Annotated in this window: 904 protein-coding genes, 8 tRNA genes, 3 rRNA genes, 4 pseudogenes and 6 riboswitches (2 of these 925 running past the window's edge); of the genes and pseudogenes, 438 read left to right on the forward strand and 481 right to left on the reverse strand. The window is 49.0% G+C overall.

The window, feature by feature from the left end:
• The 40 genes from purF to rplQ form a co-directional block, all read left to right on the forward strand.
• A protein-coding gene (gene purF / locus P157_RS0106415; RefSeq protein ID WP_026760271.1) for an amidophosphoribosyltransferase crosses the window boundary here: on the forward strand, positions 1 to 206 show its end. The gene continues 1234 nt to the left of window position 1, outside the view; only the last 206 of its 1440 coding nucleotides appear in the window; the start codon falls outside the window, past its left edge; the stop codon is at positions 204 to 206.
• Between the two features lie 14 nt (positions 207 to 220).
• Complete coding sequence (purM, locus tag P157_RS0106420; protein ID WP_026760272.1) at positions 221 to 1273, forward strand: phosphoribosylformylglycinamidine cyclo-ligase; 1053 nt, start codon at positions 221 to 223, stop codon at positions 1271 to 1273.
• Positions 1266 to 1874 carry a phosphoribosylglycinamide formyltransferase gene (purN, locus tag P157_RS0106425; RefSeq protein WP_026760273.1) on the forward strand — a complete coding sequence of 203 codons (609 nt, stop codon included), beginning with the start codon at positions 1266 to 1268 and terminating at the stop codon, positions 1872 to 1874. Before purM ends, purN begins: the two co-directional genes overlap by 8 nt.
• A 23-nt stretch (positions 1875 to 1897) precedes the next feature.
• Positions 1898 to 2491, forward strand: a complete 594-nt coding sequence (locus tag P157_RS0106430) for a hypothetical protein (protein ID WP_026760274.1) — start codon at positions 1898 to 1900, stop codon at positions 2489 to 2491.
• Positions 2492 to 2502: 11 nt separating this feature from the next.
• Positions 2503 to 3774: a phosphoribosylamine--glycine ligase gene (gene purD, locus P157_RS0106435; RefSeq protein WP_026760275.1), complete on the forward strand. Its 1272-nt coding sequence runs from the start codon at positions 2503 to 2505 to the stop codon at positions 3772 to 3774.
• Positions 3775 to 4166: 392 nt separating this feature from the next.
• Positions 4167 to 4412 carry a ribosomal L7Ae/L30e/S12e/Gadd45 family protein gene (locus P157_RS0106440; protein ID WP_026760276.1) on the forward strand — a complete coding sequence of 82 codons (246 nt, stop codon included), beginning with the start codon at positions 4167 to 4169 and terminating at the stop codon, positions 4410 to 4412.
• Positions 4413 to 4496: 84 nt separating this feature from the next.
• The gene (rpsL, locus tag P157_RS0106445) at positions 4497 to 4874 is read left to right on the forward strand and encodes a 30S ribosomal protein S12 (protein WP_014423830.1); all 378 of its coding nucleotides are present in this window, start codon (positions 4497 to 4499) and stop codon (positions 4872 to 4874) included.
• Positions 4875 to 4915: 41 nt separating this feature from the next.
• Positions 4916 to 5386 (forward strand): 30S ribosomal protein S7, encoded by a 471-nt coding sequence (gene rpsG / locus P157_RS0106450; protein WP_014423831.1) that lies wholly within the window; start codon positions 4916 to 4918, stop codon positions 5384 to 5386.
• A gap of 32 nt (positions 5387 to 5418) precedes the next feature.
• Positions 5419 to 7497 (forward strand): elongation factor G, encoded by a 2079-nt coding sequence (gene fusA / locus P157_RS0106455; RefSeq protein WP_026760277.1) that lies wholly within the window; start codon positions 5419 to 5421, stop codon positions 7495 to 7497.
• Between the two features lie 17 nt (positions 7498 to 7514).
• Positions 7515 to 8702 carry an elongation factor Tu gene (tuf, locus tag P157_RS0106460; protein ID WP_026760278.1) on the forward strand — a complete coding sequence of 396 codons (1188 nt, stop codon included), beginning with the start codon at positions 7515 to 7517 and terminating at the stop codon, positions 8700 to 8702.
• A 176-nt stretch (positions 8703 to 8878) separates the two neighbouring features.
• Positions 8879 to 9190, forward strand: a complete 312-nt coding sequence (gene rpsJ / locus P157_RS0106465; protein WP_014423834.1) for a 30S ribosomal protein S10 — start codon at positions 8879 to 8881, stop codon at positions 9188 to 9190.
• An 18-nt stretch (positions 9191 to 9208) separates the two neighbouring features.
• Positions 9209 to 9853, forward strand: a complete 645-nt coding sequence (gene rplC / locus P157_RS0106470; RefSeq protein ID WP_026760279.1) for a 50S ribosomal protein L3 — start codon at positions 9209 to 9211, stop codon at positions 9851 to 9853.
• A gap of 23 nt (positions 9854 to 9876) precedes the next feature.
• Positions 9877 to 10500, forward strand: a complete 624-nt coding sequence (rplD, locus tag P157_RS0106475) for a 50S ribosomal protein L4 (protein ID WP_014423836.1) — start codon at positions 9877 to 9879, stop codon at positions 10498 to 10500.
• Positions 10500 to 10781 (forward strand): 50S ribosomal protein L23, encoded by a 282-nt coding sequence (gene rplW / locus P157_RS0106480; RefSeq protein WP_026760280.1) that lies wholly within the window; start codon positions 10500 to 10502, stop codon positions 10779 to 10781. The genes rplD and rplW overlap by 1 nt, the downstream gene beginning before the upstream one ends.
• Before the next feature lie 23 nt (positions 10782 to 10804).
• Positions 10805 to 11632 carry a 50S ribosomal protein L2 gene (rplB, locus tag P157_RS0106485; RefSeq protein WP_014423838.1) on the forward strand — a complete coding sequence of 276 codons (828 nt, stop codon included), beginning with the start codon at positions 10805 to 10807 and terminating at the stop codon, positions 11630 to 11632.
• Positions 11633 to 11684: 52 nt separating this feature from the next.
• On the forward strand, positions 11685 to 11966 hold the full coding sequence (gene rpsS / locus P157_RS0106490; RefSeq protein WP_014423839.1) for a 30S ribosomal protein S19: 282 nt from the start codon (positions 11685 to 11687) through the stop codon (positions 11964 to 11966).
• A 21-nt stretch (positions 11967 to 11987) separates the two neighbouring features.
• The gene (gene rplV / locus P157_RS0106495; RefSeq protein WP_014423840.1) at positions 11988 to 12323 is read left to right on the forward strand and encodes a 50S ribosomal protein L22; all 336 of its coding nucleotides are present in this window, start codon (positions 11988 to 11990) and stop codon (positions 12321 to 12323) included.
• 16 nt (positions 12324 to 12339) lie between these two features.
• Positions 12340 to 13008 carry a 30S ribosomal protein S3 gene (rpsC, locus tag P157_RS0106500; protein ID WP_026760281.1) on the forward strand — a complete coding sequence of 223 codons (669 nt, stop codon included), beginning with the start codon at positions 12340 to 12342 and terminating at the stop codon, positions 13006 to 13008.
• Entirely contained in the window at positions 13008 to 13451 is a 444-nt protein-coding gene (gene rplP / locus P157_RS0106505) for a 50S ribosomal protein L16 (protein WP_014423842.1), read from the forward strand. The genes rpsC and rplP overlap by 1 nt, the downstream gene beginning before the upstream one ends.
• Positions 13441 to 13635 (forward strand): 50S ribosomal protein L29, encoded by a 195-nt coding sequence (gene rpmC, locus P157_RS0106510; protein ID WP_014423843.1) that lies wholly within the window; start codon positions 13441 to 13443, stop codon positions 13633 to 13635. Before rplP ends, rpmC begins: the two co-directional genes overlap by 11 nt.
• 36 nt (positions 13636 to 13671) lie before the next feature.
• On the forward strand, positions 13672 to 13929 hold the full coding sequence (gene rpsQ / locus P157_RS0106515) for a 30S ribosomal protein S17 (RefSeq protein ID WP_014423844.1): 258 nt from the start codon (positions 13672 to 13674) through the stop codon (positions 13927 to 13929).
• A gap of 29 nt (positions 13930 to 13958) precedes the next feature.
• Positions 13959 to 14327 carry a 50S ribosomal protein L14 gene (gene rplN / locus P157_RS0106520; protein WP_026760282.1) on the forward strand — a complete coding sequence of 123 codons (369 nt, stop codon included), beginning with the start codon at positions 13959 to 13961 and terminating at the stop codon, positions 14325 to 14327.
• A gap of 33 nt (positions 14328 to 14360) precedes the next feature.
• On the forward strand, positions 14361 to 14678 hold the full coding sequence (gene rplX, locus P157_RS0106525) for a 50S ribosomal protein L24 (protein WP_173435952.1): 318 nt from the start codon (positions 14361 to 14363) through the stop codon (positions 14676 to 14678).
• Positions 14679 to 14698: 20 nt separating this feature from the next.
• Complete coding sequence (rplE, locus tag P157_RS0106530; RefSeq protein WP_026760283.1) at positions 14699 to 15238, forward strand: 50S ribosomal protein L5; 540 nt, start codon at positions 14699 to 14701, stop codon at positions 15236 to 15238.
• A gap of 14 nt (positions 15239 to 15252) precedes the next feature.
• Positions 15253 to 15438, forward strand: a complete 186-nt coding sequence (locus tag P157_RS0106535) for a type Z 30S ribosomal protein S14 (RefSeq protein WP_014423848.1) — start codon at positions 15253 to 15255, stop codon at positions 15436 to 15438.
• Between the two features lie 33 nt (positions 15439 to 15471).
• A complete protein-coding gene (rpsH, locus tag P157_RS0106540; RefSeq protein ID WP_026760284.1) occupies positions 15472 to 15870 on the forward strand; it encodes a 30S ribosomal protein S8 in 399 nt (132 codons plus the stop codon).
• Positions 15871 to 15896: 26 nt separating this feature from the next.
• Positions 15897 to 16448, forward strand: coding sequence for a 50S ribosomal protein L6 (gene rplF, locus P157_RS0106545; protein WP_026760285.1), 552 nt, complete (start codon positions 15897 to 15899; stop codon positions 16446 to 16448).
• Between the two features lie 30 nt (positions 16449 to 16478).
• A complete protein-coding gene (rplR, locus tag P157_RS0106550; RefSeq protein ID WP_014423851.1) occupies positions 16479 to 16838 on the forward strand; it encodes a 50S ribosomal protein L18 in 360 nt (119 codons plus the stop codon).
• Between the two features lie 27 nt (positions 16839 to 16865).
• Entirely contained in the window at positions 16866 to 17372 is a 507-nt protein-coding gene (gene rpsE / locus P157_RS0106555; RefSeq protein WP_026760286.1) for a 30S ribosomal protein S5, read from the forward strand.
• 13 nt (positions 17373 to 17385) lie between these two features.
• Positions 17386 to 17571, forward strand: coding sequence for a 50S ribosomal protein L30 (gene rpmD / locus P157_RS0106560; RefSeq protein ID WP_026760287.1), 186 nt, complete (start codon positions 17386 to 17388; stop codon positions 17569 to 17571).
• A 24-nt stretch (positions 17572 to 17595) separates the two neighbouring features.
• Positions 17596 to 18045, forward strand: a complete 450-nt coding sequence (gene rplO, locus P157_RS0106565) for a 50S ribosomal protein L15 (RefSeq protein ID WP_014423854.1) — start codon at positions 17596 to 17598, stop codon at positions 18043 to 18045.
• Position 18046: 1 nt separating this feature from the next.
• On the forward strand, positions 18047 to 19303 hold the full coding sequence (gene secY, locus P157_RS0106570; RefSeq protein ID WP_014423855.1) for a preprotein translocase subunit SecY: 1257 nt from the start codon (positions 18047 to 18049) through the stop codon (positions 19301 to 19303).
• A 13-nt stretch (positions 19304 to 19316) separates the two neighbouring features.
• Positions 19317 to 19961, forward strand: a complete 645-nt coding sequence (locus P157_RS0106575) for an adenylate kinase (protein WP_026760288.1) — start codon at positions 19317 to 19319, stop codon at positions 19959 to 19961.
• 190 nt (positions 19962 to 20151) lie between these two features.
• Positions 20152 to 20370 carry a translation initiation factor IF-1 gene (gene infA / locus P157_RS0106580; RefSeq protein WP_009645081.1) on the forward strand — a complete coding sequence of 73 codons (219 nt, stop codon included), beginning with the start codon at positions 20152 to 20154 and terminating at the stop codon, positions 20368 to 20370.
• A gap of 150 nt (positions 20371 to 20520) precedes the next feature.
• Positions 20521 to 20634, forward strand: a complete 114-nt coding sequence (rpmJ, locus tag P157_RS0106585) for a 50S ribosomal protein L36 (protein ID WP_014423857.1) — start codon at positions 20521 to 20523, stop codon at positions 20632 to 20634.
• 26 nt (positions 20635 to 20660) lie between these two features.
• Positions 20661 to 21029, forward strand: a complete 369-nt coding sequence (rpsM, locus tag P157_RS0106590) for a 30S ribosomal protein S13 (protein WP_026760289.1) — start codon at positions 20661 to 20663, stop codon at positions 21027 to 21029.
• 14 nt (positions 21030 to 21043) lie between these two features.
• Positions 21044 to 21436 (forward strand): 30S ribosomal protein S11, encoded by a 393-nt coding sequence (gene rpsK / locus P157_RS0106595; protein WP_014423859.1) that lies wholly within the window; start codon positions 21044 to 21046, stop codon positions 21434 to 21436.
• A gap of 20 nt (positions 21437 to 21456) precedes the next feature.
• Positions 21457 to 22050: a 30S ribosomal protein S4 gene (gene rpsD / locus P157_RS0106600; RefSeq protein ID WP_026760290.1), complete on the forward strand. Its 594-nt coding sequence runs from the start codon at positions 21457 to 21459 to the stop codon at positions 22048 to 22050.
• Between the two features lie 58 nt (positions 22051 to 22108).
• Entirely contained in the window at positions 22109 to 23068 is a 960-nt protein-coding gene (locus P157_RS0106605) for a DNA-directed RNA polymerase subunit alpha (protein ID WP_026760291.1), read from the forward strand.
• A gap of 14 nt (positions 23069 to 23082) precedes the next feature.
• A complete protein-coding gene (gene rplQ / locus P157_RS0106610) occupies positions 23083 to 23421 on the forward strand; it encodes a 50S ribosomal protein L17 (RefSeq protein ID WP_014423862.1) in 339 nt (112 codons plus the stop codon).
• Between the two features lie 74 nt (positions 23422 to 23495).
• Here the strand turns inward: rplQ and P157_RS0106615 are convergent, their stop codons facing one another.
• Together P157_RS0106615 and P157_RS0106620 are read right to left on the reverse strand one after the other, a co-directional pair.
• On the reverse strand, positions 23496 to 24053 hold the full coding sequence (locus P157_RS0106615; RefSeq protein WP_080695398.1) for a BsuPI-related putative proteinase inhibitor: 558 nt from the start codon (positions 24051 to 24053) through the stop codon (positions 23496 to 23498).
• Between the two features lie 23 nt (positions 24054 to 24076).
• On the reverse strand, positions 24077 to 24586 hold the full coding sequence (locus P157_RS0106620) for a DNA-deoxyinosine glycosylase (RefSeq protein WP_026760293.1): 510 nt from the start codon (positions 24584 to 24586) through the stop codon (positions 24077 to 24079).
• Between the two features lie 162 nt (positions 24587 to 24748).
• On the opposite strand from P157_RS0106620, the gene P157_RS0106625 reads away from it, so the two are divergent.
• Both P157_RS0106625 and P157_RS0106630 read left to right on the forward strand, forming a co-directional pair.
• A complete protein-coding gene (locus P157_RS0106625) occupies positions 24749 to 25135 on the forward strand; it encodes a desulfoferrodoxin family protein (RefSeq protein WP_026760294.1) in 387 nt (128 codons plus the stop codon).
• A gap of 119 nt (positions 25136 to 25254) precedes the next feature.
• Complete coding sequence (locus P157_RS0106630; protein ID WP_037368183.1) at positions 25255 to 26058, forward strand: TrmH family RNA methyltransferase; 804 nt, start codon at positions 25255 to 25257, stop codon at positions 26056 to 26058.
• A 129-nt stretch (positions 26059 to 26187) separates the two neighbouring features.
• On the opposite strand, the gene P157_RS0106635 is transcribed toward P157_RS0106630, so the two are convergent.
• The gene (locus P157_RS0106635) at positions 26188 to 26889 is read right to left on the reverse strand and encodes a thiamine diphosphokinase (RefSeq protein WP_026760296.1); all 702 of its coding nucleotides are present in this window, start codon (positions 26887 to 26889) and stop codon (positions 26188 to 26190) included.
• Between the two features lie 92 nt (positions 26890 to 26981).
• On the opposite strand from P157_RS0106635, the gene P157_RS0106640 reads away from it, so the two are divergent.
• The 10 genes from P157_RS0106640 (at position 26982) to P157_RS0106685 (ending at position 36840) form a co-directional block, all read left to right on the forward strand.
• The gene (locus P157_RS0106640) at positions 26982 to 27662 is read left to right on the forward strand and encodes a metal-dependent hydrolase (RefSeq protein WP_026760297.1); all 681 of its coding nucleotides are present in this window, start codon (positions 26982 to 26984) and stop codon (positions 27660 to 27662) included.
• Positions 27659 to 28609 carry a tRNA (adenosine(37)-N6)-dimethylallyltransferase MiaA gene (miaA, locus tag P157_RS0106645; protein WP_026760298.1) on the forward strand — a complete coding sequence of 317 codons (951 nt, stop codon included), beginning with the start codon at positions 27659 to 27661 and terminating at the stop codon, positions 28607 to 28609. Before P157_RS0106640 ends, miaA begins: the two co-directional genes overlap by 4 nt.
• Before the next feature lie 32 nt (positions 28610 to 28641).
• Entirely contained in the window at positions 28642 to 28881 is a 240-nt protein-coding gene (gene hfq, locus P157_RS0106650; RefSeq protein ID WP_026760299.1) for an RNA chaperone Hfq, read from the forward strand.
• 80 nt (positions 28882 to 28961) lie between these two features.
• Positions 28962 to 29894, forward strand: coding sequence for an alpha/beta hydrolase (locus tag P157_RS0106655; RefSeq protein ID WP_026760300.1), 933 nt, complete (start codon positions 28962 to 28964; stop codon positions 29892 to 29894).
• 140 nt (positions 29895 to 30034) lie between these two features.
• Positions 30035 to 31564, forward strand: a complete 1530-nt coding sequence (locus tag P157_RS14045) for an FAD-dependent oxidoreductase (protein ID WP_051598530.1) — start codon at positions 30035 to 30037, stop codon at positions 31562 to 31564.
• Between the two features lie 110 nt (positions 31565 to 31674).
• Complete coding sequence (gene dut, locus P157_RS0106665; RefSeq protein ID WP_026760301.1) at positions 31675 to 32133, forward strand: dUTP diphosphatase; 459 nt, start codon at positions 31675 to 31677, stop codon at positions 32131 to 32133.
• Positions 32134 to 32135: 2 nt separating this feature from the next.
• A complete protein-coding gene (locus P157_RS0106670) occupies positions 32136 to 33485 on the forward strand; it encodes a replication-associated recombination protein A (protein WP_026760302.1) in 1350 nt (449 codons plus the stop codon).
• A gap of 14 nt (positions 33486 to 33499) precedes the next feature.
• Positions 33500 to 34855 carry a PTS transporter subunit EIIC gene (locus P157_RS0106675; protein ID WP_026760303.1) on the forward strand — a complete coding sequence of 452 codons (1356 nt, stop codon included), beginning with the start codon at positions 33500 to 33502 and terminating at the stop codon, positions 34853 to 34855.
• A gap of 7 nt (positions 34856 to 34862) precedes the next feature.
• Complete coding sequence (gene murQ, locus P157_RS0106680) at positions 34863 to 35765, forward strand: N-acetylmuramic acid 6-phosphate etherase (RefSeq protein WP_026760304.1); 903 nt, start codon at positions 34863 to 34865, stop codon at positions 35763 to 35765.
• A 4-nt stretch (positions 35766 to 35769) separates the two neighbouring features.
• The gene (locus P157_RS0106685; RefSeq protein ID WP_026760305.1) at positions 35770 to 36840 is read left to right on the forward strand and encodes a DUF871 domain-containing protein; all 1071 of its coding nucleotides are present in this window, start codon (positions 35770 to 35772) and stop codon (positions 36838 to 36840) included.
• Positions 36841 to 37035: 195 nt separating this feature from the next.
• Here the strand turns inward: P157_RS0106685 and P157_RS0106695 are convergent, their stop codons facing one another.
• On the reverse strand, positions 37036 to 38226 hold the full coding sequence (locus P157_RS0106695; RefSeq protein WP_230578454.1) for an ATP-binding protein: 1191 nt from the start codon (positions 38224 to 38226) through the stop codon (positions 37036 to 37038).
• Positions 38227 to 38485: 259 nt separating this feature from the next.
• On the opposite strand from P157_RS0106695, the gene P157_RS15475 reads away from it, so the two are divergent.
• The 21 genes from P157_RS15475 to pyrR all read left to right on the forward strand — a co-directional run bounded on the left by P157_RS15475 (position 38486) and on the right by pyrR (position 59559).
• The gene (locus tag P157_RS15475) at positions 38486 to 38659 is read left to right on the forward strand and encodes a hypothetical protein (protein ID WP_155266712.1); all 174 of its coding nucleotides are present in this window, start codon (positions 38486 to 38488) and stop codon (positions 38657 to 38659) included.
• A 93-nt stretch (positions 38660 to 38752) separates the two neighbouring features.
• The gene (locus tag P157_RS0106705) at positions 38753 to 39202 is read left to right on the forward strand and encodes an RrF2 family transcriptional regulator (protein WP_026760307.1); all 450 of its coding nucleotides are present in this window, start codon (positions 38753 to 38755) and stop codon (positions 39200 to 39202) included.
• A 131-nt stretch (positions 39203 to 39333) separates the two neighbouring features.
• On the forward strand, positions 39334 to 40170 hold the full coding sequence (locus P157_RS0106710; RefSeq protein ID WP_026760308.1) for a helix-turn-helix domain-containing protein: 837 nt from the start codon (positions 39334 to 39336) through the stop codon (positions 40168 to 40170).
• The gene (locus P157_RS0106715; RefSeq protein WP_037368186.1) at positions 40170 to 42053 is read left to right on the forward strand and encodes a YgiQ family radical SAM protein; all 1884 of its coding nucleotides are present in this window, start codon (positions 40170 to 40172) and stop codon (positions 42051 to 42053) included. The genes P157_RS0106710 and P157_RS0106715 overlap by 1 nt, the downstream gene beginning before the upstream one ends.
• On the forward strand, positions 42050 to 42523 hold the full coding sequence (gene nrdR, locus P157_RS0106720) for a transcriptional regulator NrdR (protein WP_026760310.1): 474 nt from the start codon (positions 42050 to 42052) through the stop codon (positions 42521 to 42523). The genes P157_RS0106715 and nrdR overlap by 4 nt, the downstream gene beginning before the upstream one ends.
• Before the next feature lie 29 nt (positions 42524 to 42552).
• Positions 42553 to 44280, forward strand: a complete 1728-nt coding sequence (locus tag P157_RS0106725; protein WP_026760311.1) for a TIGR03960 family B12-binding radical SAM protein — start codon at positions 42553 to 42555, stop codon at positions 44278 to 44280.
• A 27-nt stretch (positions 44281 to 44307) separates the two neighbouring features.
• Positions 44308 to 45129 (forward strand): peptidoglycan editing factor PgeF, encoded by an 822-nt coding sequence (gene pgeF, locus P157_RS0106730; RefSeq protein WP_026760312.1) that lies wholly within the window; start codon positions 44308 to 44310, stop codon positions 45127 to 45129.
• A 28-nt stretch (positions 45130 to 45157) separates the two neighbouring features.
• Entirely contained in the window at positions 45158 to 45859 is a 702-nt protein-coding gene (locus tag P157_RS0106735; protein WP_080695400.1) for a YggS family pyridoxal phosphate-dependent enzyme, read from the forward strand.
• A gap of 22 nt (positions 45860 to 45881) precedes the next feature.
• Positions 45882 to 46385, forward strand: a complete 504-nt coding sequence (locus P157_RS0106740) for a cell division protein SepF (protein WP_026760314.1) — start codon at positions 45882 to 45884, stop codon at positions 46383 to 46385.
• A 12-nt stretch (positions 46386 to 46397) separates the two neighbouring features.
• Positions 46398 to 47192: an RNA-binding protein gene (locus tag P157_RS0106745; RefSeq protein WP_026760315.1), complete on the forward strand. Its 795-nt coding sequence runs from the start codon at positions 46398 to 46400 to the stop codon at positions 47190 to 47192.
• A 331-nt stretch (positions 47193 to 47523) separates the two neighbouring features.
• Positions 47524 to 48696 (forward strand): hypothetical protein, encoded by a 1173-nt coding sequence (locus P157_RS0106750; RefSeq protein WP_026760316.1) that lies wholly within the window; start codon positions 47524 to 47526, stop codon positions 48694 to 48696.
• A gap of 12 nt (positions 48697 to 48708) precedes the next feature.
• Positions 48709 to 50406 carry an ATP-binding protein gene (locus tag P157_RS0106755; protein ID WP_026760317.1) on the forward strand — a complete coding sequence of 566 codons (1698 nt, stop codon included), beginning with the start codon at positions 48709 to 48711 and terminating at the stop codon, positions 50404 to 50406.
• A gap of 14 nt (positions 50407 to 50420) precedes the next feature.
• Positions 50421 to 52100 (forward strand): ATP-binding protein, encoded by a 1680-nt coding sequence (locus P157_RS0106760; RefSeq protein WP_026760318.1) that lies wholly within the window; start codon positions 50421 to 50423, stop codon positions 52098 to 52100.
• A gap of 52 nt (positions 52101 to 52152) precedes the next feature.
• The gene (locus tag P157_RS14050) at positions 52153 to 53949 is read left to right on the forward strand and encodes a hypothetical protein (protein ID WP_230578499.1); all 1797 of its coding nucleotides are present in this window, start codon (positions 52153 to 52155) and stop codon (positions 53947 to 53949) included.
• Between the two features lie 67 nt (positions 53950 to 54016).
• Entirely contained in the window at positions 54017 to 54937 is a 921-nt protein-coding gene (locus P157_RS0106770) for an AAA family ATPase (protein ID WP_026760319.1), read from the forward strand.
• A gap of 1 nt (position 54938) precedes the next feature.
• Positions 54939 to 55445, forward strand: a complete 507-nt coding sequence (locus P157_RS0106775) for a hypothetical protein (RefSeq protein ID WP_051598531.1) — start codon at positions 54939 to 54941, stop codon at positions 55443 to 55445.
• A 94-nt stretch (positions 55446 to 55539) separates the two neighbouring features.
• The gene (locus P157_RS0106780; protein WP_026760321.1) at positions 55540 to 56865 is read left to right on the forward strand and encodes an RNA-binding domain-containing protein; all 1326 of its coding nucleotides are present in this window, start codon (positions 55540 to 55542) and stop codon (positions 56863 to 56865) included.
• A gap of 119 nt (positions 56866 to 56984) precedes the next feature.
• The gene (locus tag P157_RS14055; RefSeq protein ID WP_037354443.1) at positions 56985 to 57614 is read left to right on the forward strand and encodes a DivIVA domain-containing protein; all 630 of its coding nucleotides are present in this window, start codon (positions 56985 to 56987) and stop codon (positions 57612 to 57614) included.
• Positions 57615 to 57620: 6 nt separating this feature from the next.
• Positions 57621 to 58064, forward strand: a complete 444-nt coding sequence (gene lspA, locus P157_RS0106790; protein WP_026760322.1) for a signal peptidase II — start codon at positions 57621 to 57623, stop codon at positions 58062 to 58064.
• Positions 58057 to 58995 carry an RluA family pseudouridine synthase gene (locus tag P157_RS0106795; RefSeq protein ID WP_026760323.1) on the forward strand — a complete coding sequence of 313 codons (939 nt, stop codon included), beginning with the start codon at positions 58057 to 58059 and terminating at the stop codon, positions 58993 to 58995. Before lspA ends, P157_RS0106795 begins: the two co-directional genes overlap by 8 nt.
• Positions 58996 to 59010: 15 nt before the next feature.
• A complete protein-coding gene (gene pyrR / locus P157_RS0106800) occupies positions 59011 to 59559 on the forward strand; it encodes a bifunctional pyr operon transcriptional regulator/uracil phosphoribosyltransferase PyrR (protein ID WP_037354445.1) in 549 nt (182 codons plus the stop codon).
• A gap of 42 nt (positions 59560 to 59601) precedes the next feature.
• Here the strand turns inward: pyrR and P157_RS0106805 are convergent, their stop codons facing one another.
• Entirely contained in the window at positions 59602 to 60765 is a 1164-nt protein-coding gene (locus tag P157_RS0106805; protein ID WP_026760325.1) for an MFS transporter, read from the reverse strand.
• Between the two features lie 171 nt (positions 60766 to 60936).
• On the opposite strand from P157_RS0106805, the gene P157_RS0106810 reads away from it, so the two are divergent.
• From P157_RS0106810 to cobK, 7 genes are read left to right on the forward strand one after another with little or no spacing between them, the layout of a single operon-like run.
• The gene (locus P157_RS0106810; RefSeq protein ID WP_026760326.1) at positions 60937 to 62463 is read left to right on the forward strand and encodes a hypothetical protein; all 1527 of its coding nucleotides are present in this window, start codon (positions 60937 to 60939) and stop codon (positions 62461 to 62463) included.
• A gap of 15 nt (positions 62464 to 62478) precedes the next feature.
• Positions 62479 to 62814: a hypothetical protein gene (locus P157_RS0106815; protein ID WP_026760327.1), complete on the forward strand. Its 336-nt coding sequence runs from the start codon at positions 62479 to 62481 to the stop codon at positions 62812 to 62814.
• 12 nt (positions 62815 to 62826) lie between these two features.
• Positions 62827 to 63405, forward strand: a complete 579-nt coding sequence (gene cbiT, locus P157_RS0106820; RefSeq protein ID WP_026760328.1) for a precorrin-6Y C5,15-methyltransferase (decarboxylating) subunit CbiT — start codon at positions 62827 to 62829, stop codon at positions 63403 to 63405.
• A gap of 34 nt (positions 63406 to 63439) precedes the next feature.
• The gene (gene cobM / locus P157_RS0106825) at positions 63440 to 64198 is read left to right on the forward strand and encodes a precorrin-4 C(11)-methyltransferase (protein WP_026760329.1); all 759 of its coding nucleotides are present in this window, start codon (positions 63440 to 63442) and stop codon (positions 64196 to 64198) included.
• Between the two features lie 11 nt (positions 64199 to 64209).
• Complete coding sequence (locus tag P157_RS0106830; protein WP_051598532.1) at positions 64210 to 65307, forward strand: cobalt-precorrin 5A hydrolase; 1098 nt, start codon at positions 64210 to 64212, stop codon at positions 65305 to 65307.
• Positions 65295 to 66050 carry a precorrin-3B C(17)-methyltransferase gene (cobJ, locus tag P157_RS0106835; protein WP_026760331.1) on the forward strand — a complete coding sequence of 252 codons (756 nt, stop codon included), beginning with the start codon at positions 65295 to 65297 and terminating at the stop codon, positions 66048 to 66050. Before P157_RS0106830 ends, cobJ begins: the two co-directional genes overlap by 13 nt.
• On the forward strand, positions 66047 to 66808 hold the full coding sequence (gene cobK / locus P157_RS0106840) for a precorrin-6A reductase (protein WP_026760332.1): 762 nt from the start codon (positions 66047 to 66049) through the stop codon (positions 66806 to 66808). The genes cobJ and cobK overlap by 4 nt, the downstream gene beginning before the upstream one ends.
• A 96-nt stretch (positions 66809 to 66904) precedes the next feature.
• On the opposite strand, the gene P157_RS0106845 is transcribed toward cobK, so the two are convergent.
• Entirely contained in the window at positions 66905 to 67135 is a 231-nt protein-coding gene (locus P157_RS0106845; protein ID WP_026760333.1) for a hypothetical protein, read from the reverse strand.
• A gap of 143 nt (positions 67136 to 67278) precedes the next feature.
• Here P157_RS0106845 and P157_RS0106850 point away from each other — a divergent pair, with 143 nt between their 5' ends.
• From P157_RS0106850 to P157_RS0106965, 24 genes are all read left to right on the forward strand, one after another.
• Entirely contained in the window at positions 67279 to 67914 is a 636-nt protein-coding gene (locus P157_RS0106850; RefSeq protein WP_026760334.1) for a precorrin-8X methylmutase, read from the forward strand.
• Between the two features lie 2 nt (positions 67915 to 67916).
• Complete coding sequence (gene cobU, locus P157_RS0106855; protein ID WP_026760335.1) at positions 67917 to 68507, forward strand: bifunctional adenosylcobinamide kinase/adenosylcobinamide-phosphate guanylyltransferase; 591 nt, start codon at positions 67917 to 67919, stop codon at positions 68505 to 68507.
• A 4-nt stretch (positions 68508 to 68511) separates the two neighbouring features.
• On the forward strand, positions 68512 to 70053 hold the full coding sequence (locus P157_RS0106860) for a cobyric acid synthase (RefSeq protein ID WP_026760336.1): 1542 nt from the start codon (positions 68512 to 68514) through the stop codon (positions 70051 to 70053).
• Positions 70050 to 70991: an adenosylcobinamide-phosphate synthase CbiB gene (gene cbiB, locus P157_RS0106865; RefSeq protein ID WP_026760337.1), complete on the forward strand. Its 942-nt coding sequence runs from the start codon at positions 70050 to 70052 to the stop codon at positions 70989 to 70991. Before P157_RS0106860 ends, cbiB begins: the two co-directional genes overlap by 4 nt.
• Positions 70992 to 71028: 37 nt before the next feature.
• Positions 71029 to 71796: an adenosylcobinamide-GDP ribazoletransferase gene (gene cobS / locus P157_RS0106870; RefSeq protein WP_026760338.1), complete on the forward strand. Its 768-nt coding sequence runs from the start codon at positions 71029 to 71031 to the stop codon at positions 71794 to 71796.
• A gap of 130 nt (positions 71797 to 71926) precedes the next feature.
• Entirely contained in the window at positions 71927 to 72913 is a 987-nt protein-coding gene (locus P157_RS0106875) for a dihydroxyacetone kinase subunit DhaK (RefSeq protein WP_026760339.1), read from the forward strand.
• 22 nt (positions 72914 to 72935) lie between these two features.
• Positions 72936 to 73583: a dihydroxyacetone kinase subunit DhaL gene (gene dhaL / locus P157_RS0106880; RefSeq protein WP_037354462.1), complete on the forward strand. Its 648-nt coding sequence runs from the start codon at positions 72936 to 72938 to the stop codon at positions 73581 to 73583.
• A 132-nt stretch (positions 73584 to 73715) separates the two neighbouring features.
• The gene (locus tag P157_RS0106885) at positions 73716 to 74564 is read left to right on the forward strand and encodes a hypothetical protein (protein ID WP_026760341.1); all 849 of its coding nucleotides are present in this window, start codon (positions 73716 to 73718) and stop codon (positions 74562 to 74564) included.
• Entirely contained in the window at positions 74561 to 75952 is a 1392-nt protein-coding gene (locus tag P157_RS0106890) for a cobyrinate a,c-diamide synthase (RefSeq protein WP_026760342.1), read from the forward strand. The genes P157_RS0106885 and P157_RS0106890 overlap by 4 nt, the downstream gene beginning before the upstream one ends.
• A complete protein-coding gene (gene cobD, locus P157_RS0106895; protein ID WP_026760343.1) occupies positions 75939 to 77009 on the forward strand; it encodes a threonine-phosphate decarboxylase CobD in 1071 nt (356 codons plus the stop codon). The genes P157_RS0106890 and cobD overlap by 14 nt, the downstream gene beginning before the upstream one ends.
• Positions 77006 to 77638, forward strand: coding sequence for an alpha-ribazole phosphatase (cobC, locus tag P157_RS0106900; protein WP_026760344.1), 633 nt, complete (start codon positions 77006 to 77008; stop codon positions 77636 to 77638). Before cobD ends, cobC begins: the two co-directional genes overlap by 4 nt.
• Positions 77638 to 78570 carry an SDR family NAD(P)-dependent oxidoreductase gene (locus P157_RS0106905; protein ID WP_026760345.1) on the forward strand — a complete coding sequence of 311 codons (933 nt, stop codon included), beginning with the start codon at positions 77638 to 77640 and terminating at the stop codon, positions 78568 to 78570. Before cobC ends, P157_RS0106905 begins: the two co-directional genes overlap by 1 nt.
• A gap of 174 nt (positions 78571 to 78744) precedes the next feature.
• Positions 78745 to 79185, forward strand: a complete 441-nt coding sequence (gene rplM / locus P157_RS0106910; RefSeq protein WP_026760346.1) for a 50S ribosomal protein L13 — start codon at positions 78745 to 78747, stop codon at positions 79183 to 79185.
• Positions 79186 to 79205: 20 nt separating this feature from the next.
• Complete coding sequence (gene rpsI / locus P157_RS0106915) at positions 79206 to 79598, forward strand: 30S ribosomal protein S9 (RefSeq protein ID WP_026760347.1); 393 nt, start codon at positions 79206 to 79208, stop codon at positions 79596 to 79598.
• A gap of 128 nt (positions 79599 to 79726) precedes the next feature.
• Entirely contained in the window at positions 79727 to 80599 is an 873-nt protein-coding gene (gene rfbA / locus P157_RS0106920; RefSeq protein ID WP_026760348.1) for a glucose-1-phosphate thymidylyltransferase RfbA, read from the forward strand.
• 16 nt (positions 80600 to 80615) lie between these two features.
• Positions 80616 to 81191, forward strand: coding sequence for a dTDP-4-dehydrorhamnose 3,5-epimerase (rfbC, locus tag P157_RS0106925; RefSeq protein ID WP_026760349.1), 576 nt, complete (start codon positions 80616 to 80618; stop codon positions 81189 to 81191).
• On the forward strand, positions 81192 to 82235 hold the full coding sequence (gene rfbB, locus P157_RS0106930; RefSeq protein WP_026760350.1) for a dTDP-glucose 4,6-dehydratase: 1044 nt from the start codon (positions 81192 to 81194) through the stop codon (positions 82233 to 82235).
• Between the two features lie 74 nt (positions 82236 to 82309).
• Positions 82310 to 82384, forward strand: a tRNA-Arg gene (locus P157_RS0106935).
• Between the two features lie 135 nt (positions 82385 to 82519).
• Entirely contained in the window at positions 82520 to 82900 is a 381-nt protein-coding gene (locus P157_RS0106940; RefSeq protein WP_014425027.1) for a universal stress protein, read from the forward strand.
• Positions 82901 to 82988: 88 nt separating this feature from the next.
• On the forward strand, positions 82989 to 83978 hold the full coding sequence (gene dhaK / locus P157_RS0106945) for a dihydroxyacetone kinase subunit DhaK (RefSeq protein WP_026760351.1): 990 nt from the start codon (positions 82989 to 82991) through the stop codon (positions 83976 to 83978).
• A gap of 18 nt (positions 83979 to 83996) precedes the next feature.
• On the forward strand, positions 83997 to 84620 hold the full coding sequence (gene dhaL / locus P157_RS0106950; RefSeq protein WP_026760352.1) for a dihydroxyacetone kinase subunit DhaL: 624 nt from the start codon (positions 83997 to 83999) through the stop codon (positions 84618 to 84620).
• Positions 84621 to 84648: 28 nt separating this feature from the next.
• Complete coding sequence (gene dhaM / locus P157_RS0106955; RefSeq protein WP_026760353.1) at positions 84649 to 85035, forward strand: dihydroxyacetone kinase phosphoryl donor subunit DhaM; 387 nt, start codon at positions 84649 to 84651, stop codon at positions 85033 to 85035.
• A gap of 11 nt (positions 85036 to 85046) precedes the next feature.
• On the forward strand, positions 85047 to 85646 hold the full coding sequence (locus tag P157_RS0106960; protein ID WP_026760354.1) for a nitroreductase: 600 nt from the start codon (positions 85047 to 85049) through the stop codon (positions 85644 to 85646).
• A gap of 72 nt (positions 85647 to 85718) precedes the next feature.
• A riboswitch (cobalamin riboswitch) is annotated at positions 85719 to 85898 on the forward strand.
• 330 nt (positions 85899 to 86228) lie between these two features.
• Positions 86229 to 87647, forward strand: coding sequence for a GntP family permease (locus P157_RS0106965; RefSeq protein WP_026760355.1), 1419 nt, complete (start codon positions 86229 to 86231; stop codon positions 87645 to 87647).
• 141 nt (positions 87648 to 87788) lie between these two features.
• On the opposite strand, the gene P157_RS0106970 is transcribed toward P157_RS0106965, so the two are convergent.
• Positions 87789 to 89039, reverse strand: coding sequence for a VanW family protein (locus P157_RS0106970; RefSeq protein ID WP_026760356.1), 1251 nt, complete (start codon positions 89037 to 89039; stop codon positions 87789 to 87791).
• A 231-nt stretch (positions 89040 to 89270) separates the two neighbouring features.
• Here P157_RS0106970 and groES point away from each other — a divergent pair, with 231 nt between their 5' ends.
• The 4 genes from groES to P157_RS0106990 all read left to right on the forward strand — a co-directional run bounded on the left by groES (position 89271) and on the right by P157_RS0106990 (position 93367).
• Complete coding sequence (gene groES, locus P157_RS0106975; RefSeq protein ID WP_026760357.1) at positions 89271 to 89552, forward strand: co-chaperone GroES; 282 nt, start codon at positions 89271 to 89273, stop codon at positions 89550 to 89552.
• A 28-nt stretch (positions 89553 to 89580) separates the two neighbouring features.
• Positions 89581 to 91209, forward strand: a complete 1629-nt coding sequence (groL, locus tag P157_RS0106980; protein WP_026760358.1) for a chaperonin GroEL — start codon at positions 89581 to 89583, stop codon at positions 91207 to 91209.
• Between the two features lie 128 nt (positions 91210 to 91337).
• Positions 91338 to 92492 carry a D-alanyl-D-alanine carboxypeptidase family protein gene (locus tag P157_RS0106985; RefSeq protein WP_026760359.1) on the forward strand — a complete coding sequence of 385 codons (1155 nt, stop codon included), beginning with the start codon at positions 91338 to 91340 and terminating at the stop codon, positions 92490 to 92492.
• A gap of 116 nt (positions 92493 to 92608) precedes the next feature.
• Complete coding sequence (locus P157_RS0106990; RefSeq protein WP_230578455.1) at positions 92609 to 93367, forward strand: class I SAM-dependent methyltransferase; 759 nt, start codon at positions 92609 to 92611, stop codon at positions 93365 to 93367.
• 187 nt (positions 93368 to 93554) lie between these two features.
• Here the strand turns inward: P157_RS0106990 and P157_RS0106995 are convergent, their stop codons facing one another.
• The 5 genes from P157_RS0106995 to P157_RS0107015 form a co-directional block, all read right to left on the reverse strand.
• A complete protein-coding gene (locus P157_RS0106995; protein WP_026760361.1) occupies positions 93555 to 94874 on the reverse strand; it encodes a hemolysin family protein in 1320 nt (439 codons plus the stop codon).
• Positions 94875 to 94961: 87 nt separating this feature from the next.
• On the reverse strand, positions 94962 to 96524 hold the full coding sequence (locus P157_RS0107000; protein WP_026760362.1) for an amino acid ABC transporter ATP-binding/permease protein: 1563 nt from the start codon (positions 96522 to 96524) through the stop codon (positions 94962 to 94964).
• Complete coding sequence (cydD, locus tag P157_RS14060) at positions 96518 to 98167, reverse strand: thiol reductant ABC exporter subunit CydD (protein WP_051598533.1); 1650 nt, start codon at positions 98165 to 98167, stop codon at positions 96518 to 96520. The genes P157_RS0107000 and cydD overlap by 7 nt, the downstream gene beginning before the upstream one ends.
• A gap of 31 nt (positions 98168 to 98198) precedes the next feature.
• Positions 98199 to 99209: a cytochrome d ubiquinol oxidase subunit II gene (cydB, locus tag P157_RS0107010; RefSeq protein WP_026760363.1), complete on the reverse strand. Its 1011-nt coding sequence runs from the start codon at positions 99207 to 99209 to the stop codon at positions 98199 to 98201.
• A complete protein-coding gene (locus P157_RS0107015) occupies positions 99209 to 100576 on the reverse strand; it encodes a cytochrome ubiquinol oxidase subunit I (RefSeq protein ID WP_026760364.1) in 1368 nt (455 codons plus the stop codon). The genes cydB and P157_RS0107015 overlap by 1 nt, the downstream gene beginning before the upstream one ends.
• 166 nt (positions 100577 to 100742) lie before the next feature.
• On the opposite strand from P157_RS0107015, the gene P157_RS0107020 reads away from it, so the two are divergent.
• The 4 genes from P157_RS0107020 (at position 100743) to rrf (ending at position 106408) form a co-directional block, all read left to right on the forward strand.
• Positions 100743 to 100973, forward strand: a complete 231-nt coding sequence (locus P157_RS0107020) for a hypothetical protein (RefSeq protein WP_026760365.1) — start codon at positions 100743 to 100745, stop codon at positions 100971 to 100973.
• 294 nt (positions 100974 to 101267) lie between these two features.
• Positions 101268 to 102936, forward strand: a 16S ribosomal RNA gene (locus tag P157_RS14065).
• Positions 102937 to 103228: 292 nt separating this feature from the next.
• A 23S ribosomal RNA gene (locus P157_RS0107030) occupies positions 103229 to 106146 on the forward strand.
• A gap of 145 nt (positions 106147 to 106291) precedes the next feature.
• Positions 106292 to 106408, forward strand: a 5S ribosomal RNA gene (rrf, locus tag P157_RS0107035).
• The 16S, 23S and 5S rRNA genes sit together here, the layout of an rRNA operon.
• 67 nt (positions 106409 to 106475) lie before the next feature.
• On the opposite strand, the gene P157_RS0107040 is transcribed toward rrf, so the two are convergent.
• The 4 genes from P157_RS0107040 to uraA all read right to left on the reverse strand — a co-directional run bounded on the left by P157_RS0107040 (position 106476) and on the right by uraA (position 110549).
• The gene (locus P157_RS0107040) at positions 106476 to 107078 is read right to left on the reverse strand and encodes a phosphoribosylanthranilate isomerase (protein WP_026760366.1); all 603 of its coding nucleotides are present in this window, start codon (positions 107076 to 107078) and stop codon (positions 106476 to 106478) included.
• A gap of 200 nt (positions 107079 to 107278) precedes the next feature.
• Positions 107279 to 108274, reverse strand: a complete 996-nt coding sequence (gene fba / locus P157_RS0107045; RefSeq protein ID WP_026760367.1) for a class II fructose-1,6-bisphosphate aldolase — start codon at positions 108272 to 108274, stop codon at positions 107279 to 107281.
• A gap of 134 nt (positions 108275 to 108408) precedes the next feature.
• On the reverse strand, positions 108409 to 109284 hold the full coding sequence (locus P157_RS0107050) for an RluA family pseudouridine synthase (RefSeq protein WP_026760368.1): 876 nt from the start codon (positions 109282 to 109284) through the stop codon (positions 108409 to 108411).
• Positions 109281 to 110549, reverse strand: coding sequence for a uracil permease (gene uraA / locus P157_RS0107055; protein ID WP_026760369.1), 1269 nt, complete (start codon positions 110547 to 110549; stop codon positions 109281 to 109283). Before uraA ends, P157_RS0107050 begins: the two co-directional genes overlap by 4 nt.
• Positions 110550 to 110887: 338 nt before the next feature.
• On the opposite strand from uraA, the gene P157_RS0107060 reads away from it, so the two are divergent.
• The 5 genes from P157_RS0107060 to P157_RS0107080 all read left to right on the forward strand — a co-directional run bounded on the left by P157_RS0107060 (position 110888) and on the right by P157_RS0107080 (position 117050).
• Positions 110888 to 112117, forward strand: coding sequence for an aspartate kinase (locus tag P157_RS0107060; protein WP_026760370.1), 1230 nt, complete (start codon positions 110888 to 110890; stop codon positions 112115 to 112117).
• Between the two features lie 173 nt (positions 112118 to 112290).
• On the forward strand, positions 112291 to 113532 hold the full coding sequence (locus P157_RS0107065; protein WP_037352938.1) for an aminotransferase class I/II-fold pyridoxal phosphate-dependent enzyme: 1242 nt from the start codon (positions 112291 to 112293) through the stop codon (positions 113530 to 113532).
• 191 nt (positions 113533 to 113723) lie between these two features.
• Positions 113724 to 114350 carry a DUF47 domain-containing protein gene (locus tag P157_RS0107070; protein WP_026760372.1) on the forward strand — a complete coding sequence of 209 codons (627 nt, stop codon included), beginning with the start codon at positions 113724 to 113726 and terminating at the stop codon, positions 114348 to 114350.
• A complete protein-coding gene (locus P157_RS0107075; RefSeq protein ID WP_026760373.1) occupies positions 114343 to 115338 on the forward strand; it encodes an inorganic phosphate transporter in 996 nt (331 codons plus the stop codon). Before P157_RS0107070 ends, P157_RS0107075 begins: the two co-directional genes overlap by 8 nt.
• A 92-nt stretch (positions 115339 to 115430) precedes the next feature.
• Complete coding sequence (locus P157_RS0107080) at positions 115431 to 117050, forward strand: nucleoside kinase (RefSeq protein WP_037352936.1); 1620 nt, start codon at positions 115431 to 115433, stop codon at positions 117048 to 117050.
• A 51-nt stretch (positions 117051 to 117101) separates the two neighbouring features.
• On the opposite strand, the gene P157_RS0107085 is transcribed toward P157_RS0107080, so the two are convergent.
• Entirely contained in the window at positions 117102 to 118520 is a 1419-nt protein-coding gene (locus P157_RS0107085; protein WP_026760375.1) for an alanine/glycine:cation symporter family protein, read from the reverse strand.
• A gap of 472 nt (positions 118521 to 118992) precedes the next feature.
• Here P157_RS0107085 and P157_RS0107090 point away from each other — a divergent pair, with 472 nt between their 5' ends.
• A complete protein-coding gene (locus P157_RS0107090; RefSeq protein WP_026760376.1) occupies positions 118993 to 120333 on the forward strand; it encodes an anaerobic C4-dicarboxylate transporter in 1341 nt (446 codons plus the stop codon).
• A 57-nt stretch (positions 120334 to 120390) separates the two neighbouring features.
• Here the strand turns inward: P157_RS0107090 and P157_RS0107095 are convergent, their stop codons facing one another.
• Positions 120391 to 121287 (reverse strand): LysR family transcriptional regulator, encoded by an 897-nt coding sequence (locus P157_RS0107095; protein ID WP_026760377.1) that lies wholly within the window; start codon positions 121285 to 121287, stop codon positions 120391 to 120393.
• Positions 121288 to 121517: 230 nt separating this feature from the next.
• On the opposite strand from P157_RS0107095, the gene motA reads away from it, so the two are divergent.
• The 42 genes and pseudogenes from motA to rfbB (P157_RS14095) all read left to right on the forward strand — a co-directional run bounded on the left by motA (position 121518) and on the right by rfbB (P157_RS14095) (position 162808).
• Complete coding sequence (gene motA, locus P157_RS0107100) at positions 121518 to 122291, forward strand: flagellar motor stator protein MotA (protein ID WP_026760378.1); 774 nt, start codon at positions 121518 to 121520, stop codon at positions 122289 to 122291.
• A 4-nt stretch (positions 122292 to 122295) separates the two neighbouring features.
• On the forward strand, positions 122296 to 123183 hold the full coding sequence (locus tag P157_RS0107105) for a flagellar motor protein MotB (protein ID WP_026760379.1): 888 nt from the start codon (positions 122296 to 122298) through the stop codon (positions 123181 to 123183).
• A 66-nt stretch (positions 123184 to 123249) separates the two neighbouring features.
• A complete protein-coding gene (gene acpS / locus P157_RS0107110) occupies positions 123250 to 123621 on the forward strand; it encodes a holo-ACP synthase (RefSeq protein ID WP_026760380.1) in 372 nt (123 codons plus the stop codon).
• Between the two features lie 2 nt (positions 123622 to 123623).
• A complete protein-coding gene (locus tag P157_RS0107115) occupies positions 123624 to 125189 on the forward strand; it encodes a bifunctional ADP-dependent NAD(P)H-hydrate dehydratase/NAD(P)H-hydrate epimerase (RefSeq protein WP_026760381.1) in 1566 nt (521 codons plus the stop codon).
• 91 nt (positions 125190 to 125280) lie between these two features.
• The gene (locus tag P157_RS0107120) at positions 125281 to 126345 is read left to right on the forward strand and encodes a branched-chain amino acid aminotransferase (protein ID WP_256211467.1); all 1065 of its coding nucleotides are present in this window, start codon (positions 125281 to 125283) and stop codon (positions 126343 to 126345) included.
• A 168-nt stretch (positions 126346 to 126513) separates the two neighbouring features.
• Entirely contained in the window at positions 126514 to 127353 is an 840-nt protein-coding gene (cdaA, locus tag P157_RS0107125) for a diadenylate cyclase CdaA (protein WP_026760383.1), read from the forward strand.
• Positions 127350 to 128303 (forward strand): YbbR-like domain-containing protein, encoded by a 954-nt coding sequence (locus P157_RS0107130; RefSeq protein ID WP_026760384.1) that lies wholly within the window; start codon positions 127350 to 127352, stop codon positions 128301 to 128303. Before cdaA ends, P157_RS0107130 begins: the two co-directional genes overlap by 4 nt.
• Positions 128304 to 128311: 8 nt before the next feature.
• Positions 128312 to 129916: an NAD(P)/FAD-dependent oxidoreductase gene (locus P157_RS0107135; RefSeq protein WP_026760385.1), complete on the forward strand. Its 1605-nt coding sequence runs from the start codon at positions 128312 to 128314 to the stop codon at positions 129914 to 129916.
• A 127-nt stretch (positions 129917 to 130043) separates the two neighbouring features.
• On the forward strand, positions 130044 to 131654 hold the full coding sequence (locus P157_RS0107140) for a P-loop NTPase fold protein (RefSeq protein WP_026760386.1): 1611 nt from the start codon (positions 130044 to 130046) through the stop codon (positions 131652 to 131654).
• A gap of 19 nt (positions 131655 to 131673) precedes the next feature.
• Entirely contained in the window at positions 131674 to 132687 is a 1014-nt protein-coding gene (locus P157_RS0107145) for a hypothetical protein (RefSeq protein WP_026760387.1), read from the forward strand.
• A 323-nt stretch (positions 132688 to 133010) separates the two neighbouring features.
• On the forward strand, positions 133011 to 133178 hold the full coding sequence (locus P157_RS15630; RefSeq protein ID WP_196243104.1) for a hypothetical protein: 168 nt from the start codon (positions 133011 to 133013) through the stop codon (positions 133176 to 133178).
• Positions 133175 to 134605 carry an undecaprenyl-phosphate galactose phosphotransferase WbaP gene (gene wbaP, locus P157_RS0107155; protein WP_037368194.1) on the forward strand — a complete coding sequence of 477 codons (1431 nt, stop codon included), beginning with the start codon at positions 133175 to 133177 and terminating at the stop codon, positions 134603 to 134605. Before P157_RS15630 ends, wbaP (P157_RS0107155) begins: the two co-directional genes overlap by 4 nt.
• Positions 134605 to 135480: a glycosyltransferase family 2 protein gene (locus P157_RS14070; protein WP_051598534.1), complete on the forward strand. Its 876-nt coding sequence runs from the start codon at positions 134605 to 134607 to the stop codon at positions 135478 to 135480. Before wbaP (P157_RS0107155) ends, P157_RS14070 begins: the two co-directional genes overlap by 1 nt.
• A gap of 30 nt (positions 135481 to 135510) precedes the next feature.
• A complete protein-coding gene (locus P157_RS0107165) occupies positions 135511 to 137325 on the forward strand; it encodes a rhamnan synthesis F family protein (RefSeq protein ID WP_026760389.1) in 1815 nt (604 codons plus the stop codon).
• Positions 137326 to 137328: 3 nt separating this feature from the next.
• Positions 137329 to 138105 (forward strand): ABC transporter permease, encoded by a 777-nt coding sequence (locus P157_RS0107170; protein ID WP_026760390.1) that lies wholly within the window; start codon positions 137329 to 137331, stop codon positions 138103 to 138105.
• Entirely contained in the window at positions 138102 to 138833 is a 732-nt protein-coding gene (locus P157_RS14075) for an ABC transporter ATP-binding protein (protein ID WP_037368197.1), read from the forward strand. The genes P157_RS0107170 and P157_RS14075 overlap by 4 nt, the downstream gene beginning before the upstream one ends.
• 18 nt (positions 138834 to 138851) lie before the next feature.
• Positions 138852 to 140603: a glycosyltransferase family 61 protein gene (locus tag P157_RS0107180; protein ID WP_026760391.1), complete on the forward strand. Its 1752-nt coding sequence runs from the start codon at positions 138852 to 138854 to the stop codon at positions 140601 to 140603.
• Positions 140604 to 140605: 2 nt separating this feature from the next.
• Positions 140606 to 141583 (forward strand): glycosyltransferase family 2 protein, encoded by a 978-nt coding sequence (locus tag P157_RS0107185; protein WP_026760392.1) that lies wholly within the window; start codon positions 140606 to 140608, stop codon positions 141581 to 141583.
• Between the two features lie 20 nt (positions 141584 to 141603).
• Positions 141604 to 142014 (forward strand): sugar 3,4-ketoisomerase, encoded by a 411-nt coding sequence (locus P157_RS0107190; protein WP_026760393.1) that lies wholly within the window; start codon positions 141604 to 141606, stop codon positions 142012 to 142014.
• A 24-nt stretch (positions 142015 to 142038) separates the two neighbouring features.
• Positions 142039 to 142614 carry a GNAT family N-acetyltransferase gene (locus P157_RS14080; RefSeq protein WP_230578500.1) on the forward strand — a complete coding sequence of 192 codons (576 nt, stop codon included), beginning with the start codon at positions 142039 to 142041 and terminating at the stop codon, positions 142612 to 142614.
• A gap of 23 nt (positions 142615 to 142637) precedes the next feature.
• The gene (locus P157_RS0107200; RefSeq protein ID WP_037368202.1) at positions 142638 to 142853 is read left to right on the forward strand and encodes an acyl carrier protein; all 216 of its coding nucleotides are present in this window, start codon (positions 142638 to 142640) and stop codon (positions 142851 to 142853) included.
• 6 nt (positions 142854 to 142859) lie between these two features.
• Positions 142860 to 143606 carry an SDR family NAD(P)-dependent oxidoreductase gene (locus P157_RS0107205; RefSeq protein WP_026760395.1) on the forward strand — a complete coding sequence of 249 codons (747 nt, stop codon included), beginning with the start codon at positions 142860 to 142862 and terminating at the stop codon, positions 143604 to 143606.
• Positions 143607 to 143618: 12 nt separating this feature from the next.
• Positions 143619 to 144614 carry a 3-oxoacyl-ACP synthase III family protein gene (locus P157_RS0107210; RefSeq protein WP_026760396.1) on the forward strand — a complete coding sequence of 332 codons (996 nt, stop codon included), beginning with the start codon at positions 143619 to 143621 and terminating at the stop codon, positions 144612 to 144614.
• A 348-nt stretch (positions 144615 to 144962) separates the two neighbouring features.
• Complete coding sequence (locus P157_RS0107215) at positions 144963 to 145298, forward strand: PBECR4 domain-containing protein (protein ID WP_155266713.1); 336 nt, start codon at positions 144963 to 144965, stop codon at positions 145296 to 145298.
• Between the two features lie 9 nt (positions 145299 to 145307).
• Complete coding sequence (locus P157_RS0107220) at positions 145308 to 145625, forward strand: hypothetical protein (RefSeq protein ID WP_026760398.1); 318 nt, start codon at positions 145308 to 145310, stop codon at positions 145623 to 145625.
• 65 nt (positions 145626 to 145690) lie between these two features.
• Positions 145691 to 146794: a DegT/DnrJ/EryC1/StrS family aminotransferase gene (locus P157_RS0107225; RefSeq protein WP_026760399.1), complete on the forward strand. Its 1104-nt coding sequence runs from the start codon at positions 145691 to 145693 to the stop codon at positions 146792 to 146794.
• 18 nt (positions 146795 to 146812) lie between these two features.
• Positions 146813 to 147979 carry an acyltransferase family protein gene (locus P157_RS0107230; protein ID WP_051598536.1) on the forward strand — a complete coding sequence of 389 codons (1167 nt, stop codon included), beginning with the start codon at positions 146813 to 146815 and terminating at the stop codon, positions 147977 to 147979.
• A gap of 92 nt (positions 147980 to 148071) precedes the next feature.
• A pseudogene (locus P157_RS14085) lies at positions 148072 to 149126 on the forward strand (DegT/DnrJ/EryC1/StrS family aminotransferase).
• Between the two features lie 67 nt (positions 149127 to 149193).
• Positions 149194 to 150729 carry a hypothetical protein gene (locus tag P157_RS0107240; protein WP_026760401.1) on the forward strand — a complete coding sequence of 512 codons (1536 nt, stop codon included), beginning with the start codon at positions 149194 to 149196 and terminating at the stop codon, positions 150727 to 150729.
• 35 nt (positions 150730 to 150764) lie between these two features.
• Entirely contained in the window at positions 150765 to 151541 is a 777-nt protein-coding gene (locus P157_RS0107245; protein ID WP_037368204.1) for an NTP transferase domain-containing protein, read from the forward strand.
• On the forward strand, positions 151541 to 152350 hold the full coding sequence (locus tag P157_RS0107250) for a nucleotidyltransferase (protein ID WP_026760403.1): 810 nt from the start codon (positions 151541 to 151543) through the stop codon (positions 152348 to 152350). The genes P157_RS0107245 and P157_RS0107250 overlap by 1 nt, the downstream gene beginning before the upstream one ends.
• A complete protein-coding gene (locus tag P157_RS0107255) occupies positions 152347 to 154431 on the forward strand; it encodes a uridine kinase (RefSeq protein WP_080695402.1) in 2085 nt (694 codons plus the stop codon). The genes P157_RS0107250 and P157_RS0107255 overlap by 4 nt, the downstream gene beginning before the upstream one ends.
• Positions 154432 to 154440: 9 nt before the next feature.
• Entirely contained in the window at positions 154441 to 155121 is a 681-nt protein-coding gene (locus P157_RS14090) for an HAD family hydrolase (protein ID WP_051598538.1), read from the forward strand.
• Positions 155118 to 155486 carry a GtrA family protein gene (locus tag P157_RS0107265; RefSeq protein WP_230578456.1) on the forward strand — a complete coding sequence of 123 codons (369 nt, stop codon included), beginning with the start codon at positions 155118 to 155120 and terminating at the stop codon, positions 155484 to 155486. The genes P157_RS14090 and P157_RS0107265 overlap by 4 nt, the downstream gene beginning before the upstream one ends.
• A 12-nt stretch (positions 155487 to 155498) precedes the next feature.
• Entirely contained in the window at positions 155499 to 156197 is a 699-nt protein-coding gene (locus P157_RS0107270; protein ID WP_026760406.1) for an L-ribulose-5-phosphate 4-epimerase, read from the forward strand.
• A gap of 15 nt (positions 156198 to 156212) precedes the next feature.
• Positions 156213 to 157064: an L-ribulose-5-phosphate 3-epimerase gene (locus P157_RS0107275; protein ID WP_026760407.1), complete on the forward strand. Its 852-nt coding sequence runs from the start codon at positions 156213 to 156215 to the stop codon at positions 157062 to 157064.
• A gap of 19 nt (positions 157065 to 157083) precedes the next feature.
• Positions 157084 to 157788 (forward strand): glycosyltransferase family 2 protein, encoded by a 705-nt coding sequence (locus P157_RS0107280; protein WP_037368206.1) that lies wholly within the window; start codon positions 157084 to 157086, stop codon positions 157786 to 157788.
• Positions 157788 to 158372, forward strand: a complete 585-nt coding sequence (locus P157_RS0107285; protein ID WP_026760409.1) for a hypothetical protein — start codon at positions 157788 to 157790, stop codon at positions 158370 to 158372. The genes P157_RS0107280 and P157_RS0107285 overlap by 1 nt, the downstream gene beginning before the upstream one ends.
• Positions 158373 to 158390: 18 nt before the next feature.
• Positions 158391 to 160070, forward strand: a complete 1680-nt coding sequence (locus P157_RS0107290; protein ID WP_026760410.1) for a hypothetical protein — start codon at positions 158391 to 158393, stop codon at positions 160068 to 160070.
• A gap of 221 nt (positions 160071 to 160291) precedes the next feature.
• Positions 160292 to 160900 (forward strand): dTDP-4-dehydrorhamnose 3,5-epimerase, encoded by a 609-nt coding sequence (gene rfbC / locus P157_RS0107295; RefSeq protein WP_026760411.1) that lies wholly within the window; start codon positions 160292 to 160294, stop codon positions 160898 to 160900.
• Positions 160901 to 160911: 11 nt separating this feature from the next.
• A complete protein-coding gene (rfbA, locus tag P157_RS0107300) occupies positions 160912 to 161811 on the forward strand; it encodes a glucose-1-phosphate thymidylyltransferase RfbA (protein ID WP_026760412.1) in 900 nt (299 codons plus the stop codon).
• A gap of 13 nt (positions 161812 to 161824) precedes the next feature.
• A complete protein-coding gene (gene rfbB / locus P157_RS14095; protein ID WP_051598539.1) occupies positions 161825 to 162808 on the forward strand; it encodes a dTDP-glucose 4,6-dehydratase in 984 nt (327 codons plus the stop codon).
• Between the two features lie 53 nt (positions 162809 to 162861).
• Here the strand turns inward: rfbB (P157_RS14095) and P157_RS0107310 are convergent, their stop codons facing one another.
• The 3 genes from P157_RS0107310 to P157_RS0107320 form a co-directional block, all read right to left on the reverse strand.
• The gene (locus P157_RS0107310) at positions 162862 to 163125 is read right to left on the reverse strand and encodes a Txe/YoeB family addiction module toxin (RefSeq protein WP_026760413.1); all 264 of its coding nucleotides are present in this window, start codon (positions 163123 to 163125) and stop codon (positions 162862 to 162864) included.
• Complete coding sequence (locus P157_RS0107315; protein WP_026760414.1) at positions 163122 to 163379, reverse strand: type II toxin-antitoxin system RelB/DinJ family antitoxin; 258 nt, start codon at positions 163377 to 163379, stop codon at positions 163122 to 163124. The genes P157_RS0107310 and P157_RS0107315 overlap by 4 nt, the downstream gene beginning before the upstream one ends.
• A 167-nt stretch (positions 163380 to 163546) precedes the next feature.
• The gene (locus P157_RS0107320) at positions 163547 to 164098 is read right to left on the reverse strand and encodes a phosphoribosyltransferase family protein (RefSeq protein ID WP_026760415.1); all 552 of its coding nucleotides are present in this window, start codon (positions 164096 to 164098) and stop codon (positions 163547 to 163549) included.
• A gap of 149 nt (positions 164099 to 164247) precedes the next feature.
• On the opposite strand from P157_RS0107320, the gene surE reads away from it, so the two are divergent.
• The 30 genes from surE to P157_RS0107475 all read left to right on the forward strand — a co-directional run bounded on the left by surE (position 164248) and on the right by P157_RS0107475 (position 196483).
• Complete coding sequence (surE, locus tag P157_RS0107325; protein ID WP_026760416.1) at positions 164248 to 165003, forward strand: 5'/3'-nucleotidase SurE; 756 nt, start codon at positions 164248 to 164250, stop codon at positions 165001 to 165003.
• A 70-nt stretch (positions 165004 to 165073) separates the two neighbouring features.
• The gene (locus tag P157_RS0107330; protein WP_026760417.1) at positions 165074 to 166315 is read left to right on the forward strand and encodes an adenosylhomocysteinase; all 1242 of its coding nucleotides are present in this window, start codon (positions 165074 to 165076) and stop codon (positions 166313 to 166315) included.
• A gap of 15 nt (positions 166316 to 166330) precedes the next feature.
• Positions 166331 to 167611 carry an amidohydrolase gene (locus P157_RS0107335; RefSeq protein ID WP_026760418.1) on the forward strand — a complete coding sequence of 427 codons (1281 nt, stop codon included), beginning with the start codon at positions 166331 to 166333 and terminating at the stop codon, positions 167609 to 167611.
• A 16-nt stretch (positions 167612 to 167627) separates the two neighbouring features.
• On the forward strand, positions 167628 to 170183 hold the full coding sequence (locus tag P157_RS0107340) for a DNA translocase FtsK (protein WP_026760419.1): 2556 nt from the start codon (positions 167628 to 167630) through the stop codon (positions 170181 to 170183).
• A gap of 14 nt (positions 170184 to 170197) precedes the next feature.
• Positions 170198 to 170689 (forward strand): tRNA (uridine(34)/cytosine(34)/5-carboxymethylaminomethyluridine(34)-2'-O)-methyltransferase TrmL, encoded by a 492-nt coding sequence (gene trmL / locus P157_RS0107345; RefSeq protein WP_026760420.1) that lies wholly within the window; start codon positions 170198 to 170200, stop codon positions 170687 to 170689.
• Between the two features lie 29 nt (positions 170690 to 170718).
• Positions 170719 to 171633, forward strand: a complete 915-nt coding sequence (gene murB, locus P157_RS0107350) for a UDP-N-acetylmuramate dehydrogenase (RefSeq protein ID WP_196243138.1) — start codon at positions 170719 to 170721, stop codon at positions 171631 to 171633.
• Between the two features lie 66 nt (positions 171634 to 171699).
• Positions 171700 to 173313, forward strand: coding sequence for an MBL fold metallo-hydrolase (locus P157_RS0107355; protein ID WP_026760422.1), 1614 nt, complete (start codon positions 171700 to 171702; stop codon positions 173311 to 173313).
• A 160-nt stretch (positions 173314 to 173473) separates the two neighbouring features.
• A complete protein-coding gene (locus P157_RS0107360; RefSeq protein WP_026760423.1) occupies positions 173474 to 174784 on the forward strand; it encodes a sensor domain-containing diguanylate cyclase in 1311 nt (436 codons plus the stop codon).
• Positions 174785 to 174937: 153 nt separating this feature from the next.
• Complete coding sequence (gene alaS / locus P157_RS0107365; protein WP_196243139.1) at positions 174938 to 177556, forward strand: alanine--tRNA ligase; 2619 nt, start codon at positions 174938 to 174940, stop codon at positions 177554 to 177556.
• A 721-nt stretch (positions 177557 to 178277) separates the two neighbouring features.
• A complete protein-coding gene (locus P157_RS0107375) occupies positions 178278 to 179282 on the forward strand; it encodes an HlyD family secretion protein (RefSeq protein WP_026760426.1) in 1005 nt (334 codons plus the stop codon).
• A 245-nt stretch (positions 179283 to 179527) separates the two neighbouring features.
• On the forward strand, positions 179528 to 180493 hold the full coding sequence (locus tag P157_RS14100) for a hypothetical protein (RefSeq protein WP_051598540.1): 966 nt from the start codon (positions 179528 to 179530) through the stop codon (positions 180491 to 180493).
• 156 nt (positions 180494 to 180649) lie between these two features.
• Positions 180650 to 180952, forward strand: a complete 303-nt coding sequence (locus P157_RS0107385; RefSeq protein ID WP_026760427.1) for a YerC/YecD family TrpR-related protein — start codon at positions 180650 to 180652, stop codon at positions 180950 to 180952.
• Positions 180953 to 180984: 32 nt separating this feature from the next.
• A complete protein-coding gene (gene hisZ, locus P157_RS0107390) occupies positions 180985 to 182169 on the forward strand; it encodes an ATP phosphoribosyltransferase regulatory subunit (protein WP_026760428.1) in 1185 nt (394 codons plus the stop codon).
• Complete coding sequence (locus P157_RS0107395; protein ID WP_026760429.1) at positions 182166 to 182678, forward strand: HD domain-containing protein; 513 nt, start codon at positions 182166 to 182168, stop codon at positions 182676 to 182678. Before hisZ ends, P157_RS0107395 begins: the two co-directional genes overlap by 4 nt.
• A gap of 69 nt (positions 182679 to 182747) precedes the next feature.
• Positions 182748 to 183410, forward strand: a complete 663-nt coding sequence (gene hisG / locus P157_RS0107400) for an ATP phosphoribosyltransferase (RefSeq protein WP_026760430.1) — start codon at positions 182748 to 182750, stop codon at positions 183408 to 183410.
• Positions 183407 to 184747 carry a histidinol dehydrogenase gene (gene hisD / locus P157_RS0107405; protein WP_026760431.1) on the forward strand — a complete coding sequence of 447 codons (1341 nt, stop codon included), beginning with the start codon at positions 183407 to 183409 and terminating at the stop codon, positions 184745 to 184747. The genes hisG and hisD overlap by 4 nt, the downstream gene beginning before the upstream one ends.
• Positions 184747 to 185817 (forward strand): histidinol-phosphate transaminase, encoded by a 1071-nt coding sequence (hisC, locus tag P157_RS0107410; RefSeq protein WP_026760432.1) that lies wholly within the window; start codon positions 184747 to 184749, stop codon positions 185815 to 185817. Before hisD ends, hisC begins: the two co-directional genes overlap by 1 nt.
• Positions 185814 to 186401, forward strand: coding sequence for an imidazoleglycerol-phosphate dehydratase HisB (gene hisB, locus P157_RS0107415; protein WP_026760433.1), 588 nt, complete (start codon positions 185814 to 185816; stop codon positions 186399 to 186401). Before hisC ends, hisB begins: the two co-directional genes overlap by 4 nt.
• A 12-nt stretch (positions 186402 to 186413) precedes the next feature.
• On the forward strand, positions 186414 to 187037 hold the full coding sequence (hisH, locus tag P157_RS0107420; RefSeq protein ID WP_026760434.1) for an imidazole glycerol phosphate synthase subunit HisH: 624 nt from the start codon (positions 186414 to 186416) through the stop codon (positions 187035 to 187037).
• On the forward strand, positions 187034 to 187756 hold the full coding sequence (gene hisA / locus P157_RS0107425) for a 1-(5-phosphoribosyl)-5-[(5-phosphoribosylamino)methylideneamino]imidazole-4-carboxamide isomerase (protein ID WP_026760435.1): 723 nt from the start codon (positions 187034 to 187036) through the stop codon (positions 187754 to 187756). The genes hisH and hisA overlap by 4 nt, the downstream gene beginning before the upstream one ends.
• A 98-nt stretch (positions 187757 to 187854) precedes the next feature.
• Entirely contained in the window at positions 187855 to 188058 is a 204-nt protein-coding gene (locus P157_RS0107430; RefSeq protein ID WP_026760436.1) for a protein kinase, read from the forward strand.
• A gap of 256 nt (positions 188059 to 188314) precedes the next feature.
• Positions 188315 to 188530 carry a hypothetical protein gene (locus P157_RS0107435; RefSeq protein ID WP_026760437.1) on the forward strand — a complete coding sequence of 72 codons (216 nt, stop codon included), beginning with the start codon at positions 188315 to 188317 and terminating at the stop codon, positions 188528 to 188530.
• Positions 188531 to 188641: 111 nt separating this feature from the next.
• Positions 188642 to 188857: a 4Fe-4S binding protein gene (locus tag P157_RS0107440; RefSeq protein ID WP_037368212.1), complete on the forward strand. Its 216-nt coding sequence runs from the start codon at positions 188642 to 188644 to the stop codon at positions 188855 to 188857.
• Entirely contained in the window at positions 188854 to 189429 is a 576-nt protein-coding gene (locus P157_RS0107445) for a hypothetical protein (RefSeq protein ID WP_026760439.1), read from the forward strand. Before P157_RS0107440 ends, P157_RS0107445 begins: the two co-directional genes overlap by 4 nt.
• A 58-nt stretch (positions 189430 to 189487) precedes the next feature.
• Positions 189488 to 189943, forward strand: a complete 456-nt coding sequence (locus P157_RS0107450; RefSeq protein ID WP_026760440.1) for an acyltransferase family protein — start codon at positions 189488 to 189490, stop codon at positions 189941 to 189943.
• Positions 189944 to 190005: 62 nt separating this feature from the next.
• The gene (locus P157_RS0107455; protein WP_196243105.1) at positions 190006 to 190602 is read left to right on the forward strand and encodes a hypothetical protein; all 597 of its coding nucleotides are present in this window, start codon (positions 190006 to 190008) and stop codon (positions 190600 to 190602) included.
• Between the two features lie 19 nt (positions 190603 to 190621).
• Entirely contained in the window at positions 190622 to 192013 is a 1392-nt protein-coding gene (gene amrA, locus P157_RS0107460; protein ID WP_026760442.1) for an AmmeMemoRadiSam system protein A, read from the forward strand.
• A 17-nt stretch (positions 192014 to 192030) separates the two neighbouring features.
• Positions 192031 to 193029, forward strand: a complete 999-nt coding sequence (locus P157_RS0107465; protein ID WP_026760443.1) for a Gfo/Idh/MocA family protein — start codon at positions 192031 to 192033, stop codon at positions 193027 to 193029.
• 187 nt (positions 193030 to 193216) lie between these two features.
• Positions 193217 to 195352 (forward strand): PTS transporter subunit IIABC, encoded by a 2136-nt coding sequence (locus P157_RS15255; RefSeq protein ID WP_080695406.1) that lies wholly within the window; start codon positions 193217 to 193219, stop codon positions 195350 to 195352.
• Positions 195353 to 195523: 171 nt separating this feature from the next.
• The gene (locus tag P157_RS0107475; protein ID WP_026760444.1) at positions 195524 to 196483 is read left to right on the forward strand and encodes an L-lactate dehydrogenase; all 960 of its coding nucleotides are present in this window, start codon (positions 195524 to 195526) and stop codon (positions 196481 to 196483) included.
• Positions 196484 to 196624: 141 nt separating this feature from the next.
• On the opposite strand, the gene P157_RS0107480 is transcribed toward P157_RS0107475, so the two are convergent.
• The 3 genes from P157_RS0107480 to P157_RS15480 form a co-directional block, all read right to left on the reverse strand.
• Positions 196625 to 197458, reverse strand: a complete 834-nt coding sequence (locus P157_RS0107480) for a deoxyribonuclease IV (protein ID WP_026760445.1) — start codon at positions 197456 to 197458, stop codon at positions 196625 to 196627.
• A 2-nt stretch (positions 197459 to 197460) separates the two neighbouring features.
• Complete coding sequence (locus tag P157_RS0107485; protein ID WP_026760446.1) at positions 197461 to 197796, reverse strand: arsenate reductase family protein; 336 nt, start codon at positions 197794 to 197796, stop codon at positions 197461 to 197463.
• Between the two features lie 106 nt (positions 197797 to 197902).
• Positions 197903 to 198103: a hypothetical protein gene (locus P157_RS15480; RefSeq protein ID WP_155266715.1), complete on the reverse strand. Its 201-nt coding sequence runs from the start codon at positions 198101 to 198103 to the stop codon at positions 197903 to 197905.
• 48 nt (positions 198104 to 198151) lie between these two features.
• Here P157_RS15480 and P157_RS0107490 point away from each other — a divergent pair, with 48 nt between their 5' ends.
• The 3 genes from P157_RS0107490 (at position 198152) to P157_RS15635 (ending at position 200421) form a co-directional block, all read left to right on the forward strand.
• Entirely contained in the window at positions 198152 to 199024 is an 873-nt protein-coding gene (locus P157_RS0107490) for a DUF5131 family protein (RefSeq protein WP_026760447.1), read from the forward strand.
• Positions 199025 to 199102: 78 nt separating this feature from the next.
• Positions 199103 to 199798 carry an MmcQ/YjbR family DNA-binding protein gene (locus P157_RS0107495; RefSeq protein ID WP_026760448.1) on the forward strand — a complete coding sequence of 232 codons (696 nt, stop codon included), beginning with the start codon at positions 199103 to 199105 and terminating at the stop codon, positions 199796 to 199798.
• A 179-nt stretch (positions 199799 to 199977) separates the two neighbouring features.
• Entirely contained in the window at positions 199978 to 200421 is a 444-nt protein-coding gene (locus P157_RS15635) for a hypothetical protein (protein WP_026760449.1), read from the forward strand.
• Between the two features lie 33 nt (positions 200422 to 200454).
• Here the strand turns inward: P157_RS15635 and P157_RS0107505 are convergent, their stop codons facing one another.
• On the reverse strand, positions 200455 to 201012 hold the full coding sequence (locus tag P157_RS0107505; RefSeq protein WP_037368647.1) for a cysteine hydrolase family protein: 558 nt from the start codon (positions 201010 to 201012) through the stop codon (positions 200455 to 200457).
• Positions 201013 to 201354: 342 nt separating this feature from the next.
• On the opposite strand from P157_RS0107505, the gene P157_RS0107510 reads away from it, so the two are divergent.
• The 14 genes from P157_RS0107510 to P157_RS0107575 all read left to right on the forward strand — a co-directional run bounded on the left by P157_RS0107510 (position 201355) and on the right by P157_RS0107575 (position 215368).
• The gene (locus tag P157_RS0107510; protein WP_026760451.1) at positions 201355 to 201996 is read left to right on the forward strand and encodes an N-acetylmuramoyl-L-alanine amidase; all 642 of its coding nucleotides are present in this window, start codon (positions 201355 to 201357) and stop codon (positions 201994 to 201996) included.
• Positions 201997 to 202115: 119 nt separating this feature from the next.
• On the forward strand, positions 202116 to 203252 hold the full coding sequence (locus P157_RS14110) for an FAD-dependent oxidoreductase (RefSeq protein ID WP_080695407.1): 1137 nt from the start codon (positions 202116 to 202118) through the stop codon (positions 203250 to 203252).
• Between the two features lie 169 nt (positions 203253 to 203421).
• Positions 203422 to 203754, forward strand: coding sequence for an STAS domain-containing protein (locus P157_RS14880; RefSeq protein ID WP_051598542.1), 333 nt, complete (start codon positions 203422 to 203424; stop codon positions 203752 to 203754).
• Positions 203755 to 203812: 58 nt separating this feature from the next.
• Positions 203813 to 206032 (forward strand): SpoIIE family protein phosphatase, encoded by a 2220-nt coding sequence (locus P157_RS0107525; protein ID WP_026760452.1) that lies wholly within the window; start codon positions 203813 to 203815, stop codon positions 206030 to 206032.
• Positions 206033 to 206118: 86 nt separating this feature from the next.
• Complete coding sequence (locus tag P157_RS0107530) at positions 206119 to 206304, forward strand: hypothetical protein (protein ID WP_026760453.1); 186 nt, start codon at positions 206119 to 206121, stop codon at positions 206302 to 206304.
• Between the two features lie 34 nt (positions 206305 to 206338).
• Positions 206339 to 207955 carry a dicarboxylate/amino acid:cation symporter gene (locus P157_RS0107535; RefSeq protein WP_026760454.1) on the forward strand — a complete coding sequence of 539 codons (1617 nt, stop codon included), beginning with the start codon at positions 206339 to 206341 and terminating at the stop codon, positions 207953 to 207955.
• Between the two features lie 132 nt (positions 207956 to 208087).
• On the forward strand, positions 208088 to 208864 hold the full coding sequence (locus tag P157_RS0107540) for a C39 family peptidase (protein WP_072000145.1): 777 nt from the start codon (positions 208088 to 208090) through the stop codon (positions 208862 to 208864).
• 2 nt (positions 208865 to 208866) lie between these two features.
• A complete protein-coding gene (locus P157_RS0107545; protein ID WP_026760456.1) occupies positions 208867 to 209661 on the forward strand; it encodes a transporter substrate-binding domain-containing protein in 795 nt (264 codons plus the stop codon).
• Positions 209662 to 209921: 260 nt separating this feature from the next.
• Positions 209922 to 211307, forward strand: coding sequence for a PTS transporter subunit EIIC (locus P157_RS0107550; RefSeq protein ID WP_026760457.1), 1386 nt, complete (start codon positions 209922 to 209924; stop codon positions 211305 to 211307).
• Positions 211304 to 212269 carry an alpha/beta fold hydrolase gene (locus P157_RS0107555; RefSeq protein ID WP_026760458.1) on the forward strand — a complete coding sequence of 322 codons (966 nt, stop codon included), beginning with the start codon at positions 211304 to 211306 and terminating at the stop codon, positions 212267 to 212269. The genes P157_RS0107550 and P157_RS0107555 overlap by 4 nt, the downstream gene beginning before the upstream one ends.
• Before the next feature lie 28 nt (positions 212270 to 212297).
• A complete protein-coding gene (locus P157_RS0107560) occupies positions 212298 to 212525 on the forward strand; it encodes a hypothetical protein (RefSeq protein ID WP_196243106.1) in 228 nt (75 codons plus the stop codon).
• A gap of 123 nt (positions 212526 to 212648) precedes the next feature.
• Complete coding sequence (locus P157_RS14885) at positions 212649 to 214307, forward strand: phosphatase PAP2 family protein (protein WP_051598543.1); 1659 nt, start codon at positions 212649 to 212651, stop codon at positions 214305 to 214307.
• 61 nt (positions 214308 to 214368) lie between these two features.
• Positions 214369 to 214599 (forward strand): hypothetical protein, encoded by a 231-nt coding sequence (locus P157_RS0107570; RefSeq protein ID WP_196243107.1) that lies wholly within the window; start codon positions 214369 to 214371, stop codon positions 214597 to 214599.
• 103 nt (positions 214600 to 214702) lie between these two features.
• On the forward strand, positions 214703 to 215368 hold the full coding sequence (locus P157_RS0107575; protein ID WP_026760461.1) for a hypothetical protein: 666 nt from the start codon (positions 214703 to 214705) through the stop codon (positions 215366 to 215368).
• Between the two features lie 102 nt (positions 215369 to 215470).
• On the opposite strand, the gene P157_RS0107580 is transcribed toward P157_RS0107575, so the two are convergent.
• The gene (locus tag P157_RS0107580; protein WP_026760462.1) at positions 215471 to 216850 is read right to left on the reverse strand and encodes a serine hydrolase domain-containing protein; all 1380 of its coding nucleotides are present in this window, start codon (positions 216848 to 216850) and stop codon (positions 215471 to 215473) included.
• A 273-nt stretch (positions 216851 to 217123) separates the two neighbouring features.
• Here P157_RS0107580 and P157_RS0107585 point away from each other — a divergent pair, with 273 nt between their 5' ends.
• The 5 genes from P157_RS0107585 to P157_RS0107605 all read left to right on the forward strand — a co-directional run bounded on the left by P157_RS0107585 (position 217124) and on the right by P157_RS0107605 (position 223149).
• On the forward strand, positions 217124 to 217507 hold the full coding sequence (locus P157_RS0107585) for a VOC family protein (RefSeq protein ID WP_026760463.1): 384 nt from the start codon (positions 217124 to 217126) through the stop codon (positions 217505 to 217507).
• A gap of 163 nt (positions 217508 to 217670) precedes the next feature.
• A complete protein-coding gene (locus P157_RS0107590) occupies positions 217671 to 218462 on the forward strand; it encodes an electron transfer flavoprotein subunit beta/FixA family protein (protein ID WP_026760464.1) in 792 nt (263 codons plus the stop codon).
• Positions 218463 to 218492: 30 nt separating this feature from the next.
• The gene (locus P157_RS0107595; RefSeq protein ID WP_026760465.1) at positions 218493 to 219686 is read left to right on the forward strand and encodes an electron transfer flavoprotein subunit alpha/FixB family protein; all 1194 of its coding nucleotides are present in this window, start codon (positions 218493 to 218495) and stop codon (positions 219684 to 219686) included.
• The gene (locus P157_RS0107600) at positions 219683 to 221086 is read left to right on the forward strand and encodes an FAD-binding oxidoreductase (RefSeq protein WP_037368217.1); all 1404 of its coding nucleotides are present in this window, start codon (positions 219683 to 219685) and stop codon (positions 221084 to 221086) included. Before P157_RS0107595 ends, P157_RS0107600 begins: the two co-directional genes overlap by 4 nt.
• Before the next feature lie 176 nt (positions 221087 to 221262).
• Complete coding sequence (locus P157_RS0107605; RefSeq protein WP_026760467.1) at positions 221263 to 223149, forward strand: heavy metal translocating P-type ATPase; 1887 nt, start codon at positions 221263 to 221265, stop codon at positions 223147 to 223149.
• Here P157_RS0107605 and bioB read toward each other — a convergent pair whose 3' ends face one another.
• A complete protein-coding gene (gene bioB, locus P157_RS0107610; protein ID WP_026760468.1) occupies positions 223150 to 224115 on the reverse strand; it encodes a biotin synthase BioB in 966 nt (321 codons plus the stop codon). It lies immediately after the preceding gene.
• A gap of 202 nt (positions 224116 to 224317) precedes the next feature.
• Between bioB and P157_RS0107615 the strand changes: the two genes are divergently transcribed.
• From P157_RS0107615 to P157_RS0107685, 14 genes are all read left to right on the forward strand, one after another.
• The gene (locus P157_RS0107615) at positions 224318 to 224536 is read left to right on the forward strand and encodes a cation transporter (protein ID WP_026760469.1); all 219 of its coding nucleotides are present in this window, start codon (positions 224318 to 224320) and stop codon (positions 224534 to 224536) included.
• Positions 224537 to 224631: 95 nt separating this feature from the next.
• The gene (gene trpE, locus P157_RS0107620; protein ID WP_026760470.1) at positions 224632 to 226092 is read left to right on the forward strand and encodes an anthranilate synthase component I; all 1461 of its coding nucleotides are present in this window, start codon (positions 224632 to 224634) and stop codon (positions 226090 to 226092) included.
• The gene (locus P157_RS0107625; RefSeq protein ID WP_026760471.1) at positions 226089 to 226658 is read left to right on the forward strand and encodes an anthranilate synthase component II; all 570 of its coding nucleotides are present in this window, start codon (positions 226089 to 226091) and stop codon (positions 226656 to 226658) included. The genes trpE and P157_RS0107625 overlap by 4 nt, the downstream gene beginning before the upstream one ends.
• A gap of 92 nt (positions 226659 to 226750) precedes the next feature.
• Positions 226751 to 227284, forward strand: coding sequence for a gamma carbonic anhydrase family protein (locus tag P157_RS0107630; protein WP_026760472.1), 534 nt, complete (start codon positions 226751 to 226753; stop codon positions 227282 to 227284).
• 20 nt (positions 227285 to 227304) lie between these two features.
• Positions 227305 to 227742 carry a nucleoside-diphosphate kinase gene (gene ndk / locus P157_RS0107635; protein WP_026760473.1) on the forward strand — a complete coding sequence of 146 codons (438 nt, stop codon included), beginning with the start codon at positions 227305 to 227307 and terminating at the stop codon, positions 227740 to 227742.
• A 118-nt stretch (positions 227743 to 227860) separates the two neighbouring features.
• Positions 227861 to 228121 carry a carbon storage regulator gene (locus tag P157_RS14125; protein WP_051598544.1) on the forward strand — a complete coding sequence of 87 codons (261 nt, stop codon included), beginning with the start codon at positions 227861 to 227863 and terminating at the stop codon, positions 228119 to 228121.
• Between the two features lie 16 nt (positions 228122 to 228137).
• Complete coding sequence (locus P157_RS0107645) at positions 228138 to 229784, forward strand: putative manganese-dependent inorganic diphosphatase (protein ID WP_026760474.1); 1647 nt, start codon at positions 228138 to 228140, stop codon at positions 229782 to 229784.
• Positions 229785 to 229927: 143 nt separating this feature from the next.
• The gene (gene pcrA, locus P157_RS0107650) at positions 229928 to 232234 is read left to right on the forward strand and encodes a DNA helicase PcrA (protein ID WP_026760475.1); all 2307 of its coding nucleotides are present in this window, start codon (positions 229928 to 229930) and stop codon (positions 232232 to 232234) included.
• A 12-nt stretch (positions 232235 to 232246) separates the two neighbouring features.
• On the forward strand, positions 232247 to 234190 hold the full coding sequence (locus P157_RS0107655) for a BRCT domain-containing protein (protein WP_026760476.1): 1944 nt from the start codon (positions 232247 to 232249) through the stop codon (positions 234188 to 234190).
• A 264-nt stretch (positions 234191 to 234454) separates the two neighbouring features.
• Complete coding sequence (locus P157_RS14130; RefSeq protein WP_051598545.1) at positions 234455 to 234907, forward strand: CAP domain-containing protein; 453 nt, start codon at positions 234455 to 234457, stop codon at positions 234905 to 234907.
• A 161-nt stretch (positions 234908 to 235068) separates the two neighbouring features.
• Positions 235069 to 238758 (forward strand): filamentous hemagglutinin N-terminal domain-containing protein, encoded by a 3690-nt coding sequence (locus tag P157_RS0107665; RefSeq protein WP_026760477.1) that lies wholly within the window; start codon positions 235069 to 235071, stop codon positions 238756 to 238758.
• 280 nt (positions 238759 to 239038) lie between these two features.
• Entirely contained in the window at positions 239039 to 243046 is a 4008-nt protein-coding gene (locus P157_RS0107670; RefSeq protein WP_196243108.1) for a filamentous hemagglutinin N-terminal domain-containing protein, read from the forward strand.
• Positions 243047 to 243349: 303 nt separating this feature from the next.
• On the forward strand, positions 243350 to 247117 hold the full coding sequence (locus P157_RS0107675; RefSeq protein WP_080695409.1) for a filamentous hemagglutinin N-terminal domain-containing protein: 3768 nt from the start codon (positions 243350 to 243352) through the stop codon (positions 247115 to 247117).
• Positions 247118 to 247272: 155 nt separating this feature from the next.
• Positions 247273 to 248973 carry a ShlB/FhaC/HecB family hemolysin secretion/activation protein gene (locus tag P157_RS0107685; protein WP_230578457.1) on the forward strand — a complete coding sequence of 567 codons (1701 nt, stop codon included), beginning with the start codon at positions 247273 to 247275 and terminating at the stop codon, positions 248971 to 248973.
• Positions 248974 to 249039: 66 nt separating this feature from the next.
• On the opposite strand, the gene P157_RS0107690 is transcribed toward P157_RS0107685, so the two are convergent.
• Entirely contained in the window at positions 249040 to 250662 is a 1623-nt protein-coding gene (locus tag P157_RS0107690) for an SGNH/GDSL hydrolase family protein (RefSeq protein ID WP_026760481.1), read from the reverse strand.
• An 85-nt stretch (positions 250663 to 250747) separates the two neighbouring features.
• Between P157_RS0107690 and cobO the strand changes: the two genes are divergently transcribed.
• Complete coding sequence (cobO, locus tag P157_RS0107695; protein WP_026760482.1) at positions 250748 to 251284, forward strand: cob(I)yrinic acid a,c-diamide adenosyltransferase; 537 nt, start codon at positions 250748 to 250750, stop codon at positions 251282 to 251284.
• A 135-nt stretch (positions 251285 to 251419) separates the two neighbouring features.
• Positions 251420 to 253072, forward strand: a complete 1653-nt coding sequence (gene ilvD / locus P157_RS0107700) for a dihydroxy-acid dehydratase (RefSeq protein WP_026760483.1) — start codon at positions 251420 to 251422, stop codon at positions 253070 to 253072.
• A 48-nt stretch (positions 253073 to 253120) separates the two neighbouring features.
• On the opposite strand, the gene P157_RS15490 is transcribed toward ilvD, so the two are convergent.
• Positions 253121 to 253264, reverse strand: coding sequence for a hypothetical protein (locus P157_RS15490; RefSeq protein ID WP_155266717.1), 144 nt, complete (start codon positions 253262 to 253264; stop codon positions 253121 to 253123).
• Between the two features lie 177 nt (positions 253265 to 253441).
• On the opposite strand from P157_RS15490, the gene greA reads away from it, so the two are divergent.
• The 3 genes from greA (at position 253442) to P157_RS0107715 (ending at position 256121) form a co-directional block, all read left to right on the forward strand.
• Positions 253442 to 253918 carry a transcription elongation factor GreA gene (gene greA, locus P157_RS0107705; RefSeq protein WP_026760484.1) on the forward strand — a complete coding sequence of 159 codons (477 nt, stop codon included), beginning with the start codon at positions 253442 to 253444 and terminating at the stop codon, positions 253916 to 253918.
• A gap of 34 nt (positions 253919 to 253952) precedes the next feature.
• A complete protein-coding gene (gene lysS, locus P157_RS0107710; RefSeq protein ID WP_026760485.1) occupies positions 253953 to 255461 on the forward strand; it encodes a lysine--tRNA ligase in 1509 nt (502 codons plus the stop codon).
• Positions 255462 to 255557: 96 nt separating this feature from the next.
• Positions 255558 to 256121 carry a biotin transporter BioY gene (locus tag P157_RS0107715; protein ID WP_051598546.1) on the forward strand — a complete coding sequence of 188 codons (564 nt, stop codon included), beginning with the start codon at positions 255558 to 255560 and terminating at the stop codon, positions 256119 to 256121.
• A 659-nt stretch (positions 256122 to 256780) separates the two neighbouring features.
• On the opposite strand, the gene lgt is transcribed toward P157_RS0107715, so the two are convergent.
• Positions 256781 to 257560, reverse strand: a complete 780-nt coding sequence (gene lgt, locus P157_RS14135; protein WP_037368222.1) for a prolipoprotein diacylglyceryl transferase — start codon at positions 257558 to 257560, stop codon at positions 256781 to 256783.
• A gap of 126 nt (positions 257561 to 257686) precedes the next feature.
• Here lgt and pepT point away from each other — a divergent pair, with 126 nt between their 5' ends.
• From pepT to priA, 42 genes and pseudogenes are all read left to right on the forward strand, one after another.
• Positions 257687 to 258940 (forward strand): peptidase T, encoded by a 1254-nt coding sequence (gene pepT, locus P157_RS0107725; protein WP_026760487.1) that lies wholly within the window; start codon positions 257687 to 257689, stop codon positions 258938 to 258940.
• A gap of 9 nt (positions 258941 to 258949) precedes the next feature.
• On the forward strand, positions 258950 to 259417 hold the full coding sequence (def, locus tag P157_RS0107730; protein WP_026760488.1) for a peptide deformylase: 468 nt from the start codon (positions 258950 to 258952) through the stop codon (positions 259415 to 259417).
• Positions 259414 to 260349 (forward strand): methionyl-tRNA formyltransferase, encoded by a 936-nt coding sequence (fmt, locus tag P157_RS0107735; protein ID WP_026760489.1) that lies wholly within the window; start codon positions 259414 to 259416, stop codon positions 260347 to 260349. The genes def and fmt overlap by 4 nt, the downstream gene beginning before the upstream one ends.
• A gap of 18 nt (positions 260350 to 260367) precedes the next feature.
• Positions 260368 to 261174: a DUF116 domain-containing protein gene (locus tag P157_RS0107740; RefSeq protein ID WP_026760490.1), complete on the forward strand. Its 807-nt coding sequence runs from the start codon at positions 260368 to 260370 to the stop codon at positions 261172 to 261174.
• Positions 261167 to 262501, forward strand: a complete 1335-nt coding sequence (gene rsmB, locus P157_RS0107745) for a 16S rRNA (cytosine(967)-C(5))-methyltransferase RsmB (protein WP_026760491.1) — start codon at positions 261167 to 261169, stop codon at positions 262499 to 262501. Before P157_RS0107740 ends, rsmB begins: the two co-directional genes overlap by 8 nt.
• A 4-nt stretch (positions 262502 to 262505) precedes the next feature.
• Positions 262506 to 263546 carry a 23S rRNA (adenine(2503)-C(2))-methyltransferase RlmN gene (rlmN, locus tag P157_RS0107750; protein WP_026760492.1) on the forward strand — a complete coding sequence of 347 codons (1041 nt, stop codon included), beginning with the start codon at positions 262506 to 262508 and terminating at the stop codon, positions 263544 to 263546.
• Between the two features lie 11 nt (positions 263547 to 263557).
• Positions 263558 to 264301, forward strand: coding sequence for an FhaA domain-containing protein (locus P157_RS0107755; protein WP_026760493.1), 744 nt, complete (start codon positions 263558 to 263560; stop codon positions 264299 to 264301).
• Positions 264301 to 264753 carry an FHA domain-containing protein gene (locus P157_RS0107760; protein ID WP_026760494.1) on the forward strand — a complete coding sequence of 151 codons (453 nt, stop codon included), beginning with the start codon at positions 264301 to 264303 and terminating at the stop codon, positions 264751 to 264753. The genes P157_RS0107755 and P157_RS0107760 overlap by 1 nt, the downstream gene beginning before the upstream one ends.
• Positions 264750 to 265475: a Stp1/IreP family PP2C-type Ser/Thr phosphatase gene (locus P157_RS0107765; RefSeq protein ID WP_230578458.1), complete on the forward strand. Its 726-nt coding sequence runs from the start codon at positions 264750 to 264752 to the stop codon at positions 265473 to 265475. Before P157_RS0107760 ends, P157_RS0107765 begins: the two co-directional genes overlap by 4 nt.
• The gene (locus tag P157_RS0107770) at positions 265472 to 266743 is read left to right on the forward strand and encodes an FtsW/RodA/SpoVE family cell cycle protein (protein WP_026760496.1); all 1272 of its coding nucleotides are present in this window, start codon (positions 265472 to 265474) and stop codon (positions 266741 to 266743) included. The genes P157_RS0107765 and P157_RS0107770 overlap by 4 nt, the downstream gene beginning before the upstream one ends.
• Positions 266736 to 268133: a peptidoglycan D,D-transpeptidase FtsI family protein gene (locus P157_RS0107775; protein WP_026760497.1), complete on the forward strand. Its 1398-nt coding sequence runs from the start codon at positions 266736 to 266738 to the stop codon at positions 268131 to 268133. Before P157_RS0107770 ends, P157_RS0107775 begins: the two co-directional genes overlap by 8 nt.
• Positions 268134 to 268164: 31 nt before the next feature.
• Positions 268165 to 269925: a Stk1 family PASTA domain-containing Ser/Thr kinase gene (gene pknB, locus P157_RS14140; protein WP_037368227.1), complete on the forward strand. Its 1761-nt coding sequence runs from the start codon at positions 268165 to 268167 to the stop codon at positions 269923 to 269925.
• 31 nt (positions 269926 to 269956) lie between these two features.
• Positions 269957 to 270865, forward strand: a complete 909-nt coding sequence (rsgA, locus tag P157_RS0107785; protein ID WP_026760498.1) for a ribosome small subunit-dependent GTPase A — start codon at positions 269957 to 269959, stop codon at positions 270863 to 270865.
• Positions 270862 to 271506 (forward strand): ribulose-phosphate 3-epimerase, encoded by a 645-nt coding sequence (gene rpe / locus P157_RS0107790; RefSeq protein WP_026760499.1) that lies wholly within the window; start codon positions 270862 to 270864, stop codon positions 271504 to 271506. Before rsgA ends, rpe begins: the two co-directional genes overlap by 4 nt.
• Before the next feature lie 16 nt (positions 271507 to 271522).
• Positions 271523 to 272209, forward strand: a complete 687-nt coding sequence (queC, locus tag P157_RS0107795) for a 7-cyano-7-deazaguanine synthase QueC (protein ID WP_026760500.1) — start codon at positions 271523 to 271525, stop codon at positions 272207 to 272209.
• 1 nt (position 272210) lies between these two features.
• Positions 272211 to 272996 carry a GTP cyclohydrolase FolE2 gene (gene folE2 / locus P157_RS0107800; protein ID WP_026760501.1) on the forward strand — a complete coding sequence of 262 codons (786 nt, stop codon included), beginning with the start codon at positions 272211 to 272213 and terminating at the stop codon, positions 272994 to 272996.
• A 29-nt stretch (positions 272997 to 273025) separates the two neighbouring features.
• On the forward strand, positions 273026 to 274015 hold the full coding sequence (locus tag P157_RS0107805; RefSeq protein WP_026760502.1) for a lysylphosphatidylglycerol synthase transmembrane domain-containing protein: 990 nt from the start codon (positions 273026 to 273028) through the stop codon (positions 274013 to 274015).
• 103 nt (positions 274016 to 274118) lie between these two features.
• Entirely contained in the window at positions 274119 to 275243 is a 1125-nt protein-coding gene (cbiD, locus tag P157_RS0107810) for a cobalt-precorrin-5B (C(1))-methyltransferase CbiD (protein WP_026760503.1), read from the forward strand.
• A complete protein-coding gene (cbiE, locus tag P157_RS0107815) occupies positions 275233 to 275859 on the forward strand; it encodes a precorrin-6y C5,15-methyltransferase (decarboxylating) subunit CbiE (RefSeq protein ID WP_026760504.1) in 627 nt (208 codons plus the stop codon). Before cbiD ends, cbiE begins: the two co-directional genes overlap by 11 nt.
• Before the next feature lie 255 nt (positions 275860 to 276114).
• Positions 276115 to 277545, forward strand: a complete 1431-nt coding sequence (gene wbaP, locus P157_RS0107820; protein WP_051598547.1) for an undecaprenyl-phosphate galactose phosphotransferase WbaP — start codon at positions 276115 to 276117, stop codon at positions 277543 to 277545.
• A gap of 15 nt (positions 277546 to 277560) precedes the next feature.
• A complete protein-coding gene (locus tag P157_RS0107825) occupies positions 277561 to 278328 on the forward strand; it encodes a DUF4422 domain-containing protein (RefSeq protein ID WP_026760506.1) in 768 nt (255 codons plus the stop codon).
• A 10-nt stretch (positions 278329 to 278338) separates the two neighbouring features.
• Complete coding sequence (locus P157_RS0107830) at positions 278339 to 279106, forward strand: ABC transporter permease (protein ID WP_037368662.1); 768 nt, start codon at positions 278339 to 278341, stop codon at positions 279104 to 279106.
• Positions 279107 to 279117: 11 nt separating this feature from the next.
• A complete protein-coding gene (locus P157_RS0107835; protein ID WP_026760508.1) occupies positions 279118 to 279852 on the forward strand; it encodes an ABC transporter ATP-binding protein in 735 nt (244 codons plus the stop codon).
• Between the two features lie 22 nt (positions 279853 to 279874).
• Positions 279875 to 281695, forward strand: a complete 1821-nt coding sequence (locus tag P157_RS0107840; protein ID WP_196243109.1) for a glycosyltransferase — start codon at positions 279875 to 279877, stop codon at positions 281693 to 281695.
• A gap of 4 nt (positions 281696 to 281699) precedes the next feature.
• Positions 281700 to 283211: a glycosyltransferase gene (locus P157_RS0107845; protein ID WP_026760510.1), complete on the forward strand. Its 1512-nt coding sequence runs from the start codon at positions 281700 to 281702 to the stop codon at positions 283209 to 283211.
• Positions 283212 to 283238: 27 nt separating this feature from the next.
• Complete coding sequence (locus P157_RS0107850; RefSeq protein WP_026760511.1) at positions 283239 to 286349, forward strand: HAD-IA family hydrolase; 3111 nt, start codon at positions 283239 to 283241, stop codon at positions 286347 to 286349.
• A 41-nt stretch (positions 286350 to 286390) separates the two neighbouring features.
• Positions 286391 to 287350, forward strand: coding sequence for a class I SAM-dependent methyltransferase (locus tag P157_RS0107855; RefSeq protein WP_026760512.1), 960 nt, complete (start codon positions 286391 to 286393; stop codon positions 287348 to 287350).
• A 66-nt stretch (positions 287351 to 287416) separates the two neighbouring features.
• Positions 287417 to 287690, forward strand: a pseudogene (locus P157_RS0107860) (sugar phosphate nucleotidyltransferase); the annotation flags it as partial.
• Positions 287691 to 287739: 49 nt separating this feature from the next.
• Positions 287740 to 288312, forward strand: a complete 573-nt coding sequence (locus tag P157_RS0107865) for a hypothetical protein (RefSeq protein ID WP_026760514.1) — start codon at positions 287740 to 287742, stop codon at positions 288310 to 288312.
• Between the two features lie 19 nt (positions 288313 to 288331).
• Positions 288332 to 288529 carry a hypothetical protein gene (locus P157_RS0107870; RefSeq protein WP_026760515.1) on the forward strand — a complete coding sequence of 66 codons (198 nt, stop codon included), beginning with the start codon at positions 288332 to 288334 and terminating at the stop codon, positions 288527 to 288529.
• Positions 288530 to 288685: 156 nt separating this feature from the next.
• Positions 288686 to 289483, forward strand: coding sequence for a glycosyltransferase family 2 protein (locus P157_RS0107880; RefSeq protein ID WP_026760516.1), 798 nt, complete (start codon positions 288686 to 288688; stop codon positions 289481 to 289483).
• Between the two features lie 3 nt (positions 289484 to 289486).
• The gene (locus P157_RS0107885) at positions 289487 to 290503 is read left to right on the forward strand and encodes an NAD-dependent epimerase/dehydratase family protein (RefSeq protein ID WP_026760517.1); all 1017 of its coding nucleotides are present in this window, start codon (positions 289487 to 289489) and stop codon (positions 290501 to 290503) included.
• Positions 290504 to 290512: 9 nt separating this feature from the next.
• The gene (locus P157_RS0107890) at positions 290513 to 291256 is read left to right on the forward strand and encodes a glycosyltransferase family 2 protein (RefSeq protein ID WP_026760518.1); all 744 of its coding nucleotides are present in this window, start codon (positions 290513 to 290515) and stop codon (positions 291254 to 291256) included.
• On the forward strand, positions 291256 to 293172 hold the full coding sequence (locus P157_RS0107895; protein WP_037368231.1) for a lysylphosphatidylglycerol synthase transmembrane domain-containing protein: 1917 nt from the start codon (positions 291256 to 291258) through the stop codon (positions 293170 to 293172). Before P157_RS0107890 ends, P157_RS0107895 begins: the two co-directional genes overlap by 1 nt.
• Entirely contained in the window at positions 293169 to 293729 is a 561-nt protein-coding gene (locus P157_RS0107900) for an HAD family hydrolase (protein WP_037368233.1), read from the forward strand. The genes P157_RS0107895 and P157_RS0107900 overlap by 4 nt, the downstream gene beginning before the upstream one ends.
• Positions 293730 to 293740: 11 nt before the next feature.
• A complete protein-coding gene (locus tag P157_RS0107905; protein ID WP_026760521.1) occupies positions 293741 to 294856 on the forward strand; it encodes an acyltransferase in 1116 nt (371 codons plus the stop codon).
• Between the two features lie 95 nt (positions 294857 to 294951).
• A complete protein-coding gene (locus tag P157_RS0107910; protein WP_026760522.1) occupies positions 294952 to 295371 on the forward strand; it encodes a GtrA family protein in 420 nt (139 codons plus the stop codon).
• A gap of 49 nt (positions 295372 to 295420) precedes the next feature.
• Positions 295421 to 296971 (forward strand): hypothetical protein, encoded by a 1551-nt coding sequence (locus P157_RS0107915; RefSeq protein WP_026760523.1) that lies wholly within the window; start codon positions 295421 to 295423, stop codon positions 296969 to 296971.
• On the forward strand, positions 296964 to 298055 hold the full coding sequence (gene glf / locus P157_RS0107920) for a UDP-galactopyranose mutase (protein ID WP_026760524.1): 1092 nt from the start codon (positions 296964 to 296966) through the stop codon (positions 298053 to 298055). The genes P157_RS0107915 and glf overlap by 8 nt, the downstream gene beginning before the upstream one ends.
• Positions 298056 to 298063: 8 nt before the next feature.
• Entirely contained in the window at positions 298064 to 298942 is an 879-nt protein-coding gene (gene galU, locus P157_RS0107925; RefSeq protein ID WP_026760525.1) for a UTP--glucose-1-phosphate uridylyltransferase GalU, read from the forward strand.
• 72 nt (positions 298943 to 299014) lie between these two features.
• On the forward strand, positions 299015 to 300004 hold the full coding sequence (galE, locus tag P157_RS0107930) for a UDP-glucose 4-epimerase GalE (RefSeq protein WP_026760526.1): 990 nt from the start codon (positions 299015 to 299017) through the stop codon (positions 300002 to 300004).
• 150 nt (positions 300005 to 300154) lie between these two features.
• Positions 300155 to 302590 (forward strand): primosomal protein N', encoded by a 2436-nt coding sequence (priA, locus tag P157_RS0107935; RefSeq protein ID WP_026760527.1) that lies wholly within the window; start codon positions 300155 to 300157, stop codon positions 302588 to 302590.
• Positions 302591 to 302794: 204 nt separating this feature from the next.
• Here priA and P157_RS0107940 read toward each other — a convergent pair whose 3' ends face one another.
• Positions 302795 to 303619, reverse strand: a complete 825-nt coding sequence (locus P157_RS0107940) for an Rpn family recombination-promoting nuclease/putative transposase (RefSeq protein ID WP_051598548.1) — start codon at positions 303617 to 303619, stop codon at positions 302795 to 302797.
• A 541-nt stretch (positions 303620 to 304160) separates the two neighbouring features.
• Here P157_RS0107940 and gatC point away from each other — a divergent pair.
• The 10 genes from gatC (at position 304161) to P157_RS0107990 (ending at position 312768) form a co-directional block, all read left to right on the forward strand.
• The gene (gatC, locus tag P157_RS0107945; protein ID WP_026760529.1) at positions 304161 to 304451 is read left to right on the forward strand and encodes an Asp-tRNA(Asn)/Glu-tRNA(Gln) amidotransferase subunit GatC; all 291 of its coding nucleotides are present in this window, start codon (positions 304161 to 304163) and stop codon (positions 304449 to 304451) included.
• A 16-nt stretch (positions 304452 to 304467) separates the two neighbouring features.
• Positions 304468 to 305940, forward strand: a complete 1473-nt coding sequence (gene gatA / locus P157_RS0107950) for an Asp-tRNA(Asn)/Glu-tRNA(Gln) amidotransferase subunit GatA (RefSeq protein ID WP_026760530.1) — start codon at positions 304468 to 304470, stop codon at positions 305938 to 305940.
• Positions 305937 to 307376, forward strand: a complete 1440-nt coding sequence (gene gatB / locus P157_RS0107955) for an Asp-tRNA(Asn)/Glu-tRNA(Gln) amidotransferase subunit GatB (RefSeq protein ID WP_026760531.1) — start codon at positions 305937 to 305939, stop codon at positions 307374 to 307376. Before gatA ends, gatB begins: the two co-directional genes overlap by 4 nt.
• Before the next feature lie 65 nt (positions 307377 to 307441).
• Positions 307442 to 308101: an HAD family hydrolase gene (locus tag P157_RS0107960; protein WP_026760532.1), complete on the forward strand. Its 660-nt coding sequence runs from the start codon at positions 307442 to 307444 to the stop codon at positions 308099 to 308101.
• Between the two features lie 13 nt (positions 308102 to 308114).
• Positions 308115 to 309488: a 23S rRNA (uracil(1939)-C(5))-methyltransferase RlmD gene (gene rlmD / locus P157_RS0107965; RefSeq protein WP_026760533.1), complete on the forward strand. Its 1374-nt coding sequence runs from the start codon at positions 308115 to 308117 to the stop codon at positions 309486 to 309488.
• Positions 309489 to 309731: 243 nt separating this feature from the next.
• A complete protein-coding gene (locus P157_RS0107970; RefSeq protein WP_026760534.1) occupies positions 309732 to 310457 on the forward strand; it encodes a YczE/YyaS/YitT family protein in 726 nt (241 codons plus the stop codon).
• 9 nt (positions 310458 to 310466) lie between these two features.
• A complete protein-coding gene (locus P157_RS0107975) occupies positions 310467 to 311270 on the forward strand; it encodes an EFR1 family ferrodoxin (protein ID WP_155266719.1) in 804 nt (267 codons plus the stop codon).
• Positions 311271 to 311485: 215 nt separating this feature from the next.
• Positions 311486 to 311809, forward strand: a complete 324-nt coding sequence (locus P157_RS14890; protein WP_026760536.1) for a helix-turn-helix domain-containing protein — start codon at positions 311486 to 311488, stop codon at positions 311807 to 311809.
• A 20-nt stretch (positions 311810 to 311829) separates the two neighbouring features.
• On the forward strand, positions 311830 to 312429 hold the full coding sequence (locus tag P157_RS0107985; RefSeq protein WP_051598549.1) for a DUF2284 domain-containing protein: 600 nt from the start codon (positions 311830 to 311832) through the stop codon (positions 312427 to 312429).
• Between the two features lie 39 nt (positions 312430 to 312468).
• On the forward strand, positions 312469 to 312768 hold the full coding sequence (locus P157_RS0107990; protein ID WP_230578459.1) for a hypothetical protein: 300 nt from the start codon (positions 312469 to 312471) through the stop codon (positions 312766 to 312768).
• 477 nt (positions 312769 to 313245) lie between these two features.
• On the opposite strand, the gene P157_RS0107995 is transcribed toward P157_RS0107990, so the two are convergent.
• Positions 313246 to 313842, reverse strand: a complete 597-nt coding sequence (locus P157_RS0107995) for a sugar O-acetyltransferase (protein ID WP_026760539.1) — start codon at positions 313840 to 313842, stop codon at positions 313246 to 313248.
• Positions 313843 to 314114: 272 nt separating this feature from the next.
• Between P157_RS0107995 and P157_RS0108000 the strand changes: the two genes are divergently transcribed.
• The 3 genes from P157_RS0108000 to P157_RS0108010 all read left to right on the forward strand — a co-directional run bounded on the left by P157_RS0108000 (position 314115) and on the right by P157_RS0108010 (position 316696).
• Positions 314115 to 314510 carry a hypothetical protein gene (locus P157_RS0108000; RefSeq protein WP_026760540.1) on the forward strand — a complete coding sequence of 132 codons (396 nt, stop codon included), beginning with the start codon at positions 314115 to 314117 and terminating at the stop codon, positions 314508 to 314510.
• Between the two features lie 113 nt (positions 314511 to 314623).
• A complete protein-coding gene (locus P157_RS0108005; protein ID WP_026760541.1) occupies positions 314624 to 316021 on the forward strand; it encodes a sodium:solute symporter family protein in 1398 nt (465 codons plus the stop codon).
• 114 nt (positions 316022 to 316135) lie between these two features.
• Entirely contained in the window at positions 316136 to 316696 is a 561-nt protein-coding gene (locus P157_RS0108010) for an HD domain-containing protein (protein WP_026760542.1), read from the forward strand.
• Between the two features lie 225 nt (positions 316697 to 316921).
• On the opposite strand, the gene P157_RS0108015 is transcribed toward P157_RS0108010, so the two are convergent.
• On the reverse strand, positions 316922 to 317797 hold the full coding sequence (locus P157_RS0108015; RefSeq protein ID WP_026760543.1) for an AraC family transcriptional regulator: 876 nt from the start codon (positions 317795 to 317797) through the stop codon (positions 316922 to 316924).
• A 253-nt stretch (positions 317798 to 318050) separates the two neighbouring features.
• On the opposite strand from P157_RS0108015, the gene P157_RS0108020 reads away from it, so the two are divergent.
• The gene (locus P157_RS0108020) at positions 318051 to 319391 is read left to right on the forward strand and encodes an MFS transporter (protein ID WP_026760544.1); all 1341 of its coding nucleotides are present in this window, start codon (positions 318051 to 318053) and stop codon (positions 319389 to 319391) included.
• Positions 319388 to 321382: a glycoside hydrolase family 127 protein gene (locus P157_RS0108025; RefSeq protein WP_230578460.1), complete on the forward strand. Its 1995-nt coding sequence runs from the start codon at positions 319388 to 319390 to the stop codon at positions 321380 to 321382. The genes P157_RS0108020 and P157_RS0108025 overlap by 4 nt, the downstream gene beginning before the upstream one ends.
• A 73-nt stretch (positions 321383 to 321455) precedes the next feature.
• Here the strand turns inward: P157_RS0108025 and P157_RS0108030 are convergent, their stop codons facing one another.
• Complete coding sequence (locus tag P157_RS0108030) at positions 321456 to 322079, reverse strand: Flp pilus assembly complex ATPase component TadA (protein WP_037368238.1); 624 nt, start codon at positions 322077 to 322079, stop codon at positions 321456 to 321458.
• A 203-nt stretch (positions 322080 to 322282) separates the two neighbouring features.
• Here P157_RS0108030 and P157_RS14150 point away from each other — a divergent pair, with 203 nt between their 5' ends.
• From P157_RS14150 to pyrE, 21 genes are all read left to right on the forward strand, one after another.
• Positions 322283 to 322825, forward strand: a complete 543-nt coding sequence (locus P157_RS14150; protein ID WP_080695411.1) for a TlpA family protein disulfide reductase — start codon at positions 322283 to 322285, stop codon at positions 322823 to 322825.
• Positions 322822 to 322962: a CD1871A family CXXC motif-containing protein gene (locus P157_RS15120; RefSeq protein ID WP_037371639.1), complete on the forward strand. Its 141-nt coding sequence runs from the start codon at positions 322822 to 322824 to the stop codon at positions 322960 to 322962. Before P157_RS14150 ends, P157_RS15120 begins: the two co-directional genes overlap by 4 nt.
• A 4-nt stretch (positions 322963 to 322966) precedes the next feature.
• Positions 322967 to 323830 (forward strand): 4Fe-4S binding protein, encoded by an 864-nt coding sequence (locus P157_RS14155; RefSeq protein ID WP_037368240.1) that lies wholly within the window; start codon positions 322967 to 322969, stop codon positions 323828 to 323830.
• 24 nt (positions 323831 to 323854) lie between these two features.
• Entirely contained in the window at positions 323855 to 324016 is a 162-nt protein-coding gene (locus P157_RS15495; RefSeq protein ID WP_155266720.1) for a hypothetical protein, read from the forward strand.
• 166 nt (positions 324017 to 324182) lie between these two features.
• On the forward strand, positions 324183 to 325985 hold the full coding sequence (locus P157_RS0108050; RefSeq protein ID WP_072000148.1) for a UvrD-helicase domain-containing protein: 1803 nt from the start codon (positions 324183 to 324185) through the stop codon (positions 325983 to 325985).
• A 116-nt stretch (positions 325986 to 326101) separates the two neighbouring features.
• Complete coding sequence (locus P157_RS15505; protein ID WP_155266722.1) at positions 326102 to 326239, forward strand: hypothetical protein; 138 nt, start codon at positions 326102 to 326104, stop codon at positions 326237 to 326239.
• A gap of 327 nt (positions 326240 to 326566) precedes the next feature.
• Positions 326567 to 327445: an aldose 1-epimerase family protein gene (locus tag P157_RS0108060; RefSeq protein ID WP_026760548.1), complete on the forward strand. Its 879-nt coding sequence runs from the start codon at positions 326567 to 326569 to the stop codon at positions 327443 to 327445.
• A gap of 108 nt (positions 327446 to 327553) precedes the next feature.
• Positions 327554 to 328678, forward strand: a complete 1125-nt coding sequence (ald, locus tag P157_RS0108065) for an alanine dehydrogenase (protein ID WP_026760549.1) — start codon at positions 327554 to 327556, stop codon at positions 328676 to 328678.
• A 29-nt stretch (positions 328679 to 328707) separates the two neighbouring features.
• Positions 328708 to 328914: a hypothetical protein gene (locus P157_RS0108070; protein WP_026760550.1), complete on the forward strand. Its 207-nt coding sequence runs from the start codon at positions 328708 to 328710 to the stop codon at positions 328912 to 328914.
• A 19-nt stretch (positions 328915 to 328933) separates the two neighbouring features.
• Positions 328934 to 329206: a DUF1294 domain-containing protein gene (locus P157_RS0108075; RefSeq protein ID WP_051598551.1), complete on the forward strand. Its 273-nt coding sequence runs from the start codon at positions 328934 to 328936 to the stop codon at positions 329204 to 329206.
• A 166-nt stretch (positions 329207 to 329372) separates the two neighbouring features.
• A complete protein-coding gene (locus tag P157_RS0108080) occupies positions 329373 to 329927 on the forward strand; it encodes a hypothetical protein (RefSeq protein WP_026760552.1) in 555 nt (184 codons plus the stop codon).
• Positions 329928 to 329968: 41 nt separating this feature from the next.
• Positions 329969 to 331186 (forward strand): DUF3322 and DUF2220 domain-containing protein, encoded by a 1218-nt coding sequence (locus P157_RS14895; RefSeq protein WP_080695412.1) that lies wholly within the window; start codon positions 329969 to 329971, stop codon positions 331184 to 331186.
• 15 nt (positions 331187 to 331201) lie between these two features.
• Entirely contained in the window at positions 331202 to 331897 is a 696-nt protein-coding gene (locus tag P157_RS0108090; protein WP_026760554.1) for a DNA alkylation repair protein, read from the forward strand.
• Between the two features lie 314 nt (positions 331898 to 332211).
• Positions 332212 to 333159, forward strand: a complete 948-nt coding sequence (locus P157_RS0108095; RefSeq protein ID WP_026760555.1) for an aspartate carbamoyltransferase catalytic subunit — start codon at positions 332212 to 332214, stop codon at positions 333157 to 333159.
• Positions 333156 to 334445, forward strand: a complete 1290-nt coding sequence (locus P157_RS0108100) for a dihydroorotase (RefSeq protein ID WP_026760556.1) — start codon at positions 333156 to 333158, stop codon at positions 334443 to 334445. The genes P157_RS0108095 and P157_RS0108100 overlap by 4 nt, the downstream gene beginning before the upstream one ends.
• A gap of 23 nt (positions 334446 to 334468) precedes the next feature.
• Positions 334469 to 335539 (forward strand): glutamine-hydrolyzing carbamoyl-phosphate synthase small subunit, encoded by a 1071-nt coding sequence (gene carA / locus P157_RS0108105; RefSeq protein ID WP_026760557.1) that lies wholly within the window; start codon positions 334469 to 334471, stop codon positions 335537 to 335539.
• A gap of 1 nt (position 335540) precedes the next feature.
• Positions 335541 to 338768 (forward strand): carbamoyl-phosphate synthase large subunit, encoded by a 3228-nt coding sequence (gene carB, locus P157_RS0108110; protein ID WP_026760558.1) that lies wholly within the window; start codon positions 335541 to 335543, stop codon positions 338766 to 338768.
• Positions 338761 to 339528 carry a dihydroorotate dehydrogenase electron transfer subunit gene (locus P157_RS0108115; RefSeq protein WP_051598552.1) on the forward strand — a complete coding sequence of 256 codons (768 nt, stop codon included), beginning with the start codon at positions 338761 to 338763 and terminating at the stop codon, positions 339526 to 339528. The genes carB and P157_RS0108115 overlap by 8 nt, the downstream gene beginning before the upstream one ends.
• Entirely contained in the window at positions 339525 to 340454 is a 930-nt protein-coding gene (locus P157_RS0108120) for a dihydroorotate dehydrogenase (protein ID WP_026760560.1), read from the forward strand. Before P157_RS0108115 ends, P157_RS0108120 begins: the two co-directional genes overlap by 4 nt.
• Positions 340455 to 340487: 33 nt before the next feature.
• Positions 340488 to 341204, forward strand: a complete 717-nt coding sequence (gene pyrF / locus P157_RS0108125) for an orotidine-5'-phosphate decarboxylase (RefSeq protein ID WP_026760561.1) — start codon at positions 340488 to 340490, stop codon at positions 341202 to 341204.
• Between the two features lie 2 nt (positions 341205 to 341206).
• A complete protein-coding gene (pyrE, locus tag P157_RS0108130; protein WP_026760562.1) occupies positions 341207 to 341785 on the forward strand; it encodes an orotate phosphoribosyltransferase in 579 nt (192 codons plus the stop codon).
• A gap of 106 nt (positions 341786 to 341891) precedes the next feature.
• On the opposite strand, the gene P157_RS0108135 is transcribed toward pyrE, so the two are convergent.
• Together P157_RS0108135 and mutY are read right to left on the reverse strand one after the other, a co-directional pair.
• Complete coding sequence (locus P157_RS0108135; RefSeq protein ID WP_026760563.1) at positions 341892 to 343934, reverse strand: methyl-accepting chemotaxis protein; 2043 nt, start codon at positions 343932 to 343934, stop codon at positions 341892 to 341894.
• Between the two features lie 95 nt (positions 343935 to 344029).
• A complete protein-coding gene (mutY, locus tag P157_RS0108140) occupies positions 344030 to 345136 on the reverse strand; it encodes an A/G-specific adenine glycosylase (protein ID WP_026760564.1) in 1107 nt (368 codons plus the stop codon).
• 369 nt (positions 345137 to 345505) lie between these two features.
• On the opposite strand from mutY, the gene ilvN reads away from it, so the two are divergent.
• The 18 genes from ilvN (at position 345506) to P157_RS0108230 (ending at position 359876) form a co-directional block, all read left to right on the forward strand.
• Positions 345506 to 346036, forward strand: coding sequence for an acetolactate synthase small subunit (gene ilvN, locus P157_RS0108145; protein WP_026760565.1), 531 nt, complete (start codon positions 345506 to 345508; stop codon positions 346034 to 346036).
• Positions 346017 to 347033, forward strand: a complete 1017-nt coding sequence (ilvC, locus tag P157_RS0108150; protein WP_026760566.1) for a ketol-acid reductoisomerase — start codon at positions 346017 to 346019, stop codon at positions 347031 to 347033. Before ilvN ends, ilvC begins: the two co-directional genes overlap by 20 nt.
• 127 nt (positions 347034 to 347160) lie before the next feature.
• Complete coding sequence (gene leuC, locus P157_RS0108155) at positions 347161 to 348423, forward strand: 3-isopropylmalate dehydratase large subunit (protein ID WP_026760567.1); 1263 nt, start codon at positions 347161 to 347163, stop codon at positions 348421 to 348423.
• Positions 348423 to 348911: a 3-isopropylmalate dehydratase small subunit gene (locus P157_RS0108160; RefSeq protein WP_026760568.1), complete on the forward strand. Its 489-nt coding sequence runs from the start codon at positions 348423 to 348425 to the stop codon at positions 348909 to 348911. The genes leuC and P157_RS0108160 overlap by 1 nt, the downstream gene beginning before the upstream one ends.
• 12 nt (positions 348912 to 348923) lie before the next feature.
• Positions 348924 to 349991 carry a 3-isopropylmalate dehydrogenase gene (gene leuB, locus P157_RS0108165; RefSeq protein ID WP_026760569.1) on the forward strand — a complete coding sequence of 356 codons (1068 nt, stop codon included), beginning with the start codon at positions 348924 to 348926 and terminating at the stop codon, positions 349989 to 349991.
• Between the two features lie 2 nt (positions 349992 to 349993).
• Complete coding sequence (ilvB, locus tag P157_RS0108170; RefSeq protein ID WP_026760570.1) at positions 349994 to 351658, forward strand: biosynthetic-type acetolactate synthase large subunit; 1665 nt, start codon at positions 349994 to 349996, stop codon at positions 351656 to 351658.
• 131 nt (positions 351659 to 351789) lie between these two features.
• Entirely contained in the window at positions 351790 to 352203 is a 414-nt protein-coding gene (locus tag P157_RS0108175; protein WP_026760571.1) for a UPF0158 family protein, read from the forward strand.
• A complete protein-coding gene (locus P157_RS0108180) occupies positions 352200 to 352682 on the forward strand; it encodes a hypothetical protein (protein WP_026760572.1) in 483 nt (160 codons plus the stop codon). The genes P157_RS0108175 and P157_RS0108180 overlap by 4 nt, the downstream gene beginning before the upstream one ends.
• Positions 352683 to 352748: 66 nt before the next feature.
• A complete protein-coding gene (locus P157_RS0108185) occupies positions 352749 to 353003 on the forward strand; it encodes an IreB family regulatory phosphoprotein (RefSeq protein WP_026760573.1) in 255 nt (84 codons plus the stop codon).
• On the forward strand, positions 353000 to 353416 hold the full coding sequence (gene ruvX, locus P157_RS0108190) for a Holliday junction resolvase RuvX (protein ID WP_026760574.1): 417 nt from the start codon (positions 353000 to 353002) through the stop codon (positions 353414 to 353416). Before P157_RS0108185 ends, ruvX begins: the two co-directional genes overlap by 4 nt.
• 45 nt (positions 353417 to 353461) lie before the next feature.
• The gene (locus P157_RS0108195) at positions 353462 to 353791 is read left to right on the forward strand and encodes a DUF1292 domain-containing protein (RefSeq protein ID WP_026760575.1); all 330 of its coding nucleotides are present in this window, start codon (positions 353462 to 353464) and stop codon (positions 353789 to 353791) included.
• Between the two features lie 75 nt (positions 353792 to 353866).
• Positions 353867 to 355000 (forward strand): endolytic transglycosylase MltG, encoded by a 1134-nt coding sequence (gene mltG / locus P157_RS0108200; RefSeq protein ID WP_026760576.1) that lies wholly within the window; start codon positions 353867 to 353869, stop codon positions 354998 to 355000.
• A 92-nt stretch (positions 355001 to 355092) separates the two neighbouring features.
• On the forward strand, positions 355093 to 355692 hold the full coding sequence (locus P157_RS0108205) for an O-methyltransferase (RefSeq protein ID WP_026760577.1): 600 nt from the start codon (positions 355093 to 355095) through the stop codon (positions 355690 to 355692).
• Complete coding sequence (locus tag P157_RS0108210) at positions 355689 to 356918, forward strand: peptidase U32 family protein (RefSeq protein WP_026760578.1); 1230 nt, start codon at positions 355689 to 355691, stop codon at positions 356916 to 356918. The genes P157_RS0108205 and P157_RS0108210 overlap by 4 nt, the downstream gene beginning before the upstream one ends.
• 388 nt (positions 356919 to 357306) lie before the next feature.
• A complete protein-coding gene (locus tag P157_RS0108215) occupies positions 357307 to 357588 on the forward strand; it encodes an acylphosphatase (RefSeq protein WP_026760579.1) in 282 nt (93 codons plus the stop codon).
• A gap of 12 nt (positions 357589 to 357600) precedes the next feature.
• Complete coding sequence (aroQ, locus tag P157_RS0108220; RefSeq protein ID WP_026760580.1) at positions 357601 to 358038, forward strand: type II 3-dehydroquinate dehydratase; 438 nt, start codon at positions 357601 to 357603, stop codon at positions 358036 to 358038.
• Positions 358039 to 358061: 23 nt separating this feature from the next.
• Positions 358062 to 359141, forward strand: coding sequence for a M24 family metallopeptidase (locus P157_RS0108225; protein ID WP_026760581.1), 1080 nt, complete (start codon positions 358062 to 358064; stop codon positions 359139 to 359141).
• A 33-nt stretch (positions 359142 to 359174) separates the two neighbouring features.
• On the forward strand, positions 359175 to 359876 hold the full coding sequence (locus P157_RS0108230) for an SIMPL domain-containing protein (protein ID WP_026760582.1): 702 nt from the start codon (positions 359175 to 359177) through the stop codon (positions 359874 to 359876).
• Between the two features lie 51 nt (positions 359877 to 359927).
• On the opposite strand, the gene P157_RS0108235 is transcribed toward P157_RS0108230, so the two are convergent.
• Complete coding sequence (locus tag P157_RS0108235; protein ID WP_026760583.1) at positions 359928 to 360317, reverse strand: hypothetical protein; 390 nt, start codon at positions 360315 to 360317, stop codon at positions 359928 to 359930.
• Between the two features lie 190 nt (positions 360318 to 360507).
• On the opposite strand from P157_RS0108235, the gene P157_RS0108240 reads away from it, so the two are divergent.
• From P157_RS0108240 to P157_RS0108255, 4 genes are all read left to right on the forward strand, one after another.
• Positions 360508 to 360768 carry a hypothetical protein gene (locus P157_RS0108240; protein WP_026760584.1) on the forward strand — a complete coding sequence of 87 codons (261 nt, stop codon included), beginning with the start codon at positions 360508 to 360510 and terminating at the stop codon, positions 360766 to 360768.
• Between the two features lie 137 nt (positions 360769 to 360905).
• Positions 360906 to 362582 (forward strand): putative polysaccharide biosynthesis protein, encoded by a 1677-nt coding sequence (locus tag P157_RS0108245; RefSeq protein WP_026760585.1) that lies wholly within the window; start codon positions 360906 to 360908, stop codon positions 362580 to 362582.
• A gap of 3 nt (positions 362583 to 362585) precedes the next feature.
• Positions 362586 to 363464, forward strand: a complete 879-nt coding sequence (locus tag P157_RS0108250; protein WP_026760586.1) for a diacylglycerol/lipid kinase family protein — start codon at positions 362586 to 362588, stop codon at positions 363462 to 363464.
• A 107-nt stretch (positions 363465 to 363571) separates the two neighbouring features.
• Positions 363572 to 364138, forward strand: coding sequence for a hypothetical protein (locus P157_RS0108255; protein WP_026760587.1), 567 nt, complete (start codon positions 363572 to 363574; stop codon positions 364136 to 364138).
• Between the two features lie 64 nt (positions 364139 to 364202).
• Here P157_RS0108255 and P157_RS0108260 read toward each other — a convergent pair whose 3' ends face one another.
• Entirely contained in the window at positions 364203 to 365045 is an 843-nt protein-coding gene (locus P157_RS0108260; protein WP_026760588.1) for a transglycosylase domain-containing protein, read from the reverse strand.
• A gap of 184 nt (positions 365046 to 365229) precedes the next feature.
• Here P157_RS0108260 and argC point away from each other — a divergent pair, with 184 nt between their 5' ends.
• The 9 genes from argC (at position 365230) to P157_RS15740 (ending at position 375456) form a co-directional block, all read left to right on the forward strand.
• On the forward strand, positions 365230 to 366264 hold the full coding sequence (gene argC, locus P157_RS0108265; protein ID WP_026760589.1) for an N-acetyl-gamma-glutamyl-phosphate reductase: 1035 nt from the start codon (positions 365230 to 365232) through the stop codon (positions 366262 to 366264).
• 34 nt (positions 366265 to 366298) lie between these two features.
• Entirely contained in the window at positions 366299 to 367510 is a 1212-nt protein-coding gene (gene argJ, locus P157_RS0108270) for a bifunctional glutamate N-acetyltransferase/amino-acid acetyltransferase ArgJ (RefSeq protein WP_026760590.1), read from the forward strand.
• Positions 367511 to 367522: 12 nt separating this feature from the next.
• Positions 367523 to 368407, forward strand: a complete 885-nt coding sequence (gene argB, locus P157_RS0108275) for an acetylglutamate kinase (protein ID WP_026760591.1) — start codon at positions 367523 to 367525, stop codon at positions 368405 to 368407.
• A gap of 11 nt (positions 368408 to 368418) precedes the next feature.
• A complete protein-coding gene (locus tag P157_RS0108280; protein WP_026760592.1) occupies positions 368419 to 369621 on the forward strand; it encodes an acetylornithine transaminase in 1203 nt (400 codons plus the stop codon).
• A gap of 11 nt (positions 369622 to 369632) precedes the next feature.
• On the forward strand, positions 369633 to 370562 hold the full coding sequence (gene argF / locus P157_RS0108285) for an ornithine carbamoyltransferase (RefSeq protein WP_026760593.1): 930 nt from the start codon (positions 369633 to 369635) through the stop codon (positions 370560 to 370562).
• 39 nt (positions 370563 to 370601) lie between these two features.
• Entirely contained in the window at positions 370602 to 371816 is a 1215-nt protein-coding gene (locus P157_RS0108290) for an argininosuccinate synthase (RefSeq protein ID WP_026760594.1), read from the forward strand.
• The gene (gene argH, locus P157_RS0108295) at positions 371813 to 373231 is read left to right on the forward strand and encodes an argininosuccinate lyase (RefSeq protein ID WP_026760595.1); all 1419 of its coding nucleotides are present in this window, start codon (positions 371813 to 371815) and stop codon (positions 373229 to 373231) included. The genes P157_RS0108290 and argH overlap by 4 nt, the downstream gene beginning before the upstream one ends.
• 939 nt (positions 373232 to 374170) lie before the next feature.
• On the forward strand, positions 374171 to 374542 hold the full coding sequence (locus P157_RS0108310; RefSeq protein WP_026760597.1) for a hypothetical protein: 372 nt from the start codon (positions 374171 to 374173) through the stop codon (positions 374540 to 374542).
• 164 nt (positions 374543 to 374706) lie between these two features.
• Positions 374707 to 375456: a DNA cytosine methyltransferase gene (locus P157_RS15740; protein ID WP_037368247.1), complete on the forward strand. Its 750-nt coding sequence runs from the start codon at positions 374707 to 374709 to the stop codon at positions 375454 to 375456.
• A 60-nt stretch (positions 375457 to 375516) separates the two neighbouring features.
• On the opposite strand, the gene P157_RS0108320 is transcribed toward P157_RS15740, so the two are convergent.
• Positions 375517 to 375735, reverse strand: coding sequence for a hypothetical protein (locus P157_RS0108320; RefSeq protein WP_026760599.1), 219 nt, complete (start codon positions 375733 to 375735; stop codon positions 375517 to 375519).
• A 575-nt stretch (positions 375736 to 376310) separates the two neighbouring features.
• Here P157_RS0108320 and P157_RS15510 point away from each other — a divergent pair.
• The 34 genes from P157_RS15510 to P157_RS0108495 all read left to right on the forward strand — a co-directional run bounded on the left by P157_RS15510 (position 376311) and on the right by P157_RS0108495 (position 416028).
• Positions 376311 to 376460, forward strand: a complete 150-nt coding sequence (locus P157_RS15510; RefSeq protein WP_155266724.1) for a hypothetical protein — start codon at positions 376311 to 376313, stop codon at positions 376458 to 376460.
• 249 nt (positions 376461 to 376709) lie between these two features.
• Positions 376710 to 377906, forward strand: coding sequence for an efflux RND transporter periplasmic adaptor subunit (locus P157_RS0108330; protein ID WP_230578461.1), 1197 nt, complete (start codon positions 376710 to 376712; stop codon positions 377904 to 377906).
• A 13-nt stretch (positions 377907 to 377919) separates the two neighbouring features.
• Entirely contained in the window at positions 377920 to 381120 is a 3201-nt protein-coding gene (locus tag P157_RS0108335; protein ID WP_026760601.1) for an efflux RND transporter permease subunit, read from the forward strand.
• Between the two features lie 113 nt (positions 381121 to 381233).
• On the forward strand, positions 381234 to 382037 hold the full coding sequence (locus P157_RS0108340; protein WP_026760602.1) for a Cof-type HAD-IIB family hydrolase: 804 nt from the start codon (positions 381234 to 381236) through the stop codon (positions 382035 to 382037).
• A 34-nt stretch (positions 382038 to 382071) separates the two neighbouring features.
• Positions 382072 to 382980 carry a ComEC/Rec2 family competence protein gene (locus P157_RS0108345; protein ID WP_080695473.1) on the forward strand — a complete coding sequence of 303 codons (909 nt, stop codon included), beginning with the start codon at positions 382072 to 382074 and terminating at the stop codon, positions 382978 to 382980.
• Positions 382977 to 383177, forward strand: coding sequence for a DUF3006 domain-containing protein (locus P157_RS0108350; RefSeq protein WP_026760604.1), 201 nt, complete (start codon positions 382977 to 382979; stop codon positions 383175 to 383177). The genes P157_RS0108345 and P157_RS0108350 overlap by 4 nt, the downstream gene beginning before the upstream one ends.
• Positions 383178 to 383195: 18 nt before the next feature.
• Positions 383196 to 384248 (forward strand): N-acetylmuramoyl-L-alanine amidase family protein, encoded by a 1053-nt coding sequence (locus tag P157_RS0108355; RefSeq protein ID WP_026760605.1) that lies wholly within the window; start codon positions 383196 to 383198, stop codon positions 384246 to 384248.
• Between the two features lie 26 nt (positions 384249 to 384274).
• Positions 384275 to 384865 carry a GerMN domain-containing protein gene (locus tag P157_RS0108360; RefSeq protein ID WP_026760606.1) on the forward strand — a complete coding sequence of 197 codons (591 nt, stop codon included), beginning with the start codon at positions 384275 to 384277 and terminating at the stop codon, positions 384863 to 384865.
• A gap of 171 nt (positions 384866 to 385036) precedes the next feature.
• Positions 385037 to 386323, forward strand: a complete 1287-nt coding sequence (tig, locus tag P157_RS0108365; RefSeq protein WP_026760607.1) for a trigger factor — start codon at positions 385037 to 385039, stop codon at positions 386321 to 386323.
• 27 nt (positions 386324 to 386350) lie between these two features.
• A complete protein-coding gene (clpP, locus tag P157_RS0108370) occupies positions 386351 to 386962 on the forward strand; it encodes an ATP-dependent Clp endopeptidase proteolytic subunit ClpP (protein ID WP_026760608.1) in 612 nt (203 codons plus the stop codon).
• Between the two features lie 11 nt (positions 386963 to 386973).
• A complete protein-coding gene (gene clpX, locus P157_RS0108375) occupies positions 386974 to 388239 on the forward strand; it encodes an ATP-dependent Clp protease ATP-binding subunit ClpX (RefSeq protein ID WP_026760609.1) in 1266 nt (421 codons plus the stop codon).
• A gap of 73 nt (positions 388240 to 388312) precedes the next feature.
• Positions 388313 to 390616, forward strand: a complete 2304-nt coding sequence (gene lon, locus P157_RS0108380) for an endopeptidase La (RefSeq protein ID WP_026760610.1) — start codon at positions 388313 to 388315, stop codon at positions 390614 to 390616.
• A gap of 670 nt (positions 390617 to 391286) precedes the next feature.
• Positions 391287 to 391910: a ribosome biogenesis GTP-binding protein YihA/YsxC gene (gene yihA / locus P157_RS0108385; RefSeq protein WP_026760611.1), complete on the forward strand. Its 624-nt coding sequence runs from the start codon at positions 391287 to 391289 to the stop codon at positions 391908 to 391910.
• Between the two features lie 91 nt (positions 391911 to 392001).
• Entirely contained in the window at positions 392002 to 392460 is a 459-nt protein-coding gene (locus P157_RS0108390; protein ID WP_026760612.1) for an Lrp/AsnC family transcriptional regulator, read from the forward strand.
• 13 nt (positions 392461 to 392473) lie between these two features.
• A complete protein-coding gene (locus P157_RS0108395) occupies positions 392474 to 392965 on the forward strand; it encodes an AsnC family transcriptional regulator (RefSeq protein ID WP_080695413.1) in 492 nt (163 codons plus the stop codon).
• A gap of 120 nt (positions 392966 to 393085) precedes the next feature.
• Positions 393086 to 394270, forward strand: coding sequence for a pyridoxal phosphate-dependent aminotransferase (locus P157_RS0108400; protein WP_026760614.1), 1185 nt, complete (start codon positions 393086 to 393088; stop codon positions 394268 to 394270).
• Positions 394271 to 394420: 150 nt separating this feature from the next.
• Positions 394421 to 395014 (forward strand): recombinase family protein, encoded by a 594-nt coding sequence (locus P157_RS0108405; protein WP_026760615.1) that lies wholly within the window; start codon positions 394421 to 394423, stop codon positions 395012 to 395014.
• Between the two features lie 283 nt (positions 395015 to 395297).
• Entirely contained in the window at positions 395298 to 395465 is a 168-nt protein-coding gene (locus tag P157_RS15640; RefSeq protein WP_196243104.1) for a hypothetical protein, read from the forward strand.
• Positions 395462 to 396892 carry an undecaprenyl-phosphate galactose phosphotransferase WbaP gene (gene wbaP / locus P157_RS0108415; RefSeq protein WP_051598553.1) on the forward strand — a complete coding sequence of 477 codons (1431 nt, stop codon included), beginning with the start codon at positions 395462 to 395464 and terminating at the stop codon, positions 396890 to 396892. Before P157_RS15640 ends, wbaP (P157_RS0108415) begins: the two co-directional genes overlap by 4 nt.
• Positions 396892 to 397767, forward strand: a complete 876-nt coding sequence (locus tag P157_RS14165) for a glycosyltransferase (protein ID WP_051598554.1) — start codon at positions 396892 to 396894, stop codon at positions 397765 to 397767. Before wbaP (P157_RS0108415) ends, P157_RS14165 begins: the two co-directional genes overlap by 1 nt.
• Positions 397768 to 397780: 13 nt before the next feature.
• Positions 397781 to 398590, forward strand: a complete 810-nt coding sequence (locus P157_RS0108425) for an ABC transporter permease (protein ID WP_037368251.1) — start codon at positions 397781 to 397783, stop codon at positions 398588 to 398590.
• Between the two features lie 7 nt (positions 398591 to 398597).
• Positions 398598 to 399908 (forward strand): ABC transporter ATP-binding protein, encoded by a 1311-nt coding sequence (locus P157_RS14170; protein WP_051598555.1) that lies wholly within the window; start codon positions 398598 to 398600, stop codon positions 399906 to 399908.
• Positions 399909 to 399924: 16 nt separating this feature from the next.
• The gene (locus tag P157_RS14175) at positions 399925 to 400797 is read left to right on the forward strand and encodes a methyltransferase domain-containing protein (RefSeq protein ID WP_037368253.1); all 873 of its coding nucleotides are present in this window, start codon (positions 399925 to 399927) and stop codon (positions 400795 to 400797) included.
• Positions 400790 to 401758 carry a glycosyltransferase family 2 protein gene (locus tag P157_RS14180; RefSeq protein ID WP_051598556.1) on the forward strand — a complete coding sequence of 323 codons (969 nt, stop codon included), beginning with the start codon at positions 400790 to 400792 and terminating at the stop codon, positions 401756 to 401758. The genes P157_RS14175 and P157_RS14180 overlap by 8 nt, the downstream gene beginning before the upstream one ends.
• Before the next feature lie 32 nt (positions 401759 to 401790).
• Positions 401791 to 404817 (forward strand): glycosyltransferase, encoded by a 3027-nt coding sequence (locus P157_RS14900; RefSeq protein ID WP_051598557.1) that lies wholly within the window; start codon positions 401791 to 401793, stop codon positions 404815 to 404817.
• 1325 nt (positions 404818 to 406142) lie between these two features.
• Positions 406143 to 406802 (forward strand): hypothetical protein, encoded by a 660-nt coding sequence (locus P157_RS0108455; protein ID WP_155266725.1) that lies wholly within the window; start codon positions 406143 to 406145, stop codon positions 406800 to 406802.
• A 15-nt stretch (positions 406803 to 406817) separates the two neighbouring features.
• Positions 406818 to 407318 (forward strand): hypothetical protein, encoded by a 501-nt coding sequence (locus P157_RS0108460; RefSeq protein WP_026760620.1) that lies wholly within the window; start codon positions 406818 to 406820, stop codon positions 407316 to 407318.
• Between the two features lie 24 nt (positions 407319 to 407342).
• The gene (locus tag P157_RS0108465) at positions 407343 to 407741 is read left to right on the forward strand and encodes a GtrA family protein (RefSeq protein WP_026760621.1); all 399 of its coding nucleotides are present in this window, start codon (positions 407343 to 407345) and stop codon (positions 407739 to 407741) included.
• A 72-nt stretch (positions 407742 to 407813) separates the two neighbouring features.
• Positions 407814 to 408836 (forward strand): NAD-dependent epimerase/dehydratase family protein, encoded by a 1023-nt coding sequence (locus P157_RS0108470; RefSeq protein WP_026760622.1) that lies wholly within the window; start codon positions 407814 to 407816, stop codon positions 408834 to 408836.
• Positions 408836 to 409582, forward strand: coding sequence for a glycosyltransferase (locus tag P157_RS14190; protein ID WP_037368255.1), 747 nt, complete (start codon positions 408836 to 408838; stop codon positions 409580 to 409582). The genes P157_RS0108470 and P157_RS14190 overlap by 1 nt, the downstream gene beginning before the upstream one ends.
• Before the next feature lie 14 nt (positions 409583 to 409596).
• Entirely contained in the window at positions 409597 to 410907 is a 1311-nt protein-coding gene (locus P157_RS14195) for a nucleotide sugar dehydrogenase (RefSeq protein ID WP_051598558.1), read from the forward strand.
• A gap of 9 nt (positions 410908 to 410916) precedes the next feature.
• Positions 410917 to 412278 (forward strand): mannose-1-phosphate guanylyltransferase/mannose-6-phosphate isomerase, encoded by a 1362-nt coding sequence (locus P157_RS0108485; RefSeq protein WP_026760623.1) that lies wholly within the window; start codon positions 410917 to 410919, stop codon positions 412276 to 412278.
• A complete protein-coding gene (locus tag P157_RS0108490) occupies positions 412247 to 414565 on the forward strand; it encodes a hypothetical protein (protein ID WP_155266727.1) in 2319 nt (772 codons plus the stop codon). The genes P157_RS0108485 and P157_RS0108490 overlap by 32 nt, the downstream gene beginning before the upstream one ends.
• A gap of 107 nt (positions 414566 to 414672) precedes the next feature.
• Positions 414673 to 416028, forward strand: a complete 1356-nt coding sequence (locus tag P157_RS0108495; RefSeq protein ID WP_026760625.1) for a phosphomannomutase/phosphoglucomutase — start codon at positions 414673 to 414675, stop codon at positions 416026 to 416028.
• A gap of 62 nt (positions 416029 to 416090) precedes the next feature.
• Here the strand turns inward: P157_RS0108495 and P157_RS0108500 are convergent, their stop codons facing one another.
• Together P157_RS0108500 and P157_RS0108505 are read right to left on the reverse strand one after the other, a co-directional pair.
• A complete protein-coding gene (locus P157_RS0108500; RefSeq protein ID WP_026760626.1) occupies positions 416091 to 416363 on the reverse strand; it encodes a helix-turn-helix domain-containing protein in 273 nt (90 codons plus the stop codon).
• Positions 416356 to 416715: a type II toxin-antitoxin system RelE/ParE family toxin gene (locus tag P157_RS0108505; RefSeq protein ID WP_230578462.1), complete on the reverse strand. Its 360-nt coding sequence runs from the start codon at positions 416713 to 416715 to the stop codon at positions 416356 to 416358. The genes P157_RS0108500 and P157_RS0108505 overlap by 8 nt, the downstream gene beginning before the upstream one ends.
• 68 nt (positions 416716 to 416783) lie before the next feature.
• Between P157_RS0108505 and rfbC (P157_RS0108510) the strand changes: the two genes are divergently transcribed.
• From rfbC (P157_RS0108510) to rfbB (P157_RS14200), 3 genes are read left to right on the forward strand one after another with little or no spacing between them, the layout of a single operon-like run.
• Positions 416784 to 417392, forward strand: coding sequence for a dTDP-4-dehydrorhamnose 3,5-epimerase (rfbC, locus tag P157_RS0108510; RefSeq protein ID WP_026760628.1), 609 nt, complete (start codon positions 416784 to 416786; stop codon positions 417390 to 417392).
• Between the two features lie 11 nt (positions 417393 to 417403).
• Positions 417404 to 418303 carry a glucose-1-phosphate thymidylyltransferase RfbA gene (rfbA, locus tag P157_RS0108515; protein ID WP_026760629.1) on the forward strand — a complete coding sequence of 300 codons (900 nt, stop codon included), beginning with the start codon at positions 417404 to 417406 and terminating at the stop codon, positions 418301 to 418303.
• Positions 418304 to 418315: 12 nt separating this feature from the next.
• Complete coding sequence (rfbB, locus tag P157_RS14200; protein ID WP_051598559.1) at positions 418316 to 419299, forward strand: dTDP-glucose 4,6-dehydratase; 984 nt, start codon at positions 418316 to 418318, stop codon at positions 419297 to 419299.
• Positions 419300 to 419360: 61 nt separating this feature from the next.
• On the opposite strand, the gene P157_RS0108525 is transcribed toward rfbB (P157_RS14200), so the two are convergent.
• Together P157_RS0108525 and P157_RS0108530 are read right to left on the reverse strand one after the other, a co-directional pair.
• Entirely contained in the window at positions 419361 to 419618 is a 258-nt protein-coding gene (locus P157_RS0108525) for a Txe/YoeB family addiction module toxin (protein ID WP_026760630.1), read from the reverse strand.
• Positions 419611 to 419883: a type II toxin-antitoxin system Phd/YefM family antitoxin gene (locus tag P157_RS0108530; RefSeq protein WP_026760631.1), complete on the reverse strand. Its 273-nt coding sequence runs from the start codon at positions 419881 to 419883 to the stop codon at positions 419611 to 419613. The genes P157_RS0108525 and P157_RS0108530 overlap by 8 nt, the downstream gene beginning before the upstream one ends.
• A gap of 188 nt (positions 419884 to 420071) precedes the next feature.
• Between P157_RS0108530 and P157_RS0108535 the strand changes: the two genes are divergently transcribed.
• The 7 genes from P157_RS0108535 to P157_RS14205 all read left to right on the forward strand — a co-directional run bounded on the left by P157_RS0108535 (position 420072) and on the right by P157_RS14205 (position 429295).
• Positions 420072 to 421751 (forward strand): carbon starvation protein A, encoded by a 1680-nt coding sequence (locus tag P157_RS0108535; RefSeq protein WP_026760632.1) that lies wholly within the window; start codon positions 420072 to 420074, stop codon positions 421749 to 421751.
• A gap of 134 nt (positions 421752 to 421885) precedes the next feature.
• The gene (locus tag P157_RS0108540; protein WP_026760633.1) at positions 421886 to 423895 is read left to right on the forward strand and encodes a molybdopterin-containing oxidoreductase family protein; all 2010 of its coding nucleotides are present in this window, start codon (positions 421886 to 421888) and stop codon (positions 423893 to 423895) included.
• Between the two features lie 119 nt (positions 423896 to 424014).
• Positions 424015 to 424899 (forward strand): LysR family transcriptional regulator, encoded by an 885-nt coding sequence (locus tag P157_RS0108545; RefSeq protein WP_026760634.1) that lies wholly within the window; start codon positions 424015 to 424017, stop codon positions 424897 to 424899.
• 62 nt (positions 424900 to 424961) lie between these two features.
• Positions 424962 to 425519, forward strand: coding sequence for a hypothetical protein (locus tag P157_RS0108550; protein WP_026760635.1), 558 nt, complete (start codon positions 424962 to 424964; stop codon positions 425517 to 425519).
• Positions 425520 to 425669: 150 nt separating this feature from the next.
• Positions 425670 to 425945: a 30S ribosomal protein S15 gene (gene rpsO / locus P157_RS0108555; protein WP_014424698.1), complete on the forward strand. Its 276-nt coding sequence runs from the start codon at positions 425670 to 425672 to the stop codon at positions 425943 to 425945.
• A gap of 129 nt (positions 425946 to 426074) precedes the next feature.
• Positions 426075 to 428144: a polyribonucleotide nucleotidyltransferase gene (locus P157_RS0108560; protein WP_026760636.1), complete on the forward strand. Its 2070-nt coding sequence runs from the start codon at positions 426075 to 426077 to the stop codon at positions 428142 to 428144.
• 143 nt (positions 428145 to 428287) lie between these two features.
• Positions 428288 to 429295 (forward strand): tyrosine-type recombinase/integrase, encoded by a 1008-nt coding sequence (locus tag P157_RS14205; protein ID WP_051598560.1) that lies wholly within the window; start codon positions 428288 to 428290, stop codon positions 429293 to 429295.
• Between the two features lie 427 nt (positions 429296 to 429722).
• Here the strand turns inward: P157_RS14205 and P157_RS0108570 are convergent, their stop codons facing one another.
• Complete coding sequence (locus P157_RS0108570) at positions 429723 to 430598, reverse strand: hypothetical protein (RefSeq protein ID WP_026760637.1); 876 nt, start codon at positions 430596 to 430598, stop codon at positions 429723 to 429725.
• A 289-nt stretch (positions 430599 to 430887) separates the two neighbouring features.
• Between P157_RS0108570 and P157_RS14210 the strand changes: the two are divergent.
• A pseudogene (locus tag P157_RS14210) lies at positions 430888 to 431724 on the forward strand (IS256 family transposase); the annotation flags it as partial.
• 523 nt (positions 431725 to 432247) lie between these two features.
• On the opposite strand, the gene P157_RS0108580 reads toward P157_RS14210, so the two are convergent.
• From P157_RS0108580 to P157_RS0108590, 3 genes are all read right to left on the reverse strand, one after another.
• Positions 432248 to 432592: a type II toxin-antitoxin system HicB family antitoxin gene (locus P157_RS0108580; protein ID WP_026760638.1), complete on the reverse strand. Its 345-nt coding sequence runs from the start codon at positions 432590 to 432592 to the stop codon at positions 432248 to 432250.
• Positions 432593 to 432704: 112 nt separating this feature from the next.
• The gene (locus tag P157_RS0108585) at positions 432705 to 433040 is read right to left on the reverse strand and encodes a DUF4870 domain-containing protein (RefSeq protein WP_026760639.1); all 336 of its coding nucleotides are present in this window, start codon (positions 433038 to 433040) and stop codon (positions 432705 to 432707) included.
• A gap of 23 nt (positions 433041 to 433063) precedes the next feature.
• On the reverse strand, positions 433064 to 433429 hold the full coding sequence (locus tag P157_RS0108590) for a hypothetical protein (RefSeq protein ID WP_026760640.1): 366 nt from the start codon (positions 433427 to 433429) through the stop codon (positions 433064 to 433066).
• Between the two features lie 145 nt (positions 433430 to 433574).
• On the opposite strand from P157_RS0108590, the gene P157_RS0108595 reads away from it, so the two are divergent.
• A complete protein-coding gene (locus P157_RS0108595; protein ID WP_037352197.1) occupies positions 433575 to 434498 on the forward strand; it encodes a YihY/virulence factor BrkB family protein in 924 nt (307 codons plus the stop codon).
• A gap of 50 nt (positions 434499 to 434548) precedes the next feature.
• On the opposite strand, the gene P157_RS0108600 is transcribed toward P157_RS0108595, so the two are convergent.
• From P157_RS0108600 to P157_RS0108705, 22 genes are all read right to left on the reverse strand, one after another.
• Positions 434549 to 435190, reverse strand: coding sequence for an MBL fold metallo-hydrolase (locus P157_RS0108600; RefSeq protein ID WP_026760642.1), 642 nt, complete (start codon positions 435188 to 435190; stop codon positions 434549 to 434551).
• Positions 435191 to 435209: 19 nt separating this feature from the next.
• Positions 435210 to 435809 (reverse strand): lysophospholipid acyltransferase family protein, encoded by a 600-nt coding sequence (locus P157_RS0108605; RefSeq protein WP_026760643.1) that lies wholly within the window; start codon positions 435807 to 435809, stop codon positions 435210 to 435212.
• A 10-nt stretch (positions 435810 to 435819) separates the two neighbouring features.
• The gene (cmk, locus tag P157_RS0108610) at positions 435820 to 436476 is read right to left on the reverse strand and encodes a (d)CMP kinase (protein ID WP_026760644.1); all 657 of its coding nucleotides are present in this window, start codon (positions 436474 to 436476) and stop codon (positions 435820 to 435822) included.
• Entirely contained in the window at positions 436476 to 437774 is a 1299-nt protein-coding gene (gene aroA, locus P157_RS0108615) for a 3-phosphoshikimate 1-carboxyvinyltransferase (protein WP_026760645.1), read from the reverse strand. The genes cmk and aroA overlap by 1 nt, the downstream gene beginning before the upstream one ends.
• A gap of 34 nt (positions 437775 to 437808) precedes the next feature.
• Positions 437809 to 439050: an NAD(P)/FAD-dependent oxidoreductase gene (locus tag P157_RS0108620; RefSeq protein ID WP_026760646.1), complete on the reverse strand. Its 1242-nt coding sequence runs from the start codon at positions 439048 to 439050 to the stop codon at positions 437809 to 437811.
• Positions 439047 to 439778, reverse strand: coding sequence for a pseudouridine synthase (locus P157_RS0108625; RefSeq protein WP_026760647.1), 732 nt, complete (start codon positions 439776 to 439778; stop codon positions 439047 to 439049). The genes P157_RS0108620 and P157_RS0108625 overlap by 4 nt, the downstream gene beginning before the upstream one ends.
• Entirely contained in the window at positions 439778 to 441001 is a 1224-nt protein-coding gene (locus P157_RS0108630; RefSeq protein WP_230578463.1) for a D-alanyl-D-alanine carboxypeptidase family protein, read from the reverse strand. Before P157_RS0108630 ends, P157_RS0108625 begins: the two co-directional genes overlap by 1 nt.
• A 270-nt stretch (positions 441002 to 441271) precedes the next feature.
• On the reverse strand, positions 441272 to 442858 hold the full coding sequence (locus tag P157_RS0108635; RefSeq protein ID WP_026760649.1) for a recombinase family protein: 1587 nt from the start codon (positions 442856 to 442858) through the stop codon (positions 441272 to 441274).
• A 38-nt stretch (positions 442859 to 442896) separates the two neighbouring features.
• Positions 442897 to 444105, reverse strand: coding sequence for a recombinase family protein (locus P157_RS14215; protein WP_051598562.1), 1209 nt, complete (start codon positions 444103 to 444105; stop codon positions 442897 to 442899).
• A gap of 43 nt (positions 444106 to 444148) precedes the next feature.
• Positions 444149 to 444325, reverse strand: a complete 177-nt coding sequence (locus tag P157_RS14220; RefSeq protein ID WP_155266728.1) for an SHOCT domain-containing protein — start codon at positions 444323 to 444325, stop codon at positions 444149 to 444151.
• Positions 444315 to 444689, reverse strand: a complete 375-nt coding sequence (locus tag P157_RS0108650; RefSeq protein WP_026760650.1) for a hypothetical protein — start codon at positions 444687 to 444689, stop codon at positions 444315 to 444317. Before P157_RS0108650 ends, P157_RS14220 begins: the two co-directional genes overlap by 11 nt.
• A gap of 282 nt (positions 444690 to 444971) precedes the next feature.
• Positions 444972 to 445364: a phage holin family protein gene (locus tag P157_RS0108655; RefSeq protein ID WP_026760651.1), complete on the reverse strand. Its 393-nt coding sequence runs from the start codon at positions 445362 to 445364 to the stop codon at positions 444972 to 444974.
• 3 nt (positions 445365 to 445367) lie between these two features.
• Entirely contained in the window at positions 445368 to 446639 is a 1272-nt protein-coding gene (locus tag P157_RS0108660; protein ID WP_026760652.1) for a hypothetical protein, read from the reverse strand.
• A 4-nt stretch (positions 446640 to 446643) separates the two neighbouring features.
• Positions 446644 to 446868, reverse strand: a complete 225-nt coding sequence (locus P157_RS0108665; RefSeq protein WP_026760653.1) for a hypothetical protein — start codon at positions 446866 to 446868, stop codon at positions 446644 to 446646.
• Entirely contained in the window at positions 446868 to 448526 is a 1659-nt protein-coding gene (locus P157_RS0108670) for a hypothetical protein (RefSeq protein ID WP_419185407.1), read from the reverse strand. Before P157_RS0108670 ends, P157_RS0108665 begins: the two co-directional genes overlap by 1 nt.
• 465 nt (positions 448527 to 448991) lie before the next feature.
• Complete coding sequence (locus P157_RS0108675; protein WP_026760655.1) at positions 448992 to 449954, reverse strand: hypothetical protein; 963 nt, start codon at positions 449952 to 449954, stop codon at positions 448992 to 448994.
• On the reverse strand, positions 449954 to 450883 hold the full coding sequence (locus P157_RS0108680) for a hypothetical protein (RefSeq protein WP_026760656.1): 930 nt from the start codon (positions 450881 to 450883) through the stop codon (positions 449954 to 449956). Before P157_RS0108680 ends, P157_RS0108675 begins: the two co-directional genes overlap by 1 nt.
• On the reverse strand, positions 450880 to 451296 hold the full coding sequence (locus P157_RS0108685; protein ID WP_026760657.1) for a hypothetical protein: 417 nt from the start codon (positions 451294 to 451296) through the stop codon (positions 450880 to 450882). Before P157_RS0108685 ends, P157_RS0108680 begins: the two co-directional genes overlap by 4 nt.
• Positions 451297 to 451298: 2 nt before the next feature.
• A complete protein-coding gene (locus P157_RS14225) occupies positions 451299 to 451640 on the reverse strand; it encodes a phosphoribosylformylglycinamidine cyclo-ligase (RefSeq protein ID WP_143142196.1) in 342 nt (113 codons plus the stop codon).
• Complete coding sequence (locus P157_RS0108695) at positions 451612 to 454224, reverse strand: hypothetical protein (RefSeq protein ID WP_026760659.1); 2613 nt, start codon at positions 454222 to 454224, stop codon at positions 451612 to 451614. Before P157_RS0108695 ends, P157_RS14225 begins: the two co-directional genes overlap by 29 nt.
• 11 nt (positions 454225 to 454235) lie before the next feature.
• A complete protein-coding gene (locus P157_RS15515; RefSeq protein ID WP_157833241.1) occupies positions 454236 to 454412 on the reverse strand; it encodes a hypothetical protein in 177 nt (58 codons plus the stop codon).
• Positions 454409 to 454723: a hypothetical protein gene (locus P157_RS0108705; protein ID WP_026760660.1), complete on the reverse strand. Its 315-nt coding sequence runs from the start codon at positions 454721 to 454723 to the stop codon at positions 454409 to 454411. Before P157_RS0108705 ends, P157_RS15515 begins: the two co-directional genes overlap by 4 nt.
• An 86-nt stretch (positions 454724 to 454809) precedes the next feature.
• Between P157_RS0108705 and crcB the strand changes: the two genes are divergently transcribed.
• On the forward strand, positions 454810 to 455196 hold the full coding sequence (crcB, locus tag P157_RS0108710; RefSeq protein ID WP_026760661.1) for a fluoride efflux transporter CrcB: 387 nt from the start codon (positions 454810 to 454812) through the stop codon (positions 455194 to 455196).
• Positions 455197 to 455198: 2 nt separating this feature from the next.
• Here the strand turns inward: crcB and P157_RS0108715 are convergent, their stop codons facing one another.
• The 8 genes from P157_RS0108715 to P157_RS0108750 form a co-directional block, all read right to left on the reverse strand.
• Positions 455199 to 455786, reverse strand: a complete 588-nt coding sequence (locus P157_RS0108715) for a major tail protein (RefSeq protein WP_037368263.1) — start codon at positions 455784 to 455786, stop codon at positions 455199 to 455201.
• Positions 455786 to 456157, reverse strand: a complete 372-nt coding sequence (locus P157_RS0108720) for a DUF3168 domain-containing protein (RefSeq protein ID WP_026760663.1) — start codon at positions 456155 to 456157, stop codon at positions 455786 to 455788. Before P157_RS0108720 ends, P157_RS0108715 begins: the two co-directional genes overlap by 1 nt.
• Positions 456154 to 456537 (reverse strand): HK97-gp10 family putative phage morphogenesis protein, encoded by a 384-nt coding sequence (locus tag P157_RS0108725; RefSeq protein ID WP_026760664.1) that lies wholly within the window; start codon positions 456535 to 456537, stop codon positions 456154 to 456156. The genes P157_RS0108720 and P157_RS0108725 overlap by 4 nt, the downstream gene beginning before the upstream one ends.
• A complete protein-coding gene (locus P157_RS0108730) occupies positions 456530 to 456868 on the reverse strand; it encodes a head-tail adaptor protein (RefSeq protein ID WP_026760665.1) in 339 nt (112 codons plus the stop codon). Before P157_RS0108730 ends, P157_RS0108725 begins: the two co-directional genes overlap by 8 nt.
• Entirely contained in the window at positions 456868 to 457143 is a 276-nt protein-coding gene (locus P157_RS0108735; RefSeq protein ID WP_026760666.1) for a head-tail connector protein, read from the reverse strand. The genes P157_RS0108730 and P157_RS0108735 overlap by 1 nt, the downstream gene beginning before the upstream one ends.
• Before the next feature lie 63 nt (positions 457144 to 457206).
• Entirely contained in the window at positions 457207 to 458397 is a 1191-nt protein-coding gene (locus P157_RS0108740; protein ID WP_026760667.1) for a phage major capsid protein, read from the reverse strand.
• 15 nt (positions 458398 to 458412) lie between these two features.
• The gene (locus P157_RS0108745) at positions 458413 to 459141 is read right to left on the reverse strand and encodes a head maturation protease, ClpP-related (protein ID WP_037368266.1); all 729 of its coding nucleotides are present in this window, start codon (positions 459139 to 459141) and stop codon (positions 458413 to 458415) included.
• Complete coding sequence (locus tag P157_RS0108750) at positions 459128 to 460381, reverse strand: phage portal protein (RefSeq protein ID WP_026760669.1); 1254 nt, start codon at positions 460379 to 460381, stop codon at positions 459128 to 459130. Before P157_RS0108750 ends, P157_RS0108745 begins: the two co-directional genes overlap by 14 nt.
• Positions 460382 to 460467: 86 nt before the next feature.
• Between P157_RS0108750 and P157_RS0108755 the strand changes: the two genes are divergently transcribed.
• Positions 460468 to 461781 carry a type I restriction enzyme HsdR N-terminal domain-containing protein gene (locus P157_RS0108755; protein WP_026760670.1) on the forward strand — a complete coding sequence of 438 codons (1314 nt, stop codon included), beginning with the start codon at positions 460468 to 460470 and terminating at the stop codon, positions 461779 to 461781.
• A 120-nt stretch (positions 461782 to 461901) separates the two neighbouring features.
• On the opposite strand, the gene P157_RS0108760 is transcribed toward P157_RS0108755, so the two are convergent.
• The 22 genes from P157_RS0108760 to P157_RS0108870 all read right to left on the reverse strand — a co-directional run bounded on the left by P157_RS0108760 (position 461902) and on the right by P157_RS0108870 (position 480344).
• On the reverse strand, positions 461902 to 462228 hold the full coding sequence (locus P157_RS0108760; protein ID WP_026760671.1) for a hypothetical protein: 327 nt from the start codon (positions 462226 to 462228) through the stop codon (positions 461902 to 461904).
• Positions 462229 to 462339: 111 nt separating this feature from the next.
• On the reverse strand, positions 462340 to 463941 hold the full coding sequence (locus tag P157_RS0108765) for a terminase large subunit (RefSeq protein ID WP_026760672.1): 1602 nt from the start codon (positions 463939 to 463941) through the stop codon (positions 462340 to 462342).
• A 100-nt stretch (positions 463942 to 464041) separates the two neighbouring features.
• Positions 464042 to 464266 carry a DUF7678 domain-containing protein gene (locus P157_RS0108770; protein WP_026760673.1) on the reverse strand — a complete coding sequence of 75 codons (225 nt, stop codon included), beginning with the start codon at positions 464264 to 464266 and terminating at the stop codon, positions 464042 to 464044.
• 91 nt (positions 464267 to 464357) lie between these two features.
• Positions 464358 to 464597, reverse strand: a complete 240-nt coding sequence (locus P157_RS0108775; protein WP_026760674.1) for a DUF4314 domain-containing protein — start codon at positions 464595 to 464597, stop codon at positions 464358 to 464360.
• 4 nt (positions 464598 to 464601) lie between these two features.
• Complete coding sequence (locus P157_RS0108780) at positions 464602 to 465333, reverse strand: hypothetical protein (RefSeq protein WP_026760675.1); 732 nt, start codon at positions 465331 to 465333, stop codon at positions 464602 to 464604.
• A gap of 81 nt (positions 465334 to 465414) precedes the next feature.
• Positions 465415 to 465969, reverse strand: a complete 555-nt coding sequence (locus tag P157_RS0108785; protein WP_026760676.1) for an N-acetylmuramoyl-L-alanine amidase family protein — start codon at positions 465967 to 465969, stop codon at positions 465415 to 465417.
• Complete coding sequence (locus tag P157_RS0108790) at positions 465969 to 467234, reverse strand: site-specific DNA-methyltransferase (RefSeq protein ID WP_026760677.1); 1266 nt, start codon at positions 467232 to 467234, stop codon at positions 465969 to 465971. Before P157_RS0108790 ends, P157_RS0108785 begins: the two co-directional genes overlap by 1 nt.
• 4 nt (positions 467235 to 467238) lie before the next feature.
• Positions 467239 to 468327 carry a hypothetical protein gene (locus P157_RS0108795; protein WP_026760678.1) on the reverse strand — a complete coding sequence of 363 codons (1089 nt, stop codon included), beginning with the start codon at positions 468325 to 468327 and terminating at the stop codon, positions 467239 to 467241.
• A 9-nt stretch (positions 468328 to 468336) separates the two neighbouring features.
• A complete protein-coding gene (locus tag P157_RS0108800) occupies positions 468337 to 468870 on the reverse strand; it encodes a P27 family phage terminase small subunit (RefSeq protein WP_026760679.1) in 534 nt (177 codons plus the stop codon).
• A 238-nt stretch (positions 468871 to 469108) separates the two neighbouring features.
• On the reverse strand, positions 469109 to 469462 hold the full coding sequence (locus P157_RS0108805) for an HNH endonuclease (RefSeq protein ID WP_026760680.1): 354 nt from the start codon (positions 469460 to 469462) through the stop codon (positions 469109 to 469111).
• Between the two features lie 112 nt (positions 469463 to 469574).
• Complete coding sequence (locus P157_RS0108810) at positions 469575 to 470012, reverse strand: hypothetical protein (RefSeq protein WP_026760681.1); 438 nt, start codon at positions 470010 to 470012, stop codon at positions 469575 to 469577.
• On the reverse strand, positions 470013 to 471359 hold the full coding sequence (locus P157_RS0108815) for a DEAD/DEAH box helicase (protein WP_026760682.1): 1347 nt from the start codon (positions 471357 to 471359) through the stop codon (positions 470013 to 470015).
• Positions 471356 to 471625, reverse strand: a complete 270-nt coding sequence (locus P157_RS0108820; protein ID WP_196243111.1) for a hypothetical protein — start codon at positions 471623 to 471625, stop codon at positions 471356 to 471358. Before P157_RS0108820 ends, P157_RS0108815 begins: the two co-directional genes overlap by 4 nt.
• Positions 471622 to 471906, reverse strand: a complete 285-nt coding sequence (locus tag P157_RS0108825; RefSeq protein ID WP_026760684.1) for a VRR-NUC domain-containing protein — start codon at positions 471904 to 471906, stop codon at positions 471622 to 471624. The genes P157_RS0108820 and P157_RS0108825 overlap by 4 nt, the downstream gene beginning before the upstream one ends.
• A 157-nt stretch (positions 471907 to 472063) precedes the next feature.
• Positions 472064 to 474301 (reverse strand): phage/plasmid primase, P4 family, encoded by a 2238-nt coding sequence (locus P157_RS0108830; RefSeq protein WP_026760685.1) that lies wholly within the window; start codon positions 474299 to 474301, stop codon positions 472064 to 472066.
• On the reverse strand, positions 474298 to 474711 hold the full coding sequence (locus P157_RS0108835; protein ID WP_026760686.1) for a DUF4406 domain-containing protein: 414 nt from the start codon (positions 474709 to 474711) through the stop codon (positions 474298 to 474300). Before P157_RS0108835 ends, P157_RS0108830 begins: the two co-directional genes overlap by 4 nt.
• 3 nt (positions 474712 to 474714) lie before the next feature.
• The gene (locus tag P157_RS0108840) at positions 474715 to 475491 is read right to left on the reverse strand and encodes a phage antirepressor KilAC domain-containing protein (RefSeq protein WP_026760687.1); all 777 of its coding nucleotides are present in this window, start codon (positions 475489 to 475491) and stop codon (positions 474715 to 474717) included.
• 152 nt (positions 475492 to 475643) lie between these two features.
• Entirely contained in the window at positions 475644 to 477593 is a 1950-nt protein-coding gene (locus tag P157_RS0108845; RefSeq protein ID WP_026760688.1) for a DNA polymerase, read from the reverse strand.
• 63 nt (positions 477594 to 477656) lie between these two features.
• Entirely contained in the window at positions 477657 to 478208 is a 552-nt protein-coding gene (locus P157_RS0108850; protein WP_026760689.1) for a DUF2815 family protein, read from the reverse strand.
• Positions 478201 to 479334, reverse strand: a complete 1134-nt coding sequence (locus tag P157_RS0108855) for a DUF2800 domain-containing protein (protein WP_026760690.1) — start codon at positions 479332 to 479334, stop codon at positions 478201 to 478203. The genes P157_RS0108850 and P157_RS0108855 overlap by 8 nt, the downstream gene beginning before the upstream one ends.
• Position 479335: 1 nt before the next feature.
• Positions 479336 to 479668, reverse strand: coding sequence for a hypothetical protein (locus P157_RS15645; RefSeq protein WP_026760691.1), 333 nt, complete (start codon positions 479666 to 479668; stop codon positions 479336 to 479338).
• A gap of 139 nt (positions 479669 to 479807) precedes the next feature.
• On the reverse strand, positions 479808 to 480344 hold the full coding sequence (locus P157_RS0108870) for an RNA polymerase sigma factor (protein ID WP_026760692.1): 537 nt from the start codon (positions 480342 to 480344) through the stop codon (positions 479808 to 479810).
• A 331-nt stretch (positions 480345 to 480675) separates the two neighbouring features.
• Between P157_RS0108870 and P157_RS0108875 the strand changes: the two genes are divergently transcribed.
• Positions 480676 to 483354: an NACHT domain-containing protein gene (locus tag P157_RS0108875; protein WP_026760693.1), complete on the forward strand. Its 2679-nt coding sequence runs from the start codon at positions 480676 to 480678 to the stop codon at positions 483352 to 483354.
• 204 nt (positions 483355 to 483558) lie between these two features.
• Here P157_RS0108875 and P157_RS0108880 read toward each other — a convergent pair whose 3' ends face one another.
• The 17 genes from P157_RS0108880 to P157_RS0108960 all read right to left on the reverse strand — a co-directional run bounded on the left by P157_RS0108880 (position 483559) and on the right by P157_RS0108960 (position 504694).
• Entirely contained in the window at positions 483559 to 484521 is a 963-nt protein-coding gene (locus P157_RS0108880; protein WP_026760694.1) for a PD-(D/E)XK nuclease family transposase, read from the reverse strand.
• A 595-nt stretch (positions 484522 to 485116) separates the two neighbouring features.
• Entirely contained in the window at positions 485117 to 486742 is a 1626-nt protein-coding gene (locus tag P157_RS0108885; RefSeq protein ID WP_026760695.1) for an IS1182 family transposase, read from the reverse strand.
• Between the two features lie 136 nt (positions 486743 to 486878).
• Entirely contained in the window at positions 486879 to 487511 is a 633-nt protein-coding gene (locus tag P157_RS14230; protein ID WP_230578465.1) for an MBL fold metallo-hydrolase, read from the reverse strand.
• A 255-nt stretch (positions 487512 to 487766) separates the two neighbouring features.
• Positions 487767 to 488879, reverse strand: a complete 1113-nt coding sequence (locus tag P157_RS14235; protein ID WP_051598563.1) for an ABC transporter permease — start codon at positions 488877 to 488879, stop codon at positions 487767 to 487769.
• 72 nt (positions 488880 to 488951) lie between these two features.
• Positions 488952 to 490115, reverse strand: coding sequence for an ABC transporter permease (locus P157_RS14240; protein ID WP_051598564.1), 1164 nt, complete (start codon positions 490113 to 490115; stop codon positions 488952 to 488954).
• The gene (locus tag P157_RS0108905; protein ID WP_037368271.1) at positions 490112 to 491116 is read right to left on the reverse strand and encodes an HlyD family secretion protein; all 1005 of its coding nucleotides are present in this window, start codon (positions 491114 to 491116) and stop codon (positions 490112 to 490114) included. Before P157_RS0108905 ends, P157_RS14240 begins: the two co-directional genes overlap by 4 nt.
• 65 nt (positions 491117 to 491181) lie before the next feature.
• Positions 491182 to 491850 (reverse strand): TetR/AcrR family transcriptional regulator, encoded by a 669-nt coding sequence (locus P157_RS0108910; protein WP_026760697.1) that lies wholly within the window; start codon positions 491848 to 491850, stop codon positions 491182 to 491184.
• 66 nt (positions 491851 to 491916) lie between these two features.
• Positions 491917 to 492885 carry a recombinase family protein gene (locus tag P157_RS14245; protein ID WP_051598565.1) on the reverse strand — a complete coding sequence of 323 codons (969 nt, stop codon included), beginning with the start codon at positions 492883 to 492885 and terminating at the stop codon, positions 491917 to 491919.
• A 585-nt stretch (positions 492886 to 493470) separates the two neighbouring features.
• Complete coding sequence (locus tag P157_RS0108920; RefSeq protein WP_026760698.1) at positions 493471 to 493986, reverse strand: O-acetyl-ADP-ribose deacetylase; 516 nt, start codon at positions 493984 to 493986, stop codon at positions 493471 to 493473.
• On the reverse strand, positions 493983 to 494726 hold the full coding sequence (locus P157_RS0108925) for an NAD-dependent protein deacylase (protein WP_026760699.1): 744 nt from the start codon (positions 494724 to 494726) through the stop codon (positions 493983 to 493985). The genes P157_RS0108920 and P157_RS0108925 overlap by 4 nt, the downstream gene beginning before the upstream one ends.
• A gap of 26 nt (positions 494727 to 494752) precedes the next feature.
• Positions 494753 to 495232 (reverse strand): DUF1653 domain-containing protein, encoded by a 480-nt coding sequence (locus P157_RS15830; protein WP_329811729.1) that lies wholly within the window; start codon positions 495230 to 495232, stop codon positions 494753 to 494755.
• Positions 495233 to 495264: 32 nt separating this feature from the next.
• On the reverse strand, positions 495265 to 495522 hold the full coding sequence (locus P157_RS14250) for a hypothetical protein (RefSeq protein WP_051598566.1): 258 nt from the start codon (positions 495520 to 495522) through the stop codon (positions 495265 to 495267).
• 319 nt (positions 495523 to 495841) lie between these two features.
• A complete protein-coding gene (locus P157_RS0108940) occupies positions 495842 to 496327 on the reverse strand; it encodes a flavodoxin family protein (RefSeq protein WP_026760701.1) in 486 nt (161 codons plus the stop codon).
• Between the two features lie 71 nt (positions 496328 to 496398).
• Positions 496399 to 496701 (reverse strand): TIGR04076 family protein, encoded by a 303-nt coding sequence (locus P157_RS0108945; RefSeq protein ID WP_026760702.1) that lies wholly within the window; start codon positions 496699 to 496701, stop codon positions 496399 to 496401.
• 32 nt (positions 496702 to 496733) lie between these two features.
• On the reverse strand, positions 496734 to 498074 hold the full coding sequence (locus P157_RS0108950) for an MATE family efflux transporter (RefSeq protein ID WP_026760703.1): 1341 nt from the start codon (positions 498072 to 498074) through the stop codon (positions 496734 to 496736).
• A 12-nt stretch (positions 498075 to 498086) separates the two neighbouring features.
• Positions 498087 to 501161: an amino acid adenylation domain-containing protein gene (locus P157_RS0108955; protein ID WP_026760704.1), complete on the reverse strand. Its 3075-nt coding sequence runs from the start codon at positions 501159 to 501161 to the stop codon at positions 498087 to 498089.
• Between the two features lie 134 nt (positions 501162 to 501295).
• Entirely contained in the window at positions 501296 to 504694 is a 3399-nt protein-coding gene (locus P157_RS0108960; protein ID WP_196243112.1) for a DNA polymerase III subunit alpha, read from the reverse strand.
• 115 nt (positions 504695 to 504809) lie between these two features.
• Here P157_RS0108960 and P157_RS0108965 point away from each other — a divergent pair, with 115 nt between their 5' ends.
• Positions 504810 to 505070, forward strand: coding sequence for a hypothetical protein (locus tag P157_RS0108965; protein ID WP_026760706.1), 261 nt, complete (start codon positions 504810 to 504812; stop codon positions 505068 to 505070).
• A gap of 63 nt (positions 505071 to 505133) precedes the next feature.
• On the opposite strand, the gene mtnN is transcribed toward P157_RS0108965, so the two are convergent.
• Positions 505134 to 505874 (reverse strand): 5'-methylthioadenosine/S-adenosylhomocysteine nucleosidase, encoded by a 741-nt coding sequence (gene mtnN, locus P157_RS14255; RefSeq protein WP_037368274.1) that lies wholly within the window; start codon positions 505872 to 505874, stop codon positions 505134 to 505136.
• A 153-nt stretch (positions 505875 to 506027) separates the two neighbouring features.
• Between mtnN and P157_RS0108975 the strand changes: the two genes are divergently transcribed.
• Genes P157_RS0108975 through P157_RS14905 form a run of 3 tightly spaced genes read left to right on the forward strand, consistent with a single transcriptional unit; the run spans position 506028 to position 508037 of the window.
• On the forward strand, positions 506028 to 506225 hold the full coding sequence (locus tag P157_RS0108975; RefSeq protein ID WP_026760707.1) for a hypothetical protein: 198 nt from the start codon (positions 506028 to 506030) through the stop codon (positions 506223 to 506225).
• Positions 506226 to 506284: 59 nt separating this feature from the next.
• Positions 506285 to 507385: a [FeFe] hydrogenase H-cluster radical SAM maturase HydE gene (gene hydE / locus P157_RS14260; protein ID WP_051598567.1), complete on the forward strand. Its 1101-nt coding sequence runs from the start codon at positions 506285 to 506287 to the stop codon at positions 507383 to 507385.
• Entirely contained in the window at positions 507336 to 508037 is a 702-nt protein-coding gene (locus P157_RS14905) for a hypothetical protein (RefSeq protein ID WP_051598568.1), read from the forward strand. The genes hydE and P157_RS14905 overlap by 50 nt, the downstream gene beginning before the upstream one ends.
• On the opposite strand, the gene P157_RS0108990 is transcribed toward P157_RS14905, so the two are convergent.
• Complete coding sequence (locus P157_RS0108990) at positions 508022 to 508507, reverse strand: hypothetical protein (protein ID WP_026760708.1); 486 nt, start codon at positions 508505 to 508507, stop codon at positions 508022 to 508024. The two genes, P157_RS14905 and P157_RS0108990, sit on opposite strands and share 16 nt — an antisense overlap.
• Before the next feature lie 115 nt (positions 508508 to 508622).
• Entirely contained in the window at positions 508623 to 509597 is a 975-nt protein-coding gene (locus P157_RS14910; RefSeq protein ID WP_026760709.1) for a DUF6033 family protein, read from the reverse strand.
• 128 nt (positions 509598 to 509725) lie between these two features.
• Between P157_RS14910 and P157_RS0109000 the strand changes: the two genes are divergently transcribed.
• The gene (locus P157_RS0109000; protein ID WP_026760710.1) at positions 509726 to 510301 is read left to right on the forward strand and encodes a TlpA family protein disulfide reductase; all 576 of its coding nucleotides are present in this window, start codon (positions 509726 to 509728) and stop codon (positions 510299 to 510301) included.
• A 97-nt stretch (positions 510302 to 510398) separates the two neighbouring features.
• On the opposite strand, the gene rbsK is transcribed toward P157_RS0109000, so the two are convergent.
• From rbsK to P157_RS0109050, 10 genes are all read right to left on the reverse strand, one after another.
• Complete coding sequence (gene rbsK / locus P157_RS0109005; RefSeq protein WP_026760711.1) at positions 510399 to 511328, reverse strand: ribokinase; 930 nt, start codon at positions 511326 to 511328, stop codon at positions 510399 to 510401.
• Between the two features lie 185 nt (positions 511329 to 511513).
• Positions 511514 to 513586 (reverse strand): sigma-54 interaction domain-containing protein, encoded by a 2073-nt coding sequence (locus tag P157_RS0109010; protein WP_051598569.1) that lies wholly within the window; start codon positions 513584 to 513586, stop codon positions 511514 to 511516.
• Between the two features lie 135 nt (positions 513587 to 513721).
• A complete protein-coding gene (locus P157_RS15130; protein WP_072000149.1) occupies positions 513722 to 514843 on the reverse strand; it encodes a 4Fe-4S binding protein in 1122 nt (373 codons plus the stop codon).
• 6 nt (positions 514844 to 514849) lie between these two features.
• Entirely contained in the window at positions 514850 to 515647 is a 798-nt protein-coding gene (locus P157_RS14275) for a 4Fe-4S binding protein (RefSeq protein WP_051598570.1), read from the reverse strand.
• A complete protein-coding gene (locus tag P157_RS15810) occupies positions 515644 to 516252 on the reverse strand; it encodes a 4Fe-4S dicluster domain-containing protein (protein ID WP_026760714.1) in 609 nt (202 codons plus the stop codon). The genes P157_RS14275 and P157_RS15810 overlap by 4 nt, the downstream gene beginning before the upstream one ends.
• Before the next feature lie 14 nt (positions 516253 to 516266).
• A complete protein-coding gene (locus tag P157_RS0109030; RefSeq protein WP_026760715.1) occupies positions 516267 to 516932 on the reverse strand; it encodes a TorD/DmsD family molecular chaperone in 666 nt (221 codons plus the stop codon).
• A gap of 13 nt (positions 516933 to 516945) precedes the next feature.
• Complete coding sequence (locus P157_RS0109035; RefSeq protein ID WP_026760716.1) at positions 516946 to 517767, reverse strand: dimethyl sulfoxide reductase anchor subunit family protein; 822 nt, start codon at positions 517765 to 517767, stop codon at positions 516946 to 516948.
• 5 nt (positions 517768 to 517772) lie between these two features.
• A complete protein-coding gene (locus tag P157_RS0109040) occupies positions 517773 to 518348 on the reverse strand; it encodes a 4Fe-4S dicluster domain-containing protein (RefSeq protein ID WP_026760717.1) in 576 nt (191 codons plus the stop codon).
• A complete protein-coding gene (locus P157_RS0109045; RefSeq protein WP_026760718.1) occupies positions 518341 to 521052 on the reverse strand; it encodes a molybdopterin-containing oxidoreductase family protein in 2712 nt (903 codons plus the stop codon). Before P157_RS0109045 ends, P157_RS0109040 begins: the two co-directional genes overlap by 8 nt.
• Before the next feature lie 599 nt (positions 521053 to 521651).
• Positions 521652 to 521927: a hypothetical protein gene (locus P157_RS0109050; protein WP_026760719.1), complete on the reverse strand. Its 276-nt coding sequence runs from the start codon at positions 521925 to 521927 to the stop codon at positions 521652 to 521654.
• Between the two features lie 420 nt (positions 521928 to 522347).
• On the opposite strand from P157_RS0109050, the gene P157_RS0109055 reads away from it, so the two are divergent.
• Positions 522348 to 522980, forward strand: a complete 633-nt coding sequence (locus tag P157_RS0109055) for a hypothetical protein (protein WP_230578466.1) — start codon at positions 522348 to 522350, stop codon at positions 522978 to 522980.
• A gap of 30 nt (positions 522981 to 523010) precedes the next feature.
• Positions 523011 to 523610 (forward strand): hypothetical protein, encoded by a 600-nt coding sequence (locus P157_RS0109060; RefSeq protein ID WP_230578467.1) that lies wholly within the window; start codon positions 523011 to 523013, stop codon positions 523608 to 523610.
• A gap of 59 nt (positions 523611 to 523669) precedes the next feature.
• On the opposite strand, the gene P157_RS0109065 is transcribed toward P157_RS0109060, so the two are convergent.
• Positions 523670 to 524389 carry a metallophosphoesterase gene (locus P157_RS0109065; protein WP_026760722.1) on the reverse strand — a complete coding sequence of 240 codons (720 nt, stop codon included), beginning with the start codon at positions 524387 to 524389 and terminating at the stop codon, positions 523670 to 523672.
• A gap of 783 nt (positions 524390 to 525172) precedes the next feature.
• Here P157_RS0109065 and P157_RS0109075 point away from each other — a divergent pair.
• Positions 525173 to 525664, forward strand: coding sequence for a cupin domain-containing protein (locus P157_RS0109075; RefSeq protein ID WP_026760723.1), 492 nt, complete (start codon positions 525173 to 525175; stop codon positions 525662 to 525664).
• Positions 525665 to 525807: 143 nt separating this feature from the next.
• Here the strand turns inward: P157_RS0109075 and P157_RS0109080 are convergent, their stop codons facing one another.
• From P157_RS0109080 to cooS, 6 genes are all read right to left on the reverse strand, one after another.
• Entirely contained in the window at positions 525808 to 527019 is a 1212-nt protein-coding gene (locus P157_RS0109080) for an MFS transporter (protein ID WP_026760724.1), read from the reverse strand.
• Between the two features lie 165 nt (positions 527020 to 527184).
• Positions 527185 to 527418 carry a hypothetical protein gene (locus P157_RS0109085; RefSeq protein WP_080695477.1) on the reverse strand — a complete coding sequence of 78 codons (234 nt, stop codon included), beginning with the start codon at positions 527416 to 527418 and terminating at the stop codon, positions 527185 to 527187.
• Between the two features lie 343 nt (positions 527419 to 527761).
• Positions 527762 to 528538: an ABC transporter ATP-binding protein gene (locus P157_RS0109100; RefSeq protein ID WP_026760726.1), complete on the reverse strand. Its 777-nt coding sequence runs from the start codon at positions 528536 to 528538 to the stop codon at positions 527762 to 527764.
• A 2-nt stretch (positions 528539 to 528540) separates the two neighbouring features.
• Positions 528541 to 529299, reverse strand: a complete 759-nt coding sequence (locus tag P157_RS0109105; RefSeq protein WP_026760727.1) for an ABC transporter permease — start codon at positions 529297 to 529299, stop codon at positions 528541 to 528543.
• 31 nt (positions 529300 to 529330) lie between these two features.
• Positions 529331 to 530278 carry an ABC transporter substrate-binding protein gene (locus tag P157_RS0109110; protein ID WP_026760728.1) on the reverse strand — a complete coding sequence of 316 codons (948 nt, stop codon included), beginning with the start codon at positions 530276 to 530278 and terminating at the stop codon, positions 529331 to 529333.
• A 4-nt stretch (positions 530279 to 530282) separates the two neighbouring features.
• Entirely contained in the window at positions 530283 to 532316 is a 2034-nt protein-coding gene (cooS, locus tag P157_RS0109115) for an anaerobic carbon-monoxide dehydrogenase catalytic subunit (protein ID WP_080695420.1), read from the reverse strand.
• A 215-nt stretch (positions 532317 to 532531) separates the two neighbouring features.
• On the opposite strand from cooS, the gene P157_RS0109120 reads away from it, so the two are divergent.
• On the forward strand, positions 532532 to 532927 hold the full coding sequence (locus P157_RS0109120) for an RrF2 family transcriptional regulator (RefSeq protein ID WP_026760730.1): 396 nt from the start codon (positions 532532 to 532534) through the stop codon (positions 532925 to 532927).
• Between the two features lie 143 nt (positions 532928 to 533070).
• Here the strand turns inward: P157_RS0109120 and P157_RS0109125 are convergent, their stop codons facing one another.
• The 3 genes from P157_RS0109125 to P157_RS15520 all read right to left on the reverse strand — a co-directional run bounded on the left by P157_RS0109125 (position 533071) and on the right by P157_RS15520 (position 535874).
• The gene (locus P157_RS0109125; protein WP_026760731.1) at positions 533071 to 534528 is read right to left on the reverse strand and encodes a DASS family sodium-coupled anion symporter; all 1458 of its coding nucleotides are present in this window, start codon (positions 534526 to 534528) and stop codon (positions 533071 to 533073) included.
• A 636-nt stretch (positions 534529 to 535164) separates the two neighbouring features.
• A complete protein-coding gene (locus tag P157_RS0109130; RefSeq protein ID WP_026760732.1) occupies positions 535165 to 535719 on the reverse strand; it encodes a hypothetical protein in 555 nt (184 codons plus the stop codon).
• A 2-nt stretch (positions 535720 to 535721) separates the two neighbouring features.
• On the reverse strand, positions 535722 to 535874 hold the full coding sequence (locus tag P157_RS15520; RefSeq protein ID WP_155266733.1) for a hypothetical protein: 153 nt from the start codon (positions 535872 to 535874) through the stop codon (positions 535722 to 535724).
• 153 nt (positions 535875 to 536027) lie between these two features.
• Here P157_RS15520 and P157_RS0109140 point away from each other — a divergent pair, with 153 nt between their 5' ends.
• The 3 genes from P157_RS0109140 (at position 536028) to P157_RS0109150 (ending at position 537672) form a co-directional block, all read left to right on the forward strand.
• The gene (locus tag P157_RS0109140; RefSeq protein WP_026760733.1) at positions 536028 to 536267 is read left to right on the forward strand and encodes a hypothetical protein; all 240 of its coding nucleotides are present in this window, start codon (positions 536028 to 536030) and stop codon (positions 536265 to 536267) included.
• Positions 536268 to 536410: 143 nt separating this feature from the next.
• Entirely contained in the window at positions 536411 to 536794 is a 384-nt protein-coding gene (locus P157_RS15855; protein WP_419185408.1) for a methyltransferase family protein, read from the forward strand.
• A gap of 56 nt (positions 536795 to 536850) precedes the next feature.
• Positions 536851 to 537672: a YdcF family protein gene (locus tag P157_RS0109150; protein ID WP_051598571.1), complete on the forward strand. Its 822-nt coding sequence runs from the start codon at positions 536851 to 536853 to the stop codon at positions 537670 to 537672.
• Between the two features lie 203 nt (positions 537673 to 537875).
• On the opposite strand, the gene P157_RS15745 is transcribed toward P157_RS0109150, so the two are convergent.
• The 9 genes from P157_RS15745 to P157_RS14285 form a co-directional block, all read right to left on the reverse strand.
• A complete protein-coding gene (locus tag P157_RS15745; protein ID WP_230578468.1) occupies positions 537876 to 538124 on the reverse strand; it encodes a hypothetical protein in 249 nt (82 codons plus the stop codon).
• A 414-nt stretch (positions 538125 to 538538) separates the two neighbouring features.
• Positions 538539 to 538880, reverse strand: a complete 342-nt coding sequence (locus P157_RS0109160; RefSeq protein WP_026760736.1) for a cytochrome c biogenesis protein — start codon at positions 538878 to 538880, stop codon at positions 538539 to 538541.
• Positions 538881 to 538905: 25 nt separating this feature from the next.
• On the reverse strand, positions 538906 to 539478 hold the full coding sequence (locus P157_RS0109165; RefSeq protein ID WP_026760737.1) for a cob(I)yrinic acid a,c-diamide adenosyltransferase: 573 nt from the start codon (positions 539476 to 539478) through the stop codon (positions 538906 to 538908).
• A 336-nt stretch (positions 539479 to 539814) separates the two neighbouring features.
• Positions 539815 to 540639, reverse strand: a complete 825-nt coding sequence (locus tag P157_RS14280) for a hypothetical protein (protein WP_037368279.1) — start codon at positions 540637 to 540639, stop codon at positions 539815 to 539817.
• A gap of 80 nt (positions 540640 to 540719) precedes the next feature.
• Positions 540720 to 541403, reverse strand: coding sequence for a hypothetical protein (locus P157_RS0109175; protein WP_026760738.1), 684 nt, complete (start codon positions 541401 to 541403; stop codon positions 540720 to 540722).
• 142 nt (positions 541404 to 541545) lie between these two features.
• On the reverse strand, positions 541546 to 543165 hold the full coding sequence (gene pckA / locus P157_RS0109180) for a phosphoenolpyruvate carboxykinase (ATP) (RefSeq protein ID WP_026760739.1): 1620 nt from the start codon (positions 543163 to 543165) through the stop codon (positions 541546 to 541548).
• 226 nt (positions 543166 to 543391) lie between these two features.
• Positions 543392 to 544879 carry a threonine synthase gene (thrC, locus tag P157_RS0109185; RefSeq protein ID WP_026760740.1) on the reverse strand — a complete coding sequence of 496 codons (1488 nt, stop codon included), beginning with the start codon at positions 544877 to 544879 and terminating at the stop codon, positions 543392 to 543394.
• Positions 544880 to 544912: 33 nt separating this feature from the next.
• A complete protein-coding gene (ybaK, locus tag P157_RS0109190; RefSeq protein WP_026760741.1) occupies positions 544913 to 545401 on the reverse strand; it encodes a Cys-tRNA(Pro) deacylase in 489 nt (162 codons plus the stop codon).
• Positions 545402 to 545584: 183 nt separating this feature from the next.
• Positions 545585 to 546691, reverse strand: coding sequence for an HAD family hydrolase (locus P157_RS14285; RefSeq protein ID WP_051598572.1), 1107 nt, complete (start codon positions 546689 to 546691; stop codon positions 545585 to 545587).
• Positions 546692 to 546858: 167 nt separating this feature from the next.
• On the opposite strand from P157_RS14285, the gene nadE reads away from it, so the two are divergent.
• Positions 546859 to 548748, forward strand: a complete 1890-nt coding sequence (gene nadE, locus P157_RS0109200) for an NAD(+) synthase (RefSeq protein ID WP_026760742.1) — start codon at positions 546859 to 546861, stop codon at positions 548746 to 548748.
• 46 nt (positions 548749 to 548794) lie between these two features.
• Here nadE and P157_RS0109205 read toward each other — a convergent pair whose 3' ends face one another.
• The 68 genes from P157_RS0109205 to P157_RS0109540 all read right to left on the reverse strand — a co-directional run bounded on the left by P157_RS0109205 (position 548795) and on the right by P157_RS0109540 (position 628021).
• The gene (locus tag P157_RS0109205) at positions 548795 to 550024 is read right to left on the reverse strand and encodes a type II secretion system F family protein (RefSeq protein WP_026760743.1); all 1230 of its coding nucleotides are present in this window, start codon (positions 550022 to 550024) and stop codon (positions 548795 to 548797) included.
• The gene (locus P157_RS14290; RefSeq protein WP_051598573.1) at positions 550021 to 551073 is read right to left on the reverse strand and encodes a type IV pilus twitching motility protein PilT; all 1053 of its coding nucleotides are present in this window, start codon (positions 551071 to 551073) and stop codon (positions 550021 to 550023) included. The genes P157_RS0109205 and P157_RS14290 overlap by 4 nt, the downstream gene beginning before the upstream one ends.
• A 36-nt stretch (positions 551074 to 551109) precedes the next feature.
• Positions 551110 to 551910, reverse strand: coding sequence for a methylmalonyl-CoA decarboxylase (gene scpB, locus P157_RS0109215; protein WP_026760744.1), 801 nt, complete (start codon positions 551908 to 551910; stop codon positions 551110 to 551112).
• 32 nt (positions 551911 to 551942) lie between these two features.
• On the reverse strand, positions 551943 to 552803 hold the full coding sequence (locus P157_RS0109220; protein ID WP_037368716.1) for an ROK family protein: 861 nt from the start codon (positions 552801 to 552803) through the stop codon (positions 551943 to 551945).
• A gap of 88 nt (positions 552804 to 552891) precedes the next feature.
• A complete protein-coding gene (locus P157_RS0109225) occupies positions 552892 to 554034 on the reverse strand; it encodes a GspE/PulE family protein (RefSeq protein ID WP_026760746.1) in 1143 nt (380 codons plus the stop codon).
• A gap of 120 nt (positions 554035 to 554154) precedes the next feature.
• A complete protein-coding gene (locus tag P157_RS14295) occupies positions 554155 to 555552 on the reverse strand; it encodes a protein O-GlcNAcase (protein WP_230578469.1) in 1398 nt (465 codons plus the stop codon).
• Between the two features lie 9 nt (positions 555553 to 555561).
• On the reverse strand, positions 555562 to 556716 hold the full coding sequence (locus P157_RS0109235) for an acyltransferase family protein (protein ID WP_026760747.1): 1155 nt from the start codon (positions 556714 to 556716) through the stop codon (positions 555562 to 555564).
• 220 nt (positions 556717 to 556936) lie between these two features.
• Positions 556937 to 558181, reverse strand: a complete 1245-nt coding sequence (locus tag P157_RS0109240; RefSeq protein WP_026760748.1) for an aminotransferase class I/II-fold pyridoxal phosphate-dependent enzyme — start codon at positions 558179 to 558181, stop codon at positions 556937 to 556939.
• 6 nt (positions 558182 to 558187) lie between these two features.
• On the reverse strand, positions 558188 to 559987 hold the full coding sequence (gene hflX, locus P157_RS0109245) for a GTPase HflX (RefSeq protein WP_026760749.1): 1800 nt from the start codon (positions 559985 to 559987) through the stop codon (positions 558188 to 558190).
• 12 nt (positions 559988 to 559999) lie between these two features.
• On the reverse strand, positions 560000 to 561001 hold the full coding sequence (locus P157_RS0109250; protein ID WP_026760750.1) for a nucleoid-associated protein: 1002 nt from the start codon (positions 560999 to 561001) through the stop codon (positions 560000 to 560002).
• A complete protein-coding gene (locus P157_RS0109255; protein ID WP_026760751.1) occupies positions 560988 to 561698 on the reverse strand; it encodes a hypothetical protein in 711 nt (236 codons plus the stop codon). The genes P157_RS0109250 and P157_RS0109255 overlap by 14 nt, the downstream gene beginning before the upstream one ends.
• Before the next feature lie 68 nt (positions 561699 to 561766).
• Positions 561767 to 561842, reverse strand: a tRNA-Lys gene (locus tag P157_RS0109260).
• 88 nt (positions 561843 to 561930) lie between these two features.
• Positions 561931 to 562719, reverse strand: a complete 789-nt coding sequence (locus tag P157_RS15280) for a helix-turn-helix domain-containing protein (RefSeq protein WP_074812673.1) — start codon at positions 562717 to 562719, stop codon at positions 561931 to 561933.
• Positions 562720 to 562983: 264 nt separating this feature from the next.
• On the reverse strand, positions 562984 to 563862 hold the full coding sequence (hslO, locus tag P157_RS0109270; protein WP_026760753.1) for an Hsp33 family molecular chaperone HslO: 879 nt from the start codon (positions 563860 to 563862) through the stop codon (positions 562984 to 562986).
• Positions 563863 to 563914: 52 nt separating this feature from the next.
• Entirely contained in the window at positions 563915 to 564475 is a 561-nt protein-coding gene (gene yfcE / locus P157_RS0109275) for a phosphodiesterase (protein ID WP_026760754.1), read from the reverse strand.
• Between the two features lie 33 nt (positions 564476 to 564508).
• Positions 564509 to 564976: a 6,7-dimethyl-8-ribityllumazine synthase gene (gene ribE / locus P157_RS0109280; RefSeq protein WP_014424133.1), complete on the reverse strand. Its 468-nt coding sequence runs from the start codon at positions 564974 to 564976 to the stop codon at positions 564509 to 564511.
• Between the two features lie 25 nt (positions 564977 to 565001).
• Positions 565002 to 566213, reverse strand: a complete 1212-nt coding sequence (locus P157_RS0109285; protein WP_026760755.1) for a bifunctional 3,4-dihydroxy-2-butanone-4-phosphate synthase/GTP cyclohydrolase II — start codon at positions 566211 to 566213, stop codon at positions 565002 to 565004.
• A 16-nt stretch (positions 566214 to 566229) separates the two neighbouring features.
• Positions 566230 to 566868 carry a riboflavin synthase gene (locus tag P157_RS0109290; RefSeq protein WP_026760756.1) on the reverse strand — a complete coding sequence of 213 codons (639 nt, stop codon included), beginning with the start codon at positions 566866 to 566868 and terminating at the stop codon, positions 566230 to 566232.
• A gap of 4 nt (positions 566869 to 566872) precedes the next feature.
• Positions 566873 to 567982, reverse strand: coding sequence for a bifunctional diaminohydroxyphosphoribosylaminopyrimidine deaminase/5-amino-6-(5-phosphoribosylamino)uracil reductase RibD (gene ribD, locus P157_RS0109295; RefSeq protein ID WP_026760757.1), 1110 nt, complete (start codon positions 567980 to 567982; stop codon positions 566873 to 566875).
• Positions 567983 to 568095: 113 nt separating this feature from the next.
• A riboswitch (FMN riboswitch) is annotated at positions 568096 to 568220 on the reverse strand.
• A gap of 41 nt (positions 568221 to 568261) precedes the next feature.
• Positions 568262 to 569572 carry a histidine-type phosphatase gene (locus P157_RS0109300; protein WP_026760758.1) on the reverse strand — a complete coding sequence of 437 codons (1311 nt, stop codon included), beginning with the start codon at positions 569570 to 569572 and terminating at the stop codon, positions 568262 to 568264.
• 122 nt (positions 569573 to 569694) lie between these two features.
• The gene (locus P157_RS0109305) at positions 569695 to 571317 is read right to left on the reverse strand and encodes a DUF4127 family protein (protein ID WP_230578470.1); all 1623 of its coding nucleotides are present in this window, start codon (positions 571315 to 571317) and stop codon (positions 569695 to 569697) included.
• A gap of 11 nt (positions 571318 to 571328) precedes the next feature.
• On the reverse strand, positions 571329 to 572816 hold the full coding sequence (locus tag P157_RS0109310) for an FAD-dependent oxidoreductase (protein ID WP_051598574.1): 1488 nt from the start codon (positions 572814 to 572816) through the stop codon (positions 571329 to 571331).
• A gap of 73 nt (positions 572817 to 572889) precedes the next feature.
• Positions 572890 to 574959 carry an elongation factor G gene (gene fusA, locus P157_RS0109315; protein WP_026760761.1) on the reverse strand — a complete coding sequence of 690 codons (2070 nt, stop codon included), beginning with the start codon at positions 574957 to 574959 and terminating at the stop codon, positions 572890 to 572892.
• 120 nt (positions 574960 to 575079) lie between these two features.
• Positions 575080 to 575352, reverse strand: a complete 273-nt coding sequence (locus P157_RS0109320) for an HU family DNA-binding protein (RefSeq protein WP_369691821.1) — start codon at positions 575350 to 575352, stop codon at positions 575080 to 575082.
• Between the two features lie 252 nt (positions 575353 to 575604).
• A complete protein-coding gene (locus tag P157_RS0109325) occupies positions 575605 to 577203 on the reverse strand; it encodes a ribonuclease J (RefSeq protein ID WP_230578502.1) in 1599 nt (532 codons plus the stop codon).
• Positions 577204 to 577460: 257 nt separating this feature from the next.
• Positions 577461 to 578168, reverse strand: coding sequence for a bifunctional phosphoribosyl-AMP cyclohydrolase/phosphoribosyl-ATP diphosphatase HisIE (gene hisIE, locus P157_RS0109330; RefSeq protein ID WP_026760764.1), 708 nt, complete (start codon positions 578166 to 578168; stop codon positions 577461 to 577463).
• On the reverse strand, positions 578168 to 578938 hold the full coding sequence (gene hisF, locus P157_RS0109335; protein ID WP_026760765.1) for an imidazole glycerol phosphate synthase subunit HisF: 771 nt from the start codon (positions 578936 to 578938) through the stop codon (positions 578168 to 578170). Before hisF ends, hisIE begins: the two co-directional genes overlap by 1 nt.
• A gap of 128 nt (positions 578939 to 579066) precedes the next feature.
• Entirely contained in the window at positions 579067 to 580032 is a 966-nt protein-coding gene (locus tag P157_RS0109340) for a type I phosphomannose isomerase catalytic subunit (RefSeq protein ID WP_026760766.1), read from the reverse strand.
• A 66-nt stretch (positions 580033 to 580098) separates the two neighbouring features.
• Positions 580099 to 580476, reverse strand: coding sequence for a hypothetical protein (locus P157_RS0109345; protein WP_026760767.1), 378 nt, complete (start codon positions 580474 to 580476; stop codon positions 580099 to 580101).
• A 139-nt stretch (positions 580477 to 580615) separates the two neighbouring features.
• The gene (metK, locus tag P157_RS0109350) at positions 580616 to 581806 is read right to left on the reverse strand and encodes a methionine adenosyltransferase (RefSeq protein WP_026760768.1); all 1191 of its coding nucleotides are present in this window, start codon (positions 581804 to 581806) and stop codon (positions 580616 to 580618) included.
• 101 nt (positions 581807 to 581907) lie between these two features.
• Positions 581908 to 582010, reverse strand: a riboswitch (SAM riboswitch).
• A gap of 84 nt (positions 582011 to 582094) precedes the next feature.
• Positions 582095 to 582727: a hypothetical protein gene (locus P157_RS15750; protein WP_026760769.1), complete on the reverse strand. Its 633-nt coding sequence runs from the start codon at positions 582725 to 582727 to the stop codon at positions 582095 to 582097.
• 11 nt (positions 582728 to 582738) lie between these two features.
• The gene (locus tag P157_RS0109360; protein WP_026760770.1) at positions 582739 to 583038 is read right to left on the reverse strand and encodes an STAS domain-containing protein; all 300 of its coding nucleotides are present in this window, start codon (positions 583036 to 583038) and stop codon (positions 582739 to 582741) included.
• Between the two features lie 73 nt (positions 583039 to 583111).
• Positions 583112 to 585703, reverse strand: coding sequence for a SpoIIE family protein phosphatase (locus P157_RS14915; RefSeq protein ID WP_051598575.1), 2592 nt, complete (start codon positions 585701 to 585703; stop codon positions 583112 to 583114).
• A 4-nt stretch (positions 585704 to 585707) separates the two neighbouring features.
• The gene (locus P157_RS14920) at positions 585708 to 586514 is read right to left on the reverse strand and encodes a hypothetical protein (protein ID WP_026760771.1); all 807 of its coding nucleotides are present in this window, start codon (positions 586512 to 586514) and stop codon (positions 585708 to 585710) included.
• Positions 586511 to 588262, reverse strand: coding sequence for an MATE family efflux transporter (locus P157_RS0109375; protein ID WP_026760772.1), 1752 nt, complete (start codon positions 588260 to 588262; stop codon positions 586511 to 586513). The genes P157_RS14920 and P157_RS0109375 overlap by 4 nt, the downstream gene beginning before the upstream one ends.
• Positions 588263 to 588421: 159 nt before the next feature.
• Positions 588422 to 589345, reverse strand: coding sequence for a bifunctional riboflavin kinase/FAD synthetase (locus P157_RS0109380; protein WP_026760773.1), 924 nt, complete (start codon positions 589343 to 589345; stop codon positions 588422 to 588424).
• 10 nt (positions 589346 to 589355) lie between these two features.
• Positions 589356 to 590243: a tRNA pseudouridine(55) synthase TruB gene (truB, locus tag P157_RS0109385; protein WP_026760774.1), complete on the reverse strand. Its 888-nt coding sequence runs from the start codon at positions 590241 to 590243 to the stop codon at positions 589356 to 589358.
• Complete coding sequence (locus P157_RS0109390) at positions 590240 to 591190, reverse strand: DHH family phosphoesterase (protein WP_026760775.1); 951 nt, start codon at positions 591188 to 591190, stop codon at positions 590240 to 590242. The genes truB and P157_RS0109390 overlap by 4 nt, the downstream gene beginning before the upstream one ends.
• A gap of 6 nt (positions 591191 to 591196) precedes the next feature.
• Complete coding sequence (gene rbfA, locus P157_RS0109395) at positions 591197 to 591577, reverse strand: 30S ribosome-binding factor RbfA (protein WP_026760776.1); 381 nt, start codon at positions 591575 to 591577, stop codon at positions 591197 to 591199.
• Positions 591578 to 591611: 34 nt separating this feature from the next.
• The gene (infB, locus tag P157_RS0109400; protein WP_026760777.1) at positions 591612 to 594047 is read right to left on the reverse strand and encodes a translation initiation factor IF-2; all 2436 of its coding nucleotides are present in this window, start codon (positions 594045 to 594047) and stop codon (positions 591612 to 591614) included.
• A 20-nt stretch (positions 594048 to 594067) separates the two neighbouring features.
• Positions 594068 to 594388 (reverse strand): L7Ae/L30e/S12e/Gadd45 family ribosomal protein, encoded by a 321-nt coding sequence (locus P157_RS0109405; RefSeq protein WP_026760778.1) that lies wholly within the window; start codon positions 594386 to 594388, stop codon positions 594068 to 594070.
• Positions 594389 to 594390: 2 nt separating this feature from the next.
• A complete protein-coding gene (gene rnpM / locus P157_RS0109410; protein WP_026760779.1) occupies positions 594391 to 594672 on the reverse strand; it encodes an RNase P modulator RnpM in 282 nt (93 codons plus the stop codon).
• Position 594673: 1 nt separating this feature from the next.
• Complete coding sequence (gene nusA / locus P157_RS0109415; RefSeq protein ID WP_026760780.1) at positions 594674 to 595810, reverse strand: transcription termination factor NusA; 1137 nt, start codon at positions 595808 to 595810, stop codon at positions 594674 to 594676.
• Positions 595811 to 595852: 42 nt separating this feature from the next.
• A complete protein-coding gene (rimP, locus tag P157_RS0109420) occupies positions 595853 to 596308 on the reverse strand; it encodes a ribosome maturation factor RimP (RefSeq protein WP_026760781.1) in 456 nt (151 codons plus the stop codon).
• Between the two features lie 149 nt (positions 596309 to 596457).
• Positions 596458 to 598404 carry an EAL domain-containing protein gene (locus P157_RS0109425; RefSeq protein ID WP_026760782.1) on the reverse strand — a complete coding sequence of 649 codons (1947 nt, stop codon included), beginning with the start codon at positions 598402 to 598404 and terminating at the stop codon, positions 596458 to 596460.
• Between the two features lie 83 nt (positions 598405 to 598487).
• The gene (locus tag P157_RS0109430) at positions 598488 to 599888 is read right to left on the reverse strand and encodes a sodium-dependent transporter (RefSeq protein WP_026760783.1); all 1401 of its coding nucleotides are present in this window, start codon (positions 599886 to 599888) and stop codon (positions 598488 to 598490) included.
• 211 nt (positions 599889 to 600099) lie between these two features.
• Positions 600100 to 600723 carry a uridine kinase gene (gene udk / locus P157_RS0109435; RefSeq protein WP_026760784.1) on the reverse strand — a complete coding sequence of 208 codons (624 nt, stop codon included), beginning with the start codon at positions 600721 to 600723 and terminating at the stop codon, positions 600100 to 600102.
• 53 nt (positions 600724 to 600776) lie between these two features.
• Positions 600777 to 601514, reverse strand: coding sequence for a hypothetical protein (locus P157_RS0109440; protein ID WP_026760785.1), 738 nt, complete (start codon positions 601512 to 601514; stop codon positions 600777 to 600779).
• Between the two features lie 176 nt (positions 601515 to 601690).
• Complete coding sequence (locus P157_RS14925; RefSeq protein WP_026760786.1) at positions 601691 to 602914, reverse strand: GGDEF domain-containing protein; 1224 nt, start codon at positions 602912 to 602914, stop codon at positions 601691 to 601693.
• A gap of 195 nt (positions 602915 to 603109) precedes the next feature.
• On the reverse strand, positions 603110 to 607768 hold the full coding sequence (locus P157_RS0109450) for a filamentous hemagglutinin N-terminal domain-containing protein (protein WP_026760787.1): 4659 nt from the start codon (positions 607766 to 607768) through the stop codon (positions 603110 to 603112).
• A 239-nt stretch (positions 607769 to 608007) separates the two neighbouring features.
• Positions 608008 to 611541 carry a filamentous hemagglutinin N-terminal domain-containing protein gene (locus tag P157_RS0109455; protein ID WP_026760788.1) on the reverse strand — a complete coding sequence of 1178 codons (3534 nt, stop codon included), beginning with the start codon at positions 611539 to 611541 and terminating at the stop codon, positions 608008 to 608010.
• Between the two features lie 21 nt (positions 611542 to 611562).
• Complete coding sequence (locus P157_RS0109460) at positions 611563 to 613257, reverse strand: ShlB/FhaC/HecB family hemolysin secretion/activation protein (protein WP_155266736.1); 1695 nt, start codon at positions 613255 to 613257, stop codon at positions 611563 to 611565.
• A gap of 96 nt (positions 613258 to 613353) precedes the next feature.
• The gene (locus P157_RS14315) at positions 613354 to 613803 is read right to left on the reverse strand and encodes a CAP domain-containing protein (RefSeq protein ID WP_051598576.1); all 450 of its coding nucleotides are present in this window, start codon (positions 613801 to 613803) and stop codon (positions 613354 to 613356) included.
• Between the two features lie 404 nt (positions 613804 to 614207).
• Positions 614208 to 615416, reverse strand: coding sequence for a tyrosine--tRNA ligase (gene tyrS / locus P157_RS0109470; protein WP_026760790.1), 1209 nt, complete (start codon positions 615414 to 615416; stop codon positions 614208 to 614210).
• Positions 615417 to 615445: 29 nt separating this feature from the next.
• A complete protein-coding gene (locus P157_RS0109475; RefSeq protein WP_026760791.1) occupies positions 615446 to 617539 on the reverse strand; it encodes a transglycosylase domain-containing protein in 2094 nt (697 codons plus the stop codon).
• A gap of 76 nt (positions 617540 to 617615) precedes the next feature.
• On the reverse strand, positions 617616 to 619994 hold the full coding sequence (locus P157_RS0109480) for an endonuclease MutS2 (protein WP_026760792.1): 2379 nt from the start codon (positions 619992 to 619994) through the stop codon (positions 617616 to 617618).
• A gap of 4 nt (positions 619995 to 619998) precedes the next feature.
• On the reverse strand, positions 619999 to 622479 hold the full coding sequence (locus P157_RS0109485; protein ID WP_026760793.1) for a DUF3656 domain-containing U32 family peptidase: 2481 nt from the start codon (positions 622477 to 622479) through the stop codon (positions 619999 to 620001).
• Entirely contained in the window at positions 622480 to 623106 is a 627-nt protein-coding gene (gene scpB / locus P157_RS14320; protein ID WP_037368286.1) for an SMC-Scp complex subunit ScpB, read from the reverse strand.
• A complete protein-coding gene (locus tag P157_RS0109495) occupies positions 623099 to 623824 on the reverse strand; it encodes a segregation and condensation protein A (RefSeq protein WP_026760794.1) in 726 nt (241 codons plus the stop codon). The genes scpB (P157_RS14320) and P157_RS0109495 overlap by 8 nt, the downstream gene beginning before the upstream one ends.
• Entirely contained in the window at positions 623825 to 624451 is a 627-nt protein-coding gene (locus tag P157_RS0109500) for a site-2 protease family protein (protein WP_026760795.1), read from the reverse strand. It lies immediately after the preceding gene.
• Positions 624452 to 625009, reverse strand: coding sequence for an NUDIX domain-containing protein (locus P157_RS0109505; protein ID WP_026760796.1), 558 nt, complete (start codon positions 625007 to 625009; stop codon positions 624452 to 624454). It abuts the gene before it with no gap.
• 111 nt (positions 625010 to 625120) lie between these two features.
• Positions 625121 to 625194: transfer RNA gene (locus tag P157_RS0109510), tRNA-Cys, on the reverse strand.
• A 7-nt stretch (positions 625195 to 625201) separates the two neighbouring features.
• Positions 625202 to 625277, reverse strand: a tRNA-Gly gene (locus P157_RS0109515).
• A 10-nt stretch (positions 625278 to 625287) separates the two neighbouring features.
• A tRNA-Cys gene (locus tag P157_RS0109520) sits at positions 625288 to 625361 on the reverse strand.
• A gap of 6 nt (positions 625362 to 625367) precedes the next feature.
• A tRNA-Gly gene (locus tag P157_RS0109525) sits at positions 625368 to 625443 on the reverse strand.
• Positions 625444 to 625446: 3 nt separating this feature from the next.
• Positions 625447 to 625523: transfer RNA gene (locus P157_RS0109530), tRNA-Asp, on the reverse strand.
• Between the two features lie 110 nt (positions 625524 to 625633).
• Entirely contained in the window at positions 625634 to 626113 is a 480-nt protein-coding gene (locus P157_RS0109535; protein WP_026760797.1) for a hypothetical protein, read from the reverse strand.
• 42 nt (positions 626114 to 626155) lie between these two features.
• On the reverse strand, positions 626156 to 628021 hold the full coding sequence (locus P157_RS0109540) for a condensation domain-containing protein (RefSeq protein WP_026760798.1): 1866 nt from the start codon (positions 628019 to 628021) through the stop codon (positions 626156 to 626158).
• 162 nt (positions 628022 to 628183) lie between these two features.
• On the opposite strand from P157_RS0109540, the gene P157_RS0109545 reads away from it, so the two are divergent.
• Positions 628184 to 629329 carry an acyltransferase gene (locus P157_RS0109545; RefSeq protein ID WP_026760799.1) on the forward strand — a complete coding sequence of 382 codons (1146 nt, stop codon included), beginning with the start codon at positions 628184 to 628186 and terminating at the stop codon, positions 629327 to 629329.
• Between the two features lie 168 nt (positions 629330 to 629497).
• Positions 629498 to 629698, forward strand: a complete 201-nt coding sequence (locus P157_RS0109550; RefSeq protein ID WP_026760800.1) for a hypothetical protein — start codon at positions 629498 to 629500, stop codon at positions 629696 to 629698.
• A gap of 50 nt (positions 629699 to 629748) precedes the next feature.
• On the opposite strand, the gene P157_RS0109555 is transcribed toward P157_RS0109550, so the two are convergent.
• From P157_RS0109555 to P157_RS0109570, 4 genes are all read right to left on the reverse strand, one after another.
• A complete protein-coding gene (locus tag P157_RS0109555) occupies positions 629749 to 630675 on the reverse strand; it encodes a SufB/SufD family protein (RefSeq protein WP_026760801.1) in 927 nt (308 codons plus the stop codon).
• A gap of 12 nt (positions 630676 to 630687) precedes the next feature.
• Positions 630688 to 631416: an ABC transporter ATP-binding protein gene (locus P157_RS0109560; RefSeq protein ID WP_026760802.1), complete on the reverse strand. Its 729-nt coding sequence runs from the start codon at positions 631414 to 631416 to the stop codon at positions 630688 to 630690.
• 197 nt (positions 631417 to 631613) lie between these two features.
• Entirely contained in the window at positions 631614 to 632720 is a 1107-nt protein-coding gene (locus P157_RS0109565) for an alpha/beta hydrolase (protein ID WP_026760803.1), read from the reverse strand.
• An 18-nt stretch (positions 632721 to 632738) separates the two neighbouring features.
• Positions 632739 to 633269, reverse strand: a complete 531-nt coding sequence (locus tag P157_RS0109570) for a phenolic acid decarboxylase (RefSeq protein ID WP_026760804.1) — start codon at positions 633267 to 633269, stop codon at positions 632739 to 632741.
• 161 nt (positions 633270 to 633430) lie between these two features.
• Between P157_RS0109570 and P157_RS0109575 the strand changes: the two genes are divergently transcribed.
• Positions 633431 to 633982: a PadR family transcriptional regulator gene (locus P157_RS0109575; RefSeq protein WP_026760805.1), complete on the forward strand. Its 552-nt coding sequence runs from the start codon at positions 633431 to 633433 to the stop codon at positions 633980 to 633982.
• A gap of 29 nt (positions 633983 to 634011) precedes the next feature.
• Here P157_RS0109575 and P157_RS0109580 read toward each other — a convergent pair whose 3' ends face one another.
• The 4 genes from P157_RS0109580 to P157_RS0109595 form a co-directional block, all read right to left on the reverse strand.
• On the reverse strand, positions 634012 to 634431 hold the full coding sequence (locus P157_RS0109580; protein ID WP_026760806.1) for a cupin domain-containing protein: 420 nt from the start codon (positions 634429 to 634431) through the stop codon (positions 634012 to 634014).
• A gap of 21 nt (positions 634432 to 634452) precedes the next feature.
• Positions 634453 to 635577: a DUF362 domain-containing protein gene (locus P157_RS14325; RefSeq protein ID WP_037368288.1), complete on the reverse strand. Its 1125-nt coding sequence runs from the start codon at positions 635575 to 635577 to the stop codon at positions 634453 to 634455.
• A 67-nt stretch (positions 635578 to 635644) separates the two neighbouring features.
• Positions 635645 to 636769 carry an MBL fold metallo-hydrolase gene (locus P157_RS0109590; RefSeq protein WP_026760807.1) on the reverse strand — a complete coding sequence of 375 codons (1125 nt, stop codon included), beginning with the start codon at positions 636767 to 636769 and terminating at the stop codon, positions 635645 to 635647.
• A 307-nt stretch (positions 636770 to 637076) separates the two neighbouring features.
• Entirely contained in the window at positions 637077 to 637703 is a 627-nt protein-coding gene (locus tag P157_RS0109595) for a GNAT family N-acetyltransferase (RefSeq protein WP_026760808.1), read from the reverse strand.
• Positions 637704 to 638112: 409 nt separating this feature from the next.
• Between P157_RS0109595 and P157_RS14330 the strand changes: the two genes are divergently transcribed.
• Positions 638113 to 639915 (forward strand): SEL1-like repeat protein, encoded by a 1803-nt coding sequence (locus tag P157_RS14330; RefSeq protein WP_051598577.1) that lies wholly within the window; start codon positions 638113 to 638115, stop codon positions 639913 to 639915.
• On the opposite strand, the gene P157_RS0109605 is transcribed toward P157_RS14330, so the two are convergent.
• The 3 genes from P157_RS0109605 to P157_RS15760 all read right to left on the reverse strand — a co-directional run bounded on the left by P157_RS0109605 (position 639905) and on the right by P157_RS15760 (position 641479).
• Positions 639905 to 640522, reverse strand: coding sequence for a flavodoxin family protein (locus tag P157_RS0109605; RefSeq protein ID WP_026760809.1), 618 nt, complete (start codon positions 640520 to 640522; stop codon positions 639905 to 639907). The genes P157_RS14330 and P157_RS0109605 overlap by 11 nt on opposite strands.
• 110 nt (positions 640523 to 640632) lie before the next feature.
• Entirely contained in the window at positions 640633 to 640938 is a 306-nt protein-coding gene (locus P157_RS15755; protein WP_051598578.1) for a DMT family transporter, read from the reverse strand.
• 25 nt (positions 640939 to 640963) lie between these two features.
• Entirely contained in the window at positions 640964 to 641479 is a 516-nt protein-coding gene (locus P157_RS15760) for a DMT family transporter (protein ID WP_051598579.1), read from the reverse strand.
• Between the two features lie 360 nt (positions 641480 to 641839).
• Here P157_RS15760 and P157_RS14340 point away from each other — a divergent pair, with 360 nt between their 5' ends.
• Both P157_RS14340 and P157_RS14345 read left to right on the forward strand, forming a co-directional pair.
• Positions 641840 to 642265, forward strand: coding sequence for a MarR family winged helix-turn-helix transcriptional regulator (locus tag P157_RS14340; protein ID WP_033170077.1), 426 nt, complete (start codon positions 641840 to 641842; stop codon positions 642263 to 642265).
• Positions 642266 to 642339: 74 nt separating this feature from the next.
• The gene (locus P157_RS14345; RefSeq protein ID WP_051598580.1) at positions 642340 to 643269 is read left to right on the forward strand and encodes an MBL fold metallo-hydrolase; all 930 of its coding nucleotides are present in this window, start codon (positions 642340 to 642342) and stop codon (positions 643267 to 643269) included.
• A 95-nt stretch (positions 643270 to 643364) separates the two neighbouring features.
• Here the strand turns inward: P157_RS14345 and P157_RS14350 are convergent, their stop codons facing one another.
• The 5 genes from P157_RS14350 to P157_RS14360 all read right to left on the reverse strand — a co-directional run bounded on the left by P157_RS14350 (position 643365) and on the right by P157_RS14360 (position 646522).
• Positions 643365 to 644018, reverse strand: coding sequence for an esterase (locus P157_RS14350; protein ID WP_051598581.1), 654 nt, complete (start codon positions 644016 to 644018; stop codon positions 643365 to 643367).
• An 11-nt stretch (positions 644019 to 644029) separates the two neighbouring features.
• Positions 644030 to 644773 (reverse strand): class I SAM-dependent methyltransferase, encoded by a 744-nt coding sequence (locus tag P157_RS0109630; RefSeq protein ID WP_026760810.1) that lies wholly within the window; start codon positions 644771 to 644773, stop codon positions 644030 to 644032.
• Positions 644773 to 645366, reverse strand: a complete 594-nt coding sequence (locus P157_RS0109635) for an alpha/beta hydrolase (RefSeq protein WP_196243113.1) — start codon at positions 645364 to 645366, stop codon at positions 644773 to 644775. Before P157_RS0109635 ends, P157_RS0109630 begins: the two co-directional genes overlap by 1 nt.
• 16 nt (positions 645367 to 645382) lie before the next feature.
• The gene (locus P157_RS15140; protein ID WP_026760812.1) at positions 645383 to 645856 is read right to left on the reverse strand and encodes a GNAT family N-acetyltransferase; all 474 of its coding nucleotides are present in this window, start codon (positions 645854 to 645856) and stop codon (positions 645383 to 645385) included.
• A gap of 144 nt (positions 645857 to 646000) precedes the next feature.
• Positions 646001 to 646522 (reverse strand): SDR family oxidoreductase, encoded by a 522-nt coding sequence (locus P157_RS14360; protein ID WP_230578471.1) that lies wholly within the window; start codon positions 646520 to 646522, stop codon positions 646001 to 646003.
• On the opposite strand from P157_RS14360, the gene P157_RS14365 reads away from it, so the two are divergent.
• A complete protein-coding gene (locus tag P157_RS14365) occupies positions 646521 to 646973 on the forward strand; it encodes a LysR substrate-binding domain-containing protein (RefSeq protein WP_080695427.1) in 453 nt (150 codons plus the stop codon). The two genes, P157_RS14360 and P157_RS14365, sit on opposite strands and share 2 nt — an antisense overlap.
• A gap of 38 nt (positions 646974 to 647011) precedes the next feature.
• On the opposite strand, the gene P157_RS0109655 is transcribed toward P157_RS14365, so the two are convergent.
• From P157_RS0109655 to P157_RS15300, 3 genes are read right to left on the reverse strand one after another with little or no spacing between them, the layout of a single operon-like run.
• Positions 647012 to 648172, reverse strand: a complete 1161-nt coding sequence (locus P157_RS0109655) for a UxaA family hydrolase (protein ID WP_026760813.1) — start codon at positions 648170 to 648172, stop codon at positions 647012 to 647014.
• Between the two features lies 1 nt (position 648173).
• Positions 648174 to 648485 (reverse strand): UxaA family hydrolase, encoded by a 312-nt coding sequence (locus P157_RS0109660; protein WP_026760814.1) that lies wholly within the window; start codon positions 648483 to 648485, stop codon positions 648174 to 648176.
• 15 nt (positions 648486 to 648500) lie between these two features.
• Positions 648501 to 648662 carry a hypothetical protein gene (locus P157_RS15300; protein ID WP_230578472.1) on the reverse strand — a complete coding sequence of 54 codons (162 nt, stop codon included), beginning with the start codon at positions 648660 to 648662 and terminating at the stop codon, positions 648501 to 648503.
• 146 nt (positions 648663 to 648808) lie between these two features.
• Here P157_RS15300 and P157_RS14370 point away from each other — a divergent pair, with 146 nt between their 5' ends.
• Positions 648809 to 649705: a LysR family transcriptional regulator gene (locus tag P157_RS14370; protein ID WP_051598582.1), complete on the forward strand. Its 897-nt coding sequence runs from the start codon at positions 648809 to 648811 to the stop codon at positions 649703 to 649705.
• 16 nt (positions 649706 to 649721) lie between these two features.
• Here the strand turns inward: P157_RS14370 and P157_RS0109675 are convergent, their stop codons facing one another.
• Positions 649722 to 650639 carry a LysR family transcriptional regulator gene (locus P157_RS0109675; RefSeq protein ID WP_026760815.1) on the reverse strand — a complete coding sequence of 306 codons (918 nt, stop codon included), beginning with the start codon at positions 650637 to 650639 and terminating at the stop codon, positions 649722 to 649724.
• A 146-nt stretch (positions 650640 to 650785) separates the two neighbouring features.
• On the opposite strand from P157_RS0109675, the gene P157_RS0109680 reads away from it, so the two are divergent.
• Complete coding sequence (locus P157_RS0109680; protein WP_026760816.1) at positions 650786 to 651577, forward strand: MBL fold metallo-hydrolase; 792 nt, start codon at positions 650786 to 650788, stop codon at positions 651575 to 651577.
• 69 nt (positions 651578 to 651646) lie between these two features.
• Here the strand turns inward: P157_RS0109680 and P157_RS0109685 are convergent, their stop codons facing one another.
• The 7 genes from P157_RS0109685 to P157_RS0109715 all read right to left on the reverse strand — a co-directional run bounded on the left by P157_RS0109685 (position 651647) and on the right by P157_RS0109715 (position 658090).
• On the reverse strand, positions 651647 to 652123 hold the full coding sequence (locus P157_RS0109685; RefSeq protein WP_026760817.1) for a pyridoxamine 5'-phosphate oxidase family protein: 477 nt from the start codon (positions 652121 to 652123) through the stop codon (positions 651647 to 651649).
• Between the two features lie 161 nt (positions 652124 to 652284).
• Complete coding sequence (locus P157_RS0109690) at positions 652285 to 653136, reverse strand: DUF3737 family protein (RefSeq protein ID WP_026760818.1); 852 nt, start codon at positions 653134 to 653136, stop codon at positions 652285 to 652287.
• 35 nt (positions 653137 to 653171) lie between these two features.
• The gene (locus P157_RS0109695; protein WP_051598583.1) at positions 653172 to 653669 is read right to left on the reverse strand and encodes a cyclophilin-like fold protein; all 498 of its coding nucleotides are present in this window, start codon (positions 653667 to 653669) and stop codon (positions 653172 to 653174) included.
• A 50-nt stretch (positions 653670 to 653719) separates the two neighbouring features.
• Positions 653720 to 654274 carry a flavodoxin family protein gene (locus P157_RS0109700; RefSeq protein WP_230578473.1) on the reverse strand — a complete coding sequence of 185 codons (555 nt, stop codon included), beginning with the start codon at positions 654272 to 654274 and terminating at the stop codon, positions 653720 to 653722.
• 103 nt (positions 654275 to 654377) lie between these two features.
• Positions 654378 to 655544: an alpha/beta hydrolase gene (locus P157_RS0109705; protein ID WP_196243114.1), complete on the reverse strand. Its 1167-nt coding sequence runs from the start codon at positions 655542 to 655544 to the stop codon at positions 654378 to 654380.
• Between the two features lie 88 nt (positions 655545 to 655632).
• Positions 655633 to 656772 carry an alpha/beta hydrolase gene (locus P157_RS0109710; RefSeq protein ID WP_026760822.1) on the reverse strand — a complete coding sequence of 380 codons (1140 nt, stop codon included), beginning with the start codon at positions 656770 to 656772 and terminating at the stop codon, positions 655633 to 655635.
• A gap of 130 nt (positions 656773 to 656902) precedes the next feature.
• Complete coding sequence (locus P157_RS0109715) at positions 656903 to 658090, reverse strand: MFS transporter (protein ID WP_026760823.1); 1188 nt, start codon at positions 658088 to 658090, stop codon at positions 656903 to 656905.
• A gap of 133 nt (positions 658091 to 658223) precedes the next feature.
• Between P157_RS0109715 and P157_RS0109720 the strand changes: the two genes are divergently transcribed.
• A complete protein-coding gene (locus P157_RS0109720; RefSeq protein WP_026760824.1) occupies positions 658224 to 659114 on the forward strand; it encodes a LysR family transcriptional regulator in 891 nt (296 codons plus the stop codon).
• 96 nt (positions 659115 to 659210) lie between these two features.
• Here the strand turns inward: P157_RS0109720 and P157_RS0109725 are convergent, their stop codons facing one another.
• Positions 659211 to 660497 carry a purple acid phosphatase family protein gene (locus P157_RS0109725; RefSeq protein ID WP_037368293.1) on the reverse strand — a complete coding sequence of 429 codons (1287 nt, stop codon included), beginning with the start codon at positions 660495 to 660497 and terminating at the stop codon, positions 659211 to 659213.
• A gap of 268 nt (positions 660498 to 660765) precedes the next feature.
• Between P157_RS0109725 and P157_RS0109730 the strand changes: the two genes are divergently transcribed.
• Entirely contained in the window at positions 660766 to 661140 is a 375-nt protein-coding gene (locus P157_RS0109730) for a MerR family transcriptional regulator (RefSeq protein WP_026760826.1), read from the forward strand.
• 71 nt (positions 661141 to 661211) lie between these two features.
• Here P157_RS0109730 and P157_RS0109735 read toward each other — a convergent pair whose 3' ends face one another.
• The 4 genes from P157_RS0109735 to P157_RS14940 all read right to left on the reverse strand — a co-directional run bounded on the left by P157_RS0109735 (position 661212) and on the right by P157_RS14940 (position 664931).
• On the reverse strand, positions 661212 to 661844 hold the full coding sequence (locus P157_RS0109735; protein ID WP_026760827.1) for a hypothetical protein: 633 nt from the start codon (positions 661842 to 661844) through the stop codon (positions 661212 to 661214).
• A gap of 23 nt (positions 661845 to 661867) precedes the next feature.
• Positions 661868 to 662497: a flavodoxin gene (locus tag P157_RS14375; protein ID WP_037368744.1), complete on the reverse strand. Its 630-nt coding sequence runs from the start codon at positions 662495 to 662497 to the stop codon at positions 661868 to 661870.
• 79 nt (positions 662498 to 662576) lie between these two features.
• On the reverse strand, positions 662577 to 663113 hold the full coding sequence (locus P157_RS0109745; RefSeq protein ID WP_026760828.1) for a flavodoxin family protein: 537 nt from the start codon (positions 663111 to 663113) through the stop codon (positions 662577 to 662579).
• A gap of 141 nt (positions 663114 to 663254) precedes the next feature.
• Entirely contained in the window at positions 663255 to 664931 is a 1677-nt protein-coding gene (locus P157_RS14940) for a D-alanyl-D-alanine carboxypeptidase family protein (RefSeq protein ID WP_051598584.1), read from the reverse strand.
• Positions 664932 to 665085: 154 nt separating this feature from the next.
• Here P157_RS14940 and P157_RS0109760 point away from each other — a divergent pair, with 154 nt between their 5' ends.
• The gene (locus tag P157_RS0109760) at positions 665086 to 665916 is read left to right on the forward strand and encodes an HAD family hydrolase (protein ID WP_196243115.1); all 831 of its coding nucleotides are present in this window, start codon (positions 665086 to 665088) and stop codon (positions 665914 to 665916) included.
• Positions 665917 to 665940: 24 nt separating this feature from the next.
• Here P157_RS0109760 and P157_RS0109765 read toward each other — a convergent pair whose 3' ends face one another.
• On the reverse strand, positions 665941 to 666165 hold the full coding sequence (locus tag P157_RS0109765) for a hypothetical protein (RefSeq protein ID WP_026760830.1): 225 nt from the start codon (positions 666163 to 666165) through the stop codon (positions 665941 to 665943).
• A complete protein-coding gene (locus P157_RS0109770; RefSeq protein WP_026760831.1) occupies positions 666162 to 666605 on the reverse strand; it encodes an Rrf2 family transcriptional regulator in 444 nt (147 codons plus the stop codon). Before P157_RS0109770 ends, P157_RS0109765 begins: the two co-directional genes overlap by 4 nt.
• Positions 666606 to 666823: 218 nt before the next feature.
• Between P157_RS0109770 and P157_RS0109775 the strand changes: the two genes are divergently transcribed.
• The gene (locus P157_RS0109775; RefSeq protein ID WP_026760832.1) at positions 666824 to 667180 is read left to right on the forward strand and encodes a cupin domain-containing protein; all 357 of its coding nucleotides are present in this window, start codon (positions 666824 to 666826) and stop codon (positions 667178 to 667180) included.
• Positions 667181 to 667246: 66 nt separating this feature from the next.
• Here the strand turns inward: P157_RS0109775 and P157_RS0109780 are convergent, their stop codons facing one another.
• From P157_RS0109780 to P157_RS14405, 18 genes are all read right to left on the reverse strand, one after another.
• The gene (locus tag P157_RS0109780; RefSeq protein WP_037368297.1) at positions 667247 to 667630 is read right to left on the reverse strand and encodes a VOC family protein; all 384 of its coding nucleotides are present in this window, start codon (positions 667628 to 667630) and stop codon (positions 667247 to 667249) included.
• Positions 667631 to 667699: 69 nt separating this feature from the next.
• Complete coding sequence (locus P157_RS0109785; protein WP_026760834.1) at positions 667700 to 668275, reverse strand: chromate transporter; 576 nt, start codon at positions 668273 to 668275, stop codon at positions 667700 to 667702.
• Positions 668276 to 668289: 14 nt separating this feature from the next.
• Entirely contained in the window at positions 668290 to 668877 is a 588-nt protein-coding gene (locus P157_RS0109790; protein WP_026760835.1) for a chromate transporter, read from the reverse strand.
• Entirely contained in the window at positions 668878 to 669786 is a 909-nt protein-coding gene (locus P157_RS14390) for a LysR family transcriptional regulator (protein ID WP_051598585.1), read from the reverse strand.
• A gap of 179 nt (positions 669787 to 669965) precedes the next feature.
• Positions 669966 to 670613, reverse strand: a complete 648-nt coding sequence (locus P157_RS0109800; protein WP_037368300.1) for a flavodoxin family protein — start codon at positions 670611 to 670613, stop codon at positions 669966 to 669968.
• A 118-nt stretch (positions 670614 to 670731) separates the two neighbouring features.
• Positions 670732 to 671073 carry a hypothetical protein gene (locus P157_RS0109805; protein ID WP_026760837.1) on the reverse strand — a complete coding sequence of 114 codons (342 nt, stop codon included), beginning with the start codon at positions 671071 to 671073 and terminating at the stop codon, positions 670732 to 670734.
• Positions 671074 to 671087: 14 nt separating this feature from the next.
• Complete coding sequence (locus P157_RS0109810; RefSeq protein ID WP_026760838.1) at positions 671088 to 671633, reverse strand: ferritin family protein; 546 nt, start codon at positions 671631 to 671633, stop codon at positions 671088 to 671090.
• A 65-nt stretch (positions 671634 to 671698) separates the two neighbouring features.
• A complete protein-coding gene (locus tag P157_RS0109815; RefSeq protein ID WP_026760839.1) occupies positions 671699 to 672190 on the reverse strand; it encodes an acyl-CoA thioesterase in 492 nt (163 codons plus the stop codon).
• A 173-nt stretch (positions 672191 to 672363) separates the two neighbouring features.
• Positions 672364 to 672909 carry a glutathione peroxidase gene (locus P157_RS0109820; RefSeq protein ID WP_026760840.1) on the reverse strand — a complete coding sequence of 182 codons (546 nt, stop codon included), beginning with the start codon at positions 672907 to 672909 and terminating at the stop codon, positions 672364 to 672366.
• 36 nt (positions 672910 to 672945) lie between these two features.
• Positions 672946 to 673176, reverse strand: coding sequence for a glutaredoxin family protein (locus P157_RS0109825; RefSeq protein ID WP_026760841.1), 231 nt, complete (start codon positions 673174 to 673176; stop codon positions 672946 to 672948).
• Between the two features lie 3 nt (positions 673177 to 673179).
• Complete coding sequence (locus tag P157_RS0109830) at positions 673180 to 674124, reverse strand: NAD(P)/FAD-dependent oxidoreductase (protein ID WP_026760842.1); 945 nt, start codon at positions 674122 to 674124, stop codon at positions 673180 to 673182.
• A 107-nt stretch (positions 674125 to 674231) separates the two neighbouring features.
• Positions 674232 to 675305, reverse strand: coding sequence for a HAMP domain-containing sensor histidine kinase (locus P157_RS0109835; protein ID WP_026760843.1), 1074 nt, complete (start codon positions 675303 to 675305; stop codon positions 674232 to 674234).
• Positions 675302 to 675985 carry a response regulator transcription factor gene (locus P157_RS0109840; RefSeq protein ID WP_026760844.1) on the reverse strand — a complete coding sequence of 228 codons (684 nt, stop codon included), beginning with the start codon at positions 675983 to 675985 and terminating at the stop codon, positions 675302 to 675304. Before P157_RS0109840 ends, P157_RS0109835 begins: the two co-directional genes overlap by 4 nt.
• Before the next feature lie 787 nt (positions 675986 to 676772).
• The gene (locus tag P157_RS0109850; protein ID WP_026760845.1) at positions 676773 to 677177 is read right to left on the reverse strand and encodes a C-GCAxxG-C-C family protein; all 405 of its coding nucleotides are present in this window, start codon (positions 677175 to 677177) and stop codon (positions 676773 to 676775) included.
• Between the two features lie 39 nt (positions 677178 to 677216).
• Positions 677217 to 678545: a membrane protein gene (locus P157_RS14395; protein WP_037368303.1), complete on the reverse strand. Its 1329-nt coding sequence runs from the start codon at positions 678543 to 678545 to the stop codon at positions 677217 to 677219.
• Between the two features lie 170 nt (positions 678546 to 678715).
• Positions 678716 to 679738: a DUF3089 domain-containing protein gene (locus P157_RS0109860; protein ID WP_026760846.1), complete on the reverse strand. Its 1023-nt coding sequence runs from the start codon at positions 679736 to 679738 to the stop codon at positions 678716 to 678718.
• A gap of 46 nt (positions 679739 to 679784) precedes the next feature.
• Complete coding sequence (locus tag P157_RS14400) at positions 679785 to 681383, reverse strand: amidase (protein WP_051598586.1); 1599 nt, start codon at positions 681381 to 681383, stop codon at positions 679785 to 679787.
• 347 nt (positions 681384 to 681730) lie between these two features.
• Positions 681731 to 683653: a CocE/NonD family hydrolase gene (locus P157_RS14405; RefSeq protein WP_051598587.1), complete on the reverse strand. Its 1923-nt coding sequence runs from the start codon at positions 683651 to 683653 to the stop codon at positions 681731 to 681733.
• Between the two features lie 105 nt (positions 683654 to 683758).
• Between P157_RS14405 and P157_RS0109875 the strand changes: the two genes are divergently transcribed.
• Positions 683759 to 684247, forward strand: coding sequence for a methylated-DNA--[protein]-cysteine S-methyltransferase (locus tag P157_RS0109875; protein ID WP_026760847.1), 489 nt, complete (start codon positions 683759 to 683761; stop codon positions 684245 to 684247).
• Here P157_RS0109875 and P157_RS0109880 read toward each other — a convergent pair.
• From P157_RS0109880 to P157_RS0109940, 13 genes are all read right to left on the reverse strand, one after another.
• Complete coding sequence (locus P157_RS0109880) at positions 684216 to 685580, reverse strand: diguanylate cyclase (RefSeq protein ID WP_026760848.1); 1365 nt, start codon at positions 685578 to 685580, stop codon at positions 684216 to 684218. The genes P157_RS0109875 and P157_RS0109880 overlap by 32 nt on opposite strands.
• A gap of 21 nt (positions 685581 to 685601) precedes the next feature.
• On the reverse strand, positions 685602 to 688400 hold the full coding sequence (locus P157_RS14945) for a hybrid sensor histidine kinase/response regulator (protein WP_051598588.1): 2799 nt from the start codon (positions 688398 to 688400) through the stop codon (positions 685602 to 685604).
• 20 nt (positions 688401 to 688420) lie between these two features.
• Positions 688421 to 690676, reverse strand: a complete 2256-nt coding sequence (locus P157_RS15145; protein WP_072000150.1) for an amino acid carrier protein — start codon at positions 690674 to 690676, stop codon at positions 688421 to 688423.
• 74 nt (positions 690677 to 690750) lie between these two features.
• Entirely contained in the window at positions 690751 to 691527 is a 777-nt protein-coding gene (locus P157_RS14950; protein ID WP_051598589.1) for a response regulator, read from the reverse strand.
• Between the two features lie 44 nt (positions 691528 to 691571).
• Positions 691572 to 694121 carry a response regulator gene (locus P157_RS14425; protein ID WP_196243116.1) on the reverse strand — a complete coding sequence of 850 codons (2550 nt, stop codon included), beginning with the start codon at positions 694119 to 694121 and terminating at the stop codon, positions 691572 to 691574.
• Positions 694122 to 694296: 175 nt separating this feature from the next.
• Complete coding sequence (locus P157_RS14430) at positions 694297 to 695400, reverse strand: BMP family ABC transporter substrate-binding protein (protein WP_051598591.1); 1104 nt, start codon at positions 695398 to 695400, stop codon at positions 694297 to 694299.
• Positions 695390 to 696481, reverse strand: a complete 1092-nt coding sequence (locus P157_RS14435; protein WP_037368306.1) for a BMP family ABC transporter substrate-binding protein — start codon at positions 696479 to 696481, stop codon at positions 695390 to 695392. The genes P157_RS14430 and P157_RS14435 overlap by 11 nt, the downstream gene beginning before the upstream one ends.
• Positions 696482 to 696667: 186 nt before the next feature.
• Positions 696668 to 697183 carry a universal stress protein gene (locus P157_RS0109915; RefSeq protein ID WP_329811780.1) on the reverse strand — a complete coding sequence of 172 codons (516 nt, stop codon included), beginning with the start codon at positions 697181 to 697183 and terminating at the stop codon, positions 696668 to 696670.
• A gap of 13 nt (positions 697184 to 697196) precedes the next feature.
• Positions 697197 to 698387: an ABC transporter permease gene (locus P157_RS0109920; protein ID WP_026760850.1), complete on the reverse strand. Its 1191-nt coding sequence runs from the start codon at positions 698385 to 698387 to the stop codon at positions 697197 to 697199.
• The gene (locus P157_RS0109925) at positions 698368 to 699462 is read right to left on the reverse strand and encodes an HlyD family secretion protein (protein WP_026760851.1); all 1095 of its coding nucleotides are present in this window, start codon (positions 699460 to 699462) and stop codon (positions 698368 to 698370) included. The genes P157_RS0109920 and P157_RS0109925 overlap by 20 nt, the downstream gene beginning before the upstream one ends.
• 60 nt (positions 699463 to 699522) lie before the next feature.
• Positions 699523 to 700008, reverse strand: a complete 486-nt coding sequence (locus P157_RS0109930; RefSeq protein ID WP_026760852.1) for a MarR family winged helix-turn-helix transcriptional regulator — start codon at positions 700006 to 700008, stop codon at positions 699523 to 699525.
• A gap of 79 nt (positions 700009 to 700087) precedes the next feature.
• Complete coding sequence (locus P157_RS0109935; protein WP_026760853.1) at positions 700088 to 700276, reverse strand: hypothetical protein; 189 nt, start codon at positions 700274 to 700276, stop codon at positions 700088 to 700090.
• Positions 700273 to 701772 (reverse strand): DNA methylase, encoded by a 1500-nt coding sequence (locus tag P157_RS0109940; RefSeq protein WP_026760854.1) that lies wholly within the window; start codon positions 701770 to 701772, stop codon positions 700273 to 700275. Before P157_RS0109940 ends, P157_RS0109935 begins: the two co-directional genes overlap by 4 nt.
• 179 nt (positions 701773 to 701951) lie before the next feature.
• Between P157_RS0109940 and P157_RS0109945 the strand changes: the two genes are divergently transcribed.
• The 3 genes from P157_RS0109945 to P157_RS14440 are packed head-to-tail and all read left to right on the forward strand — an operon-like array spanning position 701952 to position 704183.
• Entirely contained in the window at positions 701952 to 702347 is a 396-nt protein-coding gene (locus P157_RS0109945) for an RrF2 family transcriptional regulator (protein WP_026760855.1), read from the forward strand.
• A gap of 35 nt (positions 702348 to 702382) precedes the next feature.
• On the forward strand, positions 702383 to 703660 hold the full coding sequence (locus tag P157_RS0109950; protein ID WP_026760856.1) for a serine dehydratase subunit alpha family protein: 1278 nt from the start codon (positions 702383 to 702385) through the stop codon (positions 703658 to 703660).
• Positions 703661 to 703691: 31 nt separating this feature from the next.
• Positions 703692 to 704183, forward strand: a complete 492-nt coding sequence (locus P157_RS14440; RefSeq protein ID WP_051598592.1) for a lecithin retinol acyltransferase family protein — start codon at positions 703692 to 703694, stop codon at positions 704181 to 704183.
• Between the two features lie 47 nt (positions 704184 to 704230).
• Here P157_RS14440 and P157_RS0109960 read toward each other — a convergent pair whose 3' ends face one another.
• On the reverse strand, positions 704231 to 704641 hold the full coding sequence (locus tag P157_RS0109960) for a hypothetical protein (protein ID WP_026760857.1): 411 nt from the start codon (positions 704639 to 704641) through the stop codon (positions 704231 to 704233).
• A 130-nt stretch (positions 704642 to 704771) separates the two neighbouring features.
• On the opposite strand from P157_RS0109960, the gene P157_RS0109965 reads away from it, so the two are divergent.
• Positions 704772 to 705377: a DUF1847 domain-containing protein gene (locus P157_RS0109965; RefSeq protein ID WP_026760858.1), complete on the forward strand. Its 606-nt coding sequence runs from the start codon at positions 704772 to 704774 to the stop codon at positions 705375 to 705377.
• A 59-nt stretch (positions 705378 to 705436) separates the two neighbouring features.
• Here the strand turns inward: P157_RS0109965 and P157_RS0109970 are convergent, their stop codons facing one another.
• The 29 genes from P157_RS0109970 to P157_RS14455 all read right to left on the reverse strand — a co-directional run bounded on the left by P157_RS0109970 (position 705437) and on the right by P157_RS14455 (position 735672).
• Entirely contained in the window at positions 705437 to 707074 is a 1638-nt protein-coding gene (locus tag P157_RS0109970) for a ShlB/FhaC/HecB family hemolysin secretion/activation protein (RefSeq protein WP_026760859.1), read from the reverse strand.
• A gap of 176 nt (positions 707075 to 707250) precedes the next feature.
• Entirely contained in the window at positions 707251 to 712215 is a 4965-nt protein-coding gene (locus P157_RS14955; RefSeq protein WP_196243117.1) for a YDG domain-containing protein, read from the reverse strand.
• 248 nt (positions 712216 to 712463) lie between these two features.
• Positions 712464 to 713198, reverse strand: coding sequence for a pyruvate formate-lyase-activating protein (pflA, locus tag P157_RS0109980; protein WP_026760861.1), 735 nt, complete (start codon positions 713196 to 713198; stop codon positions 712464 to 712466).
• A 1-nt stretch (position 713199) separates the two neighbouring features.
• Complete coding sequence (gene pflB, locus P157_RS0109985) at positions 713200 to 715431, reverse strand: formate C-acetyltransferase (RefSeq protein ID WP_026760862.1); 2232 nt, start codon at positions 715429 to 715431, stop codon at positions 713200 to 713202.
• A gap of 193 nt (positions 715432 to 715624) precedes the next feature.
• Positions 715625 to 715849 carry a hypothetical protein gene (locus tag P157_RS0109990; RefSeq protein ID WP_026760863.1) on the reverse strand — a complete coding sequence of 75 codons (225 nt, stop codon included), beginning with the start codon at positions 715847 to 715849 and terminating at the stop codon, positions 715625 to 715627.
• 304 nt (positions 715850 to 716153) lie between these two features.
• Positions 716154 to 716606: a hypothetical protein gene (locus P157_RS0109995; RefSeq protein ID WP_026760864.1), complete on the reverse strand. Its 453-nt coding sequence runs from the start codon at positions 716604 to 716606 to the stop codon at positions 716154 to 716156.
• A gap of 320 nt (positions 716607 to 716926) precedes the next feature.
• Positions 716927 to 718645 carry a DNA repair protein RecN gene (recN, locus tag P157_RS0110000; RefSeq protein WP_026760865.1) on the reverse strand — a complete coding sequence of 573 codons (1719 nt, stop codon included), beginning with the start codon at positions 718643 to 718645 and terminating at the stop codon, positions 716927 to 716929.
• A 15-nt stretch (positions 718646 to 718660) separates the two neighbouring features.
• Positions 718661 to 719113 (reverse strand): arginine repressor, encoded by a 453-nt coding sequence (argR, locus tag P157_RS0110005; RefSeq protein ID WP_026760866.1) that lies wholly within the window; start codon positions 719111 to 719113, stop codon positions 718661 to 718663.
• Between the two features lie 32 nt (positions 719114 to 719145).
• Entirely contained in the window at positions 719146 to 720012 is an 867-nt protein-coding gene (locus tag P157_RS0110010) for an NAD(+)/NADH kinase (protein WP_230578474.1), read from the reverse strand.
• A gap of 22 nt (positions 720013 to 720034) precedes the next feature.
• Entirely contained in the window at positions 720035 to 720844 is an 810-nt protein-coding gene (locus P157_RS0110015; protein WP_026760868.1) for a TlyA family RNA methyltransferase, read from the reverse strand.
• On the reverse strand, positions 720844 to 722715 hold the full coding sequence (gene dxs, locus P157_RS0110020; RefSeq protein WP_026760869.1) for a 1-deoxy-D-xylulose-5-phosphate synthase: 1872 nt from the start codon (positions 722713 to 722715) through the stop codon (positions 720844 to 720846). The genes P157_RS0110015 and dxs overlap by 1 nt, the downstream gene beginning before the upstream one ends.
• A 19-nt stretch (positions 722716 to 722734) precedes the next feature.
• Positions 722735 to 723622, reverse strand: coding sequence for a polyprenyl synthetase family protein (locus tag P157_RS0110025; RefSeq protein ID WP_026760870.1), 888 nt, complete (start codon positions 723620 to 723622; stop codon positions 722735 to 722737).
• Positions 723619 to 723858 (reverse strand): exodeoxyribonuclease VII small subunit, encoded by a 240-nt coding sequence (gene xseB, locus P157_RS0110030; RefSeq protein WP_026760871.1) that lies wholly within the window; start codon positions 723856 to 723858, stop codon positions 723619 to 723621. The genes P157_RS0110025 and xseB overlap by 4 nt, the downstream gene beginning before the upstream one ends.
• The gene (gene xseA / locus P157_RS0110035; protein ID WP_026760872.1) at positions 723858 to 725063 is read right to left on the reverse strand and encodes an exodeoxyribonuclease VII large subunit; all 1206 of its coding nucleotides are present in this window, start codon (positions 725061 to 725063) and stop codon (positions 723858 to 723860) included. The genes xseB and xseA overlap by 1 nt, the downstream gene beginning before the upstream one ends.
• A 59-nt stretch (positions 725064 to 725122) precedes the next feature.
• Complete coding sequence (gene nusB / locus P157_RS0110040; protein WP_026760873.1) at positions 725123 to 725548, reverse strand: transcription antitermination factor NusB; 426 nt, start codon at positions 725546 to 725548, stop codon at positions 725123 to 725125.
• A 41-nt stretch (positions 725549 to 725589) separates the two neighbouring features.
• Positions 725590 to 725835 (reverse strand): DUF2273 domain-containing protein, encoded by a 246-nt coding sequence (locus tag P157_RS0110045; RefSeq protein WP_026760874.1) that lies wholly within the window; start codon positions 725833 to 725835, stop codon positions 725590 to 725592.
• Between the two features lie 15 nt (positions 725836 to 725850).
• Complete coding sequence (gene amaP, locus P157_RS0110050) at positions 725851 to 726426, reverse strand: alkaline shock response membrane anchor protein AmaP (protein WP_026760875.1); 576 nt, start codon at positions 726424 to 726426, stop codon at positions 725851 to 725853.
• A 28-nt stretch (positions 726427 to 726454) separates the two neighbouring features.
• Complete coding sequence (locus tag P157_RS0110055) at positions 726455 to 726856, reverse strand: Asp23/Gls24 family envelope stress response protein (RefSeq protein ID WP_026760876.1); 402 nt, start codon at positions 726854 to 726856, stop codon at positions 726455 to 726457.
• A 198-nt stretch (positions 726857 to 727054) separates the two neighbouring features.
• Entirely contained in the window at positions 727055 to 727612 is a 558-nt protein-coding gene (gene efp / locus P157_RS0110060) for an elongation factor P (protein ID WP_026760877.1), read from the reverse strand.
• A gap of 126 nt (positions 727613 to 727738) precedes the next feature.
• On the reverse strand, positions 727739 to 729355 hold the full coding sequence (locus P157_RS0110065; RefSeq protein WP_155266739.1) for a hypothetical protein: 1617 nt from the start codon (positions 729353 to 729355) through the stop codon (positions 727739 to 727741).
• A gap of 4 nt (positions 729356 to 729359) precedes the next feature.
• Positions 729360 to 730109: an ABC transporter permease gene (locus P157_RS0110070; RefSeq protein ID WP_371262973.1), complete on the reverse strand. Its 750-nt coding sequence runs from the start codon at positions 730107 to 730109 to the stop codon at positions 729360 to 729362.
• Positions 730109 to 730867 (reverse strand): ABC transporter ATP-binding protein, encoded by a 759-nt coding sequence (locus P157_RS0110075; RefSeq protein ID WP_026760880.1) that lies wholly within the window; start codon positions 730865 to 730867, stop codon positions 730109 to 730111. The genes P157_RS0110070 and P157_RS0110075 overlap by 1 nt, the downstream gene beginning before the upstream one ends.
• Before the next feature lies 1 nt (position 730868).
• Positions 730869 to 731783: a MetQ/NlpA family ABC transporter substrate-binding protein gene (locus tag P157_RS0110080; protein WP_037368773.1), complete on the reverse strand. Its 915-nt coding sequence runs from the start codon at positions 731781 to 731783 to the stop codon at positions 730869 to 730871.
• Between the two features lie 43 nt (positions 731784 to 731826).
• On the reverse strand, positions 731827 to 732693 hold the full coding sequence (locus P157_RS0110085) for a hypothetical protein (protein WP_026760882.1): 867 nt from the start codon (positions 732691 to 732693) through the stop codon (positions 731827 to 731829).
• A gap of 4 nt (positions 732694 to 732697) precedes the next feature.
• Entirely contained in the window at positions 732698 to 733099 is a 402-nt protein-coding gene (locus tag P157_RS0110090) for a DUF3783 domain-containing protein (RefSeq protein ID WP_026760883.1), read from the reverse strand.
• Between the two features lie 2 nt (positions 733100 to 733101).
• Entirely contained in the window at positions 733102 to 733905 is an 804-nt protein-coding gene (locus tag P157_RS0110095; RefSeq protein WP_026760884.1) for an NYN domain-containing protein, read from the reverse strand.
• A 69-nt stretch (positions 733906 to 733974) separates the two neighbouring features.
• Entirely contained in the window at positions 733975 to 735060 is a 1086-nt protein-coding gene (gene mnmA, locus P157_RS0110100) for a tRNA 2-thiouridine(34) synthase MnmA (protein ID WP_026760885.1), read from the reverse strand.
• A gap of 74 nt (positions 735061 to 735134) precedes the next feature.
• On the reverse strand, positions 735135 to 735461 hold the full coding sequence (locus tag P157_RS0110105) for a type II toxin-antitoxin system PemK/MazF family toxin (protein WP_051598594.1): 327 nt from the start codon (positions 735459 to 735461) through the stop codon (positions 735135 to 735137).
• Positions 735448 to 735672: a hypothetical protein gene (locus tag P157_RS14455; protein ID WP_037368309.1), complete on the reverse strand. Its 225-nt coding sequence runs from the start codon at positions 735670 to 735672 to the stop codon at positions 735448 to 735450. The genes P157_RS0110105 and P157_RS14455 overlap by 14 nt, the downstream gene beginning before the upstream one ends.
• A gap of 213 nt (positions 735673 to 735885) precedes the next feature.
• On the opposite strand from P157_RS14455, the gene P157_RS0110120 reads away from it, so the two are divergent.
• From P157_RS0110120 to P157_RS0110135, 4 genes are all read left to right on the forward strand, one after another.
• Entirely contained in the window at positions 735886 to 737124 is a 1239-nt protein-coding gene (locus tag P157_RS0110120) for a nucleotidyltransferase (protein ID WP_026760887.1), read from the forward strand.
• A 56-nt stretch (positions 737125 to 737180) separates the two neighbouring features.
• Positions 737181 to 737489, forward strand: coding sequence for a hypothetical protein (locus P157_RS15765; protein ID WP_026760888.1), 309 nt, complete (start codon positions 737181 to 737183; stop codon positions 737487 to 737489).
• A 49-nt stretch (positions 737490 to 737538) separates the two neighbouring features.
• A complete protein-coding gene (locus tag P157_RS0110130; protein WP_026760889.1) occupies positions 737539 to 738942 on the forward strand; it encodes a hypothetical protein in 1404 nt (467 codons plus the stop codon).
• Positions 738943 to 739152: 210 nt separating this feature from the next.
• Entirely contained in the window at positions 739153 to 740400 is a 1248-nt protein-coding gene (locus P157_RS0110135) for an IS256 family transposase (RefSeq protein ID WP_026759260.1), read from the forward strand.
• Between the two features lie 183 nt (positions 740401 to 740583).
• Here the strand turns inward: P157_RS0110135 and P157_RS0110140 are convergent, their stop codons facing one another.
• The 33 genes from P157_RS0110140 to P157_RS15540 form a co-directional block, all read right to left on the reverse strand.
• Complete coding sequence (locus P157_RS0110140) at positions 740584 to 741939, reverse strand: phosphomannomutase/phosphoglucomutase (RefSeq protein WP_026760890.1); 1356 nt, start codon at positions 741937 to 741939, stop codon at positions 740584 to 740586.
• Between the two features lie 24 nt (positions 741940 to 741963).
• On the reverse strand, positions 741964 to 742863 hold the full coding sequence (galU, locus tag P157_RS0110145) for a UTP--glucose-1-phosphate uridylyltransferase GalU (RefSeq protein WP_026760891.1): 900 nt from the start codon (positions 742861 to 742863) through the stop codon (positions 741964 to 741966).
• 105 nt (positions 742864 to 742968) lie between these two features.
• Positions 742969 to 743901 (reverse strand): GDP-mannose 4,6-dehydratase, encoded by a 933-nt coding sequence (locus P157_RS0110150; protein ID WP_026760892.1) that lies wholly within the window; start codon positions 743899 to 743901, stop codon positions 742969 to 742971.
• Positions 743898 to 744887, reverse strand: a complete 990-nt coding sequence (gene gmd, locus P157_RS0110155; RefSeq protein WP_026760893.1) for a GDP-mannose 4,6-dehydratase — start codon at positions 744885 to 744887, stop codon at positions 743898 to 743900. The genes P157_RS0110150 and gmd overlap by 4 nt, the downstream gene beginning before the upstream one ends.
• Before the next feature lie 292 nt (positions 744888 to 745179).
• On the reverse strand, positions 745180 to 747498 hold the full coding sequence (locus P157_RS14960; protein ID WP_051598595.1) for a glycosyltransferase: 2319 nt from the start codon (positions 747496 to 747498) through the stop codon (positions 745180 to 745182).
• Between the two features lie 17 nt (positions 747499 to 747515).
• Positions 747516 to 748511: an FkbM family methyltransferase gene (locus tag P157_RS14965; protein ID WP_196243119.1), complete on the reverse strand. Its 996-nt coding sequence runs from the start codon at positions 748509 to 748511 to the stop codon at positions 747516 to 747518.
• Positions 748486 to 749751, reverse strand: a complete 1266-nt coding sequence (locus P157_RS0110170) for an ABC transporter ATP-binding protein (protein ID WP_037368311.1) — start codon at positions 749749 to 749751, stop codon at positions 748486 to 748488. Before P157_RS0110170 ends, P157_RS14965 begins: the two co-directional genes overlap by 26 nt.
• Positions 749748 to 750536, reverse strand: a complete 789-nt coding sequence (locus P157_RS0110175) for an ABC transporter permease (protein WP_026760895.1) — start codon at positions 750534 to 750536, stop codon at positions 749748 to 749750. The genes P157_RS0110170 and P157_RS0110175 overlap by 4 nt, the downstream gene beginning before the upstream one ends.
• A gap of 18 nt (positions 750537 to 750554) precedes the next feature.
• Complete coding sequence (locus P157_RS14970; RefSeq protein WP_051598597.1) at positions 750555 to 751637, reverse strand: acyltransferase family protein; 1083 nt, start codon at positions 751635 to 751637, stop codon at positions 750555 to 750557.
• A complete protein-coding gene (locus tag P157_RS0110185; RefSeq protein ID WP_026760896.1) occupies positions 751624 to 752709 on the reverse strand; it encodes a glycosyltransferase family 4 protein in 1086 nt (361 codons plus the stop codon). The genes P157_RS14970 and P157_RS0110185 overlap by 14 nt, the downstream gene beginning before the upstream one ends.
• A 4-nt stretch (positions 752710 to 752713) precedes the next feature.
• A complete protein-coding gene (locus P157_RS0110190) occupies positions 752714 to 753808 on the reverse strand; it encodes a glycosyltransferase family 4 protein (RefSeq protein ID WP_026760897.1) in 1095 nt (364 codons plus the stop codon).
• Positions 753798 to 755162 (reverse strand): mannose-1-phosphate guanylyltransferase/mannose-6-phosphate isomerase, encoded by a 1365-nt coding sequence (locus tag P157_RS0110195; protein ID WP_026760898.1) that lies wholly within the window; start codon positions 755160 to 755162, stop codon positions 753798 to 753800. The genes P157_RS0110190 and P157_RS0110195 overlap by 11 nt, the downstream gene beginning before the upstream one ends.
• Positions 755163 to 755190: 28 nt before the next feature.
• Positions 755191 to 756621 (reverse strand): undecaprenyl-phosphate galactose phosphotransferase WbaP, encoded by a 1431-nt coding sequence (gene wbaP / locus P157_RS0110200; RefSeq protein ID WP_051598598.1) that lies wholly within the window; start codon positions 756619 to 756621, stop codon positions 755191 to 755193.
• Positions 756618 to 756785 (reverse strand): hypothetical protein, encoded by a 168-nt coding sequence (locus P157_RS15660; protein ID WP_196243120.1) that lies wholly within the window; start codon positions 756783 to 756785, stop codon positions 756618 to 756620. The genes wbaP (P157_RS0110200) and P157_RS15660 overlap by 4 nt, the downstream gene beginning before the upstream one ends.
• A 309-nt stretch (positions 756786 to 757094) precedes the next feature.
• The gene (radA, locus tag P157_RS0110210) at positions 757095 to 758483 is read right to left on the reverse strand and encodes a DNA repair protein RadA (RefSeq protein ID WP_026760900.1); all 1389 of its coding nucleotides are present in this window, start codon (positions 758481 to 758483) and stop codon (positions 757095 to 757097) included.
• A gap of 162 nt (positions 758484 to 758645) precedes the next feature.
• Positions 758646 to 761147, reverse strand: coding sequence for an ATP-dependent Clp protease ATP-binding subunit (locus tag P157_RS0110220; protein ID WP_026760901.1), 2502 nt, complete (start codon positions 761145 to 761147; stop codon positions 758646 to 758648).
• Positions 761148 to 761149: 2 nt separating this feature from the next.
• Positions 761150 to 762229 (reverse strand): ATP--guanido phosphotransferase, encoded by a 1080-nt coding sequence (locus P157_RS0110225; protein ID WP_026760902.1) that lies wholly within the window; start codon positions 762227 to 762229, stop codon positions 761150 to 761152.
• The gene (locus tag P157_RS0110230; RefSeq protein WP_026760903.1) at positions 762222 to 762770 is read right to left on the reverse strand and encodes a UvrB/UvrC motif-containing protein; all 549 of its coding nucleotides are present in this window, start codon (positions 762768 to 762770) and stop codon (positions 762222 to 762224) included. The genes P157_RS0110225 and P157_RS0110230 overlap by 8 nt, the downstream gene beginning before the upstream one ends.
• A 17-nt stretch (positions 762771 to 762787) precedes the next feature.
• Entirely contained in the window at positions 762788 to 763240 is a 453-nt protein-coding gene (locus tag P157_RS0110235) for a CtsR family transcriptional regulator (protein ID WP_026760904.1), read from the reverse strand.
• A gap of 122 nt (positions 763241 to 763362) precedes the next feature.
• On the reverse strand, positions 763363 to 764265 hold the full coding sequence (locus P157_RS0110240) for a metal ABC transporter substrate-binding protein (protein ID WP_419185400.1): 903 nt from the start codon (positions 764263 to 764265) through the stop codon (positions 763363 to 763365).
• A 161-nt stretch (positions 764266 to 764426) separates the two neighbouring features.
• On the reverse strand, positions 764427 to 764813 hold the full coding sequence (locus P157_RS0110245; protein WP_026760906.1) for a biotin/lipoyl-containing protein: 387 nt from the start codon (positions 764811 to 764813) through the stop codon (positions 764427 to 764429).
• Between the two features lie 39 nt (positions 764814 to 764852).
• Positions 764853 to 765008, reverse strand: coding sequence for a hypothetical protein (locus tag P157_RS0110250; protein ID WP_026760907.1), 156 nt, complete (start codon positions 765006 to 765008; stop codon positions 764853 to 764855).
• Between the two features lie 30 nt (positions 765009 to 765038).
• Complete coding sequence (gene mmdA / locus P157_RS0110255) at positions 765039 to 766568, reverse strand: methylmalonyl-CoA decarboxylase subunit alpha (RefSeq protein ID WP_026760908.1); 1530 nt, start codon at positions 766566 to 766568, stop codon at positions 765039 to 765041.
• A gap of 116 nt (positions 766569 to 766684) precedes the next feature.
• On the reverse strand, positions 766685 to 767101 hold the full coding sequence (gene mce, locus P157_RS0110260; protein ID WP_026760909.1) for a methylmalonyl-CoA epimerase: 417 nt from the start codon (positions 767099 to 767101) through the stop codon (positions 766685 to 766687).
• Positions 767102 to 767129: 28 nt separating this feature from the next.
• Complete coding sequence (gene meaB / locus P157_RS0110265; RefSeq protein ID WP_026760910.1) at positions 767130 to 768071, reverse strand: methylmalonyl Co-A mutase-associated GTPase MeaB; 942 nt, start codon at positions 768069 to 768071, stop codon at positions 767130 to 767132.
• Positions 768072 to 768177: 106 nt separating this feature from the next.
• Positions 768178 to 768573, reverse strand: coding sequence for a cobalamin B12-binding domain-containing protein (locus P157_RS0110270; protein ID WP_026760911.1), 396 nt, complete (start codon positions 768571 to 768573; stop codon positions 768178 to 768180).
• A 38-nt stretch (positions 768574 to 768611) separates the two neighbouring features.
• Positions 768612 to 770261 (reverse strand): acyl-CoA mutase large subunit family protein, encoded by a 1650-nt coding sequence (locus tag P157_RS0110275; protein WP_026760912.1) that lies wholly within the window; start codon positions 770259 to 770261, stop codon positions 768612 to 768614.
• A gap of 54 nt (positions 770262 to 770315) precedes the next feature.
• Complete coding sequence (locus P157_RS0110280) at positions 770316 to 771818, reverse strand: acetyl-CoA hydrolase/transferase family protein (protein WP_026760913.1); 1503 nt, start codon at positions 771816 to 771818, stop codon at positions 770316 to 770318.
• Between the two features lie 276 nt (positions 771819 to 772094).
• Positions 772095 to 773126: an aspartate-semialdehyde dehydrogenase gene (locus tag P157_RS0110285; RefSeq protein WP_026760914.1), complete on the reverse strand. Its 1032-nt coding sequence runs from the start codon at positions 773124 to 773126 to the stop codon at positions 772095 to 772097.
• Positions 773127 to 773173: 47 nt separating this feature from the next.
• Positions 773174 to 773968, reverse strand: coding sequence for a 4-hydroxy-tetrahydrodipicolinate reductase (dapB, locus tag P157_RS0110290; protein ID WP_037368313.1), 795 nt, complete (start codon positions 773966 to 773968; stop codon positions 773174 to 773176).
• A gap of 86 nt (positions 773969 to 774054) precedes the next feature.
• Positions 774055 to 776121, reverse strand: coding sequence for an ATP-dependent DNA helicase RecG (gene recG, locus P157_RS0110295; protein WP_026760916.1), 2067 nt, complete (start codon positions 776119 to 776121; stop codon positions 774055 to 774057).
• A 97-nt stretch (positions 776122 to 776218) separates the two neighbouring features.
• Complete coding sequence (locus tag P157_RS0110300) at positions 776219 to 776527, reverse strand: hypothetical protein (RefSeq protein WP_026760917.1); 309 nt, start codon at positions 776525 to 776527, stop codon at positions 776219 to 776221.
• Positions 776528 to 777306: 779 nt separating this feature from the next.
• A complete protein-coding gene (locus tag P157_RS15540; protein ID WP_155266740.1) occupies positions 777307 to 777459 on the reverse strand; it encodes a hypothetical protein in 153 nt (50 codons plus the stop codon).
• A gap of 180 nt (positions 777460 to 777639) precedes the next feature.
• Between P157_RS15540 and P157_RS15545 the strand changes: the two genes are divergently transcribed.
• A complete protein-coding gene (locus P157_RS15545) occupies positions 777640 to 777786 on the forward strand; it encodes a hypothetical protein (RefSeq protein WP_155266741.1) in 147 nt (48 codons plus the stop codon).
• Between the two features lie 541 nt (positions 777787 to 778327).
• On the opposite strand, the gene P157_RS0110325 is transcribed toward P157_RS15545, so the two are convergent.
• The 7 genes and pseudogenes from P157_RS0110325 to P157_RS15860 form a co-directional block, all read right to left on the reverse strand.
• On the reverse strand, positions 778328 to 778924 hold the full coding sequence (locus P157_RS0110325) for a nitroreductase family protein (RefSeq protein ID WP_026760919.1): 597 nt from the start codon (positions 778922 to 778924) through the stop codon (positions 778328 to 778330).
• A 1173-nt stretch (positions 778925 to 780097) separates the two neighbouring features.
• Complete coding sequence (locus tag P157_RS15550) at positions 780098 to 780274, reverse strand: hypothetical protein (RefSeq protein WP_155266742.1); 177 nt, start codon at positions 780272 to 780274, stop codon at positions 780098 to 780100.
• Between the two features lie 73 nt (positions 780275 to 780347).
• Positions 780348 to 780503, reverse strand: a complete 156-nt coding sequence (locus P157_RS15555; RefSeq protein ID WP_155266743.1) for a hypothetical protein — start codon at positions 780501 to 780503, stop codon at positions 780348 to 780350.
• Between the two features lie 700 nt (positions 780504 to 781203).
• On the reverse strand, positions 781204 to 782127 hold the full coding sequence (locus P157_RS0110340; RefSeq protein WP_026760920.1) for a radical SAM mobile pair protein B: 924 nt from the start codon (positions 782125 to 782127) through the stop codon (positions 781204 to 781206).
• Entirely contained in the window at positions 782103 to 782801 is a 699-nt protein-coding gene (locus P157_RS0110345) for a radical SAM mobile pair protein A (RefSeq protein WP_026760921.1), read from the reverse strand. The genes P157_RS0110340 and P157_RS0110345 overlap by 25 nt, the downstream gene beginning before the upstream one ends.
• A complete protein-coding gene (locus tag P157_RS0110350) occupies positions 782798 to 783235 on the reverse strand; it encodes a radical SAM mobile pair system MarR family transcriptional regulator (RefSeq protein ID WP_026760922.1) in 438 nt (145 codons plus the stop codon). The genes P157_RS0110345 and P157_RS0110350 overlap by 4 nt, the downstream gene beginning before the upstream one ends.
• Positions 783236 to 783496: 261 nt before the next feature.
• Positions 783497 to 783887: pseudogene (locus P157_RS15860) on the reverse strand (IS66 family transposase); the annotation flags it as partial.
• Between the two features lie 325 nt (positions 783888 to 784212).
• Between P157_RS15860 and P157_RS15560 the strand changes: the two are divergent.
• On the forward strand, positions 784213 to 784362 hold the full coding sequence (locus P157_RS15560; RefSeq protein WP_155266744.1) for a hypothetical protein: 150 nt from the start codon (positions 784213 to 784215) through the stop codon (positions 784360 to 784362).
• 82 nt (positions 784363 to 784444) lie between these two features.
• Here the strand turns inward: P157_RS15560 and P157_RS15565 are convergent, their stop codons facing one another.
• The 7 genes from P157_RS15565 to P157_RS14480 all read right to left on the reverse strand — a co-directional run bounded on the left by P157_RS15565 (position 784445) and on the right by P157_RS14480 (position 787001).
• Entirely contained in the window at positions 784445 to 784591 is a 147-nt protein-coding gene (locus P157_RS15565; protein WP_155266745.1) for a hypothetical protein, read from the reverse strand.
• 225 nt (positions 784592 to 784816) lie between these two features.
• Positions 784817 to 785008: a transposase gene (locus P157_RS15570; protein WP_072305687.1), complete on the reverse strand. Its 192-nt coding sequence runs from the start codon at positions 785006 to 785008 to the stop codon at positions 784817 to 784819.
• Positions 785009 to 785025: 17 nt separating this feature from the next.
• Positions 785026 to 785277: a DUF4405 domain-containing protein gene (locus P157_RS0110375; protein WP_026760923.1), complete on the reverse strand. Its 252-nt coding sequence runs from the start codon at positions 785275 to 785277 to the stop codon at positions 785026 to 785028.
• Positions 785278 to 785823: 546 nt separating this feature from the next.
• Positions 785824 to 786015, reverse strand: a complete 192-nt coding sequence (locus tag P157_RS0110380; protein ID WP_026760924.1) for a hypothetical protein — start codon at positions 786013 to 786015, stop codon at positions 785824 to 785826.
• A gap of 74 nt (positions 786016 to 786089) precedes the next feature.
• Positions 786090 to 786245 (reverse strand): hypothetical protein, encoded by a 156-nt coding sequence (locus P157_RS15575; protein WP_155266746.1) that lies wholly within the window; start codon positions 786243 to 786245, stop codon positions 786090 to 786092.
• A 48-nt stretch (positions 786246 to 786293) separates the two neighbouring features.
• The gene (locus P157_RS15580; protein ID WP_155266747.1) at positions 786294 to 786437 is read right to left on the reverse strand and encodes a hypothetical protein; all 144 of its coding nucleotides are present in this window, start codon (positions 786435 to 786437) and stop codon (positions 786294 to 786296) included.
• Between the two features lie 105 nt (positions 786438 to 786542).
• Complete coding sequence (locus P157_RS14480; protein ID WP_072000154.1) at positions 786543 to 787001, reverse strand: JAB domain-containing protein; 459 nt, start codon at positions 786999 to 787001, stop codon at positions 786543 to 786545.
• 25 nt (positions 787002 to 787026) lie between these two features.
• Between P157_RS14480 and P157_RS15155 the strand changes: the two genes are divergently transcribed.
• Positions 787027 to 787191: a tyrosine-type recombinase/integrase gene (locus P157_RS15155; RefSeq protein ID WP_268988122.1), complete on the forward strand. Its 165-nt coding sequence runs from the start codon at positions 787027 to 787029 to the stop codon at positions 787189 to 787191.
• A gap of 205 nt (positions 787192 to 787396) precedes the next feature.
• On the opposite strand, the gene P157_RS0110405 is transcribed toward P157_RS15155, so the two are convergent.
• The 29 genes from P157_RS0110405 to P157_RS0110545 form a co-directional block, all read right to left on the reverse strand.
• A tRNA-Leu gene (locus P157_RS0110405) sits at positions 787397 to 787483 on the reverse strand.
• A 99-nt stretch (positions 787484 to 787582) separates the two neighbouring features.
• On the reverse strand, positions 787583 to 789673 hold the full coding sequence (locus P157_RS0110410) for a methyl-accepting chemotaxis protein (protein WP_026760925.1): 2091 nt from the start codon (positions 789671 to 789673) through the stop codon (positions 787583 to 787585).
• A 123-nt stretch (positions 789674 to 789796) separates the two neighbouring features.
• Positions 789797 to 790531: a tRNA (guanosine(37)-N1)-methyltransferase TrmD gene (gene trmD / locus P157_RS0110415; RefSeq protein WP_026760926.1), complete on the reverse strand. Its 735-nt coding sequence runs from the start codon at positions 790529 to 790531 to the stop codon at positions 789797 to 789799.
• Positions 790521 to 791066 (reverse strand): ribosome maturation factor RimM, encoded by a 546-nt coding sequence (gene rimM, locus P157_RS0110420; protein WP_026760927.1) that lies wholly within the window; start codon positions 791064 to 791066, stop codon positions 790521 to 790523. Before rimM ends, trmD begins: the two co-directional genes overlap by 11 nt.
• Complete coding sequence (locus P157_RS0110425; protein WP_026760928.1) at positions 791038 to 791469, reverse strand: YlqD family protein; 432 nt, start codon at positions 791467 to 791469, stop codon at positions 791038 to 791040. The genes rimM and P157_RS0110425 overlap by 29 nt, the downstream gene beginning before the upstream one ends.
• Positions 791470 to 791542: 73 nt before the next feature.
• Positions 791543 to 791770, reverse strand: coding sequence for a KH domain-containing protein (locus P157_RS0110430; protein WP_026760929.1), 228 nt, complete (start codon positions 791768 to 791770; stop codon positions 791543 to 791545).
• Between the two features lie 15 nt (positions 791771 to 791785).
• Positions 791786 to 792055 (reverse strand): 30S ribosomal protein S16, encoded by a 270-nt coding sequence (gene rpsP, locus P157_RS0110435; RefSeq protein ID WP_026760930.1) that lies wholly within the window; start codon positions 792053 to 792055, stop codon positions 791786 to 791788.
• A 36-nt stretch (positions 792056 to 792091) separates the two neighbouring features.
• Positions 792092 to 793474: a signal recognition particle protein gene (ffh, locus tag P157_RS0110440; protein WP_026760931.1), complete on the reverse strand. Its 1383-nt coding sequence runs from the start codon at positions 793472 to 793474 to the stop codon at positions 792092 to 792094.
• Entirely contained in the window at positions 793475 to 793831 is a 357-nt protein-coding gene (ylxM, locus tag P157_RS0110445; RefSeq protein ID WP_143035105.1) for a YlxM family DNA-binding protein, read from the reverse strand.
• A 114-nt stretch (positions 793832 to 793945) separates the two neighbouring features.
• A complete protein-coding gene (locus P157_RS0110450) occupies positions 793946 to 795058 on the reverse strand; it encodes a hypothetical protein (protein ID WP_026760933.1) in 1113 nt (370 codons plus the stop codon).
• Positions 795055 to 796479, reverse strand: coding sequence for a hypothetical protein (locus P157_RS0110455; RefSeq protein WP_026760934.1), 1425 nt, complete (start codon positions 796477 to 796479; stop codon positions 795055 to 795057). The genes P157_RS0110450 and P157_RS0110455 overlap by 4 nt, the downstream gene beginning before the upstream one ends.
• Positions 796480 to 796493: 14 nt before the next feature.
• Entirely contained in the window at positions 796494 to 797870 is a 1377-nt protein-coding gene (locus tag P157_RS0110460; RefSeq protein WP_026760935.1) for an SGNH/GDSL hydrolase family protein, read from the reverse strand.
• Complete coding sequence (locus P157_RS0110465; RefSeq protein WP_026760936.1) at positions 797867 to 799114, reverse strand: HD domain-containing protein; 1248 nt, start codon at positions 799112 to 799114, stop codon at positions 797867 to 797869. Before P157_RS0110465 ends, P157_RS0110460 begins: the two co-directional genes overlap by 4 nt.
• Positions 799115 to 799126: 12 nt before the next feature.
• Positions 799127 to 800059, reverse strand: a complete 933-nt coding sequence (gene thrB, locus P157_RS0110470) for a homoserine kinase (RefSeq protein ID WP_026760937.1) — start codon at positions 800057 to 800059, stop codon at positions 799127 to 799129.
• A 4-nt stretch (positions 800060 to 800063) separates the two neighbouring features.
• A complete protein-coding gene (locus tag P157_RS0110475) occupies positions 800064 to 801362 on the reverse strand; it encodes a homoserine dehydrogenase (RefSeq protein WP_026760938.1) in 1299 nt (432 codons plus the stop codon).
• Between the two features lie 26 nt (positions 801363 to 801388).
• On the reverse strand, positions 801389 to 801835 hold the full coding sequence (locus tag P157_RS0110480) for an ACT domain-containing protein (RefSeq protein WP_014424166.1): 447 nt from the start codon (positions 801833 to 801835) through the stop codon (positions 801389 to 801391).
• A 97-nt stretch (positions 801836 to 801932) separates the two neighbouring features.
• On the reverse strand, positions 801933 to 802529 hold the full coding sequence (plsY, locus tag P157_RS0110485) for a glycerol-3-phosphate 1-O-acyltransferase PlsY (protein WP_026760939.1): 597 nt from the start codon (positions 802527 to 802529) through the stop codon (positions 801933 to 801935).
• Positions 802529 to 803860, reverse strand: coding sequence for a ribosome biogenesis GTPase Der (gene der, locus P157_RS0110490; RefSeq protein WP_026760940.1), 1332 nt, complete (start codon positions 803858 to 803860; stop codon positions 802529 to 802531). Before der ends, plsY begins: the two co-directional genes overlap by 1 nt.
• A gap of 21 nt (positions 803861 to 803881) precedes the next feature.
• The gene (locus P157_RS0110495) at positions 803882 to 805288 is read right to left on the reverse strand and encodes a DUF512 domain-containing protein (protein ID WP_026760941.1); all 1407 of its coding nucleotides are present in this window, start codon (positions 805286 to 805288) and stop codon (positions 803882 to 803884) included.
• A 92-nt stretch (positions 805289 to 805380) separates the two neighbouring features.
• A complete protein-coding gene (gene rpsA / locus P157_RS0110500) occupies positions 805381 to 806427 on the reverse strand; it encodes a 30S ribosomal protein S1 (protein ID WP_230578507.1) in 1047 nt (348 codons plus the stop codon).
• 2 nt (positions 806428 to 806429) lie between these two features.
• Positions 806430 to 807257, reverse strand: a complete 828-nt coding sequence (gene ispH, locus P157_RS0110505) for a 4-hydroxy-3-methylbut-2-enyl diphosphate reductase (RefSeq protein ID WP_026760943.1) — start codon at positions 807255 to 807257, stop codon at positions 806430 to 806432.
• Between the two features lie 119 nt (positions 807258 to 807376).
• On the reverse strand, positions 807377 to 808102 hold the full coding sequence (nuoB, locus tag P157_RS0110510) for an NADH-quinone oxidoreductase subunit NuoB (protein WP_026760944.1): 726 nt from the start codon (positions 808100 to 808102) through the stop codon (positions 807377 to 807379).
• A 16-nt stretch (positions 808103 to 808118) separates the two neighbouring features.
• Positions 808119 to 809651 (reverse strand): NADH-quinone oxidoreductase subunit C, encoded by a 1533-nt coding sequence (locus tag P157_RS0110515; protein WP_026760945.1) that lies wholly within the window; start codon positions 809649 to 809651, stop codon positions 808119 to 808121.
• A complete protein-coding gene (locus tag P157_RS0110520) occupies positions 809651 to 811141 on the reverse strand; it encodes a proton-conducting transporter membrane subunit (RefSeq protein WP_026760946.1) in 1491 nt (496 codons plus the stop codon). Before P157_RS0110520 ends, P157_RS0110515 begins: the two co-directional genes overlap by 1 nt.
• Positions 811142 to 811149: 8 nt before the next feature.
• Positions 811150 to 811776 (reverse strand): hydrogenase, encoded by a 627-nt coding sequence (locus P157_RS0110525; protein ID WP_026760947.1) that lies wholly within the window; start codon positions 811774 to 811776, stop codon positions 811150 to 811152.
• Between the two features lie 10 nt (positions 811777 to 811786).
• Positions 811787 to 812662 (reverse strand): respiratory chain complex I subunit 1 family protein, encoded by an 876-nt coding sequence (locus tag P157_RS0110530; protein WP_026760948.1) that lies wholly within the window; start codon positions 812660 to 812662, stop codon positions 811787 to 811789.
• Position 812663: 1 nt separating this feature from the next.
• Positions 812664 to 814646: a proton-conducting transporter membrane subunit gene (locus tag P157_RS0110535; protein ID WP_026760949.1), complete on the reverse strand. Its 1983-nt coding sequence runs from the start codon at positions 814644 to 814646 to the stop codon at positions 812664 to 812666.
• A gap of 130 nt (positions 814647 to 814776) precedes the next feature.
• Positions 814777 to 814962: a hypothetical protein gene (locus tag P157_RS0110540; protein WP_026760950.1), complete on the reverse strand. Its 186-nt coding sequence runs from the start codon at positions 814960 to 814962 to the stop codon at positions 814777 to 814779.
• A complete protein-coding gene (locus P157_RS0110545; RefSeq protein WP_026760951.1) occupies positions 814962 to 816143 on the reverse strand; it encodes a type III PLP-dependent enzyme in 1182 nt (393 codons plus the stop codon). The genes P157_RS0110540 and P157_RS0110545 overlap by 1 nt, the downstream gene beginning before the upstream one ends.
• 266 nt (positions 816144 to 816409) lie before the next feature.
• Between P157_RS0110545 and rpmB the strand changes: the two genes are divergently transcribed.
• Entirely contained in the window at positions 816410 to 816601 is a 192-nt protein-coding gene (gene rpmB / locus P157_RS0110550; RefSeq protein WP_014424781.1) for a 50S ribosomal protein L28, read from the forward strand.
• Between the two features lie 171 nt (positions 816602 to 816772).
• Positions 816773 to 817549 (forward strand): DUF4931 domain-containing protein, encoded by a 777-nt coding sequence (locus P157_RS0110555; RefSeq protein WP_155266770.1) that lies wholly within the window; start codon positions 816773 to 816775, stop codon positions 817547 to 817549.
• Between the two features lie 49 nt (positions 817550 to 817598).
• Here the strand turns inward: P157_RS0110555 and P157_RS0110560 are convergent, their stop codons facing one another.
• A complete protein-coding gene (locus P157_RS0110560) occupies positions 817599 to 819224 on the reverse strand; it encodes a peptide chain release factor 3 (protein WP_026760953.1) in 1626 nt (541 codons plus the stop codon).
• Positions 819225 to 819575: 351 nt separating this feature from the next.
• Here P157_RS0110560 and P157_RS0110565 point away from each other — a divergent pair, with 351 nt between their 5' ends.
• On the forward strand, positions 819576 to 821396 hold the full coding sequence (locus tag P157_RS0110565) for a GmrSD restriction endonuclease domain-containing protein (RefSeq protein WP_026760954.1): 1821 nt from the start codon (positions 819576 to 819578) through the stop codon (positions 821394 to 821396).
• Positions 821397 to 821623: 227 nt separating this feature from the next.
• On the opposite strand, the gene P157_RS0110570 is transcribed toward P157_RS0110565, so the two are convergent.
• From P157_RS0110570 to P157_RS0110585, 4 genes are all read right to left on the reverse strand, one after another.
• A complete protein-coding gene (locus tag P157_RS0110570) occupies positions 821624 to 822553 on the reverse strand; it encodes an ADP-ribosylglycohydrolase family protein (protein WP_026760955.1) in 930 nt (309 codons plus the stop codon).
• Positions 822554 to 822678: 125 nt separating this feature from the next.
• Complete coding sequence (locus tag P157_RS0110575) at positions 822679 to 823698, reverse strand: macro domain-containing protein (protein WP_026760956.1); 1020 nt, start codon at positions 823696 to 823698, stop codon at positions 822679 to 822681.
• A gap of 66 nt (positions 823699 to 823764) precedes the next feature.
• Entirely contained in the window at positions 823765 to 824091 is a 327-nt protein-coding gene (locus tag P157_RS0110580; RefSeq protein ID WP_026760957.1) for a hypothetical protein, read from the reverse strand.
• Positions 824092 to 824139: 48 nt separating this feature from the next.
• The gene (locus P157_RS0110585) at positions 824140 to 824658 is read right to left on the reverse strand and encodes an AAA family ATPase (RefSeq protein WP_230578476.1); all 519 of its coding nucleotides are present in this window, start codon (positions 824656 to 824658) and stop codon (positions 824140 to 824142) included.
• 483 nt (positions 824659 to 825141) lie between these two features.
• Between P157_RS0110585 and hypF the strand changes: the two genes are divergently transcribed.
• The 3 genes from hypF (at position 825142) to P157_RS0110600 (ending at position 828726) form a co-directional block, all read left to right on the forward strand.
• On the forward strand, positions 825142 to 827415 hold the full coding sequence (hypF, locus tag P157_RS0110590) for a carbamoyltransferase HypF (RefSeq protein ID WP_037368321.1): 2274 nt from the start codon (positions 825142 to 825144) through the stop codon (positions 827413 to 827415).
• Positions 827416 to 827518: 103 nt separating this feature from the next.
• Positions 827519 to 827797, forward strand: a complete 279-nt coding sequence (locus tag P157_RS0110595; protein WP_026760960.1) for a hypothetical protein — start codon at positions 827519 to 827521, stop codon at positions 827795 to 827797.
• A gap of 131 nt (positions 827798 to 827928) precedes the next feature.
• Entirely contained in the window at positions 827929 to 828726 is a 798-nt protein-coding gene (locus tag P157_RS0110600) for a tRNA 2-thiocytidine biosynthesis TtcA family protein (RefSeq protein WP_026760961.1), read from the forward strand.
• A 632-nt stretch (positions 828727 to 829358) separates the two neighbouring features.
• Here the strand turns inward: P157_RS0110600 and P157_RS0110605 are convergent.
• The 28 genes from P157_RS0110605 to P157_RS0110745 form a co-directional block, all read right to left on the reverse strand.
• Positions 829359 to 830201, reverse strand: a complete 843-nt coding sequence (locus tag P157_RS0110605; RefSeq protein ID WP_026760962.1) for a hypothetical protein — start codon at positions 830199 to 830201, stop codon at positions 829359 to 829361.
• 56 nt (positions 830202 to 830257) lie between these two features.
• Positions 830258 to 830578 carry a hypothetical protein gene (locus P157_RS0110610; protein WP_026760963.1) on the reverse strand — a complete coding sequence of 107 codons (321 nt, stop codon included), beginning with the start codon at positions 830576 to 830578 and terminating at the stop codon, positions 830258 to 830260.
• 17 nt (positions 830579 to 830595) lie between these two features.
• Entirely contained in the window at positions 830596 to 831792 is a 1197-nt protein-coding gene (coaBC, locus tag P157_RS0110615) for a bifunctional phosphopantothenoylcysteine decarboxylase/phosphopantothenate--cysteine ligase CoaBC (protein ID WP_026760964.1), read from the reverse strand.
• A gap of 1 nt (position 831793) precedes the next feature.
• Positions 831794 to 832030, reverse strand: a complete 237-nt coding sequence (gene rpoZ / locus P157_RS0110620) for a DNA-directed RNA polymerase subunit omega (protein ID WP_173437244.1) — start codon at positions 832028 to 832030, stop codon at positions 831794 to 831796.
• Positions 832030 to 832632 carry a guanylate kinase gene (gene gmk, locus P157_RS0110625; RefSeq protein ID WP_026760966.1) on the reverse strand — a complete coding sequence of 201 codons (603 nt, stop codon included), beginning with the start codon at positions 832630 to 832632 and terminating at the stop codon, positions 832030 to 832032. The genes rpoZ and gmk overlap by 1 nt, the downstream gene beginning before the upstream one ends.
• Positions 832633 to 832917: an extracellular matrix/biofilm regulator RemA gene (remA, locus tag P157_RS0110630; protein ID WP_026760967.1), complete on the reverse strand. Its 285-nt coding sequence runs from the start codon at positions 832915 to 832917 to the stop codon at positions 832633 to 832635.
• A 13-nt stretch (positions 832918 to 832930) separates the two neighbouring features.
• Positions 832931 to 833806, reverse strand: coding sequence for a YicC/YloC family endoribonuclease (locus tag P157_RS0110635; RefSeq protein WP_037368324.1), 876 nt, complete (start codon positions 833804 to 833806; stop codon positions 832931 to 832933).
• Positions 833800 to 834660 carry a diaminopimelate epimerase gene (dapF, locus tag P157_RS0110640; protein ID WP_026760969.1) on the reverse strand — a complete coding sequence of 287 codons (861 nt, stop codon included), beginning with the start codon at positions 834658 to 834660 and terminating at the stop codon, positions 833800 to 833802. The genes P157_RS0110635 and dapF overlap by 7 nt, the downstream gene beginning before the upstream one ends.
• A 323-nt stretch (positions 834661 to 834983) precedes the next feature.
• On the reverse strand, positions 834984 to 836804 hold the full coding sequence (gene typA / locus P157_RS0110645) for a translational GTPase TypA (protein WP_026760970.1): 1821 nt from the start codon (positions 836802 to 836804) through the stop codon (positions 834984 to 834986).
• A 125-nt stretch (positions 836805 to 836929) separates the two neighbouring features.
• The gene (locus P157_RS0110650; RefSeq protein WP_026760971.1) at positions 836930 to 837685 is read right to left on the reverse strand and encodes an exodeoxyribonuclease III; all 756 of its coding nucleotides are present in this window, start codon (positions 837683 to 837685) and stop codon (positions 836930 to 836932) included.
• 17 nt (positions 837686 to 837702) lie between these two features.
• On the reverse strand, positions 837703 to 838224 hold the full coding sequence (gene lepB, locus P157_RS0110655) for a signal peptidase I (RefSeq protein WP_026760972.1): 522 nt from the start codon (positions 838222 to 838224) through the stop codon (positions 837703 to 837705).
• An 87-nt stretch (positions 838225 to 838311) separates the two neighbouring features.
• Entirely contained in the window at positions 838312 to 838653 is a 342-nt protein-coding gene (rplS, locus tag P157_RS0110660; protein WP_014424772.1) for a 50S ribosomal protein L19, read from the reverse strand.
• A gap of 122 nt (positions 838654 to 838775) precedes the next feature.
• Complete coding sequence (locus P157_RS14485) at positions 838776 to 839561, reverse strand: ABC transporter ATP-binding protein (RefSeq protein ID WP_037368325.1); 786 nt, start codon at positions 839559 to 839561, stop codon at positions 838776 to 838778.
• Positions 839551 to 840339, reverse strand: a complete 789-nt coding sequence (locus tag P157_RS0110670) for an ABC transporter ATP-binding protein (protein WP_026760973.1) — start codon at positions 840337 to 840339, stop codon at positions 839551 to 839553. Before P157_RS0110670 ends, P157_RS14485 begins: the two co-directional genes overlap by 11 nt.
• A gap of 11 nt (positions 840340 to 840350) precedes the next feature.
• Positions 840351 to 841937 (reverse strand): ABC transporter substrate-binding protein, encoded by a 1587-nt coding sequence (locus P157_RS0110675; RefSeq protein ID WP_026760974.1) that lies wholly within the window; start codon positions 841935 to 841937, stop codon positions 840351 to 840353.
• 31 nt (positions 841938 to 841968) lie between these two features.
• The gene (gene nikC, locus P157_RS0110680) at positions 841969 to 842784 is read right to left on the reverse strand and encodes a nickel transporter permease (RefSeq protein WP_037368327.1); all 816 of its coding nucleotides are present in this window, start codon (positions 842782 to 842784) and stop codon (positions 841969 to 841971) included.
• Positions 842784 to 843725 (reverse strand): nickel ABC transporter permease, encoded by a 942-nt coding sequence (nikB, locus tag P157_RS0110685; protein ID WP_037355497.1) that lies wholly within the window; start codon positions 843723 to 843725, stop codon positions 842784 to 842786. Before nikB ends, nikC begins: the two co-directional genes overlap by 1 nt.
• 122 nt (positions 843726 to 843847) lie before the next feature.
• A riboswitch (cobalamin riboswitch) is annotated at positions 843848 to 844033 on the reverse strand.
• A 59-nt stretch (positions 844034 to 844092) separates the two neighbouring features.
• Positions 844093 to 845427 carry an MATE family efflux transporter gene (locus P157_RS0110695; RefSeq protein ID WP_026760977.1) on the reverse strand — a complete coding sequence of 445 codons (1335 nt, stop codon included), beginning with the start codon at positions 845425 to 845427 and terminating at the stop codon, positions 844093 to 844095.
• 85 nt (positions 845428 to 845512) lie between these two features.
• Positions 845513 to 846610 (reverse strand): tRNA preQ1(34) S-adenosylmethionine ribosyltransferase-isomerase QueA, encoded by a 1098-nt coding sequence (queA, locus tag P157_RS0110700; RefSeq protein ID WP_026760978.1) that lies wholly within the window; start codon positions 846608 to 846610, stop codon positions 845513 to 845515.
• A gap of 16 nt (positions 846611 to 846626) precedes the next feature.
• Positions 846627 to 847799 (reverse strand): SpoIID/LytB domain-containing protein, encoded by a 1173-nt coding sequence (locus P157_RS0110705; RefSeq protein ID WP_051598604.1) that lies wholly within the window; start codon positions 847797 to 847799, stop codon positions 846627 to 846629.
• The gene (locus tag P157_RS0110710; RefSeq protein WP_026760980.1) at positions 847796 to 848425 is read right to left on the reverse strand and encodes an epoxyqueuosine reductase QueH; all 630 of its coding nucleotides are present in this window, start codon (positions 848423 to 848425) and stop codon (positions 847796 to 847798) included. Before P157_RS0110710 ends, P157_RS0110705 begins: the two co-directional genes overlap by 4 nt.
• A 12-nt stretch (positions 848426 to 848437) precedes the next feature.
• Positions 848438 to 849442 (reverse strand): Holliday junction branch migration DNA helicase RuvB, encoded by a 1005-nt coding sequence (gene ruvB, locus P157_RS0110715; protein WP_026760981.1) that lies wholly within the window; start codon positions 849440 to 849442, stop codon positions 848438 to 848440.
• Between the two features lie 39 nt (positions 849443 to 849481).
• Entirely contained in the window at positions 849482 to 850084 is a 603-nt protein-coding gene (gene ruvA, locus P157_RS0110720) for a Holliday junction branch migration protein RuvA (protein ID WP_026760982.1), read from the reverse strand.
• A gap of 123 nt (positions 850085 to 850207) precedes the next feature.
• Positions 850208 to 850693, reverse strand: a complete 486-nt coding sequence (locus P157_RS0110725; protein ID WP_026760983.1) for a CYTH domain-containing protein — start codon at positions 850691 to 850693, stop codon at positions 850208 to 850210.
• Positions 850694 to 850849: 156 nt separating this feature from the next.
• The gene (locus P157_RS0110730) at positions 850850 to 851080 is read right to left on the reverse strand and encodes a hypothetical protein (protein WP_026760984.1); all 231 of its coding nucleotides are present in this window, start codon (positions 851078 to 851080) and stop codon (positions 850850 to 850852) included.
• Between the two features lie 191 nt (positions 851081 to 851271).
• Positions 851272 to 851487, reverse strand: a complete 216-nt coding sequence (locus P157_RS0110735; protein ID WP_026760985.1) for a DUF3791 domain-containing protein — start codon at positions 851485 to 851487, stop codon at positions 851272 to 851274.
• Positions 851488 to 851647: 160 nt separating this feature from the next.
• Positions 851648 to 852646 carry a methyl-accepting chemotaxis protein gene (locus tag P157_RS0110740; RefSeq protein WP_026760986.1) on the reverse strand — a complete coding sequence of 333 codons (999 nt, stop codon included), beginning with the start codon at positions 852644 to 852646 and terminating at the stop codon, positions 851648 to 851650.
• Positions 852647 to 852658: 12 nt separating this feature from the next.
• Positions 852659 to 853771 carry an FIST signal transduction protein gene (locus P157_RS0110745; RefSeq protein WP_026760987.1) on the reverse strand — a complete coding sequence of 371 codons (1113 nt, stop codon included), beginning with the start codon at positions 853769 to 853771 and terminating at the stop codon, positions 852659 to 852661.
• Between the two features lie 189 nt (positions 853772 to 853960).
• Here P157_RS0110745 and P157_RS14490 point away from each other — a divergent pair, with 189 nt between their 5' ends.
• Entirely contained in the window at positions 853961 to 855097 is a 1137-nt protein-coding gene (locus tag P157_RS14490) for an SLC13 family permease (RefSeq protein ID WP_051598605.1), read from the forward strand.
• A gap of 126 nt (positions 855098 to 855223) precedes the next feature.
• On the forward strand, positions 855224 to 855487 hold the full coding sequence (locus P157_RS0110755; protein ID WP_026760988.1) for a hypothetical protein: 264 nt from the start codon (positions 855224 to 855226) through the stop codon (positions 855485 to 855487).
• Here the strand turns inward: P157_RS0110755 and nudC are convergent.
• A complete protein-coding gene (gene nudC, locus P157_RS0110760) occupies positions 855471 to 856316 on the reverse strand; it encodes an NAD(+) diphosphatase (protein ID WP_026760989.1) in 846 nt (281 codons plus the stop codon). The genes P157_RS0110755 and nudC overlap by 17 nt on opposite strands.
• Before the next feature lie 180 nt (positions 856317 to 856496).
• Here nudC and P157_RS0110765 point away from each other — a divergent pair, with 180 nt between their 5' ends.
• A complete protein-coding gene (locus tag P157_RS0110765; RefSeq protein WP_026760990.1) occupies positions 856497 to 857816 on the forward strand; it encodes a Na+/H+ antiporter NhaC family protein in 1320 nt (439 codons plus the stop codon).
• 68 nt (positions 857817 to 857884) lie between these two features.
• Here P157_RS0110765 and P157_RS0110770 read toward each other — a convergent pair whose 3' ends face one another.
• Complete coding sequence (locus P157_RS0110770; protein ID WP_026760991.1) at positions 857885 to 858502, reverse strand: LysE family translocator; 618 nt, start codon at positions 858500 to 858502, stop codon at positions 857885 to 857887.
• A 57-nt stretch (positions 858503 to 858559) separates the two neighbouring features.
• Here P157_RS0110770 and P157_RS0110775 point away from each other — a divergent pair, with 57 nt between their 5' ends.
• A complete protein-coding gene (locus P157_RS0110775) occupies positions 858560 to 859015 on the forward strand; it encodes a DUF441 domain-containing protein (RefSeq protein ID WP_026760992.1) in 456 nt (151 codons plus the stop codon).
• Here the strand turns inward: P157_RS0110775 and ruvC are convergent.
• From ruvC to miaB, 22 genes are all read right to left on the reverse strand, one after another.
• On the reverse strand, positions 859008 to 859505 hold the full coding sequence (ruvC, locus tag P157_RS0110780; protein ID WP_026760993.1) for a crossover junction endodeoxyribonuclease RuvC: 498 nt from the start codon (positions 859503 to 859505) through the stop codon (positions 859008 to 859010). The two genes, P157_RS0110775 and ruvC, sit on opposite strands and share 8 nt — an antisense overlap.
• Before the next feature lie 56 nt (positions 859506 to 859561).
• Positions 859562 to 860293: a YebC/PmpR family DNA-binding transcriptional regulator gene (locus P157_RS0110785; RefSeq protein WP_014424194.1), complete on the reverse strand. Its 732-nt coding sequence runs from the start codon at positions 860291 to 860293 to the stop codon at positions 859562 to 859564.
• A gap of 131 nt (positions 860294 to 860424) precedes the next feature.
• Positions 860425 to 861621, reverse strand: coding sequence for an MFS transporter (locus tag P157_RS14495; RefSeq protein ID WP_230578477.1), 1197 nt, complete (start codon positions 861619 to 861621; stop codon positions 860425 to 860427).
• Between the two features lie 10 nt (positions 861622 to 861631).
• On the reverse strand, positions 861632 to 864664 hold the full coding sequence (locus P157_RS0110795) for a type I restriction endonuclease subunit R (protein ID WP_026760994.1): 3033 nt from the start codon (positions 864662 to 864664) through the stop codon (positions 861632 to 861634).
• A 20-nt stretch (positions 864665 to 864684) separates the two neighbouring features.
• A complete protein-coding gene (locus P157_RS0110800) occupies positions 864685 to 865698 on the reverse strand; it encodes a PDDEXK nuclease domain-containing protein (protein WP_026760995.1) in 1014 nt (337 codons plus the stop codon).
• Positions 865699 to 865719: 21 nt separating this feature from the next.
• Positions 865720 to 866892 (reverse strand): restriction endonuclease subunit S, encoded by a 1173-nt coding sequence (locus P157_RS0110805; protein ID WP_037368330.1) that lies wholly within the window; start codon positions 866890 to 866892, stop codon positions 865720 to 865722.
• Between the two features lie 2 nt (positions 866893 to 866894).
• Complete coding sequence (locus P157_RS0110810; protein ID WP_026760997.1) at positions 866895 to 868508, reverse strand: type I restriction-modification system subunit M; 1614 nt, start codon at positions 868506 to 868508, stop codon at positions 866895 to 866897.
• 57 nt (positions 868509 to 868565) lie between these two features.
• Positions 868566 to 870185 (reverse strand): RNA-directed DNA polymerase, encoded by a 1620-nt coding sequence (locus P157_RS0110815; protein WP_037368332.1) that lies wholly within the window; start codon positions 870183 to 870185, stop codon positions 868566 to 868568.
• Between the two features lie 42 nt (positions 870186 to 870227).
• Positions 870228 to 871655 carry a helix-turn-helix domain-containing protein gene (locus P157_RS0110820; protein ID WP_026760999.1) on the reverse strand — a complete coding sequence of 476 codons (1428 nt, stop codon included), beginning with the start codon at positions 871653 to 871655 and terminating at the stop codon, positions 870228 to 870230.
• A gap of 291 nt (positions 871656 to 871946) precedes the next feature.
• Positions 871947 to 872825 carry an N-carbamoylputrescine amidase gene (aguB, locus tag P157_RS0110825; protein ID WP_419185409.1) on the reverse strand — a complete coding sequence of 293 codons (879 nt, stop codon included), beginning with the start codon at positions 872823 to 872825 and terminating at the stop codon, positions 871947 to 871949.
• Positions 872822 to 873952: an agmatine deiminase gene (aguA, locus tag P157_RS0110830; protein ID WP_026761001.1), complete on the reverse strand. Its 1131-nt coding sequence runs from the start codon at positions 873950 to 873952 to the stop codon at positions 872822 to 872824. The genes aguB and aguA overlap by 4 nt, the downstream gene beginning before the upstream one ends.
• On the reverse strand, positions 873949 to 875118 hold the full coding sequence (gene nspC, locus P157_RS0110835; RefSeq protein ID WP_026761002.1) for a carboxynorspermidine decarboxylase: 1170 nt from the start codon (positions 875116 to 875118) through the stop codon (positions 873949 to 873951). Before nspC ends, aguA begins: the two co-directional genes overlap by 4 nt.
• Before the next feature lie 9 nt (positions 875119 to 875127).
• The gene (locus P157_RS0110840) at positions 875128 to 876387 is read right to left on the reverse strand and encodes a saccharopine dehydrogenase family protein (protein WP_026761003.1); all 1260 of its coding nucleotides are present in this window, start codon (positions 876385 to 876387) and stop codon (positions 875128 to 875130) included.
• The gene (gene speE / locus P157_RS0110845; protein WP_026761004.1) at positions 876384 to 877244 is read right to left on the reverse strand and encodes a polyamine aminopropyltransferase; all 861 of its coding nucleotides are present in this window, start codon (positions 877242 to 877244) and stop codon (positions 876384 to 876386) included. Before speE ends, P157_RS0110840 begins: the two co-directional genes overlap by 4 nt.
• 48 nt (positions 877245 to 877292) lie before the next feature.
• Entirely contained in the window at positions 877293 to 878750 is a 1458-nt protein-coding gene (locus P157_RS0110850; RefSeq protein WP_026761005.1) for an aminotransferase class I/II-fold pyridoxal phosphate-dependent enzyme, read from the reverse strand.
• Positions 878751 to 878985: 235 nt separating this feature from the next.
• On the reverse strand, positions 878986 to 880200 hold the full coding sequence (locus P157_RS0110855) for an OFA family MFS transporter (protein ID WP_026761006.1): 1215 nt from the start codon (positions 880198 to 880200) through the stop codon (positions 878986 to 878988).
• Positions 880201 to 880278: 78 nt separating this feature from the next.
• Positions 880279 to 880361, reverse strand: a riboswitch (ZMP/ZTP riboswitch).
• Positions 880362 to 880518: 157 nt separating this feature from the next.
• Positions 880519 to 880776 carry a hypothetical protein gene (locus tag P157_RS0110860; RefSeq protein ID WP_026761007.1) on the reverse strand — a complete coding sequence of 86 codons (258 nt, stop codon included), beginning with the start codon at positions 880774 to 880776 and terminating at the stop codon, positions 880519 to 880521.
• 146 nt (positions 880777 to 880922) lie between these two features.
• Positions 880923 to 882128, reverse strand: a complete 1206-nt coding sequence (gene dinB / locus P157_RS0110870; protein WP_026761008.1) for a DNA polymerase IV — start codon at positions 882126 to 882128, stop codon at positions 880923 to 880925.
• A gap of 932 nt (positions 882129 to 883060) precedes the next feature.
• On the reverse strand, positions 883061 to 883858 hold the full coding sequence (locus P157_RS0110875) for a class I SAM-dependent methyltransferase (RefSeq protein ID WP_026761009.1): 798 nt from the start codon (positions 883856 to 883858) through the stop codon (positions 883061 to 883063).
• Between the two features lie 17 nt (positions 883859 to 883875).
• The gene (mutL, locus tag P157_RS0110880; protein ID WP_026761010.1) at positions 883876 to 885819 is read right to left on the reverse strand and encodes a DNA mismatch repair endonuclease MutL; all 1944 of its coding nucleotides are present in this window, start codon (positions 885817 to 885819) and stop codon (positions 883876 to 883878) included.
• Positions 885816 to 888410, reverse strand: coding sequence for a DNA mismatch repair protein MutS (gene mutS / locus P157_RS0110885; protein ID WP_026761011.1), 2595 nt, complete (start codon positions 888408 to 888410; stop codon positions 885816 to 885818). Before mutS ends, mutL begins: the two co-directional genes overlap by 4 nt.
• A gap of 78 nt (positions 888411 to 888488) precedes the next feature.
• Positions 888489 to 889838, reverse strand: coding sequence for a tRNA (N6-isopentenyl adenosine(37)-C2)-methylthiotransferase MiaB (gene miaB / locus P157_RS0110890; RefSeq protein WP_026761012.1), 1350 nt, complete (start codon positions 889836 to 889838; stop codon positions 888489 to 888491).
• A gap of 150 nt (positions 889839 to 889988) precedes the next feature.
• Between miaB and P157_RS0110895 the strand changes: the two genes are divergently transcribed.
• Positions 889989 to 891749 (forward strand): Rqc2 family fibronectin-binding protein, encoded by a 1761-nt coding sequence (locus P157_RS0110895; RefSeq protein ID WP_026761013.1) that lies wholly within the window; start codon positions 889989 to 889991, stop codon positions 891747 to 891749.
• Between the two features lie 181 nt (positions 891750 to 891930).
• Here the strand turns inward: P157_RS0110895 and P157_RS0110900 are convergent, their stop codons facing one another.
• From P157_RS0110900 to P157_RS0111080, 37 genes are all read right to left on the reverse strand, one after another.
• Entirely contained in the window at positions 891931 to 892773 is an 843-nt protein-coding gene (locus P157_RS0110900) for a metal ABC transporter permease (protein WP_026761014.1), read from the reverse strand.
• Complete coding sequence (locus tag P157_RS0110905) at positions 892773 to 893561, reverse strand: metal ABC transporter ATP-binding protein (RefSeq protein ID WP_026761015.1); 789 nt, start codon at positions 893559 to 893561, stop codon at positions 892773 to 892775. The genes P157_RS0110900 and P157_RS0110905 overlap by 1 nt, the downstream gene beginning before the upstream one ends.
• A gap of 2 nt (positions 893562 to 893563) precedes the next feature.
• Positions 893564 to 894610, reverse strand: coding sequence for a sulfate/molybdate ABC transporter ATP-binding protein (locus tag P157_RS0110910; RefSeq protein ID WP_026761016.1), 1047 nt, complete (start codon positions 894608 to 894610; stop codon positions 893564 to 893566).
• Positions 894601 to 895272, reverse strand: coding sequence for a molybdate ABC transporter permease subunit (gene modB / locus P157_RS0110915; RefSeq protein WP_026761017.1), 672 nt, complete (start codon positions 895270 to 895272; stop codon positions 894601 to 894603). The genes P157_RS0110910 and modB overlap by 10 nt, the downstream gene beginning before the upstream one ends.
• Entirely contained in the window at positions 895273 to 896058 is a 786-nt protein-coding gene (modA, locus tag P157_RS0110920; protein ID WP_026761018.1) for a molybdate ABC transporter substrate-binding protein, read from the reverse strand.
• Positions 896054 to 896188, reverse strand: a riboswitch (molybdenum cofactor riboswitch). It overlaps the preceding gene by 5 nt.
• Before the next feature lie 61 nt (positions 896189 to 896249).
• Positions 896250 to 896999 carry an RNA polymerase sporulation sigma factor SigH gene (gene sigH, locus P157_RS0110925; RefSeq protein WP_026761019.1) on the reverse strand — a complete coding sequence of 250 codons (750 nt, stop codon included), beginning with the start codon at positions 896997 to 896999 and terminating at the stop codon, positions 896250 to 896252.
• 146 nt (positions 897000 to 897145) lie between these two features.
• Positions 897146 to 898084: a 23S rRNA (guanosine(2251)-2'-O)-methyltransferase RlmB gene (gene rlmB / locus P157_RS0110930; protein WP_230578479.1), complete on the reverse strand. Its 939-nt coding sequence runs from the start codon at positions 898082 to 898084 to the stop codon at positions 897146 to 897148.
• Between the two features lie 4 nt (positions 898085 to 898088).
• Positions 898089 to 898781, reverse strand: coding sequence for an FAD-dependent thymidylate synthase (gene thyX, locus P157_RS0110935; protein WP_037355560.1), 693 nt, complete (start codon positions 898779 to 898781; stop codon positions 898089 to 898091).
• Complete coding sequence (locus tag P157_RS0110940; protein ID WP_026761022.1) at positions 898778 to 899269, reverse strand: Mini-ribonuclease 3; 492 nt, start codon at positions 899267 to 899269, stop codon at positions 898778 to 898780. The genes thyX and P157_RS0110940 overlap by 4 nt, the downstream gene beginning before the upstream one ends.
• The gene (gene cysS / locus P157_RS0110945; protein WP_026761023.1) at positions 899266 to 900693 is read right to left on the reverse strand and encodes a cysteine--tRNA ligase; all 1428 of its coding nucleotides are present in this window, start codon (positions 900691 to 900693) and stop codon (positions 899266 to 899268) included. Before cysS ends, P157_RS0110940 begins: the two co-directional genes overlap by 4 nt.
• A 17-nt stretch (positions 900694 to 900710) precedes the next feature.
• Positions 900711 to 901187 (reverse strand): 2-C-methyl-D-erythritol 2,4-cyclodiphosphate synthase, encoded by a 477-nt coding sequence (gene ispF, locus P157_RS0110950; protein ID WP_026761024.1) that lies wholly within the window; start codon positions 901185 to 901187, stop codon positions 900711 to 900713.
• Positions 901187 to 901939, reverse strand: coding sequence for a 2-C-methyl-D-erythritol 4-phosphate cytidylyltransferase (gene ispD / locus P157_RS0110955; protein ID WP_026761025.1), 753 nt, complete (start codon positions 901937 to 901939; stop codon positions 901187 to 901189). The genes ispF and ispD overlap by 1 nt, the downstream gene beginning before the upstream one ends.
• Positions 901940 to 901991: 52 nt before the next feature.
• Positions 901992 to 903143 carry a PIN/TRAM domain-containing protein gene (locus P157_RS0110960; RefSeq protein ID WP_026761026.1) on the reverse strand — a complete coding sequence of 384 codons (1152 nt, stop codon included), beginning with the start codon at positions 903141 to 903143 and terminating at the stop codon, positions 901992 to 901994.
• Between the two features lie 154 nt (positions 903144 to 903297).
• Entirely contained in the window at positions 903298 to 903786 is a 489-nt protein-coding gene (locus P157_RS0110965) for a CarD family transcriptional regulator (protein ID WP_026761027.1), read from the reverse strand.
• A 130-nt stretch (positions 903787 to 903916) separates the two neighbouring features.
• A complete protein-coding gene (locus tag P157_RS0110970; protein WP_026761028.1) occupies positions 903917 to 904858 on the reverse strand; it encodes a hypothetical protein in 942 nt (313 codons plus the stop codon).
• Between the two features lie 105 nt (positions 904859 to 904963).
• Complete coding sequence (gene sdaAA / locus P157_RS0110975) at positions 904964 to 905833, reverse strand: L-serine ammonia-lyase, iron-sulfur-dependent, subunit alpha (protein ID WP_026761029.1); 870 nt, start codon at positions 905831 to 905833, stop codon at positions 904964 to 904966.
• Positions 905834 to 905855: 22 nt separating this feature from the next.
• Complete coding sequence (gene sdaAB, locus P157_RS0110980) at positions 905856 to 906518, reverse strand: L-serine ammonia-lyase, iron-sulfur-dependent subunit beta (RefSeq protein ID WP_026761030.1); 663 nt, start codon at positions 906516 to 906518, stop codon at positions 905856 to 905858.
• Between the two features lie 57 nt (positions 906519 to 906575).
• The gene (gene dapA / locus P157_RS0110985) at positions 906576 to 907463 is read right to left on the reverse strand and encodes a 4-hydroxy-tetrahydrodipicolinate synthase (protein ID WP_026761031.1); all 888 of its coding nucleotides are present in this window, start codon (positions 907461 to 907463) and stop codon (positions 906576 to 906578) included.
• 120 nt (positions 907464 to 907583) lie between these two features.
• A complete protein-coding gene (gene aroB / locus P157_RS0110990) occupies positions 907584 to 908669 on the reverse strand; it encodes a 3-dehydroquinate synthase (RefSeq protein ID WP_026761032.1) in 1086 nt (361 codons plus the stop codon).
• On the reverse strand, positions 908662 to 909192 hold the full coding sequence (locus P157_RS0110995) for a shikimate kinase (protein ID WP_026761033.1): 531 nt from the start codon (positions 909190 to 909192) through the stop codon (positions 908662 to 908664). Before P157_RS0110995 ends, aroB begins: the two co-directional genes overlap by 8 nt.
• Positions 909185 to 910354, reverse strand: coding sequence for a chorismate synthase (gene aroC, locus P157_RS0111000; RefSeq protein WP_026761034.1), 1170 nt, complete (start codon positions 910352 to 910354; stop codon positions 909185 to 909187). Before aroC ends, P157_RS0110995 begins: the two co-directional genes overlap by 8 nt.
• Before the next feature lie 91 nt (positions 910355 to 910445).
• On the reverse strand, positions 910446 to 911015 hold the full coding sequence (locus P157_RS0111005) for a type 4a pilus biogenesis protein PilO (protein WP_026761035.1): 570 nt from the start codon (positions 911013 to 911015) through the stop codon (positions 910446 to 910448).
• Positions 910978 to 912147 carry a PilN domain-containing protein gene (locus P157_RS0111010; RefSeq protein WP_026761036.1) on the reverse strand — a complete coding sequence of 390 codons (1170 nt, stop codon included), beginning with the start codon at positions 912145 to 912147 and terminating at the stop codon, positions 910978 to 910980. Before P157_RS0111010 ends, P157_RS0111005 begins: the two co-directional genes overlap by 38 nt.
• Positions 912110 to 912574: a hypothetical protein gene (locus P157_RS0111015; RefSeq protein WP_155266748.1), complete on the reverse strand. Its 465-nt coding sequence runs from the start codon at positions 912572 to 912574 to the stop codon at positions 912110 to 912112. Before P157_RS0111015 ends, P157_RS0111010 begins: the two co-directional genes overlap by 38 nt.
• Positions 912531 to 913106, reverse strand: a complete 576-nt coding sequence (locus tag P157_RS0111020) for a hypothetical protein (RefSeq protein WP_026761038.1) — start codon at positions 913104 to 913106, stop codon at positions 912531 to 912533. Before P157_RS0111020 ends, P157_RS0111015 begins: the two co-directional genes overlap by 44 nt.
• Positions 913057 to 913443: a hypothetical protein gene (locus P157_RS0111025; protein WP_026761039.1), complete on the reverse strand. Its 387-nt coding sequence runs from the start codon at positions 913441 to 913443 to the stop codon at positions 913057 to 913059. Before P157_RS0111025 ends, P157_RS0111020 begins: the two co-directional genes overlap by 50 nt.
• The gene (locus tag P157_RS0111030) at positions 913430 to 913951 is read right to left on the reverse strand and encodes a pilus assembly FimT family protein (RefSeq protein ID WP_026761040.1); all 522 of its coding nucleotides are present in this window, start codon (positions 913949 to 913951) and stop codon (positions 913430 to 913432) included. The genes P157_RS0111025 and P157_RS0111030 overlap by 14 nt, the downstream gene beginning before the upstream one ends.
• On the reverse strand, positions 913945 to 914397 hold the full coding sequence (locus P157_RS14500) for a prepilin peptidase (protein WP_051598606.1): 453 nt from the start codon (positions 914395 to 914397) through the stop codon (positions 913945 to 913947). The genes P157_RS0111030 and P157_RS14500 overlap by 7 nt, the downstream gene beginning before the upstream one ends.
• Positions 914387 to 914788: a type II secretion system protein gene (locus P157_RS0111040; RefSeq protein ID WP_026761041.1), complete on the reverse strand. Its 402-nt coding sequence runs from the start codon at positions 914786 to 914788 to the stop codon at positions 914387 to 914389. The genes P157_RS14500 and P157_RS0111040 overlap by 11 nt, the downstream gene beginning before the upstream one ends.
• Before the next feature lie 123 nt (positions 914789 to 914911).
• Positions 914912 to 915640, reverse strand: coding sequence for a DNA repair protein RecO (gene recO, locus P157_RS0111045; protein WP_026761042.1), 729 nt, complete (start codon positions 915638 to 915640; stop codon positions 914912 to 914914).
• The gene (locus P157_RS14505) at positions 915640 to 916251 is read right to left on the reverse strand and encodes a DUF502 domain-containing protein (protein WP_037368338.1); all 612 of its coding nucleotides are present in this window, start codon (positions 916249 to 916251) and stop codon (positions 915640 to 915642) included. Before P157_RS14505 ends, recO begins: the two co-directional genes overlap by 1 nt.
• Positions 916248 to 917147 (reverse strand): GTPase Era, encoded by a 900-nt coding sequence (era, locus tag P157_RS0111055; protein ID WP_014424115.1) that lies wholly within the window; start codon positions 917145 to 917147, stop codon positions 916248 to 916250. The genes P157_RS14505 and era overlap by 4 nt, the downstream gene beginning before the upstream one ends.
• Before the next feature lie 20 nt (positions 917148 to 917167).
• The gene (ybeY, locus tag P157_RS0111060; protein ID WP_026761043.1) at positions 917168 to 917632 is read right to left on the reverse strand and encodes an rRNA maturation RNase YbeY; all 465 of its coding nucleotides are present in this window, start codon (positions 917630 to 917632) and stop codon (positions 917168 to 917170) included.
• A 1-nt stretch (position 917633) separates the two neighbouring features.
• On the reverse strand, positions 917634 to 918638 hold the full coding sequence (locus tag P157_RS0111065; protein ID WP_026761044.1) for a PhoH family protein: 1005 nt from the start codon (positions 918636 to 918638) through the stop codon (positions 917634 to 917636).
• A 31-nt stretch (positions 918639 to 918669) separates the two neighbouring features.
• On the reverse strand, positions 918670 to 919581 hold the full coding sequence (locus P157_RS0111070) for a DUF2156 domain-containing protein (protein WP_026761045.1): 912 nt from the start codon (positions 919579 to 919581) through the stop codon (positions 918670 to 918672).
• Between the two features lie 68 nt (positions 919582 to 919649).
• Complete coding sequence (dhaM, locus tag P157_RS0111075; RefSeq protein ID WP_026761046.1) at positions 919650 to 920033, reverse strand: dihydroxyacetone kinase phosphoryl donor subunit DhaM; 384 nt, start codon at positions 920031 to 920033, stop codon at positions 919650 to 919652.
• A gap of 80 nt (positions 920034 to 920113) precedes the next feature.
• A protein-coding gene (locus P157_RS0111080; RefSeq protein WP_026761047.1) for a phosphoribosylformylglycinamidine synthase crosses the window boundary here: on the reverse strand, positions 920114 to 922746 show its 3' portion. The gene runs 1147 nt beyond the window's last position; the window shows 2633 of its 3780 coding nt (coding positions 1148–3780); its start codon lies beyond the right edge, outside the window; it ends in the stop codon at positions 920114 to 920116.

Genomic DNA, 922746 nt, shown 5'->3' on the forward strand with positions numbered 1-922746 from the left:
CCGCCACCAAGAGCGTTGAGGAAATCCGCGAATTTATCGGTGCGGACTCCCTGCATTTCATTTCCCTGGAAGGGCTGAAATCCTGCGTGTCGGAAGTCAATGCTGACGATATGTGCTATGCCTGCTTTAATAGTGCCTATCCCATCGCCGATGGCGAAAAGCCGGCCGGTGACAGCAAGTATGTGTTTGAACAGCGCAAAAAGTGAGGAACAAGAGGATAATGACGGAAAAACTTACCTATAAAGATGCCGGTGTAGATATCGATGCGGGCAACCGCTCGGTAGAACTCATCAAGAACAGTGTGCGGGCAACGTATCGTCCGGAAGTGCTCGGTGACTTGGGCGGCTTTGGCGGCCTGTTCGCCTTGAATAGCGGCAAGTATAAGGAGCCTGTGCTGGTATCTGGCACGGACGGCGTAGGCACGAAACTAAAACTGGCCTTTATGCTCGATAAGCACGATACCATTGGTCAGGATGCTGTGGCCATGTGTGTCAACGATATTTTGGTGCAGGGGGCAGAACCACTGTTCTTCCTCGACTATCTGGCGGTGGGCAAACTTTTGCCGGAACAGGTGGCCGATGTCGTAACCGGTGTAGCAGGTGCCTGCAAGGAATCCGGCTGCGCCCTGATTGGCGGCGAAACGGCAGAGATGAATGGCTTTTATCCCGAAGGGGAATACGATATTGCTGGCTTTGCCGTAGGTGTGGTGGAAAAGAGCAAGCTCATCACCAGCGCAAAGGTCAAGGAAGGCGATGTGATTCTCGGTCTGCCGTCCTCCGGCGTACATTCCAACGGCTATTCCCTCGTGCGCCGCATTGTCTTTGACCATAAGGGCTTCAAGGGCGATGAGTATATGGAAGAACTGGGCAAGACCATCGGGGAGGAACTGTTGACGCCGACCCGTTTGTACCCGAAAGCCTGCCTGCCGCTGATTGAAAAATTCGATATTCACGGCATGGTGCATATCACAGGCGGCGGCTTCTACGAGAATATCCCCCGCGCCCTGCCCGAGGATATGGCAGTGGAAATCGACACGAGCAAATGGGAAATGCCGGCTATCTTCCGTCTCCTGCAGCAGTGGGGCAACGTGGACTGGCCGGAAATGTACCGCACCTTCAACATGGGCATCGGCATGATTCTGATTGTCTCTGCTGAAGAAGCCGAAGCGGTCAAGGCACATTTGCAGGCGGCTGACGAAACGGTTTATGAAATCGGTAAGGTCGTCAAAGGCGGCCATGATGTAACATTGCAGGGCGGTGTGTTCGTTGGCTAAGGAAAAATTAGGTGTTCTTTGTTCCGGCCGCGGCACAGATTTGCAGTCCATCATCGATGCGATTGAAGCAGGGCAGGTTCCTGCCGAAATCGCTATCGTGCTGACGGATAAGGAAGCCTATGCGCTGGAACGGGCAAGAAAGGCCGGCATTGAAGCGGTCTGCGTTGACCGCAAGCAGTTTGACGGCCGTGAGCCCTTTGAAAAGGCCTTGATTGAAAAGCTTGAAGCCGCAGGTGTAACGCTGGTGGTGCTGGCGGGCTTTATGCGGATACTGACCCCGTATTTTGTAGGGCATTTTGCCGGACGTATCATGAATATTCATCCGGCGCTTTTGCCCAGTTTCCCCGGTGCCCATGCCCATCGGGATGTGCTGGCCTATGGCGTGAAAGTCAGCGGCTGTACGGTGCATTTCGTGGACGAAGGTACGGATTCCGGCCCCATCATCATGCAGGCGGCGGTGCCGGTGCTCGATGATGATACGGAGGAAACTTTGGGTGCCCGCGTGCTCAAAGAGGAACACCGGATTTACCCGGAATGTATCCGGCTGTACTGCGAAGGTAAATTAAAGGTTGAAGGCCGTAAGGTGACGATTTTAGCGTAAGACGCGTAAAGGAGAACAGATAAATGCAGATTAAGCGTGCCCTGATTAGCGTATCCAATAAAGAAGGCGTGGTCGAGTTCGCCCGCCAGCTTCATGAAGCCGGTGTGGAAATCATCTCCACGGGCGGAACGATGAAAGCCATCAAGGAAGCAGGCATTCCTGTAACCTATGTCAGCGATGTGACAGGCTTCCCTGAAATCATGGATGGCCGCGTAAAGACGTTAAATCCCTATATCCATGGTGGTATTCTTGCTGTGCGCGATAATGCTGAACACGTGGCACAGATGGAAGAACATGGCATCAAGGGCATTGACCTCGTGGCGGTCAATCTCTATCCGTTCAAGGAAACCATTGCCAAGCCGGATGTAACATTGGCAGAGGCCATTGAAAACATTGATATTGGCGGCCCGGCTATGGTACGCGCTTCGGCCAAGAACTTCAAGTTCGTGACCATTGTGACCAATCCGGCTAAATATAATGAAGTAATTGCCCAGATTAAGGAAAATGGCGGTGTCGATGACCGCACCCGCATGGAATTGGCACAGGAGGCCTTTGCCCATACGGCGGCCTACGACACGATGATTCAGGATTATCTGGCAAAACAGCTGGCAAAATAAGGGGCGAAACCATGAATATTTTAGTAATCGGCAGTGGCGGCCGGGAGCATACGTTAGCGTGGAAACTGGCGCAGTCGCCGAAGGCAGATAAGATTTATGCATTGCCGGGCAATCCGGGCATGGCTGATGTGGCGATGTGCGTGGAAGGTATTGCCATTACGGATAATGCGTCGATTGTGGATTTTGCGAAAAAGCATGCTATTGGGCTGGTCGTAGTCGGCCCGGAAGTTCCCTTGACCAACGGGCTCGTGGATGCAGTCACGGCGGCAGGTATCAAGGCGTTTGGCCCCACGCAGGCGGCGGCGCAGATTGAAGGCTCCAAATCCTTTTCCAAGGACTTGATGAAGAAATACGGCATTCCCACAGCTAAGTACGAAGTGTTCACCGAGGCAGAGGCAGCTCGGGAGTACATTCGTAAAGAAGGGGCGCCAATCGTTATCAAGGCGGACGGCCTGGCTGCGGGCAAGGGCGTTATCGTGGCCATGACGGAAGACGAAGCATTGCAGGCTGTTGCGGACATTATGGAAGATAAGGAATTCGGCAATGCAGGTTCGCGCGTAGTTATTGAAGAATTCATGGAAGGCGAAGAAGCATCCCTTCTGTGCTTCACCGATGGCAAGACCATCTGCCCCATGATCAGCTCGCAGGACCATAAGCGCGCCTATGATGGTGACAAAGGCCCCAACACTGGCGGTATGGGCACTTATGCCCCGGCTCCTGTCATGACGGATAAAATGGTGCAGGAAACCTATGATAAAATTCTTGTGCCGACCATCAAGGCTATGGAGCAGGAAGGTAAGCCCTATAAAGGCTGTCTCTATGCCGGCCTGATGATAACGGCTGACGGGCCGAAGGTCGTGGAATTCAACGCGCGCTTCGGTGACCCGGAAACGCAGGTTGTTCTGCCGCTCTTAAACAGCGATTTGGTAGAAATCATGCTAGCCTGCGCTGATGGTAATTTGGCTGAAGTACAGATTGACTGGTCAAAAGATGCCGCAGTCTGCGTGGTTATGGCGGCTGGCGGCTATCCCAAGTCTTACCGCAAGGGTGATGCGATTACCGGCTTGGATGAGGCCAAGGCAGCAGGTGCGTTGGTGTTCCATGCAGGTACGGCACATAAAGACGGTAACATTGTCACGGATGGTGGCCGCGTTCTCGGCGTGGTGGCCAAGGCTGGTGATGTGCGTTCGGCGGTGGCTAAGGCTTATGTCGGGGTAGAGAAGATTTCCTTTAAGGATGCGTTCTATCGTAAAGATATTGCGCATAGGGCATTAGAACGATAAGATTTCTTTCTAATTAAATAAGATATGCTAAGACGCCCCCGGTGCTGATAATATCTTTCCTTCACTTAGACAAGTTTGTCAAACGTTTCGGAAAGATATTATCAGCACCGGGGCTTTTTCGTGTAATTGGAATCAAAATGATTTCTATGCTAAGAGGTGAAGGTTCTTCTGGATGATTTATAGGCGTAATTTGTTCGAAATAAGAGGAGTTCGCAACGTGTTTTTTCGTGAATGAGAGGCAGTTTGAAAATTTTTTTGCATTTTGATACGCGAGGCAACGTGTACACGAAAAACTTTGTAAAATAAGTGTTGACAGGGATTTTAGTGGGTGCTAATATATAGAAGTGCCTGATTCGAGGGCATGATTTTAGTGATACAGGGGAGTGAAAACAATGACACTGGAAGCACTGAAAACAGCCAAGCGGGTCATTGGTATCAAACAGGTTGCCAAAGCGGTAAAACGCGAAGCGGCAACGGAAGTCTTTATCGCTGATGATGCAGATGCCAAGGTGGTCGAACCTTTGGAAACGCTCTGTACGGAACAGAATGTACCGGTCAGCCGCGTGAGCTCGATGAAAGAGCTGGGGACAGCTTGCAACATCGAAGTTGGTGCAGCAGCGGCGGCAGCGATTAAGTAATACGCCTATTTGTTAAAAATCGTAAGCTCTGCTTGCGATTTTAATAAATAATAAATTCTCAATATGAAGGAAGGAGGTGCATGTATGCCTACTATCAACCAGTTAGTTCGTAAGAGCAGAAAGAGCATGCAGGAGAAGTCCAAAGCACCAGCACTTAAGAATTGCCCGCAGAAACGTGGCGTTTGCACTCGTGTTTACACGTCTACGCCGAAAAAGCCGAACTCGGCTCTGCGTAAAGTAGCTCGTGTTCGTTTGACGAACAGCATCGAAGTTACTGCATATATTCCGGGCATTGGTCATAATCTTCAGGAGCATAGTGTTGTTCTGATCCGTGGCGGTCGTGTTAAGGACCTGCCGGGTGTTCGTTACCACATCATCCGTGGTTCTCTCGATACTGCAGGTGTGCAGGATCGTGCTCAGGGCCGCTCCAAGTATGGTGCGAAACGCGCTAAAAAGAAATAATACAGCTTCGCAAATGAAGACTATGATAAGGAGGTAAAACAATGCCAAGAAAAGGTGCCGTACCTAAGCGTGACGTACTGCCGGATCCGGTGTACCACAGCAAGACGGTTACAAAATTCATCAACAAGGTAATGCTCTCCGGTAAGAAGAGCGTTGCTGAACGCGTCGTATATGATGCATTTGAGACGATCCGCGCTAAGACGGGCAAGGATCCTCTGGAAGTTTTTGAGACGGCTCTGAAGAACGTTATGCCGGTTCTCGAAGTTCGCGCTCGCCGCGTCGGTGGTGCTAACTACCAGGTTCCGGTTGAAGTTCGTCCGGATCGTCGTATGACTCTCGGTATTCGCTGGATCGTGAATTATGCACGTCTCCGTGGCGAAAAGACTATGGACGAGCGTCTCTCCGGTGAACTCATGGATGCTGCCAACAACACTGGCGCAGCAATCAAGAAGAAGGAAGATACGCATAAGATGGCCGAAGCCAATAAGGCATTCGCTCATTATCGTTGGTAATCTTTTCTATTATATAAGGAGCGATATTAAAAGTGGCAAGAGAGTATTCCCTTGAAAAAACTCGTAATATCGGTATCATGGCTCACATCGATGCCGGTAAGACGACTACTACTGAGCGTATCCTCTTCTACACCGGTGTAAACCACAAGATCGGTGAAGTTCACGACGGTGCTGCTACCATGGACTGGATGGTTCAGGAGCAGGAACGCGGCATCACGATTACGTCTGCTGCTACCACCTGTCATTGGAAAGACCATCGTATCAACATCATTGATACTCCGGGTCACGTGGACTTTACGGTAGAAGTTGAACGTTCCCTGCGCGTACTCGATGGTACCGTAGCAGTTCTGACTGCTCGCGGTGGCGTTGAGCCTCAGACTGAAACCGTATGGCGTCAGGCTGAGCGTTACAATGTTCCTCGTATGGCTTATGTCAACAAGATGGACATCACGGGCGCAGATTTCTACAATGTTATCAACATGATGCATGAACGTCTCCAGGCCAATGCAGTAGCTATCCAGCTGCCGATCGGTGCTGAAGATACCTTCCAGGGCATCATCGACCTCGTTAAGAACGAAGCCATCGTTTATGAAGACGACCTCGGCAAAGTTGCTGACGAAGTTGCTATTCCTGATGACATGAAGGAAAAAGCTGAAGAGTATCGCGAAAAGCTGCTCGAAGCTCTCTCCGAACTCGATGACGAGTTTATGGAAAAATATCTCGGTGGCGAAGAAATCACTGAAGAAGAGATTAAGAAAGTCATCCGTAAGGGCACCGTTGAGTGCAAACTCGTTCCGGTAACCTGCGGTACTTCCTATCGCAACAAGGGCGTTCAGCCCCTGCTCGATGCCATCGTTGATTACATGCCGGCTCCGGTAGACATTCCGCCTATCAAGGGTATCAATCCGGATTCCGGTGAAGAAGACCATCGTCCGTCCAGTGACGACGAGCCGTTCTCGGCCCTGGCCTTCAAGATTATGACCGACCCCTATGTTGGTAAGCTGGCATTCTTCCGCGTTTACTCTGGTGTGCTCGATGCTGGTTCCTACGTGTTCAACTCCACGAAGGGCAAGAAAGAGCGTATCGGCCGTATCCTGCAGATGCACGCTAACAACCGTAAGGAAATCGAAAAGGTTTACAGCGGTGATATCGCTGCTGCTGTTGGTCTTAAAGACACCACGACTGGTGACACGCTGTGCGACGAAGCACATCCCATCATCCTCGAATCCATGGAATTCCCGGATCCCGTTATCTCCGTTGCTGTTGAACCGGCTACGAAGAACGACCAGGAAAAGATGGGCGTAGCTCTCCAGAAACTGGCAGAAGAAGATCCGACCTTCCGTGTACGTACCGATCAGGAAACTGGTCAGTGCATCATCTCCGGTATGGGTGAGCTTCACCTCCAGATTATCGTTGACCGTATGCTCCGCGAATTCAAAGTGGACTGCAAGGTTGGCGAACCGCAGGTTGCTTATCGTGAAACGATCCGCAAGACGGTTAAGTCCGAAGGTAAGTTCGTACGCCAGTCCGGTGGTCATGGTCAGTACGGTCATTGCTGGCTCGAACTCATTCCGCAGGAACCGGGTGAAGGCTTCAGCTTTGAAAATAAAGTTGTCGGTGGTGCAATTCCGAAGGAATTCATCAACCCGATCGAAGCCGGCGTAAAGCAGGCTATGGAAACTGGTGTTGTTGCCGGTTATCCGATGGTGGACATCAAAGCTATCGTTTACGATGGTTCGTTCCACGAAGTTGACTCCTCTGAAGCAGCGTTCAAGGTTGCCGGTTCCATGGCATTCAAGAGCGGTGCAGAGAAGGCAAATCCGGTTCTTCTTGAACCGTATGTTAAAGTCGAAGTCACCGTTCCTGAAGAATACATGGGCGATGTCATCGGCGACCTGAACTCCCGTCGCGGCCGTATCGATGGTATGGAAGCACGCAACGGTGCTCAGGTAATCAACGGGTTCGTGCCCCTTTCCGAAATGTTCGGTTACTCCACGGATCTCCGTTCCAAAACTCAGGGCCGAGGGAACTACAGCATGGAAGTAGCTTACTATGATGAAGTTCCTAAGAATATAGCCGAAAAGGTTATTGCTAAAAACAAAGGCGAATAAGGGAGGAAAAAACACAAATGGCTAAAGAAAAGTTTGAGAGAACTAAACCCCATGTTAACATCGGCACCATTGGTCACGTTGACCATGGCAAGACGACGCTGACGGCTGCAATCACGAAGTGCCTGGCTGAAAAAGGCATGGCAAAATTCGAAGATTACGCTGATATCGATAAGGCTCCGGAAGAGCGTGAACGCGGTATCACCATCAACACGGCACACGTTGAGTATGAGACTGAAAAACGTCACTATGCACACGTTGACTGCCCGGGCCACGCTGACTATGTAAAGAACATGATCACTGGCGCTGCTCAGATGGATGGTGCTATCCTGGTAGTTTCCGCTGCTGATGGCCCGATGCCCCAGACTCGTGAGCACATCCTGCTCGCTCGTCAGGTAGGCGTTCCTGCAATCGTTGTATTCCTGAACAAGGTTGACCAGGTTGACGATCCTGAACTGCTCGAACTGGTTGAAATGGAAGTTCGCGAGCTGCTCTCCAGCTACGAATTCCCTGGCGATGACATCCCTGTTATTGCTGGTTCCGCTCTGAAGGCTCTGGAAGGCGATGCTGACATGCAGGCTAAGATCTATGAGCTGATGGATGCTGTTGACGAATACATCCCGACTCCGACCCGTGACACGGACAAGCCGTTCCTGATGCCGGTCGAAGACGTATTCACGATCACTGGTCGTGGTACCGTTGCTACGGGCCGTGTAGAACGTGGCGAACTGAAGCTGAACGACACGGTTGAAATCGTTGGTCTCCAGGAAGAACCGAAATCCACGGTTGTAACTGGTATCGAAATGTTCCGTAAGATGCTCGACAGCGCTGTTGCTGGCGATAACATCGGTGCTCTGCTCCGCGGTATCGACCGTAAGGAAATCGAACGCGGTCAGGTTCTGGCTAAGCCGGGTTCCATCAACCCGCACACGAAGTTCAAAGGTCAGGTTTACGTTCTGACTAAGGAAGAAGGCGGCCGTCATACCCCGTTCTTCACGAACTATCGTCCGCAGTTCTACTTCCGTACGACTGACGTTACGGGCGTAGTTACCCTGCCGGCTGGCACGGAAATGGTTATGCCTGGCGATAACATCGAGATGGATGTTGAACTCATCACTCCGATCGCTATCGAAAAAGGTCTGCGTTTCGCTATCCGCGAAGGTGGCCACACTGTTGGTGCAGGCCGCGTAACTGACGTAGAAGCCTAATTTACAGTTATTAAACCTATAGATAAGAGCGGCGCTCGCGTCGCTCTTATTTAAAGGTTTGAAATAATATGGTACCCCCCAACGCGATGACGTGGCAGATGGCTCGGCGTTGTCCGAGGGAACTGTTACGGAGAAATGTTTGGGCCAAGAGTCCGGACGATAAGGAGGAAAACAAATTGTCTAAGAACCAAAAGATTAGAATCCGGTTGAAGGCTTATGATCACAAAGCCCTCGATCAGAGCGCAGTAAAGATTGTGGATACTGCAAAGAAGACTGGTGCTATGGTTTCCGGTCCGATTCCACTCCCGACGGAGAAAAATATCTACACGATTTTGCGTTCCCCGCATGTCAATAAGGATTCCCGCGAACAGTTCGAAATGAGAACTCATAAGCGTCTTATCGACATCCTGCAGCCGACGAACAAGACGGTAGATGCGCTGATGCGTCTCGACCTTCCGGCTGGTGTAGACATCGAAATCAAATTATAATCCGAGGAGGTGGAATGAATGTCTAAAGCAATTTTAGGTAGAAAACTGGGCATGACTCAGATCTTCACGGAAGAGGGCAAGGTTGTCCCCGTTACTGTTGTAGAATCTGGCAACAACATCGTTATCCAGAACAAGACGGTTGAAAACGACGGTTACAATGCTGTTCAGCTTGGCTTCGGTGAAGTAAAAGAACATAAGGTAAACAAACCGATGAAGGGCCATTTCGACAAAGCTGGTGTTAAGCCGGTTAAGTTTATCCGCGAAATGCGTCTTCAGGATGCTTCTGAATACAAAGTCGGTGATTCCATCGGCGTTGACATATTTAGCGAAGGCGAATTAGTCGATGTTACTGGTACTTCCAAGGGTAAAGGTTTTGCCGGCGGTATCAAACGTCACAACTTTGCTCGTGGTCCCATGGGCCATGGTTCCAAATCCCATCGTGAACCGGGTTCCACTGGTGCGATGATTTCCGGTCCTGGCGGACGCGTGCTGAAAGGCAAGAAGCTGCCTGGCCGTATGGGTGGCGAACGTGTTACGGTTCAGCGCCTCACGGTTGTCCGTGTAGATGCAGACCGCAACCTGATCCTCATCAAGGGCGCTATTCCGGGCCCGAAGAAGAGCTTCGTTGTGATTAAGAACACCGTTAAACCGGGCAAAAACTAATTGGAAGGAGGAAAACCTAAATTATGGCTACAGTAGCAGTTTATGACATCACCAACAAGCAGGTTGGCGATATCGAACTCAATGACAATATCTTCGGCGTAGAGATGAACGCAGGTCTTCTCCATCAGGCCGTTGTTATGCAGCTCGCAGCACAGCGTCTCGGCACGCATGCTACGAAGACGAGAAGCTTCGTCCGCGGTGGCGGTCGTAAGCCTTGGAAGCAGAAGGGCACCGGCCGTGCTCGTGCTGGTTCCACGCGCAGCCCGCTGTGGGTAGGCGGCGGTACGGTATTTGGTCCGCATCCGCGCAAGTATGCTTTCAGCATGCCCCGCAAGCAGCGTCGTCTGGCTATCAAGTGCGCTCTTTCCGACAAAGTGAAGAATGGCGAACTGGTAGTTCTCGACAGCCTCGAATTCGAAGCTGCCAAGACCAAGCAGGTTGTTAAGATGATGAGCGATTTCTCCGTTGAGAAGAAGGCTCTCCTCATCACTGCTGATGAAGCAGAAAACGTAGAAAAGTCTGCACGCAATATTCCGGGTGTTAAGGCAATCAGCATGATGGGCCTCAATGTTCATGATATCCTGAATCATGACAAGCTGTTCATCACGAAGGATGCCGTTACCCGTATCGAGGAGGTATTCGCATAATGGAAGCACGTGATATCCTGATCCGTCCGCTGATTACGGAAAGAACGACTCAGCTCATGGCTGAAGGCAAATACGTCTTCGTTGTTGCGAAAGCAGCCAACAAGATTGAAATTGCTAAAGCAGTTGCTGAAATCTTCAACGTAAAAGTTGAAAAGGTCAATACGGTTAACGTACTTGGCAAAACGAAGCGCATGGGCCGCAACGTTGGCAAGCGCGCTGATTATAAGAAAGCTATCGTTAAACTCGCTGCAGGCAGCAGCATTGAGCTTTTCGAAGCGTAAACCCTTGCAAGGAGGAAATTTAAGTGGCAGTAAAGAGTTTTAAACCTTACTCTGCAGGTCGCCGTTTCATGACCGTCGCTTCCTTCGACGAAATTACGGCAAGCAAACCTGAAAAATCCCTGACTGAGCGCCTGGTGAAAAAAGGCGGCCGCAACCAGCAGGGCAAACTGACCGTTCGCCATCAGGGCGGCGGCCACAAGCGTCTGTATCGTGTAATCGACTTCAAACGCAACAAGGATGGTATCCCGGCTCGCGTCGCTACCATCGAATATGACCCGAACCGCAGCGCTCGTATCGCTCTCCTCAACTACGTTGATGGTGAAAAGCGTTACATCCTCGCTCCGAACGGTCTGAAAGTCGGCGATAAAGTTGTATCCGGCCCGGATTCCGATATCAAGGTTGGTAATGCCCTGCCTTTGAAGAACATCCCCGTTGGTACGACCATTCATAACGTAGAGCTGAAGATTGGCAAGGGTGCCCAGCTGGTTCGCAGTGCTGGTACTTCCGCTCAGCTCATGGCAAAGGAAGGCGATTACGCACTCCTCCGTATGCCGTCTGGCGAACTTCGCAAGGTGCATATCAACTGCCGTGCTACCATCGGCGAAGTTGGCAACCTGGAGCATGAAAACATTACGATTGGTAAGGCTGGCCGTAACCGTTGGCTGGGCGTTCGTCCGGAGAACCGCGGTACTGCTATGAACCCGAACGACCATCCGCATGGTGGTGGTGAAGGCCGCAGCCCTGTTGGCCGCAAGAACCCTGTTACCAAGTGGGGCAAATGCGCTATGGGTGCCAAGACTCGTCGCAAGAAAGCTTCCGATCGTCTCATCGTCAGAGGCCGCACGAAATAATGATAGAATCGGGCAGGCAGCTTAACGCCGCCTGACGGAAGGAGGATACACTTTGTCAAGATCGATTAAAAAGGGACCTTTCGTTGCAGAAAGCCTCATGAAGAAAATCACGGCTCTCAACGAAGCTAACGATAAAAAAGTTGTAAAGACCTGGTCCAGAAGCTCCACGATTTTCCCGGACTTCGTAGGTCATACGATTGCTGTTCATGATGGCCGCAAGCATGTTCCCGTTTATGTAACGGAAGACATGGTTGGCCACAAACTCGGTGAGTTCGCTCCCACCCGTACCTTCAAGGGTCATGCTGGTGAAGAGCGCAAGACCGGACTCAAGTAATTTTGCGAAAGGAGAATCCTTGTGGAATCTAAAGCAGTAGCTAAGTTCGTTCGCATCACTCCGCGCAAAGTTCGTGTTGTCCTGGATCTCATCCGTGGCAAGAACGTCGCAGAGGCCTTTGCGATTCTGAAATTCACGCCGAAAGCTGGCGCTGTAGTAGTTGAAAAAGTTCTGCGTTCTGCAGTAGCAAACGCTGAGAACAATTATGATATGGACGTTGACAAGCTCGTCATCAAGACGGCTTTCGCTGATGACGGCCCAACGATGAAACGCATCCATCCGCGTTCCCGTGGGCAGGCCTTCAAGATTTTGAAGCGCACGTCCCATGTAACCATCGTCGTAGACGAGAAGAACTAAGAAGGAGGGAAACGGATTGGGTCAGAAAGTAAATCCGCATGGTATTCGTCTTGGCATCGTCAAGACTTGGGATGCTAAGTGGTATGCAGACAAAGATTTTGCAGATAACCTGCATGAAGATATTAAAATCCGCGATTATCTGAAGCAGAGCCTTCAGGCAGCTGGTGTTTCTCGCGTTGAGACGGAGCGTAGCAAGAACCGTCTGAAGATCACGATTCACACGGCTAAACCGGGTATGGTAATCGGTCGCGGTGGTTCCGGTATCGAACAGATCAAAGAAGGTCTGAAGAAGTACACGGAAAAGAAGGTTGACATCAATATCGCTGAAATCAAGCAGCCGGATATGGATGCAACGCTCGTTGCTGAGAACATTGCTCAGCAGCTCGAACGCCGTATTGCTTTCCGCCGTGCTATGAAGCAGGCTGTTGGCCGTACGATGCGTCTGGGCGCCAAGGGTATCAAGGTTGCTCTGAGCGGCCGTCTTGGCGGTGCCGAAATTGCTCGTAAGGAAGCTTATCGTGAAGGCAGCATTCCTCTGCACACGCTTCGCGCTGATATCGACTACGGTACGGCAGAAGCACATACGACTTATGGCCGTATCGGCGTAAAAGTATGGATCTTCAAGGGTGAAGTTCTTCCGGAAAGAAAGCAGCGTCAGGCTGTAGCTGAAGGGAGCGAAGCTTAATGTTATTACCAAAGAGAGTTAAATACCGTAAGCAGTTCCGTGGCCGTATGAAGGGTAAAGCTCATCGCGGCAACACCGTAAGCCATGGTGAATATGGTCTGGTTGCTCTGGAACCTGCTTGGATCACGAACCGCCAGATCGAGGCTGCTCGTATCGCTATGACCCGTTACATCAAACGTGGCGGTCAGGTTTGGATCAAGATTTTCCCGGATAAGCCGGTAACGGCAAAACCGGCTGAAACCCGCATGGGTTCCGGTAAAGGTTCGCCTGAGTACTGGGTAGCAGTAGTTAAGCCGGGCCGCGTTCTGTTCGAAATGGACGGCGTATCCCGTGAAGTTGCTCAGGAAGCTATGCGTCTTGCAGGCCACAAGCTGCCGATCAAGACGAAGTTCGTTGTTAAAGAAGATGTAAAAGCAGAGGGCGGTGAAGTAAATGAAGGTTAATGAAATCCGTGAAATGAGCGCTGATGAGCTTAACCAGAAACTTACTTCGCTCAAAGAGGAACTGTTCAACCTCCGTTTCCAGCTCGCTACTGGCCAGCTCGAGAACCCGATGCGTATCAAAGAAGTAAAGAAGACGATCGCCCGCATTAAGACGATCCAGCGCGAAGCCGAACTGAAGGCCTAATCGCACACTGATATGCAGAAGGAAGGAGGCTCCCTAATGAGCGAAAGAAACGTACGTAAGATTAAAGTCGGCAAAGTAATTTCCGACAAAATGGATAAAACGGTTGTTGTAGCAGTAGAAGAGCTCGAGCAGCACAAGCTCTACAAGAAGCCGGTTAAGAGAACTGTAAAGTTCCATGCTCACGATGAGAAGAACGATGCTCACGTAGGCGATAAGGTATCCCTGATGGAAACCCGCCCGCTGTCCAAGACCAAGCGTTGGAGAGTTGTCGAAGTCATCGAACGCGCTAAATAAGCCAAAATTAAGAAGAAGGAGGTCCAACAATGATCCAACAGCAAACAATCCTGCAGGTTGGCGACAACACTGGTGCAAAAGAAATTATGTGCATCCGCGTTCTCGGTGGTTCTTACCGCAAGTATGCCAACATTGGTGATGTTATCGTAGCTGCAGTTAAATCCGCAGCTCCGGGTGGCACGGTTAAGAAGGGCGATGTCGTTAAGGCAGTTGTCGTTCGCAGCGTGAAAGGCCTGCGTCGTGCAGACGGTTCCTATATCCGTTTCGATGAAAACGCCGCAGTTATCATCAAAGAAGACAAGACTCCGAAAGGTACGCGTATCTTCGGACCGGTAGCTAGAGAACTTCGCGATAAAGACTTCATGAAGATCGTTTCCCTGGCTCCTGAAGTACTTTAATTGTGAGGAGGTGCGATTTTGGCATTCGTTAAGATGAACGTTAAGAAGGGCGATACGGTCGTTGTATTGTCCGGCAAAGATAAAGGCAAGCAGGGCAAGGTTATCACTGCTATGCCCAAGCACGGTAAGGTTGTTGTGGAAGGCGTTAACAAAGTTAAGCGTCACACGAAGCCGAACCAGAAGGCTCCCCAGGGCGGTATCCTGGTAAAGGAAATGCCCATGCACGCTTGCAAAGTTATGCTGGTTTGCCCGGCATGCTCCAAAGCAACCCGCGTTGCTCATAAAGAAGTCAATGGCAAGATGGTTCGCGCCTGCAAGAAGTGCGGCGAAGTTATCGACCAGACGAAATAATTTGGAAAGGAGGAGCATAAGTGGATAGATTACAGGAAAAATATCAGAACGAAGTCTGCAAGGCTATGACCGAAAAGTTCGGTTACAAGAACGTAATGCAGCTTCCGAAAGTTGAAAAGATTATCATCAACATGGGCGTAGGCGAAGCCGTTGGCAACCCCAAGGCTCTGGACTCTGCTGTAGCTGATCTGACGATCATCTCCGGCCAGAAGCCGCTCCTGACCCGTGCAAAGAAATCCCTCGCTGCCTGGAAACTGCGTGAAGGCATGCCCATCGGCTGCAAAGTAACCCTTCGCGGTCAGCGCATGTACCAGTTCCTCGATAAGTTCATGAACGTTGCCCTGCCGCGCGTACGTGACTTCCGCGGTGTAAGCGACAAGGCTTTTGATGGTCGCGGTAACTACGCTATCGGCCTGAAAGAGCAGCTCATCTTCCCGGAGATCGAATACGATAAGATCGACAAGCTCCGTGGTATGAACATTGTTATCGTTACGACGGCACAGACGGATGAAGAAGCCAGAGAGCTCCTGAAACTCATGGGTATGCCGTTCAAAGCATAAGGAGGTAAGGAAACTTGGCTAAGAAAGCTATGGTAGAAAAGTGGAGCAAAGAACCGAAGTTCTCCACTCGCGGTTACAACCGTTGCAAAATTTGCGGCCGTCCGCATGGTTATATGCGTAAGTTCGATATGTGCCGTATCTGCTTCCGTGAGCAGAGCTACAAAGGCGCTATCCCTGGCGTAACCAAAGCCAGCTGGTAAGATTGATTTAAGTAAAAGGAGGATATCGATTCAATGGCAATGACTGATCCTATTGCAGATATGCTGACTCGTTTGCGCAATGCAAACAGTGTATACCACGAAAGTGTTGAAATCCCGGGTTCCAAAATCAAAACGGCTATCGCTGAAGTTTTGAAGGAAGAGGGTTTCATCAAGGACTACACCTTCACTGAAGATGGCAAGCAGGGCGTTATCTCTGTTTCCCTCAAATACGGCCCGAACCGTGAGAAGGTTATTTCCGGTATCAAACGTATTTCCAAGCCTGGCCTGCGTCAGTACGCTAAGAAAAGCGAACTGCCCCGCGTTCTCGGCGGCTTGGGTATCGCCATCATCTCCACTTCCAAGGGCATCATGAGCGACAAGCAGGCTCGTAAAGCTGGCCTTGGCGGCGAAGTTGTTGCATACGTTTGGTAATCGAAAAGTAGTCAGGAGGTGTACAGATGTCAAGAATTGGTAATGCACCGATTGAAATCCCAGCAAACGTAACCGTCACTGTTGGCGATGACAATTTGGTAAGTGTTAAAGGCCCGAAAGGTGAACTTTCCCGCCAGATTAGCTCGGAAATGAAAATAACCGTTGAAGGTAACGTTCTGAAAGTAGAACGTCCCTCCGACGATAAGACCCACAGATCTCTCCATGGTCTTTCCCGTACGCTCATTAACAACATGGTTATCGGCGTAACGGAAGGTTTCTCCAAGAACCTCGAAATCAATGGTGTCGGCTACCGTGCTCAGCTTAAGGGCACCGCGCTGAACCTGTCCCTGGGTTTCTCCCATCCGGTAGTTGTTGAACCGCCGAAGGGCATCAAATTCGAATGCCCCTCTGCTAACGCTATCACGGTTTCTGGTATCGACAAAGAAGTTGTTGGCCAGATTGCCGCTGAAATCCGCAGCTTCCGTGAACCCGAACCGTACAAAGGCAAGGGCATCAAATACGCTGGCGAACATATCCGTCGTAAAGAAGGTAAAGCCGGCGCTAAGGGCAAGAAATAAGGTACTGATTCGAGAAAGGAGTGAATCTCTGTGCTGGTTAAAGCAGATAAAAATAAGGCACGTCAGAAACGTCATCTGCGTGTCCGCAACCATATCGCAGGTACGGCAGCTCGTCCGCGCCTCAACGTATATCGCAGCCTGGCAAACATTTATGCTCAGGTCATTGATGATGAAAAGGGCGTAACGCTCGTTTCCGCAAGCACTCAGGACAAGGGCTTTGAAAACTACGGCGGCAACATCGAAGCAGCTAAGGCTATCGGTGCTGAAGTTGCTAAGCGTGCTCTCGAAAAGGGTATCAGCGAAGTTGTTTTCGACCGTGGCGGTTATGTATACCATGGCCGTGTGGCTGCTCTGGCTGAAGCTGCTCGTGAAGCAGGTCTGAAGTTCTAAATCATCAATACTGAAGGAGGTAAATGAATGGCTAGAAATATGGACAACGAAACTCCAGAGTTCGAGGAGAAAGTTGTATACATAAATCGAGTTGCGAAAGTCGTCAAGGGCGGCCGCCGCTTCTCGTTCAGTGCTCTCGTTGTTGTTGGCAACAAGAAGGGCAAAGTTGGCGTAGGTCTCGGCAAAGCTGCTGAAGTTCCCGAAGCTATCCGCAAAGGCGTTGAAGATGCAAAGAAGAACCTCGTTGAGGTTGCTCTCTTCGATGGCCGTACGATTCCTCATGAGATGCTCGGCATCTTCGGTGCTGGTAAAGTTATGCTGAAGCCGGCTGCCAAAGGTACCGGTGTTATCGCTGGCGGCCCGGCTCGTGCCGTATTGGAACTCGCCGGCATCCATGACATTCTGACCAAGTCCCTGGGTTCTTCCAACCCGAACAACATGGTACGCGCTACGATGGAAGGCCTCAAGGCCCTCAAGCGTGCTGAAACGGTTGCTGAACTCCGTGGCAAGACGGTTCAGGAAATCTTAGGTTAAGGAGGGCGCGAAAATGGCAAAAATTAAAGTAACTCTTAAAAGAAGCCTTATCGGCCGTCCCGAAACGCAGCGCAAGACTGTTCGTTCTCTTGGCCTGCGCAAGATCAACTCTGTTGTTGAACTGCCGGACAACCCGGCTATCCGCGGTCAGCTCCACAAAGTTGAGCATCTGATTACCGTAGAAAAAATCGCAGAATAAGATAAGAACAGGAGGTGCACGCAGATGAAATTACATGAATTACAGCCAGCAGCTGGTTCCCGCAAGGTTCGCAACCGTGTAGGTCGCGGTCTTGGTTCCGGCAATGGTAAGACTTCCGGTAAAGGTATGAAAGGCCAGAACTCCCGCAGCGGCGGCGGCGTTCGCACGGGTTTCGAAGGTGGCCAGATGCCTCTGTACCGTCGTCTCCCGAAGCGCGGCTTCAAGAATATCTGGGCTAAGACCTTCGCTGAAGTGAATGTTGAATCCCTGAACCGCTTCGAAGATGGCACGACGGTTGATCCCGTTGTTCTCGTTGAAGCAGGTATCCTGAAGAACGTTCAGGATGGCATCCGTATTCTCGGCAACGGCGAACTCACGAAGAAGCTGACGGTTCGCGCTAACGGCTTCACGAAGTCCGCTGAAGAGAAAATCACCGCTGCAGGCGGCCAGATCGAGAAGATTGAGGTGAAGTAAGGTGCTTTCAGCCCTTGGCAACGTATGGAAAATTCCGGAGCTTAGGCAGAAAATAACCTTTACTTTGATTATGTTTGCCATCTTCCGGATGGGGACGCATATCCCCGTTCCGGGGGTTGACCCGACAGCGATTGAGCAGTTGTTCGCAAACGGCAACCTCTTTGGTCTGTTAGATCTCTTTTCTGGTGGTGCTTTCAGTAAGTTCTCCATCTTCGCTATGTCCATTACTCCATACATCAATGCGGCGATTATCATTCAGCTGCTGAATGTGGTAATCCCCACACTGGAGCAATGGTCGAAGGAAGGTCAGGAAGGACACAAAAAGACCACCCAGGTTACACGCTACCTCACGGTAGTGTTGGCTTTCCTCCAGGCGATTGGCATGTCCATCGGCCTGAAGGCAGCTATTTTGAATCCAAGTCCCGTCAACATCCTGATTATTGCAATCACGCTGACGGCGGGCACGGTGTTCTTGATGTGGCTCGGTGAGCAGATTACGGCTAACGGCGTTGGTAACGGTATTTCCCTTATCATCTTCGCCGGTATCGTAGCAGCTCTGCCGAAAAACATCGGCACCATTTACCATTACGTCCAGGCTGGAACCATCAGCTACTTCTCCGTGTTTATGTTTGCCCTCATCGCAATCGCTATGGTGGTATTCGTAGTACACGTAGAAAACGGCTTCCGCCGCATTCCCATTTCCTACACGAAAAGGGTTGGTGCCCGTGGCACCTACGGTGGTCATTCCAGCCACATTCCCCTGAAGGTCAATCAGGCGGGCGTAATCCCAATTATCTTTGCGTCATCCGTGCTGATGTTTCCAGTAACCATTGCCCAGTTTATTGAGATTCCCTGGGTAAAGACCGTTGCCAGTTATCTGGAGTGGGGTAAACCGTTACAGACTACATTATATGTAGGCATGATAATCTTCTTTACCTACTTCTATACTGCGGTTACTGTAAAGATATCGGATATGGCAGAGAATCTGAAAAAATACGGTGGTTTCATCCCGGGCATCCGTCCGGGACAGCCAACGGCAGATTATTTAGATCATGTCATGACTCGTATCACGCTTGCTGGCTCGATTTTCCTGGCCTTCATTGCAGTACTGCCGAATATGGTAGCAGCCGCTACTAATATTCAGGGTGTATACTTTGGCGGTACGGCCCTGCTGATTGTCGTGGGCGTTGCCCTCCAGACCATGAAGCAGATTGAAGCCATGATTGTTATGCGCCACTACGAAGGGTTCATGAAATAAAGGAGGCAAAAACATGCATATCCTGTTAATGGGCCCCCCGGGTGCCGGTAAAGGCACGCAGGCGGCTGAACTGGTCAAAGCGTTTGGTGTTCCTCACATCTCCACGGGCGATATGTTCCGTGCAGCTGTGAAGGAAGGTACCGAACTTGGCAAGCAGGCAAAAGCCTGCATGGACGCAGGTAAGCTCGTTCCTGACGAAGTTACCATCGGCATTGTCCGTGAGCGTCTTGCCAAAGATGACTGCAAGAAAGGTTTTATCCTCGATGGTTTCCCCCGTACCGTTGACCAGGCAGATGCCCTCAAAGGTATTTTGGAAGACCTCGGTTTAAGCCTGACGCGTGTCCTGAACATCAATGTTCCGGCAGCTGACCTTATCGAACGCGCTGTGGGCCGCCGCATTTGCAAAAAATGCGGTGCTACCTACCACGTGAAGTTCAACCCGTCCAAGACGGAAGGAACTTGCGATGAGTGCGGCAGCGAACTCTTCCAGCGTGCTGACGATACGGAAGAAACGATGAAGAGTCGTCTCTCCGTATACGAAGACAGCACCCGCCCGCTGATTGATTACTATCAAAAGGCAGGCCTCTACACGGAAGTGGATGGCAGACAGGCGATTGACAAAGTTACCGCAGACCTCATTGCAGTTCTGAAGGGCTGAGTCAAACCGTTGGTGAAATTCACGCAGCGATAGAGATTGTTGTAAGGGCGGCAGGAACTGCCGCCCATTACAATGATTAAAGAATTTTGATTAACAACCTGTTGTTGGGCATGGCATTTAACAAGAAATGCAAAAGCTCCTTAGATGACTTTGGCCCAACCAATTTATACATCTGCAAGAGGAGAAAAACATGTCGAAACAAGATGTTATTGAAGTAGAAGGCAAAGTCCTGGAGGCACTGCCAAATGCAATGTTCCAGGTTGAGCTAGAGAATGGTCATGTTGTACTGGCGCATGTATCCGGCAAGATTCGCATGAACTTCATCCGTATCCTTCCGGGAGACAAAGTCACTATCGAACTCACGCCGTATGACTTAACGCGTGGCCGTATAACCTACCGATTCAAATAAGGTCATCTCCGCTTTTGCTTATAGTTTGCTGTGTTTGTTATCATTTCAAATTTTTTATAAAAAAATTCACTTTGCCACTAGGCAAGGGGGAACAAACATGCTATACTAGCAAAATGAGACTGACAATAAGGAAAAGGGGGCACAACGAAAATGAAGGTAAAACCGTCAGTAAAGCGGATTTGTGAAAAATGCAAAGTCATTAAGCGCAAAGGCCGTGTTATGGTCATCTGCGAAAATCCGAAGCATAAACAGAGACAAGGTTAATTAAGAAATAAGGAGGTGCTTTATTAATGGCACGTATTGCCGGTGTAGATTTACCCCGTGACAAGAGAATTGAAATTGCATTAACGTACATCTTCGGTATTGGTCTGAAGACTTCCAAGGACCTGCTGAAGGAGACTGGTATCAACCCGGATACCCGTACGCGTGACCTCACGGAGGATGAAGTTGTAAAACTTCGTGATGCCATCGATAATAACGTTATGGTAGAAGGTGACCTTCGCCGTGAACGTCAGATGAACATCAAGAGACTCGTTGATATCGGCTGCTACCGTGGTCGTCGCCACCGTCTTGGTCTGCCCGTTCGTGGTCAGAACACCAAGAACAACGCCCGTACCCGTAAAGGCCCGAAAAAGGCCGTAGCAGGCAAGAAGAAATAAAGGAGGGTTAACTGGTGGCAGTTAAGAAAGCAGTCCGCACGAAGAAAAAAGTTCGTAAGAACGTCGAATATGGCGTAGCCCATATCAGTTCTACGTTTAACAATACGATTGTAACGCTTACCGATAAGAGCGGTAATGCACTTTCCTGGGCCAGCGCAGGCGGCCTTGGTTTCCGTGGCTCCCGTAAGAGCACGCCGTTCGCTGCACAGATGGCAGCAGAAACGGCTGCAAAAGCAGCTATGGAACATGGCCTCAAGCAGGTCGAAGTATACGTTAAGGGTCCTGGTGCCGGCCGTGAAGCCGCAATCCGTTCCCTGCAGGCAACTGGCCTCGAAGTAAACATGATCAAAGATGTTACTCCGATTCCGCACAACGGATGCCGTCCGCCGAAGCGTAGAAGAGTTTAATAGGAGGTGCAATTAGAAGTATGGCAATTGATAGAGTACCAGCCCTGAAAAGATGCCGTGCCCTCGGCATTGAACCGGCTGTTATCGGTCGTTCCAAAGAATCCAAGCGTCAGCCGCGCCGCACGAACCGTAAGGTTTCCGAATACGGCATGCAGCTGAAAGAAAAGCAGAAAGCAAAATTCATCTACGGCGTACTGGAAAAGCAGTTCCGTGGATACTACGATAAAGCTAAGAAGATGCAGGGTGTAACTGGTGAAAACCTCCTTGGTCTTCTTGAGCGCCGCCTGGACAACGTTGTATATCGTCTTGGCCTCGCTAACACGCGTCGTCAGGCTCGCCAGCTCGTTCGTCACGGTCACTTCACCGTTAACGGCCAGCGCGTAGACATTCCGTCCGCAATGGTTCATGCTAACGATGTAATCGCAGTTAGCGAAAAGAGCCAGTCCAACGCTTTCTTCAAAGAACTGAAGGAAAGCAGCAATGCCCTGTCCGCTCCGGCATGGCTTCAGGCTGACCAGGCTAACCTCACGGGTACGGTAACGCGTTTCCCGAACCGTGAAGAAATCGATGTTCCTGTTAACGAGCAGGCTATCGTCGAGTTGTACTCCAAATAATGAATATTTGTGCCTGTGTGCATAGTGTTCGATTAGTTATTGAGGAGGTTCATTCCAGATGATAGACATCGAGAAACCGAAAATTGAAATTGTGGAAATCAGCGAAGACAACCGCTACGGCAAGTTCGTTTGCGAACCGCTCGAACGCGGCTACGGCACGACGTTTGGCAACAGCCTCCGCCGTATGCTCCTGTCTTCCCTGGAAGGTTCTGCAATTACCTCCATCCGTATTGATGGAGTGCTCCATGAGTTCTCCACGATTCCGGGTGTCCGGGATGACGTGACCAATATCGTTCTGAACCTGAAGCAGCTCTGCCTCAAGATGCAGGGCAACGAGCCGAAGGTTATCCGCATTGATGTGGAAGGCGAAAAGGAAGTTACGGCTGCCGACATCATCTGTGATGCCGACATTGAGATTCTCAATCCGGACCTCCATATTGCAACGGTTGACGAAACGGGCAAGCTCAAAATTGAGATGACCGTTGCCCGTGGCCGTGGCTACATTCCGGCAGAACGGAACAAAAAGCCGGATGACACGATTGGGGTAATCCCCATCGATTCGATTTTCTCCCCGGTACAGCGTGTAAACTACACCGTGCAGGACACGCGTGTAGGTAACGAAACCGACTATGACAAGCTGATTCTCGAAGTATGGACCGATGGTTCCCTGCGTCCGGAAGAAGCTGTCAGCAAAGCAGCCGGTATCCTCGTGATGCACCTCAAGCTGTTCCAGAGCATGGACGGCCTGCCGGAAGAAATCGAAGAGGAGGAGGCAACCTTCCCCGAAGAGGTAGAGGACGATACTTCCAAAGTTTTGGAAATGACTATCGAAGACCTCGACCTCTCGGTACGTTCCTTCAACTGTCTGAAGCGTGCTAACATCAACACGGTCGCTGACCTTGCTGAAAAGACGGAAGATGACATGATGAAGGTCCGCAACCTCGGCCGCAAATCTCTTGAAGAAGTCAAGAAGAAGCTCGAGGAACTCGGTTTAGCGCTGAGAGTAAACAACGATTGAAAAGAGGGAAATAAATGAGCTACAGAAAATTAGGACGTAACTCCGCAGCCCGCAAGGCGCTGTTCACTAGCATTCTTACTTCCTTCTTCAGATATGGACGCATTGAAACGACGGAAGCAAAGGCAAAAGAGCTCCGCAAGTTCGCTGAGCAGCTCATCACGCTGGCAAAGCGCGGTGACCTGAGCGCTCGTCGCAAGGCAATCGCATCCCTTGCTGATGAAGATGTAGTAAGAAAGCTGTTCGATGAAATCGCAGCAAAATACGCAGACCGTCAGGGCGGTTACACCCGTATCCTGAAACTCGGCGTACGCCGCGGTGACGCAGCTCCGATGGTTATCATCGAGCTCGTGTAATTACATATTACAGCAATCAAAAGTCCTGGCCGAATGGTCAGGACTTTTTTGCTGTATGTGTATTGACTGACAGATTATCTGCTGCCGAATATCACGCCGCCGTGGATTAGCACAGGGGTGCTGTTGCTGGCGATGATGGTGGGGAGTTTTGCCGAGAGTTTACAGGGGGTATCTAAGACATAGGCGGTGACGAGGACGGCATCGTCTTTTATTTTGCGATAGTCTTTGCTGTCCAGTTCGGCTTTGTAGACTTCAAAGCTATGTGGGGCAATGGTGGTGGTGCAGAGTGCCTGTGTGAAGGCCATGCCGTCTGACCATTGCCACATTTTTTTGCCGTTCTTGTCGGTGATAAGAAAGTCGTAGATTTGTCCGTTGCGGTGGTTGATGGTGTAAGGCGTATCGCCGTTGTTGCTGACTTTCAGTTCCAGCAGCAGGCGGCCATGACGTTCCTGCAGGGTCAGTTCTTCCGTAAGCTGCTCCAGCTGCAGAGCGGCATAGGTGTTGCCGATGGTTTTGGTACTGGAGCCGGAGGCCGGGAAGGTGATGCCGATACCCGTACCAAAGCCAGCACTGGCCATGGAGGGGGCGGCGATGAAGAGGGCGCATAAAAGCATCAATAGTTTTTTGAACATAGGAAAGACTCCTTTCGCAGTTGTTATGAATGAAAGGGAATTCTCCAGGCAGCCGTCAGTTTTTCCAGATTCCAGCGGGCGTTGGCCGGGCTGGTGGAAGGCAGCTGATGGAAGTGGATATCGGGGCGGCTCAGCAGGTGCTTGTTGTATTTTTTGAAGCACTGATAGGATTTGCCACCGTTGAAGCAGATGGTATGGATATGGGGATAATGGGCAAGCAGGGCAGTGAAGTCATTGCCCTGTTCATTTTTTATATCGGCATCAAGGCTGCCCTTTCGCTCGCAGACGGCAATGGAATCCCAAAGGGCAATATGATGGCGGCGGAGCATAGCCAGGCGCTCCGAATAGTCAGCTGGTGGTGCCGCTTGTTTCAAAATGCGGGCCATCATGGGCCAGAAGCGATTCTGGGGATGGGCATAATACTGTTGGGCTTCCAGAGAAGCCACGCTGGGCATGGAGCCGAGAATCAGATGGGTACAGTGTTCGTCAATGCTGGGGCGAAAGCCTTGGCATTGAAAAGCGGATACAGACAAGAAAACACCTCCTGTTGGTTTTGCTTCTATCATATCATGTTGAAGCGGACAATGTAATCACTTGCATATTATTTTTTTGCGGGCAGGATTTGCATGGCTTAGCATAGAATTGATAAGAATTAAGTGGGATAATGTGTATTAGAATGTATAGGAGGGAAAAGCATGGCCAGTAAATTTTATCGTTGCAGCCGTTGTGGCAACATTGTGGGTCTGATTCATGAAGGCAAGGGAACGTTGGTATGCTGTGGTCAGGACATGGAGGAACTGACGGCCAACACCAACGATGCGGCACAGGAGAAGCATGTGCCAGTGGCAGAGTTCGATAAGGCCGCAGGTGTGCTCAAAGTCACGGTGGGCTCGGTGGCGCATCCGATGACGCCGGAGCACCTCATTGAGTGGATTCATGTACAGACGAAGAACGGCGGCATGATGCGTCGACTGAGCTCTGAGGACAAACCGGAAGCAGTGTTTAAGATTGCCGATGGGGATGAACCTCTGACCGTGTTTGAATACTGCAATCTCCATGGCTTATGGAAAGCGGATATCTGAATCTGAATAAGATTTGAGCGTGGCCCTGACAGGCTTGAGCAGGCTGTTGGGGCTTTTTTTGCGCCTATGGCTGTGATACAATAAAAGCCGTAAAGAAAAGACGTTAAGGAGCAGTATGGATGATTGAACGGATTGACAGCCCTGCCAACAAAAAGGTCAAACTGGCGGCGGCGTTGAAGCAGCGCAAACAGCGGGAAAAGACGGGCCTGTTTGTGGCTGAGGGGATAAGGCTCTGCGAAATGGCAGCAGATGCCGGCTGGCAGATAGAATTCGGCCTTTTGACAAGTCAAATTTTGGAGCAGAAGCGAGGAACCGAGCTGGTGGAAAAATTGACTTGTCAAAAATGCCCGCTCTATGAGGTGCCGGACAATATCTTTGCCAAGGCCGCAGGTACGGAAACGCCGCAGGGCATCATGCTGGTGATGGCACAAAAAAATCCCTCCCTGCCAGCTGGGGCAGAAAGGGATAAGCCGCTCTATGTGGTGATGGATGGGGTGCAGGACCCCGGCAACGCCGGTACCATTATCCGCACGGCAGATGCGGTGGGTGCGGACGGTGTCATTTTGTTGAAAGGCACGGTGGACGTGTATAGCGACAAGGCCGTGCGTTCCACTATGGGCAGTATCTTCCATGTGCCTGTATACAGCGGTGTTACGCAGGATGAATTGACGGAATTTGTGCAGGAAAGTGGCTTGCAGCTTTTGGCTACGGCCTTGGATGAAACGGCCAAACCGCATTTCCAGCAGGATTTTACCCAAGGTACTGCGGTGGTGCTGGGCAATGAGGGCAACGGCGTATCCCAAGAGCTCTTGGCGGCTGCACAAAAGACCTATATTCCCATGTATGGGCAGGCGGAATCCCTGAACGTGGGCATGTCGGCGGCGATTGTGCTCTATGAAGCTCTGCGGCAAAGGAAGTTTTGAGGATTGCGTTAACATCTATATGCTAAGGCGCCCGGTGACTGACGATGCTTTTCCTCTGCTTAGACAAGCTTGCCAAACGCGACGGAAAAGTATCGTCAGTCACCGGGCTTAGTTCCTATAAGGTAATGCCTAATGCCAATGACAATAGATACCTAAAATACCCTGTTTGATGTTGACCGTCAGTTTTGACTGGTTAGGCAGCAGTTCGTTGCTGATGGCGTTGGGGAAGGTTTGGGTTAAGGTGGCGTTTGTAAGGGGCCATCGGACATTGTTGATAGTTACGCCAGTACAGGCAGCGGTAAAGGGAAGCAGGGAAATGGCCTGGGGATGTATGTTGAAATGAAAAGTCAGTTCCTCATCCTTTTTGACGAAAGCGATGGTTTCCTGTTCATCGCTTATAATGCAAGGTACTTTGTGATGAGCGCAGGAAAACATCAGACTATAGAGGTGGTCGAAGCGGCCGCCGAAGGCTCCCGTGATGAGAATGGCGGGAGCGTTTTTCATTTTTGCTAGAGCCAGCTGAGTGTCCGTTAAATCCTTTGCGGCGGGAAATTCCTCCACGGGTACGCCGAGGCTTTTGCCCCATTCCCAGATGGCAGGGGCGGCGCTGTCGCCGTCGCCGAGAATGTAATCCGGGCGTATGTTTTGCGCATGGCAGGTATCAAGGCCATGGTCAGCGGCAAAGAGTTTGGCAACGGGCGGAAGTTCCTGCAGCCAGGCAGCGGCAGGAGCACGGCCACCGGTAATCAATAGCCAGGGCATTTTGCAGAGGGCTGGGCTTTGGATAAAAAGCTGGGGCAGCTTTATCCCGGGAATATCGTTTGACGTCATAACTTTTACCTCGATTTATGTTATAATGATAATTATAGCATAACATGGAGTTGGTTATGGGACAATGTGTATTGGAAAGGAGCTGGCAAAGGATGGTTCAATTTACGTATTATGGTCATGCTTGTTTTCTGTTGGATGATGGCAAGTATAAGGTACTTTGTGATCCGTTCCTGACAGGAAATCCCAAGGCAACGGTGAAGCTTGAGGATGTGGAGGCAGATTTCATCCTGATTACCCATGCTCATGGCGATCATTTGGGGGATGCACCGGAGATTGCTGACCGCACAGGTGCCGGACTGGTGGGGATACCAGAGGTATTAGGCCTGTGTGATGAGCGGGTGCCAGGACTCAAGCAGCATCCCATGAATCTGGGCGGCTCTTTGACTTTGCCCTTTGGCAAGGTGCGCATGACATTGGCGCAGCATAGCAGCGGCGTGCCGGGCGGCATTGCCTGTGGTTATGTCATCTATATGGGCGGTTTGAAGATTTATTTTGCCGGGGATACGGCGTTGTTCTCGGATATGCAGCTTATCGGCAAGAAGGATGATTTGGATTATGCCATCCTGCCCGTAGGCGATAATTACACCATGGGACTTGAGGATGCGGCCATGGCGGCGCAGCTCTTAAATGCGCGGCACATCATTCCCGTTCACTATAACACCTGGCCCATCATCAATCAGGATGTGCGCCATTACAAGGAGATTACTGAAGCCATGACCCGGGCAGAGGTGCATATTGTAGAGCCCGGCGGCAATTGGGAAATGCAGGCATGACAGGCAAGGAAAAGTTAATTGTAATCTTAGGCCCCACGGCGGTGGGGAAAACGGATTTATCCATAGAACTGGCAAAAAAAATAGACACAGAAATTATTTCCGGTGACTCCATGCTCTTTTACCGGGGCTTTGATATCGGTTCGGCCAAGCCATCCGTGGAAGAGCGGCAGGGCATCGTCCATCATCTGGTGGACAATCTGGAACCGTGGGAAAGCTTCAATGTGACGGATTTTGTGCGGGAGGGGCAGCAGCTTATCCATGCGTTGAACGCGCAGGGCAAAATCCCCATCATTGCCGGAGGCACAGGGCTATACATCAAGGCCTTGCTGGAGGGATATGAATTCAATGAAACGGCTGACCACAGTGACTATCGGCAGGAGCTGACAGCACTAGCGGAGGAAAAAGGCCGCGACTATATTCATGGCCTGCTGCAGAAAGCAGACCCGGAGGCGGCAGAGCGGATTCATGCCAACAACCTGCGCCGGGTGATTCGTGCTTTGGAAGTGGCGCACTTTGGCGGCGAGCAGATTTCCCAGCAGAAGGAATATGGCGAGGGCGATTTGGCTTATGATGTCTATGTCATTGGTCTGAACCGCGAGCGGCAGGGACTCTATCAGCGCATCAATGAGCGGGTGGAACTGATGTTTGCCGCCGGTTTGGAAGCGGAAGTAAAGACGCTTCTGGCAGGTGGTGTAACCCGTGATATGCAGGCCATGCAGGGTATAGGCTACAAGGAAACAGCGGCGTACATGGCCGGAGAAATGACCCGTGAGGAAGCTGTGGATTTGATTCAGAAAAGCACCCGTCACTTTGCCAAGCGGCAGCTGACCTGGTTCCGCAAGATGCCCTACATCCATTGGTATATGGCGGATGAAATGACAAGTGAGAATCTTTTGCAAAGCGTTTGCCACGATTTAGCAGGATTTTTCCCGGAATTGGCGAATTAAATAAATATCGTGATTACATGGAGGGGTTTTTTATGCCAGCAAAAGCAATCAATTTACAGGATACGTTCCTCAATCAGGTGCGAAAAGAAAATATCGGCGTGACCATTCATCTGGTTAACGGCTTTCAGATTAAAGGCAATGTAAAGGGCTTTGATAATTTTACGGTGGTACTGGATGTAATGGGCAAGCAGCAGATGGTGTACAAGCATGCCATCTCCACCATTACGCCGGCTAAAACCGTCAACTTTATGAGTGAAAAAGAAGAAGGCTGATTCCATAAGAAACAGCACCCCCTTGTTCGTTATGACCAAGGGGGCTTTTTGCAGGAAATATATTGGGGGACTGCATTGACATGAGCAAGAAGAAAAGGATTATTTTCCTGAGTCTGGCAATCACTATTCTGGCTGTGGGATATGTCATCGGGGCTTATTTTGTGGACTATGCGCTGAAGCGCGGCAATGATACGGACCCCTTGGCACCACCCGCCGCCTGTGTGAGCATTCACGACAAGACCAGGGAAGTGCCTGCGTTGCCCAAGGCCAAAAGTGAACCGTGGCATAATGTCTCCGCAGATGGCAGGAATCTGGCAGCAACCCACTTTTTTCCGGAAAAACCGGGGAAGCGCTGGGCCATTCTCGTGCATGGTTATGGCCGGGACCAGCGTTATGCCAGAGATTATGCCGAGGCTTATCTGGCAAGGGGCTATCAGGTGCTAACGCCTGACCTCTGTGCCTCCGGGACGAGTGAAGGCCGGTATATCACCATGGGGGTAAAAGAGAGTGAAGAAGTGGTCCGTTGGGCTGCGAAAATCAAAGAGTATGACCCGGAGGCGGAAATCGTATTGCACGGCGTGTCCATGGGAGCGGCCACGGTCATGCTGGCGGCAGCCAGAGAGGATATGCCGGGGCTGGTGGCGGTTATCGAGGACTGCGGCTATACCAGTGCCTATGAGATGTTTGCCAACCAGCTAGGGGTTATCTTTGGCTTGCCGGAGTTTCCCATCATGCCCTGCGTGGATGTGGTCAGCGGTTTTAAGACCGGCGCCAAAGTGTCTGCTGCCGCACCGCTGCAGGTGATGCCGCGTATAAAAGTTCCCGTCATGTTTATTCATGGGGACGCCGACACACTGGTTCCACCGGCGATGATGGAGGATTTGTTTGCCGCCTGCAACGCCCCAAAAGAAAAATTTGTCGTGGCAGGTGCAGGCCATGGGGATGCGATGAAGGAAGCCGGGGACGAATATTGGCAACACATTTTTGCTTTTTTAGCAGCGGTGACAAAGTAAAAATACACAAGATTCAAAAAAATAATTTACAGGAATCGGCAGCACAAGTAAAATAACGGTAAAATGGCAGGAGCTGTTGCGTATGATTTCGTATTTATGCAACAGTTCCTTATTTTTACAAGACATGACGGAGGTAATTTATGGAACAATCATTTTCTATTCCTATTTCCCGCCGTGACTTCATGAAACTGGCGGGGCTTTCTGCCGCAGGTGCATTGCTGGGCGGGGCGCTGCCTCAGGGAAAAGCAGAAGCAGCCACAGGCCGCTTTGACTTTGCCGGGGCAGACCTGCCGGTGCTTTGCGAGGTGGATGTCTGCGTGGCAGGAGGCGGCTCTGCCGGGACAGCGGCTGCCATCAATGCCTCCAAAAACGGGGCGAAGACCGTGCTGGTGGAGCAGGGCATTTCATTGGGAGGCCTGGCCACCCAGGGCTGCGTTTTCCCCTGTATGCCCACTTTTGCCTATGACAGCGATACCCCTTATATAACGGAACTCAACCAGCGCATGGAAAAGCAGGGTTCTCCTGTCATGATGGGCTTTGAGGATGAGAATTTCTACGGCGGCGGCGCAGGCCAGTATATGCCTGAGTGGCTGACCTGGGCCTGCGACGAGTGGTGCGAAGAAACAGGTGTGACCATTCTTTATGGTACCTCGTTGGTGGGAGCAGTTGTAGAAGACGGGGCTATTACGGCCTGTGTGGTGCAGACCGCCGAGGGCCTGGGGAAAATCAAGGCCAAGACCTTTATCGATGCCACAGGCGATGCCCTGTTGGCTCGTTTTGTCGGGGTGCCCACGGAAAAGGGCTCGGAAAAATCAGGGCGTAATCAGCCCATGAGCTTGCGCTTTGAAATGAGCGGCATCGATGTGCCGAAAGTCTTTCACTTCTTCCACGACAAGCTGAAGGACACCTGGATGGGGAAGAAAGGTGCCGAAAAATTTTTGCAGGATGTGAAAAAAGGCCGCAATCCCTTTATGGAATTTGCCAAATGGAAGAAGACTGAGGACTTCTTCAAAAGCGGCCTCAAGACGGGCGAGCTGACCGAAGATGACCTCCTGTATATTCAGGCCTTCACCTTGCGGGGCAAGCCCCATACCATGAGTATGAACTGCCCGGAAATGCCTCCTATGTTTTTTTCCTCCACGGATGCCATGTCACGCAGTCAGGCGGTGACCTTCGGGCGGAAGATGAGCCGCCGTCTGGCTTTGTTCTTCCAGAAGCATATCCCGGGCTTTGAAAAGGCCTATATCAGCAGGGAAGCAAGCATGGTGGGGGTGCGGGAGTCCTGGCGCATCCGTGGAAAGTATTATCTTGAGGCCGATGATTATCTAAAAGCCCGCAAGTTCCCCGATGCGGTATGCCGCACGGCTTATCCTATTGACATTCACGATGTGCAGCTGGATTTGTATAAAAAACTTGCTAAGGGCGAATACTATGAGATTCCCTTCCGGGCACTGGTGGCAGATAAGGTCACAAATCTTTTGGTGGCTGGCCGCTGCGCCAGCGGTAGCTTCGCCGCTCAGGCTTCCTTCCGCATCCAGCCCACTTGCATGAGCATGGGCGAGGCTGCAGGCATTGCCGCCGCCTGGGGACTCAAGCACAACATTCCCGTTTCCAGTTTGAAATGGGAGGATATACCAGAAAGTCAGCGCAGTTATGTAAGTAAGCCTTAGTTTTGCCTGTGGCAAAACTGGAACAAAGGCGTTATAATAGGAGCAGAGTTTTGCAGAGGGGCCGTGGTCTTGTTAAAACGGCCCCTCGTTTTTTATGATAAGGAGTTCCCATGAAATTACGAGGTTTTGAGATTGTAAGCGACTGGCAGGATAAGGCGATTCATCTGCCCCAGCGGCAGACGGGGGCCAGCGCGGGGTATGATATCGAGGCGGCGGCGGATTGTGTAATTCCCGCCGGTGGCATGGTGCTGGTGCCCACGGGGCTGAAAGCCTATATGCAGGCGGGAGAGGTGCTGACCCTCAACATCCGTTCCAGCATGGCGGTGAAGCATCATTTGATGCTGGCCAATAGTGTGGGCATTATCGATGCGGATTATTACGATAATCCCGGCAATGAAGGCCATATCATGGTGGCCATGGTGAATATGGGGCAGGAAGAATTTATGATTCGCAAAGGTGAGCGGGTGGCTCAGGGGATTTTCCTGAACTACCTGACGGCAGATGATGACGAGGCTGGTGCAGGGGCAGAGCGTCAGGGAGGCTTTGGCTCCACTGGCAAAGGAGAATAAAGATGGCAGAGGAAATGGATTTATTTGCGGCGGCCGCACAAAGCCAAAGCAGTACCGGCAGTGGCAGTGCCACGCGGTTTGCGCCCCTGGCACAGCGCATGCGGCCCCGCAATTTCAATGAATTCGTGGGACAGCAGGAGGCGGTGGGAGGCGGCCGTTTCCTGCGACAGATGATGGAAAAAGATCAAATTTCGTCCATGATTTTCTATGGCCCGCCCGGCACCGGCAAGACTACGCTGGCGCAGATGATTGCCAGCATGACCGGCAGTGAATTCAAGAAACTCAATGCGGTAGCGGCGGGCATTGGCGATATCCGGCAGATTGTCAAAGAAGCGGATGACGCGCGGAAATTTTACCAAAAGCGCACGATTGTATTTATCGACGAAATCCACCGCTTTAACAAGAGTCAGCAGGATGTGCTCCTGCCCTATGTGGAGGACGGACGGCTGATTCTGATTGGCGCGACGACGGAAAATCCCTTCTTTGAGGTCAATCATGCCCTGCTTTCGCGGGTGCGGATTGTGCGGCTTTATCAGCTGACCGATGGACAGCTCGTGAAAATCCTGCGACAGGCACTAACGGACAAGGAAAGAGGGCTGGGCGGCCAGCCGATAACTGTAAGTGATGAAGTAATCCTCGCCATGGCGCAGATGGCGGGCGGCGATGCCCGTATGGCACTCAATATTCTGGAGGGGACAGCCAGTATGTTGCCGCTGACCGGTGGCGAGATTACGCTGGATATGGTGCAGGAGATTCTGGGCCAGCGGGTACAGCGCTACGATAAGACGGGCGATAACCATTACGATACGGTGTCGGCCTTTATCAAGAGTATGCGGGGCAGTGACCCGGATGCGGCCCTGCATTATTTGGCGCGCATGCTTGCGGCAGGGGAAGATGTGAAATTTATCGCGCGGCGCGTGGTGATATGCGCGTCTGAAGATGTGGGCAATGCTGACCCCATGGCGCTAGTGGTGGCCATGAATGCGGCTAATGCTGTGCAGTTCGTGGGCATGCCGGAGGCGCGGATTATCTTAGGGCAGGCGGTGACCTATATTGCGTCTGCGCCTAAGAGCAACGCCGCCTATATGGGCATTGATGCCGCTCTGCAGGACGTGCGCAGCAAGAACTGCGGCGCAGTGCCTACTCATTTGCGGGACGCGCATTACAAAGGCGCGGCAAAACTGGGGCATGGCACGGAGTATATCTATCCGCATGATTATCCGGGGCATTTTACCGAGCAGGCCTACTTGCCCAAGGAAATACAAAATGCCCATTACTACCAGCCAAGCGACAACGGTCAGGAAAAGCGCATGGGGGATTATCTGCGCAAGTGCTGGCCGGATAGGTTTTAAGGGGAGTGTAAGAAATGAAAATGGATGAACTGGGGAAACAACTTTATGACGTATTAGGCGGACGGGAGAATATCCTGCAGGCCTATAACTGCATGACAAGACTCAGGGTGCAGTTAAAGGAAAAAGACGAGAAACTGCTGGAGGCAGTCAAGCAGGTGCCGGGGGTTATGGGAATCCACGATACCGAGGAAGAACTGCAGATTATCCTAGGCCCGGGAACGGCCACGCAGGTGACTACGGTGGTCAATGAACTATTGGAAAATACCAAGGCTAATAAGCCAAAGATTGGCGATGGCAAGGAACTCCATCAACAGATTCGGGAGAAAAATGCCACGCCGGGCAAACTGCTGCTCAAAAAGATTGCCGGCATCTTTATTCCATTGATTCCCGCCTTTATCGCTTGCGGCTTGCTCACGGGGATACTCGGTGTATCGGCCAAAATCTGGCCGGGGATAACGGCTTCGCCGACATGGCAGCTGTTAGCCGTAGCGGGCAATGCCGTATTCTGGGGGATGAATCTCTTTGTGGGTTATAATGCGGCCAAGGTTTTCGGCGGTACGCCGATTCTAGGCGGGGCACTGGCGGCTCTAATCAGTCATCCGGGGCTGGCCAATGTGGTGTTTGACGGGAGTAAGCTCGTTCCCGGCCGCGGCGGTGTTATCGCTGTGATTTTGGTGGCTTTTCTGGCAGCATGGCTGGAAAAGCGTTTGCACAAACTGATTCCCACGGTTTTTGATTTGTTCCTGACCCCGCTGCTGACTTTCCTGCTCGCGGGTGTTGCGGCAATTTTTGTCCTGCAGCCGTTGGGCGGTGCAATATCCTCGGCGATTGGTGCGGCGGCTACGGGCGCCGTAGGTTCTGGCGGTGCAGCTGTGGGCTTTGTTCTGGGCGGTATGTGGCTGCCGATGGTCATGATGGGCATTCATCAGGCATTGACGCCGATTCATGCCGATTTGATTTCCCAGTTTGGCGTGACGATTCTCCTGCCGATTCTGGCTATGGCTGGTGCTGGTCAGGTCGGTGCGGCTATCGCGGTCTATGTAAAGAGCAAGAATAAATTCCTGAAGAAAACCGTGGCCTCGGCTCTGCCGGTAGGTCTGATGGGCGTGGGCGAGCCGTTGATTTACGGTGTTACCCTGCCTTTGGGCCGTCCCTTTATCGGGGCTTGTATTGGCGGCGCCTTTGGCGGTGCGGTGCAGGCACATTTTATGGTCGGTGCATCGGCTATGGGAATTTCCGGCCTGCCGCTGGCGGGGACAACCAACAATATCCCCATTTACCTGCTGGGCGTAGTGGTCGCCTATATCGCAGGCTTTATTGCCACGTATTTGCTGGGCTTTGATGACCCGGTGGAAGAAAAGGAGTCGTAATTTTTCCATGTTGGATTTGCAAAAGATAAGTACCGAGCGCCGCAATCCTGCGAGTGCCCATATCGATGAACTGCCCACGGTAGAAATGCTGCGGATTATCAACGAGGAAGATAAAAAGGTCGCCTTGGCGGTCGAAAAAATTCTGCCGGAAATCGCTGAGGCGGTGGACATCATCACCGACAGGCTGGCAAAGGGAGGGAGGCTCTTTTATCTGGGGGCCGGCACTTCCGGGCGGTTGGGGATTCTGGATGCTTCGGAATGTCCGCCAACCTATGGCGTGGACTTTGAACTCGTGCAGGGGGTTATCGCCGGTGGTATGCCGGCCATCTTCAAGGCACAGGAAGGCGCCGAGGATAATGGCGAACTTGCCTGTCAGGATTTGGCGGACAGAGGCTTTAGCGCCGCTGATGTGTTGGTGGGCATTGCTGCTTCCGGTCGCACGCCCTATGTGATTGGCGGTCTGCAATATGCCCGCAAGCTTGGTGCAGCAACGATTGCGCTGGCATGCTCAGCCAATGCCGCGATTGCCGAAGAAGCGGACATTGCTCTGCTGCCCGTGACAGGGGCAGAGGTGGTAACGGGCTCTACGCGTATGAAAGCCGGTACGGCGCAAAAACTTGTGCTCAATATGCTCTCCACAGGCACGATGATTAAACTCGGCAAGGTTTACGGCAATCTGATGGTGGATGTCAAAACCTCCAACAAGAAGTTGGAGGAGCGCGCGAAGAATATCGTTATGGAGGCCACGGGCTGCAGCCGGGAAGAAAGCATTGCGGCACTCGCAGAAGCGAAGGGCAATGCCAAACTGGCAATCTTTATCCACCTCACTGGGGCGGATTATGTGGAAGGAAAAACGGCACTGGCTGAAGCTGACGGTCATCTGGCCCAGGCCTTAAAGAGCAGGAGGTAAGCGGATGGAAAACGGTATTTCCCTTTATCCCGGATTGGACAATACGCTGACAGAAAATCTGCAGCTTCTTGAGCAGGCGGCTAGGTGCGGTATTCGCCGGGTCTTTACCTCCCTGCATATTCCGGAAACCGATGTGGCGGTTTTGAAAAAAGAACTGGCCACACTTCTGGAAGCGGCGAGAAAACATGGCATGGAGATTATCTCGGATGTTTCGCCCCAGACACTTTCCATGCTCGATATGCCGAAATTTGACATGTCAACTTTTCAGCAGTTGGGCATTACCACCCTGCGGCTCGATTATGGTTATGAGGCGGCGCAGATTGCGGAATTCAGTCATAATGAGCTGGGCATCCGCCTGCAGTTAAACGCCAGCACCATTACGGAAAAGATTTTGTCCGAGCTGCAGGCAGCCGGTGTGGACTTTTCTCATCTGGATGCATTGCATAATTTCTATCCCCGCCGTGGGACAGGGCTTAGTGAGGCGGCCTTTTGCCGGAAAAATGCCCTGCTGAAACAATACGGCATCAAGGTGGGAGCTTTCGTGCCGAGTCAGGGAAAACAGCGGGGGCCGCTCTTTGAGGGCTTGCCCACGTTGGAAGCGCATCGCCTCTGGCATACGGATAGGGCGGCCCGCCATCTGGCAGCACTCGGCATGGATTCCGTATTTCTCAGTGATAGCCTGCCCCTGCCGGAGGAATTGGCAACAGTCGGTAAACTGCGCGGGAATGAAGTGGTGGTAGAAGCCCAACTGCTTACGGGCGATAAAATTCAGCAGGAACTGCTGAACCATACCTTCACGGCGCGTGAGGATGAAGCCCGTGATGCCATCCGTGCACAGGAAAGCCGGGGCTTCCTGCAGGGAACTGTAGAACCGGAACGCAATAAGGAACGGCGGCGCGGCGCCATCACCATCGACAATAAGGATTATCTGCGCTATATGGGGGAACTGGAAATCATCAAAAAATCCCAGCCCGCCGATAAACGCGTCAACGTGGTGGGAAGAGTCAGCGAATGTGAACTCTTTATGCTCAAATACATCACACCGGGGAGAAAATTTTCGTTTCAATTTGAATAAGGCAGTAGCAAGACGAAGGGCCAGTTGGGTTAAACCAACTGGTCTTTCTGTCTTGCGGAGGGGGGCAACTGTGCTATGGAGAGTGTAAAATTTTTACACATTCAACTCTCGCATAAGCGCATTTTGCAACATATTGGAGACGTTGATATTTTTTTCGATGAGCCAATCTAGACTCCAAGCCAATTTTTCTTATGATTATTCCGTGCCTTCCAGCAGGAAGTCTCTGATATTCTGATGTATGATGCCGTCACGGCTCATATTAAATTCATCCAGTGAAAGCACATATTTTGGGTAGTTGTCGCGGATGTTCCTGTACACGCCGAACTCGCGCTCTACGGTTTCGGGGGTGGCTAGGATATAGCTGACTTGTATATAGATCTTCTCGGACTGGCGTTTGGCAATGAAATCGACTTCTTTTTCTCCGTACTTTCCTACGGTGACTTCATATCCACGGCGCAGCAGTTCCAGAAAGACAATGTTTTCCAGCATGAGGTTAATATCCTGCATATTTCCACCAATGACGGCCTCTCGGATGCCGTGGTCGGCCAAGTAGTATTTTTCCTGCACACTCAGAATTTTCTTTCCTGCTATGTCCTGTCGTTTGACTGGATAGAAAAGAAAGGCCTCTTGACCTGCGTGGAGATAGTTCAGAATAGTATCAGGGGCAACTTTGCGTCCCTCGTTCTTCAGGTATTTGGAAATAGATGTAGCGGAAAAGGTGTTGCCGATATTGGCGGTGACATAGGCAAGGATGCGCTCTAGCAAGTCCACGTCACGAATTTTCTTACGGCGCACGATGTCTTTTAGCTCAATGGCATTATAGAGGTCTTGGAGATATTGTTTGACAGGTTCTGCCTGATATTGCAGGTTTCCAAGATAGGGCATGCCGCCGAATTGCATATACAGGTGGAAGCAGTCTGCCACTGTGCGGTCAGGCTGCTTTTCGTGCATCGCTTCACAAAACTCTCGGAAAGAAAGAGGGTATATGACAAACTCAACATAGCGCCCCGCCAGGTAGGTGGCCAGCTCCCCGGACAGGAGCTTGGAGTTTGAGCCTGTAATGTAAATATCGCAGTCAAGGTCAACACGGAAGGAGTTGATAGCTTTTTCCCAATGTGTCACTTCCTGCACTTCATCGAAGAACAGGTAGACTCTTCCTGTTATGGCTTTTGCTTTTTCAAGCACATCTTTATGCAGTGCTTCGGCAGTGCATAGATGGGAAAGGGTCAAGGATTCAAAGTTGTAGGTCAGCATGGATTCAGCGTCCACGCCGGATTTTTTCAATTCACGCTGAATGAGTTCCAGCATGACCGATTTGCCACAACGCCGGATGCCAGTGATGACCTTGACCAGTTCCTGATTGATAAAAGGACGGATTCTATCCAAATATAAGCTACGATTTATCATATATACCTCCATTATGTAATTATAACCGATAAACGTCTAGTAATACATATTTTATCAGTTATAACTAATAAAATCAATATTTGTAGCATCATCATCAAGTATAATTAACGAATAGGAGTCAAGGCTCGTCAATGAAAGCGAAAAACTCTTAAAATTGCACATAGAACCGATATATCATACAGAGAGGAGGGCTTCTCATGAAGGTTGCAGGTTTAGAAGAAAGTATGGCAGTATATTGGTGAAGGAGTTTGTAAACGGCAAGCTCGACACCTGTTACCGCAAGCCGCCGAATTTGAAGGACGTCCCCGATGAATCCAAGCCCGTGCCTAAAACTGCCGATGGTACGGAGCTCCATACCCGGCGGAAATTGAAGAAGGTACCGGCTGTCCGGCTTTTTGAGGATATGGCCTGAAAAGCGGTGATAGTCTTTGACAGTGAGATTTTTTTTTGTTATATTATTAGAATAAATTTTAGTAATTCACTTGGAATTTTGAGGTGGGAATAGATGAAAATCTCAACCAAGGGCAGATACAGTGTGACGGCGCTTTATGAATTGGCGCAGCGTTATGGCAAGGGGCCGGTTTCGCTCAAGAGTGTAGCCCAGAGTCAGGGGCTTTCGGAAAATTATCTGGAGCAGCTCATGGTGCCTTTGCGGCGGGCGGGGATTGTGCAGAGCATCCGCGGTGCGCAAGGCGGCTATCTGCTGGCGAAGAAGCCTGCGGATATCACCATCGGCTCCATCATTACCACCGTGGAAGGACCTATTGCGGTGGTGGACTGCCTGCTGGCAGATGTGGATGCGGCCGAGCAGAAGTGCAGCAAGGCCTGCGGTTGCGTGACCCGGGGCATTTGGGAGAAGGTCTGCGACAGTATTACCGAAGTACTGGACAGCATCACGCTGCAAAATCTGCTGGACAATGACCAGAACAAAAAAAATATTGGCTGTGCCCATTAAGAGCAGCCTTCCTGGGAGGGAAGGCTGTTTTTCGTGTAAAAAAAATTTGTATTAAGCTGTATATTTATGTATAATGTTTTTTGGTAGTGCTTGTAAAGGGCACTTTGGATAAATGGGGAGGAAAATCAGACATGATCGGTGATAAGTTACGCGCAGAGCGTGAACGTCAAAATTTAACAATTCAGGACATTGCCAAGGGCACCAGTATTCGTGCCCTCTATATAGAAGCGATTGAAAAGGGTGAGTACGGACAGCTGCCGGGGACAGTTTATGCCAAGGGCTTTATCCGTAACTATGCCAATTTCTTAAAGATTGATGCTGACGCAGTGGTGCGCCAGTTTATGGAAGAAAACCATCCGGAAGAGGTGGCTGCTGCCGAAGAAGTAAAACAGCAGCTGGCGGAAGCGGAAGAGGCCAACAAGGCTGAGGTAAAGGCCAAGCTGGCTACGGGCAGCGAGTACCGCGACCAGGTATCCACACCGAGCAATCGTCAGAACACATTGTTGATTGCGTTGATTGTGCTGCTGGTGGGCGGCGGGATTTACTATCTCTTCGCCATGGATGACAGCAATGCGCCGAAAACTGCGACTAAGACCGTTACGCAGCAGACGGCTAAGGCTCCTGCAGTTAAGAGCCAGCCGGCAAATGAACAGCCGAAAGAGCAGCCTGCCGTCAAGAAAGTGGATGGGGTAGAGCTCGTGGCTAAGTTCACGGACAAGTGCTGGACGCAGGTAGTGGCCGATGGCAAGACTGTTTATGAAGGCACGATTGAACCGGGCAAGACCGAAACCTGGAAGGGCAAGGAAAAAGTGGTTATCACCGCAGGTAATGCCGGGGCTGTAGAGATGAAAGTGAATGGCCAGGATATGGGCAAGGCTGGTGATATTGGCCAGGTTGTGGAAAAGACGTTCACACCGGATAAGGCCGGTCAGGCTTCTCAGGCAGATAAGAAGGACAGCAAGAAATAATGAATGAATTTTTGCCAATCAGCAAAAAGGATATGGAAGAACGGGGCTGGGAGCAGCTGGACTTTGTCTTTGTGTCCGGCGATGCCTATGTGGATCATCCCAGCTTCGGTCCCGCCATTCTTTGCCGATTACTCGAAAAGCATGGCTATAAAGTAGGGATTATTCCCCAGCCGGACTGGCATTCTACCAGGGATTTTGACCGCCTGGGAAAACCACGGCTGGGGTTTCTTGTCTCTGCAGGGAATATGGATTCCCTGCTCAACAAGTTTACTGCGGCGAAAAAGATGCGTCATCAGGATGCGTATTCGCCGGGCGGCAGGTCCGGCTTCCGTCCGGAACGGGCGACTATAGTCTACTGCAACCGCCTGCGGGAGCTTTATCCCGATGTGCCCATTATCATCGGTGGCATTGAGGCCAGTCTGCGCCGCATGGCGCATTATGATTATTGGTCGAATGCCGTGCGTCGTTCCATGCTGGTGGACAGTGGTGCCGACATGCTGATTTTCGGTATGGGGGAGCAGGCGCTTCTTGAAGTCGCTGCTGATTTGCAGCAGGGCGTGGAGATTGGCAATATTCAGGATGTGCAGGGGACCTGCTACAAGGTGCCTAATATGGATTACGTTTGGGATTATCTGCCATTGCCGTCCTATCAGGAAGTAAGCGCGGACAAGCGCAAATTTGCCGAGGCCTTTAAGCTCGAATATCTGGAGCAGGATGCTTTCCGTGGCCGCAAGCTCGCCCAGCAGAATGATGAATGGTGTGTGGTGCAGAATCCACCGGCCAAGCCCCTCACAGAGGAGCAGATGGATGAGATTTACGACCTGCCCTATATGCGCACCTGGCATCCCATTTACGACAAGGATGGCGGTGTGCCCGCCATTGCGGAGGTGCAGTTCAGTCTCTTGAGTCAGCGCGGCTGTTTTGGCGGCTGCAACTTCTGCGCGATTATCTCCCACGAAGGACGGATTATCCAGCGGCGCAGCCACGAATCCCTATTGCGTGAGGCGAAGATTCTGACGCAGCAGAAGGGCTTCAAGGGCTATATCCATGATGTGGGCGGCCCTACGGCGAACTTCCGCCGCACGAGCTGTGATGGCCAGTTAGAGCGCGGCACTTGCCGGGGCAAGCCCTGCCTGTCACCGATTCCCTGCAAGAATCTGGTGGCCGACCACAGCGATTATATCAAACTCCTGCGGGAACTGCGGGCTCTTCCCGGTGTCAAGAAGGTCTTTGTGCGTTCTGGCGTGCGGTTTGATTATCTGCTGCTGGCCAAGGATGAGTTCTTGAGGGAACTCTGCGAGCATCACATCAGCGGTCAGCTCAAGATTGCACCGGAGCATATCACTGACCGGGTGACCCGCATGATGGGCAAGAGCAATCGCAAGGTCTATGAACGGTTCGTGGACAAGTTCACGGCCATGAATAAAAAGCTGGGCAAGAAGCAGTATTTGGTGCCTTATTTCATGTCCAGCCATCCCGGTTCCAAACTCGAAGACGCCATTGAGCTGGCGGAATTTATCCGGGACAAGGGCTATCATCCCCAGCAGGTGCAGGATTTTATCCCCACACCGGGAACCCTTTCCACCTGCATGTGGTACACGGGCCTTGACCCGCTGACCGGTGAAGAAGTCTACTCGGCCAAATCCCCGGAGGACAAGCTGATGCAGCGGGCCTTGATGCAGTATTGGCTGCCGAAGAATCAGGCCATTGTGCGCAAGGCGCTCACCAAAGCCGGGCGTACGGACTTAATCGGCTTTGACAAGAAATGTCTGGTGCGCCCGGCTGGCGAACGATTTGACAAGTCAAAAAATGACAAGTCAAAATTGACAAGTCAAAAGGCGAATCGGCCGAAAAATAAAGCGATAAAGAAGGTGCGGCGATGAAATGCCCATATTGTAAACAGAACGACAGTCGAGTAATAGATTCCCGGTCGGCAGATGATGGGGCAACCATCCGCCGCCGCCGGGAGTGTACGTCCTGTGGCCGCCGCTTCACCACCTATGAAGTGGTGGAACGACAGCCGCTGATGGTGGTCAAGAATGACGGCCGCCGCGAAGTTTTTAAGCGGGAAAAGATTTTGAACGGCATCATCCGGGCCTGCGATAAGCGGGATATTTCCCTAGAGAGCATTACCAGCCTCACCAATGATATTGAGCGTGATATCCGCAATACCATGGAGCAGGAAGTACCCGCCTCCGAAATCGGCAAGCTGGTGATGAGCAAGCTCAAGAATTTTGATGAAGTGGCTTATATCCGCTTTGCTTCGGTGTACCGGAAGTTTGCAGACATCAGCAGCTTTATGGAGGAACTGCAGGAATTGCAGGCCCATAAGGAACAGGAAAAAGATAAGTAGTAAGGCGTAAGGAAAAAGGAGTAAGGCATTTGGCTTGGGCGTTAAAACAGGAGTTAAAGGAACAACTGGCGGCAGAGGAAGGTTATTACCGCTATCCTTTGGGCACTCGTCTGCCTGTGGCCCTGGCGTATCCTAATTCCTATTTTGTAGGCATGTCCAATCTGGGGCTGCATATTATTTATGAGCTCTTAAACAAGCGCAGTGATACCGCTTGCGAGCGTGTGTTCCTGCCCGAGCGCAAGAGTCTGGAGCGTTATGAAAATACCCGCACACCGCTTATGAGTGTGGAAAATCAGCTGCCGCTGCAGCAGTTTGCCATGATTGCCTTTGTCCTGTCCTTTGAGATGGACTATTTCAATGTGGTGAAGATGCTGGAGCTGGGCAAGGTCCGCGTGCGGGCGGCAGAGCGCGGCGATATGGACCCGCTGGTTATTGCCGGCGGCCCCTGTGCCACCTTTAACCCCGAGCCGTTGTCGGCGGTGATAGATGCTTTCGTCATCGGCGAGGGCGAAGTCATTATGCCTGCCCTGATGGATGTCTTTTATCAGGCGCGCGGCGAGGGACTTTCCCGCGCAGAAATGCTGCAGCGTCTTGCGCAGGTGCCGGGCGTCTATGTGCCGTCTCTTTATGAACACCGCTATGGGGAGGATGGCCGCCTGCTGGCCATTGCTCCGGGGCAGAATGTTCCTGCCAAAGTCAGCCGTCAGTGGCTGCAGGATTTGGATGCGTATCCAGCCCATACCGTGGTGCGTACGGAGAACACGGAGTTCAACTTCTACCTCATTGAAACGGCGCGCGGCTGTGGCCGTCATTGCCGCTTCTGCATGGCGGGCTACTGCTTCCGCCGTCCCCGCAATCGCTCGCTTTCCGTGGTGACGCGGGAGGTCAAAGACGCCCTGCAGTATAAAAAGCGCATCGGTCTGATGGGCGCGGCTATCTCGGACTATCCGGAGATAAACGAACTTTGCAAGGATATCCTGGGGGAAGGGCTTTCGATGTCCGTGGCTTCCTTCCGCGCGGATTCCGTAACGAGAGAACTGGTGGACTCTCTGGCTGAAAGCGGACTCAAGACGCTGACCATGGCGCCAGAGGCGGGCAGCAGCCGCATGCGGGCCATCATCAACAAGGGCATTGAGGAGGAACATCTCTTTAACGCCATGGATATGGGGCTGGCGGCGGGCATTCGTCACTTCCGTCTCTACATTATGATTGGCCTGCCCTTTGAGCAGGACGAGGACGTGGAGGCTATCGTGGATTTGGCCGGACGCCTTAAGGATTATATGGAGGAACATGGCAGCAAGGGAACCCTGACCCTTAGCGTCAATCCCTTTATTCCCAAACCCTTTACACCCTTCCAGTGGCTGCCCATGGCCGACAAGAAATATGTGGAAAAAGCGGCCAAGACCTTGACACAGGGCCTGCGCAAGCGCAAAAATATTATTGTGGGTGTGGAATCTCCCAAGGAAGCCTATATACAGGGAGTGCTCGCCCGCGGTGATAGACAGGTGGGCGAAGCCTTACTGCTGGCCTGTGAAAATGGCGGCAGCAAGGCATTTAAGCGGGCCATGAAGGAATGCGGCCTCGCCATGGACGATTACCTTTACCGTGAGCGGGAAGCAGACGAACTTTTCCCCTGGGAAAGTCTCGACATGGGCTTTACCCGGGAATACATCTATCAGGAAATGAAAAAAGCAGCAGAATTAAAACCTACCATACAGTGCTTTGACGGTTGTCATCGCTGTGGTGTATGTGGATAATAGAGAGTTGGCAAACGGGGTGAGCAAATGAGTTTTGCAATCGAACATATGGGTAATAATCTGTGGCGGGGGAAGTTTACTTCCTTCGATGAGAAAATCTGCCAGCATGCCTTCAGCGCCCGTCTGGGGGGCGAAAGCGTCAAGCCGTACAAGGGGCTGAATATGGCACTGCATGTGGGCGATGAAGCAGATATTGTCTGGAAAAATCGTCAGCGTTTCTTTCAAGCGCTGGAGCTGAAAGCGGAAAAACTGGTGACGCCGCAGCAGGTTCATGGAGCGAACATTCAGCGGGTGAGCATGGCGGATGCCGGCAGAGGCGCTAAGGATTATGCGGATGCCATCGCAGGTACCGATGCCCTGATTACCAATGAACCGGGGCTGCCATTGATGCTGTGCTTTGCCGACTGCGTTCCGGTTATCTTCTTGGACCCGGAGAAGCAGGCCGTGGGAATTGCCCATGCCGGTTGGAAAGGAACCGTGGCCAAAATCGCTCGCGAAACCGTCTATCGCATGCAGGAGGAGTTTGGTTCTAATCCGGCAGATATCCTCGCGGGCATTGGCCCGTCCATTGGCCCTTGCTGCTTTGCCGTAGGTGAGGAGGTCGCAGAAAAATTCCGTGAAGCCTTCGCAAAGGATGTTGAATACATCATTTCCGAAAAAGATGGCCAGCTCTATGTGAATCTCTGGGAGGCCAACCGTCTGCAGCTGCTCGAAGCAGGCATCTGTAAGAATCATATTGAAATGGCTGATACCTGTACGGACTGCCAGCACCAGTGGTTCTATTCCTATCGGGCGGATGGCGGACAGACCGGGCGCATGGCCGCCATCATTGCACTGAATCAGTACTAATAATTCGACGAAATCAGGGGTGAGTGTTTTGGGGCAGGAAATAGCAGAGCGTTACCAGAATGTTGCAGCAAAGATTGAAGCAGCCAAGCAGCGGCGTACCACTGTGCCGAAAGATGCGGCCGTCACATTGGTGGCCGTCACCAAAAATCACGATGTGGCAGCTATGCGGGAAGCCATTGCTGCAGGTGCCACAAATGTGGGTGAAAACCGTGTGCAGGAGGCCAAGGGCAAGTTTGCCGAAATCGGCAATAGCGTCACCTGGCATCTTATCGGTCACTTGCAGACCAACAAGGTGCGCCAGGCGGTGAAATTTTCAGACCTGATTCACTCCGTAGACAGTCTCCATTTGGCGGAGGCCATCAGCAGCGAGGCGGCTCGCATCGACAAGGTGCAGGATATCCTCGTGCAAGTCAATCTGGCCAAGGAGGACAGTAAGTCCGGCGTCTACCGGGAGGATTTGCAGGAAGTGCTGCAGGCGGTGACGAAACTGCCTAATCTGCGTTTGCGGGGCCTCATGTGCATGGCTCCCAACTATGATGACGTAGAAAAATGCCGCCCCCTATTTCGGGAAATGTATAAAATTTATCAGCAGATAAAGGAAATGGGTCTGCCTGCGTCGAATATTGATATGTTATCGATGGGAATGACCCATGATTATGAAATCGCTGTGGAAGAAGGCGCCAATGTGGTGCGTGTCGGTACGGCGATATTTGGGCCGCGTCAGTATTAACGAGTAATGAAGGGGACTAATCATGAGTATTATAGATAAAGTTTGTGGAAAAATGGGCCTGATGGATCCGGCGGATGAAAAGCTGGATTACGAGGAAGAGAGAATTAAGGAAGAACGGAATTTTGAACCGGAAGAAGAGGAAGAGAGTTTTGCTATGAATCATGATCGCAGCGACAGTTCCCGGAATGTAGTGGATTTTCAGTCGGCAGCTTCTGCCCGGGAAAGCAGTACCGTTACCAATATGAAGATGAAGGTTATCGTCATTGAGCCTAAGACCTTTGACGATGCCCAGCAGGTGGCGAACAATCTCCGGGAGAAAAAGCCCGTGGTGATTAACTTTGAAAAGACCGAGGCTGACGATGCCAAGCGCATTATCGACTTCATCAGCGGCACGACCTATGCGCTCAACGGCGAAATCAAGAAGGTCGGGCATAATGTATTCCTGTGTGCTCCGAGCAATGTCAACGTGAGCTATACGGAAGAGGAAAAGAAAGTTTCGGCAGAAATGCCCTGGCTGAAAAAATAAGGGACACATCATATGGCAAGTGAACAAAAAGAAAAACTCATTCGATTTTATAAAGGAACTGAGGGTGAAGAAACCGTCATCAAATTGGTGGATTTAGCGGAAAATGTTCTGCGCACCCAGAAGTTCCGCATCTCCGGCTTCCTTGACCCCTTTGGGCAGGAAATTGCCGAAACCGTGGCCGCTAACTACGGCAATATCCGCGTGGATTTTGCGGGCGGCTATCAGGGGGCAGAACGGGCAAGAGCCATCTTCATCCACGAGGATTTTGTCGGTACGCCGACAGGCTTTGGCATTGACTGCATCGAAGCCAAATGGAACGGCCAGTTTGCCCGCCTCAGTCACCGTGATGTTTTGGGCGCGCTGATGGGGCAAGGCATCGAGCGCGATACCATCGGCGATTTGCTCGTCACCAATGATTCCGTCAAGATTATCTGCGAGGAAAAGATGGCAGACTTCCTGCTTGCAAACCTCGATAAAATCGGCGCGGTCGGCGTGGCATGTGAACGTTCAGACCTCAGTACCATCGCGCCCAAGGAAGAACGCTGCAAGGAAATCCGCGCGACAGTAGCTTCTCTGCGTGTGGATTCCATCGCCGCCGCAGGTTTCGGCTCCTCCCGCAGCAAAGCGGCTGCCGATATTGCCGCCGATAAACTCAAAATCAACTGGCAGCCCGCCAAAAGCGCCTCCCAGAATGTCAAAGAAGGCGACATCCTCTCCATGCGCGGCAGAGGGCGGCTGGAAGTGGCTGAGGTCAGAGGTACAACCAAGAAAGGGCGTACGGTTGTGGTGTTAAAAAGATATTTGTGATGATGTTGTTTGTAAGCTCCCGAAGAAGAATGGCATTCTCAAACGGGGGCTTTTTGCATAACGACAATCTATATATAAGGTGAATGATTCTTGCTGACCAGATAATTCGATAACGTCAGACTCAGCACCAACACGTTGCTGTTCTGCTCGAAATCATAATGAGCAAAATACAATAATCTTATATTATTGTATTTGATTTTGTGAATTGTATAAGTATTATACTCGCGAGCAGTGAATTTTCTCATTGCTATCCAGCAATCAATACAGCTGAAGACAGTGGATTTGGTAAATTTTACCGCTCACGAGTATAATTAACAGGGGAAATGCTTTTATGGATGGAATAATGGACACGTTTGAGAAAGTTACCAAGAAACTACATGGCAAAAGGTATCAGTCACATAAGTTCTGCTACGACACAGCGAACAACTCTGTCATAGAGTACGATGCAGACCAAGAGGTAAACTGGAAAGAGTACGGAGAAACCGAACACTTTACTAAACCTAGAGATTTAACTGCCATTAAGCAGAAATTAGCAGGTCAAGAGTCATGGTTCAAGTATTTTCTAGATGGTTCAAGGCATACATACAAAGTAGATGATATGTCCTTTGGTAAGAATGTATATCCTATATTAGCAGGGCAGGTAGGCGTTAGTTGTTGTCGCCGTGTTGGAAAGAAGATGCAACAGGAGTTCTTTAGACGGAAGTTAGTTATGTCCGTTCCCAATAGTGCATTACCATCAGAGTTTGATAAAGTCGATGATGCTCTTAAATTAAGAGATAAAATAAATAAAAGTGAAAAATTAGTTGTAGCACGAAAGAAATTCAAAAACGAAAATCTATTCATAGACGATATAATACCATATAATCTGGACTTAGATGCCAAGTATGAAAATAAGGGCATAACAAAGATACAGGATTATATGATAGAGCAGGAAAAGAATGCTGTTATTAGCTTAGTTAAGGAAAATAAGGTTAAAGCAGGAGCATATTTAATCAAAGATGGCTCATTGGAGTATAAAGCTGTTGAAAACCACAATATGAATTTGTCCGAAGCCAAAATGAAACATTATTACCAGTATGTAATAGGCGTTTCAAAATCATTTAATCCAACTAAGTGTTATGTAAAGGGTGGAGGAACTAATTCAAGTATAATAGCAGGTTTACGAAAGAATGAACGTACTCCTGCATACTGTTACGAATCAAAAATCTCTGGTGAAGGGGTTTCTTTTTGTGTATGGTACTTGCGTATAAGAGATAGTAAGTATACGCAGAATGTTTTTGATGGCGTTATCAAGATAGAAAAGTTAATACAGGACAATGAGGTAAAGCATGGCGTAAATACCGATTTAATTGATATGTTGTCAGCTTTTTTATTAAAAGAATCAAACCCTGTATGTTATGGTAATGATAACCGTTGGGCAAATCATTTATACCCTATTTACGTTACGGAAACTTATGCTAAAAGTAAATATATGAGTAATGGCTTATTTTTAAGCCTATTTTAAGGAGAGCTAAAAATGTTAGAATCAATCGGAAAAGTTATAGCAACAGAGAAAGTTCCCACAACCATTGATACCTTTTGTTTTTGGACTCAACCAGAAATGATATTGCATCCATTTGATGTAGTTAAAGTTGACCACCTAAATAATAGTACGACATTTGGTGTAATTGAAGAAATATCTCATATTACGGATTCCGCAAGTTTCCTGTCTAGCTTTATATCAAATGATTTTGGTGATGCTGAAATCGAAGATACAACCTTTAGAATTGGTATGAATTGTGTAAAGGCAAAAGTTGTAGGAAATACAAAACATATTGATTCCCCAGTATTAAGTAATACTAAGGTATACCTAGCCACAAGAGAAGAAGTAGAAAAGGCATTAGGATTAGATAACATAAAGAATCCTGTGTGCTGTGGTTTCCTCGAAATGTATGAAGATGCAGGAGAAAAGATAACTTTACCTGTTAATATCAATTCTGATTTTTTAATTGGTCCAGAGGGCGCACATCTTAATATATCTGGTATTTCTGGTTTAGCAGCTAAGACTTCTTATGCCATGTTTTTATTAAAATCTATACAGGATAAGTATATTAAAAAGGCAGAAGAACAGGAAGAAAGCGAATATGATGATGGCGTTGCTTTTGTAGTTTTCAATGTTAAGGGGAAGGACTTACTCGCTATCGATGAAATAAACGATTTTGAGAATAATGAAGATATAAGAAAAAATGTATTAAAAGAGTATGAAGATTTGGGATTGACTACTAAACCATTTCAGAATGTAACATATCTATATCCTGCCTCTAACAATAACACTAAAAATAGCTATGTAGATAAAGACCAGTTTAGTAGACAGAAATCTAAGAAAAAAGCCTTTGAATATAAATTTGATTATGAAAAAGATAAACAGAATCTTGATTTAATGTTTGCAAATATTGATGACCCGAATCAAACAATGGATGCGATTATAAATTATATAGTTAGTGGTCAAGGTAAATTTAATAATATAGTTGAATGGAATCGCTTTATTGAAGTTGTTGAGGACATGGGAAAGGCAGGAAATACAAGCAAGGATAAAGAGATTCCTGTAATGAGTTGGCGCAAATTTGCTCGTATGATAAAGAAGTCTATATCTCATAACTGCCTATTTGGTACTGTTCACGAAGATGATAGTGAAGTGCGTATAGCTGATAAAATTCAAAAAATCAAAGCAAATGATGTATACGTTGTAGATATGGCAAAACTTGACTCCAATATGCAAGCGTTTGTTTTCGGTAATACAGTTCGTGAAATAATGGATTATCAGTTGGGAGAGAAAACTGAGGTATTTGAGGATGGCAGAAAACCTCCATCTAGAATTGTTATCTTTATTGACGAGTTAAATAAATATGCTTCTACGGAAACACCTAAAAACTCTCCTATAATCCGTCAGATTTTAGATATTGCAGAGCGTGGGCGTTCTTTAGGCGTAGTTTTATTTGGTGCAGAACAGTTTATGAGTGCGATTCATACAAGGGTTACAGGTAACTGTGCAGCATTTGCTTATGGGCGTACTAATGCTATTGAGGTATCTAAAACAAACTACAAATATATCCCGAAAGTGTATCAGAGCATGATGACGAGGTTGAAACCGGGTGAATATATAGTCCAGAGCTTTAGCTTTAATTCATTGTTGCATATAAAGTTTCCCTTACCGATTTACAGACAATTTAAGTAACAGGATGTGTGAGTATGGCAAAGATAGGAAAAAATGCGCTTGAACATTTAACACAAGCCATGTATGATGATTCTCGTATTGTATATAGAGAGTATATTCAGAACTCTTCTGACCAGATTGATATTGCAAGAAAGAATAATTCTTTTCCAGATGAAGAATTACATATTATTATTGAACTAGACAAAAAACATAGAAATATATTCATAGAAGATAATGCGAATGGTATTCCTGCTAATGAAATAGAGAAACGACTGGCTAATGTAGCAGATTCCGATAAAATTCAAGGTGAATCAAAGGGATTTAGAGGAATTGGTCGTTTAGGCGGCGTAGGATATTGTAAAGAGTTGCGCTTCGTGACATCATATTATGGTGAGTCTGTCCAGACAACAATGATTTGGAATGCAACAGAACTTAGAGCTATCATAAGTGACACTAATAATCATGATACTGCAGAGCAAGTGTTAGATGATATTATTTCTTATGAAGAGACTCCGTGCGACAAAGATAAGCATTTCTTTAGAGTAGAGATGCTAGGTGTTAATGACGAGAATGATAGGTTGCTAGATGAGGAAGATGTAATTCAGTACATATCTGAAGTAGCACCTGTCGATTATATTGATTCTTTTTGGTTAAAGCCAGACATAGAAAGATTTGTAAAGGAACATTCAGAGGAAATACCTCCTATAAATACATATAAAACCTTTATTCGATATGATGAGGGCGATTTAATAGAAATAAGGAAAAATTATACTAATCATATCTATAAGGTGAACAATGGACATAAAACCCAAGTTGATACATTGAGTGATATTCATGCTGATATTATCAGAGATGATAAGGGACATCCTATTGCATGGATATGGTATGCTATTTCTTCGTTTAAGGCGCAAATAAATGAATTAGGCAATCCGATGAGAGGGTTAAGGCTACGCCAATTTAATATCCTTATTGGTAATAGAGATACTCTATCAGAAAGTCCTAAGTTTTTTAAGGAACGCCGTGGGAATGGTTATTTTATTGGTGAAGTGCATACAATAGCTAATAAAAATCTTCGCCCTAATGCACGAAGGGACTATTTCAATGAGAGCAATGAGGTTAAAGACCTTGAATATGCTTTACAAAAATATATTTCTGACAATTTGGATTGGCTATATAAAGATGGTAGTACAATTAATAGTGGATACGACAAACTTGAAAAATATAGCGAGTTGCAGAAAACGATAAATGAAAAGAAGAAAAAAGGATTTTCTTCATCAACAGAAGAAACTAAACTAAAAAAAGAGTTGGTAGTAGCCAAAGAAAAAGCAGAAAAGGCGATTAAGGATATTAGTCGCATAGAGAACAAGTCTAAGAAATCTGCTACTTCGGCATTATCGAAGTTAGTTAAGGCTGTTACTGGTGAACGTAAAATAGATATAGAAAAAGCTAAAGAGAAACTGGAAAAAGGCACTCCTATTATTGAAGAACCAGAAACTAAAGATGATAAAGAAAAGCCGAAAAACCAACATAAACCATTAGATAAAACGAAAAAGAAACCTAAATTGTTAGTAGACCAACTAAGTACCTTGAATAAAAGCGAAAGAAAAATAGTTTCTAGAATATATGATGTTATCCATAAAAACATGGTTTTTGACGAAGCAGATTCGTTGATACAAAAGATTCAGGAGGAATTGAAGAAAAATAATGCCTCGTAAAGTATTACTTATAGAACCTAACTATAAAAATAAATATCCCCCCATGAGTTTAATGAAATTGGCAACGTATCATCGCAGATTAGGTGATGAAGTTACTTTTTACAAAGGAACTGATGTTGACTTTGCTATCAATGAAACAATGAAGCTGACTATATCAACACTTTACAATAATGATAAGAGTGTTAATTGGAACGCACATTGGGATGATATAGCTTTATATCTAAGAAAAGGTAGCCGAGAGTTATTAGAATCATTGTATGAGTTATCATTCTCCCCGTTGGTAAAAAAGACATTAGAATCCTATCGTAAATATTACTATAATAAGAAGTATTTAGAAAATCCTCAATGGGATAGAGTATGTATTACAACACTTTTTACATTTTACTGGGGAAAAACTGTAGATGCCATAAATTATTACAAACAATTCTGTAAAGACCCAGAGGAAGTTTATGTTGGTGGTATATCTGCATCCGTAATGCCACATGAAATGGAACAAGAAACAGGAATTAAACCGATTGTTGGCTTGTTAGATAAGGGCGGTGAGTTAGACAATAATGATATTATTATTGATAAACTACCGTTGGATTATTCTATTTTAGAAGAAATTGATTACAAGTATCCAGAGCATGATGGTTATTATGGGTATATGACTAGAGGATGCGTTAATAAATGCGCTTTTTGTGTAGTACCTAAATTAGAACCGACCTATCAAACCCATATTTCTATCAAAGATAAAATCAATGAAACTAGAGAAAGATTTGGTGAGAAAAGAAATTTATTATTGTTGGATAATAACGTTTTAGCATCGACTGACTTTGATAATATCATTGAAGAAATAAAAGAATCTGGATTTACTAAAGAGAATAATTATGTTGCTCCAGATTATTATGATGTAGCAATGAAAAATATTCGTGATGGCTATAATATACCTGCCTATATTAAGAGTTTGAGAAAACAATACGACTTATTGTTAAAGAAAACCACGAATATTGATGAAAAAAAAGAAATCATAGATATTCTAAGTGAGAATGAACTAGATGACATTCATACTATGACAGTAGAGAATATATTAGCTGTAGATGATTTCTTTGCTCCGAAATTTGAAAAGATATATAAAAACAAGCCGAAAGCAAGATATGTAGACTTTAATCAAGGAATTGATTCACGCCTTATTAATGAGAAAAACATAAAGAAACTGGCAGAAATTCCAATTCGCCCTCTCCGTATTGCATTCGACCATTGGAAATTAAGAGATGTTTATGAGAAATCGGTTAGATTAGCTGCCGAAAATGGAATTACGCATTTATCAAATTATCTTTTGTATAACTTTCAAGATAAGCCTATTGAGCTGTATTATCGTATGAAAAAGAATGTAGACCTTTGTGATGAACTGGGAATTAGCATATATTCCTTTCCTATGAAATACCATCCGATTCAAGACCCTAAGTATTTTAGAGATAGAACATATTTAGGTGAACATTGGAATAGAAAATTTATTCGTTCTGTTCAAGCTATATTGAATTCTACAAAGGGGAAGATAGGGAAGGGAAAATCTTTCTTTGAGGAAGCGTTCGGCAAGGACGAAGCGGGTTTTAAGGAACGCATGTATATGCCAGAAGCAATGATAATATATAGATTATATTATAAGAGTAATGGATTAGAACCAGAGTGGTGGGAAGAATTTAAGAGAGTATCTAGTATATCTTCAGAAAAAAAACTACTACTGGAAGAAATTATAGGCGCAAATGACTTTAGTAACATAGAGCATTTAACATCAGATTATGATGTTTTGAAAGTTTTACGATATTATACTATAACTCGCGATGATTTTGAATCAAGGAATAACTAGAAGTATCATTGTATAGTGAGAAAATCAAATAATTTTTTTTGTAAGTTTAAGATTCAAGGTGATAAAAATGCCAATAAGCAGAATAAATTTAGATGATTTTGTAATATTTAAGCATGCCGAGGTAACTTCAAGTTTGGGAATAAACATATTTGTGGGTAAGAATGGTGTTGGTAAGACACAATTAATGAAAGCCGTTTATGCCAATATTGTTAGTATGAACGATAATAAAATTCCTGTTATAGAATATTTTAAGCGTGGAGGGAATAGTGTTCTTTTGCAAACGAACAAAGGTAAAGAGAAGTCAACTGTGCATTTAGAATTTGTAAAGGACGACAAGGAAATTAAGGCCGTGTTTATCCCTGTTAAGGATATGCTGACTCATGCTAAAGGCTTGCTTTCCATGGAAGAAAAGTATCGGGAATTTCCGTTTGACAGGACATTAACTGATATTATTCGTCTGGCTAATCAATGGACATTGAAAGAACCGCCGCAGCTCGCTTTGAGTATTCTGCCTAAGTTGGAAGAAATCATGGATGGGACTGTTGAAATTGAAAATGATGAGTTTTTTATAAGGAAACATGACGGAACTCTTGTGAATTTCGCAGTTGAAGCAGAAGGGCTGAAGAAAATTGGTCTGTTTTGGCAGTTGTTGATGAATGAAAATATTACAGAGAATAGTATCCTGTTATGGGATGAGCCGGAAGCAAATCTAAACCCGGAATATTTGCCAGTGGTAGTGGAGTGCTTGCTGGAACTTGCGCGTCATAATGTGCAGATTTTTGTCAGCACCCATAATTATCTCTTTGCTAAGTATTTTGATGTGCGCAGAAAACAAGCCGACAATGTTATGTACCATTCTTTATATAGAGAGAATGAGGATGTGCATTGTGAGACAAAGGAATATTTTGCCGATTTACACCATAATGCTATTATGGATGCTTATAATAAACTTTTGGATGAAGTTTATGGTTTGCAGGTAGGTGATTGAAGTGTCAAAGGTATTTGTTGACGAAAATCATTCCTGCAGAATAGATTTTTCCAAGGCTTTATGGGCTACTGACCAGTTAAATTCGATTTTTCATCAGGCAAAACTGAGTATTTTGCATGATGTTGATTTTGTTGCTGAAATAGAAGATACTATTTTGTTGGTAGAGTATAAGAATGCCAATTTGCCTAATGCAGCCAATCCGGCAGCTTTTAAGCCCACAGAAGATAAAAAAATAAATAATGTGGCGCGTAAATATTACGATAGCTTGCTGTTTTTACAGGCGCTTCAACGTGGTGTACATAAAAAGAAGAAATATATTTATGTCCTCGAATGTGCAAAAGGGGATGGTTTCTTGCGGCGCAGAGTTCGTGAACTGGTGGCTGCAAGACTTCCGTTTCTCCTGCAGCAGCAGACCGCAGTAGCAGAATGCTTGATAGATTCAGTAGAGGTACTTAGTGTTGCCGAGTGGAATGCGCAGTATACACAGTTTCCTATGATGCTAATATAAGAGATGGTGCAGAAGGCAGATCGATGTTGGTCTGTCTTCTTTTATTGACGATATGATAGAATGATGATAGAATATCCTTAAAGAAGGTGATAGCATGATAGAAAACAGCAACACGGAATTTAAGCGTGAGTATACGGATAGTATCCGCAAGGCGGTGGTTGCTTTTGCTAATACGGACGGCGGCTGTATTTATGTCGGAATTGAGGATGATGGTACAGTCGTAGGCGTGGCAGATGTAGATGATGTACAGAAGCGTGTTATAAGTTTATGCCGTGATGGAATACAACCGGATGTGATGATGTTTCTATCATGTGATAGAACGGTGATAGAAGATAAGGACGTTATTCGTCTGCAGGTTCAGCGGGGGACGGATTGTCCTTACTACCTGAAGGGCAAAGGAATTCGTCCAGAAGGTGTGTATGTACGGCGTGGACCGGTTAGTTTACCGGCAGCGGAGTCACAGATTCGGAAGATGATTCGTGAAGCCGGAGATTTTCATTATGAGCAGGAGCGCTCATTGGAACAGGAATTGACTTTTAAGGAGACAGAACGTTTCTTGCAGGAAGCTGGTGTGCCCTTTGGTGAGGCAGAGCGTCGTACCCTGCGTATTGTCAGCAAGGATGGCTTGTATACGAATTTGGGGCTGCTCTTATCCGATCAGTGTCAGCATACGGTGAAGGTGGCGATTTTTTCCGGAAAGAAACAGGTGGTTTTCCGTGACCGACGGGAATTTTCTGGTTCGTTGTTATTACAAGTCAATCAGGTAATTGAATATCTGGACTTCCATAATGCCCTGCATTCAGAGATTCGGGGCATGAAGCGTTTGGACAGCCGGGATTATCCGGTGGAATCTTTACGTGAAGCGATATTCAATGCGTTTGTGCATCGTGATTATGGGTTCAGTGGCAGCATTCTGGTGAGCGTTTATGAGGATAGGATTGAAATTTTGTCTTTAGGAGGACTCGCAGAAGGCGTGACTTATAACGATATGATGTTGGGCGTATCCATTCCACGCAATCCAAAACTAGCAGAAATATTTTATCGCCTGCACTATGTTGAGGCATTTGGTACAGGTGTGCGGCGTATTCTGACCGATTATGCGGAATGTGAGGAAAAACCACAGTTTTTGGTGTCGGATAATGCTGTTAAGGTGATTTTGCCGAATCTTCATGCTGAGTGGGATCATCCTGTAATCGCTGAGGATGTTGTACAAGATGAACGGCAGGAGTATACAACTGAAATAGCGGCTGATGAAGGCGTTTATCAGTTGATAGCCGCAGGTTTGGACAGTCGCAAGAAGTTGCAGTCAGAATTAGGTTTTTCCCTGACTAAAACGGTGAATATTTTGCGGAAACTGTTGGATGAAGGCAGAATTCAACGAGTGGGCAATGGCAAGAATACACGCTATCGGTGCAAATGATATTAGAATTGCATTAGATTCCACGCTCAAAGTGGCATTTTAGGTGGAAATATGATAGTATATTTTAGTAATATAAGAAAACTGGCGGAGTTCCGCCATACAGATAGGGGATAATCATTTTGCTTACACCAATGGACATACACAACAAGGATTTCAAGCGCAGCTTCCGCGGTTATAACGAGGATGAGATTGACGATTTCCTTGATAAAGTAGTAAACGATTATGAAAAGCTCTTCCGGGAAAATGACCGTCTGAAGGAAGATTTGGCCCGGGCGCAGAAGGATAATGAGCAGTATCATCAGTTGGAACAGAATCTGAAGGATACGCTGCTCGTGGCCCAGAAGACGGCGGAGGAAGTAACCAGCAACGCCCGGAAGAACGCCGAGGAAACCCGCGAAAACACCGCTAAGGAATGTCAGAACAAGATTCAGGAAGCGGAAATGAATGCGGCCAAAATCATCGAAGATGCCAAGGCCAAAGCACAGGTGATTGTAGCGGAGTACGACCGCCTGGTACGCGAAAAGAATAACTTCCTGCGTAAGGTCAAGATTACCATGGAATCGGAACTGGCCATCATCAACGAAACCCTTTCCGAGCTGCCTGACCCAGAGAAGGAAGAGCGCGAAAAGAAGGCTATGGGCACGCAGGCAGAGGCTCTGCAGAAGGCATTGTCCGAGCATCAGGCTGTTCCCTATGAGGCCAAGGAACTCGGCGAGGAAGAGTCTGACGAGGAGAAGCAGGAGGACTAAGGTACATTGGCAGGGGGATTGTTTTTTGTACTGCTGGTGTTAGACCAGTTGGTAAAAGGCTTAGTCACGCTAACGATGACGCCGGGAGAGAGTGTTCCCGTCATCAAAAATTTCTTTCATATCACCTATGTCCTGAATCCCGGGGCGGCTTTCGGCATACTGCCCCATCAAAGCTGGTTCTTTATTCTGGCCGGCGCAGCAATGATTGCGGTGTTTTGTTTTTATTACCCTAAGCTGAAACAGCATTGTGCTTACTTTCATTATGGCTGCGTGGCATTGCTGTCCGGGGCGGTCAGCAATCTGATTGACCGGGTGCGCAGCGGGCTGGTCATTGACTTTTTTGACTTCCGGGTATGGCCGGTGTTCAACATTGCGGATATTGCCATTGTGCTGGGGGTTATCAGCATGATTTATGCCATTCTCTACAAGGAAAAGGAAACGGATGAATAATATGGAACCTATGGTATTTAAGGCAGAGGTAAAGGGACAGCGTCTGGATGTGTTCGTGGTGGAACACTGTCCGGAGCTTTCTCGTTCCCATGTGCAAAAACTCATTGAACAGGGAATGGTGCTGGTGGATGGTGCTCAGCGCAAGGCCAATTATAAATTGCGGGGCACGGAGGAAGTGCAGGTGTCGGTTCCCGAGGCGGAGCCCATCACCGCTGCGCCCGAGGATATTCCGCTGGACATTCTCTATGAGGATAAGGACATCATTGTGGTGAACAAGGCTCGGGGCATGGTCGTGCATCCGGCTTCGGGGGTATACAGCGGCACGTTGGTCAACGCGCTGCTTCATCATTGCCAGGATTTATCCGGCATCAATGGGGAAATCCGTCCCGGCATTGTCCATCGTCTGGATAAGGACACTTCCGGTGTCATGGTCTGTGCGAAAAATGACACGGCCCATTTGGACTTGGCTGAGCAGATTCGCACAAAGACGGCGCACCGCACCTATTGGGCCATTGTTCACGGCAACATCAAGGAAGAAGCGGGCATTATCAAGGGCGATATTGGCCGTCATCCCACCGACCGCAAGAAGATGGCTATTGTGCGGGAAAATGGCAAGCCTGCGGTAACGCATTTCAAGGTGCTCGAGCGGTTCGGCGAATATACTTTGGTGGAGTGCAAGCTGGAAACGGGGCGTACCCATCAGATTCGCGTTCATATGACCAGTATTGGTCATCCTTTGGTCAATGACCCCAAGTATGGGCCGAAGAAGTCTTCGCCCTTTGCCATTCAGGGACAGGCCCTGCATTCTTTGCAGCTGACGCTGACTCATCCCGTGACCAAAGAGGAAATGACTTTTACGGCACCTGTGCCCAGTGATATGGAAAAGATTTTGACCGGCCTGCGCAACAAGCGCATGAAGGCGCAGCAATAACAGGAGGCGAGGAAGATGGAATTTACCGATAAGACCGTCCTGATGGATAGCGAAGGCATCCGCCGGGCGCTGACCCGTATCTCCCATGAGATTGTGGAGAAGAACAAGGGCGTGGAAAATATCGTTCTGGTGGGCATTCGTACCCGGGGCGTTCCCATTGCGGAGCGTCTAGCGGCTAATATCGAGAAAATCGAAGGGCAAAAGCCGCCGGTGGGCGTGCTGGACATCACCCTTTATCGGGATGACTTGTCAACACTGGCCTATCAGCCCATTGTACGGCCTACGGAACTGCCGGTGGACATCACAGGCAAGACCGTAGTGCTCGTGGATGATGTGCTCTACACGGGGCGTACCATCCGTGCGGCTTTGGATGCGATTATCGACAACGGCCGTCCCAAGACCATTCAGCTTGCGGTGCTCATTGACCGCGGCCATCGGGAACTGCCCATCCGCGCCGACTTCGTGGGCAAGAACGTACCCACATCTTCCAAAGAAGCCATCAGCGTGCAGCTGCAGTCTACGGATGAAGCCGAGCAGGTCATGCTAAGAGAAATAAAGGAATAAGAAAAATCCCTGACATGTCAATTGACGGGTCAGGGATTTTTCTTATGCTTTTTTCGGTTCCGGCAGCAGGAAGGTGGCGGCGGCGCAGCAGATGGAGATGGCGAGGATGACCAGCATCACTGCGGCAATGCCGTAGCTGTCAGCGTACCAGCCGAGGGAGGGCACGATGATGCCGCCAAGGCTGAAGGAGAGGCCCAGAGTTACGCCGGAAGCAAAGCCGAGGCTCTTAGCCAGATAGCTTTGACCAAGCACCACAAAGGCGGCGTAGGGGCCCTGCATGGCAAAGCTCATGGGAATCAGCATGGCATAGACGGCCCAGATGTTCTGGGTAAAGACGATGACGGCAAGACAGGGCACCAACAGGCAGGCACCATAGCGCATGGTGCGGACATAGCCCTTGCGGTCAGCGAGCAAGCCGCCGACCAAGGTAGCCAGCACACCGGCAATGGAGATGATGGAAAGCGTTGCACTGCCCACGGCATGGCTGGCGCCGAGCACCTGAATGCAGAACAGGGGCAGGAAGCTGCTGATGGCCGTAAAGAGGGTGGAGCGGAAGACGATGACGAGGAAGAGCCGGGAGAAGGCCCGCCAATCGTTTTCGCGTGGAATGGGATTGTCTGTCGCTTTTTTGGTCACGGCGGCTAATTGCCGAGCGGATTCCCGACGGATGGCCGGTGCAGCCAGAGCAATCATGGCGGCGGTGAACAGGGAGGCGATGGCGTAAAAGGCTGTGCCTTTCATGCCGAAGGTGGTGACGAGAAAGACGGCCAGAAGCGGGCCGAGGCCGAATCCGCCGTTGCCGCCAACGCTGAAGATGCTCATGCCCTGTCCCTTTTTCTTTCCGGCAATGGCGTTGACGTTGCGGGCGGCTTCCGGATGGAAGATGGAACTGCCGATACCCATGAGGGTGACGGCGGCAAAGATGCTCCAATAGTTGGTGACAAAACCTGTAACGCCTAGGGAAAGGCCTGCCATCAGCACGCCTAAGACCATAAACCACTGGCGGGAACCCTTGTCCGCCAGCCAACCGAACAGGGGCTGGATGATGGAGGACAGGAAGGAGGAGGCGAACATCAGCCCCGCAATGGAGGTGTAGTCCATGCCGTATTCGCTGACGAAGAAGGGCAATAGTGCCGGCAGGGAACCCGAGTTGATATCAACACTGAGGTGTCCGGCTGACAGCATATAGAGATATTTTTTATTCATGGTGGGAATGCTCCTTTGGAATCGATAATTTATATTGTAACAAGTTTTATCGTGACAAGCAATTTTTGATTTTACAAGGTTACGTTTGGCGGCCCATTTCATTTTGAACAATAGCTTATGTTATGTTATAATGTACTTTGTTAATTTATGAATTGTAGAGGTTCCGGTTGTATGGATAATGTATATTCGCTGGTCGAACATTTTTATGAAGAAAATAATGCTGCCGGGCAGATTGTGCCACAGGAGACTGTGGAGGCATATTTGCGCCGCAATGCCTGGCATGGAGCTGATGATGATGAGCTCAAGCGCATTTGGAGCATTATTTCCCTGCTCATCAATTATGTTGACCAGCTGAATCTCTATTCGTTTGTCTCGCTGACGGTGTACGATTATCAGGAACTCATTTATCGTTACGCCAACGACCGGGCGGATTTTATGTTGGCGGAGGCGGATATCATTAAGTTCTTCGCGGCAGCGGATAAATTCTATGAATATCTTCAGCGCACCTGTAAGACTGACGATTACCGGCAGGGCTTGCAGGCGGCCAAGGATTCCCTTTATGAAGGCGGCTATTTCTTCCTGCCGGACAGGCGGGATGGTGACGAGTTCTACAGTTCTCTGGAGCATATGGAGGAAGTGCCTGCGGAAACCATGCAGCGCCTCAACAAGATGCTCGATGAACTTTTGCACCGGATTGATGATTATTATAAACAGCCTTCTTTCCGCCGTGATATGGACCGGGCGGTCGTGATGTATGCCGGGCCGGAGTATGATGGACAGGAGGCCTTGCCGGAAGAGGAACGGCGTAATTTTTGGTTCGGCTTCTGGGATTTTTTCCTGTTCGATTATCATCTCATTGGCTCGGATGCTATTCCCCTGCGCCATTATTATGAGCACGAGCGGGACAAGCTCTCGACCTCGGAGCAGGATATCTTGCGGGATTTACTGCGTTCTCGGTTCACCGTGTTTCGCATTGAAGCGGTGGCTGAGGACTTTGTCAGCTGCCGTAACTTCTTCACGGGCGAGAATTTTGAACTGCCGGTGCCGGAATTGGCGCTGGGCAATTATAACAACTGCATTCTCTATGGACATATTCATTCCCATGGGGTGATGCTGCTCAATTACATCACGACATTGACGGCTAGCCGCAAGCTGCAGCAGCGGATGCGGGATGTGATTTTACGGCAGTATGAGCTGTTCAAGTTTCAGAGCCCGCAGGCGGAGCTGAAGGATTTCTTTGCCCGTCATGCAGGTGTGGTACGTCATACCTTGCAGATTTTAGCCGGTTATGCACAGCTCAACGTGCTCAAGAGCCGTCATGTGATGCAGCCTCTGCCGGATAATCCCGAGGTGGCAGACAATTTCAAGGCGGACATTGATTTACTGCGGCGAGTGGCCAAGCATGTGGGCTTCAGCAAGTTTGAAATTGGACTGCTGGTCAAATTCTTTACGGATTATATGACGGTGGCGGCTTTGGATAAGACCGACGATATTCTGATTACGGCGCTGCTGTTGAAGTTTGCGCAGATAAATGGCGTGGACTTGTCCGGCCAGTCGGAGATTTACGAGCTCTTGGGCATCGACAGCGAATCGGTCTGGGCTGCGATGAAGCGGATTTTTGAGACATTGGATTGCGGGATGTTTGACCCCCGCTATTTGACGGAAGAGGCCTTTATCAAGAGTCTTTATTATGGATAAAACGAGGTGAGAGTCATGGAACAGGATGAAAGCAAAGTCCGGGTGATGTCCCCAAATGAAAGCGATAATTATGACGGTGTAACGATTGAAGAGGGCGGCGAGAGCCAGTCCCGTCAGTCTGCCGGCGGTTTTCATCACCGTGCGGGAAATTTTGGTCAGGTCTTTACGGTGCGCACCTTTAGCTGGCGGGAACTGCTGCTCGGCCCCGGAGGCTGGCAGCGGCTTTTGATGCTGGTGGGCGCGGTGGCTGTGCTGGGCTTCCTGTTCTTCGTGGCTCTGCCGGTAATCGTGGTGTTGTTGGGCGTGGGCGTGGCGATATGGCTCGTGCTGCGTCTCTTTTTAGGCAGATAAGGAGGGGTTGGCATGGATTTTCTTGGCATTGCAGATGAGGAATTCATTCGTCAGGATGTGCCCATGACGAAACAGGAAATCCGGATTTTGAGCCTGGTGAAGGCACAGATTGCTCCGGATGCGGTGGTTTATGATATCGGTGCAGGTACCGGCTCCATTTCCATTGAGGCGGCAAGGCTGGCACCGCAGGGGCAGGTTTATGCCATTGAGCGCAGCAGTGAGGGGATTGGCCTCATCCGCGCCAATGTAGCCAATTTTGCGGTGAAAAACGTGACGGTGATTCAGGCCGAAGCTCCCGAAGGACTGGCTGACCTGCCCGAGGCAGATGCGATTCTGATTGGCGGCAGCGGCGGCAATCTGCAGGAAATTTTGACAGAAGTAACGCCAAAGCTCAAGGCATCCGGCCGTCTGGTGCTCAACTGCATCACGGTGCAGACGTTGATGCAGTGCATTGAGTTCATGCGGGAGCATTCGGATACGTACATCTACGAGGCCATTCAGGTGCAGGTAACGCGCTTGCAGCAGGTGGGAACATACGATATGGCCAAAGCCAACAATCCGATTTACATTGTCACCTGTTGGAAAAAGTAAAGAAACTTGAATTTTTGTGAGAGAAGGAATAAGGATGGTACATATTGTGGGAGCAGGCCCGGGTGACCCGGAACTGATTACGGTCAAAGGGGCCAATTACCTGAAAGAAGCAGATGTGGTTATTTACGCCGGGTCATTGGTGAATCCGAAGTTGTTGGAATACTGCCGCGAGGATGCGCAGATTCATAACTCCGCTTCCATGACGCTGGATGAAGTGGTGGCAACCATTGAACAGGCGGAAAAAGAGGGCAAGATGACGGTGCGCCTCCACACAGGCGACCCCTCCGTTTATGGTGCCATTCAGGAACAGATGGATGCCTTCCGCAAGAAGAACATCGAGTTTGACATTGTGCCGGGGGTAAGCTCCTGCTTTGCCACGGCGGCAGCCCTGCAGCAGGAATACACCCTGCCGGGCATCAGCCAGACGGTCATCATCACGCGCAACGAGGGCCGTACGCCGGTGCCGGACAAGGAAAAGCTCCGCAGTCTGGCCCAGCATCAGTCCACCATGTGCATTTACCTGTCCATCACGATGCTCGACAAGGTGGTGGAAGAACTCATGGCGGGCGGTTATCCGGCAGATACCCCCATTGCTATCGTGCAGCGGGCTTCTTGGCCCGAGCAGAAAATCGTGCGGGGCACTCTTGAAACCATTGTCAAGGACATTGAGGGCAAGGATATCGACCGCACGGCCATGATTGTGGTGAGCCATTGCCTCGGAGCGGATTACGATTTGTCCCGTCTTTATGCGCCGGAGTTCTCCCATATGTTCCGAAAGGCTGTGAAAGAATGAGATTAGCTTGTATGGCGATTACGGAGCAGGGCTTGCAGCTCGCTCAAACCATAAGACATTGCCTGGATGAATATGTGGACATCTACGTCAGCGAAAAGCTGGTGCCGAATGAGGACGCCAAGAAAAAAATGCAGGTGCATACCTTTGGCAAGCTCAGTGAGGCTGTGACAAAGAATTTTCAGGCCTATGAAGGACTGATTTTCGTCATGGCTACGGGCATTGTGGTGCGCACCATTGCACCCTTGCTGCAGGACAAGCTTACGGACCCTGCAGTGGTTGTCTTTGACGAACAGGGCAAGCACGGCATCAGCCTGTTGTCCGGCCATGTCGGCGGCGCCAACGAACTAACCCGTCAGATTTGTCAGGCCATTGGTGCCGGTGCGGTGATTACCACGGCTACGGACATCAATGAAAAGCTGGCTCCAGATGCGCTGGCTACCCGTTTGGGACTGCGCCCCTGGCCGAAAGTGCGCATTAAGACCATGAATGCGGGTCTGTTGGAAGGGCGGAAGCTCCACTGGCGCATTGACCGAACGCTGCCCCATAGCGTCTTTTACAAGCGGAAACTGGAGCAGTATGGGCAGTGGGCAGACTTATGCGTGCCCAGTCAGCTGCTGGCTGTACTCCCTGAGGAAAAGGAGCAGCTGGAAGTTGTGATTATTGGGGAAAGGCAGCTGCCGGAACTGGCGGATTTGCCGAAGAACATTCTCTGCCTTACGCCGCGCAGGCTCATTGCCGGGGTAGGCTGCCGCAGAGGAACGCCTGCGGCGCTGGTGATGTCCGCTTTGGATACGGCCTGCCGCATGATTGGTCGCGACCGCTCCTTTATCGACGAGCTGGCCAGTACCATCGTGAAGAAACACGAGGCAGGTATCGTCTATGCGGGTGACAGTCTGGTGCGTCCCGTAAAATTCTACGACAACGATAAGATGGAAAAGATGATTGAAGTCCATCAGCTCGAAGAGTCGGACTTCGTCAAGGAAAATATCGGCATTGGCAACGTCTGCGAAGCGGCCGCTTATTGCTCCGTTGGTGATAAGGGCGGCAGACTGGCCTTGCGGAAAACGAATTTTGAAAAGGTGACGGTGGCTTTATTATGGGAAAAATAACAGTTGTAGGCATTGGCCCGGGCAGCCTCTTGGACATGACCCCGCGGGCACGGCAGGCCATTGAGTCTGCAGAGGTAATCGCCGGTTACAATACCTATATCAAGCTGATTGAGGAACTCTTAGGGGACCGCAAGGTTATCGGCACGGCCATGATGCAGGAAATCGACCGCTGCAAAATGGCCGTGGCTGAGGCGGCAGAAGGCCGTGATACCGTAGTGGTATCCAGCGGTGATGCCGGCGTCTACGGCATGGCAGGTTTGGTCTTGGAATTGGTATTGCAGCAGCCGGAGGATAAACGTCCGGAATTTGGCGGCGTGATTGCCGGCGTGTCTGCCGTCAATGCGGCAGCCTCTGTATTGGGCGCGCCTTTGATGCACGACTTTGCCGTCATCAGCCTGTCGGATTTGCTGACGCCTTGGGAGACCATTGAGAAGCGCATTGAAATGGCCGCACAGGGAGATTTTGTTACGGCACTTTACAACCCCAAGAGCAAGAAGCGGGTGGAAAATATCGAGCGGGTGCGCGAAATCATGCTGCAGCACCGCAAGTCTGATACGCCGGTGGGCATCGTGACGGCTGCCAGCCGCGAGGGTGAGGGCAAGATTATCTCCACGCTGGAGGACTTCACCAAGCAGGAAATCAATATGTTCTCGCTGGTCATCATCGGCAACTCCATGACCTATGTGAAGGACGGCTATATGATTACGCCCCGCGGTTATGGCAATAAGGAGCCGGGCTTATGATTTTCGTGCTGGCAGGCACCCAGGACGGCCGGGAAATCGTCAGGCTCCTGCTGGAACAGGGCCATGATGTGGCAGCTTCCGTGGTGAGCAGCTACGGCGGAGAACTGCTGGCCCATGCCTGCGGGCAGAGATGCCTGATTAACGATAAGCCGCTGGATGAAGCGGCGCTCAAGGATTATCTGCAGGAGCATGACATCCGCCTGCTTGTGGATGCCAGCCATCCCTATGCGGCCAATGTGAGCCGCAATGCCATAGCGGTCTGTCAGGCTCTGTCCATCCCCTATATCCGCTACGAGCGTGACTTGTCAAAACTCGATTACGACAGGATTACCGTGGTGCACAGCTATGAAGAAGCGGCGCAGGCAGCAGCAGCGTTGGGGACAAAGATATTCCTCACCACCGGCAGCCGCAATCTGGATAAATTCGTGCACAGTCCGGACTTAAGGGACTGCGAACTCACGGCAAGGGTCCTGCCCACTGCCGAGGTTATCGGTTTATGTGAATCGCTGGGATTGGATGCCGGTCATATTGTAGCGCTGCAGGGACCGTTTTCCCAGGAGCTTAATCGGGAGCTGTTCCACAAGTATGGGGCGGAAGTTATCATCACCAAAAACAGCGGCACCATTGGCGGTACGGATACGAAATTTGCCGCTGCGGCTGAACTTAATCTGCCCATTGTGCTTATTGATAGGCCAAAGTTAAATTATCCGTGTATAACCCATGACTATGCAGAGGTTTTGGCCTTTGCCAAGCAATGATACAGAGAAATAATTCCTGTCACAGGCAGGGATTATTTTTTTGCAATAAAAAACTGCTGCGCAGGGAGTCTGCGCAGCAGCGTAAAGATTCAGGTTTTAGTTGTTTTTATTGCCGAGTACCGTCTTGCCGAAGATGGCCAGCGTTACGAGGAATACGATAAGGCCTAAGAATTCAGCCGTATCGGCAAAATCCTTGCCGACGAGCGCCAACGGACTGTCACTGCCGCCGCTCGTAACCGAAACAACGATGATGCCGGCGAGGGCAACACCAATCAGCGATTCGCCTTTGGCAACTGTACATCCGCAATGTACAATCATCGAAAACATTAGATCACATTCAAAAATATTATAAAAGATGTATGTGTGTATACATGTAACTTGAACGTGCCTTGAATATATCTGCAGGGTGCGTAAGCAGGATAAATGTGATAATATATACAATGTATGATAGAGAAGATGAGGTGACGATTATGGATTTTATTAAGCAGCCTATGGAGATAGAAAATCGCAGTATGGAAATTATTGCGCCGCATTTGGAGGGGCTGAATCTCAGCCCAGAGCAGGTGAAGGTTTATTCCCGGCTCATTCATGCGGCAGGTGATGTGGACTATGCGCCTATCATTAAGATGTCTGCGGATGCCATTGAGCAGGCGATGACAGCCTTAAAGGGCGGTTGTGATATTTACACCGATGTGGAAATGGTGCGTACGGGCATCAACAAGCGCAAGCTCGCGTCCTTCGGCGGGCAGGTGCATTGCCTGATTGCCGATGAGGAAGTGGCAAAGACAGCCAAAGAGCAGGGCATTACCCGCTCGATGGCAGCCATGCGCAAGTTTGGTCAGGAGATGAATGGTGCCATCATTGCCATCGGCAATGCGCCCACGGCTCTCTTTGAAGTTCTGCGTCAGGTGGAAGAAGAAAATCTGCGTCCCGCCTGCATCGTGGGTATTCCCGTAGGTTTTGTGGGTGCGGCTGATTCCAAGGCGGAACTTGCGAAGCAGGAAACGGTGCCCTTCATTACCGTTGAAGGCACGAAAGGCGGCAGCCCCATTGCGGCAGCGGCGGTTAATGCCATGATGTACCTCATCAACAACGACAGAGGCTGATTATGGCAGGGAAAATTATCTTAGTCACCGGCGGCGCGCGTTCGGGAAAATCTGCTTTTGCGGAAAAACTGGCGGCGGAGATGGGCACATCTATCGGCTATATTGCCACGGCGCAGATTTACGATGAGGAAATGCGCTATCGGGTCAAGCTGCACCGTGAGCGGCGCCCATCCTCCTGGCAGACCTGGGAAGCCCCGTTTGAGGCGGAAAAAGCGATTGCCGAAGCGGCAAAGTCGCATAAAGTATTGCTCTTTGACTGTCTTACGCTGTATCTCAGCAATCATCTGTGCAGAATCCTCTATGATGAATTAAACGATGAAGTGGCTTATCAGATTGTTGAGAAACAGATGGGCGTCTTGGTGCGGGCGGCGCAGGCAGCTGCTGAGCAGGGGACTTCCACGATTTTTGTCACCAATGAAGTGGGCGCCGGGATTGTGCCGGAAAACAAACTGTCCCGGCTCTATCGGGATGCCAGCGGGCTGAGCAATCAGCGGGTTGCCGCGGCCGCGGACGATGTATACGCCGTTATCGCGGGGATTCCCGTTAATATCAAAAAACTCAATGCCTGCCTTATGCAGGAAAAGGACGGATAAACAAATGGCAAACTCCATTATGCTGATGGGCACGAGCTCTCATGTGGGCAAAAGCATTATCACCACAGCCTTGTGCCGCATTTTTCATCAGGAAGGGCGCAAGGTCGTGCCGTTCAAGGCGCAGAATATGGCGCTCAATTCTTATGTGACCAAAGACGGCAAGGAAATGGGCCGCGCACAGGTGGCGCAGGCCGAAGCGGCAGGACTCGAACCCATGGTCGATATGAATCCAGTGCTATTAAAACCCACGGGCAATTCCTGCTCGCAGGTGGTACTTAATGGCAAGGCCATTGGCAATATGAGTGCCCGCGAATACCACAAGGGCTATTCATTGAAAGCCTTTGGCGCTGTGACCGAGGCTTTAGAGCGGCTGCAGAAAAATTTTGATACGCTGGTCATCGAAGGGGCCGGCAGTCCGGCAGAAGTCAATCTCAAGGCCAACGATATCGTCAATATGCGGGTAGCCAAGCACTTAAATGCGCCGGTGCTCTTGATTGCCGATATTGACCGAGGCGGAGCCCTGGCATCGCTCGTGGGTACACTGGAACTCTTGGACGAGGACGAGCGGGCTTTGGTCAAAGGACTTATCATCAACAAGTTCCGCGGGGATGTGACCTTGCTGACGCCTGCCGTGGATTTTTTGGAGCAGAAGACTGGCAAGCCAGTGCTGGGCATTGTGCCGCATATTGAGGATATGGGCATTGATGATGAGGATTCCGTTTCGCTGGATGATAAAGTGGTGGAACAGGACCAGCCGCAGGCTGATTTGCATATCGCTGTAATCCAGACGCCGAAGATTTCCAACTTCACGGACTTTGACAGTCTGGCGGCAGAGCCGGATGTTTCCCTTTATTATGTGAAGCGCGTGGAAGACTTGGGCGAGCCGGATTTGATTCTGCTGCCCGGTTCTAAGAATACCACGGAGGATTTGCTCCATCTGCGGGAATGTGGGCTCGAAGAAGTCATCCGCGAAAAAGTTGCGGGCGGCACGCCGCTCTGGGGCATTTGCGGTGGCTATCAGATGCTGGGCCAAAAGATTGCGGACCCGCTGCATACGGAATCGGCTAACGATGAAGTGGCGGGCTTGGGGTATCTGCCCATGGAAACCACCTTTGCGGCCGAAAAACTCACCAGTCAGGTACAGGCTGACTGTGTACAGCTGAACTTCCTGGGCCGCGAGATTACAGGCAAAGGCCTTTATGGCTACGAGATTCATACAGGGGAAACGAAGTTTGATGGTGCGCCCGCTCACCCCTTCCAAATAATTGACCGGTCAAATGAAAGCGTCAATATTGCCGAAGGTTTGACATGTCAAATTGACGGTCAGGGTCAGGTGACCGGCACCTACATTCATGGCATCTTTGACCATGACGATTTCCGGCGGCAGATTCTAAACGCCCTGCGTGCCCGCAAGGGGCTTGGCGACCTGCCCATCCAACGCAGTGTGCGTCAGGAAAAGGAGCGGGCCTATAACCGTCTGGCCAGTGTGGTACGTGCCAGCCTCGATATGGAAAAACTGGCTGAAATTATGGGTGAGCGCCCATGATGACGGGAATTTTGGCCTTTCTGCTGGATTGTATTATCGGTGACCCCAAAAGCTCCTGGCATCCTGTGGTGCTGATGGGGAAGATGATTTCCTTTTGGGAACGCCTCTTTTATCATCCGGAGGATAAGGACAGCCGCAAATTTGCCTGGGGTGCAGTGCTGGTGCTGCTGGTTCTCTGGCTGACCTATGCTGTGGCGGAAGGTATTATGCTCTTGTCATACAAAATCCCTTGGAGCTTTGGCAGTACGGCGGTGGGCGCAGTCATGCTGTCCTTTGCCATTTCGCCCAAGAGTCTGGCCAAGGCGGGCAAGGAACTTTATGGTCTGCTGCTGGCGGGGGATATGGCAGAAGCCCGCCGGAAGGTGGGCTGGATTGTAGGCCGCGACACGGACAAGCTCGACGAACCGGAAATCGCGCGGGCAACGGTGGAAACCATTGCGGAGAACACCACGGACGGCATTATCGCGCCCCTGTTCTTCTTTGTTCTGGGAGGCGTGCCACTGGCTATGGTCTATCGGGCGGCTAACACCATGGATTCCATGATTGGCTACAAGAACGATAAGTATCTTTACTTTGGCCGGGCGGCGGCGCGGCTCGATGATGTGCTGAATTATATCCCTGCCCGCATCACGGCGGTGCTCTTTGTCTTTGCGGCCTGGATTCTGGGCTACGATTACAAATTTGCCTATCGCATGATGCTCCGCGATGCGAAAAAACATCCCAGCCCGAATGGCGGCTATGCGGAAGCTACGGTGGCCGGTGCCCTCCATGTGCGTTTGGGAGGCTATAACTCTTACTTTGGCCAGCAGCATTTCCGCGAGTATATGGGTGAGCCGTTGGAAACTTTGGGCATCAAGCATATTATGGGCGCAATCCGCCTGATGTACACGGCAACTGTGATGTTTATCATTATCTGTTACGCCATGTTTGGGTTATGATAGGTGTGATAAAAATCACAAGAGAGGATGCTGTTTGATGAAATCATTTATTACGGCCCTGCAATTCCTGACGCGGATTCATCTGAAGAACCAAATGGATTTAACGGCGGAAGACTTCGGCCGCAGTACGAAGTTCTTTCCTTTGGTGGGGCTTATCTTAGGTCTTATTTATATGCTGGCTTCCTGGTGCTTGATTGCCGTCTTTGGCTGGGCCAATCTTGTCACGACCTTGCTGGTGATTTTGCCGGTGCTGCTCACGGGCGGTCTGATGCTGGATGGTTTTATGGATACTGTGGATGGTGTCTTTTCCGGACGGGAACGGGAGCGGCAGCTGGAAATCATGAAGGACAGCCGGGTGGGTTCCTTCGGCGTGCTTGCCTTGGTATGCCTCTTTTTGGTCAATTGGTCGGCTCTGCGGGATGTGAAGCTGGTGCTCATTATGACGGCACTTTTCGTCATGCCCATTATCGGCCGCATGGCCATGGTGATGGCGATTGCTTTCTTCCCTTATGCTCGCAAGGAGGGCATGGGCAAAATCTTTGCGGAAATGGCCGACAGAGAAACGGTGCTGCTGGCGGCGGCAGTCACGCTGGTCTTTGTGGTTCCCTGGGGACAGGCCGCCATTGCAGCGCTTCTGATTGGCTTGGGCTTTGCATGGCTCGTGGCCAAATGGCTGACGTATAAGCTCGGCGGACTTACTGGTGACACCTATGGCGCTATCGAAACCCTGACGGAAACGGTGGTGCTGCTGGTATTCTGGGGCACTTCCTGGATTCCCGGCGGCTTGCATATTTTGTGGCGTTAATAAAATATTTTTATTTAGCAGGAAATAATCTGCTCTGGCACGAATAAGAATCGTGAGATGGGATTATTTTCTGCTTTTTTAACGTGGATGTTCATAAAATTCTGTCTGATGTAAGCAAGGAAGTGAGAGCGTGAAGAAGTTCATCAATAGACCGGACAATTTGGAAGCTGAGGTCAACCGGGGACTGGCTTTGTCCAAACCGAATATTCTTCGTCAATTGCCGGACTGCAATGTTATGGTCAGGCAGAATTTGAAAAAGGATAGAGTGGCTTTGGTCTTTGGCTGTGGCAGTGGTCATGAACCGGCACCGAACGGTTATGTGGGATATGGCATGCTCGACGCAGGTATCCCGGGCAAGATTTTTTCTTCCCCAACCCCGGATATGATTCTTAAGGGCATTAAGGAAGTTCAAAACGAGGCGGGCGTGCTCTGCCTGATTGTGAACTATACCGGAGATGTGCTGAATTTCCGCATGGCCATGGAAATGGCGCAGATGGAAAATATTGCGGTGGAGTCGGTGATTATAGCCGATGATGTGGCCACCCAGAAAAATAAATCCGTGGGTCGCAGAGGTTTGGCCGGTGTGGTGCTGGTGATGAAAATTGCCGGGGCTGAGGCGGAACTTGGTTCTGACCTTTACCGGGTAAAAGAAGTGGCTGAGTGGGCGGCTTCCGGTATGCGGACCATTGGCGTGGCTTGTCGTCCCTGTATCATTCCCGCTGACGGGGAACCCAGCTTTGAGCTGGGCGAGCAGGAAATGGAAATCGGTATGGGCCTGCATGGCGAGCCGGGTGTTTTGCGCTGCAGTATGATGACGGTCAAAGAGACGGTGCATCAGATGCTGGACCTCATCCTGCTCGATTGTAACTACGAGAACAGTGAAGTGGTGGTGCTCATTAATGGGTTGGGTGGAACACCTCCCATGGAGCTCTATGTGGTCAATGACTGTGTTCATCAGTATTTGGGGGATGCGGGCATAAAGATTTACGATACCATGATTGGCAATTACATGACATCGATGGAAATGGGTGGTTTTTCCATCAGCCTGATGCGGCTTGACCCCCATTTGAAAGCTCTTTATGACATGGCGGCGGAAACGCCCATTATCAGGCGTTGACGGACGAAGGAGGATATGCTGTATGTTCGGAAAAGAATATATGTTAGCAGCTCTGGAGACCATCTGCCGGGATATCATTGAGCATGAGGAGGAGCTGAACCGTCTGGATAACGCCATCGGCGATGGCGACCACGGTACAAATATGGCCAGATTTTCCCGCATTGTCTTACAGGAACTGCCGAAGCTGGCAGCAGATAATGAACAGCTGGGGGAAATCTTTCATCAGGTGGGGATGCGCTGTATCAATGAAATCGGCGGCTCCGCTGGCCCGCTGTTTGGCACGTTTTTCCTGCGGGCAGGGATGGCCAGTATGGGCAAGACTGTTCTTACCCCCGCTGATTGGGCGATGGCCTTCGATGCAGGTACCATGGGCGTCTCTTTGCTGGGCAAGAGCAGTGAAGGGGATAAGACCATGTTAGATGCCATGTTCCCGGCGGGCAGAGCCATGCAGAAAGCTGTGGGGAAGGGCGGCAGCCTGCCGGAGGTTTTGGCAGCCGGTGCGGAAGCAGCTGAAAATGGTGTGCTCTACACGAAAACCATTCAGGCTAACAAGGGAAGAGCATCTTATCTGGGCTCCCGCAGCATTGGCCATCAGGACCCTGGTGCCACCACCATTATGTTGATGCTTCAGGCCATGCATAAAGTGGCAGTGGAGCGGGATGTGGATTGAGTTATGGATTACGACCTGTCAGTAGGCAGGTCGTTTTTATTTGGCGGCAGGCGTTGGACATAGGTGGTGCTGTTTGCTATAATTCATAGGGTAAGCGTATCAGCAGAATCAGTAGTAGATGTGGTGACAGTTATGGACTTAACGGTGCGTGTTCCCGGTTCCTGTGGGGAATTGGTGCAGGGCTTTGCCCAAGGGGCGCCTTTTTTGGGGACCTGCCCCATTGACAGATATACAACGGTAGAGGTAAGCGACAGTTTTTCGGGGCTGACAGGCTTGGGGGAAAAATCTTTGCAGGCCCTGCAGCTGACATTAGCCCGTTTGGGAATGGATGATTTTCCCTATGGACTAAAACTGACCTCAGAACTTCCCAAAGGCAAAGGCATGGCCTCTTCGAGTGCGGATATTGCTGCTGTGGTAGTGGCGGTGATGGAGGCCTTAGGCGAACCGTGGTCACCAAAGTTCGTGATGGATATTGCCACAGAGATTGAGCCAACCGACGGGATTTTCTGTCCGGGCATCGTGCTGATGAATCATGTCAATGGCAAGGTGCTGGCCCATTTTGAGCAGGTGCCGTCCCTGCGTGCGGCTGTCTTTGATATGGGGGGGACGGTAGATACCTGTGCGTTCCATCAGTCGGATAAAAAGGCAGAGGATAATCAAAGCCTGCTACGGGACTTTCAGCAGGCCATGCATTCGGGCCGTGCTGAGAAAATTGCGCAGGTGGCGACGGAAAGTGCCTTTGCCAATCAAAGGCTATTATATAAGGAAGAATTGCAGCAGCTTTGGCAGCTCGGAAAAGAAGCAGGGGCGCTGGGGATTAATGCGGCGCACAGCGGCACGGTGCTGGGACTGTGGTGGAGCACGGATGAAGCGGCGGAAACAATCAGATGGCAGGCGGAGCAGATAGCCCAAAAACTCAAGGTGAAGTTTTGGGGACTGGCGAATCTGCGTCCCGGAGGAGTGGAGGTTAGCAGAAGATGAAGAATATACCACGGTTAGTGATTGCCGCCACCCAGTCGGGGGCGGGGAAAACCACCATTGTCACAGGGCTGCTGGCGGCTTTGCGGCAGCGGGGGCTGAGCGTGCAGTCCTTCAAGGCAGGCCCTGATTATATTGACCCGGGATATCATGCTCTGGCCAGCGGCCAGCCGGCGCATAATCTGGACAGTTGGCTGACCCCGAAAGAAATCCTGCCGGAGATTCTGGCTGCGGAGGCAGAGCATGCTGACATTGCTATCGTCGAAGGTGTTATGGGCCTTTATGATGGCGGGCGGCAGGGCATCAGTTCCACGGCGGAGATTGCCAAAATCATCAAAGCGCCGGTGCTGCTGGTGATTGATGCTAAGTCCATGGGGGCATCGGCTGCAGCCATTGCGCAAGGTTTCCGGGATTATGACCCTTCGGTTAAGCTGGCGGGCGTAATCTTGAACCGCTTAGGCTCCGACACCCATGAAGCCATGATTCGGGAAGCTATGGCAGGAATTGATATGCCTGTATTCGGTGCTTTGCACCGTAACGACGGCTTGCGTATGCCCGAACGTCATTTGGGGTTGGTGCCCGTGGAGGAAAACAAGGAACGGGAACTTATCGGCCGTATGGGCGAGACCGTAGCCGGTCAGATGGATTTGGATAGGCTGCTGGAATTGGCTCGCAGTGCTGAGCCCCTGGCGATAAAGGAAAGTCCGCTGTCCGGTGCGGGAGCGTATTCCTGTCGAATCGGCGTGGCCAAGGACGAAGCCTTTTCCTTTTATTATCCTGCCAGCCTGAAAGTGCTGGCAAAGCTCGGGGCAGAGATAGTTCCCTTCAGTCCCCTGCATGATGAAAAACTGCCGGCCGTGGATGGCCTCTTTATCGGCGGCGGGTTCCCGGAAATGTTTGCCGGCCAGCTGGCGGCAAATGTGGCTATGCGGCAGGCTGTTGAGCAGGCCGCGCAGAATGGTATGCCAATTCTGGCAGAATGCGGCGGCTATATGTATCTGATGGATTCGCTGCAGGATTTTGCAGGAGTCAGTCATCCGATGGCGGGCGTGTTCGCCGGGCAGGCGGTCATGACGGAAAAATTGCAGATGGTGGGCTATGTGGAGGCCGAGCTGCAGAAAGATTCGCTATTGGGAAGCGCAGGTACGAAGCTTAAGGGCCATGAATTTCATTTTTCCAAGGAACGTGAACCAATTCCGCAGGACAAAGCGCCCTTTATCTTCCGGAAACTGCGGAATAACAGCGAATATCCGGCAGGTCAGCAGGTGAAGAATGTTTTAGGCAGCTATCTGCATCTGCATTTTGCCGGCTGCCCAGATGCGGCAGAGAATTTTGTCCGCCAGTGTGCGGCTTATAAAAAGAAGCGGGGGCAGGTAAGTGGAGAAGTTTGAGCATGGGGGCAATATTTATGAGGAAGCTCCTGCTGGCGGCAAGTGGCTGGATTTTTCCGCTAATATCAATCCTCTGGGGCTGGCACCGGAGGTAAAGCAGGTTATTGCGGAAAATATCGAGGGGATTGTTCATTACCCTGACCCCAAGGCACGGAAATTAAAAGCAGCGCTTAGCGGGCATTATCGGATTCCCGAAGACCAGATGCTTTTGGGCAATGGTGCCGCGGAACTTTTTTATCTGCTGGTGCATATGGTTAGGCCCAAGCGGGTGGCACTGCCTGTGCCATCCTTTGGCGAATATCAGCGGACGGCTGAGGCTGTGGGAGCGGAAATCTGCTTCGTGCCGTTGCAGGCAGAAGCAGATTTTGCGCCGGATATGGAGCAGTGGAAAAAGGCCTGCGAACATGTGGAATGCATATTTATCGGCAATCCCAACAATCCTACGGGTAAGCTGATTGCTCGTGAGCAGCTGGCAGAGTTCCTGCCGTTTTGGGAGAAGCGGGGCATTTGGACGGTGGTGGATGAGTCCTTTTTGGACTTTCTGCCGGATGAGGAAAGGTACAGCGTCCGGGATTTGACATGTCAATTTCAGCATTTGCTAGTCGTGCGCTCCCTGACCAAATTTTATGCCATGCCGGGGCTGCGGCTGGGCTTTGCCAGTGCGCATGCTGACCTAGTGCGGTGTTTGGAACAAGGCAAGGATGTCTGGAATGTCAACAGTCTGGCACAAGCGGCAGGAGTTGCGGCTTTGGGCTTAAAAGAGTATCATAGAAGGAGTCGTGAGTTTGTGCAGGCTGAAAAGGATTGGCTCTATGAGCGCCTTTGTGCTATCAAAGGGCTGGAACCCATCCGGCCTAGCGTGAACTTTATGATGGTTAATGTGGCAAAGACAGGTCTTACCAGCGGTGAACTTACTGCCCGCATGCGCAGGCAGGGTGTGTTGGTGCGGGACTGCGCCAATTATACGGGGCTGGAAGACCGACAATATATTCGTGTGGCGGTGCGCAGCCGCGCGGAGAATGAACAGATGCTCAAGGCATTGGAGGCAATAGTTTGACAAAGGTTATTTTTATCCGTCATGGCCAGACGGAATGGAATGTAACGGGGCGTTATCAGGGTCAGTCGGATGTGAAACTTACCGAGGAAGGCAAGAAGCAGGCCGAGAAACTGGCGGATAATTTCCCCGTGGCTAAGGTGGATGCCATTTATGCCAGTGATTTGTGCCGGGCTATGGTGACGGCCGAGACAATCGCGAAGAAGTTTGGCTTAAAGGTACAGGCAGAACCGGCATTCCGGGAACTCAGTTTTGGTGACTGGGAAGGCCTGACTTATCAGCAGATTGTGGATAGGTGGGAAGAAGCCATGGCTAATTTCCTGCAGCATCCGGATATTTTGGAAATTCCCGGTGGTGAGAGTTTTCCAGCGGTGCAGCAGCGGGCGATGAAACGTCTTAACGAACTTATTGAAAAGCACGACGGGCAGACGATTGTGGTCGTGGCACATGGTGCGGTGCTGCGTACTATGCTGACGGCAGCCCTGCATATGCCGTTGCAGTATCTTTGGAGCATCCGCCAGTTCAATACGGCGGTGAATATTGTGCGTTATGACAGTGACGCCAATCCTACAGTGGAATTATTGAACAGCACTGCTCATCTGGGTAACGAGGTGCAGAGGGGGATTATATAATGAAAGTATTGGTTACAGGAGGCGCAGGTTTTATTGGCTCGCACCTGGTACGGCAACTGTTGGCGGCTGACCATGAAGTAACGGTGCTTGATAATGTGAGCACTGGCACCTGGCAGCATCTGCCAGAAGGCAAGGATACCTGCACCTGCTGGGAAATGGATATCCGTGACAAGTCAGCTCGCGAGAAGATGGAACAGGGCAGGTTTGATGTTATCGTGCATCTGGCTGGCCAGACCATGGTGGATGTTTCCATCAAAGACCCGGAATTTGACGCCGCCGAAAATGTCATGGGTACGTTGAACGTTCTGGAAGCAGCCCGTCATAGCGGCGTGAAGCGCATCATCTTTGCTTCCACGGCAGCTTCCTATGGTGATGTAGCCGAGGACAAACTGCCCATTCGCGAGGAAGAAACCCTGGCACCGATGTCCTTCTACGGCCTGACCAAGGTGACGGTGGAAAAATACTTACAGCTCTATCATGATTTATATGGCCTTGACTATGTGGCCCTCCGCTTTGCCAATGTCTATGGTGAGCGTCAGGGGGATACTGGCGAAGGCGGGGTAATCAGCATCTTTGCCAAGCGCATTGCCAAAGACCAGGGCATTACGGTGTTCGGTGATGGCAAGCAGACTCGCGACTTCATCTATGCCGGCGATATTGCCTCCGGTATTATCGCGGCAATGACTACGGATAAGGCCAATGCGGTTTACAACCTCAGCAATCAGACGGAAACCAGCCTGCTCGAGCTCATTGCGCTCATGGCCAAGGCATCGGGTAAAACGGTGGAACCGGACTTTGCAGCACCGCGTGAAGGGGATATCAATCGCTCTATGCTCTGCAACGAAGCCGCCGTGCAGAACCTGAACTGGCAGCCGCAAATGGATTTGGGCGAAGGTCTGGCTCGCACGATTGCTTATTTTAAGAGCTGCTGATTCCTGTGAAAAAAATTCTACGCAAAATCAAAAAAAGTTCTTGACTTGAACTCTGTTTTTGCGTAGAATATTTTTATGTGATGTTACGGGCATGGCATCCATTAGCCCCGGAAGCCAGTCGTGAGAACGTCATATACCGATTAAATTATTTGAACTTATTAGGGGGGAAATCGCATGAAGACAACGTTTATGGCAAATGCATCCAACGTTGAGCGTAAATGGTATGTTGTAGACGCTGAAGGGCAGACTGTCGGCCGTCTCGCAGCTGAAGTTGCTAAAGTTCTTCGCGGTAAAAATAAACCGACCTTTACTCCGCACGTTGATACGGGTGATTATGTCATCGTCATCAATGCAGAGAAGGTTAAATTTACGGGTAAGAAACTTACGGATAAGACTTACTTCCGTCATTCCGGTTATCAGGGTGGCACGACGTTCACGTCCGCTGGCCTGATGCTCGAAAAGTTCCCGGAACGCGTTATTGAGCACGCTGTAAAAGGCATGCTGCCGCATAACCGTCTCGGTGCTAAGATGTACCGCAAGCTCAGCGTTTACGCTGGCAGCGAGCATCCGCATGCAGCTCAGAAGCCGGAAAAGCTCGAGCTGAACATTCGCTAATCTGGAGGAGGAACATATAAATGGCACAAGTAAGCTATTACGGCACTGGCCGCAGAAAGTCTTCCGTTGCCCGTGTTCGTCTGGTTCCAGGCGAAGGCAAGGTTACGATCAACGGTCGTACCATGGAAGAATATTTTGGTCTGAAGACTCTCGAACTCATCGTTCGTCAGCCTCTGAACCTTACGGAAACTGTTGACAAGTATGACGTTATCGCAAATGTTGCAGGTGGCGGCGTATCTGGTCAGGCAGGCGCAATCCGTCACGGTATCACCCGTGCACTCATGGAAATGGACGCTGAACTCCGTCCGGCTCTGAAAAAAGCTGGTTTCGTTACGCGTGACCCGCGTGAAAAAGAACGCCGTAAATACGGTCTCAAGAAAGCCCGCAAGGCTTCCCAGTTCTCCAAGCGTTAATTTCATTATCGTTGGATATACAAGTCCGTCAGCAATTTGCTGGCGGGCTTTTTTGCATGCGGTGTTGGTGGTGCAAATGCTATAAATATAGTATAATAGAACATAAAGTGAATTGGGAGGTGCTTATTTTGATTAGGAAGGGAATTATTCTGGCCGGCGGTTCGGGAACAAGGCTGTATCCGCTCACGCAGGTGGTATCGAAACAGCTGATGCCGGTCTATGACAAGCCCATGATTTACTATCCGCTGAGTACGCTGATGCTGGCAGGGATTAAGGATATACTGATTATCAACACGCCGCAGGACAGCGCATTGTTCCAAAGTTTGCTCGGGGATGGCAGCAAATTGGGCATAAACATCAGCTATGCAGTGCAGCCCAGTCCGGATGGTTTGGCGCAGGCGTTTATTATTGGTGAGCAGTTTATCGGCGGCGAAGGCTGCGCTCTGGTGTTAGGCGATAACATCTACTATGGTTCGGATTTAGCGCAATCGGTGCAGCGGGCGGCTTCAACGGAGGAAGGCGCAACGGTATTTGCCTATTATGTGTCCGACCCGGAACGCTACGGTGTGGTGGAGTTTGACGAACACGGCCATGCCCTGAGTCTGGAGGAAAAACCGGCTCAGCCTAAATCCAACTATGCAGTGACGGGCTTGTACTTCTATGATAAGGATATTGTCGATGTGGCCAAATCCATTAAACCTTCGGCGCGCGGTGAGCTCGAAATCACCGACGTGAACAAGGTTTATCTGGAGCGCGGCAAATTGCAGGTGGAAAAGATGCGCCGCGGCTATGCTTGGCTGGATACGGGAACCCATGAATCCTTGCTGGATGCAGCGGCGTTCGTGCGCACCATTCAGGCCCGTCAGGGACTCAAGATTGCCTGTATAGAAGAAATTGCCTACCGGATGGGGTATATCGATGCGGCACAGGTGGAGAAACTGGCACAGCCCTTGCTGAAGAACGAGTATGGTCAGTATCTTATCGGTATGATTGAGGAGTAAGGAGTTTTTTGCTGGTATGAAGGTTATTAAAACGAGTATCGATGGTGTGCTGATTGTTGAGACGGATGTATTTGGCGACCATCGTGGTTATTTTACGGAAACGTATAATAAGCCAAAGTATGAAGCATTGGGCATCACAAATGATTTCGTGCAGGATAATATGAGCTTTTCGGCACAGAAGGGTACTTTACGCGGTCTGCATTGGCAGAATCCGCCCTATGCACAGGCCAAGCTGGTTTCCTGCTCCAAGGGCAAAGTTATCGATGTGGCTGTGGATATTCGCAAGGGCAGCCCGACTTTTGGCAAGTGGGTTTCCGTGGAACTCAGCGCAGAAAACCATCGGCAGTTCTATATTCCTCGCGGCTTTGCACATGGTTTCCTGACCTTGACCGATGATGTGGAGTTCCGTTATAAATGTGATAATGTCTACAACAAGGCGGCGGAAGGCGGCATGCGTTATGATGCGCCGGAAGTAAACGTCGATTGGGGCACTTTGCTGGCTGGCATAGAACCGGTGCTCAGCGAGAAGGATACGACTGGCCCGACGTTAGCCGACAGTAATAATCAGTTTGTATATGGGGAGAATTGCTAAATGAATATAATCGTAACCGGTGGCGCTGGTTTTATCGGTGCCAACTTTGTTTACTATATGCTGAAAAAACGTCCCGAGGATAAGATTATCTGCTTTGATAAGCTGACCTATGCGGGCAATATGGAAACTTTGGCCGAGGCCATGAAGAACGATAAGTTCAAATTTGTGCGGGGGGATATCGCTGACCGCAAGGCTGTTTACAAACTCTTTGAAACGGAAAAGCCTGACATCGTTGTGAATTTTGCAGCGGAATCTCATGTGGACCGTTCTATTGAAAATCCGGAAATCTTTTTGCAGACCAATGTGATTGGCACCAGTGTCCTGCTCGATGCCTGCCGCAGATATGGTATTGACCGTTATCATCAGGTGTCCACGGATGAGGTTTACGGTGATTTGCCGCTGGACCGTCCGGACTTGTTCTTTACAGAAACTACCAATCTGCATACTTCAAGCCCCTATTCGGCTTCCAAGGCTTCGGCGGATTTGCTGGTGATGGCTTACCATCGCACCTACAAAGTGCCGGTGACCATTTCCCGTTGTTCCAATAACTATGGCCCCTTCCATTTCCCGGAAAAGCTGATTCCGCTTATGATTATCAACGCTTTGGCGGACAAGAAACTGCCGGTTTATGGGGATGGCTTGAATGTTCGTGACTGGCTCTTTGTGGAAGACCATTGCGCTGCTATCAATCTTATTCTGGAAAAGGGCAAGGTGGGCGAAGTCTATAACATTGGCGGCCATAACGAACGGGCCAATATCGATGTGGTTAAGACCATCCTCAACCAGCTTGGTAAAGGCGAAGATTTGATTGAATACGTTGGTGACCGCAAAGGTCATGACCGCCGTTATGCGATTGACCCCACCAAGATTCACGAAGAACTGGGCTGGCTGCCGGAGACGAAGTTCGAGGATGGCATCAAGGCTACGGTGCAGTGGTATCTGGATAACCGCCAGTGGTGGGAAAACATCATCAGCGGCGAATACAAGGATTATTACGACCGCATGTATACGAAAAAATCTGCGTTGGAGTATGCAACAACTTAATAAATGCACGGGAAATTGTTTACGGATGGTTGACAATAATCAGCGGTATATGGTAAGATAAATACTGTTGTTAAGCGCTCGTAGTCCAGTGGATAGGACGTTAGCCTCCGGAGCTGAAAGCGTGGGTTCGACTCCCGCCGAGCGCACCAATAAAGATACAGTAAATCCCTGCTGAAATTTCAGCAGGGATTTTTTTGTACACGTGCAGGATTTAGGCATGTATATCGCGAAATAAAGACATAAATGGTAATAATATCGGAATAAACTCTTAAGGAGGTTTTATTATGGGGAAAATTCAAAAAATCCTCGTGCCTGTTGATGGCTCGGTGAACGGCTGCAAAGCAGTGGACGAAGCCATTTTCCTGGCGGAAAAATGCAAGGCCGATTTGGATTTTGTTTATGTTTCCAGTAATATCAATAAGGATATCCCCAGCCATATTGTCTTTGACCGCATCTGGGAGAAGATTCCTGAGGATTTGCGGGCAGCCAAGCATGTGGAGACGGGCAGTATCCATAAAGCTATCATCCGTGTAGCCGCGCAGGAACACAGCGACATGATCATCATGGGCAGCCGCGGGTTAGGTCTCTTCAAGGGAGCCCTTATTGGCAGCGTCAGTCAAAAGGTGATTGAAGAATCGCCCATTCCGGTTATGGTGATTAAATAGGCATAACTAGCAGGCAGTTTCCTCAGGGGGAACTGTCTGTTATTGTGTATAAAATCAGGGCAGCAGCCCACAAGGGAGGATTTTGACAATGAAGAAACTTATCAATGGTGTGGAGTCCGTAGAGGAGCAGATGATTCTTGGTCTGGTAAAATCGGCTCCCGATAAGTTGCGCAAGCTGGATGAGGGCAATGTGGTTGTCCGCGCCCAGAAAAAAGAGGGCAAGGTGGCTCTGGTCAGTGGCGGCGGCAGCGGTCATGAACCAGCTCACGGCGGTTTCGTCGGGGAAGGCATGCTGGATGCGGCTGTGGCTGGCGCAGTATTTACCTCACCGACGCCGGACAAGATTTTTGCCGGTATTCAGGCAGTGGCTACGGACAAAGGCGTGCTCTGCGTTGTCAAAAACTACACCGGCGATGTGATGAACTTTGAAATGGCTATCGACATGGCAAAAGATGAGGATATCGAAGCTGATTATGTGGTAGTCAATGATGATGTGGCTGTAAAGGACAGCCTTTATACCACGGGCCGCCGCGGTGTGGCTGGTACCATTCTGGTGCATAAGATTGCCGGGGCCAAGGCCGAGCAGGGCGCAAGTCTGCCGGAAGTCAAGGCTGTAGCCGAAAAGGTTATCGCTAACGTCCGCACCATGGGCATGGCTATTTCTCCCTGCACGGTGCCGGCTGCAGGCAAGCCGGGCTTTGAACTGGCAGAGGATGAAGTGGAAATCGGCATCGGTATTCATGGCGAGCCGGGCACTACGCGGGAAAAACTCAGCACAGCTGATGAAACTGCCAAGAAACTGCTGGACAAGATTTTGGCAGACATTGACTTCAAGGGACAGGAAGTCGTGGTCATGGTCAATGGCATGGGGGCAACGCCGCTGATGGAACTCTATGTCATCAATAACTTTGTGCAGGATTACCTCAAGGAGCAGGGCGTAAAGGTTTATGACACCATGGTGGGCAACTATATGACCTCCATTGAAATGGCTGGCTTCTCCTTGACGCTCCTGCGCCTTGATGATGAAATGAAAGCTCTGTATGATGCCAAGGCCGATACGCCAGCTTTGAAACGTTAAGTAAAAGGGGAGACCATTATGTTAGACACAGCAAAAGCAGCAGAAATCATTCGGGCTATTGCAGCACGGATGGAAGCAGAAAAAGATTTTTTAACACAACTGGACAATGAAATCGGTGATGGTGACCACGGTATCAATTTGGCACGGGGCTTTAAGTCGGTGCTGGAAAAACTGCCGGAACTGGAAGGCGGCGATATCGGCGGGCTGCTGAAAGGTACGGGCATGCAGCTGGTTTCCAATGTGGGCGGCGCTTCCGGCCCGCTCTATGGCACAGCTTTTATGAAGGCTGGCAATGCGTTGAAGGGCAAGACGGAAGCTACTGCCGCAGAATTTGCCGTGGCCATGGAGGCCGCTATCGGCGGCATCAAGATGCGGGGCAAGAGCGAAGAGGGAGAAAAGACCATGCTCGATGCCCTGTGCCCGGCCTATAAGGCTTTGTCTGAGGCAATTGATGGCGGTGACGAACTCAAGGATGCTCTGTCCAAGGCCATTGAGGCGGCTGCCAAAGGTGTGGAATACACCAAGACCATTATCGCCACGAAGGGCCGGGCCAGCTATCTGGGTGAGCGCAGCATTGGCCATCAGGACCCGGGGGCTACGTCCTCCCTGTATATGCTGCAGGAAATCGAAAAATGCTTGTAAGGAAAGTCTTCACGGTGGGGTGAGTAATTTGGTCGGGATAGTAATCGTATCACATAGTGAAAAATTGGCAGCAGGAGTTGTGGAAATCGCCAAGATGATGGCTCCCCATGCACCGTTAGTGGCAGCAGGGGGACTGGATGATGGCGGTCTGGGGACAAGCTATAGCAAGATAAGTGACGCTATCGATGAAGTGTACTCTGATGACGGTGTGGCTGTGCTCATGGATATGGGCAGTGCCGTAATGACCACAGAAATCGTTATCGAGGACAAGGATGACAGCAAGGTAAGAATGTTGGACTGCCCGCTGGTGGAAGGGGCAGTGCTCGCAGCAGTGGAATCCACTGGCGGCATTACCTTGGATGAGCTGGCGGTAAAAATCAAGGAATCCTACAATGTACGTAAGTTCCCAGAGTAAAGGTGGTAATCATGAAGGAAGAAATCTTAGAAGTAATTGCGACCCGGCATAGCACCCGTAAATTTAAGCCAGAGATGGTGGAACCGTCCCTGCTGGAGAAAGTTATCGAAGCAGGCCGCCGGGCACCCAGCGGCAAGAGCAAGAACACGAATCATTTTTTGGTGATTCGCGATGCGGCGGTGCTGGATAAATTGGTGGAATTGGTGCAGTCTGAATTTGCCAAGATGGAGATTACGCCGGAAAATGAAGCCAATATCGGCGGCGCTATCAAGTTGTCCAAGAAGGGGAATTATGTCTTCAAGTACAATGCCCCGGTGCTCATTGTCGTAGCCAACAAGAAGGACTATGGCAACAATATGGCCGATAGCTGTGCCGCCATGGAGAATATGCTGCTGGCGGCCAATGCGCTGGACTTGGGCGCCTGCTGGATAAACCAGCTGCGTTGGCTGCAGGACAATCCGGTACTGCTGGACTATCTCCATGAACTCGGCATGAAGGATGACGAATGGGTTTTCGGTTCCATCAGTCTGGGGTATCCGGATATGCCGGATGGTCTGCCCAATCGGAACGTCACCACCATCAAGGGCAATGAAGTAACGTATATTGGTTGAGATGAAAAATATTTATTGCGTTGACAATAAAGAAAATTTATGCTAATATACATAATGTAAACGAAAGCACAATCGAATATGGTTGGGTCAGGTGTCTTAGACTTAATAGGGAAGCCGGTATAAGCCGGCGCGGTCCCGCCACTGTAACAGGGAGTTTATCTGCATAGTTATGTCACTGGGAGTTCATCCTGGGAAGGCGCAGATAAATGTTGAACTGGAGCCAGGAGAACTGCCTGATTAACAATCGCCGTTTGACCTGCGAGTGATGGGGATGGAGATTTATCGGTACTGAAAAGTTTTTAGAACCTGGGTTAGTGTGGGTATTTTCGAGTAGCGTAAATAAGCTCTTCCCTACGCGGGAAGAGCTATTATTTTGCCTATTTCGTCGAAAGGTTTTTCCTGTCGGTTTTATCTGACAGGGAGAAATGCTCATACATTTCATTCAGTTCTATGGATTGTCTGCGTTCTTGCAGCAGCTCCGATAGCTTTATCGGAGCTTATTTTTTTCCATTTACATAGGGGACGTGTTCCCATGACTATCGGGGATAGTGGATAATAATTTGAGGGGAGTCTTTGGACACCATGGAAGCACTTTGTATTGGATTAGCACTTTTAGGACTTATGTATTTTGCTTACCGCGGCTGGTCAATTATTCTGATTGCACCGTTTTTCGCGGGACTGGCGGCGCTGGCCAGTATGTTTGATATACTGCCGGTGTACAGCGAGCTGTATATGACCAGATTAGCGGAGTATGTGAAGACATATTATCCCGTATTCCTTTTCGGGGCAGTGTTCGCTAAGCTGATGGAAAAAGGGGGACTGGCTTCGGCCATCGCCGGCAAGATTGTGGATGTGCTTGGGGAAAAGCGGGCAATTCTGGCGGTATTGATGGGCTGTGGGGCTTTGACTTATGGCGGGCTCTCCGTATTCGTGGTGGCCTTTGTTATGTATCCCTTTGGTGCGGTGGTGTTTAAGAAAGCGGACATTCCCAAGCGGTTGCTGCCGGCGGCGCTTTGGGTCGGTATCTTCTCCTTTGCTATGGTATCGTTGCCCGGCACACCGCAAATTCAGAATATTATTCCGTCCTCATATTTTCAGACAAGTACCTGGGCGGCACCGGGCATCGGCCTGTTTGCTTCCCTGTTGTTCCTGCTGATTGGCTGGGGCTGGATTGGCCGCCGGGCAAAGCTGCTGCAGGCGCGGGGCGAAGGTTATGGTGACCACGCTGGTGATGGCCGCAAGAAGCGTAATCCGAAAATTAATATTCCCTGGTATTGGGCTATGGTGCCGCTGCTTATGGTTATCGTCATCAATGTGATTCTCTCCAATCCCTTTGGTTGGGAATGGGGCTTCCATTGGAATGAAGAAAGTCTGGCCGCCTTTGTGCCCTTGAAACTGACGCTCTTGGCTTCTCATGTGGGTAAGGTTTCGGCTATCTGGTCCATTAGCGTGGCGTTGATTCTTAGCAGTATTGCCGCTGCCTATATCGGCCGTAAACGGTTGAAAGTCACCGATGGTTTCCTGCCAACCGTCAACTATGCGGCCCTGTCCTCCGGCTCTGCTGCACTCAATGTCGCTTCCGGTTATGCCTTCGGCTGCGTTATTACTGCTATGCCAGGTTTTGCGCCTGTGACGGAATGGCTGGTGGGTATTGCCGCATCCTTTGGCCCACTGCTGTCGGCGGTTATTACCACGAATATCATGTGCGGCATTACCGGTTCTGCTTCCGGTGGTTTGACCATTGCCCTCTCGGCTTTGGGTGACCAGTGGGCATCCATGGCCATCGCCGCAGGGATTCCCTTGGAGGTCCTCCATCGTATCGTGGCGGTAGCTTCCGTAGGTATCGACCCGGTTCCGCATTGCGGCGCGCTGGTAACTCTGCTGGCCATCTGCGGTCTGTCCCATAAGGAATCTTACTTTGACATTGCTATGATTATGGGCATGAAGTTCTTGGTTCCGTTCCTGTGCATTATCTTCTATATGCTGACGGGAATCTGCTAAGCTGTTGGTTGACATCTAAACATTAAGCAAAGCTCGTAAAAGGCCGGTGCAACTATTTCTTTCACTGAGACGCTTCGCGTCAAACGTTACAGAAATAGTTACACCGGCCTTTAGTGTTATGTGATAAATGAACCTGAATGGTTAAGTATGCTTTAACGGCTCGTAAGCATCCGTGTGGAGGTATTCCCGGTCTACCACTTCACCGTTTTGGAGCCAGAGGCGGTAGAGGGACGGGCGCATGGTGCTGCCCTCGGTGACCAGAGCAATGCTCTTGCCACCTAAGTCAGCTTTGGTGCCCAGAACGTAAATGGTCAGAGCATTACCGCTGTTGGCGATGGTGAGGTAAACAGGATGGGGCAGTGGATTGCGGAAGACGAAGTCGATGAGACCGTCTGCCACGGTGGCATCCCGTCCTGCTGGAACATAGGCAGAAGAAGCAAAGTGACCTGTGCGTTCCACAGGCGTAAGTCCTGCCAGCAAAATCGCGTTATAAAGTGTGGAGCTTACCTGGCAGACACCACCGCCCACATCAATAGCGTGCTGGCCGTAGACGATAACGCCAGCGTTTTTGTAGCCTGCGTCATAGGTGCGGGGACCTACAATCGCGTTAAAGGAAAGCGTGGAACCGCTGCGGATTAATGCGCCCTGCAGATGGCTGGCGGCCAGGCCAATGTTATCGCCGCGGTCACCGGGATAAAAGCTGGTGGTATAGGAGCCTAAGACACCATCGATGGCTGCCAAATCACTATTCTGGACAAAGGGGGGCTGCTCGGCAGGGACAAGTTCCTTGCGCACCGTGAGATTGAGGGATTTGAAATCCGGCGTCATTTCCTCGGCCAGAGGTGCGATATCTAGTGTCAGCCCAGTAACGGCTGCTGTTTTTTGAATGCTGCCATTTGCCTGCAGGGTGACGGTGCCGTTTACCGGCGGGGTATCAATGGCGGATTTTATTTGCAGCAGCTTGTTTTGGAGCAGCTGCTCATCAAAGCTGGCATCCATGGTGACGGTAGCGCCGAAGATGGCACACCACATCTGGCTGATGAGATTTTCGACAGCCGTTCCCTTGCGGCCGATGCTGTAGGCGGCTTCCACGGCTTCATCCACGTTGCCATGCAGGTTGATGTCCGCCGGGTCAATCTGGAAGTTTCGTTCCTTATACGTGAGTACGGCTGCTTTGCGCTGCAATTTGCTGGCGGCAAGGCTCGCGAAGTATTTATGGGCTTCGCTTTTGCTCATGCCCGCAATGGTGGTGCCATGGGCCTGCACGCCCATGATGATTTTATTCTGATTGGTGACCGTTACAGAAATGCCGCCGGCAATCAGGACGGTCAGGATTGTACCGAAAAAAGTGAGGGCAACGATTTTGCCCAGGGCCGTGTTGGAAAGATTCATAAAAATAAGACACTCCCTAAGAGATTTTCAATCACCCTTTCATTATACTTTTTTTGCGCATTAAGCGCAACGAACAGCTGTGGGAAATAAACTTTGTTTTTTTGACTTTTTTAGCATAACAACTTGACATTTTGACTAAAAAAAGGTACTATAAGAACTGTGCTTAGCACTCAGAGGTAATGAGTGCTAACAAACTAACGACGTATTTCATAATATAGGAGGAAGATACCTATGATTAAGCCATTGGGCGAAAGAGTTGTCATCGAAGTTGCTGAAGGCGATGTAAAGACCGCCAGCGGGATTGTACTGCCGGATACGGCTAAAGAAAAGCCCCAGAAGGGCACGGTTGTAGCTGTAGGTACGGGCAAGCTTCTGGAAAACGGTGAGCGCGCTGCTATGGAAGTAAAAGCTGGCGACACGGTTGTTTTCTCCAAGTACTCCGGTTCCGAAGTTAAAGTTGACGATAAGGAATACCTGATTGTCCGCGAAAGCGATATTCTGGCAATTCTCTAATTAAGCGTATTTTCTGGAGGTAATATAAATGGCTAAACAGATTCTGTTTGACGAAGAAGCTCGCCGCGCTCTGGGCCGCGGTGTTGATGCACTGGCTAACGCCGTAAAAGTAACCCTTGGCCCGAAAGGCCGTAACGTAGTGCTCGAAAAGAAATTCGGCGCTCCGACCATCACCAACGATGGTGTAACGATTGCCCGCGACATCGAACTCGAAGATCCGTTCGAAAACATGGGCGCTCAGCTCGTTAAAGAAGTTGCTACCAAGACCAACGATATCGCTGGTGATGGTACGACGACGGCAACGCTCCTCGCACAGGCTATGATTCGTGAAGGTATGCGCAACGTTGTTGCTGGCGCAAACCCGATGATCATCAAAAAGGGTATCGACAAGGCTGTAGCTGCTCTGGTTGACGAAATCCAGTCCAAGGCCAAGACGATTGAAAGCAAAGCTGATATCGCTCAGGTTGCTACGATTTCTTCCGCTAACGAAGAAACGGGCGAACTCATCGCTGAAGCTATGGAAAAAGTTGGTAAGGACGGCGTTATCACCGTTGAAGAATCCAAGTCCATGGCTACGAACCTCTCCGTTGTGGAAGGTATGCAGTTTGACCGTGGCTACATCTCCCCGTACCTCGTAACGGATACGGACAAGATGGAAGCTGTTCTCGATGACCCGTACATCCTGATTACGGACCGCAAGATTTCCGCTATCGCTGATATCCTGCCGATTCTCGAACAGGTTGTAAAACAGGGCAAGCAGCTGGCTGTTATCGCTGAAGACGTTGACGGCGAAGCTCTGACGACCATCGTGGTCAACAAGCTCCGCGGCACCTTCAAGGCTCTGGCTGTGAAGGCTCCTGGCTTCGGCGACCGCCGCAAGGCTATGCTCGAAGATATCGCTATCCTCACGGGTGGTACGGTGATCAGCGAAGAACTGGGCCGCAAACTCGACAGCGTAACGCTTGACGACCTCGGCCGCGCTCGTCAGATTCGTTCCACGAAGGAAGAAACCACGATCGTTGATGGTGTAGGCGATAAGGACGCTATCGCAGCTCGCGTAGCTCAGATCAAGAAGCAGATTGCTGAAACGACTTCTGACTTCGACAAGGAAAAACTGCAGGAACGTCTGGCTAAACTGGCTGGCGGCGTTGCTGTTATCGAAATCGGTGCTGCTACCGAAGTCGAAATGAAGGACAAGAAATACCGCATCGAAGATGCCCTCAACGCAACCCGCGCTGCTGTTGAAGAAGGTATCGTAGCTGGTGGCGGCACGACCTTCATCGACATTCTGCCGGCACTCGACAAAATCAACGTGGAAGGCGACGAAAAGGTTGGCGTAAACATCGTTCGCCGTGCTATCGAAGAACCGGTTCGTCAGATTGCGGACAACGCTGGTCTCGAAGGGTCTGTAGTCGTTGAAGCAGTGAAGAAGGCTGGCGACGGCATCGGCTTCAACGCCCTCAAGAACGAATACGTTGACATGATCAAAGCTGGTATCGTTGACCCGGCTAAGGTTACGCGCTCCGCTCTGCAGAACGCTGCTTCCATCGCTTCTATGGTTCTGACCACGGAAACGCTGGTTGCTGACAAGCCGGAAGAAAAACCGGCTATGCCGGCTGGCGGCGCTCCGGGCATGGGCATGCCGGGCATGATGTAATTACATCATAATAAACATGAAAAAAATTCATGCATAAAAGGCCATAACGTGCTATACTAATAAGGCTTTCCTTTGGGAGAGCCTTATTAGTTTTTTATTTTTGCTATAGATTAAGGGAGATAGGTACTTTGAAATTCTGGCATAAGATTGCAACTTTGCTGCTGGTTGCCTGCATGCTGTCGGTACAGCTGCCGGTAGCGGCCGGAGAAGGCGGCGAGCCGGAGATTACTGCCCAATCGGCCATTATCGTGGAGGCTTCCACAGGCCGGGTAATTTGGGAGAAAAACGCCGATGCGCGCATGTACCCGGCCAGCATGACCAAGATGATGACGGGAATTTTGGCGCTAGAGCAGATGAATCTGCGTTCCCAGATTGTCATGTCGCCTGCGGCAGCTTACACGGAATCGTCACCTTTAGGCGTGCTGCCCGGAGAAACCATCCGCACGGATGAGCTGCTGAATGGCATGCTGCTCGAATCGGATAATGGTGCGGCTGTGGCTTTGGCAGAATCCATGGCAGGCAGTGTATCCTCCTTTGCCAATATTATGAACGGCAAGGCCGAGGAATTGGGCATGAAGGACAGCCATTTTGTCAATCCAAACGGATTGACGGCAGAGGGACATTACTCCACGGCCCGGGATATGGCCAAGTTGGCCCGCTATGCCATGCAGAATCAGGCGTTTCGGGATATCGTCAAGCAGGAGCAGCGGACAATCTACTGGACTTCGCCGGGAAATAAGACCTTCCGCGCACATAATACCAATAAACTGCTGGGCAAATACGAGGGTATGACGGGGATTAAGACCGGCTGGACCAATGCCGCTGGCGGCTGCTTAGCCACCGGAGCACAGCGTAATGGTGTGGAGCTTATCGTGGTGCTGATGAAGACGCCGACCCCCGATGACCGGTTTAAGGATGCGGAAAAACTGCTGGATTATGGTTTTTCCCATGTGAAGATGTCCAAGGCGTTATCCAAGGAACGCACCCGCCATCGGGTTTGGGTTACCAATGGACAGGAAGCTTCCACGCATGTTTATCCCGCCAAGGATATTGCGTACCCGCTGATTAACGGCGAGGATAAGAGCAAGTATTCTCTGGCCTATGATGTGCCCAAGGTGGTATCTGCCCCCTTGAAGGCAGGGACGCCTGTAGGCAATATCGTGGTGCGCTATAACGGCGTGGCCGTAGAGCAGGTGCCCATGCTGTCAGAACAGGTAAACAGCGGTTTTAGCATCGGTTCCTGGCTGGTGCAAACCTTTAGCTGGGCCATCAATCTGGTATGATAAAGTGAATAAATTTTTGAGCCCCCAAGGGATTTTATAACCCCCTGGGGGGCTTATTTTTTTGGCAGAAAACAGGTAAAATATTAAGCAGAGAATGGAAATGGGATGGGAGTTGGATGATGATGAATAACGCACAGCGGCAGTTATCCCGCAGGGACAGGGAACAGCAGTTAGAGTCCCTGATTGAAACTTATTGGGATGAGCGCAGTGAGGATTTCAGTAAGCTGCGGCAGAAGGAATTAAGCGGTCCCTGTGCCGCTGCCTGGCAGGCATATTTGGCAGGGAAATTGGCTGCCGATAAGCCTTTGAAGATATTGGATATCGGCACCGGAGCGGGTTTTTTTGCGGTGCTCCTTTCGCGGATGGGCCATCAGGTGACTGGTATTGACATGTCAGCAGATATGCTCCATCAGGCTAAGCAGAATGTTTTGGCCGCTGGCTGTTCCGCAGAATTTCACAAGATGAATGCACAGGAACTCGATTTTGCCGCTGAAACCTTCGATGTAGTAATCAGCCGCAATCTCACCTGGACCTTGCCGGATGTCATGCAGGCCTATCGCGAGTGGCAGCGGGTATTGAAAAAAGGCGGCAGACTCCTGAATTTCGATTCCGACTATGGCCTTGTGACCTTCTCCCGCAAGGAAGACCAGGCCGATGTTCACGCCAACATTCGGCAGGAGCTGGTTACGGAATGCAATGATATAAAAGACGAACTGCGCATCAGCACCCATCGCCGTCCAGAGTGGGATGCCCGGTTTCTGCGCGATTTGGGCATGCAGGTAACGGTAGAAGAAGAAATCGCTCCCCAAGTCCGCACTGACAAAAATATGCAGTTTGACACCCTCCCGCTATTTGCCATTATAGCCAGCAAATAAGCGCGAATAAGAAATCAGCCAAACAACAAAAGCAGCATAAAGCACGTAAAGATAATAAAAGGTACGCAAAAAGCCCGGTGGCTGGTAATACCTTTCCGTAGCATTTGACAAGCTTGCGCGAAGGAAAGGTATTACCAGCCACCGGGCGTCTTAGTACCAAGATGTAAATTTAAACCATAAGAAAAAGTTATTCACTTGCCGCCGCAGCAGTTTCTTCGGCGGTTTTTTGTGTAATCATAATCTTATCAATGCGTGCCCCATCCATATCCACAACTTCAAAGGTGAAGTCCTGCCAGTCGATGCGCTCACCTGCCTTGGGAATATAGCCAAAGTAGGAGGTCAAAAAGCCGCCCATGGTCTGGTAGTGGTCATGGTCTTCATCGGGAAGTTCCTCGATGGAAAATTTCGCCTTGAAATCATCGATGTCATAGAGCCCGTCCACCAGCCAGCTGTTTTCGTCACGGACAGTCAGCTGCGCTGCTTCTTCCTCGTGGGCGGCAAAGGATTCCCCGGCAATTTCCTGCAGAATATCGTCCATGGTCAGGAACCCTATGACACCGCCATATTCGTCGAGCACCATGGCTTCATGAATGCCTGTAGTGCGGAACTGCTTCAGCACGCGGAAGGTTTCCATGGAACGGGGGATAAAGAGCGGCTTGCGGATGTACTGGGATAAATCCAGCACCTCATGGGCAAGGGTAGCATTGAGCAAATCCTTGGCATAGAGTACGCCGCAGAAATCGTCGAGGCTGTCACGCCCTACCGGGAAAATATCCTGCGGGGTTTCCCGAATGAGCCGCATATTTTCCCAGAGGGAATCGGATAAATCCAACCAGAGCATCTGGGTGCGTGGGGTCATCAGGGCATAGGCCGTCTGGTCGCTAAGATGGAAAATCTTGTCCACCATGGCTTGTTCGGTCTTTTCAAAGGTGCCGTCTTCCGTACCCTGCTCAATCAGGTCTTTGACCTCATCTTCCGTCACCGTATCGGCGGCATGAGGATTGATGCCAAAGATGAGGAGAATCATATTGGCTGTGCCAGAGAGCAAAGATACAAAGGGTCGGGTAATTCGAGCCAGCAGCCGCATAATGCCGTGATATTTCAGCAGCATAGCTTCGGGCTTTTGCATGGCGGTCTTTTTGGGCAGAAACTCACCGAGCAGCAGGGCCAGACAGGTAATGACGAGCACACAGACAAGCAAAGACAATGTTTGCGCATGTGGAACCGGCAGAAACTTTGCTGCCATGGGGGCGAGCAGCACACCCGTGCAGACACCGATTAAGATGCTGCTCATGGTAATGCCAATCTGGGACAGGGAAAGCATGCGGTCATCCTGTTCGAGCATTTCCAGCACTTTGCCTGCATCCGGATTGCCGTCTTCCTGCATTTTTTCCAATTTACTGCGGTGGCTTTCGGCAATAGCGGTTTCCATCAGGGAAAAGAAGCCCAACGTCACCAGCAGAATACATAACAATATCAACAATAAACCTGTGTCAGAACTATCCAACGAAAAGTCACATCCTTAAAGATAATATAGTTAGTTGTATTTTACCATAGGCAGGGGGAAAAACCAATATTTAGTTTGGGTCAAAGCTTATGGGCCAAGGCGGATGACCTGCTCGAAACGGTGCAGCTGGGGCAGGTCATGGGTGATGAGGAGGACGGTTTGACTTGTCAAATTTGACTTGTCAATTATGGCGGTCAGCAACTGGTCGGCCGTTGACTTGTCAAGTCCGGCGGTAGGCTCGTCAAAGAGCAGGATGGGGGCGGAGCTGGCCAGAATCAAGGCGCTTGCTAAGCGGTTGCGCTCGCCGCCGGACAGGAAGCAGGCATTTTCCCCTAATGGGGTGTCGATGCCTTGGGGAAGCTGGCTTATGACGGTGTTTAATTGCGCACACTGCAAAGCCTTATGCATATCATCTTCATGGATGCCGGGATGCAGCCGCAGGAAGTTTTCCCGGATGGAGCCGGAGAAGAGAAAGCTGCCCTGTGGAATGGCACAGACTGGCGGCAGAGAACTGTCCGCATAGTGAATACTTCCCGCCGTGGGCTGCCAGAGTCCGGCCAGCAGATAAGCCAAGGTGGTCTTGCCGCTGCCGCTGTCACCGATGATGGCGGTATGACAGCCGGGGGCCACGGAAAAAGTCAGGCCGGAGAAAATTGGCAGGCTTTGTGGATAGCTAAAGGTCAGCGCTGAAACGGTCAGCAGGTCAGCAGCCGTTGATGCTGCAGTTAAGGTTCTTTCTGCGGTTAAAGGTTTTTCTTGCAGCCAGTCTGCGGCGGCCTGAGCCTGACGAAACTGCCGCAGGGCGGAGGGAAGTGCTGATAACTCATTAAAGAGGGCCAGCAGGACCAACACCCAGAGTGACATGGTGTTGCCGCTTAAAAGATTTTGATTTACCTTTGCAATCAGCAGGGTAAAGAGAAAGACAAAGCTTGTAAAGCGCAACAGGCTGAGCAGCAGGTCGATTCTGTCGCTTTGGCGGTTATCGCTTAGCAGCTGCTTCTGCCAGCGGGTGGCAGAATGGTCGAGTTTGCGGGCGGCAATATCCAAACTGCCAGCCATTTGCATTTCATGGCTGCCCTGCGCGAAATCCAATAGCTGGCTGCGGTAATGGCTGCTGTGTTCTGCATTTGATGGAGACAGCCAAAGAGAAAGGCAGTGGCAAAGGCAGAGTACAGGCAGTACAAGGACATAATAGGAGAGCAGGGGCATGAGCAGCGCCGTGGTGAGCAATGTCGCAAGACAGATGGCCACGGGAGAAATCAGCCCCCGCAGCAGAAAGTCCCGCAGGATATCCGCTTTTGTCAGCAGGTCGTTGAGGATGGTTCCCTGCGTGTGGCCAGCTTGCGGGATGTTTGCCTGTGCATTTATCACATCGTAGAGACGCAGCCGCAGGCTGCCCAGAACAGCAAAGGCTGTTTTGTGGGTGAAGTAACGCTCGCCATAACGGAGCAAAGCACGGCCAATGCCCAGCGCCCGGACAGCGGTGATGCCCAAGGTCAGCGCATAAAGGGGCGGCAGGAGTGAGGCGGAGCTAATCAGCCAGGCGGCAGAGCCTAAGAGGCCGAGATTGGCGAGCAAGGCAAAGAGACTCAGACTGAGCAGCAGGCAGATTTCGCCGGGATGGAGAAGAGAAAAGATTTTCCTTAGCATGTGCCTGCCTCCTTTGCGGAATGTTCGGAGAGATGGATTGTTTTATCGGCTAGTTCCAGTACGGCCGGATGATGGCTGCTGATGAGCATGGTGCGGCCCTTTGCCAATATGGACAGGGTGTGGATGATGGCCTGCTCTGCAGTTTCATCCAGTCCGGAGGTCGGCTCGTCGAGCAGCATTACCGGATTGTTTTGGAGAATCAGCCGGGCAAGTCCCAGCCGTTTTAGCTGTCCCTGCGAAAGTTTTTGGCCGCCATCGCCCAGAAATGTGTCCAATCCTTGCGACAGGCTATGGAAAAAATCTTCCAGCTGTGCCAGACGCAGGGCCTGGACACAGCGTTCGTCAGGAGCCTGCTGAAAGAGCAGGAGATTTTCTCTGAGCGTTCCCTGATAGAGATGGGGCGCTTGCGGCAGATAGCCGATAAGTTTTTCGCGGCTGCTTGGATGCATGGTGTGAAGAAGCTGGTCTTCCAGATAGATTTCTCCTGCGGAAGGGGCATAGATGCCTGCCAGCAGGGTGAGCAGGGTGGTCTTGCCGCAGCCGCTGCTGCCGGTGAGTACGGTGATTTGCCGCGCAGGCACTTGAAGACTGAGATTTTCAAGTACAGGCGTATGGCGGTGGGGATAGGTAAAGGAGAGCTGTTGGATGGTGATGGCGGGCGGGACGGGCAGTGAGGCATGGCGTTCATGAAGATTTTTGGCATCCGTATCAGCCAGAGCCTGCCGGATTTTTTCAGCAGCGGTGTTGGTGTTCATGGCGGTGTGAAAGGCGGTGCCGCTTTGGCGCAGGGGACGATAGAATTCCGGCAGCAGAAGCAACAGGAAAAAGCCTGTGGCAAAGGTCAGTTCAGCGTTTAACATGCGCAGACCGATGGTTACCGCAATCAGGGCAATGGCCAGCGTGGTGATAAGTTCCAGTACAAAACTGGCCAGAAAGGCCAGCTCCAGCACATGCATGGTCGCAGTGGAAAAATCCTGAATCAGCTGGCTGGCTGTTTTGCGCTGCGCGTCTGCTTGCCGGAAGATTTTCAGCAGGGGCAGGGTGCAGATGAGTTCGTGAAAGCCGTAAGTGAGTTCGGCAAGTCTCTGCCAGGCCTCGTCACTGCGCTTTTTGGTCAGGCTGCTAAGCAAATAGAGCAGGAATGGAGCAATGGGCAGGGTGACTAGGCTGATGATAGCGGTCAGAAAATCGCTGCAGGCAAAGACCATCAGCAGGAAGGGAACATCCACCACGAGCGCCATAAGCGTGGGCAGAAGAATTTGCCAGTCATCATCGAGGGTATTGATACTTTCGCAGGCCAAGGTCAGAAGTTTGGGACTGTCCTCAGGTGCCTGGGGCTGGGCAAGGGTGTGGCGGTGCAGTTTTTGCCGCAGCTGCTGGCGGCAATGCAGGGAGGTTTTACGCAGCCGGCCCTTTTGCAGATAAAGGATGATTTCCCGTAAAAAGAACAGCAAAAGCAGCACCAGCAAAACTGGTGCTGCTTCCTTTAATGTGTTTTGTTTCAGAAAGACAGAATCGGTTATAGAGGCCAGAACTTTCATGGCGGCAGCATAAAGGCCAACGCAGGCCAGCTGGGCCAGGACAAGCAACAGCAGCGTCTTTTTGTATGTCTGGAAGTAGAGTTTAAAGCGTGGTGGAATCATAATGGCCTTTCTGTATCATGCTTCACGTTGTTTAGTGGTGAGCAGGGTCATCGGCACAGAGCCGTTTGCGGAAGATGTAGTAAGTCCAAATCTGATAGACGAGGACGATGGGCACTAGCACGAAGGCGGCCACGGTCATGATGGATAAGGTGTACTCCGTGGATGAAGCGTTGGTGATGGTGAGGCTCCAGTCCGGATTGAGGCTCGACACCATGAGACGGGGGAACATCCCGGCAAAGAAGCCAACGGTCACGCTGGCAATGGCCAGTGCGCTGAGGATAAAGCTGCTCTTGCCCGGCTTTTTGGCAAAGCGGCAAAGGCTCGCGAGGAAGAATACCGCTGTGGCGAGGAAAAGTCCCAAAGCGCAGGGACGGGCCAACAGGTCGGTGTTTTCCATGGTCAGCAGCAGATAGAGCACATAGGCCATAACGGCCGAGCCCCCGGCGCATTTACCCAGGCCCTGAATCTTGTAGAGCAGGCCTTTGTCGGTGAGGCGCAGCTGCAGGAAGGAGGCGCCATGATAGGCAAAGACCAGCACAAAGACCAGACCGCCTAAGATGGAGTAAAGACTCAGCAAATCAAAGAAATTGCCCTGATAAATCATATTCGAACCAATGGGCAGGCCTGCCGCTAAATCCGTTACTGCCACACCCCAGAGGAAGGCCGGTACGATACTGCCGATAAAGATGGCGGCATCCCAGGTCTTTTGCCAGCAGGGGCATTTTTCCTTCGTGCGCAGTTCAAAGGCGACGCCGCGGAGAATCAGGGCCACGAGCATCAGGAAGAGCGCCAGATAAAAGGTGCTGAACATGGTGGCGTATACATGCGGGAAGGCGGCAAAGAGTGCGCCACCGGCTGTAATCATCCAGACTTCATTGCCATCCCATACAGGGCCGATGGTGCGCAGGATGAGCGTGCGGTCTTCCTCGCGCTTGCTTACAAAGGGGGCCAGCATACCTACGCCGTAGTCAAAGCCTTCCAAAAAGAAGAAGCCCGTAAAGAGTACGGTGATTAGGATAAACCAAATAACCTGATAATCCATCATGCGTCCCTCCCTTCAACAGGAATGGAAGTTTTTTTGATAAAACGCACTGCCACGTAAAGCGCGGCAACAATGAGAACCAGATAAAGCAGTGTGAAGCCTGCCATGGTCAGGAAGACTTCCAGACCGGTGATGTTTTGGGAAAGGCCTTCTGAAGTTTTTTGCAGGCCGACAACGAGCCAGGGCTGCCGGCCGCCTTCGGTCACAAACCAGCCGGCAGTATTAGCCAGGAAAGGCAGTGGCAGAGTCAGCGGCAGATATTTTAGCAGCCAGGGATATTGTTCCAGCCGGTTCAGGTGCGTCAGCGCGCCGACGGCAAAAGCAATCAGCAGCATAGCACCGCCACAGCCGACCATGATGCGGAAGCTCCAGAACATGCCAAAGACATCCGGGCGATAGTCACCGTTGCCGTATTTGGCGGCCATTTCGGCATTGATGGTGTTGATGCCTTTGAGTTCGCCTTCCGGTTTATTGTAGAGCATGAAGGAAAAGAGCGCCGGAATCTTGATTTCACAGTCGTTTTTACTCTCGTACTGATTGACAACTGCTGCCACAGCAAAGGGGGCCGGATTTTCATTTTCCCAAAGAGCTTCCATGGAGGCCAGCTTCATGGGATTGGCTTCGGCCAAATATTGCGTATGCATATGACCGCTGCCCATAACGCCCAGTACCCCGACAGCCAGATAGATGGCCCCGGCTTTCAGCACATGGCGAAAGACATCCTGAGAGGCTTTGTCATGGACATACTTCCAAGCGGCTACGGCCAGTACCAGTAAGCCTGCGGTGGAAATGCCAGAGAACAGGGCATGGGAATATTCGCCGACCACATAGGGATTGGTAATCAGGGCGAGAAAATCGTTCATCTCAGCGCGGCCGTTTTGTACCACATAGCCGACCGGATGCTGCATAAAGGAATTGGCCACGAGAATCCAAAAGGCAGATAAATTGCTGCCAATGGCAATCAGCCAGGCGCAGAGGCAATGAACTTTCGGTGACAGCTTATCCCAGCCGAACATCCAAATGCCCAGGAAGGTGGACTCCAGGAAAAAAGCCGTCAGTGCTTCCAACGCCAGAGGCGCACCAAAGATGTCGCCCATAAAGCGGGAATATTCCGACCAGTTCATGCCAAAATGAAACTCCTGTACGATACCGGTGACTACGCCCAGACTGAAATTAATCAGGAACAAGGTGCCGAAAAATTTCACCAGCTGGCGGCAGGGTTCTTTCCAATGCGGCCGCTGGGTGCGCACGTAGCACGTCTCCAATAGAGCAACCCAGATGGTGAGCCCCAAGGTCAGCGGCACAAATAGGAAGTGGTAGATGGTCGTAATGGCAAACTGCCATCGCGACAACAGCAAGGCATCCATACAAATCCCTCCTAACTCATATGATAATTTCTATATAGTGGGTGTATTCGTTATGTATGGCCTTATTCCCTTTTTATGGAGAAAAAAGTTCTGCTAAGCGGCAGGTATTCCGCGGGAAATCAAGAATATAAGCAAAAAGGATGATTATGATAGGGAGGACAAACTTATGGATGATGTAAAACGTCCCGTGCGGGAAGCGCTGCAGCAGTTAGAGCAGATGAAAATGATGGAAAGCAGCTATGCGGAGGTCAACAAGTATCAGAGCCTTATTAACCTCTTTGCCAACCTCAGCTATGCCTGTGAACTCATGGCCGACGAAATCGGTGAAAGAACCGGGAAAAAGACGGATGAGGTCTTGGCCGAATACTACGAACGAGCCGGTATCAGTGTGGATTAATTCCTTCCCGCAAGCCGCTTAAAGCAGCTTGCGGGAACTTTTTTTGTTTTTTTTGCAAAAAAGTGTTGACAGGGGATAATAAAGCGTGTAATATAATACGAGTCGCGAGGGCACAGCCTCTCCAAGATGATTGTTCTTTGAAAACTAAACAATGCAAATAATCATGCAACATGATTAAAGCCAGATGTTTGAGAAGTGAAAACTTCTTATTAAAACATCGATTGGTATGAACAACATAGCAATCGGCAATTTCTTTAATAGATAATTGAGAGCTTGATTAAGTTCTTCATAAATTTTATGGAGAGTTTGATCCTGGCTCAGGACGAACGCTGGCGGCGTGCTTAACACATGCAAGTCGAACGAGCAGATTTTCAGCACTGAATGCTTGAGGCATTAACTTCGAGCGTGGTGACGACGAAGTCGTCACCACACTTTTTATTAGTGCTTAACTTAACTGGACGGTTGAGTAGGAATCGAGCATTGAGTGCTGAAAAGATGCGAGTGGCAAACGGGTGAGTAACGCGTAGACAACCTGCCGCAAAGATGGGGACAACAGTCCGAAAGGACTGCTAATACCGAATGTTGTCAGTTTTTCGCATGAGAGACTGATTAAAGATGGCCTCTACTTGTAAGCTATCGCTTTGCGATGGGTCTGCGTCTGATTAGCTAGTTGGTGGGGTAACGGCCTACCAAGGCGACGATCAGTAGCCGGTCTGAGAGGATGAACGGCCACATTGGAACTGAGACACGGTCCAGACTCCTACGGGAGGCAGCAGTGGGGAATCTTCCGCAATGGGCGAAAGCCTGACGGAGCAACGCCGCGTGAGTGAAGAAGGGTTTCGGCTCGTAAAGCTCTGTTGACGGGGACGAATGTGCGAAATGCGAATAGTTTTTCGCAATGACGGTACCCGTCGAGGAAGCCACGGCTAACTACGTGCCAGCAGCCGCGGTAATACGTAGGTGGCGAGCGTTGTCCGGAATTATTGGGCGTAAAGGGAGCGCAGGCGGGAAGGCAAGTCAGTCTTAAAAGTGCGGGGCTCAACCCCGTGATGGGATTGAAACTGTCTTTCTTGAGTGCAGGAGAGGAAAGCGGAATTCCTAGTGTAGCGGTGAAATGCGTAGATATTAGGAGGAACACCAGTGGCGAAGGCGGCTTTCTGGACTGTAACTGACGCTGAGGCTCGAAAGCGTGGGGAGCGAACAGGATTAGATACCCTGGTAGTCCACGCCGTAAACGATGAATGCTAGGTGTAGGAGGTATCGACCCCTTCTGTGCCGGAGTTAACGCAATAAGCATTCCGCCTGGGGAGTACGGTCGCAAGACTGAAACTCAAAGGAATTGACGGGGGCCCGCACAAGCGGTGGAGTATGTGGTTTAATTCGACGCAACGCGAAGAACCTTACCAGGGCTTGACATTGAGTGAAAGGCTAAGAGATTAGTCCCTCTCTTCGGAGACACGAAAACAGGTGGTGCATGGCTGTCGTCAGCTCGTGTCGTGAGATGTTGGGTTAAGTCCCGCAACGAGCGCAACCCCTATCATTTGTTGCCAGCACGTCGAGGTGGGAACTCAAATGAGACTGCCGCGGACAACGCGGAGGAAGGCGGGGATGACGTCAAGTCATCATGCCCCTTATGTCCTGGGCTACACACGTACTACAATGGGATGGACAGAGAGCAGCGACCCCGCGAGGGCAAGCGAACCCCATAAACCATCTCCCAGTTCGGATTGCAGGCTGCAACCCGCCTGCATGAAGTCGGAATCGCTAGTAATCGCTGGTCAGCATACAGCGGTGAATACGTTCCCGGGCCTTGTACACACCGCCCGTCACACCACGGAAGTCATTCACACCCGAAGCCGGTGGGTAAACCGCAAGGATATAGCCGTCTAAGGTGGGGGCGATGACTGGGGTGAAGTCGTAACAAGGTAGCCGTATCGGAAGGTGCGGCTGGATCACCTCCTTTCTAAGGATTTAATATCTTAGGTCGGAGCATTTGGCTATTGCATTGTCTAGTTTTGAGAGAATAATCTCTCATATGTACACTGAAAACTACACAGAAGAAATTAAAATGTATCAATTTTAACCAAAGGTCTACACGACAGTGTAAACAGAGGTTGAACGAACATTTTAGGATTCAAAAGCATAGACATCATAACGAGGATGAACCTCGTTGTAACGTAAAGATGAATATTTTGCTTTCAGCAAAGTATGAACAATGCGTTATAGAACAATATGATACTTTATGGCAAAACGAAAGTTAAGCTACAAAGGGCATATGGTGGATGCCTAGGCGTTTCGAGCCGATGAAGGACGCGATAAGCTGCGAAAAGTCATGGGGAGCCGCAAGTAGGCTGTGAGCCATGAATATCCGAATGGGGCAACCCGGTACGAGTCATGTCGTATCACCTAGTTTCTAGGAGGCACACCCGGTGAACTGAAACATCTAAGTAACCGGAGGAAAAGTAATCAAAAGAGATTCCCTCAGTAGCGGCGAGCGAACAGGGAAGAGCCCAAACCGGACGTCTTCGGACGACCGGGGTTGAGGACCGGCATCAAGCGGAAAGTTCCTAGCTGAAGCTTCTGGGAAGGAGCGGCACAGAAGGTGAAACCCCCGTAAGCGAAAGGAAAACAAGCGGGCCGGTATCCAGAGTACCACGAGACACGTGAAACCTTGTGGGAAGCAGGGTGGACCACCATCCAAGGCAAAATACTACGAAACGACCGATAGCGCATAGTACCGTGAGGGAAAGGTGAAAAGAACCCCGGGAGGGGAGTGAAATAGAACCTGAAACCGTATGTCTACAAGCAGTCGAAGCTCTTTATACGAGCGACGGCGTGCCTATTGAAGAATGAACCGGCGAGTTAATTTATGTAGCGAGGTTAAGTGGAATACACGGAGCCGAAGCGAAAGCGAGTCTTAATAGGGCGAAAGTTACATGGATTAGACCCGAAACCACAGTGATCTATGCATGGCCAGGTTGAAGCTCAGGTAAAAATGAGTGGAGGACCGAACCCGTGAGTGTTGAAAAACTTTGGGATGAGCTGTGCATAGGGGTGAAATGCCAATCGAACGTGGAGATAGCTGGTTCTCCCCGAAATAGCTTTAGGGCTAGCCTCAGGCGACACATAAAGACGGTAGAGCACTGATCGGACGCGGGTCTGTAATGGATACCAACTCCAGTCAAACTGCGAATGGCTTTATGAGAAGAACCTGGGAGTCAGAATGCGAGTGATAAGACCCGTATTCAAGAGGGAAACAGCCCAGACCGCCGACTAAGGTCCCCAATGCTGTACTAAGTGGAAAAGGATGTAGGACTTCCTAAACAACCAGGATGTTGGCTCAGAAGCAGCCACCATTTAAAGAGTGCGTAATAGCTCACTGGTCGAGAGGCCCTGCGCCGAAAATATCCGGGGCTCAAGTACAGAACCGAAGTCGCGGCATGCGCAAGCATGGGTAGGGGAGCGTTCCATAGGCGTTGAAGGTTGACCGGAAGGACAGCTGGAGCGTATGGAAGTGAGAATGCCGGTATGAGTAGCGAAACGGCCAGTGAGAATCTGGCCCACCGAAAGCCTAAGGGATCCTGGGCAACGCTCGTCGTCCCAGGGTAAGTCGGGACCTAAGCCGAGGCAGCAAGCGTAGGCGATGGACAACAGGCGAAAATTCCTGTACTGCATGAAGTTGTTTGAGGATGGAGTGACGCAGCAAGGAGTCTGAGCTGGCGATTGGAAATGCCAGTCGAAGGCGGTAGGCTGGAACGGAGGCAAATCCCCGTTCTGTAAGGCTGAGAACCGATAGATAGACGCGTTCTTCGGAACAAGTCAAATTCAGACGTACTACACTGCCAAGAAAAGCTTCTAACGAGACGACATGTACCCGTACCAAAACCGACACAGGTAGGCGGGGAGAGAATCCTAAGGTGCGCGGGAAAACCCTCGTTAAGGAACTCGGCAAAATGCATCCGTAACTTCGGGAGAAGGATGGCCGGAGCTAGTGAAGAGATTAACTCTTGGAGCTGGAGCCGGCGACAGAAGAGAAGCCCAAGCGACTGTTTACCACAAACACAGGTGCCTGCTAAAGAGAAATCTGACGTATAGGTGCTGACACCTGCCCGGTGCTGGAAGGTTAAGAGGACGGGTCAGCCGCAAGGTGAAGCTCGGAATTGAAGCCCCAGTAAACGGCGGCCGTAACTATAACGGTCCTAAGGTAGCGAAATTCCTTGTCGGGTAAGTTCCGACCCGCACGAAAGGTGTAACGACTTGGGCACTGTCTCAACGAGGGACCCGGTGAAATTGAAATACCTGTGAAGATGCAGGTTACCCGCGACTGGACAGAAAGACCCCATGGAGCTTTACTGCAGCCTGTCATTGATTTTTGGCATGTAACGTACAGGATAGCTGGGAGACGGAGAACCATTGTCGCCAGATGATGGGGAGTCAATGTTGGGATACCAGCCTTTGCGTGTTAGGAATCTAACCCTGAGAGTAACGAACTCGGGGACAGTGGCAGGCGGACAGTTTGACTGGGGCGGTCGCCTCCGAAAGAGTAACGGAGGCGTCCAAAGGTTCCCTCAGCGCGGACAGAAATCGCGCGAAGAGTATAAAGGCAGAAGGGAGCTTGACTGCGAGACAGACACGTCGAGCAGGTACGAAAGTAGGGCTTAGTGATCCGGTGGAATGAGAGTGGAATTGCCATCGCTCAACGGATAAAAGCTACCCTGGGGATAACAGGCTAATCTCTCCCAAGAGTCCATATCGACGGGGAGGTTTGGCACCTCGATGTCGGCTCATCACATCCTGGGGCTGAAGCAGGTCCCAAGGGTTGGGCTGTTCGCCCATTAAAGTGGTACGTGAGCTGGGTTCAGAACGTCGTGAGACAGTTCGGTCCATATCCATCGCGGGCGTAAGATACATGAGGGAAGCTGCTCCTAGTACGAGAGGACCGGAGTGGACGGACCGCCGGTGTACCAGTTGTTTCGCCAGAAGCATAGCTGGGTAGCTGCGTCCGGAAGGGATAAACGCTGAAAGCATCTAAGCGTGAAGCCTGTCCCGAGATGAAGTATCTCATGGAGTAATCCAGTAAGATTCCTTGAAGAAGACAAGGTAGATAGGTTGGGAGTGGAAGTGCCGTAAGGCATGCAGCGGACCAATACTAATAAATCGAGGGCTTAACTTACTACGAGCCTAGAGTGTTCAAGAGTACATTTTAATGAAGCTGTTTTGCTTCGCAAAACGGCAAAGCGACTCAGGGCGGCTAAAGCCGCGCTTCGCTGCTTTTCTTCTGTATAGTTTTGAGTGTAGATAATACATTCAACTGAATATCTGGTGACGATAGCTGAGTGGTTCCACCTGTTCCCATACCGAACACAGTAGTTAAGCACTCATACGCCGAAAGTACTTGTCTGGAGACGGACTGGGAGGATAGGGCGTTGCCAGTTTATGCCCTTCGGGTATTGAATGAAAAATCGCTTCTCGATTGAGAAGCGATTTTTTGTGTCTGTTTGCTTATTTTATCCTGCGCAGGAAGGCCTGTATCTTTTCGATGGATTTCTCGTTATTCTCCTCCAGACTGCTCGAAACATCGACGGCGTAGGGGTGGAGGAGCTTGTTCACCTGCTTGACATTTTCCCGGTTGATGCCGCCAGCGACCAGTACAGATTTATGCAGCTGCAGGATATCCTGAGCGGCTTTCTTCCAGTTGAAGCTCTTGCCAGTGCCTCCGGGCAGAGCAGGAGTGCCAGCGTCCAGCAGAATCATCTCTGAGGGGAATTCGTTGGCCTTAGAGACAGAGAAGTGTTCATCATAGGTATAGGCCTTAATCACGGGGCAGATGACCTGCTGCGCGTATTCTGCGCTTTCCTGGCCATGAAGCTGTACATAATCCAGCCCAACCTTGGCTGCAATCTCATTTACCGTTTCCAAATCTTCGTTGACAAAAACGCCCACGGTTCTGGCAGTCTTAATCTGTTTGCTGATGACAGCCGCCTTTTCCGGAGAAATGTAGCGGTGACTCTTTTTATAGAAGACAAAGCCGATAAAATCAGCGCCAGCCTCTTCAGCTATCTTGGCGGTAAACAAGTCTTTTATTCCACATATTTTGGCTCTCATGTATACACTCCTCTGTAAAAATACTTTTTAAGCATGAAATAATGTTATAATTACACTTGATAATTCATATATTACAATCTTATGTCCACAATGTCAAGACAACTGCTGGAAAAAGACGAAGAAGGAGTGTATATTTGTTAACATGGAGCATATAAAAAAGAGGTTCATTACGAACCTCTTCTTTTATGCCGTTTAAGCAATTATTTTGCGTTGATGAGCTCCAGGATTTCAGCAGCGCGGCCATCGGAACCAAGAACGTCTTTGATCTTGTGTTCAACGAGTTCCTTGATGTAGGAACGGCCATCAGCAACATACTGACGCGGGTCAAAGTGTTCCGGATGAGCCATGAAGTGCTCACGGATACCAGCCGTAAGAGCCAGACGCAGGTCAGAGTCGATGTTGATTTTGCAAACTGCGGATTTAGCAGCTTTGCGGAGCTGGTCTTCAGGAATACCAACAGCATCATCGAGTTTGCCGCCGTTAGCATTGATGATTTTAACGTACTTCGGAATAACGGAAGAAGCACCATGGAGAACGATCGGGAACTCAGGAATCTTCTTCTCGATTTCAGCGAGAATGTCGAAACGCAGTTCGGGCGGTACGAGAACGCCTTCAGCGTTGCGCGTGCACTGTTCCGGCTTGAACTTGAATGCACCATGGGAAGTACCGATAGCGATAGCCAGAGAATCTACGCCAGTTTCTTTGACGAATTCTTCTACTTCTTCCGGCTGCGTGTAAGCTGCTTCGTGAGCAGCAACCTTAACATCATCTTCGATACCAGCCAGTTTACCCAGCTCAGCTTCTACGCAAACGCCATGTTCATGAGCGTAAGCAACAACTTCCTGCGTACGTTTGATGTTCTCTTTGAAATCATAGTGAGAACCGTCGAACATTACGGAAGTGAAACCGTCATCGATGCAAGCTTTGCAGGTTTCGAAATCTGCGCCATGGTCGAGGTGCAGAGCAACGGGAATGTCGTTAACTTCCAGAGCAGCCTCAACGAGGTGACGGAGATACGGGCCCTTTGCATATTTGCGAGCACCAGCAGATGCCTGCAGGATAACCGGGGAGTTCAGCTCAGCAGCTGCTTCCGTGATACCCTGTACGATTTCCATGTTGTTGACGTTGAAAGCACCGATAGCGTAGCCGCCTTCGTAAGCTTTCTTGAACATTTCTTTAGTTCCAACTAATGGCATTTTTCATTACCCCCTAATGAATCTTGTTCAAATGATTTTTTATATTGAACCTCGTTTATTATATCATAGAAAATACTTCTCGTGTATAGCTCAAGTGAAAAATTTTTCAAACAATAATAATCGGCTCGTATCATTTAGAAATCCGCTGTAATACGAAGAAAATCCGCAGGCGGCGGGGCTGTGATGATGAGTTTTTCTCCTGTCATGGGATGTTTGAAACTCAGACGGAAGGCATGAAGCGCCTGCCGCTGGATGAAATCCATATTGCCGCCGTACAAATCATCCCCTAACAGAGGATGGTCCAAATGCGCCATATGAACCCGTATCTGATGTGTACGGCCAGTTTCTAACTGTAATTCTATCAGCGAAAGCTGGCCGTTTGTTTTGACGGTGCGATAATGGGTGCGGGCACTTTGCCCATCAGGAGAAACTTTTCGCAGGATAATGCTGGGCAGAGCCCGGGCGATAGGTGCGTCAACAAGTCCTGCGGCAGGTGTGAGTTCTCCTTGGATAATGGCCTGATATTCCCGCTGGAAATTCTTGCATCCCTTGGGGGAAAGCTGATATTGAATCTGCGGCTCCTTGGCCACCAGCAGGAGGCCACTGGTATCCCTGTCGAGCCGATGAACAGGATGGAAGGCATGGGCTTCCCCTTTGGCAGCAAAATAATGCATCAGCGCATTGCCCACAGTACCGGAGCTTTCCTTGGTGGTAGGATGCACCAGCTGACCGGCAGGTTTATTGATGATGAGCAGCCATTCATCTTCATAGCGGATATCCAGCGGCAAATCCTCAGGGGTAATATCTGTGGGACGCAGAATATCATAAGTAATGATATCGCCGTTTTTGACATTGGCTTGTGTGGCATTGCAGATAGTACCGTTAATGGCAAATGTGCCGGAGTTTTTGATGCGTTTCCAAATGGTATTGGATATGCCTTGGTGAGCTTTCAAAAACGCCCTGACCGGCATAGGGGTCAGGGTGTCAAGCTTTACTTCAATACGTGTCATTTTTCCTCAGCGGGATTATCGTCAGCCACAGGCTGATGCAGTTTGCCGATAAGCTGGAAGGACAAAGAGAGGATGATGGCAACCACCGTGGCGAGGGACATGCCCTTGAGGGTGATGGTGCCCACGGTGATGCTGGCGGTGGAAACACCCAGGCCCAGCACGATAGCCGTCAGCATCAGATTCAAGGGATTGTTGTAGTCGATAGTGCTTTCTGCCAGTACCCGGATACCGGAAGCGGCGATAACGCCGAAGAGCAGCAGGGAAACGCCGCCCATGACCGGAACGGGAATACTCTGGATAAGAGCGGCGAGCTTGCCCAGGCAGGAAAGGATGATGGCAAAGACAGCCGCACCGCCGATAACCCAGGTGGAGAACACTTTCGTAATAGCCAGAACGCCGATGTTTTCACCGTAAGTAGTGTTAGGTGTAGAGCCAAAGAAGCCGGAGATGATGGTGGAAATACCATTGCCGAGGATGGACCGGTCAAGTCCCGGATCTTTGGCAAGGTCAGCGCCGACGATGTTGCCCGTGACAATCAGATGGCCAACGTGTTCGGCGATAACCACGAGCGCTGCCGGCAGGATAATCAGAATGGCATCCAGATTAAATTCCGGCGTATAGAAGGTGGGCAGGGCAAACCAGGGCGCAGATTCCACACTGGCCAAATCCACCATGCCACAGGCTGCAGCGATGATATAACCGCCTACAACACCCAGCAGAATGGGGATAATGGCCAAAAAACCACGGCAGGCGACGGACGCGAATACCGTAATTGCCAGAGTAGCCAGCGATACGAAAATCGTGGTGCTGTCACCTTTGCCCGTAATACCGGCCATATCAGCGGCGGTGGGCATGAGTTCCAGACCGATAACGGCTACGATGGCGCCCATGGAAGCAGGCGGGAACAGAACATCAATCCAATGGGTGCCTACCATGCGAATGATGATACCCACCAGACAGAATACCAGACCTACCATGATGAAGCCGCCCAGAGCAGCTTCATAGTTGTACTGGCCAAGTACCAGGAATACCGGGGAAAGGAAGGCAAAGCTGGAACCTAAGTAAGCAGGGATTTTTCCCTTGCACAGCGTCAGGTACAGCAGTGTGCCGATGCCGTTGAACAGCAGGACGGTAGCCGGATTCACATGGAAGAGAATGGGCACCAGCACCGTAGAGCCGAACATGGCGAAAAGATGCTGCAGGGACAGGGGCAGGGTTTCGAGCAGTGGCAGGCGCTCACTGACACCGATGGTACGGTTTTGCAAAATGATACACTCCTTAAAAATACGAGTCAAAAATAAATCTCTAATAATATAGCACAAAAGGGACTTATGTCCAATAAAAGGTTGTTTACAACTGAAAAAACGAAAAATTTATCATTTTTGTGGCGAAAAAAGAAAATAAAAAGGTGATTTGTAACATGGTTAGCAGAATGTGTTTTTTACAAATGAACAATATTACATAAAATCGTGAAAATTTATAGACAGGTGACTTTTTTTAGGGTATAATATGCTAGGATTAAACGTATAAATAGACGAAAAAAGAAACTGTCCGCGGCATGTGGAGCGGTTTCTTATCAAAAAAGAAGTTTAGGGGGAGAGTTATGGCACTCATTGTAAAGAAATTCGGTGGCAGCTCGGTGGCGACCACGGAAAAGATTATGAATATTGCCAAGCGCGTGCTGGGAGAGAAACAGCCCAATGACAAAATCGTACTGGTGGTTTCTGCCATGGGTGATACTACGGACGATTTGATTGAACTGGCGCAGGGAATCAACAAGAATCCCTACCAGTACACACGGGAAATGGATATGCTCCTGACTACCGGCGAGCAGCAGTCCGCATCCCTGATGGCCATGGCTTTCAAGACCTTGGGACAGGATGCTGTATCTTTGACGGGGCCGATGGCCGGGGTTAAGACCAATGATGTCTACACCAAGGGCCGCATTAAAGATATCAAGCCGGAACGCGTTCATCAGGAACTTGATGCAGGCAAGGTGGTTGTCATTACCGGTTTCCAAGGCGCCAATGACTTAGGGGATTATGTCACTTTGGGCCGCGGCGGTTCCGATACTTCCGCTGTCGCCATTGCCGGTGCCCTCAAGGCAGATTCCTGTGAAATCTTCACGGATGTGGATGGCGTATATTCTGCTGACCCTCGTATCGTGCCGGGCGCTCGGAAAATGCGCGAGATTACCTATCATGAAATGCTGGAAATGGCCCGTCTTGGCGCAGGGGTTATGCAGCCCCGTTCTGTAGAAATGGGCGAATACTTCGGCATTCCCATTCATGTGCGCTCGACTTTTACCACCGATACCGGTACGTTTATAAGGGAGGATTATACGATGGAAGATAAAGATTTTGTGATTCGCGGCGTTGCCCATGATGAAAAAGTTGCCAAGATTGCGGTTCTGGGAATTCCCAATACGCCGGGTATTGCCCATGAAATTTTCTCGGCTCTGGCTGATGCCAACATCGATGTGGACATGATTGTTCAGAGCATCCGCAATATTGAGAAGAACGTGACGGATATGGTGTTCACCGTAGCTGCTGGTGATCTGCCTCAGGCCAAGAAGGTGGTGGACGGTGTAGCGGATAAACTCAGTGCCGTTGCTGTTCTCATTGAAGAAGATGTGGCCAAGGTATCTATTGTGGGTGCTGGTATGCTTGGTAACCCCGGCACAGCAGCCCGCATGTTCGGTGCATTGTCTAAGGCTGGCATCAACATTGACATCATCAGCACTTCCGAAATCAGCATTTCCTGTCTGGTGAAAGGTTCTATGCTCAAGGAAGCAGTCAATGCCATTCACGACGAATTCTTCCCGAAAAAATAAGAAATACAGCCTTCCCTGCAGGGAAGGTTTTGTTTTGTAGTTAATTTCGCAAAAATATTGTATACATACACATGTGTGGGTAGACAGGACAGGTAGAAACAGTTATTATAGTACTTGTGAAATGAACTTAATGCTTAGTAAATGTTTATGGAGTTAGAGGGGAGAGCTTGTTTATGACAATGGCAGCCAGCCATGCGGCAAATAAGAAGTTACGGGACGCGATTTTTGGGGCCACGGCAGCCTGCAACAAGGCGGCTGAAAAATATGGCCTGGATAAAGTGACCAATGCCACCATCGGCATGATGATGAATGATGAGGGCGGTCTGGCTGTCCTGCCCACGGTGGAGAAAGTTTACCGCGGTCTGGAAACGGAAGACATGTTCCGTTATGCGCCGATTGCCGGTCTGCCTGCCTATCTGGAAGAAGTGGAAAAACTCGTCTTTGCCGACAATCGTCCGGAGGGCTATATCGCTTCTTGTGCTACGGCTGGCGGTACCGGTGCTATTCACCATGCCGTTGCCAATTATGCCGAGCAGGGCACGAAAGTCCTGACTTCTGACTGGTTCTGGGGCACTTACAATGTGATTGCCAATGAGTGCGGCTGCAAGCTCACCAACTACACGCTCTTTGATGAGGACAATAACTTCAATGTGGCAGCTTATGCCAATAAGGTGTCTGAGCTCTACAAGGAACAGGACAGTTTGCTGGTCATCATTAACACTCCGGCACATAATCCCACGGGCTTCAGCCTGACGGAAGAGGATTGGGACCATGTGCTGGCCCTGGCCAAGAAATATGCAGCCCGGGGCAAGAAGATGAGCATTCTGGTTGACATTGCTTATATCGACTTTGCTGGTGAGCGCAATGAAGTCCGCCGCTTTATGAAGAAGTTCAGCAATTTGCCGGAAAATGTGCTGGTGATGTTTGCCTTCTCCATGTCCAAGGGCTATACGGCTTATGGCCAGCGCACCGGTGCTCTGGTTGCTGTATCTTCCAGCGAGGAAGTCATCACCGAGTTCCAGAACATCAACAAGTACACCAGCCGTGCGACCTGGTCCAATATCAACCGGGCTGCCATGACTACCTTGGTGCGGATTCAGCAGGATGATGCCTTGCGCCAGGCGTATGAGACGGAGCGGGATAATTTCTATCAGACCATTCAGAAGCGGGCCGAAGTATTCATGAAGGAAGCCAAGGAATGCGGACTGCCGGCGCTTCCCTATAACGGCGGTTTCTTCCTGTCGGTGCCGGCCAGCGACCCACAGGCAGTCTGCAACAAGCTCCATGATGATTTGATTTTTGCGGTGCCGCTGAAGATGGGCGTGCGTGTAGCTGCCTGCTGCGTACCGGAAGCTAAGATGCACGGCGTAGCTGCCAAAGTGCTCAAAGCCCTGCAGGCTGTGGAGCAGTGGTAAGCAACGCAAAGTTTTGTGAATCTTTCTGAACGAAAATAATTTTTTACGAAAGACTCTTTCCATTCTATATAATAGAAGGGAAGAGTCTTTTTTCACGAATCTGAGAAAATTTGCGGTTGAACCCTAGGGCAAATGATGTTATAGTTAAATTGTGTGTATGTGATATTTCTTTCGGGAGGACGCAGAACAATATGTTTAAATTCAAAAAGAAGGACAGCGAGTTCTTTGATTTGTTCGTGGACAGCGCCAATTATTTCTATAAAGGTGCGTTGATGATGGACGAGGTTATGCTCGATTACAGCAGAGCCGCGGACAAAGTTAAGGAAATTACGGATTTGGAGCATGAAGCCGATAGAATCAATGATGCGATTATCGACAAGCTCAACCTGACGTTTATCACCCCGATAGACCGGGAAGACATCTATGCACTGGCTAACGGCCTTGATGATGGCGTGGATTACCTGCAGGGCACTCTCCAGCGCATTGTGATGTACCGCACGGGTAAGGCCATGAGCGGTGCGGTTACGCTGACGAAACTCTTGATTGAAGCTACGGAAGAGATTATCCGTGCGTTCTCCTTACTGAAGGATATTCGGAAAAATCAGGCGCAGATTCTGGAGGCCACCCATAAAATCGCCCAGCTGGAAAGTGAAGGCGACCGGGTGTACCGTCATGAAGTAGCCTATCTTTTTGACAAGGAAAAAGACCCCATTGAGCTTATCAAATGGAAAGATATACTCGAAAAGCTGGAAGACACACTGGATCATTGCGAAAAACTGTCGGATATGATTCGGGGAGTGGTAATGAAGTATGCATGAGTTACAGCTATTAATTTTTACAGTCATAGTGCTGGCGCTGCTCTTTGACTTCATTAACGGCTTCCACGATACGGCCAATGCCATTGCCACGGCGGTATCCACCCGAGCTATTCATCCTAGTTACGCCATTATGATGGCGGCGGGACTGAACTTTATCGGGGCCATGTACAGTACCGGCGTAGCCAAGACCATTGGTGCGGATATCGTAAGTTCCGCGCAGATGGTAGATGAGCATGTGCTGATTGCAGCGCTGGCCGGTTCCATTATCTGGAACATCCTGACCTGGTGGTTTGCGGTGCCCTCCAGTTCCTCCCATGCACTGGTAGGCGGCATTATTGGTGCTGTACTGGTGTCGGTAGGGGAACAGGGCTTGAACTTCTGGGGAATTGGCAAGATTGTCCTGTCCCTGATTGGTTCTCCGATCATTGCCATCTGCACCGGCTGCATTGTGATGCTCGTACTGTTCCGGGTATTCGGCGGTTTCAGCCCCTCGGCAGTCAACCACAAGTTTAAGAAGATGCAGATTCTCTCGGCGGCTATGATGGCCTTCTCCCATGGTTCCAACGATGCGCAGAAATCCATGGGTATCATTACGTTGGCCCTGCTGGCTGGCGGCTATATCGGCGAGTTTGAGGTTCCCACTTATGTCAAGGTGCTCTGCGCCACGGCTATGGCCTTCGGTACGGCCATGGGCGGACGGCGGATTATCCGCACCATCGGCGGTAAGATTTTCAAATTGGAGCCCATTTCCGGCTTCGCTGCGGATTTGAACTCCTCTACGGTTATCTTCGGGGCAACTCTGCTGCATTTGCCCGTCAGCACTACTCATGTCGTATCCGGCTCCATTATGGGTGTGGGCACGGCTAAGCGTGTCAATGCGGTACGTTGGGGTGTAGCCCAGCAGATGGTTATGGCTTGGGTGCTGACCATTCCGTGTACGGCACTTATGGGAGCACTTTTCTATAAGATTGTTTGCATGTTTATGTAATTTTCACACAATTATATAGCCAAATTAGGACTTAGGTGTTACAATAGTAGTAATATCTAAGTCTTTTTCTATACAGGGATGGGGGGATTAACATGGCAACAGTCGAACTAAGAGAACTGGCAGAGGCGGCGCAAAAGGATTACGCCAGCGAAATTGTGGCAGGACTCGTCAACAACGAAATCCGGGATTTGCAAAGCGAAGTTGACATGTCAAGTGAGGTTTCCTTTATCGAACTCAACAGCAGCCGGGGATGGCGGATTTATCGGCGCACGGTGATGTTTGTGCTCTTTACCGTCGTGCATGAGATGTATCCGTCGGCAGAGGTTGTGGCACAGTTCAGCGCCAATAAGGGGATTTTTTGTGAGATTCGTCATTTCGGTATCGGGATAAATGAAGATATTGTACACAATATCGAAAGCCGCATGCTGGAGATTATCGCCGAGGATTTGCCCATCATCAAGATGAAGATGGACAAGGAGCAGGCTATAAAAATTTTTAAGAACAATCGCCAGATAGAAAAGGCCAATCTGATTTCCTCGTTGAAGATGGATAAGGTGAGTCTCTATCAGTGCGGTGAGTTTTACGATTATCTTTACGGGGTTATGCTGGGCCATACGGGAAGTTTGGGGAAATTTGCCTTGGATGTGGAAGCGGGGGGGATTTTGCTGCGCATTCCTGATATGGATACCGGCGGAGCGGTGCGGGAACGCATTCCTCAGCCCAAACTCAGCCAGATTCTCGCTGAATCCCGGCAGTGGGCACAGGCCCTGCAGTGCAACTTTGTGCCGGACCTTAACCGCATCAACCGCCATGGCGAAATCGGTGAGCTTATCCGGGTATCGGAGGCTTTGCAGGAAAAGCGCATATCGCAGATTGCCGACCATATCGCGGAGCAAAAAGGCAGCCTGCGCTTGATTTTGATTGCCGGTCCATCCTCGTCGGGCAAGACCTCCTTTGCCCAGCGTCTGCGGGTGCAGCTGCGGGCGGCTCAGTTGATGCCCGTGTCCATTTCTTTGGATGATTATTTTGTCGATCGGGAGAATACGCCCCGCAAGCCCAATGGGGAATACGATTACGAGTGCATTGAAGCGTTGGACGTGGAGCTTTTCAACGAGCATATGCTGGCTTTGCTGGCGGGCGAGGAAGTCGTTCTGCCTACTTATAACTTCCTGACCGGATGCCGGGAGTGGGATGAGAGCAAACGGCTGGCGGTGACCAGGGAGCAGCCCATCATTGTCGAGGGGATTCACGGGCTCAATGAAAAACTCAGTGAATATGTGCCCCATAGCCGCAAGTACAAGATATACATCAGCGCGCTGACCCAGCTCAATATCGATGCCCATAACCGCATCTCTACGACGGACGCCCGTTTGATGCGGCGGCTGGTGCGGGATTATCAGTTCCGCGGCGCTGGGGCCTTAAAGACCCTCAAACAATGGCCGGCTGTGCGGGAAGGGGAGGAAATCAATATCTTCCCTTATCAGGAAGAAGCCGATGTGATGTTCAACTCCGCGCTTATCTACGAACTGGGCATTTTGAAGCGCTATGCCGAACCGCTGCTGCAGATGGTACCACGCGATATCCCGGAGCGGGCGGAAGCCAAACGCCTCTTGGATATCTTGCAGTATTTTGACGCCATCACCGCTGAAGATGATGTGCCCAATAACTCTTTGCTGCGGGAATTTATTGGCAAATCCGTGTTCTTTAAGTAAATACAGGTATGAAAAAAGCTGGCCGCTGGCCAGCTTTTTTAGGATGCAGTTTTAATCTTTGTCTACGCCCCAGGCGTGGATGCCGTGTTCGTCAGGCAGAATGGCCGGGTCAAAGACCGGTTCGGCAATGCCCTGACGTTTCTGTTCGAGGTAGCTGTTAAAGGTTACCTTGGCATATTTGTACAGGCGGCTGATGGCGTAGAGGTTGGTGAGGCACAGGAGACCCATGAAGAGGTCGGCCAGGTTCCAGACCAGAGAAAGTTCTGCCATGCTGCCAAAGACTACCATACCGATAACCAGTGCACGGAAGAGGAACAGACCCATTTTGCCTTTGGCTTCAAAGAAGGCGATATTGATTTCGCCGTAGTAGTAGTTGCCTACGATGGAGCTGAAGGCGAACATGAGAATCATGAAGGAAACAGCAGCAGGAGCGGAAGCGCCGAAGATGCTGGCCAGAGAGGCCTGCGCCAGTGCAATACCCGTCAGTTCGCCGCCAATCGTGTACTGGCCTGTCAGCAGTACGATAAAGGCCGTAGCAGAACATACCAGCCAGGTATCCACATAAACGCCGAAGGCCTGAATAAGACCCTGTTTAATCGGATGGCTGACATCTGCAGTAGCGGCAGCATTCGGCACGGAACCTTCACCGGCTTCGTTGGAGAACAGGCCGCGTTTCACACCCGTGAGAATGGCAGACCCAAGACCGCCGCCTACAGCAGCCTGCGGCGAGAAAGCATCGTGGAAAATCAGGGCGAACATGGCCGGGACTTTGTCGATGTTGATGATGGTGATGATGATGGCTACGAGAATGTAAAGACCTGCCATGATGGGCACGAGAAATTCCGTAACCTGAGCGATGCGCTGTACGCCGCCGCAGATGACAAGGCCGGTAAAGAAGGCCAGCACGCCCGCCGTTACGTACTGAGGTACATTGAAGGCGGTAGCTGCGGACAGGGCAATCGTGTTGGCCTGTACGGAGTTGTAGATAAGGCCGAAGGTTACCGCCAAAAGTACGGCAAAGAGCTTAGCCACACCGGACTGATGCAGGGCATTTTTGATGTAGTAAGCCGGGCCGCCGTGGAAGGAACCATCGGGACGCTGAATCTTGTAAATCTGTGCCAGGGTGCTCTCCACAAAACCCGTGGCACTGCCGATAAAGGCGATAACCCACATCCAGAACACGGCGCCAGGGCCACCGGTGACAATGGCAATGGCCACGCCAGCGATATTGCCCACACCTACGCGGGACGCAGTACTGACACAGAATGCCTGGAAGGAGCTGATAGCGCCACCCTCGGTTTTTGCGCCGATGCCTTCCGTCAGCAGGCGCAGCATTTCCGGCAGCATCCGCAGCTGGACAAATTTCGTAGACAGGGTGAAGTAAATACCGCAGCCTACGAGGACGATGATGAGCACATAAGACCAGAGTAAGGTATTAATGCCATCCACAACAGAGTTTAATAATTCCATAGGTAACCTTCTTTCCATAAAATAGTCGCAACAGAAAACGCCTTTTGTTCCTGACCTGTCAAAAAGAGACAGCTATCCTGCTGAACTTTGACTGGTGAGTCGCAAAAGGCGCCGTTGCCTTAAATATGCTTTTAATAACATAGTTATTATAACGAATTTGTTTGGGTAATGTCAAGTTGGAGAAGATTGGCGCATATCTGGGAGTTTATGGCGTTTTATGATTAATGTTGATTAAGTTAAGATAAATAAAAATAATCATTAAAATATTTTATAATAAATAGTATTTACTAATATATAGGCTTTGTAGTATAATGGGCAAGTGATTTAGCAGATTTGAAGTTTATTGGCACTATTTAGAAAAGTTATGAAATTTTTTTGGCGATAGCAGGAGAATTTTAGGCTTTGACGAATAAAAACCACAAGGGGAAATATCTGCTAACAAGATTTTTTAAGGAAAGGGAGATTAATAATTATGGAAATGTTATTAGGTCTCGTGGTGCTTCTGGCCTGCTTGATTTTCGGTGTCCGCCATGGCGGTATCGGTCTGGCAGTTATCAGTGGCATTGGTCTCATCATTTTTACGTTTGTATTCCATTACAAACCAGGTTCACCACCGATTTCTGTTATGCTTACAATTTTAGCGGTGGTTACCTGCGCCGGTTTCTTACAGACTTCCGGCGGTCTTACGGTTATGTTGAAGTACGCAGAGAAATTCCTGCGCGACAATCCAAAGCATGTTACAATTTTTGCTCCGCTTACCACTTGGTTCCTAACGGTACTCTGTGGTACTGGTCATGTGGTTTATACCATGTTCCCGATTATCTATGATATCGCAATCAAGCAGAACATTCGTCCGGAGCGTCCAATGGCGGTAGCTTCGGTGGCATCCCAGATGGCTATCTGTGCTTCCCCTGTATCGGTAGCTGTTGTATCAATTCTTGCTTTCTTTGCTCAGCACGACTATAATTATTCGGTACTTCAAATTCTTGCAGTATCCATTCCGGCTACCGGGTTTGGTGTGTTCTGCGCAGCTTTATGGTCCCAATATCGTGGTAAGGAGTTAGAGAAGGACGAACGGTTCCAGGAATTTATTAAGGATCCAGAAAATTATAATTATGTTTATGGAGACAGTGAATCCTTAGTGGACAAGGAGCTGCCAAAGTCTTATTATCATGCCATGTATATTTTCTTTGTGGGCATTTTAGTTATTGCTTGCTTGGGGAATTTCCAGACGTTATTGCCACAATTTCCTGATGCAAAAGGTGTTATGAAGGCAATTTCAATGACAGATGTTATTCAGATGGTTATGTTGTTTGTAGCAGCTATGATTTTGATTGTTTGTAAGGTTAAAGCCAAAGATGTAGGCAACAGTCAGGTATTCCGTTCTGGTATTGTGGCGCTAGTATCAGTATATGGTGTTGCTTGGATGGCCAGCACGTACTTCAATGCACATATGACGTTCCTTAAGGCGGGACTCGGTGCTGCTGTAACGGCTTATCCCTGGGCTTATGCCATCATCGCCTTCCTGACTTCTAAGCTGGTTAACTCTCAGGCAGCAGCTATCGCCATCGTTGTGCCGCTGGCTCTGTCTGTAGGCATGGATCCGGTGATGATCATGTCCTTTATCTCCGCTTGCTATGGTTACTTCTTCCTGCCGACTTATCCCTCCGACTTGGCCTGCATCGGGTTCGACCGTTCCGGTACCACCCGCATCGGCAAGTACATCCTGAATCACAGCTTTATGATTCCGGGGCTTATCGGTGTAGCAACTGGTTGCTGCATGGGCTTTGTTATGGCACATATCGTTATGTAACATAAGCTGGTTCATAAAAAAATCGGCGGTTCGCAACGAACCGTCGATTTTTTGTACTTATTTTTCGCTGTTGGCTTTGCGCTCTTTGAGCAGGTCTTTGCAGAAATCGATAAAGGACTGGGCAGCCTTGGAAATGTAGCGGTCTTTTTTCCAGGCCAGGCCGACGTCAACCGAAATGGGGTCAGCCAGAGGAATAGCCTTGACACCAGGCGTATCTTCTACTACCATGTTAAGCAGGAAGGCGATGCCTACGCCGCTGGCAACGAGTCCTTTTAAGGTAACTACCTGATTGGATTCCAGCACGATGTTGGGCGTTACATTTTCTTCCTTCATCTTGCCGAGGATGGTCTGCCGCAGGAAGGAGCCTTCTTTCAACATGATGATGTTTTCCTCAGCAATATCATTGAAGGAAATGCTCTTTTTCTGGGCCAGCGGACTGTCTTCGGGAACGCAGCAGACAATCTGGTCCTTGGTCATGGGCAGGAGCTGCAGGTGGTTGCTGGCACCGGAAATGATGATGATGCCGAAGTCCAGCTCATCTCGTTCCAGCTGTTCCCGGATGGACATGGAACCTTCTTCATGCATGAAGATTTCCAGATGGGAATAGCGGCGCTGGAAGCTGGAGAAGATTTTGGGGAAGAGGTAAGCACCCATCATGGGCGGAATGCCGATTTTGATGGTGCCTTTTTGGAGCTGCTTGTAGTCGTTGACTTCCAGCACAGCGTCCTGAATATTGCGCAGAGCCAGTTCCACGCGGTTGAGAAAGACAGCCCCCTCCGGCGTCAGGGAAAGCTGCTTCTGGCTGCGGTCAAAGAGCTGAATGCCCAGTTCTGCCTCCAGCTTTTTAATCGCTACGGTGATGTTGGGCTGGGATACCCGGAGGCGTTCGGCAGCCCTGGTGATATTTCGCAGACGGCTGGCCATCTGGAAATATTCAAGTTGTCTAAGTTCCATCGTATCGCTTCTTTCTCTATAAACTAGTTTTATTCTCATATATTATACCATATTTTTGATGAATGTATGATATAATAACAAAAATTTATTATAAAAAAGAGAAAAATTTTTCTGACGCTATAGTAGGATTTTGTCACTTTATATGGAATTATACAAAATAGGTACAAGTGTATGTGCGAAAATAGATGATGATCCTTCAATAGCAAAGGAAGGTTAGGGGGGCTTTTATCTTGGAAATTTCAACTGTCATTGGCGCGGTAGGCGGTCTTATCTCCGTATTCGTAGGTATGATCATCAAGGGCGCGCCTATCAGCTCGCTGAATAACCCGGCAGCATTCCTGATTATTATCTGCGGTACCTTCTCCTGCTTGTTCACGGCATTCAATATGAATCAGCTGAAAAACCTGCCCAAGCTGATTAAGATGGTTTTCTTCAAACCGTCCCTCCATGAAAAGTCGGAGTTATTGAATCTCTTTATTGAGCTTTCCCAGATTGCCCGTCGTGAAGGTATTCTGGCGTTGGAAGGCAAAGTCCAGGAAATTGAGGACCCCTTCTTCCGTACCGGCCTGGGCATGGTCATTGATGGTATGGACCCGGAATTCGTCGGGGATGTATTGGATGCAGAACTGGCGGTTATGCAGGAACGTCACGCCGAAGGCCGTGCCATGCTTGAGCAGGCTGGTCTGTACGCTCCTACCCTTGGTGTGCTCGGCGCCGTTATCGGCCTTATCGCAGCGTTGGGTAACTTGAACGACGTTAATAAGTTAGGTCATGCTATCGCCGCAGCATTCGTTGCTACGATTCTTGGTATCTTCACGGCATACGTTGTTTACCTGCCGATGGCCAACAAGCTGAAACTCTTGTCCAAGGCAGAAGTCAGTGAAAAGCGTATGATTATTGAAGGGATTCTTTCCCTGCAGGCCGGTGATTCTCCGACGGCCATTGAAGCAAAACTGATGGTATTCATTCCTCAGTCCGAACGTGAAGGGTTGAAGAAGGAGTGATTTGATGGCTAGAAAAAAACATCATCCGCCTCATGAAGAGCACGAAGGTGAGCCTTGGCTCCTGCCGTATTCTGACCTTATGACATTGCTTCTGGCACTGTTCATTGCACTGTTTGCTATTTCCCAGACAGACCAGAAGAAGATGGCAGATTTGGCGCAGGCCTTTACGGCAGCCTTCAACATGGGCGGCCCCTCGTTCTTCGATAAGGCCGGCCCCAATGTAGGCCGCCGGGCAGAGATGCCTTCCAATGAGGACTTGGGTAATTCGGCATATTTTGCAGAGAATATGCAGCTCGAAGAGTTGCAGAAGAAACTGCAGTCTTATATTGAAGAAAATAATTTGGATGAACAGCTCAGCACGCAGTTGGCAGAGGAAGGGTTGATGATTCGCATCAAGGAGCGGGCATTGTTCCCTTCCGGGTCAGCACAGCTGGTGGGGCAGGCCCAGTCCATTGTGCCGGTGGTTGCCGGTATGCTGGCTTCCCTGCCGGAGCGCGTGGTCATCTCTGGTCATACGGATAATGTGCCCATCAATACGGCGCAGTATCCTTCTAACTGGGAGCTTAGTGCTTCCCGTGCCATGAATCTCATGAAGGCGATTCTGGCTGCGGACAAATCGCTGAATCCTGCAAGGTTCAGCGCCATTGGCTACAGCGAATACCGGCCCATTGCGGATAATAAAACCGACGCCGGCAAACAGCAGAACCGCCGCGTAGAGATATTCATTGCCCGCAACTACCGCTTCAATCCGGATGAGCCTGTGGCTGGCAAGAAGGTCACTCAGCCCGATACCGGTGCGGATGGCATGCCGACGCAAGGAAATAACGCTGCGCCTGCAACCCCGTCTACCAACGGAGCCGCAAGCAGCAATATGGCAACTACATCGTTTTAATTAAGGCAGGATTTAGCCGGCTGGAAAGCCGGCTTATTCTTTGTCTATGTGTTACAGGGGGTTATTTTGATAACGGGAATTGGTATGGATATCGTGGAGGTACCTCGGGTGGAAAAGGCCATCGCCCGGCAGCATTTTGTGGAGCGGGTCTTTACCGTAGCCGAGATTGAGTACTGCCGGAGCCGGGGCAAGCAGGCGGGGCAGAGTTTTGCGGCCCGCTTTGCGGCCAAGGAAGCGGTCTTAAAGGCCTTTGGCACAGGGCTTAGGGGCGGCAATCTGACGGACATTGAGGTCTTGCCGGATGATTTGGGTGCTCCCAAGGTACATTTAAGTGGTTATTTTGCAGATTTTGCCCGCACTAAGGGCGTGAAAAATATTTGGCTGTCCTTGACCCATACGCAGGAATACGGGGCGGCGCAATGTGTAATGGAGGCATAAGGATGAAGATAGCAGTAAGTGAGGACATGCGGCAGATTGACCGATTGGCGGCAGAGGAATACGGCCTGCCGGAACTTTTGCTGATGGAAAGTGCGGGGCACAGAGTAGCCCAGGCCATGGAACATCTGCTGGGCAGCGTCAGCGGCAAGACCATCTGTGTACTGGCTGGCAGCGGCAACAACGGCGGGGACGCTTTTGCTGCTGCGCGGTATCTCAGCAATATGGGAGCGAAAATCAAGATCTTCCTGACCTGCGAGCCTGCTCATTTAAAGACGGCCTCCTCACGCATGAAGAAAGCCAGTGACAAGATGGGGCTGGAAGTTCACGGCCTCGAAGAGGACAGGGACTGGAACCGCCTCCATCTGGCTTTGAAATTTGCTGATGGCATCTTGGACGGTATTCTGGGGATGGGCTTTAATGGGGAACTCAAGAAGAAAGTTCTGCGCCTTATTGAAGAAGTCAATGAAGCAGGGGCGAAAGTGCTTTCCATTGACATTCCGAGTGGTGTGGAAGCCGATTCGGGCAAGGTTTCTACGGTAGCTGTCATGGCCGATATGACGCTGACGTTGGGTCTGCCCAAGGTGGGGCATCTTTTAAGTCCCGGCGCCGAGATGACCGGTCAGCTGATTGTGGATGATATCGGGATTCCCAAAAATCTGTTGCAGAGTGAAAAAATCCAGCAGTCCCTGCTGGATGAAAAACTGGCGCAGACCCTCTTGCCCTTGCGCGGGAAAGCGGTTCATAAAGGCGATTGCGGCAGAATTCTGGTGGTGGCCGGTTCTCTCGGCATGACCGGGGCGGCAGCCCTTGCGGCTACATCTGCCCTGCGGGCGGGGGCTGGGCTTGTGACCCTTGCCGTACCTGCTTCGGTTCAGCCTATCTTAGCCGGACAACTGCTGGAGGTCATGGTTCAGCCGGTGGAGGAGAGTTCGCCGGGTATGTTCAGTGGTGAAGTTGCCTTAAACCGCCTGCTTGAACTTGCCCAGAGCCATGATGCGGTATTGATTGGTCCGGGCATGGGCCGTGCCATGGAGACGCAGGAACTTATCCGCATGTTTACTGCCAGAGTCAACAAGCCCTTGATTATGGATGCGGATGCAATTTTTGCCTTTAACAGCACACCGGACGATTTGAGCAAGCTGCCCCAGGTGCCGGTGCTGACCCCGCACTTAGGGGAAATGGCGGGCCTGCTGGGCGTTTCTGTGCCGGAACTTCGCGAATCGCTGTTGCCCATCGTGCGGGAAGCGGCGAATGAGTATCAGTGCATTTTAGTGGTGAAGAGCGAGTGTACCTTGGTGGCCTATCCCGATGGCATGGCCTTCTTCACCTCGGTGGGCAACCCGGGCATGGCAACCGCAGGCAGCGGGGATGTGCTGGCAGGTACCATTGCCGGACTCATGAAACAGACGGAAAGTGGTCTGGCGCCTTTGGCAGGCGTGTACCTCCATGGCCGGGCCGGTGACATTGCCTATGGCGAAAAAGGAGAAGCGTTGCTGGCCAGCGATATCCGGGAAAATCTGGCACAGGCCCTAAAGGAATTACGTCAGAAGCAGATGGCAGGCCGCTAAACAGATGTCCTGTTAACGGGAACAGATTTGTAAAATAGGTATCTTTTTTGTAAAAATGCCAGCAAATCCTTGACATTTGTGTATTACAGGAATAGAATGTAGTTACTTTGAGGAAAAGAAAAGGGGTTTTAGCATGGCAAATGTAAACATTGACTGGTCAAATCTCGGCTTTAACTATCAGCCGATTACCAAGCGTTATGTGGCGAACTATAAGGATGGTCATTGGGAGAAGGGCGGTTTGACAGAAGATGCCACAATCGTACTCAATGAGTGTGCCGGTATTTTACAGTATTGCCAGGAAGTATTTGAAGGCTTGAAGGCTTACCGCACGAAAGATGGCCGTATCGTAACCTTCCGTCCTGACCTGAATGCCAAGCGCATGATGGATTCGGCTAAGCGTCTGGTTATGCCGCCGGTGCCGGAGGAAATGTTCATGGAGGCCGTAGACCAGGTGGTATCGGCCAATAAGGATTGGATTCCGCCTTATGAGTCCGGCGGTGCCCTGTACCTGCGTCCGTATCTCTTTGCTACGGGCCCGGTTATCGGTGTTAAGCCGTCGGATGAATATCAGTTCCGTCTCTTTGGTACGCCGGTAGGTTCTTACTTCAAGAACGGCATCAAGCCCATCACCATCTGCGTGAGCGATTTCGACCGAGCTGCTCCTCATGGCACCGGTGATATCAAGGCTGGCCTGAACTACGCCATGAGCCTGCACCCCTACATACTGGCCCATGAAAACGGCTTTGATGAAAATATGTATCTCGATGCGGCTACCCGCACCTACGTTGAGGAAACCGGCGGTGCCAACTTCCTCTTCGTCACCAAGGACAACGTCATCGTGACGCCGAAGTCCAACTCCATCCTGCCCTCCATCACCCGCCGCTCTTTGGTAGCTCTGGCTGAAAAACTGGGCTATAAGGTGGAACACCGTCCGGTTAAGTTCACCGAATTGGAGGAATTTGCCGAAGCAGGTCTTTGCGGTACGGCAGCCGTTATCTGCCCGGTGGGCAAAGTGGTTTCCAAGGACAAGACCATCGAATTTGCCAGCGGCATGCAGGAAATGGGCCCTGTCCTCACCAAACTCTACAACACCCTGCGTGGTGTGCAGCTGGGTACGGTGGAAGCACCGGAAGGTTGGATTCGCGAAATTAAATAAGTTTTTTGAAGCCGTCTCCTGTGGGGGATGGCTTTTTTCATATTATTTTTAGAAAAAAAGCGTAAAATTTTACAATAGCAACAAGGAGTTCTTTACAAAGGACACGAATTCTTCATATAATAGTAGATAGCAATATAACGGAAGTGTAACACTAGGGAGTTTTGTTTTATGCCGATTGATTTATCCTTGCCTGTACAATTTCATGGAATTCTCTCCACCATTGGCTGGTTCGATGTGCTGGATATCCTGATTGTGGCGGCAATTCTGTATAAAGTATATGAAATGCTCCAGGACACCCGGGCCATTACGCTGGTGAAAGGTATTCTGGTTCTGCTGGCGGTGACCATGGTCTGCAGCTGGCTCGATTTGCATGTCATTTCCTGGTTGCTGCAAAAAACCGTGACACTGCTCTTTGTGGCCTTGCCTATCGTCTTTCAGCCGGAACTTAGGCGAGCATTGGAGCATCTAGGGCAGGGGAGATTCTTAGGCAGTTCGGCTCTGCTGGATGATGAGGAAGCCCGGTCGGTTGTCAGCGAAATCACCAAGGCGGTGAAGCAGCTGGCTGCTACGAAAACAGGTGCCCTGCTGGTTATTGAGCGCAATATGGGGCTTAATGACGTAAGCGCCACGGGCATTCGGATTGACGGCTTGATTTCGGCAGAATTCCTGCTCAATGTCTTTATTGTCAATACGCCCCTTCACGATGGTGCTTCCGTTATCCGCGGCAATCGTCTGATTGCGGCAGGCTGCCTTCTGCCCTTGACGGAGAACCGCACCTTGTCCACGGAACTGGGCACCCGCCACCGGGCAGCTATCGGCCTGTCTGAGCAGTGCGATGCCCTCATTGTGGTGGTCAGCGAGGAAACCGGCACCATTTCTGTGGCGGAAAACGGCCATATCATGCGGCATTTAAGTCCTGAGTATCTGCAGGAAGTCCTGATGCCAGCCTTTGAAGTGCCAGCCACCGGCATCAAGGATATGGTGATGAACTGGAGGAAGAAGAAATGATTTCACGCTTTCGCAGTTTAATTCAACGAAATATAGCAGCAAAGATAGTGGCTATTCTGGTGGCCGTGATTCTCTGGGGTTATGTGATGAATGAGCAGAACCCGTCCACCGAGGGCAGCTTCACGGCGCAGGTGCAGCTCGTCAATGTGCCGGAGGGGTATAAGGTTACCCAGGGGACTGATAAAGTCAAGATTACCGTGCGCGGGGCCCGCTCCCTCTTTGTCAGCAACAGCGATGTCAATTTTGAAGCCAGCGTGGACTTGCGGGAGGCAAAGTCTGGCAAGGGTGAATATAAGGTTCGCGTCAAGATGCCCCAAGGCTTTGAACTTGTGGATGTGCAGCCCGGCACGGTGGAAGTCACCCTTGACCCCATTGTGCGCCGCAAGGTGCGGGCGGATATCAACGTCAATGGTTCTCCAGCCAGTGGCGTGACGGTGGCCAAAGTAACCCAGGCCAGCTCCGAAGTCATGGTGGAAGGCCCGTCCTCGGCCGTGAAAGAGGTGGAACGCCTTATCGGCTATGTGGGACTGACCAGCAAGAATGATGCAGACTTTGCCCTGCAGGTGCCCTTGACTGCCATCAATGCCGATGGCAAGGAGGTTTCCGGTGTAACCATCCAGCCAGCTACCATGTATGTGACGGTGCAGATGGCCCGGGGACTCACCAAGAAAATCGTTACCATTCATCCCGTAAGCGAGGCGGATTTGCCTGCTTATTTGGAACTGGTGTCCATCAAGCCGAATCCGCTGCAGATTGAAGTGGCCGGTGCAGAAAACATCATTTCCGGTCTTACGGCGGTAAATACAGAAAAGATTACGCTGGCGGATGTTCTGCAGAACACCGACAAGACCGTAAAGCTAGCCCTGCCGCCGGGGGTTACGGTGACGAACCATGATGTGCTGGTGCATATCGTGGTTAAGGATAAGAAAACAGGAAAAAGTATGGAGTGAAGCTACAAGTGATTCGCATAAAAAATTTGCAGGTGGCCTTTGATGATGAGCGCCCCCTGACAACACTTGCAGCCAAACGCTTGCAATTACCACCTCAGGCCGTTACTGAGGTGGTAATTGTGCGTAAGGCTGTAGATGCCCGCCGTTACCATGGGGCGCCCGTGCAGTTTGTTTACATGCTGGATGTGACGGTGAATATGCCGGAGAAAAACATCCTCAAAAAACTGCGCAAGGATAAAAACGTGGAGCTGGTGGCGGGGACTAAGCCGGTTAACGCGAACTTCCGTCCGCGTAAAGAGGGTGAACTGCGCCCTGTCGTGGTGGGCTTTGGCCCCGCGGGTATGTTTGCGGCCCTGACCTTAGCCAAGGCTGGCTGGAATCCTTTGGTACTGGAGCGTGGCGGTGATGTGGATAACCGCAAGGCGGCTATCGAGCGCTTCTGGCAGACGGGGATATTAAACGAGCGTTCCAACGTGCAGTTCGGTGAGGGCGGTGCAGGTACATTCTCTGACGGCAAGCTCACCACCCGCATCAGTGACAGCCATATACAGGATGTGCTGGCAGCCTTTATTGTGGCCGGAGCGCCCGAGGAAATCCGCTACCTGCATAAGCCGCATATCGGCACGGATTTGCTGCAGGGTGTGGTGAAGAATATCCGTAAGGAAATTATCCGCTTGGGCGGCGAAGTGCGCTTTGAGGCGCAGGTGACGGATATGGAAATCGAAAATGGCCAGCTGCAGGCGGTAATCGTCAACGGCGAGGAACGTATCGCCTGTCATGATGTTTTCCTGGGTATTGGCCATTCTGCGCGGGATACGTATCGCATGTTGCTGAGCAAAGGCCTCAAAATGGAAGCAAAACCCTTTGCTATCGGCGTGCGTATTGAGCATCCTCAGGAATTTATCGACAGGGCACAGTATGGTGAGGATGCAGGCAATCCCCGCCTGCCGGTGGCTGATTACGCGCTGACCTATAAAGACCCCAAAACAGGGCGGGGAGCATACTCCTTCTGCATGTGTCCCGGCGGTCAGGTCGTTGCGGCAACGTCCCTAAAAGGTCAGGTCTGCACTAACGGCATGAGCAATTACAAGCGCGATTCCGGTATTGCCAACAGCGCCCTGTTGGTGCAGGTCGGCCCCGATGATTTCGGGCAGGAAGTGCTTGCAGGTATGAACTTGCAGGATAAGCTTGAAAAATTGGCCTTTGAGCTCGGTGGCAGCAACTACTACGCCCCGGTGCAGACGGTTGGAGATTTCCTCGGAGGAACATCTGGTTCCACGCAGTTCCTGACCAAGCCCACTTATCAGCCTGGCGTAAAGGCCGTGGACCTGCATAACTGCCTGCCAAACTTCCTGACACAGACGCTCGAAGGCGCACTGCCGCACTTTGACCACAAAATCAAGGGCTTTGCCGATAAAGGTGCGGTGATGACCGGCGTAGAAGCCCGTTCCTCTGCACCCTGCCGCATCTGCCGCAGTCGTGAAACCATGCTGGCAGAAGGTGTAAACGGCCTCTATCCCATGGGAGAGGGCGCAGGCTATGCCGGTGGCATTATGAGTGCCGCGGTGGATGGCATGAAGGCAGCGCTGTCATTTTTGAATTACAAAATTTAATATAAATTAAACGAAAGGGGCCTAGCGGTCTGTTTATGTGGAACAGGCAGCTGGGTTCTTACATTTTGAAGAGATGATAAAAATTTATGTGTTTTATTGAAGAGACAGATGGTGGAGGAGGCTGAGGATGCGTACTGTGAAACAGTGGAGTTCTTTATTCTTGGTGGCTGCTTTTATTGGCGGTTGTTTGCCGGAGGGGGCTAATTCTCTATATGGTGCTGCCGTTGTGCTGCTGTTTAGCTTACTTTTGTTAAATGTCAAGATTTCCTGTAATCTTCCCTTGTATATTAAGGGTCTGTTGCTGCTGGCTGGAAGTTTATGCGGGAAATTTGGTGCGGCGGAAGTGAAGGATTTACGCATGGAACAGGTAGCGGAGCTTATGCCCAGCCTGTTCCATTATGGGCCTGTGATTGTTTCGTTTTTAGTCTGTTTAGCGCTTTTTTCACTGATAAAATATGCAGAGTACCGTGAGGAAAATAATCGGAGGAGTGTGGACTGGCATGCGCGTAATTTATTTTTAGAGCGGGAGGATGATTTGAAGCGACTATTGGGCTATGTGCATGATCCGAAGGTAACGACGATTGGTTTGGAGGCAGAATGGGGACAGGGAAAATCATTTTTAATGGAGGGGCTTGTGGCGGCCTTGCAGGTTGAGTCTGGAAAGCCGGATAATATTCCTTATGAGATTGTGAAGATTGATGTTTTGGCTGTGCGGCTGGATTCTTTTGCGGAGTATCTGGTGCAGGAAGTTAATAATGTTTTGTTTACTAACGGCAGAGTTTCTAGTAATATGCGCAAACTGCAGGGGGTATTTAAGGCGGCTAAGGTTAATTTGCTAGAGAGTATTTGGGAGGGTGTCGATAAGAGATATGCGAAGATTTTTGCAGATTTTCGCAAGGAGCTGTTGCGGTTGCGGAAAAACGTCCTGATTATTTATGAGGATTTAGACCGATTACAGAATGCGGATGCCGTGAGAAATATTCTTTATCTGACCGAGAAGCTGACAGCGGCTAATGATACCGTGTGGCGAGGCGGGATTAAGGCTATTTACCAGTATGACCGCAGACACATGAAGGATATGGGCTTTACGGAACAGTTTTTGGAAAAGTATATGCGTTGTCATATGGATTTAAGTCCGATATCGCTTAAAACGATGATTCAGCAAATGCAGCAGGATACAAAAGCAGCCTATAAACTTACCAGTCAGGAAATTTGGGAGCTTCCCATGGGCTCAACGTATGTTTCGCAGCCGATATGGGAGGATGAATCGGTATGGGTGGAACGATATCTGGCAAAGTCAATTACAATCCGCCGTACGGAGGATTTCATCAAGACGGTAGAGAGGTCGTTGGGCTGGTTTCATAATATTCAGCCGTGGGAGAGGGATACGGTTATTGCATTCAGCTATATCGAATATTTCCTACCGTTGGCGTATGCGCGCCTTAAGGAAGCAGCTGTTTGTGATTTGCAGCAAGTTTTCAGTATTTATGATAAAGGAACTGAGGTGCAGCTGGTTCAGATGGCTCAGGCGTATCGAAAACTGGAAATGGAATTCATGATGACGAGGAATGATGCAGAAAAGCGTGAGTATCTGGAACAACGGTTGGCGGTTGTTCGTGCGAAGTTAAGGAGGCAGGTAGACTACAGGAATGAAGACTATGAGAATGCGCCGGAACGGTTTGAACTTTATCTGGCTCTGCGGCTGCTGAAGCTTGACCAGATAAAGTTGCCGGAATAGTAGGGATAGGTGAGAGATTGTGAAGATAAGCCATTTTTATACGCAAAAAGCTGATGATGTCGCTAAGCATAAAGGGTTAGAATATATCCGCAAGGAGAAGATGATCCGGTTTTTATTGGCAGCGGGGCGGGTTCCACAGGATGACTATGTATATTGGGCGGAGCGTCTAGTGGAGGATGTGTTATCTGAGCCGGATGAGGAACAGTGGCTTGAACTATACAAGCAATACCGATTGAAGATGCATCGTGAGGAGCGAGGTACAGGCGTTATTGAGTATATAGGCATTTCTCCGTGGCGGGATTTATTTCAGGCATTTTATTTTGCTTCACCTCGATGGGAGAAGACAAAGCGGTCACAGAATTACTTGAATCTGGTACGCTTTTATGCAAAGATTACATCGCGGGAAAGGGAGAAAAAGGATAATACGGACTTTTCGATGCATTTTATTCATGAGACTTTTTCTTTGTGGGAAGGATTGCGCGATGGTGCGCCATTAGCTGCCTTTGCGGATTTTGTTTGTTCGAAGCGCTGTACAGGGAATTGGAATGATTACCTTGTCTTTTTTCAATATGTTCGTGCGAGTATACTAGCAGTGTATTATGCTGGGTATATTGAATATTTTGATGTATGGAAGCTAGAGGGACTAGAGAAAGGGAAGAATGAAAAACAATACTTGCAGGTGTGGAAATCACTGACGGTCGAGGCGGTGCAGGATACTGTGCGTGAATTGCGGAAGAATCAGTCGGTATTGGAAATGTATGCTGACTATTTGCCGCAGGAAAAAGAGCATTACGAAAGTTTTCTGGCTTTAATGAATTATTATGCGGAAGTCATGGCAAGTCCCAAGGCGGGGATATATCACGAATCAGCGGGCGTACAGACTAGCATACATAGCCCGTCGAGAGAGGCGTACCAGGCTGTGGCGCAGATAGAGGATGAGGCCGAGTTTAGGGAAAAAGTGAATGCTATGCCTGAGCATCTATCGGTAGCAGAATGTATCCGGCTAATCAGGGAACGATATCGGAAAGATTAGCGCAGAGTATGTGAAAAATTAAGAAGATGGCAAAAGGCTGTGTATAGTGTTACGTGCACTTACACAGCCTTTTTGTTGTTTTTGAAATTATTTTAAGCAATGAAAAAGTGTCAAAATGTATACTTTATGAAACGACGCATAATGTATTTTGTGCAATCAAAAATATTCCATATTTGTCTCAAAAAGTTACTAAAATAAATAAAAATCAAGGAAAAAATAGACATTGCAGAATGCATTTGTTATAATGTTCTTTGTGAGTTCAAAAGTGTCAAAATGTATACTTTTTGACAAAAGTTACAAGAAAAAATGAAGGAGAAAACGTAATGTTTGAAGTTCGTCAAACGGAAGAGATGATTAATAAGACTTTTCGTCTGCCTGCCAGTTTGCTGGATGAGCTGACGAAAATCGCAGAACATGAGAAGATATCCGTCAATAACCTGGTTCGCCAGTGCTGTGAGTATGCGTTGGGCAATATGAAGAAGGAAAAATGAAACAAGGAATACATATCGGAACAAGCAGGCAAATTATCGTGTGTTTGCACTTGCTGGTAGATTACCTGGCTATTGTGGCAGCAGAGCATACGGCTTTATGGCTTCAAGGGTTGTTTCGGTTGGATGCCAGCCGTGTAATGGTTATGCCTTGGGAATATCAGTATATTTATTATCCAGTGTTATTTCTGCTGGTCATGTTCTTATCCGATGGCTATCGATTCAATCGGCCATCACTAGATGTAACCAGGGATGTATTCAAAGGAGCCTGTTACGGATTCCTAATGTATATGCTGGTTATCTTCCTGATGCGTAACCGTTTGCAAGTTTCAAGATATTATGCTGGTTGCTTTTTACTATTCAGCTTGCTTTACATTGCTATCGGTAGGTTCATGCTTGGACAGTTTGTCTTGCGCCTGCATTGCCTGCAGGAAAAAATCCTGCTGATTGGCGCGGGGCGAACAGCAGAGCGACTGTTAGAAGCTTTTGATGATGACCCATGTTATGGCTATAAAGTTATTGGCCTGTTGGATGACCATCCTATATCAAGCAAATTGCCGAAAGAATACCCATTGCTGGGCAGCTTTGCTGATGCAGATAAGGTCATAAAAGAGCAAGAGGTACGTACTATAGTAATTGCTGCACCAGGCCTATCTGAAGAAGAAATGCGTAAACTGCTGGTATCCGTTCAGCATCTAACAGATACAATCCTGTTTACGCCGAGTCTTGTCGGTACACCGTTAGGTAGTGTGGAAATCAGCACCTTGTTTGTCGAACAGCTGACCATCATTAAAAGTAAAAACAACCTGTCCCGCTGGAGCAACAGGACAACGAAGTTCATCTTTGATATGGTCGTCACATTCTTCGGCTGCATCCTGATATCGCCAATATTTATTCTGTTGGCATTGTTGGTGGGAATAGACAATAAGGGCAGAATTTTTTTCGCCCATCGTCGTGTAGGACGGAATGGTAAGGAGTTCTACTGCTACAAATTCCAGACCATGATTCCCAACGCAGGTGAGGCATTGAAAAAATATTTGGCTGAAAATCCAGAAGCCCAAAAGGAATGGGAGGAAAACTTCAAACTTACCCATGACCCGCGAGTAACCAAGTTAGGCGCATTCCTGCGCAGGACAAGTCTGGACGAACTGCCTCAAGTATTCAATGTGCTAAAGGGGGAGATGAGTCTTGTCGGACCGCGTCCCATAGTGCAGGGCGAAGTGTGCAAATACGGTGACAATATTCGGGAGTACTACATGGTTCGACCCGGAATTACTGGTATGTGGCAGACCAGCGGACGTAGCGATACCACCTATGAAGAGCGTGTGGAAATGGACACATGGTACGTCCGCAATTGGAGCGTATGGCTGGATATGAAATATCTGGTCAAAACATTTACAGCGGTGCTGGCAAGAAAAGGAGCTTATTGATGGATAAAAACTGGCTGGCCAAAGCCAATGTCGGCATAGTGATTCCGACATATCAGGCTGGTGCAGGATTCAAGAATTTGCTGTCAGAGTTAGCAGAGCAGACTTTCCAACCGCAATACCGGTTGGTTATGGATTCAGAATCAACCGATGATACCGTACAGTTTGCTAAGCAAGCAGGCTGGCTGACACATATTGTTGCCAAGGCAGACTTCAGTCATGGCCGAACTCGCCAGCAAGCATTGACGATTCTGCAGGAACAGTCAGACTTAGATTTCATCATCTATATGACGCAGGATGTACGGATTCCAAACAAAGACAGCTTAGAAAAACTGTTACTGGCCTTCGTTGACCATGAAGTAGCTGGAGCTTATGGCCGCCAACTGCCGCATAAAGACGCAAGCATCTATGCCGCTGTTGACCGTGAGTTCAACTATCCGGCAGAATCCTTTGTCAAGTCAATGTCAGATGTCAAAAAGCTGGGCATAAAAACAGCCTTCTGCTCCAATTCCTTTGCCGCCTATCGGGTAACGGATTTAGTTGACCATGGCGGTTTTAGCAGCGTAGATATCTGTGAAGACGTGGACTTAGCTGGCCGCTTCCTGTTGCAGGGAAAAAAGATAGCTTATGTGGCAGAGGCTGAAGTTCATCACTCTCATGAGCCCAATTTGACAAGTCAATGGCGACGTTATCGAGATATGGGACGATTTTATAAAGAACATTTTTGGATAAAAGAAAATTTTGGTACAGCAACTAGTGAAGGAATAAAACTGGTGTGTTATCAATTAAAGCGTGTGGGTAAAGAAAAAGGAATAGTTGGGATTCTAAAAATACTCACATTAGACTCGGTAAAGTTTATAGCTCATAAGTTTATGTGAAATTCAGTGAAATAATTGAGGGGCATTACAGTGAAGAGACTCGCTATTCTAGTATTATTTGATCCTGAAGGAATAGTAGATGATTATGTTATTTATCTACTAAATGAAACTAAAAAGATAGCTGCTAAGATATTGGTCGTTAGCAATGGGATGTTGTCTGCTGTTGGACGAGATAAAATACGTGAAATACAAGTGGATTATATAGAAAGAGAAAATGAAGGCTTTGATATGGAAGCTTGGAAAGTAGGGCTTCTATCATACAAGGAGAAAATGGATGAATATGATGAATTAATATTAATGAATGATTCATTCTATGGCCCTATATATCCTTGGGAAGAAGTATTTTCTAAAATGGAGGCTGATAGGACAATTGACTTTTGGGGATTGACGGTTCACGGAAAAACTGATGATGTGTTAGGGCTGTGCCCGTATGGATATATTCCAGAGCATCTTCAAACATACTTTTTAGTGATAAGGGCAAAGATGCTTCATGCTAGAGTGTTCAAAGAGTATTGGGAGAATAAAAATACTGCTAAAAGCTTTGAAGAAGCTGTGCTTCAACATGAGGTATGTTTCACAAAATATTTTTCAGATATGGGATTCAAGTGGTCGGTGTATTGCGACACTAGAGAGTGGGAACATGATTATGATAAAAAGATTAATCACTATTTACTATCTCAGAGAAAATTAATAGAGAATTTTCACTATCCAGTATTAAAAAGAAAGGCTTTAACGCAGGGAAGGGGATATTTTTTAGAAGAAAACTATGGTGATGAACCTAAACGAAGCTTGACTTTTATAAAAGACAAGACAGATTACAACACGACGCTTATTTGGCAACATCTTCTTAGAACTAACAATATAACAGCTATAAAAGAAGGTTTGGGGCTGAATTATATTTTATCATCGGATGATGTTTTTGATGATTCTAAGATTGGTTTGGTAAAAATAGCATTGATAATACATTTATACTATAGAGACTTAATAGAAGAATGTATAGGATATGTCAGAAATTTACCTGATTATGTAGATGTATATATAACAACTGATACAAGTGAAAAAATGGGAATAATTGCATCATTTACTAAAATGATAACAAATGTCAAAGATATACGCTTGGTTGATGGTAGAGGGCGTGATTTGGCAGCTTTATTAGTAGGATGCAACGATGTCATGAATAAATATGATATTCTAGGATTTATTCATGATAAGAAATCTAAGCGGATGGGGCAGTCAATTGCAGTTGGTAGTGCATATTTTCATGCATTATGGGACAATATGCTCTGTGATAGAAACTATATAAGGAATATTTTCAAAACGTTTATAGAAAATCCTTGCTTAGGTTTTTTGACGCCACCTCCTCCGTGCCATGGAGAATACAAAAAATTTCAGGGTGAATTTTGGACGATATGTTTTGACAAGACTTTGGAATTGGCAAAAAAGTTAAGGATAGAGTCAAGTCATATCAAGTTAGAATATCCTCCAATTGCGTTGGGGAGCGTTTTTTGGTGCAGAACTAAGGCGTTGAGTGATGTGTTTGGATATGAATGGGCTATTACAGATTTTCCCCAAGAGCCGCTAGGCGATGATGGAACGATATCTCATGCGATGGAGCGAATTTTCCCGTTTGCTGCGCAGAATCAAGGCTATTATTCAGGATGGTTGATGCATGTAGATTTTGCAGCGAATGAAATTGAAAACATTAAGTGTGTAATTCAAGGCGCTCCGTTTAGACGAAGGTTGATAAATTATGTTAAGAAAAATATTCCGCATACGCTTTATCCTGTAGTTGGGATTATGTGGAAATTGGTAAAAAGCGTAATAATGGTAGTAAGGAGAATTTAGAACGTGACTATATTGAAGGAGCTATATCAATATCGTGAGATGATCAGAAGTTTGATTCATCGTGATATTCGTGGTCGATATAAGGGGTCTGTGTTAGGATTTTTATGGACATTTATAAATCCGCTTATGCAATTGATAGTTTATACTATCGTGTTTTCGTCAATAATGAGAATGGGAATAGATAAATATTATTTGTTTTTGTTTGTAGCATTGATTCCTTGGATATTTTTTTCTTCAAGTCTAATAGTGGGCGCGAATTGTATCATTGATAATGTAAATCTTGTCACAAAAATATATTTTCCTAGAGAAGTACTACCTATTTCAACGGTAACTGCAGGTTTTATCAACATGCTTTATAGTTTCCTAATATTGTTACCTGTAGTATTGCTGACAGGAGATCATATTTCCCTTATCGCTTGGTTGTTTCTGCCACTGATTGCAATTACAGAATACTTTATCGTGTTGGGATTGACATTAGTATTCTCAGCAATAACCGTATATTTACGTGATGTAGCACATATTCTTGGCATTGTAACTATGGCTTGGCAGTTTCTTACTCCAGTGATGTATCCGATCGATTTAGTGCCAGAAAAATACATGGGATTGTTTATGTTGAATCCTATGACTCCTGTTACAATTGCGTTCCGGGATATTTTGTACTATGGAAAGATTCCTGAATTGATGACAATAGGACATACAATGCTTTTTGCTGTCGCTTTGACGATTGTGGGATTTGTGTCTTTTGGGTATTTAAAGAAAGGTTTTGCGGAAGAAATATGAATAACGCAATTGAGGTTGATAATGTCTTTAAAACATTTAAGGTATATCGTGATAAGGGGTTTAGTCTAAAAGAAAAACTCCTGTTTTGGAAAAGAAATCAATATGAGGAAAGAGCAGTTCTACAGGGGATTAGTTTTATAATTCCTAAGGGCCAAGTTGTAGGATTGATTGGCAAAAATGGATGTGGAAAAAGTACAACGCTAAAATTGTTGACTCGAATTATGTATCCGGACAAAGGCGTGATTAAATTAGACGGGCGTGTTGCTAGTTTAATTGAACTTGGGGCAGGCTTTCATCCTGATATGAGTGGACGAGAAAATATTTATATTAATGCATCTATTTTCGGATTGACACGTAAAGAGATTGAAAAAAAGATTGATAGTATAATAGAATTCTCGGAACTTCAAGAGTATATTGATAATCCGGTACGTACATATTCAAGTGGTATGTATATGAGATTGGCATTTGCAGTAGCTATTAATGTTTCTGCTGATATTCTTTTAGTGGATGAAATTCTCTCAGTTGGTGACATAACATTTAATAGAAAATGTTTTGCAAAAATGGAAGAAATACGTTCGAAAGGAACGACTATAGTTATTGTTTCACATGCCATGGATTCCATAAAGCAGCTTTGTGATAGAGTTATATGGTTGAGGGATGGCAAAATTATTGCAGATGATAAACCAAGTATAGTTTTGTCACAATATACAGATTACATGCTGGGATAACTGTAAAGAGGGGATAACATGCTAAAAGTTTGGACAATAATGTATAAGATTTGTCTTAGAGTGGAATGGAAATATTTGAAGTTCGCATTATTATGTTTAGAAGCATATATAATACATAGACATAGATTGTATGATGAAGTTTTTTATAAAGGGCAAAGAGAAGACTTGAGGAGTGTAAAACATGGGTTGTTGCACTATGTTAGATATGGATGGAAGGAGAATTTGTCTCCGTGTATTTTGTTCGATGTAAGCTATTATTTGGAGAAGGATAGAAATATAAAGTACAATCCTCTGATACATTATTTAAAATACGGTGAGGCTGAAGGGAGAAAACCTCATCCGTTATTCAATCCTGATTATTATAGATTACGATATAATAAAAGAAATAAATTTTTAGAGAGATATCTAAATGGGGCTGGAAATCATTACGATGATCTTCTCTTTCCGTATAGTACTTTCGTAAACAATACATATATTGTTGATGATGATTTTATATCGTTCAAGGGTAGAAAAGATGATGTTAAGACAATAAATTTATTCCTTAATGAGGGGGAAATAGAAAAAGCTTTAAGGTTGTTTTATGAGATTTGGAATTGGAGAAATAATGTGAACCCTAGACAGGTTCGTCTTTATAAATATAAAATTCTTCCGCTTAGAGAGCACGGCAAAATTGTATATAAAATGAGTAAGGAACAGCAACTGGATGAATTAAAGGATATGCCTGGATATAATTCAAAATACAAATATCCCCAAGCATATATCAATATGTATCATGATGTTCAGGTGATTGGTGGTACTAATCTTGTAATTAAAGATGATATTATTTATAATGATGAACTTGCTGATTTTTGGGATGAAGATTATGGTGTAAAGCCGTGGGATGTATTGGATGTAAAGCATAATGTGAATAATGAATTGGTGGGATGGATAGAAAGGCATATTCTAGAAAATAATTATAATACAATAGAAAAAGGAATATTAATATCTTGCACGTATGATAATAATTATTTCCATTGGATGGTGGAATCTTTGCCGATGGTTATGTATGTGTTAGATTATGTGAAGGATTATTCGGAATTTCCACTATTAATCCCTGAGAAAATACATGATAATTTTAAAAGTGCTTTTAATCAATTATTATCTTCGTATAATAATGTAAAGGTATTAAAGTTAAAAAAGAAATGTACATATAAAGTAAAAGAATTACTGATTCCATCAAAACTATCTAGAATCCTTGATCGATATCATGGAGACATGTTGCTTGGAATTGATACTGTGATCAATCCATTATATGTTAAGAGGGTTAGTGATGCTGTAAAAATGAAATCACATTCGAATTATCGAAAGATTTATTTATCACGTGCTGGAGGAAATTACAGAAAGTTAAAAAATGAGAAGGAAATTGAAACATTTTTGGTGAGAAATGGATTCGAAGTGGTTGATATATCTAAAACTTCCTTTGAGTTTCAAAGAGAATTGTTTGCGCAAGCTGATGTTGTAGTGGCACCAACTGGGGCTACTATGACAAATATATTACTTTCTCCAGCAAAATCTAAGTTTTTTGTATTATATTCTAATCATCCTCATTTGGAACCTCAGTTTCTTGGTGGAAAACGTTGTTTATTGTGGGATCAGTTAGCTCAAATTTGTGGTGTGGATATTGCGCAGATAAATGGTGAAAGACTGTATAATCGTGATGATTTACATGATGATTATATTATTCCTGTTGATTTAATAAAAAAAGAATTGTCTCATAAAGGGGTGATTTAAATTTGAACGACTTAATTACTGTAATAATGACTGCATATAATCATGAAAGATATATTCAAGAGGCAATTGAAAGCATCTTAAATCAATCCTATGAAAATTGGGAGTTGATTATTGTTGATGATGGATCGACTGATAATACAAAAAAAATTATAGAGACATTTAATGATTCGAGAATAAAGAAAATATACAAAAGTAATGGAGGAACTAGTGATGCAACCAATATAGGTATCGATGAAGCAAAAGGTGATTGGGTTGCATTGATGTCTGGAGATGATATTTCTCATAAAGATAGAATAAAAACAGAATTGGAAGTAGCTAAAAAGCAAGGGTTTGATGTTGTTTTCTCCATTCCGGAACTTATCGATGATAGAGGGAAAACTCTATCGGATGAGTATATGCCTGTTTTTTATAAGAAATATAACTCATCTAAAGGTGATGTGCTAAAAGAACTTTTTTATAATGGTAATATTTTTTGTGCTCCGTCGGCGATGATAAATAAAAAGGTTTTTGAAAAATGTGGAAAATTTAAAAGGCACCTATTACAATTACAAGATTTTGATTTGTGGATAAGAATAGCAAAAAAGTTTGATATTAAGGTTATTAGGTCTAGGTTAGTTAAATATAGAATACATAAAAACAATTTATCTTCTAAAAGAAACGATAAAAGACTTGAATTTGAAATGCGGGACGTGTATAAAAAATTCTTTGATAAAATGGAATGGGATGATTTTTTTGATATCTTTTTAGCTAAGGGGAACGATGGCTTTGCATTTGGAGCAAATTCGTTTGATGTAGCTACTATATTCATTCTTATCAATAACCCGATTATTTCTGCTCATACTGCTGGATTGGAAAAGTTAGCTAATCTAATTGAAGATGATAAAATGTATATAAATTTAATTCAAAATTATGGGTTTACAATGAAAAAATATTTTGAAGCAACAGCGTTAAATGGAACCAATAATATATTTGTACAGTAAATATAGAGTGGGGGATAAATATGCAAGTAGTAAAATATGTATTTCAACCTCATGGAGACGATCGCGGTCAGCTAATTGCCTTGGAGGAATTCAAGGACATTCCCTTTAAAATCAAACGTGTCTATTATATGTATGACACGGCAGAAGGTGTGGTGCGTGGCCATCATGCGCATAAGCAGTTAGAGCAGATTTTGGTATGCATTCATGGCAACTGCAAGATTCGGTTGGATAATGGGAAGGAAAAGAAGGTTGTTCCGCTGGAAAAGCCTTACGAAGGGTTGTATGTAGCCAATAATATGTGGCGGGAAATGTTTGATTTTTCTTCTGATGCTGTATTACTGGTGTTTGCTTCAGAACTTTATGATGAACGTGATTATATCCGTGATTATGATGAGTTTTTGAAGTTTGTTAAGGAACATCCAGAGAAGTGAATGGGAGATGGTGATTTGAGCAGGGTGCCGGAGTTAATTGGTCATAAGGTGATTTTGAAGGAACTTTCGCCTGAGTTTTTTTCTGAAGTTGTTGATTGGCGTAATGATAAAGAACTCAATAAGTTTCTAAATCAGCCACAAAAATTGACCTTAGAGGCAGAGACAGCATGGTATCAGAATCGGTATTTGCAGGATGATACGCAGGGTCTGATGATTTTTATTGACAAGGAGAATGGAACTCCTTTTGCCACTTTAGGTTGGACGGATATGGACAGGGAGAAGCGGCGCTGCATATTGGGAAGATTACTTTTGGGCAATCCTGAATATCGCAATCATGCAGGCTTTTTGGAAGGCTTTTTCCTATTGTCGGATTATCTTTATCAATCTGTGGAAATGATGCATATCCATGTGGTTAAGGATAACCGCAAAGCGATTCGTTTGAATAAAATGCTTGGTTTTGTGGAAAACCATGGTGAAATACAGTATCCACATGAGCTTTTTGTAAACAATTTGCATCAGCGGGAGTATTACCGCACTAAAGAGATGTATCAAAAGGTTAGAAAATCCTTGTATGAAGATTTACAGGAATCTTTATTTTAAAGTTTATTTTGGAGGTATTTACAATGGAACAGAAATTTATTGAAGAATTAACGGAAACCATCGATACGGAAGAAACGCTGGCTATGGATACAGTATTAGAAGACTTGGAAGATTGGGATTCTTTGAGCTTTGTCAGCTTTATTTCGATGGCAAATACGACTTATAACAAAAAGATATCAGCGGAGCAAGTACGTGAAGCCGTAACGGTGGCTGACCTTTATGCACTTGTCAAAGGTTGATGGAGTATGGGGCAGGTAACTTTTGATTTTACTGGCTGTCGTTTTGTGGTCACTGGTGCATCTTCGGGAATGGGCTGTGCTTTGGCCAGGGAACTTGCCTTAGCTGGTGCCGACGTATTAGCTATTGCCCGCCGGGAGGAAAAGCTGCGAATTTTACAGACGGAGTTTCCAGAGCGTATAACGATAGCACCTGTAGATGTCTGTGACAAAGACAATGTAAGCGCGGCCATTCGAAATTTTGTGCAGACAAAAGGTAAATTAAATGGTGGCGTTCACGCAGCTGGCATTGTAGGGATTACTCCCTTGAAGCAGTATGACAGCGAAATGGCTAGGAAAATAATGGATGTAAGTTTTTGGGCTGGCATGGACTTTTTACAAATTTGTACGAAATCTGCTATCTCTGAGAAGGGGGCAAGTTTTGTTTTGTTTTCTTCTATAGATGCGATAGCAGGTTGGAAAGGTAAGTTTGCATATAGTAGTGCAAAGATGGCCGTCAACAGTGCGGTGAAATCCATTGCTAAGGAAATAGCCCGCCGTGGTCAGCGTGTCAATTCTATTTTGCCCGGCTGGGTGCAGACCAATATGACCAAAGAAGCGGCGGAGCTTACGGACATGGCACCGATTATAGAGCGTGAACTCTTAGGTGTAGGAAGGCCGGAAGACGTCGCGGGACAGGTGTTGTTCCTGCTTAGCGACCGGGCTGCATGGATTACGGGAACAAATGTCGTAGTAGACGGCGGTTATCTGGCATAAGGAGTTTTTGTTTTGAAGGCATATATCAGAGGGCTGGCATACGCTTTGCCCGAACAGATTGAAGAAAATGAGAAAAATCGTTTGACCAAGAAGACAGGCATTCTGCGGCGGCATATTGCAGCAGAAGGGGAACTAGCTTCGGACTTGGCTGTGCAGGCTGCAGAAAAGTTGTTTGCTAAGGGACTGGATAGAAGCAAGGTAGATTTCCTGCTTTTTTGTACGGAATCTCCGGATTATATCCTGCCGCCGACAGCCTGCCTGTTGCAGAATCGTTTAGGCTTGTCTAAGCATATTGGAGCTTTTGACTATAATTTAGGCTGTTCTGGTTTTGTTTATGGATTGGGCATAGCTAAGGGATTCATCGAATCTGGACAGGCTAAAAATGTCCTTCTGATTACAGCGGAAACCTATAGCAAGCATATTCACCCGCAGGATCACAGTACTGCGCCTTTGTTTGGTGATGGTGCCAGTGCCGTATGGATAGAAGGTTTGGAAAGTAAAACTTTTGGCATTCGGGCACTTCATTATGGCACCGATGGCAGCGGGGCAGAAAACCTTATTGTTCCTGTTGGCGGTATGCGTAATCCCTATGGCGTAGACAAAAAGGAAACTACTGACCAATACAACAATATTCGGGATAATTATCACTTGCAGATGGTTGGTTCGGCTATCAGCGAATTTTCGTTGGAAGTTGTACCGGAAACCTTGCAGAAGGTCTTATCAGAAGCTGGATTGGCAAAGGCCGATGTGGATTACTATGTATTCCATCAGGCAAACAACTTCATGCTCAAATACCTGCAGCAAAAATGTGACCTGCTTGATGTGCCCTATTGGAATGACGTAGCTGAATATGGCAATACCGTGTCCAGTTCCATTCCCATTGCGCTGGAAGATATGCTGAAAGCTAATGCAGATAAAATCCTGCAAAATGTGGTTATCATGGGCTTCGGCGTAGGCTTGTCCTGGGCTGGGGGTGTCATTGATTTGACGAAAGTGAAATATTTGTAAACATTAATTTGTTCTCAGACAACTTCATATTGAAATCAGCGTATTTTCGCCCATATATTGACACTGCTGTTTCTGAATGCTAAAATTAACATAGGGATAGAAATATCTTGTGGTGAGTGAGCACCATATTAAGCCGAGCTGTATTTGGAGCAGGATAAAATCCAAAACATTTCGTGCGATGAGCACCGGGGTGGCATTGGCCAGGATCAATGCTCCTATACGGAAGGATATAGTCCGTAACTTATAGCGTGATGAGCGCCGGGCTGGCGGCCAGCAGGAAACTCACAGACAAATGGGGGCGATATCGCCCCCATTGTTGTGTTTATTAGTCAATATGGTAAGGATTGTATGGCAAAAAGAGTAAGAAATTCAAGGCAGGATGCCCATAGCTCGCTGGAACAGTTAAGAAATGACATTACGACAGCGGCGAAGATATATTCTTCCTTGACATCGAAAAGTTTTCTATATGTATATGGCGACAAGTCTTTTGAGCTGGCTTTTCCTAAGCGTTGCTTCCGGCACTTATGTGGTGGGGATAGTGCATATACAGCAGAACGTTTTTATAACGATGCTAAAAATGGACGTTTGGACAGGGCACAGATTGCATTTGAACGCCAAAAGGGACAGAGCATAAGAGTCGCAAAGAAAAAAGCGGAAGCCTTGAAAAGCTTGTTGCGGCTGTAGCATGAACAAGTGGCAATACTGGAAAATCTGGCAACACGGACATTCACTTACCAAATCGGTATGACAGACCTTGCTATAGTGTTATGCTTGGATAAAGATACAGTTACAGATGCCAGAAATCCGCTAGCGGGATTGTATTATTCGAAATCCTTGAGGGTGGATGAAAAATCTATCGAGAAAAGCGAGACAGCAGAGTTTGCCAATTTTGTTTTTGCTAAAGGATTATCTTTGCAGGAATCGAAATATGATGAACTGTTGTTTGGTGATGGCAGTGAACTGCCTGTAACAATACAGGATTTAGTTGACGAATCTTTTTGGACAAAATAATAATTCGAGAAAATCGCTGATTTCAATGATGAAGTCAGCGATTTTTTTTATTGGAGGAATTGATTATGGAAATCCCATTTGCAGACTTACGTCCTATGCATGATGAAATTCGTGCTGATTTGGATGCGGCTTACAAGAAGGTTATGGATAACAGCTGGTTTATTCAGGGCAGGGAACTGGAAACTTTTGAGAAAGAGTTTGCCGAGTATGTTGGTGTGAAGCATTGTATTGGTGTGGCTACAGGCTTGGATGCACTTTATCTGGTACTGAAAGCCTACGGCATTGGTGCTGGCGATGAAGTTATCGTACCGTCCAATACCTTTATTGCTACGGCTTTGGCTGTTTCCTACGCAGGAGCAACGCCGGTATTTGTAGAGCCGGTATTGGAAACATTCAATATTGATGCATCCAGAATTGAAGATGCGATTACGCCAAAAACAAAGGCAATTATGGCTGTCCAGCTGCAGGGGCGCTGCTGTGATATGGATGAAATCAATCGTATTGCGAAAGCGCATGGCTTAAAGGTTATTGAGGATGCTGCTCAGGCGCATGGTGCCAAGTATAAGGGGAAGAAGGCAGGCGCGTTAGGTGATGCGGCAGGCTTCAGCTTCTATCCCGGTAAAAATCTTGGTGCCTTGGGTGATGGTGGCTGTGTAACCACGAATGATGATGAACTGGCGGCAAAGGTGCGTGCTTTAGGCAACTATGGTTCCGATTATAAGTACCATCATATTTATAAGGGAACAAATAGCCGCTTGGATGAAATGCAGGCAGCTTTCCTGCGGGTGAAACTGCCGCATTTGGATAAGTGGAATGAAAACCGCCGTCAGATAGCGGCAAGATATTTGGCAGAGATTAAGAATCCGCTGATTAAACTGCCTTTGGCAACATCAGAAACTTATGAGCATATTTATCATGTGTTTGTAATTCGTTGTGAAAAAAGAGAGGAACTGGAGAAATATTTGGCTGATAATGGCATCCATACAGTGAAACATTATCCAATTCCCATGCATATGCAGCAGGCTTATGCAGAATTGCAGATTCCCGAAGGGGCATTACCGATTGCCGAAGGAATTAGCCGGACGGTACTGAGTATCCCTATGTATTATGGTATGACGAATGAACAAGTGGACTATGTGATTGCCAAGTTGAATGAATTCGGAAAATAACTTGACACGGGGGAAGATATGAAAAATGCTCTTCACAGACAGACAGACAGACAGACAGACAGACAGACAGACAGACAGACAGACAGACAGACAGACAGACAGACAGACAGACAGACAGACAGACAGACAGACAGACGAAACATTGGATTGGATTTGTATAGAATTTTAGCTGTTATGTTCATCTTCCTGTTTCATTCACATATTCATCTTCAATGTGATTATGGTGTTTTCACATCTTTTATAAGCATGGGTGCCATATATATGACAGCTTTTTTTATCTTGTCTGGTTTTGCGTTGTTTTTGACATGGCAATCCAGAGACTTGAAATCTATTGAAATGATAAGGACATTTTATGTCAAAAGGCTTTTGGGGATAATACCTTTATATTATGTAGTATCATTTCTATATGTCATTCTGATGGGGAAAGAGACTGTATTTCAAAATTTGCTCCTTGCACCTATAGAATTGATCGGTATTCAATCGAATTTTAACTCGTTATTCCCAGTTAGTCATAATGGCGGGACTTGGTTCATTTCTTGTATATTGATGTGTTATATTATTTATCCATTTATCCAAGAAATAGCAAAACAGATTCATGTTAAGATAAAAATTATCGTAATACTTTTTCTAAGTAGTATCTTACTATATTCTCCTTTTATAGTGCATTGTTTTCAAACAAGTATAATATATGCTAATCCATTTTTTAGAGTGTTGGAGTTTGCGATTGGAGTGATGCTTTGTTCGATGTTGCCGGATATATCTACTGGTAAGTTTGATAATGCACTATATTCTGCTAGGGCAGTATTGTTCGAATATCTTCTACTCATTGCAGGAGTGACTATAGGGGTGAAGTATAAATTATATGTTGGAGATTATATGCTGTATAGCTTGATTGCTTTACCTATGTTTATACTTTTGATTATGTCTATGTATGGATTAAAATTTCCATCGTATCTGCAGGATTCAAAGGTTATTATATATCTTTCAAGAAGTTCATATGCGTTCTTTTTGGCACAATTTTTTGTGTGGGATACCACAAGGCATATAATAGACATAATAGGATTTGAGGCCAATATTTTAAAAGTAGCTTTTTCGTTTGCAGCGTGTGTGGTATATGCTGTCACTATGCATGAAATTATTGAAAAACGTTTTGTGAAATATTTCAAAGAAAAAAATTTATGTTAACTGGAAGTAAAAATATGGATATACCATTTGCAGACTTGAAACCAATGCATAATGAGATAAGACATGAACTGGATATGGCATATAAGAAGGTCATGGACAATAGCTGGTTTATTCAAGGGGGAGAACTGGAAGCTTTTGAGAAAGAATTTGCCAATTACATAGGTGTCAAGCATTGTATAGGTGTGGCTACAGGCTTGGATGCGCTTTATCTGGTCTTGAAGGCTTATGGCATTGGCGCAGGCGATGAAGTTATCGTACCTCCAATACCTTTATTGCTACGGCATTGGATGTTTCTTACGCAGGAGCAACACCGGTATTTGTGGAGCCAGTATTGGAAACGTTCAATATCGATGCATCCAGAATTGAAGCGGCAATTACGCCGAAAACAAAGGCAATTATGGCTGTCCAGCTGCAGGGGCGCTGCTGTGATATGGATGAAATCAATCGTATTGCTCAGGCGCATGGTTTAAAAGTTATTGAAGATGCTGCTCAGGCGCATGGTTTAAAAGTTATTGAAGATGCTGCTCAGGCGCATGGTTCTAAGTATAAGGGGAAGATGGCAGGTGCATTAGGTGATGCGGCAGGCTTCAGCTTCTATCCCGGCAAAAATCTCGGTGCATTGGGCGATGGCGGATGCGTGACTACGAATGATGACGAATTGGCAGCAAAGGTGCGTGCATTAGGCAACTATGGTTCCGATTATAAGTACCACCATATTTATAAGGGTACAAACAGCCGATTGGATGAAATGCAGGCAGCTTTCCTGCGGGTGAAACTGCCGCATTTGGATAAGTGGAATGAAAAACGTCGTCAGATTGCGGCAAGATATTTGACAGAAATCAAGAATCCACTGATTAAACTGCCATTGGCAACATCTGAAACTTATGAGCATATTTATCATGTGTTTGTAATCCGTTGCGAAAAAAGAGATGAACTGGAGAAATATTTGGCTGATAATGGCATCCATACAGTGAAGCATTATCTAATTCCGATGCATATGCAGCAGGCTTATGCGGAATTAAAAATTTTGGAAGGTACACTGCCGATTGCAGAAAAAATCAGTCATACGGTACTAAGTATCCCTATGTACTATGGGATGACAGATGAGCAAGTAAATTATGTTATTAAAGTGCTGAACAATTTTTAAGGAAAAAGATTTGATGCTATTGAATATATGTATGATTTATAGGGTTAGTTAAGGGGGGATGGATAGTATGTATCGGGTAAAAAACTCGTTAATGATTGTATATTCAATATTTACAGTATTGTCATTATGGCAATGCATTTTAGGGGAACAGTCAATAGTTACACTATCATTGCGTGGTATTGATGAAATGGCGTTTCATGATGCTATACGGCAATATTATAACTTCAACTTCCCAACAGTATTAACGATGAATGCTTATGCTTATGGAGAGATTTTTTGGTTGCCGTTAACATTACTGACATTTCCGTTCTATTGGTTGGGCTATGAAAGTGTTGCCTTAGTGATTCCTAGATTACTTGCACTCTTTTTTACATTGTTATCTTGTATATATATATATAAGATAATTTCTATATATACAAAGAATGGATTGCTTATATTTTCTGTTGTTTTTTTAAATTCCTTGTATCCTATATGGGGATGGTACTCTACTCGAATAGGTACAATTCCAGAATGTCAATTTTTCTCGATTATATCAATTTATTATGCTGTTAAACAAAGTAGCTTCTCAATAAAAAACTTCAGAAAAAGTCTACTGTTTTTTGCTGTTGCATTAGGAACAAAAATATCTTGCGTTATAGTTCTTCCTGTTTTAGTGGGTATATATATATATAAGTTTTATGATACGCCGTTACCTAAATTGAAAATTATAAGAGAAATAGTTTATTCAATATTGGCATTTATTTTTTTCTTCCAACCTATAATCTATTGTGTTTGGGAACCTGAGCTTATAACTAACTCGATGAAACTATATGCACACTATGCATTTGAACGTAATGGTAGTGCGGATTATCAAACTAACATTAAATATATTCTTGAGAATACGTATAATACTTATCTTTACGTGATATTTGTTGGGGGAGGATTATTACTTTTATATAAGGTATATGCAAAAAAGCAAAAGCGATTAAAAGAAGTTATAGTCTTAATTGGCTTAGCGTTATTTGGCGTGATGTATTTGGTGCTTACAGTTCCGATAGATCCTTTTTATATGTGGTCGTATGCTCTTTGCATTAATTGGCTGTTTCCTTTTTTGTTGATTGGTTATGATTCGCAGAATAAATATGACGAAATGTCATCTACATTTGTGAAGTGTGTTCTTATAATATCAGTCATACTACATTCATATAATATTTATTCTTCAGTAATGTATAAAAGGATAGCTAATTTGATGACAGTTTATCAAAATTATAGTCAACAAAAGATTGACTCACTGATAAATGCAAGAAATTATCTTTGTAAATATTTTGGTGATAGAGATGATTTGAAGTATTGTATTGACTACACTGCTCCACTTAATATATTTCGTATGAGTACATTAGAATCGGCAAAACACACTGTAATTTGGGATGATAATTTTAATGATTATGAAGGAGCGTATGACTTTTATATATTAGATAAAAAATTGACCGATAATACTCATGAAATATCAAATGATAGGAGAAAGCAAATTAAAAAGGTAAAGGTAGATAATTTAATTAATGATTCAGCCCTTAAATTAATCTATGAAGATGATTATCTTTTAGTGCTGATTAAAAGTGAATGAGCTTACCGCTGAATATTTTATAGAGGAGTTTGATAATGAAAATAGTAATCCCCATGACTGGCTACGGTTCCCGTTTCGTAGTAGCTGGTTATAAAGATTTAAAACCATTTATTCCAGTACAAGGGAAACCAATTATTGAATGGATTGTAAAGGGCATGTATTCTCCTGAAGATGAGTTCCTGTTTGTATGTCGGCAAGAGCATTTAGACAAAATTCTTGATATGGAGCAAAGATTAAAATCTTTGGCCCCATATACGGAAATCTTTGCCATTAAGGATTGGGTAAAGAAGGGGCCTGTCTATGATGTCCTTCGGGCATCTGAACGAATTGCAGATGATGAACCTGTTATCATCAATTATTGCGATTTTTATATGGCTTGGGATTCGGAGAAGTTCCAGCGTGAGGCCGCTGATCGTGGCTGTGATGGAGCGGTGCCTTGTTACACAGGTTTTCATCCGCATTTGTTGCCGGAGAAGAATCTCTATGCTTCCTGCAGAACGGATGAACAGGATAACCTAGTAGAAATTCGGGAAAAGTATTCCTTTGAGGCAGATAAGACAAAAGCAAAGCATTCTCCAGGTGTGTATTATTTCCGTATGGGCGCATTGCTCAAGAAATACTGTCAGAAGCTGGTGGATAGCGGCCAGACAATTAAGGATGAATTTTATGCCAGCATGCCTTATAACTTCATGGTGGCAGATGGTCTGAAGGTTTGGGTACCTACTGAAGTAGAGTATTTTTGCCAGTGGGGAACGCCGGAAGACATGAAAGATTATCTATTTTGGACGGAAAATTGCCGGAGGTGGGCATAATGAATATCATCATTCCTATGGCAGGAGCTGGAAAACGCTTTAGTGATGCAGGGTACAAGACTCATAAGCCTGCTATCCCGACTTTAGACAGACGTACGGGAAATACTTACCCAATGGTTGTATGTGCAACCATGGATCTGCCGGGGGTAGCAGAGGATGGAAGTAATGTGGTTTATATTGACCGCGACTTTCATAAGGCAGACGGAGTAGAGGCGGCTATACAAGAACATTTCCCCCAAGCGCAGTTCATTACTGTGGATAAGCTGACGGAAGGGCAGGCCTGTACATGTCTTTTGGCCGAAGAGCTTATCAATAACGAAGAGCCGCTCCTTATTGCCGGATGCGATAATGGCATGGTGCTGGATGAAGAAAAATTCCGTCAAGAGATGGAATCGGCAGATATGCTGGTTTTCACCTATCGCCATAATGAGGCTGTGCTGAAGAACCCCAATGCCTATGGCTGGATGTTGGTAGATGGCGAAAATAATGTAACGGATATATCCATCAAAAAAGCTGTTTCAGACAATCCTTTGGAGGATCATGCTGTAGTGGCAACGTTCTATTTCCGTCATGGTGCAGATTTCGTGCGGGCCGCAGAGCGCATGATTGCCGCTGATGACCGTATCAATGGCGAGTTTTATGTGGATGAAGTTACCCGTCATGCGTTGGAATTAGGCATGAACGTAAAGGTATTTGAAATCGACCGTTATCTGGGCTGGGGTACACCTCAGGATTATGAAGAATATATGGCCACTCTTCGCTATTGGCGTTCCTTTGTGCAGGATAAACGCTTCCTGCCGGGGGCATGATGGGGGGAAAGGCACTGATTAACTGGTGCCGAAACAGACGATTTATCTGCTTCGTCATTTTTATGACTGCAGTAAAAATCATCCTGATGGGACTTTTTTCCTCGGATTATGAGGAACGGATGTTCAAGCCGTTCTTGGAAAGTTTCTTTGCGGATATTTCCGTAAACCCTTATGATGCCTTTTTGACGAGTAACGGGTTTATAGCTTTTCCCTATACCCCGTTGATGCTGATGATAGAGGGACTGGGGTATGCACTTATGCAACTGGCAGCAGAAAATTATTTCCTGTCGCATGTGCTGTTTAAGCTGCCCTTATTATTAGCGGATTTTATGGGGCTGTATTTTATGATGAAGCTCTATCCGCATAACCGCAAGCCCATAGGTATTCTCTATTTTGCTTCGCCCATTGTGCTCTATGCGGTTTACATGCATGGCCAGCTGGATATTATTCCCACTGCTTTGCTGTTGGGGGCAATATATTTTCTCTTTCAAAAAGGCATGCGGGCCGAGGTTGGTTTTGCACTGTTCCTCGTAGCTGCTTTAATGACGAAGCTGCATATATTGGGTGTTCTGCCGTTGCTCCTTATTTACCTTTGGAATAAGCGGGAGTATCGGAAACTGGCTTGGGGACTCGGTGTGATGGTGACAGCCTTTTTGCTGCTTTCCATTACCGTAGGCAGTCCTGCCTTTTGGCACAGCGTCCTCTTTAACCCTGAACAGAGCTTGCTCACACAGGTCTATCTGAGCTTTGTGGATCTAAAAATGTATTTGCCTGTGCTGGCTTTGGCCTGGTTGTATCTGCAGGCTTATATGCTGCGCAATATCAACAAGGACCTGTTTGTAGGTCTGTGTGGTCTGCTCTTTGGCATTTTCCTGTTTTGTTTACCACCTATGCCGGGGTGGTATGTCTGGATTGTGCCGTTCCTGACCACGTTCTTTATCCATGTATCAGATAACAAATATAAGAATCTTTATGTATATGGCCTGTTGGATGCCATATATTTGGTATATTTCATTACTGCGCACCATAGCAATCATATAGATTTGTATTTTATGGGGGGGGATTGTTCCTTCCTGAAAGTACATTCCAGTGTATATACTAATGTGATGTTTACCATGATGGCAGGAACTTTGGCGTATCTGTTGTTGTCACTCTACCGTTATGGTATAGCAAGTAATGTCTACTATCAGAAAATGGGCAGTTCCTTTGCCATTGGCATATCCGGTGACAGTGGTGCAGGCAAAACAACAATGCTGGAAATCTTAGAAAGATGCCTGGGAAAAAAAGAAATGCTCTATATGGAAGGCGATGGCTACCATCGTTATGAAAGAGGTGCCGAGGAATGGGATAATATCACTTCACTAAATCCGAAGGCGAACTATCTTTATAAGCAGTCCAAGGACTTGTCAATGCTAAAAAAAGGTATGGCTGTACGGCGTGTGGAGTATGACCATACAACGGGGACCTTTACGGAAGCGCGGCGCTATGGCCCACGTAAATACATTCTTGTTTGCGGCCTGCATTCTTTTTACATGCCTTTGATGCGCAGAGAACTGGATCTCAAGATTTTCATGGATACCGATGAGAATCTGCGGAGATACTGGAAAATCCAACGTGACACGAAAAAGCGCGATTATCCTTTAGAAAAAGTATTGTCTGCCATCGAACGGCGTATGCCGGATGCGCAAAAGTATATAGTCCCGCAGAAGGAATATGCAGATTTAGTGGTGCATTATTTTGATGATACGCTGACAGATCCATGTGTGGATTACCATCAAGTACAGATGAACCTACAGTTTACCATTAGCGCGGATATTGATGTAGAAGAAATGCTGGCACTTGTCGGTGCAACGGGCATAGAAACCGGCTACGACTTTACCGAAGATTTAACACGTCAGGTGGTAACGTTCAAAGGGAAAGCCCTCGATGATGCAAAGATTGATTTCCAGAGTATCATGCTGAAGCTGGTACCGCATTTGGAAGAACTTACCAGTGAAGATTTCCGAGGTCTTGATGTGCGTGAAGGTCTTATTCAAATGATGGTGTTGCTGGTGATAAGCTACAAAATGCGACAGATTTGAGGTGGATACATGGTAAAAGCCGTTATTTTTGATATAGACGGTACACTTTATGACTATAAGCGTGCCAATGACAAGGGCATAGAAGCTCTGGAAAAATATGCGGTAGAAAACTTGCCGATTAAGGCAGGTGATTTCCGGCAAATCTATGACCAGGGAAGAAAACGCACCAAGGAATTGCTGAAAGATCAAGGGGCGGCATACAGCCGCCTGCTATATGCCCAGCATATGCTTGAACAGTTGGGCATAAAACCTGTGAGCCATGCCTTGGAAATGGAACGAGTCTATTGGGACAACTTTTTGGCATCCATGGTCGCTTTTAACGGAGTCCGGGACTTTCTGTTAAAACTCAAGGCAAAAGGCATTCAAATTGCTATTTGTACTGATATGACAGCGGCTATCCAACATAAAAAACTTAGACAGCTGGATGTAGCAGATTTGATAGATGTACTGGTTACCAGCGAAGAAGCCGGTAGAGATAAACCATCAACGCAAATTTATCAGTTGGTCTTGGATAAGCTGGGTATTGAAGGGAAAGAGGCCCTGATGATAGGTGACAGCCTCGAACGCGATGTAAAAGGGGCTGAAGCTATGGGAATTACAGGTGTCTGGTTCACTCCTGAGCCTATAGAAGAACGTCATTGCATCAGCAATTATACGGATGGAAGTGTGGAAAAACTATGCGGGCTGTGACGAATAAGAAAGAATTATCCCGTTTTATAGTTGGTGGCTGCAGTGCAGTTATTACCGACTATCTGACCTATCTGCTAATGGTTAAGATGGGGATTGACGTAGCAGCTGCAAAGCTCATTTCCTTTATGCTAGGTTCATTGGTAGGGTTCATCATCAACAAATACTGGACCTTTGAAAGCGATGGAAAAGTACGCAGGGAACTTATGAAATATGCCCTGCTCTATGCCATTACTGCAGGGCTTAATGTGTGGGTCAATCAGGTGGCTTTGAATAATGACTGCCCGACTTGGTTGGCCTTCCTTTTTGCCACTGGCGCCAGTACCATTGCCAATTTTCTGGGGCAAAAGTTTTTTGTATTTCGATAAAGAGGGGCTTTCATGTTAGAAGAATTGAAGAAACAGGTATATGAAGCAAATATGCTTTTACCGAAGCATAATTTGGTCACGTTCACATGGGGAAATGTTTCTGGGATTGATCGAGACAGTGGATTGTTTGTCATCAAGCCTTCAGGAGTAGAATACGACAAGTTACGTCCGGAAGATATGGTTGTGGTTGATTTGGAAGGGAAGAAGGTTGAAGGAGAACTGAACCCTTCCTCGGATACAGAAACACATCGCGTTTTCTATCGTAACTTCAAGAATATCGGCGGTGTAGTACATACGCATTCCCGATGGGCTACAATATTTGCACAAGCAGGACAGGGCGTGCGTGCTTATGGTACAACGCAGGGAGATTATTTCTATGGAGAAATTCCCTGTACTCGAGACATGACCGAAGAGGAAATCAAGGGGGAGTATGAGTACAACACTGGCGTTGTAGCTGTGGAACGTTTTGAGAAGTATGGTATTAACCCGGACTATGTACCGGCTGTGTTGGTGAAGAATCATGGCCCCTTCACTTGGGGAAAGGATGCCTTCAATGCAGTACACAACGCAGTGGTGCTGGAAGAGGTGGCCATGATGGCATTCCATACGCAAATGCTGACAGGTGACCGTGATTCTATGTCGCAGGTGCTTTTGGATAAACATTTTTTGAGAAAACATGGTCCCAATGCGTATTATGGACAGAAAAAATAATATAGGTGGTGTCTTATGAACAGTTATTTGCTGGGGTTATATGAAAAATCCATGCCGGCAACGCTGACTTGGAGAGAAAAACTTGAAGCTGCTAAAGCAGCAGGCTTTGATTATGTTGAGATGAGTATAGATGAGACGGACGCTAAGTTGGCACGCCTTGATATGACCGAAAATAAACTTGAAGAAATTAGGTCTGCCGTGAAATCTACGGGGATTCCTTTGGGGTCAATCTGTCTAAGTGGTCATCGACGCTTTCCGTTTGGTGCTACCAAGGAAGAAGACAGGAAACGCAGCTTAGAGATTATGGAAAAGGCTATAATCCTAGCGGCAAAACTTGGTATTCGTACTATCCAATTGGCCGGATATGATGTGTACTACGAAGAAGGCTCCGAGAAGACACGGGCTGATTTTATTGAAGGGCTGAAAAAGGCAGTGCTTTTAGCTGCAAAGTATGGTGTGCAGATGGGCTTTGAAACAATGGAGACGCCTTTTATGGACACTACCGAGAAGGCTATGGAATATGTACGTTTGGTAGATTCACCATATCTGGGCGTGTATCCGGATTCAGGCAATATCACCAATGCTAAGCTGATTTATGGCGGTACCGTGGCAGAAGATTTGCAGACAGGCAAAGGCCATCTGATCGCCATGCACTTGAAAGAGACTGTGCCAGGAAAGTACCGTGAGATTCCTTTTGGCACTGGTCACGTAGATTTTCAGCAGGTGGCAGAGGCCGCATTCAATCTTGGCGTACGCCGGTTTGTGGGAGAATTTTGGTACAAGGAAGGAACGGATTGGGCGCAGATTCAGAAGGATGCCTGTAAGTTCCTGAGAGGATATCTGGATAAGGCTGCGGCAACATGCTAAGAAAGGCTTGGAGAGGAATTTGAAATTATCAATAGTAATTCCTGCCTATAACGAGGCGGATAATCTGCCGCTTATTTTGAAGCGGTTTGCAGAAGTTATAAAGCGGCAGGACATAGAAGTGGTCATTGTGGATAATGGATCTACCGATGAATCAGCAGAGGTTTTGTCAAACTTATTACCTAAGTATCCTTTTGCACGGTCTGTACGTGTAGAAATTAATCAAGGATATGGCTATGGAATATTGCAGGGCTTGAAGGCTGCGAAGGGAGATTACATTGGCTGGACGCATGCGGATATGCAGACAGACCCTCAGGATGTAGTGAAGGCTTTGGACCTTATAGAAGCGGAAGGCTCACCAGATAATATTATGGTAAAGGGAGACCGCCAAGGTCGGCCTTTGATGGATAATTTCTTTACTGCAGGTATGGGGATTTTTGAATCTTTATATCTGGGGAAATGGATGTATGAGATAAATGCCCAGCCGAATATATTCTCTCGGAAGTTTATTGATACATGGAAGAATCCCCCACATGATTTTGCCCTTGACCTGTATGTCTTTTATATGGCCAAAAAGCAAGGCTTGAAGATTATCCGTTTTCCGGTTGAATTCCCAGAAAGGCTGCATGGTACATCTAAATGGAACACAGGACTGGCAAGCAAGTGGAAATTTATCAAGCGAACGATTGCTTTCAGCGTGAAAATGAAAAGGGGAGGCATAAGCTGATGGAATATATCGCACATAGAATTAACACAGTAGAAGAATTGCAGAAGCTGCCAAATGAATACGGGGTAGAACTAGACCTGCGTGACGGTCTTGATGGGCGTATCTATATCCAGCATGAGCCATTCATTGCTGGAGAAGATTTTGAAGAATACCTCAAACAATATCATCATGGCACCATGATATTGAACATCAAAAGTGAACGGATTGAGTTAAAAGCATTAGAGTTACTGAAACAATATGGTGTAAAAAAATATTTCTTTTTAGATTCCAGCTTCCCAATGATAAAGCTACTCAGTGATCAGGGCGAGTATAATATTGCTCTGCGTTTTTCAGAGATTGAAGGATTGGATACCATAGAAAATATGCGAGGACGCGCAAAGTGGATTTGGGTGGATTGCTTTACAAAAATGCCTCTGACAGCTGAAATAGCTGATAAACTTCATAGCTGGGGATATAAGATTTGCATAGTTTCGCCGGAGCTTGAGGGACAGGATGAGAAGCTGGAGGAATATAAGGATTATCTGGAAGGTATAGATGTAGAAGCAGTTTGCACCAAGATATATAACATGGGGCGCTGGAGATGATAGCAAGCAGGTGTGAAAATGTGCAATAAAGATAAAGACGGTACAAATTGGTATTTTTGTGTAGCCTTTATAACTATTTTTTTAGTTTCAGCTATTCGATTTCCGTTGCTTTCGTTTTGTTCTGAAGTTTGGGCAGAACAAGGGACAAATTATCTGTTAAATGCAATGGAAAAGGGCATCATAGATAATCTTATGATTACCGATGCTGGATACCTGGTTATATATCCACGGATAATTGCATTGCTCGCCTATCACATTTTTCCGTTGAAATGCTTTCCATACTTGACAAATATAGCAGGGCTACTGCATATTAGCTTCTTTTTATCATTCTTTTGTTGTCGTGATTTTAGAAGCGTTCTTTTCTCCGATAGAACTAGGTTCGTTATATGTTTGTTTTTTGGTTTAATCGTTATTCCTAACTTTGAAAATTTCACGTTTGTTAATTGGGTATATCACGGCATATTTTTTTGTATGCTACTACTGTTTGGAAACCTAGAAGGATGGGATAATAAAAAGTATTGGTTCTTTATGATTTTGTCGGCAGTATTAAGTGCCTCTAAATTTCATTTTCTTTTATTTTTTCCTGTGTATTGCTTATTTTCTTTTTATCATCTATATAAAAAACGATGGAAAACTGGGATGTTTTTTATTCCGAGCATATGTATGATGCTAGTTCAAGTGATTTCTGTTGTAAAGCATATGTCTTCGGATAGTTTTATAGTCAATAGCACATCTGCTCATTTGTCAATTTATGAAACTATAAATAGAATGGTGAATAGCTTGTTTTGGTGCATACAATATTATGCGCCAGGTTGTACATTGATTTTGTCTTTTTTTGTTTTTATGTTAGGCTTATATGTAATATATAAGGGAATCAAAAACTCATATATATCATGCATTGAAAGGAACTTTATTCTTTTATGTTTATATGTTGCATGTTCGTATAGATCAATATCCAGTTTGAGCCATTTTTTATTTTATTTACCAAAACCATTGAACAGTGGAATGCCATCTTTATCACGTGTGGATTTTTTGTCGTATGATTTGATACTTATGGTAGAGATTTTGCTGGTTATAATGGTATGCCGTGTATATAAAGACAGCCTTGAAAGGCTTGAGAAGGCTGGTTTGTTTCTTCTGATTATTTGCCTGCATGCTTCAACATTTGGGCAAATGTTATATAATCTCGAAGATTTTCGAGGAATTAAGTACGAAGTTAAATTATGCATGTATGAACATGGGATGATAAAGAAGCAGCCAGATAATATCTATGCACAGTTGTTTGTAAATTCGACCTGGTTGGATTATTATCCATTGCTTAAGGAAAAAGCTTTTTTTATCCCGATCAATCCTGGGTTAGATGATATAGAGAGGTGGTCCATTCGGAGAGGTGTTGCAGTATTATTAAAGACAGATTCTATCGAAGGGGATAAAATATCTCTTACATATGATGAGAGCGTAAGTGGGATATGCTCTATTTATGTAGAATATCCAGCAATTGAAAACATCAAAGTCCAAGCTTATAATGAGCAACATTTAATGATAGCTGAAGTGGGATTCTTAAACAACAAGAACAGCATAAGGAAATACTTCTATTTTGAAGATGATATCTGTCCAGCTTATCTAAAAATTGTCCGTGAGAATGGTGCTGATATAGACTTTAATGACTGTAAATCAATTTTGGTTATCGGCAGGTAATTTACTCAAACTTCGTACAGCTAAAACAAGTCATAAATCAGGCGTAGTATAGGGGCTTGAGAAGGCTTACGCTACTTTATTTTAGAAAGTTTGATTTAATAATTAAAGGTCAGTTTTTCAACTGCGAAGTTGGAGATGATTATTTGTCAATGTCTATAATATTAATGTTCTTATACGAGGAATTGGTCGTGCTAACTAGTTTTGGGAGGTATGCATAAATTATGAGCAAAATTAAGGTCACTAAAGCTCCTATAGAGGGCTTATATGTTATAGAGCCAATAGTTTTTGGAGATAGTAGAGGATATTTTACGGAGACTTACAACCAGCAGGATATGCATGAGGCTGGTTTGGACATGGTTTTTGTGCAGGACAATCAAAGTATGAGTACCAAAGGCGTTCTGCGGGGATTGCATTTTCAGAAGGAGCATCCGCAGGGAAAATTAGTGCGGGTGATTCGCGGCACTGTATTTGATGTTGCTGTTGACCTGCGGAAGAATTCACCTGCCTATGGAATGTGGTTCGGTGTGGAGCTGTCGGCTGAGAACAAGAAACAGTTCTATATCTCGGAAGGTTTTGCTCATGGGTTCTTGGTACTGAGTGATGAAGCAGAGTTCTGTTACAAGGTTACGGATTTCTATCATCCGGGGGATGAAGGAGGCCTTGCCTGGAATGACCCGGACATTGGTATTGAATGGCCACATCTTGTCGGTGAGTATCAGGGAAATGCGGACTCAGCAGGTTATACTGTAGATGGTGTGCCATTGAATCTGTCGGATAAGGATAAGAAATGGGCACGGTTAATAGATACGTTTGTATTTGATAAAATGTGAGGGATTTAATAATGAAGGGAATAGTTTTAGCTGGCGGTTCGGGGACGAGACTGTATCCTCTGACCATGGTGACATCGAAGCAGTTGCTGCCGATTTACGATAAGCCGATGATTTATTATCCGCTGTCTGTTCTGATGAATGCGGGGATAAGGGATATCCTTATCATCTCTACGCCAGCAGACACGCCTAGATTCAAGGAGCTTTTGAAGGACGGCAGCCGTTTTGGCTTGAATCTTCAATATGCTGTTCAGCCATCACCAGATGGGCTGGCACAGGCATTTATTATTGGTGAGGAATTTATCGGCGGAGATTCCGTGGCTATGGTGCTGGGGGATAATATCTTTGCGGGACATGGGCTGAAGAAGCGGCTACGCCATGCTGTGGAAACGGCGGAAAACGGCCAGGGGGCTACGGTGTTTGGGTATTATGTAGATGACCCAGAGCGTTTCGGCATTGTGGAGTTCAACGACAAAGGGCAGGCTATCAGTATTGAGGAGAAGCCTCAGCAGCCTAAAAGCAATTACTGTGTAACAGGGCTTTATTTCTACGACAATCAGGTGGTGGAACTGGCTAAGAAACTACAACCTTCCGCTCGTGGTGAACTGGAAATTACTGACTTGAACAAGCTTTACCTCGAACAGGGGAAGCTGAATGTGGAACTGTTGGGGCAGGGCTTTAGCTGGTTGGATACCGGTACCCATGAAAGTCTGGTGGAGGCTACGGAGTTTGTAAAGACCATGGAAACCCACCAGCATAGAAAGCTGGCGTGCTTGGAGGAGATTGCCTATCTCAATGGCTGGATCAGCCGTGAAGAGGTTATGGCCGCCTATGAGGTGCTGAAAAAGAATCAGTATGGCAAGTATCTCAAAGATGTAGTGGATGGCAAGTTTTTAGATGTTTTGCATGGATAAGGAGTTTTAGGCGATGAATATTGTAGTTACCGGTGGTGCCGGTTTTATTGGCGGCAATTTTGTTTACTATATGCTGGGTGCACGGCCTGAGGATAAGATTATCTGCTATGATAAGCTGACCTATGCAGGCAATCTGGCGACACTCGAAGATGCGCAGAAGCATGAGAATTTCAAATTTATCAAGGGCGATATTGCTGACCGTCAGGCCGTTTATAAGATGTTTGAAGAAGAAAAGCCGGATGTTATTGTAAACTTTGCGGCTGAATCTCATGTTGACCGTTCAATTGAAAATCCGGAGATTTTCCTGCAGACCAATATTATTGGTACGAGTGTACTCTTGGATGCCTGCCGTAAGTACGGGATTCAGCGGTATCATCAGGTGTCTACGGATGAGGTTTATGGTGATTTACCGCTTGACCGTCCGGATTTGTTCTTTACGGAAGAAACGCCGCTTCATACCAGCAGTCCTTATTCTAGCTCCAAGGCCGGGGCTGACTTACTGGTGATGGCTTATGGACGTACCTATGGTGTGCCGGTGACGATTAGCCGTTGCAGCAATAACTATGGACCGTATCATTTCCCGGAGAAACTGATTCCTCTGATGATAGTAAACGCTTTGGCTGATAAGCCCCTGCCGATATATGGTGAAGGTAAGAATGTCCGCGACTGGCTGTATGTGGAAGACCATTGCAAGGCTATAGAACTGATTCTTCGCAAGGGGATAGTCGGAGAAGTCTATAATGTTGGTGGACATAATGAGAAGAAAAACATTGATATCGTCAAGCTCATTTGTCAGGCACTGGGTAAGCCGGAATCCCTGATTACCCATGTGGCGGACCGAAAAGGCCATGATATGCGTTATGCTATCGACCCGACAAAGATACACAATGAACTGGGCTGGTTGCCGGAAACGAAGTTCGAGGACGGCATCAAGAAGACTATTCAGTGGTATCTGGATAATAAGAAGTGGTGGCAGGATATTTTAGCCAGGGGATAAATAGAATAGAAATAGAGCATGGTCATCTGGAATGTGACCATGCTCTATTTTATTTATTTGTCGCGATAGTGGCTGCCGCACTGCGCTATGTAGATGGTGTCGGCTGCAATTTTATAGACAATGCGGTTTACATCGTCTATGCGACGGCTCCAATAACCAGATAAATCTTCACGTAGAGGTTCTGGTTTTCCGATTCCTGTATAGCCGTTGCGGTCGATATCTTTTATGAGAGCAAGGATTCTTTTTAATGTTTTTTTATCTTGTTTTTGCCAATAGCAGAAATCATCCCAAGCATCATCAGACCATGATTTTATCATAGTTCTACCTCGTGTACTGTTCCTTGACCAGATTCAAGTTGAGATATGGATTTTCTGAGGCGGGCAATATTTTCTGCACTGTAGAATGGGTCGGGGGGAGCAGAAACTTCAAAGGGAATTCGCCGTTCAGCAGTTACTTTTTTGGCAAATATAGTAAATGCTGTAGTGATGTTCATTCCCATCAGTTTGCAGACCGTTTCCATTTCATGCTTTAAATCAGCATCTATGCGTAAGTTTATGGTTGCTTGTGCCATAATAAACACCTCCATATACTAATTATACAACGTTTGTGAATATGCTGTAAAGATTTTTGTTACAGAATAGCGGTTCTTATGTGGCATATTTGTTAGTTACGATAGACCTAGCAAAACGAGGCAGTAACGAATAGATGCGTTCGTTACTGCCTCGTTTGTGGTTGTGTTTATTCTGCGTCAAAGAGCGGCAGAGCTTCCAAGAAGATGATATCCGTGCGTTTTGCGGCGTCGCCTTCGGCCAGTACGCAGGCTTCGCCGATTACTTTGCCGCCGGCTTCTTCGGTGAGTTCGGCGAGGGCTTTCATGGAGCCGCCGGTGCTGATTACGTCATCGAGCAGCAGGACGTTTTTGCCTTTGAGGCGGTCAACGTCTACGCCGTCCAGGCAGAGTTTCTGTACGCCTTTGGTGGTGATGGAGATGTCTTCCACCCATACGGCGTTTTCCATGTAAGCCTTGACGGATTTACGGGCTACGATGTAGCGTTCCATGCCGAGTTCGCGGGCAAGGTCTGCGGCCAGGGGAATACCCTTGGTTTCTGCGGTGAGAATCACGTCCGTGCCTTCCGGAATTTTTTTAGCCAGTTCCTTGGCACAGGCCAGTGTCAGTTCCGGGTCGCCGAGCATGATGAAGCCGGCGATTGCCAGTTTGTCCGTGACATTCAGAATGGGCAGCGAGCGTTTGCAGCCGGCCACCGTCAATTCATAAAATCTATTTGCCATTTCCTAAATCTCCTCGTCTGAGAATTTTGCGTGTTGCAGAACTATTATACGCTCTTTTGGGCGTGAGCGCAAATATTATTGTAAGAAAAGAGGAAAATTGGTAGAATAGGAATGATGTGTTGCGGTGCAACGGTGAAGGAGGTTTTTGCTTGCGAATTTTATTATCCAATGATGACGGCATTAAGGCGCCGGGAATCGAAGCCCTGGTGCGGGCCTTGCATAAAGAGCATGAGGTGATGGTTTCGGCGCCCATGCAGCAGCAGAGCGGCATGAGTAACGCCCTGACCATCGGCAAGCCGATTGAGGTGGCCCGTGATGCGGAACTGGAAGAAAAGTACGGTATTGAGGCCTGGGCCGTGGGGGGGACACCTGCGGACAGTGCCAAATTATATATCGAAGCCTTTATGACGAAAGAAAAGCCTGTGGACCTCGTGATTTCCGGCATTAATCATGGGGCCAATCTGGCTACGGATATCATTTACTCCGGCACGGTGGGAGCGGCGATGGAAGGTTATTTCCATGATATTTCCTCTTTTGCTTTGTCTCTGGATGTGGAAAGCGAGCTTTCCTATGATGAGGCGGCGGAGATTTTTGCGCGGGATTTACAGTCGCTATTGCCGGAGGATGGCAAAACTTTCCTTTATAATATGAATTTCCCTTTATTCCTGAAGGATGGTGTGCCCCAGTATGTCTTTGGCCGTCAGGGCAAGCGGGATTATCTGAACGCCTTTATGAAGGAAGAGCGGGATGGCAAGGTCTTTTATACCATGGCGGGAGAGATTTATGACCGGGATAAGGGCAATGCCACGGATATCTATGCTACGGAGCAGGGGTATATTTCCATTACGCCACTTGTGGCGGATTTGACGGATTATGTGGAACTGGACCAGCGGCTCGAAAAATAGGGTGACGGCGAGAGGTCTTTCGTGCTACAATTAAGGTTGAGATTTTTACTGTATTAGGGAGGTTGCTGACATGAAATCGATGATTAGAGATATTAAACTTGCACCAAGCGGTCACGACAAGATTGAATGGGTAAAGAACTTTATGCCTGTGATGCGTGCCGTAGATGAAGAATTTTCCCGGACCAAACCCTTTGCTGGCAAAAAGATGGTGATTACGCTGCACTTAGAAGCCAAGACGGCCTATATGGCGGAAGTCTTTATGCATGCCGGGGCAGAAGTGGCCATCACGGGCAGCAACCCCCTGTCCACACAGGATGACGTGGCAGCCGCTTTGGTGGAAGACGGCGTCAACGTCTTTGCCTGGCATGACTGCACGGAAGAAGAATACTTTAAGTTCATTGATGAAGCCTTGAAGATTGAACCGGATTTCATCATTGACGATGGCGGCGACTTGGTGCATGCGCTGCATACAACGCATCGTGACTTGCTGCCAAAGATTGTCGGCGGCTCCGAGGAAACGACTACGGGCGTACACCGTCTGCGTGGTTTGGCACAGGACGGCAAGCTGGAGTTCCCGATGATTGCGGCCAATGATGCCTATATGAAGTTCCTGTTTGACAACCGTTATGGCACGGGCCAGTCCACCTGGGACGGCATCATGCGCACGACAAATCTCGTGATTGCGGGCAAGACTGTGGTCATTGCTGGTTACGGCTGGTGCGGCAAGGGCGGCGCTATGCGTGCACGCGGCCTCGGCGCTAATGTCGTGATTACGGAAGTTGACCCGATTAAGGCCATTGAAGCGGTCTTTGACGGTTTCCGTGTGATGCCGATGGATGAAGCGGCTAAGATTGGTGACATCTTCCTGACGCTTACGGGCGATAAGGATGTTATCGTGAAGCGTCATTTTGAATCCATGAAGGACGGCGCCATGCTCGCGAACTCCGGTCATTTTGACTGCGAAATCAATATTCCGGAACTCGAGAGCCTGTCTAAGTCCCGCCGCAAGGTGCGCAACAATATCGAAGAATTCCTGCAGAAAGATGGCCGCAAAATTTATCTGCTGGCCGAAGGCCGCCTCGTAAATCTGGCCGCTGGTGACGGTCATCCTGCAGAAATCATGGATTTGTCCTTTGGCGTGCAGTTCTTCTCGATGATGCACCTCTTGGAGCATGGCAAGGAACTCAAGAAGGAAGTTCATCTGATGCCCAATGAAGTCAATGTGAAACTGGCGGAGCTCAAGTTAAAGTCCTTGGGGATGGCGATTGACACGCTGACGCCGGAACAGCGGGCATATCTCAATATGGAGTAACAGGAGGAAGTAATTTTGAAAACGTTAGTTAAAGATGTATATGTGGTTAAGCCGGATGGCACGACGCCACTTACGAATATCATGCTGGATGGGGATAAGATTGCCGCTATTGGCGATGTGCCGGAGGATTTCCGTCCGGGTAAGGTGATTGATGGCAAGAACCATCTGGCTACGCCGGGTTTTGTCAACGCCCATACCCATGCGTCCATGACCCTCTTGCGCAGCTATGCAGACGATATGGCGCTGATGGATTGGCTCAACAATATGATTTGGCCGATTGAAGCCAAAATGAATGAGGACGATATCTACTGGGGCGCCATGCTGGCCATGGTGGAAATGGTGCGCAGCGGCACCACGACCTTTGCGGATATGTATGGCCCCTATATGAACCGCGTGGCTGAGGCGGCTATGGATGCAGGCATTCGTGGTGTGCTCTGCCGCGGCATCATCGGCGTGGCTCCGGATGGAGAGCAGAAACTGCAGGAAAATGTGGAGCTCTATAAGGATTACCATGGTGCCAACAACGGCAAGATTACGGTAATGTTTGGCCCGCATGCGCCCTATACCTGTCCGCCGGAATTCCTCAAGAAGGTAGCCAAGGCCGCGCAGGACTTAGGCGCTGGCATCCATATTCACATGCATGAGACGAAGACGGAAGTGGAAGACTCCCTCAAGCAGTATGGCAAGCGTCCTTTCGCCTGGGTAGAGGAAACGGGCATCTTTGACAATGACCATGTGCTGGCTGCTCACTGCGTACATCTCGATGACAATGATATTGACATTATCAAGAAGCATAAGATTGCCGTAGCCCATAACCCCGGCAGCAATATGAAGCTGGCCAGCGGTTTTGCGCCGGTATCCCGTCTGCTCAAAGAAGGTGTTGTGACGGCTCTGGGCACGGACGGTGCTTCTTCCAACAACAATTTGGATATGCTCGAAGAAGTGAATCTCGCCGCTATGCTCCACAAGGTCAACGAGTATGACCCGCTGGCTGTGCCGGCTTTTGAAGCGCTGAAAATGGGCACGGAATACGGTGCGCAGGCTGTGAATATTGAAGGTTTGGGCCGTCTGGAGGCTGGTTATAAGGCCGATATTACGCTTTGGGATATGAACAGCGCGGCCTGGTTCCCGCGTAACAATCTCGTTTCCCTGCTCGTTTATGCAGCTAATGCCGGTTCTGTGGATACGGTTATCTGCGGCGGTCAGGTGATTATGGAGAAAAATGAACTCAAAACCCTCGACGAAGAGCGGATTTGTTACGAGGCTCAGCGTTGTGCTGACCGCCTCAAAAAGTAAGTACTGAGGTGATCCCTTGAATAAGAAGACGACGGAGCGCAAGACGGCTCCGCGGCGCAGAAAGGCTTCCGGGAAGAAGCGGGCTCCGGCCCAGCAGCCCGGAAGTCCCGAGCGCAAATATGAACTCTGGGGCCTCTTTTTGACAGCGGTAAGCCTGATTTCCATCTGTGGTCTTTGCGGGCTCAATGTGGGCTTTGTGGGGCTGTACTTTGCCAAATGCCTGAACTATATGTTCGGCATTGGCGCCATTGTGATTTCCCTGCTGATTCTCTTAATTGGCTATCAGTATATTGTCAAGCACCATGGTCTGCGGTATTCGCCACGGTTTTTCGGGCTAGGGATGCTGTTTCTGTCGGTGCTGGCCATCTGGCATCATATGGCCGTGGAACCCGGAGCGGAAATCCTGCCGGAGAGTCTGCCGCGGGGCGGCGGCCTTATGGCGGGCGGGCTGCTCTTAATTCTGCGGAAGTTCTTTGGCGTGGATGGCTCCATCATTTTGCTCGGGGCAGGCGTGATTGGCTCCATTTTGCTGTCCACAACCTGGTCTTTGGCGAATGGTGTCCTGCGCACGCAGCGCACGGCGGCCAAGAGTGCTGCTGTCACTGGCAAGGCCATGGCGGTGGCCTATGAAAAGGTCGCTGATGTCAGCGAGCGGGTAGAGGAAAAAGTCGTGGAAAAGGTCAAGGCCTCTTTCTACAATCAGGAAACGGATGACCACTTTGCCGAGCCGCCTGCAGAAGAAAAAGCGACAGCTGCCGAAACGGTGGCTGAACCTGCAGTAAGTACACCCGCAGCCGAAATGGAAACAAAGGCAGAGGACTTGCCGCAGTTTACCATTGAATATGGCCGCCTGGATGATGGGGCAGAGGAAGAAAGTGTTGATCTGGAGGAGGTTGACATGTCAGAAATTGACATGTCAACAGTTGACCAGTCAAATTTGACAAGTCAGCCTGCTGTCAATGTGGCCCAGCCTAAACCGGTGGCTCCTTCGGCTAAGCCCATGAAGGATGCGGCCAAGCGTACGGCTATGCCCAGCTATGGGGAGATTGCGCCCATCCGGCCTGCGGCGGCTATTCTGGATGGCTCCGAGCAGGCGGCGGCAGAACCGCCTAAGCCGGTTAAGCCCTATGAACTGCCGAAGGTCACGGAGATTTTAAGCAAGCATGCCAAGGCCAAGAACACCGCCTTGGAAATGGAAATTGCTGATAATGCCCGGGTGCTGCAGCAGACATTAGCTGACTTCAAGGTCAAGGCTACCATTCTCAATGCCTGCCATGGCCCGGCCGTTACGCGCTATGAACTCGAACCAGCTCCCGGAGTGAAGGTCAGTAAGATTACCAATCTGGCGGACGACATTGCCCTAAGACTTGCGGCCGCTTCTGTGCGTATCGAACAGATTCCCGGCAAGAGTGCCATCGGTATCGAAGTGCCGAATAAGGAGCTCGAAGGTGTGCAGCTGCGCGAAGTTTTGGAAAATGCCAAGTTCGACAAGGCCAAGTCCAAACTCACGGTTGGTCTCGGCATGGATATCGGCGGGCAGGGCATCTTTGCCGACTTGGGCAAGATGCCGCATCTTTTGGTGGCTGGTGCCACAGGCTCCGGTAAGTCCGTCTGCATTAATACACTGATCACGAGTATTCTCTTTAAGGCCAAGCCCGATGAAGTCAAATTCATTCTTGTGGACCCCAAGATGGTCGAGCTGTCCAATTACAATGGCATACCCCATCTAATGGTACCAGTGGTTACTGACGCCAAGAAGGCGGCTTCGGTACTCAACTGGTCGGTGCAGGAGATGGAGAAGCGCTACAGCAAGTTTGCGGAAAAAGGTGTCCGCAATATGCAGGGCTATAACGACAGCTTCCCGGACGATAAGATGCCGGCCATCGTCATCATCATCGACGAGCTGGCGGACTTGATGATGGTCGCGCCGCATGATGTGGAAGATGCCATCTGCCGTCTGGCACAGAAGGCACGCGCGGCTGGCATTCATATGGTGCTGGCTACCCAGCGGCCGTCCGTTGACGTTATCACGGGCATTATCAAGGCCAATGTGCCGTCCAGAATTTCTTTTGCGGTGTCCAGTCAGATTGACTCGCGTACCATCCTTGACCGCAGCGGTGCCGAAAAACTGTTGGGTCGCGGCGATATGCTGTTCTTCCCGATTGGTGCGTCGAAGCCCCGCCGCGTGCAGGGCGCCTTTATCAGCGATGAGGAAGTGGAAAAGCTTTTGGATTTCATCCGCGCACAGGGACAGGAAATGGAACCCAACGAGGAAATCGAAGCCTTTACGCAAAAGGAAATGTCCGAGGCGGCAGAGGAAGACAGCGGCAAGGGCGCGCGCAGTGCGCCCAAGACCGATGCGCTGCTGGCTGATGCGGTCAATCTCGTCATGAGTACGGGGCAGGCATCGGCTTCGAGCATTCAGCGGCGCTTCCACATCGGTTTTACCCGGGCCGGGCGGTTGATTGACACCATGGAAGAGTTGAATATCGTGGGGCCGAATGTCGGCAGCAAGCCACGCGAAATATTGATGACCAGTGATGAAGCATTGGAAGTGCTGGCCAATTTGTAAGAGGTGTAAGTTTTTTGCATATTGTTTTAATCGAGCCGGAAATTCCCGGCAATACGGGCAATATCGCCCGTCTCTGTGCCGCTACCGGCATTGAGCTGCATCTGGTAAAGCCCCTGGGCTTTTCCACCGATGACAAGCATTTGAAGCGGGCGGGACTTGACTACTGGCATTTGGTGAAGGTTCATTATCACGAGAACTTCGATGAAGTGCTGGAAAAATATCCCGACCATAAATTCTACTACTGTTCCACCAAGGCACCGCATGCCCATACGGAAGTGCAGTACACCTCCGAGGATATGCTGGTGTTCGGCAAGGAGTCGGCGGGGATTCCTGAGGAAATCTTAAATGCCCATTGGGATTCCTGCGTGCGCATTCCCATGATTGCGGATGCCCGCTCGCTGAACCTTTCCAACGCGGTGGCGGTAGTGGCCTATGAAGCCCTGCGGCAGCTTGACTTCGGTCAGCTCGCAGAAGTGGGCCCGGGCCTGCGCATGTGGAAAAAGTAAGTAATGTAAGATAGGAATGAATGCGAAAGATGATCAATGAGAATTTCATCGGGGCCTGCCAAGAATTTTTGCAGCCGGAACAGATTATGCTGAACGCTCCCATGAGTGAACATACCACCTTTCAGATTGGCGGCCCAGCAGATTGCCTGATAAAACCGGCCAATCTGGAGGAAACCCAGAAAATCCTGCAGCTCGTGCAGGAATATGAACTGCCGTTGACTTTTGTGGGCAATGGCTCCAACATGCTGGTCAGCGACAAGGGCATCCGTGGCGTGGTGGTAAACTTTGCCGATACCATCAGCAGCATTGCCGTGGATGGTACGAAGATGACCGTAGGGGCTGGCGCCCTGCTCAAGGATGTGGCCGAAGCTGCTGCCCAGCACAGTCTGGCCGGGATGGAATTTGCCTGTGGCATTCCCGGCAGCATCGGCGGTGCCGTCTTTATGAACGCCGGTGCTTATGGCGGAGAGACCAAGAATGTGGTCAAGGCCGTTAAGGCTGTTACCCGTGCCGGGGAAATCAAGACGTACACTCTGGAGGAGTTGGAGTTGGGCTATCGCCACAGCATCTTCCAGAATAACGGGGAAGCCATCGTGGAAGTGGAACTCGAACTGGTGCCCGGCAGCGAAGCAGAAATCCGCGCCGGTATCGCGGATTTTACCCAGCGCCGTGAGTCCAAGCAGCCGCTCGAAATGCCCAGCGCGGGCAGTACGTTTAAGCGGCCCGAGGGCTACTTTGCCGGTACGCTTATCGATCAGACGGGACTTAAGGGCTTGTCTGTGGGCGGCGCGCAGGTTTCCACCAAGCATGCAGGCTTCGTCGTGAACAAAGGCGGCGCCACCGCGGCGGATGTGTTGAATCTCATCCGCGAAGTGCAGAAGCGTGTCAAGGAAGCGCATGGTGTTGAACTGCAGCCGGAAGTCCGCCTGATTGGCGAAAAATAAATAAGCAGGAATTTCCCTCTCCTTTAAGGAATTATACAAGTATAATCCTGAAAGGAGAGGATTTTTATGCGGTTGGAATTTTTAGGCGCAGCGCATACGGTGACAGGTTCCTGCTATTTGCTCGAAACGCAGGAACGGCAATTTCTCATCGATTGCGGCATGTTTCAGGGAGCCCGGCGGATTCGCGAGCACAACTACGAGAACTTTCCCTTTAACCCCGCGGGAATTGAGGCGGTTATTCTCACTCATGCCCATGTGGACCACTGCGGACTGATTCCGAAACTGGTAAAGGAAGGTTTCAAGGGCACAGTATATGCTACCCAGGCCACCTGTGACCTGGCGCAGATTATGCTGCCGGATTCGGCCTTTATCCAGCAGTCCGATGCGGAATCCTTCAATCGCAAGAATCAGCGGCGGGGCGAAGAACCGGTGGAGCCCATCTATTCCATCGATGATGCCATGGAGGCGCTCAAGCATTTTGTCCCCATGCCCTATGAACAGGAATTTTCCCTGGGGGAGAATATGCAGGTAAAATTCTTTGATGCGGGGCATATCATCGGCTCGGCCATTGTGGAGCTGATGGTGACAGAAGGGGATAAAACCACCAAGCTCGTCTTCTCTGGTGACCTGGGCCAGCCCAAGCAGCCCATTATCAAAGACCCTACGGTGATTGAAGGGGCAGATTTTCTGGTGGTGGAATCCACCTATGGTGACCGCAAACACAAGACCTACGACAAGGAAACAAAGCTGCTCGAAATTGTCAACGATACCATGGACAGGGGCGGCAATGTAATCATTCCTTCCTTTGCCGTGGGGCGCACCCAGACGCTGCTCTATTACTTCTACAATCTCTGGAAGCAGGGACGGTTGGATGGGGATATTCCCATTATTTTGGACAGTCCTTTGGCCATCAATGCCACGCGTATCTTTTTGAAGAATTATCAGGACTTTGATGAGGAAGCCATTGAGATGTTTGGCAACAGCGAGAAATTGACGGAATTTCCGCAGCTGCGTATCTGCAAGACGCCGGAAGAGTCCCGGGCACTCAACAGTTCCGAAGGTTCGGCCATCATCATTTCGGCTTCGGGCATGGCCGATGCCGGCCGCATCCTGCACCATCTGAAACACAATCTCTGGCGGCCGGAGTCTACGATTCTCTTCGTGGGCTATCAGGCGGAAGGCAGTTTGGGCCGCCGTTTGGTTGAAGGCATCAAACGCGTGCGGATTATGGGCGAGGAAGTGGCGGTCAAGGCGCAGATTCAGGTTATGAACGGTTTTTCGGCTCATGCGGATACCGACCAGCTTATGGATTGGATTAGCAATTTCCAGAATCCCAAGCCGGCGAAAATCTTTATCGTCCACGGTGAGGCACAGGGACAGGAATACATGAAGGGCCGGATTCAGAAGGAGTATCAAGGGGAAGCCTATATTCCCTTCCGTGGCGATGCTGTGGTCATTCATGGCCGGGCCAGTGAGGTTCAGCCCTCCAATATTCCCGAAGTGTCGGTGGAAATGGAGATGGAGGAGCAGCTAGCAAACTTCGATGCGGAGTATCGGAATCTGCGGCATAAGGTACTGCAGCTGGCCGTCCGTCAGCCCAAGACCATGGAGCCACTGTTAAAAGCCATCACCAAAGGCTTCAATTACCTGCGGAAACTCTTTGCGCCGTTTAATATTTAATTCTTATTTCTTATAGAGACAATAACGAAAATGTAATTGACAATGGTGGTTCTCTTTGATACCATACCTATAAGTAATACCTTATAGAAATTTATAGAGCCCCATGAGTAAATCGTGGGGCTCTTTATCGGTTCAAGCAACTGGTTTGAGGTGTATAAATATGTTCCGTTGTCATCTTTTGGTCGTTATGGCAGGTATGCCGGAGATTGCAGTCCAGGCTATGAAGGGTGCGGATATCCCTGCAAATTGTCAGATGGAGCTGGAAGTGGTGGATTCTTTGGCTGCGTTGCCGCCGATGGCCGAGCGAAAATGCGCTGCTGTTATCTTAAATACCGACGCTGACGGGGATACTGAACAATTTGATGCGCAATTTGGCCCGGATACGCGCTTAATCATTTGTTCCGACAAACTGGATGAATTATCGTCGGATAAAATTGCGCGTGCTTGTAGGGTATGGCCACTTACTAAGATTGAAAACTATTGGCCGTTTTTTTGTCAGCACTTGCTGGAAGACCTTTATAAGCAAAAGGAGCTTTGGCATACCCGCAACTGCCTGCAGACGGTGGTGGACACTATGCCGGGCTTCGTCTGGTTCAAAGATATGGAAGGTCACCATCTCAAAGTCAATCAGGCTTTCTGTGAGATGGTGGGCAAGGACATGGCCGAAGTGGAAGGCAAAAAGCATTATGAGATTTGGGGCATCAGTCCGGAGCAGTACGCGGAAGGGGAGTATGTCTGCCTCGAAACGGATGCTGCGATTGCCGCCAATCCCAAGCCGACACTGTTTCAGGAGCAGGTGCTGCATTCCAAACTGGGCCTGCGGCAGCTGGAAACCTATAAGGCACCGATTTTTGACGAAGATGGCAAGATGATTGGCAACATCGGCGTGGCCAAGGATGTGACCGACGAATACGCCAATAAGGAACGGATTCTCCTGTTATCCCGTACCGACGATTTGACGCGGCTGGCGAACCGGCGGTACTTCTATCAATTTGTGGACCATCACCGCAGCCACAGCGGCGGGGCACTGACCCTCTGCTATATGGATTTGGACCAGTTCAAGCAGCTCAACGATACCTTCGGTCATCAGTATGGTGATGCGGCCTTGATGGCAGTGGCGGAACTGCTGCAAAGTGCGTTCCCCAAGGACTTCATTGCCAGAATTGGCGGCGATGAGTTCATTGTGGCCATCTTTGCCGTGCCGGAGCGGAAGAGTCTGATGTATAAGCTGGACCAGCTCTATAAGGCCGCCAGGGAATTTTTCAATCAGGACATCAGTTTCCGCGGACTGGGCATGAGTATCGGGGTGGCTTCTACGGATCAGGCAGCGGTGACCTTGGACATCCTGCTGCAGCGCAGTGATGATGCGCTCTATTACAGCAAGGAACATTGTCGGGGACATTACACCTTCTACGAGGACATCAAGGAAGAAATCATTTCCCGCCGGGGAAATGGGGAAAATAATGGATAAGCATAAGGGCTTTGCGGATAATTTGCAAAAATTACCGCAAGCCCTTTTATTTATGGCCTGTTTTGTGCTAAAATAGGAACGTTAAGTTTGTAAATTACAGCAGAGCCCATCTGCTGCAAAATACCTATATGGGGGTAGATTTGTTTGAAGTATATGAGTGGTAACGAACTGCGCGAAGCTTATTTGCAGTTCTTTGCAGAAAAGAAAGGGCATCTTCGCCTGCCGAGTTTCTCGCTGATTCCGCAGGATGACCCGACCCTGCTCCTGATTGGTGCAGGTATGGCACCGTTGAAGCCGTTCTTCACGGGCAAGATGAAGCCGCCCCGCACGCGAGTGACGACCAGTCAGCGCTGCGTGCGTACCGGTGATATCGAAAATGTCGGCCGCACCGCCCGCCATCAGACGTTTTTTGAAATGCTGGGCAACTTCTCCTTTGGCGATTACTTCAAGGGCGAAGCTATTCCCTGGGCTTGGGAATTCCTGACGGAAGTCGTCGAACTGCCGAAGGACAAACTCTGGGTTACGGTTTATCCGGATGATGATGATGCTATCGAAATCTGGAAATCCCAGCCGGGCTTCCCGCAGGATCACATTGTCAAGATGGAAGATAACTTCTGGGAAATCGGCCCTGGCCCCTGCGGTCCGGACTCCGAAATCTACATTGACCTGGGCGAAGAACGCGGCTGCGGTTCGCCGGACTGCGCAGTTGGCTGTGACTGCGACAGATACCTCGAAATTTGGAACCTCGTGTTCACGCAGTACGACAAGCAGGAAGATGGTTCCTACAAGAACCTTGCCCATAAGAACATCGATACGGGCTGCGGTCTGGAGCGTTTGGCTTCCGTTGTACAGGAAAAGAAGACCAACTTTGAAACCGACCTCCTGTACCCGATTATCGAATACGCTGCCGGTGTTGCCGGTGTGACTTATGGCGAAGATGCCGAAAAGGATATCTCCCTCAAGGTTATCGCTGACCATGCCCGCTCCATGGCCATCATGATTATGGACGGCATTCTGCCCTCCAACGAAGGCCGCGGCTATGTTCTGCGCCGCATCCTGCGCCGTGCTATCCGTCATGGCCGCATGCTCGGCATTAAGGACAAGTTCCTCGAAGGTGCCGTTAACGCTGCTGTGGAAATCTACCGCGGTGCCAAGGACTTTGAAGAACTCGTCAACAAGGCTGACTACATCAAGAAGGTTATCAGCCTCGAAGAAGACCGTTTCGCTGCTACCCTCAATCAGGGTATGGAACTTCTCGGTGCCGAAATCGAAAAGGTTAAGGCTGCCGGCAAGACGGCGCTCGACGGCGAAGTTACCTTCCGTCTTTACGATACCTTTGGTTTCCCCTGGGAACTGACGGAAGAAATTCTCCATGAAAATGGTTTGGAACTCGATAAGGAAGGCTTTGACAAGGCCATGGACGAGCAGCGCACCCGCGCCCGCAACGCCCGTGCCGAAAACACCCGTGTGGCTGTGCCCGACCTGTCTTCCATTGATGTCAGCAAGCTGACGGTTGATGAACAGGCTACGGCAGGCAAGGTTGTCGCTATCTGGCAGGATGGCAAGCTGGTGGACGAAATCACCGACGGCCAGGAAGCTGGTGTAATCCTCACGACGACGCCGTTCTACGCAGAAGGCGGCGGACAGGTTGGTGACGAAGGTATTCTGACTTCTGAATTCGGTCATATCAGCGTCAGCAACGCCAAGAAACTGCCGGACGGCACGGTTTACCATGTAGCTTATGTCGAAGAAGGTCAGCTTAAGGTTGGCGACGAAGTACAGATTGCGGTCAACAAGGCACAGAAACTGGCTTCTGCCCGCAACCATACGGCTACGCATCTGCTGCAGGCTGCTCTCAAGAAGGTCGTGGGCGACCAGATCAGCCAGGCCGGTTCCTCCGTTACGCCGGAACGCCTGCGCTTCGACTTCACGAACTTTGAACCGGTGACGGCTCAGCAGCTTGCTGATGTGGAAGAACTCGTCAACAACGAAATCCTCAAGGGGCAGGATGTGGAAATTTCCCATATGAGCCTCGACGAAGCTAAAGCCGCTGGTGCTATGGCCCTGTTCTCCGAAAAATACGGTGATGTGGTACGCGTGGTCAAGGTTCCGGAATTCTCCATGGAACTTTGCGGCGGCTCTCATGTAGCCAATGTCGGTCAGATTGGCATGTTCAAGATTGTCAGCGAATCTGGTGTTGCTTCCGGCGTGCGCCGTATCGAAGCCATCACGGGTAAGGCTGCACTTGACTATGCCAACGCGAAGATGGCTGTGCTGGCGGAAGCTGCTGGCAAGCTCAAGACTAAGGAAGAAGAAGTTCCGGCACAGATTGAAAAACTGCAGGGCGAAATGAAGGCTATGCAGAAACAGCTTGATGAAGTTGCTGCTATGCGTGACAAAGCCGATGCGGCAAAACTCATTGCTGGTCTGCAGGACATTAACGGCGTGAACGTCGTCTGCGGCAAGACCAATGCCGGCAGCATGGACGAACTCCGTGAAGTTGCCGATATGACGAGCTCCAAGCTCGATACGCCGAGTGTTGTGGTTCTGGCCTGCGCAAATGACGGCAAGGTAAATCTTGTGGTTAAGGCCACGAAAGAAGCCAATGCCAAGGGCATCCATGCCGGCAAGATTATCAAGGAAGCAGCTGCCGTTGTCGGTGGTGGCGGCGGCGGCCGTCCGGACATGGCTCAGGCTGGCGGTAAGAATGCTGATGCTCTGCCGCAGGCATTTGATAAGGCTGTAGAAGTGATTAAGGCTCAGCTGGGCTAAGTGAATAAATAAGGGGATGGAAAAATTCCCTTAACTTAAAAGTCCGCTGACAGAAGTGTCAACGGGCTTTTAAGTAAATTGCAGTTTGTCAATTCAATCGATAATTCGAGCTAAAAGTACCCCGCCAATACGTAGTCAGGGGCGAACGGGGAGTAATTTTTCTGTTTTCCGCTAAACGACCCCCTCGTGAAATTGAGCTGTCCAGTTACTCGCGCCGGGCAGGCCAACGGCGCTGCTTTCAGCGTATTTGCTTAGCAGCTTTCTGTCGGGGCCGGCCTTCACTGCGTTCAGGCAGTCGCTCCCTACAGAAAAATCACTCCCCGTCCGCCCCAAGCTATGGCCAATACTATTGCCACGAACTCGTTGCTCCTGTAACAAGAACATCGATGTACTTGCTGCTTATCACTGCGAAATTGACGGTTTGTAAGGACATCACTTAGGGCGGAGGTGGTGATGCTTTTCGCCGTGGAACGACTGTCCGAACGCAGTGAGGACTGGCCCACAAACGGCATAGACTAAACACAGGGCTGAACATACGCGCCGCCGGTCTTGCCCGGCGCAGGTGGCTAAAAAGCCCATACATTTGCTTGTGGGTCATTTAGTGCAACGGCGAAAAGTATTACCACCTCCGCCAAAACTGAGTTGTAACAAAAATATTTCAGCAAGAACTGAGCAATAAACTGCAATTTATGGTGTAGTAAAATCCCAAGGGGGGATATAGATGGAAGTAGATATTACAGAGAAAGCGAAAAATTTTATCCGCTTTGGCCTGCTGGGCTTGATTGCCCTGGCGGCATTGGCTGGTGGGGGCTTGTACCTTTATCAGCACAATCAGCGCGGCTTTACCATCAGTGATGCGGTGGTCGTTGGCAACGAGTCGGTAATCAGCGCCAAGGGGGATGGTAAGATTACGGAAGTACTGGTGCAGGATGGCGACTATGTGGAAGAGGGAGCTGTCATTGCGCGGGTAGAATCCAAGATTACCCCGGAAGATATCGCGCAGCTCGAGCAGAATGTTCAGCTGGCCCAGCAGAGCTATGCACAGCTGCAGAAGGGAACGACTGTAGCACAGCCTTCGGCACCTGTGGTGGACAGCGGGGCCCAGCAGCGGGCGTCTAATGCCTATGCTCGCATGCAGCGCATGAATGAACTCTTCAGCATGGGCGCCATCAGCGCGGCGAAGAGAGATGAAGCGGCGGCGGCTTATGCTGCTGCCCAGGCAGCGGCCAACTCTGCTCCTTCCGTATCGACGCAGACCACGGTGATTCCCACGAGTCCCGAGGTGCTGAAACAGGCGGAATTGCAGGTGAAACAGGCAGAAGCGGCTTTGGCCAATGCCAAGAGTGACCAGCAGGTCAAGGAAATCGTAGCTACGGCCTCTGGTGTTGTGCGCCTGGCTGACGGCCTTGCCGCTGACAGCGAGCTCAAGAACGATCAGGAAATAGCCCGCATTCAGGCCAGCAATGATGCCTGGCTTGAAGCCAAACTCACAGAAACGCAGGCGGCCAAAGTACGGCTCGGAGAATTTGTCAATTATGAGATTGACGGCCACAAGCTCCAGGGGACCGTGAAGGATATCACGGCGCCGGAAAGTGACGCGTCAGAATCTGACCAGTCAAATGTTGACAAGTCAAAATCCCTGACTGTTGTCAAAATCTCCCTGCCCGCTGACCCGTCCTTTACCATTAAATCCGGTATGAACGGAAAAATCGAATTCAAAGAATAACCTATGCTATAGCTGCTCTTTTCCTTGGAGAAAAGGGCAGTTTTTTTGTAAAAATGCATGTTTGTGGGGGAATTTTGACATTTAGCAAGCATGGGCAGGAAAAACACCTGTTATAGGCGAATATATAAAAATATTTTATCCGTCCAAAAGTAAGATTCATTCCTTCCGGGAGTATTTGCGCGAAAAAACATTTGCCAAGTGCCAAACGAATGAGAAGATTGAAAGATGAGGAGGTTGTATCATCTATGTTGGGAAGAAGTCATTGGTTACAAAAATCCGGTTGCAGAATACTGGCGGTAATATCCTGCCTGCTGATTCTGCTGATGGGCGCAGTACAGGCTGCCGCAAAACAAGAAGAAGCCGTTTTGAGGCTCGATGCCAAGACCGGGGCAGTATTTCCCCGCAGCCTGCGCTTTATGACGGATACGTTTACGAAGTCCTTGCAGCCGGTACCATCCCGGCAGGGGCTCGATAATTTGAGATGTTCTGCCAGTGCGGGGTTCTCCGGTTCGGGTCTTTCGCTGATTCGGGATAAGATTCGTACAGCTGCGGGCAGTGATGCGGTTATCTACGTGGTGGATTTGCGGAAGGAATCCCATGGTTTTGTGAATGGTGATATTCCCGTAAGCCAGTACATGAAAAAGAACAGGGGCAACGCCAATCTTAAAGCGGCGGCTGTAAAACAGGCCGAGGGTAAATGGCTGCAATCTTTGGTGGACAAGGAAATGACATTTGTGCCGATGGGCAAAACCGATACCAAACTCTTTTCGGCCTGCAGTGTTAAAGTAGAGAAGGTGGAAACAGAGGAAGCACTTGCTTCCCGCCTCGGCATGCGTTACAAACGGATTCCGATTACCGACCAGATGGCACCAACGGATGAAGAGGTCGATGCGTTTATGACCTTTTATAAGAGTCTGCCGAAAAATGCCTGGCTGCATTTTCATTGCCATGCCGGACATGGCCGTACCACCACCTTCGCGGTGTTCTATGATATCCTATGCAATCCCGAGGTAGCCTTAGAGGATATTGTGGCACGTCAGTATGCGCTGGGCGGCACGAATCTCTTTGCTCCCGGCAAAAAGGACAACTGGAAGGGCAAAGAAATTCGTAAACGCGCCGAGCAAATCCGCAAATTCTATGCCTATGTACAGGCAAATCGCAGCAATCAGTACGCACAAACTTTCTCCGCATGGGTGAAAGCACAAAGATAAATGTATTTGCTAAAATGACATTGTGAAACAAAAAGCCTTAGAAAGCAAAAAAATCTTTCTGAGGCTTTTTTTTTGTTTACGGTTATGTTATAATGAGTGACATAATTTCGCAAACTAAAGGAATAAAGATAAAAAGAAAATAAGGAGGAGAGGTAAGTGGTTAATCCGAAACTGCGTGATGAGCAGAATGATATGCTCTTTGAAGCCATCTTATCGTTAAAATCATTGGAGGAGTGCTATCAGTTCTTTGAGGACATCTGCACCATCAGCGAACTAAAAGCCCTGTCTCAGCGTTTGGCAGTGGCGCGTATGCTGCAGGGGGGGCATATCTATGATGATATCGTGGCCCGCACCGGTGCCAGCACGGCTACCATCAGCCGGGTGAAGCGTTGCCTGAATTACGGTGCGGATGGCTACAAGATTGTGCTCGACAGAATACCGGCGGATAAGGCCGACTGATTAAGCTGACATATTGAGGGGGAGTAGTGTTCATGGAAAAAGATAACAGCGTACTGAAAATTCCCTATGGAACCAGAGATTTCCTGCCGGCAGAAGCGGCGGGAAAGCGGGTGGTGGAAACCCGGCTGGCCGAGCTTTTTGCCCAATGGGGCTACGAAGAAGTGGTGACGCCATCCATTGAGTATCTGGATACTTTAGGACTCGGAAGCAGCCAGAATATCGGCGACCATCTCTTCAAGCTTTTTGACAAGTCAAATCAGACTCTGGCTCTGCGCCATGAAATGACTACGCCCATTGCAAGGCTGGTGAGCACCCGTCTTCAGGACAGTCCGCTGCCCTTGAAGCTCTCCTATATCAGCAGCGTGTTCCGCTATGAACAGACGCAGGCGGGCCGCCAGTGCGAGTTCTATCAGGCAGGCGTCGAGCTTATGGGACCCGGCAGCCCGGCTACCGATGCGGAAGTGGTGGCTTTGGCGGTTACGGGACTCCTGCGTTCCGGATTGACAGAGTTTACAGTTTGCCTGGGGCAGGTGGAATTCCTCAACGGCATTCTCAATCAATACCGCCTGAGCAGCCAGGAACAGGAAGATTTGAAGGCGGCCATGGAACGCCGCAATTTGGTGGAACTCAATCAGCTGGTGGATGAACTGAACCTGCCGGAAAACGCCAAGCAGGTATTAAAGGAACTTCCTCTGCTGAACGGTGGCGAAGATTTGCTCAAACAGGCTTATGATATGGCACTGAACGAGCAGAGCCGCCGGGCACTCGATAACCTCGCAGAAATCTATCGTCTGCTGAAAGCCTATAAGGTGGAACAGTATGTGCGCTTTGATTTGGGCATCATCCGGGATTTCAGCTATTATACGGGCATGGTCTTTGAGGTCTATGCGCCGGGGCTGGGGTATCCCCTCTGCGGCGGCGGCCGTTATGACCATCTGCTCGCGGACTTTGGTACGGCCTGTCCGGCAACGGGCTTTGCCTTAGGCATTGAGCGTATTCTGCTGGCCATTGAGCGGCAGAAACTGCCCATGCACAGCCTGCCCAGAGATGTCTATGTGGGCTATGCAGCAGGCAAGGAAACGACGGCTATTGAACGGGCGGCCCAGCTGCGTGAGCAGGGTAAGTCCGTGGAGCTGGCGGTCAGCAGTCAGACGGAAGCCGAAGCTCGGGAAAGCCAGCAGGCAAAGAACTATGCGGCTTTTGAGTATATCGCATGATACAGCGGGTTAAGCAGTTTTACCGGGCCATAACCGCCCGGATAACGATGGCGGATAGAGCCTGGGTGGAGGAAACGTTGCCTGCGGCGGCGCAATCCTTGTTTTACGCCATGCATCCTGCCGACCAGTACCACGCCTTAAATGTGGCGAAAACGGCCATGCGGCTCTGGGGAGAAGCACCGGCAGGGGATAGAGATTTACTCCTGCGGGCAGCTCTGCTCCATGATGTGGGGCGGGTGCAGGGCGATATGGATATTATGGGCAAGGTGCTGGCTGTACTGGTCAAGCATTTTGCGCCAGTCAAAGCCCGTCAGCTGGCAGAAACAAAGACAGGCTGGCTGGGCCATATCCTCTATGTCTATTACCAGCACCCCGAAATCGGTGCAATGAAGCTCGAAGGCATCGGCATGAAAGAGGAAGCGGCAATTATTCGCTGCCATCATCGAAAAAAAACGGAAAATGACCCGCCGGAACTGGCCCTTTTGCGGGCGGCGGATGAACTGAACTGACATTTGACAATTGACATTTGACAAGTCAAATCTGACATGTCAAAACGTGATAGAAATGGAGGCCTGTGCATGAAGTCTGAAATAGAATACCTTACCATAGCACTGCCCAAGGGCAAGCTTTTTGGCCTGTCGGCAAAGCTGTTGGAGAAAATCGGCTATACTGCCGAAGGTTTATCGGATAAATCCCGCAAGCTGATTATCAGCAATGAGGAGAAGAAGATAAGATTTATCGTATCTAAGACCGCTGATGTGCCCACCTATGTGGAATATGGGGCGGCCGATATCGGCGTGATTGGCAAGGATGTGCTGCTCGAAACGGAAAAAGACGTCTATGAACTTCTCGATATGGGCTTTGGCAAGTGCCACTTGATGATGGCTGTGCCAAAGGCAGAGAAGCGAGCCAAACTCATGGACTACAATCATACGCGTGTGGCGACAAAGTTCCCGCATATTGCCGAGAAATTCTTCCGTCAGCAGGGCATGCAGATGGAGTACATCAAACTCAATGGTTCCATCGAGCTCGGGCCGATTGTGGGGCTTTCCGAGAGCATCGTGGATATTGTCGAAACCGGCACGACCTTGCGGGAAAATGATTTGGAGGAAATCGTCTCCATTCAGGAGGCCACGGCACGGCTGATTGCCAATCGGGTGAGCTTTAAGTTGAAGTTTGACCGAATTCATAGTCTGGTGGAAGATTTGCGGAAGGTCTTAGAAGCGGAGGCGGCACAATGAAAATAGTCAAGGCAAGTGAATTAGGCGAAGCAGCCATCAATAAACTTTTGCAGAAGCCTGCTTTTGATGAAGTGGAACTGAGCCCGAAAATCCGGGAAGCCAATAAAGCAACTTTCGGCAAGGATATGACGGCGGCAGAACTTGTGTCACAGATTGTGCGTGATGTGCGCTTTGAAGGTGATAAGGCTGTTCTGCGCTATACGAAACTCATTGACAAAGTGGACTGTGATATCAAGGATTTAGTGGTGACGGAGGAAGAATTTGCCGCTGCAGAGGCGCAGGCTGACCCACAGGTGGTCGCATCCTTAAAGAAGGCGGCGGAAAACGTGCGCCGTTACCATGAGGAACAGAAGCCCAATTCCTGGATGACTTATCGGGAACACGGTTCTCTTTTAGGGCAGTCCTTGATTCCGTTGGACAGGGTAGGCATCTATGTGCCCGGCGGCACGGCAGCTTATCCGTCCTCGGTCATTATGAACGCTATGCCGGCGGTAGTGGCCGGTGTGGGCGAAATCGTCATGATGGTGCCACCAAAAAATGGCGCCATCAATCCCTATGTGCTCATTGCCGCAAGGCTTGCAGGCGTAAAGAAAATCTACAAAATCGGCGGCGCACAGGCAATCGCCGCTTTGGCCTTTGGTACGGAAAGTATTCCGCGTGTGGATAAGATTACCGGCCCCGGCAATATCTTTGTGACCTTGGCCAAAAAAGAAGTCTACGGTCATGTGGATATTGATATGCTGGCGGGGCCCAGTGAAATACTGATTGTGGCGGACGACAGCGCAGACCCTGTCTATACAGCGGCCGATATGTTGAGTCAGGCCGAACATGATCCCTTGGCATCAAGTATTGTGATTACCGACAGTGAAAAGCTGGCCCGGCAGGTAGCAATAGAAGCAGAAAATCAGCTGCAAAAATTGCCGCGTCAGGAAATTGCCCGCGCATCCATCGAGCGCAATGGCCTGATTGTCATTGCAGACGATATGATGCAAGCCCTAAGATTTGCCAATACTTCAGCGCCGGAGCATCTGGAACTTTTGACCCGTGAACCCTTCCAGTTGCTGCCCTATGTACGCCATGCAGGCGCCGTGTTCTTGGGTGCGTACTCGCCGGAACCATTGGGCGATTATTTTGCGGGGCCGAATCATGTGCTGCCCACGGGCGGCACGGCCCGTTATTACAGTGTGCTGAACGTGGAAACCTTTATGAAGCGCACGAGCCTGATTTCCTATACGCAGCCTGCTTTGGAAGCAGTCAGCGAGGATATCATCCGTCTGGCAGAGACAGAAGGCCTGCAGGCCCATGCCAATGCCATTCGTTTAAGGAGGAAGAATTGATGTTAAAATACCGTACCGGTTTGAAAGATATGCCGTCCTATGATGTGGTGGAGCGGGATTGGCAGATAAAGGTCAACGCCAATGAATGCAATATGAATCTGCCGCCGATGGTCGAGGACCGCGTGATGGGCCGCCTTTCCCGTGTGGCCTTTAACCGCTATCCAAATGAGGAATACGATTACCTCTGCGAGCAGATTGCCGACAATCACAGATTGCAAAAGGAAAATGTTTTGCTCGGCAATGGTTCCAGTGAAATCATTGAAAAACTCTTTTTCTGCTTTGGCGGCACTAAGGCAAAAAAAATCGTTTATCCTGTGCCCTCTTTTTCCATGTATGGTATCTATGCCAAAGCGGCACAGGCGCAGGGAATCGCTGTTGATTTGAATGAAGATTATACGCTGGATAAAGAAAAATTCGTGCAGGTCATCAACGAGGAAAAGGCAGGACTTGCCGTTATCTGCAATCCCAATAATCCGACAGGTACGGCTTATGCTCTGGCCGATATCGAATACATTGCGGCCAATATCCATAAAAACTGCGCGCTGCTGATTGATGAAGCCTATATGGAATTTTATGGTCAGACGGCAGTGGGGCTGCTAACAAAATACCCGAATCTGATTGTGGCGCGGACGTTCTCCAAAGCCTATGGCCTGGCATCTGCCCGCGTGGGTTATATGCTGGCCAGCAAGGAAATCGTGGAGATGATTGGCAAGTCCTATATGCCTTATCATATGAATGTTTTGTCCTTGGTTACGGCCGATATTGTCTATCAGATGCGCCATGAATATGTGCCGCGCATTCAGATGATGATTGCCGAACGCAAGCGCATGACCACTCTTTTGGACAAACTGCCCGGCGTGACGGTTTACCCTTCGGAAACGAATTTTATTCTGATTAAATATGCCAAAGCGGAGGAATTAAACCAGTATCTGGAAGAAAAAGGCATCGGCGTGCGCAGCTTTGGCAAGGCACCGCGCCTTGAAAACTGCCTGCGCATTTCCATGGGCCTGCGCGAGGAAAATGATACCTGGTATAACGAGATGAAAGCCTTTGTGGAGGGACGGGCATGAATAGAATCGCTGCAGTAAACAGGGAAACGGCCGAAACGAAAATTGCTCTGCAGTTAAATCTTGACGGTGCGGGCAATGGTACGATTGATTCCGGTATCGGCTTTTTCGACCATATGTTAAATCTCATGGTGGTACATGGGCAGCTGGATTTGGACTTGCGCTGTGATGGGGATTTGGAAGTAGATGGCCATCACAGTGTAGAAGATATTGGCATCGCTTTGGGGGATGCCTTTAAGGAAGCCATTGGCGATAAAAAGGGAATCTGCCGTTATGGCACCTTTTATCTGCCGATGGATGAATCCTTGGCCTTTGTTACGCTCGATATCAGCGGGCGGCCATTTCTCGTCTATGATGGCGGCGAAATGGCTCCTATGGTGGGCGGTTTTGATACGGAACTCACCGAGGAATTTCTGCGGGCTTTTGCCATGCACGCGGGTATTACCCTCCATGTAAAAGTCCTTTATGGCACGAATACCCATCATAAGATTGAAGCGATTTTCAAGGCTTTGGGTCATGCACTGCGAATTGCGGTAAACCAGGACCCGAAGGTTAAAGGTGTTCCATCGACCAAAGGGATGCTCTAAGGAGGGCGGCTGATGATTGCAATAATTGACTATGGGGTAGGCAATTTATTCAGTGTGGAAAAGGCTTTTGCGGCTTTGGGTGCAGAGGCAAAGATTACCAATAATCCCGCGGAAATAAAATCGGCAGAAAAACTGGTGCTGCCCGGGGTGGGCGCTTTCGGTGACTGCATGAAGAATCTGGAAGACAGCGGACTTATCCCGCTGCTGAAAGAGGAAGTGGCAGCAGGCAAGCCCTTACTCGGCATTTGCGTGGGCTTGCAGATTCTCTTTGACGGCAGTGAGGAATCGCCGTCAGCAAAAGGTTTGGGGCTTATTCCCGGACAGGTAAAAAGAATTCAGGCCGAAGATTTGAAAGTGCCGCATATGGGCTGGAATCGGCTGCATATCGCTGAACCACGCCAGTCGCAGGACTTATTTGCGGGGCTGGAGCAGGATAAGGAATATGTTTATTTTGTACATAGTTTCCATGCAGTGCCACAAGATAAATCCGTTATTACAGCTACAACAGATTATGGAGAAAAGCTTACGGCTTCGGTGCAAAAGGGAAATATATTCGCTACTCAGTTTCACCCGGAAAAATCTGGAGACGTTGGTTTGCATATAATTGATAATTTCTGCAAAGGGAGGATTCTATGATTATTTTTCCGGCGATTGATATTCGGGGCGGGAAATGTGTTCGCTTGCTGAAAGGTGACTTTAATCAGGAAACGGTGTTTTCAGATAGTCCTGCAGATATGGCTCGTAAGTGGCAGTTGCAGGGGGCTGAGTATTTACACTTGGTTGACTTGGATGGCGCATTGGCAGGTTCCTCCCAAAACTTAGCGGCGATTGAAGAAATATTGAAGGTTGTCGATATTCCTACGGAACTTGGCGGCGGTATCCGCAATATGGAACAGATTGATAAACTGCTTTCTTTGGGAATTACTCGGGTTATTCTGGGGTCCGTTGCGGTAAAAAATCCTGCTTTGGTAAAAGAAGCCTGCGCGAAATATGGGGAACGTATTGTCGTGGGCATTGATGCCAAAGATGGAATCGTGGCTGTGGAAGGCTGGGGCGAATCCGGCAATATCGGCGTAATTGAATTAGCGCAAAAGATGAAAGCTGCCGGCGTGAAGACCATCATCTATACGGACATTTCCCGCGATGGAACCTTGAGCGGTGTAAATGTCGAAGCTACGGTTAAACTTGCACAGGAAAGCGGTGTGAAAATCGTTGCTTCCGGCGGGGTAAAATCTCTGGACGATATAAAAGCGCTGAAAGAACATGAAAATGATGGTATCGAAGGTGTGATTGCAGGCAAATCCATTTATATGGGAACTTTGGATTTAGTGGAGGCAATAAAAATCGCCAAATAGGGATGATTTCTCAGAAAATTTTTCAAAAAATACTTGCCAAATTCTTTTTTATTGACTAAAATAAAAACAGATTATTTTTCTATAAAGGAGAAATGGAAATGGCAAGAAAAGCAAATTACGACGAAAAGATTAGCGCAATCGAAGCAAAAATTGCAAAGAAACAGGATGAGCTCAAAGCACTGAAAGCTCAGCTTAATGAAATCAAAGCTAAGAAAGCTCAGGACGATTACAAAGAGCTGACGGAATACATGGCAGCTAACAACCTGTCCGCTTCCGAAGTGCTGGCTTCCATTAAGGGCTAATCAGCAACAGTTTTATATCGGAATTTCCAAGGGAATCATTGCTCTGGCAGTGGTTCCCTTTTGCTGTGCCATCTTTGTGCGCGGTAGGGAGGCGTATTTTTAAGGCGATTTTAATGAAATATTCAGATATATTTCAGCTGGCAGGGGTAAAATAATCTCATGATTTCGGCAGGAGATTGTCATTCCTTGTGGAAGTCATAAGGTAGATGAGAATGCTCATCAATGGTTACCAATCTATACAGTAGGAGGCAAGCGTATGAGGATCAGCAAGTTGCGAAACATGTCAAAGTCGTTGTTCTGGGGCGACAGACCTTTACCTGAGGACTCTGAGATGAAGGGGGTTATTGAAACCGACACTGGGCGGACGGGGATTCTCCTGAAGCTGAAAAATGGGATGTACGTGCTGGGGACGGCAGGCACCCTGACGAAATTGAATCAGGAAAAGATTCGCCATAAATTAAAGGAAGCATAGGCAGGAAAGCCGATACCATATATTGATTGTGACAGAGGCACAGACAGGAAGCCCCTTCTGACATATAATATCACTGTGTATTATATAAGTCAGAAGGGGTTGTTTCTTTATATGACGGAAAAGGTGAAAAAAATATCTCCCCGCCATGCGGTGGTGGATAGAGGCGCCTGTGTGGCCTGTGGCACCTGTGAGGATGTGTGTCCCCGGGGCGCTATTGCCATTTATCGGGGACAGTATGCTAAGGTGCAGGAGGAACACTGTGTGGGCTGCGGCATCTGCGCTAGGGAATGTCCGGCATCCATCATCAAAGTGGAGGTGCGGGCATGAAGAAACGCTGGTATCATTATCTCTGGATTTGGTCGCTGCTTTATTTTTGCATGGGCTTTTTCAACATTCTCTTTGCCTGGCTGGGGCTGGTGAGCTTTGCTCTGCCCTTGATTATGGCCATTGGCTTTGGTCATAAGGGCTTTTGCAACCGCTATTGCGACCGCGGGCAGACGCTTAGGGCTTTGGGGCAGCTGGGCTTTTCTCGGCGGCGGGATATGCCGGACTGGATGAAGGGCCGGGCCTTTCGCTATGGCTTTATGGTCTTTTTCTTCGGTATGTTTGGCAGTGTTCTCTATACGACCTGGTTGGTGTATAGCGGTGCAGAATCCCTGCAGCAGGTGGTGTCGCTGTTTTGGACTTTTCATTTTCCTTGGGAATGGGCATACAGCGGCGCGGTTTCTCCCTGGACGGCGCAGTTTGCCTTTGGGCTCTACAGTTTGATGCTGACATCGGAGGTTATTGCCATGGTAACCATGCTGCTGTTCCGTCCACGTTCCTGGTGTGTGTACTGTCCCATGGGCACATTAACCCAGCTGATTTGTCAGGCCAAGGGCGAAAAGCAGGAAAGCTGACTTTTTTCGCGAATATGAACAAGGTGATTAGAAATTTTGTTCATAGGGGGCCTTTGACATGCCAACGGGGCGGTTGTATTTTCTCGACAATCTTAAATGGTTTATTATCTGGCTGATGGTGGTGTTCCACGGAGCCATGTGCTATATGGCTTATGCGCCTGATTGGTGGTACGTGGTGGACAAGGCCAATCCTGTGTTGTCGGCAACGCTCTTTGTCTGTTGGGCAGATATCTTCATCATGCCGGTGATGTTCTTCATTTCGGGGTACTTCGGGCTGATGTCCATGGCCCGTCATGGCATCCGTTTGTTCTGGCAAAAGAAGGTGGCGCGGATTATCCTGCCCTGGCTCTTTGGCAGTATCTTCATTGCGCCGGTGGTGACTTATATCATTCTGGCCAGCCGTCAGTCGGCTATGGGCTTTGGAGAGTTTTACACCACGCTCTTTTGGGGCCTCTTTATGAGCAGGCGCAGTATTGGTATCTGGGCGCATTGCTCGCCCTGTATGTCTGGCTGATGATGGCTGTGCGGATTTTTCCCAGCCTGTGCGTGCAGCGGGCGGGAAAGCCTGGAGCGGGCATGTTTGTTGCGATGTTTCTGTTGGCCGCTGCTAGTATTGGTCTGATTAGTTCCCATATGCATCCGGATACCTGGCGCTTCTTTGCCTACATTCTCGTTCTGCAGCCCGTGCGGATTCCACTGTATATCATGGTGTTTTTCGCGGGGACCTGGGCCTGGCGGCAGAAATGGTTTGCAGATGGCGGCTACGTGCCCGGAGCCGGTAAGTGGGGGGCGGCCTTTGCCCTGACAGGTGCCGTTTACCTTTGGCAGAAATTCGTCCTGCCGGTGTTGGGCTTGAGTACGGAAACCATGGTCTGGATTAATGCCGTTACCATGGGAGCTTTCGCCATATCATCCCTGTTCTTTTTGCTGGGGCTTTTCTATCTATACTTTAATTTTGCAGGGCGCTATCTGTCAGTCTTAGGGGGCACTTCTTATGGTGTGTATTATCTCCATATGCCCATACTGTTTCCCATAGCCTGGGCGTTTGTGAGCGTGGACATGAATGTGTACCTCAAATATATCTGCGTCTGTGTTTTGACTCTGGCTGTTTGTTATGCAGGGAGCCGCTATGGCTTGTCCCAGATAAAGAGTTTTGCCTTGCCGAAGAAGTGAGAGGTCTGGAGGTGTTTGTATGCCGTTGTTAGGTGCTTGCGCGGTTCCCCATCCGCCGCTGATTATCCCGGAGATTGGCCGGGGACAGGAGCAGGGGATTTCCGCTACCATTGAGGCGTATAAAAAAGCTGCCCAGTGGGCGGTGGAAAAAGAGCCGGATTTAATTGTCATCACCAGTCCCCATGCAAAGATGTATGCCGACTATCTGCAGATTTCTGCAGGAGCAGGAGCTAAGGGGAGTTTTGCAGCTTTTGGTCATCCAGAGGTGGCCTTTGCTGTGGATTATGATGCGGAATTTGTGGCAGAGCTTTGCGCATTGGCGAATGAAATCAAACTGCCTGCGGGAACTTTGGGCAAGCAGGATGGTGGCCTTGACCATGGCACCATGATTCCCCTGTATTTTTTGCAGCAGGCAGGCTATCAGGGAAAAATTGTCCGCATTGGTCTGTCGGGGCTGCCAAGGGATAATCATTATGCCCTGGGCGTCCTCTTGGCGCTGGCAGCAGAAAAACTTGGGCGGCGCATGGTGCTGGTGGCCAGCGGCGACCTCTCCCATAAGCTCAAAGAAGATGGGCCATATGGCTTTGACCCTGCAGGGCCGGTATTTGACGCCCGCATGGGTGAATGTTTTAAGGATGGGGACTTCCTGAAACTTTTGACCACACCGGCAGACATGGCGGATGCGGCGGCTGAATGCGGTCTGCGTTCCTTCTGGATTATGGCGGGCTCCTTGGATAGATGGCAGGTCAGGCCGCAGCTGCTCTCGCTGGAGGGGCCTTTTGGTGTGGGCTATGGCGTGGCGCTTTTTGACCTGGCCAAGCGCGACGAAAGCCGTAACATCGGAGAACAGGCTGCAGAAGCACAGCGGGCAGAGATGGAAAAACTCCGGGCGCGGGAGGACGAGTATCTCGCATTGGCCCGATATTCCTTGGAACATTATGTGCGCACGGGCCGGCGGGCGGCGCTGCCGGACAATCTGCCGCAGGAGCTCACGGGACAGAAGGCCGGGGCCTTTGTCAGCATCAAGAAGGATGGCCAGCTTAGAGGCTGTATTGGCACCATCCTGCCAGTGCGGGGAAGCCTTGCCGAGGAAATTCTCTACAATGCGGTGTCGGCAGGTACTGGCGACCCGCGCTTTTCGCCTGTGACCGAGGCGGAATTAGCCGAACTGGTCTATGATGTGGATGTGCTCTCGGTGCCGGAACCCATTGCAGGCACCGAGCAGCTCGATGTGAAGCGTTACGGCGTTATCGTGGAGTCGGCAGACGGCAATCGCCGAGGGTTGCTTCTGCCGGACTTGGCCGGCGTGGATACGGTGGCCAAGCAGGTGGACATCGCCCGCAAGAAGGGCAATATTGCCCCTGGGGAACAGGTGAAGCTCTATCGCTTTACCGTGACCCGTCATGTATAAAATGGAGTGGACTGCATATGAAACTAGCAATTTTAGGAACAGGTTTTATCGTTAAGGAAGGGGCACTGCCTGCTCTGCAGGAAGTGCCCAAAGTGGAGGTCACGGCCATCTTCGCCCGGCCCCGCAGTCAGGAAAAGGCCGAGGCTTTGGCCCGGCAGTACAAGATTCCGCAGGTTTACACAGATTATGATGAACTGCTGGCCTCTGCGGATGTGGATTTTGTCTATGTCGGGCTGACCAACAGTGTCCATTATGAATATGGAAAAAAAGCCCTGCTGGCAGGCAAACACGTTATCATGGAAAAGCCCTTTGCCTCCACGGCAGCAGAGGTGCAGGAACTGCGGGAGTTGGCGCTTGCCAAGGGACTTTATATGTTCGAGGCGGTTACCTGCCTGCATTTGCCCAATTTCCATGCCATCAAAGAGATGTTGCCCCAGCTGGGGACAATCAAAGGGGTGCAGGCAAATTATTCCCAGTATTCCAGCCGTTATGACCGGTATCTGCAGGGCGAGGTGCTGCCTGCCTTTGACCCGGCGTTGTCTGGTGGAGCTCTCTACGATATCAACATCTATAATCTGAACTTTATCGTGGGCCTCTTTGGCGCGCCTGCGCAGGTTTCCTATAAGCCCAACAAGGGCTTTAACGGCATTGATACATCTGGCGTGGCCCTGCTTGATTATCCGGGCTTTACGGCGGTGGCTGTGGGGGCAAAAGACGCGGATAGTCCCTGCTTTATCACCATACAGGGGGAGAAGGGCTGGCTGCAGGTGACAGGGGCACCCAATGCGCTCAAGACGTTTGCCGTGGCTTTGCATGGGGAGCGGAAGGTTACTCATTATGAATTGAATCGCTATGGCCATCGCATGGTGCATGAGTTCCAGGAGTTTGCCGATTGCTATGCCCGGCAGGATTACGAGACCATGCGGCGGGGGCTGGACGTATCGCTGGCGGTCATGGAGACAGCCGAAAAGGCCCGCAAAGGAGCCGGAATTGTCTTTGCCTGCGATTGTGAATAGTTTGAAATTTATCAAATGCAAAAGAATAGGATAAAATTACTTGAAGTATTCGCTTTGGTTATGATATAATAGCGCGGGTGAATATTTTATGGTAGGTCCGGTGGAAGAGCATTTATCTGCTATGGTACTTGGGTAAAATGGCAGATAAGTGCTTTTTTGTGTTTGGACCAAGAGAGGATGTGTCTAATTGAAAGACGAGATTTTTAGCGTACTGCAACGTGTCGGCCGCAGTTTCATGCTGCCGGTTGCGGTACTGCCCATTGCTGGTCTGCTGTTAGGCCTGGGGGCGTCGTTTACCAACCCGACGACCATCAAGACCTACGGCCTCGAAGCCATCTTCGGTGATGGCACGGTGCTGCATTCGCTGCTCACAGTTATGAGCGCAGCGGGCGGCACCATCTTTGGCAATCTGCCGATTATCTTCGCGGTAGGCGTAGCCATCGGTATGGCGAAAGCCGAGAAGGAAGTAGCGGCTCTGGCTGCCATGATTTCCTTCTTCGTTATGCATGTTTCCTGTAATGCAATGCTGCAGCTCACGGGCAAAATCCTGGCTGATGGCTCCATTGCGCCGGGCGTGCTCGAAGGTACGATTGCGTCAAGTTGTGGTATCATGTCCCTGCAGATGGGCGTGTTCGGCGGTATTATCGTGGGTATCGGCGTTTCCGTGCTCCACAACCGCTATTATAAGATTGTATTGCCGGATGCCCTGTCCTTCTTTGGCGGCTCCCGCTTTATTCCCATCGTTTCCACGGTGGTATTCTTGTTTGTAGGTATTGCCATGACCTTTATCTGGCCGATTGCGCAGGATATTATCTTTGGTCTTGGCAATGTGGTTACGGGCACGGGCTATATCGGTACTTTGATTTTTGGTATCGTGAAGCGTGCGCTGATTCCCTTCGGCCTGCACCATGTATTCTATCTGCCGTTCTGGCAGACGGGCGTGGGCGGCAGCATGATGATTGACGGTCAGCTCGTTCAGGGCGGTCAGAATATCTTCTTTGCACAGCTGGCTTCTCCGAATGTCGCACATTTCAGTGCTGATGCTACCCGTTATTTCTCCGGTGAGTTCATCTTCATGATTTTCGGTCTGCCCGGTGCGGCTCTGGCTATGTACCGCTGCGCCCGTCCGGAAAAGAAAAAGGTGGCTGGCGGCCTGCTTCTGTCTGCAGCTCTTACGTCCATGCTCACGGGTATCACGGAACCGATTGAGTTCTCCTTCCTGTTCGTTGCTCCGCTGCTCTTCGGTGTGCAGGTTGTCCTGGCCGGTGCAGCTTATATGATTGCCCATATCCTGAATATCGCCGTAGGTCTGACGTTCTCCGGCGGTCTGCTCGATTTGTTTATCTTTGGTATTCTGCAGGGCAATGACAAGACGAGCTGGATGCTTATCATCCCCGTTGGTATCGTCTACTTCTTCCTGTATTACTTTGCATTCTCCTTCCTCATCAAGAAGTTCGACTTCAAGACGCCGGGCCGCGAAGAGGATGATGAAGAAACGAAACTCTACACCAAGGCGGATGTCAATGCCCGCAAGGCTGGCGTACAGGGAGAAAGCGGCAGTGCTGATGAACTGAGTCAGACCATTGCCCGCGCTCTGGGCAGCAAGCGCAACATCACTTCCGTTGACTGCTGTGCAACCCGTCTGCGCTGCTCGGTAGCTGATTCTGAACTGGTTGACCAGAAACTCTTGAAGGCTACGGGGGCTTCCGGCGTAATCGTCAAGGGCACCGGCGTACAGGTTATCTATGGCCCGAAGGTTGCGGTCATTAAATCCAATCTCGAAGAATACTTGGCTACGGCTCCGGAAGTGGAAGCAGATGCAGCTGCTCCGGTTCTGGAAGAAACGACTGAGGCTCAGGCTGAAGCTCCGGCAGCTGCCCATGGCGACCATGAATTCTTCGCTCCGGTTGCCGGTACGGCTCATGCCATCACGGAAGCACCGGATGCCGCATTTGCCGGCAAAATGATGGGCGATGGCTTCTTCATTGCTCCGGCTGACGGCCATGTGGTAGCTCCCTGTGACGCTGAAGTCATGTTCGTCTTCGACACGAAGCATGCCATCGGCATGAAGGCCGCTGACGGCACGGAATTTTTGATTCACTTCGGCGTTGACACCGTCAAACTGGGCGGTCAGGGCTTTGAAGTGTTCGTGGAACAGGGCCAGCAGGTCAAGCAGGGCGACAAGCTCATGGAAGTTGACCTCGACTATGTCAAGGCCAATGCACCTTCTGATGTCTGCCTGGTAATCTTCACCGGCGGTCAGGCTGTCCATATGGAAAAATCCTATGGCATCAAGGCTCTGGATGCAGTAGCTTCCTATTGATTGCCAAATTCATAAACACAAAAGTGCAGCAACGTTACGTTGCTGCACTTTTAGTATGAACAATTTTATAGAAAATCATCATTTGGGTTGTAAACTTGTAACAAAGAGCGTATACTGTAAACTTGTAAATGTAATTTACAGGAATTCTTGTAGTAAAGGGGATATGTTACAGTGTTTAAGCCACACAAATTAGCAATCATCGGATTAGGTCATGTAGGTTCTGCGGTTTTGGCAAGAGCCATTGCCTGCCAGTTGGCGGCAGATATTGCCTGCATTGACATCAAGCCGGAAGTGGCCCATGGCGAGGCGTTAGATGCCGTACATTCGCTGTCTTGCAGCTATGTGCCGGGCATTCACGTTCATTCTGGGGGCTTTGAGGAATGCCGTGACGCTGATGTGATTATCTGTGACGCCGGCCCCAGCATTTTGCCGGGACAAAAGATGGACAGACTCACTTTGGCCAAGGAAAATATTGCGGTCATTCGTGAGGTGATGAAAAATGTCACCCAGTATACCCGTGAAGCTGTCTTTATTATGATTACCAATCCCCTGGATATAACGACCTATGTGGCCGCTACGGAGTTTGATTATCCTGCCGGCCGCCTCTTTGGTACAGGTACCACGCTGGAAACCATGCGCCTCAAGAGCATCATCGGTCGTCATTATCATGTGGACGCGGCCGATGTGCAGGGCTATATGCTGGGCGAGCATGGCAATTCTGCATTCCCGGCCTGGAGTACGGTAAATATCGGCGGTGTGCCTTTGGACAGCCTCGATGAATTCTATGACCATGAAAAGGCTCTGGACCGTCAGGAAATTGCCCAGGAAGTCGTCAACACTGCCTATGATGTGCTGCAGTCCAAGGGCTGGACCAATACGGGTATAGCCATGGGAGCCTGCCGTCTGGCAAAGGCAGTGCTCTTTGATGAACACGCCGTACTGCCGGTGTCCATGCCTTTTAATGGTGAGTATGGTCTGACGGACGTGGCACTGTCCTTGCCAAGCATTATTGGCAAGAACGGCGTAGAAAAGCGCATCCCGCTGCATCTGCCAGCAGATGAGCTGGAAATGATGAAGAAGAGCGCCGAAAGCGTCAAGTCCGTAATGCGGGCGAATCAGGTGATTGACTGAGTGGATGTGTGGCTGATAGAAAAATATGTGACAATATATAACTATCGGTGGTAAAATAGATATATAAGATTTGCATAGCGATATTACCGGGCATAGAAGGTTCCTTCCGCCCGGTTTTATTTTATATGGGTTATGGGGAGATTATTCCAGAACATTATTCTTCAGCAGCGCAATTTCCTGGGCGTAGCCAGCAAGTTCATTGGGCGTTTCCAGTATAAAGGGAAGGTTTCGCAGCTGTGGATGGTTTATGACGCTTACCAGTGCGTCAAGGCCAATACACCCCTCACCAATGCGTGCGTGCCGGTCTTTGTGTGAACCACAGGGATTCAAACTGTCATTTAGATGGATAGCCTTGAGGCGTTCAAGACCGATAATCCGGTCAAATTCATTCAGCACGCCATCCAGGTCATGGACGATATCATAACCGCCATCCCAGATGTGGCAGGTATCCAGGCAAATACCCAGTTTGTCTTGCAGTTCTACCCGGTCAATGATGGCCCGCAGTTCCTCGAAAGAACGACCAATTTCGGTGCCTTTTCCGGCCATGGTTTCCAAGAGCACTGTGGTGGATTGGTCAGGCGTGAGGACGCGGTTGAGTTCTGCGGCAATTAAGGCAATGCCGTGTTCACTGCCCTGCCCTACATGACTGCCGGGATGAAAATTGTAGTAGTTTCCGGGCGTGGCTTCCATTCGCTGCAGGTCATCTGCCAGCATTTCATGAGCAAATGTGCGTAAATTGTCTTTGGCTGCACATAGATTCATCGTATAAGGGGCATGGGCGACCAACTTGGTAAAATGATGCTCCTTGGCGAAAGCGATAAAGGCATCCACATCTGCATGGTTGATGTCCTTAGCCTTGCCACCACGGGGATTGCGGGTGAAAAAGGCGAACGTGTCCGCATTGATGCTGACGGCATCTTTGCCCATAGCAAGATAGCCTTTAGCTGATGATAAATGACATCCGATATGAAGCATACTTACTGCCAGCCTTTCCAAATATCCGGCTCATAGCCTAAAGTTGACTCTTTGCCATTTCGTACTACGGGGGTTTTTATGACCTGTTGGTTCTCAAGGATTGTTTCCAGTTTGTCTGCCATATAATTGACACGAGCCAGGGCATCCTTGTCCTTGCACTCCGGATTTATCATACCGTCGATGCCGCCATGAGCTTTGGCTACGGACTGGAACTCGCCTTTGCTCATTCCCTTGTCCAGGATATCAATAAACTGGAACTTTATGCCGCGTTCTTTGAAGAAACGCTGTGCTTTCTTGGTGTCGTTACACTTCTTGGTGCCGAAAATCTGAATGTTCATGTTTTCCCTCTTTTACCGTTTTATTATAAATGGCCTGCCTCAAGTATAATGTGGTTTTTCGGCAACGTCAAACAACGTAATAACACATTGGGGGGAAGGGCTTTGGCTAAATATCCGGGGCTTCATAATGAGATGCAGGCTGAGCGGCTGTTCTCAGTCTTTTTATAACAGTGGATATAAACGCAGCTTCTCGTTTATCGTTGACCTGTGGTAATTGATGTAATATAATGACTGATGTAATGTTGATGGATACAACTGGGGTGAGGAGGTTTTCTATGCAGTTTTCTTTTTGTCTGCCGGTAGCCACATGGTCACCTCCAAGCCGCTGGTCTAGTGGAAGAGGCTGAGTAAGAACATGCATGATATCTGGAATCTATGGCATGGCTGCAAGAAAATCAGTCCCGGCTGTGCCAACTGCTATATGTATACGCTGGATAAGCAAAGGGGAAAAGATGGTGCGGACATTTACCGGACAGAGAATTTTAACTATCCCCTGCAGAAAGACCGCTATGGTGGTTATAAGGTAAAAAGTGGCGAGCTTATCCGGGTGTGCATGACTTCGGATTTTTTTCTGGAAGAGGCTGACAAATGGCGGGAAGAGGCATGGGAAATCATGCGGCAGAGGCCGGATGTCATTTTCTATCTGCTCACCAAGCGGCCGGAACGGGTGGCTGCCTGCTTGCCACAGGATTTTGGCAAAGGTTGGGAGAATATCTGGTTTAATGTAACCTGCGAGAATCAGAGAATGGCCGACATCAGGCTGCCGCTGCTCAGGGATTTGCCGTTCAAACACAAAGGCATTATGTGCGCTCCCCTGATTGGTGCCGTGAGTCTGAAACCATATTTGGAGGATGGCATCATAGAGCAGGTTATCTGCGGTGGTGAGAATTACGAAGGGGCAAGGCCATGCAACTATGATTGGGTTCTGGCGCTGCATAAAGAGTGCCAGGAAACCAATGTGTCCTTTTCCTTCATCGAAATAGGTTCGCATTTCATTAAAGATGGCAAGCACTATCGCTTGAGCAGCAAGCAGAAGCAGGCGGAACAGGCCTTTCGGGCAGGTTTGAATTTTAAGGGCAAGCCGATGCATTTTGACCTGCGATATGCGATTGGGCTGCCTGTAACACCGGATGAGTGTTACCGTTCCGTTTACGACGGCCCCCATTGTCATGCCTGTGGCAGTCGTTTGATATGCAATGGATGCAGCCATTGCGGCAAGTGCGGATAAGCGATTGGATTCGTATAGGCACACAACAGCAGAGAAAAGTAGTGGCGAGGAAGGTACGTTAAAAAGGAAGTTTTAGCAATGAGAAAGACAGATGAGTGGTATGAGTTGGCGGCTGGGGAAATACCGAAACTGCTGGTAGATAAACTGGCTCCTTTTGGCTTTCGCCGTGACGGAGATGCCTATTTCTACGACGAGGATTTGCTGGCAGGCAGTTTTCGGCTTCATATAAGGGTCAGCGAGGATGGTATTGTGTCCACCCTGCTGATGGATACGGAATCAGAGGAGCCTTATGTGCTGCATTTGGTGGAAAATGCGCAGGGAGCTTTTGTAGGAGAAGTACGGGCTGCCTATCGGGCAGTCCTTGACCGCATTGGTGCATCTTGCGGCGAGCATGGCAGCTTTCATGGGCAATATGTAGAGGAACTTTTGCAGTATGTGCAGAATACCTATGGTGATAAACTCGAATATCCGTGGAAGGATATGGATGCGGCGGTTATTCGTTCCCATTTGTCACAGAAATGGTATGCGGTCTTTATGAAGGTACATCCCAGTAAAATCGGCATTGGCGGCAGCCAGCCTATTCGTATCATGAATCTGCATGGTACGGCAGAACAGGTGGCCACCTTAGTAGATGGGGAAAGGTATTTTCCGGGCTGGCACATGAATCGGAAATACTGGTATACCATCTGTCTGGATGGCAGTATACCGATGCCGGAACTTCGACAAAGAATCGACGAAAGCTTTGTATTGGCACAGCCCAAGAAACGGCGATAATAGGGAGGCCGAACAATCAAGAAATAAGGATATATAAATGAGACTATGCGAATGCATGGCCTCATTTTGTCCATCAGATAAGGTGCTTCACCACATTATGGGCGAAGGCGAAAGAGTGGATATCAACACGGATAAAGTAGAAATTAGCTAGTATTTAGATGATATTTGAGGTGAATGGAATGTCATTATTGGCGAGTAATAGAAAATTTACCAAGCAGGTAGTAAAAGCACTAAATGATTGGAATAAGCCAAGATTTACGGAGCGGGATGCGTTCTGCAAGGTATCTTGGAAAATGAACAGGCGAAAGATAGATGAGTTTGCCTTACTGATGACAGAAGGTCTGTTTAGGCCGCTAATTAGGACATTGGGAGAGAATTCGGACAAGCCACTGGTGGCAGTAGCCACTGGCAAGGCAGAGCTGATGAAGCTTCTCCAGCTGACGGAAAATGCCAAGCTGGAAATGGAAGCTATAGATACAGCAACGAGTAACGAAGAACTGTTTGAAATTCAGCTGCGCTTGCGGGGAATATGTGCAGCTTTGGTGGATGAAAGCGTACGCATTATGAATCTTGAAGGAACGCCGTTTGAATTGAAAAAGCAGGAGGATGCTCGTGGGCAATAATATGGACATGATTATCAGAAATACAAGTAAAAGTTATTTTCTCCAGGGCTCCTGTCCTTGATTGAGAATTTCTACTTGAATCGCTTTCATGGCTGCCAGTGCCGTGTCGTGGGATTCCGGTGTGACTCCAGCGCAGCAGGCGGCGTCAACCGCCACATGGCTGTTCGGGCAGGCTGATTTTGCGATTACAGCGTTGGACAGCACACAAATATCCGTACATAAGCCAACGAGTTCAATAGAGTCAACCTTGTTTTCATAAAAGCTGGCTAGGGAAAGCCCCATATTGTAAGCACCAAATGTAGTTTTTTCTATAACATCAGCTTCCAGAGGAACGTTCAGCTGGCTGTTAATGGCCCAGCCCTCCGTATTTTTGATGCAATGGGGGACCGGCAGATTCTTGCCTTCTTCCGTTTCCATGTAGTCGTCATAATGGGTATCCTGCGTAAAGATGATGAAGTCATTATTTGCTCTGGCTTCTTCGATTTTCTTCGCCACATTGCTGACAATGGCTGCAGCTTCCGGGGAACCCAAAGCACCGTTGATAAAATCATTCTGCATATCGACAACAATTAAAAGTTTTTTCTTGTTCATTTTTTCTTGTCCTTTCAAAAATCGGTAGCCATAATCGGCATAGACGTAAGCGTCGGCAGCATTCTTATGATAGCACAGGAACACGCCGCCCCGCCAGTTGTCATTTTATGAATATTCGCCAATACCTGCTGAATTCCTTCCTTAACATAACTCCGAAACCTGGTCACGGGAACCTAAAAGTTCAGTGATTTTTCCGGTTCACAAAAGGAAATGTCTTACAGTTATCGAATTTATATAAAATTAGAACGCCTTATGGCATGGCATTCAGGTATCCGACATTGTGGGTGCGAGCAAGAACGGTATCAGCGTGAATATAGGAACTTGGAAAAAGGAGCAAAGTTTATGATAAGAAAGACATTATTTCTTCTATTGGTTTCACTTTTTCTTATGACAGAAACTTTTGCCGGTGGATTACAGATAATTGATAAACCAATACGATGGTCTGATTTTAGAGAGCAGCTTATTCGTGAGTATGCTGCAGCACACTACAACTTGGAGCGAATAGATATCATCCCCCAAGCTGTTGTTGTGCATTGGACAGCCTCTAGTACTTGGGAATCTGCTTATAATCATTTTTACAATGAGGCCCGCGCTGATGGGACGCTGAACGTTGCATCGCACTTTCTGGTGTCACGGGATGGGCGAATATACAGACTCACACCTGAAACAGCACTTAATAGACATATTATAGGCTATAACTGGTGTGCCATTGGCATAGAAAATGTAGGTGGAGTTAATGGCGTGGAAGATTTAACAGACGCGCAACTGGAAGCAAATGTTGAGCTAATCAAATATTTACATAAAAAATACGCGACGATTTCCTATGTCTTTGGTCACTATCAGCAGGATGCAGCCCGAAGCAGTGGATTATACATTGAAAATGTACCGAACTATCGCTCAGAAAAAATAGATCCTGGTTATATTTTCATGACTGCGTTGAAAAGTCGCTTGCAAGGTGAAGGGCTTAAATTTTACGATAACTAGGATGAAGCATCGCCAAGGTTTTCTTCCCAGATGTAGTTGTTGCTGAATTCATGAATAATTTTTCCGTTCACAAAAGGAATTGCCCCGATAATTGTCGAAATAATTAGGAAACTGATTTAATGTTTCGACGGATTGGGGAATGTAGTGTGGAGGGAATGGGGGCTTATACACCGGAATTGCTGACGGAAGTCTATGATGAATGGTGCGAGAAAACGGGAGTAACGGTTTTATATGATGCTGCTCTTGTGGGAGCGGTTGTAGATGCCGGAACCATCACTGCATGTGTGGTGCAGACCGTAGAGGGGCTGGGGAAAATCCAAGCCAAGACGTTTATTGATGCCACAGGGGATGCCCTGCTGTCGCGGTTTGCCGGAGTCCCCACGGAAAAAGGTTCGGAAAAAAACGGGCGAAACCAGCCTATGAGCCTGCGGTTTGAAATGGGAGGCATAGATGTAACGAAAGTTTATCATTTCTTTCATGATAAATTGAAGGATACTTGGTTACCGGAAGAATGTTCTAAAAAATTTAAGGAAGATGTGAAAAAAGGCCGCGATCCGTTTTGGGAATTTGCCAAATGGAAGAAAACCGAGAGTTTCTTTCGGGAAGCCGTTAAGAAAGGTGAACTAACGGAAGATGATGTTCTGTATATCCAGGCATTTTCCATACCGGGTAAGCCACATACCATGTCCATGAACTGTCCGGAAATGCCTCCTTTGCTGTTTTCGGCTACAGATGCTGTGTCACGCAGTAAGGCAGTATCCTTTGGACGGAAGATGATGCGCCGTTTGGCAGCTTATTTCAAGAGGAATATTCCCGGCTTTGAAAAAGCCTATATCAGCCGCGAAGCCAGCATGGTAGGCGTGCGCGAGTCTTGGCGGATTCGTGGGAAATACTATATGGGAGCCGATGATTATCTGCAGGCACGCCATTTTCCTGATGCAGTCTGCCGCTCGGCATATCCTATAGATATTCATGATGTGAAGCTGGATTTATTTGAAAAGCTGAAAAAGGGGCAGTATTACGAAATCCCCTATCGCGCGCTGGTGACCAATGAGATGTCCAATCTGCTTGTGGCAGGACGCTGCGCCAGCGGCAGTTTCGCTGCGCAGGCTTCCTTCCGTATACAGCCCACCTGTATGAGTATGGGAGAGGCAGCCGGTATTGCGGCAGCTTGGGGACTATCGCGGAACATTCCTGTAAATGAAGTTAAATGGGAGGATATACCTGCTGAAAAACGCAGTTATGTAAGCCAATAACACGGCTCGCTAAGATATATTCTGCTGTGTCAGGGAAAACGCCTGCGTACTTGGTGACGCAGGCGTTCTGTCATGATTAGCCGTTGCAGGCAGGATGTTCACGATGTTTGTCGAATTTGTAAAGAAATAGATAAATTTAGCATATTCCTTTATAGAAGGGGCAGATGATATGGCAAGTGAGGTTGTACAGAAAGAAACAAAGTTGGCTAATGGCTGGTTGGCTTGGCGTGTTGAGGGACGGATAGATATTTCTACCGCTGAGTCTATTTATTCAAGTGGAGAAAAAATCGTTGAGCGTGAGGAGAAGACTGTTCTGGATTTGGAGGCTGTGTCGTATATTTCCAGCGCGGGACTCCGAGTACTTTTGCGTCTGTTTAAGAAAGCCAGCAAGGAAGGTAAGGAGTTTGCGGTAGCAGGGGCTGCTGGTATGGTGAAGAAGGTTCTAATCGATAGTAATATGAATTCGTATTTAACCATGCTCCAATCACTCGATGAACTTTGAGTTCAACAGACTGGGAGTGCGGGGACAAAAGGGGCGTCGTTAAAGGAGTAGTTTAGGAATGGGCGATTACTGGCGGATTGTACGAAAAATATTGCGCAGACGGCTGAGTATCCGGGAGCGTTTACTGCTACTCCTGTTTATCAGCAGCTTGTTGTCGGCCCTGGTGTTTGCAGGCTTGTCCTTTTATGGCGTTACCTTCGTGCAAAAAGATATAGCAGAGATGGGGGGACAGCTTTCGCAGGAGGGAGCTGCATACACACAGGAATATATAAATAAAACCAGTAAGGAGACGATAGCAGACTTAGCCAGGTCGAAAGCTAACTTTATTGACTATGAGTTGGCACATATGGAGCATGATGTGACCATTTTAGCAGATGCTTTGACTTGGATACATAAGCATCCGTCCAATTATCTGCCAGCTGCTGTTCTTGACCCGTATAATGGGAAAGTTCCGCCGGCTGCGCCCTGTATTATCTATAGTCCTGAGGTGCGAAAACGTGGGATTGAAACGGTACGGCAAGAAGTTGAGCTGGCCGCCAATATAACGGGTACGATGGTGCCGATGGAAAAAAACTATGGTTATTATAGTTATTCCGCAACCTATTTTGGCAGTAAATCCGGTTTTTTAATTTGCAGCAGCGTCTTTGTTGGGGATAAGTACAGTCCGATATCGGATGATCCGGCCTTTAACTATGATCCCTGTATTAGGCCATGGTATCTAAATGCCATCAAGGCCAATAAGGCTGTATTTTCTATGCCGTATCTCACAATTTTGACGGAGGAACACAATGATGTTGAAGTGATAAGTTGCTCAGCGCCATATTATGATGCAGAGGGAATTGCCGGCGTAGCAAGTCTTGATTTAGCGACTAAAGAGTTGCGTCAATATATTCATAATACGGCTATTGGCGATAAGGGTATTAACTTTATCATGAACAATGAAGGCAAGGTGATTTTTTCACCAGTGCACGATGGGGTGTTGGCTGAGACAGATAAGCTGCAGGATTTACGGAAAAGTGAATCGGCGGAGTTAGCTAAGGCAGCTTATTATATGGCTAACGGTGAAAGTGGTGTATTGCCGGTTGAGCTGGATGGCGAAAAATATATGTTGGCGTTTGCGCCACTTCCTACGATGAAATGGAGTCTGGGGATTTTGGTGTCACAGAATGACCTTTCGTCTTCCTTGCAGGAAAGCCATAACTATTTCATGGGGCAGATGGAATCTTTCCGTGATAATTTGCAGCGTGAGTCGTTTTTATTATTGCAGATGGCTGTGCTGGCATTTTTTATCATGGTGGTTATTATGATATTCACGTCGAAGGCGCTTTCTGACCGGTTTGTAAAGCCGATAAAGCAGATGGCTGATGGCGTGCGTGAAATTGCCAGTGGCAATCTTGACAAGAAACTTGATATAACTACTGGCGATGAAATCGAACATTTAGCAATATGCTTTAATTCTATGACGGATGAGCTAAAAAACTATATTGATAACTTATCTAAGGCAACAGCTGAGAAGGAAAGGGTAGCTGCGGAGCTTTCGGTGGCCCGTAATATACAGTTGGGCGCATTACCGCAGGATTTTTTGACCGATTATCCGGAATTTCAAATAAATGCGGCCATGGATGCAGCCAAAGGGGTAGGCGGCGATTTTTATGACTTTTATATGACGGATGAAAATCATCTGGTGATAACTATTGCTGACGTGTCAGGGAAAGGGATTCCGGCAGCCCTTTATATGATGCGCGCCAAAACTACGTTAAAGAATATGGTCTTAAGGGCGAAAAATGCTGCTGATTTTGCTGACTGTATGAAGATGGCGAATCGAGAACTTTGCCGGGAAAATGAAGAAATGATGTTTGTGACGGCGTTTATGGCCAGGCTGGATTTAACAACAGGAGAACTGGTTTATGTAAATGGTGGTCATAATCCACCGTTGGTGCAGGCTGATGGCAAGTTCTGTTATTTGCAGCAAGCAAGAAAACATATGATGCTGGGCATAAACGAGGACGAAATGTATGAGGCGCATAGTTTGGCTATGCAGCCGGGGGATATTATTTTCCTGTATACAGATGGCGTGACAGAGGCTATGAATGAGGCCGAAGAACTATATTCCGAAGAGCGTTTACAGGAAACATTAAATAGGCAGCTGTCAAAAGATGTCAGGGAAATACTCGCAGCTATTCGTCAGGATGTTAGCACTTATGCGGGGGACGCGGAGCAATCCGATGACATAACCATGTTGGGGCTGAAATTTTGTGGCAGCTTGGATGATGTGTAGAACTGCTTAGTAAAATGTCCGGTAATGAAAACACGGGAGCTGCCAAATGATATGTAAAAGAGTTCCATGCATGGAGTGCTACCGTTATGGACATCACCATTCAAATCTCAGCGGTAAATGGCAGATTCACGCTGGATTTCATACAGAAGTTTCAATGCCCTGTTTATCTAAAGGCCTTTTTGCAGGAACTGGCGGATAACGACATCGTTTATGAACTGCAGGATAAACAGATAAGGTCATTGCCCGCAATCAGAGTGCCGTGGAAATCGTGAATATGCAGCCTACAATATATGGAGAAGATAATATATGCGAACACCAATATATACTGTTTCTGAAGAAAATTATCATCAAATAGTAGAGTGGCTAGAAAAAACTTTTTCCGAACTGGGACTATCCCGAGAAGAAATATATAATGGCGAATTATTGCTAGAGGAGAATTTCTTTCATTTTGCCACAGCTTCTGGTGATAAAAATAAATTTCAAGCAAAAGTAGAGGTTACAAAGCACTTTGGTGAAGTCAGCCTTCGACTGATTGCCCCAGGAAAAGCCTATAATCCACTCAACGACATAGAGGAAATTCCAGACGATGAGCAAAAACAATACAGCTTGGGTATATTAAAAGCACATAAGGATGACATAAGTTATGCACGGAAAAATGATGTAAATATTATTTCTATCCGTGTACATCGTTCAGGCAATAAAATTGCCATTTATACACTTATTGGCCTTGTGGTGGGCATCGTTGTAGGGATAGGAGCTAAAAGTGTACTTGCTCCGGATATACTTATATGGTTGGTTGACAACATATTTGATACGGTTGAAAAATTGTTCATGAGTGCGTTGATGATGGTCATAGCACCATTGGTTTTTTTCTCGGTTATCGAGGGCATAACGAGCATGTCGGATGCAGCAGATATCGGGCGTATGGGTGGAAAACTTATACTTTTATCTATTGTTAAACTATCTGTAATTCTGGTCATGTCAATAGGATTAGGATTTTGGTTAGGCGCTATGCCTGACCTTATTTCAATGCTGAATGAGGAAAGCAATTCCGCAGTAATCATGTCTTTAAAGGACGTAATGATAAGCATTGTTCCACCCAATATTATTGCTCCTTTTTTTAACAATAATCTTCTACAAGTATTGTTCCTAGCTTGCTTTTTGGGCTTTATTTTAGCTAAGTCAGGTGACAGAGGGCTGCCTGTTCGCGAGGTAATCGTATTTGGTAAGCGCTTTGCTATGGATGCTGTGAGGGCAATTATGCCGGCTATGCCTATTGTAGTTGCAACTTCTATGGCAAAAATGATGATAATTGTCGATATTTCGGTCTTTTTGCCGTTTAGCAAAATTGTCATTTCTGCGTTTATCGAATTTTTAATAATCATTTTGAGCGAAGCCGTTTTTTTGGCAATTATTGGTAGGGTTTCGCCGTTGCCGTTTGTAAAAAAATTTCTTAGCTTTAGTGTTTTACCATTTTCTGTCCGCAGTTCGAATGTATGTTTGCCTGCTACGCTGGAATATTGTTCCGATAAGCTGGGGATTGATGAAAAATTAGCACTTTTTTCTATTCCTATCGGCATTCAATTTAATATGCTAGGAGGCTGTGCTTATGTAACAGCTATTGCTATTTTATTACGGGTAACAATAGGGTTACCTTTTGATTTTGAATTTTTAATCACCTTCTTCTTTGCAGCGCTTATGATGTCGTTTACTTTTCCTAGTGTACCAGGCGCAACGGTTATTGTTATGACTTCAATTTTTGGTATGGCTGGAGTGCCAACAGCAGCAGTTACCTTATTTTTTGGCATTGACCCTTTGGTAGATGGCATTAGAACAGTAAGTAATATGGTCGGAAATTTATCTTCATCATTTCTTTTGGCACGATTGGAAGGAAAGCTGGATAAACATATTTATTATGAATAATAATGTAACTGTGAAATAATGCGTTGAATATCCCTAGCGAATAATCACCGTGGTTACGGATTTATTCAATCCTCCGTGGAGGAAGATGGAATGAATTCCCATAACAAACTGACGAAAAAAGGAGAATGAAAGATGTTCAAGAAACTTTGGCCAAAAGCTATCGCCGCCTGCCTGCTGGCTGGTGCGCTGAGTATGGGAACAGCGTTTGCTGCCAATACGGATGAAGTGCGTGTAATTCCCTATCCTGCGGGATTGAATACCAATACGGAAGGTGCATCTTCGGCACCAACAGAGATAAATCATGCCGAGTCTCCTTACTTCAAGCACTTGGATATCTATGAAATGAAAACTATTATTGGCCGGCGTATTGTACTGCCGCATTATCCGACCTATCAACAAGCCAGAGAATATACCTGTGGACCGGCAGCGGTCCTTACCGTGCTTTACTGGTATGGTAATAAGGATTATGACGAAATGTCCTTAGCAAAAGCGATGAAAACACAGGGCTATCCTATTGGCACAAGCTTGAAAAATATGGTGAACTTTTTCCAGAATATTGGCTGGAATGTAAAAAGCGGTTTGAACACAGATAAAATCAGCCGCTTTGAAGATTTTAGGATTTTTTTGATGGAACCACTATCACATGGGCGTCCGGTTTTGGTAGAAAATGTGGAGTGGGGTGGTCATTGGCGTGTGATTATCGGCTATGACAATATGGGGACAGAATCGCCTTTGGATGATATGCTCATCTTTGCTGACCCTTATGATACCAGTGACCATTATCAGGATGGCTATACTGTAGGAAATGCCATAAAATTTTTCTCCATGTGGTTTGACCATTCCATGCTCCCCGAAAAAGAACGCTATCAGCCATGGATTATTGCTTATCCGAGTGAAGGGAGAGTATAGTTATGCAAAGAAAGATTTTACCAGTTGGCCTGATAGGTCTGCTGCTGATGGCAGTGCTGATGCTGCCTGTGATACGTGCGGAGGCTGGGCATCTTGAGGATATTTCTGCCAAAGGTGTGATTCGGATTGGTACCACCGGGGATTACATTCCCATGTCATACTTAAACCCGCAAACCGGAGAATACGAAGGAATTGATGCTGAGCTGTCACAGCTTATTGCTGATTCCCTGGGGGTAAAAATCCAGTATGTGCCAACTACATGGCCGACGCTTGCCGCTGATATACAGGCCGGGACATTTGACATTGCCCTTTGCGGCATTTCGCGCAATTATAACCGGGCAAGAACCATGGCTATGTCGGATGCCTATGGGGAAGGACTTTTTGGCAAGACCATACTCTGTCGTGCCAAGGATGCAAAACGGTTCCAAAGCCTGGCAGATATTGACAGACCGGAAGTGCGTGTGATGATAAATCCGGGCGGTACAAATGAAAAGTTTGCCCAGGCAAATCTCAAACACGCGAAGATTATCGTCTATAACGACAATGCGGATATCCCTCGTCAAATTGCAGAGGGGAAGGCAGATATCATGATTACAGAAACTGTAGAGGCTGCTCACTATGTTCGCATGGACAAGCGGCTGGCCGCACCTCTAAAGGATAGTCCATTTACCCGTCATTCCTGTGGCATCCTGATGAAAAAAGGCGATCAGGAATGGCTGAATTACATCAATTTTGTACTGGCAGAACTGAAGATGGACGGCACTCTGGGGAAATTGGAAAAAAAGTATCTGAAATAGAAATAAGCCGCTGACGGACTGTGTGCCCGGTTCAGCGGCTTTTCTATGTCCTTGTGAACCTTTTTGGGGTTCACAAAAGGAATGGCAAGGAATAAGGGCAGGATTTTAGCTGATTTTATAGAATAGTTAAATGCATATCGACAAAAAACGCAATTTAAGTATTTTGCTCCTGGTAACGAATAACATAATAAGGAAATGCTGTTTTCCGTATATAAGAGAAAGAAAATGTGGGTAGTGATCAGAATATGAGAGAGAATGTAATGGGAAATTTGTTTGCAAACTTACAGCGCATCGGCAGGGCGTTGATGCTGCCGATTATGGTACTTCCAGCTGCGGCCCTGTTGCTTCGGTTCGGTGCGCCGGATGTCCTTGATATCCCCTTTGTCACCAGGGCCGGTGGCGCAGTCTTTGATAACCTTGCGCTGATCTTCTCCATCGGTATTGCCGTGGGACTTGCCAAGGACAGCAATGGCGCGGCAGGCCTTGCGGGCTGCATCGGCTATCTCATCCTGACCTCGGCACTCACGGCCCTTGATGCGACTCTTAACATGAGTGTGTTTGCCGGTATCATCAGTGGTATAGAGGGAGGCATTTTATATAACCGCTTTCATACCGTAAAATTGCCGGAGTTTCTGGGAGCCTTTTCCGGCAGCAGGTTCGTCCCTATTGTGACGGCGGGGGTGTCCATCCTGTTGGCGGCGATTTTCGGCGTTATCTGGGGGCCGTGCCAGGAGATTATCCGCGCTGTCGGTGAATGGATAGCCAGTGCGGGAGTGCTTGGCACATTTATCTTCGGCGTATTGAACCGGCTGCTCATTCCCGTAGGGCTTCATCATATCATCGGCAGTTATATTGGGTATATGTTCGGCGAGTACATTAATCCAGTTTCCGGCGTGGTGGTGACGGGGGATATCAATCGCTTCTTTGCCGGAGATCCTACGGCGGGAATGTTCATGGCGGGCTTTTACCCCATGATGATGTTCGGCCTGCCGGCGGTGGCTCTTGCCATATATCATGCCGCCAAGGCGGAAAACCGTCCCAAGATTGGCGGCATGCTCGCCTCAGTGGCCTTCACCTCCTTTTTGACCGGGATTACCGAGCCTATTGAATTTTTGTTTATGTTCGTGGCTCCTTCCCTTTATGTCATACATGCCCTGCTTACCGGCCTGTCCCTGTCGGTCACCTACTCCTTGGGGGTCCTGGATGCAGGGGCTTTTTCACCTGGCTTTATAGACTATGTCCTTAGCTGGGGACTGGCTACTAAACCCTGGCTGATCATTCCCATCGGGCTTGGTGTTGGCGCAGTGTACTATGTGATTTTCAGTTGGATGATTCGCCGCTTTGATATACCTACCGTCGGACGCTATGATGAAGGCATAGAAGCGAGCGTTGCTACTGAAAAGCTCAGTGACTTTCCAGGGCAAATTATTGTCGCGCTCGGAGGTACTGCCAATCTGGCAGAAGTGTCCAACTGCATAACGCGGTTGCGCCTTGTAGTAAGCGACATCGCCAAAGTCGACTATCAGACGCTGAAATCCATACCCGGGGTAAAAGGAGTCATCAGCAAGGGCAAGGCTGTGCAAGTGGTCATTGGCCTGCAGGCAGAGCACGTTGCCGATGAAATCAAGGGGGAAATAAAAAGATGAAAGGTCTTTTGTCAGCAAGGAAAAATTTGATCTGGCTCGGTCTATTTATCTGCCTGCTCTTGAATCTTTTGTGTTTGTCCCCGGCTCAAGCGGCAGAAATCCTTAGGGAAACCATCCCTTTGGCGCGAAATGAAGTGCCGCTGCATTTGGAGCGTTATATAGAGCAGGACGGCAAGACAAAGCGTCCCCTCTTGTTTGTGCACGGCGTGACCTTTTCTTCCCATGAATTTGATGTTGATTACAAGGATTACAGTTTGGCGCGATATTTTGCCAAGCACGGATTTGAGGTTTGGCTGCTGGATATTGCAGGCTTTGGAAATTCTGGCAGCGTCAAGGATGGCTTTATGCCGGATTCGGATTATGCTTCGGAAGATATCGCATCTGCTGTGAGGCTCATATTGGAACGAAATAATCTTGCGTCCCTGGATATTTTGGGTTGGAGCTGGGGAACTGTGACCAGTGGTCGCTTTGCCGCCAAGCATCCGGAGATGGTGCATCGCCTTGTGCTTTATGCGCCTATAGTAGCCGGGCTTGGTGAGCAAGAGGTGAAGGAGCCTTTTAATAAAAATACCTGGGAAGGTGCAGCCTCGGATTTTCAGAGGAAAGCTGACGGAAGCATAGATTTTGACATCGTGGAAAAGCCTGTGGCAAGCACCTATATTGATAATGCCTGGCACTACGATAAGGATACAAGTCCCAATGGTGGAAGACGGGATTTGCTTGTCGGTAGGAGTGCGCGACTTATTCCGACAGAGAGCATAAAAGCTCCTGTGCTGATTATAGTCGGCTCCAAAGATCCGTATGTGTCACCTGATTTATGCGACGAAGCGTATAGGACACTTCCCAATAGAACAGATTCGGAGTTGATAATTTTGGATGGAGCCGCCCATGCAATGTTGATGGAGCGTCCGTATTACAAGCTGTTTCGGGAAAGAGTATTAAATTTTTTGAATAAAGGCTGATGTGCGTTTCTGAAAGCCCAGGGAAAATGTGGAGTGGGGTGGTCATTGGCGCGTGATTATCGGCTATGACAATATGGGGACAGAATCACCTTTGGATGATATGCTCATCTTTGCTGATTCTTATGATACCAGTGACCATTATCAGGATGGCTATACTGTAGGAAATGCCATAAAATTTTTCTCCATGTGGTTTGACCATTCCATGCTTCCCGAAAAAGAACGCTATCAACCATGGATTATTGCTTATCCGAAATAATGCGCTAGGTTAAGTAAGTGGCTGGTAAACGAATTTTAGAACCGGCTAGTGCTGAAAAATATTTGAATGGGGCGGGGATTGGTCAGAACGTAAGGACTACCAAAATCAGGAAGGATTAAGAGAATGAGAATAGGAAAAAATAGGATTTTTGCAAGCGCGGTGGCAGCAGGCCTGTTTGTAGTCAGCAGTCATGGCTATGCAGCCAGTCTGACCCAGGCACCGGAACCTGTGGCAGGTGCCTATGTGGATATGTATCGGCAGTCGGTCCCGAAAGGAACACCAGCTGCCGGTAATCCCGTGGGAAGGATTTTATTGCATTTCCTTGATTATTGGCAGCCAGGAGAAAATGGGCAGCGGGGAAAAGAACTGGCTCCAAAAGTTCTGCAATATGATTTGGCGCGCATACGCTGGTTCAGCAGCCATCGCACAGCGGAACAGGAGCAAGAGGATGTGTATTATGCCCATAATCCAACGGATTCGGTTAGAGTGAAGGGGCTTGGAAGTGATGAAGCGGCTTACCAGGCTGCCGGTGAAAAGGTGGCACATATTGCGCAGCTGGGCGAGTTGATGGCGAAGTTTGACACGGAAGGATTGGCTCGGACGAAGAAGGCTTTCCGTTATCTGCGGCCTTTCCGCCTGGATGATTGCATCCTACTGAATCCGCAATTGGCAGAAAAAGCAAGAGCGCACAAACCGGAAACGGATTTTGGCTTTTCGAGTGGTCATACCTTCCGGGGCTATATGGCGGCTTTGGGCTATGCCTACGTATTTCCTGAACGCTATCAGGCTTTTCTGAAGGTGGCATCGGATATTGGCTTCAGCCGCAACCGGGCGGGGATGCATAACTGTCTGGATGTTATGGGCGGTCGAATGGTAGGGACGGCAACTGCGGCAGCCATGTTCTGTGATCCGGAAAACCGCCAACTGTTACTGGAGGCGCGGACTGAAGGAGATGTGTTTCTGCGGTCACTGGAGAACAAAAATAAAACGGTCGTGACTGATGCGGACGAACGCGCTTATGAGGAGCGTCTGACCTACGGATTCGCACCAGTGGGAGCTGTAAATCAGCCCATGCGGGTGCCGAAAGGCGCCGAGGTTCTGCTTGAGACACGTTTCCCGTATCTTTCAGCGGAGGCGCGGCGGTTAGTGCTGGCAACTACCGGCCTGTCTTCCGGTTACCCGTTGCTCGATGATGAAGAAGGCTGGGGGCGGCTTAACCTTTGGCGGGCAGCCGATGGCTTTGGAGCACTGCCGTCCGATGTTCGGGTTACGATGAGGGCTGAAAATCAGGGTTTTTCTGCGCGCGATTGCTGGCGCAATGATATCCATGGCGAGGGACAGTTGGTCAAAGCCGGTGATGGTGTGCTGGTACTGTCCGGAGCTAATAGCTATACGGGGGGCACCCGGATTGAAGGTGGCTCCATCTGGGCAGAAAACCGTACAGCGCTGGGAACTGGCAAGGCCGAGGTTTCGGCAGGCAAATTATATGAGAACACGGAAGGTCCGTTAGAACTAGCTGGTCTGCATATGGAGAAGAAAAGCGAGTTGGTATTAACTGTCCGTAAGCCGGCAGATATCGTTTGCATAAATGGAGCGGCAAAATTCACCGGTACATTGCTGGTAAAACTCGCAGCTGACTGGAAACCACAGACACAGCCGTTGATTCAATGTAACGATTCGCATAGGGGAGATTTTGTCCAGGTAAGACTGGAAGGCGTACCTGACGGGGTGAAGGTGCGGACGTTATGGCAGGGCAAACAGTTCTTGCTTAAAGTGGATTAAGTTTTTTAGAGGAAAGGAACTTCTGTCGCTTTATGCGTACTGTGGCGAAAGGATGTACATAATGAGAAAACATTGTTTGTGTATGTTGTTTATCATCGTATGTTTCTTGTTAGGTCAGAGTACCTTGGCAATCGGTGCTGCCGTTATTCCCGGGGATGCTCGGTCAGAGGAATATTTGCCACTGCTCGCAGGTAAGCAGGTGGCGTTATTTTGTAACCATACAGCCAAAATCGGCGAAGAACATCTTTTAGATTTGCTCTTGAAGGATGGCCAGCAGGTGACAGCCATTTAGGAGCTGACCATCAATAAAAAAGCAGGATTAAAGTCATAAATAGCGAAATATACCAACAGGTGATTTATATAACAAGTCGTTAAAAGGCAAGGAGGATATTGGCATGCAAAAGAAGATTATGATGGCGGCAACTATTGCAGCTTTGGGCTTTAGCTTTAGCTTTGGTGGTATGGCGCAGGCAGCGGTTAGTCAGGCGCCGCAGACAGCTGTGCAAAAAGCGGTACCCGGCGAGGATTCAAGCGAAGATAAAAAGCTGGCTTCGCAGCGTTTTGTCAGCTCAGAACTCATTCAGTCAAAACTTGACTATCAGATTTGCCTGCCGCGTTGGTACGATTCCGGCAAAAGCTATCCGCTGATTATTGTCATCAATGATGTGAATGGGGAAACCGACGGCAAGGCTTTACTGAAACAGCCGGATGGTGTCAGCGCCTGGGTGGATGAACTGGAAAGGAAGCAGCAGTATGCTATCGTTCTGACGGTTCAATCAACGAAAGACTTTGAGGCGCGTGTCGGTCGTCTTTCCAATACTGAGGGTATGAATATTCTGCGCTCATTGCTGCAGGATGTGCGTCAGAACTATGCGGTCAACAAGAATGCCATTTACGGCATTGGCGAGAATAGAGGTGCCTGGGTAATACAGCTTATTAGCGAAGAACTGCCCGGCTATTTTAAGGCAGCTTATCTCGATGAGAAGACCGCCGACGGGAAGGAAGATAACAAGGCTATTCATGATTGGCTGATGAAGGAAATGGCTGCACAAGCCAAATAAGCAAACAAGCCGCTGAATTAACGGGCTGTATGCCCGGTTCAGCGGCTTTTCTATGTCCTTGTGAACCTTTTGGTTGGGGTTCACAAAAGCAGATATTAAGTTTTATTTGCGAACAAACACATTGCGGCAAATCGCATCGCCCATAGTTTCTTCCCAGATGTAGTTGTTGCTGAATTTACCAGCGCTGCGTGCATCTTCGTCCTCTTCAATGGCTTCGCCGTTCATGATGTAGACAAAGCCATCTTTGGTGTTCGGACGGATGGCCAGCATGGAGAGCAGACCGAAAGCCTCACCGGTGTGTCCCACCAGGTCAATCTCCGTGTCTTTGCAGAAGCGGGCTGTACTTTTGCCGTCTATCTGGTAAATGCCCAAACCGTAGGAGAGAATCGTGCCGCCATAGGTGTTGCCGTTCTTGGTTTTGTCGTTATAAATCCATTCGCGGCCCAGCATGGTCTTAACCGAAGCCGGGGAGAGAATCTGTTTGCCCTTGTAGGTGCCATCGTTGAGCAGCATGGAAAGCGCATGGGAAAGCTCCTCACAGGAAATCCGCAGGCCGCCTGCCGGGGAAAATACCGTAGCATTGGTGCCGGGAACATAATCTTTCAGGCTGTAGGTATCCTGGAAGTTTTCGGCATAAGGATTCTGCAGGGCAACAGTATCTTTGGGCGGCTGCCCCTGTGGATATCCATCCTGTGTAGCGCGCCATGGTCCTTTTTCATTCCAGACGCCGGCGCTATCTTTTTTCTGGTAAACTGCGCCGAGTTTCTTAAATTCCTTCTGGCTGAAATTGCTGGGCAGATAGTCCGCTTTTATATCCAGCTGTTTTAAGATATGGTTCTTTTGATACTGGTCAAAGCGTTCGCCTGTAACTTTTTCGATAATGGTTCCTAAAAGGCCGTAATTGAGATTACTGTAGGCAAAGTATTTGCCCGGTTCCTGGCCAGCAGGTGCAAAGTGCGCGCCATCTTCGTAGAACTTGCCATCTTTGCGGAAGAATTCTTGCAGCCCCATCTGTGGCGGAATGCTATAAATCTTGCCATCACGCAGGGAGGATTGGTGAGAGGCCAGCATTCTCACGGTAATGGGCGTATTCGGATAATGGGGATTTCTGAGCGTGAATCCCAAATATTTGCTCACATCGTCATCCAGGTTGAGTTTTCCCTGTTCGACCAACTGCATAATCGTGAACACGGTAAACATTTTGGAAACGGAAGCTACGCGAAAACGGCTTTCGCGGGTAAAGGGGTGATTTTTTTGTGGATTCTGGCTGTCGATAATAGCTGAACCTTGAAAGCTGCTGTAAATTTCTTTGCCATCCTTAAAGGCGATTACCCCTAGCCCTGGCACTTTCGTGCCGGTATCCCCAACCATTTGGGCAAGCTCGTTGTCCAAATCGGCCTTGCTTTCCTTACTCATAGCCAGACAGCTACTCATGAGCAGGCAGAACATCGCCAGTATAATCGCGGTGATTCTTTTCTTCATCCAATTCAACTCCTTTTACGATTTTCATGCAAATGGCCTTGGGCCTTGACAATACCACAAAGGTGTTATTCGTTCTGAACAGCGCCTTTTCCTGCTATTCCTTGCAAATGACCGTGCTTATTTCGCAGGGAATAGCAGGAAAATATTAACGGATTAGCGAATTTTTTGATAATCAATTATAACGAACTTGCAACAAGCTGTCTGTACTGGAAAAATAATCTGCAATAAGCTATAATATATATTGTTTGTAATTCTATTTTAGGAGGCAGAACAATGGCGACATTTAAGTTTGCGCATAACAATTTCAATGTGCTGGATTTGGAGCGCAGCATGAAGTTTTATGAAGAAGCTCTGGGGCTCAAAGAGGTACGCCGTATTAATGGTGAAGGCTTTAAGATTGTCTTTCTGGGGGACGAACTGGGCAGCGAACATCAGTTGGAACTGACCTGGCTGGCAGACCGCAAGGAGCCTTACAATCTCGGCGACAATGAATTCCATCTGGCGCTGAGGACGGATGATTATGAAGCGGCGCATGCCAAGCATGAGCAGATGGGCTGCATCTGTTATGAGAATACGGCCATGGGCATCTACTTCATCGTAGACCCGGATGGCTACTGGGTGGAAATCCTGCCGCCAGTGGTAGAAGAAAAATACTAAATAAATTTTAACAGACCTGTGAGAGTGACGCACTCTTGCAGGTTTTTTTCGTTTATCATCCTATTCGTTATTTATTTCACAATATAAAGAAAATTTTATGCAATTTCTTGAAGGAGATTTGAATCATATGACGAATTAGTAGAATCAAGGAGGGTGAATAGCGATGAATATTTTGGTTTGTATCAAGCAAGTTCCAGGTTCTAACAAAGTTGAAGTAGACCCGGTTACGGGGGTGCTCAAGCGTAATGGGGCGGACGCCAAGATGAATCCGTATGACCTTTATGCTTTGGAAACGGGCCTGCGGCTCAAGGAGCAGTATGGCGGCACCTTAAATGTGCTGACCATGGGGCCGCCGCCGGCGAAAAAGATTCTCTATGAAGCTTTTGCTATGGGGGCCGATAAGGGTGCTCTGATTACGGACAGAAAGTTTGGCGGTGCCGATGTGCTTTCCACCAGCTATACCTTGTCCCAGGGAATCAAGCGCTTTGGGAACTTTGACTTGATTATCTGCGGTTTGCAGACCACGGATGGAGACACGGCTCAGGTGGGGCCGGAGGTTTCCGAGCAGCTGGGCATTCCCTGTGTCTGCAATGTGAAACAGGTAGAAGGTGTCGAAGACAATGCCATTGTGGTGAATATGGAAATGTCTGAGGATGTGGAACGGCTGAAAGTGTCCTTCCCCTGCCTGCTTACCGTACAAAAAGATATTTGCGAACCGCGTTTGCCATCCTATAAAAAATCCAAGGAAACTGCCACGCGGGAAATTGAAACCTATACATTGAGCGATATGGAAGATACCGACGAGCACCATTATGGCTTGAATGGCTCGCCTACGCAGGTACAGCGTATTTTTCCGCCAGAGTCCCACAAATCCCGGGAAACCTGGGAGGGGTCTGGTGAGGAACAGGCTGGCCGCATCTACAGTATGCTCAAGAGCAAGAAGTTTATTGCATGATTCGTTTCCTAAGCGCGAGGAGGTTTCATAATGGGTAAATTAGTTGTTCATCAGGATAAGATAACGGATATCAAGGCCCTAATGGCGATTTGTCCCTTCGGTGCCATGACAGAAAAGAATGGCACAGTTGAAATATCAGCCGCCTGCCGCCTTTGCAAACTCTGCGTGAAAAAAGGCAATGGTGCCATGGAATTTGTGGAAGATGAGCCAAAAGCACAGATTGACAAGAGTAAATGGCAGGGGATTGCCGTTTATATCGACCACGTGGAAGGCCATATTCATCCTGTTTCCTTTGAGTTATTGGGCAAGGCCCGCGAACTTGCCGACAAGATTCATCAGCAGGTTTATGCTCTGTTTATGGGGCATGATATTAGCGGCGCAGCCAAAGAACTGCGTCACTATGGCGCAGATAAGATTTTTGTCTGCGATAAGAAGAGTCTGGGCGGGTTTAATATTGAAGCCTATACCAAGGTGTTTGAACATTTCATCAAGCAGGTGAAACCGGCAGCAATTCTCGTGGGGGCAACGCCTGTAGGCCGTCAGCTGGCACCGCGTGTAGCTGCCCGCTTCCATACAGGACTTACCGCTGACTGCACGGTGTTGGATATCCATGAGAATACGGACTTAGTGCAGATTCGCCCGGCCTTTGGCGGCAACATCATGGCGGAGATTCTGACGCCCAATACCCGTCCGCAGATGGCTACGGTGCGTTATAAGATTATGGATGCTCCCCAGCGCAGCAAAGAGGCCAAGGGCACCATTGAACAGCTCGCGGTACCAGAAAACGAACTGGCCTCCCGCATTACAGTGCTCGGCATCACGAAAAAGCCCAGGGAAAAGAGCATTGAACATGCAGATGTGCTGGTGGTCGCTGGCCGCGGTATCAAGAAAAAAGAGGATTTGGAGCTGGTCTATCAGCTGGCGGAAGCCTTGGGCGGCGACTATGCCTGCACGCGTCCGCTTATTGAAGCGGGCTGGATGGACCCGCGGCGGCAGATTGGTTTGTCCGGCCGTACGGTAAGACCGAAGCTCATCATTACCTGCGGTGTTTCCGGTGCCATTCAGTTCGTAGCCGGCATGGAACACAGCGATGAGATTTTTGCCATTAATTCGGACCCCAAGGCCGCCATCTTCAAGGTAGCCAATTATGCCGTTGTAGGGGATTTGTACGAGATTATACCGCAGTTGCTTGCCCGGATTCAGCAGGGGAGGAAAATCGCATGATGGAATACAATCAGATTACAGAAAAAGACTTAGCAGAAATTGTCACCTTTATGGACAGGGAACGGCTGTTGTTCGGCAAAGAAATCAATGAGGAATACAGCCATGACGAACTGGCCAGCGTGCGTACCTATCCGACGTTGGTAGCCCGCGTGACCTCCACGGAGGAAGTTTCCAAACTCATGGCTTATGCCAATACGCATCATATTGCAGTAACCCCGCGCGGAGCTGGCACGGGCCTTGTAGGTGCCTCTGTGGCAGTCGAGCAGGGCATCATGATTGATACCACGCTGATGAATCACATTCTGGAACTGGATGATAAAAATCTGACCCTGACGGTGGAGCCGGGTGTTCTTCTGATGGAACTCAAAAGCTATGTGGAAGAACAGGGCTTTTACTATCCGCCTGACCCGGGCGAAAAGTCGGCGACCATCGGCGGTAATATCAGCACGAATGCGGGCGGCATGACAGCCGTAAAATACGGCGTAACCCGCGATTATGTACGCGCGCTCGAAGTGGTGCTGGCAGACGGCACCATCATGCAGCTCGGCGGCAAAGTAGTGAAGAATAGTTCTGGCTACGATTTGAAGGATATGATTATCGGCTCGGAAGGCACGTTGGCTTTTGTGACCAAGGCCGTGCTGAAGCTTCTGCCCCTGCCCAAGAAGAATGTTACCCTGCTGGTTCCGTTTCCCACATTGGAACAGGCTATTGGTACTGTGCCGCTGATCATTCAGGCAAAATCCGTGCCCACGGCCATTGAGTTTATGGAGCGCGAGGTTATCTTGGACGCGGAAGAATATCTGGGCCGCAAGTTCCCGGACAATCAGGCAGACGCCTATCTGCTGCTGAAATTTGACGGCAATACCATGGAAGAAATCGCTTCCTACTATGATGAAACGGCGCAGATTTGTCTGGACCAAGGCGCCATTGACATTCTGATTGCCGATACAGAGGAACGCAGCCTGCCGGTTTGGAAGACGCGAGGTGCATTCCTCGAAGCGATTAAATCCTCCACCAGCATGATGGATGAAGTGGATGTGGTGGTGCCTCGCAGTCGGGTCAATGAATTCGTGGAATTTGTCCATGAGCTGCGCAAGGAAATCGGTATTCGCATCAAATCCTTCGGCCATGCCGGAGACGGTAATCTGCATGTTTACATTCTGAAGGATGACCTGCCGGATAAGAAATGGGAAAAACTTTTGAGCATTGCCATGGAGCGCATGTATGCCAAAGCCCATGAACTGCAGGGGCAGGTTTCCGGTGAACACGGTATTGGCCTGGTAAAACGTCCCTATCTGCAGGAATCCCTGCCGGAAACCAGTCTTGTGCTGATGCGGGGCATTAAGAAGGCCTTTGACCCCAATAATATTTTGAATCCCCATAAGGTTTGCCAAGCATAAACCCCTATATTGGGCTTGACCGGTCAATTTTTTGACTGGTCAAGCTCTTTTTTATTGACGCTGCCCGGCCTGCGTGCTATAATTTCTATAGAACAAATGAACAGTTATTCATATGTTATTAAATTGACAGGTCAGATTGACAAGTCAAATTTGACTTGTCAGCGGGGAGGCGCTTTATGAACAAGAAACAGAAGAAAAATCTCCTGCGCATTATTGTAGCAGCGGTGTTGTTGGTGGTGCTAGCTTATGCGCCGCTGACGGGAGGGCCGCGCTTTGTGGCCTATCTGCTTCCGTATCTGATTGTAGGCTATGACATTCTGCTGAAGGCGGGCAAGGGCATCAAAAACCGCAAGGCCTTTGACGAATGTCTGCTGATGGCCATTGCTACATTAGGTGCCATGGCTTTGGCTATCTATGAGGACGGAGATTATACCGAGGCCATCGCCGTTATGCTCTTTTATCAGGTGGGCGAGTGGTTCCAGTCCTATGCAGTTGGCCGCAGCCGCCGGGACATCAGCGCGCTGATGGATATTCGCCCCGACTACGCCAATCTGGAAGGGGAAGACGGTCAGCTCGAAAGAGTTGACCCGGACGAAGTGGAAATCGGTGCAATTATCGTGGTGAAGCCCGGTGAGAAAATTCCCCTCGACGGCGTAGTGGTGGAAGGTGTGTCCAGTCTGAACACGGTGGCACTTACCGGGGAATCCCTGCCGCGGGACATCAAGGCAGGGGACGAAGTGCTCTCGGGCTGTATCAACATCAACGGCCTTTTGAAAATCAAAACGACCAAGGAATTTGACGAGTCAACGGCCTCGAAGATTTTGGAGATGGTGGAAGATGCCAGCTCCCGCAAGTCCAAGTCGGAAAACTTTATCGCCAAATTCGCCCGTGTCTATACGCCGATTGTGGTCTATGCGGCCATCGCTTTGGCTCTGTTACCGCCGCTGGTGCGCCTGCTCTTTATGGGACTGACTCCTGAATGGGGCACCTGGGTGTACCGCGCGTTGGTTTTCCTCGTTATCAGCTGTCCCTGCGCGTTGGTGGTCAGCATTCCGCTATCTTTCTTTGCGGGCATTGGCGGTGCCAGCCGTCAGGGCGTCCTCGTGAAGGGCTCGAATTACCTTGAGACTTTGGCCGAAGTGGATACGGTGGTCTTTGATAAGACTGGTACGCTGACCAAAGGTGTCTTTGAGGTCAGCGCTATCCATACGGATAAACTGGACGCAGAACAGCTGCTGCATTTGGCGGCTCATGTGGAGCGTTATTCCACCCATCCCATTGCAGAATCCCTGCGGGCGGCTTTCGGGCACGAAGCCGATGGCTGCAGTGTGGAGCAGGTGGAGGAGATTCCCGGTCAGGGTATCCGCGCTATGGTCAATGGCCGTCAGGTTCATGTGGGCAATGAAAAACTTATGGAAACTATCGGTGCCTCGTGGCATGAATGCAGCCATGGGTTGCCGGGGACGACCATTCATGTGGCGCTGGACGGTGAGTACGCCGGTCATATTATCATTGCTGACGTGCTGAAGGAACATGCCAAGGAAGCCATCACGGCCTTAAAGAAAAATGGCATCCGACAGACGGTGATGCTCACCGGGGATGCCATGAAGGTCGCGGACAAAGTGGCCGCTGATTTGCAGTTGGATACGGTTTACAGCCAGCTGTTGCCGCAGGATAAGGTAGCCAAGGTAGAAGAACTGTTGGCTGCGCAAAAGACCGGCAAACTGGCCTTTGTGGGAGATGGCATCAATGATGCGCCTGTGCTCTCGCGGGCTGATGTGGGCATTGCCATGGGTGCTATGGGCTCTGATGCTGCCATTGAAGCAGCTGATATCGTGCTCATGGATGATGACCCGCTGAAGATTTCCATTGCCCAGCGTATTGCCCGTAAGACCCTGCGGATTGTAAAACAGAATATCTATTTTTCCATTGGTATCAAGGTGCTCGTGATGATTGGCGGCGCACTAGGCTTTGCCAATATGTGGGCGGCCATCTTCGCCGATGTGGGCGTAATGGTGCTGGCGGTGCTCAACGCCGTGCGGGCTATGTTCGTGTCCCGCTGATTAAGCATTGCTGAGGCCGAGCTTATCCAGCATGGCCAAATCTTCTTTGATGGTGGTGCCGGAAGTCGTCAGCATATTGCCGGTGATGGAAGCAGAAGCACCCTGCGTGAAGGCTGCGGCGCCGTTTTCCGGCAGCAGTTTTCGTCCGGCGGCCAGACGGATATTGGCTTCGGGATTGATGAAGCGGAAGATGGCAATGGTGCGCATAATTTCCTCTGGCGTAAGGCGGGGCTGGTTTTCCAGCCCCGTTCCTTTTATGGGCATCAGGGCGTTGATGGGGATGGAGGTGATATGAAGCTCCGCCAAACTTATGGCCATATCCAGACGGTCCTCCCAGGTTTCGCCCATGCCGATAATGCCGCCGGAGCAGACGCAGAGTCCTTCTTCCTGCGCGATTTTGATGGTCTTGATTCTGTCCTCGTAGGTATGACTCGTGCAGATTTGCGGGAAATAGCGGCGGGAGGTTTCGATATTATGATGGTAGCTCGTGACACCTGCGGCCCGCAGACGGCGGAACTGCTCCCGGCTGATGATGCCATGGGAAGCGCAGAGGTCAATGGTCAGGGTGTCCCGCATCTTTTCGTAGGTGGCAATGGCCTGGTCGAATTCTGCGCCGCCCAGCGCCCGTCCGGAGGTGACGATGGCAAAGCGGTTGACACCGGCTTCCTGATTGGCCCGGGCGTTGGCGATAATTTCTTCCTGCGGCAGGAAGGGATATTCGTCAATGCCTGTATGATGGCAGGCGGCTTGCGCGCAGTATTTGCAGTTTTCGCTGCACCGCCCGCTGCGCCCGTTGATGATGGTGCAGAGGTCAACATGCTGGCCGCAGAAATGCTTTTGCAGCCGTCCGGCTTCGGCGGAAAGTTCCTCTAAGGGCGTGTCAAAGAACAGGGAAAAGTCATCTCCCCGCTGCAGGCGGAATCCTGCCATGATTTTGTCGGCTAGGGCGTGAATTTTGCTGGTCATATTATCAAAACTCCTTCGTTTTATGTTAACTGCTTACTAAAATAAAGATAACCATAAGAAAAAGTTTTGTCAACAATAAATAGAATTAAAGTTGACTTAAGCGCGAAAAAATGACAAAACTCTTGCCAGTTTATGAAATGCAGGGTATAATAAAACTAACAAATGAACACATACTCATATATAGAGAAAGAGGGATTGATTTATGAAGAAAACCTATAAAATCGAAGTGGACTGTGCCAACTGTGCGAACCTGATGGAAGAAGCCGCTAAGAATACCCCGGGTGTAGCAGATGCCACGGTAAACTTCATGGCCCTCAAGATGAAGGTGGAGTTTGAAGATGGCGCAGAAGTCAGCGAGGTAATGGAAAATGTGCTGGCTAACTGCAAAAAAGTAGAAGACGACTGCGAGATTTTCTTCTAAGGACAAAACTTTACAATAGAGTGTATATTTCTTGACATAAAGCCTCTGAAATGGTAACTTCTTGTATAAGAGTGTTAGCAAAGGAGGCTTTTTGTGTGAAGTTTTTTCCTGAATATACGGACATCGAGAATTTGACCGGTCAATTTGACATTGCACCGGTAAGCTGCGAGATACTGGCGGATTTCATCACGCCCATGGAGGCCCTACGGATATTGAAGAACACCAGCGAGCACTGCTATCTGCTGGAGTCGGCCCAGGCCAGTGACAAGTGGGGGCGTTATACGTTTTTGGGCTTTGAGCCCCGCATGGAAATCACCTGTCTTAATGGGGAGTTTAAGGCAGGCGGGCGAACTGTTGCGGGGGCTGACCCGGCTGTGGAAATCCGTAAGGTTTTGTCAGGTTATCGCAGTCCACGCTTTGCAGGGCTGCCACCCTTTACCGGCGGACTCGTGGGTTATTTTGCCTATGACTTTATCGGCTACAGCGAGCCTAAGGCTAAAGTGGAAGTGGAAGATACGGAAAACTTCCGGGACGTTGACCTCATGCTCTTTGATAAGGTCATTGCCTTTGACCATGTGCGGCAAAAAATCGTGCTGATGGTGAATATGAAGCTGGCCGATGGTGAGGCTGGTTATCAAAAAGCCACTGCAGAGCTTAGCCGCATGGTGAAACTTTTGCGCACTGGCGAAAAGAAGGTGGATGAGGACGGCAAATTGCTGGGAGAAGTCGCTCCCCTGTTTGCAAAGGACGAATTTTGCGCCATGGTCGAGAAGGCCAAGCACCATATCCACGAGGGGGACATCTTCCAGATTGTGCTGTCCAATCGTTTGTCAGCACCCTTTCAGGGCAGTCTCCTAAATACCTATCGCGTTCTGCGCACCATCAATCCGTCCCCCTATATGTTCTACTTCTCGGGGCTGGATGTGGAAGTGGCCGGCGCTTCGCCAGAGACGTTGGTGAAATTGGAGGATGGTATTCTCCATACCTTTCCATTGGCCGGCACCCGTCCCCGCGGCAGGACAGCGGCGGAGGACAGGGCCTTGGAGCAGGAACTGTTGGCGGACGAAAAGGAACTGGCCGAACACAATATGCTGGTGGATTTGGGCCGCAATGATTTGGGCAAAATCAGCGAGTTTGGTTCCGTGGAGGTGGAAAAGCTGCATTCCATTGAGCGCTTTTCCCATGTGATGCATATTGGCTCCACGGTGCGGGGGAAAATCCGTGCCGATAAAGATGCGTTGGATGCCATTGCCGCGGTACTGCCTGCAGGTACCCTTTCTGGGGCACCGAAAATCCGCGCCTGTCAGTTGATTGGAGAACTGGAGGGCAACAAGCGGGGCATTTATGGCGGGGCCATCGGCTATATCGACTTTACCGGCAATATGGATACCTGCATTGCCATCCGCATTGCCTACAAGAAGAACGGTCAGGTATTCGTGCGCAGTGGTGCCGGTATCGTGGCGGACTCCAATCCCGAGAAGGAATATCAGGAATGTATCAACAAGGCCAAGGCCGTGGTGCGCTCTCTGGAATATGCGGAGGATGATGACTTATGATTTTGCTGGTGGATAATTACGACAGCTTTTCCTACAATTTGTATCAGCTTATCGGCAGCATTGAGCCGGATATCCGCGTCATCCGCAATGATGAAATGACGGTGGCAGAGATTGAGGCTCTGCAGCCCGACCGCATTATCCTGTCTCCGGGGCCGGGCCGGCCCGAGGATGCAGGCAATATCATGGAGATTGCGGCCGTTTTGGGCAAAAAGATTCCGACCCTGGGGGTATGTCTGGGCCATCAGGCCATCTGCGCCGCGTTTGGCGGCGTGGTTACCTATGCCAAGGAACTCATGCACGGCAAACAGTCGGCCATTCAGTTCCGCGACTACTGTCCGCTTTTTCAGAACTGCCCGCCCCATATGCTCGTGGCCCGCTATCACTCCTTAGCGGCAGAGGCAGACACCCTGCCGGAATGTCTGGAGGTTACAGCGCAGACCGCTGATGGTGAGGTTATGGCGGTACAGCATCGGGATTATCCCATCTACGGTGTACAGTTCCATCCCGAGTCGATTATGACGCCGGAGGGCAGAACCATGCTGCAGAATTTTATCGCTCTTTCCTGAGTAAATTATCGCTAATATTGCTAAATTTCGCCAAAATCGTTATAATAGAGAGGAAACAATAGTTTTCCAAAGTAAACCAGGAGGCGATACTTATGAGCACTATTCTTTCCTACAAGGGGAAAACGCCTGTCATTGGCAAAGATGTATTCATGGCTCCTTCCGCTACGGTTGTTGGCGATGTGGAAATCGGCGAAGGCAGCAGAATATGGTTTAACGCTGTAGTACGCGGTGATTTTCAGAAGCTGACCATTGGCAAGAACTGTGATATTCAGGATAACAGCACCCTGCATGTGATGTTGGACGAACCGACGGAGATAGGAGATAATGTCATTATAGGCCACAATGCCGTAGTGCACGCCAGGAAAATCGGCAGCAATTGTCTTATTGGTATGGGCTCTATTATCTTAGGACATACAGAAATTGGCGATAATGTGGTTATTGGTGCTGGTACCAAACTGACGCAGCATAAAAAGATTCCGTCCAATTCCTTAGTTTATGGCAATCCGGCAGAGATTATCCGTGCTTTGCGTGAAGATGAAATAGAGGCATTGAAGGCCTCTGGGGAAAACTATCAGAAGGTCGCAGCCATCTATCAGGAAGAATTAGACAAAATAAAAGATAAATAAGCAAGGAGACATAGCAAATTATGGAAAAAACTTTGGTACTGATTAAGCCGGACGCCTTTGCCCTGCATTACAGCGGCGATATCATCAAGCGTTACGAGCAGGAGGGCTTCCGCATTGTGGCCATGAAGCTCTTGAAGATGGATGAGCGTCTGGCTTCCATCCATTATGCCGAGCATATCGGCCGTCCGTATTACGGGGATTTGGTGGGCTTTATGACGTCTGCGCCGCTGATTGCGTTAGTGCTTGAAGGGGAAAATGCCATTGCCCGCATCCGTGAGCTTCACGGCAAGACCAATCCGGCAGAAGCAGCTGACGGCACCATCCGTAAGCTCTATGCCACCAATGGCCGCCGTAATGCCGTACATGCTTCGGACAGCCCGGAAAGCGCCGCGCGGGAAATTCACATTTTCTTCAATGAAACGGAAATTCTCGATGGCGAGTACCATGTAATGGAATAATTTTACACTGGCCCCCATACGGGGGCCATTTTATTTGCTTAAATGCGCATTTCCGTTTGAAATTCCCCCGCCAGTTGTGGTATTATGGACAGTGACGGAATAAAGGGGGAGTGGGATTTTGCTGGTACTCACGCGGAAAGCAAATGAAGAAATCATGATTGGCGATCATATCGTAGTCAATATCGTCAAAGTCAGCGGAGGTAAAATCAAACTCGGCATCACCGCACCGCCGGAAATTTCCATAAAGCGGGAAGAAGACCCGCAGAAATTTGACGAGCGCGCTAAGAGGCGTGCAGCAGGGGAACCCCAGCATGGCGAGGCCATGAAGGTGGGCGGACAGAATTATAACAAGCAGGCGGTCAAAGCCGCTTTAATATGAGGAGGAATTTTTCTTTATGAAGAGCGCAAAACCTATTTATACGATTGGTCATCGTAATCCGGATACGGATTCTATTTGTTCGGCAATTGGCTACGCGCATTTGAAGCAGGCCATGGGTGAAAATGTCGTTCCGGCCCGGGCTGGCAAGGTCAATGCAGAAACCAAATATGCGTTGGAGCATTTCAAGGTAGAAAAACCGGTACTGCTGACTGATTTGTATCCCCGGGTAAAGGATGTTATGCTGGACAGCAAGATTGTGGTACGCCAGCATGATACCCTGCGCCGTCTGGGTGAGGTTATGCGTGAGCATGATTTGCGCTCTGTACCCGTTACGGACAGCAAGGGTGTAATGGTCGGCATTGTGACGGTTTCCGATTTGGCAAAGCGCTATTTCCAGGAACTGGGCATGCAGAACCTGGCCGATATGCGCGTTCGCTATCGTGATGTAATCGCCGCTACCGACAGCAAGGTGCTCGTATCCGGCGAAGAAGGCGACTTCATCAAGGGCAACGTGCGCATTGCCGCAGGTTCCATCAGCATGATTAAAAACATCATCAACGAAAATGACGTGGTGCTCGTAGGCGACCGCCACGACGAAACCCTTATCGATATCGTTAATCAGGGTATTTCCTGCCTCGTGGTTACGGGCAGCGGCCGCGTATCGGCTGATGTTATCGAAGCTGCGGAAGCCAAGGGCATGTTCGTACTGTCCACGCCGTATGACACTTATACGGTTGCTCGCCTGATTAATCAGTGCGTGCCCATCCGCCGCATCATGCACGAAAATCCGGTATGCTTCAAGCCGCTCGATATGCTTTCCGATATCAAGGGTACCATGGACGAAACCAACTACCGTAACTATCCGGTTGTAGAAAACGGCAAACTCGTTGGCGTTGTCAGCCGTGATAACCTGATGGTTCCGGAACGCGAACAGGTCATCCTCGTTGACCATAACGAACGCGGTCAGGCTGTAGAAGGTATCGAAGAAGCCAAGATTGTGGAAATCGTTGACCATCACCGTCTGGGCGGTATTCAGACCAGCGAACCGATTTTCACCCATGCGGAACCGGTTGGCTGCACGGCAACCATCGTGGCTAACATGCACTGGCAGAAGGATATCGATATCCCGGCATCCATTGCTGGCCTCCTGCTTTCTGCCATCATTTCCGATACGGTGCTCTTTAAGTCCCCGACTTGCACGGAATACGATAAGAAGACGGCACAGCGTCTGGCTGAAATTGCTGGCGTTGACATCAATGAATACGGCATGGAAATGCTCAAGGCCGGTTCTGGCATTGGCGATATGACGCCGTCGGAAATTGCCAAGAATGACCTCAAGGAATTCCAGATTGGCGATTACCGCATTATCGTCAGCCAGATTTCCGTAATGGACACCAAGGAAGTTATGGAACTCGAACCGCAGCTTATCGATGCTATGCAGAAAATCTGCGACCATGACGGCTTTGACATGAGCCTTGTCATGGTTACGGATATCCTCGAAGAAGCAACGTATCTGCTCTTCACGGGCTCGCCCAAGACGCTTATTGGCGAAGCCTTCAAGAAGGATGCCAGCGGCACCCATGTATATCTGCCCGGCGTCATGAGTCGCAAGAAGCAGATTATCCCGCCTCTTTCCGAAGCGGTTAAATGCATCAGCAAATAATTGTTGTGTGATTTTAAATCATAAAAGCACCGCCCCTAACTTTTGTTGGGGCGGGCTTTCTGTCTTAAATGTCAAATGTCAATTGTCAAAAGTCAATTGTCAAATGTCAGATGTGAGTGAATGAGAGTATTTTGGAGGTTATTTTGGATATATTTGCAGGTTTGAATCCCGCCCAGAAAGAGGCAGTGGAGCATACGGACGGACCTTTGCTTATTATGGCTGGCGCCGGTTCCGGTAAGACCAAGGTGCTGACGTGCAAGGTGGCCAATCTCTTGGCCAAAGGCGTTGCCCCCTGGAGCATTCTGGCCATCACCTTTACCAACAAGGCGGCTACGGAAATGCGGGAACGTGTTGACCGTATGATAGGCGAGGGCGCCAAGGACGTATGGCTCTCGACCTTCCATTCTTTCTGTGCCAAATTCCTGCGGCGGGAAGTGGAAGCTACGGGGATGTACAAGCGCAACTTTGTCATCTACGACAGCAGCGACAGCCAGGTGGTCATCAAGGAATGCCTCAAAGAGTTGAATCTTGCCCCCAAGCAGTATGCGCCTAGCTCCATCCAGAATGCCATTTCCAATGCCAAAAACCAGCTGATGGGCCCCAAGGCAGTAGCAAGAGATGCGGATAATTTCTTCCAGCAGAAGGTGGCAGAAGTCTATGCCCTTTATGCCAAGAAATTGCGCACGAATAATGCCATGGACTTTGACGATTTGCTGATGGTATCGGTGCTGCTGCTCGAAGAGCATGAGGAAATCCGCGTCAAGTACCAGAACCGCTTCAAGTACATTCTGGTGGATGAGTATCAGGATACCAACGGCGCGCAGTACCAGCTGACCAAAATTCTCGCGGCCAAACATCATAATCTCTGCGTCGTGGGTGACGCGGACCAGTCCATCTACGGCTGGCGCGGTGCGGATATCCGCAACATCATGGACTTTGAGGAAGACTATCCCGAAGCCCGCACCATCAAGTTGGAGCAGAACTACCGTTCGACCAAGAACATTCTGGCGGCAGCCAATGCGGTGATTGAAAACAACATCAACCGCAAGAAGAAGGAACTTTGGACGGAAAATGCCACGGGCGAAAAGCTCACCATCTACGAAGCAAGAGATGAGCGTGACGAAGCGGAATTTATCGCTACAACCGTGATGAAGCAGAAGACCATCTTCAATGCTTCCTATGGCGATATGGCCGTGCTTTACCGCACCAATGCCCAGTCCCGCGTAGTCGAAGAAACCTTTATGCGCCGCGGTATTCCCTATACCATGGTCGGCGGCCTCAAGTTCTACGACCGCAAGGAAATCAAGGATATTCTGGCCTATCTGCGGGTTATCTACAATCCGCTGGACACCGTGAGCCTGCTGCGCATCATCAATGTGCCGAAGCGTGGACTCGGTGCTACCACTATTGCCAAGCTGGCAGACTTTGCCGAAAACAACGGCCTGACGCTCTTTGATGTGATTTCCAGCGAGGAAACCTTGAGCCAGATTCCGGGCATTACGGCCAGAGTCAAGAAGCCTTTGGAACTTTTCTCCACCTTTATCTTCCAGTTTATGGGCTATCAGTCCAATATGCGCATTGATGACCTGATTGAAAAGGTGCTCGAAGAGTCCGGTTACCTGCGCGAATTGCAGGAGGAAAAGAAGCCGGAGAACGAAAGCCGCATCGAAAACCTCAAGGAATTCGTGGGTGTGGCCAGAGACTTCCAGAAGACGGAAGAAAATCCCACGCTGGAAAACTTCCTGTCTACATTGTCCCTTGTGTCCGATATCGACAATGCAGAGCTTGAAGACGACCGCATTACGTTGATGACCCTGCATTCGGCCAAAGGCTTGGAGTTCCCCACGGTGTTTATGGTGGGCATGGAGGAAGGCCTCTTCCCGCACTCCCGCACGCTGATGGATGAAAATGAAATCGAAGAGGAGCGCCGCACCTGCTACGTGGGTATTACCCGCGCCCAGCGCAAGCTCTATCTGACCTGTGCCCAGCAGCGCACAATCTATGGCAAGACCAGCATGTCCACGCCTTCCCGTTTCTTAGGGGAAATCCCTGAGGAATACACGGAACGGCTCGTGCCCCGCGTTAATGCCTATGGCTTTGCTAATGCCAACCATTACGGTGCCCAGCAGCGCAGCGGCACCATGACGTTCCGCCCGTCGGCGAATCAGATGGGCAGCGGGGCAAACTTCTCCGATAAGGCGAAGTCGGCGCTCGAAGTCATGAATGCCATGCAGAAACGCGGCGTTAATGTCCAGCCCAAGACCGGCGTAATCCGTCCCGATACCACTGTTGAGTGGAAAGTCGGTGATAAAGCCCAGCATGGCAAATGGGGCGTTGGTACCGTTGTGTCCGTTAAGGGCGAAGGGGAAGAAGTCGAGCTCAAGATTGCGTTCCCGGGACAGGGCGTCAAGGGCTTGATGCAGAAGTATGCGCCGATTAGTAAGGTATAAGAAGGTGATATCGTGTCACAAAAACTAACTCGTGAAGAGCACTTAGCGGCCATCAAAAAGGCCGACCGCGAATACTACGAATTAGACGACCCCACGCTGGCAGATGAGGAATATGATGCTCTGCGGCGGGATTATATTGATAAATACGGTGCCGAGGATTTGAATTATGTGCCTGGTGCTGCAACTGGTGATTTTGACAAGTTCACCCACCCGACACCTGTTACTTCTCTAAGCAAGTGGACGAAGGGTGTGGATGATGAAGCTGACTTGTCAAAAAAAATCGAGGAACTTTGGCCTGTTGTCATGCAGCCCAAGTTTGACGGTCTTACGGTGGTGGCTTATCCCAATGCAGACGGTTCCTGCCGGTTTGTAACCCGCGGTTTGGGCGGGCGGATTGGGGAAGTTTTGCCCAATTTCATCAGCAAATACGAAGGCAAAGGCGTCAACAACAGCGGCTTTGCCATTCGTGGTGAAGTCTACATTACGCCGGAAAACTTCGCGAAGATGAACGAAGCACTGCTGGCGGATGGTATCGAGCCCATGAAAAATATGCGCAATGCGGCGGCCGGAATTTTGCGCCGCAAGGAGCGCAGTCCCTTTGTGGATTATCTGAGCTATGTCTGCTATGAGATTCCCGGTGAAGATATTACGCCGCTGGCGGCGCGGGAAATCATCATGAGTCAGACCGCATTCACCGCTACGGAGATGGTAGAACTTTCGGCAGTCGATACGGCGCTGGCGGATATCGAAGCTTTCTATGAAAAGCTCAAGCAGGATAATGATGTGCCCATTGATGGCATTGTCATCAAGAGTGGGCAGGAAAATAGTTTGGAAAAGTTCGGCTATACTGCGCATCATCCGCGCAATGGTTTTGCCTATAAAGCGTTATCGGAGAAGTTCGTCACCGTGGTGCGGGATGTTATCTGGCAGATGGGGCGCCGCAAGGCAACGCCTGTGGCTATTGTAGACCCCGTAGAAATTGACGGCACTACGGTAACCAAGGCCTCCTTACACAATGCGGCCATGATTGAAGAACTGGGACTCAAAATTGGCGCCACTGTGGAAATCCACAAGGCCAATGAAATCATCCCCCAGATTACCCGCGTGCTGGAACCGGGCACAGGAGAAATCACTTTGGCGGTTTGTCCTTCCTGTGGGGAACCTCTGGAAGAAGTTAACGGCCAGCAGTTCTGCAACAACCCTGCCTGTGATGAGCGCATTGCCCAGGATATTGCCTTTGTCGGCGGCAAGGAAGTGCTGAATATCGAAGGTCTGTCCATTGAAACGGCCCGCAAGATGGTGGCTTATTGGAAGAAACAGTACGCTGCCGTAAAACCAACCTATACGATAATTTTTTCCTTTACGCCGGATATGCTGGCGACTTTGGAAGGCTTTGCGGCAAAATCCGCCGAGAAGCTTTATGCCAACATTCAGGCTGCGAGTCAGAATGTGGAACTGCCGCGCTTTATCAAAGCCCTGTGTCTGCCGGGCATCGGTACGGATGTGGGCAAGATTCTGGCCGATGAATTCGGCAGTCTGGAAAAACTCTTTCAGGAAATGGACGCCGTGCCGGAGCCGCAGGAAATGCTCCAGCAGATTAATGGCATTGGCCCCAAGACGGCGGAGATGGTTTCTTCCAACCGCTTTGCCGTAGCAGTAAGTGAATTGCAGCGTCATGTGACCATCGCCCCCTATGAAAAGCAGGAAGCTCCTGCGGGCGATTATGCGGGCAAGATTTTCGTCCTGACCGGCAAGATGGCCCAGCCCCGCAGCTATTATGTGGAGCTTATCGAAAAGGCCGGTGGCAAGGAAGGAAAATCCGTCACCGGCAAGACCGATTACCTGGTGATTCAGGATGTCAACAGTACCAGCTCCAAAGCCATCAAAGCCCGGGAGGTAGGGACAAAACTCATCAGTCCTGAAGAATTGGTAAGCATGATGTCACAAAAGAAATAATTTTCAGATATTGCTATGTTAACATTTGCATGTTATAATGAATGTGTAAAGGTCATATTCCTAACTGAATAGGTTAACAGAACTGCGGATTGTACGGTTATGTGATAGCCGTAACAGTTAAACACGTTGCAGTCAGCAATGACGTAACTATCTTACTGGTTTTGTGAAGAATCCTACGTACCCTGCTTATGTGGGGGGGGCATAAAGTGTGGAGACATTGTGCTCAAAGCGATGGATTTGTAACAAAGCAAAGGAGAGGTTACTATGAGAACTATGCAGCGCATTATGTTTGCACTGGTCATGTTCGCAGCTCTGATTGTAGCATCTCCTGTGTTTGCTTCCGATATTCGGACTGAAGTGCAGTACTACGTGAATGTTGAACGAGCTAAGGCAGGCTTACAGCCGCTGGTTCTCGATAACATGATCGGTCATTGTGCAGATGTAAGAGCAAAAGAGGCTCAGGTGAGTTTCGCACATCAGCGTCCTGATGGCAGAGATGTTAAATCGGTTCTGGAAAATGGCACTTGCGGCTGGTTTGGTGAAAACCTGGCAGTTAGCGGGGTTAAAGACGCTCAGAGAATTGTACGTGCATGGATGGGTTCTCCGACTCATCGTGCCAATATCCTTGGCCGCCACTATGTGCGTATGGGTGTTGAATGCAAGTACAATAAGGAAGATGGGCATTATTACTGGGCACTGCTCTTTGCAGGGGAGTGACAGAAAAGCCAAACTGGGATAAAAAAAACCACGGCTTAGGTCGTGGTTTTTTTATTTAAATCTTTTAAAAAGGAAAGATTTCTGCTATACTGTAATTAGAATAGTCTCATAATTATAAATAATCTTGCAAAGTAAGGTGAAGGAGAAATGAGGGAAACGAAATGACATGGACAGCTAAATGCAGAAAACAGCGTATTGGAGCGCTGACAGCCGCCATTATCGCCACGGTGTGGATGCCGAGCGTGATGGCGGCTCCTGAATCAACAGCCTTGCCAAATCTCAAGGAAGTGGAACGAGGTGAAATCACCAAGACTGTTAATGGCAACAATATGAACATAGCGTTGTCAGGAGATAGAACTATCATCAAGTGGAATAGTTTTGATATTGGTTCTGATGCTGGGGTTAATTTCTCCGGGCCAGGAAGTAATTGGGCGGTGCTAAACCGGGTGAATGATAGTAAGGCCTCTGAAATTTATGGCCGCCTAACAGGTGATGGAACTATATTCATAGTTAATCCTCATGGTATTACCTTTGGCGCTGGTGCCAGTGTGGATGTTGGCAGTTTGGTAGCCTCTACCATGAACGCGGATTACGAGAGTTTCATGCAAGGCAAGTATATATTCGAAAAAGTAGATAATAACAAAGGTGGTATAAATATAGCAGAAACGGCCAATATCGCCGCCAAAGATGGCTATGTGGCAATCCTGGCTCATACTATCAATAACGCAGGTACGATTTCTGCATCAGATGTTGCCATGGGTTTCGGGCAAAAAATTGAGCTAAGCTATACTGATAAAATAAGCATGCAGATAGATTTGCCAAATGATGCCAAGATTGATACTGAAAAAAACTTAATCCTTTTTAATACCAAAGATATAGATAAGAATATTGCTGACAGCCTTATCAATAACACGGGAACGATTCAGGTTGCCAAAGAAATCAAAGTCAGCAAAGATGAAAACGGTAAGCAGGTGGTAGAACTTACCGGAGATGGCGGTAATATCGCATTGGCCGCCGCTAATATGGTGCTTAGTGGAACGATGTCAACGAAAAAAGGCGGCACCATAACAACTACTGGCTATGAAACTATGCAGGTGCGTGATAGTGCTAAAGTACAATCTGAGGCAGGTACTTGGAATATCAATGCCAAAAATGTCAGTGTTACAGCCAATCCGGATGGCACAAACGACGGAACAAGTCCCAACAGGGTAAGTAATACGGTTTTAAGCAATGCTTTAACAGATACTAACGTCAATATTGTAGCAAGTCCTGACCTTAAAAAATATTATTCTGATATCGAGGTTAAGGACGAAATACGAAAGATTGGCGAGGCTGCTACTTCCTTGACGCTTACAGCCGGACGTAATGTCAGCGTGGATGCTGATATCTCGTCTGCAGGCGGAGCCTTAAATATCACCCTTAACTCCAGTAATCGGGAAAAAACTAATTCCAATCGTGAGGACGGAGCCAATATTATTAGGGCTGATATCATTACTAATGGGGGAGAATTCACCACCAACGGTCCTCATGGCACTTACTTTGGTATAAAAAGAGAAAAAACAGCTAAAGAGGACATAGGCACGCAGAGAAGTGTTATTACCAATGGAGGCAATATCAACTTGAATGGGGCAGAGGTATTGGTATCCACAGGTGGGGCTGTACTTCTTAATGCTGGCAGTGGCAATGTAAATATTGCGGGCAATGTTAATTCAGCCAATGCTTACTTTGATGGTGACGATGGACAAGTTTCCTGGATAGGGGCTAGAAATAATGCTCTGAAAGCCGGGGAGTCATCTGGCACTAAAACACATTTGGCTGTCATCACCAGTGCCTTGGAGGATGCTGTGGCAACATCCAGCATAGACACTGATTTCACCAAGAATTCCCAAGGCTACATAGGTGGACATGTTGTAAAGGTACAAACTGATGCCAATGGCAACTTGTTGTCTAAAGACGGGGGAGTGCTTACATTTACTAAAAATGAAAATGGTGAAATCGTTCTTAGCAGCGAACCGGTACTGGCCGAAGATTATCTTCCAATAAGCGATAAGGCTAAAGTATCCGACTTTGGTACTGTTAAGACTGAGATTCCAGGTTATAAAGGTTATAAAGGTTGGTATAAGATAGTAAATGCTAATGATGCGGCCGATTTTATGAATGTACGTTTTTGGGCCTGGACAGAAGGCGATGAAAAAGGAAAGGTATTCTTTGTACAGACTACTGGCGAGAATATGGTCGGAGATATGCCAAATCCAAAAGTAGAAGAGCATCCTGAGTGGTTTGAAGATCATGGTTTTGCGTTGAAAACTGGCGTAGGTGATGAAGTGTACTATACCAACTTTGCTCCTACCCAGCCAGACGATGATATAGGTCACGATAAAACCAATCACACAGAGATGGCTCTGACAGTTAACTACGATAGCCATATGGGCGGTAATGAGGTTCTTTATTCCCAATGGAACGATTCTTGCGATTCACCTGACAATGTTCACCATTATGTTGTGGAGGAAGAACTTGGCAAAACTGCTTTGAATGTAAATGCCAATAATGTGACTATAAACGGCGAAGTCGGTAATCTCACGCATTTGAAAAACGTCAATATAGCGGCTGACGGCGATGTAGCACTCAACGGCTTGGTTAATGTGGACAATAATGTCAATGTCGAGGCAAAAGGAAATGTGAGTGTCCAGGCTATCAATGCGGTAAATACAGAACCCAATGCTATTGCCAGCAATCTCATACGTGTTAGTGGCAAAAATGTCACTTTGAATGATAAACTGACTTCTGCAGCTAAAAATACGGACAGTGCTATCGAAATCGTTGCACAGGAAAAATTCGTTAACAAGGCAGGCAAGGACGTTATGCAGTTAGGTGAAGATAGCAACAGCTATTGGAAAGTGTATTCCGACACTCCTGCTAACGATGAATTTGGCGATTTGAACAGCAACAATTTCGCCGAATGGAGCTGGAATGGTACTGATGATACGTCTGCTACAGGCAACCTCTTTATCTTTAAGTATAACCCAACGCTTACCTTTACCGCGAATAATGCCAGCAAGAAATATGGTGAAACGCTTAGTGATACAGGTTATACCTTTGAAAATGAGCTGAGCGGTTTGTATACTAATAATTTCTATGATGGCAACGATACAAAATTGAAAGAGCACTATAGCCTTAATAATGTGGGGACGAAGTCTGATGGTTATCCAGCCAGCGCACCTGCCGGCTCCTATAGTATAGATTTTACCAATACAGCAAATACGGCAGAGAACCATGGCTATACAGTTTTGTTCAATCCTGGTACGCTGACGGTAACCAATGACAATCCGGGTGATGTAAGACCGCAAATCGACCCACATGATCCCAGTACTGTCAATGGTTCAGCCTCATATACAGAGGCAGGACGCAACGTTGGCCCTGGTGCTGACAGAGTTTTGGGTTTGCAGAGTGCTGAACTGCCTTTCTTCCGTGAGGAAAGTGGTCAGGTAAAACTCTATGGCACCTATGATGTTTCCATTGACCCGGACAAGGTCAAGATGGAGCCGACGGCGAAGGTTCTGCCTGAACCAGACCAGCCGAAGAATCAGTACCGCGAGTACGAAAAGGAACTGACAACACCGGCTGGTGCTGCTAAGTTCATGTTGACCTACAACGGTTCTACTTTTGATATCTATCCGGTAGACAACAAGGCCAAGGCAATTTTAGTGGCTGGTGATGCGGCTAAAAACGTGGATGTTGAGTCGCAGGCACTCTTTGCCGCTTTCAAGGAAATGGGCATAACCCTTGATGATTTGGACGGCGTATATACTCATTTTGATGGCAAGAAAGAGGTGTTACCCTTTCGACGTTAAAGAGAGTAATGGCAAAAAGATAATTGCCGATATAAAGGGACGCAGCGGCCCAGTTAAGGTGTCAGAGGTTGATGAGGACATCGTTCTCGATGCGGAGGCGTTGGCTGTTGGCCCGAAAGACAACTAAATGACGTTATATCAAAGATATCTTAAAAAGCCACAGTTTTTCTGTGGCTTTTTACATTATTTTGCAAAAGCATATAGTCAATTATCAAAAAAGATGCTATACTCAAAATGGTCAGACTATTAAAAATAGATTAAAAAAGGAGTGAAGATGCTTATGCGACGAATAACAAAGCTGCGCAAGCAGCGATTGTGTGCTTTGGCAGCAGTTATTTTAGCCACGGCGTGGATGCCGAGCGTGATAGCTGCACCAGCAACAGATGCGTTGCCCACAGGAGAAAAATTAATCAAAGGTAATGCCGACATAAGCAGAGATGGTATTGTTAAAGAGAAAAAGCAGATGTCCGTGAACGTTAATGGTAGTGCCGTTATAAATTGGGACACATTCAATGTTGGCAGTGGTGCAAGGGTAAAATTCAAGGGAACAGACGGATTTAAAGTTCTAAATCGTGTTCCTAACGGGCCAATGTCAGAAATATATGGTGAAATCCGTGGGCGGGGCGGTACAGTTTTCCTGATAAACCCTAATGGCATTACTTTTGGTGAAGGTGCCCAGATAGATGTGGGGAGCCTGGTCGCCTCAACTTTGAATATCACGAATGAAAACTTTATAAAGGGCAAGTATTTATTTGAGAAAGGCGAGAAAGTTGGTGTCATAAAGAATTTAGCCAATATCGGCCTGTCCAATGATAAAAAGGTAGTTCTCCTTGCCCATCAGGTGATAAATGAAGGTAAAATTTCAGCTGGCCAGATTGGTATAGGAACAGGTAATGAAATTGAGCTGGCACTGGATGACAAGATTGGCATTAAGGTAAATGCCGGCGTAGATAAGAGCGCTGACGTGAATATCCTCAACTCTGGTACGTTGTCGGCTAATGATGGATATGTTGTGATGACAGCCGGGGAGGCTAAGAAAGCCATAAATGGGATAATAGCAAATTCCGGTGTAGTAGCTGCCAAGAAGATAACAAAGGACGTAGACGGTAATATAATTCTGGCGGATGGCGGCGATATAGATATTCGCGGCTATAGCATTTGGAATAGTGGCGATATAAGAGCCGATGGTGGCTATATAAAAGACAAAAAAGTTGTCAAGGGCGGCAATGGCGGTCATGTCAGTATTGAGGGCAACAGCATAGTCACTGAGAATGCTGTGAAGGCTATAGGAAGACTGAGTGAGGACGAGGCCGCATCGGTAATTGATGGGGAAAAGGTGGCCGATGGCGGCAGTATTTCTTTGAAGGCTGAGAAGCTGATTGTGGCAGGTACTGTAACCGCTGATGGCCCCGTGAATGGCGGTGTCATCAATACCATCGGCACTAAGGACTTACTGGTAGCAGGTAACAAAAAATTAAAAAAAGACTCTTCCAGCTACTTTAAGGTGGCCAGCATTCATGCCGCAGGGGAAAACGGTCAGGCTGGCACCTGGAACATTGAAAGTGACAATGTCAATATCAGCCATGATGTTATTACAACAGACAGTGGCAATGTGGTCAATAATCGCGTTATTACATCCTCGCTAAAAACCACCAATGTCAATGTCGTAGCAAAACCGGGCAGCCCGACAGACTTCGCAGACATTAAGGTTGCTAATGAGATAAAAAAGACAGATGGAACTGACACCAGCCTAACCATGACGGCCGGGCGCAATATCAGTGTGGATGCGGATATTACGAGTACGGCCGGCAAACTAAATCTTACCTTGAATTCCAATAACAAACTGGATGGTAAATCTGAGCGAATAGATGGTGCGTCTATTATCAGAGCCAACATTACCACCAATGGCGGCGATTTTACCACTACGGGTATGAACGGAACATACCTTGGGCTGAAGGATAGTGAAAAAGCAGGTAAAGACCGGACTGTGGTAACGAACGGCGGCAATATCACCCTGAACGGTGAGGTCCTGCTGGCAACCAGCGGCAAGGTGACACTGGATACGACTGCAGCAGACGGCAAGTCTGCTGGTGATGTTACCATTACTGGTACGGTGGATTCAGGAAACAAGTACACCATAGGAAGGACTAGCGATAAGATTCCCTGGGACAATAAATCCGGCGAATTACATAATGTAACATTGCAGGGGTCCAAGGAAAGTGCTGAGAAACAGGGGGGATACCTGGCTGTCATCACCAGTGGCCTGGAGGATGCTGTAGTGAATTCTGTGGCCCCCACTGAAGCGGAATCCCATATCGGCGGGCATGTGGTGGCTATGCCGGAAGGTGTTACCTGTACGGTAGACGAAAATGGCAACATAAATTTAACAGGGTTGACAGCTGATGGCAAAATACCGGAAGGAAAGCTGCAGCTCATCTATACTGATACGGCGTATGGGAAAAATAGCTACAAGGTAAGAGCGGAGAACGGAAATCGCGGCTGGTACAAGGTCAACGACAACACTTTGGTGCGCCTGTGGGCATGGGTGACCGGGCCGGAAGCAGGGAAGGTCTTTTATGTGCAGGCTATACAGAATCCTAATGGCGATAGCATTGAACCTACCCAGGATAACTACAAGCAGCTCAAACATTTTGGCAAAGCCTATGGCTATACCAATTTCCTTGCGAATGAACCTAATGATGATTTAATTCAAATACATACCCAGAACTGTCTGGCCATAAACTATCATTCCCGGTGGGATGATATCTATGAGGACATCCATGATAACAATGACCTCATAAAGACTTATGTGGTAGAAACGGAACTGGGGAAAACTTCCCTTGACATCAAGGGTAATAAGGTTGACCTGCAGGGGAATGTGGGCAGTATTACCAAGTTGAATGACTTGACCGTCAATGCTAATGCCGATATCAAAGCTAATGGCTCCGTGCAGGTTGATGGGAATCTGTCGGCAACGGCTGTAAATAGTCTTTTACTTGCGCAAGCTGCTGAGGCTGGCAAAGATGTTTCCTTGTTTGCTGGCACCGGCGCTGATAAAGCTATAGCCGGACGTGATGTAAATGTTAATGCTGTTACTGGTAAAACCATAAGTATTACAGCGGATAATGACGTTACCATCAATGGCACGTTAAAGGCAGAGGCTGAAAGTAATCAGCAGGCCGTGGTAATCAAGGCACAGGGGAATTTCCACAATAATACTGCCGTGCCTGTAACCCCACTGCGTTTGTTTAGATTTACTGCCGCCACAGCAGAGCAAAGTCCTGCGATACAGGTAGGCAGCGGCAGTGCCTGGAAGATTTATTCAGACAAACCCAGTGACGACTTGGGTAATCTTGATAGCGGTAACTTTGCCGAATGGGGCTGGGATGGTACATCGACTTCTACGGCTACAGGCAATCGTTTTGTCTTTAAGTACAACCCGACGCTTACCTTTACGGCCAACGATGCCAGCAAACAGGTTGGGGAAGTACTTACTGACACAGGCTATACCTTCAATAACGAATTAAGCGGACGTTATACAAACAATTTCCGCGATGGTTTTGACGACAGCCTGCTTGCTGAGTACGGACTTAATAATGTTGGTACGCAGTCGCCAGGTTTTCCTGCCAATGCGGCAGCCGGCACCTATAAGATTGATTTTACCAACATGCAAACTACGGCACGTGACCATGGGTATATTTTAGATGCTAAACCTGGTACATTGACGGTCATCGGCATAGAACCTGGCCCGACTCCGCCGCCCACAGAACCGGAAGGAGATACAAATCCCGGTGATGTAAAACCGCAGCTTGACCCTCATAGCGCCACCAATGTTGACGGTTCAGCGTCTTATACTACAGCGTCCCGCAGCGTTCCTGGCGTAGACCGCGTATTAGGTTTACAAAGTGCTGAACTGCCGTTCTTCCGTGAAGAAGGCGGGCAGGTAAAATCCTATGGCACCTATAATGTTTCTATTGACCCGGACAAGGTAAAGATGGAACCCATGGCCAAAGTTCTGCCGGAACCTGTACAAACAAAGAACCAGTATCGTGAGTATGAAAAGGAACTGACGACACCGACTGGCGTGGCAAAATTTGTGATGACCTATAATGGTTCAACCTTTGACATTTATCCCTCCGATAACACGGCTAAAAAAATGCTGGTGGCAGGTGATGCGGCTAAAAACGTGGATGTTGAGTCGCAGGCACTCTTTGCCGCCTTTAAGGAAATGGGCATAACGCTGGATGATTTGGATGGCGTATACACCCATTTTGACAGAAAAAATTAAGAAAAATTAATAGGTAGTTCTTTCGTCACGAATACGAAAAATGTGACAAACGAATTTTAACTTCAAAAGGCAAGCTGCCCTTTGCGGGCGGCTTGCTTTTGGAAGTGTAAAAATGTCTAAATAGAAGTAGGGACTTTGGTCTTATTGCTGTACTATTATTCTAGTCAACTTTGCATAAAATGATGCGAATTCGAAATAGTTACACCGCAATATGACGTTTTTCACTAGAGTTTAGTCCTATATTGTGCTATACTTTTGGATAGTTTGTTTCTTAAGAGAATATTAAAAGGAGTGAGGGGATTAATGAGATGGATCACTAAGTATCGGAAACAACGTTTGGGGGCGTTGGCTGCAGCCATTGCGGTAACGGCGTGGATGCCGACGGCGATGGCGTTGCCTCAGGGCGAGCATAATATTAAAAATATTACAGTAGATGGAAGTGAGAAAATACCTGTATCTGCTGATGGTAAGACTATGAATGTTGTGCTTAATCAGACCAGGGGGGCTGTTGATTGGAAATCGTTTAATATCGCAGAAGATGAGACGGTTAATTTTAGTGGGCCAGGGAATTGGATGGTCTTAAATCGTGTTGATGTTATTAACCCTGAAAATGTTTCTGATATTCGAGGTCAAATAAATGGAGCAGGGGGAACTGTTTTTCTGATTAACCCCAATGGTATTACGTTCGGCGATACTGCTCAGGTGGAAGTGGGTAACCTGGTGGCCTCAACGTTGGAAATGAAAGAAGGTTTTCTCACCAAGGATAATGGTCAATATGTGAACAAAGATTTTAGCTTTTCTCCCAAAGAATTAACTGGTGGAATAATAAAGCTTGAAAAAACTGCAAACAACCGTAAAGGAATTGAAGCAGATGGTGTTGTAGCGTTATTGGCACATAAAACAATAGAGAATCAGGGCACAATTACAGGTAAACAGGTTAATTTGGTTGTAGGCGATGAGGTTAAATTAACCAATCTTGACAAAGCAGCAGATATGGTCGTAGATTACGATAACAAAATTGGTGTGCTTGTGACTTCGCTAAGCAATGGCGGACAGATAATCGATAGTGGCACGATTAATGCCAACAATGGCTATGTTGTTCTGAAAGCGAAAGATGCTTCGAATATATTACAAAACACAGTCAATGATGAGCAGGTTACCGCAGCTAATAAAATCTACAAAGATGCTCAAGGCAATATAATGTTGTTGGGAGATGTAAATTTTGCTGGTGATAAGGTAAAAGTAGAAAAAAATGCCCAAACGCATGCCAGCGCCAGTGATGGTCAGGCTGGAACGTTTAATATTCTTAGCACCAATGTAGTAATCAATGATGAGAGTAATGACAAGTCCAAAATAAGCAATTCGTCTCTTAGCAATACGTTGAAGGATACCAATGTCAATATTGTTTCCAGTCCCTTGGAGGCTAATTTTTATTCAGACATAACGATTGGCAATGAAATAAAGAAGAGTGGTGATACAGAGACTATTACTTCTCTTACGCTTACTGCTGGCCGTAATATTAGTGTGGATGCTGAAATTACGAGCACGGCTGGGGCTCTTGATGTAGAATTGAATGCGAATGATTCGGGTAAAACTAAATCTACACGCACGGATGGTGCTGTTATTCTGCGCAGTAATATTAGCACCAATGGTGGTAATGTTACTACGACAGGGAAGAATGGTACGTATATCGGGTTGAATAATTCAGAATTAGAAAAACGTATAAACAATAATGAAACAACAGACCGTAAAATAGCCACGAATGGTGGTAATATTTCACTAGGCGGCGATGAATTGTTGCTGGCTACGGGAAATACGGTAGAATTTAATACGCAGCGTATAGAAAATGGCAAAGTGGTAAAAAGCGGTGACGTTTCTATTGATGGTACAGTCAATTCGGCTAATGCGTACAGTATTTCGTCACATACAAGAACCAGTTGGAGTAAGGCTGATGCTGCTGCAAAGGCAAAATGGAGCAACGGTACAAAATCATACTTAGCAGTCATTACTGGTGCATTAGAAGATGCGGTGGTTACAGCTACAATTCCACCGGATACTAATAATAAATCAGAAGCCTATGTGGGTGGACATGTAGTAGCTGTCGAAACAGATGCCAATGGGAATGTTATTATTGACAGTAGTACTGGTTTGCCAAAAGTGAAGTTTGATAATGGTAATGTTGTAACTTTGGTAAATGATAAAACAAACACAACAACTGATAAGGATCATAAAAAAGGTGGCTGGTATAAGTTAAGTGATGGCAGGTATGAACGCTACTGGGCATGGACGGATGGTAATGATGATGAGAAAGGCAAGATTTTTTATGTGCAGACCGTAGGTGAAAACATAGAGACTGATAAAACATATGGAGGCGATCCAAGTACGAGTGATACGGATTGGATGAAAAAACCGCATGGTAGAAAGGTAGATGGGGTATATAGTAATTTTGCTACTGGTGAACCCAATGATGATAAAGGTGATGGTGATGACAAATCACAAACAGCTTTATCGATTAACTATACCTCCTATAAAGATGAAGTACGAGCAAATAATTTTTATTCCAAGTGGGACGATGTTTCCAGCAATAGCGATAAGCTTTCTTACTATGTAGTAGAAACAGATTTACATCCATCCTCATTGACTGTTAATGCTGGTAAGGTTAAGTTAAAGGGGGCCGTCGGCAATCTTAGCAAGTTGGATAACATGACAATTAACTCCACAGGTAAGGTCGATATGAATGGCTCTGTGCAGTTAAACAATGCCCTTGATGTTAATGCCCAAAATGATATCACAGCGGCTAAGTTTATAGATGTTGGCAGTACGGCGAACCTTAAATCAGATTCTGCCAGCGTTTTCACTGATGCGGTTACGGCTGGAGATACAATCACCTTGACTGCTGGTAAGGATGTAAAAATTTCTGATAAAATCACCAGTACGAAAGGCGCTTCAGCTGTTAGAACTTCTTTGTATCGTGTTGCTGCAAATACAAATGCTGATGCTAATTATTCCATCGTCATTAAAGCGCAGGGAAACTTTGAGAACAATGTAGAGGACTCAGCTAAGGCGCTCAATACGAACGAAGATGCTGATTATTATTGGAAGGTTTATTCGGATGCGCCAACGAGCAAACTGGGCGATTTGAACAGTAATCAGTTTGCGTTATGGAGCTGGAATGGACAGGATAGTGTCGCTACAACGAAAGATATGTACATCTTCAAGGCTACGCCTACGGTCACTTATACGGCTTTTGACAAGACCAAGCGTTATGGGGAAACGCTTACGGATATGGGCTATGGCAATAGCTATGCCGTTAAGAACAGCTTGAGCGGTCAATACACCCAGAATTTCAAGGACGGCATTGACGCAGATTTTATGGCCAGAAAGACGCTTGATGGTGCGGTAACAGATGGTGTGACAACCTCTGCTGGTTATCCCTCTACGGCTTATGTAGGCATCTATGATATTGACGTAAAAGGTTCGAATGTTGCCACGGCATGGGGATACGATATTGTAGATAAGACCGCTAAATTGACTGTAACCGGCAACAATCCTGATGATGTAAAACCCCAGCTTGACCCACACGATACCACAAATGTGGATGGTTCTGCCTCCTACACCACGGCTCCGCGTACTGCTCCGGGGACTGACCGCGTATTAGGTTTGCAGAATGCGGAACTGCCGTTCTTCCGCGAGGAAAATGGTCAGACCAAGCTCTATGGCACCTATGATGTTTCCATTGACCCGGACAAGGTGAAGATGGAACCGACGGCCAAGGTTCTGCCGGAACCTGACCAGCCGAAGAATCAGTATCGTGAGTACGATAAGGAAATCACGACAAAGGTTGGCACGGCGAAGTTCAAGCTGACTTACAATGGTTCGACCTTTGATATCTATCCGATGGATATCTTTGGCAAGAAAGTATTGAAGGCGGGCGATGCGGCTAAGAACGTGGAAGTTGAGTCGCAGGCGCTGTTTGCAGCTTTCAAGGAAATGGGCATCACCCTGGATGATTTGGATGGTGTATATACCCATTTTGATAATAAAAAAGAGGTGCAGTCCTTTCGCAAGTAATGCGGGAGCTGCCGCAAGAATTATCAAAGATTTGCAGGGGAGAAGTGGCAAGATAAAAGTGGCTGAGTGTGATGATGGCATCGTTCTCGATGCCGAAGCACTGACCATTTCTCCCAGTGAAGGTGAAAAAATAACAGGAAAGGAAGAAGATTAGATTGTTAATAAATACGAGAAGACGCAGTATCAAAAATATTTCTAAAGCTGTTTTGCTGGCGACGGTCATGGGAAGTTTTCCCCTGACCAGTGCGGAAGCAGCTCCTTCGGTGGAACCGCCTACGTCAGGTGAGTTGGTTACAGAGGTGAATGAAGCGCGTCAAGCAGACAAGGATATGGACAAGAAAGACAATGCTTCTGTTTCCGTGCCGGATTCCCGTCCGGCCCTGGATTTGCCGGACGAACTCAAAGTGGAAGTCAAAGGCTTCAAGGTTTCCGGGCAGGATATTTTCCCCGAGGAAAAACTTCTGGCAGTTCTTGATAAGCGCAAGAATCAGCTTCTGACCTTCCGGGATTTGGAAGCGGGAGCAGATGATTTGTCGGCGTATTTCCGCGACCGCGGCTATGTGGCTGTACGTGTTTATCTGCCGGTGCAGAAGATTACCAACGGCATTGTGGAGTATGCCGTGGAAGTCGGCCGCTTTGATAAGCTCACCGTCCGCAACCACACCTCCATCCATGATTCGGCCGTGGAACGGGAAGTGCGCTGCTTAAAGCAGGGCGAATACCTGACCAAGGCAAAACTGCAGCGTGCTATCTGGCTGCTCTCGGATTTGGCAGGCGCAGATGCCAAGGCTGTGCTGTCGCAGGGGTCCGAGCCGGGCACGGTGCATGTGGAGATTGACCTTAACAAGCACAAGGGCAAGCAGGGCCTTGTCACGGTGGATAATTATGGCAACCGCCATACGGGTTATTATGAATTGGGCGTGGATTACGATTTCCTGAATCTGGCCCATGAAGGTGACCATTTTGCCGTGGGCGGTCTGCTTACGGGCAGCCACCTTTATAACTACGGGTTTAACTATACCATTCCCGTGGCAACGGACGGTTTGAAGGCATCTGTTGGTTACAATTCTCTGAGCTATAGCATGGGCAAGGAATTTGAAAATCTGGATGCTGTGGGTACGGCGCGCATTACGAATGTGGGTCTTGACTATGCTATCCGCCGCAGCCAGAAGAACAATCTCTATGTAGGCGCACGCTATGAGTACAGCAGCCTAAAGGATGAGTATAGAGCCTTTGCCGATACTGTGGATGATAAGTATGGCCACGCAGGCGTTCTGGCTTTCTATGGTGATGAAACCGACCATTACGGCAGCACCTTCTGGCGTGTAGAAAATAAGTGGGGCTCGGTTGGCTTTTCGCATCATAGTTTGGCCACAGGCTCTCCAGAAGGTGGCTATTGGAAGATTAAGGGGAACATTCTGCGCCGTCAGGATTTGACCCCGCGCCTCTATCTGCTGCTTTCGGCCAGAGGGCAGTATGCAAAGGACAGTCTCGATTCTTCCGAGCGCATGAGCTTAGGTGGCATTAACGGTGTCCGGGCATATCCTGCCAGTGAAGCATCCGGTGACCGCGGCTATATTACGCGGGCAGAGCTGCGCTATCTGATTCCGCTCAAGGAGCAGGATAAGCAGCTGCAGCTGGCCGCCTATTTCGACCATGGCGGCGTGTTGCGTATGTCTCCGGGGGGTGACTATTACCGTCATCTGGAAGGGGCAGGCCTTGGCCTGATTTTCTCTCGCTACCAGGATTGGTTTATCCGCGCCGATTACGCTTGGCGGCTTAGCAATGACCTTCCGACTTCTGATACCAGCAGTCCGAACGGTCACTTCTGGATTCGCGGCGGCGTATATTTCTAATCGGCAAAAGAAAAGCGATTTGACTTGTCAGATTTTTGACATGTCAAATCGCTTTTTTGTTGTCAATTATTTGCGGAAAACATCTTTGTGCTGATTGATGATTTCACCCATCAGCATTTTGCCCCGCACATCTGGGTGGAGGCCGTCAATGGAAAAGCTGGTGTCCATAACCTGACGGCTCTTGTCGTAGAAGTAGGGCTCCAGGTCGATGAAGTAGGGCTGATTGCGCACCCAGTTGTTGACCTGCTGGAGTTTTGCTCGCCATTGTTTATCTGTAGCCGTATGGAAGGCGAATTGGATATTGGCCGGATTTACGGGCATCAAGGTCAGGAAAATGGGGCGGATATCGTTGGCCTCGCATTTTGCCTTGATGGCGTTCAGGTCATTGATGATGATATCCGGGTTGATGCTGCCTGCCCGCAGGCTGTTGGTGCCGGTGAGAATCAAGAGATTCAGCGGCTTGTAAGGCAGTACATCCTGGTCAAAACGCTGGAGCGTCATGGTGGAGGTATCACCGCTGCGCCCGAGATTCAGGCAGGGAAAATCAAAGTAGGTAGTGTAGCTGTATTCCAGCGCCGCCGGTGAGTTGGAAACCGCGCCGCCGCCGTGGGTGATGCTGTCGCCTAATACGGCCACAGGCACCCGCTCGGGCTGCTGTTTGACCACGAAGTGGGCAGCATCTGACCAAACGCCGACGGGATTGCCTGACTTGTCAATTCCCCGTACCCGCCAGTAGTAATCACCGGCGTAGGGACGCGGGTATTCGTCGTAGCAGGCCGTGGCAGAATTGACCACCTTGCGCCATGCGGCATCGGCTGTCGGCACATTGTCGTTTTCCTTGGCTGGAGGATGAATCATCAGCTCGACTTCGTAACGCTCAACCCCGTTTAAGGGAATCCATTGGTAGACGGGATAGATGGGCATCTCGAAGTTCGGCATCTGGTCGAATTCGTTTAAGAGGGGATGGTCAGGCTGTGGAAGATTGGGGTCAATGTAGAGTTCTTCCGCTGGCGAAAATTCCCCGATGGGCTGATGGTGAATATCCAGCGCGCGTACCCGCCAGTAGATGAATTTGCGGTTGGCATATTTTTTGAGGTTGGCCTGCCAGCCATTGGTGAAAATCAGCTGGGTGCTTTCCAGATGATTGGCTTTGTCCGGAGCGGTGCCGCCTTCCTGCGCGGGCTTGCCTGCCAAAAGTTCCACCTCATAGCATACGGCATTGGGCACCGAATGCCAGACCAGGAAAGGCATGAGGCTGGCGGGGGTATCTTCCTTGTAGTGGTAAATTATGCTGGGGCTTACCGGATTTTTGCTGTGGATGGGATTAGCTATGGGCGCAGACGGGTCCGTGAGCTGACCGAACATGCCGTAGGCCGTTACGCGGTAGCTCATGGGAATGGCACTGCTGGGCAATTCCAGCGAAGCCTTCATGGTGATGTTGCTGCCCCAGAACTTTGACTCCGGCTCGCCTTCGACCAGACCGGTGGTGGGGCTGTAGGTTTCCACCTTGTAGAAGCAGGGATAGGGCAGCGGGTCCCAGGACAGGGTCAGCTTGCCATCCTTCGTCTCGTCAAAGGAGGTGGAAAGCGTCATATTCCGCAAGCCCAAGACGTCGGTTTTTTCCGCCATGAAAGCCGATAAGATGGTAAAACCTAATATGATAAGAGTAAATAGTAAAAATTTCTTCATAAAATAACACCAACATTAACAGGATTTTTTCTTTTATCGTATAATTATAGTAATTAGTATAGCATATTTTTGAGGTGATGTGGAAATGAAAAAGCAAGGTTTGGTAATTGTACATACGGGCAACGGCAAAGGCAAGACTACCGCGGCCTTGGGCTTGGCTATCCGCGCCTGGGGTGATGGTTTCCGGGTGCTTATCCTGCAGTTCATCAAAGGCGGCTGCACTTATGGGGAGCTCAAGACCATTGAGACGCTGAAAAACGTGGATGACCGCATCGAGATTGACCAGGGAGGCTTAGGCTTCACCAATAAGGGACCGACGACGCAGGAGGAACATAAGGCTGCGGCGCAGGAAACGCTGAAGCGGGCCAGAGAAGAAATCCAGAGCGGCAACTGGGATTTGATTATTCTCGATGAAATCAACTACGCCGTGAAGTACGAGCTGATTGCCGAACAGGATATGCTGGAACTTCTCGATATGCGGCCGGAGGATTTGCATCTGGTGATGACGGGGCGGGATGCCTGCGATTCTTTGATTGAGCGAGCGGATTTGGTCACAGAGATGAAGGAGATTAAGCATCCGTATCAAAAGGGCATTAAGGCACAAAAAGGAATTGAATTTTGAAGGAAGACACCTCATCCGTCAGCCTGCGGCTGCCACCTTCCCCTCAAGGGGAAGGCTTAAAGGGGTTGCCAAAACTGTTGTAAAGTTGTAAACTTGTAACTATATTTGTATCTTGGTACTTAGGAGAGTGGAAGAATGATTAGCGATAATGTAAAAAAAGGCGCTACCCGCTGCGCCCACCGTTCCCTGTTTCATGCCAATGGCTATGGCCCGGAGGATCTCAGCAAGCCGCTTATTGGTATTTGCAACTCCTTTAATGAAATTATTCCCGGACATATTCATCTGCGGGAGATTGCGGAAGCAGCAAAGCTCGGTGTAGCAGCTGCTGGCGGTACGCCCATTGAATTTCCGGCCATCGGTGTCTGCGATGGTATCGCCATGGGCCATACGGGCATGAAATACTCGCTGGCCAGCCGGGAACTTATCGCTGATTCCGTGGAAGCGGTGACCATGGCTTCCGGTTTTGATGCGCTGATTCTGATTCCGAACTGTGACAAGGTTGTGCCCGGTATGCTGATGGCGGCTGCCCGCCTCAACATTCCTGCGGTTGTGGTTTCCGGTGGCCCCATGCTGCCCGGTCGTTATAAGGGCCGCGATGTCAGTGTCAGTCAGGCCTTTGAAGCAGCCGGTAAATTTGCGGCAGGCGATATGACGGCTGAAGAAATGGAAGATTTGGAAGCAAAATGCTGCCCGGGCTGCGGCTCCTGCGCAGGACTCTTCACGGCCAATACCATGAACTCCCTGTCGGAAGTGCTGGGAATGGCACTGCCGGGCAACGGTACGATTCCGGCAGCTTACACGGGCGGCCGCCGTCTGCTCGCCAAACGCGCCGGGGCAGTGGTGATGGAGATGTTAAAGAACAACGTCCGTCCCCGTGATATTTTGACCAAGAAGGCCTTTGAAAATGCCATCACGGTGGATATGGCGATTGGCGGTTCTTCCAATACGGTGCTGCACCTCACGGCCATTGCACATGAAGCAGGTATTGAGATTCCGGCACCGCTCTTTGATGAGATTTCCCGCCGCACGCCGTACATTGCCAAACTCAGCCCGGCAGGCAAGCATCATATGGTAGACCTCAACGAAGCGGGCGGCATTTCGGCCGTGATGAACGAATTGTCCAAGAAGAATCTGATTCATCTCGATGCCTTGACGGTGACGGGCACGATGGGCGATAGAATCAAGAATACGCCGGTGGAAGATAATACGGTGATTCATTCGGTCGAGGCGCCTTACCGTCCGGAAGGTGGCATTGCTGTGCTCAAGGGGAATCTGGCGCCGGACTATGCCGTGGTCAAGGCTTCGGCTGTGGCAGAGGATATGTTGACCTACACCGGCAAGGCAAAATGCTACAACTCTGAACCGGAAGCCTGTGACGCCATTATGAGTGGTGAAATCCATGATGGTGATGTGGTGGTTATCCGCTACGAAGGCCCCAAGGGCGGCCCCGGCATGCAGGAAATGCTCAATCCCACGGCGGTTATCACGGGCCGCGGCCTCAAAGTCGGCCTGATTACGGACGGCCGTTTCAGTGGTGCCAGCCAGGGGGCCTGCGTCGGTCACGTTTCTCCCGAAGCGATGGAGGGCGGCCCGATTGCGCTCATCGAAGATGGGGATGAAATCACCATTGACATTCCGAACCGCAAGCTCGAACTCAATGTCAGCGATGAAGAACTGGCGAAGCGCCGTGCCAACTGGCAGAAGCCGGAACCGAAAATCAAGCACGGTTATCTGGCACGCTATGCGCGCATGACCACTTCGGCAAGCACCGGGGCTGTTGTGAAATAAGTACAAGAAAAGCAGGGCTCTTATGGCCCTGCTTTTTCAAATGCGCTATTATCCATGGCTTTTTAACCGCCGTAATTCCAAGAGCAGATAGTGATTTTTCCGCTGATAATCCTTAGCCAGACTGAGCGTCACCCAGACCAGACACAGCAAAATAAAAACGACATACCCCAGTAATATTTCATGTAATGACAATTTTATATCCCCCTATCCCCAATTACATCAATGTCAAAATTTGTAACCATTTATAATATACGAAGGAGCAGCGAATGTATTACAAAAAAATTCATATTCCCTGCGGTTGACATGAGTGGGCACCCGTCTTATAATGAATTAGTTACTATATAGATAAAATGCAAAGGGGCGTTTAACATGGCAGATAAAAAGGTCATGCTGACCGAAGATGGTTATAATAAACTGGTAGAGAAACTGAACTACTTGAAAAGTGTCCGCCGTATTGAGGTGGCTGAGCGTCTGAAAGCCGCTATCGCACTGGGTGACCTTTCGGAAAACTCCGAGTATGATGATGCGAAAAACGAGCAGGCATTCCTCGAAGGTGAAATTCAGGATTTGGAAGTCAAAATCCGCAACTCCGACATCATCAAGGCTGGTTCCAGTGATGTGGTGCAGATGGGTTCCAAGGTTTCTGTAGTGGATTTGGAATTTGCTGAAGACGGCCCCGAAACCTTTATGATTGTTGGTTCCACGGAAGCTGACCCGGATGAAGGCAAGATTTCCAACGAATCCCCGCTGGGTCAGGCACTCTTAGGCCAGAAGGTGGGCGCTGTGGTAGATGTTCACGCTCCGGCTGGTATCATCAAGTACGAAATCAAGGAAATTTTGAGCTAATCATTAGCTGACATAGATGGGAGAATTTGCATAAATGGCAGAAAATAAGCAGAATCAGCAGGCTCCTGTAGAGGACCTGAATGAGATGATGAAGGTTCGCCGTGAAAAGATGGAAGCCTTCAAGGAAATGGGCGTGGCACCCTTTGGCCATCGCTATGAAGTGACGGCTTACGCGGCAGATATCAAGAAGGACAATGACCACCTCGAAGGGGACGAAGAAGGCCCCGAAGTATTCATTGCCGGCCGTCTCATGGCTATCCGTGGCCACGGTAAAGCATCTTTCTGCACGCTGAATGACCGCACGGGCAACATTCAGGTGTACTTCAAGATTGATGTTCTGGGCGAAGAAAAGTACAAAGGCCAGTTCCGCCGTCTCGATATCGGTGATATCATCGGCATCCGCGGCGTGGTATTCAAGACCCATCGCGGCGAAGTTACCGTACGCGTAGAAGATTTCGACCTGCTTTCCAAGTCCCTGCGTCCGCTGCCGGAAAAATTCCATGGTTTGCAGGATGTGGATATCCGCTATCGTCAGCGTTATCTCGACCTCATTGTCAATCAGGATGTGCGTGAAACCTTCCGCCGCCGCACCAAGACCATCAACTCCATCCGTGAGTATCTCGATGAACGCGGCTATCTGGAAGTGGAAACGCCGGTTCTGTCCACCATCGCTGGTGGTGCAGCTGCCCGTCCGTTCATCACCCATCACAATACGCTGGATATCGACCTCTACCTGCGTATCGCTACGGAACTCAACCTCAAGCGCCTGATTGTCGGCGGCCTTGACCGCGTATACGAAATCGGCCGTATCTTCCGTAACGAAGGTATGGACGTACGTCATAATCCGGAATTTACTTCCATCGAGTTCTATCAGGCTTTCGCTGATTACACGGACATGATGGATTTGACTGAGGGGATTGTGGTCAATGCTGCACAGAAAGTGCTCGGCACCACGGTTATCAACTACCAGGGTGTGGAAATTGACCTCGCCAAGGTTAAGCGCATCAGCATGAATGATGCAGTTAAGGAGGCTACGGGCAAGGACTTCATGTCCTGCGAAACCGTAGAAGAAGCCCGCAAAATGGCTGACGAAATCGGCGTTCCCTATGAGCAGCGCCATGGTATCGGCGGTATTTTGAATCAGGCTTTCGAGGAAAAGGTGGAAGAAACTCTGATGCAGCCGACCTTCATCACGGGCCATCCGACGGAGATTTCTCCGCTGGCTAAGCGCAACCCGGAAGACCCGCGCATTACCGACCGCTTCGAGTTCTTTATCTATGGCCGCGAACTGGCCAACGGCTTTACCGAGCTTAACGACCCCATCGACCAGAAGGGCCGTTTTGAAGACCAGCTCAAACAGCGTGAAGCCGGTGATGATGAAGCCCATGGCATGGATGAAGATTTCGTCATGGCTCTGGAATACGGCCTCCCGCCGACGGGCGGCGTAGGTATCGGCATTGATCGTCTGGTTATGTTCCTGACGGACGCTGCTTCTATCCGCGATGTACTCTTATTCCCGACCATGAAACCGCTGGCTGACTAATAGTTAACTAAATAGAAAATAAAGTTGACGCTTTTTATGAATACGTCTATAATGGGGATGTATTCATAAAAAGCGTTTTTTATTGGGGGAATCATTATGCTAAGAGAGAATGCCTTAGACATGCCAAAGGCGGGCTTTACGGTACAGGATATGACCCGCATGGCCATCTGTCTGGCTTTTTGTTGTGCGACGGCGTTTATTTCCTTTCCATTGCCTTTTACGCCGGGACTGGTCACGGCGCTGACTATCGGCATTGGTTTGACGGCTCTGGTGCTGCCGCCGAAACTAGCTTTTATCACGCTGGCTTCTTATGTGTTCCTGGGCGCCATTGGGCTGCCGATTTTCCCGGGCGGAGTAGGGGGCATGGGGCGTCTGTTAGGTCCCACGGCTGGTTTCTACTTTGGCTGGCCGCTGGTGTGCTTCCTGCAGAGTTATTTCAAGGGGCAGGCAGTAAGTTTCCGCCGCTATGCGCTGGTGACGGTGCTGATTGGTGTTCCCTTCACCTATGTTGGCGGGTTGATTTCCATGGTGATGGTGCTGCAGGTGGGCTGGTATGAAGGCTTTATGATGGCTGTGGCCCCCTTCGTATTTGGGGATGTGCTCAAGGCGCTCCTGGCGGCATTCCTGGGTGTGCGGATTAATAAAATGTTGCAGCGTTGAGGAGTTCGTGGTAAAGGTATCTTGTTCATACGTAGTTTGGGGTCAGACGGGGGAGTAATTTTTCTGTTTTCCGCTAAACGACCCCTTCGTAAAGTAGAGCTGTCCAGTTACTCGCGCCGGGCAGGCCAACGGCGCTTCTTTCAGCGTATTTGCTTAGCAGGGGACTACATGGGGCCGGCCTTCACTGTGTTCAGGCAGTCGCTCCCTACAGAAAAATCACTCCCCCGTCCGACCCAAGTTACGGCCTATACGATTGCCACGAACTCGTTGCTCCCGTAACAAGAACATCGATGTACTTGTTACTTATCACCGAGAAAAGAAGATTTTTGTGTCACCGTAACTTAGGGCAGAGGTGGTGATGCTTTTCGCCGTGGAACGACTGTCCGAACGAAGTGAGGACTGGCCCACAAACGGCACAAACTAAATACTGGGCTGAACATACGCGCCGCTGGTCTTGCCCGGCGCAGGTAACTAAAAAAGCCCATAAATTTGCTTGTGGGTCATTCAGTGCAACGGCGAAAAGTATTAACACCTCTGCCCTAACTGAGCTGTAACAAAAATTTTTCAGCAAGAACTGAGCAATAAACTGCAATTTACGCAAAAATCCGCTGACATGTTTTGTCAGCGGATTTTTGTAAGTTAAAGGAGCATGTCCCCCTTTATTCTTTTGTGTGATGTAGTTTTAATGCCCAGAAGGCGATAAAGGCAAGCGTGAAGCCGATGGCGCTGGTGGTTTGGCCGCTGGTCATAAAGCCCAGCACTTTTTCGGCGTAATCGCCGCGCAGAAATTCCAGAGCAAAGCGGGCGATGCAGTAGAGCATGACATAGAGGGCGAAGCATTGTCCTTTGGCATGCTTGAACGTGGCGCGATAGATAAGCAGCAGTGCGAAGATAACCATATCGAGCTGGCTTTCCCAGACTTCCGCTGGCCATAGCGGTTGGCTGCCGTAAGTATGAGCGGCGAGCGTCGTAGCCGGATAGACAATGCCGAAGCTGCTGCCGGTCGGAGCGCCGAAGGCATCCCCGTTCAGGAGATTGGCACAGCGGCCTAGAGCCTGACCGAGAATGATGGCCGGCGCCAGTACATCCATCAGATGCAAAGTGTCGAGCTTGTGGTAACGGCAATAGGCGACACCGGTGAGCACGCCTAAGAGCACGCCGCCCTGAATGGCCATGCCGCCCTGCCAGACGTTTAGAATTTCGGTGAGGTGATGGGAGTAGTAATCCCAATCGAAGAAGAACACATCCCAGAGCCGAGCGCCCAAGAGTCCGGCCAGGCCGCAATAAATTCCCAAATCCACGATATGTTTTTCCGCGCCCCGGCCGTCTGACTTTGCCAGAAAGTATCCGACGCCGGTGGCCAGCATGATGGACAGGGAGATGACGAGTCCGTAAGCACGCACGGGAAAATCCCCGATGAAAAATAAATACTGATGCATAAGAAGTCTCCTAATATGATATATGACCATCATTATTATAAACCATGAAGGGCTTTTTTACTATAGCCACTTATGCTATAATGATAAGATGTATGAAACGAACAAATTTTATTCGAGGTGTTTTTCATGGAATTAAGCATGGATATTTTGGTGAAACGGTTTAAGGATTATGTGAGCTTTGATACGCAGTCCGATGAGGATAACGACAAGGCTTGCCCCAGCACGCCGGGACAGTTGGTGCTGGCAAAGCACTTGGCCGAGGAGCTGAAAGAAATCGGGCTTAGCGAAGTGGAACTCGATAACCATGGTTATGTGATGGCAACCCTGCCGGCTAACGGCATGGAAGATGCGCCCACTGTCGGCTTTATCGCCCATGTGGATACGAGCCCGTCTGCTTCGGGCAAGGATATTAAGCCGCAGCTTGTGAAGAATTATGACGGCAAGGATATCGTGCTCAATGCGGAGAAAAATATCATTTTCTCCACGAAGGCTTTCCCGGAAGTGCTCAAGTACAAAGGGCAGGACATCATGTTCACGGATGGCACGACGCTCTTGGGCGCTGATGACAAGGCCGGCGTGACGGCGATTGTCAGTGCCATGGAATATTTGGTACAGCATCCTGAGGTGAAGCATGGCAAGATTCGCATTGGCTTTACGCCGGATGAGGAAACGGGCCGCAGCGCTGACCGTTTCGATGTGGAGAAGTTTGCCGCTGACTTTGCCTATACTATTGATGGCGGCGAACTGGGCGGTCTGGAGTATGAGAACTTCAACGCAGCCAACCCCACGATTACTTTCCACGGTGTCAGCGTGCATACCGGTGATGGCAAGGGCAAGATGATTAACGCCCTGTCCATGGCCTGCGAATGGCAGCAGATGCTGCCGACTGGTGAAAAGCCAGAGTACACGGAAGGCCACGAAGGTTTCTTCCATGTCTACAAGATGAGCGGTGATGTGGAAAACTGCACGATGAGCATGCTGATTCGTGACCATAACCGTGAGAAGTTCGAGGAGCGCAAGGCATATCTCGACACCATGGCCGCTTTCTTCAATAAGAAGTATGGCGATGGCCGCGTGGAAGTAAAACATCACGATGTGTACTTCAATATGCTGGAAAAGATTGAAGACGGCAATATGTATGTGGTGGAACTGGCCAAAGAGGCCATGAAGGCTGCCGGTATCGAGCCGGATGTACAGCCGATTCGCGGTGGCACGGATGGCGCTCGTCTGTCCTTTATGGGCCTGCCGTGTCCGAATATCTTTACCGGCGGTGCCAACTTCCATGGCCGTTTCGAATATCTGCCGCTGGAATCCCTCAAAAAAGCTGGGGAAACGGTACTGCAAATCGCCGTGGGCGCAGGCAAGTTGAACAAGAAATAAGGAGAATATATGGCATTATTAGAAGTTTTGAAGGCGGGCAATCCCGTCCTGAAGCAGGTTTCCGTACCTGTGGAACGCGTAGATAAAAAGCTCAAGAAGCTGATGGACGATATGGCTGAGACCATGTATGAAAATGATGGTGTCGGTCTGGCCGCTCCGCAGATTGGCCAGAACATCCGTCTGGTGGTCATTGACTGCCAGGATGAACATGGCCTGTTGGAACTCATCAATCCGGTGATTACCTTCAAGGAAGGCGAGGTCGTTGATACCGAAGGCTGCCTGTCCGTGCCGGATATTTATGGCGAAGTGACGCGGGCTGCCAAGGTCAAGGTGGAGTTTATGAACCGCCGGGGCAAGCGCCAGCATTTGACGGCCACGGGACTCTTGGCCCGCTGTATTCAGCATGAACTCGACCATCTGGAAGGCCAGCTTTTTATTGACATTGCCACGAGTGTTCATAGGGGGAATCAGTCGTGAAGAAATTTCGCGTAGTATTTATGGGCACGCCGGAGTTTGCGGTACCCTGTCTGGCCGCCCTGCATGAACAGTGCGAGGTCATGGCGGTCATCACGCAGCCGGATAAGCCCAGAGGGCGCGGGCAGAAGATGATGCCGTCGCCAGTAAAAGCTTGGGCCGTAGAGCATGACCTGCCAGTGTACCAGCCGGAAAAAATCAAGACGGAAGAATTTACCGCCAAACTGGAGGAAATGAAACCGGATTTAATGGTTGTCGTGGCGTTTGGCCAGATTCTTTCGCAGCGTATTCTCGACATTCCCGAATACGGCTGCATCAATGTCCATGCGTCGCTCCTACCGCGTTATCGCGGGGCTGCGCCCATGCAGTGGTGCGTGATTAACGGCGAGGAAAAGACTGGTGTTACCACGATGTTTATGGATGCGGGCCTTGACACGGGCGATATGCTCTTAAAGGCAGAATTCCCCATTGGCGAGGATACGACGCTTGAGGAAGTCCATGACGGATTGATGGGCATGGGTGCCAAGGTCCTTATGGACACGCTGGAAAAACTCTCGGATGGCACGCTTACGCGCACGCCGCAGCCGGAGGAATCCAACTATGCACCGATGCTCACGAAAACCACCGGTCAGATTGACTGGTCAAAATCCGCGCAGGAAGTGCATAATCTCGTGCGTGGCCTCAATTCCTGGCCCGGGGCTTACACGAGCCTCGATGGTGCCAAGTATAAGATTTGGCGTACCCGCCGCACGGGAGAGCGCACAACGGCACTTGCCGGCACTGTTGTGCGGGCTGACAAAAAGACCGGCCTCTTTGTGGCTGCCGGTGATGAAGTGCTGGAGATTTTGGAACTGCAGGCGCCCGGTAAGAAGAAAATGGGAGCTGCTGACTATCTGAATGGTCACGGCTTTGCCGCTGGTGCAAAGTTTGACTGACCGTATATGGGAAGTAAAATGACAGATTCGACCCAAAAGAAAACCTATACATTGCCGGGCAGGGCCAAGAAGCGGCTGTTTATCGGCGTGCTTGCCCTGACTACGGTGCTGGCATCGGCCCTGCTCTATGTCATCTGGTACATTGCCCGTTTGGGACTGGCCGAGATTGCGGCAATGCTGCCGATGATTGTGGGCGGCGTGTTTATCCTGCTGAGTGCAGGGGCCTTGCTGGCTATATTGAATATGGTACTGGCGGTAAAGGGCTGGTTTTATCTGCCCTTTTTGCAGCGGCAGACCTATGAGCTTATCAATATGCTCTTTCCGGTGGCGGTTTATGTGGCCAAAATATTTGGCATCCGCAAGCGTCAGTTGGAGGGCTCCTTCATTGCTACGAGCAATCTCATGTTTAACCGCATGGGCATCAAAGTGCCGGCGGACAAGCTGCTCGTGGTAACGCCGCACTGTCTGCAGCTGGCCACCTGTCCGCATAAAATCACTCGGGACCCCAATAATTGCAAACGCTGCGGCGGCTGCGATATCGGTTCGCTCGTGACCCTGTCCGAGGAAATGGGCTTCCATTTCTTTGTGGCTACGGGGGGGACTTTGGCCCGTCAGGTTGTCTACAACACCCGGCCGAAGGCGGTGCTGGCCATTGCCTGTGAGCGGGACCTCATGAGCGGCATTCAGGATGTCTATCCTCTGCCGGCGGTGGGCGTCTTAAATATCCGTCCCAATGGTCCTTGCTACAATACCCATGTGGACATGGCCGAAGTCCGTGCCCAGCTGGAAAAAATCATCATTCCCAAGGAGCAAGATAATGGATAAAGCGCGGGAAATCGCGATTAAGATATTAAATGAAGTGCATGAGGAAGGCGCCTATGCCAATGTGGCTCTGGCCCGTCAGCTGCGCAAGGCGGAACTTTCTGACCAGGATCGCCGTTTTGTGACGGAACTGGTCTATGGTGCGGTGAAGGCCGGGGATACCCTCGACTGGATTCTGCGCCGCTATGTAAACCGACCGCTAAAGAAAATTCCGCCGATGGTGCGGGAAATCCTGCGGCTGGGGCTGTATCAGATTTTCTATCTGGACAAGGTGCCAGCTTCGGCGGCCTGCAATACGGCGGTGGAACTGACCAAGAAGTACAGCCATGCAGGCACGGTAAAGTTTGTGAATGCAGTGCTTCGTACCGCCGTGCGGGAACCGGAAAAAGCTACGTTCCCCGAAGGCAAGGGCAAGGCAACGGAAGGACTGGCCTTAAAGAGTCAGCATCCCTATTGGCTGGTGAAGCGCTGGGTTAAGCAGTTCGGTTTTGAAGAAGCGGAAGCACTCTGCGCCTTTGATAACGGCCAGCCGGTGCTTTCTGTGCGTACCAACACGCTAAAAAGCAACCGTGAGGACTTGTTAAAAGCATTGCAGGCGGCAGGTGCGGAAGTGCAGGAAAGCCAGTGGACGCCGGAGGGGATACTCGTTACGGCCCATGGTGCGTTGGATAATCTTGCGCCGTTGCAGGAAGGCCTCTGTCAGGTACAGGACGAAAGCTCCATGCTGGTTGCTCATGTCGTTGACCCGCAGCCTGGCGAACTCATTATCGACTGCTGCAGTGCTCCGGGCGGTAAGACCACTCATATGGCGGCGCTGATGAAGAACGAGGGCCGCATTGTGGCCGGAGATATCTATGAGCATAAACTGGAACGCATTGAAGAAAATGCGCAGCGTCTGGGTATTACCATTATTGAACCGACCTTGCTCGATGCCCGCGAAGTGGGCGAAGAGTATGAGGATATGGCCGACCGGGTGCTCGTGGATGCACCGTGTTCCGGCTTGGGCGTTTTGCGGCGTAAGCCGGATGCCCGCTGGAATAAGAGTGCCGAGGAAATTGCGGCCTTGCCGCCTTTGCAGGGCGAAATCCTCGATAGTGCCGCCAAGGCACTTAAAGCAGGCGGTGTACTGGTCTACAGTACCTGCACCATTGACCCGTCAGAAAATGACGAAGTGGTAGAGGCCTTTTTGACCCGTCATCCGGAATTTACATTGGAACAAACTGGTGATTTCCTGCCGGTGAAGCGTCCGGATAAGATGGTACAGCTCTATCCCCAGCGGGATGGCACGGACGGTTTCTTTATTGCACGTATGCGCAAAGCGAAAGGATAAGACATTGACAAATATATTTGGGTTGACTTTAGCAGAGCTGCAGGAAGTCTTGGCGCCCTTGAAGGTACAGAAGTTCCGCGCCAAACAGATTGCCGAATGGCTCTATCAGCGCGGGGCGGTGGATTTTTCCGCCATGACCAACCTGTCGAAGGCTTTGCGTGAGCAGCTGGCGGAGAATTTCACCATTGGCCGTCCTAAGATTAAGGCGCGGCTCGATTCACAGGATGAAAAGACCACGAAATTCCTGCTGGAGTTTGCCGATGGCACTGCTATTGAGACAGTGCTGATGCGTCAGCCTTATGGCAATAGCATCTGCGTTTCCACGCAGGCCGGCTGCAATATGGGCTGCGCTTTCTGCGCTTCCACCCTTCATGGTCTGGCCCGTGATTTGACCTGTGGGGAAATTTTGGCGCAGGCGGTAACCATCAATGATATGCTGCGGGAGGAGTCCGGCAGTAAGGTGGATACCATGGTGATTATGGGCAGCGGAGAACCCCTGATGAACTACGATGAGGTCGTGAAGTTCCTGCGCCTTATCCATGAGCCCTATACGTTGGGCTTGGGATACCGCAATATCACGCTGTCCACTTCGGGGATTGTGCCCAACATGTACAAGCTGGCAGAGGAGGGCATGCCCATTTCTCTGTCGGTGTCCCTGCATGCGCCGAATCAAGAGCTGCGCTCGGAAATCATGCCCATCAACCGCAAATATCCGCTGAAGGATGTGGTGGTGGCGGCCAAGAACTATGCCGACAAGACCAAGCGGCGGGTGACTTACGAATACATACTGATTGACCAGCTAAATGACGGCGAGCAGCAGGCCAAAGAGCTTACGGCGCTTATGCATGGCCAGCTAGCCAGCGTCAATCTCATCCCCATCAATCCTGTGGTGGAACGCAATCTTCTGCGTCCGTCCAAGGCACGGATTGACTGGTTTGAAGGGTATCTGGCGAGCCATCATGTGAATGTGACTGTGCGCCGGGAGATGGGCACGGATATTCAGGCGGCCTGCGGTCAGCTGCGCAACAAGCATTTGCAGGATTAGAGGTGAATTCTATGGGCATTGGCAAGTTAGAGTCCTTTTTGGAAAATCATATCGAAGGCTTCTTCAACAAAAAGTTCAGCAGCGATTTGGAACCGGTGGAACTAAGTAAGGCGCTGGAGAAGGAAATCGCTCGTCAGGGCAAGGGCAAGCCACGGCGCAAGGTGCCCAATCAGTATGTATTCTTCCTGGCTAAGGAGGATTATCAGCGGCTCTGCGCCAGACGGATTATGGATGAGCTTTATGCCGTGGCAGAAAAACAGGTCATTTTGCAGGACTATATCATGCCGGGGAATTTGACGGTGCTCTGTCAGGCCGATGGCGAAAAGCAGCGCGGAACCTTCGAGTTAAAGGCGCGTTTCACCGAGGAAGAAAAACCGGCTGAAACTTGTGAAGAACCCCATACCTTGGTGCTTGCCAAGCCCAAACTGGGCAGCCAGCAGCCGCTCAACCTGCCGCAGGAAGTGAAGATTACTTCGCTGAAGGTGGTGGAAGGCCCGGATATGGATGCGTATCTGGAATTTGGCGAAGGGCAGATATATATCGGCCGCCGGGAGAAAAACGATTTTATTCTCACCGACACCAAGGCATCCCGGCTCCATGCCTGGATTGCCTATGAAAATCACCGGCACGTGCTCTATGATGCGCAAAGTACCAACGGCACCTATGTGAACGGTGAGCCGGTGGAATCCCTATGTCTGTGTTCCGGGGATGAAATCCAAATCGGAACAACGGTATTACTATACGAGGTGATTTGATGCAAGGTGCGGCAATGGCCATTAAGGTGGCCAGGGTAGCGCTGGAATATGGCATGCTCCTGTGGCTGATTTATTTTACCGTCAGCCTGTCCCGCAAGATGTTCGGCGAGGTCAAGAAGGAAATGAAGCGCCAGCACAAGCCCGCAGTAAGGCAGAATGAGGCGTTGCTCACGGTGGTGGAAGCCAGCGAGGAGGAACTGCAGGGACGGCGGTTTGCATTCCAGGAGGAAATAACCATTGGCCGGGGTGCGGAAAATGATATACGCATTCCCGAAAATTTTGTTTCCCACCGCCATGCCACGATTTTTCTCCATGGTGCCCAATATGTCATTGAGGATTTGGGCAGCGTGAACCATACTTATGTAAATGGTCAGCCATTGGAGGGCCGGGCGTATCTGAAACCCGGTGATGAAATCCGTATTGGCATGGTTACCCTAAGGTTCGAGAGGTGAACGAATTGCAGCAAGTATATGAAGCCACCGATGTGGGCTTAGTGCGCAAAGGCAATGAGGACAATCTGGCGGTTTTGGAAAATGTCCATGTCTATGCCGTAGCTGACGGCATGGGCGGTGAAGCAGCAGGCGATGTGGCCAGCCAGATGCTGGTGGACACAGTCCGAGAAATGTTATCTGGCCGGGAAAGCGTCGGGGAAGACGATTTGTGTCAGGCCGTGATACAGGCCAATCGTGCCATCCGCCAATATGTGGTGGAACATCCCGGCTGTGAAGGTATGGGCACCACAGCGACCCTGCTCCATATTGATGACCAGTCCGACAGTGGCAGCTGGGCCCATGTAGGGGACAGCCGCCTCTATGTGCTCAGACAGGGCAGTATGGTGTTGGAGCAGATTACCCGGGACCATTCCTATGTGGAAGATTTGGTGCGGGAAGGCACCATCACGCCTGAGGAGGCCAAGACGCATCCGCAGCGCAATATGCTGACCAGAGCCGTTGGCGCTTTGGAGAATCTGCCCGTGGACAGCGGCCAGCTCGCGGTACGCGGTGGCGATATCTTCCTGCTGGCTACGGACGGCCTCATGAAGCATGTGCCAGACGAAGAAATCGTCCGGCTGCTTAGAGCAGGCACAGAGAATCCTGCCAGAGCTTTGGTAGATGCCGCGCTTTCCGGCGGAGGCACCGATAATGTTACTGCTGTGGTGGTGAGCCTCCTATGAGAAACTGGGGACTTCTAACGGCACCTTTGGGGATTTTCCTCTGCGGTATGACGGTGTTATACTTAAAGATGCAGGGCGCCATGCAAAAGGTGACGACTAACACCTTGCAGGACCCTTTGACGTATGTTCCGTATTTACTTGTGGCCATCTTTTTGACCATCGTCATTCAGATGGTGGTTATCCGCCGCAAGCTCGATACCTTTATTCTGCCGATTATTCTGATGCTCGTGAGCATTGGCCTCGTGGAAATTGCCCGGTTGAAACCGGCACTCCTTTTACGGCAGATGCAGTGGCTCTGCATTGCCATGCTGGTGATGTTCTTCGTCATCCGGCTCTGGCCGAAAATCCGGCGCATGCTTAACTATCCCTACCTTTTGGGCATTGGCTGTGTGTTCCTGCTGGGGCTGCCACTGCTGTTCGGCACGGAAATCGGCGGCAGCAAGAACTGGCTGGTACTCGGGCCGGTATCCTTGCAGCCTTCGGAATTTGGCAAGATTATCCTCCTGTTCTTTTTGGCCTCGTACCTGTCTGACCATCGCAGGGTTCTGACCCTGCCTGCCCACAAAATCCTGTTCCTGCGGCTGCCGCCCCTGCGGTTTATCGCACCCCTCATTTGCATCTGGGGCATGGCGGTATTGATGTTCGTCGTGGAAAAGGATTTGGGCTCGGCCCTGCTGTTCTTCGGCATGGCAGTGCTTATGACCTATATGGCTACAGGCAGCAAGTCCTATGTGTTTTTAGCGCTGGCCTTTATGGGCATAGCGGCAGCAGCCAGCTATGCAATGTTTGGTCATGTGCGGGTGCGCTTTGATATCTGGCTTGACCCGTGGGCTGACCCCAATGGCATGGCCTATCAGGTAGTGCAGTCGCTCTTTGCCATCGGCACAGGCGGCCTTTGGGGGACGGGCTTTGGCTTCGGTCATCCCGGCTTTATCCCCGAAGTACACACGGACTTTATCTTCTCGGCCATTGTGGAGGAGATGGGCCTTACGGCAGGCCTTATGCTCATCATCTGTTACGCCCTGCTCTTTTGGCGGGGCATCAAAGGTGCTTTGAAGTTAAAGAACACCACGGAGGCGCTTTTGATGGCAGGCTGTGGTGTGCTGATTCTGCTGCAGATGTTTATCATTATTGCCGGTGTGACGAAATTCCTGCCGCTGACAGGCATTACCCTGCCCTTTGTCAGTTATGGCGGCAGTTCCATGGTGTCCAGCTTTATCCTGCTGGCGCTATTGTTATCATTAACCAAGGAGCAGAAAAATGTCTGACTGGAAATTAAAACGGCAAATATTGCAGGTCGGTGCCTTTCTGCTCGTGATGGTGGCGGTGCTTTCCCTCTATATCGGCTATCTAGCTGTTTGGGAAGGGCAGGAGCTGGCGGAAAATCCGCTGAATATGCGGGCGGCAGCGGCCAAGGCCGATATCCGCCGAGGGACCATCTTCGATGCCCATGGGCGGGTTATGGCCCAGACACAGAATGATGGCACCCGCAGCTATCCGCAGGGAGAAGTGATGGCTCATATTACCGGCTATAACGGCGAGAATATCGGCAGCGCCGGGTTGGAAGGCCATGCGAATCGGGAGCTTTTAGGGCTCACCGCCGATATGAGCAAGTTGGGGCCATTGTCCCAGCTCTTGCAGACGGACCGGGGCAATGACCTCAAGACCACCATTGAAGCTGATGCCCAGCAGGCCGCTTATGACGGCTTGGACGGGCGCAAGGGTGCCGTCGTGGTGCTTGATGTGGATACTGGGGCGGTGCTGGCGATGGTCAGCTCGCCGGCCTATGACCCCAACAATGTGGAGGCCAACTGGAAGGCCATGTCCCAGGAAGCGGGCGGGCCGTTATTGAACCGCACGGTACAGGGACTCTACCCGCCGGGCTCTACCATTAAGCCCATGATTGCGGACGCCGCGCTGACGGAAGATGTGACCAACGAGCAGGAAACGTTTGACTGCCCCGGCGTTCTGGATGTAGGCGGCGGTCACAGCATTCAGGAAAGTCATGGGGAAATTCACAATCGGGTGAATTTGCGCAAGGCCCTGACGGAATCCTGTAATGTGACCTTTGGCACCTTGGGCATGCGCCTGGGGGATGCCAAACTCAAAAAGGCCTTTGAGCGCTTTGGCTTTGACAAGTCAATTGGCGGGGAAATCGTCATGACGGCCTCCCATTTGCCGGAGTTTGGCAAGCTGGGGACCGGCGACCAGGCCCAGACGGCTATCGGTCAGAGTACCCTGCTCGTGACGCCCATGCATATGGCCATGATGGCTGCGGCTTATGCTCATGGCGGCACGGTGATGAAGCCATACCTCGTGCAGGAGGTCATCACGCCCGGAGGTCTGGTGGTACATCGGGCCAGCCCCGAAAAATGGCTGACGGTAACGACTGAAGCCATGGCCGCTAAAATCCACAGCTATATGGAAGATGTAGTGACCAAGGGCACGGGCAAGGCCGCCCAGGTCAGCGGCGTGGAAGTGGCTGGCAAGACCGGCACGGCCGAGAATCCTCACGGTGAGGACCATGCCTGGTTTATCGGCTCGGCAAAATTGCGCAACCGCAACATCGCCTTTGCCATCATTGTGGAAAACGGCGGCGGTGGCGGCAAAGTAGCGGCACCTATTGCCCGGAAAATAATCCTGAGTTTACAAAATTAATCATAGAAAGCCTTGGGGAAGGAGAAATTCAATGAACCAGCGTGTCTTGGATAATCGATATGAATTGCAGGAGCTCATTGGCGGCGGCGGCATGGCTGATGTGTATAAGGCCAGAGATATACTGCTTGACCGCACAGTAGCGGTCAAAATCCTCCATGAACAGTTTAAGCGGGATACGGAATTCATTCAGAAATTCCATCGGGAAGCCCAAGCGGCAGCCAAACTCTCGCATCCGAATATTGTCAATATCTATGATGTCGGCGTAAATGGCGATGACCATTATATCGTCATGGAATACGTGCCCGGGAGCACCTTGAAGGACCGCATCAAACAGGAAGGCCATCTTAGCGTGGCCGACGCCCTCCATGTGGCCCGGGATATTGCCAGCGCGCTGGCTCATGCCCATGCCAATAATCTCGTGCACTGCGACATCAAGCCGCATAACATTCTGATGATGGCTGACGGCAGTGCCAAGGTGGCAGACTTCGGCATCGCCCGGGCGGTGACGGAATCCACCATGACTTATACGGGCAATGTGGTAGGCTCTGTTCATTACTTCTCCCCGGAACAGGCCAAGGGAACCATGATTACGCCCCGCTCGGATGTCTATGCGCTCGGCGTGGTCCTGTATGAAATGTTGACGGGTCAGCTGCCCTTCACGGGCGAAACGCCGGTCAGCATTGCCATGAAGCATTTGCAGGAGCAGCCGCGCTCGGTGCGTCAGCTCGATGAATCCATCCCGCCGGTGGTAGAAGCCATTGTGGCCCGTGCCATGCAGAAGGATGCCAACATGCGTCCGAGCAGCAGCGAACTGGTGCAGGATATCACGCAGGCACAGCAGATGCTGGGCGGTTACAGTGCTGGTGTTACGGACCCCTATGCTACGCAGGTATTGCCTCGCGTACAGGAATCGCCGCTGGCCGTCCGCAGTGAGCGTTATGCGCAGCCGGCTTATGACGAGGATGAAGAGGAAGATAAATCCATCTTCAAGTCCAAGAAATTTGTCGCCGGTCTGGTCATGGTGCTGATGATGGGCTTCTTTGTGGGGGCCTTCCTGAGCTTCGGCAAGTTCTGGAGCACGGCCGAAGTGGAAGTGCCAGATGTTACCGGCAAGCAGATGACACTGGCCAAGCAGATTTTGGAGGACAAGCGCCTGCGGGTCAAGGTGGATGAAGAATTCAGCGCCGAAGTTCCCGCGGGGATGGTCATTTCCCAGAATCCTGAAGGCGGGGCCAAGGTTAAGGAAGAACGCCTGATTACCATCAAGGTCAGCAAGGGCGGCGAAAATATCGAAATGCCCGATATCCGTGGCCTTAAGAAAGCAGATGCCATTGCCAAACTCGAAAAGATGGGGCTGAAAATTGGCCTGATAACGGAAAAGGCTTCCGATACGGAAGAAGCCGGTGTAGTTATCAGCACGGACCCGCGGGTAGGTACCCGGGTGACCCGTGGCGAAACCATTGATTTGGTTATCAGCAAGGGCAAGAAGGAACAGAAATCCTCTGTACCGGATGTGACGGGCCTGCCACTTGAATCGGCCCGCAAGGCACTGACCAGCGCCGGATTCAAGGTCGGCAGTGTGGAACGCAAGGCCAGCAAGCAGGCGGAAGGCACGGTCATCAGCCAGAGTCCTGGCGGTGGCGCCGAAGCCCTCACGGGTGAATCCATCCATCTTGTGGTAGCCGAAGCAGGCAAGACCACGGAGGAGAAAACGGACAAGTCAACCAAGAAGGACAGCGGCAAACAGGAAACTGTGGCACCAAAGCCAAATGAAAGCAGCAAGAGCCGCTGAGATGGTGTTTATTGATTAGGGAGGAGCATTTATGCAATTAGAGGAAGGCCGAGTAATCAAGGCCTATAACAGCTTCTTCTATGTCCAGACCAATACAGACAGCGAACTGGTGGCCTGCAAGCTGCGGGGCAAGTTCAAGAAAATGCGCAGGAGTCAGGGCGTAGTGCCCGGCGACAAGGTGCTTATCGGCAGGCTGCCGGACGGCACGGGCGTGGTGGAAGAACAGCTGCCCCGCGAAAGCATGCTGCGCCGTCCTGCTGTCGCTAACGTAACGCAGGTCATTCTGACCTTTGCCGCGGCACAGCCGGATTTACATCCGCTGCTCTTGAATCGTTTCTTGGTGCTGGCGGAATGGTCAGGCCTTAAGAACATCCTTATCTGTGTCAATAAAGCGGATCTGCATGATGGTGATATCGCCGATTTTCTGAACCTCTACGAGCAGGCCGGTTACCGCGTCTTGCGGGTGTCCGCCAAGGAAAAGCAGGGCATTGCAGAACTCAAGGAGGCGCTGGCAGGTGAAACCACCGTTTTTGCCGGTCCCTCTGGTGTCGGCAAATCCTCCCTGCTCAATGCCATAGATGACAGCCTTTCCTTAGCGACGGGGCGGGTCAGCGACAAGATTAAGCGGGGCAAACATACAACCCGCGTGGCGGAACTTTTGCCTTATGAGCAAGGCTTTATCGTGGATACGCCGGGATTTAGTGCCATGGAACTGGGGGAGATTCCCTTGGAAGAATTGGCAAACTTTTTCCCCGAGTTCCGCCCGTATCTGGGCAAGTGCCGCTTTGCTCCCTGCAGCCACACCCATGAACCGGACTGCGGCATCAAGGCTGCACTGGCAAATGGGGAAATCTCTCAGGAACGGTATGAGGCCTATGAGGCCATTTATAAAGAAATTCAGGAAGCGCAACAGTTGAAACGAAAGAAGGAATATAAATGATTAAAATTGCACCCTCCATTTTGTCGGCGGATTTTGCTCATCTGGCAGATGATGTCAAGAAAGTAACCGATGCCGGTGCGGAATACATTCATATTGATGTAATGGATGGCACTTTCGTGCCCAATATCACACTGGGGTCTCTGGTGGTAAAAAGCCTGCGTCCAACCAGTAAGGCAGTATTTGATGTACATCTCATGGTGGAACATCCGGAAACGCATATTGAAACTTTCGCCGAAGCTGGCGCTGATATCATCACCTTCCATTGGGAGGCTGCCCGCCATCACCACCGCATCATTCAGCAGATTAAGGCTGCCGGCTGCAAGGCTGGTATCGCGCTGAATCCCGGCACGCCGCTCTCGATGATTGAAGAAATCCTGCCGGATGTGGATATGGTGCTGATTATGACGGTGAACCCGGGCTTTGGCGGTCAGAAGTTTATCGCATCCCAGCTCGAAAAGATTCACATGCTCTACCATACGATTAAGGATATGGGCTTTACCTGCGACATCGAAGTGGATGGCGGCATCAATGCCGAAACCAGCAAGCTCGTGCAGGAAGCCGGGGCCAATGTGCTGGTAGCCGGTTCTGCCATTTATGGAGCCGAAGATGTGGCCGCAGCCATCAAGGCCATTCGTGGTTAATGGAGGAGATGTAACAATGGCAAAAGAAAAAGCAGTCGTGCTGCTTTCCGGCGGCCTGGACAGCTGTACCTGTATGGCTGTGGCCAAGGAAGCAGGCTATGAAGTATATCCCATCAGCTTCAACTATCATCAGCGCCATAGCATCGAGCTCGAAGGCGCTAAGAAAATCGCGGAATTCTACAATGTGCCCAAACATCTGATTATCGAAACCAATATGGAGGCCATTGGCGGTTCCGCACTGACCGACAGTCATATCGACGTGCCGGAGGGGGATGTCAACCGGGAAGATGTGCCCATCACCTATGTGCCCGCCCGCAACCTGATTTTCCTGTCCTATGCCATGGGTTATGCCGAAGTCGTGGGGGCAACTCATGTCTATATCGGTGTGAACTCCGTGGATTACTCCGGCTATCCGGATTGCCGCCCGGAATTCATTCAGAAGTTCCAGGAATTGGCCAATTATGCCACTACGGCTACGGCGGTTAACGGCACGAAAATCACGATTGAAACGCCGCTGCAGGATTTGTCCAAGAAGGAAATCGTACAGCTGGGCTCGAAGCTCGGCGCTCCGTTACAGTTCACCCATAGCTGTTACAAGGGCGGCGAGAAGGCCTGCGGCGTCTGCGACAGTTGCAAGCTGCGCCTGCAGGGCTTTGCCGAAGCCGGCGTGGAAGACCCGGTAGAATACGAAACGAGGAACTAACATGCAGGACGTACAAAACCGCCAGGATAAACGCGGCATTGCCATCCAGAAGGTGGGCATTAAGGAAGCGCATCTGCCCTTCCTGATTAAGACCAAAGATGGCAGCTATCAGCAGGTGCTGGCCCGTGTGCGCTTTACCGTGGCTCTGCCGAGTCAGTACAAGGGCACGCATATGAGCCGCTTCTTGGAAATCCTGATGCCCTGGAGCAGAAAGCCGCTGGCTGAACCGGAAATGGAAGCCATGCTGGCAGAAGCTCTGGAAAAACTCGAAGCCCATGCAGCAGAGGTCGAGCTTTCCTTCAAGTATTTCGTGGACAAGGTGGCTCCGGTCAGCCGCCGTACTTCCGTACTGGATTTGGATTGCTGCTTCACGGGCCGCAAGGAAAAGGGAGCGCCCATGGAATTCCAGCTGGGCGTGGAGGTGCCCTTTACCTCCCTATGCCCCTGCAGCAAGGAGATTTCCAGCTACGGCGCGCACAATCAGCGCTCGGTGGCCCGCATTCAGCTGCGCTTCAAGGATGGCTATGACTGCATCTATATTGAAGATTTGGCCGAGCTCGTGGAAAAGCAGGGCTCTTCGCCCATTTATCCGCTGCTCAAGCGCGAGGATGAAAAATTCGTCACGGAAGCCGCTTATGAAAATCCCAAGTTTGTAGAGGATATTTTGCGGGATACGGTGCTGGCTCTGCGTGAGCTTGAAGGTCTGGGCTGGTTCTCCGTGGAATGCGAGAACTACGAGTCCATTCATAATCACAGTGCCTATGCGGCGCATGAGGAAGCACTGTAAGAAAATAACTATCCCAAGGGACGGTTTGCATGAGTAAAGTTTACAAACGGTTTATGGCTTTAATCCTGCTGGTGGTTGTTATCTCCGGCGTGGTTATCTATACAACCGTTGATATAAATACCCTGAAAAATCTAAATCGCTTTCAACCCTGGTCCATTGTGCTGGCCATTCTGGCTGTAGGTCTAGGCATGTTCTTTGACGGCAGCCGCCTGATGCATATGGTCAAGATTTCCAATGAGAAAATCAGCCTTTATCAGGCGGTGCAGGTGGTGTTCGGCAATTACTTTTTGGCACTCTTAACACCAGGCGCAACCGGCGGGGCTGTTGCTCAGCTGATGTTCCTGCGCCATGCGGGGGTGCCGACAGGCAAAGCTACGGTGCTCGTTATCGTCCGCACGCTGTTGTCCATCTTCTTTTTGGTGCTCTGCATGCCCTTTATCTTTATGCATGATGAAGGCATCTTGCCGGGCATATCCAATCAGACGCTGATGGCCATTACCCTTACGGCCTTTGTGGTCATTATTGCCATCGTGGTGGGGGCAAGGAAGGGGACGCTGGATTACTTCGTCATCCGCTTCACCCGCCATATGAAAAATGCCCGCCGCCGCAAGGTCTTTGCCTTTTACCGCGATACCAAATGCGCCATTGCCCTGCTCTTGCAGTCGCCATGGAAAATGCTGCTGGTCTTTGTGGAGTCCGGGCTGAACCTCTTGTGCATCTACGCCATTGTCCCCTGCCTGCTCTTGGGGCTGGGGGTAACGGATGCGGACTGGTACACGGTGATGGGCCGCATGATTTTCCTCAACATGCTGCTCTACTTCACGCCGACACCAGGTGGTTCCGGCATTGCCGAGGGCGGCTTCGTGCTGCTCTTCAGCGAAACAGTGCCAGCTGGAACCGTCGGCATTATCGCCGTCTGCTGGCGCCTGATTGCCGAATATATCCCGTTCCTGATTGGACTATACTACACGTTAACGGTATTTGGCCGCGACTTCCTTAGCCGTCAGCTGAATAAATAAAAGCCTTCCCCTTGAGGGGGCGCTATATAGGCGCGGGAGTCCGGTGGACTCCCCGGGAGGTGGCAGCCGAAAGGCTGACGGATGAGGTGGAGAGAGGTAGATTATGTCAAGAGAACTTAGAAGCGGCTACACCACCGGCGCCTGTGCCGCTGCTGGTGTAAAAGCCGCGCTGCTCTATGAACAAGGTGAGGATTGGGATAGCATAGAACTCCGTGCCTTGGATGGCACGGAGCTTCTTATACCCGTCAAAAATATCGTCAAAGATGAACGCGGAATTACCGCCGAAGTGGTGAAATTTTCTGGTGATGACCCGGATATCACCAACGGCGTATCGGTATTTACGACGATTCGCCATTTAGAAGCAGCGCCGCCGGAAGTGGTCTTCAAGGCAGGCGAGGGCATTGGCACTGTAACCAAGCCCGGCCTGTCAGTTCCTGTGGGTGAGCCATCCATCAATCCCGGCCCGCGGCAGTTAATCCGCAATGTGGTGGCCGAAGTGCTCGGGACGGATAAAATCCCTTTGGAAGTTACGATTTCCATTCCGGCAGGCGTGGAACTGGCGAAACAAACCCTCAATCCCATCTTAGGGGTCGAGGGCGGAATATCGGTTATCGGCACGACGGGCGTTTTGCGGCCCATGTCCGAGGAAGGATTCAAAAACTCCCTCGTGCCGCAGATTGATGTAGCCAAAGCGGCAGGCTTTGACGCACTGATTTTTGTGCCCGGCAAGATTGGCGAACGGCTGGCGGGCAAATGGCAGCTGCCTGCGCAGGCCATGGTGCAGACGAGCAACTTTATCGGCTTTATGCTCGAAGCGGCCCAGCAGCGGGACATCAAACGCGTGCTGCTATTCGGCCATATTGGCAAGCTGATTAAAGTGGCGGCAGGCTGCTTCTACACCCATAACCGCATTGCTGATGGCCGTCTGGAAACCATGGCGGCCTATGGGGCGGCAGAAGGGTTGAGCACTAGTGATGTGCAGGCCGTATTAAGTGCCAATACCACAGAAGACGCTTTGGCTGTACTCGAACGAGCAGGGCTAAAGAGCCGTGTATGTCAGCGCCTGGCCGAGCGGGCCAGCCTGCGAGCCGAGCGTTATCTGTTCCAAAAGATGCAGGTAGGCACCGTGATGGTCACCATGACAGGCGAACTTTTGGGCATGGACGAAACAGCGCAGGCAATTTGTAAAGAATTAGGCGGGGAGGTGCCGGTTGGAAATGCAGAATAAAATTATCGTCGTGGGCATCGGCCCCGGTAACCCGGACTATATCGTACCCAAGGGGCTAAACGCCATTAAACAGGCGAAGTTCCTCGTGGGCGGCAGACGGGCCCTGTCCCAGTTTGCCGTGGACGAGCAGGAAACCTGTCCGATAACCGCCGATATTCAAGGTGTAATGGATTTTATCCGTGGCAAGTTACAGCAGGCTGATGTGGTGGCCATGGTATCCGGTGACCCCGGCTATTATTCCCTGTTGGATGCCCTTCGGCGTGAATTCCCCGCAGAGCAGCTAACGGTAATCCCCGGCATCAGCGCTATGCAGTATGCCTTTGCCCGTCTGGCTTTGCCCTGGCATGATGCCACGCTGGCTAGTTTCCATGGCCGTACACCCTCAGCAGAGGAAATCGCCTACAAGCCGGGAAAAATTCTGGGCCTGCTTACGGACAGCCAAAACAATTCCCAGACCATCCCCAAGATTCTTATAAAAAACGGCTGGCCTCAAGAACAGCCAATCCACATTTGCAGCCGCTTGTCTTATGAAGATGAGAAAATCGTCACCACGACACTGCAGGAAGCAAAGGATTTGCCAGCCTATACCCACTGCATACTGCTCATAGAGAACTGAATAAACGAATAATAGCTAGAACAGATGAAAGACTGTGTACAAGTGCTGATTACCAGCACTTCGATACGCAGTCTTTTTTTGTACGCAAGTAATGATTAGTTATATAATAAATTATAAAAATAAGTGCAAAACTATAATGTTAGCAACTTGTTACATATGTGCATGTGTGATATTATAATAAAGTATGCGGATAGAAAGTGCGAAATACAATACAAAATACTGCAAATATGCACTAAGAAATATAAAGAGGGAAAGATGAAGCAGGGAATACATATAGGAACCAATCGACAGATAATCGTATGTCTCCATATTTTTGTGGATTATTTGGCCATCATTGCGGCCGAACACACAGCGTTATGGCTGCAGGCCATGTTTCGTGAGGATGCCAGCCGCGCAATGGTTATGCCGTGGGAATATCAGTATGTATATTATCCGCTGCTGTTATTGCTAGTCATGTTTCAAGCAGATGGCTACCGCTTCAACCGTCCTTCGCTGGATGTCACGAGGGATGTGTTCAAAGGTGCTTGCTACGGATTCCTCATGTATATGCTGGTAATTTTCTTAATGCGAAATCGCTTGCAAGTATCCAGATATTATGCAGGCTGTTTTTTGCTGTTCAGTATGGCATATATTGCCATCGGCAGATATCTGCTCGGGAAATTCGTCTTGCAGCTGGAATGCCTGCAGGAACGGATTTTGCTGGTGGGGGCAGGACGGACAGCAGAACGGCTATTGGAAGCTTTTGCAGACGATCCCTGTTATGGCTACAAAGTAGTGGGGATATTGGATGACCATCCCGTATCCAACAAACTTCCTCAGGAGTACCCCTTATTGGGCGGATTTAAGGATGCGGCGAGTGTAATCAAGGAGCAAGGTGTACGAACCATTGTGATTGCGGCACCGGGCCTATCCGAAGAGCATATGCGCAAGCTACTGGTCAGTGTGCAGCATTTAACCGATACCATTCTGTTTACCCCGAGTCTGGTGGGCACACCTCTAGGCAGTGTGGAAATCAGTACGTTGTTTGTCGAACAGCTGACCATTATCAAGAGCAAAAACAACCTGTCCCGTTGGAGCAACAGGACAACCAAGTTCGTCTTTGATATGGTGGTTACCTTCTTCGGCTGTATTCTGATATCTCCGTTTTTTATCCTGCTGGCCATATTGGTCGGGATAGACAATAAAGGTAGAATCTTCTTTGCTCATCGCCGTGTGGGACGGAATGGCAAAGAATTTGACTGTTATAAATTCCAGACTATGGTATCCAATGCCGACGAGGCCTTAAAAAAATACCTGGCTGAAAATCCAGCTGCCCAAAAGGAATGGGCAGAAAACTTCAAACTTACCCATGACCCGCGGGTAACCAAGTTGGGAGCATTCCTGCGGAAAACCAGTCTGGATGAACTGCCGCAGGTGTTCAATGTGCTAAAAGGAGAAATGAGCCTGGTAGGCCCGCGCCCAATAGTGCAGGGGGAAGTCTGCAAATACGGTGACAATATTCGGGAATACTACATGGTTCGTCCTGGGATAACCGGTATGTGGCAGACGAGCGGCCGCAGCGACACCACCTATGAAGAACGGGTGGAAATGGACACCTGGTATGTCCGCAATTGGAGTGTATGGCTGGATTTGAAATATCTGGTGAAGACGTTTATAGCCGTAATCCGCAAGGAAGGCGCCTACTGAGAGAAAGGAAACAGTTTGGATATCAAGATAGCAGTAGCAACTCATAAAAAGTACTGGATGCCGGAAGATGATGTATATCTGCCTCTGCATGTAGGCAAGGCGCTACATGAGCATTTGGAACTGGGGTATACAGGGGATAATACTGGCGATAACATTAGTGAGAAAAACGAAAGCTTCTGTGAGCTGACTGGCCTTTACTGGATGTGGAAAAATGTGCAGGCCGATTACAAAGGGCTGGTACATTATCGGCGGCATTTTACAAAAGGACGTTTATGGCAAGATAAGAAATTAGCAGTGTTTAGGAGGGAAGACTTTGTGCAAAACTTTCAGCAGGCAGATATTTTGCTGCCAAAGCTCCGAAAATATTACATAGAAACCAACGAAAGTCACTATGTCCATGCCCATTATCAAAAGGATTTGCAAATAACCAGACAGGTGATAGCAGAGCAGTGCTCGGAATACTTGCTGGCCTATGACCAGCAGATGAAAAGGACGAGCGCCCACATGTTCAATATGATGACCATGCGTGCAGATTTATTTGATGCATACTGCCAGTGGCTGTTTGATGTTTTGTTTGAAGTCGAGAAACGGACGGATATCAGAGGATATGATGCCGTACAACGCCGCTTGTATGGATATTTGAGTGAACTGTTGCTGGATGTATGGTTAGAGACCAATTCGCTTTCTTATAAAGAGAATAGCGTCACATTTATGGAACCGCAAAATTGGCTAAAAAAAGGCGGCAAATTTTTATTACGGAAGTTTAAAGGTAGGAGTTGTTAATTTGCTAGGAATGTTAAAAACCTTTTATAAGTACAAGTATTTACTGTATGTGCTAGTAATGCGTGATATAAAGAAAAAATACCGGCGTAGCGTGTTGGGAGTAGTTTGGAGTATGCTAAACCCATTGCTCATGATGATCATCACGGCTATGGTTTTCTCCACGTTGTTTAGGTTTAACGTGGAAAACTATGTGCTGTATCTTCTTATAGGCCAGGTGACCTTTACTTTTTTCAGCGAGTCAACAAATTTTGCCATGGGGTCCATTTTGGAGAACGGCTCCCTCATCAAGAAGGTTTATGTGCCTAAGTATCTATTTCCTTTTTCGAGAGTTGTATCCAGTTGTGTGAACCTTTTGTTCACCATTCCCGCCATCATAATCATGATGGTCTATACAGGGCAGATACCGGACTGGCATATCATCACCTTTCTGCTGCCGCTGTTGTTAATGTTGATTTTTTGCCTGGGAGTGGGGCTGATACTTTCAGCCGGGGTGGTTTACTTCCGTGACATGTTCCACCTTTACGGTGTTGTGCTGACGGGGCTGAATTATGCTACGCCTATTTTTTATCCTGAACAGATAGTACCCCAAGAATATCGGTTCCTTTTGGATTACAATCCTCTGTATTATTTTGTGCGTAGTTTTCGTGAAGTTCTGTATAGTGGTGGAATGCCCTCCTGGGATAACACTCTGCTATGCCTGGTCATGGCTATTACTACCTTGGTTGCAGGTGTAGTAATTTTTCGTCGTGCTCAGAACCATTTTATTTTATACATCTGAGGAGGCAGGATATGGATATGGGAGAGCCCATTATCAGTGTGGAACATGTGTCCATGAGATTTAATCTTATGGAAGAAAAAGTAGATACCCTTAAGGAGTACGTAGTAAAGCTTCTGAAAGGGAAGCTTTTTTATAATGAATTCATTGCCCTGAATGATGTCTCATTTACAATCGACAAGGGCGATGTTTTTGGTCTGATAGGCTTCAATGGGGCAGGAAAATCCACCATGCTCAAAATCATAGCCGGTGTTCTGAAACCAACCCAGGGGAGAGTGACGGTCAGAGGAAACATCGCACCACTGATAGAGGTGGGGGCGGGCTTTGACCCAGAACTCACGGCCAAGGAGAATATCTTCCTCAACGGCGCAATCTTGGGGTATAGTCATGCCTTTTTGGAAGAACATTTCGATGCCATATTGGATTTTGCTGAGCTAAGAGATTTTGTCAATGTACCTGTAAAAAACTTTTCCAGCGGGATGTATGCCAGACTGGGGTTTGCTATAGCTACGGAAATAAGACCGGAGATACTTATTGTTGATGAAGTGTTATCGGTGGGCGATTACAAGTTTCAAGAAAAATGCGAAGTACGTATTCGGAAGATGATAGATAGCGGAACTACGATTATTTTGGTATCTCATGATAATAACATGATAAAGAGACTTTGTAATAAAGTGTTGTGGCTTGATCATGGCAAGGCAATGGAAGTAGGAGATACAGAACGAATTTGTCAACTGTATGGAATATGATGCTGCTAGGAATGGAGAAAGAATGAATAAAGAGTATGTATTACAGAATATAATTCTGCCTGACGTAAAAAATAATAATGAAACGTTAATGTACTTGAGATGCGGAAGTGACGTTCAGCAGTTTGAAGACAAGCTTTTATTTGAAAAAAATGCCAAGTGCGATTTCGCTACATATTTCAATGCATTTTCTTTGAATAAATGGCTTGAATATACGAATCTGGATAATTTATATCTTTGCCTCAATATTAAAGGTAGTTTTAAAGTAGAAATTTATACTTCCTCATGGTTCAGGAAAAAGGTCGTAACAAATTGCATTTACTCTAAATTACATATAAACAAAAATCTGGAAGAAATTCGTATACCTATAAACATTACGACTGGTGATAATGTTTGTTTCTCACTTGTCGCAATAGAAGATAGCAGTATTTTCTCCGGTGGCCACTATGGAACCAATGTAATAAATGAAAGTGTTTTGCGTCCTGTGGAAATAGATTTGGTAATGTGTACTTTCAAAAGAGAATCCTTCATTAAGCGCAATATCAAGCTTCTAAAAGAAAGCTTCTTTGAAAACCATAAATATAATGCAGCGGGACATTATCATATCAAAGTGGTGGATAATGGACAAACCCTGTCATCAGGTGAAATTGAGACTAAAGATGGAAGTATAAAGCTCTATCCAAATCTTAATGTGGGCGGCTCTGGTGGATTTGCCAGAGGGATGATGGAATCGTTAAAGGAAAACAGAGCAACCCATGTATTATTTATGGATGATGATGTGTTGATACAGATGGAAGCACTGGAGCGAACTTATAATCTGCTTCGTATCATTAAGGACGATTACAAAGATGCATTCCTCGGTGGAGCGATGCTTCGCTTGGATATGAAATATATACAACACGAAAATCTGGCTGCTTTTAAAGGGGCTCGTTTAATAAGCTATAAAGGGAATTTAAATCTCAAGCATTACAAGAATGTAATCTTAAATGAGAAATATGAGCATACCAATGGAACTTATGGAGCATGGTGGTATTGTTGTATGCCTAAGCAAATGTTAGGCATGGATAAGCTGCCGTATCCATTTTTTGTGCGTATGGATGATATGGAGTACTCCATTCGTTCTCCCAAAAAGTGGATGAGTTTAAATGGTATTTCTGTTTGGCATGAGGCGTTTGATAGGAAATATTCCACACTGATGGAAAATTATTTCATGTTCAAAAACATGCTTGTCGTTAATGCAATGCATACGGATTTCTCATTAAAGCAGTGTATCATTTTTATGTTGCGGCGATTTGCAAAGGAAATTTTCAGATATGATTATGGTGGAGCAGAACTTTTACTTGATGGGATAGAGCGCTTCTTAGAGGGGCCAAAATTTTTTCAAAATGTTGATACCGTTGAAGATCTAAAACAGCACGGCAAAAAACAAGCAAAAGTTAAGCCTCTTGCAGAATTAGATTACGATGATAAGATGTTGGATGACTTTACTAATGATTTGCACAATGTTTCAGAAGGGCGACTGAAGAAGCTTTTTAGGTTTGCAACCATCAATGGACATTTGTTACCTAACTTTATCTTTAAAGACAAGGGATATGCAGAGTATGGCTACACGAGCAACAGTAAGCATTTCTTTTGTCGCAGGAATGTGCTGGGCTGTGATTTGAATTTTGATACTGGCGTCATATTAAAGATATCACGAATTAAATGCCTAAAACTTGTATTGAGATATGTTTGCATCAATATTAGAGTCATTTGTTCATATGCCAAACTTAGACATGAATACAAAGAATCATTTGCATATATGACATCAGAGAAGTTTTGGAATAAGTATCTGAAATTAGGATAATGCGATGGAAGAAAGTACTTTAGAAAACTGGGAAAAGATATTTGATATCTGCTTTTCTCAAGATGAGGAAAACAAAAAACTATATTACAAAAATGGTAATTGTGTTCAAAGTGAAGGCGTGTGGATAGAACTAGATGAACCGCTTGATCTTGGGACTTACTTTAATTGCTTTTCATTAGGCAAGTGGATGGATTATACCAACCTGGAAAGATTAGCCGTTCACATGGAAGTGTCTGGTAGAGCCAAAATAGAGATTTACTCAATTGAAAAGAAAAGTGAATTGTTGTTGAGTATTGAGGAAACCTCGGGATATTTCATGCATGAGCTGGATATTGATGTACTGAAACAAAAGAGAGTAGAAATCATAGGCATCAGGGTAAAAGCAGTCCAGCTTGAGACTTGTTTGCGAAACGGCGGCTATTATGGAATCTTTTCACATACTTATCCAGTTAGAATTGGAATAAATATTTGCACTTTTAAACGGGAAAAGTATGTTAAGCGTAACTTGGCAGTATTGAAGCAACTGATTGAAAAGAATAAAAACTTTAGTGTTACTATTGTTGATAATGGGCAATCATTGCAAGGAATATCCGGGGAAAATATTCAAGTCTTTCCTAATCGAAATTTTGGTGGTTCTGGTGGATTTACTCGCGGTATGATGGAGCAGGTCAATCAAGGTGTTAATACGCATATCTTGATGATGGATGATGACGTTGTGATTGAACCGACTGCATTGGAGCGCGTTTACAAGGTTTATCAGCATATCAAGGAAGAACGGCGTCAGCAGATGCTTGGTGGTGCTATGCTGAGCATTGATAATCCAACTTGCCAGTTCGAAAATACAGCCTACTGGAATGGTATAAGGATGATATCAAATGGCAGAGAATTTGATCTGACAGATAAACGTCGACTATATGATAATGAACATTTTCCCAAAAAGTCCAATACATATGCTGCCTGGTGGTTCTGTTGCATTCCTATGGAGGTAGTAAAGAAAAATGGCTACCCCCTGCCTCTTTTTATCAAAGGGGATGATATGGAGTATAGCATACGCAATCATCAGGAAATAATGCATATGAACGGTGTTGGCGTATGGCATGAGGTCGCAGCAAAAAAAATAAATCCGACTATTAACTGCTTTAACGACAGGAATATGATGATTTTGAATCATTATGCTGAAGAGTGTAATCGTTGGACGTTTATAGCCTCGGCCTTTGCACGGCTGTTTCGTCGTATTATTTGTCTGGATAGTGTCGGCGTGAAGAATTTTGAACTGGCATTACGTGACTATAGTGGCGGTTTCGAAGAAATTGCGAGAATAGGTGCTGATGTAAAACTTGCTAAAGTGAACAATTATCATTCTGATAAAAGTATGATTTGTTCATTAATGACCACAATTAAGATTATATTTCAACAGTTCTTTAAATATAATGCGCTACATCAAAAATACATTGGATTTCGTCAAGAAAAATTATCTAATCAAATATTTTGGCGAAATTACCTTGGGTTGAAATGAAAATTAATTAAATAGGATGTGGATTAAATGAAAGATATGCCGTTGTTATCAATAGTCATACCCGCTTATGGGACAGAGCATACATTGCCCAAGTGCTTGGATAGTGTTTTGGGATGTTCATATCAGAATCTGCAAGTGATAGTAGTGGATGATAAATCTCCGGATAACGTTGCAGCTGTTACTAAAAGATATATTGGCAACGATGGAAGAGTTCAGTTGGTGCAGCATGATGAAAATAAGGGCCTTTATCATGCTCGATTGACAGGAGCAAAATATGCAAAAGGGAAATATATTGCTTTCTTGGACAGTGATGATCATGTTTCAGTAGATTTTTACAGACGATTAATAGAACGGGCTGAAGAGACTGGCTCCGATATTACTTTTGGAGAAATTTACCTGGAATATGAAGGTGAAGAAAGTCCTTATGGCTATTATAATCTTTCACATACACGCACTATAGATATAGATATGAATGGGGAAGATGCGGCAAAATTATTTTTTGAACAAGCAGGCAGAGATTTCTCACTTCATGTAGTTTGGAATAAAGTCTATAGGCGTGATTTATGGGAAATTTGTGTCCCTTATTTTGAGATGCAAAAAAAACATCTTATCATGTGTGAAGATGTTGTATATTCATCTATTCTATGGCACTTTGCCAATCATGTATCAAATATTCACGGAGACTTCGTTTATTACTTGCAATCTAATCAAAGCTCCACAGCTTTGGATGGGAAGATTGATAAATACAGGAAAAATATTTCTGATGTAAAACATGTATTTGGACTTTTGACATCAGTATTCGATGATAAGTTACATGCTGATAATGAATTGAAAAGCATTAAATCTTGGGAGAATTTACTTCTTAGAATATGGAAGGAACAGGTGAGCAACTCTAATCTGGAAATAAAAGAAAAGAATGAGTTGCTGGCTTTTTTGCAGGATGGATATGATGTGCCGTTAGGGGATATATCAGCGTCAGATAAATATTTTTATTCTATTGAAACACGTCAAAAAGATATTCCTCAAGAAATTTTAAAGCAGCAGATAAGGTCAGAGACCATTGATGTTGTCAGTTTTGATGTTTTTGATACACTTGTGTATCGTCCTTTTTGGGAACCTAAAGATCTTTTTTACTTGCTTGGGATTTATGTGAACCAGTTATTGGAAATAGCTGATACCGCGGATTTTATGACAATACGTGTCGAGGCAGAAAGTGTAGCTAGAGACAAGAAATGGCTAAATAATCCAGCGGATGAAGAAATAACACTTGATGAAATATATGAGGTGGTACAGAACTATCTTGGAGTCTCCGATGAAATAATTAAGAAAATTAAGCAGTATGAGATAGATCTTGAAATCAAATATTGTCAACCTAGGAAATATGCAAAAGAAATTTTTGATTTTGCATTAGCGCTTGGCAAGAAGGTTATTATTGTCTCAGATATGTATTTGCCTCAAGAAGTGATAGAAAAAATCTTAACTAGCTGTGGGTATTCTGGCTATTCACATATATTTGTATCGAGTAGAGTGCATTTAACCAAGGCTAGAGGTACTTTGTATGCAAAAGTTTGCAAAACTATAAATGTAAAACCTGAGCGTATATTACATATGGGGGATAATTATGATTCTGACGTGGAGCAGGCACGTAAGGCTGGCCTGCACTCATACCATTTTCCTAAAGCTGTAGAGCGTTTCGCAGATGTATATCCTGGATGGTATGGTGGAGAGGGCTTCAAAAAAGTATATGAGGAACCTTTTTGTCTGCGGTGTGGAGGGCAGTATCATTGGTATTTTGGCTTGCGAACTATGCTGTCACAGGCTGCCAATGATATCTTTGATAATCCATACTTAGTAGTTCATCCAGATACAGATTTTAATGCTGACCCCAAATTCTTTGGGTATTATGCATTGGGAATGCATTTGTTTGCGTTAGGCAATTGGTTGCATCAGTCTGTACGAGATAATAAATATTCTCAGATTAATTTCATGGCTAGAGACGGTTATTTACCTATGAAGGCTTACGAAATTATTGAGTATGTGTATAAAAATAATCTTTCGCCAGGTTATTTACATCTTACGCGATCGACTATACTACCTTTGCAGTTACATAAGCGTCAAGATTTGTTTAGTCTTGAAAAAAATATCATTATTTACGCGCAAACTCCAGAAAAAATATTTAAATTATTAAAGCCAGTTATGAAACCTGATATATATGAGGCACGAAAGTCACTCATGAGTAAGATGAATATAGATGGGGAACAACGGTTTTCATCTGCACAGGACTTCTATAAATTCTTAGAAAAATTTGGTAACTATCTTTTTGATGAGAATATAGCTAGATCCTATCATGAAAAAGTTGGCAAGGCGTTAGAAAAGTATTTCGTTGGAAATGTAGCAACCTTTGATGTTGGCTACAGTTGTCGAATTGAATCTATTTTAAAGAACACTTTTGGTTTTAAAATTACGCCACATTACATTCACATTAACAATGATTTGCCTTTACTTCGTGCTGAAAAGAACAAAATGAAAGTCAATTGTTTTTACTCGTATTCACCAGGCGTTACTGGTATTTTGCGAGAATTATTTATCAGTAAAATGGAGCCATCCTGCAAATTTATTAATATAAATGATGATGGAAGTGTGGAACTGGAATTTAAAGACTATAATCCTAGTTATATTGAAAGATATGTGATGACATGTATTCAAAATTCCGCTTTGCGCTATGTGTATGATATGGTGAGGATTTTCAAAGAGGATATATATCATTTACATTGTCAGAGAGAAGATACGAGCTTGCCTTTGGAGTACCTTCAAGCGATGGCTAAACTTACAGACAGGCAAATGTTTGCCGGCATACCTTTTGAGGATGACATGGGGGTGGGAAGAGCGTTCAGTACATTGGATCACTGGAATAAACAAATAGAGAATGTAACACCTAAAACTTCTGGTTTTATGTATGACTTGACTTTGCCATGGTTAAAAAAAGATTGGCAGAGAAAGATATGTCTTTATTTTATAAATAGAGATTATCTGAAGACTGTGGTAAAGCAAGAGATGAGAGAGTATCCAAGGATATTATCTGTGATAAAAAGTTTATATAAATCAGTGAGATTGGTATATCGTAGAATCTGTAAATAATAAGATTTTTTTATTACATGCGGATATTATGAGGGGAAATTATGAAATATGATTCACAACTGTCTCTTTGGCACAAACATACAGATGAGTCAATAAGACAAGACATGGAAAACTGGGAACAGGTGATGAAAAGACACGAACTGTTGCCTGCATCTAGAGACGCTAAGATTTTGGATATAGGGTGTGCTGATGGTAGATTGTTATTAACCCTTAAAAATATGGGATATAATAATCTTTTTGGTATTGAAGTAGATGAGGATTTAGCCAATTATGCGAAACAGAGTTTTGCAAATATTTATCAGGGTGATGTAACACAATGTATAGATGAATTGCCGGACAATTTAGACGTCATTTATATGTTTGATGTATTAGAGCATATTCCTAAGGATAAACAGGTATCTTTTTTAAGAAAACTTAAATCCCATTTGTCTCCTGCTGGATTTTTGGTGGTCCAAGTTCCAAACGCAGCATCGCCGGTGGCAGAGGTGATGCTATATCAGGATTATACTCACTTCTGCTCTTTTACAGATGTTTCTCTGGGTTTTGTATTAACAAATGCCGGATTCGAGCAAATAAGCATAAGAGAGCAAGATCCTCCGTATAACAGACAGATTGCTTTGATGCGAAGCTTTTGGAATGCTCTTTATCAGGCTGAATTTAGTCGTGATGAAATCTTGTCACTTAATGTGCTGGCTGTGGCATATGCGACAAAAGATGAATCACGTGTTATGATGCCTAAGCATTTTCCAGTGAAAGAAGAAACTCTTTCTGCAGAGAAAATATGGGAGATGTTTTCCAAGGAACATTGTCTAGAGATAGAAATGCGTACTAAAGAGGTTGAGAAACTAAAGATAAAGGTGAATGAACTGAAGCAAGAAGTTATAACTCTGCGTGAGTTAATTGATCCAATTGCAAGTAAGTACGATAAAATCAAAAGAAAACTTGCATATAATTTCTTTGGAAAATTTGTCCTGTGGATAGTAAAAAAAATTATTTCCTAAAAACAAATTTATAGGATGTATTTGGTAACAAAAGGGATTTAACTCATGTCTGATAGTAGGGATAAGATGGGAAAGATAAGAAAAACTGTAATACCGGCAGGTAAGATACGGAATACGGTTTCTTCTAGCTACGAAAGTTACACCGAAGAAAATGCTTCCTATGTTAGATAAGCCAACGATTCATTATATTGTTGAAGAGGTTTTGGCCAGTGGTATAGAAGATATTTTGATTATAATTGGCCATGCCAAGAGGGCAATTGAAGATTACATTGATTCGGCACCTGCTTTGGAAATGGAGCTGAGAAGAAAGCAAGATAACGAACTGCTGGAAGTAATAAAGTGCATTTAAACTATGATTTATAAAGCGATGAAGTGAGGTGAGAGTGATAATGAAGGACGGTGATACAGAGAATACGGATCCCGATTCATTAGAATCAGCTTTGATTTTATACGATATCGTGGTTAAGGAATATGAGATAGAGAATGATAGGGCAAAAGTTATTGACAGCAAGTCAAATATGTTGCTGGTATTATGTGTTACACCTTTGTTGTTTTTTCTGTTTAATGTAAACGTAAAATGGATTCCGTTTAAAGTGGTTTTTTCGCCGTTAGATACAAACATATCTGTCTATGCTTATTTGTTATCTATTTCTGCAGTGTTATTTTATTCAACATTGGTTTTTATGTTGATTCGTTCAATATATAACATATTGAACGTGTTGGATTTAAAAAAATATAATCGTATTGACGGCATTTTATTTGAAAAAGACTTATTTGAATGCCCACGTGATAAAATCGGTTTTTCATTATACGCTTTAGCTAAGTATAATGATGCGATAGATGCAAATAGTCGACTCAACGATAAAAAGGCTAAGTCCTTTTCTGATGCATGTATCTGGTTGATGCGAGCTGTGATATGTATGGCTTTGTTTTTTATTACTGTGCGTTTAGGAGGGCTTTGAGCTCAGGGGAGGTATAGTCATGTCAGACAGCGTTAATAATACTAATCAGAATCAGAACAAGAATCAAAATAATAACAAAGATGAACAGTATAAAGCAATTCTTAGCAGGGCGCATGCAGATTCAAAGAAGCTACGTACCATAACGGAGGGGATGGATGTAAGCGGCTTGCGAAAAGTCACTGCAACTAGAAACCATAGAGATAATGATAAAAAGTGATGATTGTTATGCAAATAGGACTTAGTACAGTTTGGTGTTTAAATACTACTGAACAGTTAAAGGTGATAGGACTTCCTGAGGACAAGAGTATCGAGAATGTAGATATTAAATTTTATAAAATAATGATCGTGAGAATAGGATGAGGGGGCTTGATTTGTGTCGAAGATTATTGTGTTTATTCCCGCGTATAATTGTGAAAAGCAATTGCCACGTGTACTAGGCCAATTTGATGAAAATATACTTCGTTATATAGAAGAAATTGTTGTAGTCAATAACCTTAGTACAGACGATACGGAAAGCGTTGCAATAAATTACTCTACTAGCCATCCCCATATACCAATCACTGTTATGACTAATAAAGAGAATTATAATCTAGGTGGCAGCCATAAGGTGGCATTTAATTATGCCATAGAGCATGGTTATGATTATGTGCTCGTCCTGCATGGTGATGATCAAGCTTCTATAAAAGATATTATACCCATAATTGAAGATAGGATTTATAAAAACTATGATGCATTGCTTGGTGCTCGCTTTATGTCAGGGGCAAAGTTGCATGGATACTCATTTTTGAGAAAGTGGGGGAATATTGGATTCAATATTTTATATTCTTTAGTAACGCGTAAAAGAATATATGATTTAGGCTCAGGAATAAATATGTTTTCTATGTCAGCCATGCGTAAAGAGCAATATGAAAAGCTACCAGATAGTCTTGGTTTTAACAATTGCTTGCTTCTGCTCATGTGTTACAGCAAGATGAAGTTGAAATTTTTTCCAATTACTTGGCGTGAAGATGATCAGGTATCAAATTTGAAACTGTGGAATTTTGGCCTGTTTAATTTGCATATTCTTAAAGAATACTTGTTAAATGCAAAACAATTTTTTATGAGCGATATGCGTAGCAAGAAAATAGACTCTTATGATTCGGAAATCGTATATTGCAGAGGGGAGAAGTAAGAAATGAAAATTATGATTACAGGTGCGGCTGGTTTTATTGGCTCTCAGATGGCATACCGTTTTTGGAAAGACGGTAATGAACTGGTTTTAATAGATGATTTTTCTTATGGCAAAGAGGATAATCTGATTTTCCCTGAACATGATTTCAATCCTGAAATAATACGAATGGATGTCAGGAATCGTGAAGGCATAGCAGCATTGATGCGAAATGGCGATATAGATTATGTTTATAACATCGCAGGAATAGCGCCGCTCCCAGATTGTCAGTCTAACCCGCAGGAGGCTATAGAGGTAAATGTCATTGGGTTGGTGAATGTTCTGGAGAATGCCCGTATTTATGGTGTAAAGAAAGTGATTCAGGCAAGCACCAATGCTATGTATGAGAATGATACAAACTTCCCGACTAAAGAAGATTCCTTTGAATTGCCCACGCTTATTTATCCAAATACAAAGTATGCGGCAGAACGTTTTGCTGAATCATTCTGCAAGACGTATGGCATGAATGTAACCTGTCTACGTTTTGCAAATGTTTATGGACCGCATATCGATTGCCTGCGCAAACAGCCTCCTTTGGTTGGCTATATGATTCGTGAACTGTTCTATGGTCGTACACCGACTTTTCATTCTGATGGTAGTCAGAGGCGTGACTATATATATGTAGATGATTTGATTGACCTGGCAATTCGTGTGAGAGAAACAGAAGGCTTTGATTGCGTGAATGTTTCTGCTAATCAGAACTACTCAGTAAATGAGCTCTATAAAATAGCTTGTGAAATTGTAGATAAGGATATTACGCCGGAGTATGCGTCAGACTTGCATTATTGGGATAAATATCCCCAGTTGTTCTCTGGTGTATATAAAATTCGTGAGGAGATATTAAATCACGAGATTAATAAATATACTCTTTCGGATAATTCATATGCCAAGTCAAAATATGGCTGGAGCCCTAAAGTGGATATTCGTGAGGGATTAAAACGTGTTATCGAAAATGAATTTGAACTCTTGAGCAGGCTTTCGTGAGGTACAGATATGGAGAATGGAATTAATTTGATTATGCCTATGGGTGGACGTGGTTCTCGTTTTGGGAAAATGGGCTATGACCAGCCCAAACCTCTGATAGAGATTCAGGGTAAGCCTTTTTTCTACTGGGCGACGCAGTCAATTGCAAAGTTCGTAAATCTCAGCAGTCTGACCTTTGTTGTTCTGCAGGAGCATATAGATAATTTTGCTATAGATAAAGTCATACATGAGTATTATCCACAAGCGGAACTGGTAGTGTTGCCGGATGTCTTGAACGGAGCAGTGCTGACCTGTCTGGAAGGGACTAAGACTATCGCAAATACCCAGCCAATACTTTTCAATGACTGTGACCATATTTTCAAGTGCCGCAATTTCTATGATTTCTGTGACAAGGGAGAATTTACCAAATTGGACGGCGCACTGCTGACTTTTGCATCGGATGACCCAAAGTTTAGCTATGTGGCTTTTGATGAGGCAGGGAATGTCATCCGCACAGTAGAGAAGCAGGTCATCAGCCATGATGCTATCTGCGGGGCTTACTACTTCAGGAATGTAGATATTTTTCGTCAAGCCACGGAAAAATATCTGGATAACTGTTCCTACGAAGAATACTTTGTTAGTGGCGTGTATAACGAGATGGCGGCAGCTGGTCAGACAATCAAGGCTTTTCAGTGTGATATGCACATTCCCTTCGGTACTCCGGAAGAGTATCTGGAGGCAAAAGATGCAAAGAAGTTTGAGGAGTTTAGGTGATGGACTGGAATTATTTTGTTTTGGCAGCCAGTATGCTGCTTCTGGGGCATTTGATTAGGGTGTTGAGGTGGGAGCAGTTCATAGAGGTATATGAGAAGCCTCGGGTGAGAGTCTTACTAAGAGCTGTGGCAGGGGGATTCTTTGTTAATTTCTTCGTGCCTTTCCATATAGGTGATCTTTTCCGTGTTATCTACGCCGGGAGAAAAATGAAGAACGGCATAGCATTTTCTTTGGCAACTGTTATCGTGGAGCGGTATTTGGACATACTGGCAGTAGGGCTGATCTTTATAGTTTCTCTTGCTTCAGGCATGGTGGTATCAGCCTCATGGCAGGGAGCTGCTTTGACATATGCAGGAGTATCAGTGGCCTTGTTCCTGCTGTCAGTTGTCTTGATTAAGTACAGTTATTGGCCCAAGCGTGTGCTTTGGTATCTGGCAGGAATCTTCAACGAATCTATACGGTTGAAACTTTTGCTTGCTTCCTGGTCTGCAGTTTCGTCTTTCAAGGATATGTATAAGACGTTGAACAGATGGAAGTTGTTGTTTCTTACATTAGCAATGTGGGGCGCATATTTGTCCGGCTATACACTATTGGTTTATAGTGTACACCTGGGGGGGGCAAATGTAAAGCTCGAAGAGGTGCTTTACAGTGTATTTGCTACTGGCATGCTGGAGAAATCTTCATTCAATATAGGCATAATATCCTTGGAATTGCTAGCAGGCTTTACTTGTGTACCTTTGGTGGCTTTGGCAGTGCTCTCCTGGCTACCAAAAAAAGCTGGACGTATATACGATCAGATATATCAGGAACCAGACAACTATCTGAACATCCTGCCTCAGATGCGTGAAGAGGATCAGCTTTCTTTTCTCGATCTCTATTTTGCTCATAATAACAGGCAGTATGTGTCTCTTTATCTGCGTATCAATCGGGATATTAGCATCATAAGGGATTATTCTGCTGGCTCCAATGCGACCACCATGTTGTGTACTGACGGTGAGCATACTTTCTTTCGCAAATATGCCTTTGGTGCAGACGGAGACAAACTGGAAGAACAGATAGAATGGTTGGAAGCCCATCAGCAGCAGCTTCCCTTGCCCGCCATTATGCAAAAAGGCTACGAAGATGGCTATTGCTTCTACGATATGCCTTATGACAGCTCAGCAGTAAGCTTGTTTGACTATGTGCATTCCGTACCCACGGAAAAAGCTTGGCACTTGCTCGAAAAAGTGCTGGTCTGTCTGGATGAAAAACTTTATCACCCAACAGCCAGCAAGCCAGAGAATCAGAGTCTGCTTGACCAGTACTTAGATAGCAAGGTTATGAAGAACCTTGACATCATCACAGGAGCGGAAGTATTGCGTAAGCTGACAGCTTACGATGAAATTGTAATCAATGGGCAGTCCTACCACAACCTGTCATATTATGCACGCTTCCTGACCAAAGAATACTTGCGCAAGGTTTTTGCCGAAGATACCTATGCAGACATCCACGGGGATATGACCATCGAGAATATCATCTGTTGCCACAAAAACATGGCCGAGGATGACTTCTACATCATCGACCCTAATACAGGCAATCTCCACAACTCCCCTTATCTTGACTATGGTAAACTTCTGCAGTCCCTCCATGGCAGTTATGAATTTATGATGAAAACCCGTCATGTCCATGTTGATGGTAATCGTATCAACTTCCAGTATACCAAATCCCAGGCCTATGCAAACCTCCTAAAGCGTTATATGGATTTCCTCCAGCAGCGCTATGGAAGAGTGGGACTGCGAAGTATTCTTTATCATGAGATAGTGCATTGGCTTCGTCTGCTGCCCTACAAAATTAGGAAGGACACTGACAGAGCACCAATGTTCTACGCAGGGCTCCTGATGCTTCTGAAAGATATATGCGAGGAATACGATACATGAACAAGAAAGAAAAACTTCTGCTATTTGACCTTGACGGAACACTGTACGATACAAAGGAAGTCAACTACCATGCCTATGCAGCGGCAATGCAGGAGTTGGGTTACACATTGGATCATGATGATTTCTGCAAGCATAGCAATGGCAAGCACTATACAGAATTCCTGCCACAATACGGTGTGAGACGGGAAGATTTCAGCAGGATACATGCTCGTAAGAAAATGTTATATGCTACCTTTCTGGAGAAGGCAAGAGAAAACAGCAGTCTTTTCATGCTGGCAGAAGCCATGAAAGAAAGGGCTTATCTTGCAGTGGTCACGACAGCTTCGCGTCAGAACTGCTTAGACATACTGCAAGCCTTTGGCAGAGAAAAGCTGTTTGATGCTGTATTCACCCATGAAGACGTAACGAAAATGAAGCCCGATCCGGAAGGTTATTTGCAGGCAATGAAACATTTCGGTATTAGTCAAATGGATACAATTATTTTTGAAGATTCAGTCGTAGGAATCCAAGCCGCTGAGGCAGCAGGGGCTGCAGTATTGGTGGTGGATAAGTTCTAGGTGATGAGAGGTTGAAATTTAAATTGAAGATTGGTGTTGACAAAGAAGTAATAGCAGAAAACGCTTCTCAGCAGAGCAGAGCAGAGCAGAGCAGAGCAGAGCAGAGCAGAGCAGAGCATATAGAAGCTTTAAGAATTATAGCAGTACTTATGGTTATTTTTAATCATACTAATGAAAGAGGTTTTTCTAGAGCTTTTGCAGATCCAAATACATTAGGATGGATATGGGATGTTTTTGTGTCTACTGCATGCAAAGCCGGAGTTCCTATTTTTTTTATGATATCTGGCGCGAATTTGATTGGGAAAGATGATTCTATACGGAAATGTTTCTTTAGAGTGCGTAAAATTTTTATAGTCTTATTCTTTTGGTCGATAATATATTATGGCGCTGATGCACAAAGTGTAAATTGGGAATTAATCTCAGATTGGATAAAAAGAATTGTTAGTATGCCCTATTGGCATTTGTGGTATTTGTATGCCTATATCGCTTTTTTGTGTACATTGCCTCTGTTAAGAAAAATTGGTAAAAATATTAACAAGCAAGAATTTCATCTAATCATGGCTATAGGTCTATTGCTTACGTTTGTTATGCCGATAATGGAAACATTTACTATACCTGTTTACGGAGAATTGAAACCACACTGGCTTGTGGCAGCTAATGTCTTGTATCCATTGGTGGGTTTTTATGTTGACAAAAAAATTAACATAGAAGATATTTCTAAGCAACACTTACTGTGCTTATGGATAATAAATGCATGTATGTTTATAATTAGTGGTCTTTGTGAACATTATTTTTTAAAATTCAATCCTGGTAATACTAATGAATTGTTTTTATGCTCAACTGATTTGATTACTGCGATTAATGCTTTTGTTACTGTTAAATATTTATGCTTTAAGAAGTGTTGGCAAATAAAAAAGGGGGCATTGTTTGTAGGGAGATTGGTGTTTGGCATATATTTGATACATATTTTACTGCTGTGGAAGATCCCATTTTTATTAGATGAGTTTTTGAAGATTGAAAAATACAGTAGTTTGGGGATTTTTGCTTCAGTGCTAATAGTTTTTCTTATTGCTGCTGTAATGATTAGTTTGTTAAAACATGTGCCTGTTATAAAAAGAATTGTATAAATATAAGTCTATATTCACAATTAAATACGTGATGTTAATTTGTGAGAGGATAAACTGAATGTAGTTATGATAATGGCTTATTTTTAGGTGAGAAGATGAAAAGTATTATACGACAAGGAACATACTTTACTGTCATTTCTGGTATTGGCTGGTGCATAGATTTCGGTGTGTTCTCACTGCTTGGCATATATGTGGGCATACCTGTGGCATATGCCAATATGCTCAGCTCATTGCCTGCCATAACATTTGTTTTTCTTATGGCTACGCGATATATCTTTGTGCAGCATGATGGAGAAATGAAGATTTGGCAAAAATATCTGGTATATGTCATTTATCAGGCAGTTTTGGTGATAGTAGCTTCGTTTTTGATACAGCATGTATATGACGGACTGAATTCAATCCAGATAGATATTTTATCTGAAGCTGGATTGAAATTGGTCTGCAAGTGTGCGGTGACACCTATTACAATGATGGCAAATTTTGTCTTTATGAAGATTTTAAGTGAAAAAATGTAATTATAGTCACAACATATAGTAATGGTTATGAAAGGAGTTTCTTGATGGTATGAAAATACCTCCATTTATAGTAGCACTAATTGTTTGGGCAATTACTCACTTAACTGGAGTCTCAGAAATGTTTTTTTTAGAGTGGAATGAGATTGCATTAGTGTTTGATGTATTGCAGTTATTATTTATTTGGTTAATATTTGAGTACATACATCACTTGTATGTTCATAAAAATGATATATATTATAAAATCAATATAAAAATATCGATAATATATATGTCGATAGGCTTAGTGTTGTTATTGCTTACCTGGCCTGGAAATTGGGAATGGGATTCTATATTCTGCTTGAGTGAAGCACAGTACTATCGTCTTTTCCCTTGGCAACATTATTTGACCAATTCGTTTTACGTCATATATTTAAAAACGTTGCCTTTTCCGGCAGGTGTGATTTTCTTTCAGTTATTGCTTGCAGCACTTATCAGTGGATATTGTGTAGCAACTGTTGCTAGGATATATTCAATAAAGAATTATTATATTTTAGTACTTCCAATGTTAGCTCCGCCACTTTTGGCGTATATTCTTTCTGGATTTAGGATGGGGTTGTATAGCTATTTAGAACTTGGGTTGGTTATGCAATTGCTTGATTTATACAAAAGCAAATCTGTATCTAATACGCAGATATTGGCACTTTGCCTTACTGGAATTATTGTAGCATCGTGGAGAACTGAAGCTATTTTATACATATTGTTCATTCCCAAAATACTTCTATTTGTAAGTAGAAAAGGGGGATTGTCTGTAAGAATATTTATGCTTGCATCAGTGGTTATTATAGTAGGGACATTGCTAAGTAATTCCTATAATAATAAGCTGAATGATCCGCAAGGGACTAACGGATATAATCGCTATGCCCTGACAGCAATGGTTGAACCTGCAAGTAAACTAACCATGAAAGCGTTGGATAATGGCGATGAGGTTGAGGTTAACCTAGTGGGAAGAGTATTCAACTTGGAATATGTTGACCAGCATCGCGATCTTTCGGGAGAACGGATTTTTTGGGATGGTGGCATCCGTGACGGATATAATAAAGAAGATTTTTATGCTTTCGTAGATGGGTATAAAAAGCTTGCTCTAAAATATCCGGTTGTAACACTTAAATCTATGGGAAAAGTTTTCATTGACTCAATTGGACTGCCAGGGAAAGACGGTAGAATTGCACAAAGGATTAATATTGAATGGGATATACGAAATGATGAAAATTGGAATAAATTGATAAAAGCACCTTTGAGAACGCCATGGAATGATAAGCTAAGGACATCAACCTTAAAAACAATAAGAGGAAGAGGCGTTTTGGCAGTCCTTACTTGGAATACCTTAATTCCTTTTATGATGGGATTAATGGCTTTGATTATACTGTTTAAGAAGAAACAATGGCTCCTAGTTGCTTTGTTATGTATGGTATTAATTAAGATTCCTATCGTATTTATAACTGCAAGTGCACCGTATCTTATGTATTATTTATCAGTTTGTTTAGTTTCGACTTTTTTCTTTGTTACAATTGCTGTAAAGATTTATGAAATAAAAAAGACAGGAGGATTCTCTAATGTATGATTATCTAATTGTTGGTAGTGGATTATTTGGCTCTGTATTTGCACATGAGGCAGCGCTGAAGGGCAAATCTGTTCTGGTTGTGGAACGTCGTGAGCATGTGGGTGGCAATATTTATTGTGAGGAAAAAGAGGGGATAAATATTCATAAATATGGTGCCCATATTTTCCATACTTCTTATAAGAATGTATGGGAATACGTAAATCAGTTTGTGGAGTTTAATCAGTATGTGAACTCTCCTGTGGCAAACTACAAAGGTGAACTTTACAATCTTCCGTTCAATATGAATACATTCACGAAGCTTTGGGGAGTAGTGACTCCACACGAAGCTGCTGATAAGATTGCGCAGCAGCGTACTGCAATTAAAGGTGAGCCCCATAATCTGGAAGAACAGGCTATTTCCCTTGTGGGGACGGATATCTATACGAAACTGATTAAAGGATATACGGAAAAACAGTGGGGACGTAGCTGTACAGAGCTGCCAGCATTTATTATCAAGCGTTTACCAGTGCGTTATACCTTCGATAATAATTACTTCAATGACCGCTATCAGGGTATCCCCATTGGTGGCTATAACAAACTCATTGAGGGATTGTTGGAAGGGATTGAAGTGCGTACTGGTGTTGATTACAACATGTCTCGTGCTGAATTGGATGGTTTGGCCAAGAAAATTATCTATACAGGTCCTGTAGATGCTTATTTTGATTACAAATTGGGACAATTGGAATATCGGGGCTTGAAGTTTGAGACCGAGCGCTTGGAGGAAGTTAATCATCAGGGCGTGGCTGTTATGAATTATACAGAACATGATATTCCCTATACTCGTGTGATAGAACATAAGCATTTCGAGTTCGGAACTCAGCCTGTGACTTATGTTACCAGAGAGTATCCAGCTGATTGGAAGCCGGGAGAGGAAGCATACTACCCTGTAAATAACGAAAAAAATCAAAGTCTGTATCAAAAATATGCGGAACTGGCTCAGCAGGAAAAGAATGTCATCTTTGGCGGCCGACTGGCTGAATATAAATACTATGACATGGATGATGTAATAAAAAGTGCACTGGAATGCGCGGCAAGGGAGTTGTAAAAGTGGGAATTAAAAAGGTTAGAAAAGCTGTTATACCTGCAGCTGGATATGGTACACGTTTTTTACCGGCGACCAAAGCGACACCTAAGGAAATGTTGCCCATTGTAGATAAGCCCACAATTCAGTATATCGTTGAAGAAGCTTTGGAAAGTGGTATCGAAGATATTTTAATCATTAGCGGTCATGCAAAACGTGCTATCGAAGACCATTTTGATTCATCACCGGCACTCGAAATTGAACTTGAGAAAAAACATAAGCTGGAATTATTGGAAATTGTTAGAGAGACAGCAGATATCAATATCCATTACATCAGGCAGAAAAGTATGAAGGGGCTTGGAGATGCCATTCTCTATGCGAAATCTTTTATGGGAGATGAACCTTTTGCAGTCCTGCTGGGGGATGATGTGGTGTATAATCCTCAAAAACCAGCATTGAAGCAGCTTATAGATGTGTATGAACGATATGGCGGAACGGTATTGGGCTGTCAAAAGGTCTCTATGGACAGAGTATCTTCTTATGGGATAGTAGATGGTATAGAAGTAAGCAGTTCAAAATTACTAAAAGTAAATAGTATGATAGAGAAGCCTAAAAGAGAGGAAGCTCCCAGTAATATGGCTGTATTGGGGCGTTATGTTATTTCACCCGCTATATTTGAAATTCTTGAGAAGACTCCCGCAGGGAGAGGGGGGGAAATACAATTAACAGATGCATTATGTACCTTGGCGTCTATTGAGCCTGTATATGCGTATGATTTCGAAGGCATTCGCTATGATGTTGGAGACAAATTGGGATTTTTGAAGGCAACTGTTGAATATGGATTGCGAAGAAATGATTTGGGAAATGATTTTCGGGAATATCTTCGAGGTTTACTAAATGATAAAATTTAAGGTAATTGCCCGCTTGGAATGGCAATGAGTGTGCAGGTCGGTTAGCCTGGAAGATAAAAGGAGTGCTGCATTATGTCGATTCTCGTTTGCGGTGGAGCTGGTTATATTGGTTCCCATGCTGTTCATCAATTAGTGGCCAAGGGGGAAGATGTGGTCATTGTGGATAACCTCCAGACTGGTCATCGGGATGCCTTGCATCCTCAGGCAAAGTTTTATGAAGGCGATATCCGTGATGCTTGCGTATTGGACCAGATTTTTGCGGAAAATAAGATCGAAGCGGTGATTCATTTTGCGGCCAATTCCCTGGTGGGGGAAAGTATGGAAAAGCCGCTGAAATACTTCAACAACAACGTTTACGGTATGCAAGTGCTGTTAGAGGCCATGGTTCGCCATCAGGTGGATAAAATCGTCTTTTCCTCTACGGCGGCTGTGTACGGAGAGCCCAAGAAGATTCCCATCATGGAGGATGATGAAACCTGTCCCACCAATACTTATGGAGAAAGCAAGCTCACCATGGAAAAGATGATGAAGTGGGTGAGCCAAGCTGATGGGATTCGTTATGTCTCCTTGCGCTATTTCAATGCTGCCGGGGCACTGGATGATGGTTCTATTGGGGAGGATCATCACCCGGAAACCCATCTCATTCCGTTGATATTGCAGGTTCCTTTGGGGAAACGTGACCATATTACCGTTTTTGGTGATGATTACGCTACTCCTGATGGCACCTGCCTGCGGGATTACATTCATGTAATTGATTTGGCTGATGCTCATGTGCTTGCGCTGGAATACCTGCGTCGGGATGGGGAAAGCAATATCTTCAACTTGGGCAATGGTCAGGGATTCTCCGTAAAGGAGATGATTGAAGCAGCTAAGGAAACCACTGGTCGCGACATCAAGGTGGAAATGGGCCAGCGCCGGGCAGGTGATCCTGCCCAGTTGATTGCTTCCAGCGACAAAGCAAGAAAAATCTTGGGTTGGAAGCCTCGCTATACGGATGTAAAACAGGTTATTGGCACTGCCTGGATCTGGCATCAGAAACATCCTAATGGATACGAAAAATAATTCAGAAGAATTGGTACGGGAAAACGGAGGATTTGTTAGCAACGATTCGCGCATAATCTTTGTTTGAGGCGTTAGGGCTAGAATCTTGCCTATATGAAGGAAAAATGTTAAGGTTATAAGGAATACTTCACGAATGGTGGTTTTGAATCCATGCTGACAGCCAATGTCTTTGTCAATATTCCCGTAAAGAGCATAGCTAAGGCGTATACCTACAGCGTGCCAGCCGAGCTTTCCTATCTGGAAGCAGGCTGGCGCGTTTTTGTGCCCTTTGGCGGGCGCAAGGTGGAAGGCTTTATTGTGTCTGTGGCGGAAAAAACAGCAGCAGAGCTCGGGAATATGGCCGGCAAACTCAAACCCATTGAAGCAGCCGTGGACGAGGAGCCGTGGTTTTCGCCCAAAATGCTGCAGGCTGCGCAATGGCTCGCGGATTTTTACCTGTGCTCACTGGCAGAGATGATGCGGCTCTTTATGCCCGGGAAAAGCGGCATCAAGATAACGGTCATCTATCAATCGGTGCCGGAACAGGCAAATCATCTACTGCTCGCCATGCCTGCGTACCGGGCTGTTTATGACTGCCTGTCAGCTAGTGAAGGCTTGAGCCGCGGGGAAATCGGCAAGGCTCTGTCGGACTATAAAACGGATTTGCCCCAGATTTTGGATAAGCTCTGCCAGTATGGAATTCTCTCTAAGGAATATCAGGCAGGCAAGCGGGAAAAAGCCCGCTATGAAAAATTTGCCCAGCTGATTGCCGAGGTTACGCCGGAACTGCTAGCGGAGTTCAAGCGCAAGAAGGCCCAGCAGCATTTGCTGGAGATGCTGTCGGCAGCGGAGCAGGGACAGATGGCTTTTGCCGCGTTAAAGGAACAGAAGATTACAACTGCTACCATCCATAATTTGGCCGAAGCCGGGCTTATCCAAATCCATCAGCGGCGGGTACTCAGGGACAGTTACAAAGATACGGAATTGACATGTCAACCGCAAATAAATTTGACCATTGACCAGAATAAGGCCATTGATGCTATGACGCCGTTCCTCAACGAAGCGAAACATCACGGTTTCCTGCTCAAGGGGGTTACGGGCAGTGGTAAGACGCAGGTCTATATCGAAATGGCTAAAAAGGCTCGGGCCTTGGGGCGTCAGGTAGTGGTGCTGGTGCCGGAAATCGCCTTGACTGGTCAGGTGGTGCTGGCCTTTAAGGCGTATTTCCCGGATGACATTGTAGTAATGCACAGCCGCCTGTCCCTGTCCGAGCGCAATGATGCAGTGGTGCGGGTACGCCGCGGAGAAGCTGGTATCGTTATCGGTGCCCGGTCAGCGCTCTTTACGCCGCTGGATAATATCGGCCTGATTATCATGGACGAGGAGCAGGATATGTCCTATAAGCAGGACGAATCGCCCCGTTATCATGCCAAGGTCGTGGCAGAGGAACTGGCAAAAATCCATCAGGCGGTACTGCTGTTGGGCAGTGCTACACCTTCACTGGAAAGCTATTACCGCACCCAACAGGGCGAGCTGACACTGCTGACCATGCCTAAGCGCATTGGCGATATGCCTTTGCCTGTGGTGCAATGCGTGGATATGCGGCAGGAACTCAGAATGGGAAACCGTCATATTCTCTCTCGTCCCTTGCAGCTGTTGATTGAACAGACTATGGGCAAGGGGCAGCAGATTATCATCATGCTGAATCGGCGGGGATTTTCGACTTTTGTCATGTGCCGTTCCTGCGGGGAAGTCATCAAGTGTAAGCTCTGTGGCCTGCCCTTGGTCTATCATAAGAACGGCAAACTGTCCTGCCATCACTGCGATGTGACGGAGCCGGTACCCGATGTCTGCCCGAAATGCAGCAGCCGCTATATCAAATACTTCGGCTCCGGCACGGAGAAGCTGGAACAGGAACTTCATCAGATTGTGCCCTCAGCCCGCGTTATTCGCATGGACAGGGACACGACCAATACGAAATTTGCTCATCAGGAGATTCTGCAGAAGTTCCGCGATAAACAATACGATATCCTCTTGGGCACGCAGATGGTGGCCAAGGGACACGATATTCCCGATGTGACGGCGGTGGGCATTATCAGTGCTGATTCCAGTCTGAACTTGCCGGACTTCCGCGCGGCAGAGCGCTGCTTTATGCTGATTACCCAGACGGCAGGACGGGCAGGGCGCCATGAACATCAGGGCAGAGTGGTGATTCAGACATACAATCCGGAACATTATGCCGTGACCTGCGGCATTGCCCAGGATTACGAGGGCTTTTACGAGCAAGAAATGAAAATGCGGCAGGGCTTGTTTTATCCGCCCTTTAGCCGCTTGGTCAAACTGTTGTTCCAACACGAAGATGAAAATACCGCCAAGGGCAATGCCAAAGGATTAGTAACGGATTTTAACGAACACTTCGACGGCATAAAGGGCCAGCAGATTATTGGCCCGTCCCCGGCGGTAATCGCCAGATTACGCGGTATCTACCGCTTTGTCGTGCTGATTAAGACAACCGATTTGCCAGTCGTGCAGGCCTTCCTGCGGGAACAGAATCTGCACTTGCGGGCGGATGTAGCGATTGACATTGACCCGATTGCCATGCTGTGAGTTGGGAAGGGAATACGGTATATAATTTTCGGGGATTATACAAAGAGACGCGCCAGTGCTGTAATGCACTGACGCGTCTCTTTGCGTCATCCGTCTGGGCCCAAGAGTAGTCGAGGCGTTCCTAATGGCTCTGCATAAATATAGCGGCTGCGTCCAGCGCTGTCTAATTAGCAGCTTCATTCATAGCCAGTTCCTTGGTGTTCTTCATAACATAGACTTTAATTCGGTAAGGCGATGTTCGGTAAGCCCTGTCTTTTCGCTAATTTCAGCTAACGGTTTATTCTCTTTTATCATTTTTATCGCTGTAATCATATTGCTTTCGCCTTCATTTTTACCTTCTTCAATCCAGGCATCTTTATCGGACTCATAGTCCATGATGGCCATTTCGCGATTCAGGTAGTCGAGGCGTTCCTGCCGGTTCTGCATAAATATAGCGGCTGCGTCCAGCGCAGTCTGAATAGCAGCTTCATTCATAGCCAGTTCCTCCATTTCTTTGGCATCCAGTTTGTTGGAGAAGTAAGCCAGCCAGCGCTCCACACTGGTCATTTCGCTGACGGGCTTTTTCTGGAACTTGGGGACTTCGAGGAAATGCAGTTCCATATCTTCGTTTAAGCGGCGGCCGGTTTTCTGGTTGTAAATGCTGTACATGGAGTGCGCCGGTTCGCCGGGGAAAATCGTGTAGCGCAGGATGTTGATGGTGATGGACGGTTTCAAATTCTGATACTTTCCACCCTTGGCGAGGTTCATCAGATACATCTGCGACCAGTAGTAAAGGGTGCGGCGTTCCATGTTTTTCTTGTCCACAATCTGGACTTCCACATCAATCTGCGTGCCGTTCTCGGTGACGCAGAAAATGTCCAAACGAGTGAGTTTGTCGTCATCATAGAGGGGGACAATTTCGCTGTTTTGGAATTGAATGTCCTTTATGGCCTTGGCCTCATGTCGGTCAAGGACAGCGTTGAGAAAATCGATGGTGACCTGTTTCCGCTCATCCTTACCGAAAATGAACTTGAACAGGACATCGTTCATGGGATTGTATTTTTTGTTGGCAATATCGTTCTCGATAGCCTGCTTAATCAGGTCTTTTGGGGTATGTCATGGTAACCGCGCTCCTTTGGGTTTCTAATTGGATTATACCATGAAACGGGATATTTTTCAGCAAATTTCTGGTGTAAGAGCCTTGCATTTGACCGGTCAACTCCAATATAATAAATGGCAGTGGTAGTAAATTTAAAGAGTATAGTACAATCCTAGGTATACTTGAGATTATCGATTGCTTATCTTTGGGAATGCTTGGTGGCGCTAATAATAAAAGAACAATAAAATATAAATTTTAGTTATATGTGAGCAAAAAGGAATATATAAATAATGAGTATAATTGAAGTGGAGACGTTAAAGCAGTTGCGGGATAAGCTCAAAAAAGCGGGCGGTTGACTGGTTAGATTGACCGGTCAGCCTTCCTCCGTCCTTTTACATCGAACAACTTCGACCTTTTAGTATGATTCTTTTTGTGCTATAATATCGAAGTATGTTTTTACGCTAACAACTAACATCTATGGATGGTGAGAAAATGAAAGTTACCAAAGAAGATTTGCAAAATGTAGCGGTTCTTTCCCGTTTGGCAATTCCTGCCGACCAGGAGGACAAGTACATTGACCAGATGGATAAAATCCTGACCTATATGGACAATCTGTCCGAGCTGGATACGGAAAATGTTAAGCCGACCACTTACGCCCTGCCCATGCAGAACGTGTTCCGCAAGGACGAAGTGAAAGCATCCCTTGACCGTGAGGCAGCGCTCGCGAATGCTCCGCTCAAGGAAGACGGCTACTTCAAAGTACCGAAGGTTCTGGAAGACTAAGGCAGGAGGATTAAACGTGAGATTATATGAAAAACCGGCTCATGTACTCCATGACATGCTGGTGAATAAAGAGATTACAAGTGTAGAGCTCACCGAAGATGTGCTTGCGCGCATCGACGAGGTGGAAGGCGACGTTAAAGCATATTTGACCGTAACCCGCGACGAAGCTTTGGCACAGGCCAAGGCTGTGGACGAAAAGATTGCCCGCGGTGAGGAGATTTCCTTCCTCGAAGGTATCCCGGGCGCCATCAAGGACAATATCTGCACCAAGGGCGTAAAGACGACCTGTGCATCCAAGATTCTGGAAAACTTCGTACCGCCTTATGACGCTACGGTAATGACCAAGCTCAAAGCTGAAAATCCAGTTATCTTGGGTAAGCTCAACATGGACGAATTTGCCATGGGCGGTTCTACGGAAAATTCTGCGTACCATCCGACCTGCAACCCCTGGAATACGGAATGCGTACCGGGCGGTTCTTCGGGCGGCAGCGCAGCATCTGTTGCTGCTGGTACGGCAATTTGGTCGCTTGGCTCGGATACGGGCGGTTCCATCCGTCAGCCGGCATCCTTCTGCGGCGTGGTAGGCTTAAAGCCGACCTACGGTCGTGTTTCCCGTTATGGCCTCGTGGCTTATGGTTCTTCTTTGGACCAGATTGGCCCTGTGACCCGTGATGTGACGGACTGCGCGAACATCCTCAACATCATCGCCGGCCATGATGATATGGACTCCACTTCCAGCGCTGCGGAAGTGCCGGACTTCACCAAGGCTTTGGTGGAAGATGTGAAGGGCCTCAAAATCGGCCTGCCGAAGGAATATTTCGTCAAGGGCATGGACCCTGAAGTGGAAAAGGCCATCCGTACGGCCATCGAAAAGTACAAGGAAATGGGCGCTGAAATCGTCGATATAACGCTTCCGCATACGGATTATGCAATTTCTGCCTATTACCTCATTGCACCGGCTGAAGCTGCTACCAACTTGCAGCGTTATGACGGTGTAAGCTATGGCGAGCGTGTGGAAGGTGAAGACCTCGTCGCTATGATGACCAATACCCGTACGGAAAAATTCGGTGAGGAAGTAAAACGCCGTATCGTTATCGGTAACTACGCTCTGTCTGCCGGTTACTATGATGCTTACTACCTCAAAGCCATGAAGGTGCGTACGCTCGTAGCGGAAGACTATGCCAAGGCCTTTGAACAGGTGGATGTAATCTTGGCACCGGTTGCCCCGACGACGGCCTTCAAGATTGGCGAAATGGCTGGCGACCCACTGCAGATGTACCTGCAGGATGCCTGCACCGTACCTTTGAATCTGGCTGGTCTGCCGGGGATCTCCATTCCCTGCGGCATGAGCAGCAAGGGAATGCCCATCGGCATGCAGCTTATCGGCAAGGCGCTCGATGAAGAAACCATTATCCGTGCGGCTTACACCTATGAACAGAGCCAGGAGTATCACACGAAAATGCCGCAGCTGGGAGGTAACAACGAATGAAGTACGAAGCCGTCATTGGCCTGGAAATACATTGCGAATTAAAGACGAAAACCAAGATTTTCTGCGGTTGTGCCACGGAATTTGGTGCTGACCAGAACACTCATGTGTGCCCGGTTTGCCTGGGTATGCCCGGCGTGCTGCCCACGGTAAACCAGCGGGTGGTGGAGTTCGGTATTAAAGCTGGCCTTGCCACGAACTGCGAAATCAACAAGTACAGCAAGTTTGACCGCAAGAACTATTACTATCCTGACCTGCCGAAGAACTGGCAGACGTCCCAGTACGACCTGCCGATTGCTGAACATGGCTGGGTGGATATTGACGTAGAAGGCGAAAAGAAACGCATTCGCCTGACCCGTATCCATATGGAAGAAGATGCCGGCAAGCTTGTGCATTCTGGCACGACCATCAAGGATTCTGCTTCCAGTAACGTTGACTACAACCGTACCGGCGTGCCCCTCCTCGAAATCGTATCCGAACCGGATATGAGCTCGGCTGAAGAAGCCCGTGCCTATATGGAAAAAATCAAGGCCATCATGGAATACATTGATGTGTCCAACTGCCGCATGGAAGAAGGCAACCTGCGCGCCGACATCAACGTTTCCCTGCGCCCGGTTGGCACGAAGGAGCTCGGCACCCGTACTGAGATGAAGAACATCAACTCCTTCAAGAATCTCGAAGATGCCATCAATTACGAAATCGAGCGTCAGACGGAAGTTCTCGAAGACGGCGGCCATATCGTGCAGGAAACCCGTACCTATGACCCGGCCCGCGGCATTACGCTGTCCATGCGCAGCAAGGAAAATGCTCATGACTACCGCTACATGCCGGAACCGGACCTGCCGCCCATCGTAACCAGCGAAGAAACCATCGAAAAGTACCGCAGCGAACTGCCGGAACTGCCCGATGCCCGCCGTGCACGCCTCGAAAAGGACTTCGGCCTGTCCGATTACGATGCCGGTATCATCACGAGCTCCCGTGCTATGGCTGAGTATTTTGATGCCGTAGTGGCTACGGGGGCTGATGCCAAACTGGCTGCCAACTGGATGATGGGCGACCTTGCCAAGAACCTCAACGAGGAAGGCCTAGACATCAGCAAATCACCGGTAGATGCACAGCGTTTGGGTGAAATGATTCAGCTCATCATGAAAGACACCATTTCCGGCAAGATTGCCAAGAAAGTCTTCAAGGAAATGTGGACGAATACCGACAGCCCGGAAAAAATCGTCAAGGATAAGGGGCTCGTGCAGATTACCGATACCAAGGCAATCGAAGGCATTGTGGACGAAGTTATCGCCAACAACCAGAAGGCCGTTGACGACTACAAGAGTGGCAACAAGAAAGCCATCGGCGCACTCGTAGGTCAGGTTATGAAAGCCTCCAAGGGTAAAGCCAACCCGCAGATGGTCAACAAGCTATTGGCTGAAAAATTAGGCTGATTTTTATAGAATACAGGAAGGGGATGCCAAACGGCATCCCTGTATTCTCTTTTAGGGAGGAAATTATGCAGTATAAAGCAGCCATCTTTGATTTGGATGGCACATTGATTGACTCTTTGGCTGATTTGGCAGACAGTGCCAATGAAATGCTCACAAGCTATGGCTATCCCACTCACGATATCGATAAATACCGTTACTTCGTGGGCAATGGTTCCCGTAAGCTCATTGAACGCTGCCTGCCCGCTGACAAAGCCGCAGATTCGGCCTTTGTGGATGAAGCTTTGGCGAAATACAAAGAATGCTACGACCGCAATCTTACCCATAAGACCGCTTGCTATGACGGTATTATGGATATGCTGCAGACCTTGCAGATCAGGAATATCCCCTTGGGCATCTGCACCAATAAACATCAGTCGGCAGCCGATATCATCGTGGCAAAATTATTTCCGCAAGATATGTTTGTATCCGTTATCGGTGACTGTAAGGATTTGCCGCGCAAGCCTGACCCAAAAAAGGTGTTGTTGATTGCCGGTAAGATGGGCGTAAAGCCGGAAGAAGTTGCCTATTTTGGGGATACCAGCGTGGATATGGATACGGCAAAGAATGCTGGCATGTTGTCTGTCGGCGTAACCTGGGGATTCCGTCCCAAAGAGGAATTAGTGGAGCATGGGGCGAAGATACTGTTGGATACCCCCATGGAATTATTCAGTAAGGTAGAGTTTTAAGAAAGAGGAAGTTATGAGCAAAAAAGTTCCCGTCGAAAAAGGAAAAGCTTATGAAATCGCAATCAACACGCTGGGTACCAGCGGTGAAGGCGTTGGCCGCTATGATGATTTTACGGTATTTGTGCCCTACGCCCTGCCAGGAGAAACGGTGGAAGCGGTTATTGATGAAGTCAAAAAGACCTATGCCAAGGGGCATGTTAAGAAAATCATCAAGAAAAGTGCGGACAGGGTGGAGCCGATTTGCGGCATTTACGATAAATGTGGCGGCTGTCAGCTGCAGCACCTTGACTATATGGCTCAGCTGAACGCTAAGCGTCAGCAGGTTATCGACGCGGTGACGCGTATCGGCAAACGGCCGGACTTGTATGTTGAACCCACTATTGGCGCTGCTACGCCGTGGAATTACCGCAATAAAATGCAGTTTCCCATCGGTAGGGAAAAGGGCAAGACCATTATCGGCTGCTTTGCACAGGGAAGTCATGCCATCATTGACACCACGGACTGTCATATTCAAAAGGAAGGCAATAACGAAGTGGTCAATGCTGTGCGTGAAATTGTAACCAAGCTCAATATCCCCGTCTATAATGAGGACAAGCATACCGGCGTACTGCGTCATGTGGTAGGCCGCGTGGGCAAGAACGGTGACATCATGGTGGTTATCGTCACGGCGACCAAGAACATGCCCAAGGAAAAAGAATTTGTCAAAATGCTGCGAGCAAGACTTCCCAAGGTGGTCAGCGTTCATCAGAATATCCAGACCTACCATAACAACGTCATTATGGGCCGCGATACAAAACTCCTTTGGGGTCGTCCGACCATTCAGGACAGCATTGGCCGCCTGAACTTCCATATATCGCCGCGTTCCTTCTTCCAGGTCAACACGAGTCAGGCAGAAGTTCTCTATAACAAGGCACTGGAATATGCTAACCTGAGCGGTCAGGAAACGGTTATTGACGCTTACTGTGGTACGGGTACGATTACCCTGTTCCTTGCACAGAAAGCGCATAGCGTTATCGGTATCGAAATCGTGAAGCCGGCTATCCTCGATGCGCAGAAAAATGCCCGCGATAACAACGTGCGCAATGCTGAATTTATTGTAGGCGATGCCACCAAGGTTATGCCGCGTCTCTACAAGCAGGGCGTCCGGGCAGATGTGGTGGTCGTAGACCCGCCACGGGCAGGCTGCACGCCGACGGTTCTCGAAACCTTTGCCAATATGCAGCCGGAACGCATTGTCTACGTTTCCTGCAATCCGGCAAGCCTTGCTAGGGATATTGCTATTCTTGACGAACTAGGCTATAAGGCCATGAAAGTACAGCCTGTGGATATGTTCCCGTGTACTTCGCATGTTGAGTGTGTGACGTTGCTACAACGGAAAGAATCGTGAAACTCTTTGCGTTTAATATGATTTGACAGATACGCAAAAAAGCAGCCGACTGATATCAGTTAAATGGTATTCGTCGGTTGCTTTTTTATACGAGTAGGGATGCTATTGAGACTATTAATGATGAGAATACAATTTGAAGCAGCTGGCTTATGATGTTAATAATGAACATCGTGTAATGGCGAGAGTTTGACTTTTATACATGTCAGTTCTATACTATCTAACCGTAAGGGAGAGATGGAGTAAATGTCTGTGATGTTACGTTATTTTTTGTTTGTTGTTGCTGTTATCGTACAGGCTTCCGGGATAGCACTGGTGGTTAAGAGTATGCTGGGAACTTCACCTATTTCCAGCCTTCCCTATGTCATAAGTCTGGCCTCACCATTTACGCTGGGGCAGATGACATTTTCGATAAACATGCTGCTGGTACTCGGCCAGTACCTATTGCTGCGCAGAGCTTTTGACCATATTCAGTTCCTGCAGATACCGGTAACCTTGATATTCTCTTGGTTTATCGATTTCTTCATGGAGGCGTGGTCTTGGGTCATTCCTACAAATTACATTTTGCAGCTGCTGCCTTTGCTTATCGGCACCACATTGATTGCCTTTGGCGTAGCTGTTCAGGGAATCGCCAATGTGCTGATGCTTCCCGGAGAAGGAATCGTATACGCGGTATCCCGTCATTTCCATATTGAATTCGGCAAGGTAAAAACAGCCAACGATGTCAGTCTGGTATCACTGGCCGCTATGATTTCGCTGGTATATCTTGGTGGAATTGAAGGCATACGGGAAGGCACCCTGATATCTGCCCTGATCACGGGAACTATAGCGAGACATTTCCTTAAACAGCTGAGCAAGGTGGATGAGAATGGTAATTTAGTATTCTATCCGCATTTTCGGGAGAAAAATAAGGGTGCTCAGGATTGTCCGGAGCAAATGATAAGCCTGGAAAATGGATGTAAAATCAAATAACAAAATGGGGTGAGGAAAATCAGCACGGTAATTTACTATTACTCCGCAACGGGTAACTCGTTGTATGTGGCGCGGGAATTGCAGAAAGCGGTCAATGATGTAGAGATAAGGTCGATTGTAGAAGCTATGCAGGAAGATAAGCCGCAGGTCAATGCAGAGTGCGTGGGATTTGTATTTCCTATGCATTACTTTGGCCTGCCGTTGCAGGTTGAGGAATTTTTACAAAAGCTCACGATACTGGAATCTCCGTATATCTTTGCCATAGCTACCTGTGGCGTTCCTTATTGGGGCAGGCCGTTTGTGGATGCGGAAAAGATATTGAAGGAAAAGAATCGACAGATACATGCTGCATGGTATGTACGGCTGGTGTCTAACTACATTCCCTTGCGGGATATAGCTGCAGATTGGCGGATAAATATCCGGGCATGGCTGGCAGAGCGGAAGCTGAAGAAAATAGCCGGTACCATCGAGAAGCGGGAACATCACGCGACATGGCAGCTACTCAGAAAGTTCTGTGCAGGCTATCATGAAAAATGGAAAGCAGAACAACGGAAAATAGATGAAAATTTCCAATGTGATAGGGAAAAGTGTACATCCTGTGGTCTGTGTGAAAGGATATGCCCCAGGGGGAATATCCTGCGCCCTCAGGGACAGCCTGTTTGGCAGCATAACTGCGTAGAGTGCCTGGGATGCCTGCATATCTGTCCTGTTAAGGCCATAGAATATGGCGAAATAACAAAGGGCAGGAAAAGGTACCGGCATAAGAAAATCAAAGTGACAGAGCTAATCAGGAGAACAGGCAACGAGGCGTAAGCGAAGCAGCGGAACTGTAGCAAATAGATAAATGGAGGGATGGACTTGGCTGGAGTAAAAAACAGACGAAGCGTGTGGTCAGGGCGTTAAATGATTGGAATAAGCTTCAATGCACAGAATCGTCTAAGAGAGCTATGCGCTGCTGTGGTTGAAGAGAGCGTGAGCATTATGAATTATGAAGGTACACCCTTTGAATTAAAATAAGAGGAGCATTTATGGTCAATAAAATATTAACCAGCTTTTTTGTGCGCAGGCTTCCGGAAATCAGAAGAAGCAAGGGCATCACAAGAAAAGAAATTGCCAAGGGAGTTGGTATTACCTTAGGCAAGTATGACAAATGGGAAGCCGGAAAGGTTCTGCCGAAGTCAGAGGATATTGCCCGGATCGCCAGCTTCTACAAAATGAGCGTGGATGAATTTTTGGGGCTTACGGAAGAAGAAAGTGAAGCGATTAAACAGAAGTTTATAGAAGATGCCGAAAGGCTTTCGCCTGAGGCGCGGAAGATTGTGGTAGATGCCATGACGGACAAACAGGCATAAAACCTGCTGGGGGTGATGACATGGACTATTCTGTGGAATACCGGAAAAATAAGATGCCAATGGGGCTCTTTCGGCAGAGATATCAGGATAAGGAAAAATTCATGGCATATTGTCGTGAGTGCCCAAGGTACGATACCGTCTGGAGCTGTCCGCCGTTAGATATAGATTCGGAAGTCTATTTATCCCGATTTGCATGGATAAATGTGGTGGGGGCTAAGATCAATCTGGAACGCCATGTGATAGAAGAGGCTGATACCGCAGACAAAATAAAAGATTTGGGCTGGAAGATTGTGTCTGAAGTGAAGCTGCGCATGGAAGAAAAACTACGCAAGCTTGAGAGGGAACTTCCTGGAAGCATATCCCTTTCGTCTGGTGGATGCAATTTGTGCAGAGAGTGCAGCCGGAAAGCAGGTCAGCCATGCAGGTTGCCGGATAAGATGAGATATTCGCTGGATGCCTTTGGCTTCGACCTGAGTGCCATAACCCAGGATATGTTGGGAATCGAAATCCAGTGGTGCAGGGACAGACTGCCGGACTACTTCACCTTGGTTCATGGAATAATGACGGTGAACGAGGTGCCGGAGAAAATATGGTTGTCTATAAAAGCAGATATCAAATAATGCCTGTGATCAGGCAGTGTGTTAAAGAAAAAATCTGAGGTGATAGCATTGGTAAAACTGACAGGCTACTACCAGCTGCCAGGCTCAATTCCGCAGTCGGTGGATTTTGAGGACTTATTCGATAAATCATTTATGCGTAAGTATACGAACTATCGTAGCTTCGAGAAATTCCTGCAAGGGGGAAGATTCCATATTACATCTCAGCAGGATTTCGAGGATCTTCCCGAAGAACAGATGGATAAGCACGTTGTTAAGACTACACGGTTTAGCAGATGGGGAGAAATGATTGATTTCGCGACAGATATCTATGCGCGGAAACAGGATAAGAAGATGTCATAAAAAAACGCCGGGAGCTATTTACCTGTATCCCACAAGGTAGCAAGGTCGAACCAGCGCCATGTCCCGTAAGTTACGGTTTTTACCATCAGGGTAGTATCGAACTGCTCATAACCATTGATGATGTACCAGTGCCAGACGTAATCTTCCATGGATGCTGGTGAAGAAGTGTAAGGCAGGGGATGGGCCAGCCGTTATCAATCTGCTGGATTATGATGTCTTTGGTCGCTTCGAGGCTGTTGTATAAGTGACTTCTCACGTATACAACAGCCTCTCGGTTTATATGGTTAAGCTCTCTTGATAGGAGGATCACAGGTGTTAGGCGGTAATGGGCCAATCTTTGGGTCGTATGGGGGAAGCGTATTTTGTTTGTATGGATAGTCTATTGGGCCAGTTCCCCGTGGGCCGGTATTCTGTTTGTAGGGATAGTCGTTTGGGCCAATTCCATGCGGAACAGTCTCGTTGACCGGACCTACGGCGTTAAAAAGATTTTTCCTTACTGGATAATGAGATTTCTTCCTGATTAATTTTGCGGATAACTTTGCAGGGGTTGCCGACAGCAACACAATTGGCCGGAATATCCTTTACAACTATGCTGCCACCGCCAATAACAGCACCATCACCAATGGTCACACCGGGCATAACATGTACGCCTGCTCCAATCCATACGTTATTGCCAATGGTGATGGGATAGGCATATTCAAGCCCCTGATTACGGCGTTTTATATCCAGCGGGTGTCCTGCGGTATAAAATCCACAGTTAGGGGCGATAAATACGTTGTCGCCAAAGGTGACCTTCGCACAGTCTAATATTACCGTATTGTGATTGGCAAAGAAATTTTCGCCGATTTCGATGTTATATCCGCAGTCACATAAGAAGGGAGCCATGATGTTAAAAGAACCTTTGGTATGGCCAAGAAGGCGTTTCATAATGTCACGTTGCTCGTCTTCTTTTGCTGGATGCAGATGATTGAACTCATAACATAGGGATTTTGCTTTCTGACGCTCTGCTATTAGTTCCTTGTCGTAATTGGCATCATAAATCATTTGGTTGAGCATTTTTTCTTTTTCAGTCATAGTGTGTGCCTCCTGCATTTTTAGATTTATTATAACGCGATACCAAATGAGGAGCAATTTTTATTACTTGACACTGGATTGGCAATATGCTATTGTAAATCCATCAATAGTGGCAAAGGAGCCCAGGCGAAATATAGGTTCGTCTGGGCTTTTTTATACCCTTGGATAGCTGCTGTTGGTAACATATTGGTATTGCAGGACAAAGGTGTCCTAAATCATTGATTTGTGATTTAGGACACCTTTTCTTGCATTTTTACGAGGGGGAAGAAAAAATGATTACATTTCCGTTGTTTACTGAATTAGAAAAACACCGTGATGAGGCCAATGAAAATTTCCATCGTAACATTAGGCCGCAGCTGGTTGAACGGCTCAAAGCCTTTGGTTTTGCGAGTATTAGCGAAGATGTTACGGGGATTATGCAGCTGCAGGAACAGTCAACTCAGAATAAATATGTTCTGGCTATTCGCAAATACGAAATCACAATTCATTTCCAGCATGTAAAAACAGGGGAGCAGTTACTGATTTGTTCCATAAGCAATTTTGAATTAAGTGCGCATGTGATTCTGGATATCATTATTGACTCCATAGACAGTTGGCTACAGTATGGGGAGATTTACGATTACAAGGCTGCGCAGAATCTGACGGAACGGGCAAAGAAAAGACGGTAATCAGGAATAATCGTTGCTTGGAAAAAGGACAGGTGATAAAATAGGCTGGACGATAAGCAAATGGTAAAGGGGACACATATTTAGACCTTTGCCGGGGAAGGAAGCGTATTGGTGTGAATTATTCATTGGCTCATTTGGTAATAATGGCCATGACGATTGGTGTGGTTTTAGCAGGTGGGCTTTATGCTGCAAGGTCAGTAAAATCAGCCGAAGGGTTTAGTCTGGGCGGCCGCTCGGCAGGTATACCAATGATTGCTGGCAGTATTGCCGGAACATGTGTTGGAGGTGGGGCAACGGTAGGAACAGCCCAGCTGGCTGGTTCAATAGGTTTGTCAGCAGTATGGTTTACGATTGGCGTCGGTCTGTCGCTGTTGATTATGGGGCTTATTTACGCGCGTCCGCTAAGATACACGGGACTTGAAACAATATCGCAGTATCTGGTTGAAAACTATGGCAAAGGAGCTGGACGCTTTACCAGTTTTGCTACATCTTTGGGTATTTTGTTCAGCGCTGTTGCCAGTACATTGCCGGGAATTGGCTTGTTGGCAGCATTAACGGGATTTTCGTATGCAGTATCGGCAGGCATATTGCTGTTGTTAGTAATTTTGTATGCTTTTTTCGGCGGGATGAAAACAGCCTCTGTTGGTGGCATATTGAAGATGCTCATCCTGTTCGTGACTTTGTTTGCATTGGGTGTCGTAGCATGGCAGGGCCTTATGAGTGCGACTGAAATGCTTGCCAATAAACCAGAGGGATTCCTGAGTATTTGGGGCATCAGTAATGGTTCTATCCTGAATAATCTTGCCTCTATAATTGTAGGTATGATTTGTACGCAGACCTATATACAGGCGATATTTTCAGCGGCAACACCGCGAACTGCAGCTGTTGGCCTTATATTGGCGGCGATGGTGGCGATTCCTGTTGGCTTGCCGTGTGCAGTTATGGGAATTTATATGCAAACGTTACATCCGGAAATTCCGGCTATGCTTGCCTTACCTGCTTATCTGCTGCAATATGCGTCTCCACTTATGGGCGGTGCAGCACTGGGCGGGATTGTGCTGGGGATAATCGGTTCTGTTGCTGGCTTATCCTTGGGCGTAGGAACGATGGTGGCAAGAGATATGCTGGAGCCACTTTTGAAAATACAATCCGAACAGGGAAAATTGACCTTGATGCGTGTGTCCGTTGTAGCTGCGATAATAATCGCAATGCTGATTGCCATAACCCATAAGGATTCCCAAATCCTGTTTTGGAATTACCTTTCTATGGCACTTAGAGGCTGCGGCATATTTATACCGCTAACACTGGCTATCTTCAGACCAAGGGCAATTTCGCCACGTTGGGCGCTTGCCTCCATGGTGTTATCGCTTGGGGCGTCGATATTTGCAGGATGGGTTCATACGGCTGCGTCACCTATCTTTGTGGGCTTAGGAGTAAGCTTTATTGTAGTGATTATGGGAATGAGTTGGAAAAAGATGACGTCAGAATCCGTTTCTGTGCATGCGCAATAGGGAAGAAATCCTGCTTTGGTATATCAGGCTTGTTACGACATCGATGCATTAACACAGTATCATTTTTGACATCTGTTGTCCGTTTAACTATACTGAAGAAAAGGGGGATTTTAGATGAGTAAACTTACTTTGGACAGAGCCAAGGAAATCCTGGCAAAGCATACTACCGAGGAGCATCTGTTCCATCATGCTGCTGCAGTCAGTGCGGCTATGGGAGCCATGGCAGAAGCCTTTGGCGAAGATAAGGATTATTGGGCTGCTATTGGCTGGCTTCATGATGTGGATTATGAAAAATTCCCGGATGAGCATTGCCATCATGTAAGGGAATTGTTATCACCGGAAGGTGTGGATGAGGAAGACATCAAAGCTATTATCACCCATGGATATGAAATTACGACAGATGAGGCAGAACCGACAAGCAATCTGGAAAAAAGCCTCTTCGCCGTGGATGAACTTACGGGGATTATACAGGCATATGCACTCATGCGTCCGGAAAAAATGGAGGGGATGGCTGTTAAATCTCTGAAGAAGAAATATAAGGACAAGAGATTCGCTGCCAAGTGTAACCGGGAAATCATTGATAAGGGTGTCGAAAAACTGGGAATGGAGCTCAGTGAGGTTATGAACTACTGCATTAAGGGCATGACTGAACATAGCGATGAGATAGGTCTGTAATATCTTTAATGGTAAAATAACTAATAAATTATACTTAAGTAGTATTGATTTTATATTCATATGATGTATAATATTCTTTGTCACTTGGGGAAGTGATGACACATATGTCTTTTGATACAAGTGTGGGGAAGCTTTGCAGGTTAATTATGCATACGAAAAACGCAGGTCAGAGGCCTGCGTTTTTCGCGTATATGTATCAATCTTCGTCCCGTCCCAATCATACGACTATTTATTCCGCCATTGGTGAGGTGTTACGCCGTAATGGCGTTTGAAGAGCCTGGCAAAGTATCCGCTGTCGTTAAAGCCGTTCTCATAGGCGATTGTCTGGATGGAGGCGTTGCTGGCTGTGAGCATTTGCGATGCCTTTTCCAGACGCAGCTGTTGGATAATCTGTCCGGGTGTTTTCTGGTAGCGTTTCTTGAGCAAGCGGATAATATAGGCTGGATGAAAAGAAAAGTGTTCAGCAATCTCATCCAGACGCAAATCTTCCCGGTAGTGGTCGTTCAAAAAGGCAAAGATTTCAGCAGCTGGATCATGAGGTTGTTTATCGAGGCTGGATTCTCCAATATAGGTCAGCAGGGTGAAGAAAAGCTGCTGGAGTTTCAGTTGTGGGATGGTGTTATCTGAGAAGCGCTTGCTGTTTTCCTTGCGGTCAATGCGAACCTGTGTGATTTGCTCCATAATATCCAGCATATTCGGCTGAAGCTCTTCCAGTATCGTGCTATATTGTGGCAATGATATATGGAAGGGCTTTTTTTCAAATTGCTGGGAGCTTTTTTGGATGACGTTGGAATCGCGCACCGGCGATTCTGTGCAGGAAAAGGTTCCGGTAGTATAAAAATGCAGCCAATGAAAGACTGTTTCTGTGCGGCAGGCTTTGGTACCGCGATGGAGCCGATTGGGAGGCAGAATCAGGAACTGTCCTGCAGTAACCGTAAAGTTTTGGCCGTTCTCTTCCATAAATAATTCTCCCTGATGGACATAAATCAGGTCAAAGGTATGGGGGAGGGTGCGCCGTAGGTGACGGTCACCGATGCGGAATGTGGACATACCGCCGACAATCAGATAAGGAAGAGGTGGGCATGGGAATATCAGGTACATTTAGAATTGCCTCCAGTGGTTAATTTTATCCTATATAAGAAGTTGATTTATTAAGCTTCTTATGGTTTTGTTAGGATAATTATAACATATTTTCTGCGATTTAGTCCAATTTTGTAGTATTTTATAGGATAATATTGTCCTATGATAGGTAAAGTGTCTGTCTATCCTCGAAAGGCAGATGCGCTTATAATAAGAGCGTAGGTTAAATGGACGCGTCAAAATCAATCTGTGAGAATCAGAAGGAGGAGTTTTAATGTCTGGAGATAAGGTCGCGGAGAAAACAGAACTGCGCAGCCGGTTAAGCTATGCCCTTACTGATGGATGCGGGAATCTGCTGTATTGTATCATTGGTTCCTTCCTGCTTTATTTTTACACGGATGTGTTTGGTTTGTCCGTAGCGGTAACCGGTACACTGCTGCTGGCTACCAGATTACTGGACGCTATAGATGCTCCCTTGTGGGGATTTATCGTAGACCATACAAAGACGAAATACGGACAGAGCAGACCGTACTTCCTTTGGTTATGCGTGCCCTTTGCAGTATGTATGTGGCTGACTTTTACGACGCCGGATTTAAGCGGTACGGCTAAGATAGCGTATGCGGCGGTTACCTATATTGCGGCTGGTGTTATCTATACGGGAATTCAAACGGCCATTACTTCGATTCTGCCGAATTTGTCCCATAACTCGGAGGAACGGGTGGTTCTTAACACCTTCCGCATGGTTGGCGGAAATGTAGGTGCTTTTATCTGCATGACCTTTACCCTGCCTTTGGTTGCTTACTTTGGCGGTGGCAATGACCAGCTGGGCTTTTCGATGACGCTGGCATTCTTCGGTGTCATTGCAGCGGTGCTTCTTTTTGTAGCCTTCCGTAATTTGCGGGAAGTAAACGTAGAAAAGATTAAACGCATTCCCATTAAGGACAGCATCAGGGCCATCAAAGGAAACTGGCCGTGGATGATTCTGGTGTTGGCGAATCTTATCTTCTGGATTGCTCTTACAATCCGCCAGTCCACGGTGGTTTACTACTGCCAGTATGTGCTGGGGGACAAGGGCATTGCCGCAATGATTAATGGTTTCATGGTCATTCAGGTACTGGGGATGCTTTCCATTCCCTTCCTGGTTCGTCATACCAGTAAGCATACCACGATGATTATTGGCTTTGTACTGGCCATTTTAGGTCATATCGGTATGTATTTTGCGGGTGCGGACTTATCCGTGCTGATTCCCTTCTGGTGCATAAGCTGCATTGGTCAGGGGATTGCCTGCTCCATGCCTTTTGCCATGCTTTCAGATACTGTGGATTATGGTGAGTGGAAGACAGGTATTCGGGCCAGCGGCTTCCTGACGGCAATCGGTAGTGCTTTTTGTATTAAGGCTGGTTCCGGTATCGGCGGTTTTATCCCCGCGATGGTTATGGATGCCTTTGGTTATGTGCCGAATGCAGTTCAGTCGGCCACGGCTTTGATGGGCATTCAGGTGGTATTTATCTGGCTGCCGGCGGCAATTTTTGCCGTAGGTATTGTTCCGATGCTTTTCTACAGTCACTATGAAGCGAAGGAGGAAGAGGTCTTGGAAGCCCTCGCACAGCAATGATGAAAACTTCAGCAGCAGTAAATCATACCGTATTAGAAGATAATGCGCAGGTAAAAGTTACGGATAAGTTTTGGCTGAACTATATGGAACTTATCCGCACGGAAATGCTCCCTTATCAGTGGCGGGTGCTCAATGACTTGGAAGACATTGAGATTGCCAAGGAGAGGGATGCAGATTATATTCCTTCGGAAAAGAGTCATGCAATCGAAAACTTTAAGATTGCCGCAGGCCGCAGTCAGGGACATCATTATGGCATGGTCTTTCAGGATAGTGATGTGTACAAATGGCTCGAAGCCGCTGCCTATACACTTGCCAGAGTGCCGGAGGACAAAAATCTTCGGGAAGCAGCAGATAGTGTGGTGGAACTCATTGCTGCAGCACAGGAAGATGATGGCTATTTAGGCACGTACTTTACCGTGGAGGCACCGGAGCGTAAATTCAAGCGGCTTTATCAGAGCCATGAACTTTATTGTGCCGGACACTTTATCGAGGCCGCCGTGGCTTATCACAAGGCAACAGGCAATCAGCTGGTATTGGATACGGCCTGCCGTCTGGCAGATTGTCTGGATCGGCATTTTGGTCCAGAGGAGCATAAGATTCACGGCTATGACGGCCATGAAGAAATCGAGCTGGCGCTGTTCCGTCTGTATGAAACTGTCGGCAATAAACGCTATCTGGAGCTGGGCAGGTATTTCCTCTATCAGCGGGGCAAAGACCCGGATTTCTTCCGGAAGCAGTGCCGGGCAGATGAGGATACTTCCGTGCTTATTGAGGGGATGGAAGGCTTCAAGGACAGTTACTACCAGAACCATAAGCCCATTCTAGAACAGGAAACAGCAGAAGGTCATGCCGTAAGGGTTATGTATATGTGCACGGGGATGGCCATGCTGGCACGACTGAAGAATGATGGAAAAATGCGTCAGGCGGCCCAGCGGCTTTGGAAGAATATTACCGAAAAGCGGATGTATATTACTGGGGCTGTGGGTTCAACGGTAATTGGGGAAGCCTTTACGGCAGACTATGATTTACCCAATGATTCCATGTATGGGGAAACCTGTGCATCTGTGGGCCTGATGTTCTTTGCCCATAATATGCTAAAGGATGAAGCTGGTCATGGTGCTTATGCGGATGTTATGGAAAGAGCCTTGTATAATACCGTCCTTTCCGGTATGGCGTTGGATGGCAGGCACTTCTTCTATGTAAATCCTTTGGAGGTTGTTCCGGAATTAAGCCGCAAAGACCCCGGCAAGAGTCATATCAAGACTACGCGGCAGGCCTGGTTCGGTTGTGCCTGCTGCCCTCCGAATCTGGCAAGATTAATCAGTTCCCTGGATGAATATATCTATTCGACAGCAGATGATACCATCTATGTGGATTTGTATGTGGGTTCAGAAGCGGAGCTGTCTCTGGCAGACAAAAAGGTTGCACTATCCATGACAAGCCAGTTCCCCTGGGAAGGAAATGTCGAGCTGACAACAAAAACGGATGGACGATATGGTATAGCTCTGCGAATTCCATCTTGGGCTAAGAATTATAAGATTGCCATAAATGGCAGTGTGGTCCATGAAGAAAAGCAGGATGGCTATGTAACGCTGCGGAGAAACTGGCATAAGGATGACAGGATTACGCTGGAAATTCCCATGGAGGCAACACTTTATCAGGCTGCACCGGAGGTACGGGAAGATATTGGCAGGCTGGCCGTTCAGAGAGGACCGCTGGTATACTGTGCCGAATCCATTGATAATGGAGATGGCTTGGAACGCATTCGTCTGGTAGATGGCATGGAATTTACCTATGAATACACCGATAAGCTCTTTAGTGGGGCCGGCATACTGCATACGGATGCGGTAAGAGAGGCCAAGGGCAACAGATTGTATAGCCCTTATGGTAAACCGCGTTCCCTTCATAGACAGGAACTCAAACTGATTCCCTATTATTGCTGGGGCAATAGGGGCGAAAATGAAATGATGGTATGGCTGTACCATAAATAAGTGACAAAGAGGCAAAAATACGCATAAGAAAACGCAGGCCGGCGGCCTGCGTTTTTGACGTAGAAGGTAAAATTTACGAAGCAACTTTAATCGAATCGGTCAGAGAATCGAAATCACGCAGAATGAACGCGGAAGTCTTTTCATCGAAGCCATCGACAGCTTTGATATGGATTTTGCGATTGTTATGCGAATCAAGTTCTATGTGAATCACTAAGTCAATGAGGTGGGGAACCTCGTTGAAGGATGTTTTGGAAAGAAGGGCAAAGCGCATCAGGGCATGGTCTGCATCCGAGCAGGAGGAAAGTCCGAAGTGCACGTTCTTGCGGCCTCGGCGCAGAGCAAGAAGCAAGGACTTTGAGGTTCCTGCTTCCAATTCGTTGATGACGATTCCGGTTTTGGCAGAGGCAAGGGCCTGGTTGAAGTCGGATATGGGAGAATTGAAGGTGAAAATCGGATGGATTTTCGCTGACTCGCGGAAGGAGAACTCATTAAAGTTTTGCACCAGTGCAACATGTCCCCCCATGTGATGCAGTTCGTTGGCGATAGCGTTGAGGAAGGTCGTCTTGCCTACCCCAAGGTTTCCACAGACAATTATGTTCATCCTCTGCGAGAACGCATGGAATAAAACATCGCGCTGGGACGGCGTGATTACCCGTCTTCCTACATAGGAAGAGATCATATAGCTTGGTACTTTCAATTACACATGCTCCTTTATTAAAAGACCTACAATAAAGATGTTCCTAGTCTACCACAAAAGATTATAGGAGAAAAGTCCTTTTTTGCATTTTGGCAAATAAGTGCATAGCCTTTTCTTTTGGATGCAGGTATTTTGACGCTTGAAATTGAATTATATAACAGAAGATGTAATATTCAGGATGGTGAGTTAGAGGAGGAATTACTATGCACAAACTGTTTAGAATCCTATTGATGTCGATGGTAGCATTTTCAAGCATTTTTCTAGCCACGGGCTGTTCGGCTGAAAATGGCAAAGCTGCCCAGGAAACGGCAAACAGCAACAAGTTCCCGGCGTTCCAGACGGTAGATGTTGCTGGCAATACCGTTACGCAGGATATTTTCAAGGGTAAGAAAATAACGGTCGTAAATATCTGGGGAACCTTCTGCCCGCCCTGCATTGAAGAAATGCCGGAGCTGGGACGCTGGGCTGGGGAAATGCCGCAGGATGCGCAGATTATCGGCATTGTATGTGATGCCAGCGGCCCCAGTGACAAAGAAACCGCGGCAGCTGCTGTCAGAATCTTAAAAGATGCCAATGTCGGTTTTGTAAATATTCTGCCTGATGACAAAGTGTTAGAGTTCCTGTCAAATATCGAAGCCGTACCTACGACCATTTTTGTGGATTCGAATGGCAATATCATCGGAGAAAAGGTCATTGGTGCTGATGTAGCGAAGTACAAAGAACAGGTTAAGAGGTATCTCAAGTGACCAGATTGGGCAAAATCCGCAGTCTGCTGCTGGCTCTGGCAGTCTGCTGCATACTGTGGGGGCTATGGCGCGGTGAGGCCCGGATAATTTTGCATAAGGCTGTGCGCGTGTGTATGGAATGTATAGGATTGGGGTGAGCTGATGAATATCACCCGTTCATGCAATCGCCGTTTTGTGCAGCTATTGGCGGCCGTGCTCACCAATCAGGAATTGATGAACTTAACTTCCGGCAGGCTCTACAAGGGCAGTGCCAAGAACTTGTGCGCGCCGGGGCTCAATTGTTATTCCTGCCCCGCAGCTACTTTGTCCTGTCCTTTGGGGGCGCTGCAGGCAGCCGGCGGGACAGCCGGTTATGGTTTCAGCTTTTATGTCGGCGGTTTTTTGCTGCTGCTCGGTGTGCTTTGGGGGCGGCTGGCCTGTGGCTTTCTCTGTCCCTTTGGTCTGCTGCAGGATTTGCTGAGCAAGCTGCCGGTGCAGAAGAGAAAGCTATTCCCGCCGCTGCGCTATGTAAAATACCTGCTGCTCGTGGTCTTTGTCCTGCTATTGCCGGTGCTGCTTCTCATGGTTAACGGTGTGGGTGCACCAGCCTTTTGTGAGTATATTTGCCCGGCAGGTACACTGGAAGCTGCTGTGCCATTGCTGTTGACGCATGCGGAGTATCGGCAGGCGATTGGCGGTTTGTTTGTCTTAAAGTCTGTGATATTGGTCGCGGTGCTCGTCGGCTGCCTGTTTATCAGCCGGTTCTTTTGTAAAATGCTTTGTCCGCTGGGAGCGATTTATGGTCTGCTGAATCGTGTCAGTATCTGCAGGCTGCATCTGGATGAAAAAAGCTGTGTATCCTGCGGCGCTTGCCGCAAGGTCTGTCCCATGGATATTGACCCGGTGGTGCAGCTTCATTCTCCTGAGTGTATTTTGTGCGGCCAATGTGTTGAGGCCTGCCCGCAAAAAGCCCTGCATCTGGGGATTAAGGCGCCGGCCGCTAAGACTGCTGCAGATACGCATTAAGATGAAAGATGGGGAGGTATATATATGAAGCAGAAAATCTGTGCCCTGCTGCTGGCGTTGCTGGTTATGGCTGCTGCTGTTCCCGCTATGGCGGCAGAGAGTGATAAGCCTGATAACAGCAATTATCAGCAAAGCGATGATGGCTGCAAGGATGGCGTATGCCCGTGGAAAAAGGGCGGAAAATAAGCGTTTCATGGTTTGAAAAAGGCGGCCTGCTGACTCGAAAGAGCCGGCAGGCCGCCTTTGTGGTAAATTTGACATGTCAAATGCGGGCATTGGGCCGTAGACACAGAATTGCAAACAGGAGTATAATTATCGGATATGAGAATGAATAAGGAAACGAGAGAGAATAATGCGAGCATCGTCTGAACAGATAGAGATAATAAAAGCATCACAGGGACTGCAGCATGGGCAGGTTATGAAAATTGACGCCTGTGCCGGTTCGGGTAAGACTACCACTTTGGTGGCTGTGACCAATGCAAATCCGCAGAAGCGATTTTTGTATCTGGCCTTCAACCGCAGTATCGCCGATAAGGCCAATCAGGTATTCCCAGCCAATACCAGGGCTATGACTATGCATAGTATGGCGTACAGGCATTTCTTCCATGGTGGGGCACGTCCGACGTTAGCAGCTATTAAGGCAGACATGCTCCATGAATGTTTTCCGAACAAGGAGAATTACGAACTTTATTTGCTGCTTAACCGGTATAAGGAATTCCTCATATCCGCGGAGCATGATTTTCCGGGCCGGGACGTAAAAAAGATTTTTGAGCTGGTGGCAGAAGGGACTTTGCCCATGCCGCATGACCATTATCTGAAACTTTTCCAGCTGCTTTCGCCGGAGGAGCAGGGCTTGGGAAGATTGTATGACTGCATTCTGGTGGATGAGAGTCAGGACTGCAATCCTGTGACGCTCAGCATTATCAATCGGGCTTCCTGCTGCCGGATTTTTGTGGGGGATTCGCATCAGTCCATCTATGGTTTTCGCGGAGCGATCAATGCTTTGGCACGGCAGAAAGCCGATGTGACGCTTCAGCTGACGAATTCGTTCCGTGCCCGGCAGCCGATTTTGGATAAGGCGAATCTCTACATGAAGGTTTTCATGGACATTCTGTACGATGGACAAGTGCCGTATTATCCGATGAATTCCATGATTAATGAAGAGAAGCTGAAGAATAAGCAGACAGCCTGCATTACCCGGACAAATTCGTCACTGGTGGATTTGATTGATGAATATCGGGATACGCCAGCGCGAGTTTATCTGGTCAAGAAGCCCGAGGATATATTCAGGATGGCCATTGCCGTCAAGGAATTTCTCTTCGACCAGCGTCATGACTTTGTGGGTGAGTTCAAGTTCTTGAATCGCCTGCACGGCAAGGAGAAACTGAAGGATTATGCAGACAGCACTGCGGATGTGGAAATACTGTCCGCGATGAAGATTGCTGAGAATTATGAGGATGATTTGTACGAACTCTTGGACATAGCTCGGCGTATGAATAATCCGGAAGCTCCAATCGTATTGACCAATGCGCATACCAGTAAAGGTTTGGAATGGCATACCGTAAGGCTGATGGATGATTTCCCGGATTTGGGTTTCCTCTATATGCGCTGCCGTTTCAATTCGGTAAAAATCCGGTCGGGAATGAGTCATTTAGAGCAGCAGGATGAACGGTTCAAGGATTTCATTCAGGAACTCAATCTTTATTATGTCGCGGTTACCAGAGCACAAATCAAACTGGTGGATATGACCGATAATGCTGCCTATCAAAGCCGGGAGGCAATCCTCAATCATCTGGATGAATGTGAGGCAGCAGTCCGGAAGGCTAAGGACAGGCGCAAGCTGCAGAAGGATAGCGCGCAGGAAAGAGCCTGGGAGTCTAAAACTGCTCATAAGCACCACAAAAAAACGGAACTTAGGATGTGGGAGACCGAGCGGGGTACGATGTTGAATCGCATGCGGAAAAACATCATGGACTGTGCGGTTTCTGCCAATAATTTCAAGGACTTCAAGAATCTGCTTGCGCTGGGCGGCATATTGCTGCAGAAAAGGAAAAGCGGCTGGGCGTATGTGGATTTCTATGGCAGAGGGATAACGGACGAAAGACTGGGCAAGGAGTTTACCAAGGATTCTATCATGGAACGATTGAATGGCTGAACTTTTTAGAGCAGCTTTGGTGAAAAATTTTTTTGCAGCTTGTAATGAAAGTGCTCAAGAATCGTATGTAATAGCAAAGGATGAAGGATATACGATATTTGGAAGGAGCGATTGTCATGAAGGAAGCAAAGAAAATTAAATTTGTCAAAAAACTGCTTAAAAAGGCTGCTGATAAATGCCCGGTATTCCCTGTGCTGATTATGCCACAGCCCAGCTTCCCATGTCTGGAGCCGATTCCCCCATTCAAAAAATAGTGCAGGTGCATAAGGGACATCCATTGCGCATGCCTTGAAATAAAAAAGCCCTGACTGGTACTTGGGGAAAGTCCAGTCAGGGCTTTTGGTTTATGCGAACTGGGGAAGCTCGCTCACGGTACTACCGAATGGGGATTAGGAAATGGTAGTGCCGATAAGTGCTATGTGAGTTATTATACGATAGAATTCTGCTCACGATATTGTAATCTTTTACATAGTTTTTACTAGGTGACTGTGAAAAATCACAGCCTGTTCAGAAGATGGGGCCCGAAACATTTTTACATATAACCAGCATATATGATACTATAGTATCGAGGTGAACAAAGTATGCTGTATAGTTTAGAAAATGACAAATTGTGTGTGCAGGTGCGCAGTTATGGTGCGGAGCTGCGTTCTATTAAGGAACGCTCAGATGAAACGGAGTATCTTTGGGATGGCAATCCGCAGTGGTGGAAGTATAGTTCTCCGGTGCTGTTCCCCATTGTCGGCAAATTGCAGGATGGAAAGTATCGTGTGAATGGCACAGAATATGAACTGCCGGGACATGGATTCGGGCGTATCTCTGAGTATCAGCTGGTGGAGCGCCGTCAGGATTATATAGAATTTGCTTTGAAATGGTCAGAAGAAACACTGGCCAACTATCCGTGGAAGTTCCAGCTGAATGTGGCGTATGCCTTAAAGGATAATACCGTTGAAGTCATCTGGAAGGTGCAGAATTTGGATGACAGGGAAATGGTCTATTCCATCGGTGCCCATACGGCTTTCCGCTGCCCGTTGGTGCAGGGGGAAGAATTCAGTGACTGCTATCTGACTTTTAATCAGCAGGAAGATAACGTCAATATGCCGCTTAACAGCAAGGGACAGTTCCTGAAAGAGCAGGGAGAGGCACGCCTGCAGGGTGAGCAGCTAGCGCTAAATTACGGGATGTTTGCCGGGGATGCTTTAGCTTATAAGGGCTTGAAGTCGGATGTCGTAACCATCTGCTCCCATAAGAGTGACAAGAAGGTTTCGATGGAGGCCAAGGATTTCCCGTTCTGGGGCTTCTGGACGCCGGCGCAGGGCGGAGCTCCTTTCCTTTGTCTGGAACCTTGGCAGGGACATGCAGATTATGAGGGCTATAATGGCGAGTTTGCAGACCGTGAAGGCAGCCTGAAACTTGAACCAGGCAAAACGCAGAGCTTCCATTACACCATCCGGATAGGCTGAGGTTTTTGAATCTCGAAGAACCGTTTGAATTGGAGAATCAGGCAGGAATTTCAGGGCAAAGAGGCGAATGAATAACTGAATGATGATTGGCGGTGAGGAGGGACTAACATGATTATCGGTGTGTCTAAGGAAATCAAGAACAATGAAAATCGTGTAGGGCTGACGCCTGCAGGGGCAGAAGCTCTGGTAAAGGCAGGGCACAAAGTGCTGGTCGAAACGGGCAGCGGCCTGGGGAGTGGTTTTGCTGACGAAGACTACACGGCTGTAGGAGCAGAGCTCATTTCGGACAAGAAGCAGCTGTTTGATAAATCAGAGATGATTGTCAAGGTGAAGGAACCGCTGCCGTCTGAATATGACCTGTTCCATGAGGGGCAGCTGCTCTTTACCTATCTCCATCTGGCCGCAGAACCGGAACTGACAGAGGCTTTGCTGAAACATAAGGTTACATCCGTTGCTTATGAGACGGTGGTGGGCCGGGATGGCAGGTCACTTCCCTTGCTCGCACCGATGAGTGAGATTGCGGGCCGCATGTCGGTACAAATTGGCGCGCAGTTCCTCGAGAGCCGTTATGGCGGCGCAGGTGTCCTGCTGGGCGGTGTCAGCGGTGTAGCTCCGGCGCAGGTGGTAATCATTGGCGGTGGTGTCGTGGGCACCAATGCGGCTAAGATGGCCGTCGGCCTGGGGGCAAGAGTCACGATTATTGACTTGTCAATCGAGCGGCTCCGCTATTTGGATGATGTTTTTGGCGGCCGTGTAGCCACGGTAAGTTCCAACAGTTATAACATTGCCCAGTGGGTACGGGAGGCAGACCTTCTCATTGGCGCCGTGCTGGTGCCTGGTGCCAAAACGCCGCAGCTGGTCACGGAAGATATGATAAAGACCATGAAGCAGGGCTCTGTCGTGGTGGATGTTGCCATTGACCAGGGCGGCAGCATTGCTACCTGCGACCATGTGACCACCCATGAGAATCCGACATTTGTGAAGCATGGTGTGCTGCATTATTCCGTGGCCAATATTCCCGGGGCTGTAGCTAGAACCTCTACGCTGGCACTTACCAATGCAACGCTTCCGTATGCCCTGACGCTGGCAGGAAAAGGCTGGCGTGAAGCCTGCAGGCAGGACGCCGGTCTGGCGCAGGGGCTTAACACTGTGGATGGCAAGATAACCAATCGGCCCGTGTCTGAAGCACTGGGCTTGGAATATGTAGATAAGGCCGTTTATCTGGAGAGCTGATTATTTCTGTCTAGGAGGAAGAGCACATCATGAAAGACCTGCATCGAGCCGTAGATGTAATGCATCATCCGTATCAGTATTCCGATTTGGATTTGGAGCAAGCCCTGGAGGCGATTCAGGAAAGCCAGCTCAAGCCGTTTTACAAGGAATACTATAAGAGGTTGTATAAACGCATCTTGCAGTGCAAGGCAAAGAATGAAGATGTCGAGGAAAAAATCGGGTATTTTGGTGGTTAAGGTTTAGAAGGATAAGATAATGAGCATGCACGAGATTTTTTACTGGTATTTAGCAATAATCAATGCACTGGTTTTAGTCGTTTATGGTGGAGATAAGCTCTTTGCCAAACTGGACAGCTGGCGGGTGCCGGAGAAAGTGCTCCTGTTATTGGCTTTGCTTGGCGGCAGCATTGGAGCATTGCTGGCCATGCAGATTTTCCGGCATAAGACCCGGCATCTGAAGTTCCGTTATGGCGTGCCGATGATTTTACTGCTGCAGGTGGCGGCTCTGGTGTATCTGCATTGGAAATAAAATATTACTGCACATGGCAGAAACGCTGTGTGCAGTTTTTCTGTTCTGGCAATTAGGCGAAATAAGTTGACATGTCAAAGTAGAATTGACATGTCAACTAGGCGCATTTGACATGTCGGCAGGAAAGCAGCCTGTTTATGGCGAAATATTCCATGAGGTGATAACCATGGATAAATACGCAATGGAACGTGCCCGTGGCTGTATGACGGCAGCAGGGATGTTTTTTCAGCAGGGAGCAGAAGATATTTCCCAGACCATTGAATTAGGGTTGCGGACGACGGACGAACCGGAAACGATTTATGAAACTTGCATTAAGCGTTCAACGGCCAACAAGAGTGTTCTGGCGATGGCTTCGTTGATTATTTACTTTCTCGTGCGGGATGGAGTTAAGGTGAAGAAGGCTTGTATGTCTGCCTGGAAGGTGGCGGATAAGTTCAAAGACCCCATCATTCAATCCATATCCAGTGCGCTGACGGCGGCGGAAAAGCCCAAGAGCCGTGGCAAACTGGTGGCAGGTTTCCTGACTTCCAATGACTTGAAGGACAAGCTGAGTTTGGCGATTTATCTCAATGTGGCCATTGTGGAGGATTCCTTCCATGCCCGCATGGTGGAACTTATGAAGCAGCCGGACAATGAAACCCGCATCATGGGGGCGGCTTTCGCCGGAGCCGTTTACGGCCTCAAAGAGGTAAATGCCGAAAGCAAGTTAAAGAAAGCGTGACAGAGGTCATCTGGTGGTGATGGCTGTCAGCAGAAAAACAAATGAAGAAGAGACGGGCAGGTGCGCCGTCTCTTTTCCTGTGTGAGGAGCAATGGACTATGGTTTATGACCGCGAGTTGCGGCAAAAAATGAATACGAAGCGTGAACTGGAAAAAATTTGGCGGGCAGCTGTACTAGGCGAAGCCTATTCTTTTTCCTATGTGTTGAAACCGCCGGTAAAGCTGGCCGATAGTGCCGGAAGGATTCATGAGGTGGCTGCGTGGGCGGCTTTTTGGAAGCAGGAGGGCGCTTACTGGACTTTGCTTACCGCCAATAAACAGGCTGGCGTGTTAGGCAAGCAGCATGATTTCCCTGTGAAGGCCGAGTTTTGTAATGCCGAGGCGGCGCTGCGTTACTTGGGGGAATGGCGGCGTTTTCAAAATTTACAGGAGCGCTGCGGGAAAATCATGACGGACTTTCCCGGCCTGCGCAGTCTTTGCGCGGCTTATCGTGAAGTAATCTTAAAGGAAAAGAATCTGCCGGATTGTATTTGGCAGCTGGCGAAGTATTTTTCTGAGAGCTATCGGACGGATTGTTATTTGCGGGAATTGGATGTTCCCTATGTGGATACCAAATTTATGGAAGCGCATAGCAGGCTGGTGGCCGCAATCTTTTATGCCCTGCATCCGGAGGTGGAGGGGCGCAGCTTTAAGGATTTGTGCGGGCAGCTTCATTGGCAGGAGAAGGCGCCGACACCGAACATCTATTTGCGGTCCTTGGATAAGAATAAGACCATTGGCGGTCTGCAGGAACTGATGGTAACGGCAGAACAGCTGGCCCGCCTGCAGGTGAATTTTGGCCGGGTGTTCTTCACGGAGAATAAAATCAATGGCTATGTCTTTCCGGAGGTGGAGGACGGCCTGATTATCTTCGGCGCAGGCAATGGTGTGATTGCGCAGGAGGTCGAGATTCCCTGGCTAAAAAAGCAGCGGCAGATTTGGTACTGGGGCGATATGGATAGGGACGGCTTGTGCATTTTGTCCCGGGTGCGGGAGAAATATCCGCAGGTGCGTTCCTTTTTGATGAATCCGGAACTGGCAGAGAAGTATCAGCACTTTATGACGGCTGACACGGGTAGCAGCATGGAGATGCCTGCGAATTTGACATGTCAGGAGCAGGCGTGCTGGAAATTTTTGACATGTCAGCCTCCGCAGAGGAATCGTCTGGAGCAGGAGAAGATTCCCTTAAGTGAAGTCCGGTCATTTTTGCAGGAATTGTGAGGGAGGAAGGCATGTATGGATATACAGGCAGAATTATTTGCTTTGCAGGATAAAAAGTATCAGGCGTTCCAAAGCAAGCTGATGCCCACGGTGGCACCGGAACAGATTATCGGGGTGCGGACACCGGCCTTGCGGAAGATGGCAAAGGAAATCAGTAAGGGGGAGGAAGCGGAACGCTTTTTAGCAACGCTTCCCCATTCCTATTTTGAAGAAAACCAGCTCCATGCTTTTATCCTGTCGGGGATGAAGGATTATGAAACTTGCATGGAGCAGTTGGAAAAATTCCTGCCCTATGTAGATAACTGGGCTACCTGTGACCAGATGTCACCGAAAATCTTTAAGAAGCACCGGCAGGAACTGCTGGAACGGATAAAAACTTGGCTGACGGCAAAAGAAACTTATAAAGTGCGCTTTGCTATTGGCATGCTGCTGGAGCATTTCTTAGACGAAGATTTTGACCTTGCCTATTTGCAGCTGGCAGCGCAGGTGCGTTCCGAGGAATACTATGTCAATATGATGACGGCCTGGTATTTTGCCACGGCACTGGCCAAGCAGTATGAAGCGGCGCTGACCTTTATCGAAGGACATGCTTTAGATGTCTGGACGCATAACAAAGCCATCCAGAAGGCCATTGAGAGCAGACGGCTAACAACGGAGCAGAAATCATATTTGCGAACATTGAAGATTAGCCGCAAGGTAAAAGAAATTTAATACAAATCGCCCTTGCAATTTCAAAATGTATGCGCTATAATTACAAACAAAGCAGACGAGAGCTGCTCAAGGACAAACGAATACATTGCCTTTTTAAGATGCGTACTGCGATGCGCATAAGGGGAGCCTGTCATATAGCTATAAGTATAACTATAATCTGAAGTAAAGCGGGAGCTTTCTTATGCATACGCATAAGAAGCTCCCTTTTTTGTGCTCTATGCAGGCATATTTTCAAAGACAATGGATTTCTCCTTGAAAGTTTATGCAAACTTAATGTATAATTATTAATGTCAACCTGTTAAGGAGTGAATGACTTGGAGAAAAACAAATTGTCCCTGCGGGGAAAGAATGTTCTGGGTCTGGAAGATTTCAGCCCGGAGGAAATTCGCTTGGTGCTCGATACTGCCAAGGAAATGAAGAATATCATTCATCGGGACATCAAAAAGGTTCCGACCCTGCGCGGCAAATCCATTGTCACCCTGTTTTATGAACCCAGCACCCGTACCCGTACTTCCTTTGAATTGGCGGGCAAATACCTCGGCGCAGATGTGGTAAACATCACGGCTGGTTCGAGCAGTATCGTCAAGGGCGAAAGCCTCCGCGATACGCTCTACACCATCGAGGCTATGGGCGTTGATGCCATCGTTATGCGCCATAAGGCGGAAGGTGCGGCAGAATACGCATCGCGGGTAGTAAGCCCTGTAATCCTGAACGCCGGTGACGGTGCGCACGCACATCCTTCGCAGGGCCTCTTGAACCTCTTTACCATCGAGGAACATAAGGGCCATCTTGAAGGCTTGAAGGTTGCGATTATCGGTGATGTGCTCCACAGCCGTGTAGCCCGCTCTGATATCTACGGCATGCGCAAGATGGGCATGGAAGTACATATCGCCGGCCCTAAGACTTTGCTGCCGCGTTTCCTCTATGAAGAACCGGGCATTGTGGTGCATGAGCGCATTGAAGATGCCATCGCCAACGCTGATGTCATTGAAGTGCTGCGCATTCAGCTCGAACGCATGAAGGGCGGCCTGTTCCCGACGACCCGCGAGTATGCACGGATTTTCGGCCTCAACGATACGCGCCTGAAGCTGGCCAAGGATGATGTACTGATTCTGCATCCGGGCCCCATGAATAAGGGCTGGGAAATCTCGCCCTTTACGGCTTACGGCAAGAACTCGGCCATTCAGGAAGAAGTACAGAATGGCGTAGCGGTGCGCATGGCGCTCTTTACCTTGGTGCTGACGGGAGGAAAACAGGCATGAAAATTTTGCTCAAAGGCGGACGCGTAATCAATCCGGAAAATAAATTCGATGCAGTGGCAGATGTGCTCGTAGAAGACGGCAAGATTGTAAAAATCGGTGCAGGAATTGAAGAGAAAGCTGACGAAATTTATGATGTTGCGGGCAAAGTGGTAACGCCGGGACTTATCGACCTGCATGTACATCTGCGGGAGCCTGGGCAGGAAGCCAAGGAAGACTTTGCCTCCGGTACGCAGGCGGCAGCAGCGGGCGGTTTTACGACTATCTGTACCATGCCCAATACCAAACCGGCGGTTGATTCGGCAGCTCTGGTGCGCAGCCTGAAGATGCGCGCGCAGGAAGTCGGTGTTGTCAATGTGGAAATCATCGGCGCGGTAACGAAAGGTCAGGAAGGCAAGGAACTGGCTGAGATGGGAGACATGCTGGAAGCTGGTGCGGTGGCTTTCTCCGATGACGGTCACTTCGACCCCAGCGCCAAGGTCATGCTCAATGCGTTTGATTACCTCCACACTTTTGACAAGGTTATCATCAACCATGAGGAGGAGCCTACGCTGATTGAAGATGGTGTGATGAATGAAGGTCATCGCAGTGCCATGTTAGGTCTCAAAGGTCGTCCAACAGTTGCTGAAGATATCGCTGTGGCTCGTGACATCATGCTGGCAGAGTATGCTGGTTCCAAGGTGCATATCGCCCATATCAGTTCGGCGCGGGCCGTGGATATCGTGCGTCAGGCCAAAAAGCGCGGCGTCAAGGTAACGGCAGAAGCTACGCCGCAGCATCTGACCATGACGGAAGAATGTGTCAATCTCTTTGACACCTCCACGAAAATCAATCCGCCCCTGCGGGCAGCCAAGGACTGTGAGGCAATTCTCGAAGGATTGAAGGACGGCACCATTGATGCCATCGTCACCGACCACAGCCCGCATGCACAGGAAGAAAAGGATAGGGAGTACATCTACGCGCCGAGCGGTTTCCCCGGCCTTGAAACGTCCCTGGGTATTATGCTGACGGATTTGTATCACGAGCAGAAATTAGACCTGCCCCTGATTATCTCCAAGATGAGCTATGAACCGGCCAAGGTTTTCGGCCTCAATGCAGGCAAGCTCAGCGAAGGTGCGCAGGCGGATATCACGGTTATCGACCCGGAACTTGAGTGGACGGTTGACGAAAAAGAATTCTATACCAAGGGCAGCCACAGCCCGTTTGTGGGCCGCAAGCTCAAGGGCAAGGCGGTGCTGACCATGGTTAAAGGTAAAGTAGTTATGCAGGATGGTAAGATTCTGGACTAACATAATTTTAATGAGGTGTTTTCATGAAGGGTAAATTAATCCTCGAAGACGGCAGCGTTTTTACGGGGCAGTTATTAAATGACAGCCGGGCGACCGGCGAAGTGGTGTTCAACACCAGCATGACGGGGTATCAGGAGAGTCTGACGGACCCCAGCTATTGCCGCCAGATTCTGACGCTGACATATCCTATGGTAGGCAATTACGGGATTGCCGATATCTTTATGCAGTCCCGCAAGGCTTTTGTGGGCGGCTTTGTCATCGGCGAACTTTGCGAGCTGGGCAGCAACTGGCATTATGAGGAAAGTCTGGCGGAATTTTTGACCCGTCAGAATATCCCCTGCCTCTATGATGTGGATACCCGCGCCGTGACCCGCAAAATCCGCAATGCCGGTACCATGAAGGGGATTATCGTACCCGCAGATGCCGACCAGGCAGAAATCGACAAACTCATGGCGGTGCCCATCAAAAAAGAGGTGGTTATGGAAGTAACCACGAAGGAAGCCTACACGATGGAAGCTGAGAATGAAGATGCACCGCTGGTTGTGGCCATGGACTTCGGCGTTAAGCAGAACATCCTGACGTCTCTGCACAATATCGGCTGCAAGTTGCAGGTCGTGCCGGCCGATACCAAGGCTGAGGATATTCTCGCGATGAATCCGGACGGGATTTTCCTCTCCAACGGCCCTGGCGACCCTGCCGATGTGCCGGAAATCGTGGAAGAAATCAAGAAGCTGATCGGCAAGAAGCCCATCTTTGGCATCTGCCTTGGCCATCAGCTGATTGCCCGCGCTTTGGGGGCTAAGACCTATAAGCTCAAATTCGGCCATCGCGGCTCGAATCAGCCGGTTAAAGATTTGCGCACGGGCAAGGTACAGATTTCTTCGCAGAACCATGGTTTTGCAGTTGAGGAGGAATCCCTCAAAGATTTGCCACTCGAAGTTACGCATATCAATGTCAACGATGGCACGGTGGAAGGCATGCGCCATAAGGAGCTGCCGCTGTTCTCCGTGCAGTATCATCCGGAAGCCTCGCCGGGCCCGGACGACAACCTCTATCTGTTTGACGAGTTTTGGACCATGTTGAAGGGAGAATAAGATGCCAAAGAAGGAAAATCTCAAAAAAGTAATGGTTATTGGCTCTGGCCCCATCATCATCGGTCAGGCAGCTGAATTTGACTACGCCGGTTCTCAGGCCTGCCGCGCCCTCAAAGAAGAAGGTCTCGAAGTGGTGCTGGTAAACTCCAATCCGGCAACCATCATGACGGATACGCATATTGCTGACCGCGTGTATATCGAGCCGCTGACGCCGGAATTCCTGGCCGAAATCATCGCCAAGGAAAAACCAGACGGTCTTTTGGCAACCCTGGGCGGTCAGGCAGGACTCAATCTGGCCGTACAGCTGGCAGAGCGTGGCGTACTCAAGGAACATGGCGTAGAACTCTTGGGAACGCCGCTGTCGGCCATCAAGCAGGCCGAAGACCGGGAACTCTTTAAAGAAACGATGGAAAAACTCGGTGAGCCTATCCCGGAAAGCACCATTGTGGAAGATGTGCCCAGTGCTGTGGAATTTGCCAATGGCATTGGTTATCCGGTTATCGTGCGCCCGGCTTATACCATGGGCGGCACGGGCGGCGGCATTGCCGAGAATGAGGAAGAACTCATTGATATCGTCATCAAGGGCCTTAACTACTCCCTGATTGGTCAGGTGCTCATCGAGCGTAGTGTGGCCGGTTGGAAGGAAATCGAATACGAAGTCATGCGTGACGGCAACGACAACTGCATCACCGTCTGCAATATGGAAAACTTCGACCCCGTGGGTGTGCATACGGGTGACTCCATCGTTGTCGCACCCTCGCAGACGCTGACCGACCATGAGTATCAGATGCTCAGAAGTGCATCCCTGCGCATTATCCGCGAGCTCGGCATCGAAGGCGGCTGCAACGCGCAGTATGCCCTAGACCCCAACAGCAATCGTTACTATGTTATTGAAGTAAATCCTCGTGTAAGCCGTTCTTCGGCACTGGCCTCCAAGGCAACGGGCTATCCCATTGCCAAGGTTTCGGCCAAGATTGCCATCGGTTATACGCTTGATGAAATCACCAATGCCGTAACGCAGAAGACCAAGGCCTGCTTTGAGCCGTCACTCGACTACTGCGTGGTGAAATTCCCGCGCTGGCCCTTTGATAAGTTCGTCTATGCGGATAAGACGCTAGGCACGCAGATGAAGGCCACGGGCGAGGTCATGAGCATTGACCGCCACTTTGAAGGGGCTATCCTCAAGGCTGTGCGCTCGCTGGAAATCGGCGTACACCGCCTGTCCATGCCGAAAATGGCCGCCTGGGATGATGCCCGCGTCAAGAAGAACCTCAACCGTATCAACGACGAGCGCATCTTCGTGATTGCCGAGGCCCTGCGCCGCGGCATTGCCACGGTGGACGAAATTCACGCCATCACGAAAGTGGACAAATGGTTCATCAATAAAATCAACAATATCGCGCAGGTGGAAAATCAGCTGGGCAGCGAACCCTTGACGCCGAGCCTGATGCTCGCGGCGAAGAATGTGGGTCTGGCTGATGTATCCATCGCCGAAATCACCGGCAAGAGCATGGATGAAATCCGCACCACGCGCAAGAGCATGGGCGTAATGCCCTGCTATAAGATGGTCGATACCTGCGCGGCTGAATTTGAAGCCGCAACACCGTACTATTACTCCACCTTCCGCGCGGAGCAGGATGAAGTCACGGTGTCGGACAAGCGCAAGGTCATCGTGCTGGGTTCCGGGCCTATCCGTATCGGTCAGGGCGTGGAATTTGACTACTGCTCGGTACACTCCGTATGGGCGCTCAAGGAAATGGGCATTGAAGCCATCATCATCAACAACAACCCGGAAACCGTATCCACGGACTTTGATATCTCCGACCGTCTGTACTTTGAACCGCTGACCACGGAAGATGTGCTCAACATCATCGACAAGGAAAAGCCGGAAGGTGTTATCGTCCAGTTCGGCGGGCAGACGGCCATCAATCTGGCCGCATCTCTGCAAAAGGCCGGTGTCAAGGTATTCGGTACTTCTGTAGACGATATCGACAGGGCCGAAGACCGTGAACGCTTTGATGAAGTGCTGACCCAGACGCAGATTCCCCGTCCGCAGGGCATCAGTGTGACGAACCTCGAAGATGCCATCAGCGGGGCTGAGCGTATCGGCTATCCGGTTATGGTGCGTCCGTCCTATGTATTAGGCGGCCGGGCAATGGAAATCGTCTACAATGAAGCCGAACTGCGTGACTACATGAGCCGCGCCGTAAAGGTGACGCCAGACCATCCGGTGCTGGTTGACCGCTATATGCAGGGGACGGAAGTGGAAGTTGATGCCATTTCCGACGGCATGGATGTGCTGATTCCGGGCATCATGGAACATGTGGAACGCGCCGGCGTGCACTCCGGCGACAGTATCGCCGTATATCCGCCGCGCACCCTGTCCTCCAAGGTGCTGTACACCATTATCGACTACACCAAGCGGCTGGCAGTAGCGCTCCATGTCAAGGGCCTCTTGAACATTCAGTTCGTTGTGGTCAATGACGAAGTTTTCATTATCGAAGTCAATCCGCGTTCCAGCCGTACGGTTCCCTTCCTCTCGAAGGTTACGGATGTGAAGATGGTCAATCTGGCCACCCGCATTGCGCTGGGCGCATCGCTTAAAGAAGTCAGCGAACGCACGGGCCTGGTACCGCCCAAACCCTATGTGGCCGTGAAAGCGCCGGTGTTCTCCTTCGCCAAGATGACGGATGTCGATATCGCCCTCGGCCCCGAAATGAAATCCACGGGTGAGGTTATGGGCATTGACTATCACTATGCCCGCGCCCTTTACAAGGCGATTGTCGGCTCCGGCATCAACGTGCCGACCAAGGGCTGTGTGCTCTTTACGGTAGCCGACAAGGATAAGGAAGAGATGAAGCAGCTGGCCAAGGCCTTTGCGGATTTGGACTTCCAGATTGCCGCGACGGAAGGTACGGCCAAGGCCATCAAGTCTATGGGCATTGATGTGGAAGTTGTGGGCAAGGTACATGAACGCAGCTCCGATATCATCGAAAAAATCAAGACGGGCAAGATTCATATGGTCATCAATACCCTGACCCAGGGCAAGCACTCACTGAAGGACGGTTTCAAAATCCGCCGCGCTACGGTGGAACATGGCATTGCCTGCCTGACCTCGCTGGATACGGCCTGGGAAGTCATGCGGGTACTTTCCTTCATGCGCGAACGTCGTCTGGTCTATTCTCTGGCCATTCAAGACTATGTGGGAGGCGGTGACGACCTTGCCTAAGGTGGCTGTAGATGGCGAAATCATTGCCCAGCATGAGCTGGCAAAAGATGTATGGCGCATGGAAGTAGAGGCGCGGGAAATCGCGCGGGAAGCAGAGCCGGGACAATTTGTCCAGCTGCAGATTCCCGGGGGCGCTTTTACCCTGCGCCGCCCCGTGGGCATTGCCGAAGTCAGCCTGCAAAAAGGCACGGTGGCGTTTATCTACCGGGTAGTGGGCAAGGGGACCAAGGCGCTTGCCCAGCTTACGGCAGGCACGGTTATCAATGTGTTGGGGCCACTCGGCCATGGCTTTAGCTGTGAGGCCAAACGCCCGCTATTGGTGGGCGGCGGCATGGGCCTGTCACCGTTGCTCTTTTACGCCGAACATGCAGAAGGCAAGGCTGATGTGCTGATGGGCGGCCGCTGCGAGCGGGAGCTTTTCTGGCAGGATATCTATAAGCCCCATGTGCAGGAAGTTTTCTGTACAACGGATGATGGTTCCTGCGGAACCAAAGGCTTTACGACAACCCTGCTGCCGGAGCTGTTGCAGAAGGGCGGTTACGATTTGGTCATCGCCTGCGGCCCGGAAATCATGATGCAGGGCATTGCCAAAATCGCCCATGAATATAATATTCCCTGTCAGGTATCGCTCGAAAAACGCATGGGCTGCGGCCTGGGCGCCTGCCTGTCCTGCTCGATTGATACGACCAGCGGTGAGCGCAAGAAAGTCTGCAAGGATGGCCCGGTATTCTGGGCAGAGGAGGTGTTTGACCTCGCATGAGCAGAGCAATCAATATGGCAGATAAACGCCTGCATACGAATCTTGCGGGCATCTATATGAATACGCCGGTGCTGACCGCCTCGGGAACCTTCGGCTTTGGCGAGGAATTTGCCGAATTCGTTGACCTTTCAAGGCTCGGCGGCGTCATGGTCAAGGGCACGACCTTAAAGCCACGGCGTGGCAATGAGGGCGTGCGTATTACGGAAACGCCCATGGGCATGCTCAACTGCATTGGCCTCGAAAATCCCGGTGTGGATGTTTTCCTGCAGGAAACTCTGCCGCGGCTCGCGAATTACAATATGAATGTAATCGTGAATATCTCGGGAAGTACCGTGGAAGAATATGGCATCCTGGCGGAAATGCTCGATGTGCCCGGAGTCGCAGCCATTGAACTCAATGTCTCCTGTCCTAATGTCAAGGAGGGTGGCATTGTGTTCGGCACTGACCCCAAAGCTGCCGCGGCGGTGGTCAAAGAGGCCAAGGCCTATACGAAGAAGCCGGTCATCTTAAAGCTGTCACCGAATGTGACGGATATTGTCACGATGGCCAAGGCGGTGGAAGATGCGGGGGCAGATATCATCTCCCTGATTAACACCCTAATGGGCATGGAAATCAATATCCATACACAGAAGCCGACCCTCGGCAATGTCACAGGCGGCCTGTCCGGCCCTTGCGTTAAGCCAGTGGCCCTGCGCATGGTCTATCAGGTAGCCAAAGCCGTGAAGGTACCGCTTATCGGTATGGGCGGCATCAGCTGCGCAGAAGATGCCATTGAATTCCTGCTCGCCGGAGCAAGCGCCGTGGCAGTGGGCACAGCCAATTTCAATGACCCGACGGTGACCATGAAAATCTGCGATGGCATTAGTGACTATCTGGCCCAGCGCCATTTGGAATCGGTACAGGATATTATCGGTGCAGCACTTTAATTAAAATTTTTCAGTATACAGGAGGCCCAGGTTATGGCAGATGAACGCTTGATAGCAGCACTTGACGTCCACACGATGGAAGATGTGGAACGGCTGGTAACGACATTAGGAGACAGTGTGTCCTATTATAAGGTGGGCATGGAGCTCTTTTACAGTGTAGGCGCTCAGGTAGTAACCTGGCTCAGAGAGCAGGGGAAAGATGTTTTCCTTGACCTCAAACTTCACGATATTCCCAATACGGCGGCGGGCGGTATCTGCTCGCTGATGCGCTTAGGGGCAACGATGCTCAATGTGCATGCGAGCGGCGGCTATACCATGATGAAGACAGCGGCAGAGCGCATGCATGCCGAAGCGGAGAAAATGGGCATTGCCTGCCCAAAACTCATTGCCGTTACGGTTTTGACCAGTATCAATCAAGAGGACTGGGAGGGCTTAGGACAGGCTATCCAGATTAAGAGTGCTGTGGTGCGTTATGCCAAGCTGGCTAAGAAAGCAGGCCTTGATGGTGTGGTGGCCTCAGCGCAGGAAGCTGCCCTGATAAGGGAAGCCTGCGGCGATGATTTTCTGATTGTCACGCCGGGCATCCGTCCTGCGGGCAGCGATGTCAATGACCAGAGCCGCATTGCTACGCCGTTCAACGCCTTGAAGGATGGTTCCACCCATCTGGTGATTGGCCGTCCCATCTATGCTTCGGCTGACCCCAAAACTGCCGCTTTGAAGATTTTAGAAGAAATGGAGAAAGTAAAATAAAGATGACTGAACAGGAAGTAAAAGAATTACTGATTGAAACCGGTGCAATTATGGATGGGCATTTCCTTTTGACCTCCGGCCTGCACAGCCCGCACTATGTGGAAAAGTTCAATGTGCTGCAGCAGCCGAAGTACACGGAAAAACTCTGTCAGGCCATGGCTGAAAAATTCAAGGATGCCAATATTGAAACGGTAGTCGGCCCGATGACCGGCGGTATCCTGCTGGCCCATGAAACCGGCAAGGCTCTGGGAACCCGTGCCATCTTCACCGAGCGCGTGGATGGCAAGATGACCTTCCGTCGCGGTTTCTCCCTGCATGAAGGCGAGCGCTGCCTGATTGTGGAAGATATTGTGACGACCGGTGGTTCCATCAAAGAAGTCATCGAAGTGGTCAAGGCCCATGGCGGCATCCCCGTAGCTGTGAGCATGCTTGTAGACCGCAGTGGTGGCAAGGCTGATTTCGGCGATGTTCCCTGCACGGCACTTCTGCATATGAATGTAGAAACCTACAAGCCGGAGGAATGTCCGATGTGCAAGCAGGGCCTGGCTATGACCAAGAGAGGCAGCACAGGAAAAAAATAATACAGAAACTGCATTAAATATCCTAAAACACAAAGAGAGAAGCAGATGCGCCGTGCATCTGCTTCTCTCTTTTCTGTTTGCTGTTCTTTATAATTTGCCAAGGTGGTCAGATACCCATCTGAATGTTGTGAATGGTAGTGGTGAGTTTTTCCATTTCAAGGCTGGTGCGTTCATTGATGGATTCCAGAGCCTTGATGGACTGGGTGGATTTCTGAATATGACTGATACCTTCGTTGAGGTTTTTGTGCAGTTCCTTCATTTGTCTAGCGAAGTTGGCATCGAAATCGTTGATGCGTTCTTCAAAGTCCTTGTTGTCAGCCAAAATCTTGTTGATTTCATTGACATCATGGATAAGCGAACTGATGGCATCATCCGATACATGAACATTGGTCTGGGTGTTTTCTGCCAATTTCCGGACTTCCTGCGCTACGACTGAGAAGCCACGGCCAGCCTCACCTGCACGGGCGGCTTCAATGGCTGCGTTGAGGGACAGCAGATTGGTCTGCGCAGCAATCTCGTTAATGAGCTTCATGACATCATTGATTTTCTGGGTGCTCTGGGAGAGCATATCCAGTTTCGGGGTAATTTCCCGGTTGCGTTCCGTCAGCTGATTAAAGAGACCGTTCTGCTCATCGATGCCGCCGGAGAGCTGCTGAATCGCATTCTGAATCTGGTCAACATCAGTGGACATGCGCATGATGGTCTTGACAATATCCGGCATCTTGGACTGATAATCATGGAACATGGTAATAAGGTTATCCTTAAGCTTGTCCATATGCTTCTGACGGTCGATGATGCGGTTGAAGAAGAATGCGTTGCAGTTTGCATAGATACGGGCAAAATTATCGATGTATTCATCGGTGAAGGTTGTGCCCGTGGGTACATGATAGAAGAAGATAGCCGTGAGGGTTTCATTCATATGCAACCCGGCAATTTCACCAAAGCTGGAGAAACCGGCAACAGGAAGGTCCTTGAATTCATCGATATGTTTGATTTCATCCGGATAGCCAAGGCGGCGCAGGATACAGTCGTTTAAGATGCCGCCCAGAGGAGCCGGTTTATTCTTGTTGTATTCCCGCAAATCACGCGACAGGGTGTTGGACAGGGATACACGTTTCATCAGATGGAGACGCTCGCCAGTCACTACATCGCAGAAGAAGTTGATGCGGTTGTTAGCTTCATCAATTCCCGAGAGGGTACGGACGAAGTCCTCGCCATGAACATCTGTGGCGAAGGTGTAATCCTGCATCCGTGCCTGTACTTCAGCAGTGGTATTTACATGGAAATAATTCTTGAGGGCGTCGATAATGGGAACTTCGCCGTCAGGCCCTTCGACCGTTTCCACATAACGCAGGGCGCTGTTGGCAGTACCAACAACCACGGAAGCGTCCGTGCGTTCCACAGCTTGCGATTTGAAGATACCATAGCGGTATTCGTTATGCAGACGTACGAGAACGATGACTGCATGATTTTCCAGACACTGGTTGTCGTCATAGATATAGGTATGGGCAAAGTCCAGATTACCGGCAGAGCTGCCGCCGATAAAGGGAATGGGGAACTTGCCCGAATCAAACATAGCCTGCGAAACGAACGATTCGCAACTCGTTACGCCATCAATGTAAACCATGGCGAATGAATGGCCAACGCTCAAGCGGAAGGGGATGCGATGCTTGTCGATTTCCCGGCGGATGGCCTCTACGCGGTCATTGACCGTCATTTCTACATTGCCGCTGCGCAGGTCGCTGTCCGGCAGAGGAATATGCATGGTGTACATATTGGCAATCATGCGTTTGGAGAAAGACTGCAGGAGGACTTTTCCCCGGTGCTCTGCAGCATCGCAGTAGAGCGTCTGACTGCCGGGAGCCCGGCAGAGTTCACCGGAGGTAGTCATCAGCAAAAGTTTTGTACTGGAAGGAATTTCGGCTTTGATAAGCCGGGCAACTTCCGGTACATCCAGGTCCGGGGAAACGAAGCCCAAGACCAGAGCGGCACCTTCAGCTACATCTACGAGTTCCTTCAGCCGCAGGGCGGTGAGTTCACTCTTGGCAAGATAGGCAGTCTTGATATCGGAAAGTTCGGTTACTGCCGGAGAAACGGGCGTTGGAGTTGCGGCTTCGGCACGCTTGGGCTCTTCAAAGATTTTGAACATGAACAAACACCTCTCAAAAATTTATCAGTATCCCATATACATCTAATCCATTTGTTGATTTTATTCGTGTTCTGGCAGGAAATTCCTTCTTTTTATTATTTTTTTCTATAAATATATGGGAAATAATATTGAAAGGCCGAGGGCAGACTGTATCTTTCGGCAAGTTCCTCTGGGGTGACCCAGTTGAAGGGCAGTTTGTCTTCTGCTGCTGAAAGGCCAGAGGCGGGAACAAGCTCCACCAGCCAGCCGGAAAGCTGCCATTCCACATGAGAGAAAACATGTTTGGCGGCGGGCAGGGCTTGCAATTTTTTTGCCAGCAGTCCGTGTTTCTGCAGCCATGTTTTCACATCCTTCGTGGACAATTTGCCCGGCAGGTTGGGAAATTCCCAGAGTCCCGCGAGCAGGCCCTTGGAAGGACGTTGATGGAGGGCGATGGCGTTGCCTTGTTTAAGCAGGAGAATGGTGTGTTTTTCCAGACGTCGCTGGCGGGGTGAACTTTTTAGGGGAAGTTCCTGTTCTATGCCATCGGCATGTGCTAGACAGATTCTTTCCAAGGGACAACAAGTGCAATGGGGCTCCCCGTTCGGCAGGCAAATGGTGGCGCCCAAATCCATAAAGGCCTGATTGAGGTCACCGGCAGTCTGTCCTGCCGGATAATGTGGGGCAAGGGCCTGTTCCATGGCGGTCTTGACGGCGGGGATAGCGATATCGGCGGATGAGGCCAGCGTGCGGGAAAGTACCCGCAACACATTGCCATCCACTGCGGGCCTGGGCTGGCCAAAGGCAATGGAGCCGATGGCGCTGGCCGTGTAACGGCCAATGCCGGGCAGTTTCAGCAGCGTGTTGAAATCATCAGGGAGTTTACCATCATAATCTTCGGTGATGATGATCGCAGCTTTCTTGAGATTCCTTGCCCGTGAGTAGTAGCCCAGTCCCTGCCAAAGTTTCATAAGCCGTTCATCATCAACATGGGCCAGAGCTTCAATGGTGGGGAGTGCTTCAAGGAAGCGTTCATAATAGGGAATTACGGCGGTGGCTCTGGTCTGCTGCAGCATGATTTCTGACAGCCAGGTATGGTAAGGTGTGGGAGAGGTACGCCAGGGCAGTTCCCTGTCACCGGCTTGTTGGTGGTACCAGCCTGGCAGTTCCTGCAGGATAGCGGGGATGATTTCCTGATGGGGGATGTTTATTTTTTGACGCAAGATAAGGTCCTTTCTGCAGTGCGAAAATCTTTTAATAATGGGGCTAATTTTATCATATGGGCCGCAAACTCTGCAAGAGACACTATTTGACATTAATTTTCGGAAAAAAGTAACAAGAAAATCTTTTTAATCTCTCGGTGTGGACAAAAGTGTAATATATGCATGATTACTTTTAGCCTGTGTTTGCTTATGGTGGAACAAAATGCAAAAAAACGACAAAAATGATTAAAAAAGTTACATAATGCTGTTGACAAAAAACTTAATTCGCGCAATAATGTATACATATTTACAACATTACATGTTGAATGTACACGGTAATTGTGTTATGATGTTTGCGTGTGATGTACGATTCCAGAGGGGGATTGCAGGATGAAACATGTCTTGTCTGTGTTTGTGGAAAATCAGACTGGTGTGCTGGTCCGGGTTGTAAGTATGTTTTCCAGACGCGAATTCAATATCGACAGTCTCGCAGTTGGCGTGACGGAGAAAGAAGGGTATTCGCGCATCACGGTGGTGATTCACGGCGATGAAGATCTCATTGAGCAGATCATCAAGCAGCTCGAGAAAATGCCCGTGGTGCAGGCCGTACAGCGGCTGGATGAGAAAAACGCAGTCTGCCGGGGGATGACGTTGATTAAGGTCAAGGCAAATGACACGAATCGTCTGGATGTTCTGAAGATGGCGGAACTTTTCCGTGCCCATGTTGTGGATGTGGACAGTTCCATGGTCATTTTCGAACTGACAGGCAGTGATGACAAGGTGACGGCTTTCTTGAATCTCATTAAGCCGTACGGTATCGCTGAGGTCATTCGCACCGGTCTTATCGCGCTGGAACGCGGTGAACATACAATTTATGAACATTGTGAGGAGAGAGAGTACTATGGCAAAAACTTATTATGATCAGGATGCGAATTGGGAAGTTCTGAATGGGAAAAAAGTTGCAATCATTGGCTATGGCAGCCAGGGTCATGCACATGCCCTGAACCTCAAGGAAAGCGGCGTGGATGTCGTAGTTGGCCTTTATGAAGGTTCCAAGTCCAAGAAGGTTGCCGAAGAACATGGTCTGACTGTTAAGAATGTAGCTGATGCAGTTAAAGAAGCAGATATTACCATGATCCTGATTCCGGATGAGAAGCAGTCCGATGTCTACAAGAATGAGATTGCTCCGAATCTGAAAGATGGCAGTGCTCTTGCTTTCGCTCATGGCTTTAACATTCATTATCAGCAGATTGTTCCGCCCGCTAATGTGGACGTGTTCATGGTGGCTCCGAAAGGCCCCGGCCATCTCGTTCGCCGTACGTATACGGAAGGTTCCGGTGTTCCGGCTGTGTTCGCTGTTCATCAGGATGCTTCCGGCAAGTGCTTTGATATCGCGCTGGCCTATGCCAAAGGCCTTGGTGCTACGCGTTCCGGTGTTCTGCAGACGACCTTCCGCGATGAAACGGAAGAAGACCTCTTCGGTGAGCAGGCTGTTCTCTGCGGCGGTGTTTGCCAGCTGATGCAGACGGGCTTTGAAGTTCTCGTTGAAGCAGGTTATCCGCCCGAAATGGCATATTTTGAATGCTTCCATGAAATGAAGCTCATCGTTGACCTCTGCTATGAAGGCGGCTTCACGAAGATGCGCAAGTCCATCTCCGATACGGCTGAATACGGTGACTACATGGTAGGCCCGCGCATCATCACGGAAGAGACCAAGAAGGAAATGAAGAAGGTCCTGAAAGAAATTCAGGATGGTACCTTCGCCCGCAACTGGCTGCTCGAAAACCGTGCTGCCGGCCGTGCTAACTTCATGGCTCAGCGCCGTCTCCATTCGGAACATCAGATTGAAAAGGTCGGCAAGGAGCTCCGCAATATGATGCCCTGGCTCAGAGATGCAGCTGACCTGTCCAAAGACTAAGTCAAAACCTCTGTTTTAGCAGGAATATGTCCATTTAAGTCGAATGTTTTAATTAAACAGTTGTGAGAAGCCTTCCCCTTCCACCTAACGGGAAGGCTTTTCTTGTAGATAACGGGAGAGTGAGAGCATGGGTATGACGATGAGCGAGAAGATTCTCGCCAAACATGCAGGGCTGGAGCGCGTGGAAGCGGGACAGCTCGTGACCTGTAAGCTGGATATGGTGCTGGCCAACGATATTACGGCGCCACCGTCCATTAAAATCTTTGAAAGCATAGGCCGTCCGGTCTTTGATAATGAAAAAATTGCTTTGGTGCCCGACCATTTCCAGCCGGCCAAGGATATCAAGTCCGCAGAACTGGCAAAAATCGTGCGGGACTTTGCCGTCAAGCATAAGATTGTGCATTACTTTGAGCAGGGCCGTGTGGGTATTGAACATGTTATCCTGCCGGAACAGGGTATTGTGGCGCCGGGCATGCTGACCATTGGCGCAGATTCCCATACCTGCACCTATGGCGCAGTCAACGGTTTTGCCACGGGCGTGGGCTCCACGGATTTGGGGGCGGCCATGGCCACGGGCGAAGCCTGGTTCAAGGTGCCGCAGGCCATTAAGGTTGAACTTACGGGCTCGAAGCCTGCCGGTATCAGCGGCAAGGATGTTATCCTGACGCTTATCGGTCAGATTGGCGTGGATGGTGCGCTTTATAAGTCGTTGGAATTTGCCGGCGAAGGCGTGAAATCGCTGACCATGACGGACAGGCTTACGATTTCCAATATGGCGATTGAGGCCGGCGGCAAGGCAGGTATCTTCCCCTATGATGAAATCACGGCGGAATATGTCAAAGAACGCGTAAAGAAACCGTTTGAGCCGGTGGCTGCTGATGATGACGCCGTTTACTGTCAGGTCGTGAAAATTGACTTGTCAACTTTGAAACCGGTTGTGGCCTTCCCGCATCTGCCGGGCAATACTAAGCGGGTTGAGGATATCAAAGAGCCGATTGCCATTCAGCAGGTGATTATCGGTTCCTGCACCAATGGCCGTCTGGAAGATTTGCAGATTGCCGCGGAAGTATTCAAGGGCCATAAGGTCGCTGATGGTGTGCGCTGCATTGTGATTCCCGGCAGCCCTGCCGTATATAAAGAAGCCATGAAGCGTGGCTATATTGATACCTTTATCGATGCCGATTGTGCGGTATCCACACCAACTTGCGGGCCGTGCCTGGGCGGTTATATGGGTATTATGGCGGCAGGCGAGAAATGCGTTTCCACCACCAACCGCAATTTCCGTGGCCGCATGGGTCATGTGGATAGTGAAGTTTACTTAGCTGGCCCTCATGTGGCGGCGGCAAGTGCAATCTTGGGCAGAATTGCCACGGCAGAGGAGGTACAGTGATGAAGTTAGAAGGAAAAGTTTGGCGTTATGGGGATAATATTGATACCGACGTCATTATCCCCGCAAGATACTTGAATACTTTTGACCCCAAGGAACTGGCTAGCCACTGCATGGTGGATATTGACGAAAGTTTTGCGGGTAACGTACAGGAAGGCGATATCATGGTCGGCGGCCGCAACTTTGGCTGCGGCTCCTCTCGTGAACATGCACCGGTAGCCATCAAAGCCAGCGGCATTCCCGTGGTCATTGCGGCCAGCTTTGCGCGGATTTTCTACCGCAATGGTATCAATATCGGCCTGCCGCTGCTCGAAATCGGTGATGATGTGGAAAAGATTCACGCTGATGACAAGTTGCAGGTGGATGTGACGACGGGCGAAATCAAGAACTTCACCACGGGTGATGTGTTCCATGCCCATCCTCTGCCGGGCTTTGTGCAGGAGATTGCCGAGGCGGGCGGTCTGATTGAATACATCAAAAAGAAAGGATAAGTGTGGTTACTTATGGCATATAATATTACGGTTATTCCCGGTGACGGCATTGGCAAGGAAATCACCGATGGTGCTGTGGAAGTGCTGAAAGCTGCCGATAAGAAATTCGGTTTGGGACTGAACTTTGCTTACCATGATGCCGGCGGAACGGCTTATGATAAATTCGGCACCCCTCTGCCGCAGGAAACCATTGATGCCTGCAAGGCGTCAGACGGCGTACTGTTCGGCGCTGTGGGCGGCGATAAATGGGATAAGGTAGACCCGGCTAAGCGCCCGGAAAAGGCCATTTTGGGCTTGCGCAAGGAATTGGGGCTTTATGCCAATCTGCGTCCGGTCAAGGTAGCCGATGCCCTGATTGAGTATTCGCCGTTAAAGCCGGAACTCGTGCGCGGGGCAGACCTCGTTATCGTCCGCGAACTTATCGGTGGTATTTACTTCGGTGAGAAGTGCGAATCCGAACAGCATAATGGCGTAGAGCGTGCCTGGGATTTGGAAAATTATTCCGTACCCGAAGTGGAACGCATTGCTAAACTTGCCTTTGAAACGGCGAAACTGCGCCGTGGCAAGGTGACGTCCGTTGACAAGTCAAATGTGCTGGCGACTTCCCGCCTCTGGCGCAGAACGGTCGAAAAAGTAGCTAAAGATTATCCGGAAGTGGTGTGCAACAATCTCTATGTGGATAACTGCGCTATGCAGATTGCCGTAAAGCCGACGCAGTTTGATGTTATCGTGACGGGCAATCTCTTTGGCGATATTCTTTCCGATGAAGCGGCTGTGGTCGGCGGTTCCATCGGCATGCTGCCTTCGGCCTCCATCGGCGAATGTACGAGTCTTTACGAGCCGATTCATGGCAGCGCGCCGGATATTGCGGGCAAGGGCATTGCCAATCCGATTGGCACGATTCTGTCGGCGGCCATGCTGCTCAGGTATTCCCTGCATGAGGAAGCCGCAGCCGATGCCATTGAAGCAGCTGTGGACAAGGCGCTTGCCGAAGGTTATCGCACGCCGGATTTGTGGAAGGACGGCTTTACCAAGGTCAATACTTCTGAAATGACCAAAATCATCAGCGAGAGGGTGTAATTATGAACGGAGCACAGGCAGTCGTAGCATGTTTAAAAGAACAGGGCGTCGATACGGTGTTTGGCTATCCCGGGGGGATGATTCTGCCTTTATACGACGCTTTATATGATAGCAAGGAGATAAAGCAGGTTCTCGTGACCCACGAGCAAAATGCCGCCCACGCCGCTGACGGCTATGCCCGTGCTTCGGGAAAAGTTGGCGTCTGTATCGCAACTTCCGGCCCGGGGGCTACGAACCTTGTGACAGGTCTGGCCACGGCCTTTATGGATTCCATTCCCGTGGTGGCCATTACCGGACAGGTGGACACGGCGCTGCTGGGCCGCGACGCCTTTCAGGAAACGGATATTCTCGACGTGACCATGCCGATTACCAAGCACAACTACAAGGTAAAAGATGCCAAAATTCTGGTGGACACGATAAGAGAAGCCTTTGCCCTGGCAAAAAAAGGCCGTCCCGGCCCGGTGCTTGTGGATGTGCCGCGGGATTTGTTCTTTGAGGAAGTCACCTGGAAGGACGCTGCAGAACAACCGAAAAAAATGGGCAAGCCGGATGCAGATTTCCTGATTTGTGCCGCCGAAGCCGCTCAGGAAATCGTCAAGGCACAGAAACCGGTGGTCATTGTCGGTGGAGGTGTGATTTCTGCTGGAACCACGGCTGAAGTTACAGCTTTTGTGGAAAAGTACCATCTGCCGGTGGCCCATACCCTCATGGGCCTTGGGGCAATCCCCAGAGAACATCCGCAGTCCTTGGGGTTTGCGGGGATGCACGGCGAAAAGGCCGCCAATCACGCCATTGCGGCGGCGGATTTAATCATTGCCATTGGCAGCCGCTTCGGCGACCGCCAGACGGGCAATGTCAAGAAGTACACGCAGGATACGAAATTTATCCATATCGATATTGACCCTGCGGAAATTGATAAGAACATCGGCAACAGCCTGGGGCTGGCTGGCGATATGAAGGTTATTTTGAACCTGTTGATGAAGCAGGAGGCCACGGGGAATCTGGACGAATGGTGGCAGCAGATTCAGGGCTGGCAGGAAACTTATGATTATGACTACCATGTGAACCGGCTGACGGTTCCCTGGGCTTTGCATCAGGTGGCAAAAAACACCAAGGGCAAGCCCTATGCCTTTGCAACTGATGTAGGTCAGCATCAGATGTGGGCGGCTCTGCATTTGCGCATTGAAGAACCGCGCACCTGGCTGACTTCGGGCGGTCTCGGGACGATGGGCTTTGGCCTGCCGGCGGCGATGGGGGCGCAGATGTACTATGGCGCGAGCCGTCGCGTTATCCATGTGGCCGGTGACGGCGGCATCAAGATGACGGGTAATGAGTTTTATACCATCGCCCGCCTGCAGCTGCCGGTGATTTCGCTGATTGTCAACAACACCAGCTTGGGCATGATTCGCCAGTTGCAGAAGGTCATGTATAAGGAAAGATATATCGCCTGTGAATTTGACTATCAGATGGATTATGCCGCCTATGCCGGAAGTTTTGGCATCAAGGCAGAAACGGTTTCCACTCAGGAGGAATTTGCCGAAGCCCTGAACCGAGCTTTGGAGGACAAAGACCATCCGCGGGTCATCGTGCTCAATGTATGGCGCAGCTTCGTAGAGCCTATGATAAAGGGCGGGGCGCGCATTGATGAGTTTGTAGAATTTAAGTAAGTTTCCAAGAGGAGCTTGCCGCTTAATCGGCAGGTTCCTTTTTTACTTGCTTTCCTTGACAGGCGGCTCTTGCTTTTTTAGGCAAAATGATGGAAAATATACATACATGACAAGCGGAGGTACAACAGAGCATGAAAGTAAATTTAAAGGAACTGGCCAAGGCGCTCGCCCAGTCGGACATGCACCAGGGCTATATCGATATTGAAAGCGGCAGAGTCATCCTCATGCAGGATGATTTGGGCGAGGAGGAAGCCCTTAATCATGTCTTTGAGATTGAGGACGATTGGGAGCATTACATTCCGCTGCCCAATGCCGTGGACAGCGAGGAACACAATCTGATGGAAAGTTTCGCCGCTGCCCAGCGGGAGGATGTGAAGGAGCGCCTGCAGGACATTCTGCAGAAGTCTGGCGCCCAGCTCAAATTCCGCCAGCAGATTAAACATCTGCTGTTAAAGCCGGCCTGGGAGAAGTTCCAGCAGGAATACTTCATCAATGTGGCCCGGGACTATTGCGAAGAAAATGATTTGGAGTATGAGGAACAATGACAGTAATGGTACAATGTTACGGGATTTTTTGGCTGATGACTTCCATTGCTTCTTTGAAGATGGTGATGGACCGGCTGGGTTCTGCTGAGGATGATGAAGTGCAGAAGGAACAGCGGGATGAACTGGAAGCCATGGGCAAGATGTTTTCCGGGGAATTTATCAGCCGCATGTTCATCATGATTGGGGCATTGCTGCTGGTCTTTGACTGCGTGGGACTTTTTCTTGCCTATCAGTATGTGGAATTTCGTCCCTGGCAGCTGGCCGTGTTCTATATTTCCATTGCGGCTTTGACCGGGGACCTGGCGCATAATATTTACCGTTACAGGGGCCTGCGGGCGGAAGGTGCCGATGTGTCTGCCATTTTGACAGAAAGCATTGATGACCTGACTTCCGGCTGGAATATCCTGACCTTGATTGCCATTGGTGGCAAATTGATTTTAGGGGTGCTTTTGGTACTTTGGACGGTGTTTCCGTACTAAATTAGTAGGAATTATGGCTGAAATGTGGTATCATATAAGATAGTAAACATATCAGGGGGGATTCTCATGGTTAGTGAAGAAACTATGATGTTTAAGATGGGCGGCGAGGAAAACAAAGCCGAGACGATAATCCGTCAGGCCAGTGCTGCCATGGAAGAAAAGGGCTATAACCCCGTCAATCAGCTGGTAGGCTACCTGCTGTCCGGCGACCCGGCCTATGTGACCAGCTACAAGGAGGCCCGGAGCCTTATCCGCAAGCTGGAACGAGATGAATTGTTGGAGGAACTGGTACGTTCCTATTTGGAGAAACTTAAAGCATGAAACGATATATGTCCTTAGACATTGGTGACCGTACGGTGGGGATTGCCGTAAGTGATTTGCTGGGCCTCACGGCTCAGGGCGTGGAGACCATCCGCCGGGGAGAACTGGAAGATGACCTCAACCGCCTCGATGAACTCATTGCGCAGTACGAAGTGGATGAACTCGTATCCGGTTATCCCAAGAATATGAACGGCACGGAAGGGGAACGCTGCCAGATTGTGAAGGATTTTATGGCAGAGGTTTCCAAGCGTCACCCGGATTTGCCCGTGCATTTCTGGGATGAGCGTCTTTCCACTGTGGCGGCCACCCGTTCTCTTATTGAAGCGGACGTGTCCCGCAAGAAGCGGCGCAAGGTCATCGACAAGATGGCAGCAGTATTTATCTTGCAGGGCTGGCTTGACAGTCTTCATTAAGATAGGATAGAATGAATTATTGAATAAATTATCGAGGTGAATCAAATGGCTAAAAAAGAAGATATGCAGGAAGAAGAAGGCGTTGTTGTTGTCATGACCGATGAGGACGGCAACGAATACTATTACGAGGAAGAAATGATTATCCCCGTAGGCGACGAGAAATATGCTCTCTTAATTGGCATTCATAACGACGAAGATGGTCATGACCACTGCGGTTGTGGCTGTGGCTGCGAAGATGAGGAAGAAGATGTCATCATCGCCAAAATCGTCAAGGGTGCTGACGGCGAAGACGAGTACGTGGAGCCCACCGATGAGGAATTCGAGGCGGTACAGAAAGCCTACGATGCTCTGGTTGAAGAATCGGAACAAGAGTAAATAGGTAGGAACTGCCATTCAGTTTGCGGATGGCAGTTTTTATTTTGCCAAAAAAAGAAGACAGGAGATGTTGGCGTGGGGGATTTGCTTGCCAAAATCGGGGAGTTAAAGGATAAGCTGGGAAAATGGCTGAACGGTGAAGATGTCAGCCTGGGAAATATCAATGACGGCATGAAGAAGGGCACGACTTTTTTCAAGAGCCTGACATGGAAACATTGGACGGCCATAGGGGCCGCTTTTGTGGTGGTTATCGCTTTGGGCGTGTTTTTGTCTTTGGGGACGGCGGATAAGGCGGCGCCCAAGAATCTAGACCCCAATCAGACCATTTTCCTTTCGGTCAAAAAGGGCATGAGTGCCAGTGACATCACCGATGAACTATTGAAGCATGGCATTATCACCAATAAAAAAGCCTTCTGGCTGCAGGTGAAGAAAAGCGATGCGGCTGATAAGTTTAAGACGGGCACCTATGCTTTCAAGCCCAACACGCCGCCGGAGGAAATCATCAATAAGCTGGTGAACGGGGAAACGACCCAGGTTAAGTTCACCATTCCCGAGGGGTTCGGGGTCAAGGAAATCGCCAAGCGCCTTAGTGATGAAGGCTTAGTTGACGAGGATGAGTTTTTGCGCAAGGCCAAGGATTTTGCTCCTTACAGCTATATCAAGCGGGATAAGGATATTCGTTATGCCTGTGAGGGCTTTTTGTTCCCCGATACTTATGTGCTCCATGATGACCCGTCGGTGGATGGCATTTTGAAGATGATGGCCGAGGATATGGATAACCGGCTGACGCCCCAAATGCGGAAGCGGGCGGCGGAGATGAACCTCTCCATCCATGAGCTGATTACGCTGGCCTCGCTGGTGGAAAAGGAAGCCATGTACGAAGAAGACCGGCCCATTATCGCGCAGGTATTTTTCAAGCGGCTGAAAGTGGGTATGCCCATTCAGTCCGACACCACGATTCAGTATCTTCTGGATGCGCCCAAAGAGGATGTGAGCATCAAGGATACGAAGATTGAGTCTCCTTACAATACGTATCAGATTAAAGGCCTGCCCCCCGGACCCATTGCCAGCCCAGGCATGGCAGCTATCGAAGCGGTGCTCTATCCTGCCGATACGGATTATCTCTACTTTGTGGCGGACCGAAAAGGTCATAATCATTACTCAAAAACTTACGCTGAACATCAGCAGATTGTAGAACAGGTTAGATAGCCTTCCCCTTGAGGGGGCGAGAAATCGCGGGAGTCCAGTGGACTCCCAGGGCTGTGTCAGCACGAAGTGCTGACGGATGAGGTGGAAGGAACTTGGACGAATTATTACGGGAGATGGAGGGCTACGCGGCTCTCCATCATGTTCCCATCATCAACGAACGCGGACGGCAGGCCTTCTTGCAGGTTGTGCAGGAGGCAAGGCCCCATCGTGTACTCGAAATCGGCACAGCCATCGGCTATTCAAGCCTCTTAATGGCGCAGTATGGTGCCGCAGATATTGACATCACGACATTAGAGCTCAGTGACGAACGGATAAAGGTGGCACAGGGCTATATTGACCGGTCAGCATACGCTGACCGGATTCATATTATGGGCGGCGACGCGGCGGATAATCTGCTGAAACTGCAAATGACTGGTCAAAAATTTGACTTTGTGTTTATTGACGCGGCGAAAGGTCAGTATGTGGACTATTTCCACAAGATACAGCCAATGCTCGCCGATAAGGCGGTTATTCTGGCTGACAATGTGCTGTTTCGCGGCTATGTCAAAGGCGATGTGCCTACGCCGCGGCGGTTTAAGACCATAGTTAAACGCCTGCGGGAGTATATCGAGCTGGTCAGCCAGCCGCCCTATGTAACGGAAATACTGGAAAACGGCGATGGACTCGCCGTCACGAGGAGATTGGATACATGATAAAGAAACCTGAACTTCTGGCACCTGCCGGGAATTTGGAAAAGATGAAAATGGCAGTTCTCTATGGTGCCGATGCGGTCTACTTAGGCGGCAAGGCCTTTGGCCTGCGTGCCTTTGGCGGCAACTTCACCTATGAGGAACTGAAGGAAGCGGTGGACTTTGCCCATGCTCGAGGCAAGAAGGTATATGTGACGGTCAATATCTTCCCGCATAACAGCGATATGGAAAAACTGCCGGATTATCTGCGCTACTTGCAGGAAATCAACGTAGATGCCCTGCTCGTGGCCGATTTGGGTGTGTTTATGCTCTGTCGCAAGCTGATTCCCAATATGGAACTCCATATCAGCACGCAGGCGAATAACACTAACTGGGCGACGGTCAATGCCTGGAAGGAGTTGGGGGCTAAACGTGTCGTGCTGGCTCGCGAAATGAGCCTCAAGGAAATCCGCGAAATCCGTGAAAAATGCGATGTGGATTTGGAAATGTTTATGCATGGAGCCATGTGTATTTCGTACTCGGGCCGTTGCTTGCTGTCCAATTACTTTACGGGCCGCGATTCCAACCGCGGCAGCTGTGCCCAGTCCTGCCGTTGGAAGTATGCTCTGGTCGAGGAAACTCGTCCGGGCAAATACTTCCCCATTGAAGAAGATGACCGGGGCACGTATATCATGAACTCCAAGGATATGTGTCTGATGCCGCATATTAAGGATGTTATCGAAAGCGGCGTGGACAGCCTCAAAATCGAAGGCCGCATGAAAAGTGTACACTATGCCGCCAGTGTCACGAAAGCGTACCGGCTGGCTATTGACAGCTATTTTGCTGACCCGGAGAATTTCACGGTCAAAAAGGAATGGATGGACGAGCTCGAAAAGGTTTCCCATCGGGCTTATACCACGGGATTCTACTATCATCAGCCCGATGCGGATGACCAGATTTACGGCAAGACGTCCTATGACCAGACTTCGGATTTCGTGGGGCTGGTGCGTTCGTATGACCCCGCAACTGGTTATGCTGTCGTGGAGCAGCGCAACAATATGAAGGTGGGGCAGGAAATTGAAGTCTTCCAGCCGACAGGGCCGCTTTATCGGCAGAAGATAACCTCCATGATTGATAATGAGACGAATGAGGAAATCTCGGTGGCACCGCATCCGCAGCAGATTATACGGATGAAGATGGAACAGCCGGTGGAAGAATATACAATCTTGCGGCGGGATATTGCTAAATAGTACCTTTGAAGGCGCGCGGCGGGGGCAGTTGCCATCGTCCGCTATGGCAGGGCGCTAAACTTGTTTTTTGCCCTTAATTAAGTATCGTGAAAAGCAAAAACTCGCGTTGCTCAAACAGTATGCTTTTCACGATAGGGCAGCGGTATGGCAAAAAACAAGTTCTTAACGCTCCCTGCCAACGCTGCCGCTGCCAACTGCCCCCGCCGCGCTTATTGCCAACATTATTTGTAGGCAATAAACGAAAAGCCTTCCCCTTGAGGGGAAGGGGGACCGCAACGCGGTGGATGAGGTGTTCCCCCATCATAATCTGATGGTTTACATTCGTTTACGAAAATAGTACAATATAGCTTGAGATTTGTAATGTTGCAGCTTGGAGGAGGTAATTATCATGGCAGATTTGGTTCGTTATTTTGGCACGGCAACAGGCCGGGTGCAGGGGGTTGGCTTTCGGATGTTTGTGCAGCAGAATGCAATGAATCTTGGCATCACCGGCTGGGTGAAGAATATGTCCGATGGCACAGTAACCATGGAACTGCAGGGGCCGCAGTCGGCTATTGACCGTTTGGAGGCTATTATCCGCGAGGGTAATTACTTTATCAAGGTGCAGAGTTTTGGCTTGGAAGTTCGTGACGTTGTGGCTATGGAACAGCGTTTTGAAATTCACTACTAAGGGGGCGGACAGATGCACAAAGTATTGGTATTAAATGGGCCGAATCTTAATCTTTTAGGAACGCGTGAGCCGGAGATTTACGGCAGCACCACTTTGCAGGATATAGAAGAAATGCTGCAAAAACGGGGGCAGGAGGCAGGTATCGAAGTTGACTGTTTCCAGTCCAATCATGAGGGTGTGCTGGTGGATAAGATTCAGGCAGCGCGTGGCGTGTATGATTATATTATCTTTAATGCGGCGGCGTTTACTCATTACAGCATTGCCCTGCGGGATGCGATTGCGGCGGTGGAAGTGCCGCTTATCGAGGTGCATATCTCCAATATCCACAAGCGGGAGGAGTTCCGGCATAATTCGGTGTTGGCGCCTGTCGCTATGGGACAGATTTGCGGCTTGGGTGTTGAGAGTTACTTGGCAGCGCTCGAAGCCATTATCTATAAATTGAAGAAATAAGTTTATCAGGAGTTGACCCATTTATGAAGGAAAGTCGTTTGCAGGCGTTACGCGCTGTATTAGCTGAAAAAGGTTTGGACGCAGTAATCATTACGAAGTATGTAAATCTGCATTATTTCAGCGGCTTCCGTGGTGATGATACCACGTTGGTTATTGGTATGAACGATGCCATGCTGATTACGGACAGCCGTTATACGGAGCAGGCTGGTCAGCAGGCGCCGCTTTTTGAGATTGTGGAACAGAAGGATGGTTTGCTGGCTAAGACTGCCGAATGCGTGAAGAAGATTGGCGCCAAGAAAGTTGGCTTTGAAGGCAATGCCATCATTTATGATTACTATGCCAAACTGGGCGAGCTGCTGGACGGCTGTGAATTCAATACGCCGTTGAAGCTTGACACCCTGCGTCAGATTAAGGACGCGGAAGAAATCGCCAATATCCGCAAGGCGTGCGAGATTGTGGATATTGCTTTTGCTGATATGCTGACCTATATCCGTCCGGGTATGACGGAAGTGCAGGCGGCGGCTCATTTGGAAAACTGCATGCGCGAAAACGGCTCCGAAGGCCCATCCTTTACGACCATTATGGCCTCCGGCGTGCGTGGCAGCTTGCCGCATGGCATTGCTACGGACAAGGTCATCAACGAAGGCGAGTTTGTCACCATGGACTTTGGTGCGTTCTTTGGCGGTTATGCCTCCGATATCACGCGTACCATCTGCATGGGCAAGGCGGATGAAAAACAGCGCAAGATTTATAAGGCTGTTTTGGAATCCCAGCTGCTGGGCTTGAGCAAGATTAAGCCGGGCGTATCGGGGAAATCTGTTCACGAAGCGGTGCAGGCAAATCTGGCGAAGTATGACTTGGCGCAGTATTTTGGCCATGGCTTGGGTCATAGCCTTGGTCTGGAAATCCATGAAGAACCGCGTCTCTCGTTAAAGAGCACCTGCGAAGCCCTGCAGCCGGGGATGCTGGTAACGGATGAACCGGGTGTATATCTGCCGGGCTGGGGCGGTCTGCGCATTGAAGATACGGTGCTCGTGACGGAAACGGGTTGTGAGCCTTTGACCAAGGCACCGAAGGAACTTATTGAACTTGGTGTACGTTAAGTGAAAGATTTTCCTATATGGGAGGTTGTTTCCATGAAATTAGCTAAGTTATTTATGGCGCTATTGGTGTTGGCACTTTTTTGCTCGCCCGTAGCTTTGGCTGCAGAGGAACTGCCCGTGCTGTCGGTGGACGGGCAGGGCAGTGCAGCGGTGGTGCCTGACCAGGCGGTGCTGACTTTGGGGGTAACATCCCAGGCCCGCAGTGCCAATCAGGCGCAGGCAGAAAACGCCCAGAAATCCATGGCAATTACGCAGGCCTTGAAGCAGATGGGCGTGGCTGGCGCTGATATCAAGAGTCAGCAGTATTCGTTTCATCCCAACTACAGCAATGCGGAAAAGCGCGGCCGGGAAATCAGCAGCTACACGGCCAGTCATTCCCTGCGGGTCAATATCCGTGACATTGCCAAAGCGGGCAGAATTATTGATGCGGCCTTGAATGCCGGAGCCAATGAAGTTAATTCCCTGCAGTTTTCTCTGAGCAATCAGAGTGCCGCCCGCAAGGAAGCATTAGGTGCTGCTATCGCCGATGCACGGAACAAGGCGGATATCATCGCCCAGGGTCTTGGTCGTCATATCGTCGGCATCAAGAACGTCTCGGAGAGTACGGATTATATAGAAGCCCGTTCCTATGACAGAAATATGCTGTTGGCTTCCAAAGCCGCAGCTACGAATATTGAGCCGGGAACATTGGATTTTAATGCCCGGGTACATATTGAATATCTGTTGAGCAGATAAGTAAAAGCCGTTAAGGTCACCAAGATGAACCTTAACGGCTTTTTTGACATGTCAAATATGCAGGTAATTCATGCACTTCATCGTGAGTTCTTTGGCATCATCATTTTTATGCTGGCCAAGGTAATTCAGCGTGCATACATATAGGAAGGAAGTGATGGGGACGAAGCGGCGTCCCTTGTGGAAGTTTCCCCAGAGCAGCAGTTTTTGATATATTTTTTCTATATCATCATTAGTAATATTGTGCTTCTGCATGACGCGGCGCAGTTTATAATCGTGCTGGCAGTAGGCGTAGATTTCTTCCAGCAGTTCCTTATTTTGCAGGTCATCCCGGTACTTTTCAATCAGGTGGCTGTTCATGTTGGAACGGCGCAGGCTATGGCGCATTTCCAGCAGGAAGATAATGGATAATATAGCTATCAGCAGAATAAAAAAGTATGACATGGCTATCACCTCGTTAATTTCTCTATATGCTAGTTTAGCACAGCTCAGGGGAAAATACGAGGGTTTGACAACACGAAAGAAAACTGTTATGATTACTGACATCTCGTTTTCTGTGGGAGGAAAACGGGTTGGGATAAAATATAATTTTTTTACTGTAAGGTTTTAGGGATTAGTAAGGAGAGTTTTAACAATGAAAAATCTTGAATGGTGTGACCTGGCTGAGCGTTTCTATGCTTTTAAGACGGTAGCTGACCGTCTGGGCTTCTATGTACCGGAAACTGCTGGTATGGAAGCAAGCCTTTACGAGTGCCGTCCCTTCGTGGCAGATGCTGAAGTAGCAGGCAAGATTCGCACGCTGAACGAAGGCAAGGCCCTGAACATCGATTTCAGCGAGCTGATGGGCGCTGAATCGCCGGTTTACGACGACAACGACGAGCTGGCTCACGCTTAATTCATATTCATTTCGCTTCACTATGGATAAGGGACGCAATGTGTGGTATAATTCATACGTTGCGTCCTTTTTTATATTTAAGATAGGATAGCAGATTATTTGTGGCACGGCTGGGCTGTGCCTGTGATATATAGGCGGTGTTTCTCATTAGTAAGCAGGAAGTAACAACTGAAAATAAATCCAGCAAGGGAGAGTCCTTTCTGAAAGGAACCTTTATCCTGACGGTGGCGGGCTTTGTGGTCAAGGTCATCGGCTCCTTGAACTGGATTTTTGTTTCCCGAATCTTGGGCGGTGAAGGTATCGGTCTTTACCAGATGGCGTTTCCGATTTATTTCTTCGCCATGACGGTTTCCCAGGCCGGTGTGCCGGTGGCTATCTCCATCATCACGGCGGAGCGGGTGGCCTTAAAGGATATTTACGGGGCCAAGCGGGTGTTCCATATCTCTATGGCACTGATGCTCGTGACGGGCCTGTTCTTCTCTTTCATGACCTATTTTGCGGCGGACTGGCTCATTGACTGGCAGTTTGTCCGCGATGCCCGAGCGTATAAGTCCATTGTGGTGCTGGCACCGACGGTGTTCTTCGTGACCTTTTTGGCCAGCTCCCGCGGTTACTTGCAGGGCTGGCAGCGTATGACCCCGACGGCTGTTTCGCAGATTGTGGAGCAGATTTTCCGGGTTATCACCATGATTCTTTTGGCAGAACTCTTGCTGCCCTGGGGACTTGACTACGCGTCTGCCGGTGCATCCTTAGGTGCTTTGGCCGGTGCAGTGACTGGTCTTATGGTGCTCATATATTACCATTGGAAGCTGGACAAGGATATTGAGCGGGATTACGGTTCCAATTTGCAGCCCTTGCCGGGAACGGAAGCGGAGTCTGCTTGGTCCATCATCAAGCGCATCTTCAAGCTGTCCCTGCCGGTATCGGCGGCCAGCATCATGCTGCCGGTGGTATCCAATCTGGACCTTATGATTGTGCCGCAGCGCTTGGAAGTGGCTGGCTACAGCGTCAATGAAGCTACCGAGCTCTTCGGTTATCTGACTGGTATGGCGGTGCCCTTGGTCAATCTGTCCTGTATCATCACGGCTTCTATGGCCATGAGCATCGTGCCAGCCATTTCGGAGGCGCGGGCGCTTAAAGACATGAAGCGCGTATATAATCAGACGGCGGCTTCGGTGCGTATTTCGAACTTCGTCTGCTTCCCGGCTTTTGTCATCGTCTTTGTGCTGGCTACGCCGATTTCCGCCCTTATCTACAATGCGCCGGGCGCTGGCCCGGCGGTTATGATTTCGGCCGTGAGCATTATCCTCTTGGGCCTGCATCAGGTGTCTACGGGCATCCTGCAGGGGCTTGGTCATCCGACCATCCCCATGGTCAATATGATTCTGGCGGCTGTGGCTAAGGTCGTTCTCAACTGGGAACTTACGGCTATTCCCTGGCTGGGCATCATGGGTGCAGCCTGGGCAACGGCGGCGGATATGGGTGTTGCCGCCATCATCAATCTGATTTTCATCTATAAGTTTATCGGTTATCGCATGGAGATTCCTCAGCTCTTAAAGACCATCGTAGCAGCTGCAATCATGGCGGTAGCGGTCTACTTCTTCTATGATTTCACCATGGCCTGGTGGCAGATGGGAGCTATTTCCACCTTTGGCGCTGTGTTCTTCGGCTGTGCGGTCTACATTGCCGTAATGCTCATTATCGGCGGCCTTAAAGAGGACGATTTGCAGCGCATGCCTATGATTGGCCGTGTGGGCATCAAGTTCCTGCGCAAGATTGGCGTGTTCAAGGCAGAGGAAAAACAGGAGGCGTAAACATTGCAAAAGCTGGTGCTGTTTTATAACCCGGTTTCCGGGCATGCAGCTTTCAAGAATAAACTGGACTGGATTGTGGAAGCCTTTCAGCGGCGGGGCATCCTGCTCTTGCTCTATCGCACAAAGCGGGAAGGCAATGAAGATTTTGTGGAATTCCTGCGGGAAGTAAAACCTGAAGGGGTACTGGCTGCAGGCGGCGATGGCACCGTGCATGAATGTGTCAACCTGCTGGTGAAAAACAACATTGACCTGCCTATGGGCATTATCGGCAGCGGTACCTCCAACGATTTTGCCACCTATCTGCAAATCAATGAGGATATGGAAGCCTACTTTGATAAGATTGCCGCAGGCTCCTGCCACCGCATGGATGTGGGCAAGGTCGGGGACAAGTACTTTATCAACGTAGCCAGCGCCGGCATGATGACCTCCATTGCTCATGAAGTGGACAGACGCCTCAAGAATGCTTTGGGCAAGATGGCCTATTATCTTAAGGGGATTGGCGAAATTCCCAAGTTCCGGGCTGTGCCCCTGACCATTACCGCGGATGGCGAAAAGCATGAGCTTGAAGCCTTCCTCTTTGTCGTCATTAACAGCGGCGTGGTAGGAAGTATGAAAAACGTGGCCGAGAAGCTCGCGGTGGATGATGGCAAGCTGGACCTGCTGGCCATTAAGAAATGCGGCGTGCATAAACTCATGGCCGTTACAGCGGATTTGGTGGCCGGTAAGCCCGTGTCGGAAAAGGACTGCGTTCTGCACCTGCAGGCCCGGAATTTCCAGATTGAAACAACGGGCGAACTCCAGAGCGATTTGGATGGAGAAGTGGGGCCCATGCTGCCTTTGCATATTGAAACCATTCCTAAGGCTATTGCGATTTATTGCTAAGATTGCGGGAAAACGCGATTAACCACTAGCGGAACGGCTAAAAATGGTGTACAATAAGAAAGGTGCGATTTTTCGCGAAATTTTATATGGGTGGAGGGAAACAATCCATGAAAAAAATTGTTCAAATGTTGCTCGTTGTCTGCATGGTTGTGCTCAGTGCTCAGGTAGCCTTTGCAAATGCTGACAAGGTAACTATGCAGGAAGGTGCTGATATTACCTCGGTAAAACGCATTGCAGTGGCTGCACCGCTGTATGCGCCGGTGGACGAAAAGGCTCCCAACAAGGAAATGCTGACGCAGATTGTGTCGGATGCCAGCCGGGTATCCCGCAGCTATGTAATTTCCTATGATGCTGTAGCTGAAGGGATTAAGACGGCTACCAATGTAGACATCAAAGCTCTTGACCGCCGTCAGGCTGCTAAGACTTATAAGGAAAACGTGGCTAACTATGCCGATGCATATGTTGTGCTGACGGTGGCTAACAACAGCCGCACGACCTTCTTCTTTGATGTATTCAAAGCTGGCAGCAACGAACTTCTCTATACCTATGAGATTATTGCCAACAAGGGTGAACCCGATTCGGTGGCAACGTTCAACAACCTCGCAGAACAGTTCTACAAACACTTTGACCGTTCTGCTGATGAACAGCTCAAAAACAAAAACAAAAAGAAATAAAATAAAGGAGACAGGCTCCCTGTGAAAGGGGGTCCTGTCTCCTTTTTCTTATGCGAAAAGCAGTTTATTGGGCAGGTTTTGCCAGATAGATGGGCTTGATTTTGGCTGACTCGGCGGTGGCTTCGTCAATATAACCATAACGCACCATGGCATCAATCACCACAAATTGCCGCTTCTTGGCCAGCATAAAGTCTACATAAGGTGAATAAAGAGAGGGTGCGTTGGGCGTGCCGGCCAGCATGGCAGCTTCCGGCAGTTTCAGCTCGCTGGGCTTCTTGTCAAAATACCCTCGGGCAGCGGGGCCGATGCCGTAGTAGTTGGAACCATAGTAAATGGTGTTGAGGTAGAGCTCCAAAATCTCGCTCTTGCTGTAGTTGGCTTCCATATCCAATGAGAGCAAAAGTTCTTCTGCTTTGCGGCCGAAGGATTGCTCATGGGAGAGAAAGAGGTTCTTGACCAGCTGCTGGGTGATGGTGCTGGCTCCTTCGGTGACTTCACCGTATTGGAGATTGACGAGGGTGGCTCGCATGATGCCCTGCACATCAAAACCGTAGTGACTGTAAAAGCGGTTGTCTTCCACGGCGATGATGGCGTTCTGCATATCCTCGGGAATATCCCGGAGCTTTACATAATGTTCCTTGTCGATACGGGCATCTACTGCACGCTTGAGGAAAAGGATGCGGCTGAGCCGGTCGATGGTCGATATTTCCTTGGGGCTGTCATCTTGCTGATTGGCAGGCTGAATGGCTTCGAGCTTTGGCAGAAACTCACCGACATTCTGCCAGGTGCGGGGCGAAAAGAAAGAAGTGCCGCCCGCCAGAAAGAAGGCGATAAAGAAGACCAGGCCTAGAAAGAAGATGAAGCGGAATAATTTTCTGTAAATTCGTCGTTTTTTATGTTTTTTCATAATAGGCTCCTTAAATAATAGCTTATTCAATTATATCATGTTTTTTTATGAATAGGGGTTGCAATTTTATGCAACATAGATGTATAATTATAAACATAGTTTACAGAGTACAGTTGACATGTCAAATCTGACGGACGATAAATCCATTTTGACAAGTCAAATTGATACTAGAGGAGGAATCCCCATGAAGGTCAGCGTTATCGGTGCTACCGGTTATGCCGGAGCCGAACTTCTGCGGCTGCTCTATCAGCATCCGCAGGCGGAAGTGGTACACATCACTTCGGAGAGTCATACGGGCGAAAAAATTGCCAGCCTTTATCCGCATTTGCGGGGGCTTTACGATATGGAGCTGGAGTCCATGAAGGACATCGAGCGCATTGGCCGGGACAGTGATTTTGTCTTTATCGGTCTGCCGCATGGTCATGCCATGGAAGTGGGTCGGGCACTTGCGGGGATGCCGGTGCGTATTATCGACTTGGGCGCGGATTATCGCTTCGCGGATACGGAAGTGTACGAAGCCTGGTATCATGTTCCGCATACCCATCAGGAAGCAGAACGTGTTTACGGCCTGGCTGAACTTTATCGGGAGCAGATAAAAAATGCTAAGATTATCGGCAATGCCGGCTGCTTTACCACTGCCAGCATCTTAGCGCTCGCGCCGCTTGCCAAACAGCACCTCATCGATGTGAATACGATTATCGTCGATGCCAAATCCGGTGTATCAGGAGCCGGGCGCGGTGCTAAGCAGGCCAATCATTTCCCGGAGCTCTACGATAACTTCCGAGCTTACAATGTGGCCAAGCACCGACATACGCCGGAGATTGAGCAGGCACTGGCCGACATTTCGGGGGAAAAGGTTCTGTTGAACTTCACGCCGCATCTCGTGCCGATGTCGCGCGGAATTCTTTCTACATGCTACGCCAACCTTAAAGAGGGTGTAACTGCGGATTTGGTCAGCGCCGCTTTTGCAAAGCTCTACGGCAAGGAATACTTTATCCGCTTATTGGGCGAAGGGGCCTATCCGTCCACCAAGGAAGTGCGCGGCTCCAACTTCTGTGATATTGCCTGGCATGTGGATGAACGCACAGGCCGCGTGATTGTGCTCTCAGCCATTGACAATCTTGTAAAGGGCGCTGCCGGGCAGGCGGTACAGAATTTCAATATCGCCTGCGGTTTTGAAGAACGTATGGGACTTGATTTCGTTCCCCTTTATCCCTGATAAAAATGGAAAACAACTCTGAGGAGGAAGATATATGTTTAGTGATGCACATAAAAAAGCCGGGGTTACTTACCCGCAGGGCTTTCAGGCTGCCGGTGTAAAGGCCGGTATAAAGAAAAGCGGCAATCTTGATGTTGCCGTAATCTATACGGAACAGGAAGCGGCCGTAGCTGGTACGTTTACGCAGAATGCGGTAGCTTCGGCGCCGGTACGCGCCTCCAAGAAGGTCGTAGCTACGGGCATGGCACATGCCATCACGGCTAATGCCGGCTGCGCTAATGCCTGCACGGGTGAGCAGGGCGAAAAAGATGCTGCGGCCATGCAGGATATCACGGCAACGGCCCTGGGCTGTAAGGCGGATGATGTAGTTGTGGCATCCACCGGCGTCATCGGTGTGAACCTGCCGATGGACAAGATGGAAACGGGCATTAAGCAGGCGGTTAAAGAACTGTCCACCGAAGGCAGTGAAAACGCCGGCAAGGCCATCATTACCACGGATACCTATTCCAAGTCCTGCGCTACGGAAATTACGCTCGGCGGTAAGGAAGTACGCTTCGGTGCTATCGCCAAGGGTTCGGGCATGATTCAGCCCAATATGGCCACCATGCTCTGCTTTATCACGACGGATGCGGCCATTGACAGCAGACTCTTGCAGAAGGCACTGTCGGAAATCGTCGAAGTTTCCTTCAATATGATTTCCATTGACGGCGATATGAGTACCAACGATATGGTGATTGTCCTGGCTAATGGTGCCGCAGGCAATGCGAAAATCACCGAGGAAAATGAGGATTACAAGCTCTTTAAGGCCACGCTGCAGAATATCTGCCAGGAGCTGTCCAAGAAGATTGCGGCTGATGGTGAAGGGGCAACCAAGTTCCTGACCATTTCTGTGACGGGGGCGAGAAACTTTGCCGAAGCCAAGACCATTGGCATGAGTGTTGCCAAGAGCCCGCTTGTAAAGACGGCGTTTTTCGGTGAAGACCCCAACTGGGGCCGCGTCATCTGCGCTGTGGGGTATGCCGGTGTACCGATGGACCCGAATAAGACTGTCGTGAAGTTCGGCGGTATTCCCGTTTATGCCAATGGCGTAGGTGCGGATTATGATGAAGCAGAACTGCGGAAGGTCATGGAGGCCCATGATATCGTTATCGGCATTGATATGGGTGAAGGCGATGCCAAAGCCGATATTTGGAGCTGTGACTTCTCCTATGAATATGTGAAGATTAATGGGGAATACCACACCTAAGGAGGCAGGCTGATGTTTACAGCAGAAGATAAAGCCGCCATTTTAGTGGAGGCCCTGCCTTATATCCAGCAGTTCTACGGCAAGACCATCGTCATAAAATACGGCGGCAATGCCATGATTAACGATGACCTCAAAGAAAAGGTCATGCAGGATATCGCCCTGATGAAATACGTCGGTATCCGTCCCGTCATCGTTCATGGTGGCGGCCCAGATATCACGGGGTTCCTCAAAAAAGTTGGCAAGGAATCAGATTTTGTGGCAGGGCTTAGAGTCACCGATGAAGAAACCATTGAGATTGCGGAAATGGTGCTCGACGGCAAGGTCAATTCCGAGATTGTCAATCTCCTGAACCGCCGCGGCGTAAGGGCTGTGGGGCTCAGCGGTAAGGATGCAGGGCTGATTAAGGCCCGCAAGAAACTGGCTACGGTTTACGAAGGCGAGGACACCAAAAAGGTGGATATCGGCTATGTCGGCGAAGTGGAGCAGGTGGACACAGGGATTCTCGAAGACCTGCTGAAACAGGGCTATGTGCCCATCATCGCGCCCATTGGTGTAGGCGATAACGGCGAGAGCTACAACATCAACGCCGATTATGTGGCGGCAGAGATTGCCGGGGCGTTGCAGGCCGAAAAACTGCTGCTTTTGACGGATATCGAGGGGATTTATAAAGACTTTAATGACAAGTCAAGTTTCATTTCCACCTTGCATCTGCCCGAGGCTAGGCAGTACATCAAAGAAGGCATTATCGCCGGAGGCATGATTCCCAAAGTGGAAGCCTGCCTGACGGCTTTGGAGCAGGGCGCAGGCAAGACCCATATCATTGACGGGCGGCTCGCACACTCCATTATCTTGGAAATCTTTACCTCCCGGGGCATTGGCACCCAGGTGGTGCGGTAAGGGGGCACAATATGCAGGAACAGGAAATTTTTGCGGAGGACCAGCAAAGCTATCTGCCGGTGTTTAACCGCTATAAAATCGTCCTCGACCACGGCGAAGGCGCTGAGGTTTGGGATATAAACGGCAAGAAATATCTGGACTTTTTGGGCGGCATTGCCGTAAATGTGCTGGGCCATAACAACAAGGCCTTGGTACAGGCGGTGACGGAGCAGGCAGGAAAACTCATTCACTGCTCCAATCTCTACTACACCAAGCCACAGGCTGATGCGGCGGCCAAGCTCGTGAAGCTCAGCGGCCTCGATAAGGCATTCTTCGCCAACTCCGGCGCGGAAGCCAACGAAGGGGCCATCAAGATTGCCCGCAAGTATGGTTATAATATCAATCCCGAAAAGACGGAAATCATCTCCGCCTGGGACAGCTTCCATGGCCGTACATTGGCTACGCTGACGGCTACGGGACAGACGCATTACCATGAAGGTTTGGGGCCATTGCCCGCAGGTTTCACCTATGTGCATTACAACGATATCGCCGAACTAGAAAGCAAAATCAGCGACAAGACGGCGGCAGTGATGCTTGAAACCATTCAGGGCGAGGGCGGTGTGCATACACCGGATGGCGATTACCTCAAACAGGTCCGGGAACTCTGCGATAAGCATGGTGCCCTGCTGATTCTCGATGAAATACAGGCAGGCATTGGCCGCAGCGGCAAGTTCTTCGCCTATGAGAATTACGGTATCAAACCGGATATCGTAACGTTGGCCAAAGGTTTGGCAGGTGGTGTGCCCATTGGTGCCTTTATCGTCACCGACAAGGTGGCGGCAGCCTTTAAGCCCGGTGACCATGGCACGACCTTCGGCGGCAATCCACTGGCCTGTGCGGCAGCCAATGTGGTACTCGATACGGTACCCAAAGATGAATTTTTGAAAAATATTCAGGCTGTAGGCAAATATTTTAAGGATAAATTGCAGGAATTAGCGAAAAAATATCCAAAATTTATTGTAGATGTGCGCGGTGAAGGCCTGATTTTGGGTGCTGAACTTGCCGGTTCCGAACATGGCCGGGATATCGTCAATGACTGTCTGGCCAAGGGGCTGATTATCAACTGCACGGCGGGCAAGGTTCTGCGCTTTATCCCGCCGCTCATCATCACCACAGCGCAGATTGATGAAGCATTTGCTGTAATGGACGAAGTTATCGGCAAATACGCCGAATAAGGGGGCTTTGGATGTTAAAAGGACGCGATATGTTGTCCATCCACGATTTATCCGTGGATGAAGTACAGGAGATTCTGGCGCTGGCCCATGAACTCAAGGCCAAGCAGAAGGCAGGCATCGAACATCATCTCTTAAAGGGCAAGACCCTGGGCATGATTTTTGAAAAGTCTTCCACGCGAACCAGAGTTTCGTTTGAAGCTGGCATGTACCAGCTCGGCGGGCAGGCACTCTTCCTCTCGAACCGCGATTTGCAGCTGGGACGCGGCGAACCCATTAAGGATACGGCACGCGTGCTGTCGCGCTATCTGGACGGCATTATGATTCGTACCTACGGTCATGACCGTGTGGAAGAACTGGCAAAATACGCCGATATTCCGGTCATCAATGCCCTGACGGATTTACTCCATCCCTGTCAGGTGCTCACGGACCTCTTAACCATTCAGGAGCATAAGGGCAAGAACCTCAAGGGCCTCAAAATGGCTTATGTGGGCGATGGCAACAACATGACCAACTCCTACATGTATGGCTGCGCCAAGGCCGGTATGACCTTTGTGGCGGCTACGCCGGCAGATTACAAGCCGGATGCTACAGTGACCAAGCAGGCAAAAGAAGATGCCAAACTCACGGGCGCCAGCATTGAGCTCGTAACCGACCCGGTAGAAGCCGTCACGGGTGCCGATATCGTGGTTACGGATACCTGGGCCAGCATGGGACAGGAAGACGAACACGATGCGCGCAAGAAAATCTTTGCCCCCTATCAGGTCAACAAGGAGCTTATGGCACATGCGGACAAGCGGGCCATCGTAATGCACTGCCTGCCGGCTTACCGCGGTGAGGAAATCACCGAGGAAGTCTTAGAGGCCAATGCCCATGTGATTTTTGACGAAGCAGAAAACCGCCTCCATACCCAGAAAGCCATTATGGCACTGACTATGGGCTAAGGCGATTATAGATTTTAGAAGTGGAAAGGAAGTAATATTATGGCTAAACAGATTAAAAAAGTAGTTCTGGCTTACTCCGGTGGTCTTGATACCTCCGTTATCATTCCTTGGCTCAAGGAAAATTATGATGGCTGCGAAGTTATCGCCTGCTGCGCTGATGTAGGTCAGGGCGATGAACTGGATGCCGTGCATGACAAGGCGCTGAAATCCGGTGCTTCCAAGGTATATATCGCTGATCTCAAGGAAGAATTCCTCAAGGAATATGTATGGCCGACGCTCAAAGCTGGTGCTGTTTACGAAGACAAGTACCTGCTCGGTACGTCCTTTGCCCGTCCGATTATTGCCAAGAAGCTGGTGGAAATCGCTAAGCAGGAAGGCGCGGATGCTATTGCTCACGGCGCTACCGGCAAGGGCAATGACCAGGTTCGTTTCGAACTGACCGTTAAGGCTTTGGCTCCGAACATCACGCTGATTGCTCCGTGGCGTGAATGGGACCTCGATTCCCGTTCTGCCGAAATCGAATATGCCAAGAAGCATGATATCCCCATTGCTACGGATAACAAGACCTATTCCATGGACAGAAACATCTGGCATCTGTCCCATGAAGGCGCTGACCTGGAAGACCCGGCCAATGAACCGAAAGACAGCATGTTCCTGATTTCCAAGGCTCCGCAGGATGCTCCGGATAAACCCGAATATGTGACGATTGACTTTGAAAAGGGCGAACCGGTTGCTGTCAATGGCAAGAAACTCGGCGCGGTAGAACTGCTGACCGAACTCAACGAAATCGGTGCGCGCAATGGTGTGGGCATCGTGGATATCTGCGAAAACCGTCTGGTGGGCATGAAGTCCCGCGGCGTGTATGAGAATCCGGGCGGCTCTCTGCTCTACTATGCACATCGTGAACTGGAATACCTCTGCCTTGACCGCAGCACCTACCATTACAAACAGCAGGTTGGCATCCGCTATGCTGAACTCGTTTATGATGGCATGTGGTTCTGCCAGCTGCGTGAAGCACTGGATGCTTTCGTAAACAGCACGCAGCAGACCGTTACCGGTCAGGTTAAACTCAAACTCTACAAGGGCAATATCATTTCTGCAGGTGCAACTTCCCCGTACTCTCTCTATAGCCAGGAATTTGTAACCTTTGAACATGATGATGTGTACAACCAGGCTGATGCTACGGGCTTTATCAACCTGTTCGGCCTGCCGCTCAAAGTTCGTGCCCTGATGCAGGAGAAGACGGGTAAATGAGTGAGGCCATGTGGGGAGGCCGTTTCACCAAGACCGTAGATGAAATGGTCAACGAATTCCAGGCCTCCATAAACTTTGACAAACGCATGTATCACGAAGATATTGCCGGCTCCATTGCCCATGCCATTATGCTGGCAAAGTGCGGCATTATCTCCGATGATGACTGCGGGGCCATTCTGCAGGGCTTAAAGGATATCGAAGCGCAGATTGAAGCCGGGGAGTTTGACTTTTCGGTGGATTTGGAAGATATCCACATGAATATCGAAAAGCGGCTGACCGAGGCCATTGGCGAAGCTGGCGGGCGTCTCCATACAGCCCGCAGCCGCAATGACCAGGTGGCACTCGATACGCATATGTACATCCGCCGCGAAGTAGTGGCCGTGCAGAAAGAAATCATCAACCTGCAGGAAGCCTTGCTCGAAACGGCCAAGAAGAATCAGGATGTGATTATGCCCGGTTACACGCATCTACAGCGGGCACAGCCGATTCTCTTTGCCCATCACCTGATGGCCTATTTCGGCATGCTTTCCCGTGACTATGCACGATTCAGCGGTGTTTACCAGCGGGCGGATATCATGCCGCTGGGCGCGGGCGCACTTGCCGGAACCACTTTCCCGATTGACCGGGAGCTTGTGGCCAAGCAGCTGAACTTCGAGCAGATTTACTCGAACAGTTTGGATGCGGTCAGTGACCGGGACTACATCATGGAATTCCTGTCGGCGGCCAGCATTTTGATGGTACATCTTTCCCGCTTGTCGGAAGAAACCATCCTTTGGTGCAGCCGTGAGTTCTCTTTTGTGGAACTTGATGATGCCCATTGCACGGGCTCGTCCATGATGCCGCAGAAGAAGAACCCAGATGTTTCCGAACTCGTGCGTGGCAAGACGGGCCGGGTAATCGGCCACCTGATGGCCATGCTGACCACGGTCAAAGGTTTGCCGCTGGCCTATAACAAGGACCTGCAGGAGGACAAGGAAGGCATCTTTGACGCCATCGACACGGTGAAATTCAGTCTGGGGGTCTATGCCCAGCTTATCCGTGGCATGAAGGTCAAGAAAGATGTCATGCGCAAGGCGGTAGAGGAGGACTTCTCCAATGCGACTGACCTTGCCGACTATCTGGTAAAGAAGGGCATGCCTTTCCGTCAGGCCCATGCGGTATCCGGTACGGCAGTGCACAAATGCATTGCCGAGGGCAAATATCTTGCCGATATGACCCTGCCGGAACTGCAGGAACTCTCGCCGCTCTTTGAGGCCGACATTGCCGAAGCCTTGAAGCCTGAGACCTGCGTCAACCAGCGCATTTCCTTGGGCGGTACGTCAACGGAGCAGGTCAAACTGCAGCTGACCGCCGCACAGGAGCTTATCGACGCTGAAAAAAAGACCAATACGAATTTGACCAGTCAACAAATATAAGCCTGTTATAGGTTTGTATATCTTATCATAACCCCTTATAAATCAAGGGGGGACAGGTGAACCTATAGGTAAAGTTTTATAATTTTATATCATTTTTTGTGTTGGTGGCACTACACTGGCACTACATAGTTTGGGTTCAGGAAGGGTATTTATAATGGTCTGTCACAATGTGGCAGGCCATTTTTATTTTGGAAAAGCTTTCCCCACCCAGCGGCGTTCCTGCTTTGGTGGACAGCTGCGCATTTGACATGTCAATTCTGATATTGGTATACCTTAATCAAAAGGTATTGCGCAGGGAAGGGCTTCGGGACGTGCTGCGCACCTTCCGCTCGTTACAATCCGGCCATCGCAGGCCGCAGCCTTGTCGGTCATTCGTGGCAGCGAGGGGGACGGCAATGAGGGCAGGGGGCTTGGCAGCCCTCCCTGCGGTCGGGACGACTACGGCGGCCAGCGAGAGCGGAGTGGGATAACTCGCGCCGCCGTACCCCCTGCCCTCATTGCCTAGTGCTGACCAGATGGAGTAGTGGAAGCCTGCTCGTCGTTTATGCGTATTCGGTTTGTGTCCGGCTGCTCGGGTGGGCAGGTGCCCTGTCCACTTCGCAGCAGACACTTTCCGGCTTTGAAGGCGGGCGGCGGTCGGACTGTGCGGCTGCCTTCCAGCGGCGTTCCAGTCGTCAGTCTCCAGCCCCTGCGGGTGCTCAAGTCTTCGCACTATTCCCGCAGGGGTTGGAACCTTCCTCCTTCCAGCACTTAGTCATTCCGCCTTACAGACCACCGCCGGGCATAGATTGTCACTGGTACGCGTGTCCGTTGCTTTTGGTGGACAGCTGCGCTGTCCACGTCAGCACCGACACGGGGGAAGTACAAAAATTGGCATAGACAATTATTGATAGATATGTTAATATAACAACTATCAATAGTAATAGGAGATGTATATTTATGCCAACAAATTTTCCAGTGAATTTCTTTAGTTTTTTGGACAAAAATGATTATGTGTATGACCATGAGGCTGTAGAAGGTAGCTTAGATGATGTTACAGGGGATGCTTTTGCAGGCGAATTAGTGGTGTGGAAACAAAATCCATCTGAACCTGTTTTAGTTGCGCAGAGTGTAAGTGGTATTTTTGGAGCTATTGCAGCTAATTATAGAGCTGGTTCTATGGACTACGAAACGGCCGTAACATTGCTAGCTGCACTTGAAAGCGATTTGCCGGAACACTTCTATGAAGAACATGCTGATGAAATAGAAGAAATATTAAAACCAGAACGCTATCAGCGGTTTGTTGAAAGCAATTATAGCTTTGCAGAATAAGAAACTTTAATAACGAGAGACAAGTCAAATGGCTTGTCTTTTTTTGTGCCTGTAAATATGTTTGCTGTAATGGATTAAACCATATCAAATGTATGATTTAATGGAACTTTAACTAATGCAAAGATGGTATTCTAAAGCCATGTTATTCAGGAGGGTTTGGTTACATGGGGCGAAAGAGAGCGAACCACTCGTTGCTGGGGCGCAACTTAATGGATTATTTCAAATGCGAAAATGTCAATTTGTTGTATCAGTTAAGGTCAGATTGCCTGCCTCCAATTCCCAAAAGAGGCGTAACGGATAAACTGGCTGCCGAAATTCTGGGATACAATCGCCCAGATTATATCGCACTTATCAGTATGCGTGACCGCAAGGACGTGACTTTTTCCACAGTTGAGGCTTTTGCCCAGCGTTTGCGGGTGCCTCTGCCCGTTCTATTTGTCCGGAGCTGTCAGACGATTATTTATGGGTATTATCAGGAGATTTTGCGTGATGGCAACTTGCCGCAGACATTCAAAGCGGAGGCATATCTGAAAAATTTTGCGACAAACATTAAACGTACCCTTAAAGAAAATAGATGGGAAATCCAGAGGCTTTACAGTATTAGCCTCTGGGAAAATCGTACCTTTAGCGTACGGGAAATGGCGCGTTGCCAGTCTTTTGATGACTCTTTTGAGTTTTTGGGCAAGCGTACCACTGGTGGGCTTTTGCGCCGGGTGGAAGTTCCCCAGCATACTCAGGTGGGCAATGCCGTGCCACCGCTTTTGGCTAGAGCTGTGGCCATGGAAATTGTCAAGGTGCTGGAAGCAGCAAAGCCGCAGGAAGAAACGTCAGATAGCAAATGTACTTATCCAGAACTGAACGTAGACCGGAATAATGTCTGCCTTGTTATGGATAAAAAGAAAGTTACGGCATAAAAACGAGGGTTTCGTAATAACAAAAGGGCGACCACAGATGGCCGCCCTTTTTGCGTAGATTTAATATAGGTTACCTGTTTCAATATAGTTTGCGAGAGCCTCTGCGGGATAGCCCACAAATGGTTCCCATATTACAACACATTTGCCAGGATGCAGGAGGCTATCCTCTTTCATGTAGTCGTCCGGGAAATCCCGCAGGAACTGCACGGGGTCAGCTGGGAAATCATCAGCTCCAGCATTGCAGGTTAATTCATTGCAACGAAATTCTCTATCTATCATAAGTCTGCCTCCTTGAAATTAGATTACCAGAAAATAAATTCATTATAGGCCCTTGCATTTGACAGGTCAACTCCATATTATAGGAACTGAAAGAACTTTCCTATAACAAACCTAACTGAATACATATCGGAAATGACATTTTTGTTTTGGTATCTACGCAGGCATGCGTTAGATATATATTTGGGTTGTCATTCCGCAAGAGGGCCGCAGGGTGACAATCCGGAAATTGCGGACGATGACCTGCTTTCCATTGGAAAGAAACTTATACAGGAACTAAGGCGGTTTGAAAAGTAAAGCAAGGTGGGCGGCTGATTGGTCAATCTGACCGGTCAGCCGCCCGCCTTTTCACCTGTCATGGGGAACTGCTGGTCTTGAATATCCATCACCGCCTAATAGTGGCCCATAACTACCCATCCGGCAGGCCCGCGCCCAGCAAAGGAGAATAAGGTCAGGCGCATAAAGCTATGAGTAGAATCAAAAAAATTTTATTTTCTCCTACACACTTTTTGCTTTCGGGGATATAAAGAACAGAAAGCAAGATAACAACCCCTTAAGATGTGGAGGAGGAAAATAAAATGGAAAAGAAATTCATGAATCAGATGGACAATATGGAACTGGATAAGGTGACTGGAGGCAAGCGGTACGTTTATCCTGATAATCGTCGTCCGAATCGTCCGATTAAAGAGTATCATGTAGAACGCAAACAAGTCATAAGGTATAGATAAAAACTGGATACAAAGAGAAGCTACTGCACATGTCGAGTTTGTGCAGTAGCTTTTTTGCGCCCCCTATGATGATAGTTTTAGTTTTTACAGTCCTTCATAGGGAGAATATTGACATAAAAAATTATTTGCATTTGACATGTCAACTGCCTCTTAGGCTTTTTGAAATCAAGAAGGAAAAATTTTCCACATGTAGAATATTATGAAAATATGAACAAGTTGTAATTAGATGTAAAAGAGGGGGAATATGAAGTGGCAGGATTTTTAGGAAGAAAGACAGCAGCAATCATAAGTACCATTATCCTGGGAACGAGCATCATTTTTTCCGGGTGCGGCCAACAGGAACAGGCCGAGCAGAAGAATACGCCAGTGAAAGCTATGAAGGTAATCCAGCAGGATACACCGATAGCTTATTCTTATCCCGGTCATTTGCAGGGCAAAGAGGAAGTACAGGTACATGCCCGTGTTTCCGGCAGTATCCTGGAAAAATATTTTAGTGGCGGCGATTTTGTTTACGCCGGTCAGCCACTTTACAAGCTGGATTCCCGGCAGTATGAAACGGCTGTAATTTCTGCACAGGCAGAACTCAGTAAAGCCGAGTCCAATCTGCGTAATGCCCAGGAGGAACTGGGGCGTTATGAAACGCTGTGGAAGGACCGGGCTGTTTCGGAACAGACGCTTACCAATAAGCGGGCCGATGTGGAAGGTTATATGGCAACCGTTGCCGCTGAGCGGGCTGCCGTGCGCAAGGCACAGGAAAATCTCGACGATACGATTGTTTACGCACCGATGAGCGGCCGTGTATCTGTGGATGATGTGGCCGTGGGAACGTATGCGACAGCAGGTACGACCACGCTGGTGACCGTCGGTACGATGGACCCCATCAACGTGCAGTTCAGCGTCAGTGAAACCGAATACCTCAACCTGTTGGCTGAAGCTATGGAAACAGGGGTCGATATTCGTAACGACAACACGCCGATGCCCAGAATAAAAATCAGCCTGAGCAATGGCAAGGACTATCCGTATGTCGGGGATATCGTTGCCGCAGACAGAGCCTTGTCCACCAATGCAGGCTCCCTGACCATTCGGGCTACGATTGCCAACCCGCAGGGGATTTTGCTGCCGGGGATGTTTGTGCAGGTACGTCTCGTGGGAACCAAGTCGATGAATGCCATGCTTGTTCCGCAGCGTGCTGTACAGCAGCTTTTGGATGAATCCTTTGTGCTGGTGGTTGGTGAGAATGGAAAATCCATCTCCAAGAATGTAAAGGTTGGTGAAAAAGTAGGCAGCTATTACATTATTGAAAAAGGGCTTGAACCGTCAGATGTTGTCATCGTAGAAGGTCTGACCAATCTGCAGGCTGGTCAGGGCATTGACGTTACGATGGTAACGCCTGATGAAATGGGCTTCTCAATTACGGAATCAAAAGAGATTACCGATAAATCGTAAGGAGGCGAGGAAAGTGTCACGATTCTTTATCCATCGTCCCATCTTCGCCATTGTCATATCCATTATCATCGTCATTCTGGGGGTACTTTCCGGACTGAGCCTGCCTATAGCCCAGTATCCACAGATTACGCAGCCCACGGTCAATGTGAGCACTACCTATACGGGAGCTAACGCCAGTGTTATCAATCAGGCGGTAGCCCAGGTCATCGAGCAGCAGGTCAACGGCACGCAGGGGCTGGCCTATATGAGTTCAAGCTCTGATGATACCGGCACTTACAATCTGGATGTAAAGTTTGACCTCGGCACCAACGGCGATATGGATTCAGTACTGGTGCAGAACAATGTCGCCATTGCTACCTCCAGCCTGCCTTCTGATGTTCAGGCTGCAGGCGTTACGACCAAAAAGGCATCCAGCGATATGTCCTATATGTTTGCGCTTTATTCGCCCAACGGGACATTTAAGCGCACCTTTATCATGAATTATGCGAGCATCTACATCATTGATGCCCTCAAACGCATTAAGGGCGTAGGTGATGTCAGCACCTTTGGCTCGGATTATGCCATGCGTATCTGGCTTAACCCTGACCGCCTGTCGGATTTAGGGCTGACGGTCGGAGACGTTGAGGCTGCCATTAAAGAACAGAATGTACAGGCTCCGGCCGGTACTATCGGTCAGATGCCCACCCCGGCCAATCAGGAAAAGCAGTATACAGGCAGCGTACAGGGACGCCTTACCACACCGCAGGAATTTGGCAATGTCATCTTAAAAGCCAAACCAGACGGCTCCTATGTATTTCTCCGGGATGTGGCCCGTATAGAAACAGGTGCCAAGTCCACGAACATGGTTGCCGATGCCAATGGTGCTCCCTGTGCCGGATTTGGTGTCAAGCTGACGGATGATGCCAATGCCGTGGAAACCATCAGTGAAGTCAAAAAGGTATTGGATGAAGCCGCGCAAAACTTCCCCGATGATTTGGTATTTATCCCCGTTATCGACAGTACGGAGTATATCAACGAATCCGTCACGGAAGTAATAAATACTTTTAAGGAAGCCCTGATGCTGGTTATCCTCATCGTGTTCCTCTTTTTGCAGAGCTGGCGGGCCACGCTTATTCCGGTGCTGGCTATCCCCGTATCCCTTATCGGCACCTTTGCCAGCTTTGTGGCACTGGGATTCAGTATCAACACCCTGACACTGTTTGCCATGGTACTGGCTATCGGTCTGGTAGTTGATGATGCCATCGTCGTTATCGAAAACGTGGAATCCCATATGAAAAAAGACGGCTTAGGGCCGGTAGAGGCAACGGAAGTCGCTATGGATGAAGTACAGGGGCCGGTAGTGGCCATTGCCTTTGTCTTATCGGCAGTATTTATTCCCTGCGCCTTCCTGGGCGGCACAACCGGCGTGCTCTATCGCCAGTTTGCCCTGACCATTGCCGTATCCATGGCACTTTCGGCCTTTATTGCCCTGACGCTGACACCGGCGTTATGTGCACTGCTCATGAAGCCCCATGACCCCAATAAAAAGAAAAACATTCTGGATCGTTTCTTTGATGGCTTCAACAACTGGTTTGAACGCACGCAGAACCGTTATGTAGGAAAGGTGAGCTGGTTCATCGACCATGCCAAGGTCAGTGTGGCCTCCCTGCTGATAATCTGCGTTCTTGCCGGGCTGTGCTTCAAACTTTTGCCCTCAACCTTCGTTCCGGACGAAGACCAGGGATATTTCCTCGCTTCGGTTACCATGCCGGAGGGCACCTCTTTGAATCGCACCTTAGAGACCATGGATGCGCTGAGCGGTGAGTTCAGCGAGATTCCCGGTGTCAAGAACGTCATGAAAATTGCCGGCTATGATGTACTGTCTAACGGTAATAAGGCCAATGCCGGTACATTCTTTATCAGCCTTGATTCCTGGAGTAAGCGAACTGCTTCCGACCTTAGCATTTTCTCCATTGTCAACAAGGCCAATAAACTGCAGGCAAAACATCCGGAGGCTCAGCTTATGGCTTTCCCAACGCCGTCGCTGCCGGGTCTGGGCATGGTCGGCGGCTGGAGCATGGAACTTTTGGACATGACCGGTCATACCGATAAGGAACTTGAGACCATCACCAAGGAAATTCTGGCAGCAGCCAACAAGCGGCCGGAACTTTCCAACGTCTATACGACCTATTCCATCGCTTCGCCTATCTGTAAGTTCGATGTGAACCGCGAAAAGGTAAAACAGCTGGGCGTAAATCTTTCCGATGTATTCACTGCCCTGCAGGTCAATTATGGCGGCAGTCAGATTAATGACTTCATGCAGTTCGGCCGCAACTACAAGGTTATCATGCAGTCGGATGCGCAGTATCGCAGTGAGAAGGAAGCCTTGAAGTTCAATTATGTCCGCAATAACGAGGGCAATATGGTTCCCTTGGACAGTCTGCTCACGCCGAAACTTTCCACATCTACTTCGATCATTTCCCGCTTTAACGGTACACGCAGCATCAGCATTCAGGGGAGTGTAGGTGACGGGTACAGTTCCGGTCAGGCCATTGTCGCAATGGAAGAAGTGGTGAAGCAGACGGCTCCTGCCGGCTTTAACATCGAATGGTCCGGTCAGAGCCGTGAAGAAAAGAAATCCGCAAGCTCCACGGGGCAGGTTATGGGCTTGGCGCTGGTATTCGTGTTCCTGTGTCTAGCTGCGCTCTATGAAAGCTGGAGCGTTCCCTTTGCTGTGCTGATGACAATTCCTACAGGACTTTTCGGTGCCTTCTTTGTACAGCTGGCCCTGCTGATGCTCGAACTCAGCTTCGGCAAGTTTAACCCGGGCCTGCAAAACACCGTCTACATGCAGATTGGTGTCATCATGATTATGGGGCTGGCAGCCAAGAATGCCATCCTTATCGTGGAATTTGCGAAAGTCCGTGTGGACCAGGGCATGGAACCGGTGAAGGCAGCTATCGAAGCCGCAGGCTTGCGACTCCGACCAATCATCATGACATCGCTGGCCTTTATCATCGGCTGCTTGCCGCTGGCCATGGCACATGGTGCAGGTGCAGCTGCTAGAAACAGTATGGGTACGGCTGTTGTCGGCGGTATGCTCTTTGCAACCTGTTTGGGAATTTTCCTGATTCCCGTACTCTATGTTGTGGTTGTATGGGTAGCGATGAAACTTAGCGGTAAGAAATCAGCGGATGCTCCGACAGCGGAGGAAACGCCGCAGGCAAAAGCCTGATTTTGTCACAAATACGCCAATATACGCTAAAATCACTTGAAAGAGACCTCGATTTTTAGTAACATGAGGAGAAGAAGTTTTCTCATTAGTTATTAAAGATTGAGGTTTTTTTCGTGACCAAAGCAATATTTTTTGACATAGACGGCACACTGATTAACATTCATCATAAAAAAACAAGCATATCCCTGCCGGTGAAGAAAGCCATTCGCGAACTGCGGGCGGCAGGGCACCATACCTTTATCGCCTCGGGGCGGCCCTGGGCATATCTCAGTGATGAGCTGACCCAGGAGGGTCTCTTCGATGGCTTCGTGCTGATGAATGGCGCCGTGGTGATTCTGGATGGGAAAATCATTTTCCGTCAGGATATGCCCTTGGCGACGGTTAAGGATATGGTGGACTTGGCTGAGGCGCATGGGCTGGAATATATTTTGGAAAGCCATCCCTATGTTTATCTGCGCGAGAATTTCAAGGGACTTGAAAATGTCTATCGCAATATTGACATTGACGTCAATAAATTCATCCGGGATTTTGACATGTCAGAAGTCAAGGCGGCCAAGCTGGAATTTCTCTGTGATACGCCGGGGGCGAATGGCGTTTTTGAAAAGCTTTTGTCCTGGCATGGGGTAACGGGGCTTATTGACCCCACCCTGCGCAAGTATATGGAGCTTTATTCGTCGGATATTTCCAAGGCAACAGGGATTCAGCAGGCGCTGCACTATATGAACATTCCCATAGAGGCCAGTTACGCCTTTGGCGACGGGCTGAACGATTTGGAAATGATGAGTACCGTGGGCCATCCACTCGTTATGGGTAATGCCGGGCCGGAGCTCAAGGCTCTCGCGGAACACATTCTGCCCACGGTGGATGAAGACGGTGTAGCGGAGGGCATTTACCGCTACATTTTGAAACGCATTTGAGGTGATACGGTTGAAGAAAAAATTAAGCATTGTAATGATGGCTTTGCTTACCATCAGCCTGCTCTTGACGGGCTGTGGCAGCAAGGCGGCTGAACATAACAGCGGGACGTCCAGTCAGAGTGCTCCTGCAGAAACGGCCAAGGAAATGACCGTTAAGATGCTCAATGTGGGGCAGGGGGATGCCATCCTGATTGAAACGCCGGAGCAGACGGTGCTCATTGATACCAGTGACTTGGATGAGCAGGAAAAACTCAGGGCCGAGCTCAAGAAGGCGGGCATCAAGCGCATTGATAAACTGATTCTGACCCATCCCCATGCGGACCATATCGGCGGCGTGGAAGGTGTGGTGCTGAAGGACTACGAGGTCGGTGAGGTCTATGATAACGGCATGCCTTCCAAGTCCAAGATTTACACCCGCTACATGAAGCTTTTGAAGCAGAAGAACATCAAGCGTCACGGCTTAACGGCCGGAGATGAATTGGACTTTGGCAGCGGCGTGAAGTTCAAGGTGTTCGGACCCGAAAAATCTGTGGTGGAAAAGGGCAGTAAGACCACGGAGGGCCATGACCCCAATAATGAATCCGTAGTCGGCCAGCTGATTTTTGGTGACTTTACCATGATGTTTACCGGTGATGCGGAAAAGGCGGAAGAAGAGCCCATGGTTCATGCCTATGGCAATAACCTGAAAAGCAAGATACTCAAAGCCGGCCATCATGGCAGCAAGACGTCCTCTTCGGCAGCGTTCCTGAAGGCCGTGAGCCCGGAAGCTGTACTGATTTCCTGTGGGGCTGGCAATGACTACGGCCATCCCCATGCGCAGACCATGAAGCGCTATCAGATGATGAAGCTGAAAATTTTTGAGACGGACAAGAATGGCACCATCACGGTGAAAACGGATGGCAAGGCCTATAGTATTGTGCCGGAAACGGGGGACGCACAATGATTTCTGCATATATTGACCGCTACGAAGGCGAGCTGGCAGTACTCTTGTTAGGGGAGAGCATGAAAAAGGTGAATTTTCCCCGGGAGTTTCTGCCGGATGGCGTAGATGAGGGAGATTATATCACTTTGGATATCGCCTTGGACGAAGAAGCCAATAAAAAGGCTGAGGAAGAGGCATTGGAGCTCCTTCGGGATTGATGGTAGGAGGCTGTTTTAATGAATAACGTATTCCGCTGGGCAAGTTTGGTGGGCGTACTCATGGCATTTATTTGTGGTCTGTGGCTGCCGCAGATGGCAGAAGCCCGTTCCAGCCAGAGCCACGAATTAAATTATTTTCAGACCAGTAAGGTAAAAATAGCAGGTGCAAGCGCCCTGCGTATCGAAATAGGTATGACAGGAGAGGAACCCAAGTATACCGTTAAGGATTCCCTCCTGCGCAAACAGGTAGTGATTACTCTGCCGGAAACGCGCCGGGGCAAGGTCAAGGAACAGGTGAAGCTGAATAACGACCTGGCTAAGCATGTGAAAATCACAGAGGTTGAAGGCAGCACGCAGGTGATTATTGACTGCGTGAATACGCCGGGGGACGGCAATTACCGTGTTACTACGGCGCCTGCTGAACGGCGGCTCAATAAGCCGGCCCGCATCATTGTAGAACTCTTTGAAAACGGCGCGGCTATGGATGCTGTTCCCGGCATCAAGGGAAAGACCATCGTGATTGACCCCGGTCATGGGGGCAGCGATACTGGGGCCATCGGGCCAACGGGCGTCAAGGAAAAGGATGTCTGCCTGGCGGTGAGCAAGAAGGTGGAAAGTTTACTCGCTAGTTCCGGCGCCCGGGTGATTATGACCCGCAGACGTGATGTGGATGTGTATGCACCCAACGCCACGGACAAACAGGAACTGCAGGCCCGCTGCAATGTGGGCAACCGCGACCCGCGCGCCGCTTTATTTGTTTCCATTCATTGCAATGCTTTTTCCAATCCTGCTGCAAATGGCATGGAGACTTACTACTGTGCAGGTTCTCAAAAGGGCTATGAGGCGGCCAATTTCATCAATGAGGAATTGGCAAAAGCTGGCGGCCTCTTTAACCGCGGTGTCAAAACCGCCAACTACTATGTGCTGCGCCATACCAGTATGCCGGCTACTTTGCTGGAATTGGGCTTTGTGACCAATTACAGAGAGGAAAAGCTGTTGCGCAGCGATGCTTATCAGACGAAACTGGCCAATGCCATTGTGCGGGGCATTGCCCGTTATTTCAAGGGCTAAGGCCTGATAATAGATGAGGTGAGATCATGAAGAAATTGCGTTATCTGCTGCTGATGGTGCTGGCTTTGACTTTGCTGGCAGCTGCAGGCTGCAGCGATAATAAGAATAATGTTGGTGGGGATGACAACAAGACCACCATCACCGCCGACAAGGGAAGCGCTCCCAAGGCTTTGCCGGACAAGGAAAAGGAGAAGGCAGCCAAGGGCAAGCTGACCATTAAGGTTTACTATCCCGATGAACAGGGCTTGAAACTGCAGGCCGTAAAAAAGACGGTTAAGGTCGGCAGTGATGACAAGTACACCGCAGCGCTCAAAGCCCTGCTCGATGGCACCAAGGAAAAAGGTCTGGCCACCATCGTGCCCAAGCAGGCCAAAATCAAGAGTGTCAAGGTGCAGGGTGATACCGCTTTTGTCGATTTTGACGATAACTTAATCAAGAAATTCATCGGTGGTTCCACTGGGGAAGAAATGCTGGTTGGTTCCATCGTCAATACGCTGACGGAGTTTAGCGAAATCAAGAAAGTTCAGCTGCTGGTGGAGGGCAAGAAGATTGAATCCATCTCCGGCCATCTGGATTTGACCAAGCCCGTGGAACGTATGGATAACCTAATCAAATAAGCGCATTGCTTTTTTGACTTTTTTATAAGAAATACTCTACGGAACGTGGATAAAACCTTGTGTTTGTTCGCGTTCTGTGATAATATAGCAAGAGTATGGCATATTTGCGGTAGAGTACGCAAAAAACGGCCATACCTTGATTCAGATAATTACAGGAGGTCGTTTCAGACAATGAAAGTTACGGTTGAAAATGGTGAAAACCAGCAGGTTACTCTGACGGTGGAGGTTGAAGCTGCGGAAGTTTCCAAGGCAGTGGAAAAGGCTGTAAAGCGTCTCAGCAACCGTGTAAATATTCCGGGTTTCCGCAAGGGCAAGGCTCCGCGCAAGATCATCGAGCGCAACGTGGGCATGGATGCTATCATGCAGGAAGCTTTCGATATCGTAGGTCCCAAGGCTTTCGCTGATGCTCTTGAAGAACAGAAGATTGAGCCGGTTAGCCGTCCGCAGATCGACATCGAAACCCTTGAAGATGGCAAGGATCTCGTATTCAAGGCTACGGTTACGCCGCGTCCGGAAGTTAAACTCGGCGAATACAAAGGCCTGAAGGTGGAAAAGAACGTAGAAGCTGTAACGGATGAAGACGTTGAAAAGCAGCTCAAGACGTTCCAGGATCGTCAGGGCAAGATGGTTGACGCTCCGGAAGGTTCCGCAGTTAAAGATGGCGACTTCACGACGCTTGATTTCGAAGGTTTCGTAGATGGCGAAGCATTCGAAGGCGGCAAGGGTCAGGATTACCCGCTGCAGATTGGTTCCGGCAGCTTCATCCCGGGCTTCGAAGATCAGCTGATCGGCGCTAAGATTGGCGAAGAAAAAGAAGTCAACGTAACGTTCCCGGAAGAATACCATGCTAAGGAACTGGCTGGCAAGGCTGCTACGTTCAAGTGCACCATCCGCAGCATCAAGCAGAAAGAACTGCCGGCTATGGACGATGAACTGGCTAAGAAAGTCAGCAAGTTCGAAACCCTTGAAGAACTCAAGGCTGATGTTCGCAAGAACCTCGAAGAAAACGCAGCTCGCAAGGCTGAAAACGACCAGAAGGCTGCTGCTATCGACATGGCTACGAGCAACATCACCGTTGACATTCCGGCTGTCATGATTGACAACCGCGTAGAAGGCATGATTCGCGAAATGGCTATGCGCCTCGAACAGCAGGGCATGAGCTTTGATGCTTACCTGCAGTACGCTGGCACGGACATCAACAAGATTCGTGAAGATTACCGCGAAACGGCTGAAAAGAACGTTCGCACGGATCTCATGCTGGAAGAAGTTGCTAAGGCTGAAGACATCAAGGTTGAAGCAAAAGACCTCGATGCTGAAGTTGCTGGCATGGCTGCTGCTTACGGTGCAACGCCGCAGCAGGTTCAGAAGATTATTAAGGAGCAGGGACGCATTGGCGATCTGGCTGCTACGGTACTTCGCAAGAAGACGGCACAGTTCATCATCGACAGCATTGCCTAATTTTTCCCTGTATATGGGGGTATACCAATGAGTTATGTACCAATGGTCGTAGAGCAGTCTAACCGTGGCGAGCGGGCATATGATATTTATTCCCGCCTGCTCAAGGACAGAATTATCTTCCTGGGCGGTCAGATTGACGATAATGTAGCCAATGTTGTAGTGGCACAGATGCTCTTTTTGGAGTCGGAAGACCCGGATAAGGACATCTATCTCTACATCAACAGCCCTGGCGGTGTAGTTACCGCAGGCTTGGCTATCTATGATACCATGCAGTATATCAAACCGGACGTTTCCACCATTTGCATTGGCCAGGCAGCCAGCATGGGAGCTGTGCTCCTGACTGCTGGCGCCAAGGGCAAGCGCTTCGCTCTGCCCAACGCCCGGGTTATGATTCACCAGCCGTTAGGCGGTGCTCAGGGCCAGTCCACGGACATCCAGATTCAGGCCCGTGAGATTCAGCGCATCCGTGAGACGATTAACGATATCTTCGTTTCGACCACGGGCAAGACTGCTGAAGAAATCAATAACGACACGGAACGCGATAATTTCATGACCGCTGCCGAAGCCAAGGCTTACGGCATTGTGGATGAAGTAATTACCCGTCCAAAAAAGACGAAGAAGAACGACGCTAAGGATTGAGGGGTGGTGTCATGTTGAAGTTTGGGGATGAAAAAGGTCAGCTCAAGTGCTCTTTTTGTGGTAAGACCCAGGAGCAGGTAAGAAAGCTGGTTGCAGGTCCCGGTGTCTATATCTGCGACGAATGCATTGAACTCTGCAATGAAATCATTGAGGAAGAGTTCAGCGAGGAAGCAGAGGTAGAACTCAAGGACGTCCCAAAACCGAAGGACATCCGTGCAATCCTCGACCAGTATGTAATCGGTCAGAACGATGCCAAGAAGAGCCTCGCCGTGGCCGTGTACAATCACTACAAGCGCATTAATATGGGCGCAGGCAAGACGGATGATGTGGAACTGCAGAAGTCCAATATTCTGATGCTTGGTCCCACAGGCAGCGGTAAGACGCTTCTGGCACAGACTTTGGCGCGGATACTCAACGTACCCTTTGCCATCGCCGATGCTACGGCGCTTACGGAAGCCGGTTATGTGGGCGAGGATGTGGAAAACATCCTCCTGAAGCTCATTCAGGCCGCTGATTATGATGTGGAGAAGGCCGAACGCGGCATTGTCTATATCGACGAAATCGATAAGATTGCCCGCAAGTCGGAAAATCCCTCCATCACCCGTGATGTATCTGGCGAAGGTGTACAGCAGGCCCTTTTGAAGATTCTGGAAGGCACGGTGGCTTCCGTTCCGCCACAGGGCGGGCGCAAGCATCCCCATCAGGAGCTTATCCAGATTGATACCACGAACATTCTCTTTATCTGCGGCGGTGCTTTTGATGGCATTGAAAAGGTTATCGAAAGCCGTATCGGCCAGAAGCAGATGGGCTTTGGTGCTAATATCAAATCCAAGAAGCAGCAGCGCAATGTCGGGGAAACCCTCAAGAAGCTCCTGCCGGAGGATTTGCTCAAGCATGGTCTGATTCCGGAATTCATTGGCCGTGTGCCAGTGGTAGTAACGCTGGAATCCTTGGACGAGGACGCTCTGGTCAGCATCCTGACCCAGCCGAAGAACGCGCTGATTAAACAGTATGCCAAGCTCCTAGAGATGGACGGCGTGAAGCTGTCCTTTGATGATGAGGCTCTGCGTCTTATCGCCAAGGAAGCCTTGAAGCGCAAGACTGGCGCCCGTGGCCTGCGGTCCATTATTGAAGGCATTATGTGCAATGTCATGTACGACATTCCCTCCATTGAGGGTGTCACGGCCTGCCATGTGACCAAAGACACGGTGAACAACAAAAAAGACCCTGTCCTGACCATCGACAAGAAGGTGCAGAATAGTGAAGCATCTGCCTGATTACGGCAGGCGTAAGGCAAGGCGTTGCTAAGGCAGCGCCTTGTTTAATATTTAGGAAAAAGGAGGGAGTCAAATGGCTGAACTTCGTACTTTGCCATTATTGCCTTTAAGAGGCATGGTCGTATTCCCTTATATGATGATACATCTCGATGTCGCCCGGGCACGTTCCATGGCCGCCATCGAGGAAGCCATGGTGGAAAACCGGGAGATTATCCTGACGGCGCAGACCGATGCGGAGCAGGAAGAGTTTGCCTTCAAGGATTTGTATCCGGTGGGAGCTGTGGCGGAAATCCGTCAGGTCATCAAGCTGCCCGGCGATACGGTACGGGTATTGGTGGAAGGCAAACGGCGGGCCGTCATCCACGAGTTCCATGCGGAGGAAAATTACGATACCGCTACGGTAGAGGAATTTTCCGATAAAATCGATACTTCCATGAACATGGAAGCCTTGAACCGGGCTGTGGTGCATCAGTTTGAAGAATGGGTGCGCCTGTCCAAGAAGATTCCGCCCGAGACGTTGGTTTCTGTGGCCATTATCGATGATGCCGGCCGGCTGGCCGACCTGATTGCCAGCCATCTGAACCTCAAGGTGGAAACCCGTCAGGAACTTTTGGCTGCTATTGATGTCAAGGAGCGCCTTGAAAAACTCTATGCTGTGTTGACGCGGGAAATGGAAATCCTGCAGATGGAGCATAAGATTGGCAAGCAGGTGCGCAAGCAGATGGATAAAATCCAAAAGGATTACTATCTGCGCGAGCAGATTAAGGCCATCCGTCAGGAACTTGGCGACAGCAACAAGGGCGAGATTGACGAAGCCCGCAAGAAGCTCAATGAGGGCAATTACCCGGATGAGGTTAAAAAAGCGGTGGAAAAAGAATTAAACCGCTTGGAGTCTCTGAGCAACATGCACGCAGAAACCGGTGTTATCCGCAATTATGTGGATTGCTTGCTGGAGCTTCCTTGGAATGAGGAATCCGAAGACACGGTGGATATTGCCGCTGCCAAAAAGATACTCGATGAAGACCACTATGGTTTAACCAAGGTCAAGGATAGGATTTTGGACTATCTGGCTGTACATAAGCTGGCCAAGGATAAGAGTGCGCCAATTCTCTGTCTGGTAGGTCCTCCGGGCGTGGGCAAGACTTCGCTGGCGACTTCTGTGGCCAGAGCTACGGGCCGTGAATTCGTGCGGGCATCCTTAGGCGGCGTCCGTGATGAAGCCGAAATCCGTGGCCATCGCCGCACCTATGTGGGGGCTATGCCCGGGCGCATCATTGAAGGCATCCGCAAGGTCGGCAAGAAGAATCCTGTGTTTCTGCTCGATGAAGTGGACAAGCTCTCTGGTGATTACCATGGCGACCCGTCAGCGGCACTCTTGGAGGTGCTTGACCCGGCGCAGAATTCCACCTTTAGCGACCACTTTGTGGATTTGCCCTTTGACCTCTCCAAGGTATTCTGGATTGTGACGGCCAATAACCTTGGCAATATTCCGCGCCCGCTGCGGGACAGAATGGAAATCATTCAGCTCTCCAGCTATACGGAAGTGGAGAAATTAGAGATTGCCAAGCGCTACCTCGTAGCCCGTCAGCGCACGCAAAATGGCCTCAAAGCCAAGGATATCAGCTTTGGTGCAGGTGTATTGCAGAAAATCATCAGCGATTATACCCGTGAATCCGGTGTCCGTGAACTCGAACGCGAAATCGGCAGCGTCTGCCGCAAGGCCGCCCGCAAGATTGTAGAGGGCGAAGATGCACCGATTAAAGTGACCAAGAAGAACCTTACGGACTTCTTGGGCAAGGTCAAATTCCAGGACACCAAGGCCAATAAAAAGCCACAGGTCGGCGTAGTTACCGGCATGGCCTGGACGGAAGTCGGCGGCACGATTCTGCCCACGGAAGTTACTGTGCTCAAAGGCAAGGGCAAGCTGATTCTGACCGGTCAGATTGGCGATGTAATGCAGGAATCGGCACAGGCAGGGCTTACTTATGTCCGCAGCCGTTCGGATAAGCTGAAATTGGCGGATGACTTCTATGAGAAGGAAGATATTCATATCCATCTGCCCGAAGGTGCCATCCCGAAAGACGGCCCCTCAGCAGGCATTACCATGGCTACGGGCATGATTTCGGCCCTGACCGGCAGAAAGGTTAGAAGTGATGTAGCCATGACCGGTGAAATCACCCTGCGGGGCAATGTGCTCCCCATCGGCGGCCTCAAGGAAAAAGTGCTCGCCGCTTACCGCGAAGGCATGAAGACCATCGTTCTGCCCAAGGACAACGAAAAGGATATCGAAGATATCCCCGAAACCGTGCGGGAGAAACTGGAATTCAGACCTGTGGAATCCATGGATGAAGTGCTGAAAATAGCATTGTTAAAATAGTGCTTCCCTTAAAAAGTCCGCTGACGAAAAGTCAACGGGCTTTTAAGTAAGTGGTAGTTTGTGCATTAGTTCGTGCTTATGGTATCCCGTTTATACGCAGTCTGGGGCGAACGGGAAGTGTTTTTTCTGTTTTCCGCTAAACGACCCCCTCGTAAAAGAGAACTGTCCAATTACCTGCGCCGGGCAGGCCAACGGCGCGGCTTTCAGCGTTTTTTCTAGCATTTTCTTACCGGGGCCGGCCTTCACTGCGTTCAGGCAGTCGCTCCCTACAGAAAAATCACTCCCCGTTCGCCCCCAAGTTACGGATTATGCAAGCGGCGAGAACTCGTTGCTCTCGTTACAAGAACATCGATGTTCTTGCTGCTTGTCACCGCGAAAATGCCGTTTAGTACGAACATCACTTAGGGCGGAGGTGGTGATGCTTTTCGCCGTGGAACGACTGTCCGAACGCAGTGAGGACTGGCCCACAAACGGCATAGACTAAATACTGCGCTGAACATACGCGCCGCCGGTCTCGCCCGGCGCAGGTAACTAAAAAGCCTATACTCTTGCTTGTGGGTCATTTAGTGCAACGGCGAAAAGTATTACCACCTCCACCCAAACTGAGCTGTAACAAAAAATTTCAGCACGCACTGGCAAACTGCATTTTATATGTAAAGGAGATGAATGTATGAAGGATAGAGTAATTATCACGCAGGGACAGTATGTGGCTTCTGCGGTCAAACAAGACCAATACCCCGAAGCCGACCTGCCGGAAATCGTCTTTATTGGCCGTTCCAACGTAGGCAAGTCCTCGCTGATTAATTCTTTGACCCGTGTCAATAATCTGGCCCGCGTGTCCTCCCAGCCCGGCAAGACGCAGACTATCAACTTCTTTGAAGTGGGCGTCAAGATTGCCGAGGTCGAGGAACGTAAGGCCTTTTACCTCGTGGACCTGCCCGGTTATGGCTATGCCAAGACTGGCAAGGAAAAGCGCAAAATCTGGTCGAAATTTATCGAGGAGTATCTGTTGAACTCCCCGCGCCTGACTTTTGTCTGCCAGCTTATCGACAGCCGTCACGAACCGATGGCTTCTGATGTAGATATGTTCAACTGGCTGGTGGATAATGGCATTCCTGTGCTGATTATCGCCACCAAGGTGGATAAGATTGGCAAGAATGAGCGGGCAAAAAACATTGCCGCCATCAAGCGCAAGCTTGGCATTAAAGAAATTTCCGTACTGCCGTATTCCTCACTAAAAAATGAAGGCCGTTCAGATTTACTTGACGTTATCGGTGATTCTTTGTTAGAATAATAATAGAGAAATGTGAATCGGATTCATATTACGCAGAAACAATGTGTATTACGCGGGAATCATGATAGCGATTTAGGGGAGAGGGATAACCATGATGGAATTAACGGCATTTGACAAGGATTTGCTGAATTTGCTGCAGGGAAATCTGCCTGTATGCAGTCACCCCTTTGCCAAGCTGGCAGAGGAACTGGGCACCGATGAGCAGACGGTGCTCAGCCGGGTGCAGGAGTTGAAAGCAGAGGGATACCTGCGCCGTATCGGCACGTTTTTTGACTCTAACAACCTGGGCTATAAGGGCACATTGGTGGCCTTGAAGGTTGACCCTGCCAAAATGCAGACCGTAGCCGAGGCTGTTAACCGTTATCCCGGAGCGACCCATAACTATGAGCGCGAGGGACGCTACAATCTCTGGTTTACCCTGCTGTCTCCGAATCTTGAAACCGAAGCCAGGATTTTGGATGAGGTGCAGTCCTTAAACGGCGTGGAGGATATGTTGAACCTCAAGGCCAACAAGAAATACAAAATCAATGTGCAGTTCAAATTGCATTAAGGGGGACAGTTTTATGGCAGCAGAAGATATCGATGAATTAAGCGAATTAGATAAACGCATTGTCCGTGCCCTGCAGGGCGAGTTCCCTTTGGTGGCAGAGCCCTATAAGACTTTGGCCGAACAGGTAGGAGTCAGTGAAGAGATTTTCATGGAACGGGTCAAGTCCATGCAGCAGACGAAAAAAATCCGCAAGATGGGCGCCGTGCTCTGTCATCGTGAGGTTGGCTTTAAGGCCAATGTCTTAGTGGCTTGGGAAGTGCCTGCGCAGCGCCTGGACGAAATTGCCCGCCACATGGCCGCCAGTCCCTTCGTAACCCATTGCTACGATAGAAATACCGCCGAGAATTGGCCCTATAATCTCTACACCATGGTACATGGCCGCAGCCGTGAAGAATGTGAACAGGTGGTACGGGATTTAGGTCAGGAATGCAACGTCAGCAAGCATGTGATGCTCTACTCCAAACACGAGTGGAAAAAGACCGCGATGAAGTATTTTTGCGAATAAAGTAAAAGAGACAAGCGCCAAACTTGTCTCTTTTACTTTATTTTATTATAAAAATATGCTAATATGTAAACAGTGTTTCGTCAATAAATACAATTTTCATTTATAAGCGAGGTAATCCATATGGTCAATAACAAAATGTATGAACTGGGTACGAAAAAATCCACCATCCGCACCATCTTCGAGTTCGGCAGAAAACGGGCTGCCGAAGTAGGGGAGGAAAATGTCTACGACTTCAGCCTGGGCAATCCCAATGTGCCCACGCCGGAATTTATCAAGGAAGCGGCCGTGGATATCCTGACCAATATGGAACCATCCGCCATTCATGGTTACACCGTGGCTCCGGGCAATCCGCAGGTGCGCAAGGCGCTGGCCGATAGCATTAACAGCCGTTTTGGCATGCATATCACGGAGAAAAATCTGTTTATGACGGCAGGCGCTGCTGCCTCCATTACTATTTGCTTCAAAGCATTGTCCCAGCCGGAGGATGAGTACATCACTTTTGCGCCCTTCTTCCCGGAATACCGGGCTTTTGTGGAATCCGTTGGCGGTAAGCTCGTGGTTGTGCCAGCCCAGCCAGAGGACTGGCAGATTGACTTTGCAGCCTTTGAGCGTTTGGTGAATAACCATACCAAAGCCGTTATCGTCAATAGCCCTAACAATCCCAGCGGTGCCGTATACTCCGAGGAAACCATCAAGAAGCTCGCGAAGATTCTGCAGGCCAAGGAAAAGGAATACCATCATCCCATCTTCATCATCGCGGATGAACCCTATCGGGAAATTGCCTTTGAAGGATATACTGTGCCGTATATTCCGAAATACTACGATAACACACTGGTCTGCTATTCCTATAGCAAATCCTTCTCCCTGCCCGGTGAGCGTATCGGCTATATTGTCGTGCCGGACACCGTCGCGAACTTCGAGAAGGTCTACGGTGCCATTGCCGGTGCTGCCCGGGTGCTGACCCATGTCAATGCGCCTTCCCTGTGGCAGCTGGTGGTGGGCCGCTGCGCCAACATGCCTTCGGACATCAGTACGTATGTCAAAAACGGCCAGCTCCTTTATCAGGGGCTCGTTGACGCAGGCTTTGAATGTGTGAAGCCCCAGGGCGCGTTCTATCTCTTCCCCAAGTGCCTTGAAGAGGACGACTATGCCTTCTGCAAACGAGCACAGAAATATGACCTGCTGCTCGTGCCCGGCACCGACTTCGGCTGCCCCGGCTACTTCCGTGCCGCCTATTGCATCAAGACGGAAACCATCGAAAAATCCCTGCCCCTGTTCAAAAAACTAGCTGCAGAATACAAATAAGATAAGCAATTAAATTTATATGGAAAAGCCATCAGTGTATTCTGGTGGCTTTTTTCTTGTAAATTTGTTATATGGTTGATTTTTCTCCTTATAAATCATGTATATATAGTATAGATAAAAATTTTTGTGTATTTATAGGGAGGAAAACATATGAAAACATATGCCTACATCCGAGTTTCGTCTTTTGATCAGAATGAGTCACGTCAGTTACGAGCGATTCAGGAGCTGGATATACCACAAGTCAATATATACATGGATAAGCAGTCGGGAAAGGATTTCAAACGGGCGAATTATAAGCGACTTCTGCGGGTGCTGCGGAAAGGAGATCTACTTTATATATTGAGTATTGACCGTTTAGGCCGCAATTATAAGGAGATTCAGAATCAGTGGCGTTATCTGACCAGTGAGCTGGGCATTGATATTTGCGTAATAGACATGCCGTTATTGGATACCAGACGGTATAAGGATCTGCTAGGAACCTTTATCTCCGATATTGTGTTGCAGATACTATCCTTTGTGGCAGAATCCGAGCGACATAACATCCGTAAGCGGCAGGCGCAAGGAATAAGTGTAGCCAAGGCCAAAGGCATCCGCTTCGGCCGCCCGGAAGCGAAAATCCCGAAGAACTTTATTTCCCTGGTGAAACGATGGCGCAATCAAGGGATAACCTTGGAGGAACTGTTGAAAGCTTGCCATATCAGCAAATCCACTTTCTATCGCCGACTTAGAGAAATGAATATCTAATAAAGTAAGGCCCCCTTGTTGGAACTGTGATACACAGTTTGACAAGGGGGCTCTTTTATTTGCGTAAGTGTCATAAAGTATACATTTTGACACTTTTGAACTCACAATGAACATTATAACAAATGCATTCTGCAATGTCTATTTTTTCGTTAATTTTTATTTATTTTAGTAACTTTTTGAGACAAATATGGAATATTTTTGATTGCACAAAATACATTATGCGTCGTTTCATAAAGTATACATTTTGACAAAGGTTACAAGAAAAATTAAAGGAGAAAACGTAATGTTTGAAGTTCGTCAAACGGAAGAGATGATTAACAAGACTTTTCGACTGCCTGCCAGTTTGCTGGATGAGCTGACGAAAATCGCAGAGCACGAGAAGATATCTGTCAATAACCTGGTTCGCCAGTGCTGTGAGTATGCGTTGGGTAATATGAAGAAGGAAAAATGAAACAAGGAATACATATCGGAACAAGCAGGCAAATTATCGTGTGTTTGCACTTGCTGGTGGATTACCTGGCTATTGTGGTGGCAGAACATACAGCCTTGTGGCTGCAGGGAATGTTTCGCGTGGAAGCCAGCCGCATGATGGTTCTGCCTTGGGAATATCAGTATATTTATTATCCAGCCTTGTTTCTGTTGGTCATGTTTCAGGCAGATGGCTATCGCTTTAACAGGCCATCGCTAGATGTAACCAGGGATGTATTTAAAGGCGCCTGTTACGGATTCCTGATGTATATGCTGGTTATCTTCCTTATGCGTAACCGTTTGCAGGTTTCAAGATATTATGCAGGTTGTTTTTTACTTTTCAGCCTACTGTATATTGCCGTTGGCAGATACCTGCTGGGACAGTTTGTACTTAGATTGCATTGCCTGCAGGAAAAAATCCTGCTGATTGGTGCGGGGCGAACAGCAGAGCGACTGTTAGAAGCTTTTGATGATGACCCATGTTATGGCTATAAGGTTATCGGTCTGTTGGATGACCATCCTGTATCTAGTAAATTGCCGAAAGAATATCCTTTGCTGGGTGGCTTTGCTGATGCAGATAAGGTCATAAAAGAGCAAGAGGTACGAACAATCGTAATTGCTGCCCCGGGGTTATCGGAAGAAGAAATGCGTAAATTGCTTGTATCCGTCCAGCATCTAACAGATACCATCTTGTTTACACCCAGTCTTGTCGGTACTCCCTTAGGCAGTGTGGAAATCAGCACATTATTTGTCGAACAGCTGACCATCATTAAAAGCAAAAACAATCTATCCCGCTGGAGCAACAGGACAACAAAGTTCGTCTTTGATATGGTCGTCACATTCTTCGGCTGCATCCTGATATCGCCAATATTTATTCTGTTGGCATTGTTGGTGGGAATAGACAATAAGGGCAGAATTTTCTTTGCCCATCGCCGGGTGGGGCGGAATGGTAAGGAGTTCTACTGCTACAAATTCCAGACCATGATTCCCAACGCAGGTGAGGCTTTGAAAAAATATTTGGCCGAAAATCCAGAAGCCCAAAAGGAATGGGCGGAAAACTTCAAACTTACCCATGACCCGCGGGTAACCAAGTTGGGCGCATTTCTGCGCAGGACAAGTCTGGACGAACTGCCTCAAGTATTCAATGTGCTAAAGGGCGAGATGAGTCTTGTCGGCCCGCGCCCGATAGTACAAGGCGAAGTTTGCAAATACGGTGACAATATCCGGGAATACTACATGGTACGCCCTGGCATAACCGGCATGTGGCAGACCAGTGGTCGTAGCGATACTACTTATGAAGAACGAGTGGAAATGGACACCTGGTACGTCCGTAATTGGAGCGTATGGCTGGATATGAAATATCTGGTTAAGACTTTTACAGCGGTTCTAGCAAGAAAAGGAGCTTATTGATGGGCAAAAACTGGCTGGCCAAAGCCAATGTCGGCATAGTGATTCCAACATATCAGGCTGGTGCAGGATTCAGGCAATTGCTGGCGGAGTTAGCAGAGCAGACTTTCCAACCGCAATATCGGCTGGTTATGGATTCGGAGTCAACCGATGATACTGTACAGTTTGCCAAGCAGGCTGGCTGGCAGACCCATATTGTAGCCAGAAAAGAGTTCAGCCATGGCCGAACCCGTCAGAAAGCATTGACGATTCTGCAGGAACAAGCGGCGTTGGATTTCATCATCTATATGACGCAGGATGTCCGCATCTCAGCAAAGGACAGCTTAGAAAAACTCCTATTAGCTTTCGCTGACCATGAAGTAGCTGGAGCTTACGGTCGCCAGCTGCCGCATAAAGGCGCCAGCATCTATGCTGCTGTTGACCGCGAATTCAACTATCCAGCAGTATCCTGTGTCAAGTCAATGTCAGATGTCAAAAATCTCGGCATAAAAACTGCCTTCTGCTCCAATTCTTTTGCTGCCTATCGGGTAACGGACTTAGTTGACCAAGGCGGTTTTCGCAACGTAGATATCTGTGAAGATGTAGAAATGGCTGGCCGCCTACTATTGCAGGGCAAAAAGATAGCCTATGTGGCAGAGGCCGAAGTCCATCACTCCCATGAGCCGAATTTGACAAGTCAATGGAGACGCTATCGGTCAATAGGCCGTTTCTACGCAGAAAATCATTGGTTACAGGAAAACTTTGGCGGTTCCGCCGGTGAAGGCTTGAAGCTCGTACGTTACCAGCTGCAGCGTATAGGAAAAGAAAAAGGCATATGGGGACTAGGGAAAGTGCTGGCCTTGGATGCCATCAAATTTATCGCCTATAAAACAAATTAAAGAGGGATAACCATTGCATTATTTAAGAGTATTTATCGATTTTGTACTTTCCATATGGCACAACAAAGGTCTCCTGTGGAACTTAACCAAAAAGGATTTGAAACAGCGTTATGTCGGTTCTTATCTGGGAATTCTATGGGCCTTTATACAACCTGCTATAACGATAGCCATCTTTTGGTTCGTATTTCAGGTGGGCTTTAAGTCCATGCCTGTGGATAACTTCCCGTTTATCCTTTGGTTGATTTGCGGCATGTTCCCTTGGTTCTTCTTTAGTGATGCCCTGCAGGCCGCTACAAACTCGATATACAGCAACAGCTTTCTGGTCAAAAAAGTGGTATTCCGTGTGAGCCTGCTACCTATGATTCAGATAATATCGGCGTTACTTGTCAACATGTTTTTCGTAGTAGTGCTGTTTTTGATGTTTTCTGTCTATGGATACTGGCCCAGCCTGTATAACCTGCAGATTATTTATTACGTATTCTGCAGTATCTGTCTGGTCTTTGGCTTGTCTCTGATTACCAGTTCCCTGATGGTCTTTATGAAAGACATCGGCCAACTGGTAGCAATGGTTATTCAGTTCGGCTTCTGGGGCACGCCGATATTCTGGAGCTTGAAGCTGATACCAGAAACCTATCAATGGGTGTTCAAACTCAATCCAATGTACTACGTAGTAGAAGGCTACCGTAACAGCTTTATCTACCATAAATGGGTATGGGAACTGGGCTATACGAATATATCCTTCTGGTTATTCACCATAGCCGTCATGCTTTTCGGCGCATTTATCTTTAAAAAACTAAGACCACATTTTGCAGATGTATTGTGAGGCAGATATGAGTAACGACTGGGCAATAAAAATAGACCACCTGAGCAAGGTGTATAAAATCTTTGACAAGCCGACAGACCGGGTGAAAGAAGCATTAAATCCCTTCAAGAAACGTTACAGCAAGGACTTTTATGCATTAAATGATGTATCGCTGACCATAAAGAAAGGCGAGACAGTAGGTATAATCGGCAAGAATGGCGCTGGAAAATCCACTCTGCTGAAAATCATCACCGGCGTGTTGACTCCAACAGCGGGTAACATTCAAGTAAATGGCCGTATCGCCTCCTTGCTTGAATTGGGCGCAGGTTTCAATCCCGAAATGTCTGGTATAGAAAATGTCTACATGAACGGCACGATTATGGGCTATACCAAAGAAGAAATGGATGAACGCCTGCAGGATATCATCGACTTTGCAGACATAGGGGATTTCATCAATCAGCCTGTGAAGATGTATTCCAGTGGTATGTTTGCGAGATTGGCGTTTGCGGTGAATGCCTTTGTGGAGCCGGATGTGCTGATTGTTGATGAAGCGTTATCAGTAGGTGATGCTTTCTTTCAGAATAAATGCTTCAAGAAATTTGAAGAACTAAAAGAATCAAACGTAACGGTTATATATGTATCGCATGATATTGGCTCTATAAGAAGATTTTGCGACAAGGTATTGTGGTTGGAACGAGGTTCGACGAGAAAATATTCAGAAAGTGATGATGTTTGCTCAGATTATCTTGATATGCAAATAAAGGCAAATGAGTTATATGCTGAAGCTGAAAAACTTAGTGATGATAGATTGATTAGAGCAGACAAGCAGAGTGGAAAAATTATTTTTCCAGAATTGAATGCTACAAAGGCAATTAAAACCCATCCGGAAGATGGAAAAATTGTTTCTTTTTTTATTACAGATATGAATGACAAGTTGACAAGCAGCTTGGATGCGGGGAGTAAATACAAGTTTCATATCGTTGCCGAGTTTTATAATAATATAAAAAATGTAATTTTCGGAATTAATTTTGACACCCAAGATGGTTTGCCATTGATAGGGTTTAATACATATTTGTCTTCTAAATGTGGTATTGATGTAAATGAGAATAGTGTTGTAGATGCAGTTATGGTTATGGAAATACCTATCATAAAGGAGGGGAAATATTTGTTATCTCCTGCTATCGCAAAAGGTACTCAGAATAAGCATAGCTTTATTGAATATTTGCCCATATGTAAGGAAGTACAAGTCTATAAAGAAGGGCCATATGTTGCTCTGCTTGAGGTAAATGCAGAGTGTGAATTCAGCTCGTACGATAGAGAAAACGTAAGTTACAAATAATTGGAGGAGATATTATATGTCGGATAGCTTTTTTAACAAAGAGTATTATCAAAACTGTTGTGGACCTATTGCATATACAGATGAGCATTTCCCAAAATTCTTTGGACAAATTGCAGATAGAATTGTTGAAGATTTGCACCCTAAGACCGTTCTTGATGCTGGGTGCGCAATGGGATACTTGGTTGCAGCTTTAAGAGACCGTGGCGTAGAGGCTTGGGGAATTGATATATCCAATTATGCAATAGGTAGTGTAAGAGAAGATATAAAACCATATTGTATGGTAGGATCTTTGACGGAAAAGCTGCCTCCTTCAATGCCTGATAAGTATGATTTGGTGATAACAATTGAAGTAATTGAGCACATGTATGAAGAAGACGGGAAAAGAGCAATAGAAAACTTATGCTCACTTACGGATAAGATAATATTCTCATCAAGTGCGAATGATTATACAGAGTATACGCATTATAATGTCCAGCAGCGTGAGTATTGGACGCGGTTATTTGCAGAAAATAACTTTCTAGATGACTTGAGTTATAGGCCACAGTACATTACTCCTTGGAGTATATATTTTGTAAAAGGAACGGATTGGTTACATCAATTACAGGTTTATGAACATCATATCAGAATTATAGAAGATAGATTGAATAAAATAGAAGAAGAAAATGCAGAAGTAAAAACAGTTAATGAGAGATTGAAGAACGAAAATGCAAGTATAAATTCGGCAAATGAAGAGTGCAAAGATATGTTGACTGCAGGGGAAGATAAGTGTTCCAAAATGCAGAAAGAATATGATGCGTTGATGAAAATGTATCAGGAGATGCTAGAATCAACATCTTGGAAAATAACGACCCCGTTTCGAATAGTAAAAAAGTGGTTTAGCAATGGGTAAAAAAAATTGTGATAACAATGATATATCAATAGCTTTATGCACATATAACGGCGCTGATTTTTTACAGGAACAATTGAATAGTCTGCTTAATCAAACCTGTAAACCAAAAGAGATAATTATTAGTGATGATGGCTCAACAGATGAAACATTAGGTGTTATTGAAAGATTTAGAGAAAAAACAACATTGCCGGTATATATAATAAAAAACGAAGAAAAACTAGGTCCGGTTCAAAATTTTTCTCGTGCTATGATGGCATGTGCAGGTAGGTATATTGCTCTTTGCGATCAAGATGATGTGTGGAAAGAGAATAAATTAGAAGTAACGTTGAATAAAATGAAAGAAATGGAGAAATGTGAATCTCCTAATTGTCCCTTGCTTGTGTATGGAGATTTGATTGTCACAGATGAACGGTTAAATACTATAACGATTTCTATGATGAGAAAGCAAGGGCTAGAAAATGAAGAGGATATGCAACAAGCACAAAGAGTGCTGGTAGCACAGAATTATGTGACAGGTTGTACGGTGATGATAAATAGGAAATTACGAGATATCTCTTGTCCAATACCTCAAGAGGCTGTTATGCATGATTGGTGGTTAGCATTGATTGCGGCACATAAAGGAAAGATTGGTTTTATAAATGAACCGCTTATATACTATCGTCAGCATAGTAGTAATACTGTCGGAGCTGTGATTAATAGTGCTAGAAGATATTTCAAAGCAATTCTTCATCCACATACTATAAGGGATAAATTATTAGCTGTGCTTGTGCAAGCATCAGCGGCTAAAGAGTGTAACTTGGCACAAAGTTTTGAAGAGAATATCATAAATCATGATATTGGAGGCGTTTGGAAGTTAGGGATACATAGACAGAAAATGATTGAAAATATAGGGCTATATTTTATGCTGCGGTACTATAACGAATATTATAGTGATAAATTGAAAGCATACATAAAGGGATGAGAGTAAAGCATGTTTAGGAAAGTGGTAGCTGAATGAGAAACTTAAAGGAAATGACGAAGTATAAGCTTTATACCTTTATAAAGGGAAATAGATATGCATATGCATTAGCCAAAAAGGTAAAGAATAATTTAGATTATTGGAATGCAAACCTTAAACAAATAACTTATGTTGAAGAAAGTGTAGAGGAAAAAATAAATGTGAAGGAATCTGTAACGTTTAGCATACTGGTTCCGCTATATAATACACCAAAAGAATATTTAAAAGAGATGATAGACTCTGTCTTAGCACAGAGTTACAAGAAGTGGGAGTTATGCTTATTAGATGGTAGTGATGATAAACATCAATATGTCAATGAAATATGTGAGGAGTACTCCCAAAATGATGATAGGATTAAATATGAAAGAATAAACGAGAATAAAGGGATATCTGGCAATACAAATGAATGTGCGCACATGGCTACAGGTGAGTATCTTGTTCTTTTGGATCATGATGATACATTGAGCTGTGAGGCCTTAATGTATAATGCTTACTGGATAGAAAAGCAAGATGCTGATGTTTTATATTCGGATGAGGACCACATTTCCATAAAGGGGGTATATACGTCTCCTTTTTTTAAGCCGGATTGGTCACCTGATTTACTGTATAGCCAAATGTATGTGTGTCATCTGCTGGTTATTAAAAGAAATCTGTTTGAACAAATCGGGGGCTTTCGTTCAAAATGTGACGGAGCACAAGATTACGATCTTATGTTGCGTTTATCTTCTGTTTCGAAAAAGATTGTTCATATACCAGAAATACTTTATCATTGGCGTGAGTCTGAGAATTCTACAGCTTCGTCAGCAGAAGCAAAGCCTTATGCACATGAAGCTGGTAGGATTGCACTTGATGATTATTTGAAGGGTAAATATGGGACTGAAGCATTTGCTGCTGATGGTGCATATACTTTTTGCTACGATGCAAGGTTTAAATTTGATGAAAATAAAAAAGCATCAATTATCATTCCTATGAAGGATAAATATGAATTAACTGATGCATGTGTAAAGAGTATCATAGAGAAAAGCAACTATTCAAATTATGAAATAATTATCCTTGATAATAATTCTGAAAAGGTTGATACAATATCTTGGCTTGAAAAAATTATTAAATTTGATAAACGTATTCGTGTAGAAAAAGCGGATATGGAATTTAACTGGTCAAAAATTAATAATTACGGAGTAAGTCTTTCAAGTGGCGATGTGTTTGTTTTTCTGAATAACGATACTGTGATTATTAGCAATGACTGGCTTGAGCGCCTAATGGAAAATGCTATGCGCAAAGATACTGGAGTAGTTGGTGCTATGTTGCTATATGAAGATGATACTATTCAGCACGCAGGTGTGGTGGTTGGTATGAATGGATGGGCAGACCATGTGTTCAAAGCTCAGGCACCAGTGCACATGACAAGCCCTTTTGCTTCACCAGCACTTAATAGAAATGTTTTGGCAGTAACAGGAGCGTGCATGGCAGTTTCAAGAAAAACATGGATGGAAATAGGTGGCTTTGATGAAGAATTTGTAATTTGTGGTAGCGATGTAGAATTGGGTATAAGAGCTCACGAAAAAGGCCTTTTTAATCTCTATAATGCACAAGTGAAACTCTATCATTTGGAGTCAAAAAGCAGAGATGAGTATATACCAGAGGTTGATTTTAGAAAATCACGTGAAGCATACTATGTTTACTGGGAAAAAGGAGATCCTTACTATAATAAAAATCTTTCTCTTAATGCTACACGGCCTGAGGCTAAGCATGTGACAGAAGTACACACTTCCTTTTTTACAAGGCTGAAAAATAAAGTAAAAAGATATGTGGCTAAAAATATAAATTTAAATGTAGATGTAAATGCAAATTATGCAATTCCTGAAATAATGCAAATCGATGCTAGGAAGTCTGATTATCCAGGAATCATTAGATTAAATTTATTGATACCATCATTGGATCAAGCACACGTGTTTGGCGGAATTTCTACGGCTATCAGATTTTTTTATGCATTGCAGCAAGCAATGGTTTGCGATGCTAGAATAATAATTCTTGATGCGCCTTATGATAGAAAAACAGCTATCGATACACCGAATTATATCAGTGTATCTGCAAATGACGATTTTAAATTTTCTAAGCAGATTGTACCGTTTGCCGACAGGTTTAATAAGACAATTCCTGTTAGAGACAAAGATATATTCATTGCTACAGGCTGGTGGACGGCATACAACATAAAGTCTTTATTAGAATGGCAAGCTGAAGTTTATCAGCAAGATGTAAATCCATTGATTTATATGATTCAGGATTATGAGCCAGGATTCTATTCATGGTCGTCTAGACATGCTTTGGCTGATAGTACCTACAAGATGGACTTGCCGGTATACGCTGTAATTAATTCCTCTTTGTTGCATGAGTTTTTACAGATAAGAGGTTATAAGTTTGCTAAAGAATGGAGCTTTGAACCGCACATAAATGAAAAGCTGGCAGAATTCTTACCAGAAGACGGTGGCAAGTGTCCTAAAAAGAAGCAAATTCTTGTATATGGAAGGCCGTCTGTTGAGCGAAATGCATTTTCAATAATTGTTGAATCTCTAAAATTATGGTCGAAGGAATATGCATATGCTTCTGATTGGCGGATACTGTCAGCAGGAGAAGATTTTCCAGATATTAATCTTGAAAATGGTGTTGTATTGCACTCTGTTGGCAAATTGTCTTTAGCTGATTATGCAAAGATGATGCTAGATACATATGCAGGTATCTCTTTGATGATATCACCACATCCAAGCTACCCACCACTAGAGATGGCTACGTTTGGTGTTAAAGTTATTACCAATAAATATGCCAACAAGGATTTGGGTGATTTTAATGATAATGTTTTTAGTATAGATAATACGTCTCCTGAAGAAATTGCAAAAATACTATGCGAAATAACTGGAGAATTTAAAGGAACTAGTGATATTTATTACAATCAGTCATACGTTAATTATAATGATGAATTTGGGGGGATTGTATCTGAAATAGTCTCGTCATTTAGAGAGGGTTAATAGTAATATATGATGATAAGTGAAAATAGATTGAAACATAAATAGTTTTTGTTCTTGATTGTTTATTGATTGTATTGCCGCTGGTAGTGTTGCATAACAAAGTACTATCAGAATTACATTGCATTGTTTGTAAATACTACAAGTGGTTATAGCTGGTGGGTTTGGTGATAAAAATCCGCATCTTTTTCATGATGTGTAAAAAAAGCTTGTTGCTAATGAGTTGGGGGAGATGATGTTAGTAGACGGCACGTAACTATTAGATTTTGAATTTATAAATTTATATTATATTACTTTGAAAAAATATGGATTATGGCGGAAAATAATCAGAATTAATAAAATCGTAAACCTATGTGATGTTTATTTCACTTATTATCTGCTTGCGGGAGGCGTAATGTTTGAGAAATACAATAAAAGATGCTTTGGTCTTATCACTGATAATAATCATTATGTGTTGTTTTGCATATCATGATTATCTATTCGGTGAAAAGTTTTTTTAATTACTGCTAGTGATTCTTTAGATACAATGCTGAAACATTATATAGCTATGCATCACATGATTTATGATTGTGAATCGTTCTTTTATACTTTCAACAAGGGATTAGGGACTGTTATTGACATAGTAAATCCTAATTATTATGGTGATATTTTTGCCTGGATGATTGCGTTGTTATTGTTGAAGATGATTCTGCAAGGATTCATTTGCATCCATATCCTAAAATGTGTGTTAGCAGGTTGTTAGTTCTATTGGTGTCTTTCTAAATTTGAACTTAACTAGTATATACTGCTTATTAAGAGAGAAAGAATATTGTATGATATTTAACACGAAACAATATTTCGGTTTGTGCATTCCCCTATTTATATTGATTGGATTTATTCATCATTATGCTGTAGATATGCCATTTTGGGATGAGTGGGAATATGTAAGCTTCATAGATAAATATTATTCAGGAAACCTAACTTTTCAGGATTTGTGGGCGCAACATAATGAGCATAGGATTTTTTTTCAAGACTTATAACGCTGTTTAATATTATATTTTTCGGATGAAACGTATATGTGAATATGGCATTTACTGTTATTTTTGCAATATGTAGTGCTTATTTGTTATATAGAATAGTAAGTTATACAGAGATGAAAATCGAAAAAAGTATTGGTTTATTTTTTCAGTCATGTGGATTATGTTCTCATGTAATCAAGCAAATAATTGGTTGTGGGGATTTCAGGTAGCATTTGCATTGGCTGTTTATGCATCTTTATTATCAATATACTTTTTATCCATGCGTGAGTCCAATAAAAAAATACACTTATAAGTGCATTGGCGGCGGTAGTGTCAATTTATTATTCAGCAAATGGTTTATTTGTTTTTCCTGTAGGATTACTAATCTTATTTATATCTTCAAGAAAAAATACGAAACAAATTTTCTTGTGGGCACTTTTGGTAGGAGCTGCTGCTGTAGCTTACTTTATAAATTTTCATTTTGTAGATGCTCACGGTGGATTTAGTCATAATATAAAGATGCTTATTTCGCACCCAGATCAGTTTGTTTTAGGGTTCGGTACGATATTATCAAGGATTGTAGTAAAAAAAGAATACATTAATACAATCTTGGCACTTCTTGCTGTATGTTGGCAGTCTTATTTGCTATTGGAATACAAAAAGTCTGGCTTGGTTTTAAGCAAATCATGCACTGGCTTGATAGGTATAAGTGTTTATTCGTTGTTGTGTTGTTTATTTATAGACTTTGGTAGGTTTACAATAGGAGGACTGGATGCACAGAGGTATATTATCTTTTCTTTGTATTTTTGGGTGGCACTGTTATGTCAAACATTCATAATACTTGACAAGAAGAGAAAACTAAAATCCGAATTGATTTTAATCATAACGCTAGTATCTGTATTGATTAGTGTTCATGGAAGTCTGGATGTAAAAAATTATGCAAATGAGCACAGAATGTTTCTAAGTCACTTTAAAGAGCAAGTGCTTTAGGGAGAACCGGTTGATGTGGATTTGTTTGTGTTGCGGATTTATCCGAGTAGAAATCGTATTCATGACATGGAAATATTAAAAAAGAACAACATCAAGAATTTTCAATTCGCTAATAGCGAATTTGAACCGGAATTTATGAAATTAGATATAAATGACTTCGTTGAAGAAAATGAGATGTGTCGTTGGAGTGTTGATAGTATAAATATTGATGCAGATAAGATTGTGGAAATACGAGGTTGGGCCTATGTTATAGGTGAAAATAATCAATTTAATAAGTATAAGTTGATAGCAAAAAATGATAAAGAGCTATATATTTCAACATTAAAAAATGGTAATAGAGCTGATCTTATTGATGCCTTTCCTAATGAAATAAATTTATTCCATGCTGGATTTATGGGGTGGAATAAAGATTATATAGCTGATATTGACTCGGGCGATTATGATTTGTTCCTTGGCATAGAAAATACCAGTGGCAAGTATATGTGTCCGTTGCAAAAAAAGATACATGTTCCATAATGTGGTTAATTAAAGAGGAGTGAAATGAATAATAAAAGAGAACTAGTCATATACATAGTATGTGGTGCAATAGCAGCTTGCTTAAATCTTGGTGTATTTTACTTGCTGGATCATGTGTTGGGAGTACATTATCTTCTGGCTACATCAGTGGCGTGGTTATGCTCTACGACTTTTGCTTTTATGACCAACAAATTTCTTGTTTTTCGTGCCTACGACCTAAGTCGGAGTGTTCTGGCTAGGGAGATTGTTACTTTCTTGAGTAGCCGGGGTATATCCGGTCTTATGGACTTGGTGGGCATGTATGTACTGGTATCCTTGCTGGAGGTTGAGCACGGCCTGGCCAAGGTTGTTGTGCTTTGCATGATTGTGGCGACCAACTATATTCTGAGCAAGTATTGGGTGTTTAAAAAGGGAACGGCGTGAGTCAGCTATAGTTTGCATGGCGTATGCTTCACGTTCTATATAATTTATTGATTAATGTATGGAGGATGAAAAATGAAAATCTTAGTTACTGGTTCTGCCGGATTTATTTGTGGTTATTTGGTGGAGGACCTTCTAAGCCGTGGGCATGAGGTTGTGGGGATCGATAACTATTCCAAGTATGGCAAAGTGGAAAAATCCTATGATAATCATCCAAACTATCACTTTGTGGAGGGGGATGCGAAGGATGTCAATCTGATGAAGGAGCTTATATCCGACTGCGACCAGGTACTGGGGGCTGCCGCAATGATTGGTGGTATCTCTTACTTCCATAAGTATGCTTATGATCTTCTGGCTGAAAATGACCGCATTATGGCTTCTACCTTCGATGCAGCTATCTGGGCGCATCAGCATAAAAAACTCCAGAGAATCAATGTGCTGAGTTCAAGCATGGTGTATGAGTCTGCTACTAAGTTCCCAAGTGCCGAAGGTGACGAACGTCAGTGCCCGCCGCCCCTCAGCACCTATGGCTTCCAGAAGTTGGCTTGCGAGTACTATGCTCAGGGTGCCTATGAGCAGTACGGCCTGCCCTATACTGTCATGCGTCCTTTCAACTGTGTGGGTACTGGTGAGAAACGTGCCCTTTGCGATGAAGACATTATGTCCGGCAACGTGAAGCTGGCCATGAGCCATGTTGTGCCGGATATCGTGCAGAAGATTGTCAAGGGACAGAACCCGTTGCATATCCTTGGAAAGGGCAATCAGGTGCGTCATTACACCTATGGTGGTGATTTGGCTCGTGGCATCCGTATGTGCATGGAAAGTGATGCGGCTGTCAATGAGGACTTCAACCTGTCCACTCCTGTTTCCACTACCGTACTTGAGCTTGCAGAGGCTATCTGGAAGAAGATTAAGGGAGAGGATGTGCCTTTCGCTTATGTATCTGATGAGCCTTATAAGTATGATGTGCAGATGCGCGTTCCTGATGTGAGTAAGGCTGAGCGCCTTATTGGCTTCAAGGCAGAGAAGAGCCTGGATGATATACTCGATGAGGTAATTCCTTGGATTCAGGAACAGGTACGTGTGGGTGGCATTTGATGAGTGGTAAGAGCACAAAGGCGCTTCTGACCATTGTGGTGCCGGTGTATAACGAGGCGGATAATATCAGGCAGGCTTTGGATTCTATAGATCGGGATGTGAAGTATCCTCATAAAATCATGGTAGTCTATGATTCAGAGGAAGATACCACCGTACCTGTCGTACGTGCTTTGCAAAAGGAACAGACCTTTCCAGGGGTGGAACTGGACCTGTACCGCAACAAATACGGTCGCGGTGCCCTGAATGCCATCAAGACAGGTCTGGAAGATGCTGATACCGAGTATGTGATTGTGACCATGGCGGATCTTTGTGATCCGCCGCGGGTTATCAATGACATGGTAGAAGAAGCAGAGGCGAAAAATGCGGTCATCGTCTGCGGCTCCCGCTATATGTCAGGCGGCAGTCAGCAGGGAGGCCCGCTGGTCAAGAGCTGGCTCTCCAAGCTGGCAGGCTTGACACTCTGCTGGTTTGCGGGTGTGCCAACCCATGATGCGACCAACAGCTTCAAGCTCTATAGGACCTCTTTCCTTCGTGGTGAGAAGATTGAAAGCTCCGGCGGCTTTGAGCTGGGACTGGAGCTGGTGGTCAAAGCCTATGCAAAGAAGCTGGCCATAGCTGAGGTGCCTACCAGCTGGGTGGACCGTGCAGCAGGGGAATCGCATTTTAAAGTGGTAGAGTGGCTGCCACATTATCTTAAATGGTATTTTCGGGCGTACAAGGCGGCGCTTTGTCGTCTGCTTGATTAAATGGGGGATTTTTGATGAGAATTGGTATTATAGGCCTGGGATATGTGGGCCTGACGTTGGCCATAGCGGCAGCTGACAATGGTATAGATGTATATGGTGTGGAAGTAAATCAGCATATCAAGGATTGCTTGGCACAGAACAAGGCGCATTTTTTCGAGCCCAGACTTGACTCTTTGATCAAGCGCCATAATGGGAAGGAATTCCACTGTGTGGAAGAGTTTCCTAAGGATTTGAAGTTTGACGCATTCATCATCACGGTGGGTACACCTCTGAAAAAGGGGGAGAAGACCCCGAATTTTGAATATATCAAGTCTGCTCTCCGTGACACTATCAGCAAGATATATGATGGCAACCAGCTGATTATTCTTCGTTCTACAGTATCTGTGGGTACCACCCGCAAGGTAGTGATTCCCTTCCTGGCAGACCTTTGCCATAAGCCGGAATCCGAAGTGCGTGTGGCCATGTGCCCCGAGCGTACTGTAGAGGGCAAGGCTGTGGAGGAACTCACACATCTGCCCCAGATTGTCAGCGGCAGCAATCCCGAAGCTACTGAGATAGCGGTAGACTTGTTCCGCCATCTGACTCCTTATGTTATTACGGTGGACAGTCTGGAAGAAGCCGAGCTGGTGAAGCTCTACTGCAATACATATCGTGATATGACCTTTGCTTTGGGCAATGCCTTCTGCATGGCAGCTCAGACCTATGGGGTGGATGGTATGAAGGCCATCAAGCATGCCAACCAAGGCTACGCACGCTCAAATATTGCCCTGCCCGGCTATGTGGCGGGTCCCTGCCTGGAGAAGGATGCCTATATTCTGATCAATAATATGCCTGAGTGCGACAGCAAGGATTTTATCGTAGCTGGACGAAAATTTAACGAATCCCTGGAAGACCTGACTCTGGAGTGGGTGAAGCGCAAGGTAGGCGAGCCTTCCGAAGATAAGTGCATTGTTCTTTCTGGTATGGCCTTCAAGGGACAGCCGGAGACCAATGATTTGCGTGGTTCTTCTTCTGTGTACATTGCTCAGAAGCTGCACAAGCTGGGGTACAAGCTGATTCTCCATGATTTTGTAGCTCTTGAATCCGAGATGAAAGAACTGGGGCTGGGTGAAGTCTGCAGTGATATCTATGAGGCTTGCCGTGATGCTTCGGCTTTGCTTGTTTTAAACAATCACAAGAAGTATTTCGACTTGCAGGAAGATGAGGTCCTTACGAAGTCACATAACGACTTCGCTATTTTAGATACCTGGGGCGTGTGCCAGAACCTCTACAGCATAGAAAATGTAGATATTGCCACTTTGGGCAATTTTATGATTTCAAGATAAGGTGATTTCGTGAAGGTTGTTATTCTTGCAGGAGGTGGCGGCTCAAGGCTCTTCCCTTTGTCGAGGAATTCGTACCCCAAGCAGTTCCTTTGTCTGGAAGATGACCAGTCCATGCTGGTACATACCATCCAGCGCTTTTTAGGGCTTGTGGCGTCAGAGGATATTGTCATCGTGACGGGCCAGCAGTACCTCCATCATGTTAATCATGAATTAGTGCAGTGTCATGCTGAAAACGTTCATGTGGTCCTGGAACCTTCGTCGCATAATACGGCACCTGCGATAGCCTTAGCTGCCAAATACTGTGAAGATGTCCTAGGCTGTTCGTCGGATGAGGTGCTTATCGTTGCTACTGCAGACCATGTGATACGCTCAGAGAAGCAGTTTGCAGTTTGTGTCAATGAGGCGGCTGACCAGGCAAGCAAAGATGCTTTGGTAGTCTTCGGCATTGTGCCCAATAAGCCTGCTACAGGCTATGGCTACATAGAAGCAGCCGAGCAGGAAGGAAAAGCTTTTGTCGTAAAATCCTTTACGGAAAAGCCATCTTTGGAAAAAGCCGAAGTATATCTAGCGGCAGGCAATTACTATTGGAATTCTGGCATGTTTGCCTTTACCGTGGGCTTCATGATGAAAGAATTTCAATGCCATATGCCGGAGATATATACTTATCTGACAGATGACTATGAAACCATGCGGGCGCATTTCCATGAGATGCCTGACATATCCGTGGATTATGCCTGGGCAGAAAAATCCCAACATGTCCGTATGGTTCCTTTGGCCTGCTACTGGAATGATATTGGCTCATGGGATGCCATGTATGACATTTTGGACAAGGATAAGCAGGGTAATGCCATCCGTGGTGATTGCCTTTTGCTGGATTGCCACAATTCTCTGGTAATGGGAAACAATCGCCTGATTGCCGGGATTGGCTTGGATGATCTGCTCTTGGTTGAAACTGACGATGTTATTGTGATTGCAAAGAAGGGCGAATCCCAGCGTGTCAAGGAAGTTGTAAATGAGCTGAAGGCCAAGAAGCGTAAGGAAGTAAGAGAGCATACGACGACTTATCATGAATGGGGCTCAAGCTCTGTACTGGGCGAAGGCAATAAATACAGGCTCAAGAAGATACGTGTACTGCCAGGGCATTCTCTGACCATGCAGCTGCACTATCACAGAAGTGAGCACTGGATTGTCCTGTCTGGCACAGCTCGCATACGTAGGGGGGATAGTGATATTTTGATTCACGAGAATGAATCGGTGTATATTCCGCCTACACTTAAACATCAGTTGTCTAATCCAGGGAAAATACCTTTGGATATCATAGAAGTTCAGAATGGTCCTTATGTTGGTGAAGATGATATCGTTAGGTTTTAAAAATCAGCATGACAGGCCAATTGGGCTTGTCATGTGGATTTCTAAACACGGGGGATTTATGAAAGATTTAGTGGATAGGTACAGAAATAAAGTAATACTTCTAATTTATGGGGTGCTAACTTTACCAATTTTTTATGGAAGAATAGCCAATGGATTAGATCCATCATGGAGTTATGCTTTAAACAAGATGATTGGCTTAGAAAATATAAAATTTGGTAGGGACGTTGTGTTTACATATGGCCCGATGGGATTTTTATGTGCTCCTGAATATTTGAATGATTGCTTCAAATTCGCTGCTATAATTTTCATCATGCTTTTTGTAGGGCAAATGGTGGTCTTTTATAAGTGTTACTTAAATAAAAGTAATAATATCTCTCTATATATAGCTTTAATTACCATGTTCTTAGGCAACATATTAGTTAGTGCAGATATATTTATTCAATACTGTATACTTCTATCGTTATTAGCACTTTGGAAGGACATAAATAACAACTTTACGGCAATATATTTTACCTTTGCTGTTACAATCGCGTTCTTTTATAAGTGGTCAGTTACGATTGGAATATTAGCTTCTATTTGTATTTTTATCTTGGCAAAACTGTATTTGCGAGAGTTTAGACGTCTTTGGCTGTTTTTGCTTCCTATAATAACCTCTATTTTATGTTACATGTTGTATAACCCATCAGTCAGTGACTTTATAAGATATGTATACGGTAGTTGGCAAGTGGCAGTGGGATTTAATACTGCCATGAGTGTGGACTTAAATGATGCCTATGCTGCATGGATGTTTTTGTTAATATTATTGTATAGTATATTGCTATTGATGCAACTATATTGCAGAGATATAAACAATTTTATTGCTATGATGTTGTTAGCTCCAGTTATGTTTATGTCCTATAAGCATGGCTATGTAAGGGCAGATGGACATGTGATTCATGCGTGCTCAGAGTTGCTCATGGAGTTTGCAATATTAATTCTTGTATTTAATTTTAGAGATATTTATGATGGGGTCGTTAAGAAGCGGAAAAAAGAGATTACACAGGCAGGAATCATTATGGGGATTTTCTTGGTGATGTTTTTTAATTATGAAATGGATATAAAACCATTGGATTCACTGAGAAACAGGATACATAATATTCCAACTGCTGTATACACAATTAGGGAAAGTCAGTTTAAAAAGAACGTTGCTGGATTGGATAGAATACCTGAGGAGTTTGTAAAGGAGATTGGAACATCGAGTTTCACAAGCTTTCCTTGGGAAATATCTTTTATTGAGCCTGCTGGTGAAATGTCAAAACAATTTATCCCATTGTTCGGCTTGCAGGCATATTCTATATACACATCATATCTAGATGCACACACAGCAGAATGGATTGCGGACAAGAATAAACCAGAATATATCATTTTTAAGCTTGATACAATTGATGGAAGAATACCTCTTATGGAAGTGCCAGCAACCTGGAAGGTTATACAAGACAATTATCATATTTCCAAATATGACAAGGCTACAGGTTATTGTTTGCTGAAGAGGGATGATACTTTGGCAGGAGTTAGAACTGGTAATATACGATCAGAAGAGATAAATAAAAATGCAGTTATATTTGCTGATGATTGCGATGAAATAAGATTAAAAGCTAATCTGAGCAAGAAGGGACAAATTGTAAAGACCATCTGGAAAATACCAGAAGTAAAAGCCACGATTACATACTCGGATGGTACGGAAAGGACAGGGAGAGTTATTCTGGATAATCTGAGGAATGGAATAACGGTAAATGGGATGCCATATGATTATGACACATTATATGATTCAATAAATAGTGATGGCACTAGTGCAAAAATTAAAAGCATAATTTTGCATGGCGATGGGCTAAAATACTATACTGATATGATTTCTGTGGAGAGAGTATACTATGATTCGCATAAGAAAGCGGATATATCATATTTGAGGCCTATCAAAAAGGAATACTTGGATATTGATGGTTTAGTTAAGGGGGATAACAAAGAGATTCATCTTGCACTGGATCATAAGAGCTTAGAACCTTTTATAAGTCTTAATGGATGGGCATATATAGGGGAGAACTTGTCTGAGTACCTATGTTTTGTAAAAATTGGTGATTCCTATTATAAGTGTCACAAGACAGATAGGGATGATGTGATAAAAACTTTCTCTTTAAGTGGCTCTAATAAATTGGGCTTTAATATTAAATTACCGATAAGAGAAAAAGATTTAGAACTTTTATTTGTAACAAGTGGTAAATATTATGAGGTGAAAGTGCCTGCAAAATAATAAGAGGTAATTGAAGTGGAAAAATGAGAAGAAAATACGTTCTAGTAAGGATATGATATTGTCAGAGTTGGGGAGCTTTGTAATGTAAAAATAAAAATGGAGTGACTATGGGAATATTGACAAAGTGTTTTGGTGCGTATGATATACGTGGTATTGTGCCGGAAGAAGTAAATGAGGAACTGGCTTATCGGATTGGTAAGTTTTTCCCGGTGTTGTTTAAGGCGAAGAATGTTGTTGTTGGGCATGATATCCGTCTTTCTGGACCAGGGCTGCAGGAGGCTTTGTCTCGTGGCTTGACGGAATCTGGCTGTGATGTTATCGATATAGGGCAGTGTGGCACGGAGATGATTTACTTTGCCACGGCTCGTTTGAAGTTAGATGGCGGCATTATGATTACGGCCAGCCACAACCCGAAAGAGTACAACGGTATGAAGTTTGTACGGCAGGAGGCAAAGCCTATTTCCGGGGATACAGGACTGCGCGAATTGGAGGCGCAGGTAGCAGCTGGTGAACTGCCTGCTATAGTGGAAAATGTTGGCAAGGTAGAGAAAATTGACATTACGGAGGAGTATGTCAAGCATATCTTGTCCTATGTTGACATGTCAAAATTGAAGTCGCTGAAAGTTGTGGTCAACGCTGGCAATGGTGCGGCTGGGCCGATTCTTGATGTGATGGAGAAGTATCTGGCTTTTGAGCTGGTAAAGGTGCATCATCAGTCGGACGGGAATTTCCCAAATGGTGTGCCCAATCCGTTGCTTCCAGACAATCGTGAGGCTACGGCAAAGGCAGTTCGTGAGTCTGGTGCTGATGCTGGTGTGGCCTGGGATGGTGATTTTGACCGCTGCTTTATGTTTGATGAGCAGGGGAGTTTCATTGAGGGCTATTATATGGTAGGTTTTCTCGCTAAGGCTTTCTTGCAGAAGAATCCGGGAGAGAAGATTATCTATGACCCGCGTCTTACATGGAATACGGAAGAATTGGTACGGGAAAACGGCGGCGTGCCGGTTATTTCCAAGAGTGGCCATGCTTTTATCAAGGAGAAGATGCGAGCCGAGAATGCTATTTATGGTGGTGAGATGAGTGCTCATCATTATTTCCGTGATTTTTCCTACTGTGACAGCGGCATGATTCCGTGGCTACTGGTGTTGGAGCTTCTGTCTCAGGCTGGTGGCAAGACCATGTCGGAGTTGATGCAGGAGAGAATGAAGCGGTATCCATGTTCCGGAGAAATCAACAGCAAGGTTAAGGATGCTGATGAAGTGTTGGCACGTATTGAGGAAGAGTACGGTGCTAATGGCAAGATTACCAGAGTGGATGGCCTGTCCGTGGAATATGACAACTGGCGTTTCAACCTGCGCAAGTCCAATACAGAGCCGGTTATCCGCTTGAATGTAGAAGCAAGACAGGATAATGCATTGATGCGTCAAAAGACGGAAGAGTTATTATGCATAATTCGTGAGTAATGGCCTATAAATAGAATTAGAGCCTAGTCATCAAAAGATAACTAGACTCTGGTTATTAGATGTTATACGAATTGAATTTGCAATCGTTTGCCTAAGCCGACAGCTATTTTTTGTAAGGTTGTGAGGTCGGGCTTGCATTGGCCGCGTTCAATACGGCTCAGATTGGATTGGCGTATGCCAGTTTTTGCAGCCAGTTCCTTTTGTGTAATATGCTGTTCCTGACGGGCAGATATCAGAAGTTCGGTAATATCGAATTCTAGCTGACTGGCTTCCCAATCACGTTTGAATTCAGGGTCTTGTAGTTGCTCATTTAAGAATACTTCAAAGTCATCCATTTTTGTCATTCTCCTTTCGGGCAAGATAGAGTTTTCGATATTCGATAGCACGTTCGATTTCTTTTGGAGGTGTTTTGGGCGTCTTTTTTATGAATCCATGAGTTAAAACAATAGTGTTGTTTACATAGAAAAAATAAAGAACGCGTGTAATGTTGCCGCCTGTTTGTGTGCGTAGTTCAAATATACCATCTCTTAGTGGGGCAGATAATGGTTCACGCAATCGATAACCATTTAATTTTAGATGCTGAATATTGCGTAAAACCTTAATGCGCATCTTAGTATCGAGAGATAACAAGAAATCGGCGATAGGCTTTTCGTTGTTTTCAGTCTTAAAATATTCAATATTAAACATGATAATATTCCTTTCAAGGAAATTATAGCATAAGTTTTAGATAAATACAATGGAGGTATGTATATATTATGGGAAAAATCAAGGTTACCAAGGCGCCTGTTGAAGGTTTATATGTTATTGAGCCTACGGTCTTTGGTGACAGCAGAGGTTATTTTACAGAGACCTATAATCAGCAGGATATGCATGAGGCTGGATTGGATATGGTATTTGTGCAGGATAATCAGAGCATGAGTACCAAAGGGGTTCTGCGTGGTTTGCATTTCCAGAAGGAGCATCCGCAGGGGAAGCTGGTGCGGGTGATTCGGGGCACGGTATTCGATGTGGCTGTTGACTTGCGGAAGAATTCACCTACCTATGGAAAATGGTTCGGGGTGGAACTCTCGGCTGAGAACAAGAAGCAATTTTATATTTCGGAAGGGTTCGCTCATGGTTTTTTAGTCTTAAGTGATGAGGCAGAGTTTTGTTACAAGGTGACGGATTTTTATCATCCTGGTGATGAAGGTGGTTTAGCTTGGAATGATCCGGATATTGGTATCGAATGGCCACATCTGGTTGGCGAATATCATGGTAGTGCTGATTCAGCAGGCTATACCGTAGATGGTGTGCCATTGAATCTGTCGGACAAGGATAAGAAATGGGCACAGCTAAAAGATACCTTTGTATTTGAGAAAATGTGAGGGATTTGATGATGAAGGGAATAGTTTTAGCAGGTGGTTCTGGGACAAGATTGTACCCACTGACCATGGTGACATCGAAGCAGCTGCTGCCGATTTACGATAAGCCGATGATTTATTATCCGCTGTCTGTCTTGATGAATGCGGGGATAAGGGATATCCTTATCATCTCTACGCCGGCAGACACGCCTAGATTTCAGGAGCTTTTGAAGGACGGCAGCCGTTTTGGTTTGAATCTTGAATATGCCGTTCAGCCATCACCGGATGGACTGGCGCAGGCGTTTATTATTGGTGAGGAATTTATCGGCGATGATTCTGTGGCCATGGTGCTGGGGGATAATATCTTTGCCGGGCATGGTCTGAAGAAACGGCTGCGTCATGCGGTGGAGATGGCCGAAACGGGACAAGGGGCAACTGTCTTTGGTTATTATGTAGATGACCCAGAGCGTTTTGGTATTGTGGAGTTTAACGATAAAGGGCAGGCTATCAGCATCAAGGAAAAGCCACAGCACCCTAAAAGCAATTATTGTGTAACGGGCTTGTATTTCTATGATAATCAGGTGGTGGAACTGGCGAAAAAGCTGCAACCGTCTGCGCGTGGTGAGCTGGAAATTACGGATTTGAACATACTTTATCTTGAAAAAGGGCAGCTGAATGTTGAATTGCTGGGTCAAGGTTTTAGCTGGCTTGATACGGGAACTCATGAAAGTCTGGTGGAGGCTACGGCGTTTGTAAAGACCATGGAAACGCACCAACACAGAAAGCTGGCGTGCTTGGAGGAGATTGCTTATCTCAATGGCTGGATAAGCCGTGAAGATGTTATGGCTGCCTATGAGGTGCTGAAGAAGAATCAGTATGGCAAGTATCTCAAAGACGTAGTGGATGGTAAATTCTTGGATGTTCTGCATGGATAGGAGTTTTAGACGATGAATATTGTAGTTACCGGTGGTGCCGGCTTTATTGGCGGCAATTTTGTTTATTATATGCTGAAGAAGCGGCCTGAGGATAAGATTATCTGCTATGATAAGCTGACCTATGCTGGCAATCTGGCAACACTCGAAGATGCGCAGAAGCATGAGAACTTCAAGTTTATTAAAGGTGATATTGCTGACCGTCAGGCTGTCTATAAGATGTTTGAAGAAGAAAAGCCGGATGTTATTGTTAATTTTGCGGCTGAATCTCATGTTGACCGGTCAATTGAGAATCCGGAGATTTTCCTGCAGACTAATATCATTGGTACAAGTGTACTTTTGGATGCCTGCCGTAAGTATGGGATTCAGCGGTATCATCAGGTGTCTACGGATGAGGTTTATGGTGATTTGCCGCTTGACCGTCCTGATTTGTTCTTTACGGAAGAAACGCCGCTTCATACCAGCAGTCCTTATTCGAGTTCCAAGGCCGGGGCTGATTTACTGGTGATGGCTTATGGCCGTACCTACGGTGTGCCGGTGACGATTAGCCGTTGCAGCAATAACTATGGCCCGTATCATTTCCCGGAGAAGCTGATTCCTCTGATGATCGTCAACGCTTTGGCAGATAAGCCCCTGCCGGTATATGGTGAAGGGCAGAATGTTCGCGACTGGCTGTATGTGGAAGATCATTGCAAGGCGATAGAATTGATTCTTCGCAAGGGGAAAGTCGGAGAGGTCTACAACGTTGGTGGCCATAATGAGAAGAAGAACATTGATATCGTCAAGCTCATTTGTCAGGCACTGGGTAAGCCAGAATCCCTGATTACCCATGTGGCTGACCGAAAAGGCCATGATATGCGCTATGCAATTGACCCGACTAAGATTCACAATGAATTGGGATGGCTGCCTGAGACTAAGTTCGAGGACGGCATCAAGAAAACTATTCAGTGGTATCTTGACAATAAAAAGTGGTGGCAGGATATTTTGGCTAGAGGGTAAATTCGATAATAGAAATTAAAACAGAGCCTGGTCATCTGGAATGAGGTGACTTGGCTCTGTTTTAATTGTAGTGCCCTTTGCAGGCGGCAATATATATGGTATTTTCGTCAAAACGGTAAATGAGCCGGTCTTTTTCGGTAATACGACGGCTCCAGTAGCCTGACAATTCGTAACGGAGTGGCTCTGGCTTTCCCCGGCCTTCATGGCCGTTACGCTCAATGTTGGTTAGTAACTCATCAATTTTTTTGATAATTTTACGGTCTTCCCGCAGCCAGCTCATGATATCGTTCCAGGCATTTTCGGAGAATTGTCTATTCATGGAGTAGTTTCTCCCATTCATCTGGAGTTTTGTTTACAGTATTGCCACCTTCCAGCTGGCGGATACCTTCCGTGATGTGCTGGTAGTTTTTATGGTTGCTGCGGACAAAGATGTTTTCCATAAGGTTGTTATAGGATTCAAGGCTCATCATAACCAGATTCTTTTCGTCTTTGCGGGTGACAAAGACAGTTTCGGCATCGTCTGTGGCACGGTCACAATAGCTTTTCAGATTGTTGCGCAAGGTTGAGTAATTTACGGCTAACATACAAGCCCTCCCTTCATAAGAATATTGTACAACATATTGGACAAAAAAGGAAGAAGAAATTGTTGTTGCTTGTAATTTATATAAGTTTACAAGTTGACACATACTTTGCAAAGTGGTAGTATACACATTGTACAATTATCCAACTGCAATAATACATTATATTTGCTTGGAGAAAGAAGGTCTTATGTATGAATGGTTTAATGTTGGTGGGGTTCGCCATGGTGGCGTTTGTGGCAGCCTATTTTCTCTATGGACGATGGTTGGTGAAGACTTGGGGCATTGACCCTGCGGCCAAGACGCCGGCGGTTGCACTCGAAGATGGGGGGGATTTTGCGCCGGCTTCGCGGTTTACGGTGTTTGCACATCAGTTTTCCTCCATTACTGGTGCGGGTCCTGTGACCGGGCCGATTATTGCTGCGATGTTCGGTTGGGCTCCGGCGATGCTCTGGCTGCTCGTTGGCGGTATCTTCTTCGGTGCGGTGCAGGATTTCACGGCGCTCTATGCTTCGGTCAAGAATCAGGGCAAGAGCATGGGCATGCTGATTGAACAGTATGTGGGCCGTACGGGCCGCCGTTTGTTTCTGCTGTTCTGCTGGCTGTTCACGTTGCTGGTACTGGCTGCCTTTGCCGATATTTTGGCCAATACCTTTAACGGCTTTACCAAAAGTGGTGCCCTCAATGTACCGGGCGCACAGGCCGCCACGATTTCTATGCTCTACATTGTCGTTGCGATGGGCTTTGGGGTATTTATCCGCAAGGTACAGCCCAGCGGCCTTGTAAAGTTCCTGGTGGCAGTTGTTCTGGTTGTAGCGATGTTTGCTGTGGGAATGCAGTTTCCGCTATATCTTGATGCCATGGGCTGGCGTTATGTGACCTTTGGTTACTGCTTTATCGCTTCGGTTCTGCCCATGTGGCTTTTGATGGAGCCGCGCGACTACTTGAGTTCCTTCCTGCTGTTGGGCATGGTGTTCGGCGGTGTGGTTGGCGTTCTTGTGGCCAATCCTGTTATCAACATGCCGGCTTTTGTTGGCTTTACGGTTAAGGGTCAGTCCTTGTTCCCAATTCTCTTTATTACGATTGCCTGCGGTGCTGTTTCCGGCTTCCATAGTCTGGTATCTTCGGGAACTTCTTCCAAGGCCATTGCCAATGAAAAGGATATGCTGCCTGTGGGCTATGGTGCTATGCTGGTAGAATCCCTGCTTGGTGTGGTGGCTCTCGTTATCGCCTGCGCTGCTGCATCGAACGGTACACTGCCGCAGGGCACGCCTTTCCAGATTTTTGCCGGGGCTATCGCCGGTTTCTTCCAGATGTTCGGCCTGCCCGCTGCGGTTTCGGCCTGCATCATTACCATGTGTGTTTCGGCGCTGGCCATGACGACGATTGATTCCGTGGCCCGCATCGGTCGTATGTCCCTGCAGGAACTGGTAGCTCCCGGTGAAGGGGAAGAAGCTGGCAGCCTGGCTAAACTGCTTATGGATAAGTACGTTTCGACGATTCTGACGCTGGTTCTGGCTTATGCCCTGTGCCTGGCCGGTTATATGAATATCTGGCCACTCTTTGGTGCGGGTAATCAGCTGCTGTCGGCGATGGTTCTCATCTCCTTGGCCTTGTTCCTGAAGTCCACGGGCCGCAAGGGCTGGATGCTTTATGTGCCCATGACTTTCATGTTCCTGGTGACCATGAGTGCGCTGGTTATCAGCGTGGTGGGCATTGTCGGCAAGATTGGCACGGGCGATTTCACCCTGATGGTGGATGGCCTGCAGCTGGTGCTGGCGATTGCTTTGATGACCTTGGCAGTGCTGGTAGCTCGTCACTGTGGCAGCGGCCTCTTGAAGAAAGAAGAGGACCCTGCTATGTCAGCGGAATAATAATAGATTTTTGTAAGTGTGGCTGGTCAAATTTTGACTGGTCACACTTTTTCTTTATGTGTCAAATGTTATGGCCAAATTTTATTGTGTAGGGTATAATAAGAGCATTATGAGATAAAGGAGAGCGTGTTCCTATGGAGATAAAGAAATCAGCGTGCCCTTATGACTGCCCCGACTGCTGTGGCCTCGTGGTGACGGTGGACAAGGGAAAAGCCCTGAAAGTGGAAGGCGATACGGAACATCCTTTTACCCGCGGGACGCTTTGTCCGAAGATGGCGCATTACGAGCGCACGGTACATTCGGCAAAGCGCCTGACGACACCCTTAAAGCGGGTCGGGAAAAAAGGAGACGGAAAATTCGAGCCCATCAGCTGGGATGAGGCCATTGCCGAAATCGCCGCCCGCTGGCAGGAGATTATCGCCCGTGATGGGGCAGAGGCAATATTGCCCTATTCCTATGCAGGCACCATGGGAACTATTCAGTACAGTGCGGGCCATGCTTTGTTCTATGCGCTAGGGGCAAGCAGCCTTGATAGAACCATCTGTGCACCCGCCAAGGGTTACGGCTATCGGGCGTTGATGGGCGGCACTCTGCCTACGGCGCCGCAGGAAGCCCAGCACAGTGACTTGATTATTCTTTGGAGCATCAGCATGCTGGCCACGGATATCCATTTCAAGCATGATGTGGATATAGCCCGGAAAAACGGCGCCAAAGTCATCTGCATTGACACCTACGAAACGAAAACGGCTCAATATGCGGATGAATTTATCCGGGTTAAGCCGGGCACAGATGGCGCTCTGGCTTTGGGGCTGCTCCATATTATCGCTCGGGACAAGTTGGCAGACGAAGATTTTATCGCTGCGTTTGTACATGGCTGGCAGGAACTGCAGGCAGAGGTTTTGCCCCGCTATACGCCGGAAACTGTGGCAGAAATTACCGGTGTTGGTGTAAATATAATAGAAGCATTTGCTCATGAACTGGCAAATGCCAAGGCGCCCTTTATCCGTTTGGGCAGCGGTCAGTCTCGTTATGGCAACGGCGCTATGACTTCAAGGCTGATTACCTGTCTGCCGGCGGTGCTCGGGACATATGCCAGAAAGGGAGGCGGCATGCTGACGTCTTCTTCTGGCAGCAATGCCTTTGATAAGGACATCATTCGCCGTCCCGATATGGAGAAGGCTGGGGTGCGCCATATCAATATGATTAAGCTCGGCGAGGTGTTGACGGATAAGAATCTGCAGCCCCAGGTCAAGGCGCTCTATGTCTATTCCTCCAATCCGGCCTGCACAGCTCCTGACCAGAACAAGGTTATGGCTGGGCTCATGCGGGAGGATTTATTTACCGTTGTCCATGAACGCTTTATGACGGATACCGCACGCTTTGCCGATATTGTCCTGCCGGCCACCACATCCTTGGAGCACGAGGATATCTATTATTCCTATGGCCAGTATGTGATTCAGCGCGGGCGGCAGATTATCCCGCCGGTAGGTGAGAGCAAATCCAACTGGCAGGTAACTCAGGCCTTGGCCAAGGCCATGGGACTTACGGATGATTTCTTCTGTCAAGGGGAAATAGACTTAGTCAACCACATTATGGCGAGTACAAAGACCTGCTGGCCCCTGCCGGTTGACTTGTCAAAATTAGAAGCCGGGGAGCCGGTGGAACTTCCTCTGCCGCAAAACTACAAGCTGGACTTTAAGACCCCCTCGGGGAAAATCGAAATTCTCAATCCCAAAATCACCCCTGCCTTGCCGGATTATTTTCCGCCCCACTACGCAAGCGATGGGGGAGAGTTTATCCTGATTAATTCCCCTGACCCGCGGATTTTGGACAGCTCTTTTAACGAACGCGAAGAACTTACCCGCAGCGGCGTCATGGTACTGCAGGTAAATCCTGCCGACGCGGCGCGGTTAAATCTTCGCGATGGCGATAAGGTCATGGCAGAAAATACCTATGGTTCGGCAGAATTTTCCTTGAAACTTAGCGATAGAGTTGCCCCGGGAACGGCCGTCAGCGAAGGCGTCTGGTGGCAGGAATACACAACCTGCGGCAATACCAACCGCCTGCTCTCGGCTCGTACCACAGACAAGGCCGCAGGCAGTACCTTTTACGACGCACGCATAAATCTCCATTCGCTAAGTTAAAAGGCTGGATAATAACCCAAAAGCATAGTATAATGTAAGTTAGAGCATGAGCCTGCAAAGAAAATAGAGCGCAGGCCAATTCATAGAACTGATTATATATATGTATGGGGGCGCCTAATATGGAATTTCGCCAGTTGGAGTATTTTTGCACCATTAGTCACTTGAAGAACTTTACGCGCACCGCCGAGACCCTGCATGTGTCCCAGCCTTCCGTAACCAAGGCCATCAAGGCTTTGGAAGCCGAACTGGGTCTGGTGCTTATCGACCGCAGCCAAAAGAAGGTCAATCTGACACCAGAGGGACAGGCCTTTCTCCTGCACGCCCAGAAAATCATGAGCGCGGCCAGTGCTGCTAAGAAGGATATGGCGCGTTATCGCGGGGACAGCAGAGGAAAAATCCAGTTTGGCCTGCCGCCGATGGTGGAAGCTTATCTTTTTCCGGACCTCTTTACCAAGTTTCAAAGTTCCTTCCCGGACATCAGTCTCGATGTGCAGGAATACAGCGATTCTGACGAGGTTCGCAACCGGCTGGCCTTGGGGGATTTGGACTTTGGCATTGTTCTGGGCGAGGTGCGGACTCCGGCGGAAAATGAAATGCTTTTGATGCAGGATAGCATGAGCGTTTGTTTGCCGACATCCCATCCTTTGGCGAACCAGGAAAAAATCGGCTTTGGCGATATCGCTGCAGAAAAATTCATCATGCAGCAGCCCCATACCTATCAATATAAGGAAGTCTGCCGCCGCTGCAATGAGGTGGGCTTTGTGCCGAATATCACTCTGTGTACGTCTCAGCTAAAGACCATCAAACAGCTCGTGGCTAACGGCATGGGCATTTCCATCCTGCCCAACTTCGTCACGGGCACGGAGAATATCTTTGTCCGCCGTCCGCTCTTGCCGAACCTTTCCGTGCAGATAACCTTGAACTGGAGTATCGGCAAGCAGCTTACGGATGTGGATGAGCAGTTCAGCGGCTTTATCAAAGATTACGCAGAAAAGCATTTATAAACAGGAAAAACGCAAAACCTCGCGAATAATGTAATGTAGTACATATTCGCGAGGTTTTTTCTATGAACAATCTGGAATTAATAACCGTAGATACGGGAGAGAAAATGGCGGAGCTGTTCGCCAAAGTGGAGCTCTATGAGATTTATATGGAGTGCTTTGCCCAGCCGCCTTATGAGGAAGTCTTTACGGCGGATGAGGTGCAGCAGCTTTTTGCCCAGTATGCGGACAAGGGACGCATCATCCTTTGTCTGGATAGTGAGCTTGACCGTTGTGCCGGCTTTTTGGCAGCGGTGCCGCTAGTTGAGGATGAGGAAGTGGCCCGGATTGCAGCAAACCATGGGCTGAATGTGGAAGATTACTGGTTCTTGGAGGAGGGCGGCGTAGGCAAGGCCTACCGTCACCGGCAGATTTTTTCGTCCATGGAACAGGAAATGCGCACGAAAATCCCCGTCAAAGGGTTACTGAGCCGCACCAAGACCATCAATCTGGCTTCACTGAAGGCGCATAAAAAACTCGGCTACCGCGTGGTGCAGGGCATGACCCAGTTGGTGAAATATCAGCATCTGTCCGGGGAAATGCGGCAGGACGAGCGGGTTTTTATGAAGTTCTGGCCAAAGTAAGGGATGGCAATAAATTTTCTTTACATCTCGGGCGGCCTATGCTATACTAACGAAGGTGTTTGACACCAATCCACAGCCCGGACGGCGAAGTACTCCGACGCCATCTTAGCTGTAGGACATTAAGCTTTATTTTATAGGAGGAGTTTTCACATGTTGACTCAGGAAGCAAAACAGGAAATCATGCAGAAGTATGCCGTTCACGAAGGTGACACGGGTTCTCCGGAAGTACAGATTGCTGTACTGACCGCTCGCATTCAGTACCTCACGGATCATCTGAAGGAGCACAAGAAGGACCATCATTCCCGTCGTGGCCTGCTGAAGATGGTTGGTCATCGCCGCCGTCTCCTCAGCTACCTCTACAAGAAGGACATCGAGCGTTATCGTTCCATCATCGCTAAGCTCGGCATCCGCGCTACGATCGGCTAATAGCAAGATTTGCTTAGAAAAGCGGGAGATTTCCCGCTTTTTTCTTTATCTATTATCCGCAAGGTGACAGGATTCATACAATAGATGTCGAACTATAATAAAGTATGAGTTTGACGTAGGAGGAGAATTATGCAAAGTTTTGAAATGGAACTGGGCGGCCGCAAGCTGACGATTGAAACCGGCAAGCTGGCAAAACAGGCCAACGGCGCTGCCTTTGTTCGTTATGGTGATACGGTAGTGCTGGTTACGGCTACTGCATCCGCAGAACCCCGTGAAGGCGTGGATTTCTTCCCGCTGACCGTGGACTATGAAGAAAAGATGTATGCTGCAGGCAAGATTCCCGGCGGTTTCATCAAGCGCGAGGGCCGTCCGTCTAGTGACGCCATCCTTTGCGCTCGTCTGATTGACCGTCCGATTCGTCCGCTGTTCCCGAAAGGCTACCGCAATGACGTACAGATTGTGGCTACGGTTATGTCCGTAGAGCAGGACAATGCACCGGAACTGGCAGCCATGATTGGTGCCTCTGCAGCACTCTGCATTTCCGATATTCCTTTTATGGGCCCGATTGCCGGCGTGCGCGTAGGCCGTGTAAATGATGAATTCGTCATCAACCCCACGGAAGAACAGCGCAAAGTCAGCACCTTGAACCTTACCGTTGCTGGCTCCAAAGATGCCGTTATGATGGTGGAGGCTGGTGCCAACGAACTGCCGGAAGATGTTATCCTCGATGCCATCCTCTATGGTCATCAGGAAATCCAGCGTATCGTAGCATTCCAGGAAGAAATTCAGCAGGCCTGCGGGAAGGAAAAACGTGAATCCAAGCTGTTCAAGGTGCCGGAAGAACTGGAAGCCGGTATCCGCGAATATGCCAAAGACCGTCTGGATGAAGCTACCCGTAACCCGGATAAGCTCGACCGCGACGCCCATATCGCCGAAATCAACGCCGATACCATGGAACATTTCCTCGTAGATTACCCGGAAATGGACAAGGAAATCGCTATGGCCCTGCATGATTTGGAAAAAGAAATCGTGCGCCACATGATTACCCATGAAAAGATTCGTCCGGACGGCCGTGGCCTCGAAGAAGTGCGTCCGGTAAGCTGCGAAGTAGGTCTGCTGCCGCGTGCACATGGTTCCGGACTCTTTACCCGTGGCCAGACGCAGGTTATGACGGTTACGACCCTTGGTCCCATGAGCGACGAGCAGATTATCGACGGCCTTGGCCCCGAAACCACGAAACATTACATCCATCATTATAACTTCCCCGGCTATTCTGTCGGCGAAGCAAAACCCATCCGCAGCCCGGGACGCCGCGAAATCGGTCATGGCGCTCTGGCAGAACGCGCTCTAGTGCCGGTAATTCCGTCCACGGATGAATTCCCGTATACCATCCGCCTTGTTTCGGAGATCCTTGAATCCAATGGTTCCAGCTCCATGGGCTCCGTCTGTGGCAGCACGCTGTCCCTGATGCAGGCCGGTGTTCCCATCAAGCGTCCGGTTTCCGGCGTGGCTATGGGCCTGGTAAAAGAAGGGGATGCTTATACCATCCTGACCGATATTCAGGGCATGGAAGATGCTCTGGGCGACATGGATTTCAAGGTAGCTGGTACGGAAAAAGGCGTAACGGCTATTCAGATGGATATCAAAGTGGACGGCATTGACCGTAACATTCTGTCCTCGGCATTGCAGCAGGCAAAACGTGGCCGTGCGTTCATTCTGGACAAGATGCTGGCTTGTATTGCCAAACCGAATGATGACTTGTCTCCGTATGCACCGCGCGTGGAAACAATCACCATCAAGGTGGATAAGATTCGCGACGTTATCGGTACGGGCGGCAAAGTGGTTAAGGGCATCATCGATGCAACGGGCGTACAGATTGATATTCACGAAGACGGCAACATTTTCATTTTCTCCGCAGATGCAGAGGGCATGAAGAAAGCTCGCCAGATGATTGAAGACATCGTGCGTGAAGTTGAGGTTGGCGAAGTTTATACCGGTAAGGTTACGCGCCTAATGAAGTTCGGCGCTTTCGTAGAACTGCTGCCTGGCAAAGAAGGTCTGTGCCACATCTCCCAGCTGGCTAAACGCCGCGTTGAAAATGTGGAAGATGTTGTGCAGGTTGGCGACCAGCTCGAAGTCAAAGTCGTTGAGATTGACGACAAGGGTCGCGTAAATGTCAGCCACAAAGTTTTACTGTAAGATAAAAATTTGACAAGTCAAATCTGACATGTCAAAATAAGGAGAAGGTAGGGGAAAATCCCTCTGCCTTTTCTAAAATCTATCCAACTGTGGTTAATGGAAATTACACACAGTTGGACGTGGATAACTGGAGAGGAGTATTTATGGCTGATAATAAACTGACAATCCCCGAAGATTTTAAGGAAACGAATCTGACCGTTAAAAATAATTTGGACATGACCGCCATCACGCCGGATTTTTTTGTGGCTTACTACTGGCAGTTCCTGCCACGTTATATTGCCAGCGGCCGACCGACTCAGGATACCATGCGGGATTACTGCATCCATATCAATGCCTTTATCAAATGGTGCTTTGCCAATCAGCGACATCCCTTGGATATCCAGGACTATCAGATGCGCGTCTACATGGAATACCTCTTTAGCCAGAACTATTCCGAAAATACCATTGCCATCAAGCTGGCTGCTGTCCGGGCCTTTTTCCATACGGCCTGCAAAATGGACCTCATCAAGGCCAATCCCTGCGACGATATCAAATCTGAGAAAAAAATCAGCTGGGACGAACAATTCCGTTTTTACTCCTCTGATCAGATTCAAAAAATGTGTGACTATGTCAAACACATTAATGAGGACAACGAGTTCATCCGTTACCGCGATACGCTGATGATTTACCTTATGGGCGTGGAAGGTTTCCGCAACGTCGAAGTCCACCGCCTCTGCGATGAAGATATCAACTGGGAATACCGCTCCATCAACGTCCGCGGTAAAGGCCATGGGGGAATGGTTTACCCCTGCGATGCCACCTTCACCGTTCTGGAACGCTATTTGGCTGCTCGTCCCCGCCCCACCAAAGATGGCAGCCTCACCCCCACCATTATTTCCGACCATCGTCACAACTATGGACGCATCAGCCGCAACGGCATCCGCGACATCATGAACCGTATCCTTCGTGGCTGCGACCTCAAACATCCTGGCTACTCCTGCCATATCCTTCGTCATAGCTGCGGCACCAACCTCTACAGCGAAACCAAAGACATCCGCCTGGTTCAGGAACAGCTCCGCCATTCCGACCCCAAGATGACCGCCAGATATGCCCATGTGCACGAGAGAATGACCAACCGTCATACGGAGAAATTGGCACCCAAAATTGATTAAATGGCCAAATTCGCTTTGAATCGCCTAGAAGCTTCTGTGAGCGATTTTTTGACAACAGGCAATACCTTATATGCGTAAAGGCTTTGCGTAGCCTTAAAAACGATTCTAAGAGACTGTTTTTTCTAGAACACAAAAATGTGAGTATTCATATATTATTCATGACTTTTCAAAAAGAAGTTATGGCGCCCTAGATGACATAAAAAATCATCCGCATCAAATAATAATGATGCGGATGATTTTTTTACGAGTAGCTCAAACTCATGAAATCTTAATGACTAATCGTTCAAGAGATTCCTTTCTTAGAATAAATAGTTCATTTTTATGTTTATCATCATCACATTCTTGATAAGGAATATAAATTGTAATGCACACTTATCTTGACACATTTCTACCACTCCCTATTTGTTCAGTAGTATGTGTCTTTTTATTATTCAAATTCAAAATTCACATCTTTACCATAGCGGTCGGGATAATATTCTTTAATATAAGCACTCATTATTATACAATACTCTTTTAAATCATTATAAAGGTCAGCATCTAAATCATTTATATTATGTTTTTTTATCAAATTATATGCACGTTTGAAACTGCCATATGCAGGCGGTTCAAAACCTGCCATAAGTTCATATTCTCCTTCAAATATGGTAAGCATAACAATATTTTTATCAACATTCGGATGTATTTCTTTATAATAATGTTCTGCAATATTAGGTAAAGCACCAGTATCAGATGAATAAATATTTTTATTCATTCTTATAATAAAAGAATTTAAACTGTTTCTCCAAAGTATATTAGGATTACCAATGTACTTTTTCCTTCTTTCGTCTCGATACATAAGCCATATTTTGTTTTTTAATTTCTCTTTTTGAGAAGATATATTTTTCAAATCATAGTTCTGTTCCTTTAATAATTTATTTTCTTTTTTCAAATTAACTATATCTTCATTAAGGTTATCCGTATTGATAATTGCTTCAATATAAGCTTTTACTTCTATCTCAGAATCAGAGAGTAAATTAACACTATAATTCTTTTTATTAACTTTTATAATTTTTGAAGCAACAGTAGTAACTTCATCATCAGTTAAAACCATATTTTGTGTCTTCGAGTACGATGACACAAGCACACCGGCTTGTTCTGTAGCTAATCTCATGGCATCTTCCAATGCATGTTGTTTTGCACTGTTAAGAGATTCAGATGATCCAGCAATATACATACCCGTAACGTTTATTGTTTTTTCTGCAGCAAATGCTGATGCTGTAAAAGAAAAAACACAAATAAGTACATATACTAACAATTTATTCATGATTTTCCACCTTCTATAAATCTAAAATTAAACTATCTATATATTATTGTTCGATAAAAGTAAATTATATATTATAAGCAACAAAAATTGGAAGTTGTCATCATGCACCAAAAACGTACACAGCTGAATTCAAGACCAAGATTGTTCTGTTGATTATTCAAATGGAAGCAAGAATTATGAGAGTGTAAAATTAAGTGTGTAAGTTACCGGTAACAAACTTACGCACTTAATTTTTATTCGAAAGTGCGGTACAGTATCATCATAATGACAGAAACGGAGTACAGCACTTATGCCAAGACGAAAAAACAGAGGCAATGAAAAAGGACAGGCTATCGCCAAACTTATCATGGAGCAATATCACCCCCAGAATAAGGAGGAAATGCAGGATGCTATAAAAGATGTATTTGGCCCCATGCTGGAAGCTATGTTGCAGGGAGAAATGGACAACCATCTGGGCTATACATCTAACGACCACGGCAGCAAGGATACAGACAATCGCCGCAATGGCTATATCGACAAGACCGTTCGAAGCAGTTTTGGTGAAATTCCCGTCAGCGTTCCTTGCGACAGGGATGGTTCCTTTGAGCCGCAGGCTATTCCTAAACGGTCAAAGGATATTACGGGTATTGAGGATAAAGTCTTGTCCATGTATGGACGTGGTATGAGCCAGCGTGATATATCCTCGACCATTGAAGACATTTATGGCTTCAGCCTGTCAGCGGAAAGTATCTCAAACATCACCGACCGTGTGCTGGAGGAAGCTGAAGTCTGGCAGAATCGGCCCCTCAAGCCCTTTTATCCCTTTATATTTGTAGACTGTCTTTACGTCCCTATACGGCAGGAGTACGAGACGAAAAACTGTGCCATCTATGTGATTCTCGGCTATGATTTGGATGGTATCAAGGATATCCTAGGCTTATGGATTAGCGACACCGAAGGCAAGCATAACTGGATGCAGATTTTTGACGAAATTAAGACACGCGGTGTTGAAGACGTGGCTTTCATCAGCATGGACGGTGTTTCCGGGCTGGAAGAAGGGGCAAAAGCAATTTTTCCACAGGTGGTGGTACAACGCTACATTATGCACCTTATCCGCAATTCTATTAAGTATATCCCCTCCAATAATTTGTTAATCTATCTCTAATGCCGTTACCTGCGACGTCCCATAGGTTCTAAAACAATATCCGAATCCCTGAACATTCATATCGAGTAATTAATCAGAAGATTCTTTTATGTGTTCTGTTCTGCATTTACGCTGTGATTTCCTGCTAAAGATACTAAAAAGAGAAATTGATTTGTCAATTTTTGATTTGTCAACTTCTCTAAGATAGATAATATTTACTTGTTTATGATTTTGAGGCATTTAAAATAAATCGTGTGGTGTTCTATTTTATAAAATAATAGCTAATCTGGTTGGGTATAGCACTCATGACACCTATTAAATATTGGAATACTGTACAGCAAAAATCATATTTCTAAGTCCCTATATAGTTCATTTTTAGGGGTGTATCCCTTGCTAAACCCTTTGCCAGCTTCAACTTCATGAATTGTTTTCAAAAATTCACTTTCCTCTTTACCCGTGATTGTAAAAGGGATTTTATTTTGGTTATGATTCTAGCCAATGCTATGGACAGTGGATTACGCGTTGGTTAGATAGCCTTTATTGGATGATAAGCCTGTAATGCTTTTTCTATTAGTTTATTAAGACTAATTCCCTGGTTTTGAGCACAAATAGCCAGTTTTTCATGAAGTTGCGGTGTGATGCGGACATTGAAACTGCCTTTATACGCTGTTTCAGGTGCTACGCCATCTTCCTTGCACATTGCTAAATAATCATCAACTGCCCCGTGAAAATCAGCAATTAGTTCAGTTGCATTTGCACCTTCGTAAGAGATTAAGGAGCGTATGCCCAATACCTTGCCATAAAAAACAGTATCATTTTCTGAGATTTCAACAGAACCCACATACCCCTTATATCGCATAGTATTATTCACAGTAAGCCCTCCTCCGATATCATTTTTGATGATTTTTAACAACCAAATATAGTTGTAAAAAATACCTAACAAATCAATTGACTTGTCAGGTATTTTTATATTGTACAACGTGTTAAAATTTTCCAAGCAAGGGATAGTGGTATTCCTTTTCGTTAATCACCTTGAAGCAGGCGATTATGGAACAGCAGAACCATACGATGCCGAGCAGGAACACTATCGGCCAGAGGAGCACTCCGACCAGCAGCATGGTAAGCACTGCAACTATAGCACTAATCACGCCGAAGATTGCTTGGGCCAGCAATGCCTGCTTGGCGTGTCCGGCGATAAAATCGTCATGCTTATCGTAAATCAAATACAATCCCAGCGGCACCAGTACATAGCCAACACCGAAGAACAGGTAGCCGATGTGGGCAGCCAGTGCTAATGCTTTTTGCTTTCCATCTATCATGAGAAACCACTCCCTATCGTTTATTATTCCTCTGCCATGCGGGAGGTTTTGATATGGCTCAGTTCCACCGAATAGGCGGCGCCAAAGCGGCGGTTCATTTCCTCATCGCTGGGAATTTCTTTGGGCGGTGAAGCCGGTTCAGAGGGTTTTAATGCTGAAATGGGTTTCAAGTCCTCCAGCTTGTCCTCGACGCTGGCCAGGTCATTTTGCACGCTGCCCAGCTTTGTCTGGCTGTCTTCGTTGTTATCGCCCTGCAAATCGGTAATCTGGTTCTCGAATTTGCTTTTCTGAGCCTTCAGGGCTTCAATCTCGTCCTCTTTGTAGGACGGCTGCTTAATGGGCCCATGGTAGGCCTGCATGGCATGGTGAACATTGTTAAGTGATATCAAGCGCTCACTCTTCCTCTCCATCTTTTCATTGATTAAAACTTATCCCGCTCTTAATATACAGGATATTCCCTTGGGTGTAAATAGGAAAATGCGCGGTGAAGGACGAATACTATAGGAAATGATGGATATCGGCAAGGAGAAAGTTATGGATAAATTGGTGCAGAGCCTGTTAAAGCGGCTTACGCCTCTTTGGGAGACGCTTTATTTCTTCTACCAACGCTTTACGGATTACCACCGCATTGCCAGCTGGTTTGATATGGCTTCGGGAACGACGTATTATTTCCTGTTGGGCTTTCTGCCCTTTCTGGTGTTTACGGTCAATCTGATGCTGTTTGTCATGGCTGCGCAGGTGGATGCCATTTACGGTGTGGCCGCGCATTATCTGCCGGAGCGGATGGCGGGGCCGTTGATGAGCGACATCACCCGCATTATGGCCAGCCGCAGTTCCCTGTGGATGTGGGTGACGGGCCTTTTCTCTCTGTACAGTTTTGTGCAGGGGCTCGTGATTCTGACGCGGGCTACGGACAGTCTGGATTATGCGCAGACGGAAAACATAGCGCGGGATAACCGCCACAATGTTTTGGTCTATGCCAAGGGCATTATCTTTACCTTTGGCCTCATGGTGGTGATTTTCCTTTCTTTGGGGCTGCCGGTCTTTGGCAATTCGCTGGTGTATTATCTGAATGAAAGCAGCCACTTCCCCGCCTTTTTCCTCTGGCTGTGGAATTTCCTGCGGGTTTTCCTGCCGTTTGTGGTGCTCGTGGTGTGGCTGACCTTCTTCTATATCTTTGCCCCCCACTCCTACACGCCGCCCTTCCGGCAGGCATTAATCACGGCTCTGCTGGTCACTTGCTTGTGGCTGGCGGTTACAGGGATTTACGGCTGGTTTATGACCCTTATTCCAAGCATGGGCATTGCCTATGGTTCCCTCTTTGGGCTCTTTGCCCTGTTCGTGTGGTTTAAGTTTATCGTCAGCTTTATCATCTATGGCATTGAGTTTCTCATGGCCCTAAATGAAATCGAATTGCGGCGTAAGATTGCCGCCCTTCAGGCCAAGCAGGCGAAATAAAAATGACATCTGACCGGTCTTTTTTTGACAAGTCAGATGTCATTTTTGCTTTATTTGAGGCGCCCGGCGTACCAGGGCATTTTGCGTTCATGTTCCACGGTGGTTTCTTCCGAGTGAGCGCTCAGCAGGATGGTTTCCTGTGGCAGGGTCAGCAGGCGGTCCGTGATATGGCTCAGCAGGGTTTCTTCATCTCCGCCGGGCAAATCGGTGCGGCCGTAACTTTCGCGGAAGATACAATCCCCTACAAAGGCGATGCCGTCCTTTTCGCTGTAGAAGGCACAGCCGTCGGAGGTATGGCCGGGACAATGGATGAGCTGCAGCTTGTGGTCAGGATTGTCCTTTAAGGTGATTACTGCGTTGTGAGGCAGGTACGTGACATAATGGAGGATGATTTCCTTCCGCAGTTGGTTCGAAAGGTTCCAGTTGGGATTTTCCGCGTAGTTCTTGCCGTTCTCCTGCATAATGATCTCGGCGCCCCAGGCTGCCTGCAATTCGTTTACTGCAGCGATATGGTCAAAGTGGCCGTGAGTCAGCAGGATTTTTTCAATGACAAAGCCCCGCTCCTCCGCAACTTTTTTGAGTTTGGCGGCTTCGGCGCCCGGGTCGATAATGAAGCCATGCTTGCTTTCCTCGTCAATGTAGAAGTAAACATTGGTGGGAAGATATTCCGTGACGGTAACCTGCAAAATCATGTGTCTCACCTCATATTCGTTAATCCTGATATTCAGCTTTCATGGCGGCGATTTTATCCATAATGCTCTGGGAAAATGCTTCCAGAGCTTCTTTGTCTTTATGGTCGCCTTCAAATTTCATGGGTTCGCCGTAGATAACTTTGAGCTTCGGGAAATGTTCTCCACCTGCAAAAATCTTATCGGTGCCGATGATGGCAGCCGGCACGATGGGCGCTTTGCTCATGGCAGCGATAAGGCCAACACCAGCTTCGGCTTTGCCGAGTTTTCCGGTTCGGCTGCGGGTGCCTTCCGGGAACAGGCCGAGGCAGCGGCCCTCTTTAAGCACCTGCATGGCGGCTTTGATGGCGCCACGGTCAGCAGCTCCCCGCTTTACGGGGAAGGCATGGCAGGCGGTAATGGCCCGGCCAAAGATGGGATTCTTGAAGAGTTCAATCTTGGCCATGTAGCTTACCGGACGGTGCAGGAAGGTGGCGACAAAGGGCGGGTCCCAGTTGCTCATGTGGTTGGCGGCCAGAATCACGGCGCCGTCTTTGGGCATATTCTCCCGGCCGTAGATTTCGGCACGGAAAAAGAGTTTGAAGAAAATGCTGAAAATCAGCTGTAACAGACTATATAACATGACGCACCTCTTATTTGCACATGGAGAGGATGCGCTCTACTACTTCGTCAATGGACAGGCCCGTGGTGTCGAGCAGCGTGGCATCTTCAGCCTGTACCAGCGGGCTGATTTCGCGTTCGCTGTCGGCTTTGTCGCGGGCGGCGATATCGGCTTTCATCTGTTCCATATCGATGGTATAGCCTTTTTCCGTGAGCTCTTTGTGGCGGCGGCGGGCACGTTCTTCAATGGAGGCGGTCAGGAAAATCTTGACATCTGCATTGGGCAGGACGTTGGTGGCGATATCACGGCCATCCATGAGCACGCTGCCCCGCTCACCCATCTTGCGCTGCAGGTCTACCATCTTTTCGCGGACAGGGCCGAGGGCAGCGACCTGGGACACGATAGCGCTGACTTCCGGCGTGCGGATTTCGCCCGTCACATCTGTGCCGTCAACGGCAACGGTGGTTTTGCCGTCCTTGTACTGCAGGTCTACATCAATATCCTTGACCACTTCGAGAATCAGCTCGTCGGTTACTTCTTTCTTCTGCTGCAGGGTTTTCCAGGCTACAGCGCGGTACATGGCACCGGTGTCGATATAGGTATAGCCGAGTTTCTTGGCGGCTAACTGTGCCACGGTGCTTTTGCCTGCTCCGGCAGGGCCGTCGATTGCTACTACTAAGTTTTTCATTACTGTATTTCCTCCAAAGTCTGATAAAATTCGGGATACGAGATATTGACGCACTGGGGATTCTCAATCTCCACGCCAGCGCCCACGGTGCCAAGGATGGCTAGGGACATGGCAATGCGGTGGTCGTCATAGGAAAAGGCCGTTGCCTTTTGCAGCTTGGCACCGCCATGAATCACAAGGCCGTCCTCGCGTTCTTCCACAGCGCCGGGTGCCAGCTTGTTGAATTCCTTGGCAATGGCCATGAGGCGGTCGGTTTCCTTGACGCGCAGCTCGCCTGCTCCGGTAATCACGGTATCGCCTTGGGCACAAAGGGCAGCCACGGCGATAATGGGGATTTCGTCAATCAGGCGCGGCATGATTTCAGCACCGAAAGTCACGCCCTTGAGGTCGCTATATTCCACCAGCATATCCGCTGCGGCTTCCCCACCGCTTGTGCGTTCATTCTGCAGGGTAATCTTGGCGCCCATGTCCTTGAGTACATCGAGAATACCTGTACGGGTGGGATTAATGCCCACGTTCTTTAAGAGCAGTTTGCTGCCGGGCACGATGCTTCCTGCTACGAGCCAGTAAGCGGCAGAACTAATATCGCCGGGCACTTCGATTTCCTGTGGTGCCGTGAACTTTTCTACGGGCTGGATGGTTACGGCCGTGCCTTCACGCTTGAGCTGCACACCGAAGGCCGCGAGCATCTGTTCCGTATGGTCACGGGATACAAAGGGTTCATTGACCGTCGTTTCGCCCTCGGCAAACATGCCGGCCAGCAAAATAGCCGATTTTACCTGCGCACTGGCCACGGGGCTGTCGTAGTGCATGCCGTGAAGTTTTTTCTGGGCAGGTACTACGGTGATGGGCAGTTTCGCATTGTTTTCCCGGCCGTAAATCTGCGCGCCCATCTGGGAGAGCGGCTTGATTACCCGGCCCATGGGGCGCTTGTGCAGGGAAGCATCCCCGGTGAAGGTGGAAAGAAAGGGCTGGGCGGCCAAAATACCCATCAAGAGGCGCAGGGTTGTGCCGGAGTTGCCCGCATCCAGAATGGTTGCCGGTTCCTTGAGGCCATGCAGGCCGTTACCCGTGACGATAAGCTCCGTGTCGCTGATGAATTCGACTTTTGCGCCGAGTGCTTCCATGCAGGCTGCGGTGGACATGCAGTCCTGAGCATGCAGGAAGTTCTTGATGCGCACCGGCGTATCCCCAAGCGCAGAGAACATGACACTGCGATGGGAAATGGATTTGTCACCGGGTATTACGATTTCGCCTTGCAGGCCCTGACGGGCTTTTTCAATCTGGATTTTTTCCATTCAGACAACCCCTTTGTTTTATAGGTATATATGATTAATCGTTCCACACACTCCAGTTGCCAGCGGCCGCGCCCATGGAAAAGGCCGCCTGCAGGTTGTAGCCGCCGGTATAGGCGTCCACATCCACCACTTCGCCGGCAAAGTACAAGCCTTTGACGAGTTTGGATTCCATGGTCTTGGGATTGATTTCCTTGACGGAAATCCCGCCTGCCGTCACAATGGCTTCGGCAATCGGTCTTGCTTTCGTTATGGTTAAGGGCAGGTGTTGCAAGGTATGCCCTAAACGGTGGCGTTCTTCCACCGTTATCTGATGCACAGGCTTATCCATTTCGAGGAAAGCCGCATCGAGCACCGGCTCAATGAGCTTATGCGGCAGTAAATCCACCATGGCATTGCCCAGCTGTTTGCGCTGATACTTGGCAAAATCCCGCTGCAGGCGGGCATCTAAAACATCTTCTGCTAATGCAGGCTTTAGGTTCAGCTCCAGTTCCACAAAGGAATCATTGGCCAGTGCCTCGGTAGCCGCCCGGCTTAGGGACAGGATGATGGGGCCGGTCACGCCGAAATGGGTAAACATCATTTCCCCGAACATATCCGTCTTTTTCTCACCGTCTACCAAGAGTGTGGCTTTTACATTGCGCAGAGATAGGCCCTGTACGGATTTTACCCAATCTTCCTCGGTTTCCAGAGGAACTAGTGACGGGCGGATATCCACCAGCGTATGGCCGAGTTTCTGCGCCATCTTATAGCCGTCGCCTGTGGAGCCGGTGCCGGGGTAAGATGCCCCGCCGGTGCAGAGGATTACGGCATCGGCTTTGAAGCTGGCACCGCTCTGTAGTTTTACGGCCTTTATTTCCCCATCATGAGCGAGAATCTCGCTGACAGGGCTGTCGGTTTCGATTTTGACGTCCAGTTCATGGAGCTTATGCACCATGGCATCTACGACATCCTGCGCCTTGTCGCTGACGGGAAACACTCTCTGACCGCGTTCCACCTTGGTCGGTACGCCCTGCGACTCGAAGAAGTAGATAACATCCTCATTGTCATAGGCCCGCATGGAGCTGTTGAGGAACTTGCCATTGCCGTGGATATTTTTGATGATTTCGGGCACGGTGGCGGCATTGGTGATATTGCAGCGGCCCTTGCCGGTAATCAGCATCTTCTTGCCGGGGCGCTTCATTTTTTCGAGTATGGTAACATCAGCGCCATTCTCCGCCGCCTTGATGGCTGCCATCATGCCTGCGGGGCCGGCACCGATTACAATGATTTTTTTCATGATTGTTCTAAACCTGCTATACGATAGAGTTCTGCTACTTCGTCGTTGGTCAAGGGCCGATAGTGTCCGCGCTTGACTCCTGTTAAGGTGAGGCTTGCGAATTTGACCCGCTTCAAGGCCCGCACATCAGAGCCGATTGCGGCAAACATCCGGCGTACCTGTCGGTTGCGGCCCTCATGGATGGTGATTTCCACCTTGGCTTCATCTTCGGCGGTGTCCAATCGCTTTACTACAGCCGGAGCCGTGAGCCCGTCTTCGAGCTGAATGCCCTGGCGTAATTTGTCCAAAGCATTTTCTGTGGGAATCGGCGTGACTCTGGCGATATAGGTCTTATTGACCTTGTAGCGGGGATGCAGCAGGCCGTTCATCAGATTGCCGTCATTGGAAATCAGGAGCAGCCCTTCGGTGTTGTTATCTAGGCGTCCCAAGGGATAGACCCGCTCTTTGACCTCGGGCAATAAGTCCAGCACCGTGCGCCGTCCGCGCTCGTCCTTGGCTGTGGAAAGATAGCCTTTGGGCTTATTGAGCAGGAAGTAGACTTTTTCCTCAGCAAAGGTCAGGGGCTTGCCGTCTACGCAGATGCGCTGATGGCTGCTGTCGTACTTGCCGCCCAGCTCGGTGATGGTCTTGCCGTCAACAGTTACTCGTCCTGCAAGGATAAGCCCCTCTGCCGCCCGCCGGGAAGCAATTCCCGCTTTGGCAATGATTTTTTGCAAGCGTTCTTCCATCAGAACAGTCCTTTCCAGAAATCACGCAGCGTTTTTAAGAGATTGTCCCAGAAGGAATAATATTCCACATCCTGAGCGGCCAAAAGATAGATGGAACCCTGGGCTTTGCCATCATAGTAGCAAACTACCTTGCCGATGACATCGCCCTTTTTTATCGGGGCGGCAACTTCGCGCGGTACTTCCACCTTGCGCTCCACCTTGGCCGTTTCGCCGGTCTTTTCCACGGCAACCAAGGATTCAGCGGCGATAAGTTCCAATTCATCATGGCGGCCATCGGCCACATCTACTTTTGCCACCACTTCGCCCTTCTTGACCAAAGTCTTGGGATGGGCATTCTGGAAGCCGTAGTCGAGCAGGGCAATGGAATCGTTCCACATATAGTAGCTGTCCAACACCACCGCTACGAGCTGCATACCGTCCCGGCGGGCGGCGGATACCAGGCAGCGGCCTGCCGCATCCGTGTAGCCCGTCTTGACGCCGTTAGCCCCGCGATAGAGCCAGAGCATCTGATTCTCATTGCGCAGTTTCTTGGCCGGGTCTTTTACCCAGTCATAGAGCGCTTCCTGCTTGCCCACGATTTCCTCGAAATGCGGCAGGCTGTAGCCGTAGGCCGCGATTTTTGCTAAATCATAAGCTGTGGTGTAATGCTTTTCATCTGGCAGGCCGTTGGGGTTCACGAAATGAGTGCTGTTAGCCCCAAGCTCCTCGGCCTTGTCGTTCATCATGCGCACAAAGGCGGGCACGCTGCCTGCGATATGCTCGGCTACCGCCACGGTGGCATCATTGCCGGAATGCATCATCATGCCGGTCAGAAGCTCGCCCAGAGGAATCTTATCCCCTTGCACCAGCCAGAGCGTGGAACCTTCCACACCTTCGGCATTCTTGCTGACGGTAACGATATCGTCCAGCTTGCCATGCTCCAAGGCCACAATCAACGTCATCATCTTCGTGGTGCTGGCCGGATAACGGCGGGCATCGATATCCCGCTCATAGAGAATCTGTCCCGTTACCGTATCCATTACGATGGCAGAACGGGCCGTCAGCTTTTGCAAGGGGTCGGCAGGACTTACCACAAGTCCTGGAATATTCGGCCGCTCTGGCTGAACGTAGACCTTATCCTGCACTTCAGCAAAAGCAGACGGACTCTGCGGCAAATTTATCATAAAACCAGCAGCCCCCAGCATGAACGCTGTGACTGCTTTACAGGCGATTCTTCGTCTCAAAAACATACACTCCATTAGTCTTGTAATATTGATACAACCATATTTTTCCTAGTTTTTTACCGTTTGAGGGGTTGCAAAATTCCTCAGGGGGTTGCATCGTTTGCGAGTATCATGAAGCCTTGTAACGATTGGGTTCCGAGTTTTACGGTGCGCAATGCAACCCGCACCTTATCTTAATTGAGACGCCAATGAACTCACATACAATCATTTTACCATAAAATAAGAAAGGAATACAAGAAAATTGGCACGGGACTTTGCCCGTGCCGCCTGTTACCCTATATGAATTTCTGTTCCATCCTTGAATGTTACGCTGATATCTTCCTTGCTGTATACGGTCATGAAGTCCACAATCGTTCCCCACAAGCCTTCATCAAACTTCGTTACTGATGTGTCTTGGGTGGCCAATGCTTTGACGAATGCCCCAAGCCGCTCTGCCTTAGCATGCCGGGCCTTGATGGATTTTTCTGTCCTGTCATAGCTGGCTTTGGTCGTCTCATAACGACTGACCAGTTCATCATAGCGTTTCTGGTAGTCCGTCTGGTCTTGGGCTATGCGGGCATTTTCACTGATGCATTTTTGCACCCTATCCGATAGAACATTCATTTCATCCATAAGCCGTTGGCTTTCAGCTTCAAGGTCTGACGTGTCACATATCTGCTTCTGTACCAGCCGGATATTTTCCAGCATATCATCTTTGCCCTCCAGTAGCTTATTCACCACCTTGACGAAAGCATCTTTTATTTCCTTCTCCGTCAGATGTGGCGTGGAGCATTTCTTTGCCCCTGCGAACTTGTTGTTACACTGGTAGACCACTCGCCTGTATTTATCATTGCTGTGCCAAACCTTGGAACCATACCAATGACCGCATGCTCCACACTTGATGCGATTAGAAAATATGGTCGACCCGCTATATCCGCCTTTTCCCCTGCCATTCTTGCGTCGTTCAATCTCAGCCTGTACCAAATCAAATGTCGCTGGCGGTATAATTGCTTCGTGATTGCCCGTCACATAATACTGCGGAATCTCCCCTTCATTCTTTTTTACTTTCTTGGTCAGGAAATCCACGGTAAATTTCTTTTGCAGTAGTGCGTCCCCCTTCATTTTTTCGCTAGTGAGAATGCTCTGCACCGTATTAGAATACCATCTATCTTTGCCCGCTGGTGATTTTATGCCCTTTTCCATCAGTTTTTTGGCGATTGCTGAGTAAGACAACCCGGTAAGGAAAAGTTTGTAAATGAGCTTCACAACCTTGGCCTGTTCAGGATTTACGACCAGATTGCCATCTTCGCCCCGGTCATATCCAAGGAAACGCTTGTAAGGAACTCTTGCCTTACCGTCAGCGAAGCTTTTTCTCTGCCCCCAGGTGGTATTCTCCGATATGCTCCGCGCTTCTTCCTGACTGATAGAGCTTAAAACCGTGATGAGCAATTCCCCGGCAGAGTCCAATGTCCAAATTCCTTCTTTTTCAAAATAACATTCAACCCCGGCAGCTTTTAGTTTTCTTATCGTTGTAAGGCAGTCTACTGTATTTCTGGCAAATCTGGACACCGATTTTGTGATGATAAGTTGTATTTTTCCCGCTAAAGCGTCTTTTATCATGCGTGTGAATCCTTCGCGCTTTTTCGTGGAAGTTCCTGTCACACCTTCATCGGTATATATGCCAACAAAATCCCAGTCTTTTCGTTCCTTGATGTATTTTGTATAGTAATCGACTTGTGCGGCGTAGCTGGATATCTGGTCATCCGTATCTGTACTGACACGAGCATATCCCGCTACTTTCCGCTTTACATTGCTGGCGATAGGTGCAGCCGTAAATTTATTAATCGTTGCGGGAATAGTCGTTATCTTTCTTGCCACAATACTCATCCTCCTCGTTTCGTACGCGATGAAAGTTACTACGGTCGGTATATTTCTGTTTTTATTTCTCCATTCTTAAAATGAAATTCCAAAACATCTCGTTTGGGCACGCTGATATAATCTACATTTTTTAGGAATACTTCTTTATTGAATTCTTCTATGTTCAACACTTTTGCGCATACTCGCTTGAGATCTTCTTGATTTATTTTTTCGCTCCCAGAACATATCCCCACCTTTTTCCAGTGTGCCCAATATTCATTCGACGTAGCTTTGTATTGATAATAAACATAACTGCGCCCACAAAACGGGCATTTAATTTTCATGGTAAAACAGGATGCATTGATTTTGCATCTACTCTTACGATTTGCAAATTCTTCCTGTACCATATCAAATGTTTTTTTATCAATGATAGCTTCATGTGTATTTTCAGCCAGGTAACGGGTCAATTCCCCATCGTTTTTCTTGAGCTTGTGTGTAAGAGGATTTTCCACATAATATTTTTGCAGAATCAGATTGCCTGTATAGTGAACATTTTGCAGGATGTAGTTGACACTACTGCCACTCCATCGCTTGCCTCTCTTGGTGATAATACCTTGGCTGGAAAGTTCACAGGCTATTTCCGCTGTCGACTTACCAGAAAGATAATCCTGATATATACGCTTTACAATAATGGCTTCTTCGGGGACAATAATCATCTCGTCCCCCACCCATTTGTACCCGTAAATACAGAATTTTGCATTGGGAAGTCCCTGTTCAAATCTTTTCCGCTTTGCCCACTTTACATTTTCCGAGTAGTTGATGATTTCTTCCTGTGCAATACTTGCCAAGATAGACAACATAATCTCGCCGGACGAGCTCATGGAGCGGATATTCTCCTTTTCAAATCGTACTTCCACCCCAATGACTTTGAGATGCCGAACAGTAGAAAGAAGGTCAACCGTATTTCTTGCGAAACGGCTGATGGACTTGGTCAGGATTATATCAATCTTTCCAGCCTCACAATCAGCCACCATACGCTGAAATTCTGACCGCTTGTTGATGCTGGTACCGGAGATAAAACTGTCGGCATACACACCGGCATATTCCCACTCCGGATTATTCTGAATAAGCTCGCTGTAATAGCTAATCTGTGCTGACAGTGAATGCGTCAGTCGGTCTGATTCTGCAGATACCCGTGCATACGCTGCTACGCGCTTTTTCCGCTTAATCTGCGGAACCTTTGGCTCTATACGTTCTATCTTCTTCATGAGCATGCCCTCCTTTCCTACTATATATCACTCTACGCTGAGCCTAAGTCAACGCCATGTCCGAGAATAATGTACCGAGCAGCGGATGATATTTTTCGCGCATCAACTGCTCTGCCTTGGCATAATCCGCCTGTGTGATAATGCCCTGTTCCAACCAGCCACGAAACACCTGCATGGCTGACTGATACTTGGCCTCCTTCAGCATCAAATCATGAGACATGGGCTTCACCGAACCTTTCTGCTATGTAGCAGGCGTGGGAGCAGAACTTTCTTCCCTTTCTGCCGTGGAAGGGCTTACCACAATGAGTACAGACGTTGTTGGCCTTCATCAAATCAGTGTGATGATTCCACCATTTGATGCGGCAAGTATCGGAGCAGAACTTCTTCCCCTTCTGACCTGTAGGCTGCGTAATGGACTGGCCACATTCCAAGCAAACCATCTGCCCATCACCTGCCTTTAGCTTATTTCGGATGCAATAGGACTTGATGGTATTCTCTGACAGAGACATGGCGGCCGCTATCTTCTTATACCCCAGCCCCGCCTGTCTCATAGCCTTGATTTCTTCTTGCTGTTTTTCTGTCATCACTCGACCTCCACTTTTAATTGGCGGTGCAATTTTGAGCCACCAAAGTTTCTGTAAGATTGCCTTTCTCTTCATATAGCCGAAAAAATCAACCCTCTCATATGTAAGAGGACAAAAAGTTCCATCTTGGTCACCAGCCCCCGCTACTTTCTTAAAGAGAAGAAAACAGCATTTTGCCGAAAAAATCTGCCCTCTCACCATTGAAAGGACAGAAATAATGATTTTTAGCAAAAAAATAAGCCCGGCAGGATTTCTCCCACCAGGCAATAACCTATCCGATATTCATTTGTTCTTAAGCTGTTTCATGACTTCCGTCAGCTTATCCGGCACTGGCAGACCAATCCTCGCAGCATTTTCTACAATGGAAATGCCCTCATTAGCACAGTAGAAGAAGATAACTGCCGTACGCAGGACACAGCCACCACCTACCATATGGACATCCAGCACATTGGCCACGCCGACCAAGGCCATGATGAAGACCTTCTGGCAAATGCCACGGAAGCCCACGGAACTGGAAAGCCGTTTTTCCACTATGGCACAGAGCACTCCGGTGATGTAGTCCGTCACGATAAAAGCCACCAATGCATAAAGCAGGCTATCAAAACTGCCGAGATACTCCCCAAGAGCAGCTCCTGCTCCTGCTGCCCAGCATCTGATATCTAAAAATGCATCCATAAATCATTCCCCCTTCATCCAATTTTTCCAATCCTTCATAGGCCGCAAGCGAGCGTTACGCTGATTGTAGTCACCCTCAATCAGCTTCTTCTCGCCGTTTTTTACACGGTACAGTTTGACATCGAAAGCCATTAGCCATGTCCGTGGGCGCAGCTTGCAGGCCAGCAGTCTTTGTCCTGGCTCATAGCCATTGACCTCACAGATTTGCTGTCCCTGTGGTGATTTCAGTTCATAGCTGTAGGAATCCGGCTCATACCCCATGTACTCAATTCGCTCCTTGTTATTGCGGCTCATGGTCACCTTGAAGCCATCCGGCAAGCGCAGGTCTGTACTTTTAATGGAATCCACAAAATGATATGGTTCACCATACTCTTCGTCCAAGGGCAGATACGTCAAACGCCAGCTGCCATTGTTGTTATGTCGACCTCGCAGTATGGTAATCCCCTTCGGTGTAGCCACCATTTCTAACAGGTATTCAACTGCCAAGGAATAGAGTGTGCCAAAATCTGCCTGCCAGCATCGTTCCCTGTCATCATAGATGCCAAGATTTCTGCCCGACATGTATAACGCCTGTGCATTCCCTTCCAAAAACAAACAGTAATCCTGCTCTGATTCATACCAGCCACCGGTTATCCTGCATTCTTTTTCCGGAAGGACGGTCATTGATTCCCCCTCACCAGACGGAGCCTGCTTTTCCAGTTCCAGCAAAGCCCGTTCTGCCGTCTGCTTTGCACCTTCCTGCAATACTTGGGCATATTTCATTTGCTCAAACGCAGTTTCTGTTTCGACCAACCAATAATGGTCTTGCGGTTCCCATTCAAAGTAAATTCCCAACTTTGCCCCTATGCTTCCACCATAATCCTTGAACCAATAGCCCAATGCGCCATTTCTATGAGAATACCGCTCGTATTTGAGTTCCTGCACTTCCCCAGAAGCACCAACGGACACATCCAGCCCCCTGTAGGCATCCGAGAACACGACCTCACTGTCACGATTTGCCATAAGTTTATGCTTTGCATCTTTTCTGCCAGTTTTCAATTTGTCATTGTGATAAAGGCAATGCGTACCGTCTTCCATGAAAATCGGTACATACGGCTCACTGCTATTGATAACAGGAGCCGCGCCTCCTCCTTCGGAGATGTTACCGTAGATACATCTGCCGTCTGTCCAGATAAAATCTCCGACAGCAATAGCTTTATTTCCGATTATGTTCAGCCACTTGCCATCAGCCTGTGCCTTGGTATTGCCGACTGCCGTTACTCTTGTCCTGTGCATGACCTCACGCTCCTACAATTACAGCTGTTCCACTCTTGGCCAGCTGTACCCAGACCAGACTGCCGTCATCGGTATTCACATCCACCGCTGCCTTCATGGGGTAGCTGTGAGCACCGATATGTACTCTGCCACCCTGGATAACGCCCCGCAGGGCTTTCTGCTCGGATTGCTTCTTTGCTCTTTTCATGCCAGCCTTGATGGATTCAGCCAGCCCATATATTCCGTTCATCAGTACCACCTCGTCATTTTAATTGTCTGCCGCAGACTTCTTGGGGTAAGCTCCACGACATTGGACACCAGGAAATACTCACTGCCGTTGAATTTAATCCGCTCGGTAAAATCCACGATATGCTTCACATCCGGCACACCGCTACGAACATTAGCTACGACCTCCACAGTGACAGTCTCCTGCGTCTTGCGGTTCAGCCACTCTATGGCTTTGGTCAGTTCCCATAGATAATCTTCGCCTATAACTGGAAACTCTGTGTCGATGAGGGATTCGTACTTGGGGCCGTCATCGTCATCACCCGTATCGTACTCAGCCCCCAGACTCAGATTGGACTGGTCGATTGTGAAGCGGCTGGCCTTGCCTCCGGGCTTGCCTTGTGACAAGCTGCTGCCTTCCAGTTCCCCATCCACATACACCACAGTGGAATACCAGCCATAGCCAAGGGGAGCATGGTAGGTTATGCGCTCCGTACCATTTTGGTTGTTCCAGTCTGTCCAATCATAGATATCGTGTTCCTGCCCGTCATTGATAGCTTCAGTGGTGCGCTCCTTTTCCTTGAAGAGGTAGATGTCCCTGTTGGTCTTAGCATAAAAATACTCTGTCCGGCTGGTGGAGCCGTCCTTGTTGTGGGTGCTCTTTTCCGACAGGTATTCACCGTCATAGACATAATCGGTATAGCCCTTCTCGTTGGTTTCGTGGGTCAGAAAGCCGTTGGAATAGGATCTGCTGATTTCCCCCAGCGAGATAGTCCCGGTGAAACCTTTCGGCTCAGTATCCTCATCGTTATGAGCCTTACCGGCATTTTCCATGGTACTGTGCCAGATGGAGCGGACAAGTTTTCGCTCAATGGTCGGCTTGCTATGTGGCCAGTCTGTAATATCTACGACAGAACGCTCCCTGCCTCGCTGAATAATATGCAGGGTATCTCCACGGATAAAGACGTTTATTTGACGCTGGGGCAGTTTGGCTGTCCAACCGAACAATGCGGAAATGAAGTCTTGATAGGTCATACCGCTGTCCTCAAAGTTCTGTGACGGAATGAAATCGTCACAAGTCATATCCAGTTTCAGCCCCAGCGCCTTGGCTATGCCCTCGGCGTAGTAGGACACCCCAAACTCATTGACAAAAAAGCTGATGGCACTGTAGAGCAGCTTGTCCTTGGAATACATCCCCTTCACCGTCTGAACCAAATCCCGCTGACTGGTTTCCTCCACGAGAAAATGGAAGTGATAGTCAAAAATCTGCCCCTGCACAGAATCGTCAATGTTCAATGGCTGCACCGTTTCCAACTGAAAACTGTCCGAAAGCGTCAGTTCACCCAGTGACATTGAAAAAGAGCGGATACCATGCTCACGAAAATTATCCATGATGGATGGCAATGTTGCCGCCTTGAGTTTCTTTGCCGGTGATGGCTTAACTGCAGGTTCAACATACGCCAGTACCACCGGCACTCGGATTGATGTGTCAGCAAAGAGCGACTGAAACTTTATAACCTGCCGCCGTGTATGGCTTACCGCAGGTTCGCCCCAGCCCAACTTACGTGAAGTATCTGCCATGGACAAAACATCTATACCCAGCCTGCTGATGGTGTCAGCTGATGCCTGTTCCCTTTTACTAATCTGCCGCAGGCATTTGCTTCGCCGTACACAGAAATTCATGGACAGAATGCGCGATGTATCTGCATTTGCTTTGGCGTACTGGCAACTCACAAACCTTGCCGTATCTGCTGAACCCTTCTCTGGCATTGCCAACTTTCTGAGCAGGTCTGCGTTCGTCCATGCTACAGAAGCAGATTCTATCTGCCGTTTGGTATCCGCAGAAACCTTCTCGGTTTTAATGCCGCTACGTCTAGTATCTGCAAACACCTCATTCCCTTGCGCCACCTGCCTTTTTACATCTGCCGTGGCTTTTACTTGTACGCTGGTGGACGGCACTATGGTGGCGAGAATTTGCATCTTGAGGTGGATTTTCCCCATCGGTACCCATGCGGCAGCAATCTGTGGCCTAATGCTTATTCTGCCCTGGGGTATCCATGAGATATAGGCATCCGCAGGCTGAAGAATAATTTTTCCGTGAGGAATCCACGAAATATATGCTGTTGGCTTTATGACAATGCCCATCGGCTACACCTCGGCTTTCCAGCCTAACTGCATACCTGCCAGGTCAGCTATGTTAGCGTTTACGGAGTAACAATCTACTGTTCCCATATCCGTGTTGGTTAGTAGTTTCTTGGTGCCATGCTCTATCTGCTCATCACCAGCTTTTGAAATACCTGTAAGCCGTGTCAAATCCTCTCCTGTCCGATAAGCAGGTCTGCCGCCAATGGCTATTCCCGTCACCTTTGATATGCCCCCATATTGGGATATGAGCGAGTTCACATTCACAGTCTGCAAAATCTGCTGTCCTGCCGTATCGGCAAGGTATGTGCCATTTTCTTGGGCGGTCATATCCGTCACAACATCTCCCAACGGAACTGCCTGTATTTTTTCCTTGAGGCTGATTTCCTCATCAAAACTCATGATGATATTGGACAGATAGCATTTGCCATAATTTTGTGTAGCATAAATGACCAGTTTGCTGATGGCATCCATGTAAATGTATTTCTGCGTATTTTCCATGATTTTCTCGCCGTTCATATAGACCTGGTACTCACCATCGGCAACAGATGCGCTTCTTGCCTTGAAGTGCATCCAGAAACTGTTGACGCTGTCGAATTTCAGCGCACCTCCGACCTTATACTCCACATATTTGTCATACGATGAACTATTGCCGATAATGACTTGCGGATCAAGGTCACTAGAATATTTACGAAGTTGCCAGCCATAAAAACCTGTATATCCGGAATGTTTGCTGTAAAACCCGACCTCGGCCATGACGCCATCGGACATTTCTGACCATGGTGGGATATAGACGTCGAACTTTGCATAGAAATGTGTCGGTGCGGTTTCCAAGGTAATATCAATTCCCTCGTTGTCTTTTGGCTGGTATAAGGCTACGCCATTGTCGGGATTGAATTTTGTTCCTTCCACCGTCGTGCCGTCTTCCACATCCAGGAACTCTGCAAAGCCCGGATTGATATATCTCATCACGATGCACCTGCCTTCCAGCCAAATTTATAGTCTGCTATTTCAGATATTTTTAGTGACAGGGCATGACCGTCTGCCACTACTCCCGGTGTTCCCTGCGGAACAGTTTTCGTGCCATACTCTGTGATATTTGCTCCATCAGATTGAATCGCCGTAAGGTCGGACAGCCCTTCTGCTGTGCGACAGACTGGATTGCCGATAACAGCGATACCCTTGATGATTGTATCTGCGCCGTAGGCATTGATTAACGAAACTGTATCTACGGTCTGCAAAATGGTCTGCCCCTCCGCATCAGCGATGTACTCTCCATCCTCTCCTGCCAACATGGTGGTTTCCGTAGTGGCAATCGGTAGGAGCACCACCTGCTCCTTGGGGGCAATCTCTGTATCAGACAGAATGAGATTGGAAATCGCGCCATAAGCACTATCAGCGTAGACCACCAATGTTTTGGATTTGCCAAATTTGATATCATAGTCAAACTTTTCCACGGACTGACCGTTGGCATAGATTTGCACATAACCGTCAGTGCCAGTCTTAACATGAAACCAAATGTTATTGATGGCATTCAGCTTGAGGTTCAGTCTCTCCGGCTCGGATAAATAAGCCTCTGTACCACCGGATGAATTACCGCTATAATACCGCAAAAAGTACATGACATTATCTCTCTTAACGAATCCCATGCCGTCCAACGCATAGCCATTGGTTTCGAGCATGGCAATTTTTATCCAAAAGTCGTTACGGTCTTTGGGAATGTACACATCGAATTTGCCGTAAAGTTCTGCCGGTGTTTCAGAAAGCACCAGCCCTTTTTTATCTGTTGGCTGATAAAACATCACCCCTGTCTTGCTTTTGACTGTATCCGCTATGGTCGTACCACCTGCCACATCGAGAAACTCTGCATAGCCCGGATTGATGTATTTGAAGCTCATACCGCCACCACCAGTCCTTCTGCCTGTATGTCTACGGACGTGTCGTTCTGGGGCTTTTCTTCCTTGCTGCTGATTGCCTTGACCCAGAAGATGGTGTTCTTGTCCGTCACTCCGTCCAGAGTGAGCGTTTCCTGCCAGCTGGCTTTCTTCAAGGCCGCATTCTCGTCAGCATAGTTGTTGTCGGCAGCTGCCTGCCATTTTGCAGAGCCGTCACCAACAAACTTGATGGCGGTGCTCCCCTCAATGTAATAACCACTGTCACAGCGGACAGCGCATTTCACGGCTTTCTGTTCCTCCTTGCTGGCATCCAGCGTGACGGAGATGGGGGAAAGCTCCGTGCCGGAACTGGCTTCTGTGCCATCCGTAGAGCCTGCCGTGGGATTGCCATAATAGATGTGAAGCTGATTTGCCATAGTCATAACCTCCAAAATTCTAATGTCGCTTTTACTGCCTTGGGAAAGCGGGATACATATTGATAGGACTTCACCACTACTCGCATAGACGGCCAGACGTTGCCGCCTTCATCTGTAATCTGCACCAATTGCCGGCTGTTCCAGTAACCGCAAACAACTTCCCAGTTCACAATCGTCATGGTGACATTGCAGGAAACCTTATCCCCGGCTTCAATATGACCGAAATCCTGCACGGCCACACCACCGATGATTTCCACTTGTTGCTGACGGTCATCCGGGATTATCTGCCAGTTGTCTACATCCAGTGTCCTGACCTCACCAATTTGAATATGTATTGTCTCCACCTCCCAAGGCATTTTCTACGGCAGGCCTTATGCGGTCGGCCACACTGTCCGCAAGATATCTAATGCCGTCATTATCCTGGGTGACGGCGTTTTCGATATTCACATTGACCTCCAAATGCGGCGCAGCCGTGACAGCTTGCTGGGGAGCCGGCCCAGTCTCATTCTGAAGGGCAGGCGATGAACTGAGCTTGTCCATCTGTTCTCGCATGCCGTGCATTTCCGTCTGCATATTGCCCATAACCTCATCGTATGAATAATCCTTACCTCCCATGCTCATTTTGAAACTCTGACGCATCTGCTCCTGCTCGGCGGCAATCACCGCAGGGTCACGGAAGTTAGGCAGCAAATTTTCCATCATCACCTTCCGTGCCTGCTGAAAACCGGATAACTGTTCCGGCGTCATTTGCAAATCTTCCATGGTGAAGCCATGCGCCTGTTTGTAGTACTCGGCTAGACCGCGCTGACCGCCTTCCAGATACGCCTTAAATTCCTCTTTCTGCGCCTGCAGTACCTGTAGTGCCGCATTCCTTTTGGCGTCAAGTTTTTCTTTTTCAGCCCATTGCGTCGCCTTGACTTCATCCAGCCCTTTTTGAATCCAAGCCTGTTTCTCACGTTCGATATCATCAAGGCGGTTTTGTAGCTCCGTCTTCCAGACAGAGTCGATTTTTGATGCAATTTCATTTTCCCACTGCTCCCTGATTTTAGCTTTGCTGGCCTCTGCCCAGCTTGCAGCACTGACCTCATCCAAGCCTTTCTGCCGATAGGCCTGCGCTTCTCTGTCAATATTAGCCAGCTGATTTTGTAAATCCGTACGGTAAACGGCCTGAGTGCTATCTACCACGTTCCGCTGAAAATCTTCGTAAACCTTGGCCTGCTTTGCCAGCTTGTACTCGTCCAGCAACTTGGTATCTGCGCCTTTGGCCTGAAGTTGTTCCACCTCTTTGTTGATGGTATGGAGAGAGTTTTCCAGTTCGTTATGGGTAAGTTCATATAGGGAATCCGTCAGCTGGGCATTGGCCTTTGCGGCTTCTTCCGTAGCCTTGGCAGCCTGCTTTTCGGCAGCCGCACGTGAAAGGCTGGCCTTTGTATTCTTCTCCTGCGCCTCGCGATTTTTCTCCGCTTCAGCCGCCGCCTTTTTCTCGGCTTCGGCCTTTTCCTTTAGAGCCTTTTGCTCCTCCAGATATGCCTTGTACTCATCCCCATACATTTTGTCGAGGATTGCACCGCCAACCACAGGAATGCCAATAAGCGGTGCTGCCGCCGTGTGATTTTCAATCAGCCACTTGTTGGCCTTGGCGTGTTCCACCACTTTATTGAACTGCTCACCCACGAAAACAAGACCTTCAGCCACGGTCTTTAATGCCCAGCCCCAGCCAGAGATTGCCTCCTTGATGGTATCCTTGTTCTCTTGAATCTCAGTCACCAGCCCCTTGAAACCCTCGGTGACTTCCGGCAGGAGTTCTGCGGATAGTGGTAATAGGGCTGTTCCTATGGCAGACTTTAACTGCCCCATCTCCATTTCCATGGCTTTCCATTGGAGCCACGTTTTATGACTTTCCTCCGGATTGAGCAGACCGGTGGTTTTGACGTTGCCCGCCACTTCCATCAGCTCATCGTACTGTTCAAGGAGCGGAATGAGTGCCGCACCACGGGCACCAAGGACTTCTGCGGTATAGGCTTCTTCCTGCCCCGCCTCCATGGCGTTTTTATACCCCTTGGCTAACTGGTCGAGCTGTTCATTGAGCGGCAGAAGGTTGCCAGCCTGGTCTAACAGGGTTATGCCAAACCGCGCCATAGCCTGAGTAGTGGCATTGCCATTTTCCCCGGCAGTCTCCATCTGCTTATCCAGGCGGGCAATCAGCGGGACAATGGACATTACATCCATACCTGCCAACTGGAATGTACGGTTCAGTTTGCCAGCCTCGGTAGCTGTGGTATGAAGGCGTTTTGTCAGCCGATAGAGATTTTCCCCGGACTCCATGGCTCCCTTGGTCAGATTGAACAAGCCTGCCCCTGTCGAGAAGATGGCCATAACGGCTGCCGCTTTGACAGACAGCATAGTAAAGCCCCCAGCCAAGCTGTCCACACCGCTTTTTGCTTTGCTAAGGCCAGCCGCCATAGCTGTGCCAAAAGTTCCTGCCTTGCCGGAAGTCTGTGTTATGGCACCACCCAGCTTGTTCATCTCGGCATTGAGTTTGCGGACTTCAGCCTCAGTCTGCGCGACAATTTTCTGCTGCTTTAGCAGATTGGTCTGAGCCCGTTGGGCAACCTCGCTGTCATTGCCATTGGTCTTTTGGGCATCTTTTAGAACGGTTGCGAGGATTTCTTCCTTCTGCCGCTGTATATCCAACTGACGATTGATGGCTTCATGCTTGACCTTCAACCTGTCCAACTCCGAGCCAACGCCCTCAAGTTTGGCAAGGTCAACGTCCATCTTCAACTTTATTTGATTAGTTCTGGTATTCAGCCGCGATACTGCCTGGGATACCGTCTTGCCTGCCGTATCAAAATCCAGCTGGAGCCGGGCAATGTCCAGACCAAGGCTGATATATAGTTCATCTATCTTCTGCCCACGCTTTGCCATTTGCCCACCTCCTACAGGACATCGTCAATGTATTTCTGATGGCGGCTGTCATCCGTCAGACTGAGGACGGTCAGCTGATCAAGCAAAAAATCTATATCATGCTCATCCACCTCCTGCATTGTCCAGCCGTAGGACTGCTGCAGCCGTTCGTAATACAGCAATAAATTCTGGTACGGAGACAGGCTCACTTCCCTGTCTCCGTTTCCCCGTTTGGGAGATTTACCAGCTTGGCAAAGGTCTGAGCCTGCAGCCATTCGAAAAGCTGCCGTGCCAACGGCACCACATCGGCGATTTCCATATTCTCCTCCACGGATTCTGTGGTAACCTCCGGCTGATTGAAGGCCAAAACAATAAGGGCAACATGAGCCGAGAGGAATTCCTCCACGGTCATCTTGCCCTTGTCCTTATCGAAAAATGCCAGGAACTCCCGCCATACCTTCATCTTAGGTGGAGCTGGCTGGATGATTTTGCCGTTGATTTTGATTTTTGGTGTATCCATCTAAATTTATCCTCCAAAATCAGTTTTCAAAATTTTTGTCCTCGTTATATAATGAATAGTAATTTCCTATACGCGGAGGACTCTTTATGCATCTTTTTTATGTTTTCATCGGTGGTGGACTTGGGGCTATTTGCCGCTACCTTGCCACATCCGTAATTGGCAGCCGTTTTGGTATTATGTTTCCTTTCGGCACACTGTTTGTTAATACCGTTGGCAGTTTTCTCATGGCACTTATTTTGGGATTTTTATTACCCTTGGCCAGAACCACCAACATGATGCCAGAATCGTTACGTCTACTTTTGACCGTTGGCTTTCTTGGTGGATTTACAACTTTTTCCTCGTTCAGCATGGAAACTTTGACACTAATGCGAGGAGGCAGTTATTTTCTCGCCATAATTAACGTTACCGCCAATATTGTGCTCGGCTTTTGTGCGGCTGTAATAGGCTATAAACTTTCTTCATCACTATGCTAATATCAAACCGTGGTATACCAGTTACTTGCAATTTCTGCATCCAGCCCGGCACTTTCGGTATCGGCATAGGTGTAAGAATTGCCGTCTGACAATCTGTAGATGGCCTTAGCAGTCAAGGTCGGCGTCTGATAGGAAATGCTTTCTTCCTTGGTGGAGCCTTTAACCGAGGGTTCTTGGAACATAACTTTGAAAAATTTTGTCAGCCGCTTGCTGCCGTTCCGTTTGTCGCTCTGAAACATCACGGCAAAATACGGAGCCACATCATCTTTATTGGCAACCATCACGCCGTTCTCACATTTATGTCCCAAGAGGTAAGCCACATACTCCAAGGGCAAAGCCGCTGTGTCGAAGGTCAGTTCATAGGATGCCGTGTTGGTGGCGGTGTCTATGGACTGGCCATCTGCATAGAGGTCGGCACTGCTGTTGGAGGGCTTGATGTCGATGCTCCGCAGTACCTTGCCCAAGTCGATGGGGGTATCATAGGTTGCTTCACTTCCGACTTCATCCGTCAGCAGCTTTGCCACATGCAGCCGCTGTATATTGATAAACTGTCCGCTGACCATTCTGCTGGCCGGTTTCATTTCTGCCATTATTCATCCACTCCTATTCCAATTACATAATCCACGCAGAACACAAATACATCGCGCTCTGCCATTTCCAAGGACTGACGGCGCATAAAGCCCAGTCCCTTCATGATTTTATTTACCACATCATGAATATGCTCATATTGTCCGTCCTTAGTGAGAATCTGCAGCCGCACGGTTACGCGCCGTTCCATCTCGAAACCGTCTGCCGTGAGAGCCGGAACATCCGATATGATGTTGTACACAATGATTGGGTAGCTGCCAGCATTGGGGCTGATGCCGGGATAAATGCACCGACACCGCCTGTCTCTTGCCAGCAATGATGTCAGTTCCCTTGACGTACTCAGGGTCTTATACACTTTTTCCTTGATATTCATTTCCTGCGAAGTGCCTCCCTTACCGCATCGATTATCTTATTCCTGACCTCATCCCGTCTGGCATCCATGGCAGGATACATAAAGGGCTTGTTGATTGCTGGGCTGAATTCCACCAGCTTGCCGTAAAAAATGCCATCGTGGGATGTAGCGTCAGCAATGATTTTGTACTTGGCACCGCCTTTTTGTTTGACGGTATGGATAGAATCGCGCAAAGCACCTTTGACCACACGGTGGTCATTGCCCTTATAGACAGGGCAGCGGTTCCTTGCCTCCTGCATGACAATTTCCGCTCCATCTGCCAAGGCATCCTTGGCGGCCTTGGTGGCATTCTCCCCCAGTTCTCTCAGAATTTTCTCTGCGGATTGGTAACTTTTAGCCATCTTCCACCAGCTCCTTTGCCTCCATGACGAGATACTTGCGACCACCGTCCAAAGGGTAAGGTGGGGCTGACATTATTAGCCTCCTGTCACGCCACTCAATTATGTCCGTAACCTCAATGTCCTCACGATAGCGAATTACTATCCGGTATGACACCTCATCCACCTTCTCGGCATAGCCGTCTGAAATCTTGGCGGCATAGGGCAGAACCTTCGCCCAGACCGTAGCCACCTCCGTCTTGCCCTGCTCAATAAGGTTGCCGACAGCGTCTTCTTCAGCTATGGGGCGCAGGATTTTTATTCTCTGTCGCAACTCACTCAAATATACATACATCAGAAGCCCTCCCGGCGTATGCCCATCAGCAGGGAACGGAGCGTCATGGTGAGTTTTTTGTGGTCAGCATCATCCCGGTGCTCATAGAGATAGCCAACCGTATACAGCACTGCCGTCTTGGCTATAGCTCCGCAGGCTTTGAATTCGTCCTCATCAAGCCTTGCCACATCCATGCATAAATGCTCTGCTGCCCGCAGTAATTTGCGGACAATCTTATCTTCGGCATCTGTGTCGATACGGAGATATTCTTTTACCTTGGGCAATGAAACAATCATAAGCCATCACTCCCATAAAAACAGGGAGACACCAGCAAGGCATCTCCCCACACTATATTTACATCAGCCCTTGCCAGCAGTACCTTTGATTTTCAGCATCTGCACCGCTTCCGGCAGTACCAGCTTGCCGTCCACACGTTCCTTCATGACAAAGGCAATCATGCCGTTACCGGCGAACAGCTCGCGCAGTTCCTGAATGGAACGGGCGCCACGGTCACCGATGTTGTAGTAGCTGTAATCACCGAACACCAACGCCGCCTTGCCCGCCTCTGCCGTAGGCATAAAAGGCGTAGTGTGAATCGGATAGCCCAACAGACGGTCAGGCTCGCCCATCTGGTAGGAAGGCTGCCACATATACGCCTGGTTGGCATCCTTCAGCTTGCGGATTGCCGCCAAGGTCTGGTCGTTGACGATAAAGGCTGCACTCTTGCGGTAAGGACGCTTAAGTTTGTAGACTAGTTCAATAAGGTCATCTGCCGTGATGGATGCACCGTTGGTGGTGACACCAGTCTGCGCCGTGGTCAAAAGGCCGGTGGGCTTGTGGTTGCCGTCACCATTGAGGAAGGCATCCTCCTCGGCATTGGCGATAGCCTTGCCGAACTGCTGAATGATGTAACTCTCCAGATTAAAGGCGCTATCGTACAAAAGTTCCTCCGTAACCTTGATCGCCACATGGAGCTTGTAGGCATCCATGATAATCTGGTCGAAGGTGGCATCGCCAAAGCTAAGTGCCCCACCTTCCTCAATCCACGATGCAGCAGGTTTGGTGGCAGCGATGTTGATTTTGCGCTCACCACTGGTGGTAATTTTCGTACCGAGGTTACGCATAATGCACTCCTCATTCAATACATCAATCAGGCGGCTGTCGTATTCCTCCGGCACTAAATAACCGCCATCGGTATCAACACCTTCCTGCAGGACGTTGGATACGTTGCGGAAATTGCTGCGGATGGCGGCAAGCATAGCCTTGCGGTATTCATCTGCTGCCCTGCCCGTTTTCTCTGGCATCTTGGTGGCAGGTTTGTTGACAATCGGCTCAGATGTGGGCTTGGCAAGTTCTGCGTCAATCGCCATCTTCCGTTCCATGCGCTCGATATCCTTGCCGAGAGCCACCACATCTGCCTCCATTTTGTCGTAGGCGGCAGCATCTTCAGCAGAAAGCTTGCCGTCCTTATCCGTGTGACTGTCCAAAAAAGCCTTGGCACCTTCCCAAAGCTGTGCTCTTTTCGTACGAAGTTCCATAATCGTTGCCATAAATAATTCCTCCAATCAGTGAATAAGTAAGTTAAGACGGCTCCTGAGAGCGTCTGCGGATACACGGTTGTCTGGCGCAGCGACCTTAGTGAAATGCTGAGACTGCGCCTTGATTTTGTCGACGAGGGAATTGGTGACCGCCCTCATGGAAAAGAGCATCGCCTCCGCTCCTTCAGAGTTTTTTTCCTCCTCATCGTTGGTAAAAAGAATCTTGTCAGCAAAACCCAGTTCCACGGCCTTCTTGGCATTCATCCAGCTTTCTGCATCCATAAGGTCGGACAGTTGCTGACGGGGCAATCCAGTTTTCAGTTCATAGGCATTGATGATGCTGTCCTTCACCTCTTCCAGCATCTGGATAGCAGCCTGCATTTCCTTGGTGTTGCCGATAACTGCTGTGCTGGGGTTATGCACCATGAACATCCCCACAGGGGACATTTCAACGGTAGTGCCAGCCATGGCAATCATGGTTGCAGCCGAAGCAGCCAGCCCATCAATGCGGACGGTGACATTCCCCTTGTAGTCCATCAGCATATTGTAGATTTGAGCTGCCGCGAACACATCTCCGCCCGGACTGTTGATCCAGACCGTGATATTGCCATCGCACTTCATCAGCTCATCACGGAAGATTCCCGGCGTGACCTCATCGCCAAACCAGGAATCCTCGGCAATAGTGCCGTTAAGCACAAGGGTGCGTTCCCCTGTATCAGAGTCACGCACCCAGTTCCAAAACTTACGCTTCTTCATTTTTACCTCCAGTCTTTCCAAACAGCCCCGCATCCCGAAGCTTGCACAGGTTGCCATTGATGAGATACAGACTACCGCCCTCCTCGTCCGGGATTGGATTCATGTTCTCCATCTCACGGATGTCGTTGGCTGAGAGCCAGCCGTTCTGCCTGCCTACGGCATAACCTGCCATGCGGCTCTGGTAGTCCCCTCGCAAAAGCCCATCCACATTAAACTTGATGAAGTACCGCTTCTGCTCCGCTGGCGAGAGCAACGCCTTCTGCAAGGACTGCTCCCAGCGCACCACCCATGGATTGAGGGTATATTTGACGAACTCCAGGGACTGCTGCTCGATGTTGTTGAAGCTGGATTTTTCCAAGTCGCCAATCATGTGAGGTGGTACTCGGTAGAGCCTGGCAATCTCATCAATCTGAAACTTGCGAGTTTCGAGGAACTGCGCCTCCTCCGGAGGGATGGAAATCTGCTGATAGTCCACGCCCTCCTCCAGCACCACGACCTTGCCTGTGTTGGCTGTGCCACCATAGACCGCCTGCCAGCTTTCTCGTAGCTTGGACGGGTCTTTTAGGACACCTGGATGCTTGAGCACACCGCCCGGTCGAGCCCCATTGGCAAAGAACGCAGAGCCATATTCCTCACAAGCCAACGTCATGCCCACGGCGTTACGCGCCATGGCTATGGGCGAGTAACCCACCAGCCCATCAAAGCCCAACCCAGGAATATGCAAGACATCCTGTCTGCGGAGCTGCACCTGCTGTGCCCCTTTGAGATTGGGGTTGCTGTCATTGCTCGGCGTGTAAGTATAAACAATTTCACCATGCTCATCTCGGTCAACGCTCATGTGTTTAGGGAGCAACGGATACAGCCCCACCACACGCCCCATACCGTCCCTAATAATCTGGGAGTAAGAATTCCCCCACAAAAGCAGGTGAATCATTGCCGTTTCTCGAAATGTGAAAGAAGTCATTTCTGGATTGGGACTGTCGTGTAGCAATGCATACAACGGATGATGTGGCACACGCTCCTTGCCCTGTCCCTTGTACTCATAGACATGAAGCGGCAATCCGGCAACGGACTCAGCCAAGATACGGACGCATGCATACACCGCTGTGGTCTGCATGGCTGTGAATTCATTGACCATCTGCTTACTGACAGATTTGCCGAAGACAAATGGCCAACCACTGAAATGATAAAGATTCTGGGGCTTGTCACGTGAGCGGAAAAGTTTTGTGAAAAAGTTCATAGGTATCACGCTCCTAAAAAACAACGATGATTCGTAAGAGAAATAGAACTAAAAATAAAACTCATTTCCCAAAGGAGGAAACGGACGTGCTTATTATAAACAAGGAACAACTGCAACGAATAAGGCAAATGCAGGAAAAGCATAAGCATTTTTTTCAACGATGGAAAGAATCCCATAAAATAGCTGCTGTAGATTTTGAAATTGAGGATTACGACTTTACAAATGAGCGACTTCCATCCGTTGAAACAATCGATGATGTTGATTATTACTATGACACAATAAGACAAAAACATATCCGTGTTACACCAGAGGAAACCGTCCGGCAGGAAGTAGTTTCCTTCCTTATCGACAAATTGAAAGTTCCTGCGCATATGTTAAGGGTTGAGGAGTCCCTTGCCCACCATGTGAAAAATTGTTTAGACCGTAGCGATGTAGTTATCATGCGCATGGCTGATGACCATGAATCTGTTATTCCCCTTGCTGTTATAGAATGCAAACGTGAGAAACTGGCTCTCGATGATAACATGATTGCTCAGGCTAAAAATTATGCCGAGCAGCTCAAATGCAGTTTTTTCATGCTGACAAATGGCAAGAAAACACTATGTTTTCACATGGATGTAGATAATAACATTTTACGCATCAAAAGTTTTCGCGAATATACGGATATGCTGAATGAAGAATATACAGAGTTACCTACAGAATCCGATTTTCAACGTCGTACCTTTGATGAAATAAAAGACGATCCCCAATATTTTGTTGATGCATATGAAATGGGTACCGAAACAGCAGAGAATGAAGAAAAAATGATATTCTGCTCTAATCTTTGGGAATGCTTACTCGATGATGAGTATGAACTTGTTCCCTACGAGTATGATATTTTTACCTTGTTGAAGGATCGTGGCGTGAGGAGAATATCATGGGGCGATGCCGGTGGAGGCACTTTTAACGCCTGCAGATGTCGTTCTTTCCAGATAAGTTATCAAGGCAAAACGAAAATTATTTCCTTGGCATTTTCCAGTTATTATGGTGCAGTAGGGGTGCAAGATAAGACAGGCCTTTTCGTTATAATTGAAACCAAAGAGCGTATACATTCATCTTTGCAAATCCCCATGGACGCTAAAAACACACTGCAAACAAATGGCTCTATGTGCAGTATCAATCACACGGGGAGAATAACAGTTGGTGCTATTGGCTCCGGTAAAATATCCGACTTACGAATGCTTGTCCAAAAAAAATATCCCAAAATTATAGATGGACAGTTGTTCAAATTAGGCACTCTGCCTTGTGAACGGAGTTTACAGCTTTGTGATGAAGAAGTATGCAATTTCATAGAAAATATTATCTCCTATGCCCTTATCAGAGACGATTACAGAGAGATACGCTTACGTGAATTTCCCTGACCCCTCGCTCTCATATACACTTTCAGAGATATTCTTTCTCCACTAAATTACTCGGTCAAGAGCCATAATGATTAAGGAAAGCACCGCCCTTTCGAGCGGTGCCCTTGTCTTGCTTTCGGCTTAGAAGGTTCTTTCGTAGGAAAGCCTCATGCTCTGAAGTTCTGCCGTGAATTTTGCTCCTCTTGCAATCTCATCGGCGGCTTTCAAAAGTTCCTCCGGCGTGGTGTTACCCCCCATCCTGCAAATGGTTCCTGCGGCTTCGATGTCCAGGCAAACCCTGCGGTCTTTCCAGCTGGTCCTTTCGTTGTTGGTCTTTGTGAAAATCTCGACCCTTGCGAAGCTTTCGGAGGTCTGTTCCGTCATCCAGCCTGTCGAGGTTTCCTTCACCTTGAAGCCGTACTCTTTGCCCTTGCTCTCGATAATCTCGGCGATTTCCTGCTTGGTCATTTTGTTTTCCTCCTTTTTGGTCGTCTGTGTTTTCCCTTTCGGTATGTGTATATTCGCTCTTTATGGGAGAAACAGCAAGTCATAATCGCTATTTATTTATGTATACAATCACTAAAAAACAATCAGTCCCCGGCTGTCATAAACGCTTTCCCCAGCATCATTTCCGCAACGAATCGCACGGTCAAGAGCCATGATGAGGGCAATCGCCCCATCAATCTTCTCCGTGCTTTTTGCTTTGTCTGCCTTGATGTTACCTGCAGGGTCGGTGCGTATGAAGATGTTATCCATGTTCCAGCGAAGGACTGGATGCCCACCGTGGGCGATTTTCTCCTCCAGCACCAGTTTCATCAGTTCCTTAGTCGGAGGGCTCATGCTGGCAAAGCCCTGCCCAAAAGGCACCACCTTGAAGCCCATGCCCTCCAGATTTTGAACCATCTGCACCGCCCCCCAGCGGTCGAAAGCAATCTCACGGATGTTGAACCGCTCCCCCAGCCACTCGATGAATTTCTCGATGAATCCGTAATGCACCACGTTACCCTCGGTAGTCTGGAGGGAACCTTGCCGTTGCCAGACATCGTAGGGCACATGATCGCGGCGCACCCGCAAATCCACATTATCCTCTGGAATCCAGAAGTAGGGCAGCACCATGTATTTGTCGGCTTCATCAACCGGCGGGAACACCAGCACGAAAGCCGTGATGTCCGTGGTACTGGAAAGGTCGAGCCCTCCGTAACAGACACGCCCTTCCAGTTCTTCCTCATCAACTGGAAAAGCACAGGCATCCCACTTGTGCATCGGCATCCAACGGATGGACTGCTTCACCCATTGATTCAAGCGTAGCTGCCGAAAGGAGTTCTCCTCCCCCGGATTCTGCTTTGCTGAATCGCAGGCAGCCTGCACCTTGTCCATCCCCACGGTGATGCCCAGGGAGGGATTGGCCTTCTTCCAGACCTCTGGCGAAGTCCAGTCCTCGTCCTCTTTCGCTCCGTAAATCACCGGATAAAAGGTATGGTCGATTTTCCTTCCCTCCAAAATGTCCAACGCCTTCTGGTGTGTCTCGTAACAAATGGACTGGGTATCCGTTCCTGCCGTGGTAATCAGAAAATACAGTGGCTGCATTCGTGCATCGCCAGAGCCCTTGGTCATAACATCGAAAAGTTTTCTGTTGGGCTGTGTGTGCAGCTCGTCAAAGACCACGCCGTGTATGTTGAAGCCGTGCTTGGAGTAAGCCTCCGCCGACAGCACCTGGTAGAAGCTGTTGGTGGGCTGAAAGACCATCCGCTTTTGAGATGCGAGGATTTTCACCCGCTTATTGAGGGCAGGGCACATCCGCACCATGTCTGCAGCCACCTCGAAAACAATGGAGGCCTGCTGGCGGTCGGCGGCACAGCCGTAAACCTCCGCCCTCTCCTCACCATCGCCACAACAGAGCAGGAGAGCCACAGCCGCCGCCAGTTCGCTCTTGCCCTGCTTCTTCGGAATCTCCACGTAGGCGGTGTTGAACTGGCGATAGCCGTTTTTCTTGAGGATGCCGAACAGGTCCCGGATGATTCGTTCCTGCCAGTCAATCAGCTCAAAGGGTTTACCCGCCCAGGTGCCCTTGGTGTGACACAGGCTTTCAATGAAGGCCACAGCAAAGTCCGCAGCCCCTTTGTCGTAATGGGAATCCTTGTCCATAAATTCAGTCGGCTTGTAACCTTTCAGCTTTCGCAATCCATCACCTCCAATCAAAAAGGCGCCGCCATCTGCGACTCCCTAAATCTATCTTGTACGAGAAACAGCCCCGAAGGGCTGCCCCCAGTTGTTTTCGTTTTCAGTTAAACTTCTCAATAAGAGTTGCGTAGGCTTGGTAGCCCAGCTCTGTTTCCGGCTCCATATCCCAGCCCCTGTCGTAATGCAGGATGGTCTGGCCTTCTGCCCTGCATTCCAGCTTGGAAATCTTACCGCCGTCAATCCCGAATTCTGAGCCCTCATCATAATGCTTTACCCAATACTGAACCTCGGTTCCTTCAATCTCGATGCTGCCTTTGCTCCACATGGTCGTTTCCTCCTTTTCGTGGTTGCTTTTCCTTCGGTGTGTACATATTCCCGTACTTCAAAGGAAATAGCAACCCCTGTGGAGTGTATACTTATTCGCTAGGTCTGTGCTTGAGAAGGTAGAATTTATCCACGCTGGGAATTAGCGAAAGGCTGGAGCCGTTGTCCCAGCGGACCAAAACGCTCCCTACGTCATCCACGCCCCTTATCTCCCCAACAGTTCCTTCCGGTGGTGCCTGCGGTTCATCGCGCATTTCCACTAGCATCACGATACGCCCCGGAGGGTAGATGGAGCGCAACCGCTCCACCTCCTCCCTACTGGGGAATCCCATGTTGTTACCCTTCCTCATGTTCAGCCGCCTCCTTCTTGTGGCCGGACTTAAAGCTGGCATTGCCGGAAAGGTTCTGCAGGAGAATCTTGCGGGTGGTCTTGTACTCATTGCCGATAAGCCCCAGCCGCAGGAGAAAACAGCGGAAGGCGTATTTTTCATTGTCCACCACTTTGGCCTTGGCAGTTACCCGCTTCTGGGTGCGGGCCATTTCACAGAGCTTGCCAATGAAGTCCTGATAGGCTTTTGCCGTTTCCAGCTCGATGTCACCGCTGAGCCAGTTGAAGGTTATGCAGTCATCGGTGAGCGTGTAGGTGGCCTCGTCAATGCCGAATGATTTCTTGATGAGATTGCCTTTGCTTTCCAGCAGGTTATCCAGATTGGTCAGGGCGGTATCCGTGAAGGTATCCCTGGGCAGGCTGATTGAAATGCAGACGCTGTCGCTTTCCTCCTGCTCGGCTTCTTCCGGTGCCATCCGCTCCTCCATCTCCGCAGCCTTTTCAGTTCCTTCACATTCAAAGCCTGCTTTTGCCAAGGCTTCCAAGACCTGCTCCATCATCTCGGTGTCCGTACGGTCAGCGAAAACCAGTGTACCATCCCTGGTAATCTCGAAATCCCCTATCTGGTAGGAAAAGCTGGGGGCTCCCATGTACTCCTTACTCCAGCCACCCAAAGCCTCGCTTACCACGCTGACCATTTCCTTGCGGCGTTCTCCGCTGACGTTGTACTTGACTTCCATTTTCAAAACCTCCTTTTCTTTAGGTAGTCACATATTCCCTCTACAGCGGTGAATAAGCAAGGACTTTGTGTTGTATACAAGCTATCGGTTCAAAGTCTCCTGTTCAAAGTCCGTGATACCTCTGGCAATTGCACGGGCAAACTCATTCTGTTTGGTACGGAGCAGAACTTCATCATCTACATGGTCGATAAAGGCTGTCTCCACCAGCACCGAAACGGCATCCGTATTAGATAGTACATACAGGCCATTTTTCCCCGGCACAGCACCTTTAACGCCACGGTCTGCCGTGCCCAGCGAATCCACAATTTGACGCTGGATGCACTCTGCCAGCTGCTTACCGAATTTACTGGTATGGTAGTGCCACACCTCCGTGCCATTGGCCACGCCGTTAAAAGCATTGCAGTGGATTGATACAAACACATCCACATCCAGATTATTGGCGGTACTGACAATCTCGAATAAATCATCCGACTGCAAATTGCCGGAAACTGAAACGCCAGCCTTGGTGAGATACCTCTCTACAAGGTCGGCGATATTCTTGGCCACATCACATTCTCTAAGGCCAGTACCGCTGTTGACAGCACCGGGGTCGGGGCAGCCGCACGGAGCATGGCCAGGGTTCAGAAATACACGCATTACGATTCCTCCTTCGGTTTGGGAACATCGGCATAGGGAATTTTCTCCCCATCCCGTTCCACATACACATCTGCAAAACTCCCATCATGGGCTGCGGCATAACGTTGCACCGCCACATCTACGAACTTCGGCTCAAGCTCCACTCCATAGCAAATGCGTCCCAGCTGGTCGCAAGCAATAAGGGTGGATGCCGAACCAAGAAAGCCGTCCAGCACCAACCCATTGGTCTGGGTGCATTGCTTGATGAGATAGGCAATGAGCGGTACCGGCTTGCTGGAAGGGTGACCGCAGCCATCTTCCTTGGAATTCTTAATACGGTCGAACTCGAACACCGTAGTCTGCTTCTGATCGCCGTACCAGGTATGCTTGCCATCTTTTCGCCAGCCCCAGATGATAGGCTCGTGGATGTATTTCCAATCAGTGCGGGTTAGCACCAGCCGATTCTTCTTCCAGACCAGCCCCGCCCCAACTTTTAAGCCCGCATCCTCATAAGCGTCATGAAAGATGCGGGCTTTGGCCGTTGCGTAAAAAACATATATGGAGGCGTCCCTGGCCATGGCTTCATGGAAGCAGCCGAAGGCTTTAGTCAGGAATTCATAGGCCTCTTTGTCGGACAGGTCATCGTTCTTGATTTTCCCAGAGGTGCTCTCCAGATTCACCATGTAGGGCGGGTCGGTGCAGACTAGGTTTACCTTCTCCTCCCCCAGCAAACGCTGGTAGGTTTCCGGCATGGTAGAATCACCGCAGATGACCCGGTGCTTGCCAAGGTGCCAGACATCCCCGGCTTTAGAGGTACACGGCTTGGCCAGCTCCTCATCCACATCGAAGCCATCCTCCTGACCTTCCCCGTCCTCATCACCAAAAAGGTCAGCCAGTTCCTTCTCGCCAAAACCTGTCAGCCCCAGGTCAAAATCCATGCCCTGCAAAGCTTCAATCTCGACACGGAGCATATCTTCATCCCAGCCAGCGTCCATGGCGTAACGGTTGTCTGCAAGGATATATGCCTTCTTCTGTGCCTCGGTGAGATAGTCTACAAAGACGCACGGCACTTCGGTAATATGCTCATCCTTCGCAGCCATCAACCTTCCATGACCGGCTATGACATTGAAGTCCCTGTCGATGATGACAGGATTTACAAAACCGAACTCCCGCAGCGATGAGCGGAGTTTCATTATCTGCTCCGGCGAATGCGTCCGAGCATTGTTTACGTATGGCACCAATTTGCTGACCGATACCAGTTGCATATCTGTAGTCGTTTTACCCAAGGATTTACACCTCCCCAAATTTCAAATCCATAAAATAATCAGCTTCAGGAAAATTCTGCTCAAAGTCTCTCAGATATCGATAGCTGGCACTGTTTTCGCCATTCATGTACACAAATTCCCTCAAGCTCTTCTTTTTGAAAAAGGCTGGCTGATTACACCACCTAGCAATGTTAATGTACATTCCCTTATAGGGACTTTCCGCATATCGCTGGTATCTCATTACATATGGCAGGCAGCGATGCTTCATCAAAATCTCAATCCGATACAACAGTTCCAGCAAGTCCCGTTTCCAAAAAGCTGTATCCCAACGTTCCTCCCGATCATATCCGGTAAAGCAATAGAACTTAGGGACCACATTGGTGTATTTTCTTAGCAAGCATATTTTCTGTTGAATAAGCTCAGCATCAGCATAATTATCAAAGGCAAAAATATAATCTCCATCATACTTGGAGGTAAACAGCATCTCGCATCGTTCCTCTGTAAGTAGCCGTTCATCTAGCCCTTGCTTGAATTGAAAAGCCAAGCCCGTCTGCTTCAATTCCTGTAGCAGCGTTTTCCACTCAGTACACCCAAAGAAATTATCATCCAAGAGACAAATTTTCTTTTTATCCTCACACAAGAACTCCTTCAGCGGACTGTGTATCCTTACCCTGTCGTAATTCCGATTTACACAAAATTCACAGTGCCGGAAACATCCCCTGGTCAGATAGCCGATGGCGTAGTCTGTGTAGTATCGAAATTCCTGCCTGCGTTTCCCGTCCTCCATCTGAAGATTAACCCAATCGTCGTAGAGATGGTAATCTGGCATGTGGTGCTCTATGTCTTTCGGCAGAGGTAAGGCTTTGTCATAAAAAAATCCCGTACCGCCATACTCAACGTTCGGAAACGCAAGCACAGCAGCCGGGATTTCGGTGTCAGTGAACACTTTGGCAATATACACTTTGTCAAAAGCCTCAAGGTTATTGTAATCGGTTTTGAGAACTACATCATTGCCAATCTCCTTGTGATAACCTGATAGCTTCATACAGACCAGATTAGGGAATCGATGCCTCTTTCTGCCGATGAGATCTGCATCAATAATGGCAATCTGCAAATGACACCACTACCCCTTTCTTGAACGTAAGAGCCGCTCCATCACATCATCCTGCGGATTGGCTCCGCTGTAGCCTTCCGAGCAGTTTTCCTTGACCACCTGGTATATCTGATACCAGAGCTGGTTGACCTGCTTCATGTACTGCAGGCCGATGTTCACATAAGGCGATACGATGGCGGCCCCGGTGGTTGGATGCTTGGCCAGAAATCCGTAATTGGAGATAGCGTCCTGGCATTGAATCCAGCGAGACACGCTCATGGCGTAATGTTCAATAAGTTCTGGACTGACCAGTTCAGCACAGCCTTTCTGATTCAGCCAATTCCATGTCTTTTCGTAAATCTCCACAGCGTAATTTTCCTGCCCGTTCCTCTGGGGTGCCTTTAGGTACTCCTTGGGAGCGGGCATTTCCATGCCTTGAAGATTAGCCGTTGGCAATACCGTTACCTTAGCGGTCTTGCCCTCGCTGATTTTGTCAGCCAAGGCTTTCTTCTTGCGCCCTGCACCTGCTCTGGCACCACCCCTGTTGGTTCCATCTTTGGCCATCCTCATCACTCCCTTCGGCCTTTGATTTTTGACTTTTTTCAAACGTTTTTCAAACAGAATCAGCATTTTTCAAAGAAATATGGCGTCCCATAACTCTCAATTATCCCCGTCCGTACAAGGGATAACCCCACTATGGTTTTCCCTGCCTATTCCCTTGTTTGAAAAATGATTTTTTCGCGCGTGACCCCACGCCGGTCGCCCATCGGGGCTCCGGTAGAGATTTGCCCCGCCCCTGGGCCTATTCCCCCTTCTTTCGTTGATGAATCCGCTCATGGCAGGACACGCACAGACTCTGCAAGTTTTCTTCGCTGTTGGTACCACCAGCGGAGATGGGCTTCTTGTGATGCACCAACTCTGCCATCACATACTTCCCATGCTGCTGACACAACTCGCAGAGCGGGTGACGGTTGATGTATCTATCCCTGACCTTACGCCATCCTTTGCCGTATCGCTCATGCTGATTGTAGCCACGGACAAAGTGCTCGTAGTGCTGCTCCATCAGTTTTCGATGGTCTTCGCAGTAACCACTCTTGTGGTCGGTCAGTTTTGGGCAGCCTTGGTATCGACAAGGCCGCTTAGGTTTCATGGGCATTGGGGTCACCTCGATTTTAGGCACAAAAAAACCTCCGCAGGGATTGCTCCCTTTGGAGGCCGATATCGATTTTTCTTTCATGATACCATTTTAGCACTTTGGGGTAGGAATTCTAGTGAATTTTACTGCACTCTTTATTTTTCTCCAAGATTTTTTCTACAGCAGTAAGCCCCTTGGAATGCAGGATATGTACCCAGCGGGAACCGTAGTGCATTTCCGCTGCGATATCATCCCAGGACTTGAAGCTGAGATACCGAAGTTCCAACAGCATCAAACAATTGGTATCCTGCACTTGGCTGAGGGTCTTCATAACATCACGCTTCAAATCCACCAGATGATCAATGTCATCGTTGATTTCGTTTTCCAGAGCGATGATATTGTCAATGGTATCTGCCATCCGCTGAACATTTCGAGTACCACTGACAGGCTCAGTGCCCAAAGTTGATGTAGCCTTAGTAGCCATGTCCTTGAGCGATGCCAGCTGATTGAGTTTGCTGTTTATCCGCTGGTCAGCCCAGTATGCCTGCTTCAGATATTCCTTCGCTGTCATTTATACACAACCTCCCAGGTTAGCTTTTACTGCATCAATCAGAGCCGTCTGCGTCTTATCCTTCCGCTCCAAAGCCTTCATGACATCCTCATCAATCGTGCCTTCAGTGATGATATGGATAATGCTAACGGTGTCTTTCTGCCCTTGCCTATAGAGCCTTGCATTGGTCTGCTGGTACAGTTCAAGGCTCCAGGTAAGGCTGAACCAGATGAGGATTGAACCACCTTCCTGCAGGTTCAATCCATGTCCAACTGAAGCTGGATGGATTAGGGCCACGGGAATATTCCCTGCGTTCCAGTCAATAATATCCTGGCTGGTCTTTATCTCCCTGACCTTCAGTCGTTCCTTGATGCGCTCGGCTTCATGCTTGAACCAGTAAGCCACCAATACCGGCTTGCCATTGGCACTCTCCACCAAATCCTCAAGGGCATCCAGCTTCTGGTCATGTATGGCATGGTGCCGGCCATCGCCATCATAGACAGCACCGCCAGCCATCTGCAGGAGCTTATTCGACAGAGCCGCAGCACTCACAGCATCAATCTCGGTATCACCAACGGACACCACCAAATCTTTCTTAAGGCTGTCGTAGGTACGCCGTTCCTTTACCGTCATGGCTACAGTCTTGGTGGATGCTACCAACGGTGGCAACTGAAGATAATCCGCTGATTTCATGGAGATGGTCACATCGCTAATCCGTCTATAGATTTCTTCCTCAGCCCCAACTTTTGGCTTGTAAGAAAAGACTATATGCTGGTTACGCCTGTCCGGGGTGAAGAATTCCTCACGGTAGTGACCGATGAACCTGCCCAGCCGTTTGCCCATGTCCAGCAAACGGAATTCTGCCCACAAGTCCATAAGACCATTGGAACTCGGTGTCCCTGTCAACCCCACCACCCTCTTGACGGTAGGACGAACTCTCATAAGTGCTTTGAACCTCCGTGCCTGATGGGACTTGAAGGAACTTAGCTCATCGATAACCACCATGTCGAAGTCAAAGGTGTTGTTCTTAACCAGCCAGTCCACGTTCTCCCTGTTGATGACAGTGACCTCAGCCTTCTGCCTAAGTGCTGCTATCCGGTTGGCGGTATTCCCAACAGCTACGGCATAAGTCAGATTGGACAGGTGATGCCACTTCTCAATCTCCGCAGGCCAGGTGTCCCTGGCCACACGGAGAGGAGCAATAATCAGCACACGGCTGACCTCGAAGCTGTCATGCAGGAGTGCCTCAATGGCTGTGAGAGTGATGACTGTCTTGCCAAGACCGCAGTCAAGGAAAATGGCGGCGACCTCATGTTCCAGTATAAAATCGGTGGCGTACTTCTGATACTTATGCGGGTTGTAAATCATGATGCCCTCACCTCTGTGCAAAGGAGCCAGGAAACGCCGTTTACCTTGATGATGCTATCCCACTGTACGCATTCCCTAGCTACCTTCAGCTTAACCAGCACATAGCGGGGATAAACTTTCAGCATGGTGCCAATGGCAGGAACGGTTGCACTGCCACTCCTCCCCAGTTTGGTGGCACTATCACATGCCCCGTAGCTGTTGAAGAAAATCTTGTCACCAGGCTTAATGTTGTTCATCATTTTGTTTACATGGCTAAGTTCCATCATGCATCCTCCTCAATCTCATCCAGCACAGAGCCAATCTGCTCCATGCCATCCACTACGAAAACCTTGAAGCCCATTTTTCTCATCTGCTGGATGCGGCGTGTCTGTATCGGTCTTGGCTTTTTCCCTGGAGCCTTGAGTTCCACAAATCCCATCCTGCCACCAGGTAGCATCACAATACGGTCAGGCACCCCAATGCAACCTGGGCTGACAAACTTCAACGCCACACCTCTGCGCCGCACCGTTTCCATCACGAGTTTGTGTTCGATATCTCTTTCCCTCATAATGTCCTCCAATCTGCGTCATTAAGGCATTTCCGGCTCATATGTGCAGGTCAACGCAGGTCGCTACCTAAACCTCTCTATATAGGATTTTTATGCTAAAAAACTGCCCTAAAGGGGGTTTTATATACGACCTGCTCTGACCTGCACACCCACTTCCTTAAGCCAAGAATTCTCTGCCTTCCAGAAGCATCAATCCATCAACCTGTATGCCCGCTCTCGTCTTATGCCTACTAAAACCACGAATGTCCAAGGCAGCATAGAAATCTGTTGTGCTACGCACATATTCTCCAGCTCCCGCAGCATAAGCACGATAGGCGTTATACAATGCTCCAGACTTCTCGTGATAATCCTTATCCAGCAAGCAGCAATCCTCAATGAAATGTCCTAGCCAGTCATTGTTATCACGATAAGCATTGACGGCACTCTCCACACAGGCGGGTCTCGACAGATGGAAACCGCTCTGGATGACCTTCTGTGCCCCTTCAATTACCCAGGCAAGCACCGCAGGCCCAGCCTCCTCAAAGAGGTAATCAGAGTAGTTCTTGATGTCGCTATTACCCTCAATGACAGCGTCAAAGGGAATAACCAGCAGCCTCCGCCACGTGCCAGGGTCATTGGCACCCACCCTCGGCAGATGGTTGGTATAAAGGACAAGGGTGTGGCTCGGCGTAAAATGGAACGGGTCTTTATACTTCTTCTCAGCCTGAACTGCATCTGTGGAACAAAGTTGCTTGATGAGGGATGTATTGAGCCGCATGCCCTCGTCAAGTTCTGCCGCAATCAGCATACGCTTGCCCTTAGCCTCGGCCAGTTCTGGCTTCACGTTACGCTTGCAGCCAACGGTCAAAGTGTCGGCTGAGATGTTCCCGCTGTATGTCCCCAGCACCCTGGCGATAGTATTCCAAAAGGTTGACTTGCCGTTGCGTCCGTCACCATAGGCAATGATGAGGGACTCCACATACACCTTGCCCACTGCTGCCAGACCGACAATCTGCTGAACATACTCCATAAGCTCAATGTCACCACAGAAGAATGTACCAATGGCATCCTGCCAATTCTGCCGCCCCTGCTCTCCCGGTGCCACAGCAGTAACCTTGGTAGCATAGTCAGAAGGCGAATGTTCCTTCCTGCCAGCAAGCCCTAGCCGCAGGTCATATGCCCCATCAGGCGTGTTCAGCAGGAAAGCATCATGGTCAAGGTCATCCACCTTAATCTCCAGCATGGGCCTGGCTGCCTGAAGGGCTGAGAGCACATACTTCATATCCCGCCGTTTCTGCACAAAGGCAAGGTATCCTATAGCTGACTGGTAACGGGCATATGCCTTCATCTGTGCCTCTGTGATTTCTTTCTCCAGCGTTCTGCCACCCTTGGCCAGTTTTTCCTGTGCCACTCCCAAAGCTGTCAGTTCCTTGACCGCAGCTTTTACCTCATCCTGGGCATCTGCCAGCTGCAAATCCAGAAATTCCTCCATGGCTCCGATGGCCTGTGCCCTGGACTCATTCCAGGTCACACCGTCATAGCGGAGATAGTCCGTGGCTGGCGTATATTTGAGTTCATCCCTGTATTCCCTAGCCAGCACTTTGGCCTGTCCAATATCGCTATAGTCTGCAGGTTTTAAAGATACATGCGAACCCCCATACTGCTCTGGCGGTACATACCCAGGCTGTTCCTGCACTCTCCTAGCAAATCCCTCGGCACTATGCCAAATCTTCCCCAGTTCCTCATCCGATAGCGGTGGCTCACACTTGGCGGCCTTCTCAAGGAAAATCTCGTGCGCCCTATCCGTTGCCCCATAACGCTTCACAAGTTTCCCGGCAAAATGGGAAAGAGTGCTGTTACGCTGCCCCTGCGGGATGCTGCCCTCCGTCTGGCAGGCCAGCACCATCTGCTCAATGGACAATTCCCCTTCATGCCAAACTACTTGTGAACACGGATGGCCATAGATGAACCTGGCCGCATCCAGTGCATTGCCATCAAAGAAAGGGAACCTTGCCTGAATGGCACGTTTCAGCCCGGCATACTCTGATGCATCCTCAATAGGCTCATGAGGAAAGTACATATGAAATCTGGGGCGTGGTGACTTGCCGTCCTTCACTTCACCATCGTGACGGCTGGGAGCCAAAACATAGTTCACACCTGGCAGCATCTCTTCCAGCTTTTCCGGCGTTACCCACTCGGCAGGAACATCTGAATGGTCATTATCGCAGTCCATAACTAGCACATCAGCGCTCTGGAAATTTCCCACGCTGCGCCTACCACCTTGGAATGCAGCACAAACATGGTCAACGCCCACAGCCGCCAGGAACTCAGCCTCACTGCCAATCTGGCATTCATGCGGATAGCGCACATTCTTCTCATTGCCACGGCAGTCAGCCGTATGTAATGTAAACCTCATACCTTGGTTACCTCCTTCAAATCACGGGTGAAATACCGCACCCGCTTGCCCTCATCGTCTGCCATCTCGATTTCCGTGGCCATGCCCTCGGTGATTTCGCCAAAAGCCCAGACTTCATCGCACCTGCGAAGGAGCAGGCAGTCCATCTTCATGGCCAGCCCCCGCTCTGTTGCTTCGGTGATAAACTGCGGAAAGAGCAGATGCGGGGCTATCGGCACACGCTTCTTACTCACCACGAACCGACAGTAATTTCTGGCTCTCAGTACATTCACCCGCTCATTGCCGCGATAGGCAGAGCAGACATACACTACTGGCCAGGCATTACGGCGTTCAGCCGCCTCGACCTTCGCCAGGGCAGATTGAGCCGTAGTATCTGCATAGCCCTCAGAATTAAATCTCTCAATACACATACATCAATCCTCCCTTTCGATAAGCGGCAGGATGCCACGTGCCTTCAGAAAATCGTAAAGGAACAGCCTGCCTTTCTGAGTCCAGTAAGTATGCGGCTTGGCATGCTGAGTGCCATCTTCGCCAGCATAGTTGTGTGTCTTGGTGCTGGTGTACCCCTGCTCGGCGTAATGCTGGTACAAAAGCCAGATGCCGCCCTGCTTGAACTGAATCCCCTGCTTATGCAGATAAGCATTGAGCCGCTTTGCCGAATAGCCATAGTCCTTTGCGATGGTGGTGATAGACATAAGGTCAGGGCATTGCAAAATAAGGTCGTAGTAGCTGACCTTGGGCTGCATTTCAGCAATCTGCTGATTCTGCACTGCCACCGTGCCTTCCAGCGACTTGCGTTTTTCACGCTCTGCCTTAAGTTCCTGCAAAGCCCTGATGGCAATATCCGGATTGGCCAGAATCTCATCCACTGCATAAAGACCATGCTTGCGGATGGACGGCAGCACCTCCGATGTCACCCAGCGTTTGAACGCTTTTGCCTTCGGCAGCTTGCTGGTAAGGATGAGACTATACAGCCCGGATTCGTTGATAAGCCAGCCGCCACGTTGTCCCAAACTCAACGCCGTTTTGTCGTTGAGTTTATCATCCTCATCCACATGCATGGCGATTGCTTTGTTGGTATCTGCGTATCCGAGGATTTCTGCCACATCCTTGCCCACGAAAAACGGCTCACCGTTGACCTCCATGGTACGTACCTTGCCAAACTCCTCGTTCTCAAAAACCTGAATCATAGTGTTGTCCTCCTGCCCTATGGGCGATAGAATTGTTAACTCATACATATGGAGGCGAGAAAATCCCCCCTCATTGGTAAGAGGACAAAACCGGCCACCTTGGTCACCCCAAAAATAAAAAAAGGAGCAGATTTTTCTGCCCCCTGCACAATTCAGTCTTTCTTGTAATATTGGCACACATAGCCGTCAGCCCTAAGAATCAGCCCCGGTGCCCATGGTGGAGTACGCCCCATCTTCTCGCAAACTTCCTCCAAGGAAATCTCTGGCTCTGCCTCAATTATCAGCTCATCGTGTACATGCATGACAATCTGCTCATTCCCTAGGGTCTGCATTGCGTAGCAGAGCACGTCCCTGGCCACCGCCTGGGTGATGTTCTCCACCAGCTTGCCCGCAAAAGTCTCGATACGTTCCCACTTCTTGGTAGCACCAATCCCCATGTATGTGACGGACTCACCGCCAAAGCGATTCTCCCCTATAGCTGGCTGGGCATAGGATAAATGCCTGCCACTTGGAAGTTCGATAAACAACATGCCACTACGGCATACGAACTGAAGCCCGTGGGTTTCCGTAGTGGTTTTCTCCTTCACGGCCGCTTTGGCCGCCCTGTCCACATCCCACCAAAACTTCACGATATTAGGATTGGCCTCCCGCCATGCGTCCACCAATGGCTGAAGTTCATCCTCCTTCATGCCAGCCTCCAGTGCCCCCATAGCCTTTAAGGCACCGACGGAGCCGCCATAGCCACAGGATAAAGTTGCCTGCTTGCCTTTCTGGCGAAGTTCTCCATTTTGCCCATGCTTTACCACTGGCATATGGAACATCTTTTCGGCACAGGCACAATAAATGTCACCATTATTCGCAAAGACATCCAGCACCCATTGCTCACCTGCCAGCCAGGCCAGGACACGGCACTCAATGGCTGAGAAATCTGCCACTATGAACTTATAGCCCGGTCGCGGCACAAAGGCTGTGCGGATAAGCTGGGAGAGCACATCTGGCACGGAATCATACAGAAGATGCAGGGCATCATAGTTTCCCCGCCTTACCAGCTGACGGGCTTCATCCAAATCTAGCATACTGTTCCGAGCAAGATTTTGTAATTGCACCAGCCGCCCTGCGAACCTGCCACTGCGATTGGCTCCGTAAAATTGGAAAAGGCCACGTGCCCTGTCATCTGCTCCAGCCACATTGACCATGGCGGTGTATTTCTTGACGCTGGATTTAGAGAGTTGCTGCCGCAAGTCAAGCAGTTCATGTACCTGCCCCGTAGTCTCCTTAAGCAGGCGTTCCACCTCTGATTTTGCCAGTGAATCCACGGATATGCCGTTACTTGCCAACCATTCCTTGAGCTGGATTGGAGAGTTTGGATTTTCCAATCCTGTGATGGCCTGTGCCCTTTGCAGATTCTCCTTCGTACACTTCTGACTGATTGCTATGGCATTTCGCACCAAAGGCATATCTACCAGAATGCCACAGTCATTGATTTCCTGATCCTGGTGGTATTCATGCCACACCTGCTCAGGTACAGGAAATTTCGCCAGCCGTGCCTTGATGGCAAGCTCCACCTCCACATCACGGCGATTATACTTCTTGAACAAATCCCACTTGTCCGGGGCATCAGTGGGCAGGTTACGTTTTCGGCCACCATTGGTCTTAGTTGGCTTGCAGGGACAGCAGAAATAGCGGATAAGTTCCTGTCCTTCAGCCATCTTCTGCTGCTCTAAGCCCAGCACCGCACCTACTGACTTCAGCGACAGCGGCAGTCCCATATAGGCAGACCACACCATAGAACAATACCACGATGCCGGGTTTAGAAACTTCCCCTCTGCCAGCAAGCCCTTATCCTGCAGGAACCTGGCAATACAGGTACGCTCAAAGGTACAATTAAATGCCCACTTTGGTATCTTATCATCCAACAGCACCGACAGGATTTCCTGCGGCAGTTCCTCGCCCTGGGTGAAGTCCACCACATGAACAGCACCGCCATCAACCGAATAGCCAAAGAGCAGGATTTCAAAATCCGAGCTTGCGATGTATTTATACACCCCGGATTTTGATAAATCCACGCTGCTAAATGTTTCAATATCTATGCTTAAAACCATTTTGTGCCTCCTATGCAAAAGGCAGCGACCCTAAAGCCGCCGCCCTGCAAAACTTAATTACTTTTAGGACAGGAAGTCCTCATCTGCACCGTCCAAAGCGGTGAAATCATCCGTGGCACTGGTACGCCCGCCCAAAGGCTCACCATCCTTAACCTTCTGCAGATTATTCAGCCCACAGGCAACGCCCTTGTTGCCGTTGCTGTTAAATGCATAAAGGGAAATCGAGGCACGAACATAGCAGCCGCTATAAACCTCGTTCCTATCCAGAATAGGACGCACGGCACGGTCGACAATCTGTGGAGCCGTTTTGCTATTGGCATTGATGAAGAAGGCATCCTTATATGCCTCATCCTCGCGCTCCGTATCCCCATCACGGAGAGGCAGTTTCAGTGCAGCTTTGTTTGGCTTCTTGCCGCCAAACTTGCCAATGCCTTCGGTGATAGCAGCCTCAACGGCCTCCTCAATAGCTTTTACGGTCTTCTTGTCGCTCTTAGGGATAATAAGCGATGCAGAATACTTCGGCTCCCCGCCATTGATACTGGCAGGCTCCCACACATGCTCATAGCTGAGACGAACGATACCGGTGATTACTTTTGTCTTAAGATTGTTAGCCATTTTCTTTTTCCTCCAAATTCGTAAACTCTGAACCTATATCTATCGCCGGACGCTTGTCGCTCTCTGGCACAAGTGTCGGCTTGCCTTGCGGTTTTATAATCAAACCGCCTAAGACCTCGTTGAATGTTGCCTTGCCCATCAGCTTTTCCATACAGGTAAGGGTGATGAGTTTGTGCTCGAAGATGTCCTTGAAGCCAGCAGATTTAGCGGCTTCAGCCACCTTTTCCTCATCAGCATATTTTCTGACGGAACGACCTGCCACAAGTTTATAGCCCGACCATTTCTTGCCATGGTTGACTGCCGACTCTAAGGCATAAGCAGAAATCGCATTCGCCCACTTGGCCAGTTCCGGCAGTCGAGGCAGCAGGTCTGCTATCTCCTCATCTGTTAATAGTGGTGGCAGGCGAAACTCATCCTGCGCCACAGTAAGCTGGGCTTCGGCTCTTGCCCTGCAACGGGGAGACGCCCGGCAGAACTGGCACCAGGCACCTGCCACAAAATCGCCTTCACCCTTAAATGCCAGCTGTGCTCTGGGCTTTACCGTTTTCTCGGCCCAGGCCATAATTTCATCGGCAGAGATAGACCAAGTGGATACGTTCTCACGGCGTGGCTGGTAGATGGACATTCTAATTTCAGCCACATCGTAGAGACTGCCAAACATGGTCAGTGCTCCCAGCGCATAAAGCATCATCTGTGGATTCTGCTCAGCATCCACCAGCACCCCAAGACCATATTTGAAGTCAATGACGTGGAGAAAGCCATCACCTACAATAAGGCAATCTGCCGTACCAAACGCCTCCGGCACGAATTCCTGCAAATCCAGCCGCTGCTCGATGCACACCATAGCATTGGGAATTTCCTGCATCTGCTCCAGCACAAAGGCCGCATAACCATCGGCGCAGGCCTCCATCTCATCGGAGTCAAAATCTGAATGAGGACGGCGGCTCCGGCGTTTTAATGCCCTTTTCAGCTTATGCTCACACAAAGCATGAGCCGCTGTGCCTTCTGCTGCAGCCTCCCCAGCAGAACTGGGGAACTGTGCCTCAAGGTTTGCTGACGGAGTACAATGGATAAGCCACCTGTCTGCCCCAGAAGGAGACAATTTCGCATGTGCTCTAGCCGCCATCTCAAAGCACCTCCGCTTTGGCCTTGAGGGCTGCATAATCCTTGGGATCTACTGCTGAAAGTTTTGCAGCACCAAAATCCTGCAGGAGCTTACGCACCTCGTCTGTATGCCCAGCACTGCTTTTCTCGGCCAAAACTGCTCGGACTTCTTCCAGCGTCACCTCGGGCGGAGCAGGATCAGGCTCAGGCTCTTTTGTCGCCTTTGAATCCGATATTGCCTGCTGTTCGCCAGCATCGCGCAACAGATAAATCGCCAGCGTTTCCAGCCCCTCTGCCAGTTTGTGCATGCTGTCTACCACACTGGCCAAAGTCTGCATTTCGTCTTCCTTCATCATTTGCGATACCTCCTCAGAATTTTCCGTGCGGCGTTCCTGGCTATCAGGCTGATAACCAAAAGAATTGCCGCAGCATACTTGCTACTATGCATTTCACATTCCCCCTTCACCATTAAGAGGACATTTTCAGCCCCTTTGGTCACCCTGCCAGCAAAATATTTTTCAAAAATTCTATAATCCGAACTTTACGCTTATGCACAGCAGTCTTGGACCGCCCCATTCTGGCAGCAGCCTCCCGCTCTGTCTCATCACCAATCAGTACACCCAGGAGGTCATAATCTTCCTTATCCAGCTGGTCTATAGCTTCATGCAGTTCCTCTACAGCCACTCTTTTAAGGAAGGCTTCCGCTACATCCTTATGAACCGGTACTTCCTTAGAGCCATTTTCTTCCATACGATTCAGCGAATACTGCCGATATACGGGATGAGTGCAGCTCCCGCAGTAACCATCGCACTTAGAAGTCCCCTTATAGATACATTCCAGCCCACGCTGTTCAGCCTTCACAGCACTCCACTGAGGGCGCATGATTTCCTTGTATAAATCTTCCGATACTGGTACATACAAGCCGCTCTCCTTGATGTAGTAGAACTTCTTATACTTACGCTGCCACCGCTTGAACTGCTTTTTCTCCACCGTAACGATTTTGTTGCTGACATAAATGCGAACCATATCCATGATGCTGTTCCTCCTTGCCGGAGGCTGAAACCGGGCAAGGGAAAACGAGCACATACCGAGCCGCAAAAAGGCCGCAACAAGGTAAGGCACGCCCTACAAAATATGCTCTTCTGCCACGAGGTGACGAGTATATTTTGTTAGGTGTCCCTTGCCCGGCTGCAGCCTTATGGGCGATAGATACACATCCACAAGCAGTATTTACAATGCAGATGTAGAATGTTAACATTAGGGAGGGTTACTCCCTGCTTTATGTTTAAAACAATAAAGTTACAATTGTTAATGGTAAAATGTTATATCAATTAAACTTGTTAAAGTTGTTATGAGGTAAAATATGGACCACGAATATGACTATTATCTCTGCGGAGGCACTTTTTTTAGCCTTCTCGTACAGGCAAAATCAACTGATAAATCTGAGCCCGCTATGATGAAGGGCTTACTTAACATTATGGACGCCAACTATCAGGCCCCTCCAAAAAGTACCGCTGAATCATTTAAAGGCAATGTGTCAGATTACAAATATTGTAAGAAAGGCTACACGAAGTATCTAAAATTCAATAATCGACAATTAAGAGACGGTTTTGATAATGCTGTAAGGGAGCACTACGATGCTTTAATTGAAAAAATGTCTCTATTCGCAAATGAATATATCGATTTGAATCATTCTGCCCAGTGGCTAGGAGATGCCCTCATAGATTTGCTTTATTTTGACCCAAAAATAAAGCACAGCCAAGTATTCATCATTGATAGCGGCAATCGTACGAAGACAAAAAAAGAGCTCTGCGATTCGCAGAGCTTAACGTTGGAAAATTTACTATTAGGCCTTTGGCACTTCATAATTACGAAACGGTGGGATAGTAACAAACAGGGAGCTACCACAATTACAGACTGGTATACCGCCCCAGCTAATGGACAGCGTCGTCATTTCAATAGTGATATAGGCAGATTCCCTGAACATGATATATCTTTTTTCACCAGAGGAGTCAATACGATACGCTTGACAACAAAAAAGGAGGAGCAGCCTACTCTTCCCTCCAATGAAATCATTTCTGAGAGCATAATAAATGTGTATCTACGCAAAGCTCACGACAAGTATGGCAAGATGAAAACCTTACTATACACGGACGCAGAACGAGAATTTTACGACTTCTACGTTTGTAACACCATCTACCAGCGCAGTCGCAATTACACTTATAAGACGATAGAAGCCTCTATAAGTGCCTTTAATCGTATATCCAATTTTATACTCATCTCTGGCACAGGCGGACTTGGAAAATCAATGCTGATGCGCCATTTGCTGTTGAGCTCAGTTCTAAATTATGAACCAGGCGATCGCATACCTATATTCCTGCCCCTTAAAGATTTCGATGAAAACTCATTACTCGGCTTTGCCTATGATTGTTTCACAGCACGAATCCCTGATGAGTATATGAATATAAATCTGAAAGATGATTTCCAGACTGCTTTGCAAGAAGGAAAATTTATCCTGTTGTTTGACGGTATGGACGAAATAAGTTCTGAGGCAGAGCAACTTTTCCAGTTGGAACTAGAAAAAATCACAGATAAGTTCCCCGAAAACATTTTTATCATTTCATCACGTCCTTATAAGCAGTTTATAAGTTTAAGCAAGTTTTATGAATTACATTTACAACCGTTCTCAAAGGTGCAATCACTAGAATTAATTCAAAAGCTGGATTTCCGGCCAGACGAACCGGACATTAAGAGACAGTTTTCATTATTACTAGATACAACGCTCTATAAGACGCATAGAAGTTTTGTGGAAAATCCTTTACTGTTGACAATTATGTTGATGACATTTGAACAATTTGCAGAAATACCAGACAAGATGCATATCTTCTATCACGATGCCTATGTTGCCCTTGCACAGAAACATGATGCAACCAAAGGGGCGTTCAAGCGAACCTTTCACACGGGTTTAACGGCTGAGGAATTCGAAAATTGTTTGACAGCGTTTTGTGGCATAACATATATTGATGAGAAAATAGACTTTACAGAAGAGGAATTGCGCGACTATTATTCTCAGATAGACGATAACTTGTTGCAACCATCCCGTGCGTTTGTGCGGACTAACGAAACTAGAAATCTTTACAAACCATCTGCTGAAAACTTCATCTACGATATGACTGTGAATCTCTGCCTAATGTATAATGAGAGTCTAAAATACCATTTTACACATCGCTCATTCCAAGAGTATTTCTGTGCCTTGTTCTTCTCCCAGCAGACGGATGAAGACTTAAAAACCGTAGCAAAATTTTTTGAAACTCGTGGCAAAGGTAGCGACAGCACTTTTTCTATGTTATACGACATGATTCCTAAGAAGGTAGAACAATTTATCTTATTACCATTCCTGGAAAAACTAATAAACGAGTGCGAGAAAAATAATGGTTTTCCATACTTTCTTAATAAAATGTACCCAACTATCTATTACGAAGAAGGTGAAGTTGACGAAGTCCATACCAACACATCAAATTCTTATATCTACGAATTCATAGCACGCCATATACTCGAAATAGAACCTGCTGAGTATGATTTCGATTTCAAGAACGAATTCGTAGATGCTTCTTATGTGTATTACCTTTGTAATTGGGACAAACCGCGATTAGAATTTATAAATGGCAAAGCCTATGAAAATGATCCCGATGAAATAGAAATGTGTACTGATGATTCCTTACCACCAGGGTACATAGAAAAGTTTGGTTATCCTGACGTAGTTGGCCACTCTTTTAGTTTCAATACGGATGATGTTATAGAATCACCAAATTTCAACGATGATTATTATACCGATTTTGATTTTACCAACGAGAAAGAAGTGGCAAAAGAATATGTGGAGATATCCAGTTATCCAGATATCTGTGAGGATCTTTTAAGCGATAGTTCCCCTTTGAGAAAAGAATACGAACAAATGAAAGCATATCGGCAATCATTGATAAAAAGAGGCAAACAATCTCATCAACAATTTTCCAGCCTATTTAAGAAAAAACGGCAAAAATAAGAACTTATCTCTTAGGACCATAAGCATTAAAAGGCCCCATGACCTTTCGAGTCATGGGGCTTATTAATGCAAAGATTATGTTATATCAAAAATTACTTCAGGGAATTTACACAGAATATGGGACGGCCTCGGATATAGACTCCACAATCTTACTTCCAGCTCCCATAAAAAAACGCATGGCATAGCACCATGCGCCATCTGTCATCAGTTCTTATCCTTTTTGATTACCTTCATAATCTTTTCTTCTGTCCATTTTGTAACATCCTTGATGAACTCAACATCCATACCCTTATTCCAAAGATTCATTATTACCTCTATTGTCTTTGCTTCGGCTCCCTGTGCCATGCCACGCTCATAGATGCCTTCACTCAAATTGCACATCGTTCTCAACTCCTCCTCCATCTCGGCGGTAACCTCGATATCAAACTTCTTCCTGAGGATTTCACTTTTTTCTTCAGCCGTCTTATCTGTCTCCTGGAATATTACCTGCAACATGGCAAGCGTCTTGTTCCTCACCGGCCCCGGTGCCAGATAAACCATCACAATGTTAATCAGATCATAATTCTCCTGCGGCTCCTTGTATTTGCCAACCAGATGACGTTCCATCAAGCGGTAGTGGTTGATGACACTCCTATCTGTAGGAGATTCCATGCATATCCAGATGGTATATACCTTCTTGACCTCGCTGTAGTCCGAGCCGCTGAATTCTGTTTCCTTCTGCGACGATATCAGCCTGCTGGCATAAAAGACGGCTCTCTTCGTAAGGATATACTTCAGCGTAGATTCCGAGAAGGTCTTCTGAGCCTCTATGTTGATTATAAGGCGTATGCGCTCCCCGCTGTCCGGGGTAAGTGCATGGAAGATGATATCGAAGGTAATCCAGCCCTCTGTTACATCCCCTGCTTCATTGCGGAGCCCCTTTATCTTCTTCGGTCTTTTCGCCGCATTCGTCTTGCCAGGGTTTACTGGCACCTTGCTGACCTGAATATCGCCCTCGATGCATTTTTCAGCAATATCCTTGATGCTTACGTTCTTGAACTCCGGCACGGTTCCCTTAAGTATATATGCTGCTACAGACCGCTCCGACAAGACATTCTTGGCGGCAAGGTCATACTGCGGATTATTGAAACCAAGCAGTTCTTCTGCTGGTGGTTGGCTTTGTGTCATTGATGGTGGCTCCTTCCTCTTGCCTGAATTATACCACAAATCGCCATATACATAAAGTCCCCAAGCGGCTGTTACACCCTTTTAACGATTGCCCCTACTCGCTTAACGATAGCCCCAGCAATCGTTAAACGGGTATGCATCGTTAATAGAGTATGCCCCCCGCCGCTCTGCTACCTCCGATTTCCGGGCAAAACAAAAGGCCGCCCAAAGACAGCCATCGTCCGAAAGCCCATATACCAAGCGGTTTCAAGCCTGTTGACCTATCGCTAAATTGTATTAATTCGGAGGGTGCAACATCCCCTTTACCAATCAAAATGATACAAAATAACGATGCACCCCCTATACTCTATTAACGATGAACCCCCTTGCACCCCCCTGCCTATCGTTAAGCGAGTATAGCCCGTGAAGCCGCACGGGACAAGGGCTCTCGGCATAGTAAAAGGGGCTGTTGCATGAGCGAGACATTACTTATGCACAGCCCCATTAGCTTTTCAACTTGACGATATCTTAAAATTAAGAGCAAAATACAGGAATTTTGAGCGCAAGACACTAGACGGTCTGAAAATCGTCTTTGTTTCTTGCGCTCTTTGATTTTTTAAGCAGCGTTATCCACAGGGATTCGGTGCCGATTCAGCTTTTCTGCCTGTATTTTGCAGTGCAGCTTTTGAATGTTATAAGCCATAGCCAACAGCATCGTTTCCACAAGGACATTTTTATTGCCACGGGTTAAAAATCGACGGAAGGTCATATCCGCTTTTACCATGGCAAAGGCTCCTTCGGCCTGGATGCTACGATTTACCCGCAACTGGATGCCTTCCGGTGAGGTTATCCGTTCCAGAGCTTCCTGCCGCTGGCGCTGAAACCGTTTGGATACTTCTATATTCTTGGTTCGCTCTTCCAGCGGAGTCTTGCAGTGATTTCCGTGTATACATTGACTTTTTACCGGACAGTCTTTGCAATTCTCGCAGCTGTAGTGGGTTATCTGGCTATGGAATCCTGTTTTACTTTTCCGGATAAATTCCTTGGTTACGGTCAATTTCCTGCCTTGGGCACACAGATAGGCATCCTCATCGGCCAGATAGGTCATGTTTTCCCTGCGGCCAATGTCCTGTTTCCATTTTCGAGTCTTGCTCTTCTCGTAGTTGCTTGGCTTGATAAAAGAACTCTGCTGATTGGTTTCGAGATAAAGATAGTTCTCTTCGCTCTCATAACCAGAATCTGCTACTACATTGCGGTAACGTTTGTTCGTATAGCGTTCCAGTTCCTGTAAAAATGGAATCAGGGTCGTCGTGTCCGTTGGCTGCGGACCAACCGTAGCCCAGGTAACGAATTCGGAATCTGTGCCATACTGGATGTTGTAGGCAGGTTTTAGCTGGCCGTTTTTCATGGCATCCTCCTTCATCCGCATGAAGGTGGCATCTGTATCTGTCTTGGCAAAACTGTTGCGATTCCCCATGATATGCAGGTATTTGTTGTATTTTTTTAGCCGGGCGATGAACTCGTCCAGCTGTTCCATGGTTTTCTGCAGGCTAGTTTTGCGTTTCCCAATTCCATGGACAAACTGGATTCCCTGCTCCTTCTGCCTGACTTTCAATTTGCGGCGCAGCTTCTTTAGATGGTGCAGGTGGATATCTTTGCCATGTGAGAGGGAAACCGAAAAATCTTCCTTGACTTTGTCCACGAAGTCTGGCAGCTTTTCCATAAGCTTGGCTTGATTCTTTTGGACAGACTTTTTCCAAACAAACTTGTATTTGTTGGCAACGGATTCGATTTTTGTTCCATCGATGAAAATATCCTGTAGGGAAATAGCTCCCATATCTTCCAGCATGAAGTCCATCTGGGCAAACAGTTCCTTAATGCAGGAAGCCAAATGTTTGGAACGGAACCGGGCGATGGTTGTATGGTCAGGCACAGGCTTGCCCTCCAGCAGGTACATGAAATTGATATCCCGCCTGCAGGCAAGTTCTATTCTGCGGGAACTGAAAATATGATTCATCCCGGCATAGACAATGATGGCCAACATCTGCCTTGGCGACGCCAAATTTCGATCTATCCGCTGATAGGTCTTTTCCAGTGCCGTAATATCCATACCCCCAATACAATGGCGAAGCAGGCGGACGGGGTCATCTTTGTCAATCTGAAATTCAAGATTAAAAGGAAGAAATACTTGATAACCTCCTTCAAAAGACGTATAATCTCTTTGTGAATTTGGTTTTTGCATATCTAAATTCTACACCTAATCCCGAGGCATTCAAGCCCCGGGATTATCTTTTTGTACATGAAAAAGGACTGCTGCACGTCACATTACGTGCAACAGCCCCTCGGTTGGGATTTTGCACCCCTATTTAACAATTTGTTCAAAGAACTATAGTTTCACCATCTTCAGGCATAAAATAATCATTGATGCCTCGTCTCGCCAAAAGCCCTCGCATAGAATGGCGAGTGATTGTGGCATGAGCAACATTGTCCATATGGGAAATGACCAATTTGGCATCAGGCGCTGCTTTTGCCACCCAAGATACATCTTCGTCATTCATAATGAGCCGCCCGTTCTCCACTGTTTCGACAGCGCAGGCGTTCAGGATTATTACCTCCGGTCGATAAGCAGACAATGTTTTCTTCACACCATCATACCAAATGGTATCCCCCGCCAAATACAAAATCTTTTCACTCGGATGCTCAAATATAAGGCCACAGGCATCGCCGCAAGGAACAACTGTGCCGTGCAAAGCCGGTGTCTTTGTTATTTTTACACCGTCTATATCAAGTGCTTCCTCCATTAATGTCTTAACTTGTTTAAAGCCTGATTTACCGAATACTGCCCTCTCTTGTTCGTTTTGCGCTAAAATCGGCACGGATTTATCAAGAAAAATTCCCACATCTCCATTGAGAGCTATGTCTATGTGATCGGGATGAATGTGGGTAACTATGTAATATTCTACACCGCTAAGCACAGACGTCATAGGCTCCGGCAAGTCAAAAAGAGGCATCGGAATTCTCTCCTTGACGGGATCAGGCGTATGAAAGGGCATTCCGGGGATATCAACAAAACGGAAACGAGCTTCTGTTCCAATCAATCACGGATCAATCAAAAAAGTTTTGCCACCGTATTCCAGACGAAGGGTTGCATTGCGAATCTGCTTAATTTTCATAAAAATTTTTTCTCCTTATTTTTCCAACTGTCCGACAGTAAAGCCAAAACCTCTATGATAACATAATAATTTCTCTTTATCGTATAATCAACATCAATTTAATAGTTTTGAAGAGTATTTTCCCACTATCAGTCTCAATACAAAACAGGCTGCGCCCAAAATAACCAGCATAACAATATCGTTTATCAAATGAAAGGCATTACCCATTAAAAAAATGTCTCTGACATTGTTTGAAAGATACGAAAGGGGAAAAAACTTTGCCAAAAAAGCCATTCCCTCACCCATTGATTCTTGCGGCCAGGTATAGCCGGAAAGAATAAAGGCAGGTACAGGGTACATAATAAGAAAACGGACAAACTGCATTTCCTCCGCAAAAAAAACGGAGAACAGACAACATAAGCCAAGAACGCTGAAAGTATAAGCTATGCCCAAAGTAAGCAACAATAAAAAATCTCCCTTCAACTCAATGCCTAAACCGTAATATATAAGAGCGATAATAAGCAAGAATGAGAGCATGGCAAAAAACTGATAAAACATGGTTTTTGCCACAATTTTTTTGAAAGTCAAGATTTTTTCCTGAAATAGCGACGCTCCCATGGCAAAGAGAATGCCTTGCTGAAAAGCTGCCATGGCGAGTCCGATAAGGAAAAAATACAAATACCCCTGGGTTGGATTGCCCAAAATACGAAAGCGGGATTCTACGGTGGCAATGCGTTTTTTTATAATATTTTCGTCAATTCCCGTGACCATAGCGGCTCGTTCTGCCCCCAAGGCATTAGAAGATTCTTCCAAAATGTTTTGCAAAGCCGAGGATGTGACATTGGTCATGATTATATTGGAGCCGTTTGCCATGTATAAAATATTTGCCGAGCCGCTTTGAGCCAAGTCCCGGGAAAAATCCACCGGTATCTCTATGGCAACAAAAGCCTCTTTATTTCGTAAACTTTTATGCATATCCTCTTCATTTTGAGAATAACCCGCAACCAAAAAGCTGTCGCTGTCCTCAATGTTTCGGACAATTTTACGACTTAATGCACTTTGATCGACATCGTAAATGACAGTTGGGATTTCTCGTACGATGTTTGGCAAGTACAGCATGCCGAACACAATAAGATAAGCAAATGCCGCGCCAAAGAGAAATATAAAACGGCGGGGATCTTTTAAAGCATCTCGCCATTCCTGCTGTAACATACTTTTGAAACCCACGCCACTACGCCTCCTTTATTTCTGTTTTCGATACATCAACCGTCGCTTGTTTGGCAGGTGCAAACAGTCGCATCACGCTCCTGTGCCCGCACTAAACCATCCTTGGTCGTCGCGAGAGCGCAGCCAGAAGATACAAATTGACAAGAAAGCCGCCAAAAGCCCGCCAATTACCATACGGACGCAATTTTCAAGAAGCGAGGGAGCATAGGACATGAGCAAAATGTCACGCAAGGTATCTCCCGCATAGGTCATGGGAAGCAGAAAAGCAAAGGCCGTCGCGTACTCACTCATATCAAAAATCGGCCAGGAAAGGCCGCTGTACAAAAGTCCCGGCATGATATAGAGCATTGGAGCTTGCAATGTCATTATGCGAATGGGGGCGCAAATTGAAAACAAAGAGATTGCCCCCATCACAAAAATTATGAAACATATCCCCAAAAGCATTGCCTCCGTCCAGCTTCCCCGCATGGGTAACGAAAAAATATTAACGGCCATGCAAAGAGCGAGACAATATCCGATGAACGCAAACAAACCGTAAGGTACAGCCCGAACGAGAGGCAACAGCCATTCACCTATGCCATGTCTTTTTTTACGCCGTTGCAATTCATCGTAAAGATAAGGCGAAAGCACTATCATGATGCCGATTTGCAGCCCGTTAAGCAAAAGGCCGGACAGCATAAATGGGGAGTAACCGTTGGCCGGATTGCCCAAAATACGCACACCCAAACGAATGGAATACGCTGTGCTTACGGCCTCGGCAGGCAACAAACCGGTTCCTTCCAGCAACTTTTCCGAAATTGCAACCGTGAAACTGCGGTTGATTTCCTGCGCTGCGGAAAGGGCAGCGTTGCCAAACATATTGTTAGCAGAATTAACCGTCAGCAATATGTTTGTTCCCTGTCCCGATTGAATATTTTTGGAAAAATCCGCCGGTATTATAAGAGCGGCTTTTACATTCCCCGTCCGGATTTCCTTTTCCATTTCCTCATCATCGGACACATAGGAAACCGCCCGGAACCGTTCGGCATCCTCGTACATTTGCACAAGTTTGCGGCTAAGGCTGGTTTGGTCCTGATCATATATGGCAAGAGGAATATGGTTTACCACATTTTCTTCATATATGATACCAAACAAAGCGGTAAAAATTACGGGAAGGGTTATCAGTATTACCACCGGTGGGACTTTACCCCCCAAAAGATATTTTATCTCCTCGCGAAAAAGAAGGCAGATTTTCATAAACTATTCTCCAACAGTCGAAACCTCATGCCGGGATGCAGGTTTTCACTGTCAACCTGTATTTTTACATTAAAGCTGATAATATCAGTAGAATCTCCCCGTTCACTGGTGGCACGCTGGGTTGCAAATTCAGATTTGCTACTTATATCTACAACTTCACCGGAAAGCCGGGTCTTTTCATCGCGTCCCAAAAGTTCCACGGTCTGGTGCAAGTGAAAATGACCGAGTTCCGTTTCCGGGATCTTGAAATTCACCCAATTATCCAAGGGATCCTGGAGCGCAAACAAAGGCGTACCTTGAGAAATCATGGAACCTTCCTCCACATATTTTGCCGTTACGATTCCCGCAAATGGTGCTTTTATCTCTGTTTCATCAAGTGATACCATAAGTTCGTCAAGGGCGGCCACAGCTTGCTCCAAACGCTTGACAAGCACTGCTTCGTTGGCGGCATTTACATCGTTTTGCATAAGAGCGGCTATAGCCTGCGAAGTAGTTGCTTGTGCCTTGGCGTAAGCGGCCTCTGCCACTTGACAACGGTTGCGTTGTTGTTCAAAAGCTTGCACGGATACGGCACCTGTGCTTGCCAATTCTTCATACCGCACATAATCTGCCTTTGCCATATTGAGATCGGAAAGTGCGCTGTTTTCCGCCGATTGAGCCTGATTTAACGCTGCATTGGTTGTGCCGGACTGCATGGCTGTGGTGGCGGCGGCCTGAATTTGTTGCTCTTGTATGGCTTTTATGTCAGCCTCCAGTTGAGCTTTTTGCGCCAATAGACTGCGCTTGTCAATATAAGCAAGAAGCTGTCCTTGTTCTACTTTCTCTCCTTCTTTAACAAGCAGCTTCACCACACGCCCTGAAATTTTGGAGTTGATGTTGATTTCTTTGGCATCTGCTCGTCCCCAAGTTACCGACAATTCTTCCTGTGCCGATTTATTTCCGCACCCCCATAGCAGGAGTGTTACTGATAAAAGCGCAAATGCTATTGCCACTTTTCGCATGATCTTATTCCCTCCTTAATAGTTGAACATGTTCAAATAAATTGCAAAAAAACACACCATTGCCATTATCGGAATGGTTGCTTTACCAAATCGTTGCCAATGTCAAGCCATAGGGATTCCTTTTCGTCAATGTGCTGCAAAATGTCAGCCGTCTCTGCCTCACTTGCTCCAAAAAGGATTAGCGCCATTTGCTGAAGGTGCTTACGAGAATTGGCAAACCGAATTTTTTGCTTAAAATATAACTCAGTCAGACAGGCGTACATACCGCCCTTTATTAAGAGGGTATTGGCATAATAATCTTCATCTGAACATTCGTGTACTGTTCCTTGGAACAAATCCCTGGCCAAATTCACAAATTGCTCCACCATGCCTTCAAAAATAAGCCCGGAGCAATATCCATCGCGATATGTGTCGCGAATAATGGGATATTCTGCCAAAACCCTAAGTTCCACTTCGCACACCGCCGCATACTGAAAAAGAGGCGATTCACTCCCACAACGGCTTTTTATTGCACGCTGGCAATCCTTGGTAAGTTCCAGCAACATAGACTTAAAAATTTCCTCTTTATTCTTGAAAAGGTAATAAATGCTACCGGTCAGTACGCCGGAGCGTTCCACGATTTTGCGAATTGTTGTTTTGCGGTAACCCTCCTCGGCCAAAAGCTCCTTAGCACTGTTGAGGATTTTTATGCGAATTTCCTGTATATGATTACCTTCACTCTTTACCGTGCCCATAAATCAATATCACCTCTTGAACATGTTCAATTATAAAAGATATACTGGTGAGTGTCAAGATATTATTTAAAATGTGTAATTTATCTCCGTCCCATCCCGGAACGTCACCGTCAGCCCCTTGTCCACGCCAACCGTGACACACTCCACCATGCTCGCCCAAAGCTGACTGTCAAACTCCGCCACAGACTCGGCATGGTCTTTGAGCGTCCGCTCGAACATCGCCAGCCGCTCGGCTTGGGATTCCTTGGTTGAAATGGCCTCCGTCACCTCATCAAACCGTGCCTTGACGGTATCGTACCTCGCCACCAGTCCATTGTAGTTCCGCTGATACTCCCCTTGGTCTTGGGCAATACGGGCGTTCTGCATGACAGCTTTTTCCGTCATCTCCACCAGCACCGCCAGTTCCTGCCCCAAGACGGCTTTTTCCTTCTCCAACTCCGAAGTGTCGCAGAGCGTCTGCCTGACCACCTCGGCATTTGCAACAATCTCCTCCCGCTCCGTCACCAGCTTGTTGAAGGCCGTGACGAAGGCCGTTTTGATCTCCTCCTCGGTCACATGGGGTGTTTGGCATTTCTTGCCACCGTATTTGTGGTTACAGCGATAGATAACCCTGCGGTATTTATCGTTGCTGTGCCAGACTTTGGCTCCAAACCAGCCACCGCACTCCCCGCATTTTATCTTGCTGGCGAAAATGCTCACGCCGCTGTATCTCCTGCCGTCCTGCTTACGCCTTGCAATCTCGGTCTGCACCATCTCGAAAGTGGCAGGTTCTATGATGGCAGGGTGGCTTTGCTCCACAAGGTAGCTGGGAACCTGCCCGTTGTTCTTCACGGCTTTCTTGGTAAGGAAGTCCGGCGTGAAGGTTTTCTGGATTCGTGCCATCCCGGCGTACTTCTCATTTCTTAAGATACTGTTGATAGTAGCTTGATTCCATTTGCTCTGTCCCGTGACCGTCAAGATTCCTCGTCTTGTCAGTTCCTTGGCAATGGCATAGGGTGTCAGCCCCTCGAGAAACAAGCCAAAGATTAGTCGCACAATCTTGGCCCGCTCTTCTTGACGGCCTCCGTTTCCTTTTGGTTCACGACATAACCGCTTGGTGTACTTTTATAGTCGAAGGGCTTTTTAATTGAGTATTTGTAGGTTTTACCCTTCCGCTGTTCGAAGTATTGTATACGGGGAGCTTTGACCTTGACATCGTAAAAATGAAACCTTTAGCTTCATAAAGTCCTAACAGGCTCTCGCCTCTATGCCGTCGCCCATTTTACACCCTGCAAACGGGACACTACACCTTACAAACGGCTTACCTTCAGCCCTGCAACCCCTTTGAAACAAAAACGCCGAAAAATCCCCCTGCCTCCCTGCCATCTGTTTCAGGCCACTCCACCACAACACAAAAAACACCTCGAAGCCCCTTATTTCATAGGGGTTCGAGGTGTTTCACACGCTATATTCTTGTATCAATTCGGCTATGATTTTGTCCATTAATCTTGTTAATCACATAACAATCATTTTACCATAAAATAAGAAGTTAAGACAAGAAAATTGGCACGGGACTTTGCCCGTGCCACCAATCCGGCTGGCCATAGGCGGTTATGAGTCTGTCATAAATTTGTTTTGAGATCAGCATTTCTGCAATGCTCCATCATACACCAGCTTTGTCCGCTCATCGAACAATACCCACAGGATTTCGTCAAACACTGCTGGGTGCTTCTTTACTATTTCTCTGACTGTCCCAATGGCAATCTCCGCTGCCTGTTGCACGGGATAGGAATACACGCCTGTTGAGATTGATGGAAAAGCCACGCTGCGGATACCTCTCTCTATGGCAATCTCCAGTGAGTGACGATAGCAGTCAGCCAGTAGTTCTGCTTCACCGTGTTTTCCGCCATGCCATACCGGCCCCACAGTATGGATGATATAATCGCAAGGCAGCTTATACGCTTTAGTAATTTTCGCCTGTCCAGTCTTGCAGCCTCCAAGCGTTCGGCACTCTGCTAAAAGTTCCGGCCCAGCGGCTCGATGTATTGCTCCATCTACGCCACCGCCGCCAAGCAGGCTCTCATTGGCGGCATTGACAATGGCATCGGCATAATGCTTTGCTGTAATGTCTCCTAACTCAGTTCTGATTACGGTCATACCGCACCTCCTTTCCTAACGGCTGCACTCAGCACCTTGCCTATTGGTTCCCGAATGACCAGATTAGCACTCATATCTGCCTTGGTAGCAGTTTTATTGATAATCACCAGATTATCGCCCCGAAAATAATCCAATAGACCTGCCGCTGGATACACAGCCAACGAAGTGCCGCCTACAATAAGCGTATCAGCCTTGCGAATTGCCCGCACAGCTGCTTCAATTACCAGTTCATTGAGTGCTTCTTCATATAAAACCACATCTGGCCGCACGATGCCGCCACAGTTTTTACAAACAGGAACCGGCTGGTTTTGCAGGGCATATTCCAGTGTATATTGCCTGCCGCAGTCCATACAATGCCAGTGCATAATTGAGCCATGAAGTTCGCACACACTTTCACTGCCAGCGCTTTGATGAAGACCATCTATATTTTGCGTGACCACTGCCAGCAGCTTTCCTTTGCTTTCCAGATCAGCCAAAGCATAATGCCCTGCATTGGGCTTGGCATCAAGGAATACCATCTTGGCAAAGAAAAAGTCAAAAAAATCATGTGGGTGGTCACACAGAAAGGTGTGCGATACCATCTCTTCCGGGCTGAACTCTCGGTTAAGTTTTTGGCTGTATATACCGTCAGCACTGCGAAAGTCTGGTATGCCTGACTCGGTGGACATACCGGCACCGCCAAAGAATACCATATTGGAACTGGTGGCCATAATTCTCGCCAGTTCATCAATCTTGCTCATTGTCTGGCACCTCCATCATGGTACAGTCATTTTTTCTCAAACCGATATTTCTGCCCTGCCTGCGGGTATTTCTCGTGGTCAACCTCGCTCATGAACATATCCAGTGGCCGACAGTATATACCATAGCTGCCATAAAGTGCCTGATACACGCAGTAAATCTCCTGCGACTCTGTGTGCATGACAGGGCAGGCCACAATCTTATACTCGTTATTCTTGAAGTGGTACCACACTTCTCCACTCTGCGGAATAGCCCTGCGATACTTGGCACCGAGCAATCGCCGCTGCTCCTGATTTTCTTTCATTTCTTCCATCAACGCTTCCTCCCTAGTCGCACAAAGTGGGATGACATTTATGACGGGCTCTTCATAGGGATGGACAGTTCTTATAGCCCGTAAGGTGCTGTTCAGCTTGTCGCTGCTGACATTGACCTCTATGCCATATTTTTTTGCCACCTGCTCCGTCTCTTTCACTACGGGGCAGGCGTCAGCATCAACGTAAATACGCATCAGACAAGATTTCCCTCCAGATGATCCTATTCTCACTTCATCTTCAAATCAAGCAGCACCTTATCCGTCACCCACGGCGAGTGGGTATCCTGCTTGTCTGCATAGAACTCCTCAACCTGCTCCTTCTGCGACATCTCGCCCTTTATCCGACTGTAAAGGCGGTTCTCCTCGCACCACGAGCATCTGCCATGGTTGCGGCACCATAAGTCAACGGATTTCGCTCCTCTGTACGGCCTGCGATGTTCGGCGTTCTTCTTGCGGTTGTTCTTCTCTAAGTGCTCGTCGCGCATTTGCTCCCCTCCTCCAACAGATATTCTCTCTTTCTGATAAGCATATTTGATATCTGCAAAATTTATCCGATATGCTACTATTTTTTCATCTCTTCATCGGCCAGCACTAAAATTTGCATACCCTGCAAATTTTGCCTGTTCGAACAACAGCACCTTGCAAACGGGCTATTTCCGTCACTGCAACCCCCTCGAATCAAACAGCTAACAAATTCCCTTTTGCCTATCTGCCCACTGATTCAAGCCATCTTCCTACAACATAAAAACAACTCGCCTCTTATTTCATAAGGGTTCGAGGTGTTTCACACTCTATATTCTTGTCTTATCGTATCTTAAGCAACTGCTCGCCCATCCGCTGGCCATAGGTTACAAACAAGTCCTTGAAACGTTCAATGTCCTGACTCATCCCCACCGGCCCTAGATGAATTACAGGCTTTCCGCAGGCAGAGCCGCCGGAGTAGGTCATCATTCCCATGACCATCATGAATACCAGCATTTCCTGGATGGCATTTTCCGCGCCTCCGTGGATATACTGCTCCGTAGCATAAGCGCCACCAAGCTTGCCTGCCAGTTTCAGCTTGCCGGCATTGCTTTCCAGCCAGCTCTTCATCTTAGCCGTAACAGAAGCCATATACGTTGGCGAGCCCAAAATCACCAGCTGGGACTGCTGGATATACTCAAAATCAGCCTCATCGATATGGAAGCACCGTGCCTCAATGCCATTAACGGATTTTAGTCCCTCGGCAATGAGGGCTGCTGCCCTCTCTGTCGTATGTGTTCTCGAATCAAAAACGATTGCTGCTTTCATTTGTTAAACTCCTCCTTGTGAGTACCCTTTAGTTTCATTATGCATAACCATCGCAACCACGGTCCGTCATCCTAATCCACCACCTCTAGCAGAAAACTTACCGGACGGAAGCCATCATTGCAGGAAATCATAGCTGACCGAGGATTTTTCATCCAACCATCGTAGAAGTTCTCTGCACCATGTGCCAGCCCCATTACGAATGGCGACATGGTCTCCCAGGCACTTTCGCACAATCCCTCCGGTCTTTGCCAGCCATTGGCGATGAACACAGTGCCTTCCTCTATGTCACAGGCATGCTCTATGGGATTTTCATATTTTTTCATCAAATCCGGGTAGCATGCTTTCCGCACAACAGTTATCCGCACCTTCTTCATGCCAGCACCTCCTGCCATATAAAACCACCATATTATTTCAAACTGTCCCCGCAGTAGTCTTTGCGGTATCTGTACAGCAGGCCTGCTGCCAAAAAGATGGATAGAAATTCCGCTGTCGCCTGGGATATCCATAAGCCCTCTGCCCCCATAAACAGCGGGAGGCCGAATATTGCCAGTGTCTGAATAACAAAGGAGCGCATGAGCGCAATAATCCCGGAGATTTTGCCATTATTGAGGCCCGTGAAGTAAGCCGAGGCATAGATGTTAAAGCCCTGAAAGACGAAGGCGAAAGCAAAGACAGACAGGGCATGTTCCGCCAGTGTACAGACTGCCGTATCATAGCCTACATAAAGTTCTGCAATATAGGACGCTGTCCAGCGGGCTGTAAAGAACATGAGCAAGCCAAATGCCAGATTGAGCACGATTCCTTTTTTTAACAGGCTTTTTAGTTCTGTAAAGTTCTTTGCTCCAAAATGATAGCCAACGACTGAATTGGCCTCCAAGGCCAATCCGGTGAAGACGGCAGAAAAAATACCTTCAATGAATATTACTACGCCAAAGGCCGCTACACCATCCTCGCCGAGAAAACGCAATAACTGGATATTGTAAAAGACGAAAATCAACGAATAGGACATATCATCGACCATTTCCGACAGGCCATTGCTGCATGCCGCTAGCAGCGGCTGTAATTCCAGTTTATATGGCTGGAACTGCAGGCTGCTGGAATTGGGGCGTGAAAAGTAAACCCAGGGAATAATCCCATTCAGGCAGGCTCCGATTCCCGTGGCTGCAGCTGCGCCCACCATTCCCCAGTCAAAGGCCACAATAAAGAGATAGTCGAATATGAGATTGCTGAACATATTGGCCAGCGACAAATATAAGCCCAACTGTGGTTTTTCTGCCGTAATCAATATGCTTTGGAATGCATAGCCGACAATCATGACGGGCAGGAAAAGGAACAATGTCCGTCCATAGGGCAGGCCATAGACCATAATATCAGGTGTAGCGCCAATTAGGACGGCAATGTCAGGCAGGAAGATAAAGCCGACTACAGCCAAAGCAATACCTAAATATAGGGCCGTCTTGATTATCATGGTAAAGAACTGGTTTGCCCGTTCCGGCTCATGGTTGCCTAATTTTGAAGCAATCAGCGCACTGCCACCCGTACCGAACATATAGCCCACAATGGAAAGCAATAGTTGAAACGGATAAATGAGATTAACCGCGGCAAATGCTGTCTTGCCGATATAGTTGGAGACAAAATAGCCGTCAATCACATCATAGGTGATGGCAATCATCACGGTACCTATGGTCGGAGCAGCAAAGCGCAATAGTTTTTGATAGGTAAAATGGTCCGATAACTTGATGTTCATAACCCTGTGCCTCTAACCAAAGACAATGCTAATGAATTTTTCGATGTAAAGATTCTGGAATGCGCGTATCTTTTTCCGGGAGAATAGATTTCCCGCCCATTCAAATTCCGATTCAAAGCAGCCGGAATTGTTGTCATTCTCCAGGAATTCCAGTTCCAGTCTGGCTCCAGGAGCAGAATAAGGATTGGGCAAGGGCAGATAGAAAGGCCGAAGTTCCCCTAGTTCATCTGCGTTAATGTTCAACTGGTAGTTAACCTCCATCGGGTCATCCAGGAAAGGCTGGTCGTTGGCTACGAAATAATCATAGCTGGAGTGGGCAATCCCATCGGTCACCTGCCGTTTTACCTCGGCCAAAAGAGCGCTGGTGCTGTCTATCTTGTCCATATGTATGCCAACGGGAAGATTTTTAATCAGCATGCCTACGGAATTGGCCGCATAGCTGCCCAAACGGTTATTGAAAATCCAGTTGGTCATAATATCTTTTTTCCCGGAAAACTCATGCAAAGCCTGAATCGCCGCGGCGATGGCAATAACACTTCGGGATGTGTGCAGTCGCTTCTCGGTTTCGGCCAAATCCACTTCGTCAAAGGGAAGCTGGACTTTGCGCTGTTCTGCCTCCAGATGGTAGGTATCGTCTTTGTCCGGTTCCGGAATCTTGCACCAATCATAACCGCCATAGGTCGTTTGAAAATACGCCTTATCTTCTTCATATTGAGGGGACTCGCGTATTTTTTCTTCATTGGCCAAATAAGCACAATAATAATCCCGCGGTAAATCTTCTCCATTATATGCCCGCATAATATCTGCCAGAACGATACTGAGGGACGAACCATCCATGGCCAGATGATGCACGTCGAAGAACAAATAGGTGTAGCGGTCTGACTTAAACATGCGCACGTTTAGCAGCGGCGCATTAAATACCTTAAAGGGCTTTATCAGCTCGTGGGATAATTTGATGATTTCCAAATCCGACATATATTCGATTTTGACTTCCGGCAGACTTTCCGGCGAATAGACCTGCACCATGTCATTGTCATCATCGAAAATAATCTTCATGGCCAGAGCTGGATGATTATGGATGGCCGCAATAACCGCCTGCTGCAGTTTCTGGGAATCGATGTTCCGGGAAAAGCGGAAGAAATAGGACATATTGTTGAACATGGTAGTCCGCGGCATCATCATCTGATTGTCCACCATCTCCAACTGCATGGGAGAAAGTTTGTGCGGCTGCTGGCGCTCGTAATCGTCTATGGCATCCAGTGATTCGGCATTGCTGCGTTCATCGAGCAGAGCCGCCAAGCGCTCAACCGTTCTTAGCGAGAACACATCTGCACTGGAAATGCCTTTGTCCATCAAATGGGAAACCAGCACCATGCTGGAAAGCGAGTCGCCGCCCAATTGGAAGAAATCATCCTCCACGCTGACGGTTCCTTCATCCAGATGCAATACCTCAGCAAAAGTCTTGCAAATATACGCTTCACTCTCATTTCGCGGGGCCACATAATTTTCCGTACTCTGAACGGGTGCAATATAGGGCAGCTGCTTGCGGTCGATTTTGCCATTTACCGTCTGCGGCATACTGTCTACCTGCAGCATGACGGCCGGAATCATGTACTCGGGGAGACGGTTCTTCATGAAATCGGTAATATCCTGTATTTGTGGATTGGTATCGGGAGCTGCCGTGAAGTAGCCTGCCAGATAATCCGATTTCCCGGAACGGTTCAAAACCTTTACGGCGCAGGAATCCACCTGGGGAAATTCCGCCATGACTTTCTCAATTTCATCGAGTTCAATGCGGAAGCCGCGCAGCTTAATCTGATTGTCAATACGTCCATGAATGCGGATGGTTCCCTGCTCTGTCCATGAGGCCAAATCCCCGCTGTGATAGGCCCGCAGGCCGTTGCAGGTAAAGAAGGCCTTGGCCGTCCTGTCCGGCAGATTGATATAGCCGCGGCCGACACAATCGCCGCAGATAATCAGCTCGCCCTTTTCGCCCACAGGCAGAAATTCTCCCTGCTGGTCAACGATATAAAACTTGGTATTCACCATCGGCCCGCCGACTACGATTTCACCTTCTTCTTCCATCAGGGCCGCAGAGCAGCCCATGGTGCATTCCGTCGGCCCATAGACATTCATGATTACACTATCCTGACGCAGGCTTCTTAGCTTGGTAAAGAGCCCTGCGGGAAATGCCTCGGCACCAACATCATAAAAATCGACATTTTTCAGGGCCTCGGCACATTCCGGGATGTTCAAAATGCTAAGCAGAAAAGTCGGCGTACAGGTTATGCCGTTTACTCCCGACTCCTGCATGAGCTTGGCCAGCAGGAAGGGGTCATGAATTTCTTCCTCCGTGGCAATACATACCGTACAGCCATTGGTCAGGGGGACAAACTCCTCTACGATTGACACGTCAAAAGAAAAGGCTGCCAGAGCCAGGGAAACGCGTCCCTCGCGCACATAGTGCATGATTTCCAGGGACTTCTCATCGCGCTGCACATAATTGGCCAGACTATGCTGTTCAATCATTACGCCCTTGGGCTTTCCCGTAGAACCTGACGTATAAATGACATAGGCCAAATCATCCGGGCCAATGTTTACCGCCTCAGGATAAGAGACATCCGTACTCGCCAAAAGTTCTTCGATGGTGATAACCTCATAATCGCCGTTGAAGTTCCTTGCCTGCCGCAAAGCCTCTGAAGTAATCAGCAGCGGCGCATTGGCATCTGCCAGGCAAAAGTTAATGCGTTCATCCGGGTAGGAAGTCACAAAAGGAAGAAAGGCCGCCCCGGCCTTTAAGATTCCCTGCTCTGCCACATAAGCATATTCAGAGCGTGCCAGTGCCACCCCGATGATAATATCCTTGCTCTTTCCCAAACGATTGATTTTTTGCAGCAAAAAATTGGCTACGCGGCTCGATTGCATATCAAGCTCGCCATAGGACATTTTGCGGCCTGCGGAAATCACGGCTATTTTATCTGGCGTTTTCAACGCCTGCTGATGAATTTGTACGGAAACCGGGACAAAGGGAAAACTGCTCTCTGTATGATTAAATTTATCTTGTTCTGCTAAAAACGTATTGGACATCAAAAGACCCCCTCGCAAAATATTTGCTTATTATTTCGCCGAAAATCCATTTATTTCCTGCAATTATAAAGGAGGCATGGCATAATAAAAGACCGGTTGACAAGTCAATCGGTCTTCTTTATGTGCTTATGTGGTCAGCGTTTTTTTACGCCTTTGGGCCCTAAAAGAGCTTCCAGCTCGGTCAGGGTTTCCGGTGCATTGTCCAGCCAATAGCCTTCGCCGAGTTTTTGCCAGCTGCCGCGATAAAGATAGACAACATGGTCGCCGTGGTGTTTGGCCATGAGTTCCTTCAAGTCATTGAGGAGCTGCTCACCGCCTCCCGCCGCGGGCATCAGATAATACTCTGGCTGGTATTCTTTGGCAGGCCAGATTTTGTCGGCCAGCAGCTTGACTTCATCATCCCGCAGGTCAACCTTGCCCTGCATGACAACCGGGGTGTCCGGTATCAGCAGATTCATATACTGCAAAAAAGTGCGGGGGAAGATGGTGACTTCGAGCTGTTCCGTGTAATCTTCCACGGTGGTAAAGCACATGGTATCGCCCTTCTTCGTGGTGATGCGCTTGCTTTCCGTAATCAGCCCGGCAATGCGAACCACCTGTTTGTCCTTGACGCTCCCTTGCAGGGTTTCAATGCCCGGTAGATGACCGATTCGGTCCTTGTATTCGTCCAAGGGATGGCCTGTGATGTAAAAACCGGTGTTTTCCTTTTCCCAGCCCAGCATGGTGAGTTTGGGAACTTCCTCAACGTCCGGCAGCTGCATATCCGCTGCATCATCCTGCATAAAGTCGCCGAAGAGTCCGAGCTGGCCATGGGCAAAGTCCTTCTGCCGCCTCTGGGCCTCCCCTGTTACCTTGTCGAGCACGGAGAGGAGCTGACTGCGCTTATTGCCCAGCGAGTCAAAGGCTCCGCATTTAATCAGGCTTTCAATGACCCGTTTGTTGACTGTGCCCATATCGAGGCGGGTACAGAAATCCAGCAGGGACTTAAAGTCGCCATCTTTTTGCCGCGCGGACATGATGGCCTTAATGGCGGCGTCACCTACGTTGCGCACCGCCGCCAAGCCAAAGCGGATATCGCCCTTGTCTACGCTGAACATGATATTGCTGGCGTTGATGTCCGGCGGCAATATCTTGATGCCCATGCGATGTGCCTGCTCGATATAGACCGGCACCTTGGCTGCATTGTCCATGACGCTGGTAAGCATGGCCGCCATGAACTCAGCGGGATAATGGGCTTTGAGATAAGCCGTCTGCCAGGCTACGAGTGCATAGGCGGCACTATGGGACTTATTGAAGCCGTAATCGGCAAAGTGCGTCAGAAGGTCGAAGATGGTGTTGGCAAGCTCAGCGTCGATATTGTTGGACGCGCAGCCCTTGAGGAAATTCTCCTTCTGGGCCATCAGGATTTCATGCTTCTTCTTACCCATGGCGCGGCGCAGCAGGTCGGCCTGGCCCAACGAGAAGCCCGCTAATACCTGCACAATCTGCATAACCTGCTCCTGATAGAGTACCACGCCGAAGGTTTCCTTGAGGATGGGCTCCAAGAGTGGATGCATATAGGTGACTTCCTTGCGCCCATGGCGGCCGCCGATAAAGTCATCCACCATGCCGCTGCCCAAAGGACCCGGACGGTACAGGGCTACGGTAGGAATTAAATCGGCAAAGTTCTTCGGTGCCAAATCCTTTACGAGATTGGTCATGCCCGAGGATTCCATCTGGAACACTGCCCCCGTGCGCCCTTCGCAGAGCATCTTGGAGGTCAGCTCATCTTCTAAAGGGATGGCGTTGATGTCCACAGTTTCCCCACGGGTGGCTTGGATGTTGTTTAAGGTGTCGCTGATAACCGTCAGCGTGCGCAGCCCCAAGAAGTCCATTTTGAGGAGGCCCAGCTCCTCCACGTGGTCCTTGTCAAATTCCGTTACCAAAGTGCCTTCGGATACGGAAACCGGCAGGTAATCCGTCAGCGGGTGTTTGGCAATAACCACGCCGGCTGCATGGGTGGAAGAATGACGGGGCAGCCCCTCCACCTTCCGGGCAAAGTCAATAAGCCGATGCGCATCCTCCGAGGATTCGTAGAGATTGCGGAACTCCGTGGAGGCCTTCAGGGCTTTGTCCAAGGTCATTTTGAGTTCGTTCGGAATCAGCTTGGCAATGGTATCCACCTGCGCATAGCTCATGCCCAAAGCACGGCCTACATCGCGGACAGCTCCTTTGGCCGCCATGGTACCGAAGGTGACAATCTGGGCCACATGGTCGTAACCATAGCGTTCCTTTACGTAGTCGATAACCTCTTCGCGGCGGATATAGCAGAAGTCGATATCAATATCCGGCATGGTCACGCGTTCTGGATTCAGGAAGCGCTCAAAGAGCAAATCGTATTTGAGCGGGTCAAGGTTCGTGATACCCAACAGATAAGCTACAATACTGCCTGCCGCCGAGCCACGGCCCGGGCCGACGGAAATCCCCTGCTCACGGGAGTGATTGATGAAATCCCAGACAATGAGGAAGTAACTGTCATAACCCATGCGGTGGATGATGGAAAGCTCGTAATCCAAACGCTCCTGTACTTCCTTGGTGACTTCTGGATAGCGGGACGGCAGCGCCTTTTCGCAGAGGGCCCGCAAGTAGGCTTCGTCATCCTTATAGGCTTCGGGGATGGGATAATACGGCAGCTGGATATGACCAAATTCAAAATCCACCTGACAGCGCTCGGCAATCTTTACGGTATTGCTTAGGGCTTCGGGATGGTCCGGGAACAGGGCGGCCATTTCTTCGGAGGATTTCAAGTAATAATCATCGCTGTTGAAGCGCATGCGGTCCGGGTCATCCACCGTCTTGCTCATCTGAATGCAGAGCAGAATATCGTGGAATTCACTGTCCTCGCGGCGTACATAATGGCTGTCGTTGGTGGCCACAAGGCCCAGGCCGTACTTTTCCGCCAGTTCGATAAGGCCTGCATTAGCTGTGCGTTCCTCTGGCAGACCGTGATTTTGGATTTCCAGAAAGTAATTGTCCTTGCCGAAGATGTCAATGTATTCCTGTATCAGCCGTTCGGCTTTATCCTTGTTGTTCTGGATAAGGGCCTGAGGCACATTGCCTGCGATACAGGCGGACAGGCAGATAATGCCCTCGTGATACTGGCGCAGCAGCTCCATATCCACCCGGGGCTTGTAATACATGCCCTCGATATTGGCCAGCGACACGAGCTTGACGAGGTTCTTATAGCCCGTTTGATTTTCCGCCAGCAAAATCAAATGGTAGTAGCGGACACCGTTGACATCCTGCCGTTCTTGACGTGGGCCGGGCGCTAAGTAGACCTCACAGCCGATAATGGGCTTGATGCCCTGCTTCTTGCATTCCTTGTAAAAGTCAATGGTGCCATACATTACGCCATGGTCGGTGATGGCCAGATGTTTCATGCCCAGCTCTTTGGCCCTCGCTACCAAATCCTTGATGCGGGCGGCACCGTCCAGCAGACTGAATTCCGTATGGACGTGCAAATGGGCAAAGTCTATATTGTTAACTGCTTCCATAAGTAGTTCCTTCCTAAACGAAAAACGATTACCCTCTAGTATAGCATAAAACCTTGCCCCCTTGCAGGCTCTTTGCTAAAATATTAGTAACAATAGTTTTCGGGAGGTGCCCGCGATGACCATACACGGAGCCGTCATTATCGAACAGGGAGTGACCTTTGCCATTATCGCAGTGAAACAAACCGTTACCATGTATACTGCCCGGATGGTGCAGACCCGTCACGAACTGGCCCAGTTCTTCCCCAATATGCCCATCATCCTCATGAGTCAGGACAACAGTGGCACACCCCATTACTACGGGCGGAAGGACATTGTGGAATTCCTAAAATCCATCCGGCTGGACCAAATACCGTGGAAAGAGTATCACATCTATTGAATTGTGACTATCCATGCACATAATAAGAACCTGCCCTGGCGAAAACCATGGCAGGTTCTTGTTTTACAATGTGATGTTCTGCACAACTTTCAGTACGAATTGCTGGCAGGCTTTTGCCGATTCCGGCTGGAATTCCTCATCCTGAAATTCTGTATTGGATATGATGCGGATACCCAGGAAGGGGATTTTATATTGCTGGCAGATTTGTGCGGCAGAATGGACTTCCATTTCCTCACAGGAGGAACCGAACTGTTCATGCAGATAGCGGATGCGTTCTTTTTGACGGTTCCAGGTGTTACTGCTGGCAAAACAGCCATCCACTACTTTTCCATGGGTATAATCAGAAGCTGCTTTATGCGCTGCTTCTAATAGTTTCTGGTCACCGGCATAGTAAACCGATTGCGGCAGGAATGTTTTTTCCTGTGGGTCATAGGCATAAGCGCCCATCAGTTCCATGTGCCGCCAGTCTGCTTGCTCCTCTTTAGCTGTGCGATAGGAACTTGCGTCAAAAGACTGTTTGCCTAATACGATATCAAAGGCTTTTAAGGCGGGGGCATGACCGCCTGCAGTTCCTTGATTGATTACAGCGGCAGGGTGAAAATGCTCGATGCCTAAGGCGGTAGCTGCTGCAGCATTAGCGGAGCCAATGGAAGTGGCCGCGATTACCAGAGGCTTATCTTTATAGATTCCTTCCACAAAGCGCCACTTTCCCAGTAAATATTCCTGTGGCTGCTCCAAGGAAGCGATAAGCAGTTCGGTTTCTAAATCCATGGCGCCTTGCAGCATGATTATTTTAGTATTCATCAACATTGACTCCCTCTGTCTTTATCTGTTGTTAATGATAGCATTCTTATTTAAGATAAGCAACCGGCGAAACCTTGACATTCCCCATCCGGTCGCTTACCATAAAATTATCTTCTTTCGCATAAAATAAAACTCAAAGGAGCCTTGTCCATTATGGAAATTTTACGCTATATCGTGAATATCGTTTGCTTTATTGCGCTGTTTATCACGCTGGAAGTTGTCTGGGCCAATGTAAAAAGTCACTGGCAGTCCAAAAATCTTTTGGGCTGTGCAGAATATTTAATCGGCGGCATTACGGTACTGTTGGTGCTTATCGCTCTTAGTAATGCAGTAAACAATATGTTCCTTTGATATATTCTGTTATTCTGTGCTGCTGGCCATAATCCTTTTTGAGATGCAGGAGGTCCTATATGCAGGCTGTCATTGATAAACTGGAACGAACACATAATCTGTCGGACGATGAATTTGCTGCACTGCTCGCCCCCATCTCCGCTGACGATGAAAAATATCTTAGCCAACGTGCTTGTCATGTGCGTGAAAAATATTATGGCAAGGATGTTTATATTCGCGGGTTGATTGAATTCACCAATTACTGCCGTAATAATTGCTATTATTGCGGTATCCGTCGGGATAATGCCCATGCCCAGCGTTACCGCTTAACTGCTGAGCAGATTTTATCCTGTTGCCATACAGGCTATCAGCTGGGATTTCGTACCTTTGTCCTGCAAGGTGGTGAGGATGCCTATTTTACGGATGAACGCCTCTGTCAGCTGATACAGGAAATAAAGAGGCGCCATGCAGATTGTGCGGTAACTCTGTCCATTGGGGAACGGAGCAAAGAAAGCTATCAACGCTTATTCGCGGCCGGCGCTGACCGCTATTTACTGCGCCATGAAACGGTTGATAAAGCGCACTATGAACAGCTTCATCCTGCGGAACTATCGCACAGTCATCGCCTGCAATGCCTGCGTGACTTAAAGGAAATCGGTTATCAGGTAGGCTGTGGCATGATGGTCGGTTCACCGGGGCAAACGCTCAATTGCCTGATAAAGGACCTGCGCTTATTGCAGGAACTTCAGCCAGAAATGGTCGGCATCGGGCCCTTTATTCCCCAACATGATACGCCCTTTGCACAGGAGGCGGGCGGTACAGCCGCTATGACCGTGCGCCTGCTCTCCATTATCCGTCTGCTTCTGCCGCACGTATTACTGCCGGCCACTACGGCTTTGGGTACAATTGACCCCAAGGGCCGTGAAAAGGGGCTGCTTGCCGGCGCCAATGTGCTGATGCCCAATCTTTCTCCGACGGAAGTACGCAAGAAGTACGCACTCTATGACCATAAAATCTGCACTGGCGAGGAGGCTGCTGAATGTGTCCGCTGTCTCGCCGCCCGCGTGGAATCCACCGGATATAAAATTGTCGTCAGCCGTGGCGACCATATAACGAAGGAGGGGCTATATCATGCAAACCAATCTCACCCGAATCCGCGAACAGACCATAAAGCTATTTGACACAACGCCCCTCATTCCCCGCAAAGCCATCGAAAACATGGGCGCAGCCTGCCATCCCTTTGCGAACTCCATCTTCTTTTATCACCGGAACAGACAAAAATGGCTGGATATTTCTACACCGAACAGCTACGCTTTTTATCGCCACCTTATTCTCGACAGGATAAACAGTCTTAGTCTGCCATTTATCTATGATATGATTCTGGATGATTATAAGCTCACCTGGTTTCAACTCTGCAAAGATTATATGAGTCGTGAAGACTTTGCCTATTATCTCAAGCACAGCTGGCTCGATGAAGAAGACCCCAATCAGGACCCGACGGTTGACCGCGAGGAAGTTCTCCACTATTTTCGGCAGGCTGATAAACGCTGCTTGATGAATCCCAGCGACCTTGCTTATTACCAAAATCTTCCCCATACCTTAACCATCTATCGCGGCGTCAGTCCGCACCGGGCAAAGTATGGACTGTCCTGGACAGCTGACCAGGACATGGCCATGTGGTTCAAAAAACGCTATGAAAGTGGCAGCCAAGGACAGCTCTTAACCGCTGTTATCAGCAAAAAGCATGTTTTGGCTTACATTGATGAACGCAATGAGCATGAATTGATTGTCGATGTCTTTAAGATTCAATCACAGATTTATCCGGTTATATGATAACCCAAATACAAAAAAATATTTTGTAAGGGCTGTTTGTCCCGGATATCCAGCCAATCATCCGGGCGGCTGTTATCATCAATCAAAATCAAAAGATAGTCAAGTATCAGCCGTCTTGCCGCCCAGAGGCCAACTTCGCTGGCCGTGTATTTTTGACCAGTCAAACGTACGGAGCCTTGCACATAGCTGTCGGCGATAATCATGTCACCCAGCACAGGCACTACGGCTTCCAATGCTGACCAAACAGGCAGGAAAAAATCGCCATTTTTCCTGCCATAATTGGGACTATGCTCGATAATTTTATACGCCATCTGCAAGGCGTGGTTTTGGGCAATATAGGCTATGGGGGTCAAATCTTCATTTCGCAGCGCATCCTGCATGGCATTATAGCGCGCTTGTGGTTCAGCCTTTGCTCTGGCTGCTTTAGCCAGGCGTTCTTCTCTGGCCTTGGCAAAATCGATGATTTCCATTAATACTCCTGAATCGAACCGTTTATTTTAACTGCGGGTATACCCCGCAGTTAAATAAGTATACTATAATCGTTCCCATAATTCTACAACTTATGCTTATTTCCTAAGAGGGGTATCATATCAGTGTATTGATGGTCATAGCACTTTGTTCCGACAAGGTGGGCGACCGGTCAGGCAATCTGCCCATTTGCTGTTTTGCTTGTTCGATAAGTTTTTTGGCTTTTTTGACCTCGGCGGCATCACAGGCATTTTGATTGTATCCGTCTTCAAGTTCCTGCAAATCTTGCGCTAAAATAGCAAGCACTGCCTGCATATCGCCCTGTGTTGCTGCGGCGGCAATCTGCCGGCGGCGTTTATCTTCGTTGATGGATTCCGTGGTCACTTCGCCGTTCTCGTCAATAATCACCTGCATCCCCTGAAAGCCCACTTCATCCTTGCGGCTGGCATAGGCTTCGTCTGCCGCCCGCAGGGTATCGAATAATTGATTGCGGCTTTCCTCATCGGTGAGGCATTTTTGCAGGTATTTCTCGTAAATCTTCGTCATACCGGCATGGACAACATTGAACTTTTCCCGCAAATGCACATACAATTCATTGGTGTTGCGAAATGATTTCTTGTCTTTTGTGGCCTTCTTGATTTGATTTTTAGGCAGCAATTCCTGCCACCAGTTCTTTTTGTCTGAGCGTTTTACATGCGACTGCTGTCTACGATTGCCATCATTAAATTCCGAAATCCCCCAGCTGCGCAAACCGCCATCATCCTCAATGATAAAGCCATGGGATTTCAGCTTATGCTCCGGCGCACGGCCACTTTGTACATCTGTATGGGCAATATCATAGATAAGCGCTTCATACTCCATGCGCTTATCCGGGTCTTTCTCCATTTGTTTAAGGATTTTGGATGAAATAGACAAATTATTCATCCCCGTTCCGGAAAAAGGCTTTGTTCCCACGCTGAACTTGAGATGGGGAAACTTTTCCGCCAAACTTTTCAGCACACCGCCGCTATCTTCGCTCTTATCCGTAACCTGCGCCTTAGCAAAACTATAAGCTGACTCTGACACATAACTGCCTCCAACCTTCACCGGCATTGTAATCAACCTCCTTGTAAATAAGGTCCCTACCTCCTCTTACCTATATATCGTCCAATCCTGGAAACGCCTAATACAAATGGCGCGAACAGCCACGAAATCAGCGTGAACATATCGAGGTGATAATCATGCGAACGAACCTGCGTTACATTTTGCTCCCCCTCGCCCTTCTCCTATCCATTTTGACCATAAATGTCTTTTCTGCCCGTGATGCCAACAAGCAAAACCTCCTTCGCTTTCCTGCGTTTCAGACGGTTGACGTCAATGGCAACACCGTAACCAATAAGATATTTACCGGCAGGTTTACCGTCGTGGTGCTCTGGGTCACCAAGGATGAAAACAGCCGGCAGCTTTGGCGCTGTTTATCCGACTGGCAGCAAGCTGAAGCTAGCCCAATACAAATCATCGGCCTCGTAGGTGATGTAAAGAGCACTGATGATTCTGTCAAAATCAGCTATGCACGGCAAATGACCGCTGACTTTGCCCAGCCGCAGCTGCTTGTCAATGATGATATGGCAGAATTTCTCACCAACATGCGGGCTGCTCCTGCCATTTGTTTTGTGGATGCCAACGGCAGGCTCGTGGGCCAGCCAGTAATTGGCTACGAACCGGAACTCATCAAAAAAGAAGCCCGCCGCCTGTTGGCAACGGACTCCCAAGCCGATAGGAATAAATCCTTGTTTATGAAAAAAGCCTCTCAATGATAGAGTTTGGGTCAGACAAAAGCGTAGGGATTCAGTTTCAAGCATAGTTTTTCTGAACAGTATCATCTATGTCACAGTCAAATAGATTCTTTACTGCTTACGGAAATAACCTTGTGTTTATAATCAAACGTTCAACTTCTTCCACCGTAGGAATGGATGTCTGCGCTCCCTGACGGGTTACGGCGATGGCCGATGCCTTTGCAGCAAAGTCGATAGCTTCGGCATAATTACGGCCATCAAACCGGCTTATAAATGCGGCCAGGAAGCAATCGCCAGCGGCGGTGGTATCGACAGCCTTAACCTTGTAAGCTGGGAATTTTTCCACCTTATCTGTCGAAACGTGCATGGTGCCGTCACCGCCTAAGGTCACCAGCACGTTTTTCACGCCCTTAGCAATGAGAGCTTTTGCCGCTGTCACCACTTCTTCCTCCGTATTGGTCGGCAGTCCGGTGAGCAGGGCAAGTTCTGTTTCATTGGGTTTGGTGATATCCACCTGCGCCCAGAGTTCATCCGGCAAATCGTTCCGAGCCGGAGCTGGGTCGAGCACCACGGTCTTGCCGTGTTTTTTGGCCAGCTTTGCGGCAGCTACTACGGATGGCAGGGGGATTTCCAGCTGCATGACCACAGCATCAGCCTGTACAAACTTATCCTCCTGCTCCTGCACCAAGGCTTCATCCACGGCAGCATTGGCACCAGCAATCACGCTGATGCTGTTTTGCCCGCTTTTTTCAATCTCGATAAATGCCTTGCCGGTTTCTGTACCGGCAATTTTTTTGATGCCATCCGTTGCCACACCCACATTTTCCAGATTGGCCAGCATCTGCTCACCGAAGGTATCCATGCCTACAGCGCCAATCATGGAAGTGTTTGAGCCCAATTTTCCTAGCGCATATGCCTGATTGGCACCCTTGCCGCCGGGCACAAGCTTCATACTCTGCGCCATGACTGTTTCCCCGGCTTTAGGCCTTCTATCCATATAGACTGCAAAATCCATATTCAAACTGCCAACAACCAATACCTTATTCATGAAAATCCCTCACATTCCAGATTTTCTCTATATTATAATCGCTTTGTCATATCCTTATCCTGTCATTTTACACAATAAAGACATGTTCCTTCCCACGCCTACATATATTCATATGCCGCCACATTGTCACCATTTTCTCACACAGCTAAACTCAAACAAGCTTTAAAATGTACTGAAGCGACCATTTAATTGCGTGATGGATGAATCTGATATTCACGCATTTTTTTATAAATCGTTGCCTTAGATATCTTGAGCTGCAAAGCTGCCTGAGTAACATTTCCACTGGTTCTTTCCAGTGCATGGCGAATAGCCTGTTTCTCCCAATCGGCCAAAGTAATCCATTCATTCCTGGGTGTAACATCGGTCTGCTCATGAACAGGCTGGGCAGGTAATTTTTCTCGTTGGATAGATTCCGGAAAGCAGTGAATATCTATTGAGTCTCCTGCCGCTACATTAGCCGCATAAATCATAGCATTTTCCAACTGCCGGACGTTGCCTGGCCATGGATAGGAACAAAGCCACTCCTCAGCCTCTACCGTCAGTTTCTTTTCCTTTACACCAATCTTACGGCAATATTTTCCGATAAAGAACTTCGCCAGCAGTACAATATCTGTACCACGCTGGCGCAAAGGGGGAAGCTGTAAAGTCAGCACAGATAGACGGAAGTATAAATCACTGCGGAAAAGACCTTGAAGCTGCATCTGCTGTAAATCCCGGTTGGTTGCTGCTACAATGCGGAAATCCACCTTGCGACTCTGACGCCCACCAATACGGATGACTTCCTTATTTTCCAGCACCCGCAGGAATACCGGCTGCAATTCCAGCGGCATATCACCGATTTCATCCAGAAATAACGTTCCCTCATTGGCTAGTTCTATTTTACCGGGGCGCCCGTTTTTATCTGCTCCCGTAAAGCTGCCGCTTTCATAGCCAAAGAGCTCACTTTCAATCAGGTCACGAGGCAGCGCAGCACAGTTAAGTGCTACAAAGGGGCCCTGACGGCCAGAGGCGTTATGAATGGCCTGTGCTAAAAGTTCCTTTCCTGTGCCGCTTTCCCCACAGATAAGCACGGCTTCATCAATCACAGCAAATCGCTTGCCCAGCTCCAAAGTCCGCTTTATCAGGCTGCTCTCACCAATGATGTCGTTAAAATTATACGGCGACTGGGAACCAACTCTTCGGCTCATAGACGCATTGATGTTTTTCATGCGATTAATTTTGAGAATTGCACCGCTGGTTTTGGCTGGATAGATAACCACTTGGCAATTTGTCCGCGTCTGTCTGCGGCCCATATCCAGTTCCATCACCTCCTGATTACCTGCGGCTAATGCTTTATACAAGCGTGGTGCATCATCCGTAAACTCTGCGATATTGACCCCTGTTAATTTTTCTTTGTCGCCTATGCTCAAAAGTTGCCGCGCCATCTTATTTAAGTTGGTTATATTGCCGTGTCCATCTATACTCAATATACCATCATCCAGCAGATTAAGCATGACCGACAATGCTTCACTGGCTCGCTGCTGGGCAATATTACTTTGACAGAGACGCTGGCTGGTCTTCACTAGACGATATTGGAGTTCGATGGCTTCGGCCATAGATGCCACCAGCCCCAGGGTATGGGCACATGTTTCTCGGTAATTATCCGTCAGTACCAGACTGGCAATCCGTTGATTAAGCACTACTGTGGCATGGATATTACCATCCGCATCACATATAGGAGCCGCTGTACCAATCATATTTTCAAATACGGCTCCATATTGTTCCACTGATAACAGCTGAATTGGCTCTAAATAGCGCATACTGAGCACATGGGAACAGGTGCCCACTGTATCTTCTCGACAAATCTTACCTGGCTTGCCGCTGAACCAGCGATTATTTTTCTCCTGCCGCCCCTGGGTAAAGAGCATTACTCCATCCTTGTCAAAAAGGTAAAGCCGATAACCCGTCAAGTTGATCAGATTGCGAAAAGGCTCAAATACATCATGGGCAATCTTCAGGAGCACTGCATCCCGCTGCTGTATCTTTTTTAATTGCTGGGGGGATACGAACTGTTCCGGAATATTTTTATCGATGTGCAGTCCTGCCGCCTGTGAACGTGCCCAGGATGCAGCTATAATGGGATTTAATCGGGGATATTCCCGTGGATCAGAATCAGGATGATGTAAAAAATAATCCCTGCACTCTGCCATTAATTCCCAGCGCTCCTTGGTTACGACCCGGAGCCAATCCAAATTTTTATCTGTTGCTTCTGATTTCATGGGGCCTATGCCTCGCCTTCACCAAAATGTCTTTACTTTACTATTCCCCATATATGGGTAAAATCCCTGCTCATAACCAAAGGCGGGTGCCTTAACTTCCTACACCCGCCTTGGTTAGAGTTCTTCTGAACATCATTAGTTTTTCTTCAAGCCGCAGCCCAGCAAAAACGACAACCTATTTTCCATACTGCCCAAGGCTGTTTCCATCTGCCTGGCAGGACGATTGGCAACTTCATATTGTTTTTCTTCAGACACCGCCTGCCAGGAGACGCTGCGTGTAAGGCCGATACTATCCTGCATGCAGATTTCCTGGCAAAGTCCACAGCCCGTACATTTGCCAGGTGCATGAACTAAAATTCTTCTTCCTGCTTTTTCCTGCAATGTCATAGCTCCTGTAGGGCAGGCATTTGCACAGGCACCACAACCATGACAGGACTGACTTACCTCTACTCTGCCAAAATAACCCTGTATCTTCGGATGTTGATTAGTCCTTGCGCCCAGATTATTCATAGCAGCGCTCAGCAACTTGTGCTCATAGGGCAGATATTTTTCTGTCTCTAGGCTTGTCTTTTTAACCTCCTGTCTGAAGCCCCTGCCCATGTCCGCCACCATATGCCCCAGCAGATTCACCGATCCACGCCGGATATCCGTAAGGAAACGCCGCCGGGAAATACTGCTTACTTCGCCTTGCCGACCAGCCTTCGTTTCCCCTTTGTATTTATCCCTGTTAAAGACAAACTGACATTTAGCCCCGTAATCATGCAGTATTTCATAGATATGTGACACACGAGCCGCCAGAATATCCCAGCACATTTCCCCCCGGGGACATTCCACACAAGATTCTGCCCCCAGCAGAATCCTTTTGGCTCCCTGGGATGCTAAAAGGAGCAGCAAAGCTTCACTGCATCCCAACAAGCAGGGAATACGAAAGGCGCCAGCAACTTTAGGGTTTTTTCGGCAAATAAAGGCACAAGCCTGCGTCTCCCGCACATGACGTATCAGCTGGGGTAAAAGTTTTAGCAGCCACGTTTGCTGTATGGCGCCAGCAGGACAGATTGTTGCACAAAGTCCACAGCCGTCACATTTTTCTGCTATGAATTTTCCTTTCTCTATCGCTCCCTGAGGGCAAACCTCCGTGCAACGATTGCAGGAGCTTCCCTGATGACGGCTGTGCAGGCAATATTCTTCCTTTATCTCCACCTGGCTATCCGTAAGACTGGAACAGGAGGTACAGATATATTTCAGCGATGCTAACACAGGCAATCATCTCCTCAAAAAATTTATGGCATTTTGCGGACAGACGGCAGCACATTCCCGGCATTTTGTACATACGGCAAGCTCACCGCAGGAGTTTTCGGCTCGCAAATCAATCCCCGCCGGACAGCTTTGGGCGCACTGTCCGCAAGTTTTTCCCTGCACGGACAAGCATTTTTCCTTGTCAATCCTGGGCACAAATAATCTCTGGCCTCTGGCCAGCAGGGAGAGCAGTGCCCCCACCGGGCAGAATCTGCCACACCAATGCCGAAGAACAACCAGCTCCACCACCAATAGGATCGGAAAAATCACAAGGTCAAAAGACGGCTCATTTACCCCCACCAGCCGGATAATGGCAATGAGGGTAGCAAGGCTAAGACCTATGGGGCAAATCAGGCAAAAGACGGGAAAGCCAAAGACCGCCGCCGAGCCAAGAGTAAGCCCCAGCACAGTCAAAGACCCTTTTGCCTGAGGCTTACAGCCATTTTCCGGCTTATCATCCAGCCGGTTGACCAGCAGCTTGCGCGTCAGCGGCACAGGACATACCCAGCCGCAAAATATCCGTCCTGCCAGCAGGCTGATGAACGCGATAAGCATAAAAGGAACAGCAGCTCCCAAAAGCCAAGATTTGCTGGACGCCATCGCCTCCAAATACCCCAAGGGACATATCAGATACAGCCTGTCCCAGCCAATCGTGGAAAAACTTCCCGTCCCCCAGCGGCAGGAAGCTCCTAGAAATATAACGAGCAACACCAACGCCATGGAAAACAGCCGCATATAACGAACCTGCTGTGTTTTTTTGCTCATTTATCTTCACCGCCTTCCCTGACCTCTACCTTTATTCCGCGGATACGCTGAGTGCGGTTGCCACTGAAACCATGAAGTACCAAGGCAGGACAGACATTTTCGCAAACACCACAGCCATTGCATTTTTCCTCATCCACCACGGGAAGATTCTGCGCGTCCATACAAATAGCCCCATAAGGGCAGGCATCCACACACAGACGGCATCCACGGCTGTCATAAGCCAGACATATATCCGGCTGTATATTCGCCCGGCCAATCTTATCACGTAGCGGGTCAAAGAACTGCAAAGCTCCAGTAGGACAAACTTCCATGCACTTCCTGCAAAAATCGCATATCCCCTGATGAAAGTTAAGCACCGGGGTCCGGGTATTAACGAGGCCGTCCCTCACATTGGCAAGTCCAATGACCTTTGTGGGACAACTACTACGACAGCGGTCACAACGTAAACAGCGGGATAAAAAATCCGCCTCCTGTTGACCGCCGGGAGGGCGCAGCATTTTTTTTGCCGGCAGCACTTTGCTTGCTGTCCCTGTTCCCAGCAGAGCCACCCCTATCCCTCCAGCAATTTTGAGAAAATCCCGCCGGGAAGGCTGAAAATCCTTCATCGTTCTCACCTTTTTCAGGCAGTCATGGCTTCATCATTCAGCAGGGCACCTTCCATATCCAGATAACTTTTGGTAATCCGGGCTGCCCCCCTGTAAAAATCCGTACCAGCATATTTCAGCACATCATTACAGAATCTTTCTTGCCATTTCAGTAAATGTTTCTGCAAAAATTCCTGCTGCCGGTTTAAACTCTGTTGCATCTGCACATCATTTCTCTGACGGGCAAATTCAGCCGCTTCACCACAAAGATAAGCCATAAACTCCAGTTCAAAGGCTATATGATCTTCCGGTTCGCTTAAATCATGACTCCTATCCACCCCGCAGGAGCGGTAAAAAGTCACGACTTCATCCCGTGGTTCCTGCATAATTAGCTTCTTTTCACTAAGATACACGGACTCATAAGGATAAGCCGCATCAAAATTGATGATACCAGCCCCCAGGAACAACCGGGCATAATCAACAGCCAGATTTTCAAGCGTCTTGTCATTGCGAGAAGACACCGCTGCTTGCAGCAAATTATAACCATCAGACATTTCCTGCGGGCAATCCTGAGGAAATGTCATCTTTGCCAACTGCTCCAGCATTTCCGCATCTACTTCAATCCGATAAAAACGGGCCAACAGACGGTACATTTTTTCCCGGGCCTCGTTAATTTCCAACCATTCTTTTAAATAATCCATAAATCCATCCCCTTCAGCTAAAGAAATTCCTAACACTGGAACCAATCATAAACATCATAATGCGAAACGACAGTGCTCCTGCAAGCACACAGATAAAGCTCGCTAGTGCCATTTTAGCGGCCTTGCCATCTTTGATGAACTTTACTGGCAAGCCCATACCTACAATTAAGATGCCCAGCCAGGAAATTGGCGCAATATCGCCAGCAAAAATCCTCTGCAAGGAACGACTGTAATCCGGATAGGGTGCTATTGCTACCATTACAAGATAGAGTAACAGTATCACAGCCTGTACACCGATAACTTTTAACATCAGCCTTTGCAGAGTATAATGAGCGCCTTCATCTTCCCCCAGTAATAAGTTCAGGGCAAAGGCTCCCAACACGCCTGCAGAAGCGATATAACAGATGGGTAAAAGCAGTGTATTCCAGGCAGGACGAGAAGCCATAACAAAGGTATCTCCGTTGATAAAGGCCATAACCACTGCTACCACTGCGCCGATTGTGCCCAGAATTTTCGTAACTCCAGCTCCTGCCTCACGGCGCACAGCAAGCATATAAGCTACGATAATCGCTCCCAGGGTAAACTCCACAGCAGCTTCCATAAAAATACCAGAAGTCGGATGACCTAAAGCCCCAAACATTCTCTCCGGATGCCCCAAGTGCAGTTGGGCGCAAAAACCACCTGTTGCCATACAAATAAGCACCAATATACTTACTTTCAATCGCTTATCCAGTGCCTTTCCCTGATATTCTGCCAAATAGACCAAACTGAAAAACATGCCACAGGCAATGCCCGTAAAAATACTGAAAAACACCAATGGCCATTCAATGCTCATCTTCCTCACTCCTTCCAGGTTCCATTTTTCTTATGCAGGATATAGGCAGTTGAAGGATGATTGCCCACATCCGGCAGGTAATGAACATTTTCCTCGCCTGCCTCCTTAATGGCCTTGGACACATTGCTGTTGGGGTCATCCAAATCCCCCACGATCCGGCAGGCGCCCGGGCAATTCTTCACACAGGCAGGTTCCTCACCAATGGCAAAGAGATGCATGCACAAGGTGCATTTTTCCACGACCTTGCTCTCCTTGTTGAAGGTACGCACACCATAGGGGCAGGCCATCATGCAATACTGACAACCAATACACTTTTCTTTATCTACTAGCACTACGCCGGTCTTTTCATCCCGGTAGGATGCCCCCGTGGGACACACCTTGACACAAGGAGCATCCTTGCACTGCTGGCACATCGTTGGCAGAAAATACATATTTAAATCCGGATATTTCCCCTCTGGGCCAATCTGTAAGGTCTTATTCCAATAACATCCTAGGGCTACATCATTTTCCTGTTTACAGGCTACTTCACAGGATTTGCAGCCGCAGCATTTATCCAGGTCTACGACCATCGCTCTACGCATTCTTGCCCACCTCCAGTTCTACGCGCGGAGTTTCCTCCGTATATTCAGGCAGCCATTTCTTAAACTCCTCCGGCTTGAGCCAAATCCCCTCAGGGGCGCTATCCGCCTTATACACCTTTACCAAAAAGCCACGCAAAGTGTATGTTCCCATCATATCGTTATAAGGCGGCTCATTGCTGCTCAGCAGATTGACATTGCATTCTTTGAAACCACGGGTAGCCGTATTCATTGTCTCAGGGAACCAAAAGCGTTCCATATAGACCACGCCAGGATTAATACCTTCCGTTACCCATGCAACGGCCCTGGTCTTATTACGCTTGGATTCCACCCACACCCAGTCGCCAGTCTTAACGCCGGATTTCTTGGCGGCTTCCGGATGAATCCAAATTTCCGGAGCTGGATAAATTTCTCTGAGCCAAGGTACATTACGCAAGGTCCCATGATGGAAATAAGGCAGGCGACCATTTGTCATAACCAATGGGAATTCTTTGGCCAGTTCACTGCCGGGCAGCGGACTTTCAGCCGGTTCCATATAATAGGGCATAGGATCATAATCCTTATCCACAGGATCAAGAACCGGATAAGGAGCAAAAGGTTTGCCCGTACGTCCTAAAGTGATAAAAGCTTCGCCGTATATTTCCAGCTTCTTAGTTGGTGTACCGAATCCGTTTGGCTGGCCGGTCTTGGGATTGATTTGCTTATAGAAACCATAGCGGCGCCATTCGCTGATTGGCATAACTTCATAGGGGCCTTTCTTGCAAAGTTCCTTCCAGGTCATCCCTAGCCTGCGGGTAGTCATATAGCTCCAGAATTCATCCATACTTTCCCAATAAGGCTGTTCCGGTGCAGTTTTAGCTGGATCAAAGGAATCCTTGCATGCCTGATGCCCTAACTGGCCACAGCGTTTGGCAATCTTTGCCCAAATAACCGTTTCGTTCATGGTTTCGTATATATGCGTTACTGCCTGTCGTGGGAATATCCAGTTCAGCGAAGGAACCACAAAATCAGATTCCAGCCATTCAGTTACCGGCAACAGCACATCGGCAAAGGTGGAAAAGCTCGTGGGATACATATACATGTGGACGATTAAATCCAGCTTTTCCATGGCTGGCACCCAGGATTCTGCGTTAGCCATTACGGCAAACTTATTACCGGAGCGTTCAATCCATGCTTTAATTGGATATGGTTTGCCTTCCAAGATTGCCTTGCGCACATAAGGGCTATGGCAGGACCCCCAATGCAGAGCTGCTTTGAACTCCTTACTGCCCAGACGCTTCTTAAACTGTTCCGGTGGCAGAAATTTGTATAGAGCCGATACCGCCGAGCCACCGAATTTCACCGACTTAAAGTTCTGAAGCAGTGTTCCCGGTTTCTGCATATACCCCATCATCAAATCCAGAGCACAAGCTCCCATAGCCGCTTGCATAGACTGGGGATTCTGGTCCGTTGCCACGCCTAAGCTCAAACCACCGGGGCCTTCAGCATAAATCTTGATAGCTTCCTCAATTTTGCCAGCATCCAGCCAGCATACTTCTGCGGCCTTTTCTAGTGTCCATTCCTCGCAGCGCTCCTTATACATTTGGAAGCCAGTCTTACATTCCATACCATTAACTGTGTAAGTGCCAAAAAGCTCCGGTTCTAAAGCATCATTCCAAGGATAAGGAAGCGGCTGAGCTGATTGAGTCTTCTTATCCCAGACCATATACGTATCTGGGCTGCCGCCGGGAGTAACATCACTTTCCCGCAGGCACATCTTTGTCTTCGTATTAACTAGGAAAGGCAGATTCGACCATTTGAGGCAAACCTCCTCATCGTAAAGCTTATGCTCAATGATATAGCGAATCCAGGCCAGCATTAAAGCCACATCCGAGCCGGGACGTATGGGCAGCCATACATCAGCCTTGGCGGCATCATTGGTCAGGCGCGGGTCAACTACAACCGTTTTAACGCCCTTAGCCCTTAGTGCAATAACTGCCCGTCCGCCAAAGGAAGGATTGTCATTGCTGGCACATGTGCCCCACATTACCAGTGACTTCATGGGAGTATCTTCGTGGAAGTAAATCTCTAGTGCATCCGTATCTGCAATACTGGTGGTCTGCAACGGTGACTGTTCCGTCAATCCGTACATCAGACGATATGTCGAAGTACGGGGCATCCAACACTGCTGTGCGCCTGGCTCCCACCAGTTAGGCGTACCAAATACACTGGCGAAGCGACGGGCACTGCCGAATTCAGGATTCCCACCGCCTCCGGTGGTGCACACCAAACCCTCGGCACCATATTTTTCCCGTACTTCCATCAGATTTTTAGCAATGTAATCAATGGCTTCATCCCATGATACACGCCGCCATTTGTTTTCCCCGCGTTCGCCTGCACGAATCATGGGGTATTTATTGCGATTTGGGTTATATAATGCCTGAATCGCCGCCAAGCCTTTTGCACACATTCTCCCACAAGACATGGGGTGTATAGGATCCCCTTCAATCTTCACCACTCTGCCGTTCTTGACATGAGCTAGTACTCCACACATAGCGATGCAGGCACGGCAGACCGTATGTACGACTTTTTCTTCCCCTTTTTCCTCTGTACCAGCAGCTTCAGCAGCTTTTTCAATGCCCTTAAAGGAACCGCTGATAGTCGCCGCTAAGCCAGTAATGGCTGTAGCCTTTAGAAAGCTTCTCCTGCTCAAGGTAAAATCTTTCATCCTCGTCTCTCCTTCCATAATTGGGGTAAATATTATACATATTTTTTCCATATAACAAATATGCAAGGAGCATGCCAATTTTTAGACAAAAAAATAAGCCCTTTCCCATGGAAAAGACTTATTATACGTTTAATTTCTAAACGCCAGTTTAATTTCTAACCGTTTATATTCTAAACTATAATGCTCGTTTACTTTACTACGCTAGCTTTGGTCATCTCATCGGCATCCTTGAAGCCATGTTCTTATGCCAGTAAAATTATCTATTACGCTCTACATATTGCAGGCTTTGAATTCTCTTCTGTACCTGTCTTTCTGCTTCTTTATCGCCGGCATCATAGAAGAATGTAAAAATCCAGCCTATACTTTTACGGGAAACCGTTACTATCTCAATTTCTACGTTGTCCTCCTCTGTCTATGCTGCTGCTTAATATGTGTCTTATATTCTTCTATATATTTATATTTCGATGCGACTGAATTGGTCAGCCCGGCACATTCGCAGCCTGCCAAGCTGTACCGTTGTTAGGCCACCTGCCCCATACGAAAAGCCACCCCGCAGGGTGGCTATTATATTGTTACGACAATTATAGATTATTCCTTGCTCATTTGTCAAAATTCTGCTTTTGTTCTTCATTCATATCTGCATTCAGCGGTTTATCCGGGTGGTTTTCATTATACTTTGCTATGAGCTTCTTGTTGTACTCTTCCCGATTTTCCCTGCTCGGCAAAAGACCGGTATGGACATACCATTTTTCCATCCACTTGTATTTTGGATAATCTGCTGGCAATACAATACTTGACATTTTAGCGATATCATCTGGTGTTCTCGTTATCGTACAGCATACCGCATCTACAAAATTGAATAGCTGCTTAACCAATTTGCCACCTCAAATCACCTTATTCTACCCCTGGAAAACTATCTACGTACTTAATCTTGATCTCCGCAAAGTGCTCCACAACCTATACCTTATTTTATATTTTCGTCAACAGTATCGCTATGTCCTGCCTTGAGGACAGTTTTATGCAACAGTATCCATATATAACAAAAGAAGAAACCGCTAAATTCTGCGATTTCTTCTGTATCGTTCCTCTTATAAGTGCGGGTGAAATACCAGTACTCCTGCCTCGTTGACTTTCCCTAGGTGTTTGAGGAAGAATCGGGCGATGGTTCCGGTTATCAGAGCGGATATCGAATATTGAAAAGTCAATTTTCCTCCGTTTATATCTGATACGCTTGAAGGATTACTGGCTTAATAGTCGAACCACTATGTAGATGTATGATTCAACATTTTTAGGAGGTGCTTGAATTGAAAAAACTATTGCTTAGTTGTTTCTTGTTACTGGTCTGCCTATTTGGCATCCCGCAGGCGGTCTCTGCGCAGGAAACAGGATTCCTGACACCTGGCGAATCCACATTTCTTTATTTGGATACCCGTATTCTTAACGAGACCTATGATAATGAGCCCATTAAGTTCGTACTTCAGCAGGATGGCGTACTGCGGCTCATGAGCCGTAATGGGACCCGTGACTATCTCTCATTCACCGGATACGATGATACCAATGCCGGTATCGGCTATAAAATCCGAAAGATTTACACGATGTTCCCCAGCATGCAGTTTTTCGAGATAATTGCTGACCGGGGCGCTCATGCAAAAAACTGCGGCTATTGGATTATCGGCAAGAGAGATGGCCAATGGGTTACTTACGTCTCCATCGATAGTCTGGCTGCCATGGGTTATACTCCCAGCGAATGGCATCAAATCAGCACGGCACTGAACAGCGATGCTACTGGCCGCTTCATTCTCACCAGCAGGCACGAATATATGCCACCTGGCGCTCAATATGGTTACCAGCGCAAATTTGCAGTAGACCTTCAACTCCAGCTTTTCTGGGATCAAGATGCAAAATGGTTTGGTATCCGTAGACTGTGATAAGGATGTGATAATATGAGTCGGTGTCTTATGAAAATTCCCTTTTTGCTTATGGCTTTCCTATTTTCAACTGCAGCATATGCATTAGCTGCTGAAATTCCTGCAAACTATACGGTATGGGACAGGATGCCAGCCGAAGCTGCAGTTGATGCAAAACTGAAAATCCAAAACACTGTAACACTTTATATTGCACCAAACAGCGGCAAAGTGAGCGGCTCAATTTCTCCAGGCGAAATTGTCAATCGTATTTCCTGTGTGGTCTATACGCACCCAAATCGCCATGCAGTCAAAGTACTGAAAGCCACCAAGGCCTATAAGTATCAACACTCTTCCAATCCACAATTCATTACACTATATCCAGGTACAATCATTCATCTGCTCCAGTATACTGGCGAGGGAACATACCTGGGCTTATGGAACGGACAGCTACTCTGGTGGCTGGAGGGGTACAACATTTCAGGATTCACCAATGCTAAACCGAATGCTCCATGGGGCGCTTATATTGGAGAGGCAACCACTGCTGATTTAGGCATTGATTTCTGGATGTGCCTTAGAAAAGCCGATGGCACCGTTGGCTGGGCTCATCCTAAGGATTATCCCAAAGGAACATTTAATTCATATTGGAAATAACTGAGAAGAAGGGCTTAGCCGTAAACTAAGCCCTTCTTCTCGTTTTTATATTCTCCTCGCTATATCGATGACTGATATACTTCCCCACTTAATAAATCAGCGCAGGATACGCGGCCATTCCCCATGAAACTCCCCGTGTCCATTAAAACCAGCCTGCCATCTTGTAACCATTGCGGATTTGCCTGATAGCCTAAGGCCTGCACAGGAGTATGCCCCAGAACAATAATCTGTTTTCCCTGGTGAAGTTGTGGATGCATTGCCAGGCTTCTGTTCCATAATAATGTTTTTGTTTTTTGCTCGGCTAGAGGAACATCCGGCTCACAATCAGCATGCATAAACCAATATATCCTGCCATTAACCTTGACTTCTGTATATAATGGCAGTTGCTCTATCAGTTTCAGCCAACTGTCAATGAGTCTATCCTTCCGGTCTGCCTTTTCTATTTCGGATAAGGTTATACTGCCTCCGTTGTTGAGCCACAATGCTTTAGGCGAACCAAATAGAAACGACAACAGATTATCCGGCTCATCTTTAGCTTTCATAGCCGTATAAAACATCTGCTCATGATTGCCGCGCAGGAATACTATATGCTTTTGGCCTAAGTGTTCCATTACCCACTCCATCACTGGCACCGGTTGCTCACCGCGGTCAAGATAGTCTCCCAGGAAAATCAACAAGTCCTTATCAGGATTGAAAGCCGCCTTTTGATAAGCCATCATAAACCGATCCCATTTACCATGAATATCACCAAAGACCAATAATCTTTCTATTCTGTCCATAGTAACTCCCAATGCCCCTTTTATCTACGGAGTTGGTAGCACCTACATAACCTACCACATATCCGATTGATAGATAATACAGTTCAAGGATAAAGTCAACTCTTTCATGATATTCCATCGCATTTTATCTCAAATCTGTATCATTTTTCCTTTGAAACAACACACTAGCTCTTCCTGGCATTTTCCTTCTCTGTGGTCACAACAACCACCGTATCGTCATCATCTATTTCCGCTCCACATCGAGGGCAGCATCCATATTCTGTACCGTCGGCCAGTTTTCGTTTTCCCTGGCATTTCGTGCAAAAATCAGTCTTGCACCTCTTACAGTGTAAAATTTCACCAAAGTCTCTTCTCCCGCATCGGGGACAGCCATCGTAATACTTAGCCATAGTAATGCTCACCTCTTTATACAATCTGTGTCCATCACGACCTAAGGACACATTATTTGCCATCTTCGCTTCTTTTCTACAAATCTGCCGGATATTCCTTCTCCACACAAAGCATTACAAACCATTACACTGCGGCAGGTATCCTGCCACAAAAAATATAACAAACATTAGCAGGTGGCGGCAGCCATCCTGACTTAATCTATTACAGATTTTGTTTTTGTCTGCCGCATTATACGGGCGTCAAAAACAAAAAATCCGGCGGGCAGGCGGCAAAAGGAGGGGTGATAAGCCTGCAAGAACATCCACTGTTTATCTATGAGGAGGATTCTGCTGGTTCATATCGAAATGAATTACCAGTGTTGTAAATCAGGTTTTATCGAAAGGGTGGTTTTGCATGAAAAAACGTTTGGCAATCCTATGTGCATTGGGCTGTATGGCATTTGGAACGGTTGCTTTTGCTGCGGACAGCAAGGCAGCCGCACCGGATGAGCAATGCTACACACCGGATAAGCTGATTACGCTGGACAAGCAGGATGTCGCAAAAGGAAAAGGCACTTTATATGGAAAATTCTCCTTTACTCGCGATATGCCACCTGCAGAGTCTGCCATGAAAGAAATCGGCTGGATGACCTTAAGGAAAGGCGCATCCATCGGCCTGCATAAACATGCTTTCAACGAAGATGCTTATATCATCATTTCCGGCGAGGGTATCTTTACGGATGGCACTGGCAAAGAAACGGTTGTACGGGCTGGCTCCATCACCATTGCCCGCCCCGGTCAGTCTCACGCGCTCAGAAATGAAAAGGACGAGCCCTTAGTCTTCCTGGATATTATCGCGCAGAACGATACCTATAAGGCAAATCATCCTGAGACCAACAAGAAATAAGTCGGATATTGGCAACCACGACTAAGTATAAAAAATGAGACTGGTGCATTGCATCAGCCTCATTTTTATATCCTTAGTTTTTAATTTTTGCTAGAACCTCTTCGGCGCTGATATTGTTTGCCAGCATGTAATCGGTGAGATCTTTATAATCCCCCATCAGCTTTCTTGGTTTTCAGATCATCCAACACAACTGTTGCATCATCCTTGCTCCGATACTGAATAACTGCCAGCAACAAAAACAAGCCCATTATAGCGGCAATCCAGCCAAACATTCTGGTAAAACCAATTTCCCCAGCTACAGTTCCCAGCACCAAAATACCGGTACTCGTGCCAATATCCAGCATATTGTAGAACGTGGCACTGGCTGCACTGTGCCGGTCCGGCCGCACCTGATTGAGCATCCATGTCAAAAGTGCCGGTAAAAGGGCACCAGCGCCTAAGCCATAAAAAGCCGATGCTGTTAGCATCCAGCCCAACGACGGAGCCCAAAGCAAAAGCCCCAAGGCCGCCAAGTACGAAACTGCCCCCGGGAGAACCACTGCAAAGGCCCCATAACGATCCAGTAACCTGCCGCCGAAGGGACGGGATATAAAGATGAATAATGTACCGATTACAAAGAAAAGGCCAGCTCCCTCAATCCCCTTTTCCGCTGCCAGCATGGCAATGAAGGTATTGACGCTGCCGTAGCCAGCACCAAACAAAATGGTCAGTAGTGCCGGTCCCCCGGTATTGCGTTCACACAAGCGGTTGCGGATGGAAGACTTGATAGGCGAAACTTCAGGAAGTTCTGATGCATGCTTTTTCCCCCGGCAGATATAGGCAAAGAACAGGGCCAGCAGGGCAGCAGTTATCGACGATAAGAAAAGATTTACTGCCCCCTCAGACAAAAGCCACAATCCTAAAGCTGGAGCCATAGCCATAGCGACAGTACTTCCCAAACCGAAATAACCGATCCCCTCGCCCCGGCGGGAAGCAGGAATCACATCGGCCGCCAGCGCCGCCGCAAAAGTCGTAGACAGGCCAAAGCCAAAACCATGGATTACCCGGGCAAACACCAAGGCATGGATGTTGGCAAACAGCATATAGCCAAGCGTTGCCAAAACACAAAGTACGAGACCAGCATACAAGCAAATTTTCTTACCAAAAGCCCGCACTCCCGTGTCCGTAAACAAGCGGATAAAAATCGCTGAATAACCAAAAATACCGCCAATTAACCCCATTTGCATTCCTGTAGCCCCGAGACTTGCCGCATACAGGGTAATCGTCGGTAGTAAAAAATGAAAACTTGCAAACAACAGGCCATTCGCCGCAATTAACGCACCGAAATTCCGTGTCCATAATTTTTCTTTTGTCAAAATGATGTCGCTCCTCTCTGTAATTGACCCGTCAATTACAATCTCCCATTATAGTATGTAATAATCAACATGTCAATTTGCTATTATTGAAGAACGCTGCTGTCCCTCCCCTTGCATACAAAAAGGGATGTGTTATTTCACACCCCCTGTAAGGTACTATATTCCTCATGCAGCCATTTCCTTTACATACTGCACGAGTGTTTTTTCGTCTGTGGCTATCATTGATTCCGGTACATAGAGGAAAACTCCTTCATCAATAGCGCGGGCTTCCTCTGATACATAACAGCCGTCCTTGGTCATAAGTGCAACATCCAGTCTATCTATCGATATCAACCGCTTGCCACTTACATCGATTAGTCTAGCCGGATAATCTTCACCGTCAAATTTGATGGTTATCATTTTCATGCCACGACCACACTTTTATTCTGTTCTGATGCTCTGTTGGACTTTTTCGGATTCTGATTTCTCAGTGCATCAATAAGCCGCACTGCACTGCCTTCGTTAAATTTCCTAGGTCTCTCTTCAAACCGTAACACACACATTTCGGGGATTCTCCTTTACATCTTAATTTTTGACAGCATTTCCACCGTCAAGGGGATAGCCAATAACATACCATAAATCCAGATAAAACTGCAAGCTTATTTTTCATTAGCCTTTCTGCGCCAGGACAATACCTGCAAAAACCAGCAGCATGCCCATTCCCATAGCCAGCGTCAGAAACGGATAAATGTGTTCCATTATCTCAAATGTAATATTCGGTTTTATCCTCAGGTTTTAAGGCAAAGCACTCAAAAACTCGTTCACGGATATCCCAGAAATCCGGGCTGGTACGGTCGCGCTGACCATGCAGGTCTACCGGCAGTATGGTTTTAATCTGTCCAGGATTTGGTGTCATGACCACAATGCGGTCTGCCAGCACCACCGCTTCATCGATATCATGCGTGACAAAAATAATGGTCTTTTTCTGCTCTCGGCAGATAGCCGATACCTCATCCTGTAATTTCATACGGGTTAAAGCATCTAACGCCGCAAATGGTTCATCCATAAAGATAATTTCCGGGTCAACTGTCAATGCTCTCGCTATTGCCACACGCTGCTGCATCCCACCGGATAGTTCTGCCGGATGGCTGTCTGCAAAATCCTGCAAGCCAACAACCTCCAAATAGTGACGAGCAATTTTTTCCCGTTCATCTGCAGGAAGCTGCTGTTCTTCCAATCCGAGTTCTACATTCTTTAGTACAGTACGCCAAGGCAGTAAGCCATAGTTCTGAAAAATCGTCACATATTTCGGACTAGGCTTAGCCACGGTTTGTCCATCAATCGTAACCGTTCCAGCACTAGCCCCTTCAAAGCCTGCCAGAATATTGAGCAGGGTACTTTTGCCGCAACCAGACGGCCCAAGCAAGCAAATAAATTCTCCTTGCTTTATCTCCAAATCCACATGGTCAAGAGCTTGAAACACACTGCCATCCGCCTTGGTAAACTGACGGGATACATCTTCCACTTTTATATAACTCATACTTAGGTCCTCCTCGTTAATCCCCACCGGCGGTAAATCTGCCCTTCCAGATAACTTACGATTCCATCCAAGACTAAGCCCAGAACACCAATGGTCAGTATTGCAGCCATCAGCCAGTCTGCTCTTAGATTATTACGGGCATCAATAATCAAAAAGCCAAGACCAGATTGCGCACCAGCCATTTCTCCAGCAACGAGGAATACCCAGGCTGTCCCTAAAGCTAAATGCAGGCCTGTTGCAATACGGGGAAAAACTGCGGGGAATACGATTTTCCCTAAAATCTGAGGCTGGCCTATGCCAAAATTTTTAGCGACCTTTAAGTACACAGGTTCCATCCCCTGCACCGCCGCTACAGTGGCCAAAAGCACGGGAAAAAAGGCAGCGATAAATATAATAACAAGAGCGGGCATTTCACCAATGCCGAAGAATAATACGATAAACGGCAGCCAGGCCACAGGTGATACCGGGCGCAATACCTGCGCTACTGGATTAAGATAATTCCAGATTTTTTTATACCAGCCTAATACCAATCCTAAGGCCATGGCTAAAACCACTGCACTGATATAACCCAGAGCAAATCTGCTGAGACTAGCACGAATATCTGCAGCCAGCACACCACTAGCCAGAAGTTCTCCCAAACCACGCACGGTTCCTAATGGCGAAGGAAACAACGCTTCATTCCAGCCCCCCAGCCAGGTTACGATTTGCCAAAACGCTAACAAGATAATAAGCGAACCACCAATATATTTAACCTTATGCATATAATCACGCCTTTCCACTCCTGCCCAACATTTACGGCAGGAGCGTTCTGTCTACAAAATCCTCATATTCCGGTATGCGTTCAATCAATTTTGCCGCAGACATACGCTTTACTAGTTCGGCATAAGCCTCAGGCGTAATCTGCAGGTCATCATAACGAATGAGTTTCAAAGACATTTCCACGACTTTTGCCTTAGCCTTCAAATATAGCTGAGCAATTTGGGGCTGCTCTTCTTCATGTTCGGTTAGATGCTTTCCAGCAGCTAAATATTTTGCTGTTGCTTTCTTTGCCAGTTCATGATGTTTATTCACAAAATCACCATTAAATACGAGAGCACAGCATAAGCTATCCGGCCATAAATCTTCTGCTTTAGCCAAAATATGCCCTTTCCCCAGAGCAATCGCTTTGGCACCAAACGGTTCGGCTACACAGTAACCGGCAATCTGACCCTGAGCAAGTCCTGCCGGCATTTCCGGTGGTGACAATTCTACAACCGTCAAATCCTGAAGACTCATGCCATGCTCGGCAAGCATCTGCTGCAAAAGTAAATTATGGGTAGACTGCTTGTGCGGTATGGCAAAGATTTTGCCACGCAAATCCTCGACTTTTTCAATGCCATTTCCACCGATAATCACATTGCCATCCTTATGTCCCAAGGCCGCAGCCCGTACGTCGATGCCTTGTTCTCTGGCCTTTACGGCAAGTTCTATAAGCACAGACGCGCCATCCACTTTACCGGTATTTAATGCATCCATAAGTTCCGGCCATGAGCCATATTTAATCAGCTCTACCTGTACATCATCATCTGCTGTCAGCAGTTCTTTTTCCGCAAATAGGGGCAAAGCATGTGTTATGGGCAGATAGGCAATGCGCACCGTATGTTTTTCTTCCGCTGCACTTTGTCTATCTCCTGACCATAAAAACCAGCCTGCACCACCTATAAGCAGGAGCAGAAGTATTACACTCCATAGTTTTCGCATAGCGTTACCCCCAGCCTAATTTTTTTCGTGCTTCTTTCATATCCGCAACAATTTTTTCACCTAACTCCCGTCCATTGACATTAACCGTCATTACGGCTCCTAAAAGGTCTTTCGTATCTTCTTTTAGAAATTTTTCGACTGCCGTTGAGCCTTGAACTGGCGGTTCCACGCAATGATAAGAGTCAATACCGAATAACCGGAATGCCAGGGAAGCATCCAAGCCTTTTTCATTCGACCACTCCGGGCTGGCGAAAGCATAAGGCATATCCTTAATTGCTTGTCCGGCTTTTGCCGCTACCCCACCAAAAATTCCAGACGAGCGGGTGTTATCAATACACTCACCCACATGCCAAACCGGTGGTACATCATATTCCTGAACAAACTCCTTTAAGGACTTACCACACCGTTCTGCCCCCTCCTTGCTGCAATACCCGAGTTTCAACAGCGGGAACGATGCACAACCATTGGTTAAAATCAGCACATTATTTTCCAGTAGAACATCCGCTACATCAAGTGTTGCTTTTTCATAAACCACGCGTGGATTGCTGCAGCCAACCATATTGACAATACCTAAGATACGCCCATCCTTTAACGCCTCATAAAGCTTTTGGAAATCATCAAACTGCGCACCTACGTTTTCTGCAGTAAAACCAATATCTGCCGTAACTTCATACTGTGGAATCGATACAGCTACATCACGGCGGTCAGCGAAGCTTTCAATGGCTCTGGTCACAATCTTACGAGCCAATTTTTCCGTGTCACCGATATTGCTGTGTCGATAATCATAAGCATAATGCTCAGCCCCCGGCAAACGCGCTGAGTCACTGGTAGTGACCACTGTTGTCTTAAAGCAACGAGCAACATCCATAATCGCCGGATAAACATCCTGCACGTCAGCCACCCATAAATCCAGTGCTCCTGTCCCCAGAATAAGTTCTGCACCTACTGCATTAGACAAGGGAATTACCCCTTCATAGCGATACATAGCCGCCAGGCAAGAACAACAAATCCCATAGAACTGAATCCCCTTGGCACCTTTTTCCCTTGCCAGTTCCACCATTTCCGGCAAATGGCCTATGCGAACAATTTCACTGACCAGGGTCGGTAGATGCCCATGTACAGCAATATTGACGTACCCTTTCTTTAGGGCACCAACATTGACTTTGGAAGTCGCCCGATGGCCGGTGCCGAACAGAACATCTGTACCAATATTTGACGCTACTACACCAGTAAAGCAGAATGCCAGACCACAGCGCAGGAAGGCCTTCAATATACTTTTATAATCGCCGTCCGTTCCCACACCTGTACGGTGATACGCATCAAATACTTCCTGATAAGCACTTATGGGAATAATCCCCAGCTTATCCCATACAGCTTGACGCTCTGCAGGTGCCAAAGAGCGGATAGTTCTATAATCATCCGGCAGTGGACGAGATAAATCATCCAGCAGCACATCGGCCAATTTCCCCACTAACCGTTTTGCTGACTGCCCTCTGGTTTCAATGCCAAAAGCCTGACATACAGCACGAAGTTTCTTCTCTCCCAAAATCGGCAGATTCAGCTTGCCTTCGGCAACAAACTTCATGGTAAGCAATATTTCTCTGGCATGGGCACCATGCTGGGCTACACCAGCAGCTGCACTGCGCAGAAGATTTCGTGCCACGATTAAATCCGCATCTGCACCACACACACCTTTTGGGCTTTTCTTGGTTATCTTACATGGCCCCATATTGCAGAACTTACAACATACACCGGCAAGGCCGAAAGAACATTGTGGTTTCTGTGCATCGAAGCGGTCAAAGATTGTCTCTTGTCCTAACTCATCCATCCTATGCAAAAGTTCCTTCACGGCAGGGTCTGGCGTTTCCTCCAGAACGTCCTTCTTTGTAGCAAAGGTTTTACGATATTCTGCTACAGCCTGCATATAGTCATTTACACCGCCATGCTCATGAGGATGATTGGCATCATGTTCATGGAAATGCCAATCCGCATGTTCATGAACATGGTCATATTCGTGATGGTGATTTTCTGTCGGCATAATTTTCTCCTACTCTCCAATACAAATACATTACACAGCAACAATACTCTTTTTTAACATCTAAAACTTAACATTTTATATTTACATTTAAAAAAATCATGTTTAGATTGTATACCTTCTTACCCATAGTGTCAATAGGTATTTTATTATTGCGCATCCAATTACCTTGTAGTATAATAGGTGATAAAATTTTTCCATACCAAGGAGTTGATTATATGATTTCCACTCGCGGGCGTTATGCACTTCGCGTTATGGTTGACTTAGCTGAACATGAAAAGGGGCAGTATATCCCACTTAAGGATATCGCTGCCCGTCAGGAGCTTTCCAAGAAATACCTGGAAATAATTGTGAAAGATTTAGTTCGCAGCCATCTGATTATTGGCACAAGCGGTAAAGGTGGCGGCTATAAACTGTCTCGTCCACCAGAGGACTATACGGTCGGAGAAATTATCGAACTTATGGAAGGAACTTTGGCTCCTGTTGCTTGTCTGGCAGATGGAAATCCGGAATGTCCCAGAAAAGATATTTGTAAAACAAGGCCTCTATGGGTTGAATACTATTCCATGAAGCATAATTTCTTCTACTCGAAAAAATTATGCGACTTATTTTAATCCACACACCACCGGAGCTCTGCAACAACACAAAAAGCATGGCACATTGTCCAATAAACTATGTGCCATGCCATTAAAACTTATCATTCCACAATTTTGATAGCCATTTGGATGATATCTTCAGTTGCAGTCAGCTATGAGACCTAAATGATAATTCCAAGCCACTTCCAATATGTTGCCGCCATCAGCATAATGAGGCTATAAGCTATTACGGTCAGCGGAATACCTGTCTTTATAAATGTCTTTGCCTCAAATGTTTCCGTACCGAAAGCCACCATATTCTGTGGAGCATTTACCGGCAGGATAAATCCAAAGCAAATGACATATTGCAAAATCAGTGTCATTCCTACAACGTTAAGATGTGAATATTCGGCTGATCCTTGAAGCACCGAAATAATAATCGGAATCATCGCTGCCGCTAATGCAGTTGCACTAGCAAATCCCATATGAATCACAATCAGGAACATAGCCAGAATAGCTATAATCATAAAAGCAGACGTATGATACAGACCAAATACATTCACAATCATATGCGCTATCCAAGTTGCAGCCTTGGTAGATAGAACTGCAGAACCAAGACTAATTCCTACACCAAACAGCACCAGTGTTCCCCAACCAATTTTGGCCTGTGCTTCTTTCCACGTCATAATCCCTATCCCTGGAAGCATCATGGCCGTTATTGCCGCCATTGTCGTGGAAGATGTATCAAAGTTATGCAATATCTTTTCCGTAGACCATAGAAATAACAGCAACAGGGATATTCCCAGCAGTTTCTTTTCACTCAGCGTCATCGGGCCTAACGCTTTCAATTCCCGTGCCACGGTTTCCTGCCCACCTTCTATCTCATCCATTTCAGGAGGGACAAGTTTCAACAACAAGAAATACAAAATCACGCTCATAATTGCAGCAAAGGGAGCCGCTGTTATAAACCAATCCAGCCAGCTAACAGTTGTCCCCAACTGTTTCTCGATAAATTCCAACGCAATCATGTTCTGTGCCGCTGCCGTCTTTATCCCAACATTCCAAATGCTGTCAGCCTGAGCGATGGCAATCATCATCACCGCTGAAAACCGACTTTTAAGTGGCACACCAAAAGCGGCAATGATGCCCATAACAATCGGCACCATACATGACACTCTGGCTGTAGTGCTGGGGACAAAAAAACTTAGGATAAAACCTACCAGAATTACTCCGGCTAGCACATTTTTAGTCTTGGCACCAATCTTAGACAGAATAAACAAGGCCAAGCGTTTATCAAGACCAGTCTTCATCATCGCGGCTGAGATAAATAACGCTGCCCCTACCAAGGCAAGAGCAGGACTAGAAAATCCCGACATTGCCATTTTTAGCGCTCCGGAAGTTCCTAAAACCTTATCAGGATTTATCATATTCGGTGCCGTGCCAAGCATGAATGCCATAAGCGAGATGATTATTACAGCAGATACCGGATAAGAAACCGTTTCAAACATCCAAATTACGACAGCGAACACCAATATCGCCAGCATTCTATGTCCTGCTGTTGACAAATCTGGTGGTGTAGGCAACAAAAGTATCACCAACAGCGTAAATAATCCTAACGGCAAACCTATCTTTTTTCTCATTTACATTCATCCTTTCACGCAAAAAAGGCACACCTCACTCAGGAATTTGTGTTCCTCAATGCGATGTACCCCTTTGTACATTTACTATACATTATCTACATATGTTCTATGCTTTTTTTACATATTAACTTAATTGATATCTTTTGTCAATATGTTTTTTGTAAACTTGTAAACAAGAAAACTAACTTAATTCTTGATAAACTTACATTCTAAAGTGCATATATCAAATGACTACGCTGACTTGTTAAACTATAAGTCACCATACTATCACCACAGATTCAAGCAAAGATGCATTTGCGATTCCTAATCGAGTGTGCATTACCACAGTCAACCAGCTTTATTTATGTAAAAATATACAGTACCGCAAGCAGTATTCTGTCATATAATAAGTCACATAGCATTTACAGGCACTGTCCTCTCCCCAATCCCCATTGGACAGCGCCGTTTGTGAGCTTCCCCAGTTCGCATAAAGAATAAGCCCTGACTGGTCTTTCCCCAAAACCAGTCAGGGCACTTTTTATATCATTTTCATGTTCATCCATAAAACATCATTATCAGCTATCTAGTCAATGCAGATGTTAATTATTAACATCCATGCTTATAATACCTTCAATTTGTCCTTTCAACTAAATGAAGCTATAAGCCCTGCCACGGCGCTCTGAACGCAGGTAATGACCTTATCTGTTTATCCTGCAGTTCATAAACTATGCCGTTATCTGCCAGTTCTCGCAAAAATGCATTTAGATAAACAGGGCTTTCAAACTTCTGCATGAAATCCAGTGTAAATCTGCCATTTACCGCTGAGATTTGAATGGTGATGTCCATAACAGTGGCACTCCAGGCGTGGAACTCTTTTATATATTTTTCCGCTTCTCCGAAATTCGCTTTTCCCACATAGCTCACATTGGCCGCAGCAAATCGATTGGCAGCCTCATCAACCTTTGCCATCATCTCCAGTCTTTCCTTATGCGTTCCCTTTGCCAAAAGCATTTTGGTCAAGCCGGCCATATGCGCCACGCCGGACAGTACCATCTCTTCATTTGCCTGTGCCGCAGTCCTATTCCTATATGCCTTCACCTGCTCAGGGAGTGGCAATTTACGCAGCTGTTCATCATATTCCAGAAAAGCACCTCCGACCAGGCTTTGATGAGCCCGGGGTGCATGCAGGGCCTGGCGCTGATTAACGCACAAAATTACGGATACCGCTCCATCGTGGTATCCACTGCCCTGCGTAGTACCACAGGGTCAACAGCATCCTGCAGCCGTATACGGATTTTAATTGTATATGGATTATCCTTACGTGAACGATAAAGGGGAATGATTTCGGTAAACAGTCTCTGTTCCATGCCAGCACCTCCAACCTCAAGCTACAACTATTTTACCATAAAAAAGCGACACGACCTTCCCCGCCTGTCTGAAAACAGGAAAAAAACGTTCTGGTGACGAATAAAGACTTAATTTCACACAGATATAACTATATGATTAGGGAGGTCTGCCTTATGACCATTGAAACGGAACGAAATTCACAGGCACAAGCTAACCCTGTATTCATGACGGCAAAAACTGCCATCTGCCTTATGGCTGCCGCTAATATTCCTGATGCTTCCACAATCGTCCGTTGCTTAGAACTTGAAAATCGTGACCCTCTGCAAAATATGATTGACCCTGATGTTATACTTGGCAATGCTCTGGTAGTTGAAACAAAATATCGCGCCATGTGCTCTTTGATAAAAGATTAACTTGCTTCGCTTGTTTCCAGAAAGGATAATGCTGTATGAAAGGAGCTTGGCTAAAGGCAATTCTATTATTGCCCTTTAACGTTACAGTCATAATCCCCATCCTGCTGTTATGGTATACAGATTATCAGTGGTGCATTCCAGCAATGTCACAAATCATTTTAGGCGTTATATTATTCTGTGGTGGATTGGGCTTATTTATCAAAACCACACTACTTTTTCATAAGATGGGCCAGGGAACCCTTTCGCCATTAGCGCCGCCTAAGCGGCTCATTATTCAGGGGCCATATAAAATAGTCCGTAATCCGATGCTATTAGGAATCCTTTTTATCCTGTTATCAGAGGCGCTTCTTTTTAGTAGCTGCTGTATTTTTATATATACGCTTATCTTTTTCCTTATTAATTGCATATACTTTAAGACTGTGGAAGAAAAGATGCTAATCAAACGCTTTGGTCAGGATTACATCACATATAGGAACAGTGTTCCCATGTGGCTGCCTAATTTTCGCGGTAAATGCAAGGTGAATTAATATCCACATTCTAATCCTTTTCAATACATAAAGCTTTTTGCGGAGGATGAAATGCCATGCAGAATCATACGAAAACAAATCTCCCACATCAGCTGCTTGCTGATGCCGCCAACACACTTACCCGTTTTCTCGGTGTGCGCGACCTACCAAAACTAAGCCACAAAACCTTACAACGCAGATATGGCATTGAACAGGCAGATGTGCTTATGCTTTTCGGTGGCACTATTCCCTTTGGCTGTGATGTTGCTGCTGCCGCATGGAGGCGAGGCGTGGCCCGTCACCTGATGATAGTTGGCGGCATCGGTCATACCACGCAGTCTCTTAGGGGTAAATTTAGAACCAGATTCCCGGATATGGATACCGATGATAAATCAGAGGCTGAGCTGATTGCTAGCTACCTGTCCCGGAAGTACGATATTCGTGATATCCTCCTGGAAACAAAATCCACCAACTGCGGTAATAATGTCACTTATGCCCTAGCAAAACTCAAAGAGGCAGCTATCCCGGCAAAATCGCTCATAATCATGCAGGATCCTTCTATGCAACGCCGCATGGCTGCCGGCTTTGCCAAGGAGCTGAAACATGGCAAGGATACTACCATCATAAACTATGCGACTTATCGTCCCTATCTTACTGCTAAAAATGGTCCCCTACGCTTTATCCGCCAATATTGGGGCCTATGGGATATAGAGCATTATATTACACTGCTTCTAGGAGATATCTCCCGTCTCAGAGATGACACGCAAGGTTATGGCCCTAATGGCAAAGGTTTCATCACGCATGTAGATATTCCACCGGAAGTCGAAAAAGCTTTTCACATTCTAAACGTCAGCCAACTGGGCACCATCCGCACTGCCAACCCAGCCTTCAGAAGCTAACGCATTGGATTTATGACGAAATTAACGCGGTTTGATATATGCTTCAATACCCTAGCTGCCGGAGAGTGTAAAATGGGAATAAAAAAATCCCTAAAAAGAATTAACACTTTTGAGCGATTAGGGATATAAAGAACAGAAGAAAATTATTTAGAGAGGTGATTACCATGAAAGAGCTGATTCGTAATAAAATGAATGATACCGACTTAGGCAATGTAGTTGGGGGGGAATAAGCCCGAAGAAAAAGCCCCAAAGAAAAAGCAGCCTAAGATTGAAAAAGTTCCTGTTCCCGTTCCACCAATTAATATCATTCCTGTTCCACCTTTGGACATAGACAAAATCGATATTTCCTTTCCTTCAGGAAAAAAGTCCCCAAAAAATGAAAAGAAAAAGTAATTAAGATGGTGAAAAGAAGGTGAGACACTCTGTAGCAGTTGTTCACCTTCTTTTTTCATGCCCGCGATTACACACTAGCTACCATCAATAGTCAAGCCCTGACTGGACGTTCATCCATACCAGTCAGGGCTTACTTGTTATGATATGAACATGCGTTCATGCGAGGGGGCGGGGACATTACATACCATTACAGATGTTAATTATTAACATCCTTATCGTTTGCTGGTTACGCCAATCTCCGTATATATCATGCCATGTTTGCCACGTTCTGACCGCATTAGGGAGATATGTTCTATGACCATTTCTCCCTGTGGCGGCTCGACTTCAGGCAAAATCGTCTTGCCGTGATAAGTTGCCTTGCGAACCACTGTAATATGTGGATTAAACCGCCACGCCGGAAGCTTTTAATCGTGACTGAAAAGCCTCCAAAGCATCTATCATAGGGTCCGTAAACTGAATGCTAATAAAAAGCCTCATGAATTTCCCATCCCCTTATCCGAATACAGTGGGATTACATTGATTACCGGTTCCTCGTAAGGATGAACCTCACGAATTGCTTTTAATGTCTCCTGCAGAGCCTCCTCCTGGATGTTGACCTCTACTTTTATTTCCGGAGCTTCGCTGATTTCATCACATGTACCAATATATGGCTGGCTTCCCTGCAATGGCCGCCAGGTTCCCGTCACATGGCTGTATGCCAGACAACTGTCATAGTTTCCGATTTTTCCAGCCCCAACTGACTGCAAAGCCTGCCGTAACTTAGCAAGATGTGTTTCCGGTATGAAAATCTCCAGCTTTAACTTTGATACGTTCATGATTTTATATCCTCCTGCTCGTGTGTTAACACTCAATCCCCTTACGGGCCTCAACGCCCTTTGTATAGTAGTGCTTAACTTCCTTCATGTCCGTCACAAGATCCGCACGCTCAATCAGCCAATCTGGAGCGCCTCTTCCGGTCAACACCATTTCCGTATCCTCCGGCACCATTTTCAATAGTTCCTCAACAGCGGTTCTGCCTATCAAACCAAAATGCAGTGCCACATTTAGTTCATCCAGGATTACCAAGCCGTATTTTTTTGAAGATATGGCTCTTTTCACTTCCTCAAAGCCCGCGTTTATAAGTTCAATATAATCTTGCGGAGGCTTTCCTTTCGGAAATATCACGACAGCATCTCCAAATTTATCTTGTAACTCATTGCTTAATGTTCCTTCTTCTGCAATGAAAAACGGCTTTCCACTGGTTCTTAAGGTAAGCTCAGGTAAAAATCCCTGCAGTATCTTCTGCTCACTGTATGCCAGACTTTTCATGAACTGCATGATATATACTTTCCTGCCTGCCCCTAAGGCTCTAATGGCAAGACCAATGGCAGCCGTAGTCTTTCCTTTGCCATTTCCTGTATAGACCTGAAGCATTAAGCTGACCTCCTTTAATGTGTATATAATTCCGTATCTATGGCCAATCTCCTTCTTACCGGGAGGAATAGCTGCCCCTATGGTATAACCTAAAATATACATTCGCTAGTCTCTCTTTACCTGTTACCTAAAAATGACGCCAGGCTTAGCACCTTGCGTCATTAGTCATTATTTATTGTTGTTTACCACACGCATAATCTGTTCTTCTGCGCTTCAATGTTGATAACCAGGCGTATGCGCTCATTCGTTTCTAATGCTACTGCGTGAAATATTACATCGAAGGTTATAGCGACTATTAGACGGAAGTTTCAACGGCTAGGGAGTGAACGGCATGGTTTACGGTGCGAATGACGGTGTTACCTCACCCACTTCACCATCCAGCGAAACCGTCATCTGGGTTTCGACGTCAGGCATGGGCATTTCTTCCACGCTGTAATCCTTCGGCTCGGCTTCCCGTGCCCGGGCTTCATCGTTGTCAGCGGAAAGCTTTTCATCTTCCTTGTCGTCCCGCTTACGGCGGTGCTGTTCCAAAGCCGCGGCACTTTTAGCCATGGCGTAGAGGTCTTTGTTAAACTCCATCAGTTCCTTTTCATCGGCAGGAGAAACCTTGCGACCATGCATGATGCGGGATGCGGTTTGCATGGCGCGGCTCATCTTGTCGTTGGCTTCTTTCATGGCGTCACTGTTCTGGCGGGCATTAGCCGCTTCGTGGAGCAGGAAGTTATGCAGGGAAACGCCCTTCTTCATATCCTGAATCTGTTTGCTCGTGGCCAGTAGCTGCTTCTTCACATCATCGGAAAGGTCAATCCGCTGACCTTCGACCTCGATATAGCCCTGCTTCACCGCCCGGCTAACCATAGCCGCATTTCCAAAACTGATGACAAATTTATTACTGTCCCCCTGGCGAGAAACGGAAAAATCAATCCGGGGTTTCGCCGTCTTTTCATGGGATGCCTTTTCCTTATTTGCCTGCTGCAGTTCATAACCAGCTGCGGAAATATCCACCTCGTCCTCAGTCGTTGAATACTTAGCCGGTGTTTCTGCATTCTGAGCAGGAACAGTCACCCCATCCAGCCTAATGCGCTCATTGAGCTTTTTTGCCGTAGGCTGGCTGGTGTAATAGTCCAGCTCCTGCCTGGTGAGATTTCTTAAGACACGCATAGACTTATCCTCCCTGATAAAAGCACTTAATCCTTCTTATTGAGTATATCGAGTCAATGCCATCGTACCTTAAGCTCTTTTTATCTCTCCAGCGCTAAAAAATCGTGTCCTTCCTCACCGAACAGCCCTTTTCTGAACATGGGGATAATGGTCAGCCAGCCTAGCAGCAAGAATACACCGAATGCCGGCATCAGCATGAGTATGCGGATAGTTTCCCGGAAGGGTCTGCCCTGCTTACATTCGTACCGAAGCAAGCGCCATAATACATAAAACAGCAACAGTTGTTTTATCTGATAGAGTGTTGCATTATTTATTCCTGGCACTCCTATCTCGCCGGCCATATTCATCAGGAAACCTATTACAAAACAGGCGGCAAGATACTTCAGGAAATCTTTGTACCTTAAAAATATTTTCAGATGTTTCCGATTGGCAAAGATGGTAATAACGGAGCCAAACAACATGGGCAGAAATCCGAAAAATGGTATCATTGCGGCCAATATGGCAGCACTACTGGCAGCACAAAGCCAAAGGCGAAGCATAAAATGAAGGGCTCTGCTTTTCCAGGCTGTTTGCAGGAGTACGATATAAATTACTGTCCATAAAACAAATTTGACTACACGCATGAGTTTCATAGCATCTGCATCTGCTAAGATGATGGCGATATAGGCGCAAATATTTGCGATTATGGTCAGTTTTATCAGCCAGATATATTTTTCATAGCGTTCTTCCTCTGTGGGAAATATTTTCTCAAAACTTAAGGTCATAATGTTCCCTGCCTTTCGTAAAATTCCACAGGAAATTATAGCATCCCAGCATTAGATTTTCCTTAGAATTTGACATGTCAAATGTCAAATGTCAAAAACGGCCATCGCACTATAAATGCGATGGCCGTTCTATCATGCAATCTTAGAGCTGCGGACCAGCGGCAACGAGAGCCTTACCTGCTTCGTTGTTCTTCGTGTATTTATCGAAGTTCTTGATGAAGCGCTGAGCGAGGTCTTTAGCCTTTTCTTCCCATTCAGCCGGGTTAGCATAGGTATCCTTCGGGTCGAGGATGTTGGTGTCAACGCCCTCAAGTTCCGTCGGTACTTCGAGGTTGAAGAACGGAATCTTCTTGGTCGGAGCTTTCTTGATAGCGCCGCTATGGATAGCATCGATGATACCGCGGGTATCTTTGATGGAAATACGCTTGCCGGAACCATTCCAGCCCGTGTTCACGAGATATGCTTTCGTGCCGTTAGCTTCCATCTTCTTAACGAGTTCTTCTGCGTACTTGGTCGGATGCAGTTCGAGGAATGCCTGACCAAAGCAAGCGGAGAATGTCGGCGTCGGTTCGGTGATGCCGCGTTCCGTACCAGCCAGTTTAGCCGTGAAGCCGGAGAGGAAGTAATACTTCGTCTGTTCCGGAGTCAGGATGGAAACCGGAGGCAGTACGCCGAAAGCATCAGCGGACAGGAAGATAACACTCTTAGCTGCCGGAGCTGCGCTCTTGTCGTTGACAAAGCCCTTAACGGTGCCTTTGATGTGGTCGATAGGATAGGATACACGGGTGTTTTCCGTGATGGTCTTATCAGCGAAGTCAATCGTGCCCTTTTCGTCGAGGGTTACGTTTTCGAGCAGAGCGTTACGTTTGATGGCGCCGTAGATATCCGGTTCAGATTCCATGTCGAGGTTGATAACCTTGGCATAGCAGCCGCCTTCGAAGTTGAATACGCCTTCATCATCCCAGCCGTGTTCGTCATCACCAATCAGCAGACGTTTCGGGTCCGTGGACAGGGTGGTTTTACCCGTGCCGGAGAGGCCGAAGAAGATAGCCGTGTTCTGGCCCTGCTTGTCCGTGTTAGCGGAGCAGTGCATAGCAGCAATGCCCTTGAGCGGCAGGAAGTAGTTCATCATAGAGAACATACCCTTCTTCATTTCACCGCCGTACCAGGTGTTGATGATAACCTGTTCGCGGCTCGTGAGGTTAAATACTACTGCCGTTTCGGAATGGAGACCGAGTTCCTTGTAGTTTTCAACTTTAGCCTTGGAAGCGTTGTAAACAACGAAGTCCGGCTTGAAGTTAGCCAGCTCTTCTTCCGTCGGCTGGATGAACATATTCGTTACGAAATGTGCCTGCCAAGCAACTTCTACGATGAAGCGGACAGCCATGCGGGTGTCTTTGTTGGCACCGCAGAAAGCATCTACAACGTAGAGTTTCTTGTTGGATAGTTCCTTCTTAGCGATTTCTTTCAGAGCGTTCCAGGTTTCCGGCGTAGCTCTGTGGTTGTCGTTGTGGTAGTCTTCAGAATCCCACCATACAGTGTCGTGGGAGGTTTCATCGTCAACGATGAATTTATCTTTAGGAGAACGGCCGGTGAAAATACCAGTCTTTACGTTAACAGCGCCCAGTTCGGAAACCTGACCCTGTTCGTAGCCTGTTAAACCTTCTTTAGTCTCTTCTTCAAAAAGCGTCTTGTAAGACGGATTGTGGAGAATTTCGGTAGTACCAGTGATGCCATATTGGCTAAGATCGATGTTTGCCATTTTACAGTCAACCTCTTTCGTAAAAAGATACTTTGCAGTTTGAGAAGCTTTTCACTTTCGTTTCTCACCACGCATATTATATTAGCTTATTTTTCCATAAATGTCAACTATTTTCTTATCTAATTCAAAAACTAACATTTATCAAAATTGTCAGATATAAATTATATAAGCAAAACAGAACACGAACCAACATGTTCTTGATGATTCGTGTTCTGACATCAAATGGTTAAGTTTCGATGAAGTTCAGCACGGACTCTGCCATGGCCTCTTTGCCGCAAACGCCTTTGTGACGCACTTCCTTCGTCTTGAGGGCGGCAAGTCCTGCCGGAATGGGCTGGTCATTCATTTCACGGAGCTTGCCCAAAAGGCCGAATTCATCCAGTCCGTCCGTCTCCACCTGCAGGGCTTCGAGCACGCTGCCGTTGAATTTATAGGGGCTGGCGGTAGATACGACCACCATCACATGGTTGTCCTTGGTTTCATGGCGGTAGTTTTCGGCGACCTGATAAGCCACTGCAGAATGGGTATCCAACACATACTTATGCTGCCCATAGACCTGACGGATACACTTCTTGGTGGCTTCGTCGTCTACGAAATCTGCCCAGAAGGTTTCCTTGATGATGCCGCGGGTTTTTACATCCACTTCGTAGCTGCCCTTCTGTGCAAGCTGAGCCATCCAGTCAGCCACCTGCGCCTTGTCTCCCGTCACATGATAAAGGAGTCGCTCCAGATTGCTGGAAATCAGAATGTCCATGGATGGCGTGATGGTCTTGTAGAACTCCCGGTTCCGGTCATAGCGGCCCGTCTGCAGGAAATCCGTCAGCACGTTGTTGGCATTGGAGGCGCAGATGAGCTTATGCACCGGCAGCCCCATCTGCTTGGCATAAAAGCCCGCCAAGATGTTACCGAAGTTGCCCGTGGGCACGGTGAAGTTAATCTCCTCCCCTGCCTTGATGCGGCCAGCCTTGCACAAATCTGCATAGGCGCTGAAGTAGTAGACAATCTGCGGCACCAGGCGGCCCCAGTTGATGGAGTTAGCCGAGGACAGCTTGACCTGTTTGGCCGCCAGTTGCTGGTTGAAATCCTTATCGGCAAAAATCACCTTGACGCCGCTCTGGGCATCGTCAAAGTTGCCTTTGACGGCGGTGACATTGACATTGGTGCCTTCCTGGGTCAGCATCTGCAGCTGCTGAATTTTGCTGACCCCGCCCTCGGGATAGAAGACCATAATGGAAATCTGGTCCACATCCTTAAAGCCTTCGAGAGCGGCCTTGCCTGTATCGCCGGAAGTGGCCACGAGAATCAGCACCTTATCCTGCTCCCCGGTTTTCTTGAGGGCCGTGCTCATGAGCTGGGGCAACAGCTGCAGGGCCATATCCTTAAAGGCACTGGTAGGGCCATGCCAGAGTTCCAGCACCTGCATGGTGCCCAAATCCGTCACGGGAGCCCGGCCTTCGCAGTCGAACTTGCCATGGCCATAGGCATTTTCCACGCAGGCCTTGACTTCCTCTGCGGTGTAATCCGTCAGGAACAGGCCCAGTACCTTCTGCGCCCGTTCTTCATAGGAAAGGGGCACCAAGCTCTCAATAAATGACATGTCAATCTGGGGAAGCTCATCGGGCACGAACAGGCCGCTGTCCAATGCCAGCCCTTTGATGATGGCCTCTGCCGAAGTTACCTGTGCGCTGTCTCCCCGGGTACTGCTATACTTCAATCAAACCGCCTCTTTCCTATATAATAAACTAATTTATCTGCTGACTGTGACCACGGTGGCCTTGGCCGCCTGCACCAAATCCGCAGGCTTCAGGATAATCTGCTCCCCTCGCTTGCCGGCGCTGATGGCAATGACCTCCTGGGCCTCGGCGCTGGCATCGAGATACACGGGATAGTCCTTCTTGGCGCCCAAAGGTGAGCAGCCCCCGCGGATATAACCCGTCAGGCCAAAGACTTCCTTTAAGTGCACCATTTCCACCCGCTTGTTGCCAGAAGCTGCGGCCAGGGCCTTGAGGTCCAGTTCACCGCCGCCAGGGATGACGGCCATCAAAACGCCGTTCTTGTCCCCTCGGCAAACGAGGGTCTTATAGACCATCTCGATGGGCATGCCTACTGACTCTGCCACATGCACCGCCGACAGGTCATTTTCATCCACCTCATATGTCTTGAGCTCGTAGCTGATGCCTAACGTGTCCAAAATTCTTGCCGCATTGGTCTTTGCTTCTTTTTTCTTTTTTGCCATTTCTTGTTACACCTAATTTCTTTCTTGAACGTACGCTTATCATTATACCGCGATTTTACAAATTATGCTACTGCATTTTGGAAATCGTTGTAAATTTGTAAATCGATGTTTCGCCTAACGGAAATTCTGCATCAGAAAAGGCAGGCCGTTAAGCAGCCTGCCTGATAAATATCTGTCTAAAACTTATTTGCGGAAGTTCTGGGTGGTCTTCTTGACGTTGTCGCCATAGATGGTCTTCCAGTCATCATGCATGGAGATGGGAACCCAGCCGAATTTCACGCAGAGGTCATGGAACTTCTTGGATTTTTCCGGGCCGCCCCAATCGCGTTCGCCATCATCGCAGTTGACGCCCATGGCCATGCTCTTATATTTGTCATTGAAGACAGCGTAGTTCAGCATGGAAGCATCGGAACCGCTGTTGCCCAAAGCCAGTACCGGACGTTTGCCGATTTCGCGGCAGATGTTGGATACCTTCTGCATCTTGTTGTTGGTGGCCTGGTAAGCGCCGCGCATCATTTCATCCTGTTTTTCAAACTGGAAGTACTGAGCGCCGGCCCAACCCTGGCGTTTGGCAATGTTGATGCTGTCGGTACCGATTACATGGTCCGGCTGGATGGTGGGAACAGCTTTGAGAGCCGTGCGCACCAGCTGACGGTCCGTACCGGTTACCACATAGAAATTGAAGTTATTGTTCTGGAGATAGGTAATGACTTCAATCATGGGCAGATAATAAGCTTCGGCCATGGTCAGGTTGGACAGGCCGTCGCAAGGGGTTTCTTTGAGCCATTTGGCTACATAAGCATCGAATTCCGGCAGGCTCATGCCTTCAAAGGCGTAGGCCTGGGCCATATCTTCGCCGGCATCCATATCCGAGGAAATCTTCCCCTCTTTGGCTGCCTTCAGGCATTCTTCAGCATAGGCTTTTTCCGTAGCTGTGGGATGATAGGATTTGTCGTTGAAGATGCGATGGAAATACATATACCATTCAGAGTAAGTGGGTGCCAATTCACCGTAGAAGGTACCATCCATATCCGATACGCAGATGCGGTCCTCTACCGGAATGAAGTTCGGGCTCTTGGGATTGGTAACATCCTCCACATAAGCTTTCAAAGCCTTGAAGGATGCCGAATCCTTGTTCCAATACTGGAAGTTGGAGCCATCTGCTTTTACGTTAATCTTGGAAATCGTATCCACAGAAGCCGCTTCTGCAGAGGGCTGGCTGACCGATGCTCCACCCAAGGCCAGACCAAGTGCTACCAGTGTTGAAAGAACCTTTGTCTTACCTTTCATGTTTCTAACCCCTTTTCTAAGAAAATAATATATTTTCACACATCTCATATATTTCTCTTTTTTAATGGATAATCCTGCCAGCTTCTTAAAAAATTATTAATTTTTGACTTGTCAGGGGATATGGCGTATTATTGAAGAGAATTTTACTTTTAATTGGAGTGAATGATTTGTTGAAAATAGCTATGGCCCAGATGGAAGTCATCCCTGGGCATCCCGATAAAAACGCCGCCACTATGCTGCGGATGATGGACGAAGCCCGTGAGGAAAACGTTGATGTCATCATCTTCCCGGAGATGGCCATTCCCGGCTACCTGCTGGGTGATACCTGGGAGCAGACCAGCTTCCTCTCAGACTGCGAACACTACGGTCAGGAGATTATCGCTGCATCAGCTGGCCTTACGGTGATGTTCGGCAATATCGCCATGGACTGGGACAAGACGAACAACGACGGCCGGGTGCGCAAGTACAACGCCTTCTTTACGGCCCAGAATGGCCAGCTTATTGCCCCTGCCGGCCAGGAGTATCCCTTCGTCATCAAGACCCTGATGCCCAACTACCGGGAGTTTGACGATACACGTCATTTCTATAGCCTTCAGCAGCTGGCGCTCGAGCAGGGCAAAAATCCTGCGGACCTCATTGCGCCGGTCACACTTACCCTGCAGGGCAAGTGCTACAATGCAGGCTGCCTTCTTTGTGAGGACGGCTGGAGCGATAACTATGCGCTGGAGCCGTTGCAGATTCTGCAGGATAAGGGGCAGATTGATTTCTTCGTCAATATCTCCGCTTCGCCCTATACGCTTGGCAAGAACAACAAGCGCAACCGGGTCTTTGGCCAGCAGGCCAAGGAAGCAGGCAAGCCCCTTTTCTACGTCAACGCCATCGGCTTGCAGAATAACGGCAAGACCGTTTACACCTTTGATGGGGCTAGCACGGCCTATAACGAAAAGGGTCAGGTCTGCGCCATGAGCGAGGAGTATCAGGAAGAATTGACCATTGTGGATATGGATGAGCTCTCCTCCATGCCTGCCCTGCCCGACGACAAGGAACCGGATATTGCGCATATCTATCGCGCACTGAACTATGGCGTGCGCCGTTTCCTCGAAAACATCCGTATGAAGAAGGTCGTCATCGGTATCTCCGGCGGTATCGACTCGGCTGTAGCCGCCGCCCTCTATGCCAAAATCGTCGGCCCGGAAAATCTCCTGCTCGTCAATATGCCCAGCGTCTTTAACTCTGCTACCACCAAGGGACTCAGCAAGGAACTCGCTGATAATCTGGGCTGCCAGTACACGGTGATTCCCATTCAGCATTCTGTGGACCATACGGTGGAACAGCTTTCTAACACTCCCATCACCTATCTGACGGATGGCTCCGAGCAGAATCTTACCGTGTCTTCCTTCGTCACGGAAAACATTCAGGCCCGTGACCGCAGTGCCCGGATTTTGGCAGGTGCGGCGGCAGCCTTTGGCGGCGGCTTTACCTGCAATGCCAACAAAGCGGAGACAACCGTTGGCTATTCCACTCTCTACGGTGACCAGTCCGGCTTCCTGGCGGCCCTGGCTGACCTCTGGAAATATCAGGTCTATGCGCTGGCCCATTACATGAATGATGAAGTCTATGGCCGCGAAGTAGTGCCACAGGGCATTATCGATATCGTGCCGAGTGCGGAACTTTCCTCGGCGCAGAATGTGGACGAGGGCAAGGGCGACCCCATCAAGTATCCGTACCACGATTTCCTCTTCCGCTCCTTTATCGAGCGCTGGCAGAAGGCCGCACCCGAGGATATTCTGGAATGGTATGCCGCCGGTACACTCGAAGAAAACTTAGGCTGTGAGCCGGGCCTCGTGGCCAAATACTTCCCCACGGCGCAGGAATTTATCGCGGATTTGGAACGCTGGTGGAATCTCTTTACGGGCATGGCTGTGGCTAAGCGCATTCAGGCACCGCCCATCCTCGCTGTCAGCCGCCGCGCCTACGGCTTTGACCACCGTGAAGCGCAGAACGGCCCTTATTACACACTAAAATATCAGCAGCTCAAAGAAAAACTGCTGTCCTAACGAAAAATTGACTTGTCAAGGCGAATTTGACAAGTCAATTTTTTATTTACATGGTCAGGGCATCCATGGTGTTCAACAATGGCATAATCACCGCCATGACCATAAAGAACACCAAACCACCTACGGCAAAGATGGCGGCCGGTTCAGCCAGCGCCTGCAGGCGGGCAGATTCGTTTTCCGCCAGTACCTGACAGAAGGCCGCGGCTTTGTTGAGCATGGTTTCGAGCTGCCCCGACTGCTCGCCTGCTTCCAGCATTTCCTGAAGCATGGGCGGAAAGAAGGGACAGGGAGAAAGGGCTTTCATCAGGGAATTGCCCTGCTCCACCTTTACCTGTACTTGCAGGATTTCCTGTTCCAGATAGGGATTGCCCACTGTTTTGGCTGCCATTTTCAAGGCCTCGTGTAACACAATCCCCTGTTCAATCAGCAGGGCCAACGTGCTCAGAACGAGTGACCAGGCCGTGTGCTGGGCTAATCTGCCCATAAAGGGCAGGGAAAGCAGCAGCCGCGCGCAGATAAATCGAACCTGGGGGAACTGGCTGATGATGTACAAAATCCCGAGGCATGGCAGGCTGAATCCGCATATGAGTTGTCCACTCTCCTGCAGGAAAGCGGAACCTTGCAATAATAATTTCGTCGCCAGCGGCAGTTCACTTTGCAAATTAGCCAAGAGACTGGCAAAGGTGGGCAGGATAAAGAGCGTCATAAAAATCAGCACAACCAGAGCTGTAATAGCGATGATGGCCGGATAGAGCAGAATGGATTTCATTTTTTCTTTGGCCTGTACACTCTGCTCAAGAAAGTCTGCCAAACGGTTAAAGATTGCTTCCAGTGAACCGCCTTGTTCCCCTGCTTCCACCAAGCGGATAACCTGCGGGGAAAAGCTGCCGCTTTCTTCTTCCATGGCTGCGGACAGGGCTTTTCCCTTTAAGACCTTTTGATACAGCCTGGCGAGCAGTTGGCCATAGCTTCCCTGTCCTCCGCCTGCCAGCAATGATTTTAACGCTTCGTGAACGGGCATACCAGCTGTCAGCAGCACGGCCATTTGACGGCAAAAGCAAGCGGTCTGCGCAGGACTGATTTCCCTGCCGGTAAATAAGCGGCGTAAATGAGAAATGGGGCTTGTGTGAGAGTTTTTGGCCATCACTTCCTGCAAAGAGGTAATCCATAATCCCTGACGGCGTATCTTATGGGCGGCTTCCTGACGGCTGCCCGCTTCAATCTGCCCCTGGAAATGCTCGCCCTGCCGATTGCAGGCTTCATACGCATAGTTCATATCAGGCCTCCTGCATGTTCCGCTGCTGTCAGGCGGGCATATGTTTCGGAACTGATGCGCCCTGCCTGCAGCAAATGTTTGGCCGCTGTGCCCATGGTCTGCATGCCCCTGTCCTGATGACTCATCATTTGCGAATACAGCTGACCGTATTTGCCCTGACGGATAAGACTGCGCACCGCAGGCACGGCCAGCAGGACTTCAGACACCGCTAGCCGCCCGCCTGTTAGGTCAGGCACAAGCTGCTGGGCAAAGATACCCGTCAATACTTCAGACAGCAGAGCGCGGATAGAATCACGCTGCTCCGTGGGAAACATGCCTTCTATGCGCAGTACAGTATCCACTGCACTGCTGCTATGGAGAGTCGCCAATACCAGCATTCCTGTCGAAGCTGCGGTCAAAGCGGTCTGCAAGGTTACGGCATCGCGAATCTCCCCAACCAGCAATATATCAGGCATCTCCCGCAATGCGCCGCGCAGCGCCGCAGGAAAACTTATAAAGTCCTTTCCGAGCTCCCGCTGGCTGATAAAACACATATCGGGCTTAAAGATGTATTCGATGGGCGCTTCCAAGGTCACAATATGGCAGGCCTTTTCCCGATTGAGCTCCTGAATAAACGAAGCCAAGGTGGTACTCTTGCCGGAGCCTGTGCGCCCCGTCACGAAAATCAGTCCCTTGTCGAGCTCCTTCATCTTCTGCCAGGCTCCGGGCAGTTCCAGTTCGTTAAGAGCGGGAATCCGCTCCGGCAGCAGGCGCAGGGCCATAGCCGGAAATCCTTGCTGATAGTAAGCATGAACACGGAACCTGCGCCCTGCAAAGGTCCAGGACGAATCCAGCTCCCTGTCTGCTGCCAATTTTTCCCGCTGACAGTCATTGAAGATAAAGGTGGCAAATGCAGCCATGAATGATTCAGTCAGGGAAGTGCTGCTCATTGGCTGCAGCTTCCCCAAACAGCGCATATAGGGGCGCTGGCCGACAGTCAAATGGATATCGGACGCATCCTTTTCGATAGCTGTGCGGATAAGTTCCAGCCCATCGACATCTTCAAGCATTCCTTATCACCTCGAAACATTCCTCTATGCTGGCGGTCAATCCAAGTCCATTGCTTTCCCCTTGTACTCTGGTTTTCTTTTTTCGAGGAAGGAATTGATGCCCTCCTTATAATCGTCTCCGCAGTACACGATGTTGCGATACGCATTGATGCGCTCGAAGCTCTCGGCACTGATTACCGTCGAGGCACGGGAAAGAATGCGGAACTGCCGCTTGATGGCGCTGATGGATAGAATGCTGTTGTGGCGCAAAGGAGTCAGGAACTGCTCCTCCAGCATCTCTTTCAAGGCTTCCGAGTCTTCTGCCACACGGTTAATAAGGCCTACGTTCAGTGCATCTTCGGCCGTGATGGGCGTGGCCAGGAAGAACATCTCACGGGCCTTGTTGATGCCCAGCTGGTTGATAAAGTGCATGATGCCCGAAGCGTTGTAGGGAATGCCGATTTTTGCCGGTGTGATGGCAAAGGTGGCATCCTTGGAGCTGACAATCATATCGCAGGACAGGCAGAGGTCACAGGCTCCGCCCCATACGGTGCCGTCCACGCAGGCAATCACGGGAATCGGCGTGTCCTGCACTTCCCGCAGCAGCTTTTCCATGGGCACGTAAAAGGCCAGCGGGTCACTGCCATCCTGCGGCAGTTCGTGAATATCATGGCCGGCACTCCAGACATGGCGATTCACCTCAGCTTCGAGCACGATGCCCACACATTCCTTGGCATAAGCATCCTGAATGGCCTCAATGAGCTCATGGCACATATCCTCACTTAAACAGTTGAAATGCTTGCCGTTGCACATCTCGACATAGGCAATCCGGTCTTTCATCACAGTGTTCACTAACATATCCCATTCTCCTCTCCCATTTTCATCCATTTTTACTGCCGTTGCAGAAAATGGCACAAAGCACCGGTAAAACCGGCAGATGTTCCAAGCTCTGCAAAGGCAAGGCGCGTGTTTTTCAGCAGGGCTTCCGGCAGAAGTTCTTCCAGATGGCGTTTAAGGCGCGGCTCAAAAAATTCCCGCTGGGCCATCACCGCACCACCCATAATCAAAACCTCAGGATTGACGATACAGCAGATTTCGGCAAGGCCATAGGCAATTTTTTGCGTCATGTCGTCAAGTGCTGCCAGGGCTTTCGCATCACCGGCTGCGACCCGCTGAAATACTTCCTCACCTGTGGCGGCGCCGGTATTTTGCAGCAGGGCCGTCATACTGGCCAGCTGTTCCAGTGAGCCACTGGCAAAAGGCAGAAAACCAATTTCACCTGCCGCTGCGGATGCTCCGTGGACGAGATGACCGTCCAGCACCAAAGCGCCGCCTATGCCTGTACCCACGAAGATACAAAAGGCACTCCTAGCCCCCTTGCCTGCGCCGAGCCAGCTTTCGCCGAGGCCCGCTGCATTCACATCATTTTCCACAGTGCAGGGCAGATGGGTCAGCGCTTCGATTTCTGCTCGCAGCTTCATGCCAGTATAGCCGGGAAAGTTGGGGCCGGCGAAAATGACTTCGCCTTTTTCGGCATCAATAAGTCCCGGCGAACAGACCGCTACTCCCTCTGCCTTGCCACATTCCTTTTGCAGAGTTTGCACAATGGCTGCGATTTTTCGTGGAATGTCCTGGCTGCCATCTTTTTCTACATTGGTCAAAACCTGACCTTTGGTCAAAATTTTTCCATCTTCTGTCATCATGGCGTATTTGATGGCTGTGCCACCAATATCTACGCACGCATATTGCATGTTTATATCCCCCTGTTCCTTGCTGAAAAGCATATTGTATAGATTCGCGCTTTATCGCGCAAAACCTGCTAAGCTGCATTTATCAAGTTCAGCTGCCATAGAGTACGCGCCCCACTTCGGCAAGTGTTGTAAGTCCGGCGGCAGCTTTGGCCTCGCCGTCAGTCCATAGGGATTCCATGCCCTGCTTTATGGCGATTCCTTCAAGTTTTTCCCGGCTTTGACCGGTCAAAATGGCCTCACGGATTGACGGGTCAACTACGAGCAGTTCTTGCAAGGCAAGTCTGCCACGATAAATTTCCTGCTCCGCATCCACACAGCGGCGCACCAAGCGCTGGGCCAGCACGCCGGACAGGGTGGCGGCCAGGAGATACGGCGGTACACCCATTTCCAGCATGCGGAACACGGCCGCTACGGCATTTTCCGTATGGAGCGTTGTCAGCAGCAAGTGACCGGTCAGCGCCATGCGCACGGCCATCATGGCGGTTTCCTCGTCACGGATTTCGCCGAGCAGAATTCCCTGGGCATCCTGCCGTAAAATCGCCCGCAAGCCGCTGGCATAGGTCAGCCCGGCCTTGGGATTTATCTGCACCTGATTGATTCCTTGAATATGGCGTTCGATGGGGTCTTCGAGGGTAATCCATTTTCTGGCCGCGGTATTGAGTTCCCGCAGGGCGGCGTATAGGGTCGTGCTCTTCCCGGAATTCATAGGACCGCAGACGATAATCAGGCCTGCGGGACGGTTGAGCAGCTTACGGAACTGCGTTTCTTTGTCTGGTGTAAAGCCCAGCTCTCCGAGCCGCAGCAAATCTTCCTGCAAATCCAGCAGGCGCAGCGTCAGCATTTCGCCGCCTGCCACAGGCATAACGGCCACCCGTACATCCACTTTATGTCCCTGCTCAGCAAAGATAAAGGAACCATCCTGGGGCTGCTGGTGTTTGGCAATATCCATATTCCCCTGCACCTTGAAGCGGGAAATCAGCATGGGCGCAAGACTTCCCGGCAGGCGAAAGGGAAGTTCCGTCAGTAAGCCATCCACCCGCAAACGGAAGCGCAATTCTTCACCATAGGGTTCCATGTGCAAGTCGCTGGCCCGCTGTTTGATGGCCTGCAATAGCAGAAAATTAGCGAGCCGCACAATGGCAGAGTTTTCGGTGCCGCCTGTTTCCTTTTGCATGGCCTCCTGACGGCACTGGCTGATTAAGATGCGCCAAAAGTTTTCTTCGTTATCCATAGCCATCCCTGTCCTTCGCTTTAAGATATATGTCTACTTCGATAGCATACTGTCTTTATCCTGCTAAATGTCAGGCGATTATTGCCTAAAAAAATAAGCGGCCTTTCGACCGCTTGTCCGTTATTTTTCCATATGTTGTTGTAATTCATTCATAAAGGCCCGGGCTGTTTTTTCTGAAATCAAAACCTTGGGTTCGTGTGCCTTTACTTCTTTTATGGCCTGACGGAATGCTGCCTGCTTGCTCTGGTCGCCAGTCAGCACTTCCAGACCAAGTTTGTCAGCCTGCAAGATGCGGCGGAACTGTTCGAGCTGGGGCTGACATTCCTTTAACACATTGGGGGACAGTTCCTTTTGTAAGGTCAAAATTGACTTGTCAATTTTTGACAGGTCAGCGAGCAGTTTTTCGCGGTTGCTGTCATTGGGATTCTGCCAATACGCATTCATCAGCTGTCGCAGGGCTGCACCGTCTTCGGGGCCGATAACGGCCCAGCTCACCACCATGTGCTGGCTGTGGTCCGCAAAAATCTCCATGTCGGCAGTCAGTTTGCCGAACTGTTCTTTGAGGGCCTTATGCCAGGATTTATTGGCATCATATTTTGCCGGATTGGCTGCATAGTCTGCACCGGTAGCCAGAGAAATCTTGGAGAGCTCCGCATGTTTCATGGGATTGAAGAAGATGGCCGGCATATTTGCCTTTACGGGCAGTTTTTCCACAGGCCCCAAGGCCAGCTTAGCTTCCAGATAATCGCTGACAGGATAGTTCCACCATACGCCCAGCTGACGGTCATAAAGCGCATTGGCCTTGGCATATTCTTCATCCGTCAGCCCATCGGGCACTACTTTATCGCCAGTGTAGAGCACGAGGATATTCTTATCAAGTGTGGTGGAAAAATTCCGGGTGTATTCTTTTATCGTGCCTTCGCTTTCCATGTCCAGACGATAGTATTCCGTTGGCACGGTAATCAGCGGGGAAATGTCCTTATGCTTTGCGATAAAGTTGGCGTTGACCCAGTTGAGAAATTCTGCTTGCCCCTTGCCGTCCTTATTTTTGATATCGTCAAAGAAAATCGCAAAGTCCCTTACGCCCATATCGTACATGGCGGTAAGTTTCCTCAGCATAGCCTGCTTGTCCTGCTCAGCTTCCTGCCCGCTAAAGTGAATATCCAGCCCCGGGGAAATCGCAAAGATAAATTTGACCTGCTGTTTTTTTGACTCGTCAATCAAGGCTTGCAAATCAGCCATCTTATCGGCCGGATACATTTCCCGCCATTTGGCGCGATGATAGGCATCATCCTTGGGCGCATAGATATAGGCATTCAGCTTATGTTCATGGCAGAATTGCAGCATGGAAAGCCTGTCGGCCTGCGACCAGGGTGTACCATAAAAACCTTCCACCACGCCCCGCAGTGGAATGGCCGGAGCACTGAAAGCTGGCATACTGCCATATACAGCCACAGCCAGCATGGCAACCAGCCCTAGCAGGCATTTCCATTTACCCGTCACGAATTTCATCATCATAACCTCCCCTTACAATTTAAAAATAATCTGCCGCTTATACAAGAAATTGGCCACTGGCAGCCAAAGCACTACCCAAAGCGCGGCATAAAATAGTATACTGAGCGGTGCGCCCAATATTCCCAGCAATGTATTTTGCCAAAGCCAGACATAAGCTGGCACGCCCTGAACGGACAGATACCAAAGGAACAGCAATATTCTGTCCGGAACGACGAACATAAACAGCGGATTATGCCCCAACAAGCGGAACGGCGTGAAAAGCCATTCCGTAAAACCAGGAAACAGACTGCACGACACCTGCAAGAGTCCCAACAGCCACATAAAACCGCCACTGGTCAAGAGTACATAAGGCGCCGTCCACAGCTGTTTGCTGATGATATCCAAATAGCTCCAGGCACCGCCCATAATCAGCAAAACCGTACCGCTAACTAATAGCAACAACACTCGTTCAAACACAGGGGCGCTGTTCAGCGTCAACTGTTTTCCAGCTAACATGCCCCATAAAAAGGATGCCGTAGCTGCGATGGTTCCATAAAGTCCCTCCGGGTCAAATGCTTTTCCCTGATAACAGTGTGCAGCACCTGGGAACAAGCCATCAATCAACATGCTGATGTTGTTGTCCGGGCTGAAGGGATTGGTGGTATCGTAAAGATGGAAACAGGTGGAAGACAGCACCAACAGCAGTAACGCCATAATGGCAATGAGCTTTTCACTGCGTAACCACCAGGTGATAATCATACCAAAGAAATACACCAGCCCCAGCCGCTGAAGAACCCCCATCAACCGGCCATGTTCGGCAATATCCGTCCATAAGGAAACACCCGCAGCTGGATAAAAAATATGCTGCAATAGTATTGGCAGCTGATTCAACACGATGCCCAATAAAATCAGCAACGCAGAGCGCCGGAAAATCGTATTGAACTTATCCCACGAATTGTCCCACTTATGCTTGGGAAACCACAAAGCCCCCGCTGTGCCCATGATAAAGACAAAACCGGGAAAAGCCAAATCCGCCAGCGTCAGCCCCGCCCAAGGAGCATGCAGAAGCAGCGGATAAGCCTGTTCAAAATTCGGCAGGGAATTGACCAGCAGCATAACGGCAATAGCCAATCCCCGGAAGATGTCTATGGCGGGCAGCCGCCGCTTATTTTTTAATTCGATTAACATAACTGCCTCTATTCTAAAAAGTATTATCTACATCTATTTCATAGCAAGCTTAATGGACACTTTCAGTGTCCACACGCCCTTACACGAACACTAAGCTCCCACTGCGCTTTTGGCTTGTGCTCGCTAAGTGTTCATAGTAAAACAGGATGGCTTGTGCCATCCTTGCTTTTATATCATACCCTATAATTATACTTTTTGTAAAGGGAAGCAATATTTAGTTTTACTTGTCCAAATCCTCAATGGCCTGCGCTGCGCCCATAATACCGATAACAGCATGTTCAAAGGTCAGACCGCCCTGCAAATAGACGTTGTAAGGTGCGCGCATCGGGCCGTCGGCGCTGAATTCAATGGAAGCGCCCTGCACGAAGGTACCAGCCGCCATGATAATCTGGTCGGCATAGCCCGGCATATCCCAAGGCTCCGGTGCCGCATAAGAATCCACCGGGGAATACTTCTGAATGCCGCCGCAGAAGGCCACCATCTTTTCGGCTGTGCCGAGCTCGATGGCCTGAATGATATCGCCGCGCACATCCGTGGGCAGCGGCAGCGTCTTGTAGCCTAAGCGGGCAAACATGCCAGCGGCAAAGATGGCGCCCTTGATGGACTGCGCCACCACATGGGGAGCCAGGAACAGCCCCTGGAACAGCAGGCGGTTGTTGGCGAGACTTGCGCCCAGTTCATCGCCCATGCCCGGTGCCGTCAGACGATAGGAAGCCAGTTCCACCAATTTATCCTTGCCGACGATATAGCCGCCCGTCGGGGCAATGCCGCCGCCGGGGTTTTTAATCAGGGAACCGGCCATAATATCTGCGCCCACCTGCGTCGGCTCCAACGTATCCACGAACTCACCATAGCAGTTATCCACAAAGCAGATGCAGTCCGGCTTAAGACGGTGCACCTCAGCACAGATGGCCTTGATGTCCTCGATGGACAGGGGATTTCTCATGCTGTAGCCGCGGGAGCGCTGAATCTCCACCATCTTGGTCTTGTCGGTGATGACGTTTTTGATGCCTTCCATATCGACTTTGCCATCAATCATGGGCAGTTCGTTATAAAGCACGCCGAATTCCTTGAGGGAACCCGGGCTGGGATTATCGTAGCCGATAACCGTCTGCATGGTGTCATAGGGCTTGCCCGTCAGCGATACGAGCTCGTCGCCGGGACGCAGGATGCCAAACAGCACCGTAGCGAGTGCATGGGTGCCGGACACAAACTGCGTGCGCACCAAAGCGCGTTCCGCACCAAAGATGTTCGCATAGAGTTCTTCGAGTTTGCTGCGGCCGATATCGTCATAGGCATAACCGGAAGTCGTGTTGAAATGCGCATCCGAAACCTTGCATTCGCGCATGGCATCGAGCACCTTCAGCGTATTTTCTTCGGCAATTGCATCCACATGTGCAAAAAGCTCCTGCGACTCTGCCAATACTTCCTTCTTTAAGTCAACGATTTTTTGTGAAAAAGCCAATGTATATTACTCCTTTAATTCATACTTCGTGAAATTATCTTTTTCCGATAAGGGCAGGCGCACTTCTACCTTCGTGCCTGTTTCCTCATACGCCGTTTCCACCACGGCATTTAACTTATGCAGTTTCGTGACCGCCGCCCCTTCATCATAGGGAATCAAAAGCGTCATGCGCACCTGACTTTCCTGAAAGAAGCCTTCGATACGGCGCTGCAGGCCATCGAGATTTTCCCCGGTCATGGCGGAGATAAAGACGCCATCGCGCCCATGTAAGAGCTGTTCTCTTATATGCGGATTAGCGAGCTGGTCAGCCTTGTTAAAGACATAGAGCACCGGCTTGCCGTCTGCCTCCAATTCTTTGAGCACTGCCACCACGGCTTCAATCTGGGCTTCAAGGTTTTCATTGCTGCAATCGACCACATGCAGGAGCAAATCGGCCTCCTGCACTTCCTCCAAGGTCGCCCGGAAAGCCTTGACCAGGGTATGGGGCAGTTTTTGAATAAAGCCTACAGTATCGGTCAGCAGTATCTCCTGCTTTTCCGGCAGCTGCAGATGGCGGGTTGTCGGGTCAAGGGTCGCAAAGAGTTTATCCTCGGCAAAGACCTCGGAACCCGTAAGCTTGTTTAAGAGTGTGGACTTGCCCGCATTGGTGTAGCCCACCAGCGCCACAAGCGGAATCTGCGACTCCTTGCGGCGCTTGCGGTGCAGGCTGCGGCTTTTCTTCATGCCGTCAATCTGTTCTTCGATATCGTGAATCTTGCTATAGATGCGCCGTCTGTCCACTTCAAGTTTGGTTTCACCGGGGCCGCGGGTACCAATACCGCCGCCAAGGCGGGATAGTGCTAACCCCTGCCCACTAAGGCGGGGCAGATTATAGCGGAGTTGCGCCAGTTCTACCTGCAATTTACCTTCTCTGGAGCGTGCCCGCTGGGCAAAGATATCGAGAATCAAAGCCGTGCGGTCAATGACCTTGACGCCTAACATCCGTTCCAGATTATGCTGCTGTGAAGGCGTCAATTCATCATCGAGAATCAGGAGTGTCGCTTCTAAATTCTGAATCTCCATCGCCAGCTCATTGACCTTCCCGCGGCCTAAGAAAAACGCCGCATCCGGCTTTTCCTTGCGCTGGGTAAAGGTCGCTACTACTTTTGCGCCAGCCGTATCGGCCAGGCGTTCAAGTTCGGCCATGGATTCCTCGATGGGCCAGCTGCTGCCAGGACGTTCCACACCGGCAAGGATGGCCCGCTCCACTTCATCATCGGTGCTCTTGGTGCTCTGCGCCGCCAATTTCTTATTGACGACAGTCACCAAAAGATTCAAGTTAATCTGCGCGAGAATCTTATCCTCTGCGGGGCCATACTGCGTCAGCAGCTGCGTGCCATCCTCACTCATCTCGCCCGCAAAGAACGCCAGACAACCGATAATCTTTTTATCCTTGCGCCCAATGGCCGCCATGCAGTCAAAGCGCAGGCGGCGCAGGGAGGATAAATCCGGCGCACTCAAACGCACATCCCCGCTCGGATGGGTATGAATGCAGCGAATCCCCGACAGGCGCAAATCCGAGCGGGTCTTTTGCTTGAATTCCGGTAAATCCACCGTTGCCGTATCGCCCAGAGATACCTGCATCACCTTGCCCTGACGGTTCAGGTATACCGCCACTTCCCTGTCCGTATCCTCGGTGATGGCGAGCATTTCCTCGTTGAGTTCCCGCGTGGAAATTTGCCCGATGGGCACCCGCATATCATAGAGGGCCTTGAGCTTTTCCAGAATATACGTTTTGATATTGGCTAAATCGCCATTTACTTGCATAGCCATCTCCTATCAGCCACGGTTTACAATGTTGCCAATATGCTTGAGCATAATCGACAGTGTCCCATCTTCATTGTTATGGAACTCCATGAACTCCGTGTTGTCAAAATACTCCGAAGGAATCGTCAGCTCAATGCCCGTATCGGTCTTGAGCTTATGCTTGCACATCTTCTTGATGGTGGCTTCCTGGTCCATCTTCACGGGCTCGGTAAAGCCCGCCTCCTTGATGGCATTGTCAAAATCTGCCTGCATGGATGGATTTTCCTTGAAGATTTCCTTGCCGGCCTCCACCAAATCCAGCTCGTCGGTATTCTGCATGTTTTCCGTTACATAGCTCTTGACCGCAGCTTCCGTGGCCACTTTGTCCTGCCCATAAGCCTCGGCTACTTTCGCCGCCGTCTTGCTGAGGTTCTTGATGGCCTCCTTCGGCGAAGGGGTCAGGCTGCATTCCAGGAGGATTTCGGGGAATACCAGAATGCTGTTGCCGTCAATGGTGTATTTTTTCGCCGTGACCGAGATTTCCTTGCTTTCCGTATCGATAAAGGCAAATTCCTCCATCTTCTGCGAGAGGTTCGGCATAATCGAATAATGATTGATGATTTCGTTCTTGATGCCCGCTTCCGTCTGATTCACCTGATGGGTGTAGCCGATATGGCTATTGGACTTAAAAATCACAATCTGCCGCCGGTCGTTAATGCGTACATCGGCCACAATCACATCACTCGAAGCCATTTCCTCGGCATGGACGAAAGCATCTTCGAGTTTCTTGGTGAGTTCTTTCGAGAACGGCACAAAGCTCATTTCACCGCTCAGATATTCCTTGATGAGCTGGGCGCAATGGCTGTCGTCATAAAAAGCACCCGGCTTGGCATCCTGACTGCCCCAGGATTTTTCGATATGTTTGAGCAGGAAGGTTTCAATACTGTCCTGCACCGTGAGTTCTTCATCCGAATACACCGTCATGCCGGAGTTGAAATCGAGTATATGTAAAATCGCTTTATCAATTATTACCATAATGCACCTGATCTTTCTGTTCTACTGCCCATTTTCTAACCTGCTGCAGGCGGGCGGGCATGCGGCTGCTCAGTTTTTCTTCCAGCTCCCGCAGGTCACTGGAGTCAAAGTCGTAATTTACATCAGGGATATTCCAAATCCGCGCCTCGGAGAAGAATTCATCCCGGTAGATATTGTAGTAAACCGTAAAACTGCTGGCTAGTGTAAAATCCACATAATCAATGACGATATAGGAACCATTGTTGATTTTGACGGGTTCGGCCGGACGGATAAAGAGTTCAAAGCCTTCATTCTCTGCCGGCAAGTCAAGACCATACTGCCACTCCGGCAGGTTGAGTCCCTTGACAATACTGCTGAGGGTGGCCGGATTAAACTGCGCCATATCCTGGAGCACCTGTTCAAACTGTGTAACCAAAAGCTCCTCAAATACGGGAAGCTTCGCCGTGATAAACTCAATGCGGGCGAACTCAATCAGGCCGATTTTCAGCCGCACCTTGTACTCATGGGTTTCCTCATGGAAGTAGACGATGGCACTCTTATGCCAATCCTCGTTGACATAGGCATACAAATCATATTTATCCTTGCCGATGACCGGCTCCCGCCGCAGCTTGAATCCATGCCATTCCTCCGGCAGATTGGCCATATATTCCCAGCCGTCGGTTTCCTCTTTTATCTTAGCAATGGTATCTTCTTTCATCTTCGTCCCTCATTGCCTATAATACAAGAAAAGCTCCCAGGCAGCGCCTAAGAGCTTGTAAAATCAAATGGTGACCCACCACGGAATCGAACCGTGAACCTACTGATTAAGAGTCAGTTGCTCTGCCAGTTGAGCTAGTGAGTCATGCGCCCTGTTCTCAAGGACATGTACTATAATAACACCAACATTCCCTTGCGTCAAGGACTTTTTTATTTTTTTTCTAAAACTTAACTTAGATAAAACTCTGCACCGCATTCTCCATCAAACAGCAGTGAAAGATTTCCGTGCGGTTGGACACGTTCATCTTTTTGGCGATGGACGAGATATGCTTCTTTACCGTGGTTTCAGCGCAGAACAGTTTGTCGGCAATCTGCTGATTGGTCATGCCCCGACAGATAAGGCCGGTAATCTGACGCTCGCGGTCGGTGAGGCCGAAGCGTTCCGTCAGCACTTTCTTGGCATAACGCCCCTTATCGTTCTGGGGATGGAATTCATACATCTTCCGGGTAACCAGCGGTTCCAACAAGCGCAGGCGGAAGAGTTCCTTCTCCTGGAAATTACCGCTTTCTTCCTGACGCAGCAGCCAGAACTTGCCTAAGAGCAGGTCATTATGCACCAAGAAAATCTTGCAGGCATAACTCATGCCCCATTCGTCATGAATCATGCGACCGATTTCAGTATTGGATAAAAATTCTTCGCTAAACATATCGGAGTCGCGAAAAATAAAGGATTTATTCTGCCACTCCATGGATGTATAAGCGCTGGATTTGTGAGCCAGTTCTGCCGCTCGGAAAATTTCGGTAACAGTGGGGACAAACTTAGCCTGGGGATGGGCTAAGGGTTCGAGACAGTCCTTGTGGTTGGGGTTATTCTTCACTACGTAGGAAACACCACAGTCAAACGGAGCAATCTCACTTAAAACTTCGAACACAATATGCCGGAAATCTTCAACGGAAGCAGTCATAATACGGGTCAGTCCCGTTGACATCTGCCAGCATTCCTGTTCATTCAGTTGCAGCATACATTCCTGCCTTTCTTGGGGATTCGTTATTAACACACAAATACCATAACACACATCTGCCTCATTATACACTAAAAAAGCAGGCCATACAAGACCTGCTTTTTCTAAATATAATTCCTTTACCTGCAAAGCTTCCCCACTCTTGAAGGTATTTGTGTGTCATCACTTCCCCAAGTGACAAAAATTATTATACGCGGGGCGAGTGGTGACTACAATGCTCCAAAGGTAGAAACTTTGCAAGCAGCTACTACCAAAGTAGTAGTCTTAGCGAACTTTATCGGCAGCTGCTGCCAGTTCCTGCAGCTCCTCACCGGTAAATTCATACTTCTCATTGCAGAAATGACAGGAAACTTCCGCCTTGCCATCGGCAACCAGGCTGTCCAAGTCCTCCTTGCCCAGACTGATGAGCACGTTAAAGAGCATTTCCTTGGAGCAATGGCACTTGAAGGCCAAATCCGTTTCCGACATATAGTTGATGTCAAAGCCCTGCAGCATTTCGGCAATGATGTCCTTGGCAGAATACCCCTTCTCCACCATATGCGAAACGGAATTCACCTTCTGCAGATTGGCTTCGAGCTTCGAGATACATTCTTCCGTAGCATCCGGCAGCGGCTGGATGAAGAAGCCGCCCGCACCAATGCACTTAAACTCCGGATTCACCAGCACGCCCAGACCGATACTCGACGGCGTCTGCTCGGAGACATAGAGGTACTTCGTCAGGTCATCGGCGATTTCGCCATCGGTGATTTCACAGCTGCCCGTAATCGGATTTCTAAGACCCGTAAAGCGGGTCACGGACACGGTACCATTCGTGCCGACACCGCCGCCCACATCAATCTTGCCCTTGTCATTGAGCGGCAGATTCACATGGGGATTGCCCACATAACCGCGCACATAACCTTCCGGCGTGGCGTCAGCTGTCACAATGCCCAAAGGGCCGCCGCCGTTAAACTTCACCGTCAGCGCTTCCTTGTTCTTGAGGTTGGCGGCGAGTAAAAGTGCCCCCGTCATCGTGCGGCCAAGGGCTGCTGCTGCCACCGGATAGCAGTCATGGCGGCGGATCGCCTCATTTACTAAATCCGTAGTCACGGCCGCATAAATGCGTACACCATCGGCCGTGGCTTTTACTAAATGGTCTTTCATTACATCTTTCCTCTCAAAGATAAAGGCCCTCCCCTGCGGGAAGGCCTGCTTGTCAATCAAACGTATAAGTTGCCAGAACTTCGTCCGTATCAATATCATAAATCGAAATCGTCTTTTTGTCCAGCACCGCAAAGGTATTGCGCTTGTCCTCCCGCTTGGAAAGAGCCGCCGAACCTGGATTCAAAAAGACGGTATTGCCCCGCTTTTCGAGCACCGTAGTATGGATATGACCGCTGATAAAGAGGTCGGCCTTTAAGTGTGCCGCCAGTTTATCCTTCTCGTCATCCGTCATCACGGCGTCACCATGGGTCACGATAATGCGCAGTCCCTCGGCCACCACATAGGCATAAGGTGCTTCAATGGGCAGTTCCAGACAGCTGGCATCCACGGAAGAATCGCAGTTGCCCTTGGCAATGATGACCGGCACCGGGCAATTGTTGATTTTTTCCACAAGGCCAGCTGGATTATAATCCGCCTTCATCGGATTGCGCGGCCCATGATAGAGCACATCCCCGGCATGAAGAATCATATCCGCATCATGGAACTGCTTGTCAAAAGCTGCCTGCCATGCACCCTCATGGCCATGCGTATCGCTGATAATGCCAATTTTCATTTGCTTTCAGCCCTCCTAAATACTTAGCAATACTTAGCCGATTTTCTTCAGCAGGTTTGCCATTTCCATAGCAGCCATAGCGGCATCCGTACCCTTGTTGCCAGCCTTCGTGCCTGCGCGTTCCACAGCCTGCTCGATATTTTCCGTGGTCACCACGCCGAAGATGGTCGGTACCCCCGTCTGCATGCCAACCTGGGCAACACCCTTGGAAACTTCGTTGCAGACATAGTCATAATGGGTCGTCGAACCACGGATAACGGCACCCAGCGCGATAACGGCATCATACTTGCCGGATTCGGCCATCTTCTTGGCCACCACGGGAATCTCAAATGCGCCCGGAACCCAGGCTACATCAATATCCTCGTCCTTAGCTTCGTGACGATGCAGGGCATCCAGCGCGCCGCCTAAGAGCTTGCTCGTAATGAATTCGTTAAAGCGGGCTACTACGATACCCACTTTCATATCTTTTGCGGTAATAAAACCTTCAATAACATTAGCCATTGTCATTTCCTCCCAAAATCATAAATTATTTTAAGGTGTCATCATTTAAGAGATGGCCCATCTTCGTCTTTTTGATGGTCAGATACTTCTTGTCGAACTTGTTGGCATGAATCATCAGCGGCACGCGCTCCGTGATGGTCAGGCCATAACCTTCAAGACCTGCACGCTTAGCCGGATTGTTGGTCATCAGGCGAATGCTCGTAAGGCCCAAATCCGCAAGAATCTGTGCGCCGATACCGTAATCGCGCAGGTCGGGGGCAAAGCCCAGCTCCACATTGGCCTCTACCGTATCGCGGCCATTGTCCTGCAGGGCATAGGCGCGCATTTTGTTGGCCAGGCCAATGCCGCGGCCTTCCTGGCGCATATAGAGCACTACACCTTCGCCGGCTGCTTCAATCTTCTGCAGAGCCGCCTGCAGCTGGTCGCCGCAGTCACAGCGCAGGGAGCCAAGGGCATCGCCCGTCAGACATTCGGAATGCACACGCACAAGCACATCCTTCTTGCCTTCCACATCGCCCTTGACGATAGCCAGATGGCACTTGCCATCGAGCTTGCTTTCGTAGGACTTAATGCGGAAATGGCCGAACTTGCTTGGGAAATCCACATCTGCCACCTTCTGTACGAAGGATTCCGTACGCTTGCGGTATTCAATCAGAGCCTTAACCGTAATCATATGGAGATTGTGTTCCTTGGCGAACTCAATGAGCTTCGGCGTGCGCATCATATGACCGTCATCGTCCATGATTTCGCAACAAAGGCCTGCGGGATAGAAACCGGCCAGACGCGCCAAATCCGTGGTCGTTTCCGTATGACCGGCACGGCGCAGTACGCCGCCCTCTACCGAACGCAGCGGGAATACATGGCCCGGACGGCGGAAGCTCGATGCTTTAGCCTTGGGGTCTAAAAGTTTTTTGATGGTCTGGCAGCGCTCATAAGCGGAAATACCCGTTTCCGTATCAAAAGCGTCAATGGATACAGTGAAAGCCGTCTCATGGTTATCCGTATTGTTAACCACCATCTGACCGATATTGAGCTCATCGAGACGCTTGCCGTCAATCGGCGTGCAGATAAGGCCTTTGGCATAGGTAGCCATGAAATTGACATCTTCCGGCGTAACCGTAGCCGCAGCGACAATCAAATCGCCTTCGTTTTCGCGGTCTTCATCATCGACCACCACAACCATCTTGCCGTTCTTTATATCTTCGATTGCCTGTTCAACCGTTGCAAAATCTGACATATTAAAATCTCCTTAATTAAAATCCATTTTCCCTGAGAAAATCCAGGGTTAACGTGCTCTGGGACTGCTGCGGTTCACGCTGGCCTTGCAGCATCTTTTCCACATACTTGCCCAGCACATCCGTTTCGATATTGATGGGACTGCCCGTCTTTTTACTGCCGAGATTCGTGACCTCCCGCGTATGGGGAATCAGGCTGACGGTAAAATCGCTGTCCGTCACCTTGGCCACCGTCAGGCTGATGCCATCCAATGCCACAGAGCCTTTCTCGACGATATAGTGTAAAAGCTCCGGCCCCGCGCTGATGGTCATGAGTATCGCATTGCCTTCATCAGCAAATTTGACAATTTCGCCGGTACCGTCAATATGGCCGCTGACGATATGACCGCCCAAACGGCTGGCCAGTGTCAACGCCCGTTCCAGATTCACAGGACTGCCCTTTTTGAGTTCGGCCAGTGATGTGCGGCGCACCGTTTCCGGCATCACATCTGCTGTGAAACCTGACTTGTCAAAATGCGTGACCGTCAGACATACACCGTTGACCGCAATGCTGTCGCCCAAATGCACATCCTCGATTACCTTGGCGCAGTTAATGACGAGATTGCCACCGCCGATACGGGCGACCTGCCCCACTTCTTCAATTATGCCTGTAAACAATCCCTCACCGCCCTTTTACATAACCGGTCAATAAAATATCCTGGCCGATAGTTTCTACCGTGGTGCGTTCAAGCTCTACCGCCTCCGTAAGTTCGGCAAAGCCTTCGCCTTCCACCGGCGTCAGCGCCTCGCGCCCGCCAATCAGCTTGGGGGCGATAAAGGCATGCACTTTATCCACCAGCCCGGCCTTCAGCAGGGAAAAGTTCACGGTGCCGCCGCCTTCCACATAGACAGAGGATATTTCCATCGCGCCGAGCTTTTCCATGAGAATTGACAAGTCAACTTTTGACATGTCAGATTTTGACTTGTCAAATGCTTCGATAACCTCAGCACCGGCTTCCCGCAGGGCAACAATCCGGTGCACGGGCGCCTGGCCGGATACGGCGATAATCGTCCGCGCCTGGCCATCGGTAATGACCTTGGCTGTCAGCGGTGTTCTGGCTTGACTGTCCACCACAATCCGCACCGGATTTTTCCCGGCGCCATCCGGCAGTCGGGTCGTAAGACTTGGGTCATCTGCCAGTACTGTGCCGATTCCCACCAGAATACTGTCGTAGATATCCCGGAATTCATGGCCGCGCCTGCGGGCGGCTTCGCCTGTAATCCACTGGGACTTCCCTGTGGCTGTGGCAATCTTGCCGTCCAGACTCATGGCGGTTTTCAGCACCACAAAGGGCCGTTTCGTGGTAATCCATTTCAGGAACACCTCGTTGAGCTCGCGGGCTTCTTCTTCCAGCACGCCGCAGCGCACTTCGATACCCGCCTGCTCCAAAATGGCAATGCCCTTGCCTGCCACCTTGGGATTCGGGTCCTCCATGGCGATGACACAGCGCTTGATGCCCGCCTTGACCACTGCCTCGGCACAAGGGCCGGTGCGTCCATGATGTGAACAGGGCTCCAAGGTCACATAGAGTGTAGCGCCACTAGCTAAATCCCCCGCCATATTCAGGGCGTGGATTTCCGCGTGGGGAGTGCCCGCCTTGCGGTGCCAGCCGGCACCGACGATGCGCCCTTCCCGCACAATCACGGCCCCGACTAAGGGGTTGGGTGACGTGCGGCCCGTGGCATTGCGGGCGAGATTTAGCGCCACCCGCATAAAATCTTCATCTTGCAAATTCCTCACCTCAATTACTAAAAACTAAGGTTTGTGAATGAGACTTAGATGATAAGAAAACCAAAAACCACCGCGAAGATTTCCTTCGCGGTGGCTGTCAATGCATGCAAATAACATGCCTTTTCTCATCCCGACTATACGGTCGGCTTCGGAATTTCACCGAATCGTGCCCTAGAAGAAATAAGGGCTTGCGGGCTATACCGCCGGTGGGGAACTGCCCCCCGCCTCAAAGACAAATCTCTGTCCATTATGATAGCATAAATAGGACAAAAAAGCAAATCAAGCTGCCTTCTGTACGGCATTATCCTGAGGCAATTTGTCATACGCAGCAATAGCCTGCTGGAAACGCTGCTGAACATCCTTCAACAAGTACAGGCCATCGCCATTAGCCTTGAGCCCTTTCAGCTGCAAGGGGAAAACTTCCGGCGGGGTATCGAGCGTCAGTTCCGTTCTGTCACGCAGCTGTTTCGTATTCTGGTATACGAGGCTCATGGCTGCATATTCCTTGCCGTCTTTACCGGCAAATTTTTCGATAACGAGCTTGGAACCAATGGGCGTCTTTTTCTCAATGCTGTTGGGCAGGCTGTACTCTTCCACATCCAGTGCTGCCAGTACGCTGGCGATATTGGAATCGTGGCCGCAGAGGAACGTGAACTTGCGGCCCGGCTGTGCCAGTTCCTTGTTCATTTCCTGGAGCAGCGGATGTGCCACATTTACAGCTACACTCGGAGCCGTAAATAATACATCCCCATAAACATCCTTTACGCTGGCAACCTGTTCCCACTCCTTCTGGCTGAGTTTATGGCCAAAGCCAGCCTTGGTGGTGTCAGCTTCTTCATAATACTGCAGGATAAAGGCATCGCTGGCAGCGTTGGCCAGTTTCAAAGAGCCCTTCATGGCCGGTTCCTTGTTGACTTCGAGCATAATCTGCAAATCATCATTGCGGAATTTGGTGAAGCCATTTTTCTTGGCCATGGGCGAATCTTTCAAGTCCAAAGTCTTTTCCAACGTGCGGTACTGGCTGCTGAGCTGATCGTTAATGCCCTGCAGTCCCTTGGCCCCGCCCATGGCGCTGATTTCTTTCATGGCCTGGCTGCGGAACGCATCGCTGACGAAGGTCAGCTGGGGATTGAACACCGGGTCCATCTTGCTGGGCGCGAACTTATGTTCAATCTTCACGTTAGCTACCGGCAGCATGCCGCTGGAAAAATACTGTGCCGTCGCAATGGTGCGCTGCATGGAGTTGGCATAGAAACGCATTTCTCCATCTTTGGGCAGATAGTTTTCCGTCATGAGGCCATCCTTTACGAGACGCTGGCGGAAATACTGCCCCATCATGGTTTCAAGCTGACCACCCCGCAGGGATAACTCGCTGGGACCGGAGGTCCATTTGAACCACGCATGGGGTGTCAGATTCCCCAGCGCCGAACCGTTGCCGGACAGCGGCGAGCGGATATTATGGCGGCTGAGTACCACCATTTCTTTTAATTGATAGTTGTCCTGAAAATTAGCGGGCCGTTCTGCCTGTACGACACTGGACAAAGTCAGCATGGATAAGCAAATCGCAGCTGCCATCTTCTTTAATTTCATCTTGAATCCCCCTACAAAAAGTTTTACTTGTTTCATTCGACATCTCTGATTATAGGCTTAACAGTAAGAGGAAACAATCCTTATTTTGGGCAAATCATCCATGATTTTGAAGTGGCAGGTATTTATTTCTGCAATGTCTTATTCCAAACAATATCGCATTCAAACATCCGCAGCCAGGGATTTTTTATGGTAAATCCCGGGGCAAGATAATTCTGCGGCAGATTCTTGGCGGCAAAGTCCTGCATGAGTTCCGTGTTTCGCTGTTCGGCGTAGCCTAATTTATCCTGCAGGCTCAAGTAGTACATGGCATTGCCGAATTTTTGAACCAGCTCGCTGCCCACAATGGTACGGACATTGGCCTGATAGGCCCAGTCATCCAAATAGCGGGTGGTGAGCAGCTGCGCCTTCCCCTGCTCCGTCATTTTAGGTGCCAGCATCCCTGTGCCCAGGGCAAAGCCCGTGGAATTGGTGGCGGTATTCCAGCCGGAATAAGCCTGCAGCTTATAGAGCAGGTTCTTTTTTCGCAGCTGTTCCATCAGAGCATTATCGGCCCCGTTGGCATACCGGATATCCGCTACACCTACAGGATAGCCCTTGGCCACGTAATCGCTGACGAGTCTGACAAAGTCTTTGGTACTTTCGTCAGGCTTCAGCTGGGGCTGAAATATACCACCATCCGGGTAGCGGTTATGGGTATCCATGGTTCTGCCCTTTTGGTCGGTATTTACCAGCAGCACAAAATCTGCCCGGGCCGGATTGGGGACTTTCAGTCCTCCGGCAATGGCAATGGCTGCATCCACGGAGGCGGAAATCTTTTCGTCGGAGAAGGACGGCACCGTATCGCCACCCTTGCCCTGGTTGTAGTCCACATAAACAAAGGGCATTTCAAAACGCATATCGTTGACTGCCCGGGACAGGAGCAGCACATTAAATTCATCAATGCCCGGCATGGACAGGAACTTTGTCTTAGGCAGATTGTTTGCCTTGGCGTAGGCCAGGATTTCCCGATTCTCCCGATGGGTTTGGCTCAAGGGGGCATTGTCATCCCGCCCCAGAATCAGATAGTCGATAACACCGTTTTGGGTGTAATCCATCAGCCTTTTGGTGGCGGCCAGATTTTTGGCCCGCCGCTGTTTCCAGTCCTGCATGTATTCCGCGGGAATGGCATCGCGGAAGGCAGCCAGCTGTTTTTCCTCTGCCTTGGAGAGCCCTTGCGTCTCCTGCTTGTCCGTCAGGCGGGAAAAATGGAAGAAATCCCAGCCGTACGTTCCGTAATAAGCCGGTTCTTCAATATTGCCTTCGTTGCCCATTATCGGCGTCCGCATCAGGGAATCGAACACATAGATATGCAGCCGGGGATTGTTTTGGCGCAGCTCGGCAAATTTTTCGACGCGCTGCATGAGGTTTTCCTCCGGCACCTCATGCTTGCGGGAGGGAATCAATCCCCCATAGAGCATGGAGTCCGAGGCAATGACGGCAGAATCGGCGGCCGCGGCGTTTTGCTGCAGCCACTGCCAGAGCTCATCAGGATGCCCCATATTGGTGGCATTGCTCAAGAGCTCCTTGGGTGGCAGCAACATTTCATAACCTGCCTGCCGCAGTACATCCACCGTCTGATGGTAAGAAATCGGCCGGTCATCATGGGGAATGAATAAAATCTTTCCTGCGGCCAAACTAACACGATTGGACAAGGCAAACAGCACAGCAAACATCACGAGAACCATGCCTGGCATTTTTAACTTCAACGTTTTTCCTCCTAGTCTTTTTTCTTGCTTACGTAGCTGCGTTTTTCCGCCGGGATATCCTCCCAGCGCACTTCGTTTACATTGGTCTTATGCTTCACGCCCCAGGCAGCAGCAATGCCTGCGGCTTCGCCAATGCTCATGCAGGTGGGCTGGATGCGCATGGAGGCCTGAAGGATGAAGCTGGCACTGATGCAGCGGCCCGCCACCAGAAGATTGGGAATCTCATTGGTCACCAGTGAGCGGTAGGGAATCTCATAGAATCCCCCCTTGGGCAGTTTTTCCGAAACCTTCTCCCCGTGGGCATCGATAAACCAGGCTGTGCGGCATACTGCATCGGGGAAGCGGCTCTGGTTGTGGTAGTCATCCTCGACCAGATAATGCTTGCCCCGGATGCGCCAGGATTCTCTGGCTCCGAGCATGGCAGCCTCACGGCTGATAAAGGCGTTTTCAAAGCCCGGCAGGTGGCGAATCAGATAGTTGGCAATATTGTGCATCATTCGGCGGCCAAAGGTAACGGCCTTGCTGTAGGATATGGGGTCGGTTGCAGAAAAACGCACGGGAATTTCCGGGCAGTTCATGCTCATGACGCCGTTCTTGCCGATAATGGTATGGGCCTGCATGTATTCTGCTTCTTCCTGGGTGAGCTCACCGCTTTCAACACCCTTGGCCATCAGCTCTTCCAGCTTATAGCGCTGTTTGCGGTGCATGGCTTCGGCAATCTCAAAGTACGGGGGCTTGGATTTGCACCAGTCCTCCTTGAGCTCAATGGCCACATGCTGATAGAGGCGCTTTACATCAATGCCGCCCATCTCAAAGCGGAAGGATAAGGGCTGGTTGTTCCCTGTCTTTTCATAGCCGCGCTCGTAGGGCACACCTGCCGAGCGCGCCAGATAGGCATCACCTGTGGCATCCACAAAGACCTTGGCCTTGATGGCTGCCAGACCGGCTATGGTCTGGACAATCAGGGCCGTTATCTTTGCTCCCTCTTTCACCGTATCAACCAGCACCGTCTGATAGAGAATATTCACCCCGGCTTCCGCACACATCTCATCATAGATAAGGGCCAATGTTTCAGGATTATGCCAGGTCTGCTGAGTGACACCGTCGAAGGGTTCAATGCCATGCTGGCGCAGGCGTTTTTTGATTTCTGCCACATAGGGGGTATCGCTGTCCGGCGCATGGGTATCCATGAAGGGATAGACACAGCCCAGTACGGCAAGCCCACCTAAGGCCGTCCCCCGCTCGATGAGCACGGTCTTGGCACCATTGCGGCCCGCGTTAATGGCCGCAGCGGTACCTGCAGGGCCGCCGCCTGCCACACAGACATCTGCCTCATAGAGCACCGGCAGTTTTTCCTGGCCAAAATTCATCGTTGCTGCTCCTTTGGCTTCAGCGGGAATGCTGCTGCCCATAACAAGGCCTGCTGCCGCCATCCCTGTCATCTTCATAAAATCCCGGCGGGAAATGGGAAGTGCAAAAGATTTTTCCTGCTTATCCATAATCTCATCCTTTCACCATAATCGTCAAGCCCCCTGCAAATTCAGGCAAAGAATCTGCAGGGGGCCGCTAAACTTATTCAGCCTTCTTGCTGCGTGCTTCGACAATCTTTACGGCTTCCCGCTCCGGTACCGGCTCATAGCGGGCAAATTCCAAGGAGTAGGAACCCCGGCCCTGGGTCAGGCTGCGCAAATCCGTGGCAAAGCGGTAAAGCTCTGCTTCGGGAATAAGGGCGGATATCTCGCTCATATCCTTGCCCTTGCTGTCAACGCCCAAGATATGAGCCCGCTTGCTGTTGAGCTTGCCCATGACATCACCCATGTAGTATTCCGGCGTAATCACGCGGATGGTATCAATGGGTTCGAGCAGAATCGGCGAAGCATCCATTACCCCCTTGCGGATGGCAATGCCTGCCGCGGTCTTGAATGCCGCTTCCGAGGAGTCTACGGAGTGATAGGAACCATCGTAGAGGTTGACCTTTACATCCACCACCGGGTAGCCTGCCATTACACCGGCAGCCAGAGCTTCTTCCGTGCCCTTTTCTACGGCAGGGATATACTGACGGGGCACGCTGCCGCCGAAGATGGTTTCGGTGAAGACATTGCCCTCACCAGCTGGCTGCGGGCTGATTTCCAGCCAGACATCACCGAACTGGCCATGGCCGCCGCTCTGTTTCTTATGACGGCCCTGCACCTGTACACTCTTGCGGATGGTTTCACGGTAAGCTACTTTGGGCTCGGAGAGCACCATTTCCGCACCGAACTTGCGCTGCAGCTGTTCAGACAGAATTTCCAAATGGACTTCGCCAATGCCTTTGACCACCGTTTCGCGTGTCTCCGGTTTCTTCTGTACTACAAGAGTCGGGTCTTCATCCTGCTGTTTGGCCAGAGCACCAAAGACCTTGTCCTCCTCGCCCTTCTTCTTGGAGGTAACGGCCATTTCCAGCATGGGTTCGGGATAGGAGATGCCTTCATACTGGATGGGATTGCTCTTGTCACAGAGAGTATCGCCGGTGCGCACCTGCTGGAGTTTTGTGGTTATTACGATATCGCCGGCCGCAACCTGATTCAGATTTGCCTGCTGCTTGCCCTGCATGGTGAACAATGTGCCGATGCGTTCTTCGCCGTTCTTGTTCACATGGAAGTAATTGGCATCGCCTTTCATCTCGCCGGACAGGACCCGGATAAAGCTCTGGCGGCCCACAAAGGGGTCCACGGTAGTCTTGAACACCTGTGCCGAGAAGGCATCTTCCGTGCGGCGCTCCTTGATTTCGCCCGTGGCGGGGTCGGTGCCAATGGAAACCTTGAAATACGGTGTGGGCATGTATTCCACCATATCGTTCATGAGCTGGCGGATGCCGATATTCTGTTTGGCCGAGGCACAGAATACGGGATAAATCTTGCCGGCCTGAATGCCTTCAATCATTGCGGCGGCTACTTCCACTTCCGTGATTTCTTCGCCTTCGATGTATTTTTCGAGCAGTTCATTGTTGAACTCTGCCACTGCTTCAATGAGTTTCTGGCGGGCGGCTTCTACTTCCCCTTGGATGTATTCGGGAACTTCATCCTTTACCACTTCATTGTCGTGGGTCACAATCTTCATGTGTAGGGACAGAAGGTCAACCACGCCCTGGAAGGCGGCTTCCTTACCGATGGGAATCTGTACGGGCACTACGCCGTCGCCGAAGCGCACCCGCAGTTCCTCCACCACGCCATCAAAGTCTGCGTGTTCCCGGTCCATCTTGTTGATTAGGAAGGCGCGGGGCAGTTCGTATTCTTCTGCATAGATAAAGGCATTTTCCGTGCCGGACTTGATGCCCGAAGAAGCGGAAATTACAATGAGCGCGCTGTCTGCAGCTGCCATGGCTCCCTTCACATCACCCACGAAGTCGGGATACCCCGGCGTGTCGATGAAGTTCAGTTTGAAATCACGCCACTCGCAAGCCACGAGTTTTGCACCAATGGTCATCTTGCGTTTGCTTTCCTCCGGGTCGTAATCCAGTGCGCTGGTGCCGTCTTCCACACTGCCCAGACGCTTCACTACACCCGTGTTGAACAAACATGCATCCAAAAGACTGGTCTTGCCTGTTTTACCATGTCCAGTTACAGCAATATTGCGGATATTGGTACTCTTGTAGTTCTTCATCGACAGTCCCTCCATTTCATTTGCTATTTTCTATATTCTCTGAAAGTAATATAAATCCTGCAAAAGAAAATAAAAAGAGAGGACAACTCCCTAAAAGAGCTGTCCTCTCTAACCGTCAAATTAGTATTTAACGCTGGATTTGAAAGCGAGGCTGTCGCTAGCCTTGATTTCAATCGTTTCGCCCGTCTGCGGGTTGCGGCCGGAACGTGCATTGCGATGAGCCTTCTTGAAGGTACCGAAGCCAATCAGGCGGATTTCCGCATCAGCCTTAACGCTGTCCTTCACCGTTTCCAGCAGTGCGTCGATAACAGCTTTCGTATCTTTCTTGGATACGCCAGCAGCCTCTGCAACTTTGTCAACCAGGATGGTTTTGCTAATAACTTCTTTTGCCATAGTAGTAATCCCCTTTCAAAGTGCTAAGCAAAATGAAAAATCTCCCGATTTTTCATCAGCCCTTACACGAACTCTAAGCGACTCTGCGCCCCATGGGCTTGCCTCGCAAAGAATTCGCAGTAACAAGTCGTATTATAGCCGATAAATAAAGGCTCGTCAACTAAATAACAGAAATTTCTCTTGTTTTGTCGTAAATATATTGCATTTGTCACAAAAAAAAGCAGCCTTTTCAGGCTGCTTTTGGGTTCGCTATTATACTTCCTGAATGATTGGCAGAATCATCGGACGGCGGCGGGTCTTTTCAAAGAGATAACGGCCCAGAGCGTCACGGACGTTCGCCTTGATGGCTGCCCATTCCTTAACGCCTTCTTCTTCGCAGCGTTCCAATGCCTGCTCAACGCGGGCTCTGGCTTCGTCCATCAGTGCCTCAGACTCCCGTACATAGACGAAACCGCGGGATACGATATCCGGGCCCCCTACTACGGTGTTGGAGGCTCTATCCATGGCCACGACGATAATCAGGATGCCGTCCTGAGACAGCTGGCGACGGTCACGGAGCACGATATTGCCCACGTCGCCTACGCCAAGGCCATCAACCATAACCATGCCGGCGGTAACCTTGCCGGCTACCTGACCTTTGTCCTTGGTAAATTCAAATACATAGCCGTTCTCGCCCAGGAAGATATGGTCTTTGGCCATACCGAGTTCCTGCGCCAGTTTGGCATGCTGTACCAAATGATGATATTCGCCATGAACCGGGATGAAGAACTTCGGACGCACGAGATTATGCATGAGCTTCAATTCTTCGCGGCTGGCGTGACCGGATACATGAACTTCCTTATCCCGGCCATATACGACATTTGCCCCCAGGCGCATAAGATTGTCAATGGTCTTGGAAACGAGTTTTTCATTGCCCGGTATCGGCGTTGCCGAAATGATAACAGTGTCATCGGGAACGATGGTGACCTTGCGATGGTCAGACATAGCCATGCGGGTCAGAGCCGACATGGGCTCACCCTGGCTGCCCGTGGTGACGATAACGATTTGTTCGGGACGATAGTTATTGATTTCATCAATATCGATTATAGTTCCTTCCGGAGCGGTGATATAGCCAAGCTCCAGAGAGATGGTCACAACATTCACCATGCTGCGTCCCAGGATAGCTACCCGGCGCTTATAGCGCACTGCAGTATCGATGACCTGCTGGATGCGGTGAACATTGGAAGAAAAGGTTGCCACGATAATGCGGCTGCGTGCGCCGTGGAAGGCCTTGTCAAAAGATGCCCCTACGGTGCTTTCGCTGGGGGTATGGCCAGCCCGTTCTGCATTGGTGGAGTCCGCCATCATCAGGAGAACACCCTTGTTCCCCAGTTCCGAGAACCGGCGGAAATCCGTCATTTTCCCATCGATGGGCGTGTAGTCCAGCTTGAAGTCACCGGTGTGAACAATCATGCCCACCGGCGTCTTGATGGAAAGACCCACCGCATCGGGAATGGAATGGTTTACACGGATAAAGCCAACGCTAAAGCAGCCCACATTGATAATGTCCCCTTGCATTACCGAATGCAGATTGCTGGAATCCACCCCGTTTTCCTTGAGACGGCCCTCTAAGATGCCCAGCGTCAGACGGGTGCCATAGACCGGCACGTTGAGCTGCTTGAGCACATAGGGCAGAGCACCAATATGGTCCTCGTGGCCATGGGTCAGGACAATCGCCTTAATCATATCGCGATTCTCCAAAAGATAGCTGATATCGGGAATAACCAGGTCAACCCCCAGCATATCTTCTTCGGGGAACATGAGGCCGGAATCGATTACCAGAATCTCGTCCTCTACACGAACCACCGTCATGTTCTTGCCGATTTCCCCCAGTCCGCCCAAGGGAATAATCTGTAGTTTTTGTGCTTTTGCCAAAAATTACACCTCCATAATTCAGTTGTCTTCTTGCATAAAAACATTAATTCTTATATTTCATTGCGTCTGCGCAATCAAAGTCCGAACAATTCATTCCTTACTATTTTATCATTCAAAAGGCTATAATGCAACGAAAAAAGGACATTTCCCTGTCCTAAAGCAGAAAAATGTCCTTAATAAAGGCAAAATTGAGCTTATAAATCCGGTCTTACGCCGGTTTTGCCAGTAAATTTATGATAATTGCCTCCCTTGCGGCGACTCATGAGTTCATCGAGCAGCTGGTCCGGCGTCAGTTTGTGATAGGCCAGCAGCACCAGACAGTGATACCAGAGGTCGCCCATTTCGTAGAGCACTTCCTCGCTCTTGTTGTTCTTGGAGGCAATAACCGTTTCCACGGCCTCCTCGCCCACCTTTTTGAGAATCTTGTCCTGCCCCTTCTCAAAGAGATAGTTGGTATAAGAACCTTCCACAGGGTTCAGCTGACGCTCCTGAATGACATTGTAAAGGTCATTCAAAACCGTAGCCAGTGAAGTCTCCGGTTCCGGTTCAACAAGTGCCAGACTCTTTTCCTTCTCCTCCACCAGTTTGCGGCCGCTGAAGCAGGTATAGGTTCCCGTATGGCAGGCTACGCCCGTCTGGTGCACCTTAATCAGCAAGGTGTCTCCATCGCAGTCATAGGAGATTTCCCGCACCTTCTGCTTGTTGCCGGATTCTTCGCCCTTATTCCAAAGACGTTTGCGGCTGCGGCTGTAGAACCAGGTATAGCCCGTCTCAATGGTCTTCTGCAGGGACTCTGCATTCATATAGGCCAGCATCAGCACCTGGCCGTTTTCTTCCTGCACCACTGCCGGTACAAGACCCTTGTCGTCAAATTTAATCATGGAAATGTCAACTTCATTCATCAGAATCTTACCTCCACGCCCCGTGATTTTAGATATTCTTTGACCTGCCGCACGGTGAATTCACCGTAATGGAAGACAGAAGCGGCTAGTACCGCATCGGCCTTCCCCTCCGTCAGCACGTCATAAAAGTGCTCGAGTTTCCCTGCACCGCCGGAAGCGATAACCGGGACATTTACCGCTTCGGACACCGCCCGGGTCAGGGATATATCGTAGCCGTCTTTGGTACCGTCAGCATCCATACTGGTGAGCAGAATCTCACCGGCCCCGAGGTCAACAGCTTTCGTTATCCATTCCAGACAGTCAAGGCCTGTCGGCGTGCGGCCACCATTGACATAGACTTCCCATTTGTCCTCGCCGCTGCGGCGGGCATCCACGGCCAGTACAATGCACTGCCGGCCGAATTTTTCCGCGCCCTCCCGGATAAGCTCCGGATTCTTGATGGCGGCTGTGTTTACGGAAACCTTGTCGGCTCCGGCCTTGAGCATCCGGCGCATGTCCTCAATGGTGCGAATGCCGCCGCCGACTGTAAAGGGGATAAAAACCTGACTGGCACAGTCCTGGGCAACGTGTACGATGGTATCCCGCTTGTCACTCGAGGCGGTGATGTCCAAAAAAACCAGCTCGTCGGCCCGCTCCTTATCGTAACGGGCTGCCAGTTCCACCGGGTCGCCGGCATCGCGCAGGCCAACGAAGTTGGTCCCCTTTACCACACGGCCATCCTTAACGTCCAGACAGGGGATAATCCTCTTGGTATAAGTAGATGTACTCATTTAGCTCATATCCTCATCAAAAATTTACAAATTACTCCCCTATTTTACAATATCCGGCTTTAGTTTACAAGTTTACAGTGCATAAAAGCTGACAAGTCAAATTTGACATTTGACCGGTCAGCTTATTTTTACAGCTTGCTTAATATGAATTCTGCCTGACCAGTCACCTGATAACTGCCCGTGCCTGCCGGTACGAATACCGTATTGCCCTTGGCCAGCGTCAGGGTTTCCTTCCCGCAGGATAATTTTAATGCGCCTTCGAGCACCGTTAAGCTCTGGAAGGAATCATCCCCGGCATGCAGGAAGCTTTCGCCATGCAGATTGGCGTGGTAGACCTTGAAGTATTCACAGTCTGCCAGCAGTTTCACTTCCATATGGGGGAAGATGTCGATATCTGCCAGCGGCTTGGTTCCCCGTGTCGGAGGCTCCAATTTAGTTACGGCCAAAGCCTTCTCCACATGAAGCTCCCGGGGCTTGCCGTCAGCGCCTACCCGGCCATAATCATAAATGCGGTAGGTGGTGTTGGAGTTTTGCTGAATCTCGCAGATTAAAATGCCTGCGCCGATGGCATGCAGGGTACCGGAATCGATAAAGAACACATCTCCCTTATGCACCGGTACTTTGTTGCAGACTTCGAGCAGCGTGTTATCCTCAATGCGCCGCTGAAATTCTTCCTGACTGATTTTCTCCTTGAAGCCATAAAGCAGGCTGGCACCGGGCTCGCAGTCCACGATGTACCACATTTCCGTCTTGCCGTACTCCCCTTCCACCCGCAAAGCGTATTCGTTATCCGGGTGAACCTGTACCGATAAATCTCCTTTGGCATCGATGAGTTTAATCAATAAGGGAAAGTAATCAAAGGTTGCCGCTCGTTTGCCCAGCACGGCGTCTCCCTGTTCCTCCAGCCATTCTTTAAGAGTCTTGCCTTTGTCCGGGCCACTGGCAATGACACTGAGGCCTGCTTCATGGCAGGACAGTTCCCAGCTTTCCGCGACTTTATCTAAGTCCGTATTCTTGCCATATTCTTCTTTCAGGCGGGTGCCGCCCCAGAGATAGTCCTTCAAAGGTGCTTTGAGTAACAAGGGATATATCATGCAAAAACCTCCAACCATTTGTTTTAATTATCTCAAGATAATTATAGCATCATTGTCAATCAAGACTTAGCCCCATTCCAAAGCACCCATCCAGTCATCTTCGATGATTTCCGGCAGGTCTTCATCATGTAAAGGCAGGTTCAGCGGACGCAAATCCAGCTCTCTGGGCCGCCATCTGCGCACGTTTTCCTCTTCTTCCCCGGTCAGGAACTGGGGGGCAGAAATGCAGGACAACTGGCATAAGCCCAGGTCGCGAATCCACTCGTCGAGCCCGTTCTTAACCACCAGAGTCTGGCTTTCTGACATTGCAGGATTTTCCTTGCGTATTCTGGTATTCCCCAATGGGTCGAGCAAGATTTCCCCACGAACGGACTCCGGGGACAAGCCAAAGCCAAACAGCTCATCTTCTCCCACACGTCCCAAGCGCTCAATCCAAACCAGCATAGCAATCAGCTCCTCTCATAATTTGAGCAAATTTTTATCTCATTGTATTATGATTAGACATTTTTTCTACTTATCCTTCCTTTAAGGACGAAAAAATAAGCCCTTCCCGCAGGAAAGGCTTATGGAGCAAGCTATAAAATTACAGACCGGCTTCTTTTTTGAGCACGTCTGCCTTGTCCGTGTGTTCCCAAGGCAGGTCCACATCGGTGCGGCCGAAATGGCCGTAAGCAGCCGTCTGCTTGTAGATAGGACGGCGCAGGTCGAGCATCTTGATGATGCCGGCCGGACGCAGGTCGAAGTGCTTAGAAACGAGCTCTTCAATCTTTTCTTCGTCTACCTTGTTGGTGCCGAAGGTATCCACCATGACGGATACCGGATAAGCTACGCCGATAGCGTAAGCCAGCTGGATTTCGCAGCGGTCAGCAAGACCTGCAGCTACGATATTCTTGGCAACATAACGGGCAGCGTAAGCTGCACTGCGGTCTACCTTCGTGGGGTCTTTGCCGGAGAACGCGCCGCCGCCATGACGAGCCCAGCCGCCGTAGGTGTCTACGATAATCTTGCGGCCCGTAAGACCGGAGTCACCCTGCGGGCCGCCGATAACGAACTTGCCCGTGGGGTTCACGAAGATGCGGGTTTCTTCCTTCAGCAGGTCAGCAGGTACGACCGGCTTGATTACATGCTCGATGAGGTCATTGCGAATCTGTTCGAGCGTCACATCTTCATCATGCTGGGTGGAGATAACGATGGTGTCTACAGCCACCGGTTTGCCATCTTCATAGACGATGGTTACCTGCGTCTTGCCGTCCGGGCGCAGATAGCCCAGGGTACCGTTCTTGCGTACTTCGGTCAGGCGGCGGGCCAGACGCTGAGCCAGCGCGATGGGCAGCGGCATGAATTCCGGGGTTTCGTTGGTGGCGTAACCAAACATCATGCCCTGGTCACCGGCACCTACAGCCTCAGCTTCATCCATCTTGCCATCACGGGCTTCGAGAGCCTTATCTACACCCTGCGCGATATCCGGGGACTGTTCGTCCAGAGATACGAGAATGCCGCAGGTCTTGCAGTCAAAACCATAAGAAGCATCGGTATAGCCGATTTCTTCGACAGTGCTTCTGATAATTTTCGGGATATCCACATAGCAGTTGGTGGAGATTTCACCGACCACATGAACCTGACCCGTGGTTACGAGCGTTTCGCAGGCAACACGGCTCTGCGGGTCCTGGGCGATAATTGCATCGAGAATGCTGTCAGAAATCTGGTCCGCCATCTTGTCCGGATGACCTTCGGTCACCGATTCCGACGTGAACAGCATACGTTTTTTACTCATGTTTTTGCCTCCTTGTTGCTTAACAACTAACATACTGAATTGTCTCGTTTTCCATTGGGCAAAAAGAAAAGACTCTCAAAAATGAGAGCCTTTCATCTTCACTCTCATCTTATAGGCTTTGCCTAAAGGAATTGGCACCGTTTCGCTTTTGCGATGGTTGCCGCAGCTTCATTGGGCCTATCCCTCCACTGCTCTGGATGAGTTCATATTCAGCTTTATTGATGAAATAATCATACCCCATTCATTTGGGTATGTCAATAGAAAATATGAACATTATTCATTTTTCGCTTACTGTCCGTCGCGATTCAGCAGGAAATTCTTGCGGATAATCATTTCGATGCTGTTGCCTTTTACGGAAACTTTTATATCATCCGCAATATTGGCCACGATGGATTTTTCCAATTCGTCGAGCAGGTCATCAATGGCTTCGTCGTCGCCTTTTTCTTTTTGTTCCTGTACGTCCTGACGGTACTGCTGCAGGGACCACATGTAAATATCGGCGATGACCACGCCACCCATGCCCATGGCCTGAGAGTCACCAACGGCTACCGAGGCACCATCCCGCATATTGTACATGCTGTCCTCGATGAAGTCCTTGATTTTTCCCATGATGCCGACAGAGGCTTCATTGCGCTGCTGGGTCGAAGCGGAGATGAGCTCCTGCTTCTTGTCGTAATCCATGGGAGCTTCCGCCTGAAGATGCAGTTCACAGTTGCATTCCGGCGTACTTTCCATCCAAAAACTTGCGGAAAACTCATCCACGATGGCGCGCACCATGCTCATGGTTTCTTCAGCCAGCAGCCGGGCACGCCGGGCGCTGCGCTCGTCAAAGCCCATGAGGCGGCTGAAATCTTCCACTTCATCCAGCGCGTATTCCATGCCATAGCCGCGGCTGTTCACCTTTATTTTGCTGGTTTTCATAGAACCACCCCTTAGTCTTCAATCGTAAGGAAATCGATGAAGCCGGTCATTTCCAATACATCCTTGACGTCCTTATTGACATGGGTGAGCTTCATGAAGCCCTGTTTCTTCATGCGCTTCTGGGCCAGCAGTAATACCCTGAGGCCGGCGGAAGCCACATATACCAAATCTGTAAAGTCCAGCGTCAATTCCGTAACACCAGCCAGTTCATTTTGTACGACCTTGTCCAAATCCGGAGCCGTAACGGCATCCAGGCGTCCGGACAGGGAAATTTTCAGCACCGGGCCATTTTGTTCTTTTTTGATTTCCATAGAGAAGTCTCCCTTCGCTTGCTTATAGCAGTTACTATTTTTAATATTTCGCGTTATGTATGCTTATTTCCTGCTAGGATATATTTTTTCGTATTGTTAGAACGTTTTTTCCTTTCTCATAGGCATATGTTACTTCATCCACATTCTTTTTCACCAGGAAAATGCCCCAGCCGCCAATCTTTCTGTCCTCCAGCAGCATCTCCGGGTCCGGGTCATCCCGGTCCAGCGGATTATAGGGAATGCCTTCATCCTGAAAGATTAGTTCAATGCTCTTGGGAGAATTTGTCACTTTGGCCTGAATAACAGCCTGGCCGTGCTTGTCTTCATAGGCATAGCTGGCGATGTTGACAAAGATTTCCTCCACAGCCAGTTCCAGCTGTAACTGTTCTTTCGGCGATGGTTCCAGCGAAGAGAGCTGTTCTTCGACAAATTCATTGATCTGTGTAAGATTCTCCACCTGGGCTCCCACTATAATTTCCCTGGCTGTATCTGCTTCCATTATTTCGCCCCTTTCCGGTTGACCGCTATAGGAGAGCGCCAGCATGGTGATATCGTCTGACTGTTCAGCCTCTCCTACGTGTTTCTGTAAATCTTGCTGCACATGTTGTTGAATCTCTTTTAAGGGCATATCATCTGCCTGCATTTCGTTCAAGCACTTCAGCAGGCGTTCTTCCCCGTAGAGTTCCTCGTCTTCACTCAGGGCTTCCGTTACCCCGTCCGTGTAGAGGAACAGTTTATCTCCTGGCTCTAAGGTCAGTTCCTGACCGACATAATCCAATTCGTCCATGCCTCCCATCACGAAGTTCCGCTTTACATCCATATAGGCAAATTTCTTCTCCTTATGGCGGTAGACAAGCGGCGGATTGTGTCCAGCATTCACATAGACAAATTTGCCTGTGACAACATCAAGCATGCCGACAAAGGCCGTCACAAACATCATGGCGTCGTTGTTCTGGCAAAGCTGGTCATTGGTACAGGATACCACTGCGGCCAAATCGCTTTCCCCCGTCATGGTCAGGGCAAAGTTCTTGAGGATGGTCTTGGAAATTACCATAAAGAGAGCGGCTGGTACACCTTTGCCGGAAACATCGGCAATGGTGATGACCACATGGTTTTCATCGAGCATGTAGAAATCGTAGAAATCACCGCCGACTTCTTTGGCAGCATGCATGGTGGCGTAAATGTCAAAATCAAGCCGCTCCGGGAATGGCGGGAAGATATTCGGGAGCATGCTTTCCTGAATATTGGTGGCTACGTTGAGCTCCGTGGCAATGCGCTCCTTCTCCGCCGTGACCTTGGTCAGATTCTTCATATAGCTCTGCAGTTCATCGGTCATGGCGTTGAAGCAGATAGACAGATGCTCGATTTCGTCACCGGTTTTAATATCCAGCTTCTTGTCGAGGTTGCCGCTGGCAATCTCGCGCACACCGTCTGACAAGTCAAGAATGGGATGGACAAAGCGGTCCCCCATGCGCCGCCCCTGCCAGGTCACAGCCGCGATAATCAGCAGAATCAACGCCGCCATAGCTAAGATGACCTTGGTCATATAAGCGTCCATGCTGTCCACGTTTTTCTGGGCAATGGCCAGTACATCCTGCCGGGCCGCTTCTTCGGTTTTGAGGACTTCGGCACTGTCCAAAGCCGCGGCAAAGCTCCAGCCGGTCTGCGGCACCGGTGCAAAGGCCAGATAATATGTTTTATCGGCGATGTTTACAGCGCGGACGCCCTTGTCACCCTGCGTCATGACGCTTATCGCTGCTGCCAGTTCCTTGTCGGCCGATTGGCGCAGGTCCGTTTCCGGATTTATCTGCCGAAGCATCCCCGTATCGTCTTTGTAAAAAATCATGCGCCCGTCATCATCAATGACAAAGCAGGTCTGTGCCTGGGCATTTAAGACGAGATTGCTGATATTGTTCAGATAGGTGGACATGGCCACAACACCGGCAAAGTTGCCCTGCACCTTATAGGGCATCGTGCAGGCAATGCGCAGCTTGCCATTGAAACTGTCGGCGTAAACATCGGTGAAGGTGGTCTTGCCCTGCTCTTTGGCCAGCTTGTACCAGGGACGGCTCGTGCCGTCAAAGGGCAGCGGCGCAGCAGCTTCCGGGGAGGCAAAACGCTCCGCCGAATCCGCATCTACGGAAATGGAATAGCCATGCTCCGAGGCTGCGGTGATGGCGGTTCCTTCCCCATTCATCTGGGCCACCTGCATCATAATGTCCTGCAGATTAGCGACCAGTCCGACTTCTCCCTGCAAGGCTGCCCTGTCGGCCCAGGAAGCATATTCGAGCTGGGCCGCAAATTTTCCGGCATTATCCCGCCGGGGTTCATCCACATGACGCGGATGAAACTCGCCTGCATGTTCATGAATCCAGCTGAGCTCATTTCCCATGAGTTCGGTGCGGTCAGCAATGCGCCGCAGCTCCAGATTGATATAGCGGGATTTTTCATCCGCCAGCATCAGCAGACGGCTTTCCGCCTCATGCTTCAGGGTACTGCTGACGGTCTGGGCAGCTTCTTCACCCATTTCCCGGCCATCCTGCAGGGAGGTGTTCCGTGCACCCAGCATGCCCAAAAGGGCAATGCCTCCCAAGAGTAACAGGGAAACCACACTGCATAAAAACAACAGCCGCTGTACCTGCTGGCGAATACTTCTCCTCTTCATCGCCCTACCCCTTTCCTATATTCAGCGAATACCGTCTGTCATCCGTGCTGACCTGACCGGATATCCTGCCCTCTGTCACCATTTCTCCCTTACGCCAAATCTGGGCGCGAATAATCTGTCCTGACGGCTGGCCGATGGGAATATCCACATTTTTCCCCGTGAGAAATGAGACGGCAAGTCCTGCGGCCACAGTACCGCTGCCGCAGGCACTTTCGCAAATCATAGTATCCACTGCCGCTACTCTGACACAGGGAACAATGCGGCGCCGACCTTTGTCCTTTGTCACAAAGATTACGCCTGCCGCCGGTTCCTGCATCAAATCCAGCACCTGCAGAATCCTTACGGCCTGCTCTTTTATATTCGACGGCGACAGGCCTTGTACCTGCTTTTTATGGCAGGGCATAATTACCTGCACGATTCCCGGCAGGCGTACCAAAAAGAAATCCTCGCGGGCCTCTACCAGTTCATGAATCCTGTGGGGGCCGAGCATCTGGGCATAGACTTCGCCGCTCAGTGTCCGACCAGCCTTTAAGGCATGGCCGCCTGTGCCGGATACTTCCATTTTCAATTCGCCAGCCCTGTCCGCTAAATAAAAACTTGCCGCTGCCCGCAGGGCATTGCCGCAGAACTCGCCTCCCGCCATTAAAAGCTGCGTTTTTTTGCTGCTTAAAAAGCCCACCTGCTCGACCTGTGGGTGCAGCTTCATAATCTGGCGGGCCACAAGCCGCCGCTTTTGTGCATCCTGCTCCAAGGGCAGCACCAGGGCGGTGTCATTGCCGCTTGGACTGTATATCTGGTAGCTGTACTTCATTTTGGGCCACGCTTTCCTATCGTTACTATGGTGGTATTAAAGCCCAGAATACGGGCATATTCAATCTTCGTGGTCAGTTTGCGCACCATGAGCAGGCCAGAAAATTCTTCGCCCTGCTCATCAAGAAAATGCACGGGATTAAAGGGCTTGCCTGCATCCCGCACCTTTACCACAATCTCGCTCATGGGCTGCTCCTGCAGACGCAAGAATACGTCGATATGGCCATTCGTGCCCAAACCGCCATGTTCGGCAATATTGACGCAAAGTTCCTCTACGGTCACCTGTGCCGCATAAGATTGACGGGAATCCAAATCCGCAAAGCGGGCGCAAAATTCTTCCACGGCCTCGGCGGCCTCTGTGGCGGCTTCCACCGTAGCGGAAATGCTCGTTTCCCATACCGCAGAATTCTTTTCCTGCTGCATGAGGAGGAAACTATCCCGTCCCATCTTTCTGGCCTGCCGCCGCATATACCAGACGAGCCAGCCGATAGCTGCAACGGCGGAAATGGCTGGTGCTGCCCACATAAGTACAAGGCTGAACTTGGATAGCAGGAAGAACAGACCAATCACCAGCACGACACCTTCGAGCAAGGAGAAGATGGTAGCTGCTTTCTCCTGACGGGTGGCCTGATAAAAGGCTCGCAGAATAAACACATGAGCCAGCAGCAGCATATAGATAATGCTCGTGCGCAGGTAGAGAATAAGTTCCGGCGTGATGTTTTCCACGCCATAGAAGCGGATAAACTCCGCAGGAAAAATGAATATCAGCAGGAAAATCACCAGACACAGGCCAAAGGTCAGGCGCAGGGACCGCTTTAATACCTGCAGAACACCCTTCTGGTCCATTTCCCCGTAAAGAGCGCCGCAGACACTGGCAAGCGCTGTGCTGGAGCCATCGGCAAACATCAAAGCGTAGAGCAACGCTGCATTGCAGAGGGAAACGGTCAGTGCCCCCATATCTCCCAAAGTTTCCACGGCAATACCATTGACTGCCAGATTGCGCAACACGAGTCCCAAGGGAATCATGGCCATGGGCAGCCCCACCGCCATCACCCGACGAAAAATCCGCTGGTTATCGGCAGGAATGGCAGTCAAATGCCAGCTTCTGTCGGGACGGCGCAGATACGGTATGAGAAGCAACAAAGAACAGACGTAACCTGCACCCGTGGCCCAGCCCGCGCCGGCAATTCCCCAGCCAAAGACCGCAATGAAGAGATAGTCAAAGGCCAGATTGCAGATATTGGCCACGACGGGAATCGCAATGGCCAGTTTGTGCAGGCCCTCGAGCCGCAGAAAAGAGGACACGCCATTGGTTAAGATGAGCAACGGCCCTGTGAGCCACAAAGGCAGCAGATAATCTGCCACCGCTTCCTGCAATGAACTGTTCCCGGCCAGCAGGCTCGCCGTAGGCGATAAGAGCAAACAGCCGATGATGCCTAAAACCGTCATTGCTGCCGCGCCCCAGGCAATGGAAATGGTAAAGACCCGGGCACATGAAACCTTATCGCGGGCGCCAATAAATTGCGCTGCTAAGACAGCGCCGCCATCCACAAAGAGAAAGAAGAGTATATTGCGGGCATAGTAAACAGGTAACGTCAGATTGATAGCGGCAAATGCCGCCGGACTGATGAGCTGGCTCACCAGTATCCCGTCTACAATGGAGGCCAGATACAGGGAAACAATGAAGCCCATGGTAGAGCCAAGATATTCCATATACTTTTGCTGAACCAAAACACCATTGCGCTCCATCGTCAGCCTCCCGTCCTGCGCCGCAAAATTAAGTCATAACCTATGATTAAATTTCTACAATGTTTCTAACAAATCCTGCTACCTTATACATACGTATGAAGGGACAGGATATTACAGATAAATAAAAAATGACCCGTCAAAAATTGACAGGTCAAAATTTCAGTAACGCCAATAAGTTCTGGCTTTTTCCTTATCTTTTTTTATCTGCTTCACGAGCTGTTCCACGCCGCTGAATTTCACTTCGTCGCGGAGCTTCTCCAAAAATTCCACACCAATGAGCTTGTCGTAGAGATTTCCGTTGAAGCTGTCAATGTTGACTTCGATGCGGCGGTTACAGCCTGCGAAGGTGGGATTGTTGCCGATATTGGCAACGCCGTTGTAATATTTGTCTTGGAACTTGACGCCCACCGCATAGACACCGTTGGGCAGCATGACCCGCTGCTCGCTGATGGCCAGATTGGCGGTTGGAAAGCCAATGACCCGGCCGCGCTCGTCGCCATGAATCACACGTTCTATGAGCGTGAAGGGATAGCCCAGAAAATCGCTGGCGGTATGCAAATCGCCCTCTGCCAGCAGACTGCGCACGCGGGTGGAACTTACCGGCCGGCCATCCCGCAGGATGGCCGGGCATATCTCTGCCGTAAAGCCGTAAGTGTTCCCTTCCCGCAAAAGCATGCGCTGGGTGCCCTTCCCCTTGTAGCCAAAGGTGTAATTGGGCCCCGTCACCACATAATAAGGCGCCAGATTCATGCGCAGAATTTCCAAAAATTCCTCGGGACGGCGGCTGGCAAATTCCTTGGTAAAGGGCATGGCAATCAGAATGTCCACGCCGAGTTCCTCCAGCCGCTTTTCCCGCAGGATGTTGTTGCCAATCTGCGGCGGCATGGCCTGCGGAGCCAACACCGACAGCGGATGATTGCTGAAGGTAAAGACCACGGACTTGCCGTCAATCTTTTTGGCCAGCTCCACTGCCCGGCTGATGATGCTCTGATGGCCGATATGGACGCCATCAAACATGCCCAGCGCCACCGTCAGGCGGGGATATTTTTTGGTTAAATCTGTTAGTTTGTTGTATACTTCCACGATTTTCTCGTCACCGCCCTAAAACCTTCACCGGCAAAAGTTCTTCTCTTTCTTTATCGTAACGGCCTACGCCGATGAAATGACCGTCCGCATAAACCAGCAGGCTTTCCGTCTGGGCCGTAAAATTCTTCACGGTACTCGAAAGGCCGTTGCAGAAAGCCTTTTCCCGCTTGGGGTTCAAATCAAAACGCTGCATGGAGCTCAGGTATTTATCTGCAGGCAGCAGAGCCTGTTCTCCAGCTTCGGCAAGTTCTTCCAAAGTCAGCGCAGCTTCGGCCGTAAAGTCACCGACCCTGCGCCGCAGCAAAAATGCCATGGTGGCGGAAACGCCCAAGGCTTCGCCGATATCCTGACAGAGACTGCGGATATACGTTCCCTTGCTGCAATCGCAATCAATCAGCAGCATATCGTGGCTGTGCGCCAAGAGTTCCAACCGGTAGATGGTGACTTCCCGGGACGGAACTTCCACATCTTTGCCTGCCCGCAATAAATCGCAGGCCTTTTGGCCGTTGATTTTAATAGCAGAATGGGCTGGCGGCGTCTGCCGGATTTTGCCGGTGAACTTTTGCAGCACCTTTTCAAGGGTTGACATGTCAAAATCTGACCAGTCAGATTGACATGTCAAAATCTTGCCGGTGTCGTCACCGCTGTCGGTGGCAATACCCAGCTTGATTTCCGCCCGGTAGGTCTTATCCGTAATTTCGAGGTACTCGATAAGGCGGGTGGCCGTACCCACGGCCACAGGCAGCACGCCTGCCGCAGCCGGGTCTAAGGTACCGGCATGGCCTACCTTTTTGGTATGGAGCACCCTGCGGACATAGCCCACCACATCATGGGAGCTCATGCCGGGAGGCTTTAGGATGTTGAGAAAGCCGCTTACGGGCTTTACCTCCGTCACGATTCAGCCTCCACGACCTGTAAAATGGCCTTGATAAGGTCATTTCTGGCTTCCGCACAGTTCTTTTCAATCGAACAGCCTGCTGCCCGTACATGACCGCCGCCGCCAAACTGCAGGGCGATTTTCGTCACATCAATGCCCTTGGAGCGCAGGCTCACCCGGCAAAGCCCCGGTTCTTTTTCTTTCAGGGTAAAGGCGATATCCACGCCTTCAATGACCCGCACCATGCCAATAAGGCCTTCGGGGGCTTCATGTTCCTGCAGGGCGGCATTGTCTAGGCAGATACCAGCCACCTTGCCATCCGCCAGAAGTTCAATCTTCTGCAAGGCAAAGGCCAGGCTCTGTACTTCCGAAAGGGGACGCTGTTCGAGCGCTTCGGAAATAACATGAGGCTGCGCACCACAGGAAAGAAGGGCTGCTGCTACCTGCATGGTCCGCGGCTTGGTATTGGAGAAGCGGAACCAGCCGGTATCGAGGGCAAGACCCGTATAGAGGCACATGGCCATATCCTGCGTGCAGGGTACGCCCAGTTCTTCAATTAATTGGTAAATGATTTCAGCAGTGGCGGCCGCCGTTCCATCGAGATAGAGCTTATCAGCCTGACCGTCATTGGTGATATGATGGTCGATATTAAGTGTCGGAGCCTTGACGGCCTCCGCTACTTTGCCGATGCGGTCGAGGCTTACATCCACCGCCACCAACAGGTCAGCGGGGATGTTCTGCCCTTCCGCAGGTTTCCCTATAAGCTCATATCCCGGCAGCACAGAAAATGCTGCCGGGATATCATCATCGATGAAAACCTGCACCTCTTTGCCCAAATCCTTAAGTGCATGCATGAGGCCAAGGGAACTGCCGATGGCATCGCCATCGGGGTTCACATGGGCCGTAATCACAATGCGCTGTACAGCTTTTAAGGCAGCTGCCGTTTCCGTCAATGAAATATGCATCTGTTTTTACTCCTCAGGAGCAGATTCGGCGTTTTTCTCGCCTTCCTCTGCCTTGATTTTTAAGAGCAGTTCCTGGATATGCGCACTGTAATCCAGCGACTTATCCAGCGCAAAACTGATTTCCGGGGTTACGCGCAGGCGAATCCGCTTGCCGATTTCCCGGCGGATAAAGCCGAGGCTGCTGTTAAGCCCCATCCAGCAGGATTTGACCTGGGATTCATTTCCCATCAGGCTCACATAGACCTTGGCCTCCCGCAAATCTCCCGTACATTCCACGGAAGTTACGGTGACAAAGCCAATGCGGGGGTCTTTCAACTCCCGCAGGATAATCTGGCTGATTTCCTGCTTCATCAATTCCTGTACTTTTTCCACACGCAGCTGTCCCACAGTTACGCACCTCCTTCTATTTTAATTTTCGTCATTATTCCTCGTTTTCTTTGGCAGCACGAGCGGCGGCTTCTGCCTGACGCTTCTTGGCGGCCTCTTTGTTGGCTTCGTTGATATCCGTAGCGATTTCTTCCATGGTGTAGGCTTCGATGATGTCGCCTTCCTTGAAGTCGCGGTAGTCGATGATGGAAATACCGCATTCGTAACCGGCAGCTACTTCCTTCACCTCATCCTTGAAGCGGCGCAGGGAGTCAATCTCACCGTCGAACACTTCGATATTATCGCGGATAATGCGAATCTTGGAGTTGTTGAAGATTTTGCCTTCGAGTACGTAAGAACCGGCAACGAGTGCCTTGGAGAACTTCATAACCTGACGGATTTCTACGCGGCCCTGTACAACTTCCTTGTACTTGGGCTTGAGCATACCGCTCATAGCGTCCTTGACGTCATTGAGGGCGTCGTAGATGACGCGGTAGGTGCGGATATCCACATCTTCCGTATCAGCAACACGGCGGGCATTGGCATCCGGGCGCACATTGAAGGCGATGATGATGGCATTCGATGCCGAAGCCAGCATAACATCGGATTCGTTTACGGCACCTACGCCGGAGTGAACCACGCTGACGCGTACTTCGTCGTTCTTGTTGAGCTTGAGGAGCGAGCCGCAGAGTGCTTCGACAGAACCCTGTACGTCGGCCTTGACCACGATATTGAGGTCTTTGATTTCGCCTTCCTGAATCTGATGGAACAGGTCATCCAGCGATACCTTCTTGCTCTTGATGAGGTTGGTGCGCTGGCGTTCTACGCGGGCTTCCGCAATGGAGCGGGCCTGTTTTTCTTCGAGCACGGCCAGAATGTCACCGGCAGCCGGTACATCGTTAAGACCGAGAATCTCAACCGGTACAGACGGGCCAGCCTTCTTGACGTTGTTGCCGCGGTCATCCACCATGGCGCGAACCTTACCATAGGTCGTACCGCAGACAACGGAATCACCGATGCGCAGGGTACCATTCTGTACGAGTACCGTTGCCACCGTACCACGGCCCTTATCGAGCTTGGCTTCGATGATAACGCCGCGGGCATCGCGGTTCGGGTTAGCCTTGAGTTCTTCCACTTCGGCAACGAGCAGAACGTTTTCCAGAAGGTCATCAATACCAATCTGCTGTTTTGCCGATACGGGAACCATGATGGTATCGCCGCCGTATTCTTCCGGAACGAGGCCATGTTCCATGAGTTCCTGCTTCACGCGGTCCGGATTTGCGCCCGGCTTATCAATCTTGTTGACAGCCACGATGATGGGCACGTTTGCGGACTTGGCGTGGTTGATGGCTTCGATGGTCTGAGGCATAACGCCGTCATCGGCAGCAACCACGAGAATCGCGATATCCGTAATCTGGGCACCGCGGGCACGCATAGCCGTGAAGGCCTCATGACCCGGCGTATCGAGGAAGACAATCTTCTTGCCCTTGCAGTTTACCTGATAAGCACCGATGTGCTGGGTAATACCGCCGGCTTCGTGAGCGGATACATGGGTGTTGCGGATGCTGTCCAAAAGGGAAGTCTTACCATGGTCAACGTGCCCCATAACGGTAACAACAGGCGGACGGAGCTTAAGGCTCTTCGGATCATCCTCGATTTCGGGGATTTCCGTCGGGTCTGCATCAGGCGGCAGTTCTTCACAGGTCACGCCGAATTCGGAAGCTACGAGAGCTGCCGTCTCGAAGTCGATTTCCTGGTTGATGGTTGCCATTACGCCCATCATAAAGAGCTTCTTCACGACTTCTGCTGCCGTGTAGCTCATCTTGGAAGCGAGGTCCTTAACCGCAATCATTTCCGGCAGTTTGATGTGCTTCGGACGAGCGATTTCCATCTTCGGTGCCGGCTGCTGGTTGCCGCGCTTGTTGTTACGGCCCTTGCCGCCACGGCGGTCATTACGGCCACCGTTACGGTCGTTGCGTTCATTCCGGTCATTGCGGCCGTTCTTGCCACCACGACGGTCATTGCGCTCGTTCTTGTTGCGGTCATTGCGGCTGCCGCGTTCGCTGCGGTTGTCGTTGCGCTCGTTCCGGTCATTGTTGCTGCTGTTGTTATTGCGTTCATTGTGACCGTTGTTGCGGCTGCCACCTTCATGGCTGCGGTTCTGACCATTGCCGTTGTTATTGTTGTTATGGTTTACAACCTTGCGCTGGCCGTTATCATGCTTCTCATGATTGTGGCTGGCGCTCTTTTCTGCCGGCTTAGCCTTGGGAGCTTCTTTGACTTCCTTGGGCTTGCTTTCCTTAGCCGGTGCAGCCTTGGCAGCAGGAGCTGCGCTCTTGTTATAGTGCTTCTTCAGGGCTTCACGCTCGGCATCCCCGACACTGCTGAAATTATTTTTAACGGCAAAATTTGCCTTCTGTAAGACTTCCAAAACCTCTTTGGTTTCCTTGCCGAATTCTTTAGCCAATTCATAAACTCTAATGTTGGACATTAATCCACCCCCGAATTATTTCATAGCGTTTCCTCCATAAGCTGGCGAAGTTTTTTCGCAAAGCCGTCATCCGTCAATGCGGCAACGGCACGAAATTCTTTGCCTAAGCATGCGCCTAAAGTCTCACGGTCGAGACAGTAAACATAAGGAATCGCGAATTTATCTGTTAATGCAATGAAATTTTTCTTGCTTTCTTCTGCGGCATCACCGGCCAGCAGGACGAGAACCGCCTGCTTTTTCTTCACGGCCTGTTCCACGGCAAAGGCCCCGGAAACAATGCGGCCGGCCTTCTGAGCCATGCTCAGAAGATTAACGATGCGCTGCGTTCTTGTAATTGCCATATTCAGCCCTCAGCTTCCGGCAGCTCTTTTAATTGCTGCTCCAAAAGCTCATATACTGACTTGTCAATCGGACTCTTGAAGGAACGCTCCAGCCCCTTGCTCTTGCGGGCCGCATTAAAGCATTCCATTTTGGGACATATATAGGCGCCCCGGCCGGGCTTTTTCCCCGTGGTATCCACGGAAAATTCCCCTTCGGGACTGCGCACAATGCGGATAAGCTCCCGTTTCGATTTGCTCTCCTGGCAGCCTAAGCACATGCGCTGGGGTATCTTCTTGGTTTTCACCTTATTCACCCTCTGCGGTGAAAGCTTCGTCGCTCTCCACTTCCACTTCGTTCATGTTTTCGTCCAGTTCTTCATCAGCAGCCTGGCTTTCGCTCTTGATGTCGATTTTCCAACCCGTGAGCTTAGCAGCGAGGCGGGCGTTCTGGCCTTCTTTGCCGATGGCCAGGGACAACTGATAGTCCGGAACGACTACGCGGGAAACCTTTTCGGCTTCGTTAACGGCAACGGATACAACCTTGGACGGGCTCAGCGCGTTAGCGATGAACTTCGCCGGGTCTTCGCTCCATTTTACGATATCGATTTTCTCGCTGCCGAGTTCGTCAACGATGGCCTGCACGCGCATACCGCGGTAGCCAACGCAGGAACCAACGGGATCCACGGATTCGTCCTTGGACCAGACGGCAATCTTGGAACGGTTGCCCGGTTCGCGGGCTACGGACTTGATTTCCACAATGCCTTCCTGAATTTCGGGAACTTCCAGTTCAAAGAGGCGCTTGAGGAGCCCCGGATGGGTACGGGATACCACAACCTGCGGGCCCTTGTTGGTCTTCTTGACTTCTACGATGAAGGCCTTGATGCGGTCGCCATGGCTGTAGGTTTCGGTGGGAATCTGTTCTGCCGGAGTCAGCACGGCTTCCGTCTTGCCCAGGTCGATGAACACATTGCGATTTTCTACGCGCTGTACGAGGCCGGTCAGAATATCGCTTTCGCGGCTCTGGAATTCCTCGTAAATCATGCCCCGTTCTGCTTCGCGGATGCGCTGTACAACCACCTGCTTAGCCGTCTGGGCAGCCACGCGGCCAAAGTTAGCCGGCGTCACTTCGATTTCGATAACATCGCCCACTTCGTATTCCGGACGAATGGTGCGGGCCTGTGCCAGCGAGATTTCCGTAATTTCGTCAGCGGCATCCTCCACCACGGTCTTAACGGCATACACATGGTACGTGCCCGTATCCCGGGACAGGGTAACGCGAACATTCTGAGCGGAGCCGAAGTTGCGCTTGTAAGCCGTAATCAGAGCAGCTTCAATGGCTTCAAATAAGAATTCCTCATCAATGCCACGCTCCCGGCTCAATTCCCGCAGAGTCTCCAGGAACTCCTGCCCGTTATCCTTCGCTTTCGTAGTTCTTCTTGCCAAAATTCTAATCCTCCCAAATATATCAGGCCAAGTGACTCAGCCTTAAAAATCAATATGCAGGCGAATCTGTGCCGCCTTACTCAGTTCAATGGTGATTTCATCATCGAGGGTGAACTTTTCACCGTCAAAGCCGGTGAGTACCCCCGTGAGGTTTTTCTTGCCGTCCATAGGTGCATAGAGTGTCACATCCACGGCCTTGCCCTGCTCCCGTTCCAAATCCCGGGGCTTTCTGAGCACGCGGTCAATACCAGGCGACGATACCTCCAAAATATAGGCATCGGGAATGATATCCTTTTCATCGAGCATTACCTCCAGCTTTTCGCTGAGTTCCTGGCAATCCTCAATGTCAATGCCGCCTTCTTTATCGATGTAGACACGCAGATAGTAGTCCGTGTACTCCTTGACATACTCCACATCCACCAGTTCAATGACGTCCTGGCCGGTTAGAAGTTCCTGCACCATGAGCTCTACGGATTCTTCAATATTCTTTGCTGCCATACATCCACCTCCCTATACATCTGATTTGCTTTCAAAACATAAGAGTAAAGAGTGGGCTTTCACCCACTCTTTAGCATAAAATACTTTAAGATTTAACTATTAGAGTATACCACGCCTGCGCCCAGCTGTAAAGGCTTTGCAGAATTTTTTTACGTCAGCCAGTCATAATCGCGGTGTTCCTGTAAGAATACCAGCAGTTCTTCTGGCGGCAAAGGACGGGAAAAATAGTAGCCCTGCTCGTAATCACAGCCCATCTTGGCAAGCTGCTGGGCCATATGCTTGTCCTCCACCCCTTCGATGATGATGGTCATCTTATCCTCCTGGAACATGCGGACGATGTGCAGGAGCATGTTGCTGGCGCTGCGGAAGTAAGACCAGACGAGCTGCATATCAATCTTTACCATGGCAAAGGGCAGATTCATCACGCGCACGAGATTGGAACTGCCCGCTCCAAAATCATCGAGCAGGAAGCCCACGCCGCAATTTTTCAGACGGCGCATCTGCTCTAAGAGCGAATCCATATCGCCAATGGCAGACTCGGTGACTTCGAGCCGGATTTTATCCATGGAGATGCGGTGCTGCATCGCAATGCGCTCCAGTTCATCCCCCAGACTGTAGTTCATGCACTGTGCCGGGGAAAGATTGACGGTCAAAAATTCAATGCCGAGCGAATCCAAATCCGTTTCGCTGACAAACTGGCAGGTCTTGGCAAAAATCTGCCGCCCCAGTTCCATGATTTCCCCTTCCGTTTCTGCCAGCGGAATAAACTCAGCCGGTGGAATAAAGCCGAGCTGCTCATCCCGCAGACGGGCCAGTGCCTCGAGTGCGGTAAGCTTTCCCGTATGGACATTGTACAGAGGCTGCAAGTGAATTTCCAGCGACTTATCCCGCAGGGCCTTCCGTAACTGCAGGCGAATCTGCTCCTGCCGTTTCAGTTTTGTCAGCAAGGCTTCGTCTGCCACATAAACCATGGCGTTATCCCGCCGTTCTGCTTCGACAAAAGCCTGCTCCAGCCCCAGCTCCACGCTGCGGACGGAATTCTTGGGCACGCCCTTGGAGATAAACACCAGATTGATGGGCAGCGGCACCTGAGCACCGCCGTTTTCCGACCAAGCATAATGGAAGCGCTCCTGAATTTTGATGGCCAGATTCTGGATATCGTTGTATTCGGCATCATGATTCAGCATGACCATCTGGCCATTGCCCAGATAGAACACATAGAAGCTGCGAAATTCGTGGGTAAGCCAAAGGCCGATTTCCCGCAGGCTCTTATACATGGTTTCCGAGCCATACACGGTTTTATAGGCGGAATAATTCTTGATGCTGATGCCAAAGCAGGAAAACTGCCGTTTATGCAGTACAAAATCCATCACCATTTCGGTAAAAGCGGCTCTGTTCAGCACGTCTACCACTCTGTCCCGGAAGGAGTCCGGATTCTGTGTGGTAAGATAAATAATCAGGATAGCCAGCAGGCTGAAATAGCTGGTAACCAGTACATGCATAAAAGCATGCCGATAAATAATCCCCACGGCCAGAATCACATTGCAGATGTAAATACCTGTCTTGGCCTTGAACACCACATCTTTCCGGCAGACAAGCATCAGGAGTACCGAAGCTATGATATAAAACCAGGTGCTGAAATAGATGGAATTATACCAGCCGAGGTTATGATAGCCTGTCACCGGGTCCATGGTAAAAATCGTCCCGGCCCATGGCGTGGAAAGAATAAGCCCGCAGACAAATAACGCCGGCAAGGCAAGAATCAGGGTAAACTTGCGTCCCCAACGGGAGGCTGTATCCACCACCGAAGCCGCATAGTCAAATAACCCCCAGCCGCGGATAATAAAGGCTAAAAAATAAGCAATATTCAGCGCATAACTGAGCGAAATCGGATATTCCTGCCATACTTCGTTCAGTTCACAGGCAATAATATCCGTAACCGTCATGATGATATTCATGACCATGACCAGCATAAAGCTGCGGCTTTGCCGGGTAGGCAGCTGCTGGCGCATGATATAAACGATCATCAGAATAACTTGGATTGGAATGGTCGCTAATGCAAAATCGTAATTATAGTCACTGAGCCAAGTCCACATAAAAATTCCCCTTGTCCTTAATCATATCTTTTTATTATGATATAATTTCGCCAAGGGGAATTTAATTTCCTGCTATTCAATATTTAATTAATTACACCGAAAGCCTGCAGGGCCAGAATCACCATGATAACCGGCGCCACATAGCGGATAACCACCCGATAGAGGCCTTTGCGCGGCATTGTGCTGCCATCGGCTTCCATCTCGCCGATAATCCATTCCGGCTTCACGAGCCAGCCGATGAGAATAGCGGACAGGAATGCGATAATGGGCATCATGCAGGCGGTGCTGATGTAGTCCATGATATCCAAAAGCTGTCCGGTGGAACCATTAGGCAGACCAACTTCCACATAGAAGAGGCTGTAGCCCAGTGCGATAATGACCGTAACCACCGTATAGAAGGTGCTGACAACCAGTGTTACCTTCTTGCGCTCGGCATGGAAGATTTCCATGCAGTTAGCCACGATAGCTTCCAATACGGAAATGCAGCTGGTCAGTGCGGCAAAGATTGCCATGAGGAAGAAGGCGGCCCCGATGATAATCCCCACAATGCCAAGGGAGTTAAAGACCTTGGGCAGAGACACGAACATGAGTTTCGGGCCTGCTGCCATACCTTCCATCCCGGAGAAAGCAAAGATGGCGGGAATAATCATCATACCTGCGAGGACTGCCACTGCCGTATCCACAATGGCAATCTGCGATACGGACTGATTGAGATTTACTTCCTTCTTGACATAGGAACCATAGGTAATCATGATACCCATGGCAACCGACAGCGAGTAGAACATCTGGCTCATGGCATCCAACACAATCTGGATGTACTTGCTAAGCGTCATGCCTTCAAAGTTGGGCAGGAAGTAAATGGCCAGCCCCTGCAGACCTGTTCTGACGGTGCCATCTGCGTCATGGACTTCCAACGTCAAAACGTACAGGGAAATCAAAATAACCGTGACGAGCAGAACCGGCATGATGATGCGCGAAGATGCTTCAATCCCCCGCTCTACCCCGCGGTAAACGACAAAGGCCGTCGCCAGCATAAAGATGGCGGCATAGATGCCGGACTCCACAGGATTCGTGATGAAGCCCACGAAGTAATTGTCCTGAGCTGCCGCAGCGCCGGCTCCCGTCAGGAACGTCACTGCGTACTTGGTAATCCAGCCCCCGATAACCGCATAATACGTCATAATGATTGCCGGTACGAAAAAGGTCAGGATACCCAGGAATTTCCAGCCCGGTTTCATGGCTCCATAAGCCTTGATGGAACTGAGCTGTGTCTTACGGCCGATAGCCAAGTCCGAAGACAGAAGTGCGTAACCAAAGGTCACAAGCAGAATCAAATACGTCAGCAGGAAAATTCCGCCGCCATCCTTCGCGGCAAAATACGGGAAGCGCCAAAGATTGCCCACGCCTACGGCGGAGGCGGCTGCCGCTAGCACGAAGCCAAGCTGGCCGGAAAAGCTGCTGTCCTTGCTGTTTTTCTCGTTCATATACATCACCTCTAATTCTTGATAAGAACATTATACACCTTTACAGTAATTTGTAAAGTATTTTATTATAAAGATATACTTTTGTGTTTCTAAAAACGACATTACGTTAAGCACATAAAAGAAAATCAGCCGTAATCCATGCCAGTTGGACAGGGATTACGGCTGATATGGCCTCTTTTATATTACACACAGAGAATACAACTGTCTATTCTCAATCTTCATCAGGATTTTCCAAAATAGACTCAATCTTGGTCTTCATCACATCAAAAGCCACATCATTGAGGCCGCTGTTGAGGACGATATCCGCCACATTGCGGGTGGGTTCCACGTAGAGATAGTGCATGGGCTTAACCGTGGCCAGATAATGCTCAATGATGTCCTGCAGTTCACGGCCACGCTCATCCATATCGCGCACCACACGGCGCAGGATGCGTTCATCGGCATCTGCTTCAACGAAAATCTTGATGTCAAAGGCATCGCGCAGGCGCTCATCCTGGAAAATCAGAATGCCTTCCACGACGATAACCCGGCTGGGATGAATGGTAATGGTTTTATCCGAGCGATTGTGCTGCGTAAAATCATATACCGGACACTTGATGCTCTTGCCGGCTTTGAGCTTCTCTAAATGCTTCACCAGCAAATCCGTTTCCAGGGCCTGGGGATGGTCGTAGTTAATCTTTCGTCTTTCTTCCATCGATAACTTATCATTAGCCCGATAGTAATTGTCATGGTATATGACCGTTATGTTTTCACCAAAAAAGTTTTTCAAGCGATTGGTAAAGGTGGACTTGCCCGAGCCGGAGCCGCCCGCAATACCAATAATCGTTGTCTTCATTTGGTGCAACACCTCCTTTGAATACAGCATTAGTAACGATTATAGCACAAAATTTATTCCGCCGCCAGTATTTCATAAAGTTCCATCATTTCGCGGATGCGTTTTACCTCTGTAGCACTCAAATCGTGATGCCGGGATTTGCCGCCGCTGTGGTAATACACAATGGAACCGCCCCCCGTAGCCAGAATACGCTTAAAGGCCGCCATTACGTTGGGGGCAGCCGTCAGGGAATAGCTCTCTATCAGCCACTCCGCATCCGAAGCCATGTGCTTATTGATGCGTGTATAGTCCAAAGGCACCGTGGTCGTTTCACCGCCCGCCACAATGTCCAAGAAATCGCCATTAATCCAAGCCGTTTGCAAAGGGTCATTGATGTGATAAAAGTAATAGATCTCGTAGGCCATGGCCGCCTTGACGCCTCCCGCCATCACGAAGGGACGCAGATAAACGCCAGGCTCCGGCTTCTTGGGCCAATTATACTTATAGTAGGTGATGCCGTTGATGGTTTCTTCCTTCATGGCCTCTTTGAGTTCCCGTTCTTTCTTGCGCCGCTGTTCCCGCTTCTGTCGTTCCTGTTCTTCGGCCTGTCTGCGCAGTTCTTCCTCCTTGGCCTTCTCCGCCTCGCGCTGCAGCTCCTCCGGAGTCTTTTCCTTTTGCTGCTGGAGCTGCGCTTGCAATTGTTCCTGATGTAACTTTTGCTGCTGGTCAAAGTAGAAATACGCGCCTATGCCTGCGGCCATGATGATGATATAGACAATCACTGCGCCAATGATGATGCTGGTTTTTTTCACAAGCCTCACCTCGATTTCGCTTGCTTTATCTTTCCATATAGCAAATTATTCTACAAAGTTTTTTATTTCCCTTTGTGCTATGCTGGATAAAAGATTAGCATCCATTTCAGCTTGGCCATCATTATGCATAAAAAAAGTTCTGGGCGGGAAGAATGCACCCAGAACTATTATCTCCCTCAAGGGGGTGAGGGGGATGTAAACTTTTTCAACTCGCGCTTGCGCGCATACATACGCTGGTCAGCCCGTTCAAAAATCTGCCGACAGCATTCATCTTCCGTGGGCACGTATTCTGCCATTCCCATTGCCACAACAACATCATTACGATAAAGATTTTTCTCAATGATCTGGTTAAAGGCATTTTGCAGCTGCTCACGGTTATCAAAGTCATCATTTTCCAGGACAGCAACAAATTCATCGCCACCCACGCGATACACAGGGCTTTTCTTAAAGATGTCACAGATTATCTTACATGCTTCTTTGATATACCGATCGCCCTCATCATGACCCAATGTATCGTTTATCTGTTTCAAATTATTAATATCAAAGACGATAATCGCCAACTTGTTTTTTACTTTCTGAGCCATCTGCCAGTCCAGCAGTTCTTCATGCTCCATAAAGGCCCTTTTGCTTTTCACACCAGTCAGGGCATCATTATAAGCCAGTTTCCACGTCCTTTTGTACTCCTGAAACTGCTCTTTCTCCCGTTCCAGTGCCAGTTCCAGATTATTGCGATACTCTTCCCGCTCGTTTTCCACAACGAAAGTACGCAGAAGACAGCACCCCAGCATATAGCTGATAGCATAAAGCGGATAGGTAGGAAAAAAAATCTGTATCGCCACCAGCACCAGCATGATAAAGCCGGACAATCCGATGGTATAATACCGCTTCCGCTGTTTTTCATTACAATTCGAGGCAAAGCACAGCGTATACAGTGAAATCAGCAACAGAATGAGTATCTGATAAATAAAGACTGTATCCCGAGCAAGCCCGCCATGATAAACCCCCGCTTCATCAAACCAAAACATACATGACCACCAACGGTTCAGTACGGTCATGATAAGTACCACCGCAAATAAAAGCTGCCCTGCATAGCAAAATAACTGGCTGAAGATATTTTTTATCCCTAAATAAGCCACTACATAACGCAGCCACAGCCAAATCCCCGCTGCCATGACGATAAAATATATTTCTGTATCCACATACAGCCAAGTGAGTTTTTGCAGCTCATACAGCCATGCCCAGATTGCATCCACGATATAATAGCTGATTACCGCCAGCAAAAACATGCGGTATCGCCCTTGGTAAGACCTGTCAGCGGCCACTGAATCTCGCTGCAGCACATCATGGTTGGTAATGAGCAAAACTAGCAAAGCCAAAAAATCCACCAAACAATAATACATCCCTGCACTACCTCCTTCCCTGAATTCCTTTTCTGGTGTAGTGCCTCTGGATAACAATTGAATTTTCATTCAACAATAATATTCGCGAAAAAAAAAAAAAAAAACCTGCAAAAATTAATAAAACTTTTCCACAAGCAAAAAATCCTGAAAAACAGCCCTGCAAGTTTTTTCTCTTGCAGGGCTGCCCTCACTTAGTTAATCGAAGCATACATATACCGCATCCAAATCCTCAAGTCCCAATCCCATTTCACTGAAAGCTACGTGAAGCGCTTTGCTTACAATATCCACATTGTGCACTGCGTCGCCAGCTTTCAACATCATTTCCGCCTGTTTGTCTGCAGGATGCAAGGCAAACACGGAGCCATCATAGCTGAGTTTGAACTCTGCCCCACCGCGTTCCGTCGTTATCGTGCGGGTATATTCGCGGTACTGGTCATGGCGTCCATTCTCAGGTACGGGAATACTCGTATCCGCTGCTTCCAGTGTCACTCTTTCCGGGTCTACCGACAGCTTGTAAGTACCGTAGCTTATAAGGCTGCCGCCCACTTTCTTCACAAAGGGAAGTTTCGCCGTGGTCAAACCTAAAACCTGCTGTACCGAAGTGGTCTTGGTGGTATCCGTAACCAGCTGATAGCTGCCTTCCCCTGCGCGGGGAGTAAGGCTCAAGGCAGCAAACTGAGGACGTTCCAAGGTACCACCTGCTGCAGTCTGGTTAATCGGCTCCAGCGTATACACGCCCGTATACTTGAAGCGGTAATTATCCACCGTTGTCCCGTCAGCCACCTTATTGCCATTAACCAGCAGGTCAATCCCATAGGTATTGCCCGAGAGCTGGCCGCCAATGTCATAGGCAACTGCAGGCGCGCTGTCTAATGTATCTCCGTTAACTAATTGTGATGCATAGCTTGCGCCCTGAACCTGGATGTTTTCCTTGTCCAGAGACGTTCCGCTGCCAGTTAAATCGAGCAGCACTTCTTTCGGCGTAATCGTCAGCTTTGCATTGTTGTAGGTAACGTTGTAGTTAGCTGCATCATTGGTATCTTCAAAGAGCAACGATGTAGCCAGCACAGCGTTAGCATACTCACCCACTGGCGCCGTCAAAGCACTGGCACCGATAAGGGCTGCATAGCTGTCATCCAGGGTATAGCTTACTTGACGGATGCTGTCACCATTAACCAAATTATCCGCCAGAATCATCTGCGTGTAATCGGTGCTGCCATAAGTTCCGCTAAGCTCCAAAGCTACGGTCAGATCGCGCCGGTTCACGTTGATTTTTCCGGAGCCATAGGATGGCATGGGGTCATAGCCATTAGCAACTGCTTGCGATTGCAGGAATGCCGGGCTGTCGGAATTCATATTGATTTTATAGACGGCCATATGGCTGTCCGAAGCACTATATTGACCATCTGTTCTCGTTGCCGTTGCGGCAAAGCCATCACTTGTGGCACTTCCTGCTACACTGGTTCCATTAACTACAGACGATTCATCAAAGGCTGCGCCGTAGTTCATGGAATCGGAAGTAACCGTCCATGTGGCCTGACTCTGGGCTTCATTGCCGTAAATCTTCTCCTGGTCATTAGCGGTAAAGGTTACCACTGGCTGATGACGGAAAATGTAACGGCCAACTGCACTGGCATCATCCGCCTGCACCGCCGTGTAACCGTAAGATTCGGACCCACGGTTCCACAGGGCATAGGTACCACTGTTGAGGTTGGTACCAAAGGTGTTGTCTGCCGGTGCGTTGGAATAAATCTTCCAGCTGCCCCCGGTTCCCGTTTCGATTCCCTTGGCCTCCACAGAATTATTGATAAACGTGCCATCCTTCGCATCAATAATCACTGCATCAACAGCCGTTGCTCTTGTTTGGATATTACCGTTCATCGTAACGGTCTTACCATTTCCCGTGGTAATCATCGCTACTTTGTCACTGGCCGTAATTCCATTGGTTGTGATATCCCCCTGTGACGTAAGAGTTACGCCGCTAGCAGCAGAAGTGATACGGTCACCAACGGTTATGCCGCCAGCACCACCGGTAATGTCCACGCCATTGTCTGTGAATACCTGGCCTGTAAAGGTACCACCACTTGCCAGGTTCGTTCCACCTCCTATCTCTACTTTGCCTGCTGTATTGATGGTCAATTCCTGCAAGGTTGCCGATTTGCCAATGTTCCCGCCAATGGTCACATTGCCGGTGCCACCCTGCAGATTTAACCCGGAATGCTCCGAATTGGTTTCCTGAATGAAACCTTTGACATTGTTCTTTTGGTTGTCAACATCCGCCCAACTGGTATCACAGCGCCAGCCAACGGCCACATAGGGCTGTTCGTATTTACCATCATTATTTGGTTCGTTAAATTTATTGCTGGGGTTGGTAACATCATGGGACCAGCCCTGATACATATTTTCGGCTGTATAGCCATTTCCTGCCCCTGTGGCGGTGAAAAATACTGTGCCGGCACCATTATTGGCCAGTCCTTCGGGGCCGGTCTCCCAACGGAAAATACGATTCACGTTGACAACATGTGGACCAACATAATCCGTACGCCCACCAAGAAGCAGTTCATAATCCTTTCCTGCCATAAGAGAGCTGACCACCCAATCTTCCACAGCGGTGGTTATCGTTGCCAGATACTTGTCACCGATGGCTGCTCCACCAGCGGTTCCTTCTTTGGCAGCTTCCTTAGCAGCTTCCCAGCGGTTAAGGATAGATTCCCGATTGTTCGTTTTGTTGAAGGCCCAAGTTGTCAATATATGTTTGGCTAATTTTTCATATTCTGCACTGGTCAATGCATCAAAATCTTTCGGAGCACCTACAGAGCCCAAACTTACATGCTCATTGAAATAAGCCTTAAGCGCCTCTTTCCGCTCTGCCGGAGTCGTTGGTTCTACCCGATTCTGGTATCCGCCATACTGATTAAAGCAACGTTCTGCAACTTCCTGATATAACTTTGCATAATGCTCATCCGTTTGCGCTAAATCGGCAAAGGCATCGAAATCCATAAACACGATATCCTTCAGATGCTCATCATAATAGTATTTGGCAATGCTCTTCATTTCCGGATTATCTTTAACCTTGGTACCGCTATCAGTGTTATTGATAAACAGCTTATAGGTATTGGCCGAATCTACATTGCCGGTAATCTTAATCGCACCGCCTGTACCAGCAGCGTCACGGGTGTCAATCCGTAAAGCGCCCTGATTAAGGCCTAAAGCCACATCACCATACAGGCTGACATTGCCACCATTGGTGATTATCTGGCGAGCCGCATTTTCAGCCTCTCCGTCTGCATGCCCCAAGTACGTACCTACAGTACCATTTTCGATAGCATTGCCGGTGCCAGAAGTGAAATCGCCGCCATTGGTATTGATATCTGCATTGAGAATTACCATACCTTTGGCATCCCCATCCGTATCAGCATGCAGATTCACATTGAGCATGCCGCTGGTGGAACGGATTGGTTTATTGACGGACACATTACGCTGCGCCTGCAGGGTCAGCGTGGCATCGTTGAGGCTCGTGCCAATCTGGTATTTCGTAATGGGAGCATTTACCGTAATATTGGAGGTACCCAAATCATAAAGCGAGGCACTGTTGGTATGGCCGTCAATCGCCTGAATGGTGACATTTACCCCTTGGCTGAGAAGCTGGCTGATATAGTTAGAATTGATATAGCTGTACGTTTCATGATTCGTTGTGCTATGGCTTACAAAGGAACCATTCGTATCGCTCAGCGGGGTATAACCGACTGGTGCCTCGTTGCTGATAATGATATCAATGGGGTCAAGCAGCCATTCACCGGCTTTGCCGGTACGGCCCTTAGCCTCAATATCAGCCGCAGTTGACACGTCAAGTACATCACCGGAGGTCTCCACGAGGCCGCCATCCTTATCGCCGTTGGCGATAAGTTTTGCATTAGCCTTAACGCTGGTGTTCTCCCCAACGATGCGCACAATGCCGCCGCTCTGGCCTTCTGCCAGCCCCGAAGCATCCAAAGTACCGCCGACATTGACCGTACCATGTTCGCCACCATCGAGCAGGATTTCTCCTTTGTCGTTGATGCTGGCGGTTTTGGCCTCGATAATGCCTTCATTATTAACGACTTCACTGAGCATATCGCCAGCGCTTTTCGCCGTCATCAGCACATGGCCGCCATTCGCCTGAATACTGCCGGTGTTCAGCACATGGGCGTTAGCCAATTCCCCTGTGGTTTCGAAATTCAATTTTTTCGCCGAATCTATGGAAAGATTCAGATTTTTTGCCGCAGAAAGGGCAATCTTGCCGCCCTCACTAGCAATGCTGCCCGTGTTCTCCACCACAGATGCATGCAAAGCTACTAAGCCCCCTTGGGCCCGAATATCTCCGGCATTGATGATTTTGCCGTCCGATGCTTCACCGAGTTTCAGCGAGATTGCCTCCACGCTACCTCCCAAACCAGTCATGAAGCTATCGTCAACCTGTGCCGTTGAGGCTATCAGGTTTCCAACGTCTACTTGAGCCCCCTGTCCGAAAAGAACACCATGAGGGTTAAGCAGAAGCACCGTTCCATCTGCCTGCAAGTTACCGTAAATCTCGGATGCCTTGTTGCCGATGATCCGGTTAAGAGCGATATCGCTCGCTTGCTGATTGAATCTGACCGTTTCTCCCTTGGCAATATCGAAGGTGTTCCAATCCAGCGCCACGGTCTGCGTATGCTGATCAATTACGAGAGTTTGATCCTGCTTGTTGATATCTGCGTCGCCAGAACGAACTGTGCCTCCTTCCGGAAGAGCTTCTGCGCTGTTCCAGGAAAAAGCCGTCATCATCATGCTCAAGGCCACTACCTGTTGCAGGGCCTTCTGCCGCGAAGATTTCATAAGATCATCCCCTTCTCGTATATCAAAAACCAGAGCAACATGAAGCCCTTGCCCTGGCATTTATTTCCTCTATATACTCTATATCGTCAAATCACCGCTTTTCCTTAAGTATTTTTTTCAGAAAACGCAACTTTTTAATTTTGTTTTAATTATATCACAAGTTAAGCTCTGTGAATAGAGCTTTTTAGAAAAAGAAACAGCCCTGCAAGATTTACTCCTGCAGGGCTGTCCTTACGCAGTTATGCAAAACATACATATACTGCATCTAAGTCATCAAGTGTCAATCCCATATCATGGAAAGCTGTGTAGAGCGCTTGACTTACAACATCCACATTGTGAGCCGCGTCACCAGCTTCTAACATCTTTTCGGCCTCCTGCCCTATGGGATGAAGGGCAAAAACGGAGCCGTCGTAGCTGAGTTTGAAATCTGCCGCGCCACGCTTCGTCGTCAAATTCTTGGTATACTCACGATACTGGTCGTGAATACTATTGGCCGGTACGGGAACGCTCGTATCAGCAAGTTCCATCGTCACCTTGTCCGGGGCAACCGCCAGCCGATAAGTGCCGTAGCTTGTAAGCATGCCATTGACTTCCTTCACCAGCGGCAGCTTGGCAGTGGTCAAACCCAAGACCTGCTCAACCGAGCTGTTCTTTTCTTCCTGTACTTCACGATAATCTGCCTCGCCGGTAATTGGCGTAAAGGTTAATGAAGCAAACTGCGGGCGTTCCACGGAATTGTTATAGCGATAGCTTTCCTCCACACCTAATTTGACAATATCTGCTTTTATGTTTTTGGCAGAATAATAATGAAGGGCGTTGTCCAATTTTTGATTTCCAGTACCTGCATTATTTTTGGCCGCATAATTGATACCACCACCAATAGTAATTTTGCCACTAGTCGTAATATCAAGCTCATGCAAACGTGCCGACTTCCCGATGTTCCCTCCTATGGTCACATTGGCGCTACCACTATTCACCTTAAAACTAGATGGTTGAGTATTCGTTTCCTGAATGAAACCTTTGACATTACTCTGCTGATTGTCAACATCACTCCAAAATGAATCATTTGCACGCCAACGTAGTGCTAAACAAGGTTGGCCATCATTGGTGGGACTTTTACTATCATTATTCGGATCATTATTATTATTTTTATCATTATGTAACCAATCCTGATACATATCTAAGCTAACATAACCTTTTCCTGCATCAGTAGTGGTATAAAAAGATGTTTCACCATTTTCTCCTTCTGGCCCAGTTTCCCAACGGAACACACGGTCTTTAGGAGAATCGACCTTTACTGTATGTCCTCCAACAAAAAATTGGTTTGCAGAAACATTCTCCAACCTAGAGCCCACAATCCATTCTTCCAAGGCCGTGGTAATTGTCGCGAGATACTTATCTCCCACATTTGCACCACCAGCTGTGCCCTCCTTGGCCGCTTCTTTGGCTAATTCCCAACGGTTCAATATAGATTCTCTGTTAGCAGGTATCTTATTCCAAGCATCAAGAGCCAGCCATGTATTGTACAGAATTTTATATCTATTTTTATCTGCTTCTAAGGTGCTTGAAACTAATTCCCTATATGTTTTCTTAGGAATTTGAACTTTATTTTTATAATAATCCTTTAGTGCCTGCTCTACGCCACCATATAATGCAAAACTATTTTTTATAGTAGATTGTTCTTCTGGTGTCAGCTCTTTCAAATCTTTTAATATTACATGTTTACTATAATAATCCTCAACACTATTAGCACCATCTGATTTTGATTCGAATTTTGTTTTAATGTTCTCTTGTTCATTAGGTTTTAGCTCTTCCCAAGTCTTTGGATAATCCTTTTTAAAGTTTGTAACATAGTATTCTTCTAAGATTCTATCTGCTCCTCCGTATGATTCAAAACGTTTTTTAATTATATTTTTTTCTTCTGGAGGCAAGTCTGACCAGTCATTATAATACCCGTGCTTATACAAATAATTATCATAATACTTTTCCACAATGCTATCAAGTTCTTCCTTGGAGCAATCCTTTGATATTACTTTATATGTATTTAAGGAATCCACATTACCTGTAATATTCACAGTACCATTGCTACCAGACTTTGTTGTAGTATCAATGGTCAATGTGCCTTCATTCAGTCCCATTGCCACATCACCATACAGATTGACATTTCCACCATTGGTGATTAAATTAATCGACGATTGTGTTTGTTTATCATTAGTTGGCGTGTTGTTTTCCACATCATAAGGGCCGAAATAAGTACCAACTGTAATTTCTCCGTCAGCATTAACGTTCCATGCTCCGGCTGTAAAGGCTCCACCATTGGTATTAATATCCGCACTAATTGCTACCATGCCTTTTGCATCACCGTCAGTATCAGCATGGAGGACTACATTAAGTTTATTATTACCGCTTGCAGATATTTCTTTTTTTACGATTACATTGCGTTCAGCTTCTAATGTTAAAGTTGCCTTTTCTCCACTTGTCATTGTAATCGGAGCAGCAACGATGATATTCGAATTTCTCGCAGCAGTATTATCCAATGCTATAATTGTAACATCAGTTCCCTTATTAAGCCTATCCATTATAGAATTAGCTGTGATGAAACTATAGTCGGTACCAATGTCTTTCCTATCAATTGTATTTACACCATCACTAATAGTGTATATCGTTCCATTTTCAGTACCGCCAATATACACATTCATCGGGTCCAGCAGCCACTCGCCTGCCTTCCCCGTGCGCCCTTTAGCCTCAATATCCGCCTTGGTTGACACGTCAAGTACATCACCGGAGGTTTCAACAAGACCGCCGTCTTTATCCCCTCTGGCGGTTAGTTTCGCACCATCCTTGACAATGGTATTCTCGCCAAGAATGCGCACGTTGCCACCGCTTTGACCTTCTGCTAAGCCAGAAGCATCCAGTTTACCGCTGACATTGACCGTGCCATACTCACCGCCATCTAACAGGATTTCGCCCTTGGCGTTGATGCTGGCGGTTTTGGCTTCGATAATTCCTGTGTTATTGACCACTTCGCTGAGCATATCGCCGGCGCTTTTGGCCGTCATGACCACGTAGCCGCCGTCGGCCTGAATCGTGCCTGCATTCAGCGTATGGGCATTGGCGGTTTCGCCGCTGGTTTCAAAATTAATTTTGCCTGCCGTATCGATGGCAAGCTCCAAATTTTTCACGGCGGCAAGAGACACTTTGCCCCCGTCATTTTTGATGCTGCCGGTGTTTTCGACATTAGCTGCATGCAAAGCCACGAGGCCGCCCTGGGCTTTGATGTCACCGGCATTGATTACCTTACCTTTAGAAGCTTCACCAAGGTTCAGTGAGACATCCCCGCCAGCACTAAAACCTTTCATGAAGCTATCGTCAACCTGTGCCGTTGAAGCAATCAGGTTTCCTACATCCACCTGTGCTCCTTGTCCAAAGAGAATTCCCTGCGGATTTAAGAGGAACACGGTACCATCCGCCAGCAAACTGCCGTAGATTTCCGAAGCCTTGTTGCCTAAGATGCGGTTGATGGCAATATCACTGGGATTCTGATGAAAGCGAACCGTTTCGCCTTTGGCGATATCAAAGCCTGTCCAATCGAGAGCCACTCGCGAGGTCTTTTGGTCGATGTCCATGGTCTGGCCGCTCGTCTTTATCTCCGCGTCACCGGAGCGAACCTCGCCGCCTGTGGGCATTGCTTCTACATTGCCCCAGGAAAAAGCGGTCATCGTCAGTCCCATGGCCACCATCCAGCGCAATGCTTTTTTCTGTGTATATTTCATATTGACGATATCCCCTCTCTGTTAGAAATACAAACCGCCGCGCAGCCAGAAGCGTCCACGCGGACTGCTGGTATCACTCTGAGGCTTTGCTGCGCCCAATATCCAGGCGTAATCCGCCCGAAGGAAGAATTCATCCCTGCGGGAGAAAATAACGCCCAAGCCTGCCCCCTGCAGGAAGCGTTCATTGTCGCTCAGGCCGTCATCATGCTTATTGATTTGCACGCCGCCATGGTCAAGGAAGGCGGCCAGCTGCCACTGATTTTTTCCCTGCGGCGGCAGAGCGTAACGCAATTCACCACGCAACAGATAGCCGATATCTCCCGAAGCCTCGCTGGCAGGATATGCCCGCACTCCGCTGGCCCCGCCCAAGGAGAAATGCTCCGAGGAATCCAGATTGGAGCTGGCCAGCTGACCTCTGGCAGTCAAAATCAGATTCAGGCGGTTGGTCAAGCGCTGCTGCTGCATTAGATTGAAACGGAGCTTATGGAAGGTGCCGGATGTCTGACTTATCTGTCCTTTCCTCCGTCCTGCATCATTTTCGAAGGCGAGATTGCCCCATTTATAATCCACGCGCCAGCTGAACGCGCCGCGTCCTGACAGGTCATCCCCATAAAGGGAGAGCACCATGCCATTGCTATGCTTGGGTATCGTGGAATCCGCTACGGTACGGATTTCATCCTTCAAGCTGTTGTACTCATAGCGCAGGCCTGCATAGAGATTGTGCATCTGGCTACGCTTAATGGCATATTCGAGTCCCGCTGATGTTGAGAGGGATGTACCGCAGGCATCGAGCCGTTCATATACGTCCCCCAACTTATAAGATAACTTATTATAACCAAAGGTCAGCCGCAAACCATCCCGGCCTGCTGGCAGGATGTAATTCAAGCCGTAATTGTAGAGCTGTGAGCCTGTGGTATTTCCGGCCAAAGCCAGCTGGTCACCTTCGCGGGCAGGATTCAATATATCGTAGGACAGGCCATAGGAATAATAGCCCGTATAGCGGTTGCCATAATTATCGGCACTTAACAGGCCGCATTTGCCCTGATGGCCCGATAATTCAATCTTGACCGTTACAGTGCCGGTCTGCTGGCCCGTTGCAAGCGTTGCCTTGGCCTCTGCACCAGCCAAATCGGACAAGAGCCATACGGCCCGCTCCAATTTTTGACGGGTCAAATAATCTCCTGGCTTCAGAAAGCCAATTTCCCGTTTAAGCGCTGACTCATGAATTTTCGTCTTATTGTCAATTTCCACTTTATCCAGACGTCCGACCAAGATGGCATACTCCACTATGCCACCGCTGATTTTCTGGGCGGGAATATAACAGCGGGCCATGAGGTAACCGTGTTTGCGGAAATAGGCAGTGATTTTATCGGCACCGGCCTGCAAATCCTTAAAGGTCACCATTTTCCCATTATATTCGGCCACCAGAGCCTGCAGGACATCATCGCTGTATATGTCCTGACCGCTGATTTTGAAGCCCTTGACCTGAATTTTCACCTCGTCCGGCATGGTAAGGTTCGGCCGTTCCTTCTCCGGAGCGGCAATCGACGCGCGGTTGACTTCATCCTCAGGACGGGTCAAATCCCTATCCTGCTGCTCTCTTGTCAAAGTGCCCGCATCGGGCCTCTCAGGAACGAGCACTGCAGCTTCTGCATGATTTCCCCAGACCACTGCCGCGGTCATCAATACTCCAAGATAACGTAATTTCCAATTCAAACAAATCCACACTCTTTTCTACGCATAAAAAAGAATACTTGCGTCCTCTGACACAAGTATTCCATACTCTATAAACATTTCTTCAGCAACTACATCTCAATCGCAAGCCATTTCCTGTGCCCAATAGTAACGGCCATCGGCCCCTTTAGCGCAGGTAACGCCCATTTTCGTATAGTGACGGTTGAGGATGTTGGCACGATGGGTCGGAGAATTCATCCAAGCCTGAACGATTTCCTCTGCATCTTCTGCCGTGCTGACGGCCAGGTTCTCACCGAACCAGCTGTAAGATTCGTCTGCTACTACGGACTGAACTTCACGGCCATCCGGACGCTGATGAGCGAAATGAACGCCTGCTTCCTCTGCACGAATGTCAGAAGCTGCAGCCAAGGTTTCGTCCATAGTCAGGGGCTGTACGCCAGCTGCCATACGTTCTACATTTACGAAATGGAGAACGCTGTTTTCCAAATTGGCGGCCATAGCCGGAGTTGCTACCATAACAACCACCGCGAAAACCAGCAGGGAAACCATCCGCTGCCAGGTCTTCATTTTGCTCGCCTCTTTCGTTTGTAAACTTCACTTATCCCTTATGAGCACTTAGTCTCCTCACCTTATGCCCTCCTGCTGTGCAGGGAAGTTCAAAGCTCCGTTTTACAAACCAGCGAAACTTCATTCGCATCTTTCGATGGAATAAAGGTGTCCTCCTGCTGGTGCAGCCATCACATGTCTGCCACGGTGTTGTTTATGTAGTTTTCAGACTTCTTACTACCTTAATTATAGCGAATAATCCATAGGTTAGCAATACTTTTGTCAGAAAAATTTGCATTTTCTTTTATGTTTTTTCATTACACATTATATTTTATTCGCGAAACAAGCGAAAACTCCTGCAAGGAATTGACAAGTCAACGGATACAAAAACTGACATGTCAAAAATTGACATGTCAGCCATAAGTTTACTTCGTGAGTTTATAGTATTTTTTCTTGCCCTTCTTCACGATGGCTTCGCCATCTTTGAAGTCAGCATCCGTCAGCACATAATCCACATCGCTGACTTTTTCATCGTTGAGGGACAGGCCGTTCTGCTGAATCAGACGGCGGCCCTCGCCCTTGGAGGCAAAGACTTTGCCTGCTACGAGTACATCGAGAAGTTTCTGACCGGCTTCGGCCTTAACTTCGGGAATGTCAGCACCGGCACCGCTGCCACCGAACATTGCTTCGGCAGAGTCTTTCGCCTTGTTGGCTTCTTCTTCGCCGTGGACAATCTTCGTCACTTCGTAAGCCAAAACTTTCTTGGCTTCGTTGATGGCGGCATCCTTGAGGGAACCTAAGCGACGTACTTCATCCATGGGCAGGAAGGTCAGGAGAGCCAGGCAGTTTTCCACATCAGCATCATCCACATTGCGCCAATACTGGTAGAATTCGTACGGGCTGGTCTTTTCCGCATCGAGCCACAGAGCACCGCCTGCAGTCTTGCCCATTTTCTTGCCGTCGCTCTTGGTCAAGAGCTTGTTCGTGAGACCGTAAACAGCCGTGTTGTTCTTGCGGCGGTTCAGTTCCACACCCGCAATGATGTTCGACCACTGGTCGTCGCCACCCATTTCCAGTTTGCAGCCGTAACGGCGGTTGAGTTCCAGGAAGTCATACCCCTGCATAATCATGTAGTTGAATTCGAGGAAGGTCAGGCCCTTTTCCCAGCGCTGCTTGTAGCAGTCAGCAGCCAGCATGCGGTTAACGGTGAAGCAAGCACCAACTTCGCGCAGCAGGTCGATATAGTTGAGCTTGCGGAGCCAGTCGCCGTTGTTGACCATGATGGCCTTGCCATCGCTGAAGTCGATGAAGCGGGAAATCTGCTTCTTGAAGCATTCGCAGTTATGCTCGATGTCTTCATCGGTCAGCATCTTGCGCATATCCGTACGGCCGGACGGGTCACCAACGGTGCCCGTGCCGCCGCCTACGAGGCAGATGGGACGGTGACCGGCACGCTGCATATGAGCCATTGCCATAAGGGCAATAAAATGTCCTGCATGGAGGCTGTCAGCGGTCGGGTCAAAACCAATATAGAACGTCACGCGCTCCTTATCGAAAAGTTCCCGCAGTTCTGCTTCATTGGTGCACTGGGCGATAAAGCCGCGTTCCTGTAATGTGTCAAATACGTTTGCCAACAAACTCTCTCCTTTGTATGTTTTGTCTATTAGTTCCGGCCCTTGCCTACGCCGCCCGGTTCCGGGGCAGCTACAGGCGGTGCAGCCGGATTGTTGTTTTGCTTGTTATTCGGATCTGACTTCTTATCGGCGCCCTTCTTGGCATCCTTCTTGTCAGCATCCTTTTTATCGTCTTTTTTCTTCGTGTCGGTCTTTTTGAGTTCCTGCTTCTTGTCGTCTTCGAGTTCACCCACACCGCCATAATTGCTGGAGCGTGAACCATCAAAGTTCTTGGCAGGAGTCTGCGCCGTGGCTTTCTTCATAAAGGCCTGCCAGATTTCGGCGGGCAGCATGCCGCCCATGATGCCACGGGTTGGCGTATTGTCATCATTACCCACCCATACACCGGCAACAAGATCCGGGGTATAGCCGACAAACCAGGCGTCGTTGTAGTTGCTGGTGGTACCAGTCTTACCGGCTGCCGGACGGCCGATGTTGGCACGGGTACCCGTGCCTTTCTTGATGACATCTTCGAGCATATCCGTGAGTTCAGCCGCACTGTTTTCACTGACTACACTGCGCTGTTTCGGCTCGTTCTGCTCCAATACTTTGCCGTTGCGGTCGAGCACCTTGACAATTACCACCGGGTCCACATGGACGCCTTTGTTGGCAAATGTGCCGTAAGCGCTGGTGATTTCAAGCGGCGTTACACCTTTCGTCATACCGCCCAAAGAAGTAGCCAGCTGACGGTCATTGGCCGGGCCTTCCAAAACAAAGGTGGAAATGCCCATTTCCTGCGCATAGTATATCGGCTTATCAATGCCGAGCTTCTGCGCAATCTTAACCGTCGGCACGTTCATGGAATGACGCGCTACTTCCCGCAGCGTGACCTTGCCGCTGAAATTACCGCTGGAGTTCTGCGGGCGCCAGCCGTTGATGTCAATAGGGCTGTCGTTAATCACCGTGTTCGGGGTGAATTTGTTTTCCAAAGCTGCGATAAAGACAAAGGGCTTAAAGGCCGAACCAGGCTGGCGCACAGCCATGGTGGCGCGGTTGAACTGGTCGTTGCCGCGGCCGCCGACCATGGCTTTTACATAGCCGTTATGGGGGTCAATGGCCACCAGTGCCATCTGCGGCTGGGCCAGACCGTTGCCATCCGTCTTATAGGTCGGCAGCTTGCTGACGGTTTCCTCGGCGGCCTTCTGCATATCCATATCTAGGGTGGTATAGATTTTGAGGCCTTCCTTATAAACCGCATCAGCGCCGTATTTATCGATGAGCTTCTGTGTTACATAATCAATGAAATAAGAAGCCACGCCGGAATCGCTCTTCTTGGCCGGCTTCACGAGTTTCATATCTTCCTTCTTGGTCTTTTCGGCCGTAGAATGGGTGATATAACCGTACTTTTCCATCTGGTCAAGGACGATGGCCTTGCGTTCCTGAGCGGCCTGCAGATTATTCAGCGGGGAATAATAGTTCGGGCTCTTGGGAATGCCGGCCAGCATGGCGCATTCATTCAAATCCAAATCTTCCACATTCTTGCCGAAGTAGGTCTGCGCAGCGGCCTGCACGCCATAGGCGCCCTGACCGAAGTAAATCTGGTTCAGATACATTTCCAGAATTTCTTTTTTCGTGTACTGGCGCTCGAGCTGCAGGGCCAGAAATACTTCCTGTACCTTACGGGTCAGCGTGCGCTCCTGAGTCAGGTAGGCATTCTTCGCCAGCTGCTGGGTGATGGTGGAACCACCTTCGGCCACACCATGACCGCGAATATTGGTATAAAGAGCACGGGCAATGCCCCGGGGGTCAACGCCGGAATGGTCGTAGAACCGGTTATCCTCCACCGCTACGAACGCATCCTGCAGCTGCTTGGGAACCTGGGCAATTTTTACCGGACGGCGGTTTTCCGCCGCATGTACATTGGCAATTTCATTGCCGTTAATATCATAAATCTGTGAAGATGCCGGTGGCAAAATGTCATTGGCTAAATCCGGCTTGGTATTCATGCTCGCGGTTAAAAAACCACAGCCGATACCGGTGATCATCACCATGAGCACCAGACCAAAGCCTAAAATGACACGCTTTGCAGTTCCGCCAGATTTAGCAGAACGCTTTTGACGGCTCGCATTAGAATGTTTATCCATGAGCTGCCTCCTTAAATTTATACTTCCCCATTGTAACACAAATTCCCACTATCGTCCATGTATTAACAGGGCCGTATTATTTTAATTCCACCACCGTTGCACCGGTACCGCCTTCGTTGATATCCGCGAACTGGAAGCTCAGCACGTTGCGGTGACTCTTGAGGTAGGCATGGACGCCTTTGCGCAGAGCACCCGTGCCCTTGCCATGGATAATCAGCACCTGACTTAAGCCGGCGATTACCGCATCGTCGATGAATTTTCCGAGCACCATTTCCGCTTCGTCCACCATCATGCCGCGGATGTCAATGTCACGGCCGATGTTGGCAGTCTTTTGCAGGAAGCTGGCAGACTGGGAATTCTTGCGGCTGCCCGTGCTGGCACTTGGCTTTTCTGCTACTTTATGGGAGATAAAGGTGCAGGCGTTGGCCTTGAGTTTCGTGCGCAGGGACCCCACCTGTACCGTCAGGTCCTTGCCCTGAATTTCAAGCACGGTGCCCTTCTGGTCCAGCTTCTTCACATAAACCGTATCACCCACGCGGATGGTCTTGAGGTCAATGCGCTGGCCGACACCCTTCTGGGCCATAATGCCCGGGTTGGCTTTCGCGGAAGCCTCGTTAATCTTGGCCCGCGCATTTTGGATGGCCTGCTGGCGCGCCTTGATGCCCAGGTCGTCAAACTGCTCTTTGAGCTGGCTGATAACCTCTTCCGACTCGCGGCGGGTCTGGCGGATAAGGGCCGCACTCTTGTCCTTGGCCTTGCGAATGATATCGCCTTTCTTCTGGCTCAATTCTTCCTTGGCCTTCAAGAGTTTTTCTTCGAGCTTCTTGACCCGCGCCTGACGCTCGGCAATATCGGCGTTGCGCTGCTCGTACATCATCTTTTCATTTTCCAGTTCGTTGATAACGTGCTCGAACTGAGCATGGTCGGCCTTGACGAGCTGCTGGGCGCGGATGATGAGTGAATCGGCCAGCCCTAAACGGCGGCTGATGGCAAAGGCGTTGCTGGCGCCGGGAATGCCAATCAGCAAACGGTACGTGGGCCGCAGGGTTTCAATATCAAATTCCACGCAGGCATTTTCAATGCCCTCGCGGGTATAGGCAAAGGTCTTGAGCTCAGAATAATGCGTGGTGGCCACAGTGGTTGCCTTGACCTCCAGCAATTTTTCCAGAATGGACATGGCCAAAGCCGCCCCTTCTTCGGGGTCAGTACCGGCGCCCAATTCATCCAATAGCAGCAAGTCGTCGCTTTCCACCTTGTCGAGAATGCTGACGATATGGGTCATATGCGCCGAGAAGGTGGAAAGACTCTGCTCAATGCTCTGTTCGTCACCGATATCAGCGTAGATATTAGCATAAATGGAGATTTCCGACCCCTGCTCCACAGGCAGATAAAGACCTGCCTGGGCCATGAGTACCATGAGACCCAGTGTCTTCATGGTGACAGTCTTACCACCAGTGTTCGGGCCGGTAATCAAAAGCATGCGGTAATCCTGCCCGAGTGTAATGCTGGTGGGCACTACCTTGTCGGCGGCAATCAAGGGATGACGGGCGTTACTGAGCACCGTGCGGCCTTCATCATTAATCAGCGGGCGCACAGCCTTCATGGCACCTGCCAGTCTTGCCTTGGCGAAGGTGAAGTCAATATCCCCCAAAATCTCACAGTTAGCGTAAAGCGTATCCTTCTCGCGCTGGATTTCTCCCGAGAGCTGACGCAGAATGCGCTGAATCTCCTGTTGTTCAGCAAGCGTCAGCTGCTTCACATCATTGTTGAGTTCCACCACAGCCATCGGCTCGATAAAGAGTGTGGAACCGCTGGCGGACTGGTCGTGGATAAGTCCCGGGAAATGCGCGCGGTATTCGGCCTTTACGGGAATAACATAACGCTCGTCACGGACGGTGACGATGGCATCCTGAAACATCTTCTGATAAGCCCCATCGTGAAGGATGCTGTTGATTTTATCCTTGATACGGGTCTGAGAGGATTTGAGCTCGCGGCGGATGCGGCGCAGTTCCACGCTGGCATCTTCGCGCATATTGCCGTGTTCGTCAATGACATTGTTGAGATTGCGTTCTAACTGGCCCAAAATTTCCAGCGAGCGCGCCCATTCCTGCAGAATCGGAGCTTCCAATTCCAAATCCCGGAAGAAATACTTGATGGTGCGCATGGCATACATGGTGCTCATGATGTTCTGCAGTTCTTCGAGTTCTAAGATGGCACCCTTGGCAGCCTTTTTGAGCAGCAGGCGGATGTCGCGAATGCCGCCCAAAGGAGGCGCCGACATGGAGAGCACCTTCACGGCTTCCGTGGTCTGCTCCTGCCACTCCTGCACCTCGGCAAAATCCGAGCTGGGCAATAAATCATGGGCCTTTTCCTTGCCCAAGGCCGAGCCGGCATACTCTGCAAGTTTATCCGTTATCTTCTTGTATTCTAAAACCTTAAACGATTCCTGTTCCATTTACTTATTGAACTCCTCTAAAGTAGTGTCCGCGGGTAATATCCATGCCCTCCTGACGCTTCAGCGCATCTTCCTGGGCTTCGTCGAGCTGGGCGGGCAGTTTCATAGCCTGCAGGTAGGCACGGGTAATGGCCGTGATTTCCGCCGGCTTCATGGCCTTAGCTTCAATCTGCAGGGTCTTGATGCCAGCACCCTTAAACTTCATGGCATGGGGCAGCATGGAGAGCGTCTTGCTGTTGAGCACGTGCATATGGCAGAACTGGTCCATGCGCAGCGGGAACAGCGCCTCTTTGCGGTCCTTGAGCGCATAGCGCCCCTTCGTGCAGGGATGGCTGCAGGCCCCCTCGCCCACATTGCCAAGGAAGGAACCCGTCACGCAGTATTCGGAAACCATAAGTTCCAAACGGCCATGCACGATAGCACTCAAAGGCAAATCACTTTCCTTGGCCAAGGCTTCCATCTGCTGCCATTTGAGTTCCGGCGATAAGGTTGCCGAAGCCACACCGTAATCTTTTAGGAAGGCCAGCGTGCTCTTATTATAGGAAATCAAGCTGTAATCGGCATGAATGGCAAAATCCGTCAGCCGTTTTACGAGCGCAATCTGTGCGATATTATGGACATGCACAGCCGATGGCGGGAAGTTCTTGGCCGCTGTGAGAATCTTCTCGAAGAAGGGCTGGAAATCGTCGCGCATGATGCGTGGCAGATTAAAGTCCAGACGCACGTTGGCCTTCTTGGCCAGATGCCAAGCCTTTTCGTAATCCATCACGGTCAGCGCTTCATGCTCGTATGATTCCCCGCCAAAGAGGATACCGTCAGCGCCACCTTCGATGGCAGCACGCATCTTTTCCAGATTATCCACTGCTACCATAAGTTTGGGCTGGGAGAGTTTCCCGGCAAATGCTTCGGCCTTGAAAGGCACAGGCTCTGCTACGCGCAGCGGATAATGCGCCAGACGCTGCGCATCGAGTTCTTCGACAGCCTGACGGCGGGCCTCATTGATTTCACTCATGGGCACCATGACTTCGCCGCTGATTTCCGCCTGCAGCTCCGTCAGTTCATAGACGGAAGTGCCGAGCCTGTCCACCTGCTTGCGGATGACTTCATCCGACAGGGGTCGCTTCTTGGCGGCTTCACCGATAAACTCCGTTTTTCCATGGCCAACGTGTCCAGCATTATCCCGCAGGACAACCGTCAAGGGCTCGCCAATGGCGGCCTTGACTTGGGCGGTGATGGGAATGCGGCGCACAGGAGCACCACTGGCGTATTTTTCCTTGGCCTGTTCCATCAGTTGGGCATCGTAGACCTTAAAGACGCGGTCATGGTCGCGCACAGCGGCAGGGATGGCAAAGCGCACCGTATCGCCGCTAGCCGCTTCCGTCAGTTTTTGACCTTTGACATTTGACATGTCATTTATCGTGGCCGTCACCCGGCCCCCGACCTTGACCCAAAAGTCAACCTGGTCCCCTAGAGCCAGACGGCCGGAAAGTTTCACCGTCACGAGGCGCTTATCCCAGTCATAAGCCGTTACCCGGCCAATGAGCAGGCCGCGGTTGTTGGGGCGTCTGTCGCTCATCATGGCCTTACCGGGACGGTTCAAGAGATATGCCGTGGTAAAGTCACGGTTAAAAATCTGCGCCAGATTATCCCGGGCTGACAAGTCAACTTCGTATATTTGACTTGTCAAATATTGGTCAATGGCCTGACGGTAGGTTCCTACCACCGTAGCCACATATTCGGGACGCTTCATGCGGCCTTCGATTTTGAGGGATGCGACACCTGCTTTAATCAAGTCGGGAATCACATCAATGGTATTGAGGTCACGCGGGGACAGCAGGTAACTGCCGGCCTTATCCCCGAGCACATCATTGCCCGCTTCATCTACCAGCGTATAGGGCAAACGGCAGGGCTGGGCACAGCGGCCACGGTTGCCGCTGCGGCCGCCAATCATGCTGCTCATCAGGCACTGGCCCGAATAGCAGACACAGAGCGCGCCGTGCATAAAGACTTCAATCTCCACATCGCAGTTAGCACAGATATGAGCGATTTCCTTTAGGGACAATTCGCGGGATAATACCACGCGGGTAAAGCCTAATTCTTGCAGGGCCAAAACACCTTCGAGGCTGTGCACCGTCATCTGCGTGCTGGCATGCAGCGGCATATCGGGCACGATTTCCCGGGCGATTTTCGCCACGCCCAAATCCTGTACCAGAATAGCATCCGCCCCTGCCTCCCGCAGGAACAGCAGATATTCCTTCAGGGCTGGGATTTCCTCATCATCTACAATGGTGTTGACGGTGATGTTAATCAACACGTCCCGCAAATGTGCAAAACGGATGGCTTCTTTCAAGCCATCCTCATCAAAATTATTGGCATAGGCCCGGGCCCCGAACTGGGTACCGGCCATATAAACAGCATTCGCGCCGCTTTCCACGGCAGCAATCAGCGCCTCACGGCTGCCTGCCGGGGCTAATAATTCAACCATTTATTCCGTCTCCTCGTTTGTTTCCATTTCCTGTGCTTCCTGCAGATGCTGAACCTCCTGGAAAAGTTCCAGCTGTTCGTTGTCGAGTCCTGCCACCGCCTCTTCTGTGGTGGGCAGTTCCGGCAAATCCTCCAAGGTATTGATGCCGAAACACCGCAGGAAGGTATCCGTGGTGCCGTAGAGAATGGGCCGCCCTAAGACAGGCTTGCGCCCCACTTCCGCCACCAGTTCCAATTCCAGTAATTTTTGCAGGGCGCGTTCAATGCGCACCCCGCGGATATTTTCAATCTCCGCCTTGGTGATGGGCTGCTTAAAGGCAATGATGGAAAGCGTCTCCATGGTCGGCGCCGAAATCTTCCGATCCACCACCTGACTCAGCCGCTCAACGGTTACAAAGGCTTCGGGCCGGGTGGCCAGCTGATAGCCGCCTGCCACCTGCCGCAAGGTCAGGCCACTCTTGCGCTCGTCCAGTTCCGCCTGCAGCCGCGTAATGATATTTTGGGTACCCAATACATCCAGCTCGATGATATGAGCGATTTCCTTGACGGTCATGGGATTGCCCGCCGCAAAGAGCACCGCTTCCACGAGTCCTGTATCGGCTATTTCTGCCCGTACTTTCTCAGGCATGAACTTCCTCCTCCCGGACACAGATATAGATTTCCGCAAAGGAACGCTGCTGCTTGACCGTTACCGTCCGCAGCTTCATGAGTTCCAGCAGGGCCAGAAAGGTTACGATGAGTTCCCCTCTGGTGCCGGAGCGGAACGCCTCGGAAAAGAGCAGCTTCCCCCGGCTGCGTCCCAGCAGCAGAATAATATCTTCCATCTTGTCCTTGATACTGTATTCCTCCGGTTCCACCAAGGCTTTTGGGATGGAAAGCTCCTCCTTGACGGAGAGCACCGTATGGAAAGCCTCCACCAGCTGGCGCAAAGAGAGATTTCCCGGTGGCAGATGATGCACCGGCAGTTCCATGGGCTCACGGGCCACAAAGCGCTCCTGCACGCCTGCCATATCTCCGAGCACCTGACTGACCTGTTTGAACTTGCGGTATTCCAAAATCCGCTGTACCAGCTCGAAGCGGGGGTCCTCCTCGGGCTCCCCTTCTGCCTGTGGTGCCTTGGGCAGCATCATGCGGGATTTAATCTGCAAAAGCGTTGCCGCCATCACCAGAAAGGAGCTGGCAATCTCCATATTGAACTCCCGGAATTTGTCCAGATAGTCCAGATACTGGCGGGTCAGCTCCGCAATGGGAATATCGTATATATCAATCTTGTTCTTCTCAATGAGATGCATCAGAAGGTCCATGGGACCTTCAAAGGCATCAATTTTAATCTTGTAATCTTCCATTTAGATAAAAGGCCGTAACAGTAACATGAAAACCTGCCAGATAAAAGCCCGACAAGGAATCAAAATCATGCTGAGCACCGGCGTCATCAGCAGCACAATGAGAATCAAAAAGCTGTAGCGCTCCAGCTCGGCCAGTTTGTAGGCCATATCCCGGGGCAGCAGCTGCATCAGTACATGGGAACCGTCCAAGGGCGGCAGGGGAATCAAGTTGAAGATGCCAAAGCCGATATTGAACTCAATAATCATCTGAAAGACCATGGACACGCCGGCGGTCATATCGCCGCCCACCCGCAGGTAAACCAGCAGGGCTACCAGCGCTAAAAAGGCCGTGACAAAATTCGCCATAGGGCCAGCCAGCGATACCAGAATATCATCCCGCTTGGGATTTTTGAAATTCCGCGGGTTAATCATAACAGGCTTTGCCCAGCCAAAATGAACCAAAAACAGCATCAGCATACCAATGGGGTCTACATGCGCCTTGGGATTAAGCGTAAGGCGGCCCATCAGACGAGGAGTAAAATCCCCCAACCATACTGCCACCTGCGCATGGGCGTATTCATGAATGACCATGGCAATCAAAAGTCCGGGCAGGCCGGCAATAATATGCATTATATCAAAATCAAACATTTATTTCTCCTTCTGGCTGCGTTCCAACATCAAAATCGCCGTCACCGACTTGGCATCGAAGATTTCGCCGTTCAGCACCAACTCCACAGCCTTTGCCAGCGGCATCTTCACCACATTGATGAACTCATCCTCATCGGTATGCTGCTTGCCCGCCGTAAGGCCCGTAGCCGCATAGATATGAATGTACTCATTGGAAAATCCTACAGTTGTGGCAATGGTCGTCAGCTTCGTAACTTTCTCGGCCTTGTAACCCGTTTCCTCGGACAGTTCCCGCTCAGCGCAAAGCAGCGGGTCCTCATCGGGAGCATCGAGCTTTCCTGCCGGAATCTCCAAGGTAATGCGGCCGATGGGATAGCGATACTGCTTCACGAGAATCACCTGACCATCATCCGTCAGCGGAATCACGGCGGAAGCACCAGGATGCTTAATCCACTCGCGCGTAGCTTCGCCGCCATTGGGCAGCTTTACCGTATCTTTATAGACATGCAGCAGGTTTCCGTCAAAAATCTTTTCACTGCCAGTTTTTTCTTCGATTAAATCTTTATCACTTGTTTCCATTGATTACAGCCTCCCCGCAAATCACATACTCTATATTCTACAATATTTATGCCGTAACTTCAATACAGAAAAGCCTCCTCCCGTCAAACAGGAGAAGGCTTGCTTTCATTTTGGAGGCGACACTCAGAATCGAACTGAGGATAGAGGATTTGCAGTCCTCGGCCTTACCACTTGGCTATGTCGCCATAAAAATGGAGCGGAAAACGAGACTCGAACTCGCGACCCCCACCTTGGCAAGGTGATGCTCTACCAACTGAGCTATTTCCGCATTATGAAATTGGAGGCGACACTCAGAATCGAACTGAGGATAAAGGATTTGCAGTCCTCGGCCTTACCACTTGGCTATGTCGCCATAATATGGAGCGGAAAACGAGACTCGAACTCGCGACCCCCACCTTGGCAAGGTGATGCTCTACCAACTGAGCTATTTCCGCAAGTGGCGACCCGAAGGGGACTTGAACCCCTGACCTCCGCCGTGACAGGGCGGCATTCTAACCAACTAAACTACCGGGCCGTCTTTAATTTTTTACCGCTGTGTTTCAGCGACATGTATTATTATACGGATAAGGGCAAGTCTTGTCAACACCTAAAATACAATTTTTCAAAAAAACTTTAACAAATTTATCAAAAGGTGCCGGAAATATCCACGACTTTATTGAACAGAGACTTATCCATCTCGTCGATGGGACGCCATTTGCCATTACCGTTGCTGGTAAGAATCTGCTTGCCTTCCTGCTTGAAGAACACCTGCTGTACGGACTGGGGCTCCCCCTTCTTGTTGATGCTCTTTATCTTGGCCTGCCATTCATGCTTTTCTTTATTAGCCGTTACCGAACCGGCCACAATAAAGACCTTCTCACCTTCAAAGCTGTAGGCAAAGACATCCTTGATGGGCTGTTTTACCGGAGGCTTTTCCTTGGGCTGCTCCGTCCCAGTCTGCGGAATCTTATTGATTGGGGATACATCTTCGTTTCTGGTGGCCACGGTGGTTTCCGTTATCTGCTGGCTGGCGGGAGCTTCCCGGGACGGCCACAAAAAAGCCGCCCCGCCTCCTATAAGAGCCAGGCAAAGGATGCCACCAATGACAATTCGTCGCTTCTGCATTCTGCACCTCCGCAAAAATGATTACGGAATAATTATACAGGATTAGGATTGAATCCACAACCGCTGATATTTTTCCATCTGCCGGATAACGTATTGGATAACGCACTTGGGCATCAATGGGGTCTTGTCCATAATAATATGTGCCTTATCCAAGGGAACAGTGAGAATCACCGCCCGCTCCGTAAGCACTTCCAAGGCCATATCGCCCTTTCTATCTGGCAGCAGCACCGTTTCATTGAGCCAGCCGCCTTCCTTCTGGATATCGAGCGTATGGTACCAGCCGTCACCCAATTCGATACTGCGAGCCACCCGGCCCATTCCCAAAAAGACCATTTGTCCATCCAAATCCTTCCCCGCCAGACGGTCCCCTTCAAAATAGACATCCAACCGGGCATATTCCATAAAGCGCTGAATGAATCCACGGTCCAATTCCTTGAACAGAGTGATACGAGACAAATAATCCTGCAATACGGCACGGCTGTCCACTCTCTCGGTAACAGAGTTCTCCACTCTCTCCAGGCGGTTGCCCAATCTCTCCTGGAAAACGCCTATCGGCAGATTCCAATCCGTCAGCATCTGTTGGAGGACCTGCAGATATTCCTTGACCAAAATTTCGATTCTCTCCCGGTCAAAAAAGCGTTCATCGTATTGCATGCTTATGGACAACTGATGTTCCTCATGATGGAAGGCTATACTTAATTTGTTATCCCGTCCATCCCAGAACTTTTGCAGAATAAGCTGCCCATCCACAGCTCCCGGAGCTTTCTCAAAGGAGTGGGTCTCATAGTGGAAATCACAAAAATCCAAAAAATGGTCAAAAATCCCCTTCTGCTTGCCCATCAGACTTTCGATATCCGAGCGGCCCAAAGCGGCATACGGCTGGGAAATTACAAACTGCTGGAACAGTTTATTCACGATTTCCTGTATGGTGACATTGTCATTTTCCACTTGCAGGCGCAGGGGCACCAAACTTGGAATGCGGCTCTGTCCGTCAGCACCTTTTTCCCGGCGGGGCACCCGCAGGCAGAAACCTACATCCCGGCATCTATTTTCCTGAAGCAGGAAAAGCCCCCAAGCCGTCTGCAGGATGGCCATGAGCATGCTCTTCTTGTCTTTGGCCTTTTCCCGCAAATCCGACAAAATGGGCGCGGGCAAATGCGTAAAATATGCCCGATGTCTGGGGACAGGAATGGAGGTTTTGCCATACTTGGGAATACGGCAATTCTGGGGGAAGTTCCCGAGTATCTTTTTCCAGTACTCCCGCACAGGGGCCGCCATGGCAGACTTCTGCATCATGGCGCCATTGGCTGGCTGCGCACTTTCCTCCCATTTTAAGCCTAAGGCTCTGACAAAGAGCTTGCGCACATCAAAATCCGTCAGCACGGCCTGCACAGCCGTTACCAGCACCGCATATTCATCATTGTGGGTGTGAAAGATGGAAAACCGCATCAGGCACCCATGACGCACATCAATGCCCTGACGCAAATCTGCATCCATAATACGGTGCAAGGTTGCATCAAGTTCATCTTCTTCTATGCCTTCCAAATTGCGATAGACAACCGGGGCAAGCACACGCCGTTCTTGAAAGACCACAGCCAAAATGCGCTTGCCCACCGAGCAGTAGTTCAGGCGCAGGGCGTCACATTCTTCTACCATTTTATACAGTGCCCGATTAAAATGCGGCGGCAGCAATCTGCCCCGGATTTTGTACAAATTTTGCACCAACACACCTAAAGGCTGAAAGGATGTACAATTCGTAAACAGCCCTTCTTCTGCTGTTGTAAGCTCCCGCACATAGAGAATATGATTGGGCGAATAGCCCTGATTTTCATTCATCTGTCCGCCATAGAGTTGTTCCAGCACATTTTGCTCGTCCAAAGGCAGCTCAGCTACGGTGTATTTTTCCATTTTATTCCATCTCCTATACCTCGCAAATCTCTATCCCGAAACCCATTATGTAAGCTATTCGCTATCCACTGCAAAATATCCTCTTGAATCCTTGGTGGCATTGCGTCTTATTTTTTGTTATGATAGGTAGGTAATTATTTTTTATCGAGGTGTTTTTTCTTTATGCAAACAGCAACTCTGCCCCGCAAGCCCAGGCTTGCCGCCATCGAATACATCCGTGGCATTTCCATGATGGGGGTTATTGGCATCCATATCGGTTCCCAGTACATCATGAACCCGGCGGCCAACATTCATCTGGTGGCACTCTTTGAAACCTTTACCCGGTTCAGCGTGCCCATCTTCTTCTTTATCTCTGCCTTTGGCCTGTTCTACAATCTGAACATCAACGCGCCCTTTGATTTCGTAAGTTTCACCAAGCGGCGTCTAAAGACCGTGCTGATTCCCTATCTTGCCTGGTCCCTGCTTTATCTCTTGCATGACGGTCTGCTCTACGGCGTCGGCTTTCCTGACCCGCTGCATTTGTTATCCGTCCTGTTCTTCGGCAATGCCAAGTATCAACTCTATTTCATGGTCATTCTCTTGTGGTTCTATCTCTTGATGCCCCTTTGGATTGCCATAGTACGCCGCCTGACCCTTTACCGTCTAGGCATCTTATTGATTTTGCAGATGGCCTTTGACTACTGGTCGAGCTTTGATACAGCCTTCAACCTCTACGTTTACGGCCTGCCCGATAACAGCATTCTCAAGCCTTTTTTGATGTACCGTCTCAACTACTGGGTGCTCCATTACTTCTTCATCTTCCTGCTGGGTGGCTGGCTTTCCGTTCACAGCGATAAGTTCATGGACTTTATGAAAAAACATCTTCATGGACTCTGCTGCTTTTTCTTCTTCACCTTGGGCGGCCTTATGACCTATTACTACGAGAAGATTTACTTTGACGGCTACACGGCACTTGAGGCCATCAACACGGCGCATCAACTCTGCCCTTGGGGGATTCTCTACACCATGGCCGCCAGCCTGTTCTTCTTTGCCATCTTCACCTATCAGAGCTATCCCAAAGCCCTAAACAATCTGCTCCATATCTTAGGCAAACATTCCTACTTCGCCTATCTGGCCCATCCCCTGTTCATCACCTACATCGGCCTGTGGCTGCAGAACCACGGCAAACTTATGACCGCGCCTGTTGTTATCACCTTCTACTGGGCAACGCTGATACTCTCCATTCTGGCCGCTATTATCTGCCGGAAAATCGGCGAAGCCATTCCCATCCTCAATAAACTCACCATCGGTGTTTATCCGAAAAAATAAAAATAAGCCCTTCCTGGCTCGGAGGGGCTTATTTTTATCATCCTGTGATTTTGGTAAAAAATTTCAATTTTCTTTTGGAGAAACTGTAATACATTTATCTGCCAATCGTATATGGCTATAGAAGGAACAACATTACATACTAAATGTCGAAATAGGGAGGAAATACTTATGATACTCCAGGCAGATGAATTATTATTGTTGCAGGATGCAGATCTCTTTGAACTGGAAGATGCGGAAATCGACCAGATGGCGGGAGCACGTAAACGCAATATCGTTATCTCACCGGAAAAGTTTCAGGCATTGCAAAAGCGATTCCTCATGCGAATCGAAAGTTATAAAGCCAAACGCCGCCTGGCAAAAGAATGCTGAACTGCAAAAAACTCCCCCAGCCAAAGCTGAAGGAGTTCTATAGAAGAATATCACTTTAAGAAGCCGTTGACAATTTGTTCTTCGGCTTCTTTTTCCGTTAGGCCCAAAGTCATCAGCTTGATGAGCTGGTCCCCGGCAATCTTGCCGATAGCTGCTTCATGCACCAGCATGGCATCCACATTGTTGGCTTCCAGGGACGGCACAGCCAGAATTCTGCCCTCGTCCATGATGATGGAGTCACACTCCGTATGGCCATGGCAGGCTGCGTTGCCCACGATGCGCAAATCCAGCTTCTGATAGGACTTGTCCTTGGCTACGCCGCGGGACACTACATCAGCGCTGGCATTTTCGCCATCCAGCGTCACTTCGTATTCACTGTAAGCATACTGCGTGCCGTGCGTCATCAGGCGTTCGCGCACAATCAGGCTGGCATCTGCCTTGAGGTTTGCCTTGGTGGTACGGCTGGTGGAATCCACGCCCTTAATCTGTACCATTTCCATCTCCATGGAACTACCTGCTTCCATGGTCACTTCCGTTACGGGATTCAGAATGCGCTGGCCTTTGCCATCGCCGGAACCGTAATGTTTTTCCACATATTTGACCTTGGCATTTTCGCCCACAAAGAAGCGGTGAACGCCATCGTGTTCCGAATCCTGGGTGCCGCAGTTGTCAATGCCACAGCCTGCCACAATTACCACATCAGCTCCTTCGCCGATGTAGAAGTCGTTGTACACCGTTTCCTTCATGCCGCTTTCGCTCATGACTACAGGAATGTGTACACTCTCATTCTTGGTGCCGGGCTTGATGCGGATATCAATGCCGGAACCGTCTTCCTTGGAGGTGATTTCGATATTGGCACTGCTGCCACGGCCCACGGACTTGCCGTTAGCGCGCAGATTGTAAGCCCCCATGGGGACATCGTGCAGGTCAGCCACCTCCAGCAGCAGTCTTTTCTGTATCTCGTCCATCTTCAACATAGCGCTACCCCCTTACTGAAATTTTCTGCACATGGGCATGCTGACTTCCGTGTCCATGATTTTGGGCAGGATGTCTTTGCCGGCGCCATGTTCCTGTACCCGGCCATCGGCCAGCACAATGATTTCATCAGCAATCTGCAGGATGCGCTCCTGATGGGAAATGATGATGATGGAACTTTCTTCAATTTCTGCCCGCATTTTTTCAAAGATGCGGATAAGGTTTTGGAAACTCCAAAGGTCAATCCCCGCCTCCGGCTCATCAAAGATGGAAAGATTCGTCTTTCTGGCCAGAATCGTAGCAATCTCAATACGCTTGAGCTCACCACCGGACAAGGAACTGTTCACTTCACGGTTGAGATAATCATTCGCGCAAAGCCCTACCTCGGAAAGATAATCGCAGGCCTTGATATGGGAAATCTTTTTCCCGGCTGCCAGCCGCAACAAGTCAATAACCTGCAGGCCGCGGAAACGCACAGGCTGCTGAAAGGCAAAGCTGATGCCCATCTGTGCCCGCTCCGTAATGCTCTTATTGGTAATATCCTGGCCATCCAAAAGAATCTGGCCGGAAGTGGGCTGCTCAATGCCCGCTATAATTTTCGCCAGGGTGGACTTGCCACTGCCGTTGGGCCCCGTAATGACCACAAATTTCCTGTTGTCAACGGTTAGGCTCAGGTCCTGAATAATATCCACCTGGCTGTTGCCCTCGGTGACATGGAAGGAAATGTTCTTCAATTCCAACATGTATATCGTGCTCTCCCTTCCGATTTACATAATTTATGTTTAAGCTTTCTTTTATATTATAACGCTAATGTTTACCTCTTGTCGACAGACAAATTCAGTTGCTGTAATATATTGCGATTTTGAACAAGAAGCCGCCTGACAGAATCACCTGTCAAACGGCTTCTCTTAAAGTGTATTTGTTTGGAAATGTTTGGGAATCAATATTTAACGCCAAGCTTTTGGCAAAGCCAGCGCATCATGGCTTTATTGGTATCTTCACCCACATAACCATGCTGTGCTTCAGAATTGCACATGAAAAGATTTTCCACGCCGGCATCGGTCAATGCCTTTTGCAGGCTGATGCTCTGCTGAATGGGTACCAGTGAATCATGTCCGCCATGTGCGATAAAGAACGGCGGCGCATCTTTCGTCACCTGATATACCGGGCTGCCCAGTTTGGCCTTCTCCACCATACTCCAATAGGGAGAGGTTTTATCGCCGGCCTCATATATCTTACGCAGGGTGCCGACACCTTGTCCTTCCCCTGTAAAGCCCAGCAGAATGGATTCATTGGCGCGCACCGAATCATGGGTTTCGGCAGCTTCAGCAGGTGACTGCAGCTGGGGACTCATTTCCGGAGCCATGGTCAACAAATTGGTGGGGCCATAGAAGTCAACACAGGCTGTGACCTTGCTGCTATAACCAAGATTTCCGCCTACAGTACCTTCTAAGTTCTTGTTGCCACTGGTTACAGCCAGTTCTGTTGCCAAATGAGCACCAGCCGAGGTACCGGCTATGGCAATTCTGTCGGCGTCAATGCCATATTCTGCCGCATGAGCACGGACAAAACGCACTGCTGCTTTCACGTCATAAATCTGAGCAGGAAAAGCCGCTTCGCTGTTCAAACGATAATCCACGGAAACAAAGGCAATGCCATGATTCAGGACATCTTTGAAAATCTTATAGGACGAAGTATTGTCCTTATCCATCAAAGCGCCATTGCCGCTCTGCTTGCTCTGCTTCGCTTGCTGCTTTACATCATCGCCTTCATAGGTGCCTCTGGCCCAACCGCCGCCATGTACAAACACCAACACAGGGACTTTTTCTTTCTTGGCCTGGGGCGGGATGAACACATTCATGTGCAGCTGGCGGGGCGCGCCATTGTCATTTTTCACATTGGCGACTACTACATCCCGATAAGTCGGCTGCATGGAAATAAGATTCTCCTGCTTGCCAGATGCATGACCAACACCATTTACAGGAACCATAAGAGCCAGTGACAGCATAGCTGTTACCGATATTTTTCTCAATTTACCTGCGTTCATATGACGAACCTCCAGCTATTATTTCTTTACACGCTTGTAGTCGGCATCAAAATACTTGCCGGCACGAATGTCATCCGTCATGCCTTTGTAAGGCGCTTCGGCGATAACTTCTTCGTTGTCCTGACCAGCCTTGCCCATGTAGGTAATCTTGGCAAACTCCGGTACCAGATATTTCGGATAGGTTTCGTACTTCTCACGGGATTCTTCCATCAGGTCAATGTGCTCATTCTGGAAGCATACCGTAATGGACGGATGATCCTGTACCCATTTCGGGAAGAAAATCGTACCATGCATAATGTTTTCATTCGGCATAAAGTCCAAAGCCACATCGGTGCCTGTCGGTTCCGTCCAGGTTACCTTGAATACGCCATCCGTAAGTTTGACGATATTGGCTTCCTGATCCTTCACCCAACGGCCGGCGACCATACCGCCGTGAATGCGGTAATCCACCGTATGATCATTCTTGGCATACCATTCATATTCCCAGCCATTATCGTAGGTATAAATAAAATGCGTACCCAAAAAGTCATCCAGTTCTTTAAATTCCATTGTTAAATTCCTCCTAGTTATTATGTATTTATTTACATAATGTTGATATATGTATCATAAACCAGATTATTTGACTTGTCAATATCATGTAATAAAATACATGATAATTTTTTTTATCTATGCTATACTGATTCCAGATATATACGAAGGGACGAATGACTATGGCACAAAAGAACATATTAAAATATATCATTCTAGGGCTGCTGAACCGTGAGGATCTAGCAGGCTACGACATCAAAAAGCTGTTTGAAGAAGAGCTCGGCGACTTCTGGTACTCCAACCACAGTCAGATTTACCCGGAGCTGCGACGTATGGAAGACGACGGCTTGATTTCCTCACACACGGAACTGGTGGGCAAAAAACTCGAAAAGAAATTCTACCAAATCACAAAAGACGGACAGAAACTTCTGTCCGCCTGGATGGATGAACCCTTAAATCCGCTGGTGCCTACCCGGGATGAATTCACGATGAAATTGTATCTGCTCGATTCGGCCGACCATCCACTGGTCACCCGGCTCTTTCAGGAAGAAATTGCCCGGCATGAGGAAAAATACCAATACCTGCAGACCCGCTGGCAGCTGCTGTTCGCGGATGAAAGCGAACAGCAGAAACATTTCGGCCACCGCTGCATCCTGGAGCAGGCCATCCTGCGGGAAAAACAGCGCCTGGATTGGCTGCATAGAGAACTAAAAAAGATAAAGAAAACCAACTGAATACATCCATTACCAAAGCTGCCAATTATTTATGGCAGCTTATTGTATTCATTCGCATCCACCGGTTCGCACCATTCATTCGAAGTCTTCTCGCCCGGCACTTCAATGGCGATATGCTGGAAGGCGGAATTCTTGGCCGCACCGTGCCAATGCTTGACATTAGCAGGGATATGCACGACATCACCAGCCTTTAATTCCCGCGCAGGCTTGCCCCATTCCTGATACCAGCCGCGTCCGGCGGTAACCAGAAGCATCTGTCCGCCGCCCTTGTCGGCATGATGGATATGCCAATGATTGCGGCACCCCGGTTCAAAGGTCACATTGCCGATAACCACCTGCTCCAGAGAAATCATATTGAGATAGCTCTTGCCGTCAAAATACTGGGCATAGTTGACATTTTCGCCGCCCACCGGGAACATACTGTTTTCCTGAATAGTTTTCAAATCCATATTATCGCTCCTTTGTGCTAATCAGTTGCCATCCGGCACCCAGGTACCTTTGACGCCCTTTACCGCTTCGGCAGCCGTGATGACTTTGTCGCCATTATCCACATCAATCAGCTGATAACGGTCATTGCCCATGCCCATTTCCTTCATATAGGTCAGTTGACGCATGCTGTGGCGTGACTCCATGCGCTCTACTAAATCATGTTTGCTCTCTTCGGACAGCGCATAAACGCAGTCAACACATGCCTGGTCAGCGGCCAGAATATCCAAGGAGGCCACAATGCCAATATCCGGCGTGACCACAGGCTTAGCCGAGGTTCCGGCGCAGTCACAGTCCACGCTCATATTGCGCATCACATTGATAAAGGCAATTCTATTTTTGAAATAGTTGACGGTAGCCTGCGTGGATTCAGTCATGCGCTCCATGAATTCCTCGTTATTTACGCCCCATTGAGAGCTGGAGTCCCCTGCATGAATCATCTTCTTGCCGATTTTGCCATCGGCACAGCCAATGCCCAGATTCTTGTTGGAGCCGCCAAAGCCGCCCATCGCATGGCCTTTGAAATGCGTAAGCGTCAATAGCGAATCATACTGCAGCATATTCTTGCCCACGGACATCTCCGTAAACCACTTACCATTGGGTACCGGCAGCATCGTTGTCCCTTCGGCATCTGTAATATCCACCGTGGTAAAATCCGTCCAGCCGTTGACCTGCAGGGTTTGACGATGCCTTTCCGTCGTGTCGCGGCCACCGCCATAATAGGTATTGGTTTCAATGATGTTGCCCTTCGGCAGACGCTTCTGCAGCAGTTCCTTGACCCAAGGACGAGGAATGATATTCGGACCATGCGGTTCGCCGGTATGCAGCTTGATGGCCACCTTGCCGCCCAAATCTTTTTTGACACGGTCATAAATTTTCAGCAGGCCTGCCGCTGACAGGTCACACGTAAAGTAAACCACGGACTCGGCCCCTTGCCGTTCACGATACGGAACGTAATGCTCGCCGCCAGTACCGGCAACTTTTTTCTTTGCCTCCGGCTTTTTTTCTGGGGTATCAGCCGCAAAAATCGCACAGCCCGGTAAAGCCGTCATAGCTACCGCCATGCCTGCCAGTTTCACGAAATTCCTGCGCGTTATGTTCTTCTTCATCACATCAACCGCCCTGCTAAAATCTGCTTTCACTTTACCACTTGAAGTTTACTCCAAGTCAAATTTTTTATTGCATACGCTCCCACCAGTTATCAAAACCTACTGCCTGCGTGCCGGCAATATAAGCTGCTTCGCCGATTTCCGGCGTCATCAGTTTATATCCCTTTCCCTGGCTGGCCTGCGAAAGTCTTTGATAAGGTTCCTGCCAGGGATGACGTGACAGGGCAAACTTGCCGCTATGAGCAGGCAGAAGCATTTTCGCCCCCACATCCACTGCCGCCTGCGCCGTTTCCTCCGGCAGCATATGGATGGCATGCCAGGCCATATTGTACTGGCCGTTTTCGCCCAGCATCAAGTCAAAACCGCCGAACTTCTGCCCAATGGCCTTGAAGTGTGCACCATATCCGCCATCTCCCGTATAGTATACCTTGCGCTGCGAAGTTACAAACGCAAAGCCACACCAAAGCGTGGGATTAGAAGTCAGAAACCGCCCCGAGAAATGCTGGGACGGCAGGATATGGATAGATAAATCATCTGTTAATTTGATTTCCGTATCCCAATCTTCCTCGTGCAAAAGTTCTTTTTCAAAGCCCCAGCCTTCAAAGTATTCTCCCACGCCTAACGGGCAGACAATACGTTTCACCTTCGGCTTCAGCGCCATAATCGTCGGATAGTCCAAATGGTCCCAATGGTCATGGGAAATCGCCAATACATCAATCTCCGGCACATCCTCGGCGGTATAGACGTTGCTGCCAGGAAATGCCTTGTTAATGAAAAAGATGGGCGATGCATAGGAACTGAACACGGGGTCAATTAAGATGCGATAGCCTCCAAGCTGCATAAAGAAACTGGAGTGCCCCAGCCAGACCACCACATCATCATGCGGATTCAGGCTGTGCAAATCCGTTTTCTTTGACAGCATTACCTGCTTGGGCGATAAATGGGACTTATCCCCAAAGAGGAATTTTGCCATCGCCACAAAACGATTTTCGCCATTCTCCTCATTCATGACCTGTACGGGAACAAGATTTTGGAACTTGCCATTTCTATAATGCGGTGAGGCTTCCATCCGTGCCAGACGTTCCCCCTGCGGCAGCCTGCCAAATTCCGGCCGCTGGGTAAAGAGCGCACCGCCGCCAGCTAATACTCCCAAGGTTCCCAAACCTCCCACGATAAAAGTTCTTCTATTCATTATGATCTCCTGCCAATGATTTCTCTATTGCTTCAATTTTAACACTTAGAGCACACTTCAAGTCAAGAATAAATCTTGATTACGCCATCTTGAAATCCACGCAAAACAGGGCTGCTGCACAAGTCCTTTCCCTGCGATAACCAGTATGCAAATCTTTCTTGCATATTGGTTATCGCGGTAAAAGGCTTTTGTGCAGCAGCCCCATTGTTTTATCTAGCTAATCCCTGTTCATCTGCGGCCGGTTAATGGGCCAGTCTCATTCAACGGACCGGTTTCATTCACTGGGCCTAGTTCTACTAGCATACGTTTAGAAAATTTGCCCTGGCAGCACCAATTTTTCTTTGAAAGGAAAATCCTTGTCAAATGCCTCAGCCTTTGCCTCATCTACAAAATAACCTTTTGGCGTGGTATATTCACCGGTAATGCCTGACAAATAACCCGGTACAAGTTCCTTGCACAAGAAAAAGGACGCATCCGCTCCTTCCGGCAGGCCATGATAGCGAATGCCAAAATTGCTGGCATAGTCAAAGCCGCTCTTGCCATAGAAACCGATGTTTCCTTCAAAACACAAGGCTCCACAGCCCAATTCAGCAGCTTTCTGCAAACTGAAATCCAGCAAAATCTTGCCATAGCCCTGCCTTTTCAGTTCCGGACATATGCAAATAGGGCCCATCGTCATAATTGGGATTTCCCTGCCATCATCAGCCTTGATAACGGCTCGCATGAAGATGTTCTGACCAATCAGCCGGCCATCCTTTTCCATGACAAAATCCAACTCCGGCACAAAGGCTGGGTCATTTCGCAGACAATGCAGAACATAGTGCTCCAAACAACCGGGACGGTAGACATTCCAAAAAGCTTCCCGGACCATGTTTTCTACTTCACGATGTTCCTCAATTTTTTCCAAACGAATACGATAGTCATTTTTGCTCATTGTTTTTCCTCCTGATGATTGATGACTGCAATACAGGGAGGTCGGTGTGAAATTGCTCCTAAGCCAACCTCCCGGTCAGCCTGCAATCTCCAAGGTGTTGTTTCTCAAACAGCAAGCTCCTTAACAATAAAAAACAATATTCAGTCGAGGAAAATACTTGACACTTCGTATTCTATTACGATTGCCAGCAGTTGTCAACTTACAGAATTCATCATGGACAAATACACAAAAGTAACGATTGTCTTTATGCCACAAATATGATATAGTATGCTCAATAGCATAAACGGCTGTGTAGGAGCCGTGTCGCTTCGGCGGCAGAAAATCGACGTGGAGAGCCTCAGTGGCTTTCTGCCCTTTTTAGGGAACGTCGATTTTTTTTATTGCTTAAAATGAGTATGGAGGTACGATTATGCGCAGATATCAAAAAATATTGGCTTTGACTTTGGTGGGGACAGGGGCATTTATGCTGCCGAGCACACTCCCCGTACAGGCAGCCACCGTACAAGCTGGTGAAGTGCAGGCAGGCGCTGCTATTCATGGCCTGCAAAAAGTTACAGCTGTAACGCGTGTCTATGGCAGCGGCGAACAGGTTGCCGAAGCGATTTTAGAATACCCGAAAGCACTTTTACCCTCAGCTGTAAAGCCCACGGACTTTGCTGTATCCGGCAAAGAGATTACCGCCGTAATGGTAAACGATAAACCGGAACTTACGAATAAGGCGCAAGCCGGGCGTTATGTCATCCTGCAGTTTGCTAAGCAGAACAATGTCTATGATGGTGATTTAAGCAAAAAGCCGGGGCGTCAGGCAAGACCTGCCGATGATAAAAACGGCCAGGGCACAGATGCGCCCCGCCAATCCAACCGCAAAATGCCGGATTTATCCCTGCAGGTACAACAGGTGCGCCCTCTTACTGCTATTGACGGCACCACCTTTGCCCCGCTGACTGTATCCGCGACAGCCGTAAATGAGCCAGACTTAGAACGGTTCCAGCAATACGAATACACCGATAAGGAAGTGGGCGCCACGATTCCTTATAATCTATATCTGCCCCAAAACTATGACCCAAAGAAAAAATATCCGCTGCTGTTTTTTGTGGCCGATGCCAGTGCCAACATCAACGCGATAAAAACACCGCTGTTCCAAGGCAACGGCGCCACCATTTGGGCCAGCGACAGCGAACAGGCCAAGCATGAATGCATTATCCTTGCTCTGCAGTATACCGCCGACTTAGTTGACAAAATCGGCATGATGACCACCGATGAAAATGTCTGGACACCGGGACTTACCCTCGTGACCAATTTACTCCATGATGTGATTGAGCGTTACAGCGTAGACAAAAACCGCATCTACGGCACCGGCCAGTCGCAGGGCGGCATGGCCAACATTGCCATCAGTGATAAATATCCGGATTTATTTGCCGCGCAATGGCTCGTAGCCTGCCAATGGAATGTGGAAGAAATGGCCGCCATGAAGGACAAAAAACTCTGGATAACCGTCTGTGAAGGCGATACCAAAGCCTTCCCCGGCATGAATGCCGCAACAGCCCTTTGGGAATCCCTGGGCAGCAAAGTTGCGCGGAATAAGACCTTTTGGGACAGTCATGCAAGTATTACAGAAATCAATGCAAACGTCAAAGACATGACCGCCGCCAACGCGCCTATTAATTACTCCGTCTTTGCTGGCGGCAACCACATGTATACCTGGTCATTTGCCTATGATATCGAAGCCATCCGCGACTGGCTGTTCCAGCAGCGCAAAGACGGCCAGCCACACAGCTTACTTGCCAAAGCCTTACAAGATGCCGGCCTCGCCGCCTACAACGCCGGTGATTATGAACAGGCACTCGCAAAATTTACGGCTGCCAATAACAAAGGACATATGAAAGCCCCTCGTTACATAGGCCTTTGCTATGAACACGGCTATGGCGTAACAGCTAATACCAAAGAAGCCGCCAAATGGTACGCCATTGCCGCCGAGCGGGGCGATATTACAGGCACGTATTATTTAGGACGTTTATACGAAACCGGCAACGGCGTTCCCCAGGATTATCACAAGGCTTTGACGTTATACCAAAAAGCTGCCCAGCGAGGTGATATCATTGCAGCACCTGACATGGCAGCTTTGGGGCATATGTATGAAAATGGCCTGGGTGTAGAAAAAAATCTGCAGAAGGCTCAGGAATGGTACACAAAAGCATCAATCAGCGAATAAAGTTAGTGGCTTGCCAAGATTCTTTCTCTGGCAGGCCAAATTTTTCCTTGCCCAACTGGATACTTTTCATCAGGAAGGTCATATTACGCGCCAATGTCCGCATGGTCTGCATGCCCTCAATATCCTGCGCCGCTTCTCCCGGCGCTCCGCCATGAACACTGTTCCAGTATTGACTAGCAGCAATGGGCATGCCCGATATGGTGAAGAACTTATTGAGCTCATCAAAAGTTGCCGACAAGCCACCACGCCGGGCCACCACTACACTTGCCCCCACTTTCATCGTCTTGTCAAAACCGGTACTGAAAAACAGGCGCGTCAGGTAAGCGACCAGGGTAGCATTTGCTGAAGCGTAATAAACCGGGCTGCCCACGACCAGACCATCACATTCGGCAAACAACGGTGCTGTTTCATTGACGATATCGTCAAACACACATTTTCCCTTCTGCGCGCAGGCCCGACAGCCTATGCAGCCGCGAATTGCCTTATTGCCCACATGAACCATTTCGACTTCTACACCGTTTTCCGCAAAGACTTTCTGCATTTCCTGCAAAGCCATTGCCGTATTGCCCTGCGGATGCGGTGAACCATTGACCATCATGACTTTCATCGTAAACTCTCCTCCCAATATAAATTTTCCTAAAATATTCTTAGTTTTATTTTACCAAAACTTTCCCTAAGGAAAAAGCTTTTCCTAAAAGCTATCTAACCAAAGAAACATTACCGCGAACGCCTTTGTGCATACTCTTTGCGGCTTCTTTGCAGTTTTTCCGCAGCAGTTGTATTGCCGCCCTTCATAGCCAGCACTACACCGACGGCAATAAGCGCAAAACCAGGCAAAAAATAGTCGGTCATGGCTTCACCGAGTAATAACCAGCCTAAGATTGTGCCAACGATCGGCTGAAAGAACATAAACAAGCCGCCAATGGATGCATCCATATACGTCAGCCCTTTGCTCCAAAGGACAAATCCTGCCGTGGTGGAAATCATCCCCACATAAAGTACCGAGCCCCATATCTGCGGCATTACCAAAGCTTCATAATTTGCTTCGTTAATTCACGAGTATGGACATCAACGCCCAGGTGATAGCTGCGACAAACAAATAGACACCGCCCAAAAAACTGCCGGTTTGCAGATTCTCCGGGTCAACGACGATTAGCAGCACACCCGCCGTTGCCAAAACTACAGACAACAAACGGCTGAAATTAAACCGCTCATGCAGAATCAGGCAGCCGAACACCACCATAAATGCCGGTGTAGCCGCCGTTATCACCGAACCCATCTGTGCTGAAGTCAGCATGGTTCCCGATTCCTGCGTGACAATAGAGAGCGTTTGACCGGTCAACGCAGAAATAAGCAGGAGCTTCCAGTCCTTGCGCTCAATTTTCCAGGAAGATTTTTGATACAACATGATAAGCACTAACGGGACCAGCGCCACACCGTACCGCAGCCAAACCAAAGCCACAGGCGTAATCACGCCTACGGTCAAACGGACAGCAATAAACATGGCTCCCCAAATACTGCCAGCCAGCGACAATAGCAACGAACCAATCAGTAAATTACGCAAAAATATTATCTCCTTAAATTTTCTTAGAATTGCGTGACTATTATATTGTAGATAATAGCGAACTGTCAACTCATTGACTTCCCGCCTGTTTGACAATTTTCCTGCAATATCAGGCAGGCTTGGATTTTGGATTGTCTGAAAATAGAAAAAAAGCGTTCCGGTAGCGAATAAAACTTAATTTCACATAGATACGTCTATATGAGGCGGTCTGCCTTATGACAATTGAAACGGGCATAACAATAGTGTGAATCAGCAGAGGAAAAATTCTATTAAGCGAAAAGCCATCCTAATCATAAAACACCTAAAATGACTGGTCAAAATATGCTATAATGATTTCAGTCATCTAATAAGGAGAATGTTATGCTACAAGAAACCACAGGCTATATCATTTGCCGTACAGCTCGCAAGATTCATCAGTTCATGACAAAAGTATTAGCCGATTATGACATCACCCCAGAACAATGGGTGGTGCTGCAAATTGTCAGCAAGGAGAAAAACCTTTCTCAACAAGAATTAGCTGCGCGCTTGGAAAAAGACAAAAACAGCACCAAAGCTTTGGTGGACAGACTGATAAAAAAAGAATTATTGACCCGTCAAAAAGATGACAGCGATAAACGGTTCTATAAGCTGCAAGCCACCCCCGCTGGTATCTTTCTCACCAAGGAACTGGCAAAACTTGACTATGACTTTATGCGGGAAACCGAATCCGGGCTTACAGACGAGGAATTAACCAGCTTTACAAAAACCCTCACTAGACTGGAAGAAAAAATCACGGCTAAGTTGTGATTTTTTTCTTGACAATAGTATGTCAACGTACTATTGTATTAGTATGTTAACATACTATTATCAGGAGGCATTTAATGATGAATTTCTATTCACCTATTTCCAGAAAAAACTTTCTCAAAGGCAGTCTGGCTCTAACCGCCGGCTTGTTATTGGGTGACCCACAGGCATTCGCTGCATCCACAGAATATCCCCATTCGCCGGAGGAAGCTACCGGTGAAACAGCCATGCACTATTTATTTGACCGCACGCCCATCGAACCCGCGCAAGTCTTTGACAACCTTTTCTACATTGGCTCCATCTCCGTAGCTCAATTTGTGGTGCGCACTAGTGAAGGTCTTATCATGATTGACTCCGGCTGGGATGAACAGGATGCAGACTATGCCGCCGCCAGCATGAAAAAGCTAGGCTTATCCCCTGCCGACACCCGCTATATTCTCCTTACCCACGGCCACAGCGACCACTATGGTGGTGCCCAGTTCTTCAAGGATAAATATGCGCCGCAGGCAAAAATCGGCATTAATATCATTGACAGCAACTGGTATTCGGTAATTCCCGCTCAAAATGCTTTTTCCGGCGTACGTCCCCATATTGACATCGAGCTGAATGACCGTCAGACCATAACCTTAGGCGACACAAATATTTTCCTCGTACTCACCCCCGGTCATACCCCGGGCTGCCTGTCCATGATTGTCCCAGTCACTGACCATGGCGAAAAACATCATGTGGCCATTTGGGGCGGCACCGGCACACCAGCCAATCTGGAAATGAATTACCTCTATCTAAGCGCAGTAAACTACTTCGCAAAATACACCGCTGATTTCCAGGTTGATGTAGAAATGAGCGCCCATGGCTGGGTAGACGATACCTTTCCCCGTCTGGAAAAACTCAAACACCGCCGCCCTGGCCAGCCCCATCCCTTTGTTATCGGTCAGAAAAAATACCGTAAGTATGAAGATGTCTTCCGGAAAATGGCACAGGAGGCCATAAAAAAATACCAACCGTAAACCACCCTTTCAAGCCAATAATTCCCCATCCTGCAAAGTTTCATGCAGAATGGGGAATTATTGTCATCTGCGGCTTTTTGATGATACACCTGCCATTAGATTCCACAGTCATTACACGTTAACACGGCTGAACTTAGAAGCCACGCAAAAGCTCTCGCTGTCCGAATCTCCGGCTCCTTAAAATGCCCGCCAGTATTCCATTCCAGCGTACAGTTAAGACCCTGCTCCTTAAGCCATGCGCAGCCATCCCGTATGCAATCCCCCACACTTGACATAACTGCATTTTTGGTCTTTTCTTCTTTATCGCCAAGGCTGAGGTATACGTTTGGGCATTTAATCGCCGTGCTCTTCATGTAGTCAACAAACCTCGGAAACCAGATAGATGGTGAAGCAGCAGCAATGCCCGCGAATTTATCGGTTTGGTAAGCAGCCCAAAGGGAAAACAGGGCCGCCAGCGAATATCCGCCCAGATAATAGATTTTGCTTTCGTCCTGACAAAGCTTTAGGATTTCGGTCAACAGTTCTCCTGCACCATCGCCAAAATCATCCTTTCCAAAAACCGCAGGTGCCGGCCACGGAGATAAATCACGGTTCCAGCTTTCCACCTTGACGGCCAACAAGCGAAATTCTTTGCCGGACAGCCTCTGAATTTCTGCCACTTCATCATCCATTCCTGCTATATCATGTTCATCCACAGTCTGAACGAGTGTAATAACCGCATTTGGATTACCATATTCATAAGTAACCATCAGCCAGCCTCCTAGAATTTCGTGGCAAAGATGCCGAACATTGGCGTTTCACCGTAGAGCAACCGCTCTTTATCGTCCCAAAGCTTTTCCGTCACATCAAATTCTGTATGCACATCGCCAAAGCCCATGTTACGCAACAGCTCTACATCCCAATAGGGACGTTTTGTTCCACTGAGGGGCAGCTGTAACGGATCAAAAGGCTCGGTTATATCCGCTGCTGAATCCAGAGCATCTCCATACTGCCGTAAGCATTCTTCCCGCCGGTCTTCTGCCCGTTTGGCCATAGCTTCATCAAAAAGAGGCATATTCCAGTTGGCATCAAAGAGCAGCAGGCGTCCTCCTGTCCGCAGCATCCGCTGGCATTCCTCATATACCTGCCACGGATTTGATAAAGTCCAGGTTACATTACGGCTCACAATGGCATCGAAGGAATCATCCGGAAACTCCGGATGATTGATGTCCTTTTGTTGTAACGTGATTTTGATGCCTGCGCTTTCAACCAACTGCCTTGCCTGAGCCAACATCCCCTCTGAACAATCCACGGCCGTTACTTCGTAGCCCATTTTGGCCAAGATAATGGAAAAAAATCCGGGGCCGCAGCCCAAATCGAGCACCTTGCGGGTATCCGCAGGCAATTTTTCCCGCAAATAGTTCTGCCATGCCTCCACACGAAAACTGGCCAGTTCTTTCCGTATGATGTCACCATAATTTTCTGCATCCTGCGACCAATATCGGGCCATGCTTTCTATATCCATTACTTCGCCCCCAAAATCCAATGATCAAGAAAAGCCATCTGTTCCTCCGTGTGGAACCAATGCTCACCATTTTCCATAACCGTCAGCCCTGCATGATGCTTTTCGGCAAAATTCTTCATCGTTGCCAGCGATGTCAGTTGGTCTTTTTCGCCATACAGAATCTGCGTTGGCACATTCCATTTAAGGGGATGATTTCTGACGTAGCTCAGATACTCCCACGATAAATCCTCGCCGAATTCAGTATGAATTACGCCTTGAGCTTCCAGTTCCGCCTCCGTTACATTTGCCCATCTCATCATATCCAGAATAAGACGCTCCATGTCCACAATAGGTGAAATGAAATATGCCTTCTGAATAAGCCCGTCTATTCCCGCATTCATGCTGAAAAAGGCACCAATGCTGTTGGCAATCAGGATAATCTCCTCACCCTTTTTCACCAGCTGCTCAACAGCAGTCCGAATTTCCCGGCCAGTATCCCCAGGCGAAAAGGTCTGATAATCCAGCCCGCTAACCTTATCCTGGGGAAAAAGCGGCTCATAATGTTTGCTTTCCTCAGCATTTCCGCCTTTGCCATGTATATACAAAACCTGCATGTTCAACCGCTCCCCCTTACCTTCTTACATAGCGCGGCCCTTCCTCGCCAACGATTCCATTGGGGACAAAGCCACATTTTGCCAGAACACGCTGCGAAGCTGCATTATCCGGCTCTGTTTCGGCCTCCACACGCAATACGCCAGCCTGCTTCAAAGCCCAGTTCACAGCAACTGCAACTGCTTCTGTGGCATATCCCTGCCCTTGGAATTCATCATTTATGCCGTATCCAATTTCTACGGAGCCATCTTCATTAAGTCCCTTGAATGACAAATCTCCAACCTGCACGCCATCGTGGCGTGTCACCATCCATATAGCGTACCACTCTCCCTGCTCAGGATGGGCCAGATAACCATCCAGCATTTCTTGATAAGCTTTTTGGAGCTCATCGTCGGTCTGTCTATCGATAATCTCCTCCATTTCCGCTTGTGATGTTACATATAACCTTAGCCGTTCTGTTTCTAATACAGTCCGTTTAACGTATGTTCTCATATTAAAGCTCCAGTAAATCATCCATCCGACAACACATCACTTGGCTCTTGACATAATAAAAGATCTTCTATGACTTGTTCATATTTTATCATAGAAGACCTTTTGATTCGATAGGATATTGTAGTGACCCCATAAAGTTAGACCTTACCGGTAGTAGCAATTATTTATGGCTGCAACGGCCCATAGTAATAAGAAGCTGTTGCCCCTCCATCTACCAAAAATGTGGAAACCCGTGATAAACTGCGCCCGTTCGCTCATCAAAAGCTCTGCCACATCAGCCACTTCATCAGCAGTACCTGGGCGGCCTGCTGGGCATTTGGCAAACATATTCTTGTAAAAATCACCACGCGGGCCATTGAATTCATCTATAGCCAAAGGCGTAACGATAATTCCAGGCGCAATATCATTTATCCTCGCACCACGTTCGCCCCAGCGGACAGCTTCATACATCGTGCGCTTTTCATTACAGCGTTTAGCCAGTTGATAGGCATGCAAAGTATCCTTTATCTTTTCCGGCTGCAAAAAATCCACCTTTAGCAGGTCTTCTGTCGGCGTCATCGCCAGTGCCCTGTCCTGCTCCAGCGTGAGTGCCGACAGGCGATGACCGGACTGGCAGCACGGACAGGAATCCTTCCTGCAAGGCGAACAGGACGTGACCTTTGCCATGGAATACACGATGAAGCGCGTACCGGATGTGACCTGTCACCACCTGTTTGACAGTCACATCTACCTGATTACCGAGAAAAATGACGCCCTGACAAAAAAGCCGCTGGTTACGCCCAGCGACTTAAAAGGTCGTACACTTATGGTAGGCGGCGGCTCACCGCCCATGCTGCGTGCCCTGCAGCAACGCATAATCAGCGAAATTCATGTGGATTATTTCAACAGTCCCGACCACGACAACACCCTGACCAACGTGGCTGCCCACAAAGGGGTCTGTCTGGCACCAGGTTTCTTAAATGACCATAACGGCGAATTTGCCTGGCTCGACTTTGACAGCGATGTCGTCATTCCCTGTGGTGTTTACACGCATAAAAACGACAAGCGCCAATCCCTGCACGCCTTTATTGAACTTTTGCAGCACTTCTACCGTGACCAGCCGGATTTCAAGGTCTGACAACATAATATGCTCTATCCTGTTCGCCCCTACGCCAATTACACGAATCTGCACACATGGTCAACCGCAATATCCGAAAAACCATAGGCTTCTGCTTTGGTGAGCTTGCCATTTGCTATCTCGTGAAGCTTTTCCAGCAGCATCCCGCCGCTTTCCTCAATGGTCTGCTCCCCTCGGATAATGCCCGATAAATCCACGTCCATATTATCTTCCATCCAGCTATAGGTATGTTCATTGGCGGTCACTTTCAGCACCGGTACAATGGCGTTGCCCGTAGGCGTTCCCCTGCCCGTAGTAAAGATAATGACCTGACAGCCGGCGGCCGCCATGGACGTTACGGAAGAAATATCATACCCTGCCGTATCCATGACAATGGCCCCGCGCTTCGTGGGTGGCTGCGCCTGTTCCAGCACCTCCACGATGGGACGGGTGCCGCCTTTGCGGATACAGCCGAGGCTCTTTTCGTCAATCGTGGACAAACCGCCCGCTTTGTTGCCTGGTGTCGGCTGCCCGGCTCGGCAATCCTGTCCTGCGGCCAGCAAATGTTTCTCATAATCCTCGCACACCCGAATGATCTGGTCGTGGATTTCCGGCGTGGCACCCCGACGGGCCAGCACATGTTCGCCGCCAATCCACTCAATGGACTCACTCATCATGGCGGACGCCCCCAAATCCACCAGCCTGTCGCTAAGATTGCCCACCGCAGGATTGGAGGCAATCCCAGAGGTAGCATCGCTGCCGCCACATTCTATCCCCAACAGCAACTCGCTGATGGGGAATTTTTCTTTTTGCTGCAGCCCGGCTTCAGCTGCCATTTCCCGGGCAGCCCGCACAGCTTTTTCAATGGTCTTTAAGGTGCCGCCTTCCTCCTGTATGCCAAAGGAAACTACCGGCTTGGAACATCTTGCCTGTATCTTTTCCCGCAGCTTGGCATGGGGTACGGTTTCACAGCCCAGGCCGATGATGACTACGCCGTACACGTTAGGATTCAGAGCAAAACCCGTGAGCACCTTCTGACTCATTTCCGTATTGGCCGCCACATCACTGCAGCCGGTGTTAAAGACGATATTCACCGCGCCCCGTACCTGACTGGCCACAATCCGGCAGGACTCACTGCCACAGGCACAAGCGGGCAGAATCAAAATATGATTGCGGATGCCGGGGCGGCCTTCTTTGCGTCTGTAACCGTAAAATTCCATGTTATTTGCCCTCCTTGCCCATTGCATACTCACTGGCGTAATCCCGGGGAATGCTGCGAATATTCTCATGCGATACCCAGCCGCCCTGCGGAATATCCTGCAAGGTTTCCCCGATGATTTCCCCGTACTTATAGACCATTTCACCCTTGGCGATAGGTTTTAAGGCAATCTTGTGCCAAATGGGAATCGTTTCGACAGCTTTAACCTGGGCACTGCCGCCGCCATGACAAATAACCATATCCTCCGACTGTGCTTCGCTGGTGCAGGTGGCCACATTGTCCTTTTCGTCCAGCAGAATCGCTTTCTTTTCCATAGCGCTCTCCTTTCGTCAAATAGCTTCATCCATATCTAGCAGATATTTCCCATAGAGCATATTCCACCGCGCCGGAGTCATGTCCTGCTTTTTTTGCAATTCCAGCTGATAATTTTTTACTGTCTTATGCGTTCTTGCCATCATCTTTTCCGCCAGAATTTTCATTGTCTTTTTCATCGTCATTACCTCCCGCTTCACACTGTTTTTTTCTGTCTTAATCATAGCGTATGCAAACCAAAATAAAAAACACTTATAATCGATTTATCTATTGAAAAAACCGATTGATTTCACTATGATGGAACTATCAGAAAGGAGGTACTGCCATGAATATCCAGCAAATGCAATACTTCGCCGAGGTTTGCCGTCACGAAAATGTTACCAAAGCAGCCGCCAGCCTGCATATGTCCCAATCCACCCTGAGCCTGTCCATGAAGAACCTCGAAACGGAAACCGGCCTGAACCTGTTCCGTCATGTAGGGCGCAATATTCAGCTCACCGCTGACGGACAGGCCTTGTTTCATGAAGTGGAAAAGATGCTGAAGCAAGTCAAACGCTTTGAAGCCAGTGTCAAAGAGATTGCCAAACGACATAACCACCTGCAGCTGGCCGTGCCTTCGCAAATTGCCACCATTATCCTGCCGCTGCTTTTGGGCGAATTTTTCCAACTACACCCGGAAATCCAATTGGAAATCACAGAACCTGCCGGCGGCGCAGCACTGGATATGGTGGAGCGGGAAGAAGTCGACCTGGCCTTTGTCCACGATGCCGAAGGACGGCCCAATCTCACCTTGCGCAAATTATCGTCCTGGCCCATCTGCCTCTGTGTCCCACGCAGCCATCCGCTGGCCGATAAGCCAAGCGTCACTTTAGCCGAAGCGGCCGCCTATCCTCTGGTGCTGCTCAGTCGTAAATTTATCCTGACCAAACGCGTGCTGGCTGAATTTGACCGGCAAAAGCTCCAGCCACAGATTCTCCATTATTCCCCCAACCTTTCGAGCGTTTGGAATATCGTCCAGCAGGGCATCGCCCTGTCGATTCTGACCGGCAATGGCATTTTGCAGGATAGCAATCTTATGGCCATTCCCATTGAAGGACTTGCCCAAAAAGGATTTATCGTCACCAAAAAAGGCCGGCAAATCTACGCGGACGAACGCTGTCTTATCGACTTCGTCCGGCGTAAATTTGCCGACGCTCCTGAACATATGAACAGTACACCATAAATTATCGCAGAATATATCAAAGTGACCAGATAACTTTGTCTTTACCATTTTTAGGCAGCCAAGCGAGCAGAAAATCACGAAATTTTTGGCTTGCCTTGGTCAGGACTGTGGTCTTGTCCCAGACAAGATATACATTCTGCCCCAGGTCATCGCCCGTACCTAATGGTTTTACCACGATATCCGGATGGGGATTCAGTACAGCAGCGTAGTCGTAGCCCAGATTTATCGCCTGATATCGGAGAATCAGGTCGGTGATAAGCATTTCGTCAGCCGTTTCAGCGACCAGGTCTACCTGCAAACCCGGCAGCAGGATATACTTATCGATATTATGCCGAAAGCATTGATAAGCCCGCCCCTTGCTGACGATGCGCACACCTTCCAAATCTGCATAGGCAATGTGTTCTTTACCGGCCAGCGGATGCTGGCGATGCAGCCGCGCGCAGTACCGGGAAAAGAACAGGGATTCCGCTGCAAAACGATTTTGGTCAGCTTCTCCTGTGACGATGGCAAAGTTGCATTGCTTTTCCAATACGCCCTTCAAGGCTGCATCATCTGTCGTATCCACGGTGCTGAGAATAATATCCGGGCATGCCTGGTGAAAATCCCAAAGAAATTCTGCCCCCAAGTAAGCCATAATATGGTCCAGTGCGTAAATCGTCACCACGCTTTTGGATTGGGAGGCCAATGTGCTCATGCTTGCTATGCTCCGGTATTCTGCCAGCAACCGCTGCACATGCGGTAAAAGTGCATTAGCATAGTCAGTTGGAACAAGACCATGCGGATTGCGGATAAAGAGCAGTTGCCCCAGTTCCTCCTCCAAAGACTTGAGCATCTTGCTGACGCCCTGCCGCGACACATAGAGCTTATCGGCGGCACTTTGTATATTGCCCTGCCGATATACTTCGAGAAAATATTCCATTTGCTTCTGATTCATCCAATCCCCCCTCCTCTTTATTTTATAGCAACCTTTTAGTTGCGTCAAAAGAGAATCTCTTTGCTTGTTGTACCTCGGTATGGGCATTATACTAGAAGCATAACCTAGCTAACGCAATTTAGAAGCTACAAAAAGGAGACATGACCATGAAACTGACGCAAATCCGCAATGCCACCAACCGCCTTGAATATGCCGGCAAAACGTTCCTGATTGACCCGTGGCTGATGCCCAAGCATCAGTTTTCCTTCATCGATGTTCCCGGCAGACCTTATCATGTGCCGGATGAAATGAAGGAGCATTTGCCCATGCCCTTCTATGACCTGCCCATGCCGATGGAAGAAATCCTCGCTGGCGTCGATTATTATCTGGTAACGCATATCCATCCCGACCACATTGATATGTCCATGGATGGTACTGTGGGCGCACATTTAGACAAGAATGTGCCTGTAATCTGCCAAAATGAAGCAGATGCTGCTGTCTTCCAAAAATCCGGTTTCCGCGATGTGACCGTACTGTCCGAAACCGGCATGCTGTTTGGCCCGGCAAAGCTGACCAAGGTACCCGCCCTCCATGGCACGGTAAATCCCTGTGGTGATGCCATGGGCGTGATGTTTGAAAGCGCCGCTGAAAAAACCTTTTATCTGGCTGGGGATACGGTATGGTATCCCGCGGTAGCCGACACATTGAAACGCTGGCAGCCGGAAATCGTGGCACTCAACTGCTGTGCCGCCGAGACAGTGGAAAATGGACGCCTCATCATGGATGCTGAAGATGTCCACTGCGTTGCTAAAACTACACCTAACGCCAGACTGTATCTGACACATCTGGACAATGTGGCCCATGCCTCGCTCACCCGCCATACACTCAAAGGCAGGCTGGCCGAACGTAATGTGACCAATTATGATATGCCAAAGGACGGTCAGTCTGTAATGTATTAATGACTTGCCTCTAGCAAGAAATCCCCCATCCTGCAATGTTTCATGCGGGATGAGGGATTTTCATTTCACCTACGATTCATTGACCAATTTCCCAGTCATATGCTTGGGAAGTAACGCCAGACATTGTACGCGGGGCAAGGCGTGTTTCAATTCCTGTTCCAAGTACGCTTCGTCATCAGTAAATTTGCGCACCAGCGAGCTACAGATTTGGCAAATTTTTTCCTCATCCGTCACCAGCTGCATCCGTCCAAAGACAACTACACTACGGATATTGAGCGCCCATTCACCGGGCTTTTGCCAGCCTTCATCATGCGCACAATAGCTCACCTTGTCATAAGCCCGTATGGCATCCATCCGGTGTCCTTCCTTGGCACTATGGAAATAAAGGATACCGTCCTCCTCGCAGTACCAATGATTCATGGGGATGCCATAGGGATAGCCGTCGTCGCCCAGCATGGACAGCACGCCCCTTTTCGTTTCTCTCAGCACCTCCCTGCATTCTTCCTCTGCCAGTTGCTGCTTGAATCTTCGCATCTTCCGAAACATAATTTTCCTCCTACAAAAACAGCGCCACCTTCTTATCTGCCAAGACCTAACGATAAGAAAATGACGCTTCTCCCATTACCCGGTGACAACAGGTGTCAATTTATATTCTGCTTCCTAGCATAGAGCAAAAAAACAGCTTTGTCAATCTTATTTGCCTGTTTTCAGGCACAGTGACTTTCCTCAGTAATAACAATACGGCCTTTAGCTTCCGAATCATCCATAATGATGTCCTTAACACCTGCCACCTTGATTGTGCCGGATTTCGGATTCTTGATGCTATCCACCACGGTCGTAACTTCTGCATCGACCTCGGATTTTTCAAAGGCCAAATCCGTATCCACCATGCGGCAATTCTTAAGTTTCAGCCCCTTGCAGTAGCAGAAGGGCTGCGTGCCAATGATGGTGCAGTTCTCTAAAGTCAGATTTTCCGAATACCAGGCCAGATACTCGCCGCGAATCACGCTGTTGCGGACCGTCACATTTTTGGCATGCCAAAAGGCGTCTTTGGTGTTCAGCTCACAGTCGGTAAATTCTGCGTCCTCAATATACTGAAACGAATATTTCCCCTGCAATGTGACATGGTCAAAATGCAGTTGTTCACTGCGCAGCATAAAGTATTCGCTTTGCACGTTGGTATTCTTCATACGGATATTTTTGACCGACCAGCCAAATTCCGGCGAAATCACATCCGAGTTTTCTATGGTCACATCGGCGCATTCCCGCAGTGCCTTAATGCCATGCAGCTTCGTATCGGCAATGTGAATATCCGTTGAATACCATAACGCCGCGCGGCAAAGCTCCGTAAGTGCGGAATTCTTTATCTGCACAGACTCATCATGCCAGAAGGGATAACGCAGATTGAAAAAACAATCCTCCGCCTTAATATCGCGGCTTTCTTTCAGCGCACTTTCCCCGTCTGCGGGGCCATCAAAGCGGCAATTAAGGAGTTTCACCCCGTTCTTACCATACAGTGCCCGTTCTTCATCAAATGCTTGTTCTCTATATTCTTCCATTTTCCGTACCTTTCTGCTAAAAATCCTATTCTTTTTCACTGGGCCACGAGCTGCACCGTTACGCCATCACGGTTTAATAAAGCAGTCAATTCCTGTTTTGACATGTCAATATGCCCCAGCCGCGTATAAGCCCAGGAATTGGAACCATAAAAGATAACCAGCTTATTCCCCGCATAGAGGACAATATCACCGTATTGAGTAGTTATTTGCTTATCCTCACTGGTAATATTTTGACCGATATCGCCCACCTGTTCAAAACCACCGTAAGGTGACATTTTTATGGTCAACGGCAAAAGATTCTGCAACGCCGCCGTGGAAGCATTCTGTTCCCAGGTAACGGGAACAACTTTATCATCAATGATGAGTTTCATCGCCTGCTCCTTCTTTTGTTCGTCCACAGATTTATGTTCTTGTAGGACAGCCTCCTGCACCTTACTGTCGGTATCCGCAGTAGTCTCCTGCGCACCTGTACAGCCGGATAGCAGCAGCAGCATCGACAACATAACTACACTTATGATTTTCCGATTTGGCATTGCCCTCTCTCCTTATGCAAATACAGCTGCAAGACATTATTTTGCAGACTTCAAATATTCTTGCCAGCCTGTCGGGCTTTTTCCAGTGCGGCATTGCCGGCAATATCGCCTGTGTCCGTCACACCGCCACAGAAAAGCGTCTCTTTTAGTTCTGCCTTGTCAAAGCAGTCTACCCAGCCCTGCACGCCGACGCGGGTTCCGGCTACGGTATCTGCTTCATCCTCTGCCGCCGTAGCCAGCAGATAAACTTCACGGAAACGATAATCCGAGGGGAACAACGGATTTGCCCGGTCCAGCAAGGTCTTTAACTGGCCACACATACCATAATAATAGACCGGCGTTGCCAGAACGACCACATCCGCCTGACCGATTTTAGCCGTGATTGCATTGGCATCGTCTTTTATCACACACTGCATGGTCTTTTGACAGGCCAAACAACCTTTGCAGAAATTTATAGTCTTATCCCGCAGGGTAATCTGCTCCACCACATGTCCGGCCTCCCTGGCCCCTGCGGCAAAAGCCGTGGCCAAAGCCTCGGAATTGCTGTTCTTTCTGAGACTTGTGGATATGACAATTACGTTCTTGCTCATCATTCTCTCCTCCATACACATGTTCTTCCTTTACTCTAACACTTGAAGTGTACTCCAAGTCAAGTACTAAGATGCAGCCCTGCAAAGGTCTTACCATTCGCAGGGCTGCATCTTAGTATTACTTCAGATTTTTATCAAAGAAGGCAAACAGTTTATCAAAGGGAATCTTGTCCATCTGGTCATAGAGGTCTACATGGGTAGCACCAGGAACAACGATTTCTTCTTTCGCCCCTTTGATGGCGGCATAGACATTATCGGAGAAATACTTGGAATGTGCCTTGTCGCCGGTTATCAGCATGACCGGGGTATTGCCCAGTTCATCAAGATTGCTCATGAGTTTGAAATCGAAGAAGCCATACGGCGTCACCGAATCCCAGGCCAGCTTGTTGGAGTTGATGGCCCGCGGATGGAAGGCACGGCCTACATAGTAGCCAAAGAAATCCTGAATAACGGGATTAGCATCAGCAGGCAGTTTATCCGGGAACATGGTATCAAAGGTTTCCACATTGCCCTTGGAATCTACGCCCAATTCATGTGCACCACGGATGGCCTTGCCCGTTCTGGCCTCTTCATTACGCATCTTAGCCAGATGCTGTTTCACGTTCTCCCGCTGTTCCGACGTGTAGTAAGCGCCATTATAATGGTCGCTGATACTTTCACTCATATCATACATAGCTGAGGTTGCTACGGCCTTGATGCGGCTGTCGCTGCCAGCTGCAGTGATGGCCATGCCGGACAAGCCACAGATGCCCATGGCACCGATCTGATCCGGGTTCACGAATTTCAGATTGGAAACGAAATCCACAGCGGCATGGTAGTCTTCCGTAAAGATTTCCGGCGAGCCCATATTGCGGCGGCTGCCACTGCTCTCACCGGTGGTGGAGGGATCAAAGGCTACGGCCACATAACCATGCTTGGCAAACTCCTGCGCATACAGACCGGAGGACTGCTCCTTCACCGCACCAAAAGGCCCGGTAATCACTACCGCCTTGTACTGCTTGCTGGCATCAAAATTTTTCGGCAGATACAGATGACCAGCCACTTCAAAACCAAAGCGGTTTTCAAACTTCACATTCTTGGCTTCAATTGACTTGTCAATCTTGAATACGCGGGTGTCATTGTTAAGCTCGCTGATGGATGAACGCTGCATCTGCGAAGCTGTTGCTAAAGTTTTAGCCGGCGTCGCTGCCATCGTCACATCACTCCCCATAATGCCAAAGGACATCACGCCTGCCACCAGCGCTGCCAAAACCATCTTCTTGTTTTTGCCAATTTTCTTCAACATTTCTATTCTCCTTTACTTCACTTACATCTCTATGTCATGTTATCGTGACTTTACCTTATCACTTGAAGCAGACTCCAACTCAAGCATTTTATTTTAAGTTCTGCTGAAAGAATGCCTCAATTCTCGCAAAAGGAATCTTGGCTTTGTTATCGTAGAGGTCAACATGAGACGCACCGGGAACAATCACCAGTTCCTTGTTACCGCCCTTGAGCTTTTTGAAGGCATCTTCGCCAAAGTAACGGGAATGGGCTTTCTCACCATGCAAAACCATAACGGCATTCTTGATTTCATCGGCATAGGACAGAATCGGCATATTCATAAATGAAAGGGCCGAAGTCTGATTCCAGCCGCCGTTAGAATTCAGTGAACGGGAATGATAGCCGCGCTCCGTCTTATAGTAAGCATAATAATCCTTCACGAACTGCGGCGCATCAGCCGGCAGCGGGTCAACCACACCGCCGGAGTTCTTGTAATAACCGGCTTTATAGTCCACCGTGCGCTGAGCATTTATGGCTTCGCGGTTGGCATAGCGCTCTTTTTTCAATGTTTCCTTGTCTTTTTCGTAATCAAAATAGCCGTTGGCCATAACTCTGGTCATATCGTACATCGTGGAAGCCACCGTGGCTTTGATACGCGTATCGCTGGCCGCTGCATTGAGCGCCATGCCGCCCCAGCCGCAAATGCCAATAATGCCGATGCGATTCGCGTCTACATTATCCTGCACGGAAAGAAAATCAACGGCTGCAGAAAAATCTTCCGTATTGATATCCGGCGAAGCGACATAGCGAGGCTGACCACCGCTTTCCCCGGTAAAGGACGGGTCAAAGGCAATAGTCAAGAAACCGCGTTCAGCCATTTCCTGCGCATAGAGGCCGGAGGACTGCTCCTTGACGGCACCAAAGGGGCCGCTTACCGCAATGGCCGGGAGTTTTCCCTGCGCATTTTTCGGCACATACATATCGGCTGCCAAGGTGATGCCATAACGGTTGACAAAAGTAACCTTGCGATGGTCCACCTTGTCACTCTTTGGGAACACCTTGTCCCACTCCTGCGTAAGCTGCAATTTTTCGGCTTTAATCATTCTGTCGCTTTTAACCTCTGCCGACTTCATGCCTGCCCCTCCTTTATCTGCTGCCTGTGCACCATTTCCCATAAGACCAAAAGACATCACGCCTGCCACCAGAGCGGCCAAAACCATCTTTTTGTTTTTGATTATTTTCTTCAACATTCCTATTCTCCTCACTTCACTTACACCGTTTATCCTCTTGCTTGATTTCATTATAGCGATTCTATTTTGTAATTACCAATACTTATAAAAAATATATTGCTATGCTTACCAAGCATAAAAATCAACATCTTTAATGTTCAGATTGAATCATCAAGGGCGTATGCACCTGCATGCGATAACATTGTACCCAAAACATCAGCGCCGCCAACAGACAGAACAACAGACCACCCAGCACGACATATTGCGTGCCCCAAACATCAATAAAATGACCGCTGACCGTAGTTCCGAGTACACAGCCCATATTGGCCGCCGTCAAGAACAGGCTATTAGCAAAGTCCGGCGCTTCCGGAGCGGCACTTGCCATCCAGTACTGATTGATATTGGCATTGATACCGCCCAAGATGCCCCAAATGACCACAATAAGCCCCATCAACGGCCAAACGCTGCCGCCGCCCAACAGGGCAATATAGATTACGGCGACCGCCAGCGGAAAGATTTTGACCACAGTCAATGGACGCACGGTCAGCAGATTTCCCGCCAGCATACTGCCCCCAATATTACAAAGACCATACACAAACAGCAAGATACTGACTAAGGCTGGTGCTACGCCGGAAACAACACCCAGATACTCTGCCAAATAATTAAATACGCCGAAAATCGAACCATTGAGGAAAATCACCGCCACGATAGATGCCCAGACCATCGGCTTTTTGAGTACAGCGAGCTGACTGCCGTAGCTCAGTCGTGCCTTTACCGGCATTGAGGGAATAAACCATAATGTCGCCAGCATAACCAGCAAAGTAGCTAAGGCAAAGAACGCCATAGATGCAGAAAGGCTGAACTGCTCGGCCAAAAAGTTGCTGATGGGCACGCCAGCCACCATACCGGCGGCCACGCCCATATTGATTTTCGCCACCATCTTCGGTTCCTCGCCGGTCCGCGCTAATCCTGCCGCCACGGTAAAGGCCATCGCGCAATAGACCGGATGGAAAAACGCCGGCAGCACCCGCACCGCCAAAAGCACATAGAAATTTTCGGCAAAGACGGCAATCGTACTGCAAACGGTAAACAGGCCCAAAATAAAGGCCATCACCCATTTGCGATTAAAGCGAGACATAAAAAGCGGCATAGTCGGCCCTGCCACCGCTACCCCCAAAGCAAACAAGCTAATAAGCCAGCCGGCCTGCACCACACTGACCTGATAGTATTCCGCGATATAGGGCAAAATCCCGATAAAGCCCATTTCGGTATTGAGAATACCAAACACCCCCATGGCCAGGATAAGCAGCATTACGCGTTTATTTCCATTCTGTTCCATTTCCACACCTTCCTTTTCTTCCATTATAGATTTATCTTCATGTAAATACCAATACTTATAGGAAATGCCTATCTATGCTTTACAGTAATAGATTTACACTCTATAATAAAAGAAAAACAAGGAGCTGATTGTGATGGAATTGCGTGTTCTCAACTACTTTCTAACCGTTGCCCGTGAGGAAAGTTTTTCACGGGCGGCAGAAAAACTGCACCTCTCCCAGCCGACCCTATCCCGGCAGTTAAAGGATTTGGAAGAAGAATTCGGCAAACAACTGCTGATTCGTGAACCGCGCCGCATTCTCCTGACCGATGACGGGGCGCTTTTACGCCGCCGCGCCGAAGAAATCCTGTCGCTGGTGGAAAAGACCGAGGGCGAACTATTAAGCAGCAACGAAGATATCAGCGGCGATATCCGCATTGGCGCAGGGGAATCTGTGCACTTTGGCCTGATTATGGAGGCCGCCCACCAACTGCAAAAGCAGCATCCCCGCATCCGCTTTCATATTGTAACCGGTGATGGGCGAACCACTATGACGCGCCTGGACCGGGGCCTTATTGACTTTGCTTTTGTCTATGGCCGGCTCGACCCGGCAAAATATCAGGAACTGCCCCTGCCAGTCCGTGACCAATGGGTGTTGTTCCTGCGCAAAGATGATGAACTAGCAAAACAGGATAACATCAAAGCTAGTGACCTCTGGCACCGCCCCCTGCTCTTTTCGCGGCAGGCACTCTCCCTCAGCACGCATGGCGATGAACTGCTCAACTGGTTGCAAAAACCATTGGAAGAACTCCATATCGCCGGCTCCTACACCCTGCTCTATAATGCTACCCTGATGGTCAAAGAGGGCATGGGCTATGCCATCTCCTTTGACCAACTCATCAACACCACCGGCACCAGTCTCTGCACCCGCCCGTTAGAACCTGCTATTTTCACCGAACCATCTATCGTCTGGAAGAAAAATCAGGTATTCTCCAAGGCCTCCCAAGCATTCCTTGCCGCACTGCAAGAAAAATTTAACGCCTAACACCAAAAAAATCCCTTGCCTGTCCTAAGACATTGCAAGGGAATTTTTTATAGGAGAATTTATTGCATGCAGATTTATTGACGATGAGTACTGGCTTTAAGAAGCAGCACTCTTGCGCACCGTCGCACGGTCGATCTCCTGTCCGTTCGGCAGGAAACATTTGACTGTTATCTCTTTATCCGTCACCTGCATGGTGAGATAATTGTCTGTTTCCGGCTGGGGAGCCACGACCTCATCGAGCTTATGGTCAATCCATAACCCGGGATAGCGGACATTGCCGGCCACGCCCGTCAGGATATAGAGAGGCCCCTGACTGTCCCGCTTAAAGTTTTTAATGTGTCCCCGGTTGCGATATGTATGCAGATGTGCAGAAAAGACAATATCAATGCCCAGTTCATCAAACAAGGGCATAAATTTCTTACCGACCTCAGAAATTCCTTCCTGCCGTTCCGGGCGTTTGTGGATACGGTATTGCAAGACATCCTTATGCACCAGCACGATTTTCCACTTTTTGCGGCTTCTACTGGCATCTTCCCGCAGCCAGTTCAGCTGTTCTGCCATCAGTCCCGGCTTGAAGTCCTCCGTTTCATCCCACTGACTGTTAAGCACCATGAAATGCACCTCACCATAGTCAAAGGAATAATAGTAGCGGGAAAAATCCCGGCTGTTATTTTCCGGCACTACAAAGTAATGGAGATAGGCCTCTGGCAGCCGCACCTTCCATTTCTGGTCATAAGTTTCATGATTGCCCATCATAGGTACAAAGGGAATGCGGTCAATTATGCCATTTACGCCATGGAACCAGGCCTGCCATTGGGTATGGTCTTCGCCATTGTCCACAATATCTCCCATATTGATAAAGAATGCTGCCTGCGGATTACGCTCAGCGGCATTTTGCGCTACGGCCTTCCAATCGCTGTAATCGCTGGACTGGGAATCGGGGAATATCAAACACTCAAAATCCCTCTGCCCTGAGGTATGCAACGTATGCCAATCGCTGGCAGCCGCCTCCGTTACCACACGATACTCATAATCCGTATCGGCCTGAAGTTCCTGCAGTTTCGCCAGATACTGATTGTTCTTCACTCCATCATCGGTAAAAAAATCCTCCTGGGCAGCAACCATCTGCGCTTCGGTCTGTCCCTTAACGCGGTATTCGATGGCCGGATTGGTCAAAACATCCTCCGCCTGCCACATAATCGTCCGGCTGTGGGCAGCATCTGCTGTAATCAACTGCCGCAAAAATTGGGCATCCAAATCCCCGGTCAAATTGCGCACACTATTGACCGTCTGACGATACCAGGAGCCTTTGGTAAAATATATACCGCCAGCCAGCAGTGCCAGTCCCCCTAAGCCGCCCGCAATAAAAGTTCTTCTATTCATACCAACATCCTTTCTGATAAAGTATCTTTGCTATCGCGCAATAATGCCAGCGAAGTTACTCGCTATTCGCTAGTTTCCTTTTTTACGGTAACACTTGAAGTTTACTCAAAGTCAAGAACTCTTATAAAAAAATTACCAGCCATTCCTATGTTTTTTCTTGAAATATTCGCTTTTCCCCACCAAAATCCTCTTTTACAGCTTGACTTTGAGTTCACTACAAGTGCTAAACTTATAATAGAATGTAAAGTTATGACAACGAGGTGATTTTATGACCATCAAAGAAGTCAGCGAAAAATACGATTTGTCTGCTGATACCATCCGCTACTACGAGCGCATCGGCCTTATCCCCCATGTGCCCCGCAAGGAAAACGGCATCCGCGATTTTGACGAAACCGCCTGCGGCTGGGTGGAATTTTCCAAATGTATGCGCAGTGCCGGCGTGCAGGTGGAAGCTCTGATTGAATACGTTGACCTGTTCTTCAAGGAAGGCACCGAAGAAGCCCGCAAGGATATCCTTGTAGAACAGCGCGCCCGCCTTCAGGAACAGTATGAACAGCTAAAAGCCACCATGGAACGGCTGGATTACAAAATTGCACATTACGAAGAACTCATGGTAAAGAAATGCCCCAACCGGGAGGAATGATTTCCCACGAAAGAAACGTCCATTTCTCATCTGCCAGCCTGACGATAAGAAATGGACGTTTTATAATACATTCACCACAATCGGAAAATTTTTATCAGCAACGCTCCTAATATCAAGTACATTCCCCATATGGCCAGCAGCAAGCCGACGTATACGATAGCCGGTTCACCCGTGGCCGATGTAGCAAAGATGTGTTTCATCAGCAGGCGGTCCCCCACGCGGTCAAGAAAGGAACCATAAATCCCGCCCGCGGTCATGAGGAGCGCTAATACTGCTTTGACTCGTTTAGAAGCAGGCCAGGGTAGATGCCATCTTTCCCGCCAGCCCTTGAAGTGCAAGCCCCAATGCAAGCCCATCAGGATAAGCAAAGCATACGGCAGGGACACATGCAGCTGATGAATCAAAATGCTACGCTGAATATCCAGCGGCATGATATCCTTGAACAAATGATTGGAAATCCCAGAACCTGCGCCCACCATTACCAACAGCACGACCAGCAGCAACATATCAACCACTGTACCGATAATGCGAAGCATCGTCCAGCGCCCACGTTTTAGTGAAGCAAACCATTGCCGATTCTGGCCGACATGAATTAGCACCAACAGCAGCCACAAAATGCCCAGCACCTCATGCAGTACCTTGGGCACATAATGAAAGCACATAATGGGCAAAAACAGCAACGGCAAAAGTGCCGTCACTGTCATGCGAAAATTTATCTTGAACCTATTCATAAGCCCAGACCATTAAACCAGCTTTTGATTTTTTCGGCTTTAGCCTGCGAAGAGAACAGCTTGCCTGCCTTCCATTCAGCCTTACCCTTAGTCAGCTTCTGCAGATAGTCGGCGCTCGTGCCGATATCACTGCCACCGGAGGTGCAGATGGCGGTCAGTTTCTTCCCCGTGAAATCATAGCTTTCCACGAAGGTATCCATGATGCGCGGTGCCTGTCCCCACCAGATGGGATATGCCAGTACGATGGTATCGTAGTTTGCAATCGGTGCATTCTTATCCGCCAGTTTTGGGCGGGCGCTGTCGTTCTTCTGTTCCACCGTAGCACGGGTGCTTTCGTCATTATAGTTCAAGTCCTCTTTGCTATAAGGAACTTCCGGACGGATTTCATAGAGGTCAGCATTCAGAGCTTTAGCCGTATTCTCTGCGAGCGTGCGGGTATTGCCCGTGGCCGAGAAATACGCCACGAGAATCTTGCCTTTAGCCGCAGGTGCCTTGCTGTCTGCCTGTGCCGTAGTCTGCACCGGTGCCGGTGCCGCCTTTTCTGCCGTCTTGCCCGACTCTGTGCCGCAGCCCACCAGACCTAGAACCATCAACACGCCCAAGCAGGCAATCCATAGTTTTCGCATAATGTTATCCCCTTTCATCACCAATTTCATCGGTTATCATTCTAGCACTTGTAGCAAACTCCAAGTCAAGTATATTCGCTTACAAATTGGCGCCTATTTTATACGCCATCTCGGCAAAGGACGACTTTTCCACCAGACTGCGCGCGCCGCAGCCTGTCGCCCAAACCTGCCCGACATCCTGCCATTCCATGTAGCGCACCAAGGTTTCATAGTGATTGGCCAGTGCCTCCATCGTCCAATCCGCACTGTTATAGGCCGTAGCCATCATAATGGATTTCTTGCCATGCAGTTTTTCCGTCCGCGAATAAAACCTATCCACGATTATCTTTAGCTGTGCCGACATACCAAAGTAATACAGCGGCGTAGTCAGCACGATAAGGTCAGCCGCCAGCATCTTGGGCATCAGCGTATTTTCGATGGCATCCTTGAACACGCAGGGGCCATCCATGCCGCATTTGTCGCACCCCTGACAAGGATGCGTTTCTTCATGCGCCGCGTCAAAGGTAAAGACTTCGTGCCCGGCGCTTTTAGCCCCTTCGGTGAACCTGTCTGCCAGATAAATCGAGGTGGACTCATTTTGCGGATGGGGGCTGCTGGTAATCACCACAATCTTCATGTTCTTTCCTCCCGAAACACTTCCCGGTACTAATTGGATAGACAGCATTTGCAAAGCATAATCCCCATCTACATAAGCATAACCCAAGCAAAAGGACAGCTGTATCAGAAACGAAACAGCTGTCCTTTTGCTATAAAATATTTACTTCATATATTCTTCCATGACCAAGCCCGCAGCGCTGATTTTTTTCGCTGTCTCCTGGCCAACATAGCGGAAATGCCAGGGCTCATAGCTGTATCCTGTGAGGTTTTCTTTCCCCTGCGGATAACGCAGGATGAAACCATATTCCGCCAGCAATGGATGTATCTGCGCAAAAATTTCCTTCTGCGCTATCATTTCGTCGTTATCATCAATAATCTTTCCATCCACGACCAGACAGATATCGACAGCCAGCCCCGTGTGATGTTCGGAATACCCCGGAACCGCTACATACTTCTTCACATAATCTGCCCCATACTTTTGGGTAAATTCGGCCACGATTTCCTTTTGGCGGGCAACACTTCGATAGACCGAATCCAGTTCAATCTGAATTCCCTTTTGCTTTAGTGCTGTGCGCAGCTGCTCAAAATGCTGATAGGTTTCCGGCTCAATCTGGAACTCTTTGCCAAACGAATTCTTTACCGTTATCAACGGCAGTTTTGCCTCATAATCATCTGGCAGCTTATGGGTTTTATTGACGAAAATCATATAATCTACCGACTTATTCTTGGCTGCAAGGTCTTTTTTCGCAGGAGACGGTGCTGCCGTGCGCTTTATTTTCTCACCATATATCGTCTTGAAATCATCCCGCATGGAGATGGTGTTCCAGCCGTTTTGCGCGGCAAGCTGCCGGCATTTTTCGGCTTTATCCATATCGCCCAGTTCCCGTGTCTGGTCATCACAGAGAACAAAGAAGGCAGCGCTTTTGTATTTGTTTCCGCTGATGGCATAATTTAACATACTAGCATCATCTTTGGAATTACCAAAAGCCAACACCGGCTGCTTGCCAATTTCTCTGGCGATGGCCGTCACCTTATTCATCTGCAGGTTTTTGTGTTGGAAGCCGCCGCGCACCAAATAATCATCATGACGATACATATATTTTAAACCATCGGTATCCCCCTGATGGGCCGCCAAAATTTCCATATCTGTGCCAATGATGTTTCCTTCCGGAATCGTGAGCATATCCGAAACAAGCTGGCGCACGAGCTGACGTTCGGAGCCGGAGACAACATACACTGCGAACTTATTGGCCTGCAAGTATTTGATGACTTCGACCATCGGCAGATAAAAGGCCTCGCCCCAGGCCATATTGCTTAAACCAGTTACGGGCTTTTTCATAAAGTTTTTCACATAAGCATCATATTCCGGTGCCGTCATGCCGCTAAAGACCGAAGCAAAATGCGGGCTGCTGCTGCCCGGCTTGCTGACAGCAGACTTATCCTTGAGCCACGTCTCCAGCTGCCGCGCAAATTTCGCATCATCCAGCTTAGGTTTATAGTTCTTGTCATGAAGTGTACGGTCAACAATCAACATTTGCCCCAGATAATAAGGTGCCGTCTCACAGAGAATCGTACCATCCATATCAAACACCGCTACGCGGTCTTTCTCCGGAATGTAATTTTTACTGTTCTTATTCGTAATGTCCTTCACATAATTGGTCAAAGCCTGATAAGAAGCTGCATCCTTATTCCAATACTTAAAATTGCTTCCCATCTGGTTCACAGCTATCTGACTAATCTCTGCACGGCTCGCCGCCTCTGCCCCATAGACAAAACTGCAACATAGCATAGCTGACAATGCACCAATCAACAGTTTTTTCTTGAACGATTTCACCATATCACGCCTTTCTATTCGTAAAAATACCATTGGTTTCATTCGCTATGATACTTGCTTTTTCCTTCAACAGATATGGAATTATTAACTGGAACAACTGGTAAAGCGAGCATAAATGGATTATAATTTAGCCATTACGCGACTTACGGAGATGAACATGATGAATCAAAAAAATAACTACCAACTGCTATCCCTCGACATGGACGGAACTTTGCTTAATTCTGCCAAACAGATTCCCTGCGAAACAACGGTGGCTATCCAAGAGCTGATGAAACGCGGTGTTGAGGTCGTTGTCGGCACGGGACGCGGTCTGGCAGAGCTTGCTGACTACCGCGACGCCTTTCAAGGCATGCACTATGGCCTGCTGGTAAGCGGCGGCCTGATTTATGACTTTCAGCAGAAAAAACCTTTGACACTGCATGCACTCTCTTTAGAACAGTGCCAGCGTTTATTGGAGGCGGCCGCTGATGAAGATGCTATGGTACACATCCTTACCGTGCATGATTCTGTCGCCCGTGAGCAGGATATTTTTCATATGGACGATTTTTCTATGCGCGTCTATCAGGATATGTATGAACGCATCTGTGACAGACAGGATGATTTAGTCCGTTACGTTCAAGAACACGCCGATGAAATCCTCAAAATCAACCTTTACCATCGCTCTACGGCATCGCGTGAACGCAGCCGCCAACGCCTTGCAGGTCTTGGCATGAACCTAGTTCTGGCCGAAAAAACGGGGCTGGAAGCCTCTCCTGCAGGCATTACCAAAGCCAGCGGACTCAAAGAACTCTGCAAGCTGTTGAATATCCCCCTTGCCGCCACCGTTGCCGTGGGCGATGCTCCGAATGATTTGGAAATCCTGCAAATAGCCGGACTATCTGCCGCCATGGGAAATGCCACCGACTCCATCAAAGAAATCTGCGATGTTGTCGTAAGCGACAATGACCATAATGGCGTTTTGGAGGTAATCCGTCGCTACTTTTTATAATCCGGCCGGATTCCACGCTTTTTATCAGCAGGAACTGCTTCCCAAAACGGGATGTTTTACCTGTCGCAGGGCCCGCACGCGGATAAGTCGCAGGGCTTCCGACAAATCTACATCAGAGCGCTGCCCGTTGTTTTCGTAAACACACAGGGGATTTTCCACGCCAATTTCACTGGCCGGCATATAAACATATTCGCAGGTGTTATTATCTCCGAAGATAACACCTGTTTTTAATTCCGCTATGGCAATCATTTACGTTTCTCCTGTTCTGCTTCTTTCACTGCGATAGATTCCAACAAATCGGCAAGGGTGACCTTCTTAAAGTCAGCCAGCATATGTTGTCTGACATCTTCAAGCCGTTCCCCTAAAACCCCATGAATATTCCGCCCCACAGGACAGGCCGGATTGGGATTCTCCTGAAAATGAAATAAGTCTTCATCTTCTTCCACAGCCTGAAAGACATCCCACAAGGTGATGTCTTTCGGGCTTTTTGTAAGTTTTGCCCCACCGACTCCAGCCGCCACTTCCACGAGACCTGCAGCTTTAAGCTGGCCTAATGTCTTGCGGATAATGACGGGATTGACATTGACACTGCCTGCCAAAAAAGTAGATGTGGTCTTGTACTCATCCTTGAACCGCTCGATACAAAGCAATATATGCGTTGCTACCGGCAGACGAAACGAAAACTGCATGAAGGAACCTCCTAAGAACCGTTATTTCTTACTATAATGTTGTAGCTTATCATATTACATCACTTATAAAATGTCAATCTTACCTGCTGCTATGCCTTTATGGCTTCCACTGCGAAAACTTTAGAAATTTTTTCATTGTAACCGTTGACATTACATCATCGAAATGTTATTATCTCATTGTAAGCGATGTTGTTACAATGTTTTAGGAGGAATTTAACATGGCAAATTTTAGCAAAATCAGTGTGGCAAATGATGCAAGAACGGAACTGCATGACAAATTAAATCTGACGGGAGCAGAAATCAGCGTCAACAATCTGCCTGCCGGAGCTGGTGTTCCGTTTGTGCACTACCATAAGAAAAATGAGGAAATTTACTTCATCACGGCTGGCAAAGGCACTGCCGTAATTGACGGACAGACCGTAGAGCTTTCTGCTGATGACTGGCTGCGCATTGCCCCGGCAGCTCGCCGTCAATTCGCAGCATCTGCCAATGAGGGCATCAGCTACATCTGCATTCAGGTACGAGAAAATTCTCTGGAAGAATACACCGCTGATGATGCTGGCATTGAACAGTAATTTTTCATAAACAAAAGCCATCAATAAGCACAGATTTTACCAATCTGCCTTATTGATGGCTTTATTTTATTTCACTTCGATATCCAATATCTTTTCAATTGCTCCAGGCTTTTCCTGAAACAGTTCAAGCACGAGCCCATCCGGAAGCTGCACCCATTTTTCCGGCTTGCCCTCCATAGGATGTACTCCTTCATAGGCCAGCATTTCCTGCAAAGCAGACTTGAAATCCTGCACCACAATGCCCAGATGGTGTCCTCTGCCTGCCGCCGGATTTTCTGGGGCCGCAACCAGCTGTAAGCCTCCTTTCAGCCACACCTGCTGCAGCACGCCATCCTTTTCCTTCCGCCTTGTCTCAGTCATGCCCAATACATTCTGAAAAAATTTCAGGCTCCACTCAATATCTGCTACGGTCACTGCCGCATGTTCCAGATAAGAACACTTATTTCCCAACCCAATCTCCTCCTCACATTATCGATTACCAAGGATATTCGCCCTCGCCTGACAGTTTACCTGCTTTTCCTAGCCGAGCAAATTTTGCTGAATGATTCCCAACACTAAACCGGCCGCACCAGTAGCAGCCAAAAGCTTTATCACACCGATTTTTCTGCGCACAGCTACCAAAGCGACAAGCAGGATGATTACGCCCAGCGGGTCAATGGTGGTCAAGTCTTCCGGCAGAGTTTCCTCATTCCAGAGAGCCAAAACCACGAAGCTGATACCAGCGGCGGCAATCAGCGCCACCACGGCGGGACGCAGGCCGTTGAGGATGCCACGGATTGGCCCAATATCGCCATATTTGAAAAAGAGATTCGCCAAGACGATTCCCAGAATAAGGGACGGTGTACAGAAGCCTACTGTCGCACAAACAGCACCGGGAATCCCGGCAATTTTCATGCCCGCGAAAGTGGCGGCGTTAATGCCAATAGGCCCCGGCGTCATCTGGGAAATAGTAAAGATGTCCACAAATTCTCCGAGACTCATCCAGCGATAAGTATCCACAACGGCAGCCTGAATCAGCGGCATCGAAGCATAGCCGCCGCCCACACAGAAAATGCCGACTTTGGCAAATTCCCAGAATAAGGTCAAATAAATCATGCGCTTTTTCCTCCTTATTTCCCATACTCCGCACTGCGCAGGAACAGCAAGCCCAGAATTCCGTCAATCACAACCAGCAGCATGATGTTGACCGCAAAAAAGAAATTGGCCACAAAAGTTCCCGCAATAATCGCCAAGGGCCAAAGAAGTCTTTTCTTCCACTGCTTCTGCAACAGGTCAATCGCAACATTGACAATCAACGCCGTAGCCCCGCACTGCATGCCCTTTAAGGCATAGCGTACATAGGGATTGGTGGCAAACCAATCATATGCACAGGAAATAGCGGACAGGGTGATAAGGGGCGGCAGGATGGTAGCTGATAATGCCGTCAGCGCCCCGCGGATACCGGCCATGCGGTATCCCAGAATGATGGACGCATTAACCGCCACCACGCCGGGCATGGACTGGGCGATAGACACCAAATTCAAAGTTTCCTTGTCGTTCAGCCAGCCATATTCGTCCACATACTTAGCCCGCAGCAGCGGAATAATCACAAAGCCTCCGCCTACCGTAAAGGCACTGATAAGAAAAGTGGATTGAAAGAGCTTCCAATAAAAATTCGGACAGGCAGACGCCATCGATTTCATTTCTTCATGGGACATTTATTGTTCCTCCTGATTTGTTTCTCCATTTGTTGCAATGTTCATGCCACAAAGCGCCGTCAAAAATTCTTTGCCGATTCTGGAAAGATTCGTATTGCGCCGCCAGACAGCCGCAATATGCGTTTCTAGTACCGGCTCATCAATAATCTTGATATGAAGCTTACCATGGGCAGCCAGTTCCACGGCCGAAAGTGGCGCAATGCCAATTCCGAGACCTGCATTGGCCCAAAGGATAGTCGTACGTGCATCATCATTGCGGCAGTATATCTCCGGCTCTATCAGCTTTTGGTCAAAGACATCCTGAAGCAAGTTCTGGAAGCGCCGATAGATAATCAGCGGGCGCTTGTCGAGTTCTTCTACAGTAATCTTTTCCTGCCTGGGGCACCAGTCCAGCTCAGCTGTCATAACCGCAGCCATCGGTTCCGTATTCAGGAACTGGCAGTTAAAGGGACTGGTATTGAAGGGCGTGCGCACGATGCCAATTTCAATGATGCCCTTCTCCAGTTCTTCAATCAGCTGATATGTATTGGCATCATGAATTTCAAAATGGACGCTGCTGTACTCCCGATGAAATTTCTGCATTCCCGGACTCAGCAAAATGCTGCCGGACGAAGATATCGTCCCGATTGAAAGCGTTCCCTGCAGGCTTTGATTAAGCTCGTCAATCTCACGGATGGTATTATCTGCCATATCCAAAAGCTGCTGGGCCCGCCGTGCCAGCAAACGGCCCGGCTCTGTAAGTTCAATGTACTGTGACCCACGTTTGAACAACTGAGTACCCAGTTCCTTTTCCAGCAGCTTCATCTGATGTGACAACGGCGGCTGTGTCATATTCAGCTTCTTGGCAGCGGCGGTAATCTGCTGCTCATTGACAATGGTCATAAAATAATGCAGCTGTTTCAAATCCACTGTTTTTATCTCCTTTATATATTTTTTATATATTATTTACCGTTAAATATATTTTTTATATCTACAACATCATATCGCTATGGTTTCTATTTTGCAAGTTTTTCTATAAAAAAATCCCGTTGATCAGTCAAACTTTGACTAGTCAACGGGAATGCAAAGCATTGCCATACATTTAGTAATTAGCTTTCAAGCAAACTTTTCCCCAATTCATAAGCCGCTGCACATTGCTTGGGGAACATTTCCTCACGATAGGCTGCTTTGGCTTTGGGGTCGAATATCGAGGACTCATATTTGTCATAGTCGCTAAACTGCGTCGTATTGTACGCATAAAGCGTCTTGGTTTCCGCCCGCAGTATTTTGCTCGCAAAGCCTTCATGGACGGCAAATTTCTCCCGCATGCCAAACTGCTTGACATGCTCCTCCGTCATATTCATGGTGTAGATAAAGGCATTGGGCAAGGACTTCGGAAAGACCGTCGGAATTTCGTTACTGTATATATAATTCGAAAAGAGCAGCCGTTCGATAAAGGCGCTCATGCCGGACGAAAGGTTCATAAAGTAGACCGGTACGCCCATAATCAAGGCATCGGCTTCCTTGATGCGCTCGATGACCGGCGTCAAATCATCCTTCATTGCGCAGGTGCCATGCTCCTTGTCCTTGCGCTTGCAGTAAAAACAGCTGATACAGCCTTTGAAGTTCAGGCTGTAGAGATTTATGAGTTCCGTTTCCGCACCAGCCTCCTGCGCGCCCTTCAAGACCTGCTGCAAGAGTTCTGCCGTATTGCCGTTGCGCCGCGGGCTGCCATTTATGGCAATTACTTTTTTCATCGTCAAAATCCTCCCATACAATACACAAATATCTGGTATATTCTTCTATACCGAAAAAACTTTACCTGCTGTCTAAAAAATAGCCCAACAAAGCGATTTACTTTGTCAGGCCATTATTTTAGCGTTTGATTTCCTGATATTCTGCCACCCGGCCTACGCTGAAATGGAGAATCCATTCCGGACGTTCCGTAATCGGCGTCCAGAAGCCGTAGGCTTTGCCCTGCGGGCCTTCATAGGCCACATGTACGGACTTATTTTCATCAATCGCCTTGTTGCACAGGCAGCCTTTGTGGTCTTCGGGCTTGCCGATGGAGGAACACTTTATCCCTGCTGTCAAGCCCAGCTCTGCCGCTTTCTTATTCACAGCAATGATTTCCCGGCTCCGTTGGGTGATGGTCACCGGTTCGGGAAAATAATCCCACATAATATGAAACGCCTGAATTACTTCCTGATCTGTCATGGTCAAAAGTCCCCTCAATCCTTCAGTTTGAACACTTTCTTCGGCTGGCCGCAGAGCGGGCAGGCAAAATCATCCGGTTCCGCATCCAAGTCGCCTACATGCTCATAGCCGCAGACGGAGCAGACATAGATTTTCTTGCCGGCAGCTTCCAAAAGTCCCGGGCAGTGCTTTTCCAAGATTTTCGCCAATACTACACCATGATGGCCTTCCTGCTTGGCAAAGATTTCCATTTCATCAGCGGCTTCCGCAAAACCTGCCTCGCGGAATTTGTCGGCCATAGCCTTGACCTTCTTTTCACCGCTGGTTTCTGCGCTCATCAGGCCGCGCACGAGCTGCCAGAAATCCTTGGGCAGCATGCCGTTTACTGTCGCATAGAAACCGGCATGGACAGCTTCCTGATTAGCGGCTTCGATAAACTGCTCGGCCACATCATCAAGCCCCTGCTCCTTAGCAAGGCGCGCCAGCGTATAATACATCATCGTGCCCTTAGCTTCGCCCAAAGCCATCATTTCTGCCATTTTTTCCAACGGGGTCCCCTTCGTAATACCATGTAAGCTCATGTCTATCTCTCCTTTAAAAATATATTGTAAATCAGCATTGTAAATTATAAGCCACTATTGTGATTTCAATGTGACTTTTTAGCGGTCTTTGTCATCGTCTGCTGCCGCTGTTTTTTCCGCTCATGATATAGTTCATGACGCTTTCTAGCCGCTTCAAAGGCCGCCTTGGCTTCTTCGGTTTCCAATTCCAATTTTGGCACCGTCATAGGGCGGCCATTGCGGTCTAATGCAACCATGGTAAAATAAGCGGATAACGCATGCTGAGGGCCCTGCTCAGCCTCCAGCACCTCTACCTCCACATTTACCGCTACTTCCATAGAAGTATGGCCTACATAAATAACCTCTGCCGTACACGTCACCAAGTCACCAATGAGAATCGGGGTATGGAATTCCAATTCATCCACCCGGGCTGTCACTACATTGGAGCGGCAAAACTTCCGAGCAGCGGCATAAGCCGTGGAATCCATCATTTTCATGAGTTCACCGCCATGCACATTTCCACTGGGATTTGTCTGGCTGGGCATCATAACTTCACTCAAATAAATTTTCGTAGACATATATTCACCTGCAAATTTTCATCATAAAAATTTCTATTTTCTTTTTTAAAACTAACTGACATAGATTATAAGTCAGTAATATGACCTCAATGTGACCTTTTCATTCTTCGGCGAATACCGGCCTAGAAAATCAGCCAGCAATACGTTATGACAAACATTGCTGGCTGTTCTTCTTACAACAATTTTTCAATGGCTTCCGACATAGCAGACGGGCTCGTGGTCGGCTCATAGCGTTCCACTACATTGCCTTCGCGGTCAATGAGGAACTTGGTGAAGTTCCACTTAATGCCATCGTCTTCCAAATACTCCGGATAATTTTTCTTGAGAGCATCCAACAGCACTGCGGAAAACTCGTGGTTTTCATCAAAGCCCTTGAAGCCCTTTTCTGCGGTCAGATACTTAAAGAGCGGCTGGGCGGTTTCGCCGCGCACATCGCCTTTCTCGAAAATCTGGAAGCTCACGCCATAGTTGCGGCGGCAGAACTGCTGTACTTCGCTGTTGCTGCCCGGTTCCTGCGCACCGAACTGGTTGCAGGGGAAGCCCAGGATTTCCAGGCCCTTGTCCTGATACTTATCGTAAAGTTCCTGCAGTTCCTTGTACTGCGGAGTGAAGCCGCACTTGCTGGCGGTATTGACAATAATCAGTACCTTGCCTGCATAATCCTTGAGGGACTTTTCCTCACCACTGTTGGTTTTTGCCGAAAATTCATAAACACCCATTATTATTCTCCTCTACTGTCTAAAAAATTTTATCCATTAAAGCCCTAACAAAGCGTCAATCTTTGCCTTGTCAAAGCCCAGTACAAACTCTTTGCCATCGGCGGTAATCACGGGAACGACCTCATCATTGGTCAATGCCTTGCATTCCGCCAGAGCGGCTTCATCCATTTCGATATTGCATTCCACGTATTCCACCTGCCGTGACTGCAGATATTTTTTTGCCTTGTCACACCAAGGACAGTTGTTGATAGAATAAACCTTAACCATAATTCATTTCCCCTTTCTGATTTGCGCTAAATATTTCTCCGCTAAAATTGCGGCTGTCGTACCATCTGCGGCGGCTGTTGTCAGCTGCCGTACTTCTTTGTGCCGGACATCACCGGCGGCGAAAACGCCTGGGATATTGGTGCGGCAATCTTCACCTGCCGCAATGCGGCCATCTTCGGCCAGCTTGATATCCGCCTGAAACAGCGCCGTATTCGGTGTAACGCCGATATTGACGAAAATGCCATCGATGGCCAATTCTTTCTTTTCGCCAGTCGCTTTATCCAAAATTTCAACACTTTCTAAGCGCTTTTCGCCCTTCAAAGCTGTCACATCGGTTTCGAGCATGATTTCTACTTTTTCATTGCTGCGCAGCTTTTCCTGCGCGGATTCATCGGCACGCAACTGAGAACGATGCAGCAGGTATAACTTCTTGGCGTATTTGGTCAGGAAGTTGGCTGCATCCACAGCGGCATTGCCACCGCCCATAACGGCAATCACCTTATCCTGATACAGATGGCCGTCACAAAGTTCACAATAATGTACACCCTTGCCAGCGTATTTGCGTTCTTCGGGCAGCGGCAGCTTGCGCCGTTCCATGCCTGAGGCGATAATGACGCTGCCGGCTTCGTAAATGCAGGACTCGGTTTCCACGATTTTCCGGTCTTCCTGCAAACTGACTTTTTCAATCATGTCAAACTCGTCTACCACAGCGCCAAAGCTCTCCGCCTGCTGCTGTACGGTTGCGATTAAATCCTTGCCCGCCACATTGGGCATCCCGGGATAATTTTCAATTCCGGTAGCATTGGCAATCTGACCGCCTACCAGCGCGTTTTCCAGCACCAGCACCGACAGATTCATACGCCCTGCATAAAGAGCAGCGGTAAGGCCGGCCATGCCGGCACCGATGATGACGATATCCTTTTGTATACGTTTCTTTTCCGTTGGCATCAATATCTCCTTTCTGTACCTCATCTACTACGCTTTTGATTATAGAGGCCAATTGTGACCTCTATGTGACTTTTATTCGATTTTTTGCAATCTTTTTGTAGAAGATTTTATTTTGCTGATATTGTGAGCAAACAGCTTTTGCCACTATCCAGCGGCAGGGCCACAATCATTTCCGTTCCCTTGCCGGACTGACTTTGGCAGGCAATCTGACCGCCCAACAGTTCCAAAATCCGCTTGACGATGGAAAGCCCTAGACCATGGCCTTTTTCCTGATGGGATTCGTCACATTGATAGAACCGCTCAAAGATATGCGCCTGCTTATCGGCAGGAATGCCAATGCCTTCATCCTCGATGTGCACGCAGATAGAACCGGGCGCAGACTCGCCCGTAATCTGAATTGTGCTGCCCTTTGCCGAATACTTGATGGCATTGTCGATCAGGTTCAGCCATACCTGCTTGGTCAAATCCGGGTCGCTTTCAATCGATAGCGCAGGCAAATCCAACGAAAACGAAATATCCTTCGTTTCCCAGCGCTCGGCCAGTAGAATCACACACTGCCGTATCTGTTCATCCACAGCTATATTTTCATGGCGCATGACAATGGCCTGTGCATCAAGCCGCGATAAACGCAAAAGATTTTCCGCCAGCCGCGAAAGCCTTAGGGCCTCCTCATGGACAAGCCCCGTATACTCCCGCCGCTCCTCCTCGCTTAACCCGCCTTCGAGCAGGATTTCCGAAAAGCCGACAATGGACGAAAGCGGCGTCTTGAATTCATGGGATACGCTGCCGGTAAACCCCTTTTGCATATGGTCAATGCTTTGCAGTTCCTTGGCCATGCGGTTGAAATTCTCAATCAGCTGCACGCCTTCCTCCGTACTGACCAGATTTTCCAGATGCGGCACACGCACGGCAAAATCTCCCTTGGCGATACGCCCCGTAGCCTCTGCCACCGACTGTGCCGGACGGATGTAAAAACCGGCTTCCCAAGCCAATAGCAACGCCCCGGAAACAATTGTGAGCAGACTGCAGATAATGAGTGCCGCCGGCAGTTCCAATTGCAGCCCCGTCAGGCTGTCCAACAGATAAACCAGCAGACTGGACACGCCACAGCAAAAGGCCAGTGTGAGTAAGGTGGTCAGGCTGTGATAGAGCCGCAGGGGCAAAACAAATTGTTTCTTCATGATGGTTCTTCCTTAAACACTGCCTTATAGCCCAACCCTCGCACGGTTTCAATGGCGAAGTCGGGATTGTCGGCAAAGCGGTGACGCAGTTTCTTGATATGGGCATCCACATTGCGGCTGTCCGTGTCCTTGTCCACGCCCCAAATCTCGTCTAACAGCTCCTGCCGGGTAAAAATCTTCCCCGGTTGATTGAGCAGCTTAAACAGCAAATAAAACTCCTTGGGCGGCAAAGTATCGGTCTGCTCGCCTGTCTGTACCGTCAACGACGCATAATCAAGCACCGTACCGCGGATGGTCAGCCGTTTTTCACTCATCAGCTGCGCCCGCCGCAACAATGCCCCGACCCGCAGCATGAGTTCCCTCAGCTGAATGGGCTTTACCATATAGTCATCCGTCCCCGCGCGGAAACCTTTCTCCATATCCTCCATCTGCCCCTTGGCCGTGATGATTAAGATGGGCAAATCCATTTTCGCCCCGCGCAGGGCACTCGTCAGCTCCAAACCGTCCATACGGGGCATCATCACATCACTGATAACGAGGTCAATATGCTCCCGCTCCATAATATCGAGCGCCTCCTGCCCATCATAGGCCGAAAAGACGTGATACTGCTCCTGTTTAAGCTTCGCGCAAATCATGCGGTTGAGATTGCGGTCATCCTCCGCTACTAATATTGAAAACATAAGCCGCCCCCTTCACATAGAAAATCAATTATTCGCCTTAATTTTATTCTCCCTATGTGACTTGTATATGACTTTATTTCGCCCTGCCAATATAAAATCCTGTTTGCGCCTTAAAGATAAATTGCAGTTTGCCAGTACGTGCTGAAATTTTTTGTTACAGCTCAGTTTGGGCGGAGGTGGTAATACTTTTCGCCGTTGCACTAAATGACCCACAAGCAAGTGTATGGGCTTTTTAGTTACCTGCGCCGGGCAAGACCGGCGGCGCGTATGTTCAACTCAACTTCTAGGAACTTTTTGTTTGTGGGCCAGTCCTCACTTCGTTCGGACAGTCGTTCCACGGCGAAAAGCATCACCACCTCCGCCCTAAGCAGCGTCCGCATAAAATGTATTTTCCCTCGATGATAAGCAACAAGTACATCGATGTTCTTGTTACGGGAGAGACGAGTTCGTGGCAATAGTATAGGGCGTAACTTGGGACGGACGGGGGAGTGATTTTTCTGTAGGGAGCGACTGCCTGAACGCAGTGAAGGCCGGCCCCGGTAGAAATCAGCTAAGCAAATACGCTGAAAGCAGCGCCGTTGGCCTGCCCGGCGCGAGTAGCTAGACAGCTCTACTTTGCGAAGGGGTCGTTTAGCGGAAAACAGAAAAATTACTTCCCTGTCTGGCCCCAAACTACGTATGAACAAAATACCTTTACCACGAACTCCCAAACCAACTGCAATTGATAGGAAAAAGTCCGCTGAATTTCGTCAGCGGACTTTTCCTATCAGAGAATATTTCACCTGGCTCAGCCATTAATGCCTGCCAATTTCTTTTCCAACACCAACACGCCGTGACGCACACAATCATCACAGGCGCAGAGCACTTTCCCGGTGCCTATGCCCTTTAAGTCGCGGCAGATTGTCGCCCCGCCGGACATTTCCTTGAAATCCTGCAGCATATCTTTCGCAATCATCTTGCTGGGCGTATCGGATTTATTGAGCAGGCCCACTGCCATGACCGCTCCACATAACGCGCCGCAGGTTCCTTCCATGCCGCCCATACCCGAGCCAAAGCCGGAGCCCATGGCCAGAATATCCTCTGCAGGCCTGCCCAGTTCCTTTTCATAAGCCATCAAAACTGCCTGCGCACAATTGCAACGGTTGTGCTTGTACTCCACGGCTTTTTCTGCCCTTGCACTTATTGCTTTCATCTTTCCTACCTCCAAAATATAATCACAGTTATTGCTTGGCTATTTATTGGTTTTTTCCTCTTTTTTCAAGGGCGAACCCTTCATCGACAGATTTTCCTCGGCGTAGGTCTGCAAATCATCGGTGTTTTCCACCACATCTTTTACATAGGATTTGATATCCTGTTTCAAACCTTCTGTATCAGCTGCGGACATTTCGCCGAGCTTATGGAAATCCTTCTTGTGCTTTGCCGTAAACTCATAGTCATCATCATACTTGCGGAACAGGAGCCGCATCATCTTGCGGCGCAGGAATTTTTCCCGGACGATGTTTTCCCGTTCTTCAAACCAGGCTACGGTCAGCACCACCAAGAGCAAAATCCCCATATAACCGAGCAGCGGATACATATAGGAAACCAGCGTGGTAAAGCCGCCGAAGCTGCACACATAACCGAGTGCTGTAATCCCAATCAGGATTTTGCGCTTCTTGCCCAGGTCATCCCCAGCAAAGCGGCAAGCCGTAGCGTAGTAAAGGCTGAATGCAGTATTGAAAATCAGCGCAAAGATTACCACCGCATAGACAAACGCAAAGGCGGGATGAATGTGATTGACAATCATCAGCATGGGGATTTCCGCATCTTTGATTTTATCGAGATTAGCAAAGAGCGTCATGGCCGCACAGGTGACAATCACGCCGATAATGGTGCCGCCTAAAGCGCCGCCCTTCTCCGCATCGCCAATGCGCACCACTGAACCGCCCAGCACAAACGCCATCGACACGCCGTTCATCGCGCAGAGGGCAAAATAGTTAATTACCGCCAGCCATACATTAGGCATAACCGGCTGCATGGTCCCCGCTACTAAATCAAGCGCCTCATAATCATAGGATTTACCGATAAAGGTATAACCGGCCACCGCTAAAATCATCACGACAATGACTGGCGTAAATACACCCAGCACACGGGTAATCTTGTCAAAATCCAAAAAGGCTATGACAATGACGAGCAGGGAACAAAAAAGCGCCCCCAGCCAGCTGGGCAGACCGAACTGCTGCTGCAGGTTGGCGCCGGCACCAGCCACCATGACAAAGCCGACCACAAAACAGGAAATAATGAGTGTGATATCAATAATGCGGTTGATAACCGGATGGGCAATCTGCTCCAACACTTCTTGATGGTTGCTCGATTGATAATGTGAACCCAAGGTCACAATGATTCGTCCGAATACAACATTCAGTACACCGAGCAGGACTACACCTACCAAACCAATTTTACCGAAACTCAAAAAATACTGCAGCATATCCTGCCCGGAGGAAAGCCCCGCACCGACCAATACGCCTACATAAGCCATTGCCAGCGACAGTGCTTCCTTACTTATGCGTAAAAAGTTCATAAAAGGCCTCCTTCAAAAAATTTACAAGCGATTATAAAATTATATCACATTTAATACATCTTATCAAATATTGTACACAATTAAAGAACATTCTTCCTGCAGTTATGCATGCGAACAAAAAGACGGCTGAACGTCATTTGACCATTCAGCCGTCTTTTGTAGTTTGTTTATCAGTGGTTCGCTTTATATGCCGCAATGCGTTTGGCTACATTGTCCTTAATATTATTGTAATAGAACGTGTAGTCATCGTCATGGAAACTCTGTGGCCCAAAGAAATCGGTCAGGGCTATAGGTGCGGCTTTGGCGTTTGTCACGATTACGCCACGGGCGAGGTTCACCTGCGCATCTGCGCCGATGTTTTTAATCTCATACCTGGCGGCTTTTTCGTTTAACATGAAAGAGCCAAGGTTTTTACTCGCCGGCGCATAGGTTTCGTCGAGCTTCCAGTTTAACGGATTGATGCTGATGGCATTCGGCAGCAACGCACGATTGCGGGCATTCTCTTCCACATTTTTCTTCCCTTCGGTATTCCAGCTGACAATAACGCCCGTGTCGCGTTCGCCGGTCGCGAACTTCAGATGCGGGTTCTCCTTGAGGTCTTCTTTCGTGACGGAGAAACCTATGGCATAGGCCGCCACCATGCGCTTGTAGTAGTCGGGATGCTTCTTGAAGTAGTTCTTCAACACGTATTTGACCATCGCCGAACCCTGACTGTGCCCCGCAATGATGAAGGGGCGCCCATTGTTGTACTTGGTGAAGTAGTAATCGAGCGCAGCGGTTATATCGACGTAGGGAATGCCGGAAATTGCTGCATCGATGTTCCCCTTTTTGGCCGCAACCTCCCCGGCGAAGCGTAAGCCTGCCTGACGATAGTAAGGCACAAACACGTTCGTGGATTCCTCATATACGCTGGCATTCGTCACATATTCACCCAGCGCCCCCATTTTCATCTCAATATTATCCAGGGTTGCATAATCGGGGGAACCTTCGCTGAAACTGGATTTGATATACGCCGTTGAGTAAATGTAAAACGTGTCAACTTCCTTCGTGATATCCGGAACCTGATACCAGCAGCTTTTCCTGGAATAATCCGGAGCATCTCCTGCCACTGTCCGGGCACTCGCTGACGAGCCTGGAAGCATGGACACCATCACCAAAACAGCCACAATTGCAGCCAGCAATGCTTTCCTCATATTTTCCTCCCACGGAATCGAAAAGACTTCGCTTTCTCCCATCGTATTATTTTACATTCCTGAAATCAGGAAAACGCCCATCCTTATAGAGCGGAGCAATCGTTTTGGACAGAGCGTATGCCACGCGGAAAGCGTTCAAGTCATCATAGGTATTGCTGACAATCTGCACACCGACAGGAACGTTTTTGTCAGACAGTTCAACCGGCATTGCCACCACCGGATATCTGCTGGCCAGATTCCAAATCGGTGTCAGCATGAGGTTGGTGCTGGAATAGGTTTTCCCGCGCACCTGGGCTGCTTTGTCAGGGGTCGCATCAAGATCGGCAGGGAAATGCGGTGTTGCCAGCGTGGGCATGATCAGAGCGATGCAGCCCTTCTCAAAGACCTTCTGCTGAACGTCCCGGTGCAGCTTCGCCAACATCAATTCTGCGTTAACCTGATCCTGCGGAGTCAGCTTGCCTGCATATGCCTCCAGATTCTTCACATACGAGCTGAACTTGTCGCGATGCTTGTCCAAACCGTCGAAGATGACATACATGCTTGTGGACATGAGCCCTTTGAAATAGGTCGGCATGAAATTTTCGGCGCTTACGTCGAGCTCTATCAGTTCAACCTGCGCTCCAGCCTTCTTCAATGCCGCAACCGTAGAGTCCATGGCGTGATTGGCTTCCTGACTCAGACCGCCCTGCAGCCAATTTCTGCAATAAGCGACAGCAACCTTCTGCCCCTTAATCGAAGCGTATTTCTGAGGATAGTCCAGCTTGGGACGAATCGTGGAATGAACTTCCGGGCTAGGACCGGCAATGACATCCTGCATGAGCGCCATGTCGCCAAAAGTGCGAGCCATGGGTCCTAAGGTTTCATAGGTATTGTCCGACGTGGCAACGCGGCCAAACGGCGGTTTGAAACCATACAGGCCGTTCATGGCAGAGGGAATGCGGATGGAGCCGCCCATATCGGAGCCAGTGGCCAGCGTGCAGAAGCCAGCGGCCAGCGCTGCGCCGGAACCACCGGACGACCCGCCAGTACCGTAGTAGAGGTTCCACGGATTGCGGCTGACACCGTAGAGGCGTGACCAAGTCATGGGGCTGAGGTACTGTTCAGGTACCGTCGTCTGGAAAACAAAAATCGCGCCCTCTTTGCGGAGCTTCTGAATCATGGCGCCGTCAGCGGTGCATGGCTCATGGTCCTTCAGGAGCAGGGATGCAGCATCAACGCGCCAGCCCTTGACTTCATTCTCGTCCTTGACGCCGATGGTAATCCCTTCCAGTCTGCGTGCAGTGCCATTCCGGTAACGCTCATCGGCTTCCTTTGCCAGCTTCCTGGCCTCGTCAAAAGTGTCGAAGGTGATGGCATTGACCTTGCCGGCATTGAACGTATCCAGCTCATTTACCAAGTCGCGACGCGATACGTTGTATTCGCCATTGTACTTCTTCACACGGCTAATCTGTGCCTCCAAAACTTCGCTAGGCGTTGTTTCACCTTTTTGGAACAGCTCTATGAGCTTTACAGCGGGCATATATGCCAGCTCATCCTGGGAAAACTTCGACTTAGCAAAGACTGTACTTGCGCCTGATACAAAGAGCGTAATCAGCACGCCTGCCAGGAACGCCAACAGTTCTTTCCTGAAGAAAAACCTGTTCATTTCCTATACTCCTTTCTCCTTTTGTGCAGAATCTGATAGAGCGACACGGCCTTAGCTCCACTATTCAGAATTTCCTCACCTCCGCATGCCATATTTATCAAAATATTCTATACATCCTTCCCAAAATCCTTCTACTACTAAAATAGTAGATAGACTTTTATTCTATACTTTTGTGGTATTGTCCTTGCCATTGCCTCGGCCTATAATAACTTTTGTCACTTGGGGAAGTGATAACACATACACATGCCTTCAACAGTGGGGAAGCTTTGCAGGTAAAGAAATTATATGATAAAAGCCGCAGGTCTAGTGCCTGCGGCTTTTCGTATGCGCAATCTACTTTACGATATTTATTTTTCCGGCACAACCGGTACCAAGAGATAGCTATCATATTTGCCACCAACATGGATGATGTGTTTGCCCTTGTTGCGCGTTGCCGGTGCCTTGACCGCCAGCTCCGGATGGGCGACTTCGGTATGGTTGCCGCCTAAAGTTTTCATGGCCGTTTTTTCGCCCGGCATAAAGGTATAACCCTCGGCGGGGACGGCAATCTTCGCTATGCCAAACGGCGGTACGCTGTCGGCCTTAGGCGGCTGGTAAGCTGCTATGGTCAGCTGCAGTTTTTCACCGGCATGATATTTCATGCCCATGGGCCAGATGCCAATATCAACTGGCACAATCTCGCCCTTTTTCAGTAAATCCTCACGGGTATGCTTTAAGACCGGCTCAGCAGGCGTGGATTTATGCGTATCCAATGCCCGCTGGGATACGCGCAGATAACCTTCCGAAACCGTGGGCATATGCGTCACGGGGTCAGTGATAACCTTACCGTCCTTATCGAGCTTTTGCACCGTAACCTGCAGTTCCATATCATCAGAGCCGTCCGCTTCCACATAGGTATGCAGGTTCATATAGCCAGTAAGTTCCGTATCTTTATCAAAGTTCAGCACAAAGTTGACTGCCGGCTGTTTGGCCTGCGTATCGTAGCTGATGGTCTGTTCCTGCGCCTCTTTTGCTCCAGCCAATGTTTTTTGACTTGTCAAATACAGCTTTTTATACTGCGTTCTAGCCAGCGGGAATTCCTGCTCGACTCTATCCACTACGTCTTTATGGCCGGGGTCGAGAACCGACAGGCGCACGCGCGGTGTCTTTTCCCAGTCATTGGCCACACCTTTTAAGTAATGGTCAAAGAACTTGCGCAGGTCCTCCACATGTTCAGGCTGGTAGTAATCGGCCCATTCATTGGTGTTGTGGACGCGCAGCCATTTATCATGGCTGGGAATCTGTCGGAAACCGGCGAAGGTACCATGCGTATGCACCGGATTGGTGAAGCTGGCCACGACATAAGCCGGAATGTGAATATTTTGCAGTTTGGCAATCTTATCCTGCCAGTAGGCATCCAAGAGCGTATGGGTCACGACCATGCGTGGCTGGTCTTCAATGTAATTCTTGCTGGCAAAGGTTTCAAAGATTCCCTCTGGGAATACGGGATTGGGAATGCCGCCGCGATTGGCTGTTTCGCGGAAATGGTCAACAAAGCCTTCCCATGGCGCAATGGCCGCTAAATGCGGCGGCTGTTCGCCGGCAATAAACCACTGCGAAACCGTCAGCCAGGAATTGCCCGACATGCCGATTTTGCCATTTGACCAGGGCTGCTTAGCCGCCCACTCAATCGTATCATAGCCATCTTTAGAGTTCTGACTGCCCCAATAGTTTAAGTTACCCTCCGAATGATAGGCCCCGCGGCTGTCGGGATTGATGATGACATAGCCCTGCGCCACCCAGTATGCCGGGTCTGGCGCTTCAAATTTTTCCAGCCCGGAAGTCGCCGCCTGCGGGACACCCGCTCGTCCCGGCACATCATCGAGCCACTGGCCGCCGATTTCCTTGCCATAAGGACTCCAGGCCATAATTGCCGGATGTTTTTCCTCGTCTACTGGCCGGAAAATATCCGTATAGATAACCGTGCCGTCACGCAGGGTTACGGGCACATCTTTTTCAAACAGAATATCGCAGGTCAGCGGCTTGGAACCTTCACGGCGGATGGAACCCGCTTTAAGCACCATGGTTTCCCGTTTTAATTCGGCTGCACGGGCACGAGCCGCCGTAAGCGGCAAGCCCTTACGATAATATACCTCGACCGTTTCCCCATTGGCCATCTTCTGCGGCATAGTGATAGCCGCCTTTTCCGCCGACACTGCGCCCGGCATCATTACCCCCATGGACAGCGCCGTAAGCCCCAGACAAAGCATTTTCCGCATAGAACCCTTCATCAAAAATAACCTCCCCATATAATTTGTAATATTTATCTTTATCCCAGGCTATATTATAATACTTTTATATTGATTTGTTAAATTTTCTATTGAAAGGAAGAAGTTATGACTGCCTATGCCTTTTATGAAAGTCCCTTCGGTCTCTTGAAAATCGGCGTTGCCAATGGCAAAGTCATTCTTATCGGTATGGTACCGAAAGCAGATACAGCAAGCCAGCCTACACCTCTTAGCGCAGAAGTCTATCACCAGCTGCAGGAATACTTTGCCGGCAAGCGCACGGTGTTTACCGTTCCCTATGCCTTCCAAGGGACGAGCTTTCAGCAGGCAGTCTGGGCACAAATCGCAAAAATCCCCTATGGCAGGACCGTTACCTATAAGGACATCGCGCAGGCTATTGGAAAACCGCGCGCCTTTCAGGCAACAGGCCGAGCCGTAGGGGCGAATCCCTTGGCCATCCTCATCCCCTGCCACCGTGTTGTCGGCAGCAATGGCGAGATGACCGGCTATGCGTATGGGTTGGAGATGAAGAAAACGCTGCTGGACTTAGAAGCCACATCCAGCGTCACTTGTCATAACACTCTTTCTCATAGATGACGTATTCCATGAGATATTCGATATGAATACCGGAGTGCGTTTCTCCGGCCTCCCATGTATCCATGATGCGGCGGAACACAATGGGGAAATCCTCCTCCGAAAGATTCTGCAGGATCACATAGAACTGATTGGCCTTGTAGCGAAGTATCATATCGCTTTTCCGCAGTGCATCCTGCAGACAGAGGTCAAATTTTTCCACAGCGTCTGACAGACTGTACGGGCGCGCCTCAATATTTTCTTCATCCGACAGGATGAACAGCAGTTTCACAATCATACCGCCATAACGCTTGTAGAACTGGCGCAGGAAGTGATAGATTATGGAGAATTGCTCCATATCCATCGAAATGGGCCCGCCTCTTCTATGCCAGCCTTCCACCATCTGCGTGATGCGGGCAAATTCCTTTTTGATATCATTGCTTTCCGATAAATCGGTTTCGCCCTCCTGACCGTAAAGGCGGCTGCCGTTCTTGCCCGTTTGCTTCACCTTATAAAGAGCACTGTCGGCAAGCGGGAAAAGCATTTCATAGTCCCGACCATGTTCCGGCACCAAAACTGCACCCAAAGAAATGCTCAACGGGATTTCAAAGTCCTTTCCGGCCAGAGCAATGGCCTCATGGAGCAGTTCATCATTGAGCCTGCGATGCAGACTTTCCAGCGCAGCTTCATCGTTCATGTTGCTGAAAAATCCCATGAACTCGTCCCCGCCAATTCGCACCATGACATCCTGCGCGCGGATGTTACGCCGGACAACATCGGCAAAAGCCGTTAAAAACTTATCCCCCATATTATGGCCATACAAATCGTTGACCAGTTTGAAATTGTCGAGGTCCAAAATGATCAGCATGCCCGCCCGCTCCGAACAGAGCTTCGTCAAGCGCATGGTTCCAGCGGCTTTATTCAAAAAACCGGTCAGCTTGTCAACAGACGCTTCCTCTTTCAGAAGTTCAAGTTCCTGGGTATGCTTGACGGCATTTAAGATGCGCCGAATGAGAATTTCCTTATGAACGGGTTTGCGAATAAAATCCGCGGCGCCCTGTTCAAAGCTGCGAATCTCCGCATCACTGGTCTCCATACCACTTAAGAAAATGATGGGCGTGGGTTTGCGCCCTTCTTTTTCTTCCATGCGCCGCAATGCCTGATACGTTTCAAAGCCATCCATCTCCGGCATCTGTATATCCAGCAGAATCAAATCCGGTGTATTTTTTCCCATATATTTCAAAAGATCCCGCCCGGAACGCAGACAGGTGACCCGCATATCCTGCTCTCGCAAAATGCGTTTTACATATGTCAGCGTCATGGCATCATCATCAACAACAACAATCCAAACTCCCATAGTTATCTCCCTTCTCCCCCTTTAATGATTAAGCAAGGACAAAATGGTTTCGTATTCAAAGTGTTCGACCGCTTGTTTAATCTTTTTATAGAGTTCAACCTCCGTCTCCGGGATGCGGTAATCATCCATCTCGGCGATAATCTCTTCGAGACGGTCGGAATCCATTTCTTCTGCCGCGGCCAGCAGCTCTTCGTAGACTGCTTCCATAAGCTCCATATCCGCCTCGGGTTTCTCATTTTCCGCCGCCAAGAGACCTCCTTCAAAGACTTTCGCCAACTGAACCTTAAATCCCCGATACGTCTCGATGAAGTTTTCATGATGCGCCCGGATATAGTCCATGTTCCCGGCCTTGCCGGCATTTTCCAGCAGCTGTGCTTCTTCACCGAATTCTTTGGCGCCGATTATTCTTGCCGAACTCTTAAGCGCATGCACCTTGATGGTATAGTCTTTTATGTTTCTATCCGCATAAAAGCCTTCGATAGCCTGCGCCATTTCGTCAATAGATTCATAGAAAATCTTCAACAACGGCAGATACGCCTCAACAGAACCGCTGTTTTTGATGCCGATGGCAAAATCCAGCCAGCCAGCGTCTTTGAGTGGTGCCAGACTTTCTGGAAGGTCCAGCTCGTTTTGCCCTCTAACTTCTTCGTGCCCGGCCGCCTGGAGTTTTTCCTGCGGCAGGTAGTCGAGCAGCATATCCTCGAGCTTCTCTGTATCAATCGGCTTGGTCAGATAATCATTAAACCCAGCCTCAATATACTCTTCCCGTGCTCCGGAAATGGCGTTAGCTGTCAAGCAGATTACCGGCGTATTAAAATTGGGGCCGTCTGCCTGTTCCTTTAGTTCATGCAGCGTCTCCACGCCATCCTTGCGCGGCATCATATGGTCAAGGAAGATGATGTCGTATTTTTTATCCTGCGCCAGCAAGAGTCCCTCGTCACCATCGTTAGCCGTATCGACCTGCACTTTGGTCTGCTTTATGAGACTCTTGAACACCGTCAGATTCATGGGGTTATCATCCACCATCAGCACCAAGGCCTCCGGAGCGGTGAATTTCTCATGATATTTCTTGTGCCCTTTGAGCAGCGCCTGATAAGATGCCTTGTAATCGCCCAGTGGCTCCCATTTGACAACACGCTGCCGCAACTTGAAGGAGAAGGTCGAGCCAACACCGTAAGTGCTTTCCACCTGCAGGGCTGAACCCATCTTTTCCAACAGATTTATCGTGATGGCCATGCCCAGGCCCGTGCCTTCCACATTGCGGTTACGCTTTTCCTCAATGCGTTCGAACTTAGAAAACAGCTTCTCCATATCCTCCGGCTTTATGCCGATGCCGGTATCCTTGACCGTCACACAGAGTTCTACGTCATTCGGCTCCTCAGGAATGCGCTCAAAACCTACAGCCAGCGTCACACTGCCCTTTTCCGTATATTTGACTGCATTGGTCAGGATATTCGTAATGACCTGCTTGACGCGGACTTCGTCACCAAAGAGCCGCTTGGGCGTCTCCTGATCGAAATCCAGCAAAAGCGTCAAGCCCTTGGCATCCGCCCGCGTATGAATCATATTGACCAAATCGTTCAGCATGGACGAAAGGTCATAATCCACAGGGATGATTTCGAGCTTTCCTGCTTCGATTTTGGAAAAGTCGAGGATGTCGTTAATCAGCCCCAAGAGCGTATTGCCCGCATTGCGAAGGTTCTCGGCATACTCGATTACGTTTGGCTCGTGGCTCTCGCGCAAAATCATCTCATTCATGCCCAGCACGGCATTGATAGGTGTACGGATTTCATGAGACATGTTCGACAAAAATGCCGACTTCGCCTCATTGGCTAAGGCCGCACTCTCTGCTTTCTGGTTGAGTTCCTGCGCCAGACGGGTCTTTTTTTCGTAACGGGTCATGATGACCATCAATATGGAAACCACCAGCAGCAGCACGAAGATGGTCAGCACGAATGTTCTTCTGAGCTGCGCAAAGGTGGACGTCGCATCAAAGACCGACACGCATTGCCAGCTGTTCGCCACCGGCATCGTATAGGCAATGTACTCGGCATCACCAAAGCGGAACGAAAAATACTTTTCATCGGCAGAACGCATCTTGTCGATAAGCGCCCGGCCAAACGTCCCTTCCTCATTCAGATAGCATTTCCCCACTTCGGCCTTGTCTGAATGGGCTACCACCTGATACTTGCGGTCCATGACAATCTCGATATCCGATTCACCATGGACAGCCAGTTCCTCCGTTATCGTCTGCAGATGCCCCAGAGAGAAATCCATCGCGGCCACGCTTTTGACATCACAGAGCGACTTGGATAAGGTAATCATCATGGTATGGGTTTGCGCATCAAGATAAGGGTCCACAACGGCCACATGACCGATGTTGGCCATTGCGCCGCCATACCAAGGGCGTTCCTGGGGTACAAAACCAGCATTGGGAGTCCACCCGGTGCCATCGAGAAAATCATCCTGCACGATCGCATACAGGCCCATTGAATTTCCCCCCGAGATGTGCTCGATGGCGCCTGACTGATTCAGCAAATAATCGCGCATTTCCGCATGAGATTTCCCCTTGCGAATCATGTCATCGAGGGTACAGGATGCCACGCGTATGATGTCAACACCGGTGGACAGGTAATCGTTAATCTGACTGGCTGACCTGGTGGCGACCAGTTCCTGATTGACAATGATTTTCTGCTTCATTTCGGACTGAAGCATGGCGTAATAAGCCATAACCACCATCAGGAAAAACAGGATGATAATCGTGGTCATGTCTACTCTCTTCAGGACGGAATTCATTTTTTCTTGTTGTTTTGCATCCATCTTCTTCCTCCTGACAGAGCTTACCGGACAATCATAATATCGCTCTCAAACCACTTTTGAGAAATTTTCCCTAAGGTTCCGTCAGCTTTCATTTCACTAAGAATTTTTTGTACCCTGTTGCTCAATTCTTTGTCCTCTTTCCGAAAGCCCAAGGCCAGGTCCTCTTCGCTAAGGCTGTCGTGAAGGACAAAATACCGCTCGCTATTAGATCGAATGAAGTAACAGGCGGCCAGCGAATCCACAAGGCCGGCATCGCATTTCTTTTCCTTCACCTGCTGGAGAACAGCCATATTGTCCGGCAGCGGAACGACTACCGCGTCCGTACAAAGGTTCGATGCATGAAAAGCATCATATGTCGTGGAGCCAACCTGCATCCCAATCACTTTTCCCTTGAGGTCATGCATCCACACAATACTGCTGTCACCACGAATGACAAAGACGAGATTATCTTTTACATAAGGTTCCGTCAGGCTCATATGCTCTTTCGCCTGAGGAATTACGGACATACTGCCCACGCAGTCAATTCTTCCGCTAGCAAGTTCCTCTTCCTTATGCTTCCAAGCGATGGGACGTACCACGCATTTAACGCCCAAACGGGCGCAGATTTCACGGGCCAGGTCAATGTCCACCCCGACAAATTCCCCGCTTTCATCGGTAAAGCTCATCGGCGGGAAGGTGTCATCTACGCCAAAGACAAGCTGTCCGCGGTCCATTACCGTTTGCAAGGAAACGTCCTGCGTGTGGGCGGTATCACGCGAACCATTGTAATAGGCAATAATAGCCAACGGCAGCAAAGCTGCACAGGCAGATATAATCAACAGGTACCGCCATTCCTTAGACATAGGCTTTTTCGCCGCTGTATCTACAGCCTGTTCCTTTTGCACCTCATAATCCTTTACAATCCGCCGCAATGTCAACGAAAGGAGCAGCAGGCCAATCAGGTTTGGGAAGGCCATCAGCCCGTTGAGCGTGTCCGAGATATTCCAGATATTGTTCAGGAATTCATAGCCGGAGGCATCCGTCAGCTGCAGACCGGAAGCACCAAAGATAATCATCACAATCAGCAGCAGTTTCATAACGGCCTTGGACCGTACACCAAACAGATACGTCACGGCCGTTTCCGCGTACCAATACCAGCCCAATATCGTCGTGAACGCAAAGAGCATCAAGCCCAAGGAAAGGATGTACTTGCCGGCCGGCCCGAGCGCAAACTCAAAGGATTGGAGCACGAGCTGCGCCCCCGTAAGTTCCGGAAAGTACGTCATTGTACCGGTCACGAGAATAGCCAGCCCCGTTATGGTACAGATCACAAAGGTATCCAAAAACACCTCAAATATTCCATAGAAGCCTGTCCGAACAGGATGAACACTATCCGCCGTGGCATAAGCCATAGGCGCAGAGCCCATCCCAGCCTCATTGGAAAAGACGCCGCGGGCAACGCCCCGCTGAACAGCGTCCATAACGCACCAGCCTGCTACGCCTCCTGCAACAGCCACAGGTTCCGGGTGAAAGGCCATATGGAAGGCGTTGAGGATAACCGCCGGAATCTGCGCTCCATAACTTAGCAACAGAATACCGGTGCCCACCACATAGAAAACAACCATAAAGGGGACAACGAGCAACGCTACACGGGAAAGACTGCTGAGTCCGCCGATGATGACCAGGCCGATCACGCCCGCCATCATCACACCGCTGTAGAGATGGTCCACATTCCAGCCCATGAACAGAACTTCCGCTACGGAATTGGCCTGAACAGCCGCCCCCATCCCCAAAGAAGCCATCAGTGCAAACAGCGCGAACAAAACCGCCAGGAGTTTGCCGATATATTTCCATATGCCACCCCATTCACCGAGCCCATGTTCCAGAACATACATTGGCCCGCCGCGCCAATCGTCCTGCGCATCCTTTTGTCGGTAATGAACGGCCAGCGTAATTTCAGCAAATTTGGTACACATGCCAAAAAAGGCCGAAATGAGCATCCAGACCAGTGCTCCAGGTCCACCCAGATGCAGTGCGGTTGCTACGCCAGCCACGTTGCCGGTTCCCACCGTCGCGGCCAGCGCTGTAGTCATCGCCGCAAAAGCGGAAATGGCGTTATCATCACCGCTTTTCTTGCGAAAACTGAATACTTCGGCTAATGCCGGAATAAAATAGCGAAGCTGAGGCAGTCCGAGTAAAATCGTCAGATAGATACCTGTCCCCACCAGCAGCGTAAGGCCGGGAGGGCCCCAGACAAAGTGATTGACCACTTCGTTTATTTGCATGATTTCATCCATCTATAGCCCCCCTCCCAATAAAATGAACGCACCTATCTGACATTCCCCCTATTTTTCTCCTGCGCCACGGAGATTCACAACTTTTTCATTAAGTAGCTCAGCAGCTTGTCTTTCGTGGTGGATTTCAGAATATAGCCCGTTGGCTTCAACTGCAATACGCGCTCTACCTGTTCCTTCCCGCCCACGCCAGTCAGGAATACAACGGGAATCCCCTGCGTGGATGGCTCCTGCCTGAGCATTTGAAAGACCTGCGGACCATCTACCACGGGCATCTCATAATCGAGCAGAATCATATCGACATTTTTTTTCGCCAAAAACGTAATGGCCTGTATTCCTGCTGTGACGATGCTGACCTGATAAACATCCTTGAGCCACTCGCGAACCATTTTGGCGTACGAGGGGTCATCATCCACAATTAAGATGTGTTTCTTGTTGCTCCCTTCCACTTCCGGGAAAATCCCGTCGGTCACAGCCAGCTCCAATTCCTCCATCTTCACAGGTCTGTCGAGCCAGCCCACATGGAGCATGCCAAAAATCCTGCCCGTCAAATCATCGCGCTCACTCTTATCGCCAATGACAATTACTTCACATTCACATTCCAATTCATGGATTTTGCCGTAGATATGTTCCAGCCAATTAAACTTGATGACATCATCCATGATGTCATTCGGCAGATAAAAGATAAATGTAGCCGATTCCTTTTCCTTATCCAGCTTGGGCATCTTATCATTGTCCTGGGTGAGGATGGATACCTTGCAGCCGATTTCCTTGAGCCTGCGCTCGATGCCCTTCACCACCACACTGTATTTGCACATAACGATAATCACATTTTTTATTTTTTTCTCACTCATATAGATCCCTCCAGTCAGCATCCATCGCGGTCAGCTTAATGCTTCTATTTCCCTAGTACCTCGATAATTTTCTCATAATCAAACTGTTCAGCTGCCGCCTTGAGCTGTTTCCACTTCTCCTCCTCACTGCCGGCAACACGATAATCATTCATCTCGCTAAAGATTTCCTCCAGTCTGTCACAATCCATTTCCTTTGCAGCTATGCTGATTTCTTCATAGGCACTGGTCAATAAATCCATATCGGCCAAAGGCTTATCTTCATCCGCCGCTGTGGCAAAAACTTCCGCCAGCGGGGCCTTGAAGCTGCGGTACTTGGCGATAAATTCCGCATGGTGGCTGCGAATGTAGTCGATATCGCCACTCTTGCCCGCATTTTCGAGCTGTTGTGCCTCTTCGCCAAAGGCTGCAGCCCCAATAATACGCGCTGAACTTTTGAGGGCATGTACCTTAATGGTATAGTCCTGCCAATTTTCTGCTGCATAGAAAGCGTCAATTTCATCCGCTTTTTCATCCAGTGATTCATAAAAGATTTTTAGGAGCGGCAAATACGCATCAGCTGAACCACTGTTCTTTATACCCGTGGCGAGGTCAAGCCAGTCCGCATCCTGGAGCGGTACCAGACTGTCTGGCACGGGCAGTTTTTCCTCTGCCGCTGTGTTTTCCGAACAATCTACCAGGATTTTTTCCTGTGGCAGATAGTCCATCAACATGCCTTCTAATTTATCCGTCTCAATCGGTTTCGTCAGAAAATCGTCAAAGCCGGCCTTTAGATACTGCTCACGCGCATTGGATATCGCATTAGCCGTCAGACAGACCACCTTGGTTGCCACATTGGGGTTGTCAGCCTGTGCACGGAGTTCATGCAATGTCTCAATACCATCTTTATGCGGCATCATATGGTCAAGAAAAATCAAGTCGTATCTATGTTTTTGCGTAAGCGCCAGACAAGCGTCACCGCTTTCTGCCGTATCGACCTTTACTTGTATCTGTTTGACCAGATTTTGGAATACCACCAAATTCATGCGGTTATCATCCACCACGAGCACATGCGCATCAGGCGCTGTAAATTTTCCCTGATAGCCACGCTGACTCTTCGCTTGGGCATGATAAGACTCTTCATAGTTCCCTAACGGCTCCCAGCTCACGACTTTCTGCTTGAGTACAAAACTAAACGTCGAGCCGTAGCCATAGGTGCTGTCCACCTGCAAGGTACTGCCCATCTTATTCAGTAAATTCTGGGTGATAGCCATCCCCAGGCCTGTACCTTCGATATTGCGATTGCGTTTTTCTTCAATACGCTCAAATTCCGTAAAGAGCTTGGACATATCCTCCTCTTTGATGCCAATCCCGGTATCTTGCACGGCCACGCGCAAATATATGCTGTCGGGGTCATCCGTAACCGGCTCATAGCCGACAAAGAAGGTCACGCTTCCTGTCTCCGTATATTTCACGGCGTTAGTCAGGATGTTGGTAATAATCTGCTTAATGCGCACCTCATCACCATAAAGCTGGCTCGGCATACTTTCATCAAAGCCCAATTCGAGCGCCAACCCTTTTTCCTTCACCCGTGGCTGCAACATATTCACCAGGTCATTTAGCACAGAGGCCATATAATAATTTACGAGAATGATTTCGATTTTTCCTGCTTCAATTTTAGAAAAATCGAGAATTTGATTCACAAGTTCCAACAGAGTTCTGCCAGCATTCCTTATATTCTCGGCATAATAGAGGATGTTTTCATCTTTGCCTTCCCGCAAAATCATTTCATTCATGCCGATAACGGCATTGATTGGCGTCCGAATCTCATGGGACATGTTGGCCAGAAAATCGCTTTTCGCCCGCGAGGCTTCTTCTGCCATCGCCTTGGCCTCCATGAGTTCTGCGCTCTCCCGGATTTTTAGCTGTGCCCGAATCAGGAACACCGCACCTAAAACCACCAAAATCATCAACAGGCTGAACACATAGACAACCAGCAACGTGATGTTTTCAATGCCCTCTGATGCCTTTGCCTTGGGCACAAATCCTGCAAGCAGATAATCTGTTCCGGGAATCTCTGCCTCAAACATAATCATATCCCCGTGAGTTGAGTTAAAGGTGCGGGCTGAAGCAACGGAAACTTCCATTTCCTGGTGCATTTTCCGATAAAACTTTTTCGTTTCCGTACTCTGCATAAACTCGATATCTTCCGGGTCGTTTTGCGCGAAGGGAATGATGATATCCCCTTCACGCGTACTGATAAGCACTTTGCCAATATCGTCATAGCAGCTAATGGCGAAGCGTTCCATCACACTATTGATAGGATAAAAACGATAGAGAACGTACTTCACATTCTCACCATGAAAGACCGGGTAGGTAAATAACAGGCCTTCGCCATGCACGAATGTGATTTGCGGATAACCGCGGAACGAGGCCTGTATGCCTTCAAAGCGCTGCACGGACATTTTCTTTCCAAAGACAGCCGTCCCATTGAGGGTGAGCAGTCCCTGTTTAACGCCTGTCTCCGTTAATACCAACGGCATCAAGCGCTCGGTTTCCTCGGGATTTGCCTCGATTTTCCCGGCGATATATGCCAGATTCTCAAGCTCTGTTTCCAATTTTTCCGCTGCTTGCGAGGCCAGAGTCTCCGCCTGCCGTTTTGTCTGTCTTTCGGTATACAAGATAAGCAGATCATTCATCCGATCCTTAAACATTACCCCTACAAATAGCAGCAACACGGCGAATACAAGCAAAACTATGGCTGTGACCCTTTTCTCCTTAAAGGAAGTATTTTTATTCATCAATTTCTACCCCCTCGACAAACCAGTCCATGCCATAAAAAAGCTCCTGGTCACTGATTTGTTCCCCTTCATCGCAGCGAAGCTGACCTTTATTGTCATAAATCACTCCGGAAAACACATCCTGTTTTTTGATTCGCTGCAGCTCAAGCTCAACCAAATCTGCCGTTGCCGGTTCTACCAACGGGGACAGCTTATCCAATTTGACGCCGCCTTCTGACAGGTCCAGCCAATAATCTTTCGTTGACGTCACCCGGCCACTAATGTAATCGGACAACACCTTCTGATAAACGGCATCCCAGTCATATAACGCGGCGGTCAGATAACGCTGCGAATAGTTCGCCTGCGTCGAACCATAGCCGATAGTATAGAGGCCCATCATTTCTGCCTTTTCGATAGCATTTGGTTTATCCTCATGGTAGGTAATCACATCTGCCCCTGCGGCCGCCAGTTTAACCACACTATCCATTTCCATATTTCTGTTATCCCAGCTGCCGGTAAAATGAACCAACAGTTTGGCCTGAGGATTTGCCCTGCGCATCCCCAGCGCATAGGCGTTAATTCCGCGGTTGGTCTGCGAATTGGGCATTGCGGCCACATAGCCAAGCACCCCCGTCTTCGTGGCGGCTCCTGCCACCAGTCCTGCCAGATAACGAACCTGATAAAGGCGGGCAAAATAAGACGTGCAATTATTCGCCTTGCCATGACCGGAGATGGTAAAAAATGCTACATCGGGATATTTCGCAGCAATTTTATCCACATAGGTCCCATAACCAAAGCTGGTCAGAAAAATCACATTAGCCCCATCTTTTATCAATCCCTCTACCGCATCATAGAACGTTCCCGCATCGCCACTATCCGCAACATATTCGCGGCCTAACAATTTGCAATTATATGCATCGCAGGCTTTTTGCAACCCTTTGTAGTGGCTTTCATTCCAAGCTTTATCCGCCCACGAGCCAATCAGAACAACGCCTACCGTAGTATTTTGTGTCTCGGTGGGAATGCGAAAACTCTGTATCACGAAGATGATTGCCGCCACCGTGAGAATCACTAACAAAGCAGGAACATAACGTGCTTTCGAGTTATTAGTATTCAACGATAACACCCTCCACATACCAATCCAATGTGTTCAGCAGCGTATAGTCCGACATGGATTCACCTGTCGCCAGACGAAGATTCCCCTGATTATCCCGGATTGGTCCATAAAAGACATCAAACTCACGGCTGAGAAATTTTTCCCTGGCTGCTCCTACTGCAGCCTTTGTCCTATCCTTTACCAGCGGCGAAAAATCGGCCAGTTTTACAATGCCCTCTTCCATGCCCAGCCATGTATGCTTGCCATGGAATTTCCCCCGCAGGCAGTTCAGTATCTGCTGACGATAATATCCTTGCCAGTTCCACTCACTGGCCGTTAAATATTTACTGGAAAATAAATCCCGGTTATCCTTATTGCAGCCAATGGATTTTATGCCGCGGCTTTCTGCGATTTTGTGCGGCATTATGGAGTCCGTATGCATAAAGAGCACGTCAATCGGATGACTATCCAGAAGTTTCTGACACTCAAGACCGGCTGGTTCATCTGCCGTCCACGAGTTACTATAACGCACGTAAACTTTGGCATCCGGCCGGACACTGCGTGCGCCTAGCGTAAAAGCGTTAATCCCACGGATTGTCTCGGGGATAGGAAATGCGGCGATATAGCCGAGCTCACCGGTTTCCGATTCCATGCCTGCTACGATACCAGCCAAGTATCTAGCCTGATACATCCGGCCAAAGAACGTGGACAGATTGACGGCTTCCCCCGTTCCTGCAGCATGCAGAAAATAGACCTGGGGATACTTAGCCGCAGCCTTTTTCATATCCGGGCCATAGCCAAAGGAAATCGCCACAATGATTTTACAATCTTCCTTTTCGATAAGGTCCGTAATCACATCGTAACATTCATTGGGAACTTTTTCCCGATAGATAATTTTGAGGTTTAACTCCTTCTGCAGGGATTGCAATGCTTCAAAATGCGTCTGCACATAATTATGGTCTTCGTGACTCCCATTGAGAATAAGACCTACTTTGGTCGTATTGGCCGTGATATCCGCTTCCTCTTGATTATCCTGTATCAGGAAAATTCCCACCGCCGCTGCGGCAAAAATCATTACGACCAGTATGAGTATATTCTTCAAGCAGAATCCCTCCCCGCTATATCCGCATCGCCAATTCGTCAGTCTCTCCCTTATTCGCAATATTCGCGATTCAAGTCATAAATCCTGCTGTTCACAATACATCCAACGACAGAATAATCAGAGGAATACATAGCACAAAAAAGCTGTGACAAAATGCACTTGCATTCTGACACAGCTTTTGACTCGTTAAGATTCTTCCGGCATTCCCTTGCACAGCAGCACGGGACAATCTGCATGCTGGGTGACGAAACTGGACACGCTGCCCATCAGCAGGCTGCGGAAGGTGCCGAAACCATGCGTCCCCATGACAATCATATCGCTTTCCTCTTCCTCGGCCACACTTAAGATAACCTCGCCGGGATTGCCCACTTCCACGCGGGTATGAGCGTGAACATCACTTGGGATTACGTGCATGAGGTCTGCCAGGAATTGATAGGCGGCAATTTTTAGTTCCGCCGGCACATAACCGCTGAGACTGACCTGTTCAAAAGCCGCCACATTCTGATTGTAGTCCACCACCATCAGCAAGGTGATTTCCGCCTTGGTCGCAGCCGCGAGCTGAACGGCCTCCTTGACGGCCTTAAAGGCCTGCCCGGAACCGTCCGTGGGCAGAAGAATGCGGTCACACTTTATCGCCTGCTGCGGCCGCGTTTTGATTTCCTCAATCAGCGCGGCCGTATCCATTTGACTTGTCAATTCCATCTTTTCCACAACATCATCCCCTATCTGCCAGTTCCTGCGCCAGCGCTGCCATCTGCTTATGCTGACGTTCTTCAGCTGCCTGTCTGGCTAAAAGTTCCTTGCGGGAAGCATTGAACCGCAGGCAGAACAGGATGCCCACAATCCCCATATAGACAAGAAATGCGCCAAAGGTCTGGGTAATATCAGCAAAGCCTGCCCCCCTGGCAATGATATCCCGTTCAAAATGAAATTCCCAGGTAAGCGGGAATACATGGCTAAACTTTACCACCCAATCCGCAAAGAAGGTAGTCGGACCAGCACCGCCCCCCAGAATAAAACCGCCAGGAATAAAGAGAATCATACGGCTTGATGCAATACCGGGGTTGGCTGCCGTCCAGCCAAACATCAAGGACAAGGTGCCCACTGTGAAAATATAAAATATCTGCACGAAGATAAAGGTAAAGAGATTTCCCGAAAAGGTCAAATCCCCCCATACCCGGAGTACCGCTAATCCCAGCACCCAGGAAACCATCAGACAGCAGCCATAGGGAATGAGTCTTGCCAATAAATCCCAGGGCGTGCCCTCAAGCAGAACTTTATCCAGCTGATGTGTAAGCCTAAGACGCGGTATCATACCAATGGTTGCAAAGGTAAAGAACATCGAACCAAAGAAGAACAAGAAGCCCAACGTTTCCCCGTTGTCCTTGGATTCCTGCGGATTAAAGAGGTTACGGGTCGCAAGGCTCACGTTGCCGTAAATGCTGTCATTGGTACTGCCCACATCACCGTTGGCCATCGCGTTATCCAGCCCTACGATTTCATTTAACGCTTCTTTGATGTTGCTGGTATTGGCCGAGTTCGTGTTATCGTAGAACACGCCAATATTGGATGCCACACCCGTATATCTATCCTTTTCCAGACCTCTGGGGAAATACACCACAGCAAAAGCCCTGTCCTGATAGAATAAATCCTTGGGGTCCTGCGCCGTATTCAGTACCGCCGTAACCTTCATGTACTCTGAGGCATCTATGCGATTGGTCAATTCTCGCGTATAAGCCGAGTTATCCAAATCGATAACAACGACTTTAACATCCTTGGCAATGTTGCCAGTGAGCAGCACCGACACAAACAGCGTGATAACCATGGCCACCATGATGCAGACCTTTTCATAGGGCATGCCCTGACCAGAAAACAGGAACTTAATTTCATCTCTTAGTGAATTCACTGTCTTTCACCCCAATAGTCATGCCCGGGATAATGCCATCCTGCGGGTCAATATAGATACGCACCTGAAATGCCGAAAGGTCAGACTGGCCCTTTTCGCGGGACTGCTTCAAATCCGCAAAGCCCGGAGCCTGCGTCAAAAGACGTACCGTCCCCGTAACCTTCTTTTCTCCAGCTACCGTAGTACCGGTAATTTCCATGCCCTCGGAGAGGCCTGCTGCCTGCTTTTCGCTGATATAAATATCGTAGTAGCTGCGGCTGCTTTCGAGCAGCACCACCGGCGTGGACGGAGAAATCATTTCCCCTTCTTTAGCCAGAACTTTAAGGATTTTGCCATCTTCGGGAGCACGCAGGGTCAGACGTTCCTTGGCCACTTCGAGTTCCTTTAACTGCACTTCCAAAGCCGCTTTCTGCTGACGCAGGGCTTCCACATCATTGCCCATGTTGTCGGCAGACATCCGCGCCTGTGCAATGGAGTCCGTGCCGCTGCCATTGGTGACGGCAGTCAGCTTGTTCAATAATTGCTGCTGCTGTTCCACGTTGGCCCGCGCCACGTTGAGCGTCATCTCTGCATCATCCAGCTGGGACTGAGCAATAGCGCCAGCCTCGACCAAAGAGGCCTTGCGGTTATAATCAAGCTGGGCATTCTTCAAGGTGACATTCGCCGACTGCAAAGCCGCCTGCTGCTGGTCGATGCCACGGTAGTTCTGGCTTTCACTCGTATCGGCTTTCAGATAGTTGATGCCCTGCGTGCCGCTGGTGGAGGCAATCTGCGCTTCCATCTGGGCAATCTGGGTCTTGAGCTTGGCAATGGAAAGGTCGGTGTCCGTGGAGTCCAGTTCCATGATGACGTCGCCCTTATGAACATAATCCCCTTCCTTCACCGCTTCTTTGATGAGCCGCCCGCTGACGGAATCAAAGGACATCTTGACCTGCTCGGCGGTAAGTATCCCTTCCTTCTTCTCCGTGGCCAGCACCAGTGCATCATTGCCCTTATACATCAACACCAGTCCTCCGATAATCAGGAGGGCAATAAATACGATGCCCGTACGCTTGGCTTTTTCTTTTGTGTTCATTCTCGATTCTCTCCCTTATATAGTTTACTAGCTAACTACTTTGACGTAAAAATAAGTGCCTTAGGCACTTAACTTTTCCAGCAGCATAATGAGTTCTTTCTGCTCGGCTTCGGTCAGTTTTTCCATCAATTTGCTGACCCGCAGATAATGCGGCGGCAAAATCTCTTCCATGAATTCACAGCCCGCTCTCGTCAGGCTCACGACCTTGGCCCGGCCATCCTGTGCGGCAGGATTGATATCCACTAGTCCGTCTCGTTCCATGCGCCGCAGCATATTGCTGATGGTCGCCCGGGTCACTCCCACTTTGGCCGCAAGTTCTGACGGAGCTATGCCCTTTTCGCCATACTGATGAAGCACCACCAGCGCACAGAACTTTCCTTCGGACAACTGATAGCTCTGCTGCAGCACATCCAAAATGGACTGCTGAATCTCCTCACTGGCCATCTTGATGCCCAGCATGGCGATGACTGCCGCCGGATTAATCTCCGGCACCAGCTTCTTATGCCGTTCCAATTCGGCAAAGGTCGGTATAATTTCCCGTTTCATAATTATCTCCAACATAAAATAATTAGCTTGCTAATCATTTATTATAAGGATTTTGCTCTTTTTGTCAACAACGAGATTTTTAATCGTCAATACTTTCTTCATGCTGACGGATGGTTTCGGCCACCACTTTGTCAAAGCCCGTCAAAGCCGCAAAGGGAGCGAACTGTGCCGCCCGCTTGGCAAGCGCCATACGCTGATGGTTCTGCGGCTCCGGCCGCGGCAGGTTCACGATATCGGCGTAATCTTCACTTGTTCTCTGGGGAATCATGCCTTGTGTCCTCCTATCTCACTGTTTCTGGCTATGGTGCGCGCCTCCTCTTTGAGGTTCGCCGCCTTCAACACAGCGTTCTTGCCAAATTTATTTCTAAGGGCCAGCATTGCATGCTGCAGGGATTTTTCCTTTTGCGCGCTGCGCTGCTTCGCTTCTTCCTGGCGGGTTCTCTCCTCCAGATTGTCAAAGAGATTAAATTGCACCACCGCTTCCTTTTGACTGGTCAGACTGTCCTCTGCAATCAGGCGGCCTACGGTCACGGTAAGGCGACGCACGAGAAGCTGCGGCATAGTTATGCGGTCATAGAGGGCCAGCGTTTCCTGCAGAAGTTTTTTCGTCGAGGAAGTATGATGCGCAAGGCTCACGGTTCCATGCGCAGCCTTGGGCACCTTGCGTCCGTAATGGTCGATATGGACAGGGCCATTATAGCCCTTGGCCATGTTTTCGATGTCGTATCCCACATCGAGCACCACCTGATTGGTCACGAGTTTCTTTTCCAGCAAATCAAAGATAAGCTGGTCCATCATCTCCCAGACAATCAGCCGCGCCTGTTCATTGGTATAAGGTTCGTGCAGTACCTGACCGCTGCTGAGGCTCGTGCTGGTCGGCCGATAATTCTTGACCGCCTCCATCGTGCAGGGTTCATATCCCCAGGCATGGTCAATCAGAAGCTCTGCATTCACCCCAAAGGTCTTATAGAGTTCATTTTCACCATAGACCTGCAGCGAAAAGCGGGCAATATCGCCCATGGTGTAGAGCCCCATGTCCGCAAGTTTCTGGGCATAGCCTCTCCCCACCCGCCAAAAATCCGTTATGGGGGTATGCGCCCAGAGCTGCCGACGATAGCGCATTTCATCGAGTTCGGCAATGCGCACGCCGTCCTTGTCCGGCGGCATATGCTTGGCGGTGATGTCCATGGCAATCTTGGCCAGATACATATTACTGCCCACGCCTGCCGTGGCCGTAATTTTCGTTTCCGTCAGCACATCCCCCACCATCTTTCGGGCCAGTTCATGTGCCGTCATTTTATAGGTAGCAAGATAGGGCGCCACATGGATAAAAACCTCGTCAATGGAATACGTATGAATATCATGAGGAGCGATATAACGCAGGTACACGCCGAACACCTGCCCGCTATATTTCATATAGAGTGCCATGCGGGGAACAGCCACGATATAACCGATGGCAAGCTGGGGATTATCTGCCAAATCCTGACTGTCGCAGGATTCGCCCACGAGTTTTCCCCCCGGTGCCTTAGCCGCCCGCAGCCTGTTGGCATATTTGATTTTCTGCACCACCTCAAAAAGCCTTGCCCGCCCCGGTACGCCATACTGCTTGATGGCAGGGCTGGCGGCAAGGCAGATGGTCTTTTCCGACCGGCTCTCATCTGCCACCACCAAATTCGTGGTCAACGGGTCAAGCCCCCGCTCCACACATTCCACGGAAGCATAGAAGGATTTGAGGTCAATGGCGATATAACTTGCCTTATCCATGATACTCACCTGTGTAATTTATTTACTCACAGTGTAGCATATAGCTTGCGAGCTGACAAGTCAAAATTGACAAGTCAAAGGCTGACATGTCAAAGGCTCGCCAAAAACGCTGTTGCCAACCCCATTCGCCTTGCAGTATAATGGGTGGATAAGAATAGCGAAAGAACGGAGCTGATGGTATGATTTCCACTCGTGGGCGCTATGCCCTGCGCGTTATGCTGGATTTGGCTGAAAACGAAAATGGCAAGTATATCCCCTTGAAGGATATTGCCGCCCGCCAGGAACTTTCCAAAAAATATCTGGAAATTATCGTCAAGGATTTGGTAAAAGAAGGTCTGCTGACAGGAGCCAGCGGCAAAGGCGGCGGTTACAAGCTCTGCCGCCGTCCCGAGGAATACACCGTCGGCGAAATCATCGAACTCATGGAAGGCACATTGGCCTCGGTTGCCTGTCTGACGGACAAGGAACCAGCATGTCCCCGCAAGGGCATCTGCAAAACTCTCCCCCTTTGGACCGAATATCACCAGCTGGTACACGACTTCTTCTATGGCAAAAAATTAAGCGACCTGCTATAAGACAGCACAATAACGACACGAATGGAGATACTTTAATGGAAAAGAATTGCCCCACCTATCGAAACTATGTTGAAATCCTCAGACGCGAGCTGGTTCCGGCAATGGGCTGCACGGAACCCATTGCCATTGCCTACTGCGCTGCCAAAGCAAGAGCCGTCTTAGGCTGCCTGCCGGACAAGGTCACCATCGCCGCCAGCGGCAACATCATCAAGAACGTCAAGAGCGTTATCGTGCCTAACACCGGCGGCCGCAAAGGCATTGAAGCGGCTGCTGCCATTGGCATTGTGGCCGGGGACGAAGAAGCAGGCCTCGAAGTCATCGCCCATGCCAAGGATGAAGACAAGGCCAAGCTCGCAGATTACATGAAGCAGACGGAACTGCGCGTAGAGTTTGCCGAGTCCGACCATGTACTCGATATTATCGTCACGGCCAGCAAAGGCGCAGATACGGTGGAAGTTCAGGTGGTCAATGAGCACACCAATATCGTCAAAATCACCCGCAACGACCAGGTCCTTCTCGAAAAGGAAATCGTAAACACCGTGGACACGGGCAAGCCGGACTACGAATGCCTGACCATTGAAAATATCTACGACTTTGCCATGAGCTGCGATTTGGCCGATGTGCAGGAGATTATCGACCGCCAAATTGCCTATAACACGGCCATTGCCGAAGAAGGCCTCAAAAGCGACTACGGCGCCAATATCGGCAAGACCCTCTTAAAAGCCTACGGAAACTCCGTCCATATCCGGGCCAGAGCCAAGGCTGCCGCCGGTTCCGATGCTCGCATGAACGGCTGCGAACTGCCGGTCGTCATCAACTCCGGCAGCGGCAATCAGGGCATGACCGTTTCCCTGCCCGTCATTGAATACGCCAAGGAATTAGGCGCGGATAAAGAAAAACTCTATCGCGCCCTCGTGCTGGCCAATCTCGTTACCCTCCACGAAAAGGAAGGCATTGGCCGCCTGTCTGCCTACTGCGGTGCCGTCAGCGCCGGAGCCGGGGCTGGTGCCGGCATTGCCTGGCTCTGCAGCGGCGACTACAAATCCGTCATCCACACCATCGTCAATGCGCTGGCCATCACCTCCGGCATTGTCTGTGACGGCGCCAAGGCCTCCTGTGCCGCCAAGATTTCTGCTGCCGTGGATGCGGGTATCCTAGGCTTTGAGATGTACCGCAACGGCCAGCAGTTCTACGGCGGTGACGGCCTCGTCGAAAAGGGCGTGGAAAACACCATCCGCAACATCAGCCGCCTCGGACGCATCGGCATGAAAGAAACCGACAAGGAAATCATCAGCATGATGATTGGCAAATAAATACGCGCAAGCTATGGGGAGGATGTTCCTTATGATAACAGCTAACACCGGTGATATCGTCTATGTCAAGCGCAAGGGCTACCGCCATTTTGGCATCTATACAGGCAATGAGCAGGTTATCCATTATCACAAGGAACACCATCCCCTGCTCAGCGACGGCATTATCACGGAAACCACACTGGCAGAGTTCATGTCAGACAGCGATACCTTATATGTATTGAACGGCATTGGCCCGACAGCAGACACTCACCTCTTTGACTGGATTATCCAACGGGTATTTGACGGCGAAATCACCTCATTTTCGCCCCAGGAAACCATCGATAGGGCCCGCAGCAAGCTTGGCGAACAGGGATACAGCCTGCTGCTCAACAACTGCGAGCACTTCGCCTTCTGGTGCAAAACCGGCGTGGCAAAATCCTCTCAGGTAGACGATATTCTGGCCTGCTTCCTGCTGCTCGTCCCACCCCCGGCTGACAAGTCAATTTCTGACCAGTCAGCTTTTGACAAGTCAAAAACGATATAAAAAAATTAGAGCCTGACAAGTCAAATAAAACTTGCCAGGCTCTAATTTTAGCCAATATCTTCAAAGATACGCACAGCAGGTACCTGTTTCATTTTTATCTGCGCCTCTAGAACCGTGCCGTCTGCCGCCCGGGGCAGGGGCTTGCTTTCGTCCGGCACATCCTTTAGATGAGGGCGCTTGCGGTAGCAGCTGTCCAGCTTGCCATCCACGTATTCCCGCACGAGAATACTGCCATCGGGCAGTATGTGACGAATGGTTTCGGTAAAATGCTGCTGCTCTTTGAGCTGCTTTATTTCCTGTTGGCGGGCATTCATTTCTTCGAGCGTTTCCGTGAGGCTTTCCACCCGCTCCTGAACCATCCCGGAAAACAGTTTCTTGAAAGCATCGGAGCCTTCTGCTCTTGCCCGCTCTATATTGGTCATGCCTGCAGAGATTTCCATGCTATCTGCCACTTTCATAAAGACACCTCCCTGCTGAATATATCGTAAGCAGGGAGGTGTTTCTTAAATTTATTTGGGCAGCGCCTGCCTTGAAGATTACTTTTTCCCGCGCTATAATGAAAACATCAGAAAACAGGAGGTTTTACCTATGAACGCCGATTGTGCCAACTGCAAGACGCATGCCTGCTATACCAAGGGCGTAAATTGTACCGGGTTTGACAAGGAAACCATTCTTGCTGCCTACAATGAGGAGGAACGGCAGATTATGAAGGCCGCCGCTTATGTGGAGGGCACCTTCTACAGCAATATCACCCGCCTGCAGGAAACGGCAGAATTTGCCAAAGCCATGGGCTATAAAAAACTGGGCATGGCCTTCTGCATCGGACTGAACGCGGAAGCAAAGTATATCGCCCGCTACTATCAGCAGCAGGGTTTTGAATTTTACAGTGTCTGCTGCAAGAACTGCAGCTTCAACAAGAAGGAACTCGGCCTCAAGCAGGTTAAGCCCGAGCTCGAACACGAAGCCATGTGCAATCCCAAGATGCAGGCTAAGATTCTAGCCGACAAGGGCACAGAACTCTTTATCTCCTGCGGTCTTTGCGTGGGCCACGATACCCTGTTCAATTCCGCCTGCCCCGGCCCTGTCACTACCTTGGTGGTAAAGGACAGGTTACTTGCCCATAACCCGCTGGGCGCCATCTACTCCCGCTACTGGAAGCGGAAGCTGGGCATCATGGACGAGGGCGAAGTATAAATGCCAAAAGAGACTATCGCCAGATAAAATTCTGCGCGACAGTCTCTTTTTTGATGAATTCAGAACATCACCCCAGCCAAGAACCACATTCTTTGGCGGCTCTTAGCGTCTGCGCTCATCAGTTCATCAGAACCGATACGCCTTGCATAGTCAAACCTTGCGAACCAGTTATTGGGCTTTATATAGGTAACGCCTATGCCCCAGCCTTTAAGAGTCATATTTCCATCCGTTCCGTTTTTGCTGATATTGACATGGCCTGCGTCAAAATAGGTGGACAAAGTCAGCCCCTTGACCTTGGTGTGATAACGCAATTCCAGAGTGCCAAGAATGCCCTCATCACCGGAAGCTTCGCCCTGCGGGTAAGCCCGCACGCCCTTGGCACCGCCCAAATATATGTGTTCACTGCTGTCCAAGTTGCTGGCAGCTTTCTGCCCGGAGAGCTTCAGCATCACATCAAAATGCGGCTCAAAAGCATGGACACCGGTGACTTCAAAGGTCCCTTTCGTGAAGCGCCCCTCGGTGCCACCACCTGCAGCCTGCATTCTTGCTGTATCTGAGTCAGGCACCAGCGTCCCCGTGGTCATACCCACATTGTAGGTAAGGACGTTACCTGTAGAGCGCAGCAAGCCATCAAGCCCCAGATTAAAGGCGTGACTATGTTTTTCCCAAGAGATATTATAATTGGCTAGTTTGTCCGTAATATCACGATAGTTGTAACCATAAATCAAGTTGAGGACATTATTCGATGTGTTCAGGAGAGGTGTGCGTCCATAGAAGCTGTAAGTGTCAGCCGTGCCTTTTGCCCCCAAAGCACTAAATACACTTCCCAATTCGTAGTCCGCGTGAGAATATCCTATGCCCACTTTAGTGGCACTATGCCCCAAATGCATTTCGTAGCTTACGTTATAGTTACGCTGTTTCTGATTGGAGAGAAGATAGCCCAATGTGAATTTACCACCGGTACCCAAAGGGTTATTGTAGTCTCCCTGTATACCATAACGATAACGCCCAGCTGATTTACTGCCGTAGTTTTCGGCGTAAAGTATCACAGAAGTCTGTTTGCTGTCAGCTATCTTCACCGTAAGGTCGCTGGTGCCCTGCGCTTCGCCGGGACTTAGTATCCCCACCGTGTCTACGCCATTTAGGTCACGCAGATTGTAAAGGGCCGTTTCCAGACTGTTGGTTCTGATGATTTCTCCCTCGTGCAGTCCGGACATGATTCCTGCTGCTAATTTGGAATTAAGCCTGCTGCTGTTTTCCAGTTTTATCCTGCCATACCGTCCCGGTTCGATTTTCACCGTAAGTTTTCCGTCTACGGCGGTCTGATCGGGTATGTAGGCGGAGGCTGCGGGATAACCATGCGTCCGGGCGTATTCAGTGACGGAGTTTATAGCCGCATTCAGCTCTTTTTCGCCGATTTCCTTGTCAATATAATCCTTAAGGCGTTTGTCCAAGGCTTCGTCAGACAGCTTCATATCCTCGTGCTCTACGGTAATGCCAGTAAGGGTAAAACGCAGTTCCGTGGCTGTTTGTTCCGCCTTTGGCGTAGTATTTTCAATACCCTCAGCGGGTTTTACCTCCTGAGATTCAAAGCTTTCCCCCGGCGCTGGCACGGCGGGAGCTGCCCCTGCGGTGAAGGGAATCAGGCTGAATATGCTTGCCATAAGTGTTGCATTTGCTAAATATATCTTTTGCATGTGCTATATCTCTTCTTTCTCTCTATATCCAATAACCACTATGACATATTCTACCACCTTAAAACAAAATCCTGCCAGGCCATAAAATCCTTTAGACAAAACAAAGAGGAGACACGCCTAAAAAGACTGCCTCCTCAACTCAACCGGACATTCATTCTGCGGAAAGAGATACTTTGTTATGCTTTTTTTCTGCTCTGTTTTTTCTTTTTATTGTTCTGCTCTGCCTGCATCTTCTCCATTACTTTATAGGCTGCCATGGTACCCGGCAGATTCACCCCAGCCCCTTCCACGGAAAGCTGTTCTCTGCCGCCAGTGGCCCGCTGCTCATTGGCAATCACCGCCTCTGCACCATTTTTATTTTCCGCGCCCTGCTGAATAGCTCCCAGAATATCCTTTAACCTGAGATTGACTGATGCCAGCCACATTGCAACAGGGTCCCCCTTGGAGACAACAGGCTTGGGCGTAATCGTGAAAGCCGTAGCATTGGCAGCATCATTGCTGAACGTATAGTTCAAACCATACTCCCCACTAGTACTGCCATTAATTGAACCTGCGATACCATAGCTGCCCACCGCAGTTGCCGAAGGCTCGGACAGCGTAAAGAGCAGATTGTCACTGCCGCCGATATTCTCACCAGGTACAAAACCAGTCACCGTTCCCGTAAGTGCAGTCGGCTTTGCATCCCCCTCCTGAATACTTGCCGCATCGGCCACCAGAACCAGCGCCTTGCGCGTTATGGTGCTGGTGGTGTTATCCGCATAGGTTACATTATAGTTGCCGCCATTATTGCCATCACTGATGGTTGCACCGTCTACCGTGACGGTCTTATTCGCACCGGCATTCTTATCCGCAAAGGAGAAGGTTCCACCACTTACACTATCTCCTGCAAATACTGTACCGGCTTTTACCTGCAACTCGCCATTAGTCACAGTCGTCGTTCCATCATACTCCTTCGTCACGTCTGCTGCCGTCAGGGTCAAATCTGCCTTGTTGATGGTGCTGGTCGTGTTACTTACATAGCTTACGTTGTAATTGCCACCACTATTACCATCATTGACAGTTGCACCAGCTACCGTAACAGTCTTGTTAGTACCTGCATTCTTATCCGCAAATGCAAAGGTTCCGCCGCTTATGCTGTCGCCAGCGTAAAGGGTACCGGATTTGACCTGCAGCACTCCATCAGCTACAACCGTGGTTCCATCATAAGTCTTCGTCACATCTGCCGCCGTTAAGGTCAGGTCTGCCTTGTTGATGGTGCTGGTTGTGTTACTTGCGTAGCTTACATTGTAGTTACCACCGTTATTGCCATCACTGATGGTTGCACCGTCTACCATAACCGTCTTATTCGCACCAGCGTTCTTATCGGCAAAAGCAAAGGTTCCGCCGCTTATGCTGTCGCCTTCATAAAGGGTACCAGTTTTGACCTGCAACACTCCCCCCGTCACAGCAGTAGTTCCATCATAGGTCTTCGTCACATCTGCTGCTGTCAGAGTCAAATCAGCTTTATTGATGGTGCTGGTCGTGTTACTTGCGTAGCTTACATTGTAGTTACCACCGTTATTGCCATCACTAATGGTTGCACCGTCTACCGTAACCGTCTTATTCGCACCGGCATTCTTATCCGCAAAAGCAAAGGTTCCACCGCTTATGCTGTCGCCTTCATAAAGGGTACCAGTTTTGACCTGCAACACTCCCCCCGTCACAGCAGTAGTTCCATCATAGGTCTTCGTCACATCTGCTGCTGTCAGAGTCAAATCAGCTTTATTGATGGTGCTGGTCGTGTTACTTGCGTAGCTTACGTTGTAATTACCGCCACTATTGCCATCATTGACAGTCGCACCTTCTACCGTAACAGTCTTGTTCGTACCGGCGTTCTTATCGGCAAAAGCAAAGGTTCCGCCGCTTATGCTGTCGTCATCATAAAGAGTACCGGATATGACTTGCAGCACTCCATCAGCTACAACCGTGGTTCCATCATAGGTCTTCGTCACATCTGCCGCCGTCAGGGTCAAATCTGCCTTGTTGATAGTACTGGTTGTGTTATCAGCATAGCTTACATTGTAATTGCTGCCATTATTACCATCATTAATGGTTGCACCAGCTACCGTAACAGTCTTATTCGTACCAGCATTCTTATCGGCAAAAGCAAAGGTTCCGCCACTTATGCTGTCAGTTCCGTAAAGAGTGCCGGATTTGACCTGCAGCTCTCCATCCGTCACATCCGTAGTGCCATCATAGGTCTTCGTCACATCTGCCGCCGTCAGGGTCAGGTCTGCCTTGTTGATGGTGCTGGTCGTGTTATTGGCGTAGCTTACATTGTAATTGCCGCCACTATTACCATCATTAATGGTTGCACCAGCTACCGTAACAGTCTTATTCGTACCAGCATTCTTATCGGCAAAAGCAAAGGTTCCGCCGCTTATGCTGTCGTCATCATAAAGAGTACCGGATTTGACCTGCAACACTCCATTAGCTACAACCGTGGTTCCATCATAGGTCTTCGTCACATCTGCCGCCGTCAGGGTCAAATCTGCCTTGTTGATGGTGCTGGTCGTGTTATTGGCGTAGCTTACATTGTAATTGCCGCCACTATTACCATCACTAATGGTTGCACCAGCTACCGTAACGGTCTTGTTCGCACCAGCGTTCTTATCTGCGAAAGCAAAGGTTCCACCGCTTATGCTATCGCCAGCGTAAAGGGTACCGGATTCGATTTGCAAAACTCCATTAGCTACAACAGTAGTTCCATCATAAGTCTTCGTCACATCTGCCGCCGTCAGGGTCAAGGGCGCCGGTGTAATGGTACCTTTAGTCGCTATCGTATCCGCAATGATGTAATTGTTTTTGGCAGTTCCTGCTAAGGTTACATTGCTATAGGTCACATCCTTATTTATGCCAACATTCTTGTCAGCATAAGTCGCAGTGACAGTTACAGTCAAATTATCCACATCACTTGCAACCACATTTGACAAAGTTCCGCTTACACCAGCAAACGTATTGGTTCCGTTGTATACGTCGCTGTCAAAGGTTGCGGAGACTTTTTTCGGCTGGATGATATATTTCATGTCAACAATATCATAGCCAGCTTGATCTGAACAGAATAATCTTTTATTCCATTCACTAAATTCATACACGCCGGCGTTAATATTAGTATCTGTATCCACCCTACATACCGGCCCTATAAAAATATGCCTATCATTGTCTAAGTAGGAATTATAAACACTGATTCCTTTACCAATTCCATGTGCCGCACCGTCATATTCAAACACCTTTACCACATCTTTGGTTTTCAAAAAAGCGGTTAATATTGGCATTCTATATCCAAATGTATCTCCCCCCGTTTGCTTTTTATATATGCGCCATGCCTTCCCTGACCCACCTTCTGACGAAATATCCCAGCCGGCATAGGTGTCAATACTATTTAATTCACCACTCGTTTTCGGGGTACCATATCCATTAGGCAATGTGCCGTTATCCCCAACAACTCCGTACATATTCACATCATAATAATAAAAAGATTTCGTTACCTTTATTGTAGCAGATCCTCCATTCGTACCAAATATCCCACCAGCACTACCAGCACTACCATCATTACGATTACGTGCAGTAAGCTTTCCTGTATTATACGTTTGGTCAATTGTCACATTTGCTGAAGTAAACGTCCCTCCTACAATGCCTGCTACATCCCTGCCACTTATTGCCCCGGTATTATATGCATTGCTAATCTCCAAATTTCCCGCTTTACCGACAATTCCACCACAATATCCCATAACCGCAGCATCATTTAGGCTTGTATCAGGAATTATCTGGCCTGTATTATACACATTCTGAATCTTGCCGATACCTTCCCCAGCAATACCGCCTATAGATGCTGCTTGACCAGTATTTTTACACTTTATTGTTCCAGTATTGTAAGCATTTTGTATTAAACCAGTTGATTCTTGTCTCCCAACAATACCACCAATTTGTGCACCGCCTCCACTTATTGTCCCTGTATTATATACATTCCTTATGGTTCCAGAACTCCTACCGCTGATACTACCAACATACCAGTTCGTCCCCGTTACCGAACCATTTTCCAGCCCTACATTTTCAATTGTGCCCTCATTATAGCCAAACAATCCAACATTAGAAGTTCCACTAATAATATTTAGATTTCTTATCGTCAAGCCTATACCATCGAATCTTCCGTTAAATCTGGTTGAGTTATTCCCAACCGGTACAAAACCTTCAAAACCTCCAGCATCAATATCATTTGCCAGCATATAGTTTCCACTAAGATTATTTTGCATATTCTGCAATTCGTAAACATTTCGCACCAGCATATACTGAAGCGGCGTTACAGCAGTGGTATTATCCAAACCTTTGAAATTCCACTTGCCAAGGTCAGGCGCTGCAACATTCTCGCTCTTATATTCTGTCGTATTAACTTCATTAACCACACCGCTGGCTTCATACCCCACATGCACTTCACCAGAAGCGCGCACATTTATAGCCGTTGACGGCGTTACTTCCGCCACATTCTTAAAAGTAATATTGTTTCCTTCAACCGTAATATTGGTTGCCTTCAACGTCCCCATATTGATGATGTCACCAGTCACGGCATTTACTGACGTAGTCAGCGGGTTGGTACCATTATTGGCAAAGGCATCAAGGACACTTTGGTCCAGACTTCTAGTCGAAAGATACAAATTGCCCACATCTACCTGGGCATTGGCTCCAAAAATAATCCCGTTAGGATTAATCAGGAAGATATTGCCTGTACCCTTTAAGATACCATCAATTTCTGAACGCCCATGACCGGTCACATAGTTCAGGTAGTTCCGCCCATCAAACTGAACTGTTCCGCCATGGCCAATGGAGAAGTCTATCCACTTCAACACATTGTTAGCCTGAGTACTGGAGATGTTCATCGTTGCCGTAGTGCTATTTGACGATGAAGCTATCGTAACATGCCCTGGGGCTCCACGATAATCCAAGGTCGGCATCACTGGAGCAGCCATGGCAACCTGCAGAGGCAGCATCAACCCCACTACGCCTGACAGTAGCGCACCGCCCTTACCCTTGCTTTTTGCAATCTCCGATACTGCAACATAGCATTCCCTTGCTTTGCTCCAGATCACTTTATAAATCTTATTCATGTCACTCATCCTTTCTTTCCTTTGTTAGAAGCAACAGAATTTGTAGCTAAAGTCAATCATTAGAGTAGAATTTTATATGATATTTCCGATATACTAACTATAATCATTTTATCATAAAAGACACAAGTGCGCAACCACAAGACAGTCCTCTCAGATAATGTATACCGTATATATCGCCAAAAAATCGCACGAACTTAAATAATTTTATCGGAAATCGTCATGATTTTGAACACTAAAAGCGGCAACGGTTATTTCTCCGTTGCCGCTAATTTTATGCCTGCCTGGCTCAGGGCCTGGCGAAAGGCAGTTACTTCTTCTTTTGTAGGTTCCGGTACATCTTTGAGGGGATAATCCCAGCCCAGAACCTCCCATTTGGCAATGCCCATGGTATGGTAAGGCAGGACCTCCACTTCCACATTTCCCGGCAGGCTGCGCACGAGACGGATAAGCTCCGCCAAGCTGTCCTTCCCTGCCGTATAGCCGGGAATCAGCACATAGCGCAGGGTTACAGGCTTGCGTTTGGCTATGCAGACAAGATTTTCCCGTATGGTGCCAAACTTTGCCTTGGTCAGCGCCTGATAGCTGGCTTCCGTGCAGCCCTTCAAGGAAAAGAGCACCCTGTCCGTATGTGGCAGAACCTGCAGGATGGCCTCTTTAGCGGCCAAGCCGCAGGTGTCGATGGCGGTATGAAAGCCCGCTGCCTTTGCCTTTGCCAAGAGCTCTAACAAGAACTCCGGCTGCAATAGAGGCTCACCGCCGGAAACCGTCAGACCGCCCCCAGAGGACTCGTAGAAATTACGATAGTCCTCCATCTCCGTCAGAACTTCATCTGCCGTAATCTGCTGCTCACCTCTGGCCCAGGTATCGGGATTGTGGCAAAAGGCACAGCCCAGCTGACACCCGGCCAAAAAGAGCACATAGCGGATGCCGGGGCCGTCCATCGTGCCGAAACTCAGCTTGGAATGATAATATCCCTGCAACATCTTACATGGCTTCATAGAAGGTACGCTGGATTACTTCCAACTGATGTGGTCTGTCGAGCTTAATGAAGTTCACCGCATAACCGGACACGCGGATGGTGAGCTGCGGATAGTTTTCCGGATGCTCCATAGCATCTTCCAATACAGCTCTATCGAGTACGTTGATGTTGATATGATGTGCTTCATAACCGCTGTAACCGTCCAGCATAGCCGTGAGGTTCTGCACGCGGATTTCATCCGTCTTGCCCAGAGCAGAAGGAATCATGGAGAAGGTATAGGAGATACCATCCCGGCAGTCCGCATAATCCAGATGGGCAATGGATTTCATGGCAGCCAGTGCGCCGCTCTTATCCCGGCCATGCATGGGGTTAGCCCCCGGTGCCAAAGGTTCGCCAATCTTGCGGCCATCCGGCGTGGTGCCGGTCTTTTTGCCGTACATAACGTTGGACGTAATGGTCAGGATGGACAGGGTATGCTCTGCCCCACGGTAAGCCTTGTGCTTTCTGAGCTCCGTGATGAATTCGTGAGTCAACTCATGCGCCAGTTCATCCACGCGCGGGTCGTTGTTGCCGAATTTCGGGAACTCCCCTTCCACCTTGAAATCCGTAGCTACGCCAAACTCATTGCGAATCGGCGTAACCTTGGCGTATTTGATGGCGGAAAGCGAATCCACCGCGCAGGACAGGCCTGCTACGCCAAAGGCCATAAGGCGTTCAATCTTGCTGTCATGGAGAGCCATCTGACCAGCTTCATAAGCATGCAGGTCATGGGAGTAGTGAATCACGTTCATGGTGTTCACATAGAGTTTCGCCAGCCATGCCAGTACCTTGGAATACTTCTTGCGCACATCGGCATAGTCGAGGACACCATCTGCAGGCAGCGGCATTTCCGGAGCCAGCTGTTCATTGCTCTTTTCATCCTTACCGCCATTGATGGCGAGCAGCAGGGATTTGGCAAGGTTAGCACGAGCGCCAAAGAACTGCATCATCTTGCCGAGCTTCATAGCGGACACGCAGCAGGTAATGCCGTAATCATCCCCATAGGCCGGACGCATAACCTCGTCATTTTCATACTGAATGGCGCTGGTCTTGATGGAGATTGCCGCCGCATACTTCTTGAAGCCTTCCGGCAGGCGTTTGCTCCAGAGCACCGTGAGGTTCGGTTCCGGGGACGGGCCGAGATTTTCAAGGGTATGCAGTACACGGAAGGAGTTCTTCGTCACCAGTGTACGGCCATCCTCACCCATGCCGCCGACGGATTCCGTTACCCAGATGGGGTCACCGGCAAAGAGTTCATTGTATTCCGGCGTACGCAGCATGCGCACCATGCGCAGCTTGATGACAAGCTGGTCCATGTATTCCTGCGCTTCGGCTTCGGTAATCACACCATTGGCCAAATCGCGTTCCATGTAGATGTCGAGGAAGGTGCTCACACGGCCAATGGACATGGCAGCACCATTCTGTTCCTTGACGGAAGCCAGATAGCCAAAGTATACCCACTGTACAGCTTCCTTGGCATTCTTAGCCGGCACGCTGATGTCAAAGCCATAGCCTGCTGCCATGGTCTTCAGGTCATTTAAGGCCTTAATCTGCTGGGCGATTTCACTGCGGGCACGCATCTTGTCCGCATCCATATCCCCGCTGTACATCTCTTCCTTGTCGAGCTTCTTCTGCTCAATCAGGCGGTCAACACCGTAGAGTGCAACACGGCGGTAGTCGCCGATGATACGGCCGCGGCCATAGGCATCGGGCAGGCCGGTCAGAAGGCCAAGATGGCGGGCCTTGCGCATTTCCGGGGTATAGAGTTCAAATACCGCTTCATTATGGGTCTTAACGTGCTTAGAATAGATTTCCGTAATCTTATCGCTGACCGTGTAGCCGTATTCCGCGGCAGCCTGCTGCGCCATGCGCAGACCGCCGTTGACGATAAGGCCGCGCTTCAAGGGCGCATCGAGCTGCAGGCCTACAATGGACTCATGAGCCTGGTCAATAAAGCCGGGGCCATGGGAAATGGTGGTGGAAACCGTCTCCGTATCCACATCCAGCACACCGCCCTTAGCCCGTTCCTGAGCCAGCAAATCCTTGCAGCGTTCCCACACAGCCGTGGTGTTTTCCGTAGCGTCCGCTAAGAAATCTGCATTGCCTTCATAGGGCGTATAGTTCTTCTGGATGAAGTCACGTACATCAATTTTCGTCTGCCATTTTCCGGGACGGAATCCCTGCCATAATTCTTGCATTCTATAATAATCCTCCTGTTTGCGCTTAGACAAATTAAAGCCGCCTGGGCAAAGCATCCGCACTCTGCCCAGGCGGCAAGCTATTTGAAAAAGCATCAGCACGGCCCCGCGGTAATCCACAAACCGTCAGAACTGTGCCAGACTTATTACCTGCTACTAATTATACTGATTATCCCTTGACCTGTCAACATCCTTAACCGACGCTGACACGCTGAGCGGCTTCCACGGCGTCAGCCAAAGCCATGTTGTAGCCTTCGTCATAGCCGGTACGGTAGCCGTCATACTCACAGCTGGCACCGTAATCCCGCAGCATGTTCAGCATATCCTCCAGCTGATCCTCCGTCCATTCACTCATGGCGCACAGCGTTCCCAAACGCTCGATACACGCCAATTCCTTCCCCTGTGTATCCATTGTCATAAGTCAAAGCCTCCTTACAAAACTTCGTGCGAAACAGTATTTCGCACTACGCCCTTACACGAAATCTAAGCGACTCTGTGCCCTTTGGGCATGACTCGCAAAGATTTCATAGTAAAACTCCCAGTTTTCCAGCGGAAAAATCACACATTTGAAAGTATAGCATGGTAAATTTTTGATAACCAGTCTTGACTTTTCCCTGCTTTTCCTTCTCCCCTATTCTTCTAAGGAGAAAAATTTTTCCTGCCTCCCAAGCAAAAAAAATAAAAAAATAACAGTCCGCAGTTTTTCCTGCGGGCTGCTATCTTTATACCGTTACGGCCATATATCGGCTCATCGCCAGGTCCATCATATACTCGTAGCATCGGAACAGATTGTCGAGCACCGAATGATTTTCCTGACAACGCTTCTGATGAAAGAACGCTTGTATTGCCTGACGGGCAGCAATATCATCCTCATCATAGATATCCATCAGCAAGTTCTTGCTGATTACATGGTTGCGGCTCTTCTCCTCGGACATGGGCGCCAACAACAACTGATATAACCTGCTAATCCTCTGAGAAAACTCTACCACATCTTTGGCCGGGTACTTTTTGAAGTGAATGGAGAGAATCTGCCCCACAAGCATCTTCATATCCTCCCACTTGTCCTCGTTCATCACCCAGCGTTTCTGATGCCGCAAGTCCTTCTCGATATAAGCATAGGCTCTCAGACGCTCAGCCCAGGAAGCAGACAACAGCCATCGATAAAAATTTTCCACAGTAATCCCTCGCTTTCTCAGTGACTACTTGCCGGTCGAATCTTATCGATTCCAGATCCACCCGAAACCGCTGTTGTCGTGACGGCTTCATTATGAACTCGTCCTTTTCTAATCCTCTTGTCTATTTAGTTCTCTAGTCCCATTTTACCGTATAATAATAATTTTCGCAATAGTTATTCACTGTATACTTAAAGTTTCTGTTCCTGCACACAATAAAGCCCGGTGGCGGATAATGCATTTCCGTCGCGTTAGGCAAGCCTGCATAAGCAGAGGAAATGTATTATCCGCCACCGGGCGTCTTTTAGGCTGAATGATTATCCTCATCCGACTTTATCGTTTGCAAATTTCTGCTTGGTAAGCTTCGCATGGCTCACCATTTCCTTGGCATTATCGAGAGAAGCCGTCGTCACATCCACGCCGGAAGCCATACGGGCGATTTCGCTGATGCGCTCGCGCTCGGAGAGCGGCCGTACCTGCGTCACCGTAGAATCTCCGGCACTGGTCTTGGCAATGTAGAGGTGATTGTCCGCCATGCAGGCAATCTGCGGCAGATGCGTAATGCAGAGCACCTGTTTGTACTGCGCCACGAGTGCAATGCGTTCGGCCACCATCTGAGCCGTGCGGCCGCCGATACCCGTGTCGATTTCGTCAAAGACCATGCTCGGCACGGAGGAATCCCGTGAAGCCGCCACCGTCTTGATGGCCAGCGCGATACGCGAAAGCTCACCGCCGGAAGCCACCTTGGACAGGAGCTTCTCCTCCTCGCCGGGATTGGCGGAAAAGTACATGGCCACCGTATCGGCACCATTGCCCAGATATTTTTCTGCCGGTTCCACCCGGATATGGAAGGCTGCCTGCGGCATGCCCAAAGCTACCAGCTGGCCGCCAATGGCACTGGCAAGCTCTCCTGCCGCCCGCTGACGAAGATTCGTCAAGTGCTCTGCCTTTTGCCGCAGCTTTTCTTCCAGAGCGGCAATTTCTCTTTCGAGCTTTGCCATATCCTCATCGTAATTTTCGATGTCCATAAGCTCCTGCTGAACCTTTTGCTGATGTTCGAGAACATCGGCAATGGTGGCACCGTATTTGCGGCACAGGCGGTCAATGACATCCATGCGGTTCTGCAGCTTATCGAGCTTAGCCGGCTGGAATTCCAAAGACTCGCCGTAATCACGCAGCTCACCCGCCGCTTCCTGCAGGGAGATATAGGCCTCCTCCACCATGGTATAGGTGTTGGCTAGGTTGTCATCATAGCGGCTCATGTCCTCAAGGTTCTTCTTGACCTTGGCCACAGCCGTCAGCACGGCACTGCCATTTCCCGTGCCCACATCCAGAAGATTATAGGATTCTTCCACAAAGCCGGCAATCTTTTCCGCATGGGACAGCTTGCGGATTTCCGCCTCTAATTCCTCGTCCTCGTTTTCCTTGAGCTCTGCCTCGCTGATTTCCTTGTCCTGCCAGCGCAGCATATCCAGGCGCTGGGCATATTCGCGGGCAGACTGCTCCTTTTCTGCATGTTCCTGCTTCTTCCCTTTCCAAAGGCCATAGGTCTGCCGGTAAGCAGCCAGAGCCTCCGTCAAATCCGGGTCATAATTATCGAGCAGGGCAAACTGGCTTTCTTCTTTGAGCAGGGCCAAATTTTCATTCTGCCCATGAATATCCACAAGGAAGGCACCAATTTGCTTGAGGATGGTCAAGGTCACATGGCAGCCGTTCACCAGCACCATACTGCGGCCGCCTTTGGTAACCTGCCGGGTGATGATTAAAAGTCCTTCCGAATCGTCAATGGCCTGCCCCGCGAGCAGCTCGTGCAGCCCCAGGGACTCATCATCCAGTGTAAAGACGGCTTCCACACGCAGCCAGTCACAGCCGGTACGAATGGCATCCGAAGATACCCGCTGTCCTAAAATAGCCCCCAACGCATCAATCAAAATGGATTTACCTGCACCGGTTTCACCCGTCAGGATGTTGAGGCCTTCACCGAACTCCACCTGCACATGTTCGAGCAGGGCAAAATTCCAAACCGTTAATGTTTTCAGCATTGCCAGCCCGCTCCTTTACTGCAAGAAAGACGTAAGACGCTCCGTAACGGTCTTGGCAGCAGCTTTGGGCTTGACGATGATAAAGATGTTATCATCCCCGGCTACCGTCCCCAGCACTTCGGGCCAGTTAGCATGGTCAAGGGCCGAAGCGACAGTGTTGGCACCGCCAGGCAGGGTCTTGACCACAACGATGTTTTCGCTGTAATCGCAATGAATTACCGTATCCTGGAATAAGCGCTGCATGCGCTCCTCCGTGAAAATGACGGTGTTCTGCATAGGATAAGCATAGCGGTAACGGCCATCCCCGGTCGGAACCTTAATCAGCATCATTTCCTTGATATCCCGGGACACTGTGGCCTGGGTCACCTTGATACGCTGCTGACGCAAGGCATCGGCCAAATCCTCCTGGGTTTCGATAATCTGAGATTCAATAATATTCTTAATCACGGCCTGTCGCACACTTTTCACGCTCTCACCTTCCCGTTTGCTTGCTGTAGTCATTACTCCACCCCATTGTTCTTCCAAAGTTTCGTCCTTAAAATCTGATAATAGTCCTTGTCCTCGAATTTGATGATACCGGCGCTGACGGTGGACTTCATCACCGTAACCTCATCCCCAGGCAGCAGGCGGAAGCTCTCCTGACCGTCAAAGGTCACGATGATATCCTGATGGATGGCGGCAATCTTGATATGCACCACATCATCCTGCCCCACTACCAGCGGCCGCATATTAAAGGTATGGGCGCAGATAGGTGTCACTAGCAGTGCCTGAATGGACGGACTCATAATGGGCCCGCCTGCGGACAGGGAGTAGGCCGTAGAACCTGTGGGCGAGGACACGATTACGCCGTCTGCCTTGTAATCCATCAGATGCGATTCATTGATGGACAGGCCCAAATGCAGCATACGGGCTACGCCGCCCTTGGTCACCACCACGTCATTGATGGCATGACCTAAGAAACGCTCCTCGCCGTCGGACTTGGCAAATCCTGCCAACAGCAGGCGGTGTTCAATGCGGTAGTCTCCATCCAGAAGTTTTTGCAGCTTTGTCTCAAGCTCGCTTAGTTCAATATCGGCCATAAAGCCCAACGTGCCTATGTTGATGCCGCAGACCGGCACGGCCATGGCACCATAACGGCGGCAGACACCGAGCAGAGTACCATCCCCGCCAATGGACAGCGCAATATCAGCCGGCTCCTTTTCGATATCGGACACACCTAAAGATTCCAAATCAAAATAGCGGGACTCGTCCACGGGGAGCATCAGGCGTACATCCTTATCCTGATAAAATTTCATAATCCGCCGCAACACTTCCGGAGACTGCGGCTTGCTCACATTGGGAAATATAGCTATGGTTTTGATTGGCATAGACACCGCTCCTTAGGGAGATTTATTTATCCAGTTCGCCGTGGGCTTCCGCCACCACGGTAACAATGCGTTCCTCCGTTACCGTATCTTCCTGGCTTCCGTCTTTGGACAGACGAATGAGATATTCAATATTGCCTTCGGGCCCCTTCACCGGGGAAAAAGTCAGGGCCATGGTAACAAAGCCCAGCTCCCGCGCAAATTCTGTAACCTTGCGGATAACTTCTTCATGGACTTTCGGGTCACGCACAACACCCTTCTTGCCCACGTTCTCGCGCCCTGCTTCAAACTGGGGCTTAATAAGTGCCACCACTTCTCCGTTGTCATTCAGCAGGGTATGGGTAACCGGCAGCACCTTTGTCAGCGAGATAAAGGCCACGTCAATGGACGCAAAGTCCAGCAGTGTGCCGATATCATCAGGCGTCACATTGCGGATGTTGGTGCGTTCCATGTTCACCACCCGCTCATCCGTGCGCAGTTTCCAGGCCAGCTGACCGTAGCCCACATCGATGGCAAAGACCTGCACCGCCCCATTCTGAAGCATGCAATCCGTAAAGCCACCGGTAGAGGCACCGATGTCGGCGCAGCGCTTGCCCGTGATTTCCACACCAAATTCCTGCATGGCCTTGGCCAGTTTCAAACCGCCCCGGCTCACATAGGGAATATCATTGCCGAGCAGGCGGATTTCCGCCTCGGCCTTTACCGTGGCCCCGGCCTTGTCCACCTTCTGATTATCCACGAGAACTTCGCCCGCCATAATCATGCGCTTGGCCCGTTCCCGGCTGCCTGCCAGGCCGCGTTCCACCAAAAGTATATCCAGTCTCTGTTTTGCCATTAGTTCAATCTTTCCTTTATCTTCGCTGCCATCTGCTCCGGCTGCAGGCCGCAGAGGGTCAGCAGTTCTTCCTGGGTGCCCTGCTCAATAAACTTATCGGGCAATCCCAGCCGCAGCAGGTCAAGCTGGCGGTTCATACCGCTGTCCATCAAAAACTCTGCCACCGCCGAACCGAAACCGCCGGCAATGCTGTTTTCCTCCACCGTTACCATGAGCTTCACATGAGCCAGACGGCGAATCATCTCTTCATCCAAAGGCTTTACAAATCGCATATTCACAACCGCCGCAGAGATACCCTGCTGCTGCAGGAGCTCTGCCGCTTCCTCGGCCTTGTAGAGCAGGGGGCCGACACCTAAGATGGCCACATCTCTGCCCTCCCGCAGAAGCTGCGCCTTGCCCACGGGAATATCCTGAAAACCTGCCGCAAGTTCCACACCCTTGCCGGTGCCTCTAGGGTAACGCACCGCCGTGGGGCTGTCCATGCTGACAGCCTTGGCCAACATATCTCTTAGCTCCGCCTCATCCTTCGGCACGAATACCGTCATATTAGGCATATGCCGCAGGTATGACAAGTCAAAGGCACCATGATGAGTTGGCCCGTCAGCACCGACGAGCCCTGCCCGGTCAAGGCAAAGCGTCACCGGCAGATTCTGCAGACACACATCATGCATGAGCTGGTCATAGGCCCGCTGGGCAAAGGTGGAATAAAGCGCCACCACCGGATGCTTGCCGTCAGCGGCCATGCCTGCCGCCAGCGTCACCGCATGTTCCTCGGCAATGCCCACATCAAAGAAGCGGTTCGGGTATTCCTCGCCAAAGGCTTTCAGCCCTGTGCCACTGGGCATGGCCGCCGTAATGGCTGTGATGTTGCTGTTCTGTGCCGCCAGTTCAATCAGTGCCTTGCTGAATACAGAAGTATACGAAGGGGCACCGGTCTTGGGCGGGCACTTGCCCGTCTGCTGGTCGAATTTGCCAATGCCATGGAACTTATCCGGCTCCATTTCCGCAGGAGCATAGCCCTTGCCCTTCTTGGTATGGACATGAATCAATATAGGCCCGTCCATCTCGCGTACCCGCTCGAAAAGTTCCTGCAGCAGGCTGATATTATGGCCGTCCACCGGGCCGATATAATGGAATCCCAGTTCCTCAAAGATACCGCCAGGCACCAAAGCAGCCCGCACGCTGTCTTTAACGACCTGCGCCGTGCGGAACGCCTTGTCCCCGATATGGGGAATGCTCATGAGGAGATTGCCCATATCCTTCTTGGCCTTGTTATATTGAGGCGTAATGCGGATGCGGGAGAGATAATCGCTAAGGCCGCCCACATTTTTGTCAATACTCATTTCGTTATCGTTGAGGATGACGATTAATTTGCTGCCCAAATCACCGGCCTGATTGAGCGCCTCAAAGGCCTCACCGCCGGTCAGCGCGCCATCACCGATAACGGCGATAACCTCGTTTTTGCGGCCGCTTAAATCCCGGGAAACGGCCATCCCCAGCGCCGCCGATATGGAAGTGCTGGCATGACCGACACCAAACGCATCGTAATCCGATTCCGCACGGTTGGGAAAGCCTGTGATGCCGCCCTTCTGCCGCAGGGTATGGAATCTTTCCCGGCGGCCCGTGAGAATCTTATGGCTGTAAGCCTGATGGCCTACATCCCAAATCAATTTATCCTTGGGAAAGTTGAAGACACTATACATAGCCAGGGTCAGTTCCACCGTCCCCAGGCTCGGTGCCAGATGCCCACCATTTTCCGCTACAGTGGCCACGATAAATTCCCGCAGTTCCTTGGCCAGACGTTCCAATTCGCTTACGCTGTAGCGCTTGATATCTGCCGGTTCCTTAATTTTTTCCAGTAATGGATACATCATTATCCGCACTTCCCCATTATTTATTGCGTTTCACCAGATAGGCTACCAGTTCCCGCAGGAAATCCGCTTCCCCGCCGAAAATCTTCAAGGCATCTATCGCCGTGTCCACAGCATCCTGCGCCAGCTTCTGCGCTTCTTCCAGAGAAGTCAGCGTCACATAGGTGGACTTATGGTTTTTCTCGTCACTGCCTACCGGTTTGCCGATTACGGATTCATCCCCAATGACATCCAGAATATCGTCGGTAATCTGGAAGGCCAAGCCGAAGTTGTCGGCATAAACCGTCAGCGCCGCCAGTGCTTCTTCGCTGGCGCCGCCCAAAATGGCGCCGCTGCGGATAGCTGCACGGAAGAGCGCCCCGGTCTTGCCCAGATGAATGTTCTTCATGGTTTCCATGGAAATCTGCTTGTCCTCAGATTCCATATCCAGGGCCTGACCGCCTACCATGCCGTCCGGGCCGGCCGCCGTGCTGATTTCGCGTACCACACGTACAAGGGTATCAGCGCTGACACCCTGCTGGCGTAACATCACTTCAAAGGCCAGAGTCAGCAGTGCATCCCCGGCAAGTGTTGCCATGCCGGCACCATAGACCTTATGGTTGGTGAGCTTGCCGCGGCGGTAGTCATCATCATCCATGGCGGGCAAATCGTCGTGAATCAGGGAATAGGTATGAATCATCTCCATGGCGCAGCCTGTGGTGAGATAGTCCGTGCCCTTAGCACCTACTGCATCAGCAGCAGCCATAACCAAAATAGGGCGCAGGCGCTTGCCGCCTGCCATAAGGCTGTACTTCATGGACTCGCAGAGCGTCTTATCCAAAGGATTTGCTTCATTCAGTTCTTTTACCAGCTGTGCTTCTACCAAGGCACTGCGTTCCTGCCAGATTTTCTTAAACTCCATTGTCATTCTCCCTCTATTGTAAGTTCGCGTTCTACGATTTTTCCGTTGTCTGTATTCACGACTACATCCATGGCAGCTTCGGCTTTGGCCAGTTCCTTGAGACAGGCTTCGCCCAGCTTCATGCCCTCGGTATAGTTATCCATTAAATCCTTGAGGCTGCTGTCGCCGCTTTCCATCTCCTTGACGATGGCTTCAAGCTTCGTCAGCGATTCCTCAAAGGAAAGTTCTTTCTTGCGTGGCATTAACCTTCACCCTTCCCTGTCTTTGCCAAAACCCTTGCCTTGAGACTGCCGTCGGTAAGGCTTAGCTGTATTTCATCATCAATTTCCACGGCATTTATACTGCTCACCAATTTGTCCTGCTTCGTCACAATGCCGTAGCCACGGCCGAGAACCGCCGCCGGATTGATGGCCGCCAGACGGTTTAGGAGCAGTTTCAAACCATGGGACTTATTTTGCAGTTCCTGCTTGGTCGTATTCTGCAGGCCCGCCAGTAAGAAGTCCAGCCGCTGCCGCCGTTCCGCCAGCATGCTTTGCGGCTGACGCATAACGCGGCTCTGAAGCACATGGTCAAGGCGCTGGCGGCGCAGGTCAATTTCCCGCCGCATTTGACGGGTCAATTGACTTGTCAAATTCTCCACTTGACGCTTGACTTCTGCACGGTCCGGCACGGCAAGTTCTGCGGCCTGGGAGGGGGTTGCCGCCCGCACATCAGCGGCAAAATCCGCCAGCGTAAAGTCCGTCTCATGGCCCACCGCCGAAATCAAGGGCACCGGGCAGGCCGCAATCGCCCGCACCACAGGCTCCTCGTTAAAGGCCCAAAGGTCCTCCATCGAGCCGCCCCCGCGGCCGGCAATAATCACATCCACGGCATATTCTTCCGCGAAAAAGTCAATGCCGCGGGCAATCTGTTCTGCGGCACCTTCCCCCTGCACCTGTACGGGATAGAGCACGAGCTGTACCGAAGGCCAGCGCCGCTTGGATACCCGGTAGATATCCCGCAGCACCGCTCCGGCAGGGCTCGTGACCACGCCGATTTTCTTAGGGAAAGCAGGCAACGGCTGCTTTCTTGACTGGTCAAAGAGGCCTGCTGCCGAAAGTTTTTTCTTGAGCTGCTCGAAGGCTAACGCCAAATCCCCTGTGCCTTCTGGCATCAGGCTGTCCACATAGAGCTGATAGACGCCGTCCCGCTCGTAGACGGAAATGGTGCCGCCTGCCACCACCTGCATGCCGTTTTGCGGCAGAAAGCGCAGGTATTGGGCCCGGCTCCGGAACATCACACATTTGAGCGCCGAATTTGCGTCCTTCAAGGTGAAGTAACAATGACCGGAAGGATACTGTTTGAAATTGGAAATCTCCCCCCGCACGGACAGGCCGCTTAAAAGCGGCTCCCGCGCCAGCAGGTCTTTTAGATAGCGATTGACATCGCTGACAGAATGAACTGCCATACCGTCCCCCATACACACGAAACTGCCAGCCCCTCTTTGGGTCTGGCAGTCATTGTCAATTACTGAGCTTTCATCATTGCGCCCAGAATGCCGTTGACATAACGGCTGGAATCATCCGTACCATACTTTTTCGCCAGTTCCACAGCTTCATTAATGGCAATATTGGGCGTGAGCTTTTCCTCGGAGAAACGAATCTCGAAGGCTGCCAGCCGCGTAATATTGCGGTCCACCGTTGCCATGCGCTCGATTTTCCAATCTTTGGAGCTGGCGGCAATCAGGCTGTCAATCTCTGCTAAATGCGCCCGGGTGCCGTGCACCAGTGTATTTACAAACTCCCGGTCATGGGCGCTCATCTTCTCTGCTTCACCCAGAACCGTGTCAATAGCGAGAGTCTCATACTGCTCCTGCTGGCCTTCCTCACCATGATTCAAATCTAACTGGAAAAGCGCCTGCAGGGCTGCTTCCCTTGCTTGTCTACGACTCATTACTTACCTTCCTTAAATCTTAATATATACCAATGCGCCATTCAGCGCTGAAAACGCTCCAAGAGACGCCATGCTCTTTCACGCATGTTCTCTACGGCATCCTCCCCATTGTCCAGCTGCAAGCCGATAAACAGGCCGATAAGGCCGCAGCAAATCACAAAGAAGGTCTGCCAAAAGCCAAAGCACAGCACCGCTGTGCCAAAGAGCAGGCCAACCAAAAGACCGCAGGTCTTGCCGCGGTGATTCTGCCATAGCTCGGTCAATATTTTTCCGCATTCTTCCTTCACTATGCCTTCACCGCCTTAAACCACACGATGCTTCTTTTCCGGCTCGGCATCGGAAACCTCCGACACCACCACATTCACCGGCATATCCTCCAGCGCCATGGTGCGGCGGAAATGTTCCTGCACCCGCTCCGTCAGCGTCTTGGCCACCACGGAAACATCAGCCTCCCGGCCCACGGACAAATCCACATCCAGAGACAGGCTGGCCGCTCCGTCCTTCGGATTTTTGGCCTTGATGCGCACCCTGGCATCCCGCACGCCATGAACTTCACGGGCCATGCGGTCAGCTAAACTGCGCATGGCTTCCAAAGCCACCCGCACTTCACCCTTGGGGCCTGCATCAATCACATACTCACCCTTGCTGGTAGAAGGTTCGCCAGCCTTGCGGGAAAACACCGCCAGCAGGAGCTTAAGGCAAATCAGCAAAGCAACTGCACAGATGACCAGTGTTTCCTTCTGCACCAAAGCAAAGTGAATCTGTTTGAGCCAGATATTTTCCGGCAGGACCTGCAAGGCCGCCGCCAGAACAGCCCCTGAAAGGGCAAGCCCAGACAGGGACAACAGCAATAACAAAAACCGATTGATTATACTCATAGACTACGCCTCTTTCCGCTCCTTCGCCTTAGCGGACGCGTACCTCTTCTTTGGTCTCTTCTTCGTCCGGGAAGCCTACGCCCTGTACATGGATATTGACTTCCACCACGGAAAGGCCCGTCATATTCTCAATGGCCTGCTTGACGTTTTCCTGAGCAGCCAGAGCTACATCCGGAATGCGTACACCGTATTTTACGATAATATAGAGATCTACAGCTGCTTCTTTTTCGCCTACTTCGACCTTTACGCCCTTGGCAAAATTCTTGCGGCCCAGCATCTCAGCAATGCCGCCGGCGATACCGCCGCTCATGCCGGCAATGCCTTCTACTTCCGTAGCAGCCAGACCAGCGATAATGCTGACCACTTCATCGGCGATGCGGATTGAGCCCAGAGAATTGTCTTTCTTTACCATTTCATTTGCCTGATCCATTACAAATCCCTCCATACTATACGACTCACACAATCTATCACTATTATAACATACTTTCGCGAATAAATAGGCAAATTCCTGCAAATTTATGCAAGTTTATACAGGTTAACGAGAAATTATTGGCAGGCAAAATACAAAGATAATAAAACTGCCGCACCATAAAATGATGCGGCAGTCACCGTACATCGGAAATTTAGCTTATGCGCGTTCGATGTAGTTGCCCGTACGGGTATCGATGCGCAGAACATCGCCTTCGTTGATGAAGAGCGGCACGCGAACTTCGTAGCCCGTTTCGAGCTTAGCCATCTTGGTTGCGCCCGTTGCCGTGTTGCCCTTAACGCTGGGTTCGCATTCCGTAACGGTGAGGTTAACGGAGTTCGGCAGGCTGATGCCGATGATGCGGCCCTTGAAAGTCTGGAGGTTTACTTCCATGTTTTCTTTCAGGTAGTTCAGAGCATCACCAAGCGTTTCGGTGTTGAGTTCGCTCTGTTCATAGGTTTCCGTATCCATGAACGTGTACATGCCATCAGCTTCATAGAGGTACTGCATGGTGCGGGTCTCAAGGTGAGCAGCCGGCATCTTTTCATTCGGGTTGAACGTACGTTCAACAACAGCACCAGTCTCTACGTTCTTGATTTTCGTGCGCACGAAAGCAGCGCCCTTACCCGGCTTTACATGCTGGAAATCCACAATCTGCCAAACGTTGCCATCGATTTCAATGGTCAAACCCGTGCGAAAATCAGTACTATTAATCATTAACTTACGCCCTCCAATAATGTTTGAATGCTTTTCTAAGCGGTTCAATTTCAAAATAACGTAACTAGTATAGCACAAGTGGGCGGCACTATTCAAGGGTATTTTGCGCCGCAACCGACAGGATTCTCAATAAATCATCAAATGAATCTGCGCGGCAAAATCAGCCAGTGTCAGGCCAAAGACCTTGCTAAAGGCCTGCCTGCCGTCACCGGACTGACGAGTGGCCGTCTGCCAGGCGTAGAGACTTGCCCAGCCGTAGCGGTTAACGAGTTCTGCCGCGGCATACTCGCAGAGGCGGCTGACCTGGTCATTGCCGTACTGGTTCATAGCCGTCTGCAGTTCCTCAGGGGTCTGCAGTTTGTCCACAGCAGGCAGCGGCGCATTCTGCCGCAGTTCCTTGCGCCAGGCCTTTTGGTAGGCAGGCAAAGTGCCTTGCCCATCATCCACGAGCCGGCCAACGCCGGCTACATAACTGCCTCCGCGCAAGAGCCAGGCCATACCACTGCTATCGTTGCCCAACTGCTGCATCATAAAGAGGCGGCTCATCATGGTACCACTGACAAAAATGGCCTGCCGTTTGTCCTCGACCCGGGCCAGATTTACAAACACGGTGCTGTTGTTTTCCGCCCAGACACTGCCATCTGCCGTCTTTTTGGCTTCTTCCCGGCTGACATGGCAATATTCCTCCATGGCCGCAGCAAAATCCTCGGGGCTCGTTACCAGCACCAGCTGATAGTGGCCGTGCAAATCCTGCCCCCAGTTTCTTTTGAGCCACTGGCGCGAAAGATTGACCTGCTGCAGGAACTGGCGGGCAACTGCTTCATTGGCCCCCGGGCGGATAACCGTGTCCACCTCGGCCGGTGCCGTAAGCTCCTTCTGCCACCACTGGGAAAACTCCTGCAAAAATGCAGGCAGCTCCACGCCAAAGGTCTGGGCAAAGACCTGCTCGGCCTCGCCCCTTTCCATGCCCTTGTAATAGGCCACAATCTTCTGCTCCGGCTGGCTGCCGCCATACTGCTTCAGCAGATACATGGTCATGACATCCGCCAGGGTATAATGCTTGGCCTGGGTGGTCATCATGTCGAGCCGTTCCGCTTCCGTGGTGTGCTGCAACTGGCCCACGCTGGCCACATTTCTGGCATTCTGCAGCGTAAAGCGGGCATCCCGGTACCATTTGTCCACCGAGCGTCCGCCCAGCTTTTCACAGAGAAGCGCACCGGCGTAATCGGCAGTGCCCTCCTCCAGCCAGAACAGGGAATTTTCATAGCCGCTGCGGCCGTCGCTGAGCTCATACTGCAGCTGATGAAAAAGCTCATGGGCCGTGGTGCTGATGCACTCACTGCTGTCCCCGAGCTTTTTCCGAGTCCCGTCAATGGCCACCATGGCCTTGCGCCCCGAGGACTGGCCATTGGTATACTGGGCCTTCTGGGGAGCATTTTTCTCCTCCATGCCGAGCCGTTTGGTTAAGAGTTCCTGATATTGGGCGGTATCAGCCCCCACCCAGATTTGCGTAGGACGCTGCAACTTAACCTGAAACATTTCCTCCATGAACTGAGGAAAAGCCTCTGCCGTCCGCTGTACATCCTCCAGAACCCGCCCATCCGTCCGGCCTAAGTTGTTCACCGTTACAACGGCTAGTCCGCCGTCGGTCTGGGCAAAGGTGTCGCGACAGAACTTTGCCCCATAAAGCAGGCCAAATACCGCGGCACACAGGACCAAAAATAATGCAAACTTTTTCATCATAACCTCATTTCATCTGCCAACGGCAAAGCCGCCCTTCCATGAGGTCGAGCAGGCCAAAGAGCAGCAGCCCGATAAGGCTCAGAATCACAATGCCCGTGTACATCTCCAGATAATTCACCCGCAGCCAGGCATCCATGATAAAATAGCCCATGCCATACTGGGTGCCAAAAGTCTCCGTGAAGAACAGCACCGACACCGCCGTAGCCATGGCCACTCGGATGGCGGTGATGAAATTGGGCAGGGTGGCCGGCACCAAAATATAACGGAATACCTGCCGGAATCTGGCGCCCAGCGAATAGAGCGGATAATAAGTCTCCGCCGGAATGGCGCGAATGCCATCCCGCAGGGCCACCACAATCTGAAACACCACGATGAGGAAAATCATGATGATTTTGGACATTTCCCCAATGCCGGCTAGAAGCATTAAAATCGGCAGCAGGGCAATCTTGGGCACAGGATAGGTCAGATAGACCAGCGGTGCCAGATAGCGGTCCACCTTGGCAAAATACCCCATGAGAATCCCCAGCGGATAACCCACGGCCACCGCCAGCATTATGCCTGCCATGATGCGCCACAGGCTATAGGCCGCATGAATGGCAATCTTATCAGCAAAGATTTCGCCGAGCCGTTCAAAGACCAGCCAGGGTTCGGGAATAATGGGCAGCTGTACCAACGAGGCCGCCAGCTGCCATGCGAGCAGCAGGAACACCATCCCCAAAAGGTAGGCCCGCAATACGACTTTACTCTTTTTCATCATAGCGTCCGCGCCCCCATGGCCTTGATTTTTTCCTTCAGTTCCTGACTCTTCGCGAAAAATTCCGTGGTGGTCTTCCACTGGCGGCTGCCCTGCCAGCGGTTTTCCATGACTTCCGCCACGGTGCCAGGGCTGCCAGACATCAGCACAATCTGCTGGCCCAGATACAGGGCTTCTTCCACGTAATGGGTCACCAACATGGTGGTAATACCTGCTTCCTCCCACAAATCGCGGAACACATCCTGCATTTCCTCGCGGGTGATGGCATCCAGCGCCGAAAAAGGCTCGTCCATTAGCAAAATATCCGGTTCCAGCAAAAACACGCGGGCAAGGCTCACCCGCTGCTGCTGGCCACCGCTTAGTTCCTGCGGATAACGGTTGAGTAAATCCGTCAATCCCAATTTTTGGCACAGAGCTTCCATCTTAGCCGCCTTCTCCTCGCTCCAGCCGTCCTTGATACGGCAGGCCAGACGGATGTTTTCCGCCACCGTCTGCCAGGGCAGCAAGCCGTAGTTCTGGGGCATAAAGCCAATACGCAGGTTCTTGGGACTCACTTCCCCACCGTTAATGCGCACCGTGCCTGTATAATCCTTGATAAGCCCCGCCACCACTTTCAGCAAGGTGGATTTGCCGCAGCCGGAAGGGCCTATAACGGCACAAACCGTTCCTTGCGGAACGGTAAGGCTGACATTTTGCAATGCGTTATGTTCTTGTTTCTGCCGCTGATAAGCAACAGCTAAATCTTCAATGGCAATCATATCACTTGTTCAAAACATCCACGACAAAATCGGCATAGGTGTAATTCTTCTTGATGAGTTCCTTGCTCTTCAGCCACTTCACGCAGTCCACCACATCACTCTCCTTGGGCAGGGTTGCATGATGGTACTCAGGAAGCTTCAAAGCCTCCTTGGCCGTCGGCGGGAAACCGCCTTTTTCCACAATCAGGTCAATGTACTCATCCCGCGGCGTGTTATTGAGATAATCCACGGCTTTGTTATAAGCGCGGTACATAGCGGCAATTTCTGCGCGTCTGTCGTTCGTGGTCTTGGCCGTAAACATGATGACGCCAGGATTGATGCCCAATTCATCCGAACCCGTTACAAAGGTGCAGCCATTGTGCACGGCAATGCCGGCCATCGGTTCCGGCAGCGTAGCAGCCGCGAGCTTGCCATTCTGCAGCATTTCCAAACGAGTGGGAATCTGCGGGATAATCACTTTGTTAATGCTGTCTTCCGGCAGATTCTCCTTGGCGAGAATCTGGTCGGTCACATACTCGATGATGGTATTGCGGGAAACCGCTACATCCTGACCTTTGAGGTCAGCTACGGATTTAGCCCCGGACTGCTTGCTTGCAATCAGCTTATAGCTGCCATCGGTGAAGGACGTCACCTTCACATTGAAACCGCCGTCTTTGGCAAAGGCCACAGCCAGCATATCGGAAATGGCACCGTCCAGATTGCCGCTCTGGAGCGCCGAATCACGGTCCATAGCACTCTTGTACTGCTGAATGTTGACCTCCAAACCTTCTTCCTTAAAGTAGCCCTTTTCCTGCGCGATGATAAACGGCAGGGAATCCGTATCCGGCATCAGGCCGATGGTCAAGGGCTGCAAGTCCTTCTTGGCCTCCTGCTGACCGCCGCAGCCCGCCAGCAATCCGACTAACAACATGGTCATAATCAGTAATGCGTATTTCTTCAACTTTTCCTGCTCCCTTTCATTATTTTGTGAACCACTGGGACAGGAAATCTGCCCCGGTCTTGGCATAGTAAACCGCTTTATCAATAACATCCTTGTTTTCCGCATAGGCGCTTTCGGCCTTGGCCTTTATCCGGCTGGCCTCCTGCTGCATCTCCGACACGGTATCGAGCTTGGCATCCACATCATCGAGCATGCTCTGGGCTTCGGCAATGGATTGCTTGAGCTTGGCCACATCACTGTCCGCCTGCGCAGAAACCTTCTCGTTTTGCTGCAGCTGGTCCTGACGCTTGGCCTCCTTGCCCGTAACCTTGTCCACGAGCTTGCCCAGGGCCGAATCCGGCGCCTGGCTCGTTATAGCCTCATTGCGGCCCTTGGCGCGGCTGGATTTCTCCTCCAGTTCTCTTTCCCGGGCCTGCAGTTCCTGCTTCTGCCGTTCCAATTCCTGACGGCGGGCCTTTAAGTCCGCCTCCTGGTCAGCCAGCTTCTTCTCCTTGGCCTGCATCTGCTGACGCTCCATCTGCTGCTGGTTCTGTTTAGCTTCCGAATGGTCCTGGCTGTAACCGGCCAGCATAAAGCCGCCAAGCAGCGCCACTGCAAAGCAGGCAGTCAGCAGCAAGCCCTTCTTTTTCCCCGCCGTAAAAAAGCCCTTGTTCGCGGGCTTTTCCCTTTTCGGGGGAATATTCTCCGGCGGCAGTTCCCGCACGCCGCGGAAATTGTCGCTCTCTCCTGCCGTCTGCTTAGGGAAAGCAGACTGAATGCCGCCTGCCTCCTCATCATGAATCGCTGGCAAAGGCTGGGTATCAAATTTCCTGTCCCTTGCCGCCCCCTGACTCTGGCCATCCACGGGCCGCATCAGCTGGGTTTTATCCATATCTTCTGGTTTCATAAAGTCAAACCGTCTCTTTCTCCTGTTCAATCATAGCCCCGTGTTCTCTCTGCATGGTTTCACACAACCGTCTGAGGGTCCACAGGGTATTAAAGGGTGTCACCACCGCCTTGAAGCGGATATGGGGCACACCGGCTTCCTTCAGAGCCAGCAGTACCTCATCCAACCGCTTGTTGCGGATATTTTGCAGCACCATAACCTCATGGGGGAATACAAAATCATCCTCTTCCTTGACCTTGGCGGGCTGGAAGCCCTTGGCCCCCAAGAGATAGCCCACCTTCTCGCGCCAGTTCTCCGGCTGCAGAATTTTGGTTGCGATGCCCATTTTATGGAGGGTCTTGCAGGCTAATGCCAATTTTTCTTCGTCACGAAATTGATAGAATAATACCTGTTCCTGCCGTTTCATCTTCAATCCTCCACCCAGCGGGCCATGCCCCGCATCAGCAAATAGGTCACCAGTTCGTCCATAGACACGCCCTCAGCCGTCTGCCGTTCCTCTAGGGACTGGCGCAGCGTGCGGGGCAGGTTCACCGTCAATGTGCCCTCGGACAAGTTCGCCACAGGGCTCTGGTTTTTCGCAGGTTTGGCGGCTTTAGCAGACTTGACAGGCTTTGCTTCCTTATCCGTCTTGGCAACTTTGGCAGTTTTAGTGGTTTTCGCGGGCTTTGCGGCCTTGCCTTCCTTCACGGCAGCTTTGGCCGTTTTCTCCTGCTTGGCCTCGCTTTCCTTCGCCGCTGCGGCCTTGGTCTTGCGAACGGTCTTTTTCTCCTTTTCCTCCGGCGGATAGACAAAGAACTCATCATAGGCATTGCGCAGGGTTTCGCTGGCCTGCTTAGTGCCCACGCCGATGATATAGGAAGGCGTATCGGAGTTCAGATACTCGGCAATCCGCACAAAATCCGAATCCGTGGTGATGATGAAGAACCGCCGCACCCCCTCATCATAGAGGAGCTTGGCCGAATCGTAAATGGCCGAATCCAAAGAGTTCTTCCCCTGATAGGTACGGCTTATCTGCCGGAAGGTAAAGCCCGGCCGCCGCATGAGTTTTTCCCAGCGCTTCTGTTCCGGGCGGGCCTCCCAATCGGACACCACAATGGTGCGGCAGGGCTGGTACCGCCGCGCCTTTCCCAACGTATAATTTAACATTTCAAAGGGGGCATTCTCAATATCATAGAGAATGGCCACCACTTCATTACTGGAATCTAAGGTCATAAAATCCTTCCTTCAACTGATACTATACACAAGTTGTATAATTCGACCCGCGAAAGAAAAATCCTGCTTTTAATGTATCGCCTCTTCAATCATAGCGCCGCCCACCAGCACATCATCCTGATAGAACACCACGAACTGGCCGGGAGTTACCGCCCGCTGCGGCTCAGCAAATTCCACCCGGAGCAGACCATCTTCCTGCATGGAAAGTTTAGCCATTGCCTCACGCTTGCCGTAGCGAATCTTGGCACCAAACTCCATGCCGTCCTCGACGCCATCAATGGCAATCCAGTTGGCGTCACTTGCCAAAAGGCCCTTGGCAAAGACCGTCTGATTGCCGCCCACGACCACTTCATTGCGCTGCATATCGAGCTTGTGCACATAGAGCGGTTCCGGTGCTGCAATGCCCAGCCCCTTGCGCTGGCCGATGGTATAAAGCGGCACGCCGTTATGCCTGCCCAACACTTTTCCTTCATCATTGACAATATTGCCCTTGCGCAGGCACTTGGGCCGATGTTTTTTCAAGAACGCCTTGTAATCATCATGGGGGACAAAGCAAATTTCCTGACTCTCTGCTTTATGCGCCACCGGCAAATCCATCTTCTCCGCCAGTTCCCGCACATGCTCCTTGGTCATATCGCCCAAGGGCAGCAGGATATGCTGCAGCGATTCCTGCGGCAAACGGTGCAAGGCATAGGACTGGTCTTTATACTCGTCAAGGCCCTTCTTCACCACATAACGGCCGTTATCGAGCTGGCCAATGCGGGCGTAATGCCCCGTTGCCAAAAAGTCGGCTCCGAGTTCCTGCGCTTTTTTAAGCAGCAGGCCAAACTTCATAGACGGATTGCACATCACGCAGGGATTCGGCGTGCGCCCTTTGGCATATTCACTCAGGAAATAGTCAATGACATTTTCCTGAAACTCCTTACGAAAATCCACCGTATGATGTTCAATGCCCAAGGCGGCTGCCACCTTCTTGGCGTCCCGCACACTGTCCGGCTCCTCACCAGCCGCCACATTTACCGTCTCACTGCGGCCTTCCTCCGTCAGCAGCATGGTAATGCCCAGCACCTGATAGCCCTGTTCCAAAAGCAACGCCGCCGTCAGGGAGCTGTCCACGCCGCCGCTCATGGCCACGGCTACTGTCTTTTTATCCAAATATCATACACCTCTTAATTTCATATCTAACTACTGTGTTTTTCTACCATAAAAAAGCACCCTGTTAAGAGTGCTTAGATTATAGCTCTGTCGTGCATTGCCTGCACAAACATATCTGTTGCTTTATCCCAATCTTGTTCTGATACTCTCCCTAAATACTCAACGAAGTTGTCCAGTGGCAAGTATTTCACATGGGCTGGTCTTATGGTTGATTCGTGGTCGATAGGGATATCCTTCCAATCCATCAGGATAAAATCATACTTATCCCTTGGTTGAGCAGAAGTTATCTTCATGGACAACACACTTACCCGTTCATTTTCCTTATCTACCTTCAAGACCAACACAGGCCGTATCTTACTATTTTTCGGGGATTCGTCAAAAGGAAATTCAGCAGACCACACTTGTCCTGGTCTCATTAGCTGTAATGCTATGCTTTCGCTCAGAGTTCTTCTCTCCTCTCAACTCTTTCTCCCATACATCGTCATTGTACCAATCGTCATCCTTCGATATCGTAGCTAGGCCAGCTGCATTGTATTTTGTATTGGCTTTAGCAAAGGATACGATTTTGTCTCTGTTTGCTTCAAAGAAAGCATCAAAGTCTTTCATCTTCATCCACTCCTCCAATACATACCCAACCATAATACCATTTTTGATAAAGCAAATCAATAAATGTGTATATTATTATACTACATTATCGACAAAAAATCCTGCTTTCTTAAATATTTTTGCCCCCAAAACCAATCCAATAGGTTGCCAACATTGGTTTTCAAATTCACGATTAAGTATTATAATTTAGAAAATACCCCTTTATTTTCGGAGGACTTAATGGAAGTTACAGGCATCATTGCGGAGTACAATCCCTTTCACAACGGACATCTATACCAAATCAATAAAATTAAGGAGCAGGGTGTTTCCCTGATTATCGTCGTCATAAGCGGCAGCTTTACCCAGCGCGGGGAGGCTGCAATTTTCGACAAATGGCAGCGGGCGAAATGCGCCGTGGAAAGCGGCTGTGATATCGTACTCGAACTGCCCTTTGCCTTCGCCTGCCGCAGCGCTCAGGACTTTGCCCGCGGCGGCGTGGAACTTTTAAGCCGATTAGGTATCGTCACGCAACTGGCCTTCGGCGCCGAAACGGATGACCTGCCCCTGCTCACCAGCCTGGCCGCGCAGCTTGACAGTCCGGACTTTCAAAGCCAGCTCCACGAAAACATCGCCAGCGGCCTTTCCTATGCCCAGGCTCTTACAAAAGTTTTAGCCACGGATGACGATACGCATGAAATTCTGCACCAGCCCAACAATATCTTAGCCATCGAGTACCTGCGCAGCCTGCAAAAGCTAAACACTCCCATAAAACCTCTGCTGATTCCTCGCCATGGAGCAGGCTATCACGATAAAAACCTGCAGGGCAATTTTGCCAGTGCCACTGCCATTCGGCAGGTGCTGTATTCAGCCGATAATACCGCTGATTTAGCCGCCGTACTGCCTCCGGCCACCTATGAATTGACTTGTCAAATTTTGACATGTCAGAATTTGACAAGTCAACTCCCCGATATGAACCGGCTGTTCCTCCCCCTGCAGGCCAAACTTTTGACCAGTCAAATCGCGGATTTACAGAAAATCCACGGCGTCAATGAGGGACTGGAAAACCGCATATTTGACCTGTCAAAAACCGCCGAAAACTGGCAGGCACTCATTCAGGCCGTCACCACTAAGCGTTACCCCGCCAGCCGCATTGCCCGCACCCTGCTCTACCTCCTGCTTGATATCGACAAGGAAGCCATCGCCCAATTTGACCAGTCAGGTCCCCTCTACGCCCGCTTGCTGGCCGCGAGCCCCGCGGGGAAAAGGTGCTTAAAGGACATCAAAGCCCATAGCACCATCCCGCTGATTACCAAAACCAGCCAATATCTGACCACCCATAAAAGGCGCGAAGCTCTAAAAAGCCTCACGCCCTTGGAACAAATGCTGCGGCTGGACACCATTGCCACAGAACTGCGCAGCCTGACCTGCGAAATTCCTGCGCCACGCAATGACTTCCAGCAATCGCCGATTTTCATATAACCCAGCAAATATGTTATAATAGTAAGTAGAAAAACGACTAAGCAAAGGGGTAGATTATGGAACCAATCACGAATGTAGAGAAACTTATCTACCAACTAAAATCCGAACAGACAGCCAAATATAAAAACGGCATCTATCACTACACGCAAACCAGTCTAGCTTATAACAGCAACCGCATCGAAGGCAGTAGACTCAGTCATGAACACACCATTAACCTCTTCATCATCGACAACGACCACAAGCAATTCTACTACCGCGGCTTAAGAGAATTCTACCGTGATCCTGGTTACCTCACCGACACTTGCCTATCAGCACAGGATAAATACACAGCCTATTGCCGGCATCTCGTAAAAGGATATCTATAACCTAAAACAAAAATTCTTACGCAATTTTTTTACAAAGGGAGCTTATCCAATGAATATTGATAATATTTTAGGCTTCATCATTGAGGACCAAAAAGAAATTCCCTTTTCATATAAAGATGGAATTTTGACGCTTTTTCATAGCAACATTGCATCGTGGAAAAAAGAAAAACACAAATGTTTTTTAAACTGGAAAAATTTTAACTACGATACGTGGATAGGTGAAAAAATATTTGAAGGTATCTGTCAAGACGATAATAAAGTTCGTTTTTGTGTATCAGAAGATGCAAGTACAGATAACGGATATTACTCTTACTCAGTAAAATATGTATTAAAATATAGCGGAATGAACCATAATCAAATCAGACAGATAGAACTAACCGGAAAAGAAATTAACTATTTTTTAGAAGTAGGCTATTTTAACAAATTTTTACATAACGAAAACAGTGTGAGTGCAACTATAGATTTTACTGGCTTACATGACTTATGCAGTTATCAATGGAAAAATGTCGATATAAAGGCTTCCTATTATTTGTCTTGTGAATTAAGACATAAAAGTCTGACCCCATTAAAAGAGCAAGCAAGATTGTTGATTGAGTTCTCTACTCCACAGGATGAAATATTCACACTGCATGTATGTCATCATTTTTTGAATTTATTTCAATATCTGTCATATCGACGCGATATTGAGCTTTTTGATGCGAAAATACGAGGCGGAATAGAAAACACGAACGACTCAACAGGCTACGGTATACTACACGAAGTGAATTTATCCGAAAACTTTGCCAACGAGGCAAACAAAGAACAAGAACGTATTATAAAATTCGAAGAAATAAAAAAAGGGATAAGCAAATTAATATCAGCAATTGCAGAAGAAAGAGTATACTTAGAACATATTGTTCCATCCCTACGCGCTAGATCTACATATAAAATAGATAGAATCATTTTAAACTTTGCCGCATTCGAAAGAGAATTTCATGATATTTACGGCGTAGATTATGGTCGCTCAGAAAAGTATATAACAACAAAAAACGAAGCAATTCAACTACTCAAAAACGAAGCTAATAAACATTCCGGTGACAAAAAGAAATACTATAAAAGTTTTGCTACAACGATAACGAAAACAGACAATTCATATGAACAACGTTTAGAACATGCATTAAAAGACTGTCGCGAAGAAATGAAAATTAGTATAGCAAACACTTATAGAAACGAAATTGAAACAAAAATTGCAGATTTTCCTAGGCGAATGAATGCCTTAAGGAATGACAGTGTTCACGCAAACTCTAATTGGCAAATTGAGCCAATTAACATCAATGATTTTTCTGTTTTAGAAGATTTAATTTATGCTATTAGGTTAAAGAATGTAGGCATTGACACACGTTCAATACAAAAATGTCTTGCCAGTTTAAGAGGATACAATCTTCCAGACGCCTTAACAATTAACAAAAAGTAACAACCAGTAATCCATTAATCACTAAAAACATGAGAGTATAAAAATAAGTTTGTAAGTTCGGACCGCTTTTCTTATGGGAAAAACTTACAAACTTATCTGAGAGTGTAAAATTAAGTGTGTAAGTTACCGGTAACAAAACTTACGCACTTTCTTTTTATCCGAAAGTGCGGTACAGTATCATCATAATGACAGAAACGGAGTACAGCACTTATGGCAAGACGAAAAAACAGAGGCAATGAAAAAGGACAGGCTATCGCCAAACTTATCATGGAGCAATATCAACCCCAGAATAAGGAGGAAATGCAGGATGCTATAAAAGATGTATTTGGCCCCATGCTGGAAGCTATGTTGCAGGGAGAAATGGATAACCACCTGGGCTATACATCTAACGACCACGGCAGCAAGGATACAGACAATCGCCGCAATGGCTATATCGACAAGACCGTTCGAAGCAGTTTTGGTGAAATTCCCGTCAGCGTTCCTCGCGACAGGGATGGTTCCTTTGAGCCGCAGGCTATTCCTAAACGGTCAAAGGATATTACGGGTATTGAGGATAAAGTCTTGTCCATGTATGGACGTGGTATGAGCCAGCGTGATATATCCTCGACCATTGAAGACATTTATGGCTTCAGCCTGTCAGCGGAAAGTATCTCAAACATCACCGACCGTGTGCTAGAGGAAGCTGAAGTCTGGCAGAATCGGCCCCTCAAGCCCTTTTATCCCTTTATATTTGTAGACTGTCTTTACGTCCCTATACGGCAGGAGTACGAGACGAAAAACTGTGCCATCTACGTAATTCTCGGCTATGATTTGGATGGTATCAAGGATATCCTAGGCTTATGGATTAGCGACACCGAAGGCAAGCATAACTGGATGCAGATTTTTGACGAAATTAAGACACGCGGTGTTGAAGACGTGGCTTTCATCAGCATGGACGGTGTTTCCGGGCTGGAAGAAGGGGCCAAAGCAATTTTTCCACAGGTGGTGGTACAACGCTGCATTGTGCACCTTATCCGCAATTCCATTAAGTACATACCCTCCAAGGATTACAAAGGATTTACAGCCCAGCTTAAGAAGATTTATGGTGCTGTTAATCTCAAAGCGGCTATTGCCGAATTTGACCGATTTAAGGACGCTTGGAAACATTATCCTGGAGCAGTAGCCGTATGGGAGAGAAACTGGATACATGTGGAACAGCTTTTCAATTATGGTAGTGCCGTACGCCGTGTGATGTATACTACCAACGCCATTGAGAGCGTTAATTCCAGCTTTCGCAAAGTAACGAGAAAAGGGGCCTTTCCTCATGAAAATGCTGTTCGCAAGATTCTTTATCTGCGAATTCTGGAGCTATACAAAAAATGGCAGGGGCATCCCATTATGCGGTGGTCTATGGTACGGAACCAACTAGCTATTGATGGAAAAATTCAGGAAAGAATGCTAAAGTACGAGCAATTTTAAGCTTTTTCCCATAGAAAAGGCGGCCCTTTCGGACCGCTTTTCTTATGGCAAAAAAACTTACACACTTATCTTGACAAACTCACTTATCTTGACAATTATTTTTGTCAAATAAGCATATTCCTCAAAAGAGCCTAGTCAACTTATCAAAAGCTGACTAGGCTCTTTTTCTATTTCTGCCCCGGCTTATTCACGAATTTTTCGCAGCAGCTCATCCGTCTTCTGCTGCATCAATGCCTCATCCTGTCTTGTCTCCACATTCAAGCGAATGACCGGCTCCGTATTGGACTTACGCAGGTTAAATCGCCAGTTATCAAATTCGACAGAAAGACCATCAACTCTGGTCACTTTACCCTGGGGGCCATATTCTGCCTCAATGCGCGCCAGCACCTCATCTGCATCCTTGACCTTGCTGTTAATTTCCCCGGAACAAGGATACATCTCCATACGTTCCTGCATCAGCTCTGACAATTGCTTGCCCTCGTCCTGAGAAAGCAGCTCCAGCACCAGCAACCAGGGAATCATACCGCTGTCACAGTAGGAGAAATCCCGGAAATAATGATGAGCACTCATCTCACCACCATAAATAGCATTCTCAGCCCGCATCTTCTCCTTGATAAAGGCATGGCCACTCTTGGAAATCACAGGCACGCCGCCATTTGCAGTAACAATCTCCTCCGTATTCCAAGTAAGCCGCGGGTCGTAAATGATCTTCTCCCCGGCATTCTTCTGCAAGAAAGCCTTTGCCAGAAAACCTACCATATAATAACCTTCGATGAAGTTCCCTTGCTCGTCAAACATAAAGCAACGGTCAAAGTCACCGTCCCAAGCTACACCGGCGTCAGCACCAGATTCCCGAACAGCCTTGGCCGTAGCCTCCCGATTATCCGGCAGCAGTGGGTTTGGTACACCATTTGGGAAGCTGCCATCCGGCTGATGGTACACTTTCACCAATTCAAAAGGCAGGTACTTCTCCATCACATCGAGAATTGGCCCTGCTGCGCCATTACCAGCATTGACAACAACCTTCAATGGCTTTAATTTTGACATGTCAACATAGGACAATATATGCTTCACATACTCCTCTGTAATGTCAAATTTCTCCACCTTGCCAGCCGTTTCTGCCATAGCCGGAAGTTCACCACCTGCTACCTGAGCTTCCAATTCCCTCAGCCCCGTATCACCGGAGATAGGCTTTGCCTCCTGCCGTACAAACTTCATACCGTTGTACTCTTTCGGATTATGGCTGGCCGTAATCATAATACCGCCATCTAACTTCAAATGAGCCGTAGCAAAATAAATCATCTCCGTACCGCACTGACCGATGTCAATGACATCGCAGCCCGATTCCGTCAAGCCACGAGTCAAAGCCTTCTGCAGTCCTGGTCCCGAAAGACGGATATCATGACCAACCACAACCTTATGCGCCTTAAACAAAACCGGAAAGAACTTACCAATCCGATACGCCAGTTCCTCATTTACTTCTTCCGGCACAATACCGCGTATATCATACGCACCAAAGGCATTTACACAACAACTCAAATTATCCACCTCTTACGTTTATTACTATATCTTATCCAGACGACCGTTTCCCTTGATTACTTCCTTTAAATACTCCATGAAATTAGGGCCAATATCAGACCGACGAAGAGCATATTCTACTGTAGCTTGCAGAAAGCCCAATTTATTCCCCACATCATATCTTTTTCCTTCAAATGCAAATGCATATACATCTTTATGTTTTGCCAGTTCAAACAATGCATCTGTAAGTTGAATCTCATTTCCTATTCCCGGCTTCGTTTGCTCCAATATCTCAAAAATATCTGGCTCAATAATATAACGCCCCAATACAGCCATACGACTTGGCGCGTCCTCAGGCTCAGGTTTTTCAATCATATTACGAACTTTCAATAAACCAGTATCCCCTACCGGATTTCCTGCCACAATTCCATATGATGATACCTTATCTTCAGGCACTATCTGACATCCTAGTACTGTACCTTCATATCGTTCATATATGTCAATTAATTGACGTAGTGCCGACCGTTCTGGATTATATACAACATCATCTCCAAGCAACACCGCAAAAGGCTCATTTCCTATGAACGATTTAGCACAAAGGATAGCATCCCCCAAGCCCAGCATTTTTTTCTGGCGGATATAATGAATATTGATATCCGCAGTTTCCCGTACAAGCTGCAACAAATCATTCTTATGTTTTCTCTCCAGCTCCATTTCCAAAGCTGGAGAAGAATCAAAATGGTCTTCGATTGCGCGTTTAGAATGACCTGTAATCAAAAGTATTTCTTCTACACCGCTTTCCAATGCTTCTTCAACGATATACTGAATCGTTGGTTTGTCCACAATTGGCAGCATTTCCTTTGGTGTTGCTTTCGTAGCTGGCAAAAAGCGTGTACCATACCCCGCCGCAGGAATAACAGCTTTTCGAACCTTCTTTATCTCCAATTATCAAATCTCCCTCATAAGATTATATTCCTAAAACATTCGATACTATACCCCAATCCTTCATCCAATTTGATATTCAATGTCCATTTCATAAGATATATGTACTTAAACTCTATATCCTTCCAATGTTTTCTCAAGCATATTTGACATCATCATCATCGGCTTCCAATTTGTTATCTTCACTAATTTATCATTGTTCCCAGTGAAACAATGTACTTCCGCTATCCGGAAATTACTCTCATCTTTTACTACTTCAATATCTTTTGAAGATAGTTCCTTTAGCATCTCCAACATTTCACCAATAGCCACCGATTTCCCTGAGCAGACATTAAACACGCCTTCTATCGTATCATTCTCAATCAACTTCACATAAGCTTCTACCACATCAGTGACATACGTAAAATCACGGCTAGCTGACAGGTCACCTACTTTCAGGACAGGGGCCTGTTCTCCACGCTCTATGGCAACTATCTGGCTAACAAAGTCACTAATTGCAAATCCCATAGCTTGCCCAGGACCAAAATGATTAAATGATCTTGTACAAATTACTTTTAATCCATATTTCTTCCCTAATTGCAATGCCATTTGTTCAGCGCAATATTTACTGATGGAATATGGATTCTGTGGTTGACAGGGCATATCCTCGGTCAAGGGAACTCCGTTTTTCGCAGTTAGACCGTATTCGTCACTAGATCCTACTACTAGAAGTTTAGCATTTGGTGTAGCTGCTACCATGGCTTTTACCAGCTTTATCGTGCCACAGATATTTACCTCGGCGGTTGTGTCAGGAATTTCCCAAGATTTAGGCACATTGCTGATAGCAGCTAAATGGATTACTGCATCGGGCTGCTCTTTTTGTAGTGCCTTTGTCATACTACCTTCATCAAGGATATTTACTGCATAGACGGGTACATTCTTGGCGACAAGTTTTTCCTCGCCACCAAGGCCTAATGCTACGGGTTCATGGCCGTGCTCTCGCAGGCAGTCAATAAGATAACTGCCCACGAAACCACCAGCACCAGTGATTAAAACCTTCATGCCTTCACCTTCAATTCATCCTGTACACGCTTAAGGTCAGCATCTACCATCATATGGATAAGCTCTTCCAAGCTGGTCTTGGCCGTCCAGCCGAGTTTTTCCTGAGCTTTTTTCGGGTCGCCAAGGAGCAGGTCAACTTCTGCCGGGCGATAGAATTTCGGATCGATAACCACATATTTCTCATAGTCAAGACCTACATGTTCGAAAGCAATTTTGCACATATCACGCACTGTGGTCGTGCGTCCAGTTGCGACAACGTAGGTATCCGGCTGTTCCTGCTGAAGCATCCGCCACATAGCTTCTACATAGTCACCGGCATAGCCCCAGTCACGCTTAGCGTCAATATTGCCCAAGTGCAAATCGTCTTGAACGCCCAATTTGATACGCGCCACAGCATCCGTAACTTTGCGCGTTACGAACTCAATGCCACGGAGCGGCGATTCGTGATTAAAGAGAATGCCACAACAAGCAAAGATATCGAAACTTTCACGATAATTTATGGTCATCCAGTGAGCAAACAGCTTTGATACGCCATATGGGCTGCGCGGATGGAACGGCGTTTTCTCCGACTGCAACGGATATTCCGGCATACCGCCGAACATTTCCGAAGTAGATGCCTGATAGAACTTAATCTTCGGATTTACAATACGGATAGCTTCAAGGCAGTTCAAAGCCCCCACGCCGGTGCTCTGTGCCGTCAGCTGCGGCTGACTCCATGAAGTACCAACGAAGCTCTGCGCCCCAAGGTTGTAGAATTCATCCGGCTGAGCAATGTTCAGTGCGCGAATAATCGAGGTCACATCTGTAAGGTCTCCTTCGATAAGTTCGACCTTATCATCAACACCAAGATATTTAAGGCGCCAATCGGTTTTTGTTGCACGGCGAGCCAACAAGCCATAAACCTTATATCCCTTACCCAAAAGCAATTTGGCAAGATATCCCCCATCTTGACCAGTAATTCCCGTAATCAATGCATTTTTCTTCATAACTATACACCATCTTTCTACGAAAGGCAGCTATTCAATCACCAAACTGCTCTTCCGCAATGATTTCAAACTTTTTCTCAAAATTTACATTAAAAAGTAATACTCGCTAATCAAATAATAATGCACAACTGTGTGCATCTAGTAAACATTGAATTCAAGGATCAATATACTAGCAAACAATCACAAAGTTATATTAATTTTTTATATCCCATGTAGTAAATTTGATAAATATATATGACATCTTCATCCCTTGATATATCTTTTGAAGATATTTATATATACACTTGCGTATTTATCTGTATCTGATTGCATTCACATTTTTCTTTACATAATCATACCTAGTCCCCTTAGATGCAAAAATGAGTGCCTTCGGCAAAACCAGCACCATACGCATAGTCTTTACAAAGCCATATTCTTTGATATATTCCAGCAATAAGTAACGCTTATTCCATATTGCCTTACGAGTATTCCGTCCTAAAACCACTCCACTTCCCTGACTATTTACTACAGGCATTCTATTGATCAAAATCTCATAAAAAGGTGTCTTCCTAGCTACACGCCAAAAATCAGCAGCATATTCCTCACCCAAACATTTTATTGGCAAAGTTCCCCCTGCATAATGTATAATAAAGGGATTCTTTACAGCACGGCAATAATCCAAATCCTGTTTCATTAGATGCATTAGTTCTTGTGATCTAAGCACAAATACATCCCACTGTGGAGACAAAAATTTAACCTTCCCTACTGAAATTTTATTTAAGACATCTTGATCTTCCCACATCCATCTACGAGATACTGCTATTTCCAAAAGTTTTTCCGAGGTATAATCAACCGTAAGCTTTTTAATATTAATTAATAACACCCCTGCGTTGAAATAGTCCTTTGGATTGGAAACTTTTACATTCTCTAATAAGTGTTTTTTTACACTTTCCCTAAACATCCACACAACATTGATATGACTATCTCGAATCGCACCAAACATGTAACCTTTAATATCTTCTGCATAAAGCTTAGCAATATTTTCTTTCACTACCGTATCACAATCAAGATAGATTAGTTTTTCATAAGCACCAAAAAGTTTTGGAATCAGCAATCGCATAAAAGTACCACGTGACAACTGCTCATTTGTGAAACTAAAATTCCATTTATCCAACCGATCAGCCACATCACAAAAACGTAGAGAAAAGTTATCCATACTAGACACCATACCAAGCAACTGCATTTTATTTACCTTGCTGATATGATCTGAAAGCACAATAATATCATAATTACACTCTTTTTCAGATGTATCCAATATGGATTGCAAGCAAACACCAACTAAAGGAGCATAGTTATTATCACTAGCCAGAACCACTACTGCATCACATCTATCAAAAGCTGGCCTAATATCTCGTCTACAAATTGTTTTATCATATACGGAATCTAATTCTACTCTATCTTCTATTTTTCTCTGAAAGTCGATTTTATCCACTAGCATAAGAGTATTTTTTACAACTTTCTCCCATGAGTAATTATCTCTCACATAGTCTGGACCATATTGGCAACAATACTGATAAGCCCTGTTTCCACTCATAGAATCCTCCAAAGCTTGAGCAAATTCTTCATAAGAAGCATAAGCATAACCTGAACGACTCCTAACTACATGACCTTTCAATACCGGGCAAGCACTACTCACCAAAATTGGAGTATTAACCGATAATGCTTCAAGTGCAACTATAGACAAACTCTCAAATCTAGATGCTGTGGACAGAAAAAGCGCCCCCCTCATTAGTTTCATCTTTTCAACTTCATCCACAAATCCTCTGTAATCAATATCTTCTCTTTTCGGTAATACCATATCCTTTTTCCCAATTAGAACAAGTTTTAAATCAGATGGATGTTGCGTCTTGTATTTTATAAAAAAAGATACCAACTCATCACAACTCTTTGAAGCATTTATCCTTCCAGCATACAGTATATAAGGCTGTGTTACATCAACAGACTTGGGCAGGAAATCATTGCACTCAATGCCAAAAGCTCCTACAAAGCCTGGTTTCTCCCTTATGAAAGGAAATCTTTCTTCTAAAAGATTCTTTTCCTCTTCAGTGTTAAAAATATAGCCCTTTGCAGCTAAAAATGTATACTGATAAAATGGCAATTTCAATGCCTTCTCATCATGTGCGGTAGGCATAAAAATAGCATTAGGCAAACCAAGTATACATAAAGCACTAGTGTAATATAAATAAGTCATAAAAATGATTGCATCATACTCTGCATAATGCATATGTAGATAATCAAATAAATCGGGGGCGTATGGTCCCTGTGACATTACCCAATGTACCTCTTCTTCCATAAGATGTTCCTCACATCTTATATATCTATCAAGTTCATCATATGGCCCCCAGTCACGTTTTTGCACTACAGGAAACCTAATTACATCTATCCCTTCTACCTTCTGCGTACCCTCCGGATAATAATTTTCCCAAGTATTATCATCTATTGCACAAGTTGTTAACACCCTTACATCACAAAAACTCATCAATCTATGTGCCAATAAAAAGCAGAGCATTTCCGAACCACTAGCAATCTCACTGCCAAAGCGATGATTTACCAATGCAATTTTTTTTCGCATACTTACACTCCTTGCATTCAATCAATAAAATCCCTGCCAATATACAAATCTGGACATTCATAATCATTAGGCATATCCAACGGGTGTGGCAAATCGCCCTTATACTCATCAAACTTATAACATTCTTTATTCAAATAAGTTACTTCCAACACATCTGGTAAGAATCGTTTGCCAGCCATGACCCCAGTGCAATAATTATTTGCGTGAAGATGCACAACTTGATGTGTCTCATTTAGCTTAGTCAAACTTTTCAAGATAAGATCTACAAATCTAGGATCGTTTAAATTGTGCATTTCAATTACAATTTGGCGAAACTTCTTCAACACTCCTATATCACAAACAGCAAGAGCTTCCCATTCAAAACTTTCAATATCTATCTTGAGTATCATATCCTTTTTTTCTACATGTTTATTTTCTACAAGTATTTCCGCCAAAGTCATAGTGGGAAATGGAAGAGTACTATCAATCCCTGCTAGTCCTACTTTGAAGAAATGAAATTTATCACTAATCATCGGCAGTTTTTCAATTGTAGGATCATACATGTAGATATCAAATCCCCGACTGACCATATCTTTATCCCAAGAAACATCATCATTTATACCAAAGCTATAGGCAATCCCGCTATTTCCAAAATCATTTAGCATGACATAGCCACCATCATACTCGCGTCCTATTCTGCAAAAATCATAATTTCCTTGCACTTTTTTCAATGTCAGCATCGAAAAAACTTTTTTCTGATGTCTTTCCATGCATTTATCTTTATTATATAAATTGATAGAAAGTCTCCTTAGATCCTTTTCTATTTTCTCCCCCTTGTTTCTTATAAGAAACAATTCCTCTTTGATATAATCCTGTTCGCACTGTATATCTTTTATAAAATTATGCATATTAATATGCATAGACTCCGCTTCTTCAATTTTCTTACATATTCCTTGCAGCATCTGCCTATGCTCTACTAAATCGCTTTTTATATTCCCTAGTAATCCTTCAATATTTCTTAATAAAAACATCATTATCATTCCTTTCTATAGAAAGAACTGTTTTCATATAAACAACTCCTGCAAATTTGTATTTATCTTGATTTACCACCTTGAAAACATATGCTAAATCTTGCCACTCATAACAAGCTTCAAGATGATCCTCACCACTGTGCAGTGCAACACTTAAACTGTATGTTTCTTCTCCAAGATTCAGATCACATGAAAACTCGAAAATAATTTTCTCGCCAGCCTGCAAATCTTTAAGTTCTTGCTTCATCAATGAACTATTTATTCCGAAAACAGATTCGCCTAATCGATTTTTTATCATAATCCCACAATTCATATTGGCCAAATCTGTCTCTGCAATTGCTTCTACTCTGATGTTAATATGCTCCCCTACTCTGAATACCGAAGCCTCATTTCTACGATCATTAAGAATTTTGACACTTTCAATCCTGGCTTTATGATTACCAAATGATGTTTTAATGTGTTCGTTATCTATTTTTTCTTGTTCAATATTCTCTGCAGATGCATCTCCTGCCAGCATTGCATTATAATACTCTATAACATCACTTGGACTCCCTTTTTTTAGCACAGAACCATGATCCAATAAAACAGCAGTCTTGCATACTGCATTTATAGCTGCAATATCATGGGAAACCAGCAATAAAGTCGTCCCTTGAGCACAAAAGTCTTTAATCCGCCCAAAACTTTTATGTTGAAAATATGTATCACCTACAGACAACGCCTCATCAACAATCAGGATGTCAGGACGCTTCATGGTAGCAACAGCGAAAGCCAATCTTACCTGCATACCACTTGAGTAGGTTCTGACTGGTGCATCGATGGCATTGCCAATCTCAGCAAATGCCTCTACCTGTTCCATACATTCATTTATCTCATCAATGGTATAGCCCAACAGTTGCCCTGACATATAGACATTCTGTCTGCCGGTGAAGTCAGGATGGAACCCTAAGCCCAGTTCCAGTAGCGCGGACACCCTGCCGTTGAAGTGAACACTGCCTGTTGTGGGTACTGTGGTACCTGTGATTATTTTCAGCAGTGTAGATTTCCCCGCGCCGTTCATGCCTATAATGCCTACGGCCTCACCAGGAGCCACTTCGATATTTACATCTTTCAGCACCCATTTTTCTTCATGCCGTTTTCTGGAGAAGGGAATGAGCCACTCCTTCAGGCGGTCATTACGGGAAGCATACATTTTGTAGCACTTGCCCACATGCTGGATGCTGATGCTGTTATTCTCTTTACTCATAATTCGTCCACCAGCTCTCCTACGTGTCTTTGATACATTTTCAGCGACCATATGCATAACAGCAAACCAAGCAGTAATACGCCTGCCAAAGCTATATAATCAACATGCTGACCATATACGAAGATATCCTGATATCCCTTCACAATGTGATACATGGGATTGAAGCCCAACAGCCATCTTAAAGATTCAGGAATGATGGTCGCAGGATAAACCACTGGGGTAAACCAAAACCAAAATTGCGTAATTACCCCCAGCATCTGTCCCACATCACGGAAAAACACGTTGAGCACCGCCAGTCCCAGTCCCAGACCTACAGTAAAAACAGACTGAACCGCAAGTACTAAAATTACTTCCGGGATATGCAGATAAGGGAATCCCCCAATAATAATCAGGAACAGGCAAAAAAGAATAAAGCCGATAATGAAATTGGAAAACGACGACAGCACGGTAATTGTCGGCAAGCATACCCGTGGAAAAGAAACCTTTTTCATCAGATTCGCGTTCTTGAAGAAGACATTGACAATATTCATCAAAGTTTCATTGAAGAGGTTCCACGTGAGTACACCTGCGCACAAGTAAATACTGTAGGCGAACGGAGTCCCTTCCATACCATGCAGCTTGCTTTTCATCACCTGCGAAAAGATAACCGTATAGACAAGTATCATGGCTAGTGGCTGAAAGACCGACCACAGTATGCCCAGCACTGAACCCGTATACCTCTCCTGAAATTCACGTTTTACACAACTGTATATAAATTGCCGATAATGCCAAATATTTTCTAACATACAAAACTCCCATTGAACTTAATGTTTACCTAGCATTGCCTCTCTAATTCGATATCTTATTCTTGTTTCGTATCTATAAGATATACTTCCAGCCGCAATTACCAAGACAACATACACTAAAAACCACAACTTAGTTGCAGCATTGAATGTAAATACTCCCATCTCACCACCTGTAAAAAGTAACAACTGAACAGGAAAATGCCATAAATATATGGAATAGGAAATATCTCCCAAATAAACAAAAGGTCTAAAAGATGCTATTTTTTTCAAAAAACCTATATTAAGGACTGCCATAATCAAACAGGGGAAAAACAATACTACATATACATCTGCGTATTTAGCCCCCAAAAACTTATGTCCAAATATCATCGCTACAATAGCTGTCAATAATGTGCTATTTAGGATAATGTATAAATAACGTTTATCCCCCCCCCGTAAACCATAATTAATTTTATAAGTAAAGCAGCCGATAAAGAATGCCAATAAAACCCTTGCTACTTCTTGATTAAACAGCGGAAGATGTGCCTGTGTTTTTTGTAGAAACAAACCTACTAAAATCATTGAATAAAACAATACGTATTTCTTTTTAGGATAAAAATACAAAATATTAAAGAATATGATATACGCAATAAATTCTTCAGAAATTGACCAGGATGGTGCATTAAAAGAAAAACCATTTTCAAACCATCCGAAATGAAGAAAAGCTAGATTTAACAACAAATGATAGATATCATTATATGGATAAACAAAAAATTCAAATCCTAAAAATTTACGTCCCCACTGTATTATTGCAACAACAAAAGTCGTAACTATAAATACAGGATATAATCTGCTCAACCTCAATACTAAAAAGATCTTTATGTCTATAGCTCTGGAAACTATTTTTTCTCCATACACATAGGAAAAAACGAAGCCAGACAACACAAAGAAGAAATCTACTCCTAGCCAACCATAGTGATAAAACCAATAAGCGTATTTCTCAAACGGGTATACTTCAGGCTTAAAATGCTGATAATGCCAAAATATCGCTACACCAATAGCTGCTATTCCTCGCAGCGTATCTAGTGGCTCTAATCGCTTAACAGGATTACTCCCCAACATTTACCTCCTCCATTCTTTCCATTATTTTCTTTGCTGTGTTATCCCAGCTGTATTTACGGCATTGTTCCTGCCCTTTTGCGATAAATACCTCCTTAATGGCCTCGTCTGTCGTTACTTTTATCATTGCCTCAGTGATTTCTGCCGTATTATATGGATTTACATATAGCGCGGCATCTCCCATCACTTCCGGAAGTGATGCGGCATCGGAGGCAATAACGGGTGTTCCGTAAGACATCGCCTCCAATGGTGGCAGGCCAAAGCCCTCATAGAGCGATGGGAAGATAAACGCTGTGGCATTTTTATACAGCCCTGCTAATGTTTCATCATCTACAAAGCCGGTGAATACGCAATTGTCTTTAAGCTCTTGTGCCGTCAATATTTCCCCGAGATTATTTATGCCTGTCAGGAATCCGTCTGCCTGTCCTACTATCAGCAGCTTTAGGGGTGTATCTGTCTGTTTTCTATAAGCAGTATAGGCCTCCAGCAACCGGACAATATTTTTATGTGGCTTGACATTGCCTACACAGAGCAGATAGGGATAGTCCGTTTTAAACTGCTTAGGAGTATCTATTTTGGTTATGCCGTTGTATATCACATCTATAGCTGCCTTGGGGTTGACGAATTTCTCTATTTCCCTGCGGCTGAAGTCAGACACTGTTATGATTTGGTCATAGCGGCTTCCCACTGCTTTCAACATGACCTTGGCATAAAGCCGTTTTAAAGCGCTAAATTCGTCCGTTAAAGCCAGATGACAGACATCATGAATCGTGACCATCTTTTTTCTGGCCTTTAACGGCAACAACGGTGCATCATAGTGCATAGCCCAAAACAGGTCACATTCTGGAATAATCCTTGGCAGTTCCAGCTGTGCCTGCAGGCTGTACATCTTCGCAACGGAGTAGACCAGTTCAGCCCTGCCCTGACATTTTTTTTGAAATTCTGCGTTGGGATTTACCGGCATAATCAAGGTGAATTTATGCTCTTTATAGTCCAGTAATCTTGAAACTATCTCCCTTATGCACCGGCCAATCCCTGAGCAGCTTTCGTAGCGGCAGTCTATTGTGATATGCAAGGTTTTATCTCCATTTATCCACAAAATCTTTCAGGCTTTGCCGGAATACCTCCGGCGAAAAACGCTCGGCATTCTCGCGGCATTTTGCCGGAGTGCAGTTTCTATGCTCGAACTCCTTAACAGCTTTTTTTATTGCCTCTTTCGTCTGTTCGGAAAAGAACATGCCTGTTTCGTCGGTAATGGTTTCCGTGGCTCCGCCGCTGCCGTAAGCAATAACCGGCGTTCCACAGGCCTGTGCCTCCACTGGCGTAATGCCGAAGTCCTCTTCGGCTGCAAAGACAAAGGCTTTGGCATGCTGCATTTTTTCTTTGAGGACTTCCGTTGGCTGGTACCCCATGAGTTCTATGTTGTTTTTGGCAATGGCTTTTATATTTTCATATTCCGGGCCGTCGCCAATGACTACCAGCTTTTTGTCCGGCATTTCGTTGAATGCTTCTACAATGAGTTTCACACGTTTATAGGGCACTAACCTTGAAGCGGTCAGGTAGTAATCCTGCTTTTCTTCGCAGCAGGTGAAGTTTTCAATATCCACTGGTGGATAGACAACCTCGGCTTCCCGGCCATAGACTTTTTTTATACGTCTGGCAATGAATTTTGAGTTGGCGATAAAGCCGTCTACACCATTTGCCGTGCGCGTATCCCAAATACGTATGTAATGCAGGATTAGCCGTGCCAGCCAGCTTTTGAGCCCGTGCGTTAGGCCTGCTTCACGCAGATATTGATGCGTCAAATCCCAGGCGTAGCGTATCGGGGAATGTACGTAGGCAATGTGTACCTGATTCGGCCCTGTGATTACACCTTTGGCTACAGCATGGGAACTGGAGATTATGAGGTCATAGCCGGATACATCCAGCTGCTCTATGGCCAGCGGCATTAAGGGCAGGTAGCTGCGATAATGTTTTCTTGCACCGGGCATGTTCTGAATGAAGGTCTTTTTCGGTATCTTGCCTTGCAGGAAAGCCCTGTCTTTTTCCGGCAGGAAATCGACTACGGCAAAGACATCCGCCTGGGGGTATATCTTTAAGATTTCCCCGATAACCCGTTCTGCTCCGGCATAGGTGACGAGCCAGTCACAGACTAAAGCTACTTTAAAACTCAACTAAATCATCCTCGCCTAAGTAGGTACCGTTGCGGATTTCGATTATTTCGAGGGGAATACGCCCTGGATTGGATAGTTCATATCTTGTGGTCTGCGGAATAAATACTGATTCGTTTTCATGAATCATCTTTACATCCGTTTCCTGCTTGACCTCAGCTGTACCGGACAGCACGATGAAATGTTCCGTACGGTGATAATGCATTCTCTGGGGCAGGGCTTTGCCCGGCATAATACGCAGCTTGCGCATGACATAGTTTTTGCCTTTCCCCATAGCGGAAGACGTGCCCCAGTAGTAGTACAGGGTGGTGTGTTCCGTCGCTTCCTTGCGGTGGTTCTTTTTGAGTGTTTCCACTACATCCTTGACCTTTTGGGAGTTGCCCTTCTTGGTCGCTACGATAACGTCATCTGATTCGACCAAAAGCAAGTCATCTATGCCAATACCAGCGAGCAGACGGTCATGACCGATAAGCAGGGAATCCTTGCAGTCGATGGTTATACAGTCGCCTTTTACGGCGTTGCCTGCTTCGTCTTTTTCCAAGATGTCATACATGGCATCCCAGGAGCCGATATCGTTCCAGTAACAGGAAAGTGGCACCATCCGTACTTTCTGACTGTTTTCGGCTACAGCGTAGTCAATGGAGATGGATGGCATCTTGGCAAAAGTATCGTGGACTTCACTATAGGATTTGCCTTCCATCAGGCCGGATATTGCTGGCTGATAAGCAGCCAGCTCTTCCATAATGCAGCCAATCGTAAAGGCGAACATGCCGGAGTTCCAATAGTAGTTACCTGCCTCTAAGTACGCTTGTGCTGTTTCAAGATTTGGTTTTTCCTTGAAGGACTGCACCGCGTAGCTGCCGCCATTTTCTGTGCCTGCTTCAATATAACCGTAGCCGGTTTCCGGACTGCGCGGCTTTATGCCTAACGTCACAAAACTTCCACCCTTAGCGGTTTGGGCTGCCTCTTTTATGCAGGCCGAGAAAGCATCCTGCTGGCGTATTACATGGTCGGCTGCGGCAATGATGAGCACTTCATCCTCAGCGCATCCCAGTTCGCTTTCGCAGTACTTAGCTGCCAGGGCAATAGCCGGTGCGGTGTTTTTAGCTACCGGTTCCAGTACAATATGGGCACTGCTGGCATGGCAGAGTTCCAATTCGTTCTGCACATGGTAGAGATAGCTTTCGTTGGTAACCAAAACGATGTCTTCAGCTGGTACCAGTTTCAAGAAACGTTCTACCGTATGCACCAGCAGAGATTTATCGTCCTCCAGTGCCAAGAACTGTTTGGGATAAGACTTACGAGAAAGCGGAAATAACCGCGACCCGCCGCCACCGGCAAGAATGACAACCTTCATTGAAAAAACAACTCCTCAATTTTTATCTTTAATAGGCACCGCGCTTTTCCAGCACAGCCTTAAAAGTCTTGACCAAATATTTCATGTCCAGCCATACACTCCAATTGCGGACATACCATGTGTCCATCTCAACCCGCTCTTCGTAGGTGGTGTCGCTGCGTCCGCTGGTCTGCCACATACCGGTTATGCCGGGGCGAACCATGTAGTATTCCCGAATATTGTCCCCGTACTTGCAAACTTCCCCCTGCACTATGGGGCGTGGGCCGACAAGGCTCATCTCACCTTTTAGCACATTAAATACCTGTGGCAGTTCGTCCAAGCTTGTCCGGCGCAGGAATGCGCCCAGTCTGGTAACTCTGGGGTCATGGGTTAGTTTGAAGTTTTCTGCCCATTCCTTTTGGGCAGCTGGATTTTCAGCCAGGTATTTTTTTAAGGCCTCGTCGGCATTGGATACCATAGTCTGGAATTTATAACAGTCAAATTCTTTGCCATTCCGTCCCACACGCCGATGAGCAAAGAAGATTCTACCTTTATTGTCTATCCCGACCAATATGGCCAGCAGGATAAAAAACGGAGATATCAGAATACAGCCGAAGAATGTTACTACCATATCAAAGACGAACTTGGTCGCCCGGTTGCTCCAACGAGACAGATTGTTCTTGCTCTTGATAATGGTCAGCTGTTCGACGAATAATGTGCTGATTTCCACACTGCCTAGCGGGGTTCCCACAAGACTGGGCGTAAACAAGATGGTATCGGTTAAATGCTGGACAGATACCAGTAATTTACGCATTTCTTCTTCCGACAGGCCTGGCGCGGCGATTACTATGGTGCGTACGCCTTGTTCTTTTATGACCTTATCCGCATCAGCAAAACCGCCCAGCAACGGATATTCTTGCGGCAATTTGCTGGATACAGGATGGTCATCCAACAGGCCGATAACCTCATAGCCATAACAAGGGTCATCCTCAAAGGCTCCTAAAAGGCGCTCTGCTGTTCGCCCCGCACCAATCAGCAGAATTTTTTCCTGCAGGCAATGCAGGCGCAGGACAAACTGTCCGAGCATGAACCTAGCAATAGCAATGTAAAGCAAGCTGAACAACAAGAAACATCCGGCATAGTATCTGGACACCTGCAGGCGATTACGCATCAGGAAGATAACCAGCATATACATAAGGAAACCGTAACAGGCTCCTTTGAATACATCCCTGGTTACATCTAGTGATGGCCGATTGAATCGATAACCATCGGATAAGAACATTACCAACAGAAACAATGCTGGATAATAGATATACTGATATTCCCAAGGCATAACCATTACACGGCTGGCATCCAACCGAAACATCCCTTGAAGCCATAAAGCCGTATGCTCTGCTGCCACAATAGCCAGGTAATCTACCAGCAAGTGCAAACACACGATAATTTGCCTGCTTGTTCCGATATGTATTCCTTGTTTCATTTTTCTTTCTTCATGTTGCCCAACGCATACTCACAGCACTGGCGAACCAGGTTATTGACGGATATCTTCTCGTGTTCTGCGATTTGGGTCAGCTCATCCAACAAACTGGCAGGCAGTCGAAAAGTCTTGTTAATCATCTCTTCCGTTTGACGAACTTCAAACATTACGTTTTCTCCTTTAATTTTTCTTGTAACCTTTGTCAAAATGTATACTTTATGAAACAGTGCATAATGTATTTTATGCAATCAAAAATATTCCATATTTGTCTCAAAAAGTTACTAAAATAAATAAAAATTAACGAAAAAATAGACATTGCAGAATGCATTTGTTATAATGTTCTTTGTGAGTTCAAAAGTGTCAAAATGTATACTTTTTGACACTTTTGGAATGATTATATTTACGTTAAACACTAAAACAGGCTTATCCACAAATGCAAAATGCACTTGCAGATAAGCCTGTTTTTCTATACATATTCAGTTTCTAGGCATAGCCAGCTTCAGGGCATCACCTATGGTCTCAGCACCATAGAGCTTGATGCCCTTTATTTCTTTGGCCAGCTGACGGTAATTCTTCATGGGCAGGACAACGTGCTCGAAGCCTAAGCGCTTGGCTTCGTTGATGCGCACATCGGCCTGGCCTACCGCCCGCACTTCACCAGACAGCCCCACTTCACCAAACACAATCGTCTTGGAACGAATCTGCCGGTTAGCAAAGCTCGATGCCATAGCCACGCAAATCCCCAAGTCCGCGGCAGGTTCATCAATCTTGATGCCCCCCGCTACCTTTACATACACATCACAGGCGCCCACCTGCAGATGGACGCGCTTTTCGAGCACCGCGAGCAGCAGCTGAATCCGCTTGATATCCACGGAATCCGCTGTGCGGCGCGGCGGTACATAGGGAGTCGGCGCAACTAATGCCTGCAATTCTACCAGCAGCGGCCTTGTGCCTTCCACGGTAGGGATAATCACCGTACCGCTGTCCCCTTCCCTATCCGACAGGAAAAGTTTGGACGCATCCGGCACATCCACCAGACCGACATCGCGCATTTCAAACAGCCCCAGTTCATTGGTACTGCCGAAACGGTTCTTGACCGCCCGCAGTACACGGTACTCGGCATTGCGCTCGCCTTCAAAATAGAGCACAGTATCCACGATATGTTCCAACACCCGCGGGCCCGCCAGATTGCCTTCCTTCGTCACATGACCGATGACAAAGGCGGCAATGCCCTTGCTCTTGGCAATGCGCAAAATATCCACAGCACATTCCCGCACCTGTGACACACTGCCCGGCGCACTCTGCACTTCGGGCTTGAACACCGTCTGAATGGAGTCAATAACCAGAAGCTCCGGTTTGGTGTTTTCGATATGCGCTTCAATCGTCTCCATATTGGTCTCGCTGACCACATAGAGCTTATCGGCAATGGCATTTAACCTATCACCGCGCATACGCACCTGCCGCGTGCTCTCCTCGCCCGTAACATAGAGGACACTGCGGCCGGCCCGCGCCACATCCGCACAGACACGCAGGGTCAGGCTCGACTTGCCCACGCCGGGGTCACCGACAATCAGCACCATCGAGCCAGGGATAACGCCGCCGCCCAATACTCTATCGAGTTCCTCCGAGCCCGTGGCAAAGCGGGGCAAGTCCTCAATGGCTACCTCACCAATGGGCTGTGGCTTTTGCGCATCCGAAAGGCCCAGCCGCAGGCCGCCGCTTCCCGAGCTCCCGCCTGTTTCCGGAGCTACGACTTCCTCCACCATCGTATTCCAAGCCCCGCAGCCGGGACATTTTCCCAGCCATTTTGGGGTCTCATAGCCGCAATCCTGACAGACGAAAACTGTCTTTTTCTTTTTGGCCACTAATCATCCATCCTTCACTAAGAAGAGCAGGTCTTTGCCTGCTCTTGCTTTTACAATTTCTTTTTGACGATTTTAATGATACTGCGCCCTAGCCAGACTATGGACCAGAAGAAATTGGCTGCGAAGTTCAGCAGCCAGCCTCCGCGCCCCTGGGGGGTGAGCTTATTGCGGGACATTGGCTGTCACCTTGCGCCGTCTATTTACGCGCGGGGTCTTTTTGCTGAAGTCCAGCTCCTTGCCGCTCTTGCGGACGGCAATGGTATCGCCTGCCTTGAATTTACCCTGCAGCAGCATTTCGGCAATTTCGTCCTCGACCAGCTTCTGAATGGCACGCTTCAGCGGACGGGCACCAAATTTGAAATCCGTGCCCTCGTCCACCAGTTTATTCCGGGCCGAAGCACTGACTTCGAGCTTGATATCCTTTTCGAGCAGGCGGTTCTTCACATCCTGCAGCAAAATGTCCACAATCTTCGCCAATTCCGGGCGAGCCAGCGGATGGAACACCAGTTGTTCATCCACACGGTTCAAAAATTCCGGTTTGAATACATGCTTCACCGCATCCAGCACCCGCTTCTCAGCTGCTTTTTCCTCAGCCTCTCGCTCGTCCTTCACATTAACCGCAAAGCCCATAGAGGTCTTGGCCTTCTTCAGCAGATTGGAACCGGCATTGGAGGTCATGATAATCACACTGTTGCGGAAGTCCACCGTGCGGCCCTGACCATCGGTCAAACGGCCGTCATCGAGTACCTGCAGCAGGATGTTAAACACATCCGGATGGGCTTTTTCGATTTCATCGAGCAGGATGATGGAATAGGGCTTGCGGCGCACTGCATCGGTGAGCTGGCCGCCTTCCTGATAGCCCACATATCCCGGAGGCGCTCCGACCATGCGGGAAACCGTATGCTTTTCCATATACTCGCTCATATCGAAGCGGATGATGGCTTCCTCCGAACCAAAGAGCGCCGCCGCTAGCGTCCGCGCAAGTTCCGTCTTGCCTACGCCGGTCGGACCTAAGAACAGGAAGGAACCAATCGGACGTTTGGGGTCCTTTAAGCCCGAGCGCGCCCGGCGGATGGCCTTGGCCACGGCTTTGACCGCTTCGCTCTGGCCGATAACCCGCGCGCCTAAAATCTTTTCGAGTTTCAGCAGTTTGGCCGACTCCGAGGCGGCAAGCTGACTCACGGGAATTCCCGTCCATTGGGCAGTTACCGCCGCAATATCCTCGGCCGTCACCGTAATATGGTTCTTGCCCTTTTTCTCCCAAACTTGCTGTTTATCAGCCAGTTCGTCCTTTAACTGCAGGTATTTATCCCGCAATTTGGCCGCCCGCTCATATTCCTGGGCGGTAATGGCCGCTTCTTTTTCAATCAAGGTCTGATTTAGCTGTTCACGCAGCGTCTGAATGGTTTCCGTAGGCGCAACCTGCCCCATGCGTACCTTGGAGGCCGCTTCATCCATCAAGTCGATGGCTTTATCCGGCAGGAAGCGGTCGGTGATATAACGGTGCGACAGATGCACCGCTGCCTTCACCGCTTCATCCTCGATGGTCGCCTGATGAAATTCCTCATACTTGCCGCGCAGGCCAAAGAGAATTTTTTCCGCATCCTCTTCCGTGGGTTCCTCCACCATAATCGGCTGGAACCTGCGGGAAAGAGCCGCATCCTTTTCCAGATACTTCTTGTATTCATCCAAAGTGGTCGCGCCAATAACCTGAATCTCACCACGGGACAGGGCAGGTTTCAGGATATTTGCGGCATCTAAGGAACCTTCTCCGGCCCCAGCCCCCACCAAAGTGTGCATCTCATCAATAAACAGAATGATATTGCCCACACGCTGGATTTCCTCGATTACGCCTTTGAGGCGTTCCTCGAACTCGCCGCGGTACTTGGCTCCGGCCACCAACGAAGTGATGGACAGGGAAAACACCTGCTTCTCCTGCAGCATATAGGGCACAGTACCCTCCACAATACGCTGGGCCAAACCTTCGGCAATGGCGGTTTTGCCCACCCCGGGCTCACCTAAGAGCACGGGATTATTTTTCGTGCGGCGGGAAAGAATCTGAATCACCCGCTGAATTTCCATTTCCCGGCCGATTACCGGGTCCATCTGGGCATCCTTGGCCATCTTGTTGAGGTCACGACCATATTTTTTCAGCAGGGGCATGCCGTCCCGCGAATGACGACCCCGCTTGGCTTCATGGGGACATTCCTCCCCGTCAGGCTGCTGGGCGTCAATGCGGTCCATGATTTCATCCTGCAAATCATCCGGGTTCACGCCCATCAGCTCCAACACTTCCACTGCTGCCCCTTCTGTTTCTTCGAGCAGACTCAAGAGAATATGCTCCGTGCCGATGTAGCTGTGCCCAAGGCTCTGGGCTTCCTCAAAAGCGCCTTCCATAACCCGCTTAGCTCTAGGGGTATAGTAAGGATTATCCGAAGGATACTCCGCTTCCTGGGAAGCAATTCGTTTAATCTGCGCCGCGGCCTTTTCAAAGCTCATGCCCAGAGCACCCATGGCCTTGGCAGCCAGACCTTCGCGCTCGTGCAGCAGGCCCAGCAATATATGTTCCGTGCCAATGTAGTCCTGCGCCAAATCGCGTGCCGCGTATTGGGCAAACTCAATGGCTTTGATGGCCCGGTTGGTAAAGTGATTGCGATAGTCCATAGTTATTCCTCCAGGCTCACCTGATGCTCCTCAATAATCCGGCGCACATGTTGAGCCCGCAATCTGTCAATTTCCGTCTTGGAGAGATTTTCATTGGCGGCAAGGTTCTGCAAAAAACTCGTACGGCTGGCCAAAAGCATCTGCCCGTAACATTCCGGCGCTAAACCTCGGATAAGTTTCAAATCCATGCCCAGCCGCAGGCGGGAAAGCAGTTCCAGCACTTCCTTCTCCGACAGCAGACGGGCATAGGACAGCGTGCCGTAAGCCCGCCATACCTCATCTTCGAGCCGCTCCTTCATGTAAAGGGCCAAAGCCTTGCGGGCCCGGCGCTCGTGGGCCACGATTTCCGTCACGGCCCCCCGCAGATTGTCGATAAGTTCCTGCTCCGAATACCCGAGCGTCAACTGATTGGCAATCTGGAAGAGACACCCCGGCTGTTCCTTATCATCACCATAGAGCGGCCGTACCGCCAAACCTAACTGCGGCGAAATGTTGATGATGCTGCTGACATTCCGCGTAAAGACCAGACCGGGCAGATGCAAAAGCACTGCAGCCCGAAGACCCGTCCCAAGGTTCGTGGGGCTCGAAGTCAGATAGCCCATCTTTTCATCAAAGGCAATATCTAACTGGCTTTCCAGCATATCGTCAATGGCAAAGGCCTTTTTCAAAGGCTCTGCCAAATCAAGTCCTGCCGTCACGCATTGGATGCGGATATGGTCCTCTTCATTGACCATCAGGCTGACCGCCTGACTGTCGGCAACATAAACCGTCCGATGCTGGGGATTGCGCAGCATCTTTTCGCTGATGAGCTGCTTTTCCCGCAAAACCTCCCGCTGCAGATTGGAGAGGTTTTCCATCTGCACGGCCTGCAGATTCTCCCCAATCACGTCCTGCAAAGCGGGAACAGCGGCAGCCACCCGTTCTTCCACCTTGGCCAGTTCATAAAGGTCGGCCCGGTTAGGGAAGGGCAAATCCCGCAGATTTCGGGACAGCAAAATCCGACTGGCCAAGACCACATCACGGTCAGCACCGCCCGACTGAAGCCAGCTCAGCCGGCTATCCTGCAACAATGCTTCAACCATTGTTTCTGCCCCCTTCCTTGGCGGCCAGTTCCTGTTTCATGGCCCGTACCTTATCCCGCAGTTCTGCGGCCTTTTCGTATTCTTCCTGCTCGACGCAGATTTTCAACTGCTGCTGCAGAAGCGCAATATTCTGCTTGAGTTCCAATGTACCGCCGCTGCGATGGGGAATTTTACCCCGATGAACGCTGGAGCCATGGATACGGCGCAGCATGGGCTCAAGCTGCTGACGGAAGGTAGCATAGCAGGCCGCACAACCGATTTTGCCCTGCTGGCTGAAATCCCGATAGCTCATGCCACAGCGGGGACAAACCAGTTCCCCCTCCTCATTGGTGGCCTTATCCTCCTGCACGGCTGCGTTGCTGAAGATGCCCCGCAGGAAATCATCCACCGACACATTGCGCTTATCCTGATGCGGCACTCCGGCAAACTCGCTGTAACCGGCTGCACAGGCCTCGCAAAGATTCTTTTCCACCCGGCCATTTGGGCCAATCTGGGTAATATGTACAACCGCTTCATGGCGGCCGCAATCATCACATAACATACACAGTCCCTCTTTCCTTACGAGAAGTTTTCCAAGGTCAGCAGCATGGTCTTGAGCATCCGCACCCGTTCCTTGTCCGTAATGGAATCCGACTGGAAGATGGATACCACAAACTGCATCATCAGAGAGGCTTCCCGCCCTGTAATCATCTCGTGCTGCAAAAGATACTTAATCATGGACTGCACCACCGGCAGTTCCGTATCCGGCTTAATGGCCGCGAGCATATCCTCGTAGACCATGTTCTTGACCGGCACCTGCACGATGCGGATAAACCCGCCTAAGCCGCGACGGGACTCCACCACGAACCCCTTGTCCTGGGTAAAGCGGGTGGACAGCACGTAGCTTATCTGGGAAGGAGCACAGGAAATCTCGTCGGCGATATCCGTGCGCCGCAGCTCCACCTTGCCGTCCTGCTGGGTAGCCAGCTGCCGCAGGATATAAGCTTCAATCAAATCGGCAATATTGCTCACTTTCATCACCTTCTATAATATATAATTCTATTGACCATTTGACTTTTCCTTTATTATATTTGTTTTTTTGACTTTTGGCAAGAAAAATTGACTTGTCAAAAGTTGACAAGTCAATTTCATCATCACTGCAGAGCTTCTTTGAGCACTGCCATATTCTTCTTCATGGTGTCAATATAGGCATCCATGGCGCTTTCGTTGGCTTCGCCGGTTACAATCGGGTCAAGCTGATAGACTTTCGCGCCGGTTTCGCGGGCAATCGTCTCAGCCGCTGCCGGAGAATACTGCGGTTCTGTAAACAACACCTTGGTCGTAAGGCCATTTACCTGCTTGATGGTGTCTTCCAGTTCCTGTGGCGTCGGTTCCGTGCCCGGCTCACGCTCGATTACGCTGACAATGTTCAGCTTGAATTCTTTGGCCAGATAGGGGAAAGCCTCATGGAAGGTCACGATATCCTTATGCGGCAAATTATCCAGTTCGCCATGCATTTCCTCTTTGAGTGCTTCGAGCTTCATGCAGTAGTCGAGTGCATTCTTGCGGTAAGCGTCCTTGTGTGCAGGGTCTGCTTCGCAAAGACCAGCGGTAATGGCTTTAACCTGCGCAATGCTGTAAGTCACTGACAACCATACATGGGGATTTTCCTCGTCGCCATTTTTCAGCAGATTGATGTCCTTGTAATTGGAAGCCTCAATGGTCTTCATTTTCGGATTCTGCTTGGCTGCTTTTTCCAAAAAGCTTTCCATGCCCGCACCATTGACCACGAACACATCCGCCTTCTCCAATGTCTTCATGTCCTCAGTGGTCAGCTGATAATCGTGCAGGCAGCCGGTCTGCGGCTTGGTCATGTTGACCACCTTAACGCCCTCTACCCCTTTGGTGATGTTCAGCACATCAATATACATCGGATAGAAGGAAGTGACGATGGTAAACTCCTTCTTATCCTTGGCCGTCTGGCTGCCGCAGCCTACGGCGAGAACACATACGAGAACAGCCAGCAATATACTCATTAACTTTTTCAAGCAAGACAACTCCTTCCCTAAGGCTCGTAACGAATATAAACTTGAAACAAATCACATTCTACAAGGGTCCGTCTGACTTGTCAAGGTAATTGAGTGAGATTATCATTTGTCTATTCGTTCATATAATGAAAAAAGAGCACCGCAGTGCTCTTTTCCGATTCGCTATGGAATTAGCCCAGGATAACCAGGGATTCATGAGCTTTAACGCTCTGGCCAGCGGCCACGTTGAAGCTCTTAACAACGCCGTCAGCGTCAGCTGCGATTTCGTTCTGCATCTTCATAGCTTCGAGAATCAGCAGGGTTTCGCCAGCTTTAACAGCCTGGCCTTCGGAAGCAACGAGCTTCACGATTTTGCCCGGCATCGGAGCATCGATGGAGTGCTCACCAGCACCAGCGGCTACAGCAGCCTTCTTCGGTGCAGCAGGAGCGGCCGGAGCCGGTGCAGGAGCTGCTTTCGGTGCAGCCGGAGCAGCCTTCGGAGCTGCAACAGCGGATTTTACTTCTTCAACTTCGACTTCATAAGCCGTACCGTTTACCGTGATATTGAACTTTTTCATTCGTTATTCCCCCATTGTAGATTTACGCGGTAACTTTTATCAGAACGGACGAGCCAGACCGCCACGGGCGGACATAGCCCATACGTCGCTGCGCTTGATGCGAACAGCCACAACCTTGTTACCCATCATCATCTGGACAGCAGCGGTAATTGCTGCCACCACTTCTGGCGAAGCGCCATTTGCTTCAGTTTTCATGGTAAAGACCTCCGAATTCCGAATTAACAATTAAAGCGGAATGCACCCGTGTTTCTTGGCCGGGCCAACCTCACGTTTGCTGGCGAGAGCATTGAGGGCCGTAATGATGTACGGACGGGTTTCCTTCGGTTCGATAACCATATCCACATAACCGCGTTCAGCAGCAACATACGGCGTAGCAAAGTTTTCTACATACTCTGCCGTCTTTGCTTCCTTATCCGGGTCTTTGCGGAAGATGATGTTAGCAGCACCGGCCGGGCCCATAACTGCGATTTCGGAAGTCGGCCAAGCCATAACCTGGTCAGCGCCGAGTTCGCGGCAGCACATAGCGATGTAGGAACCGCCATAAGCCTTACGGGTGATAACCGTAACCTTAGGAACCGTTGCTTCACTGTATGCGTACAGCATCTTGGCACCATGACGGATGATACCATTGTGTTCCTGGTCAACGCCCGGCAGGAAGCCCGGTACGTCAACGAGGTTAACCAGAGGAATGTTGAAGGCATCGCAGAAGCGGATGAAGCGAGCGGATTTATCCGAAGCGTCTACATCCAGGCAGCCTGCCATTACATTCGGCTGGTTGGCGATGATACCAACGCTGCGGCCATCGAAACGGGCAAAGCAGCAGATGATGTTGGTAGCAAAGTGCTCATGTACTTCGTAGAATTCACCATTATCAACGATGGAACGAATAACATCCTTCATGTCATAAGGTGCATTCGGGTTATCCGGGATAACCGTGTTCAGGCTTTCATCCTGACGGTCCGGATCATCGCCGGATTCCATAATCGGCGCATCTTCCATGTTGTTGCTCGGCAGGAAGGACAGCAGGTAACGAATCTGCTTGATGCAGTCGTCTTCGTCCTCAGCTGCAAAGTGAGCCACACCGCTGCGGGTGTTGTGGGTCATAGCACCACCGAGAGCTTCAGCCGTTACTTCTTCAGCCGTAACGGATTTGATAACGGCAGGGCCCGTGATGAACATCTGGCTCGTGTTCTTTACCATGTAGATAAAGTCCGTGATAGCCGGGCTGTATACAGCACCACCAGCGCAGGGGCCCATGATTACAGAAATCTGCGGGATAACGCCGGAAGCAGCCGTGTTGCGGAAGAAGATACCGCCGTAACCGGACAGAGCGTCAACGGCTTCCTGAATGCGCGCACCGCCAGAGTCGTTGATGCCGATGCAGGGAGCGCCCATCTTCATGGCCAGATCCATAACCTTCCAAATTTTATGTGCATGCTTTTCACCCAGGGAACCGCCTTCAACGGTGAAGTCCTGTGCATAAGCATAAACCAGACGGCCGTCAACCGTACCGTAACCGGTTACTACACCTTCACCGGGCAGTTCTTTCTTTTCCTGACCGAAGTTGGTGCAACGATGTTTCATAAACATATCCAGCTCAACGAAAGTACCTTCATCAAACAGTTTTGCGATACGTTCACGAGCTGTCTGCTTGCCTTTTTCATGCTGCTTGGCGATACGAGCTTCGCCGCCGCCCTGCATGATATGTTCTTTTTTGGCATGCATTAAATCAATTTTTTCCTGAACAGTAGCCATTATATACCTCCTCGTATAATTAGCTTTTGTGTTCTCCGCTATATATTTTGCACTATTTACGGGGAAATTGCAAGTTTTTATTACCTAGTGATAAATAATTCCCGTAAATGTTGCAATTAATCACGCTGGCAGAGTTCCAGAAGAACACCATGGGAGGCTTTCGGATGAACGAAGGCAATCTTAGCGCCGCCAGCACCTTTGCGGGGCTTTTCGTCAATCAGGCGCACGCCTTTTTCCTTGAGGTCAGCCAGAGCTGCTTCGAGGTTATCTACGCGCAGAGCAATGTGCTGGATGCCGCCGCGGCCGCCGTTCTTCTCGATGAACTTGGCAATCGGGGAATCATCAGAAGTTGCAGCCAAGAGTTCGATTTCGCTGCCGTTCGGCGTCGGGAAGAAACCCGTGGTTACTTTCTGTTCTTCAACGGTTTCTTCACCATTGTTCGGCAGTCCGAGCATGTCGCCCCAGAAGGAGCCAACTTCTTTCAGGTCACCAACAGCAATACCGATATGATCTACACCTAATACCTTAAACATAATCTCTACCTCCTAAAATTAATGCAAGTTATTTTTTGAGCATCTCGTCCATCAGGCCCCCAACTACTGTGTATGGGTCCGTATCATGAGCGCGGATTTTCTCCACGAATTCATCCAAGCGGCCGCTGTCCACAATCTGTCCTTTGACGAAATTGTTGATGCCGCTGTTCAGGATATCGAGCATCTCATCACGGGTGCGCTTCGTGCGGCGGCGGGTCAGTTCCCCGTTGCCTTCGATATACGCCCTGTGCTTTTCCACTGTGCCGATTAATTCCTCGATGCCTTCGTTCTGACTGGCGATAACTTTGGTAATGGGCGGCCGCCAATCCGTCATAAAGCTGTCCAAATCCAGCATCATGTTGATTTCCCGCACCAGCTTGTCTGCCCCATCGAGGTCAGACTTGTTGATGCAGTACAAATCACCAATCTCCAGGATTCCAGCCTTAATGGCCTGAATGTCATCCCCCATTCCCGGAATAAGCACGACCATGGTAGTATCGGCAGCTTTGACGATATCTACCTCCGACTGGCCTACCCCCACTGTCTCGACGATAATGATGTCCTTTCCAAAAGCATCCATGGCCTTTACGGCATCAGCAGTCTTGTGGGAAAGTCCCCCTAAACTGCCGCGGGTGCCCATGCTGCGGATAAAGACTCCTGTGTCAAGTGTCAGTTCATTCATGCGGATACGGTCACCTAAGATGGCACCGCCGGTAAAGGGGCTGGTGGGGTCCACTGCCACAATACCCACGGTCTTTCCCTGGGCACGGTAAGCCCTGGTAATCTTATCCGTAAGTGTACTCTTGCCTGCTCCCGGCGGCCCAGTAATCCCCAGCACATATGCATGGCCGGTATGCGGATATATCTCCTTCATGATTTCCGTGGCTTCAGGATATTCGTTTTCAATGGCCGTGATGGCCTTGGATAACGCCAGGCGGTTGCCCTTGAGTAATTCTTTTGCTATATCCAAATCGTCACCACCTCTCGGTAGTTTTTGCGTAAGCAAGAAAATAGTGTTAAGGGAGAAAACCAAGCAGGTGCTTCGGTTCCCTCCGCCTAACACTAACTTATCTTTCTCAGAGTTTTACATTTTCCTTGATAAAGTTGACCACATCGCTGGTCGGCGTACCCGGCGTAAATACTTCCGCTACGCCAGCTTCTTTGAGGGCCGGGATATCAGCGTCGGGGATAACACCGCCGCCGATAATCAGGGTATCGGTCATGCCGTTGCCACGAACCAGGTCAACCACTTTCGGGAAGAGATGGCCGTGTGCACCGGACAGAATGCTCATAGCAACAACATTAACGTCTTCCTGCAGGGCAGCTTCGGCAATCTGTTCCGGAGTCTGGCGCAGGCCCGTATAGATAACTTCAAAACCAGCATCACGCAGGGCACGGGCAACCACTTTTGCACCGCGGTCATGGCCATCAAGGCCCGGTTTTGCAACAAGAACTCTGATTTTCTTTTCCATTTTGTATTCCTCCAAGCTAAAAGCTAAAACGCTGTTGATTACAGGCTGACATGAGCCTCATATTCACCGAACACTTCACGCATTACGTTGCAGATTTCACCGAGCGTAGCGTAAGTCTTAACGGCGGCGAGAATGTGCGGCATAAGGTTTTCGTTTTCGTCCTGGCAGGCTTTCTTGAGGTCAGCCAGCGCAGCCTTAACGGCCTCATTGTCGCGTTTTTCCTTCATGGCGTTGACTTTGGCCTTCTGGCGTTCGCCAACAGCTTCATCAACCTTCAACAGGTCTTTTGGAGGTTCTTCATTTTCCATCTGGAATTTGTTGACACCAACGATGGTGCGGGCACCGGATTCAACATCCATCTGCCATTTGTAAGCGGAATCCTGAATTTCTTTCTGGATGTAGCCTTTTTCGATAGCAGCAACAGCACCGCCCATATCATCAATCTTCTTGATGTAATCCCATGCTTCGGCTTCAATCTTGTCCGTCATGGCTTCTACATAGTAGGAACCAGCCAGCGGGTCGATAACATCAGCAAGACCGCTTTCGTAAGCAACAATCTGCTGGGTACGCAGGGCAATCGTAACGGATTCCTGCGTCGGCAGAGCCAAAGCTTCATCACGGGAGTTGGTATGCAGGGACTGAGTGCCGCCCATAACAGCAGCAGCCGTCTGCAGAGCAACGCGGACGATGTTGTTGTTGGGCTGCTGAGCAGTCAGCATAGAACCAGCCGTCTGGGTATGGAAACGCAGCATCATGGATTTATCCTTTTCTGCATGGAAGCGTTCCTTCATAACTTTAGCCCAGATACGGCGGGAAGCACGGAACTTCGCCACTTCTTCAAGCACGTTGTTATGTGCATTCCAGAAGAAGGACAGACGGCCAGCGAAATCATCAATCTTCAGGCCAGCTTTGATGGCTGCTTCGCAGTATGCAATACCATCGGCGATGGTGAATGCGATTTCCTGCGCTGCCGTGGAACCTGCTTCACGGATATGGTAACCAGAGATGGAAATGGTGTTCCATTTCGGTACGTTCTGGGAGCAGTATTCAAAGATATTCGTAATCAGGCGCATGGACGGGCGCGGAGGGAAGATATACGTGCCGCGGGCTGCGTATTCCTTCAGAATATCGTTCTGAATCGTACCACGGAGCTGGTCAGCAGGAACACCCTGCTTTTCAGCTACAGCGATATACATGGCCAGGAGAACCGAAGCCGGTGCATTGATGGTCATGGACGTAGAAACCTTGCCCAGGTCAATCTGGTCAAAGAGAGTTTCCATATCTGCCAGAGAGTCGATGGCTACACCAACCTTACCAACTTCACCTTCGGAAATCGGGTCGGTGGAATCGTAACCAATCTGGGTCGGCAGGTCAAAGGCGCAGGAAAGGCCCGTAGCGCCGTTTTCAATCAACATACGATAACGCTTGTTGGATTCTTCTGCCGTGGAGAAGCCGGCATACATACGCATGGTCCAGAAACGGCCACGGTACATGGTGGGCTGTACACCACGGGTGAAGGGATAAACGCCCGGAAAGCTGATTTCATCCGCATAATCATCGCCCTTAATATCGAGCGGCGTATACAGACGCTGCTCAGGAAGATGCGGACGTTCCGGGAAACGTGCTACTGCTTTTTCTACGCTGGCTTCGTATTTAGCAAGCTCAGCCTGGATTTTTTCCGTGCTCATATGGATTTCCTCCTGCTTCATTCAGTCATTTTTCTATATATCTATATCTGTAGTTTACTTTTTCATGCTGCCCGTAGCCACGAAGCGTTCATGGAAGGACAGTGCCTCTTCCAGAATGTGCGGCGTATTGGCATGATGGGTTGCTTCGGTTGCTCGTTCGAAGTAATCCCGCAAAATCGGACGATAGTCCGGATGGGCGCAGTTATTGATGATTTCGAGGGCGCGCTCACGAGGAGCCTTGCCACGAAGGTCTGCAATACCCTGCTCCGTAATGATGATGTCCACATCATGTTCCGTGTGGTCGATATGGGAGCACATCGGAACAACTGCGGAAATCTTGCCATCTTTCGCAACAGACGGCGTGTAGAAGATGGTCAGATAAGCGTTACGGGCGAAGTCGCCGCTGCCGCCGATACCGTTCATCATCTTGGTGCCCGTGATATGCGTGGAGTTTACGTTGCCGTAGATATCCACTTCGATAGCCGTGTTCATGGCGATAACACCGAGGCGGTGAACCACTTCCGGGCTGTTGGAAATTTCTTCCGGACGCAGCAGCAGGTATTTCTTATACTTGGCAACGTCCTTATAGAAGCGGGCCATACCTTCCGGCGACGGGCTGAAAGCCGTACCAGAAGCAATCAGCAGTTTGCCGGCGTCAATGAGGTCGAGCATACCATCCTGAATAACTTCGGTGTATACCGTCAAATCCTTGAGGTCGGAATCCACGAAGCCTGCCATAACGGCGTTGGCTACGTTGCCGACACCAGACTGCAGCGGCAGCAGGTTCTTCGGCATGCGGCCAGCTTCCACTTCCTTCTTGAGGAAGTCCAGCGTGAACTGGCTCATCTTGCGGGAATCCTCGTCGATGGCCTTGAGTGGGCGCGTATGGTCCGGAATATCGCAAGGAACGATGTATTTAATCTTATCCGGCGTGCAGGGAATGTACGGCGTACCTACACGGTCCGTTGCCTTCACGATAGGAATGGGCAGACGGTTTGGCGGGTCCATGGGAATATACACATCATGCATACCCTCAAGTTCCAGCGGCTGAGAAGTGTTGACTTCTACGATAACCGTATCTGCACTCTGCACATAAGATGCAGCATTACCCAAGGACGTGGTCGGAATGATGTTGCCTTCCTCGGTGATGGCGCAGGCTTCTACCACTGCCACATCCACCTTGCCAAGATAACCGCAACGGCTGAGCTGGGCTGACTCGGAAAGATGCAGGTCCAGATAATCTACCGAACCGTCGTTGATTTCATTGCGCAAATCCTTATCCGTCTGGTAGGGTAAACGCTTCTTAATGCCGTGAACCTTGGCCAATGCTTCATCCAGTTCCGGGCCTGTGGAAGCTCCCGTCCAGAGGTTAATGGTGAACGGTTCCTTCTTCATCCGTTCAGCCAATGCCAGCGGAATTGCTTTCGGATATGCCGAAGCAGTAAAACCACTGGTTGCAACATTCATGCCTTCTTTGAAAAAAGCTGCTGCTTCTTCCGCCGTGACAATCTTGCTTTGCAACTCTTTGTTGCGCACGCGGTCGAGAATATCAATCATGAAAAATCCTCCCTCATCAGTGCCGACCCATTTTCGGTTCCGGCAACAGATTTTATTAACCTGAACATAAATCTACATATAAACACGAACTATGATTACATTCGTTATTGTCAATGATAACATGAAGTTATAACAACTATGAATTATAATCATGACTTATCGTACTACTATGTAATAATTATGCCCCACGACCTATGTTAGCACGAAAAGAAACCGCCGTCAAGTGAGAGTTGACGGCGGTTACCCATATTTGTGAAAATTTTATTTTGTTCTGATTTAGAGCATATCTTTCTCAATCATATACTCTGCAATCTGCAGTGCATTGAGAGCGGCACCCTTGCGAATCTGGTCACCGCAAACCCACATATTAAGACCATGGTCGATGGAATAGTCCTTACGCAGGCGACCTACGGCTACATCATTCTTGCCGGAGGTTTCGAGCGGCTGCGGATAGAGCTGTTCATCCGGGTTATCCACCACTTCTACACCAGGGAATGCTTCGAGAGCCTTACGGGCAGCTTCTACGCTGACCTCATCGGCAAATTCCACATTGACGGACTCGGCATGGCTGCGGTATACCGGCACGCGGATGGTCGTTGCCGTAATGCGCATATCGTTATCGCTCATGATTTTCTTCGTCTCGTCAATCATCTTCATTTCCTCTTTGGTATAGAGGTTTTCCTTGAAGACGTCAATCTGCGGCAGCAAGTTAAAAGCAATCTGATAATGCTTCTTGAGGGCTGCACCGGGCAGAATGTTAGCCGTTACGGGCTTGCCTGCTACGATATCCGCAACCTGCTGTTCGAGCTCTGCCATAGCTTCCTTGCCGCCACCGGATACAGCCTGATACGTGGAGACAACTACACGTTTGATTTTGGCAATATCATAAAGCGGCTTCAGTGCCATAACCATGATGATGGTTGAGCAGTTCGGATTGGCGATAATGCCCTTATGCTGGGCAATGGCTTCCGGATTGACTTCCGGCACAACCAGAGGAACTTCCGGGTCCATACGGAAAGTGCTGGAGTTATCGATAACCACGGCACCGGCTTTTACAGCGGCAGGCGCAAATTCCTTGCTGGCACTGCCACCAGCAAACAGGGCGATATCCACATCCTTGAAGGAATCCACCGTAGCTTCTTCAACAGTATATTCCTTGCCCATAAACTGGATTTTCTTGCCGGCACTGCGTTTGGAAGCCAGCATCTTGAGGTTAGCAAACGGGAAATTGCGTTCCTCAATGAGATTTAAGAATTCCTGACCTACGGCACCCGTTGCGCCCAGAATTGCCACATTATACTTTTTCATCGACATTCATTCCTTTCGCTTGTAAAAGCCGTTTTTCTTTTTATGCCTTAAAACTCCAAGAGTTTGTCCAAGCCTACAGTCAGTCCCTTAAGGCCACGCACCTTCTGTGCCGCGAGCACTACGCCGGGCATAAAGGACTCACGGTTCAGCGAATCGTGACGGATGGTCAGCGTCTGCCCCAGACCACCAAAGATAACTTCCTGATGCGCTACATAACCGGGCAGACGTACGCTGTGAATATGCATCCCCTCGTAATCAGCACCGCGGGCGCCCGTGAGTTTTTCTTTTTCGTCAGGATGCCCTTGCTTATGCTCCGCACGGACTTCGGCAATCATGGCTGCTGTCTGCACAGCCGTACCGGAAGGTGCATCGAGCTTATTGTCATGATGAAGCTCGATGATTTCTACTTCCGGCATGTATTTGGCCGCCTGTTTGGCCATAACCATCATCAATACCGCCCCAATGGCAAAGTTAGGCGCAATAAAGGCCGGTGTATCATTTTCTTCAGCCAGCTTCTTAATCTCTGCCTTCTGCTCATCGCTGAGGCCCGTAGTTCCCACTACCGGGGAAACCTTAGCCCTCAACGCCGTCGTTACATTATGAAATACCACATCCGGACGAGTGAAATCAATCATAACCTCCGGTTTAATACGGTCCAGTGCTGCCTGTAAATCCGTCTCTACCTTTACGCCATTGGCTTTAAGACCGGCCAGCTCGCCACAATCTGCGCCGCCTGTAATGTCCACGGCACCAACCAGCTGCAAGTCTTCTGCTTCCTGTACGGCCTTCAGCACGGCACGGCCCATACGGCCGCATGCACCGTTCACTAATACTGTTACCAAAACACACGCCTCCTATGCTTGTCAAAGCTAGAAATATTGTATACTATGTCTATGCGTTATGTCAAGATGTTCTCGACTAAAACACATTAGATATCGGTGATATTTTCAAACTGCTCCTTGTACTGCAACGCCAGAATCGGCAGTACATCCTGCCGTTCTGCCTGACTGGCCACTGTTTCCTGAGCTGCCTGCCGCGCTTTCAACAGGATATCCATATCATTTAAGACATCGGCTACCTTCAAATCCGGCAGGCCATGCTGCATGGAACCAAAGAACTGTCCCGGCCCGCGCAGGCGCAAATCCTCCTCTGCCAGCTTAAAGCCGTCGCTTGTCTCCGCCATAATTTTGAGCCGTTCGCGGGCGCTTTCGGTTTTCATTTCCGATACAAGGATGCAGTAGGACTTATATTCGCCTCGTCCAATGCGCCCACGCAGCTGATGGAGCTGTGCCAAGCCGAAGCGCTCCGCATGCTCCACCACCATAATGCTGGCATTGGGCACGTTGACGCCCACTTCGATGACCGTCGTGGATACCAGAAGCTTTATCTTATTGTCGTAGAAGTCCTGCATAACCTGTTCCTTGTCTGCGGCCTTCATCTTGCCATGGACAAGACCACAGGGCATATCCCGGAAGATGCCGTAGCGCAGTTCATCATAGACTTCCTCGGCTGAGGGCAGGTCGCTTTCCTCATTCATTTCAATCAGTGGACAGACCACATAAGCCTGCCGCCCGGCAGCCAACTGCTGATGGACATAATCGTAAATCAAATCCCGCTTGTCGGGCTTCCTCACGAAAGTGCGGATAGGCTGACGCCCTGGTGGCAGCTGCTGAATCAATGATACATCCAAATCACCGTACACAGTCAAGGTCATGGTACGCGGAATTGGCGTTGCCGTCATGACCAATACATCCGGCATCAGCCTGCCCTTCCTCTCCAGCTCCGCCCGCTGGGCAATGCCGAAGCGGTGCTGTTCGTCCGTCACCACCAAGCCCAGCTTTGCAAACGCCACACCTTCCTGAATCAGCGCATGGGTACCGATGACGATGTCCACCTCCTGGGCGGCAATCCGGGCATACATATCCTCCCGTTTCTTTTTCGTCAGCCGCCCCGACAAGAATCCCACACGAATGCCCAAAGATTCCAACTGCTTCACAAAACCTTCGTAATGCTGGCTGGCCAGAATTTCCGTGGGCGCCATAAGCGCGCCCTGATAGCCGTTCTCCACCGTCTTAACCAGTGCCAGCATGGCGATTACCGTTTTACCGGAGCCAACGTCTCCCTGCACCAGTCGTCGCATGGGCAGAGGACTTTCCATATCCCGCTGGATTTCCTGCCAAGTGCGGCTTTGGTCCTCCGTCAACTGAAAGGGCAGAGATTTTACAAGCCGCCCCACCAGTTCACTGCTGAGCAGATGACGAATGCCCTTACTGTGCTCACGCGCCTGCCGCTTCAAGAGCAACAGGCCGCACTGAATCAGATAGAGTTCCTCAAAGGCCAGATGATTCCGCGCTTCTTTTAATGCCGCAAAGTCTGCGGGGAAATGAATGTCCTGCAAAGCCTTCCGCCTGCTCAGCAAATGATAACGTTCCGCTACACTTGCAGGAATCAGTTCACGAATGCTTAGTTCCTCCGTCAGTAGTCCCCCAAGCACCTTGCGGAAGAATTTCTGATTGAGTTTTTCCGTGGCCGGATAAACTGGCATAATCCCCGTCATATTTTCCGGTTCTTCTTCCTCATCCAGAATCTGGAAGCTGCTCAGCTGACTCATGGCAAACTGTCCTCGGCCGCCATAAGCATATGCTGCCTTCCCGGTCACAAAAACTTTTTTCCCTACCTTTAATTTGCTTTTCAGGTACTTTTGGTTAAACCAGGTGACCTGCAATATTCCCGTACCATCACCAATCAGGGCCATAAGGATGCTCATACCACGCCTGCCTCCCTGCCGTTCGGAGACATTCATAATCGTGCCCGCCACCGTGGCTTTTTCCCCGGCCTGCAGCTCGGAGATTCTCGTGAGCACGCTTTGGTCCTCATAGGTGCGGGGGAAATAAGTCAGCAAGTCATAGACCGTAAAGAGTCCCAGGCGGTTTAGTTCAGCCTTTTTCTTCGGCCCCACGCCCTTTACATATTGTATTCCGTCCGTCAGTTGCAAAAAATCACATCCAATTAATCATTCTGTGCTATATATTCGTTCTCTTAAAGGAGATTCCTGCATAAGAAAAAGCCCTTCACACTGGAAAGGCTTCTTGTTAAACTGCTTTGAATTCTTCTTCCGCATAACCAAAACGCGTGGTGAGCCGGTAGATAATCCGGCTGTCCTTGGCACTGCGGATGGTAATATGGTCGATATCCCGAAGCATACTCTTAATATCCATTACGGCAGCCATGCTGCTGATATAATCCGTAGCCCGCTCCATGGTCATCTTGTGACGTTCTGGCGCTAAGGCCCCTGTATGATAAATGTCCATGCAGACCCGTTCGTCCCGGTCCACAAAGTGACGGCAAAGTTCCGGTTCCCAGGCATTGCTGATTTTCTTGATACGTTCAAAGTACTCCATAACTAAAGATTATCACCTCGGGTATTTTTACATAGGATAAAGTTATGATAAAAGACAAAATAATTTTATCATGTCCGGATTTGACCTGTCAAGACAGTACCTCATAAAAACAGAGCTGCTATCGCACAGCTCTGTAAATGCTTACTTTATGCATTTGTAACCTCCTGCCTTGCGGATATTGCGCTTACGATTATGCCGATAACGCATCTTGTTCCATTGGTTGATATAATACTGTTTCATTTTACTCGCCTCCCTGTTTGTTATCTCATTTCCTCTTCTAACTATATATACGATTGACATTCACTTTTGTTACAAATTATGTGTATCGGAGACGAAAAAAGGATATAAAAAACGGGGTGTGAACCTTCCTCCTTCCAGCACTTAGTCACTGCACCAGACAGACCGCCCCGGGCACAAGCCGTCACAGGCAACGGGTGTCCGATTGCTCGGGTGGACAGGCCTGCCCCCTCGGAATGCCACTGGCATTCCTCGATGCATCCGACACGTGGCACGAAAAACAACGCTTTTTCTTCGTTTTCATTCCCTCTGAATTCTGTCATTATGTGCTGGCGGGATTTTGATTCATATTTAATTATGAATCATTCTTTCAGCTGCATAGAAAAGAGAGCACATCTGATGATATGCCCTCTGTCTATGTCTTAGCCTATATCGCTATTATTTACCAACACAAGCGCTTGCGTTTTGTGTTTCATCTACATTTGCTGCCATAGAATTTGCATTACTGTCATGGCAACGAGGGAAAGGACGAGGACGACCAATCAGTGTGGTCTCATAAGCTTCCATGGGCTAACCGTGGGCTTTTTAGGGGGCTTATCCTTTTTAAGAAATCTAAGGAATTTAGGGAGTTCCACTTTCCCCCCAGCTACCTTGTCCAGTTCCATATCTTCCATCTGATTCATGAGCTTTTCCATTTTATTTTCCTCCTCCACATCTTAGGGGGTTGTTATCTTGCTTTCTGTTCTTTATATCCCCGAAAGCGAAAAGTGTGTATTGATTTTGAAATAATTTTTGTAATGCTTGACATTATCAATCGTAAGTATAGACAAAGGTAAACAAAGTCAACTAAGCACACAAGAAAGGGGTTGTCAAAAATGATGGACAAGAAAGAACTTAACGTAATGGAGAAGAAAGAACTGGAGTTTATGGAACTGGACAATGTGTCTGGTGGCAGCTGGTGGGATGACCTTGTAGACGTCGTTACTTATGACCTCGATGACTTGATTGATGACATTTTCTGACTGGCAAATTCAAAAAAGGTGCTGTGATAAAAGTTTCATCTTTCTCACAGCACCTAATTTTGTGTCTGGTGGCAGCTGGTGGACACTCTCCTTTAGAATTCGCTATTCGCAACTTCACCATTTGCCGGAAGAATTGGCTGTTTAGTGCATCAACTAAAGGAGCGGCTGCGAGTGCTGCCGTTTACAGCATAGTAGAAAACAGCAAAGCCAATGGCTTTGATTCTACTCATAGCTTTATGCGCCTGACCTTATTCTCCTTGTAGCTGTAAAAGAGGTTATCCCCCAGTATCACATGGTCTAATACTGGGATTTCCATAATGATAGAAATATCATCGCTTGAAATGTTATATTTTAAGGAAATTGCTCTTATGCGATTTTCACAGCTAAGACGGTTTACCTCGGAAGTGTAGCCTACCGTTTTTTCGCCACGCATTCATAACCCACGCAACGGCAAAGGACGCCCTTCCTCATTGGACGGGCGTCCTTTGACATCATCTTCCCGCCGGGTTATGATCACATCCCAAAACGGCAATTTTTTTCATCAGTCAAAAACTTTAACCCTCTCGCTGATGGGCATTTTCTCAATAGGCTGCGGTGGTGCCAGCGGTGCACCAAAGACCATCTGAGCCACCAGGCTCCAGCTTTGGGGCACATCAAAATGAGCTTTGACCTTCTCATCAATCAAAGGATTATAGTGCTGGATATTGACTCCAAGCCCCATGCTGGTCAGTTGTGTCCAAATGGCAAACTGAAGCATGCCGTTGGCCTGGGATGCCCAAATGGGGAAATTTTCCGCATAGGGTGGGTATTTGCCCTGCAGTTCCTTGACGGCATCTGTCTCCTCAAAGAACAGAACTGTACCATAACCCGCTGCAAAGCTGTCAATCTTCTGCTCAGTGGCTCCAAACTTGTCTGCAGGCACAATGCGTCGCAAAGCTTCCTTCGTTATGCTCCAGACCTTCTCGTGATGCTCCCCCATGGCCAGGACAACCCTGGCCGACTGCATGTTGAAGGATGACGGCACTTCCTGGGTCATCCGCTCCACCGCCGCGACAATCTGCGACGGCAATACTGGTATTTCCTTCCCCAAAGCGTAATTTGTGCGACGGTTGATGACCGCCTCCTGAAAGCATTTCACGGCTGTTCCTCCTAACATAGATTCTCTGAACACAGGGTCGGCCCACGCCATCGCTGGTCTTGACCTCTTCTAATTAATATTCTAAGTTTTAGACATATTTCCTTCCTGTGCCCAAGACTTTTTGTCATCAGATGCAAATTCTTGAAACAGCCGCATCCTGACTTAGGAATGCATTACCATCAGACTCTTCCCTATGATAGGATATTGGCAAATTTGAAGGGAGGAGTTCTCATGATTCATATCGGTTGCCATCTATCAGCAGCCAAAGGGCTTTTGCCACCGAGCAGTATATCCACGGAGGTGGAGAGACAATGTCATTAAGTTAGTGGCATGAAAAAATGCTCTAAGCATAGACACCATGCAGGATTCAGGGTAAAAAGTCATGAGAAACATCGACTCATCGTAAAAACGGCATGGCGAATAAGCGGTCAGAGGCCGCTTAAGGAAGTTATTCTACACAACTAGCAGCCGTTCGGGATCAGATGTTATCTTCACGGCCAAAGACCTTCTCACTTTACCCTCCATGGGGAATTGGACCCCGGCGGACTGGTAAAGGAGAAGGTCTTTTTTGAAAAATACAAAGTAGGCTATACAAAAAAGAAGGACTATTCCAAATTTCGTGACCCAATTATATCAGACTTTTTCCCCCCTATAATAATAACTCAAACTTCCCACATAGAAAATACTAACGGCTCCTTGAAAACCGTATATCTCAAGAGATAAAATCCTCAGGCCGCCTGCAATAGGCGCTGCAAGGTGCTGCAAAGATAGGGGGACAAGGGGCTTGGCAGCCCTCCCTGCGGTCGGGACGACTACGGTGGCCAGCGAGATAGGAGCAGGATAACTCGCGCCGCCGTACCTCCTGCCCGCTGTGCCTCAATATGACCAGAAGGGCTAGTTGCAGCCTGCTCGTCATTCATGCGTATTCAGTTTGTGTCCGTCTGCTCGGGTGGACAGGCCTGCCCCCTCGGAATGCCACTGGCATTCCTCGATGCATCCGACACAGGGCACGAAAAACAACGCTTTTTCTTCGCTTTCATTCCCTCTGAATCCTGTCATTATGTGCTGGCGGGATTTTGATTTATATTTAATTATGAATGCTTTCTGCAGCCACAATAAAAGAGAGCACATCTGATGATATGCCCTCTGGCTATGTCTTAGCCTATATCGCTATTATTTACCAACACAAGCGCTTGCGTTTTGCGTTTCAAATACATTTGCTGCCATAGAATTTGCATTACTGTCATGGAAGCTAGGACGGGGACGTTTCTTGCTTCCACCGGGATTGCATCGTCCCCCAGCTACCTTGTCCATTTCCATATCTTCCATCTTGTTCATGAGCTTTTCCATTTTATTTTCCTCCTTACATTCTGTCGATATGCCTCTGCCACGACTTATGTTGTTGTATAATCAAGAGGCCTTTTCACGGTATTTTGATAAGTCTGTTTGGGCTAACCGTGGGCTTTTTAGGGGGCTTATCCTTTTTAAGAAATCTAAGGAATTTAGGGAATTCCACTTTCCCACCAGCTACCTTGTCCAGTTCCATATCTTCCAGCTTGTTCATCATCAGCTTATCCATTTTATTTTCCTCCTCACAATCTTGAGTGTTGTTTTTGCTTTCTGTTCTTTATATCCCCGAAGTAGGGAAAGTGTGTAGGGAGATAGAAAATTTTTTTCGTACAGGCTGCGTAAGGGCTTTCTCCGATATGGGAAGGCTCTTTTTTGTGGCAGAAAAACGGGGGTATTATTGCCAGTCATCAGTAGCCCAGGCGATGAAGAACAACAGACCGAGCACACACAATGCGGTAAATCCCATGATAATCAACTCCTTTTCGTGTTAGTTCGGCAGATTAGCAGGACAATCCTTTCTCCGATTCGAGGAAATTTCCTTGCACACAAAAAGAGAGCACATCTGATGATATGCCCTCTGGCTGTGTCTATACCTGTGTCGCTATTATTTACCAACACAAGCGCTTGCGTTTTGCGTTTCAAATACATTTGCTGCCATAGTAATTTTATGACCACCACCGATAGGGAGTTTCATTTGTGTTTCATCTACGTGTCCAACCGGGGGAAGGCCACGAGTAGCTACCATAGAATTTGCATTACTGTCATGACAACCAGGACGAGGAAAAATAGGAAGCGATGCTTGGGATTGATAATAAAAACCATTCTGCCTAGTAAATGGCAAAATGGTTTTATTATTCTCCCTTTTTACAAAAGTGTTTCTATATGCACAAACTTGAAGTTGTGCGATTAACTTCCGGTTTATTCTTCCATCAAGGATTATGTATTACATTTCTCTTTCCACTATTGGCAGTTCCTCTTACTTCTTCGTGGTAAAAGTAATCTACGATTGTTGGATGTCCTTTCTCTACTCTCTCATACGGAGTTTCATTATCAACAAACCTGCAATCATACTTTTTAGCCAGCTCTTCTGCTTTCTTTTCCAGCGCTTCAAAATAGCTGCGGTTCTTTTTGTTATAAATTTCGTCATACAGCGGCACCAGATCCGGATGTTTATCGGAAATGTATTTCATGATATCTGCCTTAAAACCTCCGCGAAGATTCAGATTCTCAAGCCATACAAGGTCACACTGATCTTTTGTCCTGTCTATGATTGCTTCTATATCCGTAATCCCCGGGAACACGGGTGAAATGAAGCAAATTGTACGAATGCCTGCCGCATATACCTCTTTCATTGCAGCAAGCCTTCTTTCTATGCTTACTGCCGCATCCATATCATCTTTAAACTCTTCATCGAGAGTATTGATTGACCATGATACTGTAAGTCTGCTATTTTCATTGATCTCTTTTAGCAGATCCAGATCTCTTAGTACAAGGTCTGACTTTGTGCAGATAAGTATGTCCGCACCACTGTCCTTTAGTTCTTCCAGAAGTCTTCTTGTATTTTTATATGTTTTCTCTAGCGGATTATAACCATCCGTAACTGTTCCAATGATCACCTTCTGGCCGGCATACTTCTTTGGATTCTTTATTCCAGGCCAGTCTTTCACATCCATGAAAGTTCCCCATTCCTCCGTATGCCCTGTAAAGCGTTTCATAAAAGATGCGTAGCAGTATTTACAGGCATGGGGACACCCCACATAGGGATTCACCGAATATCCTCCAATAGGAGTATTCGATTTTGTCATTACACTTTTTGTTTCTATATGATTTACTTTGATTTCTGGTTGTTCCATTTCCTCTGTTCCTCCAGCACTTTGTTAAAAGCATCCGGCATTTCCTGTATCATTTCTTCTCCCATAATCGGAACAAGATCTTCTTTCCAGAATACAGGAATGTTCAGTTCATGAGCCTGTTCTGTCAATGAATAAGCCCACCCGGGATCTGTTTTAACAGTCCTGCTCTTTGCACCTGTCATGGTTCCCACCACAATCCAGTCAATGCCTGCAAGATCAACCTTACCCGGATCATCGAACAAAGGCTCAAAGGTAACATGATATTTTTTTGCCTTCACATTGCTCCGCAGTGCATCAATACGCCATAACTCAGACTTTCTCGTAACTGTAACGCCAAACCATGCATTATCAAGATCTGTTTCAAAAGACAGAAGATCCGGTCGTTTGGTAAGAAAAAGAAACTGGTGCTGAGGATTCTCTGCTATCTTTTTAAAGACTTCCTCTCTCCATTCCTCATGCCAGCCCGAGAGATCGCTCATGCCGGTCAGCAGAAAATTCTGCGGCTTTTTCTTTTCCATCATACGAAGCTTTCCTTGAAAAAACTGTGGCTTTTCAAAATCATCTATGATGTGATAACGCCTCGTATTGTTTCTGGCATAGCAGTACGGACATCCAACAGTGCACCCTATAACAAGATTCATGTTCTGAATCTGATCTTTAATACAGATACTCATTTGTCACTCCATTCCTCAAGGTTTACCCTGATGCGGTTAAGATACTCTTCAAACTGAAGAATCTCTTTATCCGTAAAATCACGATAATAAATATTCCCCATCTTATTGGATACGGAGTCATAAGCTTCTTTAAGTTCTTTGGCTTTATCTGTGAGGAACAGAAGAGTTTTTCTCTTATCAGCTTCATCCGTTTTGCGGCTTATCAGTCCGTTTTTTTCCATCCGCTCAAGCATGGTCGTAAGTGAAGTAATTGCAAGTCCGCTTTTCTCGGAAATAATTTTAATAGGAACACCATCTTCCTGCCATAAGACATAAAGAATCCTTCCCTGAGCTCCGTTAAATGCATCAATGTTTTTTTCTGCCAGTATCCTTTCAAATATACGATCACCCAGCTGTTTTATTTTTGTAACAAGAAATCCACCATTTGTCTTCATAATTAAATACTCCTATATCGTAGTTTTATACTACCATATAGGAGTATTTGTGTCAAGCACACATATCATAACTTCCAGTAGAACTAAGTCGCTGCGCGACGGCCTGCCAAGGCTATGCTCTACATTATAATTCTTTTCGTAACTATTCAGTCGCCCCTCCTAAGGCCAGCATAGGAGTTCCCTGAAACAGCAATTCCAATGCCCGCAGAGAAGTACAGCCTCTCTTCTTTGCCGTGCTCAAATAGGAATTGAACTTGGCGAAAAGTTTGGCACCTTCATCTGTGCGGAAACAGCCGCTTACTTTCTGCTTGACCTTTGCATGACGCAAATCACGCTCTGCCAGGTTGTTGTCAAACGGCACACTAAAGTCACAGAAGAACAGGCAGACTGCCTCATATAGCCGCTCCATGCGCTTTATGAAGGCATTCGCCTTTCCTCTGGCCTTGCGTCCCCTTTTTGTCTCCGCCTCCTGCTGTATGGGAGGATGCTGAACCTGCCCTATCTTGACAGCGTTGCTGAAGATTGTCAGGAACCGCCTCATATAGTATTTTCCTGCTTCCCCCTTTCCCTTGGCCATGCGCTTCTTCTTGGCCTCAAGCATAGATGTGAGAAGCCACGGGAAAAAGCTGAAGAAGATGGACTGGGGATACATCTCATGCAGCCCCTTGCATTCCCGCAGCAGATGGGCGCAGCATCCCCCATGTCCCCCAAGTTTTTCATAATTCCGAAAAAATTTTTCCTCCAGATACCTTATCCATTTCCATATTGTCCATCTTGTTCATGAGCTTTTCCATTTTATTTTCCTCCTCCACATCTTAGGGTGTTGTTATCTTGCTTTCTGTTCTTTATATCCCCGAATGCAAAAAGTGTGTAGGGTAATAGAAAAAAAATTTGTAATGCTTGACCTTATCAATCGTAAGTATAGACAAAGGTAAACAAAGTCAACTAAGCACAACAGAAAGGGGATGTCAAAAAGGATGGACAAGAAAGAACTCGATATTATGGAACTAGACAATGTGTCTGGTGGCAGCTGGTTGGACGATTTGATTGATTTCGGTCAGGATGCAGTTAAAGAAATAGCCCCGTATATAGAGGAATATCAAGAGTATCTGCCCTTACCAAGATAATCGCCTTTCTCCATCCAAGGGGGCGCAAAAAAGCTACTGTACAAACTCGACATGTGCAGTAGCTTCTCTTTGTATCCAGTTTTTATCTATACCTTATGACTTGTTTGCGTTCTACATGATACTCTTTAATCGGACGATTCGGACGACGATTATCAGGATAAACGTACCGCTTGCCTCCAGTCACCTTATCCAGTTCCATATTGTCCATTTTGTTCATGAGCTTTTCCATTTTATTTTCCTCCTCACAGTCTTGAGTGTTGTTTTTGCTTTCTGTTCTTTATATCCCCGAAAGCAAAAAGTGTGTAGGGTAATAGAAAAATTTTTTCGTACAGGCTGCGTAAGGGCTTTCTCCGATATGGGAAGGCTCTTTTTTGTGGCAGAAAAACGGGGGATTATTGCCAGTCATCATGAAGTTGTCAATATTAGTTGACACTTTTTTTACAAGAAATTTGTACTATGCTACTGCCTGTAGAGAATCATAGTAATTCTCAAGTTTCACCTTGGAAGGCATCCCTCCTATGGCGGAGCATATACGGCGATTATTCCAATAGGATTCATAATAACGCCAGACAAGACTTTTTACTTCACATACACTCATCTTGGTGGTATCGTAACGGCCATAGATAAGTTCCTCCTTATTTGACATAGTGCACACGCTGCTCATCAAAACGGTCTGGCTGGGGGTTTTTCTCCGCAAATCTTCTTTGTAACAGCAGAAATCCAGCTCTTATGCCAGACAAGATGAAGAAGTATCCCCACGGCCATGAGATAGCCGCTATATGTATGCACCGTAACAAAGGGGCCTTTTGCCTCTCTACCGCCAGGAATCAAATGGAAGTCCAGCAAAAGGCCAGTGGCTATGCAAGCAAGTCCGCTAAGGAATAGCAGCCAGTCAAGGCAGTAATTCTTTTTCATGATAGTCCATCCTTTCTCAGTTGGTATAACCTGTAGCTTTGGCTTTGTCGTACCACATCTGTGCTGTATCCATATCTTTGGCCACGCCAAAGCCGTTTTGATTTCAGCAATAAAAAAATCGACGCTCCCTAAAAAGGGCAGAAAGCTACTTCAGCTCTCCACGTCGATTTTCTGCCACCGAAGCGGCACGGCTCCTACACAGCCGTATATGCTATTGTGGATACTATATCATATTTGTTTAACTGGGGCAATAGTTACCTAAAAGATACTATGTATGGAAAAGGGAAGTATTTTCTGAAGCCCAGGCGAGGAAGAACAACAGACCGAGCACACACAATGCGGTATAATCAACTCCTTTTCGTGCAGGTTCGGCAGATTAGCAGGACAATCCTTTCTCCGATTCGAGGAAATTTCCTTGCGCACAAAAAAAGAGAGCACATCTGATGATATGCCCTCTGTCTATGTCTTAGCCTATATCGCTATTATTTACCAACACAAGCGCTTGCGTTTTGTGTTTCAAATACATTTGCTGCCATAGAATTTGCATTACACATTAATTTTATGACCACCACCGATAGGGAGTTTTCCGATAGGGAGTTTCATTTGTGTTTCATCTACATTTGCTGCCATAGATTTAGAATTATCTTTTGGGCGACGGATTTCGAATCCACCTCTTCCTCTCCCACCAGCTACCATGTCCATTTCCATATTGTCCATCTTATTCATGAGCTTTTCCATTTTATTTTCCTCCTTACAGTCTGATGATATGCCCTCTGCCACGACTTATGTTGTTGTATAATCAAGAGGCCTTTTCACGGTATTTTGATAAGTCTGTTTGGGCTAACCGTGGGCTTTTTAGGGGGCTTATCCTTTTTAAGAAATCTAAGGAATTTAGGAAATTCCACTTTCCCACCAGCTACCATGTCCAGTTCCATATCTTCCAGCTTGTTCATCATCAGCTTATCCATTTTATTTTCCTCCTCACAATCTTGAGTGTTGTTTTTGCTTTCTGTTCTCTAAAACGGCAGTAATTCTCTCAATCTCTTTACAACCGGGTTAGAGACTTGTTTGATAGCTTCTTTGAGAGTATCACATAAACCTCCACCAGCTACCATGTCCAGTTCCATATCGTCCAGCTTATTCATGAATTTCTTGTCCATTTTATATTCCTCCTCACATCTTAGCGTGTTGTTATCTTGCTTTCTGTTCTTTATATCCCCGAAAGCGAAAAGTGTGTAGGAGAAAATAAAATTTTTTGCTTCCCCTCATAACTTTATCCGCCCGACCTTATTCTCCTTGTAGCTGTAAAAGAGGTTATCCCCCAGTATCACATGGTCTAATACTGGGATTTCCATAATGTCCCCGCAGAGCATTAAATGCTGCGTTACCTTTATATCCTCTTTGCTGGGCGCGGGCCTGCCGGATGGGTGGTTATGAGCCACGATAATCGCGGACGCTGAATAGCCCATTGCATCACGGAACACTTCCCGGGGATGTACCACCGCTCCCGACAGGCTACCCACCGATACAACAGACGTTCCAATCAGACGGTGATGGGTGTTCAAGGCCAGCAGCATAAAGTGCTCCTGATTCTCTCCTTTTAGTTTCGGCATTAAATGCCTGGCCACATCCTCGGGGCCGTTTATCACCCGCAGCGTGCGCTCCGTAAAAACTTCCGCGGGAATATTCAGCAGCTCGGCCAGCAGTTCCCCATGACTTTTCATAATTATGTCCCAATCTTTGTTCCACATGCTGCGACATGACATGGCCAGCCGGATGAAGGGCACCCACATGTTTGACCTCAAAGATATACAGGCGCAACTGGGCCATTCCAGCATCCAAGTCACCATGGATATATATACCCACATCGACGAGGAACAGAACCAAAAAGTCAGCGGCTGGCTGGCGGCGTAAATGACCTGCTAAGTGGCAGTCAAGCATAGCAACATCATGATCATATAAGAAACAGGAAAACATTTGACATTTACTTGCCCTTGTAAAAATGCAGGGGCAAGTAAATAAATTTGATACTGCCGATTAAATTCTGGTGGTAGTCAAATTTCAAAAAATGGACAACAAAAAAGCCCCGTGAGAACCTCACGGGGCTTTGAATTACAAGTGGTGCCGATGATCGGAGTCGAACCGATACGTTGTTGCCAACGGCAGATTTTGAGTCTGCTGCGTCTGCCAATTCCGCCACATCGGCGTTTGCAACTCGTTGTTGCTGACAAATAATATATTAGCAGATATATCCACCGTTGTCAAATCATTTTTATCATTTTTTTGAAAAACTTTCAGATAGGTTTCAGAATTTGAAGCGAGCGCTTTCTTTTTGCAGTTCTTCTGCCATATTTGCCAATCTATGGCTGGAAGCAGCGAGTTCTTCCATGGAGGCCGATTGTTCTTCTGTAGCGGCCGAGATAGAAGCGATGTTCTGGGTAATCTGCTTGGTGGTTTCGTCTACATCCTCAGCATCCTGCAATACGCTTACACTGTCTTCTGCCACTCTGGAAGCACTGGTAGCCGCATCCTTGACCAGATTGTCCACTTCTTCGATATGAGAAGCAATCTGACGGAATTTCTCACCGGCTTCTACTACCGTACGTCCACTGGTGCTCACCTGCTCAGTACCCACATTCATGGATTCTACGGCACGCTTAGTCACCTGCTGTACGCCGGAAATCATCTGGGCGATTTCCGTAGCAGCTTCGGAGGACTGTTCGGCAAGCTTACGAACTTCATCGGCTACAACGGAGAAGCCGCGGCCCTGTTCACCGGCGCGGGCAGCTTCGATAGCCGCATTGAGAGCCAGCAAGTTCGTCTGCTCGGCAATGCTCTGGATGGTGTTGATGATTTCACCAATCTGTTCGGAACTCTTGCCCAGTTCGTCTACATTTGCTGCTGATTCCACTACGGTCTTATGGGCAACCTTCATCTGTTCTACAGCAGCTTCGATGGCCGCTACACCTTCTTTGGCTGCGACACCAGCCATGCCGGAGGTCTTGCTGATGTTGGCAGATTTTTCAGCAATGCCGTTAACATGGTCAGCCATCTGCCGGATATTGCCCACCACATTGTTGATGGTATCGCTCTGATGGCTGGCGGCTTCGGCGATATCCCCTACCTGCTCAGCTACATGGGTGATGGTCTCAGCCACCTGCTCAACACCGCTGGACATCTGGCCAGAGGAATTGGAAACTTCGTCTGCACTGCCCTTAATCTGCTTTAAGAGGCCAGTAAGTTCGTGGGTCATGGTATGGAAGGACTTGGACAAGTTGCCGATTTCATCATCGGATTCCACTGCCACATCCGTATCGCGCAAATCGCCATCTGCAAGCCGTTCAGCCGAAGCCTGCAAGCTGCGCAGCGGGGAAACAATCATGTTGGAAATGGTATAGGTGGCAAAGAAAATCAGAACCAATGCTACAACCAGCACGCCGCCCAAAATCATGCGAATGTGATTGACGCTTTCCATAAGCTGAGAACGGTCAACAATGGTCAGATAACGATACCCGGTATTTTCAGAAACGTAGGTATTGACCATCTTAGTCGTGCCATCCATGGTAATTTCCTGCAAGCCTTTGAGGCTCTTGCTGGTATCGAGATTGGCAATATCACCGAGCTCCGACTCCGGCAATTTCTTGAAGTCCGCTTCCGGATGTTTGGGATCGGCGATAATTACGCCATCGGCATCGAGCATCATGATATAACCGGTTTCGCCCATCTTGATTTCGGAAATCATATCCGTAACCACCGGCAGGTCAATATTCAGGCCCAAAACGCCCAGAGGCTTATTATCCAGGCCTTTAACCGTAGCAAAAATACCTACAGTCGGCGTACCTTTGGATGTCTTGAACGGTTTGGTGATGCGAACCTTGCTTACATCAGCCATACTCTCCTTGAACCAGTCACGGCTGCGGGAGTCATAACCTTTCTTGCGTTTAACTGCAGGATACTGCAGGTAGCCGCCATCCGTGGTTCCATAGCTGATAACGGAAACACTGGTCTTATTGGCTTCACCAAAGCGTTGGAAAAGCTGATAGGCAGCCAGTTCAAAACCACCTTTTGCCTGTGGGTCCATCGCAATATTGCCATCAGATGCAGCCGTTGCAATAACTGCGGGGTCCGTATAGCGGGTAATTTCTCCCCCTGCCCGCAGAACGGGATCGTTTGCCATATTGACCAAACCATCACGCAAGCCGTTCAGGAACAGATGCATGGCATTATCCACCTGCGCCGACTGCAAATCAGCCTCTTCTTCAAAGTTGGCCATCTGCGTACTGGTGATGATTCGATCCAGCACAATGCCCAACACCAGCATAACTACGATAAAAAGCACCGAAACGGATACCATTATCTTCTGCTTAACATTAAATCGATCCATCAATCCACCCAATTTCCTCATCTCCTCTTCTATATACCTTCAATTCCCCATGGTACATGTTGTTCTTATACGACAAAGAAGCGAAATTTTCCTGCTAAGCAAATCGCTAAATCACAGAAAATTTCGCTTCTTATTTTAATCCTGATATTCCGCCAAAAATTGCCGGTCTTTATCCGTTAACGGGGCTTTATCGAGCAAATCCGGACGGTATTTTTTCGTCACGAGCAGGGATTGCTCCCGCCGCCATTGACGGATTTTGGCATGGTCGCCATTTAGGAGTACCTCCGGCACTTCCATGCCCTCAAATTCGCGTGGACGGGTATACTGCGGAAATTCCAACAGGCCCTCATAAAAGGAATCCGTAGGCGCAGAATCTTCATGCCCCAGTACCCCCGGCAGCATTCGCGACACCGCATCGGTAATCACCATAGCTGGCAGTTCCCCGCCGGTCAGCACGAAATCGCCAATGGAAATCGCTTCATCCGCGAGCTTATAGATGCGGGCATCAAAGCCTTCGTAATGGCCGCAGATAAACACCAGCTGGTCATAACCTGCCAGTTCCTTGGCCTTTGCCTGATTAAAGGTCGGTCCCGAAGGGTCCATAATCAACACCCGGCGGTTGGCCGCATATTCCTCGGTACGAGCCAGTACATCCCGCACCGCCTTGTACATTGGCTCAGGCTTTAGCACCATGCCCGCGCCGCCGCCAAAGGGGCTGTCGTCCACATGATGGTGCTTATCCTCGGCAAAATCCCGGAAGTTGGTAAAGTGGATATCCAGAATCCCATTATCCACCGCCCGCTTGGTAATGCTGTCACCAAAGGGGCCGGAAAACATCTCCGGGAAAATGGTCACCATATCAATGCGCATCGGAAATCTCCTCAGGCATATCGACCACCATACGGCCGTCAGGCACATCAATTTCCTTGACTACAGCCTTGAGCGCCGGAATCAACAGTTCCCCGCCATCCGTGCGGCGGGTCTGATAGACGTCATTGCTGCCGGTGCGCAGGACATTTTCGACCTTGCCCAGCTCCTTGCCGTCCATATCGTAAACCGTCAGCCCGATGATGTCAAAGGTGTAATATTCACCTTCCTGCAAGGGAGCAGCCTCGCTGCGGTCAACGGTCAAAAGTTTACCCGTCAGACTCATAGCAGCTTCCCGCACCGGATATTCCTGGAACTTCATCAGCACGTACTGCTTATGATACTTGCAACTTTCGATATGGAGCATTTCGCTGCCAACCATGACTTCTTTCATGGTCTCAAAGCGTTCCACAAAGTCCGTCAGCGGAATGATGCGCATTTCCCCATGAATGCCATGGGGTGCGCCCACCTTGCCGATGGTCACGCGATTCTTGTCGCGCTTGTTTTTCTTAGCTGCGAATGGCGATAACTTTGTCATCTTCTACCAGCACTTCCACATTCATGATTTCGCGCATATCGTCGCCCACATGAACTTCTACCTGATGTTCCAGCGTGCCCTGCACGATTTCGGCACCGATAACCATCTTTTCCATTTCTTCTTTGCGAGCCTGAGATTCTTCACGGAACTGGAGACGCTTGTTGCGTTCTTCGCCGAAATGAGCCTGAATGGCCTGCAGGCGCTGAATTTCTTCCATCGTGGGCTGTTCCGGGTTAGCCGGCTGATTTTCCTGCAACACGCGCTTCTGCTGAATATCCATCTGCTGGAGTTCGAGCTCCGTGCGCTTGATGGCTTCGTCCAAATCCGTCAAGATTTTGGTCTTGAGTTTTTCCGTTAATTTTGCCTTAATCGTAACAGGCACTTTCAGTGAAATAGAATCCATGACAGTTCCTCTTTTCTTTTTCTCATAGTAAAAAACGGCAAGACACCGAAAAGGTAATCCTGCCGCTTTTCATTTAAATAATCTCAACCGTGACTTTCGTATTTTCCCGAGTGGCTGCGGCTTTGACCACGGTGCGCAAAGCTTTGGCAATGCGCCCCTGGCGTCCGATGACCTTACCCATGTCATCTTCAGCCACATGGAGGCTGAGCACGGTCTGCCCATCCTCCTGCCGTGAAGAAACCTCCACAGCTTCTGGATGCTCCACCAGGGATTTGGCGATTACTGCAACAAGTTTTTCCATGTCGCTTCTCTCCAATTACTTTTTCTTGGATTCAGCGAACTTGGCCATAATGCCCTGCTTGCTGAACAGATTTTTAACGGTATCGGTCGGCTGAGCACCTTTGTTCATCCAATCAAGAACCTTTGCTTCGTCGAGGTTAACGACTGCCGGCTGCTTGGAGGGGTCGTAGTTACCGAGAATTTCGATGAAACGACCATCACGCGGAGCGCGGGAATCAGCTACTACCACACGGTAGAACGGGTTCTTCTTTGCACCCATACGGTTCAAACGAATCTTTACTGCCATGAAATTTCACCACCTTTCGCAAATAAGGATTAAAACTTAACGCATAAACGGCATTTTCGGGAAACCACCGAGATTTCCGAGTGCTCCCAAACCGGGGAAACCTTTGCCCTTCTGCATTTTTTTCATCTTCTTCATCATCTTGCGCATTTCGCCGAACTGCTTCAAAAGCTTGTTGACGTCCTGCACTCTCGTGCCAGAGCCCATAGCGATGCGCTTGCGGCGGCTGCCGTTGATGATGGTAATGTCGGCACGTTCCTGCGGCGTCATGGAGCGGATAATAGCTTCAATCTGACGCATTTCCTTGCCGTCCAGGTCAATATCCTGGCCTTCGAGCTGCTTTTTGAGCCCGCCCATACCGGGAATCATGCCTAAGATGTTTTCGAGCGAGCCAAGTTTCTTGACCTGCTGCATCTGGGATAAGAAGTCATCCAAGGTAAATTCATCCTTGCGCAGCTTCTTTTCCATCTTCTTGGCTTCCTCCATATCGAAGGTCTGCTGGGCTTTTTCCACGAGGGAAAGCACATCGCCCATGCCCAAAATACGGGAGGCCATACGGTCGGGGTGGAACGGCTGGAGAGGTTCCAGTTTCTCGCCCATACCGATGAATTTTATGGGAACATTCGTGACTGCTTTGACGGAAAGTGCCGCACCACCGCGGGCATCACCGTCGAGCTTGGTCATAATGACACCGTCAAGTCCAAGACTGTCGTTGAAGGTCTGCGCCACATTGACCGATTCCTGACCGGTCATCGCATCGACAACGAGCAAGATTTCGTGGGGCTTAACCTCAGCCTTGATATCGCGAAGCTCCTGCATGAGGGCTTCGTCTATCTGCAGACGACCGGCCGTATCGATGATAATGACATCATTAGCATGGCTCTGCGAATAAGCAATGGAAGATTTGGCAATCGTTACCGCATCGGTTCCCGGTTCCATGGAGAACACGGGAATGTCGAGCTGTTTGCCGACAACCTGCAGCTGCTTGATAGCCGCCGGACGATAAATATCGCAGGCAACGAGCAATGGACGCTTGCCCTGTTTCTTGAGGGACAAGCCCAGCTTACCAGCGGAAGTGGTTTTACCTGCGCCCTGCAAACCTGCCATCATAATGATGGTCGGCGGATTCGGGCTGATGTTGATACGGCTCTGCGTGCCGCCCATGAGGTTCGTGAGTTCCTCATCAACAATCTTAATAACCACCTGAGCCGGCGTCAGGGTTTCCAAAATATCCTGACCAATGGCCCGTTCCTTAACGGTTTTTATGAAATTCTTTACAACCTTGAAGTTGACGTCTGCTTCCAGGAGCGCCATACGCACTTCCCGCATGGCTTCATTGACATCATCCTCCGTCAATTTGCCATGGCCGCGAAGTTTTTTGAAGGTCTCCTGCAAGCGGTCAGACAGGCTTTCAAATATCAATTAATTAACCTCCTGACTGCGCCCGATAAAGGGCTCCAGCCGGTCAAGGATTGCCTCAACGGCGCTTTCATTGCCCGCCTGCCGCAAATCCTTGATGGACTCATAAATTTTTGCCAGTTCCTGACGTTCCTCGTGATAACGAGCCGCCAGCCCCAGCTTTTTTTCGTAGGATTCCATCGCCTTTTCACTGCGATGGATATTGTCGTAAACCGCCTGCCGGGATATGCCCAGCTCCTCGCCGATTTCCGACAGAGAAAAATCTTCAAAGAGGTGCAAGCGCAAGCACTCTTGCTGCTTTTCCGTCAACAGCGCCCCATACAGGTCAAACAAAGTAGACAAATATAAGAACTGCTCCATCACGGCTATCACCTGCTTCAAAAATAGGTGCCAAGGTTTTCCCCTTGACATAGGCTATTATAGCGAAGCTGCTATAGCCTGTCAAGTGTTTTTCCTTGGCACCTTGAAAAAATATCAGATTTTCACGTATTCTGAGCCCATTTCCACAATCTTTTGGCCAGCAGCCTCTAAAGCCGCCGCCAAATCATGGGCAGTTCCGTTGAACTCCAGGTCCACGGTCGTATTGCCGAAGGAAGTGGCACGCACATAGGCGTGGTTGACGCCGGGAATGTTCTCCAGATAGTTGGTAATATCGGCAATGTTGCCCCATTTGTTCTGCGTGATGACCAAAGTGATATGCTGGCTGGGATTGGCCGCCTTGTTGAGTGCTGCCTCCCCTATGGCCTTGGCAATACCGGCCGATGCCGCATTGATGGCCTCATTTTCCGCATTATTGCTGCGCCGTTCCGACTTGCCACGGAAATTGCCAGCGTAGATGACTTCACCGGTGTTGGCATTTACCATGCGCACGGCGATGGAAGCCGCAGCTTTCTTTAAGTTAGCCATACCGGGCATAGGAACGTAATCGGCCATGCTGTTGACGGCTAAATCCACCTGCGCAGTCACCAGGTAATCCACCGGTGACTGGATGTTGAGGCTTTGCCAGAGCTTCCTGTCCTGGGAGTATTGCGCCGCCAAAAGCTGGCGCCGCTTAGCAGTACTTATCTGGCCCATGTCCACCACCCGGCTGAAACCTTGACTTGTCAAGCCGTTGATTACATTGTTTTCCACCGCAGGATAGGCCCGCCCCTGCCGGTCCATGGCCAGCACGCCGATACGCGGGTCCTGCATGTTCATGCCGATAACAGCTTTTTTCTGGGCCAATGTGCCAAGAGCCGCCGTCAGTTTCTGCTCCTGCACATCCACCTGCACCTTGGCGGAATGGATGCCGTTGACGACATTATGTTCCAACACCTTGTAGCTTCTGATATAGCCATCGGCCTGGGTATAGACCCGGTCATTAATGAGCTTGTAGTTCTGCACATAACTGCGGCTGTCCACCATGACGCCAATCTGCTGCTCAATAGCCTGCCGCAGGGCGGCTTTAATCGCCCCCCGCTCCGAACTGCCCTGACCGGTCACTGTCACCATAGCAGCCCAGGTCACGCTGGCAAAAGCCCACCAACAGACCATCGCCAACAGGCATATTTTCAAGCCATGCTTCTTCTGCACTTTCGTCACCTTCATTTCCTTCCCTCGTAAACTGCCAGCAATTCACCGTTTTTATCCGTAATGTTGATGGGGTTAAAGGTCAGCTTACCCTCCTTCACTTGGAGGTAATCGGTCCGCATGGTGAGACCGGCAAATTCAATGGCCACGTCATTAAACTCCAAATCCCGATAACCCTGACGGAATTTACCAGACATACTCTTGAAAGGGATTATCTTAAACCGGCCTTCCCCCGAAGAAAAATGGCCATAGGACGAAGTTTCCCGGCCACTCCCCTTAGATGATAGGAACATCTCCAGGTCCACATTACAGGAAAGATGGCTGCCCGGCAAAGCCTTTTGCGCCTGCAAGTCCGTGCCAATGCCATGAATGCTGTAGTAACGGGTATCCAAATCGTATTCCCCATCAGCCACCAGCTTGCCGCCAAAGACCGAAGCCTCCACATCGTTAAAGTAGAGCTTCTCCCCATCATAATCGACCCGGCCCCGCACATTTTCAAAATCGAGCGCGGGAATATGCAGATGTTCCATGCGCACATGGCCTTCCCCGCTGATCTCGTGCAACGGGCCGGTCAGGTGGCTGTCCAGTGTCATCTTGTCGTGAATGTTAATCCCCATTCCAAGCGAGGAGGGGTCAACATCCATGAAACTGATGTAAAAATCAGCCAGCGGCAGCTCTGCCCCGTCAAAATCCACCGTGCCCTTGAGTTTGACCCCATTGCCCACCATAGTGCCGCCGAAATGACCGGTGGAAAGTTCCAGAATCATATCGTCATCGGTGTTGATATCCGCCAGCATATTCACTTTGGACAAAAGATAGTGACGCCGCTTATGGAATACCTCAAGACGGCAGTCCTCGAATTTCAGCTTCATGCGGATTTTCTTTCCTTCCCGCTCGAAGTTGTGCCATTGCTTAGCCATGCGCTCGGCATGTTTCTTGCGGCGGTATTCACCGATTTGTTTGCGCTCTTCCTCGCTTTTGCCCGCCAGGCTGACTTTTGCCCGCCAGTCTGTATCCTCTTCCTTGACCTGTTGCATATCCGGGGAACTGCGCACAAAGTCTACCCGCATGTCATCGGACAGACGCACCGCCACGGCAGCATTCCGAATGGTCAATTCCTGCATGGTCGTGGATTTGATATTGCCGGTGATAACATCCCAGGGGCGCACCTCAAAGGAGCCTTCCGGCACATAGAGGATCAGACGGCCCTCGGGGTCATGCCATTGAAGCTGGCTGAATTCCACATGCCCGTTAATATGCGCCACAATTTTTTCCGCCCTGATTTCCCCTTTGAGCATGTCCTGATCCATCATGGCCTGATTAAAAATGGCTGCGGCCCCCCGGCTAAAAACTTCCAGCACAAGAACAGCGGCAACAGCAATCACTGCCGCCGTTATGAGCAGTAGTTTTTTCCAGTGGGTACGCAGCCATTTCATCATGACATCTCCTCTAACTATTCATTTTGATAATTCATCAGCATCCGGTCCGCCAGACCTTTTACCTGGGGCCAGGCAAGATTGATACGCTCAGCCATGAGTCTCTTGCCGTTGGCATCAGGATGCAGACCATCCAGCGCATATTTTACCGGCAGTTTATTATCGGGGCAGACAAAGGCGGCCGCCGTATCGATATAAACCTGCGTACGGATAAAATTATTCACCGTAAGGAAGCGGCTGGCATAATCGGGAGCCGTGCCCTCTTGGAAAATATGCTCAATGCTGTCAGGATTAATCATCGGCAGGGTCAGCAGAATGGGCGCAATGCCGTTTTCCAGACACTTGCGCTGGATTTCCTTGAGGCAGTCGATGACCACCTGTGGGTCCTCCCCAGCCCGCAGACTGTTGCTGCCGGTCATAATCAGCAGATAATGCGGCTTAAAAGGCAGTACATCCGCATCAAAGCGGTCGCGGGTCATCTGCGCCGTATCGCCGCTCTGGGAAAGATTGATGGCTGGGAAATCCAGATAGCTCAGATAGCTGAATTCAAAATCTGCCGGGCCAAAGGAAAAATGACCACCGCCATGACTGATGCTGTCCCCGAGCACGCCCACTTCCCAGTTGTCCAAGGGCGATACCCTGTAATACTGTGGTTCTGACCAGGTGCCCATGACATTTCCGTCCTGGTCAAAGGACAGAACACGCCAGAAGAAACCATTGGGCAACGGGCGCGGCGAAGTATCGTAAAGCTCCGACATATCTGCAAATAAGGTCGCAAAGGGCTGGGCACTTTTATTGACCGCCGGATTATCGTGATACAGCGCGACTTCATAACGCTTGGCGCCTGCCTGCTGTACCCAGTGATAGACCGGATAGAGGAGCGCTCTGCCCCTTTCCCCATTGTATTCCGTCACCGGCACGGGCGCATTCATCGGCGCGATATCCGGACTTGTCCAAAGTTCTCGGGGCGGAGAAAAGGGCGTCAGCGCATTGCCGTCAAAATCCATGGAACGCACCCGCCAATAGAGGGGACGTTTGCCGAGCAAATCGGCGGCAAACTCCTTTAGGGGCGGATTGTAGCGGTTCTGATACACCCGCCGGGAACGATGAATGGCCGACGTGGACTCACATTTTTCATCGAGGAAGAACGGCACCGAGGAAAAAAATTCCACCTCGTAGAACACCGCGTTCTCATCCTTCTCCCACTCCAACACCGGGGAATAAGACACAGGATTTTGCTTGCTTGTCACCGTATAGTAACCATCATCCATCGCTGCAGTCTTTGCCTTGTTTTGCATCTGATAAAAGAGGATGCCTCCCATGGCACCGCCCACAATGCAGACGGTCAGACCAATAATCATTAAATACGTGCGCCTTTGACGCCACCAGGTCATAACTTCGTTTCTCCTTGTTTGTGATACTTATAATTTTGATAGGCTTTCACCTGTTGGTTCCGAACCCAATCGCCAATCGCAGCGCCTCTTAAAGATTTCGGCGCCTGACTGCCATTTACCTGCTGCATGCAGGCAATAATCGCAGGTGCTTCTTCGAGATAGGGCGGCAGACTGTGATGGTCCGCTCGGATGACAGCCTGAAAGTCCGCGATTTCCATAGGGGAAGCCGCCACCTTCAGCAAAAGTTCCGCAATTTTTCCTGCCTTATTGAGACGGGCCGCCCGCATGTGCTGGCTGATAACGAAAAGTCCCGCCTGCAGCCATTTCTTGGGCAGAGTCATACGCGCATTCCAGCGCTTCAGTACATCCTGTCCCCGCACTTCATGGTCGTAGTGATGCGGCAGCATTTCTGCAGGCGTCTCGCCCTTGCCTAAATCATGCACCAGGCCACAGAACCTTGCCAGCAGGGAATCCGTCTCCGCTGCCACCATATCCACCACGAGCATCGTATGGGCAAAGGCATCCCCTTCGGGATGAAAGGCTTCCGGCTGGGTCTTGCCGATAAGCGCCGCCAGTTCTGGGAAGGTCACAGCCAGCAGCCCTGTTTCCTGCAAGGCACGAAAAAACAGCGAGGGCTTTTCCGTCAGCAAGGCCCGCTTTAGTTCCTGCAGAAGCCGTTCCGCTGGTTCCCCTGCCAGTTCCTCCCGGCAGGCTGCCATAGCTTCCTTCGTCTCCTCCGCCAGCGTGAAATGAAACTCCGCCGCCTGACGGGCAGCTCTAAGCGCCCGCACCGGGTCTTCGGCAAAATGATGCGATACCGGGCGGATTATGCCCTGCTTCACATCCTCGCGTCCCCCATAAAAGTCAAAAATCTCGCCTGAGGGCAGTTCCATCGCCATGCTGTTGATGGTGGTATCCCGGCGGTATAAATCTTCTTCCAGTGTCACATTGCGGCCATACTCGACGGCAAAACCGCGATAGCCTGCTCCCTGCTTTTCTTCCTTGCGAGCAAAGGCCACCTCGGCATGGCAGCCATCAATATCCACGAGATACACAGGGAACGCCTTCCCCACGCGCGGGGCATGCGGAAATACCTGTTGAAATGTCTCCTCATCAATGCCCGCCGCCATATAATCCTTGTCATGGGCAGGCACCTGACGCAAAAAATCCCGCACCCAGCCGCCCACGATAAAAACGCGGGCGCCTGCTGTGCGGATTTTATTCACAAAATCTTTCTCAGTCATAATTCACTTCAATTATCTATCGTTCAAAATATGTGCTCCGCGGGTATCGAGCTCCAGACTCAGGATATTCGCCTTTACCCCATGACGGGCAAAAGCCTCCTGCATAGCCTGTCCTACCGCATCTTCCACATGACGACGCTGGAGGCAATAGGCAATGAGGCAGGGACCGGCACCGCTGAGGCTGGCGCCTAAGGCACCGGCTTTTTTCGCGGCGCTGAACACATCGTACATGCCGGGAATCAGTTTGGCCCGATAGGGCTGATGCAGGGCATCTTCAAAGACATTGCGAAGGAACTTCTCATTGCCCTTGCAGAGGGCCGCCACCAGCATACCGGCCCGGCCGATATTGTTGATGGCATCCTTCATGGGCACTTCCTTGGGCAGAACTTCCCGCGCCTTTTTGGTGGATAGAGGGAAATCCGGTACTGCCACCACGAGCTTTAACCGCATCTTGGGAATCAATGTAAAGCATTCCACATCCCCGCGGGTCACGGTGCTGATGGTAAAACCACCATAGATAGCCGGTGCCACATTGTCGGGATGACCCTCAATGTCCGTGGCAAACTGCAGCAGTTCCCGGCGGGTAAAGCGGTTGTTTATCAAGGCATTAGCGCCTTTCAGCCCTGCCACAATGGCCGTAGCACTGCTGCCCAGACCGCGGGACAAAGGCACGTTATTTTCCATATGGATAATGGCGCCCTTATAGGTATCTGCAAGGCCTGCTTTTTTGAGCAGGTACTGCACCGACTGCCAAACGATATTGCGGTCATCACAGGGAATATTCCCTGCTCCGGCACCGTTAATGGTAATCCTGCAGCCAGGAGCTTCTGTTAATTGTAACTGCAAGTCATTGTAGACCGTACAAGCCAGCCCAATGGAATCAAATCCCGGCCCGCAGTTGGCACTTGTTCCCGGGACTCTTACCCAGATGCTGCGACTATCCACTGACTTACCCCCGTTCCTGCTCAACACGAATGACACTGCGAATTTCATCTACCACAGGCAAAGCCTTTAAGGCTGCCAGCGCAGCTTCAATCTGGGCATGCTCCACGCGATGGGAAATCGCCACGATTTCGGCATGGTCCACGATATTGCGGTGGGTCTGGATAACGGATTCCAAACTTACACCGGCATTGCCGAAGGCCGTAGCCACATAGCCCAATACGCCCGGCTTATCGTCCACGAGCAAGCGCACATAATACGAAGACTTTGTCTTCTCCAGCGGGCAGATGGGCTTTTCTTCATAGCAGGTGCAGCGTACCCGACCAAAGTTATCATGCAGGATATCGCGGGAAACTTCAATCACATCCGCGACAACTGCGGATGCCGTCGGCAGGGAACCGGCGCCCTGACCATAGAACATGGCATCACCGATGGCATTGCCCTTGACGAAGATGGCATTGAACACGCCGTTAACTGCAGCCAGCGGATGTTCCTTGGGCAGGAATACCGGATGTACCCGTACATCCACACCATTTTCCTGGGTTTCCTTGCCCACGGCAAGCAGCTTAATCACATAGCCAAGGTTCTTGGCATATTCGATATCGTCCGGGGTGATTTTCGTAATGCCTTCCACGGACACATCTTTAAGTTCCACGCGGGTATTAAAGGCCAGCGATGCGAGAATTGCCGCCTTGCGGGCCGCATCAAGACCATCTACGTCCGCAGATGGATTAGCTTCGGCATAGCCTTTTTCCTGTGCTTCCTTAAGGACACTTTCGTAATCGCTGCCACATTCCGTCATTTTCGTGAGCATATAGTTGGTCGTACCGTTCACAATGCCCATGATTTCCGTCACCTGATTGGCCGTCAGGCACTGCTTCAAGGGCGTGATAATGGGAATGCCGCCGCCAACACTGGCTTCAAAGAGGAAGTCCACATCCTTTTCTTCGGCTTTGGCAAACATTTCCTTGCCGAACTGGGCCACGACATCTTTATTGGCGGTCACGACATTCTTGCCTGCTTCCATTGCCCGGAGCATATAATCCTTGGCCGGATTCAACCCGCCCATCAGCTCGACAACGATTTCGATTTCGTCATCATTTAAGATGTCTTCAATCTTATCCGTGACCTGATAGTTCGCCAAAAAGGGGCGCACCTTACTGCAATCGCGCACGAGAACTTTTTTAATCATAAGTTCTGCTCCCACGCGCTCGGTAATCTGCTGCCGATTCATCTCCAGCACTTTAACAACGCCGGAGCCGACAGTCCCGGCTCCCAACAAGCCTATCTTAATAACCTTCTGCATACGGTACACCCCTTTTTCCTATTCAATTAAGCCTGACCAAGAACTTCCAGACGCTTCACGCCATCCACCATGCGTAGCTTATCGAGCAAAGCTTCGAGGTCTACGCTGAGGTTCATGGTTTCAATGGAAACGGTGGCATTGGCCACGCCCTGCAGAGGAATGCCCTGATTGATGGTCATAACGCTGCCCGAATCCTGGGAAATCGTATTCAGCACGCTGGAAAGAACCCCCTTCTTGTGCTCAAGAAGGAAAGTCAGCGTCACAATCTTGTTCTGGCTGGCTTCATAGAAGGGGAACACATAATCTTTGTATTTGTAGTAGGCACTGCGGGAGAGTTCCATCTTCTCCACAGCCTCATTGATGGTGCGGGCATCGCCGCGCTTGAGCATTTCTTTTACTTTGATGGTTTTCTTGATAGCTTCCGGAAGAATTTCTTCACGGACGAGGAAAAATCCGCTTTTCTGTTCGTTCATGTATTACGCCTCCAATGGATGATTTTCTACTGACAAAAGATAGTATACCATACTTTGTATACATTGTCACTCTTAAATTTTACAAATGTCCACAGAGTCAGCGCTTTGCCGCCTGAATTTTACTTTCCGTGCCCTTCAGCAGACGGCCAATGTTACTGTGATGGCGGACAATGATAAAGGCTGCCGCCAGCAGGCCAAAGAGAATAAAGGGCAGTTCATAGTTCATGAGCCAGGCCAGTAGGGGTACGCAGGCCGCCGCCACAATGGAACCCAAGGAAACATAGCCCGTCACCTTTACAATGGCCAGCCAGATGAGGAACACGATTAAGGCCGGCAGGGGCATCAGCATTACCATGACACCAAGGCCCGTGGCCACCCCCTTGCCCCCCTTGAACTTCAGAAACAGGGAGCAGGAATGGCCCACAATGGCCAGAATGCCGCAGACAATCATAAAGACAGGCGTGCCTACAAGCAGAGCGCCAAGGTAAACGCTCAGTGCACCCTTGGCAAAGTCCAGCAGGAAGATGGACGTTCCTGCGGCCTTGCCCAAAGTACGCCAGGCATTGGTGGCCCCAATATTATGACTGCCATGCTCTCGCAGGTCCGTATGCCAGATGGCTTTGCCCAGCCACAGACCGTTGGGAATGGAACCTAAGATATAGGAAAGAACACCAGCTAACAGCATCGAGCTCATCAATAATCATCCTCCTCATCACGGGCGCGGACAATCAGGCGCAGGGGCGTACCCTCAAAGCCGTACATTTCCCGCAGGCGGTTTTCGATAAACCGCAGGTAGGAGAAATGCATGAGTTCCGGATCGTTGACGAAGATGATAAACTTAGGCGGCTTAATGTCGGCCTGCGTCATAAAGAGAATCTTCAAGCGGCGGCCGCGATGCATGGGCGGCGGGTTGATGGAAACCGCGTCACGGATGAGCTCGTTGAGGACGCTGGTCTTGATGCGCATGGACTGCTGTTCAGCCACATACTTCACCAGTTCCGTCACACGGCCGACACGCTGACCGGTCAAAGCCGAAGCATAGAGCACCGGCGCATACTGCAGGAAGCCGATTTCTTCACGCAAATCTTCGGTAAAGCGGAGGGTTGACTTGTCATCCTTTTCGGGATAGATATCCCATTTGTTGACGACAATGACTACCCCCTTGCCAGACTCATGGGCATAACCGGCAATCTTCTTGTCCTGCTCGGTGATACCTTCAAAAGCGTTGATAACCATCAGGACAACATCGGCACGGTCAATAGCCCGCAGGGAACGCATAACACTGTAGCGCTCCACCGGCTCGTCAATCTTGCCACGGCGGCGCATGCCGGCAGTGTCAATCAGCATAAACTTCATATCGTCCTTGACGAAATGGGTGTCGATGGCATCACGGGTGGTGCCGGCCACATCGCTGACGATAACACGTTCTTCGCCGAGCAGCTGATTGACGAGAGAAGATTTACCAACATTCGGACGGCCGATTACGGCAATGCTGATTTCGTCCTCGTCCTTTTCCTCGGGCACTTCTTCGGGGAATGCCGCCACAATGGCATCCAAAAGGTCACCCAGGTTCATAACATTGGTAGCCGAAAGAGGAATCGGGTCACCCAAGCCCAGATTGTAGAACTCATAGATGTTCATTTCGAGCTGTGGGCTGTCAATTTTATTGACGCCTAAGATAACCGGCTTCTTGGTATTGCGCAGAATCTTGGCCACTTCTTCATCCGAAGTCGTAAGTCCAGCCCGGCCATCCACCAAAAAGAGGATAACGTCAGCCTCTTCCATGGCGATTTCCGCCTGGTTGCGCATGGATTTTAAGATATGGTTGCTTTCATCGAATTCGATACCGCCGGTATCAATCATGGTGAACTCATGGTTCAGCCATTCTGCATCCAAGTAAATTCTGTCCCGGGTAACGCCGGGCATATCGTCAACGATGGAAACGCGTTTCTTGCCAATCTGATTGAACAGGGTAGACTTGCCCACATTCGGGCGTCCTACGATGGCAACGATAGGTTTGCTCATTGTCAGCCTTCTTTCTTATAGTTATTCCACAGGCTTCGTATAGCCTGCATTGCTCTGCCAGGTATAGGCAGTTTCGCCGCTGCGGTTCTTATGATAATTTGACCAGTCGGTAAGCGCATGGTAGTAATCTGCCCCGCCCTGTACCGGCTCTACGCGGATGTTCGGGAAATGCGCGGTAAATTCCTGCAGGGTCATATCGTCAAGGAAGATATCCTCGCCTGCCCTCAGCGCAGGTTCGGGAATAATCAGCGCCTGCCGCTTCTCTGCCTCCGGCATAGTCTGCAGCGTATCAATAATGTCCTTTGCGGTCAACAGTCCCGATACATTGACCGTTGAACCAAAGTGCTTGTTCTCCACCGGCACAATCCGTACCTGCAGATTTTTGATCTGTAAGGATTTCGCCAGCTTTTCCATAACCGGCGCCACGGAGGTTCCCGTCACCACATCAATCACAAAGGGCTCATCATAGCCATTTGACATGTCAGAATTTTGACATGTCAAATTCCAGTCATTGATAAAGCTGCGGGTCAGGCCAATGCCGTTATCGAGCTGCGGGAAGCCGTCATAGAATTCGGTTGGCGGCACTTCACGGCCTGCCAAGAAGTAGAATTCATCCCCTAAGTACAGGAACGTACGTCCCTCTTCCTGCTGGAACTTCTTCTGCCACTTCTCCACCATGTCGATGACTCTGGCGGCACCTTCACGGTCGAACTGCTGCAAGGGATAGGGGTCGGTGCGATATTTGGTGATGCCCACGGGCACAATAGCCATGGACAGGGCATGGGGACGGCGGGCGGCGATTTCGCGGATGGAGCGCTCTAATTCTTCGCCATCGTTTAATCCAGCACAGAGCACAATCTGCGTATGGTATTCAGCACCAGCTTTTTCCAGATTTTCAAGCTGCTCGGTAATCCGTGCCGCGCCTTTACACCGCAGCATCTGTGCCCGTAGCTCCGGATTCATGCACTGCACCGACACATAGAGCGGCGACAGGTGGAACTGCTCGATACGCTTGAAGTCCGCCGGTCCCATATTGGTCATGGTCACAAAGTTGCCATAGAGGAAGGACAGGCGGTAATCATCATCTTTTATCGACAAGCTGTCCCGCATATCCGGGGCAATCATATTGACAAAGCAGAAATAGCAGTTGTTGGCACATTTGCGAATGCCATCAAATACTGCCGACTCAAATTCCACGCCCAGTTCTTCATCAAAATCCTTATCAAAGGAAATGATTTCCCGCTCGCCATCGGCATGCTCTATGGTCAGGTCGATTTCTTCATCGGCCATGGCAAAGCTCACATCAATGATATCCCGCAGGGGCTGTTCGTTGATGGCGATGATTTTATCACCAGGAACCAGCTCCAGTTCCTCGGCCAGACTCCCCTCATTTACTCTGGAAATAATCCCAGCGTATTCCTTACTCATATCTATATCTCTTTCATTCTAGTTCTAATTAAACAAAGGAGTGATGGAAAACATCACTCCCCTGAGTTTATTCTGTTTATTTAGCGAAGCTATTAGTTAGCTTTCGTGATGGACAGCGAAATGCGTTTACGCTTCGTGTCGATGCGCAGAACCTTAACCTTAACTTCATCGCCAACATGAACAGCTTCATCAGCACGTTCAATGCGCTTTTCAGCCAGTTCGCCCATCGGAATCAGGCCATCGAAGCCCGGTTCGATTTCCATGAATGCACCGAAGTCCGTCAGTTTGATGATTTTGCCTTCGATGATGTCGCCTTCAGCATACTTTTCAGCATTGTCGAGCCAAGGATCACGCATGGTGTCTTTTACGGACAGGGAAATGCGCTTTGCTTCCTGGTCGATGCTCTTAACGTATACATCGAGTTCCTGACCAACTTCGAGAACATCAGACGGATGCTTCACGCGGTTCCAAGCCAGGTCAGAGATATGAGCCAGACCATCTACGCCGCCGATGTCGATGAATGCACCGTAATCAACGATACGCTTAACGGTACCGCGAACGATGGTATCAGCCTGCAGCGTGGAGAATACTTCGTCTTCCTTCTCAGCGCGAACAGCTTCGAGGAGCTTGCGGCGGGAAAGAACAAGACGCTGCTTGTGTACATCGATTTCGATGATTTCGCATTCAACAGTCTGACCAGCATATACGGACAGATCTTTTACGAAATGCAGTTCCATCTGGGAAGCCGGGATAAAGCCACGGAGACCATTTACGGAAGCTACGAGACCGCCCTTAACTACCTGATTGATGGTAGCCTGAACCGTTTCGCCACGTTCCATGATGGCTTCCATTTCCTTCCAAGCAACCATGCGGTCAGCTTTAACCTTGGAAAGGATGCCGCCGTTGTCGCCGCCCAGGGAAACGATGTAAACATCGATTTTGTCGCCAACTTTTACTACGTCCTCAGCGGACTCCGGAGCCGGGTAAGCCAGCTCGCGCTTCGGAATAGCAATTTCCTGCTTGTATCCGATATCAACATAAGCCTCATCGCGGGAAACCTGGATAACTTCACCGGTTACAACGGTGCGCTCCTGGATATCCGGCATTGCATTTTCGGCCTCTGCTAAGAGTTCTTCCATATTCATCTGTTCTGACACTTTTTATATACCTCCTTGATAATCCAGTCAGGTGTTGAAGCACCCGCTGTAATACCAATTTTTTCAATTTTATCAAACCACTCGTCCTGCAGTTCTTCTGCAGTTTCGATATGGTAAGTTAAACATTTTTCTGCGCAAATCTGCGCCAACCGCGTGGTATTAGCACTGTTTCTGCCGCCAATCACGAGCATCATGTCAACCTTGGCTGCTAAATCCAAAGCTGCTTTCTGCCGCTGGTCAGTCGCTGTGCAAATGGTTCGCTGTATGTGGATATCCCGGGACTTCTCCAGCAAATGATTCACGATACTCTTGAACCGGTCACCGGAAAAAGTCGTTTGACAGACCACACCGAGTTTGGCACTGGATTCCAAGGCATCGGCCTCTTCCTCTGTCTCCACGATTGTCGCTTTGCCATCGGACCATTCAAAGATACTGCGCACCTCAGGGTGCTTCTTCTCACCGATGATGACAACCTTATAGCCTTCATCCGCCAATTTCTTAGCCGACAACTGCGCCTTCTTCACATGAGGACAGGTTGCATCCACCAGATTCAGCCCGCGTTTTTCGGCTTCTTCATAAATATCCGGCCCTACACCATGGGAGCGGATAATCACGGTTCCCCTATCCATCTCTGCTAACGTATCAACCGTGCCAACGCCTTCTGTCTTGAGGCGTTCCACCACTTGGGGATTATGGATAATGGGTCCCAGTGTTGAAGCTGTGCCATCAGCGGAAGCATTTTCCTGGGCAATGGTTACAGCACGTTTCACGCCATAACAAAAGCCGAGATAATCTGCTAAAATGACTTCCATACATCAACCACCATCATTGTATTATGTAAAAACGGTTATACCTTCAGCCCGTTTTCACAATCTAACATACATAATAGCATAGCAAGATAGTATTTGGCAAGAAATTTTTTGACAAATTCTTACATTCTTTCCGCCAGCATATCTGCAGCGGCCAAAAGGCCGGCAATCATAGCGCTTGGTCTGGGAGGGCAGCCGGGGATATAAATATCCACCGGCACCACCTTGTCAGCAGCCCCGACGATAGCATAGCTGGCGCCGTAAGTCTCACCGCCCGCCGCGCAGGCACCGCAGGCCATGACCAGCCGCGGTTCCGGCATGGCTTCGTAGGACATTTTAAGGGCCTGCTCCAAGTTTCTCGTCACCACGCCTGTGACCATCAAGAGGTCAGCATGACGCGGAGATGCATCCACATGCACGCCATAGCGGTGCAAATCATAGATGGGATTGGACATTGCGCCCATCTCAAAGTCGCAGGCATTGCAGGAACCGGCATCAAGATGGCGCACATGCAGGCTGCGGCCGAGCTTTTGCTTGATGACTTCGGCCGTAACCTCGGCAGCATCTTCCGTAATCACAGGCAGAGCCTCATCACTGCTATGCTGCAGGTTGCCCATGGCTTTTTCCACACACTTGCCGCAGAATAGGCATTTTTTATAGTCAACGGCATAGCCCTGTGCATCTGCCGTGACCTTAAAAGCGCCCACGGGGCAAACCTTGGCACATTCTTCCCGCAGATTTTCTGGGCAGCTGCCGTTGATTTTCCCGCGGAAGCGTTCACTGCCGGTGAGGGAAATTTTTTCGGTGGCGATTTTATCGCCTAATAAGCGTTCTATTACCTTAAACATAATCTCTCCTCACCTCTTAACGGTCAATGCAGGCATAGCACAGTTCAAAACTCTTATTGATAAGCGGGAAGTCGGGAATGATATCCCCCTGCACCGCAATGGTCAGCGCAGGCCAGTTGGGATAAGAGGCGCTGCGGACGAAAATGCGGTCAATTTTGCCATCCTGCAGGGCTACAAACTGGAAGTTGCTGCCCCGAGCCGATTCGCTAAGGCCCCAATCCTCACCGCTGACATTTGACCAGTCAATTTGACTTGTCAGATTTGACGGGTCATTTGACTTGTCAGCTTTCAGCAGATTGCAAAGCTGCTCCACAAGGCCAAAGGATTCGGTAAGTTCGGCAATACGCAGAGCCAACCTTGCGGCCACATCGCCGGTCTTTTCCGTCACAAGCTCAAAGTCAAGTTCCGGGTAAAGGCCGTAAGCAAAATCCTTGCGGCTGTCATGGGCAAAGCCCGAGGCTCTTGCACCCACACCAACCATCGCCAAATCCACAGCGGTATTTTTGCGTACAATACCTGTCGTGCGCACGCGGTTCTGGAAGTTGGCCTGCTGGGCAAACATTTCGCTTAAATCGCTGACATTGGTTTTGACCTTGTCCATAATATCGGCGATATCGTTGATTAAGGCACTGTCAATATCCTGGTGCACACCGCCGGGAACGATTACGCCGCGCAGGAAGCGGTTGCCCGCAATGCGTTCCTGCAGGCGCATAAGCATTTCCTTCGTGCGACCGCCGAGGCTGATAGCCGGATTAAAGCCCACGCCGGCGGGGATATTGCCAAGGTCACCCACATGGTTGGTGATGCGCTCGATTTCCATCAGCAGCGTGCGGATGATTTCCGCCCGCCGCGGAATTTTTACGCCAGCGATTTTTTCCACAGCCTGACAGAAGCTCCAGGTGTTGGCAATGGAGCAGGCACCACAGATACGCTCGACGATGGGCAGCGCTTCTTCGGGTGTCTTGCCCTCCATGATTTTTTCCAGACCACGGTGAGTATAGAACAGACGCGCGTCCAACTGCAGCATGGATTCACCGGCCTGACTGAAACGGAAGTGACCCGGCTCGATAATACCGGCATGAATCGGACCGACCGGCACTTCATAAACACCTTCGCCCTTGGCCACACTCATATCCATACGGCGGTTGCCACGAACCTCAACATCCTTTGCCACATTCTTGCGCAGGGGATAAAAACCTTCGGGGAACGTATCGTGCAGGACAAGCGGGCGCGGGTCTGGATGGCCCTGCGGCACAATGCCGAACATATCCTGAATCTCGCGCTCATACCAAACGGCAGCAGGAATCACACTGGTCAGGGATTCGTAACAAAGGGACTCCCCTTCGCCAAAGACAGCCTTAACGGCCTCCATCTTATGCTCGCTCAGATTTTCAAACACCGCATAAATAGCATAACCCTTCACTTCGGGATTTTCCGTTTCATCCCGGCCAAACATGGCAGTCAAAGGATTATTGCCGCCGTTGGAAAGGATATTAGCAGTGCCCCGGAAATTTTCCGGCTTCACCACTTTCAAAGACCAATCCGCCATTACTGCACACCTCCCAGAACAATTTTTGCCGCCTCAGTCAGCAGCGTTCCCACATAGGGAAGCTCGTAGGCAAAGGCACTTACTACACCACTGACAGCCAGCATCAAGAACAGTACACAGCTGTCAAGGTTGCCCATCAGTTCACCGGCAGATTTGCGCGTCGGCTTGCCGCCGAGCATACGCATGGCATGGTAGAGAATACCAATCAGCATACCAGCCAGCAGCACGAGCGCCAGAATGCCCAGATACGGATGATGTGCCTGGAAGAAGCTGGCAATGATGTAGAATTTACTGAAGAACACCCCCATCGGCGGCATCCCCAGGATGCCTACGATGCCGAGCAGCCAGAACATCGCCGTTTTGGGTGCCTGCTGCATCATGCCATGAATGCGCATCATATTTTTCGTCGCATAGGTTTCCATAATGGTACCTGCCGTATAGAACAGCATGTATTTAACCAATGCATGGTTGAACATGTGCAGAAGGGACGCCTCTGCGGCCAGCGGCATAAAGAGACCGAAGCCTGCGGCGAGCAGACCGAAGTTTTCCATCGAGGAATAAGCAAGCATACGCTTGACATCACGTTGCACCAGTACAAACGGCACAGCCAGAGCAATGGTCAAGAGGCCAAAGCCCACATACATATTGCTGATGAAGTCCAGCCCCACCACCGGCATCACGATAGCCGTAGCGCGCAGGAGCACATAGAGGGCGCAGATACAGAGCGCACCGGAGAGCAGGCCACTCGTAAGGGCCGGCGCTTCCGAATGAGCATCCGGCAGCCAGGCATGCATGGGCGCGAGGCCGATTTTCGTGCCGTAACCCACAAAGAGGAAGGCAAAGGCGAGCTTTGCCACATCATGGTCAAGCATCTGCGCATGATGGGCCATAAACTCCCAGTTCAGCGGCTGAACATTGCCCATGGCCTGCAGCTGGCCATAATAAAGGATGATGGTACCCAAAAGCGCCAAGCAGATACCCACGGTGCAGACCATAACATATTTCCAGGCTGCTTCCAAAGACGTGCGGGTGAACTTAAAGGCCACGAGCAGTGCCGACACCAAGGTAGTTGCTTCAATGGTTACCCACATAAGCCCTAAGCTGTCCACCGTCACCACCAGCATCATCGTCCAAACGAAGAGATGCGACAGCGCATAGAAGCGCCCTTCCAAATGGGTAAAGCGGCGTAAGTATCCATAGCGGATATTCGTATCGCGTTCCAGATACGCCTTGCTCGTCCAGGCAAAAGCCAAGTACAGCGTGCCCACAATCACCAGCATCCAAATGCCCAGAGCATCCACATAGAAGAAGCCCTGGCGGATGGGTTCATCGGCATGGCAGGCAAATTTGACTGCCATGTCGAGAATCAGGCCAAAGACCACGGTGGCCGTCAGCCTGTCGGCGATATGCAGGAGTTTTAACCCCAGCATATTGGTAGCCGCCACCACTGCAAAGAGCAGGGGCAGCCCCAGTATATAATAAAGTTCCATAAACTACCTCAGCCCTTCAACTTTCTCATTACGGTGGTATCCGTGGTCATAAAGGAAAGACTCATGCGATTAGTGAGAATTACCAGTACCACCACGGCAATCAATACATCCAGGAATACACCAAGCTCCACCACTAACGGCAGACCTTCGGTGATGATGAGACCCAAGAGATAAATGCCGTTTTCCAGCGTAATCAAACCGCAAATCTGCAGGATGGCGCGCTTGCGCATCACCATGAGCGCGAGTCCCGTCATAATCATCATAACGGTGGCCGCAAAGATATCCTGCGCCATGGGGTCGAGCATAAAGCGGTTGCCGAGTACATAGCCGAACACCAGGAAGGCCGCCGCGGCCAGCGTGGAATAATTCACGTTAATATCCGAAAAGATTTCCCGCTCATCGGTAATGCGCTTGATGAGCTTGAGCATGGCCGTAGGAATAAAGATAACCTTAACTCCCAGCGTCAGCGCAAAGGGAATCAAAGCATGGATAAGGCCATGGTTAAGGCCTGCCAACAGACAGGCACAGGCCACAATCACCGACTGGGCCATCAGCGCCACCACCGAGCGGCGCAGCTCCATCACCCGGGTCTGCACAAAGACCACAAAGATGAGCAGAACTACCAAATATTCCATTTTCTCCTCCTTACTGTGCGATAATCGCTACGGCCAGCATGATAACAGCCGCAGCCAGATAAACACGGACTTTGAACAGGCGCATCTTGTTGTTCAGCGTTTCCACCAGACCAATCAATAGCGCACTCAGGAGCACCTTCACCACCAACGGCAACGGCAGAGGCAGATAGAGACTGCCAAAGAGCACAAGGAAGGACAGCATCTTGAGCATGCTGCCCAGATGGATATAACTCAAAAGACGGCCTGAATATTCAAGCGTCATGCACTCGTGAATCATGGTGAGCTCCAGATGCGTATCGGGATTATCCACCGGCAGTCGGCTGTTTTCCGCCAGCATCACGAGGAAGAAGGCCACGCCGCCCATTACCGCCGGAACGGTAAAGTAAAAGGCATTGTAGTCAATGACCATCTGCGAGAGCATGGTTGAGCCGTAACGGCTGGCGTTCAGCAGGATGGCCAGCATCACCGCCGGTTCCACCAAAACGGAAATATAGATTTCGCGGGAACCGCCCATGCCGCCAAAGGCCGTAGCCGAATCAAGCGAACCAAGCGTCATAAAGAAACGGCCCAAAGCTAAGATATAGACAAAGACAAAGGCATCACCCAAGCGGATATTCCCCGCGAGCAGTCCCGGCAGCATCATGGCTGCCATAATGCTGGTCACCAGATACACAATGGGTGCCGCCAGAAAAATCCAGCTGGTGTATTTCGTCACAATCACCGGCTTATGCCACCATTTCCAGAGGTCAAAGTACTCCTGAAAGATACTGGCCCCCTGCCGCTTCTGCAAAGTTGCTTTCGTCTTATTGACAATCCCGGCAATCAGGGGAGCGCAGACAAGCAGACAGAGTGCCTGCACGGCGGCATTATAAAAACCAATCGCCATCTCACATACCTCCCCAAATCAACACGATGACCATAGCAATCATGGTATAACCAATATAGAGGCGCACACTGCCCTGCTGAACAATCCGCAGGGTATCGGCAGCCTTTATCATGATGTGCTGTACCGGACGATAGAGTCTGTCCGTAAACTGGTCAGGAATCAGCAGATTATAATGAAGCTTCCGGCCAAAATAAGCGTGCTCCCGCTGCAGGAAAACGCGCTCCCGGCGGGGCTTCAAGATAAAGTCAAAGGCTCGGCGCAAGGGCTTGGAAAAACCAGTCGCCGTATACTGCTGGCGGCGGGTCGGTTCCGTACCGCAGTTCCAGGTCACATCCTGGCGCACGATGACTTTCTTGCCGCTGATGGTCAGCGCAAGAATAGCAAACAGCCAAAGAGCAGCAATCAAAATCAGCCAGGGACTAAAGACCGCTTCCGACTGGCCGCCATTCCACCAGAGGCCCATAAAGTTACCGGCAGGAATAGCCAGAGGACTGTCCACCAAAATCTGACGCATGGTATTAACCAGCGGTGCCGGCATGATGCCCGCCGCCAGAATGACCAGCGCTTCCATGCCCATGCCCAGAAGCATCGTAAAGGGCATTTCATGGGCTTTGAGCACCAGATTGGAACGGCGGCGGCCCAAGAAGGTCACGCCGTAAAGCCGCACAAAGCAGCCCAGAGCCAATGCGCCCGTAAGCCCCAGCAAAATAAAGGCAAAGATAACAAGCAGGCGCAGTTCCGGCGTGCCGGATTCGAAGGCCAGTGTCATCATGCCCTGCAGGGTCAGCCACTCACCGACCAGACCTGCCGTAAAGGGCAGCGAGGCCAAGGACATGGAACCAATCAACGTGAAGGCTGCCGTCCAGGGCATCTTCTTCATAAGACCGCCCAGAAGCTCCACATTGCGGGTGCCCGTAGCGTGCATGACGGCACCGGCACTCATAAAGAGCAGGCACTTCATTAAGCTGTGGGCAAAGGAATGAACCAATACAGCCGTAAAAGCTGCCAGCGAAAGATACGGCTTATCCATAGCCACGAGCAGCATACCGCAGCCGAAGGCCGCAAAGATAATGCCCATGTTTTCTACAGAAGAATAAGCCAGAATCCGCTTCATATCCTTTTCCATGGAAGCGTAGAGCACACCAAGGAAAGCAGAAACCAAACCTACCACCATGACAATCAGGCCATAGGCAAAGACATCCGCGCCGATAAATTCAAAGACGAAACGGCCAAAACCATAAACGGCCACCTTGAGCATCACACCACTCATGAGCGCCGACACATGGGACGGCGCAGCCGGATGTGCATTAGGCAGCCAAACATGCAGCGGCATCAGGCCCGACTTCAGCGCAAAGCCCAGGAAAGCACAGCCAAAGGCGATATGCCGGAGCACCGGCGGCAGCTGGCTATGTGCCAAATCAGCAAAGGCGAAGCTTTCGGCCCCGCTGCCCAAAAGATAGAAGGCGACAAGAATAGCTGCCGTGCCCAGATGGGTCATGACCATGTACTGATATGCGGCATGCACCACCTGCTTCTTCTCGCTCTCGTGGTTCACGAGCAGGAAGGACACCAACGCCATGACTTCCCAAGCCAGAATAAAGGTAAAGGCATCGCCAGCCAGCACCACCATGACCATCGAACCCAAAAAGAGATTCCAAAGTCCGGACAGCTGACGGATGCGGGCACCTAAGTATCCCCGGCCATAGCCCATACCATAGATGCTGACGGCCGTGCCGGACAGACCGATAATCAGCAGAAAGGCTGCCGCCCAACCGTCAACGGCCAACGAATAGCGGCCCAGCTGCCAGACAGCTGCACCTCCCATGCCCCCCAGCGTCAGCAAGGATTGGCACAACACCACAAGGCTGGCGATACTTGCCAGCCCCATGGACACATAATGGGCAGCCAATTCCAGCCGCTTCGGCCAAATCAGCGCCAGCGTTCCGAGGCCATAAAGGCCCAACGCCCCCACAAAAGATTCCATACGTTCCTCCTATAATTTATGATTGCTTTAATTAATATAGTAACCTTGACATTATACCCCAAAGATTCTGCACTGAAAAGGGCTCCTATAAAAAAAGTGATTGACCAGTCATTTGACCGGTCAATCACCATTATTCTGCCTCGTTCTGCATTGCTTTTATTCCCTGCTGGAACTCCTCCATGCTCAGGGTAAAATAATCCAGTTCCTGCAAAATCCCATAAACTTCCTGCTGGGATTTTGCCGCGTCCAACTTTGCTTCCAGAGATTCCTCCGTCAGCGCATGAAAAAGCATATGTTTGATTTCTTCAATATCCATTATACAGCCGCCTTACTCTTTACTTCGTCATCCTCCGTGAGCCGCGCCGCGTACTCCGGCTGGTCCTCGAAGATAATGGTGGGTGCCAGATAGAAACCATTGAAGCGGGTAGCGCTGACGCTGGTATAAGAACCCATTTCCGTCACGAGCACCTTGTCGCCGATTTTGAGCTCCGGCGCCATAAAGTCGCGATAGAGCACATCGATACCATCGCAGCTGGGACCGCCAAAGGTCGAAGGCTTCTTGGTGCCCTTGCCAAAGCAATGCAAGGGGTACGTCCAGTGGTCGTACATAATGCCTGAGAAGCAGCCGTAGATGCCTTCATCCAAAATATACCAGGGCTGCGGGCCACGGGTCTTGGTACCGATAACAGAGGTCACAAGGTTCACCGCCGTACCGCACATATAGCGTCCCGGCTCCGTCCAAACAGCCGTATTTGGGAACAGGCGGTCAATCTGCTTGTTGATGGCTTCCATCATGGCCGCCAAATCCACATTCAGCCCCTTGGCATCGGGAACGGGGAAACCGCCACCGATATCCAAATCCGTCAGGTGCATGCCCATCGCCTCTGCTTCATCAAAAAGCTTGCGGGCCACCAGCAGGGCTTCCTCATAAGCCGCCGTAGACAGCGACTGGCTGCCCACATGGAAGCAGATGCCCATGGCATGAAGGCCGGCCTCCTGCGCAGCTTTCAGTAAATCCAGCGCCTCTTCCACAGGTGCACCGAACTTCGTATTGAGGTCTACCAAGGCCTTGTTGTTGCGCACAGCAATACGCACGAGCACATCCGCACCAGGCACAGCCTTGGCCATCTTGTCGATTTCCGACGGGTCATCAAAGGTAAAACGGCGTACATTATATGCAGCCGCAGCCTTAAGCCCGCGTTCATCCTTTACCGGATTGGCATATATCATCTGCGAACCATCTACGCCTAATTCATGGAGAATTTCCATCTCACCAGCCGAGGCCACATCAAAATGGGAACCAAGGCCCGCCAGCAGAGATAAAATCTCGGGTGTCGGGTTCGCCTTCATCGCATAAAATACTCCCGCCCGCGGCAAATGACGGCGCATAAACTGGTAGTTCTCCTCAACTTTGTCCAGTGATGCCACCAAAAAGGGCGTTGGAAAACGCTCTGCAAGCGTTTTTACTTCTTTTTCGTTCAGTCTGAAATTTTTCATAACACAACCCATTCCGTATTTGATTTAAGATGAATTGACAAATGTTCATCTCATGAGTTACATTGTAATATATCTGATACATTTTAACAATATAAAATCGAAATAAAAGCTTCTTTTTCCCATATTTTAGCAGGAAGTGCATGGCGGGCAAAATTTTTTCCCGGCTGTCAAGTAAAAATACTTGCACCCCCTCCCTTTTTGTGCTAAAATACCATTATTGTGTGTTAGGAGCAGTAGGCTCCCACAGGTTTAAGGAGGTGTAACACATGGCAAGTGTTTGCGAAATCTGCGCTAAAGGCGAACTGTCTGGCAACAATGTCAGCCATTCCCATCTGAAGACGAGACGCACTTGGAAGCCGAACATCCAGCGTGTACGCGCTGTTGTTGAAGGCGAAGTGAAACGTGTCAACGTCTGCACGCGTTGCCTGCGTTCTGGTAAGGTTCAGCGTGCCCTTTAATTTGCGCATAAATATCACCAAAAGCTGATATATCATAAAATAACCCTATCGCAGTTGCGGTAGGGTTATTTTATATGTGCTGTCATTGTTTTTCCCAAGGCCTTGTGCTAGACTTAAACGTATAATACATGCAATACGAAACTATCCAAAGAGGGTGAACATCCTATGGCTATACCATACAATATCATAGACTTTGATATGCAAATCGGGCGGCAGAAGCCGGAGACCATCCGTCACCCGGATAACTACTGTCCCTTCTGCCATACAGATGAGCTCACGGACATCATCGCCACCGATGGCCCCATCATCCTCCTGCGCAATAAATACAATGTACTGTCCGGCACGGAACAGTTCGTCCTCATCGAAACGAATGCCTGCCAAAGCGATATGCCCGACTACACGCCCGAGCATATGCAGCGCCTGATACGCTTCGGCCTCTATCATTGGCAAAAAATGCTGCACTCCGGCAAATACGATGATGTGGTATTCTTCAAAAACTACGGCCCCCTGTCGGGCGGAACCATCCGCCACCCCCATATGCAGCTTGTGGCCTTCCCCCATCTTGCACAGCCCCTTACCGTCTATCCCGAAGAATTTGCCGGGGAAATCATCACCAATGAAAACGACGTGGAATTTAACATTTCCACCAATCCCCGCATTGGTTTCTGGGAACTTAACATCATCCCGTCAGAAATCGAAAGCACGGAGGCCATCCACACCATAGCCAAATTCCTGCAAATTGGCACTGAATATCTAACCCGTCATTTCCATAAAGGACAGGTTCATAGCTACAACATCTTTTTCTACCAGCTAAAGAATCAGGTCTACGCCAAAATCCTCCCTCGCTTCGCCACACCGCCCCTCTATATCGGCTACGGCGTTCATGTGCGGCCCACCAATATAAAAGAAGCCACCCAGGAAATCCGGCGGCTCTACTTCCATAACTAAAGAAGGTCATCTGACCCGTCAAAAAATTGACATGTCAGATGACCTTTTCTTATGCTTCTTTTTTGTCGAAGGGTACGTGATTGAGGATGAGGTCCGGATTGTTGTCGGTAATCCAGCCCAAAGCCCATTCGTTGTTCACGAGCAGCACCGGGTTATTGTGGCGGTCGTAGACGAACATACCACGGTCAGCGCCTTTGAGTTCAGCCGGCGTTACTTCATGGCCGTCTTCAAAGGCCATCCAGCGCGCCACCTCATAGGGCTGCATATTCATTTCGATATCCACGTTATACTCGTTCTTGAGGCGGTATTCGAGCACTTCAAACTGCAGCGTACCGACGGTGCCGACAATGTAGGATTCCGTACCGGCACCAGCCTGTTGGAACAACTGAATCGCACCTTCCTGTGTCAACTGCTCAATCCCCTTGACGAACTGCTTGCGCTTCATGGTGTCCTTGGCCTGTACGCGGGCGAATTTTTCAGGCGGGAATACCGGGAAATCGGCATATTTGAACTTATGGCCGGCATCGCAGACCGTATCGCCGATACCAAACACGCCCGGGTCAAAAAGACCAACGATATCGCCGGGATAAGCCGTGTCAATAATCTGTCTGTCCTGCGCCAGGAACTGCTGGGGCTGGGCAAGTTTCAGCATCTTGCCCGTGCGTTCATGCCAGACTTCCATATTGCGCTCGAATTTGCCGGAGCAAATGCGGATAAAGGCCAGACGGTCACGGTGCGCCGGGTTCATGTTTGCCTGAATCTTGAATACAAAGCCCGAGAACTTTTCATCGTTGGCGGCAATCAAACCTTCCGAGGACTTGCGCGGCTGCGGCGTCGGCGCCATTTCAATATAGCCTTCCAGGAAGTCCTGCACACCGAAGTTGGTCATGGCCGAGCCAAAGAACATCGGCGTCAGTTCACCAGCATTGACCTTTTCCATGTCAAATTCTTCACCGGCTTCGCTCAAGAGTTCCAAGTCTTCCTGCAATGCTTCCCAAACATCTTCACCAACGCGTTCGATAACCTGCGGGTCATCCGGTTCAAATACATCGGCTACGCGGGCTTCTTGACCATGGGTGGTATCGGCGGCAAAGAGCAGCACCTTGTCGTTGCGGCGGTCATACACGCCCATATACTGACCATCCTGACCAATCGGCCAGTTCATAGGATAGGAGCGAATGCCCAACACGTTTTCGATTTCGTCCATCAAGTCAATCGGCGCCTTGCCGAAATGGTCGAGCTTGTTGACAAAGGTAAAGATAGGGATACCACGCTGTTTGCAGACCTTAAAGAGCTTTTTCGTCTGCGCCTCGACGCCCTTGGCTACGTCGATAACCATGACGGCGCTGTCCACAGCCATCAAAGTGCGGTAGGTATCTTCACTGAAGTCCTGATGGCCCGGCGTATCGAGAATGTTGATACGGCAGCCATCGTAATCGAACTGCAACACGGACGAAGTTACAGAGATACCGCGCTGCTTTTCAATTTCCATCCAGTCGGACACCGCATGACGCTGCGTCTTGCGAGATTTGATGGAACCGGCCAGATGAATGGCACCACCGTAGAGCAAAAGTTTTTCCGTCAACGTCGTCTTACCAGCATCCGGGTGCGAGATGATGGCAAAGGTACGACGCTTTTCAATTTCTTTATCAAGTTCTGCGCTTAAAGCTGACAAAATAAATCCTCCAATTGTCTTATAAATTTAACACAAACACATGTTTTACCGTTTGAGGGGTTGCAACGCCCCTCTCAAAACCACGTAACAATCATTTTACCATAAAATAAGAAGGAAAGACAAGAAAAATGGAACGGGACTTTGTGCCACCTGTTACCTTATATAAATTTCTGTGCCATACATGAAGGTCACGCTGATGTCATACCTTATATATATCAATTCTTCTCCATCAGGCTGTTTCTTCGCCAAGACAGCCCCTCTATGTGAACAGACTTCATAGCACTTGACTGGTCTATATATAGAACAGTACAATATTTTTATTAGATAGTTTTATCCTTGGAGGCATGATGAATGAGCAATACCAGTGCAAAATACGATGTAAGTCAATACTCTGTAGACACATTACTAGGATACATCAAAGGAGGCAGTATAGCCATCCCTGACATTCAACGACCTTTTGTATGGAAAGCCAAAAAGGTGCGTGATCTCATTGATTCCCTCTATAATGGCTATCCTATCGGCTATCTCATTATATGGCACAATGAAACGGTCAAGCTAAAGGATGGTTCCAGTGCCGTAGGGAAAAAAATCCTCATTGATGGGCAACAACGTATAACAGCACTCATGACTGCTATTGTTGGGCAAAAAATCCTCACAGAAAATTATGAAGAAAAGATTATCCGAATTGCATTTAATCCCCTTGCCGAAAAGGATGATGAACGTTTTGCCGTCCAAACTCCTGCGCATGTGAATAGCCCCATGTGGATTTCGGATATTTCCGAAGTATTCAAACCAGATTTTGACAGTTTTGAATTTGTGAACAAATATGTTGAAAAGAATCCCACGGCTTCTGCCAAAATTGTAAATCAGGCAATTACGCATCTATCTGGCATAGCCAACTGCCAAATAGGTGCTATCACCCTCGTACCGCAGCTTGACATCAGCGAAGTCACTGAGATTTTCGTACGTATCAATTCTCAAGGCAAACGACTCAATGAAGCAGATTTTGCTATGTCGAAGATAGCCGCCGACGAAAGCTACGGCGGTAATCTTCTGCGTAAAGCTATTGATTATTTCTGCCACCTGGCTGTAGATCCGGCTTTTTATCATCATTTAGAACTGGTAGATACGGAATTTATGTCCTCTCCGTATGGGACAAAAATGAAGTGGCTGAAAGACACGAATGATGACATTTATGACCCAGAGTACAATGATATGCTCCGTGTTTCCTTCATGCACCAATTTGGCCGTGGCAAATTGGGAGATTTGGTAAGCCTGCTCTCCGGCAGGGATTTTATCGAACGTACCTACAAAGAGGAGATTATCGCGGACAGTTTCAACAAACTGAACATTGGTATTCTGAACTTCATGAACGAGTACAACTTTAAGCAGTTCGTGCTAGCCATAAAATCTGCTGGATTTATTTCCACTAAGCTCATCAACTCCATGATGACCATGGATTTTGCCTATACCCTATTCCTGATTTTACAAAACTCAAACGATGTGCCAAAAACTGAAATCAAGCATTATATACAGAAATGGTTTGTCCTGTCCACACTGACAGGCCGATATATCTCCTCCCCAGAATCGCAGATGGACAGAGACCTGCGCAGCATCAATGCTAAAGGCTTTTTAGAGTTTTTCCGCGAAAACGAAGAAGCTATGCTCTCCGATACATTTTGGAGCGTACGTCTAGTGCAGAACATGGAAACTTCATCCATCAACAGCCCCTATTTCAACACATACCTCGCTGCACAGATTTTCTTAAGTGAGCACTCTCTGCTTTCCAATGCCTCAAAAGTAGAACATTTGATTACGGTTGCCGGAGATGTTCACCACATCTTTCCTAAGGAATATCTTAAAAAGAATGGATTTGATGATAAATCTCTGTATAATCAGGTAGCCAACTATACTTATCTCGACACGACAGTAAATATTGCCGTAGGTAAGAAATCCCCCAATGACTATTTTAGTCAGGCACTAACAGCATGCAATTCCAACGACCAAAGCGGCTGGACAATAAAGGACGAGACCATCTTCTGGCAGAATTTAGATGAAAACTGCCTTCCGCACCGCATCACTACGATGACCGCAGCAGATTATCCCGATTTTTTGAAGGAGCGGCGCGTACTGATGGCCAAAAAGATCAGAGAATATTACGAAAAACTGTGATAGGAAAAGGATGAACCGTACTCCTCACAAACCAAGGTCATGTCCACGGCGTTACACGACAGACTGAATTACACACCAAAGCCCCAAGGGATTCCTCATTGAATTTATTTCCATCCATAAAAAACAATTATCTGCAATATAAAAGACGGCAATGATTAGCCGTCTTTTATATTGCGCTTTTGAACTTGGCGCAGAACAACTACGCTGTTATGCAACATTTTTAGTTATCACGCTTGCGGATTGTTGCGAAGATATTCATTCATACTGGTAAGCATTATATGGAATGCCCTGCGTTCGCCATTTACTGTCGTGATATACGTTCTCCACCGCCGCAACACATCTTTCAGTGGTTCATCCAAATAGGAATAGGCTTTATCCTTAATCCAATCTGGAATACCATAGGCAGCTTCCGCAATGCTGCCTGTTATAGCCGCCAGAGTATCGCTATCGCCACCCAGCGATACGGCATTGCGTATGGCATCTTCGAAATCCGTACTTTCCAAAAAAGCTATTATCGCCTGTGGCACAGTTTCCTGACAGGTTTCGTTAAACTTGTAGCCATGGCGAATATCAGCTAGGGTACGAGACAAATCATAGCCATATTCCTTCTCGATATGTTCCTTAACAAGTCTTTTACATTCTGCTGGATTATCATGGATTGGTTTCTCATAATCTCCGTGATAACCACCAAAATAATAGCGACACATGAAGATTGCATCGGCAGTTGCCATGGCTCCTTTGATGCCCTCCGGATGGTTATGCGTAACCTCCGCAGATAGTCTCGCTTCTTCTCTGCCATTTGACGGCCACATTCCCGTTCTGGCACAGAAACCGCAATCCATCACCCAAGCACAAGGGGAAACTCGCATAGCCGAGCCGTTGCCAAAGCTGTTATAAGGCTTACGATTATCCGAAAACAGCCAGGTAGCAAACCTGCCACCATAACCAGCCTTTGGGTACATCCGACCATATTTCTTCATGGCATCAATAAAATCGTCCTTTTCGCCACCATTCATAACAGCCTCAGCTACGGCACAAGTCATAACCGTATCATCCGTAAAGAAACAATCATCTCGAAACAGCGGGAAATCCTTTGTCCTGATATTGTTCCACTCATAAACAGAACCTACGATATCGCCCACGATTGCACCTAACATCGCGACCACTCCTTTCCTTGATGATTCCATTCTATCGAAATCGAATCGTGGTTTGGTCGCTTAGCAGGCGACATTTATAAGGCCTTTAATTTTTGCCGTCCTAGTTATACGATTATATCCTCCTCCTAGCAACCTAAAAGCGGCTGATGGAATGTGAACAGCGTTTCATTTATGGTGAAGATGTCGTACTCCGCCCGCTGGATGAAATACTCCACGATTATATCTGCCTTACTGCTATGGGACAAAGCATAACCTGCCCGGCTGATAAAGTCTTTTGTCTCATCCAGATTTAGTTCCAATGCCACCGCAAAAGCTAACGCCGTGGATTTGCTAGGCTTATAGGCGGGGTTATTACGAATTTTCGAGAATAGCTTGCGGTCAACATTCGCTTTCTTATATACTTCGGGGTCAGTCTTGCCCTTAACATCAATCAGTCTTAATAACGCTTCTGAAAAGGTATCATCTACCTCTGCCAGCAAATCCTCCAAGGAGCTTTTTTTCTTAGACGGCAGACTTATCGCTTTCGCAACAGGGGCTTCATTCCCAAGATAAACAGTATCTTCCAGTATTCTACGCCTGTCGCAATAAACACCACGGTACTCTTCATCCAGTAGTTCTTCAATGTACCTCTCATCGATAAAACTTTGCACATCGTCAAACAAGCTGCTGGAAATCTTGAAAGCCTTATGGTCAAACACCACCAGATAGACTTCCATCTCATGGTCATGGAGAAATTCACGTATAGCCTGTGTTGCTACTGCTATGGCAATCTCCGAAGGACAGCCATATACACCCGCCGAGATAAGCGGAAATGCTATGGATGTACATCCATTATCCGCCGCCATCTGCAACGAATTGCTGTAACAATTGGATAGCAATCCTCGCTCATCATGCTTTCCATCTTTCCAAACCGGCCCGACTGTGTGGATGACAAACTTAGCTTGGAGATTAAAGGCCGGTGTGATGGCTGCCATACCTGTGGCAAGCTCACCGATTTTCTTCCGCGCCGTCAGAAGTTCTTTTCCTGCCGCTTGATGAATAGCACGGTCAACACCTCTTCCTACAATTGGTCGTGGGTTTGCTGTATTGACGATGGCATCCACCTGCATTTTGGTTATGTCGTTGCGTACGATTTCTAAGGGCATTAACTCACCTCCATGCTGATTGCTGTACCCAGAACCTTGCCAATAGGTTCGCGAATAAGATCGTAATCATTCCACTCCTGGAAACGCATTCACATACTTGATTTTGATATCGGGGAAATTTTCGACAAACTGTACGGTGAAGTCTTCACCGCTTTCCACGAACTTCCACTCGCCAATTTTATCCGGGAAAGCTTCCCGGACCTTCACCTTCAGGTCCGGGAAGGACTCCACTACCTTGACTTTAATATCAGCAAAGTGCTCCACCACCTTCACTCTGCCGCAGAGTTTAATCCCTTTGTAATAGCCATCCCTGTTGACAGCAGATGCCGCCATCGCCGGAAGTGTCATAGTCAACAGCAGCAGAATAGTCAATATGGCTGTACATTTTTTCACGGTTACTCACCTCCAACAAAATCAACATAAATCCGCAGAAGATATGCCTCATTTCATTTTCAAATCCAGCAATACCTTATCGGTTTCCCATGGTGATATGACGGTATAGCCGATGCCTGCTCCATCCAGAACAGCCTTGATTTCATCATCCTTTACCTTGGCCCGTTCCAGATTGGTTTCCTTGCGCCCATCAATGCTGATGAATTCATCATTGCGCCGCAAGAGGTATTCCACATTGTCAAACTTGGCATGCTCATGCATGACCAGCTGGTCAAAGAGTTCATCCGGCGTATTGTTGTAAATGATATTCAAAGGCAGCGGCGAATCACAGACCGCATACTCCACGCCATAGCGTTCCAGCGTCTTGAGCCGGTGCACCTGCTCGGCAAAGAGATACAACTGGTCCTGCACGATGTCCGTAGCGTTCTGATACCAAAGCCACTTGGCATATTCGCCGACCAATTCTGTCTTGTGCCCTTTGCGTTTCAGCTTCGAGAAAATATCTGCGGCAATGGTACTCTTGCCAATGCCAGCACCGCCGTAAAAATTAATTACCTTCAAGTTCATGCTCCTATTCATTCTATATTTCCGATAATGATATTATACATCACCACCAAGCTATTCTCTAGCATTGAAAAAAATCAGCACCATGTTCGAATCCATGATGCTGATTTTTTCATTTTGAACGATTCATTCCCAACTGAAAATATAGTTACAGACAGCAAAAGAACCGGTATCACTCCACTGACTCCGGTTCTCGCTAAAAAGATGTAAGGAAATGGGATACTGGAAACTGGGATATGTTTCCAGAGAAGAGACCGATAGGTTTTTCCGATGTAAACCGGTGGGATATCCGGCTACTTGCCTATCGACACTTATAGTGTAACACATCTATTAAAAAAAATACACCCCCTGACGCAAAAAATTTTTATTTTTATCAATTTTTCAGTCTATTACAAATTTAATCCAATCTTATATCACCATATTTGCATGGCGCAATCTCTTTAATATATAATAGAGAGTGATTTCAAAGGAAGGCGAGTGACAACCATGGCACTTTATCAAAGCAAAATCTTCGGCATCGTACAGGGTGTGGGCTTCCGTCCCTTTGTGGCGCGATTGGCCGCCCGTTTTCATATCTGCGGCAGTGTCTGCAACAAGGGGCCTTACGTGGAGGTCTTCGCCCAGGGAAGTGAAGCAGCGGTTGACCAATTTCTTACTGCCATCGAGCAGGAACCGCCTGAGCGGGCCTCCATCCTGAAACTGACCCGTCAAAAACTTGACCAGGCCGAAACATATGCCGACTTCCAAATTATTGAAAGCGCCAAGGAGCAAGGTTCCATCTTCGTATCCCCGGATATTGCCACCTGCGATAAATGCAAAGCGGAACTCTTTGACCCGCAGGATAAACGCTATCTTCATCCCTTCATCAACTGCACCGCCTGCGGCCCCCGCCTCACCATTTTAGACTCCATGCCCTATGACCGTGAGCGCACGAGCATGGGGGAATTTCCTATGTGCCCCAGCTGTCAGGCCGAATACGACAACCCGGCCACCCGCCGCTATGATGCCCAGCCCGTCTGCTGCAACAACTGCGGCCCGGAAGTCTATCTGATTGGTGAAGAAGATGTGCGGGGAGCTGCCGCCATCACCCGCACCCGTCAAACCATTATCGCGGGCGGAATTGTGGCCATCAAGGGCATCGGTGGCTTTCATCTCTGCTGTGATGCCACCAACGATAACGCCGTCCGCCGCCTGCGAAAGTTAAAACACCGTCCGGTCAAGCCCTTTGCCATCATGGCCCGTGATATGGCGGCTGTGGAACGGGAATGTCAGGTAGAAAACGGCCAGCAGGAAATGCTCACAGGCCATAAAAAGCCCATTCTCCTCTTAAAGCGAAAATTGACCGGTCAAATTGTGGACAGCGTAGCTCCCGGCAATCCCAAAATCGGTATGATGCTGCCTTATGCGCCTTTGCATATGCTGCTCTTTGATTATCCTGACGGACTCACCATGCCCGATACCCTTATCATGACCAGCGGCAATCCGGCAGGCGCGCCCATCTGCCGGGATGACGACGGAGCCGTCGCTGCCCTTAGCGGCTTCTGCGATTTAATGCTGTCACATAACCGCAAGATTCGCATTCGCGCTGACGATACGGTAATGGACTGGCTTGCTGGCCAGCCTTACATGATTCGCCGCAGCCGTGGCTTTGCCCCCCTCCCCTTTATGCTGAAAAATACCTGGCAAGGAGCTGTGCTGGGCATTGGCAGCGAGCTCAAGAACACCTTCTGCGTTGGCAGTGACAACATCTTCTATCCTTCGCCCTACGTGGGGGATATGAGCGATTTGCGCACCATGCAGGCTTTGCGGGAAACCATCCAGCGGCTGACGGAGCTTCTGGAGTGCGCCCCAAAAATTGTAGCCTGCGATATGCACCCACGCTATAACACCGTCACCATTGCCAAGGAGCTTGGCCTGCCCCTGTTCCCGGTTCAGCATCACTACGCCCATATTCTCTCCTGCATGGCGGAAAATGACTACGATGCTCCCGTCATCGGCGTGTCCTTTGATGGCACTGGCTACGGCACCGATGGAACCATCTGGGGCGGAGAAATTCTGCAGGCTGATTTTAAGGGCTTTCAGCGGCTCGCTTCCATTACCCCTTTCCGTCAGGCCGGCGGCGACAAAGCCAGCCGGGAAGGCTGGCGCATTGCCGTATCTTTGCTTTACGATTTGACCGGTGACAAGGAAGAAACACGTAAGCACGTTAACTCATTAAATCTTTGCAGTGAAGCTGACCTGGAAGCCATGTTCTTCATGCTGGATAACAACATCAACACCATCAAGAGCACCAGTGCCGGCCGCCTCTTTGATGCTGTCAGCGCCATCTTAGGAATCCGCACCAGCTCCACCTTCGAAGGCGAAGCCAGCATGTATTTGGAATTTGCAGCCCGCAAATGGCAGGACGAACACAAAGATGCGCTGCCTGTTCCTGCTGAGATGAACACCGACCGACTCTTTGCCTATCTGCTGGAGCAGCGATTAAAGGGTGAGGACTCTGGCAAACTGGCCTATCTCTTCCATGCCGGCCTTGCCCGCTTCATCACTGCCGCCTGCCTGCGTGCCCGTAAAGACACGGGCTTAAATACAACAGCTCTGTCCGGCGGCGTTTTCCAAAACCTGCTGCTGACGGAACTTGTCGCGACCTTCCTGCAGGAAGAAGGCTTCACGGTCCTGCGCCACAGCCTGATTCCGCCTAATGACGGCGGCATTTGCCTGGGACAGGCTGTGGCTGCCATGTATCATTTGAATTCTGAGTAAAAGCCTTAAGTATACTTAAGAAAACATTTGTCCACAGACACGTTTCATGTTATAATCGAATTAGAGATACTTTCCTGCCTGCACTTGCAAGGGAGGGATTGTTATGAGCGGTACGAGTGGTATTGGCAGCTTTGCCTATCGCTGGAACCTAGTTGCCTCTGGCATCGCCTCGGTAGATGCCATAACGAGGACATCGGACTCATTTCACCAGAGCTCTGATAAGAACGACACCTCCGCTTCTCGTGATACTGTGGAAAGTGCTACGATTACCAAGAGGATGTCCGACGGAGCCATGATAATTTTACGTTATGATAAACGCGCCAAGGTTTCGGCCTATTCTGCAGGAAATAATACCGGCAATAACGTAAATATGACTGCTTGATTAACGGTTTATATTCAAGGACGGAATAAGCGGGCAGGAGTATCTCGACGAACTGTACAGCAAGCGTAAAAAAAAACCGGCTGAATGCCGGTTTTTTATTTGTTATATTCGATAATGCAAAGGAGCATGTTATGAATCTCAATATGCCACAACTTTACTACAGCAAGCTGATGCGGGCTGTGGTGGAATTCGATATGATTGCCGACGGCGACCACATTCTGCTGGGCATTTCCGGCGGCAAGGACAGCATCTTCCTCGCTTACGCCATGGCCATCTTGAAGCAGCGGCTGCACAAGGATTTCAAGCTATCTGCCCTCACCATCAATCCCCAGTTCAAGGACGAGCAGGGGCGCCCTGCCCTCTTTGATATCGAGCGGGCCAAGGATTTCATGGCGAAGCTCAACATTCCCTATGAAATCATCGATGTGGACATTGCGGGCACCATTGAAACATGTCCGGACAAAAATCCCTGCTTTACCTGCGCCTTTTTCCGCCGGGGAGCTGTGAACCGCTATGCCAAAGAGCACGGTGTCAACAAGGTCGCCTATGCCCATCACCATGATGATGCCGTGGAAACCTTCCTGATGAGCCTGCTTTACTCCGGTCAGCTGCATACATTTACCCCGGTCACCTATCTGGACCGCATGGATTTGACAGTAATCCGCCCCTTGGTTTACTTCCGGGAAAAAGAACTTATCGAAGCCATCAACATCCATGGTTTTGACCCGGTCAAAAGCCCCTGCCCCCATGACGGCAATACCTGCCGCCAGGATGTCAAGGAACTCATTGCCAAATTGGAGCCCCAAATTCCCGATGTCTACGACCACCTAGGCGCTGCCATGCGTCAAGGGGCCCTTGGTGAACTCTGGCCCGCCGCCAAAACCCGGGAAGAAATGCGCCAAACATATTTCGCCTATAAGAATAAGTAAAGAGAACAGCGCTTGTAAAATTACAGTTTGTTGGGGAGTTCGTGGTAAAGGTATCCAGTTCATACGTTGTCAAGGGGCGAACGGGGAGTAATTTTTCTGTTTTCCGCTAAACGACCCCTTCGCAAAGTAGAGCTGTCCAGTTACCTGCGCCGGGCAGGCCAACGGCGCTGCTTTCAGCGTATTTGCTTAGTTGCTTCCTACAGGGGCCGGCCTTCACTTCGTTCAGGCAGTCGCTCCCTACAGAAAAATCACTCCCCGTCCGCCCCAAGCTACGTCCTATACTATTGCCACGAACTCGTTGCTCCCGTAGCAAGAACATCGATGTACTTGTCGCTTGTCATCGAGAAAAATACATTTAATGCAAATGCAACTTAGGGCGGAAGTGGTGATGCTTTTCGCCGTGGAACGACTGTCCGAACGCAGTGAGGACTGGCCCACAAACGGCATAAACTAAACACTGGGCTGAACATACGCGCCGCCGGTCTTGCCCGGCGCAGGTAACTAAAAAGCCCATACATTTGCTTGTGGGTCATTTAGTGCAACGGCAAAAAGTATTACCACCTCCGCCCAAACTGAGCTGTAACAAAAAATTTCAGCACGCACTGGCAAACTGTAATTTATCTATCACAGGCTTATTTCATAGCCTTGTTGATGCCGTCCAGCAGCTCTTTCAGTTCCTTGCTCTCCGTGAGTTTATAGGCAATATCGAGGAAATACTGGGCGTGTTCGTATTTCTTGTTGGCCAGCATGGTCTTGCCGTACTGCATGGCCGTCTCGATGATTTTACTGTCCGGCCCGATGGGGAAGCCGTACTTTTCCCCGTAGGAGCGCAGAGCTCCGATGGAGGGCCGCTGGGCCTGGCCTTCCGTTTCGTCATGGATGTACTTAAGCTCCAATTCCGCCTGATAACGGCCTTCTGCATCGGCAAAACTCATGCTGAGCAGATAACAGCCTACGGCTTCATCCCACATCTGCTTTTCCACGAAGTAATAGCCTAAATTGCGATAGCAATGGGCGATTTCCCGGCGCTTGTAGGCGATGGGGAATATGGCAATGGTCAGTTCCTTGAGCTTTTCCCAGTCCTTTTTCTGCTTGAAAACCTCCGCATGCTCAAAGGCAATGTCAGCGCTCATGGGGTTCCAGTCCATGGCAATAGCCAAAGCCTCCTGCGCTTCGTCCAGCTTGCCCTGCTCCAACAGCAACGAGCCATACATGGCGTATAAGCGGTTCAAGGGCTCTTCGATATCGGACACGGGATGGATTTCCGGATGCTGGCTCTGGAACATCACCATTTCCATCAGCGTATTGAAGTCATAGTAATCAGCACGGCCGTCATTGTAGAGGTTCAAGGCCTCCACCGCTTCAATCTGCTGGCGCAGGATATCCACCGCTGCTTCCACATCTTTTTCCCCTGCCAGACTCAGCGCCTGACTCAGGGCATCCTCTATTTTTTTCTTTAAGGCATTTGCCTGCATACTTTCTTCTCCTTTGCATTATAAAAGCCCCCACGGATTCTGGGGGCTTTTTTCCATCATTTTTGCCGCTTCTTCTCCCGCTCCAGACGACGCTCATGCAGGTCTGCACATTTTTCCACAATGAGGCGCACCACCCAGGAAGGGGGTCTGGAGGCATCTTTATGGAACCACATCTCCACGGTGCGGCTGGGAGCGCCCAGGATTTTCTCGCAATCCCGCGGGGTTATCCCCCAGAGGTCGCGCATCATCTTCATGGGCTCATCGGCACAGGCTATACGGTCCAGTTCCGCCGCTTTTTTCAGTTCTTCCACATCTACGTTAAAACCAGTCTTGCGCTGGAACCAGTTGGGAATATCTTCACGGGTAACCTTAGGCATAGCGCGCCTCCTTTGCTTTACATCATCTTTACTATTTTATTCAAGAGGATGCCGGCTAATTCCTGCTTGCTCATCAATGGATATTTCTCACATTCGCCGTTGCGGAAGTAAATCTGCACCCGGTTGTTGTCCACAGCAAAGCCTGCATCCTTAGCCGATACATCATTGGCCACGATAAAGTCCAAATTCTTCTTCGAGAGCTTCTTTTTGGCATATTCCTCCACATTGCAGGTTTCCGCCGCAAAGCCCACCAAAATCTGCCTGTCTTTTTGCTGACCAAGACCGTAGAGAATATCCGGATTGCGCTCTAAATGGAGCACCAGTTCATCATCGCTTTTTTTGATTTTATCCTTGGCCACCGTCTTTGGGCGATAGTCGGCCACAGCTGCCGACATGATAACCGCATCGGCTTTAGCGTAGGCTGCCTGCACGGCCGCCTGCATTTCCAATGCGGTCTGAATGCGCACGGTCTTTACGCCTGCGGGGTCAGCCAGATTACTGGGGCCGGATACTAAGAGCACCTCTGCCCCAAGCTTTGCGGCTTCTGCGGCAATGGCGTAACCCATCTTGCCCGTAGAGTGATTGCCTAAGTAACGCACCGGGTCCAGCGGCTCAATGGTGCCGCCGGCAGTAACGATAATCTTGCGGCCCTGCAGAGGCTGCTCTCCGCACATAAAGTCCATGACGAACTGTACGATTTGCGCCGGTTCCGGCAGACGGCCCTTGCCCTCTACACCGCAGGCCAAGTGGCCAGAGGCAGGCTCAATCATCTGCACGCCCCGGCTCTTTAGCTCCGCGATATTCTTCTGGGTCACAGGATTCTCATACATATTGGTATTCATAGCCGGCGACATGACGATGGGCGCCTTGGTGGCCAGAACTGTAGTGGTCAGCATATCATCGGCGATGCCCGCCGCCGTCTTGGCAATGATGTTTGCCGTAGCCGGGGCAATGAGCACAAGGTCAGCCAGCGTAGCCAGTGCAATATGTTCCACATTGAAGTTCGCGACCTTAGCCCACATATCCACAGACACAGGCTGACCCGTAATCTCCCGGAAGGTCAGTTCCGTGACAAACTCCGTGGCCTCCCGCGTCATGATGACATGAATTTCTGTCCCAGCTTTGCGGAGACGGGAGGCAATCTCCACCGCCTTATAAGCGGCAATACCTCCCGTCACGCCTAATACAATTTTCTTGCCTGTTAAGCTGCTCATCTTAGAGGTCAGCCTTGGAAATCTTGTAGGCGATTTTGCCTTCGGCGATTTCTTCCAGAGCATTGGTCACGTCTTTGGTGGATTTCATTTCGATTTCCTTGAGTTCTTCGCCATCCACCAGCTGACGGGCACGCTTGGAAGCGCATACCACCAGACCATAACGGCTGTCCACGCGGGACATCAGTTTATCCGTAGACGGGTTTACCATGCTCATTTCCGGTTTGCTCATTACTTTCATTACTTTGCCAACTCCTCAAAAATTTCCTGATTTTTATCCATACGGCAGTGTTCTGCAGTGCGAATCGCCATAATGCGCTGTACGGCATTTTTCACCGTATCATTGACCACCACATAGCCGTATTTTTTGCCATCTTCGATTTCCTTGCGGGCAGAACCCATGCGCTTCTGCAGGGATTCCTCCGTCTCGGAACCACGGCCGCGGATGCGGCGCTCCAGCTCTGCCAGAGACGGGGGCACAAGGAAGATAAAGAGCCCATCGGGGCATTTTTCCATGACATTGATGGCACCCTGGGTATCGATTTCCAGCAGGATGTCCACACCTTCTGCCAGTCGTTCCTCGATTTTGCCCAGCGGCGTGCCGTAGTAATTGCCATAGACATTGGCATATTCCAAAAAGCCGCCTTCGGCAATCTTCTTTTCAAAATCGGCCTTGTCCATGAAGTAGTAGTTCTTGCCGTCCACTTCTCCAGCCCGCGGCTGACGGGTCGTAGCGGAAATGGAATACGCAAGGTCCTGGGCCTGGGACAAAAGTTCACTGCATACCGTGCCCTTGCCTGTTCCCGAAGGACCGGAAACGACAATCAATAATCCTTTACTCATTTATTCCTCGTCTTCTTTCTCTTTCTCCGTCTTTACATCATCATCGTCATCCTCTACGCGATGAGCTACCGTTTCCGGCTGCACCGCCGATAAGATGACATGGTCGCTGTCCATAATGATAACTGCACGGGTTCTGCGTCCATAAGTCGCATCAATCAGCCGTTCCCCATCCCTGGCTTCCTGGATAATGCGCTTAATAGGCGCAGATTCCGGGCTCACAATGGCCACAATCCGATTGGCCGATACAATATTACCAAAGCCGATATTGATGAGTTTAATATCCATCAGTATCTCCCCTTTACTCGATATTTTGCACCTGCTCGCGAATCTTTTCGATTTCGCTCTTCATATCCACCACCAGCTGGGCCGCTTCGGTACTATTGGCCTTGGAACCAATGGTGTTCGTTTCCCTGTTAAATTCCTGAATGAGGAAGTCCAGCTTCCGGCCTACCGGCTCATCTGCCGCCATAATCTGACGGAACTGGCCGATATGGCTCTCAAGCCGCACCACTTCTTCCGTATAATTCACACGGTCGGCAAAGAGTGCGGTTTCCTGAATAATCCGCGTCTCATCAAAGTCCTTGCCAGCCAGCGCTTCTTCGAGCACTTCCTGCAAATGTTTGCGCCGTTCTTCCACAATGGCCGGCGAGAGCTTAATCACCTGCTGGCGCATTTCCTCAAGTTTGTCCAGGCGCTTTGCAAAGTCCTCTGCGATATGCGCTCCTTCCCGCTGACGCATGGTGTCAAAGGCCGCGAGCGCCTGCGCCATAGCCTCCGTTAGCACCGGCTGCAGACCTTCAAAATCTGCCGTTTGCTCCACCTGCAGCACATCGGGAAAACCCGCAAACATCGCCGCGCTGTCAGGCCGAGGCAGATGCAGGGTATCGCTGAGCTCATTTAAGGCCGACTGATAGGCCAAAGCCAGCTCCTTATCCACACGGATGCTGCTTTTGGCTTCCCGCTTGTCCTGATAATTGATGAAAATATCCACTTTGCCACGGGCTGCAGTCTTGCGGATAAGCTGGCGTAAACTTTCTTCCCACTCCCCAAACTGCCGGGGCATATGGAAATTCAGTTCCAAGAACCGCTGGTTGACGGCTTTTAACTCCACCGTCACCTTGTAATCGTCATTCTCCACCGTTGCGGCACCGAAGCCGGTCATACTCTTCAGCATACACACGCCTCACAATCTGCCAGCTCGCCGCTGAACACCAGTTCAGCCGGGCCAGTCATAAACACATGGTTATCATTCGCCCAATGAATCGAAAGTTTGCCGCCGTCCAGTTCAACTTCCGTAGCAGCCTCTCTGTCCAGTTTGCCGTTCAATATGCCAGCCACCACCGTCGCACAGGAGCCCGTACCGCAGGCCAGCGTCACCGCAGCCCCACGCTCCCAGACGCGCATGCGTACATGCTGGCAGTCCTTGACCTCCACAAACTCCGTATTGGTCTTTTTCGGAAACAACTCATGGGTCTCAAACTTGTGGCCCAGTTCATAGATGGGGAAATTCTCCGCATCATCCACAAAGATGACACAGTGCGGATTGCCCATGGATACAGCTGTGAAGTGATATTCCTGACCGTCAACAGACATTGACTTGTCAATAACCTTTGACCCGTCAAAGCCGACAACAGGTATTTCCTCACCCAAAAGATGCGGCTCACCCATATCCACTTTGATGCCCTTGACCTGGCCGCCTTCGAGCACAATCTCCGGCACTAGAATCCCGGCGCCCGTTTCCACGGTAAAACGCGTTTCCTTCGTCAGGCCGAAGTCATAGAGATAACGAGCAAAGCAGCGAATGCCGTTGCCACACATCTCCGCCTCGCTGCCATCGGTGTTGAAAATCCGCATGCGGAAATCCGCTTGCGCAGAAGGCAGTACCACGAGAATCCCATCTGCCCCGACGCCATAATGACGGTCACAGACCTTCCGGGCTACCGATGCATAATCCTCTATATCATCCTGCAGGCAGTCGAACAAAACAAAATCATTGCCACAACCTTGCCACTTCGTAAATTTCTTCATCAATAACCTGCCTCCTGTCTATTTCGATATCTATACTATAATACCTGCATTTCCGCAATTTTTCAAGGTTTTTCTCACGATTTCACCGCAATACGAAAAACTCTCCCATTGGCAAGTCAATCTGACATGTCAAAAATTGACTTGTCAACTCAATATAATGTAAGCCAAAGCCTCGCGGGCGCCTTAGCATGCTAATGTAATGTACGCAAAAGCCCGGTGGCTGATGATGCTTTCCCGTTGCGTTAGGCAAGCCTGCATAAGCTAAGGGAAAGTATTATCAGCCACCGGGCGTCTTATTATATGGATGTTAACCGAACTTAGGATTAACCTTTGCGTGCATTCTTAGCTGCACGGCCACGCACGGTACGGTCCAGAATGCTCTTGCGCAGACGGATGTGTTCCGGCGTAACTTCAACCATTTCATCATTGTTGATGTATTCGATAGCCTGTTCCAGAGAAAGGATTCTCGGCGGGGTCAGGCGGATTGCTTCGTCAGAGGAAGACGTACGCATGTTGGATACGTTCTTCTTCTTGCAGGGGTTGATGTCAATATCGTTATCGCGGGAGTTTTCACCAACGATCATACCTTCATAAACCTGTTCGCCCGGCTCAATGAACATTACGCCGCGATCCTGCAGGGAGAAGATACCATAACCAGTGGTTTCACCCTGTTCGAAAGCAACGAGGGAACCGCGCGTACGGCCCGGAATGTCACCCTTGTACGGAGCATAGCCATGGAACACATGGTTCATGATACCATTACCCTTGGTGCTCGTCAGCAGTTCGGAACGGAAACCAATCAGGCCGCGGGCCGGAATGGTAAATTCGAGGCGCATGTAGCCAGCCGTCTCCGTCATGTTGGTGAGCTCAGCCTTACGGGTGCCGAGGCCTTCCATAACAGCGCCCATGTATTCCTGGGGTACTTCTACCGTCAGGTTCTCGATGGGTTCGCAGAGCTGGCCGTTAATGGTCTTGTACACAACTTCCGGTTTACCCACCTGCAACTCGTAACCTTCACGGCGCATGGTTTCGATGAGGATGGACAGGTGGAGTTCACCACGGCCGGAAACCTTGAACACATCGGCAGAATCCGTTTCCTCTACCTTCATGGCCACGTTGGTCTCAATTTCCTTGAAGAGACGGTCACGGAGGTGACGGGAGGTCACGAACTGACCTTCACGGCCAGCAAAGGGGCTGGTGTTAACGCCGAAGGTCATGGACAGGGTGGGCTCGTCGATGTTAATCGTCGGCAGAGCTTCCGGATTTTCAGCGTCAGCTACGGTGTAACCGATGGATACATCGCCCAGACCAGTCAGAGCAACGATTTCGCCCATGCTGGCGGATTCGCTCTCTACACGCTGCAGGCCCTGATAGGTGAATACCTTACCGATTTTAGCCTTGGTTTCCTGGTCGCCATTGATGATGCAAACATTCTGGTTCGGCTTAGCCGTACCACGGATGATACGGCCGATGGCCACGCGGCCAACGAAAGCATCGGATTCCAACGTGGTAATCATCATCTGCAGAGGAGCTTCCGGATCGCCATGGGGAGCCGGGATTTCCTTAACGATGGTTTCCATCAGCGGCTGGAGGTTGTCGTTGTCATCGTCCATGCTATACTTGGCAATACCGTCACGAGCCGTAGCATAAATAACGGGGAAGTCCAGCTGGTCATCGTCAGCATCCAGTTCCATGAAGAGTTCGAGAACTTCATCATAAACATCGTCTACGCGCTGGTTGGGCTTATCGATTTTGTTGATAACCACGATGGGCTTCAGTTTCTGTTCCAAAGCCTTGCGCAGCACGTACTTGGTCTGAGGCATAGGGCCTTCGAAGGCATCTACCAGCAGTACCACGCCGTCAACCATGTTAAGAACACGCTCTACTTCGCCGCCGAAGTCAGCATGGCCCGGGGTGTCCACGATGTTGATTTTTACATCGTTGTACATAACGGCCGTGTTCTTGGAAAGAATCGTAATGCCGCGCTCACGCTCGATATCGCCGGAGTCCATGACACGTTCTGCAACCTGTTCGTTGGAACGGAATACATGGCTCTGCTTCAGCATGCCATCAACCAGGGTGGTTTTACCATGGTCAACGTGGGCGATAATGGCGATGTTTCTTAAATTTTCATTGGTGGTCATACTCATTTTAGTGTAATCTGCCTCCTAAATTCTATAAAGCAAGGAAGGATACATAACTGTATCCCCCAAAAGCTCAACATAACGTATAAATTTTATCCTATGGCCGTGCCCCTGTCAAGGTTTTTCTAGCATTCAATCTCCAAGCCTACGGGGCAATGGTCGCTGCCAAAAATCTCATTGTGGATGGTGGCATCCTTGATGTTTTCCTGTAGACGCTTTGAAGCCACGAAGTAGTCAATGCGCCACCCGGCGTTGTTATCCCTAGCCTTGCGCAGATAGGACCACCAGGTGTAGATACCCGTGCGCTCCGGATATAACGTACGGAAGGTATCGATAAAGCCCGCCTCCAAAAGCTCACCGAACTTGGCTCTTTCCTCGTCGGTAAAGCCGGCATTGTGATGATTTGTCTTGGGATTTTTGAGGTCAATCTCCTGATGGGCCACGTTGAGATCCCCGCAGACAACCACAGGCTTTTGTTCATCCAGCTTCATTAAATACTGCCGGAAGGCGTCCTCCCATTCCATGCGGTAGGAAAGCCGCTCGAGTTCCCGCTTGGAGTTCGGTGTATAAACCGTCACCAAAAACATCTCGGGAAATTCCAAGGTGATAACCCGGCCTTCATGGTCGTGTTCTTCAATGCCCAAACCATAGGTGACATTTAATGGCTCAATGCGGCTGAACACCGCCGTGCCGGAATAGCCTTTTTTCTCAGCACTATTCCAATACTGCTTATAACCGGGCAAATCGAGGATTGCCTGGTCCGGCTGCATTTTGGTTTCCTGCAGGCAGAACACGTCGGCGTCCAGCTTGCAGAATGACTCCATAAATCCCTTTTTCAGACAGGCCCGCAGGCCATTGACATTCCAGGAAATAAACTTCATCGTCCATGCCTCCCTTATTACGGCAGCGTCTTAAACTGTCCAATCGGCCAGAAAACCAGCATAGCCTTCCCCTTAATCAGGTCGAAGGGCACAAAGCCCACATCGGCAAAGCGGCTATCCTCGGAATTGTTGCGGTTATCCCCCATCACAAAGACGGTGCCCTGCGGTACCGTGGACTTAGGATACTCACTGCGAGTAGGTTCTAAGATATAATCTTCCGTCAGCAGCTGGTCATTGACATAAACCTTGCTGGCCTTGATTTCTACCGTATCACCCGGCGTAGCAATAACCCGCTTGATAAAATCACGGCTTCTGTCCCGCGGATATTCAAACACGAGAATTTCATTCTTCTGGGGTGCCCGGAAATTGTAGATGAACTTATTGACCACGAGCCGTTCCTGGGATTGCAGGGTGGGCCGCATGGAAGGGCCATCTACAATATATAATTCCACGATGAACTCGCGGATAAAGAAGGCCAGTACCACCGCAATGACGATGGATATGAGCCAGTCCTTTGCTTCTTCGCCTAATGAACTCATAAGGGGTTCCTCCTCTTGCTGTGTTTTAGCTGTATTACGCTAATGAAAATAGGGACTGCTCGGAAGCAGTCCCTACCGTTACGCAGATTAGCGTTTTTCTTTGATACGAGCAGCTTTACCCGTAAGGTTGCGCAGATAATAAAGTTTTGCACGACGGACAACACCGCGGCTAACAACTTCAATCTTGGCAATACGCGGAGAATGAACCGGGAACAGACGTTCTACGCCGATGCCGTAGGAAATACGACGAACGGTGAAAGTCTCACGAACGCCAACGCCCTGACGAGCGATTACGCGGCCTTCGAATACCTGAATACGCTCACGGTTGCCTTCGACGATCTTTGCATGTACGCGAACTTTGTCGCCAGGTGCAAATACAGGAATGTCGCTGCGGAGCTGTTCTTTCTCCAGAGTCTCGATGATGTTCATTTATATTTTCCTCCTTAACCAGACGTTCGTGGCAAGCTCATGCTCACTCAGAGGACCGTCCACATACCTAAGTAGTTTACCATAAAAAAATCTGGGCTTCAATACCTAAAAAAAATATTTTTTTAACATCTAGCCCTTACCGTAAATACAGAGCTGAGCAGTTTCTGCGTATAAGGATGCTGCGCTTCCTGTATCTTATCCCCCGGCAATTCTTCCACAATCTGGCCCTGCTGCATGACTGCCACCCGATGGCTTATTAGGCTTACGAGCCCTAAATCATGGCAGATAAAGATGTAGCTTACGCCGCGTTCCTTTTGAATCTTAGCCAAAAGTTTTGCAATGCTGTCCTGCACAGACACATCGAGAGCACTGGTGGCTTCATCGCAGATGATGATTTCCGGCTCTAAGATAAGTGCCCGGGCAATACCGACGCGCTGGCGCTGGCCGCCGGAAAGTTCATGCGGATAGCGCAGGGCGATTTCCGGTGCCAGTTCCACCTTCTCCAACAGCGCCACGGCTCTAGCTTCGGCTTCCTTATCAGAAACCTTGGCAAAGTTGCGCAGCGGCTCGCAGATGATATCGCGAATCCGCATCTTGGGATTAAACGCCGTAGCCGGGTCCTGAAAAATCATCTGGATATGCTTGGCCATTGCCCGGCGCTTTTCGCCGGAAAGGTTCGTGATATCCTCGCCCTTGAAATAGATTTTGCCGCTATCGGCCGGATGCAGGCCCATAATCGTGCGGACAAAAGTGGACTTGCCGCAGCCGGACTCACCGACCAACCCCAGCGTTTCACCGCGGTAGAGCTGCAGGCTCACATCCTTGCAGGCGGTAAACTTCGTGCCATCACCTTTGGTAAATTCCTTGCAGATTTTATCCGTGGACAGCAAAATTTCCTTATCCGACATAGCGTGTGCCTCCAATCTCCGGCACAGCCTGCAAAAGGGTCCGGGTGTAATCTGCCTGCGGATGTTCAATGACTTCCGCCGTGCTGCCATACTCCACCACTTTGCCGCCGGCCATAACCATGATTTTATCCGCCATATGCGCCGCCACACCGATATTATGGGTAACGATAATCATGGCTGAACCTGCTTCGTGAACAACCTGCATGAGTTCATCCACAATCTGTGCCTGCGTGGTCACGTCGAGCGCCGAAGTCGGCTCGTCAGCGAGCAGCAGTTTGGGCGCAAAAGCCAGTGCCATGGCAATGCCGACACGCTGGCGCATACCGCCACTAAGCTCAAAGGCATGCGATTCCATCACGCGCTGCGGGTCAGGCAGATTCATGCGGGTAAGCAGCGAGCAAGCTTTCTCTACCGCCTCACTTTTGCTCATTGAGCTATGCAGCTGCAAATATTCCACAAACTGCTTGCCAATGGTCTGCACGGGATTGAGCATATTGCCGCTGTCCTGAAAAATCATGGCAATGTCCTTGCCGCGAATGGAGAGCCATTCCTTGTTGTTCAGATGGGCAATATCACGGCCGCCAAAGTTGATTTGGCCGCCCTCCACCTGCCCATTGCCGGACAGACAGCCCAAAATCGCCCGAATCACAGAGGTCTTGCCACTGCCGGATTCCCCGACAATGGCCATAATCTCCCCTGCCTGCAGGTCAAAATTGACATCGGACACCGTAGGCTTGCCCTGATAGGCAATTGATAAATTCTTTACATCTAAAAGCATCTTTGCTTCCTTTACTTTTTCGCCGGTTTAATCAGGCTCGTAATCCAGTAGTAATCGGAAGGATACATCTTCACACCGGACAGAACCTTGTTGCTGATGATGTTGGTCTGCGGATAGCCCAGGAACAGTGCCGCACCATCATTTAAGAGAATCTGCTGAATGTCGATAATCAGCTGACGGCGCTTGCTCTTGTCGAATTCAGCGGCCAGTTCATTGAACTTGGCATCGAGCGCCGGATTGCTGTAACCAGAACCATTCTGCGGGTTGTCGCCGTTGTTATTGGTCTTCCAGTACCAGGAGAGGAAGATTTCCGGGTCGCCGGTGTTAGCCGTCGTGATGTTGGAAATCAAGAGGTCATATTCACCCTTGATGCCCATCTGGTCAACGAGATTATAGTCAACGGTCTTGATGTTGATGTCAAAGCCGAGTTTCTTGAGGTCGGACTGCACAGCTTCTGCGTAAAGCGGCAGTTCGGCACGGCTGTTATACACAACGAAGTCGAGCTTCAGCGGCTGGCCGTCCTTATCGCGGATGCCATCGCCATTGGTATCTTTCCAGCCTGCTTCATCGAGGAGTTTTGCAGCGCGTTCCGGATTGTAGGCATTGGGGTCAGTCAGCTGGTCAAAGCCATAGTCCATGGAAGGCGGTACAGGAGCCTTGCCCGGCAGGAAGGTGCCTTTGAGCAGTACCTTATTGTAGGTTTCACGGTCACAGCCGCAGATAAGGGCCGCACGCACCTTGTCATCCTTCAGGATGCCCTTGTGATTCAGACGGGCCAGCACCGTGCGCAGGGAGGAAATTTCATCCACGAAGAACTTGTCGTTGCCGCGGAAGGTATCCATATCGCCAGCCGCGATGTTTACCGCCATATCCACTTCACCAGACTGCAGGGCCATAGCACGGGTGTTCGGGTCGTCAATAGACGGAATTTCTACGGTTTCAAACGGCACTTCGCCATCCCAGTAGTTCGGGTTCTTCTTCATCACGGCTTTTTCCTTCACGAAGGATTCCACCATGTACGGGCCGGTGCAGATGGGGCCTTCCTTGGCAAAGTCGCGGCTGCCTTCGGCGCTGGTGTCCACAATGATGAACAGCGGGTCAGCCAAAAAGCCCGGCATATTCGGCATGGGCTTTTCCGTCACAATGGTCAGGGTCTGACCCTCGGCCTTGATTTCCTTGTACTTGAAGAACGTAGCGGCGCGGTTGTTCTTGGCAAAAGCGCGTTCAATGGAAGCCTTAACAGCTTCAGCCGTCAGCGGATTGCCGTTGGAGAATTTTACGCCCTCGCGGATTTTGAACGTCCAGGTCATGTGGTCGTCGCTGATGCTCCAGCTTTCGGCCAGCCAGGGCTGTACGTTCATCTTCTCGTCAAACTTCGTCAGGCATTCGCCGAGACCATAACGCATAACGACCCAGCCAAAGAAATTCTGCGTGGGTTCGAGCGTATCGGCAAAGTTCGTCACGCCGACTTTGAGTACACCCTTGTCGGCACTGCTGCTATTATCCGCACCACAGCCGGCCAGCATAACGGTCAGTGCTGCACCGCACAGGCCGAGACTGACGGCCTTCCATAACTTCTTCGTGTTGAACATTTTCATCTCAAACATCTACCCCTTTATAAAAAATATATTATTCCTGCCGTGGGTCGAGAACATCCCGCAGGCTGTCTCCCCACAGATTGAATATAGCTACGACAATAAAGATGGCCAAACCTGGAAAAATCATGAGCCAGGGCGCCGTCTGGATATACTGACGGCCCTCGTTGAGCATCAGGCCCCATTCCGGCGTCGGCGGCTGCGCACCAAAGCCCAGGAAGGAGAGCCCGGCAATTTCCATCATCATGGTACCGATATCCATAGCCCCAGTGATGACCACCATGGGCATGACATTGGGCAGGATATGACGCCAAAGAATGCTGCTGGTCTTCGCCCCCTGAATCTTCGCGGCCTGGATAAAATCCTGATTGCGCAAACGCAGAACAAGGCTGCGCACTAAACGGGCATATTTTGCCCAACTGACCACGAGCAGGGCCAAAATGGTATTGATGACACTGCCCCCCAAGATACCGGCAATGGCAATCGCCAGCACGATACCGGGGAATGCGAGCATCATATCCGCAAAACGCATGAGGATGTTTTCGAGCCAGCCACCAAAGAAACCGGCCAGCACACCGACCAGCGTACCCACCATGGCAATCAAGGCCACGAGACACAGGGCCATAAAGAGCGAAATCTGCGTGCCGCAGAGGATGCGGGAAAAGATATCCCGTCCGAGCTTATCCGTGCCGAGGAAATGCTCCGCAGACGGCGTCTGCAGAACCAATTTCATATTTCCCGCCATCGGGTCTTGCGGCGCAAGGTACGGGGCAAAGATGGCCAAGAGAACAATCAGCACAACCAGCCCCGTATAAAAAGCAAATAACTTATTTTCCCGAAAAACCGTCATCAATGGGCCTCCTTTTTCAGACGCGGGTCAAGGTAGACATAAGACAAGTCCACCAACGCATTGATGGCCATGTACACAATGGAAATCCAAAGCACAAAGCCCTCAATCAGCGGATAATCCCGCATGGAAATCGCCCGTACCGCCATATTGCCGATACCCGGCCAGGAGAACACCATTTCGATTACGGCCACGCCGCCCAAGAGCCAGCCAATGGACATGCCCAAGAGCGTAATCAACGGCAGAACGGCATTAGGCAGAACATGCTTCCAGAGGATTGCTTTCTCCGAAAGGCCGCGGGCTCTTGCGCCCACCACATAATCCTGCTGCAGTTCCTCCAAGAACACCGTGCGCACCTGCCGGATATACTTCGACGACATATAAAGTGCCAAAGTGAGTGCCGGCAAGACAATGCCCTGTGCCGTCACTGCCGATTTGGCAATCGGGAACCAGCCCAATTTGAGGCCGAACACATAGAGAAAGATAAGGCCGAGCCAAAAGGTCGGCATGGATACGCCGATAAACGAAACCGTCCGCACCAGATAATCCTGCCAGCCATTGCGATGCACAGCCGACCATATCCCGAGTGGCAGGGATATAAGCAGAACGAACACAATCGTCACCGCCGCCAGCGTCAGGGTTCCGGCAAAGCCTTCGAGCAATTTATCCGTTACCGGTTTCTTGGCCGAGTAAGACATGCCCATATCCCCATGGAGAACGCCTCCGGCCCAGTTGACATACTGCACGAGGAACGGCTTATCAAGGCCCAACTCTGCGCGGGTCTTGTCCAAGGTTTCCTGCGATACAATCGTATCACCGGCCTCCAAAAGCATGGCCGCCGGGTCCCCCGGTGCCAGATAGGTCAAACAAAATGTCAGAAAGCTGACGCCCACAAGAGTTATCAGCATTTGCGACAATTTGCTTACAAGTTTTTGCAAAATCATCCACACTCCCTAAATAAAAATAAAAAGCCTGTCCGCATAAAGGCAGACAGGCTCACCGTAACAAACTCCAGTAAAATCCCCATCCCCATCGCTCGCGGGTGTAAGAAACAGCCAACGTTTCTTGCGGTGATTGTCAATCAGGCAGTTCTCCTGGCTCCAGTTCATCATCATACCGCGCCTTCCCAGAAATGCTTTGCCCTTTCCAGTGACCTAAATGCAATATGACTCCCTGTTACAGTGGCGGGACCGCTCCGGCATATACCGGATTTTCTATTAAGTCTTCCGACACCTGATTCAACCGTATATTAAAAATTACTCTCAATACACAATAAGACAAACAAAATTTTACCACTCTGCCCAGGCTGTGTCAAGTGTCACAGGCCATTTGCGGGCGGGATTTCCAGAGGCGCCAGAGCAAAAATGATGCACAGGACGCCCGAAGTGATTGGTCAATCGCGAGAGCCAGCCATGCGCCTGCCAGCCCTAAGTCGAGCACCTGCAGAAAGAACGCCGTAATCAGTGGCCGCAGGAAAGCAATGCTCACAAAGGAATAGGCCGCGACCTGACTCGTCTTGCCGCTGCCCCGAAGGACTCCAGCACAGACCATAGCATGGGCTTCGGGAAAGCTCACCGCTGCCACGAAAATCATAATCAAAGCGCCTAACGGCAGAAGCTCGGCCTCATGGGAATAGATGCCAAAGATTTCCTCACGCAGTACATAGGTGGCAGCAAAGGAAATCAGCGAGAACACAAAACTCCACTTGAGTCCTGCGCGCAGCTGCCGCTGCCAGTAGCTCCAGTCACCGGCACCATGGGCATGCCCGGCCAGTACCATATTAGCTTTGCCCAAGCCGCCCGCAAAGCAGTAATAAAAATCGCAGAAGTTCATGCAGATGGCATGGACGGCATAAGCCGCCGTACCCAGTTCAGCGACCATGCGCGTATAGAGCACCATACCGATACGCTCAAAGCCCTGCTCGCTGAACACGCCGCCAAAGACCGGCAAAAATTCCTGAAAATACGCCCGCGTCGGCCAAAAACTGCCCCAGCCAGACCATTCGCTCTCCTTCAGCTGATAGCCCGTTACGCCAAGCGTCCAGCCTGTGCCAATAACCGTACCCACGGCCGCTCCAACCACGCCCATTTCCGGGAAAGGACCCAGCCCGAAAATCAGCAGGGCGTTGGCGATAATGTTGACCACATTGCCTTGCACATTGGCACTCATGACCTGCTTGGTATGGCCATAACCTAGCTGCACAGCCTGCAAAATCGTAGATAAAGTGGTCAAAAACACGCCGGCCAGGGCAATATCGCCATAGGCCAGAGCCGCCGCCATGTATTCCTCCTTGGCTCCCATCCAGCTTAGAATCCCCTCTAAATACAGGAAGAAAAGCACATGGAGTACGCCCATCAGAATAACCATACAAAAAAGTGTCCGCGCAAGCAGCGCAGGCACTTCCTGTAATTTCTTCTCCCCAAACTTCCGGGCGGTGAGCAGCGTCAGCACCGAAGCCACCGACCGCACCACACACAAGAGCATCATGCGCGGCTGCGTGAAGATACTCACCGCCGCAATGGCCGCCGTTCCGAGCACGCCCACCATGATGATGTCCACCGAGGAAAGCAGCACCATAAAGAGCCCTTCCAACGCAGCAGGCATGGCTATGCCCAAATAATGTCTGTCATCTTGTTGTAATCGCACAGCAAAACTCCTCATCATCGAAAATTAATCTCATTACAATAATAACAGGTCTGACGATTTCTGCACAAGCCCCCGGGGGGATATTTTATTTTGTTTCCGTCAAATGACTTTTTTCCAAAGCCGCCAATTCAGCGTCACGTTCTGCCGTCGGCTGTTTGACTTTGAGCATCATGGCATCACCAAAGGAGAAGAAGCGGTACTTCATCTCCACTGCCGTCTTATAAGCATCCAGTACGAAGTTGCGGCCTGCAAAGGCGCTGATGAGCATAATCAACGTGGATTTGGGCAGGTGGAAGTTCGTGATGATGGCATCGACAATCTTGAAGTCGTAGCCCGGATAGATGAAAATCTGCGTCCAGCCACTCTTGGCAGAAATTTCTCCCATGCCATCTGCTGCCGATTCCAAGGTGCGGATACTGGTCGTGCCCACGGCGATAACGCGATGGCCAGCCTTTTTCGTATCCATGATGAGTTTGGCCGTTTCTTCCGGCACATTGTAGAATTCCTTGTGCATATCATGCTTCTGGATGTCTTCCACATTGACCGGACGGAAGGTGCCCAGACCTACATGAAGCGTCACAAAGCCAAGGTTCACGCCCATATCCTTGAGCTCCTGCATCTGTTCCTTGGTGAAGTGCAGGCCCGCAGTCGGTGCAGCCGCCGAACCCTGTTCGCGATTATAAACCGTCTGATAGCGTTCCTTGTCCTCCAGTTTTTCATGGATGTACGGCGGCAGCGGCGTTTCACCGAGGCGGTCGAGGATTTCCTCGAAGATGCCCTCATACTGGAACTCCACAATGCGGCCGCCAAAATCCGTGTGGTCGGTGACCACGCAGCTCAGCTCATCACTGAAGTTGATTTTATAGCCCGGCTTGGCCTTCTTGCCCGGCTTAACCAAGGTTTCCCAACGGTTGGCATCAATGCGGCGCAGCAGGAAAACTTCCACCTTGCCGCCCGTCTGGTCGCGATGACCGATAAGGCGAGCCGGCATAACGCGGGTATCGTTGAAAATCAGCGTATCGCCCGGTTCCACATATTCCTTGAGGTCATAGAAATGACGGTGTTCCACAGTCTTTTCCACCGGGTCAAGCACCATCAAACGCGAGGAGTTACGTGGTTCCACCGGAACCTGCGCAATCCGTTCTTCTGGCAGTTCATAATCAAAATCCGAAAGTAATAACATGTTTCATCCTTCTATATCAATACAATTTTTTCAGCTGCGCACCATTATAATAGTGCTGCAAAATCTTCTTATAATCCCAACGCTCGCTGTCCGCATAAGCCTTGGCGCCATACTGGGACATGCCCAGCCCGTGTCCCCAGCCGTAGCCCTTGATAAAGACCACATGGCGGTTCAGGCTCATGGAAAAGAGCGTGCTCTTGAGGCCCAGCATACTGCGCAAATCGTTGCCCGTCACGCTGGCCCGTCCATTCTTGCCCACAAAGGTCACAGACTTCACCCGGCCGGAAATGGTGCGGTCCTTTGAGGCCTTGCCAATCCTAATCGGCGAAAGTTCGATTTTCTTGATTTCACCGATATTCTTGCCCCGCTTGGCCAAAAGCTCACCAAGCTGCTGGGCTGTGACATTCTTCTCCCACGGATACGTTTCCGTGCGCAGTTCCTTAGCCGCCCGCAGGCAGTCAATGCGGCTGCCCCAGACATCTTCGCTGTTTTCTGTCATGCCGCCGGAATCCGTATGGAACAGGGCGTCCACCAGTGCGCCCCGGCTTTGCAGAACTTCACCAGCCGTAGCCTTGACGGCCTGATTAGCCGCCGTCCGCTCTGCGGCCACACCACCATACTGCTGGCAATGGGTGGTCGCACAGACATCAAAGCCCTCTTTGCCATGGCGCTTGCGCTGATGCAGGGCATAGGTGCGGGCCGCCACTGCCTGCGCTTTCACCGCTTCGGCGTTCCACTCCGGAGGCATTTCCTCGGGCACCACACCCTGCAGGTATTCCTCCACCGTCACGCGGTTAATCACATCGAGACGGTTCTTGTGCGGCACGAGCCGCAGGGCCCCCCGATAGGATTTGCTATCGTAGGTGCTGACAAGTTTGGCCAGATTGCGCTCGTCCTCAACCGTTAGTTCCAAAGCCGCCGCATCGGCATTTTTGAGTTTCTTGCCGTTCATTTCCCAACCGGTGCCGGCAAAGGTCAATGTCGCAAATTCCTTAGCCTTGCCCTGCCAGACCACCTTCTTGTTGTCCAGCCGCTTCAAGACCACGGGGATATTTCCCGACAGGCGTAAAGTCGTGCCCTTGGTGCCCAGAGAAACCAAGAGCTGAGGCTGCCAGGCGGCCTCAGCAAAGCCTGCCGAGCCCAGCAAAAACAAACACAGGGTGCAAAGGGTGATTAATTTCTTTTTCATCGCTGCGCCTCCAGTTCCCGGGCCTTGGCCTCTGCTTCGAGCCGTGCCCGCTTCTTGGCCTTGTTGTCCTTCTTGCGCTGCTTGCGGATGGCCTTGCTGTAGCGCTCCTCCTCACTGAAGATACATCCGCAGTAAGGCTGGCGGTAAAGCTCCAGCTCCTGGCTGATGTCAATGCCCTCCTGCCAACCGGGACGGAAATCTTCATAGTAGAATTGCACGCCATACTGCGCGGCAAAACGCTCTGCCGTCCGCTTCATTAAATCATGCTGCTGGTAAATGCTGTAAAAGAGCGTCGATGTAAAGGCATCAAAGCCATGCTCCGCCGCAAACCGCGCCGCTTCCTCCAACCGCCAAGTATAGCACATGGTACAGCGGCCATTGGGCATGGCTTCTGCCGGCAGGGCCCGCTTCAGAAAATCCCGCAGGAGGTAATTTTCGTCCGCGAAAAATTCCATCTGGACCTTTTCCGCAAACTCCCGCGCGGTATTGAGACGCATCTCCCACTCTTTGTACGGGTGGATGTTGGGATTGAAAAAATACCCAACCGGCTCAATGCCATCGGCCCGCAGTTTTTTCACCGGATAACAGGAACACGGCCCGCAGCACATATGTAATAGTAACTTCATAACCACAAACTCCTATTCCGGATAAGCAATGCCCAGATGCTCGTAGCCCGCCTTCGTCACCACGCGGCCGCGGGGCGTACGGTTGATAAAACCGAGCTGAATGAGGAATGGCTCAAACACATCCTCCACAGTATCCGTACTCTCGCTGATTGCCGCCGCCAACGTGTCGAGTCCTACCGGGCCGCCGCCAAACTTCTTAATCATGGTCAAAAGCATGCGCCTGTCCGTATGGTCAAGGCCTGCCTTATCCACTTCAAGCAGAGACAATGCCTTATCGGCAATCTCGTCGGTGATGACGTCCTTGCCCTCATACTGCGCCACATCCCGCACACGCTTCAAGAGACGGTTGGCAATACGTGGGGTTCCCCGGGAACGGCGCGCAATTTCCATAGCCCCTTTATCCTCAATGGGGATTTCCAAAATCTCTGCCGCACGCTTGACAATCGTCACCAATGCCTCCGGCGTATAATACTCCAGACGGGAAATGATGCCGAAACGGTCACGCAAAGGCGCCGCCAGCGAGCCCGCTTTCGTCGTAGCGCCAATCAGCGTAAAGGGCGCAATATCGAGCCGGATGGAGCGGGCACTTGGCCCCTTGCCGATAATAATATCCAGCGCAAAATCCTCCATGGCCGAGTACAGCACTTCCTCCACGCTGCGAGACAAGCGGTGAATTTCATCAATAAAGAGTACATCATGCTCCTGCAGATTCGTGAGCAGCGCCGCCAAATCCCCCTGCCGTTCAATAGCCGGGCCGGAGGTCTGCCGGAAATTTACACCCATTTCATTGGCAATGATTCCCGCCAGCGTGGTCTTCCCCAGCCCCGGCGGGCCGTAGAGCAGAACATGGTCCAGCGAATCGCCGCGGTTCATCGCCGCCTGAATGAAAATCTCCAGATTCTTTTTGGCCTTGTCCTGGCCAATGTATTCACTTAACTTGCGGGGGCGCAGGCTGTACTGCCAATCATCCGTCCGCTGCTCGTCCATGGCCACAATGCGGCCATCATCAATATCCATATCGTAAAAATCTTCTTCAGCCAAGCCTCAACCCTCCTGTTAAAATTTATTCAACTGCTTAAGCGCCAGCTTGATGACTTCTTCCGTCGTCTTGCACTTGGTCGCCTTCTTGAGCACCGGCGCGATTTCGGCCTGACTATAACCCAGAGCCACCAAAGCCGCCTGCGCTTCACTCATCATATCGTCGCCAGTCGGCCCTTCCAAATCCAACGTCAGAATTTCTTCCACATCATCAGCCGCCGCAAAAGCAACCTTGTCCTTCAGTTCCAAAATCAGCCGCTCCGCCGACTTCTTGCCAATGCCCGGCAGTTTCGTCAGCACCGTGGCCTGCTTGTTCTGAATCGCCTTGCAGAGACTTTCCACCGTAATGGCCGACAAAATCCCCAGCGCCACCTTGGGCCCGATACCCGAAACACCAATGAGCAGCTGAAAGATATCGTACTCTTCCTCACTGGCAAAGCCATAAAGGGTAATGCCGTCCTGATAAACATTCATATAGGTAAAGAGCTGGGCTTCTTCCTTGAGCCGTAATTTATTCCGGGTGGAACCGGCCACGAATACCCGATAGCCCACGCCATTCACATCCAAAAGGCAGTAGTCAGCTTTCAGCGCCGCCACCTGTCCCCGCAAAAATCCAATCATCTGGTACCTTCACTCCAATAATCAATCGATAACCTGTAACCTTATTAGTATAGCACGAATGACAAGGGGCTGACCAGTCAAAATTGACCGGTCAGCCCCACGCTCGCCACGACCTCACCATTATCATTCACACTGCAAAATTTCCCGCACAATGTCCACGCCCCTTGCCTGCGCCAATGTGCCATAGGAAAACCGGACATCATCCGTAACTTCCCGGCCGAACCAGGTAGGTGGCACAAACTTTTTAGCCCCTTCCACATCCGAAAATTCGACTTCCACATAATTGAAGCCTTTCAGATGGCCTGCATGTACATGCAGCTCGGCCACCAAACTATCCGCCAAAGGGATTTTATAGCGCCGTTTCTCAATCATACAGGTTCCGGGACACAGCCGCTCCGACAGACTAGCAAATTCCTGCCGGGAAACTTCCGTCTCCCATTCCTCCCGTACCAACCCGGCACCGCGCTTGACCGTAAGCCAAAAATGACTGTCCCCAATCTGCCGAATCCGGATTTCCGGCAGCAACGCCACATACCCCTGACGCAGCAGCTCATATTCTTCGGGCAGCTGCGGAAGCCTGTCTACTAAAAATTGCCGCTCTATTTCCATATAGCTTATCCTGCTCCTTTATAAAGGCTCCAGTAAATCCCTCATTAGTATATCGCTATAGCGATACACAATCAAGAAAATCCCACCATAAAAGGCTGACAGGTCAAAATTTGACTTGTCAGCCCCCCTGAAATTGACTTGTCAATTTTTGACATGTCAATTTGACAAAAACTTGTTAGGTTCCGTTTCTTCCAGTATCTGCACCAAAACTCGATAGTCCAAATACTGAATTCCCTCCATGCCATTATGAATTTTATCAGCCAACTCACTGCCATAATATATGTGCATGGCTTTTTCCAGTGGTATTGCCTTCTCCTTAGCCAGCTGCGCAATAATACGTTCTTCCAGTTTTTCCTGATAGACCTGTTCCAAAACATTTTCGTCCATGCCTTACACCTCAAAGTATGAATCGTAAATCAGTAGTTTATCAATGGCTTTCTGCGTTATGAATGGAATGCTATCTGGTCGTAATTGGGATAGGCTTTTATTTCCTTTAATGCTCTATCCTTCTCCCAAATGCCTGTACGAATGCAAAACATCCGGCTTTTTGATTATCTCTGTCGAGCCGTGATAGACTATCATATCTTCACACCTCTTATCCGCAAATATTCTCTAATATCGTCCACTAAATAAGCACTGCCCTGCGTATGGAGTATATCATAATTAGGTACGAGATATTCATCAATACAACCAGTCTCCTGCAATTTACCATATACCTGCTTAGGAGAAAGCTTCCATTTATTGGCGCAAGCGTGAATCATGTAGACTACAAATTCCATGCTGTCCTGATTCATAGTCAACCCCTCATTTCCCTTTGACTCTCATTATAATAAGTATATAACAACAGTTGTTGACCGGTCAAACCGTCATGTCAATCAACAGATGCAATACAAAAGACCATCCTACCATGTCAAAGTGGGATAGTCTCATGCATTAAGCTATACTTTTGGTTATTTACCTTTGTTTCCCCAACAGCCATTTGACCTGCCGCAGGAAGTCAATCATGCTGCAGGCAATTACGTTCTTTTCACTCATCAGCTCTTTTAAGCCGTGAATGTTCTGGCGCATCGTGGTGACCAAACCGCCCACGGAGCCTGCGCCTTCGGCTACTTCGTCCATCATACTACTGGTTTTATGGATGCCATCCACAATGCGATGACTGTAATCGCCTACACTTTCTGTACTCTTGGTCACATCGGCAAAACTCTCCTGTACCTTGCCCACAAAAGTGGCATTTTCCAAGGTTTTTTGCCTGGTCTGTTCAATGGCCTGACTCATTTCACCGATGGATTGATAGAGCGCATTGATATTCGTGTCAATCCCTTCCACCAATTCTTTGGTCGAAGCGGCCAGCTCGCGGATATTTTCGGCCACGATACTGAAGCCGCGGCCTGCCTCACCAGCTCGCGCAGCTTCAATCGAAGCATTCAGGGACAGCAGATTCGTACGGGTCGCGATGCCTTCGATGCCTTCCGACATCTTTTTAATATTGGCAAATTTTCCTTCCACTTCCTGAAATACTGCGTTAATCTCGTCAAGATTTCCTTCTATCTCCTGCATTTTTTCCGACAGTGCACCGATATCATTGCCCGCACCACTGACCACGGTTCTAGAGGTGTCCATTATATTGGAAATGTTTTGGGCATATTCTTCCAGATTATTAAAATGTTCATTCAGGTACGTAAAGTCCTTATTTACCTGACCGATTCCCGCATAGGTTTCCTGCATCTTCTGCACGTATTCTGCAATACCGGTTTCAGCCTGCGTGAGTTCATTCATGCGTTCATCAAGATAATCGATGCCATAGGCAATCTGACGGTTCACATTCGCCTGCGTTTCCGGCACCGGTGCTGACGGTGTCGGCCTCGGTACCGCCGTATTCATCGCCTGTTTTTCTGCGGCTCTTTGGTTATAAAAAGGCTCTTTTTTTCTGCCGAAATCAAAGATTCCCATAACACGCACCTCTTATTCAAAAACAGCGGCAATCATGGTCTGATTGAAATGCTGCTCGTAAATCTGCTCACCATATCCGCCCCAGCCGATATAATTGCCGAGTACGGTTCCCATGCTGCGGAAGAATTCATCTGCATACCCCTCACTTTCAAAGAGCAGGGTACGCGCCAGACAATTCACCATGATGGACAGAGCAGGACGGGGCACGTCCTGTTTAATTCTTTGCATGGTCTCCCGATTGACCTGACGGTAATCGTCCGGCTGCAGCATGACAATCTGGTCATTTTCATAAATACGGGCATGGTACTTCATCGTCTGCCGGTCGGTATCCATATCGTCATTGGCAATGATGTACATATCCTTGCCAATGATACGCCCCACCGGATTGCTGTCCAAAAATGAACGGTCCATCTGTGAAGTAGTAAGACCGTGCATCTTTGCTTCCATTTCCGAAGCGGGCCTGCCATCATAGGCCATGACCTTACGCGTAAAAGCATCTACCTTCGTAGCCGTCAAGGGCTCGCAGATGGGCTTGTAGATATTTTCGCGATAAAGATGGATACTGCCGCCCAGATTGCGCAGCAGCACAAATACACTAGCCTTGTCGTAAACTTTGCCATTCAAGGAAACCAAAGTCTTTTCCGCTAAGCCACGGTCGCCTGCCGTCCCGCCAAAGACAGGAATATGTTCTTTTCGCAGTACGGAATTCAGCACAGCAAGCACCGATTCTTCGCAGGAAATCAAACCATTTGTCGCGGTCAGACAAATGGTATCGTCTGCGCGATGGGTGCCGAGCTGGCGCACGGCTTCCTGCACGCGCTCTACATACTTGAGTGGGCAGCAGTCTGCTTCCTCCAATACATTTCCCACACATTCAATGCCGCTTGCAATCGCCAGCACTTCCAAGGTATCGTGGAAGATGCCCTCATTGGAAAAAGCCGCAATCGAAGTTGTCCCCATGACAATGCTATGTGGAAACCGTGCCTGCATCTTTTGACTGGTCTCAGCAAAAGCGGCCACCATCGTCGTAAACCAAACAAACTTTGCCTGCGTCATGGTCCGGCAAGCCTGGCTTATGGCATTGTCCACCGGCGTTGCCTGACTGCGTCCAATTTTGTATTCCATAACATTCTCCTCTATCCCACACAACTATATGGGAATATTTCGCGTATCTGCGTGTTTTTTCCTGCTGCCTGCCAGCTTGTTTTCCATACAATCCGCAAAATTTTTACCCAAAGCCCAACTTTTCCCTGTGAAGATGCTCGGAAATATGCTATACTTTGTCTCTGATCAGATTATGGAAGGAGCATTCCCATGTTTCTATACCAAAAACTGCGCCAGAATCCGGATTTGACCGTGGCGCTTGTTTTTGCCCTGCTTACCAGTTTTATCGCGCCGCCCAGCCTCACAGAAATCGGGGTACGGCTCAATGTCCCCCTGCTGGGGCTCTTGCTATTCTTGATGTGCATTGTGGCAGGCCTGCGGCTCAGCGGTTTCTTCGCCGCGATTTTTCAGCGGCTGTTCAAAGACAATGCCTCCGGCCGTTCCTTAGGGCGATTCTTTATCTTCAGCTGTTATTTCAGCTCCATGTTCATCACCAATGATGTGGCCCTGATTATCTTTGTGCCGCTGGCCATTATGGTCTTTACCGAGGCCCGGCGCATCCGGCTTATCGTGCCCACCGTCTGTTGGCAGACCATTGCGGCGAACTTAGGCAGCATGCTCACGCCGATTGGCAATCCGCAGAATCTCTTTATCTACTCCTATTACGGGCTGGAACCGCTGGAATTTCTAGCCATCACCGCTCCCATCGTCCTGCTCAGCGGCGCGGCCATCTACCTTGCCACGTATACGCTGACGGACTGTGATGTGCATCTGCCGGCAGCGCAGGAAGCCAGACTCCCTTGGAAAAAGATTCTGCCCCTGCTATTGCTGTTCAGCCTCTGCCTGCTCCATGTGGTGCATCTGTTGGATTTTGCCCTGCTGGCCGTTATCGTCGTGCCTGCCCTGGCCCTGCTGAATTACCGTCTTTATAAGGAGGCAGATTACAAACTACTGCTGCTCTTTTCCCTCTTGTTTATCGGCGTGGGAAACCTTAGTCATATCGAAGTGTTCCAAAGCTGGCCTGCCAAGATGTTAAACGGCCACGAGTTTTGGGTATCTTTGCTGCTGAGCCAGCTCCTCAGCAACGTCCCCGCCACGGTGCTCTTAGCCAACTACACGACCGCTTACACGCCCCTGCTGTTGGGTGTCAACATCGGCGGTCTGGGTACGATTATCGCCTCCATGGCCAGCGTGATTTCCTTCAAGGCGTACCTGCAGACCCGCTTCAGTAAGCCCGGCTATTATCTGCTGACCTTCACGGGCAGCAATCTGGCGGTATTGGCCTTGCTTCTGCTTTATTATCATATCTACATGACCTATGGCGATATGCTGGCACAACTCCTATAACGTGAAAACGACAAGCCTTTTGTAATGACTTGTCGTTTTTTCTATTTCTTATGGAATTTTAACCTTGCCATGCTACCATGTTTTCCGGTTACTAATCATTTTACAAGCACGAGGAAAGGATGTTTTATGATGACAAAGGCGGAAAACCGTACCAACTGGGCGGCAGCTCTGGAATCGGCTGAGGATAGCTCCACGCTGAGCGCTGCGATTGGCTTTGGCTTTACCAAAGATGACCTAAGAGAACTGGTGGCCCTGCATCAGGCCGGTAAATATCAGGAAAAAATTGAGGCGCTGCTGGTGGAATGCAATTTCATCTCCTTTTGCTGCTGCCTGATGAATAAGGAATATGCAGAAGCCATAGAAATAGAAGAACTTAACGAAGCAGACTGATATCTCCTTCCTTGAACTTCATCATCATTTGATTGGTCAAACTCCAATCATCCGTCTGGCCCTGGATGTCTTCGCGCTTCATCCACAGGGCCTCTTTTAATTCGCTTTTATCCATGCGGATGGTGGTATCGCCATCCACCTCACAGTAAAAACCTACAATCAAATCCTGCACGCTGCCCCAGGGCTGGGATTTATAGTAGCGGATATTTTTGACCTTGAGGCCCGTTTCCTCCATGACCTCACGGGCTACACATTCTTCCAGCGTCTCGCCAATTTCCACAAAACCTGCCACCAAGGCATAGAAACTCATGCTGCGGTTGGCATATTTCGTCAGCAAAATGCTGTCGCCATTGATGACGCCGACCACCACCGCCGGATTGATGCGGGGATAAATCACATGACCACAGTCATCGCATTCCAAGGCCCGCTCATCAGCCGCATAAGCCATCAGATGACCGCAGCGGCCGCAAAAATGATTATCCTCATACCAGCGAATGAGGTGCCACGCTGTGTAAGCCGCATACATAAGCTCCTGCGGCCCCTGCAGCTCATAGCGGATTTCTCGCAGCGTCTTATAGGCATAGCCCTCCAACGGCTCTACATGACTTCCCACCCCATGGTACACGTCATGGCCATCCAGCGAAAACAAATACTGATACATGTACTTATTCGAGCGGATTTCCTGACGCTTGGGAAAACGCATTTTTCCCGGCTCCCCTGATACCATCAAGCCATCCCGATTCGCAAAAATGATAATATCATCCTTCCAGGGCTCGGCATCGGGCAAAAACGCATTATCCAATTTATGCGGCGTAATTTCATGAATCACAGCTGTACACTTCCTTCTTTCGCTTTATTAAGTTTCACGCTACTTCCATCACCTATTATACGCTTAATCGGCCCGCAAGTAAAAAATTACTGTCAAGCTGTAAACATACATTTGACAATTCCGCACGATATTCACTATACTAGTTAAGTTAGTTATTTCTTGACAAAGGATGATGAATATATGGAACAAAACGCAACGCAGCCTAAGCCGCGTGCTCTCGCGCTGCTGCCCATACTGGTCTTTCTCGTGCTCTATCTGGGCGCAGGCATCTGGTATGAATACATCGCACCTGTAGAAGGACAGATGGGCTTTTATGTCATGTCCGTGGTGGTGGCCTTCGGTCTGGCCTTGATTGTGGCCTTTATGCAGAACCGCAAGCGCCTCTTTGTGGATAATATACAGCTCTGCGCCAAGAGTATCGGCGATGTGAATATCACCATCATGCTCTTTATCTTCCTGATGGCCGGTGCCTTCAGCGGTATCGCCAAAGCCGCCGGCGGCGTGGAAAGCACCGCCCATCTGCTGCTAAATTTCATACCGGGGACCTTTGCCATCCCTGGTCTTTTCCTCATCGCCTGCCTAATCTCCATGGCCATGGGCACCAGCGTCGGCACCATTACCGTTCTTGTGCCTATCGCCACCTCGGTGGCCCAGAATGCCGACTTGGGCCTGCCGCTGACGGTGGCTTCTGTGGTAGGTGGCGCCATGTTCGGCGACAACCTCTCCTTTATCTCGGACACGACCATTGCCGCCACGCGCACGCAGGGCACACGCATGCAGGACAAGTTCTATGCCAACCTTAAGCTGGCCCTGCCCGCAGCCTTGGTCACGCTGGTCGTGCTCATTTACCTGGCACTTTCCGGCGGTACGGCGGACTTAGGCCATTTTGACTACTCCCTGCTGCTGGCTCTGCCCTATTTTCTCGTGCTGATTATGGCCCTTATGGGACGCAATGTGTTTCTGGTTTTAGGCACGGGCATTGTGCTGTTCTTTGGCCTTGGACTTGCCACCGGCACCACTGACCTGTCCAAGGCATTTTCCGCCATGGGCACCGGAACCAACGGCATGTTTGAAACCATGATTGTCACCATCCTGGCCGCATCCATCAGCGCCCTCATGCGGGACGGCGGCGGCTTTGAAGCACTGCTCGCCTTTATCCGTAATCACTTCAAGGGCAAAGGCGGCGGCCGTCTGGGCATCGGCCTCTTAACCATCCTGATGGATGTAGCTACCGCCAACAACACCGTAGCCATTGTGGTGGCCGGCCCCATTGCCAAGAACATCAGCGAGGAATACGGCATTGCCCCGCGTGAAAGTGCCTCTCTCCTCGATACCTGTTCCTGTATCGCCCAGGGCATCATCCCTTACGGCGCACAGCTCCTGATTGCCTCGGCCATCGCCGGCATCACCAGCCTCAGCATCATTCCCTATCTCTTCTATCCCTTCTTTTTAGCTCTGGCCGTCCTCCTCTGGATTGCCTTGGATGCACGAAAAAAATAAGCATTTGTTCGCATAAAATGTCCCCCATAAGCTGATTCCACATCAGCCTTATGGGGGACGTTCCTTATTCAGGTCAGTAAGATGGCCAGAGCGATAGCCGTCAGGACCACGCCCTGAACAATACCCAGAATACGATTTATGTTTTTGCAGCCCAGAATGAAACTGCGCACTTTCCCTGCGCAAAGGGCAATGAGCGAAAAGATAGCAAAGGCCTGCAAGGCAAATACTGCTCCCAGCATGGCGATATGCCAGCCTACCTGCTCACTTGCCGTATCCACGAACTGCGGCAGAAAAGCCAAAAAGAACAGCAAAACCTTGGGATTCAAAACATTCATCAGCACGCCACGGCGATAGATGGCAAGATAGGGCGCGCCTTCCCCGGCCTCGCCCAGCTGCAGTTCGCCGTGCTCGCAGAAAGCCTTCCCCGCCAGATACAGAAGATAGGCTGCCCCCACAAATTTCAACACCGTAAAAGCCAGCGGTGAACTTTGCAGCAGCGCCGCCACCCCCAAAATGACCAGAGTGGTATGAAAGACTATGCCGCTGGCGAGTCCTGCACTTAAAGCCACACCACTTCTGGCACCGCTGGCAAGGCTCTTGGCCAGCAGGTACATATTGTCCGGCCCGGGCGCCAGAGTCAGTATCACGGAAGCGGTCAAAAAATAAAACAGCGTATTTATTTCCATAAGTTCTCCCTCTCGTGTATAATAGTAAGGTGTGTTTTAACAAAGGAGCTGATTGATTTGTATATCGAATATATTACCTTAGGTGCGGTACTGCTGCTCAGTTATCTGGGCCATAATATGACCGTTGTCTATGCCACCGCCATTGTACTCGGGCTGAAAATACTCGGGCTGACTACGGCCCTCAATGCCCTGGGTTCTCAGGGCCTCAACTGGGGCATCATCATTTTGACCGCCGCCATTCTCGTGCCCATTGCCAACGGCACCATCACCATCCAGACCATGCTCGATGCCTTCCGCACCCATGCAGGCATCATCGCCATTGTTGCGGGACTCTTGGCCGCCATTGCCGGTGGCGGCGGTGTTGAGCTGTTGAAAAACACGCCGGATGTGATTCCTGCCCTGATTATCGGCACCATGGCAGGCGTCCTGCTTTTCCATGGCGTGGCCGTAGGCCCGCTGATTGCCGGCGGCCTGACCTATTTCATTCTCTGGCTCATGAAAGCCTTTACCTGAGGCTGTTGCGGAATGCGGCATTCCCCATGCAGTAAGTCGTGCAGATAGCCACGGCCAAAGCATCGGCAGTATCGTCAGGCTTGGGCGGCTCGGGCAGATGCAAAAGTTTCGTCACCATGTAGATGACCTGCTTTTTATCCGCCTTGCCATAGCCCGTCACATCCTGCTTAATCTGCATCGGCGTGCGCTCCACAATGGGAATATTGTTTTTTGCCGCCGCCAGCAGCACGACACCGCGGGCCTGCCCTACTGGAATGGCCGTCGTGACATTGCGGTTGAAGAAAAGTTTTTCAATGCCCATAATATCGGGCTTGTACTCCTTCATCAGCGCATCGAGTTCGTCGTAAATCTTGACCAGCCGGTCTTCCATGCGCATCTTGGGCGAGGTGAATACGGAACCGTATTTTATCGGGATAAGACGGCTGCCGCGGGATTCTACCAAGCCAAAACCGCAGATGGCCGTACCGGGGTCAATTCCTAGTGCTAACATTGATATCCTTTCCTTGATACAGAAAATGGGCTCTTACGAGCCCATTTTTTTATGCTTTAGTCTTCGTCCGTTTCGTAGTTGCTGTATACGTTCTGTACGTCGTCGTTGTCTTCCAGAGCGTCTTCGAGCTTCTGCATCTTTTCGGCATCTTCACCGGACAGTTTTACAGTGTTTTCCGGAACCATCGTGATTTCAGCGGAAGCCGTTTCGATACCCTTTTCTGCCAGAGCAGCTTCGATAGCGTCAAAAGCATCCGGTTCAGCGGTGATTTCGAATACATCGCCTTCGTCCTTCATGTCATCTGCGCCAGCTTCGAGCACGATTTCCATGAGTTCGTCTTCGTTGTCGAACACTTCTTTTTCCACAACAAAGATGGCCTTCTTGTTGAACATCCAACCTACGCAGCCGTCCTGACCGAGGTTGCCGCCGAACTTAGAGAACAGGTGGCGCACATCAGCAGCCGTACGGTTGCGGTTATCCGTGAGGATGTCGAGCATAACAGCCGTACCAGCCGGGCCGTAACCTTCGTAAGTGAGTTCTTCGTAGTTGCTGCCTTCAGAAGCGCCGAGGCCCTTCTGGATAGCGCGGTTGATGTTGTCCTTCGGAATGTTGTTGGCCTTGGCCTTGGAAAGAGCCAGTTTCAAACGCATATTACCCGTGGGGTCACCGCCGCCCATGCGTACGGCAATGGTGATTTCACGGCCGATTTTCGTGGTGATACGACCGCGGATGGCGTCGTTGGCGCCTTTTTTACGTTTAATGTTGGCCCATTTGGAATGTCCTGACATGCAAAATTCGCTCCTTTTGCTTATTTACCCTCTTATGAGGAAAAATTCGTTAATAACTCTAACAGTATACTACGATTCGGCTTCATCGTCAAATCAGCCTACTCGATAGTGACGGATTTATAGCCTCATATTTATTTCTGCCGGGAGCAAATGAAAAACCGGCACCAAAGGGCATTGCACAGCAGCAAAGCCGCCACCAGCAGAAAGAGATTGCGGATACCGATGCTGGCAGCTAACTGCCCGCCCAAGAAACCACCGGTGAACATCCCGATAAACTGCGCCGACTGATTGATGCCGAAAATCCGTCCCATCAGCGCCGGCGGGGTTAACTGCCGAATTAGGTTATTGGTGGATGGCATAAGACCAGCAATGGCTATGCCATGTAAGAACCGCAAAATTCCCAACTGCCAGGGAGCGGTTACCATGCCCTGCGGGATGGAAACCAAGCCTGAAAGAAGCAGGCAGGAAAACAAAATGCGGGCCGAACCGATGCGGTCAGCCAGTCGACCAAGCTTTGAGGCAAATATCATGCTGGCCAAACCTGTGGCCGAGAATATCGCCCCCGAGATAATGGCCAGATGTTCGACGGTTCCCGCAATCTCCTGCACATAAACCGTGAGAATCGGTGCAGCACAGGACAGGGAGAAGTGCAGCAATACGGTCGTCAGGAAAACGCCGAGAATGATGTTATACTGTGGCAGCTCCCGAAAGGATGGCAACTCGCCATCCACAGCTTTTTCGCCTGCAGGCTGTCTTGTTTCGCTGAGCTGCGTCAATGCCAAAAATCCCAACAGGCAGCATGAGCCAATCAGCAGAAAGGAATTGCGGAAGCCAATTATTTCACTGAGCCAGCCGCCAAAGATGGGCCCCATGAGCCCGCCGGATACCTGGGCGGTAAAGAACATGCCCATGGCCCAGCCGGACCGGTCCTTCGGGGTCTCCTGTGCCAGCAGCGGAATAACCGCCGCCTGAAAGCCGCTCAAACAGCCCTGCAGCAAACGCAATGCCACCAGATGCCATACGCTTTGTGCAAAGCCCATACCAATCATGATGAGCCCCAGCCAGCCGGAGGCACGCAGAATCATCGGCTTTCTCCCCCAGCGGTCCGAAAGCCTGCCCCATATGGGCGAAAAGATGGCCAGGCTGATAAAATTACAGCCAAAGACAATACCGGACCAACGGGCCACATCCGCAGGATTATCGACGCCGAGCTCAGCAATATACAGCGGCAAAATCGGAGCCATCTGACTCATGCCGATGGATACGATGAAGGATGCAATACAACATATATAAAGATTTTTCTTCCAGAGTGGAATGGTCGCTGCCATGAAAAGCGCCTCACTTCTCCCGCAATGGCCGGATTTTTTCAATCAGCTCGATAACTGCATCTTTGGCCTTGCGATTGTATTTTAACTTGCTGACACCCTCGTGGTTTTGCTTATAGGCTTCGTAGTCGGTGACAAGAGATATTTTGTCGCCTTTCCTAAATGTGTTCAATATGGCCAGCACATCTTTTTTCTGTGCGCACCATTCTTGGGTAAAGGTGTTTATCTGCTGCGCGATAATTTCCTCGATACGGGTTTCAATCACCGTCATGGCATCAAGGCCCTTATATTTCAGTGGGTCTTTCTTCATATCTTCCCAGAAGCCGCCAATGACATCAGCCAGCGCCGGATTCGTTTCGCGGAGTTTGTCGATATGCCCGTCAATGGCGGTATCTTCGATGGGTTCCACGATGAGCTCATCTTCCCTGGGCATATAATTCTGAATCAACGACACGATATAACGATAGTCAATGGTCACGCTGCGGATATTTTCTATCTCATAGCCGATATCCACCACCACAGGCTCCTCATCACTCGTCGGCGTTTTCAGTTCTTCAATGACATTATGATACTTACCGCCGTATTCCGTCAGGCTCTCCTTCACAATGCCGTAATCGCTGAACTCCTTGTCCTCCCATTCCTGATAAACCTGAATCTCACCGCTAAGACGGTCAACTTTCTGAAAGGCCTTGGCAAATTTCTGCATGGCACTGCGGTCGCCCATAATCGTTTCCACAGCTTCGGGCGTTGCCGCAATGCTTTTGAGCTCTGCCAGTGCTTCCATAAAATCCTTTTCGATTTCCGCAAAGGTCGGAGCACTGACTTCCTTTGTGCCGCCGTTGCTATACAGGAGCAAAGCACCATCCACAGCAGTCTGATACTGCGCCGACCGCTGAAAAATCACCACCATGCCATAACGTTTGCTCTTGTCAAAAATACGATTGGTGCGGCTGAAAGCCTGAATGATATTCTGCGGGGCCATCGGCGGGCGGTCTACAAAGAGAATCGCGCAGGGCGGCGCATCAAAGCCGGTCAGCAGGCGGTCAACCACAATGACAATATCCAACTGTTCTTTCCGCTGTTTATAACGCCCCTTCTTCCGAGCCAAACGGTCATTTAGGTTGGTATTGTACGCCTGCAAGCTGTCCAGCGCGAATTTCGTGCCAAACATTTCGTTGTAATCAGCCAAAGATTCCTTCATCGCCTGCTGATTGGCTAGTGAATCTTCATCATTTTCCGTCACCGTATAGGTAATGGCAATCTTGGGGAAGTCCACACACTTCTCCCGAATGGCGGACGACACATTCCCGCCCGCAATGAATTCCTTGAACAGTTGATAGTACCGCTGGGCAATCTCAATGGAAGGCACAGTAAGAATCGCCTCATAAGCCTCCCCTTGAGGAGCATTCAGTCGGAACTTTCCTGCCGCCTTGTTGATGATGTACTTCACTACACCACGGCGATGGTTGTCATTGTCATAAATATCCGTGCCCACATTCTTGTAATAAGCGGCGAAAACCTTTTCCTCCAGCTTGTCCGGCTCCATATTGGCCAGTTCATCAGCACTGGCCACCTGCAATTTCTCGCCAAGTTCCAGCAGCTGGTCATGGGACACAGAATCCTTGTAATCAATCTGGAACCCCAGAACGGCATTATTATGCAAGGCCTCCTTGATGGTGTAATTGTGCAGACAGGGGCCATACAGCGCTTCCGTGGTGCGGGCCAAATCCCCTTTGCGCTGGCGCTTGTTCTCGTCAAAAATCGGCGTACCGGTAAAACCATACCACAGGGAATTGCTAAAGAACTTCTGTAACTCCCGCTGGGTTTCCGGCGTGACCGTGCGGTGACATTCATCCACCACAAAGGCAATGCACATGCCATGGAGACGCTTGGCCGTAGCGGAATCCTTCTTCGCTTCGCTATTGTAGCGCTTCATGATAATCTGCATCTTTTGGATGGTGGTGACAATCACCACGCGGTCTTTGTTTTTGAGCTTTTGCAGCAGGTCATGGACATTATCGGTTTCGTCCACATCAATGATGTCATTTTCCGCATAAGCCTTGAAAGAAATCGAAGTCTGCTGATCGAGGTCTTTGCGGTCAATCAGGAAAATGGTCTTGTCAATCCCCGGAATCAAAATGAGATTCTTGGCGACCGTGTAGGAGGTTAACGTCTTGCCGGAACCCGTCGTATGCCAGACAAAGCCCGACTCCTGCCGCTGGGAGGACTGCTTGACGGCTTCAATGGCATGCACCTGATAGGGCCGCAGCAAAATCAGCTTATGCCGCTCCGCATCCACCACACTGTAATGCCCCACCATCTCATGGGCTTCGGGAATCCGCAAAACTTCCTTGGCAAATTCCAGATAATTTTCCACCGGCTCATTGTTCTTGTTGACCCACGAAGTCAAAAAACGCTCATTGAGGTTTGAGCCGGTATCGGCGGCAATATAGCGGGTGTTGCTGCCATTGCTGATGACAAACATCTGCACCATGCCAAACAGCCCGCGGAATTTTCCTTCCAGACTGTATTTCTTTATCTGACGGAAAGCATCCATATAGGGATGGTCCTGGTTCTTGAGTTCAATATGAATCATGGGCAGGCCGTTAATCAGCAAAGTCACATCAAAGCGGCGCTCACGGTCATCCTCGTCCTGCTTATCGGAAACAAACTGGTTGATGACTTCATAAGACGACCTGCCCCCGGCGATTTCCCGATTGCTAACCGCCATGAGGTGGATTGTGCCTTTGGCCGCATCTTCACGCGTCAAAGGAATAACCGCCTCGCCATTCTCCCCCGCCAGCCACAAAGCCGCCTTGTAAGGAGTCTTGGCCACATCCAGCATATATTCCCGAATCTGATGAAACTCGGCATCCGTTACAGGCTCACCATCAAGCACAGCAAGATTGTTCTGATTCAGCTTCGCCCGGAAATTTGCCCAAAGGGATTCCTCGTCTACAATATCCTTACGATAAGTCCATTGGGAAACATCCCCCGTGAGCTGCTTAATCAGCGCCCATTCCATCGACACTTCACTTTGTGCCATGCTCAATTCCTCCTGCTATGTTATTCTTCTTTCGCCAGAGGAAGCTCCTGCAAGCGCAGTTCCTTTTTGAGTTCTTCCTCCGTGGGCATATAAGGCATATATTTTGACGCATAAATATGGGTGCTGTTGTCGCTCCCCATCGTATACTTCACTACGGCCTCATTCTTCTCCGCGCAAAGGACAATCCCAATAGGCTCATTGTCGCCTTCATTGCGCATATTGGCCTTGTAATAATTCACATACATCTGCATCTGACCAATATCCTGATGTTTAACCTTGCCTAGCTTCAAATCAATAAGAACAAAGCATTTGAGAATGTAGTTATAGAACACAAGGTCAATATAGAAATCATCGCCGTCAAGCGAAATACGCTTCTGTCTGGCCACAAAGGAAAAGCCACGCCCCAGCTCCAGTAGGAACTGTTGCAAATGCTCAATAATCCCCTGTTCAATATCCCGCTCATAGAACTCTGGTGAAGGCTTCAGTTCCAGAAACTCCAACACATAAGGGTCACGAATAAAATCGCGATAAGGTGCCATTCCCTTATCCGTCGCTGTCTGTGGTATTCTTTCGGTTGTCTTTTGCTGAGAAACCGTGCGCTGATAGGCAAAAGTCGTAATCTGTCGTTCCAGTTCCCGACTGCTCCACCCCGCCGCAGCACATTCCTCGGCATAAAACTCCCTAGCCTTGGAATCCGCTACCCGCATTAGCATACGATAATGTGTCCAGCTCAATTCGCTCCGCAGTGCGGAGCGAATTGGAAAGCTTTGATAAAACTGCCGCATATTCCTCAAGCCCTGCACAGAATAACCCTTGCCAAACTCTGCTGTTAATCGTTCAGAAAGAGCTTTTAGCAATCCCTTGCCATATTCAGCTCTCTTGCCATCACAGGCTTCATCCAGCCTTTGCCCAACTTCCCAATATATCTGCACCATGCCAGTATTTACGGCCTGTTGTACCTTATACTGTACATGGATTATGCTTTGTCTGATTTCGCCGTAAATATCCTGCGATACCTTCTCGATTTCATTCATACCGATTCACCCCCAATGCCTTTATTTCTTTGGAAACATATTTTGCAACATATATTTCTTGATTTCTTTAAGAGCCTCATGCTTGCGTTGGTGAAGAGTGATAAGGGTATCGATATTGTTAAAGTGTTTTCCAACTTTTGCCTGTTCTTCAATCGAATTAGGAACTAGAAATTCTAGGTTGGAAATCAGTTTCCAATCGGCCCTAGGCATTTTTGTTCCAGACGATTGATTGGCAGCATCATCAAACTGAGAGGTTTGAAACAATCGATAAAGGAAATTCTTATCCATCTCTTTAGGCTTTAGAACCCACCAATCGCCTGTAGCTACTCCTTTGAAGTCAGGGTTTAACCAATTATGAAGATATGGACGTAATTTTCCATAGAGCACATCTTCTTCAGAGAAAGCAATCCCTGTCTTGTTAATCTCCTTGTTGCGTATATCCTTATTAAGAAGTCCTTGTTCTGCTATGACATCTTCATATTCTACACAAGGAATATCACTGTCTGACATTCTTGTTTCCGACTGTCTTTGTGCAAATTCACCGAACTTCCGCTGTTCCCAATCGCCAGTAAATCCAGCAAAGCGAATCTCTGGAACTTTTTCTCCTTTTTTCGGAAACATTTTTTGAAGCATATACTGCTTTACTTTTTGCAGTTCATCACACTTTCGCTGATGAAGGATAATAAGGTTGTCCATGTTCTCAAAATATTTCCCTATCATATTTTGTTCATCATATCTAGGATAATACTCCTCAAAATTCATTACATCCGACACAGATAGATTCGTTTGTTTCACACCATCATCAAATGCAAGAAAATACTTATTTCTATTCATTAGAATATGCAAGAAATACGGATATGTATTATCAAGAGGAGATATACCTGCAATGCGCTGATTAAGAGTGTATTTATTAGATTTATCAACCAAAAATGTTTTTGCTATAGCACGGCCATTAGGAACATCACTGAGTACAAATGCTATTTCATTCTTTACTAATGGTTCTAGCTGATAATGTGAATATTTCTTTATCTTACCATCTGTAGATACAAATTTTGAATTAACAACGATGAATTCACCATTCTCATCAATATCACTTTCATGAGCCTTTCCATTTCTATATTTTGCTACTTTCCCCAGCTTCCGTTGTTCCCAAGCATCCGTAAATTCCCTAAATCTAATTTTAGGAGTGCTCATATTCACACCCCCTGTATGATTTTGCCCAGTTCTGCCAAGGCCGTTTTTGCTTCTTCATCATCACTGGCCAAATCATCCAGCATGGCCAACAGTTCATTATTAGCTGCTTTGATTTCCACGTCAATCCCCTGCAAATTGGCGCAAACAGCTTTGAGGTCAACTTCCGGCTCGGGTTCACTGGTATCCACATAGCGGGGAATATTGAGGTTGTAGTCATTTTCCTTGATTTCTTCAAAGGTGGCCAGATGGGCGAACTTGTCCACATCCTTCCGCTCATCATAAGCCGCCATAATCTTGTCGATATGCTCCGCATCCATAAAGTTCTGCGCCTTTTCCTTGCGGAACTCTTTTGACGCGTCAATAAAGAGCACATCACGGCTCACATGGTCTTTTTTCAGCACGATAATGCAGGTCGGTATGCCCGTATTGAAGAAAATCCCCGCAGGCAGACCGATAACCGCATAGATATTGCCATCTTCCAGCAGGTGTTTGCGGATTGTCCCCTCTGCAGCCCCGCGGAACAGAACTCCATGCGGCAGGATAATGCCCATGGTGCCGTTTTCTTTCAGATGATAGAAGCCATGAAGCAGGAAGGCAAAATCAGCCTTTGACTTCGGCGCCAGCTTTTCATAACGATGGAAACGCGGGTCAGTCAAGAAACCTGCCGCCGCGCTCCAATGCTGACTGTATGGAGGATTCATCACAGTAGCATCATAGTTCGTCGGCTCCTCCGTGGGCCAGTCAGCCCCCAAGGTATCGCCATTGCGGAAATGCTGATACTGGAAAGGCACATTATGCAGAATCATATTCATACGGGCCAAGTTGTAGGTGGTATGCGAAATTTCCTGCCCGAAGAACTGAATGCCATTGCGGCAGTCCTCGTTGATAAACGCGCGGGCATGCAAAAGCAGGGAACCTGAACCCATGCACGGGTCATAAATGGAAAAAGCCGCTTCCCCCTCTTTGCCTTTGGTCACAATGCGGGTGATTAGTTCTGAAACAGCCTGCGGGGTATAGAACTCCCCGGCCTTTTTCCCGGACCCCGCCGCAAACTGACCAATCAGATATTCATAAGCATCACCGAGCGCATCCGCGCCATACTGCGTAAAGTCAATATGGGCCAGCTCCTTCATCACATCCGAAAGCATAGCATTGCGCTTTGCCGGAGTCGTGCCAAGGCTTTTGGAGTCAATATCAAAATCCTCGAACAAATCCTCATAGAGCTTCTGCCCACGAATAGCCTCGCCGCCCTGCTCAATATCCCGCATGGCCTGACGCAGATGGTCGGTGGTAAAAGTCTTGTTGTTGATTTCATTGTACAGCGCCGTGAAGGTATACTGTGGCTCAATCGCAAAACTGTAATTTTCCTCCAGCTCGGCCTTCAAATCATCCCAATCCTCGCCTTGACGCGCTTCCTCATACAACTGCTGCGCCTCATCAAGACTTTCCGGCTGGCGGTCTTCCAACAAGTCAACCACCGTATAAAGCTGACGGTCAGACAGATATTTGTAGAAAATCATGCCGAGAAGATAATCCTTATATTCGTCCGCGCTCATTGTACTGCGCATAACATTAGCGGCGTTCCAAAGCGCCTGATTCAATTCCTGTGATGCCATTTGTTATATCTCCCTCTTGTTTTGTATTTTAATCATCCGCTGAATTTATATCTCTATCTACTTTTTGTATTCCTTTCTTATGAACGAAACACCATGTTTTTTTAACGAACACCAATCGCTACCACAAGCACCAACGTTTCTCAACTCATCTTTCGATAAACACTCATATACAAAAATCCAATTTCTTTCCATCTCTGTTACCGTTGATGATAATTGCAACGCTTTATTTTTTAAATTTTCCTTAAATTGTTTATCTCTTTTCTTTCTCGCATATAACCAAGACAATAAATATAATAAGCAATCATCACTATCCATAACCCATTCCATATCAAAATTTATATCATAACCATACTTTATTGCCGCACATATTGCATAATAGGCACTTTCTAAATTTCCTGTTTTTGTAGCATTACACAAAGCAGATTCCGATAATCTCTTTTTTATATTCGTCTCATTTATTTCATCAAAAATATTTTCATATACCACATGCCATAAATATGGGTATATACCCACTAAATATAAGCACGTTTTATATAAAAATATCTTTGCATTTCGCGATAATATATATTTATCTTTATTGGTTAATACTTTTATAGCATATGTTACAACCGCAATATCTAGTGGTTCTCGTTCCGATAAAGAAATCGATAAATCTAAATAATTTTTAACTTCGTTATAGTGTAATTTTATATATTCTTTTCCATCCGTACACTTAACATTTTGACTGTTCCCGTTTATCAAAACAGTACTTATAGCCCTTTTTATTATATTGAATCTATCTTCGGCTTCATTAATAGGTAATTTCTCTATTATACTTTTATTATTATTCAAAGTCAAATCATATTCATGAAGATTTCTTTGTAATTCTAGCAAAAACAATTTCGCTTCATCGTTACTGTTAACATAACACGTATAATCATCAACATGTCTTGTATACTTCCAGTTATTATTTGATTGGTTAAGTCTTTGGTCTACTTTTGTTAAAATAATCTCAGATATGAGATTCGATGCATGCGGGCCAATCAACAATCCATGTGTTTCTCTATTCTTCAAATTCATCGCAAAATCATCAATATCTTTCGACCATTTTTCTATTTTCATATTAGATTCTATTTTCGCAGTTTCTTTTCCGTCTATAGCCCAGGTTAACGCATGTGTATAGATACTAGGAAAACAATTAGAAATATCTGCTTTTACAACATAATTTTTTCCAATCCTCCAATCAATATGTGGCTCACCATCAACTTTCCAACTATCATAATTCATCTTAAATAAAGATTTTCTATCTTTACATTTTCTTATATGTACTCGACTTATCTTATCACTCTGATAACTAGTTGTTGCGTCAAAATATTCTATTATATCATCCCATTTCTCACTCAAAAACTCACACATAAAGTGATACGCCATAGGATTAGGTATTCCCATCACTCTTATTTTATTATTGTTCCTTGTGATATTTACAGAAATATAATCATGCTCTATCTGATAAAATGATATAGGTCTACTTTTGCAGTATTTGAGAAACGCTTCCGAAGTAAAGATAGGAGGTAATTTTTCAGCGAACATGCCATATCCTAACAAGCCATCATATAATTCATCTGACGAAATCTCTCTCAAACATTCTATATACGATTTTTTCTCTTCTTTTATATCATCAAATGATATTACTGCCATAATTAAAAATCTCCTACCTCAATGCATATAACACATGCTTTATCAAAATCCCTTTGTCTCCCAATATCCCCCACGAGCAGCACCACACCTAACTAGAATCCCATGCTCTCGCAAGCTCTTAATATTCTTTTCCACCGCTCTTTGCGTAATATTCAACCGCTCAGCCATCATTGACGCTGAAACACTTTTATCCTCTTTTATCAATCTTAATATAGACTTTTGGGTTTCACTCAACGAATTTTCTCCGAACTTCTCCGAACTTTCTCCGAACTTCTCCGAACTTCCATCGACAATATTGGCCTTATCTTGTCCCTCACCATAATTCAAATTATACAGCGTCAACAGGAAATCCTTATGCTCTGCCATGAATTTCGGCATCAATGCGGCTGTCGTATGCTCTTGGAAATCGTAGTCTTCCAGTATTTTCTTGAAGCCGCTGCCTCTGCGCTCCATGAGTTGCAATCTGCTGAAAACATCTGCCAGCACCGGATTTCGTCGCTGTGACGAGATATTCCGCAGGTCACGGCCTTCCAACGACGAGCCATCAACCATACCGCCGGGGGAATAAATCTCCAAGCGGTCATCAAAGATGTCAATGTGAACTTCACTGCCAACTATCAGGTAATCCCGGTGAATCAGGGCGTTGACCAGCCCCTCCATCACTGCACGCTGGGGATAATCTGGATATTCAATCCTGTGAGTAGGTGTTTTCCGCCACGCCTTTCGGTTATGGCGCATGATGAAACTAAGTCCATCCTGATAAAGGGAAATAAGACCGCCTGAATATTCCTCATCATCAATGGCATCCATCAAACCAGCGGCTTTGGTCAATCCATTCCATCTGGTACAGAATACCCGAGAATGTCTTACCGGCGATTCATCGGCTAGAAGTGCACCAGCATTGGTCAAATTACCATTATGGTCAACCAGCCCAAAGGATTCAAAATCTGTTTCCTCAAAAGATTTTCCCGTTCTTTGCTTATATACGGAACGCAGCTTCGTAAAGGCCATATCTTCAAACTTGAACCGGGAAGGCAGACTGTCATAACTCTGCCCACTTCCCCTAATCACCAAATCACGCAGCTGCATGGGATTTGCAGGTACACTCTCATTTCCCAAACGCACGAAGGCCACCAGTTGCCCTTCGCCAGAGTAATAATACGGTGTCTCCTCACCGGTCATAACTTCAACAATTATCAGTTCTTTACCTTCCACGGCTTCAAACGACAATTTGAATTTTGGAATGGGATTCATGCGATTCTTAATCGTCTCACTGATTATTTCCGCATCTGCCCTGGCATTTTCCAGCCCAATTATCATATCATCATCACGAATACCAAAAATCAGCTTACCGCCAAAGGTATTGGCAAATGCACTGATGCTTTTCAGCCAGCTCTTTGGCTTCTTCACTTCCAAAGACTGTTTCTTATCGTATTCTGTTGCTTCGCCAATTAAATCTCTAATATTCATAAAGCCTATCCCTTGCCCTTTATCCTACCCATTTTTCCATACTGCAGGTAATCCACGCATATAAGGAGTCGGCCATATTGAAATAGCCAACTCCATATTTTTAACTGCTTTCTCAGCACTTATTATTTTATCACATTTCAACGTAATATAACACCTCACACTCTATGCTGGTAAAAAGTCGTCAATACGTGACAGTAGACAAAGAGGGATTATTCCTGCGCGTGTAAGTTGCTTAGGAATAATCCCTCTTTGCCTGCCGAAGTTACAACAGCACTATTTTCTTAGATAATTTCACTTTACAATATCCCGATACATCTCTGGCCGCCGGTCGCGGAAAAGGCCCCAACTCATGCGGTCTTTGGCGTATTGGTCGAGGTCAAAAGAAGCGGTCAAAACCTGTTCGTCCGTGCGGCTTGCTTCAGCGATAATCTCCCCCGTGTTATCCGTGATAAAGGAAGAACCATAGAAGTTAAGCGACGAGGACTGGCCACCGTTTTCTGCACAGGGTTCCACGCGTTCCACGCCAATGCGGTTAGCCGCCATTACCGGCACGAGGTTGCTGCCCGCGTGCCCCTGCATACAGCGTCGCCAATGGGGCATGCTGTCGGTTTCGAGGATTGGTTCGGAGCCAATCGCTGTGGGATAGAGCAGGATTTCTGCCCCCTGCAGGGCCATGGCACGGGCAGCTTCGGGGAACCACTGGTCCCAGCAGATACCTACGCCCACCTTGCCATAGCGGGTATCCCAAACCTTGAACCCCGTATTGCCCGGCGTGAAGTAAAATTTTTCCTGATAGTAATGGTCATCGGGAATATGGGTCTTGCGGTAAACGCCCAGAACCTCACCATCCGCATCGAGCATAGCAATGCTGTTAAAGAGCCGCGTGCCATCCTTTTCATAGAAGCTGATGGGCATAGCCACGGCCAGTTCTTTGGCAAGGGGCTGGAAATGGCGAACCGCCGGATTTTCCTCTACGGATGTGGCATAATCATAGAAATCATACTGCCGCTGCTGACAGAAATAGGGCCGTTCAAAGAGCTCCGGCAGCAGGATTATCTGTGCGCCCTGCTCCGCGGCTTTTCGTACCAGTTGTTCAGCCTTGTTTATATTCTCACTTACACCTGCCACCATCTGCATTTGAATGGCGGCAACGGTTACTTTGCGCATTATCTCACCTCGTGTCTCTGCGTGATGGAAGGAATCTGCTGGGTCAGGCAATGGAAGTTGCCGCCGCCCACGATTACGGCTCTGGCGGGCAAGGGCACAACTTGGCGCTCCGGGAAACATTCTCCTAAGATACGCCGTGCCTCCTTGTCCATTTCATCACCGAACTGCGGCAGAATGACCTTGCCGTTGCAGAGATAGAAATTCACATAGCTGGCCGCCAGCCGTTCCCCCGGCTCCCGCCTGTCCTCACCGTCCTCGAAGGTAAAGCTGTTTGCTTCTTCCGCGGTGATGCAGACAGGCTTCTTAGGAATGGGCAGTTTATGAATGATAAACTTACGCCCCTTGGCGTCCGTAGCCGCCTCCAGCACCTCTAAATCTGCCTGACTCAGCGCAAACTGCGGGTCAGATTTATCTTCCGTCCAGGCCAACAGGACTTCACCGGGCTTTACAAAGGCAAAGACATTATCCACATGCTCGTTGGTTTCATCGTTGTAGATGCCCCGTGGCAGCCAAATGACTTTTTCCGCGCCGAGATATTGCAGCAGCTTTGCTTCAATCTGCTCTTTTGACCAGTCAGGGTTGCGCCCTTTGGACAGCAGGCAAGCTTCGGTCACAACGCCCGTACCTTCACCATCCACATGGATGGAGCCGCCTTCGAGCACAAAATCTCCGGCATCATAAATATCATCATGCAGGGCCGCGCACATCTTCTCCGCCGCCGCATCATCCTGCGCGTAATCCGGGTAAAGGCCGTCAAAATCGCCGCCCCAGGCATTGAAGCGCCAGTTGATGCCCCGGCGCTGCCCCTTGCCATCAACAACATAGGTTGGCCCCATATCTCTGGCCCAAGCATCGTCCGTGGGAATGGCCAAATAATGGATATGCTCCTGTGGCAGGTTCTTAAGCATTGCTTCTGCCTGCGCGCGGTGCGCTTCATCCACCAGCAGATAAAGCTCCTCCACCGCCGAAATCTCGCGAATCAGCTCCACAAACACTGGCTGCACATCCGCACCATTGTTCGTCCACGAGCCGGGCCGGGTGGGCCAAATCAGGAATGTTCCTGCATGGGGTGCAAACTCGGCAGGCATATAGAAGCCGTCGGCTTTTGGTGTACTATCCTTTATCCTCATGACAATCGTTCCTTAAAGTCCTGATAACCAAACTTTTTGACCAATGTACAGTCACCACTGGCATCCATCTTCCAAATGGAAGGCAGGGCCATGCCGTTGAAGGTGTTGTTCTTGACCATGGAATAGATGGCCATATCCTCAAAATAGAGCCTGTCTCCCGGCAGGATTTCCCGGTCAAATGAATAATCGCCGATAATATCCCCCGCCAAGCAGGTGCAGGAGGAAAGTTTATAGGTATGTGCTTTCTCCCCTGCCTCGCCGGAATCTTTAAGCGGCGGCCGATAAGGCATTTCCAAAACATCGGGCATATGGCAGGCGGCTGACGCGTCAAGGAGCAGGATATTTACGCCATGATTTTTGACGGTATCCAGCACTTCCGTAACGAGATACCCCGCATTGAGCGCCACGGCTTCGCCGGGTTCCAAGTAAACTTCCACCGCATATTTTTCTCTGACAGCTTTGACTAAATCAATCAGCATCTGGCGGTCATAATCCGCCCGCGTGATATGATGGCCGCCGCCCATATTGAGCCAATGAATGTTGTCCTTTTGCAGCCAACAGCCAAACTTCTGCTCTACGGCCTGCAAAGTCTTAGCCAAAGCATCACTGTTCTGTTCGCAAAGGGTATGAAAGTGCAAGCCGTCCAGCAAAGCCCAAAGCTGCGGTTCGGCTTCTACCGCCCGGGCAAAATCCTCCGCCGTAACGCCTAAGCGCGAACCGGGTGCACAGGGGTCATAGATATCATGCTCCTGCGTCGAACATTCGGGATTGATGCGCAGGCCAATGCCATGCGTTATGCCCCGCGCCTGCTGAATTTCCTTAACCTTGGCGCCAAAGCGGCGCAGCTGGGAAAAGGAATTGAAGATTACATGGTCGCAGATAGCGGCAATCTCCTCGATTTCCTCAGGCCGATAGGCAGGGGAAAACACATGGTTCTCCCCTGCCATTTCCTCATGGCCCAAGCGTGCCTCATAAAGGCCGCTGGCGGTAGCACCGTCAAGGTACCTGCCAATCAGCGGGTACTCGGCAAACATCGAAAAGCATTTCTGCGCCAGCAGGATTTTGCAACCTGCCGCTTCTTTGACCTGCTGCAAAATCCGCAGGTTATTCTCTAAAGCCTGCTCATCCACCACATAGGCGGGCGTGGGCACTTTGTCGATTTTCATGCGCATGCCTTAGTCCACCAGCACCGGATTTTCTTCGACCTTCCAGGGCAGGCCCCATTTGTTGAGGGCTTCCATATACGGGTCCGGGTCGAACTCGTCCGTGGTGAATACGCCGGGCTTTTTCCACTGGCCCGTGGCTACGAGCATGGCACCAATCATCGCGGGAACGCCGGTCGTATAGGAGATGGCCTGCGAGCCGACTTCCTTATAGCATTCCTGATGGTCGCAGACATTGTAAATGTAGATGGAGCGCTCCTTGCCATCCTTCTTGCCCGTAAAGATGCAGCCGATATTCGTCTTGCCCTTCGTGCGCGGGCCAAGGGATGCCGGGTCGGGCAGCAGGGCTTTGAGGAACTGAATCGGCACGATTTCCTGACCGTTGTAGTTAATCGGTGTCGTGGAGAGCATGCCCACATTTTCCAGGCAGCGCATATGGTCGAGATAGCTCTGGCCAAAGGTCATAAAGAAGCGAATGCGCTTGACCTCGGGCATATTGCGGCCCAAAGCCTCGATTTCCTCATGGTGCAGCAGGTACATATCCTTCTTGCCCACACCCTCGAAATCATACTCGCGCTTGATGCTCATGGCCGGAATCTCAATCCACTTGCCGTTTTCCATATAGGAGCCGGGGGCGGAAACCTCGCGCAGGTTGATTTCGGGGTTGAAGTTCGTGGCAAAGGGATAACCATGGTCGCCGCCATTGCAATCGAGGATATCAATGGTGTCGATGGTATCGAAGTAATGTTTCTTGGCATAAGCGGCAAATACGGAGGTTACGCCCGGGTCAAAACCTGTGCCCAAAAGCGCCGTCAGGCCCGCATTCTTGAACTTATCCTCATAAGCCCACTGCCAGGAATAGTCAAAGTAGGCGGAAAAGCCCAAATCCTTACAGCGCTTTTCGTAAATCTTACGCCATTCCGGGTCTTCCGTATCTTCCGGCTCGTAGTTTGCCGTGTCGATATAATCCACGCCGGCAGCCAGGCAGGCATCCATAATGGTCAAATCCTGATAGGGCAGGGCTACGTTGAGCACAGCATCCGGCTTATATTCTTTAATCAGCTTGGTCAGAGCCTCCACATCATCGGCGTCAATCTGCGCCGTGGTGATTTTCGTCTTCGTCTGGCCCTGCAGTTTTTCCTTCAAGGCATCGCACTTGGAAACCGTGCGGCTGGCAATCATAAGTTCGTCGAATACCTCATCATTCTGACATACCTTATGGATGGCTACACTGGCAACGCCGCCGCAGCCGATAATCATTAATCTGCTCATTTTCTTACTTCCTCCTCTGAAAGAATATCCTCAACATATTTGGGCAGCATAAAAGCACCCTTATGCAGATGGGTCGTATAATACCAGGTTTTGAGTCCGCGCGCGTTCCACCGCTTGTCATCAAAATCCTTCAACGGATGATATTTCTTGGACGCAAAACCAAACATCCAAAGCCCCGCGGGGCAGGTCGGGATTCCCGCCTGATAAACGCGGCTCACAGGAAAGCTCTGATAAGCCTTGCGGTGCATGGCGCGGAACGCCGCCTCATCCTCATCATAAAACGGGCTGCCATGCTGATAGACCATAATACCGTCATCATGCAGGGCACGATAACAGTTGCCATAAAACTCGCGCGTAAACAGCCCTTCCGTATGGCCAAAGGGGTCTGTCGAATCGTTGATGATGAGGTCGTACTTATCCCGGCAGCGCCGCAAAAAGCGCAGGCCGTCCATGTTCGTAATCTTCACCCGGTCATCATCAAAGCCCTTGGCCGTCTCGGGGAAAAACTCCCGCGAAACCTCGATGAACATTTCGTCCGGCTCCACCACATCAATGGACTCAATCTCGGGGTACTGGGTCAGGACTTTGGCTACACCGCCGTCGCCGCCGCCGATAATCAGCACATTTTTTACGTTGGGATGAACGGCCATCGGCACATGCACCACCATTTCGTTGTAGATGAATTCATCTGCCTCCGAAAAGATAATTTCGCCATCGAGCACAATCATCCTGCCAAATTCACGCGATTCAAACACATCAATACGCTGATATTCACTCTGCTTGGAAAAAAGCTGTTTATCCACCCGCACAGAGGTTTTGACATTTTCCGTATCCATCTGGGAAAACCATATTTCCATGTATCTGCCTCCTTTTGACCAGTCAATCTGACCGGTCAAGTTGACTGGTCAAATTTCCGTCAAAATGCGCATTTCCCGGCATTCCAAGTCCTGCGTTCCCTGCAGGGAGCAGCCCTTTTCCCGGGCGTATTCGATATAGTCGAGAATCTCCTGGGTAATGCGCTCGCCCGGTGTCAGAATGGGTATTCCCGGCGGATAACACATAAGCATTTCTCCAGCAATCCGTCCTACGGTTTTCTCCAGAGGCATGCGTTCTCCCTGAGCATAAAAGGCATCCCGCGGGCTCATCACGAGTTCAGGCGCAATGAATTCCCCGCAGTAAAGTTCCTTCCGGTTCGCGGCCGCCGAACGATCCGCAATATCTTCCAAAGCACCCACCAGCCGCTCGATATCGCGGATGCGGTCACCGATGGAAATATAGGCTAAAATATTGCCGATATCGCCGAATTCAATCTGAATATCGTACTCGTCACGCAGCATATCGTAGACTTCAATGCCCGTCATGCCAATGCCCTGGGTGAAAACGGATAGCTTCGTCACATCAAAGTCGAATACGCTGTCCCCGTCGATAAGTTCCCGGCCATAGGCATAAAAGCCGCCAATCTCATTGATTTCCGCACGGGCATACTCCGCCATCGAGCTGACCTTCTCAAAGGACTCGCGGCCATGCAGGGCCAGATTGCGGCGTGACAAATCAAGGCTGGAAATCAGCAGATACGAAGCACTCGTCGTCTGGGTCAGATTGATAATCTGCTGCACGTATTCGGCGTCCACGCCCTTGCCACAGAGCATAATGGAACTCTGCGTCAGGCTGCCGCCGGATTTATGCATGGAAACTGCCGCCAAATCCGCTCCGGCCGCCATGCCCGAAATCGGCAGATTATCGCCAAAGTACAGATGGGTACCATGCGCCTCGTCCACGAGCACTTTCATGCCGGCCTTATGGGCAATATCCACAATGCCCTTTAGGTCGGAAGCGATGCCATAATAAGTGGGATTGTTGACAAAGATGGCCTTGGCCTGGGGATGCTCGCGAATGGCCCGCTCCACATCCGACAGCGCCATGCCCGTGGCAATGCCAATCTGATGATTGACCCGTACCGGCACATAAACCGGAATGCCGCCGCAGAGCACCAGCGCATTGATGACGCTCTTATGCACATTGCGCGGCAACAGGATTTCCTCCCCCGCCCGCACCGTCGCAAGCACCATCGCCTGCACAGCCGAGGTGGTGCCATGCACCATAAAAAACGCTTTCTGCGCGCCAAAGGCATCGGCAGTCAGTTCCTCCGCTTCCTTGATTACCGAAACCGGATGACTTAAATTATCCAGCATCTTCATGGAATTGACATCGACACCCACGCATTTTTCGCCCAGAAAATCCACGAGTTCCGGGTTGCCCCGCCCCCGCTTATGCCCAGGCACATCAAAGGGCACCACGCGCCGCTTGCGCAGTTCTAACATTGCTTCATATACAGGGGCCGTATGTTGACTGATTCTATCCATTTTCCCCTCCCAGATAAAGATTCCGACAATTATCACTAATGTCGTTACTTCTAAAATTTTACAGTTTCTTAAAAGATTAAGCAAGTAAAATTATTTTATGGATTATAAGAATTGGATTGCTATTTGCTACAGCTCAGTTTGGAGCGGAAATGAGAATATACAAAAACCGTTTGGACAAAGTTTCTTCTTCCAAACGGTTCGTATGTTAGTCAAAAGCAGATAGACAATTATGTTTTTAATGAACCTGCGGCGTCTGCACCGGCACTGCCGCCGTATTGCCATAGAATTTCAACGCCGTGGCAATCAAAAGATTCAGCACAAAGCAAGCGCCAAAGAAGTACAAGGTATCTGCATAACTATGGGTGTGTTCCCAAAACCACGCTACGATGGTCGGCCCCACTACACCAGCTACGCCCCAGGCGGTGAGCACGCGGCCGTGGATGGCGCTGAGTTCTTTCGTGCCAAAGATATCGGAAAGATACGCCGGCATGCAGGAAAAGCCGCCGCCGTAGCAGCTGATAATCAGAAACACCAGCATTTGGAACAGCATAGCATCACGGGTGCCTGCCAACAGCCAGAACGCAGCTGTTTCCAGCGCAAAGAACACCATATAAGTAAGCCCGCGGCCCAGATAATCCGAAAGTGTTGACCAAAGGATGCGCCCGCCGCCATTTAAGAGACCGATAATACCCACCATCGAAGCTGCCTGTGCCGCATCCATGCCCGTGACCTGCTGGGCCATCGGCGAAGCCACCGCCAACAGGCCAATGCCGCAGGTAATGTTGACAAAGAATATCCACCAAAGCGCACCGAACTGCCAGGTCTTAATGGCTTCGGCCGCCGTTGCACCATGCTGCAGTTTCTTGACTACAGAACTTCCTTCCGGCAGTACCGGCGGCTGCAGATACATAGCCGACGCGCCAATCAGCACCATATAGACCGTGCCCAGAATCAAGAAATTTTCCACCAGACCAAACTGCGCCGTCAGATACTGCATCACCGGCCCGGCAATGAGTGCCGCAAAGCCAAAGCCCATAATGGCCAGCCCCGTGGCAAAACCGCGGTGATTGGGGAAATACTTAACCAAAGTCGATACCGGCGTAATGTAGCCCACGCCCAAACCGATGCCGCCAATCACACCATAGAAAAGATAGAGCAGCGGCAGGCTGTGAAGATAAAAAGCCAGCGCCGTGCCGAACATCCCTGTCCCAAAGAAAGACATGGACAAAAGACCGCTTTTCTTCGGACCATGTTTTTCCACAAACCGCCCCAAGAAACCTGCGGACATGCCCAAAAACAGAATAGCCAAAGAAAACGTCCAAGTCGTCTCCGACAGACTAAAGCCCATTTCCGCCATAATCGGACGGGTCAGTACACTCCAGGCATAGACGCTGCCGATGGAAATATGAATTCCCACTGCAGCCAGAGCAATCAACCAACGATTCCGCATGAAAACCATCCTTTCTGCTGTATAAACAGCAACCGAAAAGAGATTTCCCCCGCGGCAAAACAAAAACCGCCTGGACAAAATCTCTGCCCAGACGGTCGGCTTATCTTAACCATACAGTGCATGTGGTCATTTCCACTAATCCGTCAGCCCTGCATGGCCTGTTTACTTTTGCAATTAGTATATCAGCATCCATAGGATTATGTCAATGGATTTTCTTCTCTTGTCAAAGCGACTGTATAATTGGGAACTATCAGCAAACAAGTAAGCACTACGTAAAACCATATTTTTTTCATGACATGCCCCTTCTTGCTATTCGACCTACTGGCTTTTAAAACAACGATCTAATAATCGACCCAGCAAAATGCAAACTCTTTCACCCCAGGCCACGACCACCACGATAACGACCGACCCAATTACCAGCATTTGCTCCAGATGCGCAAGCTCCACCTTCTGCTCTGGTGTTAGCTTCAATAACATACTGCCCCATTCCAGTCTCCACAGTCCCATACTGTTCACATAGACAAACAAAAGATACTCCAAGACCAGAATCACTACGAGTTTCTTTAGAACAGACACGGCTTTTCCTCCTTTTCATCTTTCCCCTTTGACAGACCAAACAGGAAATGAGTCACAAAAGCAGGGATACTGACATCATAGCCAAGATAAAGCAAATCCCGCACGTATTGTACCATATTTTTCGAACAACTTCCACTATTCGCCCATCAGGGCCGCGCCGCCATCTCCTCCACCACCTGATAGAGATAGCCCAGGGCGGAATGCATTTTTTCCAAGGACAAGTCCACGCCATAGCGCTGTTCAAGCTGGCCTATCCCCTGCTCCATGCCGCTCGCCTGTTTCTTGTCCTGCAAATCGGCAAACGAGAGCTGGCGGATATAGTCCTTGCTGAGATTCTGCATGCCCAGACCTATGAGGCGCACCGGCTGGCGTTTTACCTTTCGCAGCAATTCCACCGCAATTTTGTAAATCTCATAGCCGTCATCGGTACTTTCGCAGGCCTGGGAACGGGTAATGGATTTCATATCCCCATAGGTAATCTTGAGCGTTACCGTCCGGCCGTAAAGTCCCCGCTTCTTGAGCCGCTCGTCCACATTGCGGGCAAAAATCAGCAGCACATCCTGCAAAAAGGCGAAATTCCGCTGGTCCTTCTGAAAGGTCATTTCCCGGCTCAATGACTTGGCATCGGCGGCATCATAATGAACCACCGGCCGTTCATCCATGCCTAACGCAGAATTGAGGATAAAGCTGCCGTGTTTTGGCCCCAACATTTCCAGCACCTGTTTTGACTTGGCGATGATGTCTTTGACCTTATAAATGCCATAGCTATTTAATTTTTCTGCCGTGCGCCTGCCAATGCCAAAAATCACACGGATATCCCGCTCGCTAATCAGCTCGCAATACGACTCCCGGTCAGGAATCACAAAAAAGCCGTCCGGCTTTTTCTCCTCACTGGCCATCTTCGCCGCCGACTTGGAATAGCCAATCCCCACAGAGCAGGTCAGTCCCGTCTCAGCTTTTACCCGGGCTTTTATCAAAAGGCCCAGTTCCTCGGGACTATGAAAATTCTTTACGGAACGGGTAACATCCAGATAACCTTCATCACAGGCAATATACTCCGTGACATCTGCGTAGGTTTCCCAGATGTGATGAAGTTCCTCGGATATTCGGCGGTATTTTTCATAGTCGCCGTGCATAAAGACCGCCTGCGGGCAAAGCCGGTATGCCTCCTTGATATTCATAGCCGAGTGGACGCCAAACTTTCGGGCAATGTAATTGCAGGTGGAGACAACACCGCGTTCATGGGGCATAGCGCCGATAACAACCGGCCTGTTCTTCAGTTTGGGATTGTCCCGGATTTCCACAGAAGCAAAAAATGCATCCATATCCACATGTATGATGACCCGCTTCATAATGTCCTCTTTCTGCGCGCGTAAGTAACTTACACAAAGTGTAACACGAAAGCGCGATTCAGGCAAGGATAATTACACACTGCAACCGTCTCTTTGCAACAATTTCCCCTGCGTAAGCAAGTGATATGCTCACAGAAAATTTTGCTTGTCGGCAGGAAATCCCAAAGACAGCGACGAATGGTACGACGTCGATGTGCGCAATGTGAGCACCATCATTCTGAACAAGAATGGAACCAACGAATACTATTGATTCGCTTTCGTAAGGAACAACAAGCAGGCAGAAAAGCGGGGCTATGCATACACTTATGCATAGCCCCGTTTAGTTTAGCCCGTTGTCACTACGAGCTTTTTCTTATTTGTTACAACTCAGCTGGGTGGAGGTGGTAATACTTTTCGCCGTTGCACTAAATGACCCTCAAGCAAATGTATGGGCTTTTTAGTTACCTGCGCCGGGCAAGACCGGCGGCGCGTATGTTCAGCCCAATGTTTTAGTTTGTGCCTTTTATGGGCCAGTCCTCACTTCGTTCGGACAGTCGTTCCACGCCGAAAAGCATCACCACCTCCGCCCTAAGCAATGTCCGTACCAACTATCATTTTCGTGGTGATAAGGAGCTAAAACATCGATGTTCTTGTTACGGGAGCAACGAGTTCTCGCCGATTGTATAATTCATCGCTATGGGTTCACGGGGGAGTGATTTTTCTGTCAGGAGCAACTGCCTGAACGAAGTGAAGGCCGGCCCCTGCAGGAATCAGCTAAGCAAATACGCTGAAAGAAGCGCCGTTGGCCTGCCCGGCGCAGGTAACTGGACATCGCTCTTTTTCGAAGGGGTCGTTTAGCGGAAAACAGAAAAAATACTCCCCCGTGAACCCTGAACAACATATGAGCGGGATACCTTTAGCACAAACTGACAAGCAGCACTTTATATGTTATTTCACCGCAGCCGCATGACGCCGTACTGTACTTTGCTGTATCGGCCGCCTGCCCGTTCCGTAAATCCCAGTCGGGCAAATTCGCGGCTCTTGCTGGATTCTTTGAGTACAATGCGGTGCCTTGCCACTCTGCGGGCTTCGGCGATTGTCTCTAAGGTCAGCGGATTTTTATTGGCCACGGGGCGCAAAGGCGCAATGTTCTTGCTTTCCGCGAAGGGATGGCGGAACATGGGGTCAAAGTAGATGACATCCACGGAGTTGTCCGGCTGGGCTTTGAGATAATCGTAAGCCTCGGTGCAGACGGTCTTTACCCGGCGCATGGCGGCAATCACTGTGTCCGTATCGTTAGTGTAGTTAGCCAAACCATAACCCACCACCGCTTCAATGAGCGGCTGGGATTCAAGGCCCGTAACGCTGCCGCTGTCGCCAACCACGGAGCTGGCCACAATGGCATCGGCGCCGAACCCCAATGTACAGTCGAGCACATCCATGCCCGGCTTTAAGTCCATGGCTTCGGCCATGCGGTCGCCATCACCGAAGCGCAGGTTTTTCAAGCGCAGATGGGCCATATTTGGATGAAAGAAAAGTTCTGCTTCCGGCGTCACGAGCGTCAGCAGGCCTTTTTTCGCCACCAATGCAAACTTGGCGTCATAACTCTGGCAAAGCTCGGGTATATTCGTGCGCCCGCGTTCGGCGTAGGGAATATGCAGCCGCTCTGCCATTTCCCGGGCCAGTTTTTCACTGGGGCGGTTCCATTTGCGGCCAGTGGTCGCTATGGCCGGCAATTTATTTTCGTTCAATATCTATCCACACTTTCTCAAAAGCCAAAGCCTGTCCGCTTGAACATCTTGGCTAAATCTTCACTGCTGAATTTCAAAATCGTAGGGCGTCCATGGGGGCAGGTATAGGGAAAGGCCGTTGTAGAAAGCTCATCGAGCAAAATCTCCATCTGCCGCATATTGAGTTCCTCGCCGGCCTTAATCGCCGCCCGGCAGGCAGTTGTCGCGAGGCACGCCTGACGGATTTCCTTGGCCGTTGTCTCATGCATATTGCCCAAATCCGTGAGGATTTCCCGGATAATATCCTCGGCCTCTCCCACGGGTACATCGGCAGGCACTTCCATCAGGCGGTAGTCAAAGTCGCCTGCCGCCTCCAAATGGAATCCCAATTTGGCAAAGAGTTCCTTGTTGTCCTCCACCAAGGCCGCTTCTTTGCGGTCAAAGGTCAAAAGCTGATGCACCAAAAGCTGCTGGGATGGAATGCCATCGGCCATAGCCGAGAGCTTATCAAAGAGAATGCGCTCATGAGCGGCGTGCTGGTCGATAATGTATAGCCCTTTCAAATCCTGCGCGATGATATAGGTCAAGTCCACCTGCCCAATGGGAATCATGCGCCCCGTATTTTCCATAGGCTGCTCTACCGTTGACGGGTCAGCAGTTGACATGTCAATTTTTGACGGGTCATTTGACATGTCAGAATTTGACTTGTCAATATTTTGACCATCTGCCACCTCGTTATGGCGCTCGGCCTGCTGATAATGTACCTGCCGTTCCTGCTGCAGCTTTGCCTGTGCTTCGGCAAAGCTTACCGCAGGCTTCACGGCTGGACGGCTGACTGCTTCATAAATGGTCTTGGGCTGGTAACTTCCCTGTGCAGGTCGTGACGTGCTCACCTGCGGTGCCGGGGAACTGGCGGGTACAAACTGCATGGGTTCCATCGAGTATTTCACTTTGGGCTTTTCCACGACTGCCGCCACTTCCGTCAGATTGCCGGAACTTGGACGAATGGCATCTAAGACCGACTTATAAACAGCCTTAAAGATACGGCTCTCGTCCTCGAACTTCATCTCGCTTTTCTGCGGATGGACGTTGACATCAATCGTGCGCTGCGGCACTTCGATTTTGAGCACCGTGAAGGGGAAGCCGCTTTTCGGAATCAGCGAGCGGTAGGCGTTGTCAATCGCCTTGGCAATGGCGCGGTTCTGAATGATACGGCCATTGACGATAAAGGTCTGCCAGGTGCGGGAACTTTTGAGCATCGAGGGCTTGGTGATAAAACCCGAAATTTTCAGGTCTTCGTCCTCCAGGTTAAGGGTCAGCAAAGAGTCCGCCACCTGCCCGCCGTAAATCGCCTGGACGGTATCGTAGAGATTGCCGTTGCCCGGCGTCACCACCGAGGTCTTATTGTTGTTGATAAACTGAAAGGCTATATCGGGACGGGACAGCGCCAGCTTGATGATGAAATCGTTGATTTTGCCGCCCTCGGTATGGTTGGTCTTGAGGAATTTCTTGCGGGCGGGCGTATTGAAGAACAAATCCTCCACCTTGATGCTCGTGCCCACATTGCAGCCCATTTCGATAATATCCGGCGCCTTGCCGCCGCTGATTTCCACTTTCGTCCCCAAATCACTGCCCGGCTCACGGGTCAGCATGGTAAAACGGGACACGGAAGCAATCGTCGGCAGGGCCTCGCCACGGAAGCCCATGGTGGAAATGCTGTTGAGGTCCGACACTTCCTGAATCTTGCTCGTAGCGTGGCGCAGGATGGCCACGGAGGCATCTTCTTTACTCATGCCCTTGCCGTTATCCGTCACCCGCATAAAGGATGTGCCGCCTGCCATGATTTCGACTTCGATGCGGGTTGCCCCTGCATCCATGGCGTTTTCTATAAGTTCTTTGATAACCGATGCCGGACGCTCCACCACTTCGCCGGCGGCGATTTTGTTGATGGTGTTATCGTCAAGCACATGAATTTTCGTCATGCCTGTCCTGCCTCCCTTTTCGCCTGCTCCTGCAGTTTATAGAGTTCATTCATGGCCTCGAGCGGGGTCATGGTCATTACATCGAGTGCGAGCAGTTTGTCGCTCAGGCTGTTCGCAAAGAGCGAGCCCATCATATCCATGGAAGCTGGAGCCTGCTTTTCTGCCGGCTTGACACTTTCCGCTGCGGGCACAGCGGCTACCGCTTCCGACTCGAGTTCAGCGAGAATATCCTCCGCCCGCTTGGTCACGCTCTTAGGCAGACCTGCGAGCCGCGCCACATGGATACCATAGGATTTATCGGCCGCCCCGGGCACAATGCGCCGCAGGAAGGCCACCTGCGTGCCACGCTCTTTTACGGCCACGCAGTAATTCTTCACGATATCGTCTTCTAAATCCGTAAGTTCATGATAATGCGTCGCAAAGAGCGTCTTGGCATGAACCTTCTGCTCGATATGTTCAATCACGGCGCGGGCAATGCTCATACCGTCAAAGGTACTCGTGCCGCGGCCGATTTCATCGAGGATGACGAGACTGTTCTTCGTAGCGTATTTGAGAATCTGCGCCACCTCGTTCATTTCCACCATAAAGGTACTCTGCCCGCTGACGAGGTCATCGCTGGCGCCGATACGGGTAAAGATTCTATCCACCGGCGAAATCGTGGCTTCCCGCGCCGGAATAAAGCTGCCAATCTGCGCCATCAGCGTAAGGAGCGCGGTCTGCCGCATATAGGTCGATTTACCTGCCATGTTCGGACCGGTAATCAGCATGATTTCACAGGTGCTATGGTTGAGTTTCGTATCATTGGGCACAAAGAGGTCGCGCGTCAGAATCCGTTCCACGAGCGGATGGCGGCCATCCTTGATATCAATTTCGCCGTTATTTGCCATGCGAGGCCGCACATAGTTATAGGCGACAGCGGCTTCGGCGAGACTCGTGAGCACATCGACGATGGCGATTTCATGGGCCGTGCCCTGAATCTCCGTCAGGCGGCTCTTGATGACCTCGCGTACTTCGGTAAAGAGATTGTACTCAATGCTGACAATCTTTTCCTGTGCGCCGAGAATCTTGGTTTCAAACTCCTTGAGTTCTTCCGTGATATAACGCTCGGCGTTGGCCAAGGTCTGCTTGCGGATATATCTATCCGGCACCAAATCCGCGCCGCTGTGGCGCACTTCGATATAGTAGCCAAAGACCTTGTTATAGCCGATTTTGAGCGACTTGATGCCCGTCGCTTCCTTCTCGCGCTCCTCGATTTCCTGCAGCATGGACTTGCTGTCATGGGCAATGCGCCGGTATTCGTCGAGGTCTGCATTGTAACCGTCCTTGATGATGCCACCATCACGCAGGGAAATGCCTGGTTCTTCCACGATGGAACGCTGGAGTAAATCCACCAAATCGTCAAATACATGGATATTTTGCTGGCAATTCATCAGCACATTGGCCTCTACACTTGCCATCTTATTCTTAATGGCAGGCAGGCTCATCAAGGAGATTTTAAGGGCGATAAGGTCGCGGGCGTTAGCCGTGCCCACCTCAATGCGTGTAAGCAAACGCTCAAAGTCGTGAATATCCTTGCAGGCTTCCCTAAGCCCCCCGCGCAGGGCAAAGTCCTTCGTGAGTTCGTCCACTGCATCCAAACGCTGATTGATGGGCAGGATGTTTAAGAGCGGATATTCGAGCCATTTTTTCAGGAGGCGACTGCCCATGGCGGTGTTGGTGAAATCGAGCACATCGAGCAGGGTATCCTTCTTGCCTCCGTCCCGCAGATTGCGCGTGATTTCGAGATTCCGCAGGGTATAGGTGTCAATGACGAGATTTTCCGAAGCATCAAGAAAGCTCAGCTGATTAAGATGCGTCAAATCCGTCATCACCGTATCATGGAGGTAATCGAGAAGGGTTGCCACCGCTTCCTTGGCCCCCTCGTCACTTGGCCGCACATCAGCGACGAAATGCTCGATAATCCGGTCCTCCACCGCCGGCGAGATTTCGTCAATCATGGTATAGGAGGTTGCGGGCAGGCGCAAATCCGTAAATTCCTTGAGACTCGCCATAAAGGAGGGCTTGCCCACCACCAGAAGCTCCGGCATAGCCAGACGGTAAAGCTCATCGTAGAGCATCTGCTCCCGGCTGCCACCGCCATAGATACCATAGAAACATTCCCCGGTGGAAATATCGGCGCCGGCTAAGATAATCTGTTCCTCCCGCTCGTAAACCAGCGCGATATAGTTGTTGGCCGAATCCTTGAGCGCGGATTCAGACAGTACCGTGCCCGGCGTGATAACCTTGATGATTTCGCGCTTAGTCAGCCCCTTGGCCTTGGGGTCGCCAATCTGCTCGGCAATGGCGACCTTGTAGCCGCGGCTCACGAGTTTATTGATATAGCCTTCGGCCGCATGATAGGGCACGCCGCACATGGGCGCCTTATCCGTATTGCCATTGCGGCTTGTAAGCGTCAGGCTCAGTTCCTTGGACACAATGCGGGCATCATCAAAGAACATTTCGTAAAAATCACCCAAACGGAAAAAGAGAATGGCCTCGGGATGCTGTTCCTTGGTGGCCAGATATTGCTGCATCATGGGTGTTAATTCCATGTAAGCACTGCACCTCCACTAAAATTGATAAAATAACGGCAGAAGCTCCCTCGCCTGAGGGAGCTCTCCTAATCTATATTACACACGAATACCTTTTAACACCCAGGTCTGCGGGTGCGTAATCTTCACATTGATAAAATCACCGGGCTGCTCATCCTGATGATTGAAAAGCACGATTTTATTCGTTCTCGTATGGCCTGTCCAGACGGATTCATCATTCTTGCTGGGGCCTTCGACCATAACTTCCATAACCGAATCGAGTAACGCCTGATTCTTCTCGAGGCTAATCTGATTCTGCACGGCCATCAAGGCGTTGAGCCGTTCCTTCTTCACATCATCATCCACCTGATTGTCCATGGTGGCTGCTGGCGTGCCGCTGCGCTTGGAGTAGATAAAGGTATAGGCCGAATCGTAACGGATTTCCTTTAAGAAATCCAGCATCTGCGCAAAATCGTCTTCCGTTTCGCCCGGGAAGCCCACAATAAGGTCCGTTGTAAGTGATGCCTGCGGCAAGCGGGCGCGGATTTTGCGCACGAGTTCCTTGTAACTTTCCACCGTATAAACACGGTTCATCGCCTTCAAGAGATGGTTGCTGCCATACTGTACCGGCAGATGGATATGCTCGCAAAGGTGCTCGCCCGTGGCAATGGCCTCAATCACTTCGTCGCTCAAATCCTTGGGATGAGAGGTCATAAAGCGCACCCGCTTAATGCCTTCCACCTTGTCCACCATCTTTAAGAGTTCGGCAAAGGTCGCAAGCTTATGGTCCTTGCCGTAAGAGTTGACGTTCTGGCCTAGCAAGGTGACTTCCTTATAGCCCTGTGCCACAGCCTGCTCGACTTCCTTCACCACATCTTCGGGACGGCGGCTACGCTCACGGCCGCGCACATAGGGCACAATGCAGTAGGTGCAGAAGTTGTTGCAGCCATACATGATGGGAATCCAGGCCGACAGCTTGCCATCACGGGCTACGCGGAGGTCTTCGGCGATAGCCGGTGCCGTCTTGGCATCCAGTTCCGTATTGACCACATGACCGTGTTCGCGTTCAATTTCCTGCACGACTGAGTTGAGTTCATGCACCTTGCCCGTACCGAGCACAAAGTCGATATGCGGTGCCCGCTTGATGAGCTTATCGCTCTCCTTTTGGGCCATGCAGCCGGTGATACCGAAAATCAGCTGCGGATTCTTGCGCTTGATGTTCTTGATTTCCCCGATTTTGCCATAGACCTTGTCCTCCGCCGTTTCACGCACGGCACAGGTATTGATGATGAGAAGGTCCGCATCTTCCATCGGCGCATCATCGGCGAGGCGCTCATAGCCGATATCAGCCAGCTGTCCTGCCATGCGTTCGGCGTCAGCCACGTTCATCTGGCAGCCATAAACCAAAAATTTGACATAGCGCTGGGCTTTGCCATTTATTATCTTCATACTTCTATGTTCATTCCTTTTGCAAAATATAACTCGATATATTATTGTAGCAAAAGCAGGTCAATTTGTCCATGGAGGATTTGACCCTCTATTTCCGCAATGCTATAATAGATTTTATTCTATTCTTGCAAATTTTAAGGAGCTATAACTATGAGTCTTGACGGCTTTTCCATGCGCCCTTTGGTTCAGGAGCTCAACAACGCCCTGGCCGGCGGCCGCATTGACAAGATAACCCAGCCCAACAAGCAGTCCATCGTGCTGTCCATCCGTCAGCCGGGACATAATCAGCAGCTGCATATCAGCATCAATTCCCAGAATCCTGCCGCCCATCTCATGGCTAAGACTTTAGAAAATCCGCCGGAACCGCCGGTGTTCTGCATGGTGCTCAGAAAACAGCTCGAAACGGGCCGCATTGCCGGTTTCCGCCAGCACGGCCTCGACCGCATCATTCTGATGGATGTGGACTCCATCGCCGCCGGTGGCCGGATTGTCACCAAGACATTGGTCATGGAGCTTATGGGCAAGTACAGCAACATCATCCTCGTTCAGGACGGCACCATCATCGACGCCCTGCGCAAAATCGGCACCAACAGCAGCCGGGTGCGCACGGTGCTGCCCGGTGATAAATATGAACTCCCGCCGGGACAGGACAAGCTGGACTTATTCACGAGCCCCCTGCCGGAGGTCATGGAGCGCATCCGCAATACCGACAGCGAGGAACGGCTCGACAAGGCCATCTTGGGCGCCTGCATGGGCTTTGGCCCGGTTTCGGCCAAGGAAACCTGCTTCGGTGCAGGCCTTGCGCCGAGCACCCGCCTGCACGAGCTCGAAGATGTGGACTATGAATCCCTGTCTGCAGCTTTAGCCGAAATCCGGGATGCCGCCCAGGAGGAACATCCCCAGCCCGTCATCCTGATGGACCAGAACCAGAAAATCCTCGCCATGGCCTCCTTCCCCCTGCACTATCTGCCGCAGGCCGTCACGTTGGAATTTCCCACCGTCAGCGCCATGCTCGAAAAGGCCAGTGCCCTCTCCGGCAGCTATGTGCTGCCGGACAAGGACCGCTTCAAGAAACTCGTGAAAAACGAACTGCACCGGGCCGAAAACAAGCTCGTGAAACTGGATGAGGAAATCGCCGCCGCCGAAAATGCCGAGGAATACAAAATCCGCGGCGATAACCTCATGACCTATCAGTATCAGTACAACGACCACGAGGATGCCGCCATCACGGTAGTCAACATTTACAGCGAAACCGGGGAGGAAATCACCATTCCGCTCGACCAGCGCTTCACCATCATTCAGAACATGCAGCTCTGCTACAAGAAGTACGACAAGCTCAAGCGGGCGCAGGAACTCTTGCAGGTACAGCGTCAAGAATGTGAGGCGGCCATCGCCTATCTCGAAAGCATTGAAGCATCGCTTTTGGCCTCCTCCAGCCTTGGAGAAATCGCCGAAATCCATAACGAGCTCGTAGAAGGCGGCTACCTGCGGGAGAAGCTCAAGCGCAAGAACAACGACAAGCCCTCCCATCCCTTCCGCTTCACGGCGCCCGACGGCACGCAGATTCTCGTGGGCAAGAACAACTACCAGAACGACAAGCTCACCTGCAAGACCGCCAGCTTTAACGACACCTGGTTCCATACGCAGAACATTCCCGGCTCCCATGTCATCCTGCGCAATGGCGGCGAAGAAATCAGCGAAGAGACCCTGCTGCTCACCGCCCAGATAGCGGCGCATTTCAGCAAGGCCCAGGGTTCGTCCAAAGTTCCCGTGGACTACACGGAAATCCGCTACGTGAAAAAGCCCTCCGGCAGCAAGCCCGGCTTCGTCATCTTCACCAATCAAAAAACCCTGTACATCACACCGGACGAGCAGGAGCTGGCGCCGATTTTAGCACAGGATTCTCAATAATCTCTAATAAAATGTCCCCGAAAAAAAGGATTTTTCCGGGGACATCGCGAATAATACATCTTAGGTTACCAATCAATGTGCGCTTAAGGAACTTCCCCTTTATGCAGTTAGTTCCCCAAAGCGCAAGGCGTTCCCCTTCTGCAAGCGATGTGGCATTTGCCACATCGCCTTTTTTATGCTCTTAACGGGCAAAGCGGGACTTTAAGAGCAGGGTCACAAAGAAAATCAGCGCGGAGAGCACCACGATGGTAGCACCGGCAGCCATATTGCAGTAGTAGGCCAGGAGCAGCCCGCTGATGCCGGCCGTCAGGGCAATGGCCACCGACAGGAGCTGATAGCTTTTCACCGTATTGGTCACATTGCGGGCCGCTGCCGCGGGCAAGACCAGCAGGGCATTGATAATCAGAATGCCCACCCACTGGATACTCACGGAAACCACCACGGCCAGCAGTGCCGCAAAGAGACTCTCGACCCAGAAGGTGCTGATGCCCCGGCTGCGGGCAAAAGCGGAGTTAATGGAAAGCACCAGCAGACGGTTAAAGAGTACCGCCCAGCCAAGGAGCACGACGGCCACCACGACGAGCAGCCCCTGCAAATCCTCCACGGTGATGCTCAGCACATCGCCAATCAGAAAGGACGAAAACTTATTAAAGCCCCCGCCCCGGCTCATAATCATAAGGCCCAAGGCAATGGCCGTGGACGAAAAGACGCCAATAATCGTATCCGTGGAAGCTGTGCTCTTGTTCTTGATATAGGTGATGAACACCGCAAAGGCCACGGAAAAAATAATCAGAGAAAACAGCGGCGACACCGAACCGAGCAGCACGCCGATGGCAATACCGGTAAAGGCACCATGTCCCAAGGAATCGGAAAAGAAGGCCATGCGGTTTGAAACCACCATGGTACTCAACAGGCCAAAGAGCGGCGTAATGCACAAAATGGCTAGAAAGGCATGCTTCATAAAGGTATAGGCCGCCCAATCAAAGGGCAAGAGCGTATCCATCAGACTGTAAATCATTTCCATCATTTATCCGCCTCCTGGTTAAATCCTGCCAGCAGGCCAAAAATCTGCCGCGTCCGCGCATCGGCAAATACTTCCTCCGGCGTGCCGCTGTTGACAATACCCTTGTTCAACAGCACGACCTGGTCGGCGTGTTTGGCCACCATATTGAGGTCATGGGAGATGAGCAGGATGGCCATGTCCTCCTGCTCCCGCAGTTCCGCCAGTATCTCATAGAAAAGTTCCAAACCATTCTGGTCCACGCCGGACACCGGCTCATCAAGCAGCAATAAATCCGGCAGCGGGTCAAGCGCCAATGCCAGCAGCACCCGCTGCAATTCCCCGCCGGACAGAGCACCTAAGCGCCGGTCAATCAGATGTTCCGCCCGGACCCGCGCCAGATTTTTGAGCACCCGGGGCCGCAGTTTCCGGCCGGAGGTCAGCCACACGGGCTTATCCGTCAGACAGGCCAGAAAGATATCCATGACGCTGATGGGCGCGCTCACATCAAAATTCAGATACTGGGGCACATAGCCGATAATCGGCTGCCCTGTGCGCCGCCCGTCAGCCGCCGCATAATGGAGATTTCCCTTATGGGGAATCTCACCCAAGATGGCCTTAAGCAGGGTGCTCTTGCCGGCACCATTAGGGCCAATCAAAGCCGTCAGCTGGCCGCAATGCAGATGCAGATTCACATCCTCAAAAATGGTCAGGCTGCCCACCTTGACACTGAAATTTTCGATTTTCGTGCAGCAGAGCTTGGCACAGTCGCTGCATGAACTTGCTTTATGGTGCATGATATTTCGAAACACTTTTATCGCTCCATTAACATAATCTTCTCCGGCGGGAAATAAAGATAGAGTACCGCCGGTTCCTTAAGGCGGCGCCATTCCTCCTTGGAAAGCTCCCAGCGCAAAGGGCGCGCCTCGGTTCCCTGACGCCGCAGCATCACAAGATAGGAAAACACATCTTCGACCACATTGACCACGTCCATCGCAAAGGTATTTTCCTGCATCTTCGGCTTAATTTCCATAAAATGGGCCCGGATTGCGGCGTAGCGGAGATTTTCCGGCACCTGACCTGCCACCTGCAGTTCCAGCTGCCAGTCCTCCGCATAAATTCTATCCGCTGCCAGCCTGCGGGCTGCCGATACATTCTTGCAGCCCGTAAGGAGAGTTGCCGCTAAAGTGTCCGGACTTTGGAACAGCCCCTGCTTGGTATGCACCGCCTCCATCTTTCCCTGATTGATGACGGCAATTCTATTAGCCAGGCGGTAGACCTCTCCGCGGTCATGGGACACCAATAGCGCCGCGCCATGGTAGTCCTGCAGCACAGCCGTAAGTTCCATTTCCAGCTGCCATTTCAGATAGCTATCCAGCGCCGAAAAGGGCTCATCGAGCAGCAGCAGTTCATTGTCCGCTGCCAGAATTCTGGCCAGGGCTGCCCGCTGCTGCTGGCCCCCGGAAAGCTCATGGGGATAAGCTCCCGCCAGGCCCCCCAGCTTAAACCGGGCCAGATTCTCTGCCGTCCTGCGCTGTTTTTCCGCACGGCTGCCGCCAGCCACAAAGGCGATATTTTCCGCCACGGTCATGTTGGGAAAGAGCGCATAATTCTGGAAGAGATAGCCCACCCTGCGCTGCTGTGGTTTTAAGTTTATGCCCGCTTCGCTGTCGTAGAGTACGCGGCCGTTGAGCACAATCCTGCCCTTGTCCGGTTTTTCCAAACCCGCAATACATTTCAGCGTCATGCTCTTGCCGCAGCCCGAAGCCCCCAGCAGGGCGAACACCTCATCACGCAGGGAAAAATCGGCCTGCAGGGTGAAATTGCGCAGCTGTTTTTCGATATTCACCGTCAGCTCCATAAGGCCCCTCCCTTCGTCTGCCGAGCCAGCCACCAGTTCAGCAGCAGGACAAAGAACAGCGAAAAGGCCACGATAATCACAGCCCACTGTCCGGCCAAATCGTAGTCATTGGCCTGCACAGCAGCATAGATGGCCGTGCTCATGGTCTGGGTTACGCCGGGAATATTGCCGGCAAACATAATGGTGGCCCCAAATTCCCCTAAGGCGCGGGTAAAGGATAGTACCAGCCCGGCCAGAATTCCGCCCCGGGCATTGGGCAGCAGGATATGCCAGAAGATGCGCCAGTCAGATACGCCAAGGGTGCGGGCCGCACTGATGATATTGGGGTCGAGCTGTTCAAACGCACCTCTGGCCGTGCGGTACATCAGCGGCAAAGACACCACAATGGCCGCAATAACCGCCGCCTTCCAGGTAAAGACCAGATTGATATCGAACTGCAATAAAAACTTCCCAATGACACTGCGCTTGCCTAACAGCAGCAGCAGGAAAAAGCCCACCACGGTAGGCGGCAGCACCATAGGCAACGTAATAACGGCATCAGCCAGCCCCTGAAAACGGCGCATACGCACCACCAGCAGGGCCAGGCCAATGCCGAGAAAGAACGTTGCCACCGTTGCCGCCCCTGCCGTCTGCAAGGTGATAATCAGCGGTGACCATTCCATTTATTTTACCTCAAAACCATATTTTGCAAATAACTTCTTATTATCATCATTGCCCACAAAGTTCAAAAAATCTTTGGCTGCCTCCGGATGCTTGCTGTCCTTCAGCATGGCAGCCGGATAAACAATGGGCTTATGACTGCCTGCCGGGGCCTTCGCTGCCACCCTGACTTTTTTCGACACCGCTGCATCCGTAGCATAGACCACGCCGCAGTCCGCATCACCGGTTTCCACCCAGGAAAGCACCTGGCGCACATCGGAACCATAGACGGCCCGCCCCTTTATGGCCTCAAGTATGCCCAGTGAGGTAAATACTTCCTCCGCATACTGGCCCACAGGCACACCCTTAGGTTCTCCTAAGGCAATATGCTGAATATCCGCCCGGGTCAGCTCCTTAAAATCCTGCAAGGACTTGCCGCCCTCTGCAGGCACAATCAGCACCACTTCATTGATGAGCAAATCCCTGCGGGTTCCCTCGGCCAGCAGCCCATCCTTTTCCAAGGCATTCATCTGCTTCTGGGCCGCCGAGAAGAATAAATCCGTTTGACCGCCGTTCTGGATGGCCTGCTGCAGGGCACCGGAACTGCCAAAGTTAAAGACCACTTTGACATGGGGATGTTCCTTTTCGTAAGCAGCCGCTATCTCCTGCATTACATCGGTAAGACTGGCTGCCGCTGCCACATGCAATTCCACATTCCTGTCTTTCTGCTCCGGCCGGGCCTGCTCACTACCGCAGCCCACAGTTAGCAGGGATAGTGCTGCCACTATCCAGACCAAAACTTTTTTCATTTGTCTTCAGCTCCTTTTCAAATGAGGAAGGTGCGGCAATTTCTCGCCACGCCCTGAGAACGCTCTGCGTTCTGGCTCAATATCATAGCCCAAAGGCCTTAGATATTTTTGCTCGGAAACTACAGACATTATAGCAGAAAAAAATTGACAGGTCAAAATTGACCTGTCAATTCTTATTACTTATGATGATTTCAGCGTAGATAATCGTCTTCGTCCACGCCCCGCAAGCGGCGGTTAATGGAACTCAATCCACGGTAGATGGTGGTAACATCGAGCTCATCGCCCCGTTTTTCCATGTACTTCTCCAGCTTGCGCTTCACACGCTGCAAAGCGTTATCGATGGATTTGACATGGCGGTGCAAGTCCTCAGCAATCTCCTGGTAGCTCTTGCCATCCAGATAACTCATAAGCACCTTCCACTCCAAATCGGAGAGGATTTCTTCCATCTTCTTTTCAATGTCCACGAATTCTTCCCGGCTGATAACGAGTTCCTCCGGGTCTGTTACCTTCACCCCCGACAGCACATCCAGCAGGGTTCTGTCCGAATCCTCATCATAGATGGGCTTGTTGAGAGAGATATACGAATTCAGTGGAATATGCTTCTGCCGGGTGGCCGTCTTGATGGCAGTGATAATCTGCCGGGTCACACACAGCTCTGCAAATGCCCGGAAGGACGACAGCTTGTCATTGCGAAAATCCCGAATCGCTTTGTAAAAGCCAATCATGCCCTCCTGAATGATGTCCTCACGGTCTGCCCCAATCAAAAAATACGAACGAGCCTTAGCGCGCACGAAATTACGATACTTGTTAATCAAGTAATCGAGTGCCGCCTTGTCGTTGTTGTCTTTGATTGCGAGCAGAATATCTTCATCCGTTAGTTTGGCGAATTCACTGTAGATTTCTTCGACGAATAAATCTTCGGTAGTTTGTTCTGCTTCCATCGCACGTTCCCCTTTACTGAAAACTTCCCCAGTTTTCACTTTCTTACAATCCCCTAATACGACTTGATTATAACTCTATTCCCTTGCCAAAGTCAAGAAAGGTTTCGGGACTCAAGTCCCTATAATACATATTCCCCAATATGTATTCAATTTTTCTTGGCTAAACGCTGACGCATGGATTCATACATCAGAATAGAGCCTGCCACCGAAGCATTGAGGGAGTTAATTTTGCCGACCATGGGCATCTTGACGATAAAATCGCACTGTTCCTTGGTAAGACGGCCCATGCCCTTGCCTTCGCTGCCCACCACGAGAACCAGCGGTCCCGTAAGGTCAGCCTCATAATAATTCTGGCTGCCGTCCATATCGGCACCGGCCACCCAAAAGCCTTTTTCCTTCAACGCTTTCAGCGTCTGGGAGATGTTGCCGATACGGGCCACTGGCACGTATTCTACGGCCCCGGCCGAAGTCTTGGCCACCGTGGCCGTAAGTGGCACACTGCGGCGTTTGGGAATCAGCACACCATGAACGCCTGTTGCGTCAGCTGTACGCAGCAGGGCGCCAAGATTATGCGGGTCTTCGAGTTCATCGAGCAAGAGCAGGAAGGGCGGCTCCCCAGCAGCCTCTGCCTTGGCTAAGATATCTTCAAGTTCGGCATAGGCCACAGGTGCTACATAGGCCAGTACACCCTGGTGGCGCAAACCGCCAGCGATGGATTCAATCTTGCTGCGTTCCACAAACTGCAGAATGATGCCGCGCTCCTTGGCCAGAGCTGTGATTTCACTGACCTGACCTTCGCGGTCGCCGTCAGCCAGCAGAATCTTGTTGATGCCACGGCCAGCGCGCAGGGCTTCGGTCACGGCATTGCGGCCAATCAGCACATCTTCGGGCAGTTCCCGCTGGTTTTGGCCGTCCTGATTTTTGCGGGCTTCCTGGGCTAGTACCTGACTGGTCAATTTTTGACGGGTCAAATTTTCCCGATTTGCCCGCTCTGTGTAAGCATTTTTCCGGGTTCCTTCGCGCCCCGTTTTCTTGTTGTCGCGTTTTTTATTGCGCGTTACATCTTTTTTGTTATCGTTTTTCATTGTTTTATTCTTTCTCCCGCAGTTTCAGCATTTCACTGAGCTTGCCGCAGGTCATGGCCCCTTCCGGGCAGCGGCCGGTGTTGACACAGCTGGCCCCGGCATTGAAGAACAGGGTCGGTGCCACCTTCTTGGCTTCGGCCAACATCTTGTAAGCCATGTCCCGAATTTCCCACTGGGCCCGGTTGCAGCAGCGCAGATTGAAAAAGTGCATGAGGCTGCGGGCATTCATGGTCACGAGAATCTTCGTCTCCGTGGCATTGGCCAGCACATAGCGGGCATCTTCCTTGGGCACGCCCATTTCCGTCAGTTCGTCATAGGTCTTGCGGATTTCCTCGAGCAATGCTTCATATTTAGCCAAAGCTTCCGGCTTTTCCGCAATGGAGGGCGGCGTGATGTACTGGAAGCCATGCGCAGCCACATAGCGCTGGGACTGCTGGTCATAGGAAGCGATGCGGTGACGCACGAGCTGATGGGTCAGCACACGGCTCACACCTTCAATGCCGAAGGTGAAGCTGGCGTGTTCGAGGGTGGAGCCATGGCCCAAAGCCACCATGCGGCGCACCATTTCCTTAACCTTCTCATCGCTTAATTTTTCCGCCAGTTCCTCTGCACCGCTGGCGGAATAACAGAGGCGGGCAGCCATAGCCACCGCCCGCTCCGGCTCCGGCGTATAATTTAAGAGTTTTACTTTAATCATGATTTCTTCTCCCGAATTTCCTTCATCATAGCCTGGGATATAATCTGGAAAGACATTTCCGCAATCTCATAGAGCCGTTCATTCTGCTCCGAAAGATAGAGACTGCCCAGCAGGGCCTCAAAACCGGTACTGGCATGGTACTCAGCAACAGAGGCACTGCGCGGAGCATGGCTCTTGGCATTGCGGCCCCGGCGATAAATGGCCTTCTCCTCCTCGGTCAGCTTGTCCTCGATACCCTGATAGGCTTTGGCCTGCCAGACCGCCGAAACCATCTGGGCGCTGAAGGAGTGCAGGGCCTGTACCTTGGCCTGCTCGTAGGACAGCAGGCGGGTACGCATATAGAGATGGAAGTAAGCATCCCCCACATAGGCAAGCACCAACGGGTGAAGCTGCTTTACATCCACATCTTTGTAACGCTGGAGTATGCCCCCGTCGCCGTCCGGCTGGAACATCATTTCCACCAGCATCTTAAAATGGTCAAACTTCATGCCTTTTTCCACCGTACTCCATTGGGGGTATCTTCGAGGATTACCCCAGCTTCTTTGAGCTCATCGCGAATCTTGTCCGCTAAAGCCCAGTTCTTTTCCTTGCGGGCATCCTGACGGATGTTGATGATTAAGTCCATGAGCTTATTTGCCAGTTCATCATCAGCGGCTTCATCCTGCTCGAAGATGCCGATAATGCCCGTCATGAGCTTGTAACTTTCTGCCACCTTGGCAAAGTTTTCGCTGTCGAAAGCTATGCCCTTGTTCATGACATCCTGATAGTAGATGTTGATGTCCTTGGACAGGGCAAAAATCTGGCTGATAGCCAGAGCCGTGTTGAAGTCATCATCCATGGCCTCATGGAATTCCTTGACGTAACCGGCAGCCTTTTCCGCCAAATCCTTAGCCGTATCGCTAGAACCGGTCTTGGCCAGCAGTTCGTCCATAAAGCCCTTGGACTGCGCCAGACGATTGAGGCTGGTCTGTGCTTCCTTGAGGCGCTCGTCGCTGAAATCCAGTGGGCTTCTGTAATGGGTCTGCAGGATGAAGAAACGCACGACTTCGCCCGGATATTCGGCGAGGATATCCTTAACCGTGAAGAAGTTATTCTTGGACTTGGACATCTTCTCGTTGTGAATCGTGATAAAGCCGTTGTGGAGCCAATACTGGGCAAAACTGTGTTCATCCCCAATGCAGGCTTGGCTCTGGGCAATCTCATTTTCATGATGCGGGAAGATAAGGTCGCTGCCGCCGCCATGGAAGTCAAACTTCTCACCGAGGTATTTCAAAGACATCGTGGAGCACTCGATATGCCAGCCCGGACGGCCTTTTCCCCAGGGGCTGTCCCAGCTCGGTTCGCCGGGCTTGGCTGCCTTCCAGAGGGCGAAGTCCATGGGATGTTCCTTGCGCTCGTCCACATCAATACGGGCACCAGCCTGCATATCCTCGAGCTTGCGGCCGCTCAGCTTGCCATAACCGGCAAATTTTTCCACGCGATAGAACACATCCCCATTATCCACAGCATAGGCATAACCCTTGTCCACGAGTTTCTGCACCATAGCGATGATGTCGGGAATGGTTTCGCTGACGCGCGGATAAATATCCGCACGCTTGACATTAAGCGCATCCATAGCCTTGAAATAGGCGTCAATATAGCGGCCGGAAATGTCGCTCCACTTCACACCTTCTTCATTGGCCGTACGAATAATCTTGTCATCCACATCCGTGAAGTTCTGGATATAACGCACCTTATAGCCTTTATGGGCCAGATAGCGGCGAATCACGTCCCAGGTCACAAAGGGACGGGCATTGCCGATATGGGGATGGTTATAGGGCGTAACACCGCAGCAGTAAATGCTGGCCTCGCCCTCTTTCAAGGGTTTGAACTCTTCCTTACTGCGGCTCATGGTATTGTAAACTTTTAACATTGAGATTCTCCTTTAGTTCAGGCCTTTTCGATACCTGCCACCGCATAGGCGGAGATACCTTCCTCACTGCCGGTAAAGCCCAGCTTTTCCTCAGTGGTGGCCTTCACGTTCACCTGGTCTAATTCAATCCCCAGCACACGGGCGATATTCTCGTTCATCTGGGGAATAAAATCCTTCATCTTGGGCTTCTGGGCTACAATCGTAGCATCCACATTGCCGGTGACATAACCTTTTTCCTTGATGAGCTCTGCCACATGGGCCAGAAGCTTCATGCTGTCAGCCCCCTTGAATCTGGGGTCCGTATCGGGGAAATGACGGCCAATATCACCTAAAGCCGCCGCCCCGAGCAGCGCATCTGCCACCGCATGGAGCAGTACATCTGCATCGGAATGGCCCAGCAGGCCCAATGTATGGGGAATTTCCACCCCGCCGATAATGAGCTTACGGCCTTCCACCAGACGGTGAACATCGTAGCCCATACCAAATCTAGTCATTATTCTGCCTCCTTTAGCCAAGCCTCACGCGCAGTCTTAGCCGCAGCCTGCAGGCTGCGGGCCTCGTCCTCTGCCGTACACTTCAGGAACGCTTCTGCCACCAGCAAATCCTCCGGGGTGGTCACTTTGATGTTGCGGTAATCGCTCTGCACCACCGCCACAGGAGCACCGATACGCTCCACGAGGCTGGCGTCATCCGTCCCCAAGAAGTTATCGGCCACAGCCGCTTCATTGGCCTTTATCAGAATGTCCTTGCGGAACCCCTGCGGCGTCTGCACTTCCCAAAGGGTGCTGCGCGGCGGTGTATCCACTACGAGACCTTCCGCATCCACCACCTTGATGGTGTTCTTCGCCGGCACCGCGGCAATGGCCCCGCCCTTAGCGCGAGCCGTATCAATCACAGCCTGAATGGTCTTGACGGTCACCAACGGCCGGGCCGCATCATGCACCAGTACCACATCAGCAGCCGCTGCAACCTGCTGCAGGCCGTTGTAGATGGAATACTGCCGTTCACTGCCGCCAGCCACTACCTGAAAAGGCTTTAAGCCGCTGACCTTTTGCAGCTGCCCTTCCACTGCCGTGACTTCATCAGCTGCCACCACGACGATAAGCTCGCCCACTTCTTCCACTGCGGAGAAGATCTTTAAGGTGCGCACTAAGATAGGCTCTCCCCCTAAGGTCAAGAGCACTTTATTTATACCAGCCTGCATTCGTTTTCCCTGCCCGGCGGCGGGGAAAATAACACTGACCATGCAATCACTCCTAAGAAATTAAGCCTTCCCTCCGAGGGGAAGGCTCTGTTCATTAATTTTTCGGCTTGGCAAAAATCATTCTGCCTGCCGCCGTCTGCAGGGCAGAGGTCACTTCCACTTCGATGTTTTCGCCCATATAGCGATTGCCGTTTTCCACGACAATCATGGTGCCATCTTCGAGATAGGCAACCCCCTGGCCTGCCTCCTTGCCGGATTTCACGATGCTTACCTGCATATTCTCACCCGGAATAACCACGGGCTTCACCGCATTGGACAGGGCGTTGATATTGAGTACCTCCACGCCTCTGAGCTGAGCCACTTTGTTGAGGTTGAAATCATTGGTGATGATTTTGCCCCCGACCTGTTGGGCCAGCTGCACCAGTTTGGAATCCACTTCGGGGATATCCTCGAAATCTTCCTCGGTGATTTTTACCTTCATGCGGCTTTCCTGACGGATTTTCTGCAGGATATCCAGCCCGCGCCGTCCGCGTACCCGCTTCAAGGCATCTGCCGAATCGGCAATATGCTGCAATTCCTCCAGCACAAACACCGGAATCAACAGCGTGCCTTCCAAAAAGCCCGTTTCACAGATGTCGGCAATGCGGCCATCGATAATCACGCTGGTATCCAGCAGCTTATAGCTGGGCTGTTCGTTTTTTTCCACTGCCGGCGCCTTTGGCGCTGCTGCCTGCTTAGCTTCCCGGATTTTGACCATTTCCTTCATGAATTTCGGGATAAAGTCAAAAATGCCCACCAGTTCCGAGCGCTTTTTAATCATGATATGAATACCAAGGTAGCCCAGCACAATGCTGAACACAACGGGGATATACTCGCCCACCACGGGAATCTTGGAGAAAGCATACCCCAGCAAATTTGCAATAATGAGTCCGATAAGTAAACCAATAGCACCAGCCACCACATCATGCGTAGGCATTTTGTTGAGCTGGGCCTCCACAAACACGGCAAAGCCTTTGAGCTTGCGGATAAAGAAGGGAGATAACAGGAACCCCAGAACGGCACCGGCTCCGGCACCAAAGAGTATGCTCAAAAAACCTGCCAGTGACAGTTTGAAAATCCCCATCTCCGTTTTCAGTATCTCCGTACTGATGAAAGAGGTCAATAGCGGCGTGGCCATATTGAGAAGTGCCCCACCGGCAATAGCCAGCAAAAGGATAATGAAAAAACGTAAAACACGGTCTAACATACATTCACCCCCTTTCTTAATGATATACTTGCATAACTTTAAGTATAGTAAATTTTCCCCGCCTATGTCAACGCTAAAGGGGTCACGAGCACAAAGATTTCCTCGTAAAAAAAGAAGGACAGCCAACGAACATCAGCCATCCGAGAATTTAATTTTAGGAATTATTGGCCGCCAGGATGTCATCCATCCAGACTTCCACTTCCGCCGGACTCTTGTCACAAGCGTAAACGAGTTCGCTGACCACTATCTGCCGGGCCAAATCGAGCAGCCTGCGCTCACCTGCTGAAATGCGCCGCTCCCGTTCCTGCACAACCAAGTTGCGCGTCACTGCCGCCGCATCACAGATATCGCCGGACTTCAACCGTTCCAGATTCGTATGATACCGCCGGTTCCAGGTGCCCATCAGCCGCTCAGGCTCGTCCTCAAGCACATCACGCACCTCGTCCACCCGGGCTTCCGGAATCACATCCCGCAGTCCAATATTTTCTGCCTTGTCTGCGGGAATCATCACCTTCATATCCCCCAACGGCATCTGCAGAACATAATAGGACCTGCCTTCACCTAGTACCTCGCATTTTTCGATACCGGATATTACCCCGGCACCATGCATTGGATAGACCACCTTATCACCAATTTGTAACAAGCACCCACCCCCTAAGCAATAACGAATAATAGGAAGACCGTAGCACACTATTATCATTTTAGCACAAAATAATAATTTTTTCAAAAATTATTACAGGGGGGCTTGACTTGCTGGATGCACCCCTGTTATCTCATTTCTTCGTCTTCTTATCTTTGGACTTATCGCCGATGATATCCTTGGAGAGAACAGCTTTCTCTTTCACATCCTTGGGCACCATCAGTTTGGATTTAGCCTTCGGCGTCAGGAATACGGTATACTCTTTCAAATCGCTGTAATAAGCAACGGTCTGCAGAATATCTTCGAGCAGCGGATTACCCTGAACCGCATTGTCTTCGAGAACTGCTTTGGCGGTTTCCTGAACCACACCCGTGAGATTCGTGCTCTCGGTCACAGTCTGCCAGGTGGTCTTGTCCACCGTCCACATGTAGCTGATTTCTGCGCGGCGAATGCCCTTGTCCAGATACTTCATCACATTCTTCTGGAATTCTGCATCATCGGCCGTGCCCTTGTCTGCAGGATTGGCCTTATTATAGGCGGCCACTGCATCTGCTACCTTATTGCTGTCCAATTTCACGAACATGGTGCGCTCGGTGTTGGACTCCCGCACCACCTTCACGTCCTTCACCATGGCAATCGTCTCAGCAATTTCCTTGCTGTTTGGCGTGGCAATCGCATCGGTAAGAACAGCGGCCAGACTCGGTGCCTCAAATTTTTCCCACTTCTTGCCCATCTTGTAATAGATGGTCATATTCTTCTTGTCCTGTTCGATGAAGAAGGGGACCTTTTCCGTCAGGGTGCCGCCATCTGCATCATGGAACAGTACATCAAAAGCACCGGCCATACACCAGCCATTTTTTTGATGCTGCGCCATGACATCGAGCTTGGCCTGCCCGGAAGGCACAAAGAAGCTGATGTTCTCACGCATGATGCGGGTATCCTGCGTGACCGGTTTGGTCAGCGCCTCCCGAAAGGCTGCCATATCATCAGCGGCGGCCGCCGGGGCAAAATAGGAACAGCCACAGACCATGGCGCCCAGCAAGGCCCGGGAACCGATTTTGAAGAGTTTGTTCATAATCTTCCCTCTTTCCTTAAACGACTTTCACATTGTCCATGGCTATTTAATTCTACTTTTTTTGCCAAAAACCTTTATATTTTTCTGCCGTCAGCCTGCAAAGGCTTATTTATAGATGCGCTTTTCGATGGCTTGGGCCGTTGCCGTAGTGGCCAGGCCCCCTTCACTCGTCTCGCGCAGGCTCTTGGGCAGCGCCTTGCCGATACGATTCATTGCATCGATGACCTCATCCACCGGGATGACGGATTCAATCCCTGCCAGCGTCATATCCGCCGCCAGCATAGCTTCAATAGCGGCAAAGCCGTTGCGCTTCACGCAGGGAACTTCCACCAGCCCGGCCACCGGGTCGCAGACCAATCCCAAAAGATTCTTGATGGACAGGGCCACGGCGTTGCCGATTTGCGCAGGCGTTCCTCCGGCAAGTTCCACCAGAGCACCAGCGGCCATGCCTGCGGCTGTGCCGCATTCTGCCTGACAGCCACCCGCTGCCCCGGCAATGCTGGCGTTCTGGTCAACCACCATGCCAATGCCTGCCGCAGTGAAAAGCGCCTTGACAATATCTTCATCCGCCAGCTTTCGCTCCATTTTCGCCGCGTAGAGCGCCGCCGGCACAATGCCGCAGGAACCTGCCGTCGGACAGGCCACAATCCGGCCCATTACGGCGTTGACCTCACTGATGCCCACAGCGTAAGCGGCGGCTTTGAGCACCTCATCCCCCATATAGCCTTTACCGGCATAATGGTAGAGTTTCTTGGCATCACCGCCCGTAAGACCGCTAAGGGATTTTTCCGTATTGCTGATGCCCCGCTCAATGGAGGCCTGCATGACCTGCCAATTAGCCTCCATCGCCGCAATGATTTCGACCCTTGTCTTTTGACTGTCATGAATTTCCCGCTGAATCACGATTTCATGAAGGGGACAGTGCTGCTCCTCCGCTCTGTCCACCATTTCCTGTATGGTATTGAAGTTTAACATAGCTTCCTAACTCTCCTAAGACTCAAATGGCCGGAATGGCAAAAGCGTATTGCACATTAGCCGCCTGCTGGCATTCGTTGATGACTTCCGGCGTGGGTTCCTCATCCAATTCCATAATCATCATGGCGGTTTCGCCTCGGTTCTGGCGGGACACACGCATAAAGGCGATGTTCACGGCCGCATGGGCCAGAATCTGCGTGACCTTGGTGATAACCCCCGGACAGTCATGGTGAATTGTAATCAACGCCGGATATTGACCGGTCAGTTCCACGTTATAGCCATCGATATTGGAAATCATGATGTTGCCGCCGCCTACCGAAGCACCGCGCACTCTGGCCATGCGGCCGGACTTGCCCACCAGATAGATGACCGCCGTATTGGGATGGGCTTCCTCCAAATTCACTGTCTGGAAGCTGAATTCCAGGCCTGTGCCAGATGCGATATTCAGAGCATCCCGGATGCGCTCATCCTCCGGAGCAAAGCCTAAGATGCCCGCAATCAGGGCCTTATCCGTACCATGACCCCGATAGGTGCGGGCAAAGGAGCCATGCAGATTGATTTCCGCCCGCACGGCTTCCTCGCCTAAAATCTTCCGGGCCATTAGCCCCAAGCGCACCGCTCCTGCCGTATGGGAGCTGGAAGGGCCAATCATCACCGGCCCGACGATATCAAATACTCCGTGCATAATGTTTCCTTCCTTACGTGAAAAAAAGCCTTCCCTTCTGGGGAAGGCTTAATGTTTTTACTGAATCAGCCCATGGTTGCGCAGGGCATCTTCCAGCTGTTTTTCGTGCTGGGGTTCCATTTCTGAGAGAGGCATGCGCAGGGGGCCGGCGTTATAGCCCAACTTGCGCATCGCGACCTTAACGGGAATGGGGTTGACCTCGCAGAACAGTGCGTCGATGAGGTCTGCGTATTCCACCTGCAGCTTTTCTGCTTTCTTGGTGTCACCGTCAAAGAAGGCCTGGCACATATCATGGGTCTGCTGCGGTGCCACATTGGAAAGCACGGAGATTACGCCCTGACCGCCCAGAGAAAGAATCGGCACAATCTGGTCGTCGTTGCCGGAATAAATCACCAGGTCGTTGCCCACAGCGGCGCGCAGGCGCAGAATCTTGGACAGGTCACCATTGGCTTCCTTCACAGCCACGATGTTGGGATGCTTAGCCAGTTCCACATAAGTAGAAGTAGCAATGGCAACCCCGGTACGGGAAGGTACATCATAGAGGATGATGGGGATATTCACCGCATCGGCAATAGCCGTGTAATGAGCAATCAGCCCCTTCTGGGTGCATTTGTTGTAATACGGCGTTACCACCAGCAGGGCATCCGCGCCCACACTTTCCGCGTATTTCGAAAGCTCCACTGCATAGCTGGTTTCGTTGGAGCCAGTACCTGCGATGACAGGAATCCGTCCCTTCACATGGTCTACGGCAAACTTAATGGCAGCACGGTGTTCCTCGTCGCTCATGGTAGCGGATTCACCAGTGGTACCCGTAATGATGATGGCATCCGTATGCTTCTCTATCTGGTCATCAATAATCCGGCCCAGTTCTTCAAAGTTAATGCCATCTTCCGTATACGGAGTGATGATTGCTACACCTGCGCCACGAAAAATCGGTTTTTTCATGAAAAAGCCTCCCCTGCGAGTCATATAACCCGTTCATTGCTCATCTAATTTTAACTGTCTTTAATTATCACATTAAACCGTGGTAAAGTCAACGCCCCTGATACACTTCCTGCAAAATCATCAGGCGCTGACAGCAGCCATAGCCTGCTTCACCACATCAGCCGGCACATCATTGCGGCAGATGACCTGACCGATTTTCTTCATCAGCACCCAGGTCACCTTGCCCCCGACCGTTTTTTTGTCGTGGAAAATATCACCGTACATGCCATCCACTGTTACACCACCGGCCTGCAAGGGCAGCTTGTAGGCGGCCACGAGCTTTTTGACACGTTCAAAGGCTTCGTCATCAATGAGTCCCAGCTGGCGGCTGATATGGACAGCGCCAATCATGCCGGTGGCTACAGCTTCGCCATGATTGTAGCGCACATACTCCGTCTCCTTCTCAATGGCGTGGCCAATGGTATGTCCAAAGTTCAAAATGCGGCGCAGGCCTGCTTCCTTCTCGTCCTCACTGACCACGGCCGCCTTGATTTCACAGGAGCGCGCAATCATATGCACCAGGGCTTTCGGCTCCAGGGAGAGTACCTGTTCCTTGTTCTCCTCCAAAAATGCAAAGAAATCCGCATCATAAATGATGCCGTATTTGATGATTTCCCCAAGCCCCGTATAAATTTCCCGCGGGGGCAGCGTCTTCATGCAGTTGAGTTCCATAAAGACCGCCTGCGGCTGGTAGAAGGCCCCGATGAGGTTCTTGCCCAATTCGTGGTTCACCGCCACCTTGCCGCCTACGCTGGAATCCACCTGCGCGAGCAAACTTGTCGGCAGCTGTACAAAGGGCACGCCCCGCATGTAGGTGGCCGCCACAAAACCGGCCAAGTCACCGACCACACCGCCGCCTAAAGCAAAGATGGGCGACTTGCGGTCCAGCCCCAATTCAATGGCGCGGGTGAACACCTCATTGGCCACCGTGAGATTCTTGGAGCTTTCCCCGGCAGGAATCTGCACCATGGTCACCGTAAGGCCTGTCTCGCTCAAAAGTTCCTGCACCTTTTTGCCGTAGAGAGGCCCCACATGCGTATCGGTGATGAGCAATGCCTTGGAACTATAACCAGCGCTCGTGACAAAATCCTTTATCTCCTGTTCAATGCCGTAACCGATGACGATATCGTAACTCTTTTCTCCTAAATCAACACGCACCTTACGCATGAAGTACACCTCTTGTCTTTAATGTCTTGGCGATGATTTCCACCACCTGCAGGGGAGACAGTTCACTCGTGTCCACGGCAAAATCCGCCTGCTTGTATAGTTCCGCCCGCTCGGCCAAAAGTTTTTCCACAGCCTGACGGCGGTCGCCCTTATCCTCTTTGTCCAGCACAGGACGGGTGCCCCGGTTCTGGGTCCGTTCCAGCACCGTGTCCGCATTGGCTTTTAGGCAGACCATGACGCCGCTCTTCTTCAAAGCCTCCACGTTGGCAGGATTTTTCACCGTACCGCCGCCCGTCGAAATCACCGCATTGCGGCGAGCTGAAAGTTTGAGTGCCAGCTCATGCTCCAACTTGCGGAAATGTTCTTCGCCGAACTTAGCAAAAATCTCCGGGATGCTCATGCCTGCTTCCTCTTCGATTTTCACATCCATATCAATAAAGGCACAGCCAAGCTTCTGGGCCAGCATCTTGCCGGTGCTGGTCTTGCCGGTGCCCATGAAGCCAATCAAAATGACATTACGCATGCGCGCACCAATCCTTTCCAATGCGCTTGTTGTAAGCAGCCATGGCCGCCTTCACATCCGTCAAGGCATCCCCGCCAAACTTTTCGCAGATGGCCTGCGCCACGACAAAAGCGGTCATGGCTTCCCCGACCACGGAAGCGGCAGACACGGCACAGGTATCGCTGCGCTCCTTGCAGGCCAGCACCGCCTCACGGCTTTCAATGTCAATGGACTTGAGCGGCGTCATCAGCGTGGGAATGGGCTTCATTGCCGCCCGCAGGACGATGTTCTCGCCATTGGTCATGCCGCCTTCGAGTCCGCCTGCGCGGTTGGTCTTTCTCTGCACGCGGCCATCCGCCAAAAAGATTTCATCATGAATTTGACTGCCGGGAAGGACGGCACATTCAAAACCTGCGCCAATCTCTACACCCTTGATAGCCTGAATGGACATCATCGCCGCAGACAAGCGCGCATCGAGTCTTCTATCCCATTGGATATGACTGCCGAGCCCCACAGGCGCACCCTGAACGATGACTTCAAAGATGCCCCCCAAGGTATCCCCGGCGGCCTTGGCCTCGTCAATGCGGGCCTTCATCTTAACTTCGGCCTCGCTGTCATAACAATTGAGCTCTGAGCCCACATCCTCACCAATTTTTGACATGTCAATTTTTGACATGTCAACTGCAACGCCGCCAATATTTACCACATGGGATACGACCTTAATGCCCAATTCCTGCAAAAAGGCCTTGCACACAGCGCCTACCGCCACCCGCATGGTGGTTTCCCGGGCACTGGAGCGCTCCAATATATCCCGCACATCCTGACGGTCGTATTTCAATATCCCCGTCAAATCCGCATGACCGGGACGGGCCGCCGTAACCTTTTCCCCTTCGGGCTCACCAAAAGCCGCCATGCGGCCATTCCAGTTGGCAAAATCCTTATTGATGACCTGCAGGGTCAGCGGGCCGCCCAGGGTTTCATTAAAACGCATCCCCGAGAGCACTTCCACCTTGTCCGTCTCTATCTTCATGCGGCCGCCCCGGCCATAGCCCTGCTGACGGCGGGCCAGTTCCTTATCGATGTCTTCCTTCTCCAGTTTCAGCCCTGCCGGCAGCCCTTCCAAAATCGCTGTCAGCCTTGGCCCATGGGATTCCCCCGCCGTCATAAAACGCAGTTCGCTCATACTATACACCTCATCGTAGCAAATTTTCACATTAATTTACATTTTAATGTATCATTATGTATAATGCAAGTTCTCTGCGCGGTATTTTTGTCTATTCATCAGGTACAGAAAAGATACTAAGTCCCAATTCTGCCGTCAAAGCATCTTCCCTGTCCTTCCCTTGCTTGACCGTAAGGCTGTTTATGACCACCAGACGTTCTCCCTGCTGGAGCCCCTGCAGGAAATGCAGCAAGGAAAAGTAATTGCCTGCCAGTTGTAATTTGACTGGCAGACAGTGCCTGCCTTCATCAGCGGCGGCTTTTCCCGGCACCACGGACAATATTCGCAAATGGCTCCGCACCGCCAGCCTGTCCAGCGCCACCAGAAACTCACCCTGTTCCATACTTCCCGGCAGGGCCTGCCGTGCCCGCCTTTCCCGCCTGCCAAGTTCCCTTTGATAATCATGCAAAGGCAAATGGGCATTCTGGAAATTGGCAATCGCTGTCACCGTTTTTTCTGCATGCGCCCCCTGCTGACGGAAGTCCGCCGCCGCCATCTGCAGGGGACGATGCAGCACAATATAAAAACACAGCGGCAAAAGCAGGGTTCCTGCCAGAGCCAAAACGAAAAACCGCTGCCCGCGGCTACCGGGAATTTTCAATTTTCCCCCGAGCTTTTCCATGTTCATCCGACTCCCCATTTATCCGCAGGGAAAACTGAATTCTATCCGCTTCCCCTGACTTTCCCTTGGCCAGCGAAGAATTATCGAGGTTCACCGCAGAAAAATAGTCCTGGTCTGCCTCCAGCCGTCCCATAAAATCCATCAGACAATCATAATTTACTGCCTGACCTTCCAGCAAAATTCCCTCGCCTTCAACACCTGTATGTATCCGGGTAAGACAGACACCCTCCCCGATGCTCGTTCCCAAATGCACCAGCAGACTGTAGCCGGATATTCCCTGTTGGCCCAGCTGCTGCCAAAGACCTTCCCGCCGTTCAACAGCGGCACGTTTAGCTGTCAATTCAGCCATCTGCTTGCGCTCCTGCTCCATAAGCACCAGTTCCGCCTGTCTTTCTGCCGCAAAACTTTTGGCCTGCTGATACGCAAAAACATCCCAAGCGGCAAGGCAGGTACAGATGAGCAGCAATAAGGCCAGCCAGATAGACAATAATCGCCCATAAGCAAGTTCAGAACCATTCCGTCCGCAAAAGCCCGCCCCTTCCCGCTGCGGATTTTGCAGATAGTTAAGCAGCCCCTGCAGTTCTTCCCCACCGGCAGGAATTATATCCACAAGCTTCAATTCCGCCTGGGCAAAAGCCTGTCTCACCGCCTGCAAATACCCCTTGCGTACGGCGGTTACCAGACACTTGCCATCCATTTCCTTGCCTGGCTGGCAAAGACAGGCAAAATCCTCACCGCTAAGCCCCCTGGCCAGCAATTTATCATCAAGTTCCCAATACGCGGCCTCCCGCTGTTCCTCTCTTGACAGGTCAGGCGGCAGCTGCAGGGCATAGCGGATAAGTTCCGCCTCCGGCACCACATAAACCACAGGCAAATCCTGCCAGCCCTTCTTGGCAATTTCCATCGCCGCCTGACTGGCCAGCTCTGTCAACGTCCCGTCTTCCTCCGCGCCTGCCGCATAGACCGCATCCCCTGACGCTGTGCTTTCCGCCACTTTCTGCCAAGAACCGCCCTGCCAGATAAAGTGCCAGACCTTTGCTGCAGGGCCTTTTGCCACAAACAGATACGCCCGCTCCGTGGTGAAAACAAAATCTCTAAGGCGCCCAGCCCAGCCACTTATACTGCTCTCCATCTTTTTTCAACACCCCTTTGACCAGAAAATGCGGTTCCGTGCGTTTGTCCCATTCAGATTCCCGGCAAAAGGTATACGCCATGATATAGTACCTATCCCCCTGCCACCTGCCATAAATTCGATAGGACAGGCCATCATAATCGCCCCGCTCCAAAAGGCTGTCCGTCTTTTCCGCCAAAGATGCCAGCGGACTGCTGTCCTGCTTCAGGCGAAACACCTGCTGCTCCACCAGACTTTCCCCGGCCAGACGCAGCTGCATTTCCTGATGATAGATGCGGGCACTTTCTGCCCCCTGCCGGGAAAAATAAACCAGCCCCCGCCCCATAAAGGCCAGCACCAATAATAGGCACAGGGCTGTAAAAGAGGCAAAGCCCTGCTGACTTCTACGGCCCCGGCAGGTACACGGCACTTTCCAGAGTATACGCATGCTGCGTCACCTCACTTCTTCCCCTGATGTGCAGCTTGTAAATTCCGGGACAACTGCCATCCGCCTCCGCCCAAAGTTCTTCTATGGTCACGCGGGCCAGTGCGTGGTCACCAGTCAGCGGCGCTTCGAGCTGGTCGCCGCGAATCAGCTTTTTGGTTCCAGCCATGGTATGGAGGCCGTACGTTATCACAAACTTTCCATCCGGCCTTTTTTCCTCCTTGCTGGTATGCTTCCCCAAAGGGTCGGCCTTGCTTATGAAGGCAAAGCTCTGTTCCGTATGGCCCGTCTGCTCGATGGCTTCTCCGCGCAACGCATCTTCCATAATCTGCGCAAAAGCTCCCTGCACTTCCTGCACGAGTTCCTCATCGGCCAGATTGATGAAATAGCAGCGCATACACCAAAAGAATAATGTCATTATGCCCATGAGCAGCATCACCAGCATGGGCAGGGCTATCAGCACCTCCATGAAGATAAAACCGCCCTCAGCCGTGCCGCGCCAGATACCGCTTGTAGACCCGCCTGCCTTGCCCATGTTCTGCCTCCCAGGATATTTCCACCGTTAGCTGCCAGAGTCCATCCTCTGCCCAAGCCTGTGCTGCCACCTCATAACGGATGCCATTTTGCCGAAGGTCATCATCGTTCCCCAGATAGGCCATGCTCTCCGGCAGGGAACCATTACGCTCCAGCCAGGCCTCGGCATAGGCAAATTCCGCCCGGGCGATAAAAACTGCGCCGCCCTGCGCTGCTGTCGCAGTTTTAACTTCAGCCACTTTAACATACATCCCTGCCGTCACAGCCATAGCCAGCAGCAGAAAACTCAGTACCACCGTTTCCCAAAGGAAAAAACCTGCCTGCCTATCGTCTGTCAACCTTGCCACGCTCCATTCTGATGCGGCCGCCCTTGCTGACCATAATCTCCCGCCCCTCCTGCGGATAGCCGTCATAATAAATCAATACCGTAATCAGAGCCTTGGGCTTTTCCTTGTCATCAAATTTGATATCGGCCTGCCCCTCCACCAAAGTGCCATTTTCCTTTTCCTTGCTTGCCCGAATCCCCGGCAAATAATAGTTGCGCCCGCGAAGAACGTCCGCCTCCCCGACGTAAATGCAGTTATAGCCGGAATACAAGCGCACAAACAAATTATGCTTGTCTGAGGATTGCGCGCCATGATTCCAGGCCGACTCCGCTGTCAGCCGATTCGCATTCCGGCAATAGCGGATATCGGCCAGCAATTTCTCAGCCTCATACTCCACTGCCGCCTGCCGATAAAACTTAAAAGCCTGCGGCAAAACCTGCGCTGCCAAAATGAGCATAACGACGAGCGCCAGCATGAGTTCGAGCAGCATGCTGCCCCGTTGACCATCCTTTCTCACCATAACACCTGCTCCATAAAACTGCGGACACAATCCCCTTCGCTCCAAGCAAGCCATGCCCCTATAGCCAGGAATGGTCCAAAGGGAATGGGCGTATTGCGTTCCAGCCTGTGACAGAGCAGCATCCCGCTGCCGTACAGCACACCCAGCATTGATGCAACCAGCAGACAGAGCAGTATATTTTCCCAGCCCAGCCAGAGCCCCAAAGCTGCGACCATTTTGACATCCCCCAGCCCTAGGCCGCCATGGGATGCCCAACGCAAAATCCACAGCAAGCCACAGCCCAAAGCGCTGCCCAGACAGGCATTTTGCCAATTCATTTGACCTTCCAGCAGAGGAACCAAACTCAATAACGCCAGCAGCACGACCAGCCAGTCATAAATCAAACCGTAACGGATATCACAGATGGCAATGAGCACGAGCACACCAGCAATCATTTTAATGACCATTGCCAAAGTCACCTGCCTTATAGGTGCCGCAAACCGCCCGGGCGCCTTCCAGATTATCCTTGCCAGCAGACTCTATACTATAGTTGTCAATTTCGAGCGTAATAATCTTGCCATCTTTAAGCCTGCATTTTCCCTTTGGCGGCTTCACGCTGTCGATATCATTGACATAATCGCTTAAATCTTTCAAAGTTGCAGGTGACGTCCCTTTTTCCAGCTGATAGACCGCAATGGCTGCATCAAGTGTGGTCAAATCGCTCTGCACCTTAGCCGTGTTCGCCGTGGCAATAGCTGAATTAAAGCGAGGCACCGCCATACTGGCCATAATTCCGATCAAACATAGCGCTATGAGCACCCCCAATAAAGAAAAACCTGCCTGACTTGAACTCCGCATACAAACGCCTCCATTTCTGTACACCAACTCTCATATTTCTTTAATCAAAAAGTTCTTCTATAAATAACATTTAATTCCTGCTAACCCCAATAAAAAAATCCGAGCGCTTAATCACTCGGATTTTTATAATTGCTGAATAAAGGCCAACGACTTCAACGGCCTGCCCAAAAGACTCTGCAGGTAGGTCAAGAACAAATGCTCGGCCTGCATCAAAAGGCTGCCGGTTATCTTTAGTTCCACAGGATTTTCCCAGTCATAGTCCCGGAGCGCCAGAATGAAGCGGCGCAAATCGTCAGGAAAAGGCACAGCGCCCGGCTCCTGACATTCCGAACACAAAATACCGCCGGCACTAAGGCTGAAAAAAGCATCATCATCCACCGTCTGTCCACAATGGACGCAATGCTCGAAATGCAGCTGCATCCCTGTGAACTCCAGCAGCTGAATCATGGCCATCAACGCCGTGACTCTGGGATTGCGCACCTCAAAGGAATCGAGAACATACAGCAGCCGCCCAAACATCTGCGGTTCTGCCTGCCCCGGCGGCAGAAATTCCCGCAGGAACTCTGCCACAAAGCTGCCGTAGGCCATGACTTCCAAATCCTCGGTGAGCTTCTTGTAATGGCGCTTCAAGGTACACTGCCGCACAGTGTCCACCCGCTTGCCTTCCGAAAGCTGCACTTCAATGCTCGAAAACATCTGCATGCCTGCGGCCAAGGGGCTGCGGGGACGGCGGCAGCCAAAAGCCGCGGCCTCCACAAGGCCGCGGTCATAGGTAAAGAGCGTCACTATCTTATCCGCTTCGCCCCAGTTTTTAGAGCCGAGCACCACGGCGGCGGTCTGATAGCTGGCCATTACTTTTTCTCCTCAGCTTTCGGCATATCACTGATGCGCTTGGGCATAACAGCGCCTGCCGTCAGCATGTACTGCAGGGCTGACTCGCTGCTGATGTCCAAATAAGTCACATCACTTTTCTTCACAAAGAGATTGGTGCCGGAGGTCATGTTAAGACTCCAGGGCACGAATACGCAGACGTAATCATCCCCGAGCTTGTCCTTCAAAGTCTGGGGCACATCTGCCATGATGAAGCCCAACGCCTGGGACTGATGGAAGGGCACGAGCACCACATGGTCAAACATATTGTTGGACTCAAATACCGCCGTGGACAGGTGCTTGACGCTGTTGTAGATGAACTTTATCACGGGAATCTTGCCCAGCAGGGTTTCCCCGATATAAATCAGACGGCGGGCCGCCCAATAACCAGAAGCCCAGCCCGTCAGATAGATGAACAATAACAGGGTAACAATTCCCATGCCCGGAAAATAGAACGGGAGGTGCTTGCCCAGCACCCCTTCCGTAAAATTCAGCGTTTCCAGTACCACAAAGACCGTGATAGCCAAAGGCACGAGAATAATCAGGCCGTTAATGAAACGGCGGGAAATACGTTTCGAGCAGCTTTCCTTCATCGCTCGTCACCAAAGCCGAAATTGCGCAGGATACCATCCCGGTCACGCCAGTCCTTCTTGACCTTAACCCAGAGGTCGAGGAATACCTTGGAACCTAAGAGATTCTGAATATCCGTGCGGGCCAGTGCGCCGATTTCCTTGAGCATAGCCCCCTTAGCACCAATCACAATGCCCTTCTGGGAATCGCGCTCCACATAGATGGTCGCGCGGATATAAACATCATCATTGGGACGGGTAGTCATTTCGTCCACATCCACGGCAATGGCATGGGGAATTTCGTCGCGCGTGAGCTGCAGGGCCTTTTCGCGGATGAGTTCAGCTACAATCAGGCGTTCCGGCTGGTCGGTGACCATATCCTCCGGATAATACTGCGGGCCTTCGGGCAGATATTTCTTGGCTTCCGTCAGCAGGCTGTCCAGATTCATTTCCTCTTTGGCAGAAATGGGCACCACACCGGCAAACTCATACTTGGAGGTATAGTTCGAGATAATGGGCAACGCCTGCTCCCGCTCAATCAAATCCAGTTTGTTAACCACAAGGATAACCGGACGTTTCGTGGCCTGCAGGCGCTCTAAGATATAATGTTCCCCCGGGCCCATCTTTTCCGTAGCATCCACCACGAAGAAGATAGCGTCCACTTCGCGCAGGGTGCCTTCGGCAGCCTTGACCATGTACTCGCCCAATTTATGCTTGGGCTTATGGATGCCCGGCGTGTCAAGGAACACAATCTGGGCGTCCGGCTGGGTCAGGATGCACAAAATACGATTGCGGGTGGTCTGTGGTTTATCACTCATGATGGCGATTTTCTGCCCAATCAGGGTGTTGATAAGCGTGGACTTGCCCACATTGGGACGGCCAATAACGGCGATAAAGCCGGATTTCATCTTCTGCTCCATATATGCCTCTTTCCTATTTCTCAATCTCTGCTAATACCTAATTTATCCATAACGAAGCGCTGTTCCGCTTCCATTTCTTCCCGTTCTTCATCTTCCATATGGTCATAGCCCAAAAGGTGCAGCATGCCATGCACGGTCAAAAAGGCCACTTCACGGCGCACACTATGACCGTAATCGGCAGCCTGTTCCTCCGCCCGCTCCAAGGAGATAATCAAATCCCCGAGCATATTGACGGTACTGCCACCTACCACTTCCGGCTCCTCGCTTTCGTTGAAGGCAAAGGAAATCACGTCGGTGGGTCTGTCCACACCGCGGTACTGCCGGTTAATCACATGGATATGCTCGTTGTCTGTGAGGGTCACGCTGACTTCGCTGTCCTCCACACCATAAAGTTTCCCCACCGTCTCGATGGCGGTGCGGATATTGTCGATATATTCTTCCGGTACTTCCAACTCTTCCGGTTCGTTGCTGATGATGATTTCCATGTTACTTTTCCTGTTTCGCCTTTTCCTTCTCTTTTTCCGCCTTGCGCTTTTCTTCGTAGGCACCATAAGCCTCGACAATGCGGGTAACCACTTCGTGACGGATGACATCCAACGGTGCCAGCCGCACAATGCCAACGCCCTTGACGTGTTCGAGGACTTTGGCCGCTTCCCTAAGACCTGACGTTACGCCCCGCGGCAAGTCCACCTGACCTAAATCGCCGGTAACCACCATGCGGGAACCAAATCCCAGGCGGGTCAAAAACATCTTCATCTGCTTGTCCGTAGTGTTCTGGGCCTCGTCGAGGATGATGAAGGCATCTTCCAACGTGCGGCCGCGCATATAAGCCAGCGGCGCAATCTCGATAAAGCCTTTGGCCATGAATTTCGTATAGGTGTCCTGACCTAAAATATCCTGCAGGGCATCATAGAGCGGGCGCAGATACGGGTCAACCTTATCCTGCAAATCGCCGGGCAAAAAGCCCAGCCGTTCCCCGGCTTCCACGGCCGGACGCGTCAGGATAATCTTGCGCACTTCCCGGTTCCGCAGGGCCGCCACGGCCATAACCACCGCCAGATACGTCTTGCCGGTACCGGCAGGGCCGATGCCGAAGGTGATGGAATTATGACGAATCGTATCCAAATAACGCCGCTGCCCCAAGGTCTTGGGACGCACATGACGGCCCCGGGCGGTAACGAGAATCGTATCGCCAAAGAGCGTGTGCAGGGCTTCCCCCTTGCCGCCTTTTACAAGGCCAATCCCATAGCGCACCTCGTGCATGGTGATGGTTGTCCCCTGACGATAGAGATAGAGAAGCTCCTCCATCACCTTGGCCGCCATCTCTACCTGCGCGCCTTCCCCCAGAATTTCCACCTGAGTTCCCCGGCTGATAAACTGACAGTCAAATTCACTGCGAAACACCTGTAAAAACTCATCGCCTTCACCCAAAAGAGCGAAGGCTTCATGATTGTCCTGAAAAATAATTTTTCGTTCTAATGCCTGCTGCAAAAAATCTGTTCACCTCTAGCGTATTAGCAAATCAATCTGCGATATACTTCGCATTGTACTTTTCAATCATCTTTTCCGGTTTGTAGGACTCCTTGGCCTTGCGCAGGCCTTCCTGCCCCATATCTTCCTCGCGGTTGATATAGGTCATGCCGCTCCATTCATGCTCAACAAAGCCCTGATTGATGGCCGGATATGCTCCCCGGATATTGGGGTCAGCCTTTTCCACATGCACCACCACGGAATCGCGGTTGAGCTGCTCACCGAAGGTAAAGGCAATGATTCGCCCGTCCAGACAGATTGCCCCGCCCTTCAGCTGGAAGTAATCCCAGTCAGCAAAGAGTTCCAAAATGGCATCCCGCTCCCAGGGAATGAACTCCGACTCCGGCATGGCCTCAATATGAGCTGCATACCATTTCTCCAGCTCGGCCTTGCAGGCAGGCAGGATTTCCGGCGTGATTTCCATATACTCTGCCTCCGGATAAAGTTTCCGAAAGGCATTCAGATGGTTCTTCTTGGAATGCAGTTTGCGCCCGGACAGCGTGATGAGCTTTTCCGCCAGATAAACGTAGTCAAAATTATCCCGGTCAGCCTCAAGGGCAAACTGCCCCGGATACTGCTGCTGCAAAAAATCAGCGAACTGCTTCTCCACACCGGTAAAGGCCAGCGTCTTCTCCTGACTGGCAAAATAAGCGCGGAAAGTATCCACCGCTTCCTGCCAACGCCCTTCCTCACAGACCGGCTGCAAGGCATAGAGCTGCCCTTCCCATTCACAGGTGAGATAGAGAATCTCCCCCTGCTCACAAATCTCTACATGATAGGGCTTGCGCCACATAAAGAGATTGGTGAAATTGAAATGGGAATTTTCATAGTAACCGCTGCGGTAATATCTATCCAATAAACTCTTGTCATCTTTGGTTAATTCTTTGAACTTAATAATATTCAGCCTCCTATTGAAAATGGCTTTCTATTACCCATTATAGATGACATGTCAATACTTGGCCGTGACCTGAGTCACGCTAACTTCTTCTGACCGCAGGTGGCTTCCGCTGCCGCTACGACTTCTTCCAGGTTGCCGCCGTTAGCTGCCACCACAGCTGCCTGCATGGTGCCTTCGAGCAGCGGGCAATCCGCCATGCGTACCGCATCATCTTTTAAGTTTTCCAGCACCAGTTCCGTAGTCATAATGGCGCTGCCCATATCCATAATCACCACAGCCCCATCCCGGCCGCAGACAAATTCCACTGCTTTGCTGATTTTCTCGTAACTGGTGCCCATGATACCATCATCGAGGCCTCCGGCTGCAGCAATCTGCACGCCGCCCGCCATCATCTCAGCCATTTCCTTGACACCTTCGGCAAGTTTTACATTATGGGATACCACAACAATCCCTACCAAAACAGTAACCTCCCTCTTATAGGTAAATGCGGCCAGCTATAAATAGACCGACCGCACCCCTGTTATTTTATTTTTAACAATTACTGATAATAAGCTACCCCAGCCTCAAAGAGCTGCTGGTCTTTTTTCCCCGGCACATTGCGGGCAATATCCTTGCCGATGCGCTCGGAATGTCCCATCTTACCCAATACACGGCCATCGGGGCTCGTAATGCCCTCCACCGCACTGACGGAGCCGTTGGGATTATAGGGAATATACAAGGACGGATTCTCATTTGCATCCACATACTGGGTGGCAATCTGACCACGCACCCGCATGCGGGCGAGAATTTCCTTGTCGGCTACAAAGCGTCCCTCACCATGGGAAACCGCAATGGTATGTACATCCCCCACATTGACATTGTTGAACCACGGGGAAAGATTAGATACCACCTTGGTCTTGACCATGCAGGAAACATGCCGACCTATGTTATTATACGTCAAAGTTGGCGAACTGTCTACCAAATCACGAATTTCTCCGTATGGAACAAGTCCCAGTTTGATCAAAGCCTGGAAACCGTTGCAGATCCCCAGCATCAAACCATCCCGCTTAAAGAGAAGTTTGTGGACTTCTTCCTTGATGCGCGGATTGCGGAACATGGCCGCAATGAACTTGCCGGAACCATCCGGTTCGTCACCGCCGCTGAAACCGCCCGGCAGCATGATGATGTTGGCTTCCTTGATGCCCTTGACGATGGCTTCCACCGATTCCTCAACGGCGCGTGGCGTAAGGTTGCGAATGACCAGCGTTTCCGCTTTGGCACCGGCACGTTCCCAAGCCCGTGCCGAATCGTATTCGCAGTTTGTACCGGGGAATACAGGGATAAAAACCTGCGGCTTAGCCAACTTTGTATGCGAACGAATGGCCACACCCTCGGTGTAAGTCATATCCATGATTCTTTCCTTGGGATACTGCTTCACCTGCGTGGGGAAAATCTTTTCCAAAGGCTTGGTGTAGGCCGTCTCGATATCCGCCAGCATGATGACCGCATCATCACAGACCACGCTGGGGCCTGCGGTGGTTTCACCAATCAGTTGGCAGCCTGCCTCTGCCAGGATTTTTTCCAACCGCTCGGAATCAGCCACTTCAAGCAGCAACGCACCGTAGTCCGGCGTAAAGAGTTCATTCCGCATCATGGGCTTGGTGAACTTGAAGCCCACGCCATTGCCCAGCACCATCTTGGATACAGCGGCAGCTATACCGCCCACACCAATGCTCTGTGCCGCAAAGACGCGATGCTTTTCCATGAGGTCCGTAACTAGCGACCAACGCTTCCGCATCTTGGAGAATTCCGGCAAATCCTGCTCGTCCTTCGGAGCCGGCACGAGATAAACCTTGTTGCCGGGATACTTGAATTCCGGCGAAACCGCATCGCTGGCCTTCAACGTCGTAACGGCAAAAGCTGCCAGCGTCGGCGGTACATGGATATCTTCAAAGGTGCCGGACATGGAATCCTTGCCGCCGATGGCAGGAATCTCCAGTTCATGCTGTGCCCAAAGTGCACCCAGAAGGGCAGCGAAGGGCTTGCCCCATTTTTCTTCGTCCTTGCCCAGGCTCTCGAAGTATTCCTGGAAGGTCAAGCGAATCTTATCCGCCCGGCCGCCCAAGGCCACCATCTTAGCAGCCGCTTCTACCACTGCATAGATGGCACCATGGAAGGGGCTCCATTCCGTCAGCGCCGGATTCAGGCCAAAAGTCATAGCCGTGGCCGTGTTGGTTTCTGCACCTTCTACGGGCAGTTTTGCCACCATGCCTTCAGCAGGGGTCAACTGACGCTTGCCACCAAAGGGCATCAGCACAGAATTGCCGCCAATGGTGGAGTCAAAGCGCTCAGCCAAGCCTTTCTGACTGCAGACATTCAAATCCTTGAGGTTGGTAAGCCAGCTCTGCTCCAGATTCTTTTTCTCCGCCTCAACGGCCGCCGGAATCGTTCTTAAATAGCGGTTCTTTTCGTCCGGGCTGGTGATTTTGGCCTTTACATGCTGACGCACACCGTTGGTATCCAAGAAGGAACGGTTCATCTGCACAATGGCATTGCCCCGCCATTTCATAATCAGTCGTGGTTCCTTGGTGATTTCCGCCACTTTCGTCGCTTCGAGGTTTTCTTCATCAGCCAACTGGGCGAATTTCCCCAAATGCTCGGGACGGATAACCACGGCCATGCGCTCCTGCGATTCGGAGATGGCCAGTTCCGTACCGTCAAGGCCCTTGTACTTTTTCTTCACCGCATCCAGATTGATGGTGAGGCCCGGTGCCAATTCGCCGATAGCCACGGCCACACCGCCCGCACCAAAGTCGTTGCAGCGCTTAATCATGCGGCTGACAACCGGATTGCGGAACAGGCGCTGAATCTTGCGCTCCGTGGGCGGATTGCCCTTCTGCACCTCGGCACCGCAGGAGGTCAGGGATTCTTCCGTATGTTCCTTCGAGGAACCGGTGGCACCGCCGCAACCATCACGGCCGGTACGTCCACCGACCAGCACGACGATATCACCGGCAGCCGGCACTTCCCGTACCACGTTTTCCTTGGGGGCAGCAGCGATAACCGCACCGATTTCCATGCGCTTGGCCATGTAGCCTTCATGGTAAACTTCCCGCACTTGCCCCGTAGCCAGACCAATCTGATTGCCGTAGGAGCTGTAACCAGCAGCAGCGCCCAAGGTGATTTTCTTCT

The organism is Selenomonas ruminantium AC2024 (assembly GCF_000687995.1).
GTDB classification, from domain to species: Bacteria; Bacillota; Negativicutes; order Selenomonadales; family Selenomonadaceae; genus Selenomonas_A; species Selenomonas_A ruminantium_B.

Bases quoted from the DNA above. Each gene is read 5' to 3' on its own strand.
- purM (WP_026760272.1), top strand. From the start codon at position 221: ATGACGGAAAAACTTACCTATAAAGATGCCGGTGTAGATATCGATGCG.
- P157_RS0106430 (WP_026760274.1), top strand. From the start codon at position 1,898: ATGCAGATTAAGCGTGCCCTGATTAGCGTATCCAATAAAGAAGGCGTG.
- purD (WP_026760275.1), top strand. From the start codon at position 2,503: ATGAATATTTTAGTAATCGGCAGTGGCGGCCGGGAGCATACGTTAGCG.
- P157_RS0106440 (WP_026760276.1), top strand. From the start codon at position 4,167: ATGACACTGGAAGCACTGAAAACAGCCAAGCGGGTCATTGGTATCAAA.
- rpsL (WP_014423830.1), top strand. From the start codon at position 4,497: ATGCCTACTATCAACCAGTTAGTTCGTAAGAGCAGAAAGAGCATGCAG.
- rpsG (WP_014423831.1), top strand. From the start codon at position 4,916: ATGCCAAGAAAAGGTGCCGTACCTAAGCGTGACGTACTGCCGGATCCG.
- tuf (WP_026760278.1), top strand. From the start codon at position 7,515: ATGGCTAAAGAAAAGTTTGAGAGAACTAAACCCCATGTTAACATCGGC.
- rplC (WP_026760279.1), top strand. From the start codon at position 9,209: ATGTCTAAAGCAATTTTAGGTAGAAAACTGGGCATGACTCAGATCTTC.
- rplD (WP_014423836.1), top strand. From the start codon at position 9,877: ATGGCTACAGTAGCAGTTTATGACATCACCAACAAGCAGGTTGGCGAT.
- rplW (WP_026760280.1), top strand. From the start codon at position 10,500: ATGGAAGCACGTGATATCCTGATCCGTCCGCTGATTACGGAAAGAACG.
- rplP (WP_014423842.1), top strand. From the start codon at position 13,008: ATGTTATTACCAAAGAGAGTTAAATACCGTAAGCAGTTCCGTGGCCGT.
- rpmC (WP_014423843.1), top strand. From the start codon at position 13,441: ATGAAGGTTAATGAAATCCGTGAAATGAGCGCTGATGAGCTTAACCAG.
- rpsQ (WP_014423844.1), top strand. From the start codon at position 13,672: ATGAGCGAAAGAAACGTACGTAAGATTAAAGTCGGCAAAGTAATTTCC.
- rplN (WP_026760282.1), top strand. From the start codon at position 13,959: ATGATCCAACAGCAAACAATCCTGCAGGTTGGCGACAACACTGGTGCA.
- rplX (WP_173435952.1), top strand. From the start codon at position 14,361: ATGAACGTTAAGAAGGGCGATACGGTCGTTGTATTGTCCGGCAAAGAT.
- rpsH (WP_026760284.1), top strand. From the start codon at position 15,472: ATGGCAATGACTGATCCTATTGCAGATATGCTGACTCGTTTGCGCAAT.
- rplF (WP_026760285.1), top strand. From the start codon at position 15,897: ATGTCAAGAATTGGTAATGCACCGATTGAAATCCCAGCAAACGTAACC.
- rpsE (WP_026760286.1), top strand. From the start codon at position 16,866: ATGGCTAGAAATATGGACAACGAAACTCCAGAGTTCGAGGAGAAAGTT.
- rpmD (WP_026760287.1), top strand. From the start codon at position 17,386: ATGGCAAAAATTAAAGTAACTCTTAAAAGAAGCCTTATCGGCCGTCCC.
- rplO (WP_014423854.1), top strand. From the start codon at position 17,596: ATGAAATTACATGAATTACAGCCAGCAGCTGGTTCCCGCAAGGTTCGC.
- P157_RS0106575 (WP_026760288.1), top strand. From the start codon at position 19,317: ATGCATATCCTGTTAATGGGCCCCCCGGGTGCCGGTAAAGGCACGCAG.
- infA (WP_009645081.1), top strand. From the start codon at position 20,152: ATGTCGAAACAAGATGTTATTGAAGTAGAAGGCAAAGTCCTGGAGGCA.
- rpmJ (WP_014423857.1), top strand. From the start codon at position 20,521: ATGAAGGTAAAACCGTCAGTAAAGCGGATTTGTGAAAAATGCAAAGTC.
- rpsM (WP_026760289.1), top strand. From the start codon at position 20,661: ATGGCACGTATTGCCGGTGTAGATTTACCCCGTGACAAGAGAATTGAA.
- rpsD (WP_026760290.1), top strand. From the start codon at position 21,457: ATGGCAATTGATAGAGTACCAGCCCTGAAAAGATGCCGTGCCCTCGGC.
- P157_RS0106605 (WP_026760291.1), top strand. From the start codon at position 22,109: ATGATAGACATCGAGAAACCGAAAATTGAAATTGTGGAAATCAGCGAA.
- rplQ (WP_014423862.1), top strand. From the start codon at position 23,083: ATGAGCTACAGAAAATTAGGACGTAACTCCGCAGCCCGCAAGGCGCTG.
- P157_RS0106615 (WP_080695398.1), bottom strand. From the start codon at position 24,053: ATGTTCAAAAAACTATTGATGCTTTTATGCGCCCTCTTCATCGCCGCC.
- P157_RS0106625 (WP_026760294.1), top strand. From the start codon at position 24,749: ATGGCCAGTAAATTTTATCGTTGCAGCCGTTGTGGCAACATTGTGGGT.
- P157_RS0106630 (WP_037368183.1), top strand. From the start codon at position 25,255: ATGATTGAACGGATTGACAGCCCTGCCAACAAAAAGGTCAAACTGGCG.
- P157_RS0106635 (WP_026760296.1), bottom strand. From the start codon at position 26,889: ATGACGTCAAACGATATTCCCGGGATAAAGCTGCCCCAGCTTTTTATC.
- P157_RS0106640 (WP_026760297.1), top strand. From the start codon at position 26,982: ATGGTTCAATTTACGTATTATGGTCATGCTTGTTTTCTGTTGGATGAT.
- miaA (WP_026760298.1), top strand. From the start codon at position 27,659: ATGACAGGCAAGGAAAAGTTAATTGTAATCTTAGGCCCCACGGCGGTG.
- hfq (WP_026760299.1), top strand. From the start codon at position 28,642: ATGCCAGCAAAAGCAATCAATTTACAGGATACGTTCCTCAATCAGGTG.
- P157_RS0106655 (WP_026760300.1), top strand. From the start codon at position 28,962: ATGAGCAAGAAGAAAAGGATTATTTTCCTGAGTCTGGCAATCACTATT.
- P157_RS14045 (WP_051598530.1), top strand. From the start codon at position 30,035: ATGGAACAATCATTTTCTATTCCTATTTCCCGCCGTGACTTCATGAAA.
- dut (WP_026760301.1), top strand. From the start codon at position 31,675: ATGAAATTACGAGGTTTTGAGATTGTAAGCGACTGGCAGGATAAGGCG.
- P157_RS0106670 (WP_026760302.1), top strand. From the start codon at position 32,136: ATGGCAGAGGAAATGGATTTATTTGCGGCGGCCGCACAAAGCCAAAGC.
- P157_RS0106675 (WP_026760303.1), top strand. From the start codon at position 33,500: ATGAAAATGGATGAACTGGGGAAACAACTTTATGACGTATTAGGCGGA.
- murQ (WP_026760304.1), top strand. From the start codon at position 34,863: ATGTTGGATTTGCAAAAGATAAGTACCGAGCGCCGCAATCCTGCGAGT.
- P157_RS0106685 (WP_026760305.1), top strand. From the start codon at position 35,770: ATGGAAAACGGTATTTCCCTTTATCCCGGATTGGACAATACGCTGACA.
- P157_RS0106705 (WP_026760307.1), top strand. From the start codon at position 38,753: ATGAAAATCTCAACCAAGGGCAGATACAGTGTGACGGCGCTTTATGAA.
- P157_RS0106710 (WP_026760308.1), top strand. From the start codon at position 39,334: ATGATCGGTGATAAGTTACGCGCAGAGCGTGAACGTCAAAATTTAACA.
- P157_RS0106715 (WP_037368186.1), top strand. From the start codon at position 40,170: ATGAATGAATTTTTGCCAATCAGCAAAAAGGATATGGAAGAACGGGGC.
- nrdR (WP_026760310.1), top strand. From the start codon at position 42,050: ATGAAATGCCCATATTGTAAACAGAACGACAGTCGAGTAATAGATTCC.
- pgeF (WP_026760312.1), top strand. From the start codon at position 44,308: ATGAGTTTTGCAATCGAACATATGGGTAATAATCTGTGGCGGGGGAAG.
- P157_RS0106740 (WP_026760314.1), top strand. From the start codon at position 45,882: ATGAGTATTATAGATAAAGTTTGTGGAAAAATGGGCCTGATGGATCCG.
- P157_RS0106745 (WP_026760315.1), top strand. From the start codon at position 46,398: ATGGCAAGTGAACAAAAAGAAAAACTCATTCGATTTTATAAAGGAACT.
- P157_RS0106750 (WP_026760316.1), top strand. From the start codon at position 47,524: ATGGATGGAATAATGGACACGTTTGAGAAAGTTACCAAGAAACTACAT.
- P157_RS0106755 (WP_026760317.1), top strand. From the start codon at position 48,709: ATGTTAGAATCAATCGGAAAAGTTATAGCAACAGAGAAAGTTCCCACA.
- P157_RS0106760 (WP_026760318.1), top strand. From the start codon at position 50,421: ATGGCAAAGATAGGAAAAAATGCGCTTGAACATTTAACACAAGCCATG.
- P157_RS14050 (WP_230578499.1), top strand. From the start codon at position 52,153: ATGAAATTGGCAACGTATCATCGCAGATTAGGTGATGAAGTTACTTTT.
- P157_RS0106770 (WP_026760319.1), top strand. From the start codon at position 54,017: ATGCCAATAAGCAGAATAAATTTAGATGATTTTGTAATATTTAAGCAT.
- P157_RS0106780 (WP_026760321.1), top strand. From the start codon at position 55,540: ATGATAGAAAACAGCAACACGGAATTTAAGCGTGAGTATACGGATAGT.
- P157_RS0106795 (WP_026760323.1), top strand. From the start codon at position 58,057: ATGAATAATATGGAACCTATGGTATTTAAGGCAGAGGTAAAGGGACAG.
- pyrR (WP_037354445.1), top strand. From the start codon at position 59,011: ATGGAATTTACCGATAAGACCGTCCTGATGGATAGCGAAGGCATCCGC.
- P157_RS0106805 (WP_026760325.1), bottom strand. From the start codon at position 60,765: ATGAATAAAAAATATCTCTATATGCTGTCAGCCGGACACCTCAGTGTT.
- P157_RS0106810 (WP_026760326.1), top strand. From the start codon at position 60,937: ATGGATAATGTATATTCGCTGGTCGAACATTTTTATGAAGAAAATAAT.
- P157_RS0106815 (WP_026760327.1), top strand. From the start codon at position 62,479: ATGGAACAGGATGAAAGCAAAGTCCGGGTGATGTCCCCAAATGAAAGC.
- cbiT (WP_026760328.1), top strand. From the start codon at position 62,827: ATGGATTTTCTTGGCATTGCAGATGAGGAATTCATTCGTCAGGATGTG.
- cobM (WP_026760329.1), top strand. From the start codon at position 63,440: ATGGTACATATTGTGGGAGCAGGCCCGGGTGACCCGGAACTGATTACG.
- P157_RS0106830 (WP_051598532.1), top strand. From the start codon at position 64,210: ATGGCGATTACGGAGCAGGGCTTGCAGCTCGCTCAAACCATAAGACAT.
- cobJ (WP_026760331.1), top strand. From the start codon at position 65,295: ATGGGAAAAATAACAGTTGTAGGCATTGGCCCGGGCAGCCTCTTGGAC.
- cobK (WP_026760332.1), top strand. From the start codon at position 66,047: ATGATTTTCGTGCTGGCAGGCACCCAGGACGGCCGGGAAATCGTCAGG.
- P157_RS0106845 (WP_026760333.1), bottom strand. From the start codon at position 67,135: ATGTTTTCGATGATTGTACATTGCGGATGTACAGTTGCCAAAGGCGAA.
- P157_RS0106850 (WP_026760334.1), top strand. From the start codon at position 67,279: ATGGATTTTATTAAGCAGCCTATGGAGATAGAAAATCGCAGTATGGAA.
- cobU (WP_026760335.1), top strand. From the start codon at position 67,917: ATGGCAGGGAAAATTATCTTAGTCACCGGCGGCGCGCGTTCGGGAAAA.
- P157_RS0106860 (WP_026760336.1), top strand. From the start codon at position 68,512: ATGGCAAACTCCATTATGCTGATGGGCACGAGCTCTCATGTGGGCAAA.
- cbiB (WP_026760337.1), top strand. From the start codon at position 70,050: ATGATGACGGGAATTTTGGCCTTTCTGCTGGATTGTATTATCGGTGAC.
- cobS (WP_026760338.1), top strand. From the start codon at position 71,029: ATGAAATCATTTATTACGGCCCTGCAATTCCTGACGCGGATTCATCTG.
- dhaL (WP_037354462.1), top strand. From the start codon at position 72,936: ATGTTCGGAAAAGAATATATGTTAGCAGCTCTGGAGACCATCTGCCGG.
- P157_RS0106885 (WP_026760341.1), top strand. From the start codon at position 73,716: ATGGACTTAACGGTGCGTGTTCCCGGTTCCTGTGGGGAATTGGTGCAG.
- P157_RS0106890 (WP_026760342.1), top strand. From the start codon at position 74,561: ATGAAGAATATACCACGGTTAGTGATTGCCGCCACCCAGTCGGGGGCG.
- P157_RS0106905 (WP_026760345.1), top strand. From the start codon at position 77,638: ATGAAAGTATTGGTTACAGGAGGCGCAGGTTTTATTGGCTCGCACCTG.
- rplM (WP_026760346.1), top strand. From the start codon at position 78,745: ATGAAGACAACGTTTATGGCAAATGCATCCAACGTTGAGCGTAAATGG.
- rpsI (WP_026760347.1), top strand. From the start codon at position 79,206: ATGGCACAAGTAAGCTATTACGGCACTGGCCGCAGAAAGTCTTCCGTT.
- rfbC (WP_026760349.1), top strand. From the start codon at position 80,616: ATGAAGGTTATTAAAACGAGTATCGATGGTGTGCTGATTGTTGAGACG.
- rfbB (WP_026760350.1), top strand. From the start codon at position 81,192: ATGAATATAATCGTAACCGGTGGCGCTGGTTTTATCGGTGCCAACTTT.
- P157_RS0106940 (WP_014425027.1), top strand. From the start codon at position 82,520: ATGGGGAAAATTCAAAAAATCCTCGTGCCTGTTGATGGCTCGGTGAAC.
- dhaK (WP_026760351.1), top strand. From the start codon at position 82,989: ATGAAGAAACTTATCAATGGTGTGGAGTCCGTAGAGGAGCAGATGATT.
- dhaL (WP_026760352.1), top strand. From the start codon at position 83,997: ATGTTAGACACAGCAAAAGCAGCAGAAATCATTCGGGCTATTGCAGCA.
- P157_RS0106960 (WP_026760354.1), top strand. From the start codon at position 85,047: ATGAAGGAAGAAATCTTAGAAGTAATTGCGACCCGGCATAGCACCCGT.
- P157_RS0106965 (WP_026760355.1), top strand. From the start codon at position 86,229: ATGGAAGCACTTTGTATTGGATTAGCACTTTTAGGACTTATGTATTTT.
- P157_RS0106970 (WP_026760356.1), bottom strand. From the start codon at position 89,039: ATGAATCTTTCCAACACGGCCCTGGGCAAAATCGTTGCCCTCACTTTT.
- groES (WP_026760357.1), top strand. From the start codon at position 89,271: ATGATTAAGCCATTGGGCGAAAGAGTTGTCATCGAAGTTGCTGAAGGC.
- groL (WP_026760358.1), top strand. From the start codon at position 89,581: ATGGCTAAACAGATTCTGTTTGACGAAGAAGCTCGCCGCGCTCTGGGC.
- P157_RS0106990 (WP_230578455.1), top strand. From the start codon at position 92,609: ATGATGATGAATAACGCACAGCGGCAGTTATCCCGCAGGGACAGGGAA.
- P157_RS0107000 (WP_026760362.1), bottom strand. From the start codon at position 96,524: ATGCTAAGGAAAATCTTTTCTCTTCTCCATCCCGGCGAAATCTGCCTG.
- cydD (WP_051598533.1), bottom strand. From the start codon at position 98,167: ATGATTCCACCACGCTTTAAACTCTACTTCCAGACATACAAAAAGACG.
- cydB (WP_026760363.1), bottom strand. From the start codon at position 99,209: ATGGATTATCAGGTTATTTGGTTTATCCTAATCACCGTACTCTTTACG.
- P157_RS0107015 (WP_026760364.1), bottom strand. From the start codon at position 100,576: ATGGATGCCTTGCTGTTGTCGCGATGGCAGTTTGCCATTACGACCATC.
- P157_RS0107020 (WP_026760365.1), top strand. From the start codon at position 100,743: ATGGATGATGTAAAACGTCCCGTGCGGGAAGCGCTGCAGCAGTTAGAG.
- P157_RS0107040 (WP_026760366.1), bottom strand. From the start codon at position 107,078: ATGAGAGCCAAAATATGTGGAATAAAAGACTTGTTTACCGCCAAGATA.
- fba (WP_026760367.1), bottom strand. From the start codon at position 108,274: ATGCCATTAGTTGGAACTAAAGAAATGTTCAAGAAAGCTTACGAAGGC.
- P157_RS0107050 (WP_026760368.1), bottom strand. From the start codon at position 109,284: ATGACACGTATTGAAGTAAAGCTTGACACCCTGACCCCTATGCCGGTC.
- P157_RS0107060 (WP_026760370.1), top strand. From the start codon at position 110,888: ATGGCACTCATTGTAAAGAAATTCGGTGGCAGCTCGGTGGCGACCACG.
- P157_RS0107065 (WP_037352938.1), top strand. From the start codon at position 112,291: ATGACAATGGCAGCCAGCCATGCGGCAAATAAGAAGTTACGGGACGCG.
- P157_RS0107070 (WP_026760372.1), top strand. From the start codon at position 113,724: ATGTTTAAATTCAAAAAGAAGGACAGCGAGTTCTTTGATTTGTTCGTG.
- P157_RS0107075 (WP_026760373.1), top strand. From the start codon at position 114,343: ATGCATGAGTTACAGCTATTAATTTTTACAGTCATAGTGCTGGCGCTG.
- P157_RS0107080 (WP_037352936.1), top strand. From the start codon at position 115,431: ATGGCAACAGTCGAACTAAGAGAACTGGCAGAGGCGGCGCAAAAGGAT.
- P157_RS0107085 (WP_026760375.1), bottom strand. From the start codon at position 118,520: ATGGAATTATTAAACTCTGTTGTGGATGGCATTAATACCTTACTCTGG.
- P157_RS0107090 (WP_026760376.1), top strand. From the start codon at position 118,993: ATGGAAATGTTATTAGGTCTCGTGGTGCTTCTGGCCTGCTTGATTTTC.
- P157_RS0107095 (WP_026760377.1), bottom strand. From the start codon at position 121,287: ATGGAACTTAGACAACTTGAATATTTCCAGATGGCCAGCCGTCTGCGA.
- P157_RS0107105 (WP_026760379.1), top strand. From the start codon at position 122,296: ATGGCTAGAAAAAAACATCATCCGCCTCATGAAGAGCACGAAGGTGAG.
- P157_RS0107115 (WP_026760381.1), top strand. From the start codon at position 123,624: ATGAAGATAGCAGTAAGTGAGGACATGCGGCAGATTGACCGATTGGCG.
- cdaA (WP_026760383.1), top strand. From the start codon at position 126,514: ATGCCGATTGATTTATCCTTGCCTGTACAATTTCATGGAATTCTCTCC.
- P157_RS0107130 (WP_026760384.1), top strand. From the start codon at position 127,350: ATGATTTCACGCTTTCGCAGTTTAATTCAACGAAATATAGCAGCAAAG.
- P157_RS0107140 (WP_026760386.1), top strand. From the start codon at position 130,044: ATGCGTACTGTGAAACAGTGGAGTTCTTTATTCTTGGTGGCTGCTTTT.
- P157_RS15630 (WP_196243104.1), top strand. From the start codon at position 133,011: ATGTTTGAAGTTCGTCAAACGGAAGAGATGATTAATAAGACTTTTCGT.
- wbaP (WP_037368194.1), top strand. From the start codon at position 133,175: ATGAAACAAGGAATACATATCGGAACAAGCAGGCAAATTATCGTGTGT.
- P157_RS14070 (WP_051598534.1), top strand. From the start codon at position 134,605: ATGGATAAAAACTGGCTGGCCAAAGCCAATGTCGGCATAGTGATTCCG.
- P157_RS14075 (WP_037368197.1), top strand. From the start codon at position 138,102: ATGAATAACGCAATTGAGGTTGATAATGTCTTTAAAACATTTAAGGTA.
- P157_RS0107180 (WP_026760391.1), top strand. From the start codon at position 138,852: ATGCTAAAAGTTTGGACAATAATGTATAAGATTTGTCTTAGAGTGGAA.
- P157_RS0107190 (WP_026760393.1), top strand. From the start codon at position 141,604: ATGCAAGTAGTAAAATATGTATTTCAACCTCATGGAGACGATCGCGGT.
- P157_RS0107200 (WP_037368202.1), top strand. From the start codon at position 142,638: ATGGAACAGAAATTTATTGAAGAATTAACGGAAACCATCGATACGGAA.
- P157_RS0107205 (WP_026760395.1), top strand. From the start codon at position 142,860: ATGGGGCAGGTAACTTTTGATTTTACTGGCTGTCGTTTTGTGGTCACT.
- P157_RS0107215 (WP_155266713.1), top strand. From the start codon at position 144,963: ATGGCAAAAAGAGTAAGAAATTCAAGGCAGGATGCCCATAGCTCGCTG.
- P157_RS0107225 (WP_026760399.1), top strand. From the start codon at position 145,691: ATGGAAATCCCATTTGCAGACTTACGTCCTATGCATGATGAAATTCGT.
- P157_RS0107230 (WP_051598536.1), top strand. From the start codon at position 146,813: ATGAAAAATGCTCTTCACAGACAGACAGACAGACAGACAGACAGACAG.
- P157_RS0107240 (WP_026760401.1), top strand. From the start codon at position 149,194: ATGTATCGGGTAAAAAACTCGTTAATGATTGTATATTCAATATTTACA.
- P157_RS0107245 (WP_037368204.1), top strand. From the start codon at position 150,765: ATGAAAATAGTAATCCCCATGACTGGCTACGGTTCCCGTTTCGTAGTA.
- P157_RS0107250 (WP_026760403.1), top strand. From the start codon at position 151,541: ATGAATATCATCATTCCTATGGCAGGAGCTGGAAAACGCTTTAGTGAT.
- P157_RS0107255 (WP_080695402.1), top strand. From the start codon at position 152,347: ATGATGGGGGGAAAGGCACTGATTAACTGGTGCCGAAACAGACGATTT.
- P157_RS14090 (WP_051598538.1), top strand. From the start codon at position 154,441: ATGGTAAAAGCCGTTATTTTTGATATAGACGGTACACTTTATGACTAT.
- P157_RS0107270 (WP_026760406.1), top strand. From the start codon at position 155,499: ATGTTAGAAGAATTGAAGAAACAGGTATATGAAGCAAATATGCTTTTA.
- P157_RS0107275 (WP_026760407.1), top strand. From the start codon at position 156,213: ATGAACAGTTATTTGCTGGGGTTATATGAAAAATCCATGCCGGCAACG.
- P157_RS0107285 (WP_026760409.1), top strand. From the start codon at position 157,788: ATGGAATATATCGCACATAGAATTAACACAGTAGAAGAATTGCAGAAG.
- P157_RS0107290 (WP_026760410.1), top strand. From the start codon at position 158,391: ATGTGCAATAAAGATAAAGACGGTACAAATTGGTATTTTTGTGTAGCC.
- rfbC (WP_026760411.1), top strand. From the start codon at position 160,292: ATGAGCAAAATTAAGGTCACTAAAGCTCCTATAGAGGGCTTATATGTT.
- rfbA (WP_026760412.1), top strand. From the start codon at position 160,912: ATGAAGGGAATAGTTTTAGCTGGCGGTTCGGGGACGAGACTGTATCCT.
- rfbB (WP_051598539.1), top strand. From the start codon at position 161,825: ATGAATATTGTAGTTACCGGTGGTGCCGGTTTTATTGGCGGCAATTTT.
- P157_RS0107310 (WP_026760413.1), bottom strand. From the start codon at position 163,125: ATGATAAAATCATGGTCTGATGATGCTTGGGATGATTTCTGCTATTGG.
- P157_RS0107315 (WP_026760414.1), bottom strand. From the start codon at position 163,379: ATGGCACAAGCAACCATAAACTTACGCATAGATGCTGATTTAAAGCAT.
- P157_RS0107320 (WP_026760415.1), bottom strand. From the start codon at position 164,098: ATGGCAAATAGATTTTATGAATTGACGGTGGCCGGCTGCAAACGCTCG.
- P157_RS0107330 (WP_026760417.1), top strand. From the start codon at position 165,074: ATGAAATCGATGATTAGAGATATTAAACTTGCACCAAGCGGTCACGAC.
- murB (WP_196243138.1), top strand. From the start codon at position 170,719: ATGATCAATGAGAATTTCATCGGGGCCTGCCAAGAATTTTTGCAGCCG.
- P157_RS0107355 (WP_026760422.1), top strand. From the start codon at position 171,700: ATGCGGTTGGAATTTTTAGGCGCAGCGCATACGGTGACAGGTTCCTGC.
- P157_RS0107360 (WP_026760423.1), top strand. From the start codon at position 173,474: ATGTTCCGTTGTCATCTTTTGGTCGTTATGGCAGGTATGCCGGAGATT.
- alaS (WP_196243139.1), top strand. From the start codon at position 174,938: ATGAGTGGTAACGAACTGCGCGAAGCTTATTTGCAGTTCTTTGCAGAA.
- P157_RS0107375 (WP_026760426.1), top strand. From the start codon at position 178,278: ATGGAAGTAGATATTACAGAGAAAGCGAAAAATTTTATCCGCTTTGGC.
- P157_RS14100 (WP_051598540.1), top strand. From the start codon at position 179,528: ATGTTGGGAAGAAGTCATTGGTTACAAAAATCCGGTTGCAGAATACTG.
- hisZ (WP_026760428.1), top strand. From the start codon at position 180,985: ATGGAAAAAGATAACAGCGTACTGAAAATTCCCTATGGAACCAGAGAT.
- P157_RS0107395 (WP_026760429.1), top strand. From the start codon at position 182,166: ATGATACAGCGGGTTAAGCAGTTTTACCGGGCCATAACCGCCCGGATA.
- hisG (WP_026760430.1), top strand. From the start codon at position 182,748: ATGAAGTCTGAAATAGAATACCTTACCATAGCACTGCCCAAGGGCAAG.
- hisD (WP_026760431.1), top strand. From the start codon at position 183,407: ATGAAAATAGTCAAGGCAAGTGAATTAGGCGAAGCAGCCATCAATAAA.
- hisC (WP_026760432.1), top strand. From the start codon at position 184,747: ATGTTAAAATACCGTACCGGTTTGAAAGATATGCCGTCCTATGATGTG.
- hisB (WP_026760433.1), top strand. From the start codon at position 185,814: ATGAATAGAATCGCTGCAGTAAACAGGGAAACGGCCGAAACGAAAATT.
- hisH (WP_026760434.1), top strand. From the start codon at position 186,414: ATGATTGCAATAATTGACTATGGGGTAGGCAATTTATTCAGTGTGGAA.
- hisA (WP_026760435.1), top strand. From the start codon at position 187,034: ATGATTATTTTTCCGGCGATTGATATTCGGGGCGGGAAATGTGTTCGC.
- P157_RS0107430 (WP_026760436.1), top strand. From the start codon at position 187,855: ATGGCAAGAAAAGCAAATTACGACGAAAAGATTAGCGCAATCGAAGCA.
- P157_RS0107435 (WP_026760437.1), top strand. From the start codon at position 188,315: ATGAGGATCAGCAAGTTGCGAAACATGTCAAAGTCGTTGTTCTGGGGC.
- P157_RS0107440 (WP_037368212.1), top strand. From the start codon at position 188,642: ATGACGGAAAAGGTGAAAAAAATATCTCCCCGCCATGCGGTGGTGGAT.
- P157_RS0107445 (WP_026760439.1), top strand. From the start codon at position 188,854: ATGAAGAAACGCTGGTATCATTATCTCTGGATTTGGTCGCTGCTTTAT.
- P157_RS0107450 (WP_026760440.1), top strand. From the start codon at position 189,488: ATGCCAACGGGGCGGTTGTATTTTCTCGACAATCTTAAATGGTTTATT.
- P157_RS0107455 (WP_196243105.1), top strand. From the start codon at position 190,006: ATGTTTGTTGCGATGTTTCTGTTGGCCGCTGCTAGTATTGGTCTGATT.
- amrA (WP_026760442.1), top strand. From the start codon at position 190,622: ATGCCGTTGTTAGGTGCTTGCGCGGTTCCCCATCCGCCGCTGATTATC.
- P157_RS0107465 (WP_026760443.1), top strand. From the start codon at position 192,031: ATGAAACTAGCAATTTTAGGAACAGGTTTTATCGTTAAGGAAGGGGCA.
- P157_RS0107480 (WP_026760445.1), bottom strand. From the start codon at position 197,458: ATGCTTCATATCGGATGTCATTTATCATCAGCTAAAGGCTATCTTGCT.
- P157_RS0107485 (WP_026760446.1), bottom strand. From the start codon at position 197,796: ATGAACATTCAGATTTTCGGCACCAAGAAGTGTAACGACACCAAGAAA.
- P157_RS0107490 (WP_026760447.1), top strand. From the start codon at position 198,152: ATGCATGATATCTGGAATCTATGGCATGGCTGCAAGAAAATCAGTCCC.
- P157_RS0107495 (WP_026760448.1), top strand. From the start codon at position 199,103: ATGAGAAAGACAGATGAGTGGTATGAGTTGGCGGCTGGGGAAATACCG.
- P157_RS15635 (WP_026760449.1), top strand. From the start codon at position 199,978: ATGTCATTATTGGCGAGTAATAGAAAATTTACCAAGCAGGTAGTAAAA.
- P157_RS0107505 (WP_037368647.1), bottom strand. From the start codon at position 201,012: ATGAACAAGAAAAAACTTTTAATTGTTGTCGATATGCAGAATGATTTT.
- P157_RS0107510 (WP_026760451.1), top strand. From the start codon at position 201,355: ATGATAAGAAAGACATTATTTCTTCTATTGGTTTCACTTTTTCTTATG.
- P157_RS14110 (WP_080695407.1), top strand. From the start codon at position 202,116: ATGTTTCGACGGATTGGGGAATGTAGTGTGGAGGGAATGGGGGCTTAT.
- P157_RS14880 (WP_051598542.1), top strand. From the start codon at position 203,422: ATGGCAAGTGAGGTTGTACAGAAAGAAACAAAGTTGGCTAATGGCTGG.
- P157_RS0107525 (WP_026760452.1), top strand. From the start codon at position 203,813: ATGGGCGATTACTGGCGGATTGTACGAAAAATATTGCGCAGACGGCTG.
- P157_RS0107530 (WP_026760453.1), top strand. From the start codon at position 206,119: ATGGACATCACCATTCAAATCTCAGCGGTAAATGGCAGATTCACGCTG.
- P157_RS0107535 (WP_026760454.1), top strand. From the start codon at position 206,339: ATGCGAACACCAATATATACTGTTTCTGAAGAAAATTATCATCAAATA.
- P157_RS0107540 (WP_072000145.1), top strand. From the start codon at position 208,088: ATGTTCAAGAAACTTTGGCCAAAAGCTATCGCCGCCTGCCTGCTGGCT.
- P157_RS0107545 (WP_026760456.1), top strand. From the start codon at position 208,867: ATGCAAAGAAAGATTTTACCAGTTGGCCTGATAGGTCTGCTGCTGATG.
- P157_RS0107550 (WP_026760457.1), top strand. From the start codon at position 209,922: ATGGGAAATTTGTTTGCAAACTTACAGCGCATCGGCAGGGCGTTGATG.
- P157_RS0107555 (WP_026760458.1), top strand. From the start codon at position 211,304: ATGAAAGGTCTTTTGTCAGCAAGGAAAAATTTGATCTGGCTCGGTCTA.
- P157_RS14885 (WP_051598543.1), top strand. From the start codon at position 212,649: ATGAGAATAGGAAAAAATAGGATTTTTGCAAGCGCGGTGGCAGCAGGC.
- P157_RS0107570 (WP_196243107.1), top strand. From the start codon at position 214,369: ATGAGAAAACATTGTTTGTGTATGTTGTTTATCATCGTATGTTTCTTG.
- P157_RS0107575 (WP_026760461.1), top strand. From the start codon at position 214,703: ATGCAAAAGAAGATTATGATGGCGGCAACTATTGCAGCTTTGGGCTTT.
- P157_RS0107580 (WP_026760462.1), bottom strand. From the start codon at position 216,850: ATGAAGAAAAGAATCACCGCGATTATACTGGCGATGTTCTGCCTGCTC.
- P157_RS0107585 (WP_026760463.1), top strand. From the start codon at position 217,124: ATGGCGACATTTAAGTTTGCGCATAACAATTTCAATGTGCTGGATTTG.
- P157_RS0107590 (WP_026760464.1), top strand. From the start codon at position 217,671: ATGAATATTTTGGTTTGTATCAAGCAAGTTCCAGGTTCTAACAAAGTT.
- P157_RS0107595 (WP_026760465.1), top strand. From the start codon at position 218,493: ATGGGTAAATTAGTTGTTCATCAGGATAAGATAACGGATATCAAGGCC.
- P157_RS0107600 (WP_037368217.1), top strand. From the start codon at position 219,683: ATGATGGAATACAATCAGATTACAGAAAAAGACTTAGCAGAAATTGTC.
- P157_RS0107605 (WP_026760467.1), top strand. From the start codon at position 221,263: ATGAACAAGAAACAGAAGAAAAATCTCCTGCGCATTATTGTAGCAGCG.
- bioB (WP_026760468.1), bottom strand. From the start codon at position 224,115: ATGACCAGCAAAATTCACGCCCTAGCCGACAAAATCATGGCAGGATTC.
- P157_RS0107615 (WP_026760469.1), top strand. From the start codon at position 224,318: ATGAAGAAAACCTATAAAATCGAAGTGGACTGTGCCAACTGTGCGAAC.
- P157_RS0107625 (WP_026760471.1), top strand. From the start codon at position 226,089: ATGATTTTGCTGGTGGATAATTACGACAGCTTTTCCTACAATTTGTAT.
- P157_RS0107630 (WP_026760472.1), top strand. From the start codon at position 226,751: ATGAGCACTATTCTTTCCTACAAGGGGAAAACGCCTGTCATTGGCAAA.
- ndk (WP_026760473.1), top strand. From the start codon at position 227,305: ATGGAAAAAACTTTGGTACTGATTAAGCCGGACGCCTTTGCCCTGCAT.
- P157_RS0107645 (WP_026760474.1), top strand. From the start codon at position 228,138: ATGAAGAGCGCAAAACCTATTTATACGATTGGTCATCGTAATCCGGAT.
- P157_RS14130 (WP_051598545.1), top strand. From the start codon at position 234,455: ATGAGAACTATGCAGCGCATTATGTTTGCACTGGTCATGTTCGCAGCT.
- P157_RS0107665 (WP_026760477.1), top strand. From the start codon at position 235,069: ATGACATGGACAGCTAAATGCAGAAAACAGCGTATTGGAGCGCTGACA.
- P157_RS0107670 (WP_196243108.1), top strand. From the start codon at position 239,039: ATGCGACGAATAACAAAGCTGCGCAAGCAGCGATTGTGTGCTTTGGCA.
- P157_RS0107675 (WP_080695409.1), top strand. From the start codon at position 243,350: ATGAGATGGATCACTAAGTATCGGAAACAACGTTTGGGGGCGTTGGCT.
- P157_RS0107690 (WP_026760481.1), bottom strand. From the start codon at position 250,662: ATGAAGAAATTTTTACTATTTACTCTTATCATATTAGGTTTTACCATC.
- cobO (WP_026760482.1), top strand. From the start codon at position 250,748: ATGAAAAAGCAAGGTTTGGTAATTGTACATACGGGCAACGGCAAAGGC.
- ilvD (WP_026760483.1), top strand. From the start codon at position 251,420: ATGATTAGCGATAATGTAAAAAAAGGCGCTACCCGCTGCGCCCACCGT.
- greA (WP_026760484.1), top strand. From the start codon at position 253,442: ATGGCAGATAAAAAGGTCATGCTGACCGAAGATGGTTATAATAAACTG.
- lysS (WP_026760485.1), top strand. From the start codon at position 253,953: ATGGCAGAAAATAAGCAGAATCAGCAGGCTCCTGTAGAGGACCTGAAT.
- P157_RS0107715 (WP_051598546.1), top strand. From the start codon at position 255,558: ATGCTAAGAGAGAATGCCTTAGACATGCCAAAGGCGGGCTTTACGGTA.
- lgt (WP_037368222.1), bottom strand. From the start codon at position 257,560: ATGCATCAGTATTTATTTTTCATCGGGGATTTTCCCGTGCGTGCTTAC.
- pepT (WP_026760487.1), top strand. From the start codon at position 257,687: ATGGAATTAAGCATGGATATTTTGGTGAAACGGTTTAAGGATTATGTG.
- def (WP_026760488.1), top strand. From the start codon at position 258,950: ATGGCATTATTAGAAGTTTTGAAGGCGGGCAATCCCGTCCTGAAGCAG.
- P157_RS0107740 (WP_026760490.1), top strand. From the start codon at position 260,368: ATGACAGATTCGACCCAAAAGAAAACCTATACATTGCCGGGCAGGGCC.
- rsmB (WP_026760491.1), top strand. From the start codon at position 261,167: ATGGATAAAGCGCGGGAAATCGCGATTAAGATATTAAATGAAGTGCAT.
- P157_RS0107755 (WP_026760493.1), top strand. From the start codon at position 263,558: ATGGGCATTGGCAAGTTAGAGTCCTTTTTGGAAAATCATATCGAAGGC.
- P157_RS0107760 (WP_026760494.1), top strand. From the start codon at position 264,301: ATGCAAGGTGCGGCAATGGCCATTAAGGTGGCCAGGGTAGCGCTGGAA.
- P157_RS0107770 (WP_026760496.1), top strand. From the start codon at position 265,472: ATGAGAAACTGGGGACTTCTAACGGCACCTTTGGGGATTTTCCTCTGC.
- P157_RS0107775 (WP_026760497.1), top strand. From the start codon at position 266,736: ATGTCTGACTGGAAATTAAAACGGCAAATATTGCAGGTCGGTGCCTTT.
- pknB (WP_037368227.1), top strand. From the start codon at position 268,165: ATGAACCAGCGTGTCTTGGATAATCGATATGAATTGCAGGAGCTCATT.
- rsgA (WP_026760498.1), top strand. From the start codon at position 269,957: ATGCAATTAGAGGAAGGCCGAGTAATCAAGGCCTATAACAGCTTCTTC.
- rpe (WP_026760499.1), top strand. From the start codon at position 270,862: ATGATTAAAATTGCACCCTCCATTTTGTCGGCGGATTTTGCTCATCTG.
- queC (WP_026760500.1), top strand. From the start codon at position 271,523: ATGGCAAAAGAAAAAGCAGTCGTGCTGCTTTCCGGCGGCCTGGACAGC.
- folE2 (WP_026760501.1), top strand. From the start codon at position 272,211: ATGCAGGACGTACAAAACCGCCAGGATAAACGCGGCATTGCCATCCAG.
- P157_RS0107805 (WP_026760502.1), top strand. From the start codon at position 273,026: ATGAGTAAAGTTTACAAACGGTTTATGGCTTTAATCCTGCTGGTGGTT.
- cbiD (WP_026760503.1), top strand. From the start codon at position 274,119: ATGTCAAGAGAACTTAGAAGCGGCTACACCACCGGCGCCTGTGCCGCT.
- cbiE (WP_026760504.1), top strand. From the start codon at position 275,233: ATGCAGAATAAAATTATCGTCGTGGGCATCGGCCCCGGTAACCCGGAC.
- wbaP (WP_051598547.1), top strand. From the start codon at position 276,115: ATGAAGCAGGGAATACATATAGGAACCAATCGACAGATAATCGTATGT.
- P157_RS0107830 (WP_037368662.1), top strand. From the start codon at position 278,339: ATGTTAAAAACCTTTTATAAGTACAAGTATTTACTGTATGTGCTAGTA.
- P157_RS0107835 (WP_026760508.1), top strand. From the start codon at position 279,118: ATGGATATGGGAGAGCCCATTATCAGTGTGGAACATGTGTCCATGAGA.
- P157_RS0107840 (WP_196243109.1), top strand. From the start codon at position 279,875: ATGAATAAAGAGTATGTATTACAGAATATAATTCTGCCTGACGTAAAA.
- P157_RS0107845 (WP_026760510.1), top strand. From the start codon at position 281,700: ATGGAAGAAAGTACTTTAGAAAACTGGGAAAAGATATTTGATATCTGC.
- P157_RS0107850 (WP_026760511.1), top strand. From the start codon at position 283,239: ATGAAAGATATGCCGTTGTTATCAATAGTCATACCCGCTTATGGGACA.
- P157_RS0107855 (WP_026760512.1), top strand. From the start codon at position 286,391: ATGAAATATGATTCACAACTGTCTCTTTGGCACAAACATACAGATGAG.
- P157_RS0107865 (WP_026760514.1), top strand. From the start codon at position 287,740: ATGAAGGACGGTGATACAGAGAATACGGATCCCGATTCATTAGAATCA.
- P157_RS0107870 (WP_026760515.1), top strand. From the start codon at position 288,332: ATGTCAGACAGCGTTAATAATACTAATCAGAATCAGAACAAGAATCAA.
- P157_RS0107885 (WP_026760517.1), top strand. From the start codon at position 289,487: ATGAAAATTATGATTACAGGTGCGGCTGGTTTTATTGGCTCTCAGATG.
- P157_RS0107890 (WP_026760518.1), top strand. From the start codon at position 290,513: ATGGAGAATGGAATTAATTTGATTATGCCTATGGGTGGACGTGGTTCT.
- P157_RS0107895 (WP_037368231.1), top strand. From the start codon at position 291,256: ATGGACTGGAATTATTTTGTTTTGGCAGCCAGTATGCTGCTTCTGGGG.
- P157_RS0107900 (WP_037368233.1), top strand. From the start codon at position 293,169: ATGAACAAGAAAGAAAAACTTCTGCTATTTGACCTTGACGGAACACTG.
- P157_RS0107910 (WP_026760522.1), top strand. From the start codon at position 294,952: ATGAAAAGTATTATACGACAAGGAACATACTTTACTGTCATTTCTGGT.
- P157_RS0107915 (WP_026760523.1), top strand. From the start codon at position 295,421: ATGAAAATACCTCCATTTATAGTAGCACTAATTGTTTGGGCAATTACT.
- glf (WP_026760524.1), top strand. From the start codon at position 296,964: ATGTATGATTATCTAATTGTTGGTAGTGGATTATTTGGCTCTGTATTT.
- galE (WP_026760526.1), top strand. From the start codon at position 299,015: ATGTCGATTCTCGTTTGCGGTGGAGCTGGTTATATTGGTTCCCATGCT.
- priA (WP_026760527.1), top strand. From the start codon at position 300,155: ATGCTGACAGCCAATGTCTTTGTCAATATTCCCGTAAAGAGCATAGCT.
- P157_RS0107940 (WP_051598548.1), bottom strand. From the start codon at position 303,619: ATGAACGATGTCCTGTTCAAGTTCATTTTCGGTAAGGATGAGCGGAAA.
- gatC (WP_026760529.1), top strand. From the start codon at position 304,161: ATGAAAGTTACCAAAGAAGATTTGCAAAATGTAGCGGTTCTTTCCCGT.
- gatB (WP_026760531.1), top strand. From the start codon at position 305,937: ATGAAGTACGAAGCCGTCATTGGCCTGGAAATACATTGCGAATTAAAG.
- P157_RS0107960 (WP_026760532.1), top strand. From the start codon at position 307,442: ATGCAGTATAAAGCAGCCATCTTTGATTTGGATGGCACATTGATTGAC.
- rlmD (WP_026760533.1), top strand. From the start codon at position 308,115: ATGAGCAAAAAAGTTCCCGTCGAAAAAGGAAAAGCTTATGAAATCGCA.
- P157_RS0107970 (WP_026760534.1), top strand. From the start codon at position 309,732: ATGTCTGTGATGTTACGTTATTTTTTGTTTGTTGTTGCTGTTATCGTA.
- P157_RS14890 (WP_026760536.1), top strand. From the start codon at position 311,486: ATGGTCAATAAAATATTAACCAGCTTTTTTGTGCGCAGGCTTCCGGAA.
- P157_RS0107985 (WP_051598549.1), top strand. From the start codon at position 311,830: ATGGACTATTCTGTGGAATACCGGAAAAATAAGATGCCAATGGGGCTC.
- P157_RS0107995 (WP_026760539.1), bottom strand. From the start codon at position 313,842: ATGACTGAAAAAGAAAAAATGCTCAACCAAATGATTTATGATGCCAAT.
- P157_RS0108000 (WP_026760540.1), top strand. From the start codon at position 314,115: ATGATTACATTTCCGTTGTTTACTGAATTAGAAAAACACCGTGATGAG.
- P157_RS0108010 (WP_026760542.1), top strand. From the start codon at position 316,136: ATGAGTAAACTTACTTTGGACAGAGCCAAGGAAATCCTGGCAAAGCAT.
- P157_RS0108015 (WP_026760543.1), bottom strand. From the start codon at position 317,797: ATGTACCTGATATTCCCATGCCCACCTCTTCCTTATCTGATTGTCGGC.
- P157_RS0108020 (WP_026760544.1), top strand. From the start codon at position 318,051: ATGTCTGGAGATAAGGTCGCGGAGAAAACAGAACTGCGCAGCCGGTTA.
- P157_RS0108025 (WP_230578460.1), top strand. From the start codon at position 319,388: ATGATGAAAACTTCAGCAGCAGTAAATCATACCGTATTAGAAGATAAT.
- P157_RS14150 (WP_080695411.1), top strand. From the start codon at position 322,283: ATGCACAAACTGTTTAGAATCCTATTGATGTCGATGGTAGCATTTTCA.
- P157_RS14155 (WP_037368240.1), top strand. From the start codon at position 322,967: ATGAATATCACCCGTTCATGCAATCGCCGTTTTGTGCAGCTATTGGCG.
- P157_RS15495 (WP_155266720.1), top strand. From the start codon at position 323,855: ATGAAGCAGAAAATCTGTGCCCTGCTGCTGGCGTTGCTGGTTATGGCT.
- P157_RS0108050 (WP_072000148.1), top strand. From the start codon at position 324,183: ATGCGAGCATCGTCTGAACAGATAGAGATAATAAAAGCATCACAGGGA.
- P157_RS15505 (WP_155266722.1), top strand. From the start codon at position 326,102: ATGAAGGAAGCAAAGAAAATTAAATTTGTCAAAAAACTGCTTAAAAAG.
- P157_RS0108060 (WP_026760548.1), top strand. From the start codon at position 326,567: ATGCTGTATAGTTTAGAAAATGACAAATTGTGTGTGCAGGTGCGCAGT.
- ald (WP_026760549.1), top strand. From the start codon at position 327,554: ATGATTATCGGTGTGTCTAAGGAAATCAAGAACAATGAAAATCGTGTA.
- P157_RS0108070 (WP_026760550.1), top strand. From the start codon at position 328,708: ATGAAAGACCTGCATCGAGCCGTAGATGTAATGCATCATCCGTATCAG.
- P157_RS0108075 (WP_051598551.1), top strand. From the start codon at position 328,934: ATGAGCATGCACGAGATTTTTTACTGGTATTTAGCAATAATCAATGCA.
- P157_RS0108080 (WP_026760552.1), top strand. From the start codon at position 329,373: ATGGATAAATACGCAATGGAACGTGCCCGTGGCTGTATGACGGCAGCA.
- P157_RS14895 (WP_080695412.1), top strand. From the start codon at position 329,969: ATGAAGAAGAGACGGGCAGGTGCGCCGTCTCTTTTCCTGTGTGAGGAG.
- P157_RS0108090 (WP_026760554.1), top strand. From the start codon at position 331,202: ATGGATATACAGGCAGAATTATTTGCTTTGCAGGATAAAAAGTATCAG.
- P157_RS0108100 (WP_026760556.1), top strand. From the start codon at position 333,156: ATGAAAATTTTGCTCAAAGGCGGACGCGTAATCAATCCGGAAAATAAA.
- carA (WP_026760557.1), top strand. From the start codon at position 334,469: ATGAAGGGTAAATTAATCCTCGAAGACGGCAGCGTTTTTACGGGGCAG.
- carB (WP_026760558.1), top strand. From the start codon at position 335,541: ATGCCAAAGAAGGAAAATCTCAAAAAAGTAATGGTTATTGGCTCTGGC.
- P157_RS0108120 (WP_026760560.1), top strand. From the start codon at position 339,525: ATGAGCAGAGCAATCAATATGGCAGATAAACGCCTGCATACGAATCTT.
- pyrF (WP_026760561.1), top strand. From the start codon at position 340,488: ATGGCAGATGAACGCTTGATAGCAGCACTTGACGTCCACACGATGGAA.
- pyrE (WP_026760562.1), top strand. From the start codon at position 341,207: ATGACTGAACAGGAAGTAAAAGAATTACTGATTGAAACCGGTGCAATT.
- P157_RS0108135 (WP_026760563.1), bottom strand. From the start codon at position 343,934: ATGTTCAAAATCTTTGAAGAGCCCAAGCGTGCCGAAGCCGCAACTCCA.
- ilvN (WP_026760565.1), top strand. From the start codon at position 345,506: ATGAAACATGTCTTGTCTGTGTTTGTGGAAAATCAGACTGGTGTGCTG.
- ilvC (WP_026760566.1), top strand. From the start codon at position 346,017: ATGGCAAAAACTTATTATGATCAGGATGCGAATTGGGAAGTTCTGAAT.
- leuC (WP_026760567.1), top strand. From the start codon at position 347,161: ATGGGTATGACGATGAGCGAGAAGATTCTCGCCAAACATGCAGGGCTG.
- P157_RS0108160 (WP_026760568.1), top strand. From the start codon at position 348,423: ATGAAGTTAGAAGGAAAAGTTTGGCGTTATGGGGATAATATTGATACC.
- leuB (WP_026760569.1), top strand. From the start codon at position 348,924: ATGGCATATAATATTACGGTTATTCCCGGTGACGGCATTGGCAAGGAA.
- ilvB (WP_026760570.1), top strand. From the start codon at position 349,994: ATGAACGGAGCACAGGCAGTCGTAGCATGTTTAAAAGAACAGGGCGTC.
- P157_RS0108175 (WP_026760571.1), top strand. From the start codon at position 351,790: ATGAAAGTAAATTTAAAGGAACTGGCCAAGGCGCTCGCCCAGTCGGAC.
- P157_RS0108180 (WP_026760572.1), top strand. From the start codon at position 352,200: ATGACAGTAATGGTACAATGTTACGGGATTTTTTGGCTGATGACTTCC.
- P157_RS0108185 (WP_026760573.1), top strand. From the start codon at position 352,749: ATGGTTAGTGAAGAAACTATGATGTTTAAGATGGGCGGCGAGGAAAAC.
- ruvX (WP_026760574.1), top strand. From the start codon at position 353,000: ATGAAACGATATATGTCCTTAGACATTGGTGACCGTACGGTGGGGATT.
- P157_RS0108195 (WP_026760575.1), top strand. From the start codon at position 353,462: ATGGCTAAAAAAGAAGATATGCAGGAAGAAGAAGGCGTTGTTGTTGTC.
- P157_RS0108210 (WP_026760578.1), top strand. From the start codon at position 355,689: ATGATAAAGAAACCTGAACTTCTGGCACCTGCCGGGAATTTGGAAAAG.
- P157_RS0108215 (WP_026760579.1), top strand. From the start codon at position 357,307: ATGGCAGATTTGGTTCGTTATTTTGGCACGGCAACAGGCCGGGTGCAG.
- aroQ (WP_026760580.1), top strand. From the start codon at position 357,601: ATGCACAAAGTATTGGTATTAAATGGGCCGAATCTTAATCTTTTAGGA.
- P157_RS0108225 (WP_026760581.1), top strand. From the start codon at position 358,062: ATGAAGGAAAGTCGTTTGCAGGCGTTACGCGCTGTATTAGCTGAAAAA.
- P157_RS0108230 (WP_026760582.1), top strand. From the start codon at position 359,175: ATGAAATTAGCTAAGTTATTTATGGCGCTATTGGTGTTGGCACTTTTT.
- P157_RS0108235 (WP_026760583.1), bottom strand. From the start codon at position 360,317: ATGTCATACTTTTTTATTCTGCTGATAGCTATATTATCCATTATCTTC.
- P157_RS0108240 (WP_026760584.1), top strand. From the start codon at position 360,508: ATGAAAAATCTTGAATGGTGTGACCTGGCTGAGCGTTTCTATGCTTTT.
- P157_RS0108255 (WP_026760587.1), top strand. From the start codon at position 363,572: ATGAAAAAAATTGTTCAAATGTTGCTCGTTGTCTGCATGGTTGTGCTC.
- P157_RS0108260 (WP_026760588.1), bottom strand. From the start codon at position 365,045: ATGAAAAAACATAAAAAACGACGAATTTACAGAAAATTATTCCGCTTC.
- argC (WP_026760589.1), top strand. From the start codon at position 365,230: ATGAAGGTCAGCGTTATCGGTGCTACCGGTTATGCCGGAGCCGAACTT.
- argJ (WP_026760590.1), top strand. From the start codon at position 366,299: ATGTTTAGTGATGCACATAAAAAAGCCGGGGTTACTTACCCGCAGGGC.
- argB (WP_026760591.1), top strand. From the start codon at position 367,523: ATGTTTACAGCAGAAGATAAAGCCGCCATTTTAGTGGAGGCCCTGCCT.
- P157_RS0108280 (WP_026760592.1), top strand. From the start codon at position 368,419: ATGCAGGAACAGGAAATTTTTGCGGAGGACCAGCAAAGCTATCTGCCG.
- argF (WP_026760593.1), top strand. From the start codon at position 369,633: ATGTTAAAAGGACGCGATATGTTGTCCATCCACGATTTATCCGTGGAT.
- P157_RS0108290 (WP_026760594.1), top strand. From the start codon at position 370,602: ATGGCTAAACAGATTAAAAAAGTAGTTCTGGCTTACTCCGGTGGTCTT.
- argH (WP_026760595.1), top strand. From the start codon at position 371,813: ATGAGTGAGGCCATGTGGGGAGGCCGTTTCACCAAGACCGTAGATGAA.
- P157_RS0108310 (WP_026760597.1), top strand. From the start codon at position 374,171: ATGCCAACAAATTTTCCAGTGAATTTCTTTAGTTTTTTGGACAAAAAT.
- P157_RS15740 (WP_037368247.1), top strand. From the start codon at position 374,707: ATGGGGCGAAAGAGAGCGAACCACTCGTTGCTGGGGCGCAACTTAATG.
- P157_RS0108320 (WP_026760599.1), bottom strand. From the start codon at position 375,735: ATGATAGATAGAGAATTTCGTTGCAATGAATTAACCTGCAATGCTGGA.
- P157_RS15510 (WP_155266724.1), top strand. From the start codon at position 376,311: ATGGAAAAGAAATTCATGAATCAGATGGACAATATGGAACTGGATAAG.
- P157_RS0108345 (WP_080695473.1), top strand. From the start codon at position 382,072: ATGATGGCTTTGCTTACCATCAGCCTGCTCTTGACGGGCTGTGGCAGC.
- P157_RS0108350 (WP_026760604.1), top strand. From the start codon at position 382,977: ATGATTTCTGCATATATTGACCGCTACGAAGGCGAGCTGGCAGTACTC.
- P157_RS0108355 (WP_026760605.1), top strand. From the start codon at position 383,196: ATGAATAACGTATTCCGCTGGGCAAGTTTGGTGGGCGTACTCATGGCA.
- P157_RS0108360 (WP_026760606.1), top strand. From the start codon at position 384,275: ATGAAGAAATTGCGTTATCTGCTGCTGATGGTGCTGGCTTTGACTTTG.
- tig (WP_026760607.1), top strand. From the start codon at position 385,037: ATGAAAGTTACGGTTGAAAATGGTGAAAACCAGCAGGTTACTCTGACG.
- clpP (WP_026760608.1), top strand. From the start codon at position 386,351: ATGAGTTATGTACCAATGGTCGTAGAGCAGTCTAACCGTGGCGAGCGG.
- clpX (WP_026760609.1), top strand. From the start codon at position 386,974: ATGTTGAAGTTTGGGGATGAAAAAGGTCAGCTCAAGTGCTCTTTTTGT.
- lon (WP_026760610.1), top strand. From the start codon at position 388,313: ATGGCTGAACTTCGTACTTTGCCATTATTGCCTTTAAGAGGCATGGTC.
- yihA (WP_026760611.1), top strand. From the start codon at position 391,287: ATGAAGGATAGAGTAATTATCACGCAGGGACAGTATGTGGCTTCTGCG.
- P157_RS0108390 (WP_026760612.1), top strand. From the start codon at position 392,002: ATGATGGAATTAACGGCATTTGACAAGGATTTGCTGAATTTGCTGCAG.
- P157_RS0108395 (WP_080695413.1), top strand. From the start codon at position 392,474: ATGGCAGCAGAAGATATCGATGAATTAAGCGAATTAGATAAACGCATT.
- P157_RS0108400 (WP_026760614.1), top strand. From the start codon at position 393,086: ATGGTCAATAACAAAATGTATGAACTGGGTACGAAAAAATCCACCATC.
- P157_RS0108405 (WP_026760615.1), top strand. From the start codon at position 394,421: ATGAAAACATATGCCTACATCCGAGTTTCGTCTTTTGATCAGAATGAG.
- P157_RS15640 (WP_196243104.1), top strand. From the start codon at position 395,298: ATGTTTGAAGTTCGTCAAACGGAAGAGATGATTAACAAGACTTTTCGA.
- wbaP (WP_051598553.1), top strand. From the start codon at position 395,462: ATGAAACAAGGAATACATATCGGAACAAGCAGGCAAATTATCGTGTGT.
- P157_RS14165 (WP_051598554.1), top strand. From the start codon at position 396,892: ATGGGCAAAAACTGGCTGGCCAAAGCCAATGTCGGCATAGTGATTCCA.
- P157_RS14170 (WP_051598555.1), top strand. From the start codon at position 398,598: ATGAGTAACGACTGGGCAATAAAAATAGACCACCTGAGCAAGGTGTAT.
- P157_RS14175 (WP_037368253.1), top strand. From the start codon at position 399,925: ATGTCGGATAGCTTTTTTAACAAAGAGTATTATCAAAACTGTTGTGGA.
- P157_RS14180 (WP_051598556.1), top strand. From the start codon at position 400,790: ATGGGTAAAAAAAATTGTGATAACAATGATATATCAATAGCTTTATGC.
- P157_RS14900 (WP_051598557.1), top strand. From the start codon at position 401,791: ATGAGAAACTTAAAGGAAATGACGAAGTATAAGCTTTATACCTTTATA.
- P157_RS0108465 (WP_026760621.1), top strand. From the start codon at position 407,343: ATGAATAATAAAAGAGAACTAGTCATATACATAGTATGTGGTGCAATA.
- P157_RS0108470 (WP_026760622.1), top strand. From the start codon at position 407,814: ATGAAAATCTTAGTTACTGGTTCTGCCGGATTTATTTGTGGTTATTTG.
- P157_RS14190 (WP_037368255.1), top strand. From the start codon at position 408,836: ATGAGTGGTAAGAGCACAAAGGCGCTTCTGACCATTGTGGTGCCGGTG.
- P157_RS14195 (WP_051598558.1), top strand. From the start codon at position 409,597: ATGAGAATTGGTATTATAGGCCTGGGATATGTGGGCCTGACGTTGGCC.
- P157_RS0108490 (WP_155266727.1), top strand. From the start codon at position 412,247: ATGTTGGTGAAGATGATATCGTTAGGTTTTAAAAATCAGCATGACAGG.
- P157_RS0108495 (WP_026760625.1), top strand. From the start codon at position 414,673: ATGGGAATATTGACAAAGTGTTTTGGTGCGTATGATATACGTGGTATT.
- P157_RS0108500 (WP_026760626.1), bottom strand. From the start codon at position 416,363: ATGGATGACTTTGAAGTATTCTTAAATGAGCAACTACAAGACCCTGAA.
- P157_RS0108505 (WP_230578462.1), bottom strand. From the start codon at position 416,715: ATGTTTAATATTGAATATTTTAAGACTGAAAACAACGAAAAGCCTATC.
- rfbC (WP_026760628.1), top strand. From the start codon at position 416,784: ATGGGAAAAATCAAGGTTACCAAGGCGCCTGTTGAAGGTTTATATGTT.
- rfbA (WP_026760629.1), top strand. From the start codon at position 417,404: ATGAAGGGAATAGTTTTAGCAGGTGGTTCTGGGACAAGATTGTACCCA.
- rfbB (WP_051598559.1), top strand. From the start codon at position 418,316: ATGAATATTGTAGTTACCGGTGGTGCCGGCTTTATTGGCGGCAATTTT.
- P157_RS0108525 (WP_026760630.1), bottom strand. From the start codon at position 419,618: ATGAATAGACAATTCTCCGAAAATGCCTGGAACGATATCATGAGCTGG.
- P157_RS0108530 (WP_026760631.1), bottom strand. From the start codon at position 419,883: ATGTTAGCCGTAAATTACTCAACCTTGCGCAACAATCTGAAAAGCTAT.
- P157_RS0108535 (WP_026760632.1), top strand. From the start codon at position 420,072: ATGAATGGTTTAATGTTGGTGGGGTTCGCCATGGTGGCGTTTGTGGCA.
- P157_RS0108540 (WP_026760633.1), top strand. From the start codon at position 421,886: ATGGAGATAAAGAAATCAGCGTGCCCTTATGACTGCCCCGACTGCTGT.
- P157_RS0108545 (WP_026760634.1), top strand. From the start codon at position 424,015: ATGGAATTTCGCCAGTTGGAGTATTTTTGCACCATTAGTCACTTGAAG.
- P157_RS0108550 (WP_026760635.1), top strand. From the start codon at position 424,962: ATGAACAATCTGGAATTAATAACCGTAGATACGGGAGAGAAAATGGCG.
- rpsO (WP_014424698.1), top strand. From the start codon at position 425,670: ATGTTGACTCAGGAAGCAAAACAGGAAATCATGCAGAAGTATGCCGTT.
- P157_RS0108560 (WP_026760636.1), top strand. From the start codon at position 426,075: ATGCAAAGTTTTGAAATGGAACTGGGCGGCCGCAAGCTGACGATTGAA.
- P157_RS14205 (WP_051598560.1), top strand. From the start codon at position 428,288: ATGGCTGATAATAAACTGACAATCCCCGAAGATTTTAAGGAAACGAAT.
- P157_RS0108570 (WP_026760637.1), bottom strand. From the start codon at position 430,598: ATGAATAAATTGTTAGTATATGTACTTATTTGTGTTTTTTCTTTTACA.
- P157_RS0108585 (WP_026760639.1), bottom strand. From the start codon at position 433,040: ATGATAGATGGAAAGCAAAAAGCATTAGCACTGGCTGCCCACATCGGC.
- P157_RS0108595 (WP_037352197.1), top strand. From the start codon at position 433,575: ATGGATAAATTGGTGCAGAGCCTGTTAAAGCGGCTTACGCCTCTTTGG.
- P157_RS0108600 (WP_026760642.1), bottom strand. From the start codon at position 435,190: ATGATTTTGCAGGTTACCGTCACGGAATATCTTCCCACCAATGTTTAC.
- P157_RS0108605 (WP_026760643.1), bottom strand. From the start codon at position 435,809: ATGTTATATAGTCTGTTACAGCTGATTTTCAGCATTTTCTTCAAACTC.
- cmk (WP_026760644.1), bottom strand. From the start codon at position 436,476: ATGAAAAACTTAGTAGTAGCAATCGACGGCCCTGCCGGAGCAGGCAAA.
- aroA (WP_026760645.1), bottom strand. From the start codon at position 437,774: ATGGAAAAAATCCAGATTGAAAAAGCCCGTCAGGGCCTGCAAGGCGAA.
- P157_RS0108620 (WP_026760646.1), bottom strand. From the start codon at position 439,050: ATGAAAAAAATCATTGTAATCGGTGCCGGCCCCGCAGGCATGATGGCA.
- P157_RS0108625 (WP_026760647.1), bottom strand. From the start codon at position 439,778: ATGGAAGAACGCTTGCAAAAAATCATTGCCAAAGCGGGAATTGCTTCC.
- P157_RS14215 (WP_051598562.1), bottom strand. From the start codon at position 444,105: ATGAAGAAGATAGAACGTATAGAGCCAAAGGTTCCGCAGATTAAGCGG.
- P157_RS14220 (WP_155266728.1), bottom strand. From the start codon at position 444,325: ATGTCTCATGATTTGATGCTGAAGGAGGCCAAGTATCAGTCAGCCATG.
- P157_RS0108650 (WP_026760650.1), bottom strand. From the start codon at position 444,689: ATGACAGAAAAACAGCAAGAAGAAATCAAGGCTATGAGACAGGCGGGG.
- P157_RS0108655 (WP_026760651.1), bottom strand. From the start codon at position 445,364: ATGGATGCATTTTTAGATATCAGATGCTGGGCAGCAGGAGCAGGAGCT.
- P157_RS0108660 (WP_026760652.1), bottom strand. From the start codon at position 446,639: ATGCACAGGACAAGAGTAACGGCAGTCGGCAATACCAAGGCACAGGCT.
- P157_RS0108665 (WP_026760653.1), bottom strand. From the start codon at position 446,868: ATGAACGGAATATATGGGCTGGCTGAATCCATCAAGGCTGGCATGAAA.
- P157_RS0108670 (WP_419185407.1), bottom strand. From the start codon at position 448,526: ATGAATTTCTGTGTACGGCGAAGCAAATGCCTGCGGCAGATTAGTAAA.
- P157_RS0108675 (WP_026760655.1), bottom strand. From the start codon at position 449,954: ATGAGATATATCAATCCGGGCTTTGCAGAGTTCCTGGATGTGGAAGAC.
- P157_RS0108680 (WP_026760656.1), bottom strand. From the start codon at position 450,883: ATGAGCTTCAAATACATCAATCCGGGCTATGCAGAGTTTCTCGATGTG.
- P157_RS0108685 (WP_026760657.1), bottom strand. From the start codon at position 451,296: ATGGCAAATCAGCTTCACATCTATTATGGCAATCCCACGGCAGGCTCT.
- P157_RS0108695 (WP_026760659.1), bottom strand. From the start codon at position 454,224: ATGGCAAAGCGTGGGCAGAAGATAGATGAACTATATATCAGCCTTGGT.
- P157_RS0108705 (WP_026760660.1), bottom strand. From the start codon at position 454,723: ATGGATACACCAAAAATCAAAATCAACGGCAAAATCATCCAGCCAGCT.
- crcB (WP_026760661.1), top strand. From the start codon at position 454,810: ATGCATCTTTTTTATGTTTTCATCGGTGGTGGACTTGGGGCTATTTGC.
- P157_RS0108715 (WP_037368263.1), bottom strand. From the start codon at position 455,786: ATGGCAGAAATGAAACCGGCCAGCAGAATGGTCAGCGGACAGTTTATC.
- P157_RS0108720 (WP_026760663.1), bottom strand. From the start codon at position 456,157: ATGAATATCAAGGAAAAAGTGTATAAGACCCTGAGTACGTCAAGGGAA.
- P157_RS0108725 (WP_026760664.1), bottom strand. From the start codon at position 456,537: ATGGCTAAAAGTTACCAATCCGCAGAGAAAATTCTGAGAGAACTGGGG.
- P157_RS0108730 (WP_026760665.1), bottom strand. From the start codon at position 456,868: ATGTATGTATATTTGAGTGAGTTGCGACAGAGAATAAAAATCCTGCGC.
- P157_RS0108735 (WP_026760666.1), bottom strand. From the start codon at position 457,143: ATGATTGTTTCATTGCCCAAGGTAAAAGAATATCTCCGTATCGACACA.
- P157_RS0108740 (WP_026760667.1), bottom strand. From the start codon at position 458,397: ATGGCAACGATTATGGAACTTCGTACGAAAAGAGCACAGCTTTGGGAA.
- P157_RS0108745 (WP_037368266.1), bottom strand. From the start codon at position 459,141: ATGAAGAAGCGTAAGTTTTGGAACTGGGTGCGTGACTCTGATACAGGG.
- P157_RS0108750 (WP_026760669.1), bottom strand. From the start codon at position 460,381: ATGAACTTTTTCACAAAACTTTTCCGCTCACGTGACAAGCCCCAGAAT.
- P157_RS0108760 (WP_026760671.1), bottom strand. From the start codon at position 462,228: ATGACCAAGCAGGAAATCGCCGAGATTATCGAGAGCAAGGGCAAAGAG.
- P157_RS0108770 (WP_026760673.1), bottom strand. From the start codon at position 464,266: ATGTGGAGCAAAGGCAGCATCGAGATTGAAGGAACCGAGGTTCAGTAT.
- P157_RS0108775 (WP_026760674.1), bottom strand. From the start codon at position 464,597: ATGGGATTCCCCAGTAGGGAGGAGGTGGAGCGGTTGCGCTCCATCTAC.
- P157_RS0108780 (WP_026760675.1), bottom strand. From the start codon at position 465,333: ATGGAAGTCAAGTACAACGTCAGCGGAGAACGCCGCAAGGAAATGGTC.
- P157_RS0108785 (WP_026760676.1), bottom strand. From the start codon at position 465,969: ATGCGTGTATTTCTGAACCCTGGCCATGCTCCGTGCGGCTGCCCCGAC.
- P157_RS0108800 (WP_026760679.1), bottom strand. From the start codon at position 468,870: ATGGCCAAAGATGGAACCAACAGGGGTGGTGCCAGAGCAGGTGCAGGG.
- P157_RS0108805 (WP_026760680.1), bottom strand. From the start codon at position 469,462: ATGCCCATGAAACCTAAGCGGCCTTGTCGATACCAAGGCTGCCCAAAA.
- P157_RS0108810 (WP_026760681.1), bottom strand. From the start codon at position 470,012: ATGACAGCGAAGGAATATCTGAAGCAGGCATACTGGGCTGACCAGCGG.
- P157_RS0108815 (WP_026760682.1), bottom strand. From the start codon at position 471,359: ATGATTTACAACCCGCATAAGTATCAGAAGTACGCCACCGATTTTATA.
- P157_RS0108820 (WP_196243111.1), bottom strand. From the start codon at position 471,625: ATGATGGAACTTAGCCATGTAAACAAAATGATGAACAACATTAAGCCT.
- P157_RS0108825 (WP_026760684.1), bottom strand. From the start codon at position 471,906: ATGAGGGAAAGAGATATCGAACACAAACTCGTGATGGAAACGGTGCGG.
- P157_RS0108830 (WP_026760685.1), bottom strand. From the start codon at position 474,301: ATGAGGTTTACATTACATACGGCTGACTGCCGTGGCAATGAGAAGAAT.
- P157_RS0108835 (WP_026760686.1), bottom strand. From the start codon at position 474,711: ATGTGTATTGAGAGATTTAATTCTGAGGGCTATGCAGATACTACGGCT.
- P157_RS0108840 (WP_026760687.1), bottom strand. From the start codon at position 475,491: ATGATTCAGGTTTTTGAGAACGAGGAGTTTGGCAAGGTACGTACCATG.
- P157_RS0108845 (WP_026760688.1), bottom strand. From the start codon at position 477,593: ATGGTTTTAAGCATAGATATTGAAACATTTAGCAGCGTGGATTTATCA.
- P157_RS0108850 (WP_026760689.1), bottom strand. From the start codon at position 478,208: ATGGCTAACAATCTTAAGACAAAAGTAATCACCGGTATCGTTCGTCTC.
- P157_RS0108855 (WP_026760690.1), bottom strand. From the start codon at position 479,334: ATGGCGGCTAGAGCACATGCGAAATTGTCTCCTTCTGGGGCAGACAGG.
- P157_RS15645 (WP_026760691.1), bottom strand. From the start codon at position 479,668: ATGATGAAGGAAGACGAAATGCAGACTTTGGCCAGTGTGGTAGACAGC.
- P157_RS0108870 (WP_026760692.1), bottom strand. From the start codon at position 480,344: ATGGATATGGTTCGCATTTATGTCAGCAACAAAATCGTTACGGTGGAG.
- P157_RS0108875 (WP_026760693.1), top strand. From the start codon at position 480,676: ATGGACCACGAATATGACTATTATCTCTGCGGAGGCACTTTTTTTAGC.
- P157_RS0108880 (WP_026760694.1), bottom strand. From the start codon at position 484,521: ATGACACAAAGCCAACCACCAGCAGAAGAACTGCTTGGTTTCAATAAT.
- P157_RS0108885 (WP_026760695.1), bottom strand. From the start codon at position 486,742: ATGCAAAAACCAAATTCACAAAGAGATTATACGTCTTTTGAAGGAGGT.
- P157_RS14230 (WP_230578465.1), bottom strand. From the start codon at position 487,511: ATGCCTCTTTTTGACTTGCCGGAGCCTATGACGTCTGTGCTTAGCGGT.
- P157_RS14240 (WP_051598564.1), bottom strand. From the start codon at position 490,115: ATGAAAATCTGCCTTCTTTTTCGCGAGGAGATAAAATATCTTTTGGGG.
- P157_RS0108905 (WP_037368271.1), bottom strand. From the start codon at position 491,116: ATGCGAAAAGTGGCAATAGCATTTGCGCTTTTATCAGTAACACTCCTG.
- P157_RS0108910 (WP_026760697.1), bottom strand. From the start codon at position 491,850: ATGGGCACGGTAAAGAGTGAAGGTAATCATATACAGGAAATTCGCATA.
- P157_RS0108920 (WP_026760698.1), bottom strand. From the start codon at position 493,986: ATGACCGTAATCAGAACTGAGTTAGGAGACATTACAGCAAAGCATTAT.
- P157_RS0108925 (WP_026760699.1), bottom strand. From the start codon at position 494,726: ATGAGCAAGATTGATGAACTGGCGAGAATTATGGCCACCAGTTCCAAT.
- P157_RS15830 (WP_329811729.1), bottom strand. From the start codon at position 495,232: ATGCGTATTTACGTTGATGCTGACGCCTGCCCCGTAGTGAAAGAGACG.
- P157_RS14250 (WP_051598566.1), bottom strand. From the start codon at position 495,522: ATGCGCGACGAGCACTTAGAGAAGAACAACCGCAAGAAGAACGCCGAA.
- P157_RS0108940 (WP_026760701.1), bottom strand. From the start codon at position 496,327: ATGAAAGCAGCAATCGTTTTTGATTCGAGAACACATACGACAGAGAGG.
- P157_RS0108945 (WP_026760702.1), bottom strand. From the start codon at position 496,701: ATGAAGAAGGTGCGGATAACTGTTGTGCGGAAAGCATGCTACCCGGAT.
- P157_RS0108950 (WP_026760703.1), bottom strand. From the start codon at position 498,074: ATGAACATCAAGTTATCGGACCATTTTACCTATCAAAAACTATTGCGC.
- P157_RS0108955 (WP_026760704.1), bottom strand. From the start codon at position 501,161: ATGTCCAATACGTTTTTAGCAGAACAAGATAAATTTAATCATACAGAG.
- P157_RS0108960 (WP_196243112.1), bottom strand. From the start codon at position 504,694: ATGGAAGCAGTTAACAATATAGACTTTGCCCATTTGCACGTCCATACG.
- P157_RS0108965 (WP_026760706.1), top strand. From the start codon at position 504,810: ATGACCATACACGGAGCCGTCATTATCGAACAGGGAGTGACCTTTGCC.
- mtnN (WP_037368274.1), bottom strand. From the start codon at position 505,874: ATGAATACTAAAATAATCATGCTGCAAGGCGCCATGGATTTAGAAACC.
- P157_RS0108975 (WP_026760707.1), top strand. From the start codon at position 506,028: ATGGAAATTTTACGCTATATCGTGAATATCGTTTGCTTTATTGCGCTG.
- hydE (WP_051598567.1), top strand. From the start codon at position 506,285: ATGCAGGCTGTCATTGATAAACTGGAACGAACACATAATCTGTCGGAC.
- P157_RS14905 (WP_051598568.1), top strand. From the start codon at position 507,336: ATGCAAACCAATCTCACCCGAATCCGCGAACAGACCATAAAGCTATTT.
- P157_RS0108990 (WP_026760708.1), bottom strand. From the start codon at position 508,507: ATGGAAATCATCGATTTTGCCAAGGCCAGAGAAGAACGCCTGGCTAAA.
- P157_RS14910 (WP_026760709.1), bottom strand. From the start codon at position 509,597: ATGCCGGTGAAGGTTGGAGGCAGTTATGTGTCAGAGTCAGCTTATAGT.
- P157_RS0109000 (WP_026760710.1), top strand. From the start codon at position 509,726: ATGCGAACGAACCTGCGTTACATTTTGCTCCCCCTCGCCCTTCTCCTA.
- rbsK (WP_026760711.1), bottom strand. From the start codon at position 511,328: ATGAATAAGGTATTGGTTGTTGGCAGTTTGAATATGGATTTTGCAGTC.
- P157_RS0109010 (WP_051598569.1), bottom strand. From the start codon at position 513,586: ATGAAATCAGAAGCAACAGATAAAAATTTGGATTGGCTCCGGGTCGTA.
- P157_RS14275 (WP_051598570.1), bottom strand. From the start codon at position 515,647: ATGAGCAAAAAAACACAGCAGGTTCGTTATATGCGGCTGTTTTCCATG.
- P157_RS15810 (WP_026760714.1), bottom strand. From the start codon at position 516,252: ATGAAGGATTTTCAGCCTTCCCGGCGGGATTTTCTCAAAATTGCTGGA.
- P157_RS0109030 (WP_026760715.1), bottom strand. From the start codon at position 516,932: ATGGATTATTTAAAAGAATGGTTGGAAATTAACGAGGCCCGGGAAAAA.
- P157_RS0109035 (WP_026760716.1), bottom strand. From the start codon at position 517,767: ATGAGCATTGAATGGCCATTGGTGTTTTTCAGTATTTTTACGGGCATT.
- P157_RS0109040 (WP_026760717.1), bottom strand. From the start codon at position 518,348: ATGCGTAGAGCGATGGTCGTAGACCTGGATAAATGCTGCGGCTGCAAA.
- P157_RS0109045 (WP_026760718.1), bottom strand. From the start codon at position 521,052: ATGAAAGATTTTACCTTGAGCAGGAGAAGCTTTCTAAAGGCTACAGCC.
- P157_RS0109060 (WP_230578467.1), top strand. From the start codon at position 523,011: ATGAAAATTCCCTTTTTGCTTATGGCTTTCCTATTTTCAACTGCAGCA.
- P157_RS0109065 (WP_026760722.1), bottom strand. From the start codon at position 524,389: ATGGACAGAATAGAAAGATTATTGGTCTTTGGTGATATTCATGGTAAA.
- P157_RS0109075 (WP_026760723.1), top strand. From the start codon at position 525,173: ATGAAAAAACGTTTGGCAATCCTATGTGCATTGGGCTGTATGGCATTT.
- P157_RS0109085 (WP_080695477.1), bottom strand. From the start codon at position 527,418: ATGATAACCATCAAATTTGACGGTGAAGATTATCCGGCTAGACTAATC.
- P157_RS0109100 (WP_026760726.1), bottom strand. From the start codon at position 528,538: ATGAGTTATATAAAAGTGGAAGATGTATCCCGTCAGTTTACCAAGGCG.
- P157_RS0109105 (WP_026760727.1), bottom strand. From the start codon at position 529,299: ATGCATAAGGTTAAATATATTGGTGGTTCGCTTATTATCTTGTTAGCG.
- P157_RS0109110 (WP_026760728.1), bottom strand. From the start codon at position 530,278: ATGCGAAAACTATGGAGTGTAATACTTCTGCTCCTGCTTATAGGTGGT.
- cooS (WP_080695420.1), bottom strand. From the start codon at position 532,316: ATGCCGACAGAAAATCACCATCACGAATATGACCATGTTCATGAACAT.
- P157_RS0109120 (WP_026760730.1), top strand. From the start codon at position 532,532: ATGATTTCCACTCGCGGGCGTTATGCACTTCGCGTTATGGTTGACTTA.
- P157_RS0109125 (WP_026760731.1), bottom strand. From the start codon at position 534,528: ATGAGAAAAAAGATAGGTTTGCCGTTAGGATTATTTACGCTGTTGGTG.
- P157_RS15520 (WP_155266733.1), bottom strand. From the start codon at position 535,874: ATGGAACAGAGACTGTTTACCGAAATCATTCCCCTTTATCGTTCACGT.
- P157_RS0109140 (WP_026760733.1), top strand. From the start codon at position 536,028: ATGACCATTGAAACGGAACGAAATTCACAGGCACAAGCTAACCCTGTA.
- P157_RS15855 (WP_419185408.1), top strand. From the start codon at position 536,411: ATGTCACAAATCATTTTAGGCGTTATATTATTCTGTGGTGGATTGGGC.
- P157_RS0109150 (WP_051598571.1), top strand. From the start codon at position 536,851: ATGCAGAATCATACGAAAACAAATCTCCCACATCAGCTGCTTGCTGAT.
- P157_RS15745 (WP_230578468.1), bottom strand. From the start codon at position 538,124: ATGAAAAAAGAAGGTGAACAACTGCTACAGAGTGTCTCACCTTCTTTT.
- P157_RS0109160 (WP_026760736.1), bottom strand. From the start codon at position 538,880: ATGAACGTATCAAAGTTAAAGCTGGAGATTTTCATACCGGAAACACAT.
- P157_RS0109165 (WP_026760737.1), bottom strand. From the start codon at position 539,478: ATGCTTCAGGTCTATACAGGAAATGGCAAAGGAAAGACTACGGCTGCC.
- P157_RS14280 (WP_037368279.1), bottom strand. From the start codon at position 540,639: ATGCGTGTCTTAAGAAATCTCACCAGGCAGGAGCTGGACTATTACACC.
- P157_RS0109175 (WP_026760738.1), bottom strand. From the start codon at position 541,403: ATGACCTTAAGTTTTGAGAAAATATTTCCCACAGAGGAAGAACGCTAT.
- pckA (WP_026760739.1), bottom strand. From the start codon at position 543,165: ATGGCAAACATCGATCTTAGCCAATATGGCATCACTGGTACTACCGAA.
- ybaK (WP_026760741.1), bottom strand. From the start codon at position 545,401: ATGGCAAAAAAGAAAAAAGAAGCAAAGACCAATGCGGCAAGAATTTTG.
- P157_RS14285 (WP_051598572.1), bottom strand. From the start codon at position 546,691: ATGAAAGGTAAGACAAAGGTTCTTTCAACACTGGTAGCACTTGGTCTG.
- P157_RS0109205 (WP_026760743.1), bottom strand. From the start codon at position 550,024: ATGAACTATGCGTATGAAGCCTGCAATCGGCAGGGCGAGCATTTCCAG.
- P157_RS14290 (WP_051598573.1), bottom strand. From the start codon at position 551,073: ATGCTTGAAGATGTCGATGGGCTGGAACTTATCCGCACAGCTATCGAA.
- scpB (WP_026760744.1), bottom strand. From the start codon at position 551,910: ATGTTAGTGAACACTGTGATGAAAGACCGGATTGCCTATGTCGAGATG.
- P157_RS0109220 (WP_037368716.1), bottom strand. From the start codon at position 552,803: ATGCAATATGCGTGCGTAGATATTGGTGGCACAGCCATCAAATACGCC.
- P157_RS0109225 (WP_026760746.1), bottom strand. From the start codon at position 554,034: ATGGATAACGAAGAAAACTTTTGGCGCATCTTAATCAGCCAGTGCCGT.
- P157_RS14295 (WP_230578469.1), bottom strand. From the start codon at position 555,552: ATGATGATGAAATTCGTGACGGGTAAATGGAAATGCCTGCTAGGGCTG.
- P157_RS0109235 (WP_026760747.1), bottom strand. From the start codon at position 556,716: ATGTTAATCGAATTAAAAAATAAGCGGCGGCTGCCCGCCATAGACATC.
- hflX (WP_026760749.1), bottom strand. From the start codon at position 559,987: ATGCAAGTAAATGGCGATTTAGCCAATATCAAAACGTATATTCTGGAA.
- P157_RS0109250 (WP_026760750.1), bottom strand. From the start codon at position 561,001: ATGGTAATAATTGATAAAGCGATTTTACATATACTCGATTTCAACTCC.
- P157_RS0109255 (WP_026760751.1), bottom strand. From the start codon at position 561,698: ATGAAAGAAGATACCATTGCTAAGATAAAAGAGGAAACCGACGGCTGG.
- P157_RS15280 (WP_074812673.1), bottom strand. From the start codon at position 562,719: ATGCTGCAACTGAATGAACAGGAATGCTGGCAGATGTCAACGGGACTG.
- hslO (WP_026760753.1), bottom strand. From the start codon at position 563,862: ATGAAAGACCATTTAGTAAAAGCCACGGCCGATGGTGTACGCATTTAT.
- yfcE (WP_026760754.1), bottom strand. From the start codon at position 564,475: ATGAAAATTGGCATTATCAGCGATACGCATGGCCATGAGGGTGCATGG.
- ribE (WP_014424133.1), bottom strand. From the start codon at position 564,976: ATGGCTAATGTTATTGAAGGTTTTATTACCGCAAAAGATATGAAAGTG.
- P157_RS0109285 (WP_026760755.1), bottom strand. From the start codon at position 566,213: ATGTCAGATTTTGCAACGGTTGAACAGGCAATCGAAGATATAAAGAAC.
- P157_RS0109300 (WP_026760758.1), bottom strand. From the start codon at position 569,572: ATGAAATTAAAGAAGATGGCAGCTGCGATTTGCTTATCCATGCTGACT.
- P157_RS0109310 (WP_051598574.1), bottom strand. From the start codon at position 572,816: ATGGATAAGCAGGAAAAATCTTTTGCACTTCCCATTTCCCGCCGGGAT.
- fusA (WP_026760761.1), bottom strand. From the start codon at position 574,959: ATGAAGAACTACAAGAGTACCAATATCCGCAATATTGCTGTAACTGGA.
- P157_RS0109320 (WP_369691821.1), bottom strand. From the start codon at position 575,352: ATGGCAAAAGAAGTTATTAGCAAAACCATCCTGGTTGACAAAGTTGCA.
- P157_RS0109325 (WP_230578502.1), bottom strand. From the start codon at position 577,203: ATGACGGTGGTTCGTGTAGAGGACGAGATTCTGGTAATCGATTCCGGC.
- hisIE (WP_026760764.1), bottom strand. From the start codon at position 578,168: ATGAATGAAGTTGACATTTCCATGATTAAATTTGACGACAAGGGTCTT.
- hisF (WP_026760765.1), bottom strand. From the start codon at position 578,938: ATGAGTACATCTACTTATACCAAGAGGATTATCCCCTGTCTGGACGTT.
- P157_RS0109340 (WP_026760766.1), bottom strand. From the start codon at position 580,032: ATGATATATCCCTTGTTACTCAAAGCACCTTTGAAGGACTATCTCTGG.
- P157_RS0109345 (WP_026760767.1), bottom strand. From the start codon at position 580,476: ATGCTGGTTTGGATTGAGCGCTTGGGACGTGTGGGAGAAGATGAGCTG.
- metK (WP_026760768.1), bottom strand. From the start codon at position 581,806: ATGAGTAAAAAACGTATGCTGTTCACGTCGGAATCGGTGACCGAAGGT.
- P157_RS15750 (WP_026760769.1), bottom strand. From the start codon at position 582,727: ATGAAAACCAGCAAAATAAAGGTGAACAGCCGCGGCTATGGCATGGAA.
- P157_RS0109360 (WP_026760770.1), bottom strand. From the start codon at position 583,038: ATGGAAATCAAAAAAGAACAAAATGGCCCGGTGCTGAAAATTTCCCTG.
- P157_RS14915 (WP_051598575.1), bottom strand. From the start codon at position 585,703: ATGAAGAGGAGAAGTATTCGCCAGCAGGTACAGCGGCTGTTGTTTTTA.
- P157_RS14920 (WP_026760771.1), bottom strand. From the start codon at position 586,514: ATGAAGTACAGCTACCAGATATACAGTCCAAGCGGCAATGACACCGCC.
- P157_RS0109375 (WP_026760772.1), bottom strand. From the start codon at position 588,262: ATGGAGCGCAATGGTGTTTTGGTTCAGCAAAAGTATATGGAATATCTT.
- P157_RS0109390 (WP_026760775.1), bottom strand. From the start codon at position 591,190: ATGCATATTTCATTGACGGAAACGGCAGCTGCCTTAAAAGCTGTACAG.
- infB (WP_026760777.1), bottom strand. From the start codon at position 594,047: ATGTCCAACATTAGAGTTTATGAATTGGCTAAAGAATTCGGCAAGGAA.
- P157_RS0109405 (WP_026760778.1), bottom strand. From the start codon at position 594,388: ATGGCAATTACAAGAACGCAGCGCATCGTTAATCTTCTGAGCATGGCT.
- rimP (WP_026760781.1), bottom strand. From the start codon at position 596,308: ATGGCAGCAAAGAATATTGAAGAATCCGTAGAGCTCATGGTGCAGGAA.
- P157_RS0109425 (WP_026760782.1), bottom strand. From the start codon at position 598,404: ATGTGGACTTGGCTCAGTGACTATAATTACGATTTTGCATTAGCGACC.
- P157_RS0109430 (WP_026760783.1), bottom strand. From the start codon at position 599,888: ATGAACGAGAAAAACAGCAAGGACAGCAGCTTTTCCGGCCAGCTTGGC.
- udk (WP_026760784.1), bottom strand. From the start codon at position 600,723: ATGAAGACAACGATTATTGGTATTGCGGGCGGCTCCGGCTCGGGCAAG.
- P157_RS14925 (WP_026760786.1), bottom strand. From the start codon at position 602,914: ATGTATTATTGTTTGGTGGATTTTTTGGCTTTGCTAGTTTTGCTCATT.
- P157_RS0109450 (WP_026760787.1), bottom strand. From the start codon at position 607,768: ATGAAATCTTCGCGGCAGAAGGCCCTGCAACAGGTAGTGGCCTTGAGC.
- P157_RS0109455 (WP_026760788.1), bottom strand. From the start codon at position 611,541: ATGAAATATACACAGAAAAAAGCATTGCGCTGGATGGTGGCCATGGGA.
- P157_RS14315 (WP_051598576.1), bottom strand. From the start codon at position 613,803: ATGAAGACCTGGCAGCGGATGGTTTCCCTGCTGGTTTTCGCGGTGGTT.
- P157_RS0109475 (WP_026760791.1), bottom strand. From the start codon at position 617,539: ATGGATAAACATTCTAATGCGAGCCGTCAAAAGCGTTCTGCTAAATCT.
- P157_RS0109480 (WP_026760792.1), bottom strand. From the start codon at position 619,994: ATGGAACAGGAATCGTTTAAGGTTTTAGAATACAAGAAGATAACGGAT.
- P157_RS0109485 (WP_026760793.1), bottom strand. From the start codon at position 622,479: ATGGTTGAATTATTAGCCCCGGCAGGCAGCCGTGAGGCGCTGATTGCT.
- scpB (WP_037368286.1), bottom strand. From the start codon at position 623,106: ATGCCTGAGAAAGTACGGGCAGAAATAGCCGATACAGGACTCGTGGAA.
- P157_RS0109495 (WP_026760794.1), bottom strand. From the start codon at position 623,824: ATGGAAGATTACAAGATTAAAATTGATGCCTTTGAAGGTCCCATGGAC.
- P157_RS0109500 (WP_026760795.1), bottom strand. From the start codon at position 624,451: ATGTTTGATTTTGATATAATGCATATTATTGCCGGCCTGCCCGGACTT.
- P157_RS0109505 (WP_026760796.1), bottom strand. From the start codon at position 625,009: ATGGAAACAAGTGATAAAGATTTAATCGAAGAAAAAACTGGCAGTGAA.
- P157_RS0109535 (WP_026760797.1), bottom strand. From the start codon at position 626,113: ATGCAGAAGCGACGAATTGTCATTGGTGGCATCCTTTGCCTGGCTCTT.
- P157_RS0109540 (WP_026760798.1), bottom strand. From the start codon at position 628,021: ATGGAAAAATACACCGTAGCTGAGCTGCCTTTGGACGAGCAAAATGTG.
- P157_RS0109545 (WP_026760799.1), top strand. From the start codon at position 628,184: ATGCAAACAGCAACTCTGCCCCGCAAGCCCAGGCTTGCCGCCATCGAA.
- P157_RS0109550 (WP_026760800.1), top strand. From the start codon at position 629,498: ATGATACTCCAGGCAGATGAATTATTATTGTTGCAGGATGCAGATCTC.
- P157_RS0109555 (WP_026760801.1), bottom strand. From the start codon at position 630,675: ATGTTGAAGATGGACGAGATACAGAAAAGACTGCTGCTGGAGGTGGCT.
- P157_RS0109560 (WP_026760802.1), bottom strand. From the start codon at position 631,416: ATGTTGGAATTGAAGAACATTTCCTTCCATGTCACCGAGGGCAACAGC.
- P157_RS0109565 (WP_026760803.1), bottom strand. From the start codon at position 632,720: ATGAACGCAGGTAAATTGAGAAAAATATCGGTAACAGCTATGCTGTCA.
- P157_RS0109570 (WP_026760804.1), bottom strand. From the start codon at position 633,269: ATGGAATTTAAAGAACTGGATGACTTTTTGGGTACGCATTTTATTTAT.
- P157_RS0109575 (WP_026760805.1), top strand. From the start codon at position 633,431: ATGGCACAAAAGAACATATTAAAATATATCATTCTAGGGCTGCTGAAC.
- P157_RS0109580 (WP_026760806.1), bottom strand. From the start codon at position 634,431: ATGGATTTGAAAACTATTCAGGAAAACAGTATGTTCCCGGTGGGCGGC.
- P157_RS14325 (WP_037368288.1), bottom strand. From the start codon at position 635,577: ATGAAGAAGAACATAACGCGCAGGAATTTCGTGAAACTGGCAGGCATG.
- P157_RS0109590 (WP_026760807.1), bottom strand. From the start codon at position 636,769: ATGAATAGAAGAACTTTTATCGTGGGAGGTTTGGGAACCTTGGGAGTA.
- P157_RS0109595 (WP_026760808.1), bottom strand. From the start codon at position 637,703: ATGAGCAAAAATGACTATCGTATTCGTTTGGAAAAAATTGAGGAACAT.
- P157_RS14330 (WP_051598577.1), top strand. From the start codon at position 638,113: ATGCGCAGATATCAAAAAATATTGGCTTTGACTTTGGTGGGGACAGGG.
- P157_RS0109605 (WP_026760809.1), bottom strand. From the start codon at position 640,522: ATGAAAGTCATGATGGTCAATGGTTCACCGCATCCGCAGGGCAATACG.
- P157_RS15755 (WP_051598578.1), bottom strand. From the start codon at position 640,938: ATGCCGCAGATATGGGGCTCGGTACTTTATGTGGGGATGATTTCCACC.
- P157_RS14340 (WP_033170077.1), top strand. From the start codon at position 641,840: ATGCTACAAGAAACCACAGGCTATATCATTTGCCGTACAGCTCGCAAG.
- P157_RS14345 (WP_051598580.1), top strand. From the start codon at position 642,340: ATGATGAATTTCTATTCACCTATTTCCAGAAAAAACTTTCTCAAAGGC.
- P157_RS14350 (WP_051598581.1), bottom strand. From the start codon at position 644,018: ATGGTTACTTATGAATATGGTAATCCAAATGCGGTTATTACACTCGTT.
- P157_RS0109630 (WP_026760810.1), bottom strand. From the start codon at position 644,773: ATGGATATAGAAAGCATGGCCCGATATTGGTCGCAGGATGCAGAAAAT.
- P157_RS0109635 (WP_196243113.1), bottom strand. From the start codon at position 645,366: ATGCAGGTTTTGTATATACATGGCAAAGGCGGAAATGCTGAGGAAAGC.
- P157_RS15140 (WP_026760812.1), bottom strand. From the start codon at position 645,856: ATGAGAACATACGTTAAACGGACTGTATTAGAAACAGAACGGCTAAGG.
- P157_RS14365 (WP_080695427.1), top strand. From the start codon at position 646,521: ATGGAATACACGATGAAGCGCGTACCGGATGTGACCTGTCACCACCTG.
- P157_RS14360 (WP_230578471.1), bottom strand. From the start codon at position 646,522: ATGGCAAAGGTCACGTCCTGTTCGCCTTGCAGGAAGGATTCCTGTCCG.
- P157_RS0109655 (WP_026760813.1), bottom strand. From the start codon at position 648,172: ATGGAATTTTACGGTTACAGACGCAAAGAAGGCCGCCCCGGCATCCGC.
- P157_RS0109660 (WP_026760814.1), bottom strand. From the start codon at position 648,485: ATGGAAAAGAAAGCGATTCTGCTGGACGAAAAGGACAATGTGGCCACC.
- P157_RS15300 (WP_230578472.1), bottom strand. From the start codon at position 648,662: ATGAAAAAGACAATGAAAATTCTGGCGGAAAAGATGATGGCAAGAACG.
- P157_RS14370 (WP_051598582.1), top strand. From the start codon at position 648,809: ATGAATATCCAGCAAATGCAATACTTCGCCGAGGTTTGCCGTCACGAA.
- P157_RS0109675 (WP_026760815.1), bottom strand. From the start codon at position 650,639: ATGAATCAGAAGCAAATGGAATATTTTCTCGAAGTATATCGGCAGGGC.
- P157_RS0109680 (WP_026760816.1), top strand. From the start codon at position 650,786: ATGAAACTGACGCAAATCCGCAATGCCACCAACCGCCTTGAATATGCC.
- P157_RS0109685 (WP_026760817.1), bottom strand. From the start codon at position 652,123: ATGTTTCGGAAGATGCGAAGATTCAAGCAGCAACTGGCAGAGGAAGAA.
- P157_RS0109690 (WP_026760818.1), bottom strand. From the start codon at position 653,136: ATGGAAGAATATAGAGAACAAGCATTTGATGAAGAACGGGCACTGTAT.
- P157_RS0109695 (WP_051598583.1), bottom strand. From the start codon at position 653,669: ATGCCAAATCGGAAAATCATAAGTGTAGTTATGTTGTCGATGCTGCTG.
- P157_RS0109700 (WP_230578473.1), bottom strand. From the start codon at position 654,274: ATGGAGGAGAGAATGATGAGCAAGAACGTAATTGTCATATCCACAAGT.
- P157_RS0109705 (WP_196243114.1), bottom strand. From the start codon at position 655,544: ATGTTGAAGAAAATTGGCAAAAACAAGAAGATGGTTTTGGCAGCGCTG.
- P157_RS0109710 (WP_026760822.1), bottom strand. From the start codon at position 656,772: ATGTTGAAGAAAATAATCAAAAACAAAAAGATGGTTTTGGCCGCTCTG.
- P157_RS0109715 (WP_026760823.1), bottom strand. From the start codon at position 658,090: ATGGAACAGAATGGAAATAAACGCGTAATGCTGCTTATCCTGGCCATG.
- P157_RS0109720 (WP_026760824.1), top strand. From the start codon at position 658,224: ATGGAATTGCGTGTTCTCAACTACTTTCTAACCGTTGCCCGTGAGGAA.
- P157_RS0109725 (WP_037368293.1), bottom strand. From the start codon at position 660,497: ATGAATAGAAGAACTTTTATTGCGGGCGGCTTAGGGGGACTGGCACTG.
- P157_RS0109730 (WP_026760826.1), top strand. From the start codon at position 660,766: ATGACCATCAAAGAAGTCAGCGAAAAATACGATTTGTCTGCTGATACC.
- P157_RS0109735 (WP_026760827.1), bottom strand. From the start codon at position 661,844: ATGACAGTGACGGCACTTTTGCCGTTGCTGTTTTTGCCCATTATGTGC.
- P157_RS14375 (WP_037368744.1), bottom strand. From the start codon at position 662,497: ATGCGAAAACTATGGATTGCCTGCTTGGGCGTGTTGATGGTTCTAGGT.
- P157_RS0109745 (WP_026760828.1), bottom strand. From the start codon at position 663,113: ATGAAGATTGTGGTGATTACCAGCAGCCCCCATCCGCAAAATGAGTCC.
- P157_RS14940 (WP_051598584.1), bottom strand. From the start codon at position 664,931: ATGGTGAAATCGTTCAAGAAAAAACTGTTGATTGGTGCATTGTCAGCT.
- P157_RS0109760 (WP_196243115.1), top strand. From the start codon at position 665,086: ATGATGAATCAAAAAAATAACTACCAACTGCTATCCCTCGACATGGAC.
- P157_RS0109765 (WP_026760830.1), bottom strand. From the start codon at position 666,165: ATGATTGCCATAGCGGAATTAAAAACAGGTGTTATCTTCGGAGATAAT.
- P157_RS0109770 (WP_026760831.1), bottom strand. From the start codon at position 666,605: ATGCAGTTTTCGTTTCGTCTGCCGGTAGCAACGCATATATTGCTTTGT.
- P157_RS0109775 (WP_026760832.1), top strand. From the start codon at position 666,824: ATGGCAAATTTTAGCAAAATCAGTGTGGCAAATGATGCAAGAACGGAA.
- P157_RS0109785 (WP_026760834.1), bottom strand. From the start codon at position 668,275: ATGATTTATTTGACCTTATTCTGGGAATTTGCCAAAGTCGGCATTTTC.
- P157_RS0109790 (WP_026760835.1), bottom strand. From the start codon at position 668,877: ATGTCCCATGAAGAAATGAAATCGATGGCGTCTGCCTGTCCGAATTTT.
- P157_RS0109800 (WP_037368300.1), bottom strand. From the start codon at position 670,613: ATGAAAAAAGTAATTGCCATAAATGGCAGCCCGCGGCGCAACGGCAAT.
- P157_RS0109805 (WP_026760837.1), bottom strand. From the start codon at position 671,073: ATGACAGATCAGGAAGTAATTCAGGCGTTTCATATTATGTGGGATTAT.
- P157_RS0109810 (WP_026760838.1), bottom strand. From the start codon at position 671,633: ATGAGCTTACATGGTATTACGAAGGGGACCCCGTTGGAAAAAATGGCA.
- P157_RS0109815 (WP_026760839.1), bottom strand. From the start codon at position 672,190: ATGTCTACGAAAATTTATTTGAGTGAAGTTATGATGCCCAGCCAGACA.
- P157_RS0109820 (WP_026760840.1), bottom strand. From the start codon at position 672,909: ATGGGTGTTTATGAATTTTCGGCAAAAACCAACAGTGGTGAGGAAAAG.
- P157_RS0109825 (WP_026760841.1), bottom strand. From the start codon at position 673,176: ATGGTTAAGGTTTATTCTATCAACAACTGTCCTTGGTGTGACAAGGCA.
- P157_RS0109830 (WP_026760842.1), bottom strand. From the start codon at position 674,124: ATGCCAACGGAAAAGAAACGTATACAAAAGGATATCGTCATCATCGGT.
- P157_RS0109835 (WP_026760843.1), bottom strand. From the start codon at position 675,305: ATGAAGAAACAATTTGTTTTGCCCCTGCGGCTCTATCACAGCCTGACC.
- P157_RS0109840 (WP_026760844.1), bottom strand. From the start codon at position 675,985: ATGTTTTCAATATTAGTAGCGGAGGATGACCGCAATCTCAACCGCATG.
- P157_RS0109850 (WP_026760845.1), bottom strand. From the start codon at position 677,177: ATGAAAGCAATAAGTGCAAGGGCAGAAAAAGCCGTGGAGTACAAGCAC.
- P157_RS14395 (WP_037368303.1), bottom strand. From the start codon at position 678,545: ATGAACTTTTTACGCATAAGTAAGGAAGCACTGTCGCTGGCAATGGCT.
- P157_RS0109860 (WP_026760846.1), bottom strand. From the start codon at position 679,738: ATGAGGAAAGCATTGCTGGCTGCAATTGTGGCTGTTTTGGTGATGGTG.
- P157_RS14400 (WP_051598586.1), bottom strand. From the start codon at position 681,383: ATGAACAGGTTTTTCTTCAGGAAAGAACTGTTGGCGTTCCTGGCAGGC.
- P157_RS14405 (WP_051598587.1), bottom strand. From the start codon at position 683,653: ATGAAGGGTTCTATGCGGAAAATGCTTTGTCTGGGGCTTACGGCGCTG.
- P157_RS0109875 (WP_026760847.1), top strand. From the start codon at position 683,759: ATGACTGCCTATGCCTTTTATGAAAGTCCCTTCGGTCTCTTGAAAATC.
- P157_RS0109880 (WP_026760848.1), bottom strand. From the start codon at position 685,580: ATGGGAGTTTGGATTGTTGTTGTTGATGATGATGCCATGACGCTGACA.
- P157_RS14945 (WP_051598588.1), bottom strand. From the start codon at position 688,400: ATGGATGCAAAACAACAAGAAAAAATGAATTCCGTCCTGAAGAGAGTA.
- P157_RS15145 (WP_072000150.1), bottom strand. From the start codon at position 690,676: ATGGATGAAATCATGCAAATAAACGAAGTGGTCAATCACTTTGTCTGG.
- P157_RS14950 (WP_051598589.1), bottom strand. From the start codon at position 691,527: ATGAGTGAGAAAAAAATAAAAAATGTGATTATCGTTATGTGCAAATAC.
- P157_RS0109915 (WP_329811780.1), bottom strand. From the start codon at position 697,183: ATGGAATTGACAAGTCAAATGGATACGGCCGCGCTGATTGAGGAAATC.
- P157_RS0109925 (WP_026760851.1), bottom strand. From the start codon at position 699,462: ATGAACACAAAAGAAAAAGCCAAGCGTACGGGCATCGTATTTATTGCC.
- P157_RS0109930 (WP_026760852.1), bottom strand. From the start codon at position 700,008: ATGAAACGGGAAATTATACCGACCTTTGCCGAATTGGAACGGCATAAG.
- P157_RS0109935 (WP_026760853.1), bottom strand. From the start codon at position 700,276: ATGATTCCCCAGAGAACAAGTGAAGATTACGCCGATATCGTGAACCTG.
- P157_RS0109940 (WP_026760854.1), bottom strand. From the start codon at position 701,772: ATGGATAAGGCAAGTTATATCGCCATTGACCTCAAATCCTTCTATGCT.
- P157_RS0109945 (WP_026760855.1), top strand. From the start codon at position 701,952: ATGATTTCCACTCGTGGGCGCTATGCCCTGCGCGTTATGCTGGATTTG.
- P157_RS0109950 (WP_026760856.1), top strand. From the start codon at position 702,383: ATGGAAAAGAATTGCCCCACCTATCGAAACTATGTTGAAATCCTCAGA.
- P157_RS14440 (WP_051598592.1), top strand. From the start codon at position 703,692: ATGATAACAGCTAACACCGGTGATATCGTCTATGTCAAGCGCAAGGGC.
- P157_RS0109960 (WP_026760857.1), bottom strand. From the start codon at position 704,641: ATGAAAGTGGCAGATAGCATGGAAATCTCTGCAGGCATGACCAATATA.
- P157_RS0109965 (WP_026760858.1), top strand. From the start codon at position 704,772: ATGAACGCCGATTGTGCCAACTGCAAGACGCATGCCTGCTATACCAAG.
- P157_RS0109970 (WP_026760859.1), bottom strand. From the start codon at position 707,074: ATGCAAAAGATATATTTAGCAAATGCAACACTTATGGCAAGCATATTC.
- P157_RS14955 (WP_196243117.1), bottom strand. From the start codon at position 712,215: ATGAATAAGATTTATAAAGTGATCTGGAGCAAAGCAAGGGAATGCTAT.
- pflA (WP_026760861.1), bottom strand. From the start codon at position 713,198: ATGTTGCAGGGATATTATCATTCCAAGCTGAGTTTCGGCACGATGGAC.
- pflB (WP_026760862.1), bottom strand. From the start codon at position 715,431: ATGCAAGAATTATGGCAGGGATTCCGTCCCGGAAAATGGCAGACGAAA.
- P157_RS0109990 (WP_026760863.1), bottom strand. From the start codon at position 715,849: ATGACAATGGATACACAGGGGAAGGAATTGGCGTGTATCGAGCGTTTG.
- recN (WP_026760865.1), bottom strand. From the start codon at position 718,645: ATGCTGAAAACATTAACGGTTTGGAATTTTGCCCTGCTCGAACATGTG.
- P157_RS0110010 (WP_230578474.1), bottom strand. From the start codon at position 720,012: ATGCCAATCAAAACCATAGCTATATTTCCCAATGTGAGCAAGCCGCAG.
- P157_RS0110015 (WP_026760868.1), bottom strand. From the start codon at position 720,844: ATGGCAAAACAGAGACTGGATATACTTTTGGTGGAACGCGGCCTGGCA.
- dxs (WP_026760869.1), bottom strand. From the start codon at position 722,715: ATGTATCCATTACTGGAAAAAATTAAGGAACCGGCAGATATCAAGCGC.
- P157_RS0110025 (WP_026760870.1), bottom strand. From the start codon at position 723,622: ATGACAATGGAGTTTAAGAAAATCTGGCAGGAACGCAGTGCCTTGGTA.
- xseB (WP_026760871.1), bottom strand. From the start codon at position 723,858: ATGCCACGCAAGAAAGAACTTTCCTTTGAGGAATCGCTGACGAAGCTT.
- xseA (WP_026760872.1), bottom strand. From the start codon at position 725,063: ATGGCAGTTCATTCTGTCAGCGATGTCAATCGCTATCTAAAAGACCTG.
- nusB (WP_026760873.1), bottom strand. From the start codon at position 725,548: ATGAGTCGTAGACAAGCAAGGGAAGCAGCCCTGCAGGCGCTTTTCCAG.
- amaP (WP_026760875.1), bottom strand. From the start codon at position 726,426: ATGAGTATAATCAATCGGTTTTTGTTATTGCTGTTGTCCCTGTCTGGG.
- P157_RS0110055 (WP_026760876.1), bottom strand. From the start codon at position 726,856: ATGGATCAGGCAAATGAAATGGTAAAGAAAGACAATTCTCTGGGCTCA.
- efp (WP_026760877.1), bottom strand. From the start codon at position 727,612: ATGATTAATAGTACTGATTTTCGCACGGGTTTGACCATTGAAATCGAT.
- P157_RS0110065 (WP_155266739.1), bottom strand. From the start codon at position 729,355: ATGATGAAAAAGTTTGCATTATTTTTGGTCCTGTGTGCCGCGGTATTT.
- P157_RS0110070 (WP_371262973.1), bottom strand. From the start codon at position 730,109: ATGAAAAAGAGTAAAGTCGTATTGCGGGCCTACCTTTTGGGGATGGTG.
- P157_RS0110075 (WP_026760880.1), bottom strand. From the start codon at position 730,867: ATGATTGCCATTGAAGATTTAGCTGTTGCTTATCAGCGGCAGAAACAA.
- P157_RS0110080 (WP_037368773.1), bottom strand. From the start codon at position 731,783: ATGACCATGTTGTTAGTCGGATTGCTGGCGGGCTGCGGCGGTCAGCAG.
- P157_RS0110085 (WP_026760882.1), bottom strand. From the start codon at position 732,693: ATGAAACCAGAAGATATGGATAAAACCCAGCTGATGCGGCCCGTGGAT.
- P157_RS0110090 (WP_026760883.1), bottom strand. From the start codon at position 733,099: ATGAAACGGCAGGAACAGGTATTATTCTATCAATTTCGTGACGAAGAA.
- P157_RS0110095 (WP_026760884.1), bottom strand. From the start codon at position 733,905: ATGACCTTAGATTCCAGTAATGAAGTGGTGGCCATTCTCTATGATATT.
- P157_RS14455 (WP_037368309.1), bottom strand. From the start codon at position 735,672: ATGAAGATGAAAGACTTTGATGCTTTCTTTGAAGCAAACAGAGACAAA.
- P157_RS0110120 (WP_026760887.1), top strand. From the start codon at position 735,886: ATGGAAGTTACAGGCATCATTGCGGAGTACAATCCCTTTCACAACGGA.
- P157_RS15765 (WP_026760888.1), top strand. From the start codon at position 737,181: ATGGAACCAATCACGAATGTAGAGAAACTTATCTACCAACTAAAATCC.
- P157_RS0110130 (WP_026760889.1), top strand. From the start codon at position 737,539: ATGAATATTGATAATATTTTAGGCTTCATCATTGAGGACCAAAAAGAA.
- P157_RS0110135 (WP_026759260.1), top strand. From the start codon at position 739,153: ATGGCAAGACGAAAAAACAGAGGCAATGAAAAAGGACAGGCTATCGCC.
- P157_RS0110150 (WP_026760892.1), bottom strand. From the start codon at position 743,901: ATGAAGGTTTTAATCACTGGTGCTGGTGGTTTCGTGGGCAGTTATCTT.
- gmd (WP_026760893.1), bottom strand. From the start codon at position 744,887: ATGAAGAAAAATGCATTGATTACGGGAATTACTGGTCAAGATGGGGGA.
- P157_RS14960 (WP_051598595.1), bottom strand. From the start codon at position 747,498: ATGCGAAAAAAAATTGCATTGGTAAATCATCGCTTTGGCAGTGAGATT.
- P157_RS14965 (WP_196243119.1), bottom strand. From the start codon at position 748,511: ATGATGTTTTTATTAAGAAATATTGAAGGATTACTAGGGAATATAAAA.
- P157_RS0110170 (WP_037368311.1), bottom strand. From the start codon at position 749,751: ATGAGTAAAGAGAATAACAGCATCAGCATCCAGCATGTGGGCAAGTGC.
- P157_RS0110175 (WP_026760895.1), bottom strand. From the start codon at position 750,536: ATGTTAGAAAATATTTGGCATTATCGGCAATTTATATACAGTTGTGTA.
- P157_RS14970 (WP_051598597.1), bottom strand. From the start codon at position 751,637: ATGTTGGGGAGTAATCCTGTTAAGCGATTAGAGCCACTAGATACGCTG.
- P157_RS0110195 (WP_026760898.1), bottom strand. From the start codon at position 755,162: ATGAAGGTTGTCATTCTTGCCGGTGGCGGCGGGTCGCGGTTATTTCCG.
- wbaP (WP_051598598.1), bottom strand. From the start codon at position 756,621: ATGAAACAAGGAATACATATCGGAACAAGCAGGCAAATTATCGTGTGT.
- P157_RS15660 (WP_196243120.1), bottom strand. From the start codon at position 756,785: ATGTTTGAAGTTCGTCAAACGGAAGAGATGATTAACAAGACTTTTCGA.
- P157_RS0110220 (WP_026760901.1), bottom strand. From the start codon at position 761,147: ATGGACTATCGCAATCACTTTACCAACCGGGCCATCAAAGCCATTGAG.
- P157_RS0110225 (WP_026760902.1), bottom strand. From the start codon at position 762,229: ATGGTTGAAGCATTGTTGCAGGATAGCCGGCTGAGCTGGCTTCAGTCG.
- P157_RS0110230 (WP_026760903.1), bottom strand. From the start codon at position 762,770: ATGTTATGTGATGATTGCGGCCGCCATGAAGCGGTTGTACATATTACC.
- P157_RS0110245 (WP_026760906.1), bottom strand. From the start codon at position 764,813: ATGAAAAAGTTCAATATCACGGTAAACGGTACGGCTTATGAAGTCGAA.
- P157_RS0110250 (WP_026760907.1), bottom strand. From the start codon at position 765,008: ATGAAAACTGAAGCAAATGGCGCTTCGCCAGAAGTGGTGGCAGCAATT.
- mmdA (WP_026760908.1), bottom strand. From the start codon at position 766,568: ATGGCTACTGTTCAGGAAAAAATTGATTTAATGCATGCCAAAAAAGAA.
- mce (WP_026760909.1), bottom strand. From the start codon at position 767,101: ATGTTTAAGGTATTAGGTGTAGATCATATCGGTATTGCTGTTGGTGAC.
- P157_RS0110270 (WP_026760911.1), bottom strand. From the start codon at position 768,573: ATGGAAAAGAAAATCAGAGTTCTTGTTGCAAAACCGGGCCTTGATGGC.
- P157_RS0110275 (WP_026760912.1), bottom strand. From the start codon at position 770,261: ATGAGCACGGAAAAAATCCAGGCTGAGCTTGCTAAATACGAAGCCAGC.
- P157_RS0110280 (WP_026760913.1), bottom strand. From the start codon at position 771,818: ATGATTGATATTCTCGACCGCGTGCGCAACAAAGAGTTGCAAAGCAAG.
- P157_RS0110285 (WP_026760914.1), bottom strand. From the start codon at position 773,126: ATGAAAAAGTATAATGTGGCAATTCTGGGCGCAACGGGTGCCGTAGGT.
- P157_RS0110300 (WP_026760917.1), bottom strand. From the start codon at position 776,527: ATGGAGTACTTTGAACGTATCAAGAAAATCAGCAATGCCTGGGAACCG.
- P157_RS15540 (WP_155266740.1), bottom strand. From the start codon at position 777,459: ATGGAAAAGCTCATGAATCAGATGGAAGATATGGAACTGGACAAGGTA.
- P157_RS15545 (WP_155266741.1), top strand. From the start codon at position 777,640: ATGATGGACAAGAAAGAACTTAACGTAATGGAGAAGAAAGAACTGGAG.
- P157_RS15550 (WP_155266742.1), bottom strand. From the start codon at position 780,274: ATGGAAAAGCTCATGAACAAGATGGAAGATATGGAAATGGACAAGGTA.
- P157_RS15555 (WP_155266743.1), bottom strand. From the start codon at position 780,503: ATGGATAAGCTGATGATGAACAAGCTGGAAGATATGGAACTGGACAAG.
- P157_RS0110340 (WP_026760920.1), bottom strand. From the start codon at position 782,127: ATGGAACAACCAGAAATCAAAGTAAATCATATAGAAACAAAAAGTGTA.
- P157_RS0110345 (WP_026760921.1), bottom strand. From the start codon at position 782,801: ATGAGTATCTGTATTAAAGATCAGATTCAGAACATGAATCTTGTTATA.
- P157_RS0110350 (WP_026760922.1), bottom strand. From the start codon at position 783,235: ATGAAGACAAATGGTGGATTTCTTGTTACAAAAATAAAACAGCTGGGT.
- P157_RS15560 (WP_155266744.1), top strand. From the start codon at position 784,213: ATGGACAAGAAAGAACTCGATATTATGGAACTAGACAATGTGTCTGGT.
- P157_RS15565 (WP_155266745.1), bottom strand. From the start codon at position 784,591: ATGGAAAAGCTCATGAACAAAATGGACAATATGGAACTGGATAAGGTG.
- P157_RS15570 (WP_072305687.1), bottom strand. From the start codon at position 785,008: ATGTCAAATAAGGAGGAACTTATCTATGGCCGTTACGATACCACCAAG.
- P157_RS0110375 (WP_026760923.1), bottom strand. From the start codon at position 785,277: ATGAAAAAGAATTACTGCCTTGACTGGCTGCTATTCCTTAGCGGACTT.
- P157_RS0110380 (WP_026760924.1), bottom strand. From the start codon at position 786,015: ATGGAAAAGCTCATGAATAAGATGGACAATATGGAAATGGACATGGTA.
- P157_RS15575 (WP_155266746.1), bottom strand. From the start codon at position 786,245: ATGGATAAGCTGATGATGAACAAGCTGGAAGATATGGAACTGGACATG.
- P157_RS15580 (WP_155266747.1), bottom strand. From the start codon at position 786,437: ATGGACAAGAAATTCATGAATAAGCTGGACGATATGGAACTGGACATG.
- P157_RS14480 (WP_072000154.1), bottom strand. From the start codon at position 787,001: ATGAAAAGTCATGGGGAACTGCTGGCCGAGCTGCTGAATATTCCCGCG.
- P157_RS15155 (WP_268988122.1), top strand. From the start codon at position 787,027: ATGCTGCGACATGACATGGCCAGCCGGATGAAGGGCACCCACATGTTT.
- trmD (WP_026760926.1), bottom strand. From the start codon at position 790,531: ATGCGCATTGATATGGTGACCATTTTCCCGGAGATGTTTTCCGGCCCC.
- rimM (WP_026760927.1), bottom strand. From the start codon at position 791,066: ATGACAAAGTTATCGCCATTCGCAGCTAAGAAAAACAAGCGCGACAAG.
- P157_RS0110425 (WP_026760928.1), bottom strand. From the start codon at position 791,469: ATGGATTCTATTTCACTGAAAGTGCCTGTTACGATTAAGGCAAAATTA.
- P157_RS0110430 (WP_026760929.1), bottom strand. From the start codon at position 791,770: ATGGAAAAACTTGTTGCAGTAATCGCCAAATCCCTGGTGGAGCATCCA.
- rpsP (WP_026760930.1), bottom strand. From the start codon at position 792,055: ATGGCAGTAAAGATTCGTTTGAACCGTATGGGTGCAAAGAAGAACCCG.
- ylxM (WP_143035105.1), bottom strand. From the start codon at position 793,831: ATGGAGCAGTTCTTATATTTGTCTACTTTGTTTGACCTGTATGGGGCG.
- P157_RS0110450 (WP_026760933.1), bottom strand. From the start codon at position 795,058: ATGAAGGTGACGAAAGTGCAGAAGAAGCATGGCTTGAAAATATGCCTG.
- P157_RS0110455 (WP_026760934.1), bottom strand. From the start codon at position 796,479: ATGATGAAATGGCTGCGTACCCACTGGAAAAAACTACTGCTCATAACG.
- P157_RS0110460 (WP_026760935.1), bottom strand. From the start codon at position 797,870: ATGACCTGGTGGCGTCAAAGGCGCACGTATTTAATGATTATTGGTCTG.
- P157_RS0110465 (WP_026760936.1), bottom strand. From the start codon at position 799,114: ATGACTGAGAAAGATTTTGTGAATAAAATCCGCACAGCAGGCGCCCGC.
- P157_RS0110475 (WP_026760938.1), bottom strand. From the start codon at position 801,362: ATGCAGAAGGTTATTAAGATAGGCTTGTTGGGAGCCGGGACTGTCGGC.
- P157_RS0110480 (WP_014424166.1), bottom strand. From the start codon at position 801,835: ATGAACGAACAGAAAAGCGGATTTTTCCTCGTCCGTGAAGAAATTCTT.
- plsY (WP_026760939.1), bottom strand. From the start codon at position 802,529: ATGAGCTCGATGCTGTTAGCTGGTGTTCTTTCCTATATCTTAGGTTCC.
- der (WP_026760940.1), bottom strand. From the start codon at position 803,860: ATGAGCAAACCTATCGTTGCCATCGTAGGACGCCCGAATGTGGGCAAG.
- P157_RS0110495 (WP_026760941.1), bottom strand. From the start codon at position 805,288: ATGAGTAAGGAATACGCTGGGATTATTTCCAGAGTAAATGAGGGGAGT.
- rpsA (WP_230578507.1), bottom strand. From the start codon at position 806,427: ATGGAAGAACTCTTAGCAGAGGCCGAAAATGCAATGCCGGATATCCAG.
- ispH (WP_026760943.1), bottom strand. From the start codon at position 807,257: ATGGAAGTCATTTTAGCAGATTATCTCGGCTTTTGTTATGGCGTGAAA.
- nuoB (WP_026760944.1), bottom strand. From the start codon at position 808,102: ATGTTTAAGGTAATAGAACGCTTATTAGGCGATAAAATCGCCACCGAA.
- P157_RS0110515 (WP_026760945.1), bottom strand. From the start codon at position 809,651: ATGGCGGATTGGTCTTTGAAAGTGGTGAAGCCGGAAAATTTCCGGGGC.
- P157_RS0110520 (WP_026760946.1), bottom strand. From the start codon at position 811,141: ATGGAACTTTATTATATACTGGGGCTGCCCCTGCTCTTTGCAGTGGTG.
- P157_RS0110525 (WP_026760947.1), bottom strand. From the start codon at position 811,776: ATGGAATATTTGGTAGTTCTGCTCATCTTTGTGGTCTTTGTGCAGACC.
- P157_RS0110530 (WP_026760948.1), bottom strand. From the start codon at position 812,662: ATGGCGATTGGTTTTTATAATGCCGCCGTGCAGGCACTCTGTCTGCTT.
- P157_RS0110535 (WP_026760949.1), bottom strand. From the start codon at position 814,646: ATGGAATCTTTTGTGGGGGCGTTGGGCCTTTATGGCCTCGGAACGCTG.
- P157_RS0110540 (WP_026760950.1), bottom strand. From the start codon at position 814,962: ATGGATATTGAAGAAATCAAACATATGCTTTTTCATGCGCTGACGGAG.
- P157_RS0110545 (WP_026760951.1), bottom strand. From the start codon at position 816,143: ATGAAAAATTTCAGACTGAACGAAAAAGAAGTAAAAACGCTTGCAGAG.
- rpmB (WP_014424781.1), top strand. From the start codon at position 816,410: ATGGCAAGTGTTTGCGAAATCTGCGCTAAAGGCGAACTGTCTGGCAAC.
- P157_RS0110565 (WP_026760954.1), top strand. From the start codon at position 819,576: ATGAGCAATACCAGTGCAAAATACGATGTAAGTCAATACTCTGTAGAC.
- P157_RS0110570 (WP_026760955.1), bottom strand. From the start codon at position 822,553: ATGTTAGGTGCAATCGTGGGCGATATCGTAGGTTCTGTTTATGAGTGG.
- P157_RS0110575 (WP_026760956.1), bottom strand. From the start codon at position 823,698: ATGCCCTTAGAAATCGTACGCAACGACATAACCAAAATGCAGGTGGAT.
- P157_RS0110585 (WP_230578476.1), bottom strand. From the start codon at position 824,658: ATGAACTTGAAGGTAATTAATTTTTACGGCGGTGCTGGCATTGGCAAG.
- hypF (WP_037368321.1), top strand. From the start codon at position 825,142: ATGGCACTTTATCAAAGCAAAATCTTCGGCATCGTACAGGGTGTGGGC.
- P157_RS0110595 (WP_026760960.1), top strand. From the start codon at position 827,519: ATGAGCGGTACGAGTGGTATTGGCAGCTTTGCCTATCGCTGGAACCTA.
- P157_RS0110600 (WP_026760961.1), top strand. From the start codon at position 827,929: ATGAATCTCAATATGCCACAACTTTACTACAGCAAGCTGATGCGGGCT.
- P157_RS0110605 (WP_026760962.1), bottom strand. From the start codon at position 830,201: ATGCAGGCAAATGCCTTAAAGAAAAAAATAGAGGATGCCCTGAGTCAG.
- P157_RS0110610 (WP_026760963.1), bottom strand. From the start codon at position 830,578: ATGCCTAAGGTTACCCGTGAAGATATTCCCAACTGGTTCCAGCGCAAG.
- coaBC (WP_026760964.1), bottom strand. From the start codon at position 831,792: ATGAGCAGCTTAACAGGCAAGAAAATTGTATTAGGCGTGACGGGAGGT.
- rpoZ (WP_173437244.1), bottom strand. From the start codon at position 832,030: ATGAAAGTAATGAGCAAACCGGAAATGAGCATGGTAAACCCGTCTACG.
- gmk (WP_026760966.1), bottom strand. From the start codon at position 832,632: ATGAGTAAAGGATTATTGATTGTCGTTTCCGGTCCTTCGGGAACAGGC.
- remA (WP_026760967.1), bottom strand. From the start codon at position 832,917: ATGGATATTAAACTCATCAATATCGGCTTTGGTAATATTGTATCGGCC.
- P157_RS0110635 (WP_037368324.1), bottom strand. From the start codon at position 833,806: ATGCTGAAGAGTATGACCGGCTTCGGTGCCGCAACGGTGGAGAATGAC.
- dapF (WP_026760969.1), bottom strand. From the start codon at position 834,660: ATGAAGAAATTTACGAAGTGGCAAGGTTGTGGCAATGATTTTGTTTTG.
- typA (WP_026760970.1), bottom strand. From the start codon at position 836,804: ATGACCACCAATGAAAATTTAAGAAACATCGCCATTATCGCCCACGTT.
- P157_RS0110650 (WP_026760971.1), bottom strand. From the start codon at position 837,685: ATGAAGTTTATTTCCTGGAATGTCAATGGCCTGCGGGCCTGTCTGAAA.
- lepB (WP_026760972.1), bottom strand. From the start codon at position 838,224: ATGAGTTCATTAGGCGAAGAAGCAAAGGACTGGCTCATATCCATCGTC.
- rplS (WP_014424772.1), bottom strand. From the start codon at position 838,653: ATGAACATCATCGAGACTCTGGAGAAAGAACAGCTCCGCAGCGACATT.
- P157_RS14485 (WP_037368325.1), bottom strand. From the start codon at position 839,561: ATGTCGGATAAGGAAATTTTGCTGTCCACGGATAAAATCTGCAAGGAA.
- P157_RS0110670 (WP_026760973.1), bottom strand. From the start codon at position 840,339: ATGCTTTTAGATGTAAAGAATTTATCAATTGCCTATCAGGGCAAGCCT.
- P157_RS0110675 (WP_026760974.1), bottom strand. From the start codon at position 841,937: ATGAAAATGTTCAACACGAAGAAGTTATGGAAGGCCGTCAGTCTCGGC.
- nikC (WP_037368327.1), bottom strand. From the start codon at position 842,784: ATGACGGTTTTTCGGGAAAATAAGTTATTTGCTTTTTATACGGGGCTG.
- nikB (WP_037355497.1), bottom strand. From the start codon at position 843,725: ATGATTTTGCAAAAACTTGTAAGCAAATTGTCGCAAATGCTGATAACT.
- queA (WP_026760978.1), bottom strand. From the start codon at position 846,610: ATGTTATTACTTTCGGATTTTGATTATGAACTGCCAGAAGAACGGATT.
- P157_RS0110705 (WP_051598604.1), bottom strand. From the start codon at position 847,799: ATGAAAAAGAAATTAATCACCCTTTGCACCCTGTGTTTGTTTTTGCTG.
- P157_RS0110710 (WP_026760980.1), bottom strand. From the start codon at position 848,425: ATGAAGTTACTATTACATATGTGCTGCGGGCCGTGTTCCTGTTATCCG.
- ruvB (WP_026760981.1), bottom strand. From the start codon at position 849,442: ATGGATATTGATGATGGCCGCATTGTGGCCATGGACGAGCAGCGGACG.
- ruvA (WP_026760982.1), bottom strand. From the start codon at position 850,084: ATGATTGGATTTTTGCGGGGACAGGTGGCGGCGCTGAAAGCTGACTAC.
- P157_RS0110725 (WP_026760983.1), bottom strand. From the start codon at position 850,693: ATGGAAATAGAGCGGCAATTTTTAGTAGACAGGCTTCCGCAGCTGCCC.
- P157_RS0110730 (WP_026760984.1), bottom strand. From the start codon at position 851,080: ATGGACGAAAATGTTTTGGAACAGGTCTATCAGGAAAAACTGGAAGAA.
- P157_RS0110735 (WP_026760985.1), bottom strand. From the start codon at position 851,487: ATGAATCAGGACAGCATGGAATTTGTAGTCTACATGATTCACGCTTGC.
- P157_RS0110740 (WP_026760986.1), bottom strand. From the start codon at position 852,646: ATGGGAATCTTTGATTTCGGCAGAAAAAAAGAGCCTTTTTATAACCAA.
- P157_RS0110745 (WP_026760987.1), bottom strand. From the start codon at position 853,771: ATGGAATACAAAATTGGACGCAGTCAGGCAACGCCGGTGGACAATGCC.
- P157_RS14490 (WP_051598605.1), top strand. From the start codon at position 853,961: ATGTTTCTATACCAAAAACTGCGCCAGAATCCGGATTTGACCGTGGCG.
- P157_RS0110755 (WP_026760988.1), top strand. From the start codon at position 855,224: ATGATGACAAAGGCGGAAAACCGTACCAACTGGGCGGCAGCTCTGGAA.
- P157_RS0110765 (WP_026760990.1), top strand. From the start codon at position 856,497: ATGGAACAAAACGCAACGCAGCCTAAGCCGCGTGCTCTCGCGCTGCTG.
- P157_RS0110770 (WP_026760991.1), bottom strand. From the start codon at position 858,502: ATGGAAATAAATACGCTGTTTTATTTTTTGACCGCTTCCGTGATACTG.
- ruvC (WP_026760993.1), bottom strand. From the start codon at position 859,505: ATGTTAGCACTAGGAATTGACCCCGGTACGGCCATCTGCGGTTTTGGC.
- P157_RS0110785 (WP_014424194.1), bottom strand. From the start codon at position 860,293: ATGTCAGGACATTCCAAATGGGCCAACATTAAACGTAAAAAAGGCGCC.
- P157_RS14495 (WP_230578477.1), bottom strand. From the start codon at position 861,621: ATGGCAGCGACCATTCCACTCTGGAAGAAAAATCTTTATATATGTTGT.
- P157_RS0110795 (WP_026760994.1), bottom strand. From the start codon at position 864,664: ATGGCACAAAGTGAAGTGTCGATGGAATGGGCGCTGATTAAGCAGCTC.
- P157_RS0110800 (WP_026760995.1), bottom strand. From the start codon at position 865,698: ATGAATGAAATCGAGAAGGTATCGCAGGATATTTACGGCGAAATCAGA.
- P157_RS0110805 (WP_037368330.1), bottom strand. From the start codon at position 866,892: ATGAGCACTCCTAAAATTAGATTTAGGGAATTTACGGATGCTTGGGAA.
- P157_RS0110810 (WP_026760997.1), bottom strand. From the start codon at position 868,508: ATGGCATCACAGGAATTGAATCAGGCGCTTTGGAACGCCGCTAATGTT.
- P157_RS0110815 (WP_037368332.1), bottom strand. From the start codon at position 870,185: ATGGCAGTAATATCATTTGATGATATAAAAGAAGAGAAAAAATCGTAT.
- P157_RS0110820 (WP_026760999.1), bottom strand. From the start codon at position 871,655: ATGAATATTAGAGATTTAATTGGCGAAGCAACAGAATACGATAAGAAA.
- aguA (WP_026761001.1), bottom strand. From the start codon at position 873,952: ATGAGGATAAAGGATAGTACACCAAAAGCCGACGGCTTCTATATGCCT.
- nspC (WP_026761002.1), bottom strand. From the start codon at position 875,118: ATGAAAATCGACAAAGTGCCCACGCCCGCCTATGTGGTGGATGAGCAG.
- P157_RS0110840 (WP_026761003.1), bottom strand. From the start codon at position 876,387: ATGAGCAGATTAATGATTATCGGCTGCGGCGGCGTTGCCAGTGTAGCC.
- speE (WP_026761004.1), bottom strand. From the start codon at position 877,244: ATGGAAATATGGTTTTCCCAGATGGATACGGAAAATGTCAAAACCTCT.
- P157_RS0110850 (WP_026761005.1), bottom strand. From the start codon at position 878,750: ATGGATAGAATCAGTCAACATACGGCCCCTGTATATGAAGCAATGTTA.
- P157_RS0110855 (WP_026761006.1), bottom strand. From the start codon at position 880,200: ATGCGGAATCGTTGGTTGATTGCTCTGGCTGCAGTGGGAATTCATATT.
- dinB (WP_026761008.1), bottom strand. From the start codon at position 882,128: ATGAAGCGGGTCATCATACATGTGGATATGGATGCATTTTTTGCTTCT.
- mutL (WP_026761010.1), bottom strand. From the start codon at position 885,819: ATGACGAAAATTCATGTGCTTGACGATAACACCATCAACAAAATCGCC.
- mutS (WP_026761011.1), bottom strand. From the start codon at position 888,410: ATGGAATTAACACCCATGATGCAGCAATATCTGGCCACCAAGGAACAG.
- miaB (WP_026761012.1), bottom strand. From the start codon at position 889,838: ATGAAGATAATAAATGGCAAAGCCCAGCGCTATGTCAAATTTTTGGTT.
- P157_RS0110895 (WP_026761013.1), top strand. From the start codon at position 889,989: ATGAGTCTTGACGGCTTTTCCATGCGCCCTTTGGTTCAGGAGCTCAAC.
- P157_RS0110900 (WP_026761014.1), bottom strand. From the start codon at position 892,773: ATGGAAATGATTTACAGTCTGATGGATACGCTCTTGCCCTTTGATTGG.
- P157_RS0110910 (WP_026761016.1), bottom strand. From the start codon at position 894,610: ATGGAGCTGACGGTGAATATCGAAAAACAGCTGCGCAATTTCACCCTG.
- modB (WP_026761017.1), bottom strand. From the start codon at position 895,272: ATGGAATGGTCACCGCTGATTATCACCTTGCAGACGGCAGGGGCGGCA.
- modA (WP_026761018.1), bottom strand. From the start codon at position 896,058: ATGAAAAAAGTTTTGGTCTGGATAGTGGCAGCACTATCCCTGCTAACT.
- sigH (WP_026761019.1), bottom strand. From the start codon at position 896,999: ATGGAAGCAGAACAAACTACCGAAGATTTATTCGTCGAAGAAATCTAC.
- rlmB (WP_230578479.1), bottom strand. From the start codon at position 898,084: ATGAAAAACGATAACAAAAAAGATGTAACGCGCAATAAAAAACGCGAC.
- thyX (WP_037355560.1), bottom strand. From the start codon at position 898,781: ATGATTAAAGTAAAACTCTTAAATTATACGCCGGAGCCGGAGCGGGCG.
- P157_RS0110940 (WP_026761022.1), bottom strand. From the start codon at position 899,269: ATGAAGTTTGACCATTTTAAGATGCTGGTGGAAATGATGTTCCAGCCG.
- cysS (WP_026761023.1), bottom strand. From the start codon at position 900,693: ATGTTAAAAGTTTACAATACCATGAGCCGCAGTAAGGAAGAGTTCAAA.
- ispF (WP_026761024.1), bottom strand. From the start codon at position 901,187: ATGACTAGATTTGGTATGGGCTACGATGTTCACCGTCTGGTGGAAGGC.
- ispD (WP_026761025.1), bottom strand. From the start codon at position 901,939: ATGGTCAGTGTTATTTTCCCCGCCGCCGGGCAGGGAAAACGAATGCAG.
- P157_RS0110960 (WP_026761026.1), bottom strand. From the start codon at position 903,143: ATGTTAGACCGTGTTTTACGTTTTTTCATTATCCTTTTGCTGGCTATT.
- P157_RS0110970 (WP_026761028.1), bottom strand. From the start codon at position 904,858: ATGAACAAACTCTTCAAAATCGGTTCCCGGGCCTTGCTGGGCGCCATG.
- sdaAA (WP_026761029.1), bottom strand. From the start codon at position 905,833: ATGTTAAACTTCAATACCATACAGGAAATGGTGGACAGAGCGGAGGAG.
- sdaAB (WP_026761030.1), bottom strand. From the start codon at position 906,518: ATGCACGGAGTATTTGATATCGTCGGGCCGGTGATGATTGGCCCTTCC.
- dapA (WP_026761031.1), bottom strand. From the start codon at position 907,463: ATGAAAAAACCGATTTTTCGTGGCGCAGGTGTAGCAATCATCACTCCG.
- aroB (WP_026761032.1), bottom strand. From the start codon at position 908,669: ATGCGTAAGGTGCGTGTTGATTTAGGAGAAAAGAGTTACGATATCGTC.
- P157_RS0110995 (WP_026761033.1), bottom strand. From the start codon at position 909,192: ATGCGTAATGTCATTTTGATTGGCTTCATGGGCACCGGCAAGACCAGC.
- aroC (WP_026761034.1), bottom strand. From the start codon at position 910,354: ATGAGCGAACTGCGTTTTATGACGGCGGGGGAATCCCATGGGCCAAGG.
- P157_RS0111005 (WP_026761035.1), bottom strand. From the start codon at position 911,015: ATGGAAAAGCTCGGGGGAAAATTGAAAATTCCCGGTAGCCGCGGGCAG.
- P157_RS0111010 (WP_026761036.1), bottom strand. From the start codon at position 912,147: ATGGAGAGCAGTATAAGTGGCTGGGCTGGGCGCCTTAGAGATTTTGTT.
- P157_RS0111015 (WP_155266748.1), bottom strand. From the start codon at position 912,574: ATGCGTATACTCTGGAAAGTGCCGTGTACCTGCCGGGGCCGTAGAAGT.
- P157_RS0111020 (WP_026761038.1), bottom strand. From the start codon at position 913,106: ATGGGCAAGGCAGGCGGGTCTACAAGCGGTATCTGGCGCGGCACGGCT.
- P157_RS0111030 (WP_026761040.1), bottom strand. From the start codon at position 913,951: ATGGTGAGAAAGGATGGTCAACGGGGCAGCATGCTGCTCGAACTCATG.
- P157_RS14500 (WP_051598606.1), bottom strand. From the start codon at position 914,397: ATGGTCATTAAAATGATTGCTGGTGTGCTCGTGCTCATTGCCATCTGT.
- P157_RS0111040 (WP_026761041.1), bottom strand. From the start codon at position 914,788: ATGCGGAGTTCAAGTCAGGCAGGTTTTTCTTTATTGGGGGTGCTCATA.
- recO (WP_026761042.1), bottom strand. From the start codon at position 915,640: ATGGCCAGCTATCAGACCGCCGCCGTGGTGCTCGGCTCTAAAAACTGG.
- P157_RS14505 (WP_037368338.1), bottom strand. From the start codon at position 916,251: ATGAAGGAAAGCTGCTCGAAACGTATTTCCCGCCGTTTCATTAACGGC.
- era (WP_014424115.1), bottom strand. From the start codon at position 917,147: ATGGAGCAGAAGATGAAATCCGGCTTTATCGCCGTTATTGGCCGTCCC.
- ybeY (WP_026761043.1), bottom strand. From the start codon at position 917,632: ATGGAAATCATCATCAGCAACGAACCGGAAGAGTTGGAAGTACCGGAA.